Raw genomic sequence first — 910,051 nt, forward strand, 5'->3', positions numbered from 1 at the left:
GGTCAGGGTAACTTCGGTTCCGTCGACGGCGACTCCGCCGCGGCGATGCGTTATACCGAAGTGCGCATGTCCAAGATTGCTCACGAACTGTTGGCGGATCTGGAAAAAGAAACCGTCGACTTCGTGCCTAACTATGATGGCACCGAGCAGATCCCGGCCGTTATGCCGACCAAGATCCCGAACCTGCTGGTCAACGGCTCGTCGGGCATCGCCGTGGGCATGGCCACCAATATTCCGCCGCACAACCTGGCTGAAGTCGTCAACGGCTGCCTGGCCTATATCGATGATGAAAACATCAGCATCGAAGGGCTGATGGAACACATCCCGGGGCCGGACTTCCCGACGGCGGCGATCATCAACGGCCGTCGCGGCATTGAAGAGGCCTACCGCACCGGGCGCGGCAAAGTCTACCTGCGCGCGCGCGCGGAAGTGGAAGCCGACGCCAAAACCGGCCGCGAAACCATCATCGTTCACGAGATCCCGTATCAGGTGAACAAGGCGCGTCTGATCGAAAAGATCGCCGAGCTGGTGAAAGAAAAACGCGTAGAAGGCATCAGCGCGCTGCGTGACGAGTCCGATAAAGACGGCATGCGCATCGTGATCGAAGTCAAACGCGACGCGGTCGGCGAAGTGGTGCTGAACAACCTGTATGCGCTGACGCAGCTGCAGGTTACCTTCGGCATCAACATGGTCGCGCTGCATCAGGGGCAGCCTAAGCTGCTGAACCTGAAAGATATCCTCGAAGCCTTCGTGCGCCACCGCCGCGAAGTGGTCACCCGCCGCACCATCTTCGAACTGCGCAAGGCCCGTGACCGCGCCCATATCCTGGAAGCGCTGGCTATCGCGTTGGCTAACATCGATCCGATCATCGAGCTGATTCGCCGTGCGCCGACGCCGGCGGAAGCGAAAGTCGCGCTGGTGGCTCAGCCGTGGGATCTGGGCAACGTCAGCGCCATGCTGGAACGCGCCGGTGACGACGCCGCTCGCCCTGAGTGGCTGGAGCCGGAGTTCGGCATCCGCGACGGCAAGTACTACCTGACCGAGCAGCAGGCTCAGGCGATTCTGGATCTGCGTCTGCAGAAACTGACCGGCCTGGAGCACGAAAAGCTGCTGGACGAATATAAAGAGCTGCTCAACTTCATCGCCGAACTGATCTTTATTCTGGAAAGCCCAGAGCGCCTGATGGAAGTGATCCGCGAAGAGCTGGTGGCGGTCAAAGAGCTGTACAACGACGGCCGCCGCACCGAGATCACCGCCAATACTTCCGACATCAACATCGAAGACCTGATCAACCAGGAAGACGTGGTGGTGACCCTGTCTCACCAGGGCTATGTGAAGTATCAGCCGCTGTCCGACTATGAAGCGCAGCGCCGCGGCGGCAAAGGCAAGTCCGCCGCGCGTATTAAAGAAGAAGACTTTATCGATCGCCTGCTGGTGGCCAACACCCACGATACGATCCTGTGCTTCTCCAGCCGTGGCCGCCTGTACTGGATGAAGGTGTATCAACTGCCTGAAGCCAGCCGTGGCGCGCGCGGCCGCCCAATCGTCAACCTGTTGCCGCTGGAAGCCGATGAGCGTATCACCGCCATTCTGCCGGTGCGCGAGTATGAAGAAGGGCGTCACGTGTTCATGGCCACCGCCAGCGGTACCGTGAAGAAAACCGCGCTGACCGAGTTCAGCCGTCCGCGCAGCGCCGGCATTATCGCCGTCAACCTCAACGAGGGCGACGAGCTGATCGGCGTCGATCTGACCGATGGCACCAACGAAGTGATGCTGTTCTCCGCCAACGGTAAAGTGGTGCGCTTCCCGGAAACGCAGGTGCGTTCGATGGGCCGTACCGCGACCGGCGTGCGCGGCATCAACCTCGGCGAAGGCGACAGCGTGATTTCGCTGATCGTGCCGCGCGGCGAGGGCGACATTCTGACCGTCACGCAAAACGGCTTCGGTAAACGTACTGCAGTCACCGAGTACCCGACCAAGTCACGCGCCACCCAGGGGGTTATCTCCATCAAGGTGAGCGAGCGTAATGGCCAGGTGGTCGGCGCCGTGCAGGTGGAAACCAGCGACCAGATCATGATGATCACCGATGCCGGCACGCTGGTGCGTACCCGCGTTTCGGAAGTCAGCGTGGTCGGTCGTAACACCCAGGGCGTGACGCTGATCCGTACGGCGGAAGACGAAAACGTCGTCGGTCTGCAGCGCGTGGCCGAGCCGGTGGAAGACGAAGAGCTGGACAGCCTGGAACCGGGCGCGGAAGCGGTGGAAGAAGACACTACGCCGCTGGACGATGGCGACGACGCGGCTGAGCCGATGGACGACGACAACGTTTAAGCAAGGTGAGGGCGTCGGCATGCCGACACCGTAATGCACTGAGACAAAAGGGCCTGGCAGCGATGCTAGGCCCTTTTTCAGTTATATGGTTTAATTGGCGCACCGAGCCGCCGGCCGCTGCGCCGGCGACAACGCGCGCCGCCACTGACTTTCGTATGGTATCCGATTGAAATATTTAGCCTCTTTTCGAACTACGCTGAAGATATCCCGCTATCTGTTCCGGGTGCTGGCGATTTTGCTGTGGTCGTTGGGAGCGCTGCTCACCACCTTTTATATTCTGAATATCCTGCATCAGAAAGAATCGGACATCCGCCAGGAGTACAACCTCAATTTCGATCAGGCGCAGGGCTATATTCGCCATTCCGCCGACATCATACGCGACATCAAGTACATGGCGGAAAACCGCCTCAACGGTTCGGTCAGCGGCCTGGACATGTTCAGCGGCGTGATCCCCGGCAAGGGCAGCCCACCGCAATTCTATCCGCTGTATCCAGAGTCTAATTGCGCCCTGAGCGCCACTTACCGCAGTTCACTCGATTCGCTGAGCGGCCTGATCCAGTATTGGAAAGAGAACTTCGTGGCGGCCTACGATCTTAACCGGGTGTTCTTTATCGGCGGCGACAGCCTGTGTCTGGCGGAATTCGGCGGCGGCAACGCGGTCGCCAACCGGGAAAACATGCTGAAGCTGCTGCACGAGCGCATTCTGAAATACCGCAACGCCAAGAATCTGGACAAAGACAACAACCTGTATTGGATTAGCCCCAGCGCGCAGCGGCCTGACATCGGTTATCTGTATGTGCTGACGCCTCTCTATATCGGCAACAAGCTGGAGGCGCTGCTGGGCATCGAGCAAACCGTCCGGCTGGAAGATTTCGTCACCGCCGGCAACCTGCCGATCGGCGTCACGCTGCTGGATGAAAACAACGATCCGATACTGCGCCTGGCGGATGGCGATCGCTATGCCGCTGCGCTCAACAGCTACCCCGAAGAGCATGCTTACTTCGGTTATGTCGACAACTACCGCGATCTGATCCTGAAAAAAGCGCTGCCGCCTTCATCGCTGAGCATCGTTTATGCGCTGCCGGTGAAAAGCGTGGTGGAACGCTTCAAAATGCTGATCCTCAATGCGCTGTTGCTGAACCTGTTGTCGGCTATCGTGCTGTTCACGCTGGCGTGGCTGTTTGAGCGCAAGATGTTCCTGCCGGCGGAGGACAATGCCTTCCGGCTGGAAGAACACGAACAGTTCAACCGCAAGATCGTCGCCTCGGCGCCGGTGGGCATCTGTATCCTGCGCATCAGCGATGGCACCAATATTCTGAGTAACGAACTGGCGCACAACTACATCAACCTGTTGACCCACGAAGATCGCGATCGCATTACGCGCATCATCTGCGAACAGCAGGCGAACTTCGTCGATGTGATGACCAGCAACAACAATAACCTGCAGATCAGCTTTGTCCATTCGCGTTACCGCAACGAAGAGGTGGCGATCTGCGTGCTGGTGGACGTCAGCGCGCGCGTGAAAATGGAAGAGTCGCTGCAGGAGATGGCGGCGGCGGCGGAGCAGGCCAGCCAGTCTAAATCGATGTTCCTGGCCACCGTCAGCCATGAGCTGCGCACGCCGCTGTACGGCATTATCGGCAACCTCGATCTGCTGCAGACCAAGGCGTTACCGCCAGGGGTCGATCGGCTGGTGAATGCGATGAACAACTCTTCCGGGCTGCTGCTTAAAATCATCAGCGATATTCTCGACTTCTCCAAAATCGAGTCCGAGCAGCTGAAGATTGAACCGCGTGAGTTCTCCTGCCTGGAGGTGATCACCCATATCGCCGGCAACTATTTGCCGTTGGTGGTGAAGAAACGTTTGGGGCTGTACTGCTTTATCGAGCAAAACGTGCCGGAGCGTATCTTCGGCGATCCGGTGCGGCTGCAGCAGGTGCTGTCCAACCTGGTGAACAACGCCATCAAGTTCACCGATACCGGCTGCATCGTGCTGCAGGTCTGCACCCGCGGCAGCTACCTGGAATTCAGCGTGCGCGATACCGGCGTCGGTATTCCGGAGAAGGAGATCTCACGCCTGTTCGATCCGTTCTTCCAGGTGGGCACCGGCGTGCAGCGCCACTTCCAGGGCACCGGTTTGGGGCTGGCGATCTGCGAGAAATTGGTCAACCTGATGGACGGCGACGTCTCCGTCGAGTCCGAACCGGGGCTGGGCAGCTTGTTCAGCATTCGCATTCCATTGTTTAACGCCCAGTTCCCGATCCCGCAGGCCAGCGATACCTGGCAGGGCCGGCGGCTGTGGCTGGATATCCGCAATCAGCGGCTGGAAAGCTACCTGATGGCGATTCTGGGCGGCTACGGCGCCGATATCCAGCGCTATGACGGGCAGGAGACCGCCGCCGACGAAGTGATGCTCAGCGACTATCCGCTGATGCTGAACACGCCGCTGTTGGCTCAGATCCAGTTCTCGACCGAACATATCGGCCCGTCGCTGGAAACCCGGCCAGGCTATTGGATGCACAGCACCTCTACGCCGCGTGAAACGCTGACCTTGATCAACCGATTGTTCGGCGTCGGCAACGGCGCGGCAGAGGCGCTGGTGCAGCTGCCGGTGCCCGCCAAGGCCAGCGCGGCGGACAACGGCGATATTCATCTGCTGGTGGTCGACGATCATCCGATCAACCGTCGTCTGCTTTCCGATCAGCTGGGGTCGCTGGGGTATCAGGTGGTGACCGCCAACGACGGCGTAGACGCGCTCGCCGTACTGAAACAGCACCACGTCGATATTGTGTTGACCGACGTCAATATGCCGAACATGGACGGCTATCGCCTGACGCAGGCGCTGCGGGAGATGCAGTTCAGCGCGCCGGTGATCGGCGTGACGGCGAACGCGTTGGCGGAGGAGAAGCAGCGCTGTCTCGAGGCGGGCATGGATAATTGCTTGTCGAAACCGGTTACGCTGGAGACGCTGGAGCAGACATTGGCTTATTACAGCCAGCAGGTACGCTACAACCGCAGCGAGGCCTGAAAAGCAAACAGGCACGGCGGATGCCGTGCCTGTTTGGCGTTAACCTGCCGTGAGGCGGGCTTTAGTCTTTGTCCAACGGCGTCATGCTGACGGACGAGAGGTAGTTGAGCAGGGCGATATCGTTTTCTACGCCCAGCTTCATCATCGCCGATTTCTTCTGGCTGCTGATGGTTTTGATGCTGCGGTTGAGTTTCTTGGCGATTTCGGTCACCAGGAAACCTTCGGCGAACAGACGCAGCACTTCGCTCTCTTTCGGCGACAGGCGTTTGTCGCCATAGCCGCTGGCGCTGATTTTCTCCAGCAGTTTGGAGACGCTTTCCGGCGTGAACTTCTTGCCTTTCTGCAGGGCGGCCAGCGCCTTCGGCAGATCGGTCGGCGCGCCTTGTTTCAGCACGATGCCTTCGATATCCAGATCCAATACCGCGCTCAGGATCGCCGGGTTGTTGTTCATGGTCAGCACGATGATCGACAACTGCGGATAATGACGCTTGATGTACTTAATCAGCGTGATGCCGTCGCCATACTTGTCACCCGGCATCGACAGATCGGTGATCAGCACGTTGGCATCCAGCTTGGACAGATTGTTGATCAGTGCGGTTGAGTCTTCGAACTCCCCAACGACATTCACCCATTCAATTTGCTCAAGTGACTTCCGGATGCCAAACAGTACGATAGGATGGTCATCAGCAATAATTACGTTCAGGTTATTCATGTTGTTGGCTACCTTGCTTCAGCAGTCTGCTGACGAAAAAATCAATCTGACTGATGTTATTCTCGATCTCGGGCGCATCACCTTCTGCGATGCGCTGTTCTAACGATTCGCACAGCTGCTTGCCGGGAAGCAGATTTAACATGGCAAACACGCCTTTCAGGCGGTGTGCGGTTTGTGACAGCGCATTGAAATCACTGCTGCCCGCCTCAGTATACAGTTTTTTGACATCATCGGGTACTGTATCGACAAACAGCCCATAGTAATCACTTGATTTCAATTGTTTTTCATAGAGTTGGATATCTTCTGAGCTCAATGAAAGCGGACTTTCTTCCTGCTCCAGCGCGGCCATTTGCTGTTCGATCAGCATCAGCACGGCGTCGATTAATGCGCCGTTCAGGTTATAGTTCACCCGAATGTAGCGTTTATCCAGCGCTTGCCAACCCGGTTCATCGGTCGCCAGCAACAGCGTGTAATCATCGGCTCGCTGCGGGTTATCGGTCAGCAGCACGTCATAATCGCGGTTGACCGCGCGATCTTCGGCGACGAGGCAGTCGGCGCCGTAAGCCTGCAACAGGCGGGTCACGATGCCGCGCACTTCATCTGACGTGATGTCCAGCAGGGCGGTGACGCCGTCGAGCAGCTTTTCCTGTTCCTGCGGCTCTTTTCTCTCCATCTCCATGGCGACGCGAATGGTATAGCGAGTGCCGATATCCACTTTGCTGCGAATGTCCAACTGGCCGTTAAGCTTTTTGCACAGCTGATTGCACAGGAAGAAAGTGAGGCCGGAACCGTGGTTGAAGCGGTCCACCAGCGTCTGGCTGAGGAACGGGTAATTGAGATTGCTGATCTCTTCGTTGGAGATGCCGGAGCCGGTGTCGTTGATTTGGAAAATCAGGCGATCCGGGTGTTCGGGCTCATGGTCGATGACCAGAGAAATCTTACCGCAGGCGGTGGTGATAATGGCGTAATGCACCAGCAGTGAGATCACTTTGCGCAGCGCGTTGGCGTCGCCGATGTAGTTCTGTTCGACGTCCAACTGGAAATGCTTGAACAGCGCCAGCCCCTTTTGATTGAGAGCGGGCAGGGCTTCCAGCAGCAACTCGTCGATCATCGCCGCCGGGTTGAACGGCTCGCGCGTCGGTTGCCAGTCCTGGGTTTCCAGCCGCGTCAGCAGAGTGATGTTATCGATCAATCCCAGCACCGATGACGACGCCGCCGTCAGTTGGCCCAGCAGCGCCTGCTGTTGTTCCTCATCCGGCTGGTTGCGCAGGCTGTCGACCAGATCGTGCATCTGGCGCACCGGCTGATTCAGTTCGATGCCCAGGTTGTGCAACATCAGTTTGCGCGCCTGCACGTTCTTGTCGTATTCACGCCGTGCCTGCTGCAGCCGCTTGTTCACCATGACCTCTTTATCTTGATCGTGCATCAGGAACAGGTAGGTATCCGGCGATAGCTGGCTGCGGAAAATGCGGATTTCATACACCTCGTTGTTGACCGTTGCCTGAATGACGCCGTGATGCTGTTCGGCCATATGGGCGATTTTTTGCAGGCTGAGGTGCGGCAGCAGGTGCTCGGCGATTTTGTTGCTGGCGATCACCGCATTGTTGGCGAAGCTGTAAACCAGCAGGCCGGAGGGCAGGCTGGAGACGATTTCCTGATTCAGCGCGCGCTCGGCCTCCAGCTCAACCGCCATGTTTTCGCTCGGGCGGATGTACTGGCGGCGGATAAAGTAGATGCTCAGCATCGAGAGCGCCAACAGCAGCAGATTGACCGCGATCAGCCAGATGTTGTTGCGCAGCAGATCGATGGCCAGATTAATGGCCGAAACGCGATACACCACCTTCAACGGCGCATTGGGCAGGGCGGCGCTGAACTCCACCCAGCCGCCGCTCATCGCCGCCTGGGCGCCGAGGGCGGTTTCCGCCGGGATGGCGCTGTCGTCGAGCTCGACATCGTCCGGCTGCAGCAGGAAATTGGCGCGGGCCAGGTTGGCCGGAATGATGTCGTTGATCGGCAAGTCGAAGGCGATCACCGTCGCCAGATGTCCCGGCTGATTAAAGGTGGTGCGAATCGAGAATGAATAGGCGTTCTGGAAGCGTTGTTTGCGCAGATCGGAAAAGCTCTCGCGTTCGTCGAGCATATTGGCCTGTTGCAGCATCTCGGCGCGGCGTTCGTCCGCCGAAGTGGTCAGGTAGCTTTCCCTAAAGCGCGAAGCCAGCTCTTTGAGCGGCTGAGTGGTGATCAGACTGAGGCTGTTGTCCTGACCATTGAGGTAATACATGGCGTAGCTCTCGGTCTTGGCGCCCCAACGGTTGTCCAGGTAGTCCGAGATGTTGGCGATCATCGCCAGCGTGTTCTCGTCATGGCTGCCGAAGATCACCGCGTCGGTTTTCTTGTGCGGCTTCTCGACATAGTAGACGTCGGGGCGCAGGCGGGTTTCCTGCAAACCGGGATCGACATTCTGCGCCGGCGCGTTGCCGAATTTGTCATAGACCTGATAGGTCATGTAGCGATAGGTATCGATGCGCTTTTGCAGCGAACCGGCGATGCTGTTCAGCGTGTACTTCTTTTCCGCCAGCCAGGCGTTGGTGTAGTTGTAGCCATACAGGCCGATGCCGATCGTCAGCAGCACGATAAACAGCAGGAAGCAGCGAGTGATATTGCTGGAGCTAATGGTCAGTTGTTTATTTTGCATAGTGGCTGCGCATTCCTGAATCAGCGAGTGACGGCCCTGGCGCTGGCGGTCACCGCCAACAGCAGAGCGGCTACGCAGGCGAAGGCCACCGTCAGGCTGGAAAACTGAGCGATAAAGCCGATCAGCGCCGGGCCGGCCAGAATACCGGCATAGCCGACGGTGGTAACGGACGCGATCGCCAAATTGGCCGGCATATCGCGTTGGTTGCCCGCGGCGCTGAACAGAATCGGCACGACGTTGGAAGCGCCCAGGCCAACCAGCATAAAGCCGACCAGCGAAACGGTGGCGTGATTGAAGGCGATAGCCAGGCTGAGACCGACAGCGGCGCACAGGCTGCCCAGCAGCAGCACCCGGTAGCGGCCCAGCGAGTTCACCACCCGATCGCCATTGAGGCGGCCGAGCGTCATGGTGATGGAAAACAGCGCATAGCCCAGCCCGGCCTGGCTGTGTTCGACGCCGCGCAGCGTGGTGAGGAACAGCGCGCTCCAGTCGAGCATCGAGCCTTCCGCCAGGAACATGATAAAGCACAGAATGCCGATAAACATCACCCAACCGCGCGGCAAGACGAACATCGGTCCGTCGTCGTCGGCGCCGCTGTCACGCAGCAGATGGCGGCTGGCGAACGCCAGCAGCACGATCACCGCCAGCACGGTGATCAGGGTGGATTGCAGCGGCGTCAGCCCCAGCCACAGCAGCGCGCTGACGCCGCCTGCGCCGGCGATGCCGCCGATGCTGAAGAAGCCGTGAAAGCCGGACATCATCGCCTTGCCGCTGTTGCGCTCGACGATCACTGCCTGCACGTTCATCGCCACGTCTATCATGCCGATCGCCGCGCCGAACAACAGCAGCGCCACGGCCATGCCGCCGAGGGAGTCCATCAGCGCCAGCAACGGCAAATCGATGCACAGCCCCAGCCCCGCCATCAGGATCACCGCGCGGCAGCCCAGTTTGCCGGTCAGGAAGCCGGTCAGCGGCATCGCCAACATGGAGCCGGCGCCGATACATAACAACAGCAGGCCGAGCGAGCCGTCATCGAGGCCGATGCGCGTTTTGGCGAAGGGCACCAGCGGCGCCCAGGCGGCCATACCGAGGCCGGCGACGAAAAAGGCCAGGCGGGTGGCGATCTGTTGAGGAACGCCGGGCGTTTGCTGTTCATTGCACAAGGTGGCTGTCATGTAAGCGTCAGGATCTTGGGTCAAAAGAGTGGCGAAAGTTACTGACAGTTTTTATCACAATCCGCGATCCGGGTCGAAAAGATTCGCGCCTGATTCCTCTCTGGCGCCGCCTCGGCGCACCAGCCACAGGGCGATCGCCTGGACAATATAGTCTTTTTGCTGCTCGTCCAGCGCGATGCCCTGCGGTATGCCGTGCCATTTTTCCAGGCAGCTTCGGCAGCAGGTGGCGGTGGCGTGTTGGGCGACGAACACCGGGTGGCCGCGCATCGGCGTCTGCTTGCCATCGTTTTTGGGGTGGGCGGCGGCCAGACGACGATCGATAAAGTCGCGGGCATGGCTGAGGATCAGCGGCAAGCCTTTGTCGTCAAGATAGCTCTGGTCTTTGGGATTCAAACGGAAACGGGCGCGGAAGGGGGAGCCTTGCAGCCGCCGCCATAGCGCCTCTGGGTGAAATGGCATCATGACTTTACTCGCTGAGGGTGAGCTTTTTTTCAGGCTACCAGAAGTGAAACTCTGCGGCCAATTTTGCCTGTGACGCACAATATTCGGCGAGATAAAGCACGAAATGAAAAACAAATTCAATTTGTAGACCAAAATAAGAGAAAAGATTAGCAATTAGTGCGGATGTAAATTGGCGAAACTATATCGCGAGGTTATTTATTTGCGTGCTATTTGTGCGGATTGAAATTGTGAGGACAGTGTGGAGGGAAATAAAAAACCGGCCAGAAGCCGGTTAAAGGTATGCAGAAATTATCTTCGGATAATGAAGGTAATAATGAAAATAATGATGATAGCGAGGTGATTATAGCGGCTGCGTGCAGGCGGCGTTTTGGCACAATGTGCTTATTGTCCAGCACAATTGTATGGTTGGCTTTTTTTTCTTAAAGATTTGTATAACTACATGATTTTTTATCAATTAATCTATTCTTTGTCTTTAAGTGCTTTATTTTGTTTGTCGGTAATGTTTTGTGAAAGTTCGCGCGCATTTACATTTTGAAACCTTTATTAATCACGCTGAAACACTATCGGATACTTGGTATCATTTTCTTTCTGGATTAATATAACCCTTGTTACCAGAATGGTAATGCACAGTCGTGCTAATAATGCTCGAAAAGGGCAGTGGCCGTAGCTCGACATAATTAACGAGGATAATAACGATGAAACTTCGAGTACTCTCTCTGATGGTACCCGCACTGCTGGTTGCAGGCACAGCAGGCGCGGCGGAAATCTACAACAAAGACGGTAATAAACTGGATTTGTACGGTAAAGTCGACGGTCTTCACTATTTCTCCAGCAACAACGGCGTGGACGGTGACCAGTCTTATATGCGTTTTGGCCTGCGCGGCGAAACGCAAATCAGCGATCAGCTGACCGGCTACGGCCAGTGGGAATATCAGGCTAACCTGAACCACGCTGAAAACCAGGACAACAAGAACTTCACCCGTTACGGCTTTGCCGGTCTGAAATTCGGCGACTACGGTTCCTTCGACTACGGCCGTAATACCGGCGTGCTGTACGACGTCGCGGCGTATACCGACTTGCAGCCTGAGTTCGACGGTATGACCTACGGCGCCGACCAGTTCATGTTCCAGCGTTCCAGCGGCCTGGCGACCTACCGTAACAACGACTTCTTCGGTCTGGTTGACGGCCTGAACTTCGCCCTGCAGTACCAGGGTAAAAACGGTAATGGCGAAGAGACCAACAACGGTCGCGACGTCCTTGGCCAGAACGGCGAAGGCTACGGTATGTCCATGAGCTATGATATGGGCTACGGCATCAGCGCGGCGGGCGCCTTCTTCAACTCTCGCCGCACCAGCGAGCAGAACGGCGCTAACGGTCACCAGAACATCATGGGCCGCGGCGACAAGGCCGAAGGTTACTCCGGCGGTCTGAAATATGACGCCAACGACGTCTACCTGGCGGTGATGTTCACCCAGTCCTACAACGCGGCGCGTTTCGGCAGCTCCGACAGCAGCGTTTACGGCTACGCCAACAAGGCGCAGAGCTTCGAAGCCTACGCGCACTACCAGTTCGATTTCGGTCTGCGTCCGTTCGTCGGCTATAACCAGACCAAAGGTAAAGACCTGGGCCGCGCCGGTAACGGCAAGGACTACGGCGATCAAGACCTGGTCAAATTCGTCGACCTGGGTGCGACCTACTTCTTCAACAAAAACATGTCTACCTATGTTGATTACAAAATCAACCTGGTGGACAACAACGACTTCACCGACGCTGCCGGGATCAACACCGACAACGTGGTTGCCGTGGGCCTGGTTTACCAGTTCTAAGCACCTCAGTGTGAACGTCATCGCGCGGCCTTCGGGCCGCGTTTTTTTTGCCTGTAAACCGGTAAAAAGCACGGATTGATCCGCTATCGGCACGGGAAGCACCGTGGTTTTCCTCCTCTAAGCCTACGCTGTCAGTACAAAAAAGAGGGGGATGATATGGAACTCAAGATCGATAAGGTGATCGAAACGGTGCTGTACGTCAGCGATATTGAGCGAGCGGACGCCTTCTACCGAGAAGTGCTGAAGCTGCCGGCGATGGTCGCCAACGAGCGGTTCCGCGCCTATAACGTTGGCGATCGGAGCGTATTGTTGCTGTTTGTCGAGGGCGATTCGCTGCGTGGGGCGCATTATCCGACCGGCTTTATTCCCGCGCACGATGGTGTGGGGCCGGCGCATATCGGGCTGGCGGTGGCAAAAGACCAACTGCCGCGCTGGGAACGGCATCTGACGGCCAACGACGTGGAGATTGAAGGGCGCATGCGTTGGGATCACGGTGGCGAGAGCATCTACTTTCGCGATCCCGACGCCCACCTGTTGGAACTGGTGACGCCGGGCATCTGGGCCAATTACTGATCGAACCCGCCTTGTGCCAACAACGCCAGCGCAGCATTCAGCACCTGCAACGCCGGCTGCGGCTGGCGCTCAATCTGCACCCTGATGATGGCGCCGTCGATCAGCATCGCCAATATCGCGGCGTGCTGTTCCCGCTGCGGGTCTGCGGGCAGGTGGCGCGCCAGTTCATCCGTCATCTGTTGCTTATGCCGGCCGGCGAGGTGCAGGCTTTCCGGCAGCAGATCGGCGATCTCCACGGCCGTATTGATAAACGCGCAGCCGCGAAAACGCGGATCGTCGAACCATTCCGCCAGGCAGGGCGCCAGCGCCGGCAGTAACCCGCCGCTCTGCGCCACATGTCGATCCAACGCTGTACTGAACCAGGTTAGCCACTGCTGGTGGCGATAGGCCAAAAACGCCGTAATCAAATCGTTCTTGCTGGGAAAGTGGCGATAAAACGTCACCTTAGTGACGCCTGATTCCTTGATGATGCGATCGATGCCGGTGGCGCGGATCCCTTCCTGATAGAACAGATCGTGGGCCGTCAGCAGGATGCGCTGACGGGCGGGCAAGGTATTGCGATCGGTGGTCATCATTTTTCTCCCTGGCTATTTTCGAGTGATTGTAGACAACTCTGTCTACATGCGCTAGCGTAATGATGTAGACAGAGTTGTCTACTTGCCTATACGCAGGAGATGATCATGAGCATTAAACCCCCATTGCCGCCTTTTACCCGTGAATCCGCCATCGAAAAAGTACGGTTGGCGGAAGATGCCTGGAACAGCCGCGATCCTGAGCGGGTGTCGCAGGTCTATTCCCTCGATACCCATTGGCGTAATCGCGCGGAGTTTGTCGACGGCCGCGCGGCGGTGGTCGCATTTTTGCAACGCAAGTGGGCGAAAGAGCTGGAGTATCGGCTGATTAAGGAATTGTGGGCGTTTGACGGCGCGCGCATTGCGGTGCGTTTCGCCTATGAGTGGCGCGACGATTCCGGCAACTGGTATCGCAGCTTCGGCAACGAAAACTGGGAGTTCAATCAGGAAGGGTTGATGATCAACCGCCATGCCTGCATCAACGACATGCCGATTCGCGAACAGGATCGGCGTTTTCATTGGCCGCTCGGTCGGCGCCCGGACGATGTCCCGGCGCTGAGCGATTTCGGCTTTTGAATCCGATGTCGCGCCCGCGCCGGCCGATCGCGAGAAAAAGCGCACCGATCGACAAAGGGGAGTTTGTAGAAAAGCCTTTCCACTTCTAGACTTAGGGGACAACAAACGTACTCCAAGAGGACAAGCTATGACGAAGAAGTTGGTTTTGGCCGTCGGCACTGCGGCGGTATTTTCCATTCTTGCCGGCTGCACCGCCTATGACCGTGCAACCAGTTATGTCAATGAGCCGGTGGTCAGCGATGTCAAAGTAGGGATGACCAAGCAGCAGGTGCGGGCGATTGCCGGTCCGCCGTCGACGTCCGCCACGCTGATCCATGCGCAGGGCACTTGCGACACCTATGCGGTCGCGCCGCGTGATGGCAAAGTGCAAACGTATTTTGTCAGCTACAACGACACGGGCCATGTCATGAACAAGGGCTATCAAACCTGTTCAGACTACGATTCGCAGCCGAAGTAATCGCGTTTCAGCCGAACATAAAAGCCTCGCTTTTGCGGGGCTTTTCATTTTTTAAGCGTTTAAGGCCTGAAGTTTAGGCAACTGCGCCGCCGATGCGATTTTTTTGCATCAAAACGATAGACATTTCATAACGGTATCGCTAATATCAGCGCCCATTGGAAGGATGGCCGAGTGGTTTAAGGCAACGGTCTTGAAAACCGTCGAGTGTAACAGCTCCCAGAGTTCGAATCTCTGTCCTTCCGCCAAATTCAGCCGGCTTAGCTCAGTAGGTAGAGCAACTGACTTGTAATCAGTAGGTCACCAGTTCGATTCCGGTAGCCGGCACCATGACAGAGGCCCCAGCAGCGATGCTGGGGCTTTTTGTTATCAATGCTACATCACCTCCTGTGGCGGTGATGATCGTTCCTGTGGAATACCCATGCTGATTACTGCCTCGGTTTGTTACCAGCAAATCAAGGATTGAGCAGCATCGGCAGATATGAACCCACTCCTCGAGTGTTTTATCGCTGTCAGTATCGTTTCGTATGGACACCGAAGTACAGATGCAGCCATCAGGCCGTTCGCTAAGTATCCTTATCTCAGAAAGCACACTTGTTGAGGTTATCACTGTTGGCAAAGGGAGGCTTTCTGGACATAGTTGGAGCAAACGAAGAGATAACTCGATGGGTATGGTCGGTACCAGGTCAAGGAAGAGTAAAGCGAATGCATCTAGGACTAGAAAGGTAGTGTTTAAGCCACCTGCTTAGCAGATGGCTTTTTTACTATGACTGTTGTTGAAAAGGCGCCACGGGAATGAATTCTCCTGGTGGCGCTGGGTCAACAGCTAAGCATGCCTATAGAGTATCGATAGCAATTACGGTAGCACGGCGGCTTTTGCTCTGTTGCGACTGATAAGCATTTTTCCGTACTTGATACCCGGTTTCTCAATAAAGCGATACAGCAATGTTGCGATACCATAAGTGAGCGGGATAATGATCCCTGATGCAACAATGAACCGCATTACTGAAGAAAGCTCTGCAAACGATGTGTTTGAGAGCAAATAAGCGACGACTGGTAGAACTATCAATAGGTGGAGTAGATAGACTGAGTATGAGACATCGCCCATAAATACGCTGAGGCGGTTTGTCAGGAACCAACGTGGCAAGCGCAACGCGCGTGCCCATTTGCTATCTTCACTCCGAGTCCAAAGTATCGTGACCAGCATTAAGATCAGACCTACCTGAGCAAGCAGATGGTATTTATTAAATTCATTTGGTAAATACACGCTGCCCAATACAGTCAGCAGAGCAAAACCTGCATATTGAATGCTCTTCCTACGGATTGACTCAGCTATCAGCATACCTGCGATAAATAAGTTTAGCTTTATGAGGATCATGGAAGGCATTGGGAACGCCGCAAAGTAGTCCGGTACCAGAAACTTGGCGAGTCCACATAACAAAACAGCGGTGAGACATGTTCGCGCAAAACCCAGCCTCAAGACGGTTAACATGATGAATGGGAAAAGAAAATAGAACTGCATTTCTAATCCAATACTCCAGTCGGGTAGAACTGTATTGAATGAAAAATCAGGTAGGAAGCCAAACATAAAGCTGACATGTGTGAACACGTTTAAAAATGAATGGTCGCTATAACGTGAGCTGTTGGTTTGCGTTTCGCTGTAGAAGTGGCCGATGATGTCCCTGGCCTCACCAAAGTAGTTACCGAATACGATAGCTAAAACCAATAAGACATAGTAGAGCGGCGCGATGCGAAAGAATCGCCGAGTCCAAAATTTTTTAAAAGTCGACGAATCGGTCCAAGGTTCTTGTTCCTTGCGTTCAACATAATTTTTGGCCATCAGGTAGCCAGAAAGCAGGATGAAAAGATCTACACCCACTGCGGGATCAGAAAGAATGGGGGGACGGAAGCGAGTTAAAATGCAGATATGGCCTAAAATAACCCAAAGCGATGCCAGGCCGCGTAACCCTTCGAGTTCCTGTGACCATTGATTGACGGGATAGTTAAGGGATTCTGCTAATCCATTTTTCATGAATCATTCCAGCTTAGGGTTCGTATTTTACTCTAGCATAGAGCGGAGGTATTCAATTTGTTGGCAGAACAAGGGGCTGTTGTAGCCGGTGGGTGAGCCCGGCTTTCAGATTGGGTTTATATATCCATAACCAGCCACTGATCCGCTTCTTCAAACATCTCTTCCAACATCCGGTTCAGCTTTTCGCGATCGCTTTTGCTGGCGTCGGAGTTCAGGCCGTTGGCCTGCATCGGTTTCACGCGCACTTCCGCCTCCGAGAACAGCACATGCACGCGTTTTTCCAGCTCGTTGCGAATAATCTCGGCGGCGTTGGGCAGCCCAGCGACGTTGCGTTTGTCGTACACCAATTCTACAAACATGACTCACCTTTAAATACTGATTTAATGTACAGTATTCTGGCCTGAGGCGCTCGGGTTGGCAAGAGGGAGGCGCAATTTTGCATGAGGCGTTCATTCTTGCTTGCGCAGCGGGCAGCCAAGCCTGCCGCTGAATCCTTTTCTTACGTCTGGCCGATGGCCTGCATTTTCCCCGCTCGCTTCGCGCGTTGAATCTTCAAAGGACGTGATTATCCCCCCGGTGCCTGTGTTTTTCTCCTGTACAACTCAGTACGTAGGGCGGTGGCGCCGGGCTGGGTGCTCCCTGGTGTTGGGGGCCCGACGCCACCTTTCTGGTCGCCGTTCTTGGCATAAAATCGATCAACGCAGGTATGTACCGGAACTCGACGTTACGGACCCTGACGCTGCTCCTTCGTGTTCTGAAGGAGAAAAAATCCCGAGTGTTAGGCAATAGTCGCTCTATGAGCGCTGAATAAAACATTCATCTCATTTTCTTTAAAATTATTGAACCGGGATGCGTCTTGCTCTCCAGGTTGGCTTCTGCGCGTTAAATTGCTGCGGAGTTAAGGTAGCGTTTTTATAAGTAAATTGAATTATTTCAATGGCAGCCAGTCGCGTTCGTCAAGAACGGTGGTTTTTAATAAAATTGTTTTATTACAATGGTTTTTCTGTTTTTTCATATACCTTTCGCCCTGAGCCATTGTCATGATCACCCTGTAAGTGGTTTAATGTTTTTAAATTCACTTTAATGACGCTAAAGTATAGGGTTAAAACATTATAATGCAACTAAACAACATTAAAATATCAGAAGAAAATGGTATGTCATTGAAAATGATTGGTGAAAACCTCACTTACCTCATGCGCATGCACGGGATTGACGCCAGTCGGTTGAGCTGCGAAACAGGGATAGGTATTGCCACGATCAATAATCTGAGGAAAGGCGTGGGGAATCCCACGATCGCCACGCTTGCGTCAATTGGTGAGTTTTTCAGCGTAAAAGTAGGGGAGCTGACTGACAAGGATTTAAGCGCCGCGGGAGAGGGTAAACACAATGCGAGATCGCTTCCGCTCATTAGCTACAGCGATGTAGAGCGTTTCTTGGCCAACACGATCAGAACGGCAGATACCTATACGACAGAAGTCGATGACATGACGGACGATTCGCTGTTTGTGGTAGAGATAACGAATAATTCACTGTCGCCTGAATTAGACCGTGGAACGTATTGTGTGATCTCCCTCAAGGAGCCATTTTGCGATGGCGATATCGTCTTGGTTAAGCTGAAAAATTACCCAATATGTTTAAGGCGAGTTTTTGTTTCCGACGACGACTTGTTGTTTACAAACATCTCATTAGATTCAGATAGCAGTGTGAAGTCCTATAGCGATTATGCGATCGTCGGTGTTCTATTGAAAACGATAAAGAGGCTGAAATAAATGGATTTATTTAAAATAATGAGAAAGTTAAGAAAGATATACTCTCCCAGTTATCTATACACGTTAGATCGTAGCGTTATCCGAACGGCGGATGGATATTGGCTTTTCAAAGAGTTTGGCACCCATACTTTCGTGAAAAAAAACTGGGGGCAACTCATTGAGGGCGATTTTCTCAGGCACGTTAACCCGAAAGACATCGCTTTTATCGCCGAGACCGAATCTAAGATAAAAGTCGCCTCGGCCAAACTGTCGATTCATGAAGAGAAACGAAACTGTATGTGGACGTTGAAAAATGACGTTGACTCGATATCAATATCAGGGGCGGATTTTCTAAGGGATCGTGATCTTGTTGACAAAACGGAGTCCCTGGATGCGACAAAAATAGCCTTTTATGCCGGGGTAAAGGAAGGCAGAGCACTCTCTGCCTCATTGAAAAATGCAAAGAAAAGTGACGGATATAAAAAAACAATACTGACGTTGATTAAATAAACCAGGGTTCGACGTGAATATGCTTATCGAAGGTAATCACGCTGAAAGCCGAATTGTCTATGGTACTGACATCGCTTGTGCCGTTTTTCCATTGCGAACAAATCGCCGGGGAAACAGAGATTAAGGTTTCCCCCAGCTTTCTTTGGAATAACGTATGTGCATGGCCTGAGCCGATAAACTTAACGTTTAATCGTTGGCAGAGGCTCAAAAGCTCCTCAGCATTGCTTAACATACAACTATCAACAATGGGCGTGCCTACAGGAATAGGGTGATGATGTAGGAAGACGGCGATCTTTTTATTGCCGCTCGAGACTATGGCTTTTTCAAGCGTTTCGAGCGAATGCGTCGAGACCCTGCCGAAATCTTCATTATCGACCACCGAGTCGATGCTGAGCATGCGCCATTCGTCATCTTCAAACGAGTTTATATCATAGCTGCCGCCCTGTTTACGGGCTTCATCGTCCAGGTTTTTTTTGTTGTCGTGATTGCCTGGGAATAGATAGAAAGGTAATGTAGTGCGATTCATTATTTTAAAGAAGCGCTCATAAGAGGGAATATCGCCATCATGAGAGATGTCACCTGTCACAATGATTAAGTCGGCATTGATTTTGTCGGCATTGGCGTTAATGAAGTCAATCGCCCTTTCGAAATTAGCAAGATGCTTCGAAGCCAGCGCGCTTGCATTAGGCATAATATGTATGTCACTAATCTGAATTACTTTCATGCTATACCCTGTTGATATTACTTAAATGGATTGTATGAAGTGCCCCAATCATAGTGATCGGTGTTTTCTATCTTCTTCACCCACTCGACTAAGGCGATAGCGAGCGGTAGCAATACAATAGAGACGACAACTTTATAAGACCACGTCGTGCTTATGATGTTAACCAACTCTATAAAGGTATATTTTCCTGAAAGACTTATCGGATAGGCTGTCAGCAACAGGGCGGCCTGTGTAGACATGGAACCAACAATATATCGGATAAAGAAGTATTTTCCTGAGAAAATAATCTTCATCTTTGAAATAATAAATCCATTGACGAAATAAGCGACCGGAACGGACACCCAGGTGCCTATCATGACTCGCCAAAACTCATGGTATAAAGAATAATAGTGCGTGGCGATATCATTGTTTTCTGGCTGAATAACGGCTGAGAGATTAAGTATTATGACATATAAGCTTTGGCAGAACACCATGATCCATATTGCTCTTACCGACAATTTATAGCCGTAAACCTCAGTCAGCAATGTTGATATCAAGAAACACAAGGAGAATACAATGCCGCTTGCCGTTATTTTAAAACCATAGATATCAAAGACCTTATAAACCAACGTGTCGCAGGTGATCATAATGGTCACCGTCAGGCCAACAAAAAGGCCATAGAGCTTGAGATTTCCTTGCATTTTTACTCCTTATTTAGTCCGTGTTCTTCTGTTATTAATTATCCATACTTATTTAACGCGCAAATTACGCAACCCGCGAGTCGCGTAATGAGACGCGAATAATGTCACATGACCATCATGTCTCTTTATTCAAGCAAGACAACAACGCCTTCCCCCCTGCGTGCCCGGCTGGCGAGAGCGCCACGCCAAGTTTTGCGGAGAATGCTGATGGCCTGTTCGGCGGGAAGAGAGGATTTTACCCTAATCCATTAATATTGCTAATGAATATATTGCCTGGTTCACGCAGTGTCAATCAAGAACGAAGGGCACAGCAAACCGTGGCCGTGAAAAGTCGCTGCGCAGGTTGTTACGGAATTTAAGGGTAGCCACAACCGGGGCGGGGGCCGGTTTTTATCTGGCCTGCGTCAGCAGCTGCAAAAAGCGGCTCAGTGCGGCAAAAGGCGGCTCGCTGTTGCGCCAGAAAACACCCACGCTGCCTTTCTGCTCAATCTTCGGCAGGTTCAGAATCGCCAGTTGCCCCTGGCTGGCATAACGCTGCGCCAGCCGTAGTGAAAGAATGGAGATCATGTCGCTGCTTTGCAGCAGGTTGGTGCTGACGTTCATCGATGCCGATTCAACCGTGTTTTCAGGCAGCATCACGCCGTTATCTGCCAACGCATTATCGATGCTGAGGCGGATTGGCGTGCCGGTCGGCCAGACTATCCAGCGCCAGTGGGTGAGATCGTGCCAGGTGAGGGAGGCGGATTTTGCCAGCGGATGGTGAGGGCGGGCAACGAAGCATACCGGTTCGGTGTAGAGCACTTGATAGTTGAGCGGCAGTTGCAGCGCCCGCCCCCCGACGCGGCCCACGACGACATCCACCGCGCCCGCGAGCAGATCGTGCAGCAGGGGGGTCATCACCTTTTCCTCAATATTGAGATGCAGCGTCGGCATTTCCTGCAGCAGGCTCAATATGGCCTGCGAAACGCAGTCGGTCGCCACCGGCGAGCAGCCGATTTTCAGGCTTCCCACCAGCCCGCCTTGCTTAAAGCGGGCGATTTCAGACTGCGAACGCTCCAGATCATTGATCAAACGCTGCGCATGCTGAAGCAGCAATTTCCCCCCCTCGGAGGGGCGCAGCCCTTTGCTATGCCGCTCAAAGAGCGTGATCCCCATCTCATCTTCGAGCTGCGACAGCCATTTTGACAGAGCGGGTTGGGAGATGTTCATCATCCGTGCAACGTGGGTCAGATTTCCCTGTTCACCCAATGCCACCAACATTTGCAGATGGTGCAGCTTCAATTTCTGCGCCCAGTTCGCCATTTGCTATAACCCTCCGGTTATGTCTCAGCCCGAAAAGCCATTGTACATTTTATCGCTAAAGATACAAATTCGTAACATACCTAAAACAACACAGACATCTCCCTACCTGCTCCGAGGCGCTCACTATGACTCAACGGCGTGATTTACAAGCACTGATCGACGCAGCCCCTATCGGCAAGACGCAGTGGCGCGTCATTCTCTGCTGCTTTTTGGTGGTGATGCTCGATGGTTTTGACACCGCCGCCATTGGTTTCATCGCGCCCGACATCCGCGCCCAATGGCAACTGTCCGCCGGTGAGCTGGCGCCGCTGTTTGGCGCGGGGTTGCTGGGATTGACGGCGGGCGCGCTGCTTTGCGGCCCGCTTTCTGACCGCTTTGGCCGCAAGCGCGTTATCGAACTTTGCGTGGCGCTGTTTGGCGCGCTGAGCCTGATTTCGGCCTTCTCCCCCGATCTGCAAACGCTGGTCGTTTTGCGTTTTCTCACCGGCCTGGGCCTGGGGGGCGCGATGCCGAACACCATCACGATGACCTCTGAATATCTGCCCGCTCGCCGCCGTGGCGCGCTGGTCACGCTGATGTTCTGCGGTTTCACGCTCGGTTCGGCCCTGGGCGGGATCGTCAGCGCCCAACTGGTGCCGAGGGTGGGGTGGTCCGGCATTTTGGTGCTCGGCGGCGTCTTGCCGTTGATGCTCTTTGCGGCGCTGCTGTTTGCCCTGCCGGAATCCCCGCGCTGGCAGGTTCGCCGCCAACTGCCGCAAAAGGTGATTGCCAAAACGGTCAGCGCCATGACTGGCGAGTGGGATGAAGAGACCCATTTTTATCTGAACGAAGCCGCCACGGCGGCCAAAGGCAGCATCAGCCCGCTGTTCGCCGGCCGCCAGTTGCGCATCACCCTCATGCTTTGGGCGGTTTTTTTCATGAGCATGCTGATCATCTACCTGCTCTCCAGCTGGATGCCGACGCTGCTTAATCACCGCGGTATTGATCTGCGGCATGCCTCCTGGGTGACCGCTGCTTTCCAGATAGGCGGCACGGTGGGCGCGCTGGGGCTGGGCGTGTTGATGGACAAATGCAATCCCTTCCGGGTGCTGGCGGTGAGCTACGCCTTGGGCGCCGTGTGTATCGTCATGATTGGCCTGAGCGAGAACGGCCTGTGGCAAATGGCGCTGGCCATCTTCGGCACCGGCATCGGCATCAGCGGGTCGCAGGTCGGGCTGAATGCTTTGACCGCCACGCTCTATCCGACGCAAAGCCGGGCGACGGGCGTCAGCTGGTCCAATGCCATTGGCCGCTGCGGCGCGATTGTCGGCTCGCTTTCCGGCGGCGTGATGATGGCGATGAATTTCTCATTCGATACGCTATTTTTCATTATTGCCCTTCCGGCGGCGCTCAGTACGGTGATGTTAATGCTGCTGACGGCTGTCGTTCGTCTGTCTGCCCCAGCCCCTGACACGTTGCCTCGCGCAGCGTCGTGAATGAAAAAGGAGAATCCCTATGCCTGAACGCCATCAGGATGTTAACCCCAGCCGCCAGCAGTTTTACCGGCAGATTTCCGGGCAGAACCTGACCCCGTTGTGGGAGTCGCTGCACCATCTGGTACCGTCAACGCCGAATGCAAACTGCGCCCCGGCTTACTGGAACTATCAGGAGATTCGCCCGCACCTGCTGGCCAGCGGCGAGTTGATTGGCGCCAAAGAAGCAGTGCGCCGCGTGCTGGTGCTGGAAAACCCGATGTTGCGCGGACAAGCCGCCATCACCCCGACGCTGTACGCCGGCTTGCAGTTGATCATGCCGGGCGAAATTGCGCCGAGCCATCGCCATAATCAGTCCGCGTTGCGTTTTATCGTCGAAGGGAAAGGGGCGTTTACCGCCGTTGACGGCGAACGAACGCAAATGCATGAAGGCGACTTCATTTTGACGCCGCAGTGGCGCTGGCACGATCACGGCAATCCCGGCGCTGAGCCGGTGGTATGGCTGGACGGGCTGGATTTGCCGCTGGTGAATCTGCTGGGCTGCGGTTTCGCGGAAGACTATCCGCAAGAACAGCAGCCCGTGACGCGCCGGGAGGGGGACTATTTACCGCGTTATGCGGCCAATATGCTGCCGCTGCGCCATCAGAAAGGCAACTCATCGCCCATTTTCAACTACCGCTACGATCGCAGCCGCGAAACGCTGTACGACCTCACCCGCATGGGGGACGCCGACGAGTGGGACGGCTACAAGATGCGCTACGTCAATCCGGTGACCGGCGGCTATCCCATGCCCTCGATGGGCGCCTTTCTGCAACTGTTGCCGAAAGGCTTTTCCTCACGAAATGCGCGCACCACGGACAGCACCCTCTACCACGTGGTGGAAGGGCGCGGCCAGGTCAGCATCGGCAACGAAACCCTTCACTTTTCGGCAAAAGATATCTTTGTGGCGCCGACCTGGTTCGACGTGTCGTTTCAGGTGGATGAAGACACCGTGTTATTCAGTTTTTCGGACCGGCCGGTTCAGGAAGCCCTGGGGCTGTTCCGTGAAGCACGTTATTAATTTGGGAGAGACAAAATGACGCAATACGTATTTGCACCGCCAGCCCCCGTGACTGTTCCTGTCGTGGGGAGTGATAAACAGTTCCCCGTGCACCGTGTCTACTGCGTCGGGCGCAACTATGCCGCCCATGCTCGCGAAATGGGCTTTGATCCGGATCGTGAGCCGCCGTTCTTCTTCTGCAAGCCTGCCGATGCGGTGGTGCCGGTGGCGGCCGGCGAAACGCTGGCGCTGCCGTATCCGGCGCAAACGGATAACTATCACTACGAAATCGAACTGGTGGTGGCGATTGGCATACGGGGGAGCGATATTCCGTTGGAAAAGGCGCATGAATATATCTGGGGATATGCCACGGGCCTGGACATGACCCGCCGCGATCGGCAGATGGACATGCGTCAAATGGGGCGCCCATGGGAAATCGGCAAGTCGTTCGATCTCTCTGCACCCATCGCGCCACTGCATAAAGCCGGCGACAGCGCAGACGTCAACACTGCGCCTATTTGGCTGCAGGTCAATGGCAGCGATCGTCAGCGCAGCGACATCCGTCATCTGATCTGGTCGGTGAATGAAACCATCAGCTATCTGTCCGGCTTTTTTGAGCTGCAGCCCGGCGATCTGATTTTTACCGGCACGCCGGAAGGGGTGGGGGCGGTGGTGAAAGGCGATGTGATTACCGGGAATGTAGAGGGGCTTACCCCTATCGCCGTGAAGATTGTCTGAGGCTGATTCTGAGGTGAATGATGAAGCTGTACAGTTTTTTTAATAGCTCTGCGTCCTACCGCGTGCGCATTGCGCTGGCGCTGAAAGGTATCCATTACCAGACGGTGGGCGTCAATATTCGCATCGGGCAGCAGAATGAGCTGGCTTATCGGCGCATGAACCCGGTCGGGCTGGTGCCGACGCTGCTCACGGACGACGGCGAGTCTCTCAGCCAGTCGCTGGCGATTACCGACTGGCTGGATCGCCATTTCCCCCAGTCGCCGCTGTTGCCGACGGCCGATTCGGCGCGCAGCCGGGTACTGGAAATCGTTTATGTCATCGCTTGCGATACTCACCCGGTCAATAACCTACGGGTGTTACGCTACCTGAGTGAAGAGCTGAAGGTGAGTGAGGAAGAGAAAAAACGCTGGTATGCATATTGGATCCGGCAAGGGCTGAGCGCCGTGGAACAGCTGTTGCTCCAGAGGCCGCCAGGGCCCTTCTGTGTTGGCGACAGCCCGACGTTGGCGGATTGCTGCCTGATCCCTCAGTGGGCGAATGCCCTGCGGATGGGGTGCGATCTGAGCGGGTACCCGCGCTGTAAAGCGATTTACGACGCCTGCACTCGGCTCCCGGCGTTCATCGCCGCAGCGCCCGAAAACCAACAAGACAAAATCTCAGCCTGAGCTTGATAAGGAGAAAGGCCGTCGCGAAAGCGAGGCGCGCAATGATCGTTGGGGGAGGCAGTGGCGCAGCGGCTGCGTTCTCATCCTCTCGACGTGCAGACGAAAAAAAACCTGCTGTTACAGCAGGTTTTCTTGAATTTGGTCGGCATGAGAGGATTCGAACCTCCGACCCCCGACACCCCATGACGGTGCGCTACCAGGCTGCGCTACATGCCGATGCTATGAAAAATCATACTACCGATTCTCGATGTTTATGCAAGTGCCTTACCACTTGATTGCTTTAGTTTTAAGCAGTTAGTTGGCGATAAAGCGTTTTACATCGGTCAGCACCTGCAGCAGCAGAGCAAGCTGCGGTTTCTCGTCTTTTATTTCATCGCCGTTCTGATCGTAGACGCGATAGTTGCCGCTGTTGTCCAGCATCAGCGTCTGCGTCGGCGTGGTGATCACCAACTGGTTGCCATCGCCGGTGGCGATCCAGTTGTTGCGGCGCTGGGCGGTAAACAGATCTTCGCCCTGCGAATAGTCTTTCGGCGCGGTTTTCACGTGCAGCAGCCGTTGCATCAAGGTACGCATCACGTCGTTATGGCCGGTCAGCTTGTTGATGGTCTGCGCCGGCGTGCCCGGCCAGTGGATCACCAGCGGCACCTGCAGCTGCGCCTGGTTGAAGGCGGTGCCGGCGCCCCATTGGCCTTTGCCGCTGTCGTTGAACTCGACGCCGTGCTCGGCGGTGATCACCACCACGGTTTTATCCAACAGGCCGCGCTGTTTCAGGGTGTCCAGCACCTGGGCTATCTGGGCGTCCACGTCCTGAGCGCCGGTGCGATAGCGTTCGATAAAATCGGCCGGCGCCGGATTTTTGGCGCCTTCGGCCGGCTCGGCGCCGCTGAAGTTGATATAGGAGAACCACGGCTCTTTGTCGCCCTGATCCGTCAGCCAGCGTTGCCATTGCTGCGTGGTTTGCGCGTCGCTTTGCGGCGCCGGCGTCGGCAGCGAGAAGTCGGTCAACAGGGCCTGACGGTACAGGCTGGCGTTGAAGCCGTCGGACGAGAACAGCCCCAGTTGGTAACCCTGCTCGCCGAGCGCGTTGATCAGCGCCGACGGCTTGCGGCCGGCGAGCACGCTGTCAAGATAGGTCGGGGAAATGCCGTAGAACAGGCCGAACAGCCCGGTGTCGGCGTGGTTGCCCGAGCTGTAGTGATCGCTGAAGCGCACGTTTTCCTGGGCGAAACGCGTCAGCGTCGGCATATCCTGCGCCACGTCTTTGGCGCGAATGCCGTCTACCACGATCATCAGCAGGTTATAGCCGCTGCCTTTATCGCCGTAGCTGAGATCGCTGAGCGGGTACTCCACCGCCACCGCTTCCGGATTGCCCTGTTGCACCAGGCGGCGTTCATATTCCTGCTGATCGAGCAGGCCGTGTTTTTCGAGGAACTTGCGCGCGGTCATCGGGTACGAGAGCGGCAGGTTGGCCCGCTGCATGGTGATCGGGCGATAGAAGTTGGCGTCGGCCCAGATGTAAATCAGGTGCGAGGCGAAAAAGGCGCTGATGAACAGCGCCGCCAGCGGCTTGCCGAAACGGCGGCGGTTCAGGCTGCGCAGCTTCTGCCAGCTCCAGGTGCCGAACAGCATCTCCACCAGGAAGATCACCGGCACGCAGATAAACATCAGCTGCCAGTCGCGCGACAGCTCGCTTTGATCCGGGTTGACCACCAGATCCCACACCACCGGATTGAGGTGCAGGTGGAAATGGGAGAACACCTCGCTGTCGACCAGCAACAGCGTGAGCCCGGCGGTGGCCAGCGCGGCGGAAATAAATCGCAGCAGCCGCTGCGACATCACCACGAAGGTGAGCGGGAAGATCACCAGCAAGTAGCCGGCGAACACGATAAAGCTGAAATGCCCCAGCAGGCTGACCAGGGCATAGACCCGGCCCAGCAGGGAAGCGGGCCAGTCGGTGACAAACAGGTAGCGGCTGCCCAGCCCAAGGGCGAGCAGGATGTTGAATAAGGCGAACCAGTGCCCCCAGCTGATCATCTGGGAGACTTTTTCACGATAACGCTGACGGTTTGTCACCATAAATAAATATTAATGCGCTTTATCTTCACGGACAGAAGCCTGCAGGGCTTCCGCGAACGATCTCGCCAGGGTTTTCCGCTGCGCGGGGGCAACGCTGGTGTTGATCAAATTAGTGACCATATTGCCCAGCACCATCAGGGAAAGATCGGTGGGGGTATGGTGTTTTTCCAGAACATTGACCAGCTCTGAGAGCAGTTGTTCAACGTGTTCGTCACTGTAACGGGATGATTGTGGCATAAAATTGCGCTTAGTAATCTGCAAAGTGCCCTATCTTACCGTATAGGACAGTGATTTTCCGCTCTTTTATCACTTCCTGTCATTCGGGAAAGGGTTCGCCTGCGACGGGGCCGCTCACCGCTGCGCCTTTCCGGTTTGCCGCGGTTTTTTAGTATTGCAGGGCGGGGCCTTCAGTGTTTGAATACGCGCCTAAAGAACAGGAGGATTTACCATGAGTCTGGATATCGACCAGATCGCTCTGCACCAGTTGGTGAAACGCGACGAGCAAACGCTGGACGTGGTGCTGCGCGATTCCTTGCTTCCCACCAACGCGGCGGTGGAAGAAATGATGGCGGAACTGCATCGCGTCTACAGCGCCAAGAGCAAGGCCCTGGGCTTGTTCAACGAGGGCAGCGAGCTGGCGGAAGCGCTGCGCACCTGCCGCAAGGACGATAAGGACTTTCTGGCCTTCAGCCGCGCGGCGACCGGCCGTCTGCGCGACGAACTGGCGAAGTATCCATTCGCCGAAGGCGGCGTGGTGCTGTTCGGCCAATACCGTTATCTGGCGGTCGAGTACCTGCTGATCGCGGTGCTGAACAGTCGTAACAGCATGCGCGTCAACGAAGAGCTGGATATCAACACTACGCACTATCTGGACATCAACAACGCCGATATCGTTGCGCGCATCGATCTGACCGAGTGGGAAACCAACCCGGAATCGACCCGCTATCTGACCTTCCTGCGCGGGCGCGTGGGCCGTAAGGTCGCCGACTTCTTCATGGATTTCCTGGCGGCGTCCGAAGGGTTGGACACCAAGGCGCAAAACCGCGGGCTGCTGCAGGCGGTGGACGACTACTGCGCCGACGCGCAGCTGGACAAGAATGAACGCCAGTCGGTGCGCCAGCAGGTGTACAGCTACTGCAACGAACAGCTGCAGGCGGGCGAAGAGATCGAACTGCAGGCGCTGTCGCAGGAACTGTCGCCGGTCGGTGAGAAAGACTTCATGCAGTTCTCCAGCGAGCAAGGGTATGAGCTGGAAGACAGCTTCCCGGCGGATCGCGGCACGCTGCGCCAGCTGACCAAATTCGCCGGCAGCGGCGGCGGTATCAGTCTGAACTTCGACGCCATGCTGCTGGGCGAGCGCATTTTCTGGGATGCGGCCACCGACACGCTGACCATCAGGGGCACGCCGCCGAACCTGCGCGATCAGCTGCAGCGCCGGACCGGCAGCGGCAAGTAAGCTTGCCGAATCGCAGACAATAAAAAACGCCGCAATTGCGGCGTTCTTTATTTCGGCGTCCCGAAAGGTTCGAAAACGTAGCGATTAAACGCGAACGAAGTCGATGTGAGCCAGTTTTGGCTTGAACGGGTGACGCTGTACAGCCTGAACCTTAACTTTGGTTTCTTTACCGTCGATAACCAGAGTTACTGCTTCGCTGTAGAATTCTGGTTTAGCTTCCATGTTCTTGACAGAATCATGATCCAATTCGATGGAAACTGCAGCTTCTTTGCCACCGTAAACGATAGCTGGGAATTTGTTTGCTGCACGCAGGCGGCGGCTCGCACCTTTACCCTGGTCTTTACGTACTTCTGCATTGATAGTGAACATTGTTTTTTCTCTTAAAAGAAAATTTACCCTGCTACAGGCGACCCAAGTAGCAAGTTCGGAATTCCGCTTTAACGCTGGGCAGGCCCAGGTAAAGCGCGCGGCATTTTAACGGAAAGCCGCCCGCAGAGCAACGAAAACCTGCCCAGATTGAGGGCCGCTCGCTCAGGCCAACTGATTGGCACGGCGGAAACGGCCTTGATAATCGAACACTTTCTCACGCACCTGCCAAAACTGCCCGCGCTTGCGTGCCACCACGAAATCCGGATGGCGCAGCGCTTGCTGTTGCGCCAGCACGTCGGCGGCGGTGTGCCAGGCGAACGGCACGCCCGGCGCGCGCTGGTGCGGGCGCAGGAACAGCATCTCGAACGCTTTGCGCTGCGCCGGCGTCTGCAGGCGGAAGCGCTCGCTGGTGCTGGTGCCGTCCTCGTCGTAATAGGTGGCCTTCAGCCATTCGCCCTTTTCGTCGCGGCCGCTCTGCAATTCCATGCCGCCGCAGCGCAGCACCAGCGCGTCTTTCAGCTTCAGCGCCGCCTTCAGCATGTCGTCGGGATCGACCAACACCTCCTGACACTGATGGCAACGGCGCGCGGCGATATCGTTCTCCGCGCCGCAGTGCGGGCAGCTCTTGAACCGGAAGCGGTAATCGCACTGTTCGCGGTGGCCGTCGTCGTCCTCCAGCCAGCCCTGGCAGCGGCGGCCGTAGTGTTCGATGATGTCGCCGTTTTCGGTGCACTTGCCCCAGAACAGGTTGGCGAAACCGCAGGCCGGGCAGAACACCTGCACCGGCTGGCTGTCGCCGTGCGGTTTGCTGACGCCGACCTCCGGCGTAAACAGATCGTGCGGGTTGCCGGCGTAGTCGAGGATCAGGCAATCCTTTTTGTCGGGCGCCAAACGCAGCCCGCGCCCGACGATCTGCTGATACAGGCTGACGGACTCAGTGGGGCGCAGGATCGCGATCAGATCGACGTGCGGCGCGTCGAAGCCGGTGGTTAACACCGCCACGTTGACCAGATAGCGCAGCCGCTGCTGCTTGAACGCCTCAATGAGCGCATCGCGCTCGGCGGGCGGCGTTTCGGCGCTGACCAGCGCGGCTTCGCCGTTCGGCAGCAGGCCGTGGATCTCGCGGGCGTGCTCGACGGTGGCGGCGAAGATCATCACCCCTTTGCGATCGTCGGCATACTCCACAATCTGGCTGATGATGTGCGGCGTGACGCGGTTTTGCCGCTTCAGCTCTCGGTTCAGATCCGCTTCGCTGAACAGGCCGTTGCTTCTGGCTTCCAGCCTGCTGAAGTCATATTGCACGATCGGCATGTCCAGCCGCTCCGGCGGCACCAGAAAACCGTGTTTAATCATGTAGCGCAGCGGCAGCTCGTAGATGCAGTCGCGAAACAGGCTGGCGCTGTCGCCGCGGGTGAAACCGTGGTAGTGGTACTGATAAATCCAGCCTTTGCCCAGCCGGTACGGCGTGGCGGTCAGCCCCAGCAGCCGCAATTGCGGGTTGGTTTTCTGCAGGTGCTGGATGATTTGCTGGTACTGGCTGTCGTCGTCGTCGCTGATGCGATGGCATTCATCGACGATCAGCAGTGAAAAGGCGCCGTCGAACAGCGGCAGGTTGCGCGCCACCGACTGCACGCTGCCGAACACAACCTTGCCGGCGCTCTCTTTTTGTTGCAGCCCGGCGGCGAAGATGTCCGCCTCCAGGCCGTAGGCGCAGTATTTGGCGTGGTTTTGCGCCACCAGTTCCTTGACGTGCGCCAACACCAGCACTCGCCCACGGGCGCGTTTCGCCAGCTCGGCGATCACCAGGCTTTTGCCGGCGCCGGTCGGCAGCACGATCAGCGCCGGCTCGGGATGCCGCCGGAAATGGTTGATGGTGGCTTCGACCGCTTCCAGTTGGTAGGGGCGTAGGGTAAAGGCCATAAATGAACGCCGTAGGTTGGAATGGGCCGCGGGGGTTAGGTTTGTCAGCGCTGTTGCCACAGAAACGCTGACATTTTACGCCCCGGGCGACCGAGAAATGTCTATATTATGCCTTCTGAGCGCGCGCGGTGCGAGAAGCGTGAAAATTACCCCTGTCGGGCAGCGCGTTGTGCCGCTATACTCGTGTGACAGCAATCGCTGTGCCCCCACGCGATTTCCCCCCTGAGCCTGCCATTTGCACCCGGTGCAACGGCGGGCGTCATATTTTGGCAATACGATCAATGCGATCATAACAACGACAGGCAAAGCAGATCCCATGCGATTGGACAAGTTTTTATCTCAGCAGTTAGGCATCAGCCGTGCGCTGGTCGCGCGCGAACTTCGGGCTAAACGCGTCACCGTAGACGGTGAGGTGGTGAAGAGCGGGGCTGTCAAACTGACCCCGGAACAAGAGGTGGCGTTCGACGGCAATCCGCTGCAGCAGCAGAACGGCCCGCGCTATTTCATGCTCAACAAACCGCAGGGTTACGTCTGCTCCACCGACGATCCCGATCATCCGACGGTGCTGTACTTCCTCGATGAGCCGGTCGCGTACAAACTGCACGCCGCCGGGCGGCTGGATATCGACACCACCGGGCTGGTGCTGATGACTGACGACGGCCAGTGGTCGCACCGCGTCACCTCGCCGCGCCACCACTGCGAGAAAACCTATCTGGTGACGCTGGAGCACCCGCTGGCGGAAGACACCGCGCAGCGTTTCGCCGCAGGGGTGCAACTGCACAACGAGAAAGATCTGACGCGGCCGGCGACGCTGGAGCAGGTTGACGAGCATGTGGTGCGCCTGACCATCAGCGAAGGGCGCTACCACCAGGTGAAGCGGATGTTCGCTGCGGTCGGCAATCGGGTGATCGAATTGCACCGTGAGCGCATCGGCGCCATCGTGCTGGATGACGATCTTGCGCCGGGCGAATACCGCCCACTGACCGAAGAAGAGATCGCCAGCGTGGGCGCGCCGCACCTGCAGGACTGATAACCGATCATTGATTGCGGCCGATTAAGGAGTCGTGGAACGTGCAACAGAACCGAACCTCTCATCTCGGTTTGATTTTCATTCTGGGCCTGCTGTCCATGCTGATGCCGCTGGCCATCGACATGTACCTGCCCAGCATGCCGGTGATCGCCGCCCAGTTTGGCGTCGAGTCCGGCAGCGTGCAGATGACGCTCAGCGCCTATATGCTCGGCTTCGCCTTCGGGCAGCTGTTCTATGGGCCGATGTCGGACAGCATCGGCCGCAAACCGGTGATCCTGTGGGGAACGCTGATCTTCGCCATCGCCGGTTGCGCCTGCGCCATGGCGCAGTCGATCGATCAGCTGATCGGACTGCGTTTCTTGCACGGACTGGCCGCCGCCGCCGCCAGCGTGGTGATCAACGCCTTGATGCGCGACATGTTCACCAAGGACGAGTTCTCGCGCATGATGTCGTTCGTCATTCTGGTGATGACCATCGCGCCGCTGCTGGCGCCGATGATCGGCGGGGCGCTGCTGCTGTGGTTCAACTGGCATGCCATCTTCTGGACCATGGGCGCCGCGGCGCTGATCGGTTCACTGCTGGTGGCCTTGTTCATCAAGGAGACGTTGCCGAAAGAGCGTCGACAGCGGTTCCACCTGCGCACTACGCTGGGCAACTTCGGTTCGCTGTTCCGCCACAAGCGGGTGCTGAGCTACATGCTGGCCAGCGCCTTCTCGTTCGCCGGCATGTTCTCGTTCCTCAGCGCCGGGCCGTTCGTCTACATCGAACTGAACCATGTTTCGCCGCAGCACTTCGGTTACTACTTTGCGCTGAATATCGTCTTCCTGTTCCTGACGACGCTGATCAACAGCCGCAACGTGCGGCGGTTCGGCGCGGTCAAGATGTTCAAACTGGGGCTGCTGGTGCAGCTGGCGATGGGGCTGTGGCTGCTGGCGGTGAGCGCCGTCGGGCTGGGCTTCTGGGCGCTGGTGATCGGCGTAGCGGTCTATCTGGGGTGCATCGCGATGATCTCCTCCAACGCCATGGCGGTGATCCTGGATGATTTTCCGCATATGGCGGGCACCGCGTCTTCCCTGGCCGGCACGTTGCGGTTCAGCATCGGCGCGCTGGTGGGTGCGGTGCTGTCGATGGCGCCGGGCAAGAGCGCCTGGCCGATGGTCACCTCGATGGCGCTGTGCAGCATTGTGGCGGTGTTGTTCTATCTGTACGCCAGCCGGCCGCGCGATCGCGCAGCCTGACGTTCTCCTGGTTCGGGGCGAAGTTGCCCCGAGCCGTCACAGGGTTGCGCCTTGCCAGTTTGCGGTGCAACCGGCAATGAAAATTTTGTTGCCAAACATATGCCTGCTAATTAATGGGGCATTTACCCTTCTGTGTGCTTTTTGTTAAAAAATACCGTCGCTGAGCTGCCCGATATCCTCCGGTATGCGCGGCGTTTTGCCGGCGGGTCGGTGCGGGCGGTTTGCATTAGGGGTGATGTAAATCAAGGTATTAGCGGAGGACGGTGCGCTAACGCGACGGGTGAAATGTTTCTTCAATGTAAAAATATGGCGACGAAAAAGTAGTCGCATTGCAAGAAAAAAGAGTTGAGATCGCTGCGGGAAAGGGTTACATATAACGCAAAAATGCGAGCTGAGTCGCAAAATGCCGTGAAATAACACCGCACGGCGCGCCAAAAAATGGCACGGCATCGGCAAGCACGGGGTCAGGTTAATGGCTTGCGGCAAAATTTACATTTAAATAACATTTGTGCGCGGCAGAGTCGGGAGTCAACGGCTATAACTTAGTAACCCTGTCAGGTAAAAGTGTTTCACCTTTTCAAACTAGGGATTTCATGTGGAGAGTATCCAACTTTCGGTAGTGCATCGCTTGCCGCAAAGTTATCGTTGGCTATCCGGTTTCACCGGCGTAAAGGTCGAACCGATTCCGTTTAACGGAATAGACGAGGATAACAACCTGATTGGGCTGAAGCTGCTCAGCCATGAAGGGGCCGAGGCCTGGCAGGTGATGCAACAGCTTAATCTGTCGTTGCAGGAGATTCAGGTCGACTGCGCGATCGTCGAATGGGAAGGGGAACCTTGCCTGTTCGTGCAGCGCAGCGATGAGAGCGCGACGATGTGCCGCCTGAAAAACGTCGGCGCCGCGATCGCCGAACCGCTCAGCGCGCAATACCCCTTCTGAATTCGCCGCTAATCCGCCAACTGCAACAGTTGTCGGGTATAGTCGGCTGCGGGCGCCGCGAAAATCGCCCGGCAGTCTCCCTGCTCAACCACTTCTCCCTGTCGCAGCACAATCACCTGGTGGCACAGCGAACGCACCACCTGCAGGTCATGGCTGATGAACAGATAAGCCAGCCGGTGGCGTTGCTGCAGCGATTTCAGCAGCGTCAGGATCTGCGCCTGCACCGATTTATCCAGCGAAGAGGTCGGCTCGTCGAGGATCAGCAGCTGCGGCTGCAGGATCAGCGCGCGCGCGATGGCGATGCGCTGGCGCTGGCCGCCGGAAAACTCGGTGGGGTAGCGGTGGCGCAGCTGCGGATCCAGGCCGACCTCCTGCAACACCTCGATCACGCGCTGTTCCCGCTGCTCGGCGTTCAGCCGCTGGTGCACTTCCAGCCCTTCGGCGATGATCTGCTGTACGTTCAGGCGCGGGTTGAGGGCGGAATACGGATCCTGGAAGACGATTTGCATCCGGCTGCGGTAGGGCAGCATTTGTTTCATCGTCAGCGGGTGCAGCGGTTCGCCGTCGAACCAGATGGCCCCCTGCGAGGCCAGCAGACGCAATAGCGCCAGCCCGGTGGTGCTTTTACCCGATCCGGATTCCCCCACCAGCCCCACGCTCTCTCCGGCGCGCAGTTCGAAACTCAATGACTTCAACGCATAGTGATAATCCACCGTGCGGCGCAGCAGGCCGCGCCGAATGGGGAATCGCACCTGCAGATCTTCCACCTTGAGCAGCGGCCGCTCATCGCCGGGGCGCGCGCTGGCTGCGGCCGGCAGCGGCAGCGGTTCGCCGACGTCCTCGGCGGCCAGCAGTTGCCGTGTGTAGGGATGCTGCGGCCGGCTGAACAGCTGTGCGCGGCCGTTTTGCTCCACGCAACGGCCCTGACGCATCACCGCCACGTTGTCCGCCAGACGGCGCACAATATTCAGGTTATGGGTGATGAACAGCAACCCCATGCCCATTTCTTGTTTCAATTCTTGCAACAGCGTCAGGATTTGCGCCTGGATAGTTACGTCGAGCGCGGTGGTGGGTTCGTCGGCAATCAACAATTTCGGGCGGGTTAACACCGCCATGGCGATCATCACGCGTTGGCGTTCACCGCCGGAGAGCTGATGCGGATAGTCCTGCAACCGGGTTTTGGCCTGGCGGATGCCGACGCGCTCCAGACAGTCGACGATCTCTGCGCGTGCGGCTTCGCGCCGCAGGCCGCGGTGCAGCATCAGCACTTCCGCCAGTTGCTTCTCAATGGTGTGCAGCGGATTGAGCGACACCATCGGTTCCTGAAAGATCATCGCGATCTGATTGCCGCGCACCTTGCGCAGTTCAGCCTCCGGCGCATGCAGCAACGAGTTGCCGTTGAACAGAATATCGCCGCCAGGGTAAACCACCGGCGGCGCGGGCAGCAGTCGCAGTATCGACAGGGCGGTGACGCTTTTGCCGGAGCCGGATTCTCCCACCAGCGCCAGCGTTTCCGCCGGGGCTATCTGCAAAGAGAGTTCGTTGACCACCGGCGTGACGGCGTCGCCCTGGCGGAAGGCGATGCTGAGATCCTGGATGGCGAGCAGAGGTGTAGCCATATCAATGCGCCTTGCTGGGGTCAAAGGCGTCGCGTACCGCTTCGCCGATAAAGATTAATAACGACAGCAGCACTGCCAGCACCAGGAAGGCGGTGATGCCGAGCCACGGCGCCTGCAGATTGTTTTTGCCTTGCAGCAGCAGTTCGCCGAGCGACGGCGAACCGATCGGCAGACCGAAGCCGAGAAAATCGAGCGACGTCAGGGTGGTGATCGAGCCGCAGAGGATAAACGGCAGGAAGGTCAGCGTCGCCACCATGGCGTTGGGCAGCATGTGGCGGGACATGATCACGCGATCCGGCACGCCCATGGCGCGCGCGGCGCGGATATAGTCATAGTTGCGGGTGCGCAGGAACTCGGCGCGCACTACGCCCACCAGGCTCATCCAGCCGAAAAGAATAGTGATGCCGAGCAGCCACCAGAAATTGGGCTGGACGATGCTCGACAGCAGAATGATCAGAAACAGCGTCGGCATGCCCGACCACACTTCGATAAAGCGTTGCCCCCACAGATCGAAACGCCCGCCGTAATACCCCTGTGTCGCGCCGACGCACACGCCGATCAGGCTGGAAAACAGCGTCAGCGCCAGGCCGAACAGCATCGAAATGCGAAAACCATACAGCACGCGGGCCAGCACGTCGCCGCCGTTGCTGTCGGTGCCCAGCAGGTTATGGCGCGAAGGCGGGGAGGGGAAGGGCACCTCGGTGGCGAAGTTGATCGTGTCGTAGCTGAAACGGATCGGCGCCCAGATCGCCCAGCCATGCCGGTCGATTTGGCGCTGGACGAACGGATCCTGATAGTCGGCTTCGGTGTTCAGTTCGCCGCCGAACGCGGTTTCGCTGTAGTTGATCATAAACGGCAGGTATAGCCGGCCTTCATAACGCACCAACAGCGGTTTGTCGTTGGCGATAAGATCGGCGGCCAGGCTGAGCGTGAACAGCGCCAGAAAGATCCACAGTGACCAGTAACCGCGGCGGTTGCGGCGAAAACGCGCCCAGCGCGCCTGATTGATCGGGCTAAGGCGGCTCATTGGCGGGCCTCGAAGTCAATGCGCGGATCGACCAGGGTATAGGTGATATCGCTGAGGATGTTCAACAGCAGGCCGATCAGGGTGAAGATATACAGCGTGCCGAACATCACCGGGTAGTCGCGCTGCAGCGTGGCGTCGTAACCCAGCAGCCCCAGTCCGTTGAGCGAGAACATCACCTCAATCAGCAGCGAGCCGGTGAAAAACATGCTGATAAAGGTGGCCGGAAAACCGGCGATCACCAGCAGCATGGCGTTGCGGAACACGTGGCGGTACAGGATCTTTTTCTCGTCCAGGCCCTTGGCGCGGGCGGTGGTGACGTACTGTTTGCGGATCTCGTCGAGGAACGAGTTTTTGGTCAGCATGGTCAGGGTGGCGAAACCGCCGATCACCGTCGCCAGCACCGGCAGCGTGATGTGCCACAGATAGTCGGCGATCTTCGCCGGCCACGAGAGGGTATCGAAGTTGCTGGAGACCAGGCCGCGCAGCGGGAACCAGTCGAGATAGCTGCCGCCGGCGAACAGCACGATCAGCAGGATGGCGAACAGGAACGCCGGAATGGCGTAGCCGATAATGATCAGCGTGCTGCTCCAGGTATCGAACGCGCTGCCGTTGTGGACGGCCTTGCGGATGCCGAGCGGGATCGACACCAGATAGATGATCAGCGTGCTCCAAAGGCCCAGCGTGATGGAGACCGGCAGGCTTTGGCCGATCAGTTGCATCACCGAAGCGCCGCGAAACAGGCTGTCGCCGAAGTCAAAACGCATGTAGTTCCACAGCATGGTGAAGTAGCGTTCGTGCAGCGGTTTATCGAAGCCATAACGCTGGGTGATCTCGGCGATCACCTCCGGATCCAGGCCGCGCGAGCCGCGGTATTGCCCTTCGGTCGCGGCCGGGACGCCGGCTCTGGCGTGCCCCAGGCCTTCATTGACCCCGCCGCTGCCGAAACCGCTGCCCTGACCCAGTTCGATGGCGGCGATGGCCTGATCGACCGGGCCGCCGGGGGCGATTTGCACGATAAAAAAGTTGATGGTGATGATCGCCCACAGCGTAGGGATCACCAGCAACAGTCTGCGTATCAGATAGGCTGCCATGCCGACTCCTTATTGCCGTTGAGCCGGCAAGCGCGCCGCCTTGTTGACGTCGTACCACCAGTTGTCGAAGCCGATGGCGTAGGCCGGGCGGATCGGCGGCGTGGAGAACTTGTCCCAATAGGCGTAGCGGTCGTGGTTGGAGTACCACATCGGCAGCATGTAGCGGTTCCAGGTCAACACCCGATCCAACGCGCGGCCGAGCGGCAGCAGCGCTTTTTCGTCGCCCTGATGCTCAGCGATTTGCCTGACCAGGCTGTCGACCGCCGGGTCCTTGACGCCGGGGGTGTTATAGCTGGAGTTGATGTACTCCGAATCCCAAATGATGCGTAAATTGGCGGTGGGGAACGGCATCGCCATGTACACCGTCGGCATCATATCGAAGTCGCGTTCGCGCATGCGGCGCGTATATTGCGAGGCGTCGATCTCGCGGATTGCCATATCGATGCCCAACCGCTGCAGGTTGTGGCGGAACGGCAACACGTACTGGAAGTTGCTGCCGCTCAGCAGCATCAGCTCAAAGGCGAACGGCTGGCCGGTTTTGGCGTTGACCAACTTTTGATTTTTGACCACCCAACCGGCCTCTTGCAACAGTTGGGTCGCCTTCAGCAGATTTTGCCGATCGTTGCCGCTGCCGTCGGAGGCGGGCGGTTGATAGATGCTGGTGAACACCTCAGGCGGCACCTGGCCTTTGAGCGGCGCCAGCAGCGCCAGTTCGGCGGCGTCCGGATAGCCGCGGGCGGCGTAGGCGGTGTTTTGGAAATAGCTGTCGGCGCGTTGATAGGCGTTGTAATACAGCGCCTTGTTCATCCAGTTAAAGTCGAAAGCCAGGGTGATCGCCTCGCGCACGCGCGGGTCGGCAAACAGCGGTTTTTGGATGTTGAACGCCAGCCAGCGGGTGTTTTGCGCCGCCTGGTTGGTCTCGTCCTGTTTGATGATGTAGTTGCGCGCGAAGTTGCCGCCCTGATACTGGGTGGCCCAGCTCTTGGGCGACGGCTCGATGCGGAAATCGTAAGCGCCGGCCTTGAACGCTTCCAGCGCCACTTTATCGTCCAGATAATAATCGTAGCGAATGCTGTCGAAGTTATAGCGGCCGCGGTTCACCGGCAGGTTGGCGGCCCAGTAGTCGCGCACCCGTTGATAGGTGATGTACTGGCCGAGGCGATAATCGCCGATTTTATACGGGCCGCTGGCCAGCGGCGGCGTGTTGAGCGGCTCGTTGAGCTTATGGTTTTGCCAAAAGGCGGCCGGGAGAATAGGCAGGCTGCCGAATAACGACAGCATCGCTTCTTTGTTCGGCTGCGGGAATTCAATGCGCACCGTCAACCGAGAGATGGCTTTGACCGTGACGCCTTTGTAGTAGGAGCGAAACTGCGGCACGCCCTCGGCCATGAATTTGCTGAAGGTGAAGGCCACGTCGGCGGCGGTGATCGGGCTGCCGTCGTGGAAACGCGCGCGGGCGTTGATATCCACTTCCACCCAACGCATGTCGGCCGGGAAGCGCGCCGATTCGGCAATCAGCGGATAAAAGCTGCCGGGTTCGTCGTCGGACGTTGCGAACAGCGTGTCGTAAAGTTGATCCGTGCGCTCGCCGGGCACGCCCCGAGTAGCGAAGCGGTTGAAGTTATCGTAGGTGCCGATGGCCGCCAGGCGCACGTCGCCGCCCTTGGGCGCCGCCGGATTGACGTAGTCGAAATGGCTGAAGTCGGCGGCGTATTTCGGTTCACCGAGAAGGGCGAAAGCGTAGCTTTCGTTGAGGGCTTCGGCCTGCGAGGCGAAGCTCAGTGCCGAGAGCACCAGAGCAGCGAAAATGCGCACGGACATCAGACGGTAAGCTCCTGCTGTGGAATAAAGTACAACCGGCGCCCAGCATAACATTCTTCGGGCGGGCGCAGGGTAAAGATGCTTAAAGATTAACTATTTTTTTCCTGATAATCAAAGACCTGATGAGCATTGCAGTAAGCGACGAAATTAGCGATGCTAAGCGGCTTGCTGAAGTAATAGCCCTGCATGAAGTTAACGCCGCGTTCTTGCAGGAACTGCATCTGCTCGGCGGTTTCCACGCCTTCGGCCACCGTCAGCATTTTCAGCTTTTTCGCCAGCGAAATCACCGCATCCAGCACCGGCGCGGTGACCGTGTCCTGGCCGATGGTGTTGACGAAGCCGCGATCAATCTTCAGGTAATCCATGGTGAAACGCTCAAGATAGATCAACGCGCTGTGGCCGGTGCCAAAATCGTCCACCGCGATCTCGATGCCCTGTTTATGCAGCCAGTCGAACTCCGCCAGCGCGCTCTCTTCTTCCACCATGCCGCGTTCGGTGATTTCAAACACCAGCGTAAAGTAATCGCCCGGCAGCTGCGCCAACAGTTCATACACGTCCTGATGGAATGACGGCGCGCTAAGGTGGGCGGGGGAAATATTGAGGCCGACCTTGCCTCCCCGCGGCAGCGCCTTGGCGAGCTGCGGCGCATCTTCGGCAATCAGCCTGAACAGATGGCGGGTGAGCGGCACGATCAGCCCGTTGCTTTCGGCGTACGGGATAAAGACATCCGGGGGAATGCGGCCCTCGATAGGATGCTGCCAGCGGATCAACGCTTCCAGCCCGCCGATGCTGTTGCTGCCGGTATGGAACACCGGCTGATATTCGATGAAGAACTCGTTGCGCTTGATGCCGCGCAGCAGCGCGCGCTCCGGGCTTTGCCGCAACAGCAGCATGTAGTAGCAGAGCACGCCGATCATCAGCGACAGCACCAGGCTGCCCAGCAGCGTCAGGCGAATATCGTTGGGCGTCAGTTTCTCGTTGTAGAACAGGATGCTCAGCGGCAGATTGGGCAGCGTCAGGGTGTCCGCCTTGTCTTGCGGCAACTGCGCGATCGGCATCAGGTTCGGGCTGAAGGTGGTCAGCGCGCGGTTGCCCATCACGATGGCGATGCCCGGCGCCTGCTCGTCATGCGAAGTGAACAGCAGGTAGGGCATCAAATTGATGTCCAGCGTGGCGAGGATGCCGGTCGCCGATGCGCCAGGATGCCGTAGCCAAACCGCGACCGCCGGCTTGTCCGGCACGATCGGCGTGCCCTGCTGCAGCTTCAGATCCAAAGGCAGGTGGGTATCGATGTCCTGATACAGGTTTTTCATCGGCAGCATCATGTCGCCGGTGGCGGAGGAGCAGTAGGCGTAACCGTCTTTCACCAGCAGGAAGGTGCGTACGCCGCTGGTAAAGGCCGCCTGATAGGTGATGTCTGACTGGCTTGAGAGGCAGGGTTTGTCCAGCAGCGGCATCATTTTTTGCATGACATCCGTCAGGTGCGAGATATAACCCAGCGCGAATTTTTGCGTACGCGCTTCAACCTTGTGTTGATATTGCGTGCGCTGGTGGTTGATCAAAGAAAGTGTGACCGCGGTGAATAGCGTAAAAAATAGCAGGGCGGCGACGACGCTTTTGGCCAGACTGCGCTGTCGGTGCGACACGCTGCGAGAGAACGCCCTTTTCAAGCCCATAACCGAGACCTCTGCAACGGGGCGTCAGGCGTGTCGCGCAGCCATTTAATGGATTGTGCCAACGGCTTTTTTTTCATTTTTTGCCTTTTATCCCGTACCCAACCGGCGACGCGTTTAAATACAAGGCGTCGCCGACAGAAATATAATGCACCTATTAAGCGGAAACGTTTTAAATAACGCCGGGCGCGCCGTTGCCGTCATCTGACGATAATAGGCGAGTTTTTCCTCGTCGGCGCGATTTCCGGCCGGCAGTTTATCAAAATAATGGTGTGAGGTGACGATAAGGCCTGGCTCAGCCCCGGTGGCTCTCGTTCGACAGCCAAAAAAAACGCCGCCCGTAGGCGGCGTTTATCGCTCGTTTGGTATTCAGGATCTTCAGGGCGTTGCGCCGTCAGCCGTTGGTCAACACTCGGCGCGCTTCTCGATAACGTTTATTCCAATAGTTATCGGTCAGCTTGGAAATCATGACGCCACTGCTGGTAGAAGCGTGAACGAACTGATCGTTGCCTAAATAGATGCCGACATGGCGCCCGGTAGAACCGGCGCGGAACAGCACCAAATCGCCGGCGCGCAGTTTGGTGCGCTGGATTTTCTTACCGAGGTCTTCCTGTTCGTAGGTAGAACGCGGTAAATCCATGCCGAACTGTTCGCGGAAGGTGCGCTGTACAAACGCCGAGCAATCGATGCCGCGCTTGGTGTCACCGCCTAAACGGTAGCGAACGCCTTTCCAGTCCGCGTACTGATCCATAATCTTTGACTTGACGTCAACGTTGCGGACCATCGCTTCGAATTCATCCTGAGAGGCTTGCAGTAAAAGACCGTCTTTGTCATTAACTGCACGCATCTCAGTTTGTGCGTTACTCAAGTTCGAAGTGTGAGTCGAGCTGCACGCTGACAGCATAACCGCAGCGGCAATTGCAGGGACTACCCGCAAAAAATATCTCAGAAACGGTTGAGATTTGACCATTGTTGTTGTTTTCCCTTGAAGTCCTTAACGACGAAAGTCGCTACCTGAAAAATGCCAAACGAAACGAGCCTAGTCCGCACCTGTTGCATCGACAATCAGTTACCGTTGAAAACGTGCGGGAACGCACATTTTTATCGGATTCCGTACTGATTCGACTTAAACCAGGCACAAACGCATCTGAGATTACCGGAACAAATAGGGGATTGCGAGTCTTTTTCCGGTCTTTTTTATATGAATTTGTGATGTAACATAATGTAAATCTTCATATAAAAAACGCCAATTGTCCGATGTATGAATCTGGCGTGAAATCAGGTTGCAAAAGCGTTAACGGGGGGCGGAGAAATTTTGCGCATCGCGAGGGGATAAAACGCGGGAGGCGGGCGCCTCCCGGAATGACTCATAGACGTAAGTTATGGTTGGCCGGGGCGGTGCTTGCCGGGCAACAGGCGATTCAACCGTTCGATAATCCAGTCGCTGCAAGGCGTCATCAGCACCCAACTGGCGCCAACCAAGACCACGGACAGCGAGCCTACGGCGATATCGGTAAACCAGTGGGCGCCAATCATCACGCGTGGCAATGAAAAGATCAGCGTAATCAGCAGGGCGACGGCGAAGGCGCCGCGGCCGAAATAGCGCAGCATAAAGCAGGAAAAAATAATCAGCATCATGCCGTGGTCGCCGGGGAAGCTGTCGCCGGAGGCGTCCTTGGTGGGGATGCCGGTCAATGCGCTGACGCGATTGATATTGTCGAAGGTCAGGGTGGGGCTCGGATGCTTCACCGGCAGCAGGTGGCCAAGCTGATTCAGCACCACGGCGGTCAGCAGCATTACCACGCCGGTGATCACCAGACGGCGGCGGCCGGCGGCGTCCTGCTTCAGGTAGAAGTACAAATACAGCAGGCCCATGGCGAGCAGTGAAATCACATCGAACGCGCGGTTGTTGGTGATGGCGACCAGGTGCAAAAATGCCGGGTCGGTGGCCAGATGGCGGTTAAAGAAGAAGAAGATCGCCGAATCCAGGGTAAACCAGCCACCGTGATTGGCCGGCAGGAACCAGGACAGAAACAGCGCAACGCCCAGTAAGTTGAAGAAGAGAATGAAGGGTAAATTGCGGCGTGTCATGACATAAACCTGTTGGAAAAATGAAAACGAAACAAAACCGGCCGCCCTGCGGCAACCGGGGGGCAACGGTACGGGGTTTAACTTAAACGAATCTTAAACAAGGCGGATTGCAGGGCGTTCCAGTCGGCATTTTCGCTGTGGATCAGTTCAACCCGGCTGTCGAGCGGCGCGTTCGGGCGGGTTTCGATGTTGAGATCCTGGCCCTGGCGATTGATCAGCAACGTGCCTTCGGGGATGCGCACCACGCCTTTGGCACGTTCGACCGGCGCCAGCCGCACCCATTCCATAAAGCCGACGGTATCGAACCGGGTGTCGCCGTCAAAAATCCAGCCGCAGCTGGTGAAGCCTTGCCCTTCGTTCAGCGCTCGCCGCCAACGCGCGTTCTCCGGCAGCCGCAACGCCGCCAGTCCCTGCGTTTTCGCCTGACCATGATGATGTCGTGCGTCCGGTAATTCTGTACGATTTGTGCGAGGAAGCGACAACAACGCGACATCCGCCTCACCTTGCGCGATGGCGTAGCAGGGCCGCTGCAGCGGATCTTGCGCCGTCCAGGCTTCCAGCGCCCGTCTGTCTTCCGGCCGATAGGTATCGCTTTTGCTGGCCAGGATAACGTCGGCCGCGGCCAGCTGATCGCGGAAGTTTTCGTTGTCGCGGTAGCGGGGCTGACTGAGTTGACGGGCATCCAGCAGGCACAGCGTGGCCTGCAGATCGATCCAGCCGGCATAGCTCTCCTGGGTCAGCAGCGACAGGATTTGCTTCGGATGCCCGAGCCCGGTCGGCTCGATCAGCAGCCGGTCCGGTTTGGTCTGCTGCAACAGCATATTCAGACCCACCTGCATCGGCAGGCCGTTGACGCAGCACATGCAGCCGCCGGGGATCTCTTTGAGCACCGCGCCGCTGTCCGCCAGCAGCGCGCCGTCGATGCCTATTTCGCCGAATTCGTTGACCAGTACCGCCCAGCGTTCATGCTCGGGCTTATGGGCCAGCAAATGGCGGATGGCGGTGGTTTTACCGCTGCCGAGGAAGCCGGTAATCAGATTGGTTTTAGTCATTAATCATTCCTGGGTGCAAAAATCAACCTGCCTAATAAATGAGCGATTCTGCGCGGTCGCGGCGGCGAGCGCGATTTAATTTGTGCTCTACCTCGCAAATTTTGCACGCCACCCTGCGCTTTTCAACCGGCAAAATCCACTTTTCTTTGCAAGAAAATTCTTAGATAAAACCCTGTATTAGATACGGTTAACTTTTGTTAGTAGCTTGTTTTTACATTGTTAATGACGCGATTAACGATCAAATCTCGTCCCTTTCCTTGCGATTATTCCGAACAAGATCCTCTATGGTTAAATTGGCTTAACTAAAAATGAGGTTGCCATGAATACCTTTCGGTTATTTTTGATCGTAGGAATGTTGTTTTCATGGACGGCAGTGAGTCAGGCAGGAGTGGCCGGCGGGGTAATTCGCTTCGTCGGCTCTATCGTTGAAAGTCCTTGCACGGTCAAGATTGCAGATTCTAAGGCGAATACGCAATGTTACCGCAACGGCCAGCATTATCAGGCCCAGCAAGCGTTGTCAGGTTTTGATACTACACGCAAAGAACTTCCGCTGAATCTTGGCACAACCGAAATGAAGTGGGTAGACCAACAGAAGAAACTTGCTGTTATGACGGTCGTTTATCGTTAAGTCGTTCCGCCATGCCGGCGTAACGTTACGTCGGCATGGTTATTCTCAGCCTGCAGGCACTTCACCGCTTCACCCACTCCTTCACCGTTTCACGCGCACCGCGATCGCGCAGTGACAAATAGGCTTGCGTCACCGCCTCGATAAACGCGGCATGCGTCGCCAGCTGTTCGCCAAACACCGATTTCAGCGCCAGGAGCGCCGTTACGCGCCGCCGATCGTCCGGAGTGGCGGCGATCGTCTGTTGCAGGACATCTGCCAGCGGATCGCGAATGTCGATGGGCTGGCCGGCGTCATCGACACCGCCGACGTACCGCATCCAGCCCGCCACGCCCAGCGCCAGCCCGCTATAGTCGCCGCCGTGCCGCAGATGCCAGCGCACGGCGTCCAGCAGGCGCTGCGGCAGCTTTTGCGTGCCGTCCATGGCGATCTGCCAGGTGAGGTGTTGCAGCGCCGGATTGCTGAAGCGCGCGATAAGCTGTGCGGCGTAGTCGGGCAGACTGATGCCGGTGACGCTCAGGGTTGGGGCCTGCTCGCACAGCATCAGCCGCTGTGCGGCGCGGCGGTAGTGCTCGTCCGCCATGCACTCGTTGATATAGCGGTAGCCGCCCAGGTAACCGAGATATGCCAGGAACGAGTGGCTGCCGTTCAGCATGCGCAGCTTCATATGCTCAAACGGCAGCACATCGCGGACCAACTGGGCGCCGGCCAGCTCCCATGCCGGGCGTCCGGCGGCGAAATTGTCTTCCACGACCCATTGAATGAAGGGCTCGCAGGCGATGGCGCATTCGTCACGCACGCCGCCCAGCGCGGCGGCGATCTCATCCAGCGTGGCCGGCGTGGCGGCCGGAACGATGCGATCGACCATGGTGCAGGGGAAGGTGGCGGCGGAGGCGATCCAGTCGGCGAGCGACGGATCCCGCGCCTGCGCCAAATCGAGCACCGCCCGGCGCAGGACGTGGCCGTTCTCCGGAATATTGTCGCAGGAGAGCAGGGTGAAGGCGGGCAGCTCGCGTTCACGCCGCAGCCGCAGCGCCTCCACCAAAATGCCGGGCGCGGTCTGCGGCTGATGCGGCGCCGCCAGATCGGCGACGATCCCCGGATGCCGCCGATCCAGCCGCCCGCTGCCGGGTTCGATGCAGTAGCCCTTTTCGGTAATGGTCATCGAGACGATCGCCACCTGCGGCTCGGCCAGCTTCTCCAACACCGCGGCGATGCCCTCCAGCTTGCGGTGCACGCTCTCATGCACTGCGCCGATCACCAGGGCCTGATGGCCGTCCGCGCCTTTCTCCAGCACGCTGTATAAATGATCCTGTTGCCGCAGCGCCTGAAACAGCGGCACGCCGCCGGACAGGCTGATCTCGCAAATGCCCCAGTCGCCGCCCTGGGCGTTCAACACCCGATCGGTCAGCAGCGCCTGATGCGCACGGTGGAACGCGCCGAAACCCAGGTGCACGATGCGGCTGCGCAGGGCCCGGCGATCATAATTCGGTTGCCGGACGGCGCCCGGCAGCGGGGTGTTGGCGATCGTATTCATCTCATCTCCAAAGCGAGTAGACAGCTGGCGGGCCACTTGCGTCAAGTTAGCGGACCAGTTTGCCGACGCATGGACAGCGGGGCGCCAGCGATAAAAAACTGCCCCCAGTCTAAATTTGTCGGCAGGTTAAGGGAATTGGTCAGGCCAAAATAAGCCAGAATCGTGAAGCGGATCAACCAATGAACGGTTCAATTTTGACAGCGCACGGCGAAAGAGTAAGTTAAAGCTAGCTGACATCTAAATTAAACTGGTATAACAACATCGCGATGCGAGACAGGCATAAGGACACAACATGGAACAAACATGGCGTTGGTATGGCCCGAACGATCCGGTCTCTTTGGATGACGTGCGTCAGGCTGGGGCGACCGGGGTGGTCACGGCGCTGCACCATATTGCGAACGGCGAGGTCTGGCCGATCGACGAGATCCGCGCGCGGCAGGCGCTGCTGGCGGAAAAAGGGTTGGTGTGGTCGGTGGTGGAGAGCGTGCCGGTACATGAAGAGATCAAAACCCACAGCGGCGATTGGCGGCGGCATATCGCCAACTATCAACAGACGCTGCGCAACCTCGCGGCCTGCGGCATCGACACCGTCTGCTACAACTTCATGCCGATCCTCGACTGGACGCGCACCGATCTGGCCTATTCGCTGCCGGACGGCGCCAAAGCGCTGCGTTTCGATCAAATCGCCTTCGCCGCGTTCGAGCTGCATATCCTGCAACGCGCCGGCGCCGAGGCGGACTATACGGCGCAAGAGCGCAGTCAGGCGGCGGCCTATTTCGCCGCCATGGGCGAGGAGGAGAAAGCCACGCTGACGGGCAATATCATCGCCGGGCTGCCGGGGGCGGAAGAAGGCTATACGTTGGAGCAGTTCCGCCGCCGCCTGGCGGAATACGACGGCATCGACAAGGCGCAGCTGCGCGAAAACATGGCGGTCTTTCTGCGCGCCATCGTGCCGGTGGCGGAAGAGGCCGGCATCCGGCTGGCGGTGCATCCCGACGATCCGCCGCGGCCGATCCTCGGCCTGCCGCGCATCGTCTCCACGATCGAAGACATGCAGTGGCTGAAGCAGACCGTCGACAGCATTCATAACGGTTTCACCCTATGCACCGGTTCCTACGGCGTGCGCGCCGACAACGATCTGGTGCGGATGATTGAAACCTTCGGCGATCGCATTCACTTTACCCACTTACGCGCCACCTGCCGCGAGGAAAACCCGAAAAGCTTCCACGAGGGGGCGCATCTGCAGGGCGATGTGGACATGGTGGCGGTGATCGAAGCGATCCTGACCGAAGAACTGCGTCGGCAGCGGGCGGGCGATCGGCGGCCGATCCCGATGCGCCCCGATCATGGGCATCAGATGCTGGACGATTTGAAAAAGAAAACCAATCCGGGCTATTCGGCCATCGGGCGGTTGAAAGGGCTGGCGGAGCTGCGCGGCGTCGAGCTGGCGCTCAAGCGGCGATTTTTCCCGGAATTGCCGTAGCGGAAAATGAAACGGGGCCGAGTATCGGCCCCGCTGGTGCGACTAGTCGGCGCGGCTCATGTAGCGGCGTTCGGCGATATGAATGCGGATCTTGTCGCCGGCGCTGAGGTATTCCGGCACATGGATCACCAGACCGGTGGCCATGGTGGCCGGCTTGTTGCGGGCGCTGGCGGAAGCGCCTTTGATGCCCGGCGCGGTCTCGACGATTTCCATATCCACGGTCTGCGGCAGCTCCAGCGCCAGCACCTGGCCGTCCAACGTCAGCACCTGCATGCCCGGCAGGCCGCCTTCCGGAATGAACAGCAGTTCGTCTTCGATCTGGTCTTTCTTGAAGATGTACGGCGTGTAATCTTCGTCATCCATAAACACGTATTCTTCGCCGTCGATATAGGAGAAGTTCACCTTGCGGCGCGACAGGGAAATGGTGTCCAGGATATCGTCGCCCTTGAAGCGTTCTTCTACTTTCAGGCCGGTGCGCACGTCGGAGAAGCGCATTTTGTACAGGGTGCTGGCGCCGCGGGCGCTCGGGCTCTGCACGTCGATATCTTTTACCAGCAGCAGCTTGCCGTTGTAGCTGATCGCCATGCCGCGTTTAATTTCGTTAGCTCTTGCCATTTCAATTCATCCGCAATGAAGAGTATTAGAGAAGTTGCGACAAGGTACTCGCGCCGCCGATTTCAGGCAATAGCCCGGCGCAAAAACAGTGCGGGAAAGGGAGGGCGGCAGCCCTCCCGTCGGGGATTACCGGAAGACCGGCAGCAGGCCGAACAGCGACAGAATATGCGCGGCGGCGTTGATCAGTCCAAACAGGATGACGAACAGGATCACGCCGTTGCCGCCCGGTGCGCGATAACCGGCCTGCGGATAGCGGCGGCGGCTGGCGCGCGCCATCAGCGCCGGCACGATCACCGCCCAGATGGTGGCCGCCAGCCCGGCGAAGCCGATGGCGTACAGGAAACCGTTCGGGAACAGCAGCGCGGCCAGGGTCGGCGGCACAAAGGTCACCAGCGCGGTCTTGCTGCGCCCGACGGCGTCGTCCTTGAATTTGCAGAAGTCCGCCAGGTAGTCGAACAGGCCCAGCGACACGCCGAGGAACGAGCTGGCCAGCGCCATATAGGAGAAGGCGTTCAGCAGTTGGCTGACGGTCTGGCTGCTGGAGACGTTGCCCATTTGCTTGAGCAGGCTGCCGATATTGCCGCCCTCGGCGATCACCTGCTTAAAGGCGTCGCGCGCGATATTGCCCTGAATCACATACTGCCACAGGATGTAGATAGCCAATGCCAACAGGGTGCCGTACACCAGGCTGCGCACCACGGAGCCGCTGTCCTTGTGGTAGTACTTCACCAGCCCGGGAATGTTGCCGTGGTAGCCGAACGAGGTCAGCAGGTAAGGCAACGCCGCCAGGGCGTAAGGCAGATAGCTGGCCTGGTCATCACCGGTATTGAACAGTACCGCAGGCTGCACGTGGGTGAACATGTCGCCCACCGACATCACGAAGGTGATCACCATGCCGCCGATCAGAATGGTGCTCAGGCGGTCGACCGCGCGGGTGGAGAGCCAGACGATAAACGCCACGACCAGCGCGAACACCAGGCCGGCGGTGGTCTGGCCGACGCCGACGATGCCCTCCAGCGTGTGCGCGATGATCGAACCGCCCGCGGAGATATAGGCGTAGGTCAGGATGTACAGCACGAACGCCACCGACAGGCCGTTCACGGCGTTCCAGCCTTTGCCCAGCAGATCCTTGACCATGGTGTTGAAGCTGGCGCCGCTCGGGTAGTGCAGCGTGGCTTCAAGGATCATCAGGCCGGAAAGCAACATGCAGGCCCAGGTATACACCAGCAGCGCGACGGAGCCGCTGAACCAGACACCGGAAGTGACGATCGGAATGGAAAACATGCCGGCGCCTACGGCGGTACCGGCAATGATCATCGCGCCGCCGAGAACGGAAGGGCGGGCCAGCTTCTGGATGGTGTCCGTAGACATGTGTGCTCCTGATGGAAGAGGTTCTTTTGTACTAGCTCAATGGTACATGGGTGCATGGTGCATGTAAAGCGTGGGAATTGCACGCTTCACGCGTTTTTGTCTTTAAATTGCGGCTTTTTGGGCATTTATTCGCCAGGCGGCGAATCCGACGGGGCAAGACGGTTGCGGGACGAGTGTAAAGATCGCCAAGGCGCAGGGATTCTGCTGGCGGCCGCCGCACGCGGCTGCTATTGTCGCGCTTCTTTTCCCCAGCCCACCAGGAGTAGCGCTGATGGACTGTCGCAGCGACTGCGGCGCTTGCTGTATCGCGCCGTCAATATCCAGCCCGATCCCCGGCATGCCGAACGGCAAGCCCGCCAATACCCGCTGCATTCATTTGGATGAACAGCTGCGCTGCGGCCTGTTTCATTCGCCGCTGCGGCCGAAGGTGTGCGGCAGCCTGCAGCCGAGCCGCGACATGTGCCACGATCACCGCGATCAGGCGCTGATCTACCTCGCCAGACTGGAAGCGGACACCGCGCCTTAAGCGTCTTTCAACCGCCACAGACACAGCGTCGCGCCTGCGGCCATCGCCAGCGCGGCGTAAAACACCGCATGGTAGTTCCAGATTTCCGCCACCGCGCCGGCGATGGCGCCGGCGATAACCCAGCCGACTCGAATGGTGTTGGTGAACAGCGTGGTGGCCGTGCCGGGCTGACCGGGCATCAAATCCTGGAAGTAGAGCATGCCGATCCCCGCCAGCACGCCGATAAACGCCGCATTCAACAGCTGCAGAGCGATGAGTTGCCCACTGCCGGTGATAAACAGCAGGCCGCAGTAGAACAGTACGCCGGCGACGGCGGCGCCGAGCATCAAACACCGTTTGCCGCAGCGTTTCGCCACCATGCCGGCGATCAGCATGATCGGGATTTCCAGCCCGGCGGCGGTGCCCATCAGCACGCCGACCAGCCGCTCCGGCAGCCGCAGTTCGTGCACCATATACAGCGGCATGTTGATCAGGTACATGCTGTTGGCGGTCCACATCAGGGTGCTGGCGCCAAACAGCAGCAGCGCGTCGCGGCGATGTTGCCGCGGTGCAGCCAGAGGCGCGCTCGCCACGGCGCTTTTCGGCATGGAGGGCAGCCGTTTCCACACCAGCAGGCCGCACAGGACAAAGGCCGCCGCGCCCGCCAGATACAGGGTTTTGAAGCCGAAACTCAGCGCCAGCGCGAAGGCGATCGGCGGGCCAATGACCCAGGCCAGGGAGACCTGGGCGCGCATGATGGAGGTGAACATCACCGCCTCGCGCCCGGTACGGTCGGCATGCTCACGCGCCAGCGCAAACATCTGCGGGTTGGCGGTGGAGCCGAAGCTGGTAAGCACCACGCCGACGATCAGCAGCAGATAGTAGTTGCGGCTCCAGGCGAACAGCGTGAACCCCAGCGCACCCAGCATGCAGCAGAGGAAGATCAGCGATTTGCGGTCGCCTTGTTTATCCGAGCGGCCGGCGAGAAACTGGCTGACCAGAATGCCGATCACCGCGCTGCCGGTAAAGAACAGCCCGACCAGCGCCGGGCGTACCTTGACCTCGGTTTCCAGAAACAGGCTCAGCGTCGGGGTTTGCAACGCACCGGCGATGCCGGTCAGGAAGGCCACCGCCAAAAAGGCCAGCGAAGTGAGATCGGGCGCGCGTCGCGTTATTGCGGATGAAGTCGGCATGGTGGTTGATAATTCGTCGAAAAAGGAAGGTCGCGCGCATCATACGCCCGTTGAAATGAAACGCAAACCGCTCCCTTGCGGCGAAGGGTAAACGGATATGTCGTGCGGCGACGAGAAAAAAGGGGCGCGTTGCGCCCCTTTGCTTGCCGGTAAATCAGGCGCCTTGCGGTACCGCGTGCGCGGTATTTTTCAATACCGGCCCCCGATACTTCTCGATCTGCAGCTGCGCCATCTGCCCGCAGTTGCCCTGCGCCAGGCTGGAGGAGCCGATGTCGAAGGTCAGGCAGTTGACGTTGCCGTTCTTGCACAGCGAGCCGGGCTGCGCCGGATCGGCCGGATCGAACCAGGCGCCTTCGCTGATGCGCACCACGCCCGGTCGCACGTCTTCGCTGACCACCGCCCCCACCAGGATCTGGCCGCGATCGTTAAACGCCCGCACCAGATCGCCGCCGGTAATGCCGCGCGGCTGCGCGTCCTGCGGGTGGATCAGGATCGCTTCACGATCCGCTACCGCATATTTCTTGCGCAGCGGCGTATTGTCGAGCTGGGAGTGCAGCCGGTTGGTCGGGTGCGCGGTATTGAGCGACAGCGGATACTTGGCCGCTTCCGGCCCGCGATACCACTCGTGCGGCGGCATCCAGGTCGGGATGCCGGGGCAATCCTCATAATGCATTTTGGCGATGGCGTCGGAGTAGATTTCGATCTTGCCCGACGGCGTGCCCAGCGGGTTCAGCAGCGGGTTGTCGCGGTAATCGGCGAAGCGCACCCACTGCTTATTGGCCTCCGGCACCGGGAAACGCACGTAGTTATTGGATTGCCAGAACATGTCGAACGGCGGCAGCGCCACCCGCGCGGCGCGCGCCTGGTTTTTCATGTCGTCGTACATGCCTTTCAGCCACTGGGTTTCATCCTTGCCCTCGGTAAAGGCCTCCTGCACGCCCAGCTTGGCCGCCATCGCCGAGAAGATGTCGAAGTCGCTGCGCGACTCGTGCTGCGGCGGCACGCATTGATGCATCGGGAACACGTAGAGCTGCGAATAGTCGCCGCCCATTTCCAGATCGTTGCGCTCGTAGCTGGTGGTGGCCGGCAGGACGATATCGGCATGCTTGGCGGTGGCGGTCCAGTAAGGCTCGTTGACCACGATGGTGTCCGGCCGCTGCCAGGCTTTGACCAGGTTATTGGTGTCCTGATGCTGGTGGAAGGTGTTGCCGCCCGCCACATACACCATTTTCACCTCGGGGTAGGTGACCTTGGCGCCGTTGAAGTCGATGGTTTTGCCCGGATTGCTCAGGCATTCGGCGATGCGCGCTACCGGGATCGGCGCCGGCGAGTTCTTCGGCGCGTTGCCGGCGGAGATGCCGGCGATGATGCCGCCCTTGGCGGTCGGGCTGCCGCCGGACGAATAGTGGTAGCTGAAGCCGAAGCCGCCGCCCGGCAGGCCGATCTGGCCGAGCATCGCCGCCACCGTCACCAGCAGCCAGTGCTGCTGTTCGCCGTGATGCTGGCGCTGAATGCCCCAGCCGCCCATGATCATGGTGCGATTTTTCGCCATCTCGCGCGCCAGCGCGCGCAGCGTGTCGGCATCGACGCCGCTGATGTCGGCCGCCCATTCGGCGGTTTTCGCCACGCCGTCGCTCTCGCCCAGCAGGTAGGCCTGGAACTTGTCGAAGCCGACGGTATAGGTTTTCAGGAAGTCCGGGTTATGCAGCTTCTCGGTCAGCAGCGTATGGGCGATGCCGATCAGCATGGCGCCGTCGGTGTATGGGCGCGGGGCGATCCACTGCGCATTGACGAACTTGGCGCTGTCGTTGTGTACCGGATCGATGCTGATCACCCGGGTGCCTTTTTTCTTCAGCGCCTCGAAGCCGGTCTGGCCGACGTGATCCGGCACGTTCCAGCTGTTTTTCAGCGTGACCATCGGGTTGCAGCCCCACAGGATCACCAGCTCGCTGTTCTCGATCACGTTCGGCCAGGCGGTCTGCTGTTCGTAGACCTCCATCGAGCCGACCACGTGCGACATGATCACCTGCGCCGCGCCGGTGGAGTAGTCGCCGGCGTAGCCGAGGAAGCCGCCGGTCAGGTTCATCAGGCGCTGCAGCAGCGTGCGGCTGTTGTGCAGCATGCCGACGCTTTTCCAGCCGTAGGAACCGGCGTAGATCGACTGCGGGCCGTGATCTTTTTGCAGGCGGGTGATCTCATTGCACACCAGCTCGGTTGCTTTGTCCCAGCTGACGCGCACCCACTCGTCGCGGCCGCGCAGCTCGGTGCGGCTGCCGGGGCCGCCTTCCAGCCAGCTTTTGCGCACCATCGGGTATTTGATGCGGTTCTCGGCGTGCACCTGATAAGGCGCCATGGTGATCAGCTCATTGGGATACGGATCGTCCTGCACCGGCTGCACGCCGACCATCTTGCCGTCCTGCACGATGGCTTCAAACGCGCCCCAGTGGGCGCCGGTCAGAATGCCTTTCTGCGCCTGACGCAAGACGATGAACTGCGGCAGCGCTTCGCTGATGGCCTGCGCCAGCGCCGCTTTGGGCCATAATCCCGCCAGCAGCGGGGCGGCGGTCAGCGCGGCGGCGCCGGTCAGGAAGCGGCGGCGGCTCATGGTTAACGGTTTTTGGTTGCTCATTGCGCTTCTCCCTTAAAGCTTGGCCGGTGCGGCAGGTGGCATGTCGCTGGCGTGTTTTTGTACGTATTGTGTCAGCACGCGCAGCTGTTCCTGCGTCAGCGAGGTACGCGGCGCCATGCCTTTGATGACGCCGATCCATTGGTTGGCGTTGAAGCGATCGAGCGCGGTCAGCCCGTGGCAGCCGGTGCAGTTGGCCGACATCATGTCCGCGGCGTAGCGCCAGATTTTTTGCTGATCGTCGATCAGCTGCTTGCGCGGCAGCCACACCTGCAGAGAGACCTGATGCCAGACCAGGCCGGTTTCCGCATCGGTCTGGGTGGACGCGGTCTTCAGCTGTTTGCGCGCGTTTTCACCCAGCAGCACGCTGAGGATGCGTTTGCCCTGCGCGGCGTAGAACACTTCGCTGACCCCGTCTTGCTGCCAGCCGCTCACGGTGGCCAGCACCTTGTCGCCATCCTGTTTCACCACCTGCACTTCGGTGGACGGCATCAGGTTGCCGGCATTATGGCTGTCGTCTGCGCTGAGGAAGAACGGTTCGGTGGCGATGGTGTAGAGGGTGGTGGCGCCCGGTGCGGTCAGCGCCGCGGCCTTGGCCAGCTCGGCGGCGCCGGCCTGGGTTTCGCCGCTCATGTCCGGCAGGATGTGGGCCACGCCTTTATGGCAGTCGATGCAGGTTTCGCCCTGTTTGATCGCCACCGGGTGCTGCAGGCGCGCCTCAGGGCGCTGGGCGGTGATGTCCATGGCGTCGTAGCTGTGGCAGGAGCGGCAGGTGGCCGAGTCGTTCTCTTTCAGCGTCTTCCAGACCGACTGCGCCATCGCCAGCTTGTGCGCTTCATATTTTTCCGGCGTATCGATGGTGCCGACCATCTCGCCGTAGATGTCTTTTACCGCGCGGATTTTGGTCCACAGGTAATCGATCGGCTGGTGCGGCACGTGGCAGTCGGCGCACTCGGCGCGGATACCCTTGGTGTTTTGGAAGTGGACGCTGCCCTGATATTCGGCCAGCGGTTGTTGCATGGTGTGGCAGGAAACGCAGAAGGCGGTATCGCTGGTTTTATGGAATACGGTGGCGGTCCCGGCCAACAGCGCCGCGCCGAGGATAATCCCCAGCAGCAAAAGCCATAGCCATCCCCACCGGCGCTTTTTTTCAAAGCCAGTCAGTTTTTTGCTCATGGTAAACCCGCTTATAATTATGAATTTAAAATAAAATCTTGCCAAAAGGCCGCCGACCGGAGGTCAGAATGCCACGTCGATTGCAGGGGTAATGATAGAAGAGGGTTAACCCCATGGGGTTATCCGTAGTCAAAAAAATGGCGTATATCGCAAAAAATAGCGTTATATTCTATTTTATATAGCGATGGGCTGTGAGGCAGGCAACGCGAACGCCGCGCGCTCGCGAAGGGCTCAGGCCGTTGGCAAGTAGGTTTGGCCGCTCAGCCACAGGCGGATCGCCGTGCGGCTGGCTTCGAAATGGGGTTCCGGCAGAGAGTCTGGCGCGCACCAGCGCCATTCGGCGCATTTTTCGGGTTCTTTCAGCTCGGCTTCGCCGCCGGGATGCGCCACCTGCAGACAGATGGACACCGTGTGTTTGCCTTCGGCGCGCCAGGTTTGCAGATTGTTGCTGACGCCAACGAAGCGCGGCGGATCGATGATCAACCCGGTTTCTTCGGCAATTTCGCGCTGGGCGCACTGCTCGAAGGTTTCACCGGCATCCAGATGCCCGCCGGGGATCGACCAAAAGGGCGCGTGGGAGCCGCAGCGTTTGCCCAGCAAAATCTCGCCTTGCGGGTTCACGATGATCACCCCGACGCCCGTCACTACATTCATGCTTTTCTCCGTCAGCAAAGTTTCAGCACAGTATGTCATTTTGCCCCGGCGCTGACCAATGCGCCGATGAAAGTGTGCGTAAGCTCAAAAATCTGCAATGGCGAAAGGGAGAAAACTTGCTTTCATCTTGCGCTGCTTACACACTCCTTGAAACGTTTCAGCGTTATCCGACCGCTTGTGGGCAGCGGGTAACGCTCCTTTTTCTCAATGAAGCTGAAACGATTCAATTCAGCAGGAGAGGAGAATCATGTTCCAGTTGTCACCGCAAGACATTCATCTGGGCGCCGCTGCCGCCGATAAGCAGGAGGCCATCCGTCAGGTGGCCGCCGCGCTGACCGACGCCGGCTGCGTCAGCGCCGGTTATGTGGACGGCATGCTGCAGCGCGAACTGCAGACGTCCACCTACCTGGGCAACGGCATCGCCATTCCGCACGGCACCACCGATACCCGCGATCTGGTGTTGAAAACCGGCGTGCAGGTGTTCCAGTTCCCGCAGGGCATCGCGTGGGGGGAGGGCCAGACCGCCTATGTGGCGATCGGCATCGCCGCCCGTTCCGACGAGCATTTGGCGCTGCTGCGTCAGCTCACCCACGTGCTGAGCGATGACAGCGTGGCGGAGCGGCTGGCGAAAACCACCTCCGCGGAAGAGCTGCGCAGCCTGTTGATGGGCGAACGGCAGAGCGCCGAATTCCAGTTCGACGTTTCGCTGATTGCGCTCGACGTCGCCGCCGACAGCCTGATGACGTTGCAGGCGCTGAACGCCGGCCGTCTGCAAAAAATCGGGGCGGTCAACGCGCAGTTCGTCAGCGATGCCATCACCCGCAAACCGCTGAATCTGGGGCAGGGCATTTGGCTGAGCGACAGCGTTGAAGGCAACCTGGCCAGCGCGGCCACCGTCAGCCGCCCGGCGCAGGCTTTCGTGGAAGACGGCGAGCCGGTGGCGCTGCTGCTGACGGTGTCGGTCGCCGACGCGCAGCCGCTGGCGGTGCTCAACTACCTCAGCGATCTGCTGCTGGCCAACAAAGCTGAACGCTTGCTGAAGGCGGATGCCGCCGGCGTGCTGGCGCTGCTGACCAGCGACGTGGCGGAAGAGAGCAGCGTGCTGAGCGCCGAATTCGTGATCCGCAACGAGCACGGTCTGCACGCGCGGCCGGGCACGGCGCTGGTCAACGTGATCAAAAGTTTCAACAGTGACATCACCGTCACCAACCTGGACGGCAGCGGCAAGCCGGCCAACGGGCGCAGCCTGATGAAGGTGGTGGCGTTGGGCGTGAAGAAAGGGCATCACCTGCGCTTTACCGCCAATGGAGAAGATGCTGAAGCCGCGCTGAAGGCGATTGGCGAAGCGATTAATGAAGGACTGGGCGAGGGCGCAGCATGAGCAGAAGAGTAGCAACAATCACCCTGAACCCGGCGTACGATCTGGTGGGTTTCTGCCCGCAGATTGAACGCGGGGAAGTCAACCGGGTAAAAACCGCCGGCCTGCACGCCGCCGGTAAGGGCATCAACGTCGCCAAGGTGTTGAAAGATTTAGGCATCGACGTCACCGTCGGCGGCTTCCTGGGCAAAGATAATCAGGACGGTTTCCAGCTGCTGTTCAGCGATCTGGGGATCGCCAACCGCTTTCAGGTGGTGCCGGGGCGCACCCGCATCAATGTCAAGCTGACGGAAAAAGACGGCGAAGTGACCGATTTCAACTTCTCCGGCTTCGAAGTGACGCCGCAGGACTGGGATCGCTTCGTCAGCGACTCGCTGAGCTGGCTGGGCCAGTTTGACATGGTGGCGGTGAGCGGCAGCCTGCCGGCCGGCGTCGATCCTGACGCGTTTACCGACTGGATGACCCAACTGCGCGCCAAGTGCCCGTGCATCATTTTCGACAGCAGCCGCGAAGCGCTGGTCGCCGGGCTGAAGGCCTCGCCGTGGCTGGTCAAACCGAACCGCCGCGAGCTGGAAATCTGGGCCGGGCGCCCGCTGCCGACGCTGGCGGACGTGGTCGAGGCCGCGCATGCGCTGCGCGAACAGGGCATCGCCCACGTGGTCATCTCCCTCGGCGCGGAAGGCGCGCTGTGGGTTAACGCATCCGGCGCCTGGATCGCCAAACCGCCGTCCTGTGAGGTGGTCAGCACCGTGGGCGCCGGCGATTCGATGGTCGGTGGCCTGATTTATGGCCTGCTGATGCGCGAATCCAGCGAACACACCCTGCGTCTGGCCACGGCGGTAGCGGCGCTGGCGGTCAGCCAGAGCAACGTCGGCGTGACCGATCGTCCCCAGTTGGCCGCGATGATGGCGCGCGTCGATCTGAAACCTTTCAATCAATAGCAGGAGGCAGAATGAAAACGCTGCTGATGGTAGACAGTTCGCAGGGACAGGCCCGTGGCCACCTGGCGAAACGCATGCTGGAGGCCGCCGCGGCCAAAGCCGGCCTGACGCTGGTCGAGTCGCTGCAGGACGCCGAACTGGTGGCGGTGGCGGGGCAGGCTGCTCCTGCTGACGCCGCGCTGAACGGCAAATTGATCTATGTGGGCGAGGTAGAACAGGCGGTGCGTGAACCGGACGCGTTTCTGGCGCGCGCCCAGGCCGAAGCTGAAACCTATCAGGCGCCGCAGGCGGCTGCGGTGAAAGCCGATGGACAAAAACGCATCGTGGCGATCACCGCTTGCCCAACCGGCGTGGCGCACACCTTTATGGCGGCCGAAGCCATTGAAAGTGAAGCCAAGAAACGCGGCTGGTGGGTGAAGGTGGAAACGCGCGGCTCCGTCGGCGCCGGCAACGCCATCACCCCGGAAGAAGTGGCGGCGGCGGATCTGGTGATCGTCGCGGCGGACATCGAAGTGGATCTGGACAAGTTTGCCGGTAAGCCGATGTATCGTACTTCCACCGGTCTGGCGCTGAAGAAAACCGCGCAGGAACTGGACAAGGCGCTGGCCGAAGCCGAAGTGTTCCAGCCGCAGCAGCGCAGCGGCGCGGCGCCGACGGCGAAGAAGAAAGAGGGCAACGGCCCGTATCGTCACCTGCTGACCGGCGTGTCCTACATGCTGCCGATGGTGGTGGCGGGCGGTTTGTGCATCGCGCTGTCGTTCGTGTTCGGCATCAAGGCGTTTGAGGTCAAGGGCACCCTGGCGGCGGCGCTGATGCAGATCGGCGGCGGCTCAGCCTTCGCGCTGATGGTGCCGGTGTTGGCCGGTTTCATCGCCTTCTCCATCGCGGATCGTCCGGGCCTGACGCCGGGCCTGATCGGCGGCATGCTGGCGGTGAGCACCGGCGCCGGGTTCCTGGGCGGCATCATCGCCGGTTTCCTGGCGGGTTATGTCGCCAGGGCGATCAGCAGCAAGCTGCGCCTGCCGCAAAGTATGGAAGCGCTGAAGCCCATCTTGATCATTCCGCTGGTGGCCAGCCTGATCACCGGCCTCATCATGATTTACGTGGTTGGCACGCCGGTGGCGAAAATCATGGAAGGCCTGACCCATTGGCTGCAGTCTCTGGGCACCGCCAACGCCGTGCTGCTGGGGGCGATCCTGGGCGGCATGATGTGCACCGACATGGGCGGCCCGGTGAACAAAGCGGCCTACGCGTTCGGCGTGGCGCTGCTCAGCTCCTCGGTGTATGCGCCGATGGCGGCCATCATGGCGGCGGGCATGGTGCCACCGCTGGCGATGGGCCTGGCGACGCTGCTGGCGCGCCGCAAGTTCCCGAAATCCGAACAGGAAGGCGGCAAGGCGGCGTTGGTGCTGGGGCTGTGCTTCATCACCGAAGGGGCGATTCCGTTCGCCGCCCGCGATCCGATGCGCGTGTTGCCGTGCTGCATCGCCGGCGGGGCGCTGACCGGCGCGCTGTCGATGGCCTTCGGCGCCAAGCTGATGGCGCCGCACGGCGGCTTGTTCGTGCTGCTGATCCCGGGCGCGATTTCGCCGGTGTTGCTGTACCTGGTGGCGATCGCCGCCGGCACGCTGTTGGCCGGGGTGGCTTATGCCCTGCTGAAACGTGCTGAAACGCCGGTCGCCGCCGCGGCGTAAGCCTCGCCGATACCGCAAAACGCGCAGCCCAGAGCTGCGCGTTTTTATTTGTGTCTTAGGCAGTTAGCACGATTTACCCCTGGTCAGAAACCACAAGGCTTTCTAAGCTGATAGCGCGACCTTGTTCCTGCGAACAAGGAATGATTCAAGGAGATTCATCAGTGGCTAAAAAAGTGGCGATCGTACTGACATCCGGTTTCGCCGATTGGGAATACGCGCTGATTGCCGGCGTTGGCGGCCCGTTTTATGGGCTGGATGTGGCGTTTTTTGCGCCGCAGGCCGGGACGCTTCGTTCACAGGGCGGGTTGACGGTGGACGTTGCTCACGGCGTGGCCGAATTGGCGGACTGGCGCCCCGAGGTGCTGGTGGTGGTCGGCGGCACCCTGTGGGAAACCGAACGGGCGCCGGATATCCGCGCGTTGCTCAACGAGCAGCATCAACGCGGCGCGACCCTGGCGGGCATTTGCGGCGGGACGTTGGCGTTGGCGCGGGCCGGCCTGTTGAACGGCAGGGCGCATACCTCCAACGATGCCGAGTTCTTGACGCGCAACGTTGCGGGCTACAGCGGGCAGCGCCATTACGTTGCGAGCGTCGTCGCCGTTGTGGATGACCGCGTCATTACGTCACCGGGATCGGCGCCGGTCAGTTTTACCACCGCGGTGTTCAGGGCTGCGGGCCTGGATGAAGAAACGCTGCGTCAGTTCGGCGCCATGCTGGCGGCGGAGCACGCGGTGGGGGAAACCGCTCGCGCTTAAGCGAGCGGCCAGGGGAGGGTTACTGCTGCGTCTTCAGCCAGGCGATCTCTTCGGCCCAGATATCCGGGTTTACCGTTTCCAGAATCAGCGGGATGTTGTCGAAACGCGGATCGCGCATGATGTAGCTGAACACCGTTTTGCCGATGTTGCCTTCCCCCAGGCTGTGATGGCGGTCGACGCGGCTGTTGAACTCGCTCTTGGCGTCGTTCAGGTGCATGCCGCGCAGGTAGTTGAAACCGACGATGTCGCCCAACTGCTTGAAGGTGCGCTCGCACTCTTCTTCGGTGCGCAGATCGTACCCGGCGGCGAAGGCGTGGCAGGTGTCGATGCAAACGCCGACGCGGCTTTTGTCTTCGACGCCGTCGATGATCGCCGCCAGGTGCTCGAATTTGAAGCCCAGGTTGCTGCCCTGGCCGGCGGTGTTCTCGATCACGGCCGTCACGCCGGCGGTTTTATCCAGCGCGATGTTGATCGATTCGGCGATGCGCGCCAGGCATTTATCTTCGTCGATTTGTAGCAGGTGGCTGCCGGGGTGGAAATTCAGCAGCGTCAGCCCCAGCTGTTCGCAGCGCTGCAGCTCGTCGATAAACGCCTCGCGCGATTTTTCCAACGCGTCGGCTACCGGGTGCCCCAGATTGATCAGGTAGCTGTCGTGCGGCAGGATTTGCCCCGGCCCGTAACCGTACTGGGCGCAGGCGCTCTTGAACTTATCGATCACGTCGGCGGCCAGCGGGGCGGCCTTCCATTGACGCTGATTTTTGGTGAACAGGGCGAACGCGGTCGCCTCCAATTCGTGCGCGCGGATAACCGCCTGATCCACGCCGCCTGACGCGCTGACATGTGCACCGACAAACTTCATCTTCATTCTCCTGTGTTATCGGTGACATTATGGCATTGATGGCGGGCGGATTGAATGGCGAAAAGCGGCGGCCCGCCGAAGCGGGCCGCCGAGGGAGATTACAGCAGGTGTTGCACCAGTTGGTTTATCGCGCCGCCGCCGACCAGCAGCCAGACGAACAGCAGCGTTGCCAGCAGAATCGGTTTCATCCCGGCCTGGCGCACGGCGCTGATGTGGGTAGTCAGCCCCAGCGCCGCCATCGCCATCGCCAGCATCCAGGTGTCGGCGGTGATCAGGTGCCGCACCAGCGTGGCCGGCAGCAGGTTGAAGGAGTTCAGCCCGGCGACGGCGATAAACAGCACGGCGAACCACGGAATGGTGATGGCGGATTTTTCCGCCTTGCCTGCGCTGCCTCGGCTGATGTAGCCCGACAGCAGCAGCAGGAACGGCGCCAGCATCATCACGCGGATCATCTTGGCGATCACCGCCGCATTTTCGGCGTCCGGCCCGATGGCGTGCCCGGCGGCGACCACCTGAGCCACTTCGTGGATGGTGGAGCCGGCGTAGATGCCGAAGGTTTCCTGGCTGAACGGCAGCCACTGGAAGTGTTCATTCAACTGATACAGCCACGGATAGGCGAAGATCGCCAGGGTGCCGAACACCACCACGGTCGAGACCGCGACCGCCACTTTGCTGGAGTCGGCCTTCAGCACCGGCTCGGTGGCCATCACCGCCGCCGCGCCGCAAATGCTGCTGCCGGCGCCGATCAGTATCGCGGTTTGGCTGTCGATGCCGAACACTTTCTTGCCGAGCCAGCAGGCCAGCAGGAAAGTGGTGATCAGGGTCAGCGCATCGATGATGATGCCGCTGGCGCCCACGTCGGCGATCTGCTGAAAGGTCAGCCGGAAGCCGTAAAGGATAATGCCCAGACGCAGCAGGCGCTGTTTGGCCAGCTGTACGCCGCTGTGACAAACGGTTTGCCAGCGGGGGTACAGCGTGTTGCCCACCAGAATGCCGAGCAGGATCGCCAGCGTCAGCGCCCCCAGCCCCAGCTCCGCCACCCTGGGAATGTCGCCGGCCCAGACGGCCAGCGCGGTGAGCGCGCCGGTCAGCGCCAGCCCCGGCACCAGCCGCGGCAGGCCGAACAGCGGGAAGCGTCGCTCGGGGTAAGTGTGAGTGGTATCAGTCGCCATATAAAGTCAGTCCTTCAGTCTGTTTCTTGCGGTCAAGAGTACGTTTGGGCTGAATAAAAGAGAAATTGATTATATATTTATAACCTATCTGAATAAGTGGTATGGGGTCAGCCATTGGCATAACGCCGCATTGCGGCTAGGGTGTGGAGGAACGGCGAGCCGCCGTCAATTTTCCAACTAACAGGAGCAGGCGATGGATACCGACGATCAACGCAGAGAGCAGGTAGATCAGGAAGTGGGCCGCGCGGTGCGGCGGTTGATTGAAGAAAACAAGGTGATCGACCGCGACCATCTCGCGGCGATGCTGCAATTGATACTGCGGGACGAAACCGGCACGCCGCGAGAGCCGGTGCTGGCCGCGGCGGCGCAGCTGGTCGCGTTGGGCAAATAGCGCGCCGATCTGGCCGCAAACAGGGTAGCCTGGCCGGGCTGCCCACCACACCATATTGGGGTTCTCTGGCAGAACCTTCTTTCAATACCGGGACAGCTATGCATATCACGTTGCGTCAACTGGAAGTCTTTACCGAAGTGCTGAAAAGCGGTTCGACCACGCAGGCCTCGGTGGTGCTGGCGCTGTCGCAGTCGGCGGTCAGCGCGGCGCTGGCGGATCTGGAGGGGCAGCTGGGCGTGCAGCTGTTCGATCGCGTCGGCAAACGGCTGGTGATCAACGAGCACGGCCGGTTGCTGTATCCCAAGGCGCTGGCGCTGTTGGAACAGGCGGGGGAGATAGAGCAGCTGTTTCGCCATGACGGCGGGGCGTTGCGCATCGCCGCCAGCAGCACCATCGGCAACTACATGCTGCCGGAGATGATCGCCCGCTACCGCCGGGATTTTCCCGCCACGCCGCTGGAGCTGAACGTCGGCAACAGCCAGGACGTAATCGTGGCAGTGGCGGATTTTCGCGTCGATCTGGGGCTGATCGAAGGGCCTTGCCATATGCCGGAGCTGGTGACGCAGCCGTGGCTGGAGGACGAGCTGGTGGTGTTCGCCGCGCCGGATAACCCGCTGACCCGTCAACCGCCGACGCTGGAGGCGCTGGCCAATGCGCCGTGGATCTTGCGCGAGCGCGGTTCCGGCACCCGTGAGGTGTTGGACCATCTGCTGTTGGCGCATCTGCCGCATTTCCAGCTGGTGATGGAGCTGGGCAACTCGGAGGCGATCAAGCATGCGGTGCGGCACGGCATCGGCATCAGCTGCCTGTCGCGGCGGGTGGTGGCGGAACAGCTGGCCAGCGGCGCGCTGGTGGAACTGCCGGTGCCGTTGCCGCCGCTGCGCCGCACCCTGTACCTGATCCGCCATCGGCAAAAGCACGTCTCCAACGCGTTGCAACGTTTTCTCAGCTATTGCGTGCTGTAACCGGCGGCACGTCAAGCCCTCTGCTGCCGCGCAGGCCGGAAAAAGCATAAAAACCTGCGCGCGCTCACATTAATGAGAGTAAGTAAGGCTATAAGGGCCGCAGCTAATAATTGCCTCTGAATTATGAAGCTATCTTATATCGGTGCAATGTTGCTAGTTCACCGGCGGGTATTTGTTACAATCCGCCCTCATTTTTCGAAGAGCAGATAGATAGGGAACGAATGGCTCAGCAGGATATAAAAACATCGGGGCAGCAAGCACCCGGATTGCGCCGTGAATTGAAAGCCCGGCATTTGACCATGATCGCCATCGGCGGCTCCATCGGCACCGGCCTCTTCGTCGCCTCGGGCGCCACGGTTTCTCAGGCAGGCCCCGGCGGGGCGCTGCTGTCTTACGCTCTGATCGGTTTGATGGTGTACTTCCTGATGACCAGCCTGGGCGAACTGGCGGCCTTTATGCCGGTCTCCGGTTCATTCTCCACCTACGGCGCCAAATACGTAGAAGAAGGCTTCGGCTTCGCGCTGGGCTGGAACTACTGGTACAACTGGGCGGTGACCATCGCCGTTGACCTGGTGGCCTCGCAGTTGGTGATGAGCTACTGGTTCCCGGACACCCCGGGTTGGATCTGGAGCGCGCTGTTCCTCGGCCTGATGTTCCTGCTGAACTACATTTCGGTGAAAGGGTTCGGCGAGGCGGAATACTGGTTCGCGCTGATCAAGGTCAGCACCGTGATTATCTTCATCGCCGTCGGCGTGATGATGATCGTCGGCATTCTGAAGGGCGGCGAGCATGCCGGCTGGCAGAACTGGACGATAGGAGACGCGCCGTTTGCCGGTGGCTTCTCGGCAATGATCGGCGTGGCCATGATCGTCGGCTTCTCGTTCCAGGGCACCGAACTTATCGGCATCGCAGCCGGCGAATCGGAAAACCCGGGTAAAAACATCCCGCGCGCGGTGCGTCAGGTGTTTTGGCGTATCCTGCTGTTCTATATCTTCGCCATTCTGATCATCAGCCTGATCATTCCGTACACCGATCCGAGCCTGCTGCGCAACGACGTGAAAGACATCAGCGTCAGCCCGTTCACGCTGGTCTTCCAACATGCCGGCCTGCTGTCGGCGGCGGCGGTGATGAACGCGGTGATCCTGACGGCGGTGCTGTCGGCCGGTAACTCGGGCATGTATGCGTCGACCCGCATGCTGTACACCCTGGCTTCGGAAGGCAAGGCGCCGCGCATCTTCGCCAAGCTGTCGAAAGGCGGCGTGCCGCGCAACGCGCTGTACGCGACCTGCGTGGTGGCCGGCCTGTGCTTCCTGACGTCGATGTTCGGTAACCAGTCGGTTTACCTGTGGCTGCTGAATACCTCGGGCATGACCGGTTTCATCGCCTGGTTGGGCATCGCCATCAGCCACTACCGTTTCCGTCGCGGCTACATGCTGCAGGGGCGCGATCTGAACGATTTGCCGTACCGTTCCGGTTTCTTCCCGCTGGGGCCGATCTTTGCCTTCGTGCTGTGTCTGATCATCACCCTGGGGCAGAACTACCAGGCCTTCCTGCAAGACAAGATCGACTGGTACGGCGTGACCGCGACCTACATCGGTATTCCGCTGTTCCTGCTGATTTGGTTTGGTTACAAGCTGTCGCAAGGCACCCGTGTCGTGAAGTACAGCGAGATGGAATTCCCGAAGATGGACGTGAAGTAATTTTCGGTGAGTGACACGCGGCGGGGGCTCCCGCCGCGTTTTGTTTTACTTTTTCCCGCCTTTGGCTTCTGCCAGCGCCTGCTGCGCCGAGCTCATCAAACTCTCTACCGTCGCGTAATCCTGCGTCAGCGCCACAATGCCGGCGTTAAGCTGCATGTTCACCTCGCCGAACGCGCCAAAATCGTAGGGCGCCTCCAGCGGCGGCACAATGCGCGCCAGAAACTCGCTTTCCGCGCCGTAGGGCAGATCGTGCACCAGAATCAGAAACTGGCCGCCGGTATAGCGGCAGATATAGTCGCTGGGGCGGATCAGCGTCTTGAGGCGCTCGCCGACGGTGCGCAGCACGTCGTCGCCGATCTGGACGCCGTGGCTTTGGTAGAGCGCCGCCAGCGGGCCGAATTCAAGAATGAACAGGTGGGAGATCGGCTGCGCCGTTCCGGGACGGCAGATGCTGCGCATCACCGCCTCGCCGCCTGCGCGGTTGAGAAAGCCGGTCAGGCGATCGCGGTGCGACGCCTGCTGCTTCTCCCACGCCAGCGTGACGTGCTGCACCAGCTGGCGGTGGTAGCGCGCGATCATGCCGTGGGCCAGCACCAGCCACAGCGGCGCGAGGTCCGCCAGGACAAACAGGTTTTGCACGCGCGACAGCGGCGCCGCCAGCAGGTAAGGCAGCGTCAGCGCGATCACCTCAAGCAGCGCGAAGCGCGGGGCGGCGGCGTGGCGCTGCATCAGCCAGCAGGCCAGGGCGGTGATCGTCAGGCCGGCGAACAGCATTAAGACGAAGCGGCCCGAGAGCATCGCCAGAGCGGCGCTGGCGCCGACCAGCAGCGCCCACAGCAGCACCGTCACCAGCATGGCGTTCGGCCAGGCCGGTTGACGCCGACGCGCCAGCCAGGCTCGCCCGGCGGTCAACAACAACAGCAGCAGCAACAAACCGATGCCGAGCGGCCGCTGGACCAGCCAGGCGTACCCCGCCAGCAGCGCGGCCGGCCCTGCGGCATTCAGCCAGGGCGTGAGAGGAGAGGGCGTCAGCGTGAGACGCAGCTGGCGTTGAAACGGCTCGTCATCGGCGTGCAGCGGGCTGTATAACAGCCAGTTCAGCAGCGCCGGGCGTTTGGGCGTTACCGCCGGAGATGGACTTCTCATTACAGCCTCGTCAATCAATAAGGCCGCTCTTGCGGCGGCCTGAAGTTTTTTTGCACGCGCGGTGCTGTGATTTTGGATTCTATGTGGTTTTGCCGTTATTTGTCAGAGTCTGGTCGGATCAGGAAGAATTTTCAGAATAATTAACCTACTGGCCGTTGGCGGGGGAAAGCGTGGCGGTTTGAAAAATGGCGATAAAAAACAAATTATTACATTTCGACAACGCCGTTTTCACCTATTGATATGATTGATAAGTATTATCGTTTGTTTTATTGTTAACGGCTGTGCGCAGGCTGCTGCCGCACACTTTTCGGTTCACGGCGGCCGCTTTCGCGCCGCTGTCATGATGGTTGCAACAGGTATCTTAACTAATGAGCGTATCCACCGATCCCATGACTGAAGCCAAGGGGCAACCCGACGCCGGCGTGATGGGGCGTTATCAGCATATTCTTCGCCATCGCCTGTTGATGATGGGCGTATTGGCATTGGCGATCCTGGGCTCGCTGCTGCTGGATTTCACCATGGGGCCGTCCGGCCTGTCGTTGTCGTCCTTATGGCAAACGCTGCTTGATCCCGCCGCGGCCGATGCCGGAACGCGGGTGATCGTTTGGGACATCCGCTTGCCCTATGCGTTGATGGCGGTGGTGGTGGGCTTTGCGCTCGGCCTGGCCGGGGCGGAAATGCAGACCATCCTGAATAACCCGCTGGCCAGCCCCTTCACCCTCGGGGTGTCTTCCGCCGCGGCCTTTGGCGCCGCGCTGGCGATCGTGCTAGGCATCGGCATTCCGGGGATCCCCGATCAGTGGTTCATCTCCGCCAACGCCTTTATCTTCGCGCTGTTCGCCGCGCTGATGCTTGACGGCATCACGCGCTGGACGCGGGTCGCCACCTCCGGCGTGGTGCTGTTCGGCATCGCGCTGGTGTTTACCTTCAACGCGCTGGTCTCGATGATGCAGTTCATCGCCAGCGAGGACACGCTGCAGGGGCTGGTGTTCTGGACCATGGGCAGCCTGGCGCGCGCCTCGTGGGACAAACTGGGCATTCTGTTCGGGGTGTTCGCCGTGCTGCTGCCGCTGTCGATGATGAGCTCGTGGAAACTGACCGCGCTGCGTCTGGGTGAAGACCGGGCGGTGAGCTTCGGCATCGACGTGCGTCGGCTGCGTTTGACCACGCTGCTGCGCATCAGCATGCTCTCGGCGCTGGCGGTGGCTTTCGTCGGGCCGATCGGCTTTATCGGTCTGGTGGCGCCGCACATCGCCCGCATGATCTTCGGCGAAGATCACCGTTTCTACCTGCCCGCCAGTGCGCTGATTGGCGCGCTGGTGCTGTCGATGGCCTCGGTGGCGTCGAAAAACCTGGTGCCTGGGGTAATCATCCCGGTGGGGATCGTGACGTCGTTGGTCGGGGTGCCGTTCTTCCTGAGCATTATTCTGCGCCACCGGGGGAACGTATGAGCCAGGGTTTACGGATAGAAAACTTCTCGGCGGGTTACCCGAAACGCCAGGTGATCGACAATCTCTCGGTGCCGATGCTGCCGCGCGGGCAAATCACCGTGTTGCTGGGGCCGAACGGCAGCGGCAAATCGACATTGCTGCGCTCGCTGGCCGGGCTGAACCCGGCGCAGGGCAAGCTGTGGCTGGACGACGGCGATTTGATGCAGATGCCGTTCGCCCGTCGGGCGGAGAAAGTGGTGTACCTGCCGCAGTCGCTGCCCGCCGGGGTGCATCTGCACGTGCTGGAGTCGATCATCGTGGCGCAGCGCGCCTCGGGCGGCCGCAGCAACGCCGGCAGCGAAGCGGAAGTGATGGCTTTGCTGGAACAGCTGGGCATCGCCCACCTGGCGCTGAGTTATCTCGATCAGCTGTCCGGCGGCCAGAAACAGTTGGTGGGGTTGGCGCAGTCGCTGATCCGTCAGCCGTCGCTGCTGCTGCTGGATGAGCCGCTGAGCGCGCTCGATCTCAACTACCAGTTCCACGTGATGGATTTGGTGCGCCGCGAAACCCGCAAGCGCGATATCGTGACGGTGGTGGTGGTGCATGACATCAACATTGCGCTGCGTCACGGCGACCACGTGCTGATGCTGCAGGATGGCGATCTGATCGCCGACGGCGCGCCGGATCAGGTGATTACGCCGCAGAGCCTGGCGCGGGTCTATGGCGTGCGCGGGCGCATCGAGCGTTGCTCGCAGGGTACGCCGCAGGTGCTGATAGACGGTCTGGTGAATCAGCCGACGATATAATCCAGGAAAAAGCCCGGCATCGCCGGTAATGCCGGTCAGTTAAGCCTGACTGGCATTTTTTTATCCCATCTTTGTGTGTTTCGTGCAGCCTGAATTGCCGTAAAAATCTCTCATTTCTCTGATGCCGTAGCGAACGGCAATTGGAGGGGCCGAAGGCGCGGCCCCTCCACCTGCGCCTTCGCTTAACACCGTCTGTCCGCTACGCGGATACCCTCGCCGTGTCTGCGTTGTCGGGCGGGTCGGCTGCGACAAACGTCCCTGTTAGTCTCGCCTCAACCGGCCTTCCCTGGCCGGTTGCCCCTGACAACGCCGTCTTGCTCGGCAGCCAGTGATGCGCGCTCAAGGTCAACACCTGAGCTGGCAGCTACTGGGAAATCTGCCGCTGATGAGGTTGTGGTAGAGAAGTTGGAGATGAGCGCGGTGTTGGGCGCCCTTGAAGACGCCGAACGCAGGCATAGCGCATTAGGCGAAACCGCCATGGACGGCGGTTTCAGGTGAGACAGGCAGGGACGCCTGTCGCAACCGGCCTCAATGCGCTATGGCGGAGGGAGGGAAGTTGGCAAAGCCAACCGTCTGACAGGGCAAAGGCGCGGGTTGCCAGGGGCCGCGCCTTCGGCCCCTGGCTCGGTCGAGGTGCGGGAGTCTCATGATGCACCTCTCATTTATCGACCGAAAGCGTCACGAGTACTTCAAAAAAACGCTAACTGACACGCATTACGGCATCGCCGGGCTTTTTTTATCGCGCAGCGCGGTTCAGTGCTTCGCTCACGCGTTCGACGACGTGCTGGGCGGTGACGATGCCGCCGGACAGATAGACCTCGGCCGCCGGCAGGTAAACCACCTGGCCTTTTTTCACCGCCGTGGTTTTCTTCAGCGCGGTGCCGGTGAGGATTTTCTGCGGCGCCACCGCGTTCGGCCGACCGGTCGCGGCATCTCTGTCGATGACGAACAGCCAGTCCGGGTTCAGTTTGGCGACCTGCTCAGGCGTCAGCTTATTGCCGCGCACGTCTTTTTCATCGGACTGCAGCGCGGACGAGAAGCCGAGAGCGTCATAGACGAAGCTGAAACGGCTCTTGGGGGCGTAAGCGCTGATCTTGCCGCCGGAGAACAGCACCACCAGCCCGCGTCCGGCCTGGGCGGCCTGCGGTTTGACCGCCGCGATCTGCGCATCCAGCTTGTCGATCGCCGCCTGCGCCTGTTGCTGCTTATCGAACAGCTCGCCCAGCTGCAGGGTGCGCTGTTTCAGGCTGCCCAACTGATCCTGCTGATCGACGGACATGTTCAACGTCGGCGCCAGCGCATTCAATTCGTCATAGGCTTTGGACGCCCGGCCGGCGATCAGGATCAGATCCGGTTTGGCGGCGCGCAGCACGGCCATATCCGGCTCGAACAGGGTGCCGGCATTGAGGTATTTGTCATCCTGATAGCGCTTCAGGCTATCCGGCAAGTTCTTGCGGTTGCCGGGCAGCGCCAGCGGCTCGACGCCCAGCAGCTGCAGCGTTTCCAGCGAGGCGTAATCCAGCACCACGATGCGCTGCGGGTGCTTTTTCACCTCGGTGCTGCCGTTCAGGTGCTGGACGTTGACGGTGGCCGAGGCCGCCGGCGCGTCGGTTTTGCTGTGGCAACCCGCCAGCGCCATCGCGGCCAGCAGGGCGATCATCAGGGGGGAGCGGCGTAATCTCATGGAGCTTCCTCTCGGTGATGGAATGAAAAGGGCGCGCAGCGCGCGCCCGGGGGCATCAGAAGTTGTAGGTCATGCCGACGGTGTAACGGCGGCCGTCCAGCGTGGTGCGGTAGTGATCGTAATCCACGGTCTTGTCGAGAATGTTGTAGACCCCGCCGGTCAGCTGCAGGTTTTTCGCCGCCTGGTAGCTCAGGCCCGCATCGACGAAGGTGTAGGACGGGGTGCTGGTCTCCATCGACGTGCGGCTCAGGTAGTCTGAGGTGCGGCTGCGGAAGTTAACGCGCGACCACAGGCTGAGGTCTTGCGTAGCCTGCCAATCCAGCACGGTGTTGATCATGTGCTTAGGCATCTGGTTCAGCGCCTTGCCCTGGAACTCGCCGCTTTTCTGCTCGGAAGCGGTGTAGGTGTAGTTGGCGTTCCACTTCCAGTCTTTATTGATCTGCCAGCCGAAGGTGGCCTCTACGCCGCGCATATTGGCTTTGTCGACGTTGACGCGATCGCTGATAAAGTCGTAGACGTCATTGCCGATCTTACAGTCCGGCGTGTCTTCGCAGCGGCGCACTTCGGTGATCTTGTTCTTGAAGTCGGTGTTGAAGACCGTCACCCCGGCATTGACGCCTTCCAGGCTGTCCCACATCAGGCCGATCTCTTCGCTCAGGCTCTTCTCCGGCTGCAGATCCGGGTTGCCGACGATGATGCCGTTACGCACGCCGCCGCCGGTGACCTGGCCCCAGCTGGCGGAGGATTGGCGCAGATCCGGCGAACGGTAGCCGGCGGAGACGCCGCCTTTCATCGTCCACTGTTCGGTCAGGTGCCAGACGCCGTACATGCGCGGCGACCAGTGGCTGCCGAAGTTCTGATCGCGATCCATACGGATGCCGCTGGTCAGGCTGAAGTCGTTGGTCAGCGCCCATTCGTCCTCGGCGAACAATGCCCAGCTCCAGCGCGTCAGCTGGTTGACGTCTTGCGCCGAGCTCAGCTGGTTGCCGCTGTCGCCCAGTTTCTCATAGCGGTATTGGCCGCCGAGGTTCAGCATGTGGGCACCCAGCTCGAACTGGTTCTGGGTGTTGAAGATGGTGTTGTACATCTTCATCTTGCGGCCCGGGTTATTGGTCTCTTCCCGCTGAACGTAGCTGGTGGAGTTACCGAAGTCGTAATAACCGTTGTGGGTCAGCGCGTAGTTGGTGCGGGTGTAGAGATTTTCGCTGCGAGAGGTAGGTTTGCACTTGCCTTTGCTGCAGCGCTCCGCCACCACCGATTTGCCCGGCGTGCTGTTGCGATCCTGCAGCGAGCGGCCGATTTCGAAGTCGAATTCGTTTTTCTCGTCCGGGGTCAAGGTGAACACCGCGGTGCCGCTGCGCATGCGCTGTTCGTTGTAACCGTTGGCGATTTTATCTTCGGCGCGGCGCGACAGCAGGCCGTTGACCCGCACGCCGAGCAGGCCTTCAATCAGTGGGCCGGAGGCGTAGGCGTTGGTCTGGAACAGATCGCCGGAATCGCGGTTTTCCTGGAGGGTGGCGTCGCCGTGCAGCGAGCCTTTCCACTCGGTGCGGGAAGTCTTGCGGGTGATGACGTTGATCACGCCGCCCATGGCGTCGGAACCGTACAGCGAAGACATCGGCCCGCGCACCACTTCGATACGTTCGATGGCTTCCATCGGCGGCAGCCAGCCCTGTTCGATGCCGGCGTTATCGCTGTTCGGCCGGGTGCCGCGGGTGTCGACGCGCTTGCCGTCCACCAGAATCAGCGTGTACTTGGAGGACATGCCGCGGATGCTGATGTCGCTGCTGCTGGCGCCGCCGGTGACGACCACGCCCGGCACGTCTTTCAGCGCATCGGTCACATCGCGATAGGCTTTATCTTCAATTTGCTGGCGCGGGATCACTGAGATGGAAGCGGCGGAGTCCTGAATTTTTTGCTGAAAGCCGGAGGCGGTGACGACCATGGTGTCCTGGGCGTCAGTCTGCGGCGCGGCCAGCGCGGCGGTGGCGCTGAGCGAGGCGATGACCATGGCGGCGAGCTTGCTGTAACGTGGCGTTTCCATGAGGTAAACCTTTCCTGGATTGAAGTGAAAGTAATTAACCAATTGAATTTCTAATGAAATTATTCATCGTTCGCTGAGAAATCCGGTGCTTCGTCAGCGTTGCGTGAGGGTATTGTAAGGATTTTTTACTTAATGTAAACGCTAATGATAATTCATATCATTTGTATGCTTGTTATTCTGGCGGGAAAGAGTAACCGGATGAATTAAAGGGAAAACCGGCGCAGCGGATGTGCGCCGGGCAGGATCAGCGTTTCTGGATGTAAGTGATGGCCAGCGCCAGCGCCAGCACCAGGCCTTTGATAATGTCCATGGCGTAGTAGGGCACCGACAGCATCACCAGGCCGTTTTGCAGCACGCCGAGGATCACCGCGCCGATCAGGGTGCCGAGCGCATTGGGTTTGCCGGAGCCGGCCAGCGAGAAGCCGATGTAGGCCGCCGCCACCGCATCCATCAGATAGCCGCCGCCGGCGTTGACCTGCGAAGAGCCGATACGTGACGCCAGCAGGATGCCGCCAAGCGCCGCCAGCCAGGAAGAAATGACGTAAGCGGCAACCCTGTAACGCACGGTGCGAATGCCCGACAGGCGTGCCGCCTCGGGGTTGCCGCCGATGGCGTACATGCGGCGGCCATGCTTGGTCAACGACAGGAACAGCTGTACCGCCACGGTGACCGCCAGCATGATCAGCACGATCACCGGCACCTGGCCGAGGGCGGAAAACACTTCCGGGATCAGGCCTTCCGCCATGTCGCCATTCGGCAGCACCATGTTTTGGGTGATGGAGCCGCCGTAGCTGTAGGTCATCGCCACGCCCTGGATCACGAACAGGCTGGCCAGCGTCGCCAGCATATCGGGGATTTTGAGCACCACGATCAGCAGGGCGTTGAACAGGCCGACCAGCGTGCACAGCAACAGCGTCACCACTATGGCGCCAGCGGTGCCGAACCCGTGCCAGACGAACAGTGAAATCACCAGCGCGTTGGCCAGCGAGGCGGTCGAGCCGACCGACAGATCGAAACCGCCGACCGACAGCGAGATAGAGACGCCGATGGCGATCACCGTCACGATGGCGATCGAACGCAGGATATTGATGATGTTGTTGGCATCGAGAAAGTTGTCCGACGCCAGGCCAAACAGGGCGACCAGCGCCGCGACGGTCAGCAGCATGCCCCACTTGTAGAGGAAATCAAACAGCTGTTGGCGCCAGGGCAGCGCAGGCCGCAAGGCAAATTCTTTACTCACGCAGGGGTTCCTCCGGTGGAATAGAGCAATAAGGTTTCTTCGTCGGTATCGGCGGCGTTCAGCTCCGCCACGATGCGGCCGTCCCACAGCACGCAGATGCGATCGCACAGGCCAACCAGCTCGGCGAACTCGCCGGAGGCGTAAATCACGCCTTTGCCGGCGCGGGCCAGGCCGTCGATCAGGCTGAACAGTTCCTGTTTGGCCTTGATGTCCACGCCCTTGGTCGGCTCATCGAAGATCAGCACGTCGGCGTCGCCGCGCAGCCACTTGCCGATCGCCACTTTTTGCTGATTGCCGCCGGACAGGCGCGCCAGCCGCTGTTGCGGGCCGGAGGCGCGAATGTTCAGACGCTGCATGATCTCGCGCGCCCAGCGCAGCTCTTGCCGCCGGCTGAACAGGCTCCAGCGCGAGAAGCTGTCATCGGCGCTGACGCTCAGGTTCATCGGGATCGCCTCATCGATAAAAATGCCTTCTTTGCGGCGTTCTTCCGGCACCAGCGCCAGCCCCTGTTCGACCGACAGATGCGGCGCACGCGGCGCCCAGGGCTGCCCGCGCAGTTCGCCGCGTTCCAGCAGCGCGGCGCCGGCGCCGAACAATGCCTTGCACAGCTCGCTTTTCCCGGCTCCGGCCAGCCCGGCGATGCCGAGGATCTCGCCTTCATGCAGCCGCAGCGAAACGTCGCGCAGCTTATGGCGATCGCGCAAGCCCTCCACCTGCAGCAGCGTACGCTCCGCGTGCGGCGGGCGCGGCGGCGGGAAAATGTCGTCCAGCCGGTGGCCGAGCATTTTCTCGACGATCTGTTCGCCGCCGAGGCCGCGCATGGCGTCTTCGCTGACGCGGCGGCCGTCGCGCAGCACCGTCAGCCGATCGCAAATGTCGCTCAGTTCGTGGATGCGGTGAGAAATGAATACGATGCCGATGCCTTCGGATTGCAGGCGGCGCACCACGTTGAACAGGCGCTCGCTCTCGGCGCGATCGAGCGGCGCAGTCGGTTCATCGAGCACCAGAAAACGGCAGCGGTGCGACAGCGCGCGCGCCAGCAGCACCTGCTGTTTTTCCGCCAGCGTGCAGTCCGCCAGGCGTCTGCGCGGGTTGAGCGGCAGCGCCCATTGCTGCAGCAGCTGTGCGGCGCGGCGGTGCAGTTCCGCCCAGTTCAGCCAGTGGCCCGGTTCGTTCAGCCAGTCCAGCATGATGTTTTCCGCCACCGACAGCGTGGGGATCAGCGCGACATCGACTTCTTGCTGTACCACGTGGATGCCGTGGCGGCGCGCCTGCAGCGGGGAATGAATTTCCACTGCCCGGCCGTCGATCAGGATCTCGCCGCGGTAGTGATCGTGGGCGCCGGAGAGGATCGACATTAGCGTCGATTTGCCCGCGCCGTTGGCGCCGACCAGCGCGTGGATTGAGCCGCCGTGCAGCGTGAAGTCCACGTCCTGCAGCGCGTTGAAGCCGGCGAAGGCGATCGAGATATTGCGCATCTCGAGGCGCGAAGGCGTTGCGGTTGACATTGCGTAGTGAGGCCGTTTAGATGTTTAGATGGCTGTTTTGCTCTGTTGTAACACAGATTGCGCCGTTGGCAACCAACAAAATGGCATAACGGCGATGAAAAGCGTGGGCGGACAGGGGCGCAACCCGCGTCAGGCTGCGCCGGAGCGATAAACGGTCAGAAGGTGGTGGGGGTGTGTGCGCTGACGATGCGGCAGATGCGCGCCGAGGTATTGCTGAAGCTGTGCGGAATGCCGGTGTTGATGGCGTAGCTCTGACCGGCGGTCAGGCAGTAACTCTGGCCGTTGATGGTCAGCACGATCTCGCCCTCCAGCAGGGTGCCTATCTCTTCGCCCTGATGCTTGATCTTTTCGCCGGTGGTGGTGCCGGGCTGGTAGGTTTCCAGCATCATCGCCAGGTTGCGCGTCGGGCTGCCGTTGTGCACCAGCTTCATCGACACCCCCTGGCTGCCGATCTCAATCAGATCCTCGGCGTCGATCACCACGCGCGGCTCGTCGACGGCCTCCGGTTCGGCAAAGAATTCCGACAGCGACAGGCCATACACCTTAAGCAACTTTTGCAGCGTGCTGATGGCCGGGCTGACTTTGTCCTGTTCGATGGTGCTGATCGCACTGTGGGTTAACCCGGACAGTTCGGCGACCCGGCGCTGTGACAAACCCAATTGCTGGCGGATCTGCGACAGGCGTTTGCCCGGTGCCAAGCTGGCTTCGCTCATAGCGGTACTTCCTTCTGGTAAGGGCGACAGGCTGAAATGACGATCGGTATCGGGCGCCTGCCTGGTCGATAACGATGCTGCATGATATCGGTAGTTAGGGTAGGTTTGGAAAATATATTGCCCATGCTCACCGTCGGCGCGGCGGACAAAATAGTTGACGTGAAAATGGCGGCAAGGCCTTTTCGGTCAATATTTTATCAATTTAGCAGCCGGTGGCGAATAATCAAACAGGATTGTAACATTTGCAAACCCATTCTGTTAAGACTATGTTTCATGTTGTGGATGTTATTTTGAGCGCCCGCAGCGGCGCGACCTGGCGAGAAATCCAATCATGTGTTGAATCGAACGGCGGACGGGCGCCAACGCGCCTTAAGAGCATAATGGCGGGTGACGTATGCAAACCAATAGCGCAGCAGTTGAACATTTTGCACAGCATCATGAAGAGAGGCGAAGTAGCGCGTTCCAAAATGAGGTCGCTCATTATTTGGAACGCCATCCCGCCACGCAGTATATCGATATCCTTCTCACCGATCTCAATGGTTCCTTCCGCGGCAAACGCATACCCGTCTCAGGGTTGAAAAAACTGGAAAAAGGCAGCTACTTCCCCGCGTCGGTGTTCGCTATGGACATCCTCGGCAACGTGGTGGAGGAGGCCGGCCTTGGGCAGGAACTCGGCGAACCGGATCGCGTATGCCTGCCGGTGCCCGGTTCGCTGACGCCGTCGGCGGCCGATCCGCAGCACATCGGCCAGGTGCTGCTCACCATGCTGGATGAAGATGGCACTCCCTTTGACGTTGAACCCCGCAATGTGCTGAACCGCGTGTGGCAGGCGCTGCGACAGCGCGGCTTGTTCCCGGTGGCAGCGGTAGAGCTGGAGTTTTATCTCATCGATCGGCAGCGCGACGCGGAAGGCGATTTGCAACCGCCGTGTGCGCCCGGCACGCAGGAGCGCAACACCCAAAGCCAGGTGTACTCCGTCGATAACCTGAACCATTTCGCCGAGGTGCTGAACGATATCGACGCGCTGGCGAAGCTGCAGGGGCTGCCGGCGGACGGCGCGGTGGCGGAGGCCTCGCCGGGGCAGTTCGAGGTCAACCTGCGCCATACCGACGATATCTTGCAGGCCTGCGACCACGCGCTGGCGCTGAAGCGGCTGGTGCGGCTGGTGGCCGAGAACCACGGCATGCACGCCACCTTTATGGCCAAGCCCTATGAGGATTACGCCGGCAGCGGCATGCACGTGCACGTCAGCATGCAGGATGGCGCGGGCAACAACCTGTTCGCCGACGGCGAAGGCGAGGATTCGCCGCTCTTGAAACAGGCGCTGGCCGGGATGATCACCCTGATGCCGACGTCGATGGCGCTGTTGGCGCCGAACGTCAATGCCTATCGGCGTTTCCAGCCGGGGATGTATGTGCCGATCCAGGCCGCCTGGGGCCACAATAACCGCACCGTGGCGCTGCGCATTCCCTGCGGCGAACCGGAGAACCATCGGGTGGAGTATCGCGTGGCCGGCGCCGACGCCAATCCGTATCTGGTGATGGCGGCGATCCTGGCCGGCATGCTGTACGGGCTGGACAACCTACTGCCGCTGCCTGAGCCGGTGACCGGCAACGGGCTGGAGCAAGAGGGGCTGCCGCTGCCGATCCGCCAGAGCGACGCGCTGTACGAGTTTGAACATCAGCACGCGCTGACGCACTATCTCGGCGAGCGTTTCACCCGCGTTTATCACGCCTGCAAGACCGACGAACTGCTGCAGTTTGAACGGCGAGTGACGGAAACCGAGATCGACTGGATGTTGAAAAATGCCTGAATAGGCGTATAAAGTAAGAGGTATGTGCGGGCGACTGGCCTGCCGGCAGCGGATTAATTCGCCTGCCGGGCTGGTTTTCCGTGCGATCGACAAAAAGAATTTGTATTTGAGGGTTTCCGGATCTTGTCATTCGGAGGCATTCTGGTGCAAAATATCTCAAATGCAGATAGCCGACGTTTTGAAAGCGTCGGTTATTTTTTTTGCATTATGTTTTACCAACGTAGCGTTTCATACACCAAGCGAGGCCGGACACCGATCCGGATAGATAAATAGTTTCGTGCACGATCAAACAAAACTTTATGGTCGTGACTCATGAGGATTAGAAAGATGGGGCAATTTTTCACTTTAGCGCCGGTGCCCGCCGGTTTCCGCTGTGGCCGCAGCGACTATGGAGCAGCCGAGGTTACCTCGACCCGTTATCCAGCTTACAACCCCCTTCTTTTAGAATTAAGTCGCTCGTTGCGAAGTTTCCCCGCAACCTTAAGTCTTGGCGTGTCCGCCATCCGCAAGGCTCAAGGTAAGGGGGGGCTGAACAATGTCCGATAACACCATCAACGCCGCTCCGGCTCAGCGCACTCAGCTGCGTAAAACCCTGACTTTAGTTCCGGTAGTGATGATGGGCTTGGCTTACCTGCAGCCAATGACCATTTTCGATACCTTCGGCATCGTATCCGGCCTGACCGATGGTCACGTCGCGACCGCGTACGCCTTCGCTCTGCTGGCGATCCTGTTTACCGCCTTGAGCTACGGCAAGCTGGTGAAGAAGTTCCCTTCCGCCGGTTCCGCCTACACCTACGCCCAGAAAGCCATCAGCCCGCACGTCGGCTTTATGGTGGGCTGGTCATCGCTGCTGGACTACCTGTTCATGCCGATGATTAACATTTTGCTGGCCAAGATTTACCTGGAAGCGATCTTCCCGGGCGTACCGTCCTGGATCTTCGTGGCGGTGCTGGTCGGCTTGATGACGATTTTCAACCTGCGCGGCATCAAGCTGGTGGCTAACCTGAACTCCATCATCGTGGTGGTGCAGGTGGCGATCATGATCGTGTTCCTCGGCCTGGTGATCAACGGCATTTACCACGGCGAAGGCGCTGGTACGCTGGTCAGCAGCCGCCCGTTCTGGTCCGATAACGCTCACGTGGTGCCGATGATTACCGGCGCGACCATCCTGTGCTTCTCGTTCCTGGGCTTCGACGGCATCAGCTCGCTGTCCGAAGAGACCAAAGACGCGGAAAAAGTGATCCCGAAAGCCATCTTCCTGACGGCGCTGATCGGCGGCATCATCTTTATCGTGGTGTCTTACTTCGTGCAGCTGTACTTCCCGGACATTTCGCGCTTCAAGGATCCGGACGCGTCGCAGCCTGAAATCATGCTGTACGTGGCGGGCAAGTTCTTCCAGTCGGTGATCCTGGTGTTCTCCTGCGTGACGGTATTGGCGTCGGGCATGGCGGCGCACGCGGGCGTTTCGCGTCTGATGTACGTGATGGGCCGCGACGGCGTGTTCCCGACTCGCTTCTTCGGCTATGTGCATCCGAAGTGGCGTACCCCGGCGCTGAACGTGCTGCTGGTAGGCGCCATCGCGCTGTCCGCAGTGTCGTTTGACCTGGTGACCGCGACCGCGCTGATCAACTTCGGTGCGCTGGTGGCCTTCACCTTCGTTAACCTGTCGGTGATCTCGCAGTTCTATATTCGCGACAAGATGAACCGCACCGTGAAGGACACGTTCAACTACCTGATCCTGCCGGTGATGGGCGCACTGACCGTCGGCGCGCTGTGGATCAACCTGGAAGCCAGCTCGATGACGCTGGGCCTGGTTTGGGCGGCCATCGGCCTGATCTACCTGGCCTTCGTCACCCGCAGCTTCCGTCTGCCGGTGCCGCAAGCGAGTGAAGACGCCGCCTAAACGCGAGCCGTCTCCTCAGCCACAAAAAAGGCCGCTTTCGCGGCCTTTTCCTTTTCTGCTGCAGCGGATTTTATCCCACCAACTCTTTGCCGTAATCGAACAGCGCTTTCAGCAGGGCGGTTTTCTCTTTGTCGCCTTCGTGCAGGTTATACAGCGATTCGAGCTGCAGCAGATAGCTCTGCACGCGCTCCGCGCTCAAGGCTTCCTGACGATGTTGCAGCCAGCGGCGCTGCTCGGCGTCGTCCAGCGTATTCGGGTAGTTGCGCGCGCGGAAGCGGAACAGCAGCTCTTTCATGCGGCCGTCGCTGAAGGCCAGATCCAGCGCCGGCAGGTTCTGCGGCTTGGTCTGCTGGATAATCCTCATCGCCGCCTTGTCGGCGTCGCTGAAGAAACCGTCGTACAAGCGGGCGTCGACGTCCTCGGAACCTTTGAACGGTTCGGCTTCGGCGAACAGCGCGACCACTTTCTCGCGCACTTCCGGATGTTGTTTCAGCAGCTGCAGATTTTGCAGGCACGCCTGACGATCGATGCCCAGCCGCTCGGCGTTCTCCGGCAGCAGGGTTTTGGCCGGCGCCAGCACCGGGCATTTGTTGATGTGCACCAGCTTGATCGGCACCGGCGCCTGATCCGGCGCCAGATCGTCGCGGCGGGTGTACAGCCGCTCACGCAGCTGCTCGGCGCTCAACGTCAACAGCGGCGTCATGTCGCCGGCCAGATCGCACATGATCACCGCATTCTTGTTGTCCGGGTGCCAGGCCAGCGGCGACACCCAGCTGGTATTGCCGCGCGCCGCGCCGAACATGCCGGAGACGTGCACCAGCGGTGTCATGTCGGCGACGTCGATCAGGGCGTTCAGCTTGTGTTTATTGCGGTGCTGCAACAGGAAATCGAACAGCCGCGGCTGCGCCTGCTTGACCAGCTTGGCCATGGCGATGGTGGCGTAAACGTCCGACATCGCGTCGTGAGCCTGCGTGTGCTCGACGCCGTTGGCGCGCGTCAGGTGTTCCAGGCGGAAGCTGGGGAAACCGTCTTCGTTTTCCGGCCAAACGATGCCGTCCGGGCGCAGAGCGTAGCAGGCGCGCATCACATCCAGCAGATCCCAGCGCGAGTTGCCGTTTTGCCAGCTGTAGGCGTAGGGATCGTAGAAGTTGCGATAGAAGATATTGCGGCTCACTTCGTCATCGAAGCGGATGTTGTTGTAACCGAGAATGCAGGTGCCGGCCACGCTGAAGACCTGATGGATTTGGCGGGTGAATTCGGCTTCGTTAACGCCTTTGGCGCGCGCCACCTGCGGCGTGATGCCGGTGATCATCACCGCCTCCGGTTCCGGCAGGTAATCGTCGGCCGGGGCGCAGTAGATGACCAGCGGCTCTTCGATAATGTTGAAATCCATATCGGTGCGCACGCCGGCGAACTGCGCCGGGCGGTCCAGCGACGGGCTCTTGCCGAAGGTCTCGTAATCGTGAATGTAAAATGTGGCCGTTGCCTTGCTGCTCAAAATCGCGTCTCTTCAGTGGCGGATACAATATGCCTCTATTGTAACGGCGTGGGGAGCGATGCCAAGCGGCGGTTAGCGAAATGCGCGCAATTACGCACGGCGATAATAATTCAGCCGTTGATGAAAGTAGGGGAGCAGGTGGTCGGGGACCTGTTGTTCTGTTTCCGCCTGAGTGGAGGCGATGCCGTAGCGTTCGTTGTAGATCACGCTGATGGCCAGCAAATCGGTTTCTATTTTCTCGCGTTGCGCCTGCGGTAAGCTATCCAGCTTTCGAGCCATCGTTATCTCCCTGTTAACCTTAGGGCATAATAGGATCGTTAGCGGATATTGTCCCTACCCATTCCGGGGGGCAGTCGACGCCTGAGCGCCGGGTTGCGCGCAAGGCGCCTGGCCGTGGCGGGCGGCGAACTCGCTCTCTGCGTGATGTGCCTGGAAGCGATCCACGCGTTGATACAGCGAACAGGCGCCGCCGATCACCGCCACCCAAAACAGGGTGCATAGCAGCAAAACCCCCAACCAGATTTTTTGGTTATAGGTCATAAGTCCTCCACGGACGCTAAGAGAAATAACATTGACCGTTAAATTAAATCAGGGGTTACATCAATGGTATTTAAACAGCAGGGATTAATCGTAATCTTGTCCCGACTCTTTTGTTACTAAACCCATGATGGATGTTTCAAAAGATTCCTTAAGATAATATTAAGAAAAGTGTTTAAGGGCGCCGTAATTCTATTTAATAATTGTTTAATTATCCGCAGATACAATCTTCCACATTCAATACCAATGTGGGTGACAATTATGAAAACGCTGCTGTTGACCGGCGCTACCGGCTTTCTCGGTGGTGCGGTTCTTGAGAAGTTATTGATTGAAAATCAGTCTATTAATTATCTTTTACTGGTGCGCGCCGACGATGCGCAGCAAGGGCTGGCCCGTATTCGCGCGAATATGGAAAAATTTAATATCGACGCGAATCTGCTGTCTAAAATTACGATAGAAAATATATTGTTGGGCGACCTTTCCGAGCCGGCTGACTTTTTAACTGACGCACGCATTAACAAAGTCACGCACGTTATTAACTGCGCGGCCGTTGCTTCTTTCGGTAATAACCCGCTCATTTGGAAGGTAAACGTAGAAGGCACACTGGCCTTTGCCGAAAGAATGGCGCAGGTGCCGGGATTAAAACGCTTCCTGCACGTCGGTACCGCCATGTCCTGTTCGCCGGAGCCGGGTTCGCTGGTATCGGAGAGCGGCGAGTTTGAGGAAGACGCCGAGCACCTGGTGGAATATACGCGTTCCAAATCCACCATCGAACAGCTGATGCGCCAGCGCTGCCCGCACATGCCGCTGACCATCGCCCGTCCGTCGATCGTCGTTGGCCACACTCGTTTGGGCTGCCAGCCTTCCAGCAGCATTTTCTGGGTGTTCGGCATGGCGCTGATGCTGCGCAAGTTCATGTGTTCGCTGCAGGACAATATCGATGTGATCCCGGCGGACTACTGTGCGGATGCGTTGGTGATGTTGATGAACAGCGAAACGCTCGAGAACGACGTTTATCATATCTCCGCCGGTGAGGAGAGCAGCGTCAGCTTTGCCGAAATCGACCGCGCCATGGCGGCGGCGCTGGAAAAGGCGCCGGTGGGCGATGAGTATGCGCAGGTGACGTATGACGCGCTGGTGAAAATGCGCCGTCAGCTGAAAGACATTTTCGGCCCGTGCAACGAGCGGCTGATGCTCAAAGCGATGCGCCTGTACGGATCGTTCGCCATGCTCAACGTGCGTTTCAGCAACGAGAAAATCCTCAAGCTGGGCATGCCGAAACCGCCGCGCTTCACCGACTACATCGCCGGCTGCGTGCAGTCGACCCGCGGGCTGTCCATTCAGCAGCAGATGGTGGTGGACTTCAAATAACCGCCGGGCGCCCTGGGCGCCCGACGCTGTGGTCCGTTACCAGGACGAAGATGACCAGAAGACGCGGCCGAGCACCACCAGTTGCTCTTTGCGCTGCTGATAGCTGAGATGCTCGTCCTGGTACTCTTCCCGGTTGAGGGAGCGGATGATGACGCCGCCGTCCGGCTGCTCGATAAGCACCTTCACCCGCAGCAAATTGCCGTGGCGGATGGCGTAGGTCTTGCCCTCGCGGATGCGCGTGTCGTCGGTGTTGATGCCGACCACGTCGCCGTCCTGCAGGCGCGGTTCCATGCTGGAGCCGGAGATGCGGATAATGCGCGCGGCGTTGACCGCCACCCCCATCTTGTGCAGATAGTAACGGCGAAAGATCAGCGAAAACTCCTCGCGATCGACGATTTCGTAGCAGCCGTCGCCGGCGGAAAAATCGATATCCAGCAGCGGGATCTCCACAAACTCTTCCTTGTCTTGTTCGGTATCTTCCCATACCACCGGTTTCAAGCGGGCGGGTTGGAAGTCCGACTCCGCCGCCACGTTGTCAAACGGGCGCACCAGCTGCTTTTCATGAAACACGTCGAACCAGCCCTTGGGCAAATTCAGCTTGGCCTCGATCCGCCTGGCCAGATTGTCGCCAAGATTGCGGGAGGATTTCTCCCCGATGATTTGGCTCAGCGTCGGCGCGGAAGACTCAACCAGCGTGGCGAATTCATTCTGGTTGACGCCTTGCCGGGCGTAGCGGGCCATCAATTCGCGCAGATTGTTGCGCCTGATTTCTTTAGTTTCCATCGTGCAATGATCGCACTCTTTAGCAAAAAGGTAAATAACGATTTTGCTAAAAAAGACTTGCGCATGATTTAGCAATTAGCTAAAACAAAAAGGGTGAGCCAAGGGTTCACCCGTGCGGGGCGGTCTGTCATGATGAGGGGCCGCTCAGTGAAATCAAACGAGAGAGGGACTTTACGATGTACAAGATTGATTACAATAGCTACCGATCGGTCGCCAGCTTCGGCCACCGCGTGCGCTTTCTGGTGCTGCACTACACGGCGCAAAACTTCGCCGACTCGGTGAAGTCGTTGACCGGAAAATCGGTCAGTGCGCACTATCTGGTGCCGGATCCGACCGAGGCGACCTATCAGGCGGCCGGCTTCAGCGGCGTGCGCATCTTCAACCTGGTGGACGAGAATGAGCGCGCCTGGCATGCCGGCAGCAGCCAATGGGGCACCCGCAGCAATATCAACGACACCTCGATCGGCATCGAGATCGTCAACCTGGCGAGCGGCGACGGTGGAAACATCACCTTCCCGCCGTTCAATCCGCAGCAGATCGAGGCCGTCACCCAGCTGGCGCAAAATATCCTGCAGCGTTATCCGGACATCTCGCCGGTGAACGTGGTGGCGCACTCGGACATCGCGCCGGGCCGCAAGAGCGATCCGGGCCCGCAGTTCCCGTGGCAGCAGCTGTATCAGGCCGGCGTCGGCGCCTGGTATGACGAAGCGACCAAGCAGCAGCGCCAGCAGGAATACTGCAGCCAGGGCCTGCCGGCGCAGGCCGATCTGCTGAAACTGTTCGCCCAATACGGCTACGACACCTCGGCGGCGAACACCGCAGAAGGCTATCGCCAGCTGGTGCGCGCGTTCCAGCTGCACTTCCGTCAGCAGAAGTATGACGGCGTGATGGATGTTGAAACCGCCGCCGTTCTGCGCGCGTTGGTCGACAAGTACGTCGCCTGAGCCTGAAGGTGAATGGGGGACGCCTCATTCGCCTTTTCCTCGCCGGGCTTCCTCCGCTAAAATAGCGGCCTGGCTGGTCTTTATCGGAGGCACTGTGCGCCTCGATCGAAAAATCTCTTCCCTCGAACTGCTGACCTATCGCCACTACCGCATCGTACACGGCGTGCGCATCGGGTTGGCGTTTATCCTGACCTTTCTGCTGATCCGCCTGCTGGCGGTGCCCGAAGGCACCTGGCCGCTGATCACCCTGGTGGTGGTGATGGGGCCGATCTCGTTTTGGGGCAACGTGCTGCAGCGGGCGCTGCAACGCATTGCCGGCACGGTGTTCGGCGCCGCCTCCGGCCTGATCGCCCTGTATCTGGAGCTCTATTCGCTGCCGCTGATGCTGGTTTGGTGCGGCGTGGTGATGTTCGTCTGCGGTTACCTGACGCTCGGCAAACGGCCGTATATGGCGCTGCTGGTGGGGATCACGCTGGCGGTAGTGTGCGGCGCGGGCGCCGGCGACATGCACACCGCGCTGTGGCGCAGCGGCGACGTGATCTTCGGCTCGCTGTTGGCGCTGCTGTTCACCAGCATCTACCCGCAGCGCGCCTACATTCTGTGGCGCATGCAAATGGCGGACTGCCTGCAAACCGCCGCCCGCCTCTACGGCGCGTATTTTTCGCCGAACGTTATCGAGCGGCCGCGGCTGGAGCCGCAGCTCAAGGATCTGTTGAATCAGGTGGTGAAGCTGCGCAGCCTGATCGTGCCCGCCAGCAAGGAAACTCGCATCCCCAAAGCGGTGTTCGAAGCGGTGCAAACCCTCAGCCGCAATCTGGTGTGCACGCTGGAGCTGATGGCCGATGCTTACTGGGCCTCGCGCGAAACGCACTTCATCATGTTGAACGCCCGCACGCTGCGCAGCACCCAGCTGCTGACGCTGAGCTCGCTGGAGTCGCTGGCGGTGCTGATGCGCGAAGGGCCGCAGGCGCAGCGCCAGGCGGCGGCGGGGCAGCTGGCGGAAATCGCCGGCGAGCTGAAAACGCTGATGCAGGAAGTCAGCGTCGGCCAACACGGCGAAGCGCCGATTTACGGCTACGTTTGGCTCAGCATGGAGCTGGCGCAGCAGCTGGAAGAGCTGGGGGATTTGCTCCAGGTTTGCACCGCCGCCGGGCGCGAATAAGGGGTCAGATCATGAAGGCGGCGCTTTGGGTTTTGGCCGCCGGGGCAAAGTGGGTAAGATAAGCCAATCACTGTTGTGCCGGACCGCCACAAACCTGTATCTTGGTGCCATGTGGCCGTAAGCAAATGAATCTGTGTATTACTAAAGCAAGGGTATAAAGATGGATAATGCAAATAAGCCGAGTTTCCAGGACGTGCTGGAGTTTGTGCGTATGTTCCGCCGCAAAAACAAACTGCAACGCGAGATCGTCGACAACGAAAAGAAAATTCGTGATAACCAGAAGCGCGTGCTGCTGCTCGACAACCTGAGTGAGTACATCAAGCCCGGCATGAGCATTGAAGACATTCAGGGCATCATCGCCAACATGCGCAGCGACTACGAAGATCGCGTTGATGACTACATCATCAAAAATGCCGATCTGTCCAAAGAGCGCCGCGAGCTGTCCAAAAAGCTGAAAGCGATGGGCGAAGTGAAGTAACCCGCGTTATCGGGCCGGGCGCGATGCCTGGCCCGCATTCCTGCCAATCATTTTCTTCCCGCCGTTTCGATCATCTCCCGATCCTCATCGATCCTGTAAATGGGATCGCGATCCGCATTTGTAGCATTTTTAGCCGCAATGTTAACGAACTGTGATTTTGCTCAAACAATTCTTTTTGCAGCTTTGGTTATATGTCGATCAATGTTCACGTTGTCATTTTGAGTTTTCGGGATGTGTGATGATTAATTCATTGAAATTTAACATGTTGTGTCGTTGCTCATTTTTTGTTGAATAAAAATGACAACGTCAACATTAATAAAATTCAAGCGTTTAACGAATGTATTGGAGGAAGAGATGAGCCAGTTGCCGGAAAAAATGCGCGCGGTCGTTTGCCATGGCCCGCAAGATTATCGTTTCGAACAGGTGCCTACGCCGCTGCCGAAGGCTCGCGAGCTGGTGATCAAGGTGGAAGGCTGCGGCATTTGCGCCGGCGACTGCAAATGCAAGAACGGCGCGCAGATGTTTTGGGGGGAGAACCCGTGGGTTAAACCGCCGGTGGTGCCGGGCCACGAGTTCTACGGCCGCATCGCCGCGCTGGGCGAGGGCGCGGAAGGCAAATACCGGCTCGGCGAGCGGGTGATCGCCGAGCAGATCGTGCCGTGCTGGGAGTGCCGCTACTGCAAATCCGGCAGCTACTGGATGTGTGAGACGCATAACATTTACGGCTTCCAGAAAGACGTGGCGGAGGGCGGCATGGCGGAGTACATGCGCTTTTCCGAGAACGCCATCGTGCACAAGATCCCGGAAAGCCTGAGCCATGAAGACGCGGTACTGATCGAACCGATGGCCTGCGCCATCCACACCGTGGCGCGCGGCGACATCCAGCTGGACGACGTGGTGGTGCTGGCCGGCGCCGGGCCGCTCGGGCTGTGCATGGTGCAGGTGGCGCGCCTGAAGACGCCAAAGAAACTGATCGTGATCGACGCCATCGACGAGCGGCTGGCGCTGGCGAAGGAATTCGGCGCCGACGTGGTGATCAACCCGCTGAAGGAAGATGCCGACCAGATCGTCAAATCGCTGACCGGCGGCTATGGCTGCGACGTCTACATTGAGGCCACCGGCGCGCCGATCGGCGTCACCCAGGGGCTGCAGATGATCCGCAAGCTGGGCCGCTTCGTGGAGTTCAGCGTGTTCGGCAAGGAAACCACCGTCGACTGGTCCATCATCGGCGATCGCAAAGAGCTGGACATTCGTGGCGCGCACCTGGCGCCCTACAGCTACGAAATCGCCATCGATCTGTTCGAACGCGGGCTGGTGACTTCCAACGGCGTGGTCACCCACAGCTATTCATTGAACGACTGGGACGAAGCCTTCGTCCTGGCAGACTCGACCGACTCCATCAAGGTGATCCTGGTTCCCTGACCCTCCCGCCGTACCGCTGTTGCAGTCACGACCGCCGGCCCGTTCCGCAACGGAAGGACCGGCCGGTCGGCCAAACGTAAAGACATGCTGTTGCTCTGATAACCACAACAAGAAGCTTCCCTACAGGAGAATTGGCTATGTTTTCATTATTCAAAAAGACCCTGCCTTTTATCGTCGCCGGTGGAATGTTGGCGGCCAGCCAGGTGGCGCTGGCCAAGCAAATCACGATCGGTATGTCGTTCCAGGAAATGAACAACGACTACTTCGTCACCATGAAGCAGGCGCTGGATCAGGCGGCGGCGGATATCGGCGCCAAGGTGTACGTGGCCGATGCGCGCCATGACGTTGCCAAACAGATCGGCGATGTGGAGGACATGCTGCAGAAGAAGGTGGATATCCTGCTGATCAACCCGACCGATTCGGTGGGGGTGCAGTCGGCGGTGATCTCCGCCCATAAGGCCGGCGCGGTGGTGGTGGCGATCGACGCGCAGGCGGAAGGGCCGCTGGACTCGTTCGTCGGATCGGAAAACTACGACGCCGGCTTCCAGGCGGGCGAGTACCTGGCGAAAGCGCTGGGCGGCAAAGGCAAGGTGGCGATCCTCGACGGCATCCCGGTGGTGCCGATCCTGGAGCGCGTGCGCGGCTTTGAAGCGGCGATGAAAAAATACCCCGACATCAAGATCGTCACCAAGCAAAACGGCAAGCAGGAGCGCGACACCGCGCTGACGGTGACCGAAAACATGCTGCAGTCGGCGCCGGATCTGGCGGGCATCTTCAGCGTCAACGACGTCGGCGCGCTCGGCGCCCTGGCGGCGATCGAAAGCAACGGCGCCAAGGTCAAGCTGGTGAGCGTCGACGGCCAGCCGGAAGCCATCAAAGAGATCCTCAAGCCGAACTCGCCGTTCATCGCCACTTCGGCGCAGTTCCCGCGCGACCAGCTGCGCATCGCGCTCGGCATTGCGCTGGCCCGCTACTGGGGCGCCACGGTGCCGAAAACCGTGCCGGTCAAAGTGAAGCTGATCGACCGCAGCAATGCGGCCGGCTTTAGCTGGTAACAGCGGCCGGGTTCGCCCCGCTGCGGCGGGGTGTTCGGCGCGGAGGGCAATGCGGTGACACCTTTACTGGAACTGAAGCGAATAAAAAAGAGCTTTCCCGGCGTGAAGGCGCTGGACGGCATCGATCTGGCCATTCAACGCGGCGAGGTGCACGCCCTGCTGGGCGAAAACGGCGCCGGCAAATCGACGCTGGTGAAAATCATGTGCGGCATCTATCAGCCGGACGAGGGCGATATTTTTATCGACGGCGAGCAGCGCCGCTTTAACAACTATCGCCAGGCGATCGAGGCCGGCGTCGGCATTATTTTTCAGGAATTCTCGTTGATTCCGTACATGAGCGCCATCGACAACATCTTCCTCAACCGGGAGATCAGGAACCGCTGGGGTCTGCTGGATCGGCGGGCGATGCGGCGCAAGGCCGAGGCGATCTTCAAGCGGCTGACGGTGGCTATCGATCTCGATTGCCCGGTGGAGCAGCTGAGCGTGGCGCAGCAGCAGTTCGTTGAGATCGCCAAGGCGCTGTCGCTGGAGGCGCGGGTGCTGGTGCTGGATGAACCGACCGCCACGCTGACGCCGGGCGAGGCCGAGCACCTGTTCAGCGTGATGAACGATCTGCGGCTGCTGGGCGTCGGCATGGTGTTTATCTCGCACCACCTGGACGAGATCTTCACCATCTGCGATCGCATTACCGTGCTGCGCGACGGCGCCTACATCGAAACGCTGGCTACCGGCGACACCAACGTGGAAGAGCTGGTGCGGCTGATGGTCGGGCGCAAAATCGAGAACGCCTTCCCGGTGAAACAGCACCCGGTCGATACCGCGACGGTGCTGCTGGAGGCGGAGATCCAGCGCGAGAAGCACGGCGCGACCGACCGCTTCCACCTGCACAAGGGCGAGATCCTCGGCTTCGCCGGGCTGGTGGGCTCGGGGCGTACCGAGACCGTTTCGGCGCTGATCGGCGCCAGCCGCTGCCACCGCAAACGCGTCCGCCTCGGCGGCCAACCGGCGGCGCTGCGCTCCCCGGCGCAGGCGCTGGCGCAGGGCATCGGCCTGCTGCCGGAGAGCCGCAAAACCGAGGGCCTGGTGCTGCCGTTTTCGGTGGCGCAGAACATCACCCTCAACCGGCACCACCGGCGCGGCAAGATCTTCGTCAGCGCCCGCAAGGATCGCGACGTGGTGCAGCGGCTGATCCGCGCCGTGGGCGTGAAAACCCCGGACGCCGAGACCGCCGTCAGCACCCTGAGCGGCGGCAACCAGCAGAAGGTGGTGATCGCCCGCTGGCTCAACAACGACTGCAACATCCTGATCTTCGACGAGCCGACGCGCGGCATCGACGTGGGCGCCAAGGCCGAGATCTACCAGCTGATGCAGCAACTGACCCAGCAGGGCATCTCCATCATCATGATTTCCTCCGAACTGCCGGAGATCATCGGCGTGTGCGACCGCGTGCTGGTGTTTCGCGGCGGCCACATCGTCGCCGAGCTGATCGGCGACGACATCGAATCCAACCACATCATGCTTCACGCGACCGGGAGTGCCTTATGATCGGAATTGAACAACCCGCCGTGGCGCGCCGCGCCGCCGGCCCCAGCCTCGGCAAGCGCTGGGAAAAACTGCTGCATCACCCGGCGGTCTTGCCGTTTATCGGCTTCGTTGTCCTGTTCGTGCTGATGAGCCTGCTGAACGACAGCTTCCTCAGTGTCAACAACCTGACCAACGTGGCGCGCCAGGTATCTATCAACGCCATCATCGCGGTGGGCATGACCTGCGCCATCCTGACCGGCGGCATCGATCTCTCGGTGGGGCCGGTAATGGCGCTGGCCGGTTCGGTCGCCGCCGGGCTGATGCTGGCGGCGGTGCCGATCCCGCTGGCGATGGTGGCGGCGCTGGCGCTCGGCGCGCTGTTCGGCCTGGCCAACGGCGCCTGCATCGCCTACCTGCGCATGCCGCCGATCATCGTCACCCTGGCGTCGATGGGCATCGCCCGCGGCCTGGCGCTGCTCTATACCGGCGGCTACCCGATCTCCGGCCTGCCCGACGTCTTCTCGTTCTTTGGCCGCGGCACGGTGCTGGGCATCCAGGTGCCGATCCTGATCATGATCGGCGTGTACCTGCTGGCCTGGCTGATGCTCAACCAGCTGCCGTTCGGCCGCTACGTCTACGCGATGGGCGGTAACGAAGAGGCGGCGCGCCTGAGCGGCATCCGCGTGCCGCGCTACAAGATGCTGGTGTACGTGATCAGCGGCCTGACCGCCGCGCTGGCCGGGCTGGTGCTGACCTCGCGCCTGATGAGCGGGCAGCCCAACGCCGGCGAAGGCTTCGAGCTGGACGCTATCGCCGCCGTAGTGCTGGGCGGGGCGGCGATTTCCGGCGGGCGCGGCGCCATCGTCGGCACGCTGGTGGGGGCGATGATGCTCGGGGTGCTCAACAACGGCCTCAATCTGATGAACGTATCGCCGTATATCCAGAACGTGGTGAAGGGCGGCATCATCCTGGCCGCCATCTACCTCAGCTCCGTGCGGCGCAAATAGGAGGCGCGATGTCAGTCTTTCTTGGCATAGACGTCGGTGGCACGGTGATCAAGGCCGGGCTGTACCGGGCAAGCGGCGAAGAGCTGGCGATCGCCGAGCGCGACGGCGCGGCGATTGCCGCCCAGCCGGGCTTCAGCGAACGCAATATGGACGCGTTGTGGGATGACGTTTGCGCGGCGATCCGCCAGACGCTGCACGCGGCGGGGCTGGCGGCCGGCCAGGTGCGCGGCGTCAGCTTTTCGGCGCACGGCAAAGGGCTGTACGCCATCGACCGCCACGGCAAACCGGTCGGCAACGGCATCCTCTCTTCGGACAACCGCGCGGCGGCCAGGGCGGCTGAGCTGCGCCGCGCCGGGGTGGACGCGCAGACTTACCCACGCAGCCTGCAGCCGCTGTGGCCCAGCCACCCGGCGCTGCTGCTGCGCTGGCTGAAGCAGCGGCAACCGGCGCAGTACGCCGCCGTCGATCGCATCCTGATGGCGCACGACTACTTGCGCTTTCGCCTCACCGGCGAGGCGGCGGCCGAAGTGACCAACATCTCCGGCAGCAACCTGTTTAACCAGCACAGCGGCGCTTACGATCCGGCGCTGATGGCGGCCTTCGGCATCGAAGAGGCGCAGGAGAAGACCGCGCCAACGATCGGCTCAGCGCAGCTGGCCGGGCGGGTGACGGCGGCGGCGGCGGCGCAGTGCGGCCTGCGAACGGGCACCGCGGTGTACGGCGGCCTGTTCGACGTGGTGGGTGCGGCGCTCAGCTCCGGCGTGGCCGACGATCGCACGCTCAGCGCGGTGGCGGGCACCTGGTCGATCGCCACCTGCGTGACCGAGCGCATTATTCCCGCCGATTACCCCTACGCCTGGGGGCGCTACTGCATCGACGGCTGCTATTTCGCGCACGAAGGCAGCCCGACCTCGGCCGGCAACCTGGCCTGGTTCCTGCGCCAGTTCTGCGCCGACGATCGGCAGCGCTACGCCCAGTTCAACGCCTGGGTGGCCGAGCGCCGCGAGCAGCCGAGCGGGCTGCTGTTCCTGCCTTATCTGTACGGCTCCAACCTCGGCGGCAACACGCCGGGCGGGCTGATCGGCCTGAGCGCCCACCACGAGATGGCGGACGTGGTGCAGGCGATCTACCAGGGCATCGTGTTCTCGCACCTGATCCATCAGGAACGCATGGTGCAGCTGAACCCGCGCATCGAGCGGGTGCGCATGACCGGCGGGCCGACGCAGTCCGAGGTCTGGATGCAGATGTACGCCGACGCCGGCAACCTGCCGCTCGAGGTGGTGGAAACGCGCCAAAGCGGCTGCCGCGCCGCCGCCCTGTGCGCCGCCGTCGGCGCCGGGGAGTACGCTGGGTTCGCCGAAGCGATCGCCGCCGCGCCGCCCAAACTGCGCTGTTATTATCCCGCGACCGCCGCCCACCGGCGCCTGCGCGCCCAGCAGGCGCGCTATCTGGCGGTCGCTCAGGCTTTGAGTGAGGTGACTGATGCAAACGACTAACGCCGCCTGTCTGGGGCTGTATGAAAAGGCGCTGCCCGCCGATCTGAGCTGGCCGCAGCGGCTGGCCACCGCCGCCGAGCTGGGCTTTGAATTTGTGGAGATGTCGATCGACGAACAGCCGGCGCGCCAGCAACGGCTGGACTGGGATCGCCGCCAGCGGCTGGCGTTTATCCAGGCGCGGCTCGACAGCGGGGTGACGGTGCCGAGCCTGTGCCTGTCGGCGCACCGGCGCGATCCGTTCGGCAGCACCGATGCCGCCACCCGCGAACGGGCGCGGGTGCTGATGAGCAAGGCGCTGGAGCTGGCGACGGATCTCGGCATCCGCAACATCCAGCTGGCGGGCTATGACGTCTATTACGAACCCGCCGATCGCCACAGCCGCGAACGCTTTATCGAGGGCATGCAGTGGGCGGCGGCGCAGGCCGCCAGGGCGCAGGTGATGCTGTCGGTGGAGGTGATGGACACGCCGTTTATCAACAGCATCAGCAAATGGCGCGACATCGCGCGCCACGTCAACAGCCCGTGGTTCACGGTGTATCCCGATCTCGGCAACCTCAGCGCCTGGGGCAACGACGTCGCCGCCGAGCTGGCGCTGGGCATAGGCAGCATCACCGCCGTGCACCTCAAAGACACCGTGGCGGTGGGGCCGGGCAGCGCCGGGCAGTTCCGCGACGTGCCGTTCGGCGAGGGCTGCGTGGATTTCGCCCACGCCTTTTCCGTGCTCAACGCGCTCGGCTATCGCGGCCCCTATCTGCTGGAGATGTGGGCGCGCGAAGACGGGCAGGATAAGCAACGCATCGCCCAGGCCAAGGCCTGGATCGCACAACAGATGATTGAGGGAGGCATCGCATGCTGAACGAACTCAAGCGGGAGGTGCTCGCTGCCAACCTCAGCCTGCCGGCATACGGGCTGGTGACCTTTACCTGGGGCAACGTCTCGGCGATCGACCGCCAGAGCGGGCTGGTGGTGATCAAACCTTCGGGCATCGCCTACGAGGCGATGACGCTGGAGGATTTGGTGGTGGTGGATCTGGAGGGCAAGGTGCGCGAAGGGCACCGCAAACCCTCATCCGACACCGCCACCCACCTGGCGCTGTACCGCGCCTTCGCCGATATCGGCGGCGTGGTGCACACTCACAGCCGCAACGCCACCATCTGGGCGCAGGCCGGGCAGCCGATCCCGGCGCTGGGCACCACCCACGCCGACTACTTTTACGGCGACATTCCCTGCACCCGGCCGATGAGCGAGGCGGAGATCGCCGGGGATTACGAGGGGGAAACCGGCAAGGTGATTATCGAGACCTTCAATCAGGCGGGGCGCGATCCGCAGCAGGTGCCGGGGGTGCTGGTTTATTCCCACGGCCCGTTCGCCTGGGGCAAGGACGCGGCGGATGCGGTGCACAACGCGGTGGTGCTGGAAGAGGTGGCGATCATGGCGATGGCGACGCGCCAGCTGGCGCCGGCCATCGCCCCGATGCAGCCGGAGCTATTGGATAAACATTTCCTGCGCAAGCACGGCAAACACGCCTACTACGGGCAATAGCGCCCGTCAGCGATTCAACAGCGAGCCGGTGAAGAATTCTCTGCGCACCGGCAGCTCGCCGCGTGGGCTGTTAATGGCGCTGAACAGCAGCTCCGCGGCGATCTCCCCCAGTTTCTGCGTATCGTGATACACCCCCGGAATGTGCAGGCCGTAAGCGCCGGCGCGCGGCGGCTCGTCTATCGAGAAGAACTTCACCTGCTGATAAAGCCCCATCTCGTGGCAGATGGCGATGGCGCCCAGCGTGATGATGCCGTTCAGGCCGATGATGTAATCCGGACGGTTCTCCGGCTGCGCCAGATAGGCGCGCACTTCGCTTTCCTGCGAGGTGAAATCGTAGTCGCCGTTGATGATATGAATCTCACGGCCGCTGCCCTGCAAGGCCGCGACGATGCCGGCGGTGCGCGTTAGCGTAATTTCCGAATCCGCCGGGCCGCCGATAATCAAAAGCTTCTGCTCCGGCTGCTCCGCCAGATAGCGCCCGGCCAGCACGCCGATCTCGCGGTTATCGAGGAACACGCCGCTCAGCTGCTGATCGTAGAGATCGCGGTCGATAAGGATCAGCGGCACGCCGTACACCTCGGCCAGCTCGAGATAGGCGGGGCGGTAGCGCTTGTCGTCGCGCACCGCCGACAGCAGGATACCGCGCGCCTTGTAGCCGAACAGCGCCTGAATGGCGCGCATTTCCGCCTCTTCGCTGCCGTCGGTGTCGAACAGCATGATCTGGTAACCCTGCTGGCGCGCAATGCGCGACACGGTCTTGATAAGGCCGGAATAGAACGGGTTGTACATGCTGCTGGTGACGATGCCGATAATCTGGCTGCTGCTGCTTTTCAGCCCCTGCGCGAACGCGTTGGGCACATAGTTCAGCTCTTTGGCGATGGCGTGAATGCGCTCGCGGGTTTCCGGCTTGACCAGCTCGGGCTTATTGAAGGCGCGGGAAACGGTGATATTGGTCACCCTGGCGCGGCGGGCGATATCCACGATAGTGGCATTGGGATTGGCTTTCGACACCGTCTTTCCTTGCGTTATGCCTCAACAGATCCCTTATTGTAGGGAAAGGGCGGGGGCGGTGCTAGGGGGGAGTTGGGGGGAGGCTGGATGGGGAAGGGAAAATAACGAAATGAAAACGGAGTTAATAGTTTCATTATTTATTAGTTGCCAATTAAATCATTTCGTGTGGCTGTATTTTTTTGAGGAAAGGTTGGTAAGGTGTGTTTCATTGTTGAAATTAGGTATCAATGGCAGTTTTGTGCCAACAGCGGACATTGTTTCGGTCTACTGTCAGCCTTGTGACTTTTCGTAACTGACTGTTTTTTGTTATTATTACCTAATTTAGTTCTATCAAAAATGGTGGGGCTGGCGGGAAATGAATCTGCGAGCACACAGAAAAGTGATCCAGAAAATTAACCATTAAAGGCAATTTATCCGTAACCGAGCCCCACTTAACATAAGTGCACGACTGGTTATTTCATTAATTTAGTAATATTGGGCCGATTGCGATATTTATTATCCCATGGCATACCATAGCCAATGAGTAGATCATCACTCTCCATTTCATAGGCAAAATACTGTTTTACAGGAATATTCACTCTTCCAGGTTTGACGAAGAGGACGGCAACAGACAGGGATGCTGGATTGAAATTATCTAAGATATATTTAATAAGGCGCTTCATTGTACCACCTGATTCTATTGCATCATCAATAAGAATGACATGACGATTTTCAATCTCAATATTTTGATGGTAAACAATAGTGGAGTTGTTATTTCGTTCCCCAGGTGTGTGAGGGCAGGATATGTAATCCATGCTTACATCAAACTTCAGCTTTCTTGTTAAGTCTGCTGTATAGAGAATACCGCCTGGAACAACAGTTATAACAACAGCATCGGTGTAGTCATTGTTCAACTGCTCAGCCACACGACTGACACCGACAGCAATACTTTCTTCATCAAGAATAACTTCACCAATATGATGATTCATCGTTCGAACTCCACGTATGTTGTAATAACGAACTAAGCATTCAACTTATCAATCAAAAAGACTTCTTTCCGATTAATTTTCAACCAGAGACAATAGCCTGTTTGCAAGTATTTCACCATCGTGTTTACCACGCACCCAGACATCTTCAAACTCATCCAGCACACAGGTGTAGCGGGTTGATTCATTGATTTCATCCGAGAGATAGGCAAATTCACCCACATATTTTTCAATTGAAAGAAATCTCTGATTTCCCAGAACCATCAACTCAGGCAAGGCAATGGATGCGTCTGCATCGTGCCATTGCTGGATAAAACGATTAGCAACATCCTGCAAACCCAGTCCATGACTCTCACGGCATTCTAAAATATTAGCGATCAGTGCTACGGGGCATCCTGCTTTTGCTATGGCTGCGATTACGCCCTTAACCTGAAGATGTGGCATGATACTGGTATAAAAACTGCCAGGACCGAAAGCGACAAGATCCGCGTTCTTTATGGCTTCCAGCACGGCAGTATTTACCTGAGCATTGCTTCCGTTGGACGTTTGCAATGTGACAGAATTGATGCCAATCTCCGCCTGTTGCCTGGAAAGATGGGTAATTCTGTCCTGAGGTGAAACATGCTGCCCATCATTAAGATTAGCGGAAAGCACAAGATCATTATTGAGTGAAGAAGGCCAGACTTCTCCTGTAATGCCGCAGAGTTTTCTGAAAACAAAAATCGCGGTATTCATATCCCGATTATGTGCCAAATAGGCGCCGGTTAAGATGAAATTCCCGATACTGCCATTACGGTAGTCAAATGCGACACCCACCGTGGTAGAAAAAATCTGGAGATAATTAACAATTGCGCCTCTCAATCCAGTATCGAGGCGCTCAAGCAAAGGATGTCTGTCCTCCGCATAAGCCTGAAATTCTCTCAATGCTTCCTGAGTTTCCCCCACGGATGATAAACGGGTATTGCAGATGCGAACGATATCACCCGAACAGTTTTCACCATAGGCCATGGTCATTAGTGCCTGGCGGATATCACCTACAGATAATACATCGATATTTTCTCTAATTGATCGTGAGCTTCCACCGCTATCCCACGCAGGAACAATACGAGTCAAAGAAACTGGATGGTGGCAAAGCGCAATATTCAGAGAACGGCATGCACTGCCACCAGAAAACAAAACAATACGCTTCACTTTAAATCTCCTGGTGCAATTTTAGTGTTTTACTTAATGCCAGACTTAGCATTAATACGAGAATCATGAGTGCCGCTACAAAGATAAAGGCAGCAGGCAAAGAACTTCGGTGGGCAATAAAACCAATCATGGCTGGTCCTGCAAGTACGCCGATATACCCCATCGTGGTCACAGCTGGAACTGCAACTGCCTGCGGCATGCTCTGCTGTTTGCCAATCTGGCTGAACATAACAGGTACAATGTTTGCGCAGCCTGCGCCTATAAAGAAATAGCCGGCAAGGAGTGCGGGAATTGAGCTAACCAGGATAATGAGGCAAAAACCGAAAAAGGCCAGAATTGCACCGTAAATGACGACAGGCAAAGCGCCAAGGCGACTAATGACCGCATCACCGCTAAGTCTTCCCACCGTCATAGCGACAGCAAAGCAAGTGAAACCGAGACCTGCCTGAGAATCCGCAACTTGCCTTACTTCCGACAGATAAACAGCACTCCAGTCAAGTACGGTTCCTTCAGCCAGAAAAACGATAAAGCAGATGACACCTAAGAGCAGGACATCTCCTTTAGGAAAGGAAAATGATGGGCCTTCTGCTGGGCTGGCATAGGTAAGAAGTTGTCTGTAACTGGCTATTAACAACAAGAAGATAATGAGACAGACTGACAATGATGCTGTGTGAATGTTCAGACCAACAGTGAGCAGGCCGGTCATTACGCCAGCTCCTGCAATACCTCCTACGCTATACATCCCATGGAAACCGGACATAAGTGGGATGCTTTCGTTTTTCTCTACCAGTATTGCCTGAATATTCATGGCGCAGTTGGCAAGGCCAATCCCAGTGCCGAACGTGAGTAGAAGAAGGCCAAGTGAAACGGGGTCATTGGCTAATGTTAAAAACGGCATGGATAACAGAATAATCAGTACTGCACAGCCGATAATTTTACGACAGCCGAAGCGAGCTGTGAGAGGCCCTGCAAGGGGCATAGAAATAATAGCCCCCCCTCCCAGGCACAGGAGTAAAACACCCAAAACTGCCTCGTTAGCTCCAGTATTAATTTTTGCAAAAGGGACCATCACAGCCCAGGCTGACGTTGCCAACCCTGCGATGAAGAATATGCATCGTGTTGCAACTTTTTCGTTCATTCTTGTGCTCGCTTTGCGTTCGTTACGAGAGCGGTCTTTCGCATTTTCGCACTGCACCAGTCTGACTCATGGATACACAAATGTTGCTCTGATAATGAGATAAAGTGGCACGGTCGCAACATGCTTTAACCAGCTGAAATTTATGTTGATTTATGAATTCCCTATGCGCCGGGGAGTAATGTAAATCAACGGAGTTGACACAGATAATATGAATGCACGATCATGCACCCTCTTGCTCGTTTAAATGAATTGAGGAGTTAATGTGCTCGATTATGCAGTTTTCCCGGATCAACGACAAGCCCTAATTCGTGAGCTCTTACAAGAAAAAGGACGAGTTGTTTGTGTCGAGCTTTCTGCTCAACTAGGTGTGTCAGAACACACAATTCGCCGTGATTTACATGAGCTTAGTAAGGATGGCGTTTGCAAAAAGGTATACGGTGGGGCTGTGGCCACACTGCCTGAAGTAGAGAATTATGCTGACCGTACAACTACAAAAACAGATAAAAAGAGCATGATCGCGCAAAAATGCGCGCAACTTATCAAAGCAAATAGCTGTATCTTTATCGATTCAGGCACGACGAATCTTGCTATGGCCATAGCTCTTCCGGAGTCAGTGGCTTTAACTGTGGTGACAAACTCGCCAGAAATAGCTGCCATCCTATTAAGAAAACCGTTATGCGAAGTCATCATGCTGGGCGGAGCGGTTCAACGCTCATCTGGAGGGTGTGTTGGCAGTCCTGCCCTTGAACAAATTAAAGCAATTATCTTCGATCAGGGTTTCATCGGAGGTTGTGCAATGTCGTTAGAATCAGGTCTGACTGGTTTCGATTATGCTGATTGTGAGTTCAAGAAAGCGGTTATCAGACAGTGCAGCGAAGTGATTGTGGGATTAACATCCGACAAGATCCCTGCGGCCGCTCGCTATGTCGTTGCGGATAGCAGCCAGATAGATGTGCTCGTCATTGAGGGGGGGGTGAGCAAAAAATATGCTGAAGTATTCCAGGAAGCTGATCTTCAGATTTATGAAATTTAGGGTAAGACTGTACTGCCAGTCCGCATAATCCCCATGTTTGACTGTTTATGCTAACGCCGTTGTGGGGAGTAAAGTGCAAACGTCTGCTGTTCGCTCAAAGCCGCTCCTCAAAGCAATAAACCAGCGCTAGCAGCGGTGGGGCGAAGGTGGTGAGGGGGCGAAAACAGAAATCCCCGCTCAAGAATGATCGTATAAACAACGCAGGTGATGATCCCCACGATCGACTCCCGGTAACAACACCGCTAATCTAGCCGCGACTTTTCACCCCCCAACCCCGCGCCATAACCCCGGCAACAGCCCCAACGTCTCATCAATCAGCGCCCGCCGGTCATTGCCCGGCTTCCAGATGGTCACCATGGTTTGGCTGATCCCCTGGCTGCCCACTTCGGTGCGCAGCGTGTTGACGTTTTTCCACTGTTCGGCATGCATATGCGTCGGCAGGAATCCCCAGCCGCAGCCCTGTTCGAGCAGGGCGCGCAGCATCTCCAGCTCGTTGGTGAAAATGGTATGCCCGGAAATTTGCAGGCGGCGCGCCACGGGTTCGTCAGAATCCGGGTGCATGATCACCTGCGGCGCGAGCGAGAGCTCCAGCAGCGAAAGCGGCTGTTCCGCGCCGGGGAAAAGCGTTTTGGCGGCGTAAAAATCCATCTCAATCGCCCCTAAGGCGCGCCACTCCATGGTATCGCCCACGCTGCGATGGCGCGCCTGGCAGATCCCCAGATCGGCCTGGCCGTTTGCCAGCAGGCTTTCTGCCTCGTCGCGCGAGGCGTTAATCAGGCTCAGGCGCGTGTTGCGTTGGGCCATGGCGGCAATCAGCGCCTGCAGCAACGCGCGGGGCGTAAAGGGATCGTAAACCAGCGAGATTTCCTGCGCCGCGCTCTTCGGCACGTCTTTGGCAAACGCCTCAAACGCTTTCACCTGCCGCATCAGCAGGTGCGCCTGACGTTGCAGCTGTTCGCCCTCCGGCGTCAGGTGCAGGCTGCGCCCCTCGCGCAGGAACAGCGCATAGCCCAAGCCATCCTCGAGAAAATCAATCAAATCGCGCAGCGTCGTGCGGTCTTTGCCGAGCTTGAGCGCGGCTTTCGCCAGGCTGCCGTGCTCGGCCACGGCGGTGAAGGCTTCCAGTTGGGCAAAGGAATAAATCAGGCTCGGCACGCGGTTCTCTCGTCGATTTTGCGGGGGATTTTCCCCCATCAGGCGTTTTTTATTATAGGCCGCGTTTTTTTAAGCTGAACGCCTTCCTGAGCTAAGCGAGAAAAAATATGAAAAGCAAAGTGTTTAACCGCAGCCTGCTGGCTGGCGTTGTCATCAGTCTCTGCAGCGGCCTGTTGGCGCCCGCCGCGCTGGCCGCCTGTGCGGGCACCGAGCTCAGCGCCTGTCCCGCGCCTTTCGATACGCAATTGCCGGACACGCACAAGATGCTCATCTGGAGCCAGAGCGACCGGGTGATCGGTTTTCGTAACGACTACCGCAACTATGCGGGGGATGTATTTCACCACGGCAATGCCACGCCGCTGCGGGTTGCCGCTAAACAGCTAACGGACGCCAGTTATCGGGTGAATGGCAAAACCTACAGCCTGCAGGACTATCTGCAGCGCCAGAACGTCAGCGGCATGCTGGTATTGAAAGACGGCAAAATCGCCTGGAAATATCTTGGGGAGGGCAATACCGACGCCACGCTGTGGACGTCGCGCTCGGTGGGCAAATCCGTGGTCGCCACGCTGGTGGGCGTGGCGATTAAACAGGGCAAAATCCGCTCGCTCGACGATCTCATCACGCAATACGAACCCGATCTGAAAGGCACCGCGTGGGATGGCGTGACCCTCAGGCAGCTGATCACCCACACCTCCGGCGTGGCGTGGAATGAGGATTACACCAACCCGAAATCGGACTTCGCGCAGCTGACCGAGTGTGAAGCCAAACCCGGTACTTATGCCTGCGTGCGCAAGCTGGTGGCCGGCTTGCAGCGTGCGCATCCGGCTGGGCAGAACTGGTCTTACTCCTCCGGCGGCGCGTGGCTGCTGGGCGACGTGCTGGAGCGCGCCACCGGCATGCCGCTGGCGGCCTATCTGCAGCAAAGCATCTGGCAGCCGTACGGCATGGCCAGCGACGGCGTGTGGCATGCCTACGCCAAAGGCCAGCATGACGTAGGGGCGCACGGCTTCAACGCCACGCTGGAAGATTGGGGGCGCTTCGGTGAGTTCATTCTGCATAACGGGACGCTGCCGAACGGCAAACAGATCTTGCCGGCTGATTGGGTAGCCCAGTCGTCCCACTGGACGCGGGCGGCGGGCTCGGTATCGGCGGCGCATCCCAACGGCATCTACGGCTACCAATGGTGGAACAACGAAGTGCCGGCGAATGCGGCCAACGTAGAACCCGCTCCGCAGGCATCCCTGAAACATTCCCTGTGGGCGCTGGGGATCTTCGGCCAGATGATTATGGTCAATCGGGCGGAGAATCTGGTGATCGTCCAGTGGTCTACCTGGCCGCAGGCGGAACCTTCTTTCAGTGCCCAACCGCTGGAGGCGTCGCTGATGTTTAGCGCGATAGCGAAGGAACTGCGTTAATCCCACGGAGCGAGCAGGGGCGGTTGCCATTCCGCCCATGCATATAACAGCGCGGAAACGGCGATCTGGGCTATGCTTTTCACCACATCCACTTTGCGCCGCAACAAGCGTGACAAAAGTGCGGCATGTCAGTCTAGGTTGGGGAGTGGCTAAATTGAAAATCGATTGGCATAGCGCATTGCTAACACGCGCCACGATCGTGGATAAAAGCTACAAAAATACGCAAAACGTTCGTCGTTTCATGGTTGAGGCGTGCGGAGAGGATTTTCGCTTCGATCGTGAATTTATGGCATGGATACGCAATGACATGCCAAAGACGTTAGGTGATGTCGTCGATGAATGGCAGCGTAGGCACTCCCTCAACCTTAGCGGATAGGGTGCAACCTGCGGACGAGTAAATCACCTGCAACCCTTCCCATTATTCCACTGTTCTCACCCCTAACCCCGCCGATCAAACCGATAAACCAGCGCCAGCGACAATGCCAGGAGTAAAAGCGGCGGGGCAAGGGCGGTGAAGGGCGCGTTGAGGGCGAACAGCAACCCCAGGTTGAGGACGATCTGGTAAGCGATGTAGGTCAGCAGCCCGACGATCACGCCGATCGCTAACCGGCTGCCCATGCCGGGCGCACGCGGGGCGGTGAAGGTAAACGGGATGGCCAGCAAAATCATCGCCAGCACCAGCAGGGGCTGGCCGAGTTTTTTCCACAGCGCCAGGCGGTATTCGGTGCTGGGCTGCCCCGAGCCCTGCAGGTAATCGATATAGCGATCCAGCTGTTGGAGCGAGAAGCTGCCGGCCGGCAGGGTCAGCTCTTTCAGGCTCGGCACGGCGAACAGCGAGCGCCACGGCAGGCTGCTTTGCCGCTCAATCGTCTCCTTTCCGCCTTGCCAGCGTTTCTGCATCACGTTGTGCAGCAGCCAGCTGCCGTCGGCGGCGGTGCTGGCGCTGTCGGCGTAAAGGTAAGATTCCAGCGCGCGGTTGGCCTGATAACGGAAGATCTCAATGCCGTGGGGCTGGTCGTTCTCATCGACGGTTTTTACCGTCACAAACTCGTTGCCGCGCCGCGCCCACAGCGGGTTAACGGTGACGTCGCTACTGTTCGACTGCGCCAGCGCGTTGTTCTTCATCTGCAGCGCGCGTTGCTGCAGCGGCGAGGCTGCCCACTCATCGAGGGCGCCGAGCGAGAGGTTCATCAACAGCCCGGCGGCGAGCATCACCAGCGCGATGCGGAATATCGACATCCCGGCGGAGCGGATCGCCGTCAGTTCCAGGCTTTTAGACAGCTGCCCCAGCCCGACGATGCCGCCGAGCAGCGCTATAAACGGCCCCAGATCGACCAGGCTGCGCGGCAGCGTCATCACGGTCACCAGCAGCGCCTGCTGCCAGCGGTAGCCGCCTGGGGTGACGTCCTCCAGCTCGTTGATCAGCGTAAAGGTGGTGAACAGCGGGATGAGCAGCCCGGCCGCGGCGGCGAAGCCGATGAACACGTTGCGGATCAGGTAGCGGCTAAAAATAGTCATCGGGAGGGTTTCCGCAGCAGAGATAGGTCGCGCGCCAGCAGCAGGGCGATGCCGACAGCCATCGCCAGCGGCACCAGCCAAACGCCGGGGATCGTCGGCAGAGAGCCGTTGGCCACCAGCGTGCGGCAAATGTTGCCGCCATAGAAAATCACGGTAAACAGCACCGTCAGGGGCAGCAGCGCGGCGTAGCGCCCCTGCCGCGGCTTGATGCGGCTAAAGGGGATCGCCAGCAGCACCATCAGCACGGTGGTCAGCCCACGGCTCTCGCGCCATTGCAGTTCGGCGGCGTCGCCCGGATCGGCGGAGCGCGCCAGTTCCGCCGGCGAGGCCGACTTGTGCCGGCTCTCGGCGCTGGGCACGAACGGTTTGAGCGCGATGTCAAAGTTGTCGTAATTCTGGCCGTTGTCGTCGGCACCCTGGCGATCCAGCACATAGGCGGTGCCGGTTTTCAGCCGCACGGCGGGGCTGGCGGGAGAGGCGTCGAGCACTTCCACCGACTGCGCGCGGTACAGGTTGGTGTGATGGCCGCCGCGCACATAAATCAGGGCGTCCGTCAGGTGGTTGGCCGTTTTATCGACGTGATTGGCGAGGATCATGCGGCCGTTGCCGCTGACGTTGAATTTGTCGGCCTGCAGGTGGCTCACGTCCAGCACCGACTGCGACTGTTGCTGCAGCTGATAAATATTGGCGTACGCCCAGGGCCTGCCATACAGCGACAGCAGCGTGACCGCTATCGCCAGCGGCACCGCGAGCAGCAGCACCGCCTTGTACAGCCGCAGCGGGCTGGCGCCGGCGGCCAGCATGGCGGTGATCTCCGCATCGCTGTACATCTGGCTTAGCGCCACCGCCACCGAGACATACAGCGCGACGGGCAATATCATCTCCAGCGCAATCAGCGACTTATAGAAAACCACGTCGGCCACCACCCGCAGCGCCAGCGTGCCGTTGGCGGCGTCGGTCAGGTAGCGCTGGGCGGAGTAGCTGGCGAACATGAAGATCAGAAACCCGGCGATCATCATCACCAGGCGGCGGATCTCAACCGTGATATAGCGTTCAATCAAAGGCATGCGTTATCGGCTCCCGGCGGCGTGCGCTTCATGGCGCCTCCCGCGCGATCAGCGCGCGCAGCAGGGCGATCACCTGGTCAACTTCCTGCGGGGTGAGTGCGCCGTCCTTCGCCCACTGCACGCGCCCGGCCTTGTCCAGCACTACGATGGTTGAGCTCTCCTCCGGCAGCCGCCAGGCCATGCGCCCCAGCCCGTCGCTGTCGACGATGAACTGCGCCCAGGGGTAATGCCGCTTGTTTTTCTCGATCTTGCCGCGCACGAAGAAGCCGGAGCCCGGTATCGCATCGTCGGTGTTGACGATGGTGGTGGGCTGGAAGCGGTCGCCTGGCAGGTTCGCGTCCTTGACGGCGTTGATCAGCAGCGAGTTCTTCTTTTTGGCGGAGGTGCGCCCGGCGATGTACTGGATCACCCGCACCTTGCCCGCCAGTTTTGCGCTGTTCCATGGCCGGTAGCTGAAATCGCCGTTGCGCAGCAGCAGCTCGCCGCGATCGGCGATGGCGATCGGCGCCACCGGCCGGCCATGCACGAAGTTATGCGCCGGCGCCGCCAGCGGCGACAGCAGTAGCGCAAGGGCCAGCAAGCGAGGTAACGTCATCATGGCTACGGGCAACGCGCTTATCTGCCGGCCGCGGCGGCCGACGGGGAAAACGATAGCGGAAAACGCGCCAGCAGCAGCTCCAGGCGCTGGCGGATGTCGATATCCAGGATCGCCGGCCGGTCATAGATATCGCCGCCGGCCAGCTTGTCCGCCACCATCACATCGTGCCGGTCGCCCATCAGGCCGTTAATCGCCGCCAGGAAGCGCGAAATCTGCCGGGCCTCGCGGTTGTCCGGATCGATCGATCTCAGCGTGTCGTAAAACGACACCTGGCGACTGACGATTTTGCGCACGTCGTGGAATTGATGCCCGGTCAGCGCCGGGCCGGCGATCAGCGTCTGCAGCTGGCGCATCTGCTCCTGGCGGTAGGCGATAAAGCCCTGTGCGCTTTCCAGGCGGGTGTGGCGCAGCGCATAGCGCACGTAAGACCATACCGGCTTGCTGAGCAGCAGCCGCAGCAGGTTGCCGTAAAGCGTCAGGTTCTTCTGGTTGCCGTTGCGAAACGCGTCCTGAAAATGGCCGAGCACCACGGTGGTGGTGTGGAACAGGCGGTTGGCGCGGTGGGGCGCGCCGTACAGCTGCTGGGCGAAGCGCAGGTGCTTATAGCGGGCGCGGATATATTTGTAGCGCATGCGCGTTGCCGCCGCCAACTGCGGGTCTTGCAGGAAACCGTTCACCAGTTGCAGCAGCTCGCGGCGGGAAAAGCCGTCTTCCCAAAACTGCAGGCACAGCGCGTAGTTGTCCCGGATGCTCTCGGGGGAGCATTCCAGATCGATCTGCTGCGGCAGGCTGATATTCGCCTCGACCAGGTCATCCTCTTCCACCGCGACAAACAGCGCCTGGGTGGTTTCGGCGGAGAACTTCTTCCAATTCGTGTTAGCGGTCATTGATTACTCTCTTTGGGCACATTCAGCCCCAACATAAAGCGATTGCGGTAGGCGCCGATCGTCGGTATCAGGGATAACAGCACGTCTAAACATTGCCCCAGTAAATAAGCGAAGGCGGCGCCCTGCACGCCGAAGGCATACGCCATCGACACCAGCAGCGCAATGTAGGCCGCCGAGGCCGTCGCCTGCGCGATCAGGAAAGCGCGCTGCTTGCCCGCCATAAACAGCAAGGATTCCTGCGGGAAGCCCATCATCGAGACGATGATCGCGCCCAGCATGATTTGAATCAGGTCATAGGCTTCCAGGTATTGCTGCCCGAAGACCGCGGAAATAAGCGGCTTGCCCACCAGCAACATCAACACCGCGACGGCCAGACCGATGCCGCCGGCCAGCAACGAAGAGCGCAGGCCCAGCAGCCACGGGGTCTTGGTGCGCGGATCCAAACGCATGATCTCGGGATAGAAGCTTTTCTCCAGCAGCTTGGCCGGGGTGCCCGTCGCATCGAAGAAGGTCATGGCGATCTTGAACAGCCCGGCGGCGGCCGGCCCGAGCACCACGCCCACCAGCACGGTGGTGCAGGAGTTGCGCGCGGCCCAGATGGTGTGGGCGATGTTGGTGGTCCAGACGAAGTTCCAGGCGCCCTCGATGCGGCGCGCGACGTTGAACAGGCGCGGCCTCAGCGCGCCGTGGATATCGCGGCGGCGCAGCTCGCGCGCGGTGAACCACCAAAACAGCGTGCCGCCGATCAGGTTAGAGGCGTACCAGGTGACGATGAAACCGGGGAACCCCAGATCGAAATAATAGGAGATGACGCTGCCCACCGCCTGCAGGAACGGCTTGATCGCCTGCTGAATGGCGATGAGATCGAAGCGGTTGAAGGCGCGCAGCACGCCGGTGGGCGTGGACGAGGTCATCGACGGGATCAGGGTGCAGTACAGCATGGCGAGCCAGAAGCTTTCGCTATCCAGCCCCAGGGCGTGTGACAAGAACGGCAGCATGATCATGCCGCCCAGCACGGCGATGACGCCGCTGGCGATATCCAGGCCGAAGGAGAACGCGACGACGTCGCGGAAGCGCCCGGTATTTTGATGCTCCAGCGCCGGGGTGCCGAATTGCACCACAAACTGCCAGGTCTGGAATTTGATGAAATCGCTGACCGCTTTGGTATAGGCCTGGATCACCACCAGCACGCCGAACATTTCAGGCGACATGCCTTTACCGGCGCAGGAGAGCGCCAGCAGGCCAAGCAGTGCGCTGGCGACGCTGCCGGAGCCTAAATAGGCGGCATTACGTAAAATGGAACGAAACGCGCCATCGGAAAACCATCGTTTCATAACTTAAACCAGCCATCATCGTTATTTTTGTGCATCTTGTGTTCCGCACTCATGCGCTTGCCCTGTCTCTTTTTAATAAACCTGAGTTTCTTTGCCGGCGTTTTCGCCGGGTTGCCCGATGTCGCTCTGCGGGCGCTTCGCGGGGTTCACCACGGCGGAAATGGCGTTGAGCGCGTTGCTCAGCACCTCGTCGTAAGGGGCTCTGGCGTCCAGCTCGATGATGCGCGCGCCGTTGTACTGCAGGCGCACCATGGCGGAAATCTTGTCTTTCAGCTCTTCATAGCTGTGATCGGGCTTGCGGGAAAACGCCGTATCGACGTCGATATCCAGGCGAATGATCAGCTCCGGCCGATAGACGGCCATGCGTTGATATAAACGGCGTTCGCGCGCCGCCAGGCGGCGCAATAGCCGGCCTTTTGCGCGTTCCACGCCGATGCCGGGCCCATCGTAGTAAAAACCGGAAATTTCCGCCTGCGGGTAGCGATCGCTGATCACCAGCACGCCGCTCTGCGCCAGCCGCCGCACCTTGCGCAGGTTGGCGGCGCGCCACAGCGAAAAGCCGTACATGATCAGCGCCGCCCACAGTGCCGGCGGCCTGTTGCTCATGCGCTGGGTTTTATCGGATTTAGCCGCCAGGCGCCGCTCCAGCCACACGCCGATGAACGGCAATTTCTTGATTTTGTCGCCGTCTTCGCCGGAGATCAGCCCTAAATAGCGGCGCTGCGTGGGGCGATGCTGCTGCAGGTTTTTCACCAGATCGGCGGTCAGCGTGGACTTGCCCGTGCCGTCGCTGCCCACCACGGCAATCAGCCCGGTGATGCAGCCGTGAGAGGTATCCTGCTCGGCAGTGAGTTTATTTTTTTTCATCTGTTTCGGTACGAAAAGGTTATTTGGCGGCTAGGCATTGGCGGCCCTCAGCGATATTTTAACGGCGCGCAGCGAAGCATCGAAAATATGCTTGGCCGGCTCGCGGCCGTCCAAATCCAATATGTTAGCGCCGTTAAACGTCAGGTGCGGGATGACGGCGATCTTTTCACGCAACGCCGCCAACGAGTGATCGGGTTTGCGTGAATAGGCCGTTTGCTCGTCAATATCCAACCGAATTAATAATAAGGGCTGATAAGACGCCATCCAGTGGTACAGACGTTGTTCGCGTTTTCTCAGCCAGCGTATCCAGCGATTGCCGCCGGCGGTTTTTGCCAGCTGCGGGCCATCGAAACGAAATCCCGCCACTTCGGCCTGCGGATAACGATCGGTAATCAGCAATGCGCCGCGGCGACTTTTCTTCAGCATGCGGCGGAATTTAAAAACGCGCCAATAGGAAAGTAAAAAGATCACCAGCGCCGTGGCATTATCCGGCGGCGTAGCAGGGCGATCGTGCACGCGCTGCGATTTCTTCAGCAAATAACGCCCGAAGGGCGCGCCAATAATCGGCAGCGAACTGATCCATTCGCCGATACGCCCGGAAGACTGGCCGAGATAAAGCAGTTCGGCAGGTTCTTGCGCCGATAAGGCCTCGACCAGACTGGCGGCCAGGGTGGATTTTCCCGAGCCGTCACAGCCAGTTATCGCTATTACGCGCACGGGCGAGCGATCAGATGAAGGTCTTATCTGCTGACTCACAATAATTAATCCAATGCGAAAAAAACTATTGTATTCCAATACGCCTTGGGTTCAAGATATTTATTGTGCTTTGCCGCGATAAAATAATGGGTTCAGTATTCCTGTTGGTTATTTGAATTGATATTTATGGCGTTCGTTCTTGTTATTTTGTGCTAATTGGCCGGGCGTGAGCCGGTTTCGCTTTTTATGTTAACTTTCGGCCTGGCTGACGGCGAAAAAAGAGCAGAGGTTTTCCATTTTCGCTTAATCTTTTGTGCGGTTTAGCGCGGCGTCATGGCAATTATCTTCGCGCTGCCGTCGCGGCCGTGAGCGATATTTCGTTGCAAATAGGGCATGCCGTTTCTGGTGTATTGAAAGAGAGTCTGATTATGAATGCAAAATTTCCGCCGCTGATTGCGGTTATCGGCAGCGACGGATCGGGTAAGTCCACCGTTTGTGAACATCTGATCGAATATGTGAAACATTATGGCCCGGCGGTGCAGGTGCATCTGGGCAAACAGGCGGGCAACGTCGGGCGCGCGGCGGCGAAACTGCCGCTGCTCGGGCGCTCGGTGGGCAAGGCTATCGAAAGCAATACCAAAAAAGTCAAAACGAAGAAATCCCGCATCGGCCTGTTGCCGTCGGCGGTGATCATCGCCTTCGTGGGGCGGCGGCTGCTGCGGTTTCGCCGCATGCTGGCGTTTCGGCGGCAGGGGTATATCGTGCTGACCGACCGTTTTCCGCAGGCGCAAATCCCCGGCGCTTATGACGGCACGGTATTTCCCGTCGATGTTGAAGGCAGCCGTTTCGTCCGTTGGCTGGCGGCGCGGGAGCGGGCGGCGTTCCAGTGGATGGCGAAGCAAAAACCGGATCTGGTGCTCAAGCTGAATGTCAGTCTGGACGTGGCCTGCGCCCGTAAACCCGATCACCGCAAAGCGGCGCTGGAGAAGAAGATCGCCGTCACGCCGTTATTGACGTTCGAAGGCGCCGACATCGTGGATCTCGATGCCGATCGGCCGATCGGGGAGGTGCTTGCGGCGGCGGAAAAAGCCATCGCGGAATTTATGGTGGTGCAGGGGTATCGCTATTCGGCTGATGGGGCATCAACGGCTGCGCACTGAGGCGCGCAGCGATTCGGCAGGGCGGTGATGCCATTTTCGGCACCGCCGCCGCGGCCGAGAGGGAAAGGCTTTATTTTTTCAGCGCCGCAAAGGCGCGCACGATGGTGTCTATTTCTTCATCGCTGTGCGCGGCATTGACGCTGCAGCGCAGCAGGGTGACGCCCGCCGGCGCGGCCGGCGGCAGCACCAGGTTTACATACACGCCGTGGGCGATCAGCTCGCGCCAGAAACGCAATCCTTCTTCCTTCGAACCGATCATCACCGGCACCACCGGGCTGATGCGCGGGCCCAGGGTATACCCCAGTTCGGCGAGGCCGTGGTACAGACGGTGCGCATTGCTCCACAGCTTTTCCCGCAGCTCGGGATGGCGCGCGATTTTTTGCAGCGCCGTGCGCACCGACGCGATGCTGGACGGCGACGGCGAAGCGGTAAAGATATACGGCCGGCTGCTGTAGCGCAGCACGTCCATCCCCTTGCCGCCGACGGCGAAACCGCCGATCGAAGCCAGGCTTTTGCTGAAGGTGCCCAGGATAATATCCACGTCTTGCTCGACGCCGAGCGCTTCGGCCAGGCCGCGGCCGTGCTCGCCCATCACGCCGAAGGAATGCGCTTCGTCGACCAGCAGATACCCGCCCAGCCGCCGCTTGATGTCGACGATTTCCACCAGCGGGGCGACGTCGCCCAGCATGCTGTAGATGCCTTCCACGATAATGATCGCCTCGCGGGCGCGCTCGCCCAGGCGCACCATGCGGCGCTCCAGATCGGCGGCGTCATTGTGGCGGAAGCGAATAATCTCTGCGCCGCCGAGGGCGCAGGCGTCGTAAATGCTCGCGTGGCTGTCTGCGTCGATCAACACCACGGAGCCCGGCCCCGCCAGCGTGCTGATGACGCCCAGGTTGGCGGTATAGCCGGTGGAGAACACGATGGCGCTCGGGCGATCGAAGAATTCCTCCAGCTCCCGTTCCAGCGTCAGATGCGATCCGTAACTGCCGTTCGCCATGCGCGAGCCGGTGGTGCCGGTGCCGAGCGCGGCCAGGGCCGCCTGGCCGGCGGCGATCGCCTGCGCATCGAACGTCAGGCCAAGGTAATTATTGGTGCCGGCGAGGACAATCTTTTGATCGCCGATGCGCCCCTGGGTGGCGGAATACACTTCGTCGATGCAGGTGCCGAACGGATTCAGACCGGACGTTTGAAATTGTTCACGGTCATTGGCAAGCCGCGCAAACTTGTCATACAGTCCCATGGTTTTTCTCCAGATAAGGGCGCAGCGCGTCAAGCAGTTGCTCAGGCGTTCTGACATCAAGCAATATATTGATAGGAATGGAGATATCTAATTCATCTTCCAGCATCATCAGCAGATCCAAGACTCTGATGGATTCCAGGCCAAGATCATTGACGAGATCGCTATCAGGTTTTATTTCCACTCCGCCTTCGACGATACCTTGCAAACACGTCAGGATATAATCCATTACAGCATCGCGATTTAGCATAAGAACGTTGACACACCTCTACTTGGAATAATTAAAACAGCCCTTCACGCAGCGCGCGTTCCAAACTCACCTGTGGAAACCAATTAATCTGTTGCGACAGCGCCTGATTGTTGGCGGACCAGTCTTGATGCGTTAATTCGCGTATTTTGCTGCGCGTCAGCATCGGCTCCTGTTTTATCAGGCGGTTCCACAGCACGCTGATATCCGCCAGGGCTTTCAGCAGCGGCAGCGGAATGCCCACCAGCCGCACCGGCCCGTGACGCACGGCGGCGCCGATGTCCCGCAGGCGCAGCCAGTCATAGCCTTCGGCCACGCCGTCGCACAGTTCGTAAATATTCGACTGCGCGGGCTGCGCCAATAACCATTGGCCGACCGCCTTCGCCAAATCGCTCACGTGCAGAAAAGAGAGCCTGGCGTCAGGCGCGCCCAGCCGGGGCAGCACGCCGCGCAGCAGGCCGTTGAACAGCGGTTTCAGCTCTTTATCGCCCGGCCCGTAGACCGCCGTCGGGCGGAAAATCCCCAGCGCGATCTCGCCCGAGGCGGCGATCAATTGCTGCTCGGCGGCCTGTTTTGAATGGGCGTACCAGGACAGCGTCGGATGGCGCGCCGCCAGCGACGACATGAACAAGAAACGATTGCAGCGGCCGTTTTGCCTGGCCGCCTGCATCAGGTTCAGGCTGCCGGTCACGTTGCAGCGGGTGAACACCGCTTCCGCATGCCCGCGCACCTGGCCCGCACAGTGCACGACGCACTCGGCGCCGCGCACCAGTTCGGTGAGCGAAGGCCGGTCTTCCAGCGCGCCGGGGATCCACTGCAGGTTGTCCGCGGCGGCTTTGTCGGCTTGCCGCGTCAGGGCGCGCACGCTAAACCCCTGCGCCAGCAGTTCCCGGACGATATGCCGGCCGATAAAGCCGGTCGCGCCCGTCACCGCCACGGTGCCGCTCATTGCGCGAAACCGGCCAACTGCGGCATTTGCGGGTAGAGCGAAGCGCTCAGCCAGCGTTTCTTGGCTTCGGCGCGGGCGGGTTTGCCCGACGACGTGCGGGGAATGCTGTGCGGCGGCAGCAGCTCGATGTCCACCGCGATGCCGAATTCGCTTTGAATGCGCGCGCTCAGCGAATGCACGATCTGCTCCCGGCGCTCTTCCGAACTGACTCGGCATTGGATCTGCAAAATGATCCTGGCCGCTTCGTCGTGTTCTTCGGTCACGAAGGCGATCGCATCGCCGGAACGGATTTCCGGTTCGGATTCCGCGACGTACTCGATATCCTGCGGCCAGATATTGCGGCCGCGAATGATGATCAAATCCTTCTTGCGGCCGGTGACGTACAGATAGCCGTCCAGCAGGTAGCCCAGATCGCCGGTATCCATCCAGCCGGTCACCTGAATTTGTTGCTGGGACTCGTCGTCGCAGAAATAACCGTTCATCAGGCTGGGGCCGGAAATCGTGATATGGCCGACCTGGCGCTCCGGCAGCGGTTGCCCGGTTTCGCTGCGGATCTCGATGCGGTGGCCGGGCAGCGCACGGCCGCAGTTGACGAAGGTCGAGACGGCGCGGGTTTTTTTGCCGGGCGCGACGGCTTTCCCCTCGTACTCCAAAATATCACGGTCAACCGCGTTGATTTGCGGGCCGGAGCAAGGATCGGAAAAGCTCACCGCCAGGGTGTTCTCGGCCAGCCCGTAGCATGGCATGAAGGCTTTGCTGTCGAAGTTGATGCTGCGGAAGTGTTCGCCAAACTGGCTGAGCAGCTCGGCCGGGATCGGCTCTGCGCCCACGCCTGCAACCCGCCAGCTGGAAAGATCCAGATCGGCCAGCTCTTTGGCGTTGCTGCGGCGCAGGCACAGATCGTAGCCGAACGGCGGGGCGACGGACACCGTGCCGCGATTCTTGGCGATCAGTTTCAGCCACTGCATCGGGCGCATGGCGAAATCTTGCGTGCGCAGATAATCGACGGACAGCTGGGTCGCCACCGGCGTCAGCAGGAAACCGACCAGGCCCATATCGTGATAGAAGGGCAGCCACGACACGCAGCGATCGCCCGCGCGCAGCTTGATGCCGTCGCGACTGATCGCATTCAGGTTCGCCATCGCCGCCCGCTGGGTGATGATCACGCCGCGCGGGAAGCGGGTGCTGCCCGAAGTGTATTGGAGATAGGCGATATCGTCGGGCGAAGGCGCCGGCAGCGCGATCTCCGGCTCCGGCAATGCGTTGAAATCCGCGTCGCTGAGGATGTGCATCGCTGACGCGTTTTCCGTGGCGGAGGCGATGAGCGGCGTCCACTCTTCGCTGCTGATAATAGCCGCCGGGTTGCAGCTGGCGATCAGCCCTTTCAGTTTGGCGGTGTAGGAGTCGCGCTGGCCCACGCCCATCGGGATCGCCAACGGCACCGCCACCAGGCCGGCATATTGGCAAGCGAAAAAGGCTTCGACGAACCCCGCGCTGGTTTCGGCGATAAGCGCCACGCGATCGCCTTTCTTGAGCTTCAGGGACAATAAACGCCGCGCGCCCGAGATCGCTTTTTGCTGCAGCGTGCGATAATCGAGAACGGTCACGAGTTGATTGCGCCGATCGTAAAAATTCATTCCCGTATTACCGAGCGCCGCGTAATCCAACGCGTCCACTAAAGTGGGGAAGTCCGCATAGCGCATGGGAAGAGAATGAACGGAACTTGTTTCAGACATAGACAAACTTAGCCATAGATTAAAAATCACCAAAAGAGTTAAATCACTCTTGGCGAGGTAATTGATGTTTTACTATGAATAGGTTTTGAATAAGTTTGTTATTCAACCATCTTCATTCCGCGAATTGCGTATATTGCCGTACTTGAGCGGCACGCCGGTTATTAACCCGGTAGCGCGTGAGCGGCCTGCATTATCAGCCTTGAGCGGCGACCTGGAGATATACGAGAGGTGATTGTAATACCCGAGGTTCGCCGTTCTTTAGTCTGCATCTGTCGGGCAGGAAATACCTGTCTGCTCATAGGTTATGACCTCATGCATGGCTATCTTCGAACTTAAACACTTCCTAAACAGTATGCCGCAAGAAATCAAAAAGTGAATGCCTCATTTAAGTTGATTCTTAAAAAGAGCATTAAGTGGTAAAAATGGCGGCGCGCCACCTGATTAAAGTCGGTACACTTAAAGCGGCGGGTTTCTTTCGCCCAAATAGCACTAAATAATAAAAGAGCACGCATAGCGTAGCATGTCAGCGCCGCTTTGGGCTTTCCTTTTTTTTTAATCACGCCGCCTCAGTGCGCGTGATAGGCAAATAATGCGCTGGTTCACAGGGGGAAATATTCGGTTTTTCTTATCGTTGAACCGGAGGCGATACACAATCCAATAAAAGAGAACAGCATAAAAAATGCTAAAGGCGTTGTCGCGCTCATATTTAATTATTTTATTAAAACGTAAGGCTATTTATGATCCGTATTGAGAAAGTTCTGGATAAACGCGAACTTAAAGAATTTATTGCTTTCCCTTCGTTACTGTTTCGTGATGACCCGAACTGGATTGAGCCGCTGTATTTAGAGCGCGAAGAGCACCTGTCAAAGAAGAATCCCGGCACCGATCATATCGAATGGCAGGCGTGGGTGGCGAAAAAGCAGGGGAAGGTCGTCGGGCGCATCACCGCGCAAATCGATTCTCTGCACCGGGCGCTGCACGGAGAAGATACCGGTCACTTCGGCATGATCGACGCCGTTGACGATCCCGCCGTGTTCAGCGCGTTATTCACGGCGGCGGAGGAGTGGTTACGGTCCAAGGGCACGCGGAAAATCACCGGGCCGTTCAGTCTCAATATCAATCAGGAAAGCGGCCTGCTGGTCGAAGGGTTCGACACGCCGCCGTCGGCCCTGATGACCCATGCCAAACCTTACTACGCGGCCCAGATAGCGCAGCAAGGGTATAGCGAAGGGATTGATTTGCTTGCTTATTGGATGAAAAGAACCGACCTGCATTTTTCGCCGTCGCTGACCCGGATGATGGATCAGGTGCGCAAAAAGGTGACCGTTCGCCGCCTCAACCGCAAGCGCTTTCGCGAGGAGATGCAGGTGCTGCGCGAGGTGTTCAACTCGGGGTGGCAGCATAACTGGGGGTTTGTTCCGTTCACCGAGCATGAGTTCGCCACCATGGGGGATCAGCTGAAGTTCCTGGTGCCCGACGATATGATCCATATCGCCGAGGTGGATGGCGCGCCCTGCGCCTTTATCGTCGGGTTGCCGAACATTAATGAGGCGATTGCCGATCTGCAGGGGCGGTTATTGCCGTTCGGTTGGGCGAAGTTATTGTGGCGGCTGAAAGTCAGCGGCGTTCGCACCGCGCGCGTGCCGCTGATGGGCGTTCGCCAGGAGTATCAATTCAGCCGCATCGGGCCGATTATTGCATTGCTGTTGATTGAGGCGCTGCGCGAGCCGTTCGCCAAGCGCAATATCGACGCGCTGGAAATGTCGTGGATCCTGGAAACCAATACCGGCATGCGGACGATTTTAGAACGTATCGGCGCGGTGCCTTATAAGCGCTACCGTTTGTACGAAAAGACGCTTTAATCGACTGATATCGCATCGCCTTTTAACGCCATCAGGATAATAAGCGCATTGCGTGCGGCGCCGTTCGTTTTGGGGGACTGAGCGTGAGTGAAAGCATTGTCGCCAGAGTGGAACGGTTAAGGCCGTTAATTAATAAACCCGAGATAAATTCACGGCGCGTGATTTATTGAACCACGATCGCCGTGATGCTGAAGAGAGCAGAATGCATGCCTGTGGAAAAGAAAAAGGGAATAAGCCGATTAACCTACAGCATAAGGAACTCCTGGGCCGGCTTTATTGACGCCGCGCTGACCGAAAATGCGTTTCGTGAATTATTGGTTATTAACGCCATTTTACTGGTTGTTACATTTACTCTGGATATTACAAAAATGGAGCGGCTGTTATTAATCGCCTGCAGTTTCCTGCTGCTGGTGGTTGAGCTGCTTAATACGGCGATTGAAACCGTGGTCGATCGCATTTCGCTGGCGTTGCATCCGTTATCCAAACGCGCCAAAGATCTGGGCGGCGCAGCGCAGCTGGTGGCGGTGATAATGACCATCATTATTTGGGGGACGGTGCTGCTGGGAGGATAACGGCGAGGCGCGCTCCGGCGTTAAACCGGTTGCTGCGGCTAAATAAGCGGCTATTATCGTTGCTTTACGCCTTTGGCGCCATGGTAAGGATAGGTTGCCGTTATGCCCGTGAATTTTGATCTCAACGATCTTTATGCGTTTCGCGCGTTGGTGGAGTACGGCAATTTTCGGCTGGCCGCAGAGTCCATCTGCCTGTCGCAGTCGGCATTGAGCCGCAGGATTGAGAAGCTGGAAAACGCGCTGGGCATCAAACTGTTCGATCGCACCACCCGGCGCGTGACCTTGACGCTGTACGGGCAGGCCTTCGCCGAACGTTCGGAGCAGCTGCTGATGAACGTCGAAGCGGTGATGGCTGATATCGATAAGGTCAGCCAAGAGCGGGTGGGGCTGGTCACCGTCGCCACGGTGCCGTCGGCGGCCTACTATTTCATGCCCGACGTGATACGCCGTTTCCGGCTTCGCTATCCGCGCGTGCGCGTTAAACTGATCGACGGCAGCGCAGGCAATGTCATCGAGGCGGTCACCGGCGGCCAGGCCGATTTCGGCATCTGCTTCGCCGGGCGGCTGCAGCCTAATCTTGAGTTTGTGCCGTTGGTGGGGGACGTCTACGTGGCCGCCTGCCGGCGAGACCATCCGCTCGCCGGTAAAAAGAGCCTCACCTGGCGGGAGTTTTATCAGCAGGATTACGTGTCGCTGGATAAAACCTCCGGCAATCGCAATCTGCTCGATCAGCGCCTGGAACACCTCGTGCCGGAACGCCCCAGCGTGTGTGAAACTCGCCATGTGACGACCATGCTGGGCATGGTTGAGGCGGGCATCGGCATTGCCGCCGTGCCCGCCATGTCGATGCCCGCTTCAGAGCACTCGGTGTTGACGTCGGTGCCGCTGGTCGAGCCGGTGGTGAAACGCACCGTAGGCCTCATCAGACGCGGCGGCCGCATGCAGTCTTTCGTCTCCGCCGAGCTGGAAAAGCTGATTACTGAACAGTATCACTCTGCCTGACCGGCTGCGGCGCCGGCACGGTTCGCATGCCGGTCGCGCGAATGGTCGGCTGGGCCTGAGAGGAGGCGAGGAAGTCCAGCAGCGCTTTGCCTTCGCGGCGATGTTCCGCCTTGGCGGTTACCGCGCCCGCGAAGCGGGTGATGTACTGCACGTTTTCAGGCAGCTCGCCGATAAAGGTCACGCCCGCCACGGGCAGCAATTCGCTGACCTGCTGGAAACCCAGCGCGTATTTCCCCTGCGCCACTTCAGAGGCCACCGGAATGCGTTCAATCTTATGCGCTTTCCCTTTCACCTGTTCCTCGATGCCCAGCTTTTTGAACAGTTGGCCGCTGACATAGCGGCCGCTGGCGCTGTCGGAATAGGCGAAAGAGTCCGCCTGCAGCAAGACATTGCGCAGGTCGGCATCCGTTTTTATCACCGGCTTGGGCGCGCCCTGTTTGACCACCATACCGATCGGCGAATCGGCCAGCTCCACGCGCGAACCCGGCTGGGTCCAGCGCTCTTTTTCCAGTTGGGTGAGCGCGTCGCCCACCATGATCAGCACATCGGCTTGCTCTCCGCGCGCCAGCCGCGCGGGGATCGCCTGCGGCGTTTTGCCCATCGAGGGGCCCGACACCAGAATGATTTTGTCGCCGCTTTGGGCTTCATACTCCGGGGCCAGCTTCTCCAGCGCGGCTTTGAAGCCGCCGGAGATCATGACGGTCACGTCTTTGGCCAGCGCCGCCGTACTGCAGGAGGCGCACACCAGCGCGGCGAGGATCGAACGAGTGAATTTTTGCATGGTATCATTCCTTTTGAGATGGCGGCTTAGCGCGCGGTTTGCAGCGGCATGGCGATGCGGCGATACATATACAGCGTCGCCAGCAGGGCGCACAGCGCGGCGAAGCTCATCCAGTAGCCCGGTGAAGCCTTGTCGCCGGTGTATTCGATCAACGCGGTGGAGACTACCGGCGTAAAGCCGCCGAACACCGCCGTCGCCAGGCTGTAGGCCAGCGAGAACCCGGCCACCCGCACTTCCGTTGGCATGATCTCCGTCAAGGCCGGGATCATGGCGCCGTTGTAGAGGCCGTAAATGAAGGACAGCCACAGCAGCACGGCCAGCATCATGCTGAAGCTGGGCGCGGCGGCGAGCAGGCTCAGCGCCGGGTAGGCGGTGGCCAACGTCAGCAACGTCATGGCGACCAGCACCGGTTTGCGGCCGAAACGGTCCGACAGCGCGCCGCCGATGGGCAGCCAGATGAAGTTGGAGATCGCCACCAGCAGGGTGACCAGCAAGCTGTCGGAAGCGCTGAGCAGCAGCACCTTTTTGCCGAAGGTCGGCGCATAGACGGTGATCAGGTAAAACGCGGTGGTGGTCATGGCGACCATCAGCATGCCGGCGATCACCACCGGCCAGTTTTTCAGCAGGGTTTTAAACACGTCGCGCATCGCCAGGTGGTGACGGCGAGCGGTAAATTCCTGCGTCTCTTCCAGCTTGCGGCGCAGGAAGAAGATAAAGGGAACGATCAGGCAGCCGAACAGGAAAGGCAGGCGCCAGCCCCATTCGCGAATGGCGCTTTCTTCCAGCGCCGCATTGAGCGCGAAGCCCATGGCCGCCGCCACCATGATAGCCACCTGCTGGCTGCCGGACTGCCAGCTGGTGTAGAAGCCTTTACGGCCCGGCGTGGCGATTTCAGCCAGATAGACGGACACGCCGCCCAGCTCCGCGCCCGCCGAGAAGCCTTGCAACAGACGCCCGCACAGCACCAGCAGCGGCGCCCAAAGCCCGATGCTTTGGTAAGAGGGGATCAGCACGATCAGGAAGGTGCCCGCGGCCATGATCGACAGGGTCACGATCAACCCTTTGCGGCGGCCGACTTTATCGATGTAAGCGCCCAGCACGATGGCGCCGATCGGGCGCATCAGAAAACCTGCGCCGAATACCGCGAAGGTCATCATCAGCGAGGCGAACTCGCTGCTGGCCGGGAAAAAGGTGTGTGCGATGTAGGTAGCGTAAAAGCCGAACAGGAAAAAATCGAACTGCTCTAAAAAGTTGCCGGAGGTGACGCGCAGTATCGCGCCGGTTCTGGCCCGGGTGGTCATGGGTGAGGTAGAGGAATGCATCTTTATCTCCAGTTTGTTATTGGCGCTTGACGCCGCGCCTGTTGCTGAAGACTCGCTCAGGAAAATAAAGTAAATAAGCGCAATAAACTCATGGCGCGATGCGTTTGACGCATCAATCGGCGTTAACAATGTTGCCTAACCCGATGTAACGTGGCGTTAACAAGTTTGTCGCTCATCGCCCGCTGCGCAGAACGCCGAAAACGTTATGCGCTTTTTGTGACAGAGTTCATAAAGGGGCGGCGGGGAAGCGCCCCGTGCCTCTGAACGATTGTTCGATACCGTGCGTAAAAAGGTGAATGCCTCGCACTGCGTTTGCAAAATACGTGGATGTACGTTCAGCCTTGCAGTCACCACGCATGCCTTTGCATGCTATCCCAGCGCCTCTCTGCTATAGCTTTACATCTATATAGTTACTGATCTATATTTTAGGGAGGTCCCGTGTGGGAAATTAAAACAACGGATGCATTTGATCATGGGTTCAGATCGCTCAGCGATGCCGATCGGGCCGGCGTACTTGCCGCATTGATGGTCCTGCGGGAAAAGGGGCCGGGGCTGCCCAGACCCTATGCCGATACGGTTAAAGGCTCACGTTACAGCAATATGAAAGAGTTGCGCATTCAGTGCCGAGGCGAACCGTTGCGGGCATTCTTCGCTTTCGATCCGTACCGTATTGGCATTGTGCTTTGCGCGGGCAATAAAGCCGGTAATGAAAAGCGTTTTTACGATCGGATGATCCAGGTTGCCGATCGGGAATTCACGAACTGGCTGAACACATTAAACGAGAAGGAGTGACGCGATGGGCAGAACGTTGGAACAGCTTATTGCGGATGAAAAGCCCGAGGTCGTGGCCAAAGCGCAGGCGCTGGCGGCGGACATCATGCTGAACATTCACCTTGCCGAGCTGCGTGAAAAAGTACAGAAAACGCAGGTTGAAATGGCGCAGGCGCTGGGGATCAGGCAGCCGACCGTTGCCGTGATGGAAAAACCGGGCCGCGATCTGAAACTGTCTTCGCTTAAACGCTATGTTGAGGCGGCCGGCGGCAAACTGCGCCTGGACATCGAACTGCCGGACGGCTCTCACTACGAGTTTGTGCTGTAAGCGCTAACGGCAGAAAGGCACAAAGCCCGCTCAGGTTCCCCGGAGCGGGCTTTGTGCACCAGGGAACCGTTGACACAAGCAGGCGGCCGTGAAAGCAACGAGGCTCAAGACGGGCAGGCTGTCTGAGCACTTTCGTTTGGGCCGGAAAGCGTTAAACAAGCCACCCGCACTCCCTTCGCGATGTCTTGCTTGCCCGTAACTGTCTCCTTGCTCCTTAGCTGAAACGATACAAATTATGTTGATAAGCAGCTCGTTTTGTGTGCAAAAAATCAACGTCTTTCATTAAAACTGCGATGAAATTCGTATTTTTATCGCGCTATCTCTTCAAATACTCACCCGGTGAAGCTCATCACATTTCTTTAACCTGCTTAACAGTAGATTTTCCTTGTTTAGAAAAAAATCGATTCAGCTAAAGGGGAAGGGAAATGAAAAAGGCATGGGTTATGGCGGTGTTTTCGGCCCTGATTTCAGGGCAGGCGGCGGCGCAGAGTTGGATGCTGACCAGCGCTGAAGATGGCGTGGAGAAAGGAAACTGGAAGATTTCGAGTGAGGCGCTGAAGGTGAAGGATAAAACGTTCAGCATTGAGCAGAAAGTGTTGCACGGCGGCAAGCAAGAAGGCAGCAAAGTCGTCATTATCCGCAGCGAGGATGGCCTGACCATCACGCTGAGCCCCACCCGCGGCATGAACCTCCTGCGGGCAGAAGGCTTTGGCGCGAAAATGGGATGGGATTCCCCGGTCAAAGAGGTGGTCAACCCCGCCTTTATCAACCTGGAAAGCCGCAATGGGCTCGGCTGGCTGGAAGGTTTCAATGAGATGATGGTGCGTTGTGGCTATGAGTGGACCGGGCATCCGGTGACCGACGCAGGGCAAATTTACACGTTGCACGGCAAAGCGGGCAATACGCCGGCCTCGCGGGTTGAGGTTGAAGTAGCGGATACGGCGCCGTATGAAATTCGTATTCGCGGCCTGATCAAAGAGAGCACATTCAAAAAAGCCGATCTGCAAACCCTGACCGAATTGCGCTACGTGCCCGGCAGCAACAGTTTCAGCCTGCATGATGTGTTAACCAACCGGGCGGATTATCCCCATGACTACCAGATTATTTATCACAGCAATTTCGGCGCGCCGATTCTGGAAAATGGTGCCCGCTTCCTGGCGCCGATGGCCAGCATCAGCCCGTTTAACGACTATGCCAAAGCCGGGCTGAAGACCTGGGGAACCTATGCCGGCCCAACCAAAGGGTTCGATGAAATGGTCTTTAACATTAAGCCATTATCGGATCCGAATCATCAAACGCTGGCGGCGCTGGTCAATAACGCGGGCGACAAAGGGGTGGCTATTCAGTTCGATACCCGCCAGTTGCCCGTCCTGACGCTGTGGAAGAATACCGATACGTTAAAACAGGGGTATGTGACGGGGATTGAGCCGGGCACCAGCTATGCCTACCCGGTCACTATTGAGCGCGAACAAAAACGCGTTAAGCAGCTGCAGCCTGGCGCCAGTGCGCAGTTTGATCTGACCTATACCTTGCTGCACAGCAAAGCGCAGGTGGCGGATCTGGAGAAGAAGATTGCGGATATTCAGGGCAAGGTAAAAATTGAAGAGAATGACGCGCCGATAGCCAAGGAGTAACGCTGCCTGTCCATGCATTCAGCGTTAAAGCAAAAAGCCCGCTTAAGTTTCCTTAAGCGGGCTTCTCTAAATATGGCTCCTCTGACTGGACTCGAACCAGTGACATACGGATTAACAGTCCGCCGTTCTACCGACTGAACTACAGAGGAATCGTTGGAACGGGGCGAATAATAGCGGGGCATCCGGGGTTTGTCAAAGCGCTAAACTGCAAAAAAAGCGCGTTTGCTGAGGGAATGAGCACCTTGCGCTGTTTTTCGGCATTTTCCATCGCTATGCGTTGATTTTTGCATCCCAAATCGTTTTGACGCCGCTTGCACACGCCTTTGCACGGCGATGGTGCAGGGCCGTTCTCCCACCCATACTTCCACTCGCGCTAACCGTATTGGCCAGACCCTGGTTAACGGCGCCACACGCCGCGCCGCAACTGATATGTAGGATGAATAAGCAAACAATATGTATTCGTCGTCACAATGGCTGGATTTTTGCTTACCCATTTTTGGGGAATGCGACTGCGCTCTCAAGAAAATTATTTTCCCCGTCTACACATAAAGTGACTGATCCGCGCCCCAGGGCGTTTCGCTACAACAGTGCTGAGGAAGATAACAATGTCATCGAAATTGATAAAAAGTCCGCTCGCTGCTTTGCTCATCGGTTGTTTAGGTACGGCGTTTTCCGCGCAGGCCGATATCGTCATCGGCGTCGCCGGGCCGTTCTCCGGGCCGAACGCCACCTACGGCGATCAGTATTGGCGCGGTGCTTCGCAGGCGGCGGCGGACATCAACGCCGCCGGCGGCATCAAAGGGGAAAAAATCAAGCTGGTGCAGGGGGATGACGCCTGCGAACCGAAACAGGCGGTCGCGGTCGCCAACCGGCTGGTGGATCAGGACAAGGTGTCGGCGGTGGTCGGCCACTTCTGTTCCTCTTCCACCATGCCGGCCTCCGAGGTGTATGACGAGGCCGGCATCATCGCCATCACCCCCGGCTCCACCAACCCGCAGATCACCGAGCGCGGCATGAAGACCATGTTCCGCATGTGCGGGCGCGACGATCAGCAGGGCGTCATCGCCACCAACTACATGCTGGATACCCTGAAGGCCAAACGCATCGCGGTGATCCACGATAAAGACACCTACGGCCAGGGGCTGGCGGACGCCGCCAAGGCGGCAATGAACAAGCGCGGGGTTAAAGAGGTGCTGTATGAGGGGCTGTCGCGCGGCGAGAAAGACTTCAACGCCCTGGTGACCAAGATCGCCTCGGTCAAGCCGGACGTGGTCTACTTCGGCGGTTGCCATCCCGAAGCCGGGCCGCTGGTGCGCCAGATGCGCGAGCAGGGCGTGACCGCCAAGTTCTTCTCCGGCGACTGCGTGGTGACCGAAGAGCTGGTGACCGCCGCCGGCGGGCCGCAGTACACCAACGGCGTGCTGATGACCTTCGGCAACGATCCGCGCCAGATCGCGGAAGGCAAGGCGGTGATCGCCAAGTTCCGCGCCAGCGGCTTTGAGCCGGAAGGGTACACCCTTTACTCCTACGCTTCGATCCAGGCGATCGCCGCCGCCTTCAACGCCACCGGCGGCAAAGACAGCGCCAAGGCCGCCGAATGGCTGAAGTCGCACGATGTTGACACCGTGATGGGTAAAAAAGCCTGGGATCAGAAGGGCGATCTGAAGGTCTCGGATTACGTGGTCTATCAATGGGATGACAAGGGCAAATATCACCAACTGTAAACGGCCGAACATTGAGGGTGTGACCCTATGACCGACGGGCCGCCGCCTTGGCGCGCCCGTTCCGCGACTACCTTTGGGCCGCGTCGGACTGCGTTGGCGGCCTTACCAGGCGAGACTGCTCATTATGGATGTATTCTTTCTGCAACAGCTGATCAACGGCCTGACCCTCGGCGCGGTGTATGGCCTGATCGCCATCGGCTACACCATGGTTTACGGCATCATCGGCATGATCAACTTCGCCCACGGCGAGGTGTACATGATCTCCGCCTACCTGTGCGCCATCGGTCTGGCGCTGCTGTCGTTCTTCGGGCTGCAATCGTTCCCGCTGCTGATCCTCGGCACGCTGGTATTCACCATCGTCATCACCGGGGTGTACGGCTGGGTGATCGAGCGTATCGCCTACAGGCCGCTGCGCAACTCCACCCGCCTGGCGCCGCTGATCTCCGCCATCGGCATGTCGTTAATCCTGCAAAACTATGCGCAGATCAGCCAAGGGCCGCGCCAGCAGGGCATCCCGACGCTGCTGAGCGGCGTGTTCCGCCTGGAATTCGACGGCGGCGTGGTGCAGATCACCTACACCAAGGTGTTCATTCTGGTGGCGTCGCTGCTCGGCATGGCGATCCTCACCTACATCATTCAGCGCACCCGGCTGGGGCGCATCTGCCGCGCCACCCAGCAGGATCGCAAAATGGCCTCGATTCTCGGCATCAATACCGATCGGGTGATCTCGCTGGTGTTCGTGATCGGCGCCGCCATGGCCGGGCTGGCCGGAGTGCTGATCACCATGAACTACGGCACCTTCGATTTTTACGTCGGCTTTATCATCGGCATCAAGGCCTTCACCGCCGCGGTGTTGGGCGGCATCGGCTCGCTGCCGGGCGCGATGCTGGGCGGGCTGCTGCTCGGCGTGGCGGAGGCGCAGTTCGCCGGCATGGTGAATTCGGATTACAAGGACGTGTTCTCCTTCGGGTTGCTGGTGGCGATCCTGATCTTCCGCCCGCAGGGCCTGCTCGGCCGGCCGCTGGTCGCCAAGGTTTAAGGAGAACGCCATGTCGCAATCCGTAATCAACGGCGGGCTGAACGTCAAACGCAGCCTGCTGGATGCCGTTTTGGCCGGGCTGATCGCCCTGATCGTGTTCGGGCCTATCGTCGGCATCGTGCTGAACGGCTACAGCTTTAACTTCGAGCCGCACCGGCTGGTGTGGATCATCGTCGCGGTGATGGCCGGGCGGCTGCTGCTGAGCCTGTTCCTGCAAACCGCGCCGGGCCGCAAGGTGCTGGCGCGCTTCGACGGCGGCAACGACGGCGTGTACGTACGTCCGCTGGGCTATAAATCCAATCTGCGCTGGTTCCTGCCGCTGATGGCGGCGATCGCGCTGCTGTTCCCGTTCGTCGCCACCAAATATCTGCTGACGGTGGCGATCCTCGGCCTGATCTACGTGCTGCTCGGCCTGGGGCTGAACATTGTGGTCGGGTTGGCGGGGCTGCTCGATCTGGGGTACGTGGCGTTTTACGCCATCGGCGCCTACGGGCTGGCGTTGGGCTACCAGTATCTCGGGCTCGGTTTTTGGGCGATGCTGCCGCTCGGGGCGCTGATGGCGGCGTTGGCGGGCGCGCTGCTGGGCTTTCCGGTGCTGCGCATGCACGGCGACTATCTCGCCATCGTCACGCTCGGGTTCGGCGAGATCATCCGGCTGGTGCTGAACAACTGGATGTCGCTCACCGGCGGGCCGAACGGCATTTCGGTGCCGGCGCCGACGGTGTTCGGCCTGGAGTTCGGCCGGCGCGCTAAAGACGGCGGGGTGCCGATCCACGAGTTTCTCGGCATCGATTACAATCCTAATCTCAAGTTCATCTTCATCTACGCGATGCTGTTTTTGGTGGTGCTGCTGGTGCTGTACATCAAGCACCGGCTGACGCGCATGCCGATCGGCCGCGCCTGGGAGGCGCTGCGCGAGGACGAGATCGCCTGCCGCTCCCTCGGGCTGAACCACGTGCTGGTGAAGCTGTCGGCGTTTATGTTGGGCGCCTCCACCGCCGGGCTGGCGGGGGTGTTTTTCGCCACTTATCAGGGGTTCGTCAACCCGACTTCGTTCACCTTCTTCGAGTCGGCCCTGATCCTGGCGATCGTGGTGTTGGGCGGCATGGGCTCCACCCTCGGCGTGGTGTTGGCGGCCTTTGTGCTGACGGTGGCGCCGGAGCTGCTGCGCAGCTTCGCCGAATACCGGGTGCTGCTGTTTGGCGTGCTGATGGTGGCGATGATGATCTGGCGGCCGCGCGGGCTGGTGCGCATCAGCCGCGCCAGCTTTGCGGAACGCAAGGGGGTGGCGCCATGAGCGACGCCATTTTGCGGGTGGAACACCTGATGATGCGCTTTGGCGGCATCAAGGCGCTGAACGACGTCAATCTGGAGGTGGAGCGCGGTTCCATCACCGCGCTGATCGGCCCCAACGGCGCCGGCAAGACCACGGTGTTCAACTGCCTGACCGGTTTCTATCGCGCCACCGGCGGCGCGATCCTGCTCAATACCCACAAGCGGCCAACCGATGTGATCCAGGTGCTGGGGCAGAAGTTCCGCGCCGGCGACTGGATACGCCCGAAGCGGCTCGGTTCGCGCCTCTATTACAAGATGTTCGGCGGCACCCACCTGGTCAACCGCGCCGGGCTGGCGCGTACCTTCCAGAATATCCGCCTGTTCCGCGAAATGTCGGTGGTGGAGAACCTGCTGGTGGCGCAGCACATGCAGAGCAACCGCAATCTGATCGCCGGGGTGCTGAATACGCCAGGCTACCGCCGGGCGGAAAGCGCCGCGCTCGATCACGCCTTCTACTGGCTGGAGGTGGTGGATCTGGCGGACTGCGCCAACCGGCTGGCGGGGGAGATGTCCTACGGCCAGCAGCGGCGGCTGGAGATCGCGCGCGCCATGTGCACCGCGCCGGAGATGATCTGCCTCGACGAACCGGCCGCCGGGCTGAACCCGGTGGAGACGGCCGCGCTGAGCCGCATCATCCGCTTCCTGCGCCAGCATCACGGCATCACGGTGCTGCTGATCGAGCATGACATGGGCATGGTAATGGAGATCTCCGATCGGGTGATCGTGCTCGATCACGGCGATGTGATCGCCCGCGGCACGCCGCAGGAGATTCAGCACAACGAGGCGGTGATCGCCGCTTACCTGGGCGCGGACGAAGAGGAGCTGGCGGGATGAGCGAAACGATGTTGGAATTTCGCGAGGTCGATGTGTTTTACGGGCCGATCCAGGCGCTGCGCCAGGTGTCGTTGCAGGTGAACGCCGGGGAGACGGTGGCGCTGATCGGCGCCAACGGCGCGGGCAAGTCCACGCTGTTGATGTCGATCTTCGGTCAGCCGCGTATCGCCGGCGGGCAGATCCTGTTTCGCGGCGAGGACATCAGCCGCCGCTCCACGCACTTTGTTGCCAGCAGCGGCATCGCGCAGGCGCCGGAGGGGCGGCGCATCTTTCCGGACATGAGCGTGGAGGAGAACCTGCTGATGGGCACCATCACCGTCGGCAATCGCTACCTGGAAGAGGATTTGCCGCGCATGTTCGAGCTGTTTCCGCGCCTGAAAGAGCGGCGCAACCAGCGGGCGATGACCATGTCCGGCGGCGAACAGCAGATGCTGGCGATCGCCCGCGCGCTGATGAGCCGGCCGAAGCTGTTGCTGCTGGATGAGCCGAGCCTGGGGCTGGCGCCGATCGTGGTGCGGCAGATCTTCGGGGTGCTGCGCGAGCTGACCCGCAGCGGCATGACGCTGTTTCTGGTGGAGCAGAACGCCAACCATGCGCTGAAACTGTCCGATCGCGGCTATGTGATGGTCAACGGCCAGATCCGCCTCACCGGCAGCGGGGAAGAACTGTTGAACGATCCGCAGGTGAGAAAGGCGTATCTGGGCGGCGGCTGACAGCCGCCTGCGGGCAGGGAAGCCCGCGTTCATTTTTCGGCGTCGCGCTCTTGGCCATCGTACTGCGAGCGGGCTGCCCTGAAGGCGTCGGCGGAGGAGATAATCCACGACCAGAGCGGCAGCATGTTGAGCAGCATTTCTTCCCCCGCCTCGGTGATGGTGTAAACCACGCGGGGCAGTTTTTCCTGATAATCGCAGCGCGATATCAACCCATCCCGCTCGAGATGGCGCAGCGTCCGCGTCAGCATTCTCTGCGTCACGCCCGCTAATTGGCGGCCTAGTTCGCCGTGGCGCAGCGGCCCGTGGGTGCCCAGGAGATGCAATACGCCCAGCGACCAACGGTTGCCCGCATGCGCGAGGATCTCGCGCTTCAATCCTTCATCGTCGTTGCTCAATGCTTCACAGAACGCTTGCGAAAATTGCAGCAGCGCTTCCCGATCGCTCGTCATATTCCTCCCCGGTATCACGCGTGTACCTAATTGAACCCGTTTTTGTCAGCTGTCAGGATGACGCAGTGTCAAGACAGGAGGCAAGCATGAAATCCACAAATCCATCCATCAATACCGTGCTCATACTCGGCGCCGGCGAACTGGGGCTGCCGGTACTGCGAGCGATGAGCCGGCAGGCTCGGTTATCTCCATCTTTAAAAATCAGCGTACTGCTCCGGCCGGAGGCCGCCCGCGCCGTGAGCGGCCCGCTCCGGGCGCGGCGGGATGAACTGGCGCGGCTCGGGATCGCCGTGGTGGAAGGCGATCTGCAGCAAAGCGGTGTGGAGGCGCTGAGCGTGCTGCTGCGCGGCTTTGATGCGGTAATCAACTGCAGCGGCTTCGTCGGCGGGGCGGGCACGCAGATAAAGATCACCCAGGCCGTTTTGCAGGCCGGCGTGGCGCGCTACTTCCCGTGGCAGTTCGGCGTGGACTACGATGTCGTCGGTAAAGGCAGCGGGCAGCCGGTGTGGGATGAACAGCTTGAGGTGCGTCACCTGCTGCGCGCGCAGAGCGCAACGGAGTGGGTGATTGTTTCCACGGGCATTTTCACCAGCTACCTGTTTGACTCGGTTTTTGGCGTGGTGGATGCGGAACGCAAAACCGTGCGCGCGCTGGGTGACTGGCAGTATGCGGTGACGCTGACCACTCCCGAGGACATTGGCCGGCTGACGGCCGCGATTTTTTTCCATCGGCCCGCGTTTCGCAACCAGGTGGTCTATATCGCCGGGGATACGCTGACCTACCGTGAGCTTGCCGATCTTATGCAGGCGCACTGGGGCGTGGAGGTCAACAGAGTCCTGTTGGACAAAGAGCGGCTGCAGGCGGAGGTGCGGAATCATCCGCATGACGTCGGCGCGAAATACCGGTTGGCTTTCGCCCGACCCGACGGCGTGGCCTGGGATAAGGCGAACACCTTCAATGCGCGCCAGGGCATGGCCGCCACCACCGCCGGCCAGTGGCTGGCTTCTCAGGGTGGTTAATCGCCTGTGCGCCGCAGTCAGAACTGGCGCTGCATCCAGCGCACGTTCAGCCGCACCAGCGCGATGATGGCTCTGGAGAGCAGCCGCAGCCCGCCGGGCATGTCGCGGCGGCGAATGTCCAGCAGCAGCACGGTGCGCACCTGCGGGCTGTCGTTCCATACCTCGTGCTCGAAGGTATCGTCCCACAGCATGAACTCCCCTTCGCGCAGCCGGTATTCGCGGCCATCCACCTTCAGCACCGCCGCCGGCGCGCCGTCGGCGCGTTTGGGCATGTCCAGCACCAGATAGCCGCGCAGAATGCCGCGGAACGGGCCGCGATGGGGCGGCACCTGTTTGCCGGGCGCCAGGAAGGAGAGCGACGCGGACAGCACGTCCGGCGAGGAGGCGATCAGCGCCGCCAGCGTCGGGCAGCGTGCCAGGTTGCGGGGGATGGGCTGGCCATAGGCCTTCATGATGAACATGCGCCAGTCGCGCGCGTCGTTGGCGGAGATGGACGCCTGCTGGCTCATGATCTCGTGGAAGCGCGGGATATTGTGCAGATCGTGGGCGACCGTCAGCGCCTCTTCGCGGATCTGCCGCCATTGGGCGGTAAAGCGTTCGGCGTCGGGGAAGAGGGCCGCGCTGTCGAGCACCGGCTGGCCCTGGATGCGGCGATCGTAAACATTGCGCAGGGCAAGTACGGACCAATCATAAATCGCGGACATCATAATGACCTCGCCTCAGGAAACGCCAAAGGGACACTGCGCGGGTCTTCGGCGCGGCGCGTGGACGGCCGGGGAAGAGCGGCAGGAAAAATTGGTACGCTTCAATAGATTAGCACAGCATTTTGGCAACCGTGCGTCGGTGAGCGTGTCGATGGGCGGTGAAAAAAACCACACAATTAAAATGTGACGCGTATCGCATTTAGCGGGCCGGTTGGTTAAAATATCGCGACTTGCCCGCACCTGTCCGGATTTTTTTTACCATGGAACACGCTCCCGTTTCCCGCTCAACCGCCTGGTTGCGCGTGGTCATCCTCGCCGTCTCGGCCTTTATATTCAACACCACCGAGTTTATTCCGGTCGGTCTGCTGAGCGATATCGCCGCCAGCTTTTCGATGCAAACCGAACAGGTCGGCTTGATCATTACCATTTACGCCTGGATCGTCGCCGCCGCCTCGCTGGCGTGCATGCTGCTGACCAGCAAGATCGAGCGCCGCAAACTGTTGATCGGCGTGTTCATGCTGTTTATCGCCAGCCACATACTGACCGCCGTGGCCTGGAACTTTACCACGCTGGTTATCTCGCGCGCCGGCGTGGCGCTGGCGCACTCGGTGTTCTGGTCGATCACCGCCTCGCTGGCGATCCGCGTGGCGCCGCCGGGCAAGAAAGCCCAGGCGCTGAGCCTGCTGGCGGGCGGCACCGCGCTGGCGATGGTGCTCGGGTTGCCGCTCGGGCGGGTGGTGGGGCAGTTGCTCGGCTGGCGCATGACCTTTATCGGCATCGCGGTGTGCGCCACCCTGGCGCTGGTGCTGCTGTGGCGCCTGTTGCCGGTGCTGAAAAGCGAGCACTCCGGTTCGCTGGCCAGCGTGCCGCTGCTGTTCAAGCGCCCGGCGCTGATGGCGCTTTACATGCTGACCATCATTGTGGTGACGGCGCACTTCACCGCCTACAGCTACATCGAGCCGTTTATCCAGACCGTGGCCGGGCTGTCGGAGAACTTCACCACGCTGATGCTGTTGCTGTTCGGCGCCGCCGGCATCGTCGGCAGCCTGCTGTTCAGCCGCTACAGCGAGCGTTTTCCTTCCGGCTTCTTTATCGGCGCCATTACGCTGCTGGCCTTGAGCCTGCTGCTGCTGTTGCCGGCCGCCGGCAGCGAAAGCCATCTGACGGTGCTGTGCATCTTTTGGGGCATGGCGATCATGGCGATCGGCCTGTCGATGCAGGCCAGGGTTTTGAGCCTGGCGCCGGACGCCACCGACGTGGCGATGGCGATCTTCTCCGGCCTGTACAACTTCGGCATCGGCAGCGGCGCGCTGCTGGGCAATCAGGTGAGCCTGCATCTGGGCATGGGCAACATCGGCTTCGTCGCCGCGCCGCTGGCGCTGATCGCCCTCGGCTGGTGCTTGCTGAGCGCCTACCGCAGCGAACGGCTGCAGCACCACCACAGCCGTTAACCTGCCGATTCGGGATGCCGCTGCGGCATCCCGCGCTACATTTTCCTGCTATAAAACAGGCTGCTGCAGCGTTTTATGCTTAACTTTTTTTCATAGTCTGCTAATTAAAAATTTAACTCCGACGCCGCTTCGCTAGCATAGAAAGTCATCAAAAATGTTAATGCGAGGTTAACGGTGAGTGACTCTGTAGCGGCGTCGCCGATCCATGCGCGGGATTTGGCGGCCAGAATCGACGCCTTGCCCGCGTCGGCCGGCCTGTGGCGCTTTATCATTCTGCTGTCGCTGGGCGGCTTTTTCGAACTCTACGATCTGTTCCAGACCGGCTATATCAGCACCGGCCTTATCGCCGACGGCATTTTCCACACCGGCGCGCAGGGCGTCTTCGGCGTGTCGGATCAGGCGGCCTTCGCCTCCGCCACCTTTCTCGGCCTGTTCGTCGGCGCCAGCCTGCTGAGCCCGTACGCCGATCGCTTCGGCCGGCGCGCCACCTTCATGTTCGCCCTGATCTGGTATGGCGCCTTCTCGCTGCTGCTGGCGTTTCAACAGCAGGCGGAGTGGGTGATCTTTCTGCGCTTTCTGGTGGGCGTCGGGCTCGGCATTGAGCTGGTGACCATCGATACCTACCTGACGGAGTGGGTGCCCGCGCACTTGCGCACCCGGGCTTTCGCCTTCGCGTTCTTCGTGCAGTTTCTGTCGGTGCCGGCGGTGGCGCTGATGTCCTGGTGGCTGGTGCCGCAGACGATTTGGGGGCTGAGCGGCTGGCGCTATGTGGTGATCGCCGGCGCGCTGGCTTCGCTGGTGATTTGGCTGGTGCGCAAGGGGCTGCCGGAGTCGCCGCGTTGGCTGGTGCAACAGCGGCGCTATGCGCAGGCCCGGCAGGTAATGCGGGACATGGAACGGCGCTGCGGCGTGGCGGCCGCGGACTTCCCGTCGCGCCCGGTGGACGATGCCGAGGGAGCGCCGCTGCGCGGCCGCTTTCGCGATATCTGGGCGCCGCAGTATCGCGATCGCACGCTGATGCTGGTGGTGATGAATTTCTTTCAGGCCATCGGCTTCTTCGGCTTCGGCAACTGGCTGCCGGCGCTGCTGTCGGGCAAGGGCGCTTCGGTCACCCACAGCCTGCTGTACGCTTTCTTCATCACGCTGGCCTACCCGCTGGGCTCGCTGCTGTGCAGCTTCTACGCCGACAAGATGGAGAATAAGTGGCAGATCGTGTTGTCTTGCCTGGTGACGGTGATCTTCGGCTCGCTGTTCGCGCTGCAGAACAACCCGCTGTGGCTGATCCTGTGCGGCTTCTTCATCACCTGGTCCAACGCCTGGCTGACCTACAGCTACCACTCCTATCAATCCGAGATCTTCCCGACCCACATCCGCGCCCGCGCCGTCGGTTTCTGCTACTCCTTCAGCCGGCTGTCGACGGTGTTCAGCAGCATCATTATCGGCATTATCTTGCAGTACGGCGGTTCGCTGGGGGTGATCGCGTTTATCGTCGCCAGCATGCTGATCGTGATGCTGGTGATCGGGCTGTTCGGCCCGAAAACGCGCGGTATCGATCTGGAAAACATCTGACGTTTTGCGCCGGCGGCGACGCCGGCTTCTTCAGCAAAAAAACTCGCGATCATGCGAAAATTATTCCGTTATCACTGCCTTTACGCCTGCCGTACTGTTAACCCGTACAAAATCCAATTCGATACCGAGCGGGGAACACGTCATGAGCACCCTTACCGCGCCCGATGGCGCACGCATTTTCTATAAGGATTGGGGCCGCGGCCAGCCGATCCTGTTCTCCCACGGTTGGCCGCTGTCCGCCGATGCCTGGGACAACCAGATGCTGTTTTTCGGCCAGAGCGGGTTCCGCGTGATCGCCCACGATCGCCGCGGCCACGGCCGTTCTGATCAAACCTGGCACGGCAACGACATCAACCAATACGCCGACGATCTGGCCCTGCTGATCGAAACGCTGGATCTGCGCGATCTGATCCTGGTCGGCCATTCCACCGGCGGCGGCGAAGTGGCGCGCTACATCGGCCGTCACGGCAGCGATCGGGTGGCGAAGGTGGTGCTGGTCGGCGCCGTACCGCCGCTGATGCTGCAGACGCCGGTCAACCCAGAGGGCACGCCGATGGCGGCGTTTGACGGCATTCGCAGCGGCGTGGCGGGCAACCGCTCGCAGTTCTTCAAAGAGCTGGCGGTGCCGTTCTACGGCTTCCACTGCGACGAGGTGGAGAGCAACGCGGGGCTGATCGACAGCTTCTGGCTGATGGGCATGCAGGGCGGCGTGAAAGGGCAGTACGACTGCGTGCGCGCGTTCTCCGAAGTGGATTACACCGCCGATCTGCTGGCGATCGACAAGCCGACGCTGCTGGTGCACGGCGACGCCGATCAGATCGTGCCGATCGGCGCCTCCGCGCTGAAAGCCGCTAAGCTTATGCAACAGGCGGAGCTGAATGTTTACGCCGGCGGCTCTCACGGTTTGGCGCAGGCCGATCCCGATCGCTTCAACGCCGATCTGCTGGCCTTCATCCAGAATTCGCCGTTTTAAGGAGGCGCGATGAACCTGACTGTTATCGCCGCCCGCTGCGCGCAGCGGCTGCACGCGCCTGCGGTGCGCTGGGTGCTGCTGCTCGCGATCTGCGCCGCCTATATTCAGGGCGGGTTGGTCAAGGCGCTGAACGTTGAGGGCGCCATCGCCGAGATGACCCACTTCGGCCTGCAGCCGGCGGCGCTGTTCGCCGTGCTGGTGACGCTGCTGGAACTGGCGGCGTCGGCGCTGATCCTGAGCGGTTTTTATCGCTGGCTCGGCGCGTTGGCGCTGGCCGGTTTTACCCTGATGGCGACGCTGATGGCCAATCCGTTCTGGCAGTTCGACGGGGCGGAGCGCGACCTGATGATGAACGGATTTTTTGAACACCTCGGGCTGGCCGGCGCGCTGTTGCTGGTGGCATTTAACGATTTGAAGGAGCGAACGGATGGCTGAACAGACGGAAAACAAGGCGGCGGCGGGCGGCTTCGCGCCGCTGAAAATTCCATTATTTGCGGTGCTGTGGGGCGCCACGGTGCTCGGCAACGTCGGCAGTTTTATGCGCGACGTCGCCAGCTCGTGGCTGATCACCGACCTGTCGAGCAACCCTTCGGCGGTGGCGTTGATGCAAACCGCCGCCACGCTGCCGGTGTTCCTGCTGGCCATCCCGGCCGGGGTGCTGTCGGACATTCTCGATCGGCGACGCTTTCTGATCTTCGTGCAAATTCTGCTGGCCTGCGTCAGCGGCAGCCTGTTGCTGCTGTCGCAGACCGGCGCGCTGACGGTGGAATACCTGCTGGCGCTGACCTTCGTCGGCGGTATCGGCGCGGCGCTGATGGGGCCGACCTGGCAGGCGATCGTGCCGGAGCTGGTGCCGCGCGCCGAGCTGAAAAACGCCGTGGCGCTGAACTCGCTGGGCATCAACATCGCCCGCTCCATCGGCCCGGCGGCCGGCGGTTTGCTGCTGGCCAGCTTCGGTGCCGGCGCGGCCTACGGCGCGGACGTGATGAGCTATGTGCTGGTGATCGCGGCGCTGCTGTGGTGGAAGCGGCCGAAGGTTGAGGACAGCGGCCTGTCGGAACACTTCTTCGGCGCCTTCCGCGCCGGGCTGCGCTATGCCCGTTCCAGCCGCGAGCTGCACGTGGTGCTGCTGCGGGCGGCGGTGTTCTTCGCCTTCTCCAGCTCGGTTTGGGCGCTGCTGCCGCTGGTGGCGCGCCGCATGCTGGGCGGCAGCGCCGGTTTTTACGGCGTCCTGCTGGGGGCGGTGGGCGCCGGGGCGATCCTTGGGGCTATTGTGCTGCCGCGCCTGCGCCAGCGGCTGAACGCCGACGGGCTGGTGTTGCTGGCGGCGGTGCTGACGGCGGCGGTAATGGCGGCCCTGTCGCTGGCGCCGCCGCAGTGGTTGGCGGTGGTGCTGCTGCTGGTGCTGGGCGCCGGCTGGATTATTGCGCTGACCACGCTCAACGGCGCGGCGCAGGGCGTGCTGCCTAACTGGGTGCGCGGCCGCGGCCTGGCCATCTATCTGATGGTGTTCAACGGCGCGATGGCGGCGGGCAGCCTGTTGTGGGGGCTGGTGGCGCAGGAGCTGGGCGTGGCCGCCACGCTGCTGGTCGGCGGCGTCGGCCTGTTGGCGGCGGGGCTGCTGTTCCACCGCCTGCGTCTGCCGACCGGTGAGGCCGATCTGCAGCCGTCGAACCATTGGCCGGAGCCGTTGGTTAACACGCCGGTCGAGAACGATCGCGGCCCGGTGATGATTCAAGTGGAGTACCGCATTCGCGAGCAGGATCGGCCGCAGTTCTTGCGTACGCTGCTGATGCTGGAGCGGGCGCGTCGCCGCGATGGCGCTTACGCCTGGGGCATCACCGAGCACACCGGCGATCCGGAATGCATCATGGAGTGGTTCCTGGTGGAGTCCTGGGCGGAGCATCTGCGGCAGCACCAGCGGGTATCGCACGCCGACGCCGATCTGCAGCAGGAGGCGCTGCGCTTCCATATCGGCCCTGAGAAACCGGTGGTGCATCACTTCCTGTCGCTCGACCGGCGTCAGGTGAAGCATTAACTGCACGGCCAGGCGGTGAGAAGGTGCTATGCTTTTGGTCGGTTCGGCGGCGCGGCCGCCGTAAGACGAATGTAGTCAGCACAGGGAGACATATTGATGACGGCACCTTCTGCTTTTGCCCGCGAGCTTGGGCTGCGCTATCCGATCGTTCAGGGGCCGATGAACGGCGCGTCGCCGCCGGCGCTGGCGGTGGCGGTGAGCAACGCCGGGGCGCTGGGATCGTGCGCGGCGGCGCTGTTTTCCCCGGCGGTGATCCTCGAGCGCGTGCAGCAGATCCGCGCGCAGACCGCCGCGCCGTTCAACATCAATCTGTTTCTGCTCGATGAGCAGCACCCGGATCTCGCCGAGCTCAAGCGCGCCCAGCACCTGCTGCGGCCGTTCCGCGAAGCGCTGGGGCTGAGTGAACCGCCCATGCCGACCCAATTCGCCGAAAACAACCGCGACCAGATCGCGGCCCTGCTGGAGGCTGCACCGCCGGTGGTCAGCTTCACCTTCGGCGTGCTGCCGCGCGCGACGGTCACGCAGTTCAAGAAGGCCGGTTCGCGGGTGATCGGCACCGCCACCACGGTGGCGGAAGCCCGCGCCTGGGAAGAGGCGGGCGCCGACTTCGTCTGCGTCTCGGGCGCGGAGGCGGGCGGCCACCGCCCGACCTTCCTTGGCGATATCGAACAGTCCTGCGTCGGCCTGATGGCCCTGCTGCCGCAGGTGGTGGCGGCGGTGAAGATCCCGGCGATTGCCGCAGGCGGCATCATGAACGGGCGCGGCATCGCGGCGGCGCAATTGCTGGGCGCGCAGGCGGCGCAGCTGGGCACCGCATTCCTGTGCAGCCCGGAGTCGGGCATCGCCGAAGCCTGGCGGGCGGCGCTGAGCAACGCCGGCGATGACAGCACGCGCCTGACGCGCGCCTTCAGCGGCCGCCCGGCGCGCGGCATCGTCAATGATTTCATGCGGCAGATGCGCGCGGAAGAGGAGCAGATCCTGCCTTATCCGGTGCAGAACGCGCTCACCGGCGATATCCGCCAGGCGGCGGCCAAGGCCGGGCGCGGGGAGTTTATGTCGCTGTGGGCCGGGCAGGGTGTCGGCCTGGCGCGGCCGATGCCGGCGGCGGAGCTGGTCGCCACCCTGGCGGCGGAGCTGGAAGCGGTGTGACCTCGTCTGCGCGATTTATTGCTGTGGCAATGTAAAAAGACGCCGGGTGAGGTCTGATAAGAGATGAACAGTCCGGCGTTCGCGCCGGACTGTTGGTTTCTTGGCTAGACGAGAATATCGGCGGAAGCGTCGACATGCCCAACGATTTTAACCAGAAAATCAGGCAATTGATTGCCGGAGAGATTGATGGCCAGATCGGTGACATTCTGCTGCGCGTCATAATTCAGCGCCGCTTCATACAACGAGCCGCTTAAACTATCCACGAAGTGCAATTCGCTCCCTTCGGCCTTAGCCGTCTGGTTGAGCCACGACAGGTCGATTTTATCCACCGCCGTCTGGAAATCGCGGATCCAATCCGGCGCGGCGGCTTGGCTGTCGCCGGCTTCGCGGAAGACGAAGGTGTCCGCGCCTGCATTGCCCCAGAGCTGATCGGCGCCGCCGGCACCGTAAATGATGTCGTTGCCTGCACCGCCTTTTAACGTATTGTTCAGCGCGTTGCCCACAAGAATGTCGGCGCCGCTGCCGCCGATGATATTTTCAATCTGCGCGCCGTAGGCGATGGCGATATTCGCCTTCAAGCCGCCGACATCAGAGAATGCGCCTTCGTTAATGTTGATGCGCTGATCCTGGCTGTAGCCTGAAAAATCCAGCGTGTCATTGCCGCCGGCATCCCAGATAGCCGCCACGATTTTGTCCGTGGACGCCTTAACGCTCAAAAAGTCTCGGTCCGTATTCGAGTTGAAACCATAGGTGGTATCGCCGGTGCGCGTGGTGGTATTCGCGCCGTAAAGCTTCTGTATGGCGGTAATATCATCCAGCTGCGGCCCCGATGGCCAAACGCCTTTATAGTCAGCGCTGGTGTATTGTTCGTTAAAATAGCTCATCAAAGAATATTGATGGTCGTCTTCATAATACTTCGCCGAGTTGGCGTAGGTGGGGTAGGTGGCATTTGACGCATCATAATTGCCGGGATGAGAAAGCCCCAACGCATGCCCTATTTCATGAGTCAGCGTATCCCTGGCGTAGTTATTGGTTTGCGGATTGGAGGCGTCGTAGCCGTTATTGCCGCTGATCCAAATGGTGCTTTTTAGATTGCTCTGCGTACTTTCATACGAGGTGTAATTGCCCCCGCTGGCCGCCTTATAAAAACCAAACTTTATATCTGCATTTTTCGCGTCGTTGCCTTTAACCTCGGTGAACGTGATGTTGGCCACATCCGACCAGGATTGTAATGAAAGCTTGGTTTGGGCTTGCTGGGCGGCGGTAAGCTGCGCGGCGCCCGTCTTGTCGCTGCCCGTATAGACGGGGAAAGAGTAGGTCAAGGTAGCCGCATGGTCGGTCACGCCTTTGCCATTGGCGGAATAATGGCTCCTCAGCAGCAGATCTGAAACCTCTTGCGTGGTATATGACGGTTTACTGCTCCCCGCGTGATCGCCTCTTTCATAACGGGTTAAATAATCGGAAATTTTATCGGTCGCTAATGACATATCAAACTCCTTTGGACGTTGACAATATTGCACCTAACGCTCTATATGCTCGTACACAGGTTTGAAAATCAGGGGGTAATTAAAGTGATATCATTGGCTTGCCTCCTTGGTCTGGCTTGAATATTGCGTTCAAGCGGAATATATCCTTATCATTAATCACGGTGAGGAATTAATTGTGCACTGTGATTGAGTTAAAGCAGTATAAACACAATTATTTTATTAATTAGTTATTCTTATATGAATCTTTTACATAAGATATGAGTAAAAGATGTGTTTAAATAACTCGTTGGAATTAAATCTTTATTTAATATTTCTCTGTAATCGGCGCGCGGCGTTTGCGTCGCTGATTTATCTTTCTGCTTTTCCAGCTTTTTATCTGTGAAATGCGGTGAGTAGCCGCCATTGCCGTAACGCATAGAGGCGGCCGCACGCCGGCTGTCGTCATTAATCGGATACGGGATTATTGAGGGCGCCCGCGTACACCGATTAACTTGCCTGATACTTAAAAACTGTAGGTGCCCTGCGCCAGGACGAAGTTCATGTTTTTCAGCCCGGCATGGTGCTGCAGGCTGTTGCTGACGTCGAAGTAGACATAGGCCACCTTGAACTGAAGATCGCTTCTCGGCGTCCAGGTGGTTTCGACCTGGTACTGGTTGCCGATAAAGCGCGAGCCCTGCGCGCTGCCTTTCACCGGGCGCATCGGGCCGAGGTAGAAGGCATCCTCGCGGCGTTGCCGCCATAACGCGTCCCAGCTGAAGTCGATGGACAGGGTTTGCCACGGCGTGATCGTGACCGAAGGATGGATGGCGATCAGGTTCGCCGGCGCCACCAGCCCGTTCTCGGTCAGGTAGGGCAGCTTGGGGTACATGGCGTTAAAGGTATTGAGCTGCCCGTCGTGACCGTTTTTGTCGCCGCTGGCGATACCGATTTTGCCGCCAAAGCGCGGCCGCCAGCGCCAGTTGTTCGCCGTATAGCCGGCGTGCGCCGACGCCGACCAGGCGCGGATGTCGCGCTGTTCCGCGCTGCCGAACTGCCAGGCGGCCTCATTGTCCCAGTCGAAGCCCTGCGCCGCGCCGAAAATGCGCGCGCCGACGGTGTAGCGCCGCTCTTGCCCGCTGAGCTGCGCGTAGTGGGCGTCGTTATCTTCAAAGCCGAAGGTATAAAGATCGAGCGAGGAAGCCAGCGGCGTCAGCGGCGTGGTGCCGTACAGCCCCCACACCTTTTGGCTGTTGTCGGTATCGTCGTCGAAACTGCCGGTTTTGAGCGTAATGGGGTGGCCGATAAAGGCGTCGAGGCGGTTTTTGTCCTTGACCCAACTGGCGCGGATAGCGTCGAAGGAGCGGCGCACGTTGGGGCCGTCGCGGGTGCCCAGCAGGTGCAGCGAGCCCAGCGCAATCTCCTGGCGGCCGATCCGCAGGGTGCCGAGGCCGTAGGCGGTGGGCAGTTTCATATCCACATAGCCCTGGCCGAGGTAGGCATGATCTTCGTCGGTCGGCTTGCGCCCGCGGTCGCGCGGCGTGGCCAGCGACGATCCCACCTGCACATAGGCGCCGATATAGTCGCCGTAGTCGAGGCGCGCGCCAACCAGCAAGCGCTGCATGAAGGTGTCGTCGCGTCCGCCGTTCAGATCCCGCTGATCCGTCCATTCATAGCGCTCGCGCAGTGAACCGTCGAAAGACAACGTGGCCGCATCGCCCAACGGGATGTTTTTCCAGGGGGAAGCGGCGGGCTCCGCCGCCAGCGCGGGGAGCGTGGAGAACAGCAACAGTGCGGGTAGCGTGCGTTTCATCATGGATATCCGAAGAAAAAAGCGCGCCGCAGCGCGCCTTGGGTTTATTTAGCCGTCTGGTGAATTTCGGCGATATAGCCGCCGGGGAAGCTCACCAGCGCCGAGGCGCGGCGTTCCGCCGCCGTCGAACGCCACAGCACCTGCGCGCCGCTGGCCGTCGCTTTGGCCAGCGTGGCCGACAGATCGTCGACGCCATAGCCGGTGCGCTCATGGCCGAACGGATAAGGCAGATGCCCGTCGGTGACGAAAATGCGCGTTTTGCCGAAGCGGGAGTCCAGTTCGATCTGGCGGATCTTGCCGTTGCCGTTACGGCCGATCGCCGCATCGCTGACTTGCGCGTCGCTCGCCACCTTGGCGTGCGAGAATGCCCGATAGCTGTTAAGGAAGTCGTCGACGCGATAGGCGGAGAGGTACAGGCGGTTTTCCGGCACGCTCAGCAGCGGCTTGTAGTTGGGCGCTTTGGTGTGCCAATAAAGCTGCATGTTGACGCCGCCGGGCCACTGGATCACCGCGTCGCGGCCAATCGGATCGTCGAAGGGTTCGACCTGCACATCGGCGCCGGCGGCCTTGGCTTGCTGAATGGCGGCGTCCATATCCCTGACCAGAAAACCGTTGCGCTCAGCGCCAAACGGATGCGGGATCGGCGTTTTGAAATCGAACACCGAGAAGCTGCCGGCCGGCGTAAGTATCAGCTGGGAGTAGGTTTCGCTGGGCGTGGGCGTGACGTTGACCAGCACGCGTTCGGTGCTGGTGCCGCCGAAGGTTTTCAGGATGCTGTCGACAAAGGCATCCATCTTGCCGCGTTCGACGTAGACATGGGTGGTGTCATACTGCGGCCCTACGGCGACAGACGCCGTATCGGCCGCCCATGACATCGCCGGGAGCAGCAGAGCAAGGGCCGATATTCTCAGCCGACGAGAAGAAATGCCGATAATATGTTGCATGTTGACCTCCAGGTAGCGGTTATATTCCTGAGTGAAGCGTAATTTTCCATGAGCTTTCCCGTCGGCTGAAAAAATAAAAACCAAAAGCGCAATGCGCGCCGTGAAACATTAACGAAGGGCAAACGTCAGGCGCCCAGGCGAATATCGCGCAGGTGCAGAACATCTATTTTTATGGCGTAAAACGATGGGGCGCCTTTGCCGGCCAAACCCGCTGCCGCTAAGGGACGGCGATGATGAGACCCGCCTCGTCGCGTGTTGAGGTGTATCGAGGATAATCCATAACGGTCATCTCCTTGATGGGATATATCGCATTAACGATGTGAGTTTACGCTCTTCATTGCCCTCTAAATATAAATACAGCATTAAAAGAATTGCCGCCCATCAAATTTTTATATGACTTGTTGAGTAAATACGAATAAGCGGGAAAAGAGAATATCGCGGCGCCTGACAGGGCTGACGGAGAGGGGGAGGCGGTGTTTATCTCGGGAGAGAAAACGGCCTGCCGAAGCAGGCCGTTGGAGGGCGTTACGCCAGATCGAAACGATCGAGGTTCATCACTTTGTTCCAGGCGGCGACGAAGTCGTGGGCGAACTTCTCTTGCCCGTCGGCGCTGCCGTAGACTTCGGCCAGCGCGCGCAGCTGCGCGTGCGAACCGAACACCAGATCGACGCGGGTGCCGGTCCATTTAACCGCGCCGCTGCGGCGATCGCGGCCTTCGAACAGGCCGTCCTCACCCGCCGGATGCCAGGTGGTGCCCATGTCGAGCAGGTTGACGAAGAAGTCGTTGGTCAGCGCCTGCGGGCGGTGGGTGAACACGCCGTGCTGCGTGCCGCCGACGTTGGCGCCGAGCACGCGCAGCCCGCCGACCAGCACCGTCATTTCCGGCGCGGTCAGGGTCAACAGCTGCGCCTTGTCGACCAGCAGCGTTTCGGCCGGCACGCGGTATTTGCCCTTCAGGAAGTTGCGGAAACCGTCGGCGAGCGGCTCCATCGCCTCGAAGGAGTCCACGTCGGTCTGTTCCTGCGAGGCGTCCATGCGGCCCGGGGCGAACGGCACCGTCAGGGTGAAACCGGCGTTCTTCGCCGCCTGTTCCACGCCCGCCGCGCCGGCCAGCACGATCAGATCCGCCAGCGAGACGCGCTTGCCGCCGGTCTGCGCATCGTTGAAGGCGCGTTGGATGCTCTCCAGCTTGGCCAGCGTCGCGGCGAGCTGCGCAGGTTGGTTGACCGCCCAGTCCTTTTGCGGCGCCAGGCGAATGCGCGCGCCGTTGGCGCCGCCGCGCTTGTCTGAGCCGCGGAAGCTGGAAGCGGAAGCCCAGGCGGTGGAGACCAGCGCCGACACCGACAGGCCGGAAGCCAGCACGGCGTTTTTCAGCGCGGCGATGTCCTGCTCATCGATCAGCGGATGATCGACCGCCGGGATCGGATCCTGCCAAATCAACGCTTCCTGCGGCACTTCCGGGCCGAGGTAGCGCGCGCGCGGCCCCATGTCGCGGTGGGTCAGCTTGAACCAGGCGCGGGCGAAGGCGTCGGCCAGCTCCTCCGGGTGCTCATAGAAGCGGCGCGAAATCTTCTCGTAGGCCGGATCGAAGCGCAGCGACAGGTCGGTGGTCAGCATGGTTGGGCGGCGTTTTTTGTTGGGATCGAAGGCGTCGGGAATGGTTTCACCGATGTCTTTCGCCACCCACTGGTGCGCGCCGGCCGGGCTTTGGCTCAGCTCCCATTCGTATTCGAACAGGTGGCGGAAGAAGTCATGGTTCCACTGGGTCGGGGTGGTGGTCCAGGTGACTTCCAGGCCGCTGGTGATGGCGTCTTTGCCGACGCCGGTGCCGAAGGTGCTGTGCCAGCCGAGGCCCTGCGCTTCCAGTCCGGCGGCTTCCGGATCGGCGCCGACGTGAGACGCCGGGCCGGCGCCGTGGGTCTTGCCGAAGGTGTGGCCGCCGGCGATCAGCGCCACGGTTTCTTCGTCGTTCATCGCCATGCGGGCGAAGGTTTCACGGATGTCGCGCGCGGCGGCCACCGGATCGGGATTGCCGTCCGGGCCTTCCGGGTTGACGTAAATCAGGCCCATCTGCACCGCCGCCAGCGGGTTTTCCAGATCGCGGTCGCCCGAGTAGCGGCTGTTCGGCCCGCCGCTCAGTTCCAGCCAGATCTTCTCAGAGCCCCAGTAGACGTCGTCCGGCTCCCAGGTGTCGGCGCGGCCGCCGGCGTAGCCGAAGGTTTTGAAGCCCATCGATTCCAGCGCCACGTTGCCGGTCAGGATAATCAGGTCGGCCCAGGAGATGTTGCGGCCGTATTTCTGCTTGATAGGCCACAGCAAACGGCGCGCCTTGTCGAGGCTGACGTTGTCCGGCCAGCTGTTGAGCGGGGCGAAGCGCTGCTGGCCTTCGCCTGCGCCGCCGCGGCCGTCGCCGATGCGGTAGGTGCCGGCGCTGTGCCAGGCCATGCGGATGAACAGGCCGCCGTAGTGGCCGAAGTCCGCCGGCCACCATTCCTGCGAGTCGGTCATCAGGGCGTGCAGATCCTGTTTGACCGCCGCCAGATCGAGGCTGTTGAAGGCATCGGCGTAGTTGAAGTCTTTATCCATCGGATCGGACAGGGGGGAGTGCTGGTGCAGCGGTTTCAGGCTGAGCTGATTAGGCCACCAATCCTGATTGGTGGGGCCGTTCTGCGGTGCGGGCTGCTTGCCGCCCGAAAACGGGCATTTGCTTTCAGTTGTCATAATGCGCTCTCTGCTTCCGTAAAGATGCTCCAGCCGCCGGGCGTGGAGCGGTTAACAAGGCATGCGGGTAAGGCTTGCGTCGGGTGTTGCGCTAAATAACTGAACTCAATCGATTGACGTCACCCTCGCCGCCAACGGGCAAAGGGGGACATAGGGCTAAGCTTAGTCAGCGGCGGCGGAGAGATAAAATAGGAATGAGTGAATATTGTGATAGCTTGCGGCGATTTATGGGTGTGCTATTGATAGTCAACACGCCGCGTTATCGGCGCCGCAACATGAACGCGAGCACCGCGTCCGCCAGCTTGCCGAACGGCGCGCGCAGCAGGTCGGTAAAGCGCCAGCGGCTCTGGATGAAAACGCCTTTGGCGTGGCTCAGCGCCCGAAATCCTTCGATGCCGTGACAGGCCCCCATGCCGCTGGGGCCGATGCCGCCGAACGGCAGATCGTCCTGGGCGAAGTGCAGCAGGGTGGCGTTGATGCTGACGTTGCCGGAGGCGGTGCGCGCCAGCAGCCGGTCCCGATCCTCGCCCGGCGGGCCGAAGTAGTAGAGCGCGAGCGGGCGGGGCGCGGCGTTGATAACGTCGATCGTTTCATCAAAGGCGGCGTAGGTGCGTACCGGCAGCAGCGGCCCGAAGATCTCTTCTTGCATGATCGCGCTGTCATCGGGGGCGCCGACGATAAGCGTAGGGGCCAGCGTGTTCGGCCGTTCAGACGCCGAGTCGGGGCGGTGGCCGACCGGATGGATTTTCGCGCCGCGCGCCTGTGCGTCGGCAAGCAGCGCTTGCAAGCGGCGATAGTGCCTGTCGTTGATGATGGCGCCGTAGTCGTCGCCGGTTGGCCCGTCGGGATAAAAGCTTTTAACCGCCGCGTCATAGAGCGCCATGAAGCTTGCCAGATCGTCCTGATGAACCAGCAGGTAATCGGGCGCGATACAGGTTTGGCCCGCGTTCGACAGCTTGCCGAACGCCACGCTCTTGACGTTTCTGGCGTTAACCGCGCCGCGCGCCATAACGGCAGGGCTTTTGCCGCCCAGTTCGAGCGTTAACGGCACCAGATGTTTGCCGGCCGCCTGCATGACCTGACGGCCGATCGCCGTGCTGCCGGTGAACACCAGATGGTCGAACGCCAGCTCGCTGAATCTGGCCCCGACGTCCGGCCCGCCGGTCACGACGGCGACCTCATCGGCGGGAAACAGCGCCGCCAGCATCGTTTCGATCAGGCGGCTGGTATGCGGCGTGAGCTCCGAAGGTTTCAGCATCACGCGGTTGCCGGCGGCCAGGGCGGTGGCCAGCGGGATGAAGGTCAACGAGAAGGGATAGTTCCACGGCGCCATGATGCCAATCACGCCCTTGGGCTGATATTGCACATAGGCGCGTGCGGCCTGATACGGCAGGGCGACGTGGCGGCGCTCCGGCTTCATGAAGCGTTTCAGGTTGCGCAGCAGGTAATCGATCGCCTGAACGGTGACCAGAATCTCCAGAATGTCGGTTTCGTAAGGCGAACGGTGGCCGAAGTCCGCGCTGACGGCCGCCGCCAGCGCGGCGCGCTGGGCCAGAATGGCGCTCCGCAAGCGGCGCAGGGCGGCCTTGCGCTGTTGCATCGTCGGCGCGCCGTCGCGCAGGAAGGCGTGGCGCTGGGCGGCAAGCCGCGGCTCCATCGTCATGAGGATGTCATCTCCCTGCACTTGAATTCTCCTGATGCCGAGTGAAAGCGGGAATGCGGTTTGCCGAATTGGGTTTGACCTTAAAGTGAACTTTAAACCTATACTCGTTAAACGATCAACGCAAGATCGTCGGCCAACCGGGATGAGGGAGCCAGAGATCCCGGTGCCGTGCGCAGTATAAACCTTCTTTTTTAACCAGAGTGTAAATGGGAGAAACGACATGGGTTATGTAACGACCAGCGATGGCGTCGAGATTTTCTACAAGGATTGGGGCCCAAAAAACGGCAAGGTTATCTACTTCCACCACGGCTGGCCGCTGTCCAGCGATGACTGGGATGCCCAGATGCTGTTCTTCGTGAACAAAGGGTTCCGCGTGGTTGCGCACGATCGCCGCGGCCACGGCCGCTCCAGCCAGGTGTGGGAAGGGCACGACATGGATCACTACGCCGATGATGTCGCCGCGGTGGTAAAACACCTCGGCGTACAGGGCGCCATGCACGTGGGCCACTCGACCGGCGGCGGCGAGGTGGTGCGCTACATCGTGCGCCACGGCGAGGACAAGGTGTCCAAAGCGGTGCTGATCAGCGCGGTGCCGCCGCTGATGGTGAAAACGGACAGTAACCCGCAGGGCACCCCAAAATCGGTATTCGATGATTTCCAGGCGCAGCTGGCCGCCAACCGGGCGCAATTCTATTACGACGTGCCCGCCGGCCCGTTCTACGGCTATAACCGTCCGGGCGCCAAACCGTCGGAGGCCATTATCTGGAACTGGTGGCGGCAGGGCATGATGGGCGGCGCCAAGGCGCATTATGACGGCATCGTCGCCTTCTCGCAGACCGATTTCACCGAAGATCTCAAGAAGATTGCCATTCCGGTGCTGGTGATCCACGGCGACGACGACCAGGTGGTGCCTTATCAGGATTCCGGCGCGCTGTCGGCCAAGCTGGTGCAAAACGGCACGCTCCATACCTATAAGGGCGCGCCGCACGGCATACCGACTACCCATGCCGATCAGGTCAACGCCGATCTGCTGGCGTTCGTGAACAGTTAAGCGCGAACAAGCACTTTTGCTCCGCCCTGAGTGGGCGGAGTTTTTTTCATTGCGATGAGGAACGCCAATGCAAACGATCCTGGGCGCCAGTGGCCAGATCGCCCAAGAGCTGGCGCGTGAACTGAAGCGCGCGTACACCGATGATTTAAGATTGGTCAGCCGCAACCCGAGGAAGGTCAACGACAGCGATACGCTGGTCGCGGCCGACCTGCTCGATGCACAGCAGACCCTGGCGGCGGTGAAGGGCAGCGACGTGGTGTATTTCGCCGCCGGCCTGCCGCCGGATTCGGCGCTGTGGGAGCGGCAATTTCCGACCATGCTGCAGAATGCGTTGGACGCCAGCCGTACCGCGGGCGTGCCCTTTGTTTATTTCGACAATACCTATATGTATCCGCAGAACGGCGAGCCGCAGACGGAATCGACGCCGTTCGCGCCTCGGGGGCGCAAGGGACGGGTGCGCGCTCTGATGACCGAGAAGGTGCTCGACGAGATGGAGCGCAAACAGATCCCCGTGCTGATCGGCCGTGCGCCCGAGTTTTATGGGCCGGGAAAAACGCAGAGCTTCACCAATGCGCTGATCGTCGACAGGCTGAAAGCGGGGGAAAAACCGCGCGTGCCGGTTCGCGACGACAGGCTGCGCACGCTGATCTGGACGCCCGACGCCAGCCGTGGGTTAGCCCGGCTCGGCAATACGCCCGACGCGTTCGGCCAGACGTGGCATCTCCCGTGCTGCGACGAGCGGCTCACCTATGCGCAGTTCGCCGCGTTGGCCTGCGAGGTGTTTGGGAAGGAGATTTCATATTCCGTTATCGGCAAATGGGCGTTGATCGCCGCGGGGTTGGTTTCGTCCGGGGCGCGAGAGATGCGCGAGCTGCTGCCGCGCTACGAGCACGATAACCTGTTCGACTCGACCAAGTTCAAACAGCGTTTTCCCGACTTCGCCGTCACGACGTATCGCGCCGGGCTGGAAACGATTTGGCGGGAGTGGAAAAACGCGCAAGCGCCGCGCTGAGGCGTCCGTCGCGCCATGAGCAGGCGCATTCGGCACCCTGTCATCACTCTGCCCTCATGATCCTCTCGCACCGTCTCGATCGGCGTGAGCGAGCCTCGCCCTTCGCCGGGCGGGGCTTTTTATTGGCTGCGGCAGCGCGTCACCAGTGATAGCTGATGCCCATATCGAGTTTGTCTGACGCATCGACGCCGGGGGCGTGCCGAGAAAGGTTATTGAATTCATAGTTAATAAACACCTGCATGTTGCTATTGAGCAACCAGGTCACGCCCAACTCCTCGTAGTTCAATAAGTCGGTGTTGCGGCCTGCCCGGGCCTGTATCAAACGGGTATAGCCGATGTTGGGTTGGATGTGGTCCGTCAGCCGGTATTTGGCGAGTGCTTCATAACTGGACGCCGAGCCGCGGTTAGCGGTTTGTTGCGGGCTGATGGCGTTGTCGCTTTGGGTGAACACGGCCGCGAGATAGATTTTTTTCGACGCATAGAGAACCCCCTCGGCCAGCGTATCGATGCGCCGACGATAGCCGGCGGCGCGTTGCTGCCGCTGCGTGGTTTGAGACGCCGAAGCGGCGGCGATGAGGCTGAGCGTCGGCGTCAGCGCATAGCGGAAGGAGGCGCCGAACCCGTTGCCGTTTTGTTTGCCCAGCGCCTGTCGATCGTCGCCGTCTTTGAACTGATACTGCAGCGCGAGGGCGGCGTGCCGCTGAAACAGGCTGAAAGGTTTGCGGTAAGTGAGCAGGTTGTGCGCCCGGCCGCGCATAAAGTTGTCGATGTAGTTGTAGGCCATTTCTCTGAACAGCGGGGAGCGATCGGTCAGGGCGGTCACATCATAGAGCACGCCCCAGTTGCGGCCGATATCGAGGCTGCCCAGGGCGGCGTTCTGCACGCCGAGGTAGGCGAGCCGGGTGCTGTTTCGGGTGGCGTCGGCGAAGCTGACGGTATATTCCCAATGGGCGTAGGCCCGCCAGCGCGGCGCGATCTTTTTTTTGCCGATCAGGCCGAAATAGAGATAGCTGCGGTCGCCGTCGTCGCGTTCGCTTTGGCCGCTGTAGCGTCTGGCGATAATCGTGCCGTAGAAATTCAGGCTGCTGTGTTGCGATACCGTCAGCGGCACGGCGAAGGCGCTGCGCGGCAACAGGGCCAGCAGCGGGAGCCACAGGCTCGCCGAAAAAGCGCGAGGATTGCATTTTATCATGATGACGCCGTCCCTGTGCGCGGCAAGCCGGCCGGCTTGCCGTCCTGGTGAAGCTTAAGCGTGCGTGACGTGTTTAAAGTAGCTGACGATCCCCTGCGTGATGGCGGTGGCGATTTTATTTCGGAATGCAGGGGTGCCCAGCAGCCTTTCTTCCTCGGGGTTGGTGATGAACGAGGTTTCCACCAATACCGAAGGAATGTACGGGGATTTCAACACCACGAAGGCCGCCTGTTCGGTATTTTTGGCATGCAAATGATGGATGGGCGCAATATGTTGGATCAGGTGCGAGCCCAGCGTCAGGCTTTCTTTGATGGTTTCCGTTTGTTCCAAATCAAACAGTATCTTCTGCAAATAGCGATCTTTCTTGATGACGTGGGGGCCGGCGAGATCGTCCGCCGCGTTTTCACTGTTCGATAAGTATTTCGCCATCGCGCTGCTGGCGCCCTTAGTGGAAAGCGCAAAGACCGAAGCGCCGCAGGCGCTGGGGCAGGTAAAGCCGTCGGCGTGAATCGACATGAAAAGATCCGCGCCATGCCGGTGCGCGATCTCCACCCGATCGTACAGCGGAATAAAAACGTCGCTGTCGCGCGTCAGGCGGGCATCGATGCCGTGTCGATCGAGCTGCGCCCGCACGTTTCTGGCGATCGCCAGAACGACATGTTTTTCCAGCGAACCGGTGTGGCCAATGGCGCCGGAGTCGATGCCGCCATGGCCGGGATCCAACATGACCAGGAATCGTTTCCGCGCACCCTGAGGGCCCGCCTGTTTTTTGGGGCGTGGCAAGCCGTGGGCGCTAGCCAGCGGAGAAACGGCGCTATTGAGCGCCAGAGCCGCCAGCCCGGCCAGCATCATTCTGCGGCGGGACAAGCGCGTGTTCAAAAGGTCCTTCTTAGCCATAAGGTTAACCCGCATAAAGGGAAGGTTGTTTTGTTATAACATAACAATTCATGCCGGCATCATCGTCGTCTGTTAGCGCCTGTTACTTTTAATGTCATTCTATAAATCAACCGGTTTTTTATACTGAATATAGTTATTTGATTGGGTGTTTATATTGTGATTTATTTGTATTGTATTTGTTAATTCTTATTTTGAAACAATATGCAATCCAATATTTCAAATGAGATTTATTACCATCCAATAATGATATGTTATAACGTAATTACAAAAATTGATAAAAACGGCGTCTTTGCCGCCGGCATGCCGGCATAAAGACACCCACGTTTTTGGAGCGTTAACATGACTTTTAAACACCAGGAAAAAGAGACGCTAAATCTATTCGCGGTTCTCGCCGTCTCGTTAAGCACGGTCATCGCCATGCTCGACAGCACCATCGCCAACGTAGCGCTGCCGGTGATCGCGAAAGATTTCGCCGTTTCCGAATCGGCCTCCATCATGATTATCAATGCCTACCAGTTTGCCGTCGTCGCGTCGTTGATGCCCTTTGCGGCGCTGGGCAGAGCGGTGGGCAATAAAAAAATCTTTATGGCCGGGGTGGTGCTGTTTGCTTTCTCCTCGTTGGGCTGCGCGCTTTCCGACACGCTGGCGATGCTGACGGCGTTCCGAGTGATACAGGGCTTCGGCGCGGCGGCGGTGCTCAGCGTCAATGCGGCGCTGATTAAGGAGATCTACCCGGCAAGGCTGCTGGGGCGCGGCCTGGGGATTAACGTGATGGTGGTGTCGGTTTCCGCCGCCGCCGGGCCGTCCATCGCCTCGGCGATACTTTCTCAAACGAGCTGGAACTGGCTGTTCACCATCAATGTTCCCATCGCCTGTCTGTCGCTGCTGCTGAGCGTGATATTTCTGGGCTCCCGCGAGCGGCGCAACGTTGGCTTCGACAGCGGGGGCGCCCTGTTGGTGTTTGTGCTGTTTATCGCTTTCTCGCTCAGCACGATGAGCATGACCACCCGCCATCTGCCGGCGGCGGCGCTGAGCTTTGCGGTATTCGCCGGACTGGCCGGGTGGCTGTACATCAATCAGAAAAGAAAGGCCAACGCCGCGCTGATCCCGGTCGCGATGCTGCATAACCCGACGCTGTCATTGTCTTTGCTGATGTCGATGCTGTCTTACAGCACCCAGCTTTTGGCTTTTGTATCGCTGCCTTTTTATTTCCACAATGTCCTGCAAAGAAACGTGGTGGAAATCGGTCTGCTGCTGACCGCCTGGCCGCTGGCCACCATGGTTTCGTCGTTGATTTCCGGCGATTTGACCAAGAAATACGATCCCAATCTCGTCGCCCTGTCAGGCCTCGCCTGCTTGTTGGCCGGCATGCTGCTGATGGCCAACCTGCCGGCCGATCCGTCGAATGGGGCGATCGTATGGCGTGTGGCGCTGTGCGGCATCGGTTTCGGCCTGTTTCAATCACCGAACAACCTGCTGATCATGACCTCGGTCTCTCATGAAAACAGCAGCATCGCCAGCGGTCTGTTGGGCAGTTCCCGGTTGATCGGGCAAATCGTCGGTTCGGCGTTAGTGGCGATTTTCTTCAATATGCGCGGCGCGCAAGCGACGACTATCAGCTTAATGGCGGGGGCGGCGTTCTCGTTTCTCTCTCTGGCCGTGAGCTATATGCGCTTCAAGTCCGCCGTTACGTTAAAAACCAGCAAATAAGCACGTTCGAGGTTTCCCATGCGATTCATCCACCTGGTGCCGCTCATTATCGGGATGGCGGCGTTTTCCCTCAGCGGCTGCTCGACCTACCACGACGTGGCGCTGCAACAAAAAGAGGCGGGGCTCAATAGCCCGTATTATCTGTTGCAGCCGCCGGTCTATGTCGGCGATCGGCTGAAATACGGCCTGAAGGACGGCAGCGGCGGTGAGCTGACGGTTGCGAAGGTTGAACCGAAAGACATCGTTGCCGACAGCGGAAAAATCATTCCCCTGTCGCAACTCTCTTTCCTGCAGCGAAAAGACATTTCCGAAGGAAAAACCGCCGCGTTGGTCGGCGGCGGCGCGGTCGCCACCGCGGCGATCGTTTTCGTTGCCGGGATCACCATCATGGCCGCCGGCATCGCCGCCTCGGCCTGACACTATTCATCGACGCGCGCCATTGCGCGTGCGCGCAGGAGGCCTCATGGCCGTAAAACTGACATTCATCGCCACCGCCTTGCTGGCGATAGCCGCTTTGCCGATGCTGCCTTGCGCCGGCGCCAGCCAGCCGGAAGCGGCCGCGCTGCCGCAGAGCGCGGCGGCGCAAACGCTGCCCGGCAGCTACCCGCGGATCGTCATCACCGGCAACTGCCCCTTCGGCGTGATCCTGGCCAACGAGGCGGCCTATCGGCACGTCGTCGGCGTCGGCCCCTGGGCGTTCATGCATGCCGATAGGCATGTGTTGAAAGACATGAAGCCTGACATCGGCAGGATCACGTCCGATTTCATCAATAAGGACTATCGGGTCAACATGGAGTCGTTAATGAATCTGCGGCCCGACATCATTTATTACTACGGCAAAAGCCAGGACGATCGGCTGGAAAGGGCGGGCGTGATGACGGTCGATCTGGACGCCGGCGGGAAGACCAAATACCAGCCGATGGTCACCCAGGTGTATTGGGAAAATACCTTCGCCGACACCCTCGGCCTGCCGCGCACGCATAAATTCAAAGACGCCTGGGAAAGGACCCTGAAGCAGATCCGCCCCTATGCCGCAGCCATCCGCGCGCAGCACGTCAGGGCGTTGTATCTCGAAGAAAGCGACGGCAGGCAGCTGAAGGTGAGCGGCCCGCATACCTACGGCGACACCTACCTGAAAATGGCCGGCATGGACAACGTCGCCGGGGATTTGCCGGTGAAGGGGGATGCCGGCAGGTACATCAACGTGTCGATGGAGCAGATCATGGCCTGGGATCCGGATGTGATTTTCGTGGTGTTCGGCAGCGCCAAAGCGCTGCTGCACGGGGGGATCCCCGGCCAGGCGTGGGAGACGCTCAGGGCGGTAAAAAACGGCAAGGTTTTCTCGACGCCGGTGGGCATTCATAACTGGGGGGGCCTGTCGGCGGAAACATCACTGCTGCCGCTGTTTATGATCAACCGGTATGCCCCTGAAGACATTAGCGACAAAACGCTGCGGGAGGAGACGCGCCGCTATTATCAGACGATGTTCTCTTATGCGATCCCGGACCGGTTGCTGGATGAGGTGCTGGCGCAACGCTAGCGCCACGGTTGAATAGCGTTAATCCATTGGAGGAGCTTGGGGATGCCGGGCAGAGGAAAATATGCGGCGATCATGGCGGGATTGTTCATTTCGCTGTGTGCAGTCGCCTTCGCATCGCTGTTTGCCGGCCGCTACGCCTTGTCGGCCCATGATGTGGCGCAGATTTTATGGCAGGGGAACATGCCGGGGGAAAACCAGGCCCGCTATTCGGTGATTTTTAACCTGCGCGCGCCGCGGGTAGTGGCGGTGATGCTGGTGGGCGGCGGGTTGGCGGTCGCCGGCGCGACCTTTCAGGCGGTGCTGAAAAACGCATTGGCCAGCCCGGACGTGCTGGGTACGTCTTCCGCCTCCGCCTTTGGCGCTGCGCTGGGCATTCTATTGAGTTTGCCTTTTGCCCTGAGTTCGCTGCTGTCGTTTCTTTTCGGCGTGGTGAGCCTGTTGCTGGTGCTCGGCATCTGCCGCCTCAAACGCCGGCAGGATGCGCTCACCACGATTTTGTCCGGCATGATTATCGCGTCGCTGTTTATCGCGTTTGTCTCGGTCATAAAATATGTCGCCGATCCGCAGGATACCTTGCCGGCGATCGTCTTCTGGCTGATGGGCAGCTTCGCTTCGGTAGCGAAAGCGCAGGTTTATTGGCTGATCCCGCTGTTTGCGGCGTGTTACCTGACTATCTACCGGCTCAGGTGGAATATGAACATTCTCTCTCTTGGGGACGACGAGGCGCGCATCGCCGGTCTGAATCCGCCTCGGCTGAAGATCCTGTTGCTGATCGCCGCCTCTCTGCTGGTTTCCGCCTCGGTGAGCTTGGCCGGCGTGGTGGGGTGGGTCGGCTTGGTGATCCCGCATTTGGTGCGAAGCGTATTGGGGTATAACCACGGTCGCCTGATCCCGGCTTCGGCGCTGAGCGGGGCGCTGTTTTTGCTGGTGATCGACAATATCGCCAGAGGCGCTACCTACGCTGAAATCCCGATCGGCATCCTGACCGCGCTGATCGGCGCGCCGCTTTTCGCCCTCCTTTTTATTATGAGCAGCAAACATGATCACCGTTAGCCAGTTGACCCTGGGGTTCAAAGGGTGCGAGCCCATTCTCGACAACGTCAGTTTTCATCTGAAACGCGGTGAGATCCTCAGCGTGCTCGGGCCGAACGGCGCCGGTAAAACCACGCTGCTGAGACATGTCGCGGGCCTGTGCCGGCCCCTGTCAGGCGTTTGCCAGATCGGCCATATCGATAATCGGCCCGCCCGACTGGCCTATGTGCCGCAGGCGAAAACGCCGCATTTCGCTTATGGCGTGCTCGATTTTGTCACTTTCGGCTGCGCTCGCCAGGCGGGGTGGTTCGCCGGGCCGCGGCGGCAAGATTTCGCCAAGGCGCAGGCGGTGTTGCACGCGCTGGAGATCGCGCCGCTGGCGCAGAAAAACATCAATCAGATCAGCGGCGGGGAACTGCAGATGTGTTATTTCGCCAAGGCGCTGGCGGCGGACCCCGACGTCATGATCCTCGACGAACCGGAGTCGAACCTGGATTTTTACAATCAGGCTAAAATGATCGAGATGCTCTGGCGCCTCGCCAAAGAGCGGCAGATGACGATCGTGCTGAATACGCATTTTCTGCATTACGCCGATCGCATCTCCGACAAGTGCCTGCTGATGAATAAGCGACAGTGCATGTTTGGCGATAAAAACGCCTTGCTGCAAGAGGATATCCTGGAGCGCTACTTCCAGGTGCCGGTGAGAAAGTGCCGGTACGAATATGCCGGCGTCAGCGAAGAAACGTTCATTGTCGCGCTACGGCACCCCGCTTGAGCGCCGCCAGTGCGAGGGCGATTGAGGGATATCCCTCATTGCGGCCCCGCCGGCGGTTATTTAAGCTGAAAGAGAAATGCAACGGTGAATATGGAGATAATCATGACTGATTCAGTATCCAACGATCGTAATCCCACCCCGGATGTGGCGGAAGACAACGCGTTCTTCCCATCACCTTACTCCCTCAGCCAGTACACCTCGTCCAAAACCGACTTCACGGGCGCCAGCTACCCGAACGCCTATCGCGGCGGCAAGTGGAAGGTGCTGATGATCGCCTCGCAGGAGCGCTACCTGCTGATGCAAAACGGCAAGTTCTTCTCCACCGGCAACCATCCGGTCGAGATGCTGCTGCCGATGTATCACCTGGATCTGGCCGGTTTCGAGATCGACATCGCCACGCCGTCCGGCGATCCGGTGAAGCTGGAGATGTGGGCGTTCCCGCATGAAGACCCAGCGGTCAAGGCCACCTATGAGAAGTACCGCAGCCAACTCAAGCAGCCGAAAAAGCTGACGGAAGTCGTGAAGGATCTGGATGGCGGCAACTATCTCGGCGTTTTCATTCCCGGCGGCCACGGCGTGCTCAATGATATCCCGTTCAGTGAAGAGGTGAAAAAGACGCTGCACTGGGCCCATGACAACGATCGCTACGTGATCTCGCTGTGCCACGGGCCCGCCGGTTTGCTGGCGGCGGGCATTGGCGAGAGCAAAGACGATTTCCTCTATCGCGGCTATGAGATGTGCGTGTTCCCGGATGCTCTCGATACCGGCGCCAACATCGACATCGGCTATATCCCCGGCCCGATGCCCTGGCTGGTGGGCGAACGCCTGCGTGAGCTGGGCGTGAAGATCGTCAATGCCGACATCACCGGCAAGGTGCATAAAGATCGGCGCCTGCTGACCGGCGACAGCCCGCTGGCTTCCAACAACCTCGGCAAACTGGCGGCGGAGACGCTGCTGGCCGACGTCGCCGCGCGATGAGCGATGAGATCGCGCAGCGCGCTTTCCAGACGGCGTTGGCGATGGACCACGAGCGAACCCTGTCCGCCATTCAGGGGCGGGTTCGCGCCTTCGCCGCGCCGTTCGGCTTCGATCGCTTTGTGCTGTTTTCCGCTTCCGCCACGGCGGAGGCGGGGATCGAGCATATCTATTGGGTCGAAGGCGACTGGTTCGGCGAGGGGGAGGCGGTCGATGCGCTGACCTACGTGCGGCACTGCCCGGTGACTCGCCACATGCTGCGGGCCAGCGAGCCGTTCTTCTGGACCAAGACCCGGGCGCAGCAGGGAGAGCGCTACCGGATTGTGCGCACGCCGCGCGGCGCGGGCCTGCACGGCATGCAAATCCCGGTGTTCGGCCCCGCCGGCCTGGAGGGTGCCGTCAGCCTGGGAGGCGAGCGCATCGACGCCTCGCTGCCGGTGCGGTTGGCGCTGTCGCTGGTGGGCACGGCGGCCTTTTTGGCGGCGCGGCGGCTGTTTGAACCGGCGGCCGGCGAGGGAGAGGGCCGGCTGTCGGCGCGCGAGCGTGAGGTGCTGAGCTGGACCGCCATCGGCCGGCGGCAGGCGGATATCGCCGCGATGCTCGGCCTGTCTGAACGCACGGTGGAAAACCACCTGCGCCGCATTCGCCGGCGCCTTGGCGCCGCCACCACCGCGCAGGCGATCAGCGTGGCGATCCGCCTGGGCGAAATTGCCCCCGAGAGCCGTTAGCCTGCCGCCATTTGCCGCAGCAGCCACTCGCGCAGCGCAATGATATCGGGGCGCTGCGCGGTCTCTTCGGTGGCCACCAGATAGTAGTTGGCGCCGGGTAACGCCATCTCGAACGGCGCGGCCAGCACGCCGCGCTGCAACAAATCGCGCGCCAGCAGCCGGCTGGCGATCACCACCCCCTGGCCCGCTACCGCCGCCTGCAGCGCATGGGTTTCGTCGCTGAAGGTCAGCCCGGCTTCCACATTCAACCCTTCCGGCCCGTAGCGCCGCCGCCAGTTTTCCCAGGTCGGCGCGTCGGCGGGCACCTGCCGATGTTCCACGTGAAACAGCGTTACCCGCTGCAAATCCTCGATGCGCTCCAGCGCCAGCGTCGGGCTGGCCACCACGATAAAACGATCCTCATGCAGCAAGGTGCAGTGCAGATCGCTTTCCGGCATTTCGCGGTAGCGAATGGCGACGTCCACGGTGCGCTGGCTGAGATCGACGCGCTCGACGCTGGTGTGCAGGCGCAGATCGATGGCGGTAAACTCCGCCTTGAAATCCGCCAGGCGCGGCACCAGCCAGTGGGTGAGAAAATTGGAGGTGGTGGTGACGGTCAGCGCCGGCGGCTGCTGGGCGCGGGTGATTTGGGCGACGGACTGCTCCAGCGCGGCAAAGGCGCGCTGGGTGCCGGCATACAGGATCTCGCCGGTCTCGGTCAGGCTGACGCCCTGCGCGCTGCGCTCGCACACCCGGCATTCCAGCACCGACTCCAGCAGCTTGATCTGATGGCTGACCGCCGTCGCGCTGACGCCCAGCTCTTCGGCGGCCAGTTTGAAGCTGCGGCAGCCAGCCACGGCGTGGAAGGCGCGCAGCGCGCCCAGCGGCGGCAAACGGGGTTTTCTCATGGCTGAGTTATTCTCATCTAAGGCTGAAAACTATGAGTTTGTCTGACCGATTATACAAGAGATAGGCTACTGACATGTGAACAGGGAAATGAATTTATTTCATCATTTCCATCATGTCGGGAGTGAACGATGAGCCTTTATATCAACAACGGTGCCCTGGGCGCTATGGAACACACGGGAACGGCGGCGAGCGCCCTGGCGCTCAGCGTGCCGGTCGCGGCGGGCGCTTTGCTGCTGGAGGCGGAGAGCCTGCAGGGCATCGGCGCGACCCTGATGCTGCTGACGGCATTGGCGCTGGCGTTTCTCGGCGGCGCCGTACTGGCCCGCTGGCAGCCGCTGCGGAACCGGCCTGCGCTGGCGATTCTCCGCCACGGCTTTTTGCTGGCGGCGGCGGGATGGCTATTGACGCTGCTGATGCTGTTCGGCGGCCATGACTGGCCGGCTCTGCTGGCGGGCATCGCCCTCGGTGGCCTGGGGCAGGGCGTTGCCTACCGCACGGCGGTGGAGGAGAAAGCGGCGTTCGCTGTGGCGTGCAGGCTGACGACGGTGGTGACTATCGTGGCCGTAGTGATTGCCGCTTCGCTGGTGCAAACCTACGCCGCGCCGGGCGTGAGGGGGAGCTGTTTCGCGCTGGCGTTGCTGGTCGATCTGGCGTTGCTGGGGGCGTTGCTGGCGCGGGTGGCGGAGCGGGATGGGGCCTGAGCCGTCGCGCTGAAGATAAACAGCCCGCCCGGGGGAACGGGCGGGCTTCGCTTAGGCGGCCGCCAGTTCTTGCGGCGTAACGTTTTGCAAGCCGACGAGCTGAATGGCCGGTTGCTCCAGCGTGATGCCGAAGTCGCCTTGATCCCAATTGTAGATATTGACGATGTGCTGATTGAGCGCGCTTTCGCCTTGCATGAATATCGACAGATCCTGCGTATGGGTTTGCGCGTTGTAGTTCAGCGAGAAGCTGCTGTTTGAGCCTTCGGCGCCGAAGGCCAGCAGGTGGTTATCGATAGACAGGGAAGAGGCCTGTAAAAAGCCCAGCTCGAAGCTGTCGTCGATGTAGATATTGTGGGTCTGCTTCACGGGAATATTCAGCAGGCTGTTGGGGAAAGGCACATCGTTGGACAACATGCTCAGGTTCACGCCGAGATAATCCTGCGGCGCGCTCCCTCCCGGCGCAGTGGTATAACCGTGCTCGAAACGAATCTCGCTGGAGCCTTTGCCCAGGCTGACCTCCAGGCCGTTGGCCGGCGTCAGCACCCGATCGTTAAAGGTGACGTTGTCCTTAAAGTCGGTCAGTTTCACCGCTTCGATGTTGTACAGCCCGTCCTTAAAGCCATACAGCCCGATGCCGTTTTTCTCGATCACCCCGCGTCCGCCGTAGCTGCCCTGGGCGTCAAACTTCAGGTTTACCCCGTGCGACAGGCTGGAATAATCGACCGTATCATGGCCGCTGCCGCCGTCGATCACCGTCCAGCCGTAGTTGCCGGCGTTGTTTTGCCAGCCGCGCGGCACGCTGATGGTGTCGTCGCCGCTGCCGGTGTTAACGGCGATATTGCCGAACGCCAGCGTGAAATCATCGTCATGCAGCGTACCGACGCGGTACAGATTCGGCGTGGACAGCACGTCGGCAATGTCGTTGAAAATCGCCGAGCCGATATCCAGCTTGCCGGGAATGAGGCTGCCGCCGCCGGTCACGCTGCTGCCGTAGGATTCGGTGTAGAAATCACGCGCCGCTTCGGCGGCGAGGCGGATGGTCTCGTGGCCAATGCCCAGGGTGGTCAAATAGGTGGGCACTTCGCCCGCCAGCAGCGTTTCAACCACGTAACTGAGGTTTTTCATTTGCATGGAGACCTGCGCCGCGGCAATCAGATCGTAAGTCCCGCCTTCCACCTTAAAGGCCGAGGTGTCGTTGGTCGCCACCCATTCGGTAAAGAACGAGGTATCGCCTAAATAAGAGAACAGCGTGGTGCCGGCCCAGGGGGAATAGTTGGGGGCGCCGGTCGAGGAGGCGTCGGTGAACACTTCGGACGCCGCCGCGCCGGCGTCGATCAGGCCGACCTCGTGAATGTCCGGCACTTTGGCGCTGCTGGGCGGGGCATCCGGCAGCGGCGCGTTGGGATTGCTGCTCAGATCGACGCCAAACAGCGTTTTGGCGAAGTTTTTGGCGATGTTGTCGGAGGCATTCTGAATGCGCGCCTCCCAGTCATCGGGCACATGCCCGGTGCGCAGCTCATACTGCAGCTTGGTTTGGTCGCGAATGTAATGGGCAAACGCCCCCTGATTCGAGTTCACGCCATAGGCGCCTTTGATCCAGGTATACACCGCGATATCCACGCCCTCAATGGGTTGGTTGGCATGGTTGGGATCGGTGAGCGCATCGACGGAGGCGGCATATACCGCCGGCCAGTCGCCGGCTTTGGCGGCCTCCCAAATCGCTTGCAGTTTTTCTCGGTCGGTAATGACGTAAGCCATATAAACACTCCTTGTTGCTGAGAGATTGCTGTGAAATTCAACATGATGAATGGAGGCGCGCGATGGAATAAACCGAAACCCGTACAGCCAGAAACGCGCATGCCGCGAGCCGCAGCGAACGATGGGCGGCAGGCGCCCATAGCGAAAGGATAGACGCAACTTACCGAGTGCGAAAAATTCTCTTATCGATTGTTTTTAAAGGATTATTGCTGTAAATCTGCGGGTTAACCCGCGTATTGGCGCCAGGAAGGGATATCCGTCATCTGGGTTAGGAATCTTCTTAGGTAAAAGAGTGGGTTTCGCTGGTGGGGCCAAGCGTTGGCGTTATGGCGGTGATTGTGGCTGCCGCTTTGCGGATTTACACCGACGGCAACGTCGGGGGTGGTTTCGCTCCAACGCTGCTGGGGCGTGGAATAGGGTGGGGAGATGCTGGCGTGGGGACTCTGGCGGTCGGCTTCGTGCCAGTAGCGGACGTTAACAATCTTGAACAGGTTAGCCGACAAACCTGAAAACTCTTTTGCTTACATCGGGAATGTTGGCAGAAAGTACTTCAATTATGATTACAGATCAGCCAGTTAATCCCAAATCTCAATGGGATCATTAATACTTTCCCCCTGGAGCAGTTGCTCAATGTGTTTAGGTAAGTTCCTTGGATAAAAAGTCGCAGACGACGATTTTAGTTCCTCCAGGGACCACCAGTGATACTCGAGATGATCTTCCAGTTCAAAAGGTTCCCGTTCTGCATAATGGATATCAGGTTTGAAATCATTTATATAGGCAAGGGATATAGCTTCGTGTTGCAGGCGCCTTTCACCGCGATACGAGTAATGAACATCTCTGAACCACTGAGGTACACGGACGCTTTGGAAAGGAACTATCAAACCCGTTTCTTCAAACACTTCACGTATGGCTGCGTCCGCGTGAGATTCCCCCTCCAAAATGCCACCGCCAGGTAATTCCCACGAATTTATGAAGTTAGGATTACTGACATCACGTGTGCTGAGAAGCAGGATCGAGCAGGTCTTATCAATCAGGACAACTCTTACCGCGCGCCGCTCAGTTTCTTTGAGTGGGAAAATCATTTCAGAAGACATAAATAAGACCATAACAAATAAACACTAAAAGAAGATAGTCTACATACTGCCTTCTATTTTTCTACTAAAGTCCGCTCCTCGCTCAAAGCAGACCTTCAGCTCAGTTAGCCTGCCCACTCCGTGCCAGAAGCGGACGTTGGCATTTATCATAGCGGCTAAATATAAAAGTCAGTTACTCAATGGCAACTGCTGACTTTAAGGGGTTATCTACGGGGAGCAGATCATACTGATTCTATGCCGCCTCTGGCTGCTCACACAGCGCGCCTCCCTTCGCATAACCGACTTCTCAGGTTCTCTCTCGTGCCAGAAGATAAGACATTATCATCCTCGTCGCTTCTCTCTTTATCACTGGCGACATGAGTTCATTCCGGCGAGAGGCGGAATGAACGATGCCCTCCAACGCATCTGCGAGAATGCGGGCCGCGACTAAGTGGTCCGTTTCAGTATCGTCTGACGGGGCCGCCGCACGGATGAGGTCTTCATAGCGACGATGATACTCACGCTCAAAAGCGTCATAGAATTCCCTCGGCGCGAGCGGAACCTCATCGATCAGAACACGATGCAGATCTTGGTTAGCCGCATGAAGCGTGACAACGGCATCAATCAATCGGCCAATATGTTCCTCGAGCGGAACCCTTTCACCTTGCGTCTTGATATCAGGAAGCACTTTCAGGATGTCATCGAGATGCCGTTTCCGAATAGCCTCGGCAATCGCCAGATTATTTGGGAAATACTGATACAGCGATCCAATGCTGACGCCGGCAGTATGCGCCACCTCGTTAGTCGTGAAGTTTGCCCAACCTCTCTGCGCCAAAACGCGAGCACCTGCCTCGACGATACTCTCCACCGTGTTCTGGGAACGCTGCTGTTTAGGGCGTTTCCGCATCGCGCGGTGTTCTGTAGGAATGCGAGTAGCCATAAACAACCTCGATTATTAATATGAGCAAGTGCTCATATTTTGGATTTTACCAGAAAGAGCGAAATGAGTCTTATGGAGCGACCATTATGTCTGCAGGTTTATCAAACAACCGCGAAGTTAAACTTATCCGCCATGTGCAGGGAGAAATTCACCCCGAAAATTTCGCCATCATGGAAACGACCATTCCTGCGCCCGGACCCTATGAAGCCGTAGTCCGTAACCGTTGGTTCCGTGTATCCATCTCGACACGGTTGATGGCGCAGGAGGATGCAAAGGCCGCCGAAGGCATTCCGTTCCCGCCTCTCAACCCCGGAGACACTCTGGCGGACGGCGCGATCGGAGAAGTGGTCCAGACCGGATCGGGCTGCAGCCTTCCTTTAGGTAGCCTTGTCATGCATCCGTTCGGGTGGCGGGAATATGCTGTGATCCACGAACACGACGGCAAGCTCATCGATTGCCTCGAACCTGACCCAGCGGCTTATCTTGGCCATGGCTGGACGGCCTATGCCGCGTTGACCCGAGGCGTTCAGGTGAGGAAAGGTGACACCGTGTTCGTTTCCAGCGGCGCGGGGGCCATTGGCTCGATGGCTGGACAGATCGCACGGCTCCTCGGCGCGACACGCGTGATCGGTAGCACGAGCAGATCCAGCAAGGCCCGCTGGATGCAAGAGGAACTGGGCTATGATGCCGTCGTCACCCGAGACGGCGGCCCCATGAACGAGCAACTGGCGAAAGCCGCACCTGAAGGCATTGATGTCATCGTAGACATGGTGGGGGGTGAACAGCTCGCGGCGGCGATTAAGTTGGCAAGGGATGGTGCCCGTGGCGTTCTGCTCGGTGCGCTCACCGCTGAGCTGAACGCAGAAAAGGCGTCTTTGCAGGCTCCGGTTACATTGGACAGCTTTCAAATCATCTTCAAAGGTATGACATTACGCGGCTTCAGCGCGGATCATTCGCCCGATGCGTTTGGATTCTGGTTACGCGATCTGAAGACATGGAAGCGTGACGGACGCATTCATCTTACGTCCACGACCTTCAAGGGAATTGAAAGCTCGATATCTGCATTGCAGGAAGCCTGTGCCGGTCGCCTCAAAGGCGTGGTCCTGATCGAGCTATAAAACGGACGTCGTCATCTGGCATAGCCGTTCGGATGACTTACCCGCCATTCCTAAGCCTTATAGGTTAAATCGTCGTGTGATGGCGCAATGGCGTCTACGGAAAGTTCACGTCACGCAGGCTGAAAACCACATTTTTCTCACATTGGAGTCAACAATATGACTAACACATATCATCGCGTGGGCAACGGACCCCACCCCGTTCTCGTGCTTCACGGTTGGTTCGGTGACGCGCACTCGTTCGAAGAGATTGAACCCTGGTTGAATGTCCACGCGTTCAACTATGTGTTCATGGATTATCGTGGCTACGGGGGCATGCAGGAAACGCGCGGCGCATACACGATCGATGAGATTGCCTCCGATGCGCTGGCGCTTATTGACGCTCTTGGCTTTCACGACTTCAGCCTGATAGGTCATTCGATGGGGGGGATGGTGATTGAGCGAATTGCAACGCGCGCGCCCGATCGAGTGCGGGCACTCGTTGCCGTTGCACCCGTTCCTTGCGGCGGCATTTCGTACGATGCTACGACGCGCCGTCTGCTTGAAGATGCTGCTGAGCAACTGGACAATCGAAAAGCCATCATAGACCGCAGTACTGGCGGACGGTTGCCCTTATCCTGGGTCGAATGGAAAGCAGCGTATTCGGTATCGCATTCCTCTCAGGAAGCATTTTCTGCGTATTTTCATGCATGGGCCGATACCGATTTCAGCGATGAGATTGTCGGATCGCATCCGATAAAGGTGCTTGTGGGTGAGCACGATCCAACATTCAATGCCGGGTTAATGGCCAAAACCTATCTTCAACGCTATCACCATGCAACGGTTGAGATTCTGGAAAACGCCGGCCACTATCCGATGAACGAGACACCGCTCGCGCTTGTCAGGGCTATCGAATCCTTCCTTGCCGAAACAGCCACTGTCGGGCGTATCCCCTCGTCCGCTCGGTGACGAGGGTAAGAGGCACAGAGGGCCTTAACTTGTCGGCATCTTTCATTCCAGCGGTGACTGGAATCGTTCGCGTTCTTATGCGCCAGAAGCGGGCACTCCATACCTCAAGGTAGAGTTCGCCATACCAAATAAGCCTCAGTGCGATGAAACAAATACCGACGCAGGCTGCGCGGGCGGAATGGCGAAGTGACGCTGCATGCGTTTTATCTCCTCTGCCGGTGGCAGGCCAAACAGGCGCTTGAATTCGCGGTTAAATTGCGATGGGCTTTCATAACCAACGGCGTAACTCGCGGCGGCGGCGGTGATTTGTTGGCGCACCATCAGCATCCGTGCCTGGTGCAGGCGTACCGATTTCACATACTGCATTGGCGGCATCTGCGTTATCGCTTTGAAATGGCTATGAAAGGTCGGCACGCTCATGCCGGCCATCATCGCCAGCTGTGTCAGCGTTAACGGCTCCGCGTAAGCGGCATGGATGTGCTGCAACGCTTTACCGATTTTGCCAAACTGCCCCTGCAAGGCCAGCGCGGCACGCATTGCGTTGCCCTGTGCGCCTGTCAGCACGCGAAAATAAAGCTCACGCACCCGCGCCGGGCCGAGGATCGCCGCCTCAAGTGGGTTAGCCAGGACTTCAAGTAAGCGAAGTACGGCCATTTTTACCGCGCTGTCCATGGGGCTCGACATCATGCTTTGCGGCGCGACGGGAGGATGCGGGGCGCCATGCTGTTCAATCTGCAACATCAGTTCCGCGGCAAGCTGAAAATCCAGATGCATATAAATCGCCAGCAGCGGATGTGCTGCCGACGCGTCGGTTTCCATCACAAACGGCACCGGCACCGAAACCGCCAGGTAGTGCTGCTCATCATATAAATAGGTCTGTTGACCGAAATAGCCGCGTTTGCTGCCCTGGCAGACGATCACGATCCCCGGATCGTAAAGCACCGGCGTTCTGGCAAGCGGGCGATCGGAACGCAAAATTCGCACATCAGGTAGGGCAGTGAGGTTGTATCCCTCTTGCACCGCAAGTCTATTCATCAGGGCAATCATGTCGGACATCCCACCACCTCATAAAATCAGGCAAGAAAAAGAGAAAATACGGCCTAAAAATACGGCAGGGAAGAGAATACCATGCAACCTTCATGGTTCATGGGAGTTCTTTTTATGGCATCTGCAAAAACGATTTTAATTACCGGCGTCAGCAGTGGCTTTGGTCAGGCGCTGGCGCGGGAAGCCCTCGCCGTAGGGCATCGGGTTGTAGGGACGGTGCGCAACAGCGAAGCACTGCAGGCTTTCGCCGCGCTCGATACGCAGCGGGCTTTTGGCTATCTGCTTGATGTCACGGACGATGAACGTATTGATGAGGTGGTTGGAGAGATAGAGTCCGCCGTCGGTCCGATAGATGTGCTGGTGAACAATGCCGGTTACGGCCATGAAGGCATTCTGGAAGAATCCCCGCTTGCAGAGCTGCGCCGCCAGTTTGACGTCAATGTGTTTGGTGCGGTGGCAATGATCAAAGCCGTGCTACCGGGCATGCGCCAGCGCCGTCGGGGCCACATTATCAATATCACCTCAATGGGCAGTTTCATTACCTTGCCCGGTATCAGCTATTACTGCGGCAGCAAATTTGCACTGGAAGGAATATCAGAAACCTTAAGTAAAGAGCTTGCCCCGTTCAACCTACACGTGACCGCCGTGGCGCCTGGCTCGTTTCGAACGGACTGGGCCGGGCGTTCAATGGTGCGCAGCCCTCGTCGTCTTCCGGACTATGACGCGTTATTTGAACCTGTTCGTCAGGCGCGCCAGGAAAAAAGCGGCAAGCAACTCGGCGATCCGGTTAAGGCGGCTCACGCCATGCTGGCATTGATCGAGAGCGGGAACCCACCCACGCATCTGTTGTTAGGCAGTGACGCATTAAGTTTGGTGCGGCAAAAGCTCGAGGCGTTAGGTCAGGAAATTGAACAATGGGAGAAGCTCACCCGTTCAACGGATGGCTGAACGGTGTCGGGTAGCGAGAGCGTAGGGGATCGCCGATTATGATCCGCCCAACAGCAAAAAGCCCGCTCAGGTTTCCCTGAGCGGGCTTCTCTAAATATGGCTCCTCTGACTGGACTCGAACCAGTGACATACGGATTAACAGTCCGCCGTTCTACCGACTGAACTACAGAGGAATCGTGTGAACGGGGCGAATAATAGCGAGGCGCCGTCGGCATGTCAAAGGCGGATTACACATTCTGTGACTGTTTGCTTACAGAATGCGCAACCCGTTGAGTTTTTTGGCAGATTTAGCCCTCTGGCGCTCGCTGCAGGCGCAGCTGATAGCGGTAAACGCCGGCGGTGAGCAGGTAATCCCGGTGCACGCTCGGGCTCCAGGAATCGTCGCCGCCCACCCCCATGTGGAAGCCGTCCAGATGCAGCCAGGTGCCTGCTTCCGGCTGCAGCAGGTGCTGGTGGCTGCAGGCCATCAGCTGTTGCAGGCCGTAGCGGCTGAGCGAGAAGTGGAAGCGGCCGTCGATGCGCCAGCCGCCGTAGCGCAGGCTGCGGGTGTCGCAGCGCAGGCCGTTCTCGCCGGGGAAAATATACGGCGTGTGCAAATCTGCCAGCGGCAGGCGCCAGCGCCCGTATTGCGCGGCCAGGCGGCGATCCGGGTAGTTCTCGTGCGGGCCCAGACCCAGCCATTCCGCCTGCGGCTGCACCGTCGCCAGTTGGCAGTGCAGGCCGATGCGCGCCGGCGGCGGCAGGGCGTCGGCCACCTCGACCTCCACGTTCACGCTCACCGCGCCCAGCGCGTCGAACAGCCACTGCTTGCGGCTAATCAGCAAAATCTGCCCGTCCACGCCGAACTGGTGTTCGCTCACCACCCGCACGCCGTTTTGCAGCGCATCGGCCTGCAACTGCGTGCAGCGCTCTTCCAGCCGGTACAGGCCCGCCAGCTTCCAGCGTTCGATCCAGGCGTTGGGATCGATATGGTCCGCTTCGCTGACGCCGATGTCGTTATCGATCGGCGCGCGCGCAAAACCGTCGCGCAGCGGCGTCAGCAACTGCGGCTGCTCATTCTGCCACCACTGCGTCAGGTGGCCGCTGCTGCGCTCGAAGCGCCAACGCTGGTCGCCGTGGGTGAGCGTCAGCCCCTGATCGTCTTCAATCAGCATTGGCGGCACGCCCTGCGCCGGCGGCGGCGCGGGATGCAGCGCGCGCGGCACCCGCCACTGATCCCAGGCGCAGCGGTGGTGCGCTTCGGACCAGTCGGTGGCCTGCGGCTGCACTACCTCCACGTTCAGCCACAGCTCGCCGGGCTGATGCAGCATCGGCAGCCGGTCGAGCAGGGTGAAGCGAGTGCTGCCCTGCGGCGGCAGCGCCAGATCGAAGCTGCCGCTGGCGCGTTCCACGCCGTCCAGCTCCAGCCGCCAGTTGAGCTGTTCGTTGTCGGTGTGGCGGAACAGGTAATCGCTGGTGACGGTCAGCGTCAGCGAGGCGGCGTCGAAGGCGAAGCGGAACAGCTGCTGCGCCCGCTGCGCTTCGAACAGCGCCGGGTGCGGGGTGCGATCCGCGAACACCAGCCCGTTCAGGCAGAACTGGCGATCGTTGGGGGTGTCGCCGAAGTCGCCGCCGTAGGCCCAGAACTCTTCGCCGCGATCGTCGCGTTTGATCAGCGCCTGATCGACCCAGTCCCAGACAAAGCCGCCCTGCAGGCGCGGATGTGCGTGGAACGCGCGCCAGTAGCGCTCGAAACCGCCGAAACTGTTGCCCATCGCGTGGGCGTATTCGCACAGGATCAGCGGGCGCGGCTCCTCCGGCAGGCCGATCCACTTGCCGATCGCCCATTTGGGCACCGCCGGGAACGGCTGATCCTGATCCACTCGCGCATACATCGGGCAGATGATGTCGGTGGCGGCGGTGTCGGCGCCGCCGCCTTCATATTGCACCGGGCGGGTCGGATCCTGGCTTTTCACCCAGCGGTACAGCGCGTCGTGGTTCGCGCCGTGGCCGGACTCGTTGCCCAGCGACCAGATAATGATGCAAGGATGGTTGCGATCGCGTTGCACCATGCGGGTGACGCGCTCGCTCATCGCCGGCAGCCACAGCGGATCGTCAGCCAGGCGGTTCATCGGCTGCATGCCGTGGGTTTCGATATTGGCTTCGTCCACCACGTACAGCCCGTAGCGATCGCACAACCGGTACCACAGCGGGTGGTTGGGGTAATGGGAACAGCGCACTGCGTTGAAGTTGTGCTGCTTCATCAGCAGGATGTCGTGGCGCATCGTCGCCTCGTCCATCACCTGGCCGTGGCGCGGATGATGCTCGTGGCGGTTAACGCCGCGGATCAGCAGCGGCTGCCCGTTGAGCTTCAATAGCCCGCCGCTGATCTCTACCTGGCGGAAGCCGACGTCATAGGCCTCCACCTCGATAATCTCCCCTTCGGGCGAGAGCAGGGCGACGGTAGCGCGATACAGCGCGGGCGTTTCGGCGCTCCACAGCGCCGGGCGTTCCACCGGCAGGCGCAGCGTGACGCGATCGTCATAGGCGCCGCGTTCGTCCACGATCTCGCTGCCGAGCGGCTGGGTGCGCTCGGCCACCCGCGCGCCATCGCGCCACAGCTGAACCTGCACCAGCAGCGGGCCGGGCCGGCTGGCGCGCGCCGTCACCACCAGTTCGCCGCGGGTAAAGCGGTCATGCAGCGGCGTGGTGATGCGCACATCGCTCAGGTGCGCGGCGGGTTTGTGCAGCAGGCTGACGTCGCGGAAGATGCCGCTCATGCGCCACATATCCTGATCTTCCAGGTAGCTGCCGTCGCACCAGCGCAGCACCATCACCGCCAGCCGGTTTTCACCCGGCCGCAGCCACGGGCTGAGATCGAACTCCGCCGGCAGGCGGCTATCCTGCGAATAGCCGACCCAGTGGCCGTTGCACCATAAATAGAACGCCGAGTTGACGCCGTCGAAGATGACGCGCGTCTGGCCGGCGGCCAGCCAGGCCGGATCGACGCTGAAGGCGCGCGAGTAGCAGCCGGTCGGGTTGTCTTCCGGCACGCGCGGCGGATCGACCGGGAACGGGTAGCGCACGTTGGTGTAGATCGGCGCGTCGTAGCCGGCGAGCTGCCAGTTGCCCGGCACCGCCAGCGGGGCGGCGTCCGGCAGATCCTGCTGCAGCCAGCTCTCCGGTGCCGCCTCTGGGCGCGGGAAATAGTTGAAGCGCCACTCGCCGTTCAGCGATCGGCGGCTGGCGCTGGGGGCGTCGTCGCGCGCGTCTTCCACCGTGCGCCAGCTGGCGAACGGCGGGTGGGCGTCCAGCCGGCGGTAGTGGGTGCAGGCGGGGTTTTGCCAGTCACGGCGGGCGAGGATCTCGGTCAGGGAAGCTAGGGGCGCAGCAGGCATCGGCGATCGTCCAGTCGGCTAGGTGATGCTCACCAAGATGCTGACCGGCGCATAAAAAGTAAAGCGGTTACACGCAACCTTGCAAGGGCGATCAAATAACCGTTAATGCGGCTCGCCGGCGCGATAGATCCGCTGTGGGCGGCCTACCTTGCCGTAAATGATCTCGGCGCGCAGCTGCTGCGCGGCGGTGCAAAATTCCAGATAACGGCGAGCGGTGGTGCGGCTGAGCCCCATTTTTTGCGCAACGCTTTCAGCGGTGTGCCGCGCGGCGGGTTCGGCGAACAGCGCGCGGACCTTGCCCAGCGTCAGCTCGTCGATGCCGGCGGGCAGCGCCGCCTGCTGCTCGCCGCGGGCGTAGGTATTGAACATCTCGTCGATGCGGCGCTGGTTGAGGCGCGCTTTGTCCTTCAACGCTTCGCGGCGCTGGCTGAAGCGCAGCAGCGTCTGGCTCAGCCGGTCATAGGCCAGCGGTTTGATCAGGTAGTCGAACACGCCGTAGCGCAACGCCTCGGCCACGGTGGCCATGTCGCTGGCGGCGGTGATGAACACGATGCCGCCGCGATACCCGCTCAGCGTCAGTTCGCGCAGCAGGGTGATGCCCTGGCCGTCCGGCAGAAAGTTGTCCAGCAGGATCAGATCCGGCTTGAAGCGTTCGGTCATGGCGCGCGCCTGCGCCAGCGTGCCGGCCAGCCAAATCTGGCGGCAGCCGCCGTTCTGGCGGATAAACTCCGCGTGCATCTCCGCCAGCGGCGTTTCGTCTTCAACGATCAGGATGTTCAGCCATTCCATAGTGCGACCCGTAATTGCAATAAAAATGCTAAGTGAATGTAAGTGAATTGCGGCGCCAAATAAAGATTATCTCAATAATAAACACCATAAGATTAATTAAGCAAATAAAGAACATTAAATAACTTATTAACCGGGATCGGTTTGTGAAATAGGTCAATAATCCGCGTTTTTTTTCTGCTTACCATGGGTTTATCGAACGAGAGGATGATTTTATCTTCATGGTTTTTAAGGTTTTAATTGCCATTTCCGATGTTAATTAAAATGCCTTTTTGTATTTCATTTGTTGTTTGCCAGTTAACCCAGAGAGCGTGTTATGTTAGGCGATGCCGTATTTAATCGGGTAAAGCGATCGGATCATAAAGCGATTTCGGAAATAAGCGCCTTCTTGCGCAGTAACGATCTGAATATCGATACCACGGTTGAAATATTTATTACCGTTACCCAGCACGACAAATTGGTCGCCTGCGGCGGCATCGCCGACAATATTATCAAATGCGTCGCCATCAGCCCGCTGATGCGCGGCGAAGGGTTGGCGCTGGCGCTGGCGACCGAGCTGGTGAACCTGGCCTACGAGCGCCACCACACCCAGCTGTTTATCTACACCAAGGTGCAGAACGAGCCGCTGTTCCGCCAGTGCGGTTTCTACCCGATCGCCACCGTGCCGGGCATCGTGGTGCTGATGGAAAACAGCCCGTGCCGCCTGAAGCGCTACGCCGCCCAGCTGGCGAGCCAGCGCCGGCCGGGCGACACCATCGGCAGTATCGTGATGAACGCCAACCCCTTTACCCGCGGGCACCAGTATCTGGTGCGTCAGGCGGCCAAGCGCTGCGACTGGCTGCACCTGTTTCTGGTGAAGGAAAACACCTCGCGCTTCAGCTATGAAGACCGGCGCCGGCTGGTGCTGGCCGGCACCGCCGATATCCCCAACCTCACGGTACACGAAGGCTCGCAGTACGTGATCTCGCGCGCCACTTTCCCCTGTTACTTCATCAAGGACCAGGGCGTGGCCGACGACTGTTACACCGAAATCGATCTGAAGATCTTCCGCCAGTATCTGGCGCCCGCGCTGGGCATCACCCACCGCTTCGTCGGCAACGAGCCGTTCTGCGCGGTGACCGCGAAATACAACCGCGACATGCGCTACTGGCTGGAAACGCCGGCGCTGCCCAGCCCGCCGATCGCGCTGGTGGAAATCGAGCGTTTGCAATATCAGGGCACGGCGATCTCCGCCTCCTGGGTGCGCAAGCTGCTGGCGGCGGGGGACTTCCACGCCGCCGCGCCGCTGGTGCCGCCGGACACCCTGTACTACCTGCAGGATCTGCAAACGCAGCGCCGGGCCAAGGCGGCCCCGCATCCTTTTGAGTCCGCACAATCAGGTGAATGATGAAAATTATCCGAGAAGCAATGGCCGGCACGCTGGAATCCAGCGATGTCATGGTGCGCATCGCGCCCGCCGAGGGGCCGCAGCACGATCTGTTGATCGCCAGCAGCGTGGAAAAACAGTTCGGCGCGGCGATCCGCCGCACCCTGCTGGAGGTGCTGCAGCGTTATGAGGTGGAGCCGGTGCAGGTGATCGTCGACGACAAAGGGGCGCTGGACTGCGTGCTGCGCGCCCGGCTGGAAACCGCGCTGATGCGCGCCTGCGAGAGCGGCCAACTGCCGTGGGAGGCGAAAGATGAAAACGCTGAATAAAACCCGGCTGCGCCGCAGCATGCTGTTCGTTCCCGGCGCCAACGCGGCGATGGTCAGCAACGCCTTTATCTATCAGGCTGATGCGCTGATGTTCGATCTGGAAGACTCGGTGATCCTGCGTGAAAAAGACGCGGCGCGCCGGCTGGTGTACCACGCGCTGCAGCACCCGCTGTACCAGGAGGTGGAAACCATCGTGCGCGTCAATGCGCTCGACTCCGCCTACGGCCTGGCGGACCTGCAGGCGGTGGTGCGCGGCGGCGCGGACATCGTGCGCCTGCCGAAGACCGACAGCGCGCAGGACGTTGTCGACATGGAGCGCGAGATCGCCGCCATCGAGGCGGCCTGCGGCCGGCCGGTAGGCAGCACCGGGCTGCTGGCGGCGATCGAATCGGCGCAGGGCATCACCAACGCGGTGGCGATCGCGCACGCTTCGCCGCGTCTTATCGGCATCGCGCTGGGGGCGGAAGACTACGTGCGCAACCTGCGCACCGAACGCTCGCCGGAGGGCATTGAGCTGCTGTTCGCCCGCTGCTCGCTGCTGCAGGCGGCGCGCGCTGCCGGCATTCAGGCGTTCGACACCGTCTACTCCGACGCCAACAACGAGGCCGGCTTCCTGCAGGAAGCGGCGCTGATCAAACAGCTCGGCTTCGACGGCAAATCGCTGATCAACCCGCGCCAGATTGAGCTGCTGCACAACCTATATGCGCCGACCGCCAAAGAGGTGGCGCACGCGCAGCGGGTGGTGGACGCCGCCGAAGCGGCGGAGCGGGAAGGGCGCGGCGTGGTGTCGCTCAACGGAAAAATGGTCGACAGCCCGGTGATTGAACGCGCCCGGCTGGTGCTGGAGCGCGCCGCGCTGTCCGGCTTACGGGAAGAACCGGCGCAGCACGGGGAGGAAGCATGATGAACCGCCAACAACGATTGATGACCTTCGCCAACCCGGCGGATCTGCCGGGTTATCAGGACGTGTCCAAAGCCAACCTGCAGGCGCGTAAACCGCGCGATCTCAAGCTGTGCGACTCCTTGCAGGAAGCGGTGCGCCGCAGCGGGCTGCAGGACGGCATGACCATCTCGTTCCACCATGCGTTTCGCGGCGGCGATCTGGCGCTCAATCAGGTGATGGAGACGCTGGCGGCGATGGGGTTCCGCAACCTGACGCTGGCCTCCAGCTCGCTGACCGACTGCCATGCGCCGTTGGTTGAGCATATCCGCCACGGCGTGGTGAGCCGCATTTACACCTCCGGGCTGCGCGGCCCGCTGGCGGACGCCGTATCGCGCGGCCTGCTGGCGGAGCCGGTGCAAATTCACTCGCACGGCGGCCGGGTCAATCTGATCGAATCCGGCGAGCTGAAGATAGACGTGGCCTTCCTCGGCGTGCCGGCCTGCGATGAGTTCGGCAACGCCAACGGCTACAGCGGTGAAGCCTGCTGCGGCTCGCTCGGCTATGCGCGGGTGGACGCCGAGGCGGCGGGCACCGTGGTGCTGCTGACCGAGCAGCTGGTGCCGTATCCGCATCATCCCGCCAGCCTGGCGCAGGATCGGGTGGATCTGATCGTGCAGCTGGAGCGGGTGGGCGACGCCGACAAGATCGGCGCTGACGCCACGCGCATGACCTCGAACCCGCGCGAGCTGCTGATCGCCCGTCGCGCCGCCGAGGTGATCGCCGGTTCAGGCTACTTCACCGAAGGGTTTTCACTGCAAACCGGCACCGGCGGCGCCTCGCTGGCGGTGACCCGTTTCCTGGAGGACAAGATGCGCGCCCGCGGCATTCGCGCCGCGTTCGCCCTCGGCGGCATCACCTCGACCATGGTGGATCTGCACGAGAAAGGGTTGATCGGCAAGCTGCTGGACGTGCAGAGCTTCGATCGGGCGGCGGCGACCTCGCTGGCGCGCAACCCGCGCCATATCGAAATCAGCGCCAATCAGTACGCCAACTTCAGCTCCAAGGGCGCGTCGGTCGATCGGCTCGACGTGGTGGTGCTGAGCGCGCTGGAAATCGACACCGGCTTCAACGTTAACGTGCTGACCGGCTCCGACGGCGTGCTGCGCGGCGCGTCCGGCGGCCACTGCGACACCGCCGCCGCCGCGCGGCTGGCGATCATCGTCGCGCCGTTGGTGCGCGGGCGCATCCCGACGCTGGTGGAACAGGTGACCACCTGCGTCACGCCGGGCTCCAGCATCGACATTCTGGTGACCGACCACGGCATCGCCGTCAACCCGGCGCGGCCGGAGCTGGCGCAGCGCCTGCGGGAGGCCGGGCTTGAGGTGGTGAGCATCGACTGGCTGCGCGCCCGCGCGCTGCAGCTGACCGGCGAACCGCAGCCGATCGCGTTTACCGACAAGGTGGTAGCGGTGGTGCGCTACCGCGACGGCTCGGTGATCGACGTGGTGCATCAGGTGGCGGAGTAAACGATGGCCGCCGTCGATCCTCAACTGGCCGCCGAACGTGCGGTCAGCCTGCCGGAGCTGCTCACCAGCCGCGAATGCCGTCAGGCGCGCCAGCAGGCGTGGCTGGCGCAGCACGAGTGCACGCTGCTGGTGCTGACGCTGGTGGTGCCCGGCCCGGTGAAGGACAGCGCGCTGACGCGCGGCATCTTCAACCTGGGGTGGGCGGCGCTGCTGCGACTGTGCGCCGAACAGGGGTGGCCCAGCCCGCAGGCCGAGGCGCTGGCGCTCGCCACCGGCTGCGAAGGGTTTGTGGCGCTGCGCGCCGACGCCCAACGGGTGAAAGATTGCGCCATGCAGCTGGAGGTGAGCCGCCCGATCGGCCGGCTGTGGGATATCGACGTGCTGGATGCGCAGGGGCGAATCCTGTCGCGCCGCGATATCGGCCTGCCGGCGCGGCGCTGCCTGCTGTGCGGCCAACCGGCCAAGATCTGCGCCCGCCAGCGGCGGCATGGCAGCGAGCAGCTGCTGCAAGAAATGGAAAGGATGTTCAACGATGCGATCTCTGCCGATTAATCCACCCGCCCGCCGAGCCGAGCCGGCCTGCGACTTCGCCCGCGCCGCCTTTCGCGCGCTGTTGGTGGAGGTCAACCTCACGCCCAAACCGGGGCTGGTGGATCGCCATAACACCGGCGCCCATCGCGACATGGATCTTGGGCATTTCTACCGCAGCGCCCGCGCCATCGGCGTGTGGCTGCCGCGTTTTATCCAGCGCGGACGGGAAGACGCGGCTTTGCCGGCCGAGCGGCAGCTGGCGCGGCTGCGGCCGCTCGGCCTGGCCTGCGAAAACCAGATGTTTCGCGCCACCGGCGGCATTAACACCCACAAGGGCAGCGTGTTCTCACTCGGGTTGCTGTGCGCCGCCTTCGGCCGCCTGCAGCAGCAGGGCCGGACCATCAGCGCCGCATCGTTATGCGCCGAAGTGGCGGCGATGTGCCGAGGGCTGGTGGACAGCGAACTGCGATGCAACAACGCCGGGCAGACCGCCGGCCAGCGCTTGTTCGCTGCGTATGGCCTCAGCGGCGCGCGCGGCGAGGCGGAATCCGGTTTTCGGTTGGTGCTTGACGGCGCGCTGCCGCTGTATCGGCAACGGCTGGCCGCCGGCGGCGACGAACAGCGGGCGCTGCTGGACAGCCTGCTGTGGCTGATGGCCCACAACGATGACACCAACGTCGCCTCGCGCGGCGGCCTGCGCGGGCTGCGCTGGCTGCGGCGCCGGGCGGCCTTGCTGCTGGCGCAGGGCGGCTCGGCGGGGGAGGCGGGCCTGGCGCGCCTGCGGCGCTTCGATACCGATTGCATTGCCCGCAACCTCAGCCCCGGCGGCAGCGCCGACTTGTTGATAGTGACCTGGCTGCTGGCGCAGCTGGGTGCCCAAGAATAATAACCAAGCCTTCAGGAGAGTCCCTATGTCCCAAACCCAGGAAAAGATCTGGAAAGCGATAGCGCCGCTGGCGGTGCTCGCGATCCTGTTATTGATACCGGTGCCCGACGGCATGCCGCCGCAGGCGTGGCACTATTTCGCCATCTTTGTGGCGATGATCGTCGGCATGATTCTGGAGCCGATCCCGGCCACTGCCATCAGCTTTATCGCGGTGACCGTCAGCGTGCTGAGCGCCAACTGGGTGCTGTTCGGCGCGCAGGAACTGGCGGAGCCGGGCTTCAAGGCCGGTAAAGAGGCGCTGAAATGGGGGCTGGCGGGCTTCTCCAGCACCACCGTCTGGCTGGTGTTCGGCGCCTTTATCTTCGCGCTGGGCTACGAGGCCACCGGGCTGGGGCGGCGCATCGCGCTGTTCCTGGTGAAATTCATGGGCAAGCGCACGCTGACGCTGGGCTATGCGGTGGTGATCATCGATATCCTGCTGGCGCCGTTCACGCCGTCCAACACCGCGCGCACCGGCGGCACGGTGTTCCCGGTGGTGAAAAACCTGCCGCCGCTGTTCGATTCCTTCCCTAACGATCCCTCTTCGCGCCGCATCGGCGGCTACCTGATGTGGATGATGGTGGTCGGCACCAGCATCAGCTCCTCGATGTTCGTCACCGGCGCCGCGCCGAACGTGCTGGGCATCGAGTTCGTCGGCAAGATAGCCGGGGTGCACATCAGCTGGATGCAGTGGTTCCTGGCGTTCCTGCCGGTCGGCCTGCTGCTGCTGATCATCGCGCCGTTGATCTCCTACTACCTCTACAAACCGGGCGTGACCCACAGCAGCGAAGTGGCCGCCTGGGCGAATACCGCGCTGGGGGAAATGGGTAAGCTGACGCGCAAGGAGTACACCCTGATCGGCCTGGTGCTGCTCAGCCTGTGCCTGTGGGTGTTCGGCGGCAAGGTGCTGGACGCCACCGCGGTGTGCCTGTTGGCGGTGTCGCTGATGCTGGCGCTGCACGTGGTGTCGTGGAAAGACATTACCAAATACTCCAGCGCCTGGAATACGCTGGTTAACCTGGCGACGCTGGTGGTGATGGCCAACGGCCTGACGCGCTCCGGCTTTATCGACTGGTTCGCCCAGACCATGAGCACCCACCTGGACGGCTTCTCGCCGAACATGACGGTAGTGGCGCTGGTGCTGGTGTTCTACTTCGCCCACTACCTGTTTGCCAGCCTGTCGGCGCACACCGCCACCATGCTGCCGGTGATCCTGGCGGTCGGCAAAGGGTTGCCGGGCGTGCCGATGGAGCAGCTGTCGATGCTGCTGGTGCTGTCGATCGGCATCATGGGCGTGCTGACGCCGTACGCCACCGGGCCAGGGGTGATCATCTACGGCTGCGGCTATGTGAAGTCGAAAGACTACTGGCGCCTGGGGGGCATTCTCGGCGTGGTGTACATCGCCGCGCTGCTGCTGATCGGCTGGCCAATCATGAGCCTGTGGTACTGAGTTGACGCACAGCGGCCGCCGCCCGGTGGCCGCTGGTACGATCTTTTCCCGTGAACCCTGTCACACACTTGTCACACTAACCCCGCCATCATACGCAGGCAAACGCTAACACCTTAAAAATAATCATTTTCCGGGAGCCTCTGCGGATGAGAAAAAAAACGTTATTGCTGTGCCTGCCTTTGTTATTCACCGGGAACGCGCTGGCGGACGCCGGTGGTTATCAACTGGAACAGGTGCTGGTGATGAGCCGCCATAACCTGCGCGCGCCGCTGGCCAACAACGGCAGCGTGCTGGCGCAGTCCACGCCGAAGGCCTGGCCGGCCTGGGAAACGCCGGGCGGCCAGCTGACCACCAAGGGCGGGGTGCTGGAAGTGTATATGGGGCACTATTTCAACGCCTGGCTGAAGCAGACCGGCCTGTTGCCGCAAGAGGGCTGCCCGACCGCCGGCAGCGTGTACGTCTACGCCAACAGCCTGCAGCGCACGGTGGCCACCGCGCAGTTCTTCAGCAATGGCGCGTTCCCCGGCTGCGACGTCAGCGTGCACCATCAGGACAAGATGGGCGAGATGGATCCGACCTTCAACCCGATCATCACCGACACCAGCGAAGCCTTCAACCAGCAGGCGCTGGCGGCGATGAACGCCGCGCTGGGATCGCTGAAGCTGGACGCGGCTTACCAACAGTTGGCGAAGATCATCGACTACAAGGATTCCGCCGCCTGCAAGACCGACAAACACTGCGACCTGACCAAAGAAGCCAGCGTGATGAGCGCGGTGCCGGGCAAAGAGCCGGGCGTCTCCGGCCCGCTGCGGGTGGGCAACTCGCTGGTGGACGCCTTTATGCTGCAGTACTACGAAGGTTTCCCGATGAAAGAGGTGGCCTGGGGCAAAATCGCCACGCCGCACCAGTGGCAGCAGCTGGCGCAGTTGAAAGACGGCTATCAGGATTCGCTGTTCACCTCGCCGGTGGTGGCGCAGAACGTCGCCAAGCCGCTGCTGACCTACATCAACAACGCGCTGCTGGGCGAGCGCAAACCGGACGCGCCGAAGCTGACGGTGCTGGTGGGCCACGACTCCAATATCGCCTCGCTGCTGTCGGCCATGCAGTTCCAGCCGTATCAGCTGCCGCAGCAGTACGAGAAAACGCCGATCGGCGGCAAACTGGTATTCCAGCGTTGGCGCGACGCGCAGAACGACCGTGAATTGCTGAAGATCGAGTACGTCTATCAGTCCACCGAGCAGTTGCGCAAGGCGACGCCGCTGACGCTGCAAACCCCGCCGCAGCGCGTGACGCTGGCGCTGAAAGGCTGCCCGATCGATAAAGACGGCTTCTGCGCCTGGAGCGATTTCGAGAAGACCATGAAAGGCATCTTGTAATGCCCGGCCTCTCTCCCGAATGCGGGGGAGAGGCCTTTTCCCACTTCGCCCAACGCGCCGCCGCGCGGGACTTAACGCCATTTATTTTGCCCAGGGTCATTGTTGCAGGCCGTTTCGGGGGCTAACATCATCAGCCAGCCTGCTTATCATGGATACCGCCGTTGCCCACTTTTATCCGCAATATCGAATTTTTCACGCCGGACGGCTATCCGGGCCAGGTGGCGCGCTGCCAGTTTGCGCTGGCGGAGTATCGCGACGACAGTTTTCCCGAGGCGGGCTTTACGCTGCCGGACCACCTGGCGCGCGCGGTGCCGAAACGCCGTGCGGAGTATCTGGCCGGGCGTGTGCTGGCGCGACAGCTGCTGGCGCCGCTCGGTTTCGCCGATTTCACCCTGGCGCGCGGCGAAGATCGCGCGCCGCAGTGGCCGCCGGGCATCGCCGGGGCGCTGAGCCATAATTCGCATACCGCGCTGTGCGCCGTACACCGAGAGAGCGGGCTGGGCGGCGTTGGGCTGGATGTGGAGACGCTGCTGTCCGTGGCGCGAGCGGAGGAGCTGTGGAGCGCGATCGTTTCACCGGTGGAGCGCGAGACGTTGCTGGGCGAAACGCTGCCGTTCAACGAGCTGCTGACGCTGACGTTTTCCGCCAAAGAGAGCCTGTTCAAAGCGCTGTACCCGCAGGTGCGCCGATATTTCGATTTTCTTGATGCGCGGATGGTGGCGGTGGATGCGCAGCGGCAGACGTTCGAATTGGCGCTGCTCACCACGTTGACGCCGCATTGCTGCGCCGGACGGCGTTTCGCCGGGCGGTTTTGGCGTGAAGGTGACGATGTCACGACTTTTATTTTTTGCTAAAACACAATAATAACAGTGTGTTATTTCTTGTTGTGGCGTAACGCGAATTTGCCGCGGCGTGCGGAAAGATTCATTCATCGGAGATTGACCGACGGTGGGGATCCGGTGTAATTTACCCACCCTTTACAGCTAATGATAATTATTCGCATAAACATTATCATTGGTGAGGCGCAACAAAGGAGTGGTCTTGTGGCGACACTGACGACAGAAAACCAAACCTTCTCCGGGTTTGAGTACGCCGAACAATCGACCTTTTTGTACCGGTCTGAATTCCGTTCCCTCTCCGCCCACGGCGTGTTTGAGCGTATCGAGACGCCGGTGTTCGGCGGCGAGCAGGAAGGCAGCGCGCTGGCGCAGCATATTCGCCAGGCGCTGGCGCGCGCCAAAGCCGCCGGCCAGGCGGCCCCGGTGGTGGTGGGCGCCATTCCGTTCGACACGCGCCGGCCTTCCTGCCTGTATATACCTGAAGAAAGCCGATTCGTCGCCAACGACAGCTTTATCCGCGCCGCGCGCCCGATGCTGCAACAGCCGCATCGCCTGGTCGCCTGCACCAGTATTCCAGACGAACCGCGATTCAAACACGCGGTCGCGGAAGCGGTCAGCCGCTTTAAACAAGGCAAGCTGGACAAGGCGGTGCTGTCGCGCATCCTCGATATCGAGCTGGAGCAGCCGGTGGCCGGCCACCGGATCCTCAATAACCTGATGGTGCAGAACCCGACCGGTTACCACTTCTCCCTGCCGCTGGCCGATGGCAGCGTGTTGATCGGCGCCAGCCCTGAACTGCTGATCCGCAAGCAGGGCGGCGAGATCCACACCAATCCGCTGGCGGGCTCGGCGCGCCGACAGGACGATCCGCAGCAGGATCGCCTCGGCAGCGAGCGCCTGATGCGCTCGACCAAAGACAAATACGAACACAAGCTGGTGATCGACGATATTCGTCGGCATCTGACGCCGCTGTGCGCCACCCTGAGCGTACCCAGCGGCCCGTCGCTGCTCAGCACCGGCACCATGTGGCACCTGTCCACCCGCATTCGCGGCGAGTTGCTGAACCCGGCTCTCAACGTGATGCAGCTGGCCTGCCTGCTGCATCCGACGCCGGCGCTGTGCGGCTTCCCGACCGAAAGCGCCCGCCAGCTGATCGCCGCTCTGGAACCGCACGATCGCGGCTTGTTCAGCGGCATCGTCGGCTGGTGCGACGCCAACGGCGACGGCGAGTGGGCGATCGTCATCCGCAGCGGGCTGCTGCGCGGCAACCGGGTGCGGCTGTTCGCCGGCGCGGGCATCGTCGCCGCCTCGACGCCGCAGTCCGAGTGGATGGAAACCACCGCCAAACTGGGCACCATGCTCAACGCTTTCGGCCTGAACAGCGGCGCGCTGTAGGCCTCTTTGCGGCGCAGTCCGCGCCGCGTCATAGCCTTTCGCAGGAGACAACGATGAACAACAACATGACCCGGCGGTGCGCCCGGATGGCGGTGCGCGCATGAGCATTCAGATGGATTTCACCGGCAAACGCGTGTGGGTGACCGGCGCGGCGCGCGGCATCGGCGAGCAGATCGCCCGCCACTTTTTAACCCAGGGCGCCGAGGTGGTGGGGTTTGACCGAGAATTCGCCAATCCGGATCTGCCTTACCCCTGCGTGACGTTGGACATCAGCCGGCCGGAGCAGGTGGAGGCGGTGTGCCGCCAACAGCTGGCGGAGAACCCGCGACTGGACGTGTTGGTCAACGCCGCCGGTATTCTGCGCATGGGCAATACCGAAGATCTGAGCGTGGATGACTGGCACCAGTGCATCAACGTCAACGCCTCGGGGGCGTTTTACCTGTTTCGCGCCGTGCTGCCGCACTTCAAGGCGCAGCGCAGCGGGGCGATCGTCAGCATCGGCTCCAACGCCGCGCACGTGCCGCGCGCGCAGATGGCGGCCTACTGCGCCTCCAAGGCGGCGCTGACCAGCCTGAACCACTGCGTGGGGTTGGAGATGGCGCCGTTCGGCGTGCGGTGCAATCTGGTGTCGCCGGGCTCGACCGACACGCCGATGCAGCGCGGCATGTGGCAGACCGACGATGCGCAGCAACGCACCATCGCCGGCTTCCCCGAGATGTTCAAGCTGGGGATCCCGCTGGGTAAAATCGCGCGTCCGGACGAGATCGCCAACGCGGTGCTGTTCCTGGCCTCGGATTTGGCCAGCCACATCACCATGCAGGACATCGTGATCGACGGCGGCGCCACGCTGGCCGCCTGAGTCAGACCCGCTGGCGGCGCAGCAGGTGCCGCGCGCCCTCCGCCGCCAGCAGCAGCACCGCCAGCCAGATCGCCAGATAGGTTGGCCATTCGCTTTGGCTGATGCTCTCGCCGAGCAGCAGCGCGACAAGCACCAGCAGCACCGGTTCCACATAGCTCAGCAGGCCGAACAGGCTGAACGGCAGCATGCGGCTGGCGAGGATGTAACACACCAGCGCCACGGCGCTGATGACGCCGAGCAGCGGAATGCGCCAATACAGCTCGGCATTGATCTGCAGCGCCGCCGCGCCGCCGTCGCCGAAGGCGAACCAGGCCGCCGCCGGCAGCATCAGCGTCAGCTCGCACCACAGGCCGCCGAGATTGTCGGTGCCGAAACGCCGCCGCAAAATAAAGTAGAGCGGATACCCTAGCGCTACCACCAGCGTCGGCCACGATACGCCGCCCGCCTGATACAGCTCATTGCCCACCCCCGCCACGGCGCACGCCACCGCCAGTTTTTGCAGCAGCGACAGCCGATCGCGGTAGATCAAACGGCCCGCCAGCACCATGGTCAGCGGCAGCAGAAAATAGCCGAGCGACACGTCGAGCGCCTTGCCGTGCAGCGGCGCCCACAGGAACAGCCACAGCTGCACCCCCAGCAGCGCCGAGGTGAGCAGCAGGCCCAGCAGACGCGGCGGCCGTTGGCCTATCCCGACCAGCGTGTCGCTCACCTTGCGCCAATCGCCGGACAGCGCCATGAACAGCGTCAGGAACGGCAGCGTCAGCAGCGTGCGCCAGCCGTAGACCTGTTCGCCGTTCAGCGGGGTGAGGGTAGAGGTGAAGTAATACATCGCGCCGAACAAGATGGAGGCGACGACCGAAAGAGTGATGCCCTTAATCACACGCATTCCTGGTGAGTGATTGATTTTATGGCGGCTACTGTAGAGAAATTTGCCGCCAACGACAATGGCGCAGCCGGGCGCTGGACAATCGGCGGCGGCGGGTTACAATGGATACTGTGTATTCATACAGGTTTTGGCGATGACAATCGATCTTTTTGAAGACGCGCTGCCGCCGCCGTGGCGTGAAGAGATCGCCCCCGGCGCGGTGGTGATGCACGGCTTTGTGCGCGATCACGGGCCGGCACTGCTGGCGGCGGTGCGGGGCGTGGTGGCGCAGGTGCCGTGGCAGCATTTGACCACCCCCGGCGGGCATGTGATGTCGGTGGCGATGAGCTGGTGCGGCAACGGCTGGACCAGCGACAGCCGCGGCTACCGTTACTCGGAACGCGACGCGCGCAGCGGCAAACGCTGGCCGCCGATCCCGCCTATTCTGATGGCGTTGGCGGACGAAGCCGCGCAGCAGGCGGGCTTTGGCCCCTTCGTGCCGGATTCCTGTTTGATGAACCGTTACGATCCGGGCAGCAAGCTGTCGCTGCATCAGGATAAAGACGAGCACGACTTCGGCGCGCCGATCGTCTCGGTGTCGCTCGGGTTGCCGGCGGTATTTCAGTTCGGCGGCCTGCAACGCAGCGATCGGGCGCGGCGCATCCCGCTGGCGCACGGCGACGTGGTGGTGTGGGGCGGCCCGTCGCGGCTCTGTTTCCACGGCATCCTGCCGGTCAAGGAAGGCTACCACTCGCTGGTGGGGCCGCACCGCATCAACATCACGCTACGCAAGGCGCTTTAGCTGCGGCTCCTGCGCCAGGCAGGCGACGAGATAGTCGATAAACACCCGCAGTTTGGGCGGCAGATACTGGTTGGGCGCGTAAAGCAACCACAGGCCGCCGTGATAGCTGCTGAGGAAATCCCATTCCGGCAGTACCTGCACGATCTCGCCCTCGTCGAGCGCCTGGCGGGCGGTAAAGTACGGTAGGCTGCCGATGCCGATATGCCGTTTCACCGCGTCCAGCCGCACGCCGGTGTGGTTGGCGGCGTAGCGGCCGCGCACGTTGACCGTCACCGTTTTGCCGCTGCGGCGGAACTTCCATTGCGCGTCGCTCGGCGTTTCTCCCAGATAGATGCAGCTGTGCGCCGCCAGATCGTGCGGGTGCTGTGGCGCGCGGTGCTGCGCCAGATAGTGCGGCGTGGCGCACAGCAGGTGGTCTATTCGCATCAGCTGACGGCCGATCAAGCCCGGCGACGGGCGATCGGTAATGCGTAGCGCCAGATCGACGCGGTCGTCGATCAGATCCATATAACGATCTTCCAGCCGCAGCCTCACGTCCACCTTCGGGTAACGTCGCAGGAACTCCGGCATGTGCGGATGCAGCACGAAACGGCCTACCGCCTTGGGCACGCTGACGCTGACCAGCCCTTCGGGCTCTGCGGCGCCGCGCCCGCCGATCGCCATCACCGCGTCGGCCGCCGCCAGCAGGGTGCGGCAGTGCGCAAACGCCTCTTCGCCGCTTTCGCTCAGCCGCAGTTTACGGGTGGTGCGATGCAGCAGCTGCAGCGCCAGCGCCTGTTCGAGCTTCGCCACGCTGCGGCTGACGGCGGAAGGTGAAGCGCCCAGTTTGCGGGCGGCGGCGGAAAAGCTGCCGCTCTCCACGACCTGGACGAAAACGGCCATTTCGGCCAACAGCGCGTAAGAAAGATTTGTGCTCATGACGCAAAGGTCCATTGTGATGGCGACGGATTATGCTCCGATTATGACATGAATATAATGGCTCTTCGAACCGAGGAGAAAAATGATGACCGAGCGACGTTATTACTACAGCGACGATTTACAGGGCCAGGCGCAGGTATTGAGCTGTGAGCTGGCCGAGGCGGGCGCTTACGCCGTGGAACTGGACGCCACGCTGTTTCACCCGCAGGGCGGCGGGCAGCCGGCCGACGTGGGAGCGTTGAACGGCGTCGCCGTGTTGCGGGTGCAGCAGCAGGGGGATAGGGTGTTGCACTATACCACGGCGCCGCTGCCGATCGGGCCGGTCAATATGCAGGTCGACGAAGCGCAACGCCGGCTGCACGCCCGCTGGCACTCCGGCGGCCATCTGATCGGCTGGCTGGGGGAAACCCGCGGTTGGCGGCCGGTGAAAGCGCATCATTGGCCGGGAGAAGGGCGCATCACGTTCACGCCAGGGCCGGACGTACAGACGCTGGAGGCGGCGTTTTTACACGCGGAGCTGGCGCGCCTGATCGCCGCCGATTTGCCGCGTCGCCAACAGGCGGTGGACGGGATGCGCCAGATCGGTTTCGGCGATCTGCCCGCCTACGGCTGCGGCGGCACGCATGTCGCCACGTTGGGCGAGGTGGGCGCGATCGCGATTACCGGCGTAAAGATGAAGAAAGGGCAGCTGATCGTGCAGTATGCGCTGGGATAAAAGCGTCAGCGCCCGGCCTGCCGCAGCTGGGTGCAGAAGGCGCACTGGCATCCCGCCACCGGCACCGCCTCACAACGGCCGATATTCACCGGCTGGGCATCCATAGCGTGAAAGCCGTAAAACAGATTTTCGATGTTCTGTTCCGCCGCACGCGCCTGTTCGGTGCGCGGCTCGGGCACTTTTGACTGAAACGCCGCAGCCTTGCCGGCCAACAGGCTGAGAAACAGCAGCGACAGCTGGATTTTCATCGTCGTCTTCCCTTTGCTTTTTTTGATACGTTATAACAAAACCAAAGCGCCGCCAAGCGTCGCTCTCGCGCTCGGCGCCCGCCGGCGCGTGAGCCGGTGCGGTGAACGCCCGAGCTTAATTCTGGTTACTCGTTGATTTTATTGAAATTGATGAAATAGTCAGATGCCATCATCCAGGGCATGACAGGGCAGCCAATATTCTAAATACTTAATTGAAGAGGCGCTCGGGGCAGGAGAAGCGCTTTGGGCGCGCGCTTTTGCAGGGCGCGCCCGCCGTTTTTGGCATGGACTGCATTTTCTCAGTGTCGTGGATTGTAAAATGGATTTTTGTAACCGGATTTCCGTGTGTTTATTGACGTTTAATTCATCGCGCCTGCTGCGTGACGTGTTGCAACCTGTGGCGGCGTTCGCCGATGAAATCATCGTGGTGGATTCGGGCAGTACTGACGGCACCTTGGCCATTTGCGACGACTTCAATATCAAGCCTCTTTATCACCCGTTTGAAACCCATGGCCGGCAAATGAATTACGCCATATCCCGCGCGCGACATGACTGGGTTTTGTGCCTGGACAGCGATGAGATCATGGATGATGAAGCGGTCGACGCGATGCGGCTTTTCAAGCGCACCCCAGGCCCCGACAAAAATAACGCCTATCGCATTCGTCGCGATTGGTTTGTGTTGGGACAGGCGGTCAGAACGCTTTATCCCGTCTCGTCACCGGATTACCCCATTCGCTTTTTTCATCGCCAGGTGGTGAAGTTCAATGATGCGCCGGTAGATGATGCGGCGGAAGGGGGCGCATCCACCTTGATACTGGCCGGGCACGTTAAACACGACACTTTTTTCTCAATCGAGGAAGTGTTTGCCAAGCTGAACAGCTATACGGCGCGCGTGGTGAAATACAAGGCGATAAGGCCATCGATTCTCCGAGGGGTGATTAGCGCCATCGGCGCATTTTTCAAGTGGTACATTTTCAGCGGCGCCTGGAAAGCGGGCCGGGTCGGGGCCGTGACCGGCGTTTACGCGGTGTCCTACAGTTTTTTGAAGTATTTCAAGGCGTGGTACCACAGATAGCCGAACGGCGGGCGTGGCGTGAGCTCCCGTTCGATTGCGGCGCGCGATTGCGGCGTTGGGCCGGCAACCGCGCGCCGAAGGCGGGGGGCGAACCGCCTTCATCTCCTCGTTTAAACGCTGTCTTCAGCGATCAGCACCTCAGTAATATCAATGCGATGCAGCAGCTTTCTCTGTTTCTCATGGCTGATTTTCTTCATGCGGCGCAGCCGGTACAGCTCTTCTCTTTCCGCGTGCAACGAGGCTAAGTACAGCTGCTTTTCCAGCCGCTTCAGCGCCACGATATTCTTAACGTCTTCTTTGGTCAGAATTTTACGTTGCAGCACGTCCAGCATCCGCCGCGTCGTTTCTTCAATCAGTTCCGGCGTGGCGTCGTCCGGCGGGGCGACGAGCAGCTTTTCCTTGGTTTCGTTGACGGCCTTGGTCGCCGCGCTCGCCAAGGCTTCTGAAACGGAGAAAGCCTCTTCCTGATCTTCTTCCGGCGGCAGATTGCCGCGCAACAGGAAGGGCAGCGTGACGATGCCGACGACGATCGAGAGCAAGATGACTCCTGAGGCGATAAACACCAGCTGATACCGCCCCGGGAATGGCGAGCCATCCAATAGAAACAGCGGAATTGACAGCACGCCCGCCAGGGTCACCGCCCCTCGCACCCCGGCAAAGGCGGCGACGAACAGATCGCGCGTGCTGAATTTCGAAAATAACAGCGGATCTTTGCGCATCAGGGTCGCGCTGCCGACCTTCATCAGCCACAGCCAAATCAAACGCACGGCGATCAAACTAAAATAGATGATCACCACGTAAGCCAGCAGTGTCTCCAGGCTGATGGAATGATCGATACCGGTTTGCGCCACGGTGAAGTTCAAGATGCCCGGCAGCTGCAGCCCAAGCAGAATAAACACCATGCCGTTAAACACGAACTCGAGCATTTCCCAAATATTATTGGTGCGTAAACGCACCAGCGGCATGCTGCGATTCACTTTGGATTGGCCAATCATCATGCCGGCGCTGACGGCGGCCAGGATGCCGGATACGCCGATTCTTTCCGCAATCAGATAGCAGGAAAAGGGCAGTAACAGCGAGAAAATAATCTGGGTGGCGGAATCGTTATACATCCATTTATGGATGAACTTAACCATTTGATTATAGAGAAAGACAATAATGATGCCGCACAGCACCCCGCCAATCGATACCTGAAGAAAGGTCAGAAAGGCGCTCTCCAGGGTAAACGCCATCGCGCCGAGCGCGACAGCGATGGAGAAGTTGAGGGAAACCAACCCGGAGGCGTCGTTCATCAGCGCCTCCCCTTCAATTACGCTCATCACGGGTTTGGGCATGCGTCCTTTACCGACGATGCCGGACAGCGCCACGGCGTCCGTTGGCGACAGAACGGCGGCCAGGGCAAATGCGGCGGCGAGGGGGATTGACGGGAGCAGGAAGTGGATCAGATAACCCACCCCGACGACCGTGATGATCACCAGCACCAGGGCCAGACAAAGGATTTCTCTGCCGTAATGGATGAACTCTTGCGCCGGCGTTTTCCAACCGTCGGCGAACAGCAGCGGGGGAATAAACAGCATCAAGAAAAGCTCGGGATTGAAGTCGATATGCAACCCAAACTGCGGCCAGGCCAACACGGCGCCAACGATGATTTGCATCAGCGGAAGCGGGATTTGGAAGGGCAATATGCGCGTCACGACGCCGGACAACGAGACGGTGAGCAATAAGATCAATATGGTGAAGAATGTTTCCATCGTGAACCTTTTGTGGATTTAATTTTTCTCGCCGTTATCAAACGGTTTTTCTGCATGCCGCCCCTCTGGCGGGCTCGTCGGCCAAGGCTGAGCAGCGGCCACGGCGGCCGCTGTCGATAAAGAAAGCGCAGTTGAGCAAGGCCGGTCTTCGCCCCCGCTTGCCTGTGTGATGGCGCAGGCAAACGGGGCAAAGGGTTAAGGCAGCGCAAACGCCATCACGTAATCGCCGGTTTCTGACGAATGCGCGGCGCCGCCGACCACAATAACGATGTATTGCTTGCCGGTTTTAGGCGAAACGTAGCTCATCGGCGTCGCGCTCGCGCCGACCGGCAGCGCATATTTCCAGACTTCTTTGCCGGTGCTGCTGTTATAGGCGCGCAGATAATAGTCCTGGAAGCCGGCGAAGAAGACCAGGCCGCCGGCGGTCGTCATGGTGCCCGCGTAGGTGGGCATGCCAACCGGCATCGGCAGGTGCGATCTGATGCCCAGCGGCCCCATTTTTTCGGCGGTGCCGGCCGGTATCTGCCAGGCGATCTTTTTGTTTTTGTAATCGACGGCGGTGATCGTGCCGTAAGGGGGTTGGTTGCAAGGCACTTCGAGCGGCGACATCCACATCAACGTGATCATGCCGTATGGCGTGCCGATCATGGGAGAAGGCCCGTGGCCATCGATCACTTTTTGCGGGTACTGCTTCGCGACGCGTTCATAGCTGTCGCGCGCCACTAACCAAAACACATTCGGGATGCGCACATCGTTCATGTAAGCCATATGGTTTACAGGATCAATCGACATGCTCCCCCAGTTGAGTCCGCCTAAATTGCCGGGCTGCTCGAGCGTTGGGCGGGTGCCGATCGGGGTCATGTCGCCCTGGTAATTCATCTGTTTGAACAGGATGCGGCAGGCCATCTGGTCAAACAGGGTGGTGCCCCACATTTTTTCTTCGGTCAGGCGCTCGGCGCCAATGGTCGGCATGCCGACGGAGAACGGCTGGGTTGGCGAGAGGCGCTCTTCCTCTGCGGCGCCTTGGGTCGGCACGGCTTTCTCTTCAACCTGCGCCAGCGGTTTGCCGGTCTCCCGGTTCAGGTAGAAAATCTGCCCGCGTTTGGTGCCGAGCAAAAGGGCGGGCACCGAGCGATGTTGCTCATCAAAACCGTCTACCAGCGCGGGTTGGGACGCGAGGTCATAATCCCAAATGTCGTGATGCGTGGTTTGGAATTTCCAGCGCTCACGGCCTGTTTCAATATCAATGGCGACCAGGGCAGAGTTGTACTCATCCGAATTTTCCGGGCGATTCATGCCGTAATAGTCGGGCGTTGCATTGCCAAGCGGCGCATACAACAAGCCTAATTTGTCGTCATAGGCGGCGGTGGTCCACATATTCGGCGTGCCGCGCGTATAGGTGCTTCCGGCCGGCGGCGCCTTGGTGATGCCCGGATTGCCTAAGTCCCACGCCCAGTCCAACTCGCCGGTTTTGGCGTCGAACGCCCTGATGACGCCGGAAGGCTCGCCTTTCATTACGTTATCGATAACCCAGCCGCCGACGATAATCTTCCCTCTGGCGATGGTCGGCGCCGAGGTTTGGAAGTAATAACCCGGTTTGACTTCCCCCATATGCTGGCCGAGATTCACCTCACCGTTTTGACCGAAGGCGGGGCATTTCTGGCCCGTTTTGGCATCCAGCGCAATGAGGCGGGCATCGATCGTGGTGTGAACGATCGTTTTCTCGCACAGAGCGCCTGGCGCAACCTCCTCATTTTTGTAGTAGCCAAGCCCGCGGCAGCGTTGCCAAACGGGGGAGGTGGAATGCGAGTCAAATTTCCAGCGCGCTTTACCCGTATCGGCATCGATAGCGGTGATAAGGCCGTTGGGCGTGCAGCTATACACCACATCATCAATCGCGAGCGGGGTATTTTGGTCCACGCCCGGCCGGAAATCGCCGGTGCGATAAACCCAGGCGAGTTTCAGATCTTTGACGGTTAAACGGTTCACCTGATTGAACGGCGCGTAGCGCGTTCCTTCCGTCGTGCGGCCATAGGCGCTCCAATCGGCAGGCGCATTGTCGCTTTTGCTCTCGATAAACGTCACGTCGCCAGCAGGGGTAATTTCGCCATGGGGAAAGAAGGCGCCGATAAAGAAAGCGACAAAGGCCACGGATAATGCCGAACCGGCGATGTAAGCCTGCTTTCGACTCTTGGCGCCGTGCAGGTACGAGGGAAGTAAAAACGCGGCGATAATAGAGAGGCCGGCGGGCACCAGCAGACGAGGGAACAATGCCCAGTAGTTAAGCCCCGACTCCCAAAGCGCCCACAGCACCGTCATCAAAAACAGCAGGCCGGTTAAGTAACAAGCCGATTTGCTGCGCTTGAGGACCAGCACTGCGGCGGCGATGTAGCCTATCCCGGTAATGGCATAGTAGAACGATCCGCCGAGGGCGATCAGCCAAATTCCCCCCACGGTTAACGCGACGCCAGAAAAAACCAGCAAGCAAAAGAACGTGATTATTGCGGCTCTCTTACCAAACGATGTTCTAATCATATGTTTTCCTTTGACTTTTAAATCCACATTGGATCACCATCCCATCGCTGCCAACGCCTGAAAATGCCGGCGCGAAAGGCAAGGCATGTCCCGCCTTGAGACTTTTTATTCTTTAACGCTTTAGGGGCATTGAGTTGTCGTTTTGATATCCATTTCAACAGTGGCCATTGCGGCTTGGATCAGTCGCCAGACCAAGATAAGGGGTTTTTATTGGGCGATGACAGAACGCGCGCGATAAAAATAACCATCAACATTTTTATTTAATACCGGGTTGTAACCGTCTCGCAGAGATACGGTTTTGGGTGCGCTGGGCAATCCGATATTTTATTGCAGTGATAAGCGCATTGAATGAAAGAGCCTCTCTGGACTAATTATTTAGAGTGATGATGAATGCGAAATTGCTTTTAATCACGAGGTTGCGTAGAGGTTTACCCTGCGTTGAGTTCAGGATGAAACGTCATTCTTTATCAAGCCGGTGTCGATAGAAACGGCGAAAAAAATGATTTAATGCCATTCTTTCCCCATCGACATAGACAATATAACCTTTCCCGCGTTCGCCGACGGTGACTTTTTCAACATTAACATTAGGATAGTGTTTTTTTAGGTTTTTAGACCATACTTGAATACTCATAATTCTATTTTCCTGACGCGCTTTATTCTTGTTTAAGGCATATTGATAGCACCCGTAAAAATAAGTCTCGTAGAAATAAAATATCGTCACTACCTGGGGATGTCTACAAGCGTGCGGGCGGGATAAAGCGAAAAATGCCGGTTGCGCTCAGGCGGGGTATTTAGCGCAAATAGAATAAAAACAATAAGTTATCCAATCGGCCGCACAAAAAGCAAATGTGGGTAACACATTGATATTTAAGGTTTTGGTACGTAAGTCATATCGAAGTCAACGCTTAACGGATAAGCGGTGATTCCTTGTGGGGGCGAGAAGAACTCATCTTGGCGCGATCTTCAGGGCGATATTGACGTGTTTTCCAATTAGATAAGTCTTAAAGTTGGCGCTTTGCAGCGAGTGGGTAATGAGTGGTTTTGAGCCTAAATTCATCATAACTCTTTATTGTTTAATATAAATCATTACCCTTTTTAATAAATAGCAACGCCGATAGTGACAGGGTTACCGCGCTGGCCCTGGCGCTACCTCTTTCTCTCTGCGCTTGATAGGGAAGACAATGGGGATATAGGTCTTCATCTCTATTCTATCGCCGCCTTTGGGGGTGATAATTTCAATGAGAAAGCGATCGATCATGCCAACTTTATTTATCGGGAATGATTTGGTGTAGATACTTTGCGTGAATTTTTGCGCCTCATCGCTTGCGCCGTCATAACTGAACTCTGCATAAAGTTGCATGTCTTTTTTTCCCTGGGCGTCGGCCAGAGAGGCAAGCACGCTGCCAAGACAGTCCTCTTCAGAAATATAGAGGGTCTTCAAATAGATGCTGACGTAATTCTCTTTCTTGATGCTCGCGCCAAAATTGAAAAAGTTAATCACGCCGCTATCCGTTTTTTTCATGTTATCAATTGCCGCCAATCGCAGCGCGGAAACCGCAGGATGGAAGTGATCTATCTCTGCATCAACGCCATCCCCTGAATCGTCGAAAAATTTTGGCAGGTGCACATAGCGATGCTCGGGAATGCCGTCGAGAAACAGCAATGGGATGGCGGAGGACACGTCCCACGATTTACTTTTGCGATACTGCATCGGCGAGGTTCTGAATTGCTTGCGAAACGCCCGTTCAAAGGATTGATATGACTGAAAGTTCAGCGCTTTAACGATATCGGAAATAGAGAGGTTCGTCGCTTTCAACATAAATGCGGCGCGAATGAGTTTTCTGCCCCTCACATAGCTCCCGAAAGTCATCCCTGTTTCATCTTTAAACGCTTTTTGGATATGCCCGCGTGAATATCCGCTTTTTTCTGACAGCATCTCAACGGTGAGCTTCTCATTGAACCCACTTTCTTCCACCCAGGCGAGCAGCTCCTCAATGACTTTGGTTATAAACATGCAGGAGCTCCCTTTTAGTTATCTGCCTAATGGTTGCGTTGGGTAAAATAACGCGTTATCGGTATTCAGCGATAAGCCCCCAATTTATCCGTTCTTTTAGGAAATATCCTGAGTATAGAACGCTTGCAATATTAACGCGGTAAATTAAAAAAAATGTACTTAAAAGTGTCATTTACCAAATAGCAGCGTATGGCTAAGAAGGAGAAAGTACAGGGATACATTTTAAGTGTATTAATTTATTGATTTTTATGAGTTTGTATGAATGAGTCAAGGTGGTGGGAGCACATTTTTTGCTCATTGATAGATAAAAACTCTATATGGCTGTCAATTTATTGACAGTAACATCTTTTCGAATCGAAATAATTAACTATTCTATGTTTAAGAGTGGGTGGTTAAGCGGCAAATAGGCCAGGCAGGGGATTGCGCAATTAAATAATGGTTAATCCAAGGGGGTATCAAGGATAATGACATTCAGGGAGGAGTATGAGGGGGGTATTTTCACGAAAAATAGCGTTTGCTATTTATCTTCTGGCTGTGGCCTGCGTTTTTTGAGGCAGAATAAACGCTGAGCGTTTTCTGTCTTGGCGTCCGTGGTTTATCAGCGTTTTTCCACACGACTTCTTTGTGAATCTCATCTTGTGCGAGAGGTGAATCGGCATCTTTCGCCCTGGAAATGATTTTTGTGCAACGTGATGCGTGGATATATTTGAACGGATATGGGAATGCCATTCTTCGAAAGAAAGCAAGCCGGACAGCTTTTGGTTCCGCAAGAAGAGAGATGCATTCAATAATAAAAATAGCAAGATGACAGGCTTTACTATGGATTGTTCTAACAAGTTCAGACGCAATATTTTAGATGAGATAATCGCTATCATTGAAAAAGCTATTGATACACAAAGCCATGTATCAATAAGGGCGCTATCCATTAAGTCAGGGTATTCCATCGGGCATTTACAGCGGATGTTCTATTTGTATGAAGGGATGAAGATAGGGACTTATATCAGAAAGCGCAGACTAAGCCGCGCGACGTTATTGCTGAAATGTACCGATATGAAGATCTATGAAATCGCGTTGCTCTCCGGATTTAGTTCTCAGCAATCATTTAGCCGTGCGTTTTCAAATCAATTCGGTTGCCCGCCAAGAACATTCAGAACCCTGCGCGATTGGCCTTTTCTCAATTATCAACCGATTATTGGCTTCGATAAAGAGCCTTTCCCCAGCAGCATCGTGTACTTGAATCTGCATGAGTATTACGAGAATAAAAGGATCGTGCAACTGCTTTCGCCGGTAATCAGCCGGGGGCAGATGAAGGTAAACGTAAAGAATCCAATAACCTGTAGCCTGTACAACGCATCGGCAAAGTACATTGCGATCAGACGCAATGAAAAAAAGATGAGCGAAAATGAGTTCATCCTATCGCTCTATGAGGGGGTGTTGGCTTCCCTGGATATCTTCATCACGCAAAGCGTAATCTTTAAAATTCACGATCACTGCCCAGGTGAAAAGGAAAACGTCAGCATGTGGTATTTCATCCCGATAAAATGAGCTTTGTTTATCGCGCGCGGCAGCAGGTTGCCTGATCACAACGGAAAGCTTGGGTTATGCCATCGATATTTTGATGGCGCCCTCCCGTCAACGCCCCATAAGCCTGTTTCCGCCAACGGAACGGTTGGTGAGGGAGAAAAAAAACCGACCGCGAGGGTCGGTAAGCATGGGGTATTCAATAGGTATGACAACACTACAATTAAATAATAGCGCGCGTTGAGGTTTTGTCTTTACCGAAAAGTGTTATCTCACGGAACAATGGACTCGGCATGCGCGCATCCTCTTTGGCAATAAGACGTGAGGCCTGCGACGCGCAGGCGTCATGAAATGAAGATAAAAAAAGCCGGCGATTAACGCCGGCCAATGAAACATCGACAATCTCTCTGAGATGCACGGCCCTACACGGGAAATAAGGCCATGCAGTTGCTATGTAATCCTACCTGGCGCGCTTTTTTTTACCAAAAAACGATATTTTTGGCAGGGAAGCGGGGAAATAAAAAAGCCGGTCGTGACGACCGGCGAATGCGAAAATAACAGGGTAACGTTAATTGAAAGTGCACATAAAATGATAGCGAATTAATCCTAGCACTGACATCGGCGGTATATTTTACCTAAAAATGTCTTTGCGGCATTGGCATTACCGCCCGGCTCCGACGGCGATATGAGTTTGTGCGCAGAGGAGAAAGGGCGGCCGATGCTGCGCCCTCCGAAGCCAGGCTAAGATCCCAGCGGCCAAACCGCCTCGCGCACGGCGATCGCTTTGGGCAACAGCCCCAGGGCGTAGAAGCGGTCGGCGATGCTTTGCTGCTGGCGGATCACCTGCAAATCCATGGCGCGGATCTCGTGGCTGCGGCGCGACAGCGCGAGTTCCAGCGAGGCGCTCGCCAGCCCCAGTTCGTCGGAAAGGTGACGAGCGGCTTCTCTCGGCTGCGCGGCAATGTAGCGGCCGGTGTGCTGCAATGCTTGCATCAGCGGCTGCAACAGATCGCCCGAGCGCTCGGCGAACTCGCGGCGCGCCAGATAGAATTGCTGATTGAGCACCCGTTGGGTGCCGTCGGCGATCACGCGCAGTTCCCCGCTGCGCTGCGCGTCGCTGAGCAGCGGATCCCACATCATCCAGGCGTCCACCGCCTGCAGGTCGGTCGCCGACAGCGGATACTTCGGCGGCGCATAGACGATGCGCACATCGTTCAACGTCAGTCCCTGTTCGTCCAACATCTGCAGCAATAAATAGTGCACGTTGGAGCCTTTGTTGAGCGCGATGCGTTTGCCGCGCAGATCGGCGGCGCTGCGTATCGGGCTGTCTTGCGGCACCACCATCGCCACGCTTTGCGGCGCCGGCGGCTCAAACCCGACATACACCAGCGCGTTGCCCTGCGCCTGCGCGAAGATCGGCGGCACTTCGCCGGTGGTGCCGAAGTCTATTTCATCGCCGTCGAGCGCGTGCAGCAGCTGCGGCCCGGCGGGAAACTCGCTCCACAGTACGCTGATGCGCTGTGCGGCGAAGTGCTGTTCCAGGCTTTGCCGCGCCTTGAGCACGCCGAGGTTGCCAAATTTTTGATAGCCGATGCGCAGTTCGCGTTCGGGCAGCGGCGCTGCGCTGATGGCCGGCGAATGCGCGGGCGCGCCGACGCTGCGGCGGCGCGGTTTGATCAGGCCAAGATGCGCCAAATGGGTGCGCAGGGTATTGCGGCTGACGCCGAGCAAGGCCGCCGCCTGCAGCTGGTTGCCGCCGCTGCGTTCGAAGGCGTTGCGCACCAGCGCATCCAGCACCCGTTGGTAGAGCTGGATACCGTCGCCTTGTAACTGCTGCTGCACGAAGCGATCGATGGCGTCGTCACCGCCGCCGCCGTGATCCGTCAGGCGTTGCGTGAGCCGCAGTTGCTGCGGGGCGATCGGCCCCTCCTGGCTCAGCAAGACCGCATTATGCAGCGTGTTCTCCAGCTCGCGCACGTTGCCGGGCCAGGGGTAGTCCAGCAGCGCCTGCTGCGCCTCCACCGTCAACTGCAGCGGCGGCCGTCCCAGCCGGCGGGCGTACAGCGCAAGAAAGTGTCTGGTCAGCGCCGGAATGTCCTCCGGCCGCTGGCGCAACGGGGGTAAGGTCACCGCCGCGACGTTCAGCCGGTAATAGAGATCTTCGCGGAAGCGTCGTTGGCGGATTGCGCCGGCCAGATCGACGTGGGTGGCGGCGATGACCCGCACATCGATCTTCAGCGGTTTGCGCGAACCGACGCGGGTGATTTCCCGTTCCTGCAACACGCGCAGCAGCTTGACCTGCAGCGACAGGTTGAGTTCGCCGATCTCGTCCAGCAGCAGGGTGCCGCCTTCCGCCGCTTCGAACCAGCCCTGATGGGTGCCGACGGCGCCGGTGAAGGCGCCTTTCTCATGGCCGAACAATTCGGCTTCCGCCAGGCTTTCCGTCAGCGCGCCGCAGTTGACCGCCAAAAAAGGGCGATGGCGGCGCGCGCTGTGGTGGTGCAGATAGCGCGCCACCACCTCTTTGCCGGTGCCGGTTTCGCCGACGATCAGTACGGTGGCATCGGTGGGGGCCAGCCGATCGAGCACGCTTTGCAGAGCGAGCGACGCCGGATCGATCAGCACCGGTTTGTCGGCGGCGAACGGTTGGGGATCGTACATGGGCGTCTCCTGGCTGACGGCGAAGGGGGAAAAAAATCTTATCCCAGCCCATGAGCGGCCGCGAGAGGGTAAAAGGCGCACGGTGCTGCATTGGCAACAGCTTTTCGCCGCCGCCTGCTGCCAATGCAGCAGCGCTTGGGCGGTGATGTCTTTTCAACGCATTGATATGCATTGCTTTTTAAAATCCGCCACTGTGGCATGCATCCTGCTTTTCGTTTTATAACCAAGCAAGATTTTTCTATCGATAAATATTGAGAATAGTTATATAGGAAAAGCATAAATGACTGAGTCAGCGAAAGAACGCATCAACGTTTTCTGGTTTCTGCCGACCCACGGCGATGGCCGCTATCTGGGCACGGCGCAGGGCGGGCGCCCGGTAGACTTGCCTTACTTGCAGCAAGTGGCGCTGGCCGCCGATAACCTCGGCTATTACGGCGTGCTGATCCCAACCGGTAAAAGCTGCGAGGATTCCTGGTTGGTGGCGGCGGCGCTGGCACCGCTCACCCGTCGGTTGCGCTATCTGGTGGCGGTGCGCCCCGGCCTGCAGCCGCCGAGCCTGGCGGCGCGCATGGCCGCGACGCTGGACCGGTTGTCGGACGGGCGCCTGCTGATCAACGTGGTGACCGGCGGCGATCCGGTGGAAAACAAAGGGGATGGCATCTTCCTCAGCCATGCCGAACGCTACGAGGTGACACAGGAATTTCTCACGGTGTATCAACGGCTGCTGCAAGGGGAGAAGGTGGATTTCAGCGGTAAGCATATTCGCGTCGAAGGCGCCGAATTGCTGTTCCCGCCGGTACAGGAAAACGGCCCGCCGCTCTATTTCGGCGGCTCCTCGCCGGAAGCGATCGACATCGCCGCCGGGCAGATCGACACCTACCTGACCTGGGGCGAGCCGCTGGCTCAGGTGGCGGAAAAGCTGGCGGCGGTGCGCCAGTGCGCCGAGCGGCAGGGACGTAAACTCAGCTACGGCATTCGTCTGCACGTTATCGTGCGCGAAACCGAAGACGAAGCCTGGGCGGCGGCCGAGCGCCTGATCGCGCATCTGGATGACGACACCATCGCGGCGGCGCAGCAGATCTTTGCGCGCATGGACTCCACCGGCCAGCGCCGCATGAGCGAGCTGCATGGCGGCTCGCGCGAGAGTCTGCGCATCGGCCCCAACCTGTGGGCCGGCGTCGGCCTGGTGCGCGGCGGCGCCGGCACCGCGTTGGTGGGCAATCCGCAGCAGGTGGCGGCGCGCATACGCGAGTATCAGGCGCTGGGCATCGACAATTTCATCCTTTCCGGCTATCCGCATCTGGAAGAGGCCCACCGCTTCGCCGAACTGGTGATGCCGCTGTTGCCGCTGGCGCAGCCGGCCCATCAGACGGCCCGCACGATCAATACCGGCCCGTTCGGCGAAACCATCGGCGGCGATCGTCGTCCCGGCCCGGCGCAGCGGGAGGGCTGATGGCGAAGCGTGCCCATATTATCGTTATCGGCGGCGGTTTCACCGGCGCGGCGCTGGCGATCCAGCTGGCGCGCGGAGCGGTGGATGTCACGGTGATCGAACCGCGCGCGGCGCCGGGCTATGGCGTGGCCTACTCGACCACTGAACCGACCCACCGCATCAACGTCCCGGCCGATCGGATGCAGCTGGCGGATGAGCCGGCGGGGGATTTTGACCGCTGGTATCGCCTGGGCGGCGGATTGGCGGCCGATCCGCAGGCGTTGTGGCGCGACGGTAAAGCCTATCCGCAGCGCGGCGCCTTCGGCCGCTATGTCGAGGAACGTTTCCATCAGGCGGCGCAGTCGGGCCGGGCCCGCTTGCGGCACCTGCGCGATCGGGCGCTGCACCTGCAGCCGCAGGCGCAGGGCGCGACCGTCATCACCGCCGGCGGCGAACGGCTGTGGGGCGACTATGTGGTGTTGGCGACCAGTCATCCGCCGCCCGCGCTGCCGCGGCAGATCGCCCCGGAGCTGGCGCGCGATGCGCGTCTGATCGCCAATCCCTGGGCGGCGGAGGCGCTGGACGAAGTTGAACCCGGTGAGGCGTTGGCGATCGTCGGCACTGGGCTGACGATGGCCGATACGGTGGCGGCGTTGCACCGCCGCGGGCATCGCGGGCCGATTACCGCCTTCTCTCGTCACGGCCTGCTGCCGCGCCCCAATGCCGAAGGGGAGTACCCGACATGGTCGTTTTCCCCGTCCGCCGGACTGCGCGATGGGGTGCGGCAGGTGCGCCTTGAGGTGGCGCGCGCCGCTCGGCAACGGGTGCCGTGGCAGGCGGTGTTAGACGCGGTGCGCGCCCAGGGGCAGCGCCTGTGGCAAGCGTTGACGCCGACCGAACAGCAGCGCTTTCTGCGGCATTTGCGCGCCTATTGGGACGTGCATCGCTATCGCCTTGCGCCGCAGGTGAGCACGCTGCTGTCGGAGCAACAGGCGGCGGGCACGCTGCAGGTATTGGCCGCTCGTTTGCGTCGAGCGGAGCGAACGCCGCAGGGCGTAAGGTTGACGATTCTGCCGCGCCAAGGCGCAGAGCGGGCGCTGCAGGCGCAGCGGCTGCTGATCACCACGGGCCCGGCCCATGCCGGCCTGATCGCCGCCAGCCCCTTGCTCCGTTCACTGGCGGAGCAGGGGGCGCTGCGCGCCGATCCGCTGGGGCTGGGGCTGTGGGTCAATGCCGACAGCCAGGCGATCGGCGGCGACGGCCTGGCCAACCCGCGCCTGCTGGTGGCCGGCCCGGCGGCGCGCGGCCGCTTCGGCGAACTGATGGGGCTGCCGCAGGTGGCGGAACACGCCGAAAGCGTCGCGCGTCATCTGCTGGCGGCGATCGCCGCCGGAGGGTGACAGTGCGATTTACCGGCAGACTCAAGCGTCAGTCCGCCCACACCTGCGTGCTGCGCGGGCTGTCCATCTGATAATCCGAGTAGGGGCGGGTGAAGAACTCGCGCCCCAACTCGCGGGCGGCCCGCAGCGGGTTGCGCGGATCGCGGGCGATCTCGCCGCGTTGGTTGCCGGCGCCGTGCACCAGCCCAACGAAGGCGGAATGGGTGTAGCGGCTGAACTCCTGGATCTGATGCACGATGCCCAGCGCCGCGCCGGGGTAGGTCTCTTCCGACGCCACCGCCAGCCCGATGCGCTTGCCGCTCATGCGTTGGTGCACGTCCGCCGCCTGAGGGTAGGCATTGGAATAGAAGCTGAACGAGCGATCGAAAAAGGCCTTGGTTTGCGCCGACATGCCGTACCAGTAAATCGGCGTGCAAAACACCGCGCCGTCGGCCGGCAGGAAGTGCTCCAGGAACAGCTCGGCGTAGCGATCGGCCGGCGGCGGCGTATGGCGTTCATCGCTCAGAAAACCGCTCAGGTAATCGTCGAGAAAATGCAGGCTGGCGAGGGTGCCGGCTTCGGCGGCGCCCGCCATGATCGCCTGTGCCAGCGTGGCGCTGTTGCCGTCGCGGCGCGGGCTGCCGACCAGCACCGCCAAACGCTTGGGTTGATGAGTTGCATTCATGTCATATTCCTCTGTGTGAAATGAATTCAGCCTTACTCTAGAAACAAACCCCGGCGGGCGACAAATGACGGCTTTTCTGCCAGGATGAATTCAACTCACCTGGAGAGGCTTCGCCATGTTCGCCACGCTGCCCGTCAACGCATTACGCACCTTCGAATCCGCCGCTCGCCTGCGCAGCTTCAAGCTGGCGGCGGCCGAACTGGCGGTGACGCCGACGGCGATATCACACCAGATCAAAGCGCTGGAGCAGCAGTTGGGGTTTGCGCTGTTCGAGCGGGTGCCGCGCGGCGTGCGGCTGACACCGAAGGGGGAAACGCTGTTTGCCGGGGTGCACGGCGCGCTGCTGGACGTCGCCGCCACGCTCGAAGGCCTGCGGCCGCAGCCCAGCGCAGGATCGCTGTGCGTTTCGGTGACGCACTCGTTCGCGGCGCTGTGGCTGGTGCCGCGCCTGGGGCGCTTCTATCAGGCGTATCCGCACTATCTGGTGCGCCTGGAGGCCTGCGCCGAGGTGATCGATCTGCAGCAAGACGCCAGCGTGGACGTGGCGGTGCGCTACAGCCGCGCGCACTATCCCGCGCTGCATCAGGCGGCGCGGCTGGAGGAAAGCTTTGGCGTCTACGCCGCGCCGGGGCTGGCCGCCGCCGAGCCGGAAAATCCGGTGCTGATCACCGTCAAGTGGGGGGATTCGGCGCTGTACGACAGCGGCTGGCATGACTGGTGCCGGGCCGCCGGGGTCGATTGGTGGCGGCGCCATGCGGCGATGCGCAGCTATCACGAGGAGCATTACGCCCTGCAGGCGGCGGTGGCCGGGCAAGGGTGGGTGCTCGCCAGTTCGGTGATGGTGTCCGAGATGGTGGACAACGGCCTGCTGGCGGCGTACCGGCCCGAGGTGCGCGTACCGGGCGCCGCATACAGCGTGCTGTGCGCGCCGGGGCGCGAGCGGCATCCGCCGGTCAGGGCGTTTCTGGCCTGGCTGCAGCAGGAATTGCCGCAGGACAATGGCACGAAATAAAAGTTTTACCGTCCTAAGCTGTGGGAATATCAGCGAACTTTTGTTTTTACTTCACTGCGAGAACCTATCATGAGCCAGCCAAGAATCTCCGATTACCCGATTGATGCGCAATTTATCGAGCGCTGGTCGCCGCGCGCGATGACCAACGACGCCATCGACGATCAAACGCTGCTGAGCTTCTTTGAAGCGGCGCGCTGGTCGCCTTCGGCCTACAACATTCAGCCGTGGCGCTTTGCCTACAGCAAGCACGGCTCCGACAGCTGGGAGAACTACCTGGAGTTCCTGATCGATTTCAACCGCGGCTGGGCGCAACACGCTTCGGCGCTGGTGGTGATCGTCTCCAAAACCACCAGCCTGAACGGCGAGCGGCTGGTGGACAACCCGACCCACGCGTTCGACACCGGCGCCGCCTGGGCCAACCTGGCGCATCAGGCGCACCTGAAAGGCTGGCTGACCCACTGCATGAGCGGCATTCACCACGACAAGATTAAGGCGGCGCTGCAGCTGCCGGACGACTATGCGGTGCACGCCATGGTGGCGATCGGCAAACCGGGCGACAAATCCCGCCTGCCGGATTTCCTGCAGGAGAAAGAAGCGCCGTCGGGCCGCCTGCCGCTGGGCAACACCGTCAGCGAAGGGCTGAATTTCACGCTGTGATCGCGCGTTCTCGCCGAGGCCCGCTTGGCGGGCCTTTTTTATGCGGCGAGTAAAACTTAGGGAGTATGTTCGCGTTCGCCCATTCGCTGTATATTTTGTTATATAGCGATCGCGTGATAAGGAGGAACCGATGGGGGATCATTTTGGCAAAGGGCTGTTGGCGGGATTAAAAGCGGACAACCTGAAACCCGAGGCGGAGCTGTCGCGCTTTTGCTCCGACTACAAGCGCGGTTTCGTGCTCGGCTATGCGCACCATTTGGCGCAGCGCTGCGGCGACGAGAACCGGGCGGCGTTCGAGGCCGGGCAGCTCAGCCGCGCCTATGGGCTTGGCAGCGAGCCGATGAGCGAGTTCTTCTCCGGCGGCGACAGCCGGTTGGCGGAGAAGTTTTTCCGCGCCGGCTATAACCGCCCGGCGCAGGGTTAGGGCAGACGGCCGTCAGGCGGCGCTCAGCACTGCCACCATATACACGCACGGTTGGTCGCTCTGATTTTCAAATCGGCAGTCCGCTGGCGGGCCGAGCTCCAGGCAGTCTCCCTCGGCCATCTCATGGCGCGCGTCACCCTCGATAAAGACCAGTGCGCCGGATAAGACCCAGATCAGCTGACGTTTGAACGCGTACACCGAAGCCGGCATCGGGATCGCCGCGCCGGCCGGCAGTTCGATGCGCACCAGATCGAGCGGCAAATCGGTGCGGGGCGACACGTGGCGCCGCACGTAACCGCTCTCGGGATCGACCCAGACCGGCTGATCTTCCCGGCGCAGCAGCCGGCCTTCCTGCGTTTCCGCTCGGGCGATCAGCTTGGACATGCTGAGGCCGAACGCGCCCGCCAGTCTGCCCAACAGCATCGCCGTCGGGCTGCTCTCGCCGCGTTCGATCTTATGAACCATCGCCCGTGAGACGCCAGCCCGTTCGGCCAAATCGGACAGCGACCAGTGGCGCGCTTCGCGTTCAATGCGAATGCGTGCGCCGATCAGCTGATTTAGATTGTCTAATTTAATATTCATATCGTAGTATTATAGTGGACAATTGGCCGGGGTAAACCATGATTATACGAAATGCGACGTTCAACGATAGCGCGGCGATTGCCGCTATCTATAACGACGCGGTGTTGAACAGCACCGCCATCTGGAATGAACAAACCGTGGATGCGGCCAACCGCGCGGCGTGGATCGGCGAACGGCAGGCGGCGGGTTACCCGGTGCTGGTGGCGGTGAACGCCGAGGACGAGGCGATCGGCTACGCGTCGTTCGGCGACTGGCGCGCCTGGGACGGTTATCGCCACACCGTGGAACATTCGGTGTATGTCCATCAGGCGCATCGCGGCGCAGGGATTGGCAAGGCGCTGCTGCTGGCGCTGATCGCACGGGCGCGGGAAATCGGCAAACATGTGATGGTGGCCGGCATCGAATCCGGCAATCAGGCCTCGATTAAGCTGCATCTGGCGCTGGGATTCCGCGACGTGGGGCGCATGGAACAGGTGGGCGCCAAATTCGGCCAATGGTTGGATCTGACGTTCCTGCAACTGAGGCTCGACGAACGGGCGACGCCGCCCGCGCGCTGATCCCGGGAGACAGGGCGATGAATATGCTGTTACTGCTGATTGCGGCGGGGATGGGGCTGGTGGTGCAGAATCTGCTGATGGTGCGCATCACCGAAAGCGTCTCGACCATCCTTATCACGCTGGTGATCAACTCCAGCGTCGGTTTGTTGCTGCTGGTGGGGTTGCTGCTGGCCAAAAACGGCCTCGGCGCGGTGACGGAAGTGACCGGCGCCGCCAGGTGGTGGATGCTGCTGCCGGGGCTGCTGGGATCGCTGTTCGTGTTCGCCGGCATCCTGGGCTACCAAAAACTGGGCGCGGCGGCCACCATCTCGATCCTGGTCGCCAGCCAGCTGTGCATGGGGCTGTTGGTGGACGTCTACCGCGCCGGCCCGGCGGCGCTGCGCGAGAATCTGCCGGCGCTGTTCGGCGCCTTGTTGCTGGTGGCGGGCGCCTATCTGGTGGCGAAACGCAGCTTTTGACGGCGGCTGAAAGGCAAAAAGCCCGCTCGGGTTTCCCTGAGCGGGCTTCTCTAAATATGGCTCCTCTGACTGGACTCGAACCAGTGACATACGGATTAACAGTCCGCCGTTCTACCGACTGAACTACAGAGGAATCGTGTGAACGGGGCGAATAATAGCGGGGCGGTTGCGGCTTGTAAAGCGCGAAAACGCCCGGCGCGCGCGTTTGCTGCAAGATTGCCCAACCTGCTGCTTTTTCTCGCTTTTATCGCTTATCCCGCGCGCAGCGCCGCCGGATTGCCCGCTGAGGCGGCGCCGTTGCCTGCCGGTGGTGCAACGCGTGCCCTGCGTTGTGGCGCGTCTCGCCCGATAATCGGCCATTTGCCGCCGTTTTTGGCCTTTTGACGACTCTGGCCTGGATCTTGCTGCGGTTGCATGACCGGATTTCGGCATTCTCAATTTAGCGGCTCGCTGGAGGCACTATGAATCTCAGACGTCTGAAGTACTTCGTGAAAATCGTCGATGTCGGCAGCCTGACCCAGGCGGCGGAGGTGTTGCATATCGCCCAGCCGGCGCTCAGCCAGCAGTTGGCGACGCTGGAGGGGGAGCTGAAGCAACAGCTGCTGATCCGCACCAAGCGCGGGGTGCAGCCGACCGAGGCCGGCAACATTCTGTATGCCCACGCGCAAACCATTTTGCGCCAGTGCGAGCAGGCGCAGAGCGCGGTCAACAGCGCCGGGCAGGCGATGAGCGGCCAGGTGTCTCTCGGGTTGGCGTCGGGGAGCACCGCGGCGCAGCTGGCGCTGCCGCTGCTGCAAACCTTGCGCGATCAGCAGCCGGGCATTTTGCTCAGCCTGCATGAAAACAGCGGCGCGGCGCTGGCCGGACAGGTGGCCAACCAGACGCTGGACATGGCGATGGTCTACGGCGCCAAAATGCCCGCCGGTCTGCACACCGTCGCGCTGATGCGAGAGGATCTCTATCTGGTGGCGACGCGCGCGGTGCCGCATCCCGGCAACAGCGTCGAGCTGCTGGACGTGGCGCGGCTGAACCTGTTCCTGCCGCGCGAGGGGGATGCGGTGCGCAACCAACTGGAGGAGGCGATGGCGCTGCGCAAGCTGGCTGTCAACGTGGTGGGGGAGATTGAATCCTCGGGTGCGCTGAGCGCCGCGATCGCCGGCGGGTTGGGGGCGACCGTATTGCCGGAGTCGGTGGCGCGCGCGATGATCGGCCCGGCCAAGGCCTGGATGGCGCGCATCAATGCGCCGACGATGTCGGTGCCGCTGTCGCTGTGCATGTCGGGCCAACAGTCGCTGTCCGCCCCGGCGCTGCTGGTGAAAGACCTGCTGCTGTCGATCGCCGGTGGCCGCAGCCAGGAGAAGCGCGCGCTGGCGCTGGTGCGTTGAGGAAAAAACGGCCCGCCGCAGCGGGCCTGAGCACCGTTATCGGAACGGCGGTTCGTTGAAGGTGCGCAGCTTGCGCGAGTGCAGGCGATCGCCCTCGGCGCGCAACAGATCGATGGCGCAGATGCCGATCTGCAGGTGCTCGGAGATTGCCCCTTCATAGAAGCGGTTGGCCTGGCCCGGCAGTTTTATTTCACCGTGCAGCGGTTTGTCGGAGACGCACAGCAGCGTGCCGTACGGCACCCGGAAGCGGTAACCCTGAGCGGCGATGGTGGCGCTCTCCATGTCGACCGCCACCGCGCGGCTGAGGTTGAAGCGGCGCGCCGAAGCGGAGTAACGCAGCTCCCAGTTGCGATCGTCGGTGGTGACCACGGTGCCGGTGCGCAAACGCTGTTTGACCTCTTCACCGGGCATGCCGCTGACCATCTTGGTGGCGTCGTACAGAGCTCGCTGCACCTCGGCGATGCTCGGGATCGGGATATCCGGCGGCAGCACCGCATCCAGCACGTGATCGTCGCGCAGATAGGCGTGGGCCAGCACGTAATCGCCGATCTTCTGGCTTTCGCGCAGGCCGCCGCAGTGGCCGATCATCAGCCAGGCGCTCGGGCGCAGCACCGCCAGGTGATCGCAGATGGTTTTGGCGTTGGACGGGCCGACGCCGATGTTGATCAGCGTGATCCCTTGGCCGGTGCGCGAGATCAGGTGATAGGCCGGCATCTGGTGGTTTTTCCACGCCAGATCGGACACCGCCTGTTCGGGCGCGCTGGTTTCCGGCGTGATGTAGGTACCGCCGGCGCTGGAGAGCGCGATGTACGGGCTGGCCGGATCGGCGATCTGCGCGCAGGCCCAGCGCACGAACTCGTCCACATAGCGGGTGTAGTTGGTGAACAGCACGAACGGCTGGAAATGCTCCACCGGGGTGCCGGTGTAGTGCCGCAGACGCGCCAGCGAGAAATCCGCGCGCAGCGCATCGAAATGCGACAGCGGGAAATGGTTGTCGGTGGTGTGATACAGGCCGTCGGCGGTCTCGTCACCGATCTGCGCCAGCTCGGTGGTGGGGAAATGCTGCGCGATACCGGCGCTCATTGAGCGATCGAGCGCCAGGCTGGAGCCGTCGATCACATAAGGGAACGGGATCTCCTGCTGCGACGGCGCCACTTCGATATGGGCGGCGTAGTCGTGTTCCAGCATCGCCAGCTGTTCGGCCAGATAGTGGCGGAACAGCTGCGGCCGGGTCACGGTGGTGCTGTAGCTGCCGGGATGGGTAAAGCGGCCGAAGGCGCGGGTTTTGTTCGGGCCGGACTGCTGCCCGTCCCAGCTGACGCGCAGCTCGGGATACACGAACAGCCCGGCGGCGCGCGCCTGCGGGTCCGGCAGGGTGCCGTGGCTGATAAAGTCACTGACCGCCTGCCGCAGCGCGTCTACCGCGGCGTCATACAAGGCTTCCAGTTGATCGAGTGCCTGATCGGCGCTGAGGCCGCTGCGAGGTGGGGCATAGCTCATACTTTCTCCTTCGATGTCCCGGCTCTGGGGCGGGATTGGCGGCGTTTCACCGTCACAGGTTAGCCGAAGCAGGGCGTAAAAGCTTGGTCGAAATGACGGGCACGGCAAAGAAATTACCGCGCCCGTGAAGGCGGGGGGATCAGGAGGCGGGAGCGGCCGCTTCGACCTTCAGCGATACCAGGCCGATGCCCAGCTTCTTCGGCGTGAAGCCGCCGCTGGCGCTCTCTTTCGGCTCGGTCGGTGCCGGCGGGGTAATGCTGATCTTCTGCGCGCCACGCGGGTTGTCGAAACGCAGGGTGACGGTGCTGTCCTGCTCGCCGAGCGACACGAAGCGCTCTTCGTCGCCGACGCGCACCGAAATCGGTTCGCCGACGTTGTTGCCGTAGGCGCGGGCGCGCAGCACCAGATCGAAGCTTTTCGGCAGCGGATCGACATAATCGATGTCGACCGCCGGCGCCAGGTTGGCGTCGGACCAGCGGCCCCACTCCTCGACGGCGGAGACGCCGGTAATGGCTTTCACCTGTTCCGGCATGCCGGGCAGCATGAACTCGATGGCGTCCGCCCGGTACTTCATCGCCGCGTCGTCCACCTGCAGGCGGGCGACGGCGTTTTGGTAATCGGCGACGCTGTCCGCCGCCGGGCCGGTAAAGTTCACCTTGCCGCGGAAGCGCTCGCCGCTGGCCTGCACGATCTGCGGCGGCGAGGCCAGGGTGCCGGAGGCCACGCAGATGTCGGTGCTCAGCGCCAGCTGCGGCGCCCAGACCCGGCCGATCTCGTAGCATTTATCGACCCAGACGAATTTCTCCCCCGCCCCCAGCCCGGCCAGCTGCTTGCGCAGCGGGGTGGAGAGGTAGACGTTGAACATCGGTTCGATGCGGTTGTCGCCCACCTGCAGGATGAACGGCACCTTGTAGGTGACGCCGGAGAAGCTGAAGCTGCGCTGGCGCGTGTCCACGCTGTAGTCGCTGATGCGGTTCGGCAGGCCCCACTGATTGATCACCGCCGGTTTCCAGCCGTTGATTTTCTCTTCGATATTCAGGAACACCGTAGACAGCGACGGCGCCGACAGGCTGCTGCGGCCGAGGCCGATATAGTTGTCACCGCCCATCACGTCCAGCACCGTGGCGCCGTTATCCAGCGTGCTGCGTTTCTCGTTGCGCTGCTCCGCCTGCGGCCGGGTGCCGTCGATGATAAAGAACAGGTTGCGGCGCTTCTGTTTGGTCAGGATGTCGTAGGCGGTGTTGTTCATCGCCAGATGATCGGAGGACACCACGATCACGGTGTTGCTGAAATAGGGCGAGCGTTTGATTTTGTCGATCAGCGCGGCGATGTGTTGCTGGCTGCAGGCCACCGCGCTCAGCGAGCGGTTTTCCTTGTTCTGCCAGGCGTAGCTTTTCTTGCTGCAGCCGGCGGAGATAAAACCGTCCGGGTGATGGGTATCGACGGTCAGGGTAAACAGCGAGAACGGCTGGCGCTGTTTGGACAGCTCGACAAACTTGCCGTACACCACGTCCAGCACGCTGTCGTCGTACCAGCCCCAGTCGTTTTTGTAGCTCGGATCGGCGATCTGATCGCGCAGCTCTTTGAAACCGTAAACGTGGTCGAAGCCGTGGGATTTCAGGAAGGTGTCTTTACCGGCGAACGCCAGCTCGGCGCCCTGATAGAAAGAGTTGCTGTAGCCGGCGGCCTTCAGCACGTCGCCCAGGCAGACGTTCTCCGGGTAGAAGGTGGAGACCGCGCTGGAGGCGTTGCCGTCGAAGGGCGCGAACAGCGGAATGCCGCACTGTGAGGCGACCATGCCGGCGATGGTGTAACCGGTGCCCGGCAATTGCTGGGTGTTGCTGAAATCGATGCTGTCTGCGCGCAGGGCGTTCAGCTCGTCGGCCAGGCCGGGAAACAGCTCGGTATCGAAGTAGGTGCGCTCCAGGCTCTCGGCATAGATGTACACCAGATTCGGCCGTTTGCCCTGCACGGTCTTTTTCGGCGCGTTGTAGTAGGTGGTGAAATCGGCGGTATCGCCGACGATCTGGCTCTTGACCAGCAGCGAGATGTCCTGAAACGCCGGGGTGGTGCCGACCGAGAACAGCGCCAGCAGCACGGCGACGAGGCTGTAGGCCACGCTGCTGCCTTTGGCCTTGCGGCGCAGCAGGCTGCGGGCCAGCACCGCGAAGATAAGCCCCAGCGCCGCCAGCAGGCCGATGAACGGCAGCACGTATTTGCTGATGCCCGCGCCTTTGAGGCTGCTGGTGACGGTGTAGATCACCGCATCGGTGATGCCGTCGCCGGTGAAGTAGTTGCTGGCGATCAGAATGACGTTCAGCACCAGATAGCTGCCGAGCAGCGTTAGCAGAATGGCGAACCACCAGCGGTTGGCGGCGGCCCGGGTGCGATAAATCAAGATCGACGCCAAAAAAAGAACAAACGAAACGACTGCGAGAACCATCCGCCAAACCTTGTCTGATTGGAAAAAAACGTTGCTGCCCTGGTCTGCGCCGCCGACCGTGCCGCAGCGCGAAAAGTGAAGGGTATAGCCTATTGTCGGCGGCGGAACAACGCGCGATGTCCCGCTCCGGCCGACGGTCGGCGGCTATTGTACATTTTTATGACAATAGTGTGACGTTAATCACGTCGGCGGCGGCCGCGGCGGCGAAATCTTGCTGGTCGGAGCTTTCGCTCTACGCTTAATGAGCGCCACGACGGCGCGTCCATCAGCCATTCAGGAGGAAGTATGCAGACGATTTCCGCAGCGGTACTCGACGATCTGGCCCCGCAAGGCGTGTTGCGCGCGGCGATCAATCTCGGCAATCCGGTGCTGGCGCAGGCCGGGCCCGGCGGTAAACCGCAAGGCGCTTCGGTGGAGCTGGCCGCCGCGCTGGCTCGCGAACTGGACGTGGCGCTGGAGCTGGTGACCTATGACGCGGCCGGCAAGGTGTTCGCCGACCTGGACAGCGGCGCCTGGAATCTGGCGTTTATGGCCATCGAGCCGGTGCGCGCGGCGCAAATTGCGTTCAGCGAACCCTACGTGATCATTGAGGGGACTTACCTGGTGGCGAACGACGCGCCTTACTTTGAGGTGGCGCAGCTCGACAGGCCGGAGGTGCGCATTGCGGTCGGCCAGGGCGCTGCGTACGATCTGTTTTTGTCGCGCACGCTGCAGCAGGCGCAGCTGGTGCGGGCGGCTACTTCCGCCGAGGCGATCGCGCTGTTTTTCGAACGCGGGCTGGAGGCGGCGGCCGGCGTGCGTCAACCGCTGCTGGCCGCCGCGGCCGCCCATCCCGGCTACCGAGTGCTGGATGGGCATTTCACCGCCATTCGCCAGGCGATGGCGGTGCCGAGGCAAAAAACGCAGGGCGCCGCCTACGTGAACGCGTTTATCGAACGCTGCAAGGCCAACGGGCTGGTGAAGGCGGCCTTGCAGCGCAGCGGCCAGGGCGAGGTGACGGTGGCGCCGCCGGCCGCCTCGGCGTGATCAGTCGAGCTCCACCGCATACTGGTCTACCGGGGTGATTTTCTTGATCAGCTTGTTGTCGAACAGGAACTGTTCGTAAGCCTCATAGCGGGCCCGATCCAACTTGGCCGGATCGCGCGCGAACAGCGGCAGGCTGGCTTGCCACGCCTGTTTGTTCAGCTCGGTATTCAGCTCCGGGTGCGCCTTGGCGAACGCCAGCCAGGTGTCCTGCGGGTGCGCATGCAGGTAGTCGCTGCCTTGCTTCAGCGCGGCGAGGAATTTGCGGATTTTCGGCTCGTTCACCGCATCGCGGTTGGCGACGATGATCAGCTCGTCGTAGGCCGGCACGCCGTAGTCTTCGACGTTGAACACCACCGGCTTTTTGCCCTGCAGCTTCAGCTCCAGCGCTTCGATATTGCGGTAGCCGCCGATCACCGCATCGACCTGGCCCGCCAGCAGGGCGCTGGTCAGCTGGAAGTTGACGTTGATGAGCTTGATGTCCTGCGGCTTGAGGTGCTCGTGCTCGACCATGGTGGCCAGCGTCGCCTGTTCGATGCCGCTGACCGAGTAGCCCACCGTTTTGCCCTTGAGATCCGCCGGCGACGTGATGCTTTTATCCAGCGCGATCACCGTATTCAGCGGCGTGTTGATCAGCGTGCCGACGCGCATCAGCGGCAGGCCCTGATCGGCGAAGAAATGCAGCTGCGGCTGATAGGTGATGGCGAGGTCGGCCTGTTTGGCGGCCACCAGCCGCGGCGGCAGCGCCGGATCGGACGGCGGCACGATCTTGACGTCCAGCCCTGCGGCCTTGAAGGCGCCGATCTGCTCGGCCACCATAATCGGCGCGTGATCGGGGTTGATGTACCAGTCGAGCACCAGCGTCAGCTTTTCGGCCGCGCCGGCCTGGCCGGTGATGGCGGCGCCCAGCAGCAGCCCGCAGAGGGTTTGTTTGATCATGGTCGTTCCTTTATCCCTGGTTATGATTGCAATCATCAGTCGTTTTCCGGCGCCCAGGCGATCAGGCGCCGCAGCAGCGCATCCACCGCGGCCCACAGCAGCACGGTCATCAGCACCAAAATAAACAGCGCGGCGAAGCAGACGTCGGTCTGCATGCGCGCGTTGGCGTTCAGCATCACGTAGCCCAGCCCTTCGGCCGAGCCGACCCATTCGCCGATGATGGCGCCGATCGGCGCGACGGCGGCGGCCATGCGCAGGCCGGAGCCGAAGGCCGGCAGCGCCGCCATCAGCCGCACGTGCCGCAGCTGCGCCCAGCGCGAAGCGCGCATCGTGCGCGCCAGATCGAGATAGTCGTTGTTGACCCGGCGCAGCCCGTCGAAAAAGGCCGACACCACCGGGAAGAAAATCACCAGCACCGCCATCGCCACCTTGGCGCTCATGCCGAAGCCGAACCACAGCACCAGCAATGGGGCCAGGGCGAACACCGGTATCGCCTGGCTGGTGAGCACCAGCGGCATCAGCCAGCGCTGCAGGCGCGGCGAGAAGATCATGCACAGCGCCAGCGCCGCGCCGAGCAAGACGCCCAGCGCCAGCCCGCTGACGATCTCCGAAGCGGTGACCAGCGTGTGCCAGGCGAGATAGCCGCGTCCGTCCCACAGCGCCTGCGCCACCGCGCCCGGCATGGGCAGCAGAAAGGCCGGAATGCCGCTTTGCGCCGCCAGCCACCACAGCAGCAGCAGGCCGATGAAGACCGTCAACCCACGCCGCAGGCGGGTGAAGCCGCGCTCTTTGGCGATATTCATTGCGCTGCCCTCACCATTTGCAGCAGCAGCTCGGCCTGGCTTTTCAGCAGGTCGGCGTCATCCGGCGCGCGCGGCGGTTGCCCGCTGATGCGGTGGGTATCGTCGAGGCCCAGCGGCCAGGGCGACAGCACCAGCAGCCGGTGGCTCAGGCGGCAAGCCTCCATCGGATCGTGAGTGATAAGCAGCACGGTATTTTGCGCCAGCAGCTCGGCGGCCAGGCTCTGGATCTCGGCGCGGGTAATGGCGTCCAGCGCGGAAAAGGGTTCGTCCATCAGCACGATTGGCTGGCGTTCGTAGAGCGTGCGGGCGATGGCGGCGCGCTGGCGCATGCCGCCGGACAGCGCGGCGGGCAGGCTGCGGCTATGCGCGGCCAGGCCTACGCGCTCGAGCAGGTGCGCGGTCCACGCCCGATCCGGCGCTTCGCCGCGCAGCCGCGAGCCGAGGGCGACATTGTCTTCGACGCTCAGCCACGGGTAGAGCAGGTCTTTTTGCCCCATGTAGGCGATGCGCCCGGCGATCGGCAGGCCGTCGCTGCCGCTCACCGTACCCGAGCTGGCCTGCGCCAGCCCGGCGATGATCTTCAGCAGGCTGGTTTTGCCGGCGCCGCTGGCGCCGAGCAGGGAGACGAAGCTGCCGCCGGCGATGTCGAAGCTCAGCCGCTCAAAGATCGTCTGTTGACCGAAGCGCAGAGTGAGATCCCGCACCTGGATGCCGGGCGGGAGGCGCGGGGAGATCATGAGGCGTTCAGCCCCATTTGCCAAAATGCCGCTTCCAGCTGGGTGGCGGTGGTGAAAATCTGCGCCAGCTCGGTAAAGCGGCTTTGTGCGCCGCGCTGGTGGCCGACGGTTTCCAGCAGTTCGATGGCGGCGTGCACGCCGGCCAGATAGCCCTCGTCGCCGTAGTTGCGGATCCAGGAGGCGTAAGGATTGCCCTCCATTTGGGTGGCGGGATCGTGCAGCAGCCGCAGGCCGATTTCGGCATAACCGGCCACGCAGGGCAGCAGGCCGGCCAGCAGATCGAGGGCGTCGCCGGCATGGCCGATGTCCAGCACGTAGCGGGTGTAGTTCATGGTTTCCGCCGCCTCCGGCTGGGCGGCGATCTGCGCTTCGCTCAGCCCCCATTCGGCGCAGTAGGCCACGTGCAGCGGCAGCTCGGCGACGATGCCGTTGAGCGAAGCGGTGGCGGCGCGCATTTCCGGCAGGGTGCGCAGCTTGCTGACCAGCAGCGCGTAGGCGCGGGCGAAGTGCAGCAGGAACAGGTAGTCTTGGGTCAGGTAACGGCGAAAAGCGCGTTCAGGCAAGGTGCCGGCGGCCAACTGCTGCAGAAACGGGTGATCGACGTAATTTTGCCAGTGGCTGCCGGCCTGTTGGCGCAGCCGGCCGTAAAGACCGCTTTCGAACAGGGTGGTGATGGACATGGGACCTCCTTGAGTCAGTGGAGATCCGGGCACGCTGAGGTATGAACAGGCAACGGGTGATCGCGCGGTTGCCTAACCGTCCCTTCGCTGGCATGACCCAGATCAGGTTCAAAGGGTTCGGCTTGCGCCATCTCAGCCCGTAACAGGACACCCCTCGGAGCTGCCTGTTATACGACATTTGTTTTTTGATTACAATCGCCGGGCGGCGCGGCGGCAATCGGTTCGTTTAGTGCGATCGGGGGCGATTTTGCTGGCGCAAGGCGCGCGATTTTTGTCACTGTAGGCCGATGATTTTGCCTTTGAGGACGATGCCCGATGAAAAAGATTGGTTTTCTCTCGTTTGGCCACTGGACGCCTTCCGCCCAGTCCGGCACCCGTTCCGCAGCGGATGCGCTGCTGCAGTCCATCGATCTGGCGGTTGCCGCCGAAGATCTGGGGGCGGACGGCGCCTATTTTCGCGTGCACCACTTCGCGCGTCAGCTGGGATCGCCGTTCCCGCTGCTGGCCGCCATCGGCGCCAAAACCCAACGTATCGAGATCGGCACCGGCGTGATCGACATGCGCTATGAAAACCCGCTGTACATGGTGGAAGACGCCGGCGCGGCGGATCTGATCGCCGGCGGGCGGCTGCAGCTCGGCATCAGCCGCGGCTCGCCGGAGCAGGTCATCGACGGCTGGCGCTATTTCGGCTATGCCCCGGCCGACGGCGAAACCGACGCGGACATGGCCCGCCGCCATACCGAAGTGTTCCTGGAAGCGCTGCGCGGCGAAGGGTTCGCTGAACCCAATCCGCAGCCGATGTTCCCGAATCCGCCCGGGCTGCTGCGGCCGGAGCCGTTTTCCGCCGGGCTGCGCGACCGCATCTGGTGGGGCGCCGGTTCGAACGCCACCGCCGTCTGGGCGGCGAAGCTGGGCATGAACCTGCAAAGCTCGACGCTCAAGAACGACGAAACCGGCGAACCCTTCCATATCCAGCAGGCCAAGCAGATCCGCGCCTATCGCGCGGCCTGGCAAGAGGCGGGCCATGCGCGCGAGCCGCGGGTTTCCGTCAGCCGCAGCATCTTCGCGCTGGTGGATCAGCGGGATCGCAACTACTTCGGCGGCAGCGGTAAGGAAGGCGACCAACTGGGGTATATCGATGCGCAAACCCGGGCGATCTTTGGCCGCAGTTACGCCGCAGAACCTGACGCGCTGATCGAACAGCTGGCGCAGGACGAGGCCATCGCCGAAGCGGATACGTTGCTGCTGACCGTGCCTAATCAGCTGGGCGTGGATTACAATGCGCACGTCATCGAATCGATTTTAACCCATGTCGCGCCGGCGCTCGGCTGGCGCTAAACGGAGGATGGCATGTCACGCATTTTCATTACCGGTTCGGTGGACGGGCTGGGCCGCGCCGCCGCGCAAACGCTGTTGGACGAAGGGCATCAGGTGATTCTGCATGCGCGCGCACCCGGCCGTCTGGACGCGGTGCGCGATCTGCTGGATCGCGGTGCACAGGCGGCGATCGGCGATTTGTCCGATGTGCAGCAGACTCGGCAGCTTGCCGAGCAGGTCAATCGCCTCGGCCGTCCGGACGCGGTGATCCACAACGCCGGCATGTTCACCGGGCCGCAGGTGATGCCGGTGAACGTCATAGCGCCCTACCTGCTGACGGCCCTGATCGAACGTCCCAAGCGTATCGTCTACCTGAGCAGCAGTATGCACTTTGACGGCGTGGCGGAGCTGAACGGCGTAGATTGGCTTGGCGGCGCCGCCGGTTCTTATTCGGACAGCAAGCTGTTCGTCACCACGCTGGCCGCCGCCGTGGCGCGCCTGTGGCCCGACGTCATCAGCAGCGCGGTCGATCCCGGCTGGGTGCCGACCAAAATGGGCGGCGCGGACGCGCCCGACGATCTGGCGCTGGGGCATGTGACGCAGGCATGGCTGGTGAGCAGCGATGAACCTCAGGCCCTGGCGTCCGGCGGCTATTGGCATCATCAGCAGCGGTTCGAGCCTCACGCGGCGGTACACGACGAGGCGTTTCAAACGGCGCTGCTGGCGCAATTGGCGCGCGCCGGCGGGGTGACTCTGCCACAGATTTAAATGACTATTCCTTCCAGGCCCGTCGGGGTTATCGGCGGGCTTTTTTATGCCCGCAGGGTGAACCGGCGGCGCTTTTCTTATACAGTGGCTTCCTGACCTGTTTTGACCGTTCTCTCTATTATCGCCATGCACACATTCCTGATTATCGTCCCTGAAGGGGGCATGCTGTTCGAAGCGGCGGGCATCGCCGATATCCTGATGCAGGCTAATCGCCTGAGTGCCGCCGAGACGCCGCTGTATCAGATCGCGGTCGCCACTACGCAATCTCACCGAGTGGTGCACGGCCTGTCAGGCCTGAGCCTGCTGGCCGACCATCGCCTGGCGGATCTCGATCCGTTCCTGCCGCGCGATACCGTGATCGTCGCCGGCAAAGGGGCGAGCGAAGAAGAGGGCGCCCTGGTGGCGGATTGGCTGCGCCGCGCGGCGCCGCAGACGCGCCGTATCGCCTCCGTTTGCGGCGGCGCACTGTTGCTGGCCGAAGCCGGGTTGCTGGACGGACGGCGGGCGACCACCCACTGGCGACTGGCGGAAACGCTGCAGGCGCGTTTCCCGCAGGTGCAGGTCGAAAACGGCCCGATCTACGTGCAGGACGGGCCGATTTGGACCTCCGGCGGCGTCAGCTCCGGCTTCGACCTGACGCTGGCGCTGGTGGAGGACGACTACGGCTTCGTGCAGGCGCGTGAAGTGGCGCAGGATCTGGTGATGTTTCTGCGCCGCCCCGGCGGGCAGGCGCAGTTCAGCCGCTACCCGCTCAACCAGGCCAAATCGCCGGGCCCGATCCGCGACCTGCAGTCCTGGATCCTGGAGAATCTCGCCGACGATCTCAGCGTTGAACGGTTGGCCGAACGCGTGGCGATGAGCCCGCGCAACTTTACCCGCGTGTTCACCCGCGAGACGGGCATTTCTCCCGCCAAATTCGTCGAAGAAGGGCGGTTGCATACCGCCAGACAGCGCCTGGAGCAGAGTGCGCAAGGCATCGAACAGATCGCCCTGGCCACCGGCTTTGGCAACGGCCTTAACCTGCGGCGGGTGTTTGAGCGAAAACTGCAGCTGACCCCGAGCGAATACCGCGAACGCTTTCATGCGCGCAATTTGGCGTAAATTGATCGGTAAACGTCATTTACGCCGCTTCGAGGCAGGGCTAGAGTTGAGGCAAAGCCCAAAACGAGGAGTGCATCATGGTGAGAGTAGGCATTAATGGATTCGGCAGGATCGGACGCAACGTGCTGCGCGCGGCGCTGGGGCGCAGCGATTTTGAAGTGGTGGCGATCAACGATCTGACCGACAGCAAGACGCTGGCGCACCTGCTGAAATACGACACGCTTTCCGGCACCCTGGCCGCCAGGGTCGAAGCCGGCGACAACCAGCTGCTGCTGGACGGCCGGCCGATTCAGGTGTTTTCGCAGCGCGATCCCGCCGAGATCCCCTGGCACAGCGTGGGCGTGGACGTGGTGATCGAAGCGACGGGCTTCTTTACCGACAAGGCCAAGGCGGAAGTGCACATCACGCACGGCGGCGCCAAGCGGGTGATTATCTCGGCGCCGGCCAAGAACGATGACATCACGCTGGTGATGGGGGTTAACGATCACCTCTACGATCCGGCGCTGCATAAGGTGGTCAGCAACGGCAGCTGCACCACCAACGGGCTGGCGCCCGCCGCACAGGTGCTGCATCAGGCGTTCGGCATCGAATACGGGCTGATGAACACCACTCACGCCTATACCAACAGCCAGGCGCTGCACGATCAGCCGGAAAAAGATCTGCGTGGCGCGCGGGCGGCGGCGGAGTCTATCGTGCCTTACTCCAGCGGTGCGGCCAAGGCGCTCGGCAAGGTGATCCCCGAGCTGGACGGCCGCCTGACCGGTTATTCACTGCGGGTGCCGGTGCCGGTGGTTTCCATCGTCGATCTGACGGTGACGCTGAAACGCCCGGCGACGGCGGAGGAGATCAACGCGGCGTTCCGCGCGGCGGCGGCGTCCGGCCCGCTGAAAGGGATCCTGGGGTACAGCGATGAGCCGCTGGTGTCGAGCGACTACCGGGGCGATGCGCGCTCGTCGATTATCGACGGTTTGTCTACGCTGGTGATCGGCGGCAATCTGGTGAAGGTGCTCGCCTGGTATGACAACGAATGGGGCTTCTCCAATCGGTTGGTCGATCTGGCGCTGCTGATGGAAAAGCGCGGGCTGTAAACGCCCAACAGCAAAAAGCCCGCTTAAGTTGCCTTAAGCGGGCTTTTCTAAATATGGCTCCTCTGACTGGACTCGAACCAGTGACATACGGATTAACAGTCCGCCGTTCTACCGACTGAACTACAGAGGAATCGTGTGAACGGGGCGCATCATATCCAGCTGCCCCAGGTGTGTCAACGCTAAATTGCCCCAGGCGGTGCGACTGCTCGGTATCTGAGCAATAAGCCCGTCAATCAGCCCATTGCGCGTCGTTTTCTGCCTGGGCGCGCAGCAGGCGCGCCAGCGGATCCTGGCGGTAGAAGCGGCAAAAGTGCTGATACAGCGCCGGGAAGCGTTCGGCCAGCAGCTCGGGGGCGCTGAAGAAGTACTCCGACAGCACGGCGAAGCACTCGGCCGCATCGGTGGCGGCGTAGGCATCCATGCTGGCGGCCTCTTCGCCGACCATGTCGATCTCGTCCTGCAGGCTTTCCATCGCGGCGTGCAGATCATGTTCCCAGGCGGCCACCTCGCGCAGCGGGATCGGCGGCACGCCGGTGGCGACGCCGCCGTTGCGCATATCCAGCTTGTGTACCGCTTCGTGGATCACCAGATTAAAACCGGAAAGGTCGAAAGAGTCCTGCACGTCTTGCCAGTTGAGCACGATCGGCCCCTGTTCCCAGCTTTGGCCGGACTGCACCACCGGCCCCGAGTGCACCAGGCCGATCTCGTCCTGCCATTCGTCTTCCACCACGAAGGGGGTGGGGTAGAGCAGAATTTCGTTGAAGCCGTCGAGGCACTCCGCGCCCAGCTCCAGCACAGGCAAGGCGAACAGCAGGGCGATGCGCGCCTGCATCTGCGAGGTGAGCTGCAGCCCCTGCAGCGGCACGATGCGCTTTTGCTGCAAAATCTGCCCGGCGACGGCCACCAGCCGCTGCCGCTCTTGCTCATTCAGCGGCGAGAGCAGCGGGATCGCCAGCGCGTCCCGCCACTGTGCCTGGGTATCCGCCTCGGGGTGAGAAGGTTGAGTCGCTTTCCACGGCCATTTAATCATCAGGTTGCTCGTAAAGTCGTCACTTGAACGTTCAGCGGTATGCTAATGCTGTAAAAATGCCGTAAAAGCGGGCATGATAGCAAGCGTTGTCAGGAGAGATGCCGGAGCGGCTGAACGGACCAGTCTCGAAAACTGGAGTAGGGGCAACTCTACCGGGGGTTCAAATCCCCCTCTCTCCGCCATTATTCAATCACTTACGAAAAAATCTTTCAACGATCCCCATCACAGTTAAAGCGCCCCGGCCCTGCAGGCCGACACGCCTTCCCCTTTGTTCTCGATTATTTCCCGACGCAATCAAACATCATTCGAACGCGCATCCAGATAGGCGGCATATTGATGCTCTGTCGCTTGACGCGCCTGATGACGCCGTTTAGCGACGATCATCGCCACCGTCAGCAGGGCGGGCAGCGCCAGGACGGCGAAAATGGTGCTGAAGCTCCAACCGAGCGCCAGCATTTCAGCCCCGGCCAGCGCGCTTAAGATAGCGCCCAAACGGCCGATGCCGTGCATCCAGCTGGAGCCGGTGGCTCGCGCTTCGGTGGGGTAAAAGCTGGCCGACAACGCGTTCATGCCGGTGTTGGCGCCCCCGATGCAGAACCCGATGGCCATCGCGCAGCCGCCCATCAGGAGGGGGTAACCCATCGCCATCCCCATCAGCAGAGTGAACAGCGCCCCCAACCCATAAATCGACGCCAACGCGCGATGCGGTTCGGATCTGTCCATCAACCACCCGGAAAATAGCGATCCTAATGTCCCGCCCGCCTGAAACAGCGCGGTGATGACCGCCGCTTGCGCGATGTTGAAACCGCTGTCTTTAATCAGCAGCGGCAGCCAACTGCCTAAGGTGTAGTACAGAAACAGCGCGCTAAAATACGCGCCCCACAGCATTAAACTGCCGAAGCGGTACCGTGCGCTTACCACCAGTTTAACCGGATGAGTGCAGACCTGGCCCGGCGGGGGCAGAACGACGGTAGAATGTCGAAAATCGCGATCGGGCGCCAGTTTCGCCAGAATGCGCTGAATGCCGCCCTGATCTGCCCGTTTCGCCACCAGGAAACACACCGATTCGGGTAACGCCGCCATCAGCACGGGCGCGAACAGCAGGGGCAAGATCCCGCCGAGCAGCAGCACGGCATGCCAGCCGAAGCGCGGCATCAGCCAGGACGCGGCGAATCCGCCCAAGGCGGCGCCAAAGGTGAAGCCGCAGAAAACCACGGTAATCAAGAAAGCGCGGCGTCGGGCGGGCGCGAACTCCGCCACCAGGGTGCCGACATTCGGCATGGCGGCGCCGAGCCCCAATCCGGTGAGCAGGCGAAATAACATCATCTGCTCCATATTTTGAGAAAACGCCGTCACCAGCGTCCAAACGCCAAAAAAGAATACGCTGTTGATGATGACGACTTTGCGGCCGAATCTGTCTGACAATGGCCCGGATAGCATCGCGCCCAGCGACAGGCCAATCAGCGCCGCGCTGATCACCAGCCCCAGTTCGCGGTTAGTGATTTGCCAATCCGCCTTAAGCTCTGGCGCAATAAATCCCATGATAACGATATCGAATCCATCCAGAGCAATGATGCAAAAGCCGAGCAGCACGATCATCTTTTGCCATTTGCCTAACGGGCGGTCGTCGATCAGCGCCCGAACATTGATTGCGTTGTTTCCCGACATGGAGGTGCCCCCGGTGCAGTAGTTGAGTGTCATCACTATAAGCAGCCCCTGGGTGGACGTTAAACGGCGATAATCGAAAAAATGTGCGTTTATCGGACAATTGAGCCGGCGGTGAATGACGAGGCAGTGTTAACTTTATGTTATGAAAAGGGATTGCCGTGAGAATGGCGGCGCCGGAGGCCACTGAGAGTGTGAGCGCGATCATTAACCTTTTCAGTAAGATGGAAGAACAGGCGGGCCTTGATGGCCCGCGCGATTAACGCATGGCGGTGAGCCGAACCGGGGCGTTGGCGGCCCCAAAGCCGCGGTAGCCGCCTCGGCGCTCCAGAAGTTCGAAGAAGAAGCGGCCTTTTTCATAGGGCACGGTGTAGACATGCAGCAATTCACCGCCCTGAGCGTCTCGATCGTAGAGCACATTGCCCGCTTGCAGCTGTGAGAGGAAAGCGGGGTCCAGATCGAAACGCGCTCTGAGATCGTGATAGTAGTTATCGGGAATACGCAGCGTTTTTAATCCGCGCGCCTGCGCCGCTTTCACCATGCTGAACAGATCCTCGCAGCCAAAGGCGACGTGCTGCAAGCCTGCGCCCTGATAGGCGGTTAGCGCCTGGGCGATTTGCGTTTCCCGGCTCACCGACATATTCAGCGGCAGCCGGATGGCGTCGTTGGGGCTGCGCAGGACGCGGCTGCGAACCAAACCCAGCGGATCGGGCAATTCCCACTCGTTGTCCTGCACAAAACCCGGCACGCTGCGCAGGAACATGATCCAGTTGCCGCTCGATTCATCCGCCAGCGCAATCGCCAGGTGATCGATGCTCTGCAGCGCGGGCGGCGGCGCGCTGCGATGCGTCAGATGAAAATCGGCGTGATAAATATCGTTCTTGGGATCTTCGTCCGCTTCCACCAGATAAATCAGGCTGCCGTCCGGTGCGCACAGCGCGGGGATTTGCCGCTCGTTGGGGCCGGTTTCGCCTTGCCAGATGGCGTACCCGTAGTCTTGCGCCCGTTGCAGTAAACGCGCTACGCCGCGCACCCGCCACGCCACGGCGCACAGGGAAATGCCGTGCAGGTGATAATAGCCGCTCGCTTGGCTTTCCGGCTGGGCATTCAGAATGACATTCACTTTGCCGTTGCGATAGAGGGCGACGCTTTTGGAGCGGTGCTCGCCGGCGTGAACCAATCCCAGCTGCGTCAGCCATTGGCTCATCGCCAGCCCGTCGTTGTGCGAGACGGCAAATTCGATAAACTCCAGCGCCAGCAAGGGCGGATGCGGCTGCGAATGGAATAAGGAACGTTCCATGAGCGAGGCCATGGCGTTGGGCAGCAGAGGCTGTTTGGCCAACCAGTCATAGGTTTGCTCCTCCAGCCACAACAACGATCGGAAACCGTCCTGGGCCGTGGGGAGTACCGGCGAGGCGCGGAAACCATCGTTAAATATCTCCAGCGACCAGGCGCCGCGATAGCCATGCGCGGAAAGTTGGGTCATGAACTGGGTCAGATTCAGCTCCCCCTGGCCGGGGAAGCAGCGGAAATGGCGACTCCAGGCGAGCACATCCATCTTCAACAGCGGGGCGTCCGCCAGTTGGACAAACACGATTTTTTCGGGCGGCACGTCCTCGAGGCCATCGAGGTTATCGCCGCGCGACAGGATATGAAAACTATCGAGAATGATCCCCAACGCCGGATGATCTACGGCCTTCACGCGCGCCCAGGCGTCGCGCCACATATTCACGTGACGTCCCCAGGCCAGCGCTTCATAACCGACAGTAATATCATACTCGGCGGCCAACTCCGCCAACGCGCGCAAATCGCTCACTTGCGTGGCCATGTCTTCGCTGCTGTCGGGCGAGACATTGCTGCAGAGCAGCATGCGAGAACAGCCCAGTTGCTGCATGACTTCGAACTTGCGCGCCGCGCGGGAAAGGTTCTGCGCCAGCGTTTCGCGCGGGCCTCCTTCGAAGTCCCGAAACGGTTGGAACAGTAAAATTTCCAGGCCCAGTTCGGCGCACAATTCACGGATTTCCGCCGGTGAGCCGGGGTAGTAGACCAGATCGTTATCGAAAATTTCGACGCCATCAAAGCCTGCGGCGGCGATAGCCCGCAGTTTTTCCGGCAGCGAACCCGATACCGAGACCGTCGCGATAGAACGTTTCATCATTGCCTCCAGTTAAGCGGTCATGGATGACCTGAAAGCGACCATTCAGCAGCGAGGCGGACCACCGACGGGAATTGAATCATGTTATGGACCAAATGAAATGTTTCGTCAATTCAGAACATTCCATTACTTTTGGTTATATAAAGCGATCGGTTTTCTCACTTTACTTTTACATATTGCGCTTCCTACACTCTGTCGACATGTACCCTCAAATAATAAGGATACCGGGATGAAAAGTGATTGGATGGCGCGAGAACTGGTGCATCGAGATTACAGTCATCACCCGCCGGCGCTGGCGCCGCTGTATAAAACCAGCGTGCTGCGGTCGCCGCGCAATGCATTAATTTCATTGCAAAACTCGCTGTCTGAACTGACCGCCCCCGTCTTCATGCCAACGGATATCGGCCCGCTGGATCACGATCTGATTCTGAATTACGCCAAAGACGGCTTACCGATCGGCGAGCGGATCATCGTGCATGGATTTGTGCGGGATGCCTTTGGGACGCCGGTGCGCAACGCCCTGGTCGAGGTATGGCAGGCCAATGCGGGAGGGCGCTATCGCCACAAGAAAGATCAGTATCTGGCGCCTATCGATCCCAACTTTGGCGGCTGCGGCAGGATGCTGACCGACGACAACGGGTATTACTGTTTTCGTACGATCAAGCCGGGCCCATATCCCTGGCGCAATCAGGTCAGCGACTGGCGTCCGGCACATATTCACTTCTCGCTCTCCGGCGAGGCGTTCGCGCAGCGGTTGATCACGCAGATGTATTTTGAAGGCGATCCGTTGCTCGTTCGCTGCCCCATCTTGCAGTCGGTAGGCAGTGACGATGCGATGCGCACGCTGATTGCCGAGCTGGATATGCACGCCGCCGTGCCGCTGGACAGCCTGGCTTACCGCTTCGATCTGGTGCTGCGGGGCCATCGAGCCACGTGGTTTGAGAACCGTACACAGGGAGCCGCGTGATGAAAAAGTATTTGTCTGAAACGGCCTCGCAAACCGCCGGGCCTTATGTGCACATCGGTTTGGCGCCGCATGCCGCCGGCTTTGATATTTTCGAGCGTAATTTCACCCATGTGTTGACGCAACCGGAGACGCGCGGGGAGCGCATCGTGGTGGAAGGGCATGTCTATGACGGTTCCGGCACGCCGGTTCGAGACGCGCTGGTCGAAGTCTGGCAGGCCAATGCCGCCGGGCGATATCAGCACCCCGCCGACGGCCAGTTGGATAAGCCCGACGATCCGGCGTTTCGCGGCTGGGGGCGAACCTGTTCGGATTTCACCAGCGGCCTGTGGCAATTCGAGACGATTAAACCGGGGCGCGTGACGGGGCGCGACGGCCGGTTGATGGCGCCCCATCTCAATCTGTGGATAGTGGCCCGCGGCATCAACATCGGATTGAACACGCGTCTCTACTTTGCCGACGAACAGGCGGCCAATGCCGAAGATCCGGTGTTGAATCTCATCGAGTGGGAAAAACGGCGCAGCACGTTATTGGCGCAAAGGCGGCAGCGCGGGGATCAGACGGTGTACCATTTCGACATCTGGTTACAGGGCGAGAACGAAACCGTTTTTTTTGATATTTGATCCTCCGTTCGCCCTGACAATGAGCTTGCCGCGCCGGCGGCAAGTTAATACTATAAATCATGAACATGACTTCTCGCTTTAGCCAACGCATCCGCCTTCGTCATCTGCACGCCTTTGTCGCTACCGCGCAACAGGGGACGTTGGTGCGCGCCGCACAGCAATTGGGCATCACGCAGCCCGCGCTCTCTAAAACGCTCAACGAACTGGAAAGCCTGGCCGGCGAGCGCCTTTTTTCGCGCAATCGGCAAGGGGCGGAACTGACCGCCGCCGGGGCGCGTTTCCTGCAGGATGCCAGCCGCGTTTTGGATGCGCTGAATGTGTTGGGGCGCACGCTTGCCTCGGACAGCGAGGCGCTGCCGGCGCCGCTGCATATCGGCGCGCTGCCCACCACGCTGGTGAGTCTGGTCGCGCCGGTCGTGGTGGGGTTGCAGCAGCAATCCCCCGGCTGGCGCATGCAGGTTACGACGCTGGCCAACGATGCGCTGATGATGGCGGTGAGATCGGGACAATTAACGTTAGGCATCGGGCGCATGTCAGACCCCTCCCGCATGGAGGGGCTCAACTTCGAGCTGCTGTACCATGAAACGCTGCGGCTGGTGGTTGCTCCTCATCATCCGCTGTTGCATTCGGATGTCTCGCTGGCGGAAGCGTTGAGCTGGCCATTGGTGCTCTCCCCGCGGGGTACGGTGCCGCGTCAGAATGCGGAGGCGCTCATTGTCAGCCACGGGCTGGCGGTGCCGGAAGGGTGCGTCGAGACGTTGTCGGTCACGCTGGCGCGCTGCCTGACGCTACAGTATGGCTATGTGTGGCTGGTGCCTTACGGCGCGGTGCGTGACGACTTGTTCAGCAATCACCTGCGTGCGCTGCCGTTGCCTACCCAGGGCATGGCCGAGCCGCTGGGCATCATTACCCGGCAAGAGGCGTTCTCGTCCCCTGAGCAGCAGCGCCTGGTTGCTGCGCTGCGCCAAAGGGTGCTGGATGTGCCGGTATAACCGCGTCTTCTAGTCGTCCGATCGCCGCCCGGCGTCGTGTTCGGCAAAGACGGATTGCGCCAGATGAAAAGCGGCGTTCGAGGCGGGTAAGCCGCAGTAAAGCGCCGCATGCATCAGAACTTCTTTGATCTCTTCACGCGTGACGCCGTTATTGAAGGCGGCCCGGATATGCATTTTCAGCTCAGCTTCGCGATTCAAGGCGATCAGCATCGCGATGGTGATCAGGCTGCGGGTATGGCGCGACAAGCCCGGACGCGTCCATATTTCCCCCCAGGCGTAGCGAGTGATGAAATGCTGAAACTCCTCGTTGAGCGGCGAAAGCGCCGCGAGGGTATTATCGACATGCTCATCGCCCAACACGGCTCTGCGCACCGTCAGACCTTGCTGATAACGTTGCCGCTGCGTGAGCTGCTCATCCAAAAAGGCCCGGAACGCGCGGTTAAATGCCCGCCAGGCTTCGATGCTGGACAGGTGGGCGGCGGGCAGGATGACGCATTGCGCGTCGGGAATACCTGCCGCCAAGGCTTTTGCATCGTCGACGGTCGTTACCGCATCCTCATGTCCGGCGATAACCAGCGTCGGAACGCGGATGCCTGCCAGCTCGGCGCGTAAATCGGCGGTCGCCAGCGCGTCGCAGCAAGCGGCATAGCCCTCGGGATCGCAGGCGGTGAGCTGTTGCACGACGGTTTGCACCTTGACGGGGGCAGATTGGCAAAATGCCGGGGTGAACCAGCGCGCTGCCGCGCCATCGCTGACGGCGGACATGCCGCACTGGCGCACCTGCGCGGCGCGTTCTCGCCAATGCTCCGTCACCCCGATTTTCGCGGCGCTATTGGCGATCGTCAGCGTCAGCAAGCGATCGGCATGAAAGCGCGCCAGCCATAACCCCGTCAGCCCCCCCATGGAGATGCCGCAGAAATGCACCCGATCAATCGCCAGAGTGTCCAGCAGGGACAGCACCTGTTCGCCCAGTCGCGCCAGCGAGCCGGGCTGTTCATCGGGCGCAGAGTCGCCGTGGCCGGCAACGTCGTAGCGCAGAATGCGATAGTGGGCGATGAACGCGTCGCGCTGCGGCTGCCACATTGCCAATGAGGTGCCCAGCGAGTTGCCAAACAGAATAACCGGGGCGTTTTCAGGCCCCTCAAGGACATAATTCAACATGATTGCTCCCTCTCGGCCATCGCCAGGACTTGTTGAATGAAACGCTGCGTGCTGCCGGTGGCATTGGCCGGATCGAGCAAGGTTTCCAGGGTTTCCCGGCTGAGTCGGGAAGAGACTTCCGCATCGGCGCACAGAAGGGTTAACAGGGGTTGCTGGGTGGCCAGGGCTTGCCGGCAGCACCGTTCTATATGATGGTGAGCCTGTTGACGGCCGAGGGTGGGGGCTAAGGCCAGGGTAACCGATTCAGCCATGATCAGCCCCTGCGTCAGCGCCAGATTGCGCCTCATCGCCGCTTCATGCACCTCCAGACCGTTAATGAGATCCAGGCTTTGCGCCAATGCCGCCCCGCTCAGCACCAGGAGCTGCGGCAGGCTTTGCCACTCGGCCTGCCAGCCGCCCAGCGCGCGTTCGTGCTCCTGCACCAGGCCAGCATACAATCCCGACATCAATGCAGGCAGACGGTTGGCCGCGCTGAGGATGGCGGCGCAGAGTACCGGATTGCGCTTATGCGGCATCGTGGAAGAGCCGCCGCGTCCGGGGGCCGACGGCTCGCTGATTTCAGCGACTTCGGTCTGCATCAACAAAGACATGTCGCGCGCCAGCTTGCCGAGCGAGCCCGTCAGGCCGGCATACCAACTCGCCAGCTCCAACAACCGATCGCGTTGGGTATGCCACGGCGTGGCGCTGCGCGGCAGGGCCAGCGCTTGCGCCAGCGCCCGCTCAACGCGCTCGCCCTGTTCGCCGAGCGAGGCGAGCGTGCCGGCCGCGCCGCCGAATTGCAACGCGAGCACGCGTGGCCGCATTTCAGCCAGACGAGCCCGATAGCGCAGCAAGGCGTCCAGCGTGCCGGCCAGCTTCAGCCCCAGCGTCGTTGGCAAAGCGTGTTGCAGCCAGGTGCGGCCCACCATTAACGTTGCGCTATGGCGCCGGCATTGCGCCGTCAGCGCCGCAATCAGCTGATTGAGCAGCGCGTCGGTTTTATCGAGCGCGCTGCGCAGTTGCAGCATCAGCCCGCTGTCAATCGCATCCTGACTGGTCGCCCCCCAGTGAACGAAACGCGCCGCTTCCGGTGAGGTTTGCGCCACCAACGCCGTCAATTGTTTGACGAGGGGAATGGCTAAATTGCCCGCCAATCCGGCGGACTGCGTCAGCGCGGCTGCGTCGAGCTTTTCCGCCTGGCAGTGGCTGCGTATGATCCGCGCGGACGCGTCATCGATAATCCCTGCAGACGCCAGGGCCTGCGCCAGACCGGCTTCGAAATCAAGCATGCCCTGCAGCAGCGCCGTGTCGCTGAAGCAGGGCGTTAATGGCGAAGCCATAAACATTGCGCTATAGAGAGACATTCGTTATATCCGTTCCAGAATCAAGGCGACGCCTTGCCCGACACCGACGCACATGGTGCACAGGGCAAAACGCCCGCCGGTGCGCCGCAGTTGATAAGCGGCGGTCATGGCCAACCTGCCGCCGGATGCCCCCAGGGGATGCCCCAGCGCGATAGCGCCGCCGTTAGGGTTGACCTGTTCCGCGTCATCCGGCAGTCCCAGGGCGCGCGTCACGGCCAGCGCCTGGGCGGCAAAGGCTTCATTCAACTCGATGACGTCCATTTGCGCCAGGCTCAAACCGGTTTGCGCCAGCACTTTGCGGACCGCGGGAACCGGCCCGTAACCCATGATGCGCGGCTCTACGCCGCAGGCGGACATGCCGACCACACGCGCCAGCGGGGCGAGTCCATACTGCACCGCCGCGCGTTCGCTGGCAATGAGCAGGGCGCTGGCCCCGTCGTTGATGCCCGAGGCGTTGCCGGCGGTGACGCTCCCCTCAGGGCGCACGACGCCTTTCAGGGCGGACAGCGCGGCCAAAGAGGTGCTGCGGGGATGTTCGTCGCGAACCAGGCTGAGCGGCTCGCCTTTGCGTTGCGGAATGCTGACGGCGATCAGTTCCTCATCAAACAGGCCCAGCTCCTGAGCGCGGGCGGTGCGCTGTTGGCTGCGCAATGCAAAGGCGTCTTGATCGGCGCGGCTGACGGCGAAATCGCGAGCCACATTTTCGGCGGTTTCAGGCATGGTTTCGACACCGAACTGCGCGTGCATTTGCGGGTTGATAAAGCGCCATCCCATCGTCGTATCTTCCATTTTCAGCGATCGGCTGAAGGCGCTGTCTGCTTTGCCGGTGACAAAGGGCGCGCGCGACATGCTTTCCACGCCGCCCGCGATGATGACCTCCGCTTCGCCGCATTTAATGGCGCGCGCCGCCATGCCTACCGCGTCCAATCCCGAACCGCACAGGCGATTGAGGGTGGTGCCCGGCACGGTGTGGGGCAATCCGGCCAACAGCAGCGCCATTCGCGCCACGTTGCGGTTGTCTTCACCGGCCTGGTTGGCGCACCCCAGAATAACGTCATCAATGGCGTGGGGATCCAACTGCGGCAGTCGGGCAAGCAGCGCCTTCAGGGGCAGAGCGGCCAAATCGTCGGCGCGCAGCGCGGATAATGCGCCGCCGTAACGGCCGAATGGCGTACGAACGGCATCGCAGATAAAAGCCTGTTGCATGGCGATTTCCTCAAGCGGGGATCAAGTCAGATTGCAGTAAACGTATCGGGGTTAACGCTTGCAGCGCGTCAAAGGTGAGCCCCGGACACAGCTCCAGCACCTGCGGGCCGTCCGGGGTGATATCAATGATTGCCATATCCGAATAAATGCGGCTGACGCAGGCCAATCCGGTCAGCGGGTAGCTGCACTGTTCCACCAGCTTGCATTCGCCGGTCTTGGTCAGATAGTCCATCATCACATAGACTTTGCGCGCGCCGATGGCCAGATCCATGGCGCCGCCCACCGCCGGGATCGCGTCTTCGGCGCCGGTGCTCCAGTTGGCCAGATCGCCGGCAGCCGAGACCTGATACGCCCCCATCACGCAGATATCGAGGTGGCCGCCGCGCATCATGGTAAAAGAGTCGGCGTGATGGAAATAACTGCCGCCGGGCAGCAAGGTCACCCGTTCTTTACCGGCGTTGATGAGTTCCGGATCTTCTTCGCCCGGCGCGGGTGACGGCCCCATGCCGAGCAGGCCGTTTTCGCTGTGCAGAATCACCTCTTTGTCGGCGGGCAGGTAGTTAGCGATGCGGGTCGGCAGCCCAATCCCGAGGTTGACGTAGGCGCCTTCCGGAATATCGCGCGCTACCCGTTGGGCTAATTGGTCGCGGGTTAATTTTTGCATGTTATGACTCCTCAGGCAGAGAGGGAAAAGGTCGCGGGGTGCGCCACCGCCACCAGGCGCTGGACGAAGATGCCCGGCGTTATCACGTTTTCCGGATCCAGTGCGCCAAGCGGCACCAATTCAGCGACCTGCGCTATCGTCGTGGCGGCGGCCATCGCCATCACCGGGCCAAAATTACGCGCCGCTTTGCGGTAAACCAGATTGCCCCAGCGGTCACCCCGATGGGCCTTTATCAAGGCGAAATCCGCCTTTAAGGGCGTTTCAAACACGTAATGCCGTCCGTCGATTTCACGCGTTTCTTTGCCTTGCGCCAGCGGCGTGCCAAAGGCGGTTGGGGTGAAAATGCCGCCCAACCCGCTGCCGGCGGCCTGCATGCGGGCGGCAAGGTTGCCCTGAGGCACCAGTTCCAGTTCGATCGCGCCGCGGCGATAGAGGTCGTCAAAGACCCACGAATCGGCCTGGCGCGGGAAGGAGCAAATCATCTTTCGCACACAGCCGGTCTTGAGCAGCGCCGCGAGGCCGCTGTCGCCGTTGCCGGCGTTATTGCTGATTACCGTCAGCTCGCGGGCACCGCGTTCAATCAGCGCATCGATCAGTTCCAGCGGCTGTCCCGCGGGGCCAAAGCCGCCAATCATGATGCTCGCGCCGTCCGGAATGATGGACACGGCGTCTTCCAGGGTGGCCACACTTTTATCGATCATCTGTTGTTCCTTTCATTCGGCGCCCGCCGGGGGAGTGTTTATCGTCAATGGGAAAGTAGATCGTCCCTTTCAGGCAAACAATACCGATTATCGAAAAAGTGTGCGATTATCGGCTATTATTTGAGAGGCATTCGCAGGTTGTGATCGTCGGCACACCGATATTTCAGGCAGACAGCGGGGTAACGAGAATGGAAAAAGAACAGGAAATTACGCGCAGCAGCACCGATCCCTGGAAGGGGGATCCCGACTTTATGGCCTCTTTGGCGCGAGGATTGGAGGTCCTGCAGGCTTTTACGCCGCAGCGGCGGCTGATGTCGGTGTCGCAGATTAGCCAGCGTACCGGCATTCCGCGCGCGGCGGTGCGCCGCTGCCTTTACACCCTGAGTAAGCTGGGCTTTGTGTACGCGGAAGACGGCAAGAATTATGAGCTGCGCCCGCGCGTCTTGTCGCTGGGTCACAACTGGCTGGGGGCTTCGCCGTTGGCCAACGCCGCGCAGCCGGTGTTGAGGCAACTCAGCCAGACGCTCAATGAGTCCTGTTCCATGGCCATATTGGACGGCGATGACATTCTTTATATCGCCCGCGCATCAACTTCGCGGATCATGACCATCGATTTGCACGTCGGCAGCCGCTTACCCGCCAGCACGACGTCGATGGGGCGGGTGCTGCTCAGCGGGCTCGCCAGTGAGACGTTGAATGACTATTTGGCGCGATTGACTCAACTGCGTTACACCAGCCATACCCTGGTGAGCGTCAGCGCATTGCGGGAAGAGCTGGCGCGCGTGCGTCAGCAGGGATATGCCATCAACGATCAGGAACTGGAGATTGGCCTGCGTTCACTGGCGGTGCCGCTCACCACGCCGGACGGCCGCATCGCCGCGGCGTTGAACGTCGGCGTGCATGCCGGTCAGGTTTCCGCAGAGCGTTTGCACCAGCACCACCTGCCTTTGTTGCGCTCGGCCGCCGAAGAGATATCGCTGTTGTTGCACGACTCACCTTGAGCGAGCGCGCAGGGGGCGTATGCGCCCGATTTTTCCGCATCTTGCGGCGCGATGCGGTGTTGTATTGTGGGCTGCGTGTAAGGTAATTTGCTGAGGGCATGATGACTGACGCGGGGGCCAACGGACATGAACGAAAGAATCGACTACCACATCGAGAAATACCATTTCGCGCCGCTGGATGAAGCCCCGCGGCTTGCGCGCCAGTGGAGCGAGGTGTTGAACGAGTGTCGCCAGACGCAGGCGGGCGCGGAAGAGCGCCTGCGCATTGCGTTGCTCAACGTGGACTATGTGACCAGTTTCGAATTGCCGTTTCGCTTATTGCTGGTGCGGGCGCCGCAGCTGATTGCCGGCCTGCGTGATGAGCTGTCGATCAGTCAAAAAAATGTGGTGTTCAACGGCAAGCGCTTTGGCTGCGTTTACAGCCTGAAGAGCGATTTAAGCGACGTGCCCGAGGCCTTCCAATACGGTCTGTCGACCCGCATTCACCGAACCTCGGCGTCGGGCGTGGACGCGCTGCCCTACCGTGAAATCGCCAAGGCGCTCAAGGCGCCGCGTGAGCGGCTTAAGCTGGCGCTGGAGCAGGGGCTGCGCGTCACGGCGCTGGACGGACTGTTCTGGTTCGGCATACAGCGCATCGCCGCCGAAGTGCGCAGGCTAAGAAAAACCGGCATGACGATCGTGACGGCGGAAACGGAGATTTTCGACACCCTGACCGGCACGACGCGCAAGGTACCGGTTTACCGGCTGGCCGACCGTTAATGGCCGTTATAGATAAAGAGGAGGCTCAGACCAGGAACCTCCTTATTGATAGTTGATAGCGTGGTTTATCGATAGGCTTCATTGCGCGCGATGGCATACTTCCCGCTGCCCAGCAGCAGTATGGCGACCCCACCCATAAAGAACACCAGTTCGTTTTCAATGCCCCAGGCGCCGACGTCGGTGACGGTGAAGACCTTGCCGGTGCCCACCATCAAAAACGCCACCACCAGCGTGAGGGCGTAAACCCCTGCGGCGGGGCGGGTGAACAGCCCCAAAACGATCAGTATCGGCGCCAGGATCTCCCCAATATATACGCCATAGGCGATGAAGGCGGGCAGCCCTTGTTGTTGTAACGCATCGGCGATCCAGCCGACGCCATGCTGAACTTTCGCGACGCCGTGAAACAGCATCAGCCCGCCGAAGGTTAGCCTGAGCGCCAATTTGCCTGCGTCCGGGTGGTCAAAAAAGCGAGTGAATGCCGCATTGAGTGACTTAACCATGGCTTTTTCTCCTGAATAGGAATGATTTTCAATCAATATATCAGTCGGATGAATGCGAAAGCTGTTCTGGATCAGGAAAACGGCGGGCTTGGCGCTAAATCGCCGGACGAGGCCAGCGATGCGGCCTGATTTTTAGGCGGAATAACCTGTGCGCACGGGCCGAACCGGGGATGAGAAAAGTCATCGGCAGGGTTGGCCCGCCGCGTAGCCCATCTCTTTTCTGTATGTGTTGGCTACCTGATTTGCGTTTTCATCAATGATTGTCAAAGGACAGGCAACGTAAAGATTCATAAGGTTTTTTTGCAGCAATGAAAAGGTGCGTGTTTTCGCTTTAATAACCCAATAGAGTTACCTTTATTTTTATTTTGAACCGCTAAATCATTAACGCTTTTTTTCGGCCTTTTTATTGGGAATTATCTTGCTTATTTTGCCTTGCGAAAGTTGATCCTGTGGGACGCACGGCCAGTGGCGGGTTTTATTTTTATAGATTTTCTTATTTTTTGATGACAATTCAATGCCGAAGAGAATGAGTGAGATTGACTGAGGGGGTTATGAGTGGGTGTAAATTTCCATGAACTATTTTTCCTGGCGTAAAAGTAATCGATTCAGCGCTGTTTTAAGTTATTGAATTGTTTGTTTTATGTATATTGATTTGTTATTTTTTTATTAAAAAAATAATATTTTTTCTTGATATTGGGTTTGCCTTTGCTAGTATCAAATTAGTGGTCTTATCAGTTAGGGAAACATTTCTTGTATATGGAACAGATCGCTGGTCTTAACATGGTTACTGTCGTTGCAGCGCTTACGTGGTTATTTTGCGGTTATAGTAAATGATATCTCTAATGCCACTTTAGTCTGCGAGACTCTTTACCGCAGTGGTGCTTTTGCCGCGGTAAGCCGTATGAGAACACACATGAAGGGGAATTGAATCTTAAATTATTCTGATCATTACCCTGAGTTAACTATAAAAGAACGATACTTTATCCACCAGGCTGTTTGTGTACCAATAGGTATTCGGTGCACCACGGCGGAATGTTAATCTGTGCTTTAGCTTTAAAATTAATAATCAAAACTCTCGCCAAATTGTTTATTTTCACACCAGGTTTCGCATGTGTAAGTACTGAGTGCTGGAAATGAAAGTCACACTGCCATCGTCTTCTATTGATCATTGCGTGCTACCCGCTTGCAAGAAACGACTGGCTGTCATGGTTTTATGAAAAAATTTCACTATTTACTGTGGTTATCATTTGCTAATTAAATTATTTGTATCCAGTGGTATTACTGGAATTATCCTACCAAGGATGAAACGTTGTTTTTAGGGCAGTTTTTGATTTTTTTCCTATTCTTAGCTTGCATAATTATCGCTTGCAATTTATTGATTTTAAAAGGAAAAAATAAATATGTAAATGTAAAATAGTTTAAACCGATCACTGTGATTCTATTGATAGGTTCAATCTATTATTGTTGTTAATATTAATACATCTAAACAATTTGCGAGCTTGGTGACGACTAACTTACGCTAAAAGGACTCTGGGAAAGACTGGCGAACGTAAAAGCCCGCTTTATTAGGCTTTATGTTTCTAGTGCTGATTGAAAAGGATATCAGGCCATGAATGAAGTCATCTCAACGGAAGTGAATGGCGTCGAATTTGATCCACGATACAGTGAAATTGAATTCACGCTTTCGGAATATGACAGCCAAACCGATCCGCTTAATGCCGTAGACAATGCGCGTGATATCAATTGGCACGCCATTCGCGAGCAGTCTGCCGCGTTGCTGGAACAGTGCTTCGATTTACATGTCGTGCTGTGGTTTATGCGCGCCAATCTTCATATCGACGGTTTTTCGGCCTTCTACCAGGGCATTAAGGATATTGACGCCAAATATGCCGAGGAGGGCGCCACCATTTTCCCTCAGGCGGATATGGAACCCTCATCGGACAGCTTTCATGCGGCCGCATTAGGGTGGCTCGCCACATCGTCCTGTCTGCACGAAATCAAGAACAGCAAGATTTTTCCCGACACGCCGTTAACCACCGACGAGCTGCTGAATATGCGGCTTGACGAGCAGGAAGGCAAAAGCCTGCATTTTTCGGAGGTGGTAAAGGTGCTGGGGCAAGCCGACAGTTATTTTGCCGGCAGAAATCTGCCTTCGCTGAAAGAGCAATTGGCGCTGGAAATCGATGCGCTGGAGCGCGTCGAGAATTACGCCAATCTGCAGGCCGAAGATTATCGTTTGGACTGCCGGCAGGTGCGCGACTATTTGAAACAGTTCAACCGCCAGCTGGCTTCACTGGAACAGCAGGAATTGCCGGCTGAACGGGATGACGCGGAGATTGACTCGCCGGATGCTGACGCGCCTGTCGCCATGCCCGGCAAATATATCCGTTCCCGGCAGGATGTCATCTTGCTGTTGGATCAGGTTTTGGACTATTTCCAAAACTATGAGCCCAGCCATCCGGCCCCCATTCTTATTCGACGTTCACAAAAAATGATCGGTATGGACTTCGCGACGATTGTTGAGGAGCTTTTGCCGGAATCTCTGGCCTCGTTAAATCAATTGTCCGGGAAGTAATTTTTATCACAAAGGAGTTTTCCAATGGCTAAGGACTCAAGCTCTCAGAAATTTATCGGTAAAAATAACGCGCCGCGCGTGCAAATTGAATATGACGTAGAGCTTTACGGTTCACAAAAGAAAGTGGAGTTGCCCTTTGTTACGGGGGTCATGTCCGATCTCTCTGGGCATCGGAAAAAGCCTTTGCTGCCGATCGAAGAGCGGAAATTCCTGACCTTTGATCAGGACAACTTCAACGATCGTATGCGCGCCATCAAGCCTCGTCTGCAATTTTACGTAGAGAACACCCTGAGCGAAGACGATGCGTTGCTGGACGTGGAATTGGAGTTTGAATCGATGGATGACTTCACGCCTGGCGCCATCGCCAAACGGGTTCCGCAGATGCAACGCCTGCTTGAAGCCCGGGAACATCTCACGGAGCTGATCACCTATATGGATGGTAAATCCAGCGCGGAAGAAGTGGTGAAGAATCTGCTGGAGAAACCCGATTTTCTGCATCGTTTGGTGACGGATGCGCGTAAAACGGTCGCGGATGCGGAACAGGATGTGCAGGATTCCGGCAATAAAGGAGATGAGGAATGAGAGCGAGGCAACGACGCTATTCGGCTAAGCAGCAGGCTACGGCAGTCGCTGAAGTTGAAACGCAGGAAACGGAAAATGAGCTTGACGGTTTGCTCAAGCGTTCATTCCGGCCCAGAACGAACGAGGCTTCGGAAGCGGTTCGTCGGGCTATCGGCACGCTGTCCGAATATGCCAATAAAGGCAAGGTCAAGGTCAGCCAGGATGTCGTATTGACCATTGAATCGTTGATTGCCCAGATCGACGAACAGCTTTCGCAACAGATGAACAATATCTTGCACCACAAGGAGTTCCAGAAGCTGGAGTCCGCCTGGCAAGGTCTGAGTTATCTGGTCGATAACACCAACGTCAGCGAAACGCTCAAGATCCGGGTGTTGAACATCAGTCAGGATGAGCTGACGCGCAATTTGCGCCGCTATCGGGGCTCCGCCTGGGATCAAAGCCCGGTGTTCAAACAGATTTACGAACAGGAATATGGTCAGTTCGGCGGCGAGCCGTTCGGTTGCATCATCGGCGATTTTGAATTCGATCACAGCCCGATGAGCGTTACGCTGCTGACCGAGTTGGCGAAAATTTCCGCGGCGTCGCACTGCCCGTTCATTTCCGCCGCGTCGCCGTCGCTGCTGCAGATGAGCAAGTGGAACGAACTGGGCAACCCGCGGGATATCGGCAAGATTTTCACCACGCCGGAATATGCGTCCTGGCGCCGCCTGCGCGAAAGCAACGACTCGCGTTACCTGGTGTTGACGATGCCGCGTTTCCTGTCGCGTTTGCCTTACGGGGCGAAAACCAACCCGATCGAAGAGTTCGCTTTCGAGGAGTCCGTCAGGCCGGATGTGGATGATGATTTTTCCTGGGCCAACTCGGCGTATGCGATGGGCGTCAACATCAACCGCGCGTTCCATGAGTACGGCTGGTGTTCGAAGATTCGCGGCATCGAATCCGGCGGCTCGGTGGAAGAACTGCCCGCCTACGCGTTTCCTTCCGATGAGGGCGGATATGAACTGACGTGCCCGACGGAAGTGGCCATTTCCGATCGGCGCGAGCAAGAGCTTTCCGACGCCGGGTTCTTGCCCCTGGTCTATCGCAAGCATTCCGATTTCGCCGCTTTTATCGGTTCTTGCACCATGCACGCGCCGGCGAAATACGAGGATCCCGACGCGACGGCCAACGCCAAGCTGTCTTCGCGCTTGCCTTATATTTTCGCCACGTGCCGATTCGCGCACTATTTGAAATGCATCGTGCGCGACAAAATCGGTTCTTTTCGGTCCAGGGACGATATGCAGCTGTGGCTGAATGACTGGCTGATGAACTACGTCGATGGCGATCCTTCCGTCTCGACCGAGGCGACCAAGGCGCGTCGTCCATTAGCCGCCGCCGAGGTGCGCGTTGAGGATGTAGAAGACGATCCGGGTTATTACCGCGCGCATTTCTATTTGCGCCCGCATTACCAGTTGGAAGGCATGACCGTGTCCTTGCGACTTGTATCAAAACTTCCGTCAGCCAAAAAAGATGGGAGCAGATAAGTTACGGCTGGTCATTGGTTTGGATATTGCCGACGTTAATTATTAAATGGCGTTGGTGGGAATTGATATTTCATTGAAATTTAGTGGCGCTGTTTTTTACGCTATTGCTATTTATTAATGGCTAATGGGTTCTCATTGTCGCTATTTCAATGATCGCGTAGGCAATATAACGACTTATCTGAATAGACTTTTCAATTAACGAAGTAGACCTATCAGTCAAGGAGACAAAAAATGAGCACGAAAGCTTTAGTAGACTATTTTTTGAAAATTGAGGGTGTTGATGGTGAATCACCCGACCAAACCTACCCTGGCTGGATTCAGCTGCAAGCCTGGCAATGGGCGGAAGAAAACGCCGGCCGTTGGGGGTTCGGGAGCGGCGGTGGTTCAGGCAAAGTCGAGATGAAAGACTTTGAGTTTCGCATGGTGAGCAATAAGGCTTCGCCGAAACTGTTCCTGATGTGCGCCACCGGCGAGCATATTCCTCAGGCAAAACTTGTTTGCCGTAAATCAGGCCAGGGTCAGCAAGACTTCATTGCCGTGACCTTCAGCAACTGCCTGGTTTCCTCATTCAAGACCGTGGGTAATATGCCGCTGAATTCCACCATCGGTACTGAAATCGATACCGTGCTGCCAACCGACGTTATCAAGCTGAATTTCGCACGTATCGAAGTTGAGTACAAAGAGCAAAACAATGATGGCTCCATGGGTGCGGTAATTAAGACGGGGTATGACCTCAAGCTTAATGCCCGTATCTGATCATTGATGTCACAACACTAATTGCAGGCTGTCTGCCCGCAGCGATTGCGGGCAGACATAAGCCTTATCGCGAGGTGTTAAATGAAAGCGTCATTGCCCATGCTATTCGATAAGCTCAGCGTGAGACATCAAAGCGCCAGCGCCGATAATTGGCGGCGTGTTTTGGTGCGTGATATCGAATTTTTACTGAATGACGCATCGCGCAGCGCTGATTTGAAACTTCATGATTATGCGCACAGCGAAAGTTCGGTATTGAATTATGGCCTGCCGTCGCTGAGCCAACGCATACCGATTAATACCGATCCGTTAACGCTGGCGAGACATATACAAAGAATCATTACTTCGTTTGAGCCGCGTCTGGATCCGAAAACGATTCGTGTGGTGCCTGTAGTGAATGAACGCCAATCGTATGTGCTGGCGATTTTATTCGATATTTATGGCACCTGCTCATTACCGGGTGACGAAATGCTGGTTAATTTGCGCATCGCTCTTGATTATTCCTGTGGCGCCGTACACGTATTTGATTAATAGGGGTGACTATGTTCAGTGAGCGCTTTCTCCAATTATATAATGATGAGCTGCGTTATTTTCGCGAGGCCGGTCGTCAGTTCGCCTCTTCTCATCCCCAGGTCGCCCAGCATTTAGGCATGCATATCGACGGCGTGCTGGATCCTTTCGTTGAGCGTCTGTTGGAGGGCTCCGCGTTCCTTTGCACCCGCATCCAGGAAAAGCTGAACAATGAGCAGCCGGAATTTGCCCTGCAAATGCTCTCACGCCTGGCGCCGCTGTGGTATACGCCGGTTCCCGCGATCGCTACCGTCGCGATTAAGCCCGATCTCTCTTTTCCCCAGTGGCACAGCCAGGTTGACCTGCCGCGCGGGAGCCGCATGACCCTCAACGATATCTCGCTGAACAACAAACCCGCCACGTTCACCACGGCGCGGCATATTAAAGTGCAGCCCGTTGAGATTTCACTGGCGGAATGTGAGATTTTGCCGCCGCACCATTTGCCTGACGGCGCCGCCAGACACATGCAGGATTGCTCGGCCTACGTCAGGATATGCCTGACGACGCACGGCGTGCTTCCCGTCTCGGAGCTGGATCTCGAGCCGCTGCACCTGACGCTGGCGGAAGATACGGTGCGGGCCAATCAACTGCTGGCCGCGTTGCTTAATCGCACCTTGCGCATCGTGCTATGGGCGAAAAGCGACGACCGGCCAATCGTCAAAGTCTTGCAGCCGGACAGCTTGCGCCTGGGCGGCGTCAGCGATGAAGAAGCCTTGTTGCCCACCGTGGTGGGGGAACTGCCCGGCAACCGGCTGATGCGCGAATACTTCGCCGCGCCAAGCCGCTTCTTCAGCCTGGAGCTGCATGGCGTGCAGGATTTTCTGCGCCAATGTGAACGCGTTCACGAGTTCGAGATCTTGTTCGCGCTGGAGCAACGCCCACTCACTCTGATCGGTCGCGTCAACGCCAGGGATTTTCATCTTTTCGCGACCCCGGTCATCAACCTGTATCGCCGCCATTGCTCGCCGGTGCTGCTGACGGATGAGCGCACGGAGCACCAGCTGGTGGTCGATCGTTTGAACACCTCGCTGTATGAGATACACAGCGTAAAACAAGTGAAAGGCATGCTGCCCGACGGCAACCCGGTGATTTTCTCTTCACTGCAGGCCGACGTGCAGTACGACTGCGAGCGGGAGCCGGCCGGTTATACGCTGCACCGTCGCCGGGAGCCGTCGCCCTCCAAGTACAATAATCCGCACCTGCCCAACGAAGATACCTTCATCGCCATCTCGCCGGGCAAAAGCGGCATCGACATCGACGACATCACGTCGCTCAGCGTCGAGGCGCTGGTATGCGAACGGCATCTGGTGCCGGCGCACCTTCAGCAGCCGCATTTCCAGCTGGAAACGGCGATGCCGATCCACCAGGTGGAGATCGTCCGCTACCCGAGCAACCCGGTCGCGGTGCCGAACATCAGCCAGGCGTGGCAGGCGATCCAGATGCTGGCCTCCAATCCTTTGCGCCATGCGCGCCCCGACGTTCAGGATTGTTCGGCGCTGTTGCGCGACTGGCTGTCGTTGTTCTGCCATCAGGATGACTCCAGCCAGCGCAAGCGCATCGCCAGCATTAAAAACGCCTGGGTGGAGCACCATTTCGAACGCAATCAGGGGCCGGGGCCGCTGGCCTGGATCCGCGGAGCCGAGATCGCCGTCAACTTAAGCGCCAACCATCATGCCGACCACGGTGCCTATCTGTTCGGCAAAATATTGCACCACGCGTTGAGCCAATACGGCGACCTGAACCAAACGTTAAGCATGAAGCTGTTGCTGGATGGGGAAACCCACGCCGACTGGGGGGCGCTCTACTATGGCTGATATGTCGTTGATGCGTGAAACGGCGCTCTCGTTGGAGCCGGCGCCGACGCCGGGGGCGCAAAGCGAAAGCGCGGGCCAGGCCGAAATCCGCGGGCTGTCCAATCGACAGGATTTTTTCGAGCTGCTGCGGCGTATCGAACGCGCGCAGCCGGATGCGCCGCGGCTCGGCGTCTCCAACGATCGCAGCCGCGAAAGGCTCTGCATTACCCAGCCGGCGGATATGGCGTTCGCTTCGCGTGAAATCGCCTCTATCGTGCAGCGCCCTAAGCAAGTGCTGATTCAGGCGCGGCATTTCGGCATGTTCGCCCCCTACGGCCCGCTGCCGATCCATGTGACCGAGCACGCGCGCACCGAAGTCATCGCCAGACGCAACCAGGCGTTCCAGCAGTTCGTCGGCATCGTCAGCCAGCGCTTCGCCGTATTGCACTACCGGGCCTGGGCGCAGCTGAAGGCGATGATCGGCCATGAGCATGACGATGACAAAAACCCGTTCTTGCGCCATTTGCGCCAGACGGTGGGCGTCGATACGGCGCTGACGGTGAACCCGCATATCCAGCGCCTGCGCGAGGCGTACCCCGGCACTTATCTGCCCGGTCGCCGCTCGCTGCGGCAGCTCAACAAGATGTTGGCGGCCTATTTCGCCGTTCCCATCACGATTACGCCGCGCTACGCCAAGTGGATCGACGACGGCAAGCAAAGCGGCAGCCAAAAGCTGGGCAAGTTGGGCAGCACGCGCATCGGCAGCCGCTTTTTCGATGCCCAGTACGGCGCGCATATTCAGATCGGCCCGCTGGGGGCCCCGCAGTATCAGCAGTATCAGCGCGGCAGCAGGCGGCTGCAGGCGTTGGTGAGCATCTGTCATGACTTTACGAGCCATCAGCTGATGCTGGATGTCAGCCTGCTGATTGCCACGGAGCCGGGCATGGCGGCGCAGCTGGGCGGCAAGTCGCTGAGTAAAGACAGCTGGCTGAAACCTAAGACAGGGACGTTTAGGCAGCTGGTTTATCAATCAACAACTTAATATAAGGAAATTTAAGGTGTATCAACGAGAACGTCTTTTTTCGCGATTGGGCCACTTTGCCTATCAGTCGTTCGTCGAGGCGACCAAGCTGTGCCGAACCTTCAGGCACGAATACGTGGAGCTGGAACACTGGCTGAAAGTCCTGGTGGACAAGGAACGCGGCGACTTGCCGATGATCCTGGCGCACTACGCCATCAACAGTCAGCGCATCAGCGATGCGTTGGATCGCATTCTTCATACCTTGCCTAACCGGACGAATGCGGTGGTGGATCTGTCGACGCAACTGGAAACGGTGGTGGAAAGAGGGCTGCTGATGAGCCAGCTCGCCGAAACGCCGTCCGGCGGGGTGCGCACCATTCATATCCTGGTCGGCATTCTGCAGGATCCCACGTTGCAGCGCAGCCTGTACCGGCTGAGCGACGAGTTCAAAAAACTGCCGATCCCGCAGCTGTTCGACGATTATCCGGCGATTCTGGCGGAGTCCGTCGAGCATGAGGAAGAGGAAGAAGAGGTCTACAGCGCCCACGGCGATGCGCCGGAGGCGTCCGAGACGGTCGATATTCTCGATAAATGGTGCGCCGATCTGACCCGCCAGGCGCGCGACGGTGAAATCGACCCGGTGATTGGCCGCGAAGCGGAGCTGCGCCAGGTGATCGACATCTTGCTGCGTCGCCGGCAGAACAACCCGATTTTGGTGGGTGAAGCCGGGGTCGGCAAAACGGCGGTGGCAGAAGCGCTGGCCTGCAAGATAGCCCAGGGGCAGGTGCCGCCGCTGCTGCAGGGCGCCCGGTTGCTGTCTTTGGATCTGGGGCGCATGCAGGCCGGGGCGAGCATGAGGGGCGAATTCGAATCGCGCCTGAAAGCGCTGATCGACGCCATCGCGCATTCGGCGGTGCCGGTGATCCTGTTTTGCGACGAGGCGCATACGCTGGTGGGCGCCGGCGGGCAGGCCGGCACCGGCGACGCCGTCAACCTGTTGAAACCGATGTTGGCCAGGGGGGCGCTGCGCATGGTGGCGGCGACGACCTGGTCGGAATACAAACAGTTCATCGAGCCGGACGCCGCGCTGACGCGCCGTTTCCAGTACGTGTTGGTTTCTGAACCCGACGAAGAGAATGCGGTGAACATGATGCGCGCCATCGCCCCGCATTTTGCGCAGCACCACAGCGTCAAGATCCGTGAGTCGGCGCTGCAGGCGGCGGTGCATTTGTCGCTGCGCCATCTGCCGTCGCGGCAACTGCCGGATAAAGCCATCAGCTTGCTGGACACCGCCTGCGCGCGGGTGGCGCTGAGCCAGCATGCGCTGCCTGAAAAAATCGAGTCGCTCGAGGCTGGGTTGGCGGTGAAGCGCACCGAAATGAACGGCCTGCAGGAGGAAAGCAAATTCGACGATCTGGCGCTTACCCGCATCACTGAATTGCAGCAGACCCTCAGCGACATGGAAGGCGAACTGGATGCGCTGCGTCAGCGGCAGGCGCAGGAGCAACAGGCGGTCACCACCTTGCTCGACGCGGAGCGGCAGTCGCCGGAGCGCTTGCCGCAGCTGGCCTCCGAGCTGGGAGCCTTGCAAGACGGCGGCCTGCCGTTGGTGTATCCGTGGGTGGACGACCGCGTCGTGGCGGAGGTGTTGTCGGATTGGACCGGCATCCCCACCGGCCGCATGCTGCAAAGCGATCTGGACAATGCGCTCAATCTCAACCAACTGCTGAGCCGCCAGATATTCGGCCAGCAGACGGCGATCGATGAAATCGCGCAGGCAGTGCGCATCTCCCGCGCCGGCATTCAGGCGCACGATCGGCCATTGGGCGTTTTCATGCTGTCCGGCCCGAGCGGCGTCGGCAAAACGGAGACCGCGTTTGCGCTGGCGGAGGCGATGTACGGCGGCGCGCATAACCTGATCGTCTTCAATATGAGCGAGTTTCAGGAATCGCATACCGTTTCCACCCTGAAAGGGGCGCCGCCGGGCTATGTCGGCTACGGCAAGGGCGGCAAGTTGACGGAGGCGGTGCGCCGCAAACCTTATTCCATCGTCTTGCTCGACGAATTCGACAAGGCGCATCCCGATATCCACGAGGCGTTTTATCAAGTCTTCGACAAGGGCGTGATGGAAGACGGTGAGGGCCGCATGATCAGCTTCCGCCAGTGTTTCATTTTAATGACGAGCAATATCGGCGCCGGCGAAATAGAAGCGACGCTGGCGGAAACGCCGGATCTGAAAACCGAAGCGCTGCGGCCGATGCTGCACGACGTGCTGGCGCGCTTCTTCCCGGCGGCGCTGTTGGCGCGCATGAACGTCATTCCCTACGTGCCGCTTTCTACCGAAGCGATAACCCATATCGCCACCAAACAGATTTCACGTTTACAACAGCGTTTGCACAAAGAAGTGGGCGTGTCGCTGGTGCTGGAAGGCGACATTCCAGGCTGGATAGCCAAACGCATCAGCGCCCATCCTTCGCGCGGCAGAGCGGTCGAGTCGCTGCTGCAGCAGGCGATTTTGCCGCCCATCAGCAATGAAGTGCTGCAGCGCAAACGGACGGGACAGGAACTGCAGAATATCCAACTCATGGTCGAGAACGATAGTTTAAGTGTTTATTTCGACTGATTTTTAATTTGCCGCCGGCCCGCAAACGCGGGGCGGGGTTCGATATCGGATCAGAGAGGTTGTTATGCCTTTAATCGAAATTGATAACCCGGTGTTAGCCGAATTAAATGCGTTTCCACTCAGCTTCACCACCAAAGAAGGGTTGTCGAGCAACTCGCAATATACGCTCGAATTCGAATGTGAACAGGCGGACGTTGATTATGAATCTCTGCTGGGTCAAGGGATCAGCATTCAAATAGAAAGGCCGGATTTCGGCGCGCGGCCGTTTTACGCTTACGTGATCGGCGCCTCCGATTCGGGGCAGCATCAGGATAAGTTCGTCTATAAGCTGGAGCTGAGCACCTGGCTGTGGTTTTTGATGCAGAACCGCAACAGCCGCATTTTCCAGGATTTGAACGTGCTCGACATCATCGAGCAAATCTTCTCGCGCTACGGTTTTGCCGACTACCGTCTGGATATTCAAGGCACTTATCCGACGCGTGAATATTGCGTGCAGTTTTCTGAAACGGATTTCGCGTTTATCAGCCGCCTGCTTGAAGACGAAGGTATCTGGTATTACTTCGATCACGCCGAGGATAAACACACGCTGGTGATCACCGACCGGCAGAATTTCGACGATCTGGATTTCGGTTACGCCGTGTTGCCGTTCATGCCGGACAGCGAAGAAAACCGCGCCATCCGCGAAGGGATCCAGCGCATCCAGCGTTCACGCAAAGTGCGCCCAAATGAAATCGTGCTGCGCGACTTTGACTTCCAGAACCCGCGCAAGAACCTGCAAACCAAGGTGGAAGAGAGCCGCCTCGGCCTGCAGAACACCCCGTTGGAGTGGTATGACTACGCGGCGGGTTATGTGGATACCGAACGCGGTGAAAACCTGGCGCGGCTGCGCCTTGAAGAAATGCAAAGCGACGGCCATCTGCTGTTTGGCGAGAGCAACGCCGTCGGGCTGATGGCCGGCAAGGATTTCTCCTTGATTTTGCACCCGGACGCCAACCGCAACCGCCGCTTCAAGCTGACTCGCTGCGACTATGTGTTCGTGCAAGACGGCCCGGACAGCAGCAGCGACGGCCGCAACGTCACCTGCCGTTTCAATGCGTTGAACGACGACGTGCCGTTCCGCCCGCTGCGCGAAACGCCAAAGCCGCAGATGCCGGGCATCCAGAGCGCCACCGTGGTCGGCGCGCCCAACTCCGAAGTGCATACCGACAAATTTGCGCGCATCCGCGTGCATTTCCACTGGGATCGCTACAAAACCACCGAGGAAGACAGCTCTTGCTGGATCCGCGTGGTGCAGGCCTGGGCCGGGAAAGGCTGGGGCGTGATCGCCATGCCGCGCGTCGGTCAGGAAGTGCTGGTGACCTATGTCGACGGCGATCTCGATCGTCCGATGGTGACCGGGATTGTGTATAACGGCGACAACCCGCCGCCTTATCAGTTGCCTGAATACATCAACTACTCGGGCATGGTGTCGCGTTCGCTGCGCTTCGGCAAGCCGCAGCATGCCAGCCAGTTGACCTTCGATGACAACCGCAACAACGAACGCGTCATGCTGCATGCCGAACGCGATCTGCAAACCACGGTGGAGCGCAACCAGGCCACCGAGGTGGGAATGGACAAGTTCGACATCATCCGCCGCACCTTTACCGACTGGTTCACCAACCACGTCTCTTACAAGGATTACGTCTTCAGCATTACCGGGTTTGACGCCTCGATTAAAGGCGTCAGCGCGTCGATGACCGGCGTCAGCCTCACCGCCACCGGCGTGAGCACCTCGTTTACCGGCGTCAGTACCTCGTTCACCGGCGTGAGCACGTCATTTACCGGCGTCAGCACTTCGTTCACCGGGCTGAGCACCTCGTTTACCGGGCAGAGCACCAGCTGCACCGGCGTATCAAACTCGATGACCGGCGAAAGCAACTCCTTCACCAGCATCAGCAACAGCATGACCGGCGAAAGCAACAGCTACACCACGGTCAGCACCAGCCAGACCGGCAGCAGCACCAGCTTTACCGGCGTCAGCGTCAGTACCACCGGCTCGTCGACCAGCACCACCGGCTGCAGCATCAGCACCACCGGATCGTCGACCAGCACCACTGGCTGCAGCATCAGCACCACCGGCAGCAGCGTGAGCACCACCGGCAGCAGCGTCGGCACCACCGGCAGCAGCGTCAGCAGCACCGGCAGCAGCGTCAGCAATACCGGCAGCAGCGTCAGCAATACCGGCAGCAGCACCAGCACGACAGGGGTGTCGATCAGCTATACCGGCGCGTCACTGTCCGAGACCGGCGTCGATTTGAAAAAAGTCGGGATGCAAAGCAAAAACTAACGAGGCGCGGCAATGAGAATCATACGGCCACAGCAATTGGTGGCGATTAAAGGAAGTTACCAGATCGGGACAGACAGCCGGCTCGGCATCAGCGTCGTGGCCGGATGCTACCTGTCCCGGCCTGAGCACTTCGTGAACGAAGCCGAAATCTGGGAGGCGTGGAAGCGCGTGCCGCTCAGCCTGCCGATATTGGATGTTGCCGAGCCGAAGCCGTTCGCCGAATACCTGATCGCCGGCCATGCCGGCATCGGTCAGCCGGTGAAAACGCTGAATGTCAGCGCCGACATCGGCGGGCTGAAGCGCCGTTGGCGGGTCGAGGGCGAGGGACGGCGCGGCGCGATGGAGGTGGAACCCTTCCTCAGCGTGCCGCTGGATCACACCTCCGCCTGGGGCGGCAAAGACAACAAGGAGAACCCGTTTGGCCGCGGCTGCAATGACGGGCTGCGGCCGCTGCTGATGACGCTGTCCGCCGAGGGGACCGCGCAGGAGCGCTCTCCGCTGGCGGCGCCGGCGCCGGTGCCGCACGAGTTTGCGCTGCGCAAGGCGCACATCGATAAGGTGGCGGGCCAGATCGCCGGCAAAGCCTATCTCGAGACGGCATTCCCCGGGCTGCCGGCCAATATCGATCGGCGTTATTTCCAGATGGCGCCGCCGGCGCAGTGGTTGCCGGAAGCGGCGTGGCCGGATCGGGTGCCCTTCGAGCTGCAGGGCGTCGGCGCGCAAAGCGAGGCGATTCGCGGCGAGCTGCCGGCGGTGCGCGGACGGGCGTTCATCCGCCGTCACGATAGCGACAGCCTCGAGGAAATCGAGCTGCAGCGCAAAACGCTGTGGTTCCTGCCCGACAGCGACATCGCTTTGCTTATCTTCACCGGCAATGCGCCGTTGACGCATCTGCTGGACGAGTCCATCGAGTCCGTCATGCTGGCGTTGGATCGCTGCGATGCGCCGCGCTCGTTCGACTATTTCCAACAGGTATTCCGCAAGCGCAGCGACGATGACGCCTCGCCCTTTGAGTTTCTGTTCGATCCGGATCTGATGCCGGCGGAGATGGGATTGAACGTCATCCAGGCGGTGTCGGATCACCCCAGCGATTTGCGTTACGATCCGTCGCCCACCTCTCTGGGCGATTCCGCCGTGTTCTATCAACGCATCCGCGAGGCGATCGCCTTGCACCAGCAACAAGCGGCGGCGGAGCCCGCTTCCGTGACGTTGCCCGATCTGCCGGATCTTCCCGCTGAAGACGGCAATGACGCGTTTTTCCCCGATAGCGCGACCGTGGAAGGGAAGACTTTCACCGGTTTGCGCTGCGAGGCGCTGTCGGGTCGGCATTTTCTGCAGTGCCGCTTTGAGCGCTGCGATTTCTCGCAGGCTTCCCTCGACGGCTGCACCTTCGAAAACTGCGTTTTTGATGCGGTCAATTTGACGCAGGCGGCGCTGCGCCAGATCCGCATGATCTCGTGCACGCTGCAAAAGCCGTTGCTGGCGGAAAGCGTGTGGCAAGAGGCGGTCTTGGAACGGGTGACGCTGGCGGAGCCTCAGGGGCAAGGGCTGCGCGCCGACCACGTGAAGCTGGATAACTGCGTTTTCGAACGGGGCGATTTCACCGCGAGCCGCTTTGAACACGCGGCGATCGGCAACGGCATGTTTAATGGCGCGACGCTGATCCGCGCGCAGTTTCTGCAAGGCGAGCTGGACGCGTGCGTGTTTAACCGCTGCCTCGCCGAAGAGGCGGTTGCGCTGGAGATGACGCTCACCAAAAACTCGTTCCTTGGCGGCAACTGGCGCGGCGTGCGCTTCGAACGCTGCCGCGTCGAGAGCCTGACGGCGGGCATGCAGGCGAACTTTTCCCACGCCGTGTTCAGCGATAGCTGTTTCACCAAAGTGGGATTGAAAGCGGCGCGCATGGAGAGGTGCCAACTGCTGTACAGCGTTTTCACTGAATGCAACTTTGACGAGGCCGATCTGACGGCCTGCGCGATCGCCAGCTGCGATCTGGCCGGCGTGCGGTTTAAAGACAGCCTGTTGACGCACTCACGTTGGCAAAACAGCAGCGCTCAGCAAGGCCTGTTTTATAACGCCGATCTGCGCGATGCGGAATTTGACCAGTGCAATCTGGCGGCGGCGCATCTGGCGATGACCTGGCAGGACGCCGGCACGCGGTTCAGCGGTTGTCTGCTGGAGCGCGCGTGTTGGGTGCCGCGCAGAATCATTCATGGGGACTATGTGCATGAAAACTGAAAGCCGCGTGATTCAACAGGCGCTGCCTGACCGAGAGGCGATCGAACTGGAGGTCGCCCAGGCGGTGGCGCAGACGCCGCCCATGCCGCGGATCTTCAAGAAACGCCGGTTTCACGATCGCGAGCTGAAAGGGTTGACGCTGAGCGACTGCTTTTTCATCGACTGTCATTTCGAACGCGTCACGTTTGAAGGCTGTGATTTGCGGGCGGTGCGCTTTGAGGGCTGCACCCTGCAGCAGGTCAACGTGGTCGGCGGCAGCCTGATGCGCCTGTCGTTCAACGAATGCCGGTTTGAGAACCTGACGCTGCAACAGGGGCTGCTGTGCAATTTGGCGTGCAACGACACCACGCTGCAGGGGTGTTACGTCGGCGATTGTCTGCTGGATGACTGCGGTTTGATCCGGTGCGAGGTCAACGGCGCGGAAATTGAACGCAGCAGCCTGGGGCATCTGGCCGTGCAGTCCAGCACCCTGACCAACCTGATGTTTCACCAGGACGTGATACAGGACGCCAACTGGTACGCCTGCCAGCTCACGCAGTGCCTGTGGCAGGCGTCGACCCTCGAGCGCCACATCATGGGGAGCTGCCGGCTGGAGACGTGCAGCTGGCAGACGATCGCGGGGCAGGCGCGCATCTGGTTCACCTGCCGCCTGTCGGGCTGCACTTTGGCTCAGCTACAGCTGCAGGGCGCCAGTTTTCACCGCAGCGAGCTGGAGGGGTGTTCGTTCGCCGACAGCGATCTGACCTCGGCGGTCTTCGCTGAAGCGCAGGCGCTGCGCTGCGATTTCGAGCGCGCGACGCTGATCCTGGCGCAGGGGCAGAAGGCCCGGTTCAGCGAATGTGCGATGGGCGGCGCCAACTGGGGGCGCGCCATCTTGCCGCAAGCGGAATTCAGGGCGTGCGATCTGGCGTTAGCCAATCTTGAGCAGGCCGAACTGCGGGAAGCGAACCTGATCGAACAGCCGTTGACCGCCGCTCAGCAACAGAGCGCTCGCCTGCATGGCGCGCAGCGTCATCGCGCCGAAAACGTGCCGCTTACCGCCGATCCGTTCTTGAGCGCGATCGACGCCTGGTATGCGCATCAACAACCGGGGCCGCGGCAACCGTCGTATCAACGGCCAACAGGAGTAAGCAGATATGTATAAATCCAGAAGAGAGCATCAGAAGGTCTATGCCAACGCCAGGGTGACGCCTTTGCAGTTGGTGCGCAGCGCTCCGCTTCCCGAACAAGGGGGGCGCAAGGTGGTGACGCTGGCGGCCGACGCCAACGGCGGTCTGTATGTCGACGGCATGCGCGCCCATTGTCTGGCGGTCGCCACCAGCTGCCTGGTTCAGCCGCTGGCGGGCGATCGCGTTTGCGTCATCGCCGACGGCGACAAGTTGGTCATCACCGAGATCCTGTCGCGGCAACAGGCGAACGCCGTTATGACGTTGGACAGCCGCTGCGCCAACTTGCGCATCGTGGCGCCGGAGATAGAGCTGCAGGGCGGCAAGCGGCTGACGCTGCGCAGCCCGCACTTCACGCTGCTGACGCGCAGCAGCCGTTGGGTCGCCGAAACGCTGCACCAAATCTCTCAACGCCTGTTTGTGCGCAGCAAGCACGCGAGCCGGCGGGTGGAGGAAACCGACGAGGTGCTGGCCAAGCACATCATTCAGGATGCGCGGCAATCCCTCGTCATCAACAGTGAAATTGGTTCCCTGAAGTCTTCGGCGGTGCTGAAGATCGACGGTGGCCAGATACATATGGGGTAAACCACCATGACTGCAGCCAATACCAACATGGGCGGGATCGGCTTTGCCGGCTGCGACCCGATGATACCGGCGCCGGGCCCGAACACCTCGCCCAACAACACCGGCATACCGAACGTGCCTAACATTTTCATTTCCGGCGGCAATGAACAAAACCTCGGCACCACTCGTGTGGCCACCGCCGATTCGGGCGGAGTGATCGGCGCTGCCTCGGGGACGCATTCGGCCCAGGCGCAGCCGGTGCAGGGATCGGGTAAGTATTTCTCCGGCGGCATGCCGGTCACGCGGCTAGGTGATTCCAGCACGACGAACAACAACAACATGGTCTGCACTCAGGTCGCGCCGAGCCAGACCAAATGTTTCGTTAATGCATAGGAGTTCAGCATGGTGAAAACGCTCCGGGGGATTGCGACAGGGGGACTGTTGGCGGTGGGGATGCTCGGCGGATGCAGCTGGTTTTCTCACGATGAGGCTGCGGATGCGGGGCGTCGGTTGCGGTTTATCGACGTCGAGGTGACCGCCAACGACAACGTGAACCCGAATGCCGCCGGGGAGGCGCAGCCGGTCAAGGTGTGCGTGATAGAAACCAATCGCTCGGGGTGGATGCCTGAGGGAATTGGCGACGGCGCCCCTTGCCGCGAGACGGCGCCGTCGGAAGGGGCGCTGAGCCGGCACCAGAGCATTTTGCAACCGAGGGAGACGTTGCGTTATCGCTTCGAGGTGCCGGCGGGGCAAGAGCGATGGGTCGTCGTCGGGGCGGAGTTTCAGCAAATCAGCGGCGTGCTGCCGCTCGCCGAGCAAAAGTCCCCTGCGCAGGCTGATTCGCAAATGAAGGTGATGGTGGGGATGACGTCACTCAGCATAGTGACTAACGACAAAATGGATGAATGACATGTTACCTAAACAACGCGTCGCCTGGGTAGAAGGCATGTTGATGGAACCGCAGCATTTCCAGCAGCAGGAACGTTTTTTCGAGCACTTGATTGAAGCGCGCTTGCGCAGCGTCGAAACCTTCACCTGGGGGTTCCTGACGCTGGAGATCGACAACGGGCTATTGGAACAGGGCAAGTTTGCGCTGAAGAAAGCCAAGGGCGTTTTCCCCGACGGCACGGCGTTCAGCATGCCTGAGGATATTCCGCTGCCGCCGCCGCTGGTGCTGGGAGAAGGCTGCCAGGGGAAAGTGGTGTGCCTGTCCGTGCTGATGGATATCGCCGGCAACGCCCAGATCGATCTTATCCAGGATGCGCGAAAAAGCAGCCGTTTTCGCACCATGGACGCCGAGGTGCCGGATCGCAACCACGGCGTCAGCCTGGAAGGGACCCCGCGCGTGTGCACGATGCAACTGGGCAGCCTGGTGACGCGGCTAAGCCTGGAGGACGCGGTCAGCAGCGCGGAAAGCGTGCTGCCGGTCGGTTTCGTGCGCGAGCTCACCAGCGATCGTCGGGTGCTGCTGGATGAGCGCGCCTTGCCGCCGATGCTGGATTTCCGCGCCATCGGCTGGCTGCCCGCTTTCACCACCGAATTGCTTGGGCTGATCAGCCAGCGTCTGGAGTCGGTTTTCCGCCCGGACGTGCATATGACGATCGGCGGGCTTTCCGAGCTGCTGGAACTGCTGTTGCTGCAAACCTTGAGCGAGTTCAATTTGCGCATTAGCCAACTGCTGGCCAGCCCGCAGGTGCATCCTGAAACCCTGTTCGACACGTTGCTGAGCCTGCTGGGGCGGCTCAGCATCATTCCCGGCGGCGAACGCCTCTGGGATCGGGCTGATTTGGTGTATCTGCACGATGAACCGCACAACTGCTACTTCCAACTGTTCGCCTCGATTCGCCGCGCGCTGTCGCTGGTGATCGAAGCGCCGGCGGTGGCGTTGCCGTTTATCGATCGCGGCGACAGCATTTATCTGTGCCCGAACGACTCGCAGCTGCGCCTGGAAAAACTGGTGTTCGCCGTCAGCTGCGGTTTGTCCATCGAGCATCTGCGCTCGTATTTCCCCGCGCAGGTCAAACTGGGGCCGGTCGAGAAAATCATTCAGCTGATCGATCTGCAATTACCGGGCGCTCGCTTGCTGCCGATGGCTTCGCCGCCGCGCCACATACCGTATTACCCGAACAGCATCTATTTCGAGGTTGATCATGCCGACCCGATTTATAAGGAAATGATGGCCGGCTCGGCGATGGCGCTCAGCATCGTGGGTGATTTCCCCGACCTGCGTTTTGACGTCTGGGGATTAAGGCAAGGGAGGGTGGGATGAACGAATTCGAGAGAAAAATACGCGAGGCGATGGCGGTAACGCGCAACAACGCGACGCCGCGCCTTCCCGCGTCCGGCTCGGTGGGCAAAACGACGGCGGAGATCGCCGCGCTGTCCTTCGGCGCGCGGGCGCTGGCCGCCAAGCTGCGGCCGGGAAGCGCCGGGGTGGCGACGCCCCCCGAACCCAAGCCTTATGAAGCGGAAAGCGTTGCGCCGGAAAGCAGCGAGCCCGCGCCGGGCGAGCGCCCGGCCGAGGCGGCGCCGACCTCGAGCGGGCTGTTCGGCCGCGCCGCGCTGAGCAAGCCCGGCGTGATGATGGGCCATTGGGACAACCCGCTGATCGCCGCCGCTATCCCGGTCCTGCTGCAGGTGGAGCGGGTGCGCGATCAGAAACAGCTGAATCCGGGCGCGGTACGCGCGCAGATCGTGCGCGAGATCCAACAATTTCAGCAGACGCTGCTGGCGGATCACATCGCGCCGAGCGATGTGGACAAGCTGGCCTATCTGCTGTGCTCCTACGTGGATGAGTGCTGCATGAGCACGCTCGAATCCGGCGAACTGAATCTCAGCCTGCTGGTGGAGTTTTATCGCGACGCCTGGGGCGGGGAAAAGTGCTTCGAGCACCTGCAGGCCTATCTGGCCGCCTCGCCGCGCAACAAGGAGATCCTGGCGTTTTACGATCTGATCCTGTCGCTGGGCTTCGAAGGGCAATACCACGTAATGGAACGCGGCGCGGTGCTGTTGGCCGACGTGCGCAACCGTCTTGACGGCTATCTGTACAGCCAGAACCCGACGCAGACGCTGGCCGATGCCGAGCCGAGCAACGTGGTGCGCAAGGCGACCCGCATCACGCCGCTGAAGCTGCTGTGCTACGGCCTGGCCATCGCGCTGCTGGCGTACGCCTCGGCCGCCTGGTATCTGCACGATCAGTCCCGCGCGCTGCGCAACGCCATTTTGGCCTGGACGCCGCCGCAGCCGCGCAAAATCAACATCATGGAGACGCTGCCGCAGCCGCTGCCGCAAATCCTCAGCGAAGGGTGGCTGGAGGTGCGCGCCGATCCGCGCGGCTGGCTGTTGATCTTCACCTCCGACGGCGCGTTCGCCACCGGGCAGTCGAAGCTGTCGGAAGAGTTTAAAAAGAAACGCAACATTGAGCGTTTGGGGGAAGCGCTGGCGCCGTGGCCGGGCGATCTGGAGGTCATCGGGCATACCGACAACAAACCGTATCGCAACACCTCCAACAACTCCAACCTGAAACTGTCCGAGGCTCGCGCGCAGACGGTCGCCGACAAGCTGCGCGAATCCTTGGCCAACAGTAAATACAACCGCACCGTGACATCGGTCGGCAAGGGCGATCAGGAGCCGCTGGACGACAACGCGACGGAAGAAGGGCGCCGCCGCAACCGCCGCGTGGACATCCTTTGGAAAATCGGCGAGAGGGAGATGGCTTCACCGTCTGCAACGTTAAATCAGGCAGGGGTAGCCGCCGAGGTCCCCGAGGATAACTAAGACATCCGCCGGCGTAGAGATAATAAGGAAATTATATGATACGTAGATCATTCATATTGGTGATTGCCTTGCTGCTGTGTGCGGTGGTGTGGTGGATTGGGCCGTTGATCGCCATCGGCACCTATCGGCCGCTGCTGTCGGTCTGGGTCAGGGGCATCATCATCGCGCTGATCCTGTGCTGGGCGCTGTGGCCGTTCGTGGCGACGTTCTTATCCTGGGTGTTCCGCCACGCGCGAGCGCCGGCCCCGGCCAAACGCAAGACCGCCCAGCGAGACCGCGTGACCTCGCGCTTTTACGACGCCTTGCGCACCTTGCAGTACGTCGGCACGGCGAAGCAGCGCACCCCTTGGCAGCGCTTCAAATACCGCCTGACGCGCCGTTATGTCAGCGAAAAGCCGTGGTTTCTGGTCGTCGGGCCGCCGGGCAGCGGCAAAACCTCGCTGATCGGCGAAAGCGGCGAACGCTTCTTGCTGGCCGAGCACTATGGCCTGCAGCAGACGGTGGACGTCGGGCCGACCCAGGATTGCAACTGGTGGCTGGCGGAGAATTCGGTGTATGTCGACACCTCCGGCGAATGGCTGCAGTTGAACGGCCTGGGGGAAGAGGGCGCCAGGGCGCGCGACACTCTGTTCAAACTGATCCGCCGCCATCGCCGCCATCCGGGCATCGACGGCATCATGCTGTGTCTGGATGCGCGTTGGTTGCTGCACGCCTCGCTGACGGAGAGAAAGTCGGTCGCCGACGCACTGCGCGTTCGCCTGCTGGAGATGGCCTCGTGGTTCCGCAGCGAGCTGCCGGTCTATCTCACCATCAGCCACCTCGATCAACTGGTCGGCGGCGAGACCTTCCTGTCCATGCTGGGCGACGATCTGTTGCAAAAAGGCATGGGCTTCAGCCTGAACCGCGCCGAACAGGGAGAAACCCCCTTCGAGCAGTATGAAACCCTCTACCGGGAGATGGTGGCGCGCGTCAGCCATCACGTGCTCGAACTGTTGCACGATGCGCCGGACGGCCAAAACCGCCAACAGCTGCTGTTCTTCACTGAATCGCTGGGGTCGCTGGGCAACCCGCTGTATTCCCTGTTAGAGCAGATCTTCCCGCAAACGCCGGTGGGCTACGCCTGCCATCTGCAGCAGGTGTGGCTGGGCAGCACCATCGCCTTGCCGCCGCAGGGGGCGATCTACAACGCGGAAGCGGCGGATATCTATGAAGCTCGCCCGACCGGGCGCATTTATCACCCGGAGCTGGATTACGCCCGGCAAGAACGCGGGGTGATGCAGCAGTCTTCGCACGCCAGGCCGCTCGGCAGCCGCATGAGCTCCCTGGGCCGCTATGTGCTGGTGCTCATTCTGTTGGCGGTCTCGTTTAACCTGCTGGCGATGCGTTACCTGTGGGAGAGCGATTACATCTCCTACATTGCGGCGCGCTTCGATGAGACAAAGCGCATCGTGCGCGAAATTCCGGTGACTAACCGCGTCAGCGACGATGTCATTTCCGCCTATGAGCAGCTGGGGTACATGAACGCGCAATTGGGCGGCGAAGTGTCGCCGGTGCCGAATCCCTATTTCGAGCACAAGCTGATCAACAGCGCGGCGCAAAAAACCTACCAACGCCATTTGCTGCAGATCTTCTGGCCGGCGGTGGAAAACTATATCGCGGACGAACTCAAGAATGACGTCTCGGCGTCCAACAAGGACGTCTACGGCACCCTGAAAGTGTACCTGATGATGGGCGAACCCTCGCACCGCTCCGCCGAAGCCTTGGTCGACTGGTTCATGGCGCGCTGGGAAACCTTTATGCCGCAGGGCTACACCGACATGAACAAAGGCATCTTTGCTTACCATCTGCGGGAGATGTTCTCTTTGCCGGACGCGCCGGTCATGAAGATGAACGGCGATCTGCTGCGCCTGGCGCGGGTGAAAGCGATGAACATTCCGATGCAGGTGCGGGTGGTGCGCCGCATCGAAGAGAAACCGTTGCCGGCGGCGATCAACGATATTTCGTTGGCCGACGCCGCCGGGCCGAACGTCTCCTTGATGCTGCGCCGCAAGAGCCAGGCGACGGTCACCGATACCGCCGTGCCGGGGTTCTATACCCGCGCCAGCTATCGCGACGTTTTCCTGGCGCAGCTCGATGACGCCGCCAAGGACATGATCGAAGAAGAGTCCTGGGTGCTGCGCGACAGCGCGGAAGGGAAAAACGCGGTGAACTCGCTGGCTTCGGCGCAGAAGCTGGCCGACGAGGCGAGGAAGCTATACCTCATCGAGTATGCCGACAAATGGGATGCTTTCATGCGCGACGTGCGCGCCCGGCCGGTCAACGGGCTTGAGGATGCGGCGATCCTGGCGCGTCAACTGTCCGACCCTTCTTCCCCGCTGGCCAATCTGGTGCGCTTCGCCGCGCGCGAAACCAGCATGACCGGCACCAACCAGGGCGATGCGGCAAGCTGGTTCGATCGCCAGCGCAACCGCATCGAGCAGCAGCGGCGCGACATCCTCGGCGAGATTTCCGGCGAGCGCGCGCGTTTTCGTCTCACGCCGGAACGCGCGGTGGAAGATCGCTTCGAGCTGCTGCGGCGTCTGGGCTATCAGCTGTTGCAGACCACCAACGCCAGCAACGATCCGCTGAGCCGCAGTTTCGAAGCGCTGTACAGCCAGTTGACCACCTTGTCCACCTCGCTGCGCGGCGGCCAGGTGGTGCCCGCCGGCGGCACGCTGAAGCGTCTGCAGTTGGATGCGGCGCGCCAGCCGGAACCGGTGCGCAGCGTGATGATGGATCTGTTGCAGGTCGGGGACAGCCAGACTATTCAGCAGAGCCAAAAGAACCTGAGCAAAGGCGCTTCGTCGCTGGCCTCCGGCTTGTGCAAGAGCAGCATCAGCGGGCGTTATCCGTTCTCGCGCAACGCCAGAGCGGAGGTCGGCATCGAGGACTTCTCGCGCATGTTTGGCCAAAGCGGCGCGATGCAGCAGTTCTTCGATGAGAACCTGGCCCCTTATGTGGACGTCAACGCGCAGAAATGGAATGCCAAACCGGGTTCAGAGGGGATCGTCAATGCCAGCACGCTGGGCGCGTTTGAAAATGCCCGCCTGATCCGCGATACCTTCTTCACCGCCGGCGACAAGCTGTCCTTCTCCATGTTCATCAGGCCGTTGTCCCTGACGCCGACCATTACGGAGGCGACCCTGGATATCGATGGGCAGGTGATTAACTACAGCCATGGCTTCAGCCAGCCTACCCGTATCGATTGGCCGGGCCCGAAAGGCGGCAGCTATGTTCGACTCACCTTCCGCACTGGCACCGGCCAGATCCAGGTCGCCAGTTTCGACGGGCCCTGGGCCTTGTTCCGGATGTTCGACGCCAGCAATCCCGTGCCGCTCGCCAGCGACAGGCGAGAGCTGACGATGTCGATGTCGTCGGTGGTGGGCGTGCTCAAACTGGAATTGCGCTCGACGATGAAAGATTTCCCACTTTGGTCACGGGCGTTGCGAGGATTCTCGTGCCCGAAAGCGATGTAAACACAACCGTAAAGAGGTGATAAACATGTTAGATCCAGCCAAAATTTTAGAAACCATGAAGGCCGGCGGCAATTTGGGCACCAATTCCCAATCGTCGCTGAGTCAACCGTTTATGCAAGGCGTCAGCAATATTCAAATGTCGGGGCCGGATGCGGCCAAGTCGGTCATGAGTAATGTGACAAAATCTTGCGATGATATGTTCGGCAATATGAAGGGCATTTTTAATGGTCTGCAATCGAATGTGAACGCACACCAAAAAATGCAAACGAGCGAGCAGCCGAAAGATTTTAATGTTTCCATGGACGATCTTCGTCCGGCGATTGCGAAAGGGTTCCCGCACGAAATGGCGGACTTCTTTTCCAAAGTGCCGAAACTGTAATCAAAAACTCGATGGATAAAATACCGGGAGGCGGAAATGCCTCCTGGTATTCACAAGGAGTGTTGCGATGATCTATGACTGGATGCTCAAAAACGCCAATAAACGCATGGGTTTTTTTATCATGGTGATACCCAGCCTGTTTTTTTGGATATTGGTTTTTCTGACCTTATCTATTTTTTGATTCTTTGATGTAAAAAAAAGCACCCGCGAAGGTGCTTAAAATGAAGCGAATTAAAAAATAGGAAGGGATGATTATGAGTTGTTATTACAGTTTAGAGATGATCTGCAATCCGCTGGAAATCAGCGCATCGACGGCCAGACCAATACCTTTACCGATGGTGCCGACAACGGTTTTGGCATCCGGGTTAACACCGGCAATCGCGGAAATGGTATCAATACCTGTACCTACCGCACTGCCAATCAGTGTGCCTACGTCACCAAAAAAACCAGCACCGTTAACTTGTTCAATTTCTACTGCGGATAGTTCTTTCATGATTGAAACTCCTTTTTCAGTTAGCCCTTTACTTCAGGCAATTTCATTATTGCAAATCAGGTCATTTTTTCAATAAAACTCGTGCTGTTTTTTTATACTATTGTGTTTTTTGTTAGATTGATTTTGCATCGTTAGATTATATATTGCCGAAACCTGGGTTTTTATATCTTACTCGCCTTGAACGGCGGCGGTTTTATGAGGTTATTATTTTAAATCGGAATGATATATACCAGAAGGGAGACCTTATGAAGGTATTGACGACGCCGGAAAGACCTTTCCGGTATGATGAGCTTGCGGATAAAATCATCCGGGAGGCCAGGAGCCGCTTGGGCTGCGCCGTTCTGCGGTTTTTAGACTGCATGATCCTGGGTTATGGCCCGCCGGTGATAGTCTTTGATATCTATAATAATCACGGTAAGTTGCAAACGTTCAAAGTCATTCTTCCTCTTGGGAGCGACAAGCAGCTAAAAAAAGATCACCTCGGGTTGGTTTCCTGCCTGGAGGCTAAAAAATTGATGAGGATAAAAAAAATATAAATCATCCCGCTCGTCAACGATGCCGCGTTATCTTTCTGCGCTGCGCATCACTCCTGAAAAATCTTTACTCCTACCAGGCATTTCTTGCGCGGGCGGCCGATGGGTTCGCCTTCTTCTTTTTTGTTGCCGTCTACATGAAAGGGCGGGAATCACTTACTGCCATAAAGTGTAGCTTTTTTTTATGCAATTTTTTTACAATAAAATGAATATGGTTATACTCTGTTTAATAGGGTCTACGATGACCCCGCCGCCTCGTGCGAAAAAAGCATTATCCTGCCTTTATCATAAGTAAATTCCTAATGCATAAACGGATTCTCTTAACAATCAATGTCACGCAATGTTATGTTCTATATTATGTGTTTTTTCGATATTTATCTGGATATATTGCGCTCTTGGAGTAAAATTAACGTATCAGAGAAAAATCTTAGCACCGTGATGCTGATGGCAATGATGCCTTATAAATATATCTTACGATAACAATTTCCCTTGCGAAGCGCGGCCGCTTACCGCGTCTTGCTTTTGTATGCTCTCCAGGGCAGATGATTTATATAACCCTATATATAAAATGCACTTTTGCGAGGCAAGGTCTTTTTTGCTTCGCCTATAACGCTTTTTTATTAAAAAGCACGTTAAAACAAAAAATAATCACAGCAATGATATTGCAGTAAGGAGAGTGAGCAAGCGTAGTCAAAAGGGAGGTTTGTTAATGGAGCGCGTCAATATCGCTATTGTGGATAAAAATCAATTCTTCAAGCTGGGGTTGAGTCTTGCCTTGCAAGAAGGTTTTCTCACGAATGGCATTAAGGCCAAGATCACGGGAGAAGAACGTGCCAACATCATATTCAGGGCGCCGGACAAGCGGGTGTCCATAAATTTTTGTCATACCCAGCTTTTGCAGGGCAACTTTTCTTCTATTCCGCTCTATTTTTCAATATTGGAGCATAAAAAGACATTCCCTAAAATTCATTGCAATTTGGAAGCCGGAAGTATTACGCGCAAAGACAGCGTGGCGGCGATCGTGGACAAGGTCATGTTCTGCTATCGCAAGAAAAATAGTTTGGTTTCAAGCTATTGCCCGCGTTGTCGTACCCAGTTGACCTTTAGCGAGGGGAAAGTGTGCCGTTTAATCCATCTGGGCTATTCACAAAACCAAACGGCGATGTTGCTCGGCATCAGCCCGAAAACGGTGAGTATTCATAAACGTTCGGCCATGAGAAAACTGAACATCGATAATAATATTGAATTCTTGCGCTGGTTAAAAATGCACAGCGACTCTTGTTAATCAGGGAAAGGAAGCGAACGGTCCGGCGCCGTATTATCAGCGGCGCTGAGCGGTCATCTTTTATTGATTTCCGCCCGGCATGGAATCGGTTTTATAGGGAGATAAAACATGGCTGTCTTTGTGAGAGAAGCGGTTTCTCATAATCATTTCAAATTATTGCAGGAGCTTTATGGCAGAGATTTGGGCGGGGAGCGTTTCCTGCACTGGAAGCATTTGCTCGATCCGCATTGTGGGGCGCCGATGGAAAAAACGGGCATATTTTACAAGGATCAAGAACGTTATCTCGGGATGTTTGTGTCCAGCTTTTATCCCTTTAAAATCAATGAGTTGTCTTTTGATGTCAATATGCTTGGCGATCTTGGGATCCACCGTCAGGTCAAATCTTCCACCGTCTTGAAAGATTTTTTCCTGCAGGCCAGGCGTTCGGATGTGGCGGCGGATATCTGCTTTTCCGATGACAGGAAGATCAGGGTTTATGAAAAGATTTTTAGAAAGTATTTAACGACCAATACGCAAATTTATCCCTTCGTCGAATTAACCTTAAAGCCTGATAAGTTTATGGCCTTTCGTTTTACCGAGGGCGACCAAGCGCGGCAGGCCAGCTTTATCAATAATCTGGGGCGAGAAAAAGATCATCGCGCATTTGAATATATTGAAAAACATCCTCTGTATCATAAAATTCATTATATTAATAAAGGCAATCTCTACGCTGTGATTGGCTGTTCCAGTGAGTGTGCCGAACTTTTGGATATTTCCAATCCTTCCAGGGAGTGTTTTTCCTGGGCCATCGGCGTTTGTCGGCACCTGCATAGCCGTTGCAAAGTGATGATCCCTATTGGTTTTTACAAGTCGATTTGCGCTCAGGCGGCGGAGGTCATTGCAGAAAAGCGCATCAACATGCTGATCGGTTATTACTCAGAAAAGATAAGCGAGCTGATGCCGAAAGAGGTTTGGGTATGCCGCATGGATCGCCGTTAAGCAGGGCACGTGTATTCTAAATGGAGTGTTTGTCATGGAAGAGATTCCTGTATCACCCTATTCAAAAGTTTTTATCGATGAATATGACCGCCATCCAGAGGGCTGTAATTACAACGTATTGGTGCTGCAGCGTATTGAGGGCGCGCTGGATCCCATCAGATTACAAGCTGCGCTGAATGCGCTGGTGCAAGATCATGTCCTGCTGAACAGCCATATTCATGAACGGAATGGCGAACTGTATTGGCGTCGCAATGACGCAATCCATCCTTTGCAGCATTACACGGACCGCACGCTGCTGACCCAAGTGATTCGCCAGCCCTTCGACATTTACCGCGGGCCGCTTTATCGTTGGGCGCTTTTCGCCGAGGGGCCGGGGCGCTATACCCTGGCGCTGGTGGGCCATCATCTGGTGATCGACGGCGCGTCTTCCGACGAGTTTTTCTCATTGGTGAGCCAGTACTATGGTCAACAGCGGCTATCGACCCGCCTCGAGGCGGCCGAGATTGCCGCCATCAACCGGCAGCTGCAGCGCGAGGTGGAACAACTGGCCGCCGATGGAGCGCTGGCCCACTGGCGGGCCGAAGCGGCAAATTTGGGCGCGATAGACGTGCCCTTTGAGAAAAGCGGCGCCGTGCGAAACGATGAGGCGGCCGAGCTGCGTTTCCAGGTGCCCAAAGCGCAATGGAAAGCGCTGAAGCAGAGCGCGGGAATACGGCGAATGAATGACTTTCTGGCGTTGCTGGTGCTGTGGGGCATCTTGATGGCGCGCAGCGGCAATCAGGAAACGGTCTATATCAGCTATCCGGTGTCGATAAAAAAGGGGCAAAGATTTGCGCTTGGCGGGCATGTCAACACCAGCGTGATGCCCCTCGCGCTGCGTGACGGCGAAGGCTTCGCCGCCGTTTATCAACGCGCGCTGGCGTTTATTACCGCCGCGGCGCCGCACTCGCGCCAACGGTTTAACCAACTGCCCACGCAACAGGTGGTGCAGGCGCTGGGTATCCGCGCGATGCCGATTTCCTTTGCCCAAACCAACCTGCGCGATGCGGCATTGGCGCTGGCCGATTGCGCCACTTCGCCGTTGTTTGAAGCCAACCACGATATGGCCAGCGCGTCGCTTTCCCTGGAATATGAGGATCGGGCCGACAGCGATGCCTTGCAGTTCCGGCTGCGTTTTCGTCAGGACATGTTTGACGAAGATGACATGCGCGACTGCGCGGAACATTTCATGCGCTTGATGCAAGCGGCGATGCGCGCGCCTGACGCGCCTTTACGCCACCTCGGCTTTTATCCCGCCGCCGATATGCCGCCAGATGACGACGCGGCCCCCGCGTTGCCGAGAGAAACCCTCAGCGCCCGGTTTGAGGCGATCGCGCTGCGTTATCCGGATAAGATTGCGCTGGAGTTTGAGGGGCTGCATGTCAGCTACCGTGAGCTGAACGGCATGGCGAATAGCCTGGCGCGCGAAATTACGTTCCGCTACCAAGCGCTGACCGGGGTCGCCCCTCAGGCGGACACGCTGATTGCGCTGTACAGCGAGAAAAGCCTGGAAATGGTGGTGGCGCTGCTGGCGGTGCTGAAAACCGGTGCGGCCTATGTGCCGCTCTCCTGCAATTATCCTCAGGCGCGCATTCGGCATATTCTCGAAGAAACGCGCGCGCCGGTGCTCATCGCCGGGGAAAGCCTGCAGTCGGCCGCCGAGGCGCTGGCGGCGATGATGCCGCACGCCGTGTCCGTCCTCACGCTGGGCGATCTGAACCGCCTGCCACACGAGCGGCAGAATCTGCCGGCCATCACCGGCGCCGACCGGCTCGGCGCGGTGATCTATACCTCGGGATCGACGGGGATCCCGAAAGGCGTGATGCTCGAGCAACACGCGATGTGCGGGTTGGCGACCGCATCCGGCATCGCTGTCACGCCCGATGACGTGTTGCTCTTCCTCTCGAGCCCGGCGTTCGATGCGGCGACGTTCGAGGTGTGGGGCGCATTGCTCAACGGCGCCAAATTGGTCGTCGTGCGCGACACGGAGGATATCGCCGGCGATGTGCCGCAGCTGGAGGCCTTGCTGCGTCGGCAGCAGGTATCGATTCTGTGGGCGACGCGCAGCCTGTTCGATCATCTTTACCTCAGTCACCCCGACCTGTTCGCCGGGCTGCGCTGTCTGCTGGTGGGCGGGGAGGCGCTGACCGCCACGCTGATGCAGCGCCTGGTGCGGCAAGCCAACCGCCCGCAGCAGGTCATCAATGGCTATGGCCCGACGGAATGCACCACGTTCACCACGATGTACGCCATCGCGGCGGACGAAACCCGCAGCAGCATCCCGATTGGGCGAGCCATACCGGGGCGCGAACTTCATGTGCTGGATCGCTGGCTGCAGCCGTTGCCGCCAGGGCTGGCCGGCGAGCTGTATATCGGCGGAGACGCGCTGGCGCGCGGCTATCTCAACCAGCCGCAGCAGACGCAAGAGCGTTTCATTACGCTGAACGGGCGACGCTTGTATAAAAGCGGCGATCGGGTGCGAGAGTTGCGCGACGGCAATCTGGAGTATCTCGGCAGAAATGATTGTCAGGTAAAAATCCGCGGTTTCAGAATTGAACTCAGCGAAATAGAAAATACGATCAATGCGCTGGAGGGCGTCGAGAAATGCGTCGTGGTGGATGTCGTCCATCGCGATAGCAAGCGCCTTGCCGCGTATGTGCTGATGGCGCGGGGCGAGCCGCTGGATCCTGCCGATTTGCGCGCCCGGCTGGAGCGGATCCTGCCGGATTACATGGTGCCGTCCAGCTATGTTGCGCTCGACGAGATACCGCTGACGGTGAACGGCAAGCTGGATCGCACGGCGCTGCCTGCTCCGCAATTCGCGCAAAGCGAGCGATATGCCGCGCCGCAGAATGCGCTGGAGGCGTTGATTTGCGCCCTGTGGGCGGAGATCCTCGGCGTTGAACGGGTTGGGGTGGATGACGACTTCTTTCGTCTGGGCGGCGATTCGATCCAAAGCATCGTGTTCACCAGCGAATTAAGCAAGTCGGGCTATCACAGCAACTCGCGTGCGGTGTTCGAAACCCGGAATGCGCGGGCGCTGGCCAAGCGCATCTTGCAGCAACGGGACGCGATTGCGCCGCTCAATGAACAGGGCGAGCTGCAGGGCGAATTCGAATTGCTGCCGATTCAGCGCTGGTACAACGAGCAGCCGCCGCAACATCGCGCCTTCTTCAACCAGACTTTTTTGGTGCGGGTGCCGCCGATGTCCGCCGAGCGCGTGGCCGATCTGGTGAACGGGCTGGCGTCGCGCCATGACATGCTGCGCGCGCGGTTTAGCGCCGACGATGCCGGCGCGCTGGTCGCGCAGCGCTATCTGTCGGTGGCCGACGGCGGCCCTTCATGGGGATACTATGACCTGGCGCTTTGTCGCCAAAGCCGCGCCGAACTTCTGCATCAATGGCAATCGGGGTTTGATCCGGTAGAAGGGCCGCTGTGCCGCTTCGTCTACATTTTCGACAGCAGCGCGCCCGGCTACGCGTTGATGTTCTGCGCATTCCATCATCTGATCATCGACGTGGTGTCCTGGCGCATCATTGTCAGAGACATGCGACGATTGCATCAGGGGGAATCGCTGTCGGCGAAAGGCACCAGCTACCGGCAGTGGGGCGAGACGTTAAGGCACTACGCGGCGAGCCGGCATGACCAATGCGCTTACTGGTTGGCGATGATCGCCGGGCAACCCGATTACGCCACGCTCAGCGAGGGGGCGCAGAGTCCGGCGTTTTGCCGCTTAGAGTGCGACGCGGCGTTGACGACGCTGTTGATGGACACCTGTCATCAGGCCTACCGTACCTCGACCCGCGAGGTGTTGCTGGCGGCGCTGGCGCCGGTGCTGCAGGCCTGGCATGGCCGTGCGGACAGTTACCTGACGCTCGAACACCATGGCCGCGATATCAATGACGATAAGATCCAGCTCGACGACACTGTCGGCTGGTTCACCGCCTTACTGCCTTTGCGCATCACCGCGCATCAGAGCCCAAAACACACGCTGCGCGCCATCAAGGACACATTAAGAAAGATGCCGGATCACGGCATCGGCTATTCGGCGCTGAAATACGGTTCAGCGTCGGACGACGAAGCGATAGCCTGTCTGCGGCGCCACCGCTTGCCGGCCATTTCATTCAACTATCTCGGCGTCTTTAACGAACAGACTGACGACGCCCTGTGGGCCTTGATCGACCAAACGGCGGATCTGGAAAACGGCGCGCTGCCGGCGAGCGACAATGTGCTGGATCTGGTGCTCTACGTGCACGGCGACCGGCTGAGCATCGTGATGTCGGGCTTATTGCCGCAGGCGACGCTGGCCCGGCTCGGTTCGCACTATAGGGCGAGCGTGTCGGCGCTGGTCGAACACTGTTGCCACGAGGCGAGCCAGGGCGTTCGCCTCGCCAGCCCGGGGGACTTCCCCCATGCCGACGTCAGCCTCGCCGAGTTGGACCACTGGCAGCAACGTCATCGCATCGCCGCCGTTTTCGAGGCTACGGTCACGCAGCGGGAACTGATGTATTTCAACCGGCTTAACCACGAGTATCAGATCGATCAGGCCGTTTATGAGGTGGCCGGCCCGCTGCAGCCGGAGGTGTTGAACCAGGCCTGGTCGCTGGCGCTGCAGCGCTTTGAAATGCTGCGCGCCGGGTTTGGCGATCAAACCCGCCGTGGGCGGCCCAACGTCTTCATCTGCGAGACGCTGCAGGCGCCGATCGCGATCGAGGATTGGACCGATGCGCCGCCGTCCTCGCTGGAAGAAAGGATGGAGGCGCTGTTGGCCCGGGAACGAGAAACCTCGTTTGAGCTGGATGCGCCGCCGTTGATCCGCTGGCGCCTGATCAAGTTGAACGCCGATGAGCACTATTTGGTGCAGACCTTTAACCATATCTTGTTCGACGGTTGGTCCCTCGGCGTTCTGTTCGAACACTGGTTCAACGACTACCTCACCTTGCTGGAAGGGGGCGCGCCGGCGCTGGAAATTAACCGATTTGAGCCGTTCGCCGCTTATGTGCGCGCGCACGGCGACGATCCCGAAGCGCAAGCGTTCTGGACGGACTATTTGCGCGGAGCGCCGGTCAACCAACGTTTGCCGTTGAGCGCTGCGCCGGATGCCGCGCCGCAGGGGCGACGCATGCGGCAATATGGCGCGGAATTCACCGCGGAACAGGTGGCAAGCCTCACCGCGTTTTGCCGGCGCCAGGGGATCACGGTCAATCAACTGACGCAGCTGGCCTGGATGCTGGCGCTGGCCGAAGCGCTGGCCTGTGACGATATCGCGATCGGCACGACCATGAGCGAGCGCCCGGCGGACATTGAGCAGGTGCAGACGCTGTTTGGCCTGTGTGTCGCCAGCCCGGTGCTGCGCCTGCAGGCGATTCGCCGCCGGCCCATTTATGCGTTGCTGGCCGATATCGCGGATTCCCAGACGCTGAGGCAGAAGTACGCCTTTTCCGAACTGAACCGCTACGACGAACAATGGGTGCCCACTTCGCCGTTCGGCAGCCTGTTTGTGTTTGAAAACATGCCGCAACCGCAGAAGGATCCGCGCTTGCCGTTTACGTTCCGGGTGACGGATATCGTCAGCGGCAGCAACCACCAGACGGTGCTGTGCTTGTTCCCCGAAGCGGAACGGCTCGCCATTTCACTGTTTTATGATTCTCATGAGATAGCTCAGGAGAGCATCGTTGCGGTAGGACGCCGTTTTCAGGCCATTGCGCTCGCGATCGCCCACCTTCCGCCCGACAGCGAAATCCGCGCCGAAGACGGGATTATCCAGGCGGAGGAGGCGTGATATGTGGCTTGCTATCGACGGCAAAATAAAATACCGGGCGATCGTGAGCGATCTTGACGGAACCTTGCTGGATCCTGCCGGGAATCTGTCTGATCTGACGGTGGAAACGCTCAATATCCTGCATGCCCGCGGGCTGGAAATCGTCATCGCGACAGGCCGTTGCGATGCGGATGCGCGCGGGATTGTGGATGGCTTGGGGTTCTCGCCGGCGATCGTCTCCTGCAATGGCGCGATGGTCAATATCGAGGGGCGGCCGGTGGCGGATAAACGCTATTTCCTGCCTCGCGACAGCCAAATGATGTTGATGGATTACCTCTTCGCCTGTCCGCTCCACGTGACGTTGTTCACCCAGGAAGGATGGATGATGGCCGAAGAGAATCCGCATTTTGCCGACTATATCAAAACCTCGGGCGTCGCTTGCCGCTATGTCGAGCCGGAGGCGATGAAACGGCAACCGATCCTGAAAGTGCTGCTGCAGGGTGAAGCGGCGCTGATCGAGCGGTTTTACGACGAGGTCAGTCAGGCTTTCGGAAAAACGCTGTCCATCTGTAAGTCCTCTGCGGAAACGATAGACATCATGGATAAGCATATTTCCAAGGCCAGAAGCGTGGCCGACTATCTGAGCGCCAAACAGATAGCGATGCGCGATTGCCTCTCTTTCGGCGATGCGATGAACGATTTGGACATGCTGCGCTGGGCCGGAACGGGGGTGGTGATGGGCAATGCCATGGGCGAATTGAAGCGCGCGCTGCCGTTTAACCCGATTGCGCTGCCCAACAGCCGCAATGGCGTCGCCGATTATCTCTGCCGTGAGTTCGGCCTGTTCTGACATTGTCACCGCCGCGCGGGTGAACGCATTGGCAACAGGGTCTTTCGTGGGCAGTTAACAAGGAGGTGAACAAACAGTGAGGGTTTCATTTTTTCATTACTAAACATGTCGATAAATACAAAGGAGACAGTATGAAAGAACTGACTGAAGCAGAAGTCATGGCGGTTTCCGGCGCAGGCATCGCTTCCGATGCCGGCAAAATCCTGGGCAATGGCATTGGCGCCATCGTAGATGCCGGTACCGGTCTATTCGGGATCCACGCGGATGCGGCGGGCGCCGGCGCCAAACTCGGTGAGGGCATTGGCGCCGTCATCGATGCCGGGATTAGCGCCTTCTCGCAGCTGTTTGGCCGTAAATCGTCATAAGCCCGGCCCTTAATGAAAAGTGCCCGCAAGGGCACTTTTACTTCGCTCATGTCGGGAGCCGGAAGAACGGCAAAGGGAGAGTTCATGGCGAATAAAATCATCTTGATCATGGTCATCAATCTGTTCGTGGCGGTGGCGTTGGCGGTGTTTAACTTTATCTATATCCAAAAGAAGGTGGATATACGCGCCCCCAATGACGCCACGCCCTTTCAGGTGACCGAGAAAGCGCAGGGCAGGATCGTCTCCATGCAGCAGACCTCGGTATTTCTGAACAACAATCCTGTGGTGGCGTTTACCTTGGAAATCAACGCCAGGCGCAAACAGTTTACGATCGCTGACCATCGGGAGGTGGTGCTGTATATCGCCATGAGCCGTTATGAGGAAAACGGCGTTTACAGCCTATTGCTGGGCGAGAACGACAGAGACGTGGCGTTCGAAAAGGACAGCTTTGGCTATCCGATACGCTGTCATCAGGTGCTCTAGGCGCGCGGAAGGTTTCCTGCCGCCAGGCGGCGTAAAAGGGATTTGCCACGGACAAAGGGGGGAGGAAAAAATGCTGAAACGCATCGGATACATCGCGCTGATTTGCCTGGCCTTAATCGGCGGGCGGCAGGCCATGGCGGCAGAGGAAGATCGCTGCTTTGCGGACGAACATCCCGCCTTGCACACCGTTATTCCTTGTTATAACAATCAGTTGGCCATATTGCCTCTGTCATATTCGTTAAAGGGCGTGGATAACGGCCATGACGTGTCGATACGCCATTATCGGTTGATGTCGCAATCCTGGTCGCCGCAAGACGCCATCCGGCCGACGCAATGGTGGCACGATGTGGATATTTATATCCCCAACGGGGCGCTTGCCCGTAAAGCGTTGGTGCTGATGAGCGATGACTGCGCTTGCGCCGCCGCAGGGGCGAGCGGGCCAGGCAAGCAAAATGCGGCGTTTTCCGTCGCTACGCCGGCGGCCTTGGCGGCGGAAAGTCACACCATCGTGATTGTCGTCAACCGGCTGCCTTATCCGTACCTGGAATATCAAAATGAGGGGCGGCGTCGTGCGGGGGAGGACAGCCAGGCCCGAGGCTGGCGATTGTTCCTGGACGATGCGGATGAGTACTTGATGATGCCGCTGGCGATCCCCATGACGGCGGCCTTGTCGCAAACCATGACGCTGGCGCAGCGCGAATTGAGCCGATGGGGGATAGATAAATTCATCGTGGCGGGCGCGGCGAGCGGCGCAACCGCGGCGTGGCTGGCGTCATTGTCGGATGAGCGCATCGATGCCGTCGTCGCCATGTTCCCGGATGGGGTCGCGGCGCGGCAGGTCTTGAAGCATACCTATCGTACGTATGGCGGCCGTTGGCCGTTGGCGTTTCATCCTTATTACCAACTCGGCATCGATCGGCGCATAGAGACGCCGGCGTTCGACAAACTGATGCAAATAGCGGATCCCACCGCTTATCCGCCGCCGACGGCGGGAGAGCGGCCAGCGGCGGCGAAATATGTCATCATCGCCAGCGGCGACGAACGTTATCCGCCGGACAGCACGCGATTCTATTTCAGCGCCTCACCGGGAGAGGCTTCGCTGCGCGTGATTGCCGACGGGGATCGCGCGGCAAGCCGGCCGGCCGCCGAACGCGCCATACTGGCGATGATCAAGCGCCGCCAGCGCGATATCGCGTTGCCGACGATCGAGGTGCAAGGCAGCGCCGCGGATGCTGCGGTGCGCACGCTGCGTTTTTCCGAACCGCCGGCCACCGTGCGGCGTTGGAGCGCGCACAACCGCACGGCCCGAGATTTTCGTTATTCGTGCGGCGTACGCTTTACCCCGGAGCCGTTGGCCGCAGCGGAGGCCGATCGCGGCGAGTTTCGTCTGGCCGCCCCGGCGCAAGGCTGGGAGGCCACCTTTATCGAGGCGGTGTTCAACGATGGGTTTATCGCGACCACGCCGGTCTTTATCACGCCTGACGATAACTATCCGTCCGCCGTTCCCGCGGGCGATGGCCTGGCGTGTGAAACCCTACCCGGCAGAGGGCTGGGGGAAGATTATCGCCATGACGATTAATTAGCGGCGCCGAAAAACAATAAGGCGGCAATGCGTTATTCTGCGCGACAGAGCGCATTGTTGCCTTGTTTTCGAAATAGTGAACGGCGTCAGACAGAATATTTCTGCGTAACGCCATTTTCTCGTTGTCACATGACCGCGCCGGTTTCACGAACGGCGAATGCCTTATTCTCCCTCCTGTTCGATAAACCGTTATCGCCATGCTTTTCCTATTCCTCTGCTCCTCTCGCTGCCGCCGCGTCGTGATGCCTTTCGTAATATAACTGTCATTTATTTCAGGGCGAGTTTTATCGCCCGGCTTTCATTTTACGGCGATGTCGCCCGATTTTCCGGCTGAGGGGGAAATGAGGAGGATCTGGCGAAAGCGCCTTCGAATAGCGCGAGAATAAATTCCCTGGCGGCCAGATGATTGAATCAAGAAACGCCGATTTGGCGGTTTTTTCAAAATAAAATTAAGAATGATGCTAATTCTATTTGGGGTAATTATCTTTTCTCATCTTTACATTGATTTTATGTATTGCTAAAGGGGGAAAGCTAAGCATAATTAACTGTGAAAGGAGCGGAGCTCCTATTCTCCCTGTTCGGGTTCTCCGTGGCGGGGATATTTTGAAGTCTGTCTAATCAAAAGGAGAAGTACCCATGATGGAAAAAAAAGTGATTATGTTGGCATTTGTCGCGGCAGCGTGTTCAAGCGCTTTACCTGCTCTGGCAGCAGATGGTCAGGTTAATTTTACCGGGAATATTGTCGATGCTGCGTGCAAGGTCACGAATGACTTGAGTAATCCATTAAATGTTGTTTTGGGTGATGTGGCCCGAACGGCATTTGCGGGTGGCAAAGGATCAACGTCCAGCGCGACAAAATTCACGCTGGAAGTCACCGATTGTCCGGATACGGTAAAAAGCGCCACCGTTAAGTTCGACGGCGCGGCCGATAACGGGGACAGCAACGTATTGCAGCTGACCCAGGAAACGGATGTCGCTACCGGCGTCGGTATCCAACTGTCTGATATTTCTAACAGTGTTCTGCCGCTTTACACGGCGTCGACGGCTTATCCGTTGGCTTCCGGTAGCGGCGTGAAAAATAACCTCGATTTTACCGCCCGCTATATTTCCACGCAGGCAGATGTTACCGCCGGTAAAGCTAATAGCGTCGCCACCTTTACGCTGAATTATAACTGATAATATTTTCTTGCCCGCTGGTTCACAGCGGGCTGTATTGCCTCGGAGATAATATTATGCGTTTTAATCGCTACGGCGCCTTAGCGGCTTTCATTATTTTATTGTTTGCGTCTACGGTTCACGCCGGCGTGGTGATTGGCGGGACGCGGGTGATATTCAACGGCGAAAAAAAAGAAGCGTCAATCAGCGTGGAGAATCCGGATAAAGAACCGTATTTGATTCAGTCCTGGCTGGAGAATCAACAAAGCGGGGTGGATAAAATCGCGTTTATCGTTACGCCGCCTTTATTTCGGCTGGACGGCAACCAGGAAAATATGCTGCGCATCGTGAAAGTGGGCGATGGCTTACCGAAAGATAAAGAAAGCTTGTATTGGATGAATATTAAATCCATTCCTTCAACAACCCAGACGGGTAAATCGAATACGCTGCAAATAGCGGTCAAGACCCGCATTAAATTGATTTATCGGCCGGCGCCGCTGCTCCGCCAGGTGCCCGAAGAAGTGACGCAGCAGCTGAAATGGCAGCGTGTCGGTTCAGAATTAAAACTCACCAACCCAACGCCTTATTATATGAACTTTCATTATGTCCGCATCGGGGGGCGGGAAATGAAAGAGGTGGCGTATATCGCGCCGATGAGCAGCGAAATGTTTGCATTGCCCGTGGCGGGCGCAACGTCGGTAAGCTGGAAATTAATTAATGATTATGGCGGCACAGGGAAAGAACATCAGTCAGGTATTTAATCTGTAAGGGAAGGCAGACAGAGGGATAAAACATTTCAATAATGGAGCTAATGAATGATAACTCAAAAGCGTATATTAGCGAAGCGGGATGCTTGGCTGAAACGCATAGCCTTATTCACGGCAACAACGGCGGTATGCGGCAACATGGCTAATCCCGCCTTCTCTCGTGACTATTTTAATCCGGCGTTGCTGGAAACCGGGCGCTCAGGTCAGCAGCACGTCGATCTGTCGATTTTTGAAAATGGCCAGCAGGTTCCCGGCACGTATCGGGTCGATATTTGGGTGAACGACATGCTGCTGGAAACGCGCGAGGTGTCGTTCGCTCTGCGGGCCGGCAGCGACGAGAAGGCCGATCTGCAGCCTTGTCTGACGCGGGAAGATCTGAAACGGCTTGGGGTGAAAGTTGAGCTGTTTCCCGGTTTGGCCGGTGCCGATCGCTGCGCGAATTTGGCCGCGATCCCGCAGGCCTCGGCGCAATTTCAATTTAACCGCCAACGCCTGATGCTGAGTATCCCCCAGGCGGCGTTGGAAAATAAGGTGCGCGGATACGTTCCGCCGGAACAATGGGATGAAGGCCTGCCGGCGATGCTGCTGAACTATGGCTTCACCGGCAGCAACAGCAAGGGGCGCGATCGATTCACCCAGAGCGCAAGCAGTTATTACCTCAACCTGCGGCCGGGCTTCAACCTGGGCGCCTGGCGAGTGCGGAACTACACCACCTGGAGCTACAACAGCGCCGGCGGCGGGCGAGCGTCGGAGGATCGTTGGGACTCCGTCTATACCTACGCCCAGCGCAATATCATCCGCCTGAAAAGCTTGCTGACGCTCGGCGAAAGCAGCAGCCCGTCCGATGTGTTTGACAGCGTATCGTTTCGCGGCGCGCAGCTGGCTTCCGATGACGACATGTTGCCGGAAAGCCTGCGCGGTTATGCGCCGGTGGTGCGCGGCATCGCGCGCAGCAATGCGCAAGTGGTCATTCGCCAAAACGGCTATGTCATCTACCAGAGTTACGTTGCGCCGGGCGCGTTTGAAATTTCGGACATGTACCCGACCGGCGGCAGCGGCGATTTGGAGGTGACTATCAAGGAGGCGGACGGCAGCGAACAGCACCTGACCGTTCCCTTCGCCAGCCTGCCGGTGCTGCAACGCGAAGGGCGGCTGAAATATGCGCTGACCTCGGGGCAATACCGCACTTACGATCACAGCGTGGATAAAAAGATCTTCTCGCAGGCCAGCCTGATTTATGGCTTGCCCGCCGGTTTCACCCTGTATGGCGGCGGCCAATTCGCCGGGCCGTATCAATCGCTGGCATTGGGTCTGGGCAAGAACCTGGGCGAGTTCGGCGCCCTGTCGGCCGACGTCACCCAGGCGTGGGCAAAGCAGGAGCATCAACCGAAAAGCGATGGTCAGTCATGGCGCGTGCGGTACAGCAAAAATATCGTCGAGACGGGGACGAACTTCGCCATCGCCGGCTACCGCTATTCGACCAGCGGCTACTATGGGCTGCAGGAAGTGCTGGACACCTATCGCAGCGGCAACCGTTACGCCCCGATAGACCGCCGCAAAAATCGCGGCGAAATCACGCTGAACCAGAATTTATGGGAAGGGGCGGGGTCGCTTTCACTCAGCGCGGTCTCCGAAGACTATTGGGGCTCCGAGCGCAATATGCAGTCGCTGAGCGCGGGTTACAACAATAGCTGGAATGGCATCAGCTACGGTTTTAACTACAGCTACAGCCGGAATTCACAGGCTATTTACGGCGATTCGAACCGCGGGCGCATTTACGATCGCGATCAGATCTTCGCTTTCAACATCAGCGTGCCATTAGAGAAATGGCTGAGCAACACCTACGCCACCTACAACCTCAACACCAGCAAAAAAGGCAATACCAGCCATACGGCGGGCCTCAACGGCACGGCGCTGGCCGGCGGCAACCTCAGCTGGAGCGTACAGGAAGGGTATGGCAGCCAGGGCCAGGGCAACAGCGGCAACGCCAACGCCGACTGGCGCGCGACGTACGGCGAACTCACGGCGGGCTATGCCTACGATCGCAGTCAACAGCGCGTCAACTACGGGGTGAAGGGCGGGGTGATCGCCCATGAAGATGGTGTGACCTTCGGTCAACCGTTCGGCGAAACCGTCGCCCTGGTACAGGCGGCCGGCGCGAGCGATGTGGCGGTCGGCAATCAGGTCGGGGTGAAAACCGACTGGCGCGGCTACGCGATCGTTCCTTACGCCACGCCTTATCGCAACAATTCGATTCGCCTCGATGTCGACAGCTTGCCGGATGATGTCGATCTCGAGTTGACGAACCAGTCGGTCACGCCGACTCGCGGCGCGGTGAGCCGGGCGAATTTCAAAGCCAACGTCGGCAGACGGATTTTGATGAAGGTGACGGACTCGCAGGGGGCACCCCTGCCGCTGGGCGCCAGCCTGCGTCTTGCCGAGGGGGCGACTCAGCCGTTCCTGGTCGGCGGCGACGGCGTGGTCTATCTGACCGGCATGGCGGAAAAGGGCCTGCTCATCGCGCAGTGGGGCAGGAATGGCGAGAACCAATGCCGCATCCGTTACCAGTTGCCGGCGGAGCCGCCGTCAGCGGGTCTCCAAACCCTAAACGGCGTTTGCCAATAGATCTCGCTCTATTTCCATCATGACTTTTAAGTGAGAGTGAAAATGAACGTTTTTCTCAGGATATTCGGTTACGGCGCCCTGGTGTGGCTGGCGACGCTCACGACGGCGGTTTATGCCGGCACCTGTACCACCAACGCGAAAACCGCCCGTATGGGGTTGCTGACGCTGGCCGTGGATCCGCGCATTGAAGTCGGCGAGCAGTTGGCTGTTCGAACCGAGAACAGCATTAACGGCACGACGTTTTCTTTTCTTTGTTCCGGTTCGGTCGCCTATCGCTCCATGTCGCCGCTGACGCCGAGCGCGCTGCCCGGCGTATTTGAAACGGGCATCGAGGGCGTGGGGGTGACGATTTCAGACCTATGGCAGAGCAATAAGAACGTGCCCGTCAACACGGCGATTTCGCCCAACTTGCTGACGCCGTGGATCAATCGAAACGATGTTCGGCTGACGTTTATTAAAACCGGCCCGATCAAAACCGGCGGCGATATGGGCGGGAAAATTATCGCCAGATATTATCTGGATTCGACCTCCATTTTGGATATCAGTATTTCCGGCATGAAGGTCATTCAGAAAAGTTGCCTGGTTGATTTGAACTATAAAAATCAAACGGTAAATCTGGGCAGCCCTAAACGCAGCGAGTTTAACGGCGTCGGCAGCACGGCGGCGTCTTCCGAACGCAATTTTTCCGTGGTTCTGCAATGTCAGGAGGACAATATTCCGGTTCAGGTCACGTTCGAGGCGGCCGGAAATTCGCCAGGCGTGGGAATGATTGATATCGCCGACGGCGCCGATGCGGCGAAGGGCGTCGCCGTGGAAGTGTTGGATGAGAACCGTAATCCATTAACGTTTTCCAGACCGATCAATTACCACACCGCGGCTGAAAAAGAGATCAGGATCCCCTTGATGGCGCGCTATAAGCAAACGGGAGCCATTAGCCCCGGACAGGCCGACGCGGTGATGACATTCACCATTACGCAGAATTAAAGAGCCCCCTATTAAAAATATAATGTCGTCTGTTCGCGCGACATTATTGGTGGCATCAGGCGCTGCAGGCCGATGCCAATGCAATGACAACACGCATGTATGGCAGTGTTTGTCCGTTTAAATATGGAGATTAACCAATGAAAGAACTGTCTGTTATCGAAATGAATGAAGTGTCAGGCGCTTATTCCTGGGATATGAGCAATGGACTGTCGGGGCTGATTGGCAGCGCCGTCTCCAATGCCGCGGAAGCCGTTTCATCCATCGCTCTGGGCGCCTCCGTGGGCAGCATGGCGGGCGCCGTCATCGGCGGTAAGCATGGCGGCGACGGCGGCGGCCTGCTGGGCGTCGGCTCGATTGGCCAGGGCGTCGGCATGGTCGCCGGCGGCATCCTGGGCGGCGTAGCCAGCGGCGTGGCCGCAGCCGTTATTGGCTGGGACACCACGCTGGAATACTCCAAAAAAGGCCTCGATGGGCTGATTAACGGCACCATCAGCTAAATCCATACGCGGTCCAAAGCCGCAGCGTTCTCGCTGCGGCTGTCTCCCGGTCAGGCAAGCGCAGGTTCTTCCTATGAGTGATAATAAGAGCAGGAATATTTTCCGCCAGGAGGCGGTCAATTATCAACGTCAAAGATGGACCGGCAGGGCGCTGTTAATTTCCGGCGCGTCGAGCCATGTGATTGCCGCCACCTGTTTCACTTTTATTCTGATCCTGGCGGGCGCACTCTATTTTTGCGAGTACACGCGCCGGGTCGATGTTGAAGGCGAGGTGATCAGCATCCCGCATTCCACCAATGTGTTTTCCTCCCAATACGGTTACGTGAGCCAGGCATTCCATAAAGCCGGTGACGTCGTGGAAAAGGACGAACCGCTGTATGTGATTGATGTCTCGAGAAGCACCACGTCCGGCAATGTCAGCCATATCGCGGCCAGCGAAATAAGCAAACAGATTAGCAATCTGGATTCGATAATCAGCAAGCTGAATAAAAATAAAACCGCCATGCTGGATAATTTGCGCAAACAGATCAATAGCTATGAAAACGCCTATAAAGAAACCGAGAAACTGAACCTCAGCGCCAAAGAGGGGATGGATAAAATGCGCGATAGCCTGAAAAATTACGAACACTATTTGACGAAAGGCCTGATCACCAAAGATCAGTTAAATTATCAGCGCTCGCTCTTTCAACAACAGCAAAGCTCGTATCAGGCGCTCTACAGCCAAAAGATCCAGCAAAATATTCAACTGTCGCAGTTGCGCAGCGATTTGCTGATTCGCGCCGCCGATTACGACAATCAGATATCGCAAAGCGAATCGCAACGCAGTGATTTACAACGCCAGCTGGCGGAGTCCAATGCCGGCGGCCAGGTCATTATCAAAGCGCCGCTCAAGGGGAAAATCGAGTCGCTGAGCGTGACCGCCGGGCAGGTGGTCGAGAGCGGCAGCAGTCTGGCGCAAATCAAACCGATTGATAACATCAAATATTATCTGGTTTTATGGCTGCCGAATAACAGTTTGCCCTACGTGAAAATCGGCGATGGCATCAACATTCGCTATGAAGCCTTCCCGTCGGATAAATTCGGTCAGTTTCCGGGAAAAATAGAATCCATCTCGTCGGTCCCCGCCTCCCCGCAGGAAATGTCGGAATACAGCAGCGGAAATAAAAGGGAAAGGAACGCCTACTACAAAGTGCTGGCGTCCATCAGCGACACGCAATTCAGCGATAAAGGCAAATATCTCGAAATCAGCAGCGGGCTGCAGGCCAGGGTCATCGTCTTCCTGGATAAGAAACCGCTTTATCAGTGGGCGATCGCGCCTTTGTATGACATAAAAAACAGCGTCGTGGGGCGAGTCGATGAAGGACAATAATCTCTTTGAACGGATCAACGAGAAGTTAACATTCTCACTGCGCAAGCGGGTGCCGAGCATCTTGCAGTCGGAGTCATCGGAATGCGGCCTGGCGTGCCTCGCCATGATCGCCTCCTATTACGGGTTTAATGTGGATATGCTGAGCCTGCGGCAGCGATTCGGCATTTCCACCCAGGGCGCGACCCTGGGGACGATCTCTCAAATCGCGTCGCAAATCCAGCTGAAGACGCGCGCCTTGTCCTTGGACATCGACGAAATCAATCAGCTGAAAACGCCCTGCATACTGCACTGGAATATGAATCACTTCGTGGTGTTGGTTAAGGTGCAGCGCGCCGGTTTTGTCATTCACGATCCGGCCTTCGGGCGCAGAGTGATCGGGCTGCAGGAGATGTCGAATCACTTTACCGGCATCGCGTTGGAGCTGTGGCCCGACAGGGCCTTTCAAAAAGAGACCCTCAAGACCCGTTTGCGCCTGCTGGATTTGATGAAAAACATCGAGGGCCTGCCGGGGACGCTGCTCAAGATCTTTGCGTTATCGATAGTCATCGAATCGGTCAACCTGCTGCTGCCGGTGGGAACGCAACTGGTGACCGACCATGTCATTCAGGCGCATGACTACAGCCTGCTGACGGTCATCTGTTTGGGGCTGATCTTCTTCACCTTGTTCCGCGCGGTGGTCAGTATCGCCAGGGCCTGGATCTCCATCGTGCTCGGGACGCTGACCGATATTCAGTGGAAGACGACGCTGTTTGAACACCTGATGAAGCTGCCGCTGGATTTTTTCGAGAAACGGCACCTGGGGGACATTCAATCGCGCTTTTCCTCGCTGGATGCGATCAGAACCACCTTTACCAATAATATCGTCAGCGGGATCATCGACGGCATCATGACGGTCGGGCTGTTCGCGATGATGATGGTCTACGGCGGCTGGCTGGTCTGGGTCGTGGCGGGCTTCACTCTGATCTACATCCTCATCAGGATGATGACTTACAGAACCTACCGTCAATTCTCGGAGGAGCAGATCGTCAAGGCGGCCAAGGCCAACTCGCATTTCATGGAGACGCTGTACGGCATCTCGACCGTCAAGGCGCTGGGCATCAAGGAAACGCGCTCCAGCTATTGGCTCAATCTGAACGTCGACGCCGCCAATACCAATATCAAAATCACTCGATTCAATATGATGTTCGGCGGGATCAATACCTTTATCACAACGCTCGATCAGGTGGCGATCCTGTGGCTTGGCGCCATGATGGTCATCGACAATTCCATGACGCTCGGCATGTTCATGGCGTTCAATGCCTATCGCGGCCAGTTCTCTCAGCGGGCCTCGAGCCTGATCGACCTGGCGATCGGCTTGCGCATGCTGTCGCTGCACAATGAGAGGATATCCGACATCGTCTTTACCGATGCGGAGACGGAGTCCGCGCCGCGACAGGTTTTCCCCTCGGGCACGGGGATTGCCATTGAGGTAAAAAATCTTACGTATCAATATGACGCGCTGTCGCGGCCAATCTTCAAAGACCTGAACATGCGCATTGCGGCCGGCGAAAGCGTGGCCGTCGTGGGCGCCTCCGGCGCGGGCAAGACCACTTTGCTGAAGGTGATGTGCGGTTTGCTCAGCCCCACTTCCGGCCAGGTTTTGGCCGACGCGATGGATATCCATAAAGTCGGGGTGAATAACTACCGTAACGCGATCGCCTGCGTGCTGCAGGACGACCGGCTGTTCTCCGGGTCCATTGCGGAAAACATCAGCGGGTTTGAGGTCAATGCCAATAAAGAGCTGATCATGGCCTGCGCGATACACAGCAATATCCACGATGAAATCATGCAGATGCCGATGGGCTACGAAACCCTGATCGGCGAGTTGGGCAACGGCATCTCCGGCGGGCAAAAGCAACGTTTGTTTATCGCGCGCGCCCTCTATCGCCGCCCGAGCGTGCTGTTTATGGATGAAGCGACCAGCCATCTGGACGTTGAGAATGAGTCGGCGATCAACCGGGCGATATCTTCGCTGAATATTACGCGCGTGATCGTCGCCCACAGAAAGTCGACCATCGACTCGGCCGACAGGGTAGTGGTGCTGGGGGCCGAGAGCGGCGCGCCGGCAGGCGGCGGTGAATAAAGGGCGCTTGCCGGCGCCGGGGCGAAGCCGGCAATGCAGGCTGTCCCCACGGCGAAAATCGCGGTAAAATGCAGCAGTTGACCCTATCGCATTCCATCAGGCCGTCGAACCCGCTATGAAAACGCGCAAACCGCGCCGCCCGCCCGGGCGGTGGATCTATTACATCCTGCATGAAGACATGCTGTGGCCTTGCCCGGTCAAATGGGAGTGGGAGAGCGGCTATAACGCCTGGCTGCCGTTTTACTATTCCCCCACGCTGGAATTCGTCGCCGGCAACCCCGCCCGCGCCACCAAGGTCAGCAGCGGCCGACGCTAAGCGGGCCGCGCGTGCTGCTCGCCTTGCCGCCCGACGTCCGCTCACCTAAGATCATCTCATCACCCACAGGTTTTCCCGGAGCCCCCATGTTGACTCTGTTTCGCACGTCTCTTTGCGGCGCGCTGGCATTGCTGCTGCTCGCCGGTTGTCAGCAGACGGCGCATAAACCGGCGCCGCCGCTGCAGGCGCAGCTGGATCACATCGCTTCGATGCTGGCCGGCGGACACTTCCTGCGCGTGGACTGCGGGCGCAGCGAGATACCGGACGACGTGAAGCTGCAGCGCACCGCAATGCGCGCGGCGCAGCGCCGCGGCTGGGACACGCAGGTGGCAGGGTATCGGCAGTTGCCGGCGCTTACCCAGGCGCGTTACCTGACCCTGCAACAGGACAATCAGCTGCTGACGGAAAAATGCGCTGCGCTCAGCCGCAGTACTGCCCGCTTTATCGCGGCGGCGCAGGCCGATCAGGAAGATTACATGGAGTAGCGCGCCGGCATGCCTTTCGGGCGCGCTTCATGGGCGCCCCAAAATTCTTTGCAGGATAACGATTTATCGATCATCATTTGAAATGATGTTTCACTTTTACCCATCGAGTCCATCTTGAACCTGTATGCCGCACTGCGTCAGCGCGTGGAAAATACGCGCTGGTACGCCAAACGGAAAAGCTACCGCGTGCTGTTCTGGCGCGAGATCACGCCACTGGCGGTGCCCATCTTTCTGGAGAACGCCTGTGTCCTGCTGATGGGGGTGCTGAGCACCTTTCTGGTGAGCTGGCTCGGCAAAGAGGCGATGGCTGGGGTGGGGCTGGCGGACAGTTTCAACATGGTGATCATCGCCTTTTTCGCCGCGGTGGATCTCGGCACCACCGTGGTGGTGGCCTTCAGCCTCGGCAAGCGCGATCGCCGGCGGGCGCGGGCGGCGGCGCGTCAGTCGCTGGTGCTGATGACCGGCGTGGCGCTGCTGTTGGCGGCGGGCATTCACCTGGCGGGCGAGCCTATCATTGATGTGATCGCCGGCGCGGCCTCGCCGGAGGTGAAAGCGCTGGCGCTCTCTTACCTGCAAACCACGGTGTGGAGCTACCCGGCGGCGGCGATTGCGTTGATCGGCAGCGGCGCCCTGCGCGGCGCGGGCAACACCAAGATCCCGCTGCTTATCAATGGCGGCATGAATATCCTCAATATCATCATCAGCAGCATCCTGATTTACGGCATGCTGGGCTGGCATGGCCTGGGGTTCGTCGGCGCCGGGCTGGGGCTGACGATTTCCCGCTATATCGGCGCCATCGCCATCCTCTACGTGCTGGCGATCGGCTTTAATCCGGCGCTGCACATCACGTTGAAAAGCTATTTCACGCCGCTCAAAATGAGCATCCTGTGGGAAGTGCTGGGGATCGGCATTCCCGCCAGCGTCGAGTCGGTACTGTTTAACGGCGGCAAGCTGTTGACGCAGATGTTTGTCGCCGGCATGGGCACCAACGTGATCGCCGGCAACTTTATCGCTTTCTCCATCGCTTCGTTGATCAACCTGCCGGGCAACGCGTTGGGATCGGCTTCGACCATTATCGTCGGCCGGCGGCTCGGCAAAGGCGAGATCGGCCAGGCGGAGCGGCAGCTGCGCCATATTTTCTGGCTGTCGACCCTTGGGCTGACCGCCATCGCCTGGGGCACCGCGCCGCTGGCCGGGGTGTTCGCCGCGTTTTATACCTCGCAGGATGATGTGAAAACGGTGGTGAAAACCCTGATCTGGCTCAACGCCGCCTTTATGCCGATCTGGGCCGCTTCCTGGGTCTTGCCCGCCGGGTTGAAAGGCGCGCGCGACGCCCGCTTCGCCATGTGGGTGACGATGCTCGGCATGTGGGGGTGCCGCGTGGTGGCCGGCTACGCGTTGGGCATCGAACTGGGCATGGGCGTGGTGGGCGTCTGGTTGGGGATGTTCCTCGATTGGGCGGTGCGCGGCGCTTTGTTTTACTGGCGCATGGTCAGCGGGCGCTGGCTGTGGAAATATCCGCGGGCCAGGCGCTCGGACGCCGGGTGACGATCCGCCGCCGACAGCCGCGGCAAGGTCAATACAGCAGCGTCATCGCGCTGAAGAACAACAGCGTCAAGGCGATGATGATGAGATTTTGCGTGGCTTTGCGCACCAGTTTGCTGGCGCTCAGGCGGCTGTCGATGACGTAGAGCAGCGGCACCATCAGCAGCACATAGGCGAACATCAGCATGGCGGTAAAGGGCTGCAGGTTCATTCATGTTCCTCCTGGGCGTCATCATGGCCGATCAGGTGTATCAGTACGGCTTGCGTCTGGCGGTGCTGGCCGATAAAGGGCGAAGTGGCTGGCGATGCCGGCGCGAACGTCAGGCCGGCGCGTCGCGTTTTCACCGCCGCTTGCAAAATCTTCTTTCGATGCTTCCGAGTATGGTCGACCATGCGCCTCCGAATAGGGCCGCCTGAAGGCGGCCGATCGTTGTATTGCCCATTAAGCTGGAGAGGATCGCAGCCGCTGCCGGGGCCGCAGAGGTATAATATTGCGAATGATAACCATTATCAATAATGGAGATGAAAAAATTAAGGGTATTGCGAGGGGGCAGCCGGCGGGGCGGGAAAAGAAAAAGCACGCCTTGCGGCGTGCTTTGCGGGGTACTAACGGCGGTGGTTACTTCTGATCGGGCAGGGCGTAAGCGACCACGTAGTCGCCCAGCTTGGTGCCGAAGGAGCCGTGGCCGCCGGCGTAGATCAGCACGTACTGCTTGCCGTTGACCTCATAGGTCATCGGCGTCGCCTGGCCGCCGGCCGGCAAGCGCGCTTCCCACAGTTTTTCACCGTTGGTCACGCTGAAGGCGCGCAGGTAGTTGTCCGCGGTGGCGCCGATGAAGAACACGTTACCGGCGGTGGTCACCGGGCCGCCCAGCATCGGCATGCCCATTTTGAACGGCAGCGGCAACGGTGAGCTGTCGCGCACGGTGCCGATGCGTTTTTTCCACACGATGTCGTTGGTTTTCAGATCCACGGCGGAAATGTAACCCCAGGCCGGCTGTTTGCACGGCAGGCCGAACGGCGACAGGAACGGGTTCAGGGTGACGCCGAACGGCACGCCATACTGCGGCTGTACGCCGGACTCGGTGCCGCTGCCGCCTTTGTCGCCTTCCGGCGGCTCAATCGGGTTGCCTGGGCCGCGCGGGATCAGTTTGGAGACGAACGGCAGCGCGATCGGGTTGGCGATGGCGATTTCGCGATCGGTATCGACGGCCAGGCCGCCCCATTCGAACATGCCCAGGTTACCCGGGAACACCAGCGTGCCCTGCTCGGAAGGCGGGGTGAAGGTGCCTTCATAACGCAGGCTGTGGAACATCACGCGGCAGACCAGCTGATCATAGATGGTCGCGCCCCACATGTCGGCGCCGGTCAGTTTCTTCTCAGGACGGAAGGTCAACTCGGAGAACGGCTGGGTCGGTGACAGGCGATCGCCCTTGGCCGGGCCTTGCGGTACCGGTTTCTCCGGCGCCGGCACCACCAGTTCGCCGTTGGTGCGGTTCAGCACGAAGATGTTGCCGGTTTTGGTCGGCACATAGATGACCGGCACTTTTTTACCGCTCTTGTCGGTAATGTCCGCCAGGGTCGGCTGCGCCGGCACGTCCATATCCCACAGGTCATGGTGGACCGTCTGATAGAACCAGGCCAGTTTGCCGGTGGAGGCGTTCAGCGCCAACAGGCCGCTGGCGTAGCGTTCCATTTCCGGGGTGCGATCGCCGCCCCAGATGTCCGGAGTGGAAACGCCCATCGGCAGGTAAACGATATCCAGCTTGGCGTCATAGGCGGCAGGCGCCCAGGAGTTCGGCGAGTTCGGCACGAAGTGGTGCTCGTCCGCCGGGATGGCGTTCGGATCTTTCGCGCCCGGATCGAAGGCCCACAGCAGCTTGCCGCTGTTGACGTCGAAGCCGCGGATCACGCCGGAAGGCTCGCGGTTGGAGTAGTTGTCGGTCACGGCACCGGCGACGACGATCACTTTATCGGTGATCACCGGCGGCGAGGTCGGCTCATAGTGGCCCGGCGTCGCATACGGCATATTGCTCTGCAGGTTCAGCTCACCGTTGTTGGCGAAGTCCGGGCAGGGTTTGCCGGTTTCGGCGTCCAGTGCGAACAGACGGCCGTCGTTGACCGGCAGAATGATGCGGCGTGCGCACATCGCCGGAGCGGCGTCGCCGGCGGCGCCTGCGGCTGCGGCGGTTTCGTGGTAAGACACGCCGCGACAGGTGATGTGCTGGAAGGTTGGGTTGTATTTCAGCTGCGGATCAAACTTCCATTTTTCTTTACCGGTGGCGGCATCCAGCGCGAACAGCTTCTGGTGCGGCGTACACATGTAAAGGGTATCGCGGATTTTGATCGGCGTGACTTCGTTGGTGATCTCACCCGGATCGTTGGCGGTCTTCAGATCGCCGGTCTGGAAACGCCAAACCTCTTGCAGCTGGCCAACGTTTTTGTCGTTGATCTGGCTCAGCGGCGAGTAACGGGTGCCTTCCTGGGTGCGGCCATAGGCCGGCCAGTCGGCGCCGGTGGCGTCTTTCGGTTGTACCTGGGCGGCGTCGAGGGTGCCGTTAATCTCTTGCGGATCGTTGAACACGGCATAGGCCAGCGCGATGACGGTGATCGCCAGCGCCGCGCTCAGCGCGCCGTAGGCGAATTTGCCGTTGGCCACCAGCTTGCGGTAGATAAACGGCAACACCAGCCACAGGCCGAAGAAGAAGGTGACGTCCAGGCGCGGCGTCAGCGCCCAGAAGTCCGGGCCCACTTCCCACAGGGCCCAAATCGTGGTGCCCAGCAGGAATACCGCGTACAGCAGCAGCGCGGTGGCGCGGCGGCGGAACAGCAGCCAGGAGGTCGCCAGCAGCACCAGCCCGGCGATGATGTAATACAGCGAACCGCCCAACTTGGCCAGCCAGATGCCGCCGCCGAGCAGATAAAGCCCGCTCAGCGCGGCAAACAGCGCCGTTATGACGATAAGCGGCGATAGTGACGCTTTATTTTGCATAGCAATACCCTTACCAAAAATGAAAGTCCCCGATTTAGAGATTAAGCCAAATCGGAAAAAACACGCGGTTTCTCCCTATTATTTCAGCGAGAAGCCGCTAGGGTGACGTAAAACCCATCCCGTTTTTTAACCTTAAGGTGCTTTGCCTTATTCAAAGCGATAAGACAAGGTGGCGCCGCCACCCCAGTTGCGCCCCGGCGCCGGCTCGAAGTAGCGGCCGTTGCCTTCGTTGACGATCACCGAACCGACGTATCGGCGATCGAAAACATTGTCCACCCGGCTGAACACGTCCAGCGCCCAGCGGTTCCAGGTAAAGCGATAACCGGCGTTTACGCCGGCCACGGTGTAAGAGGGAGCCTGCGCGCTGTTGGCGTCATTGGCCTGAATGTCGCTCATGTAGCGCAGTTCCGCGCCGGCGTGCCAGCCTTCCGGCGGGGCATAGGCCAGCGAGGCGTAGCCCATGTTGCGGGCGATGCCCGGCAGGCGATTGCCGGCGGGAATGGTTTGGGCCGGGGTACAAACGGCTTTGCCGCACATCTCGCTGCGGTAGGTGGCGTCCAGCAGCGTCCAGGCCATATGCAGGCGCCAGTCCAGCGCGAACTCTTGATCCAGCGCCAGTTCCAGGCCGCGCCGCCGGGTTTTGCCGGCGTTGGCGTAGCTGGTGCGCCCACCGCTGCTTTCCGCCACCACCAGCTCGTTGTCGGTATCGGTCTGGAACAGGGCGGCGCTCACCAGGCCGTTGCCGAGGCGCAGTTTGCTGCCCAGTTCGACGGTGTCGCTGGTGGACGGCTGCAGACCGATGTTCAGGCCGGCCTGGCCGTCGGGGCGATAGGAGAGTTCGTTGATGGTCGGGGTTTCAAAGCCGCGGCCGGCTGAGAGATAAACGTTCCACGCCGGATTGATTTTATAGTTGAGCGAGCCCATCGGCAGCCACTGGTGGTAGCGTTTGCTGCCGCTGTCGTCGCCGTTGCGCTGCGTGATGTAGTAGTCGGTCGAGTCGAAGCTGACCGTGCTGTAGCGCAGGCCGGCGTCCAGCGTCCAGTGCGGCGTCAGTTGCCAGGAGGTTTGCAGGTAAGGATCCAGGTTCCAGATGCGGTTTTTCTCGTTGCGCCGCTGGTCGCCTTTCTCGCCGTAGTCCACTGTGCCGTCTCGCAGAATAAAGTTTTCAAACCCCTGCCGGCGTTCGGTCATGGTTTCATAATCCAGACCGCCGATCAGTGTTACCGGTAACGAGGCGAGAGTATCCTCATGCTTCCAGCGAGTGTCAATGCCCTGATATTTTCTTTCCAGCACGATCACCCCGCCGGCGTGGGTAGGGTTGAGCTGCGGCCCGCGTGGAATGGATTGGTACTGCGTGGTGTGGCGCTCGCCGTGGTAGGCGGTCAGCGTCAGTTCGTCGCGCTCGCTCATCTGGCGCTGATAGCGCAGACCGGCCTGGGTCTGATCGAGCGACTTGCGGGTGTTGTATTGATCCGCGCGCGGCGCCTGGCGCGGGTTTTCCTTCCATTCCGCTTCGGTCAGGCCGCCCGGATCGCCGGCGTCAATGGAGACGCTGTTGAACATCAGCGTCAGGGTACTGACGTCGTCCAACCGCACGCCGAGCTTGCCGTTGCCGAGGTTTTTCCGCGCGGCGCTGTGATCGCGATAGCCCTGAGTGGTGAAGCGGGTGCCGGAGATAGCGTAGTTGACGTCGCCGGCCTGGGTGCCGTCGCCGGTGGCGCCGGTCGCTTTCACCCCGTAGCGCCAGGTGTTGTCGCTGCCGAAATAGCTGCCGGCCTCCAGCGTTGGCGGCTGGGCGCCGGTCTGGGTGTCAACGTTGATCACCCCGCCCGAAGCGTTGCCGTACAGCGCGGAATAGGGGCCGCGCAGCACCTCGATGCGCTCGACGGAGTTGATGTCGATGTTGGAGGTTTGTCCCTGGCCGTCAGGCATGGTGGCGGGGATGCCGTCGACGTACATGCGCACCCCGCGCACGCCGAACATCGAACGGCTGCCGAATCCGCGTATCGACAGCTGCAGATCCTGCGCATAGTTTTGTCGGTTTTGAAGCTGCAGGCCCGGCACGCTGCCAAGGTTTTCCGACAGGTTAATCTGCGGTGCGGCGTTGCGCAGGTCCTGGCCGTCGATCACGCTGACGGACACCGGCGATCCCAGCTCGGTCAATCCGATGGGTTGCGCCATTACCACCAGCGTATCGCTGTCTTTCTGATCCGCCGCCAGGGCCGAACCGATGCAGACCGGCTGCAGCAATAACAGGGTTGCCGGGGTCAAGACGGGACGTTTTTTATTCATCAGATAATTCTGCCAATAATGCTGAAAAAATTGCCCGCAAGTGGGCGAAAATAGCCATTTGTGACTCCCTGTACTGGCATTCAATGGGAGGGAAACTGCATCCTGCAACGAGTATAGGATATTCCGACACCGTACGCTTTGGAATAGCGCAACTGAAAGATGCGGGTTTTCATTTAAGAAGATTCTCTTTTTTATCGATTTCCCCGCGATGCCTTTAAATTAAATTTATTTATATTAAATATATTCCTATCTTTGTTTTTAATTTATTTACAATAGTTATTTTATTTATGAATGAAAATCCGTGAATCATTTTGAAATGACAAATTATTTTTTATGTCATTGTTTTTGTTGGTTTTAGTTTATTTGTGTTTTTGTGGCTTTATTTTTTATAAAAATAAAATAATATTCGCTCTTATGTTTTTTAAGTTTTCGCCTAACAGCTCAATCGCATAACCATCACGGTATTTATGCCATGCATAAATATCTATTCATATATTATTGGAATATATTAAAAGGGAATTGATTCATGGGCGCGATCATCGCTTCACCCTATACCCACACGTTTTGGAATGAATACGTCCTCAATCCACACTCCTGCGAGTACAACCTGGTGCTGGATCAGACCATTGAGGGGGCGCTGGACGTCGATCGACTGCGCGCGGCGGTCGAGGGCGTGTGCCGGGACTATATTCTGTTTCACCATGTCCTCGACGACAGCTCGCCGCAATTACGCTGGGTAAAGACGGAGAAGAAAATTGCGTTGGAAACGCTTGATGCCGATTGCGATGTCGGCAAATTAATCAATACGCCGTTCGATCTCCGGGAGGGGCCGCTGTGCCGCTTCTACCTGATTGAGCTGGCGCCGCAGCGCTATAATTTGATCATTGTCGTTCATCACATCCTGATCGACGGCCTGTCCGGCCAGGAGTTCTACAACGCCGTTTCCGCCTATTACAATCGCGGGGCTGCCGTGGCGCCGCCGCAGGCGGATGAAACGGACATTTGTCGATTGTACCGGCGCTATGAGGCGGATATCGCGGCGTTGAAGCAGGACTTCGCTTCCGCGTCATTCTGGGGCGACCGGTTGGCCGAATGCGCCCCGCGCGTAGCGTTGCCTTATCTCCCCGGTGAAGCCCCCGAAGCACCCGGCGCCGGCGAAGTGCGCTTTACGTTGCCGTTCGCCGAGTGGCAGGCGCTGAAGTCCGGCGTCAGGTATGCCAACCCATTCCTGATATTCAAAACGCTGTGGGCGTTGCTGATCGCCCGGCAATCCGCGCAGGACACGGTGCATATCGGTTATCCCGTCGCGCCGGACGGCGGCGAGCCGCTGTTCTTCGGCGCCCAGGTCAACACCGCGGTGTTTCCCTTAACGCTCGCCCCGCAAGCCACGTTCAACCAGCTGTACCGCGCGACGCTGGCCTACAGCAAAGCGCTCAAGGTGACGGGCAAGCTGCGGCACAGCCAATTGCCGGTTTATGACATGCTGAACCTCAGCCCGGTGCGCGAGCTGAACGTCAATTTCACTCAGGCTTACCTGAAAGATGCGCCGCTGGCGCTTGACGGTTGCCGCATCGGCGTCAATCACCGTTACAACGTCGATCTGGCCGGTTCGGAACTGCTGCTGGAGTATCAGCCGACCGAGCAGGCCTTTGAGTTTCGCCTGCGTTATCGGCCCGATCTGTTCGACGCCACGCAAATGGCGGAGATGGCGGAGCAGTATCTCGGGCTATTGCAGCGTGCGCTAGCCGAACCGGACGCGCCGATAGCCGCGTGGCCGCAGCTCACGGCGCAGCAGGTTTTACGCTGCCGCGACGCCTGGGAGAGCGAGCCGGACACGGCCGACCCAGGAGCGACACTGCTCGACGGCGTGGCTCGCCAGGTGCGCCGTCATCCGGAACGCATCGCCGTAACCGATGCCAACGGTTCGCTCAGCTACCGCCAACTGGCGCAGCGCAGCGATCGCCTGGCAATACGGCTGAGGGAAGAATATCGCCGGTTGCGCGGCGCCGCCATGCCGCCAGAGACGCTGATCCCGCTGTATCTGCAGCGCAGCGCGGAAGCGGTGGTGGCGATGCTGGCCATCATGAAGGCGGGCGGTGCCTATGTGCCGCTGGATCCCGCGGCGCCGGCGCAGCGCCTGGAATATATTCTGCAAGAGGTGAACAGCCCCATCGTCCTGACGGAAAGCGCATTGCAAGGGGCGGCGCAGCGACTGGCGCCGGACGGCGTTTGCCTGGCGGCAGATGAACCGCTTGCCGATGCGGATGCCGCGAGCCTGCCGAATGTCGAAGCCCGGCAATTGGCCTACGTGATTTACACCTCCGGCACCAGCGGGCGGCCGAAAGGCACGCTGTGTGAACACCGGGGCGCGGCCAACATGGTGCGGGGCCATACGCAGCGTTTGCTGCGCAATGAATCGGGCGCGCTCAACTGCCTGCAGTTCGCGTCGCTGGCCTTTGACGCGCACGTGTTTGAAGTGTTCATGGCCCTGAGCAACGGCCACCGGCTGTTCATCGCGGGCGAGGCGCAGCGGCGCGATCCGGCGCTGTTGTGCGGCCAAATGGCGGCCTGGGGCATCGAAGCCTGTTTCCTGCCGCCGGCGCTGCTTGGCACCTTGCCAGACCTGCCGGCTTCGGTGCGCTATCTCGCGACCGGCGGCGAGGCGACCGCGCAGGAGGCGCTCGACCATTACCTGGCCTGCGGCATGCAGGTTGCCAATCTGTACGGCCCGACCGAGGCTTCGGTCAGCGCCAGTCTGAATATCTATCGCCGCAACGGCGCGCGCAATATCGGCCACGCCATCGCCAATATGCGTTGTTATGTGGTTGACGAGCATGACAATCTAATGCCGCTGGGGGCGGAGGGCGAGCTGTGTCTGGCCGGCGTCGGCCTGGCGCGCGGATACCTGAACCTGCCGGCGCTGACGGAAGCCGCATTCGTTGCCAATCCTTTTGAACTGCGTGAGCCTTACCGGCGCCTGTATCGCACCGGCGACCGGGTACGGCGCTTGGCCGACGGCAGCCTGGACTATCTTGGGCGACACGACCAGCAGATCAAGATCAACGGCTATCGCATCGAGTTGGGCGAGATCGAAATGCAGCTGCGCGCGCTGCCCGAGGTGGCCGAGGCGGTGGTGACCCTGCGCCCCGGCACGACGGACCAACTGGCGGCCTGGTATGTGCCGAAGCCCGGCGCGACGCCGCAGGCCGGCGACATCTTGCAACGCCTGGCGGCGCAGCTGCCGCATTATATGTTGCCGTCGGCGCTGTCGGCGCTGTCGGCGCTGCCGCTGACGGTGAGCCGCAAGGTCGATTACCGGGCATTGCCGGAACCGCTGCCGGTGGAGCGGCAAACGGCGTTTCGCCAACCGGGCACGCCGCTGGAGACTCAGCTTTCTGCACTGTTCAATCGGCTGCTGGGCGGCCATGTCGGCATGGACGACAACTTCTTCCGCCTCGGCGGCAACTCCATTATGGCCATCAGGCTGTGTCACGAAGTGAATAAACTGCCGGGGGCGAAGATCTCGGTGCTGACGTTGAATCAGCATCCGACGGTGGCCGCGCTGAGCGAGCATATCGCCGCTCAACGGCAGGCGCCGTCGGATGAGCCGCCCATCCTCGTCGGCGGGCTGCGGGAGGGGCCGCTGTCGCTTCAGCAGTCGCGATTGTGGTTTGTTCAGCAACTGTCGGCGGACGCCACGCACTATCTGTCGCCGGTGCTGCTGCGGCTGGCGCCGGACATCGATGACCAACGTTTTGCGGACTGTCTGCAGGCGATCGTCGAGCGCCACCAGATCCTGCGTAGCCTGATTCGCCAGAATGAGCGGGGCGAAGCCAGCCAGTGGGTCAGCGACGCCGTGCTGCCGGTGCCTTTGCTGACGGTGAGCAGCGCTGAGTTTGACATGGCGCTGGCGCAGGCCTGCAGCCGGCCGATGGATTTGACGCGCGAGCTGCCGCTGCGCGCCACGCGCTATCGTTACCGCGATGCGGCGGGCGGGGAAACGGCCGTTTGTCTGCTGGTGTTCCATCACATCGTCTTTGACGGTTGGTCGCTTGAGGTGCTGCTGCAGGAGCTGGACGCGCGCTATCGGGGAACGTGGCATAAGGCGACAGAGCCGGCGCTGCAATACCTCGACTATGCCTGCTGGCAACACGCGCCGGAAAATGTGCAGCGCCGGGCCGACGAATTGGCCTTTTGGCAACGAGAGCTGGCGGGTTGGCAGCCGCTCTCGCTGCCGGTGGATTTTTTGCGGCCGGCGGTCTTCGACGTACGCGGCGACAACAGCGAAGTGCCGCTGCCGGCGGCGCTGGTGAAGGTGCTGGAGGCGTTGGCGCGCCGAGAGGGCGTGACGCTGCATGCCGTGATGCTGGCGGGGTTCATGCTGTTGCTTGCCCGCTACAGCGGTCAGAACGATGTCATGGTGGGTACGCCGCTGGCGAACCGCAATCGCCCTGAGCTGGGGAATCTGATCGGGTTCTTTGTCAATACGCTGCCTTTACGCCGGCAGATCGACTCGCGTCAGGGCGTCGCCGAGTTTGTGCGAGAGGTGGCGGCCACGACGCTGCGGGCGCAGCAGCATCAGACGCTGTCGCTGGAGGCGCTGGTGGACGCTCTGGCGCTGCCGCGCGACTTTTCGCGGCATCCGCTGTGCCAGGTCATGTTCGCGCTGGAGGGCGAGAGCGGCGCACCGACGCGTCCGGACTGGCTGTCGGTGGTCGATCTGAGCGCGGATGAGCGCACCGCCAAGTTCGATCTGACGCTCACGCTGACGCCGCAGGGGGAGCAGATGCGCGCGCGCTTCAACTTCGCGTCGGCGCTGTTCAGCAAAGCGTCGATGGATCGGTTGGCCGGCTACTATCTCGCCCTATTGCAACAGATGGCGCGCCACGATGACTGGCCGCTGGAAAATATTCGTCTGCAGCCGCAGAGCCCGGCGCTGCCTGCGGCGCCGGCCTTTAGCTATGCGTTTGAACGCTGCCTGCAACAGGATTTCGTGCGGCATGCGCAGCGCAATCCGCAGGCCGTCGCGGTGATCGACGCGCAGGGGGAAATGACGTACGGCGAACTGCACGAGGCGGCGTTAACGCTGGCCACTCAACTGCGTGTGCAGGGCAAGATGACCGGCGACGCCATCGCCGTCGTCGCCGACAAGGGGCGCCGGCAGCCGATCGCCCTGTTGGCGGCGCTGATGTGCGGCAAGGCGTTTTTGCCGATGGAGGCGACATGGCCGCCGCAGCGGCGGCTGAAGGTGATGGCGCAGGCCGGCATCAATACGTTGCTCAGCGATGCGCCCTGGGCCTGCGACGAGATCAACCTGGTCGAACTGAATGCCGGCGGGCTGGCGGCGCAGTTGCCGCTGCCGGAGAGGCGTCTGCCGGCGGTGGAGGCCGGTCCTGACAGCCTGGCCTATATCATTTTCACTTCGGGCTCGACCGGCACGCCCAAGGGCGTAGCGATCGAACATCGCAGCGCGGTGAACATGCTGGAAGGCGTTCGGCGGTATTTTGGGTTCAACGAGCGGGATCGCAGCCTGGCGCTCAGCGCGTTGAGCTTCGATCTGGCGATCTTCGATATTTTCAGCCCGTTGAGCGCGGGCGGTGCGGTTGTGATGCCGGCCGAGCGAGATCGGGTCAATCCGCAAGCCTGGTATCAGCTGATGATGACACATCGAGTGACGCAATGGTTGAGCGCACCTGCCCTGATGGAGCTGTTGCTGGACTATGTAAACGGCGCGGGGCTGGCGGCCGGGCCTGCGCCGGCGCTGCGGGCGGTGATGGTGGGGGGCGACTGGATCGCCACCTCGCTGCCGGAACGCTGCCTGGCCTGGGCGCCGCACGTCCGCTTCTGCAGCGCCGGCGGCGCTACGGAGGCGGCGATCTTCACCATGCTGTATGAGGTGCCGCGAGGCGAGAAAATTCGCTCGGTCAGCATCCCTTACGGTAAACCGTTGCCGCACCAGCGTTGCTACATTCTGGATGCCGGACGACGGCCCGCGGCGCCGGGCGTGCGCGGGGAGATCTATCTGGCCGGTGAAGGGTTGGCGCGCGAGTATTACGGCGATCCGCAACGCACCGCCGAGAGTTTCTTCTGGCATGAGGAGCTGCAGGAGCGGGTGTATCGCACCGGCGACGCGGGCCGGTGGCTCGAGGACGGCAATGTGGAGTTCCTGGGGCGTCTCGATCAGCAGGTCAAGCTGAACGGCTACCGCATCGAGCTGGGTGAAATAGAGCATGCCGCGCTTGCCTATCCGGGGGTGACCGCCTGTTGTTGCGTGCTCGTCACCGACCCTCAGCCCTGTCTGGCCGCTTACTTCGTTGCCGATGAGGCGATCGCCCCGCAGGATTTGGCGCAGCATTTGAGCAGCCAACTGCCTCCTTACATGGTGCCGCAGGCGCTGATGCAGCTGGCACAGCTGCCGCTGACCGAAAACGGCAAGATAGCCCGACAGGCGTTGCCGCCGCCGAAAAGGACGGCGCGCGAGTTTGTCGCGGCGCAGAACGAGCGGGAGAACGCTTGCCTGGCGGTGTGGCGCGATCTGTTGCAGCGGCAGGATATCGGCGTGGAGGACAATTTCTTCTCGCTGGGCGGCAATTCCCTTCTGGCGATCCAGGCCTGTTACCAGATCGGTCAGCGGTTGGGGATCGAGGTGACGTTGAGCGAGCTGGGCCGGTTCCCGACGATCCGTTCATTGTGCCGTGCGTTGCTGCGGCAGGGGGAGGGCGTCGCGCCGATGTCGATCCCGCCGCTGCGGCAACGCGAGTATCCGCTCTCCGCTTCACAGCTGCAGCTGTGGTTTATCGAGAACCTGAACGGCGGCGGCAATCTTTATCATGTGCCGATGCTGTTCCGTCTCGGCGACGATGTCTGTCTGACGGCTTACGAGCGCAGTCTGCAGGCGGTCGTCGCCCGGCATCAGGTGTTGCACAGCCTGATTGCCCAGAAGCCGTCCCAAATTGCCGTCGCCCGGGCCTGTGAACAAACGCTATCGCTGGAGCGCGTGGCGCTGGAGGCGGCGCGCTGGCCGGACAGACTGCGGCAGGATATCGATCGGCCGTTTGCCCTGGAGGCGGAGTTGCCGATCAGAGCGAGCGTTTACCAGGTGGCGCAGCCGGATGGTGGGTGGGTGAATTACAGCCTGATCCTGGTGCACCACCTGGCGTTTGACGGCTGGTCGCAGCCGGTGCTGCTGCAGGAGTTGGATGCGCTGTATCAGGCGCAGCGGCAAGGGCGGGAGGCTGAGCTGGCGGCGTTGCCGTTGCAATATGGCGACTATGCCGTCTGGCAGCGGCGCTGGCTGGACTCCGCGTTGGCGGATGAGGCGAAAGCGTATTGGCGACAAGCGCTGGATGGGTGGCAGGCGCTGGAGATGCCGCTCGATTTCGTGCGGCCGGCGCGCTTCGATCATCGCGGCGCCAATCACGTCATCGCGCTGCCGGAGGCCCTGACGATGCAGGCGACGCAGTTCGCCCGGCGGCAAGGCGTCACGCCGTTTGCGCTGTATCTTGCGGCCTTTAATCTGCTGCTCGGTTACTTCAGCGGCCAGCAAGACATTCTGGTCGGCACGCCGGTCGCTAACCGGCCGGTGGCGGAGACCCGCTCGGCGATCGGATTCTTCGTCAATACGCTGCCGTTGCGCTCGCAAATAGACGATGCGGCGTCGCTGAACGATTATGTGCATCGGGTTTTTGATGGCGTGCTGCAGGCGCAGCGGCATCAGAATTTACCGTTGGATCAGTTGATTGAGCTGCTGCAGGTGCCGCGCGATCTGTCGCGCCATCCGCTGTTTCAGACGCTGTTCGCGCTGGAAGAGGCGGGTGAAGCGCCAGCCTGGCTGGCGCCGCAGGATCTGTTGACACACTATCAGGCGGCCAAATTCGATTTGACGCTGAGCATACAGTCGGCGCCGCAAGGCGGCAGGGCGATCTTCAACTATGCCACCGCCCTGTTTGCACCGGCCACGCTGGCGCTGTTGGGTGAGTATTATCTGACGATCCTCACGCAGATCGTCAATCACGGGGAGCAGCGCGTCAGTCAGTTGGCGCTGGTATCGGCGAGTGAAATGGCGCGGCAGCGCGCCTTCCGTCAATCCTGTCCGCCGGCCTACGATTTCGAACGCGCCATCCATCATGATTTTATCCGTCAGGCCGAGCGCGATCCGCAGCGGGTGGCGATTGTCGATGAATGGGGTGAGCTGAACTACGGTGAGCTGTATCGGCGTGCGTTGGTGCTGTCGTTGCAGCTGCGCGAGCATGCGGATATGCGCGCCGACACCATCGCGGTGATGGTGGACAAAGGGCGGGCGCAAATCATTGCGGTGCTGGCGATCCTGATGGCCGGCAAGGCCTATTTGCCGCTGGACGGCGCCTGGCCGGAACGCCGCCGCCTGGATATCGTCGCGCAGTCGCAGACCCGGATTATCCTCAGCAGCCGGGCGTGGGCGGCCCACGGTAACGCCAGACTGTTGACGATCGATCCGCAAGGTGCGGTCAACGCGTTACCGCCGGCGGCGCCGGGTGAGCCGGTCTTGCCGGCGCCTTCCGCGCTGGCCTATGTGATTTTCACCTCCGGTTCTACCGGCACGCCGAAAGGGGTGGCGATAGAACATCGCGGCGCGGTGAACAGCATCATCGATACCTTGCACCAGCTGGAACTCGGCGCGGACGATCGCGGGTTGGCGCTCAGCGCGCTGAGCTTCGACATTTCGGTGTTCGATATTTTCGGCCTGCTGTCGGTGGGCGGCGCCATCGTGATGCCGTCCGAAACCGAACGCTATCAGCCGGAGGCGTGGCATCGGTTGTTGATGACTCAGGGGGTGACCTTCTGGAATTCCGCGCCTTCGGTGATGACGCTGCTGGTGGAGCAGCTGGAGTCCGACGCGTCGCAGGCGCAGTGGCCGCATTTGCGCAACGTGGTGCTGGTGGGCGAGGTGATCTCGCGTTCACTGCCGGCGCGCATTCGCCAATGGCGGCCAGGGTGCCGGGTAGTCAGCGCCGGGGGCGCGACCGAAAGCTCCATTTGGTCGATTTTGTACGACATTCCGAAAACGCCGATCCTGGCGCCCAGCGTGCCTTATGGCCGGGCGATGGCCCATCAGCGTTTCTATGTGCTGGATCGCCATCTGCGCGTGTTGCCGCCCTGCTTACCGGGGGAGCAGTACATCGGTGGGGCCGGCGTGGCGCGCGGCTATTACCGCAATCCGTCGCTGACCGAGGAAAAATTCATCTACCATCCGGAACTGGGGGAGCGGCTTTATCGCACCGGCGATGCCGGGCGCTATTTGCCGGACGGCAATCTGGAGTTCCTCGGCCGTATGGATTTTCAGGTGAAAATCAATGGCTACCGCGTCGAGCTGGGGGAGGTCGAGCAATGTGCGCTGGCGTTCGGCGCGATCAAATCCTGCTGCGCCATGGTGCTGTCAGAGGCGCATCGGCAGCGTCTGGCGCTGTATTACGTCAGTGAGGCGCCGCTGGAGGAGTCGGCGCTGCTGGCCTTTATGAGCGGGCAATTGCCGCTATACATGCTGCCTGCGGCGCTGGTGCGGCTGGAAGCGTTGCCGTACAACTCCAGCGGCAAGCTGGATCGCAAGGCGTTGCCTGTGCCGGCGGTGAGGGAACCGCAGGCCTATGTCGCTCCCGCGAACGCGCTGGAGCAGCAGTTGTGCGCATTGTGGCAGGAGGCGCTGCAGTGCGAGCAGGTCGGCATGACGGACGATTTCTTCCTGCTGGGCGGCACTTCGATCAAGGCGATCTCCCTGTGCGTCGGCATGGGGGCGCTGATGGCCGCGCCGGTGCCGGTGGTGCAGCTGTTGCAAAGCCGCACCCTGAAAAATCTGCTGGCCGCCAACGAGCGCCGTTTGGTCATGCCGCTTAACCGCCGGACAGACGGCGTGCCCACTGTGTGGATGATCCACCCGGCACTGGTGGGCGCGGAGGCGTTTCATGCTTTCGCTCAGCCGTTGCAAGGGCGACTCAATTGCTATGGCGTCGATAACCATAATCTTTACCATCAACCGACCATCGACTCGCTCGGCGAGCTGGCCGAACGGTATTTGAACGACATGATTGCCGCCGGCCTGCTGCAAGACGCCGGACCGGTGCGCATTCTCGGGTGGTCGCTGGGGGGCATCATCGCGCTGGAGATCGCCGCTCGCCTGGAGGCGCGCGGCTGCCGTAACGTGCAGCTGTATCTGCTGGACAGCTTCTATCGGCAGACCACGGCGGAGCTGCCGCTGGAGCAACTGCTGCCTGCGCTGGGCATCGAGGGCGAGGCGGCGACACGCGCCATGGCCGCCGGGCAGGCGGAGCGGCGGCTGTCAGAGGGAAGGCTGAGCCGCCGATTGCAGACCACGAAAGTGACGCTGTTTAAGGCGACGGAGGGTAACCCGCAGTTGCCGGAGGCGATAACGGCGCCGCTGCTGGCGCTGGAAGATAATGGACTGGGCGCGGTTTGCGCGCAGCTCAAGATTATCCCGCTGGCCTGTCATCATCATAATATTTTGCAGTGTGAGGAGGCGATCGGACAAGTGCTCAACGATGACGTTTGATTCATGAGCCTGGTTCATAAGCTCAAGCGTATTTCGCCCCATAGTCATGGCGGCAGTCGCGTTTTACAGTCACCACACCGGAACGGCGCCGCGTCAGGCGGGGCCGGTATCAATCAGTGGGGGAGTGAAGATGCAAACACGCAAATTGGGGCGCGAAGGGCTGGAAGTCTCGGCGTTGGGGTTGGGCTGTATGGGACTGAGCTTTGGCTACGGCCCGGCCACCGATAAACGGCAGGCGATCGATCTGATCCGCGCCGCGGTCGACGAAGGCGTGACGTTCTTCGATACCGCGGAGATTTACGGTCCGTTCACGAACGAGGAATTGTTGGGCGAAGCGCTGGCGCCGGTGCGCGATCGGGTCGTCATCGCCACCAAGTTCGGTTTCGACTTGCCGCAGCCGGCGGGGCAGCAGGTGTTGAACAGCCGTCCGGAGCATATTCGCCAGGCGGTGGAAGGTTCGTTGAAGCGCCTGCGGGTGGAGACGATCGATTTGCTGTATCAGCACCGTGTCGATCCCGAGGTGCCTATCGAGGAGGTGGCCGGTACGGTGCAGCAACTGATTCGCGAAGGGAAAGTGAAGTATTTCGGCCTGTCGGAAGCCGGTGCGCAAACCATTCGGCGAGCTCACGCGGTGCAACCGGTCACGGCGCTGCAAAGCGAATATTCGCTGTGGTGGCGCGAGCCGGAGCGTGAAATCTTGCCGACGCTGGCAGCGCTGGGCATCGGTCTGGTGCCATTCAGCCCGCTCGGCAAGGGCTTTCTCACCGGCGCCATCACCGAGGACACCACCTTTGACAGCGGCGATTTTCGCAACGTGGTGCCGCGCTTCAGCGCCGAAGCGCGCCGGGCCAATCAGGCGCTGGTGAGCGTGCTGGGGCAGATAGCGCAGCGCAAGGGCGTGACGCCGGCGCAGATCGCCCTGGCCTGGCTGCTGGCGCAGCAGCCGTGGATCGTGCCGATCCCGGGAACCACCAAGCGTCACCGGCTGGAAGAAAATCTTGCGGCGGCGTCGGTGGTGTTGGCGGCGGACGAACTGGGTGAGATTGAGCGTGCGCTCTCCGCTATCGACGTGATTGGCGATCGCTACCCGGCGCATCTGCAGAAAAACGTCGGGCGTTAAGCCCCGCGCCGCAGCGCCTCAATCAGCAGCGCAAAGGCGGTGGTGTGTTGCCTGCGGCTTGGATAATAGAGGTAATAACCGGGAAACGGCGGACACCAGTCGTCCAGCGCCATCTGCAACCGCCCGTCGGCCAGCGGCTCGGCGACGGTATCTTCCGGCACAAAGGCGATGCCGAGGCCGAGCTGCGCGGCGTCGATTCGCTGGCGCAGGCTGTTGAAGGTCAGTTGCCCCTCCACCCGCACTTTGATCTCCCGGCCATCGCGGGCAAATTCCCAGGCGTACAGCCCGCCGAGGGTGGGCAGGCGCATGTTGATGCAGCGATGGTTTTGCAGCGCTTGCGGCGTAGCGGGGAGGCCGTAACGGGCGAAATAGTCAGGGGAGGCGACGGGCACCATGCGCATATCCGGCCCGATGCGCACCGCGACCATGTCCTTCGCTACCTGTTCCCCCAGCCGAATGCCGGCGTCGAATCGCCCGGCGACGATGTCGGTCAGGCTGTTGTCGATGGTGATTTCCACGTTGATATCCGGGTAATCGACGAGAAAAGTGCGCAGCACCGGCCATAGCACCGCATCCACCGCGTGTTCGCCGGCGGTGATGCGGATGTTGCCGGCGGGCCGATCGCGCATTTCACCCAGCGCGTTCAGCTCGTTTTCTATCTCCGCAAAGCGTGGACCAATGCTGTTGAGCAACCGCTCACCGGCCTCGGTGGGGGCGACGCTGCGAGTGGTGCGCGTGAGCAAACGCAGCGCCAGGCGTTCTTCTAGGCCGCGAATAGCGTGGCTGAGCGCCGATTGGGAAACCCCAAGCTGTGCCGCCGCTTTGGTGAAGCTGCGCTCCCTGGCCACCATCAGGAAAGCGATCAGATCGTTAAAGTTTTCTTTCAACATATCGGCACCGAAGAGGAGGGTGAGCGCACTGTCGCGCGTAGATTTATGAATTGAGCTCATAGCTCCTTGCGCATTCTACCCGCTAGTCGCCGGAAAAGCATGGCGCTATCTTGACATCACTCACTCATGATTATCAGCGCCGGCTGTGAGATCCGGCGCGGAGGACACGACAGATGAAAATACAACGCAGCGGTTCTATCCCATCACAGCGCGGTTCGGCGGATTACTTTACCGGGCAGGTACGCATCGACGCGCCGTTCGCCGGTGATGCGCCGGCCAGGGTGGGCGGCGCGACCGTCACCTTCGAACCCGGCGCCCGCACGGCATGGCATACGCATCCGCTCGGCCAGACGCTGATCGTCACTCAGGGGCGCGGGTGGATCCAGATGTGGGGCGAGAAGACGCAGGAGATGCACCCCGGCGATATCGTTTGGATACCGGCCGACGTCAAACACTGGCACGGTGCGACACCGGACACCGCCATGACCCATATCGCCATCGCCGAAGCGGTGGACGGTAGCCCGGTGACCTGGCTGGAGCCGGTCAGCGAGGCGGACTACCGACCATAACGCCGATCAGGCCGGGGGGCTCTGTTCGCAAAACCGCAGGCGGTTGCCGAACGGATCGGTGAGGTTGAGCTCTTTGCCCCAGTCGACAACCTCCAGCCCCGGCCTGGCATAGCGATAGTTTTTGGCCGTGAGCTCCTGGTGCAGCGCGTCGATATCGTGCACCGGGATGAAAATGGCGGCGCCGGGCGTGCTGTCGCCATAGTGTTCGCTCAGGTGCAGCGTCAGCTCTGAGCGGGCGATCTGCATGTACAGCGGCAGATCTTTGCTGAAACGGTGCTCCCACGCCAGCGTGAAACCGAGAAAATCCAGATAAAACTCTTTGGCCTTGTCGACTGAAAAGATACGCAGGATCGGAATGGCGGGGGAGAGCGTCATCATTGTTGACCTCACTGTCGCGTTAGCGGCAGCCGATATGGATATCGGCTGCGTCGGGGCCGGTATAGGCTTCGAAGTCGGTCAGGAAGCGACGTTCGATTTCCGGGTGTTGCTCGAAGTAGGCCCAGATGGCTTGCCAGCCTGCGATAACCGCCGCCGGCATGGCGCCACGGGCCTGGAACACCAGATAGCGGCCGGGTTGGATGTGCAAACCGCTCTCTGCCGCGCTGCCGGCGGTGACGTCAAACGGCCCGCTGGCGTCGGAGGCGTAATTGGAGTAGACCCCGTAAACCGGCATGGCGGGCGACGTGGCGAAAAAGTCTGACCACAGCGCCGGGATTTTAGCCGTCTCGGGCTGGGTTTCGTCCTGATTGGTGGTTCTGATTGTCAGGCCGACGACGTAAAAACCGGGCAGGTGTACCGAGAGAGGCTGCATAGAGGCAATTCCTTTTAACCGCTGAAAAGATGCCTAAAGGTAGCAAAGGCTCCCCAAAACCGCCAGACAGGGCCCCCGCAGACGCGGGGACCCTCGCATCAGGCGCCCAGGCCGCCGAGGCACAGGTATTTGATCTCGAGATAGTCTTCGATGCCGTATTTTGAGCCTTCACGGCCCAAACCGGAGTGTTTCATGCCGCCGAACGGCGCCACTTCGGTGGAGATCAGCCCTTCGTTGATGCCGACAATGCCGTACTCCAGCGCTTCGGCCACGCGCATCACCCGGCCGATGTCGCGGCTGTAGAAGTAAGCGGCCAGGCCGAACGGCGTGTCGTTGGCCAGTTCGACGGCGTCGGCTTCCTGGCTGAAGCGGATCAGGGGCGCCACCGGGCCGAACGTCTCCTCGCGGAAGATTTTCGCCGTGCGCGGCACGTCGGTCAGGATGGTCGGGCTGAAGAAATTGCCGCCCAGCGCGTCAGGCTTGCCGCCCAGCAGCACCGAGGCGCCGTGCTCGACGGCGTCGGCGATGTGCTCGCGCACTTTCTCCACCGCGTCCGGGTTAATCAACGGGCCGATGGTGACGCCGTCATCCAGGCCGTTGCCGACTTTCAGCTTGGCGACGGCGGCTTTCAGTTTGGCGGCGAAGGCATCGTATACGCCGTCTTGCACCAGAAAACGGTTGGTGCAGACGCAGGTCTGGCCGGCGTTGCGGTATTTCGAGGCGACCGCGCCGGCCACGGCGGCGTCCAGATCGGCGTCGTCAAACACGATAAACGGCGCGTTGCCGCCCAGCTCCATGCTGGTTTTCTTGATGGTGGGCGCACACTGGGCCAGCAGCTGCGCCCCCACTTCGGTGCTGCCGGTGAAGGAGAGTTTACGCACGTCCGGGTTGGCGGTGAGTTCGCCGCCGATGCCTTTGCTGGGGCCTGTTATCACGTTGCACACCCCGGCGGGCAGCCCGGCGCGCTCCGCAAGTACGGCGATCGCCAGCGCCGAGAACGGGGTCTGGCTGGCGGGGCGGATCACCCCGGTGCAGCCCGCCGCCCAGCCGGGGCCGGCTTTGCGGGTGATCATCGCCGCCGGGAAGTTCCACGGAGTGATGGCGGCGAACACGCCGATCGGCTCTTTTTGCACGATGATGCGGCGACCGGCCTGCGGCTGCGGAATCGTGTCGCCATACACCCGCTTGCCTTCCTCGGCGAACCATTCGATAAAGGAGGCGGCATAGGCGATTTCACCGCGGCTTTCGGCCAGCGGTTTGCCCTGTTCCGCCGTCATGATGCGCGCCAGATCCTCCTGATTTTCCATCATCAATTCAAACAGCCGCCGCAGCTTGCCGGCGCGCGCTTTGGCGGTCAGCGCACGCCAGGCGGGCAGCGCCTTTTTGGCGGCGGCGATGGCGCGCGCGGTTTCTTCGGCGCCGAAGGCCGGCACATGGCCGACCAGCTCGCCGTTGGCGGGGTTATGAATGGCGATCGTGTGGCCTGCTTTGGCCGGCAACCATTGCCCGTCGATGTAATTGGCCTCGCGGAACAGCGTGGGATCCTTGAGGGTAGCGCTGATGCTGGTGCTCATTGGTCTCTTCCTTTGCTGAGTTCAACAGAATGGTCTATCCCATACGGCTACCCTTTACCCTAGCAAATTTTGCCGCCGCCGTTTGTCAAGGTGGCGACAAGATGAGCGTTTTCTTCATGCGCACCTTCTGTACAAAAAACATCCGCCGGCGAGCCGATACTGAAAGAGCAGGCATATGACCCTTTTCGATGTGATTAAAAGGAGTGTGCGAATGATGAAATCAGTGGACAGGCATCTCGCGGCCTACGGCAGCGAAATGGATTTTTTGGCGTCGAGCATTGCCCTGATGGAATGGCAAGGGCGGCAGATTGACGCCGGGCAGGTGGCCGGCAATATGTCGGAGCAGCAAAGCCGCCTGTTCTTTGCGCGGTTAAATTATTTTCGTCAGCTTTATCAGGCCGCATCGGCGGCCGAACACAGCCTGTAATTTCCGATCCAGCCCCGCCGCCGCGGGGCTTTTCATTTCAGCTCAGCGGCGCCACACCCCGGTCGCCAGCGTCGCCGGCGAATACTCCAGATTACGCCCCCGCCACGGCAACGCCGCCGCAAAACGCCAGGCGCGGCGCACGTCAAATCGCCAATAGCGTTCCGCCCCTTCGACGCCGGGATCCCCTTCCGCCTGCCAGAGGATTTGCGTTTCCCCCTGCAGATGCAGCACGTCGCCGCGATCGAAATCGATGAACAGCAGCGCCGCCCGCGGTTCGGCCAGCAGATTGCCCAGCGTGTTCATGTAGCGGTTGCCGCGAAAGTCCGGCATCCACAGCGTGTCACCTTCCAGGTGGATAAAGCCGGGGCGGCCGCCGCGATGGGAAATATCCACGCCGCCCTGCGCCAGTGCCAGGTGCGCGCAGCTGGCGACGAAGCAGGTGTCCGCGGCGCGGATCAGCGCCTGCGCCGCCGCATCCAGCACGGCCAAATGCTCAATCGGCTGCGGCCGGCTGTCCACCGGGTAGAGTTCGCGGCGCTGAATGTACTGCGGGCAGTTGCCGAAGCTTTGCTGAACGAGGATTTCCACCCGGTTTTTGTCGGTGCGGCCGATGGCGCCGTTGGCGCGGTTGCGCCGCCGGTTGCTGAAATCCAGCCCCAGCGCGCCGACCGGCTTGCCGGGCAGCAACAGCGCCTGGGCGGGATCGTCGCCGCGGCGCGGCGCGCTGATGCGTAAATGCGTGTCGTCCGGCGTGCGTAAAAATCCGGGCGGGCCGGTGAACAGGGTGGCGATGGGCCAGCCTTGTTCATCCAGCGTGGCGACAAACAGGTAGGGCAGCGCGGCGAAAAACGCGCGATGCTGATCCGGCATCGCGGGGTAGATGCCGCCGCCTACGCTGCCAAACCCGGCCAGCGTCTGCGCGCGCAGCTCATCGGGATGGAACAGTTGAGGGATCATGGCGTCAGCTCCCCGCCGGTTCCGGCAGGGCCGGCATGGCAAAGAAGCCGGGCAGTGCAGCGATGCGCGCCGCCCAGCGACGTATCGCAGGGTAAGGCGACAGTGAAATGCCGCCTTCAGCCGCGACCGCCACGTAGCTGTGGCAGGCCAGATCGGCGATGGTGGGGTGTTCGGTGGCCAGGTAGTCCCGCTCGCTCAGATGCTGTTCCATCTGCGGCAGGAAACGATCGCTGACCGCCCGCGCCGCCTGATAGTCCTCCGGCACGGCGAATTGGGCGATCAGTCGGCAGGCCGCCGGGCCGTAGCGGACTTCACCGGCGGCTTTGGAAAGCCAGGCCTGCACTCGCGCCGCCGCGGCCGGCTGTTCCGGCAGCCAGTGGCTGTCCGGCGCATAGCGCTTCACCAGATAGACCAGAATGGCGTTGCTGTCGGCCAGCGTCAGATCGCCATCCTGCAAGACCGGGATCTGGCCGAACGGGTTGAGCCGGCGGAAGGCTGCGCTCTGCCGTACGTCCGCCGAGGCTTCGACCCATGCATAGGGCAGCGCCAGCATGCGCAGCAGCAACGCCACGCGATGAACGTGGCCGGAAAGCGGGGTGCCGTAGAGTGTGATGGTGGACATGGCGTTTCTCCTCAGTGCTTTTTGTCAGCATACTCTTGCGTTGAACGAGCGAAATCCGGCAATGTGGAAATTGATAATTTCACTTTTCGGAAGAATCTATGGATCGGTTAGACGAGTTGGCGATTTTCGTGGCGGTGGTGCAGCAAGGCAGCCTGGCGGCGGCCGGGCGCAAACTGCGGCGTTCGGCGCCGGCGATCACCCGGGCCATCGCCGCGCTGGAACAGCGTTTCGGCACCCGATTGGTGGAGCGCACGACCCGGCGGCTGGCGCCCACCGAGGCGGGTGCGCGGCTGTTGGAGCGCGCGCAACGGCTGCTGCAGGATTATCAGGCGGTGGTGCAGGATACCGCCGAAGCGCAGCTGAGCGGCTTGCTGCGCGTTACCTCGCCGGTGCAGTTCGGCCGCCGGTACGTGGCGCCGGTGGTGATGACATTTCTCGATGATTACCCGCAGATGCAGATCGAAATGGTATTGAACGATCGCAATCTCGATCTGATTGACGAAGGGTTGGATATCGCGGTGCGCATCGGTCATCTGCAGGACTCTTCCCGCGTGGCGCGGCGGCTGGGGCAGGTCAGCCGGGTGACGGTCGCCAGCCCGGATTACCTGGCGCGCTGCGGTGAACCGCGATCGCCGGCGCAGCTGGCGGAGCACGCCACCATCGTCGGCACCCAGCGGCCGTCGCTGCGCGAATGGCGCTTCGGCCCGCAGGAAAACGGCGAGCGCGTGCGATTGACGCCCCGGCTGTTGCTCAACGACGTGGAAGCGCAACTGCTGGCGGTGCGCGCCGGCAAGGGCGTCGCCCGGTTGCTCTCGTATCAGGTGGCGGACGATTTGGCCGCCGGTACGCTGGTGCGGCTGTTGACGGATCATGAGCCGTTGCCGATGCCGGTACAGCTGGTGGCGCAGCAGGCGCAGCACATGCCGCTGAAGGTGCGCGCCTTTTGGGATTATGCATTTGAACGGCTCAGCGCCTTGCCGCAAATTCAGCTGGACGGGCGGGGGAAATAAACGCAACAAGTTTCATGGGTTAAACTTTTTCATTATTCATCAGGTTTTATTTTACCGGGCGCGCATTGCTGATGCGCCCGTCTTGACAATAATGTTGTCGGTGCTAATAGTTAATTCACATCTTAAATAATAAACGAAGTTTAATATATGAAACCACTTGCGGGGAGTTATGACAACGGCGCCACGGTGGATAATGAAGCGGCTATTTTGACTTCATTTCAAACCCGCAGCGCGGCTGTTTATAAACAGACGCGCCATGAAAATAATATTGCTTATGGCAACGGCGAACGCGAAACATTTGATTGGCTCTATTCTGCAAAGCAGCATCAGGGGACGTTAATTTTTATTCACGGCGGCTATTGGCAATTTTGCGATAAGGCGGATTTCGCCTTTATCGCCGCCGGGCCGCTGGCGTTGGGTTTTGACGTGGTATTGGTGGAATATGCGCTCGCACCGGCGGTGGATCTCGACGAAATATGCCGACAGATCGGAATGGCGCTGGATGCCATTCAGCGCCGCCTGCCGCCGCACTACGCCCATCCGGTTTATCTGTGCGGCCATTCCGCCGGCGGGCAGCTGGCGGCGCTCTGGCAGCAGCATGCGTTGGTGGATGCCGTCTTTCCCATCAGCGGCCTGTTCGAGCTGGCGCCGCTGCAACAAAGTTATGTCAATCGGGCGCTGCAGTTGACCACGCGGCAAATTGAAACGCTCAGCCCGGCGCGCCGCCTGCCGACGCGCGGCAAGCCGCTTACGCTGTATTACGGCGCATTGGAGCTGCCGGAACTGAGAGGTCAGTCGCAACACTATCATGCGGCGCTGCGCCAACGCGGGCTGCCGGCTGAACTGGTCGCGGTGCCAGGCGCCAACCATTTCACCATCCTGGATGCGTTGTTCGCCGCCGACGGCGCGCTGCTTCGCCAACTTGACCACCACGGGAACCACTGACATGCGCGAGATTGTAGAGACCGGGCTGCCGGATATCGGCCAGCCTTTTTCCTGGGCCACCCGGGGCGGCGGCATGCTGTTTACCGCCCATGGCCCGGTGCGGGCGGACGGCAGCATCGACACCGGCGCGCCGGAGCGACAGATTGCGCTGACCTTCGATAACCTGGCGCAGACGCTGAAGGCGGCGGGCAGCCACAGCGATAAGGTGCTGCAGGTGATCGTGTATCTTACCGACGTTAACGACGTTAAATGGCTCGATGATATTTACCGGAAATACTTTAATTATCCTTATCCCAATCGCTCCACGGTTATCGTCGAGAAATTGGTGGTGCCCGGAATGAAAATAGAAATTACCGTCAGCGCCATCGCCTGATTTAATTTCTCCTTAAGCCTGTCTTCATATTAATTCAATAACGAGTTAAGGATGCGTCATGTTTAAACAGATTGCACCTTCCGCCGCCGATCCTATTATGTCGCTGATGGAAGCCTATTTGCAGGATCCCAATCCGAAAAAAGTGAATTTAGGCATTGGGCTGTATTACGATCGGCAGGGGAATATTCCGCTGATGCAGGCGGTTGAGGCCGCCGAGCAGCGGTTGCTGGCGCTGCGCCGCCCGCACGGTTATCCGCCGATCGAAGGTTCGCCGCAGTTCGCCCGCCAGGTGCAGGCGCTGCTGTTCGGTGAGCAACAGGCGGCCGAGATCGCCACGGTGCAGACCGTCGGCGGTTCCGGCGCGTTGAAGCTGGCGGCGGATTTTTTGCGTCACTTTCTGACGCGCGGCGAAATCTGGGTGTCCGATCCTACCTGGGCCAATCACTGGGCGATTTTCGAAGGCGCCGGGCTGCAGGTGAATACCTATCCCTACTTTGATGAAGCGGCGGGCGGCCTGCGTTTCGCCGCCATGCTCGACGCGTTGGACAGCCTGCCGCCCGGCAGCGTGGTCTTGCTGCACCCTTGTTGCCATAACCCGACCGGCACCGATCTGACGGCGGAGCAGTGGCGCGCCACGCTCGCCGTGCTGCAGCGACGCAGCCTGCTGCCGTTGTTCGATATCGCCTATCAGGGCTTCGGCGACGGGCTGGAGGAGGACTGCTTTGTATTGCGCGAAGCGCTGAAAACCGATCTGCCGTTTTTGGTCTGCAATTCGTTTTCCAAAAACGTCGCGCTGTACGGCCAGCGTCTGGGCGCGCTATCGGTGCGCTGCGCCGACGCGGAAAATGCCGCCAACGTCAAAGGGGCGTTAAAAACGCTGATCCGCCGCAGCTACTCCTGCCCGCCGACGCACGGCAGCCAGATCGTGGAAACCCTGCTCGGCGACGCTGAACTCGGCGAGCTTTGGCGCAATGAGCTGGCAGAAATGCGCTCGCGCATCAAGCAAATGCGTGAACAGCTGGCCGCCGGGCTGGCGCAGGGTGGCTCTTCGCTGGATCACCGGCGCATACGCGATCAGCGCGGCATGTTCAGCTATACCGGCCTGAACGAAGCGCAGCTGCAGACCCTGCGGCAGCGCTATGCCATCTATCTGGTCTCGCCCGGCCGCATGTGTCTGCCGGGGCTTAACCCCGGCAACATTGACTATGTGACCGCCGCGATCCTCGACGTCACCCGCACCGCCTAACTCCGCTCGGGAACCCAGCCATGCCACAGATGAATGATTTTGAGCATATCGCTCGCCGCCAGGGCGGGTTGAACAAGCATCTTACCGCCGGGCAGATGTCGATGCTGGCGATCGGCGGCGCCATCGGCACCGGGCTGTTTCTCGGCAGCGCCTACGCCATTCAGATGGCGGGGCCGTCGGTATTGCTGAGCTACCTGATCGGTGGCGTCATTGCGCTGCTGCTGATGGGCAGCCTGGCGGAAATGACCTCCGAACACCCGACGCCCGGCTCGTTCGGCGACTACGCCGAATTCTATCTCGGCCCGCTGTTCGGTTTTCTGGTGCGTTACTCTTACTGGTCTTGCGTGGTGCTGGCGGTGGGCACCGAAGTCACCGCCATCGGCATGTACATGCAGTTCTGGTTCCCGGCGACGCCGACCTGGCCGTGGGTGCTGCTGTTCTCGGCGGCGGTGATCGTTGTTAACGTGATCGGCGTGAAATCGTTCGGCCAGGTGGAATACGCGCTGTCCACCGTCAAAGTGACGGCGATCGTGGCGTTTATTCTGATCGGCATCGGCATTCTGGCGTTCTCGGGCAACCCGGCCTATGGTCTGCGCAACCTGACCGCCGGCGGCTTTATGCCGTTTGGCGTCAAGGGCATGTGGTTCGCGGTGATCGTGTCCATCTTCAGCTACCTGAGCATTGAAATGATCGCGGTGGCCGCCGGCGAGGCGAAGAATCCGGTGATTGCGGTGAAGGCGGCGTTCAAGGGCACCATCGTGCGGCTGTTCATCTTCTACATGCTGTCGATCGCCCTGATGCTGGCCATCGTGCCCTGGCGCCAGTCCGGCACCGGCGAAAGCCCGTTCCTGATGGCGATGAACGTGATCCATCTGCCCGCCGCCGCCGGTATTTTCAACTTTATCGTGCTGGTGGCGGCGCTGTCGGCAATGAACAGCCAGCTGTATATCACCACTCGCATGATGTTCTCGCTGTCGCGCGCCGGGCAGGCGCCGGCGGCGTTGGGGCGCGTCAGCCGGCGCGGTATTCCGGTCAATGCGCTGGCGATGTCGTGCATCGGTATCGTGGTGTCTATCGTGCTGAGCCTGGTGGCGCCGGAAACCTCGTTCGCCGCCATGATGTCTATCTCGGTGTATGGCGCCTGCTTTACCTGGCTGATGATTTTCGTCACCCACCTGTTCTTCCGCCGCCGGCATCGGCAGACCCACCTGAAATTTCGCATGTGGGGCTTTCCCTATACCACCTTGCTCGGCGCCGGGCTGATGGCGGCGTTGATGATCTCGACGGCGTTTACCGAATTCTTCCGCATGACGCTGTGGTTCGGTATTCCGTTCACCTTGCTGCTGATGGTGGCTTATCACTTCCAGAGCCGCCGCGCGGCTACGCCGTCGCCGTTCAAGGCGCCGGAGGTGGAGTAATAAGGGGAGGGGCTGAGGCGCATCTCAGCCCCGGGGATTAAAGCTGGCTTTTCGGGATCAGGTGGTCGCCGAAGCTCAGGCGCCGGCGGCCCGGTTCGATTTCGGTCAGCGGCGCCACTTCGTGCAGCGAGGATTTGCAGCGCTGCACCAAATCCTGATACTCGCGGGTGCCGGCGATCTTCCAGGCCAGCTCCTGTTCGGTCAGATCGCGCAGCACGCGCGCCGGGCTGCCGACCACCAGCTTGTTGGCTTCGATCACCGCCGCGGCTTTGACGAACGCCATCGCGCCGACGATGGTGTTCTCGCCGATCTCCGCACCGTCCATCACCACCGCGTTCATGCCCACCATCGCGTTGCGGCGAATGCGGCAGCCGTGCAGGATGGCGCCGTGGCCGATATGGCCGTCTTCTTCCACCACCGTGTCCTGCTGCGGGAAGCCGTGCATCACGCAGTTGTCCTGAATGTTGGCGCCGTCGCAGATCACCAGGCGGCCAAAATCGCCGCGCAGGCTGGCGTTCGGGCCGATATACACGTGTTTGCCGACGATCACGTCGCCAATCAGCACCGCCGTCGGGTGCACGTAACTGCTGGGGTCAACGACCGGCGTCAGGCCGTCAATCTGATACACAGGCATAGCGTGAGTTCCTTAACATGTAGGGTCGCGCGGCAGGCCGCCGAAGCGCCGATAGTAGCCGGCGGCCGGCGCGGGCAGGGCGCCGATGGTGGTCTCCGCCAGCGCGCTGACGTAGTCCGTCGCGGCGCGATCGACCTGCTGATAGAGATTGATGCACAGATTGCGGGCGATCTGGCCCTCCCACTGGGCGGGCAGCAGCGCGTCCGGCAGCAGCGGATCTTTCAACACCACGCGACGGAAGAAGTGAATCAATAATAGCTTAATCTGGAAACAGCGCAGCGGCGTCAGCGCCGCCGGGTCGACTTCGCGCAGCAGCGCCATCAGCGGCCGGAAAGAGACGATAAACTCATGATAACCGGCCGCCACCTCGCTCAATGACCAGCAGTCGGCCACCAGTTTCTGCAGCGTTTGCTCGGAGCGGTTGTAGGGGTAATCGGCGCGGAAGTAGATCACCTGCTCGCTGGCGTTCAATTCGCCGAGCAGCGCCGTCACGTCGGTTTGCGCATGGGTGGGGGCGGCCATCAGGTTGTTGGCGATCTGCCCGAACCCGAGCCAGCCCAGCTCTTTTTTCAGCCGCGCGCGCGCGTTTTTTTCGGCGCATTCCAGCAGCAACAGCTCCCATTTGCCGTCCCAGGCGGGCTGCTCGCGCAGATAGATCTTCGATTCGGCGTGGCGGAACTGGCGCATGCCCTGCTCGGTCACGCGGTAGAAGCTGCGGCGGCCGATTTTCTCCACCGCCAGCCACCCCTCTTTCTGCAGGCGGAACACCGAGGTGCGCACGAAGCGATCGCCGAAACCGAAGGCCTCCAGCAGCGCGCTCAGGCTGCCGAGCCACACTTCGCCGCCGCGGTGGCTGAGCGCGTCGCCGTACAGCGAAATGATCAGCGACGTGCCGCTGATCGGCTGGGCGTCGACGGCATGGCGAATGAACTCATCCAGTTTATGTTCCATATTTTTCCATGGGTTAGCCTTCGATGAGCCACAACATTACCATAATTTGATTTGGGGCGGCGTCATCCGTGACGCCGTGCGCCTCAGCGCGGCCGCAGATCGACCACGCGCTGCGCCTTGCCTTCCGAGCGCGGAATATCGCCGCAGTTGGCGATGCTGACGTCGGTGCTGACGCCCACGATCGATTTGATGTGGTGGCGCAGCTGGTGGCAGATATCGCAACGCTGCTGATGGCTGAGGCTGAGCGCCGATTCTTTCAGCTCGACGCGCACCGCCAGCGTGTCCAGATGCCCGCTGCGGCTGACCTGCAGTTGATAGTGCGGCGACAGCTGCTCGAACTGCATGATCTGTTCTTCCACCTGCGACGGGAAGACGTTGACGCCGCGGATGATCAGCATGTCGTCGGAGCGGCCGGTGATTTTGCCCATGCGGCGCATCTGGCGCGCGTCGCCCGGCAGCAGCCGGGTGAGATCGCGGGTGCGGTAGCGGATCACCGGCAGCGCCTCTTTGGTCAGGGTGGTGAACACCAGTTCGCCGTGCTCGCCGTCCGGCAGGGCGATACCGGTCTCCGGGCAGATGATCTCCGGCAGGAAGTGGTCTTCCCAAATGGTAGGGCCGCCGCCGCTTTCCAGACATTCCATCGCCACGCCCGGCCCCATCACCTCCGACAGGCCGTAAATATCCAGCGCCTTGATGCCCATGCGGGTTTCGATTTCGTGGCGCAGGGCTTCGGTCCAGGGTTCGGCGCCGAACACGCCGAGCCGCAGCGAGCAGCCGCGCGCGTCGCCGCCCATTTTGCGCTCCAGTTCATCGATCAGCGTCAGGCAGTAGGACGGCGTCACCATGATGATGTCGGGTTTGAAATCGAGGATCAGCTGCGCCTGGCGTTCCGTCTGCCCGCCGGACATCGGGATCACCGTGGCCCCGAGCCGCTCCGCGCCGTAGTGCGCCCCCAGGCCGCCGGTAAACAGGCCGTAACCGTAGGCGACGTGCACCTTGTCTTTGGCGGTGGCGCCGCCGGCGCGCAGGCAGCGGGCGACGATATCGGCCCAGTTATCGATGTCGCGCTGGGTGTAGCCCACCACCGTCGGGCGGCCGGTGGTGCCCGAGGAGGCGTGGATGCGCACCACCTGTTCCATCGGCACCGCGAAGGTGTCGAACGGGTAGTTGTCGCGCAGATCCTGCTTGGTGGTGTAGGGGAAGCGCGCCAGATCGCTCAGCTGCTTAAGATCGTCGGGGTGTACGCCCGCCTGATCGAACTTGCGCTTGTACATCGGCACATTGTCGTAGGCGTGGTGCAGCGTCCACTTCAAACGCGCCAACTGCAACGCTTCAATCTCATCGCGCGAGGCGAATTCGATCGTTTCGAGGGGCTGTGGATTTATTGTCATGGTTAGCCTCAGGGGTCAGACACGCTCAATGATCATGGCGATGCCTTGGCCCACGCCGATGCACATGGTGCACAGAGCGTAGCGGCCGGCTCGCCGTTCCAGTTCAAACAGGGCGGCCAGCGCCAGGCGCGCGCCGCTCATGCCCAGCGGGTGCCCCAGAGCGATCGCGCCGCCGTTGGGGTTGACCTGCGGGGCATCGTCCGGCAGGCCAAGCTGGCGCATCACCGCCAACGCCTGGGCGGCGAACGCTTCGTTCAGTTCGATGACGTCCATCTGCGCCAGGCTCAGCCCGGCGATCTCCAGCACCTTGCGGGTGGCCGGCAGCGGGCCGATGCCCATCAGCCGCGGCTCCACGCCGCAGGTGGCGGTGGCAAGGATGCGCGCGCGCGGCGTCAGGCCCTGGCGCGCCGCCATCGCTTCGGAGGCGACGATCAGCGCGGCCGCGCCGTCGTTCAGCCCCGAGGCGTTGCCGGCGGTGATGCTGCCGGGCTGACGGAACAGGGTTTTCAGCGCCTGCAGCTGATCGAAGGTGGTGTCGGCGCGCGGGTGTTCATCCTGGCTGAACAGGGTGACTGCGCCTTTTTTACCGGTGAGGCTGACCGGCGCTATCTCCTGCGCCAGGTATCCCAGCGCCTGCGCCCGGGCGGCGCGCTGCTGGCTGCGCAGCGCAAAGGCGTCCTGATCGGCGCGGCTGATGTTGAACTGCGCCGCGACGTTTTCGGCGGTCTCCGGCATCGAATCGGTGCCGAACTCGGCCTGCATGCGCGGGTTGACGAAGCGCCAGCCGAGGGTGGTGTCGTACAGCTGCGCCTGGCGGCTGAAGGCGCTGTCGGCCTTGCCCATCACCAGCGGCGCTCGGGTCATCGATTCCGCGCCGCCGGCCAGCATCAGCCCGGCGTCGCCGGCCTTGATGCTGCGCGCCGCCATCGCCAGCGCATCCAGGCCCGAACCGCACAGGCGGTTCACCGTGGTGCCGGAAACGCCGACCGGTAGCCCGGCCAGCAGCAATGCCATACGCGCCAGGTTGCGGTTGTCTTCCCCGGCCTGGTTGGCGCAGCCGAGGATCACATCGTCCAGCTGCGCCCAATCCACCTGTGGATAGCGCTCCAGCAGCACGCGCAGCGGCAGGGCGGCGAGATCGTCGGCCCTCACCTGGGCTAGCGCGCCGCCATAGCGGCCGATCGGGGTGCGCACGCCGTCGCAGATAAATGCCTGATTCATGCCTGATCTCCTAAAATGCTGTGACCGAGGCGGTGCGCGCGGCCGCGAAACCAGGCGACGGTTTTGCCCTGTTGATTGACGATTTCGACGTCATACAGCCCGGTGGCTTTGCCCTGATGGCGCATCTGCGCGCTGGCGGTGAGGCGATCGCCGGCCAGCGCCGGGCGGACGAAGTCGATGCTGCAGCCGGAAGCCACCGCCGCCAGCCCCTGGCTGTTACAGGCGTAGGCGAAGGCGGTATCCGCCAGGCTGAACAGCTGGCCGCCATGGCAAGTCTGGTGGCCATTGAGCATCTGCGGGCCGACGGTCATGCTGACCTGCGCGTACCCTACGTCGACGGCATCGATGTGCATCCCCATCGCCTGAGCGCAGGTATCTTGCTGGAACATCTGTTCGGCGCAGCGCTGAGCCAGCGCGCGCGGCGTATTGGCGTTCATTGTTCGGCTCCTGAGAAAGAGGCGGGGGAAGCGTAGCGGCGCAGCAGCGGCATCGGGCGATAGCGGGCCTCGCCGTAATAGCGTTGCAGGTTTTCCAGCGTCGTCAGGATGTGGCGCCAGCCGAGCGCGGCGCCCCAGGCGAGCGGGCCGCGCGGATAGTTGACCCCGCGCAGCATCGCCAGATCGGTATCCTCGGCGCTGGCGACGCCTTTGTTCACCACGTCGAGCGCTTCGTTGGCCAGCATGGCCAGGGTGCGCATCGTTAGCAGGCCGGGGTAATCCGGCAACGGGATGACGCGTTTGCCGAGGGACTGCAGCAGACGGATCGCTTTGGCATTGTGTTGCGCGCCGTTTTGCGCCGCGCAGCTGATGGCGATGGCGGAGGCATGCGCATAGTCGGCACAGAGATCGAACAGCACCACGGGCATTCCACGTTCGTCGGCCAGTTGGCCGGCGGTTTTACCATTGGTTAACATCAGTGTAACGTCGTCGATCGTGACGTGCGGGCTGGTCTGGCCAGGTTGTTTGATCGCCCCCGCATTTTCGCTTAACAGCTGCGCCAAATCGGCCAGCGAAGACCAGTCGCCGTGCAGCGTAACGCGCTGCGGCAGCGCGGCCTGCGCCGGTGGCGCAAAGGCGATCATCTCTGCGGTGGGGCGTTGCGCGTCGTAGCGGTAGAAGCCGCGGCCGGATTTGCGGCCGAGGCGCCCGGCGGCCACCAGCTCCTGCTGCACCAGCGAGGGGGTGAAGCGCGGATCCTGGTAGAAGGCCTGATACACCGAGTCGGTCACGGCGTAATTGACGTCCTGGCCGATCAGATCGGTCAACTGCAGCGGGCCCATGGCGAAACCGCCGGCGTCGCGCATTACCGCATCCAGGGTGGCGGCGTCGGCCACCCGTTCTTCCAGCGCGCGCAGGGTTTCGGCGTAGAACGGCCGCGCCACGCGGTTGACGATGAATCCCGGCGTCGAGCGGCACACGACGCTCTGCTTACCCCAGCGCTGCGCCAGGGCTTGCAGCGCGGCGAGGGTCTCGGCCCCGGTCTCCAGACCGCTGACGATCTCCACCAGCTTCATCAGCGGTGCCGGGTTGAAGAAGTGCAGCCCGGCCATGCGCTGCGGGTGTTGCAAGGCGCCGGCGATGGCGGTGATCGACAGCGAGGAAGTATTGCTGGCGAACAGCGCCGTGGGCGAGCAGACCGCTTCCAGATCGCGGAACAGGCTCTGCTTGATCGCCAGATTTTCCGCCACCGCTTCAATCACCAGCGCGCAGTCGGCCAGTTGCTCGAGCGAGTCGGCGCGTTCGAGGCGCGCCAGCAGCGCCTCGGTGGTGTTTGCGTCGGCCTTGCCGCCGTCGACCCGCTGCCGCAGGCGGCGAGCGAGTTCGTCGATCGCGCGCTGGGCGGCGGCGGGGGCGATATCGAACAGCCGCACCGGGTGACCGGCGGCGGCGGCCACCTGCGCAATGCCGATGCCCATGGTGCCGGCGCCGATCACCGCCACCTGGCCGTTAAGAAGGGGCGCGTTCATGGCTATTTCCCGCTGAAGTTTGGCGTGCGTTTGGCGAAGAACGCGCTGACGCCTTCGCGGTAGTCGTCGCTGCGGCCGCCCAATCGCTGCAGATCGCGCTCCAGATCGAGTTGTTGATCGAGGCTGTTGGTGGCCGAACTGTAGATGGCTTTCTTGATTAGCCCCAGACCGTAAGTCGGCTGGGTGGCCAGATGGCGCGCCAGCGTTTGCGTGCGGTCGGCCAATTCATCCGCCGGCACCACCTGCCAGATCATGCCCCACTCCAGCGCCTGTTGAGCGCTGATTTTGTCACCCAGCAAGGCCATGCCCATCGCGCGGGCGTGGCCGGCCAGCCGCGGCAGGAACCAACTGCCGCCGGAATCCGGCACCAGCCCCAGACGGCAGAACGACTGAATAAAGCCGGCGTTGTCGGCGGCGATGACGATATCGCACGCCAGGGCCAGCGCGGCGCCGGCGCCGGCCGCCACGCCGTTGACTGCGCATACCACCGGTTTCGGCAGGGCGGTCAGGCGGCGGATCAGGGGGTTGTATAAACGTTCGACCGACAGGCCGAGATCCGGCGCCTGTTGATCGGCGCTGACGTTGCGATCGTTGAGATCCTGCCCGGCGCAGAAACCGCGCCCGGCACCGGCGATCAGCAGGCAGCGCACGCTGTCGTCGCGCTCGGCTTGCGTCAGCGCTTCGCTCAGCTGGCGATGCATCTCGTCGTTAAAGCTGTTGAGCCGATCCGGCCGGTTGAGGGTCAGCGTCAACACGCCGGCGTCGAGATGACTGAGAATCAATGCGTTATCCATAAATCAGCGCCCCTGATAGTTTGGCGTACGTTTTTCGAAAAAGGCGGCGATGCCTTCGCGGCGATCGTCGGTGGCGGCCAGGGTGACGAACTGCTGACGCTCCATCGCCAGCCCCTGGCTAAGGCCGGTTTCCTCGGCCTGTTTCAGCGCCTGCTTGGCGGCGCGCAGCGCCAGCGGCGCCTGACGGCTGATGCGATCGGCAATCTGCTGCGTGCGCTCCAGCGTCAGGGCATCGACGCACACTTCGCTGATAAGGCCAGCCTGCAGCGCGGTGCGGGCGTCGATGGCTTCGCCGGTCAGCACCATCTGGCTGGCGCGCGACTTGCCGACGCAGCGGATCAGGCGCTGGGTGCCTCCGGCCCCCGGCATCAGGCCGAGGGTGATCTCCGGCAGGCCGAAGCGGGCGCTTTCGCCGCCGATAACGATGTCGCAGGCCAGCGCCAGCTCGCAGCCGGCGCCCAGGGCATAGCCGTTCACCGCCGCCAGCAGCGGCTTGCTGAACTGCGACAGCCGCTGCCACAGCTGCGGACGGCGATCCGCCAGCGCGGCCGGCAGATCCTGCCGTTGCAGCTCGTGCAGATCGGCCCCGGCGGCAAAGAAACGCGCCGCGCCGGCGATCACCACGGCGCCCACGCCGCTGTCGGCATCGGCCTGATCCAGCAGAAACACTAGCTGCTCCAGGCAAGGGGTGCTCAGGGCATTGCGCGCCTCCGGGCGGTGCAGCGTCAGCGTGACCACGCGGTGCTGCTGCTGGTGCAAAATAAAGGGGGTATCCATCGCGGCTCCTAGACGTCGAAGTCCAATACCACGCCGTCGCCTTTCGGCCACGACTGGCAGCTCAATACATAGCCCGCCGCCAACTGATCCGGCTCCAGGCTGTAGTTGACGCCCATCTCGACATGGCCGGCCTTCAGACGGCATTTGCAGGTGGCGCATACGCCGCCTTTGCAGGCGTAGGGCAGATCGGCGCCCTGGCGCAGCGCAGCGTCGAGAATGCTGTCGTCCTGTTCGCCGAGCTCGATATCCAACCGGCGGCCGTCGAGCAGGATTGTCACCCTGGCGGCGTTGCGATCGCCGCTGTGGCGCGGTCGGGCGACCAGGCCGCTGGTGTTGAAACGTTCGCTGTGGATGTGGTTGGCCGGAACGCCGGCCTGTTCCAGCACGGTCTGCGCGTCGTCCATCATCGATTCCGGCCCGCAGATGAAGGCGTGGTCATAGTCGCGGAAATCCAGCAGCGCGCCGCCGATCGCCGTCAGGCGTTCACGATCGATGCGGCCGCTGAGCAGCGGGCTGTCGAGGCTCTCCTGGCTGAACAGGTACAGCGGCTGAAAACGCTGCGGGTAGCGGTTTTTCAGATCCGACAGCGCTTCTTTGAACATCATCGAACGGCTGTTGCGGTTGCCGTAGATCAGGGTAAAACTGCTGCTCGGTTCGAGCTGCAGCGTCGCTTTGATGATCGACAGCATCGGCGTGATGCCGGAGCCGGCGGCGATCGCCAGGTAATTGCCGCGGCGCTCCGCCTGCGGCTGATAGCCGAAGCGCCCCTGCGGCACCATCACTTCCAGCGCATCGCCGACTTTCAGCATACGGTTGACGAAGCCGGAGAAACGGCCCTGATCAATTGCTTTTACGCCGATCTGCAGCAGGCCTTCCTGCGGTGAACTGCAGATGGAATAGCAACGCCGCAGCTCTTCGCCGTTGACCCGCGCCTTGAGCGTCAGGTGCTGGCCGGGGGTGTAGCGGTATTGGTTTTGCAGCTCTTCGGGCACCCGCAGGGTGATGGCTACGGCGTCCGGCGTTTCGCGCTCGATGGCGGCGACGTTCAGGCGATGAAAGACCGTCATGGTGTCAGCGCTCCTATATGCATTTGAAGTAGTCGAACGGTTCCCGGCAGTCGCAGCAGCGGTACAGCGCTTTACAGGCGGTGGAGCCGAACTCGCTGATCTTCTCGCTGTGGGTGCTGCCGCAGCGCGGGCAGGCGACCGGGCCGTGGGCGTGCGGCCGATCGCAGGTGTGGCCCTGCGGGGGCGCTACGCCGTATTGCCGCAGCCGCTCGCGGGCGTCGGCGTTCATCCAGTCGGTGGTCCAGGCCGGGCTGAGGCGAATGTCCACCCGCACCGGGCTGAAGCCGGCGGCCGTCAGCCGCTGCTCGATGGCGTTGAGTAAAAATTCGGTGGCCGGGCAGCCGGAATAGGTTGGGGTGAAGGTCACGCGCCAGCCGCTGCCGTCGCGCACCACGTCGCGCACCATGCCCAAATCGGTGATCGACAGCACCGGCAGCTCGGGATCGCTGATCTGTTGCAGACAGTGCCAAATCTGCGGGATTTCAGCGGGTTGCAAACGAGTGACGTTCATCGCAGCCTCCTACCATTGGCCGTTTGGATAGGCGCGTTGCAGGAACTGCATCTCCGCCAGCAGCGGGCCGAGGTGTTCACTGTGTCGGCCTTGTTTGCCGCCGTGCCGGAACGCCTGCTCGGCGGGCAGCGTCAACGTCGCCTGGCGCAGCGTCTCCTCCACCTGCGCTTGCCAGGGAGCCTGCAACTGGCGCGGATCGACGGCGATGCCCTGTTCCGCCAGCTCAAGCTCCAGCGCGTCGGCGTGGAACAGCTCAGCGGTGAAGCGCCACAGGTTATCCAGCGACTGCTGGATCTTGCGGTGGCTGATGTCGTTGCCGTCGCCGAGGCGGATCATCCAGCCGCGGCTGAAGCGCAGGTGGTAATCGGCCTCCTTCAATGACTTGGCGGCGATGGCGGCGATCTGCGCATCGCGGCTGCGGCTCAACGCCTGATGCAGCTGCACGTGGTAGACGTCGAGCAGGAACTGGCGCACCAACGTGTCGTTGAAACCGCCGTTCGGCTGTTCCGCCAGCAGCAGGTTATGGAACTGGCGCTCGTCACGGCCGAAGGCCAGGCTGTCTTCGCTGCAGGGCGGGCCGGCCAGTTCGGCGGCGTAGCCCAGGAAGTGGCGCGCCTGGCCGAGCAGATCGAGACCGATGTTGGCCAACGCCAGATCGATTTCCAGCTCGGGCGCGTGGCCGCACCAGGCGCACAGGCGCTGGGCGAGGATCAAAGGCGTGTCGCCCTGGCGGAGCAAATAGCTGATGCGCGGATCGTTAACCGTCATGGTCGCCTCTACATGTTCTTGATGCCGTCGGGAATGGTGTAAAACGTCGGATGACGGTAGATCTTGTCTTCGGACGGATCGAAGAACGCGCCGCGATCTTCCGGCTGCGAGGCGATCAGATGGCGCGATTGCACCACCCAGATCGAGCAGCCTTCGTTGCGGCGCGTGTAGGCGTCGCGGGCGTTTTCCAGCGCCATTTGGTCGTCTGCGGCGTGCAGGCTGCCGACGTGGCGATGCGCCAGCCCTTGTTTGCTGCGGATAAACACTTCATACAGCGGCCATTCAACGTGGCTCATGATCTCGGTTCCTTATGTTGGCTATGCGGCGGAAGCGGCGTTTTTCGCGGCGTGGGCCATGGCGCCGTCGCGTACCCAGGCGCCGTCTTCCCAGGCGCGGCGTTTGGCCTGCAGGCGTTCGTGGTTGCATTGGCCGCGTCCTTTGATCACTTCATGCAGTTCGCTCCAGTCGATCTCGCCGAAGCGATAGTGGCCGGCGGCCTCGTCCCAGGTAAGACTCGGGTCCGGCGCCGTCATGCCCAGCGCCTCAAGTTGCGGCACGGTGTTGTCGACGAACTTTTGCCGCAGTTCATCGTTGCTGTGGCGTTTGATTTTCCAGGCCATGCTCTGGGCGCTGTGAGGGGAGTCGGCGTCGCTCGGGCCGAACATCATCAGCACCGGCCACCAGAAGCGATCGATGGCGTCCTGCAACATCGCGCGCTGCGCATCGCTGCCGTGGGCCATCGCCATCACCGCCTCGTAGCCCTGGCGCTGGTGGAAGCTTTCCTCTTTGCAGATTTTCACCATCGCCCGCGCGTAGGGGCCGAAGGACGCGCGGCACAGCGCCACCTGGTTGACGATGGCGGCGCCGTCGACCAGCCAGCCGATCACGCCGATATCCGCCCAGTTGAGCGTGGGGTAATTGAAGATCGAGGAGTACTTCATTTTGCCGTCGAGCATCTTTTGGTAGATGTCCTGGCGCGAACAGCCGAGGGTCTCGGCGGCGCTGTAGAGGTACAGGCCGTGGCCGGCCTCATCCTGCACTTTGGCCAGCAGCACCGCTTTGCGGCGCAGCGTGGGGGCGCGCGTCAACCAGTTGGCTTCCGGCAGCATGCCGATGACTTCCGAATGGGCGTGTTGGCCGATCTGCCGAATCAGGTTCTGACGGTAAGCGTCCGGCATCCAGTCTTTGGCTTCGATAGCGATATCCGCCGCGATCTTGGCGTCGAAATGCTGCTGATACTGTGCTTCAGTTGTCATGCTCGCCTCTTGGTGATTCGTATTTTTCACATTGAATATAAAAATGTGAATCACTTTAACTAACCATAAGGCTACAAACTGATAACAAAAAGATCAAACGAGATTCATGTGGTTTTGCGAGCGCACTCACAAGTGAATTGATTATCCTGTTGATTTTACTTTATAAATAAAGTCAACAACTCTGTGTTAACGACAGGGAAAGCGGCTTGAACGCGCTTCTTGTTCTCTTTTTGTTAAAATTGAGTTTGGCGTAAACTGGCATTTATGTGATACGTAATTAAGCTGTAGGGTGAAAATTTATGAATTTTGGAGGGCACATGCAGCAGTTACACAGTTATCTTTCTGGCGCCTGGGTGTATGGGCAGGGAGAGAGCCGCGAGATCCGCCACGCCGTGACCGGCGAGGCGCTGTACCAGGTCTGCTCCGACGGCCTGCCGTTAGCGGCGAGCCTGAGCTATGCCCGCCGCCACGGGGGGCCGGCGCTGGCGCAAATGACGTTCCAGCAGCGCGCCCAGATGCTCAAAGCGGTGGCGAAACACCTGCTGGCGCACAAAGAGGCGCTGTATCAGATTTCCTATCAAACCGGGGCGACGCGCAGCGACGGCTGGGTCGATATCGAAGGCGGCATCGCCACGCTGTTCGCCTATGCCGGCATGGCCGGCCGCGATCTGCCGGATGATACCCTGTGGCCGGAGGATGAGCTGATCCCGTTGTCGAAACAGGCGCAGTTCGCCGCTCGCCACGTATTGACCTCGCGCCCGGGCGTGGCGCTGCATATCAACGCCTTCAACTTCCCTTGCTGGGGCATGCTGGAAAAACTGGCGCCGACCTGGCTGGCGGGCATGCCGGCCATCATCAAGCCGGCCACCGCCACCGCGCAACTGACGCAGGCGATGGTCAGGCTGATCGTCGACAGCGGGCTGGTGCCGGAAGGGGCGCTGCAGTTGGTATGCGGCGGCGTCGGCGACATGTTTGCGCACCTGGATTACCAGGATGCGGTGACCTTTACCGGCTCGGCGCAGACCGGGCAGCGGCTGCGCGCGCACCCGCGGCTGTTGGAGAAATCGATCGCCTTCACCATGGAGGCGGATTCGCTCAACTGCTGCGTGCTGGCGGAAGACGTAACGCCGGAGATGCCGGAGTTTGCGCTGTTTATCAAAGAGGTGTGCCGTGAAATGACCGCCAAGGCGGGGCAGAAATGCACGGCGATCCGCCGCATCATCGTGCCGGCGGCGCAGGTGGTTGCGGTGCGTCAGGCCTTGTTGCAGCGCCTGGCTGGGGTGACGGTGGGCGACCCGCAGCTGGAGCAGGTGCGCATGGGGGCGTTGGTCAGCCACGAGCAGCGTGATGATGTGCAAAGCAAGGTGGAGTTCCTGCTGCGCAACGGCTGCGAACCGCTGTGCGGCGCGTCGCTGGATAAGCTGGAAATCCTGGGCGACGGCGCGCGCGGCGGGGCGTTTTATCCGCCGACCTTGCTGTATTGCGCCGATCCGTTCACCCATCAGGCAGTGCACGGCACCGAGGCCTTCGGCCCGGTGGCGACGCTGATGCCGTATGCGGATACCGAGCAGGCGATCGCGTTGGCGTTGCTGGGGCAGGGCAGCCTGGCGGGCTCGCTGGTGACCGCCGACCCGGCGCTGGCCAAGCGCTTCATTCGCGCGGCGGCCTGCGCCCACGGCCGCATGTTGATTCTGGATGAACAGGCGGCGGCGGAGTCCACCGGCCACGGGTCGCCGCTGCCGATGTTGGTGCACGGCGGCCCGGGGCGCGCGGGCGGCGGGGAAGAGCTGGGTGGACTGCGCGCGGTGAAGCACTATATGCAGCGCACGGCGATCCAGGGCAGCCCGGCGATGCTGGCGGCCATCGGCGGCGAATGGGTGCGCGGCGCGCCGGTCGCCGAGCACCCGGTACATCCGTTCCGGAAATACTTCGAGCAGCTGCAGTTGGGCGACAGCCTGTTGACCGCGCGCCGTACCGTGACCGAAGCGGATATCGTCAACTTCGCCTGCCTGAGCGGCGATCATTTCTACGCGCACATGGACAAGATCGGCGCCGCCGATTCGCTGTTCGGCGAGCGGGTGGCTCACGGTTACTTTGTGGTGTCCGCTGCGGCCGGGCTGTTTGTCGATGCCGCCGTCGGGCCGGTGATAGCCAACTACGGCATGGAGAATCTGCGCTTTATCGAACCGGTGAAGATCGGCGACACCATTCAGGTGCGGTTGACCTGCAAGAAGAAGATCCGCAAGCCGCAGAAAACCGCCGAAGATCGGCCGCACGGCGTGGTGGTGTGGGATGTGCAAGTATTGAATCAGGAACAGCAGCCGGTGGCGCTGTACAGTATCCTGACGTTGGTGGCGCGCCAACAGGGGGACTTCGAGGCGTGATGCGCGCTTGCCGCCGCCGGAGCTGCCGGCGGCGGCAATCTATTCAGATCAGCGGCTGACCGCGCAGCTGTTCCAGCACTTTCAGCGGCGAGCGCTGCGGATCCTGCATCTTGTTCACCGGCAGCAAGAAGGTCTGTTCCAGCATAAACTGGCCGCCCATCGCGGCGTGCGGCGTTTGATCCGAGAAGCAAATCCAGCTGCTGCCCGGCGGAAACGCCAGCGCAAGCTGCGGCCCCTGTTGTTGATAATCGCCGTCGGCCTTCATGGCGTCATGCAACTGCAGCATCAGGTGGTCATAATGGCTGCGGCGGGTTTTGGTGATACGTACCCGGTGCTGCAGCCAGCTGCTGAAGGCGGAGTAGCGCGCCAGACGCGGCATAAAGCGTTGCGCCAGCTCAGGGAACGGCTCGCCGACGCGCCATTGGCGGTGCTCACCGTGCGGATTGATGTTGGTGAAAATGCGCAGAATGCGTTCGCCGTAGTTCGGGCGTGACGGGAAGGCGTCGACGTGCAGCCGGCTATCGTCTTTGCGCCAGGAGCTGTTTGCACGCCAGGCTGAAACCGGATGCAAACGCAGGCTGCCGGTCGGGTGGTGCAGCGCCTCCTGATACTCAGGCAACAGCCCGGCGATCAGCTGGCGGCAGGATTGGTAATAGCGCTCCAGCAGTTGCTGAACCTGCTGCCGGCGCTCCGCGACGGCGACGCCGGTCAGCTTGCCGGACAGCGGTTGATAGCTGATGTTTTTGCGCTTCGGATCGACCAGCGCCGGATCCAGCAGCGGCATTTCCTGCTCAGACAGGGTGAAGGCCAGTTCGGGCAGAAACAGCACCTTGCCCTGTTCCAGTTCGCTGACCGCGCTGGATGCTTCCGCTGCCGCCCATTGTCGCAACGGCAGCGTCAGGACGGCCTGTTCACGCATAATATCGCCAGTAGGCATGAGATCTCCTCGCAAATCTATATCGCTTTATTCCCGCCTTTCAGGTTGCCGCGTGGTTGGCTGCACTGGCTTGCGCCGTGGCTGGCTGGAGCGACGCCAAAAGTCTTTGCGTCGGTCGCCCAAATGCAACGTGAAATTTATGGGTTCTATTATGGATGTATCAGCAGGGCGCAGTGCGCCGAAGCGTGCGATGGCTTCCTGATATATAGAATAGTCCTGCTAAGGGTATCACCGGCAATGCCAATGAAAAGTAAACGGAGGCTAAACGAGGTTCGGTGTAGGCACGAATAATCAAAAATGGCACGAATTGTTCGCTGAATAGCGCATTTTTTATCTTATTGAATTGTAATGGAAATAAATATGCTGCTTATTTATTGGCGTTATTTCATTCCGAGAGCGGGGCAAATTGGGGAAATAATGTTTCGGCGGGAAGTTATTTCATTTTTGTCGTGGGAATAAATCGGGCCGCCCAATTTTGGTGGCCCGATGAGTGATTAAGCGCCGTAAATGCAGTTTTTGCCTTTTTTCTTGGCCTGATACAGCGCGCTGTCCGCCTCATTGATAAAGCTGATCGGCGTATCGTTATACATATGCGGCACTTTGGCGCAGATGCCGATGCTGATGGTGACGATGCCGTGCGGGTTGCCCTGATGCGGGATCTTCAGATCGCGCACCGCCTGGATGACGCGTTCGGCGAAAATCAGCGCGCCCTGCACGTCGGTATCCGGCAGGATAATCCCCATCTCTTCACCGCCGTAGCGCGCCAGAATATCGTTGCTGCGGCACGCCAACCCTTTCAGCGTCTGGCCGATCTGCTGCAGGCACTGGTCGCCGGCGACGTGGCCGTAGCTGTCGTTGTACTGCTTGAAGTAGTCGATATCCAGCATCAGCAGCGCCACGCTGCGGTAGTTGCGCGAGGCGCGCGCCAGCTCGTTCTTCAGCGCGATGTCAAACTGGCGGCGGTTGGCCAGGCCGGTCAGGCTGTCCAGCAGCGCCAGTTCTTCCAGCATCTGGTTGATGCTGGTCAGCTGATCGCGGGTGCGCATCAGCTCGGCTTCGGTTTGCATGCTGTGCTTGATTTGCCGCAGCAGCACCGCGCCCATCGCCAGCAGGATCATCAGCAGAGAGAGGCCGCCGGCGGCGAACAGGCCGGCGTCGGTGCGCCAGTCCGCCAGCGCGTCGCGTTTCGACAGCCCGGCGGCGATCACCAGCGGAAAGCGGTTGACCCGCGAATAGCCGTAGATGCGCTCCACTTTGTCGTACAGCGAGGTGATGGTGGCGTTGCCGAATTCCGAATGCGGCAATATTTCGCTGAACAACACGCCCTTGGCGATATTTTTACCGATCGAGGCCGCCGAGTAAGGGCGGCGGTAGAGGATGGTGCCGTCCGCCAGCAGCAGATTTAGCGAGGCGTCGGTGTTGAGGGCGAAACTGTCGTAAAACTGGCGAAAATAATCGACGTACAACGTCGCCAGCACCACGCCGCCAAAGCTGCCGTCCGGGTTGTTGAAGCGGCGCGAAACGGGGATGATCAGATCGCCAGTGGTGCGGCTGCGGATCACCTCGCCGATGTACAGACCGCCGCCATCGCGGTTTTGGTGATATTTGAAGTAATCGCGATCGGCGTTGTTGGCGTTCTTGATGAATTTGCCCGAGGAGGTCGCCAGCCAGCGGCCGCTCGCATCGTAGATAAACATCCCGTGCAGCTGCGGCAGGTTGCCGACCTGGGTTTGCATCACCCGTTGCAGCCGGGTCAATTGCGAGGGCCCCAGTCCGTCGTTCTGGAGACGTTCGGTCAGATCGAGCAGATTGCCGTCTACCTGCATGAAGGTATCGTCGGCATGCTGCGCCAGCGAACGGGCGAGGTTGGCGGATTCATGCTCGGCGCTGCGCAGATCCCGCTGGTGCGCGTTCCAGATTTGCCAGCTGTTAAAGAGGATCAGCGTGGCGGCAACGATGATGACAAACACGCCGGCCTGAAATAATAATGGGGAGCTTTTAACGCTGCGCGGCGCCGCGGCATCCTGTATGGGTTGCTGCTGAGTCATGTCACCCTTGTTGTTTGATTACTATTCAATTTGAGTTAAGAGCAATCTTATATTTTATGCATAAATGCGCCAGACCTCTAGCCCTTAACGTGGCGATAGGGAGAAAGGCGCCTCGCACCCCGCATTTGCGGCGGTGTGAACGCGAAGGAGTAAAAGAGCCATGTCGGATTACATCATTATCGCTTTACTGACGCTGGCGGTGTATTACCCCCTCACGCTGGGGGCGCTGGCGGTGATGATGTTCTTCGCCTGGCGGCGGCGACGGTCGCCTTACTGGCGGTTGGGGCTGGCGCTGTTGACGGTGTTGTTCGCGCTGTTCGCCAAAGCGGCGTATGACTGGCACCGCTACAGCTAGCGGCGCCATGCGGGGTTATTCGACGTTGATCATCCAGTTGACGCCGAATTTGTCGGTCAGCATGCCGAAGCCTTTGGCCCAGAAGGTGGCTTGATAAGGCATCGTCACCTGGCCGCCCTGCGCCAGATTATCGAACAGTTTGCGTCCTTGTTCCGCGTCGCTGGGGTTCAGCGACAGCGAGAAGCCTTTGTGGGAAGCGCCGCCGCTGTCATCCTGCGGACAGCCGTCGGAGGCCATCAGCACGCCGTCGCCAATCAGCAGACGCGCATGCATGATCGCTTCAGGATTGACATCCTGCGGCCCGCCTTGGCGGGCTTCTTCGGGCATGTCTTTAAAGCGCATGACCATTTCAATTTTGGCATTCAACTGCTGTACATAGAAGTTAATCGCTTGCTCACAGTTACCGCTGAAGAACAAATAGGGTTGTACCAGCATGACATTGACCTCGGTTGTGGCCCGACAGGCAACGACCGGCCCTCGGGCGGGAAGAAATGATTGCTGGCGGCAATAATTGCCGTCGGTGACTTATTAGTGTAGTCCCCCTGACGTAGAATGCTCGTGCGAGGTGAGCGCCTTCGCCGCCGGCAGGGCGGGCGAAGGCTCGAAGGTGATTAATACAGCGAAGGTTCGCCGGGGGGGCGGGTTTTAAAGCGGCGGTGCAACCACATGTATTGATCGGGCGCCAGCAGCACCTGTTCTTCCACCACGCGGTTCATCATGGCCGCTGCGCGCGTTTCGTCGTCCAGCGGGAAGTCCGTCAGCGGCGGCTGCACGATCAGCTCGTAGCCGCGGGCATTCGGCAGGCGGCGCGGCACGAATGGCACGATCGACGGCCGCCCCATACGCGCCAGGATATAGGTGCCGGTCGTCGTGGCGGCGTTTTCCACGGCGAAGAACGGTGCGAACACGCTGCTTTGCGGGCCGTAATCGTGGTCCGGCGCGTACCACAGGATTTCACCCTGCTTCAGGTTGCGGATCATGCCTTTGATATCTTTACGATCGATCATGAATTTATTCGAGCGCAGCCGGCCCCAGGTCTGCACCCATTCCATCAGCTTGTTATTGTGCGGGCGGTGTACGCCGATGCCGGGGTTTTGCATGCCGAAGATGCGCGCGCCCAGCTCCAGAGTGAGGAAATGCAGGCCGATCAGCAGCACGCCTTTCCCGTCCTGACGCGCTAACTGCATGTTTTCCATGCCGCTCACCTTAAACCAACGGGCGATGCGCCAGTCAGGCCAGAACCAGGCCATGCCGACTTCGAACAGGCCCATGCCGACGGACTCAAAATTTTTGACAATCAGCGCCTCTCGTTCGGCGGCGGGCATCTCAGGGAAACAGAGTTCTAAATTACGGCGCGCTATTTTTACCCGGCGTTTCATCAGGGGCATGGCGATTCTGCCAAGGCCGTGTCCAAGCCGATAAATGAGCGGATAGGGCAATAACACTAATAGATAGAGTATTCCCAGCCCTATCCACAGCAACCAATAACGAGGGCGCAAGAATTCGCGCTCAAAGCGTTGGTTTAAAATCATTTTTTCTGTTCTTCCTTTAATTTCGCAATGGGACCTTAACCCAAATTGTTATGGGCGAAATGATAGAGCATTTTTTGTGAGACCGGGTTTTCCATTCATGCTTTTTTTTTTACGCTTTATTTAAGCGCAGACGGAAAACGGAACGAAATGAGATTTTTACCGAGGGAAGGGCGGATATTCACCGCTATTTCAACCGGCTGGCGACATTGAAAAATAAGGACACAATTCAGCGCATCGCAAAAGTGACAACCGCTATGTAACCTTAGAGAAACAGCAGCGCGGCGGAACCGTCCCAAACGGCAGCCAGCGCATACAGCAGCGCGAGAATCAGGACAAAAGGGGCATTGAACATCGGCGTTTCCTCCAGGAGGCTGTGTTTAAAGTTTAGCCTGCCCAGATGACAATGGGATGAAATGCGATCGCTTTTGAAGCGGTGAAATTCAGACGGACGGAAATGGGTAAACCGCTGATTTTTTACTATAGTCATAGTGTGATGTTGTGCGTTTGTCGCCGTACGCCCCGTCTTGAACGGCTGTGGGCAGAGTGTCCAGAGCAAGATCGCGGAACGGGCGGCGCCGGACGTGAAACAGGTGACGAAGTTCTCAGAGGGCGGGTCTGTAAGGATTTGACATGTCATATGAAAATGACGATCTAAGCGGTGTTGAGCAACCGAGCGACTACGTTAAAACCACCGCCTGCGAAGTGCGCAGCGGCGTAAAGGCAGCGCTCGAGCAATCATGTGCCTGCATCAAGGATAACCCTTGGGCAGGGGTAGGCGCCGGCGCCGTCGTGGGCCTGGTAATAGGATTTCTGTTAGGCAAAAGGCAATAGGGAGAGTAAAAATGGGCATCATTTCCTGGATCATTTTTGGTTTAATCGCCGGTATCCTGGCTAAATGGATTATGCCGGGCAAAGACGGCGGCGGCTTTATTGTTACCGTTATACTGGGGATCGTGGGCGCCGTCGTCGGCGGCTATATCAGCACCTTCTTCGGTATGGGGCGCGTTGACGGTTTTAACCTGGGCAGCTTCGTGGTGGCGGTCATCGGTGCCCTGGTGGTGCTTTTTGTCTACAGGAAGATCAAAGGCTAAGCAGCCGTTGCTCAACAGGGTCGCCGCGGCGGCCCTTTTTCGTGAAATCAATCCGGCTGTGCGGCACGGGCCGCAGCGGCTGAAAGGGGAATATCATGGGTCTGTTCGATAGCGTATTGGGTAACATTCTGGGCGGCGGCGCCAACGGCAAAGGCATCGACTACATCGCCATTATGCAGTGGGTCGAGCAACAAGGCGGCCTGCAGGCCATTTTGGACAAGTTCCGCCAGGGGCAGTTCGGCGATATCGTCGGTTCCTGGCTCGGTAACGGCGAAAACCAGCCGATTACCGGCGATCATGTGCAGCAGGCGTTGGGCAGCGATGCGATCAATCAATTGGCTGAAAAGCTGGGCGTCGATCCGGCCCAGGCGTCCAGCACCATTGCACAGTTCTTGCCGACGGTAGCGGATGCCGCTTCGCCAAACGGTGAAGTGCAGCAAGACAGCAATGAACTGGGCGACATGGTCGGCAAACTGTTCAAATAATGATTATGCTCCCGGCGTCTGGCCGGGGGCATTCACTCCGCTAATTCCCTCGATCGCCGTCAACGCCTGTTGCAAATGCGCCACCCAGGCGCGCACTTTCTGCGGAATAAAACGTAAAGCGGGATAGACCGCATGCAGCGCCATGGGCGGGTAGCGGTATTCCGGCAAGACGGGAACCAGCGCCCCCGTCGCCAGCTGTTCGCCGATCAGCGGCCGCTGAGCGCCACCGATGCCGGCCCCGGCCTCGATGGCCGCCAGCAGCGATAAGGTATTGTTGGCGCGAAACGTGGGCCGCAGCGCGACCATCTCGGCGCCGTGGGGGCCGAGCAGGGTGAGCGTATCGCCATCGTTTAGGCCGCTGTAGCGAATGTGCGCATGTTTCACCAGATCCGCCGGCGAACGAGGGGCGCCATGCCTGGCCAGATAGGCCGGCGACGCGACCAGCAGGCGTTGCAGCTCACCCAACCGTTTCGCCACCATGCCGGGCGCGTGCAATTCGCCGAAGCGCAGCGCCACGTCGATGCCTTCGCCGATGACGTCGGCGCGGCGATCGTCCAGCAGCAGCTCGATGGTGAGATCCGGATGACGTTTTTGGAACGCGATGGCCAAAGGGGTGATATGCCGTTGTCCGAATCCGGTCGGCGCATGCAGGCGCAAATTGCCCTGCAGCTGGTGGTGCTGGCCGTGCAACGCCTCTTCCGCTTCGTCTACCGCCGCCATAATCGGTTTGAGGCGCTGATAGTAATCATTGCCGGCCTCCGTCAGGGTGACCGCCCGCGTGCTGCGAAACAGCAGCTGCGCCCCCAACTGCTGTTCCAGACCGGCGATTTGCTGACTGACCGCCGGCTGCGTCAAACGCAGATCGCGCGCGGCGGCCGACAGGCTGCCCAGCTCCGCCACCCGCATAAAGGTTTTCATTGCGTTCAGCTTATCCATGTCGATTTTGCCTATAGATATTTCTTATTAGTGTTAGTGGAAACCCTCATCTACCGCAAGTATCGCTAATCAATAACACTCAGGGTATCGATAATCCGAGGGGTGACAAAATGAACGCAAAGCGACAGGCGCTGGTGATCGGCGCCAATGGCGTGATTGGGCGCCGATTGATTGAGGAGCTGATTGACCAAGGTTGGCAAGTGGTGGGCGTTTCGCGCCGGGGCGGCGAACCGGCGCCTGGGGTGCGCCACCTGCAGGTTGACCTGCTGGATGCGGCGGCGACGCGGGACGCGCTGCGGCCGCTGAGCGCGATTAGCCACGTTTTCTATGCCGCCTATCAAGATGCTCCGGATTGGGCGGGGCTGGTGGCGCCGAACCTGCAAATGTTGCAACACGTTGTCGAAGGGCTGGAGCCGATTGCGCCGGCGTTGGAACATATCAGCCTGATGCAGGGCTATAAAGTTTATGGCGCGCATTTGGGGCCGTTTAAAACGCCGGCGCGTGAAAGCGATGCCGGGCATATGCCGCCGGAGTTTAACGTGGCGCAGCAGCAGTATCTGGAGCAGTGCCAAACAGGCAAGCGCTGGCGTTGGAGCGCCATTCGCCCGAGCGTCGTGGGGGGCTTCTCGCTCGGCAACCCGATGAATCTGGCGTTAAGCATCGCGGTTTACGCCTCGATCAGTAAAGCGCTCGGGCTGCCGCTGCGCTTTCCCGGGAAGCCGGGCGCTTACCACAGCCTGTTGGAAATGACCGACGCCGGACTGCTGGCGCGCGCCACGCTCTGGGCGGCGACCGAACCTGCGGCAGCCAATCAGGCGTTTAACATCAACAACGGCGATCTGTTTCGCTGGAGCGAAATGTGGCCGAAAATCGCCGCGTACTTCGGGCTGGAATGTGCGTCGCCGTTGCCGATGACGCTGGAAAACATGATGGCGGACAAAGCACCGCTGTGGCGCGAGCTGGCGCAACGGCACTCCTTGACCGAGCCCGATTACCGGGCGGTGGCCGGCTGGCGTTTCGCCGATTTCGTCTTTTCCTGGGACTACGACATGTTCGCGGACGGCAGCAAGGCGCGGCGTTTCGGTTTCCATCAGTTTGTCGAAACCGAAGCCATGTTTTTCTCGCTGTTCGATGCATTCCGCCGTCGCCGCATCATTCCCTGAATACGGCATAAATGTCCCCGCAGCCCCGCTGCGGGGAAAGGTCTCAGAACGTCAGCATGATTTTGCCGATGTGCTCGCTGGATTCCATCAGCGCATGCGCAGCGGCCGCCTCTTCAAGCGGGAAGGTTTTAAAAATTTGCGGTTTCAGCACGCCGCGCTCCAGCAGCGGCCAAACTTTCTCGTGCAGCTCGGCGGCAATCTGCGCTTTGTCCGCGACGCTGCGCGAACGCAGCGTCGAACCGGTATGGGTCAAGCGTTTCAAGAGCAGCGGCATCAGGTTGAGCTCTTTTACCACGCCGTTTTGCGTGCCGATTTGCACGATACGGCCTTCCATCGCTGCGGCCTGATAGTTCTTGGCCACATAGTCGCCGGCGATCAGATCGACGATCACGTCGGCGCCTTTGCCGTTAGTGGCGTCTTTGGTGCGGGCGACAAAGTCTTCGTTGCGGTAATTAATCGCCACGTCGGCGCCCAGCGCCAGGCTCGCCTGACGCTTCTCTTCTGAACCGACGGTGGTGATCACCTGGGCGCAGAAGGCTTTCGCCAGCATGGTGGCGACCGTGCCGATACCCGAGGTGCCGCCGTGGATCAACACGGTCTCGCCGGCTTTGAGGTGACCGCGTTGGAACACGTTGACCCAGACGGTAAAGAAGGTTTCCGGCAGCGCGGCGGCCTCGGTCAGGCTCAGGCCCGCCGGAACCGGCAGCGCATTACTTTCATGCACGGCGCAGTATTGCGCATAGCCACCACCGGCGATGAGGGCGCAAACCCGATCGCCGATTGCGAAGCGGGTCACGCCTTCACCGATGGCTACCACTTCGCCGGCAATTTCGAGGCCGGGAATATCCGAGGCGCCGGGCGGTGGCGCATAGTTCCCCTGACGTTGCAGCACGTCGGGGCGGTTAACGCCGGCGGCGGCGATTTTCACCAGAAGTTGGCCCGCTTGCGGAACCGGCACCGGACGTTCGGCGACGACCAGAACCTCGGGGGCGCCGGGTTGGCTGATCTCAATCGCTTTCATCGTGTCGGGCAGCGGTGCATTCGTTGACATGGTTACTCTCCTCATCGTGGCGGACGCGGTTATCAGGTGGCGCGTCCACAATAAAGTCTGCTGTTAGCTTAGCGAAATCGAATGAGGTGCGCGTGGTCGAATAGAGCGGTTTTGCGAGGAATGAGGAGGAGACGCCGCCGCGATGGGCGGCTGGGTATCAATCGTTAGGGGGGATGCGGAACCCTTTCAATGAAACGATAAAGTGTTCTTTTCCCTTGGAGATCTTGGCGCCTTTATCGCACCACAGGCTGGCAAGCTGGAAGAAATCGTCGCTGCCGATGTCGTAAGCCAGTTCAATTTTCTTGGCTGTGCCGGCGCGGATGAGCTTTTCTGCTTCCTGGTGGTTTGCAGCTTTAATTATGGTCATGGGCGAAATCCTTGGTGTTAAGCCAGAACGGATAATCGCTAATCATCATATGGCCATATTGTGACAGTTTTGTGATGAAAGGATGACGATAACCGCAGGCGCGGCGTGCGGCGTGCCGCGCCTTTGCGGTGAAAATGCGTTGTCGGTTACCGATCGTGCGGGCGAACGAATGCGCTTTTCTTCTGAGATTTGAAGTGTTTATAGAGCGCATAGCCCGCAATGCCGGCCAAGACGGCCAGGAGGGCAAGAGATCCTGTGGCCATGAACATCACCTCCGAATAAGAATGGCAAGGAGGCGTATTTGTGACATTCATCACTTTGCAGGGCAATGAGACCAATCTGTAATCGGGAAGGCGTGATGCGAGAAGGGCAAAAAAAAAGCGCCTATAGGGAGGCGCATAAAGATTTGCAACACAGCTTGTCATGTTCAACACCAGGAGGAGTGGTGAACTGACGCCATTCTAAGCGGCCGTGATTGCGTGAGGTATAGGCATTCTCCGAAAGCGTCATTACCACTCATAGCCTAACTGAATGTTGTAATCGGGATCCTGGTTGGTGGAATAAGGATCGGATTGGCGGCGGCGATCGGTTTTCTTCACCGGGCCGTCATACGCGGGATAAGGTTTGGTGCGCGGCTTGCTGCAGCCCGGATGATCGCACTCGATGTCGACGCGAAAACCGTTTTTATCTCGCGCCTCTGCCCAAGTGATCGGCGGTTTCTCGGCCTTGGGCGCGGGCCCAGGCGACGTCGGCGGCTTGGGCGCAGGGGCGACGCTGGGATCGGGGGCTTGATAATTCAGCTCCAGCGCGCCAAGCGGAGCGCTGTAAGCGGCAAAGGCCAGCAGGGCGGCGGCGCTGGCGGCCGGTAATGTGAGCCATCTCGGCATGGTGGGTCTCCCTGGATGATTACGCCGGGCAACTATAAAACAGTAAAACGAGAATTACTATCATTTGCCTGCGGCGTAATGGGGATTCAGCTGGCGATCCCGTAGGCAGACGGGGTCAAATCCTGTGCGTTTAGCCGAGATTAACGCCCCTGCACGGCGAAAAAGGTTGCTATTGCCGCTCGCTCGTGAGTTAATGATGTCGGCCTGTGGTACAGACCTATTTATGCACGACATTTTGAGTAAAGTAGTTCAAATTTAAAGCGTTATCCCGGATAGCCCTTCTCTGACGAATTTCCTTTCCAGTGCCTCCATAAGTAACTGATGACCGGCTATCTCGCCCATGGCGGCTAACATTATTATTGAAGGAAATTAGACATGTCCAACATGATCAAAGGTCAAGTGAAGTGGTTCAACGAAGCTAAAGGTTTTGGTTTCATCACCCCAGCAGACGGCAGCAAAGACGTATTCGTACACTTCTCTGCTATCCAGGATCAAGGCTTCAAGACCCTGGCTGAAGGCCAGAACGTACAGTTCTCTATCGAGAACGGTGCGAAAGGTCCATCTGCGGCTAACGTTACCGCTATCTAATTGGCGTCTACCGCTGATTGAATAAAACCCGCCGAGGCGGGTTTTTTTATGCCTGCAATTTGACGGCGCATAAAAAAAAAAGCCCGCAAGTCTGCGGGCAAAAGTTCCTTGTTACTTCTTCATTTGCAAGCGCTTCTCTGGGGGGGAAACGCCTGAAGACAGGTTACGCGAGGACGGCTTAAGATTCTGCGGTCAAACCGTTAAGAAAGTGAAAATCCAGGCGGCTGCTACGCTGATAGCAGAGACCGGCAGGGCTGGGGCGGTGTCCTTCACCCGGGGTTTTGTAATACACTGATGCCAATCGCAAAGAATGGGGAAGGGTATGCAGGTTAACGATCGAGTGACGGTAAAAACAGATGGCGGCCCACGGCGCGAAGGCGTCATTCTGGCCGTAGAGGTCTTCAACGAAGGTACCATGTATCTGGTGTCTCTTGAGGACTACCCGGCGGGCGTGTGGTTTTTTAATGAAATCGACAGCCGTGACGGCACTTTTGTGGAGCCTTGCGGCGCGCCCGGGCAGTAACTTCGAATAATCTCATTAATTTGCTAACGAAACTGTCTATTTTGAGATTATTTCAATGCGGTAAGAATTTTTTTATCGACGACATAAAAATACCCGTTGCGCTAGCGGGGGATAACGCAGCAGGTATTCTTTTGGTTATCCCAGCGTTTGAGAACCGGATTACGTTATCACCGGATATTTAACGATGGGTAAACAAAGTGGGGGCGTTCTCTACGGTTCAGCGGCTATTGACGAATATTCCACTAGTCAATGTGTCGGTCAAACGGACAACGTGGTAAATGATCTGCTTGTTGTGCGTTTTTATTTTCCGCTTGATGTTTCCCTTGTGGGAAGAGACCGTTTTGGCCTTTATTTGCATCTGGTCTGATATCTGGATGGTGCCTTGCCCGGACATCCACATGCGTAACATGTTCGATTCAGTTTGGCTCAGTGTCACCGGCGTTTGATCCAGAGAGGATTTCTCCATCCGTAGGGATTTTTTCTCGAGATAATGACTAAGTAGCTGATTCATAGTCTCTGGTTTGATGGATTTTGACGATATGATGACGTTCTTGCGAACATATAAATAATCGTCGAAATGTACATTGGTAATAGCCATGAAGATGAAGAATAACGTATCCGGGTGCAGTGAAATCACCCGTTTTATTCGCTCCGTGGCGTTTGCTTCATGGATGAAGCAGTCCTCGTTAATAAACACCAGGCTAGGATTCAACTTACTGCATTTTTCATGCAGGCTGTCAATGTCCTCGATGGCATTAATATGGCGCTTCTTCACGCCATGCGAAGTCAGATAGTCGGTTAACCCCAATCTGGTATAGCTACATGAATCCATGATAATCGTTGGCATATCGCACCCCCACTTAAATCCGTTTTACTGCGGTAATATGAGAAAAAGCCTAAAAAGCCGAAAGGCAAAATGGAACAATAATTCAGTGTAGCGAGTGTTCTATCAATAAACACGACGGCACTCAATGATATTTTCATACTAAACTTATTAATCGCATGAATCTATAAGTTTGGCTTAAGTCAGAGCGATCTGCTACTCGCCCGGCGTCGGCATGATGGGCCTGATTCGCGCTTGGCGCCCGCGCCTGCCGGCATTGTCTGCTGATAATCTGTTCATCATGTCACGAAACAAAATTTTAGTTTGCTAGGAAAAGTCTTAAAAAAAATTCATGTGTCTTTTTTTTGAAGTCTTTTAGCGTGCTTTTTAAGTGCTCAAAAAGCACTCGCTTCTAGGTTCTTCTATTTTTAATCATAAAAATCATTGCGTTATGATTGTCTTGGCACCTTTCGCTAATGATAAGCGCTTCTGTTTTTATCATAACAACAAACAAAAGTTAACATTATTGCTGGAATGTGTAGCTTAATTGTTGCCATAAATCACCATTTTACAATAGGTTATGTGGATATTTATTTCATATGAAATCATTTGTGTGAATGTTTATCGGTGATTGAGTGATTTTTCTAAACTATCGTCTTGCCAGCCGGTCGGCAGGGGCGGCGGCAGGTCGGAGTTGTTTCTGACCCGTGCCGGTTTTAATTTGCTCTTGCACCTTTCAAAAACAGGATGTCGCGGTGAGACAAAATCAATATGGGCAGCCGATAGGCGATGCCCTCCCTCATTGGCAGCCGGCAGGCATGCCCGGGCAAGCGTTACTGTCAGGGCGGTTTTGCCGCCTGGAACCGCTGAACCTCGAACGCTGGGGCGACGAGCTTTATCAGGCTTATCAAACCGCCGAGGACGACCGCGACTGGACCTATCTGTTTTGGGCGCGGCCGCAGACGCGCGAGGATTTTCAGCATTACCTGCAGGCCCTGGCGTCCAGCGCCGACAGGCGCACGATGGTGGTGATCGATCAGGCGAACGGGCGCGCGGTAGGAACCTGCGCTTTTTTGCGCATCGATCCCGCCAACGGTGCGGCTGAACTGGGCACCATCAACTGGTCCCCGCTGATGAAGCGCAGTGCGCTCGGCAGCGAGGCCATTTTCCTGATGCTGCGCCATTTGTTTGACGATCTGGGTTACCGGCGCTGCGAATGGAAATGCGATAGCCTCAATCTGCCTTCGCGTCAGGCCGCCGAGCGTTTTGGCTTTCGCTATGAGGGCACGTTCCGTCAGGCGGTCGTCGTCAAAGGACGCACGCGCGACACCGACTGGCTGTCGATCATCGATGGAGAATGGCCGGCGCTGCGCTCGGCGTTTGCCGCCTGGCTGTCGCCGGATAACATCGGCGACGACGGGCGGCAAGAACGGCGTTTGCAGGCCTTCCAGCCCGGGTGACGCGCCAGGCGTTTAGGCCGTCTCCGCCAGGCAATGGCGCAGCGAGTCCAGCGTCAGGCGAATGTCCTGTTCCTCCGTCATCCAGTTGACCAGCGCGGCGCGGATCCCCGGCTGGCCGTTATAACGCGTAGGGGTGCAACGCGCCACCCCATGCCGGCTAAGGCGTTCGAGAAAGCGATCGCGCGCCGCTTCGCTGTCGCCCTGTGGATGACTGAGGGCAAAGCACACCACGTTCATATTCACGGGCGCCAACAGATGGAAACCGTCCTCGGCCGCTAACGCCGCTCCCAGCGCCTGCGCCAGTTCGACATTGCGCTCGACGATATCTCGTATGCCGCTGCGGCCATAGGCTTTCAGCGTCAGCCAAAGCGGCAGGGCGCGGAAGCGGCGCGAATTTTCCGGCGTCAGATGCAGATAGTTGTCTGGCCGCAGCGTCGGTGCTTCCAGGTAGGCCGAATGGTTCTGAAATACCTGCATCTGCAGATCCAGATGGCGGGTAAATTGGATCGCGCTGTCATAAGGCACGTTCAGCCATTTGTGCGCATCGACGGTGATGGAATCGGCATGCTGCCAGCCCTCGAGCCTTGGGGCGTAGAGCGGCGAGCAGGCCGCCACGCCGCCGAATGCCGCATCGACATGCAGCCAAAATGGATAACGCTCTCGCAGCGCCAGCAGTTGCGGCAGATCGTCGAAAGCGACGGTATTGACCGTGCCGGCACTGGCCAGTACCAACGTTGGCTGGCCTGCGCTAGCGGCCAGCTGCCGCTCCAGCGCCGCCATATCCATGGCTTCAGACTCCGGCAGGCTGGCGACGATCGTCAATGCCTCGCGGCCGATACCGAGCATGCTGAGCGCCTTCACGCTGCTGGAATGCGGATTGGCTCCAAGAACCCGGATCGGGCCCAACGCCGCCAGGCCTTGTTGGGCGATATCCACGCCGCGCTGTTGCCCCAGCCACTGCCGACCAATGGCCAGCCCGGTGAAATTGGCCATGGTCGCGCCGCTGACCAGGCTGCCGCTGAACGTTTCCGGCAGGCCCAGCAGGGATTTCAATTGCGTCACGGCCGCCAGCTCGATCGTGGCTGCGATGGTATCATGGCTGAGCAGGCTATTTTGGTCTGTCACGCTAACCAGCCAGTCCGCTGCGACCGCCGCCGGGGTGCCGCCGCCGGTGACGAAGCCGAAATAACGCGGGCCGGCGCTGGCGGAAATGCCGGCCTGATAACGTTGCCAAAAGCGCTCCAGCGCCGCCAGGGCGCCTTCGCCGTTTTCGTCGAGCCGATCGTCGCCCGGTTGCAGCTGCTGATGCTCGAGCGGTGGGCAGACCGAGCGTTGCTGCAGCCCAGCCAGGAAATCTTCCGCCAGTTGGCGGGTGTGATCGAGGATCTGCGGAAACTGTGCGAGGTCCTGTTGTAAACGTGGGTGCATGGCGGCTCCGAAAGCGTCAGGGATGATGGGGTAAACATAGAACATTTGCCTGCCGGTCAAAATCGATGAAAAATAACCTTTTTGGATAGCCTGGTTAACCAATGATGAGTGAACGCATTCCCTTGCATGTCTTGCCGACCTTTGCGATCGCCGCCAGGTTGGAAAATTTGCGCGCTGCGGCGCAACAGGTGCATTTGACGCACGGCGCGGTCAGCCAGCAAATTCAGCTGTTGGAGCAGGCGGTCGGCTCTCCGCTGTTTGAACGGCGCGGGCGCGGTGTGCGCCTGAATGCCGCCGGGCGAGAGTTGCTGGCGGCGGTAGAGCCGGCGCTGCAGGCGCTGCAGCAGGGCGTCGCCCGCGCCCGGCGAGCGGCGGCAAGCCAGACGCTCCGCATCAGCGTGTTGCCGTCTTTTGCCCATTACTGGCTGCTGCCGCGTCTGTCGGCTTTTCATGAGGCCTGTGCCGATATTGCGCTGGATATCGATGCGTCGCTGGCGCTGCAGGATCTGTCGCAGCGGGGGTTCGATGCGGCGATCCGCATCGGCAGCGGTCAATGGGCGGGGCTGCAGGCGCAGCGCATCGCCTCGGGGGACGTGTTGCCTGTCGCTTCGCCGGATATGGCGCGAGAATGGGGGGCGGCTTTCGAGAACGGTGGCGATATTCCGTTGCTCGAGCACGACGTCAGTCCCTGGCGCGACTGGTTCAACGCGCAGGGGCGCCCGTTATGCGGGCGGCAACAGGCGTTGTTCAACGATGCCGGATTATTGATTCGCGCGGCGGAGCAAGGGTTTGGCATCGCGTTGGCGAAAAAGCTGCTGGTGCAGGATGCTCTCGACGCGGGGAGGCTGGTGGCCTTGGCCGCGCCCTGTCGCCTGAGCGATGACGACGTTTATCTGGCATGGCCGCAGACCGCCGGGTTGACGCCGGCGGTCACCCGCTTGCTGCAGTGGCTTCAGCAGCAGTTGGCGGCGATTTAGCGGCGTAGCCATTCCGGTTGCGAGGTGCCGAGCGGGGTCGCCGGCAGCGCCCATTGCAGCGCCGTGCCCTGCAGACTCAACGGCGCGCGCAGGCGTTGCGCGGCCCCCCAGTGAGTCAGTTCCGTTTCAGGGTTCTCGTCGGCGCTTCCGGCCGGTGTCAGCGGTTCCGGCCGATAATGCGTCGGGTAGGGATGCGCCAGCAGCAGCTGCGCCGTCCGCGCCAGCGACAAGCGCGCGCGATAGCCGGTGCCGCGGTACAGGCGCTGCGTCATACCGGTCAGCACCGCCGCCGCCATCAAATAGCCGGTGGCGTGATCCAGCGCCTGTACCGGCAGCGGCACAGGCAAACTGGCGCTGCGCCAAACCATGCCCGCCTCCGCCAGCCCGCAGCTCATCTGCACCAGACTGTCGAAACCGCGCCGGGTGCGCCACGGCCCGCTCCAGCCGTAGGCATTCAGGCAGACGTCGATCAGGCCCGGCGCCAGCGCGTGCCTTTCCTCCGCGCCATAGCCCAGTTTCTCCAGCGCGCCGGCGCGGTAGCCGTGCACGATCACGTCGGCGTTTCTCAGCAGGTGCTCAAACGTATGGCGATCGCGCGCATTGGTCAGATTGAGGCGCGCGCTGCGCTTGCCCAACATCACTTCGTGTTCGACCCCGGGCTCATCCCACCCGTAAGGGTCGATACGCAGCACGTCGGCGCCCAAGCCGGCGAGAAAACGCGTGGCGATCGGCCCGGCAAGAATGCGCGTCAGGTCCAGTACCCGCACGCCGTGCAGCGGCCGGGCGACGGGTAGCGTCCAGCCGGGCGATGGCGCTTCCGGCTGCAATGCGGTGTGGATCAGCGGTTCGAGCGCCACGCTTTTACCCTGAATATGTTGTCGCCACGCGGCCGCCGAACGCATTTGGGCTGCGCAGCCGCCGGCCGCGATCACCGCTTCCTCCAGCTCGCTTTTTTTCCAGGCCAGCACACGTTCCGCCAGCGCGCCTTTCTTCGATGCCGGGCCCAGCACCTGTTCCACCGCTCGCCGATGGTGTGGCGCATTGGTATGCAGGCGTATCCAGCCGTCCGCCGTGGCGTAGTCGCCGGCCAGCGCGTCCCAGGCGGCGGGCAGCGTCCAACCCAGCGGGCGTAGCGTCCAGCCGAACCAAAGCGAGGCCAGGCGTTGATCGACCCAAACCTGCTGCGCGGCGGCGCCCTCGCGCCGCAGCAGCTCGGCGCAGGCTAAACCTGCGGCGCTCCAGGCGGCGGTGGCCAATTCGGTCACGGGAAAAGCCGAAGGCAATGCGCCGGTGCCGCTTACGGTGAGGCGATCGGCGGGGGCAGGGCATTGCCCGAGGCTTTGCCAAATCTCGTCGAGCAGAGTGTGGATCAGGGGAGTCATCGGCCGCTCCTTGTGGGTAAAACGGAAATATAGCCTAGCGTAGCCCACTGTCGGCGGCCTTGCTAAGGTGCGACGTCGAGAGTGCGGCCGTCGGCCAGTTTGGCGCGTACGCTGTGGGGCGCCACGCCGCCGAAAGGTTGCGCGCTGAAATTGGCGGTCAGGGTCGATCCGTCGCTGAACGTCGTCTGTTGCACCCAGCCGTCCCGATCGAGCCAGCGGAAGTCGGTTAACGCTTTATCCCACAAGGCTTGATGCAGCGGCCGGAAGGCGGCATCGGCGCGTTTTATCGCCGGTAAGCGCGCCGCCAGAGTGGTGCGGCTCAGGTGGAACATCGGCGCGGTGTTGTACAGCTGGCTGAGCAGGCTGCGGGTGGTCTGAACGTCGCTGAACTTCAGATTGTCGTAATTCCAGTGGTGGCTGCTGACGATAGCATCGTGGAAAACGGCCTGATACAGCGGCAGGCGGTAACGCGGATCGAATTCGACGGTACGGTAGGGCTGTTTCACTTTGGCGGGGCGGAAGAAAAACGCCGGTTGGGCGTTGGGCCACCAAGCGCCGAGATAATAGGGCGAGGATTTATCCTGATTCATCTGTTTATCTCCCCAGCCGAATCCCCAGGTTTCCATGCCGTGGGCGAACATCAGGCTGCGCGCGGTCACTGCGTTGCCATCCTCTGAGCCCAGCGGCAACTTAAGGGTGGCGCTGAACCAGGCGAGCCGGGCGTTGCGGGCTTCGGCCATCTGCGCCGCGCCGGTTGGGTGGTCGGGCTGATAGTCGTCGGACACCATGCCGGTGCCGTCCACATCGAGAAACAGGCTGTTCAACCCGGCCAATTGCACCAGTTCGCGCATGCGCTGTTGAGAATAGGGCAGGACACAGCCTGGATTGAGGTAATAACCCTGTTTACCGAAGCCGGGTTTCCTGCTGCCGTCTGCACGCACGATGGCGCAGGATTCCCGCAGCGTCGTCGGCAACTGCGCGGTGAGCCAGCTGTCGTTGACGCCGCGCGCGATGGCGGTATCGTAGGAGTCGTAGCTGGCGATCAGATAACCGGCCGCTTTGGCGGCGGCTACCGCTTGCGGGTGCAGGAAGGCGGCGGTCCAGTTATCGGTGCCCAACCACAGGCGCGGCAAACCGGCCTGGCGCAGCGCGTCGATCAACGGTTTGGCCAACCCTTGCCCCCAACCGTCCGCTGGGGTTAACCAGCGTCCCAGCTCCCGTTGCGCCAGCGCCCGCACTGCGGCGGCCTGGCGCTGTTGCGCCTGCAGAAAGTCGGCGTCATCCGGCGTCGCGCCAAGCGCGAACTGCGCCGTCAACGCCCGGTTGATGCCGTCGATCAGGGGCTGTTGTTGCCAGCCCTCCGGCGTTTTTCCCGCCAGCCGCAGCAGCAAGCTTCTGCTCTCGGCGTCCATCTTCTGCCGCAGCGCTTCGGCGGCGGGAGAGGCGAAGTAGTGCAGTAATCCCGGCCAATCCTTGACATCTTCCGCCGCCAGCAATTGGTCGCCCCACAGATAGATATGGGTAGCGCCGATCAGCTTTTCGCCTTCGGGCGCCTGCTTGATCTTCTCGCGCAGGCTGCTGAACCGGCCGTTTTGTTGCAGATAGTCGCGGTAACGGCGGGCGCCGGACAGCGGGGCGTTGCCGACGTGCAGCAGCACCTCGAATGCCTGTTGTTGATTGAAGCGATTGAATTGGTGGCTGGCGCGCATCGCCAGCTTTTCCTGCGCGGTGGCGAAGGCTATCTGGTTACTGAACGGCGTCAACATCAGCCAGCTGTAGACGTTACCCTGGTGTTGCAGGCTCCACAGCGGCAGTTTCAGATCCCAGTTGGTATCCAGCGGCGTCATTTCCGTCGTCAGGTAATGACGCCAGACCGCGTTGTCCAGCGGGATGCGGCTGCCTTCGCCGATCGGCAACAGCAGCGTTTCCCCCTGCGGCATACGATACCAGTTCAGGGTTTGCGGCCGATCGCTGCTGAAGCTCAGGCGCAGATCGCCGCCTTCCAGACGGGCGCTGACGTTGATTGCGCGTTGCGGCCATCGCCAGCTGGCGCGTCGTGGCGTTGCGGTAAGATCCGTTACCTGCTGCGCAGGCTGCGCCAGATTGATCGGCACCGGGCCTGCGGCGATATGCAGCGTGGCAGGGTCGAGTTCAAATTGCACGTCGCCTTGCTGCAGCAGTAAGGCATCGGCGGGAAAACTGATGAGCAGCGCCAGCGCGAGCGGGGAAAACCGTTGTTTCATCAGGGGCGTCCTTGGAAGATGAAAGAGGGCAGTTTACCGATAAGCGCACTGTCGCCCAATGTCGCCATCTTCTATTTGTGACATCGAAATATAAACGCCGTATTCCAGTTTATTTTTCGTTTAATAAATTAGCCTTTACTTCATTACCCGACGTCACTATACTCAGCCAAAATTTCAGTGGAGAAACCCAATTGGACAGTTGTAGTTGTAATAAAACAAATAAGGCAAGCTGACCAATTCTCTTCTGATTTGTTGCTTGCCGTTATCGGCGGGCAGCACCCCTCTCCAGTTATTTCTGAGCTGTGCATACCCGAATAAGAAACGTTTCCTGATGCCTGACGGTTTCAGGTGAATTGAGTTGGACGTTATTATGGTATTCTGCAGCCAAAGCCTTTTCCCTCCAGGCACAGCACGCTGATTCGCTGATTTATTTTCAGCGCGATTTCGCGTGTGCTAAACAGCACATGATTTTATCTCCTGCGGTTAATTAAGGGGACAGTCATGGCTATGACTCCTTTCGTTTTGAATTTATTGCTGGCGATGTGCCTGGGCGCGGTCATTGGCGCCGAACGCCAGTGGCGCCAACGCATGGCCGGCCTGCGCACCAATGCGCTGGTGGCGACCGGCGCGGCGGTCTTTATTCTCAGCTCCATGTCCACCGATCCGGCCAGCGCCGGCCGCGTGGCGGCGCAGATCGTATCCGGTATCGGCTTCCTCGGCGCCGGCGTGATCATGCGTGAAGGGCTTAATATTCGCGGCCTCAATACCGCCGCCACGCTGTGGTGTTCGGCGGGGATCGGCGTACTGTGCGGCCTGGGCCAGCATTGGGATGCGGTGGTCGCTACGCTGGTGATCCTGTGCGCCAATATCCTGCTGCGCGAAGCCGCGCAGCGCATCAATCTGCAGCCGCATCAGCAGGCGACCGATCTGGAACTGTGCTATCGCATTCAGGTGACCTGCGGCGAGCAGGACGAAATTCTGGTGCGCACCCTGATCCTGCAGGCGCTGAACGGCGTCGCCTTGCGGCTGCAATCCTTGCGCAGCGCCGATATTTCGAGCCCGGGGCAATTGGAAGTGTGCGCGGAAATTACCGCTACGCCGGCCGCGCAAAAAGAAATCGAAGGCATTGTCTGCCGCGTCAGTCTGGAAAAAAGCGTGAGCGCCGTTCGCTGGCGCGTCGCGTCCGAATTACCGGTCTGATTAATGATATAAATATTGATTAACTTGATTATATGTTCAGGTTTATTCATGCACGCCTTGAATAACGCTGAACATTAAGGAGGTGTTATGGACGATGACCCCGGAAGGAAAATGATTCCAGCGTGGCGACAGGGTAATTCCGCCATTTAGTCACGCTAATAAAAAATTCCAAGCTGCGCATAGTCACCTGTTTATCGGGCGGGGCTTCGCTGTGCGCAGAACTAAAATAAGAGAATAGCGTTATGACTCAGATTAATGAAAGAACGCGTCGCCGTGATAAAGACGCGGTGACCTACGCCATTGCGCAAGAGGCCACCAACAGCATCGCTCAAACGCTGGCGAACCTGAAGTGCAACCGCAACGGCTTGACCCAGGACGACGCCGATGAGCGGCTGGAGCAGTTCGGCGCCAACCAGGTCGCCCATGACAAGGCGCCGCATGCCTTGATCCAGCTGATCAAGGCCTTCAACAACCCGTTTATCTTCGTGCTGATGGTGCTGGCTGCGATCAGTTTCTTTACCGATTATTGGCTGCCGCTCCAGAGCGGTGAAGAAACTGAACTCACCGGCGTCATTATCATCCTGACCATGGTCACGCTGAGCGGGCTGCTGCGTTTCTGGCAGGAATACCGCACCAACAAAGCGGCGGAAGCGCTGAAATCGATGGTGCGCACCACCGCCACGGTGCTGCGCCGCAGCAGCTACAGTGCGCATCCGCTGACGCTGGAAGTGCCGATCCGCGAACTGGTGCCGGGAGATATCATCCAGCTCTCCGCCGGTGACATGGTGCCGGCCGACGTGCGTCTTATCGCCTCGCGCGATCTGTTCATCAGCCAGGCGATTTTGACCGGCGAAGCGATCCCTATCGAGAAATACGATGCCATGGGCAACGTGGCGCAGAAGTCGAGCGACGGGGAGGTATCCAGCGAGAACGCGCTGCTTGAGCTCTCCAACATCTGCCTGATGGGCACCAACGTCGCCAGCGGCACCGCCACGGCGGTGGTGGTGGCGACCGGCGGCCGCACCTACTTCGGCTCGCTGGCCAAGTCGATCGTCGGCTCGCGGGCGCAGACTGCGTTCGATCGCGGGGTGAACAGCGTCAGCTGGCTGTTGATTCGCTTCATGCTGGTGATGGTGCCGGTGGTGTTGCTGATCAACGGCTTCACCAAAGGCGACTGGAGCGAAGCGGCGCTGTTCGCGCTGGCGGTGGCGGTCGGCCTGACGCCGGAAATGCTGCCGATGATCGTCAGCTCCAACCTGGCGAAAGGGGCGATCGCCATGTCGCGTCGCAAGGTGGTGGTGAAGCGTCTGAACGCCATTCAGAACTTTGGCGCCATGGACGTGCTTTGCACCGACAAGACCGGCACGCTGACCCAGGACCGCATCATTCTCGAGCACCACATCGACGTCAACGGCGCCAGAGATAACGAGGTGCTGCACCTGGCCTGGTTGAACAGCTTCCATCAGAGCGGCATGAAGAACCTGATGGATCAGGCGGTGATCCGCTTTGGCCGCGGCAAACCGGGGATTGAAGCCCTGGGGCGTTTCAGCAAGGTGGACGAGCTGCCGTTCGATTTCGTGCGCCGCCGTTTGTCGATCGTGGTGGCGGATGAGAATGGCCGCCAGCAGCTGATTTGTAAGGGCGCGGTGGAGGAGATGCTGGAGATCGCCACCCACGTGCGCGAAGGCGATCAGACGCTGGTGCTGGACGACGCGCGCCGTGCAGCGTTGCAGGCGCTGGCCCGAGAATATAACGAAGACGGTTTCCGCGTGCTGGTGCTGGCGACGCGCGAGCTGGATGCGCAGCGCCCGGCCGAACCGCTGAGCGTGGCCGACGAACGCGATATGGTGGTGCAAGGGCTGCTGACCTTCCTCGATCCGCCGAAGGAGAGCGCTCAGCAGGCGATCGCCGCGCTGCAGGAAAATGGCGTGACGGTGAAGGTGCTGACCGGCGACAACCCGGTGATCACCTGCAAGATTTGCCGCGACGTCGGGCTGGAGCCGGGCGAGCCGCTCTCCGGGCTGCGGATTGAACAGATGGATGACGAAGAACTGGCGCGCGAAGTGGAACAGCGCACGGTCTTCACCAAGCTGACGCCGCTGCAAAAATCGCGGGTGCTGAAAATGCTGCAGGCCAACGGCCATACCGTCGGCTTCCTCGGCGACGGCATCAACGATGCGCCGGCGCTGCGCGACGCCGACGTCGGCATCTCGGTCGACACCGGTACCGATATCGCCAAGGAGTCGGCGGACATCATCCTGTTGGAAAAGAACCTGATGGTGCTGGAAGAGGGGGTAATCAAAGGGCGCGAGACCTTCGGCAATATCATCAAGTACCTGAACATGACCGCCAGCTCCAACTTCGGCAACGTGTTCTCGGTGCTGGTGGCCAGCGCCTTCATCCCGTTCCTGCCGATGCTGGCGATCCACCTGTTGATTCAGAACCTGATGTACGACATTTCTCAGCTGTCGCTGCCGTGGGACAAGATGGACAAAGAGTTTCTGCGCAAACCGCGCAAGTGGGACTCCAAAAACATCGGGCGCTTTATGCTGTGGATTGGGCCGACCTCGTCAATCTTCGATATCACGACGTATGCGCTGATGTGGTACGTGTTCGCCGCCAACAGCGTGGAACACCAGGCGCTGTTCCAGTCCGGCTGGTTCATTGAGGGGCTGCTGTCGCAAACGCTGGTGGTGCATATGTTGCGCACCCAGAAGATCCCGTTCATTCAGAGCACGGCGGCGTTGCCGGTCTTGCTGACCACCGGGTTGGTGATGGCGCTCGGCATCTACATTCCGTTCTCGCCGCTCGGCGCCCTGGTTGGCTTGCAGCCGCTGCCGTGGGAATACTTCCCGTGGTTGGCCGCTACGCTGGTCAGCTACTGCGTGGTCGCACAGTTGATGAAGCGTTTCTATATCCGCCGCTTCGGCGAGTGGCTCTAAGCCGCCTCGGCGTTCACTTCGGGGGCGAAATTCTTCGCCCCCGCACCGCTACAGCAGTTTGTTGACCAGCAGGCCGAGCATGATGGTCAGCGTGAAGGAAAACAGCGTGCCGAGCAGCACATACTCGGTACGCATCTTATCGTCACTTTGGCGTAGATCGCCGAAACGGAAGATAGATTTGGCCGCCAGCAAAAAACCGATCGCCGGAATTTGCCCCAGCAGCACAAAGGTCAGGATCAGCGTTCTTTCCAGATAGCCAATCTGTTTGCCCGCGCGCAGCAGCGAATCGTTGTCGGCCTTGGCCGAAGGCGGCATTTGCGGCGTCCAGCGCGCCAGCAGTTGCCCAATCAGCAGGCTCATCGGCAGATAAATCAGGCTGTAGGCCACCAGCACCAGGCCGGTTTGCCAACTCCCCAGTTGCCGTCCCAACGCCGCGAGCAGTTCACCGGAATTCGGCGTCAGCCCCAGCCACAGCAAGGCGATTACCGCCAGATGCAACCCCTGATCGAGCAGGAAACTGCGGGCCGGGCTCAGGCGGGTCATGACGGTGACTTTCAGCAAATCGATCAGGTAGTGGCTGACGGCGATGACCAGCAGGCTGACCAGCACCTGAAATGAAGAAAGCCCGCCGTGCAGCAGGCCGAACCCGGCCACCACCCAGGCGGCCAGCACCCCGTGCAGCAACGCGTGCAACAGCAGAAAACGCGAACGCGCGCGATGTTGGATTTTATCTTCCACCCAACTCAGCGGCTGCAGCGGAAAATCCGCCAGCAGATGGACGATCAACAGCCAGGCCAGTAAAGGCGCATAGGTCAGATCCATAGTCAGACGATCCTGTTAATGGCGTGAATAAACCGCATGATCTCCTCATAGGCCGCGCGTTTGAGCGTGGCGGAGACCGTGGAAGCGGCTTTTTGCAGCTGCTCGGCTACGGCCGCGCCGCTGTCGGCGAACATTCTCGCCTGGACGATGCGCGCTTCGGTCTGCGACAAGCGGCCAATGACATGATCTAACATCGGCAGCAGATCGCTGACAATGGCGTTTGTCCGATCGTTGTCGGTTTTCAGAGCCAGGCGGCAATTTTTCGTCATGGCGTCCAGCGCGCTGCCGGAGTTGATAAAGGCGCTACCGTAACCGGCGGCGTCGGGCCGTTGGCTACCCAGCCCGACGGCGATGCGCGCATCCCAGTGAGCGGTGCCCATCGCCCGCAGCGCAGTGCGAATATACACTGCCAGCAACAGCCCGTCCTCCGGCGCGGCCTGCGCCTGGAAGGCATCGCCGCGAAAGATTTCCACCTGGCGCAGCCGCCCGTCGCGCTGCAGCCGATCGAGCAGGCTGTGCAGCCCGTTGAGGTAGTTGACGGTGTCTGACCGGCGAGAATCGACCAGATCGCCGCTGATTACGCTGATTGGCGTCGGCATGGCGTGATCCGTTGTGGATGGGGGATGACTATAAATTCGCACCTGAATACGAATATGTCAATAATTCGTCTCTAAAGGCGAATTTTCCGGGTGTTGGTCGGTGGAGGCGAAACGTCGGGGGCGAAGAGAAAGGGAGAGAGACGGCCGGGAATGCGCGGACCTGTCAGGCCCGCCACCGGCGGCGTAGACGGAAAGAGGCCGGCGACCGGCCGTTCAGAAGCTTTTGACCAGCACGTCACGCGGCATTTCACTGCCGTGTTTCAGCAGGTGCTCAAACGATCTTTCGCTGCTTTTCAGCTGCTGCAAAAACTCCTGCGGCGACAGATCGTGCTTTTTGCCGCTCATGTAAGCCAGCGCCAGTTCTTTTGCCTGATAGCGGGAGAAATTGTACATAGTGTCCTCGATACGGTGAATGTCAGTGCTCACGATTGTAGCGAAAGAGCACATAATGAACAGCCGCTTTGGCGTATGGAATCGATAGCCGAAACTTAACTTGCCGGTTGCAACAGCTCATCGCACAGGCGTTTGATGACCTGGGTTTGCGGCAGGCCGTTGTGCAACATCTGGCGGATATGCTCCGCATCGCTGATGCCCCGGCGCACATGGCGCTCGACCGCCTGCAGCACGGCCCGATCCTCCTGCCGCTCGGCGAAGCCGCTCAGCGTGTCGAGGGTGTGCAGGATATGTGCGGTCAGGCTGCAGCGGCGCAGCGTGGCGGGATCGACGTATTCGGCGGCGAAACCGCTGCGATAGGCGTTGATCTTGTTGTAGTTGGTGAAGGCATCGTACTCCGGCGCGATCGGCGTGCGGTGTTGCAACAGAAAATCGGCCAGCAGACGGCAGTAGCCGACCAGCAGCGTGGCGTGCGCGAGGCGCAGCGGCGTATCGCAGATGCGGATCTCTACCGTGCCCAGCTCCGGTTTCGGCCGCGCATCCCAGTAAATATCCTTGACGCTGTCGATGACGCCGGCGGCATGCAGCCGGTCATAGTAGGCGTTGAATTCGCGCCAGCTGTAGATGTGTTCCAGGCAGCCGTAATTGGGGAAAGAATTCTGTGCGCTGAAACGGGAGCTGGCAAAGCGCGTATCGACGCCCTGGTACAGCGGTGACGAAGCGCTGAGCGCGATCAGCTGCGGAAAATAGGGCGTCAGCGCATGGCACAGGTACATCGCCTCGTCTCCGTCGTTGACGCCGAGGTGGATGTGTTGGCCGAATACGCAGGCCAGTTTGGAGAGATAGCCAAAGCGGCTGGCCAGCTGCCTGTAGCGCGCGTTGTCGCTGATGACCTGCTTGCGCCAGTCGTTGCTCAGGTGGCGGCCGCCGCCGCAGACGTCACAGCCCAGGCGTCGTGCGCTGCGCCGGACGGTATCGGTCAGGGCGCGCAGCTCGGCGTGCAGCGCATCGAGATCGCGGTGCACCGAGCTGTTCAGTTCCACCATCGACTTGGTGAGCTCATGTTTGACGCGTCGGCGGTCGCCGACCGCGCTGACCACCCGGTCAGCCCGATCCGTAAGATCGTAGTGCTCGTCATCGACCAGCTGCAGCTCTATTTCGGTGCCGATGGAGAGTCTTTCCGACGGTTTGAATGTGAGCGGCATGGCGCCTCCTTCCCATAAAAACAGCGTAAGATAAGTATAAGTTGTTGGGCTGGGGATAACGCCTTGCGTTTTATATTTGCTTTTTCGAATATGAAGGTGATATTTTCACGAGCGATTTGTCGAGCAGATAAAGGTTAACGGGAGTGCGACATGACGTCATTGACGCCGCTGAAGCTGTTTAAAAACTTGTCGGATGAGACGCGTCTGACGCTGGTGCTGGTGCTGCGCCACGCCGGCGAGCTGTGCGTGTGCGAGCTGTCGGGCGCACTGGCACTGCCGCAGCCAAAAATATCAAGACATCTGGCGATGCTGCGTGAAAGCGGGCTGTTGCTCGATCGGCGCGATGGCAAGTGGATACATTATCGCCTGTCGCCGCATATGCCGGCCTGGGCGGCGGCTATTATTGAGCAGGCTTATCAGTGCCGATCAGAACAGATGATGGAATTGGCGCAACGCGCGGCGAAAGGTTGCCCGTAACGATAAAAAATTTGCCTTAACATATCCGGAAAAACATATATGTAAACTTGAAGAAGCAGCGAGGCGACGATGATAGTGGCAGGGACAATCTTTATTCTGACGTTGATTTTGGTGATTTGGCAACCGAAAGGGCTGGGCATCGGTTGGAGTGCGTCGATCGGGGCGGGATTGGCATTAGTGAGCGGCGTGGTGCACGTCGGTGATATTCCCGTGGTGTGGCAGATAGTCTGGAATGCGACCGCGACCTTCATCGCCGTCATCATCATTAGCCTGCTGCTGGATGAAAGCGGCTTCTTCACCTGGACCGCCTTGCATGTCGCACGTTGGGGCAACGGCAAAGGTCGATGGCTGTTTACCTACATGTTGCTGCTAGGGGCTGTAGTGGCAGCGTTGTTCGCGAACGACGGCGCCGCGTTGATTCTGACGCCGATCGTGATCGCCATGCTGTCGGCGCTCGGTTTTCGTCCTGCTGCCGTGCTGGCTTTCGTCATGGCGGCGGGCTTTATCGCCGATACTGCCAGCCTGCCGCTGGTGGTGTCCAACCTGGTAAATATCGTTTCAGCGGATTTCTTCCGGCTGGGCTTTACGGAGTATGCGGCGGTGATGGTGCCGGTCAACCTTGCCGCCGTCGCGGCGACGCTGGTGATGTTGCATCTGTTCTTCCGCAAGGATATTCCGCAGCGCTACGCATTGACGCGTTTACCGGTGCCACGGGAAGCGATTCGCGATCGCACGACGTTTCGGACCGGCTGGGCCGTATTGGCGCTGTTGTTGATGGGTTTTTTCGCCCTGGAGCCGCTCGGCGTGCCCGTCAGTTTGGTCGCCGCTTGCGGCGCCCTGGTTTTGCTGGCGGTGGCGAAACGCGGGCGAGCGATCGATACCGGTAAAGTGTTGCGCGGGGCGCCCTGGCAGATCGTCATTTTCTCACTGGGCATGTATCTGGTGATCTACGGGTTGCGCAACGCCGGTTTGACCGATTGGCTTTCCGGTGTGCTGGACGCGTTGGCACGGCAGGGGCTGTGGGCGGCGACGTTTGGCACCGGTTTCCTGAGCGCATTTCTCTCTTCCATCATGAATAACATGCCGACGGTATTGGTGGGGGCGTTGTCTATCGACGGCAGCAGTGCGGAAGGCGTCATCAAACAGGCGATGATTTACGCTAACGTTATCGGCAGCGATCTCGGCCCCAAAATTACCCCGATTGGCAGCCTGGCGACGTTACTGTGGCTGCATGTGTTGGCACAAAAGAACATCGTCATTACCTGGGGCTATTATTTCCGCGTGGGGCTGGTGATGACGTTACCGATTTTGTTTGTCACCCTGGCCGCGCTAGCATTGCGGTTGTCCGTTTTGCCCTGACCGGAGAAATCGTCATGAGCGACATCAAGATTTACCATAACCCGGCCTGCGGCACGTCGCGCAATACGTTGGCGTTGATCCGCAACAGCGGCGTTGAGCCAGAGGTGGTTTTGTATCTGGAAACGCCGCCAAGCCGCGAACGATTGATTGCGTTGCTGGACGAAATGGGCATGACGCCGCGCGCGTTGCTGCGCAAAAACGTCGAGCCTTACGCCGAGCTGAAGCTGGACGAAGCCGGCTGGCGCGATGATCAACTGATCGATTTCATGCTGCAACAGCCGATCCTGATCAACCGCCCCATTGTGGTGACCCCGCTCGGCACGCGTTTGTGCCGTCCGTCGGAGGTGGTGTTGGAGATTCTGCCGGATCCGCAGCGCGGCGCCTTCAGCAAAGAGGACGGGGAGCCGGTGATTGATGCGCAGGGCCACAGGATAACCAACGGCTAATCGCTGCGGCCCCGCATTTCATCCAATCAGTGCAGTTCGGCGCCGCTGCGATCGGCCAGCGCTTCCAGCAGCGGGGCAGAAGGCACGAAGAACAGGGTGCCGGTCACCGCGTGACTAAAATCGAGCAGCCGATCGTAGTTGCCGGCCGGGCGGCCGATAAACATGTTTTCCAGCATCTGCTCGATCGGCTGCGGGGAGCGCGCATAGCCGATAAAGTAGGTGCCGAACTCGCGCAGGCCGGGGCGGCCGAACGGCATGTTGTCGCGCAGAATTTTCACCTCGTTGCCTTGCTCGTCGGTGATGGTGGTCAACGAACTGTGCGACGACGACGGTTTGACCGCTTCATCCAGCTCGATGTTGGACTGTTTATGGCGGCCGATGATCTTCTCCTGCGTTTCCACGCTGAGCGAATTCCAGCCCTGCATATCGTGCAGGTATTTCTGCACCAGCACATAGCTGCCGCCGCTGAACGCCGCGTCTTCGTCGCCGATCACCGTGTAGTCGAAGGCTTCGTGCCCCTCCGGGTTCTCCGTACCGTCGACGAAGCCGATCATGGCGCGCTGATCGAAATAACGGAAGCCGTGCACCTCCTCGATCACCGTCACGGCGTCGCCGAGCTTGGCGGTCAACTGAGAGGCCAGTTCAAAACACAGATCCATTTCATCGGCGCGGATGTGCAGCAGGATGTCGCCAGGCGTGGCGACCGCAACGCGCTCCCCGCTACCGATCGGGCTGAACGGATGCAGCTGGCGAGGGCGCGGCGCGCCGAACAGCGTATCCCAGGCCTCGGAGCCGAAGCCGCAGACGCAGGTGAGATTGCCCGCCGGCGCGCGTTTGCCGACCGAACGCACCACGGCGGCGATATCGCCGCACCAGGCGCGCACCGCCGCCAGATGGGCAGGAACGGGCGACAGGGTGGCGACGATGAAAATGGCATGGCGCGTGACCGGCGTGAATACGGCTTGCGGCGGGGTGTTATTTGCATTCATTGCATTCGGCTCCAGTGTGTTCGGGTGAAATAGATCAGATCAAATTAAAGTGCTCGTCGGGTTTCATCGGCGGTGGCAGCGGGCTTTGGTCGTTCATTTCCAGCAGGTTGCGCTCGATGGTGTTGCAAATGGCGTTTAACGGCAGATGGTTGGCCGACACGCCGAACGGATCCTCCAGCTCTTCGGCCAGTGAGTCCCAGGATAAGAAGGTATAGGAAATGAACACCGAAACAAACGGTGTCATGTAATGCAGATCGGTCACCAGGGCAAAAGGCAACAGGCTGCAGAACAGGTAAACGGTGCGCTGCAGGATCAGGGTATAGGCGAACGGCACCGGGGTGCTGGCGAGCCGTTCGCAGCCGCCGAGGGTGTGAGACAGTTCGCTCAGCTTATCGTCGATCAGCCCGAAGGTGATGTCGCTCAGCAGGCCCTGACGGCGCAATTTGCCGATTTCCTGGCCCAGCATCAGCAGGATGCGGTTGGTCGGCATCGGGCTGGCGATCACCTCGGCCAGCTCGTTGCCGGTGAGATTGTGGTACAGATCGGCGGTGGGGTCGGTGCCGCGCAGCTGATGCTTCAGGCTCCAGCTAAAGGCGATCAGCAGCTTGGCGACCTTTTGCTGCACCGCCGGTTCGTCCGGCAGCAGGCTTTTGATCTGGCGCAGCAGGGTGCGTTCGGTAATCAGCAGCGAGCCCCACAGGTTGCGCGCTTCGACAAAGCGGCTGTAGCCGGCGTTATTGCGAAAGCCGAGAAAAATGGCGATGGCGATGCCCAACAGGCTGAACGGCGCAATGGTCAAATGCACGCCGAGCTGTTCGTACCATTGGTAGCTGATCACCGCCACTATCGACATCAGCACGTTCAGCGACAGGCGAAAGGTAATTTTTGACAGCACGGAACCGTGCCAGGCGAACAGGCGAAAAAACCAGTTCTGGTGCGGGCGAATTATCATAACGTGGGTGCTTCCTGGTGTCCTGCTATTGAGAATAGTCGATTCTTATCCGGCGGCGCTATGCCGCCGTTGTCGATTGCCAGAGCCGTTGCGGGTGCGTATAGACGGTGGCGCGCCCCGGTTTGCTGAAGCCCACCAGCGTCAGGTTGCTGCGCTCGGCCACTTCCACCGCCAGACGGGTGGCGGCGGAGACGGCGAACAGGATCTCGACGCCGCACATGGCGGACTTTTGCACCATTTCATAGCTTGCGCGGCTCGAGACCAGCGCCGCCCCTTGCGACCAGGCCTGTTGGCTGCGGTAACCCAGCAGTTTGTCGAGCGCCACATGGCGGCCGACGTCTTCACATCCGCCGCTGAGCGCGCCGTCCGGCTGGATCCAGGCCGCCGCATGGGTGCAGCCGGTCAGTTTTCCCACCGTTTGCACTTCCTGCAGTTGAGCCAACGCCCGGTCGAGCTGGGCCAAATCGAAACGTTGGGTGAAGGGCAGCGGTGCGATGGGCTGAGCAACCTCCTGCAGCTGCTCGACCCCGCAGACGCCGCAGCCGGTGCGGCCGGCCAGGCTGCGGCGCTTCTCTTTCAGCTGCATAAAGCGGCGGCTCGAGAGCTCTACATGCACTTCAATGCCGTTGCAGGCCGGTTGTTGACGGATGTCGTAGATATCGTCGGGAGAGGTGATGATGCCTTCGGACAGCGAAAAACCGATGGCGAAGGCCGCCAGATCTTTTGGCGTCGCCATCATCACCACGTGGGAAATGCCGTTGTACACCAGTGCGACCGGCACTTCTTCCGCCAGCCAATCCTGCTGCGCCTGAGCCAGATCGGTGCGCTGCCAGACCGCATGGCGAGACAGGCAGGCCTGTTCGATGTCGTCGGTTTCTGCGAGGAGTAGGTGCTTGTTCATAACGTTCTCGTGACCGTCGGTGACGAGGCGCCGACGGGGATGAATGCTTATTGAGCAGGTGTGGACATTATACAGGATTCTGATCCCGCTCGCGTAGGGAATCACGCCCTGCAGGTTATCCACAGTTTTAGTGGATAACGTGTGTGCAAGGCAGCGTGAAACCGTTAGCAGGCGTAAAAAAAAATCGCTCAGAAAATTATTATATTACGCGGCAAAGCGCGATCTGCAGGGGGATAGGGGGTTGCACGCGTTCGCGTTTTGTTTATGCTTTACTGTATAAATATACAGTTTGGTTATGATTATGCTGAGCAATTCAAGGTTGTATGCTTTTTCACCAGGTGAGCCCCTGACGTTACCGCTGTTTGCCGATCGCGTGGCCTGCGGTTTTCCCTCCTCGGCGCAGGACTATGTCGAGAGCCGGCTGGATATCGGCAAACTGCTGGTGCGGCATCCTAATGCCACTTATTCGTGCGCGCCAGCGGTGAGATGGAGCGAGCAGGATGGATCAGGCACTGAATTTTTCACTCAGCTATGCGCAGCTGATCCGGGAAGCAGAAGATGCGATTAAAAAATGCAATCTGAACCAGGGCGGGATGGGTTACACCCTAGAGTTGGGTAAGCCTTCTGCCATTCTGAGTTTCTGGTACGGTCTGGCGCTGCAGGGCTATCCGGGCACAATAATGGATGAACGTGTTGATGCCGACCGGCTGCGCCTGCATGTCCTCATCTATAAGAGAGAGGAGTGACATCGTGGCAACGGTTAACGTCCGCCGGCCGTCGCCGCTGTAGCGACGGATGCTGATTGTGCTGGCCGAACCTGCGTGCCCCCTGCCTGCTGCTGTGGCGCGCGGACGGAACGATCAAGTCGCCGCCAACGGCAAAAGCCGGGAATTGAACGGGCGCATACGTTGGGTAGATACCGGGGAAAGCAGGCAGATCAGGAACGACATCAGAAAGTCCTGTACTACCGACAGATTAAGAAACTGAGCATCCGAGAAACAGCAGACGCGACAGGCTACAGTACTTCCCAAGTTTGTCGCATTCAGGCCTTCTATAAAGAAGTTGAGACTGATTAAAAAGCAGCCTTAATGTACAATAATTTTCGATATCCAAACTGACCCCATGAACAATCAATGAGTTAGAGGTGAAAGATGATTTCATACAAAAAAATCATACCTGCTCTTGTCATATTCGCTTTATCTAATGCTGTGGCATATGCGAATGATTTCGACAAATCAAATGAAGCGATGGCAATTTCAGCAATAGGTTTTTCTGGCTCAAATGCTCGTGTTGCACATGATGTTTGTGGGGCAACCAATGAGAAAATTGATAAATATAAAAAACAAATAAAAGACTCATTAACTAGAACATTAAAGTATGAACAGTCAGGATTCGATACGCATTGGGATAATGGTTGGAAAAATGCTGATTTTTTGGTTAAGTCATTAAGTAATGATGAAGCCTATAAAAAAGAATATTGCCGAGAGGTTTTAGATGGAATTAATAATCCTGAAATGAATTAAGGATTATTCCTTATTCGGGGTTCTACGCCGGAACCCCAGATTTTTCCGTCCGCTAAAATTATCCCCGGTTGAGCAGCTTTATACCGTCAGCTCGCAGTGGACCATCAGGGGAAATGTGGCGGTACAGCGTTTGTCGGGTTATCCCAAGCTCCTGGCATAACGTACTGACTTTCGTCTCTGGCCGTCCCATTGATGCCATTGCCAGTCGCAATTTTATTGGCGTCATTTTGTAAGGCCGTCCGCCGTTCCTCCCGTGGGCTCTTGCTGAGGCAAGGCCTGCCGCTGTTCTTTGCGGCGCTGTACGCAGCAGAGACCGACGGCCGCGCGCGACTGGCTCGACACCCGCTTAGTCCCGCCCTCTGGTCAAATGCAGGCTGACGTGTACAGCCTGCAGGCAGAGGATTTCGTCTGGCAACCGGTATCGCCCGCCGTCGGCGCCGTTCGCAATGACAATCCCTCACTCATCCTGCCCATCGATACGCCAACGGTCTGAGTGCCGCATTATCCACAGTTTTGGTGGATATCATGTGTGCAAACACACGTGAAGAACGCCAAAAGCTGCAGGAAAAATCGCTCAGAAAATTATTATATTACGCGGGAAAGCGCGATCCGCAGGGGGATTGGGGGTTGCACGCGTTCGCGTTTTGTTTATGCTTAACTGTATAAATATACAGTTTGGTTATGATTATGCTGAGCAATTCAAGGTTGTATGCTTTTTCACCAGGTGAACCCCTAACGTTACCGCTGTTTGCCGATCGCGTGGCCTGCGGCTTTCCTTCCCCGGCGCAGGACTATGTCGAAGGCCGGCTGGACATCGGCAAGCTGCTGGTGCGGCACCCCAACGCCACCTATTTCGTGCGCGCCAGCGGCGAATCGATGATCGACGGCAACATTCGGGACGGCGATCTGCTGATTGTCGACAGCGCCCTGACGCCGGAGCATGGCAATATCGTGATCGCTGCGGTGGACGGTGAATTCACCGTCAAAAAGCTGCAGTGCCACCCCGACGTGCGGCTGTTGCCGATGAATCCCGCCTACGCGCCCATCGTGTTCGACGACGAAGCGCAGCTGGAGATTTTCGGCGTGGTGACCTTTATCGTCTACGCGGCGCTGTAGCCATGTTCGCCCTGGTAGACGTCAACAGCTTCTACGCTTCCTGCGAGACCATTTTCCGGCCCGACCTGCGGGGGCGGCCGGTGATTGTGTTGTCCAACAACGACGGCTGCGTGATCGCCCGCAGCGCCGAGGCGAAGGCGCTGGGCGTGCCGATGGGCGCGCCTTATTTCAAGATCAAAGAGGAGATGCGCCGTCGCAACGTCGCGGTGTTCTCCTCCAACTACGCGCTGTACGCCGATATGTCCCGCCGGGTGATGGACACGCTGGAGGAGATGGCGCCGGCGGTGGAGATCTATTCACTGGACGAAGCCTTTCTGCGGCTGGACGGCGTGGCGCGCTGCGAGGCGCTGGAACCGTTCGGCCAGCGGGTGCGCGATCGCATCCGGCGCGAGCTGCATTTGACGGTCGGGGTCGGCATTGCGCCGAGCAAAACGCTGGCCAAGCTGGCTAACTTCGCGGCCAAGAAATGGCGCGGCACCGGCGGCGTGGTGGATTTATCCGATCCGGCGCGCCAGCGCAAACTGCTGGCGTTGCTTCCGGTGGAAGAAGTGTGGGGCGTGGGCCGCCGCCTGACGCGCCAGCTGCAGGCGATGGGCATTCACACCGCGCTGCAGCTGGCGGACTGCGATACCCGGCTGGCGCGTAAAACCTTCAGCGTGGTGCTGGAGCGCACGATACGTGAGCTGCGCGGCGAGTCATGCCTGCAATGGGAAGATGAGGCGGCGGCGAAAGAGCAGATCATCTGTTCCCGCTCGTTCGGCCAGCGGTTGACGCACTACCCGCACATGCGCGAGGCGATCTGCAGCTATGCCGAACGCGCCGCCGAAAAGCTGCGACAGGAAAAGCGCTATTGCCGCAACGTGTCGGTGTTTATCAAAACCAGCCCGCATTCGGCGGGCGAAGGCTATTACAGCAATATGGGCACCGCCCGGCTGCAAACGCCGAGCAACGACAGCCGCGACATCATCGCCATGGCGGTGCGCGCGCTGGAGAGCATTTGGCAGGAGGGGCGGCGTTATCTGAAGGGCGGCGTGATGCTGGGGGATTTCAGCGCCGCCGCCATGGCGCAGATCGACCTGTTCGACGACTGCCCGCCGCGCCGCAACAGCGAGCGCCTGATGGCGACCCTCGATCGCCTGAATCAGGAAGGGCGCGGGCGCGTATGGTTCGCCGGGCAGGGGATCGTCAAACCGTGGCAAATGAAGCGCGACATGCTGTCGCCGGCCTACACCACCCGGCTGGCGGACATTCCCGTGGTGCGGCTGGGGGAGCGGGCGCCGCGCGCTGCCGAATCGAAGGAAGAAAAACGCCGCGGGTGACAACCGGCGGCGTGGGTAGGCTGAGTGTTACTTCACCGCAGCCGGATCCGGCTTATCGGGGGCGATGCCGTACAGCGCCATGGCGCGGTTGACCTCGCTGCGGGCGATACGGCCTTCGTCAGCCAGCAGCTTCAGGGCGGCGAGCGCGATGAAATGGCGGTTGACCTCGAAGAACTCACGCAGCGCCTCGCGGGTGTCCGAGCGGCCAAAACCGTCGGTGCCCAAGGCGATAAAGGTGCGGTCGGGCAAGAACGGTTTGATCTGATCGCCGACGATCTTCATATAGTCCGTCGCTACCACTACCGGGCCGGGATGCGCCGCCAGCAGGCTTTGTATATAAGGGACTTTCGGCGGATCTTCCGGATGCAGCAGGTTCCAGCGTTCGGCCGCCATGCCGTTGCGGCGCAGCTCGCTCAGGCTGGTGGCGCTCCAGATATCGCTGGCGACGCCAAAGTCCACGGCCAACAGCTCCGCCGCCGCCAGCGCCTCGCGCATGATGGCGCCGCTGGCGACCAGCTGAGCACGCGGGCTCTCTTGGGTTGTCGCTGCGCTCTGTTTGAGCAAATACGCCCCCTGGATAATCCCGTCCTCTACGCCCGCCGGCATCGGCGGCTGCGGGTATCCCTCATTGAGCAAGGTGATGTAGTAGTAAATATCCTCTTGCTCAACGAACATCCTGCGCATGCCGCTCTGAACGATCACTGCGAGTTCATAGGCATAGGTCGGATCGTAGGAGACGCAGCTGGGGATCACGGAAGACAGCACGTGGCTGTGGCCGTCGTCATGCTGCAAGCCTTCGCCCATCAGGGTGGTTCTGCCGGAGGTGGCGCCGAGCAGGAAACCCTTGGTGCGCGCGTCGGCCGCCGCCCAGGCGAGATCGCCCACCCGCTGCAGCCCGAACATGGAGTAGAAGATATAGAACGGGATCGTCGCGACATCGTGGTTGCTGTAGGCGGTGCCGGCGGCGATCCAGGTCGATATCGCGCCGGATTCGTTGATGCCTTCCTGCAAAATCTGGCCGTCTTTGGCCTCTTTATAGTAGCTGAGCTGCCCGGCATCCTGCGGGGTATATAGCTGGCCGAGCCAGGAATGGATGCCAATCTGGCGGAACAGGCCTTCCATGCCGAACGTGCGCGACTCGTCCGGCACGATGGGCACGATCAGTTTGCCGATGTTGGGGTCTTTGAGCAGCGCGCCGAGGATATTGACGAAGGCCATGGTGGTTGACATGTTGCGCTCGCCGCTGCCCTTAAGGAGACTGTCGAAGCGCGATAACGCCGGTATCGCCAGCGGGGTGGATTGGCCGAAGCGGGCGGGGATGTAGCCGCCCAGCGCGGTGCGCGTCGCGGTGATGTACTTCGCCGCCGCGCTGTCGGGCTCGGGCTTCAGATAAGGGATCGCTTCCAGCTGCGCATCGGGGAGCGTCAACCCCAAACGATCGCGGAAGGCTTTCACCGCATCCTGGCTCATTTTTTTCAGCTGATGGTTGATGTTCTGCCCTTCACCGGCTTCTCCCATGCCGAACCCTTTGACCGTTTTGGCCAATACCACCGTCGGCCTGCCCGGGGTATGCATCGCCTGATGGTAGGCGGCGTACACCTTTTGCGGATCGTGGCCGCCGCGGTGCAGCGCCCAGATCTCATCGTCGCTCAGATCGGCGACCAGCGCGAGCAACTCCGGGTACTTGCCGAAGAAATGCTCCCGCACATAGGCGCCGCTTTGCGACTTGAAGGTCTGGTAATCGCCGTCGACGCACTCCATCATGCGCTGCATCAGCAGCCCGGAGCGATCTTTTTGCAGGAGTTTGTCCCAGCCACTGCCCCAGATCACCTTGATCACCTGCCAGCCGGCGGCTTTGAAGGTGCCTTCCAGTTCCTGAATGATCTTGCCGTTGCCGCGCACGGGACCATCCAGCCGCTGCAGATTGCAGTTCACGACGAAGATCAGGTTATCGAGCTTTTCTCGCCCGCCCAGCGCAATTGCCGCCAGCGATTCCGGTTGATCCATCTCGCCGTCGCCGAGAAACGCCCACACCTTTCTCCCCTGATGCGGTTTCAACCCGCGGTATTCCAGATAGCGCATATAGCGTGCCTGATAGGCGGCGGTCAGCGGCCCCAGCCCCATCGAAACGGTGGGATATTGCCAGAAATCTGGCATCAGCCTGGGGTGCGGATAGGAAGAAAGGCCGCGGCGCGCGGATTCGCGGCGAAAGTTGTCGAGCTGCTCCTCGTCGATGCGGCCTTCGAGATAGGCGCGGCCGTAAATGCCGGGGGCGGAGTGACCCTGGATATACACCATGTCACCGGCAAACTCATCGGTGCGTCCGCGGAAAAAGTGCGTGAATCCCACGTCGTAAAGCACCGCGGCCGACTGGTAGGTGGCGATGTGTCCGCCGACGTTGGAATGTTTGCCGGCGCGCAGCACCATCGCCATGGCGTTCCAGCGAATAAACGCATTGATGCGCGCTTCCGCGGCCAGATCGCCGGGATACGTCGGCTGCTTATAGACCGGGATCGTATTCACGTACGGCGTGGTGACCATGCTGAAGAAATCGCCGTGTTTTCGCTGATCGGCTTCGGCCATTCTTTCCAACAAAAAATGCGCGCGTTCACGGCCGTCGATGTCGGCGACCCCTTCAAATGCCTCAAGCCATTCAGCCGTCTCTTGTGGGTCAAGATCTGCTTTTACCGCGGGTTGGTTCATAAAAGCTCCAAATGTACTTACCTGATAAGGCGCTGAGCGATACAGGAATTTATTGAATTGCATATGCAAGAGTTGCAAATGCAACAATGGCGAAAGCCACTCTATCCCTTTACAATTGCAATTGCAACTCACCGCTTTTGACGAGAAAACTGACATGACAGATAAACAACCCGACCTGTGGTTCTCCTTCGTGCGCGCGCACCGGGCAATCATCAAAAAGATAGAAACGCAATTGTCGGAGGCGGGGCTGCCGGCGTACGCCTGGTATGACGTGTTATGGGGATTGGAAAGCGGGGAAAACGGCACGCGCCGCATGCATGAACTGGCGGACGTGTTGGTGATTGAGCGTTATAACCTGACCCGCCTGATGGATCGCCTGGAAAAAGAGCGGCTGGTCACGCGTTTCCGTTCGGATGACGACCGTCGGGCCTCCTTCGCCACCATCACCGAGGAAGGTAAGGCCCTGCGGAAAAAAATGTGGGAGATCTACCGCGCGGTGGTCAAAACCCACTTTCTCAATCAGTTCAGCGAAGAAGAGATCGCACGCTTCTCCGACGCGTTGGACAACGCGATGCAGCTGGCCAGAGCGTGATCAGGCATCGGGCGTGATGTGCAGAACGCGCAGCGCATCGGCGATCAGCGTCGAGGGAATTTTCTGCTCGTCGGCCAGCAGTTTGAGGGCGCATAGCGCAATCCATTCCGCCTGCGGATAGTGAATTTCGCCCCGGGTGCGAGAATCCGAACCCACCGCGGCAAAGCGTGCGGGAATGAACCGCTTGAGCTGGTTGGCAATCAGGTGCGAGTAGTCGGTAACGGCGACGACGGGGGCATTCCCGGCGCCCAGACACGTTTTCAGATGGCATTCGCCGCCGCTGTCCTGGCGCTGCATGTCGGCGAGTTCAGCATCCTGCGCCAACCGCGTGTAGCTGGGGCAGCTCCAGATTTCGGCCGCGATGCCCCAATTTTTCAACACCTCAGCCGCCTGCTGAACGCGGGCGAGCGTTCTGCCTGCGCCGCACAGGCGAACCTGCAACGGCGAGTCCGCCGCCGCCGCGACACGATACATCCCCTTGAACGCCTGCTCTGCGACAAACGGCTCACCGGAAGCGGGGGCATCATTGTCTGCGTTGGTCGCGAGATACACCATCTTTCTCGTTCCCTCCAGATAGAGCGCGTGCAGGGCGTGATGGAGTATCGCGCCGGTTTCCCGGGCATTGGCCGGATCGAAAGGCAGCCAGTCCGGCATGGCGGTGAGCTGGAGCGGGAACCAGGCCTGCACGCCTTTCGGCAAGTCGGTACTGCCGGTATCCGCATCGCTGATGAAAATCCCCTTGCGATTGGTTTCCGGCTCAAGCCCGCGGAGCATGTCCACCGAAGGGGTGTTGACGACGTAAAACAACGGTTTCTCATAACGTTCTGATTGATGGCCAAACCAGAGCGGCCAGGCGGTGGCGTAGCGGGAGCTCGGCGGTTCGGCGCGCCTTCTGCCGTCGATGAGCCAGATGTTGCCACTGGCGTTTAGTTCGCTCAAGGCTTCCGCCGTCCAGGCGGTGGAAGAGGGAAGCGCCGCGCCGGCGTTCTGGCTGACGGAGGCCATCTTGCGGATACAGGCTTCGGCCAGGGTTCTGGTCCTGGCGGAGGCGGCAGGCATTGTTATACGTTGAGGCGACATGCGGAGCATTCCCTTTAAGTTGCAAGTGCGATGATTGTAATTGCAATTCATAGCGTGTGCCAATGACTTCTGAACAGGTCGCAGCCATCCAGGCGTGACCCGCGGCGATATATTCAGGTTATGCAGACGCGATCCTATTTGTTTCACCGACCAGACAGCCGCCATCCGTTGTCCTTATTTCTGCGGTTTTTTATAAATGACGGGCAGCTAAAAACGGTTTGCCGATAGGGATAATGCGCGTGTCAATCCGCGTTAAACGAGAATATCGGCATCTTAAAAATAAAACGAAATAAGGATGAAAGCATATGCCTGGATTTAATTATGGTGGTAAAGGAGATGGGACTAACTGGAGTTCTGAACGCGGTACGGGCCCTGAGCCGGGGGGCGGCGATAAAGGCCATTCCGGCGATCGCGATCGCGGCGGCGCCGGCGTTGGCAACAGCCCGGAACAGCAACAGATAGCGGCGATCCAAAACGATCCGGCGCTGCGCATGAAGCTGGAGGCGGTGATTAAGGCGGCGCGCAGAATTAACCCGGATGCGAAATTGCATATTGAAAGCGTCAGCCCATCCGGCACGCTGAGCCTTTCCGCCACCGGTTTGACGGCCGATCAGGCGAAGCACATTGGCCTGGGGGGGCTGGTGATGGGGGTCAACGCCAAGGGGGTGACAGTGGCGATCGGGGATATCGAAACCGGCCATGCGCGCAAACCCTCACCCCCTGGCAAAGGCGGCAACAATGGCCTGAATGCCGGGCAGATCGGCGCCTCTTCGTTAGGCAGTTTCGTGACAGACTCGCATCGCGATCGGCCCGTCAGCGGCTGGCATGGCAACGGCAAAACCGGCGAATTCTCGACGACCCGCACGACCGGGAGTTACTACGGTTTTCATCATTTGAAGGTGGAAAAGCAAGACGGAGTGGCGACCTACAACCTCTACTATAAGGCCAATAAGAACCGGCCCGCGTTTATCGCCGTGGTGAGAGGGGATAACCTGAATGCCATGGAGGTGAAATATGCCAACGGCAAGCCGGTAAAATCGCCCGGCTCGGTAAAAACGATCGTTAAGGAATTCGTCGAATATCAAAATGCGGAATTAAAAGCCATCAAGGATGGCGTCAGCCTGGCCGCAGGTATCAATAAAGATATCGCGGAAAAGATCGGCGCGAAATACGCCAAACTCGCCAAGGATTTGGAAGCGGGAATTCAAGGAAAATATATCCGCAACGTGCAAGATGCGGAGAAAACCTACGAGCAATTGACGAAGGGCCTGAATAAAAAGCTCAAGGCGCAGGACAAAGCGGCGATTGTCGCCTGGCTGAAAATGATCGATGCGGAACAGTATGCCCGCAATGCGCGGGTATTGGGCAAGGTCTTCACCGGGGTGGACTGGGCGCTCAAGGGCGCGGATCTGGTAAACGCCGCGATTGAAGGTTTCTCAACCGGCAACTGGAAAGCGTTCCGCAACCAGCTCGAAGCGCTCGGGTTGTCGATCGGCGCAGGGTATACGCTCTCCGCTATCGCCGCGTTTTTCGCGCCGACGCTGGTGTCGTCGACGGTGGGCATTTTCGCCTTCGCTTACCTGTTTGGCTGGGCCACCAGTTATATCGATGCGGAACGTGCGGGGGAGCTGGAGAAGTGGGTCGCTGACCTGTAACGGCATGAGGGGGCTGGCCCCCTCATTTTATCCCTCACACCCTCTACCTCTTTCACACCACCGGCGCCACCGTCAGCAGCAGATTGGCGAAGCGGCGCCGTTCGCCGGAGGCGATCACCAGCAGCGTCCGATCCGATTTGACCGCGGCGTAAAACGCCTCGCGCGGCAGGTGCTCGATCGGGCAATGTTCTGGCAGCAGTTGCCGGTATTCGGCTTCGATAGTGTTGGTGAAGTCCGGCGGGCAGGCCATCAGCGCCGCGCTTTCCACGTTGATGCAGGCCAGCAGTTTTTCCAGGATTGGCGGGGCGGCGAGCGTGCCGGGCGCCAGGTTCAGATAGACCACGGTGGCGTCTTTCGGCGCGTGCGTCACGCAGGCGTAATTGCCGTCGGCGATCAGCACCTGGGTTTTATGCCCGCATTGCGCCAGCGCGGCGAGCAGCGGCGGGTGAGTGATGGCGGATTTGATCATAAAGCGATTCCTGAATAGGGGGCGGCTGTGCCGCCCGCAGCTGAACTACATGCGGAAGATGCCGCCGTTGATGTCGAGAGTGGCGCCGGAGATGAAGCCGTCGTATTCCGCCGCCAGGAAGGCGATGGCGCGGGCCACGTCGTCCGGCGTGCCTGCGCGGCCCAGCGGGATGCTGCGAACGGTTTCCTCCGCCGATGCCTGGGTGGTATGGCGATTATGAAAGCGGGTGCCGAGGATCAGGCCGGGCGCCACCGCGTTCACCCGGATGCCGTGCTCGCCCAGCTCCGCCGCCAGCGAGCGCGTCCAGGTGAGCACCGCGCCCTTGGTGGCGGAATAGACCAGCGAGCCGGCGTGCCCGCCGGCGCGGCCGGCCAGCGAGGCCAGGTTGATGATGCTGGCGCCGTTCGGCGCCGCCTTCAGGTGCGGCAGCGCGCTCTGGGTCACGTTCAGCATGGTGGTCATGTTTACGTCGATCACGGTTTGCCAGAAGGCGCGATCGATCTCGCCCAGCCATTTGCGCCCGACGATGCCGCCGACGTTATTGATCAGAATATCGATGCCGCCGAGAAACTCGGCGCCGGCCGAGACGCAGCGCAGCGTTTCGTCGGTGTCGATGAGATCGGCGTAGCCGTAGGCGGCCTTTTGTCCGAGTGAATGGGCCAGTGCCACCAGCGCCTTGGGGCCGCTTTCGTCGCTGTGGTAGTGAAAATAGATGTCGCACCCGGCCTTGATCAGCCGCTCTGCGGTGGCGCGGCCGATGCCCTGTTCCGCCCCGGTGATAAAGACCTTTTTGCCCGCAAGATCGCCCATGATTGACTCCTTATTGGTTCGTTAAGAATTGATGACGCCTTCACGCTGTTTGGCGCAGTAGAAAATGCAGATCAAACCGGTCGCCAGCAGGCACGAGGCCAGGAAAAACAGCCCCGGCGCGCTGCTGCCGGTCAGATCGTTCAGCACGCCCACCGCATAGGGGGCGACAAAACCGCCGATATTGCCGATGCAGCTCACCACCGCCAGCCCGGCGGCCGCGGCCGCGCCGGTGGAGATATTGGCGGGCATGGATAAGAACGGCGGCACGGCGGTGTAGATGCCGATGGCGGCAATGCACAGGAATGACAGCGCGACGAACGGGTCGTATTTAAAAAATGTCACCGCGCCCATTAGGCCGATGGCGGCGATCACCATGCTGAGGCCGGCGAACACGCCGAGCTTTTTGGTTTTGCTGGCCCACAGGCTCCACGGATACACCAGCAGCGCGGCCAGGCCGTAGGGAATGAGCGCCAGCAGGCTGACGCGAAAGATATCGCTGCCGGAAATGGCGCTGATGATCGACGGCAGCCAGGTGCCGAAGCCGTAAATGCCGCATACCATGCCGAAGTTGAGCAGCGCGTAGAGCAGGTACTTTCTGTTTTTAATGCCCTTGAGGAAGTCGCCCAGCGTGATTTTTGAGCCGGATTTGGAGCGGCCGGCGTTGCTCATCAGCCAGGCTTTTTCCTCCACGTTCAGATAACCGACGTCCTTGGGCGAGTTCTTGATCAGGAAGGGGATCAGCAGGCCGATGACGATCGGCGGCAGCCCTTCGAGGATGAACAGCAGCTGCCAGGGGGCGAAGCCGAACCAGTCATGCTGAATATTGAGAATAAAGCCGGAAATCGGCGAGCCGACCGCGTTAGACAGCGGCTGGACGATGATGAACATGCCGAGAATTTTGGTGCGGTATTTTTCCGGGAAGAAGACCGTGAAGTAATACACCACCGAGGGAAAGAAACCGGCCTCGCACACGCCCAGCATAAAACGGCAAATATACAGCTCCAGCGGCGTGCGCACAAAACCGAGCAGGGTCGCGAAGATGCCCCAGGAAATTAATATTCTGGCGAACCAGATGCGCGGGCCGAATTTAATGGTGCCGGCGTTGCTGGGTATTTCAAACAGGAAATAGCCGATAAAGAAAATTCCGGAAGCGAAGCCGAAAGCCGAGGCGGTCAATCCCAGATTATCTTCCAACGTTTTGGCGGCGTAGGCCATATTGTTGCGGTCGAGAAAGGCCAGGAAATACAACAAGATCATTAGGGGGACAATATGCAGCGTCAATTGCCTGATGGCACTGCGTTCAATATCCTTTGGCATTGTTTTTTTCATCATGGTTTTTCCCATGTGGTTAATCGGAATAATAGCGGCCCGGCCCAAAGTCATGAGCGGCGTGCTGAATAACGACGTTGCGTGCATAAAGCGTCGCGCCGTTTATTTATTGCGACGACGCTGTTTTTTCTGATTTTGGCTGCGGCGAGCCGGACGATGCTATCTGCGCATCGCCTGGGTAAGCCGTTTTTACCGTATTAACCGGCGGTTTTGACGGAACGCCGGCTGATGACCGTCGGCGGGAAGAGAAACTCGCCGGGCGGTTGTGAATCATTGTTGATGCGGCCGATCAGGCGTTCGACCATCAGCTGCGCCATCTCGGCCAGCGGCGGGCCGATCGACGTCAACCCCGGTTCGGCCAGGCCGGCAAGCGCGATATTGTCGATGCCGACCACCGAAATCTCTGCTGGCACCTGGACGCCGGCGGCGCGCAGCCCCACCATCAGCCCGATGCCCAGCGCATCGTTAATCGCCACGATGCCGTCCGGGCGCGGCGTCAGCGCGAGGATGCGGGATGCCAGCGTCAGCCCCAATTCGAACATCTCCGTGTCGCCGTAGGCGCTGGTGGCTTTGCCTTCGATCACCCGTTGGCGTTCGCTCAAGTTGTGCCCCAGCGCACTCAGAAAACCGTCGATCTTGTGGCTGCGCCCCACGGTCAGCGCCGCTTCGGTGGCGAACACGATATGTCGGCAGCCGCGTTCGAGCAGGTGCTGCGCGGCCAGACGCCCGGCGGCGAGATTGTCCATCGACACGCTGTCGAACAACCGGCTGTCGGCGGCCATCGGCTCGGCGAACGGGCTGTCATAGCTGACGATCTTCATGCCTCGCTCGGCCGCCCGGACAAAATGGGTCTGGCGGATGTCGCTCGCCGCCACGATGATGCCGCGCACGCCATGCAGAAACATATCGTCGATAAACGCGGCTTCCTCCTGTTCCTGCCGGTAGGCGTTGCCGAGCAAGACGCGGTAGCGGTGAGCGCGCGCCGCGCTGTCGACGGCGTGCGCCAGCGCCGAAAAACTCGGGTTAACGATCGACGGCAGCAGCAGGCCGATGATCTTCGCCTGTGGCGCGAGGTTCACTGCGGTGCGCGCCGGACGATAGCCCAGGGTGTCCATCGCCTGTTCGATGCGCTGACGGGTCTGTGCACTCATCTGGTGGCTGCGATTATTCAGCAGGTTCGACACGCTGCTGATGGACACGCCGGCCAACCGCGCGACATCACGAATATTTGCCATTTGCCGATCCCTTGCTGCCTGCCGTTAGCCTGCAATCTATAAGGGAAGGCGGGCGCAGGCAAGCCGCAACCGGGGCGAAACCCGCACGGGATCGCGCATTTGTGAGAGTCGTCAGGCGCAGGGCTGGTTGTTTACTAAACAGCAAAGGGCGGCGGCCATGGGGTGACGCAGATGAGTGAGATCTGCGAAGCATCTCTCGTTTATCGCCCTTCGGGGCGGCGGGTTCTGTACTATTGTTTTCTCTTTGCGGCACGTTCCAGGCCGATGGGGCGCTGGGCGCAACGGAGATCACAGATGAACAAACGGGAATTAGAAAGCGCGATTGTCACCGATTTTTCCAAACGAATGAGCTATGGCGACTACCTGTGCCTGGACCAACTGCTGGACTGCCAGCACCCGCTCTCCAACCCGCCGCATCATGACGAAATGCTGTTCGTGATACAGCACCAAACCTCCGAACTGTGGATGAAGCTGATGCTGCACGAGCTGCAGGCGGCGCTGCGGCTGGTGCAGCAGGACAAACTCAGCCACTGTTTTAAAATTCTCGCGCGCGTTAAACAGATCCAGCGGCTGCTGTTTGAACAGTGGGCGGTGCTGGAAACGCTGACGCCGTCGGAATACGTCGAGTTTCGCGATGTGTTGGGCAGTTCCTCGGGCTTCCAGTCGCATCAATACCGGTCGATCGAGTTTCTGCTCGGCAACAAGAACGCCGCCATGCTGGCGGTGTTCAGCAGCGATGCGGAAAAACACGCGGCGCTGAAGGCGATCCTCGAAGCGCCGAGCCTGTACGACGAATACTTGCTGTACCTGGCGCGCCACGGTTTGCCGATCCCGCAGGAGTGCCTCAAGCGCGACTGGACGCAGCCCTATCAGCGCAACCCGGATCTGCTGCCGGCGTTCAAAGTGATCTACGACAACCCGCAGACCTATTGGGAAGCGTATGAAATGGCGGAGAAGCTGGTGGATATCGAAGAGAGTTTCCATCTGTGGCGCTTCCGCCATATGAAAACGGTGGAGCGGATCATCGGCTTTAAGTCGGGCACCGGCGGTTCCAGCGGCGTCAGCTTCCTGAAAAAGGCGTTGGACCTGACCTTTTTCCCCGAACTGCTGGACGTGCGTACCGAAATCGGTGCCTGAGACACTGTGAGGGGGAAGGGCGATGAGCGTGAGGATTATCGATAAGGCGGCGGAGAAGGTGGTGGGGGTAAGAGTGGTGGGGCCGTATCCGCAGACCATCCCGCAGGGTTCGCAGCAACTGCTGGCATGGCGGCAGCGTCACGACGTGCCGTTCGGCAAATGGCTGGTGTTGTATTGGGACGATCCGGCAGAAGTGGCGCCGGAAAAGCTGCGCGCCGACGTGGTGATGAGCGTGGCGGACGATTTCGCGCTGCCGACGGGCAGCGCGGGTATGACCGTGCAGACGCTGCCCGCTGGGCAGTACGCGGTTTACCGCGTACGCATCAGCGATGGCGATTTCGAACGGGTATGGGGCGAGTTTTACCAGAAGCTGCTGCCGGCCAGCGGCTATCAGCCGGTTGAGGGGGTGAGCTACGAACACTATCTCAACGATTGCGAGGCCGACGGCTATTTCGACCTCGAGATTTACCAGACGGTGAAAAAGTGGTGAAGGGGAAATGATAAAGAAGGCTGAATCGATGGGCGGTACAGATTCAGCCCGTTGTGTTGGCTTAACGTCAGTGATTTTGCCGCCAGCCTATTAATCTCCTTGCCAAAAGGGGTTACAGCGGACGGCATTTTTGCCGGTACTGCCGCCCGAGGGGCGGCGTTAACCGGCTTTCCCGGCGAACAAATTACCTACTCTTTAGGGAACAGCTGATCGACGGCGCTCTGGATTGCCGCCTGATGGCCACCGCCCGGTGCGGCGGTGCGTGCGGCGCCGCCAGGCTGGTTGAGATCCAGCTGGCCGCCGGTGTTGATCGCGCCATCCTCTTTTACCGTGATATTGAAACTGGTGCCGGTGATGTTGATTTGGCCGTCCGCCAGCAGTTCGATCACGCTTTCGCCGCATTCGAGCCGCAGCGATTCGCCGGAGCCGAGGGTAAAGGCATTGACCACGGCGTCGCTGCGTGTTTTGCCGGTCAGCGCGGAGGATTCACCTTTGACGCCGGTCGCCTGATTGAGCACCACCCGTTTGATCTGGTTACCGCCCACCAGATGCGTGTGATCGTTAGCGATGGTGTGGCTTTCATCGTTTTTCACCTGGGTGTCCATGTTGCGCTCCGCCTGGATCCACACCTGTTCGGCGCCGGCCTTGTCTTCGAAACGCAGGGCGTTGGCGTTGTCGGCGGTGCCGTCCTTGGTGCGGCTCATAAAGCCCATCTGGGTGGCGGCGGCCGGCAGCGCCCACGGCGGCATGCTGGCTTCGTTATAGACGCGCCCGGTGACGATCGGCCGATCCGGATCGCCGTTGATAAAGTCCACCACCACTTCGTCGTTCACGCGCGGGATCTGCACGCCGCCGTAGCCTTGGCCGGCCCAGGCGCTGGAGACGCGCACCCAGCAGGAGCTGCCGTCGTCTTTCGGCCCGAAGCGATCCCAGTGGAACTTCACCTTGATACGGCCGTATTTGTCGGTCCAAATCGATTCGCCGGCCGGGCCGACCACCCGGGCGGTCTGCGGTCCGTGGGTTTTCGGCCAGGTGGCCTGCTGCGGCGGGTGCCAGGGCACGTCCGCCGGCAGGACGATGAAGTCGATGCGGTGTTCGCTGCTCTGATCGTCGCCGCTGGCGTAGCGATTCTCTTTCAGATGGTAGCTGGCCTGCAGCGTCAGATATTCGCGATTGTCGTCGGCATGCGGGGCGTTATACAGCGTGAAGGTACTGCCGGGGGCGATGCCCATGGCGGTGGCGGTGCCTCGGATCTGCTGATGTTCGGCCTGCCAGGCTTCCTGGCGCACGCGGGCGTAGAACTCCCCCTGCTGATGCTCGGTATAGCGGCCCGGCCAGTCGTAAACGTCGATTTGCCCCGGCGTCGGCGAGACCGGATTTTGCCGCGCCTGGAACAGCCAGGCGTTCGGTTTGCGGAAATCGTAGTCGTCCAGGCTGTAGATGCCCGGCGTGACGCGATCGGACAACGTCCACTGGCTGATACCTTCCTCGCTGGTGCTGCCGCCCGACGGCGTCAGGTGGTAGGGGATCATCTCATAGCCGGGATAGGGCTGGTGATGGTGGGGGGCGTCCCCGAGCACCAGCGTGTGTTTGCCCATTTCATGTTTGAAATAGTAATAGATGCCCTCCTGCTCCATCAGGCGGCTGATGAAGTTGAAGCTGCTTTCGTTGTACTGCACGCAGTAGCCCCACAGGCGATAGTCGCCGGTCAGCTGATCTTCCAACTGCACGTTGTGCTCCGCCAGCAGGGTCTTGACGATCTGCGGCACCGTCTGTTCCTGGAAGATGCGGAAATTGCGGTCTTTGGTCATCGGCCACAGATCCGGCTGCACGTGCAGGTTGTACACCGCGTAGCGCGTGCCGCCGATCTCTTCGCTGCTGACGGCGATGGCGGTGATCTTACCGTTCAGGTAACGCGGGGCGCTGAGAAAGCCCTGGGTCGGAATTTCCAGCGTCAGCGGTTGGCCGAGCAGCGCTTTGCGATCGAGGCGCGCGTCGGTGCTCAGCAATTCAATAGAGAAGTCGAAAGGAGTGGAAAGCGCTTCGATACCGTCCAGCGAGCGAAACAGCAGTTGCTCCTGGCCCAGTGGCGTGTGCGCAATAATGCGATCCAACATGAGAACGTCCTCTGTGATTGACGTCATGCCCTGCATACTCCGGCGTTGCAGCGGCCTTGCCGCGCGGCCAATGAGGGGGCAGTTGCTCGTCAGTCTCATGAAATAGGGGAAACCCCGCCGAGACGGAGTTTCAGAACGGGATTAGCCGGCAGTGGCCGGGTTGACCAGCCAGGTGCCGGCGGTGTCGATGCTGAGCTGCTGGCGGCGGAGCCGATCGTTGTGACGGATCTCCAGCTGATAGCGGCCCGGCGCCAGGTTCAGGCTGGCGAAGCCGTTTTCGCCCGGCGTCACCTGCTGCGGCTTGCCGTCGAGGCTGACCTGCTCACCCGGTTGCAGTTTGAAGTACACCAACGCCACCGGTTGCGCCGGCGGCGCCGCTTTTTCAGGTTCCGCCGCCGCAGGCTGCGCGGTTTGCGGCGCGCTCGGCTGCTGCGTCAGGGTTTTCTGCGCCGGTGACGCCTCGCTGTTTTGAGCGACGGCCTGGGCATCGTCCTTGCCGCCGCTCAGCCAGGCGATCGCGCCGATCACCAGCAGCGCGGCGACGCCGGCGCCGGCCATCATCGGGCGCGAGAATTGGGTGCCGCGCGCGGTAACGGTGCCGGCTGCGGCCGCAGCGGCGGCCGGGTTGGCGGCGACCAGCAAGTTCTCCGGCGCGGCGGCCGGGGTGCTGATGATTTCGTTTTCATCGGCGATCGGCAGATGCAACAGCTCGGCCATTTCGTCGATGGTCTGCGGGCGGTCTTCCGGCTTCAGCGCCAGCGCGCGATCGACGGTGCGCAGCAGCTCCGGCGAGTAGCCGGCGGGGCGGCGCTCGGTCAGCGGCTGGTAGCTGTCTTCGATGCTGCGCACCACGCTGACCGGCGGCGGCGAACCGACGATCAGCGTGTGCAGCACGGCGCCGAGCGCGTAGATATCGGTCCACGGCCCTTGTTCGCCGTCGCTGTTCTCGGTGTACTGCTCGATCGGCGCGAAGCCCGGCTTGAGCATGATCTCCGTTTCGTCCGACAGGTTGCCGATCTCTTTGCGCGCCGACCCGAAGTCCAGCAGCACCGGCAGCTGGCTCTCCTGGATCTGGATGTTATCCAGCGAAATGTCGCGGTGCAGATAGCCTTCCTGATGGATGGTGTTGATGGCGCTGAACAGCGGCGGCAGCAGCCGACGGATCCACGCCTCGTCGATTTTCTCCGGCTGCTGCGCCTGCAGGTTTTTCAGCGTGGTGCCGCTGTAAAACTGGGTGCCCATATAGGCGGTGCCGTTCTCTTCCCAGAAGCGCAACACGTGCAGCAGACCGGGATGCGAGAAGCGCGCCAGCAGACGCGCCTCCTGAATAAAGCTGTTCAGCCCGGCCTGGAAAGTTTTGCCGAAGCGTTCGCCGCGCAGCCCGATGCTGAGATCGTCGTTGCGTTTCGCCAGCGAGGTTGGCATGTACTCCTTGATGGCGATGGTGCGTTCCAGTTGGTGATCGTAGGCGCGGTAGACGATGCCGAAGCCGCCTTCGCCGATCGCTTCCTGGATCTCGAATTCATTGAATCGATAGCCGCTCGGCAGGCTGTTCGAATTCGGTTTGGTTATCCCGGTTCCCGACATAGTGATGACTCTCTGTGTTCAAAGGGCCGCCGTCTCGGCGGCCGCGGCGTTATGCCTGAAATTGACAAATGAATTCGTTGTTCTGCAGCGCGATATGCAGCTGGCGATAGCGCTGGTCGTTGGCGCTGCCGGTCAGCAGGGTGTGGCTGATCTGCGGCAGCAGGGTGTTGGTCAGGATGGCGTCGACCATGCGGCCGCCGGACTCCACCTCGGTGCAGCGGCTGACGATCTGCTCGATGACCGCATCGTCGAAGGTGCAGACGATGTCGTGATTCTCCGCCAGGCGACGCTGAATGCGGCCCAATTGCAGGCGCACGATGTTGCCCAGCGTGGCGTCGGTCAGCGGGTAATACGGCACCACCAGCAGGCGGCCGAGCAAGGCGGCCGGGAACACCGACAGCAGCGGTTGGCGCAGCGCGCCGCTCAGCGCCTCCGGCTCCGGCAGCAGCTCCGGATCGCTGCACAACCCGGCGATCAGATCGGTGCCGACGTTGGAGGTCAGGATGATGATGGTGTTGCGGAAATCGATATGACGGCCTTCGCCGTCCTCCATCCAGCCCTTGTCGAACACCTGGAAGAAGATTTCATGTACGTCCGGGTGCGCCTTTTCGATCTCGTCCAACAGCACCACGCTGTAAGGACGGCGGCGAACCGCCTCGGTCAACACGCCGCCCTCGCCGTAGCCGACATAGCCGGGCGGCGCGCCTTTCAGCGTCGAAACGGTGTGCGACTCCTGGAATTCGCTCATGTTGATGGTGATGACGTTCTGCTCGCCGCCGTACAGGGTTTCCGCCAGCGCCAGCGCGGTTTCGGTCTTGCCGACGCCGGATGGCCCGGCCAGCAGGAACACCCCGACCGGCTTGTTCGGATCGTCCAGCCGCGCCCGCGAAGTGCGCACCCGGCGGGCGATCAGATCCAGCGCATGGCGTTGGCCGATGACGCGCTGATTCAGGGTGTCGGAGAGCTGCAGCACCGCTTCAATCTCGTTTTTCACCATGCGGCCCAGCGGGATGCCGGTCCAGTCGGCCACCACCGCCGCCACGATGTTGGCGTCGACGGCGGCGAAGATCAGCGGCGCTTCGCCCTGCAGCGCGCTCAGCTGCTGCTGCAGTTCGCCCAATTGGGCGCGCAGCGCGTCGGCATCAGGGCGCGTTTGCGTCTCTTCGTCGGTGCTCGCCTCTTCTTGGGCGTGCAGTTGGGCGCGCAGCGTGATGATCTGCTGGATCAGCGCCAGCTCCTGCTGCCAACGCTCGGTCAACTGTTCGAGTTCCTGGCGCAGCGCGGTCAATTGGGCTTCAATCTCCTGCGGGCGCAGGGGATCGCCGATGCCGACCTTGGCCTCGCGGCGGGCGATATCCAACTCTATCTGCAGCGCATCGATGCGGTGGCGGCAGTCTTCGACCTGGGCGGGCTCGGCATGTTGGCTGACCGCCACGCGCGCACAGGCGGTATCCAGCAGCGCCACCGCCTTGTCCGGCAACTGGCGGGCCGGAATATAGCGATGGGACAGCCGCACCGCGGCGTCCACCGCTTCATCCAGCAGCAGCACGCGGTGGTGTTGCTCCAGCGGGCTGACGGTGCTGCGCAGCATCAGCAGCGCTTTGTCTTCGCTCGGTTCGTGCACCTGTACCACCTGGAAACGGCGGGTGAGCGCGGGATCCTTCTCGATGTATTTCTTGTATTCCGACCAGGTGGTGGCGCCGATGGTGCGCAGTTGGCCGCGCGCCAATGCCGGTTTCAGCAGGTTGGCGGCGTCGCCGGTGCCCTGGGCGCCGCCGGCGCCGATCAGGGTGTGAATTTCGTCGATAAACAGGATGATCGGCGTCGGGCTGGATTGCACTTCGTCGATCACCGCCTGCAGCCGTTTTTCAAACTCGCCCTTGATGCCGGCGCCGGCCTGCAGCATGCCGATGTCCAGCAGGCACAGCTTCACGTCGCGCAGCTGCGGCGGCACGTCGCCGGCCACGATGCGCAGCGCCAGGCCTTCCACCACGGCGGTTTTGCCGACGCCGGCCTCGCCGGTCAGCAGCGGGTTGTTCTGGCGGCGGCGCATCAGAATATCGACGATTTGCCGGATCTCTTCATCGCGGCCGGCCACCGGGTCGATCTCGCCGTTGCGCGCTCTGGCGGTCAGATCCTGGGCATACTGCGCCAGCACGCTTTCACCGCTGCGCGCCGCGCCGGGCAGGGGCTCGGCGCCGCTTTGCGCCGCCGCATCCTGGGCGTTTTCCGCCGAGTGAGCGGTAATGGCGGCGAACTGTTCCATCAGCAGATCGGCGTTGATGCGCTCGAACTGCGGGGAAATGGCCTTCAGCAGGTGGCGCAGGCTGTAGGTTTTCAGAATGCCGAGCAGCAGGTGGCCGCCGCGGATGCGCGCCGCGCCGAACTTCAATGAGCCATAGACCCAGGCGCGTTCTACCGCGCTGTCGATGTGCTCGGACAGATCGGAGATGGCGCTGGCGCCGCGTGGCAGGCGATCGAGCGCCTCGACGATGTCGCGCGCCAGCTGCGCCTCGTCCAGCGCGAAGTGGCGAACGATCTGCTGCAGATCGCCGTCCGGCGATTGCATCAGCTGATGCAGCCAGTGCGCCAATTCGACGTAGGGGTTACCGCGCAGCTTGCAAAACGCCGTCGCACTTTCCAGAGAGGTGAATAACAGGCTATCCAGTTTGCCGAATAATACCGAGCGGCTGATTTCAGACATGGTTTTCCTCAGGTCTCAGAGTGGCCTGACGCCGCAGGGCGCCGGCCGAAATAGGGTCAGAACGGGTTTTCCAGCGGTTCAGGGCTGAAGATCAGATCGTCGAGATCGCGCTGTCGCCGATGGTCGGCCAGCCAACTGCTCAGGCCCAATCGCTGCGCGCCGCCGAGCTGGATGCCGTGCGCCTGTTCCTTCGCCAGGATCAGGCGCACTTCCCAGACGAACTCGATGCCCAGGTATTGGCGCACCCAGTCGCGCAGTTGCCGGCACAGATCGGCGCCGGGCAGAAAGCGGTCATAGTCCTGCTGCGGCATCGGCCCCAGCTCGATGCGGAACTTGTGCTGGATATCCCGCACCGCGATGCCGAGAAAGGCCGACTCGCCGAGCCGCGGCGCGCCGCGTCCGGCCTTGAGCCGCGCCTGCTCGCGCGGCTCCACCCGCAGCCAGTGCGGCACGTTTTCGACGATGCGCACCGGCACCTTGAAATACTGCTGCAAAATTTTGCTCAGGCCTTCCGGATCGCGGCTGTGGCGAATCAGATGACCGGCCATAAAATGTTTAGCGTGGGCGTTGATGCTGTCGCGCTCTTGCTGCGCCGGCTGGCCGATGCCGATCAGGCTCGACAGGTACTCGTCGAAGCGCCGGTTGTCGGGGCGATCCAGCGACACCGTAGGTTGCGCGTCGGCCCAGGCGCGGTAAAACAGCAGCGTCAGCCGGTGATGGAACAGATTGGTGAACGCCAGCAGGGTGGTGTCCTGATGGTGATACACCCGTTCGCGCACGTATTCGGTCAGGTGCAGCGGCAGCGGCCCGTTGGGGCCGAACAGGCCGAAGCTGAAGATCGATACGTCGTGCAGCGGGCTGTTGGCGCGCGGCGTCACCTGCGCCAGCGTGGACGGCGCGAACGACAGCGAAGGTTCCTGGCCCAGGCGCAGCATCTCGTGGCGCGGCAGCGGCGCGCGCCCCAGCAGGTAGGGTTGGCCGCCCTGGGCGTCGATGCGCCGCAGCAGTTGAAACAGATCGTGCTTGTAAGGTGCGCTGCGCAGCCGCGGCCAGAAGTCGTCCGGCAGGCGATACAGCGCGTTGATCTGCGGCGGCGCCAGTTCGGTGGCGATCATCTCCGCGCTCATATCAGCGTCCTTTTGCCCATGCGCGCCTGCCAGTGGGCGATCTCGCCGCGCTGCTGGCTGGAGAGCGTCATCTCGGTGAAGGTGTTCATCGCCACCAGGCGCGAGAACAGGCGCTCCAGCACGCTGCCGAGCAGGTAAGGACTGTTGCCGGAGAACGCCTGCTCATCGACCGTCAGATCGATGGCGATACCGCGCGCGAACACGATGGGGCCGGGTTCAGGCACTCGCCGATAGACCGGCCGCAAGTTGCAGTGGCGCACGCCCTGGATCTGTTTGGCGATCGCCGGCTCGCTCAGGTTGCCGTACAGCCCCAGCAGCTGGCGCAGGCTGGCGGCGCCCTGTTCCGGATCGCCGTCCATCATGCTGAGGTAATTCAGCTGCAGCTGACTGATCAACCGCCAGGTGATCATCCCTTCGGCCAGCGCCGGACGCGGCGGCGTAGGGCCTTTGCGCAGCGAGACCTGCTTGATCGGGATTGAATCGGGCATCACGAAATTGCCCTGATCCTGCTGCAACAGCATCAACGGCAGGTCGCGGCTGGTGCACAGCACGTCGGCGGTGAGGTATTTCAGATCGCTGTGCCACGGCGACTGCCGTTCGTCCACCAGCGATACGAACACTTCCGAACCGGCATAGCCGGTGCGGGTGCCGTAGCGGCGGGCGTGCTCCGACAGCGTGCGCTGTTCGCGCCGCAGCGAGAAGTAGGCGCCATAGTTGCCATCGTCCGCGCTCAGGGTGCTGTAAAACGGCCGAAACTCTTGCTCGTAGCGTTTTTCGCTGGCGCTGCCGCCGAGCCGCTGCACCGAAAACACTTCGTAATCCAGCGGCCGGATATTGTCGACCACCAGATGGTATTCGTGGTTCTTTTCGTTGATCGCGATGCGTTCGGCCACTTTCGGAAACAGGTTGATCACCGGCGTGCAGTGCAGCGCCAAATGGGCAACGTCGACCACTCGTTCCAGCGCGGCGTCGTGCCTATCGAGCAGCACCACGATTTCGAACTGGCGCAGCGCCTTTTTCCTTTCGCGCACGCTTTGCAACAGCGGGCGCAGGCCGTTGACGCTGAAGAACTGGAAGCGCGCCGGGAAGGCGAAATATTCTTGCAGCAGCCGGTAGCCTTCGAAGTTGCGCAGATCGTTGGGCAGCAGCGCCTGATCGGCGGCAAAGCCTTCCTGTCGCAGCCCGTCCAACGCCAGCGCCCGCCGCTGCGGCTGAGCCTCCACCGTTTGGCAGACAAGCCCGACGCTGTGCTGCATCAGCAACTCCAGCAGCTGCTGCGCCTGCATGTCCGGCCCGGCCAGGTAAAACATCAATTGGTCCAGCTGCAGGTTGTTGAGCGTCACGCTTTCGTAGCACTCGAGCCGAATGCGCAGCGCGCTGACGCAGCCGCTGTGCTGCAGCCCCAGCGAGGCCAGCGGAATATCGGCCGGAATGCCGCCCAGCTCGACGCCGGCGATGCGCACCGGCTGCAGCGTGACGTCATGCGCCGTGGTGTAACTGCAGGTGATGCCGCTTTTCTTCAGCGTCTGGCTGTCCATCATGGTGCCGCGCGGCACCACGAAGCCGTTGCTGATATCGCCTTTACTGCTGTCCGGCTGCAGCTCGGCGATCGCCATCGACGGCGTCGGCGACAGGTAGTTGGGGTAGATGATCTCCAGCAAGCGCTGAGAAAAGCGCGGGAACTCGGCGTCCATTTTCAGCTGCACGCGCGAGGTGAGGAAGGCGAAGCCCTCCATCAGACGCTCGATATAAGGGTCCGCCACGTCGATGCCGCGCATGCCGAGACGGCCCGCGACCTTCGGGTACTGTTCGGCGAACTCGGCGCCCATCTCACGCAGATAGGCCAGCTCGCGGTTGTAATAATCTAACAGTTTACTGTCCATCGCCTTACCCTATGTCTTTCAGATCGAAGTGGCCGTTTTCCAGATCCACGTCGGTACGGAACAGAAACTCCAGCGGATAGGGCACGCACCACAGGCGGCCCTTGATTTCGATCGACAGCACGTTGTGCAGATCCAGCGAGCCGGTGTCCGAAATGCAGCGCACCTGCAACCCGTCGGGCAGAATGCGCGGCTCGAAATGGAGGATGGAATCGGTCAGCGCGCGCTGAATGTCCAGCCATTCGATGTCCGACATGCGCTTGCCCGCCAGCGAGGCGATGCCGTAATTCAGGGTGGAACGCCGCACCTGCGGAAAATCGCCGAGATCCAGATTGGATTCGCTGTTGACGCAGTTGAACAGCCACTGCAAATCGCGCAATACCCGGCGGCGCAGCTCGCTGTGCGACACCAGGTTGCGCACCTGCGCCTCCTGCTTTTTCTGCGGTTCGTCGTCGGTCAGCATATCGAGCAGCACCGGCTGCATTTTGTCGCGTGAAGTCAGGCGTTCGCTGTCCTGACGAGAGCGATAGCCCTGGCGGCGCAGATCGCCGCCGTCATAGTGGGGGGGGCGCTTGTCGTTCATGGTCAGGCGCTCGCGTCGAAGCTCAACTGCCGCAGGCTGTGCAGCGGGAATTCGTCGCTTTCGCTGAGCCAGGTCTTCAGGCCCAGCCCCGCATAGTGGGCGCCGTCGCCCAGCGGTTGCCATTCGGTGCGTTTGCCGAGCAGCAGCGCGTCGTCGCTGCCTTCGGGCAGCGGGTAACGGGCGGGCAGTTGGCATACCTGTTCGCGGCCATCGGTCAGGCGCACCAGCGCATGGCTCCACACCAGATCGATGGCGCTCTGTGGCGCCTGGAACTGGATCGCGGCGATGTCGGCAAACGGCACCCAGTAGTAAACACCGTTGAGCGCCAGCTCGCACACCGGCCCGAGGCGGCCGTCACCGTCGGTCAGCCAGTCGAAACTCAGCTGCCGCTCTTGGTCGCCTTCGGCCAACATTAACCGCCCGGCGCCGGCCGGGGCGGCCTCCAGCGCCTCATCGCGCAGCGTCTGGGCCTGCTCGGCCGCCCCTTGCGCATCCTGATGCAGCGCCTGCACCATCAGTTTCAGCCAGGGATGCGCCTGCCGCAGCAGCGTCGGCGCGGCCGTGCCGGCGAATACCGCCTGGCGTTGCAGCTCGGCGTTGACCGACTGCATCAGCAGCAAGGTGGTTGGTTGGGCGATCGGTTTCAGCGCCTGCCAGGATTTCAACTGCGCGTTGGCGCGCGTCCAGTTACCGCTCAGACACAGCAGTTGCACCAGCGCGGCGCGCAGGTCGGCATCCGCCGGTTTTGCCTTGATATCGTTCTCGACGGCGGTGATGACCGCGGCGATCGACTGGCCTTGCAGCATGCTTGCTAATGATTTCACAGGCTTTCCTTATAATCAGTGAGTGGCGCCGTTAACCGACAGGTAGCTGCCGCTGGCGGGATCGACCCGGTCTGCGGCCAACTGTTCCACCAGCTTGAAGGTCAGCGGGGCGGAGGCGCTCAGCAGCGGCTGCCAGGCGGTTTGCGCCTGCTGCACGCGCTGTGTGATCTTGGTCTCGTCGGCGGCGTCGACACGCGGCATTTCAACGATCGCTTCACCGTTGAACGCCCAGGCGTGCAACTGCGGTTCGAAGGTCAGCAGCAGGAAGCTGCCCGGCGCCTGCGGGTTGCCGCCTAAAATGAGCCGTTGGGCGTTGGCGCTGACGACGGTCAGCGCACGATCGCCGCCGTTGATCTTCGCCAGCGGGTAACCTTGCAGGAACCACAGCGTCGGCGAGAGGGTTTGCCCGCCGTGTTGCAGCGTGACCGCGCCGCTGCCTTGCAGCCAGCCGTCCTCGCCGCAGCGCAGCGCGTCGCCGGCGGGAATGAACAGCGCGCCGCCGGTGGCTTCGTCACCCCAGAAGGTGCGGAAGTGGCAGCCCTGCGGCAGGCTAAAACGCTGTGGCGGTGCGGTGTCCGCCTGCGCAGAGGTGACGGCCACCGCCGCAGGAATGGTCGGCGGCGGCGGGGTTTGCGGCTGCTCGGCGGTCTCTTGTTTGACCACCGGTTTCCAGCCGCGCGCTTTGGCGGCTTCGCCGGTCGCCAGCTTCTCACCGCGCTTGTCGGTCAGCGTCCAGGGCAGATGACCGGCTTTTGGGCACTGCTTTTCCAGCAGATTGCCGACGCGGGGCAGAAAGTCGTTCAACACGGCCGGATCTTTGCCTTGCGCTGAGACGATGCGCAGCGGGATGCTTTTGCCGCACCAGCTTTCCGGATTGCTGTTCTTGACGTCATCAATAAACACTTCCAGCTTCTGGCTGGGGGAGTAAACCAGGCGATAGTTCATCGCCTGCGCGGTCGGTACCGCCATCAGGGCGACGAGCCCCGGCATCCAGTATTTCATAGTGAACCTTGCTGTGAATGTGCGCCGACTCAGTCGCGGATGAGAAACCGTTCCGCATCCGCCAGCGAATGCAGCAGGGTGGTTTCCTGCGGTGAGCCAATCCAGACGGCGATAGCGCTGTAGTTATCGCTGTTATTGTTTTTCTTCCATGCCTGCTGCATCAGGGCGATCCACTCGCTGGGGGAGTTGACCATGTGCAGCGACTGTTCCAGTTCGGCCTGGCTGAAGCTGTGCCAGAAGCCGTCGGTGCACAGCAGGAAAACGTCGCCGTCTTCCAGCTGCAGCACGTCGCTGTAGGTGGCGTCGCGCTCTTCGTTGAGCCCCAGCGCGAAATACAGCAGGTTGCTGTTGATGCCGTTGGTCTGATAACCGGCGTCCTGCATCTGTTGGATCAGGCTGTGGTCGGTGGTGACGGCATGCAGGTAGCCGCGGCGGAACAGGTACAGGCGGCTGTCGCCGGCGTGCGCCCAGTAGGCCAGCTGGTAATCGCGATCGATAAACAGACTGACCAGCGTGGTGCCCATCTTGCTGTATTCGTCCGACTGCCGCTGCTGCTGGTGGATGGCGGCATTGGCGCGCGTAATGTGCTGACGAATGCTCTGGGCGTTAAGGTGCTTTTCGCCGTCGAAGTTTTGCAAAATGGTGTCGCGCGCCAGTTTGGCGGCGATATCGCCGCCCGGAAAACCGGCGATGCCGTCGCACACCACGAAGCAGGCTGCGCGGTTGCCGAGCACCTCGCCGGTCTGATCCTGGTTGGAGGCGCGGCCGCCCTGATTGGAGGTAGAGGCTATGGTGATATTCATTACGCGTCCGGTTTGGTCTGTGAGTCTTTGTATTGATTCACTTCAACGTCATAGGCGTGCAGGAAGGCTTCGCCGAACAGAGTGTGGAAATCGTCCTCGATCTCGCCGGAGGTTTGCTGATAGTTCTTCACAAAGTAGTCCCACAGCGCGGCCTTGCGGTTGGCGGGCAGCGACAGACGCGGCGCCACGCCTTCCTTGCGCGCTTCCTCTTCGAGGCGCTCCGGGTTGAACGACTGCAGCATGGCGGCGATGATGGCGCGAATGCCGGCGATCATCCCCAGCTGGTGCGCCTGCAGGTCGATCAGCGCATCGCGCACCGCCTGTTCCGGCGGCATAAAGCCCGGCATCTGGCTGCCGAACATCTGCATCAGCACCGTTTTCCCCGAAGGCAGCAGTTTGAACGGGTTGTTGGCCTCGTCGAGGATCATGGTCATCTCGGCCTTCACGCCGCGCTTGAGGATCGAGCGGGATGAGAGCAGGGCGACGGTGCCTTGCGAGAACAGGCTCAGCAGGCGGCCGGCCTGGCGGATCTGTTGTTCGTCGAAATGCGGCTGCGGCTGCAGATCGTCGAGACCGAGGCCTTGCAACAGCGCCGTCAGCAGCGGCCCCTCCAAGGTGTCGCCATTCGGCGCGGCGGCGTGCTGCCGCTGGGCGGACTGGTAGGCGACCGGATCGATGCCCAAGCGGTTGCCCTGGCGCGGGCGCGGAGGTTGCGCAGGCGGTTCCTGCTGGCTGAACTGCGGTGCGGGTTGGGGCTGCGGCTCGGGTCTCTGCACCGGCGGCGGCGTCGGTTGAGGGCGCGGCGCTTGCGGTTGTGCGGCGATCGGCGCCGGTGGTGGGGACGGCGGTTGTGCCGGTTCCTCCGGCTGAGCCAGCGGCACGGCGCCGCCCATCAACAGCCCCAGCGGGTCGTTGCTGTTTAACGTCTCTGGCGAAGCGGGCGCGGATGAACCGCCGAACAGCGCCAGCGGATCCAGCTCTTGTTCCGGTTGCTGCGCATTCTGGACGGGGGGAGCCGGGCGCGGTGGCGCAGCCTGCTCCGCCAGCAGCGCGCTGGGGGTGGTGTCGGCCAGGATATGCTCACGCTCAAAAGTGGAGTCGGTGTTGAATAGGGCGGCCGGATCGGTTTGCTGTTGCTGCAATTGGCGCAGATCGACATCGCCCGCCAGCTGCGCCAGCGGATCGGCCGGGTTCAGCTCGCGAGCGGGGGTATCCAGCAGCGGATGGCTGTCTGGATTGGCTACCGGCGGCGGTGTGACGGCGGCCGACGCATTCGGCGTAAATTCTTCCACCAGGCTGTCCCAGATTTCGTTGGGGATCGGCGCGGCGGATTTTTCTTTGGCGGCGGCTGCAGGGGCCGCAGCAGCGGCAACGGCCTTGGCCACCGGTTGAGCCTGCGGCGCGGCGTGCTGTTGCAGCGCGCTGACTTCAATCTGGTAATCGTCGATGCCGAGCACGTCGCCATCCTGCAGTTCAACCTGGCGGCCACGCTCCAGCGGAATATCGTTCAGCAGCACGCGGGTGACGTTGCCGCGATTGGTGATGCGGCATTCGCCGTCAGAGGAAATGTGCACGATCGCCTGCAGACGGGAAATGGCGCGCTCTTCGTCCGGCAGCACCAGGTTGTTGTCCACGCTACGGCCGATGGTGCCGCCCGGCGGCAGAAAATCGCAACTGCTTTGCGGCGGAACCTGGCCGCTTTTATTTTTTACAATGGAAAATCGCATAAGGCATTCCTGCTGATGGGGATTTTAGACTGCTTTGGGCGTATGTTGATTTAGTCATCTAATCAGATGGCTAACTTCGATTCTTTTCTTCTTTGTAATAGGTGTTTTTTGGTAGTTGAGTTAAGTAGATAAAGGTGAACATCAAACTGCCGTAGTGAATAGAGTCATAGTTATCGTTGCCTATTGGGTAGAAAAGATTAAGAAAATCATTTCCATATGCAAAAATTGAGAGCTGTAGGACTCCCATAACAACAACAATGAGACAGTTGAAAACAAACAATGGATAATTGTGTTTGCGTGCCGATATTTTTTTTAAGTAATATAATGCCACTAAAATTATGAGTGACAATGAAAAGTAGGAAAATAAGAATCCATATGAGTAAGTTGATAGCGTGACGTCTGGAGTCATTTTCTTTGGTTGTCCTTTATGAGTTCGTACATCCCGCTGCCGGTTGTTAAATCTGATATAACCTCAATCGTCAAACCTGTTCGGCCCATCTCTTGCCAACCACGAATAAAGTCGCTATTGATATTCCTATATAATCTCCAGGCATCTGGTTTTAATGTTTTCCTGATCATTCCATATCCAGATAGGCTAAGATCTACAGTGCCATAAATTGTATCCGCAGCATCCTGACTATATCCTAGTGCTTTTGCAGTATATCGATAGGCATTTCTGACACTGCCTGATTTATCTTTTCGGAAAAGTAAATAGTAACCGTTTTCATAAATATTGTTAGTACCTTGAGCAATCAGCGGTAAGCCAAAACCGCCACACGCCATACCGAGAGTCGCTGCACAAGTACCGACTCCGGCGAATATTTGTGTTCCTCCACCGACAAAACCTATCTGCTTCAAAATAAGGTTGGTGGTGTTGTTACTCTTCTTTTTTTCTATTGATATATAGAGCGTATTTCTTCCTGCGTCGATAGCAAAAGCTTGGCGTTTAAGATGATTAGTCTCGTCTTCAATGTCCCTGATTGCCCCAGAGTAGGATGTGCAGTGTATACTGATATCCCTTTGTGCAAACTGAATAAATTGGTCTATTTCCAGTGAGAAATTAGCTCTTGATTCGTTGGTGTATAGATACTGTCGTGAAAACGTTCTTGATAGTTTTTTTAGTTCATCGACAGATCTATCCAGATCTGCTTTTGTTTTGTATTGCATCAGGATTCCTTTCCTATTTTTCTAAACTAACATTTATTATATGTAAGGATGCGTATTTATTATCAGTTGTCGTCTTTCCCTTGGTACTTCTTGATGATGGCTTGTAACGCTTGGCTATGTACAAGATCGATGCACTTGGCCATCGTCATCGGCTCCCCAGACATGCTGTCATAGGGCTTTGCCAGAAATTCTTTTGCCAGCGCCCTGACGGCGGTATGCGCCTCCAGAGAATAATCGCCGAACTCCATGTAACCCCGAGCAGCGGCTGCGGCATCGTTTTTGACTTCTTTTGCTGAGTACCCCTCGGCGATACAGACGCTAAGCGCGTAGTTTTTGAGGTACTCGGCAGGGGAATAGTCAATTTCTGTCGCTGCATTGACGTTCAACGTTGCGGCGATGGCCACAGTCAGTGAGATTTTTTTCACTGGTTATTTCCGAGGAGGATTTTCATTTACTCTGTCCGGATTGTCTTTCACCCAATTATCATTAGGGCGCTGCACATAATCTTTCGCAAGTTTGTCAAGCTCTTTACTATGGTACATATCCATGCACTTCATTAAGTCTAAACGGCTTTTCCCATCCTTAGCATTGTAATTCTTTTGCAAATACTGCTTTGTCAGCTTGATGATAGGGGATTCTTCATCACGAATTGCATAGTATGACCAAGCATCGATACCATTCGATGAGGCAATTGCATCTTTGCTAGCCTCTGGTGATGTCTTATAAGCGACGGAAATGCAGTAGGTTAGAGCAATATCCTTGTAGTTTTGCAAATAGCTTCTGTATGCCGCTTGCGGCGGCCAATTTTCAATCGACTCTTCTTGATTTTTCTGCGCTATAGCACAAGTGGCATATAGACAAAAAAAGGAGATAAGGATTTTTTTCATCTCAACACTCCAAAATCCGTATGGTTTGTGCAGAGTAATACATAACCAGCGCATGAGTATCTCAATGCTTGATGGCTAATACCCAGTGAAAATAATTAATAAAACTCTAATTTTCTTAAGTTGATGGTTTTATAAAATTGCAACTTAAAATATTAATTATTAATTAGAGTAACGTTCGAAGATGGCTTTAGCCTCACTGGAACTCTGCAGCGAAAGGCAATCTAAAGTATGATAACTTCCTTTAACTGATCCTTGACTATTTTTATTTGCGTACTGTTCAGCCAGTTTTTCGCCTTGTTCGAATGCATCCATGGGGAGTTTACTGAATTCTAAATAGGCGGAAGCGGAACGGAAGGCATCTTGCTTGGTTTTTTCTGAGTCAGTAGATTTCCCAATGCAGCGGCTAATCAGCCAATTTTCATAAATTTCGCTTTGAGGTAAGTTTTCTATTTTTATATCTTCCGCCAGCAACATAGGAGAAACGAGAAGAAGAGCAAGGGCGATGTGGGTAGTCTTCATTTTAATATCCAAAGTGATGCGACTTCAGGAACAAAAGATCCATTCTCAGGATCCCCCATGAAATGACAAGAGTCAGAGCAAATGTCACCGTTCCATAATGTGACATGTCCTCTGGCATTTCGCCAGCCATTTCCTTGTATAACCATTATCCCTTTTTTACCTGAGAATTTAGCTGGGGTAGGGGATTTCACCGTGATATCAGGCTTGCCGAAGTTCTTTTCTAAAAAGAGAATCATATCGTTAACACGATAAAGATACCATTTTTTATCTTTACCAGACACAGTCGCATAACCGGAGTTAGAGGGAATTGGTATGCCTGTATAGTTGAGTACATAACTCATTCGTATAGGACAAGCATTTTCAAAAATACCGTTTTCAATATTGCTTTCTACTTTTCCACCAATCAATGCACCCACTTTTTTTACATTGATATTGACTTCAGAAAAACGAATCCATGCGGGTCCAAATAGAGGTTTTTTCATCCTGACTCTCCATTGTATCCATGTTATGAACCCCCGGCCGTAGCCGGGGGCAGACAAATTAAGCTTCGCGGTTTTCCTTGATGTTCCAACCTGCGCTGCTTTCGGCGCCTTTGCCGCCTTTGTCGCTCTGCTCCCAGTACTGCTGTTTCACTTTCGCCGCCTGGAAGGAGTAGGTGACGCCCACGGTGTCTTCGCCGCCTGCACCGGTGTACTGCACGGCGGTGACCAGCACGTCTTCCAGGGTGATTTTTGCGTATTCAACCTGGGTGCCGCCCGCCTTGCAAACCGACAGCTCAATCTTGGTCAGGTGTTTGCCGCTTGAGCAGTGTTTCAGCAAGGCCGGGGTTGACTTGTCGATCAGCGCGTTGACGTGCAGATCGTTGAAGCACACTTTACCGGCGCCACCGCCGCCGCCAACGCCCATATTGCCCGGTTGAGAAGCGCCCCAGGAGAAAGAAGTAATGTCGGTCCAGCCTTTGTGATTCGAATCTTTGGATTCGCCGCTGGCACCTTCAACTTTCAGGAACATATCAATAGCCATAGTTTCTTCACTCTTTATTAAGGGTTAACAGTAGTATTAACGTTACGTTGAAAAACTCAGGTAATAGCAGCAGGAATTGCAAGTGTGGTAATGCATTACCAATTTATATCCTTGTGCCATGCACCTTCTTAAATACCGAAAACTATCGGTACGGGTTACCGAGCCATTATTAAAATGATAATGGCTCAATGCTTAATTATTTCGCGTTATCTTGGTTCCACATGCGATCCGGGTTTTCTGCGATAGGCTGACGATGAGGTTGATACATCAGCCAGACCGCGCGATCGCGGCCTGACTTCAGCCCATCAGGACGCGTCGTTTTGCTTCAGCGAAGGCAGCTTCGACACCAGGCGCAGGGAGACGGTCAGGCCTTCCAGCTGGTAGTGCGGGCGCAGGAAGAACTTGGCGCTGTAGTAGCCCGGGTTGTCTTCGATCTCTTCCACCTGCACTTCCGCCGCGGCCAGCGGTTTGCGCGACTTGGTTTCCTGCGATGAGTTGGCCGGATCGCCGTCCACGTAGTTCATGATCCAGTCATTCAGCCAGCGCTCCATATCGTCGCGCTCGCGGAAGGAGCCAATTTTGTCGCGCACGATGCACTTCAGATAGTGCGCGAAGCGGCAGCAGGCGAACAGGTATGGCAGGCGTGCGGAAAGCTGGGCGTTGGCGGAGGCGTCGGCGTCGTAGTATTCCGCCGGCTTCTGCAGCGACTGCGCGCCGATAAAGGCGGCGAAGTCAGAGTTTTTGCGGTGCACCAGCGGCATAAAGCCGTTTTTGGCCAGCTCGGCTTCGCGACGATCGCTGATGGCGATCTCGGTCGGGCACTTCATGTCCACGCCGCCGTCGTCGCTCGGGAAGGTATGGCACGGCAGGTTCTCCACCGCGCCGCCGGATTCCACCCCGCGAATGGCGGTGCACCAACCGAACTCTTTGAACGAACGGTTGATGTTGGCGGCCATGGCGTAGGCGGCGTTGGTCCAGGTGTAGTTGCCGTGGGTCGCGCCGTCGGTATCTTCTTCGAAGTCAAACTCGTCCACCGGATTGGTGCGGATGCCATACGGCAGGCGCGCCAGGAAGCGCGGCATCACCAGGCCCAGGTAGCGCGCGTCTTCCGATTCGCGCAGGCTGCGCCAGGCGGCGTATTCGGTGTTCTGGAAAATCTTGGTCAGATCGCGCGGGTTGGAGAGCTCCTGCCAGGACTCCATCTGCATCACGCTTGGCGCGGTGCCGGCGATGAACGGGCAGTGCGAGGCGGCGCCGATCTTGGCCATTTCACCCAGCAGCTCCACGTCCTGCGGGCTGTGATCGAAGTAGTAGTCGCCCACCAGGCAGCCGAAGGGCTCGCCGCCGAACTGGCCATACTCTTCTTCGTAGATTTTCTTGAAGATCGGGCTCTGATCCCAGCCCACGCCTTTATAACGCTTCAGCGTGCGGCCCAGCTCCTGCTTGGAAATGCTCATGAAACGGATCTTCAGCATCTCGTCGGTTTCAGAGTTGTTGACCAGGTAGTGCAGGCCGTGCCACGCGCCTTCCAGCTTCTGGAAATCGTCGTGGTGAATGATCTGGTTGATCTGCTGCGACAGCTTTTCGTCGATTTCCGCGATCAGCGCCTGGATGGTGCGGTAGGCGTCGGAAGAAACGGTGACGGTATTTTCCAGCGCCTGCTGCGCCAGAGTTTTCACCGCGTTCTCGACCGCTTCTTTGGCCTGATCGGTCTTCGGCCGGAACTCTTTGTTCAACAGCGCGCTGAACTCATCGCTGGAAAAAGTCTCGGTGGTTTGCAACGCATTTTGTTGCTGAGGCGAGTTGCTCATCGATTAATCCTCACGCTCGTTGTTGTCATCGTTAACCGCCGGCTTCGGCGCGTCGGTCAGGGATTTCAGCAGCGCCGGGTTTTGCAGGATCTTGGAGATCAGCTCCTCGGCGCCGTTTTTACCGTCCATGTAGGACAGCAGGTTGGAAAGCTGGGTGCGGGCGTCCAGCAGATTGTCCAGCGCGTCGACCTTGCGGGCGATAGCGGCGGGGGAGAAGTCTTCCATGCTTTCGAAGGTCAGATCGATGTTCAGCTTGCCTTCGCCGGTCAGGGTATTGTCAACCTGATAAGCGACGCGCGGCTTCAGCGATTTCATGCGCTCGTCGAAGTTGTCGACGTCGATTTCCATGAACTTGCGCTCCTCCACGCTGGCTTGCGGATCGACCGCTTTCCCCACCAGATCCGCCATCACGCCCATCACGAACGGCAGCTGGATTTTGCGCTCTGCGCCATAAATTTCGACATCGTATTCAATCTGTACGCGCGGCGCGCGGTTGCGGGCGATGAATTTCTGCCCGCTGCGGGATTTCGAGTTTGACATGATTTACTCCATCTAATGGCGATTGGGAACGCGCCTCGTCCGGCTGGGAGAGTCAGGTTCTGATTCGGGTCTGCGCAGGGGCAGACGGTATCGGGTGTCGTCAAGAGAACAAAAGTCGGCGGCTAGCTGTTCTCCTCGTTGTCGGGGCGACCGAGAATGGTCTCCAGTTGGTTAAGCCCATCGGGCGCCAAATCGCGGACGATTTGCATAAAGTCCAGCGTAATCAGTCGCTGTACCCGATCGATCATCAGCGGCGCCGGGTGGCTTGGCTCATGAAGACGAAAATAGTTTTTCACCTTGTCCAGCATCAGCTGGGCGTCATCGCGCGACTGGATCTGCGCGCTGCGCCAGTTGAGTGGGGCAGAGGCGCTCTGCACGGCGGCCGGTGGCTGCTCAGCGGCGGTTTCCTGTGTGGCGTCCGCTTCGGTGGCGGCCGGGGCCTCGCTCTGGCCGGCAAGCGCCACCAGCGAAAAGACCTTGGTCAGCGCGCTCATTTCCGGCAGCGCGCTTTCACCCAGATGGCGGGTGACTTCGCTGCGAATGGCGGCCAGGGTGTTGGCGATATGCATCACCAGCGCGCCTTCGGGGCGATCCTGTTGCGCCAGCTCATCCTGCAGCCGTGCGCGGCCGCCGGGAAAGTTGGGGCACTCTTGCTTGCTGCCGTCGAGCAGGGCGCCGGCATCGCGCAGCGAGATTTCACCGGCGGTGCTTTTCAGCAGCGGCGCGGCGCGCACGCTGGCGGCCAGCGCGGCCTTGTCGCCAAGGTCGGCCAGCGCGTTGATGCGAAACAGCGGGTCGGCCTCGCCGTCGAACTCCAGCGGCGGCTGCAGGGCATCCCAGTAGCGGAGTATCGCCTGGTGGATCAGCGTCAGCCCGTCGGCATAGCCCGGCAATCCGCGCAGCTGGGTCCAGGCGCGGGTGAGATACAGCATGACGCGCAGGTCTTTGGTGCGCGCCAGCAGCGAGCTTGCGAGACGCTCGACCTGCACCCAATCCGGCGCTTCTTCCGGAATGATGGTGCTGCCGAATTGCTGTTCGGCTTTGCCGGTGGCGGCGCGCGCCATGGCCAGAAAGTCGGCGTCGTATTCCAGGTTGTCGCCGCAGGGCGTGTCCGCGTCAACCGGGGCCAGCAGGGTATCGGTGTCGATAGCCATAAGATTTCCTTCAACGAGCGATGTTAATCAAACATTTGCGGGTACTGGCCGCCGCGGCCGGGGCGCGCCCAGCCGTTGGGTTCGAACAGCAATGAAAACAGCTGCACGGTGAGGTTGCCGCTGTGCACGTGGGTGTAGAGCGGGTGCCCGTCGGCCTGATTGGTCCACCAAAAGCTGGTGTACTGCGCCGGATCGAAACAGTCGGCGGCCTGCTGCCAGCCGAGGCCCGGTACGTCCGGATGCTGGAAACCGATAATCGACAAGATCTCGGAGTCCGCTTCCGCCGGCGGGCTGGGCAGCGCCGGGATCGCCTGCAGCGTGCGGTCGATCTGTTCGGCGGAGAAGCCGTTGCGCACGCCGTTCAGCAGGGTATGGCCGAGCTGTTGGTACCAGCTCGCCGCCATGTTCAGCTGTTGCGGGCGCCAATCCTGTTGGCTGAACAGGCGCAGCGCGCAGATGGGGTAACGCCGCCCGACGCGGTCGCGCGCCGGCAACAGGCAGCCCATCTGCACGTACTGGCTGCCGAGCGTGGCGGGGATCACGAAGTTCCACACCGGCGCGTTGCTGAACGGGTGATCGTTTGGCCCCTGTGCATCGCGCTGCAAATTCACCAGCCCGTTATGGAACCAGTGGGCCCAGTTGTTGACCACCGGGTCAGGCAAACGGCGTTGCAGGAAGTCACCGGCGGAAGGAAGTTTGCCGTACCAGCCGATGCTCGTCGGGGCGCTTGAATCAGTGCTCATGGTCATGTCCTTTCGGGGCTACGGGCACGAGAAGGCCGGCAGTTGGAACGGATTGCGAATGCTGTTGGGCGTGAACTCCAGCGTGACGCGGTGGCCGTCGAGATTGAACGTCGCCTGACGGCCGAGGCCGCCGGTGCCCGAAGACTGCGCCATATCCACCAGGCGGTTCAGCGCCCACGGCCCGCTGGTCACCAGACTGGCGGTGGTGCCGTTGGCCAGCGCCAGCTGCAGATGCACCTGGTTGGTATTGCGGGTGCCCGGCCAGCTGACCACCAGTGGCACCTGCGGGCCGTGGCTGTATTTGAACAGCTGCCCGTCGATATCCAGCGTCAGGTTGAGGATGTCGTTATCCATCCGCACCGGCCGCACGGTCACGCGGTAAGAGGGCGTCGCCGTGCCGTTGGCGAAAAAGGCGTCGCGGATGCGCTGCGCCTGCTGGAACGACCGCAGGATGCCTTCGCCGCCGGGCAGCGTCTTGCCGTCCACGCCGGGCGTGAAACGCCAGTTGGCGCGGGTGGTATCGACCTTGCCCTGCAGGTTGTCGCGGAAGAAGCTGTCCATCAGCCCGCTGTTCGGCGCGAACATGCGCGCCAAATCGTCCGGCGTCACTTCCTGGCGCGCCCGGGCCACCAACGGGTAACGCCCGGCGATCGCCTGGCGGCAGAAGCTGCCGACCTCGAAGCTGATGCGCTTTTTCACGTTCTCCATCTCTTTGCGCTGGGTGTCGCTGCTGGCGCCGATCGCCAGCGACAGCAGCATCTGTTTGAACGGCACCGGCAAGCGGCCGGATTCGGCCTGCAGGCGCGGGATGATGTCGCTCGGCGGCGCTGACATGCCGCTGTTGGCCGCGCCTTGCACCGCCGTCAGGTAGCTGTACAGCTCATCGACCTGTTTCAGCACGCTGTCAAAAGGGATCGCCTTATTGCCTTCGCCCTGGCTTTGCGCCAGCTCAAGCAGCGGCGCGAAGTGCGCCATCACCAGCTGTTCCGGCTGGGCCGACACGTCGCCGTCGGCGTTGGCCGGCCGGTTGGTGAACAGCGCCTCCAGCGTGCGGTTGGCGTTTTGATTCAGTTTGTCTTCGGTTTTGGCCAGCAGCGAGCGGGAATCGGCGTCGCTTTTCTCGTCGCGCAGGGTGACGTTTTTGCTGACGTTAACCAGCAGATTGCGCATCGGCGACGGATTGCCGGACAGCAGGCGCGCGCTGCTGATGCGCTGGGTCAGGTTGCCGATGTTGGCCAGTTGGATATCGCCCAGCAGCTCATCCCAGGCGCTGATAAAGTCCTGCATGTACAGTTGGCGGATGGTCTTGGTCAGATCGGCGCTTTTCTGCTCCGGCGTCTGGCTGTTCAACACCCAGACGTCTTCCTTGCGCAGGGTATCGGTCACCGGATCGATGTTGTCGTTGAACGCTTTCCAATACCCCTGCGAGGTGAACAGGCCCGGCACGCCGTCGGTCACCGGTTTGCCGCTTTTGCGGCTGAATGCCAGTTCGGTCTGCGGACCGGCCAAATCGACCAGGCTGACCGGCTTGATGTCGGTCTGTTTCAGCAGCAGACGCTTAAGGCGGCCGTAGACGCGTTGCGACAGCGGCGCCCGATTGAGCGCGGCCTGCGCCTGTGCCACCAACGGCTCGTCTTTGGCGTAAGGCGAGGCCTGGATCTGCGTATCCAGCAGTTGGCTCAGGTGCCATTCGATCTGCTGCAGCTGTTTTTGGGTGCTGCCCTGCGGCAGGTTGCGCTGCAGGTTGAGCATCACCCAGGCGCGCAGGAATTTGCCGTCGTACTGCTTCGGCAGATACAGCATCTGGTAGGCCTTCAGCGCTTCATAGCTGAAGTCCGCGTCGCCGTGGTTATCGTTGCGCAGCGTGGCGGCGATCTGTTGCGCTACCTGCGGCAGCAGCAGTTCTTTCAACGCTTTTTGGTACAGGGCATTGCCGGCGTCGCCGACCTGATCGCCGCGGAACAATCCCATGCGATAGGTGAACGGCGGATCGTCCAGCGAAAAGTTCTGGCTGTCCGGCAGATGCAGCAGGCTGTTGAGGAACGGCAGCAGCGAGAACATATCGCCGTTGCCCAACTGGGTCAGGCTTTGCCCCTGGCGCTCGACGCCGGGCACCTTGGCGGCCACTTCCGCCAGATAGGCCTTGTTGTTGCCGTAGCTGGTGAACCACAACATCGCCAGCACCGCCAGGACCACCGCCAGCGCGATGTACCCTGCCCAGTGCAGGGCGCGGTTGCGGTATTCCCACCAGCGGTTGCTGCCCGCCAGCCCGGACTCCTGGAAGACCACCGATTCCAGCGTCTCTTTCAGGAAGAAGCTCTGGCCTTTGGCTGCCGGGATCGGCGTTTCCTGGCCCACGCTGTCCCAGGCCGCGTTGGCCTGTGCCCCTGAGTTGGCCGGCGGCAGCTGCAGGTAGCGGTTCAGTTCGCCCATCACCCGGTCAAACGGCAGACCTTCCTGAGTGCCGCTGGTGAAGTAGATGCCGCGCGGGGTAAAGCGGGTTTCAAAACTGGAGGTGGCGAACACCTGTTCCAGATATTGGCCGAGCAGCGGGCGCAGCGCGGCGAATTCCTGCGGGAACAGGTAGCTTTCGGCGCGTTGGCGCGCGTCGTGCTCCATCAGCAGCGTATCCGGCAGCGCCGCATCCAGCCGTTGTTGCAGCAGGGCGTATTGTTGTTCGAAGGCGGCGTTCAGGTTGAAGTCCGGCTGCCGCGAGCGCTCGTAAGGGAAGGTGAATCCCCAGATCTGGTCGCGCTGCGCTTTGTCGAAGCTGCCGAAATAGGCCATAAAGCCGTTGAGCAGGTCGGTTTTGGTCACCAGCACATAGACCGGGAAGTGAATGCCCAGCTGTTCGTGCAGTTCTATCAGGCGTTTGCGCAGCGCGCTGGCCTGCGCGGCGCGCGCTTCCGCGCTGTCGCTCAGCAGATCGGCGACGCTGATGGTGACCATCACGCCGTTGATCGGCTGGCGGGTGCGATATTTTTTCAGCAGCGCGACGAAGCTTTGCCATTCGCCGGCGTCTTCTTCGCGCTGGCTTTCCTGGGTGGTGTAGCGGCCGGCGGTGTCGAGCAGCACGGCGTCGTTGGTAAACCACCAGTCGCAGTTGCGGGTGCCGCCCACGCCGCGCAGCGCGGACTTGCCGAAGCGATCCGCCAGCGGAAAATGCAGGCCGGAGTTGACCAGCGCGGTAGTTTTACCGGCGCCGGGCGCGCCGATGATCACATACCACGGCAGCTGATACAGATATTGGCGGCTGAAGCGGGTCATCCAGCGATGTTTGCCGTCGCCCTGGCCCGGGGCGAAGCGCGCCTTTTTCAACAGCTGCGCCGCTTCGTCGAAACGCTGGGCCAGCGGATCGTCTGGTTTGATCTCGGGCTTGCCGTCTTCCGCCGGCACCGCTTCGGCGGCGCGCAGGTTGCTCAGCAGGCGGCTGTTGAACCAGGCGCTGTAGAGGCGCGGGATCAGGCGGCACAGGAACCAAATCAGGTAGATAGCGCCGATGGCGATCTGGCGGTTGAGTTCCGGCTCCAGCGGGCGATAGTCACCGATGGCGACCAGCGGGCCGATCGTCCAGATGATGAACGCCAGCGCGGTGATGCCGACAAAGCCCCACAGCAGGCGGCTGGTGATGATGGAGAATAACGTACTGAGCATTACTTTCCGGTTCCTTGCGGCAAGCCGTTGATTTCCGCCTGGGTGTTTTCCGGGGCGACCAACAGCGTAATTTCTACCCGGCGGTTCAACGCGCGGTTCACTTTGTTATCGTTCGGCGCGACGGGGTTGCTCTCGCCGCGGCCCTCGGCCTTGACCCGCTGCGGGTTGGCGAGGTGTTTTTGCAAGCGGGCGCTGACCGCTTCGGCGCGCGCCAGCGACAGCTCCCAGTTGGAGGCGAAGCGGGCGCTGCGGATCGGCACGTTGTCGCTGTAGCCGGTGACCAGGATTTTGCCGCTGACGCCGTTCATGGCGGCGGCGATGCGGTCGATGACCGGAATATAGTTGGCGCGCACCGTGGTGGCGGCGGAGTCGAACAGCCCGTCGCCTTTGAGGATCACCACGCTTTGCTGCGCTTCGTCGCGCACCACCACCAATCCTTCGGCGATCTCTTTGCGCAGGAAACTTTTCAGGCTCAGCGTCGGCGGCGCGGCCGGCGCCGGATTACCGATCGCCACCTGCGGCAGGTTGGTTTGGTAAATCGCCGCCAGCACCGGGCTGGTGTTGTCGCCCAGCCGCCAGTTGAGGGCGATAAACAGCAGCGAAGCCAGGAAGCCGGTCAGCGCCACGCAGGCCCACAGCGGCACCAGCGGACGCCACAGTTTCTGTTGTACCGGCAGGTCCAACGCATGAGGCGACAGGGGCGGGGCGTAGCCGCCGCGCACCGACCGAATCAGCTGCAGCAGGCGCTGCTTCATGGTCTCCAACTGCGAGCGGCCGTTTTCCATCACCCGGTAGCGGCCTTCAAAGCCCAGCAGCAGGCAATAATTGATCAGCTCCAGCAGATTGATGTGCTCGCGCGGGCTCTGCGACAGCTTGGCCAGCAGCTGGAAGAACTTCTCGCCGCCCCAGGTTTCGTTATGGAAGGTCACCAGCAGCCCGCTGCCGGACCACACGCTGTTGCTGCCCCACGGGGTCAGCGCCGCCGCTTCATCCAGCGCGGTGCACAGACAATAACGCGCGCCGATGATCACTTCGTACGGCAGGTTGGCGCGTTGGCCGCGGATCTCGAAGCGGCGCATTTCGTCGATCAGCTGTTGGCGCAGCTGCGCCGGGTTGGCGTGCGTGGCCGATTGGCGGATCTGCGAAATGGCGTTCAGCAGCGGGTTGGCGGCGTCCACCAGCGGGTTAGCCGCCGGCGCCATGCTATTTTCCTGAGTCATAGGTTACCGGTCCGTATGGCTGCGAATCGCCCAAAATTCCATGTCCAGCCCCGGGAATTCGCCGGCCAGGTGCAGGGCGAAGGCGCTGGATTTTTCCATCTGTTTCCACAGGTCGCCGCCTTTTTCCAGCTCGAAATAGGTGTAGCCGGCGTGATAAGGGATCTGGCGCGGCGCGACGGGCATGGTGCGCAGACCGATGCCCGGCAGCTGCAGCTGCACCAGATCGCGGATGCGCGTGACCGGGGCGATCTTCATCTGCGCCGGGAAGTGGGTCAGCAACACCTCGGCGGCCACGTCGGCGCGCACCGCCAGCACGAAGCCGAAGTCGCGCATCATTTTGGCGTCTTGCACGGTGGCGACGTTCAGGCCGTGGGAGCGCTCGACCAGCGTCAGCTGAATGGCGTTGTCCTCCAGCACCACCGACAGGCCCTGACGCAGCAACAGCATCAGCTTGCCGAAGCACAGCGCCAGGTTGTCGTGGTCATACACCGGCAGGCGGCCTTCCGGGGTGCGCTGCGCCGAGAAGCTGGTGAGTTCGGTGGCGAACTGCAGCCAATCGGCGAACAGGCGCTCCGGGTGCAGATGGTCGAGGTGGTAGGCATGGCTCACCTGACCGAGATGGCGGTTGATCAGCTGCAGCAGCATGAAATCGACCATTTCGGAACTGCCGCCGCGGCCCGGTTGCAGCAGGCGTTGACTCATCTGCTGGCTGCGCTGTTGCAGCAGCCCCTGCAGATCGTTGATGAAGGTCTTCAGTACCGGGTTTCCCTGACAGTTCAGCATCGGCGGGATTTGCGCCGTATCGAGACGCAGGCTGTTGTCGCCGCGCTTTTCCAGCACGCGGGTGACGCCGAGCGCCGTCCATTCGGCGTTCAGCTCGCTCTCCAGCATCAGCCGCAGGCGCAGGCGACCGAATTGCAAGGCCGCGCTGCCCACCGAGACGGCGTTGAGATCGTCGACTTCGGTCTCGTAAGCCAGATAGCGCGCCAGCGCTTCCGGGCTTTCCTGAAAGATCACGTCTTCACGCCCCGCGCGATAGGTCGGCAGAGCCAGCACCACGTTTTCACCGGTCTTGTTGTCGGCGATGGCCAGCGGCGCGGGCGCCTGCTGGGCGCCGGAGAAGCGAAACGGCGTGCCGTCGGGCATGATGCCGCTGGCGGCGTTGAGCGCGATCTTGCCCTGGCGCAGCAGCGTTTGGTCCAGATCCAGGGTGAGAAATCCCCAGAAACAGCCGCTGTGGGCCTGGCCCCAGTTGCGCATATAGCCTTCGAGATAGTTTTCCGCCTGCTGGAAATGGTGAGGGCGCAAAAACATCCCCTCAGTCCAGACAACCTTATGAGCATCTTTCATCATCACACCTATAGTTACTTCGCTTCAGCGCAGCGGTAGGTCAGTCGACCTTTTTTACGGGGCGCAGGCCACTCACGCCCGCGACGATATGCGCTTCCAGCTCATCCGGCGAGAATTGCCATACCTTGTAGAAATTGGTTTCGGTGGGTTCCGGCAGCGGCAGTGAAATGCGCCAGGTCTTGCCGTCCAGATTTTGATATTCGGCGATCACGCCGATGTAACGTGCGTCCAATGTGCTTTGCCCACCGAGCTTTTTGCCGGTCTGGCCCGGCGTCAGGAAGAACTGATCGCTGTCCAGCAGGCTGTTGCCGAGCACGCTTTTGGCGTCGTTTTGCAGACTGAAAAAGTCGGCTTCCATGAATTCCGCATCCGAGCGCAGCAGCAGCACGCGAATTTTGATCGGCGCCGGTTGCGCGCCGGCGGCGGCATTGACCTGGCGGTCAGCGTCGAAGACCAGGCTGTAACGCGCCGGCACGCTTTTCGCGGAAGACATGCAGCCGCCGAGCGCCAGCGCGCCCAGCAGCAGAAACAGCATCCCGCACCAGCGGGAAGCGATAGGGGTCGTCGTCATGGGAATCTCGTCGCCCGCAGGCGTGCTGACTACTGGAGGATCCAGGTGGCTGAGCCGGCGTTTTTGCACGCCTTGCTGTCGCCGCCGACTTTAACGCAGTCCTGCTTGGCGGCGCGCGCGCGGCGCGGCAGATCTTTGCGCAGCGTCGCTTTGTAGCGCGCTTCCGGCACGCCGGCGTTGGCCTGGATATACCCCACCAGATCGCCGCCGCGGATGGCGGAGATCGCCAGCCAGTTGTTTTCCACTTCGCCCAGCGCGTAGAACGCGGCGGCATTGTCCAGGCTACCGACGGCGGTGCCGGTATAATTCGGGCTGCTCATGATGCTGGCGGCGTACAGGCTGCGGTACTCCTCACCGATCGGTTTGAACTGTTTCGGTGCGCTCACCGCGGCGCGGTGCTTTAACGTGACGCCGTTGACTTCACTGCTGACGATGGCGTCGTTATTGAGCGCCGGCGGCGGTGGCAGTGGGGTGGAGCAACCGGCAAGCGTCAGGGCGGTCAACAACGTCAGGGTAATCCGTGTTTTCACAATGTCCTCTTTTTCTTGATTGAATGGCTGTGTAATAAAGCGCCGTCATCAGGGCGCAAGCAGCAACACTTTTAATTGGCTCGGCACGATGCGCATGCCGAGCGCGTTGGTGGAGTTCTGCAGGCTGAGGCTGGTCAGCCGGGTGGCCGGGGTGCCTTTGAGCAGCACGGTAAAGGCGCCGGTCAGGTGGCGGGACGGCCCCATCACCGTGCCGGAAGCGACGCCGGTGGCCACGCCGGGGTTGTCGCCGTTGGTCAGGGGCGTCACCGTCGCCATGTTGTGCGCCGGGGTGCCGACGAACAGAATGTTGAACGCGTTCGGGATGGCGGTCGGCGCCAGGGCGATATCCGGGTAGGGAATGGGCACCGGCGCCGGGCTTGGCGTCAGACAGACGTCGGGAAACGCCAGGTCCACGCCGATCATTTGGCTGTTGGCAAACATAAAAGGCCTCCGCAAGGTTATCCGACGTGGATCTGTTCCGAATCCAGCTTGGTGATGTCTTTCGAGGTAATCAGCGTGTTGCGAGCATGAATGCGGGCGTAATCTTCCGCCTGATAATCCAGCTGCCCGGCGCGCACGTGCTCGGTCTGGCGCACTTTGCGAAACAGCGAGTGGCTGATCTGGCTGACCGAATGCCACAGTGACTCGCAGCGTTTGCCGACCAGGCGGCTGATGCTGACGAAAGCCGAGAGCTCTTCGCCGCTGTATTTCATCTTGTCGACGTGGCAGTCGCCGCTGTTCGCTTGCAGGGTCATGGCGTCGCCGCTCAGGTTCAGCGCCTGCGCGCCGTGCAGCGACAGCGAGCCGTGCAGCGTTTCAATGTGCAGATCGCCTTCGACGCTCAGCCGCGCCGCGTTTTGCGGTTCCGCGCGCTCGAGGACGGCGATCGCCCACAGCTGGTGGCCGCAACCGGCGACCAGCACGCTATCGCCGAGGGCCGGCGTCAGCAGGCAGCTGGCCGCACGGCGGCAATGCCAGCCGCGGCCTTCACATTCCACCACCAGGCTGCCGTCCGGCAACAGGTTGACGACCTGGCCGGCGGCCTGTTGGGGCGGCGCGATGTTGACGGCGCGAGTAGTGTTGACAACGCTCATGGTGATCCCCTCGTGAAGTGGTCAATACGTTCAAATGCGGCTCTGGCGCTGTGCGCTCAAGATTTCGGCGGTGTACAGCTCTTCGTCGCGCTCGAGAATGCCGCTGCGGTCGCCCCAGCGCGTTTGCTGCTGGTGGGCGCGGTGCATGCGGGTGCGCATGAAGCGCGCACGCCGGAAATCGGCGGCGCCGATGTCGGCATAACAAAAATCGGCGTAGGTCAGGTCGCTGTCGCTGAAATCACAGCGCGCCGCGCGGCTGTGCTGGAACACGCCCTGATACAGACGCGCCTGGTTGAAGTTGGCGGCGTCCAGCGTCGCTTCGCTGAAAATCGCCTGATCGAACTGCCCGCTGCGGCACTGCGCCTGAGTCAGGTTGGCCTCCAGCCACAGCGACTGCTGCGCCTGCACGCCCGTCAGGTTGGCGCGCCGCAGCGAAGCGCCCTTGAAGTTGCTTTGGCGCAGCGTCGCCTGGCTGAAGTCGACGTCGTCCAATTGGTTATCGGTAAACTGGCAGGCGATCAGGCGCTGCCCGGCGTAACTTTTGCCGCGATGGTCGCATTCGAAAAACGTGACGCGGTCGAAATCTGCCCCTGCAAATTCTGTGTTACAGAGGGTTAAGCGAAAAAACGTGACAAGCGAAAGTCGGGCATGCTCCAACGTGGCGCCGTCGAGCGGGCTTTCGTAAAACGTGGTGCGATCGTGCTGAGTGGCGGAAAAGTTCGCGCCGGCCAATTGGCATGACATCCAGTGGCTTTGGGTGAGCGGCAGACGGCTGAAATCACCCTGTTCAAGCCGGCATTCGTTGAACATCGTCAGCTCGATATGACTCTCACTGAAGCGGCTGGCGGACATGGCGCACTGATTGAAGGCCGTTTGCTTGAGGTTCGCCCGAGTAAACAGAGCGTGCTCGAGCCGGCAATCGCTGAATACGCTGTCGCGCAGATCGCAATCGGAGAAGTCCACGCCGTTCAGGTTCAGGGCGTTGAACATTGCGCCGGCCAAATCCATACCCGCGAATGACAGGCCGTGCAAATCCTCACCGGAAATCGGTTCGCCGCGTTTCACACGCTGGCGTATCTGCTCTGGCGTTGAGGTCATACTTCTTTCCCGTTGTGGCGAGGCAATGTTTTCACTCTGGCGGTATAGGCATCGTCGAGCCGGGTCGCCTTGTCCACTTTCGACTGCGACAAATCGGCCCGGAACAGATTGGCGCCCTGCAGGTCGGCGCCTGACAGCACGCACTTTTGCAGGATCGCCGCAATAAAGTTGGCGTCGCGCAGGTTGGCGCGCGTCAGATCGCTGCGAATGAACAGGCTGCCGCTGCCGTTGGCCTGATTGAAGTCGGCCTCGTTCAGCCGCGTTTCCGACAGATCGCAATTGTTGAGGCGCGCGCGGCTGAAACTTGCCCGCTGCAACGGCATCTGACGCAAGTTGCACTGGTTCAGCGTCGCGTCGCTGAAATCCGCCTGGGGCAACAGCGTCTTTGCCGCAAAGGCGCAGGCCGTCAGGCGCGCGGCGCGGAAGCTGAGGTTTTGCGTTTCGGTATCAACCCAGGCGCAGCTTTCCAGCCGTGCCTGCTCGAATTTCACCGCCAGCAGCCGGCATTTGATGAAGCTGACTTTGTCGAGCCGGGCGTGACTGAATGTCAGTTGCTCCAGCTGCAGCTCCATCAGCGTAATGTTGGCCAACGTGGCGCGGCTGAAATCACACTGTCCGAGCAAGGTTTCGTACCCCAGCAAATCGCGTAAGGACGCCATCGTGAAGTCGCAGCGTTGAAACAACGTTTGTTGAATGTTGGTTTCATGCAGCTGCGCGCCGCCGAAATCCGTCGCTTCGCATTTCGCCAGGGCCAAAGAGGCGTGGCTCAGATCCGCCTGCTGCAAGACGGCACCGCAGAGATCGGCGCGTGCCAGCATTGCCTCGCGAAGGTCACAGCCCACCAGCCGGGCTTGGCGCAGATTGGCGTTTTCCAGCAACGTGCCGCGCAAGGTGGCATGGCTGAGGTCCATGCCGGACAGATCGGCGCCGGTGAGGTCCAGGCCGCTGAGATCTTTATCGCGCTGCATGGCCGCGGTGACGCGTTGGCGAATGATCTGCGCCAGATCGCCGCTTAAACGCAGCGCCGGGCTTTGCGCCTGTGCCGACATTAAATACATTTGGTGCAGCGCGCGCTCGCTTTCCCCCAACTGCTTGTCGCTAAACGCGTCGGGGCGTTGACGCGCCTGTTGAAACAGCTGGTCGCGCTGCTGTTGGTAGCTTTCCGCGCCGGAAAGGTCGGCGGGGCCAGGGCCGTCAATATCAATGCCGTTTGCCTGCGCGTCATCGCGGATTTCACGGTAATGCGCTTCAGCGCGCTGTTCCATGCCCTCGACAAACTCGGCCAGCTGATCCAAAGCGGGCATCGGTTCAGCTGGCGGTGCGGCAAACATGTCGTCGATGTCTCGGCCTTCGCGCTGCAGACGTTGGCGGTGTTGTTCGCGTTGGTGATGCTCGTAGGCGGCGATGTTTTCCACCATCGGGCTTTGCTGCGTCGGCGTTTCCGTATCGAGCCAGGGGCCAATACAGCACTCCGGCAGCAAATCTTTTTCACGAAAAGCGTGCAGAGCGCCATGCTCTTTATCAAGCCGCCGATCGAGCACCTGCCGATAATGCGCGACGGTGCGGCTTTTACCCTCAATTTCCAGCGCCGGCATGAGCTGCATGACGTCTGCGGCATCGTCTTCATTGATGGGAAGGCTACCCTGGTAGATCAACAGCATTTGTTCGCGATGGGGAAAGAACCACACGGTGGTGTGGCGCATCGCGACTTCCCCGAAATGCGCTTCGCCGCCGCGCAGCCGGTTAATGAAGCAGCGTGCGCGCCACGGCGGCAAACGGCCTTGCTGAACCGGCTCTGAAGGGTGCATGTTCCATATCCGGTAGGCAGCCTGAAGCGGCAAGCTGTCGCGTTGGGGAAACTGCTGATCGCTTTCTGCCATGTTGAACAGGCGCCAGTCGATATCGTTGGCGAAGCCGGGAAAACCGTGTTTCAACCAGTCGGCGTCGTAGTTTTTACCGATGCGTGAGAAGCGGCGCGGCCAGGTGATCTCCAACGCGTCAAAGCTTGCCGGCTGCGCGCTTTGCCGAGGAGACGCGAGGCGCTCCTGCAGCGGTTCAACATTGGGTAGGCGATGAATGCGGCCCTGCGGAAATGTTTCTGGAGTGGCGCCGATGCCGTGCGGATTATCGGCGAACTGAGCCCCGCCGTAAGCCCGGCGCCAGTCCAGACGCATTTCTGCAAAAGGGAGAGGAGAGGAGGGGCGATCGTTGATCCAATGACGATCGCCGAAAACCACCAGCGTTTTCTCCAGCGAATCAAGCTGGATCTTCACGGCGCAGGCGGTTTTGTCTTGTTGATGGTGGGTGTAAGCGTTGCCGGTGGCGAGAAACTCCGCACAGGCTTTCGGAATAGCCAAATCGAGCACGCCGCCGCTCAGCGTAAGTTCGTCGGCGGCCAACTGCCACAGCTCCGGTTCGGGGCGCAGGCGCGGGGAAGCCCCCATGTCGGCCAAGGCCAAAATGGAAACGCCCAGATGATTTTGCCCTTGCCAAGAGAAGGGGCGATGAAGCGCGCTGAGGCGCAGAGGTTTTACGACTTTCATTGTGTGTGTAAAGCTTCCTGTGGATATCAGCCGGCAGCCAGGCTGCTTGCTCAAAAACAATCCGTTTTTCGGTTTAATAGATATCAGGCTATGTCACAACAGATGAAGAAAACGATGCGGCGTCCAGAGCCGATCGCGAATGCGGGGAGCATTTCCTCGCGTCAAAGGGATTATCAAGAGGACGGTGCGTTGTCCTTCCCGCTTATTTTACGAGCCAGCAGTACGACGGCGACGGACAATGCCGCGGCGATCGCCTTGGCGGTAAATTGGCCTGCGCTCTCCAGATGATAGGGGGCAAAAAAGCCGACGCCGGGGGTACCCAGAATCAGCAGCGCGGCGAGCGGGGCAAAACAGCACAGTTCTATCGCCAGCGCCAGTCTGCCGGGGGCCGCCGCACCCAGATAACCCATCAAAAAACCGGGCAAAATCAGGAACCCGATCAGCTCCGCGGGCGCGTTCACCGCAGACATCACCTGCTGGTTGTACTTCAGTATCGCCAGCATCAGTGCGACAAAGATCAGCAACCGGACGGACAATGCCGCCGTTCTGCCCGCGGGTAAGACGGTCTTGCAAATGGCGGCGATCAATACGCCGCCAACCAGGATGCCTAAGAAGGTAAACAGGATTTGTCCCCAGAGGCTGTCCTGCGTCGAAAAGGCAATAAACGCGCCCATCGTGACACTTCCTTATGCAAGGTGATTTAGCGAGCTGATGGACGACAAGTCGTTTTCACAACGTTGAAATCGGATCGCGTTGATTGAAAAGGTTCTTTTCGCTCAAAGTCGGGATAACTCTTCGATCACCGCTTTTTTGGGGTTCTTGGGATCGTACTTTATCGCGGTGAAATGACCCGGCTGATAACGCGGCAGATCAACGACGCTGATCGGGCCTTTCGCGACGGCCGTATGGTTTTTTCCGTCTTGGGCGATGTATTTGACTTCCACTTCGCAGACCGGCCGATTCCCGTCCCACAGGTTGGTCTGGCGAATGCTGACGATTTGCCCGGAGGCGGAAACTCCGTTCTCCATCACGCTGAGAGAAGAACCGATGTGTTTGAAATAGCCCCAGATATCGACCGTGATGAATTTGAAAAAACCCACCAGGCTGAGAATAGGGGCCAATAAAATCAAACCGATTACGGTGAAGATATTTTTGGCTTTGGACATGGGCATCCCTACTTATAAAAAGATCGCCAGCGCCTTGCTGCTCAATCGCAAAGAACCGTTGGTTATTAAGGCCCCAAGCTGCGTGAACGTCATGGGATCGTTGCTTAGCTTGAAATTGGTTTTGCTGATCGAAAGCGGGTTATGGGAAACATCGAACATCGTGTGCTTGACGCTCAGCCCCGTTAAGGCAAGGTTGGCGCCTATCGCGGTCCACTTATAGCCGTGGCAGTTATCTTTCCAGGTGGGCGCCGAAATAGACACGCCGTCCTCGCTGGTAATGCTGATGGTTTTTGCCGTGATGGTCAGCGAACCGCTAATGGTCGTTTGCTGATCGTTTTTGTAGGTTTCTTTGACATTCCCCGTGATGTCGGTGGTCTGGCCGCCGGCCTCCACCGTCAGCGTCTGACCGCCTGCGGTGACGGTAGTGGTTTGCCCGCCGGCGGTGATGGTGGTGTGCTGCCCGCCGGAGGTGATGTTGACCGTCTGCCCCTTGTTGATGGTGTTGGTCTGTTGCCCCTCGGTAATGTCGAGGGTCTGGTCGCCTTTCACCGTGACATGCTGGGTTTGCGTAATGTTTTGCGTCTGCGCGCCGTCAAGCTTGAAGGACTGATTGCCGGTGATGTCGATCTTATCGCCGCCGTCGATAATCGTCAGGGCGCGGCCGCCTTTGATGTTCACCGTCTGGTGAGCGTTCAGGTTGGCGGTTTCCAGCCCATCGACGGTGGTGGTGCGTTTCGCTTTGTACAGGAACGTGGCGTCGCCGATGACGGTATCGTTCTGCTGGCGACCGATGGTGGTGGTGCGACTGCCGTCAATATTGACGTTCTTGTCGTTTTCCACCGTCATGTTCATGTTGCGTTCGGCGTGCATGTCGAAAGATTCGTTGCCGGGCGAGTCTTCCAGGAACAGGAAGCTGGCGTTGTCGACGCCGCCGCCTTTGCTGCGGCTCATAAAGCCCATTTTGGTGGCGTCGCCGGGCAGATCCCACGGCGGCATGCTGTCTTCGTTGTAAACGCGGCCGGTGATGATGGGGCGATCCGGATCGCCGTTGATAAAGTCGACCACCACTTCCTCACCCACGCGCGGGATTTGGATCCCGCCGTATTTCCAGCCGGCCCAGGCGCTGGAGACGCGCACCCAGCAGGAGCTGGTTTCATTGCCGCTGCCGTGGCGATCCCAACGGAACTTGAGTTTCACCCGGCCATATTTATCGGTCCAGATGCTTTCGCCTTCCGGGCCAACCACTTCGGCGGTTTGCGGGCCATGGGTTTTCGGCCAGGGTGTGGTGCGCGCCGGGCGCCAGTTGATGTCCGCCGGCACCACCTGAAATTCGGTATGTTGTTCACCAACGTCGTTATCGTTGCTGGCGTAGCTGTTTTCCTGCATGAAGTAACGCGCGCTGACCACCAGATAGGCGCGGTTGTCTTCCATACGCGGCGCCTGGATCAGCTGAAAACGGTAGCCGGGCGCAATGCCCTGCGAACTGCCTTCGCCGCTCATCTGCTCATGCTGCGCTTCGAACTCCTGTTGGCGCACCTTGACGTAAAACTGGCCGTGGGCGTGATCGGTATAACGCCCGGGCCAGTCGAACACCTCGGCTTTGTCCTGTGCGAACGAGGCGGGATTCTGCCGGGCCTCCAGCAACCGTGCGCGCGGTTTACGAAAATCGTAGTCATCCAGGCTATACAGGCTGGGCGTGATGGCGTCCGACACGCTCCAGCTGTTGATGCTGTCCTTGTTTTCCACCAGACCGCCTTCCGCGAGCTGATAGGGGATGCTGTCATAGCCGGCGAGTTCCTGATGCGCCGCCGGCGCGTCGGCCAGCACCAGCGTATGGCCGTCCTGCTGGTGCGTGAAATAGTAATAGATGCCTTCATGTTCCATCAGACGACTGATGAAATCGAAATCGCTCTCCTGGTACTGCACGCAGTACCCCCAGATGCGGTAGTCGTAACTCAGACGGTTATCGATCTTCACCTGATACTGCCCCAGCACCTGGGTCAGGATGTCGGGAACGGTCTTTTCCTGATAGATGCGAAAATCGCGGTTTTGCGTCAGGTACCACAGCGTGGGGCGCAGCACGGCGCGGTAGATATAGTAGCGGTTGCCGCCGGCTTCTCGTCCGGAGAGGGTCATACGCGTGATATTGCCGTTGAGATAACGCGGGGCCATCGGGTTGCCCCGCAGCTCCAGCGTGATTTTTTGTCCCAGCAGCGATTTCAGATCGAGGCGATTGTCAGGGCTGAGCAGCTCGACGTCGAACTCGAACAGCCCGGCCAGTCTTTCCTCACCGGAAAGGCTTCTGAACAACAACTGATGGGCGGGCAAAGGCGTGTGCGCAATGATAAGGCGATCCATACTATATCCCCGGTTTAGGCATAGCTACCGCACGAGATTTGACGCGCGATCCCGATGGCGTATCTGTCACGAATTGAGACAGGGGCTGACGAAAGATTTAACAAAGTTTACACAAAGGCACGATTTGTGCAGTCTACAATAGAGCTCTGCATTTGCAAAATAGCCTTGTGGATCAATGCTCAATTCGTTAACTCGCTCACGATCTGGTTTTTTATTATCTAAAACATATGGATACGACCAGATCTTTTTTTATCCCAAATTATTGGGAAAATGGTAATACCAAATAATAAATCTGTAACACTTAAGTCAACGTGTTTATAAAACAACTCTTTTTTTCCGTGAAAAAAGTCACTGAGTATTTTTTATCCTTACCATTCGTTAGTTAAAGATGATCAAATATATAAATTTACCGAATGTTAATTCGGATGATTCCTATTTGGCCGGCGTGAAAAGCCCGCGGTACGGGCCTCCGACGGTGAGTCTGAATGGTTGATAAAGCAGCAATTGATGCGGTTAGCGCGGAAGGGGATCGAGGGAAATCCGGCTTATCAGGTCACAGAGCCAGATTAAGGCCGGGTCGCGTTGCGCCTGTCGGCCGGCGATCAGCTCAATGGGGAAAGGCGCGATGGCCAACTCCTCAGGCAGCGGGAGAATACGTACGCGTTGCGGATCGGAAAAACGCCGGGCCACGCTGGCGGCCAGGGTGGCGATCAGATCGCTGTCGGCGACCACCGCCGGCAGGGCGACAATGTGTGAAAAGGTCACGGCGACGCGCCGCTGGCCGCCGATTTCCGCCAGGCGGCGGTCGACCAAGCCTCTGGCGGAGCCGTCGTCAGCCGGCGCGTACAGCCCGTGCGGCAGGCTGAGGTAGCGGGCCAGATCCCAGCGGCCATCCGCCAATTGCGGGTGTGAACGGCTGGCGATACAGACCAGATGCTCTTCAAACAACGTGCGCACATAGTGACTTTCCGCCCCGGAAAGATGCCCTCCCAGCGCGACATCCACCTCCCCGCTATCCAACTGACGGTAAATATTGCGGCGATCCAGACGCGAAACGCGAATATCGATGCCGGGTGCCGCCTGACGCAAACGGCTGATGATGGCGGGCAGCAGCAAGATATCCGCATAGTCGCCGGCGGCCAGCGTAAAACGCCGCTGCCCGGCGGTGGCCGGATCGAAACGGGCAGGGGGCGCCAACGCCAGATGGATTTGCTCAAGCACCCGCTGTATCTGCGGCATAAGCTGGTGGGCGCGCGGCGTGGGCGCCATGCCGCCGCCGCTGCGGACAAACAGCGGATCGTTGAGCAGAATGCGCAGTCGCGCCAATGCATTGCTGACGGAAGGTTGCGCGCGGTTAAGACGCCGGCCTGCGGCGGTGACGTTACGAGTCTGATACAGCGCTTCAAACACCACCAGTAAATTGAGATCGACGTTGGCTAAATTCATTTTATGAATACTCTATATACAGATAATCCATTTCCAGAATCTTACAGCGTTCCCTAGGCTGGTAGCACACGAATTTAGCCTTCAATCAGGGGAAATGATGAACAAAGTGTTAATCACCGGCATTGAGCCGTTCGACGGTGACGCGGTGAACCCTTCCTGGCAGGTCGCGCAGGCATTGGCCGGAGAGCGTATCGCCGGCGCGGAGATCGCGGTGCTCGAGTTGCCGTGCGTATTGGGCGTGGCCAACCAGCAGCTGATCGCGGCGATTGAGGCATTGCAGCCGCTGGCGGTGATCTGTCTGGGGCTGGCCGGCGGCCGAGCCGAAATATCCCTGGAACGGGTAGCCATCAATTTGATCGATGCCCGCATTCCCGACAATGCCGGTAAACAGCCGATTGACGTGCCGGTGGTTGCCGGCGGGCCGGTGGGCTATTTCAGTACGCTGCCCGTCAAGGCCGCGGTGCAGCAACTGCGCCGGCAGGGGATCCCGGCGGGCGTTTCTTACACGGCGGGCACCTATAACTGCAACCATATTTTTTATGGTCTGCGTCACTATCTGGAGACGCAGCATTCGCGGGCCAGGGGCGGATTTGTGCACATTCCGTACAGCCATGAACTTGCGGCGGTGCATCCGGGCAAGCCGAGTATGGCGCTGGCGACGATGGTGGAAGCGGTGCGCACTCTCGTGCAGGTGACGCTCACGGTAGAGGAAGATGTGCAATTCGGCGACGGTGCCGTGCATTGACAAGCAGGGCGTGGCGCGCCACGCCCTGATGCGCGTTATTCGTCAGCGACGCGGATCACCAGTTTGCCGAAGTTTTTGCCCTGCAGCAGGCCGATAAAGGCCTGCGGCGCCTGCTCCAGCCCATCGACGATGTCCTCGCGGAACTTGATCTTTCCTTGTTCGACCCAACTGCTCATCTGTTGCAGGAATTCATCAAAGCGTGAACCGTAATCGTCGAAGATGATAAAGCCCTGCATGCGGATACGTTTACGTAAGATCAGCCCTTCCAGCAACGGTAAGCGGTCCGGCCCGGCGGGTAACCCGGTGGCATTGTAATGGGCGATGATGCCGCAGACCGGAATGCGCGCTTTGGCGTTCAACAGCGGCAACACGGCGTCGAATACGGCGCCGCCGACGTTCTCATAATAGATGTCGATGCCCTGCGGACAGGCGGCGGCCAGCTGTTCGGCAAAGTCGGGGGCGCGGTGATCGATACAGGCGTCGAAACCCAACTCTTCCACCACATAGCGGCATTTGTCCGCACCGCCGGCAACGCCGACGACGCGGCAGCCTTTCAGTTTGCCGATTTGGCCGACCACTGAACCGACCGCGCCGCTGGCGGCGGCGACCACCAGCGTTTCACCCGCCTGCGGTTGGCCGATGTCGAGCAACCCCATGTAAGCGGTAAAACCGGGCATGCCCAGCACGCCGAGCAAGCGGGAAGGGTGCGGCAAGTGTGGGCCGAGATTGCGCAGGCCGCTGCCGTCAGACAGGGCGTAATCCTGCCAGCCGTCATAACCCAACACCCAATCGCCGACGTTGAAATCGGGATGCTGTGAAGCCGCCACGCGCGATACCGTGCCGCCCACCATGACCTGACCGATCTCCACCGGCGGCGCGTAGGAGGGGGCATCGCTCATGCGCCCGCGCATATAAGGATCCAGCGACAGATATACGGTGCGCAGCAGCAGCTGGCCGGCCTCGGGTTGTGGCACGGCGACCGTGTCGAGACGGAAGTTCGCCGCCGTCGGTTCGCCGTGCGGACGCGAAGCCAGCAGGAAGCGGCGGTTCTGTTGAGAAGGGGACATCGAAAGCTCCTTTGCGTTGCGACAAACAAGATTCGTTAAGCCTAGTCCAGGGGCGGCAAGGCAACGTTACCGAATGTGCTTAGCCTTAGAGCGGAACGATCAGCACGTCGATATGGCTGATATTGATAAAGCGGGCGGCGGAACAGGAGACCTTATTCATCATGCCGTCGCGATGATTGCCGCAGAGCAGCAGGTCGAACGGCTGATGCCGGCTGGCGTATTCCAGGCTGTCGCCAAGCTCGCCATGCACGATAAGGGTATCGGCGATCGGGTAGCCGGCGCGTTGGCGCAGTTCCTCCATAAACAGCCGGGTTTCCTCTTCCATCAGCGTGCGCAAATCGGCCAGCATCGGCCCGGCGAAATTATTGTACATTTCCGGATTGGCGAGGGTGCTTAACAGGGTGATGTTGCCGCCGTAGGGGCGGACGATAGAGACGGCCTTTTCCACCAGGCGATGGCTGTCAGGCGCGACGGCGACGGTAACCAGAACGTTTTGATACCCCATATTCCACTCCTTGTTGCATCCGTCGTGTTTCAGGCTGCCGCGTCGGGGCCTTGGATGAAATGCTGCGCTCGGATAAAGGGTAGAACCTGGCGGGGGGAATAAATGTGTTTCGCATCACGCGCGGCAATAAAAGCTGAGTTTGCTCCGGTTATATAGCAATAAAAGATAAAACCGTTGCCGCACGTAATTTCACTGAATTAAAGCACCTGCGCCCACAGCGTTTTCGGCACCTTGCCCAGATCGAACAATTTACCGGCAACCAGCTCGGCGCGACGGTGGTCGGCAGCACGGTACATATTGCTCATTTCTGTATCGTTTTCAATGGAATAGTTCAGTTTGTCGTACACCTTCTCCAGGCTGTCCAAAGAGGAGCATTTACGGAATGTCAGCAGATATTCGAGCGTATCGGTCATGATTAAAATATAGCCTGTTAATAGTTAAAGCCGGGTGAATAACACATAGCGGCTCACGGCGACGCCGTCGAGGCAGCGATGTACGACCTGACAAAAATCATTTCAAGTGAATAAATTGCACTGGGTAATAATGTGACGCCGCCCGTGGCGGCGCTGGGATAAATCATAATATGCAAGTGCGCCATCAGCAATCTCATCCTGCTGATAAATGAAGAAATAGGGAAAGTCTCAGGGCGATGCGTCACGAACGAGAAGCTTAAGCGTCGACGTTTCGCTGCATGCAAGCGCGCGAAGCCGCGCTCGCTCTCCTTTGGCGGCGTTTTTTTCGCCTGTCCGGAGGGCGCTCGCAGCACGAGGCGATGTATGTTGCCGCTGTCGGCATTGAAACTACGCCTGTTTGGCCTGCGCGATTATGGCAAGTAAAACAAAACTGCGTTTTATTTTATTGCAATGAAACTATGGGGCGCGGGAATTTTAATAACGTCTGGAACGGCGTGGTAATTAATGCGCCGGCAAAAAAGAAATAAAAAAACGCTAAAGCTTTAGGATGTGCTGCCGATATGTCGTTTTGGGGCAATTTAACGTTAAAAAAACATTCTTGCGCCGCGCTAATACGGAAACATATCGTTACGTCTATTGGCTTGTTCACTACGCCAGCGAATCATTGATAAGCCATAATCACCTGATGTTGAAAATTAGAACAACCCTCTGCGGAGGGTTTAAGTCAAATCCGATAGCTAATAACCTTATAGTTTACATTGGTTATTTTTCACCTGGGATATTTTTTAGCGGCTAAAATGGTTATTTATACTAAGATTGTTGCCTATATGCAGATTTTTGTTCTGTTATTTTGGTTTGGTGATGGTTTTGTTCGAATTGATCTAAAAAAGATAATTTTTTGGCTGATAAACATTGTTTTTAAGACGTTTTTTTACCTAAGGCGATTTTATGAGCAAAATGCGGGTCATAAAATGTGCGAATTTAGGGGTATTTGGCTTAATTATTTTTTATTTTTGTGATCTATGTCACATTGTATTTAAAATTGCCTCTCACTTACATTGTGTGTGCTAATGGTTCGGGGGTAGAGTTGCGCTGCTTTAGGAATAATCTTATTAAATTTGTAAAAATAGTTTCATGGTGACTAAACACTATCGAAGCAGAATGCTGTACATCCATACACGTTGGTTTACGCTCGTAGCAAATACTGAACAGTGGTCGAATTTAGCGATTGGCGAAAATTATAGCAGTCGTTTTTGAGAGATTAATTTGCCAACTTTGGGAAACAACCCAGGTCACGGGCGATAAAATTTATCACCCAGCGTATGTTTTTAAACATAGTCTGTCGGGATGGGGAATATGGGTACGTCTGAATTACTTAAGCATATTTATGACATCAATTTGTCATATTTACTTTTAGCACAGCGTTTGATCAACGATGAAAAAGCGTCCGCGATGTTCCGCCTTGGTATTGATGAGACCATGGCCGATGCGTTGGCGCAGCTGACTTTGCCGCAAATGGTCAAACTGGCCGAGACCAACCAGCTGGTTTGCCACTTCCGCTTTAACGATCACCAGACCATCGAACGCCTGACCAAAGAGTCGCGCGTCGACGATCTGCAACAAATCCATACCGGCATTTTGCTATCAAGCCATTTACTGCAAGAGCTATCGAGTAAAGACGCTAGCCCGACGAAGAAAAGAGCCTGATGATGGTTGAGAAAAGCATTGTTCAAGAAGCCAAGGACATTCAGCTCGCCATGGAGCTGATTTCGCTGGGGGCCCGTTTGCAGATGCTGGAGAGTGAAACCCAGCTCAGCCGCGGGCGCTTGATTAAACTTTACAAGGAGTTGCGCGGCAGCCCGCCGCCAAAAGGAATGTTGCCGTTCTCAACCGACTGGTTTATGACTTGGGAACAGAATATTCATTCCTCGATGTTTTATAACGCCTACCTGTTTCTGATGAAAAGCGGACAGTGCAGCGGGGTGGAAGCGGTGATCAAAGCCTATCGCCTCTACCTGGAGCAGTGCCCGCAGCAGGCTGGCGAGGCGCCGTTGCTGGCGTTGACCCGCGCCTGGACGCTGGTGCGCTTCGTCGACAGCGGGATGTTGCAGCTCTCCGCTTGCAGCTGCTGCGGCGGCGCATTTATCACCCACGCGCACCAGCCGCTGAACGGTTTCATCTGCAGTTTATGCCAACCCCCATCCCGCGCCGTAAAAAGACGTAAACTTTCGCCGCAACTGGCCGATATTATTCCTCAACTGCTGGACGAGCAGGTCAAACGCGCCATTTGAGCCGCCACGTTGCCGGCTCTCGGCAATGAATACCGACGTGTGATACGCAGGGGCGGCATGCCGCCCCCAGACATGCAGCCTGGTCTGTCGCGCCAGGGCGCGTTTGCCCCACCTTCCATCCACATTGTTAATTTAAGGAATGCGTGTGCTAGTTATTTTGGGTTATCTCGTGGTATTGGGTGCGGTGTTTGGCGGCTACCTGATCGTGGGCGGTCATCTCGGTGCGTTATATCAGCCGGCGGAGTTTCTGATTATCGGCGGGGCGGGGGTCGGCGCTTTCATCGTCGGCAACAACGGCAAGGCGATCAAAGCGACGCTGCGCGCCCTGCCGCGCCTGATGCGCCGTTCCAAATACAACAAAGATCTGTATATGGATCTGATGGCGTTGCTGTTCCGTCTGCTGGCCAAATCGCGTCAGCAGGGCATGCTGTCGCTCGAGTTCGATATCGATAATCCGCAAGAAAGTGAAATTTTCTCTAATTATCCGCGCATCCTTGCCGATAACACCCTGGTGGAGTTCATTACCGACTATTTACGGCTGATGGTGAGCGGCAATATGAATGCGTTCGAGATCGAAGCGCTGATGGACGAAGAGATCGAAACCTACGAGCAGGAAAGCGAAGTGCCCGCCGGCAGTCTGGCGATGGTGGGCGACTCCTTGCCGGCGTTCGGCATCGTCGCGGCGGTGATGGGGGTGGTGCACGCCCTGGCTTCGGCTGACCGTCCGGCCGCTGAACTGGGCGCGCTGATCGCTAACGCCATGGTCGGTACTTTCCTCGGCATTTTGCTGGCCTACGGCTTCATCTCGCCGCTGGCGACGTTGCTGCGTCAGAAGAGCGCCGAAAACGTCAAGATGATGCAGTGCATCAAAGTCACGCTGTTGTCGAGCCTGAACGGTTACGCGCCGCAGATCGCGGTCGAGTTCGGCCGTAAAACGCTGTATACCACCGAACGTCCTTCTTTCGTTGAGCTGGAAGAACACGTGCGCCGCGTGAAAGCGCCGGCGCAGCAGGCGACGGAAGAAGAAGAAGCATGAAACAGAATCATCCGGTCGTTTTGGTCAGAAAGCGCAAGTCGCATCATGCCGCCCATCACGGCGGCTCCTGGAAGATCGCTTATGCCGACTTTATGACGGCGATGATGGCGTTCTTCCTGGTGATGTGGCTGCTGGCGATCGCCAGCCCGCAGGAGCTGACGCAAATCGCCGAATACTTCCGCACGCCGCTCAAGGTTGCCCTGACCAGCGGCGACAAGAGCAGTTCCGAAAGCAGCCCCATTCCTGGCGGCGGCGACGATCCAACGCAACAGCATGGCCTAGTGAAAAAACAGGTCGATTCGCCGGACTCGCGCGCCGAAGAGCTGCGCCTGAACAAGCTGCGTGAAAAGCTGGATGAGTTGATTGAGTCCGATCCGCGCCTGAAGGCGCTGCGTCCACATCTGTTGATCAACATGATGGACGAAGGGCTGCGCATCCAGATTATCGATAGCCAGAACCGGCCGATGTTCAAAACCGGCAGCGCGCAGGTCGAGAGCTACATGCGCGATATTCTGCGCGCGATAGCGCCGATCCTTAACGACTTGCCGAACAAAATCAGCCTGTCCGGCCACACCGATGACATCCCTTACGCCACCGGCGAACGCGGCTACAGCAACTGGGAACTGTCGGCCGATCGCGCCAACGCGTCGCGTCGCGAGCTGATCGCCGGCGGCCTGGCGGAAGGCAAAGTGCTGCGGGTGGTAGGCATGGCGGCCACCATGAGCCTGAAACAGCATGGCGCCGATGATGCGATTAACCGCCGCATCACCGTACTGGTGTTGAACAAGCAAACGCAAGAGGGCATCGAGCACGAAAATGCCGAAAGCAACGCGCTGGATATTGCCCAGCCGGACAGCCTGAAGCAGCTGGCGCCGTCGGCGACCGCGCCGGCCAGCCAAACGCCGGAATCCTCGACGACAGCCCCGGAACCCGCGGCACCAACGCCGAGCGTTCCCCCGCAGGCGTCCCCGGCGATAGCCCCGGCCGACCAGGCGCCGGAACCACCGGCGGCCGCACCCGCACCGACTAACCGCGACTCACAGCCAGAGGTGACCCCGTGAGCATGGACATTAGCGATTTTTATCAGACCTTCTTTGATGAGGCGGACGAGTTGCTGGCCGACATGGAGCAACACCTGCTGGAGCTGGATCCGCTGGCCCCCGATATCGAGCCGTTGAACGCCATCTTCCGCGCGGCGCATTCGATCAAGGGCGGCGCGGCGACCTTTGGTTTTTCGGTGCTGCAGGAAACCACCCACCTGCTGGAGAACCTGCTGGACGGTGCAAGACGCCAGGAAATGAGCCTGAGCACCGAGATTATCAACCTGTTTCTGGAAACCAAAGACATTATGCAGGAGCAACTGGACGCCTATAAAACCTCGCAACAGCCTGACGCTGAAAGCTTTGAATACATTTGCCAGGCGCTGCGTCAGCTGGCGTTGGAAGCGCAACAGCAGCAGGAGGCGCCTGCGGCTCAACCCGCCGTTCAGCAGCCGGTCGCTCAGCCATCGGCCGCGCCGGCGGCGATCGAAGGCGGCATGCGCATCAGCCTGAACGGGCTGAAAGCCAGTGAAATCCCCTTGATGTTGGAAGAGCTGGGCAACCTCGGCGAAGTTAAAGACCCGCATCAGACGGAACACAGCCTCGACGTGACGTTGCTCACCTCCGCCAGCGAAGACGACATCAGCGCCGTGCTGTGCTTCGTGCTGGAACCGGAACAAATCAGCTTCTCGACGCCGACGCAAAGCGCGCCGGCCGTCGCGGAGGCGAACTTGCCGGAGACGGTCGCCGTGCCGGAACCGGCGCCGGTCGCCAGCGCCGTGTCGCCTGCCGCCAAACCGGCGGCCGCAGCGGCGGAAGCGCCGAAAGCGCGCGCCAAGGCGAGCGAATCCACCAGCATTCGCGTAGCGGTGGAAAAGGTGGATCAGCTGATCAACCTGGTGGGCGAGCTGGTGATCACCCAGTCGATGCTGGCGCAACGTTCCGGCACGCTGGATCCGGTGAACCACGGCGATCTGCTGAACAGCATGAGCCAGCTGGAGCGTAACGCACGCGATCTCCAGGAGTCGGTGATGTCGATCCGCATGATGCCGATGGAATACGTCTTCAGCCGCTACCCGCGTCTGGTGCGCGATCTGGCCGGCAAGCTGAACAAACAGGTGGAGCTGACGCTGCAGGGCAGCTCAACCGAACTGGATAAGAGCCTGATCGAACGGATTATTGACCCGTTGACGCACCTGGTGCGCAACAGCCTCGATCACGGTATCGAAGAGCCGGCCACCCGCATCGCCGCCGGCAAGTCGGCGGTGGGCAATCTGGTGCTGTCGGCCGAACACCAGGGTGGCAACATCTGTATTGAGGTCATCGACGACGGCGCCGGTCTGAACCGCGAAAAAATTCTCGCCAAGGCCGCTTCGCAAGGGCTGGCGGTGAGCGACAGCATGAGCGACGAAGAGGTCGGCATGCTGATCTTCGCGCCGGGCTTCTCCACCGCCGAGCAGGTGACCGACGTTTCCGGCCGCGGCGTCGGCATGGACGTGGTGAAAAGAAATATTCAGGAGATGGGCGGCCACGTCGAGATCCGTTCGCAGGCCGGTAAAGGCACCACCATCCGCATTCTGCTGCCGTTGACGCTGGCGATCCTCGACGGCATGTCGGTCAAAGTGAACGACGAAGTCTTTATTCTGCCGCTGAACGCGGTGATGGAATCGCTGCAGCCGCAGGCGGAAGACTTGCACCCGCTGGCCGGCGGCGAACGCGTGCTGCAGGTGCGCGGCGAATACCTGCCGCTGGTGGAACTGTATCGGGTATTCGAAGTGGAAGGCGCCAAAACCGACGCCACCCAGGGCATTGTGGTGATCCTGCAAAGCGCCGGCCGCCGCTATGCGTTGCTGGTGGATCAGCTGATTGGCCAGCATCAGGTGGTGGTGAAGAATCTGGAAAGCAACTACCGCAAAGTGCCGGGCATTTCCGCCGCGACCATTTTGGGCGACGGCAGCGTGGCCTTGATCGTCGATGTCTCGGCGTTGCAAACCTTGAACCGTGAAAAGCGTCTGACGGACGCCGCCGCATAATAATGAGTTTATTGATTTAAAAGGTGAATGATATGGCAGGATTGGCAGCCGTCAGCAAATTGGCTGGCGAAACGGTAGGGCAAGAGTTTCTGATTTTTACCCTGGGCAACGAGGAGTACGGCATCGACATCCTCAAGGTGCAGGAAATTCGCGGCTACGATCAGGTGACCCGCATCGCCAACACCCCGGCGTTCATCAAGGGCGTCACCAACCTGCGCGGCGTGATTGTTCCCATCATCGATCTGCGGGTGAAATTCTCCCAGCAGAGCGTTTCCTACGATGAGAACACCGTGGTGATCGTGTTGAACTTTGGCCAGCGCGTGGTGGGCATCGTGGTTGACGGCGTCTCCGACGTGCTGTCATTGACCGCCGAGCAGATCCGTCCGGCGCCGGAGTTCGCGGTGACCCTGGCGACCGAATACCTCACCGGCCTCGGTTCGCTGGGCGAGCGCATGTTGATCCTGGTGGATATCGAAAAGCTGCTGAGCAGCGAAGAGATGTCGCTGGTCGACAGCGTGGCGAAAAGCGTCTGATCCAAGACTCAAGGGGGCAGGGCGCTGCCCCCTTCAACCTTCACGTTCCCTGACCTGTCGCGATGCCGCCCGCCGCGCCCGGAACCCCTACTAAAAATAGTTACTTTCCCGCATAAAGTTTTGCCGCGCTGCGCCGATAACTCTCACATTCAACGTCATCAGAGCCTGTCTGCGCGGGCTTCAACAAGGGAAATCATGTTAAATCGTATGAAGGTGGTCACCAGCCTGTTGCTGGTGTTGGTGCTGTTTGGCGCCTTGCAGTTGATTTCGGGCGGACTCTTTTTCTCCTCGCTGAAAAGCGATAAGGAAAACTTTACCGTCCTGCAAACTATTCGTCAGCAGCAGCTGCAGCTGAGCGAAAGCCGCGTTGACCTGCTGCAGGCGCGCAACTCCCTGAACCGTGCCGGTATTCGCTACATGATGGATACCAACAAGATCGGCAGCGGCGCCACCATTGATGAACTGCTGGCCAAGGCGAAGGAAGAGCTGGGCGAAGCGGAAAGACACTATGCCGCGTACGAGAAAATCCCTCAGGACCCGCGTCAGGATCCTCAGGCGGCGGAACGCCTCAAGCATCAGTACGATGTGCTGTACGGCGCGCTCTCCGAGCTGATCCAACTGCTGGGCGAAGGCAAAATCAACGCGTTCTTCGATCAACCTACGCAGAGTTACCAGGACAACTTTGAGCAGAGCTACAACGTTTACCTGGAGCAAAACGGCAAGCTGTACCAAATCGCGGTCGACGGCAGCAACAGCTCATACAACTCGGCCATCTGGACGCTGATCGTGATCCTGGTGGTGGTGCTGGCGGTGATCGTACTGGTCTGGACTGGTATCCATCACATCCTGGTACGCCCGCTGAACCGCATGATCGAGCACATCAAACAGATCGCCGCCGGCGACCTGACTCAGCAGATCGTCGTCAACAGCCGCAACGAAATGGGCGTGCTGGCGGCCAGCCTGAAACACATGCAAGGCGAACTGATTGAAACCGTCAGCGGCGTGCGCCAGGGCGCAGACGCCATCTACAGCGGCGCGTCCGAAATCGCCGCGGGCAACAACGATCTCTCTTCCCGCACCGAGCAGCAGGCCGCGTCGCTGGAAGAGACCGCCGCCAGCATGGAACAGCTGACCGCGACGGTGAAACAGAACGCCGAAAACGCGCGTCAGGCTTCGCAACTGGCGCTGAGCGCCTCTGAAACCGCGCAGAAAGGCGGCAAGGTCGTGGCTAACGTGGTGCAGACCATGCATGACATCGCCGGCAGCTCGCAGAAGATCGCCGATATCACCGGCGTGATCGACGGCATTGCCTTCCAGACTAACATCCTGGCGCTGAACGCCGCGGTGGAAGCGGCGCGCGCCGGCGAGCAGGGCCGTGGCTTCGCGGTGGTGGCCGGTGAAGTGCGTAACCTGGCGCAGCGCAGCGCACAGGCGGCGAAAGAGATCAAAGGCCTGATCGAAGATTCGGTCAGCCGCGTCGATATGGGTTCCGTGCTGGTCGAGAGCGCCGGGGAAACCATGGGCGACATCGTCAACGCCGTCACCCGCGTGACCGACATCATGGGCGAAATCGCCTCGGCGTCGGACGAGCAGAGCCGCGGCATCGATCAGGTTGGCCAGGCGGTGGCGGAAATGGACCGCGTCACCCAGCAGAACGCCTCGTTGGTGGAAGAATCCGCCTCGGCGGCGGCGGCGCTGGAAGAACAGGCCAGCATGCTGACCCAGTCGGTAGCGGTATTCCGTCTGAGGCAGGAAGGCCAGGAAGAATTTAAAGCGCCTGTCACCAGCAAGGCGACGGTAACACCGGTAATCAATCATAAGAAAATGAACGCCAGCGATCTGCAGGATAACTGGGAAACGTTCTGACCGGTATCGGGCCTCTCTCGCAGAGGCCCTTTTCCCTACGTAGGCCGGTCGCCGGCCGGCTGCAAGGAGGTTCAAGTGTTTAACCGAATCCGTATCTCTACCAGCTTATTCCTGTTGTTGATGACCTTCTGCATTCTGCAGTTGGCCAGCAGCGGCCTGTCGTATTCCGCGTTTCGCTCCGATAACCACAACCTCGACATCATCACCCTCGGCAGCCAGCAGCGCGATTCGCTCAGCCTGAGCTGGGTGTCGCTGTTGCAGGCGCGCAATACGCTGAACCGCGCCGGCACCCGCGCGGCGCTGAAACTGCCGCAGGAGCAGGTGAACGAGCTGATGAGCAACGCCCGCAGTTCGCTGCAGAAGGCCGATCTCTATTTCAATCAGTTTATGGCGGTTGAACGCAGCAGTGAACAGCAGAACCAGCAGACGGCCACCACCAAGGCCAGCTACGAGCGGCTGCGCGGCGCGCTGCGCGAGCTGATCGGTTTCCTGGAAAAGGGCGAGCTGCAGGCGTTTATGGATCAGCCGACGCAGAAAACCCAGGACCTGTTCGAGGCCGACTTCGTGCAGTACCTGCAGTTGGTGAACGGTGACATCAGCGAGGCCAGAGACGCTAATCAGTTCTCCTTCACGCTGGCGGGCCTGATGCTGGCGGGGGCGGTATTGATGCTGATCGTGGTGACCGGCAGCGCCATGTGGTGGTTGCGCACCATGCTGATACAGCCGCTGAACCAAATCCGCAGCCACTTTGAACGCATCGCCGCCGGCGATCTGGCGACGCCGATTCAGGTGTATGGCCGTAATGAAATCAGCATGCTGTTCGCCAGCCTGCAACGCACGCAGCAGTCGCTGATCGGCACCGTCGGCGCGGTGCGCGACGGGGCGGAGTCGATTCTGATCGGCCTGCAGGAGATCGCCGAAGGCAACAACGATCTCTCTTCCCGCACCGAGCAGCAGGCCGCGTCGCTGGAAGAAACCGCCGCCAGCATGGAACAGCTGACCGCGACGGTGAAACAGAACGCCGACAATGCGCGGCAGGCGTCTCAGCTGGCGCGCGACGCTTCGGCCACTGCGGCTAAGGGCGGCGAACTGGCCGGTGACGTGGTCACCACCATGCACGATATTGCCAACAGTTCGCAGAAAATCGGCGCCATCACCAGCGTGATCGACGGCATCGCCTTCCAGACCAACATTCTGGCGCTCAATGCGGCGGTGGAAGCGGCGCGCGCCGGCGAACAGGGGCGGGGTTTCGCGGTGGTCGCCGGTGAAGTGCGCAACCTGGCGAGCCGCAGCGCGCAGGCGGCGAAAGAGATCAAGGTGCTGATCGACGAATCGGTCAGCCGCGTCAAACACGGCTCGGTGCTGGTGGAAAACTCCGGCGCCACCATGCAGGACATTGTGCGTTCGGTAACTCGCGTGACCGACATCATGGGCGAGATCGCGTCGGCTTCGGATGAACAAAGCCGCGGCATCGAACAGGTGACGCAGGCGGTGACCCAGATGGACCAGGTTACCCAGCAGAACGCTGCGCTGGTGGAAGAGTCCGCTTCTGCCGCCACCGCGCTGGAAGAGCAGGCCATTACCCTGGCCGACGCGGTCGCGGTATTCCGTCTGGCGGACGATAACGTCGTCGCGCCAGGTAACAGCAACAACGCAGTTTCACCCGTGGTAAAGGAAGCCCAAGATTGTTAAACCGCATAAACAGCACGTTTTTCTCCGGTGAGGCGGCATGAAACAGGCGCCGTCAACTTCTAACCGGGATACTGCGTCGATGTTGACGCAAATGGTGCAGCGCCTGCCGCTGTCGGACGTGCATTTTCGCCGTATCAGCCAGTTGATTTATCAACGCGCCGGCATCGTGCTGGCGGAGCATAAGCGCGAGATGGTTTACAACCGCCTGGTGCGCCGGTTGCGGCTGCTGGGATTGCACGATTTCGGCGATTATCTGGCGCTGCTGGAAAGCGATCCGAACAGCGCGGAGTGGCAGGCGTTCATTAACGCATTGACCACCAACCTGACGGCATTTTTCCGCGAGGCGCATCACTTCCCGATCCTGGCGGAGCATGCGCGCTCGCGGCCGAACGGCTACAGCGTCTGGAGCACTGCGGCCTCGACCGGCGAAGAGCCGTATTCGATCGCCATCACGCTGAGCGATGCCCTGGGGCAGCGGGCCGGCAGTTGCCAGGTCTGGGCCAGCGACATCGACACGCAGGTGTTGGAAAAAGCGGAAGCGGGCGTTTACCGCCAGGAAGATCTGCGCACCCTGACGCCGACCCAAATGCAGCGCTATTTTTTGCGCGGCACCGGGCCGCATCAGGGGCTGGTGCGCGTGCGGCCGGAACTGGCGGCGCGGGTGAACTTCCAGCCGTTGAACCTGCTGGCGCCGGAATGGGCGCTGCCGGGGCAATTTGACGCCATTTTTTGCCGCAACGTCATGATCTATTTCGATAAGGCGACGCAGGAGCGCATCCTGCGCCGCTTCGTTCCCTTGCTTAAGCCGGGGGGGCTGATGTTCGCCGGCCACTCCGAGAACTTCAGCCAGATCAGCCGGGATTTCTACTTGCGTGGGCAGACCGTGTATGGGCTGACCAAGGAGAGGTAATGAGTAAAATCAGAGTGTTATGCGTAGACGATTCGGCACTGATGCGTCAGCTGATGACGGAAATCGTGAACGGCCATCCCGATATGGAAATGGTGGCGACCGCGCCGGATCCGCTGGTGGCGCGCGATCTGATCAAAAAATTTAATCCTCAGGTGCTGACGCTGGACGTCGAGATGCCACGCATGGACGGGCTGGATTTCCTCGAGAAGCTGATGCGCCTGCGGCCGATGCCGGTAGTGATGGTTTCTTCGCTGACCGGTAAAGGCTCGGAGATCACGCTGCGTGCGCTGGAGCTGGGCGCGGTGGATTTCGTCACCAAACCGCAGCTCGGCATTCGCGAGGGCATGTTGGCCTACAGCGAACTGATCGCCGAGAAGATCCGCACCGCCGCCAGAGCGCGCCTGCCGCAGCGATCCAGCAGCCCGGCGCCGGCGATCCTCAGCCATGCGCCGCTGCTGAGCAGTGAAAAACTGATCGCCATCGGCGCTTCCACCGGCGGCACCGAAGCGATCCGCCAGGTGCTGCAGCCGCTGCCGGCCACCAGTCCGGCGCTGCTGATCACCCAGCACATGCCGCCGGGTTTCACCCGTTCGTTCGCCGAACGGCTGAACAAGCTGTGCCAGATCACGGTGAAAGAAGCGGAGGACGGCGAGCGTGTGCTGCCGGGCCACGCTTACATCGCCCCGGGGGACCGCCACCTGGAGCTGGCGCGCAGCGGCGCCAACTATCAGGTGAAGCTGCATGACGGCCCGGCGGTCAACCGCCATCGTCCGTCGGTCGACGTGCTGTTCCGCTCGGTAGCGCAATATGCCGGCCGCAATGCGGTGGGGGTGATCCTCACCGGCATGGGGAACGACGGGGCGGCGGGGATGCTGGAGATGCACCGCGCCGGGGCCTATACCCTGGCGCAGAACGAGGCGAGCTGTGTGGTGTTCGGCATGCCGCGCGAGGCGATCGCCGGCGGCGGCGTGAGCGAAGTGGTCGAGTTGGACAGGATGAGCCAGCGCATGCTGGCGCAGATTTCCGGCGGCCAGGCATTGCGCATTTGATTTCAGTCCGCAGGGTTTGCCCGGCGGCGATATGACCTACGGTCGCCGCGCGGCGGCCTGCGGTTTTGCATCATTAAACGGTTAACTATTTCAGGAGTAACAATGGCAGACAAGAACCTCAGATTTCTGGTTGTGGACGACTTCTCCACCATGCGCCGCATCGTCAGAAATTTGCTGAAAGAGCTGGGCTTCAACAACGTCGAAGAAGCTGAAGATGGCGCAGATGCGCTGAACAAGCTGCGCGCCGGCGGTTTCGACTTCGTGGTGTCCGACTGGAACATGCCGAACATGGACGGGCTCGAACTGTTGCAGACCATCCGCGCCGATAGCGCGCTGGCCGCGATGCCGGTGCTGATGGTGACGGCGGAAGCCAAGAAAGAAAATATCATCGCGGCGGCGCAGGCCGGCGCCAGCGGTTATGTAGTGAAACCTTTTACGGCGGCGACGCTGGAAGAAAAGCTCAACAAGATTTTTGAAAAATTGGGCATGTAAGGAGAGGGCGATGAGAGACATTCCAATGCCTGCCAGCGATGCAGCGACCGCGGGAGAGATCATCTCCCGCATCGGCCAACTGACCCGAATGCTGCGCGACAGCATGCGCGAACTGGGGCTCGATCAGGCGATTGCCCAGGCGGCAGAGGCGATCCCGGATGCGCGCGACCGTCTTGACTATGTCGTAACCATGACGGCGCAGGCGGCGGAACGGGCGTTGAACTGCGTGGAGGCGGCGCAACCGCGCCAGGCGGAGCTGGAGTCCGGCGCCAACGCGTTGAAAGGGCGCTGGGACGAGTGGTTCGCCAATCCCATCGAACTGGACGACGCGCGTTCTCTGGTCAACGACACGCGTCAGTATCTGGATCAGGTGCCGGGCCATACGGCCTTCACCAACGCTCAGCTGCTGGAAATCATGATGGCGCAGGACTTCCAGGATCTGACCGGTCAGGTGATCAAGCGCATGATGGACGTGGTGCAGGAGATCGAAAAGCAGCTGCTGATGGTGCTGATGGAAAACATGCCGGAGCAGCCGGTGAAGGAAAAACGGCCGAACGACAGCCTGCTGAACGGCCCGCAGCTCGACCAGAACGGCGTCGGCGTGATCGCCAACCAGGCGCAGGTCGACGATCTGCTCGACAGCCTCGGTTTCTGAGGCCTTTCGGGGCGCGCGACGGCGCGCCCCGACAACAAGCCACGCAGTTTTGGTCTCATCCCCTAAATAACCCGCCTTTTTCCCCGTTGTTCCGCCAATGACATCGCCAATTTTTTGGCATGCTGACCGCCATTCTTTACCCTCCCGACACAGGAACGGCGTTTCGTGGCTGAAGACAGCGATCTGGAAAAAAGCGAGGCCCCCACGCCCCACAGGCTGGAGAAGGCGCGTGAAGACGGCCAGATCCCGCGCTCCCGCGAGCTGACCTCGGTGCTGATGTTGCTCTCGGGCCTGGCGATCATCCTGATGTCCGGCAGCAACATGGCGCAACAGCTGGCGGCGATGCTCACGCAAGGGCTGAACTTTGACCACGGCATGGTCAGTAACGACAAGCAGATGCTTCGCCAACTGGGCATGTTGCTGCGTCAGGCGGTGCTGGCGCTGCTGCCGATCATGGCGGGGCTGGTGCTGGTAGCGCTCGCCGCGCCAATGCTGTTGGGGGGCATCTTGTTCAGCGGCAAGTCGATCAAGTTCGATATGAAGCGGCTAAACCCTCTGTCCGGGTTGAAACGCATCTTTTCCAGCCAGGTGTTGGCCGAGCTGCTGAAAGGGATCCTGAAAGCGACGTTGGTCGGCTGGGTCACCGGCCTCTATCTATGGCACAACTGGGCGGCGATGCTGCATCTGATGACCCAGCAGCCGCTCGATGCGCTGGGCAATGCGCTGCAGATGATCCTGTTCTGCGGTTTTCTGGTGGTGCTGGGGCTGACGCCGATGGTGGCGTTCGACGTGTTCTATCAGCTGTGGAGCCACTTCAAAAAGCTGAAGATGACCAAGCAGGATATTCGCGACGAATTCAAAGACCAGGAAGGGGACCCGCACGTCAAGGGGCGCATTCGCCAGCAGCAGCGGGCGATCGCCCGGCGCCGCATGATGGCCGACGTGCCTAAGGCGGACGTGATCGTCACCAACCCGACGCACTACGCCGTCGCGTTGCAGTACAACGACAAGAAAATGAGTGCGCCGAAGGTGCTGGCCAAGGGGGCCGGCGAAATCGCCTTGCGCATTCGTGAGCTCGGTGCGGAGCACCGCATTCCGATGCTGGAGGCGCCGCCGCTGGCGCGCGCGCTGTATCGGCACAGCGAGATTGGACAACACATTCCGGCCACCCTGTATGCCGCGGTCGCCGAAGTGCTGGCCTGGGTATACCAACTGCGCCGCTGGCGGCGCGAGGGCGGCCTGATCCCGAAAAAACCTGAACGTTTACCGGTGCCGGAAGCACTGGATTTTGCGAGAGAGAGTGACTCTGATGGCTAATTTGGCCTCCCTGCTTCGTTTGCCGGGCAATTTTAAAGATACGCAGTGGCAGGTGCTGGCCGGCCCGGTGCTGATCCTGCTGATTTTGTCGATGATGGTGTTGCCGCTGCCGGCGTTTATCCTCGACCTGCTGTTTACCTTCAACATCGCGCTGTCGATCATGGTGCTGCTGGTGGCGATGTTCACCCAGCGTACGCTCGAGTTCGCCGCTTTCCCGACCATCCTGCTGTTCTCCACATTGCTGCGTTTGTCGCTCAACGTCGCCTCGACGCGCATCATCTTGCTGGAAGGCCACACCGGTTCCGCCGCCGCCGGGCGCGTGGTGGAAGCCTTCGGCCACTTCCTGGTGGGGGGTAACTTCGCCATCGGCATCGTGGTGTTCATCATCCTGGTGCTGATCAACTTTATGGTAATTACCAAAGGTGCAGGGCGTATCGCCGAAGTGGGCGCGCGCTTCGTGCTGGACGGCATGCCGGGTAAACAGATGGCGATCGACGCCGATTTGAACGCCGGATTGATTGGCGAAGACGAAGCGAAGAAACGCCGCGCCGAAGTGACCCAGGAGGCCGATTTTTACGGCTCGATGGACGGCGCCAGTAAATTCGTGCGCGGCGACGCCATCGCCGGCCTGATGATCATGGTGCTGAACGTGGTCGGCGGCCTGTTGGTCGGCGTGGTGCAACACGGCATGGAACTGGGGGCGGCGGCGGAAAGCTATACGCTGCTGACCATCGGTGACGGCCTGGTGGCGCAGATCCCGGCATTGGTGATCTCCACCGCCGCCGGTGTCATCGTCACCCGCGTCGCGACCGATCAGGATGTCGGCGAGCAGATGGTGGGCCAGCTGTTCAACAATCCGCGCGTGATGCTGCTGAGCGCCGGGGTGCTGGGCCTGTTGGGACTGGTGCCGGGCATGCCGAACCTGGTGTTCCTGCTGTTTACCGCGGCTCTGCTGGGCCTCGCCTGGTGGCTGCGCGGCCGTGAACAACAGGCGCCGAAAACGGTGGAAGATCCGGTGATGCCGGAGAATCCGCAGGCCGCCGAGGCCAGCTGGGCCGACGTGCAGTTGGAAGATCCGCTGGGGATGGAAGTGGGCTACCGGTTGATTCCGATGGTCGATTTTCAACAGAACGGCGAGCTGCTTGGGCGTATCCGCGGGATCCGCAAGAAATTCGCCCAGGACATGGGTTATCTGCCGCCGGTGGTGCACATTCGCGACAACCTGGAACTGCCGCCAGCCAGCTATCGCATCCTGATGAAAGGCGTCGAGATCGGCAGCGGTGAAGCGCAGCCGGGCCGCTGGCTGGCGATCAACCCCGGCAATGCCGTGGGCGAGCTGGCGGGAGACAAAACCGTCGATCCCGCCTTCGGGCTGGAAGCGGTGTGGATAGACAGCGCCTTGCGCGAACAGGCGCAAATCCAGGGCTTTACCGTGGTGGAAGCCAGCACCGTGGTGGCGACGCACCTCAATCACCTGATAGGGCAGTTCGCCAGCGAGCTGTTCGGCCGCCAGGAGACCCAACAGCTGTTGGATCGCGTGTCGCAGGAGATGCCGAAGCTGACCGAAGACTTCGTGCCGGGCGTGGTGTCACTGACGACGCTGCACAAGGTGCTGCAAAATCTGCTCGCCGAGCGCGTGTCCATCCGCGATATGCGCACCATCGTCGAAACGCTGGCGGAACATGCCCCGGCGCAGAGCGATCCTTACGAATTGACCACCGTGGTGCGGGTGGCGCTGGGCCGGGCGATCACGCAGCAGTGGTTCCCGGGCAACGGCGAGATTCAGGTTATCGGCTTGGATACCCAGCTGGAGCGCCTGTTGCTGCAGGCGTTGCAGGGCGGCGGCGGTCTGGAGCCGGGGCTGGCTGACCGTCTGCTGGAGCAGGCGCGTCAGGCGCTGCAACGGCAAGAGATGCTCAGCGCGCCGCCGGTGCTGTTGGTTAACCATGCGCTGCGTCCTTTACTGGCGCGCTTCCTGCGTCGCAGCCTGCCGCAGCTCGTGGTGCTGTCCAACCTGGAGATCAACGACGATCGCCAGATTCGCATGACCTCGACCATTGGAGCCGCCTGATGAAACGCTGTCTGTCCTTGTTGTGTTTGCTGGCGCCGCTAGCCGCCGGCGCGGTGTCCGGCTCCTGGGTGGCTGAAGGGGCGGGGGTCACGCTGGAACAGGGCGGGATGCGCGATGAATCCGCCGGTTTGCGGCCGCCGAACGCGCTGCCGGATGCCAATGCGCGCATCACCAGCGTCAGCTGGCGCTACCGTTTGCTGGGGCCGGAGCCCGTGGGGCTGCAGGCCCAGCTTTGCACGGTAAACCGCTGCATTCCGCTCGGCGGCGGCAGCGGCAGCAGCATCGGTCTGCAGGGCGAGCCGGCCAATGCGGAATTGCGCTTTGTCTATTACGTGCAGTCGCAAGGCGGGCTGAATCCGCCGCTGCGGGTGATTGGCAATCAGGTGATCGTCAATTATCAGTAAGATCAGGCCAGAATTTGCAGGCCGTTGCGTTCCACCAGCGTCAGCAGTTTCATCGCGGCGGAGTTCGGCTGCGCTTCGCCGCGCTCCCATTTCTGCACCGCCTTTTTGCTGACGTTGAGATACAGCGCAAACACCGGCTGACTGACGTTTTCCCGTTCGCGCAACGCGCGGATCTCGGCCGGCCCGAACTGCTTTACCGGCCGCAGGCACAGCATGTCGAAAGTGCGCATGGTCACGTCGTCGACGAAACCGGCGCGGTGCAGGCCCTGAACTTCCTGGTGGATCTCGGCAAGAATTTTACTCATCGCTTAGCCTCCGTAACTCCCTGTTGTTGACCAGCTGGTAGAGTCTGAATGGCGAATAATCCAGATACAGCGCAGCCAGATGTTTCAATCCCTGTAACTCATCCGCACTGATGTTTTCTCTCTCGCTTTTGGCAAAGCCGCGCATAAAAAACAGGCGGTCTTCATCGCGAAAAACGATCAGTACCCGATAGCCGCCACGTTTGCCCTCACCAGCCCGAGCGATGCGCTTTTTTTATACGCAACCGCCAAGATTGGCGTCGTACAGCTGATGTTGCATCTCTCGCGCCGCTTTCACTATCGTGGCGTCGCTAATGCGCTCGCGTGCGGCAAAACCCTGAAAGGTTTTGGTGAGATAAATGTCGGCCATTCGCTCTCCCTGCGAATCTATACCCGTTAAGGGTATATTTCAAGTGGTTTAAAAATAACCACAGGGTGACAAGCGGCCAAAGGGAAAGAAACAGCCAAATTCACGCCATGCGCAGCCTGGCGCAAAGCCTTAAGTGAATTCAAAGAGTGATAGGGAGAAAATGCGACGGGATGCGCAGAAGCCGGTTAACGCATGCCCGGTGATAGGCTCACCGGGCAAATGAGTCAGGTCAGACGCCGATTTTTCTGCCGAGCAGGCTGCCGGCGTGCGATTGGCCGTCCGGGCCATACAGCGATTTGTTGTTTTTGCTGAGGATGGCCAGCGCCTGAGCGTTATGGTCGATCTGCTGATTGAGCAGCAGGCCGTTGTGCTGGTTCTTTTCGCGCAGTGTTTGGCTCAGCAATTGAACGCGCTGCCAACGGTCGGCCAGGGGGGCGTGGCTGGCATAGGGCGCGCGTTGCCCGCAGGTTTTTTCCTGCCCCAGGCGCTGTTGCTCGAGGTAGGCGACCGTCGCCAACAGTTGGCTTTTGGCATCGGTTACGCGCTGCAAGGCCACGCCCGGCAGCTGGCCGGAGCATAACAGATCGTGCTCTTCTTCCAGCACGCCATTGAGCGCCTGCAGCGTTTCCAACAGTTTGTCCAGCAGTTGTGCCAGCTTTTCCATAGTGATGACTTATCCTTTACCGCTACCCGCCGCCGCGTTGTCAGTCGCGTCCGGCGATCCATTGAACATCGCTCTGCGCGTCTTGCAGCAGTGCGTCGGCGATTTTGCCGGCGTCCATCTTCAGTTCACCGTTGCGGATCGCCTGCTTGATGGCCTCGACCCGGCCCATATCGATATCCTGGGTGCCCGGCTGCATCAGGCGCGCCTGCGCCTCGCTCAGTTTGACCAGCGTACCGCTGACGGCGGTTTCGGCCACGGCGGCCTTACGCGGCTGGAGCGGGTTGTCGGCCGGGGTTTCACGCGGTTGCACAGTGGAAACCGGCTGTAACCGCTGGGTGCGATCGATACTCATGGTCCATCTCCGTTTACGCCGTGACCGCTCTCGGGCGACGACGCTGCAATGAAAGTGTTGCGGCCCTGATGGCCAATAAAATGCTGCTTGATTTGTCTTATCGGCAAGGTTTGCGGAACCTTTACTTTTTTATAACGTAATGCGAATCGCGCCGTCGTCCCCGACCACGCCGCTGACGATTTGCCCGGACGCCATGCGCACGCGCACGCTGTCTTCGGCGGCGGCGTTGTTCATCGCCTTGCCCGCGCCGCTAATGCTGAATCCTTCGCCCTGTGCATTGACCTGCACCGGTTGCCCGGCCTTGATAATCCAGGCCCGGCGCAGCATGGCGAGGGTCAGCGGCTGGCCGGGGCTGATGTTGCGCAGGCTGACGGCGCCTAACGCTTTGCCCGCTTCGGTCAGCGCGCGCGGCGGCAGGGTATCGAGCCGACCTTCTTTCAACGTCAGGTCCGCCGCCGTCAACCGGCTGCCGGCGGTGATGCCGCGCGCCGAAACGAGATAGCGGCCGAACACCTGCACCTGCGTCTGGATAAAACGCCGCTCCTGGCCACAGCGCGCCGAAATGCTGACGTTGCCGCCGATCCGCGCGTTGGGCGGCAGCGACAGCTGCGGCAGTTCGCAAGCGGGCCATTGGTTCGGCGGCGTGCGCACCCGCACTTTTACCTGCACCGGTTCGCCGCTGAACTTGCCTTGGATGAAGCTTTCGATTTGCGTCGCCAGATCGTCGGCGCGCGCGTTCAGACTGCACAGCAGGCCGATAAGCAGCAGCATTTTACCTTTCATCGTCATCTTCTCAAGCTTCATCGGGATACGCGTAAGTGTACCCGCAGCGCGCGCAGGCTAAGCAGATAAATAGCGCCCCATTTTGCGTTTATTCCCGCGATAGGGTAGCGCGGGGGGCGTTTATGCTGTCGACTCCAAATTCTAACCTCGCGGAGGGAGCATGCTCGACAAACTGGACGCGGCTCTGCGCTTTGGCCAAGAGGCGCTGAACTTGCGCGCCCAGCGGCAGGAAATTCTGGCCGCCAACATCGCCAACGCAGACACACCGGGTTATCAGGCGCGGGATATCGATTTCGCCAGCCAATTGAACAAAGTGATGGAGCAGGGGCGCGTCAGCGGCAACGGCATGGCGCTCAACCTGACGGCGGCGCGCCATATCCCGGCGCAGACCCTGCAGCCGCCGCAGCTCGATCTGCTGTTCCGGGTGCCGGATCAGCCGTCGATGGACGGCAACACGGTGGACATGGATCGCGAACGCACCAACTTTGCCGATAACAGCCTGAAATATCAGACCGACCTGACGCTGCTCAACGGTCAGATCAAAGGGATGATGTCCGTACTGCAACAAGGATAAGGCGCATGTCTTTACTGAATATTTTTGATATCTCCGGCTCGGCGTTATCGGCGCAATCCCAGCGCATGAACGTCAGCGCCAGCAACATGGCCAACGCCGACAGCGTGACCGGCCCGGACGGCGAACCTTACCGCGCCAAGCAGGTGGTGTTCCAGGTCGCAGCGGCGCCGGGACAGCCGACCGGCGGCGTGCGCGTTGCCCAGGTGGTGGACGATCCGGCGCCCGAGCGTTTGGTGTATCAGCCGGGCAACCCGCTGGCGGACGCCAAGGGGTATGTGCGCATGCCGAACGTCGACGTAGTGGGGGAAATGGTCAACACCATCTCCGCTTCCCGCAGCTATCAGGCCAACGTCGAGGTGCTCAACACCACCAAGTCGATGATGATGAAAACCCTGACGCTGGGTCAGTAACCGGAGGTTCCCATGGCTATCGCCCCAACCACGAACGAGTCGTTGGACAATACCGTCATCGGTAACAACAGCAAAAATACCAACAGCCAGGATCTGCACAACAGCTTCCTGACGCTGCTGGTGGCGCAGTTGAAAAACCAGGACCCGACCAATCCGATGCAGAACAACGAACTGACCTCGCAGCTGGCGCAGATCAACACCGTTCAGGGCATCGAAAAACTCAACACCACGCTGGGGTCGATCTCCGGTCAGATCAACAGCAATCAGTCGCTGCAGGCCACCGCGCTGATCGGCCACGGCGTGATGGTGCCGGGCAGCAACATTCTGGTCGGCAGCAAGGACGGCAAAGTCAGCACCACGCCGTTCGGCGTGGAACTGGAGCGCGCCGCCGATCAGGTAACCGCCACCATCACCAACGCCAGCGGGCAGGTGGTGCGCACCATCGAAATCGGCGGTCTGACCGCCGGCGTGCATGCCTTCACCTGGGACGGTTCGCTGGATGACGGCTCCACCGCGCCCGACGGCGCCTACAAAGTGGCGATTAACGCCAAAGGCAACGGCGAGCAGTTGGTGGCGCGCAGCCTGCACTTCGGCCTGGTGAACGGCGTGATCCGCGACGGCAACGGCGCCAAGCTGGATCTCGGCCTGGCGGGCAACGCCACCCTGGAAGACGTGCGACAGATCTTATAACCCTAAGCATCAGGCTCAATCGGACGATAGCCTGACCACTATTCGGAGAATAACATGGCTTTTTCTCAGGCAGTCAGCGGCTTGAACGCGGCAGCAACCAACCTGGACGTGATCGGTAACAACATCGCCAACTCCGCGACGGCGGGCTTCAAATCCGGCAGCGTCTCCTTTGCCGACATGTTCGCCGGTTCACAGGTCGGTCTGGGCGTCAAAGTGTCCGGCATCACCCAGAACTTCAAGGGCGGCACCACCACCGGCACCAGCCGTTCATTGGATGTGGCCATCAACGGCAACGGCTTTTTCCGCATGCAGGATAAAGACGGCGGCATCTTCTATACCCGCAACGGCCAGTTCAAGCTGGACGAGAACCGCAATCTGACCAACATGCAGGGTCTGCAGCTGACCGGCTATCCGGCGGCCGGCTCCCCGCCGACCATTCAGCAGGGCGCCAACCCGGTGCCGTTGAGCATTCCTGAAGGCATGATGAACGCGAAAGCGTCCACTTCCGGCCAGATGGTCGCCAACCTGATGTCGACCCATAAGGTGCCGGAAAACAAGACCTTCGATCCGACCAAACAGGACAGCTACAACTATACCAATACCATCACCGCCTACGACTCGCTGGGTAACGCGCACAACATCAACGCTTACTTCGTGAAGACCGAAGACAATAAATGGCAGGTCTACACCCAGGACGGCAGCGCAGCGCCAGTGAACGCCGGCACCATGGAGTTCAGCACCAGCGGTACCCTGGTGAAAACCACCAGCACCAACGGCGCGCCGGGCGAGTTCAGCATGGTGATCCCGATGACCGCCAAAGACGGCGCGCCGGCGCAAAACTTCACCCTGAGCTTCGCCGGCAGCATGCAGCAGAACGTGAGCAGCGACTCGGTGAGCAAGGTATCGCAGGACGGTTATGCCGCCGGTGAATACACGGGCTATCAGATCAACAACGACGGCACCATCGTGGGCGTCTACTCCAACCAGCAAACCCAGCTGTTGGGCCAGATCGTCATGGCTAACTTCTCCAACCCGGAAGGGCTGGCGTCGCAGGGCGATAACGTTTGGCAGGAAACCGGCGCGTCCGGCCAGCCGCGCGTCGGTCTTGCGGGCGGCGGCGGCTTAGGCAAGCTGACCAGCGGCGCGCTGGAGTCTTCCAACGTCGATCTGAGCCAGGAGCTGGTGAACATGATCGTCGCACAGCGTAACTATCAGTCCAACGCCCAGACCATCAAGACGCAGGACTCCATTCTGCAGACATTGGTTAGCCTGCGCTAATAGGGTCGAGTTATGGATCACGCGATTTATACCGCGATGGGCGCGGCTCGCCAAACGCTGGAGCAGCAGTCCATTACCGCCAACAACCTGGCCAACGCGTCGACGCCGGGCTTTCGCGCTCAGCTCGCCGCGCTGCGCGCGGTGCCGGTTGACGGGCCGAGCCTGGCGACGCGCACATTGGTGGCCGCGTCGACGCCGGGTGCCGACATGAGCCAGGGGGCGCTGAACTATACGGCGCGCCCGCTGGATGTGGCGCTGCAGCAGGACGGTTTCCTGGCGGTGAGCCTGCCGGGCGGCGGTGAAGCCTATACCCGCAACGGCAACATCCAGATCTCCTCCACCGGGCAGTTGACGGTGCAGGGGCTGCCGGTGATGGGCGACGGGGGGCCGATCGAGGTGCCGCCGTCGGCGGAGATCACCATCGCCGCCGACGGCACCATTTCGGCGCTGAACGCCGGCGATCCGCCGAACACCATCGCGCAGATCGGCCGCCTGAAGCTGGTGAAAGCCGACGCGCGCGAAGTGATGCGCGGTGACGACGGGCTGTTCCGCCTGACGCCGGAAACCCAACAGCTGCGCGGCAATCAGTTGCAAAACGATCCGCAGGTGCGGGTGATGCCCGGGGTGCTGGAAGGCAGCAACGTCAAGCCGATGGAGACCATGGTCGACATGATCGCCAACGCCCGCCGTTTTGAAATGCAAATGAAGGTCATCCACAGCGTGGATGAAAACGAACAGCGTGCCAACTCACTGCTCTCAGTGAGCTAAGCAGCAAGGAAATAACCGATGATTCCATCCTTATGGATTGCCAAAACCGGTCTGGACGCGCAGCAGACCAACATGGACGTGATCGCCAACAACCTGGCGAACGTCAGCACCAACGGCTTCAAACGCCAGCGTGCGGTATTTGAAGATCTGCTGTACCAGACCATGCGTCAGCCGGGGGCGCAGTCCTCCGAGCAGACCACGCTGCCTTCCGGTCTGCAGATCGGCACCGGCGTGCGTCCGGTGGCGACCGAGCGGCTGCACAGCCAGGGCAACCTGTCGCAGACCAACAACAGCAAAGACGTCGCCATCAAGGGGCAGGGGTTCTTCCAGGTGATGTTGCCGGACGGCACCCAGGCCTACACGCGCGACGGCTCGTTCCAGATCGATCAGAACGGCCAGTTGGTCACTTCCAGCGGTTTCCAGGTGCAGCCGGCGATCACCATTCCGGCGAACGCGCTGTCCATCACCGTCGGCCGCGATGGCATCGTCAGCGTCACCCAGCAGGGGCAAACCGCCGCCCAGCAGGTGGGCCAATTGACGCTGACGACCTTTGTCAACGACAGCGGTCTGGAGAGCGTGGGCGAGAACCTGTATCAGGAAACCGAAAGCTCGGGCGCGCCGAACGAGAGCACGCCGGGGCTCAACGGCGCCGGTCTGCTGTATCAGGGCTACGTGGAGACCTCCAACGTTAACGTGGCGGAAGAGCTGGTCAACATGATCCAGACTCAGCGCGCTTACGAGATCAACAGCAAAGCGGTATCGACTTCCGATCAGATGCTGCAAAAGCTGACGCAACTGTAATCTGTCATTGACGGGCCCGGCTTGCCGCGCCCGTCATTCTCTTTCGTGAAACAAAGGCGATACCCGTGGTAACCACATATTCGATGGCAATCCTGCCGCGGCAGGGACAACGCTGGCTGGCGGGAATGGTGATGCTGACGCTGAGCGGCTGCGCTTATATTCCGCATAAACCGCTGGTGGACGGTGCGACCACGGCGCAGCCCGCGCCGGCCAGCGCGCCGATGCCGAACGGCTCGATCTTCCAGACGGTGCAGCCGATGAACTACGGCTATCAGCCGCTGTTCGAAGACCGCCGTCCGCGCAACGTCGGCGACACCCTGACCATCGTGCTGCAGGAAAACGTCAGCGCCAGCAAGAGCTCCTCCGCCAATGCCAGCCGCAACGGCGCCAGCAAGTTCGGCGTCGCCACCTCGCCGCGCTACCTTGACGGCCTGCTGGGCAATGCGCGCGCCGATATGGACATTTCCGGCGACAGCACCTTCGGCGGCAAGGGCGGCGCCAACGCCAACAACACCTTCAACGGCACCATTACGGTGACGGTCAACCAGGTGCTGGCCAACGGCAACCTGCACGTGGTGGGGGAAAAGCAGATCGCCATCAACCAGGGCACCGAATTCATTCGTTTCTCCGGCGTCGTCAACCCGCGCACCATCAGCGGCAACAACTCGGTCACCTCGACGCAGGTGGCGGACGCGCGGATCGAATACGTCGGCAATGGCTATATCAACGAAGCGCAGACCATGGGCTGGCTGCAGCGCTTCTTCTTAAATGTTTCACCGTTCTAAGGATTGACTGATGCTGAAAAAATGGTTTATCGCGCTGTGCGTCGGGCTGGTGTGCTTGCCGGCGGCGGCGGAGCGCATCCGCGATCTGGTGACGGTGCAGGGCGTGCGAGACAACGCCCTGATCGGTTACGGCCTGGTGGTGGGGCTGGACGGCTCCGGCGACCAGACCATGCAGACGCCGTTCACCACCCAAAGCCTGAGCAACATGCTGTCGCAGCTGGGCATCACCGTGCCGCCGGGCACCAACATGCAGCTGAAAAACGTGGCGGCGGTGATGGTGACCGCCAAACTGCCGCCGTTCTCGCGCGCCGGGCAGAATATCGACGTGGTGGTCTCATCAATGGGCAACGCCAAGAGCCTGCGTGGCGGCACCTTGCTGATGACGCCGCTGAAAGGCGTGGATAACCAGGTCTATGCGCTGGCGCAGGGCAACGTGCTGGTCGGCGGCGCGGGCGCGGCGGCCGGCGGCAGCAGCGTGCAGGTCAACCAGCTGGCGGGCGGGCGCATCAGCAACGGCGCCACCATCGAGCGCGAGCTGCCGACCACCTTCGGCAGCGGCGGCGTACTCAACCTGCAGCTGAATGACGAAGACTTCACGCTGGCGCAGCAGATCAGCGACGCCATCAACCGCCAACGCGGCGGCGGCACCGCGACGCCGCTCGACGCCCGCACGATCCAGGTGCTGGTGCCGCAGGGCAACAGCTCTCAGGTGCGTTTCCTGGCGGAGATTCAAAACATCACCGTCAACGTCGGCGCGATGGACGCCAAAGTGATCATCAACTCGCGCACCGGGTCGGTGGTGATGAACCGCGATGTGATCCTCGATTCCTGCGCCGTCGCCCAGGGCAACCTGTCGGTGGTGGTCGATCGGCAAAATACCGTCAGCCAACCGACGACGCCGTTCGGCGGCGGCCAAACGGTGGTGACGCCAAACACCCAGATTTCGGTGCAACAGCAGGGCGGGTCGCTGCAGAAGGTGAACGCCAGCGCCAACCTGAACAACGTCATTCGCGCGCTGAACGCGCTGGGCGCCACGCCGATCGATCTGATGTCGATCCTGCAGGCGATGCAGAGCGCCGGCTGCCTGCGCGCCAAGCTGGAAATCATCTGATGGCGGGCGATCTGATGGCGATGTCGGGCGCGGCCTATGACGCCCAGGCGCTGAACGGCCTGAAGCGCGACGCGGCGGCCGACCCGCAGGGCAACCTCAAGCAGGTGGCCCAGCAGGTGGAAGGCATGTTCGTGCAGATGATGCTGAAAAGCATGCGTTCCGCCTTGCCGCAGGACGGGGTGTTGAGCAGCGATCAAACGCGGCTCTATACCTCGATGTACGATCAGCAAATCGCCCAGCAGATGTCGCAAAAAGGGCTGGGGCTGGCCGACATGATGGTCAAGCAGATGAGCAACGCCAACGCGGTGCCGAGCGAAACCGCGGGCATGTCGCCGATGGCGCTGGACAACGAGGTGCTGCAAACGCTGCCGAACCAGGCGCTGGAGCAGATGGTGCGCCGCGCGATGCCGAAAGCCCCGCCGGCCGCCGCGCCGCTGTCGCTCAACAACGGCAACTTCGTCGCTCGTCTGTCGATACCGGCGAAGGTCGCCAGCCAGCAGAGCGGCATTCCGCATCAGCTGATCGTCGCGCAGGCGGCGCTGGAATCCGGCTGGGGGCAGCGCGAGATCCCAACCTCAGACGGCACGCCGAGCTACAACCTGTTCGGCATCAAGGCCGGCGGCAGCTGGAGCGGGCCGGTGACGGAGATCACCACCACCGAGTTCGAACAGGGCGCGGCGAAGAAGGTGAAGGCGAAGTTCCGCGTTTACGGGTCGTACGTCGAAGCGATCGCCGATTACGTCAAACTGCTGACCAACAACCCGCGCTACGCCGACGTGGCCGCCGCGCGCAGCCCGGAGCAGGCGGCGCATGCGCTGCAGCGCGCCGGGTACGCCACCGATCCCCAGTACGCCAGCAAGTTGGTCAGCGTGATTCAGCAGATGAAGAGCGCGGGGGAACAGGCGGTGAAAGCTTACACCCACGATCTGAAAGATTTGTTCTAAATCCCCGTCATTCTTGACGCCGCAGCGGCGCCAATTATTTAGGGGGTAGGCGGCAATGGAGGCTCGCTGGATGCTGACCGCATTGCCGCTTTTTTTCCTCAAGTTCTTCTCATTTTTGCCGATAACCGAAACAGGCTGAGCGAACAGGCTCAGCAGCTCAATTAAGAACCCTGTGGGCCACCGGCGCCGCAGCATAAGGAATTCCGATGTCCAATAGCTTAATCAATACCGCGATGAGCGGGCTGAATGCGGCTCAGGTGGCGCTCAGTACCGTCAGCAACAACATCTCCAACTACAACGTGGCGGGCTACAACCGTCAGACCGCGATCCTGGCGCAGAACGGCGGCATGGCCACCATGAGCGGCTTTATCGGCAACGGCGTGACCGTCACCAGCGTTAACCGCGAGTACAACCAGTTCATCACCAACCAGCTGCGCGGCGCGCAAAGCGCGTTCGGGGCGCAAAACGCCTATTACGAGAAGATTTCGCAGATCGACAACCTGTTGGCGAGCAAGACCAACCCGCTGTCGACCAACATGCAGGATTTCTTTACCAACCTGCAGAACCTGGTGAGCAACGCCGGTGACGACGCCGCGCGCCAGACGGTGCTGGGCAAGGCCAACGGCCTGGTGAACCAGTTCAACAACACCGATAAATTCCTGCGCGACATGGACAACGGCGTCAATCAGCAGATCAGCGATACGGCGCAGCAGATCAACAGCTACGGCCAACAGATCGCCAAGCTGAACGACGAGATCACCCGTTTGCGCGGCAGCGCCGGCGGCGAACCGAATGCGTTGCTGGATCAGCGCGATCAGCTGGTCACCGAATTGAACCAGCTGGTGGGCGTACAGGTCACGCAACAGGACGGCGACGCCTATACCGTTTCCTTCGCCAACGGTTTGACCCTGGTGCAGGGCAGCAATACGTATCAGGTGGAAGCCGTGCCTTCCAGCAGCGATCCTTCCCGTCTGACCATCGGCTATAACCGCGGCAACGGCGCCAGCGAAGTGCCGGAAGGCCAGATCACCAGCGGCACACTGAGCGGCGTGCTGAAATTCCGCAGCGAAACGCTGGACGGCGTGCGCAATCAGCTGGGCCAGTTGGCGCTGGCGATGGCGGACAGCTTTAACCAACAGCATCGTGCCGGCTTCGATCTGAACGGTGACGCGGGCGGCGACTTCTTCAGCTTCAGCGGCGGCCGGGTGGTGGATAACACCCGCAACACCGGCGACGCGTCGCTGTCGGTCTCTTACACCGATACCGGCAAGGTGAAGGCCAACGATTATCGCGTCGAGTTCGACGGCAGTAACTGGCAGGTCAGCCGCCTGCCGGACAACGTGAAAGTTAACGCGACGCCGGGCACCAGCGCCGACGGTAAACCGACGCTGAACTTCGACGGGTTGGAAGTAAGCATCGACGGCAATGCGCAGGCCAAAGACAGCTTCACCGTGAAACCGGTCAGCGACGTGGCGGGTAACCTGAAAGTGGCCATCACCGATTCGTCCAAGATCGCCGCCGCCGGTAAAGACGACAGCGGCCGCGGCGATAACGAGAACGCCAAGAAACTGCTGGATCTGCAAACCAAAAACCTGGTGGACGGCAAAGCGACCCTGAGCGGCGCTTACGCCGGCATCGTCAGCGGCGTCGGCAACCAGACCGCCGCCGCCAAGGCCATCGCCACGTCGCAGGCCAAAATCGTCACCCAACTGGGCGCGCAACAGCAGTCGATGTCCGGCGTCAACCTTGACGAAGAGTACGGTGAACTGCTGCGTTTCCAGCAGTACTACATGGCCAACGCGCAGGTGATTCAGACCGCCAGCTCGCTGTTCGACGCGCTGCTGAACATTCGTTGATTTCATTGTTAATCGGCGCCGATAACGGCACCGGTCGCTCAGAGTAAGGAACCCACAGCATGCGCATGAGTACCGGCATGATGTACCAACAAAACATGAACGGCATCACGGGCAACCAGTCGCTGTTCATGAAGGCCGCCGAGCAGCTTTCCTCCGGCAAGCGAGTGATCAACCCGTCCGACGATCCGTTGGCGGCGTCGCGCGCGGTGATGCTGTCGCAGTCGCAGGCGGAAAACAGTCAATACACGCTGGCGCGCACCTTCGCCCGTCAGAACGTGTCGATGGAAGAAACGGTATTGGCCGGCGCGACCTCCACCATCGCGGACATGAAGGCGTTGATCGTCAACGCCGGCGGCACCGAAAGCGATAACGATCGCCAGTCGCTGGCCACCCAGCTGCAGGGGTTGAAAGATCAGCTGCTGAACCAGGCCAACAGCACCGACGGCAACGGCCGCTATATGTTCGGCGGGTATGTGAACGACAAGGCGCCGTTCGTCGACAACGGCGGCACCGTCAGTTACCAGGGCGGCGACAAGACGGTTGAGCAGAAAGTGGACGCCAACCGCACCATGACCATCGGCCATACCGGCAACGCGGTGTTCATGTCGTTGACCAGCAATCCGAAGCCCGAGCCGGACGGCAGCGCGCCGGTCAGCAACGTATTCGAGAGCATCGATATTGCTCTGAACGCGCTGAAAACCCCGCTGCAGGGCGCCGACGAGGCCACCAAGCAGCAGGTGAACGATGCGCTGGCGAAAGCCAACCGCGGTCTGGACAACTCCTACAACAACGTGCTGAGCGTGCGCGCCGAGCTGGGCAGCCAGCTGCAGGAGATGGATCAGTTGGACAGCATCGGTAAAGAGCGCGACATGACCAATCAGATCCAGATGAGCGCGCTGACGGATGCCGACCTGGCCGAGTCTATCTCGTCCTACTTCATGCAGCAGGCGGCGCTGCAGGCGTCGTACAAAACCTTCAGCGATATGCAGGGCATGTCGTTGTTCCAGATGAATCGTTAAGAGCAATACCCCGTTGCCTGACCGCGACGGGTTTCCCTTTAGTGCGCTTAGAAAACGCCTTCTCCGCCCCGCGGGGAGGGAGGCTTCTTGAAACCGGGCGCACTCGTTTGGCGCGTCGCTCGTTCTCCCACTACTGACTGAGTGACGCGCCTTTTTTTCATCAGGGAAGAAATAATACGATTGTCACCCCTGTTTAATGCGCGATGACATTATTGAAATCAGCGGTGGAAAAATCACGATGGATATTATTTCCCTGACGATAAATATCGGTGCTATTTCTTTTTCTTCACCACTTTCCATTTTTCACCGGCGGCCGTTTCGCTGATGGCAACTTTAAATTTGTTGCTTTTCCAGTGGGCCATACCGAATAACCGGCGTGCTTTGCGGTTGCTTTTCGCTTTAATCATGATCTCGCTCCTGTAGTTAGCAAAGGTCGATGCTGCGCCCTGCAGCCGGCAGGCTGCCGGACGCATTTATTCAGGGTGTAAGTTATCTGCCGCGCATTTAACTCTGCGCGGCTGCGTTATTTTATTTTTCTCTAACCAATAAGTTTATATTATCGCCGCGGGTGACTGACGGGGTGCGGGCGATATTTTTCTATCGGGTCTATTTTAGGTCGGGGTTTTATTTATTCAAGCCGCCGGAAACATTTGAACCTTAATCCGGATAAAAGACGTTTCTCAGGCTTTTGTCCCAAGAAAGCGTTTTTATTGCCATTTTGTCTCAGGCGGAAGAGGGGGAAAGGAAGGGGCCGCAGGGGCTCAGAAGGTCATGCCGCCCATCACCGCCGCCAGTCGATCGAAGATTTCACCGAACAGGTGCTCACAGAACGGCGCCAACATCGGCATCATCATGCCCAGCGTCATGATGCCGAAGGTCATGGTGACCGGGAAACCGATCACGAAGACCGACAGCTGCGGCGTCATGCGGTTGAGCAGACCGAGCGCCATGTTGAGCGTCAACAGCAGGCAGATCAGCGGCAACGCCAGCATCATGCCGTTGATGAAGATCAGCGAGCCGACCTGAGTCAACACCAGGAAGCCGTTGCCGTTCAGCGGCTGCGTTTGGATCGGCAGGGTATGGAAGCTGTCCGCCAGCAGCGAAATCAGCCACAGATGGCCGTCAAAGCTGAGGAACAGCAACATCGCCAGCAGGTTGAGCAGGCGCGCCAGCACCGGCATGTTCGGGCCGCCGCTGGGATCGAAGAAAGTGGCGAACGACAGTCCCATCTGCATGCCGATCACTTCCCCCGCCAGGCGCACCGCCGCGAAGGCGAACTGCATGGTCAACCCCAGCGCCACGCCGATCAGAATCTGCTGAATCGCCAGCCACAGGCCGGCGGCGGAGAAGATGGGAATATTGCTGGCGGGCAGCGTCGGCGCAATCAGGATGACGATCAGCCCGCCAAGGCCGATTTTGACCTTTTTGCTGATTTGCTTTTCGCTGAATATCGGCGCGGTGCTTATCAGCGCCAGAATGCGCAGCAGCGGCCAAAAGTAGTGGCTGAGCCAGACGGTGAGCTGGGCGCTGTCGAAGGTGAGCACGGTCAGCCGATCAGGGTAGGCAGGTTGCTGAACAGGGTGCGCATGTAGTCCAGCAACAGATTCAACATCCAGGGACCGGCGATGATGATGGTGGCCACCACCGCCAGAATTTTAGGGATGAACGACAGCGTCATTTCGTTGATCTGGGTGGCGGCCTGCAGCAGGCTGACGACCAGGCCGCTGATCAGCGCCGCCAGCAGCAGCGGGGCGGCCAGCGCCAGCGCGACTTTCATCGCCTCGGTGCCGAGCGCCATAACCGATTCAGGTGTCATCTCGCTTTCTCCGGTCAGGGGTTACGAATAGAAGCTCTGCGCCAGCGAGCCGAGCAGCAGCTGCCAGCCATCGACCAGCACGAACAGCATCAGCTTGAACGGCAGCGAGATGGTGGCGGGCGGCACCATCATCATCCCCAGCGCCATCAGCACGCTGGCGACCACCAGGTCGATGATCAGGAACGGAATGAACACCGTAAAGCCGATCTGGAAGGCGGTTTTCAGTTCGCTGGTGACGTAGGCGGGCAGCAGGATGCGCATCGGCACCGCTTCCGGGCCGGCCAGCGGCGGCTGATTGGCCAGCCTGGCGTACAGCGCGAGATCGGTTTCGCGCGTTTGCCGCAGCATGAATTCGCGCAGCGGCTGCGCGCCTTTATCCAGCGCGACTTCCAGCCCGATTTTGTCCTGGCTGAACGGCAGATAGGCATCCTGATAAACCTTGTCGAACACCGGCGACATGATGAAGAAGGTCAGGAACAGCGCCAGCCCCAGCATCACCTGGTTCGGCGGCGCCGACGGCGTGCCCAGCGCGTTGCGCAGCAGGCCGAGCACGATGATGATGCGGGTGAAGCTGGTCATCATCAGCAGCATGGCCGGCAGGAAGGTCAGCGAGGTCAACAGCACCAGCGTCTGCACCGGCAGCGACCAGCTCTGGCCGCCGTTGGCCAGCGGCTGGCTGATCAGCCCCGGCAGTTGCGCGAAAGCCGCCGGGCTGATGAACAGCAGGGCGGCAGGGAGCCAAACCGCCGGGCGGCGGACGAGGGTATGAAGAGTCGAGGTCATGCCGATTTTTCCGGGCGTTTCAGAACTTTTTGCATCAGTTGGCGGAAGTCCGCCGGTGTCGCCGCGTCGGCCTCGCCTGCGTCTTTCGGCGGAGCGGGCAGGGTGTGCAGCGGGGTGATCTGCTGGGCGGTGACGCCCAATACCAACAAGGTGTCGTCGACTTCCACCACCACCACGCGCTCGCGCTGCCCGACCTGGCAACTGGCGCGCAGGTTAAGCAGTTTGTTGTTGCGCGCCTGCGGGGCGAAACCCAGCCGACGGAACAGCCAACCGGCCAGCAGGATCAGCAGCAGAATGCCGCCGAGCGCGCTGCTGACCTGCATCAACACCGAACCGGCCGGCAGGGCCGGCGCGGCGGGCGGTTGGGTGCTTTGGACGGTAACGGGCGCCGCGGCGGTCATCAGCGGCTCAGTCGACGCATGCGTTCGGATGGGGTGATGATGTCGGTGATGCGCACGCCGAACTTGTCGGCCACCACCACCACTTCACCTTGCGCGATCAGGTAACCGTTGATCAGGATATCCAGCGGTTCGCCGGCCAGGCCGTCCAGCGCCACCACCGAGCCTTGCGACAGGCGCAGCAACTCTTTGATGGTCATCTTGGTGCGCCCCAGTTCCACGGTCAGCTTGACCGGAATATCCAGGATCAGGTCGATATCCTGCAGGCTGCCGAGCGCATCCTGAGCTTCCAGCGACTTGAACACCCCTTCGGTGCTCGCGCCGGATTTCTCTGAAGACTGCTGCTCATTAAACGCATCAGCCCACAGATCGTCTACGGATTCCTTTCCTTCGCCAGACGGTTGCTTAGGATCACTCATTGGGCTGTTCCTCACTCAGAGCATTCAAAATAGGGTTAATCAAATGTTCAACACGCAGGGCGTATTGCCCGTTTAACGTGCCGTATTGGCTGGTCAGAACCGGTACGCCGTCCACATGGGCGATCAGGCGTTCCGGCTTGTCTATCGGTAATACATCGCCCGGTTGCAGCTTCAGGACTTTCGACAGCCGCATCGGGATATCGACGAAGTTGGCGATCAGCTCCAGTTCGGAGTGCTGCACCTGCTTCACCAGCGTTTCGCGCCAGTGGCTGTCTTCCTGCCGCGAATTTTCCAGCGGCGGGTTGGTCAACAGTTCGCGCAGCGGTTCGATCATCGCGAATGGAATGCAGATGTTGAACTCGCCGGTCAGCGCGCCGATCTCCACCTGGAACGGCGTGGTGACCACGATGTCGTTCGGCGAGGTGGTGATGTTGGTGAACTTCACCTGCATTTCGGCGCGCACGTACTCCACGTCGATCTTGTAGATGGCGCTCCAGGCGTCGCCGTAGGCGTCCAGCGCCAGGCGCAGCATGCGCTTGATCACCCGCTGTTCAGTCGGGGTGAACTCGCGGCCTTCGACCTTGGTCGGGAAGCGGCCGTCGCCGCCGAACAGGTTATCGACGGCGATGAACACCAGGCTCGGCGCGAACACGAACAGGGCAGTGCCGCGCAGCGGATTCAGGTGCACCAGGTTCAGGTTGGTCGGCACCGGCAGGTTGCGGGCGAACTCGTGATACGGCTGGATTTTGATCGGGCCGACGGTAATGTCCGGGCTGCGGCGCAGCAGGTTGAACAACCCCATGCGGAACTGCCGGGCAAAACGTTCGTTGATGATTTCCAGCGCGTGCAGACGCTCGCGCACCACGCGGCGCTGGGTGTTCGGATCGTAAGGCTTGACCTCGCTCTCTTTGCCGACCACCGCTTCGGGTTCATCACCCGCGCTGTCGCCGTTGAGCAAGGCGTCGATCTCTGCCTGTGAAAGAATGCTATCGCCCATAGTGATTACCGCAGTATGAAGGCGGTGAACAGCACGTCGCTGACCACCTGCTTCGGTTGTCCCTTAACCAGCGGCGGGCTGAGCACGTCCTTAATCTGCGCCACCAGCTGTTGCTTCCCTTGTTCATTGGCCAACTGACTCGCTTCCTGACGGGAAAGCAGCATCAGCAAGCGGCTGCGCACCTCCGGCAGAAAATCGTTCAGCTGACGGCGGGTACTTTCGTCCGGCAGGCGCAGCGTGAGGCCGATATACAGCACGCGATCCGGGTTGTTGTCCGGCGTCACCAGGTTGACGGTAAAGGTGTCGAGCGGCATGAACACCGGCGCGGCCGGCGGTTGCTGTTTGACGGCGGCCGGTTCGGCGCCGTTTTTATGCTGTTGCAGCAGCCACCAGCTGTAGCCCGCGGCGCCACAGGCGACGACGCTGATCAATACCAGCAGGATGACCAGAAGGGGGCGTTTCGGTGCTGCCGGAAGGGAGTTCTGAGACATAGCCAAATCTAATTCCTGTTGTTCCACCCGCGGCCTGCGTGGCGGCGGGCATAGCGCGCGGCAAAGCCGCACGCATGACATGTAAAGGTATTATCGCGTCTATCGCGGCGTGCAATAGCCTGAATAGACGCGCAAATGGGTGCCAGCTTGGGCGTTTGCAGCGGCTCAGGCGAAAATATCGACGCCGTTGACCGCGCTGGCCATGCGCTGCAACGCCACCGGCGCGCTGACGCCCTCGGCGGCCGCAGCCTCGCCGCCAGCGTGTTCAGCATAGCTGGAACGCCCCTGGCCATTGGAAGCCTGCTGCTGCGCCTGTTGCCATTGCGGGGTGGACTCGCCGCCCACGCTGCTCTGCCCCAGGTTGATGCCGCTCTCGGCCAGCGCGTGACGCAGCTGCGGCATCGCCGCTTCCACCGCAGCGCGCACCTGACCGTGGGCGGAGGCAATGTGCAATTGCGCCTGCTGATCGTCCAGTTTCAACGTGATCTGCAAGGCGCCCAGCTCCTGCGGGTGCAGGCGCAGCTCGGCGCTTTGCTGGCCGTTGCGGTGGAACATCAGCACCTGTTGGTTCAACGCCTGCTGCCATTCCGGGCTGCCCAGCTGCGCGTTTAACTGCGGCGTAGGCGGCGCCGTCACCAGCGCGCCGGCCGGGGCGGCCGTTTGCGTGGGGCTGGCGGCGGCCAGGGCGACGGCGTGATTGAGCGTCGTCGGCTGCTGCGTATCGCTCGCCGGCAGCGGCTGTGCGGCACTGGCGCGCTCGCCGCTGGTCGGCTGCGGGAGCGCCGCCGTGGCGCTATCGCCGTCCGGGGCAGGGTTTTTAGCGTTTGTCACCGTCGTGGCGGCTGACGCCGACGAGCGCGCGGCGGTGTTATCACCGGCCGCCGCGATGTTCAGCAGGCCGTTGCCAGGCTGCAGCGCGGTCGCATCGTCAGCGTTTTCCACCGGCAGCGGCCGCTGGCCGTCGGCCGGTTGAGTCTGGGCGACGATCGCGGCCGGCAGCATGGCGTACAGCGCCTGCAGCGTCGCGGCATCCAGCTCTTTGGCCGCGGCGATCGGCGGCTGCGCCTGTTTATCGCCGGCGAGGGGCGCATCGGTCTCGGGGCGTTCAGATGAAAGCGCATCGGCTGAGATTGCCGGGTTCTCCAGCAGGCCGCCGCGCTCGCCGAAGGCGGCCAGCAGTTGATTGAGCTGGTTGCGGCTCAGGGCCGGGGCGCGTTCATCGTCCGCGCTCAGCGCGACCGGCGGCTGTTTGCCATCGGCGGCGGGCGCGAAACGCGCGCCGAGCAGCTGGGCGAATGCCGTCGACAGTTGACTCTCATCCAGCGCCGACGTCAGTTCAGCCAGGCCGCCGGCATCGCCGGGTAAGGCCAGGCCGGGCAGGGCGTTCAGATTCATGGGTTGATATTCCTTTGTGCACTGCGTTGAGCGAACTCATCCATCAGTTTTTGATCCCGTTTATTCTCCTGCTGCTGCTCCGCATTTAAGGCGCGGGTATGCAGGGTCTCGAAAGCGTTCAACCGCTGTTGTTTGTCTTGCCATTGCTTCACCGCATGATCCACTTTCTGCCCCCACTGCAGCAGCTGCTGGCGGTGCTGGTCGATGGCCTGTTCCAGCGTGCCGATAAACTGCTGGTAGTTTTGCCAGCGTGAGCTGTCCATGCCGTCGCAGAGCGTATGATTCAGCTTCTGGCGGTATTCGTCCTGATAGTTGAGCAGCATTGACAGCTGTTGCTCCGCCGCCTGCTGCGCCTGCCGAACCTGGCCCAGCTGTTGCGCGGCTTGTTCCACCGCGTCCTGCGCCAGATCGCGCAGGGTAATCAGGGGTGACTGTGATTTCATCGCTCTGCGCCTCTGTGACGTTAAACAATCAACTGCTGCAGCTGTTGACAGGCTTCATCATAGCCGCTGCGTTCAAAGATGCCCTGTTGCAGGTACGCCTCCATCTGCGGGTACAGCGTCATCGCTTTGTCCAGCAACGGATCGCTGCCGGCCGCGTAGGCGCCGACGCTGATCAGATCGCGGTTGCGCTGATAGCTGGCCAGCATCTGTTTGAAGGTGCGAACCCGGCGATAATGCTCCTCGTCGATCAGCGACGTCATGGCGCGGCTGATTGACGCTTCGATGTCGATAGCCGGGTAGTGGCCGGCCTCCGCCAGGCGTCGGGACAGCACCACGTGGCCATCGAGGATGGCGCGCGCCGAGTCGGCGATCGGGTCTTGCTGATCGTCCCCCTCGGTCAACACGGTGTAGAAGGCGGTGATGGAACCGCCGCCGCTGATGCCGTTGCCTGCGCGTTCCACCAGCGCAGGCAGCTTGGCGAAGACCGAAGGCGGATAACCTTTGGTCGCCGGCGGTTCGCCGATGGCCAGGGCTATCTCACGCTGCGCCATGGCGTAGCGGGTGAGGGAATCCATGATCAGCAACACGTGTTGCCCGCGATCGCGGAAATCCTCGGCGATGCGGGTGGCGTAGGCCGCCCCCTGCATGCGCAGCAGCGGCGACACGTCCGCCGGCGCGGCGATCACCACCGAGCGCGCCCGGCCTTCGGCGCCGAGAATGTTCTCGATAAAGTCTTTGACCTCGCGGCCACGCTCGCCGATCAGGCCAACGACGATCACATCCGCCTGGGTGTAACGGGCCATCATGCCGAGCAGCACGCTCTTGCCGACGCCGGAACCGGCGAACAGGCCCATGCGCTGGCCGCGACCGACGGTCAGCAGACCGTTGATGGTGCGCACTCCCACGTCCAGCACCTGCTCGATCGGCGTGCGCTGCAATGGGTTGAACGGCGCGGTGATCAGCGGCGCGCGGTAACCGGTTTCCGGCGACGGCAGACCGTCGAGCGGTTTGGCGCTGCCGTCCAGCACGCGCCCCAGCAGCGCCGGGCCGAGCGGCAGCTGCTTGCCGGCGCTTTGGCCTTCCGGCGCGATGCGGGCGTAAACCCGCGCGCCCGGCACGATGCCTTCCACTTCTTCCAGCGGCATCAGGAACAGCCGCTGGCCGTTGAAGCCGACCACTTCGCTTTCCACTTCCTGCACTTCACCGGCGTCGTGCCGTTCGATGAGGCAGGTCGCCCCGAGCGGCAGCTGCAGCCCGGTGGCCTCCAGCACCAGCCCGGTGGCGCGGGTCAGGCGGCCGTAGCGGCGCACCGTCGGCGCGCGGGCGATGCGTTTTTCCAACGTATCCAGAGAGCTCAGCCAGCGGCCGAGACGCGCGGTCATCAGACTTCTCCCGGTGCCGCCAGGCGACACAGTTCATGCCAGCGCGTCGCCAGACTGGCGTCGAGATCGCCTTCTTCGGCGCTGACCTTGCAGCCTCCCGGGTGCAGTTCGCCGTCCGCCAGCAGGCGCCAGCCGTGCAGGCTGAGGGTAACCCCCAGTTGTTGCTCGACGCGGGGGTAGTCGTCCGGGTGGACCCGCAGCTGCGGTTTGCCGTTGAACATCGGCTCCTGCTGGATCAGCTGTTGGATTTGCGCGAGCAGGGCGGTGCCGTCGCACACCGGCGGTTGGCCCAGCACCTGTTTGGCGGCGGTCAACGCCAGCTGCATCAGCCGGGAAGCGATCACGCTGTCGAGCGCGTCCAGCGTGTGCTGGAATTCGGTGACCAACTGCTGCCAGTGGGCGGTCAGCGGCTGTTGCTGCTGCTGCGCTTCCAGCAGCCCTTGCTGACGGCCTTCTTCCAGACCGGATTGAAAACCGGCCTCATAGCCTTTTTGCTGGCCGTCGGCATAGCCCAACTGCTGGCCCTGTTGCTCGGCCTGCAGCCGCAGCGTCGCCAACTGCTGTTGCAATTCGGCCTGCGCGTCCGGCGACGGATCGCTGTGTTCGAGATCCGGCAGCGGCGGCAGTTCGAACGCCGGTTTCTGTTCGCCCAAATCGTTGAGCGACCAGGGCTGCCAGGGCAGGGTGTTAATGCGATCAGACATAGGTGTCCTCGCCGCCGCCGATGATCATTTCGCCGGTTTCCGCCAGGCGTCTCACCACCAACAGGATGGCTTTCTGCTCGTTCTCCACCTGCGACATGCGCACCGGGCCACGGTTGGCCAGATCGTCGCGCAGGATGTCGGCGGCGCGTTGCGACATGTTCTTGAGGAACTTCTCGCGCAGCGGCTGTTCGGCGCCTTTCAGCGCGATCAGCAGCGACTCGCCTTCCACTTCCTGCAGCAGGCGCTGGATGCTGCGATCGTCGACTTCCACCAGGTTTTCGAACAGGAACATCTCGTCGATGATCTTCTGCGCCAGCTCGCCGTCGTATTCGCGCATCGCGTCGATGACCGCTTCTTCCTGCTGGGTTTTCATCAGGTTGATGATCTCGGCGGCGGTGCGCACCCCGCCCATTTTGCTGCGTTTGAGGTTCTGACCGTCGAGCAGGTTGTTCAGCACCTCGGTCAGCTCCGCCAACGCCGCCGGCTGCACGCCGCCGAAGGTGGCGATACGCAGCATCACGTCGTTGCGCAGGCGTTCGTCGAACAGGGCCAGAATATCCGCCGCCTGGCCGCGTTTGAGGTGCACCAGAATGGTGGCGATGATCTGCGGGTGTTCGTCGCGGATCAGGTCGGCGGCGCTCTGCGGCTCCATAAAGTTGAGCGTTTCCATGCCGGTGGTGGTCTCGCGCGATTCGAGAATGTCTTCCAACAGGCTGGCGGCGCGCTCTTCGCCCAGCGCCTTGACCAGCACCGAACGCAGATAGTCGCTGGCGTTGACGCTCAGCGCCGCGTATTGCTCGGCGTCGTCTTCAAACTCGGTCAGTATTTCGCCGAGCTGTTTGTGCGACACCTGGCTCATGCCGGCCATGGTGCCGCTCAGCAGCTGTACTTCGCGCGAGGAGAGGTGCTTGAACACCTCCGCCGCGCGATCTTCACCCAGCGTCATCAGCAAGATGGCGCTTTTGTCGGTTCCGGTCAGGCTCATATCTCGTTACTCATCCATTGGCGGATTACCAGAGCGACCACGCGCGGGTCTTTGTCAGCCAGATCGCGGATCCGCTGGCTCTGGACTTCTGCGCTGACGCGCTGCTGCGATTTACGACGCTGCGCCAGCTCCTCGTTGCTCGGTTTGCTGCTGTCGACCGCTTTGGCGGCAGGCGCGTTGGCGGCGGCGATGGCGGCCTGTTGCGCCGCCTGGCGCTGTTGCAGCTGCGGCCGCACCAGTTTGCGCCACAGCAGCCAGGCAACCAGCAGCACCAGCAGATAGCGGCCCGCGTCGATCAGGCGATCGATAAACGACTGGCTCTGCCAGAACGGCAGTTCGCCACCGGTCACCTGAGCGTCGGTAAACGGCGTGTTGACCACGTTCAGGGTATCGCCACGGCTGCTGGAGTAGCCCATCGCTTCACGCACCAGCGCTTCGATCTGCGCCAGCTGTTCTTTGCTCATCGGCTGCGGTTTGCCGTCTTTATCCGCGCCGAGGTAGTTGACCACCACGGCGACCGACAGACGCTGCACGGTGCCGGCTTTTTGCTGGGTATGGCGGATGGTGCGATCGAGCTCGTAGTTGGTGGTCGCGTCGCGACGGGTATTTTGCGGCACGCCGCTGGCCGCCGCGCTGCGGGTGGTCGCGGCGTTTTGCGCGGTGGCGTTGGCGTTATTGCCCGCCGCCGGCTTGGCGGTTTCAATCGGCGCCGTAGGCGGAGCGCTCGGTTGGTTGGACAGCGCGCCCGGCACACCGCCGACCTGCGGCCCGCCGATCTGCTCGCTCAGGCTGGTTTGCTGTGAGCGGATGGCGGCTTTATCCGGCTGCTGGTTAGGTTGGTACTGTTCATCGGTTTGTTCGCGCGTGGCGAAGTCGATCTGCGCCGTGACCTGCGCACGCACGTTGGCACTGCCGACCACCGGGGCGAGGATCGCTTCGATGCGGCGCTGGAAGCCGTTTTCGACTTCGTTGGCGTATTTCAGCTGCGAAGCATTGAGATCGCGCCCGGTCCCGTCGGACTGGGTCAGCAGGCGGCCGGCCTGATCGACCACGGTCACGTTGCCCGGCGGCAGACCGGCGACGCTGCTCGACACCATATAAACGATGGCGTTGATCTGGCCGTCGTCCAGCGCACGGCCGGGTTGCAGGGTCAGCGTTACCGAGGCGGAAGGGGATTTTTGTTCGCGCACGAACAGCGAAGGTTTAGGCAGCGCCAGGTGAACGCGGGCGTTTTGCACCGGCCCCAACGACTCGATAGTGCGCGACAGCTCGCCCTCGAGGGCGCGCTGATAGTTAATCTGCTCGCTGAACTGGCTGATGCCGAATTTTTCCTGATCCAGCAGTTCGAAGCCGACGGCGCCGCCTTTCGGCAGCCCCTGCTGCGCGAGGCGCAAACGGGTTTCATGCACCTTTTCCGCCGGGATCAGCAGCGCTGCGCCATTCTCGGCGAAGCGATAAGGGATATTCATCTGCGTCAGCTGGGTGACGATGGCGCCACCGTCGCGGTCGTTCAGATTGCTGTACAGCACGCGGTAGTCGGGGCTTTTCACCCACAACAGCAGTGCGACGACGATCGCGATCGCGGCGGAAGCGGCGACCAGCAACGGAATTTTCGGGTTGGCGCGCAGACGGTTCCAGATGGCCTGCAGGCCGTTGTCGCGGCTTTCGCCGGCGGTTATCGAAGCACTCATTTTAGGTCTCGTCCTTCAATGGCGCTCACGATCCCGTACGGGCCGCTGAGCAGCTCCCTGCCAGGCTGATGAACGGTATGGTTAGCGTTGTGTGACAAAACAGACTCCCTGATACACATATCTTCTAAATAGCGGCGCTCCCATTTCTGGGCAGGCCATTATTCGCCTTATCAGACAATTCCGATTGCCCGATAAGCCGGGTTTTTTGCAGTTAATTAACCGCTTTAGGTCCGAAAACGCTGTGCTAGGGTGTGCATCATTGGAGAAGTACAGGGTGAAAACGTCACCCGGCGAGACGAGAGGATTGAGGACCAGATGGCGATTCAGGGCATTGAAGGGGTACTGCAGCAGATGCAGACCATGGCGGTTCAGGCCGGCAAGATGGGGCAAAATGCGGCGCCGCAGGGCGTCAGCTTCGCCAGCGAACTGACCGCGGCGCTCGGCAAGATCAGCGACACCCAGCAGACGGCGCGCAAACAGGCGCAGGACTTTGAGCTGGGCGTGCCGGGCATCAGCCTGAATGATGTGATGGTCGATCTGCAGAAATCGTCGGTGTCTTTGCAACTGGGTGTCCAGGTGCGCAACAAGCTGGTGGCGGCCTACCAGGACATCATGAATATGCCGGTGTGATGGGGGACATGCCGATTCGGCCAACTTGAATACACCGTTCAACAGTTTATTGATACCTACATGAGGGAGACGATACAGGTTGGTGGAATCACCATGGATACTTTTGCTTCCCATCTTAGTCGTTACCTCACTCCGCTAAGGCTCAAATCGCGTTCATCACCAAACTCATGATGAACGCTACACCTGGCTACAGGCTTTAAGCGGGGGCTAGATTAAGGGATGAGGTTAGCCTGGTGGTGCATATTTGGAGGGAGATTGCATCGTATTTGAAATGTGAGCAGGTTGATGGCTACCCGTTATGTTTGATAGTTCAATCATTCTTTATCAGTCGTCTAAATCGCTCTCATTCTTAGTCGTTTACTATTCTGGCTATGGGGTATCATACTAATCCTATATTGTCATTTCATCGTATTAATAACGGGACAGTCATTTAGCACAATCTCCTTTCTATCCTACTGAATAATATTGTTTTTTTTGTTTTTTTGCGATATTCCCATCAGCATGGGGATGGTTGCTATCACATAATTAGCTCAGTTGCAAATATTTACATTGAAAAAAGGTGGTATATACTCATATTCTTAGTAATATCAATAGTGCAAGGTTGTTTACTAAAATGATAAATAATATACAAATACTTAGGGCCCTGGCTGTTTTAATGGTAATAGCAAACCATTCATCAGGTTTGGTCTATAAATATGGTTTCAATGCTGATGGCTTTTTACAGGTTGGACATTGGGGGGCATATGGGGTTGATATATTCTTTGTGATATCTGGTTATATCATGGCGATGATTGACAACGTGAAAAGTAAGACGCCTGCAAGTTTTATCAAAGATAGATTTGTTAGGATTGTTCCTGTTTATTGGATAATTACCTTGTTAATGATATTCATGCAGGCTGTTTATCCGGAGGCCTTTAGAGAAGGTTTATTCACGAATGAGCAAAATATTTCATCGATGCTTTTTATTAGCTATCTGTTAGGTTATGACTATCCAACCATATATGTTGGTTGGAGCCTTGAGCTTGAAATGACTTTCTATGCGATTTTTGCACTGTGCCTTTTTATTGGAAACCAATTCATAAAAATATCTTTGTTGGTTGCGCTTATTTTTATTCTGTCCTTTTTGGGGGTCATGAGACCTGCAGCGGTAGAGTTTTCATTCGGTATCCTGTTGTATTACTTTGCCAATTGGTTAAAGATAGAGAATAAACTCAGCGCTTTTTGGTTTATCCCTTTAATTGTGACCTTGGTTATCATGCTTATGATTAGTGATATGCCGATAGATCTTGTCTCTTGGAGTAGACCATTAGTTATCGGAATTATATCATTTGCTATGGTTGCTTTTTCAATTGCTTGTGTTGATCTTCGTAAAGGTTTTCTTACATACATCGGTGATGCATCCTATTCTATTTATTTGGTTCAGGTTTTCTCACTACCAATTATAATGAAGCTTTCAGTAAAAATTTTACATGGCATGGATGGGATATATGCATTTATGATCTCAATTATATTCACCGTTCTTAGCGGGGTTATTTTCCATGAGTGTGTTGAAAAAAATATTATTAATCTGGTAAAAAGAAAACCTCTGAGATTTTTTAACTTTGGCTAGCAACTTATTGACGTTCGGGTTGAGACTGTCGCTAATAAGGACTGTGCTATAGCATGCTACCAGGGATATCACATAGGTTGCTGGTAGCAGGATAGGCGCAATAAATCGCTCTATGGCGTAAATTTCTGACAGCGAATTCGCGCACTCGCGAACTAAATAGGCTTCTACTTAGTTCGCGACAAATAGGGTGTTAGAACATGTTTTTCTCTTTCATCTTCTCTATGACGATGGCGAAAGTAAAGGCAAAGGCAAGGGTCGCAGTAGAGATAACCAGACCACCCGTATACCCTGCAAATTTGAACATCATTTCGCAGATTGGGTGATAAAAGTAAACTCTCCCAGAAACTTTTTCTTCGAATGATAATGCCATGTTTTTAAAGAATATAAAGAGTGCTGGTGCTGTGAATATCAATGTGACATATAAATCCCGCGCCATGTTATCTTTCGTTTCCGCTAGTGCGAAAATTATAACTTCAGTTAACAATGCCACAATGGAAATCGCCAGCAATGGCAACGAAACCTTTAAATTCTCATTCTTTCTAATATAAACCCCTATCAGCATGAAAGGTACAGCGAATGTCAATGCGTTCCTATAAAGGTATAGCTTGCTGTTTAACTTTTCAAATATATCTCCGTCGATTAAAAGATAAGAATTCTGAATAAAATAGGATGCAATAAATAGAAGGATGGATACTATTAATAATAACCCGGTTTTATTGCGCATTATATAAATAATAACGGAAGCGACGATGAGTGATGACAAATACCATAGGTGATGCCATCCAATGACGATGTTATAGGTCAGTGTTTTCATTATCCCATAAGGTGATGATAAATCAAGCCAGAGTGGGGAAAATAACATCAATAGGAATGCGTAAATAACAAAAATCTTTTTTAATTTAGAAAGAAATTGTTCTTTGTCGAAGCTAAAAAAATACCCATTCATCACAAAAAATAAAGGTACTGCTATTCTAAATATACCGTTCGAAGTGATTGAATTTATGAATGGATAATTTATAAAAGGCCTAGTGTGAATTAATACAACAAAAACACACAAGATAACCTGTAACAGACAGAGGCCACCGATTTTCTGTTTTTGCATTTTATACCCTTCAGATATGTGGTTTCATAAGGCAGGAAGTGAAACAATAGCGATATAGATAGCCTATTTTTTAATGATTAGCAAGTTAGACGTGGTGTTCTGTACTGAATTAAGATAAATCACACGGCATTGATTCCATGCTGCCCGGACTATGATGGAGAGTTAAAAAGGAGGGTAGACGGACTTCTACGGAGAGAGTCAAAGGAGGTTTGTATGTTATCTGTGCGTTCATAATGAATTCGATAGTGTGTTAACATTTCTATAGTGAATGTTTTCCTTCGAATAGCGAAAGAGCTCCGACCAATGTGTTAATTGTCTCAATGATATGAGTCGTTTTTCGGTACCAATAACAGCCGCTCCTAATTGCCATTATGTTGAGTGGTCACTGAGAGTGGCGGTTTAGGGGGCACTTTTCAAAAGAATAGTGCTGCCATGAGTATCTCTGTTTTCAAATGTATGATGTCGAAACTTGAAGGTGTAGCAATACTGGCCAGTTTTTTAGGCGTTGTAAGCTGAAAGAACGAGTGGTCATTTTAATCATGTTTACTTCGTCGTATTTTAAGCAGTATTTATGGCGCAATACCGCTGGAAATTGGTGGCGAGTGTTAATGGTTTTATCCCAAGTGTAGCTAAAATGCCCCCTCTGATCCGGCATGTATCAGAGAGGTCACTTATGGAGACTACGTCAATGGATACTCAATGCGGTGACTTTAGCCCGCTAACGCCACGATGCGCTGGTGGGCGCTTGCCAGCCCCTGGTCGCGGCCGTGCGGCTTCATGTCCAGCCCTTCGGCATAGATGAATTGCACGTCGCCGATCCCCATCAGCCCCAGCACCGAGCGCAGGTAGGGCGTTACGGCGTCGGTCGGATGCCCGGCGTGCATGCCGCCGCGTGAACTGAAGACCACCGCATTGACGCCTTCCACCAGCCCCACTGGGTAGGTGGCGGTATAGTTGAAGGTCATCCGGGCGCGGGCCACCAGATCGAACCAGTTTTTCAGCTGAGTCGGCACGTTGAGGTTGTACATCGGCGCCCCGATCAGTAACAGGTCGCTCTCTTTCAGTTCGGCAATCAGTTGATCGGAGAGCGCCACCGTGGCTTTGGCGCGCGGGCTGACATTTTCCGCGCCGCGCAGCGCGCTGAACAGCTCGCCGTCCAACACCGGCAGATCCAGCGCCGTCAGATCGTGTTCGACGATCCGATCGTCGTATCCTTTCGCTTTGCGCGCCGCCAGATAGCGGTCAATCAGGTTATTGGTCTGCGAGTCATTTCCCATAATGCTGGATTTGAGAGCCAGTATTTTTTTCATGCTGTTGTCCTCTGACGGTAATCTGTGGTTTTCACCGGGGACTCCGGAATGACTGCAGGTTATCATTGCTTAAGGTTCACCAGTGGTGATAGGTTTTCACCTAATTGATTCCATATTGGCAACATTAAGATGAAAAGCGATCTGAGTGCGCTGCCGGCCTTTGTTGCCGTAGCGGAAGGCGGCAGTTTCGCCGCCGCCGCAGAGAAACTGCATCTGACGCGTTCTGCGGTCAGCAAAATCGTGTCGCGTCTGGAGGCGCGGCTGGGCGTGATGCTGTTTATGCGCACGACGCGCAGCCTGAGCCTGACGGACGAAGGCGCGCTGTACTATGAACACTGTCGACAGGCGTTGGCGAACGTTCAGGCGGCGGAAAACCAGCTCGACAGCGGCAAGATGCAGGTCAGCGGCCGGCTCAGAGTCTCGGTGCCGGTGCTGTTCGGCCACCTGTGCATTGCGCCCTTGTTGACGGCGCTGGCGAATGAGCATCCGTTACTGACGCTGGAAATCTCATTCAGCGACCGCAGGATCGATCTCGTCGACGAGGGATTCGATCTGGCAGTGCGCATCGGCGAACTGGCGGACAGCGGCAGTTTGGTTGCCCGACGTCTGGGCGAACATGGCATGCTCCTGTGCGCGTCGCCCGACTACGTGCGGCGCTGCGGCGAGCCGAGCACGGTGGAAGCGTTAAGCCGGCATCAGGCGGTGGGGTATCTGCACGCCGGCGCCGTGCTGCCGTGGCAGCTGCGTGGCGAAAACGGTGAGCTGCAATCATTCAGCCCCCCGGCCAAGATGATGATGGATGATATGCAGGGGATCGTCGATGCGATATCCGCCGGTGCCGGTATTGCCTGGCTGCCGGAGTGGCTGGTGCGCGAGCGGCTGATGGCGGGGACGTTGGTGGAGATCATGCGCGGTGAGTCCAACCTCAGTTTCCCGGTCAACGTGGTGTGGCCTTATATGCCTTACCAGCCGCTCAAGGTGCGGCTGGCGGTGGACAAACTGGTGGCTGAGCTGCCCGCAAAATTGGCGCTTGTGCCGCCGCCGTTATCGCAGCGGTAATCGCCGCGTCGCAACCGACAGGAAATGGGGGCAATGTCCCGAATAGAGGGGCGAACATTGTGCTGTCAGGCTTATTGAATGTGCCGGTGAGCGTTTATTATGGCCTTATTAGTAGGGTTATTATTCGAGGCAGGTCAATGAGCAGTAAAAGCGAATCCAGATGGCGCCTGATCAGTATTTTAATGCTGGCGGTGTTAGTCGCGTTAATTGGCGTGTTGGTCAAACTGGATTGAAGTCTGACCAGGCGATAAAAAGCCTGGCCGTTTTATTGTGCGGCCAGTAAACGCATCATGTCTTCTTCATACAGTAAGGCTAACAGCCACAGCCCCAACAACATTATTGCCAGAGAAAATAATCGCTTTTCATTGCGCATCGTTTAATTCGCTTTCGGCGGATGGACGTGGCTTAGCGTATCTCAGCGTTGTTACAACCGTTAGGGACTTGTGTTAAATAAAGCCATTTTGTTGCGCGTCTATTTATGTTTCTCCGGCGACCATCGCCTCAATGCCCTGAGAGCCGGGTTCCATAATCCTTTGGTGGCCGCGAATGGCGGTAGGCGCGAAACCGAAGCGTTTGCGAAAACGTTCGGCGAAACGCGACGCGCTTTCATAACCCACATGCTGCGCGATGGCGGAAATCGGCCAGTCGGTCGATTGCAGCAGGGCCAGCGCGCTGCTCATCCGGACGTCGATCATCAGGTTACGCAACGCGGTGTTTTCCATCGACAGTTTGCGGCGCAACATCACCTCACTCATCGACAGGCTCTCCGCGACTTTGGCCGCCGTCCAAATGCTGTGCGGATCGGTCGCCAGGCAGCGACGCACCCGCTGCGTCAGATCCTTGGCTTCGTTGTGAATAAAGCGAATGCCGAATTGGGCCAGCCACAGCAGAATTTCCAGCATTTTGTGCCGCACGATGATGGTGGGAAAGCGTTGCCGCAGCGTCAGCGCCAGGCCGGTGGTTTCAAAACTGTGCTTTAGGGCGCAGGGCAGATTGCGCAGCGCCAGGACGGCATCGAACGGCATCGCCGCCGGCGTTTCCTCGGCCGGAGGTTGGACGGTGAGCAACAGGGGATCGCAGGTCAGCAGTTGGCAACTGAATACGCCGTCTTCGGACGGGCCGTTAATAATGTCCACCGTTTGCCCGCCGTCGATAATCAACAGCTCGCCGGGATGAGCGACCACTTCGTGTTGTTGCCAGCGTACGCGCTTATGGCCTTGTTGTATCAGATACAGATGTGGTTGCTCAAAATAGACTGAAGGGAATAATAATTCAGTATACTGAATGATGTGCGCTGAGGCGCCAATTCCAGGACAGAGATTAATTGTACGTTCCATCGATATTCATTTCGCAGCCATTATCTGGGAATATCTTTACGCTTTGATCCGCGCTGGAGCAACATTTTTCCATGGGCCGTGAAACACAGCGGCGAGTTTTATCTATCAAAAATCAATTTCCTGATGAACAGAAAACGTCCGTGTCGGGATGATGTTTATCCATTAAAGTGAGAGCCAGGCTCGAAGCGCGCATTTTACCAATTACCCATAAACTGAATAATTCAAATGCCATAGATTAATATCCTAACGTAACCCGAGGGTAATAGCGCATAGTGCTATTTAATCCATTTTCGTCAGTATTGTCGATCTTATCGGACCTGTGGCTCTCCCAGCAGCAGCGCGCGGTCATGAAACTGGCCGTAGGTGTTGTTGACCACGTTTTGGCGCGTCGACTGTTCAATAAGCGTTTTCAGCTCATCCATCCGTTGCTGCAACAGACGTTTGAGCTCGGTTTCGTTGTCGAGGATCTGTTGCAGCTTATTGCGCAACATCTCCTGCAACGCCATGGACGGGCCGGCTTGCCCGGTAAAGGCGGCGGTTTTTTCCACCGCCGTCACGTAGGCGAATTCAAGCTCGACGAGCTCTTCCCAGCGCCCGGTTTGCGCCAGCGCGATCATCTGGCTGCTCAGGGTGTAAATTTGTTGATAAGCGGCTAACAGCTGCTGTTGACGTTCCATTACACGGCGTCCTGCGAAGGTTGGTAGTTGGGGCCGATCTGGCGCCAGGCGTCGGCGATGTTTTCCAGCAGTTTGACCACCTCGGCAATCGCCGCTTCGTCGTTGTGCAGATTGGCCTGCATCAGGCGACGCTTCATATAGTCGTATAACGCCGCCAGGTTTTCGGCGATCTCGCCGCCCTGCTGAGGATCGAGGCCGCTTTTCAGGCCGTTGTCGATGATGTTGATGGCTTTGGAGAGCGCCATGCCTTTGCCGGCGATATCGCCCTGGTTCATCAGGATGCGTGCGCGAAGCAGGGCGCTGAGCGCCCCGTCGAACAACATCACGATTAACTGGTGCGGGCTGGCGCTCATGGCGCCGCTTTCCAGACTGACCTGTGCATAGGCCTGAGTGCCGCTACGGTTATACATGCTGTTTTCTTTGCCTTGTTAAAGGGTTACTTGAACTGTTGAGCCAAATAGTTACTGGTGCCGTTCATTTTCGACATCATGGTATCCAGCTGAACGAACTGTTGTTTATAACGATCGATGGTGTTTTGAATGCTGGCCGTGACCGTGGTGATCTGGCTGTTCAGGCGATCGAGGTTAGTGTTGATGCTTTTGGTCGAGTTCTCGATGATGCCGCCGGATTTGATGTAGCTCTGGATCTCGTTGTGGATCTCGGTGGCCATGCCGGTGTCTTTGCCGTTACCGACGAAGAAGTTGCTGACCTGATCCGGCTTCTCATCCATCGCTTTCTTCAGCTTGGCGCTGTCGATTTCCAACTTGCCGGTTTTGGTGTTGGTGGAAATGCCGAGGTTGCCCAGGCCTTTCAACTCCGGGTTGTCCTGGGCGGCGCTCAGCGCGCTTTTGATCGACGACTGAATGCCGCGCAGGGTGTTGTCGCCCAGCAGCGGGCCGTTGGTTGGGTTTGGCGCTTCGCCGGTTTTCACCGGGGTGAACTTGGACAGCGAGTTGAAGGTGTCCAGCAGCGAGTTATAGCTGTCGACCCACTCTTTGATCTTGTCGGTGGTGCCGGCGGTGTTGGTGCTGATCACCAGGTGTTGCGGTTCATCGGTTTTGGTTTTGGTTTTCAGATCGATGGTGACGCCCTGCAGGGCATCGCTGATCGAGTTGGTGCTGCGTTTGATGGCCGTGCCGTTCACCATCAGCTCCGCGTCCTGCGGCGCGACCGTCTGCTTCATGGCGGTGGTGGTGCCGCGGGTGGCGTTGTAGTTCAGGATATCGCCCAGTTTGTCGTCATTGTCGACCTGGAGGGAGATCTTGTTGTTTTCGCCGGTGGTGGAAGAGCTGATCGCCAGCTGGTAGTCGTTGTCGCCGACGCGCATGATGCTGGCGGTGACGCCGGCCTTGGCGCCGTTGATGGCGTCGCGCATCTCAACCAGCGAGGTTTGATCGTCGCTGAGCGGGATTTTGGTTTCTTTCGGCGGGTTGCCGGCGGTGATGGTCAGAGAGCGGTTGGTGATGCCTTCTTTACCTAATTTTTCGCCCTGGTCGCTGACTTTCGCCTGAGTGGTCAGGGTTTGCGCCTGCGCCAGGTTCTTCACTTCCACCACATAGTTGCCCGGCACCGCCTTGGCGTTGGTGGTGATCTTGAAGGCGTCATGTTCGGTGGCGGTGGTGGCCTTGAAGAAGTCCTCTTTCGCCATCTCTTTGCTGAGGTTGTCGAATTTTTCCAACGCGCCCTTCAGCGTGCCGTAACCGGTCAACTGGGCTTTATAGCTGGATTGTTTGGTGGTGTAAGGGGTCAGGCGCTGTTGTTCCGCTTTAGTCAGCTTGTCCAGCAGGCCATTGAGGTCGAGTCCTGAGCCGAGACCTAATGAACTGATCGTTGCCATGGGTAATTCTCCTTGATTATGACTTTATTCGCTTTACGCGTTATCGGCCCAGTGATGAAAAAGTTTACCGAAAAAAACAAAAAACCGATGGCGCAATAGAAGAGGGAAAAACCGCGTTATTTCCGCCATTGCGGCGGACGCAAAAAAAATTAAAAAAATTCTAAAGGTTGTTAGGGGAGGGCCGATACCTGAGGGGACGGTGGTTGACGCCGTGGGCAAACAAGCCCGAACCTTTTAACTGTGTTGCGAAGAACGCAACTGACTCGTAAGGAAAGCAAACAATGGCACAAGTAATCAACACTAACAGCCTGTCTCTGATGGCGCAGAACAACCTGAACAAATCTCAGTCTTCTCTGGGCACTGCGATTGAGCGTCTGTCTTCCGGTCTGCGTATCAACAGCGCGAAAGACGATGCTGCGGGTCAGGCGATCTCCAACCGTTTCACCGCTAACATCAAAGGCCTGACTCAGGCTTCCCGTAACGCCAACGACGGTATCTCTCTGGCGCAGACCACTGAAGGCGCACTGAACGAAGTTAACGACAACCTGCAGAACATCCGTCGTCTGACCGTACAGGCGCAGAACGGTTCTAACTCCACCAGCGACCTGAAATCCATCCAGGACGAAATCACTCAGCGCATGTCGGAAATCAACCGTATCTCCGAGCAGACTGACTTCAACGGCGTGAAAGTGCTGAGCAGCGATCAGAAACTGACTATCCAGGTTGGCGCTAACGACGGTGAAACCATCGATATCGACCTGCAGAAGATCGATTCTGGCAAACTGGGTCTGACTGGTTTCGATGTAACCGAAAAAGGCACCAAAATTGGCTCTGCAATTGCCGATAAAGCCATGGTTAAAGATGACACCGGTAAAGATGTTGCTTTCGACCTGGCTGAATCTTCCAAAACTGGTGGCGCTTTAGAGAAAGCGACTCTGGTTTCCGGTAAAGACAAAGACGGTAAAGAAGGTTACTACATTCAGACTACTGATGCAGCGACTGGCGCAAAAACCTACGCTACTGCGAAAATCGACGACAAAGGCGTTGTAACCAAGGGTGCTGACGTTACTGACGTTAAAGATCCACTGGCAACCCTGGACAAAGCGCTGGCACAGGTTGACGGCCTGCGTTCTTCTCTGGGTGCGGTACAGAACCGTTTCGATTCTGTTATCAACAACCTGAACAGCACCGTGAACAACCTGTCCGCTTCTCAGTCCCGTATTCAGGATGCTGACTACGCGACCGAAGTGTCCAACATGAGCCGTGCCAACATCCTGCAACAGGCTGGCACCTCTGTTCTGGCACAGGCTAACCAGTCTACTCAGAACGTTCTGTCCCTGCTGCGTTAATCGTCTCTCCCGATTAACTGTCGCAAAGAAACCCCGCTTCGGCGGGGTTTTTTTATGCTCGCGCACCGCGCGGTTATTACATGGCGCAAATAAAGCCCGTTTTGTGCGACTGTTCAGCCGATTGGCATTTCGCCCCCTACGCATAATAGCGCTGACTCTCTTATCCGCAGGTTTAAGACATAGTGAGCGATCTGTATACCGCCGAAGGCGTGATGGACAAAAATTCTCTCTGGCTGCGCTACGTCCCGTTAGTGCGCCACGAGGCGCTGCGCCTGCAGGTCAGGTTGCCCGCCAGCGTGGAGCTTGACGACTTGCTGCAGGCCGGGGGAATCGGGTTATTGAACGCCGTTGAGCGTTATGACGCCCTACAGGGAACCGCCTTTACCACCTATGCGGTGCAGCGCATTCGCGGCGCGATGCTCGACGAGCTGCGCAGCCGCGACTGGGTGCCGCGCAGCGTGCGGCGCCACGCGCGCGAGGTCGCGCAGGTGATGCGGCAACTGGAACAGCGTTATGGCCGGCCGGCGAGCGAGACGGAAGTGGCGCAGACGCTGAATATCTCGCTGGATGAGTACCGTCAAATTCTGTTGGACACCAATAACAGCCAGCTTTTCTCTTACGACGAATGGCGCGAGGAGCATGGCGAAAACGCGGAACCGATGCTGGAAGGGCATGAAGAGGCCAACCCGCTGCATCACCTGTTGGAAGGCAGCCTGCGCCAGCGAGTGATCGACGCCATCGAGGCGTTGCCGGAGCGCGAAAAAATGGTGCTGACGCTGTATTACCAGGAAGAGTTGAATCTCAAAGAGATCGGCGCCGTGCTGGACGTCGGGGAATCCCGCGTCAGTCAACTGCACAGTCAGGCGATCAAACGGCTGCGTGCGCGGCTGGCGAACGATACCTGACGGCGGGCTGCCGCCCCCTCAACTCGATGACTCATGCGACAATCGGACTGCCCCTTATGCCAGGAATACTGTTGAAGAAACGGCCGCTTAGCCGTTACCTGAAAGATTACAAGCACAGCCAGACCCATTGCTCTCAGTGCGGTAAATTGTTGGACCGCATGGCGCTGGTGTTTCGCGGCAAGATAATCAATAAAGAAGCCATCGCGCGCATGGACCAGCCGATCGACGATGCGGTCTGGCAAAACGTGCAGCATGAGCTGACCGCGCTGTGCCGCTTTTGCAGCGAGATTTCCTGCAACAGCCACCCGAGCTATTTCGACATCATGGCGTTCAAGCAGTATCTGTTCGAACAGACCGAGATGAGCCACAGCACCATTCGCGAGTACGTGGTGCGGCTGCGCCGGCTGGACGAAATGCTGGTGGCGCGTAATTACCCGGCGGACAAGTTCGCCAACTGCGCCAGCCATCAGCGCATTATCGACGATCTGCCTACCGCAGCGCACAACAACTACCGCATTGCGCTGCGCAAATACGATCAGTATCTCGCCTGGCAGCGCAGCTACTGAGATTTTCCCCGGCCGCTGGGCCGGGGTCTGCGGATCCCCCCGTGATAAAGGATGATTATTCAGTTCACATCTGCTAAATCTATCGGTTATCAGATGTTGATACTCGATTCCCTGGGGGGAAGTAGTGAACCTGCAACAACAACTGGCGCAATTTCCGCGTCTGGATCTGGTTGGCGTCGCCACGCCGCTGGAAAAACTGTCCCGTCTCTCCGATTATCTCGGCCGTGAAATCTACCTTAAACGTGACGATGTCACCCCTATGGCCCTGGGCGGCAACAAGCTGAGAAAGCTTGAGTTTCTGGCTGCCGATGCGCTGAGGCAAGGCGCCGATACGCTGGTTACCGCCGGCGCCATTCAATCCAATCACGTGCGCCAGACGGCGGCGGTGGCGGCGAAACTGGGCCTGCACTGTGTCGCGCTGCTGGAAAACCCTATCGATACCCGCGCGGAAAACTACCTGACCAACGGCAACCGCCTGTTGCTCGGCTTGTTCAACGCCGAAGTGGTGATGTGCGAAGCGCTGCACGATCCGCAGCAGCAACTGGCGGAGCTGGCGACGCGCCTCGAGGCGCAGGGCTTCCGGCCTTACGTGGTGCCGGTGGGCGGCTCCAATGCGCTGGGCGCGCTGGGATACGTGCAGTGCGCATTGGAAATCGCCGAACAGAGCCAACGCAGCAACGTGGCGTTCAGTTCGGTGGTGGTGGCGTCCGGCAGCGCAGGCACCCACGCCGGGCTGGCGGTGGGACTGCAACAGCTGCTGCCTGAAACCGAGTTGATCGGCGTGACGGTCTCGCGCACCGTGATCGATCAGTTGCCGAAGGTGGAACAAATCCAGAAAGCCCTGGCCTGTTCGCTGAATATCGACGAACTGGCGCCGATCGCGCTGTGGGACGATTACTTCGCGCCGCAGTACGGCATGCCGAATGAAGAAGGCATGGCGGCGGTGCAGCTGCTGGCGCAGCAAGAGGGGGTATTGCTGGATCCGGTATATACCGGCAAAGCGATGGCCGGTTTGATCGACGGCATCGCCCAGCGGCGTTTCCGCGACGAAGGGCCCATCCTGTTCGTTCACACCGGCGGTGCGCCGGCGCTGTTCGCCTACCATCCGCAGGTGTAAATGCCGCTTGTTATTCCATTTTGAACTATATTTATAAAGTTATATTCCTTTATGCGGGCGGTCGCACTGTTAAAGTGCTGATATCAAAAAAGATAAATAACACACAGGGGTGTTTATGATGTTTGCGAAAGTTCGTCGTCAATGGTTGTTGGGCGTGGTGGGTATTGCGTTGGCCGCCGGTGTGACGACGCAAACCTACGCCGCCGATAACCTGCTGCAGCAGGTGAAACAGCGTGGCACGCTGATCGTCGGGCTGGAAGGCACCTATCCGCCGTTCAGCTTCCAGGGTGAAGACGGCAAGCTGACCGGTTTTGAAGTGGATTTCGCCAACGCGCTGGCGGAACATCTGGGCGTGAAAGCCAAGCTGAACCCGACCAAGTGGGACGGCATGCTGGCGTCGTTGGACTCGAAACGTATCGACGTGGTTATCAACCAGGTCACGCTCTCCGATGAGCGCAAGAAGAAATATGACTTCTCCACCCCGTACACCGTTTCCGGTATTCAGGCGCTGGTGAAAAAAGGCAACGAAGGCACCATCACCAAGCCGGAAGACCTGAAGGGCAAGAAGGTTGGCGTGGGCCTGGGCACCAACTATGAGCAATGGCTGCGCGCGAACGTGCAGGGCGTGGACGTGCGCACCTACGACGATGACCCGACCAAGTATCAGGATCTGCGCGTTGGCCGCATCAACGCCATTCTGGTGGATCGCCTGGCGGCGCTGGATCTGGTGAAGAAAACCGGCGATACGCTGGCGGTAGCCGGCCCGGCGTTCTCTCGCCAGGAATCCGGCGTGGCGCTGCGCAAGAACAACCCAGAGCTGCTGGCAGCGATTGACCAGGCGATCGCCGAGATGCAAAAAGACGGCACGATGGCGAAGATCTCCGAGAAATGGTTTGGCGCGGACGTAACTAAATAATGCACGAAAGTATTCAACTGGCGCTGGATTCAGCGCCATTTTTATTGAAGGGCGCAATACTGACGCTTCAGCTCAGCCTGGGCGGTATGGCGTTGGGGTTGCTGCTCGGTTTTCTGCTGGCGCTGATGCGCCTTTCACCGCTTTGGCCGCTGTCGTGGCTGTCGCGTATCTACGTGTCGCTGTTCCGCGGTACGCCGTTGATCGCCCAGCTGTTTATGATCTATTACGGTCTGCCGCAGTTCGGCGTTGAATTCGATCCCTTCCCGGCGGCGCTGATTGGCCTGTCGCTCAATACCGCCGCTTACACCTCAGAAACGCTGCGCGCGGCGATTTCGTCGATCGATAAAGGGCAGTGGGAAGCCGCCGCCAGCATCGGCATGACCCGTTGGCAAACCCTGCGCCGGGTGATCTTGCCGCAGGCGGCGCGCACCGCCTTGCCGCCGCTGGGCAACAGTTTTATCGGCCTGGTGAAAGACACTTCGCTGGCCGCCACCATTCAGGTGCCGGAACTGTTCCGCCAGGCGCAGCTGATCACCTCGCGCACGCTGGAAGTGTTCACCATGTACCTGGCGGCATCGCTGATTTACTGGGTGATGGCGACCCTGCTTTCCGCACTGCAAAACCGTCTGGAAGCCCACGTTAATCGCCAGGATCAGGAGTAGCGCATGAGTGCCATTGAAGTTAAGCAATTGACCAAGCAGTTCAAAGGTCAGACGGTGCTGCATGGGATCGATCTGGCGGTGGACGCCGGCGAAGTGGTGGCGATCATCGGGCCGAGCGGTTCCGGGAAAACCACCTTGTTGCGCTGCATCAACCTGCTGGAGGAGCCGGATTCCGGCACCATCCGCGTCGGCGATATCCGGATCGACGGCAGCAAGCCGCTGAGCAAACAGAAAAATCAGGTGCGCGCGCTGCGTCAGCAGGTCGGTTTCGTGTTCCAGAACTTCAACCTGTTTCCGCACCGTTCGGTGCTGGAAAACATCATTGAAGGGCCGGTTATCGTTAAAGGCGAGGCGAAAGCCAGCGCCGAACAGCGTGCTCGCGCGTTGCTGGCCAAAGTGGGCCTGAGCGGCAAAGAGGCGGCTTATCCGCGTCGGCTGTCCGGCGGGCAGCAGCAGCGGGTGGCTATCGCGCGCGCGCTGGCGATGCAGCCGGAGGTGATTTTGTTCGACGAGCCGACGTCGGCGCTCGATCCCGAGCTGGTGGGGGAAGTGCTCAATACCATGCGCTCACTGGCGGAAGAGAAACGCACCATGGTGATCGTCACCCATGAGATGAGCTTCGCTCGCGACGTGGCCGATCGGGTTATCTTTATGGATCACGGCCGCATCGTCGAACAGGGCCCGGCCAAAGCGCTGTTCGCCAATCCGCAGCATCAACGCACCCAGCAATTCCTCGACAAGTTCCGGAATCAATAAGGCGGCGGGGGCGTTTCCCCCGACCGCATTCACTCCGCTTTCAACCATTCGTTTCGCGCGGCGGCGGCGAGAAATCCGCTGCGGCTGCCGTATCCCGGATATTGCCGAACCCGAAAGTCAATGCGTCTCGTAGCGCTCTGACGCGGCTTTCAAGCAGAGTAATCCATCGTCCATGAGCGACGCCCCACCCTGTAAGGATAACAAGACGCTAACGGCCGATCGGGCTGCGGACAATAAAAAACCCTGCACGAGCGCAGGGTTTGCGTAGCGGTAAGCCCATCAGGCTGCAACGCGTGCAGCCTTGAGGATGCGTTAACCGATGGTCATCAGGCTGGCGTTACCGCCGGCGGCGGCGGTGTTGACGCTCAGGGAACGTTCGATCAGCAGGCGTTCCAACAGGATGTTGGTTTCACCGTGGGCGAAGCCCTGCACCGAGACGATGGCGCCGCCGCGCTGGGCGATCTGCTCGCACAGGGTGCGCAGCTGGTCGGCATCGCCGTGGTAGATGGCGGCGTCGAACTCGACCTTGTCCTGCTGCCAGTCTTTGCTGAAGGCGATGCGCGCCTGCACATCGTTCGGCAAGCGGCGGAACAGATTGCGTTGCAGTTCCGCTTCCGGCCACAGCGCGCAGCTGCCAACCGCCAGCACGGCGGCCAGCTGGATCAGCGCGTCGGTTTCGTTATCCGCCAGGCACAGCACGCGTTCACGCGGCAGCAGGGCATAGGTGTTGCGCTCGCCGGTCGGGCCCGGCAGCGGACGTACGGTGCCGCCCTGGCCCAGTTCCGCATAACGTTGCGCCAATGCCGCCAGTTCGCCTTGTTGGCTGGTGACCGCCCACTTCTCCAGCGATTGCAGCGCGCCCAGCAGCTGCGGCCGCGCGGTGGCTTCCATCGGGCGCTCTTCGTCCTGGCGGTGCAGCGTACGTTGCAGCGCGTCGTCCGGACGGTTGGCCAGCAGACGGTACAGGTACAGCGGGCCGCCGGCTTTCGGGCCGGTGCCCGACAGGCCTTCGCCGCCGAACGGCTGCACGCCGACCACTGCGCCGACCATGTTGCGGTTGACGTACAGGTTGCCGACCTTGGCGCGTTCGGTCACCCGGGCGATGGTTTCATCGATACGGGTGTGAATGCCCAGCGTCAGGCCATAACCGGCGGCGTTGATCTGATCGACCAGCGCGTCCAGATTGTTGCGCTGGAAGCGCACCACGTGCAGCACCGGGCCGAAGATCTCTTTCTGCAGCTCGTCGAAGCTGTCGAGCTCGATCAGCGTCGGTTTGATGAAGGTGCCGCGCGCCCACTCTTTCTCATCCTGCGCGCTGCCTTTGGCGGCCTGGTACACCTTGCGGCCTTTGGCGCGCATTGCCTGGATGTGGCGTTCGATGCCGGTTTTGGCTTCGGCGTCGATCACCGGGCCCACGTCGGTGGACAGGCGTTCCGGGTTGCCCATGCGGCATTCGGCCATCGCGCCGCGCAGCATTTGCAGCGTGTGCTCGGCCACGTCTTCCTGAATGCACAGGATACGCAGCGCGGAGCAACGCTGCCCGGCGCTGTCGAAGGCGGAGGCCACCACGTCGGTCACCACCTGTTCGGTCAGGGCGGAGGAGTCGACGATCATGGCGTTCAGGCCACCGGTTTCGGCGATCAGCGGCGTCGGACGGCCTTGCGGATCCAGACGACCGGCGATGCTGCGCTGCAGAATGCCGGCGACGTCGGTGGAGCCGGTAAACATCACGCCGCGGACGCGGGCGTCGTTAACCAGCGTTGAGCCGACGGTTTCACCCTGGCCCGGCAGCAGCTGCAGCACGCCTTGCGGAATGCCGGCTTCCAGCAGGATACGCACCGCCTGCGCGGCCACCAGCGGCGTTTGCTCGGCCGGTTTGGCCAGCACGCTGTTGCCCGCCGCCAGCGCGGCGGCGATTTGGCCGGTGAAGATCGCCAGCGGGAAGTTCCACGGGCTGATACAGACCACCGGGCCCAGCGGGCGATGGCTGTCGTTGGCGAAATCGTCGCGTACCTGGCCGGCGTAGTAGTGCAGGAAATCGACCGCTTCACGCACTTCGGCGATGGCGTTGTTGAAGGTTTTACCCGCTTCGCGCACCAGAATGCCCAGCAGGCTTTGCAGCTGGCTTTCCATCAGCTCGGCGGCGCGTTCGAGGATCGCGGCGCGCTCCGTCGGCGGTGTTGCGAACCAGATTGGGCCGGCGGCCGCGGCGGCGTCGAGCGCGCGGCTGACTTCGCCTTCGGTGGCTTCACGCACGTAGCCGACCACATCGCCCGGTTCGGCCGGGTTGATCACCGGCTGTTCGACGCCCTGATCCAACTCGGCGTCGATGATCGGTTCCGCGCGCCATGGATGGCTGGCGCTGGTGAGCAGGGCGCTGGACAGCGAAGCCAGACGCTGTTCGTTGGACAGATCCAGACCGCTGGAGTTGGTGCGCTTCTCGCCGTACAGCTCGCGCGGCAGCGGGATGCGCGGATGCGGCAGGCCAATTTGACCTTCGCTGGCCGCCAGCGCTTCCACGGCGCTGACCGGATCGGCCACCAGCTCGTCGAGTGGCAGGGTGGCGTCGGCGATGCGGTTGACGAACGAGGTATTGGCGCCGTTTTCCAGCAGGCGGCGCACCAGGTAAGCCAGCAGCGTTTCATGGGTGCCGACCGGCGCGTAGATGCGGCAAGGGCGGTTCAGTTTGCCGTCGGCCACTTTGCCCACCACCTGTTCGTAGAGCGGTTCACCCATGCCGTGCAGGCACTGGAACTCATACTGGCCAGGGTAGTAATTGTTGCCGGCCAGGTGATAAATGGCGCTCAGCGTATGGGCGTTGTGGGTCGCGAACTGCGGATAGATCAGGTTCGGCACCGACAGCAGCTTGCGGGCGCAGGCCAGATAGGAAACGTCGGTGTACACCTTGCGGGTGTATACCGGGTAGCCTTCCAGGCCGTCCATCTGGGCGCGTTTGATTTCGCTGTCCCAGTAGGCGCCTTTCACCAGACGTATCATCAGGCGACGGCGGCTGCGTTGCGCCATGTCGATCACAGCGTCGATGGCGAACGGACAGCGTTTCTGGTAGGCCTGAATCACGAAGCCGATGCCGTTCCAGCCGGCCAACTGCGGTTCGAAGCACAGCTTCTCGAGCAGATCGAGCGAGATCTCCAGACGGTCGGCCTCTTCGGCGTCGATATTGATGCCGATATCGTACTGGCGTGCCTGTAGGGTCAGCGACAGCAGGCGCGGGTAAAGCTCTTCCATCACGCGTTCGTACTGCGCGCGGCTGTAGCGCGGGTGCAGGGCGGACAGCTTGATGGAGATGCCGGGGCCTTCATAGATGCCGCGGCCGTTGGAGGCTTTGCCGATGGCGTGGATAGCCTGCTGATAGGAAACCAGGTAGGCCTGGGCGTCGGCTTCGGTCAGGGCGGCTTCCCCCAGCATGTCGTAGGAGTAGCGGAAGCCTTTTTCTTCCAGCTTGCGCGCGTTGGCCAGCGCCTCGGCGATGGTTTCGCCGGTCACGAACTGTTCGCCCATCAGGCGCATCGCCATGTCCACGCCTTTGCGGATCAGCGGCTCGCCGCTCTTGCTGATAATGCGGTTCAGCGAGCGGGACAGATTGGCTTCGTTATGGGTCGACACCAGCTTGCCGGTGAACAGCAGGCCCCAGGTGGCGGCGTTGACGAACAGCGACGGGCTGCGCCCCAGGTGCGAGTGCCAGTTGCCGTTGCTGATCTTGTCGCGGATCAGGGCATCGCGGGTCGGTTTGTCCGGAATGCGCAGCAGCGCTTCCGCCAGGCACATCAGCGCTACGCCTTCCTGCGAGGAGAGGGAGAACTCTTGCAGCAGGCCTTGCACCATGCCGGCGCGGCCGTTTGCACTTTTTTGGTTACGCAACTTCTCGGCGATGCCATAGGCCATTTTATGAGTAGCCTGTGCAAGATCGGCGGGTAATCGCGCCTGTTCGAGCAACATCGGCACCGCTTCGGTCTCCGGGCGGCGATACGCGGCGGTGATGGCGGCGCGGGTCACCGACTGCGGCAGAATTTGTTCGGCGAAATCGAGGAATGGCTGGTGTGACTCTTCCTGCGCTTGCGGCATAATGTCGTCCGCTTCAGGCTGGCCCGCTGCGGCCAGCGCTGGAATTTCAGGAATATCGGTACCGCTCTCGAGACGCTCGAGGTAATTAAAGATGGCCTGCTTGATGAGCCAGTGCGGCGTGCGATCGATGCGCTGCGCGGCGCTCTTGATCCGGTCGCGTGTTGCCTCGTCGAGTTTCACGCCCATTGTGGTAGTGCCCATGCCTGTCCAACTCCTGTGTTTAGAACCTATCCCATCAGGCTAGACAAACAGCAGGCCGGAAAGCCTGTTGGGATAGGTTCGTGAGATGTGTGGTGTCAAGAATGCAGACAATATCCTGCATGTTGCAACTTTGTGCAACCTTGTTAAATCAGGCGGATGAGCGAAGTGTGAGTTTCATCGATTTTTTAACACGGGCAGTTGGCACGAATGTTGCGTTATTGAGCGAACGCGGCGGGGTTAATGATGCCGCAGGCGCTTTACCTTGCGGTATATAAGGGTAATAGCAGGGTGCAACTCATTTTGCTTGTCGTGAGTGCAACCTTTGAGCCCGGTAAATGTGACGCAGGGTAAACTTTGTGTAACTTTGTTGTTAAATATCTTGTTGGTTGATGAAAGGCTCATCTAGGATAACCGACGGTCAACAATTACGGGCAGAAACTATTTTACCTGCACTTGCTCGCAGGCTGCGCCACGTTCCGGCGCGGCGGCCAGTGAAATGCATTGCGCGTGGGTTTACCGGCGCCGGCTTGGCCGGAGCGAAACGCGAATAATAATGAAAGTGGAGAATTAAATGACAATGAGCACACCTATGCTGGTGACCTTCCTGGTATACATTTTCGGGATGGTGCTGATCGGCCTGCTTGCCTACCGGGCAACCAATAACTTTGATGACTATATTCTCGGCGGCCGCAGTCTGGGCAGCGTGGTGACCGCGCTGTCCGCCGGCGCTTCCGACATGAGCGGCTGGCTGCTGATGGGCCTGCCAGGCGCCATCTTCCTCTCCGGCATCTCCGAAAGCTGGATCGCCATCGGCCTGACCATCGGCGCTTACCTGAACTGGAAGCTGGTGGCAGGAAGGCTGCGCGTGCATACCGAAGCCAACAACAATGCCCTGACGCTGCCGGATTATTTCACCAGCCGTTTTGAAGACAACAGCAAGCTGCTGCGGGTGATCTCGGCCATCGTCATCCTGGTGTTCTTCACCATTTACTGCGCCTCCGGCATCGTGGCCGGCGCGCGTCTGTTCGAAAGTACCTTCGGCATGAGCTACGAAACCGCCCTGTGGGCCGGCGCCGCGGCGACCATCCTGTATACCTTCATCGGCGGTTTCCTGGCGGTGAGCTGGACCGACACCGTGCAGGCCAGCCTGATGATTTTCGCGCTGATCCTGACCCCGGTGATCGTGATCTTCGCCGTCGGCGGCATCGATACCTCGATGCTGGTGATCCAGGCGCAGAACCCGGCCAACCTCGACATGCTGAAGGGGCTGAACTTCGTCGCCATCCTGTCGCTGCTGGGTTGGGGCCTGGGCTACTTCGGCCAGCCGCACATCCTGGCGCGTTTCATGGCGGCGGATTCTCACCGCACCATCCGCAGCGCGCGCCGCATCAGCATGACCTGGATGATCCTGTGCCTGGCCGGCACCATCGCCGTCGGTTTCTTCGGTATCGCTTACTTTGCCAATAACCCGGATCAGGCCGGCAACGTGTCGCAAAACGGCGAGCGCGTGTTCATCGAACTGGCGATGCTGCTGTTCAACCCATGGGTGGCGGGCGTGCTGCTGTCGGCGATTTTGGCGGCGGTTATGAGTACCCTGAGCTGCCAACTGCTGGTCTGTTCCAGCGCAATCACCGAAGACCTGTACAAAGCGTTCCTGCGCAAAGGCGCCAGCCAGCGTGAACTGGTGTGGGTCGGCCGCGTCATGGTGCTGGTGGTGGCGTTGGTCGCCATCGCGCTGGCGGCCAACCCGGAGAACCGCGTGCTGGGCCTGGTGAGCTACGCCTGGGCCGGTTTCGGCGCCGCCTTCGGCCCGGTAGTGCTGATCTCGGTGATGTGGTCGCGCATGACCCGCAACGGCGCGCTGGCCGGCATGTTGGTCGGCGCGGTGACGGTGATCGTCTGGAAACAGTACGAATGGCTGGGCCTGTACGAAATCATCCCGGGCTTCATCCTGGGCTGTCTGGCCATTGTGGTGGTGAGCCTGATGGGCCGCCAGCCGTCTTCCACCATGACCGAACGTTTCGATCAGGCGGAAGCCGAGTACAAAACGGTATAACGCCGTTCACTGTCAGTCAGCAAGGGGCGCTCAGAGCGCCCCTTCTTTTTGCCTGTTCGCCACTGTCATTCAGCTGTAACACCTGGCGACATTTGATTAGAAAAAATCACGCTTGCGCCTCTTGTATTTCTTTTTGGCAGAATGATAATCACTCTCGTTGTATTTTACGTTTCTTTACATACTCGCCGCGGCTCATTGCGAGCCGGTTTTCTCTGCCGCCGCGGTCTTTTCAGGGGTGATTAGTTATGTTCGTTCCCTTTCTTATCATGTTCCGTGAGGGGCTGGAGGCCGCGCTGATCGTCAGCCTGATCGCCAGCTACCTGAAGCGCACGCAGCGCAGCCAATGGCTGGGCGCGGTGTGGATCGGCGTGATTGTCGCGGCGGCGCTGTGTCTGGCGCTCGGCATCTTCATCAATGAGACCACCGGCGAGTTCCCGCAGAAACAGCAGGAGCTGTTCGAAGGCATCGTGGCGGTGGTGGCGGTGCTGATCCTCACCTATATGGTGTTCTGGATGCGCAAAGTCTCCAGGTCGGTCAAGGTACATCTGGAAGGGGCGATCGATCAGGCGCTCAGCGCCGGTAAAGGGCAGGGGTGGGCGCTGGTGGCGATGGTGTTCTTCGCCGTCGCTCGCGAAGGGTTGGAGTCGGTATTCTTCCTGCTGGCGGCGTTTCAGCAAGACGTGGGCGCCGCAGCGCCGATCGGTGCGGTGCTCGGCCTGGTCGCCGCCATTGTGCTGGGCATGATGATTTACTGGGGCGGGGTGAAGCTGCATCTGGCCAAATTCTTCAAATGGACCAGCCTGTTCATTCTGTTCGTCGCCGCCGGGCTGGCCGCCGGGGCGATCCGCGCCTTCCACGAAGCCGGTCTGTGGAACCACTTTCAGGACATCGCCTTCGATTTCAGCAGCACCCTGTCGACCCATTCGCTGTTCGGCACCCTGCTGGAAGGCATCCTCGGTTATCAGGAAGCGCCGACGGTCAGCGAAGTGGCGGTCTACTTCCTGTATTTGATCCCGGCGCTGATTTTCTTCTTTCTGCCGCAGCGCGCGGAGCCGGCAGCGGCCCCGGCGCAACGTAAAATCAATCATTAATGTTTAATAGGGAATCTCGTATGTCTACTCCGTTATTTCGCCGCAAGGCGTTGCACGCAGCATTACTGGCTATCCCGGCGTTTGCGCTGAGCATCGACGCCTTGGCGGCGGACGTGCCGCAGGTCAAGGTCACGGTCAACGACAAGCAGTGCGAACCGATGCAGCTGACGGTGCCGGCCGGCAAGACGCAGTTTGTGGTGCACAACACCAGCCAGAAAAACGTCGAATGGGAAATCCTGAAAGGGGTGATGGTGGTGGAAGAGCGTGAGAACATCGCGCCGGGCTTTACCCAGAAAATGACCGCCACGCTGGAGGCGGGCGAATATGACATGACCTGCGGGCTGCTCAGCAACCCGAAAGGCAAACTGACTGTCACCGCAGCGGCCAACGGCGCCACCGACGGCAAGCCGAACGCGCTGGACCTGGTCGGCCCGATTGCCGAATACAAGGTTTACGTCACCAAAGAAGTCGATGGGTTGGTGAAACAGACCAAGCTGTTTACCGACGCGGTGAAGGCCGGCAACGTGGAACAAGCGCGCAAGCTGTATGCGCCGACCCGCCAGCACTATGAGCGCATCGAGCCGATCGCCGAGCTGTTCTCCGATCTGGACGGCAGCATCGACGCCCGCGAAGACGACTACGAGAAGAAATCGGCGGATCCGAACTTCACCGGTTTCCACCGTCTGGAGAAGGCGCTGTTTGCCGACAACTCAACCAAAGACATGGGTAAATATGCCGATCGTCTGTATCACGACACCGTAGAACTGCAAAAGCGCGTGAGTGAACTGACCTTCCCGCCGAGCAAAGTGGTGGGCGGCGCCGCCGGGCTGATCGAAGAGGTGGCGGCCAGCAAAATCAGCGGTGAAGAAGACCGCTACAGCCGCACCGATTTGTGGGATTTCCAGGCCAACGTCGACGGCGCGCAGAAGATAGTCAACCTGCTGCGTCCTTTGCTGGTCAAGGCCAATAAGCCGCTGCTGGACAAGATCGACGCCAACTTCAAAACCGTGGACACCATCTTGGCGAAGTACCAAACCAAAGACGGCTATGAGTCCTATGAGAAGCTGACCGATGCCGATCGCAATGCGTTGAAAGGGCCGATCACCACGTTGGCGGAAGATCTTTCCCAACTGCGCGGCGTATTGGGTCTGGACTGAGGCATACGGTTATGAGCAACAAGGCAGGCCCGAATAACGGGCCGCATCCGCACTCTCAGGGAGCGGCGTCGCCTTCGCGGCGCCGTTTGCTGCAAGGGCTGGGGCTGGGCGCGCTGGCGTTGGGCGGCAGCCGCCTGGCGCAGGCGGCTGGTAACGCGGCGGAGCCGTTGGCGACGCCGCAGGATGAGCGCTGGCAGAAACAGCCGTTTTATGGCCGCCATCAGGCCGGCGTGCTGACGCCGCAACAGGCGGCGATGATGCTGGTGGCGTTCGATGTGCTGGCGACCAGCAAAGCGGATCTGGAGCGCCTGTTCCGGCTGCTGACCGATCGCATCGCCTTCCTGACCCACGGCGGCAAGGCGCCGGAGGTGGACGCCAAGCTGCCGCCGCTCGATTCCGGCATCATGGGGCCGGAGATTTACCCGGACAACCTGACCATCACCGTCTCGGTCGGCGCATCGCTGTTTGATGAACGTTTTGGTCTGCAGGCGCACAAACCGCTGCGGTTGCAGAAGATGACGCGCTTCCCCAACGATGCGTTGGACGCCGCGCTTTGCCACGGCGACCTGCTGCTGCAGATCTGCGCCAACACCAACGAAACCGCTCTCCACGCGCTGCGCGACATCATTAAGCATTCGCCGGATCTGCTCAGCGTGCGCTGGAAGCGGGAAGGGTTCATCTCCGCGCACGCGGCGCGCAGCAAAGGCAAAGAGACGCCGATCAACCTGTTGGGGTTCAAAGACGGCACCGCTAACCCGAAAACCGACGACAAGCCGCTGATGGATAAAGTGGTGTGGGTCGGCGACAGCGTCGGTGAACCGGCGTGGACGGCGGGCGGCAGCTATCAGGCGGCGCGTATTATTCGTTTCCGCGTCGAGTTTTGGGATCGCACGCCGCTGCAGGAGCAGGAAACCATTTTCGGCCGCGAGAAGCACAGCGGCGCGCCGCTGGGCATGAAGCATGAACATGACGAGCCGAATTACGCGAACGATCCCGACGGCAAGGTGATCCCGATGGACGCGCACATTCGCTTGGCTAACCCACGCACGCCGGAAAGCCAAAGCAATCTGATGCTGCGACGCGGCTACAGCTATTCACTGGGGGTATCCAATGCCGGCCAGCTGGAAATGGGGCTGCTGTTCGTCTGCTATCAGGCCGATCTGGAGAAAGGTTTCCTGACGGTGCAAAAAAGGCTGAACGGCGAAGCGCTGGAGGAATACATCAAGCCGATTGGCGGCGGGTATTTCTTCGTGCTGCCGGGCGTGAAAGAACGCGGCGATTATTTGGCCAGCGGTTTGCTCAAGGCCTGAGCGCGCAATGACGAGGCGGGCTCGCCTGCCTCGTTTTACTTTGTGTTGCCTGCCGTACGGAAGATTGAGCGTCGAAAGTCAATTCGACACCTGGCCTATGGATTAAAAAGCACACACCGCCCGCGTTTTTGGGCTGTGCAAAATTTAATCAGGAAACCAAAGTGTCATTCGCGGTTTTTAATTGTAATTCGTTGAAATTTATATGTTAAAAATTTTTATGGAATGACGTGTCGCGCGTGATATAGTGTTTTAGCGATAACTAAAAACAAAACATATAAAATTTTTTTACATTTTAGTAACGCGACAGGATTGAATGTCATTATACTGTAATCATCTGGCGGTAGTTTTCACACGGTGCACAGCTTGAAGCTGTAAATATCACTGCGGGGATCGCTAATGGTAAAGTCCTTGGTTGGGCTGGAAAGAAAAAATAACACATCTCCCCTGATTTCTCGTTGTAACGAGGGTTCTCTCTCCGACTCTCTTTTACCGGCAACTCCGCACTCTTATCGCTACCGAATCTCACCACTTTTTACTCCACGTTTATTGATGCAGTCCGCGTTGTCCCGTGAAGCAACGGCGCTTAAGCGTTGCCGTCAATTCACATTGTCCCTTGGCTCTTATTGGCTCGGAGGAGGCCAAAACCTAATACGTGTGTGAAACATAATCGCACGGCCTGGCCGTTGCGGTAGGTGAAACAAACTGTAAGGTGCCACTATGGGTAGACAGAAAGCAGTGATCAAAGCACGTCGTGAAGCGAAACGCGTTATTCGTCGTGACGCTCGTAGTCATCGCCAGCTGGAAGAAGAGTCTGTGACCTCGCTGGTGCAAATGGGGGGAGTCGAGTCTATCGGCATGGCGCGAGACAAGCGCGATAGCTCACCCATCGAGGCTAGAACCGAAGCTCAGGGTCATTACTTATCAGCCATAGAGAATAAGCAGCTGATCTTCGCCACCGGCGAAGCCGGCTGTGGCAAAACATTTATCAGCGCCGCCAAGGCGGCGGAGGCGCTGATCCATAAAGAGGTGGATCGGATTATCGTTACCCGTCCTGTTTTGCAGGCGGATGAAGACCTCGGTTTCTTGCCGGGGGATATCTCCGAGAAGTTCGCCCCTTATTTCCGCCCGGTGTATGACATTCTGGTACGTCGTTTAGGATCTTCCTTTATGCAGTACTGCCTGCGCCCGGAAATCGGCAAGGTGGAGATTGCGCCGTTCGCTTATATGCGCGGACGCACCTTCGAAAATGCGGTCGTTATCCTGGATGAAGCCCAGAACGTGACCGCCAGCCAGATGAAAATGTTCCTGACCCGCCTGGGGGAAAACGTGACGGTTATCGTTAACGGCGACGTGACCCAGTGCGACTTGCCGCGCGGCGTGAAATCCGGTCTCAGCGATGCCCTGGAGCGCTTCGAAGAGGACGAGATGATCGGCGTTATCCGCTTTGAAAAACAGGACTGCGTACGCTCCGCTTTGTGCCAGCGCACGCTCAACGCTTACAGTTAACCTATCCGCTAATGGAAAGGCCGCTTCGGCGGCCTTTTTTATCACCCCCCATTTCCGCTCTCGTTTCCGCTCTCGTTTAACCTTTGTGTAAATTATTGTGGTTTTCTGTATAGATTTTCGTTGAGTTAGCGTTAATGATTAATGGGTTCCAGATTGGCGCGCAGTTTGCCTGCGCCGCCAAAAGGACATTTTCTGGGGTGTGCGCCGCGCGGCGCATTGAGTGTGGGTTCCTTGCTGCGATTCAAACATGAAATACATCATTCTGATTTTGCTTATTTTATGCGTCGTCTATGTGCATTACCGCGGACGGGTGCGCTACAACGTTTGGCGGCAGCTGTCTGACCATTCCACCTTTACCGCACCGCTGAACGTCTTCATGTATCTGTTTTCTCGTGTGCCGACTACGCCGTACCTGAAGCCGGAGCAGTTCCCTGAGCTGGCGGTACTGCGGGAGAACTGGGAAACCATCCGCGACGAAGGACAGAAGCTGATGGAGATCCAGCAGATCAAAGCGTCCGATCAATTCAACGATGCCGGTTTCAACTCGTTCTTCAAGACCGGTTGGAAGCGCTTTTACCTGAAATGGTATGAAGACAGCCATCCTTCCGCCATGACCCTGTGCCCGCAGACCACGGAACTGCTGCGCAGCCTGCCTTCGGTCAAGGCGGCGATGTTCGCCGAACTGCCGGACGGCAGCCGTTTGCCGCGCCACCGCGATCCTTACGCCGGTTCGCTGCGTTATCACCTGGGGTTGATTACCCCCAACGATGACCGCTGCTTCATTGAGGTGGACGGTGAGCGCTACAGCTGGCGCGACGGTGAAGGGGTGATGTTCGATGAAACCTATCTGCACTACGCGGAAAACCAGAGCGGGCAGAATCGTCTGATCCTGTTCTGCGACATCGAACGGCCGATGCGCTACCGCTGGGCGCAGGCGGTGAATCACTGGCTGGGGCGCAACCTGATGAGCGCCGCCACCGCGCCGAATGAAGAGGGCGATCGCACCGGCGGCGTCAACAAGATGTTCAAATACATCTATGCGATACGCCGGGTGGGGAAACGCCTGAAGGCCTGGAACCGCACCGGTTATTACATCATCAAGTGGATTTTGTTCGGGGGGATCGCCGCGGCGATATTCTTCTCGGTATAACGAAGGCAGGGGCGCACAGAGTGCGCCCCTTTTTGATCAGGCGAAGATAGTCATCATGTAGGCGGCGAACAGCGCCAGGTGGGCGGTGCCGTTCAGCACGTTGGTGCGGCCGGTTGAGAACGACAGCTGGCACAGCAGCAACACCGTCAACATCACCACGATATGCGGCGTTTGCAGGCCGAAGATCAGCGTCTGCCCGGTCAGAGTAGCGATGATGGTCACCGCCGGCACCGTCAGGGAGATGGTCGCCAGCACCGAACCGAAGAACAGGTTCATGGCGCGTTGCACCTGATTGTTCAACACGGCGCGCAGCGCGCCCAGGCCTTCCGGCGACAGGATCAACAGCGCCACCAGGAAACCGGTGAACTGCGCCGGTGCATTCATCTTGGTTAGCAGGCCTTCCAGCGGATTGGCGTTGAACTTGGTGACGGCGATAACCGCGATCAGGTGCACGATGAGCCAGGCGGCGTGCCAGGCGCTGCTGTGGGAAGAGGGTTTGCCGTGGTGCGGGTCGCCATCGTCGTCTTCATGCTCGTACACGAACAGGCTCTGGTGGGTTTTGGTCTGGATCACCAGGAACACGCCATACATGGCGGCGGAGATCAACGCCACCAGCAGCGCTTGCCCGGTGCTGAAGTTGCCGCCTGGCAGCGCGCTCGGGAACACCAGCACGATCACCGCCAGCGGGAAAATCGCCATCAGATACTGTTTGATGCCGCCCAGGTTGACGTACTGGGTGGCGAACTTGCGCCCGCCGAGCAGCAGCGCAAAGCCGACCAGGCCGGCGGAAACGATCATGATGATGGAGTACAGCGTGTCGCGCATCAGCGCCGGCGCGGCGTCGCCGGTGGCCATCAGCGCGGAAATCAGGCTGACTTCGAGGATCACGACGGACAAACTGAGGATCAGCGAGCCGTAGGGTTCGCCCAATCGGTGAGCCAGCACGTCGGCGTGGCGCACCACGCTGAAGGCGCTGCTGAGGATCCCCACCAGCGCGAGAATATTGATGCCGACGATCAGCAGAAAGTTATCGGTGCTGCCCCATAGATTTAACACCACCAGCGCGGCGATAGGGAAGATCAGCGAGTATTCGGTGTGGCGAGATTTGGTGGATCGGCCAGGATCGTGTTGCGACTTCATGAGGGTGGCACTCCTTCTCAAACAGCGTAGCCCGTCAGCGCCGGTCGCCGTGATACGGCAACGTTGCGTTTCCAGTAGGTATTTTATATTAGGATACACCCGCGGCGCCGGTGTGATGTTGTTTTATCTGAGAAAGCAATTGCTTGCTTATGTGATCAGGGTAACAAAAAAACCGCACGGGGTGCGGTTTTATTTACTTACTTTTACGCAATAACGCCAATTTTTAGCGTTAGATTTGAGAAAAGTCGTGTTTACTTGTTTAGCTCGTGGTTAATCAAGGAAAATGAGACCGTCAGTCGTCAATGTTGTCCATGATTTCATGCCGTTTATTGTGGTAACCCTCTTCATTTAGCCCCTCACGCCAGTAAGGCACGGCATAAAGACGATTACGATCGCATTGACGTTCGCGACGCAGGTAGCGGCGCAGCTCTACCACCAGGCGATCTTCACCGGCGAGCCAGAAGTGGCTTTCGCCCTGCGGCAGGGACTGCGCGCGGAACCGAGCGACCAACTCGTCGGTCTTCTCCGTGCCGCCGACGACCCAATTGACCTCAACGTCGGCGGGTTTCTTCAGGTCAATGACGTCAGCGTTGCTGTCGACGCGGACGAAAGCGCGTCCGGCACTGTGTGGCGGCAGGTTTTCCAGCAGTGCGGCCAGCGCAGGCAGTGAGGAAGGATCGCCCGCCAGGCAGTAGAAGTCGGCGGCCGGCAGCATCGGCTTGGGGCCGCCCGGGTTGCTGATGCCGATTTTATCACCGGCTTTCGCCTGGCGTGCAAAGTCCACCGCCGGGCCCTGATGATCATGAATGGCGAACTCGATGTCCACTTCCGCCAGTTCCGGACGCACGGCGCGGATGGAATAGGTGCGCACGATCGGGCGCACGGCGTCCGCAGCCCAACGCGGGCCGTTTTCGGTCAGCGTCGGCAGGTCCGGCTGCGTCTGGCCGGCGAGCGGCAAAAAGACTTTGATGTGTGCAGCGGCGGCATTGGCCGGGTAGTAACGCAGATCGGGAGCGGTAAAGGTAATGCGGCGCAGGTGCGGCGTCATGTCCTGTACGCGGCTGACGGCGATCAGGTAGGGGGCGCGTGAGCGAGGGGCTTCGGTAGTCACGGGATTCTCCTTATAGTTCGTTTGGCGGTGAGTATAACATGTCGTTTGATAATGAGAATTGTTTGCTAATTGAGACGAAACCGCATGTGGGCTAGGCTTAAGGTTCACTCATCCTGAAAGGGGAGGCCATATGCCCTACCACAGCACGAACGACTTGCCGGACAACGTTAAGCATGTGCTGCCGGAACATGCGCAGGCGATCTATAAAGAAGCGTTCAACAGCGCCTGGCAACAATACCGGGATCCCGATGAGCGGCGCGGTGACGACAGCCGGGAAGAGACGGCGCATAAGGTGGCCTGGGCGGCGGTCAAGCAAAGCTATCGCAAGGGCGACGACGAACGCTGGCATAAAAAGTAATGAATTATCACGCAGTAAAATCGCGCAGACATTATGTGGAACCCGGCAATTAATATTATTGCTGCTCAGTACAAATACTTTTTCACTTTAACGCCGCTTTGTAACTTGATTGCACGTCAGGAAAAGAATAAGGTCATTCTTATAAGGCGCGGTGATTGAATTAATAAAAATCCGCAGCCGAAAATAAAACATCAAAGGTTCAGCAGTGGCGAGGGAAGGCGAGAAATCGTATTCCCGGGAGGTAATATCAGTGTTAACGCGAGATTTTCTGCAAAAAGCGGATTGCAAAACTGCATTCGGCGCTATTGAGGAGTCGTTGTTGCTGACGCCTGAACAGCGTGCAGCCTCGTTGGATTGCACCTTATCGCGCCGGCCGGATCACAGCCCCGTATGGATATTCGGTTACGGTTCGCTGATGTGGAATCCAGTTTTCGAATCGGAAGAAGTGCGGCCGGCCACGCTGCAGGGCTGGCACCGGGCGTTCTGCATGCGCTTGACCGCCGGGCGCGGCACGCTGCATCAGCCGGGGCGCATGCTGGCGTTAAAAGCCGGCGGCCACACCACGGGCCTGGCGTTTCGTTTGCCGGAAAGCAAGTTGCGTGAAGAGTTGGAGCTGCTTTGGAAGCGCGAAATGGTGACCGATTGCTACGTGCCCACCTGGTGCGAGCTGCAGTTGGATGGCGGCGAGAAGGTTACTGCGTTGGTGTTCGTGATGAACCCGCAACATCCGCTGTTTGAAGAAGACACCAGCTACCAGGTGATCGCGCCATTGATCGCCAGCGCCAGCGGCCCGCTGGGCACCAACGCGCAATATCTGTTTGCGCTGGATAACGAGTTGAAGCACCACGGCATGCAGGATGATTGCATCGGCGATCTGGTGCGCTGTGTACAGCAGTGGCTGCAGCAGAACCGCACCGGCGGCATCGGCAGCGAGGCCACCGCCTGAGGCTGCTGCGGGAATACGAACGGTGAGGGGCTCAGCATGCTGAGCCCTTTTTTATATCTAATGCCTATATTTAATAACTTAATTTCCACAGTGATTTAAGGCATGCTTTTATTGTGGTTATCTATCCCGTTATTTTTAAAGTCATTAGCTGTTTTTTGTCAGTTTCCCACCCCACCTGCGAAGCAGAATGATCGACTTAGTATTAAATTGCATAAGTAAAGGTTATTTCTTATTTGTTCAGACTCGTCGGACTCCGTATCAATATGGCTAACGCTACTGGAAGAAACAGGGAGACGGGGATGAACTTTCAACAATTAAAAATTATTCGTGAATCGGCGCGCTGCAACTACAACCTGACTGAGGTCGCCAATACGTTATTTACCTCGCAGTCCGGCGTCAGTCGGCATATTCGCGAGCTGGAAGAAGAGCTGGGCATTGAAATATTCATTCGCCGCGGCAAACGGCTGCTGGGCATGACCGAACCCGGCAAAGAGCTGTTGGTGGTGGCGGAGCGCATTCTCAACGACGCCAACAACATCCGTCGCCTGGCGGACGTTTTCAGCAGCAACGACTCGGGGCAGCTGCATATCGCAACGACGCACACTCAGGCGCGTTACAGTCTGCCGGGGGTGATCAAAGAGTTTCGCGCGCTTTATCCGCGGGTGCGGGTGGTGCTCAATCAGGGCAGCCCTGAGGAGATCGTCTCGATGTTGGCCGCCGGAGAAGCCGATATCGGCATCGCCAGCGAACGGCTGATGAGTGACGAATCGCTGGCGGCGTTCCCTTACTACCGCTGGCATCACACCATCCTGGTGCAGGAAGGGCATGAGTTGACGCGTCAGCCGCAGGTGACGCTGGAGATGCTCAGCACCTTGCCGCTGATCACTTACCGCCAGGGCATTACCGGGCGCGCGAAGCTGGATGCGGCGTTCAAAGCGGCGGGCCTGACCCCGGACATCGCGCTCAGCGCGCAGGACTCCGACGTGATTAAAACCTACGTCGAGCTGGGGTTAGGCGTGGGCGTGCTGGCGGACATGTCGTATGAAAAAGAGCGCGATCGCGGGTTGGTCAGTCTCAACGCCGAGCATTTGTTTGAGCCTAATACGGTATGGCTGGGCCTGAAACGCAGCCAGCTGCAGCGCAACTATGCCTGGCGCTTTATCCAACTGTGCAACCCGACGCTGTCGCTGACCGAAATAAAAGACAAGGTCTTCTCGTCGCAGCTGGACGCGGTGATTGATTACCAGATTTAACAACGCGTCATTGCCCTGCCGGACCGGACTGCTTGCGGGCTAATGCGGGATCAGTCGTCGGTACGTTCGATCAGATGACGTTTACTTTTTCTGAACGGGCCGATGGCTTCCCATTCCGGGAGTTCTTCGGGGGGGCGAGGGTTGGCCATCTCCCAGCGATGGTACTGACGTAAAATCTCTATGGCGATGCGTTTTTGCTCTTGAATGGAGAGCGTCGGGTTGGTCAGATCCTTATTTTTCATTTTTGCTTCCTTTTTGCGCGTTATTTGTACGCACCTTATCGCATTTGGCACCGTATTTTTCCAGCGATTGTATGTACTTTTTCAGTGCGTTGAAGCTGGTTTACATGTCATGGTACCAGGTATCACTTCAAAGGCGGCCTGACGGGTATACAGCGCCAACACGCGGTGATTAATGGCGTGGCTGATCAGCATGTCCGGCGGAGACGCCGGCGTCAGCCCCTGCTCTTGCAGGTTCAGGCCATACAGATACAGAGCCTGCAAGCAGTTGCGCAGCATATTGCCTTTCAGTGGATGTTGCGTTTCGCGCAAGGAGAAATTCTCCAGCGCGACAAGTTCGATAACGTTCTCGGCCTGGAGATAACGGCACAGACAAAAGCCTGCACGGCTCAGCGGGCTGGTTATTCGCCGGTAGACAAAAGCGAAACTTATGGGCATTTGGGCATGATATTTAAAGAGAGAGCGCCAATTTAACGTATGGCCGTTTTTTCTGCCTTTTTGCCAGCGCCGGTCTTGTACCGTCAGACGAGTCATAAAGAGATCCGACTCAAGCAGCACGCTGTTCATATCTGCCAATGTTTGCTCTATCGCTCTCTCATGCCGGAGTGAGAAGCCATTTTCTGATGGATGGTTTTCCATTTGCCCGTCCTTTGGGTGACCGAGCTCACGTTAATCTCCCGATGAAACAGACTCAAACCTCGACTTTCATCGCTGCGAATCGCGCCGCAAAGATAATGGGCAATTGCTGCGAGGTGCCGCGAGAGTGCGATCGGCCGCGCAATCCTCGCTCTAATAATCAAAACCCCATCTATATACATAAAAAGAATATCTATAGTGATTTAAGTACCTTCAGCTGCCGATCGCGCTCGCATACACTCGCGAAATTATTATAAATTCCATCCGCTTGGAGAGTTTCAGATGAAAGCGCTCGTTCCTTCTTTGCTGTTTTTGGCCGTGGCGGCCAGCGTTGACGTACAGGCGGCGACGCCGGCCAACACGTTGGTGATCGCGCAGTCTATCGATGACGTGGTCAGCTTTGACCCGGCTCAGGGATTTGAGTTAACCACGGTGCAGTCGTTCAACAGCCTGTATCAACGTCTGATCCAGTCCGATCCGCACAATCCCGTCGATCTCAAACCGACCCTGGCCAGCCGTTGGCAGGCCGGCGCCGATAACCGCAGCCTGACCTTCAGCCTGCGCCCGGACGCCAAATTTGCCAGCGGCAACCCGCTGCGGCCGGAGGACGTGATCTTTTCGCTTTCACGGGTGGTGAAACTCAATCTCGAACCGTCGTTTATCCTGACGCAGCTGGGCTGGAACGCGAAGAACGTGGATCAACACCTGACCAAGGTGGATGACCATACGGTAAAAATCAGCTGGGATGAAAACGTCAGCCCGGCCTTCGTGCTCAGCCTGCTGTCGGCGCCGGTATCCTCGATCGTCGACGCCAAAGAGGCGCTGGCGCACCAGCAGGGCGACGATCTGGGGCACCAATGGTTGAACAGCCACTCCGCCGGCAGCGGCCCTTACAAAATCCGCACCTATGTGCCGCACGAAGTGGTGGTGTTGGACGCGAACCCCGGCTCGCCGGAAGGGGCGCCGACGTTGAAAACCATCCTGATCAAAAACGTGCCCGATCCGGCCGCGCGCCGTTTGCTGATTGAGCAGGGCGATGCAGATATCGCCCGCAACCTGGGGGCGGACCAGATGGCGGCCCTGAAGGGCAAGCCGGGCGTCAAACCGTTGGCCATTCCTTACGCCTCGCTTTATTTCCTGCAGTTCAACGCCAAGGCGTCGCCGGCGCTCGGCAACCCGGCGTTTTGGGAGGCGGCGCGCTGGCTGTTCGATTACCAAGGCATCGCCGACGATCTGCTGAAAGGGCAGTTCCAGAGCCATCAGGCATTCCTGCCGGACGGTTATCTGGGCGCGCTCAAGGATAGGCCGTACAGCTTCAATCCGCAGAAAGCCAAAGAAATACTGGCCAAAGCGGGGCTGAGCAACGTCAGTTTCCGTCTGGACGTCAACAACCAGCCGCCGTACCTGGATATCGCTCAGGCGCTGCAGGCCAGTTTTGCTCAGGGCGGCGTGAAGGTCGAACTGGTGCCGGGCATCAGCTCGCAGGTCTCCACCAAGGTGAAAGCGCTTAACTACGATGCGACGCTGACCTCCTGGGGGCCGGATTACTTCGACCCCAACACCAACGCGGCCGCCTTTGCCTACAACCCGGAGGACGGCAGCAAGACGCTGGCCTGGCGAGCCAACTGGCAGATCCCGGCGCTGAGCAAGTTGACGCTGGCCGCCACCGCGGAAAACGACACCGCCAAACGGGTGGCCGACTATCAGCAACTGCAAAAACAGGTGCAGCAAAGCTCGCCGTTCGTTATCGGCCTGCAGGCGCGCAGCCTGATCGCGGTGCGTGACAACCTCAAGGGCTATGTGCAGGGCATCAACCCTGACATGGTGTTCTACAGCAAGGTCAGCAAGTAATGGCCGCTGAACTCTCCGCCTCCGCCGGGCTAGCCCGGCGGTATTGGCGCTGGGGCGGGCGGCTGTTCGGCGGCGTGTTGTCGCTGGCGTTAACGCTGCTCGGCCTGCTGCTGTTCACCTTTATGCTGTCGCACCTGGCGCCGATCGATCCGGCGCTGCAGGTGGCGGGCGATCACGCCAGCGAAGCCACCTATGCGCAGGTGCGTCATGACCTGGGGCTGGATCAGCCGCTGCCGGTACAATTTTGGCGCTATCTGGTGCACCTGGCGCACGGCGATCTGGGCATTTCGCGCATTACCGCCCAGCCGGTGCTGACCGATCTGTTGCGTACCTTCCCGGCAACGGTGGAACTGGCCACCTGCGCCATTATTCTCGGCGCGTTAGGCGGCATTACGCTGGCGTTTCTGGCGGTGCTCAAACCGGGAAGCTGGCTGGATAATGCGGCGCGGTTGCTGTCGCTGGTGGGTTATTCGGTGCCGATTTTCTGGTTGAGCCTGCTGGGGCTGCTGCTGTTCTACGCCACGCTGCACTGGTCGGCGGGACCGGGGCGCCTGGATGACATTTACTTGTACAGCATGGAGCCGCGTACGGGTTTCGTGTTGATTGACAGCTGGCTGTCCGGCGATCGCGAGATGTTCTACAACGCCATCAGCCACCTGTGGCTGCCGGTCGTGGCGCTGGCGCTGCTGTCGATGGCGGGCATCACCCGGCTGCTGCGCGCGGCGATGCTGGAAGAGTGCAATAAGGAATACGTGACGCTGGCGCGTTCCAAAGGCGCCGGCCGCCTGCGCATTCTGCTGCGCCACGTGTTTCCCAACGTGCTGGGGACGTTGATCACTGTACTGTCTCTCTCCTATGCCAGCCTGCTGGAGGGCGCGGTATTGACCGAAACGGTGTTCGCCTGGCCCGGCGTCGGGCGCTATCTGACCTCGGCGCTGTTTGCCGCCGACACCCCGGCGATCCTCGGCGCCACGCTGCTGATCGGCACCTGTTTCGTGCTGTTGAATACCCTGGCCGATGCCTTGACCTATCTAGTGGATCCGCGAACCCGATGAGCCAATATCTCTCTGAACACGAACCGCAAAGCGAGCCGGCCGTCGGCTATCGCACCGGTCAGCGGCTGACCACGCTGACGCTCGGCGCAGCGCTGGTGGCGATCCTGATCGTCACCGCACTGCTGGCCCCGTGGCTGGCGCCTTTCGATCCCAATTTGCAGCATATCGAGCTGCGGCTGCTGCCGCCTTCCGCCACGCATTGGTTGGGCACCGACGGTTTCGGCCGCGACTTGCTCTCCCGCGTGATTTACGGCGCGCGGCCGACGCTGATTCTGGTGTCGCTGATTCTGGTGCTGACCATTCCTATCGGTCTGCTGGTGGGCATCTGCGCCGGTTATCTCGGCGGCTGGGCAGAACGCATCTTGATGCGTCTGACCGATATTTTCCTGTCGTTGCCGAGCCTGGTGATCGCGCTGGCGTTCGTGGCGGTGATGGGGCCGGGGCTGATGAACGGCGCGCTGGCGCTGGCACTGACCAGCTGGCCGGCCTTTGCCCGCCAGGCGCGGGCCGAAACGCTGGCGCTGCGCCGCAGCGATTATCTGGCGGCGGCGCGCATGCAGGGCATCAACGGGCTGCGGCTGATGGTCGGCCACATTTTACCTTTATGCCTGCCCAGCGCGGTGGTGCGCGCGGCGCTGAGCCTGGGCGGCATCATCCTGTCCGCCGCCGGTCTGGGGTTCCTCGGCATGGGCGTCGCGCCGCCGACCGCTGAATGGGGCTCGATGGTGGCCGAAGGCAGTAAAGTGATTTTCGATCAATGGTGGGTCGCCGCCGCACCGGGCGGGGCGATCCTGTTCGCCAGCCTGGCCTTTAACCTGCTGGGCGATGGCCTGCGCGATAAAATGGATCCTCGTCATGGGCACTGATAACACCTTATTGACCGTTGAACGTTTGGCGATCGGCGTGCCGGGGCCGCAGCCGGCGGCGCTGGTGAAGAATATTTCGTTCAGCATGGGGCGGGAGCGGCTGGCGCTGGTCGGTGAGTCCGGCTCCGGCAAATCGTTGACCGCGCGTGCGCTGATGGGGCTATTGCCGCCGCCGTTGCAGCTGCGGGCGCAGCGCCTGACGCTGGGCGACGAAGACTTGACGCGCCTGAGCGAGCGCCAGTGGAGCCGACTGCGCGGCGACCGGGTGGCGATGGTGATGCAAGATCCCAAGCATGCGTTGAATCCCAATCAGCCGATTGGCCGTCAGGTGGAGGAGCCGCTGGTGTTGCATGCCAAGCTGAGCCGCGCCGAGCGGCGTGAAAAAGTGCTGGAGATGCTGGCGGCGGTGGGCTTGCCCGATCCGGTGGCGCTGTGTCGCCGCTATCCGCATCAGCTCTCCGGCGGGATGGGGCAGCGGGTGATGCTGGCCATCGCCCTGATCAACGATCCGCAGCTGCTGATTGCCGACGAACCCACATCGGCGCTGGATCACCAGATGCGCGATCAGGTGCTGCAGCTGATAGAAAATCTGGTGGCGCAACGTAATATGGGGCTGATCCTGATCAGCCACGATCTGCAGCAGGTGGCGCACCACTGCGAGCGGGTACTGGTGATGTACAAAGGCGAGCTGTTGGATCAGCTGCCGGCAGCAGAGCTGGCGCAGGCCACGCACCCTTATACTCGCACGCTGTGGGCGTGTCGGCCGAGCCGCGAGACGCGCGGCAAGCCGCTGCCGGTGCTGGATCGCGCGCTGCTGGAGGCATTGAAATGAGCGTGATTGCACTGGAGAACCTCAGCGTCAGCCATCGCCAGGGCTATGAACAGCGCACCGTGGTGCACGACGTTAACCTGCGTATCGAACCGGGCGAGTGCTTCGGCCTGGTGGGGCCTTCCGGCTGCGGCAAGTCCTCGCTGCTGTGGGTGTTGGTCGGGCTGAACGACAGCTGGCGCGGCGGTTTTGAACTGCTCGGGCGGCGGTTGCAGCCGGGGCAGGCGTTCACCGGCGAACTGCGGCGTGAAGTGCAGATGGTGTTTCAGGATCCTTATGCTTCGCTACACCCCAAGCACCGGCTGTTGCGCACGTTGTCGGAACCGCTCAAACTGCTGCAAGAAAGCGACATCGAACGCAAAATCAGCGCGGGCTTTCGCCAGGTAGGATTGGATCCGCGCCTGCTGGATCGCTATCCGCATCAGCTGTCGGGCGGCCAACGGCAGCGCGTGGCGATCGTGCGCGCCTTGCTGTTGCGGCCGAAGCTGCTGCTGCTGGATGAGCCGACCTCGGCATTGGACATGTCGGTGCAGGCGGAGATCCTCAACTTGCTCAACGAGCTGAAACAGGCGGGCGATCTGACTCTGGTGCTGGTCAGTCACGATGCGGATGTGATCGACCATATGTGCGATCGCGCGGTGGCGATGGCGCACGGCCGTCTCCTTGCCTGAGCCAATGCCCGTCAATGCGGCGGGCATATCCATCTTGGTAATAAATAAAGCAATTTATCGTCGTTCTTCTGTTAATTCTTACCCCCTACACTCGAAAAACAACGCAACCGCGTGATTGTGGAGAGTGTATCGATGAAACGGTTAATCCCAACCTTATTATATGGCGCGCTGGCGACCGCTTTCGGCGCGCAGGCCGCCACCCCGCCGGATACCTTGGTGGTGGTCAGTTCGCTCGAGGGCATCATCAGCCTCGATCCGGCGGAGAGCTTTGAAACCGTCAGCTCGGCCAATCTGGTCAATCTCTATCAGCGCCTGGTGGCGCCGGATCGCGGTGCGCCGCAAAAGTTGGTGCCGGACGCCGCCGCCCGTTGGCAAGCGGGCGCCGATGGGCGCAGCCTGATCTTTACCCTGAAGCCGCAACAACGTTTCGCTTCCGGCAATCCGCTGCGTCCCGAGGACGTGATTTACTCACTGGTGCGTGCGGTGAAGCTGAACAAGGCGCCGTCCTTTATTCTCGCTGAGTTTGGCTGGACGCCGGATAACGTCGAGCAGCAGCTGAAGAAGATCGGGGATAACCAGGTGCAGCTCAGTTGGTCGGCCAACATCGGCAGCGAGCTGGCGCTGCGGCTGCTGACGGCGAACGTGGCTTCGATCGTGGATGAGAAGCTGTTGAGCGAACACGCGCAGCAGGGGGACTTCGGGAACGCCTGGCTGCGCAACCATTCGGCCGGCGGCGGCCCGTATCGGGTGAATAACTATGTGCCGCATGAGGCACTGCTGTTTGGCCGCAACGATTACGCGCCGTCGCCGGCCCGGTTGAAAACGGTGTTATTCAAGAACGTCAGCGATGCCGGCACCCGCCGTTTACTGTTGCTGAAGGGGGATGCCGACGTGGCCTACGATCTGGGCGCTGACCAGTTCGACTCGCTGCGCAAAGCGCCGGGCGTGCGCATTGAGCAGGCCGATGCGCCCAAGGTGTATTACCTCGGTTTCAATACCGGCAGCAAAGACAACCCGGCGCTGGGCAATCCGGCGCTGTGGCAGGCGGCGCGCTGGTTGGTGGATTATCAGAGCATCGCCGAACGGTTGCTGAAAGGGCAATATCGCGTGCATCAGGCCTTCTTGCCGCAGGGCTTGGACGGTGCGCTCGACGAGCGGCCGTTTAAGCTCGATGTGGACAAGGCCAAACAGATCCTGCGCGATGCCGGCATCAACGAGGGCACAAGCATCAGCCTGATCGTCATCAACCAGCCGCCGTATACCGACATCGCGCAGGCGCTGCAGGCCAGCTTTGCGCAGGCTGGGCTGCGGCTGGACATTCATCCGGTGGTGGAGAGCGATCTGTGGGGCAAGATGCGCGGCCGCGATTTCCAGGCGATCTTCACCTATTGGGGCGCCGACTATCTGGATCCGAACACCAACGCCAGCGCCTTTGCCTACAATGTGCCGGGCGGGCCGAAGACCCTGGCCTGGCGCACCCAGTGGAGCATTCCCGCCATCAGCGCGGAAACGCGTGCGGCGGCTGCGGAAGGCGACAGCGCAGCGCGCAGCGCACGTTACGCCGCGCTGCAACGGGAACTGCAGGCCAGTTCGCCTTATGTGCTGGCGCTGCAGGGGCAAACGCTGGTGGCATTACGGGACAATGTTGAAGATGCCCGGGTGGATATCGCCAACAGCATGCTGTATTTGGATCGGGTGAATAAAACGCAGCCGTGAACGAAAAATGCCCCCTCGCCGCCGAGAGGAGAGGGGGCCTGGCCGGTGTTAACGCGGCGAGCTCACCACGGCGTGCCGGCGAGATTCAGCTTATTGAGGATTGTCGGCAGGCTGTCGGTCACCAGCGCCTGCAGATCGCCGTACCAAAACTGCTGCACGCCGACCTGGTTGATATACAGATAGGACGCGATGCCCAGAGAGAAGCACAGCAACGTTAGCAGCACCCGGCTTACCGCGTCTTTCAGATTGCCGCATACCATCACCATAAAGATCAGCACGAAGATCATCATGTTGAATGAATAACGGTTGGCCACCTCTTCAAAGCTGATGGTGGCGAAGAACACCGCGCAGTTATAAAGGAACATCAGGCGCACGGCATAGGCGGCTTGTACAAACTGAGGCGATGGCGCGCGGAACTTGTAGCGGGCGAATTGATACAGCGCCTCCACCACGCCGACGTACAGCAGCGTGATTTGGATTTTGCGCACCGGGTTATTACCGAAGTCGCCGCTGACGTAGGCTTCGGCGCGCGAGGCCAGAAAGTCGTTGCCGACGACGGCAATCAGTTTAGGCATCAGCACCGCGCCGCCGAGGTAACAGGCGGCGAACAGCGCCAGCACCGGCAGGGTGCCCACGGTGCGCCAGCGCGCGGGCAGCAGCAGATAGGGCAGAAACAGGAAAGCGGAAAAATGGCTGAAGGACGCCATCACGATCCAGAGCAGCATGCGGCCGCGGTGCTGCTCCGACACGGCCAGCACCAGGAAAGAGAGCGCCAGCCCCTGCCGCAACAGGTTGCCGTACAGCCCCTGGAAATTGTACTGGCAGCAGAACAAAAACAGGATCACGGCAAAGTAAGTGCGCGACAGGCGGTAAACGCCCAGCGCCAGCAGCGAAAAGCTGATAAGGAAGAAGGCGGCGAATGCGCCATTACCGACGCCAAACCAGGTGGCAGTCAGTTTAAACAACAGGTGCGAGACAAAGTCGGTGCCGGAAAACTGCGCCAACCAGTCCATCAGGCCGTAGCCGCTGTACTGCTGCATCTCAAGGTAGTAGTTCACCTTGTCGTTCATCACCGGCTCGAGGTTCTTCGTCGCCAGCGGCACCGCGGATATCACGGTCAGCAGCAGGAAGGCGGTGAGATTCAGCACGCGATCGGGTTGCTGGCGCAGCAGCATAAAGGCGGCGATCAAGCCGCTGCAAATCACCAACGATAAATAGGGGGCGAACCAAACGCCTGTGATGGCGACGGCGCCCAGCAGCAGCCATTGCACGGAAGAATGCGCCTGTTCGCTGTCGGGAAGGGCGGCGAGTGGCCTGACCGGGTTTTGCATGGGATGCTCCATGGCGTGATCCAGCTGGGGAACATAACACCGGGGCCTAAAGGGACACAGTGAGTTTTGGTGAAATAGGCAAAATTTCACCGGGTTATCATCCCTTGCCGGCAGCGGAAAAATGGCCGTCGGCGAGGCTGGGTAAAAACGGTGCGAAACGCGCAGAACCGCGTTCTGCCTTGATTTCATGTGGGGTTGATGCTGTGAAATAAATGAAATACCACTGCGGGCCAGGTGAGACGGGACCGGTCAGCAGGCATAGCCAGCCGGCCGCCGCTAACCCGATACCGAACGGTTGCGGCGTTCGCCAGGCACGGCGGTTGTGCAGGCCACGCGCCAACGCGACGCCCAATCCGAACGCCGCCGCCAGAAAGACCAGCAGCGGCAACATTGTCCAGCCGAGCCAGGCGCCCAGCGCCGCCAGCAGTTTGAAATCGCCCTGGCCGATGCCGTTGCGCCGCCGCGTCAGCCGGTAGAGCGCATTGAGCAGGCATAACGCGCCGTAACCGGCGACGGCACCCAGCACGGCGTCTTCCAGCGGCGCCCAGCGAGCGTCAAGGTTGCATAGCAGCCCACCCCACAGCAGCGGCTGAGTCAGTCGATCCGGCAGCCACCGATGGCGCCAGTCCAGCCAGGCCAGGGCGATCAGGAGCGCCGCGGCCGGCACTAACCCCCATCGAGGCGCTGCAGCCAGGCTCAGAGGCAACGTCGCCAGCCCCAGTGCCGTCAGCAGCGGCCCCTGAAGGCGCAACCTCTGTGGGCGACCGTTGACGCCCTCCACGCGTTCCAGCCACGTAATGAGCGCGAAGGCGATCAGGCCCGCCGACAGCAGCGCGGTGAAAAACAGCGCGTGCCACAGTAAAGAAAGCAACATCCGGACTCCGCCAGTCGTAGAACAGACGGCTAAAATAACGGCAAAATGCGTATTTCATCAGGGGAAAACGCGGTTGGTTGTGAGGAATGCGCAGGCGTTCGCATCGCCACGCTGCGTATTGCAGGGGTGTACACTGCCCTGCGCGGTGGCGCGCAGCCACGGGGTACTGTGCTTTTTATCGGCAAAATCGGCGCTAAAATGCGGTGAATTCACCTGGCGGCCGGAATGGATCGGTAAAGGGTACAAGTGACGACGTCACTGGGGAGCGATTGGGGTTTATCCTATTGTTTCTGCTCGTCAAGCCGTTAGGCTATGAGGACATAGGCGCCCCCGCCGGGCTGGGGGGCGTGAGGTTTTTCAGCGCTGTCGCGGGAATGGCGGCGGCAAAGCAGTGGGTTGGCGTGCTCCAGGAAGGAGGGAAGCCAACGGTGTCATGAAAGACGTCATTCAGGCAGTACTCATCAAGACTAAAAAACGATTCTGGCGCCGACGCCAGACGGCGTGGCTGGCCGTGCCGCTGGTGTGGCTGGCCGGCGCGGCGCCCGCGTGCGCCGAATCCCCACCGGCGCCGGACAGCGTTATCTCTTCCGAACAGGCCGGCGCAGATCCGGCGGCGAACTTGCCCGAACTGGGCGGTGCGCCCGACGACGCCGCGCGCGAGAAGCAGTGGGCCGAGATGGCCAAACAGCTCGGCGAAAAAGATCTGAACAACGTTTCACGTCAGCAGATGCGCAGCCGCGCTGAAGACTATTTGCTGGGCCAGGCGACCGGCGCGCTGCAGCAACAGGCGCAAGAACTGCTGTCTCCGTTGGGAACTGCCCGGCTGTCGCTGAAGATGAACGGCGAGGGCGATTTTACCGGCAGCAACGGCCAGCTCTTCAGCCCGTTGTACGACGTCGACGGGTTGTTGACCTACAGCCAAATCGGCTGGCTGCAGCAAAGCGCCGGGGCGCTCGGCAATGTCGCGCTGGGGCAACGCTGGATCGCCGGTGACTGGCTGCTGGGTTACAACACGGCGCTCGACAGCGATTTCGCCCGGCAGCGCAATCGCGGCAGCGTGGGGGCGGAAGCCTGGGGGGACTACCTGCGTTTCTCCACCAACTATTACTATCCGCTGTCGGCGCTGTCGCAACAGCCCGGCGATGGGGTATTTTTCAGCCGTCCGGCGCGCGGTTACGACATCACGACGCAGGGCTATTTGCCGTTCTATCGCCAAATCGGCGGTTCGCTCAGCTATGAACAGTACCTGGGCGAGAATGTCGATCTGTTCGGCAGCGGCAAGAAACAGAACGATCCGCGCGCGATGCAGCTGGGGCTCAACTATACCCCGGTGCCGCTGGTGACGATGAAGGCGTTGCATAAGATTGGTGCGGGCGGGCAGAGCCAGGATCAGGTGGAATTGGCGCTGAGCTACCGGCTCGGGGTGCCGCTGGTCAAGCAGATTTCGCCGGAGTATGTGGCGCAGGCCAAGTCGCTACGCGGCAGCCGCTACGATCCTGTCGAACGTAAAAACGTGCCGGTGCTGGAGTTCCGCCAGCGCAAGACGCTGCAGGTGTTCCTGGCCACGCCGCCGTGGAGCCTGCAGGCGGGGGAAACCGTGCCGCTGGTGTTGGAAATCAAGGCGTTGCACGGGATTTCTCACGTCAGCTGGCAGGGGGATACGCAGGCGCTGAGCCTGACACCGCCGCACAATGCCAACGACCCGCAGGGCTGGACGGCGATCGTGCCGCCGTGGGATGACGCCCCGGGCGCCGCCAACAGCTATCGGCTGTCGGTCACGCTGGAGGACGACAAACAGCAGCGCGTGACGTCCAACTGGATAGAACTGAAAGTGGCGCCGCCGCTGACGGCGACCGCCGGTGATGAAGCGGATCAGCCGCCGATCCAAACCCTGACGCCGCCGCCGATCCCGGCGCAAACCGGGCCGCTGTACGGCGACGATTAACCGTTTTTACCCTGCAACACCCACACGGCGGCCTCGACGCGGGATTTCAGCTTCATCTTTTTCAGCAGGTGTTTGACGTGTACCTTGACGGTGCTTTCCGTGATGGTCAGGCGGCGGGCGATCAGCTTGTTCGGCAGCCCCTGGGCGATCAGCTTCAGGATATCCCGTTCGCGCGGCGTCAGTTGCTGAATATCGCGCTCGGCGCTCGGGCGGTTTTCCCGCAGGCTGGCGGCGAGGATCGGCGTCAGCGTTTCGCTGAGCACCATCTGCCCGGCCGCCGCCTGATGCAGCGCCTTAAGCAGATCCTCCGGCTCCATGTCTTTCAGCAGATAGCCATCGGCGCCCCGCTTGAGCGCGCTGACGACGTCGTCTTCATGGTTGGATACGCTGAACACCACGATGCGCCCCGACAGGTCGGTCTGGCGCAGGCGATCCAGCGTTTCCAGCCCGTTGATGCCGGGCATGTTCAGGTCGAGCAGGATCAGATCCGGATCGTGCTGCTCCGCCAGCGCGACCCCTTGTTCACCGTTGCTGGCCTCGGCGATGACCTGCAGGCGAGCGTCCATGCCGATCAGCTGTTTTACGCCGTTGCGCAGCATGGGGTGGTCGTCGATCAGTAAGATGGTGGCGGCGGTTTCTGTCGTCATGGTGTCTCCGTTAGTCGATGGCGTGGTTATCCGGCGTGAAGCTGACCCGCACCTCGGTGCCGCCGCCGCTGCGCGGTAAAATGTCGCAGCGGCCGTGCAGGCTCTTGGCGCGATCGCGCATGATGATCAAGCCGTAATGGTCGGGGCGAGAGGTCTCGGCCGGCAGGCCGCGTCCGTTGTCGCATACGCTCAGGGTCACTTCGCCGCGTTTATTGATGACCTGAATGCTTACCTCGCTGGCGGCGGCATGCTTAAGGATGTTGCTGAGCGCCTCGCGGGCGATCTGCAGCAGGTGTATGGCCTGATAGGCCGGCACCGTGCGCGGCCCCAGCTGATAATCGAGGCTGATGGTCAGGCCCAGTTTGGGGTTGAACTCCGCCACCGTCGATTGCAGCGCCGCCAGCAGACCCGGTTCGGTCAACTGCAGACGGAAGGTGGTCAGCAGTTCGCGCAGTTGGCGATAGGCGCCGTTCAGCTCTTCACGCATCTGTTGCACCAGCGCCTGGCTGGCGGCAGAGAGCGTTTCCCCCTGCATCTGCAGACAGGCGATCTGCATTTTCAGGCAGGAGAGCGATTGGGCGATGGAGTCGTGCAGCTCGCGGGCGATCGCCGCCCGCTCCTCCATCAGCATCAACTGCTGCTGGTGGTCGACCTGACGTTCGATGGCCAGCACGCTGGTCAGCTGTTCCACCAGGGTATTGATCAGTTGGCGATGTTCATCGTTCAGCGGTTGCTGCGGCGCATGTTGCGCCACGATCACGCCGTAGTCGCCGAGCTTGTCGCTCAGGCTCCAGCTCAGCGACGGATTGTTGGGATACTGGCGGTCGCTGTCGTTCAGGCAGGCGCTGCACACCGGGTTATGGCAATGCTCCGGCCTTAGCGGTTGGTTGCCGCTCAGCTGCAGCAGCGGTTCCCGGCTGTCGTTTTCATACAGCCGCACCTGAATGGCGCGCAGCGGCGTCAGGGTTTGCAATTGGTTGAGCAGCGGCGTCAGGCGACTGCACAGCGGCTCGCTGGCGTGCAGCTGGCGGCTGGCGCGATAGAGGAAGCTCAGCACCTGATTTTTCTGCTGCAGGTCGGCGGTCTTCTCGGCCACGCGCTGCTCCAGCCCGCTGTAGGTGGCCGACAGCTCGTCGGACATGGTGTTCAACGCGCCGCCGAGCGACGCCATTTCATCCTGATGGCCGCGCTGCGCAAAGCGGCGGCTAAAATCACCGCGGCCTACCGCCAGGGCCATCTCCACCAGTTGCCGCCAGGGATGCAGCAACCGGCGCCGCAGGTAGCAGGTGGTGCCGATCAACAGCAGCAGCGTCAGCGCAATAAAGCCGGCCTGCACCAGCGTCACCATCAGCAGGCGGCGTTCGGTTTGCCTGTCGATATCCGACACCAGCTTATCCAACAACCGCACGAAGTGCGCGACCTGGGGCGCGGCGTCGGCCGGCTGCTGCGCGCTGCGCAGGCGAGGTTGCAGCGTCTGTTGCCAATAGTCGCGCAGGGCGTTGAAAGGCTGCGTCAACCCTTCCTGCTCCACCGAACGCTGCAGGTCGGGGCTGTTTTCGTCGCGCTCCAGTTCCCGGATCAGCGCTTCGTGCCGTTCATCCAGCGGCACCTGCGCCAGCAGCCGGTAGCTTTGCATGCGCAGCGAGCCGGCCTTGTTGATGGCGTGCGCGTTGCCCTGAATGCTTTGCGACATCCAGGCGGAAATCCCCATGCCGGCCACGCCCAGCATGCCCGACAGCAACATCAGCAGGGCGACCTGATTCACGATCGAAAGCGGGGCCAACAGGCGTTTCATAAGTGCGGATTCCTGGCGTTTGGCGCCGCTGAAGCTCAGGGGCGAAGGCGGCGATGGGACTAAACAAGTCACGATTCAGCCGTATTTTTGATTATCCCTGCGCATAACCCCATACCTCGAATGAAGTACCCATTAGTTTCCAGGGGCGCGTCGAGACGGCAAGAAAACGAAAGTGATAGTGATTAGTTGATTGATTTAAATAGATTTAATTTTTGGTTAGGGCGTACCCCTAAGGGGATGAAGGCGCTATTTCCGCCGCCAACTACTTGCATGCGGGTTGATATACATCAACTTTGCCGCCGGGGCCGCCCCCTAGGGTGTGCGGAATGATCCCCCGTGTCTGAGGTTTTTATGTCGCAACTTGCAACGCCTTCATCAAAGAAAACCGGTGCGCTGATTCAGGACTGGCGCCCTGAAGACAGCGCTTTTTGGCAGCAGCGTGGCCAGCGCATCGCCACCCGCAACCTGTGGATTTCCATTCCCTGTCTGCTGCTGGCCTTCTGCGTCTGGATGCTGTTCAGCGCCGTCGCGGTCAACCTGAACAAGGTCGGCTTCAATTTTACCACTGACCAGCTGTTTCTCCTGACGGCGCTGCCGTCGGTCTCGGGCGCCATTTTGCGCGTACCGTATTCCTTCGTGATCCCGCTGTTTGGCGGCCGTCGCTGGACCGCCATCAGCACCTGTTTCCTGCTGGTGCCCTGCCTGTGGCTCGGGTTTGCGGTGCAGGACAGCAGTACGCCGTACAGCGTGTTCGTCATTATTTCCCTGCTGTGCGGTTTCGCCGGCGCCAACTTTGCCTCCAGCATGGCCAACATCAGCTTCTTCTTCCCGAAAGCGCGTCAGGGCGGGGCGTTGGGGCTCAACGGCGGGTTGGGCAATCTGGGCGTCAGCGTCATGCAGCTGGTCGCGCCGCTGGCGATTTCCTTCAGCCTGTTCGGCCTGTTTGGCGGCACGGCGCAAAACCAGGTGGAGGGAGGCCAGCTGTGGCTGGAAAACGCCGCCTGGATCTGGGTGCCGTTCCTGCTGGTCGGCACGTTGGCGGCCTGGTTCGGCATGAACGATCTGGCGGCGGCCAAGGCATCGCTGCGTCAGCAACTGCCGGTGCTCAAGCGTGGGCATCTGTGGATGCTGAGCCTGCTGTATCTCGCGACCTTTGGCTCTTTCATCGGTTTCTCCGCCGGCTTCGCCATGCTGTCGAAGACGCAGTTCCCCGACGTAGTGATCTTGCATTACGCGTTTTTCGGGCCGTTCCTGGGGGCGCTGGCGCGGCCGGTCGGCGGCGCGTTGTCTGACCGTTTCGGCGGTGTGCGGGTGACGTTGATCAACTTTGTGGTCATGGCCGTTTTTGCCGCGCTGTTGTTCCTGACCTTGCCGAGTGCGGGCGAGGGCGGGTCGTTCATCGCCTTCTACGGCATCTTTATGGTGCTGTTCCTCACGGCGGGGCTGGGCAGCGGATCGACTTTCCAAATGATCGCCGTTATTTTCCGCAAAATCACCGTCGATCGCGTTAAAGCGGCCGGCGGCAGCGATGAAAGCGCGCAGCGTGAGGCGGTAACCGATTCCGCCGCCGCGTTGGGCTTTATCTCGGCGATTGGCGCCGCCGGCGGCTTCTTCATTCCGCAGGCCTTTGGCACCTCACTGGCGCTGACCGGTTCACCTGCGGGCGCGATGAAAGTGTTCCTGGTATTTTACATTTTGTGCGTCGTGATCACCTGGGCGGTGTATGGCCGCAAGAAAAAAGCCTGAGTGTCAAACGACTTTCTCTATCCCTCCCGACAGGGGAGGGATATTTCGTTCATACCGAAACTTCTCTCTTCTCCTCCTCAGTGAAATTTTCTGCCTTTAGGTAAAATTCTCACCCCCGCTTGCCGTTTTTTTCTTTTTTTATAGTTATATCTCTCAATGTATGAATCCTTTCTCACAAAAGGTTTATATTATTCACGCGGTTTTTTCGTTTTGTTGAGCGTGTTCTTACTATTAAACAATTAATGCTTTTTCCTGCGTTTAAATGAAATTGCTTAGGAGAATACCTAATTGATGTGCGTATTATAAAATCAGCAATAGGGTTTTGTCTTAGATGCTGCGCCCGTTGGATGGAATGAACGCCGGAGTTAAATCAGATAACTCTCATTCTGTTTTTTCCGTCTTTTTGTAGTCTATCTGACGTTCAGATTAGGTGGAAAAACAGAATGAATTCAGGGCGAAGAATGAAATTTCACAATTTCATTCGATTAACAATCAAGCAACGCCGTTAGTTTTTTCTTTCTAAATCAAAGAGGTGCTAGTTTGAATTTTACGGTAGCCAGGAAAGAAATCCATGTTACCAACAGGGAAATAGAGTCGTTTGGATAAACGGAACATCCTGAATCAGGCTTAATGTAAAAAATGAAATCAGAAAATTTTTATAAAAGCCAATATCCGATGAATGCAACCTGTTGAGTTTACATTTAATTTCTTGAACATTTTTTGATATTTCTATACAAAGTGTGCAGGACAGGCACGCTAAGGAAATTAAAAGTGAATCTTGATAAAAGAATAAAGATTAGGAATCTCGATGTTCTGACTCCTGCCGGGGAGAAATTCCGTCTGCGTTGGAAGGAGTATCAAATTCTTTCGCTGCTTGTCGCCAGATCCCCCGAGCTGGTTACCCGAACGGAAATTATAGAAAATATCTGGAAAGGAACCTATTGTTCAGATTCAACGATAAATCAAACAATTAAATCCATTCGTCAGAAAATTAGCGATTCGGAACACACGCTTATCAGAACCATTCCACGCTTGGGTTACAAGGTGGAAAATCAAGCGGCTTTTCACTTTATATCTGAAGATGAAGACTACGCCGATGATGATATATTAAACGGTAACGATGATATTGACGTTGATATTCAAGCGGAACTTTCTGAAAGTGAAAATGAATCGCCTGTAGCCAACGACGAGAAAATAGTTAAGCCGCGTAAATCGACCCTCGTTTCTGCGCCTGTTGCGGCGATGGATTCCTCTCAAGATCCGGCGCATGAAAAAAAGTCGCTATCCGTGCGCCGCTTTTTCAGCATGCCTGCCAGTCGCGTGGTGAAATACCTGACGGTGTTCGCCTCGTTACTGGTTATTTCACATTTTTCATATGTCCTGGGCAACCAAACCCGTCCGCCGGTGATCAATGATATTCAGAACAACACGCGCGTGGTGTTGACGCTGACGCTGAATAATCCCCATACCAACAGCCCGCAAACGCTGTTCTGTCTGTACCAGGGAGAGAACATGGATCAGGCCACCATCGAATGTGTCGATCCTAAACAAGGCCAGCTGAAATTGCCGGTAAAATATGAGACCTCTTCCTCCACCGGTAAAGGTCGGATTAATCTCATATTGCCGAATAAAACCTTGCAATATCAAGTTGCTTACGATGTTAAAAATTAGCGCTGAATGAGGTTTTATCTATAGCGATAATTTTACATTTGATGAAATCTTTTATTTCATTATTTGTTATTTGAAAGCCAGGTTCGATTTGTCCAGTCTGGAACTCATTACCTAACGCGTATTAGCGCCTGTCCCAATCGGGTGACGGGAATAATGAGAACCTGCTGAGTGACAAATTATGGATAAGCGTAAAGTAGCTATTATCGGGGGTTCCGGTTTTATCGGAACACGCCTGGCGAAACGTCTCAGTAAGCGCGATGATCTGACATTGGTCATCGTCGATAAGCAACCCAGTGCACATTTTCCATCCCTTTATCAGTATGGCGATGTGACTCAACCTCAGACTTTGCAAGAACCGCTGGCGGGCTGTGACGCCATCATTAATCTGGCGGCGGAGCATCAGGACAATGTCGATCCCATTTCGCTCTATTATCAGGTCAATGTCGAAGGCGCACGTCATGTCTGCATGACCGCCTCTGCATTGAATATCCGCCAAATCATTTTCACCTCCTCGGTCGCCGTTTACGGGTTCGTCAAGCAGGAAACCGGCGAAGAAGGGCGTTTTGAACCTTTCAACCATTACGGCAAGTCCAAGCTCGAGGCGGAATATGTTTATGAGGCCTGGCGCAAGGCAGACGCCGCAAATAAATTGACCATCATCCGTCCGACGGTGGTGTTCGGCGAAGGCAACCGCGGCAACGTGTATAACCTGTTCCGCCAGATCGCCAGCGGCCGTTTCGTGATGATTGGCAGCGGCAATAATATGAAGTCGATGGCTTACGTCGAGAATATTGCTGCACGGTTGGAGCATGCGTTGGATCAGCAGTCCAGTTATCAGGTCAGCAACTATGTCGATAAACCGGACTTTACGATGAATCAGCTGGTCGACGTTATTTCCTCTTCATTGGGCAGGGAAAATAAGACGATTCGCATTCCTTACGCCTTGGGAATATGCGGCGCAACCGCATTGGATGTCGTGAGTAAAATAAGTCGAAAGAAATTTCCAATCAGTCGCGTCAGAGTGCAGAAATTCTGCGCCAGAACGCAATTTAAAAGCAATGTGCAGAATAATTTCGTGGCGCCGGTCGAACTTGATTCGGCAATCGAAAGAACCATTAAACATGAGTTTTCTGATAGATAACTTAATCGCACGCTGACGTTATTTCGATATTTTCGCTGACAAGCGGATAAATCTGCATTTTCAGGATTAGCGCATGCTGACTTATATCCTGGCCGGATCAATTTTGTTTTTGTTAATAGCGCATTGGGAGCTGTAACTCAAGGGCGGTAGCGTGCTTATTCGCTGGAGGAACGATGTTATATCAACTGAGCGTGATATTTGTGCTGGCGGTGGCGTGGGTGCTTATTGCCCGCCGCGCCGCCTTGGTGGTGGGGTTAGTGGATAAGCCCAATGCGCGCAAGCAACATCTGGGGCACATTCCGCTGGTCGGCGGCATCGCCGTGTACCTGACGCTGATGCTGATGACGCTGTGGCAACCCGCCTGGCTGCCCGAAAGCACGATCTACCTGCTGTGCATAACGGCGCTGGTGGTGTTGGGCGTGCTGGATGACCGCTTTGATCTGCCCGTGGCGCCGCGCGTCATGGTGCAGGGAGGGATCGCGCTGGCGATGATGCTGGCGGCAGGGATGCAACTCTCCTCGCTGGGTTATGTCTGGGGGCATCAGGAAGTGATGCTCGGCTATGGCGCGTTGCTGCTCACGCCGCTGGCGGTATGGGGAGCGATCAATGCCTACAACATGGTGGATGGCATCGATGGGCAGTTGGGCGCTTTGTCCTGCGTCACCTTCGTCGCGCTGGCCATCGTGTTCGGGCTGGGCGGCCGGGAAGACCTGGCGCTGTGGTGTCTGGGCCTGATCGCCGCTCTGGCGGCTTATCTGCTGTTCAACCTGAGTCTGTTCGGTGCGCGCAGCAAGATCTTTATGGGGGACGCCGGCAGCATGGTGATCGGCTTCAGCGTGCTGTGGCTGGTGTTGCTGGCGACCCAGGGACCGCAGGCGGTGATGCGCCCGGTGACCGCGCTGTGGCTGATCGCCATTCCTCTGATGGACATGGTGACGGTGATGGTGCGCCGCCTGCTGCGCCGCCAAAGCCCATTCAAAGCGGGGCGCGATCATTTGCACCATATTCTGATGCGTCGCGGACTGAATGCGCGCCAGGCGCTGGCGATGAGCACCATGCTGGCGGTGACGCTGGCCTGCATCGGCATCTGCAGCGAAGTGCTGAAACTGCAAGAGAGTTTGATGCTGGTGGCGTTTCTGCTCTGTTTTTGCGGCTATTTCGCCCTGTTGCGCGAGCCGCGTCAGGCGACGGTGTTCAGCGATAATCCGACCGTCGGCCGTTAATCCCCTCACGGGCTGCGGCGGCAGCCCGTTTATCACGGTACTTCCATGAATTTTCATTTGCCTCTTTTGATGCCGTTGGCCTTTACCTCCGCGCTGTTGAGCGGGTGTACGGTGATTCCCGGCTCACATTTACCTACCAGCGGAAAAGCCGTCGTCGTGCAGCAAGACGACGGTTTTGATTTGAATAACCAGGTGCAGGTCTACCGCATGTCGCCGATGTTGCTGCAGAAAATGCGGCGCGTAGAACCGGTCGCCCGGCCGAACCCGGCGCTGGATCAGCGGCTGCAGAACTATCAATACCGTATCGGCGTCGGCGACGTGTTGAACGTCACCGTCTGGGATCACCCTGAGCTGACTACGCCGGCCGGGCAGTACCGCAGCGCCAGCGACACCGGTAACTGGGTCCATGCCGATGGCACGATTTTTTATCCCTATATCGGGCGAGTGGCGGTGGTGGGCAAAACCGTCACCGAAGTGCGCAGCCTGATCGCCGGCCGTCTGGCGCAGTATGTGGAAAGCCCGCAGGTGGATGTCAGCATCGCCGCTTTCCGTTCGCAGAAGGCTTATGTGACCGGTGAGGTGAAAACCTCCGGCCAGCAGGCGATCACCAACGTGCCGCTGACCATCCTGGATGCGATCAACGCCGCCGGCGGCCTGACGGAGAACGCCGACTGGCGCAACGTGGTGCTGACCCATCAGGGCAAGGATCGGGCCATCTCGCTGCAGGCGCTGATGCAGCGCGGCGACATCAGTCAGAACGCGTTGCTGCAGCCGGGTGACATCCTTTACGTCCCGCGCAATGACGAACTGAAAGTGTTCGTGATGGGCGAAGTGGGCAAGCAAGCGACGCTGAAGATGGATCGCAGCGGCATGACGTTGACCGAGGCCCTCGGCTCTTCCGAAGGGATCAGCCAGACGGTCGCGGATGCGACCGGGGTATTCGTGATCCGGCCGAGCGGCGGCAAAACGCCGCAGCGGCTGGCGACGCTGTATCAGTTCGATCTTTCCGACGCCAGCGCGCTGGCGATGGGCGCTGAATTTCAGCTGCAACCTTACGACGTCGTGTACGTCACTGCGGCGCCGGTCGCGCGCTGGAACCGTTTGATCAGCCAGCTGGTGCCGACCATCAGCAGCTTTAACGATCTCAGCGAGGCTACCTTGCGCGTGCGCAACTGGTAAATCCGCAGGATGAATAAGGAACAGAAGATGAAGAACAATGCGCTGTCCGTGATGGTGGCCGAACAAGATGAAAAGCTGGAGTGGGAGCGTCTGGTAGGGCCGCTTTGGGATAACCGCTGGCGGATCGCCGTCGTAACCGGCGTGGCCGGCGCGCTGGGCGTCGCCTATGCCCTGTTGGCTACCCCGGTGTATCAGGCCACGGCGGTGGTGCAGGTGGAGAAACAGCTGTCCGGCGACTCGCTGCTGCGCGAAACGCTGGACAGCTCGATGGGGCAGAATTCGGCGACGCAGGATGAAGTGACGCTGGCCAAGTCGCGCTACGTGCTCGGCAAAACGGTGGATGCCCTTGGCCTGACGGTGCGCGTCGAGCCGGACTATTTCCCGGTATTCGGTAAAGGTTTTGCCCGACTGAGCGGCGAAAAGGCGCCGGTGCTGGATATCGCCACGTTAACGACGCCGCCGGAAATGGAGGGCGAAGCGCTGACGCTGACGGTGCGCGATGGGCGGCATTACGAGCTGAGCCATGACGGCGCCAAACTGTTCAGCGGCGCGGTCGGGCAGCCGGTGGCGCAGGGCGGATGGAACATGGCCGTCTCGGCACTGGACGCGGCGCCGGGCGCCAGCTTCACGGTGGTCAAAGTCGCGCGCCAGAAAGCGGTGGACGATCTGCGCAAAAATCTTGACGTAGTGCCGGGCGGTAAAGACAGCGGCATCATGACCTTTACGCTGCCGAGCGAAGATCCGCAGCGCGCCGAGGCGGTGCTGAAGAACATCACCGACAACTACCTGCAGCAGAACGTGGATCGCAAAACGGAAGAGGCGCAGCGAATGCTGGCGTTCCTGCAAGAGCAACTGCCGCAAACGCAAACCTCGCTCAACAACGCCGAAACCCAGCTCAATCAGTTCCGTCAGCAAAACGACTCGGTGGATCTGTCGCTGGAAGCCAAATCGGTGTTGGACACGCAGGTGCAGCTCGAAGCGCAGCTCAATGAACTGACCTTCAAGGAAGCGGAGATCTCCAAGCTCTATACCCGCGCGCACCCGGCTTACCGGGCGCTGCTGGAAAAGCGCGCCACGCTGGAAGCGGAAAAGGCGCGGCTGGGCAAACAGGTGCAGACGCTGCCGAAAATGCAGCAGGAGATCCTGCGTCTCACCCGAGACGTGCAGGTGGATCAGCAGGTTTACATGCAGCTGATGAACAAGCAGCAGGAGCTGAGCATCAGCAAGGCCGGCACGGTAGGCAACGTGCGCATCATCGATGAAGCGGAAACCGCCATTCGGCCGATCCAGCCGCAAAAGATGCTGATCGTGCTGTTGGCGCTGCTGCTGGGCGCCGGGGGCGCCGCCGCGGTGGTGCTGTTGCGCGCGGCCTTCCACCGCGGCATCAATGATATCGATACGCTGGAGAAACGGGGCATCAACGTCTACGCCACCGTGCCGCTGTCGCCGTGGCAGGTGAAGCGCAACCGCGAGCAGCGTCATCTGTTGCCCAAATCCGGCGGCCGGCGCCTGCCGATCCTGGCGGTGGCCGAGCCGACGGATCTGTCGGTGGAGGCAATCCGCAGCCTGCGCACCAGCCTGCATTTCGCCATGCTGGAAGCCAAAAACAATATTCTGATGGTCTCCGGCGCCAGCCCGGAAAGCGGCAAGAGCTTCACCAGCACCAACCTGGCGGTGGTAGTGGCGCAGGCCGGGCAGCGGGTGTTGCTGATCGACGCGGATATGCGCAAAGGCTTCCTGCATCGCTGGCTGGCCGAGGATGGACATCGCGGTTTGTCCGACATGCTGGTGGGCGACGTGATGGCGGAACAGGCGGTGCGGAAAACCGCCATCGCCAACCTGGACTTCGTGCCGCGCGGCCAGGTGCCGCCGAATCCGTCCGAACTGCTGATGCATCGCCGCTTCGCTGACTTCCTGCGCTGGGCCGGGCAACACTACGATCTGGTGCTGATCGATACGCCGCCGATTCTGGCGGTGACGGATGCGGCGATCGTCGGTCATCACGCCGGCACCTCGCTGCTGGTGGTGCGTTTTGAAGTGAACACCGTCAAGCAGATCGAAACCAGCATGCGCCGTTTCGAACAGAATGGCGTGGCGATCAAAGGCGTGATCCTCAACGGCATGGTGAAAAAATCCGCCGCCGATGCGGGTTACTACGCCTTCGCCTATCCGAGCCATCAGGAAGAAAAGGTGCCGTAAGCGCATGAAAGCGATGCTGATGAACTCTTTGTGGTTAATGCTGGAGCGGGTATCGCTGAGTCTGTCGGGGATTTTCGTTTCGGTGTACGTCGCGCGCTATCTCGGGCCGGCGCAATACGGTTTGATTAACTACTTGCTGTCGGTGATCGCCATCGCCGTGCCGCTGGTGCAGCTGGGGGCGGACGCAGTGCTGTTCAACCGCGTCGCCAAACGGCGCCGGAGCGGCATGCGGCTGATGCTGGCTTCGATGCGCATCCGCCGCCAGCTGTTTGCGCTGATCGCGCTGCCGCTGATGGCCTGGACGCTGTTGACGCAGGATCGCACCAACCAAATCATGATGCTGCTGATGTTGATCAGCGCGTATTTCTCCGTGCAGGACGTCTACAAAATCTATTACGACGCGCTGCTGAAGTCGAAGTTGAACACGTTGATCAACAACGTTGCGCTGTTGCTGTCGATCGTGATGCGGCTCGGCCTGGTGTACGCGCAATTGCCGCTGGTGTGGTTTGCGCTGCCCTATGTGCTGAGCAGCCTGCTGCCTTATGCGGTGCGCTGGGTGCTGTTCCGTCGCGAGCAGGCGCAGATGCCGGCGATCAGCGGCAGACACAAACGGCGCTACGGCCGCTACCTGTTCAGCGTCGGCTTGCCGCTGGCGATCTCCAGCCTGTCGATCGTCATTTATACGCGCATCGATCAGATCATGCTGGGCAACTATTTGGGAGAGCACAGCGTCGGGCTTTACAGCGCCGCCATCACGCTGAGCCAGGGGTGGGTATTCGTGCCCATCGCGCTGATCATGTCGATGATGCCAGGCGTGGCGAACGCCGGTTCGGAGCAGGAACAAGAGGCGCGCATTCGCCAGCTGTATCTGATGGTGCTGGTGCTTTCGATGCCAGTGATCGCGGTGCTGTCGCTGTTTCCGCAGCAGATAGTCGCGCTGATGTTCGGCGAAAGTTACCGGCAAACGGCGACCATTTTGGCGCTGTGCTCGGTGACGTCGCTGTTCTCGGTGATGGGAACGGTGTCTTACCGCGCCATCGTGCTGTTCAGCGGCTATCGATTCATCGCCATCAAAATGCCGCTGGCGGCGTTGGCCAACGTGGTGATGAATTTCATCCTGATCCCGCGCTACGGGATCATGGGCGCGGCGATATCGACGTTGATCACGGAGTTTATTTCATTCTTTGTGCTCAACAGCTTTTTCAGAGGAGGAAAAATTACGCGTTTGCAGGTGACTTGCTATCGGTGTTTTCCGCAATTAATAGGGAAGGTACGAGAAATATATGTTAAATAATCTGGTGAAAGGGTTATACCGACGTATGCCCGATGCAATATATCATCAGTTAAAATACGCAATGTTTTTCCGCAAGGTGCCGCATCTGGCCCATCCGGTGGGGTACAGCGAAAAACTGATGCGTAGGAAAGTTTATCCACTGGCGATATATACGCAGCTATCTGATAAATATCGGGTGAGAGAGTATATCGAACAGCTATGGGGTAAAGAGTATTTGATCGATCTTTACGCGCACGGCAACGAATTTACGGAAGAGATGTATCAGCAGCTGCCCGAGTCGTTTGTGATTAAAGCCAACCATGGCAGCGGATATAACAAGCTGGTATTTGATAAAAGCCAAACCGGTTATAACGAACTGCGGGTGTTGACCAACAGTTGGCTGCGGCAAAGTTTTTATCAGGTTTATCGCGAGCGGCATTATAAAGATATTCCACCTTGCATCATGGTGGAAAGAATGCTGATCGACGAAGGGCAAATACCGAACGACATCAAGATCCACTGTTTTAATCTTGACGGTGAGGTGCGCTTCTTTATTCAGATCGATTATCAGCGCTTTATCGATCATCGCCGCGATTTCTTTGATGCGGACTGGAACCGCACCGAGATCCGCATGGGCGTGCCGAACAGCGACGTGCCGATGTCGCGCCCCAGCGGGCTAAAGGAGATGCTGCTGCTGGCGCGCCAGGTGGCGGAACAATTCTCGTACGTACGCGTCGATTTTTATCAGGTGCAGGATCGCATTTATTTTGGCGAGCTGACTTTCACCCCGGGGGCCGGATTACAACGGCTGATGCCAGAAACGATTGAACAAGAATGGGGAGGGTATTTTCATACGTAGCTGAAACAGGCCGTTGGCTGCGCGTACTCGACCCGAGGCGGGGGGATAACCGGGCAGGGATATGCTGCGATAACAAACTTTTTCTCTGGCATCAGGCTGCACTCGCCAGTTGATAATAGCTTTTGAGGTATTAAATGGACTTATCAATTGTTATTCCCGCTTTTAATAATTCAAACCATCTCGCCGCCACGCTGGCGCGCATGACCCATTACTGCGCCGGTTTTGATTATGAAATTATCGTGGTCGATTATTCATCGGAAGCCGGTGAGTCGGAAAAGATACACGGACTGTTGGCGGCGAATCATCGCGCCAGACTGCATGAAAGCCGGGTGCGCGGCAATATCGCCGTCGCCTGCAATATCGGTTTTCGCCTGGCGCGTTCTGAGGTGGTTTTTTTTCTGGAACCGGAAGATATGTTTGGCACCAATTATATCATCCGGCGCTTGAGACGGCATGAGGACACACGGATCGATATCGTGTTCGGCAATTACACCACGGTCAACGACAAGAATGTGCGCAGCTACGTGTTTAATTATCAAGAGGGCGTGGCCGGGGAAGATTTCTTATTTATCGAGATGGGGGATATTCGCACCTCGACCATCAGCGTGCGTAAGAAACAAGACCGGCGGTTTTTATTTCCGGAGTTTTTGGCCCGTTACCAGGACTGGGGATTTTTGGTCAACGCCACCAACCTGGGCGCCCGGGTGGTTCACGATCAGGGCGGTGGGGTGTTCATCCGCTGCGGCGACGAGGATCTGAACCGCTGCCGATTGAACATCGACGCCAGCGAACGCTTTATCGATACCTATCTGCAGGCCAGCGGCCGTTATATCAGCGGCTTTGCCTGTAAACACCTGCTGGCTTCGCTGTACAGCGAAGATCTGCAGGCTTTCAACTACTACTCATCGCGCATGGAGCGCCACACCCTGAGCGGCAAATTCAAGGCGATCAAGCTGTATGGCGACTGTCTGGCCAGGCTGGGACTGTTTCCATTGGGGGGGAGGCTGCTGCGCACGGCCCGCGAGGGATTACGGAGGTGACATGCAACCGCGGAAAATCGCAATTGTAATCGAAGACATCGGCGGCAAAGGCGGCACCGAACGGGTGGCCAGCAGCCTGGCCAATGCGCTGACCACCCGCTTCGGCCACCAGGTCGAACTGATATCCATCTGCGGGGATCGGGCGTTCTATCCGCTGGAGCCGGCGGTGACGCTGCGCTTCATGCGCGGCAAGACGCTGCTCTGGCCGTGGCGCCTGGCGCTGTTCTTACGCCGCGGCCGCTATGACGCCATCATCACCGTCTCGATGGGGAAACTCTCGGTGATCATGGTGCCTTACCTGCGGCTGTTGTGTCCCGGCAGCCGCTTGGTGCTGAGTGAACATGTCAGTTTCCACCAGTATCCGTGGCCGATGAAGTGGCTGAAGGTGCTGATCTACCGGCTGGGCGATCGCACCGTGCTGCTGACGCAAAAAGATCTGGCGAATATCGGCCGCTGGGTGCCCGCCCGCAAATGTCGGGTGATTGAGAACGTGTCGCCGTTTCCGCTGCGGGCGCCGCATCCGGAACAGCAACAGCCGGTGGCGCTGGCGGTCGGCCGACTGTGCCACCAGAAAGGCTTCGACCGGCTGATCGCCGCCTGGCGGCAGGTGGCGCAGCAGGCGCCGGAGTGGCGGCTGCACATCGTCGGCGATGGCCCGGATCGGGCGGCGTTGCAACGGCAGATCGCCGATTACGGGCTCGACGACCGGGTGCAGCTGCTGCCGGCCACCGCCGATATCGCCGGGCATTACCGGCAGGCGAGCCTGTTGCTGATGACCTCTCGCTACGAAGGTCTGCCGATGGTGCTAATCGAAGCCATGAGCTTCGGCCTGCCGCTGGTGGCTTTTGACTGTCTGACCGGCCCGGCGGAGCTGATCGACGATCGCGAAAACGGTTATCTGGTGACGGACGGCGACGTCGACACCTTCAGTCAGCGCGTCCTGGCGCTGATCGGCGACGGCGAACTGCGTCGCCGCTTCTCCCACCGTGCGTTGGAAAAGGCGCAGCGGTTTGTGCCTGAACGTATTTACCCCCAGTGGCAAGAGCTTATCGTCTGAGGTAATTATCATGGAAAAAGTGTCCGTCATTATGCCGGCTTATAACGCCGCCGGTTTTATCCGCGAGTCGATCCTTGGCGTATTGAATCAAACTTATCAGGACTATCACCTGTATGTGATTGACGACGCCTCCACCGACAACACCGCTGAGGTGGTCAAGCCGTTCATTCACGATCGGCTGACCTACATCCGCAACAACGCCAATCAGGGGGTGGCCGAAACGCGCAATATCGCCATCGAGGCGGCGCGCGGCGACTACATCGCGTTTTGCGACAGCGACGATGTTTGGCACCCGAATAAGCTGGCCCGCCAGGTCGGCATCCTTAAAACCCAGCGTTACGACGTGGTCTGCTCGCACTATTACACCTTCGAGAATGACCTGGCGCAGGTGAAAAATTACCGCGGCGCCGGGGAGATCATCGCCTACCGCGACATGTTGAAAAGCAACTGGATCGGCAACCTGACCGGCATGTACAACCAGCGCCGGGTCGGCAAGGTCTACCAGCGCAAGGTCGGGCACGAAGACTACGTGATGTGGCTGTCTATTCTGGAGCGCGCGCGCAATCGCCTGGCGTACTGCATTCCGGAGCCGCTGGCGTTTTACCGGCTGTCCGCCAATTCGCTGTCCGGCAACAAGATCCGCGCGGCGGACTGGCAGTGGCAGATCTACCGTCGTCATCTGGGGCTCTCTTATCAAAAATCTTGCTACCTGTTCTTCTCCTACCTGTACAGCGCGGTGATGAAAAGACAATGACCAGCAAAATCTTGAACGCAGCCTGCGTGCTGATCGGATGCGGGCTGGCGGCTCAGGCCGGGGCGGCGGGCTGCGAGACCAATCTGCTGACCAACCCCGGCTTTGAGCAGGGACAGACGGGCTGGTCGCTGCCGCCGGCCAAGGTGATCTCCGGCGGCCGCAGCGGCCGCGCCAGCCTGTACTACAGCAATCCTGACCCGGCGGAGTATCACCAGATGCTGCAAACGCTGCAGGTGAAAGCAGGGCAGACGATCGCGTTCGGCGTGTGGGTGCGCGGCGATAACCTGCGCGGCAAAGGCGATCAGCCGGGCGCCGGAGTGTACGTCGAAAGCTATGACGCCAAGGGGCGCCACCTGGCCGGCAGCTACCCGCAAGGCCTGCTGGGCAGCAGCGGTTGGCAGCCGGTGGAGGGCAGCTTCACCGTACCGGCAGAGGCCACTACCACCGTACTGGGGCTGTATATGCGCAAGGGCACGACCGGCAACGCCTGGTTCGACGATGCCTACGTTTGCAGCCAGCCGACGGCGCCGGCGTTGTATCAGATGCGCGCCGGTGGGCAATCGGCCTCCAGCCTGATTGAAGTGCAGCAGCCTCAGGAAGTGCAGGTGGAAAGTACGCTGCTCGATAGCCAACGCACCGCCGTGCGGCAGGAGAGCCGCCGCTACCATGTCGCCGAGCGTCAGCGCGTAGAGTTCTCGTTGCCGGCCAACCTGGCCGCCGGCGAGTACCGCCTGCAGCAGCAGGTGACGGACGTGGCGTCGAAGCACAGCCGGAGCAGCGAAATGCCGGTCAGCATCGGCGAGGCGCCGCCGAAAGTGGCGTTGGACGAGCAGGGCTATACGCTGCGGCAGGGCAAGCGCTTCTTTCCGCTGGGCATCTACATGTACGGCAACATGGCGACCGATGAGCATCTGGCGCGCATCCGCGACGCCGGTTTCAACACCGTGCTGAATTACAACTACGGCGCAGGGCGCGACCCGTACGCCTATTTCCGCAAAACGCAGCAGTACGGGCTGCAGGTGATTTTCTCGCTGAAGGATTTCTACCCCGGCCTCGACTCTGCGCCGAAAACGCGCCTGAGCTACCCGCAGTTGACGGCGTCTTATGTGGAGAAGTTTAAAACTCAGCCGAACCTGCTCGCCTGGTACATCAACGATGAGCTGGCGCCGAAGTACGCGCCGCAGATAGAGCAGATGCATCTGCAGGTGAAGCAACAAGACCCTGACCATCTGACCTTTCAGGCGCTGAACCAGACCGGCGCGCTCAACGCCTATTTCAACAGTTCCGACGTGTTGGCCAGCGATCCTTATCCGGTCGGACGCGATGCCGACATGACGCGCACGCTGGAATACTCGCGCCTGACGGTGCAGGTGGCGCGCCAGGCGAAGGGCGCCTGGCTGGTGATGCAGATCATGGATCACGCCGCCTATGAGCCGCACCGCAAGCCGCGCCAGCCGAGCGAAGCGGAGATCCGCAACCAGGCCTGGCTGGGGCTGATCGGCGGCGTCAAAGGGCTGCTGTTCTACTCCTATACCGACCTGTTCTACAAGCGCCGCAGCGGCGATTTCAACCAACAGGAATTCGACGGTATCTGGCAAGGGGTTGCCCGCGTGGCGCAACAGATCGACAGCTTCACGCCGTACCTGCTCTCGGGCGAAAGTGCGACGCTGTCCGGCAACAACACCGCCGTACCGGCGCGGCTGTTTATCGACGGCGAGCGCGGCCTGGTGCTGATCGCCAACCCGTACTATCGGCCGATGGCCGCCCGTTTTGACCTGCCGCCCGGCTGGCGCTGGCAGGGGCAGCCGCAGATCGACGCCAAATTGCCCGCGGTGGGCAGCAGCGCGCTGTGGGTGCAACGAGACACTAGCAATCAATAAGGATACCCGTTCATGACTATCACGCTAAGCCTGATCGTCCCGGTGTATAAGGTGGAAGCCTACATCGAAGCGTGCCTGGACTCGGTGCTGAGTCAATTGCCCGACTGGGCGGAAGTGATCCTCGTCGATGACGGCAGCCCGGACGGCTCCATCGCCGTCGCGCAAGAGGTGCTGTGCCGTTATCCGGCATTGAAAACGCAGGTCAGCATCCTGCGCCAGGATAACCAGGGGTTGAGCGCCGCGCGCAACGCCGGGATCGCCCATGCCGAAGGCGAATATCTCGGTTTTCTGGACTCCGACGACGTGCTGCTGCCGGGCTATTTCAGCATTTTGGGGCGCCTGCTGGCGGATAACCCGCAGGTGGAGATCGTGGCGTTCAACGCCCAGCGTTTCTCGCGGCTGAAAAACGGCAAGATAGAACCGGATGGCCTGATGGCGATCGTGCCCGGCAACGCCGCGCCACAGGAGCGCGAGCCGCATATGGCGCTGCTGGCGGACAGTTTTAACCGCAGCCTGTGGTACGCCTGGGCGCGGATTTATCACCGTTCGCTGTTCAACGACGCCGCGTTTCCGGCGGGGCGCAACTTCGAGGATATCCAGCTGATCCCGCAGCTGTATCTGAAAGCGAACCGCATCGTGGTGTGCGACACGCCGTTGGTAGGATATCGCGCTAACCCCAACGGCATCACGCGCGCGCCGAAGCGGCGGGATTTGGACGATCTCGATTACGCCATCGAGCGCGCTGACAGCGGGCGTCGCCGCGAGGGGGGGAAGGGATTCCACTCGGTGCTGTTCGTCACCACGCTGAAGGCGCGCCTGCTGGTCGGGCTGGACTTCTTCGGCCTGCGTGACGCGCTGCGGGAAACCGCCGAGCTGAAACGGCGCTATGCCCGGCTGCGGGCGGAGGAGCGGCAAATGCTGAGCCGCAAGAACCGCCTGTTCTACCGCAGTCCGCTGGTCTACTACCTGATGGCCAGTCTCTACAACCGTTTCGGGTGAATCTGACCGTGCCCGAACGACGATAAACCCGTGTGGAAGCCCATTATGAGTATCAAAGTCAGCGTCATTATTCCGACCTATGGCCGCAGCGAACTGCTGGCGCGCGCCATCGACAGCGTCCTGGCGCAAACCCATCAGCCGGTGGAGATCGTGGTGGTGGACGATAATCCGCCGGACCATCCGCAGCGCCAGGCCACCCGCGAACGGCTGGCCGGCTATATTGCCGCCGGGCAGATCGTCTATTGCCCGCGCGCGCGCAACGGCGGCGGGGCGCGGGCGCGCAACAGCGGCATCCTGCGCGCCACCGGGGAATACCTCACTTTTCTGGACGACGACGATTACTACCACCCGGAGAAGATCGCCCGTCAGCTGGCCTTTATGCAGCGCGGCGATTACCCCGTCAGCCTGTGCGATATGGATATTCTGCAGGATGGCCAAATCAACGCCGAGCGCTATTACCGCGCCCGCTGCGACGGGCTGGAGGACTTCATGCTGGCCGGCGTCGCTTACACGCCGATGATCATGCTGCGCCGCGAGGCGGCGATCGCGGTGCGCGGGTTCTTCAATACCCCGCGTTATCAGGATCATATCTTCATTTATCGCCTGCTGGCGGCGGGCATGCGCATCGGCACGTTGCACGAGCGCCTGGCGGTGCATAACGATCACGACGGTGAGCGTATTACCTCCAGCCCGAAAGGCATCATCGGCTATCACAACAAAATGCAGTTCGAGCGCCGGTTGATGCCGCAGATTTCGCCGCGGGCGCGCAAGGTGATGCGGCTGCGCCACACCTGCATCACGTCGCGCATCATCACCGACAGCCGAAGCCGTCTCGGCGGCGTGCTGCACGGCATGAAGGGCATCATCTATGTCAACAGCGGGGTGATGGCCGGCGTTTACATGAAGAACATTCTGCGCAACGTCTTCTTCCGCGGCGTCCCTTTCTGAAACCTGACGCGGGGTTTTCCCCCGCGTCCTACCCCCAAATACCCCGTCTTGCCTCCCGCCCGTTCACCTTCATCTTGATATTCTGATTTATTCGTTTTAATTCAAACAATTAATCCTATTCCTCGCCCCTATACTTTGGTGGTATTTCCCGCCCGACGCACGCGTCGCCCGCCGCTTTCTCTTGATCGCAATCAATTTGCCGTCGGTTGGCCGTCAGTAGGCTGGCGGCAGATTGAGCATGTCTTCTTATAACGACAAGAGCCTTCAGGAGCATTCCGGATGAGCAAATTTTTAGACCGTTTCCGCTATTTCAAGCAGTTGGCGGAGCCTTTTTCTGGCGATCACGGCCAGACCTTGAACACCAACCGCGACTGGGAAGACGGCTACCGCAGCCGTTGGCAGCATGACAAAGTGGTGCGTTCCACCCACGGCGTGAACTGCACCGGTTCCTGCAGTTGGAAGATCTACGTGAAGAATGGTCTGGTGACCTGGGAAACCCAGCAAACCGACTATCCGCGCACCCGCCCCGATCTGCCCAACCATGAACCGCGCGGCTGCCCGCGCGGCGCCAGCTACTCCTGGTACCTGTACAGCGCCAACCGGCTGAAATACCCGCTGATGCGCAAGCGGCTGCTCAAACTGTGGCGCGAGGCGAAAGCGCAGCACAGCGATCCGGTCGAGGCCTGGGGATCGATCGTCGGCGATGCGGAAAAAGCCAAAAGCTACAAGGTGGCGCGCGGCCGCGGCGGTTTCGTCCGCTCCAGCTGGCAAGAGGTCAATGAACTGATCGCCGCCGCCAACGTCTATACCGCCAAAACCTTCGGCCCTGACCGCATTATCGGCTTCTCGCCGATCCCGGCGATGTCGATGGTGTCCTACGCCGCCGGCGCTCGGTACCTGTCGCTGATCGGCGGCGCCTGCCTGAGCTTCTACGACTGGTATTGCGATTTGCCGCCGGCTTCGCCGATGACCTGGGGCGAGCAGACCGACGTGCCGGAGTCCGCCGACTGGTACAACTCCTCCTACATCATCGCCTGGGGCTCCAACGTGCCGCAGACGCGCACCCCGGACGCCCACTTCTTTACCGAAGTGCGCTACAAGGGCACCAAAACCGTGGCGGTGACGCCGGACTACGCCGAAGTCGCCAAGCTGTGCGACCACTGGCTGAATCCGAAGCAGGGCACCGACAGCGCGATGGCGCTGGCGATGGGCCATGTGATGCTGAAAGAGTTCCATCTCGATCGCGAAGTCGGCTACTTCCGCGACTACGTGCGCCGCTATACCGACATGCCGATGCTGGTGCTGCTGGAGCCGCGTGAAGGCGGCCACTACGCCGCTGGCCGCCTGCTGCGCGCCGCCGATCTGGTGGACGGACTGGGCCAGGAAAACAATCCCGAGTGGAAAACCGTCGCTATCGACAGCCGCAGCGGCGAGCTGGTGGCGCCGCAGGGCTCTATCGGTTTCCGCTGGGGCGAGAAGGGCAAGTGGAACCTGGAGCAGCGCGAAGGCAAGTCGCAACAGGAAGTTGAGCTGCAGCTCAGTCTGCTGGGCATGCATGACGACGTTGCCGAGGTGGGCTTCCCGTACTTCGGCGGCGCCGACAGCGAGCATTTCAACAGCGTGGCGCTGGACGAGATCCTGCTGCACAAGCTGCCGGTGAAACGCCTGCGGCTGGCGGACGGCAGCGAAGCACTGGTGACCAGCGTGTATGACCTGACGCTGGCCAACTACGGCCTGGAGCGCGGGCTGGGCGACGCCAACTGCGCCGCCGACTATGACGAGGTCAAGGCTTACAGCCCGGCCTGGGCCGAGCAGATCACCGGCGTGTCGCGCCACAACATCATCCGCATTGCCCGCGAGTTCGCGGAAAACGCCGAGAAGACCCACGGCCGTTCGATGATCATCGTCGGCGCCGGCGTCAACCACTGGTATCACATGGACATGACCTACCGCGGCCTGATCAATATGCTGATCTTCTGCGGTTGCGTCGGCCAGAGCGGCGGCGGCTGGGCGCACTACGTCGGCCAGGAAAAACTGCGGCCGCAAACCGGCTGGCTGCCGCTGGCGTTCGGCCTTGACTGGCAGCGCCCGCCGCGCCACATGAATAGCACCTCGTTCTTCTACAACCATTCCAGCCAATGGCGCTATGAAACCGTCGGCGCCGATGAGCTGCTGTCGCCGCTGGCGGACAAATCGCGCTTCGGCGGCAGCCTGATCGACTTCAACGTGCGCGCGGAGCGCATGGGCTGGCTGCCTTCGGCGCCGCAGCTGGGCGCTAACCCGCTGCGCCTGGCGGAGCAGGCCCGTGCCGCCGGCCAGTCGCCGGTTGAGTTCACCGTCGACAGCCTGAAGAGCGGCGCGCTGGGCTTTGCCGCCGAGCAGCCGGACAATCCGCAGAACTTCCCACGCAACCTGTTCGTCTGGCGCTCCAACCTGCTGGGTTCTTCCGGCAAGGGCCATGAATACATGCTCAAATACCTGTTGGGCACCGAGAACGGTATCCAGGGGAAAGATCTCGGCCAGCAGGGCGGCGTGAAGCCGCAGGAAGTGGAATGGCGCGAGCAGGGCGGCGAAGGCAAACTGGATCTGGTGGTGACGCTCGATTTCCGCATGTCGAGCACCTGCCTGTATTCCGACGTGGTGCTGCCGACCGCCACCTGGTACGAAAAAGACGACATGAACACCTCCGACATGCATCCGTTCATTCATCCGCTGTCGGCGGCGGTCGATCCGGCCTGGGATTCGAAGAGCGACTGGGAAATCTACAAGGGCATCGCCAAAGCCTTCTCCGAGGTGTGCGTCGGCCATCTGGGCCAGGAAACCGACGTGGTGACCTTGCCTATTCAGCACGACTCCGCCGCCGAGCTGGCGCAGCCTTACGGCGTGCAGGACTGGAAGAAAGGCGAGTGCGAACTGATCCCCGGCAAAACCGCGCCGCACATCATCGCGGTGGAGCGCGATTATCCGGCCACCTACGAGCGTTTTACCTCCTTGGGGCCGTTGATGGACAAACTGGGCAACGGCGGCAAGGGCATCAGCTGGAACACCCAGACCGAGGTCGATTTCCTCAAGCAGCTTAACTACGTCAAGGCCGACGGCCCGGCGGCGGGGCGGCCGAAGATCGAGAGCGCGATAGACGCGGCGGAAGTGATCCTGTCGCTGGCGCCGGAAACCAACGGCCAGGTGGCGGTGAAAGCCTGGGAAGCGCTGAGCAACGTCACCGGACGCGATCACCGGCATCTGGCGCTGAACAAGGAAGACGAGAAAATTCGCTTCCGCGACATTCAGGCGCAGCCGCGCAAAATCATCTCCAGCCCAACCTGGTCCGGCCTGGAAGACGAGCACGTCTCCTATAACGCCTGCTACACCAACGTGCACGAGCTGATCCCGTGGCGCACCCTCAGCGGCCGTCAGCAGCTGTATCAGGATCACGAGTGGATGCGCGCCTTCGGCGAAAGCCTGCTGGCGTATAGGCCGCCGATCGACACCCGCGCCGCGCAGCCGCTGCTCAACAGCAAACCGAACGGCAACAAGGAGAAGGCGCTGAACTTCCTGACGCCGCACCAGAAGTGGGGCATTCACTCCACCTACAGCGACAACCTGCTGATGCTGACGCTGTCGCGCGGCGGCCCGATCGTTTGGCTGAGCGAAGACGATGCCAAAGATCTGGGCATCGCGGACAACGACTGGATCGAGGCCTTCAACGCCAACGGCGCGCTGACGGCGCGCGCGGTGGTCAGCCAGCGTATCCCGGCCGGCATGACCATGATGTACCACGCGCAGGAGCGCATCGTGAACCTGCCGGGCTCGGAGATCACCCGCCAACGCGGCGGCATCCACAACTCGGTGACCCGCGCCTGTCCGAAGCCGACCCACATGATCGGCGGCTATGCGCAGCTGGCCTACGGCTTCAACTACTACGGCACCGTCGGCTCCAACCGCGACGAATTCGTGGTGGTGCGCAAGATGAACCGCATTGATTGGTTGGACGACGAAGGCAACGACTACGCGCAGGGCAGTCAGCAGGAGAACAGCAAATGAAAATTCGTTCGCAAGTCGGCATGGTGCTGAATCTGGACAAGTGCATCGGTTGCCACACCTGTTCGGTCACCTGCAAAAACGTCTGGACCAGCCGTGAAGGTATGGAATACGCCTGGTTCAATAACGTGGAAAGCAAGCCCGGCGTCGGGTATCCGCACGCCTGGGAAGATCAGGAAAAATGGAAGGGCGGCTGGATACGTAAAATCAACGGCAAGCTGGAACCGCGCATGGGCAACCGCGTCGGCGTGCTGGCGAAAATCTTCGCCAACCCGGACGTGCCGGCGCTGGACGACTACTACGAGCCGTTCGATTACGACTACCAGCACCTGCACACCGCCAAACAGGGCAAACACCAGCCGGTGGCGCGCCCGCGCTCGCTGATCACCGGCCGGCGCATGAACAAGATCGAAAACGGCCCGAACTGGGAAGAGATCCTCGGCGGAGAGTTCGAAAAACGTTCGCAGGACAAGAACTTCGACAACCTGCAGAAGGCGATGTACGGCCAGTTCGAAAACACCTTCATGATGTATTTGCCGCGCCTGTGCGAGCACTGCCTCAACCCGGCCTGCGTCGCCACCTGCCCGAGCGGGGCGATCTACAAGCGCGGCGAAGACGGCATCGTGCTGATCGATCAGGACAAGTGTCGCGGTTGGCGCATGTGTCTGACCGGTTGCCCGTACAAGAAAATCTACTTCAACTGGAAGAGCGGCAAGTCCGAGAAGTGCATCTTCTGTTACCCGCGCATCGAAGCCGGGCAGCCGACGGTCTGTTCGGAAACCTGCGTCGGCCGCATCCGCTACCTCGGCGTGCTGCTGTACGACGCCGATCGCATCGAGCAGGCGGCGGCGGTGGAAAGCGACAAGGATCTGTACCAGAGCCAGCTCGATATTTTCCTCGATCCGCATGACCCGAAGGTGATTGCTCAGGCGCTGGCGGACGGCGTGCCGCAGGGCGTCATTGAAGCCGCTCAGCAGTCGCCGGTGTACAAAATGGCGATGGACTGGAAGCTGGCGCTGCCGCTGCATCCGGAATACCGCACGCTGCCGATGGTGTGGTACGTGCCGCCGTTGTCGCCGATTCAGTCGGCCGCCGACGCCGGCGAGCTGGCGCACAGTGGCGTATTGCCGGACGTCGAGAGCCTGCGCATTCCGGTGCAGTATCTGGCGAACCTGCTGACCGCCGGCGATACCGAGCCGGTGCTGCTGGCGCTGAAACGCATGCTGGCGATGCGCCACTACAAACGGGCGGAAACCGTCGACGGCGTGGTGGACATCAGCGCGCTGGAGCAGGTCGGTCTGAGCGAAGCGCAGGCGCAGGAGATGTATCGCTACCTAGCGATCGCCAACTATGAAGATCGCTTCGTGGTGCCGTCGAGCCACCGCGAGCTGGCGCGCGAAGCCTTCCCCGAAAGCAAAGGCTGCGGTTTCAGCTTCGGCGACGGCTGCCACGGCAGCGACGGCAAGTTCAATCTGTTCAACAGCCGTCGTATCGACGCCATCGACGTGACCGCGAAAACCGCGCGGCCGGAGGATGCCTCATGATCAGCCTGAAAGTGATCGCCCGCCTGCTGGATTACCCGGAGCAGGCGCTGTTTGACCATCAGCAGGCGCTGATTGAAGCGCTGGAACCGGCCAGCGAGCTGGATCTGCACCACAGCGCGCTGCTGATTCTGTTTATCCGCCGCCTGTGCGCGCGCCCGTTGCTGGACGCGCAGGCCGACTATTGCGAGCTGTTCGATCGCGGCCGCGCCACCTCGCTGCTGCTGTTTGAGCACGTGCACGGTGAGTCGCGCGATCGCGGCCAGGCGATGGTTGACCTGATGGCGCAGTACCGCGCCGCCGGGCTGGAGATCGACAGCCGCGAGCTGCCTGATTTCCTGCCGCTGTACCTGGAGTATTTGGCCAGCCGCAGCGCGGCACAGGCGCGGGAAGGGCTGCAGGACATTGCGCCGATCCTGGCGCTGCTGGGCGCGCGCTTGCAGCAGCGCGAAAGCCCGTACGCGGTGCTGTTCGATCTGCTGTTGGCGCTGTCCGGCAGCGATGCGCAGGCGCAGGCGCTGAAGACGCAGGTGGCGCAAGAGGCGCGCGACGATACGCCGCAGGCGCTGGATGCGGTCTGGGAAGAGGAGCAGGTCAAATTTCTCGGCGAGCAGGGCTGCGCCTCCGCCCAGCAGACGGCGCACCAGCGGCGCTTCGCCGGCGCGGTGGCGCCACAGTATCTGGACCTGACGGATGCGTTAACCGGAACCAAAGGACGCTAATTATGCAATTTTTGAATCAGTTCTTCTTCGACATCTACCCTTATCTGGCCGGCGCGGTGTTCCTGATCGGCAGCTGGCTGCGCTACGACTACGGGCAGTACAGCTGGCGCGCCGGCTCCAGCCAGATGCTGGATAAAAAGGGCATGCGGCTGGCGTCCAACCTGTTCCACATCGGCATTATCGGCATCTTCGCGGGCCACTTCCTCGGCATGCTGACGCCGCACTGGATGTATGAGGCCTTCCTGCCGATCGACGTGAAGCAGAAGCTGGCGATGATCGCCGGCGGCGCCTGCGGCCTGATGACGCTGATCGGCGGCGCGCTGCTGCTGAAGCGCCGGTTGACCAACCCGCGGGTGCGCGCTACCAGCAGCGTCGCCGACATCCTGATCCTGACATTGCTGGTGGTGCAGGTGTGCCTGGGGTTGCTGACCATTCCGTTCTCCGCCCAGCATATGGACGGCAGCGAAATGATGAAGCTGGTGGCCTGGGCGCAGGCGGTCGTGACCTTCCACGCCGGCGCTTCTGCGCACCTGGAAGGCGTGGCGCTGATCTTCAAGCTGCATATGGTGCTGGGCATGACGCTGTTCGTGCTGTTCCCGTTCTGCCGCCTGGTGCATATCTGGAGTGCGCCGGTAGAGTACCTGACCCGCCGTTACCAGCTGGTGCGCAACCGCCGCTGAGCCTGACCCCGCCGCCGCCGATCGCCAGCGGCGGCGCTATTCCGATAATTCTCCCGCCGTCTGCCCATTCTCGTCGCCTTGTCGTAAACTCACTATCTCAGTTATGTTACGTTTATGCTTCCGCCGACGGACGTCGGCCTGTGGTAGCCGATAACAAGAGATACCGCCTTGATGAAAGGCATTTTGGGACATAAAAACCGGGGATGATCCGTGTGGCCTGCGCGCCGTACGGGAGAATCGCTTTATGGATAGTCAGGTTAATCAATAACAATAATGACCACACAATTACGCTCACCCGAGCTGCTGCCTCTGAAAATCATCGCCACCGGGGCCGCGTTGCCGCCTAACCGCGTGGCGTCCTCTGCGCTCGACGCTCGGCTGGGGAAACCGGCCGGCTACGTTGAAAAACGCTCGGGCATCGTTTACCGCTATCACGCCGCCGACGATGCCAGCCAGGCCGAACTCGCCGCTGCCGCGCTGCAAGATGCGCTGGCTCGCCACGCCATTCCGGCGGACTCGATCGATCTGCTGATCTCTGCCTCGGCGATTTCGGTGCAGGCGCTGCCGTGCACCGCCGCGCACATTCTCAAGGTGGCGGGGCTGGCGCCGGGCACGCCGGGCTTCGACATCAACAGCAGCTGCGTCAGCTTTATCTCTGCGCTGCAGGTGGCGGCAGGGCTGCTGAACGCCGGGACGTATCGACGCATCGCCATCATCTCGGCGGATCTCGCTTCACGCGGCATCGACTGGCAGCACGAAGAGTCGTCGCTGATCTTCGGCGACGGCGCGGCCTGCGCCATTGTGGAGTGCGGCGACGGCGCCAGCGGCATCCTCGCCAGCCTGGTGGAAACCTACCCCACCGGCAGCGAACTGTGCGAGATCCGGGCCGGCGGCACGCGTCGCAACCCGCGCGCCGGCATGTGTGAGCAAGACTTCCTGTTTCATATGCAGGGCAAGCCGCTGTTCCGCCAGGCGTCGGCGCTGATTGAGGGTTACCTCGATCGGCTGTTGAGCGCCAGCGGCCTGACCCTGGCGCAGATCGCCACCGTGGTGCCGCATCAGGCCAGCCATCTGTCGCTCGAACATATGCGCAAACGGCTGCACGTCTCCAGCGAGGCGCTGGTCGATATCTACCGCCATCATGGCAATCAGGTGGCGGCGTCTATCCCGACGGCGCTGCATGCCGCCGTGACCACCGGGCGCTTCAATCCCGGTCAGCCGGTGATGCTGATCGGCACCGCCGCCGGGCTGGCTCTGGCCGGCATGGTGTTGCTGCCATGAGGGTGCTGGTCACCGGGGCGACCAGCGGGCTGGGACGCAACGCGGCGCAGTGGTTGCTGGAGGCCGGACATCAGGTGCGCGCTACCGGCCGCGATGAACGGGCCGGCGCAACGCTGCGTCAGCTGGGCGCCGAGTTTTGCGCGCTCGATCTGGCGCAGGCCACGCCGCAGCAGTGTCGGGAGCTGGTGACCGACTGCGAGTGGGTCTGGCACTGCGCGGCCAAGTCTTCGCCCTGGGGCGGCAAAGCGGAGTTTCACCGCATCAACGCCGCGGCGACGGATAAGCTGGCGGAGGCGGCCGGGCGCTGCGGCGTGCGGCGCTTCGTGCATATCTCCACGCCGGCAATCTACTTCGATTTTCAGCCGCATTACGATCTTGACGAGGGTTACCGCGCCCGGCGCTTCGCCAATCACTATGCCGCCAGCAAGTATGCGGCCGAGCAGCGCCTGTTGGCGCAGGCGAAGATCTATCCGCAAACCACCTATATTATGCTGCGGCCGCGCGGCCTGTTTGGCCCGCACGATCGGGTGATCGTGCCGCGGCTGTTGCAGCAGCTCGAACGCGACCGCGGGGTATTGCGATTGCCCGGCGGCGGACAAGCGCTGCTGGATCTGACCTTCGCCCCCAACGTGGTGCACGCGATGGATCTGGCCAGCCGGCAGCGCGGATTGCCGTCCGGCGCCGTGTACAACATCACCAACCACCAACCGCAGCGGCTGGCGGAGATGCTGGATGCGTTGCTGCGTCAGGAACTGGGGCTGAGTTACCGGCTGCAGGCCGTGCCGTATCCGCTGCTGCATACGCTGGCCGGCGGCATGGAGCTGTGGGCGACGCTGAGCGGCAAGGAACCGCTGTTGACGCGCTACAGCGTGGCGGCGGTGCATTTTGACATGACGCTGAGCCAGACCCGCGCGATCGAAGAGCTGGGTTACCGGCCGCGTTATTCGATGGAAGAGGGCATTCGTCTGACCGGCGAGTGGCTGCGGCAGCAAGGAGGCGGACAGCATGGCTAAGGTCACCGTTTTCGAAGTGGGCTATTGCACGCATATCGGCTGCATGGCGCTGCGCGGCGCCGGGTTCCGGGTGTGCAAATTCCCGGCGCGCGCCTATCTGCTGGAGGTGGGGGAGCGCCGCTGGCTGTGGGATACCGGCTACGCGCATTATTTTCAGCAGCACACGCAGTCGGGGCTGTTCAGCCTTTACCGCCGTATGACGCCGGTCTATTTCGATCCGGCCGAGTCGTTGGCGCATCAGCTGCGCGAAGCCGGTTATGCCGAGGGGGATATTCAGGCGCTGATCGTCTCGCATTTTCACGCCGATCACATCGCCGGGCTGCAGGATTTCAGCCAACTCGACTTTATTTGCTCCGGCGAGGGCTGGCAGCAAACCCGTGGGCTGCGCGGTTTCGCGGCGCTGAAGCGCGCCTTTATTCCCGGCCTGATCCCGGCGGATTTCGAGAGCCGTCTGCAGTTTATGGAGTCTTTTCCTGCGGTGGCGTTGCCCGCGCTGTTGGCGCCGTTCGATCGCGGTTACGCGCTGCCGGGCAGTGAAGGGCAGATCGTGCTGGTGCCGTTGCCGGGGCATGCGGCCGGCCATATCGGCGCCTTTATTCTCACCGACGCCGGCTGGACGCTGCTGGCCAGCGACGCCGCCTGGTCGCCGCAGAGTTACCAGACGCTGCGCGGGCCTTCGCGCCTGGCCAATCTGGTGATGGACGACGCGGCGGCTTACACCCGCACCCTGGAGCGGCTCAACCAGCTGTGGGCGGGCGGCCAGGTCAACATTTTGCTGTGCCACGAGGGGGACCTGTGATCCCCTTCATGACCCTTTGGCACTATTTCCGCGCCCGGCGCCTGCGCTTTGGCGATCGTGCGGCGCTGGAGGCGCATCAGGCCCGACAGCTTGAGGGTTTTGCCCGCCGGGTGCTGAGCAAGAGTCCCTATTTTCAAGGCTTCAGCCGCCGGCCGTTCGCCGAATGGCCGCAGATGGACAAGGCGCTGATGATGGCGCAGTTCGACCGCATGAACACCGCCGGGTTGCGGTGCGATGCGGTGCTGGCCTGCGCGCAGCGCAGCGAGGCGGATCGCGATTTCACGCCGAAGATCGGGCGCTACAGCGTCGGATTGTCGTCCGGCACTTCCGGGCAGCGCGGCGTGTTTGTCGTCAGCCCGCGGGAACAGCAGGTGTGGGCCGGCGGCATGCTGGCGAAAATGCTGCCGGACGGGCTGTCGGCGGGCGAGCGCGTCGCACTGTTTCTGCGCGCGGACAATAATCTCTATCACAGCGTGAACAACCGTTGGCTGAGCCTGGCGTTTTACGATTTGCTCGCGCCGTTCAGCGGCCATTTGCCGGCATTGGAACGGCAGGCGCCCAGCATCATCGTAGCCCCGGCGCAGGTGCTGCGCGCATTGGCGTTGGCGGTGCTGGCTGGGCAGGTGACGCTGTCGGTCAAAAAAGTGATCTCGGTCGCCGAGGTGCTTGAAGAACAGGATCGCCGCCTGCTGCAGCAGGTGTTTCCGGCGGTCGGCGAAGTGTATCAGGCTACCGAGGGGTTCCTCGCCGCCACCTGCGCGCACGGCACCTTGCACCTGAACGAGGAGTTTTTGCATATCGAGCCGCAGTGGATCGACGAACTGCGCTTCACGCCGCTGATCACCGATTTTACCCGCAGTACGCAGCCGATCGTGCGCTATCGGCTGGACGATGTATTGGTGCTGCGCAAGGAACCCTGCCCATGCGGGCAACCGACGCGGGCGATCGCGCGTATCGAGGGGCGGCGCGACGATCAGCTGATGCTGCCCGATGCGCAGCGGCAACCGCAGGCGGTGTTCGCCGATGCCTGCAGCCGAACGATCGCCAATGCGTTGCCGCTGACCAGCGATTACCGCTTGATCCAGCGCGGCGAACGGCGGTTGGAGCTGATTGCCGATTGCAGCCCGGCGGCGTTGGCGCACTGTCAGGCGCAGCTGATGGCGCTGTTCGCTCGTCAGGGCATCGCCACCGATCGCCTCGAATGGCGGTTGACGGCGCAAGCGGTGCTGCCGCAGTTCGATCGCAAGCGGCGGCGCATCGTGCGCCGGGCGGAGGAGGCATGAAAAGCGCACTGTTCAGGCTATGGCACATGCTGCTGGGATGGGGCACGGTCGGCGTGGTGTATAGCCTGACCGATCGCCTGCAGGGGGCGGGAACCCTGTTGCCGCCGTCGGCGCTTGATCGGGCGATCCCGTTCAGCCCCACGGCCATCTGGCTCTATCTGTCGTTCTTCCTCATCGTCCCGGCGGGCTATCTGCTGGCGCCGCTGCCGCGGATCAAATGGCTGACGCTGGCGATGCAGCTGACCGCGCTGGGCGCCGGGGCGGTTTATCTGCTGTGGCCGACCACCATGGCCTATCCGCAGAACGATGGCGTCGGGATCAGCGCGCAACTGCTGGCGGCGTTAACCCGGGTGGACTCGCCGCAAAACTGCCTGCCTTCGTTGCATATGGCGCTGACGGTGCTGGCGGTGTGGGCGCTGAGCGACGGCGAGCGCAAAGTGCGCACGGCGCTGTGGATGCTGTGGGGCGTGGCGATCGCGTTCTCGATTCTGCAACTGCGTCGGCATTTGTTTGTCGATTTGGCCGGCGGCGCGCTGCTGGCGCTGTTCGCCGGCTGGCTGGCCCTGCGCATGAAAACCCTGCGCAGGCGCGTCGTTAAAGGAGAAATGGGATGAGCGATCTGGCATTGCCGATAGTGTTCATGCTGTTCATCGTGGTGGCCGAGGCGGTGGCGCTGCAGTGGGGGCGTCGCGAGCCGGTCAACTGGCACGATCTGGTGTTCAACCTGAATTCCGGCCATATCATGCTGTGGTTGTTCCGCGGGTTGGAGATCACCTGCTACGGCTACGTGGCCGCGCATTTCAGCCTGGGGCTGCTGGATGCCTGGCCGCCGCTGCTGATGTGGCTGTTCGCCCTGCTGGCGTGGGACTTCGGTTTCTACTGGCTGCACCGTCTGCACCACCGTTTCCGCCTGCTGTGGGCGGTGCACGTGGTGCACCATCAGGGCGAGCACTTTAATCTGTCGCTGGGGGTGCGCAACTCCTGGTATTCGTCGCTGACGTCGATCCCGTTCTTTTTGCTGCTGGCGCTGGCGGGGGTGCCGCTGTCGGTGTTCGTTGCGGTCTCTATTTTTCATTACAGCATTCAGCTGTTTAACCACAATGCGCTGACGCCGAAGCTCGGCGTGCTGGAAAACATCCTGGTCACGCCGGCGCATCACCGGGTGCATCACGTCAAGGACATGGCGTATTCCAATAAGAATTTCGGCGGCAGCTTTATCTTCTGGGACAAGCTGTTCGGCACCTTTTGCCCGGCATTGCCGAGCACGCCGTTCAGCTATGGCGTCGGCGGCGACAGGCCGTCCGCCAACCCATTCTGGGCGAGCAATCTGCCGTTCCTGCGCTATTTGCGCCTGCCATGGCGCCCGGCGCCGGGCCGGCCACGCGACCGCCGTTCGGCGTTCAGCGTTTTCAGCGGCGCCATGCTGTTGTTCTCGCTGGTGGTCGGTTACGTCTACCAATACGGTTACGGCTATAGCGACATCAGCTGGCCGCAAATGGCGCTGTTGGCGCTGCTGGCGTTGGGATCGGTGGCGCTGGGCGGCATGACGGAAGGGCGGCGGTGGGCGAGCGCCGTCTGGCTGCTGATCGCGCTAGGCATGCCGCTGCTGTTTATCGGCTATCTCGGTTGGCCGCAGCGCTATTGGCATATCGCCATGGCCGCCGTGGCGTTGCATGCCCTGTGCGTCGCGTTGGGCTGGGGAAGAGTAGCCGCACCGGCCGCTGTGGAGGAACCGCATGGCTGAATCATTGCCGCCGCTGCGTTTTCCCGCCGATGGCGAACAGGCCTTCCACCGCGATCTTAAGCGCGCGGCCCACGCCTGTCTGGCGGGCGATCATCGCTATGCCGATGCCGCGCGATTGGCCAAGGCCGCGCTGTTGCTGGCGTTGTGCGTCGGGTTTTACGCGCTGAGCCTGCTGCAGCATCAGCCCTGGGCGTTTTTCCTCTGCTATTTCCTGTTCGTGACCATGGGCATGCTGCTCAATGTCAACGTCAACCACGATGCTTCGCATAACGCTTTCCTGCGTGCGCCCTGGGCCAATCGGCTGGTGGGGCGGCTGGTGACGCTGCCGCTGGGCGTCGATCCGGACTACTGGCGCACGCGGCATGTGGATTATCACCACGTTTACGCCAACGTCGAACATTACGATCTGGATACCGAAGAGAACGGCTTTTTCCGCCAGACACCGTTCCAGCGCTGGCGGCCCCATATGCGCTATCAGCATCTGTACTGGCCGCTGATCGCCGCGCTCTCGCTGCCCTATATCGCCTGGATTTTCGATTGGTCCGATCGGCTCGATAAAACGCCGCTGCGGGAAAAACGCGTGCTGGCGGGGCGCGGCGGTTGGGCGCTGTTCGTGCTGTGCAAGCTCGCGCATCTGGTGCTGGTGCTGGTGGCGCCGCTGGTCGTTGGCCACTTGCACGGCATCGGCTGGGGCTGGGTGTTGCTGGCTTACGCCCTCAGCCAGATGTGCGCCTCGCTGCTGGTGGTGTTCTTGCTGCTGGGCACCCATTGGGCGCAGGCCGAGTTTTACCCGGCGCCGACGGGCGACAGCATGCCGCAAGGCTGGTATCGGCACAATTTCGCCACCGCCTGCGACTGGCAGCCCGAACCGCGCTGGCTGGAGCATCTGACCGGCGGGCTGAACTATCACCTGACCCATCACCTGTTTCCCGGCTGGAATCATCGCCACTATCCGGCCCTGGCTGCCGCGGTAGCGGAGGTCGCGCAGCGGCACGGCATGGCGTACCGCTGCATTGGCTATCGTGAACTGCTGGCGCAACAACAGCGCTTCTTACGCCGGATGGGACAGCCATGAAACCGCTGCGTCCGTTAGCCTATCGGCGCGACGACAATGGGTTGCACCGCGCGCTGATGCAGGCCGCACAGCATTATCTGGCGGCCAACGGCGATCACCGCTTCGCCGACGGCGGCATGCTGGCGAAGGTGGCGCTGCTGCTGGCGCTGTGCGGCCTGTGTTACGGGTTGAGCCTGCAGCAGCATAACGGCTGGGCGTTTTTCGCTTGTTATTTCGGCTTTATCTTTATCGGCATGTTCCTGACGGTGAACGTGGTGCACGACGCCTCGCACAACGCGTTTTTCCGCCGCCCTTGGGCCAACCGCTGGCTGAACGCACTGGTGAGCGTGCCGCTGGGGCTGGATCCCGACTGTTGGCGCGTGCGGCACGTGTTGTTCCACCATGCCCATAACAACATCGAACATTACGACCCCGACATCGACGCCAATGGCGTGCTGCGGCAAACGCCGTTCCAGCGCTGGCGGCCCTTTATGCGCGCGCAGCGTTACTATTGGCCGTTGGTGGCGGCGCTGACTTTTCCGTACTACATCTGGCTGTTCGATTGGTTGGACAGGGCGGGCCGCACCCGCGTGGCGGCGCGCATGGCGCAGCAGGGCGTACGCGGCTGGAGCGGGTTTCTGGCGGGGAAGGCGGCGCACCTGCTGCTGGCGCTGGCGATCCCATGTTGGCTGTTGCCGCCGGCTATCGGCATCGGGCAAATTCTGCTGGTCTATTTGCTGAGCCAGATGCTTTCTTCATTGCTGTTCGTGATGTTGATCATCGGCACCCACTGGGCCAAGGCCAACTTTTATCAGGCGCCGGCGCAGGGCGCGATGCCGCACGGTTGGTATCACCATGTGTTCGCCACCACGTTCGACTGGCAGACTCGGCCGCGCTGGCTGGGTTATTGGCTGGGCGGGGCGAACCTGCATTTGACGCATCATCTGTTTCCGCACTGGAGCCACCGCCATTACCCGGCGCTCAGCCGCATCATCGGCGAGGTGGCGCCGCGCTTCGGCATCGACTACCGCCTGCTGGAGCTGGAGGAGCTGTTGCGTCTGCAGCAACGCTTCCTCAGCGCGATGGGCCGCAAGCCGCACTAGCGTTGCATGCGAATTGTGCGAGGCGTTACGCAGTTCACTAATTGAACGATATTTGCCCTTCCAGTAGACTTTCCCTCTGTGAATCAACGGCCACAGGAGGTGGACTATGCGCAGCTTGCCGATTCGGTTATCGAACAAAATTGATGATGATCTGAACGATATCGCCCGGCGTCACGGGATGGAAAAAACCGAGGTAATCAAAATGGCGTTTGCACTGATTACCCTTGCCGATAAGTACTGGATGAAACAGGATGGTACTTCTCTTGGCATTGTACGGGAGAAGGGTGAACAGCTTGAAGCGGTGGGGCGGGTCGTGGAGATCTTCCCATGAACATCGAAAGCCGTAATCTGCGCGATGAGGCCAGCCAGGTTTATCTGGAGCAGGTCTTGGTCTTCGACGAAATGGAGCGGCTGCGCCTGGCACGCCAGGTGCTGTGCGGGATATTCGCGGTCAGCGTGGGCGTATTCGCCGCCCACGCGTATTGGGAGAAAAACGAAGCGCTGAATCAGGTGTTTGAGCTGGTGAAGATCGGCGCCTTGCCGCTGGTCACGCTGGTGGTCTCTTTTTACTTTCCCAACAGCGCGTCCAGATAAGGCGTCACGTCAATGCGACTTCATGCCCGCCGCGGTCATCAGCAGGCGGAACAGTGAGGCAACCACGAATAACCCCAGCACGCTGGCGCTCCAGATGATCACCAGCCAACCGATGCGTTTCCACCAGGGCGCCGGAGCGGCGGTTGCCGTTTTATCTTGCATAGCGTCCTCCTTCCTCAGTGATAGCCGTGTTCATGGCTGATCTTGCCGCGGAACACGTAGTAGCTCCAGAAGGTGTAGACCAGAATGATTGGGATGATGAACAGCGCGCCGACCAGCATAAAGCCGAGGCTCTGCGGCGGCGCGGCGGCGTCCCACAGGCTGATGGCCGGCGGGATCAGGTGCGGCCAGATGCTGATGCCAAGCCCGCTCAGGCCGAGGAACACCAGCAGCAGCGTCAGCATGAACGGCGAGTAGTGCGCGCCGCGTTTCACCCCATGCCGGATCCCCCAGGCGCTGAGCAGCACCAGTACCGGCACCGGCAGCAGCCAGAACAGGTTCGGCAGCGTAAACCAGCGCGCGGCGATTTCGGGATGCGCGATCGGCGTCCAGATGCTGACCGCAGCCAGCACCAGCAGCAGGATCGCCAGCAGCGGCGTCGCCAGGTGATACATGCGCGCCTGCAGGTCACCGGCGGTTTTCATCACCAGCCAGGTACAGCCGAGCAGGGCGTAAGTCACCACCAGCCCCAGCCCGCAGAACAGCGCGAACGGCGTCAGCCAGTCCAGCGCGCCGCCGGCGTAGGTGCGGCCTTCTACCGGGAAGCCGTTGATCACGGCGCCCACCACCACCCCCTGGCTGAAGGTGGCGAAGAGAGAGCCCCAGATGAACGCTTTATCCCAGATATGGCGCTTCTCCGGCGTCGCCTTGAAGCGAAACTCGAAGGCCACGCCGCGGAAAATCAGCCCGATCAGCATCAGCGTCAGCGGGATCGCCAGCGCGTCGAGGATCACCGAGTAGGCCAGCGGGAAGGCGCCAAACAGCGCCGCGCCGCCCAGCACCAGCCAGGTCTCATTGCCGTCCCACACCGGGGCGACGGTGTTCATCATCAGATCGCGGTCGCCGCTCGCCTTCACCCACGGAAACAGAATGCCGATGCCCAAATCGAAACCGTCCATCACCACGTACATCATGGTGCTGAACACGATGATGACAAACCAAATCAGCGGAAGATCGATACCCATGTTCAGCTCCTGTCGTCCAGAGTGTCGTTGACCGCGGACAGCGGACGCGCCGGGCGGCCCTCGGTATTGTCTTCTTGGTGTTCATGCGGCTGCGGCCCTTTGCGGATCAGGCGCATCATGTAGGAGTAGCCCACGCCGAACACCGAGCAGTAGACGATGATGAACGCCAGCAGGCTGATGCTCATGTGCAGATCGCCGTGCGCGGACACCGCATCCTTGGTGCGCAGCAGGCCGTACACCACCCACGGCTGGCGGCCTATCTCGGTGGTGAACCAGCCCGCCAGCAGCGCCAGCAGCCCGGAAGGGCCCATCCACAGGATGAAATACAGGAACGGACGCGACTGATAGAGCCCGCCGCGCCAGCGCAGCCACAGGCTCCACACCCCGGCCAGGATCATCAGCATGCCCAGCCCGACCATGATGCGGAACGACCAGAACACCACGGTGGAGTTGGGGCGATCTTCCGGCGGGAACGATTTGAGCGCCGGCACCTGCTCGGTCAGGCTGTGCGTCAGGATCAGGCTGCCGAGATAGGGCACTTCCAGCTTGAAGCGGGTCTCTTCACGCTGCATGTCCGGCCAACCGACCAGGATCAGCGGCGTGGCTTCGCCCGGCGGGTTTTCCCAGTGGCCTTCGATGGCGGCGATCTTCGCCGGCTGATGTTTCAGCGTATTCAGGCCGTGCGCATCGCCGATCAGCGCCTGCACCGGCGCGACGATCAGCGCCATCCACATCGCCATCGACAGCATCTTGCGCATCGCCGGCGTGTCGCGGCCGCGCAGCAGATGCCAGGCGGCGGACGCGCCGACGAAGAACGCCGAGGAGAGGAAGGCGGCGGTGGACATGTGCAGCAGGCGATACGGGAAGGACGGGTTGAAGATGACCTTCAGCCAGTCAACCGGCACCACCTGGCCATTGATGATTTCATGCCCTTGCGGGGTCTGCATCCAGCTGTTGGAGGCCAGGATCCAGAAGGTGGAGATCAGCGTGCCGAGCGCCACCATGCAGGTGGCGAAGAAGTGCAGGCCGGGGCCGACGCGGTTCCAGCCGAACAGCATCACGCCGAGGAAACCGGCTTCGAGGAAGAAGGCGGTCAGCACTTCATAAGTCAGCAGCGGCCCGGTAATGCTGCCGGCGAACTCGGAGAAGAAGCTCCAGTTGGTGCCGAACTGGTAAGCCATCACCAGCCCGGATACCACGCCCATGCCGAAGTTAACGGCGAAAATCTTTGACCAGAAGTGATAAAGCTCACGATAGGCTTCATTGTGCGTTTTCAACCATAATCCTTCCAGCACCGCCAGATAGCTGGCTAAACCGATGGTGATGGCGGGGAAAATGATATGGAAAGACACGGTGAAGGCGAACTGTATTCTGGCAAGTTCCAGTGCATCAAGACCCAGCATGGCGCCTCCTAGGGTTGAACATAAATTAACCTCTTGAGTATAGCTGTCATTTTTATGTGAAATGCTTGGCGTTAAGTTAAGCACGGAGTACAGTGCCTATAATAGTGACAGTTATTTTACTTTTTCATATAACAGTTAATGGTTATGACCCGATACGAGCAGCTTGCGCAGCAGATTAGAGAACAGATCCAGAACCGGGTGTGGCGGGCGGGCGACAAGCTGCCTTCGCTGCGCGAGAGCGGCAAACGCGCCGGATTGAGCCTGATGACGGTGGTGCAGTCTTATCAACTGCTGGAGAGCCAGGGGTGGATCGTCGCCCGGCCGCAGTCGGGCTACTATGTGGCGGCGCGTCCGCAGCCGCTGCCGCAGCCTTCGCGCGGCGAGAAACTGCTGCTGAGCGAACAGGTGGACATCAACGCCTTTATTTTCGACGTGCTGCAGGCCTGCAAGGATCCGGACATCGTGCCTTTCGGTTCGGCGTTTCCCGACGCCACGCTGTTCGCCCAGCCGAAGCTGGCGCGGGCGCTGAGCAGCGTAGCGCGCAAGTTCACGCCGCACAGTTCGCTGGTCAACCTGCCGCCGGGCAACGACGCGCTGCGGCGGCACATTGCCCAACGCTATGCGCTGAGCGGCATGCAGGTCGCGCCGGACGAGATCGTCATCACCGCCGGGGCGATGGAGTCGCTCAGCCTCAGCCTGCAGGCGGTGACCCAACCGGGCGACTATGTGGCGATCGAGTCGCCGGCGTTTTACGGCGCGCTGCAGGCGCTGGAACGGCTGCGGCTGAAGGCGGTGGCGATCGCCACGCATCCGCAGGACGGTATCGATCTGGACGCGTTGCAGCAGGCGGTGGAGCAGTATCCGATCAAAGCCTGCTGGCTGATGACCCACTTCCAGAACCCGCAGGGCGCCACCCTGCCGGAGGCCAACAAGCAGCGTCTGGTGGCGCTGCTGCGCGAACGGCAGATCTCGCTGATCGAAGACGATGTCTACGGCGAGCTGTACTTCAGCGCCGAACGGCCGTTGCCGGCGAAGGCGCTCGACAGCGGCGGCCAGATCCTGCACTGCTCGTCATTTTCCAAATGTCTGGCGCCGGGCTTTCGCGTCGGCTGGGTGGCGGCGGGGCGTTATGCGCAACAGATCCAGCGTTTGCAGCTGATGAGCACCGTTTCCACCAGCGTGCCGACCCAGATGGCGCTGGCGGATTATCTGCTGCACGGCGGCTACGACACCCATCTGCGGCGGCTGCGCCGCCTGCTGGCCCAGCGCCAAAGCGCAATGCGTCAGGCGATCGCCCACCATTTTCCGCCGACGGTGAAAGTCAGTCAGCCCGACGGCGGGTATTTCCTGTGGCTGGAACTCGACCCGGCGCTGTCGTCGATGGAGCTGTACCGGCGCGCACTCGCACGGGGCATCAGCATCGCGCCGGGGCGCATGTTTACCACCGGCGACCATTTCAACCACTGCTTCCGTCTCAACGCCTCGTTTGAATGGAATGACCGCTTTGAAGAGGCGATAAAAACCTTAGCCAAACTTATCCGGGGGCTGGCGGCGGCCGGCTGAATCGCGTTTTTCCCGCCGCTTCGCCCCAGAAAAATTCATAATGCTTTTTTCGGCAATGGAATGCCGGTTTCGTTGTTAGACAGCCCTCCAGCCGCCCATTACTCTGCGATAAATTTTGTCACATTTTTATCAACGGGTAGACGAGGGGCAGTGGGTGAGTGGAATAAAAAATAAGCTAAACAAACTGTTGCGCTATCGGCTGACGCCGCTGGCGTTGGTCTGCGCGCTGGGATTGAGCACCGCCGCGCAGGCGGAAACGCTGGCCGAAGGCATTACGCCGGCCAGCGACGCCGCTCGGGTGCCGGCCGCCGCCAAACTGCGCAAAGATACCGTCGTGGCGGGCATCTCGGAGCCGCAGGGGATTTTCAACCCGTATCTGTTCACCAACGGCTGGGACGAGAACGTGACCGACGTAATCTTCAGCCGGCTGATCGGCCTGGACAGCCAGGGCAAACCGGAAGGGCGCCTGGCGGAGTCCTGGCAGGTCAGCCCCGATAATCTGACCTACACCATCAAGCTGCGGCCGAATCTGGTCTACAGCGACGGCTCGCCGCTGAAGGCCGACGATATCGCCTTTACCCTGACGCTGCTGCATGACCCGGCCTATGACGGCGATACCGATATCACGCCGGCGCACATTCAGGGCGGCGCCGAGTATAAAAACGGCACCGCGGCCGGCATCAGCGGGCTGAAGGTGATCGACGATCGCACCATTCAGATCGTCACCACCCAACCGGGCGCGACCACGTTGCAACTGATTGGCGGGCCGGTATTGTCGCGGGCTTACTACGGCAAAGACTATCAGCGCGGCAAGCTCGACGGCGTGCGCGCCTTGAACGGCAAGCCGCTCGGCAACGGCCCCTACATTTACGACAAGTACGTGCCGGGGCAGGAAATCCGCTTCCACGCCAACCCGAACTTCTACCTCGGCCCGCCGCCGATGGCGCGCTTTATCTATCGCGTCACCAACCCGGCCACCAACTTCCAGCTGTTCCAGACCGGTGAGACCGACTACGACGCCTTTACCGCCAAGCCGGACGATATCGAACAGCTCAAGCTGCTCGGTTTCGCCAATATCAACCTTTACAGCTCGAGCGATTACAGCCGGGTTGATTTCAACCTCAGACGCCCGGCGCTGCAGGACAAGCGGGTGCGTCAGGCGCTGATCTACGGCCTCGATCGGCAAAAACTGATCGCCGTGGTGTACCAAGGGTACGGCAAGGTCGCCAACCAGCCGATTTCGACGATCTCCTGGGCTTACGACGCCAACGGCATCAATCCTTACGCTTACGATCTCGATAAGGCCAAAAAGCTGTTGGACGAGGCAGGCTGGCAGGTGGGCGCTGACGGCATCCGGCAGAAAGACGGTAAAAAGCTGGAGCTGACGCTACTGGTGACCAAAAAGCTGATCAACGACGCGCTGGTGCCGATCGCCAAGGATAACTACCGCCGGCTCGGCGTGGTGCTGAAACCGCAGGTATTGGATTTCAACGCGCTGCTGGCGCAGCGCAAGGCGGGCAATTACGACCTGGCGTCTCTCAGCACCAGCACGCTGAACGATCCGCACGACGGCGTACGCGACTTCATCAGCCGCGAGAGCGAGACCGGCTACCACAACCCGCAGGTGGACGCGCTGATCGCCAAAGCCAATGCCACGCTGGATATCGCGCAGCGTAAGCCGCTGTACCATCAGCTGTATCAGGTGCTGGCGGACGATCCGCCGGTGATCCTGCTCGGCAACCGCGAAATCTTGAGCGCCAGCAGCGCGCGCGTCACCGGCTTTAAACCGGATATCTACAACGGACTGGTCGGCAGCCTGCCGAACGTCAAACCGGCGCCGTAACGCCCCGATGCCGCCGCGCCATTCCGGGCGGCGGCGATGGAATTCGCGATGAGAAATTTTATCCTGCGCCGTTTGTTGCAGACTATCCCGATGCTGTTGCTGGCTTCATTGCTGATTTTTTGCATCTTCGCCCTGGCGCCCGGCGACTTTATCGACGGCAATATCAACCTGACCGCGCAACGCGCCGCCGAGCTGCGGGCGCTGTATGGGTTGGATCAGCCCTTGTTCAGCCGTTACCTGCATTGGCTTGGCCGGCTGTTGCAGGGCGATCTCGGCTTCTCGCTGCAGTATCAGATCCCGGTCAGCACGCTGCTGAACCAATACATCTGGAACTCGTTCCTGCTGGCGGCGGTGGCGATGGTGCTGTATTGGGGCATCGCGCTGGCGGTGGGAGTGATCTCGGCGATGAAACCCTATTCGCTGTTCGATCATCTGATCACCGTGGCGGTGTTCGCCGCCATGTCGTTTCCGACGTTTTTCCTTTGCCTATTGCTGATCAAATGGTTCGCCGTCGATCTGCACTGGTTGCCGGCGGGCGGCATGTTGCGCACCGGCAGCGAAGCGAGCGGGCTGGCCTGGGCGCTGGAGGTGGCGGCGCACCTGCTGTTGCCGGTGCTGGCGCTGGTGATGCTGCAGGCCGGCAGCCTGACGCGCTATTTTCGCGCCAGCATGCTGGAGGTGATCCGCATGGACTATATCCGCACCGCGCGCGCCAAAGGGCTCAGGGAGAAAACGGTGATCCTCAAACACGCGCTGCGCAATGCGCTGTTGCCGATCATCACCCTGCTGGGGTTCGAGCTGCCGGGATTGTTCTCCGGCGCGCTGATCACCGAAAAAATCTTCAACTGGCCGGGCGCCGGGCATATCCATATCGATTCGCTGGCGGCGCGCGATTATCCGGTATTGATGGGGTTCACGCTGTTTCTGGCGGCGCTGACCATTCTCGGCAATCTGCTGGCGGACATTCTGTACGCCTACGCCGATCCACGCATTCGCTTGAGGTAACACGATGTGGGTAACGCTGTTTTTCGGGCGCCGTCGCCGCTGGCGCCAGGCGCAGTTGCCGGCGCTGGCGCAGCTGTCTCCGCCGCCCGCCGCGCAGGCCTGGCGCCGTCTGCGCCGCCACCGACCGGCGATGATCTCGCTGGCGCTGCTGGTGCTGTTGGCGCTGCTGTGCCTGATTGGGCCGTCGCTGTCGCCGTGGCCTGACGACGCCGGCGATGTGCTGAACATCAATCAGGCGCCGAGCGGCGCGCATTGGTTGGGCACCGACTTTCTCGGCCGCGATATTTGCACCCGGCTGCTGCTGGCGGGGCGAATATCGCTGACCATCGGCCTGGTGTCGATGCTGCTGTCGGTGACGCTGGGCTATGTACTGGGGGCGTTCGCCGGTTATCTGGGGGGCGTGGCGGATCGGTTGATCATGCGCTTCGCCGATCTGTTGATGACCATTCCTGGCCTGCCGCTGCTGATCATCATGGGGGCGATGCTGACCGAACTCGACGTGTCGCCGGACTACCGTATCTACATGGTGATGATCATGCTGAGCCTGCTGGGCTGGCCGTCGCTGGCGCGGCTGGTGCGCGGCCAGATCCTGTCGCTGCGCGAGCGGGATTTCATGTTGGCCACCGAAGTGCTGGGGCTCTCCACTCGGCGGCGCCTCTTCGGCCATCTGTTGCCCAATACCGTGCCGATTTTGGTGGTGGTCGCCACCATGGCTGTGGCCAACGCCATCCTCAGCGAGTCGGCGTTGAGCTACCTTGGGCTGGGCGTGGTGCCGCCGACGCCGTCGTGGGGCAACATGATGGACGCCGCCAATAGCCTGATCGACTTTCAGCGCCGCCCCTGGCTGTGGATGCCGCCGGGGCTGGCGATCTTCGTCACCGTGGTGGCGATCAATATCTTGGGCGACGGCCTGCGGGACGCGCTCGATCCGAAAATGAGCGGGGTAAAACGATGAGTCAACCGCTGGTGGCGTTCGACCGGCTGTCGGTGTCGTTTCATGGCGAGCAGGGGCCGGTGCGGGCGGTGCAACAGGTCAGCCTTGAACTGCAGGCCGGGCAAACGCTGGGGATCGTCGGCGAATCGGGCTGCGGCAAAAGCGTGACCGCCATGGCGCTGATGGGGCTGTTGCCGCAGCCGCTGGCGCAGATAGACGGCGGTGAGATTCGCTTTGAAGGGCAAAACCTGCTGTCGCTGCGGGCATCCAAGATGGCGGATCTGCGCGGCAACCGGCTGGCGATGATCTTTCAAGAGCCGATGAGCGCGCTGAATCCGGTGTTGACCCTTGGCGAACAGCTGGTGGAGCCGCTGATTCGCCACCTGACCCTGTCGCCGAAAGCGGCCTGGCGCCAGGCGATTCAACTCTTGACGGAAGTGGGGTTGGCTCGCGCGGAGGCGCTGATGCGCTGCTATCCGCATCAGCTTTCCGGCGGCATGCTGCAGCGCGTGATGATCGCCATGGCGATCGGGTGCCGGCCGGCGCTGCTGATCGCCGACGAACCGACCACGGCGCTCGACGTTACGGTGCAGGCGCAGATCCTGGCGTTGCTGCGCGAGCAGAGCCGGCGACACAACATGGCGATGATCTTGATCACCCACGATCTCGGGGTGATCGCCCAGATGGCCGATCGGCTGGCGGTGATGTACGCCGGGCGCGTCGTCGAGCAGGGAACGACCCGGGAAGTGCTGGACGAGCCGCGACATCCCTATACGCAGGGGCTGATCGCTTCGCGGCCGGTGCCGGGGCAGCGGCGACGCCGCTTGTACTCCATTCCCGGTCAGGTGCCGGATCTGGCGCGGCTGCCGGAGCATTGCGCTTTCGCCGAGCGCTGCGCGCAGGCCTCCGCTCGCTGCCGCGACGGCATTCCGCCGCTGTACGGCTCCCGTCAGCGTCAGTCCGCCTGTTTTCTCAATGCCGGAGGGCATCCGTATGTCGACTGAACCTTTGGTGGAGGTAAAGGGGTTAAAGAAATATTTTCCGCTGCGCGACGGGCTGTTCGGGCGCACCACCGGCCAACTGAAGGCGGTGGATGATGTCAGCTTCAGCATCCGCAAGGGGCGCGTTTTCGGGCTGGTGGGCGAGTCCGGCAGCGGCAAAACCACCGTTGGCCGCACGCTGCTCGGCCTGCACGACAAAACCGCCGGTGAGGTGCTGTTCAAAGGGCAGGCGTTGGACGGCCTGAGCAAGGACGCGTTGCGCGCCCTGCGGCCGAAAATGCAGCTGGTGTTTCAGGATCCTTACAGCTCGCTGAATCCGCGTCTGCGCGTGGGCGACGCCATTGGGGAAGCGCTGTTGCAACACGGCCTGGCGAGCAAGGCGGAACTGCGCGAACGGGTGCTCGATACCCTGGCGATCTGCGGGTTGTCCTCACAGCATTACGGGCGGTTTCCGCATGAGTTTTCCGGCGGCCAGCGGCAGCGTATCGGCATTGCGCGCGCGTTGATCCTGCAACCGGAATTTATCGTCGCCGATGAGCCGATATCGGCGCTCGACGTGTCGATTCAGGCGCAGATCATCAATCTGTTTTCCGATTTACAGGAGCGGCAGGGGGTGACGCTGCTGTTTATCTCGCACGATCTCGGCGTGGTGGAGCATCTGTGCCAGGATGTGGCGGTGATGTATCTGGGGCAGATCGTTGAGAGCGCCGATCGCGATGCGCTGTTCCGACAACCGCTGCATCCTTACACGCAGGCCTTGTTGGCGGCGGTGCCGACGCTGGATGCGCAACGCGCGCCGGCGTGGGTGGCCGGCGGCGAGCCGCCGAACCCCGCCAACCCGCCGCGCGGCTGCCGTTTCCATCCCCGCTGCCCGCTGGCCACGGCGCAGTGCCGCGAACAGGCGCCGCAGCTGCGCAGCGTGGCGCCCGGTCATCAGGTGGCTTGCCACCTGGTCGGTTAGCGTCAGGACAGGTAGTGTTTCAACGCGCGCCCGGCCTGGTGGATCGCCGAATGCACCGCCGGGACGTGGGCGAGCGGGTTCAACAGGCCGTAGTCGTGAATTAGCCCGTTGTAGCGGGTAGAGGTGACCTCGACGCCGGCGGCGTCGAGCAGACGCGCGTAGGCTTCACCCTCATCGCGCAGCACGTCCAGCTCGGCGGTCTGCACCAGCGCCGTCGGCAAGCCCCGCAGCTGTTCCGGCGTAGCGTTGAGCGGCGAGGCGTAGATGTCTTTGCGCTGCGCCTTATCGGGCGCATAGCTGTCCCAAAACCACTTCATCATATTGCGGGTCAGGAAATGGCCTTCGGCGAACTGATGATAGGAATCGGTATCAAAATGGGCGTGCGTAACGGGCCACAGCAGGATCTGGCAACGCAATGCCGGTAGGCCTTTTTCTTTGGCCATCAGGCTGACTACCGCCGCCATATTGCCGCCGACGCTGTTGCCGACCACCGCCAGCCGTGAACCGTCGACGTTGATTTTTTCGCCATATTCGGCCACCCATTCCGTGGCGGCGTAAGCCAGATTGATCGCCTGCGGATAGTGAGCTTCCGGTGAGCGGGGGTAGTTGACGAACACCGCCGCCGCGCCGGAGCTGTAAACCAGATCGCGCACCAGCCGTTCATGGGTGGGAAAATCGCCCAGCACCCAGCCGCCGCCGTGAAAGAACATGAATACCGGCAATGTCTCCTTGACCCTGGCCGGCCGCACCAGCTGCAGCAGAATATCCTGGCCTTCTACGTGAATGGTTTTCTCGCTGATCTCCACCTCGCGCAGCGGCACGTCTACGCTGCGCTGCGCCGCTTCCAAAACTCTGCGCGCCTCTTTGGGCTTCATTTGTTCCATAGGTTTACCGCCGGCGGCATTCAGCGTCTCGAGAAACGCGCGGATGTCGTGCTGGAGGAGAGGCCGGCTGAGATCGACGGTTCGTTTGGGCATGGTGACTCCTTGTGCGCAGAAGAAAAAGTGCGGTCAGAATCACAGTGTAGTCGTTGGCGCATAAAGCGGGAGCCGCGGCCGGCGGCGATCGGCGCGGTTCGTTTTCCGGGGCGCTGCCGATGGAATAGGCGCTTCGTCGCCGCATTGCCCGATCCTGGCGCAGCGCTGCACCGGGTTGGGGCAAAAAGTGTGATGGCGAGCAAATCGGATGAAATTATTTTTGCGAGCGCGATCAGAAATCCTGAAGTTTTTCGCAATTGAATAGGATTTCGCGAGCAATGATGATTTTAGGCCTTATTTTTTAAATTATGCATTGCAAATGCATATAAAATGAATAAATATGCATTATAAGCCGTTGTTTTAACGTAAAAAATAGCAAAATCCGGCAAAAATCCCGTTTTGGCACGATAGCTGCTCTACACTCTTTATCAAACGACATGTATTTTAACTGCTCGTTAACATTTACTCCCCGCTCAGGGACCGGATAAGCGCCATAAATAGTGAAAAACCGATTTTATGTAACAGATTTGTTTCTAAATCAGCGGTGAGAGACAGCATTTTCTCCGCCGGGAAAGTCGGTTTTGAGCAGCGGTTTTTTTGCATTGTGGCGGCCTAGCCGGGCTTGCGCGGTCCTTACAGTCAAAATTCAGCCTTTGCTGAGATTATGAGGTCACTATGGAACAGCCAATCGCAGTTACCCGCCAGTCTTTCGATGACTGGATGGTCCCGGTTTATGCCCCTGCCGATTTTATTCTGGTGCGGGGTGAAGGATCGCAGGTGTGGGATCAACAGGGTAAGTCTTACATCGATTTCGCCGGCGGCATCGCGGTTAACGCGTTGGGCCATGCGCACCCGGCGGTCAAGGCGGCGCTGGTGGAGCAGGCGGGCAAACTGTGGCATCTGGGCAATGGCTATACCAACGAACCGGTGCTGCGCCTGGCCAAAAAACTGATCGACGCCACGTTCGCCGACAAGGTATTTTTCTGTAACTCGGGCGCAGAAGCCAACGAAGCGGCGCTGAAACTGGCGCGCAAACATGCGCATGACCAGCACGGCGCCGGTAAAGATCATATTGTGGCGTTCAACAACGCGTTCCACGGCCGTACGCTGTTTACCGTGTCCGCCGGCGGCCAGCCAAAATATTCGCAGGACTTTGCGCCGCTGCCGGGCGGTATCACCCATACGCCGTATAACGATCTGGCCGCGGCGGCCGAGCTTATCAACGATCGCACCTGCGCGGTGATCGTCGAGCCTATCCAGGGCGAAGGCGGCGTGCTGCCGGCGGAAGCCAGTTTCCTGCAGGGGCTGCGTGAACTGTGCGATCGCCATAACGCGCTGCTGATCTTCGACGAAGTGCAGACCGGCGTCGGCCGCACCGGCCATCTGTATGCCTATATGCAGTACGGCGTGGTGCCGGACGTGCTGACCACCGCGAAAGCGCTGGGCGGCGGCTTCCCGATCGGCGCCATGCTGACCACCGATGCGCTGGCGAAAACGCTGGGCGTCGGCACTCACGGCACCACCTACGGCGGCAACCCGCTGGCGACGGCGGTGGCGGGGGAAGTGTTCTCCATCATCAATACCCCGGAAGTGCTGGAAGGCGTCAAGCAGCGCCACCAGTGGTTCATCGACGGGTTGAACGACATCAACCGCCAGTATCCGATCTTCGCCGAGATCCGCGGCGGCGGTTTGCTGATCGGCTGCCAACTGAAGAAAGACTATGCCGGCAAAGCGAAGCAGATCACCCAACTGGCCAACGAAGAAGGCGTTATCGCGCTGATCGCCGGCCCGGACGTGGTGCGTTTCACGCCGTCGCTGATCATCCCTGAGCAGGATGTGAAAGAGGGGCTGGCGCGATTCGCGCGCGCCGTGGCGCGCATTTGCAGCTAATCAGCGGGCTGCGCCTTCATCGGCGCAGCCTGATTCAGAAGAGGTTCGCATTATGATGATTATTCGCCCTATAGAGCGCCGCGATTTGGCGGATTTGCTGACGCTTGCCGGCAAATCCGGTATCGGTCTCACGTCGCTGCCGCAAAATGAAGATACCCTGTCGGCACGCATTGAGCGGGCGTTAAAAACCTGGCAAGGCGAACTTCCGCAAAGTGACCAGTGTTATTTGTTCGTGTTGGAAGACAGCGAGCGCCGGCAGGCGGTGGGGGTCTGCGCGATCGAAGTGGCCGTCGGCCTGGCGGAACCCTGGTACAGCTTCCGCGTCGGCACGCAGGTGCATGCTTCCAAACAGCTGAACGTCTATAAATCGGTGCCGACCCTGTTCCTCAGCAACGATCATACCGGCCATTCGGAGCTGTGCACGCTGTTCCTCGATCCGGACTATCGTCACGGCGAGAACGGCAAGCTGCTGTCGAAGGTGCGTTTCCTGTTTATCGCCGCGTTCCGTGAACGCTTCTCCCGCCGTCTGATCGCCGAGATGCGCGGTTTCTCCGATGAAAACGGCCGTTCGCCGTTCTGGGAGAGCGTCGGCCACCGTTTCTTCTCCATCGAGTTCGCCAAGGCGGACTACCTGAGCGGCACCGGACAAAAAGCGTTTATCGCCGAACTGATGCCGAAACATCCGTTGTATGTCGATTTCCTGGCCGAAGACGCGCAGAAGGTGATCGGTGAAGTGCACCCGCAAACCCTGCCGGCGCGCCGCCTGCTGGAGGCGGAAGGCCTGAGCTATCAGGGCTACGTCGATATCTTCGACGGTGGCCCGACGCTGGAAGCCGAAATCGACCACATCCGTGCGGTGAAGCAGAGCCGCCTGGTCAAAGTGGTGCTGGATGACACGCCGATGCGCGCCGATGCGCCGGTCCATCTGGTCGCCAACGACAACTATCAGAATTACCGCGCACTGTTGGTCAATGCCGATCTGTATGACGACCGCCTGCATATCAACGCCGCCACCGCTGCGGCGCTCGGCGTCGAGCAGGGCAGCCCGGTGCGGGTACTCCCCCTTATTGCACAGGAGAAAGCATGATGTCCCATCCTGCACTGTTGATTAACGGCGTCTGGCGGCAGGGCCGCGGCGCGGAGTTCGGCAAGGCCGATCCGGTCGGCAATCAGCCGCTGTGGCGCGCCAACGCCGCCGACGCCGATGACGTCGCCGCCGCCTGCGAAGCCGCGCGCGCCGCATTCCCCGGCTGGGCGCGTACGCCGTTCGAGCAGCGTGAACAGCTGGTGAAACGCTTCGCCGCTTTGCTGGAAGAACATAAACAGTCGCTGGCGGAAACCATCAGCCGTGAGACCGGCAAACCGCGCTGGGAAACCCTGACCGAAATTCAGGCGATGATCGGCAAGGTGGGCATTTCACTGCAGGCCTATCAGGCGCGCACCGGTTTTAGCCAGACGGCGATGGCCGACGGCGCTTCGGTGCTGCGCCATCGCCCGCACGGCGTGCTGGCGGTGTTCGGGCCTTACAACTTCCCCGGCCATCTGCCGAACGGCCATATCGTGCCGGCGCTGCTGGCCGGAAACTGCGTGGTGTTCAAGCCGAGCGAACTGACGCCGCTGACCGCCGAGGAGACCCTGAAGCTGTGGCTGAAGGCCGGTCTGCCGGACGGGGTGATCAATCTGGTGCAGGGCGGCCGGGAAACCGGCGAGGCGCTGGCGGCCAGTGCGGATATCGACGGCCTGTTGTTCACCGGCAGCGCCGGCACCGGTTACCACCTGCATCGCCAATTGGCGGGGCAGCCGGAGAAGATCCTGGCGCTGGAGATGGGCGGCAACAACGCGCTGATCGTCGATGGTTTCGAGGATCGCGACGCGGCGGTCAACCTGGCTATCCAGTCGGCGTTTATCTCCGCCGGCCAACGCTGCACCTGTTCACGCCGCATTTTGGTTAAGCAGGGGGCGGAAGGCGACGCCTTTATCGCGCGTTTGGTTCAGGTGGCGGGCGAGCTGCGCGTCGGCCGTTGGGATGCCGAACCGCAGCCGTTCATGGGCGGCGTAGTGTCGGCGGCCGCAGCGGAAAACATGCTGAAAGCGCAGCAGCGCTTGCTGGCGCTGGGCGGCAAATCGCTGCTGGCCATGCGTCTGCTGGAGCCGGGCAGTTCGCTGCTCAGCCCGGGCATCATCGAGCTGACCGGCGTGGCCGGCGTGCCGGATGAAGAGTACTTCGGGCCGTTGACCACGATCGTGCGTTACCGCGATTTCGACGAGGCCCTGCGGCTCGCCAACCAGACGCGCTACGGCCTGTCGGTGGGATTGGTCTCGCCGCAGCGCGAGCTGTTCGAGAGGCTGCTGCTGGAAGCGCGCGCCGGCATCGTCAACTGGAACAAGCCGTTGACCGGGGCGTCCAGCGCGGCGCCGTTCGGCGGCGTGGGGGCTTCCGGCAACCATCGCCCAAGCGCCTTCTATGCGGCGGACTATTGCGCCTGGCCGATGGCGTCGCTGGAAAGCGAAAGCCTGTCGCTGCCGGCGACGCTCTCGCCGGGCTTGTCGTTCCGTTAATCGTCTGCGGCGGCGTCATGGCGTCGCCGCAGGCCATCCCCAGGGGATAGCCATGTCAGGATATGAAGTCAATTTCGACGGTTTGGTGGGGCCGACGCACCACTATGCCGGGCTGTCGTTCGGTAACGAGGCCTCTACGCAGCATCAAAACAGCGTATCGAACCCACAGCTGGCGGCGAAGCAGGGGCTGCTGAAAATGAAGGCGCTGGCCGATCTCGGTTTCCAGCAAGGGGTATTGCCGCCGCAGGAGCGGCCGCATTTGCCGATGCTGCGTCGCCTGGGCTTCAGCGGCAGCGATGAGGCGGTGCTGGCGCAGGCGATGCGTCAATCGCCGCGTTTGCTGTCGGCGCTCAGTTCGGCGTCCTGCATGTGGACCGCCAATGCGGCCACGGTGTCCCCCTCGGCGGACAGCGCAGACGGCAAGGTGCATTTCACCGCCGCCAACCTGAACAATAAATTCCACCGCGCCATTGAAGCGGAAACGACCACCGACGTTTTGCGGGCGATGTTTAACGACGACCGGCATTTCGCCCACCATGAAGCGCTGCCGCAGGTGGCGTTGTTCGGGGACGAAGGGGCGGCCAACCATAACCGGCTGGGCGGCGATTATGCCAGGCGCAGCGTGCAGGTGTTCGTTTACGGTCGCCAGGAGTTTGGCGGCGAAACGGCGCCGGCGCGTTATCCTGCGCGCCAGACGCGCGAAGCCGGTGAGGCGATCGCTCGGCTGCACCAATTGGACGAGCAGCATACGGTCTTCGTGCAGCAAAACCCGGCGGTGATCGACCAGGGCGTGTTCCATAACGACGTGATTGCGGTCAGCAACCAGAACGTGCTGTTCCACCACCAGCAGGCGTTTTACCGCCAGCAACAGGCGCTGGATGAAGTGCGCCGCAAGATGGCGACGCTGGACAGCGAGCTGGTGGCGATCGAAGTGCCGACGGAGCGCGTCTCGGTGGCGGACGCGGTGGCGACTTATCTGTTCAACAGCCAAATTCTCACCAAGCCGAACGGCAAGATGATGATCGTGGTGCCGGAAGAGTCGCGCCAGCATGCCGGCGTGTGGCGCTATCTGAACGAGATGGTCGGCAGCGGCGGCCCGATCGATGAAATCCGCGTGTTCGATCTGCGCGAAAGCATGCGCAACGGCGGCGGCCCGGCCTGCCTGAGGCTGCGGGTGGCGCTCAACGATCAAGAGCTGCGGGCGGTGAATCCGCGCGTCATGATGAACGATCGGCTGTTCGCGACGCTGAACGAGTGGGTGGATCGTCATTACCGCGATCGCCTGACGCAGGATGACCTGGCCGATCCGCTGCTGCTGCGCGAAGGGCGCGAGGCGTTGGATTCGCTGACGTCGATCCTCGGTCTCGGGTCCATCTATCCGTTCCAACGATAAGGGAGGCTGCATGATCGATCTACTGCCCCTGACGCTGGAGGGGAAAGAACCCGCCGAATGGCAGGGCGAAACGCCGCAGCTGCGCTGGCGTTGGCTGGGGGAAGGGGTGTTGGAACTCACGCCGCGGCAGCGTTATCGCCAGGCGTTGGTGGTGTCGGCGGGCGTACACGGCAACGAAACCGCGCCGATTGAACTGCTCAATCAACTGGTCGGCGATCTCCTTGCCGGCCGGTTACCGCTGACGGTGCGGCTGTTGGTGGTGCTGGGCAACCCGGCGGCGATGCGGGCGGGCAAGCGCTATCTGCACAGCGACATGAACCGCATGTTCGGCGGCCGCTACCGCAACTTCGCCGCCAGCGGGGAAACCGCGCGCGCCCAGCAGTTGGAGCGCACGCTCGCCGCCTTTTTTGATGGCGAACAGGCGGCGCGCTTCCATTACGATCTGCACACCGCCATTCGTGAATCGCGATTGCCACGTTTCGGCATTCTGCCCTTCCAGAAACGCCCGTACAGTGAGCCCATGTTGAAGCTGCTGGATGCCGCCGATTTGGATGCGCTGGTGGTGCACAGCGCCCCGGGCGGGACTTTTAGCCACTACTCCAGCGAACATCTCAATGCGGCGAGCTGTACGCTCGAGCTGGGTAAAGCGCGGCCGTTCGGCAGCAACGATCTGCAGCAGTTTGCCGCCATCGATCGCGCTTTGCGGGCGGCGGTCAGCGAGGGGCCGTTGCCGGAGCGCGTGGGCGAGGCGATCCGGGTATTCCGTGTGATGCACTCGTTGATCAAACACAGCGAGGATTTCAAGCTGCATCTGGATGATGACACCGCTAACTTCACCGAGTTGAAACCGGGGATGTTGCTGTGCGAGCAGCCGCAGGAGGAGTATCGCGTTGGCCAAGAGGGCGCGTGGATACTGTTTCCTAACCCCACTGTGGCGCTGGGCCTGCGCGCCGGCATGCTGTTGAGCGAAGTTTCCCGTTCTACGCTGTATTGATTTATCCTCGGTGGCGCCGTCAGCGCGCCGCCGTTATTCTCCCCATTATTTCATTCTGCTATTTCCCGCTATTTTAATTGCCGTAAGGCGAATTTTATTCGTTCCGAATACCGCCCTTTATACGCGTGAATAAAAGGTTGTGTCAGGCCGTTATCTGAAAGCCTTAATTGCCCGGTGAGATTGTTAATATAAAAATGTGAAATAAGTAACGTTTTTAATAACCATGCTAATCTTATTGTTACTTTTGAATCGCGCAGAAAGCACGCAAAACGAAACCAAAATGCACCAAAATAGTGCGGTGCACCATTTTGGTTATAAGTTATGTGATAAAAAATTCTTATATTCAATAGGTTATGCGCTTTCATTTTTGACATATTTAGTTACAAATAAACATGCTTTCTCCTCGTTGTTTCATGAACTTTTTGATTTTAAGTTTTGATTCATGATGCTAATGTCACATCACCCCACATTAGGGGGGCTCATAAAATACCAAAAGATAAAATCACAGCCCAAACTATAAATTGGGCGTGACGGGCAGGGTTCTAATTATAATATCTAGGAAAATAAATGATGAAACGCAGTGTATTAGCCTTAGCTGTCGCCCTCGGGGCGATCACCTCCTTCGCCAACGCGGCTGAAATCTACAATAAGGATGGTAATAAACTCGACCTGTACGGCCGCGTTAACGCCAAGCATTATTTCAGCGACAGTAAGTCCAATGACGGCGATATGACCTATGTTCGCCTGGGCTTCAAAGGCGAAACGCAAATCAATGACCAGTTGACCGGTTACGGTCAGTGGGAATACAACGTCCAGGCCAATCACGACGAAGCGCAGGGCACCGCCGGCACCAAAACGCGTCTGGGCTTTGCGGGGCTGAAATTCGGCAACTACGGTTCTTTCGACTACGGTCGTAACTACGGGGTGGTGTATGACGCCGAGGCATATACCGACATGCTGCCGGAATTCGGCGGTGACTCCTACAGCTATACCGATAACTTTATGACCGCCCGTTCCAACGGTTTGGCCACCTACCGTAACCGTGACTTCTTCGGTTTGGTGGAAGGTCTGAACCTGGCGGTGCAGTATCAGGGTAAAAACGACGGCGACGGTCGCAGCGTGACCAAGCAAAACGGCGACGGTTACGGCCTGTCTCTGGACTACCAGGACATCGGCGGTTCCGGCATCGGCGTAGCGGCGGCGTTCTCTGATTCTAACCGCACCAGCAAGCAGAAAGAGCTGCAATATGGCAAGGGCGACAGCGCCACTGCATGGACCACCGCAGTGAAATACGATGCCAACCAGGTTTACCTGGCTGCGATGTATGCGGAAACCCGTAATATGACGCCGATCAGCGTCAATGGCACTTCCGGCTTCGCCAACAAAACGCAAAACTTCGAAGTGGTGGCCCAGTATCAATTCGAGAACGGCCTGCGCCCTTCCGTGGCCTATGTGCAGTCCAAAGGCAAGGATATCGAAGGGATCGGTGATGCCGACCTGGTGAAATACGTGGAAGTGGGGGCGACTTACTACTTCAACAAAAATATGTACACCTACGTTGATTATCAAATCAACCAGCTGAGCGACGATAACAAACTGAAACTGGCCAACGATGATATCGTTGCCGTCAGCTTGACGTATCGCTTCTAAGCGGCAATTCCATTACCTTCATCCTGTGTCGGGATTGGTAATCAGGCAGGGCGTAAGCCCTGCCTTTGTTTTATCGGGAGCTCAGCCTTTGGGCGCCAACCCGACCAGCTCAATGGCGGAACGCAGCGCGGCGAAACGTTGCTGATCCTGCTCACGCTCTATTTCGGTCACCAACTGTGAAAGAATATTGCCGCCGGATACTTTTTTATGGTTTTTGATTAACTGCAACACTGCGTCGCCTAACGCCAGGCTGACGTCGCGCAGCAGAGTTTCATATTGCTCGTTGGAATGAGCTGATGCTGGCATGACCTTTCTCTGTCTCTCTCTTCTTCGGGAGCCGCAATTTAGCAAAACAGCGGCCTTATGCCTCGGAGGAAGACGAAGTTTCTGATGAAATCAGAAATTCCTCAGCATCGCGCGGGAAGGGAATTAAAAATCCGAATATTCGCTGGCTGGCAACCAGAAGCCGTCGATAAACTCTTCCATGGGATAACAACCGGCGTGTCGCAAGTTCTGTTCCTTCATCGCGACCAGGCATTGTGGCTCGTCGCGCAATATGTCGACCACCATTTCACTGCAGCCACCATCCAGATAACAGACAAACATCACCAATGCGTACATCGTTGCACGCCTCCTTCGTCGAGTCGCCTTGTCTGCAACAGTGTAGGTAAAAAAGCAATATTTTTCAGCATCATTGCGCGATTAATCACCGTTGAAACGCCGCTGACGACACTTTCGGAATACTCTAACCGTTTCTGGCGCCGTGAGCGGATGGCATATCCTTTTGACGATGCTAAGCTTAACAAGCCTTACTTAAACGCATTAGTGCAACCATCAAAAGGAGTGATTATGGGCTTGTTTAACTTTGTCAAAGAAGCGGGCGAAAAACTGTGGGACACAGTCACCGGCAATGCCTCCGCCGAAGATCAAAGCGCCAAACTCAAGGAGCATCTCGATAAGAGCGGCCTGCCGGGCACCGACAAAGTCGATGTGCAGGTGGTCGATGGGAAAGCGGTGGTGACCGGCGATGCCGTCAGCCAGGAGCTGAAAGAGAAGATTCTGGTGGCTATCGGCAACGTAGCGGGCATCAGCGGTGTGGAAGACAAGGTGGCGGTAGCGCAATCCGACGCCGAGAGCCGCTTCTATACCGTGAAGAAGGGCGATACGCTGAGCGCAATCTCCAAAGAGATGTATGGTAACGCCAATCTTTACAACAAAATTTTCGAAGCCAACAAGCCGATGCTGTCGAGCCCGGACAAGATCTATCCGGGACAGGTTTTGCGTGTCCCGCAATAACGCCTCTGTCTCCCCTGGCCCGGCGATGTGCCGGGCTTTTTTTTGCCTCCGCTATAAGCATCTCTTATTTCCCTTCCCTCTAAATAAAAGTTACACATACCGTGTGCTTGCGCTCGCCGGCCCGCGGCGGCGGTGTTGACCCTGGGGGGGAAAGTTGGTAGCGTCATGGCCCGGTTGCGGACTGAGCAGCCGAAGGGGGATTTCGCTCCCCCATTCTGAGGGGGTGTCTTGCCCCATCAAACAGCAATGCAGCAGTTGAACGAGTGAAAGCCGATTTAGTGAAACAGCAGCGTAACGCCTTGACGGATAAAAACTACAGAGAAACCTTGGGTGATGCGCAATTTGCGATCGTCGTTTTGGCGATTGCGTCCTGCTCACTGATCATTTTTACGTTGGCGGTTACGCTGTGGCTGACCTGACGTCATTAACTAGGGGAGAGAAAATGGAGCCCAATCTCCACGATGAAACCAAACTGTTGGCGATTATCGGCCTGTTGGTTTCTGTACTGCTGGTCGTGTCGATTCTCTTCGGAGTGACTTATTTCTCCGATCTCAGGCATGCCCACGACGATATCGATATTAAAAGCTGCTACATCAAAACACCTTAATCCGCGTGAGCGCGGCTGAGCGTCGTCGCTCTCCAGGGGGCGTTGTCCTGTGCTAAGCTGGGGCGATTATCCTTGGCGAATCGGCGCCATTCAGGAGGTCTTTGCGATGAGTCAGTCACGTCCTACGCGCTTTTCACCCTCACGCGAGTGCCCTGTCATTGACGGCGCGCGCCAGATCCAGCGCATTGCCGTGCGCAATGCCGAAGTGGGCGGCATTCCTATCAACCGCGCGTTGCCAACCCGGGAGCGGCGCACCGTCGGCGCCTGGTGTTTTCTCGATCACGCCGGCCCGACGGTATTCAACGGCACCGCGCCCGGCATGGACGTAGGGCCGCATCCGCACACCGGTCTGCAAACCTTTACCTGGATGATCGAGGGTGAGGTGCTGCACCGCGATAGCCTCGGCAGCGAACAGTTGATCCGTCCGGGGCAGGTCAATCTGATGACCGCAGGGCATGGCATCGCGCATACGGAACAGTCGGTGGGCGAGGACCGACGGCTGCACGCCGCACAATTGTGGATTGCGTTGCCGGCCGAATATGCCGACATGGCACCGCGATTCGATCATTATCCCGATTTGCCGCAGTGGCGGAATAACGGCGTGAATCACCGTTTGCTGGTCGGGGAATTTGGCGCTTATCGTTCACCGGTGTTTACTCTTTCGCCATTAATCGCCATTGATATGGAATGGCAAGAGGCGGCGACGGCGCAATTGCCGCTGCGCGATGATTATGAAATCGGCTTTTTGCCCCTGATTGGTGCATTTGAACTTAATGGTGAAACATTTTCACCTGACGCATTCGCCTATTTAGGCATGGGTAATAACTCTATTGAGTTAAATGCAGAGAAGGGCAGCCGGGGATTATTAATCGGTGGAGCGCCGTTAAATGAAGAGATCCTTATCTGGTGGAACTTCGTTGGCCATACCAAAGCGGAAATTATTCAGGCTCAGCGCGATTGGGAGCAGGAAACGGATCGTTTTCCGGCGGTCAGCGGTTATTCCGGTGAGCGCATGGCCGCGCCACGCCTGCCGTGGAGCGAAGTTTGATAGCGTTAGGATATAATCGCCGAGATTATTCGACTTATTTCGCTCTAATAACGCGCAATAAATGTGATCGCGGCTCCAGCTTCACGACAATATAAAGTTTCTCAACGAAATAGTGATCTGACGCATATAATGATAAACGGAAGAAGATTAGGATAATCCTCAGGAAGTCAGGTTGTCTCCCGTTAGTCTGATGTCAGTGAGGTCATTATGAGCCAAGTTCTTTATCGTGCAAGACTGTCCCATGTCGTGGTTGCCACGGCGCTGTTTTGGGTCTCTGTCGCGGCATTGTTGGTTGCCGTATTACACTAACCTCAAAAAATGACTCCTGCATAAACCCGCTTCGGCGGGTTTTTTTATCTTGGATGGTGAGCGATATTCACCCATCACTTATACTTGACGGCATCCCCATTTCGCTATTTGGATAATCATGAAGCTCATTGCTGACATTGTTCTGCTGCTTATCGCGGCGCTCCACCTTTATATCCTGGTATTGGAAATGTTCCTGTGGCGCGCGCCGATCGGCAGGCGAGCATTCGGGACGACGGCGGAGTTCGCCGCGGCCACGCGGGTCTTGGCCGCCAACCAGGGACTGTACAACGGTTTTCTGGCGCTGGGCCTGGTATGGGGCTATTGGCGTGAAGATGTGGCGCTGCAGCTGTTCTTTCTCGGCTGCGTGCTGGCGGCCGGCGTGTTCGGCGGGCTGACCGCCAGCCGCAAGATCCTGTGGGTGCAGGCGTTGCCGGCCGCGATCGCGCTGCTGGCGGTCTCGGGCGCGCGTTAACCCGCCGGTTGACGGCGGGCGAAAATCAGGCGGATTTTTGGTGAATGACGTGCAGCGGCGGATCGATGTGCAGATCGACGCTCAGATCCTGGCGGAAATCGTAAGGCGTGATATTAAAACGCTTTCTGAACATGTAGGTGAAGTGGGACTGTGAGCCGAAGCCAAAGTCCAGGGCGATATCGAAAATCGACGCTTCACTGCTGCGCAGTTGATAGACCGCGCCGGCCAGACGGCGTTCACGAATGTATTTGCCCAGCGAAATCCCTGTCGCTTCTTTGAACAGCTTCTGCATGTGCCACAGCGAGTAGCCGGAGTACTCGGCCAGCTCTTCGAGATGGATCACTCGTCCGAGGTGAGTTTCGACCCATTTGCTGAGGGCGCAGACCAATGAGAGATGGTGTTCTTGTATCATCAGTGCGTCAGTGTGAGATCTACATAGCGGTGAAGTATACACAACTTGCCGCCGCGGACAAAAAACGCCGCCGATGACGGGGCATGATTCGGAAAAACCGTTGAACCGCCGCTTGTCAGCCGAAAGGAAAAACGGCTAATCTGAGACTGTCGCCGCCGCGGTGGGTGACGCGGAGCAGACCGCAGCAAGAACCGCCAAAACAGAGTCAGCCGTAACAACTCAACGTTGATGGGGTGATCGCATGTTAATGACAGTGATTATTACTCTGGTTGTAATCGTGGGCGTCGGCGCTTTTATGGCGACGCCGGTGATGAGCATGAAAAATGCGGAAGGTGTGGGAGGTGAAGAACCGTGAGAGCAAGCAGAGATGCACGCCGCTGAGCGGGGTGAGCGCTAATCGGGAAAGCCTGGGCCAGAAACCCGGGCTTTTTGTTGCCTGGCGGCTTAAACGTTTTTACGCTCGACGGTTTCCTCTCCCCAATAAAGCTGGTCGGCGGTGGTTTTGGCAAAAGCCTTTTCCAGCGCTTCATCGCTGCCTTCTTCCCAGATTTTCTGCGCCAACACTTCATCGTTCCCTGCCAGTTCAAAAATAGCTTCGGCAATTTCCACCGAAGTTTCACGCACTGTTGCCCAGGATTTCACATTGTGATTCGCCATAACTATCTCCTGTTGGTTGTGGCTTAGGTTACGGATGTTTTTATCACCGTCATGCTGCAAGTATAGGCTAATCTGCCGCGGGCTTTTGCCCGGCGGTGCGCAGAATGGGGAAAAAGGCGGTGAGGGCGGGCAATGGTGCAGGCGGCGTGCTATTCTGTGCGGCGTTTGAATCAAGAGGAAAATTATTATGTCTGACATGCTGAGCAACGAGCAGGAACTGGCTTCCGATCTGGTCGCTTGCCAACTGGTCATCAAACAGATTCTGGACGTTATCGACGTGATTGCGCCTACCGAAGTGCGTGACAAGATGGCGGGTCAGCTTAAAAGCATCGATTTCTCCACGCATCCTGCAGGCGCCGATCCGGTGACTCGTCGCGCGATTGACAAGGCGATTGCGCTGATCGAGATGAAGTTCACCCGCAGCTGAGGCGGGGCCGCCGCAGGGCGGCGGCGTCGGGCGGTGGCGGTTAATCCACCACCGTTTCGATTTTCTTGAACAGCGGGCAGTCGGTCACGCCGATGAAACCGTTGTCGCCATTGACGTACTGGGCGATCGCCACGTTGCGCGCCGTCAGGTATTTGCACTGCAATCCCAATCCGCCGACGTTCTTGTTGCTGCCGATCAGCACGCCGTAGCCCGAGATCAAAAAGCCGCCGTAAATGACCGCCAATACCAGTACCCACTTAATCAGTCTGCTCATTGCGTTTCCTCGTTATCCCTGAGGGTTCATCTAGCCACGGCGCCAGCGCGAGGGCAAGGGTAACAGTCTGAAAATCGGGCGATAGCCAGAAATCTAAACGACAAGTTAAACTTCGTTTAACTTTGCTGTGATAACATGCGCGATAGACCATCCTGATAACAATGAGGCTGCTAAATTTGTTGCGAAAAAAAATCCTCGTGATAATGACGGCCGTCGCTGCCTGCCTGTTTTTCTACCTGTTGGCGCTGGACAGTTATTGCGACGATGGTGGAAATTTTGCGCTGGGCATCTGTTCGGTGACGCGCTTCGTACCCTGGTAAGCAATTTTTGGCAGGGATGTTCGCCCGGCCGCCGCGAGTGTTAAGATGGCGGCCTGAATTTCGCAGTAGATAGGGTTGTCCATGTACGATTTAGGTTTTGGCCAGAACGGCCTGTTGTCGTTGGCTCTCGCCGCCGTGGCGTTGCTGGTGGGGCTCTGGGTTTGGTTCCTTGTGAACCGCGCCAGCGTGCGCGCCAACGAGCAGATTCGCCTGCTGCAGGAAATTGCCGAGCAGCAACGTCAACAAACGGCGCTGTTGAAGCGTTTGGCGCACAGCGCTCGCGCCGACGGCGGCGATGCTGATGACGACGATCTCAGCCCCGCGCTGGATTTTAAAGGTTTTATCCCCGAACGTTGAACACCTTGCTCCGGCCGGCGCTGCGCCGCCGGGGCGCTTCAGTAAAATACCATGCCCTGATACGGTTTTTCCCGGCATGCCGCCAGGCGGCTGGCCAGATCGCCGGCATGGATCTCCAACTGATGCCCATCAGGATCGAGAAAATAGAGCGACTCGCCCTCGCTGCGATTGCTTTTCCACTCTTCTGCGCCGCTCTGGCGCAGCCGCTCGCTGACCCGTTCAATGTGTTCCGGCGCGACGCTGAAGGCGTAATGGGTGTAATCACGCGCCCGTGGTTGCGTGCGGGCCTCATCCAATGACAGGCACAGCCACAACGCCCCCAACGACAGATAGGCGCCGCCTTGCCAGCGGGCGTGAGGGGTAAACCCCAACAGATGACGGTAAAAATCGAAGCTGCGATCGAGATCGCTGACGGCGAGCGTCAGGTGGTTGAGGCCGGTCAACATGCGTGCGTTTCCTGGGCGCTAAACAGACGAAAAGTGTACGCAGAAGGGGAGAAAAGTTAAAGGGGGCGAAACATTAGTGCAGATAATGTGAAAACCGGCGACGCTGTCATAAAACTGTCTTACAGACATCGTAATGTAGCGCGAACCTTACAAAAGATGGATAAAGCCGATGATTAAATGGTACGAAGAAAGCGATGCCGAAGTGAACCGCAGCATTGCGCTGCTGACCGGGGAGAACCCGGACAAGTGGTATCCCTACGGCGGCGTGAAAGGTAAAGATTACTGCAAGAATCCCTCCGACGCCTGGCCGATCATTTGCGCCAACAAAATCAGTCTGAACCCCGACAACCACAGCGACAGCCCACAGTGGCAGGCGCGAATGAGCACCCAGGGCGGTGAATGGCAGGCCGACAGCGCCAGCCCGCTGCGCGCGGCGATGATCTGTTTTCTGATGAGCCGACAGGCTAACTGATTCGCAAAAATACCGGTGATTGGTAAGAGTTTCTCCTTTTTCTAATAACAGAGCTGTCGTTGGCGGAGGCTGTTTATGAAGCGCATTATCAAAGGTGATAAAAACTTGTCTCATCTGGTGATTGCCCATGCGGCGATCGATCGTCATGCCGAAAGCTTCGGCCAGCGCCGTCAAGGCTGGCCCTCGACCTATCTGATAAAATATCAAAACGATCGCGTGGCGGTGGAAGTGGTTACGCGTCGCCAATCTTATGTCGCCACGCTGATGATCGGCGCGCGCAACCTGACCAAACTGTGCGGTATGCCTGGCTGAACGCCGCCGTTACCCGCTCTCCCTCGGTTAAAAAATCGCGCTCCGGTCTGCCGTCTCGGGGCGCTACTCCTTGATGCTCACGGGGTTAAGTGTTAAAAAGCCGCCCGCAGATACATTTATTGATTGGTGAAATCTTGGCCGATAACGGCAAGGAGGTACGCCATATGAGGATAAGATGGGCGGTCAGCATCAGGATACCCCGCTAAAACGCGGATTAAAAAACAGACACATACAGCTTATTGCCCTCGGGGGCGCCATCGGCACCGGTTTATTTCTCGGCATTGCGCAAACCATTAAAATGGCCGGCCCCGCCGTGCTGTTGGGCTACGCCATCGGTGGTTTTATCGCGTTTTTGATCATGCGCCAGCTGGGCGAAATGGTGGTGGAGGAGCCGGTCGCCGGATCTTTCAGTCACTTTGCCTATAAATATTGGGGTGATTTCGCCGGTTTCCTTTCCGGCTGGAACTACTGGGCGATGTTCATTCTGGTCGGCATGGCGGAATTGACCGCCGTCGGCATCTACATTCAGTACTGGTGGCCAGAGATCCCCACCTGGGCGTCCGCCGCGCTGTTCTTTGTGTTGATCAATCTGATCAACCTGGTGAACGTGCGCCTGTACGGCGAAACCGAGTTTTGGTTCGCCATCATCAAGGTGGTGGCGATTGTCGGCATGATCGTGTTTGGCGCCTGGCTGTTGGCCAGCGGCAACGGTGGGCCACAGGCCAGTGTCACCAACCTGTGGCAGCAGGGCGGCTTTATGCCGCACGGCTTCTCGGGGCTGGTGATGGCGATGGCGGTGATCATGTTCTCGTTCGGCGGGCTGGAGATGGTGGGCATCACCGCGGCGGAAGCCGCGGATCCGCGTCGCAGCATTCCTAAAGCGACCAATCAGGTGGTGTACCGTATTCTGATTTTCTATATCGGTTCGCTGACCGTACTGCTCTCGCTTTATCCGTGGGGGCAAGTGGTGGAGGGCGGCAGCCCGTTCGTGCTGATCTTCCATGCGCTGAACAGCAATCTGGTGGCGACGGTGCTCAACGTGGTGGTGCTGACCGCCGCATTGTCGGTCTACAACAGCGGCGTTTACGCCAACAGCCGCATGTTGTTCGGGCTGGCCAGCCAGGGCAATGCGCCGAAAGCGCTGACGCGCGTCAACAAGCGCGGCGTGCCGGTCCTGTCCATCGCGCTGTCGGCGCTGATTACCTCGATCGGCGTGCTGATCAACTATCTGATGCCCGGCAAGGCGTTTGAGCTGCTGATGGCGCTGGTGGTGTCCACCCTGGTGATCAACTGGGTGATGATCTGCCTGGCGCACCTGAAATTCCGTGCGGCGAAGAACCGTCAGGGTGTCATTCCGAGCTTTAAGGCGCTGTGGTATCCGTTCGGCAACTATCTGTGCCTGGCGTTCCTCGGCCTGATTTTAGTGATTATGTATTTCAGCGAAGGGATCCGCATTTCGGTGCTGTTGATGCCGGTGTGGGTTGCAGTGCTGTGGGGCGGATTCATGCTGACGCGCCGCAAAGGCGCCAAGCGTTAATCTGCGCGCGGAGGCGTATTGCGCCTCCGCGCTCTTCTCGTCAGCTGCGCGGCATAAAGGCGCGCCCCTCACCGTCACCCCGTCCCAGCAGTTTCCGGCACAGCAGCAGCAGGGTGCTGATGACGTCGATGGTCACCACGCTGAGCATCAGCAGGGTCAGCATGAAGAACCCGAGCAGCGAACCGCCAAGCAGCACCAGCGGTGCAGGCACGCGCACGCGGCGCAGCTTCATGGCGAAATACATTTTCCAGTATTGCTTCTGCGCCAGCAGCGCGCTGCGAATACGGCGCCCCAGGCCTGCGCCTGATTTGCGGGATGTCGAACGACTCATAACTTCTCCTTTTCTGTATGCCCTACAAGTCAATCACAAAGTTCTTAAGAGAGTCTTAACGGGCTCTTGGCGGCCCTGGCTGTCTCACCGAAGTGAGACAACAGCATACGGCAAAAGCTCCCTCAATGCAGCGCACGGCTGACGAAGTGCGAGCTTCATCGGGTTTGTTACACTGAAAGTCATGCCCGTGCAGGGCGCTGAGGGTCGGGAGAAGACGCTGGATGAAAAGAATCAACCGTTATTACGACGCGGCCAAGGCGCATCACACGCCGGAGGGATTTCGCAACCCGGAACCTTCGCGGCGTCAGGAGGGGGATCTTCAACGTTGGCAAGATGAGCGCAAGCGCCAGGGGTTGCCCAAGCCGCCGCAGCAGGGCTACGCGCAATTTACCGAACGCTGGTGGCAGCCAGCCGATCTCAGCGGCAGTGGCGACAGCGTCTGGTGGTTGGGGCATGCCTCGATGCTGCTGCGGTTGAGCGGGCGCTATATCCTGATCGATCCGGCGTTGTCCCAACGCGCATCGCCACTGAGCTTTTACGGCCCGAAGCGCAGAACGCCGCCGCCGCTGACGGTGGAGCAACTGCCGGCGGTGGATGCGGTGCTGATCTCCCATAACCATTATGACCACCTTGACAGGCGCACGGTGCGGCAATTGGCGCGGCGTTTCCCTCAGGCCGAGTTCATCGTGCCGCTCGGCTTGAAGCGCTGGTTCCGCCGTTATCGGCTGAAGGTGCATGAGCTGGACTGGTGGCAGAGTCTGCCGTTGGGCGAGCTGACGGTCTACGCCACGCCGGCGCGGCACTGGAGCATGCGCACGCTGTGGGATCGCAATCGCTCGCTGTGGTGCGGCTGGGTGATCCACCATCCGGCGCTGCGGTTTTATTTTTCCGGTGACAGCGGCTATTCGGAACGGTTGGCGGAGATCGGTCAACGGCTGGGGCCGTTCGACGTGGCGGCGCTGCCCATCGGCGCCTATGCGCCGCGCTGGTTTATGCAGGAACAGCATATGGATCCGCAGCAGTCGGTGACGCTGTACCGTCAACTGAATCAGCCGCGCGCCATTCCCATTCATTGGGGGGTGTTCGAATTGGCGGATGAATCGCTGGACGAGCCGCCGCAGCAGTTGAACCTGGCGTTGAGTGAAGCGGGGCTGGAGCAGCATCAATTCCATCCGCTGAAGATTGGCGAGCGCATCGCGTTGCAGGGCTCACCGTCTGCGTTACCTCATCACCCGGCGGCGCTGCGGGATGAATAAAACCAACGGTTTGAAAGCGCGGCTGTAATTAGCCGAATTGATAAGCGCGGGTGGTGATTCAAATAACCCCCTTGTTTTCAGGATTTAATTCAACGTTGAACTTTCGTTATTGATAAGACTATTCCGGCTATTGAGGTTAATGATATTCGGATTATTTATGATGAACCCACCGGCAAGCGGGAGAGGTGTCGGCGCTTTGCATGTTTATGCATCCGTTGTGCAGGGCGGATGCGTCACCGCTGGCCCGTTCGCCGTGCTCGCCCGCGCCGTTTGGCGGCAGGGCTGAAAGCCGATGATGAATGGGCTTTCCGGCGGTAAATGGTCGGAGGAGCGATGAATAAATTGGCCCCCGTTCATCGATATTCAAATGTTGCATATCAAATTCCATAAAGATTCAAATTTTTTAACGCTATAAGCGGCAAAAAAGCGGAAATGACGAGACAGATAGGCGTCAATACGATGAAAGTTTTGTTAAAACGCCAGCAGAATGCGGGGTCTGGCGCAGTGATTTTAGCAAGCAGAAAATAGCCGATGCTTCAACATCTTTTGGCCTATTTAAGCAAATGTGGCTCTCGACCGTTTCAAATATGTGCGACATGTCGTTCAGTGATTAAAAATGGCTTGCCATCGCATACAGAGTATGTGATAACGCATCTGGGTAAAACGAGGTACAGTTCTGTATATGTGTGGCATTTTCAGTAAAGAAGTTCTGAGTAAAGACGTTAGCGTTGAATACCGCTTCTCTGCCGATCCTTATCTTAGTGCCTCAAGCAGTAACGACTCTAGTTTGTCTATGTAACGCCTACGGGCGGTTTAAACAATCCAAAGGAAATACTCAAGATGGCAAAGATCAAAGGTCAAGTTAAGTGGTTCAACGAGTCTAAAGGTTTCGGTTTCATCACCCCGGCTGACGGCAGCAAAGACGTGTTCGTACACTTCTCTGCAATCCAGGGTAACGGCTTCAAAACCCTGGCTGAAGGCCAGAACGTTGAGTTCGAAATCCAAGATGGCCAGAAAGGCCCATCTGCAGTAAACGTTACTGCTATCTAATCAGCGTCAGCTGTACAAAAAGCCCGCCTTCGCGCGGGCTTTTTCGTTTCCGTCATTCGGCGACGATGACGATGCCGGCGTACTGGTTGCGGCCTTTAATGCCCGGATGCGTCGGATCCTGCGCGCGCCGATGGCTGTTGCGGCGATAGCTGGTGTATTTGAAGCGCTGCGGCCGCTGCGGATCGACGTCCGGCGTGCAGATAGTGCAACTGCCTGAGCGGTCAACGGCGGCGAAGCCGAGCGTCGTCAGCTTGTATTCGGCGATCGCGGCCAGATCCAGATGCCGATAGTGCGGGCTGATCAGCGTAGCGGGCAGCGGCAGACGCTGTTTAAAGTTTTCCACCAGCGCTTCGTCAACTTCGTAACAGCACGGGCCGGCGGCGGGGCCGATGGAAGCCACCCAATCGGCGGTGTCGCCGTCCTGGCGAATGCGGGCCGCCATCTGTTCCAGAATACCGTCCAGCAACCCGCGCCAGCCGGCGTGCACCGCCGCGATGGCGCCGCCGTCACGACGGCTGAACAGCACCGGCAGGCAATCCGCCGTCAGCACGCTGAGCAGAATGCCGGGCTGGCGCGTGTAGAAGCCATCGGCCTCACCGCACGCCTGCGCCGGTTGCAGCACATCGACGATGCGGGTGCCATGCACCTGCTTCTTTTCCGGCAATGTGGCGCTGTAGGGCAGCAGATGCCCCGGCAGCAGCGCGAGTTTGCTGCCGAAGCCGTGCTGAATGTGGGGCACCGCATCGAGCAGCGCGGAACGATCGCTCATAAATTATTTTCACCTGCGTGAGAAAACAGACTCTCAGTGTAGCCAGCTTTTTCCCCGCTTGGCCAGGTGTTGTTGGCGATGAAAGCGAGCGGGGATGCGCCTTGCATCAAACCGGCGCCTTCTTTAGACTAGCCGCGCCCTGTCTCTCTGGAAGCCCATTCATGTCTTATCAATGTCCCCTGTGTCATCAGCCGCTGCATTTTTCGTCTCAACAATGGCGTTGCGACAGCAATCATCAGTTCGATCAGGCCAAAGAGGGCTACGTCAATCTGCTGCCGGTACAGCACAAGCGATCGAAACAGCCGGGAGACAGCGCGGAAATGATGCAGGCGCGGCGCGCGTTTCTCGACGGTGGGTATTATCAGCCGCTGCAAGCGCAGGTGGCCGAGTGGCTGGATGTGGCGCTGGCGGCCGATGCTGGCGCGTTATTGGACATAGGCTGTGGGGAAGGGTATTACACCGCCGCCGTGGCCTCACGGCTGGCCCAGGGGCGCAATATGGCGGTCTACGGGTTGGACGTCGCGAAGGTGGCGATCCGCTATGCCGCCAAACGTTATCCGGCGGTCTCGTTCTGCGTCGCCTCCAGCCACCGTTTGCCGTTCGCCGACGGGGCGCTGGATGCGGTCTTGCGCATCTACGCCCCTTGCAAGGCGCAGGAGCTGGCGCGGGTGGTGAAGCCGGGCGGCGTGGTAGTGACGGTTTCGCCGGGCCCGCGTCATCTGTACCAGCTGAAAGAGCGGGTGTACCCGCAGGTGCAGCTGCATGCCGAACAGGACGAACAGTTCGATGGGTTCGACTGCGAGCGCAAAGAGGCGCTGGCCTATACGATGACCTTGCCGGGCGCGCAGGCCGCCAACCTGCTGCAGATGACGCCGTTCGCCTGGCGCGCCACGCCGGAGGTGCAACAGCGGTTGGCCGAGGGCGGGGAGTTTGTGTGCGAGACGGATTTCGTCCTGGCGTTGTACCGACGTCGCGCTTAAAAGGCGCGCGTCCAGAAACAAAAAAACCTGCCGCGGCAGGTTTTTTTTGCAGTTCGGTCGCCTCAGGCCAGGTAGCCGAGGTGTTCCAGCAGGATGTTGACGCCAATACCTATCAGCACCACGCCGCCGAGGATCTCGGCGCGTTTGCCGAGCAGCGGGCCGATAAAGCGGCCGATCATCATGCCCAGCGTCGCCATGATCATGGTGGCGCAGCCGATGGCCATCGCGGTGTGCACGATATTCACCTGCAGGAAGGCCAGGCCGACGCCGATCGCCATGGCGTCGAGGCTGGTGGCGATGGCGGTGGCGACCAATAACCAGAAACCATGGCGTTTGACCTTCTCTTCTTCGTCGGGCCTGTTGCGCACCCCTTCGACGATCATGCGCATGCCGAGAATGAACAGCAGCGAGAAGGCGACCCAGTGGTCCCATTCCATGATGTATTGGCTGGCGAACAGGCCGATGGCCCAACCGATGAGCGGGGTGATCGCTTCCACCACGCCGAAGATCAGGCCGGTGCGGATCGCTTCGCGAAAACGGGGTTGATGCAGGCTGGCGCCTTTACCGATCGAAGCGGCGAAAGCATCCATGGACATGCCGAAAGCGAGAATAAGCGTTGCTGAAAGGTTCATGTGAAATAGCCTCGGCCGGGTGGCTCCATATACACGTAACCCACCCCCAACCAAACGACGGAGTTACGTGCCTATGGTCTCGCCAACCTTACCTGGCTGCCCGCACCACGTTTCATACGGCGAAACGAGTATGTTGATACGGGCGTTTCTGGTTTTTATTCTCCAGAAACCGGCTACTCCCCAATGACGGCGCAACCATACCATATTATTTCAGCCATCGACAACCTTATTATTTGGCAATATTGGTTCTTAATTGAGACTCGTTTTCATTAATCTGAGTTCATGCGGGAATATAATGTAGCCGGGGGTAACAATGTTGCGGAAATAATAGTCAGAAAGGAAATGGCGCTGCCGATTAATTGTCCACAAGCAGCGCGGGGTTTGAGCGATAACGGAATGGATTTATTTTTATTTATTGATTATCAACGAAAAAGTGATAAATCTTCTCCAGGTCGTCCAGGTGAGTTACCTGAACCAACAGCCGGCGCTGTTCCAGGTCGATGGCCAGAATGCCATCCTCCGATAAATTCATGGCTTTAATGCGGTTATATTCGACAAACACATTGGCGAAGAAAAAACCGTGCGCTTTAAACACCATTTTGGGCGAGCGAATATAAGCGATATAGATGGCGAGCAGCGCCAAAGAAATAAGCAGGTAAGTGGTTAATGCCGCGCCGTTGGTGGTGACGTTGCGGTAAATCAGAATGGCGATCAGGCCGACGAAAATCAGGCTGTCGAGCCGGTTGCGGCGTTTGAGCGGCACTTTGAGCCGCGTTTTGCCTTTCAGCAGATCCATTCCGAATTCGTCATACAGCGAATACAGCAACAGCAGGGCGATGAACAGCATCAGTACGGCGTCGGTCAGTGACATCTCTTGCTCCACACATAAAAAAGCCGGGGGTTGCCCCCCGGCCGTTTCGAACGATTACAGGCCCAGCAGGCCAATCCAATAGCCAAAGATACCGATGACGAAGAAGCCGATGATGATCCACAGCGCGTTGACTTTCTTGCGCAGCAGCCACATGCAGGCGAAGGTCAGCAGCAACGGCACCAGGCCCGGCATCAGCTGGTCGAGGATAGTCTGCACCGTGGTGACGTTGGTATGCCCGGTCTGGTCGGTTATCTTGGACACCACCAGCGGGATATTCACGTGCGTCCACTTGTTGACCAGCGCCCCCATCACAAACAGGCCGAGAATGGACGCTCCTTCCGTCAGTTTTTGCAGGAAGCCGCCGCCCATGTCGTTGACGATATCCACCCCTTTACGGTAACCGTAGGCCACGCCGTAGTAGCGGGTCAGCAGGCGCACCAGGTTGAACAGCACGAAGAACAGGATCGGTCCGAGCAGGCTGCCGCTCATGGCGATGCCGGCGCCGAGCGCGGCGAACACCGGCCGCACGGTGCCCCAGAAGATCGGGTCACCGACGCCTGCCAACGGCCCCATCAAACCGACCTTGATGCCGTTGATCGCGCCGTCGTCGATCGGCGCGCCGTTGGCGCGTTGCTCTTCCATCGCCATGGTCACGCCGAGCACCGGCGCCGCCACGTAAGGGTGCGTGTTGAAGAATTCGAGATGGCGTTTGATCGCCTGTTTGCGATCGTCATTGTTTTCCGGATACAGGCGACGGATCACCGGCACCATCGAGAAGCAAAAACCCAGCGCCTGCATGCGTTCGAAGTTCCATGACCCCTGGAACAGGTTAGAGCGCAGGAATACGCCGCGAATGTCGGCCGGCGTGAGTTTCTTTTGAGCAGTTGTATCAACCATTTCTCTCACCTATTCCTAGTCGAGTTCGTTATCGAGATCGTTCGCGTTAGCCGGGCCGGCCTGGACAACCTGAGATTTGTTGTATTTCGGGCTGAGCTGGATATACAGCACGGCCATCACCACGCCGATGACGCCGAGCGCCACCAGGTTGAAGTTGGTGAAGGCGGCGGTAACGAAACCGAGATAGAAGAACGGCATCAGGTAGCCGGCGCGCATCATGTTAATCACCATTGCGTAACCGACCACGACGATCATGCCGCCGGCGATGTTCAGGCCGCTGGTGACCACTTCCGGGATCGAGTTGAGCAGGGCGTGTACCCCGGCGGTGCCGACCGAAATGGCGACGATGACCGCAGGGATGGCGATACGCATCGCCTGCAGCAGCAGGGCGCCGATATGGATCCAGGTGATGGCGCGCAGGCTGCCGCGCTCCGCAGCGCTGTCCGCCGCGTGCTGGAAGGCCACGGTGAGGGTACGCACGATGATGGTCAGCACCTGGCCGGCCGCCGCCAGCGGAATGGCCAGCGCGATACCGGCGCCGACGCTCTGCCCACCGGCGATGACCAGAATGGTCGAGATGATGGACGCCAGGGCGGCATCCGGCGCGACCGCCGCACCGATGTTCATCCAGCCGAGGGCGATCATTTCCAGCGTACCGCCGATGATGATGCCGGTTTTCATGTCGCCGAGGATGAAGCCGATCAGGGTACAGGCGACCAGCGGGCGGTGGAACTGGAACTCGTCGAGGACGGAACCCATCCCGGCGATACAGGCAACGATAAATATCAGCACAATCTGAAGAGTGGTGATCTCCATTGCACTTCTCCTATGACCAAAAAAGCTCTGAGTAAAATAATCAGCGGCTGGCGCCACTAATTGAGTTTGTTAATCAGGTCCATCATTTTTAGCCGGCTGTCGGACGAGACCTTACGCACCTCCAGCTCGATACCGCGGTCGTTCAGCTTCTTAAACGCTTCGATATCTTTTTCATCGACGGAAACGGCGTTGTTCACCTGGGTTTTCCCCTGACGGAACGCCATGCCGCCGATATTGACGGATGTAATCTCCACGCCGCCTTCCACCAGACGCCAAACGTCGGTCGGGTTGGTGAATAACAGCATCACGCGATCGTTGGCGTATTTCGGGTTGTTCCAGACGCGGATGGCCTTCGCCACGTCCACCACGTGAGCGGTGACGCCCGGCGGGGCAACCTGGGTCAACAAGGTCTTGCGCACATGGTCGGCGGCGACCTCATCGCTGACGACGATGATGCGGCTGACGTTGGTCTCTTTGGTCCAGCGGGTGGCGACCTGGCCGTGGATTAAGCGATCGTCGATACGCGCCAGGCCAATTTTCATGTGATCGTTCGGCCCCAACGGCGCCTGAGGAGCAGCGGCTTTCGGGGCGGGTGCTGCGGGTTTTGCGGGTTCTTCTTGCGGTTTTTTCAGCGCTTTCACGCCTTCACGGCCGGTTTCCAACGCCAGCGCCACCAGTTCATCGAAAGCGGGGTTATCGTCCCGCGCCATGAAGGTTTCCACCAGCATCGGAATGTTGACCCCGGTGACGACCTCATAGTTGTCTTTATCGACCGCAATGCGGCTGGCGGCGTTGAACGGGCTACCGCCCCAGGTATCCACCAGGAACAGCACGCCGCCGCTGGTATCCAATCCACTGATTTTTTCGTTGTACTTGACGATTAACGTTTCGGCATTCTCACCGGGAACGAAGTCTATAAAGGCGACGTTGTCCTGCTCGCCCAATAGCATCTCCGCCGTTTTCAGCAGTTGTTCCGCTGCAGCCCCGTGTGTGCCGATGATAATAGCTATTGCCACTCGCTACCTCCTCGTTGAACTCCAGGCACGGTGTATATCGTTCTTCCGTGCCGTCTTGGCAGTCACTTCCGCGGTTCAGATACATTATGGTAGAAAAAAAGAAACGCACGCCTAACATTTCTCACGCAGTTTCAAATGCCTGTGCGCGATACTTCACGAACGCGTCATTTATTTTAGTGAGTGAAAAAATATTTTTTGTGACGCTGCTCCGCTATTCAATGCTCGGATAAATCTTAGCGGTCGTGGGCGAGATGACAGGGCGCAACCTTAAACCGCCGTTGAAAAAGCCGCTTTGTCCGCCAGAAAAATCCTGATACAGTAATTTCCTCTTTCATCACTAAGGAGTGAAGGGCCTCAGCCCTCCCTATGGACTGTCACCGAAGTTACTGTTTTTCCAGGTTTCACCCGCCACCTGCTGGCGTTACATATGCTGTTCGGCCGCTCGGCCACCACCCGGTAATCCCATCCCGTCACCTTGCTATTGTCGACTGCGCCCATGCAGCGGCGGCATCGTCACGTCTGAGCCTCCTGCGCTCGTTCCCACTTTTCTCTGGAGTCTGATATGGAATTTTTAATGGACCCCTCTATTTGGGCGGGGTTGCTTACGCTGGTGGTGCTGGAAATTGTGCTGGGCATCGACAACCTGGTGTTCATTGCCATTTTGGCCGACAAGCTGCCGCCGAAGCAGCGTGATAAAGCGCGCATCATCGGCCTGTCGCTGGCACTGCTGATGCGTTTGGGCCTGTTGTCGGTGATCTCCTGGATGGTGACGCTGACCACGCCGCTGTTCAGCGTCGGCGATTTCAGCTTCTCGGGCCGCGATCTTATCCTGCTGTTCGGCGGGGTGTTCCTGCTGTTCAAGGCCACCATGGAGCTGCATGAACGGCTGGAAGGGCAGACGCACCAGGACGGCGCCAACCGCGGTTACGCCAAGTTCTGGGCGGTGGTGGTGCAGATCGTCATCCTCGACGCGGTGTTCTCGCTCGATGCGGTGATTACCGCAGTGGGCATGGTGAACGATCTGCCGGTGATGATGGCGGCGGTGGTGATCGCGATGGCGGTGATGCTGTTGGCGTCCAAACCGTTGACTAACTTCGTTAACGCGCACCCGACCATTGTGGTGCTGTGCCTGAGCTTCCTGTTGATGATCGGCCTGAGCCTGATCGCCGAAGGCTTCGGCTTGCATATTCCTAAAGGTTATCTGTACGCCGCGATCGGCTTCTCGATCCTGATTGAATTGTTCAACCAGATCGCGCGTCGCAACTTCATCAAGCATCAGGCGCGTCGCCCGATGCGCGAGCGCACCGCGGAAGCGATCATGCGCCTGATGGGGCAGCAGCGCGCGCAGCAGACGGACGATGCGGTCGCCTTGCCGCGGGATGAAACCTTTGCGGAGGAAGAGCGTTATATGATCAGCGGCGTGCTGACGCTGGCCTCGCGCTCATTGCGCAGCGTGATGACGCCGCGCACCGAGATTTCCTGGGTCGATTGCGAGCGCTCCCGCGAAGAGGTGCGCGAACAGCTGCTGGACACGCCGCACAGTCTGTTCCCGGTGTGCCGCGATTCGGTGGATGAGATTGTCGGCGTGGTGCGCGCCAAGGATCTGCTGGTGGCGCTGGAGCAGGGTGAAGATATCGCCGAGTTCGCCGCCCGCACGCCGCCGATCGTGGTGCCGGAAACCATGGACGTCATCAAGCTGTTGGCGGTGCTGCGTCGCGCCAAAGGGCGTCTGGTGGTGGTCACCAACGAGTTCGGCGTCGTGCAAGGGCTGGTGACGCCGCTGGACGTGCTGGAAGCGATTGCCGGTGAATTCCCGGACGAAGATGAAACCCCGGACATCGTGGCGGAAGGCGACGGCTGGCTGGTGAAGGGCGGGACCGACCTGCACTCGCTGGAACAGGCGCTGGCCTGCGATGACCTGGTGAGCCCAACCGCGGACTACGCCACCCTGGCGGGGCTGCTGTTGGCCCACTACGGCCAGATGCCGGTGGTGGGGGATACTATCGAGCTGAACCACCTGCGTTTCGATATCGTCGACGTCTCCGAATACCGCATCGAACTGGTGCGTGTCACCCGCGTCGTCTTTGACGAGCCGACGCAGTCGTAACCCGTTCGCCGGAGGCTCAGGCCTCCGGCGGATCCTCTTGCGCATGCCTGACGCGCGATTCGTACTGTTGCAACCATAGCGGGAAAACGTGGATCGGCATCGGTTTGGCGAAATAATACCCCTGCAGGGCATTGACCTCGCGTGAGCGCAGATAGTCAGCCTGTTCCGCCGTTTCTACCCCTTCAGCCACCAACTTCAGCTTCAGCCGCTGCGCCAGCGTAATGATGGTGTCGGTCACCGTGGCGTTTACCGCGTCGGTGCCGATGGCCGCGGTAAACCCGCGGTCGATCTTCAACACGTCCGGGCTGAGGTTTTTCAGGTAGCTCAGCGAACTGTGGCCGGTGCCGAAATCGTCGATGGCCAGCATGATACCCATGTCTTTCAGCGTCCGGATCTGGTCATGCTGGATGGCCGACAGCGCGGTGCGCTCGGTCAGCTCCAGCATCAGTGACGGCATTGGGTGCGCCGGCAGCCAAATCTGGCGGATATCGTCGATGATGTTGAGCGTTTTAAAATGCTCGGCCGCGACGTTGATGCTGATATAGAACGACGGCCGCGGCGGGAACAGCTGCAGATTTTCCGTCACGGTGTTCATCAGATAGCGGGTCAGCGGAATGATCAGCTCATGCTGCTCGGCCAGCGGGATAAACACGTCGGGCGAGATCCACCCCTGCCGTTTCTTTTTCCAACGCAGCAGCATCTCGACGCCGGCGCAGCGGCCGGTATCGCTGTGAATGATCGGTTGGCAGTAAACGCGGAACTCCCGGTGGGTAATGGCATGACCGATGTGATAAGACAGGCTCATACGGTTAGCGGTGAGCAGGTAGACCACGTAGGCCGCCAGCAGGCTGATCAACAGCGCCAGCGGAATATGGCGCGGCAGTGCGGAAAACGCCAGCATGCCGACCTGCGGGCCGAACAGCGAAATCGAGAACGGGTACCGCTCGGAACCGGCGGTGTAACGCAGGTCGTTGGTCAGGGTGTCGCGGCGCAGGATTTCACGGCGTCCGTATTCCAGGCTGCTGTCGGCTACGTTCAGCACCATTCGCTGAACATAAGGCTCCTGCGGTTCGAGTAAAAAGTTCGATAACAGCTCGATATTGAAGACGTGCAGCACGCCGCTGGTTCTATCGCCGGGGGAGGGTGTCCACATCACCAACGTGGGCAGTCCTTTGCTCACCGCCAACGAAGGGCGCAGCGCCAGCTTGACGTTGCTGTTGACGAAAATCGGCAGCACGGCGGCCAACTGATAATGACGGGCGCCAAACAGGCTGGAGCAGTAGATGATGCCATTTTTTACCAGCAGCATGGCGCGCAGCGCCTGATTTTGCGCAGCGCGAAAGCGTAGGGTCGATGAGACGTTCTCGCAGGGTTGTTCCAGCATGTCCATACTGCGTTCCGCCTGCAGCTGCGCGGGGGACAGCAGCTGGTCAATCTTGCCGACGGTGCGGGTGGCCAACGTTTGCTGGCTCTGCTCGATGCTTTTGACCTCTTGATAGTAACGGGTATACAGCGATACCAACAGAATAGCCGCGCCCACCGCTCCGGCCAGCAGCCAACGGTAGTAACGATATTGGGACGCGGCGAGGTGGGTCATCAACATCCGGTAAATCCTTGTTCGGTAATCCAGCTCCGAGTCACGGTCAGGCCATAGATCCTTAAGTTGCGCTCGGCTAATTCTAGCCTGAGGTTATACAAGATTGATGGTAACTCAGTAAATTATTTCGATTTGGCAAAACAGAAGGTCAATTTGCAGGCTAACCGCTGGATCGATGAGAAAAATGCAGGATTTTTTCTGGTGACATTGTCACAAAAACGCTCAATGAATTGATTACCCATAAAAAACCCCGCCGGGTGGCGGGGTTGTCGGTCAGTCGCATTGCACCTTGATAGCCAGGCCGCCGCGTGATGTTTCTCGATACTTGGCGTTCATGTCTTTGCCGGTTTCATACATGGTCTCGATCACCTTATCCAGCGAAACGCGCGGTTCGCTGGTGCGGCGCAGGGCCATGCGGGCGGCATTGATCGCCTTGACCGAGGCGATGGCGTTGCGCTCAATGCACGGCACCTGCACCTGGCCGGCGACCGGATCGCAGGTCAGACCCAGGTTGTGTTCCATGCCGATTTCCGCCGCCACGCATACCTGCTCAGGGCTGCCGCCCAGCAGTTCGGCCAGGCCGGCCGCCGCCATGGAGCAGGCCACGCCGACTTCACCCTGACAGCCGACTTCGGCGCCGGAAATGGAGGCGTTCATCTTGTACAGCGCGCCGATGGCGCCCGCCGCCATAAAGTAGCGGATATAGATGTCCGGGCTGACGGACTCGATGAAGTGATCGTAGTAAGCCAGCACGGCAGGCACGATGCCGCAGGCGCCGTTGGTCGGCGCGGTGACGACGCGGCCGCCGGCGGCGTTTTCTTCGTTAACCGCCAGCGCGAACATGTTGACCCAGTCGATCACGTTCATCGGATCGTTGGACAGTTTGTCCGACGCCACCAGCATGCGGCGCAGCGCGGAGGCACGGCGCGGCACGCGCAGCGGGCCCGGCAGCACGCCTTCGGTGTTCAGACCGCGATCGATGCAGGCGCGCATGGTTTGCCAGACGTTACCGAAGTAGGTGTCGATCTCTTGCTTGCTGTGCAGCGCCAGTTCGTTCTGCATCACCATGCCGGACAGCGACAGCCCGGTATCGCGACAGTGGTCGAGCATTTCGCGCGCGGAATTGAACGGATAAGGCATTTGCAGTTCTTGCTCGGCGGCCTTGCCGAAGTTCTCTTCATCGACGATGAAGCCGCCGCCGATAGAGTAATAGGTCTTGCTGTACACTTCTTTATCGCCGGCGAAGGCGTGGACCTGCATGCCGTTTTCGTGCAGCGGCAGGTTGTCGCTGCGGAAGACCATGCCGCCGTCGCGCGGGAAATCGACTTCATGCAGGCCGTTGGCCAGCATCAGGCGTTGACGTTGTTCTACATCGCGAATAAAACCCGGAATGCTATCGATATCGACGGTGTCCGGCATGTTGCCGGCCAGGCCGAGAATGATAGCGATATCGGTATGGTGACCTTTGCCGGTCAATGAGAGTGAGCCGTAAACGTCTACGGCAACACGCGTGATAGAAGGCATCAGGCCTTTATTTACCAGATCGTCGACAAACTGTTTGCCGGCTTTCATCGGTCCAACCGTATGAGAGCTGGACGGGCCGATGCCGATCTTAAACATGTCGAAAACGCTAATCACGCTAAAACTCCTTAAAGAGACGTATTGTTATGGCTGCGGCGGTTAAAAACCGCGCAGGGAACAGCGATATTGTAAAAGGGCCGTGCGGGTTCGGCTGCCTTTTTCGCATGAAATTAAATAATCCGTGGTGTCGCTTTTTTTACTGATTACCCGGGGCGAACCCTTGTGCGGGGCATCCGCTTTCGCCCAAGCTCCATTAACGGTAATCGCGCCAGCTTTCCTTGCTGAACGCCGCCGGCTTAATCCCTGTTTCTACAGTGGTTTATCTCGGACGGTGGTATTTTACAGGTATTTCGTAAGGTTTAAGAGAGGGTTTACAGTTTTTTTAAAACCATTCAACCGGAACGGTAGTTGAAAAAGCGATCAAATGAAGTGATTTCGATCGCTTTACCCGCAGCGGAGGCCGGCAACCGTGCCAGATTGCGAGTCAGATCACGCAATGCCGGCTAAATACTGACTTGCTGCGCCAGGCGGCGAATGATGGCGGCGGTCAACCCCCAGATAAACTGGCTGTGGTACCAGGAAAGGTAAATCCGGTGCGTATGGCCGGCGCGATGAATGTCCAGCGGGTAGTAACGCGACAGGGTCAGCGCCTCCCGCAAAGGCATTTCAAACACGTCAGCCACTTCGCCTTCGTTGGCGCGGAACTGCACGTCCGGCGAGACCAGGCCGACGATAGGCGTGACCTGAAATCCGGTGCTGCTGTCGAGCGGCGCCATTTGGCCGAGTATGGTAACCGCCTGCGGCGGTATCGCCACTTCTTCCTGCGCTTCTCGCAGCGCCGTTACGATCGCCGACCCGTCTTCAGCGTCGGTTTTACCGCCGGGGAAGGCCACCTGGCCGGCATGTTTGCGCAGCGAGTCGGCGCGGCGGGTCAACAGCAGCGTTGGCTCGGCGCGACAGACGATCGGGATCAGCACCGCGGCCGGGCGCACATTGTGCGAGATCTGCGCCGCCTGCGGCAGCTGCAGTTGGAAACGGCTGATAAAGGCGTGCAGTGAGGCCGGTGCATTTGGTGGGATCACGATTGGGCGCACTCCCCGAGCTGCGGCAGAATGCGGCCAACCTTGTCGAAGGTCTCCTGATATTCCGCCTGTTCCTGGCTGTCCGCCACGATGCCGCCGCCGGCGGAGCAATGGATGCGGCCGTTTTCGGTGACGAGCGTGCGAATAGTGATGTTGGTGTCCATGGTGCCGCAGGCGCTCAGGTAACCGATGCTGCCGCAATAGGCGTTGCGACGCTGCGGCTCCAGTTCTTCGATGATTTCCATCGCCCGCACCTTGGGCGCGCCGGTGATCGAGCCGCCGGGGAAGCAGGCGCGCAGCAGTTCGGTCGCCGAGGCGGTGTCCGGCAGGGTTGCGGTGATGGTGCTCACCAGGTGGTGCACCGCCGGGAACGGCTCCACGATGAACAGTTCCGGCACGCGCACGCTGCCGGGCTGGGCGACGCGGCCGATATCGTTGCGCAGCAGATCGACAATCATCAGATTTTCAGCGCGATCTTTGGGCGAACCGGCCAAACGACGAGCCTGTGCGGCGTCTTGTTCCGCGTCCGCCAGCCGCGGCAGCGTGCCCTTGATCGGGCGGGTTTGGATGCGCTGCTGCTCCAGCCACAGGAAGCGCTCGGGAGAAACGCTCAACACGCTGTTGTGAGGCAGACGCAAGAACGCGGAGAACGGCGCGCGGTTGCTGGCGCTCAATTGGCAAAACGCCTGCCATTCATCTCCCTGATAGTCTGCGGAGAATCGCTGCGCCAGATTGATTTGGTAACAGTCGCCGCTGCGCAGGTAGTGCTGAATGCGTTGGAACTTCTCGCCGTACTGCTGCCGGCTCATATTGGCGCGCCAATCGCTCAGCAGCGTGAAAGGGCGTGCCGCAGGCGCGGTTTGGCTATTGAGCCAGCGCCAGCGCTGTTCCACGTCGCCATAGCTGAGCAGCGTCAGCGTTTGCAGCCGGTGGTCGGCGATCAGCGCCCAGTCATAAATGCCCACCGCCATGTCCGGTAAGGCGAGGTCGGCTTCGGCCAACTGCGGCAAGCTTTCCACCCGCCGCCCAAGATCGTAGCCGAACAGCCCCAGGGCGCCGCCCTGAAACGGCAGATCCGGATTAAAGGCCGGTTGCCAACCTTGCGCCACCATCTGCTGTTGCAACAACTCAAACGGATCTTGTTGCGACCGTATTGTTACGTCGTCACTTATGATTTCTGTGGTGGCGCCATGAGTCGTGAGAGTAATGCGCGGCTGCGCGACCAGAATATCGAAGCGGTTGTGCGAATGGTCGGCAAAGCCCGAGTGCAGCAGCATCGCCCAAGGCTGCGATGAAAGCGGGGCAAAAAGCGTCATCAGGGCGCTGCGATGGTAGGGCAAAGACTTTATGTTTGGGGCGGTTACGCTCATGAACGTCAATAAACCTGGCTGTGAAGACGGCAATATCTGGCGGCTAGTGTGCCATAGACGGCCATGGCATGCATGTTTTGCCATGCGAGACATGCAGCACACCTCACATAAACGGCAGTTCAATAAACCTGAAATAAGGCATTTTTTGCGCCATTGTTTATACTTCGATATGTTAAAAATTTAACGTCAAAATAACTGGAAGCATTTTTCACCGAGGGCGCAAGACCCGAGAAATATAAAGACAACTCGTTAATTTCACACTTTTATTGTTGCTCGTTGTTATTAAGCGGGCGATGCGAAACGGTTTTGCCTGTGTTTTTTAAGGTGGCCGTCTTGTGAAAGTTATTCCTTGTTGTGGAACGCTTTTCTTGTAGAAAGCATGAAAAGACAAACAAGATGAATCTTATTTGGCTCGCGGCGGAAATGTGAATGTTCGCGTCATATTTTCGCTCGGGCGCTGAAGCGATTTCTATTTTTCAAAAAAATAAAATTATCATTTTGTTACATTATTATTGAAGAGCTGCCTATGTCGTTAATGCTGAGCGTCATCGTCCCGATGCACAATGCGGGAGAACTGTTAGAGCCTTTCCTGGCTTCGTTGCTTGCTCAACGAGAACAGCGGTTGGAGGTGATCATCGTCAACGATGGTTCCACCGACGGTTCGGGGGAGGTCGCCCACCGCTATGCGGCGGCGCATCCGCATATTCGGGTTATCGATCAGGCGAACGCCGGCGTTTCCAGTGCGCGTAATGCCGGGCTCGCCGTTGCCCGAGGAAAATACGTGGCGTTTCCCGACGCTGACGATCTGTTGGCGCCGGAAATGTATTTCACGCTGCTGGAGCAGGCCGAACAGTACCAATTAGACGTGATGCAATGCAATGGCGAACGCTATTTTGCCAGCCAGGACGAATTGCAGCCGATTTTTCCTCAGGAGCGTTTACGCACCACTGATGTTATCACTGGCGTTCAATGGTTCGAACGCGCGTTGAAATCGCGAAAGTTTATTCACGTTGTGTGGTTGGCGATATATCGTCTCGATTTTATCCGCCAACATCGGCTCTATTTTGAACCGGGCTTACATCACCAGGATATTCCCTGGACGACGGAGGTCATGTTTAATGCCAAGCGGGTCAAATATTTAAGCACGCCGCTGTACCGCCAACGGGTGCACGACAAGTCGATCAGCAATCGCCGCCGCACCGGCAAGGCTAACGTGGATTATCAGCGCCACTATATGAAAATCGTCGAAATGCTGGAGCGGCTCAACCTGCGTTATGCGAGCACCATCGCCATTCGGCCGGCGTTCCATTGGCAGATCACCCGCGAAGCGCTGGGGATTTGCCACAGCATTCGCCGTGAGCCGGATCCGGCCGCTCAGAATCAGATTACCGAGGAGTTTTACCAACGTGGCATCGACAGAGCGATGCTCGCCAATGCGCGCGGCGTGAAGCAGGGGTGGCATGTCATGCTGTGGCGGCACCGTTTAAAGCAGTGGCGCAACGATAACGGCTGTTCACAGCCGGCCTGAGGCACAAGACGTTGGGATCCGCCGCGTTAGCGCGTATACTCCTTCTCCCTTTTGCCGGAGAGAACGACACATGCATGCAGGTATGCCATTACTGAGCCACGCGGAGCAGCAGGAAGCGGCGGATCGCATCCATCAGCTGATGGAACAGGGCATGAGCAGCGGTGAGGCCATTGCTCGCGTTGCGCAGGAAATTCGTGAGAAGCATCAGGGCGCGCATGTCGCGGTGCTGTTCGATGACGAAGACGAACAGCAGGATGCCGCGCCGGAGGCGTCGCGGGATGACGATGCTGAAGAAGACGAAGACTATTGATGTTATCGGGGCCGCGCAAGCGGCCCCGTCAGTTTTAGCGGTTGACCGCCACGGCGGCGGCGGCCTGTTTCGCCAGCTCCACCGCGAGTTCCGTGGTGTCCGCCGTCGCCAGCGCTACACCCAGGCGGCGCTGGCCGGCGATTTCCGGCTTGCCGAACAGACGCAGCTGGTTGTGCCCGCGCAGCGCGTTTTCCAATCCGCTGAAGCGCACATCGGTGCTGGTGAGCTGTGGCAGGATCACCGCCGAAGCGGAGGGGCCGAACTGGCGGATAGCGCCGATCGGCAAACCGAGAAACGCGCGCACGTGCAGGGCGAACTCAGACAGATCCTGTGAAATCAACGTGACCATGCCGGTATCGTGTGGGCGTGGCGACACTTCGCTGAAGATCACGTCGTCGCCACAAACGAACAGCTCCACGCCGAACAGCCCGAAGCCCCCCAGGGCCTTCACCACTTTCTCGGCGATAGCCTGGGCCCGGCTCAGCGCCGTAGCCGACATGCGTTGCGGCTGCCAGGACTCGCGGTAATCCCCATCCTCCTGACGGTGCCCGATCGGCTCACAGAAATGCACGCCATCCACGGCGTTGATGGTCAGCAGCGTAATTTCAAAATCAAATCTTACCAGCCCTTCGACGATCACCCGGCCACCGCCGGCACGGCCGCCCTGTTGGGCGTAATCCCAGGCGCTTTGCAGCTGTTCGGGCGTGCGGATCAGGCTCTGGCCTTTGCCGGAAGAGCTCATCACCGGTTTGACGATGCACGGGTAGCCGATATGCTCAACCGCCTGGCGGAAAGCGATTTCACTGTCGGCAAAGCGGTAGCTGGAGGTGGGAAGACCGAGCTCTTCCGCCGCCAGACGACGGATGCCTTCACGGTTCATGGTCAGGCGCGTGGCTTCGGCACAGGGCACTACGCGGTGGCCCTGGCGTTCAAGCTCGACCAACATGGCGGTGGCGATCGCTTCGATTTCGGGAACGATATAGTCCGGCCGCTCGTGTTCGATGACGGCTTTCAACGCGTCACCGTCCAGCATATTGATGACGTGGCTGCGGTGCGCCACATGCATGGCCGGCGCATCGGCGTAGCGATCGACGGCGATCACCTCCAGACCGAGGCGCTGGCATTCAATGGCGACTTCTTTACCCAGCTCGCCGGAGCCGAGCAACATGACGCGGGTGGCGGAAGGGCGCAGGGCGGTTCCAATCGTTAACATAGTTTCGTACCTGGATCGGTGAAAGTAAGCGGATTGATGATCGGCGGGCAGTATATACGAAAACGATTGCGCGCGCAGCCGCCGCGCCGGTTTTGTTGCTAACTGGCTGTTTTTATAACAAACAGAAATATTTGCCCTGTATGAGCGATTGTGCGTTAATAACCGACGGCGAAAGAAGGCCTACTTATTTAAAGGTTTTCGCGTCTCGTGCCGTCAAGGCAGGTTTATCAAGTAAAGGAAACACAAATGAGCAAGATCACTGGTCACGTTAAATGGTTCAACGAAAGCAAAGGTTTCGGCTTTATCACCCCTGCCGACGGCTCTAAAGACGTTTTCGTTCATTTCTCCGCTATCGTCAGCGATGGTTTCAAGACCCTGGCTGAAGGCCAGCAGGTTGAGTTCTCCATCCAGGACAGCCAACGTGGCCCAGCCGCAGCCAACGTCGTTGCGATTTAACGACTGCGTTGCCAAGAAACCCGCCGCCGGCGGGTTTTTTTATGCCCGCACCCCGTAACGCCGCCCATCTCTGTTATCATTTACCGCTGATTCGGCGCTTACCTGCGGGCGCGCCGCCATTCCATTCGTCACATAAGAGTTATCGCCGTGAGCACAGTTTCTTTTTCTTCCCTGCCGCTGCCAGCCGAACAGTTGGCCAACCTCAACGAACTGGGGTACGCCGAAATGACGCCGGTACAGGCCGCCGCATTGCCCGCCATCCTGCAAGGGCGGGACGTGCGCGCCAAGGCGAAAACCGGCAGCGGTAAAACGGCGGCCTTCGGCATTGGTCTGCTGAACAGTATCGTCGTCGGTCAGGTCGCCACGCAGGCGCTGGTGCTCTGTCCCACCCGCGAGCTGGCCGATCAGGTGAGCAAAGAGCTGCGTCGCCTGGCGCGTTTTACGCAAAACATCAAGATCCTGACGCTGTGCGGCGGCCAGCCGATGGGGCCGCAGCTCGATTCGCTGGTGCATGCGCCGCACATCGTGGTGGGGACGCCGGGCCGTATCCAGGAACACCTGCGCAAGAAAACGCTGCAGCTGGACGAGCTGAAGGTGCTGGTGCTGGATGAGGCCGATCGCATGCTGGACATGGGGTTCGCCGACGACATCGACGATGTGATCAGCTATACGCCGCCGCAACGTCAGACGCTGCTGTTTTCCGCCACCTACCCGGCAGGCATCGAGCGCATCAGCGCGCGCGTTCAACGCCAGCCGCTGAGCGTCGAGGTGGACGATGGCGAAGCGCAGACCTCCATCGAACAACGCTTTTATGAGACCACGCGCGATCAGCGCCCAGCGCTGCTGGTGTCGGCCATTCGCTATCATCAACCCGCGTCCTGCGTGGTGTTCTGCAATACCAAGCGCGACTGTCAGACGGTGCTTGAGGCCCTGGAGGCCCGCGGCATCAGCGCGCTGGCGCTGCATGGCGATCTGGAACAGCGCGACCGCGACCAGGTGTTGGTGCGTTTCGCCAACCGCAGTTGCCGGGTATTGGTGGCGACCGACGTCGCCGCACGCGGGCTGGATATTAAAGAGCTGGAGCTGGTGGTCAACTACGAGCTGGCGTTCGATCCCGAAGTGCATGTGCACCGTATTGGCCGTACCGGCCGCGCCGGCATGAGCGGGTTGGCGATCAGCCTGTGCACGCCGCAGGAAATGGCGCGTGCGCACGCGATTGAAGACTATCTGCAGATGAGCGTCGACTGGTCGCCGGTGTCCGAGCTGAGCGGGGCGGCCAACGGCTCGCTGGAGGCGGAAATGGTGACGCTGTGCATCGACGGCGGCCGCAAGGCGAAGATCCGTCCCGGCGATATTCTCGGGGCGCTGACCGGTGATGCCGGGCTGACGGCGACGGAAGTGGGCAAGATCGATATGTTCCCGGTGCATGCCTATGTCGCGATCCGCAAAGCCAGCGCGCGCAAGGCGCTGCAACAGTTGCAGCAGGGTAAAATCAAAGGCAAAAGCTGCAAGGTGCGGCTGCTGAAATAAGCCGAAGGCGGGCGGCGGTTTGCCTTCCCGCCACGATCTATTTATACTGTATATAATCACAGTAATTTGAGTATTTGAGGACGCACGCATGGCGGTTGAAGTTAAATATGTGGTGGTGAGAAACGGTGAGGAAAAAATGACTTTCGCGAGCAAGAAAGAAGCCGACGCCTACGACAAAATGCTGGATCTGGCGGACAACCTTGGGGAGTGGCTGCAGCAGGCGCCGCTGAACCTGGATGACGAACAGCGCGAAGGGCTGAGCTTCTTCCTGGCGGAAAACAAGGATGCGCTGGGCCTGATTCTGCGCGGCGCATCGCCGGCGGAAACCCTCAAGAAACCGGCGGAAAGCAAAGCGAAAAAAGCGGCCTCTACCCCAAAAGAGGGGTCTGCGTCAGAAAAGCAGGCGGCATAATGACTTATGTTGCGGTGTTGTGATGAAAAAGGATCTAAAATGAGCCGTGAAATAACTTTCTTCAGCCGCTTTGAGCAAGACATTCTGGCCGGGCGTAAAACCATCACCATTCGGGATGCCAGTGAATCGCATTTTGAACCGGGCGAGGTATTGCGCGTTAGCCGCAATGAGGACGGCGTATTTTTCTGCTTTATCGAAGTGCTGTCGGTAACGCCGGTGCGCCTGGATGCGCTGACCGAACGCCACGCACAGCAGGAGAACATGTCGCTCGGCGAACTGAAGCAGGTGATCAAGGAAATCTATCCGGGCCTGGATGCGCTGTTTGTCATTGAGTTCGTCAAACGGTAACCCTTTGCCGAAGCCCTGTTGTGAGCCAGGGATGGGCGCCCGGATAGCGCTAATCACAACGGGAGGACATATGAAAAAAACGGGTTTGGCTATCGCCTTGTTGGCCATGATGGGAGCATCGACGACGGTGTGGGCGCAGGATCACGAACAGCGCACCGCCAAGGTGGGGCAGTGTGCGGGCCTGCAGCCGGCGGATATCGCCGCCCAGGTCAAGCGCGACTTCTTGCAGAACCGCATTACGCGCTGGGAGTCGGACAAAAAGCTGCTGGGTACCGCAACGCCGATTGCCTGGGTTAGCCCGGATGCCATCAGCGGCAAGGATCAGGTATGGCAGGTGCCGTTGACGGTGCGTGGCACCAAGGCAGATAAAACCTACAACGTGACACTCAACTGCAACACCGGCGAAATCGCCTACAGCGCCCCGCAGTAACGCTTTCCCGGCAGTAAAAAGCCCGCCGAGCGGCGGGCTTGATGTTCTCAGGCGGCGTCAGTCGCTGAACGGAATCACCAATTCCCCCGGTTTCACTTCCAACCCTTTCGCCAGTTTTTTCGCCAGCGCTTCGGTTTTGCTGTTGTCAGGATTCAGCACATAAGCCGGCTTTTGGTCGAAGTAGGATTTCAGCGACTGGTTCAGATACGGCGTCAGCGCTTTCATCACCGTCTGCATTTTTTCCGGCTGCACGCTGTAATCGGTCAGCTCCATGTCCTTCAGGAAAATGGCGCCCTGCGCCCGGTCATAAACCGGCTGCGCCTTCAGCGTCAGCTTCAGATCAGCGGTCTGCGGGCCGAGAATCGACGTGATGTTGACCTTGGCGTCGCCGGAAAGGGTGACTTTACCCGGTTCGCTGCGGCCGATCTGGCTTTGCAACTGAGTCAGCACGATGTTGGCGTCCAGCAGGCCGGGCACGCCGATTTGCTTCTGATAGTCGTTATGTTTCTGCAGATAGTCATTCACTTCCTGCTCACTCAGGGTGTACTGGGTCAGTTGATTGCAACCGGCCAATACGCCGGCGAACAGCAGGGCGGCTGCGCCCATCAGGATCTTCTTCATTAATGCCTCATTGCGACTGCTGGCGAAAAGTGCTGCAGATAATTGATTAATCATTATAAACGCTCCGCCTGCGCGTGAAAACGGCAGGCGGCGGTATGGCGGGAATAGTGCGCGTAAAACAGGGCGAGACCTATCGGATAACGCCGAAAGCGTCAGCGCCGTAATCGCAGCGCCAAGAGGATCACGCCGGCCAGGCAGGCTGCGCCTCCCAACAACGGGAACAGCGGAATGCCCCACAGCCGCAGCGACGAATGCATCAGATAAGGCGCCAGCCCCAGGGCAAAAGCGGCGGTGACGATGGCGATGGCTAGGGTAACGGCGCTGCGCTCCAGCGCTTTGCTCAACTGACCGAGGTTCTTGACGTTAATGTCGGCATTAAGCTGCCCGCGTTTCAGGCGGCGCACCAACAGCCGCAGGGTTTGCGGCAGCTCCTCTCCGGCGTCGAGCGCTTCCCCGCCCAGGGTCAAGAGCCGTTGGCGCACGGCGTCAGGGGCATAACGTTGCAGCACCGTTTGTTGCAGCATCGGTTTGAGCGTGGCGACGATGTCAAAGGCCGGATCCAGCCGGTGCAGCACGCCGTCGGCGGTGATTAAGGCCTTGAACAGCAGCACCAGATCCGGCGGCAGCGCCAGCTGGTGCTCACGCGCCATCACCAACAGGTCAGTGAGGGCTTTGCCGAGCGTTAGGGTGGCGGCGGCCTGCTTGTCGAGAAAGTTTTGCGCCGCCAGCTCCAGGTCCATCAGATCCAGCGGTTCGCTGTCCGACCAGGCGATCAGCGTGTTGACGATGCCTTCGGACTGACGATCGGCGATGGCCTGCAGCAGCAGGAGCAACTGGTTGCGCCGCCGTTCGGACAACTGACCCACCATGCCGAAGTCGATGAAGCCGACGCGATCGCCGCTCAGCGCCATCACGTTGCCGGGGTGTGGATCGGCGTGATACAGCCGGTGCTCCAGCACCATGCTCATAAAGGCGCGAGCGCCGCGCCGCGCCAGCAGCGGGCCGTCAAATCCCGCTTCCGCCAACTGCCGGGGGTTCTCCGGCGCGGTGCCGGGCAAGTATTCCTGCACTAACAGACGCGGAGAAGACCATTGCCAATAGATTTTCGGCACGACCACGTCGGGTTCACGCGCAAACATGCCGGCGACGCGATCGCAGTTATGCCCTTCATGGGTCAAATCCAGTTCATGATTGAGCGCCGTCGCCAGCGCTCTGACCATCTGCCGTGGTCGATAGCGCGCCAGCGCCTGACTCTGCTGCTCCACGGTTTCCGCCAGCGAGGCCAGCAGCCGCAGATCGGCGTGAATGGTTTTTGCCAGGCCGGGGCGCAGCACTTTCACCACTACCTGTTCGCCGCTGTGCAGGCGCGCGCGGTAAATTTGCGCCATTGACGCCGCGGCCAGCGGTGTGCGATCGAATTCGGCAAACAGCTGCTCGGGATCATCCCCGAGATCGGCGATGATCTGCGGCGCCAGCATTTCCCATGGCAACACCGCCGCCTGGCTGTGCAGACGATCCAGTTCGTCGGTCCAGGCCGGATCCAGCAGGTCAGAACGCGTGGCCAGGATCTGGCCGAATTTGACGAAGGTTGGGCCGAGCGCCTCGAGCGCTTCGCGCAGCCGCTGAGGAAGGGGCTGCGCGCTCTGCCGTGCGGGCTCACTGCGGGCGCCACGCAGCAACGCCCCCAGGCCCAGCAGGCGCAGAACGTCTTGCAAACCATAACGAATCAGAACGGAAGTAATTTCCTTCAGCCGCGCCCGATCGCGAGCGGTGGCGAGCACCATTTTCAGCATCAGTACGCCATATCCTTTTGTGACTGTCGAACGTTATTGTTCCATATCCAGCAGCAACGGCACTTCGCTGCGCTGCGCCATGCGGTTGCGGTAGGCTTCCACGTTGTCCGGCAGGGCAACCCCGGCGACGATCGACAATGAGCGCAGCAGCGGGAACAGATGAATATCGTCCTCAGAAAGCTCGCCGTTCACGGCGTCGGCGGAGACGATCAGCGGTGACAGCGTTTGCAGGTCGGCCTCCAGTTCGGCGATCAGATCGGCGCTGTTGGCGAGATGCTCGGCGAAATCACCGATTGACGCCTGCTTTTTATCGATAAAGTAACGGCGGGCGCTGTCGGTGGCAAATTCTTCGAAATCGGCATGCGCAATACGCGGCAACAGCAATTTTGCCGCATAACTGTCGACCCGGCGCAACCACTCGGCGATGGCCGGGGTGGTGCGGCCGGTCAGCACCGGTTTGCCGTCCAAGCCATCGACATAGCGCACGATATCCAGGCTTTCCGGCATCGCTTCGCCGTCGTCTTTGATCAGGATCGGCACCATTTTTTTGCCAATCAGATTGAACGGGGTCGTCTCATCGTCGTTGAGCAACGTGACCAGGCGAATCGGCAGATGTTTCAGGCCGAAAATCATGCGGGCTTTAACGCAGAATGGGCAATGATCGTAAATGAACAGTTTCATGCTTGCTCCGGGTTGTCAGGTTTTAACAGCAATAGTTACCACAGCTTATCGAGGCTGTCTTGAAACGCGTGTGTTGGATGGTGCGTTATTGCGATATTGCCCGCGCAACAGGCGCGGGCGAGGGGTGCTATTTCTTGACCGGTACCGAGTTGAGCACATCGATCAGGTGAATGCGGGCTTGTTCCAAATCGATCTGATCGCGTTCGTTGGCGGCGGTGACGACCTGCAGCTGTTTGATAATATCGTTTTTCAGGCCGGCGTCGCTGGCGAGGATATGCGCCAGCGCCTTTTCCACCAGGGTGGAGCGCGCATAAATCATGCGCAAGTTCAGTATCATATGTTCGAGTAGTTGCGGTAATTTGGCTTCTTCGCTCATGCCGACGGGCTCCTGTGGGTGTTTTTACTAACAGGATAGCAGCTGTTGCCGATTCGGCCGGATTTCTATGGCGTTAGCCGCCGCGCAGTATCACCGACGCGTTGCGCCGCGGGCTGAATTGCCAGTACAGCGCCAGCAGCGTGGCGAAGCCGACGGCGCCGAGCAGCAGCCAGGGCAGCTCCGGCATGTTCATCATCCGCCCGGTATCGTACATCCAACCGCCGCCGGTATATCCCAACGCACCGCCCAACGCCAGCCCGAGGCGGCTGAAGCCCATGTAGCTGCCGCGCGCCCGCGGATCGGCCAGTGACGCGCTGAGCGTTTCGCGCGCCGGCTCGGCGATGATCGAACCCAGATAGAAACAGCAGATCAGCGTGAACACGCCTTGCAGGCTGCTGGCAAGGCCGATCGGCAGCAGGCTGAGCGTCATCAGCAGCAGGCCCGCCATCAGGCGTTGTTCAAGCCGAAAATGTTTTTCACCCCAACGCGCCAGCGGATAGAGCAGCGACAGCGACAGCGCCGCTTCGATCGCGTACATCCATTTCACCGCCGCCGGTGAGCCGGCAATTTCATTGACCACGATCGGCAGCATCAGCATCACCTGTACCGCCAGCATATAGTAGCCGGTCAGCGTCAGGACATAGGTGAGGAAGCGGCGATCGCGCACGACCCGCAACATGCCTTCTTTCATCGGCACGCGCACGGTGGAGATGCGATAAGCCGGCAGTAACCAGGCGTTCCAGCCGGCGGCCAGCACGAAGATCGCCGCCCCGACCCAGCAGACAAAGTGGAAATCGTATTGCAGCAGCCAACTGCCGATCAGCGCGCCGACTACCGCGCCGGCGCTGTCCTGCATCATCAACAGCGAGAAAAAGCGGCCGCGTTCGTGCGGACGGGTCAGTTTGATCACCAAAGCGGTGCGCGGCGGATCGAACAGCGTGCCGCCGAGGGCGGACAGCGCGCAGGAGAACCACAGGATCCACGGCGCATCGGCCATCGCCATGGTGGCGAAACCGGCGGCGCGCAGCAGCATGCCGGTGACGATCATCGGCTTGGCGCCAAAGCGGTCGGCGACCGCGCCGCCAAAGATGCCGAGCCCTTGTTGCAGCAACTGACGCAAACCCAGCGCGATGCCGACGATCAGCGCCGCCCATCCCAGCTGATCGACGAAGCGGATCGAAATAAGCGGGAACACGACAAAGAAGCCTAAAACCACCAGCAGGTTGTCGAGCAACAGAAAATATTTACCCAAGCTGCGCGCTTGCGACACCAGAGACATGCATCACCATGAGCAATTAAGAGAGAGGGGGAAGGCAACTCCACCATTCTCTACCCAATTGGCGGACGGCGACAGGGGCGGAGTAGATAATATTTTTTTATCGTCAAGGTGTTACCTGAACTGCAAAATTGGCGGAAAAACGCCGTAAAACGCGTATTCGGCGATTTACTGAGCGGCCGGTATTTTACCTCGGGGGCGGCCTACGGTTATATTGAATGCAAGGGAGCGCGGTTCTGAGGCGCTATTGGCAACATAAAGTCATGGCCTCAGATCGGCGTCGGATAATTATCCACGACGCTTCCTAATAAATACTTCTTATCGAACCGTTTTGACCGCGGGGGAAATGATGTTCGGCTACCGCTCTGCATCGCCAAAAGTACGTCTTACTACCGACCGGATGGTGGTCCGTTTAGTGCATGAACGGGACGCCTATCGTCTGGCGGACTATTATGCCGAGAACCGGACCTTTCTCAAACCCTGGGAGCCGGTGCGCGATGAAAGCCATTGTTATCCGTCCGGCTGGCAGGCGCGCCTGGGGATGATCGCTGAAATGCAAAAGCAGGGCAGCGCCTACTATTTTATCCTGCTCGATCCGGAAGAGCAGGAAGTCCGCGGCGTGGCGAACTTCAGCAACGTGTTGCGCGGTTCGTTTCACGCCTGTTTCCTCGGTTATTCGCTGGGGGAGAAATGGCAGGGGCAGGGGTTGATGTTCGAAGCCTTGCAGTCCGCCATCCGCTATATGCTGCGCCAACAGCGCATGCACCGCATCATGGCCAACTATATGCCGCATAACCAGCGCAGCGGCGCATTGCTGACGCGTCTGGGATTCGAACGCGAAGGTTACGCCAAAGATTACCTGCTGATCGACGGCAAGTGGCAAGACCACGTTTTGACGGCATACACCAATAAAGAGTGGCTACCCCCACGTTGAGGCCAAACGATGAAATATGAATTGAACGCCAAAGAGGCCCGGGTCATCGGCTGCCTGTTGGAAAAACAGGTGACGACGCCGGACCAATACCCGCTTTCGCTTAACGCCATTACCCTGGCGTGTAACCAAAAGACCAACCGCGAGCCGGTGATGGATCTGAGTGAAAGCGAGGTGCAGCAACTCCTCGATCTGTTGCTGCGCAAACATTTCCTGCGCACCCTCAGCGGGTTCGGCAATCGGGTCGTGAAATACGAGCAGCGGTTTTGCAATTCCGAGTTTGGCCAGCTGAAGCTCTCTCCCGCCGAACTGGCGGTGATCGCCACTTTACTGCTGCGCGGCGCGCAAACGCCGGGCGAGCTGCGCACGCGCACCAACCGAATGCACGAGTTCAGCGATGTCAGCGAGGTCGAACAGGTGCTGCAGCAGTTGACCACGCGCGAAGACGGCCCGTTCGTGGTGCGCCTGGCGCGCGAGCCGGGCAAGCGCGAAAGCCGCTTCATGCATCTGTTCAGCGGGCCAATCGATGAGGCGCCGCCGGCGCTCGAGTCGGAGATCGACGGTGAATTGAGCGCCAGGGTCAGCGCGTTGGAAAACGACGTGGCGGAGCTGAAACGGCAGGTGCAGCAACTGTTGGCGAGGGAAACGCATGAGTAAATTGCGCGTGGGCGTGGTGGGGCTGGGCAGCATCGCGCAGAAGGCCTACCTGCCGATCCTCAGTCAGGCGGCGGACTGGACGCTGGTGGGCGGCTTCTCGCCTAATCAACAGAAAGCGCAGCCGCTGTGCGACAGCTACCGCATGGCCTGTTTCCCTCGGCTGGACAGCTTGGCCGAACAGTGCGATGCGGTCTTTGTCCACAGCAGCACCGCCAGCCATTTTTCGGTCATTGGCGAGCTGCTTAACCGTGGCGTACATGTTTACGTCGATAAGCCGCTGGCGGAAACGCTGGAGCAGGGCGAGCAGTTGCTTGAGCTGGCCGAGCGGCGAGGCAAAACGCTGATGGTGGGGTTCAACCGCCGTTTCGCGCCGCTTTACCGGCAGCTCAAACAGCAAATGAACCAGCCGGCCTCCATTCGCATGGACAAGCATCGGGCGGACAGCGTCGGCCCTCACGATCTGCGTTTTACCCTGTTGGATGATTACCTGCACGTGGTGGACACCGCCCTGTGGCTGGCGGGCGGAGGCGAGCAACTGCTGAGCGGCAGCGTGCGCGCCAACGCTGCAGGCGAGATGCTGTACGCCGAGCATCACTTCGCCTGTGGCGATACGCTGGTGACGACCAGTATGCATCGCCGCGGCGGCAGCCAGCGCGAAAGCGTGCAGGCGGTGACAGACGGCGCGCGGTATCAGTTGACCGATATGCGCCACTGGCTGCGCGAAGATGCGCAGGGCGAGTTGGAACAGCCGGTGCCGGGTTGGCAAAGCACGCTGGTGCAACGCGGTTTCGACGGGGCGGTGCGGCATTTCCTCTGCGCCGTCGCCAATCAGAGCGCGCCGGAAACCGGCGGCGAGCAGGCGTTGGTTGCGCAGCGGGTGGTCGAGCGTTTGTTACGCGATAACTCTATGTAACATATGGCGGTAGCTATTCTTTTCCGGATGCGTAAACTGAGCCGATTGTTTCACTGACGCCTGCTGTTGCAGGCGTTGATATTTACGGTACCTATCAGACAACCACATGAACCTACTCAAATCATTGGCTGCCGTCAGCTCGATGACGATGTTTTCGCGGGTGTTGGGCTTTGCCCGCGATGCGATCGTCGCGCGCGTGTTCGGGGCCGGCATGGCAACGGACGCCTTCTTCGTGGCGTTCAAACTTCCTAACCTGCTGCGTCGTATCTTTGCCGAAGGCGCATTTTCGCAGGCTTTCGTGCCGATCCTGGCGGAATATAAGAGCCAGCAGGGCGAGGAAGCGACGCGCACCTTTATCGCCTATGTCTCCGGGCTGTTGACGTTGGTGCTGGCGGTGGTGACGGTGCTGGGGATGCTGGCCGCACCCTGGGTGATCTATATTACTGCGCCGGGCTTTACCGATACGCCCGACAAGTTTGCGCTGACGTCGGCGCTGCTGCGCATTACCTTCCCCTATATTCTATTGATTTCGCTGGCCTCGCTGGTGGGGGCGATCCTCAATACCTGGAACCGTTTCTCGATCCCGGCCTTTGCGCCAACGCTGCTTAACGTCAGCATGATCGGCTTCGCGCTGTTCGCCGCGCCGTATTTCCACCCGCCGGTGCTGGCGCTGGCGTGGGCGGTGGTGGTCGGCGGCGTGCTGCAACTGGGCTATCAGCTGCCGCACCTGCGCAAGATCGGCATGCTGGTGCTGCCGCGCATCAAATTGGGTGACGCCGGGGTCTGGCGGGTGATGCGCCAGATGGGGCCGGCGATCCTTGGGGTGTCGGTCAGCCAGATCTCGCTGATCATCAACACGATCTTCGCATCGTTCCTGGTGTCCGGCTCGGTGTCCTGGATGTACTATGCCGACCGCCTGATGGAGTTTCCTTCCGGCGTGCTGGGCGTGGCATTGGGCACCATCCTGCTGCCGTCGCTGGCCAAAAGCTTCTCGAGCGGCAACCACGACGAGTATTCGCGCCTGATGGATTGGGGGCTGCGCCTGTGCTTCCTGCTGGCGCTGCCGAGCGCCATCGCGCTGGGTATTTTGGCCAAACCGTTGACCGTCTCGCTGTTCCAGTACGGCAAGTTCAGCGCCTTTGACGCGGCGATGACGCAACGCGCGCTGGTGGCTTACTCGGTGGGGCTGATGGGGCTGATCGTGGTTAAGGTGCTGGCGCCGGGCTTTTATTCGCGTCAGGACATCAAAACGCCGGTCAAGATCGCCATCATTACGCTGATCATGACGCAGGTGATGAACCTGGCGTTTATCGGTCCGCTGAAGCATGCCGGCCTGGCGCTGTCGATCGGTTTGGCAGCCTGCCTGAACGCCGCGCTGCTGTATTGGCAGCTGCGCAAGCAGAAAATCTTCCAGCCACAGCCGGGTTGGGCGCTGTTCCTCACCAAGCTGGTGATTGCCGTGCTGGTGATGTCGGCCGTGCTGATTGGCTTGATGTGGCTGATGCCGGCCTGGGATCAGGGCAACATGCTGGAGCGTTTGCTGCGCTTGGCGGCGGTGGTGGTGGCCGGTGTGGTAGCCTACTTCGGCGTGCTGGCCGGGTTGGGTTTCCGCCCGCGTGATTTCGCGCGCCGGGTCGTCTGAGCCGAGTGAAAGCGTAAAAAAAAAGGTCGCCACGGCGACCTTTTTGCTTTTCTGCGCGGCGCGGTTTACATGCGCTCGACGGTTTCGATGCCCAGCGTATCCAGGCCGGTTTTCAGCGTTTTGGCGGTCAGCAGCGCCAGCTTCAGGCGGCTCTGACGGGCTTCTTCGCTGTCGGCGTTGAGGATCTGGCAGTGCTCGTAGAAGCCGGAGAACAAGCCGGCCAGATCGTACAGGTAGCTGCACATGACGTGCGGCGTGCCTTCACGCGCGACGGCGGTGAGCACCTCTTCGAACTGCAGCAGGCGAGTGGCCAGCGCAATTTCACGCTCTTCGGTCAGGGTCAGCGGCAGCGTCAGGCTGCTTTCGTCGATCCCGGCGCGTTTGAATACCGATGCCACACGGGTATAGGCGTATTGCATGTAAGGCGCGGTATTGCCTTCGAAGGCCAGCATGTTATCCCAGTCGAAAACATAGTCGGTGGTGCGGCTTTTCGACAGATCGGCGTATTTCACCGCGCCGATACCGACCACGCGAGCGATGGTCTTCATTTCGTCTTCCGGCATGTCCGGGTTTTTGCCGGCGATCAACTGTTCGGCGCGTTCGATGGCTTCATCCAGCAGATCGGAGAGCTTCACGGTGCCGCCTGAGCGGGTTTTGAACGGCTTGCCGTCTTTGCCCAGCATCATGCCGAACATGTGATGTTCCAGCGAGACGGACTCCGGCACATAACCGGCTTTGCGCACGATGGTCCAGGCCTGCATCAGGTGCTGATGCTGGCGGGAATCGATGTAATACAGCACGCGATTGGCGCCCAGGGTCTCGTAGCGATACTTGGCGCAGGCGATATCGGTGGTGGTATAGAGGTAGCCGCCATCCTTTTTCTGGATGATGACGCCCATCGGGTCGCCGTCCTTGTTCTGGTATTCGTCGAGGAACACCACGGTGGCGCCTTCGCTTTCCACCGCCAGCCCTTTGGCTTTCAGATCGGCGACGATGCCCGGCAGCATCGCGTTATACAGGCTTTCGCCCATCACGTCGTCTTCGGTCAGCGTGACGTTCAGGCGGTTATAGGTCAGCTGGTTTTGCGCCATGGTGATGTCGACCAGCTTGCGCCACATTTTCAGGCAGTATTGATCGCCGCCCTGCAGCTTCACGACGTAAGCGCGTGCGCGCTCGGCGAACTCGGCGTCTTCATCGTAATGCTTCTTGGCTTCGCGGTAGAACTGCTCGAGATCGGACAAGCCCATATCGCTGGCGTTTTCATTCTGCATTTTTTCCAGGTAGGCAATCAGCATGCCGAACTGGGTGCCCCAGTCGCCGACGTGGTTGGCGCGGATCACTTTATGGCCCAGAAACTCCTGAGTACGCGCTGCGGCGTCGCCGATGATGGTGGAGCGCAGGTGGCCGACGTGCATTTCTTTCGCCACGTTCGGCGCGGAATAGTCGATAACGATGGTTTGCGGTTCAACCGGCGCAATGCCCAATTTCGGTGCGTTCAGCACCTGGTCGGCCTGGCGGGCGACCCAGTCGCTGTTCAGGAAGATATTGATGAAGCCGGGGCCGGCGATTTCCACTTTACTGGCGACGTCGCCGAGATCCAGCAGTTGCACCACTTTTTCCGCCAGCTGACGGGGCGGCATGCCCAGCTTTTTGGCGACTGACATCACGCCGTTGGCCTGGTAATCACCAAACTGCGCCTTGGCGGATGGGCGGACCTGCGCTTCGCAATCCGCTGGCGCGCCAGCGGCGATCAGCGCCTGGCTGACTTTATCTGAAAGAAGAACCTGAATATTCACCGGGTTACCTTAATGACGAACGAGGGGCCGAAACCAGCCCCCGAGGGATTCAACGGTGGTGGCCAACGGCGCGCGGGCGGCGGCGACCTCCACAAAACAGCCTGCAATTGTAACCGATCTGAGGGAGCCCGTCAGCAGTTGGCGCGACCGCAGCGATGAAACATTCTCGGATGCGGTGCGCAGTTAGCTGGGAAAGGAAAGAGGGTCCGTAAGGATAAAGTGAGGTATAAAATAAACAGCTCAGTGTTTTTTGTGGCGACGGCCTGAATCCAAAGTGTTTCCACTGTGTGACTTTAAATGACGGTAGATGGCATAGATGGCAACAATAATTAGCACCAAGGATATCGTCAATAACAGCATAATGATGTCTCTAGTTTGATTTTTACCAAAATAACGTAGTTGTAGGCATAGAATCAATTGCCTGACTATAAATTAAGATAATCCTTAGGTTTTTGTGTTTTTGTTTTGGTTTATTTGTTTGATTTTAATTGTTTTTTTTGTTTTTGGTGGCGATTTTTTAATGATGCGATTTCCTATTTTCAAGCAAAGAATGGTCGATATTTAAAAGAAATAAACATGAAATATATCGTAAATGATATCTTCATGTGAGAATGCAGTATTAATATGAGAAAGTTCCTGTTTTAATTTCAATTGTTGTTTGATAAGTTGACGGGTTAATAGTGTCTAAGTTTTCCATATGTTTAACGATTACATCGTTTACGCATTATTTTCACCGGGGTTTGGTGTATACATGCCTGCCACTCTGGCGAGCGCCGTCGCCACCGTGTAAATTACGGCCTTTAACTTTGCGCTCGTTGTTTTGAGGTTTCTATGACCAATCCCTTGCAGGCCATTGCCGAGCTTGACGATCTGAGGCTCGACCTGCCGCGTTTCGAGCAGGCGTTGCAACAATTCGCCGCCAGATTGCAGCTTGACCTGTCCTCGTTTACCGCCGATCACATTTCCTTGCGCTGTCACCAGAACGCGACCGCCGAACGCTGGCGCCAGGGATTGATGCAGTGCGGGACACTGTTGTCCGAATCGATGATCAACGGGCGGCCTATCTGTCTGTTTGATTTACAGCAGCCGCTGGCCGTGGGGCCGTGGCGGATAGATTGCGTCGAGCTGCCGTATCCCGGGGAGAAACGGTATCCGCATGAAGGGTGGGAACATGTCGAGCTAGTGCTGAGCGGCGATCCGCAGACGTTGCACGCCCGCGCGCTGAGCCATCTCGCTGATGAAGCGTTGCTGGCGCCGGGGATCAAACTGAAGCAAAGCTCGCCAAAAGGCGAGGGCGAGCGGTTGCCGAACCCGACGCTGGCCATCACCGATGGAACGGTCACGATCAAGTTTCATCCTTACTCCATTCGGGACATTGTCGCCAGCGAGCAAGGCTAGTCGAACAGCGTGGCGCAGGCCCGCGCCATGCGATCGAGCGCTTCATCGAGCAGAGCCCGCCGGCAACCGAAGTTCAGTCGTACAAAGCGCCGATCGCCGAAATCCAAACCGGCGCTTAATCCAACGCCCGCGCGCTCGAAGAACTGATGCGGATTGTCCACCGGCAACGCGCCGCAGTCGATCCAGGCCAAATAGGTGGCTTCAATCGGCAACAACTTCAATCCCGGCATGGCGTTGATGCGTTCTGTCACCCGATCGCGATTGGCGCGCAGATAAATCAACTGCTCGTCCAGCCAGGGTTGCCCGTATTGATAGGCCGCCTGGGCGGCGACCAGCGCCAGCAGATTGACCTCCGGCACGATGCCGCTGCGCGCACGTTTCAGCTTTTGTCGCAGCGCCTCATTAGGGACGATCGCCATCGAGGCGCCCAGCCCGGCGAGATTAAACGCCTTTGACGGCGACATCAGCGTTACGCTGCGCTGGGCCGCGTCTTCGCTCAGGGTGGCGAAAGGAATATGCCGTGCGCCGGGTTCAAGCAGCAATTCGCAGTGGATTTCATCCGAACAGACGATTAAATCGTGCTCGCGGGCGAACTGATGGTGCTGCGACAGCTCTTCTCGACGATAAACGGTGCCTCCGGGATTTTGCGGGTTGCACAGCAGCAGGAGCTTCTCATTGCCGCTGAGCTGCCCATGCAGCGCGGAAAAATCCAGCACCCAACGTTGGCCTGTTGCCGCCAGCGGTACCGAGAGGTGCTTGCGCCCGGCGAATTTGGCCGCTTTGCGAAATGGCGGATAAATGGCGCTGGGCGCGAGCGTGCTCTGATGGTCTTCGGTGAAGGCGCGCACGCACAGATTCAGGCCGCACACCAGGCCGGGCAGGAAAAGGATCCATTCAGGCTTGATGTGCCAGCGGTAGCGCTCTACCATGCGGCGGGTAAAAACCTCAAGAAGATCGGGGGATGGGTGCGTGTAGCCGAACACGCCGTGCGCCACGCGCCGCTGCAAGGCGTCGATGACCGCCGGCGGGGAGGCGAAGTCGCTGTCGGCGACCCACAGCGGAATGATGTCGCGGTCGCGATATTTATCCCACTTAACGCTGTCACTGTGACTGCGGTCTACCCATTGATCAAAATTGAATGCCATAGTTACAACCCTGAGCCGGTTTATGCCTAAGCATGAGCCTACGTGAGAAATGAAGAAATGAACAATTGCCGCCGTATGTTGGCCGTTATCTGGGGGTGACAATGATAAAACTGGAAGTTTGTTGCTTTAGCGTCGACTGCGCGCTAACGGCCGAACGGGCGGGCGCCAATCGTATCGAGTTATGCGCCAGCCAGAGCGAGGGCGGATTGACGCCGAGTTATGGCACGCTGCGTTTGGCGCGGGAACGGGTTTCGATTCCGGTTCATCCGATCGTACGCCCTCGCGGTGGCGATTTCTGTTATGGCGCGGTGGATTTCGAGGTGATCAAGCAGGATATCCGCCAGATCCGCGAGTTGGGATTCCCCGGCGTGGTCGTCGGCATGCTGGACGAAGAAGGGCATATCGATCTGCCGCGCATGCGCGAGGTAATGGCGTTGTGCGAGGGGATGGCCGTCACGTTCCATCGCGCATTCGACATGTGCCAAAACCCGATGGTGGCGCTGGAGCAACTGACCGACCTGGGCGTGGCGCGCATTCTGACTTCCGGTCAACAGCAGAGCGCCGAACTGGGCCTGCCGCTGTTGCGTGATTTGCGTCAGGCCAGCCAGGGCCCGGTGATCATGGCGGGCGCCGGTGTGCGTCTGAGCAATTTGCACAAGTTTGTCGATATCGGCCTGCATGAATTGCACAGCTCTTCCGGCCATCTGGTGCCATCGACCATGCGTTATCGCAAGGCGGGGGTCACCATGTGTTCCGATAACGAGTTTGACGAATTTAGCCATTATTGCGTGGATGGCGAAATGGTGGAGGCGATGAAAAACGCGCTGGCCTTGGTTGACCCCTTGGCGCAAAGCGCATAAACACGCAGCTAACCGAGTTTGATAACCGGTTTCCGGGCCGTAAGACCCCTTTGCGTGTCGCTGAGCCTTCGGCGATCACGCAAGTACCAGGCCCCGGCGTTTTGCCGGGGCTTTTTTTATGCCTTGTTAAGACACTGGCCCATTCCTGCACTGTTGCTCGCTCGGTCAGGCGCCATCTCTTCTCTTGCGCTCGTCATGCCCTACTGATAAGTTTGTGAGTTAAAATCCTTTAAATATCATAATATTAAATGATTTTTTGGTATGTATTTGCGTGGTGAATGATTTGCGCTCTGCCGCTCATTATCGCGTCTGCATTTTATACCTGTTCACCGCCGGTTTTTATGGCCGGAACATCACAGCACCAATGAGGAGAGCCGTCGGCGCAGCCACAGAGCACATCGACGGCGGACTTTACAAGGAGATAACGATAATGACCCGAACGGCACACTGTTGGACCGCTGCGCTTTTGCTGACCTTGGCCCTGACCGGCTGCCAGACCACCAAGCGGCCTGTTTCTACCTTAAGTAAGCCCCCCAGCGCAGAAGAAATTGCGGAGCAAGACAAACGGCAACGTGAGGCCGAACGCATGCAGCAGTGCCAGCGCGAGCTGGATGCCATGCGCGGCATGGATAACGAAAAATACCAAAAATTCAAACGCGAATTCGATGCTTTGATGGGCGGCGCCGCGCAGTATGCCGGGGTGCGTCAGCGGGTCAACACGGGGACGCAGGAAACCGTTGACGCCCTGTATCGTTATCGCACCAGCCGTCTGTGCGCAGACATCAGTTCTGCCATGATGACCGGTCTGGCTGAGCGTGGAGAGCGCACCCAATGACCCCGCGTGCGAGAAAGGCGTTACTGAGCCTGATGATACCGCTGGCGTTTGCGCCGGCGGTGGCCGCTGCGGATGACGATGTGCCGGCGTTATTGCAGTTTGCCGAGCGCTACCAGCGGCAGGATGCACCGGCCGCGGAGGCTGATGCCGCCGTCACGCAACCCCAGGCCCCCCAGAAGTCGGCATCCCGCCAGGTTCAAACGCGTGAGGCGACGGCGAAGAAGCAGCAGCTGGCGCAGTGGCAAAAGGCGCTGCGCGAGAAAGATGCCCGACTGGAGCAACAGCAGGCTTCCATTCAATCACTGCAGCAGGAGCTGACCGCGTTGCGCGTCGCGTCTTCCCTGGCGGCTGCCGATAAACCGGCTCCGGCGCCCGATCTGAGCGCGTTGAGCGACTTTGCCAGCGGCGTGCGACAGGCGCTGAACCTGACGCCGCAGGAGCGTAAGGCTCAGGCGCAAATCGCCGAGGCGCAAGCGGCGTTAGCGCGGCAAAAGCAGCAAACCGAGGAGCGGGATCGACGCATCGCATCGCTGGAGCAACGGTTGGCGGCGTTGCCAAAACAGTCTGATAACGCGCAGCAACAGGTTTGGCAGGAGAAACTGGCGGCGGCGCAGGCTGCCAACGATAAAGCGCGCCAGCGTTATGAACAGGACCGAAAAGCGGCCGCCGCTGAACTGGAACAGCAGAAGGCCGAAGCCGCCAAAGCGCTCGGCGTACTGCAACAACAACTGACGCAGTTGCAAAAAGAGCAGGAAAGCCAACGCCAGCAGGGTGGGCAGCAAGAGAAAAACCTGAAGGCGGCGCTGGAGCAACAAAAGGCCGAGGCCGCCAAAGCGGCGGGCGAACTTCAACAGCAGTTGGCAGCGCTGCAAAAAGAGCGTGATGACCAACGCCAGCAGGCCGAGCAGCAAGAGAAAAACCTGAAGATGGCGCTGGAGCAACAAAAGATCGAGGCCGCCAAAGCGGCGGGTGAACTTCAGCTGCAGCTGGCGCAGCTGCAGGAAAAAAACAAGACGCAAACCGAACAAGCTAAAGCGTTGGAACAACGTTTGGCGGTGGTAACGGCGGAAAGCGCGCAGGCTGCGCAGCAACGGGATAAAGCGGCGCAACAGGCAGATAAAACGGCGACGGAGCTGGCGGCCGCGCATCAGGCGCAGCAAGCCTTGCGTGAGGAACTGGACGGGCTGAGATCGCGGGCCAAATGGCTGCCGGATAGGCAAGCGCTGAAGAAAAAGCCGGAGCAACAGAGCTATGCCGCCGGTGTCGCTTTGGGGCGCGATATTCAAACGATGCTGGCGGAACGTAAAAATTGGGGTATCACGCCCGACAAAACCGCGCTGCTGGCGGGCGTGATCGATACCTTCAACGGCCATTACCAGTTGAGCGATGCGCAGTTGACCAGCGCACTGGCGGAGTCGGAAAAAGCGGTGAACGACGCCAGAAACCAGGCGGCGAAGACGCAGGCCAGCAAAGGTGAGGCGTTCGTTGCCGAGTTCCAAAAGAAGAAGGGCACGCAGAAGTCGCCTTCCGGTTTCTGGTATCGCATCGATTATGCGGGTGATGAAGCCATTACGGAAAACGCGCGGGTGGATATCGTGGTGAAAGAAAGTTTAACCGACGGTCGCGTGATTCAGGATATGGATCGCAGTGGGAAGGTGATGTCCCAGCCGCTCTCCGCCTATCCGCCGTTGTTCCGCGAGGCTATCGGCCATCTGAAAAATCACGGCTCGCTGACGATGGTGGTGCCGCCGGCGTTGGCGTACGGTGAAACTGGCTATGCGCCGCAGATCCCGCCAAACGCGACGATGGTTTATGAACTGCGGATTGTCGATGTCAGTAACGGGTGAAGGCGGGCCGGCGCAGGCCGGCCCGATTAGCGTGCGCTAGGGCTTTTTGGCGGTCAGCACGGCGCGCAGCGGCGCCGGATAGCCTTCGACCGTTTTGCTGCGATCGTTCGGATCGAGGAATTCGGCCAACGATTCGCTGGTCATCCAGTCAGTGCGTCGCTGCTCTTCGAGGCTGGTGACGCACATATCGGCGATCTTCACGTCGACAAAGCCGCACTTCTCCAGCCAGCATTTCAGCGCTTCGGCGGAAGGGATGAAATACACGTTGCGCATCTGCGCATAACGATCGCCCGGCACCAGCACCTGGTGACGGTCGCCCTCCACCACCAGCGTTTCCAGCACCAGCTCACCTTCAGCCACCAGCTGATTTTTCAACTGATAGAGATGATCGAGCGGCGAGCGGCGATGATACAGCACCCCCATCGAGAACACGGTGTCGAACGCCGCCAGATCCGGCAACTGCTCGATGCCGAGCGGCAGCAGATGGGCGCGCTGATCGCCGCCCAACAGTTTGCGCACGGCTTCAAACTGGCACAGGAACAGCTGCATCGGATCGATACCCACGGCGAAGTGTGCGCCGGCGCCAATCATGCGCCACAGGTGATAGCCGCTGCCACAGCCGACGTCGAGAATGGTGCGGCCGGCCAGCGGAGAAATGTGCGGCAGTACGCGATCCCATTTCCAGTCGGAATGCCATTCGGTATCGATATCGATGCCATACAGCGAGAAGGGCCCTTTGCGCCACGGCATCAGGGTGCGCAGCATTTTCTCGATGCCTTCAAGCTGGCCCGGCGACAGCCCCGGCTCCATCTCGGCGCGCACGCCGTGCAGCAGATCGAGACGGGTGGGAGTCAGCGTCGGCAAATGCTCTACCGAGTTGAACCACTGCTTGAATTTGCCGTGCAGCGATTCGCGCTGCCAGGCGCTCAGCTGAGCGGGCAGCGTATCCAGCCAGTGGCTGAGGGGGCTCTTGGCAATCCGCTGATAGAAGTCACCAAACTCGATCATTGCGCATCCCCCGCTTTCAGAGCGATCAATGAACCGAAGTTGAAGCACTGGAACCACACTTCGGCATGCTCGAATCCGGCCTGTTGCAGACGCGCCTTGTGCGCTTCCACCGAGTCGGTCAGCATCACGTTTTCCAGCATGCTGCGTTTTTGGCTGATCTCCAGCTCGCTGTACCCGTTGGCGCGCTTGAAATCGTGGTGCATGTTAAACAGCAGCTCGCCGACTTCGGCGTCTTCAAAGCTGAACTTTTCCGACAGCACCAGTGCGCCGCCCGGGCGCAGGCCACGATAAATTTTTTCCAGTAGGCGCAGGCGATCGGCCGGTTCGAGGAACTGCAGCGTAAAGTTCAGCACCACCATCGAGGCGTCTTCGATGTCGATGTCGCGAATATCGGCTTCGATGACGTCGACCGGCGTGTCGGCGCGGAAGGCGTCGATATGGCGGCGGCAACGTTCCACCATCGCCGGCGAATTGTCGACGGCGACGATAGTGCAGCCGGGCACCCTGATATTCCGCCGCATCGACAGCGTCGCCGCGCCCAGCGAGCAGCCCAGGTCATACACCCGGCTGTCGGGTTGCACAAAACGTTCGGCCAGCATGCCGATCATCGAGATGATGTTGGAATAGCCGGGAACGGAGCGTTGGATCATGTCGGGAAACACTTCGGCGACGCGTTCGTCGAAGGTCCAGTCGCCCAGTTTGGCGATGGGGGCTGAGAAAAGAGTATCGCGGTTTGGCATAGCGGCAAATCAGTTCAGAATTCGAAGCTGCGTAGTCTAACAGAAAAGCGTAAAAAAGCGGAGCGGAAGCAGGCGGCGCGGCCGCCTGATGATAAAACGGGATCAATGCAAGCTGAAAATCAGATCCCAGGGCAGATAGAAGATATTTGCCAGAACCATCAACAACAAAGAGATGTAGGTCGCGGCCATGCCCGAACGACGCCAGCGAACCTCGCGGTTGCGCAAACCGTAGTAATGCACCAGTCGCCCGGCCATCAGCATCAGGCCGCAAAGGTGGATCATCCAGATTTCCGCGCCGTTCATTTCCATAATCACCAGCAATACAGCAGCGATAGGAATGTATTCAACGGCGTTGCCATGCACGCGGATGGCGGTCTGCAATTCGTAAAAACCGCCGTCGCCGTAGGCTACGCGGTACTGCATCCTTAATCTGACAACGTCATAAGAGAGTTTGATCAACAACAATGCGCCGAGCACCACATAAAGCGCGCTTACCATTTTTAACTCCGTTCCCTAACCAAAACTGGCAGCCAGCATCATAGCCGTCATTGTATTCACTGTCGCGGGGAAATATTTGATGTTATTGGTCAGATTAATAGGTCAAAACAGTGCATCTTGCTCTGGCCAGTCCGGCGGCGCAGGCAAATCGGGGATCGCCCGGCGCAGCTGCTGCCAAATTTTTTGCGCTTGCTGGGGCGAATCGCCGTTGTCCGGCGTATGAATAAACAGATACGGTTGATGCTGTTGCTGCCACAGCGGCAGTTTTTGCTGCCAGGCTTCGAACCAGCGCAGGTTGTCGGCCAATTGGTCGCCGCCGATAAAACGCACCAGCGGTTGGTCGGCGGTGACCAGCGCGTGCACCGGCAGCTTCGGTTTTTTCTGCTGGGCATCGCGCACGGCGGCGGTATGGGGGGCGGCGTGATGCACCGGGCGGCTGTCGAGGATCACCCGATTGATGCCGCGCTGATGCAGCCCCTGATTCAACGCGCGCTCTTCCTCCCCTTTGGCGAAAAATGCCGGATGACGCACTTCGACGCCGTAAGTGAACTCCTGCGGCAGGCTTTCGAAGAACTGCCACATGCGCGGCAGCTCATCGGGGCCGAAGGCGGCGGGCAACTGCAGCCACAGTTGGCCGATACGTTGATGCACCGGGCTCAGGCAGTGGTAAAACGCCTGCAGCTCGGCGGCGCAGTTGCGCAGGGCGGCCTTATGGCTGATGTCCGACGGGAATTTGAAGCAAAAGCGAAAATCGTCGCCGGTCATGTCGCGCCAGCGCTGCACGATTTCCAGCTTCGGCAGCGCATAGAAGGTGGTGTTGCCCTCCACGCAGTTGAAGTAGCGGCTGTAATCCGCCAAGTCGCGCAGCCCGATACGGTTCCAGGCTGCATGTTGCCACTGTGGCAGTCCGATGTAGATCACGGCTTGTCTTCCTTTACTTGTGCTTGGCTTATCAGGCTACAACTTAACGTTACCGGTCGAGCGCGGCAAGAATTTCGCCGGTGTCGCGCACCCGCGCCAAACGCGGGAAGATGTGTTCGAACGCGAAACGGTGCATTTCCGCGTTCTGCGCGCTGCAGACGTCTTCGGCGATCACCAGCTCATAGCCGTGTTCCCAGGCGGCGCGGGCGGTGGATTCCACGCCGATATTGGTGGATATGCCGCCCAAGACTACGGATTTGATGCCGCGACGGCGCAGCTGCAAGTCCAGATCGGTGCCGTAGAAGGCGCCCCATTGGCGCTTGGTGATCAGAATATCGCTGTCGCAGACCGCCAGCGGCGCGGGGAACTCCCACCAGGTGGCCGGCAAACCGCCGGCGGGCGCGGGAGCCGGTTTATCCACCGGTTGTTTCAGCGCCTCGGCGAAGGAGTCTGACCAACCGACTCGCACCAACAGCACCGGCGCGTCCAGCATGCGAAAACGCGCGGCCAGCAGGGCGGCGTTCGCCACCACCTGGTCGGCGCCGTGCGGGCCGCCGGCGTAGGGCAGAATGCCGTTTTGCAAATCGATCAGCACCAGAGCGGTGGTTTGGGCGTCAAGTTTCAGCATGGATTTCATCTCGTTGCGAAGTGGATAAAAACTGTTCGGCGCGTCGGGCGAGCTGCGTTCGGCGCAAAACCGGGGGAGAATCAGGCTACGTGAAAAAACTGTCGCAGGTTAATGGGAAATTTGTTAACCGATGTGTTGATTCGAACAAAAACGCGCCATTTAGTGCAGTAACAATGCTGTGTTCGCACTTATCGGGCGGATGAATTTCCTTTATAATGACTCCCTTTTTTCAACACTCTTTAATCCAACGACCTATGCCGATTTATGAATATGCATGTGGTGCTTGCAACCATCGGTTAGAGAAATTGCAAAAATTTTCCGATGCGCCGCTGGCAGACTGCCCGGCGTGTGGGCAGCCCGCGTTGACCAAGTTGATTTCATCTTCCGGTTTCCAGCTTAAGGGCACCGGCTGGTATGCGACGGATTTTAAACCGGGTAACAAGTAGAATTTATCAGATAACAGCCGCGCGACAGGGGCGCACTAGCCCGGCGCGGCATCGGCTGTGTAAAAGGATAGCGTATGCGTACTGAATATTGCGGGCAGTTGAATCTGTCCCACGTGGGCCAGGAAGTCACTCTGTGTGGTTGGGTCAATCGTCGTCGCGATCTCGGCGGCCTGATCTTTATTGATATGCGCGACCGCGAAGGCATCGTGCAGGTGTTCTTCGATCCGGACGAGAAAGTGGCGTTCGACAAGGCCTACGACCTGCGCAATGAGTTCTGCATCCAGATCGTCGGCACCGTGCGTGCGCGTCCGGACAGCCAGATCAATAAAGATATGGCCACCGGCGAAGTGGAAGTGTTTGCCCACGCGCTCGAGATCATCAACCGCTCCGAGCCGCTGCCGCTGGACTCCAACCAGGTCAACAGCGAAGAAGCGCGCCTGAAATACCGCTACCTGGATCTGCGCCGCCCGGAAATGGCCGAGCGTCTGAAGACCCGCGCCAAAATCACCAGCTTCGTGCGCCGCTTCATGGACAGCCACGGCTTCCTCGACATCGAAACGCCGATGCTGACCAAAGCGACGCCGGAAGGCGCCCGCGATTACCTGGTGCCGAGCCGCGTGCACAAGGGCAAATTCTACGCGCTGCCGCAGTCTCCGCAGCTGTTTAAACAGCTGCTGATGATGTCCGGCTTCGATCGTTACTATCAGATCGTCAAATGCTTCCGTGACGAAGACCTGCGTGCGGACCGTCAGCCTGAATTTACCCAGATCGACGTCGAAACCTCCTTCATGACCGCCGACCAGGTGCGTGAAGTGATGGAGAAACTGGCGCGTGAACTGTGGCTGGACGTGAAGGGCGTGGATCTGGGCGATTTCCCGGTCATGACCTTCGCCGAAGCGATGCGTCGCTTTGGTTCCGATAAGCCGGACCTGCGTAACCCGCTGGAGCTGGTGGACGTGGCAGACCTGGTCAAGGACGTCGAGTTCAAAGTGTTCTCCGGCCCGGCCAACGACGCCAAAGGTCGTGTGGCGGCGATCCGCGTACCGGGCGGCGCACAGCTGACCCGCAAGCAGATCGACGAGTACGGCGCTTTCGTCAACATCTACGGCGCGAAAGGCCTGGCCTGGCTGAAGGTCAACGACCGCGCCGCCGGCATGGAAGGCGTGCAGAGCCCGATCGCCAAATTCCTCAGCGCGGAAGTGCTGGAAGCTGTCCTGGCGCGTACCGACGCGCAGACCGGTGACATCCTGTTCTTCGGCGCAGACAGCTTCAAGATTGTCACCGATGCGATGGGCGCACTGCGCCTGAAGCTGGGGCGCGATCTGGGGCTGACCCAACTCGACAGCTGGGCGCCGCTGTGGGTGGTCGACTTCCCGATGTTCGAAGAAGACGAAGAGGGCGGCCTGGCGGCGATGCACCACCCGTTCACCTCGCCGCGCGACATGAGCCCGGAAGAGCTGGCCGCAGCGCCGGTCAACGCTATCGCCAACGCTTATGACATGGTCATCAACGGTTACGAAGTGGGCGGCGGTTCGGTGCGTATTCACCGCAGCGAAATGCAGCAGACGGTATTCAGCATTCTGGGCATCGACGAACACGAACAGCGCGAGAAGTTCGGCTTCCTGCTGGACGCGCTGAAGTACGGCACGCCGCCGCACGCCGGCCTGGCCTTCGGCCTGGACCGTCTGGTGATGCTGCTGACCGGCACCGACAATATCCGCGACGTGATCGCCTTCCCGAAAACCACCGCGGCGGCCTGTCTGATGACCGACGCCCCGAGCTTCGCCAACCCGGCGTCGCTGCAGGAGCTGGCGATCAGCGTGGTAAAGAAAGCCGGTGCGGAACAAGAGAGCGAGTGATGAGTTATAAGCGCCCTGAATCTATCCTGGTAGTGATTTACGCGAAATCCAGTGGTCGGGTGCTGATGTTACAGCGGCGCGACGATACCGAGTTCTGGCAGTCGGTTACCGGCAGTCTGGAGCAGGATGAGTCGCCGCCGCATGCCGCGCGGCGTGAAGTCATGGAAGAAGTCGGCATCGATATCGAAGCAGAGCACCTGCCGTTGTTCGATTGCCAACGCTGCGTGGAGTTTGAACTCTTTGTCCATTTGCGACATCGCTATGCGCCGGGAACCACGCGCAATAAAGAGCACTGGTTCTGTCTGGCGTTGCCCGAGGAGCGCGATCCGGTGATTACCGAGCATCACGCTTACCAATGGCTTGAGGCGGCTGAGGCCGTGAAGTTGACCAAGTCGTGGAGCAATCAGCAGGCGATTGAAGAGTTCGTGATCAATTCAGTCCAGTAGTTTTTTTCGGAGATTTTTTATGGCAGGTCATAGTAAGTGGGCCAACACAAAGCACCGTAAAGCGGCGCAGGACGCCAAGCGCGGTAAAATTTTCACCAAGATTATTCGTGAGCTGGTCACTGCCGCGAAGCTGGGCGGCGGCGATCCGGATTCCAACCCGCGTCTGCGCGCGGCGATGGACAAGGCGCTGTCGAACAACATGACGCGCGACACCATGAACCGGGCGATCGCGCGTGGCGTGGGCGGCGATGATGATACCAACATGGAAACCATCATCTACGAAGGCTACGGCCCTGGCGGCACCGCCGTCATGATCGAATGCCTGAGCGACAACCGTAACCGCACCGTGGCGGAAGTGCGTCACGCCTTCACCAAATGCGGCGGCAACCTGGGTACCGACGGTTCCGTTGCCTACCTGTTCACCAAGAAGGGCGTAATCACTTACGCACCGGGCCTGGATGAAGACAGCGTGATGGAAGCGGCGCTGGAAGCCGGTGCGGAAGACATCGTGACCTATGACGATGGCGCCATCGACGTGTTCACCGCCTGGGAAAGCCTGGGCGCGGTGAAAGACGCGCTGACCGCGGCGGGCTTCGAAGCCGAAGCGGCGGAAGTGTCGATGATCCCATCGACCAAGGCCGACATGGACGCGGAAACGGCGCCTAAGCTGCTGCGCCTGATCGATATGCTGGAAGACTGCGACGACGTGCAGGAAGTTTACCATAACGGTGAGATCTCCGACGAAGTGGCGGCGACGCTGTAATCCGGTAAAACGGGCGCCGCCATCAGGCGGCGCCGTGCATGCAAGGTGGATGTAGATATGGCGATCATACTCGGTATCGATCCCGGCTCACGCGTCACCGGCTATGGCCTTATCCGCCAGCAGGGGCGCCAGTTGAGCTATATCGCCAGCGGCTGCATCCGCACGGTGGTGGACGACATGCCGACGCGGCTGAAGCTGATTTACGCCGGCGTCAGCGAGATCATCACCCAGTTTCAGCCAGACTTCTTCGCCATCGAACAGGTGTTTATGGCCAAGAACCCGGATTCGGCGCTCAAGCTCGGTCAGGCGCGCGGCGTCGCGATCGTCGCGGCGGTGAATCAGAATCTGGAAGTGTTCGAGTATGCGGCGCGGCAGGTCAAACAAACCGTGGTCGGCACCGGCGCAGCCGAAAAGGCGCAGGTGCAGCACATGGTGCGCTCGCTGCTCAAACTCTCGGCCAACCCGCAGGCGGACGCCGCCGACGCCCTGGCCATCGCCATCACCCACTGCCACCTCAGCCAGAACGTGCTGCGGATGAGCGAAGGGCGGCTTAACCTGGCGCGCGGGCGTTTGCGCTGACGCGAAGCGATGATTGCTCAGGCTGGATATTCATCCAGCCTTTTTTATGTTATAAGCTTTACCAGCAACGGCATGGCAGGGCGCCATGCCCGGTCATTCTGCAGGAGGGTAAATGATAGGTCGTCTCAGAGGAAATATTCTGGAAAAGCAGCCGCCGCTGGTGTTATTGGAGGCGAACGGCGTGGGCTATGAAGTGCACATGCCGATGACCTGCTTTTACGAGCTGCCGGAACTGGGGCAAGAGGCCATCGTGTTTACCCACTTCGTGGTGCGCGAAGACGCGCAGCTGCTGTACGGTTTCAACGATAAGCAAGAGCGCGCGCTGTTCCGCGAGCTGATCAAGGTCAACGGCGTCGGGCCGAAACTGGCGCTCGCGATCCTGTCCGGCATGTCCGCGCAGCAGTTCGTCAGCGCGGTGGAACGTGAAGAGATCACCGCGCTGGTCAAGCTGCCGGGCGTGGGCAAGAAAACCGCCGAACGCCTGGTGGTAGAAATGAAAGACCGCTTCAAAGGGCTCAACGGCGATCTGTTCAACAGCAGCGAGATCAGCTTGCCGTCCGCCGCTGAGAAAGCGCCTGAGGCGGATGCGGAGGCCGAAGCGGTCTCGGCATTGGTGGCGCTGGGCTATAAGCCGCAGGAAGCCAGCCGCATGGTCAGCAAAATTGCCAAACCGGGTGCCGACTGCGAGACCCTGATCCGCGACGCGTTGCGCGCTGCTTTGTAAGGCCGCTAAGAGGTAGATAATGATTGAAGCCGATCGCCTGATCTCCGCCGAACCGCTCAACGAGGAAGAAGTCCTCGATCGCGCCATTCGTCCCAAGCTGTTGACCGAATATGTGGGCCAGCCGCACGTGCGCGAGCAGATGGAGATTTTCATCCAGGCGGCCAAGCAGCGCGGCGACGCGCTCGACCACCTGCTGATCTTCGGTCCGCCGGGGCTGGGGAAAACCACCCTGGCCAACATCGTGGCCAACGAAATGGGCGTGAATTTGCGTACCACCTCCGGCCCGGTGCTGGAGAAGGCGGGCGATCTGGCGGCGATGCTGACCAACCTCGAACCGCACGACGTGTTGTTCATCGACGAAATCCACCGCCTGTCACCGGTGGTGGAAGAGGTGCTGTATCCGGCGATGGAAGACTATCAGCTGGATATCATGATCGGCGAAGGGCCGGCGGCGCGTTCGATTAAGCTCGATCTGCCGCCGTTTACCTTGGTGGGTGCAACCACCCGCGCCGGTTCGCTGACCTCACCGCTGCGCGATCGCTTCGGCATTGTCCAGCGGCTGGAGTTTTATCAGGTGGCGGATCTGCAGCACATCGTCTCACGCAGCGCCGGCTGCCTGGGGCTGGAGCTGTCCGACGAGGGTGCCCATGAGGTAGCCCGCCGCGCGCGCGGCACGCCGCGTATCGCCAACCGTCTGTTGCGCCGGGTGCGCGACTTCGCCGAAGTGCGCGCCAACGGCGTGATCAGCGGCGCGGTGGCGGCGCAGGCGCTTGATATGCTCAACGTCGATGCCGAAGGCTTCGACTATATGGATCGCAAACTGCTGTTGGCGATTATCGACAAGTTTACCGGCGGCCCGGTCGGGTTGGATAACCTGGCTGCGGCGATCGGCGAGGAACGTGAGACCATCGAAGACGTGATCGAACCGTTCCTGATCCAGCAGGGCTTTATCCAGCGCACGCCGCGCGGCCGTCTGGCGACGCAGCACGCCTACCGGCATTTCGGCCTCGAACGCGAAGCGTAAGTTTTTAATCCGCCAATAAGAAAGGGCCGCAGATGCGGCCCTTGTCATATCCCGGCTTTAATCAAGCCTGCTGTTTTTTAAACAGGCTCAGCGTGAACAGCACGGCGGCGCAGAGCACCACCGAAGGGCCGGCAGGCGTATCGTAAAACGCCGAGAAGGTCAGGCCACCGGTAACCGCCACCATCCCGAGCAGCACCGCGATGCCCGCCATCTGCTCCGGCGTGCGCGCGAAGCGGCGAGCGGTGGCCGCCGGGATGATCAGCAGCGAGGTGATGATCAGCGCGCCGACGAATTTCATCGCCAGACCGATGGTCAAGGCGGTGACCAGCATCAGCACGGTGCGCGCCCGCGCCAGATTGACGCCGTCGACGTGCGCCAGCTCAGGGCTGATGGTCATCGACAGCAGATCGCGCCATTGCCACCACAACACCAATAGCACCACGGCGACGCCGCCGGCGATCATCACGATGTCGCTCAGCGTGACCGACAGCAGATCGCCGAACAGATAGGCCATCAGATCGACCCGCACGTTAGACATCAACGCCACCACCACCAGCCCCAGCGACAGCGCGCTGTGGGCCAGAATGCCGAGCAGCGTATCCACCGAGAGCTGCGGGCGGCGCTCCAGCCACACCAAGGCCAGGGCCAGCAGCAGCGTAATGGCGATCACCGCATAGAAAGGATTGATGTCCAGCAGCAGACCGAAGGCGACGCCGAGCAGCGAGGCGTGCGCCAGGGTATCGCCGAAGTAGGACATCCGGCGCCAGACCACAAAGGAGCCCAGCGGCCCGGCGGCGCCGGCCAACAACACCCCGGCCAGCCAGCCGGGAAGTAACAATTCGATCATGCTTCGCGGCTCCCGGTCTTCTTCAAGACAATTCTTCCCTGCAGGTCGTGACGGTGGTTGTGATGGTGGCGATACACCGCCAGCTGCTCTGCGCCGCGGTTGCCGAACATGGCGATGAATTCGGGATGCATCGACACCACCTCCGGCGCGCCGGAGCAGCAGATGTGCTGATTGAGGCACAACACCTCGTCGGTTTTCGCCATCACCAGATGCAGATCGTGCGAGACCATCAGCACGGCGCACCCCAGCTCCTTGCGCAGCTGATCGATCAGATCGTACAGCGCCAGTTGGCCATTGACGTCCACCCCTTGCGTGGGTTCGTCCAGCACCAGCAGCTGCGGTTTATTCAGCAGCGCTCGCGCCAGCAGCACGCGCTGGTTTTCGCCGCCGGAGAGCTTTTGCATGGGCTGGTCGAGCAGGTGGGCGGCGTGCACGCGTTTGAGCGCCGGCAGAATGTCGGCTTTCTTTACGCCCGGTTTCAGGCGCATAAAGCGGCTGACGGTCAATGGCAGGGTAGCGTCGAGGTGCAGCTTTTGCGGCACGTAGCCGATGCGCAGATCGGGCTCACGCTCCAGCGTGCCGGCGGTCGGTTTTACCAATCCCAGCACTACGCGCACCAGCGTGGATTTACCCGCGCCGTTCGGGCCCAGCAGGGTGAGAATACGGCCAGGCTGCAGGCTGAGGGAAATATTCGACAGCACCTTGCGGCTGCCGAAGGCGACGGAGATATTTTTTAGCGTTATCAGTGTAGACATCTCGAGATTACAGGTTGCAGAACGAAGCGAATGTTATAATATCACGCCTTGTTGATGAAAACGATGGGATTACTGATGATGGCACAGAAAAATAAATGGCTGCAGCGCACGCTGCTGGCCAGCGCACTCGTGATGGCCGGCCCGCTGAGCAGCGCTTCCGCGGCGGTGGTGACGACGATTCGTCCGCTGGGCTTTATCGCTTCGGCTATCGCCGACGGCGTGACGCCGACCGAGGTGCTGCTGCCGGATGGCGCTTCGCCGCACGACTTCGCGCTGCGGCCTTCCGATATTCAGCGTTTGCGTTCTGCCGACCTGGTGCTGTGGGTCGGACCGGACATGGAAGCGTTCCTGACCAAGGCGCTGGTGCCTATCTCGGCAACCCGCAAACTCGCCATCAGCGAACTGCCCGCGGTGAAGCCGCTGCTGATGAAAGGCGAAGAAGACGACGATCATGATCATGCAGGCGAGGCGCATAACCATGCTGATGACGATCATGGGCATCATCACGGCGAGTACAATATGCACGTTTGGCTGTCGCCGGAGGTGGCAAAAGTGACCGCGATCGCGATTCACGACAGATTGTTGGAACTTATGCCGCAAAATAAGGACAAATTAGACGCAAACCTGCGCCAGTTCGAGAATCTGCTGACGCAAACTGACAAAAATGTTGGTAACATGCTTACGCCTGTGCAAGGTAAGGGTTATTTTGTTTTTCATGATGCTTACGGCTACTTTGAGAAACACTACGGTTTGAGTCCGCTGGGCCATTTCACCGTCAATCCCGAAATTCAGCCTGGAGCACAGCGCCTACACCAAATTCGAACACAGTTGGTTGAGCAGAAAGCGGTATGCGTTTTTGCTGAGCCACAATTCAGGCCGGCCGTAATCAATGCCGTCGCCAAGGGTACCACTGTGCGTTCCGGAACGCTGGACCCGCTGGGCATCGGCATCGCGCTGGGGAAGGACAGCTACGGGAAATTCCTGACACAGCTGTCAAGCCAGTACGTGAGCTGCCTGAAGTAAGCTTATGAGGATAATATCGAGTGCAGCAGATAGTCCGAACTATCGCTCTGGCGTATAACAACCTGCCACGGCCCCACCGCGTCATGCTGGGGTCGCTGACAGTCGTCACATTGGCCGTCGCTGTTTGGCGGCCTTTTGTTTACCACCCAGAACACAATCCCATCGCCAAGAGCGTCGAGTTAGAATCCAGCCAGTTGCGGTCATTGCTCCCCGAAGCCAGTGAACCGATAGATGCCGACCAACCCACCCCCGATGACGAAATCCCGCAGGATGAGCTGGACCAGAAGGATGCCGGCGATGATGGCGTGCATGAATATGTGGTTTCCACCGGCGATACCCTCGGCAGCATTCTGACGCAGTACGGCATCGATATGTCGGATGTCACGCTGCTGGCTTCGCAAAACCGCGATCTGCGCAACCTGAAGATCGGCCAACAGCTGTCGTGGACCGTGAACGAAGCGGGCGATCTGCAGCAGTTGACCTGGGAGGTTTCTCGTCGCGAAACCCGCACCTACGATCGCGTCGGCAACAGCTTCAAAGAGTCGAAAGAGGCGCAGCAGGGCGAATGGCGCAACAATGTGATCAGCGGCCGCGTTAACGGCAGCTTCGTCAGCAGCGCCGGCGACGCCGGGTTGAGCCGTAACGAAATCAATGCGGTGATCAAGGCGCTGCAATGGCAGCTCGATTTCCGCAAACTGCGCAAGGGCGACCAGTTCTCCGTGCTGATGTCGCGCGAACATTTCGACGGCAAGAAATCGCAAAGCCAACTGTTGGGCGTGCGTCTGCGCACGGGCGGCAAAGATTACTATGCGATCCGCGCCGAGGACGGCAAGTTCTACGATCGTCAGGGCTCTGGCCTGGCGCGCGGCTTCATGCGTTTCCCAACCATGAAACAGTTCCGCATCTCCTCCAACTTCAACCCGCGCCGGGTGAACCCGGTGACCGGCCGCGTGGCGCCGCACAAGGGCGTCGATTTCGCCATGCCGGTCGGCACGCCGGTGCTGGCGGTCGGCGACGGCGAGGTGGTGATCGCCAAGCGCAGCGGCGCAGCGGGCAACTATGTGGCGATCCGCCACGGCCGCCAATACACCACGCGCTACATGCACCTGAAAAAGCTGCTGGTGAAACCGGGCCAGAAGGTGAAGCGTGGCGATCGCATAGCGCTCTCCGGCAACACCGGCCGTTCCACCGGGCCGCACCTGCACTTTGAACTGTGGACCGGTCAACAGGCGGTGAACCCGCTGACGGCCAAACTGCCGCGTTCCGAAGGCCTGAGCGGCAAAGACCGCAGCGATTATCTGGCGCAGGTGAAGGAAGTGGTTCCTCAGCTGCAACTGGATTAACGTCCCCCTTTTTCCGGCGCTTCGGCGCCGCTAATTTCATCGGCCTGATTGCGGGCCGATGCTGTTTTATCTGGGCGGTTCGCGGTTGTTAATTGCAAAATTGGTGATGGCAATTATGATTAGCCGAATTGCTAAGCGAAGAGCATGTGCATGCAAAACGAGAAGAAATCGAACGTAGAGTTCATCCCGCAGTTTCAAAAAGCCTTTTTATACCCGCGCTACTGGGGCGTGTGGCTGGGAACCGGCCTGATGGCCGGCGTTTCGCTGGTGCCTGCGCGCCTGCGCGATCCGGTGCTGGGGGCGATCGGCACACTGGCCGGCAAGCTGGCGAAAGGGGCGCGTCGTCGTGCCCGCATCAACCTGTTGTATTGCTTGCCGGAACTGCCGGAAAGCGAGCGTGAGCACATTATCGACCAGATGTTCGCCTGTGCGCCGCAGTCGATGGTGCTGATGGCGGAACTGGCCTGCACCAAACCGGAAAAAGTGCTCAAGCGCGTGCGTTGGCACGGCGAAGAGGTGTTGGACAAGATCCGAGCGGAAGGGCGTAACGTGATTTTCCTGGTGCCACATGGCTGGGCGGTGGATGTGCCGGCGATGTTGATGGCCGCGCGCGGTCAACCGATGGCGGCGATGTTCCACAATCAGCGCAATCAGCTGATCGACTACCTGTGGAATGCCGTGCGTCGTAAATTCGGCGGCCGCATGCACGCGCGCAATGACGGCATCAAACCGTTTATCAGTTCGGTTCGCCAGGGATATTGGGGTTACTATCTGCCCGATCAGGATCACGGTGCTGAGCACAGTGAGTTTGTCGACTTCTTCGCCACCTATAAGGCGACGTTGCCGGCGGTTGGGCGGTTGATGAAAGTGTGTCGTGCGGCGATCGTGCCGTTGTTCCCGGTGTACGACGGCAAAACCAGCATGCTGGATATTTATATTCGCGAGCCGATGGACGATCTGGCCGAAGCGGACGATCCGCGCATTGCCCGCCGCATGAACGAAGAGGTGGAGAATCTGGTGGGCCCGAACCCGGAGCAGTACACCTGGATCCTCAAACTGTTGAAGACGCGCAAGGAAGGGGAGATTGAACCCTACTCGCGCGACGATCTGTATCGTTAATCCTATCTACCGCTAACGCCGGTCGGGCCACACCCTGGCCGGCGTCACTTCAGATGTGCACCATACAGCCGCGCGCCCGCAGGATCTCAATGACGTTGGGCGTGTGGGTGAAATCATTCCAGCGCAGATCCAGCTTGCGCAGCCGGCTCAGTTCACCGAGGCTTTCCGGCAGATCGCTCAGGCGGTTGGCGCGCAGATCCAGACTTCTCAGCGCCGTGAGCTCACCGATATTTTCCGGCAGGCGCGTCAGTTGATTAAAACGCAGGTTCAGCTCGCTCAATCGCGGCAGGCGGCAGAAGGCTGCCGGCAGTTCGGTGATGGCATTGTTGGCCGCATCGAGTATTTCAAGCTCGCCGAGCAGAGCCATTTCCGCCGGCAGCGTGGTCAGGGCATTTTTCATGATATGCAACTCGCGCAGCGCGCGCAGTTGCCCGATTTCGCCGGGCAGGCTGCGGATGCGATTGTTGTATAAACGCAGCTCCTGCAACGCCGCCAGCCTCGGTATTGCCTGCGGCAAGACGGTCAGCTGGTTATCGGTCGCGTTGAGGTAAACCAACTGCTGCAGTTGCGCCAGCGCGCGCGGCAGGTCGCTAAAGCCGTTATCGCTCAGGTAGAGGTATTTCAGCCGGTGCAGCTGCCCCAATGTTTCAGGCAGTTCGCTCGCGCGGTTGTGACCAAAATCGAACATCTCGAGCTGTTGCAACTGACCAATCTCCGGCGGCAGACGGTCGAGCTGATTGCAAGAGATGTTCAGCACCCGCAGATTCTGGTGCCGGAATAGGGGAGTAGGGAAGGCCGTCAGCTGATTGTTGTACAGGCTGACCTTGCGCAGCGCGTGGCCAGCAAACAGCGATTCGTCGAGCTGCGTCAGGCCGCGTCCATCGAGCTCGAGCTCATCATAGGTCGAGGCGGGATTGTGCTGGTGGAGCATGGCGTTCTCCGTCGTAATGGCAGTGTCAGAGCAAAAAAAATGCCGGCCTAGGTGAGCCGGCCGGCATTTCGTCTGCGGCGTGAATTACTCGACGCGCAGGATACGGCTGGTATTGGTGGTGCCGACGGTTTCCATCACGTCGCCCTGGGTGACGATCACCAGATCGCCGGAGACCAGGAAGCCTTTGTCGCGCAGGCGATTGACGGCTTCGTTGGCGGCGATGACGCCGTCTTTGTGGCTGTCGAAATACACCGGCGTCACGCCGCGATACAGCGCGGTCAGGTTAAGCGTGTGCTCATGCCGCGACATGGCGAAGATCGGCAGGCCGGAGCTGATGCGTGACATCATCAGCGCGGTGCGGCCGGACTCGGTCATGGCGATCAGCGCGGTGACGCCTTTCAGGTGGTTGGCCGCATACATCGAAGACATGGCGATCGCCTCTTCGATATTGTCGAACTGCACGTCCAGACGGTGTTTGGAAACGTTGATGCTCGGGATCTTCTCGGCGCCCAGACAAACGCGCGCCATCGCCGCCACGGTTTCCGCCGGGTATTGGCCGGCAGCGGTTTCCGCCGACAGCATGACGGCGTCGGTGCCGTCCAGCACGGCGTTGGCCACGTCCATGACTTCGGCGCGGGTCGGCATCGGGTTGGTGATCATCGACTCCATCATCTGAGTCGCGGTGATCACCGCGCGGTTCAGAGTACGGGCGCGGCGGATCAGTTTCTTCTGGATCCCGACCAGCTCCGGATCGCCGATTTCGACGCCCAGATCGCCACGGGCGACCATCACCACGTCGGAGGCCAGAATGATGTCGTCCATCGCTTCGTCGCTGCAGACCGCTTCGGCGCGCTCGACCTTGGACACGATCTTGGCGTTGCAGCCTGCGTCGCGCGCCAGGCGGCGAGCATAGTTCAGATCTTCACCGGTGCGCGGGAAGGAGACCGCCAGGTAGTCGACGTCGATCTTGGCGGCGGTGACGATGTCCGCCTTGTCTTTTTCGGTCAGCGCTTCGGCCGACAGGCCGCCGCCGAGTTTGTTGATGCCCTTGTTATTGGACAACGGGCCGCCAACGGTGACTTCGGTAAATACTTTCATGCCCTGAACTTCGAGCACTTTCAGCTGAACGCGGCCGTCGTCGAGCAGCAAGACGTCGCCCGGCACGACGTCGGCAGGCAGGCCTTTATAGTCGATACCGACTTTTTCTTTATCGCCTTCGCCTTTTGACAGGTTGGCGTCCAGCAGGAATTTATCGCCCACGTTGAGGAAGATTTTGCCTTCCTTGAAGGTGGAAACGCGGATTTTCGGCCCTTGCAGATCGCCAAGGATAGCGACGTGACGTCCCAGTTTGGCAGCGATTTCGCGAACTTTGTCTGCGCGAGCCTGGTGATCTTCCGGGCTGCCGTGGGAGAAGTTAAGCCGAACTACGTTGGCGCCGGCGGCAATGATCTTTTCCAGATTATTGTCGCGGTCTGTAGCCGGACCCAGGGTGGTAACGATTTTGGTTCTTCTGAGCCGTCTGGACATGTATTACTCCGTTGACTGGTGAAGCAAATATTGGTGTTGCGATAACGTCGGATAACGAAACCAGGCGTGAAATGTAATTTTACAACACTGATATTTCACCCGGGTTACCCGCATGAGCGTATTAACAGGGTACAGCCTCTGATGTCGCCATTCAAATGTCTGTTGAACGGCGACTTTTTTCTTCGTCGGGTTACGAGTCAAAACTGTTGGGAATGACTACGCCTTTATCAAAGCGCGATTCTTTGAGCGCTTCTTTGACCCGCTTCAAGTTATCTCTGAATTTAGCCCCTCTGCGCAAGGTAAATCCGGTGGCGAGCACGTCAATGAGCGTTAATTGCGCGATCCGCGACACCATCGGCATGTAAACGTCGGTGTCTTCAGGCACGTCGAGCAGCAACGCGAGGGTCGCCGCCTGGGCGAGCGGGGTGTCGCGCGAGGTGATAGCCAGTACCGTGGCGTCGTTTTCTCGCGCCAGGTGGGCCATTTCCACCAGGTTCTTGGTGCGGCCGGTGTGAGAGATCAACACCACCACGTCGCCCTCGCCGGAGTTCATGCAGCTCATGCGCTGCATGACGATGTCATCGAAGTAGACCACCGGAATATTGAAGCGGAAAAATTTGTTCATCGCGTCGTGGGCCACGGCGGCGGAGGCGCCCAGGCCAAAGAAAGAGATCTTTTTTGCCTGGGTGAGCAGGTCAACCGCACGATTGATTGCGGCAATATCCAAATTTGCCTTTACTGTATCCAGGCTGGCCATCACTGATTCGAAGATCTTGCTGGTGTAGGAATCGACGCTGTCATCTTCCTCGACGTTGCGGTTCACGTAGGGCGTGCCGTTAGCCAGGCTTTGGGCGAGATGCAGTTTGAAGTCGGGAAAGCCTTTGGTATCAAGGCGACGGCAAAAACGGTTGACGGTGGGTTCGCTGACGTCGGCCATGCGCGCCAGCGTGGCGATGCTGGAGTGAATGGCGGTCTGCGGGGAGGCCAGGATCACCTCGGCGACTTTCCTTTCAGATTTGCTCAGGAGCTCCAGATGGCTCTGGATTTTGTCCAGCGTATTCATATAACGAGAGTCACTCATGGTTTTATCCCTGTGGCTTTCAAGCAACAGCGCCGAATTTCGCCCGTGTTCGCCGTGCAAGCAGACGCCAAACGAGCGGCTGTAACCTGAAATCGATAGGGTATGTCGATTGCAAACAAAGGAGAAATCAATGCCGGTTTAGTGAAAATATACTACGTGCTGGTAACCGTTGGCAGTCTCGACAGGGCGTATGCAGGCTTTTTTCACCAGAATATGACCTGTGTCTAACTTTCATAATGGTAACAGAGCGTCAAAAAAGACGAAAAATTACAGTTTTGCCCGCCTGTGAGGGCGCCGGCGCGCAGTGGCGCTACCACTGAGATCTTAACGTCTTTTTTCTGCTTCTGCGCCGGGTTTGCTGGCCGTAGTCAAACAGAGTACATTAGTAATGTAAGAAAATTACAAATATCCTGCAACGAGGAGATGAACATGGCGGTAACCTCTACAGCCCAGGCGTGTGACCTGGTTATTTTCGGCGCGAAAGGTGATTTGGCGCGCCGTAAGCTGCTGCCTTCCCTGTACCAGTTAGAGAAAGCCGGACACATCCACCCGGATACGCGGATCATCGGCGTCGGCCGCGCGGAGTGGGATAAAAAAGCCTATACCGAAGTGGTCAAGGAAGCGCTTGGCACCTTCATGAAGGAAAAGCTGGATGACGAACTCTGGGCCACGCTGAGCGCGCGCCTGGACTTCTGCAATCTGGACGTCAACGACAGCAAGAACTTTACCAAACTCGGTAAAATGCTGGATCAGAAGCACCGCACCACCATCAACTACTTCGCCATGCCGCCAAGCACCTTCGGCGCCATCTGCAAAGGGTTGGGCGAAGCCAAGCTGAACCATGAGCCGGCGCGCGTGGTGATGGAAAAACCGTTGGGCACCGATCTGGCGTCCTCCCGCGTGATCAACGATCAGGTGGCGGAGTTCTTCAACGAGTCCCAGGTCTACCGCATCGACCACTACCTCGGCAAAGAGACGGTGTTGAACCTGTTGGCGCTGCGTTTCGCCAACTCGCTGTTCGCGTCCAACTGGGACAACCGCACCATCGATTCGGTGCAGATCACCGTGGCGGAAGAGGTGGGCATCGAAGGGCGCTGGGGCTACTTCGATCAGGCCGGCCAAATGCGCGACATGATCCAGAACCACCTGCTGCAGATCCTGACCATGATCGCCATGTCGCCGCCGGCGGATCTGACCACCGACCGCATCCGCGACGAGAAGGTGAAGGTGCTGCGTTCGCTGCGCCGCATCGATCAGACCAATGTACGAGAAACCACCGTGCGCGGTCAGTACACCGCCGGTTTCGTTCAGGGCAAGAAAGTGCCGGGGTATCTGGAAGAAGAAGGGGCGAACAAGAGCAGCAGCACCGAGACCTTCGTTTCCATCCGCGTGGACATCGACAACTGGCAGTGGGCCGGGGTGCCGTTCTATCTGCGTACCGGTAAACGTCTGCCGACCAAATGCTCGGAAGTGGTGGTGTACTTTAAGAATCCGCCGCTTAACCTGTTCAGCGACTCTTATCAGCAGCTGCCGCAAAACAAGCTGACCATTCGTTTGCAACCGGACGAAGGCATCGAAATTCAGGTATTGAACAAGGTGCCGGGGCTGGATCACAAGCACCGCCTGCAGACTACCAAGCTGGATCTGAGTTTCTCGGAAACCTTCAACCAGGAGCACGTGGCGGACGCCTACGAGCGCCTGCTGCTGGAGACCATGCGCGGCATTCAGGCGCTGTTCGTGCGCCGTGACGAAGTGGAAGAGGCCTGGAAGTGGGTCGACTCCATCATGGACGCGTGGAAAGCCGACAACGAAGCGCCTAAGCCTTATCAGGCGGGCACCTGGGGGCCGGTGGCCTCGGTGGCGATGATCACCCGCGACGGCCGTTCCTGGAACGAGTTCGAGTAATGCGCAATGCCGGCAGCCCGTCTGCCGGCTTTTTTTTGCCTGCGATCTGCGCGTGGGCCACATCACTTACGGTACGGCCGGACGTTCGCGCGTTTGCGCGGAGCCCTGTGGCAGGGGCGTGCCATTGTTAACCGCGAGTAATGGAGAAAGAATGATGAAAAACTGGAAAACCAGCGCTGAACAGATCCTGACGGCGGGGCCGGTGGTGCCTGTTATCGTGATCAACACGCTGGAGCAGGCGGTGCCGCTGGCGAAAGCGTTGGTTGCCGGCGGCGTGCGGGTACTGGAGGTGACGCTGCGCACCGCCTGTGCGCTGGAGGCTATTCGCGCTATCGCCAAAGAGGTGCCGGAGGCGATCATCGGCGCCGGTACGGTGATCAATCCACAGCAGCTGCGGGAGGTGACCGAGGCCGGGGCGCAGTTCGCCATCAGCCCGGGGCTGACCGACGCTTTGCTGCAGGCGGCGACGGCGGGGTCAATCCCGTTGATCCCGGGCATCAGCACCGTATCTGAACTGATGCTGGGCATGGATTACGGCCTGCGCGAATTCAAATTCTTCCCGGCGGAAGCCAACGGTGGCGTGAAGGCGCTGCAGGCGATCGGCGGCCCGTTCCCGCAGGTGCGCTTTTGCCCGACCGGCGGCATTACGCCGAACAATTACCGCGATTATCTGGCGCTAAAAAGCGTGCTGTGCATCGGCGGCTCCTGGCTGGCGCCGGCCGATGCGCTCGAAAGCGGCGACTACGCGCGCATCACTGAACTGGCGCGCAGCGCCGTCAGCGGCGCCGCGTTGTAACCCGCGCCAGGCCTGGGGTTGGCGCTTATTTGCTCACCCGCGGATCTCGCAAGGCTCAACGCTCCGTTGGGCCTTTTTTAATTTTTATCGCGATTAACTTTCTTATTTTTAACCCATTTTTTTCTGCTTTTTTATGAAAACGGCAGTTTGCTTTCTTATTTTGGCTATGGTAAAAATATCTCAGTTGAAAATTTTACTTTTATGAGGATATTGGGCAAATCGCACGGTGTGCGGCTGATAATAGAGAACTATTATGATGACTATTAACGGAACTACCCTCAGAACCTCTACGTGCCAACTCTTCCTGTCTGCGATCCTTGCCAGTGAGCATCACTGGTGCAGCGAGCTATAGCGTCTTTCTCCCTTAACCGGTGCTGGTAGCGGGCTTACGCCTTCGCTCTACCGTTCAGCCGGACAAACATTCTTTTTGCGTTTGGGTCAGTTTATCCCCAGGGATCTCTGCGTCTTGCGCGCCGTACTGCGGCCGTTCGACGAGATAAATCGGGATAAATATGCCTTGGCGCGCGTTATTCGCCGTTTGGGAGAAAAATTATGATTTATTGGATCTTTTTAGGTTTGGCCATCATGACCGAAATCATCGGCACCTTGTCGATGAAATACGCCAGCGTCAATGGCGGCATGATCGGGCATATCGTGATGTACGTGATGATCACCGCGTCTTATGTGTTGCTGTCAGTAGCGGTAAAACGCGTGGCGTTGGGCGTAGCTTATGCGCTGTGGGAAGGTATCGGCATTCTGTTCATTACCCTGTTCAGCGTGCTGTGGTTCGACGAGCCCATTTCGGCGCTGAAGGTACTGGGTCTGGCTACGCTGATCGCCGGTATCATGCTGGTGAAATCCGGTACCCGCAAAGAGCGAAAACAGGTCAGCCCGCGAGGTGACAACCATGCAACAGTTTGAGTTGTACCACATTGGGTTCCTGGGATTGGCCATCGTGCTGGAAATCATCGCCAACATCTTCCTGAAGATGTCGGACGGTTTCCGTAAAATTTGGCTGGGATTGCTGTCGCTGCTGTCGGTACTCGGTGCGTTCAGCGCCCTGGCGCAGGCGGTAAAGGGCATCGATCTGTCAATCGCTTACGCGTTGTGGGGCGGTTTCGGTATCGCCGCCACCATCGCCGCAGGCTGGATCATGTTCGGCCAGCGGTTGAACGCCAAAGGCTGGATTGGCCTGGCGCTGCTGTTGACGGGGATGGTGATCCTCAAACTGTCCTGATAGCGGGCAATAAAAAACCGCAGGCGTTGCCGTCTGCGGTTTTTTTTGTCTGCGCGAGGCTTACAGCGCGGCGATGATTTTGATTTCCACCTTGTACTTCGGATTCATCAGCTGAGCCTGCACGGTGCAGCGCACCGGCGCGCTGCCGGCGACAACCCAGGCGTCCCAGGCGGCGTTCATCGCGGCGAAGTCGGCGGTATTGGCCAGGAAGATGGTGGCATCCAGAATACGGCTTTTGTCCGACCCTACACGTTCCAGCAGCACGTCGATGGCGGCAAGGGCGTTGGCGGTCTGCGCGGTCGCGTCATCGTCCAGATTCTCAGGCACGCTGGTGTAGTAAACGGTCTCGTTGTGCACCACGGCTTCGGACCAGCGCTGATCGGGATCAATTCTTTCGATATTCATTTGCTTATCTCCATATCATAGTCCCGCTAAGGGTAGCACAGCCGGTGATGAAAAAGCGCGGCGATAAAGTGGGTGGTAGCCGGGCGGCAGGCTTGGCATAATCACCGCTGAATGACACCGGCAGAGAGACAGCGTGACAGACGATTTTGCAACAGACGGCGCATTGGCGCAGGCTATCAAGGGATTCAAACCGCGTGAGCCGCAGCGGCAGATGGCGCAAGCCGTTACCGAAGCGATCAATTTCAAGCAGGAACTGGTGGTGGAAGCCGGCACCGGCACCGGCAAAACCTTCGCTTATCTGGCGCCGGCGCTGCGTGCCGATCGCAAAGTGATCATCTCCACCGGTTCGAAAGCGCTGCAGGATCAGCTGTATGCGCGCGATCTGCCCACCGTCGCCAAGGCGCTGAAGTACAAAGGCAAGCTGGCGCTGCTGAAGGGGCGCTCCAACTACCTGTGTCTGGAGCGTCTTGAGCAACAGTCGATGGCCGGCGGTGAGCTGGCGGGGCAGACGTTGATCGATCTGGTGCAACTGCGCAAGTGGTCGTCGCAGACCAAAGAGGGTGATATCAGCACCTGCAGCGAAGTGGCGGAAGACAGCTTCGTCTGGCCATTGGTGACCAGCACCAATGACAACTGTCTCGGCAGCGACTGCCCGCTGTATCAGGATTGCTTCGTGGTCAAAGCGCGCCGCCGCGCGATGGATGCGGATGTGGTGGTGGTGAACCATCACCTGTTCCTGGCGGATATGGTGGTGAAAGAGGGCGGCTTCGCCGAGCTGATCCCGGAAGCCGAGGTGATGATTTTCGATGAGGCGCACCAAATTCCCGACATCGCCAGCCAGTATTTCGGCCAGCAGCTCACCAGCCGCCAACTGCTGGATCTGGCGAAGGACATCACCATCGCCTACCGCACCGAGGTGCGCGATGCCGCCCAACTGCAAAAAAGCGCCGACCGTCTCAGCCTGAGCACGCAAGATTTCCGTCTGAATCTGGGGGAGCCGGGTTTTCGCGGCAACCTGCGGGATGTGCTCGGCGAACCGAACGTGCAGCGCGCGTTGTTGCTGCTCGATGACGCGCTGGAGCTGTGTTATGACGTCATGAAACTGTCGCTGGGGCGTTCGGCGCTGCTGGACGCCGCCTTTGAGCGCGCCACGCTGTACCGCGCGCGTCTCAAACGCCTCAAGGCGGTGACGGAACCGGGCTACAGCTATTGGTATGAGTGCAATTCGCGCCACTTCGTGTTGGCGCTGACGCCGCTGACGGTGGCCGATCGTTTTCGCGAAATGCTGGACGAGAAGCCGGGCAGCTGGATCTTTACCTCGGCGACGCTGTCGGTCAACGATCAGTTGGGTCACTTCACCGAACGACTGGGGCTGACCAAGGCCAAAACGCTGCTGTTGCCGAGCCCGTTCGACTATGCCAAACAGGCGTTGCTGTGCGTGCCGCGCTTTTTGCCTTCGCCGAATCAGCCCGGCGGGGCGCGCCAGCTGGCGCGCATGCTGCGCCCATTAATCGAAGCCAACAACGGCCGCTGCTTCTTCTTGTGCACATCGCACCAGATGATGCGCGAGCTGGCGGAAGAGTTCCGCGCCACGATGACGCTGCCGGTCTTATTGCAAGGGGAAACCAGCAAAGGGCAGCTGTTGGCACAGTTCGTCGCCGCCGGTAACGCGCTGTTGGTGGCGACCAGCAGCTTCTGGGAAGGGGTGGACGTGCGTGGCGATGCGCTGTCGTGCGTGATCATCGATAAGCTGCCGTTTACCTCACCGGACGATCCGCTGCTGAAGGCGCGCATTGAAGATTGTCGCCTGCGCGGCGGCGATCCGTTCAATGACGTGCAGTTGCCGGATGCGGTCATCACCCTGAAACAGGGGGTGGGCCGTTTGATCCGCGATACCGACGATCGCGGCGTGCTGGTGATCTGCGATAACCGTCTGGTGATGCGCCCTTATGGCGAGGTGTTCCTCAATAGCCTGCCGCCTACGCCGCGTACCCGCGATCTGAAGCAGGCGATCGCCTTCTTGCAGGCCGCTGATACGTCGGCCACGTGAAAGATGAAGGGCTTACGGGGCTGTGCTACAATGCGCGCCCTGTATGAAAAACCCAGTTTTATTCCCGCCAGAGGTTGGCATGTCCACGCGAATTTTAGCGATCGATACCGCGACGGAAGCCTGTTCCGTCGCCGTCTGGAATCAAGGCGAAATCCACGCCCTGTTTGAGCTGTGCCCACGCGAGCATACGCAACGTATTTTACCTATGGTGCAGCAGGTGCTGGCGGAATCCGGCCTGGCGCTCAACCAGCTCGATGCGCTGGCCTTCGGCCGCGGCCCCGGCAGTTTTACCGGGGTGCGCATCGGCATCGGCATCGCTCAGGGCCTGGCGCTGGGCGCCGAGCTGCCGATGATCGGCGTTTCTACGCTGCAAACCATGGCGCAGGGCGCCTGGCGCGTCAGCGGCGCGGAGCGTGTGCTGGCGGCGATCGATGCGCGCATGGGCGAGGTCTACTGGGGGCAGTTCGAACGTCAGGCCGACGGCCGTTGGTTGGAAAGCGAAGGCGAGGCGGTGCTGTCGCCGGCGCAGGCGCTCGAGCGTGCACAGCGCCTGCAGGGCGAATGGGCCCACGTCGGCACCGGCTGGCAAACCTACCCCGATCTGGTCAACGGTTCCACGCTGAGCGTGCGCGACGGCCAGATGCTGTTGCCGCAGGCGGAAGACATGCTGCCGCTGGCGCTGCACGCCTGGCAACAGGGGCTGGCGGTGGCGGTGGAAAACGCCGAGCCGACCTACCTGCGCAATGAAGTGACCTGGAAAAAACTGCCGGGCCGCGAGTAATCGCGGCGTTATTGTGCTGATGTTGATGCCGGGCGATGAAGGCCTGCAACTTGAGCGCTGAAACGCGGTCAAAGTTACAGGCATTTCAGGAGATTGCGACCATGTTAATCCGCACTGCAAGTAAAAAGCTGTCGCTGCTGGCCGTCGCCTGCGGCGCGCTGGTTCTGACCGGGTGCGTCACCGTACCGGATGCGATCAAAGGCTCCAGCCCTTCGCCGGTGACTCAGCTTTCCTCGGTACAAAATGCACCGAACCTGTTTACCGGCGCGGAAGCCCGCTTCGGCGGCACCGTGGTGAACGTCGCCAACGAACAAGGGCGCACGCTGCTGGAGATCGCGGCGGTGCCGCTCGACAGCGGTGCGCGGCCGATACTGGGTGAACCGTCGAACGGCCGCTTGCTGGCCACGGTGAACGGCTTCCTCGAACCGGTCGATTTCAAAGGCCAACTGGTGACCGTCGTCGGCCCTATCACCGGCCTGAAAGAGGGGCGGATCGGCATGACGCCATATCGCTTCGTAACGATGAACGTGACCGGTTTCAAGCGCTGGCATCTGGTACAGCAGGTGGTGATGCCGCCTGCGCCGATGGGCCCTTGGGGCTGGCGCGGTGGCCCGTGGGGACCCGGCTGGGGCGCCGGCTATGGCTGGTACAACCCCGGCCCGGCACAGGTGCAAACCATCGTAACCGAGTAACATACGCTTGATGTGAACAAATTTGACAGGGCGGCTCAGGCCGCCCTTTTGTTTTTTGGGATAAGGAATATCCGACAATTAGTGACGTACATCGCAACCTGAGTAATGTTTAAAACCCGAACTGGTCTGCTGAGTTAAAATATTGTTATGGTTAGGCTGCGAGTTTGAGGGCTGCGATGATAATTAGTAATGATTTCAGGAGTAATACCTTGGATAAGGTCTGGTTAAAACGGTATCCGGCAGATGTGCCCGCAGAGATTGATGCCGATCGCTATTCGTCGTTGATCGAAATGTTTGAGCATGCCGTGCAGCGCTATGCCGATCAGCCCGCCTTTATCAATATGGGCGAGGTGATGACCTTCCGCAAACTGGAAGAACGCAGCCGGGCTTTCGCGGCTTACCTGCAAAATGAGCTGGGCCTGAAGAAGGGCGACCGCGTCGCGCTGATGATGCCTAACCTGTTGCAATACCCCATTGCCCTGTTCGGCATTCTGCGTGCCGGCATGGTGGTGGTCAACGTCAACCCGCTGTATACCCCGCGCGAGCTGGAGCACCAGTTGAACGACAGCGGCGCCAGTGCCATCGTCATCGTCTCCAACTTTGCCCATACGCTGGAAAAAGTGGTGTTCAACACCCAGGTCAAACACGTGATCCTGACGCGCATGGGCGATCAGCTGTCGGCTGCCAAGGGCACGTTGGTCAACTTCGTGGTCAAATACGTTAAGCGTCTGGTGCCGAAATACAATCTGCCGGACGCCATTTCCTTCCGCAGCGCGCTGCAGCGCGGCCGCCGTTTACAATATGTAAAACCGGACATCATTAATGCCGATCTGGCTTTCCTGCAATACACCGGCGGCACCACCGGGGTGGCGAAGGGGGCGATGCTGACGCACCGCAACATGCAGGCCAACCTTGAGCAGGCCAAGGCTGCCTATTCGCCGCTGTTCCGTGAAGGGCAGGAGCTGGTGGTGACGGCGCTGCCGCTGTATCACATTTTCGCGCTGACGGTGAACTGCCTGCTGTTTATCGATCTGGGCGGGCGCAATTTGCTGATCACCAACCCGCGTGACATTCCGGGCCTGGTGAAAGAATTGGGCAAATACCCGTTCACCGCCATGAGCGGGGTGAATACGCTGTTCAATGCGTTGCTGAACAACGAAGACTTCCACAAGCTCGATTTCTCTACGCTGCGTTTCTCGGTCGGCGGCGGCATGTCGGTGCAAAAATCGGTGGCCGAGAAGTGGGAGAAAACCACCGGCAAACACCTGCTGGAAGGTTACGGCCTGACGGAGTGCGCGCCGCTGGTGGCCGGCAACCCTTACGATCTTAAACACTACAGCGGCAGCATCGGTCTGCCGGTGCCGTCGACGGACATTCGGTTGGTGGACGACAACGGCCATGACGTGCCGCCGGGCGAGCCGGGCGAACTGTGGGTCAAAGGGCCGCAAGTTATGTTAGGCTATTGGCAGCGCCCGGATGCCACCGACGAAGTGCTGAAAGACGGCTGGCTGGCGACCGGTGATGTGGTGACCGTGGACGATCAGGGATTTGTGCGCATCGTCGACCGCAAGAAAGACATGATCCTGGTCTCGGGTTTCAACGTGTATCCGAACGAGATTGAAGATGTGGTCAGCCAGCACCCGAAAGTGCTGGAATGTGCGGCAATCGGCGTGCCCAGCGAGGCCTCCGGCGAAACGGTGAAGATCTGCGTGGTGAAGAAAGACGCCTCGCTGACCAAGGAAGAGCTGTTGACCCATTGCCGACGCCACCTGACCGGGTATAAAGTGCCTAAAATTGTTGAGTTCCGCGATGAACTGCCGAAGTCGAACGTCGGCAAGATTTTGCGGCGAGAATTGCGCGATGAGCAAAAAGCGCCTAAGCCGGCCGATGCCGCCTAGGTTTCGCTCTCGCGTCAGCCTATCAACAACGCCGGTGAATGCCGGCGTTGTTGTGTTTGAATCCTACAAGAGAATGATGTTTTGAATTATCAGTTGATCACTACCGATGCCGGATTGCAGCAGGTCTGCGAGCAGGCGAGAAAGCATGCCCAGGTTGCGCTGGACACCGAGTTTGTCAGAACGCGTACCTACTATCCGCAGCTGGGCCTGATCCAGCTTTACGACGGTGAACAACTCTCCCTTATCGATCCTCTGCCGATCAAGCACTGGCAACCGTTTGTCGAGCTGCTGGCCGACACCGCCGTGGTGAAGTTTCTGCATGCCGGCAGTGAAGATCTTGAAGTGTTTCTCAACGCCTTTAAAACGCTGCCGACGCCGATGATCGACACTCAGATCCTGGCGGCCTTTACCGGTCGGCCGCTCTCCTGCGGCTTTGCGACGCTGGTGGCGGAGTACATGAAGGTTGAACTGGACAAGAGCGAGTCGCGCACCGATTGGCTGGCGCGCCCGCTGACTGAAAGACAGTGCGTGTATGCGGCCGCCGACGTGTTCTACCTGCTGCCGATGGCCAAACAGCTGGTGCAGGAGACTGAAGAGGCCGGCTGGACCGCTGCGGCCAATAACGAGTGCTTGCTGCTGTGCCAACGCCGTAGCGAGGCGCTGGCGCCGGAAGTGGCCTATCGCGAAATCAGCAATGCCTGGCAGTTGCGCCCGCGTCAGCTGGGGTGCCTGCAGAAGTTGGCGGAATGGCGGTTGCGCCAGGCGCGCGAGCGCGATCTGGCGGTGAACTTCGTGGTTCGCGAGGAGAACCTGTGGCAGGTGGCGCGCTTTATGCCGTCTTCGCTGGGAGAACTGGATTCGCTGGGCCTGAGCGGGCCGGAGATCCGTTATCACGGCAAAACGCTGTTGGCGCTGGTGGCCGAAGCCGAAGCGCTGGAGGAGTCCGAGTTGCCAGCGCCGTTGGCTAACCTTATCGATCAGCCGGGCTACAAGAAGGTGTTTAAGGACATCAAGGCCGCTATCGCCACCGTCAGCGAGCAAAGCGGGTTGAGCAGCGAGCTGCTGGCATCCCGTCGCCAAATTAACCAATTGTTGAACTGGCATTGGAAACTGAAGGACGGCGAGAGTCGCCCTGAATTAATCAGCGGCTGGCGCGGCGATTTATTAATGGCGCCGTTGCAGGACATCCTGAAAGATTATTAATCGCTGGTTATCACCAGGGCAGGGTAGGGAAACTCTGCTCGGGTGAATATAGGCAGGAAATAATGCGTTGAAGGTAAATCTGGCCAGAATTTACTTTAAACGAGGTGGCGGCAAAGTTAATTGGGAATTGTCCCAAAGGGAAAAATCGATTTTTTGCTGCCGATAATGCTTAATAACTGGATACACATACAGTTACCCCCTGCATAAAATATACAGGGGGTAATTAATGCGTCGCAATCATTTAGCTGCTTCTTCCGATTCCGGTAATGTCACGTTAAGTTCAAGTACCGAAATATCGTCCCCTTTCTGCTCGAACTGCACATGCAGCATTTCAGGATCGATCTGAATGTATTTGCAAATAACCGCCAGAATATCGCGTTTCAAATCAGGCAGATACGGGGGCTCACTGTCCCCGCGACGACGCTCTGCGACGATAATCTGCAGCCGTTCCTTGGCTATATTGGCTGTCTGTTTTTTGCGGGACAGAAAGAAGTCTAATAAGGCCATGGTTTATCCCCCAAAAAGGCGTTTCAGGAAACCCTTCTTCTCTTCTTCAATGAAGCGGAATGGGCGTTCTTCCCCCAACAAGCGGCAAACGGTATCGTCATACGCCTTACCGGCGTCTGACTCGGCATCCAGAATGACAGGCTCACCCTGGTTGGAAGCACGCAGTACGGACTGGTCTTCCGGGATCACACCCACCAATGGAATGCGTAGGATTTCCAGCACGTCTTCCATGCTCAGCATGTCGCCACGGCTGACGCGGCCCGGGTTGTAACGGGTCAGCAGCAGGTGTTCCTTGATAGGCGATTCGCCTTTCTCGGCGCGGCGCGATTTGGAGGAAAGGATGCCCAGGATACGGTCGGAGTCGCGTACCGAAGAGACTTCCGGGTTGGTGGTGATGATAGCTTCGTCGGCGAAATACAGCGCCATCAGCGCACCGGTTTCGATACCGGCCGGTGAGTCGCAGACCACGAAGTCAAAATCCATCTCGCCGAGATCGTTGAGGACTTTTTCAACGCCTTCACGGGTTAACGCGTCTTTGTCGCGTGTCTGCGAAGCCGGCAGGATATAGAGGTTTTCAGTGCGTTTGTCTTTGATCAACGCCTGATTCAGCGTGGCGTCGCCCTGAATCACGTTCACGAAATCATAAACTACCCGACGTTCGCAGCCCATGATCAGGTCAAGATTACGCAGGCCGATATCGAAATCGATCACGACGGTTTTCTTGCCTTTCTGGGCCAGGCCGGTAGCGATGGCCGCGCTCGAAGTGGTCTTGCCAACGCCCCCTTTACCCGATGTAACAACAATAATGCGTGCCATGAAATGGATTCCTTGTCAAAAGGGCTTAATTTAAAGGTTGTATGGTTAAAGCGTTATCCAACAGGCTGAGTCGTACGGCCTGCCCGACGTAATCGGACGGGATTTGGTCGCTCAACCAGTACTGCCCTGCGATAGAGACTAGCTCAGCCGCCAGGTGGGTGCAAAAAATCTGACATTGCGTGTCGCCTGACGCGCCTGCCAGCGCGCGACCGCGCATCATGCCGTAGACATGAATGTTGCCGTCGGCAATCAGCTCGGCGCCGGCGCTGACGCTGCTGGTCACGATAAGATCGCAGTTGCGGGCGTAAATCTGTTGGCCGGAACGGACAGGGGTGCTGATGATACGCGTTTTGGCAGGGGCGTTATCCGCCACCACGGGCGCAGGTGCAGGCTCCGGCGCCGCCATTTTCTGGCCTCTGCCTTCGCTCAGCAACGGCAGCCCGGCACGGGCTATCGCGCGCTTTTGACGCTCATCTCTGCAACCGCTGATACCCACAACGCGCAGACCTGCCGCCGCGACAGCCTGTTGAAGTTCTTTCCAGTTCGCATCGCCATCCAGCGTTGCGACGTTGATAACAACAGGGGCGTTTTTCAGAAAAGCGGGCGCTTGCTCAACTTTTTCCTGTAACGCCTGGCGTATTACCTCGGGCTGCGAATTATGCAAATGAACAACCGATAGGGTAAAACTGCTGCCTTTTAGCTCAATTGGCGATTGTGACATCTATCCTGACTCAGTCTCAGCAACTTTAAATCCCCGGAATACCACTCGGGGTGCGATATTCCGATGTACTATAAGCATGTTATAGTCAGAGTTATATCCAGGCAAGACGCTCCCTCAATTAAATAGAGTTAAAAAAATGCTTTGTGTGATCTATAGAAGCCCGAAACGCGATCAAACTTATCTTTATGTCGAAAAAAAAGACGATTTCTCTCGTGTGCCGGAAGCGCTGATGAAAAGTTTCGGCGTACCGCAATTCGCCATGATGCTTTCACTCGATGAACGCAAGAAATTGGCCTCGGCGGATATCGAAAAGGTGAAACAGGCGCTGAAAGACGAAGGTTATTACCTGCAGTTCCCGCCGCCGGTGGAAAACCTGCTCAATCAGCATTTGGCGGGCGACAAGGCCTGAGACCGCCGCTACGGTCAGGGGAGGCATGATGACACGTTCGGCGAGAAGTACCGCGTTGGCCGTTTGGCTGGCGCTGGGCGGTGCGATGATGCCGGGCGCACCGCAGGCGGCGCAGGAGACGACGCTGGCGACCAGCGGGCGCGATCCGGCGCAGTTCCCGGCGTATGTCGAACAACTGAAGCGCCGGGCGCGGGAACAGGGCATCAGTCAGGCCACCCTTGACCGCGCCTTTGCGCAAATCCATTTCGTCGATCGGGTGATCAAGGCCGATCGCAATCAGCCGGAGCAGAAGATCACGTTGGACGATTACCTGCGGCGGGTGATGTCGCCCGCCAAGGTGCGGCAGGGGCGCGAACTGTACCGGCAGCGCCATGCGCAATGGCTGCGGGCCAGCGAACACTATCGGGTGCCGGGGCGCTATATCATCGCGCTGTGGGGCATGGAGAGCGCCTATGGCAAGATCCAGGGGCGGGAGGACGTGGTGTCCGCGCTGGCGACGCTGGCATTCGAAGGGCGCCGCGAGGCCTTTTTCAGCCGGGAGCTGCTGGCGGCGTTGCAGATAGTCGAACAGGGGCACGTTGGCGATACGTCGCTCAAAGGGTCCTGGGCCGGCGCGATGGGGCAATGTCAGTTTATGCCAAGCTCCTTCCTGCGCTATGCGGCGGACGGCGACGGTGACGGACGCATCGATATCTGGAATAACATTGACGACGTTTTCGCGTCCACGGCCAGCTACCTGTCCAAAGAGGGCTGGCAGCCCGGCATCGGTTGGGGGCGCGAGGTCAAACTGCCCGCCGGCTTCAATCGAGCCGAACTGGGCCTGAAAGACGCGCAGGCGCGCAGCGTCAACGACTGGCAGAAACGCGGCGTGCGCCGTGCGGATGGCCGCGCGTTGCCGCACGCCGTGCAGCGCGGCTGGATCATCGCGCCGGATGATCTGCAGGGGCGGACCTTCTTGGTCTATGATAATTTCCGCACCCTGATGCACTGGAATCGCTCTTACTATTTCGCTATCGCCGTGGGTATGATGGCAGACGCGATCGGGCATTGATCCGGCACACCAATAATCGGCTTGGCGCGCCAAGCCTCTACAGTTTGGGAGAAGCGGTATGTATCAACACAGAGACTGGCAGGGTTCGCTGCTCGATTTCCCGGTGAACAAGGTGGTCTGCGTCGGCAGCAACTACGCCGATCACATCAAGGAAATGGGCAGCGCGGTGTCCGTCGAGCCGGTGGTGTTTATCAAACCGGAGACGGCGTTATGCGATATCCGCCAGCCGGTGGCCATCCCTAAAGAGTTCGGTGCGGTGCATCATGAGGTAGAGCTGGCGGTACTGATCGGCACGCCGTTGAAGCAGGCCAACGAAGATCGCGTGGCGCGTGCGATTGCCGGTTACGGCGTGGCGCTTGATCTGACGCTGCGCGATCTGCAAGCCGGTTTTAAAAAGGCCGGTCAGCCCTGGGAGAAGGCCAAGGCCTTCGACGGTTCTTGTCCGATGTCAGGGTTTATCCCGGTGGCGGAATTCGGCGATCCGCAAAACGCCGAGCTGTCGTTGACGGTCAACGATCAACTGCGCCAGCAGGGCAATACGCGTGACATGATCACGCCGATCCTGCCGCTAATCAGCTACATGAGCCGTTTCTTCACGCTGCGCGCCGGCGACATCATCCTGACCGGCACGCCGCAGGGCGTAGGCCCGATGGCTTCCGGCGACATGCTGAAAATCAGTCTGAACGGTAAAGCGCTCAGCACCCGGGTGATCTGATCGCTGTTCGCCGCCGGCATCGTCGGCGGCAAAACTTGCATCTCGCGGCTAAAATGTCTATATAGTGCCCCCTCGAACCTGTGCGCAGGTGAGTTATCCATTTACCGAAACCGGACGCTAACATGTCACAACTCGCTTTTTGGCAACAGAAAACGCTGGCGGAAATGTCAGAACAAGAGTGGGAATCGCTGTGCGACGGGTGCGGGCAATGCTGTTTGAATAAGCTGATCGACGAAGATACCGACGAGATTTATTTTACCAACGTAGCCTGCAACCAGCTCAACATCAAATCCTGCCAATGCCGTAACTACGAGCGGCGCTTCGAGCTGGAAGAGGACTGCATCAAATTGACGCGCGAAAACCTCACCACCTTCGATTGGTTGCCGCCGACCTGCGCCTATCGCCTGATCGGCGAAGGCAAGCCGCTGTTCCCCTGGCACCCGTTGCTGAGCGGCTCCAAGGCGGCGATGCACGGTGAGCGCATCACGGTGCGGCATATCGCGGTGCGCGAGAGCGAAGTGGTGGACTGGCAGGACCATATCCTCAACAAGCCGGACTGGGCCAGATAACGCCGACCCCCTTGCGCAGCAAGGCGCGTTTTCATGCAAGAGGGCGGCGTGTCAGGACACGCCGCCCTCTGCAATTGCGCTAACCGGCAGGCGTGAGGTTATGGCATAAGCCGTCACTTCACTCCTTTTTGTCGCGGCGGCGCCAGTTGGCTAGATTTTTCAGCGGCTGCTTCACGTAAGGGCTGGCTTTAATCAGGCTGAACAGCAGTTTATTTACCGCCGTCCCCACTTTGTCCATCGGCCGGTCGATATCGAGAAACAGCACCGCACGCAGTTCGTCGGTATCATTGCGCACCTCGTGTTCATAAGAGTCATCAAACAAAATGACCTTGCCTTCATCCCAGTGCAGGATCTGATCGTCGACGCGGATCCAGAGCTTTTCCCGATCCTTTGGCACGATCAATCCCAAATGCGCGCGCACCACGGCACGAGTCGGGCCTTTGTGGGGGACGATGTGATAGTGCGGCTTAAGAATCGAGAACATGGCGGTGCGCATGCCGGGGATCTCGCTGACCGCCTGTGCGGTGTGCGGACAAATGGCGCAGTTCTCATCAACGCGCTGCCCGTAGACAAATAGCCCGAAGGTTTTCCAATTATCCCCTTTGGAGATGCGTTTCTGATCCGGTGATATTTGGTGGAACGCGGGGATGTCCTCCGGGTGCTCCAGTAACCGATCCAACTCCTGGCGAATGGCAGGCCAACGGGCTTCCAGCGCCGTCACCCAATTAAATTCATGATTACCGATCCGCGGCGTAGTGGAGATGAGCGAATGGCGAGTCTGAAATTCGCCGTTCCAGTGCAGGAATTTTTTCCCTGCTTTGAGCAGCATGCGCCGCAGGAACGGGCGCTGAGACGTGGGGGGAAAGGTGCTATCCGGCATAAATCGTGTCCTTGATATCATTGGCCTACTGCATTCAGCATAAGGAAAGAATCACGAACGATTTTAATCATTAGTGCGCGAGCGATGGCCGATGAGTGATACCGCGCAGAGTTAAATTTGAATGATTTATTTAAAGGCAGCGGGGACTGACGGTTGGGGGGAGAAGGAAAAAAGCCCCTGCAAAGATGAGGGGCAAGACACACAACAACACCAGGGAAATCGGTAGTACTCACTTTGCCGATACTATAAGGATTTTATGGGCAAACTTCACCAAAATATTGTGCTCTGAATGTGACAAAGACGCAGTCGTTCATAAATAACGGTAATTTATTGATGCCCGCAGGCCGTGAGGAAAGTGCCTGCACAGCATGTGTTGGCCCGCTGGCAACGCAGAAGTTTAATGTTATGTAAATTACGCGCTTAATCGAGCCAGGATGCTTCTTTTTAAACGATAAGTTGGGTAATTTGGCCGCTCTCCCGCAAGTTCGAGAGCATAACAATGAAAATGGTCCGTCTGTTTGCCGTAGCTGGGGCACTGATCGTGCTCGTTTACTTCCTTACACATACCTGAAATGGGGTTATCTCTGAATTCAACAGTAATACCCTAAAAAAACGGCGCCCTGAGGCGCCGTTTTTTGTTTGTTGGCCTATCAGCGGCCGAACAAATCGCGGCGGCGTGGGCGAACAAATTGCGCGATCAGCACAATCAGCGCCACCAGCAGATAGGCACCGAAGATACCCACCAGCCACTGTGGCATTTCCAGCGTCAGGAACTGCCATTGACGCACGGAACAGTCACCGGAAGCGTGGAACACCGCAGGCAGCCATTTATCCAGCGGCAGCCAGGACGGGAAGCTGACGAAGAAATCGCAGGTATTGAACGGCGAGGGGTGCAGTTGGATCATGGTGTGTTTCCACGCCAGCTGTACGCCTTCCCAGGCGCTGTAGATCCACAGCAGGATCGCCACATAGCGCAGCGGCGTTTTCGGCGCGATGGCGCCCACCAGTGAGGCGCCGAGGATGCCGAACAGCGCGCAACGCTCGTAAATGCACATGACGCAGGGCTGCAGCAGCATAACGTGCTGGAAATAGAGCGCGACCAGTTCCAACACCAACGCTGTCAGGGCCATCAGCAGCCAGGCGCCGCGTCCTTGTGAACAGCGGTTAAAGAATTGCAACATATCTAGATTCTTCCATGCAGTAAGCAATTGAACCGGCAGTGTAAACCAATTCCCCCTCGCTGCCAGCCACCTGGGCCGGTTTCAGCGTAAAAATAGTCGGTTTACCCTGCCGGCGCCGCATCAGCGGCCGATGGCGTCGACAGGCGGCAGCGTCAGCCAGTGCCACTGTGTCAACAGTTCGGTCGCCGGCTCCAGCGTGAACTGTACGCACAGCAGGCCGACCACGGTCAATACGATCGTATAAGGCAGGGCCATCCACACCATGCGGCCATACGACAGACGCACCAGCGGCGCCAAGGCCGACGTCAAAAGGAACAGGAACGCCGCCTGGCCGTTAGGGGTCGCGACCGAAGGCAGGTTGGTGCCGGTATTGATGGCGACCGCCAGCAGTTCGAACTGTTTCAGCGCAATGGCGCCGGTTTCCAGCGCGGTGCGCGCTTCGTTGATGTAAACCGTGCCGACGAATACGTTGTCGGAAACCGACGACAGCAGACCGTTGAACAGGTAGAACAGCGAAAGCTGAGAAGCGGGCTCGGCGCGCAGTACAAACTGGATCACCGGGCTGAACAGGTGTTGCTCAATGATCACGGCCACCACGGTGAAAAATACCGTCAGCAGGGCGGTGAACGGCAGCGCCTCCTGGAACGCTTTGCCGATGGCGTGTTCGTCGTTCACGCCGCACAGCGATGTGGCGAGAATGATGACCGACAGGCCGATCAGCCCGACTTCCGCCAGGTGGAAGGCCAGCGCCAGCACCAGCCAAACGCCGATCAGGGCTTGCATCACCAGCTTGAGCCTTTCTTGCTTGCTGCGGCCTGCGGTGGCCTTGCGATCATACTCTTTCAGCACCTCACGCACCGCTTCCGGCAGTGGCGTGCCGTATCCAAACAGGCGAAAACGCTCTACCAGCCAGCAGACCAGCAGGCCGCATGCCAGCACCGGCAAAGTGACCGGCGCCATCCGCAGGAAGAAGTCGATAAAGCCCCAGCCCGCGCTTTTGGCGATGATCAGGTTCTGTGGCTCGCCCACCATGGTCATGACTCCGCCGAGCGCGGTGCCGACGCCGGCGTGCATCAGCAGGCTGCGCAGAAAGGCGCGGAATTGCTCCAGCGTCTGCTTGCGCTCTTCGCCGGTGAAATCGCTGTCATCGCCGATGTCGCCGTCGGAGCGGTTCGACGTCACATTGTGATAGATGGAATAGAACCCCGTGGCGACGCTGATCACTACCGCGACGACCGTCAGCGCATCGAGGAAGGCGGAAAGGAAGGCGGCCGCCAGGCAGAACGCCAGTGACAGCAGCGTTTTCGAGCGGATATTGAGCAGCAGTTTGGTGAACACGAACAGCAGCAGTTGCTTCATAAAGTAGATGCCGGCCACCATAAAGACCAGCAGCAGCAGCACTTCCAGATTGTGTTCGATTTCTTGCGAAACCTGCGCCGGGCTGGTCATGCCGATGGCCACGGCCTCCAGCGCCAGCAGGCCGCCCGGCAGCAGCGGGTAACATTTCAACGCCATCGCCAGGGTAAAGATGAACTCGATCACCAACAGCCAACCCGCGAGAAACGGGCTGGCGAAAAAGAACACCAGCGGGTTGATCGCCAGGAAAATGAGAATGGTCAGTTTGTACCAGTCGGGAGATTGCCCCAGGAAGTTTTTGAGCAGGGCGCTGCGCAGGGTTGTTTCCATTGTCCTTTATGCATCCTTAAATCAGTCGTAGCACGTACCCTAACAACGCGGCGGGGGCGGGTGCAACCGGAGCTTGTTTTACGGCGGCAAATTTCTCAGGGCCGGTGTTTTTGCGCGTTTTTTGCCACTTTATGCACACTTTCGTTTATTGTTTTTCGCTCACGCTATGTCATGTCTGTGTGATCTGGTATGATGAGCTGATTACTTTTACTGATTTTATCGTCGCAACGGAACGTCAAACACATGGTCATAAAGGCGCAGAGTCCTGCCGGTTTCGCGGAAGAGTACATTATTGAGAGTATTTGGAATAATCGCTTCCCCCCTGGCTCTATTTTGCCCGCGGAGCGTGAGCTTTCGGAGTTGATTGGCGTCACGCGCACCACGTTACGTGAAGTGTTGCAACGTCTGGCCCGCGATGGCTGGTTGACCATACAGCATGGTAAACCGACCAAAGTGAACAATTTCTGGGAAACGTCCGGCCTCAATATCCTTGAGACCGTGGCTCGTCTCGATCACAAAAGCGTCCCGCAGCTGATCGATAACCTGCTGTCCGTGCGTACCAATATCGCGTCGATCTTTATTCGCGCTGCGGTGCGCAATCATCCTGAGCAGGCGCAGGAAGTGCTGGCGAAAGCCGCCGAGGTGGAAGATCAGGCGGATGCCTTCAATGTCCTGGACTATGAGATCTTCCGTGGTCTGGCGTTCGCTTCCGGCAACCCGATCTATGGCCTGATTTTCAACGGCCTGAAAGGGCTGTACACCCGCGTGGGCCGTTACTACTTCTCCAACCCGGAAGCGCGCAAGCTGGCGCTGACCTTCTACAGCAAGCTGTCTACGCTTTGCCATGAGAAGCTGTACGACCAGGTGATGGACACCGTGCGCAACTACGGTAAAGACAGCGGGGCGATTTGGCAGAGCATGCAGGGCACCATGCCGAGCGATCTGACCGAAGCGCGCCGCTGATGCCGTGCGAATGACATAATAAGGGCGCCGTGTTGGCGCCCTTTGTCGTTATGGCGGTTACAGCGGCGTAGGCCGCGGCGGGCAGCGGTCGAGCAATTCCACGCTGCCGTCTTCGTTTTGCTGCTCGAGGATCACGTCGAAGCCCCACAGGCGATGCAGGTGCTTCAACACGTCGCGGCGGCTCTTATCGAGCGGCGCGCGCTCCTGCGGGATGTAGCGCAGCGTCAGCGAACGGTCGCCGCGCAGGTCTACGTTCCAGATCTGAATGTTCGGCTCGTGGTTGCTCAGATTGTATTGAGCCGACAGCTCCTGGCGTATTGCCCGGTAGCCCGCTTCGTTATGGATCGCGGCAATTTCCAGGTAGTTGTTGCGATCGTCGTCCAGCACGGTAAACAAGCGGAAGTCGCGCATCACTTTGGGCGACAGGAACTGGCTGATAAAGCTCTCATCCTTAAAGTCGCGCATGGCGAAGTGCAACGTGTCCAACCAGTCTTTACCGGCGATGTCCGGGAACCAGTAGCGATCTTCCTCGGTCGGCGATTGGCAGATGCGCTTGATGTCCTGGAACATGGCGAAGCCCAGCGCGTAGGGGTTGATGCCGTTATAGTATGGGCTGTTGTACGGCGGCTGATAAACCACGTTGGTGTGGCTGTGCAAAAACTCCAGCATGAACCGCTCGGTCACCCGGCCTTCGTCGTAAAGATGGTTAAGGATGGTGTAGTGCCAGAAGGTCGCCCACCCCTCGTTCATTACCTGGGTCTGTTTTTGCGGGTAGAAATATTGGCTGACTTTGCGCACGATGCGCAGCACCTCACGCTGCCACGGTTCCAGCAGCGGCGCATTCTTCTCGATAAAATAGAGGATATTTTCCTGCGGTTCGCTCGGATATCGGCGCGCCTGCTCAGGCGACTCTTCGCGCTCGACGCGTGGCAGGGTCTTCCACAGCGTATTCACCTGGCTTTGCAGATACTCTTCGCGGCTTTTCTGGCGCGCTTTTTCTTCCACCAAAGAGATTTTTTGCGGGCGTTTGTACCTGTCGACCCCGTAGTTCATCAGCGCATGGCAGGAGTCCAGCAGCCGTTCCACTTCTTCGACGCCGTAGCGTTCTTCGCACTGGCTGATGTAGTGGCGAGCAAACAGCAGGTAATCGACGATGGAGCTGGCGTCGGTCCAACTGCGGAACAGGTAGTTATTCTTGAAGAACGAGTTGTGGCCATAGCAGGCGTGCGCCATCACCAGCGCCTGCATGGTGATGGTGTTCTCCTCCATCAGGTAGGCGATGCAGGGATTGGAGTTGATGACGATTTCATACGCCAGCCCTTGCTGGCCCTGTTTGTAGCGCTGCTCGGTTTCGATGAATTTTTTGCCGAAGGACCAATGGGTATAGTTGATCGGCATGCCGACGCTCGAATAGGCGTCCATCATCTGTTCTGAGGTGATCACCTCGATCTGATGGGGGTAGGTGTCGAGCCGGTAATGCTTGGCGACGCGGTCGATCTGCTCCAAATACACCTGCAGCAGTTCGAACGTCCAGTCCGGTCCATCGCTCAGACGTTTATCATCCTTAACCTTGTCATGTGTTGAAGTAGTCATCAGCGCACCCTCATTATTCACGGGCCTTGCTCAAACGGCAGACCCTGTAACAAGCATAGTTCAAGTCATAATTAACCATTGCAAATCAGTGAAATAAAAATGCCGGTACGCAAAGGGGCGAACGGCGGTCGATCCGGCGCCCGTCCCGGCAGAAGGCGGTGCAACACCGCGCATCTCCTCCGAGTATAGCCCTGCGGCAGGGGCGTGCAACACATTGCCTGCTGTGCGACAGGGATTGAAAACTGTTATGTTATATTGTAACTTTTCATTTTTCTCAATAACGGACAAGGAGCGCGTTTTGACGAGGCATTTGGGCAAATTGGCAGTGGCGCTGGCGGCGCTGTTCATCAGTGGGCAAACGTTGGCTCACGGGCATCATTCACATGGCAAGCCGCTGACGGAAGTGGAAAAAAAGGCGGAGGGAGGCGTGTTCGACGATAAAGACGTCAAAGATCGCGACTTGGCGGATTGGGAGGGCGTATGGCAATCCGTGTATCCGTATCTGATCAATGGGGATCTTGACCCGGTGTTCAAGAAGAAAGCGGCGCAGGATAAGAGCAAAACCTTCGCAGAGGTGAAGGCGTATTACCGCAAAGGTTACGCCACCGATGTGGATACCATTGGCATTGAGAACGGTATCATGGAATTTCACCGTGGCGACCAATCCAGCGCCTGTCAGTACAAGTACGCCGGGCATAAGATCCTAACGTATGTCTCCGGTAAGAAAGGCGTGCGTTATCTGTTCGAGTGCCAGGATGCCGACAGCCAGGCGCCGAAATTCGTACAGTTCAGCGATCACATTATCGGGCCGCGCAAATCGGCGCATTTCCATATCTTTATGGGCAACACGTCGCAGGAGGCGTTGCTGAAAGAGATGGATAACTGGCCGACCTACTACCCATTCCAGCTGCAGACCAAAGAAGTCGTGGACGAGATGCTGCATCATTGATGCTTCTCTCTTCTGCCACCACAAGCCCGCACGCGTGGGCTTGTGGTCAGTCGAACGACCTGATTTGCAGGTAATCGTCCGTGACGTCCATTTCAAATAGCGTTTCATCCGCCAATAAAGTGGCGCGCATACGATCCCGAGCCGCTCGGTACCGTTCATCCAGCTGAATATCACCGGCGTTTTCCCATGCCGAGCGGCTTGGCCACTGCCCATAGCCGATATATTTGCCGTTCACCTCCCGATGCAGGCGCGAGCCCAGGCTGCCGCGTTGCTGATAGATGCCCTGCGTCAATTCAAGCCAGGCCTGGCGAAAAGCGTGTTCGTGTCCGGTTTTGACTGAGAACTGATAGAGAGCGATGAACATGCGAGGTTCTCCTGAATAGCGACAGTATGAACTCTGGGCGCGGCTGGGGGCTTGAACGTTCATATCGTGCTGCAGCGAAAACAAGATGGCGCCACAGTGAACGCCGCTTTATTCCAACAGTAAAAATAAGGCTATTAAGGGCTGAAAATTTACGCGATTTTTCTGCTGCAGCGGGTGGTGCCGTTATTTGCCAGTTGTTTTGGTATTTTTTGTTTTTGTGGTTTTTTATTCTATTTATAGGTTAGCTGATATTTTTATATTCTGTTAAATCCATGTTGCTTATCACGCCAATTTTCCATGACATCAATGATAGCAATGCTAGCGAATCAGGGGTGACCTCGCGCCATAAACCCCCTTAAACCGTATCTTATCGCTATTTTCTGGCGGCTATTGCAAATGCGCGGGCCATCGACGATAAATTAATTGTGAATATTGTCACGTTTGATGACGAAGTTGTTGGACGGATTTTTTCACTGAGTTAATTTCCTGTTAGCAGAAGATTGTGCTTTGTGAAGCCTTGGGCTGGAGTCAGCGATGCGAGTGGTAATTTTAGGTAGTGGAGTGGTGGGCGTAGCCAGTGCCTGGTATTTGGCGAAGGCTGGGCATGAGGTGACGGTGATCGATCGTCAGCCTGGCCCGGCACTGGAAACCAGCGCGGCGAACGCTGGGCAGATTTCACCGGGCTATGCCGCTCCCTGGGCGGCGCCGGGCGTGCCGCTGAAGGCCATTAAGTGGATGTTCCAACGCCATGCGCCGCTGGCGATCCGTCTCGACGGCAGCAGCTTCCAGCTGAACTGGATGTGGCAGATGCTGAAAAACTGCAACACCGAACACTACATGACCAACAAAGGCCGCATGGTGCGCCTGGCGGAATACAGCCGCGACTGCATCAAGGCGCTGCGGCAGGAAACCGGCATCCAGTACGAAGGCCGTCAGGGCGGCACGCTGCAGCTGTTCCGCACCCAACAACAGTTCGAAAACGCCGCGAAAGATATTGCGGTATTGGAAGATGCCGGAGTGCCTTACCGATTGCTGGAGGCCGGCCAACTCGGCAGCGTTGAGCCTGCGCTGGCGCAGGTGGCGCACAAGCTGACCGGCGGCCTGCAGTTGCCGAACGACGAAACCGGCGATTGCCAACTGTTTACGCAACAGTTGGCGAAGATGGCTGAGCAGGCGGGCGTGACCTTCCTGTTCAACCGCAGCGTCGACCGTCTGTTGGTGGAGGGGGACAAGATCGCCGGCGTACAGTGCGGCGAGGAAGTGTTCAAAGCCGATAGCTATGTGGTGGCGTTCGGTTCGTACTCCACGGCGCTGCTGCGCGGCCTGGTGTCTATTCCGGTTTACCCGCTCAAGGGCTATTCGCTGACGATCCCTATCGTCGATGAGGCGGCGGCGCCATTCTCTACGGTACTGGATGAGACGTATAAAATCGCCATCACGCGCTTCGACCAGCGCATTCGCGTCGGCGGCATGGCGGAGATCGTCGGTTTCAATACTCAGCTGGAGCAAAAGCGGCGAGAAACGCTGGAGATGGTGGTGCGCGATCTCTACCCGAACGGCGGCAGAGTGGAAGACGCGACGTTCTGGACCGGCTTGCGCCCGATGACGCCGGACGGCACGCCGATCGTCGGCCGCACCTCGTTGAAAAACCTGTACCTCAACACCGGGCATGGCACGCTCGGCTGGACCATGGCCTGCGGTTCCGGGCAGTTGTTGTCCGATCTGATGTCCGGCATTACGCCGGCAATCCCTTCCGATGACCTGGCGGTGGCGCGTTACAGCGCCGGATTTCGCCAGCAACACGCGGTTCCGCTGAACGACGTGCATCCCGCACGTTAATCGTCGACGCTGTCATAGACTTTTTCGGCCACGCGCAGGCGCGCGTGGCCGCTGTACGCTGCCTCAAGGAGAAGCGATGCCCCGTCCGATAACCGCCACGATGCATCTCGGTGCAATTGAAAACAACCTGCAGGTGGTGCGCCGTTTCGCCCCCGGCGCCAAAGTCTGGGCGGTGGTCAAGGCCAACGCCTATGGCCACGGCATCAAACACGTTTGGCGCAGCATGGCGCACACCGACGGCTTCGCCATGCTGGATCTGGCCGAAGCGGTGTTGCTGCGCGAGTCCGGTTGGCAGGGGCCGATCCTGTTGTTGGAAGGCTTCTTCCAGCGACAGGATCTGGCCTTGCTCGATCGTTATCGCCTGACGACGGCGGTGCACAGCGACTGGCAACTGGCGGCGATCGCCGACGCAAAGCTGAGTGCGCCGCTTGATGTCTATCTGAAAGTGAACAGCGGCATGAATCGGCTGGGGTTTGCGCCCGAGCGCCTGCATGAGGTGTGGCGCAGGGCGCAGGCTGTCGCCAATATTGCCGAGCTTACGCTGATGAGTCACTTCGCCACCGCCGACGGGCCGGAAGGCGTAACTCAGCAGATGGCCACCATCGAGGCGGCGGCGGCCGATGTACCGCTGCCGCGTTGCCTGGCCAACTCGGCCGCTACGCTGTGGCATCCTGCGACCCACGGCAGCTGGGTGCGCCCTGGGATCATTCTCTATGGCGCTTCACCGAGCGGATGCTGGAACGATATCGCATCGACGGGGTTGCAGCCGGCGATGACGCTGAGCAGCGAGATCATCGGCATTCAGCAACTGAAGTCTGGAGATCGCGTGGGCTACGGTGGCCGTTACAGCGCCGCCGGCGCGCAGCGTATCGGCGTGGTGGCCTGCGGTTATGCCGACGGCTATCCGCGTCATGCGCCGACCGGAACGCCGGTATGGGTCGATGGCGTGCTGACACGCACCCTGGGAACGGTATCGATGGATATGCTGGCGGTGGATTTGACGCCCTGTCCCCACGTTGAACTGGGCGCCGAGGTGGAGCTGTGGGGAAAACGCCTGCCGGTGGACGAGGTGGCCACGGCGGCAGGGACGTTAGGCTATGAACTGTTGTCTGCGTTGGCGGCACGGGTGCCGGTCGTTACCGAAGCCTGAGCCGCGGCTCAGGCGACTTTTCTGATCTGTCCTTTAATCTGCTTGCTGAGCCGCCGCGCGTGCAGCGCCAGCAGGCAGCCCGCCAGCATGACCAAAGCCAGCGACAGCTTCGGTTGCAGCGGCAGCGCCATCGCCAGCAGCCCCAGCGCGGCGCCCCCGGCCATCTGTACGAAACCGACCAGTGCGGACGCGACGCCGGCCTCATTGGAGTACGGTTCCAGCGCATAGCTGGTGGCCGGGCCCATCACGAACGCCAACCCAGCGCAGGCGCTGGCGACCGGCAGCATATACGCCAGCCAGTGCGCTTGCGCCGCCGCGGGAAGCCACATGACGCCCAGCAGCAGGCCCAGGCAGCCCAACCCCATCAAAATGCCGCCGGTCGCCAGACAAACCGGGCGGCCGACTTTGTGGATGATGCGGTTAGCGAAGAAGCTGACCAACATGATCCAGAAGCCGTTGGCGCCGAACACCAACGAGAATTGCAGCGGAGTCAGGCCCGCAGTGCCCATCAGCACGTTAGGCGCCAGAGAAACGTAGGTCAGTGCCATGCCCATCGCCCCGGAGTTCACCACCGCGAAAGAGAGGAAACGCCGTTCGCTGAGGATGCGCGCGTATTGGCGCACCGGCAGCCCTTTGACTGGCACGGTGTCGGCGGGGCGAGTTTCCGGCAGGCGCAGCGCGATGAGCACCAACACCAGCAGCGCGTAACTGGCCAGGAACCAAAAGGGCGCGCGCCAGCCGAAGGCTTCGGCGAGCAGGCCGCCGAGCAGCGGCGCCAATGCCGGGATGATGTTCAGCGTGCCGTTGAGAAAGCCGAAGGCGCGGGCGGCGTCGTCGCCATTCAGCCGATCGCGCACGCCGCTGAAGGCGACGACGGCGGTGCAACAGACCGCAACCCCTTGCAACAGGCGCGACGCGATGAAGATCGTCGGGCTGGTGGCCAGTGCCGCCATTGCCGCGCCGATCGTGTAGAGAATAATGCCGGCCAGCGCCACCGGTTTGCGGCCATAGTTATCCACCAACGGACCGGCGATGATTTGACCGAGGCCGAGCACCAGAATAAACAGCGAAATGGTGGATTGGATCAGCGCTTCACTGCTGCCCAGGCCGGCGGCGATGGCGGGAATGGTGGGCAGATAGAGATCGATGCCCAATGGGCCGAGCAGCACCAGGCTGAGAAGCAGAAACAGGAACTTTTGCATAGCAGGAAAGGCACGTCCTAGTGACAAAGAGGGCTAGAGTAGAGATTCTGGCGGCAAATGAAAAGGGGCAAAGCGGGTCAGCGCTGCGCTCCCGGGCGGAGATAAAGCGCCGAGACGGTATCGGCCACATAACGGGCCTGATGGCGAGCGTCATCCAACGCGCGATGCGGCATGCCTTCGAACAGACGGGTCTTTTTCGGGTTAAAGCCGTGCAGTTCCGCCAGCGTTATCACCGTGCGCACATCCTGGGTATCCCAGAATTTCCACGGACAGGGCATCTCCAACTGCTGGAAGGCGTGTTCGAGGATCGCGCAGTCGAACTCTTTACCGTTACCCCAGACCTTTACCGTATCGGTGCTGTTCATATGGATAAAACGGCTGAGACTGCTCAGCACGCGCTTGAGGCTCTCGGTGCCGCCGAAGGCCAGCTTGCGCGCTTCATCGGATTGTTTCGCCCACCAGGCAACCGTGTCCAGGCTTATGGTTCGCCCCGGCTGATCTTTCTGGCTGCTGACGGCGGCCTCGAATTCGGCGCCAAGTTCCCCGGTGCGGGGATCGAAAAACACCGCCGCGACCACCAAAATCACGGCGCTGGGTTTTATATCCAGGGTTTCAATGTCTAACATCAGATGGTGCATCGGCGTTTCCGGTGGTTGGCGTGGTGGCTTAATGTTACTACAGAACGTGCGACGATGCGGCCAGTGCGCACATGAAATCCTTTTAAAGCGCCTCGTTCAGGTTATGATGCTGGAGATACTCTTGTCAGGTTGGTCGCTATCGGTGAGAACGCTTATCTTTATTTTGTGCATGGTTGGCTACTTGCTGCTGCTGGGCTACCTTAGCGTGTTCGTCACGGACAAGATCTGTGAGAAGGCAGGCAACTACACCAAAATATGCCGCATCGTAGACATTTCAGAGCCCCATATCCCCAGATAGCACCGCGTTTAACCGAGGTAATCGGTGGTGATCAGCGGGGTCAGGATCGCCGCCAGCGCCGCGAGCGTCGTCCATTGCCGCCAGCCTAGGCGAGCCAGCCAGTCATGCCGCTGTGGCGGCGTGGCCAGCTGCCCGACGGCCACGGTGCCGGTCAGCAGCAGCGTCAGAATCAGCAGCACCAGGCCACGGCTCACCAGCGTGAACTCAATGTGCAGCACATTGGCGTAATACAGGCGCATCAGAATAAAATAGCCCAACAAGATCCAGGCGAAAACGACGTTTTTCTTGAGCACCTGTTGCAACATCAGCGCGAGAAACAGGCTGTGAAACAGCGATAGCAGCGGGGCTTCGATCGGATGCCGAACGCAGACGTTGTAGACCGCCATGTAAATGTTGAAAACCAGCAGGATATAGATCACGTAAATATACCAGCCGTAGATCACTTTGAGTTTTTTGGCGCTCGGCGGCAGGGAGAGTGCGTCCGGTTTCATTAGGGCCTCCTGATGACGCCACGCAAACGCTGCAGTTGAAGGCGGCGCGTCGGCATCGTAATTTATAATCCACAGGGTATATATCACCCGAGCGCTAAATGAGAATTAAACGCTGAACCGGCTTTATTCCCGCGTTTGCGCGGAACTATTTTTGGCCCGCAGGGTCGATTGGCGAGCGATCGCCAGGCGATTCTCGCACTGAGATGAAGCAAGCAATACGCTGATATGAAAGATTATAAAAACACGCATGGCACCAGGCTGCTGCTGATATTCACCCTGGCGTTTTACATCCTGTTGCCGCCTGTGCTGACCGCCTGCGTCTTCACCCGTTTCAATCTTAATCCCTTCGCGATCGTCAAATTCTTGCACTTTAATCCGTTCTTCGCCGATCGGGGCATACCCGGTTATCAGACTTTCCTCTACCTGCTGATGCTTTGGTTGGGGGGGAATATTTTGCTATGGCTGATGGTATGGGGCGCGGGGCGGCTGTACCGCCGTTGGCGATCGCGGCGCGGCGAATAGTCTACCCCCAAGTAAAACGTTACGCGGGGAAATGGCCTTTCATTTAACAATGCGCCGTATCGTCACTTGTTTCGCTGGTGAGGGGCAGCGTCGTCGGCTGACCCATTCCATTAGCACGGCTGTTTAAAAGCATCCGTGGCGGCACAGCCGGTTAGGGCGTTAGAACAGCGAAAACAGCAAGACGACCGGCAGACTCAACGGCCAGGTTAACCCGATGGTCAGCGCGCTGATGCAACGAATTTTGACGGTGTCCCTGCTTACCAGGTAGGTGAAAATCATTGAAACTAACAGACCAATAAAATAACAGTATTGCGTTGCAACCCACAGCGACGACATGAAACTCGATCCCAGTTGTATTTTTACGCGCGAATTCTAGGAGCTTGGCGGGCGATAATCAATGACCGAAGGCCGTTAATTCATGCCTTTATCCATAAGAATGCATAATTTATTTCTATAAAGAATGTAAGGTTATTAACGGCTTTATGCTTATTACGAAAAGAAATCAACAACATAGTTACCGGTAACATTTTAAGGTTGTCAGCCTGATTTCAGGCGGGAACGGTGTGAAGAAGGAAAATAGTCATTCAGACGTCCGGAAACGCGACGAGGTTATAACTCATAAATTTTATTGATGTTTCAGTGGGCAAGCAGACGAAGGCGAGATCGCGTTGCGCCGGCGAGCTTTGGGTTCTTTTTTAGCTGTCGGCGGGCGAATGATGGGATAGAAACATGCGGGGAGAGGGGTTTTTAGCGCATCGTCCGGATGCGCTGCCGGTCAGCCAGGAAGGGGGGTTTGGTGTTGCTGTAGGTTTAATGAATGTTAAGACCGTAGACGAACAGCCACGAAAACAGCAGCGCCAGCAGGCATGTCATCAATACGATGGAGATCATTTCCTTCACAACTTCATTCCTTTTCCCGATGAACCAAATTTACTTGTCTTTGTTTTTGCGTGGGATTTTAGATCGGTATGGGTAAAAATCCTAGTTTTAATCCCGTTTTTTGCACTGGCGCCACGGCGTACGCTGCCTCGGCAAGTCATGACGATGCCTGTAAACCGAGCCGCCTTAACCCGTCGTAGCTATTGCCGAATACCGCAGTGCTAACTATATAAATGGAGATCGCGCGACGTCGCCGGCTGCAAGGCGCGTCCCTGTAGGGCGGTTGTTGATCAGTCTACAGCGCCTCCAAATGAGATGAAGAGGTCGGCAATGAGCACAAAACCAACCATCGTGCTGGTGCACGGATTCTGGGGCGGCGCCGCGCACTGGAGTAAGGTGATTATCGAGTTGTCGCGCAGGGGCTATTCGGCGATTCATGCGGTGGAAATGCCGCTGACCTCACTGGCTGAGGATGCGGAACGGGCGCGCAAGATGGTCGCGCAGCAAGCGGGACCGGTATTGTTGGTGGGGCACTCTTACGGTGGCGCGGTGATCACGGAAATGGGCAACCAGCCTAACGTGGTCGGCCTGGTCTACATTGCCGCGTTTGCGCCGGATGCCGGTGAAAGCCCCGGTGGTATTACGCAAGCGCATCCTCCCGCGGCAGTCGCGAATCTGATTCCGGACAGCGACGGTTATCTGTGGATCAAGACCGACAAGTTTCACGAAAGCTTTTGCCAGGATCTTACCGCCGACGAGGCTCTGGTGATGGCGGCGACGCAGAAGGCGCCATTGGCCGATACCTTCGGCAACCCCCTCGGTGAGCCCGCCTGGAAACATAAACCGTCGTGGTATCAACTCTCCAGCGACGACCGCATGATAGCGCCGGAGAACCAACGGCGTATGGCGCAGCGGCTGCAGGCTAAGAAAGTCATGGTGCTGAAGGCCAGTCATGCCTCGCTGGTTTCCCATGCCGATGACGTGGCGGGATTGATTGACGAAGCGGCCGGTTCAAAATAAAACCCGGGCAGAAACGCGCTTCGGGCCAAAAAAGAGGCACCTTGCGGCAAAGGAGTGCTGCGCTTCACATTAGGGATAAGCGCTGATGTCGCTGCCGGAGTTCATTATTAACAGCATAATCAACACCACGACGGCGGCAATAATGGCGTAGATTTCCGCCTTGCGCATATCGATCTAGCGCCCGTTAACGCCGATCATTTCTATTGCCGCTCGATGCAATTTTTGAAAATACTCGTCGTGCTGTTGTTCAACTTCCTGAATAAGACTGGCCAGCAGATTCTGTTTGGTGATCGGTTTGTTGGCGATGAGCACCAGCAGCACGCTTTTGCCGAGCAGGCAGCAGATTTGCTTATGGTATTCATCAACATCATTCTTGTTGAGGCCATAGAGGGTGTAATCGATCATGGTGTCTAACCTGCTGACAGGTAAATTGCCCGCCGAAGCGGGCTGAGAAGCCATAGAAAATAAAATGAGTCAAATTTCGCTTAGGGTGGAACCCGATGCGTGTGTTAACGATAACTGAATGGGAATATTCCCATCAAGACGCATGAGGGAGGATGTGAAGGTTTAGGAATAACCTCAGAAGAAATAATAATAGAGGTCGTCATTCGGGATAATGCGGCTTATTATTTTGCCGGTGAAGGTCAAAATTTATGTGTGAGGGATATATCAGGGTGAAAAAGAAACAGCCGGAAAACGGGTTCTCCGGCTGCTATGATTACCGCGATATTATTCACGCGGTCTGTTTGCGGAACAGTTCGCGGAATACCGGATAGATATCGTCCGGTTCGCGGATATGCTGCATGGCGAAGTTGTCGAATTTCGCTTGCAGATCTTCGTATTCGCGCCACAGCGTTTGGTGAGCGCGGCGAGTGATTTCGATGTAGCTGTAGTACCGCACCATTGGCAGGATCTTCTTCGCCAACAGCTCGTGACACAGCGGTGAATCGTCGGCCCAGTTGTCCCCGTCCGACGCCTGCGCGGCGTAGATATTCCATTGCGCCGGATCGTAACGCTCTTCGACCACGTCGTTCATCAGTTTCAATGCGCTGGAGACGATGGTGCCGCCGGTTTCCTGCGAATAGAAGAACTCCTGCTCGTCCACCTCTTTCGCCTGGGTGTGATGGCGAATATAGACCACCTCGACGTTTTTGTAGGTTCGGCTCAGGAACAGATAAAGCAGAATGTAAAAACGTTTGGCCATGTCTTTGGTGGCCTGATCCATCGAACCGGATACGTCCATCAGGCAGAACATCACCGCCTGGCTGGAGGGCTCCGGCCGACGCTCGTAGTTTTTGTAACGCAGATCGAAGGTGTCGATAAACGGCACGCTTTCGATTTTCTTGCGCAGTTCGGCAATCTCTTTGCGCAGCCGCTCTTCTTCCAGCAGTTGCACCGGCTCGGTGTTTTCCAACTGGGTCAGCGCGTCTTCCAGTTCGTGCAACGCGCGCCTTTTACCGGCGGTCATGGCGGTACGCCGCGCCAGCGAGTTTTGCAGCGAACGTACGACGCTGATGTTGGCCGGCACGCCGTTAGCGGTATAGCCGGCGCGGTGGGTTTTGAACTCGGTCAGCTGCTTGTACTGATTCTTTTTCAGGTTGGGCAGGGCGAGATCCTCGAACAAAAGATCGAGGTACTCGTCTTTGGATATCTGGAAGACGAACTCATCCTGGCCTTCACCGTCCTGGCTGGCGTTGCCCTGGCCGCCGCCACCGCCTGCGCCGCCCTGAGGCCGTTCGACGCGATCGTTCTGCACGAAGTGGTCATTGCCCGGGTGAACGCGATGGCGCGTGCCGCCGCGCCCCTGATGAAACATCGGTTCGTTGATATCGTCAGTGGGGATAGAGACTGACTCCCCGCTGTCTACGTCGGTGACCGAACGCTTGTTGATGGCTTCGGCAATCGACTGTTTGATTTGCGACTTGTAACGGCGCAAGAAGCGCTGGCGGTTCACCGTGCTCTTGTTTTTGCCGTTCAGCCGCCGGTCAATGAAATAGGCCATACTTCCCCCAAACGACGTTGCCAACTCTTCATGTCCCGGCCGCGGCAGCGCAATGTGTCAGCCCCTCCGTGGGCTGCGCTGCAACGTCCATGACTGTGGACATGGCCCTGATAATGCCGCTTACCTGAGGCGTTATGAGGATTTTCTGACCCGCAGATACCATTCACACAGCAGGCGCACCTGCTTGCGGGTATAGCCTTTCTCCATCATGCGATCGACGAAGTCGTCGTGTTTTTTCTGCTCGTCCGTCGATGTTTTGGCGTTGAACGAAATCACCGGCAACAGTTCTTCGGTATTGGAGAACATCTTTTTCTCAATCACGGTGCGCAGCTTCTCGTAGCTGGTCCAGTTCGGGTTGCGGCCGTTGTTGTTGGCGCGGGCGCGCAGCACGAAGTTCACGATTTCGTTGCGGAAATCTTTCGGGTTGCTGATGCCGGCCGGTTTTTCAATTTTCTCCAGTTCGGCGTTCAGGGACTCGCGGTCGAACAGCTGGCCGGTGTCGGGATCGCGATACTCCTGATCCTGGATCCAGAAGTCGGCATAGGTGACGTAGCGGTCAAAAATGTTCTGTCCGTATTCCGAGTAGGATTCCAGATAGGCGGTCTGGATCTCTTTGCCGATAAACTCGGCGTATTTCGGGATCAGATAGCCTTTCAGGTGCTCCAGGTATTTCTCCGCCAAATCCTGCGGGAACTGTTCGCGCTCGATCTGCTGTTCCAGCACATAGAACAGGTGCACCGGGTTGGCTGCCACCTCGGCGTGATCGAAGTTGAATACCCGCGAGAGGATTTTAAAGGCGAAACGGGTGGAGAGGCCGTTCATGCCTTCGTCAACCCCGGCGTAGTCGCGGTATTCCTGATAGGACTTGGCTTTCGGGTCGGTATCTTTGAGGCTTTCGCCGTCATACACGCGCATTTTCGAGTAGATGCTCGAGTTTTCGGGCTCTTTCAGCCGCGACAGCACGCTAAAGCGCGCCAGCGTTTCCAGCGTGCCCGGCGCGCAGGGCGCATGGGTCAGCTCACTGTGATCCAGAAGCTTGTCGTAAATTTTGATCTCTTCCGACACGCGCAGGCAGTAAGGCACCTTGACGATATACACGCGGTCGAGGAACGCTTCGTTGTTCTTGTTGTTACGGAAGGTCACCCACTCGGATTCGTTGGAGTGCGCCAGAATAATGCCGCTGAACGGCAGGGCGGAGATGCCTTCGGTGCCGTTGTAGTTGCCTTCCTGGGTTGCAGTCAGCAGCGGATGCAGCACCTTGATCGGCGCTTTGAACATCTCGACGAATTCCATAATCCCCTGGTTGGCGCGGCACAGGGCGCCGGAATAGCCGTAGGCGTCCGGATCGTTCTGCGCGTGGTTCTCCAGTTTACGGATGTCCACTTTACCGACCAGTGCCGAGATGTCCTGGTTGTTCTCATCGCCCGGCTCGGTTTTGGCGATGGCGATCTGTTCCAGAATGGAAGGGCGCACTTTCACGACTTTAAACTTGGTGATATCGCCACCGAACTCATGCAGGCGCTTCGCCGCCCACGGCGACATGATGGTGCCGAGATAGCGACTTGGGATATTGAACTCTTTTTCCAGGATCGTGGCATCTTCCTGCGGATTGAACAGGCACAGCGGATGATCGTTGACCGGGCTGCGTTCGCCGTTGGCGCTGAGGGTGTAGATGGGCACGCGCTGCATCAGCGCTTTCAGACGTTCCGCCAGCGAGGACTTGCCGCCGCCCACCGGGCCCAGCAGGTAAAGGATCTGTTTCTTCTCTTCCAGGCCCTGAGCGGCGTGTTTCAGGTAAGAGACGATCTGTTCGATGGCCTCTTCCATGCCGTAGAACTCTTCGAAGGCCGGATAGCGTGCGATCACGCGGTTGGAGAACAGGCGCGACAGGCGTGATTCTAGCGCAGTGTCGACCATCACAGGTTCACCGATAGCCATCAGCAGACGTTCGGCCGCGTTGGCATAGGCACTGCGATCTTGCCGGCAAATGGTAAGAAATTCCTGCAGTGTGAACTCTTCGTCCTTGGCAGCTTCGTAGCGCTGGCGATAGTGGTCAAATATGTTCATGATGCCCGTCCTTTCGTTATTAGCACAGGTTAAAGAGAGCGTGTGATAGTGTTCTGGCTCCCGAAAGATGAGAATACGCCTGAGTACAGCAACCCGTATGCCAACTTGGTGCGCTTATTATCGCGAGTTGCGCTGTATGCCACTGGGCCCAGGATAAATTCACCTTCTGATTTAAGCTTAGTTTGCTTGCCGGAAAATTTCCTGCCGTAGAAAAAGCTTTTTTTAAGTCATATCAATGACTCAGTTATTGCCGGGATAACCAAATGCCTTGTCTGGCGCGGCCTGCGGCATGAATCGTCATCGTTCCGCCATGATTAATTCATAATTCCGCTATAAGTTATTCGATCTTGGTCGTTTTCTATTGTAAAGATTAGGCGCGTAACTAAATTTTCACATAAACTATTGCGGCTATTAACCCTGTAATTTATGGAAAAAGAACCAGTGAAGATTTCAAAACTCAAAACGCTAGCAATTATCGCTTCCGCAATGGTTTGTGCGCAAAGTGCCCAGGCGGGAACCTGGTCACTGGGTGCTGCCGCGCTGGTTAGCCCGGACCCGTATCGCGGTTATCAGGATCGCGTTTATCCGGTGCCCGTCATCGACTATGAAGGTGACGACTTCTACTTCCGTACTCTGACCGCCGGTTACTACCTGTGGAAAGATCAAGAAAATCAGCTGAGCATCATGGGGTATTACACGCCATGGGGCTACCGTCCGGGCGACAGCGACGACGATCGCATGAAGCGTCTCGACAAGCGTCGCGGCACGCTGATGGCCGGCCTGGCCTATTCACACAACGCAGAGTGGGGCACCATTCGCACCACCTTCACCGGCGACACGCTGAACTACAGCAACGGGCTGGTGGGCGATGTGGCTTATCTGTACAAGTTTGATCTGGACGCGTTGACGCTGGTTCCGGGCGTAGGCGTGATGTGGAACAGCAAAAACCAGAACAAATATTACTATGGCGTCAGCGCCAATGAATCGCGCCGCAGCGGTCTGGACAGCTACACCCCGAGCGATAGCTGGGCGCCGTATCTCGAGCTGAGCGCCAATTACCAGATCAACAAGAGCTGGAACGCCTTCTTCCTCGGCCGCTATGTGAAGTTGTCGGATGAAGTGAAAGACAGCCCGATGGTGGATAAATCTTACACCGGTTTGCTGATGACGGGTGTGAGCTACACCTTCTAATCGCGCATTGCACGATAAGTGTGCATGGCGTGCATCAAAAAGGGGCGCGAGCGCCCCTTTTGCACATCCGTAGTGCGCTGACGCGCACGGGGTTTCAGGCCTTTTTACGGCTGCGGAAGGTCACACCCAAACGGGCGGGTTGTTCGCCGGCGGCGACCAGCGGTTTGCTGACGCGCCCGGTCTCAACGCAGACCATGGTCTTGTAACCGTCGTTCGGCATGTCTCCCATGCTGCAGGACAGCTCTACGCCGGGGTTCCAGGCGATAACGTCGCTCATATGATGGTGATGAACCTCGATGGTGCGTGCGAGCGCCGGATCGCGGATCAGGCTGAAGGCCTCCGGACGGGTATAGACGCGGTCAGTTTGGCCGACGAAGGTCACTTCGCCCGTCTGACGCGCTTCGACGCCGCCCGCCACCTTATCAATATAAGGTTCGCCCAGGCCCGCCACGCTGACCCGATCGATATCGCCAACCTGGAAGTAGCTGTGCAGCGCCGCCGTGGCTTGATAATCGCCGTGCGATTCCAGTTCGATCTCGCACTCTTCACCCAGCTTGAAGCGAGCAATCAGCGTGAAGGCGTGCGGCCACAGCTTGCGGGTCTGCTCATTGTCTTTCAGCGTAAAGGTCAGGATGACGCCGTTGTCATCTTCATCGTGCGCCGTCAGGCTCCAGGGCTGGTTGCGAGCGAACCCGTGGGAGGGGTGCGCCACCGGGCCGAACCACGGCCAACAGATCGGCACGCCGCCGCGGATGGCCTTGCCTTTGGCGAAAGGCGTGTTGTTGCTGAGCCAAATTACCGGCTGCTCACCGCTAGGCTGCCAGGCCAGCAAATGCGCACCCTGCAGCGCGACCGCCGCGCGCACTTTCGGGTGCGACACGACCACCACGCCCAGCTCATCGAGTTGGCGCTGGCTGATATAAGGAGAAATCTGTTCGGAAACGGGCAGGGTGAAAATTTTCTCGTTCATTTCATAACCTATTGTTTGCCGGAAATAGAAATGGACCCTATTAGCTTTCGGGTCACAACCAGGCCCTCAGGCGCATGCTTAGACAGTGACTGAGGTGAGTGTGTGCAGCGAACAACGCTGTGACTCGAAAGATGACGGGTAAAAAAAGGGCGACAAAAAAATGTCGCCCTCATTATCAGCTTAACATCATGCCATTACTTGGAGATGTGAGCGATCAGATCCAGAACCTTGTTGGAGTAGCCGGTTTCGTTGTCGTACCAGGAAACCAGTTTCACGAAGTTGTCGTTCAGTGCGATACCGGCTTTGGCATCGAACACGGAAGTCAGCACTTCGCCGTTGAAGTCGGTGGAAACCACGTCGTCTTCAACATAGCCCAGAACGCCTTTCATAGAGCCTTCAGCGGCGTCTTTGATGGCTTTCTTGATTTCTTCGTAGGTAGCCGCTTTTTCCAGACGAACGGTCAGGTCAACAACGGACACGTTAGGGGTCGGTACGCGGAACGCCATGCCGGTCAGTTTGCCTTTCAGTTCTGGCAGAACCACGCCAACCGCTTTCGCTGCGCCGGTAGAAGAAGGGATGATGTTCTGGGATGCGCCGCGGCCGCCGCGCCAGTCTTTGTGAGACGGGCCATCAACGGTTTTCTGAGTCGCGGTGGTGGCGTGAACGGTGGTCATCAGGCCTTCAACGATACCGAAGTTGTCGTTGATGACTTTAGCCAGTGGCGCCAGGCAGTTGGTGGTGCAAGAGGCGTTGGACACGATGTCCTGGCCGGCATATTTGTCAAAGTTGGCGCCGCGAACGAACATTGGGGTCGCATCTTTGGATGGGCCAGTCAGAACCACTTTTTTAGCGCCGGCGGTGATGTGTTTACGTGCGGTTTCGTCGGTCAGGAAGATACCGGTCGCTTCAGCAACCACATCAACGCCCACTTCGTTCCACTTCAGGTTAGCCGGGTCTTTCTCTGCGGTAACACGGATGGTTTTGCCGTTAACAACCAGGTGGCCGTCTTTAACTTCTACCGTACCGTTGAAACGGCCGTGAGTAGAGTCATACTTCAGCATGTAAGCCATGTACTCTGCGTCCAACAGGTCGTTGATTGCAACGATCTCGATGTCAGAACGCTCTTGAGCAGCACGGAAAACAATGCGACCGATACGGCCAAAACCGTTGATACCTACTTTGATAGTCATATATTCCACCAGCTATTTGTTAGTGAATAAAAGGTTGGTTGTAAAATTACAAAAACCTTACCCAGCGTCAAGCGGAATCGTGTCAATACTTGCGGCAAGTCAAACCGGAAGGGTGGTTTTGCACGCTTATTGCACAGTCCATTTGCGCTCGGCCTCATCCGTTATATGGGGACAAGCCGCCAAGTATAAAGTCAGCATACGCAAGATGTGTGATCGCTATCACATATCATCGTGACGTGGCCTTTATGGGCTACAGTTTAGGCCAAAAACCCCTGCAGCGGTGTTAATTTTTTGTTATTATTAATCATTGTTTTCGTTGACATTATCCACATTCAGAGATAAGCACAAATGGCTAAAGAGACAACCCCCGCTCATCCGGTCACGGAACTGAATGAAATCCAACGTTATGTCACGCAACAGCGTGGCACCGAAGCGCCGTTTAGCGGCAAATTGCTGCATAACAAGCGTGAGGGCGTGTACCATTGTCTGTGCTGTAACCAGCCGCTGTTCTATTCCGAAACCAAATACGATTCCGGCTGCGGCTGGCCCAGCTTTTACGAGCCGGTTTCCGCCGATGCAATCCGTTATCTTGATGATAATTCACATAATATGCATCGTGTTGAAATCCGCTGTGGCCACTGCGACGCGCACCTGGGGCATGTATTCCCCGATGGCCCGCAGCCGACCGGTGACCGTTACTGCGTCAATTCCGCCTCGCTGAGTTTCACCGATGGCGAAAATGGCGATCAAACGGCCGGTTAAGCGGTAATTTAACCAACAAAATCGATTCAGCTAATTATTCTTCCGTAAGCGAGAAGGGCCCTGATGGACGTGAAAGATCTGATTGCGGCGATGACGCCCGAGATATACCAACGCCTGGTGCAGGCGGTTGAACTGGGCAAATGGCCGGACGGCGTGGCGCTGACGCCGGAGCAAAAGGAAAACAGCCTGCAGGCGGTGATGCTGTGGCAGTCGATGAACAACGTCGATCCGCAGCATATGAGCATCGGCACCGACGGGCAGATCGTGATGAAGAGCAAACAAGAGCTGAAGCAGCAGTTCGTTGCCGAGCCGCTGGTGAAACTCAAGCCGCAGTAAGGCTCCCCCCCTAAAGCGGGGCGATGTCGCCATCGCCCCGTCGATTCAACGTTTCTCGCCCTTTATGCCCAGCGATTCCGCCAGCTGCTGCGCCAGCCGGTTGTTGTCGTCTGCGCCGTATTCCCAGAACATCGCACCGCCCAATCCCTGGCTTTTAATATAATCGGCCTTGATGGCCACCGAACGCGGGTTCTCGTACGAAATGGCGAACAGCGGCTTGCCTTCGGCGGATTGCAGCGTCAGGTATGGCACTTTGGCGTCGTCATCCCAGTGCTCGCGGAAACGCTGCTGCGGATCGTTGAGCAATTTGTTGACGATATCGCGGTATTTAAAATAAGTGTCTTTGCTGAGATCCAATCCCAGCGTGCGGAACAGGGCGATTTCTCGCGCGCTGAAGTAAGGCTGCGTCACCGGATGGTTGGCGGCATCCGGTTTGTCCCAGTCGATGCCCGCCTCGGTCGCCCGTTTCGGTACCCGGCCGTAGAAACCGATACCCAGGTTCATCTGCGCCGGTTTCAGACCGGCGGCCAGATAATGCTTTACCACGTTATCGGCGCTGTAGCGATCGGCGGCGGCTACGGTTGGCCAACGCGTTGAATCGTACAGGTTGGCATTGAAGTACTGCGTGCCGTAAGCCATGTCGTAGGTCATCAGATTGATGTAATTGAGGTAGGGCGCAATATTTTTTACATCGACCCATTCACGTGGGCTTTTGACGTTGGCGCCAACGGCGATGGTCAACAGTTTGCCTTTACCCAGCGTCTGATGAAGCTCTTTCAGCAGCAGGGTGAAGTTGTCGCGGTCTGCCGGTTGGCTTTCCACCAAACCCCAGGCGCCGTTTACCGGGTATTCCCAGTCCAGATCGATCCCATCCAGCCGGTACTGTTCGATCACCTGCAACGCGGAGCGAATGAAAATCGCCCGGTTTTCCGCGGTGGCGGCGACGCCGGAGAAACCGCGTGCGCCCCAGCCTCCGACCGACAACAGCACTTTCAGCTCGGGGTTCTGTTTGCGCAGCACCGGCAGACGTTGCAGATCGGCCGTGACTTTCGGTGACAGGTAGATCTGGTGGCGGCGAGCAGGGTCTTTCAGCGCCGCATTGGTTTCGTCTTTCTCGTCGTTGTAGATCAGGCCAAACGAATAGTTGAGGTGGGTGATTTGCGTCACGTCCAGCTTGTCGATGTCACCACCGGGGCCGGCGGTGACGTCGCCGCCGCCGTTGAAGTAGCCGACGGAGAGATAGGCCGCCTGAGCCGCGCCGGTACCGGCGATAGCCAACTGCACCGCTGCCAGCAAAGGCAGCAGTTTTCGGGTTATTTTCATGTTTGTCTCCTTGGGATCGGCAAGGCCGACCGTACCGCCAGTAGCGGTCACAATAAAGCCGGGCTCAGCGGGCCCCGGATGCGTATAACCGATTGACGCCAAAAGCGTCGCTGCCATAACAGCAAAAGCGCCTGCCGGTCACAAGCGGCTGGAGGAGAAGAAAAACAGCATTGTGAGCGGCGTCGATATTTTCGCCGCCGCCCAGAGAGGGCGCCGATAGCGCCCGGCAGGATTTAATTGGCGAGAAATTGTGACAGGGTAACTAGCTGCGCGCCGGCGCGCGCCATGTCCTGCAGCGCTCGCTCACTGTCGTCCGGTTGCAGATTCACGCCGCGGCAGCCATCGACGATCACCTGCGTCGGGTAGCCGGCAGCCAGTGCATCCAGCACGCTGAACTTCACGCAGTAGTCGGTCGCCAGGCCCATGACAGCCAACCGCCGGACGCCCTGCGATTGCAGCCAGCCGTGGAGTTCGGTTTGCGCACGGTGGCCGTTATCGAAGAACGCGCTGTAGCTGTCGATGTTCGTATCTTGCCCTTTGCGAAAGACGGCATTGATGTGTTGCCGCTGTAACTGGGGATGAAAATCGGCGCCGAGGCTCCCTTGTACGCAGTGCACCGGCCACCATACCTGCGGCAGGCCTTCCAGCTCACCGAGGGTGCCGACCTGCGCATCGGAGTTCACCGCAAAGCTGCGGTGATTGGCGGGATGCCAGTCCTGGCTGGCCACCACCGGTTCGCCGCGCGCCAGGCAGGCGGCGATCGCCTGATTGGCGACCGGGATGACGGCGTCGCCCTCCGCGACCGCCAGCGCGCCGCCGGGGCAGAAGTCGTTTTGCAGATCGATCAACAACAGGGCCGTTTTCATCGCCGCTCCAGAGTTCAGTCGATTAACCGTTGATGCTCAGCTCGCCGCGCAGATCTTGCTGCATCAGGGCGCGGATTTGTTCCGGCGTCAGCGGCTGGCTCAACAGGTAGTGCAGCTTGGTCAGAGCGGCTTCCACCGTCATGTCGAAACCGCTGATCACCCCGGCGTGCGCCAGCGCGTTGCCGGTGGCGTAGCCTTCCATATTGACGCGCCCGGAGATGCACTGCGTCAGGTTGACCACCACGATGCCGCGTTCGGAGGCCGCACGCAACTCGTCGATCAGCTCGGCCTTCTGCGGCGCGTTGCCGACGCCGTAGGAACGCAGGATCAGCGCCTTGACCGGCTGCAGCAGGAAGTTACGCACCACCGCGCCGGAAATGCCCGGATAGATAGTGACCACGCCGATCGGCTGCGGCGTGATGTCATGTACCTGCAGCGCGCCGTTGCAAACCGGGCTGTCGATGCCGTGCTGGCGACGAATGTGGATACCGGCTTCCAGCAGCGGCGGCAGGTTGGGTGAAGCGAAAGCGTCGAAGCCATCGGCGTGCGCTTTGGTGGTGCGGTTGCCGCGGAACAGCTTGTTGTTGAAGAACAGGCTGACTTCGTTCACCGGATGGTTGGCCGCCAGGTACAGTGCATTCAGCAGATTGGTTTGGCCATCGGAGCGCAGCTCCGCCAGGGGAATCTGCGAGCCGGTGACGATCACCGGTTTGGCCAGGTTCTCCAGCATGAAGGAGAGCGCCGAGGCGGTGAACGCCATGGTATCGGTGCCGTGCAGGATCACGAAGCCGTCGTAGCGATCGTAGTTCTGTTTGATGTCGTCGGCGATGTGCTGCCAGTCTTCCGGCGTCATGTCCGAGGAATCGATGAGCGGCGCGTATTCATGAATGGTGAAATCCGGCATCTCCGGCCGATGGAATTCCGGCATCAGCGCCAGCTGACGCTGCAGGTGGCCGGAAACCGGAATATAGCCGTGCTCGGAACGCTGCATGCCGATGGTGCCGCCGGTGTAGGCGACGTAAATGGATTTCTTTTGCATGGTTATGATTTTAACAAAGATAAGATGGGCTGAATTATAGGGACATGGCGGCAGAAAAAAAGCCCGGCGGAGGCCGGGCTGCAGAATTATTTGTTAGCGGACTTCTCCGCAGGTCAGACAGATCGCGTAGCGGTTCTGCGGATCGTTCAAGTTATTGAACAAACCCGGCTGCTCTTTCACCGCATTGGCGACCGAGGCCAGCGGGGCAGGCAGCATGGCCTGAATCGCCGCCGGCAGCATGGCGTGAATGGAAACGCCGAACTGGCTGAGCACCATATCGCTCAGGCTCGGGGTGTCGACGAACCAGTCGAGCTGCCACTGTTGCAGTTTCGCCAGCTCAGCGGCTTTCTTCACCGCGTCGTCGAAATCGCCCAACTGATCGACCAGGCCGTTGGCCTTGGCGTCGCTGCCGAGCCACACGTGGCCCTGCGCGATTTGGTCAACCTGCTGCGGGGTCATCTTGCGTGATTTGGCGACCAGATCGAGGAAGTTCTTATACCCGTTTTCGATATTCAGCTGCATCATCTGCGAGAACTCCTGCGGCAACGCCTTGGTGACCGCGATATCGGCCAGCGGCGATGTCGCCACGCCGTCGGTGTGCACGCCCAGCGTATCCAGGGTTTTCTCGTAGGTATTGATGATGCCGAAAATGCCGATGGAGCCGGTCAGCGTGCTCGGGCTGGCGATGATGTAGTCGGCCGGCGTCGAAACCCAGTAACCGCCCGACGCGGCCATGCCGCCCATCGACACCACCACCGGTTTGCCGGCGGCGCGCACGGCGGCCAGCTCGGAGCGGATCACTTCGGACGCGCTGACGCTGCCGCCAGGGCTGTTGACGCGGAACACCACGGCTTTGACGGCCGGATCCAGACGTGCCTGACGCAGCTCGGCGGCGGTGGTGTCGCCCCCGACGTTGCCCGGCGTCTGCGGGCCGTCCATGATGGCGCCGTTGGCGAACACCACGGCGATCTTGCCGCCCTGGTTGGCGTCCGGTTTCGGCTGGTAGTCGTAGATGCTGATGGCGTTAAAATCGTTCGCCTGTTTGTCCCAGCCGAAGGTTTTGACCAGCTGATTTTCGATCGCGGTGCGCGACGCCAGCTCGTCCACCAGCTTATTGTCCAGCGCATAGCGGGCGGTGTCGCCGCCTGCCGCCTGCAGGCCGCTCAGCACGCCGGCGGCGCCGGGGAACAGCTGCTGCGGCGTCAGCTGCCGGTTGGCCGCCACGGTTTCCAGATAGTTCTGCCACAGACCGCCAATCCAGCGGCTGTCCGCTTCGCGCGCCGCCGGGGACATGTCGTCGCGGATCAGCGGTTCGACCGCCGATTTATAGGTGCCGACGCGGAAGATATTGGTGGTGACCTTGAGCATGTCCAGCAACGACTTGTAATACAGGTTGTTGGTGGCGAAACCGTGCAGATCGACCGCGCCCTGCGGCGACAGGTAGACCTTGTTGGCGTAGCTGGCCAGGTAGTATTGCGTTTGATTATAACTGTCGCCGATGGCGAAGATCGGTTTGCCGCTGTCGCGGAATTCGCGCAGCGCTTTGCCGATATAGCGCAGCGACGGCTGATCGGCGCCGGCGAAGTCATTCAGCTGCAACACCATGCCGGTAATGTTTTTGTCGTCTTTGGCCTTGCGGATGCTGTCTACCACGTCGAACAGCGAGTTCTCCTGCAGGCGGCTGCTGGAGGCGCCCAACAGTTCACGCCCCCATTGCCGCACCCGGTTGTTTACCGAAGGCTGATCGACCACCACGCCGCTTAAATCGACCAACAGCGCGCCGCGCGCCGGGGCCGTCGAGGTGGAGGAACTTTGGAAGGACAGATAGATGCCGACCCCAACCAGGATCAGCAGGACCAGGAACAGGTTAAGGATCAGTTCCCTGATAAAATTCAGCAGACGCCATGTCCACCGGAAAATGCCGGCAATAATTTGCCACAATGTGCGCATGTGCTCTCCAACAAGAGTCGAGAATGTTCCGCTATCCTAATGAGCGGCCGGGTAAATGTCAGCTTTAAATCGTGGCACACAGACGCTATCGCCGAGGCTGTAACTCGCCGTTTAGCTATGTTAACGTGGCCGGAATGAAAATTGTTATCAGGAGTTTACGATGGATGCTCTGGATCTTTTATTGAATCGTCGCTCGGCTTCGCGCCTGGCGGAACCGGCGCCGGCGGGGGAAGTGCGCCAAAACATCATCAACGCGGGCCTGCGCGCGCCCGATCACGGCGCGCTGCAGCCGTGGCGTTTCGTGATGATCGAGAATCAGGGCCTGGAGCGTTTCAGTCAGCTGCTGCAGGCGGCGGCGAAGCAGGATCAGTTGGATGAAGCGGCGATCGAAAAAGCCACCAAGGCGCCGTTCCGCGCACCGCTGATCATCACCGTCATCGCGCATTGCACTGAAGAGACCAAGGTGCCGCGCTGGGAGCAGGTGGTTTCCGCCGGTTGCGCCGTGCAGGCGATGCAGATGGCGGCGCTGGCGCAGGGCTTTAACGGCATCTGGCGCACCGGCGCCTGGACCGAGCATGCGCTGGTGCGTGAAGCCTTCGGTTGCCGCGAGCAGGACGAGATCGTCGGTTTCCTCTATCTGGGCACGCCGCAGCTGAAGGCCGCCACTAAAGTGACGCCGCCGGACAGCACGCCTTTCGTCAGCTATTTCTAAGTATTATCCGACGGGGCGCGGCGAAAATGCGCCAAACCCCGCAAAATTGCATGGTTTCTGAGCAGGCCGTTCGCTTATCGGCGGCCCGCTCTTATCAATCCCCTCGGCAAGCGCTACCCTATGTTATCTTGAGTGCCGTTATCGAAGGGAGTGGACTATGACATCGCCAGCGATCCGTTTAACCCAGTACAGCCATGGCGCTGGCTGCGGCTGCAAAATCTCACCGAAAGTTCTCGAAACCATCCTGCACAGCGAGCGGGAGAAATTTGTCGATCCGCGTCTGTTGGTCGGCAATGAAACCCGCGACGACGCGGCGGTATATGACATCGGCAACGGCGTCGGCATTATCAGCACCACCGACTTCTTCATGCCGATCGTCGACGATCCGTTCGATTTCGGCCGCATCGCCGCCGCCAACGCCATCAGCGATGTGTACGCCATGGGCGGCAAACCGATCATGGCGATCGCCATTCTCGGCTGGCCGATCGCCAAACTGCCGCCGGAGGTGGCGCAGCAGGTGATCGACGGTGGGCGTTTCGCCTGCCAGCAGGCGGGGATCGCGCTGGCCGGCGGCCACTCCATCGATGCGCCTGAACCTATCTTCGGCCTGGCGGTCACCGGCGTGGTCAATACCGAGCGGGTGAAGAAGAACAGCGCCGCGCAGGCCGGGGCTAAACTCTATCTGACCAAGCCGCTGGGCATCGGCGTGCTGACGACCGCCGAGAAGCAAAGCAAGCTGCGCCCCGAGCATCAGGGGCTGGCGACGGACGTGATGTGCCGCCTTAACAAGCCGGGCGCCGACTTTGCCGAGGTGGCGGGCGTCACGGCGATGACCGACATCACCGGTTTTGGCCTGCTGGGCCACCTGAGCGAGGTATGTCAGGGTTCCGGCCTGCAGGCGACGGTCTGGTTCGATCGGGTGCCGAAGCTGCCGGACGTCGAGGCGTATATTGCCGAGGGCTGCGTGCCGGGCGGTACCGGGCGCAACTTCGACAGCTATGGCCATCTGGTGGGCGAGATGAGCGATCTGCAGCGCCAGTTGCTGTGCGATCCTCAGACCTCCGGCGGTTTGCTGTTGGCGGTATTGCCGGAGGCGGAAGCGCAGGTGCTGGCGATTGCCGAACAGCATGGCATTACGCTCAACGCCATTGGCGAGCTGCATGTGGCATCGGCCGATAAGCCGCTGATCGAGGTCGTGTAGTGTCCAACATGCAAGGAAGGCCGGACAGCGACGATTACCAACGCATTTTCCTGCAGGACGTGCCGCTGATTGACGTGCGCGCGCCGATCGAGTTTCAGCAGGGCGCCTTCGCTCAGGCGCTGAACCTGCCGCTGATGATCGACAGCGAGCGGCAGGCGGTGGGCACCTGCTATAAACAGTATGGGCAGCAAGCGGCGATAGCGCTCGGCCACAGTCTGGTGAACGGCAAACTGCGCGAACAGCGCACCGCCGCCTGGCTGGCGGCCTGTGCGCAGCGGCCCGAAGGCTATCTCTATTGCTTCCGCGGCGGTCTGCGCTCGCAGCTGGTGCAGCAATGGCTGCATGAGGCCGGCGTCGAGTACCCGCGTATCATTGGCGGTTATAAGGCGCTGCGCAATTATTTGCTCGGCGTGCTGGCGCAAAGCGCAGCATTGCCGATGGCCCTGGTGGGCGGCAATACCGGCAGCGGCAAGACGTTGCTGGTCAACGAACTGGCCGACGGCGTCGATCTGGAAGGCGCGGCGCGCCATCGCGGTTCATCTTTTGGTCGAACGCTGGCGGGCCAGAGCTCGCAGATCGATTTTGAGAATCGTCTGGCTGTGTTATTGCTGAAAAAACAGCATGGTGGCAGCCGCCGTTGGGTGCTGGAAGACGAAGGGCGGATCATCGGCAGCAACAATTTGCCGCTGCCGTTGTTCAATGGGATGCAGCAGGCGCCGGTGGCGGTGATCGACGATCCGTTCGACATTCGCCTGGCGCGTTTGCAGGCGGAATATATCGACGGCATGCGCGAACAGTTCGAACAGGCCTATGGCATGGAAGAGGGCTGGCGACAGTACGACGACTATCTGCACCACGGCCTGTTCGCCATACGCCGCCGCCTGGGGCTGGAACGCTTCCAGCAGCTAACGCAACGACTGGAAGCGGCGCTGCGGACACAGCGGCTCAGCGGCCAGGGCGAGGCGCACCGCGAGTGGCTGGCGCCCCTGTTGCAGCAGTACTACGATCCGATGTATTGCTATCAGTTGGAAAAGAAAGCCCAGCGGATTGTCTTCCGTGGGAACTATGCAGAAGTAAGAGAATTCTTGATGACGTTCAGCCAGAAAAACGGTGAATAATGCGACTGTTCATAGCCGAGAAACCGAGTTTGGCGCGCGCCATTGCCGACGTATTGCCCAAGCCGCATCGCCGCGGCGACGGGTATATCGCCTGCGGCAACAACGATGTGGTGACCTGGTGCGTCGGCCACCTGTTGGAGCAGGCTCAGCCTGACGCTTATGACAGCCGCTATGCGCGCTGGTCGTTGGCGGATCTGCCGATCATTCCTGAAAAATGGCGGTTGCAGCCGCGGCCGTCGGTCAGTAAACAGCTCAACGCCATTAAAAAGTTGCTGCTTGAAGCCGATGAAGTGGTTCATGCCGGCGACCCGGATCGCGAAGGGCAACTGCTGGTGGATGAGGTGCTGGACTACCTGGGTCTGACGCCGGAAAAACGCCAGAACGTGCGCCGCTGTCTGATCAACGATCTCAACCCGCAGGCGGTGGAACGCGCGGTTGAACGCCTGCGCGACAACCGTGACTTCATCCCGCTGTGCGTGTCCGCCCTTGCGCGCTCACGCGCCGACTGGCTGTACGGCATCAATATGACCCGCGCTTATACGCTGCTGGGCCGCAACGCCGGTTATGACGGCGTGTTGTCGGTGGGCAGGGTGCAGACGCCGGTGCTGGGGTTGGTGGTGCGGCGCGATGAAGAGATCGAAAACTTCGTGCCGAAAGACTTCTTTGAGGTCAAGGCGCACATCGTTACGCCGAAAGAAGAGCGTTTCGTGGCGCTGTGGCAGCCCAGCGAGTCGTGCGAGCCTTATCAGGACGAAGAGGGGCGCTTGCTGCACCGGCCGTTGGCGGAGCACGTGGTCAAGCGCATCGAGGGCCAGCCGGCGCTGGTCACGTCCTATAACGATAAACGGGAATCAGATACCGCGCCGCTGCCGTTTTCGCTCTCCACGCTGCAAATCGAAGCGGCCCGGCGTTATAACCTCAGCGCCCAACAGGTGCTGGACGTTTGCCAGCGGTTGTACGAAACCCATAAATTAATCACCTATCCGCGTTCCGACTGCCGCTACCTGCCGGAAGAACATTTCGCCGGCCGTCACGCGGTGCTGAACGCCATCAGCGTGCACCAGCCTGAGCTGTATCCGCAGCCGGTGATCGACAGCGATCGCCGCAACCGTTGCTGGGACGATAAAAAAGTCGATGCGCACCACGCTATCATTCCCACCGCCCGTGCCGGCAAGATTAATCTGACTCAGGATGAACGGAACGTGTATGGGCTGGTGGCGCGCCAGTATCTGATGCAGTTTTGTCCGGATGCGGTATTCCGCAAATGCGTGATTGAGCTGGATATCGCCGGCGGCAAATTTATCGCCAAGGCGCGTTTCCTGGCGGAAGCCGGTTGGCGTACGCTGCTGGGCAGCAAGGAGCGCGACGAAGAAAACGAAGGCGCACCGCTGCCGGTGGTGGCTAAAGATGATGAGCTGCTGTGTGAGCGCGGTGAGGTGGTGGAGCGCCAGACGCAGCCCCCGCGGCCGTTTACCGACGCCAGTCTGTTGTCGGCCATGACCGGCATTGCGCGCTTCGTACAAGATAAAGCGCTAAAGAAAATCCTGCGGGCGACCGATGGTTTAGGTACGGAAGCGACGCGAGCGGGGATCATCGAATTGCTGTTCAAACGGGCGTTTCTGTACAAGAAGGGACGCTATATTCACTCCAGCGAAACCGGGCGCGCGTTGATTCACTCGCTGCCGGATCTTGCTGCGCGTCCTGATATGACGGCAAACTGGGAGGCAACGCTGACGCAAATCAGCGAGAAATCCTGCCGTTATCAGGACTTTATGCAGCCGTTGGTCGGCACGCTGCAAGAGCTGATTTATCAGGCCAAGCAGAGCCGGGCGAGCATGGCGTTCCGTGGGTTGCCGCCGCCGCCTTCCAGCGGAGGCAAAAAACGCAGGAAAAGCGCCGGCAAGGCGCAGGAGAAGAGTGAATGAAGCACGGACTCAATGGGGTGCTGGCTGCCGCTGCCCTGGCCTACTGCGGCCTGGCGGCCGCCAACCGGGGCGATGTGGACGTGGTGTTGCCGGTTTCGCCGGAGATTTGGGGGACGGCGAAAAACGGCGCCAATTCGCCACCGGCGCAACCCTGCAACCGCTGTTGCGTCTACCAGAATCAAAACTATTCCGAAGGCGCGGTGCTCAAAGTCGAAGGAGAAGTGCTGCAGTGCGTGCGTGAGCCTAACACCATCGGCACCAACCCCTTGATTTGGGTGCGATTGAAGAAGTGACCATGTAACCTATCGCCGCGCTCAGCGTGCATCGCCTTGCGCGGCGATATAGTCCGCCAGCAGTGGAACGTCGGCCGGGGCCAGGGTATATTCCTGCGCCTGTTGCGGCGTGACCCACACCAGCGCTGAGTGACAATGCAGCTGCAATTCACCGGAGAACTCCGCGACTCGCCAGGCGTGTAGCCGGATGAGGCGTTCGCCTTGCTGCCACTGATTGCAGCCCACATAGTTGCCGATACGGGCGCAAATCCCCAATTCTTCATCCAGTTCGCGCGCCAGCGCCTGCGGTTGGCTTTCACCCGGCTCAACTTTGCCGCCGGGAAACTCCCACAGACCGGCCTGATCGCTGTCTGCGCCGCGCTGGGCCAGCAAAATGCGGCCATTTTTTTCCAGAATGGCGGCTACCACGTCGATAATTTTCATTGGCTTCACAGAGTAAAACCCCGGCGGACGCCGGGGTGATGGGGTTACAGCGTAAATTCCGCCCAGACCGGCGCATGGTCGGAAGGTTTCTCCATGCCGCGGGTTTGGTAATCGATGCCGGTGGCGATGCAGCGCGAAGCCAGCGGGGTGCTGGCCAGCAGCAGATCGATACGCAGACCGCGGTTGTCGTCGAACCCTTTGGAGCGGTAGTCGAACCATGAGAACTCGTCGTTGCGCCCCGGGTTGGCGTGGCGGTAGGTATCGACCAGGCCCCAGTTCAGCAGGCGATCCATCCATTCGCGCTCTTCCGGCAGGAAGGAGCATTTACCGGTGCGCAGCCAGCGTTTGCGGTTGTCTTCGCCGATGCCGATATCGTAATCGCTGGGGCTGATATTCATGTCGCCCATGATCAGCACCGGGGATTCCGCCGACAGCTGCTGCTCCAGGTAGTTTTGCAGATCCTGATAAAAGCGTGTTTTAGCCGGGAATTTGATCGGGTGGTCGCGGCTTTCACCTTGCGGGAAGTAGCCGTTGATCACCGTCAGCGTGCCCTGCGGCGTAGCCAGATCGGCCATGATGATGCGACGCTGCGCGTCTTCTTCATCGGTCGGGAAGCCGCGGCGCACGGCCAGGGGCTCCGCTTTGGTCAGCAGCGCCACGCCGTAATGGCCTTTTTGCCCGTGATAGAACACGTGATAGCCGTGCTGGCTGACTTCTTCCAATGGGAACATGTCATCGTGAACTTTGGTTTCCTGCAGACCGATCACGTCGGGCTGGTGCTGTTCGATAATTGCCGCCAGCTGATGCGGACGCGCGCGCAGTCCATTGATATTAAAAGAGACAAACTTCATGAGCGGTGCCGTTTTCACGAGAAAAATGTGCTGTGATAGTAGCAGAGTTTGGCGGGAAATGTAACGCAGACAGCGGCGAGCCCGCTGACTGCGCAGCCGGCATTATTTCGCCCAGCGGTCGTAATTTTTGGGTTGATAGTCGTCAAACTGTTGCAGCAGCGTTTGCGCCGATTCGCTGATGTGCAGCGTACCGAGATAGTCGTGGCGCATGAAGCCCTGATCGGCGACGTGTTCGAGGAACTGGCTCAGTGGGCGGTAGAAACCGTTGACGTTCAGCAGGCCGACCGGTTTGTTGTGATACCCGATTTGCCCCCAGGTCCAGATTTCAAACAGCTCTTCCAGCGTGCCGATGCCGCCGGGCAGGGCGATAAAACTGTCCGCCAGCGCCGCCATACGGGCTTTGCGCGTATGCATGTCTGGCACCACTTCCAATTCAGTCAGGCCGCGATGCGCCGTTTCCGCTTCAACCAGGCGCTCGGGGATAATGCCGACAGCTTCACCGCCCGCCGCCAACACCGCGTCCGCCACAATCCCCATCAGTCCTTTTTTGCCGCCGCCGTAGATTAAACGGCGTCCCTGTGCGGCCAGCAATTGCCCCAGTTGGCGAGCCTGCTCGGCATAAGCGGGATTGACACCTTCGCTGGCGCCACAAAAAACGCAAATATTGTTTCGCATCCACCTGTTCCTTACTGCACTAAAGAAGCCAGTGGTATAGCGAATTGTCGGCCGGAGTTCAAGTTACGGGCGGAGGAGAGAAATAAAACGTCTGGATGGAAGCGGTTAATAAGGGGAGATAACTTGATTTATTGATACGAGAACATTGGATGCAACGTGTTGGATGCGATGTGCTTTAAGTGGGTTTTGGGATTTTCTGCGAGGGATGGTGGTGGGGGAAGGATGATTCGTCGCTGCGCGACTCACCCTGCGGGCCGCGCTGAAGCGCGTTGTCTCACTGCGTGAGACTCGAACCTTGGTCGAAGCTTCTCATCCTTCCCCAATACGGAGCATTATGGATGCGATGTGCTTTTAATTCGGTTTTGGGATTTTCTGTAAGAGATGGTGGTGGGGGAAGGATTCGAACCTTCGAAGTCTGTGACGGCAGATTTACAGTCTGCTCCCTTTGGCCGCTCGGGAACCCCACCATGGTATTCATGGATTTGCTGATTTTTTAAGGAATGGGCTAAATTCCTATTGTGTGCTTCTAAGGATTACCGCGCTAAAGCGCGTTGTCTCGCTGCGCTCGGCTCGAACCTTGTCGAAGCTTCTCATCCTCCCCCCCGGCGTTTAATGATATTTCAGCTTTCGCTTCAAGTTCATCAACAGAGAGAAGATGGTGGTGGGGGAAGGATTCGAACCTTCGAAGTCAGTGACGGCAGATTTACAGTCTGCTCCCTTTGGCCGCTCGGGAACCCCACCATATACATGGCTATTTAACTGGCCTTGCTTGCGAGAGCGCTGTCTCGGTAAGCGGGGCGCATCATATCAAATGAAGCGGATGTGTAAAGCATTGAAATGCAGAAAATGAATCGTTTGCCGTTTTTTTATTCTTGGCGGTGCATCCCTGAACGAAATGCACCGATTTATTGAGCGATTACAGAATAACGGTGCGATTGCCGTAGACGAAGACGCGCTGCGCCAACACCTGATACAGGGCTCGGCTGAGCACGTTTTTCTCTACGTCGCGGCCGGCGCGCATCATATCCTCGGCGGAATAGGTGTGATCGACGTGGATCACGTCCTGCATGATGATCGGGCCTTCGTCGAGATTGTCGTTAACGTAGTGAGCCGTGGCGCCGATGATTTTCACGCCGCGTTCGTAGGCCTGGTGATAAGGCCGCGCGCCGATAAACGCCGGCAGGAACGAATGGTGAATGTTGATCACCTGATTCGGATAATGTTGCACGAAGGCCGGCGTCAGCACGCGCATATATTTGGCCAACACCACGTAATCCGGCTGATATTGATCGATCTTGGCCGTCATTTCGCGGTCGTGCTGTTCGCGCGTCAATCCTTCGTGGCTCACCAGATGGAAAGGAATATCGAAACGCTCCACCAGCGTTTGCAGCGTGTCGTGGTTGCCGATTACGGCGGCGATCTCAACGTCGAGGCCGCCATAGGCGCTTTTCATCAACAGATCGCCCAGGCAGTGCGCCTCTTTGGTGACCAGCACCACGATGCGCCGACGTCCGGTGCTGTGCAACTCACGCAGCGAACCTTCCGGCAGAGCGCTGTCCAGATCGGCCAGCAGCGTGTTGTCGTTGAAAATGCCTTCCAGCTCGGTGCGCATGAAGAAACGCCCGGTGCGGTGATCGACGAACTCATTATTCTGGACGATATTGAGCTCGTGCTTGTAACAGATGTTGGTGATCTTGGCGATCAGCCCTTTGGCGTCCGGGCAGATGGTGCGTAACACTTTTCGTTGTACATTTTGGTGTGGCATGGGTTTGAGGATCCTGTCTGATACTGAACGGCCTGTCTGCGCAGGCGTTAACGTGAAGCGCCGGCCGGCTAGCGCCCGCAGCACTTCTTATATTTTTTCCCTGAGCCGCAGGGACATATCGCATTTCGGCCGGGCTGGGGCTTGCTGCCGTCGATATAATACCAACGTTGATCGCGACGAAGGAAGCGTGAGCGCTCATGCATCGCCTGGGGCTCGCCGCTTTCGCCATCGGTGAAGCGGGCGATGAATTCGACGAAGCCTTCGTCCGGCTCATGGCCGGTTTGCTCCTCGACGATCGTCAAGCCCAGCCATTCGGTGTTTTTGAAACTGTCGACGATCGCATTGCGCCATGCTTCGGCACCGCAGTCGGGGTGCCAGGTGGCGATCAGATAGTCGACGTTATGATTCACGTAGGCGGTGAAGCGTGAACGCATCAGTTGGCCGGGCGTCGGCGCCGGCTGACTGCCGCTGATAAAAGGGGCGCAGCACGCGTTATACGCCAGTCCGCTGCCGCATGGGCATGATTCGGGCAAAATAACTCCTGAGAAAACGAGGCTGAAAATGAATTTAGCGCATATGTTACCTAACAATATTCGTCAGTGACAATCTACCCTGAAAGCAGAGAACACCTTTTACCGAGAGGATGGCGCTATGCGGCAAATCAAGATCGGACTGGCGCTGGGGGCGGGCTCGGCTAAAGGCTGGGCGCACATCGGCGTGATCAACGCGTTAAAGAAACTGGGGATTGAGGTCGATATCGTTGCCGGCTGCTCTGTCGGTGCGTTGGTGGGGGCGGCATTCGCCAGTCACCGTTTGCCGGTGATGGAGCAGTGGGTGCGGTCGTTCAGCTATTGGGACGTCATTCGTCTGATGGATTTTTCCTGGCAGCGCGGCGGTTTGTTGCGCGGCGATCGGGTGTTCACTGCCGTCGGGCAACTGTTGAAGATCAATGATATTGCCGAATGTGCGCTGAAGTTCGGCGCCGTGACGACCAATCTCAGCACCGGCCGCGAACTGTGGCTGACCGAAGGCGATATTCATCAGGCGGTGCGCGCTTCTTGCAGCATGCCAGGCCTATTGGCGCCAGTGTGGGCCGACGGCTATTGGCTGGTGGACGGCGCGGTGGTCAATCCGGTACCGGTGTCGCTCTGCCGGGCGCTGGGCGCCGATATTGTCATTGCGGTCGATCTGCAGCATGACGCGCATTTGATGCAGCAGGATCTGTTCTCGATACGCGGCGAGGACGAACGCCCGGACGATACGCCTGCGGAGACCTGGCGCGGGCGCCTGCGGGAGCGCGTCGGCAGAATGCGCAAGCGCAAACCGACGACGGCGCCGACGGCGATGGAGATTATGAGCACGTCGATTCAAATGCTGGAAAATCGCCTGAAGCGCAACCGGATGGCGAGCGATCCGCCGGACGTTTTGATCCAGCCTTTTTGCCCGCAGATCTCAACGCTGGATTTCCACCGCGCCGATGAAGCGATCGAGGCGGGGTTGCTGGCGGTTGAAAAACAACTGGATCGGTTGTTGCCGTTGATAAAAAATAGATAATTCGCGGTTCTTGGTTGGCAATGCGCGGTTGGTCTGTTTCAGACGAGCATAAGTGACCTTTTTGAGCCACTATTACACTATGGAAAGGGACGAGGCTCGGCTGATGGCATTACCACTCACTCACAAGCGTATCTTGATCGTTGAGGACGAACAGGTTTTTCGTTCCGTGCTGGTCGGTTATCTGACCTCGCTGGGCGCTGAAACCGGCGAGGCGACCAACGGTTTACAGGCGCTGAGTGCCGTCGATGACTTCAAGCCGGATCTGATTCTGTGCGATCTCGCGATGCCGGAAATGGGCGGCATCGAATTCGTTGAACACCTGCGTCTGCAGGGGCTGCAGATCCCGGTGCTGGTGATCTCGGCTACCGACAAGATGGCGGACATCGCCAAGGTGCTGCGTTTGGGCGTACAAGATGTGCTGCTGAAGCCGCTGACCGATCTCAATCGCCTGCGTGAGGCGGTGCTGGCGTGTTTATACCCCAATATGTTTACCTCCCAGGCGATTGAAGAGGTTGAGCTGTTTCAGGATTGGGACGCGCTGAGCAAGAATCCTTCCGAAGCCGTCAAACTGCTTAAGCAATTGCAGCCGCCGGTGCAGCAAACCATTGCGCATTGCCGGATCAACTATCGCCAGTTAACCACGGGCGAAAATCCCGGGCTGGTGCTGGATATCGCGGCATTGTCAGAAAAAGACCTGGCGTTCTATTGCCTGGACGTCACGCGCGCCGGTGATAATGGCGTATTGGCGGCGCTGCTGTTGCGCGCATTATTTAATGGGTTGCTGCAAGACCATCTGGCTAATCAACAACATCGCCTGCCGCAAATGTCGGCATTGTTAAAGCAGGTTAATCAATTATTGCGGCAGGGGAAATTAGAGGGCCAATTCCCGCTGTTGCTGGGATATTATCACGCCGAAAATAAAAACCTGATTCTGGTTTCCGCCGGGCTGCATGCCAACGTCAATACCGGCGACAATCAAATTCAGCTGAGCAACGGCGTGCCGCTGGGCACGCTGGGCGCCACCTACATGAACCAGATCAGTCAACGCTGTACGGCCTGGCAATGTCAGGTATGGGGCAGCGGCGGCCGATTGCGGCTGATGCTCAGCGCCGAATAATGGACGTTGATCGGCGATATCTTAAGCTATTCACTTATCGGTAATTAAACCGTTTATTTTTTCTCCCGATTATCAGAACGGGTAATAGTCCTAAATGTTTTCTATTTGTGTTCTGGTTAATGCCAGGCGCGCATAAGCTGGTATACTCCGAAGGTTTTTTTATATCGAGCCCAAGCTCATAAAATGAGCGCTTCAGCTTTAAGAGAGGAAATAATGCCTGCTGTAAATCGCAAAGTCAGAAAAGCCGTGATCCCGGTTGCAGGCTTGGGTACGCGGATGTTGCCGGCCACCAAAGCCATTCCGAAAGAAATGTTGCCGCTGGTTGATAAACCGCTGATCCAATACGTCGTCAATGAGTGCATTGCGGCAGGGATTAACGAGATTGTGCTGGTCACCCACTCCTCCAAGAACTCGATCGAAAACCATTTTGATACCAGTTTTGAACTGGAAGCGATGCTGGAAAAACGCGTCAAGCGTCAACTGCTCGATGAAGTGCAGTCAATCTGCCCGAAGGGCGTTACCGTGATGCAAGTCCGCCAGGGGAATGCCAAAGGCTTGGGGCACGCGATTATGTGCGCCTACCCGATGGTGGGCGATGAGCCGGTCGCGGTGGTGTTGCCGGACGTGATCCTTGACGAATACAGTGCCGATCCGAAAAAAGACAACTTGCACGACATGCTGCAGCGCTTCGAAACCACCGGCATCAGCCAGATCATGGTTGAACCTGTGCCGCATAAAGATGTTGGCAACTACGGCGTAGCCGACTGTAAGGGCGTCGAATTGCATCCGGGCGAAAGCGCGCCGATGGTCAGCGTGGTCGAGAAGCCGTCTCCGGAGAAAGCGCCTTCCAACCTGGCGATTGTCGGTCGTTATGTCCTCTCCGCCGATATCTGGCCGCTGTTGGCGAAAACGCCTCCGGGCGCCGGCGACGAAATTCAGCTGACTGACAGCATCGAAATGCTGATGCAGCAGGAAACGGTGGAAGCGTATCACCTGAAAGGCGTGAGCCATGACTGCGGTAACAAACTGGGTTACATGCAGGCCTTCGTGGAATACGGCATGCGCCATGCCAGCCTGGGCAAAGAATTTTCTCAGTGGCTGCAACAGGTTGTTGCCGCTGACAAGAAGTAATTGAGTGATCTTTCGTCTTAATTTGAAAAACTAGGATTTTCACATGAAAGTAACAGTTTTTGGTATTGGTTATGTGGGTCTGGTGCAGGCCGCCGTACTGGCTGAAGTAGGCCATGACGTTATGTGTATTGACGTCGATGAGCGAAAAGTCGAAAACCTGAAAAAAGGGAATATCCCGATTTTCGAACCGGGTCTGACGCCGCTGGTGCAGCAAAACTATGAGGCCGGCCGTCTGCATTTCACCACCGATGCCAAAGCGGGCGTGGCGCACGGGACTATCCAGTTCATCGCCGTCGGCACGCCGCCGGATGAAGACGGTTCCGCCGATCTGAAGTACGTCACCGCGGTGGCGCGCACTATCGCCGAGCACATGACCGATCGCAAAGTGGTGATCGACAAATCCACCGTGCCGGTCGGTACGGCGGACAAGGTGCGTCAGGTGATGGCTGAAACGCTGGCGAAACGCGGCAGCAACGTGCCGTTTGACGTGGTATCCAACCCGGAGTTCCTGAAGGAAGGCGCGGCGGTGGCAGACTGCATGCGTCCTGAGCGCATCGTGATCGGTACCGACAATAAAGATGTGATCGAGCCTATTCGCGAGCTGTACGAACCGTTTAACCGCAATCACGATCGTATGATCATGATGGATATCCGCAGCGCGGAGCTGACCAAATATGCCGCTAACTGCATGCTGGCGACCAAGATCAGCTTTATGAACGAAATGTCCAACCTGGCGGAAATGCTGGGCGCGGACATTGAGAAAGTGCGTCAGGGTATCGGTTCCGACTCACGCATCGGCTATCACTTCATCTACCCGGGTTGCGGCTACGGCGGCTCTTGCTTCCCGAAAGATGTCCAGGCGCTGATCCGTACGGCGGAGCAGATCGGTTACCAACCGAAGCTGTTGCAGGCGGTAGAGCAGGTCAACTATCAGCAGAAAGACAAGCTGAACAGCTTTATCAACGACTACTTCGGCGGCGATCTGAAGGGCAAAACCTTCGCGCTGTGGGGGCTGGCGTTCAAGCCGAATACCGATGACATGCGTGAAGCTTCCAGCCGCGTGCTGATGGAACAGCTGTGGGCCGCAGGCGCCATCGTTCAAGCCTACGATCCGGAGGCGATGAACGAAGTTCAGCGCATCTATGGCCAGCGTGACGATTTGAAGCTGGTGGGCACCAAAGAGGCTGCATTGCACGGCGCCGATGCGCTGGTGATCTGCACCGAATGGCAGAACTTCCGCGCGCCGGACTTCGATGTGATCAAGGGCGCGTTGAAGCAGCCGGTGATCTTCGATGGCCGTAACCTGTACGATCCGGAGCGTTTGGAAAATCGCGGCTTTACCTATTACGCAATTGGCCGCGGCGCCTCGATTAAACCGGTTATTTAAGGAGTGAGCATGAAATTCCTGGTTACAGGCGCCGCAGGGTTTATTGGCTATCACGTTGCAGAGCGTTTGTTGACCGCCGGTCATCAGGTTGTCGGCATTGATAACCTGAATGATTATTATGACGTGGGCCTGAAAATGGCCCGTCTGGATCGACTGGCGGATAAGCCGGGATTCCGCTTTATCAAGCTGGATTTGGCCGATCGTGAAGGCATGGCGGCATTGTTTGCCGAGCATCAGTTCCAGCGAGTCATTCATTTGGGGGCTCAAGCCGGCGTACGTTATTCGCTGGTCAATCCGTTGGCTTATGCCGATGCCAACCTGATCGGTCATTTAAACGTTTTGGAAGGCTGCCGTCATAATAAGGTTGAGCATTTACTTTACGCCTCTTCCAGCTCGGTATATGGCCTGAATCGCAAGCTGCCGTTCGCCACCGAAGATTCTGTCGATCATCCGGTGTCACTGTATGCGGCGACTAAAAAAGCCAACGAGCTGATGTCACACAGCTATTCCCATTTATACGGTCTCCCGACGACCGGACTGCGGTTCTTTACGGTATATGGTCCCTGGGGGCGCCCGGATATGGCGCTGTTCAAGTTTACCAAAGCCATATTGGCCGGGGAGAGCATCGACGTATATAACCACGGTGAAATGCACCGAGATTTTACTTACATCGATGACATCGCCGAGGCGATAGTGCGGTTGCAGGCGGTTATTCCGCAGGCGGATCCGTCATGGACCGTTGAACAGGGATCGCCGGCAACCAGTTCCGCGCCGTATCACGTTTATAATATCGGCAATAACACCCCCGTTAAACTGATGGAATATATCAGTGCGTTGGAGAAGGCATTGGGGGTGACGGCCCGTAAGAATATGCTGCCGATGCAACCGGGCGATGTGATGGATACCAGCGCGGATACGGAAGAGCTTTATCGTGACATTGGCTTTAAACCGGAAACCAGCGTTGAAGAGGGCGTGAAGCGCTTTGTTGACTGGTATAAGGCATTCTATCAGGTTCAATAATTGAACGCGGATAAATGCGATAGAAGGGGCCTTTGGGTCCCTTTTTTTTCGCTGCGATCTCATGTACGGCGCAAAAGCGAATTAGGATATTTACTAAAAGGAGAGAGGAATGACGGGATCAGGGTTATACGCTCTAAAAATGAAAAGGCCCCCCGCAGGGAGCCTTTCAGATACGGACTGAATCGCTATTACAGCAGGAAATCATCCAGAGATTTACCTTGCTCTTCGATTGCTTTCTTAATCACCGCAGGAGTACGGCCTTGGCCGGTCCAGGTTTTCAGTTCGCCGTTTTCGTCTTTATATTGGTATTTAGCTGGACGTGCTGCACGTTTTGCTTTGCCGGCAGCCTTGTTGGCAGCCATGGTTTGCAGCAGTTCATTTGGATCGATACCGTCAGCAATCAGCATTTCGCGGTATTGCTGCAGTTTACGAGTGCGTTCTTCGATTTCTGCTTGAGCCTGGCTGTCTTCTTCGCGACGTTCGTTCACAACAACTTCCAGTTTCTCGAGCATTTCTTCCAGCGTTTCCAGTGTGCATTCTCTTGCCTGGGCGCGCAGAGTGCGGATGTTGTTCAAAATCTTTAATGCTTCGCTCATTGTCCTAGTCTCAAATTATATTGGTGGGGGGCGTCTCGATAATAATAGAGTGCTCTTTTCTTTTCTGCAATAGCCAAATTGGCTTGAATACTCAAATTTACCTTTAAAAAAACCGTTAATCGGATCAGTCCGACTAATAATAGGAAGGGCTGTTAACTATTACCCTTGGCACGCTTAAGTCAAAATTTCAGCAGACAGGCTTTAAAAGGCGCGTATCACAAGGCTTTCATCGATAAGTTATCGTAGTAATTTATATCAATATTACAATGAGTTCTGTGGGCTTAATCACGCCACGGCAGGCCAGACATTGTAAACAATAGGGGTATATAGGTAAAGATTGCGTCAGTAAACCTTGGCGCGTCGGCGCAGGTGATTAAATGCCCGGTATTGGGCTCGCGTATAATAGACGGGGGCTCCGCCGCGGCTGCAGCGCCAGCGAGAGGGAATGGGCAAGTCGGCATTAATGGGCAAATCACCGGGCTTAACCATTAGCAAGAATTAATAGTGATGACAGGCATACATTATCCTGTAAATAGCTGTAAAAAGAACAGGCCGACAGAACGATATGTTTCGCTTGAAAGCGCATTATTACGGCGAACGCAATATTCGTTCGCTTTGGGCTGAGCCGGGGGGGCGGGTTATGGTACACTTACCGTCCTAATCAACATTTTGAATATTTCTTATACCATCGGAGTTGCGGGGCCATGGCTCAACTTTATTTTTATTACTCTGCGATGAATGCCGGCAAGTCCACCGCGCTGCTACAGTCTTCATATAACTATCAAGAGCGCGGTATGCGCACGCTGGTGTTCACTGCGGAGATCGATCACCGCTTTGGCGTAGGCAAAGTCAGTTCGCGCATTGGTTTATCCTCGCAGGCGCAGCTCTATAACAACGACTCGATGCTGTACGCCATGATCCAGCAAGAGCATCAACAGCAGCCGGTGCATTGTGTGCTGCTGGATGAAAGCCAATTCCTGACCAAAGCGCAGGTTGAGCAATTATGCGATGTGGTGGACCAACTGGACATTCCCGTATTGTGTTACGGCTTGCGTACCGATTTTCTCGGCGAGTTGTTTACCGGCAGCCAATATTTGCTGGCCTGGGCCGATAAACTGGTGGAATTGAAAACCATCTGTCACTGCGGGCGTAAAGCCAACATGGTGTTGCGGTTGGATGAGAATGGCAAGGCGATGCACGCCGGCGAGCAGGTGGTGATTGGCGGTAACGAGAGCTATGTCTCCGTCTGTCGCAAGCATTATAAAGAGGCGATTCACTCCCTGGAGTAGGGGCGAAAATGCCGCCAGCGCCCGCTGAGGCGTTTTGGCGGCGGGATAAGAAAAACCGCGCGCTAGGCGCAATAAAAAACCCGCCATTCGGCGGGTTTTTTCATCGGTTCACGGAACCGTTATTTCTTGGGCTTCTTTACCGCGGTTTTGGCTGCGACCGGTGCAGCCGCTTCCTCTTCCACCGTTTCGCTGAACTCGCGGCCATAGAAGGTATCCAGCATGATTTGCTTGAGTTCGGCAATCAGCGGATAGCGTGGGTTGGCGCCGGTGCATTGGTCGTCGAAAGCGTCTTCCGACAGCTTGTCGACTTTCGCCAGGAAGTCGGCTTCCTGCACACCCGCCTCACGGATGGAAGCTGGGATGCCCAACTCGGTTTTCAGCTCGTCCAGCCAGGCCAGCAACTTCTCAATCTTCTGCGCGGTGCGGTCGCCCGGCGCGCTCAGGCCGAGGTGGTCGGCGATTTCAGCGTAGCGGCGGCGCGCCTGAGGGCGGTCGTACTGGCTGAAGGCCGTCTGCTTGGTTGGGTTGTCGTTCGCGTTGTAACGAATGACGTTGGAAATCAGCATCGCGTTCGCCAGGCCGTGCGGAATGTGGAACTCCGAACCCAGTTTGTGCGCCATGGAGTGACAAACCCCGAGGAAGGCGTTGGCGAAAGCGATACCGGCGATGGTGGCGGCGTTGTGCACGCGTTCACGGGCAACCGGGTTCTTCGCGCCTTCTTTATAGCTGGCCGGCAGATACTCTTTCAACAGTTTCAACGCTTGCAGCGCCTGGCCGTCAGAGTATTCGTTCGCCAGCACCGACACGTAGGCTTCCAGCGCGTGGGTCACCGCATCCAGGCCGCCGAAGGCGCACAGGGATTTCGGCATGTTCATCACCAGGTTGGCGTCGACAATCGCCATGTCCGGGGTCAGCGCATAGTCGGCCAGCGGGTATTTCTGCCCGGTGGCGTCGTCGGTCACGACGGCGAATGGCGTGACTTCCGAACCGGTGCCTGACGTCGTGGTGATGGCGATCATCTTCGCTTTGACGCCCATTTTCGGGAACTTGTAGATACGCTTGCGGATGTCCATGAAGCGCAGCGCCAGATCCTCGAAGTGGGTTTCAGGATGTTCGTACAGCACCCACATGATTTTCGCGGCGTCCATCGGCGAACCGCCGCCCAGCGCGATGATGACGTCCGGTTTGAAGGAGTTCATCTGCTCGGCGCCTTTACGCACGATGCTCAGCGTCGGATCGGCTTCCACTTCGAAGAACACTTCGGTTTCGATGCCGTGTGACTTGAGAACCTTGGTGATCTGGTCAGCATAGCCGTTGTTGAACAGGAAACGGTCGGTCACGATGAAGGCGCGTTTCGCCCCGTCGGTCGCCACTTCTTCCAGCGCGATTGGCAGCGAGCCACGGCGGAAGTAGATCGATTTCGGAAGTTTATGCCACAACATGTTTTCTGCTCGCTTCGCTACAGTTTTCTTGTTGATCAGGTGCTTAGGTCCGACGTTTTCAGAGATGGAGTTACCACCCCAGGAACCGCAACCCAGCGTCAGCGAAGGCGCGAGTTTGAAGTTATACAGGTCGCCGATACCGCCCTGAGAAGCCGGGGTGTTGATCAGGATGCGAGCCGTTTTCATTTTATCGCCGAAGTAGGCGATGCGAGCCGTTTGGTTATCCTGGTCGGTATACAGGCAAGAGGTGTGCCCGATACCGCCCATGGCGACCAATTTTTCGGCTTTGGCGACGGCGTCTTCGAAGTCTTTGGCGCGGTACATCGCCAGCGTCGGCGACAGTTTTTCATGGGCGAAAGGTTCGGACTCGTCGACCAGCTTCACTTCGCCGATCAACACTTTGGTGTTGGCCGGCACTTTAATGCCCGCCATCTCGGCGATTTTCGGCGCGGATTGCCCGACGATGGCCGCGTTCAGGCCGCCGTTTTTCAGGATGATGTCCTGCACCGCCTTCAGTTCTTTGCCCTGCAGCAGATAGCCGCCGTGGGAAGCGAAGCGCTCGCGTACCGCATCATAGATAGCGTCAACGACGATGACCGACTGTTCGGAAGCGCAGATAACGCCGCTGTCGAAGGTTTTGGACATCAGGATAGAGGCGACCACGCGTTTGATGTCTGCGGTCTCGTCCACCACGACCGGCGTGTTACCGGCGCCTACGCCGATTGCCGGTTTGCCGGAGCTGTAGGCGGCTTTCACCATGCCCGGGCCACCGGTGGCCAGGATCAGGTTGATGTCAGGGTGGTGCATCAGCTGGTTGGACAGCTCGACGGTAGGTTGGTCGATCCAACCGATGATGTCTTTCGGCGCGCCGGCGGCGATAGCGGCTTGCAGCACGATGTCGGCGGCTTTGTTGGTGGCATTCTTCGCACGCGGGTGCGGCGAGAAGATGATGCCGTTGCGGGTTTTCAGGCTGATCAGCGCTTTGAAGATCGCGGTAGAAGTTGGGTTGGTGGTAGGAACGATACCGCAAATCAGGCCGATAGGTTCGGCGATGGTGATGGTACCGAAAGTGTCATCTTCAGACAGGATGCCACAGGTTTTTTCATCTTTATAGGCGTTGTAGATGTACTCGGAAGCGAAGTGGTTTTTGATCACTTTGTCTTCGACGATACCCATTCCGGATTCTTCCACGGCCATTTTGGCCAACGGGATACGGGCATCAGCAGCGGCGAGGGCGGCAGCGCGGAAGATTTTATCCACTTGCTCTTGAGTGAAGTTGGCATATTCGCGCTGGGCTTTTTTGACACGTGCGACAAGCTCGTTCAGTTCAGCGACATTCGTTACAGCCATAATGCTCTCCTGATAATGTTAAACTCTTTCAGTAAATAAGCCGTGCGAGCCACTAGTATAGTCGTAACGGGGATAAGCGGTGATGAGAATACCGGGGTCTTCCCGCGTTATTTCTTCGCATGCTGCTGATTTGCTTAAAGAGCTTCACCCTACGCCAACCGGAGGGGCAGGCAGTGAGGAGAACGGAACCGGCGATGCCGCGGCCTACTTTGTTCTACTCCCTGACTACGACTAAGAGCTTACCCACTGTTGGGTAGTTGATTTGTGATCTAAATCATGAAAAGTGCAAGCTGACACCTTTCAGCTTGGTGTTTTTGAGAGTGATTCTCAATAACTGTGATCGGTGACTCTTTTTTCAACATAAAAAATCAAAAGGCCATACATCACTTTAACAAAGGGCATTTGTTTTGTTGCCTAACTTGCTGGTAGTCAAAAATGCTGCTCTGGCCGGATGGATTACCCGCGGCAATTCCATTACATTAGCGCGCATAGTCAGCACACCTTTACAGCAATTAACGCGGAGCCATCTGTGGGCCAATCTCTGTTGGATCTTTCCGGCTTTATCAAGTTCTTTGTCGGTCTGTTTGCGCTGGTCAACCCGGTGGGCATCTTGCCGGTATTTATCAGTATGACCAGTTACCAGGCGGAAGCGGGGCGCAATAAAACCAACCTGACCGCCAACCTGTCGGTTGCCATCATTCTATGGACATCGCTGTTCCTGGGGGAAGGGATATTGCGGATGTTCGGCATCTCCATCGATTCGTTCCGCATCGCCGGCGGTATTTTGGTGGTGACCATCGCCATGTCGATGATCAGCGGCAAGCTGGGTGAAGATAAGCAGAACAAACAGGAGAAATCGGAGAGCGCGATCCGCGAAAGCATCGGCGTGGTGCCGTTAGCGCTGCCATTGATGGCGGGGCCGGGGGCGATCAGTTCCACCATCGTGTGGAGTTCCCGTTATCACAATTGGCAAAGCCTGCTCGGCTTTACGGTGGCGATCGCCTTATTCGCTTTTTGCTGCTGGTTATTGTTCCGCGCCGCGCCGCTGTTGGTGCGTTTGCTTGGGCAGACCGGCATCAACGTGATCACCCGTATCATGGGCCTGTTGCTGATGGCGCTCGGGATCGAATTTATCGTTACCGGCATTAAGGCGATATTCCCCGGCCTGTTGTAATCGCTCTCGCTTGGCCGCGCCTCTGACCTTGAGCGCGGCTAAAATTAATTTTAAAAGTTAAATTATTTATTGGTTCGCATTATTATAGTGCACAAGATGAATAAAATTTATGCCATTGCACTCTTATGTTGCATAAATCTCATGTTGCTGCTTAAAAAAAACGCTAAGCGTTATTTCAGACACTTTTCTTTCCCCATTTCCGCGCGTTTTCTCCTCGTTAAACGGTAAAGCTGTTGTTAAATTAATCACATCATTCTGTGGGGCTTGTCTCACTTTCATCCAGGTGTTATTAGTGATTAACCGCCTGTAGGCAGGTGTTTGTTCTTTGAATGGCTGGTTTGTTAACTGAATGTTTCTTTGTGCGGCAATGGTATTGCGTCGACAGTTTCAAATGAAACTAATTTTGAGTTTTATCCTTTAAAATCAAAGTTTTTTTCATGTCTTCCTTTGCCCTTCATCACAAGGGCCGGATCGGGCTTGGTGCGATAAAAGAGAATTGCTTAACATTTTTGTAAAATTTATTGGCTATGGAATTTGGCTTCTGCTAATTTCCGAGCAACTTTCCCGTGGTCAATTAACTGAAATGCGCCATAAAAACGGGAATGATTTTTGCTGGTATCCGTTTATTTAGAATTCTTATAAACACTTCACAAACTTCGATAAGCGATGCTTGTCGGTGAAAAGGAGCCTCGATTATGCAGCAAACCCTGAAGCGCACTTCTTTGACCTTGTTGATTAGCGGCGCGTTGAGCGTCATTGCCGTAAATAGCAGTTTGGCGGCGGAGGTTCCGGCCGGCGTCCAATTGGCGCAGCAGCAGAATATTGTCATCAACAACGGCAGCGAAGTGGCTTCATTGGATCCGCATAAGGTCGAGGGCGTACCCGAAAGCAATATCATTCTTAACCTGCTGGAAGGGCTGGTGAGCACCGACGCCAACGGGCATGTGGTACCGGCGGCGGCGGCGAGCTGGGAAAACCAGGATTATCGGCAGTGGACCTTCCACCTGCGCCCCGGCGCGGTATGGAGCGACGGCAGCCCGGTCACCGCGCAAGACTTCGTCTACAGTTGGCAGCGCCTGGCCGATCCGAAAATCGCTTCTCCCTACGCCAGTTACCTGCAGTACACCAAAGTCGAGAATATCGACGACATCCTGACCGGCAAAAAGAGTCCGCAGACTCTCGGCGTCAAGGCGCTGGACGATCAAACGCTGCAGGTGACCCTGAGCGAACCGGTGCCGTATTTCATCAGCATGCTGAGCCACACGTCGCTCAAACCGGTCAAACGCGCGGTGGTGGAGAAATTCGGCGATAAATGGACGCTGCCCGCTAACTATGTCGGCAACGGCGCTTACCGCCTGAAAGAGTGGGTGGTGAACGAGCGCATTGTGCTGGAGCGCAGCCCGAGCTACTGGAATAACAAGCAGACGGTGATCAATCAGGCGACCTTCCTGCCGATCGCTTCTGAAGTCAGCGACGTCAATCGCTTCCGCAGCGGCGAGATCGATATCACCAACAGCGCCATTCCGCCGTACCTGTACGTCAAAATGAAGCGCGAAGTGCCCGAGCAACTGCACGTTAACCCTTATCTGTGCACTTTCTATTACGAACTCAATAACCAGCGGGCGCCGTTCACCGATCCGCGGGTGCGTGCGGCGGTGAAGATGACGCTGGATCGCGACATTATCGCCAACAAAATCATGGGCCAGGGGCAGATCCCGGCCTACAGCTTCACGCCGACCTTCACCGAAGGCGCCAACTTCACGCAGCCCGCGTGGGCCGGCTGGAGCCAGGAGCAGCGCAACGCCGAAGCCAAAAAACTGCTGGCGGAAGCGGGTTACAGCGCCGCCAAGCCGCTGAAGTTCTCGCTGCTGTACAACACCTCCGATCAAAACAAACAGCAGGCGATCGCCGCCGCATCGATGTGGAAGAAGAACCTCGGCGCCGACGTCACGCTGCGCAACCAGGAGTGGAAGACTTCGCTGGAAAGCCGCCATCAGGGGCAGTACGACGTGGCGCGCGCCACCTGGTGCGGGGATTACAACGAGCCGAGCGCCTTCCTGAACCTGGTGCTGTCCAACAGCAGCATCAACACCGTGTTTTACAAGAGCCCGGCGTTCGACGCCATCATGGCCGCCACGCTGAAGGCGCCGGATGAAGCCGCGCGCGCCGCGCTCTACCAACAGGCGGAAACGCAGTTGGACAAAGACTCCGCATTGATTCCGGTGTATTACCGCGTCAGTGCGCGTTTGATCAAACCGACGGTAGGCGGGTTCACCGGCAAAGATCCGCTGGACTATACCGACGTTAAAAATCTGTACATCATCAAGCAGTAAAAGGGGTATTCCTCACGCTGAACCGCAGGGGAATATGGGGAAGGCCCGCCGCCGCATTCGTTCCGCAGCGGCGGGAAAACAGAGTCCGCTTACGGGCAACGCAGGTTCCACGAAGAGCCTGTGATAATAAAAAACTGGAGTCGATAAGTATGACCAACATCACGAAGAAAACCCTCATTGCCGCCGGCGTCATCGCCGCGCTCGGCATCACAGCAACCACCTCCGCCTTCGCGGCCGACGTTCCTGCAGGCGTGCAACTGGCCGACAAGCAAGAAATCGTCAAAAACAACGGTTCCGAAGTGCAGTCGCTTGACCCGCATAAAATCGAGGGCGTGCCGGAAAACAACGTGACCCGCGATCTGATGGAAGGCCTGGCGAACAACAGCCCGGACGGTTCCATCGTGCCGGGCGTCGCGGAAAGCTGGGATAACAAGGATTTCAAAGTCTGGACCTTCCACCTGCGTAAAGACGCCAAATGGTCCAACGGCAAGCCGGTGACGGCGCAAGATTTCGTTTACAGCTGGCAGCGCGTGGTGGATCCGAAAACCGCGTCGCCTTACGCCAGCTACCTGCAGTACGCCCACGTAGAAAATGTCGATGACATCATCGCCGGTAAAAAAGACAAGTCGACGCTGGGCGTGAAGGCCATCGACGACCACACCTTCCAGGTGACCCTGAGCGAGCCGGTGCCTTATCTGGTTGAAATGACCCCGCACTACGCCATGAAACCGGTCTATAAGGACGCGGTAGAGAAGTTTGGCGAGAAGTGGACGCTGCCGGCCAACTACGTCAGCAACGGCGCCTACAAACTGAAAGACTGGGTTGTCAACGAACGCATCGTACTGGAACGTAACCCGGAATACTGGGATAACGCCAAAACCATCATCAATAAAGTGACGTTCCTGCCTATTTCGTCGGAAGTGACCGACGTTAACCGCTACCGCACCGGTGAAATCGACATGACCTACAACAACATGCCGATCGAACTGTTCCAGAAGTTGAAGAAAGAGATCCCGAAAGAGGTGCACGTCGATCCTTATCTGTGCACCTACTATTACGAAATCAACAACCAGAAGGCGCCGTTCACCGATGCGCGCGTGCGTGAAGCGCTGAAGCTGGGCATGGACCGCGACATCATCGTCAACAAGGTGAAAAACCAGGGCGATCTGCCGGCCTACAGCTTTACGCCGCCATACACCGACGGCGCCAAGCTGACCCCGCCGGAGTGGTTCGGCTGGACGCAGGAAAAACGCAACGAAGTGGCGAAGAAACTGCTGGCGGACGCCGGCTACGGCCCGGGTAAACCGCTGACCTTCTCCCTGCTGTACAACACCTCCGACTTGCACAAGAAGCTGGCGATCGCCGCCGCCTCCATCTGGAAGAAAAACCTGGGCGTGGACGTGAAGCTGGTGAACCAGGAGTGGAAAACCTTCCTGGATACCCGCCATCAGGGCACCTATGACGTATCGCGCGCCGGCTGGTGCGCCGACTACAACGAACCGAGTTCGTTCCTGAACATGATGCTGTCCGACAGCAGCAGTAACACCCCGCACTACAAGAGCGCCGAGTTCGACAAGCTGATGGCCAACGTGTTGACCGCGAAGACCAAAGACGAGCGCGCCGATCTGTATCAGAAAGCGGAAGTTCAGCTGGATAAAGATTCCGCCATCGTTCCGCTGTATTACTACGTGAACGCCCGTTTGGTGAAACCTTACGTCGGTGGCTACACCGGCAAAGACCCGCTTGATAACGTGTACGACAAAAACCTGTACATCATCAAGCATTGATACGGTAAGAGCCGGCGGCGTAGGCCGCCGGCCCATGTTGAGAATAATAAGCCGTCATCAGGCTGTCGCACAGGGTTAGGGCAATGCTGAAATTTATACTTCGTCGCTTGTTGGAAGCGATCCCGACACTATTTATCCTTATTACCATCTCATTCTTCATGATGCGCCTCGCGCCCGGCAGTCCATTTACCGGGGAACGCGCATTGCCGCCGGAAGTCATGGCGAATATCGAAGCCAAATACCATTTGAACGACCCGATCTGGAAACAGTACGGTCATTATCTGGCGCAGCTTGCGCAGGGAGACTTCGGCCCGTCCTTTAAATACAAGGACTATTCGGTCAACGATTTGGTGGCCAGTTCTTTCCCGGTGTCCGCCAAGCTCGGTCTGGCCGCGTTTCTGTTGGCGGTGGTGCTGGGCGTTAGCGCCGGCGTGATCGCGGCGTTGAATCAAAACACCAAATGGGACTATACGGTGATGGGGTTCGCCATGACCGGGGTGGTGATACCCAGTTTCGTGGTGGCGCCGCTCTTGGTGCTGATCTTCGCGATTACGTTGAAATGGCTGCCGGGCGGCGGCTGGAACGGCGGCGCGCCTAAGTTCATCATCTTGCCGATGGTGGCGCTGTCGCTGGCCTATATCGCCAGCATCGCCCGTATCACGCGCGGCTCGATGATTGAAGTGTTGCACTCCAACTTCATTCGCACCGCGCGCGCCAAAGGTTTGCCGATGCGCCGCATCATTTTCCGCCACGCGCTGAAGCCGGCGCTGCTGCCGGTACTGTCCTACATGGGCCCGGCGTTCGTCGGGATCATCACCGGTTCGATGGTGATCGAAACCATCTACGGTCTGCCGGGGATCGGCCAGCTGTTCGTTAACGGCGCGCTGAACCGCGATTACTCCCTGGTGTTGAGCCTGACCATTCTGGTGGGCGCTCTGACCATTCTGTTCAACGCGATCGTCGATGTGCTGTATGCGGTCATCGATCCGAAAATCCGTTATTAATCTGGAGCACGCGAATGATGTTGACTAAAAAGAACAGCGAAGCTCTGGAGCACTTCAGCGAGAAGCTGGAAGTGGAAGGGCGCAGCCTGTGGCAAGACGCGCGTCGGCGCTTTATGCACAACCGCGCGGCGGTCGGCAGCCTGTTCATTCTGGCGCTGATCACGCTGTTTGTGGTGCTGGCGCCGATGCTGTCGCAATTTGCCTACGACGATACGGATTGGGCGATGATGTCCGCCGCGCCGAGCATGGAATCGGGGCACTACTTCGGCACCGACTCCTCCGGACGTGATCTGCTGGTGCGCGTGGCGATCGGCGGGCGCATCTCGCTGATGGTCGGCGTGGCCGCCGCGCTGGTGGCGGTAGTGGTGGGTACCCTGTACGGCGCGATGTCCGGCTATCTGGGCGGTAAGGTCGACTCGGTGATGATGCGCCTGCTGGAGATCCTCAACTCCTTCCCGTTCATGTTCTTCGTGATCCTGCTGGTGACCTTCTTCGGCCAGAATATCCTGCTTATCTTCGTGGCGATCGGCATGGTGTCGTGGCTGGATATGGCGCGTATCGTGCGCGGCCAAACCCTCGGTCTGAAGCGCAAGGAGTTCATCGAAGCGGCGCTGGTGTGCGGCGTCTCCACGCGCAACATCGTGCTGCGGCATATCGTGCCGAACGTGCTCGGCGTGGTGGTGGTGTATGCCTCGTTGCTGGTGCCGAGCATGATCCTGTTCGAATCCTTCCTCAGCTTCCTGGGGCTGGGCACGCAGGAGCCGCTGAGCAGCTGGGGCGCATTGCTCAGCGACGGCGCCAACTCAATGGAAGTTTCACCGTGGTTGCTGCTGTTCCCGGCGGGTTTCCTGGTCGTCACTCTGTTCTGTTTCAACTTTATCGGCGATGGCCTGCGTGACGCCCTCGACCCGAAAGATCGTTAAGGAGTGCAACCATGAGCACCATTGAACATCCTCAACTGCAAACCGCCGCCGGCGTCAAAGCGTCGCCGCTGCTGGACGTGAAAGACCTGCGTGTCACGTTTTCCACCCCGGACGGCGACGTGACGGCGGTGAACGATCTGAACTTCGATCTGCGCGCCGGTGAAACGCTGGGCATCGTCGGTGAATCCGGCTCCGGCAAATCGCAGACCGCGTTCGCGCTGATGGGGCTGCTGGCCAGCAATGGCCGCATCGGCGGCTCGGCCAAATTCAACGGCCGTGAAATCCTCAACCTGCCGGAAAACCAGCTCAACAAGCTGCGGGCCGAAGAGATCTCGATGATCTTCCAGGACCCGATGACCTCGCTCAACCCGTATATGCGCGTTGGCGAACAGCTGATGGAAGTGCTGATGCTGCATAAGAAAATGAGCAAAAGCGAAGCCTTTGAAGAGTCGGTACGCATGCTTGACGCGGTGAAAATGCCGGAAGCGCGTAAGCGCATGCGCATGTATCCGCACGAGTTTTCCGGCGGCATGCGCCAGCGCGTGATGATCGCCATGGCGCTGCTGTGCCGGCCGAAGCTGCTGATCGCCGATGAACCGACCACCGCGCTGGACGTGACCGTCCAGGCGCAGATCATGACGTTGCTCAACGAGCTGAAGCGCGAGTTCAACACCGCCATCATCATGATCACCCACGATCTGGGCGTGGTGGCCGGCATCTGCAACAAGGTGCTGGTGATGTACGCCGGGCGTACCATGGAATACGGCAGCGCGCGCGAGGTGTTCTACCAGCCGAGCCACCCGTATTCCATCGGTCTGTTGAACGCGGTGCCGCGTCTCGACGCCGAAGGCGAGGCGTTGCTGACCATTCCCGGCAACCCGCCGAACCTGCTGCGGTTGCCGAAAGGCTGCCCGTTCCAGCCGCGCTGCCCGTACGCCATGGAACAGTGCGCGAGCGCTCCACCGTTGGAGCAATTTGGGGAAGGGCGCCTGCGCGCCTGCTTTAAACCGGTGGAGGCGTTGGTATGACAGCGGTAACCGACAAGAAAGTGCTGCTCGAAGTGGCCGATCTGAAAGTGCACTTCGACATTCATGACGACAAGCAGTGGTTCTGGCAGCCGCCGAAAACCCTGAAGGCGGTCGACGGCGTTACGCTGCGGCTGTTCGAAGGGGAAACCCTGGGCGTGGTCGGCGAATCCGGCTGCGGCAAATCCACCTTCGCGCGCGCCATCATCGGCCTGGTGAAGGCCACCAGCGGGCGCGTCGCCTGGCTGGGTAAAGATCTGCTGGGCATGAGCGACGCCGACTGGCGCAAAACCCGCAGCGATATCCAGATGATCTTCCAGGATCCGCTGGCTTCGCTCAACCCGCGCATGACCATCGGCGAAATCATCGCCGAGCCGCTGCGCACCTACTATCCGAAAATGCCGCGTCAGGAAGTGAAGGACAAGGTCAAGGCGATGATGCTGAAGGTCGGCCTGCTGCCTAATCTGATCAACCGTTATCCGCACGAGTTCTCCGGCGGCCAGTGCCAGCGTATCGGCATCGCGCGCGCGCTGATCCTCGAACCGAAGCTGGTGATCTGCGACGAGCCGGTCTCCGCGTTGGACGTGTCGATTCAGGCGCAGGTGGTGAACCTGCTGCAGCAGCTGCAGCGCGAAATGGGGCTGTCATTGATCTTTATCGCCCACGATTTGGCGGTGGTGAAGCACATTTCCGATCGCGTGCTGGTGATGTATCTGGGCCATGCGGTGGAGCTGGGCACCTATGACGAGGTGTACCACAATCCGCAGCACCCTTACACCAAGGCGCTGATGTCGGCGGTGCCGATCCCGGATCCGGACAAGGAGAAGGAAAAGCAGATCCAGCTGTTGGAAGGGGAGCTGCCTTCGCCGATCAACCCGCCGTCCGGCTGCGTGTTCCGCACCCGCTGCCCGATCGCCGGGCCGGAGTGCGCCAAGACGCGCCCGCTGCTGGAGGGCAGTTTCCGCCATGCGGTTTCGTGCCTGAAGGTCGATCCGCTGTAATGCGCCGCTAGCCGGCAACAAAAAGCCCCGCTTATTCAGCGGGGCTTTTTTTATCCGAAACGTTAGCGGTGAATCACTCTTTCCACAGAATGTGGCACAGCTTGTGGTCTTTCTCGCGGCAGATCAGCACGCGGGCGAATACGTCGTTGATCGGCTCGCCGTCGCTGTCCGCCAGACCGATCACCACTTCGGCGAAGAAGTCCGGGTTCAGGTCGTAATCCACGTGCTCGCTCCAGTCTTCGGATGGGTCGTACAGTTCTGCGCCGCCGCGCTCTTCAAACTGCAGATTGAACAGCAGAATATCCGCCGGATCCAGATTGTCGCCGGCCAATTCGAGGAAGATGTCGTAGGCCTGTTCCAGCGTTTCGTCTTCGGTAAGGCGGTTATTCAAATCCATAAAAAAATCCTGATAACAAATGATTTGGCGCTATTAAAGCACGCTCGCCGCGGCTTTTACAGCAACGGGCTGAAAAAGTAGAACAGGCGCTCGACCAGGCGGTGCCAGAACGGCCGCTTCAGCCACTCTTTGCCGTTCAGCAGCTTGGAGCGAGCGATGTAATCTTCCTGCACGCAGGCCAGATCGCTGCCGAAGCCGTCGTCGTCGATCACCAGGGTGATTTCGAAATTCAGCCACAGGCTGCGCATATCCAGATTGACGGTGCCGACCAGGCTGAGCTGGCCGTCGACCAGCACGCTCTTGGTATGCAGCAGGCCGCCTTCGAACTGATAGATTTTCACGCCGGCTTCCAGCAGCTCGGAGAAGAACGCCCGGCTGGCCCAGCGCACCATCATCGAATCGTTGTCGCGCGGCACGATGATGCTGACCTCGACGCCGCGCAAAGCGGCGGTGCAGATGGCGTGCAGCAGATCGTCGCTCGGCACGAAGTACGGCGTGGTCATGATCAGCTGTTCGCGCGCGGAATAAACCGCGGTCAGCAGCGCCTGGTGGATCATTTCCTCGGGGAAGCCGGGGCCGGAGGCGATCACCTGAATGGTGTGGCCGCTTTCCTGCTCGAACGGCATGATGTTGACGTCCGGCGGCGGCGGCAGAATGCGCTTGCCGGTTTCAATTTCCCAGTCGCAGGCATAGACGATTCCCATGGTGGTGGCCACCGGGCCTTCCATGCGCGCCATCAGATCGATCCATTGACCGACGCCCGCATCCTGTTTGAAATAGCGCGGATCGACCATGTTCATGCTGCCGGTATAGGCGATGTAGTTGTCGATCAGCACCACCTTGCGGTGCTGGCGCAGATCCATGCGGCGCAGGAATACGCGCAGCAGGTTGACCTTCAGCGCTTCGACCACTTCGATGCCGGCGTTGCGCATCATCGCCGGGTAGGGGCTGCGGAAAAATTGCAGGCTGCCGGCGGAGTCCAGCATCAGACGGCAGTGTACGCCGCGCCGCGCGGCGGCCATCAGCGATTCGGCCACCTGATCGACCAGGCCGCCGGGCTGCCAGATATAGAACACCATTTCGATGTTGTGGCGCGCCAGCTCGATGTCGCGGATCAGCGCTTTCAGCGTGTCGTCGGTGGTGGTGAGCAACTGCAGCTGGTTGCCCTTGACGCCGTCGATGCCCTGGCGGCGGTTGCACAGCTGGAACAGCGGTTCGGCGACTTTACTGTATTCGGTGGCGAAGATGCGGCGACTCTCTTTCAGCTCTTTCAGCCAGCGCGCGGTCGACGGCCACATGGCCTTGGCGCGCTCGGCCCGGCGCTTGCCCAGATGCAGCTCGCCGAACGATAAATAGGCGACGATGCCGAACAGCGGCAGAATATAGATAACCAGCAACCAGGCCATGGCAGAGGGAACCGCACGGCGTTTCATCAAAATGCGCATCGTCACGCCGGCGATCAGCAGCCAGTAGCCGAACACCATGAGCCAACTGATTACGGTATAAAATGTTGTCATAAAGGCGAAAAATCCCGTTCGCAAACCACCAATGATGAGTGTACGCACAGATCGGTCAAGGCGAAACCTTTTATCGGCGCTTATGTTACATAAATATGATGAAGTTAAGGCACTTGCCGAAATCGAAAGGGCGGCTTTTAGCGGCGCGGCGCCTGCGATGTCGCCGATAACGGCGACTTGGATCGCGGGCTGAAAGGGCTATAATGCCCGCGGTTGGCATTAGACGAACGAGTGACGGAATTATGAGACGCAGTAGAAATGAAGTGGGCCGTTGGCGAATGTTGCGGCAGAGCCAACGCCGTCGGCATCGTTGGCTGGAGCGCCAGTCTTGCAGCAATCGCCATATTATCCGGGTGCGCCGTCGCCTGGACGATCAGCATCGGCGCGCGCTGCTGTTTGCGGTATCCTGCGAGTGGTAAAACGAAAACAGTCCCGTGAGGGACTGTTTTGTTATGGCGCCTGGGTTTATTTGCCGAGGTAGGCGTTGAGCATCCAGACCTGTTTTTCCTGCTCTTTGATGTAATCGCTCATCAGCGACGCGGTGCCTTCGTCGCCGGCGTCCGCCGCGACCGTCAGCAGTTCACGCTGCTGTTGCAGCAAGATTGAATACCCTTCCAACAGGCCGCGCAGCGTGCCCTTATCATCGGTCACATTGGTGTGTTCCTTGATATCGGCGGTTTTCAGATAGTCGCTGTAAGCGTGGCGCGGCTGCGAGCCCAGCGTCAGAATGCGTTCCGCCAGCTCATCCACCTTGGTCAGCAGATCGTTGTAAGTTTCTTCGAATTTCGCGTGCAGCTCAAAGAATTGCGGGCCGGTAATATTCCAGTGATAGCCGCGCACGTTCATATACAGCACCTGATAATTCGCCAACAGCGCATTTAGCGCTTCGGCGAGTTTTGCCGATTGTTTACTGTCGAGGCCGATATGGGTTTTCGCTGCTTTCTTCGCCGTTGCCATAATAATCTTCTCCTGATTATTCGTTCCAAGGGTAGACAGAATCAATTTCCATAGCTGTTACAGTAACCGGATTTATCGCAGGGTTAAACACGATAACAGGCATCATTGCCATCGCTCAAACCGATGACGATAAATCCGTCGAGCAAATTGCCGAATCAGTTTACGCAGGATCCGCAGGCGAAAAAAGTCGCTTTTATCGGTTACTTGCGCAGCGCCAGTTTTACCACGCCGGCGCCCAGCGCCATTAACAGCGCGGCGGCGATCAGCACCATGATAAACGCGCGATCGAAGGCCAAACGCGCCAACTGCGTCAGCTGCTGCGCGCGATCGGCCGCCATCCCGGCCGCCAGGCGCAACGCCTCGTCGATGCTGTCGTAGGCCAACTCGCTGACCGGCAGCTCCGCCGGCAGCGCCAGACTATGGCTGTAGACCGCCGTCATCAGCCCGCCGAGCAACGTCACGCCCAGTACGCCGCCCAGCTCGTAGGAGACGTCTTCGATAGAGGCCGCCATACCGGATTTCTCCTCCGGCGCGTTCAGCATGATGGCGGTGGACGCGGCGGTGATCACGCCGCCGAGACCAAAGCCCACCAACGCCAGGCTCACCAGCTGCAGCGCTATGCTGCTTTGATACAACAGGGCGAGGCCGGCGATGCCGAAGGCGGTCAGGGCGAAACCGCCGAGGATGATGCTGCGTTCGCCATAGCGCGGCAACAGTAAACCGGCCATCGGCCCCGCCAGCGCCGAGGCCAGCGGGATCGGCAAGATGAACAGCGCCGCCTGCAGCGGACTGAGGCCGAGCACCAGCTGCAGGCGTTGGCTGAGCACCAGCTCGACGCCGATCAGGGCCACCATCGACAGCAGCGCCACGCCGATGCCGCCGGCGAACAGCCGGTTGCGGAACAGGGAGAAATCGATCATCGGGTGGGCGCTGCGCTGCTGGCGACGCACGAACAGCGCCAGGAACAGGATGCCGATCAGGGCCGCTGCGAGCAACGCGCTGACGTCAGGCGCCGGCTTACTCAGTTCCTTCAGCGCATAGATAGCGCCGACCAGACCGATCATGATCTGCACCGAGCCGACGATATCGGCGGGGCGCGGGTTATCGCCGCCGCAGCGGGGGATCAGTTTCCACGCCAGCGGCCAGACCAGCAACACCACCGGTACGTTGATCAGGAACACCGATCCCCACCAGAAATACTCCAGCAGCAGGCCGCCGACCACCGGGCCGATGGCCGCGCCGCCCGAGGCCACCGAGGCCCAGATGCCGATCGCCAGCGCGCGTTCGCGTTCGTCGGTAAAGACGTGGCGCACGATGGACAGCGTGGCGGGCATCATCATTGCTGCGCCAACGGCGAGGAACACCCGTGCGGCGATCAGCCATTCGGCGGTGGGCGAAAAGGCGGCGCACAGCGAAGCGACGGCAAACACCGGCAGCCCGGCGAGAAACAGCCGCTTATGGCCGACGCGATCGCTCAGCATGCCGGCGCCGGGCAGCAGCCCGGCGACCACCAGCGGGTAGGCGTTGACGATCCAGAGTTTTTGCGAGGCGCTGGCGTCCAGCGCCTGGGTTAAACGTGGCAGAGCGGTATAGAGCACCGTCATGTCGATAACAATCAGGAAAAGGGCGCTGGCGACCATCGTCAGGATCAACCAGCGGTTCTTGGCGTACATAAGTCATAATCCAGTTTACGTGGGCGACGCGAAGGCGCCGCCATTGCGGTAACCCTCCGGCGATGCCGGGTGGTATACTGGTGATAATATATATCCATACGTTCGTATTGAAAAGAAGGGTTTCTTAATGGGACGTCAACGCAGCATCGATCGCGACAAGGTTTTGGACACCGCCGAAGAGATCGTCGCCACCCAGGGCGCCGCCGGTTTAACCATCGACGCCGTCGCCAAAGCGATGGGGATCTCCAAGGGCGGGGTGCAGTATTGCTTCGGCAGCAAAGACGCCCTGATCGACGCGATGTTCGATCGCTGGGGCAGCGCCTATGAAACGCTGTTCGCGGAGATCGCCGGCGACGATCCTTCGCCGCAGACCAGCGTGCGGGCGCATATGTTGGCTACCCAAAGTTCGGATCAGACCGCCAGCGCCAAGGCCGCCGGGTTGATGGCGACGCTGATTCAAACGCCGGAGCATCTGGCGAGCACGCGCGAATGGTATCGCAGCCGCATCGCCGGGCTGGATTTGACTACCGAAGAGGGTAAGCGCGCGCGGCTGGCGTTTCTGGCCACCGAAGGCGCCTTTATGCTGCGTTATTTCGGTTTGATGGATATCGGCCAGGCGGAATGGGAAACGATGTTCGCCGATATGCAGGCGTTGATTTTAACGGGCAGCGCCTATCGCACTGATAGCTAGTAAAGCGTGCGGCGAAAGGCGTATGTTTATCGCACAAGATATTCCCTCGAAGAACTTTTTAGCCAGCCCCTCCGTGCTGGCTTTTTTTTTGCCTGCGGCAAGCTTCGGAGCAAAGGCCCCCTGAGTGCAGGGGGCGCCGGACATTACTTGCGCGCGTCCAACAGTTGCTGGGCATTCTCTGCGGTGACGACGGTCCACGGAATATAATAATGCTTCTGCGTGCCGCCCTCCCATTTCAGATCTTTGGCGTACTGTTTCCAGATATCCGACTGTGGTTGATAACTTTCCCCTTTCACGGCGCGCAGCGCGACGTCGATGGAACCCTGCATCTGGCCTTTGGCATCTTGCAGGATAGAGACCATTTCACCGGCCTGCACCGCATGAATCGCGTCGGAAACGCCGTCGACGCCCGCAATGGCAAAGTCTTTCACGTTCAGGCCGGCCCCTTTAATCGCTTCGATGGCGCCCAGCGCCATCTCGTCGTTCTGGCCAATCACGCCGTTGATTTTGCCCCGGTGTTTCTGCAGCCAGTTTTCCATCAGCGGCTGCGCTTCAGCGCGTGACCAGTTGGCCGTTTTACGTTCAAGCACGGTCACCTGGCCGGCGCCGCACTCGGCAATCGCTTTATCATTGCCCTTGCCGCGCTGGATCTCGCCGCTGCCGCCTTTCGGGCCTTCGATAATCACCACGTTCACCTTCTGGTTCTTGCAGTCGAGTTTGTCCAGTACGGCTTTGGCTTCCAGATACCCGCCCAGCTCGTCATTAGACACCACTTCAGACGTCATCGCGTCCGTGTTCAGGCGCGCGTTGGTGACCACCACCGGGATTTTGGCTTCGTTGGCATTGGTGACGATATCGATATTGGCCTCAAAATCCATCGGGTTGACGATAATGGCATCGGCGCGCGTCTGGATAGCGGTGGCGGCCTGATCGTTTTGCACCGATGCATCATAACGCCCATCGTAGAAAGTCAGTACGGCTTCGCCGCTTTTCACCGCCGGGTGTTCCTTGCCGAACCTTTCCATCAATTGCACGAACTCGGCTTTGTTGCCGTACATCAATACCGCGATTTTAACCGGGGCGGCCTGAGCCGCCGACAGGCTGCCGAACAGCATGGCAGAGGCAAACAACGCTATCTTGGTCTTATTCATGGTTTTCTCCTGGTAGAGTTGGGTCTGATGTTATTAATCGCGCTGTTGCTTACGCGAGGGGTCGAGCAAGACGGCAAGAACGATCAATGCGCCTTTGATAATTTGTTGGTAGTACGATTGCACGCCGAGCAGATCGAGGCCGTTATTCATCACCCCGATAATCAGCACGCCGAAGAAGGTGCCGACCAGCGTACCGACGCCGCCGGCCATGCTGGTGCCGCCGATCACCACCGCCGCGATGGCGTCCAGCTCATACCCAGCGCCGGCGTTGGTTTGCGCCGAACCGGTGCGCGCGGTGAGGATCAGGCCGGCGATGCCGGCCAGCGCGCCGCACAGCGTATACACCAGTATTTTGATGCGCGTGACGTTAATCCCCGAGGTGCGCGCGCTTTTCGGGTTGCCGCCGACGGCGTAGATGTAGCGCCCGAAGAGGGTTTTATTCAGCACGAGCCAGGCGAGGGCGAACAGCACGATGAAGATGATGACGGGCACCGGAACGCCGCCGACATAGCCATTGCCTAACCAGCGGAAATCGCTGTTCAATTGCGATACTGGATTGCCGTTGGTGGTCAACATGGTTAACCCGCGCGCCGCGGAGAGCATGCCCATGGTGACGATAAACGGCTGCAACCGGTAGCGAGCCAACACGGTGCCGTTCACCAGGCCGCAGACGATGCCGATCCCCAGCGCCACGATCAGCGGCGCCATAACGGCGGTCGCGGTATCACCGATAGCCAATCCGCTATTGTTGGTGGCGAAGCGGGCGGCGACGATGCCGCTTAACGCCAGCACCGAGCCGACGGAGAGATCGACGCCTGCCGTGATGATGACGAAGGTCATGCCTATCGCCAGAATGCCGTTGATCGAGACCTGGCGCAGTACGATCAGGGTGTTTTCATTGCTGAGAAAATAATTGCTGCTCCAGGCTCCCTGGGCGACCTGATATTCGCCAATCAGCGCCACGATCAGGCACAGCGCGAAAAAGGCGATGATAATGCCGTATTTGTGCATACGGCGCTTATTGCGGGTGAAAAATGACATTCCTGGTGATAAGGAGTGGGCGCTGCTCATTTTGTTTTTCTCTCTCTGTTAAACCGCAAGTTTCATCAGTGCTGCCTGAGTCGCATCGGCTGCCGCAAGCTCGCCGGCCAACTGCCCGTCACGAAACACCAGGATGCGATCGCTCATGCCGATAATTTCCGAAAGCTCGGAGGAAACCATGATGATCCCTTTGTTTTGCAAGGCGAACTCCGACATAAATCGATAGATCTCTTTCTTGGCGCCGACGTCGATACCGCGCGTCGGCTCGTCGAGCAACAACACCTCCGGCTCCAACAGCGCCCAGCGGCCCAGCACCACTTTTTGCTGGTTGCCGCCGCTCAGGTTGCCCACGGGCTGTTCGCCATCGTGGGTTTTAACGTTAAAGCGCTGGATCATGTCGCGGGTTCGCGCTTGCTCCCGTTTTTCGCTGACGAACCCCATTCGGCTTATGCCGGCAAAAGAGGCGATATTGATGTTTTCACTGACGGAACGGCACAGCACCAGGCCGGTTTCCTTGCGATCTTCCGTCACGTAGGCAATGCCGCTGTCGATGGCCTCTCGCGGGGAATGGCGGTTAAGCGTCTTGTCGCCCAAGCGGATCGTGCCGCTGTCGGCATGCTGAATGCCGAAGATAAGATCGAGAAACTCGCTGCGGCCCGATCCCACCAGGCCGTAGATGCCCAGGATCTCACCGTGCTTAAGCTGCAGGCTGATATCCTTTATCTTGCTGCGCCAACACAGACCGTTGACCTCCAGCAAGACCTCTTCGCCGGGTTGATTGAACTTGGCGAACTCGCTGTCGTACTCGCCGCCGATAATGTGTTCGATCAACTGCTCGCGGGTAATGTCGGCGATATAGCCTTCATGGATATAGGCGCCGTCGCGGAAAATGGTGTAGCTGTCCGCGATTTGGAATATCTCGGACAAACGGTGGGAGACGTAGATAATGCCTTTACCTTTCGCCGCCAGTTGCTGAAGCGTATGAAAGATTTTTTGCGCATCCTCTTCGCCAATCGCCGAGGTGGGTTCATCCATGATGATGATGTCGGCATTGGCGTGCGACAGCGCTTTGGCGATCTCGACCAGTTGCTGCTCGGCGACGCTCAGGTTGCGCATTTTTTCTCGGGCGTCGATCTTGAAATCAAGTTCCTCGAGCAGACGGGTGGTGCGTTGGTTGAGCGTCGCAAAGTCGACGAACCCCAGGCGTCTCGGCTCGCGGCCCAGCCAAATGTTTTCTGCCACCGTCAGGTCCGGGATCGCGCTCAGCTCCTGCTGCACGATGGCGATGCCGGCATTGAGGGCTTCCCGGGGATGATGAAATTCACAGCGTTGACCATTGATAAAAATGTCGCCGCCATCGGGTTGAATAAAGCCCATCAGAATGCTGAGAAAGGTGGATTTCCCCGCGCCGTTGCCGCCGCACAGGGCATGGATGGATCCGCGCCGCAGGCAAAACTCGGCGTTCTTGAGCGCCACGACCGGGCCAAAGGCTTTCCTGACGCCACTGACTTCCAGCAGGTAGGCAGGGGCTTGCGTATGGGGATCTCGCGTCACGATTGAACCTCCGGGTATGTCCGCTGCAAACGCTGCAGGTACCGTTGATAAAGCGTCTCGTATTGCGTTTGCCTGTCGGCGTTTGGCGTCGTGCGTGTGGCTTCATCCAGGGAAACGAAGCGTTGGCACAGTTCAGCCAAGAGCCCGGCGGCGTTCTGGTGCGGGCGATCGGCCAACGACGTCGCCCACATCGCTTGAATGGCGCCGCCCAGCGCGGCGGTCTCTTTGACGTTCAGGCAGACCACCGGGCACCCCATCACGTCCGCGACGATTTGTCGCCAGGCGGCGCTGCGGGCGCCGCCGCCGGTGAGGCGGATCTCGCGCGTTTCGATGCCCTGGCGACGAAACAGCTCGATGCCATAGCGCAGGCCGTAGGTGGCGCTTTCAACCACCGCCAGGCAGAGATTGGCGCGAGTAAAATTGTCGCTATCGAGGTTATGCAGGCTGGCGCGCGCGTGGGGCAGCGGGGGAACGCGTTCGCCGTTGAAGAACGGCAGCATCTCGACGCCGCCGGCACCCGGCGCCGCCTGCGCCAATAAGCGGTTAAAGCCGTCAAGATCTTCGTCCAGCAGCGTCTGCATGGCCGTGGTGGCCGAGGTGACATTCATGGTGCATATCAAGGGCAGCCACCCGTTGGTGCTGGAGCAGAAACCGGCAATCATGTCGGATTCCGCCACGACGGGCACGGCGGACCAGGCGAATAGCGTGCCGGAGGTGCCGAGGCTCAGGGTAACGGTGCCGGCCTCGATGTTGCCGGAACCGATGGCCGCCATCATGTTGTCGCCGCCGCCGGTCGAGACCCGAACTGCCGGGCCGAGGCCGAGCTTTTCCGCCACGAAGGGGTGCACCGTGCCGATGCAGCATTCCGCGCTTTTGAGCGGCGGCAGGGCATGCCATAAACGGCCGCTGTCATCGATAAGATTGACGGCGGCTTGACTCCAGCTACGGGTGCGCACATCGAACAGCCCGGTGCCGGAAGCATCGCCATATTCCGCTACACGCTCCCCGGTCAACCAGAAGTTCAAATAATCATGCGGCAGCAGCACGGTGTGCAGTTTTGCCCAGAGCGCCGGATGGTGCGTCTTGAACCAAAGGATTTTTGACGCGGTATAACCGGTGGCGACCCGCAGGCCGAGCTTGTCCAGCGAGCCCTTGGCGCCGCCGAGCCGCTGCAGCAGCAGTTCGTTTTCCTCCGCGGTTTCGGTATCGCACCACAGCTTGACGCTGTGCAGCACGTTGCCGTCTGCGTCCAGCGGCACAAATCCATGCTGTTGGCCCGAGACCCCCAGAGCGTTAATTTCCCCGGCATCAATACCGGCGTTAGTCACGGCTTGGCGAAACGCGGTGACCAACGCCTCAATCCACCAGTCGGCCTCTTGTTCGCGCCGGCCATTGGCTTGGCTGATGAGGCGGTGAGGGGCGCTGCCCTCACCGAGGATCACGCCCTGTGTGCTGTCGACAATCACGACTTTCGTGCCTTGCGTACCGCAGTCTATGCCAGCATAGAGCGCCATAGGATCACTCCATTTCCAGCATGATTTTGATGTCCGAGGCATGTCCCGCCGCCGCGCGCTCGAAGGCGGCCACGCTGTCGGAGAATTTGTAGGTTTGGCTTATCAACGGCTGGACGCGCAATTTGCCGCTGCTCAACAGCCGCAGCGTGCGCGGATACATGTTGGCGTAGCGGAAAATGGTCTTGAAGGTGATTTCCTTGGCCTGCGCTGCGACGATATCCATCGGCGCGGCGTCGATCGGCATGCCGACCAGCACGGCGGTTGCCCCTGGCGCCGCATGTTCGGCCAGCGTAGCGATAGCCGGTTTTGCGCCGCTGCATTCAAACACGATATCGACGCCATTGCCGCTGGTGAACGCAGCCACTTTACCCGCCAGGTCGCCGGTTTTGATATTGACGGCGTGCAGCCCTTCATAGCTGGCCGCCACGGCGAGTTTCTCGTCAAACAGGTCGCAGATAATGACGTCCGAGCAGCCACCCGCCAGCGCCGCGAGGGCGGTGACCACGCCGATCGGTCCAGCGCCGATCACCAGCGCGATATCGCCGGGTTTGATCCCGGCTTTGGTGGCCGCTTGCATGCCGATGGCCAGGGGTTCAACCATGGCGCCTTCAGCGAAACTGACGTTGTCCGGCAGTTTGAACGTGAATGCGGCGGGGTGGATGACGGTTTCGCGCAAACAGCCGTGCACCGGCGGCGTCGCCCAAAAGCGAACGGCGGGGTCCAGGTTGTAAATCCCGGCGCGCGTCTGCGCCGAGTTGAGGTCGGGAATGCCGGGCTCCATGCAAACGCGATCGCCGACGCTGAGGTGAGTGACGTTTTCACCTGTCGCGAGTACCACGCCGGCGGCCTCATGGCCGAGCACCATCGGGGCTTTGACCACAAACGGGCCAATGCGGCCATGCTGGTAATAGTGCACATCGCTGCCGCAGATGCCCACGGAATGAATTTTTATCTGTACATCGTCGGGCCCCAGCGTTTCGGCCAGTTGGACGTCCTCGATAGCGATTTCCCCCGCTTTGGCCAGCACTAATGCTTTCATATTGCCTCCTGGTGAATCATTTTTATGGTAACGGTATCATTTCAATGCGGCGATAGTGAGCCAATGCGGGTGGTTAAACTGTGATCAATGTTGGAATTGCTCGACGAGAGTTAATTTTGCTGGCGGGTTGTTATTCAATATAGCGACGGTGGTCACAAAATCGGCGTGGCAATGACGGTTTTAATATCGGCCTGTTGATATCGATACCGTTACTTTGCCGGGGGAATGATGAACAAACAACAAAGCGCCAGAGCCGCTACGCTGGAGTATTTGCGCCAGGCGGACATTATCTTGACCGAAGAAGAACAGCAACGCATTGAAATTGCGACGTTTGGTCTGGCCGACTATCCCGCGTCCGGGTTGCAGCTGCTGACCTACGTCAACTCACCTCGGTATTGCGCGAAAGAGCTGGTGCTGTTTCCTGGGCAGACTTGCCCGGAACATTTACACCCTCCCTTTGCCGGCACGCCCGGCAAGCAAGAGACGTTCCGTTGCCGTTGGGGAGAGGTGTTTTTGTTTGTCGATGATGAAAGTCTGACGCCCAACGATCGCGGCGGCCAACCGGTATGCCGGGTGCCGGAGGGCGCGGAGCAGTGGTATACCTGTCATCGCTATATCCTCTTGCGGCCGGGGGAACAATACACCATTGCGCCCAATACCCGTCACTGGTTTCAGGCGGGGAAGCAGGGCGCGGTGGTGTCTGAGTTCTCTTCCGAGAGCCGTGACGAGCTGGATATTTTTACCGATCCGCGAATTAACCGTCTTGCCGGCGTAAACCATTAGCGCCAAGAACAAAGTTCTGTCATGATGCCGGGAATGATACAAAATGATACCTTCAAGCTAAGGAGCTGCATTTGGCCGTGGGTCGAGGACGGAAAGCGACGCTGGCTAGCGTCGCCGCACAGGCGAACGTCAGCAAAATAACCGCTTCGCGGGCATTTTCACAGCCGGACAAGGTCCATCCGGAAACGTTGAGGAGAATTCGGGAGACCGCCGCCGAACTCGGTTACGTGGTCAATGCCGCGGCGCGCAATCTGCGGGCGAAAAGCAGCAGAACCATTGGCATCGTCAACCCCGACATGGCCAACCCATTCTTTGGCGGCCTGACGCGTCTGATGACGCTTGAAGCGCAAAAGATGGGGTACGACACGCTGGTGTTCGACTCCTATGAGTCTCAGGAAAGCGAAGACAGGATCATCGACAAACTCATTGGCTACAACGTCGATGCGATTATTCTCTCGGTTATTTCCAACGATCATCTGTACCGGCCTTCCTACCTCAAACGTCTGGAAACGCTCAATATACCGGTGGTGTTGATCGATCGGGAATTGGAGAGTCACCACTGCAGCGGGGTGTATATTGATAATCTGGATTGCGGCCTTCAGGCGGGGCGTTGGCTTCTGGAACAGCAGGCGCAGCGGGTGGTGGTGATCTCCGGGCCGGAGAATTCCAACGTTGCACGTGACAGGGTCACTGGCTTGCAGGCGGCATTGCAAGGGAAGGTGGCTTCGCTCGACGTGCGGTATGCCGATTTCTTTATGGATGCCGCCTGGCAAGAGACGAGCCGCTGGCTGGCCAATAACCCCGCCCCCGATTTTTTCGTCGGCTGCAATAACCAGATCTCGCTGGGCATCATCAAGGCCTGTATCGAACATCGGTTGCCGTTGATGCAGGACGTGTCGTTGTTCAGCATCGATGAGGTTTCACATGCCGAGATCTACGGTTTCCATTTCCCCTGTGTGTCACACGACTTGCAAGAGATCGCCTGGCAAGCGTTGAATCTGGCGATCCGCCGTATTGCCGATCCTGAGATAAAGCCGGGCAAGGTGGTGGTGCGGGGAAAACTCGTCGTGTAACGGTGCCGGCAACGTGTAGCCGACATCTCCGTTAACCTTATCTGCCATTATTCATTTCAGCGCGTTCAGTCCGGCCCCTCATCGGGGGGCGGATAAGCAGCCACAAGCCGCTCCCCGCCGTTGCTGCGCCCAGCAGCATGGGCCAGGAAAGGGGCTCATCGAACATTAACCATGCCCAGCAGAAGGTGACGAAGGGGCTGAGGAACAGCAGGCTCGTCACACGCAATGCAGAGGTATGCCTAAGGCAGAACCAATACAAACCGTAACCGGCCAGGGTGGCCAAAAGCGCGGTCCAAAGCACGCCGATAACCAACCCTGTCGTCATGGTTGGCAGCAGCGGGTTTTCTGCGCCTGCCAGTGGGGCAAAAGCCAGCGCTGAAATCGCGCTTTGTATCCCCAACCTGGCGGGCAGGCTCACCGCTTGCGCCTGCGGCAGCCGTTGCTGCCACAGCGTCGCCAGTGCCAGTGACAGCATCCCCGCCAGCGGCAACAGGTAGCTCCACAATGGCGCACTTCCCCAGGAAATAGCACCGCCCGTCGCCAATATCACCCCGAGAGAGCCTAATGCCAGGCCGAGCCAGACGCGGCCATCGGGCAGCCGGCGTAGAAACAGCATGTTCAAGAGTGCGGTGCCGAGAGGGAGCAAATCGGCGATGAGCGCGGCCAACCCGGTCGGCACGCCGTACTCGATGCCTTTACTGACGCCGGTCAGGTATCCGGTCATGGCAAGCAGCCCGATCCCGGCATGAGCGGCTACCGACTGCGACGAGGAGCGCCTGATGGCGCGAAGGCTAAACGGCATCAGCAGTAAAGCGACCACGACACAGCGCCAGAACGCCACCAGCAACACCGGCGCGTAATCGGCGGCGAAACGGATGCCGACAAAGCCCGAGCTCCAGGCGACGATCAGCAGGACTTCCGCTGCCGGCAACCAGACGGCGGCTTTGTCGCCCACCTTATCGCGGCAGGAAGGTGGACGAAATTCTGACAGGGGCATGGTGATCTTCTCCTTTTTCCCCAAGGGTAGTGAGCCGCTATAATTTAATAAATCGAATAATTTTCGTTCAGTTGTTTAATGGAGTTAAACCATGCGGCCAACCCTGGACATTAATCTTTTGCGCACTTTTCACGCCATCGCCCGTTTGGGGCAATTTCGTGCGGCGGCGGCCTTTGTTCATCGCAGCCCAGCCGCGGTGAGCGTTCATATTCAGCGTCTGGAACAGGTCGTGGGCGGCCGCTTGCTGGAGCGCGACAATCAGTCCGTCGTGTTGACGCCCTTAGGCGAAAAACTGCTGGCCTCGACGCTCGGGCTGTTGAATGCCCACGACGATATTCTGCGTGAGCTGCAGGGCGCACCGCTGAGTGGGCACATCAAGCTGGGAGTGCCTGATGAATACGCATCACATGTCATGCGCGATGTGCTGCCGGCGTTTGCCACCCGTTTTCCTGCGGTGATGCTGGAGGTGTCTACGGCCGCCAGCCAGGCGTTGGTTGAACAGATCGGACGCAACCGGCTACAGCTGGCGTTGGCGGTGCTGCCGATGGGGGGACTGCGCCAGATGCCGCTTGCGGTGACTGCGCCGGTTTGGGTTGGCGGCCGCCGGTTGGCGCTGGATATGGCCCAACCGATACCATTGGCGTTGCATGCCGCCGATTGCCCTTACCGAGAGGCTATGATCGATGCATTGAGCGGGGCGGGAAGGCATTGGCGAGTGGTTGTGAGCAGCCCTTCGGCCAGCGTGGTGGCTGCCGCCGTCGAGGCAGGATTGGCCGTCACGCTGCTCGACCGCGCACGCGTGACGGCGGCGATGCGGATCCTCGACGAATTGCCGTCGGTCGCTCCGCACGAAGTGCAGCTGCTGCGCTCTGCCGCTGCCGCCGGTCAATCGGCGGTGGCGATGCTGGAAAGCGTTATCGGTGAGTATTTCCGGGGCGGAACATGAATATCGACCGCGCGGGGAAGACGACCCGAGCGCGGCGGTCAAGCAGAGGTGTGGCTAGCGCCGGAAACGCCGTATAACGGGGCGTTCCCGGGATTGAAACCTGTCGCGGGTCAGAACACCTGCTTGAACGGCTTCACCGTCACGTCGGCGTAGACGCCGGCGGCGACGTACGGATCCTGCTGTGCCCAGGCCTGGGCTTCCGCCAGTGAGGCGAACTCGGCGATCACCGTTGAACCGCTGAAGCCGGCGGCGCCGGGATCGTTGCTGTCGATGGCCGGGTTAGGGCCGGCGACCACCAGACGGCCGGCGTCACGCAGCGCCTGCAGGCGCGCCAGATGTGCCGGGCGCACCGCCAGACGGTTTTCCAGTGAGTGGGGGACGTCTTGCGCGTAGATCAGATAAAGCATATTTCACCTGTAAAATCATGGCTATAAAACGGTGCTACCAAGGTAGCGCAAAAGGCGCGGCAGGGGAACGGCGCGCGGTGAATTTATGGGGGGGATTGGCGCTTATGCCTTGAAGCCGCTACTTTTTATTCGTATAGTGCGGCGCGCTTAAACAGATATGCCATTGAGGTGAGGACATGACGGAACTGGTAAGGGAAAAACTCGATTTGCCTGCGGGCAAAAGCAAACTGCTGCTGCATTCTTGCTGTGCGCCCTGTTCCGGCGAGGTGATGGAAGCGATCCAGGCGTCCGGCATCGAGTACGCTATTTTCTTCTACAACCCCAACATTCACCCGCAAAAAGAGTATTTGCTGCGTAAGGAAGAGAACATCCGTTTCGCCGAAAAGCACGGGGTGCCGATCATCGATGCCGATTATGACACCGACAACTGGTTCGAACGCGCCAAGGGCATGGAGCATGAGCCGGAGCGCGGCATTCGCTGCACCATGTGCTTCGACATGCGTTTTGAGCGCACGGCGCTGTATGCGCATGAGCACGGTTACGACACCATCTCTAGCTCGCTCGGCATCTCGCGCTGGAAGAACATGCAGCAGATTACCGACTGCGGCATTCGGGCGGCGGAAAAGTATCCCGATCTGGTGTATTGGGATTACAACTGGCGCAAGAAGGGCGGCGCGGCCCGCATGATAGAGATCAGCAAGCGCGAACGCTTCTATCAGCAGGAATACTGCGGCTGCGTCTATTCGCTGCGCGACACCAACCTGCACCGCAAAGCGCAAGGGCGGCCGCTGATCAAACTGGGCGTGCTCTACTATGGTGATGAAGAATAACGCTTAATCACCGCAATCCACCCGCTACGGCGGGTTTTTTATTTTTTAGCGCCGTCTGAACGTTAACGAAGCGTGTTGATTCGGCGGTAAAAAAGCAACGTTCAGGTTAATATCCTTATGAGTTTGCTGGTTTTCGCCGCGGAGACTGACGATTAAAGCGATAGTTTGCCTTTCGTTATTGAATATGATTGCTATTTGCATTTAAACTTGGCGAACCAGAGGAAACAGAATCATTATGCCGCTAAAAAAGATGTTCCTTAATCGCCGTATATCCGTGCCTTTCGTCTTGTCCGTAGGCCTGCACAGCGCCCTGGTGGCGGGACTGCTTTACGCTTCGGTAAAAGAAGTGGTTGAGCTGCCAAAGCCTGAAGAGGCGCCGATCAGCGTCATGATGGTCAACACCGCCGCGATGGCTGAACCGCCGCCGCCTGCTCCGGCAGAACCGGAGCCGCCGCAGGTGGAACCTGAGCCGGAACCTGAACCAGAACCTATTGTGGAGCCGCCGCCGAAGGCGATTGTAAAACCGGAGCCGGTCAAGCCGAAACCGAAGCCCAAGCCAAAGCCGAAGGTAGAAAAACCGGTGAAACCGGAGCCGAAGAAGGTCGAGCCGCGCGAGCCTTCGCCGTTCAATAACGACTCGCCGGCCAAACCGATCGATAAAGCGCCGGTGAAACAAGCGCCCGCCGCGCCGGTACAGGGCAACTCGCGCGAGGTCGGGCCAAAACCGATCAGCCGTGCGGAACCGATTTATCCGCCGCGCGCCAGAGCCTTGCAGATCGAAGGCAACGTGCGGGTGCAGTTCGATGTTGACAGCGATGGCCGCGTGACCAACGTGCGCATCTTGTCGGCTGAGCCGCGCAACATGTTCGAGCGAGAAGTGAAACAGGCGCTGCGCAAATGGCGGTATCAAGCCAAAGAAGCGAAGGATCTTATCGTCAATATTCGTTTCAAGCTGAACGGCACCACCGAAATGAACTGATTTCGGTTTGCGCCAAGAAAAAAAGGGTCGCCTCGGCGACCCTTTTTGCATTTGCGGCGCAGCCGCAGGCTTACTCTTCGAAGCCGACGCGGAAATTCATTTTACCCTCAGGCAGCGCGCGCGAGTTGCCTTCCGCATCGACCGCCACGTAGGTGAACACCGCTTCGGTCGCCCGGTAACGTTGGCCGATTGGGGCGGAGGAGACTTTCTTTACCCACACTTCGATATTGATGGTGATCGAGCTGCGCCCGGTGCGGATGCAGTGCGCATAGCAGCAAACCACGTCGCCTACCGCCACCGGTTTCAGGAAGGTCATGCCGTCTACGCGTACCGTCACTACGCGCCCCTCGGCGATCTCTTTTGCCTGGATGGCGCCGCCGATGTCCATTTGCGACATCAGCCAGCCGCCGAAAATATCGCCGTTGGCATTGGTATCGGCCGGCATCGCCAGCGTGCGCAGCACCAGCTCGCCGCTGGGTAAAGGTCGTTGTTGTGTCATAGCAGTCTGCTTTTAAAAGGAGGGAATCACATCATACTGCCCGCGGCAAGCGCCGCAGGCATTAACAAATTTGTAACTATTTTTTCTGTTCTGCCGGCATGTGCCGGTAAATATAGATGCCGCTGAGCAGGGTGAATACCAGCGTCAGCACCGTCAGGCCAAAGACTTTGAAATTGACCCAGACGCTTTGCGGCAGCCAGAAGGCGACATAGATGTTCGCCAGGCCGCAGGCCAGGAAGAAGAGGGCCCAGGCCAGGTTGAGGTTGCTCCACACTTTGTCCGGCAGCGTCAGCTCTTTGCCCAGCATGCGCTGAACCAGCGGCTTTTTGAGCACCCACTGGCTGATCAGCAGCGCCAGCGCGAACAGCGCGTAAATCACCGTCACTTTCCACTTGATGAATAAATCGTTGTGGAACACCAGCGTCAGGGTGCCGAACACCAGCACCATCAGGAAGGTGATCAGCGTCATCTTCTCGACCTTGCGGTATTTCACCCAGGTGAACACCAGCGCCAGCGCGGTGGCGACGATCAATGCGCCGGAAGCGACGTAAATGTCGTACAGCTTGTAAAAAGCGAAAAAGACAATTAACGGGAGGAAATCAAGAAACTGCTTCATAAATCAATCCATCATCTGTTCATCGGCCGACTATACCGGATTCGGCGAGTTCTGTGTACCGCCGGGCGCTGCCGATTATCGGCGTTTGGCCGGCGGATTTCTGCCGCGAAAGCAGGAATTTGCATAAACTTACGCAAGAAAGCACGGGCGCATTGCCAGCGCTGGCCGCAGATCGCATAGTAAGTGCCATAATAACCAGATAATTTACCGCGGAAAACAGCATGCAGTGGAAATCTCTCCAGGCCCTGACGCCTGGTTTGACGCATTTATTGGGCTATCAACGCAGTTGGCTCAAACCGGATATGCGCGCCGGTCTTTCCGTCGCCGCCGTCGCCTTGCCGGTGGCCATCGCCTATGCCGAACTGGCCGGGGTTAGCCCGGTGGTGGGGCTTTATTCCTGTATCTTGCCGATGGTGGCCTATGCGCTGTTCGGTTCGTCACGCCAGCTGATCGTCGGGCCCGATGCCGCCACCTGTGCGGTGATCGCCGCGGTGGTGACGCCGCTGGCGGCGGGCAATATGGAACGCCATTGGCAGTTGACCATCATGATGACCGCGATGATGGGCGGCTGGTGCCTGTTGGCCAGCCGGTTCAAGCTGGGGGCGCTGGCGGATCTGCTGTCGCGGCCGATCCTCAGCGGGCTGCTGAACGGCGTGGCGCTGACCATCATCGTCGATCAGATCGGCAAGGTGTTGGGGTTCACGGTGCGCCCGGCGCAGCTGATCGAGCGCATCTACGCGCTGCCGGCCAACCTGTTGCACAGCGACTGGCTGACGATGGCGGTGTCCTTGCTGACGCTGGTGACGCTGCTCGGATTTAAAAAATGGCGGCCTAACTGGCCGGCGCCGCTGTTCGCCATCGTGCTGGCGGCGTTCGTCACCTGGGCGGGCGGATTGCAGCAGTATGGCGTGGTGACGGTGGGCGGTTTCAGCGGCGTGTTGCCGATCGTCCAGTGGCCGGACTTTCAGCCCGGGCTGCTGCGCGACATGGTGATCCCGGCGCTCAACCTGGCGGTCGTGAGCTTTGTCAGCATGATGCTGACCGCCCGCAGTTTCGCGGCCAAAAACGGCTATGAGGTCAACGCTGACGCTGAGTTTCGCGCGCTGGGGATGGTGAATATCGTCTCCGCATTGTCGCAAGGCTTCGCCATCAGCGGGGCGGATTCGCGCACCGCGGTGAATGACGCCAACGGCGGCAAGAGCCAGCTCGTGTCGATCATCGCCGCCGCGGTGATCGCTTTCGTCTTGCTGTTCCTGATGGCGCCGCTGCAGTTTATTCCGGTGGCGGGATTGGGCGTGGTGCTGATGTATGCGGCCTGGTCGCTGCTGGATTTTCGCGGCATCTGGATCTTGCGCCGCCGCAACGCACAGGCTTTCCGCCTGGCGATATTTACCTTCCTCAGCGTCTTGTTGGTCGGGGTGATCAGCGGCATCGGGCTGGCGGTATTGCTGGGGCTGATGCAGTTTCTGCACACCGTCTTTCGGCCGACGGAACAGCTGCTGGGCGTTAACGACGAAGGCATGATCCATTCCATGGGCAACAACAATGGGGTGAAGGCGGTGCCCGGCGTCATGATGTATCGCTTCAATTCGCCGCTGACCTACTTCAACGTGGCCTACTTCAAACGCCGCATTCTCAATTTGGTCGACAGTACGCCATTCCAGCCGCGCTGGGTGGTGGTGGACGCGGTGGCCAGCTTTACCCATGCCGATATCAGCGTGCTGGCGGCCATCGACGAACTGAAACGCGATCTGTTGCAGCGTAACGTCAAACTGGTGCTGGCCGGGCGCCGCACTGAACTGACGCGCTGGTTCCGCATCAATCGGTTGGGGCGGGACAAGGAGCTGATTTTGGTGCCGGATCTCTATCTGGCGCTGAAGCTGATTCAGAGTAAGGAACAGGCTGAAGCCGCCGCGGTGGGGTAAACAAAAAGGGGCGCGCCGAAGCGTGCCCCTGGGCATTTGTTGCGCCGGCGTCAGCCGCGCAGCAGCATATACAAACGGAACAGATAGATCAGCAGCAGGGCGGAGACCAGGTTGCTTAACGCGGTCAGCACGACGCTGGCCACGTTCGGCGTCAGCACTGACAGATGGCTCACTAAAAACAGCACCAGCAGCTTGGCCGCCAACCACAGCATCATCGCCGGCACAATCACGCGCGCATTGGCGAAGGCCAATTTGCTGCTCAGCTTGAGCGAAGCGAAGACGCCTTTCTTGTCGACGGAGGCGATCACTGGCGCCAACGCGAAGGCGATAGCCATGATCACGCCCGGCACCACGAACAGCGTCAGGCCGAGCTGGATCAGCAAGGTGCAGATAAACAGCAGCAGCAGCAGGCGCGGCAGATCGGGCGCCGAGGCGCCGAGCGCGCGCAGGGCGCTGGTGCGTTGCCCCTGAGACACCAGACGGATCAACGTCAGCATCCCACCGACCAGCAGCACGTTGCCGACCAGCGCGGAGAACGTGGCGGCGGCCGACACTTTCAGCAACACCATCTGCTGTTCCGGCGTCATCTGCTGGATCACGTCCTGAATGCCCATGCCGGTCGACGACGCAAAATCGCTGGTGGAGGCGGCCAGCGTCGCCAACTGTTCGGCATCGGGGCTGAAAGCTTGGTTCAGCAGCACCGAGATAAACGCCGTCAACAGCGCCAGCATCAGGATGCTGGCCAGTTGATTGCGTAAAAAGTTAAAACTGTCACGGTACAAAGCGTTGGCCGTGATAGGCATGCAGACTCCTTGGCGTCGAGAAAACAGAGATAAATCAGTGGGTGATTGTACCCTGTTCCACGCCGCTGTGGCACCCCGCGAATTGCACTACGTCTATTTCTTCAACGATCGTCGTCTCAGGCAACGACAGCGGCAAGGGCACCGGCAAGGGGGGCAGGCCGTAGCGTTCTCGAGCGCGATCGCAGGCTTCGTTGCGCAGGCCGTTTTCACCGGACTGATCGAACTCTCTGCACGGGCTTGGCCGATTAAGATAAATCGAGCACGACACGGCTTTGCCAATCTCGCCGTCCAGCGCGGTGCAGCGCGGAGACTTGCTGTTGGTCCCCTGCATACAGCGCAGGAACGGGGTCAGAGGCTCCGTCAGGGAAAGGGGAACGGTGCCGCCGCCGTCTTCGGCCTCGGCCCAATAGAATGACACTCGAAAATAACCGCAGCATGCGCCGCAGCTGACACAGGGATTAAGGATTTCGCTCATCTTGATTGCCCGCCGACTCCTCACGGCACCAACCAAAACCAACACGGAAGATGAAATTACCTCAGCCGTATTTTTTTCCGCAACTGAAATTTGAACATGCAGATAATTTGCAACAAAATCGTTTTTTTGATGCAGATCAATCCTTGATTTATTAAGCGGTTAGGTAACCTTGTTTTTGGTGGGATTTTAAAATTTTACACATAAGATGTGATCTCGATGGGATCACAAATACCCGAAAGTAGGTATATTCCCCCTCGAGAGATTAACCACACAAATGGAATGGATAATGAAAAAGACAACTCTGGTGGTATTGGCGACGATGATGGCGCCTATGTTGGCAAGTGCGCATCAGGCCGGTGATTTCCTGTTCCGTGCGGGCACCGCGACGGTGCGTCCAAATGCGGGCTCGGACAACGTATTGGGTTTGGGATCGCTGGATGCGAAAAACAATACCCAGCTCGGTTTGACCTTCGGTTATATGGTGACGGACAACATCGGCGTTGAGTTGTTGGCCGCGACACCGTTCCGCCACAAGGTTACCCTGGGCGGCACCGATCTGGCGACCGTTCATCAACTGCCGCCTACGCTGATGGCGCAATACTACTTCGGTGACAAGCAGGACAAACTGCGTCCTTATCTGGGCGTCGGCGTTAACTACACCACTTTCTTCGACGAGAAGTTCAACGACTACGGCAAAAGCGCCGGGTTGAGCAACCTCGATCTGAAAGACTCCTGGGGCGTGGCGGCACAGGCCGGTCTGGATTACAACCTGGATGAGCACTGGATGCTGAACATGTCGGTGTGGTGGATGAACATCGAAACCAAAACGCGTTTCAACGACGCGAACGGTGGGCACCACAGCTTCGATACGCGTTTGGATCCGTGGGTGTTTATGTTTGGGGCGGGTTATCGCTTCTGATGAAGGCCGCAAACAGGGAGGCATTGCGCCTCCCTGTGTCGGTATTATTTAACCTGCATGACGTTCTCAACAGATTTCACGCCGGCCACGCCGCGTGTGACCTGCACCGCACGATTGGCGTCATCGCTTGACGTCACGAAGCCGCTCAACTGCACGCGTCCTTTAAAGGTTTCCACGCTGATTTCGCGCGACTTGATGTTTTTATCCGCCAGCAGCGCCGATTTCACTTTGGTGGTGACCACGGTGTCATCGATATAACCGCCTGTTCCCTCCGATTTCGCCGTCGGTGCGCAAGCGCTCACCGCGACCGCCACAACGGCTGCCATGCACAAGGCCGAAAGGGTTTTAAACAGCTTCATAAATTACTCTCCATGCAATGTTATGGTTGAAATTCGATGCGGTTTTTTCGCCGCAGCGAGCGCATTCCCCAAATCAAATGAAGAAATGCATAGCGAACAATGTTTATTGTGAGACAAGACGCGGGTTTGTTCAAATTTTTGCTGTAAATAAATAGAACAAACTTTGAGGGGAAACAAGCTGTTAAAGCGAGCGCCGGCAAGACGCTCGCCGAAGGGGATCACGCGCGGGTCGCGTGCTTCATCGCGCTGACGAAGGCCGCCAGCTTGGTCAGCATTTCCGCCGGGTTGGCATGGTGCCGTTCGATGATTTTGACGATTGCCGATCCGGAGATGGCGCCGGCGGCGCCGGCCTGCAGCGCAGCCTTCACCTGCTCGGGCTCGGAGATGCCGAAGCCCTGCAGCGGCGGCGCGGCGTGATACTCGCGCAGCTTGTTCACCAGGTGATGCAGCGGCAACTGCGCCCGGCTTTCGGTGCCGGTGACGCCGGAACGCGACAGCAGATAGGTGTAGCCGCGACCGTGCGACGCGATTTCACGCAGCAGATCGTCATCGGCGTTCGGCGGGCAAATGAAGATGGGCGCGATACCGTGGCGCACGGCCGCGGCGCGGAACGGCGCCGATTCTTCAAACGGCACGTCGGCGACCAACACCGAATCCACGCCCACTTCCGCACAGCGTTGGTAAAAAGCATCGATGCCTTTATGGAACACCAAATTGGCGTACATCAGCAGGCCGATGGGAATGGTCGGGTGCTTCTGACGAATGGCCGCCAGCAGCTCGAAACACTGGGTCGGCGTAACGCCGGCGGCGAAGGCACGCAGCGTCGCGCTCTGGATGGTTGGGCCATCCGCCAACGGATCGGAGAAGGGGATACCCAGCTCCAGCGCGTCCGCGCCGGCTTCGATCAGGGTGTCGATAATCTGCAGCGACAGCGCCGGATTAGGATCGCCCAGCGTCACGAACGGGACGAAGGCGCCTTCCTTGCTGCTTTCCAGACGCGTGAACAGTTGCTGATAACGTTCCATCAGATTTCTCCCCGTGCTTTCAAAATGTCGTGAACGGTAAATATGTCTTTGTCGCCGCGGCCGGATAGGTTGACCACCAGGATTTGCTCTTTTTGCGGCGTTTCACGGATCATTTTCAGCGCGTGCGCCAGGGCGTGTGAAGATTCCAGCGCAGGGATGATGCCTTCATGGCGCGACAGCGCTTTGAACGCCTCCAACGCTTCGTCGTCGGTGATCGACACGTATTCGGCGCGGCCGGTGCTGTTCAGGTAGGCGTGTTGCGGCCCGACGGACGGGAAGTCCAGCCCGGCGGAGATTGAATAGGATTCTTCAATCTGGCCTTCGGCGGTCTGCATCATCGGCGCCTTCATGCCGAAATAGATGCCGACGTGGCCATGCTTGAGCGGCGCGCCGTGCTGACCGGTTTCGATGCCCAGACCGGCGGGTTCCACGCCGATCAGCCCAACGTCGGCGTCATCGATAAAATCGGCGAACATGCCGATGGCGTTGGAGCCGCCGCCGACGCAGGCGATGACCGCATCCGGCAGGCGGCCTTCGCGCTCCAGCACCTGCGCTTTGGTCTCTTCGCCAATCATGCGCTGGAATTCACGCACGATGGTGGGGTACGGGTGCGGGCCGGCCGCGGTGCCGAGCATATAGTGCGCGGTTTCATAGCTGCCGGACCAGTCGCGCAACGCTTCGTTGCAGGCGTCTTTCAGGGTGGCGGAGCCGCTGTGCACCGGGATCACTTCCGCGCCCATCAGCCGCATGCGGAACACGTTCGGCGACTGGCGCTCAACGTCTTTGGCGCCCATATAGATACGGCATTTCAGGCCGAGCAGCGCGCAGGCCAGCGCCGAAGCGACGCCGTGTTGGCCGGCGCCGGTTTCCGCGATGATCTCGGTTTTGCCCATGCGCTTGGCCAGCAGGGCCTGGCCCAGCACCTGGTTGGTCTTGTGCGCGCCGCCGTGCAGCAGATCTTCCCGCTTCAGATAGAGCTTGGTGTTGCTGCCGGCGGTGAGATTTTTGCACAGCGTCAGCGCCGTAGGGCGGCCCGCGTAGTTCTTCAACAGATCGATGAATTCCGCCTGAAACGCCGGATCGCGCTGAGCGCTGACAAAGGCTTCTTCGAGTTGTTTCAGGGCCGGCATCAGAATTTGCGGCACGTATTGACCACCAAATTCGCCGAAGTAGGGGTTAAGCAGCGTCATGAGAGTTCCCGTCATTATCCGTTATTAATGTAGAGCCGTATTCAGTAAGCGCGCAGGGTTTGGAAGACCGAGGCCAGGCGCGCGGGATCCTTGATGCCCGGTTCGCTTTCCACGCCGGAATTGAAGTCCAGCCCGGCGCAGCCGAGCTTGGCCGCTTCGACGCAGTTGTCGGCGCGCAGACCGCCCGCCAGCATAACGTTGGTCAGATCTTCGCCTTGCAATACCGACCAGTCGAAGCGTTGGCCGGTGCCGCCTGCGCCGTTGTCCAGCAGATAGCGATCGACATGCTGCAGATCGCGCGCCGGCACCTGTTCTTTCACGCTCAGCGCTTTCCAGATGCGGCAATCGGCCGGCAAGCGGGCGCGCAGGGCGCTGATATAGGCCTGGTCCTCCGCGCCGTGCAGTTGCACCGCCTGCAGACCGAGGCGCTCTACGGTCAGCGCCACGGTATCAAGCTGGGCGTCGCAGAAGACGCCGACGTACTTCAGCGGCGCGCCGGAAATGACTTCGCGGGCGCGGACGATATCCACATAGCGCGGCGAGCGGCCGACGAAAATCAATCCGCCGTAGATGGCGCCGGCCTGATACGCGGCGGCGGCGTCCTGTGGGCGAGTCAGGCCGCACACTTTATTGTCGCCCAGGATCACACGGCGCACGGCGGCGCGCAGATCGGGTTCCGACATCAGCGCGCTGCCGATCAGGAAACCGTTGGCGTAGTGGCTGAGCTCGCGGATCTGCCCGTAATTGTTGATGCCCGACTCGCTGATCACCGTCACCCCATGCGGCACGCGCGGCGCCAACTGCCGGGTGCGGTCCAGATCGATGCTCAGATCGCGCAGATCGCGGTTATTGATGCCGACCACGCGGGCTTCCAGCGCGATCGCCCGCTGCAGCTCTTCTTCACTGATCACTTCGGTCAGCACGCCCATATTGAGGCTGTGGGCCACCGCCGCCAGCTGGCGGTACTGTTCGTCGGTCAACACCGACAGCATCAGCAGGATAGCGTCGGCCTGATAGTAGCGCGCCAGGTAAATCTGATACGGGTCGATGATAAAGTCTTTGCACAACACCGGTTGGCTGACGGTTTTGCTCACCAGCGGCAGGAAATCAAAGCTGCCCTGGAAGTATTTCTCGTCGGTCAGCACCGAGATCGCCGAGGCGAAATCTTTATAGACCGTGGCGATCTCCACCGGATCAAAGTTCTCGCGAATCAGCCCCTTGGAAGGCGAGGCCTTCTTGCATTCGAGAATGAAAGCCGTACGGGTGCCCTGCAGCGCGTGGTAGAAGCTGCGTTCGCTCGGTACGATGTCATTCTGAAAGCCGGCCAGGGGCTGTTGCTGTTGTCGCGCCGCGATCCATTGCGCTTTGTCGCGGACAATCTTGTGTAGCACGGTTTCCTGCATCATTTATCCTCTTGCCGCCAGTGCGATGACACGCTCATAGGCCTGCCCGCTGTTGATCATATCCAGTGCCTGCCGCGCATTTTGGCGCAGGTCTTCATGTCCGAATAACTTCAGAAGCAACGCGACGTTGGCCGCGACCGCCGCAGCGTGCGCCGGCTCGCCTTTACCTTGTAACAGCCGCGCCAAAATGTCACGGTTTTCTTCCGGCGTGCCGCCCAGCAAGGCCTCCAGCGGATAGGTTTCCAATCCGAAGGACTGCGGGGTAAGCTGATAACTGCAGATTTCGCCGTTGTTCAATTCCGCCACGTGCGTCGGGGCGTGGATCGCCACCTCGTCCATGCCGCCGCCGTGAACCACCGCCGCGCGCTGATAGCCCAACACGCGCAGGGTTTCGGCGATCGGCAGCACCAGTTCCGGGCTGTAAACGCCGATCAGCGCCAGCGGCGGACGCGCCGGGTTGATCAGCGGGCCCAGCACGTTGAACAGCGTGCGGGTCTTCAACTGCTGGCGTACCGGCATGGCGTGACGGAAGCCGGTGTGGTACTGCGGCGCAAACAGGAAGCACACGCCAAGATCGTCCAACGCCTTGCGCGCCTCTTCCGCCGGCAGATCCAGACGGATACCGAATGCCGCCAGCAGATCCGAAGAGCCGGAGCGGCTGGAGACGCTGCGGTTGCCGTGTTTGGCGATTTTCGCGCCGCACGCCGCCGCCACAAAGGCGCTGGCGGTGGAAATATTGATGCTGTTGGTGCCGTCGCCGCCGGTGCCGACGATATCGGCAAACAGATAGTCAGGGCGCGGGAACGGTTGAGCATCTTCCAGCAGCGCTTTGGCGGCGCCGGCGATCTCCTCCGGGCGCTCGCCGCGGACTTTCATGCTGATCAGCGCCGCCGCCAGTTGGCTCGGCTCCAGTTCGCCGCGCACGATGGCGCTGAACAGCTGCTGGCTTTCCTGCTGGCTCATCGATTCAGCGCGGTACAGTTTCTCAAGGATAGGTTGCATCGTCGTGTTCCTTTTATGACTTCGCCAGCGCCCAGGCCAGGGTCTGCTCAAGCAGGCGCGCGCCATGGGTGGTCAGAATCGATTCCGGGTGGAACTGGAAGCCGCATACGCGGCGGCGATCGTCGCGTACCGCCATCACCATCTCGCCGAACCGGGCGTTGACGGTCAGATCGGCCGGGATGTTGCTGCCGACCAGCGAGTGGTAACGCGCCACCGGCAGCGGGTTGGCCATGCCGGCGAACATGCCTTCACCGTCGTGAACGATCGCCGAGGCTTTGCCGTGCAGGATTTCCCCCGCCTGGCCGACCTGGCCGCCATAGGCTTCGACGATCGCCTGGTGGCCGAGGCAGATGCCGATGATCGGCAGCCGGCCGCGCAGGCGTTGCAGCAGTTCCGGCATGCAGCCCGCTTCGGAAGGGGCGCCGGGGCCCGGCGACAGCATCAGCACCGGCTGTTCCATCTGCGCCAGACGCTCGATGATCACCTCGGCGGCGATCTGGTTACGGTAAATCACCACCTGGTGGCCGCTGGCGCGCAGCTGATCGACCAGGTTGTAGGTAAAGGAGTCGACGTTGTCGAGCAGCAGGATATCGGCCATCAGAACACCTCCTTGGCATGGTGCGCAGTGGCGATGGCGCGCAGCACGGCACGGGCTTTATTACGGGTTTCGTCGGCTTCCGCCTGCGGGATGGAGTCCAGCACGACGCCGGCGCCGGCCTGCACGGTGGCGATGCCGTCTTCAACGTAGGCAGAGCGAATGACGATGCAGGTATCCAGATCGCCGGTGGCGGTAAAGTAGCCTACCGCGCCGCCGTAGCTGCCGCGGCGCGTGCCTTCGGAGGCGGCGATCAGCTGCATCGCCCGCACTTTGGGCGCGCCGCTCAGGGTGCCCATATTCATGCAGGCCTGGTAGGCATGCAGCACGTCGAGATCGGCGCGCAGGGTGCCCACCACGCGGGAAACCAGGTGCATGACGAACGAATAGCGATCCACTTTGGTCAGGTCGGCCACGTAGCGGCTGCCGGCCTGGCAGATGCGCGCCAGATCGTTGCGCGCCAGATCGACCAGCATCAGGTGCTCGGCCAGCTCTTTGTGGTCGGTGCGCATTTCCAGCTCGATGCGGCTGTCGAGATCCAGATCCAGTGAACCATCGGCTCGGCGGCCGCGCGGGCGGGTGCCGGCGATCGGGTAGATTTCGATCTGGCGATTGCCCGCGTCGTATTTCAGCGCGCTCTCCGGCGAAGCGCCGAACAGGGTGAACTCGTCATCTTGCATGAAGAACATGTACGGGCTGGGGTTGTTGTCTTTTAACGTCTGGTAGGCCGCCAGCGGCGCCGGGCACGGCAGGGAGAAGCGGCGCGACGGCACCACCTGGAAAATCTCGCCGTGACGGATCGCTTCCTGCAGCCCGCTGACCACCGCGCCGTACTCTTCGTCGCTCTGGTTGCAGCTCAGCTGCATGTTTTCCAGCTTTTGGTGCGGGATTGGCTGCGGGGTTTGTTTCAATTCGGTCTGCAATTGCGCCAGACGCTGCTGCAGGCGTTGTATTTCACTCGCTTGCTCGCTGAAGACGCTGGCCTGCAATCGGGCGGAACCGCGTTGATGATCCAGCACCAGCAGGGTTTCCGCCAGATAGAAGCAGAAGTCCGGGCAACGTTGATCCTGGCGCAGCGTCGGCAGGTTTTCGAAACCGGCGACCAGATCGTAGGCGAACAGGCCGCCCAGCATCACGGCTTCACGCTCGTCCGCCGGGGAGTCGACCAGGGTCAGCAGCGTGCGCAGCGCGTCGAATACCGACAGGGAGCGCAGGCGCGCGTCTTCGTCCTGCACCTCGTCGATCGCCGGGAAGGTCAGCTCGCGGCCGTTTGGGCGCGCCTGAATGCTGACCTCGGGCGGCAGCGCTTCGTCCAGCAGCGGCAGCAGCGCCGCGCCATTGGCGGTGAGCGCCTGCACGCTGACGGTGTGACCCAGCGCGGTGATGCGCAGCGCGCTGTCGATCACCAGCAGGCTCTGCAGATTCTGTTTACTGTTGATTTCCGCCGACTCCAGCAGCAGGGTGGCCGGCCGGGCGCCGCACAGCTGGTGGAAAAGGGTGGTGGGATCGCCCCGGTAACTGGCCTGCGCCTTCAGTAATGTCAATTGTGGTTTGATGTTCATCATCGGTGGTTCCAGTGAATTCTGTCCATAAAAAAGCCCGCATCAGGTGCGGGCTCAGGAAATCTGCATTGTCAGATGACAGCTATGCGCGATTACACCGCCCGCAAGAGGGAGGTACGCCACCAACCGTGAAGAGAAATGTATGTGTTCATTTGCAGACTCTCTTTGTTAACTCTCATCCGACACGGCCACTGCCGTGAACTTGTGTACTAGTTAACTGGTTCGCGAGGGCAAAGTCAACCCCCTTTTTGTACAATGTTTTAGCGGTCAGCGTGAATTCTGTTCATCATCCCGCCCGCGCGCCCAGCCGGGGCAGAATAGATTTCCGTCCGGCCGCCGATAACGGGTATGATAGAAAACCAAGCCATTGCCGGATAGCCGTTTTGACAGACAGTAACCCCCCATCCACCGCTTTTACTCTGTACGATCTCCACAGCCACACGACCGCCTCCGACGGCTATCTGACGCCGACGCAGCTGGTGCTGCGGGCGGTCGAGATGCGGGTGGGCGTGCTGGCGATCACCGATCACGACACCACCGCAGGCTTGGCCGAGGCCGCCGCCGCCATTGCGGAGCAGGCGTTGCCGCTGCGGTTGGTCAACGGGGTGGAAATCTCGACGCTGTGGGAAAATCATGAGATCCATATCGTTGGGTTGGGTATGGACGTCGCGCACCCGGCGCTGGTGGCGCTATTGGCGGAACAAACCGAACGTCGCAATCGGCGGGCGCAGGAGATCGGCGTGCGCCTGGGTAAAGCGCGCATTCCCGACGCCTATGCCGGCGCCCAGCAGCTGGCGGGCGACGGCGCGGTAACCCGCGGCCATTTCGCCCGTTACCTGGTGGAGACTGGCGTGGCGGACAACATGGCGCAGGTGTTCAAGAAATACCTGGCCAAAGGCAAAACCGGCTACGTGCCGCCGCAGTGGTGTACAATAGAACAAGCCATTGATGCGATTCATCAATCGGGCGGCCAGGCGGTGGTAGCGCATCCCGGCCGTTACGATCTGACCGCGAAGTGGTTGAAACGTTTGCTGGCGCATTTCGCCGAACACGGTGGCGACGCCATGGAAGTGGCGCAGTGTCAGCAGGCACCGCATGAGCGCTCGCAATTGGCGAAATACGCCCAGGACTATCGCCTGTTGGCCTCGCAAGGTTCTGATTTTCATCAGCCTTGTTCGTGGATCGAACTGGGGCGCAAGCTGTGGCTACCGGGCGGCGTCGAGCCGGTGTGGCGCGATTGGCCGCAGCCGGGCCAGGCGGTCTGATTTTACGCGCGTGGCAACGCGCGCGAGCATCATTTAGGAGCAAGTCATGAGTCAGCTTTTTTATATTCACCCGGACAACCCGCAGCCGCGCTTGATTAACCAGGCGGTTGAGGTGCTGCGCAAGGGCGGGGTGATCGTTTATCCCACCGATTCCGGCTATGCGCTGGGCTGCATGCTGGAAGAGAAGGCGGCGATGGAGCGCATTTGCCGCATCCGTCAGCTGGACGGCAACCACAACTTTACCCTGATGTGCCGCGATCTGTCCGAGTTGTCGACCTATGCTCACGTCGATAATACGGCGTTCCGTCTGATCAAAAACAATACGCCGGGCAACTACACGTTCATTCTGAAAGCGACCAAAGAAGTGCCGCGCCGCCTGATGAATGAAAAGCGCAAAACCATCGGCCTGCGCGTGCCGTCGAACCCGATCGCGCTGGCGCTGTTGGAGGCGTTGAACGAACCGATGATGTCCACCACGCTGATGCTGCCGGGCAATGATTTCGCCGAGTCCGATCCGGAAGAGATCAGCGATCATTTGGGCAAGGTGGTCGATCTGGTGATCCACGGCGGCTTCCTCGGCCAACAGCCGACCACGGTTATCGATCTGACCGAATCCTCGCCGGAAGTGGTGCGCGAAGGTGCCGGCGACGCGGCGCCTTTCCGCTGATGTAAAATATTGCCACCTTGCCCATTGTCTGAAAAACGGCTGAAGCGACGCTATTTCGCGTGAAAGCCGCTATTCTTGAAGACTTCAGAATTGATAATGGGCAGGATGCGCAGCAATGATTAAACAGGTTTCTTTTTTAGCGGCCTTATTATTTTCCTCAATGGCGAATGCGGGTTTTTATTCGGGCAGCGGTTTGCTGGCGGAATCCGGCGGTTACGTAAAAAATAAAAGCGGTGAAGCCACCGTGGCCGAAGCGCTGAATGGCGGCATGTTTATGGGATACGTCGCCGGCGTATTCGATACCTATTCCATGCAGGGCAATCGCAATATCTGCCCAGAGGCCGGAATGAGCATCGGCGTAGCCGCCGACGCGGTAATGCAGTACTTGAACGAACATCCCGAGCAACTGCATTATTCCGCACCGTCGGTGATTATGCTGGCGTTGAGCGCCGCCTATCCCTGCGTGCGCCATTAAATTCCCATTCCAATAAGTGCGCATTTTTTCATAAGGTGCGCTCGGGTCTTTTCCGCACGAACTTCAATAGATCACGACCTGCTGCGCTGTCACCCTTAGCCCGTCGGTAATTCCCGAACGGGTCGGGGAGAGACGTGCAGGAGGTAATATGACCGCATTTCACAGTGCCAACATGACGCTCGATTATCAGGATATCGGCTCAGGGCCGCTCACGTTGGTGTTGCTGCCCGGCTGGTGCGAACCGAAAACCGTGTTTGAGCCGTTCATCGCGCTGGCGGCCGACCGTTATCGGACGATCAGCATCGATTGGCGTGGCCACGGCCTGTCGTCAAAAGCGGCGGAGATGTCGCTGACGGCGGACGATTTGCTGGAGGATGTGCGCCAATTGCTGACGGCGCTGCGTTTGGACAACGTGATCACCCTGTCGGTGGCGCACGCCAGTTGGTTGGCGGTGGCGTTGGCCGAGGCGTTGCCGCAGCAGGTGCAGGGCATGGTGTTTCTCGATTGGATCATGACGCAGCCGGAGCCAGCGTTCTTTGCGGCGGTGAGCCGCATGCAGCAGCCGCAGCAGTGGCTGGCGGCGCGCGACGCCTTGTTCGACTTCTGGCAGGGCGGCATCCGCCACGATCGGGTCAAATGCCATCTGGAGGTCGAGATGGCGCAGGAAGATGACCGGCTCTGGCGCGCCGCCGGCGTGGCCATCGAACAGGCCTACCGGCAGTTCGGCTCGCCGCTGCAACGCCTGGCGGGAATGAGCGCGCCGCCGCCGTGCCGGCATATTTACTCGCTGGATCGCCGCGATGACTATCTGCGGCAACAGCAGGCATTTGCCGCCGAGCGGCCGTTTTTCTCCGTGGCGCGTTTAGAAGAGGCCCGCACTCACCTCGGCATTCTGGAACGGCCCGACGCGGTGCTGAGGGCGGTGGAGGACTTCTTGGCGCCGTGAACGCCGCTTGGGGGCACCGCCGATAAAGTGGGTTTCAACACCTTAGAAAGCCTGTATAATGCGCGGTTCGATCTTGATAAACGTATTATTACCGTTGCGGCGATTGGCCGCGGCGGTTATCCCCCCGACGCCTGTGAAGGCGACATTAGAGGTTGCTCAATGAGCGAAAAGTTACAGAAAGTATTAGCGCGCGCCGGGCACGGCTCGCGTCGTGAAATCGAAACCATGATTGAAGCCGGGCGCGTCAGCGTCGACGGCAAGGTCGCCAAGCTGGGCGATCGCGTTGAAGTGACCCCGGCGATGAAAATTCGTCTGGATGGTCATGTCCTGTCGATCAAAGAGTCCGAAGAGGTGGTCTGCCGCGTGCTGGCTTACTACAAACCGGAAGGTGAGCTGTGTACCCGCAGCGATCCTGAAGGCCGCCCGACGGTGTTCGATCGCTTGCCGAAGCTGCGCGGTTCGCGCTGGGTGGCGGTAGGGCGACTGGACGTCAACACTTCTGGTCTGCTGCTGTTCACCACCGATGGCGAACTGGCCAACCGTCTGATGCACCCAAGCCGTGAAGTGGAACGCGAGTACGCGGTGCGCGTGTTTGGCCAGGTCGACGATGCGAAAGTGAAGCAGCTGAGCAAAGGCGTGCAACTGGAAGACGGCCCGGCCGCGTTCCGCACCATCAGCTTCCAGGGCGGTGAAGGCCTCAACCAATGGTACAACGTGACCCTGACCGAAGGCCGCAACCGTGAAGTGCGTCGCCTGTGGGAAGCGGTGGGCGTGCAGGTGAGCCGCCTGATCCGCGTACGCTACGGCGATATCGATCTGCCGAAAGGCCTGCCGCGCGGCGGCTGGGCCGAGCTGGATCTGCCGGCGATCAACTACCTGCGCGAGCTGGTTGAATTGAAACCGGAAACGGTCAGCAAGATGCCGGTGGAGCGTGAGCGCCGCCGCGTGAAGGCTAACCAAATCCGTCGCGCGGTCAAGCGTCACTCGCAGGTGGCCGGTAGCGGCCGTCGCAGTGCGCCGGGCAGCAAACCGAGTAAATCGGGCAAACCGAGCAAACGCAGCTAATCCCGTCATTCTGGCCCCGTTCGGGGCCAGAACGTTTTGTTACCAATCGATCCCCTGTTGCGCCTTGATGCCCGCGTCGAACGCGTGTTTCACCGGCCGCATCTCCGTAACCGTATCCGCCATTTCCAGCAGCTCGCGATGGCAACCGCGCCCGGTCAGTATCACCGTTTGGTGCGCAGGGCGCTGCCGCAGCGCTTCTTTGAGCTCTTCCAGCTCCAGATAGCCGTAGGTCAACATGTAGGTCACTTCGTCCAGCAGCACCAGATCCAGGCCGCTGTCGGCCAGCATGCGTTTGCCGTGCTGCCACACCGCCTGGCAGGCGGCGGTGTCGCCTGCCTTGTTCTGCGTCTCCCAGGTGAAGCCGGTAGCCATCACCTGAAATTCAACGCCATGTTGCTGCAGCAGATTCTTTTCGCCATTGGGCCACTCGCCCTTGATGAACTGGATCACCCCGGCGCGCATGCCGTGACCGACCGCGCGGGTGACGGTGCCGAAGGCGGCGGTGGTTTTGCCTTTGCCGTTGCCGGTAAACACCAGTAGCAGGCCGCGGGTGTCCTGCGCCGCGGCGATGCGTGCATCGACCTGTTCTTTCAGGCGCTGCTGGCGCTGTTGATGACGATCTTCCGCCATGAAACGCTCCTTATTATTCGGCCGCGCCGGGTTTGCGGTTCGGCTGGGCGTCGAAGCTCATGCCGGTTTTTCGCCGGCTGTCCTCGCCCATCAGATACAGGTACAGCGGCATGATGTCAGCCGGGGTTTTCAGCTTGTTTTTGTCTTCGTGCGGGAAGGCGGATGCGCGCATTTTGGTGCGAGTTCCGCCCGGATTGATGCAGTTTACCCGCAAATTACGATTTTTGTATTCATCGGCCAATACCTGCATCATGCCTTCGGTGGCGAACTTCGACACCGCATAAGCGCCCCAGTCGGCGCGGCCGGTGCGCCCGACGCTGGAACTGGTGAACACCAGCGACCCGGCGTGGGATTTCAGCAGCAGCGGCAGCAGCGCCTGAGTCAGCATAAAGGTGGCGTTGACGTTAACCTGCATCACCTCTTGCCACATGGTTATCGACAGGTCGGCCATCGGCGCAATGTCGCCCAGCAGGCCGGCGTTGTGCAGCACGCCGTCCAGGCGCGGAATTTGGCGCGCCAGATCGTCGGCTATCTGCCGGCATTGCTTCGGCGTGGCGTGCAGCAAGTCGAGCGTGACCACCAGGGCCGGGGCGCCGCCCTGGGCCGCGATCTCTTGTTGTACCGCCAGCAGTTTGCTCTCGGTGCGTCCCAGCAGCACTAACTGGGCGCCGAAGCGAGCGTAGGTCAGCGCCGCTTCGCGGCCGATGCCGTCTCCGGCGCCGGTGACCAAAATAATGCGTTGTTCGAGTAGATCTTGTTTGGGTTGGTAATGCACGATAAATCCTCGCCTGGGTGGCTGTTCTCCCGCGTATCGTGGGGAGCAAGGGTGAAACGCGCGGCCAGGGCGGGAGCGAGAGCTCGACCTTCTGCGGGCCGCGCAGCGAATCTGTCTCATCATATTGATGAATAATGGGTGTTATATGCCTTAATCCGTACGCATTTTCAATGCGTAGCAGGCTGAAATGACATTCTTTTGTAACAAAAGCGGCGCGGCGGCGGCTTGGTTCGGCCTTGAATCGTCCCCATAGTGACGTGCAGAACGCAATGAATTTTCATTTAGCCGCGACAGCAGGCGCTGCGGTTGGCTAAAATGGAAAGAATCATACTAACAACCTGTAAATAAAGGCGGAATCTGTGGAGTTTATATCTGTTTATGGCCTGTTTCTGGCCAAGGTCGCCACGGTGGTGCTCGCCATCGCCGCGTTGGCCATCCTGGCGGTCAGTCTGGGGCAACGCAAGAGCCGTCAGAAAGGGGAGCTGCAGTTGACCGATCTCGGTGAGCAGTATCGCGAAATGCAGCGCGATATGCGCCTGGCGCGTATGGATACTGCCGAGCAAAAGGTTTGGCTGAAACAGTTCAAGAAGCAGACCAAATCTGATGACAAATTGAAGAAGCAGCGCGCCAAATCCGGCGCGGTGGAAGTGGCCAAGCCGTGCCTGTACGTGTTGGACTTCAAGGGCAGCATGGATGCGCACGAGGTGACGTCGCTGCGCGAAGAGATCTCCGCGGTGCTGGCGGTGGCCTCGGCGCAGGATGAAGTCCTGCTGCGTCTGGAAAGCCCGGGCGGGGTGGTGCACGGCTACGGCCTGGCGGCTTCGCAGCTGGAGCGCTTGCGCAAAGGCGGCATCCGCCTGACGGTGGCGGTGGATAAAGTGGCGGCCAGCGGCGGCTACATGATGGCCTGCGTCGCGGATCGCATCGTGGCGGCGCCGTTCGCCATCATCGGTTCCATCGGCGTGGTGGCGCAGATCCCGAATTTCCACCGCCTGCTGAAGAAGAACGACATCGACGTGGAGCTGCATACCGCCGGGCAGTTTAAACGTACGCTGACGCTGTTCGGTGAAAATACCGAGCAGGGGCGCGAGAAGTTCCGCGAAGATCTGAACGAAACGCACGAGCTGTTCAAACGCTTCGTGCACGAGCAGCGCCCGTCGCTGGACATCGACAGCGTCGCCACCGGTGAGCACTGGTTCGGGACCCAGGCCAAAGAGAAAGGCCTGATCGACGCCATCGGCACCAGCGACGATTTGTTGATCGCCGAGTTGGATAACCACGAAGTGATCGCCGTGCGCTATGCGCGTCGTAAACGTTTGATGGATCGTTTCACCGGCAGCGCGGCGGAAAGCGTCGATCGTTTGCTGTTGCGCTGGTGGCAGCGCGGGGAAAAGCCGTTGTTGTAAGGCGAGAAGAGCAGGAATCAACGGGGGCCAGGCGCCCCCGTTTTGTTTTCTCAATCGACCAAATGGTATTTTTCCGAAAGCAGGTGAGCCAAATGTTTAAACATATTAAATACGGCGGTGGTTTTGGCGGTGGGCAATCCATCGGCATCTAAAAAGTATTCGCCGCGAAAAACTAAAACGCCGCTTTTTTGTTCAACGTCGGTGGCGATCATGCCGTGCAGATAATCTTCGTGTTGGCGGATAATGTTATTTGCTTCCGCCAGCAGGGCCTCGCGGCCGATAGGTGCAGTATTCTTGTGCATTTATTAGACTCCAAACAAAAAACGCTGCGCATATTCTAACGCCGGTTCGCTTTTATCCGCAAACCGACTAAGGTTTATTTGCCGTCTGGATGGCCATGGGCGGCGGCCGGTTGGCGAAATCTGCCTTTCCGTGCTAATTAGGTTGCGTGACGCTTTTTATCAGGTACAGTGTGGGATTTTGCGGCGTCGGGTGGAAGGTTTTGTTTACGCCATGAATAAAAATCACGCAGCCATACTTCTGGGGCATGGGTGAATAGCAGGCAGGATCAACAACTTGCGTTCAGGTTGAGCAGTTGGGCAACCAAAAGAAAAAAATCTGTTGATCTCTTGCCAGACTGCCGCAATATAAAAAAAGAGACACGAATTGCCGCGGCACGGCGAGATAAAAGACTTCTTTTTAGAAGAAATAAATTAGGTAAAGGTAAATATGGGTAAAGCTCTCGTAATAGTTGAGTCCCCGGCAAAAGCCAAAACTATTAATAAATATTTAGGAAGTGACTACGTGGTGAAGTCCAGCGTCGGTCATATCCGTGATTTGCCGACCAGTGGCTCAGCCAGCAAAAAGAGCGCTGACTCAACCGAAGACAAAGCCAAGAAAAAAGTTAAAAAAGATGAGAAGGCGGCGCTGGTAAATCGCATGGGCGTCGACCCTTACCACGGCTGGAAAGCGCATTATGAAATCCTGCCGGGTAAAGAAAAAGTGGTCGCCGAGTTAAAATCGTTGGCGGAAAACGCCGACCACATTTATCTCGCAACCGACCTTGACCGCGAAGGGGAAGCCATCGCCTGGCACCTGCGGGAAGTGATCGGTGGGGATGACAAACGCTTTAGCCGCGTGGTGTTTAACGAAATCACCAAAAACGCGATCCAACAGGCGTTCAAACAGCCGGGCGAGCTGAACATTGACCGCGTCAACGCGCAGCAGGCGCGCCGGTTTATGGACCGCGTGGTGGGCTATATGGTCTCGCCGCTGCTGTGGAAAAAAATCGCCCGCGGCCTGTCCGCCGGCCGCGTACAGTCGGTGGCGGTGCGTCTGGTGGTTGAGCGCGAACGCGACATCAAGGCGTTCGTGCCGGAAGAGTACTGGGAGCTGCATGCCGATCTGCTGGCGAAGGGTGAAACCGCGCTGCAGATGGAAGTGACCCATGCGCACGACAAACCGTTCAAGCCGGTCAACCGCGAGCAGACGCACGCCGCGGTCAAGTTGCTGGAAAAAGCCCGCTACACGGTGCTGGATCGCGAAGACAAACCGACCAGTAGCAAGCCGGGCGCGCCTTTCATTACCTCCACGCTGCAACAGGCCGCCAGCACCCGCCTGAGCTTCGGCGTGAAGAAAACCATGATGATGGCGCAACGGCTGTATGAAGCCGGTCACATCACCTATATGCGTACCGACTCCACCAACCTGAGCCAGGATGCGCTCAACATGGTGCGTGGCTACATCGGCGACAACTTCGGCGATAAATACCTGCCGAAGGCGCCGAATCAGTACAGCAGCAAAGAGAATTCGCAGGAAGCGCACGAAGCGATCCGTCCTTCGGACGTGAACGTGCTCGCCGAACAGCTCAAAGACATGGAAGCGGACGCGCAGAAACTGTATCAGCTGATCTGGCGTCAGTTCGTCGCCTGCCAGATGACGCCGGCGCAATACGACTCCACCACGCTGACGGTGAAAGCCGGCGATTATCAGCTGCGCGCCAAGGGCCGTACGCTGCGCTTTGACGGCTGGACCAAGGTGATGCCGGCCCTGCGCAAAGGCGATGAAGATCGCACGTTGCCGTTCGTCGAAATCGGCAGCGAGCTGGATCTGCAGAAACTGATCCCGAGCCAGCACTTCACCAAGCCGCCGGCGCGTTACAGCGAAGCCTCGCTGGTGAAAGAGCTGGAGAAACGCGGCATCGGCCGTCCGTCCACTTACGCCTCCATCATCTCGACCATTCAGGATCGCGGTTATGTGCGAGTGGAAAGCCGCCGTTTCTATGCCGAGAAAATGGGTGAGATCGTCACCGATCGTCTGGAAGAGAACTTCCGCGAGCTGATGAACTATGACTTCACCGCGCGCATGGAAGACGGCCTCGATGAGGTCGCCAACAACCAGGCCGAGTGGAAAGCGGTGCTGGACGAATTCTTCGTCGACTTCAGCGAGCAGCTTGAAACGGCGGAGAAGGATCCGGAAGAAGGCGGCATGCGGCCTAACCAGATGGTGATGACCAGCATCGACTGCCCGACCTGCGGCCGCAAGATGGGCATCCGTACCGCCAGCACCGGCGTGTTCCTCGGCTGTTCCGGCTACGCGCTGCCGCCGAAGGAACGTTGCAAAACCACCATCAACCTGGTGCCGGAAGCGGAAGTGCTCAACATCCTCGAAGGCGACGACGCGGAAACCAACGCGCTGCGCGCCCGCCGCCGCTGCCAGAAATGCGGTACGGCGATGGACAGCTATCTGATCGACAACCAGCGCAAGCTGCACGTCTGCGGTAACAACCCGGCGTGTGACGGCTATGAGATCGAAGAGGGCGAGTTCCGTCTGAAAGGCTATGATGGCCCGGTGGTGGAGTGCGACAAGTGCGGCTCGGAAATGCACCTGAAAATGGGGCGTTTCGGCAAGTACATGGGCTGCACCAACGAGAACTGCAAAAACACCCGCAAGATCCTGCGTAACGGCGATGTCGCGCCGCCGAAGGAAGATCCGGTGCCGTTGCCGGAGCTGCCGTGCGAGAAGTCCGACGCCTATTTCGTGCTGCGTGACGGCGCTGCCGGCGTGTTCCTGGCGGCCAACACCTTCCCTAAATCGCGCGAGACCCGCGCGCCGCTGGTGGAAGAACTGGCTCGCTTCAAGGATCGTCTGCCGGAGAAACTGCGCTACCTGGCCGATGCGCCGGTGGCGGATGCCGAAGGCAACAAAACGCTGGTGCGTTTCAGCCGTAAAACCAAGCAGCAGTACGTCTCCTCTGAAAAAGACGGCAAGGCGACCGGTTGGTCCGCGTTCTACGTGGACGGCAAGTGGGTCGAAGGCAAGAAGTAAGGCCGATGTCCTGCCCGCAAGATGAAAAACCAGCCCTGGCGGCTGGTTTTTTTATTGGTGAAAAGGGGCAAACGGATCTATCCTTTGCTGTTTTTATCCCTCCGACACCGCCGTTTCACGTTGATACCCATGCAAAATAATCGTTATCATAGTGTGACGCGGATCTATACTTGAAGCTGCATCGTGGTATAGTGGTTATATAAAAAGTTTTTTTATTATTAAAGCTTATTAACAACGGCGTTTTCTTCACCATCAGGGTAGAACACGGGGTTTATGGCTTGTGAGTTTCAGCATACCGGGGCGACACCGATATACCTGGCTGCGGGTAAGCCGCAGTGTTTAACCTAGGATGGTATAAGATATGAAATTGCAGCAGCTTCGTTACATTGTGGAAGTGGTTAACCACAACCTGAATGTCTCCTCGACGGCAGAAGGGCTCTATACCTCTCAACCCGGCATCAGCAAACAGGTGCGCATGCTCGAAGATGAGCTGGGCATCCAGATTTTCGCCCGCAGCGGCAAGCACCTGACCCAGGTCACCCCGGCCGGCCAGGAAATCATTCGCATCGCGCGTGAAGTGCTGTCCAAGGTAGACGCCATCAAGGCCGTCGCCGGTGAACACACCTACCCGGACAAAGGCTCGCTGTACGTCGCCACCACGCATACCCAGGCTCGTTACGCCTTGCCTAACGTGATCAAAGGCTTCATTGAGCGTTACCCGCGTGTCTCGCTGCACATGCATCAGGGCTCGCCGACGCAGATCGCCGAAGCGGTCTCCAAGGGCACCGCAGATTTCGCCATCGCCACCGAAGCGCTGCACCTGTATGACGATCTTATCATGCTGCCGTGCTACCACTGGAACCGTGCGGTGGTGGTGAAGCCCGATCATCCTTTGGCGGGCAAAAGCAGCATCAGCATTGAAGAACTGGCGGCTTACCCGATCGTCACTTACACCTTCGGCTTTACCGGTCGCTCGGAGCTGGACACCGCCTTCAACCGCGCCGGCCTGACGCCGCGCATCGTCTTTACCGCCACTGACGCCGACGTGATTAAAACCTATGTTCGTTTGGGATTGGGGGTAGGGGTGATCGCCAGCATGGCGGTGGATCCGGTGCAGGATCCGGATCTGGTGACGGTGGATGCGCGCGATATCTTCACCTACAGCACCACTAAAATCGGCTTCCGCCGCAGCACCTTCCTGCGCAGCTACATGTACGACTTCATTCAGCGCTTCGCGCCGCACCTGACGCGCGACGTGGTCGACAGCGCAGTGGCGCTGCGCTCCAACGAAGAAATTGAAGCGATGTTCAAGGACATCAAGCTGCCGATTAAGTAATCGTTGACGATATCAAATCAAACCCGGTTAGGCGCCTGCTAAACCGGGTTTTTTTAGCCCGGAAACCCGCACCTTCCTTGTTTCTCAGGATCATCCTGAAAAGCCGCCGTCCTCTTTTCAACCCGTTAGCCTCTAAGTAGACTGCAAAACGTTCGGATAATTGAGTATGGAAATTCAACGTTATGCAGATATGCAGGCTTAACTACGCTGATTTATCGAGTGATTTCCAGATCCTTCGGGATGCGCTGCTAAGACGTAGAAAGGTGAGAGTGCCTGGAGGTCGAGGGCTGATGGCGTACGGTCGTATAGATGTTCAAGGCGAGCCTGATTACAGTAAATGCGTGGTATCACAATGAAAAAAAGTCTCTGGATTGTTCTGTTCTTGTTGCTAACCTTTTTGTTGTTGCGCTACCTGCCAGACGGAATTTTCGACAGCTTCGTTTCCAACAACATAGAAATTAGCGGTGATGGTGAAATAGGGATGAATAGTTTCGACTCGGCTGTCATTGCCATTAAATTGGGTGTCTCTGCTATCATTGCTGCAGTTGTGCTCACAGTATGTCGCCGCCTGGTGCGCAAACCCCGCTAAAGCCGCGAGATTTTCGCTGCCAAAACGCCGCCTCGTTGCGGCGTTTTCGTTGACGCGTGGCCTAACCCCTTGGCTGCGCTCGCACTTCCTTCTTCTTGATTGTTCTCACCTATCGCTGTGATCAAATCGTGTTGTTATCAAAACGTTAACTTATCTTTGTGGTATCTTTAAACAAGACCTCACTGATTACCCTGTTTTAATCACAATAAGAAATGGAGGAGCTATGTCGTCCGATCTTCGTGAAACAAGTCTGGATAAGCTGGTTGCGCTGAATAGCGAATATTACTACTACAGTCTGCCGCTGGCGGCGAAGCAGCTGGGTGATATCGACCGGTTGCCGAAATCAATGAAAGTGCTGTTGGAGAACCTGCTGCGCCATGTGGATGGCGATACCGTGCAGGTTGACGACCTCAAGGCCATCGTCGCCTGGTTACAAACCGGCCATGCTGACCGTGAGATCGCCTACCGTCCGGCGCGCGTGCTGATGCAGGATTTTACCGGCGTTCCGGCGGTGGTGGATCTGGCGGCGATGCGTGAAGCGGTGCGGCGGCTGGGCGGCAATGTCGACCAGGTGAACCCGCTGTCGCCGGTGGATCTGGTGATTGACCACTCGGTTACCGTCGATGAATTCGGCGATGACAACGCCTTCGAAGACAACGTGCGTATCGAAATGCAGCGCAACCACGAGCGCTACACCTTCCTGCGCTGGGGGCAGAAAGCCTTCAACCGTTTCCGCGTGGTGCCGCCGGGCACCGGCATCTGCCACCAGGTCAACCTCGAATACCTCGGCCAAACGGTGTGGCACAGTGACGAAAGCGGTCGCCGCGTGGCCTATCCGGATACGCTGGTGGGCACCGATTCTCACACCACCATGATCAACGGCCTGGGCATTCTCGGCTGGGGCGTCGGCGGTATCGAAGCGGAAGCGGCGATGCTGGGCCAGCCGGTGTCGATGCTGATCCCGGACGTCGTCGGCTTTAAGCTGACCGGCAAGCTCCGCGAGGGCATTACCGCCACCGACCTGGTGCTGACGGTCACCCAAATGCTGCGTAAGCACGGCGTTGTCGGCAAGTTCGTCGAGTTTTACGGCGACGGCCTGGCCGATCTGCCGTTGGCGGACCGGGCGACCATCGCCAACATGTCGCCGGAGTTCGGCGCCACCTGCGGTTTCTTCCCGGTAGATGACGTCACGCTCGGCTACATGAAACTCAGCGGCCGCAGCGCCGAACAAATCGCGCTGGTGGAAGCCTACGCCAAGGCGCAGGGCATGTGGCGCAACCCGGGGGATGAGCCGGTATTCACCAGCTCGCTGGCGCTGGATATGTCGACGGTCGAGGCCAGCCTCGCCGGGCCGAAACGCCCGCAGGATCGCGTCGCGCTGCCGAATGTGCCGCAGGCGTTCAGGGCCGCTACCGAGTTGGATATCGGCGGCCACAAGACCAAGGCAGACAGCAAACCCTTTACGCTGGATGGGAAGCAGCACGAGCTGCACGACGGCGCGGTGGTGATCGCGGCGATCACCTCCTGCACCAACACCTCCAACCCGAGCGTGATGATGGCGGCCGGCCTGCTGGCGAAAAACGCCGTCAAGAAAGGGCTGCGCAGCAAGCCTTGGGTAAAAACGTCGTTGGCGCCGGGTTCCAAAGTGGTGACCGACTACTTCGACAGCGCCAAGCTCACCGCTTATCTGGAAGAACTGGGGTTCAACCTGGTGGGATATGGCTGTACCACCTGTATCGGCAACTCCGGGCCGCTGCCGGATCCTATCGAGCAGGCGATCAAAGAGGGCGATCTGACCGTGGGCGCGGTGCTGTCGGGCAACCGTAACTTCGAAGGGCGCATCCACCCGCTGGTGAAAACCAACTGGCTGGCCTCACCGCCGCTGGTCGTGGCGTATGCGCTGGCGGGCAGCATGAAGATCGATCTGACCAAAGAGCCGCTGGGCGAGGGCAATGACGGTCAACCGGTCTACCTGAAGGACATCTGGCCGAGCAGCCAGGACATTGCTCAGGCGGTGGAAGAAGTGCGCACCGAGATGTTCCACAAAGAATACGGCGAAGTGTTCGATGGCGACGCCAACTGGCAGGCGATCCAGGTGACCGGTTCGGCGACCTATCAATGGCAGGAGGATTCTACCTATATCCGCCATCCTCCGTTTTTCAGCACCATGAAGGTGAAACCGGATCCGGTGCAGGACATCAAGGACGCGCGCATTCTGGCGATTCTGGCCGATTCGGTGACCACCGACCACATCTCGCCGGCGGGCAACATCAAGCGCGACAGCCCGGCGGGGCGTTACCTGAGCGAGCACGGCGTGGCGCCGCAGGACTTTAATTCCTACGGTTCGCGCCGCGGTAACCACGAAGTGATGATGCGCGGCACCTTCGCCAACATCCGCATCCGCAACGAAATGGTGCCTGGCGTGGAGGGGGGCTATACCCGCCATATTCCGTCGCAGCAGCAACTGTCTATCTACGACGCCGCCATGCAGTACCAGCAGGAGAAAGTGCCGCTGGCGGTGATCGCCGGTAAAGAGTACGGTTCCGGCTCCAGCCGCGACTGGGCGGCGAAAGGGCCGCGCCTGCTGGGCGTGCGGGTGGTGATCGCCGAATCCTTCGAGCGCATTCACCGCTCCAACCTGATCGGCATGGGCATTTTGCCGCTGGAGTTCCCGCAGGGCGTGACGCGCAAAACGCTGGGGCTGACCGGGGACGAGCAGATCAGCGTCGGCGGCCTGCAACAGCTGCAGCCGGGCCAGACGGTGCCGGTACATATCACCTATGCCGACGGGCGCAAGGAGGTGATCGACACTCGTTGCCGCATCGATACCGGCAATGAGCTGACCTACTACGAAAACGACGGCATCCTGCACTACGTAATCAGGAAAATGCTGTAAATCGGGCAGTAAAAAGGGCGCCGCAAGGCGCCCTGATTGTTTTCACCGTGGCGGCGATCACTTCTGGTCGAGCAAATGGCCCATTTTGGCGGCCTTGGTGGCCAGATAGTGTTCGTTCTTCGGATTGCGGCCGACGATCAGCGGCACGCGCTCGCTGATATTGATACCGGCTTCGGTCAGGATCTCGACCTTTTTCGGGTTGTTGGTCAGCAAGCGCACCGCGTCGACGCCCAGCAGTTTGAACATGTCGGCGCACAGGGTGAAGTCGCGTTCGTCGGCGGCGAAGCCGAGCTGATGGTTGGCTTCCACGGTGTCTGCGCCCTTATCCTGCAGGGCATAGGCGCGGATCTTGTTCAACAGGCCGATATTGCGGCCCTCCTGGCGATGATAAAGCAGGATGCCGCGGCCTTCTTCGGCGATCTGCTCCAGCGCGGCTTCCAGCTGAAAACCGCAGTCGCAGCGCAGGCTGAACAACGCGTCGCCGGTCAGACATTCGGAATGCACGCGTGCGAGCACCGGCGCTTCACCGGAAATATCACCGAATACCAGCGCCAGATGATCGTGCCCGGTCGCCAGTTCTTCGAATCCTACCATCAGGAAATCGCCCCAAGGTGTCGGCAGTTTAGCCTCTGCCACCCGTTTAAGCTGCATGTCACTCTCCACAAAAACCTACGATTCAATCATTGTCGCGCATCCTAAGTCCGGTCAGTGCATTGACCAAGACTAAAACGTGCTACGCCGATCTCTATTTCGTTAATTATCGGCTATTTTGCCACAACTTCTTGCCGGGCGGTGCTCAGCAAACCAGCAGATGGCGTTTTCTGGCCACCTATTATTGCGATAGGTTGTCTATCTGTTTAATTTTTCGCGTGTTATCAATATTGCACTCTTGTTACACTGCAGCCTGATTCACGCAGAGGAAAACGGGAATGTATGAGATAGCAAAACGCACGGCGGGCGGCGCGTTGCTGCTGCTGTTGATGCCGCTGGCGGTCTGGGTATCCGGCTGGCACTGGCAACCCGGCGGCAATGACCGGCTGCTGAAAGCGCTGTACTGGGTGACCGAAACCGTGACCTCGCCGTGGGGCATTCTGACCAGCGCGATCCTCTGCGGTTGGTTTTTGTGGTGCCTGCGCTTTCGGCTGAAGCCGGCCATCGGTCTGGCGATGCTGCTTTTCGCCGCGCTGTTGATTGGGCAGGGCGTGAAGTCGTTGATCAAGGATCGGGTGCAAGAGCCGCGTCCTTTCGTGGTGTGGTTGGAGCAAACCCACGGCGTGGACGGCAAGTATTTCTACTCGCTGCAGCGCAAAGAGCGCAGCGCGCTGGTGCGCGAGCAACTGCAAGACCAGACGCTGGTGCCGGGCTGGCTGCGCAAGCACTGGCAGTTTGAAACCGGCTTTGCTTTTCCGTCGGGGCACACCATGTTCGCCGCCACCTGGGCGCTATTGGGCGTAGGGCTGCTGTGGCCGCGCCGCCATTACAAAACCGTCGCGATCCTGATGGTGTGGGCGGCCGGGGTAATGGGCAGCCGCTTGCTGCTGGGCATGCACTGGCCGCGCGATCTGGCAATGGCCACGTTGATCAGTTGGTTGCTGGTGGTGATCACCTGCTGGCTGGCGCAGCGCTGGTTCGGTCCTCTGACGCCGCCGCCGCAAGAGCAGCAGGAAATCGCGGCGCGCAAGCCGGAGAAATGAACGTTATGTGACCATGTCACAAAAAGCGCGGCGCCAGATCGGCGCCGCATTAACCGCTTACATTTTCCCGCCATTGCAATCCGCGCCGTCGCCCCCATATCCTTATAAATTCGACGTTTTGAGAAGCTTTCTCATCAATTTGTTCGTTAAAGCCGTTTACTGCCGAATATGCCAGCAGATATGTGGTTTTATCGTGCCGCAGGGTTTCCCTGCCGCAACGGGAAATGCTAACTTAAGGGTTAGGGACGCCACGTTTTGGCATCGTTCATCCGATTCACTCGGCATCGCGGGAAAGAATGTGAAATATTTGCTGATTTTTTTGTTGGTTCTGGTGATCTTCGTGATTTCCGTCACCTTGGGTGCGCATAACGATCAGGTGGTCAATTTTAACTATCTGGTTGCGCAGGGCGATTATCGCGTATCGACCCTGTTGGCCACGCTGTTTGGCGCCGGTTTCATTCTCGGCTGGATCATTTGCGGTCTGTTCTATCTGCGTACGCGCATTGCGCTGGGCCGCGCCGAGCGCAAGATCAAAAGGCTGGAGCTGCAGCTTGAGCAGCCCGCTGAACCGGCGGCTCAGGCCGTTGTCAGCAAGGAATAACCCTCTATGTTAGAACTGCTGTTTCTGTTGCTGCCCGTGGCTGCCGCGTACGGTTGGTACATGGGGCGCAGAAGCGCTCAGCAGGATAAACAGCAAGAAGCCAACCGCCTGTCGCGTGAATACGTGGCAGGGGTGAACTTTCTGCTTTCAAACCAGCAGGATAAGGCGGTCGATCTGTTCCTCGACATGTTGAAAGAGGACAGCAACACCGTTGAGGCCCACCTGACGTTGGGCAACCTGTTCCGCTCGCGCGGCGAAGTCGACCGCGCTATCCGCATCCATCAGGCCTTGATGGAAAGCGCTTCCCTGACCTTTGAACAGCGCCTGTTGGCGGTGCAGCAGCTGGGCCGTGACTATATGGCCGCCGGGCTTTACGACCGCGCGGAAGACATGTTCAGCCAGTTGACTGACGAAGCGGATTTTCGCGTCTCGGCGCTGCAGCAACTGCTGGTGATCCATCAGGCGACCAGCGACTGGCAGAAAGCGATCGACGTGGCGGAAAAGTTGGTCAAGCTGGGCAAAGAGAAACAACGCGTCGAGATCGCGCACTTTTATTGTGAACTGGCGCTGCAGGCGATGGGCAGCGACGATCTCGATCGGGCGATGAGCCTGCTCAAGCGTGCGGACGCGGCCGATAAACAGTGCGCGCGCGTGTCCATCATGTTCGGGCGCATTTACATGGCGCAAAACGACTACGCCAAAGCGGCGGAGTCGCTGCAACGCGTATTGAGTCAGGATAAAGAGCTGGTCAGCGAAACGCTGCCGATGCTGCAGGAATGCTACCGGCACCTGCCGGAACAGCAGCACAACTGGGCTGATTTCCTGAAGCGCTGCGTGGAAGAGAACACTGGCGCAACCGCCGATCTGATGCTGGCCGAAATCATCGAGCAGCACGAAGGGCGCGACGTGGTGCAGGTCTATATCAACCGCCAGCTGCAGCGTCATCCCACTATGCGGGTGTTTTATCGGCTGATGGATTATCACCTGGCGGACGCTGAAGACGGCCGTGCGAAAGAGAGTCTGCTATTGTTGCGCGATATGGTCGGCGAGCAAATTCGCACCAAGCCGCGTTACCGCTGCCACAAATGTGGCTTCACCGCGCACTCGCTCTATTGGCATTGTCCGTCGTGTCGCGCCTGGTCATCGGTTAAACCGATCCGCGGTCTGGACGGACAATAGCGCGGCGGTGAGACAAAATAAAACGGGGCGATTGATCGCCCCGTTTTTCTATGTTCATCGCTTACTTTTTCTTGCCGCCTTTAGCGCCGGTTTTCAATAGCTGACGCAGCTTCTTCAGCTCTTTTTGGCTCAGAGGCTGTTCGATTTCTTCTTCGGTGCTTTGATTGTCGATCTCGCCGTGGTGCAGGTCGTCCGCTTTCTTGGCCGGTTTTTCTGCCTTGACGACGGGCGCGTTGAAGCTGCTTTCCAGGCGCTGGCACACTTCCACGCTCAATGAAAATTCGTTTTCAGCGGCGGCGGCGCGGATTTTCTCCTTCAGTGCCAGAGGAATTTTAATGGTAAGTGTCGATATCTCGCTCATTTTGAAAGCCTTTCTGCAGGAAGATGCCTTCAAGCTAAGCCACTGGCGATCGGGTGTCTAGTGTGTAATAAAAATTTAATATTTTTGTAACAATAAAGAGCGGGGCAAATGCGGGGTTTTTAAGCGGGAAACAGAGGCAGGGCCCGAAATCTCGGGCCCTGTACCGGAATCCTTATTTGTAGATGATTGCGGTGCCGCTCAACATGTTGTTACCGCCGGCGGAGATAATGCGGTAGCTGCTGGCGCCCTGAGCATCTGCTTTAGCGGCCAGTTTTTTCTCCAGGCTGCTGAGGGTGGTTGCGTGGCCTGCGGAAACGACGCCGGTCGCGGTCAGGCTATCGGCCTGCTGGCTGTTGATCGGCTCAGCGGCCAAAGTGGCGAAAGAGGTCAGTGCGATAGCGGCAGCGGCTGCAAAATATTTGATGGTTTTCATGGGTGACTCCAGTCTGTTTATTTAAGAAGGAAGCCATTCGCTTCCGATGTGGTGAATAATAAAGCATCTAGGCCGATTGAAAATCTGATAATGCTGAGTAAGTAGTTCAAAATATTTGATTGATAATTTACGCATCTTTACGGCGTTTTACGCTGCGTGGTTTATTGCTGACGCGCTTACGTTGACGCGCCATGACAAAGACGCAAGGTAACATGACAGAGCGCCGGTGCGCGCTGCGGCTGGGATTTCTGGCCCCTGGCATGTAGAATGCGGCGGTCAGTTTCGCGGGTGAGTCCCTGATTATCTCCATTTTACAGAAGGTAGAAGAAATGAAGTCTGAAAATAACGCTAATAACAATGACTTAAAATCATCTCCAATCGTTGTGGCGTTGGATTACGCCGATAAGAACGCTGCGCTGGCGTTCGCCGACCGTATCGATCCGCAAGACTGCCGGCTGAAAGTGGGCAAGGAAATGTTCACGCTGTTTGGGCCGCAGCTGGTGCGCGATCTGCACGGGCGCGGCTTCGACGTATTTCTTGACCTGAAATTCCACGATATTCCCAATACCACGGCGCATGCGGTAGCCGCAGCGGCCGAGCTGGGCGTTTGGATGGTCAATGTGCATGCCAGCGGCGGCGCGCGCATGATGACTGCCGCTAAAGAAGCGCTGGTGTCATACGGGGCGGATGCGCCGCTGCTGATCGCCGTCACGGTGCTGACCAGCATGGAAGCGGAAGACCTTCGCGGCATCGGCATCGAGGCCAGTCCGGCAGAACACGCCGAGCGCCTGGCGCGCCTGACCCGCGACTGCGGGCTGGACGGCGTGGTATGTTCGGCACACGAAGCGCAGCGCCTGAAGGCCGCCTGCGGGCAGGCTTTCCAACTGGTGACGCCGGGGATCCGCCCTGAAGGCAGCGCGGCGGGCGATCAGCGTCGTATTATGACGCCGGTGCAGGCGCAGGCCGCCGGCGTGGACTATATGGTGATTGGGCGTCCGATCACCCAATCTGCGGATCCGGCCGCGACGCTGCGCGCGATCCGCGCCTCTTTGGCCTGAGGAAGCGATGATGAATGACGATAACAGCCGTCTGGTGTATTCCACGGACACCGGTCGCATCAAGCAGGAAGAGGTTAAACCGCAACGCGCCAAGGGCGATGGCGTCGTGCGCATCCAGCGCCAGACCAGCGGCCGCAAGGGGAAGGGCGTGTGCCTGATTACCGGCGTCGATCTGGATGATGCCGCGCTCGACAAACTGGCGGCCGAACTGAAAAAGAAATGCGGCTGCGGCGGCTCGGTGAAAGAGGGAGTCATCGAGATCCAGGGCGATAAACGCGATCTGCTCAAACAGCTGCTGGAAGCCAAAGGCATGACGGTCAAACTGGCGGGCGGTTGAGGCGAATCGCCATGCCGCAGTGTAATGCTGCGGCATGGCTAGAGGTTGTTGCTGCCGGGGGTTAACCCGTTAACGGCGAAAGAACTATAGACTTAAAGTAAAACAGACCTGAAATCATCGTTATTGGTTAATACGTCAAAGCGCCGAGGCGCTTTTGCCCGCCTGTCGGCGGAGGAGCATCGGGCAGGTTATTTGCCAACCTGATGACCGATGATGCCGCCCACCGCAGCCCCACCCAGCGTGCCCAAAGCGCTGCCGTTGGTCAGCACTGCACCGCCGACTGCACCGGCGCCGGCGCCGATAGCGGTGTTGCGATCGCGTTTGGACATGTTGGAACAGGCGCTCAGTGAAAACGCCAGAGTCAGAGCCAGAGCGGCGGTGGCGAAACGTTTATTGATAATCATCATAATGACTTCTCCTTAGCATTGGCTATATGGAAGTGCCCTATAAGTATAGGCGTTAACCATAAATCAGGCCTGCTGTTGATTCCCATACGGTATCGATATAAAAAATGGCATTTTTTGTTAACGGCCGAATAATTAGCGGGTTACGGCCCAAAAGTTACCGAAGCTGAGTATAGGTTTCTCGGGAAGGATAAACAGGTAAATAGTCTTAAAATCCCGCTGCGCAAGGGAAACGGCGGGCGGCGTGGCCCGCGCGGCGCGTTATTCGTTGACCAGCTCCACCTGTACGCCCTGACGTTTCAGCTGATGCTGATACTCCAGCGCCAAACGTGAATCGGTGATCACCCGGCTGATTTGCCCCGGCTGCGCCAGCGGGTTAGGCTGGATCTGGCCGAATTTGCTGGAATCCGTCAGCACGATATTCTCCACGCCCTTGGCCAGCACCGCGCTGACCACATCGGCGCGCATCATGTCGCGGCCGGTAAAGCCGGTTTCGGCCTGAAAGCCGTCAATGCCGATAAACGCTTTGTTGAAATGCACCTGCTGAATGCACAGCCGTGTGAGCGGGCCGACCACGGTCTCGCTTTTCTTCTGGTACATGCCGCCCAACACAATCACGTCGCAGTCGGTTTCTTTGAGCAGGTTGGCGATGTAGTGGCTGACGGTGATCAGCGTAATGCGCTTGCGTTCGGCGATGTAGCGCGCCAGCAGGGCATTGGCGCTGCCGCTCTCGATAAAAATCGTCTCGCCGTCGTTGACCTGCGCGGCGGCGTACTGCGCCAATCGTTGCTTAAGGGTGAAATTGGACATCATGCGGGCGTCGACGTCGTCGCTTTCCAACGCCACGGCGGAGCCGTGCACCCGCTTCAGATAACTGCGTTTTTCCAGCAGGTTGAGATCCTGCCGGATGGTGACTTCCGAGACGCCCGAAGCGCGCGCCAGCTCATTGACGCTGATCCGGCGGCGATCGTTAACCAACTGCAATATGGTCTGTTGTCGTAAATTCATATCGGCCTGATGATGCGGCCGCCAAGGCGCGGCCGCTAAGAGTCAAAGGTTTAAAGAGTATGTTCTGTGCGCGCAATAATATCATCCTGCGCCTCAGGGGATAATGCGGTAAAGAAGGCGGAATAGCCAGCTACGCGAACCACTAAATCACGATATTGGTCAGGGTGTTGCTTCGCCGCCAGCAGCGTTTCGCGCGACACGATGTTGTACTGCACATGCCAGCCGCGATAGCTCTCGAAGAAGGTGCGCAACATCAGCATCAGCTTCTCCCGATCGCGCGGGTTGTCCAGCGTCGCCGGGTTCAGCTTTTGGTTGAGCAGCACGCCGCCGAGGATCGCCTCGGTCGGCAACTTGGCGAGCGAATTAAACACCGCCGTCGGCCCCAGGTGGTCGGTGCCGGACGCCGGGCTGGCGCCTTCCGCCAGCGGCGCGTGCGCCTTGCGGCCATCCGGCGTGGCTAGGGTGGCAGCGCCGAAGGGCACGTTGGCCGAAATCGACGAGGTGCCGGCGTAATAGCCGCCGCCGATCGGCCCACGGCCGAAGCGGGTGTTGCGATACTGCTTCAGTTCTTCGATGTAGGTTTGGTAGGCGCGCACCAGCAGCCGATCGACCTCGTCCACATCGTTGCCGTATTTGGGCGCAGCGTTAAGCAGCCGCTGACGCAGCTGCTCGCCATCCAGCCCGGCGAAGTCTTCGGCCAGCGCCGTCGCCAACTGCTGCTGGCCGATCGCCCCTTGGTCGAACACCAGTTTGCGCACCGCCGCGAGGCTGTTGCCCAGGTTGGCGATGCCGACCTGCAGACCGGAAACCCAATCGTATTTGGCGCCGCCTTGCTTGATGCTTTTGCCGCGTTCAATGCAGTCATCCACCAGCGCGGAGCAGAGGATATCGTGAGCGTTCTCCTCCAGCACGCTGTCCACCACGCATTCGATCTCAATTGACTTGCGCGTGTAGTAGCGGATTTGCCGATCCCAGGCGGTTAAGACCTGCTCGAAATCGGCGAAGTTTCCTTTGGACAGCGCCTGTTCCTGCGGCAGGAAAATCTGCCCGGACGTGGCGTCGCGGCCTTGTTCCAGCGCCGCCAGCAGCACGCGGGCGAAGTTGATGAAGCTCATGCCGGTGCAGCGATAGCCCCATTTGCCGCCGACGGCGGTCTCGATACAGCCGATGGCGGCGTAGTCGTAAGCGTCCTGCGGTTCGACCCCCAGCTTGATGAACTCGGGAATGACGATTTCGTCATTATTGAATGCCGGCATGCCGAAGCCGCAGCGGATCACCTGTACGCAGGCGTCGAGGAAATTGGCGCTCATTCCGGCGTGGTAACGCACGCTGAGGTTGGGCTGGGTGGAGCGCAGGCGGCCGCAGGATTCGAGAATGGCGTAGGACAGCGGGTTGACCGCGTCGCACGGCCGGCCGTCGATCATTTTTTGGCCGCCGATGGTAACGTTCTGGTACAGCGGGCTGCCGGCGGAGGCCTTGGAGTGCGAGCCGGAGCGGATCTTGTTGACCTCCAGCAGCTTCAGCCAGCAGCTGTGCAGCAGCTCGATGGCGTCTTCCCGCGCCAGGTTTTGCTCCAGCTCCACGTCGCGCCGATACCAGGGATAGAGATACTGATCGAGGCGGCCAAAGGAAACCGAATGGCCGTTGGATTCGATCTGCAACGTCAGCTGGATGAAATAGCACAGCTGCAGCGCCTGCCAGAAGGTTTGCGGTGGGCGATGGGCGATCCGGTCGCAGTTGTCCGCGAGGGTCAGCAGCTCGGCGCGCCGCCAGTCGCGGGCTTCGTTTTGCGCCATGTCGCGCGCCAGGCGGGCGAAGCGCAGGATGTGTTCGCTCAGCGCCGTCAGCACAATATCGATAGCGTTGAGAAACTGCGCCTTGTGCAGATCTTCCCACTCGGTCAGACGCAGGCGGCTGCGGCGCGCGTTCACCTTTTCACGCAGGCCATCGAGGCCTAACTCCAGCAGCAGCGGGAAGTTGACCGCCAGATGGGCGTCGCCAGAGGTCATATTGCCCTCGGCCTTGATGATGCCGGTGGCCAGCAACGCCTTTTGTTCGTCGGTGAACATGCCGTAGCAGCGATCCTGCACCGTTTGGCCGCGCCACCAGGGGCACAGACGATGCAAAATTGCCTTGTTCTCGTCGCTGACCGAAAAACCGGCACCCGGCCGGTCGGCCAACTGGTCTATTTCGTTTTCTATCCAGCCGACGGTGTATTCGGGGAAGATCGGCGCGGCGCGCAGCTCGCTGGCCTGGTTGCCGACGATCAGCTCGTCGTTGGCGATCCAGATGCTGCGTTTCGCCAGATGGTTGGCCAACGCCAGGGCGCGGCGCACCGGCAGCGGCTTGTCCTGATGCTGCTGATAGGCCTCAGTATAGTGCTGCGCGCGTTCGGTGCACACCGGCGGTTTGACGATGTGAATCAGCGCATTCTTATGCGCCTGGATACGGGCGCTCAGGGTAGTCAAATCCAACGTGGTCATGGTGTTATCCTCGCAAAATGGCGGTCAGGCCCTTGGCGCCCGCATACTCTTCGGCGAAGGCCAGCAGGTCGGGTGCGTCCAGTGGCGTGCGGGCGGCACGGTAGGGTTCGCCGAGCAGGTGGTACTTGTTGATGCCAAGCGTGTGGTACGGCAGAAAGTGGATCTCCGACACGCCGATCTCGTCGGCGGCGAAGTCGACGATGGCACGGACAGAGCGGCGATCGGCGTTGAAATCGGGGATCAGCGGCACGCGTACGGTCATTGGTACGCTGTGCGCCGCCAGCCGACGAAAATTGCTCATCACCCGGCGGGCGGAACCGCCGGTCCAGGCTCTGAAGCGCGCTTCGTCGGTGTGTTTGAGATCGGCCAGCAGCAGATCCAGCCACGGCAGCGAAGGGGCGATATAACGCCATGGGACGTGCAGGCAGGATTCGACGGCGGTGTGGATGCCGGCCTCGCGGCCGCGCCGCAGCAGGTCCGCCGCGATGTCCGGCTGCATAAAGGGTTCGCCGCCGGACAGCGTTAAACCGCCGCCGCTGCGCAGGTAGAAAGGCTTATCCCGCATCACCTCGGCCATGATATCGTCGGGGTTGATCGGGCTGCCGCACAGGCTGAGTGCGCCGGTCGGGCAGGCGGCGGCCAGGGCGGCATAATCGTCTGCGCTAATCAGCTCGCGTTGCAGCGTCAGCGGCCCGTCGGTGCGTTGCAGCCCTTGCGGACAACGCTCGGCGCACAGCGTGCAGCCGCTCAGGCACAGACGTTCGTCAAACAGCAGGTCTGCGTGGCGCGAGCGGCTTTCCGGGTTCTGACACCACCGGCAGCTCAGCGGGCAGCCTTTTAAAAAGACCACGCTGCGGATGCCCGGGCCGTCATGGGTCGAGTAGCGCTGCACATTGAAGATCATGAGTCACCCGTTTGGCGTTGCTGTATCTTTCGCCATTAAAGATGTTTCGAATGAAAGTTGAGTTGATTTTGATCAAAAGTTAGCGCGGTTTTTGCCCTATGATGATCAGAGTTTGAATCCGCCCACAGAACATGACACAGGAGTCCGTGATGGAGCTTTATCTCGATACCGCCGATGTGACCGCGGTAAAACGCCTGGCGCGCATTCTGCCGCTGCACGGCGTCACCACCAACCCGAGCATCGTGGCGAAGGAAGGCAAGCCGATCTGGGAAGTGCTGCCCGCGCTGCGCGACGCCCTCGGCGGCACCGGCAAGCTGTTCGCACAGGTAATGGCGACCGATGCGGAACGTATGGTGGCGGAGGCGGCGCTGCTCAGCCAGCGGGTACCGGGGCTGGTGGTGAAAATCCCGGCGACCGCCGAAGGGCTGGCGGCGATCAAGAAGCTTAAAACGATGTCCATTCCGACGTTGGGCACCGCGGTGTACGGCGCTGCACAGGGGCTGTTGGCGGCCTTGGCCGGGGCGGAATATGTGGCGCCTTACGTCAACCGGGTGGACGCGCAGGGCGGCGACGGCATCGAAATGGTGCACGAGCTGCAGCAGCTGTTGAGCCTGCATGCGCCGTCGGCGCAGGTGCTGGCCGCCAGTTTCAAAACGCCGCGCCAGGCGCTGGAGTGCCTGTTGGCGGGCTGCCAGGCCATCACGCTGCCGGTGGACGTCGCGGAGCAGTTCCTGAATGCGCCGGCAGTGCAGGCCGCAGTCGAGAAATTCGAACAGGATTGGCAAGGGGCGTTCGGCTCCACGCTGTTAGGCTAAAGCCAGTAAAAAGGGCGCCGCGGCGCCCTTGCTTGATGCTCGGTTCGTTTAGCTGCGGCCGGCCTCTTCCCTCAGCGCGGCGCCGACCTCGTGCGCCGTCGGCTGTTCGGCGCGCAGCGCCCGGCGGATCGCGAAGAAGGCGGCGATCAGCATGGTCACCGCCACCAGCATAAAGAACCCGCACAGCGCGGCGTTGATCTGGTTGCTGAACACGATGGTTTCCATGTCTTTCAACGATTTGGCCGGCGCAATGATCGTGCCTTGCTCGATGCCGGTGGAGAACTTCTTCGCCTGCGCCAGGAAGCCGATGCTCGGTTTTTCGTGGAAGATCTTCTGCCAGCCGGCGGTCATGGAGGTCACGAACAGCCAGGCGGTCGGCAGAATAGTCACCCAGGCGTAGCGCTGCTTTTTCATCTTGAACAGCACCACGGTGCCGAGGATCAGCGCCATCGACGCCAGCATCTGGTTGCCGATACCGAACAGCGGCCACAGGGTATTGATGCCGCCGAGCGGATCGACCACGCCCTGATACACGAAGAAACCCCAACCGGCCACCGCCACCGTGGTGCCCGCCAGGTTGCCGAACCAGGAGCGGTTATTGGCCAGCTGCGGCACCGCCACGCCCACCAGATCCTGCACCATAAAGCGGCAGGCGCGGGTGCCGGCGTCGACGGCGGTCAGGATGAACAGCGCTTCGAACAGAATGGCGAAGTGGTACCAGAACGCCATCATCGCCCGGCTGTTGAACACCTCACTGATGATGTGCGCCATGCCCACGGCGAAGGTCGGGGCGCCGCCGGCGCGCGACAGGATGGCGTTCTCGCCCACCTCTTTGGCGATCAGCGCCAGCGTTTCCGGCGTGACGATAAAGCCCCAGCTGTTAATGACCTGCGAAGCATTTTCCACCGTGGTGCCGATCAGTGCCGCCGGCGAGTTCATGGCGAAGTAAACGCCCGGATCCAGCACCGAGGCGCAGATCAGCGCCATGATGGCGACGAAAGATTCCATCAGCATGGCGCCGTAACCGATAAAGCGGATGTGGCTTTCGCGCTCCACCAGCTTCGGCGTGGTGCCGCTGGAGACCAGCGCGTGGAAGCCGGAAATGGCGCCGCAGGCGATGGTGATGAACAGGAACGGGAACAGGGCGCCGGCGAATACCGGGCCGCTGCCGTCGATAAAGCGCGAGACCGCCGGCATTTTCATCTCCGGCATGGCGAAGACGATGCCGATGGCCAGGCCGATGATGACGCCGATTTTCATAAAGGTGGAAAGGTAATCGCGCGGCGCCAGCAGCAGCCACACCGGCAGCACCGAGGCGACGAAGCCGTAGATCACCAGCACCCAGGTCAGGGTGGTGCCGTGCAGCGTGAAGAACGGTCCCCAATAGGGATCTTGCGCCACGTTGCCGCCGTAAACGATCGCCAGCAGCATCAGCACGAAGCCAATCACCGAAATTTCAGCGATCTTGCCCGGCCGGATAAAGCGCATGTAGATGCCCATGAACAGGGCGATCGGGATGGTGGCGGCGATGGTGAACAGCCCCCACGGGCTGTCGGCCAACGCTTTCACTACCACCAACGCCAGCGCCGACAGGATGATGATCATCACCCCCAGCGCACCGAGCATGGTGATCACCCCGGCGAACGCCCCCAGCTCTTGCTTGGCCATTTCCCCCAGTGAACGCCCGTCGCGGCGCGTGGAGATGAACAGCACCAGAAAATCCTGCACCGCGCCGGCCAACATAACGCCGACCAGGATCCAGATGGTTCCCGGCAGGAAGCCCATCTGCGCGGCCAGGATCGGCCCCACCAGCGGCCCGGCGCCGGCGATGGCGGCGAAGTGGTGGCCGAACAGCACCCATTTGTTGGTGGGCACGTAGTCCAGGCCGTCGTTGTGGCGTTCGGCCGGGGTCAGACGGCGGTCATCCAGTTCAAAGACCTTGTCGGCGATGAACCGGCTGTAGAAGCGGTAGGCGATGCTGTAGCAGGCGACGGCGGCGACCACCAGCCAGACGGCGTTGACGTGCTCGCCGCGGCTGAGCGCCAGCATGGCGAAGGCGAAGGCGCCGACCAACGCCACCAGCAGCCAGATAAATCCGGACCTGATGTTTCTCATGAAATAACTCCTTGGCGTGCAGAGGTAAAATCGACGTTGTTATTAGGAATGACGTTTTAACAGTAGAAGTTTTGCCGCCGAACCGTGGCAGGTCGGATGAGAAATGTGAAGCAGGTGGGGTTTTAGTGTAAAAACAACGTGATGAAACACCGCTGGCGCAGGCTGCGGCCCATGCGCTTCCCGGCAGAAGTTCATTCTGCACTTTCACTTCGCATACAGCGAATCATCGCCGTTTTTTATCAGAGCACGGCGTCTGGCGGCCTATTATTTTATCTGGCGAGGCGCGCCGAAATAAAATTACTCATGCCGTGTTATACCTTTATTTCAATTCGCACTTTTATTCATTCATTAAATAAATAATAAAGCTACGAAAGGAATTTAATTATGATAAATAAAGTCATTGAAGGGTATTTACCGCAGCTTACGGCCATCCGGCATGATATTCACCAGCATCCCGAGTTGGGTTTTGAAGAATTTCGCACCAGCGATCTGGTGGCGGATTATCTAAGCTCGTGGGGCTATGAGGTACACCGCGGATTGGCGGGCACCGGCGTGGTGGGGACGCTGCGGGTGGGTGACGGCGTTAAACGCCTCGGACTGCGCGCCGATATGGACGCCTTGCCGATCGAGGAAAACAACGGCAAACCCTGGAGCAGCAGCGTGGCCAACCGCATGCACGCCTGCGGCCATGACGGCCATACTACTATGCTGCTCGGCGCCGCCCGCTACCTGGCGCAAACGCGCAACTTCAACGGCACGCTGCACCTGATTTTCCAACCGGCGGAAGAGATGCTGAACGGCGGCGCGCGCATGGTGGAACAGGGGCTGTTCGAACGCTTCCCCTGCGATGCCATCTTCGCCATGCACAACATGCCGGGGATGCCGCTCGGCGAGTTCTTCTTCCAGCACGGCCCGTTCATGGCCTCGATGGATCAGTTCAACGTGCGGGTGCAGGGGCGCGGCGGCCACGGCGCCATCCCGCAGCTGGCGGTCGATCCGGTGCTGGTGGCCTCGCATATCACCGTCGCGCTGCAGAGCATCGTTTCGCGCAATATCGATCCGCTGGAGGCGGCGGTGATCACCGTTGGCAGCATCAAGGCCGGCGAGGCGGCCAACGTGATCCCGGATAGCGCGGAGATGAAGCTCAGCGTACGCTCGCTGGATCGCCAGGCGCGCGCTACGCTGCTGGCGCGCATTCCGGCGCTGATCGAAGCGCAGGCGGCAAGCTTCGGCGCCCACGCGACGGTGGAACACGTTAACGGCACGCCGGTGTTGGTCAACGACGAAGCGATGACCCGTTTCGCCCACCGCGTGGCGCAGCAGCAGTTCGGCGCCGCCCGCGCGCACTACGGCGCCAGGCCGCTGATGGGCAGCGAAGACTTCGCCTTTATGCTCGATGCGCATCCGCAAGGCTGCTACCTGATCATCGGTAACGGTGACGGCGAAGGAAGCTGCATGGTGCATAACCCGGGATATGACTTTAACGATGGGTGTCTGGCGGCCGGCAGCCAGTATTGGGGAGCGTTGGCGGAAGCGTATTTAAAATAAATTCGAAGAATAATAACAGGGAAGATAATGATGAGTGAAAATACGGCGGCGACGCAACCAACAATAAACGCGCCCGCGAGGGTAGGCGGCAAGAAAGTGATATTTGCCGCCTCCTTCGGCAATGCGCTGGAGTTTTTCGATTTCGGTATCTATAACTTCTTCGTTATTTATATCAGCGTATTGTTTTTTCCCCCCTCGAGCGATCCCAATTTGGCGTTGCTGTTGGCGTTCGCCACGTTTGGCGTCAGTTTTTTCATGCGGCCGCTGGGCGGCATTCTGATCGGCGCCTATGCCGATCGCCATGGCCGCAAGCCGGCGATGATCCTGACGATTTCACTGATGAGCCTCGGCACGGCGATGATCGGCTTTGCGCCGACCTACGCCAGCGCCGGTTATTGGGGAACCGTGACGCTGGTGGCGGCGCGTTTGATCCAGGGCGTGGCGGCGGGGGGCGAGGTGGGCGCATCGATGTCGTTGCTGGTGGAGTCGGCGCCACCTAACCGGCGAGGCTTCTATTCCAGTTGGTCGCTGGCGACGCAGGGCATCGCCACCGTGGTCGGCGGCGTCACCGCGCTGGCGCTCAGCACGGCGTTGCCGGCGATCTCCGGCGAGCCGAACGCCATGGCCGAGTGGGGATGGCGCATTCCGTTCTTTATCGGCGTGGCGCTGGCGCCGCTCGGTTGCTGGCTGCGTCTCGGATTGGAAAGCGACCGGCTGCCGGTGTCGCGGGCCCATGAACCGCCGGCGCAGCTGCGACGGCACTCGCGGGCGGTGGTGCTCGGCGTGATGCTGACCATTGGCGCCACCGTCGCCACTTACATCTCGATGTATTATCTCGGCACTTACGCGGTGAAATACTTAGGCATGCCGCAGGCCTACGGCTATGCCGCGATGCTGCTGGCGGGGCTGGTGACCTTCGGCGGCAGCCTGTTGGTTGGGCACTGGTGCGATCGCTATGGCCGCTTGCCACTGATCCGAGGCTCGCGCATCGCTATCTTGATCGTGGCCTTGCCGGCGTTTTGGTGGCTGAGCGCCGCGCCGCATCCGGCGGTGCTGCTGCTGATTGTCGCGATATTGGTCGGATTGACCACGCTCGGCTCGGTGCCGACCATGCTGATGATTTCGGAGCTGTTTCCGCAGCGCATTCGCGCATTGGGGTTTGCGTTGGTCTACAGCCTCGGCGTGGCGATTTTCGGCGGCTTCGCCCAATATATCGCCTCGCAGTCGATCGCGTTGAGCGGCTCGCTGCTGGCGCCCGCCGTCTACCTGATGCTGGCGACGCTGGCTTCGTTGGCGGTGCTGCCATTGCTGCGTGAAACCGGCGGTAACCCATTGCGTTAGCGAGCGCGGACGAAAAAAAACGCCGGCGGTTTTCACCGTCGGCGTTTGGCGTCGCTACCGTTTCAGGCTGGCGTTCAGGCCGCCGGCCGGGCGATCACGCTGCGGGTTTCCATGCGCACTTCGGCGATGGTGACCTGCAAGGTATCGCTTTGGCGATAAACCACTTCGCCTTTGATCTGCACGGTGCCGGTTTCCTGGCTGCACTGCATCTCGTCACGCACCGCGTGAATAAACGGCGCCGGGATGAAGGCAACCGCGCCGTTGTCCAGCAGGCGCACGCGCAGGCCGCCGCGTGTCACGTCGATGATCTCGGCGTTGAAGCGGGTATCGGTACCGGCCTTGTCCTGCAGGAAGCGGGCGTACAGCCAGTCGCCGACGTCGCGTTCCGCCATGCGGTTCAGGCGGCGGCGTTCCGCCAGCTGCACCGTCACGTCATCCTGCGGTTTTTCCGCCGGCTGCTGGTTGATGATCGCCTTCAGCAGGCGATGATTGACCATATCGCCGTATTTACGGATCGGTGATGTCCAGGTGGCGTAAGCCTCCAGCCCCAGACCGAAGTGTGGCCCCGGCGTAGTGCTGATCTCGGCGAAGGTCTGGAAGCGGCGGATGCGGCTGTCGAGGAACTGGGTCGGCTGCGCATCCAGGTGGCGGCGCAGTTCGCAGAAACCGTCGAGGGTCAGCAGCTTCTCGGCTTCGGCTTCGACGCCGTTGGCCTGCAGTACGGTGACCGCTTGCTCAACCAGCGCAGGATCGAAACCGGTGTGCACGTTGTACACGCCGAAGCCCAGGCGATCGCGCAGCACGATGGCGGCGCAGACGTTGGCGGCGATCATGCACTCTTCAACGATGCGGTTGGCGCTGCGGCGCTGCTCGGTAACGATCTCCAGCACATCGCCTTTTTCACCCAACACGAAGCGGTAGTCCGGGCGATCTTTGAATACCAGCGCATGCTGGTGGCGCCAGGCGTTGCGCGCGTCGCAAACGCGTTTCAGCAGGGTGATCTGTTGCGCGATGGCGTCGCTCGGCGGTTGCCAGCCGGTAATGCCGTCCAGCCAGTCGGAGACTTCGTCGTACACCAGTTTGGCTTTGGATTCGATCTCGGCGGCGAAGAACTGAATATCTTCGCCCAGCGCGCCGTCGGCGGCGATGGTCACGCGGCAAGCCAGCACCTGACGGCGCTCGTTAGGGCGCAGCGAGCACAGGTTGTCCGACAGATCGCGCGGCAGCATCGGGATGTTGAAGCCCGGCAGATAGTTGGTGAAGGCGCGCACGCGGGCGATATCGTCCAGCTTGCTGCCTTGTTCTACGTAGGCAGTAGGATCGGCGATGGCGATGGTCAACTGCAGCGAACCGTCACCGTTGTCGGTCACGTACAGCGCATCGTCCATGTCTTCGGTGCTGGCGCTGTCGATGGTGACGAATTCGAGCGCGGTCAGATCTTCACGCACCAGCGCAGCGTCCGGCTCGCTGAGGGTCTGCATCTCCGGCGCCTCTTTTTCCAGGTTGTGACGCGCCAGCGTCACCCACCACGGGGCGAAATGGTCTTCACCGTCGGTGATAAACTGGGTCAGGTCGGCGTTGAAGCTGCGATCGCCTTTCAGCGGATGGCGGCGCATTTCCGCCACCGCCCAGTCGCCGGCCTGGAAGTTGTGGGTCAGTTCACGCACCGGGCGGCACGGAATCGCGTCTTTCAGCAACGGATGATCGGGCACGATGGACAGACGATCGTCGCGCTTTTGCACGCGGCCGACAAAGCGCGACAGGAACGGCTCGACCAGGGTTTCCGGCTCGGCGATTTCGCGCTCTTTCTCGGTGTGCAGGGTGGCGATAATGCGATCCCCGTGCATGACTTTCTTCATGTACGGCGGCGGAATGAAGTAGCTTTTTTGACCGTCTACTTCAAGAAAGCCAAAGCCTTTCTCAGTCCCTTTCACTACGCCTTCAACGCGCGGGGTCTGAGAGTGAAGTTGCTGTTTTAGCTGCGCCAGCAGCGGGTTATCTTGAAACATATCGTCCAGTGAATGGGTTGTGAGTGGCAAGATTTGCGGCTGACAGTTTTACGCGAATCACCCGCTGCGAGCAAGCCTAACGTCACGGAACCCCGCGTTGCCGCGCGATTTTGCGCAAGATTGGTCAATCGAAGGGCGAACGATGAAAAACCCCGGCGCGCAGGCCGGGGTGAAGGAGGGGAGCAATCAGTCCTGCAGCGGCGTCGGCTGCAGGATTTCAATCCAGTAATCGTCCGGATCGCGAATGAACGCGACGTAGTTCATGCGGCCTTCATGCAGGCGTTTCTGGAAGGTGACGCCCAGGCGCTCAAAACGCTCGCAGGCGGCGCGCACGTCCGGCACCGTGACGCACAGGTGGCCAAAGCCGCGCGGCTCGCCGTTGCCGTTGTGGTAATGGAAATCCGCCTGATTTTCGGTGCCGTGGTTATGGGTCAGCTCGAGAATGCCCGGTTGGCTCAGCGCCCAGCGTTTGCGTTCGTCGTCATCCTGTGGGATCTGCTCGCGCGGGCTGCGCGTCAGGTAGCAGATGGTGAAGGCGGCCTCTTTGAATTCTTCCAGATAGACCGGGGTAAAACCCAGTACGCGAGTGTAGAAATCCAGCGCTTTGGTCAGGTCTTTCACGCGGATCATGGTGTGGTTGAACACGTAACCGTCGGTTACCGCGTTCGGTTGGGCCGCCACGCCGGGCAGCGTCAGTAAATCATTCAGTGGCATCAGTGATCCTCCTCAGGGTGTCGACAGACTGTAGGTGAAATCGATGCTAATCTAAAGTGATTGTTTTTAACTAAAACACTAACTAAAAGTGAATGATAGATGAAGCTGAGCCAGCTGAAGTTTTTCTGCACCGTGGTGGAACACAAAACCATCGCCGCCGCCGCCCGTGAGCTGCACTGCGTGCCTTCCAACGTCACGCTGCGGCTGCGCGAGCTGGAAGAGACGTTGGGCGGCGAGCTGTTTTTCCGCGATAAAAACCGGCTGTACGTCAATCCCAAAGGCCGGCTGTTCTACCAACAGGCGCGCGACATCGTGGCGCAGGCGGAGCGCAGTAAGCAGCTGTTCGCCGGCGAGCATCAGCGTGGGCTGCTGAACCTTGGGGCGCTGGATTTCTCGCTGGTCAGCCATTTGCCGGCGCGCATCGCCCGGCTGCGCCGTTTACAACCCCATCTGCAGATCAACGTGCTCAGCCGCGATTCATTGGTGCTGGAGCGCATGCTGATCGACAGTGCCCTCGATCTGGCGATCACCGACGGCCCGATTGAACATCCGTTGCTGGCCAGCCAAAAGGCGTTTGACGAACGGCTGGTGATGCTGATGCCGGCCGATGCCGGGCAGCCCGATGCCGCCACGCTGGCGGCGCTGGAATTTTACACGTTCAGCCGAGAATGCTCGTTCCGCCTGAAGGTGGATCACTGGCTGGCCTCGCGCGGGCTGAAACCGCGCATGACGCTGGAAATGGAGTCTTATGCCGCGATGGCGGCCTGCGTGCAGGCAGGTTGCGGCGTCGCCTGCGTGCCGGGTTCTTTGCTGCCGCAGATTTTGCCCGCTCCGGGGCTGAAGGTGGTGGAAATGGGCGAGGAGGGCGTGAGCGATCTGTACTTCGTCTGGCGACGGCATCAGCTGTCCGACGAATTACAGACCATCCTGGCGATATTGAAGCGCCCGGCGTAAACCGGGCGCGCGTTTTCAGGCAATGCGCAGCGAGGGTTGCTGTTCGCTGCGGCGAATCGCCACCGGGATCGACTTCGACGTCGGGGTGCCGGTGCCGTCGCCGAAGCTGGCCAGCGGCACCAGCGGGTTGGTTTCCGGGTAGTAGGCCGCCAGGTTGCCACGCGGAATGTCGTAACTCACCAGCTTGAATCCGTCCACTTTACGCACCACGCCATCGTTCCACAGGGTCTCTATCTCAACCCGTTCGCCATCCTGCAGGCCCAGCGCCGCCAGATCTTCCGGATGGATGAACAACACTTCGCGCTGGCCGTAAACGCCGCGGTAGCGGTCATCCAGGCCATAGATGGTGGTGTTGTACTGATCGTGCGAGCGCAGCGTTTGCAGGGTAAACGGCGCTTGCACGTCGCCCAGTTGCGGGAACAGGGTCGCTGGCAGCGCGGCGGCGCTGAATTCCGCCTTGCCGCTCGGCGTGGCGAAGCGCAGTTCGGCGGCGGCATTGCCCAGGTAGAATCCGCCGGGCTGCTCGCAGCGACGGTTGAAATCCTCAAAGCCGGGAATGGTGGCGGCGATATGATCGCGGATCAGCGAGTAGTCGTCGGCCAACTCCAGCCAGTCCAGCTGCTGCGTGCCCAGCACCGCGTCGGCGATGCCGCAGACGATCGCCGTTTCCGAACGTTGGGTATCCGCCAGCGGTTTGCCGATGCCTTCCGAAGCGTGAACCATGCTGAAAGAATCTTCGACCGTGATGTACTGCGAGCCGCTGGCCTGCATGTCCAATTCGGTGCGGCCCAGCGTCGGCAGGATCAACGCGTCTTTGCCGGTCACCAGGTGGCTGCGGTTAAGTTTGGTGCTGATGTGTACCGTCAAATCGCAGTTGCGCAGGGCGCGGGCGGTGCGCTCGGTGTCCGGCGCCGCGGCGGCCAGATTGCCGCCCAGCGCGATCAGCACTTTCACTTCGCCGCGCAACATCGCTTCGATCGCTTCCACCGTGTTGTGGCCCACCGCGCGATTGGCGGTGAAGTTAAAGTGGCGTTCCAGGCTGTCGAGCAGCGCCTTGGGCGACTTCTCGTCAATTCCCATGGTGCGGTTGCCCTGGACGTTGCTGTGGCCGCGCACCGGACACAGACCGGCGCCCGGTTTGCCCAGTTGCCCGAACAGCAGCTGCAGGTTGGTGATTTCACGCACCGTCGCAATCGAGTGCTTATGCTGAGTCACGCCCATAGCCCAGGTGCAGATCACCCGCTCGGCGCCCTGGTAAGTGGCCGCCGCCTGGCGCAATTGCGCCTCGCTCAGGCCCGACTGCGCGGTAATGGTCTGCCACTCGGTCGCATCCACCTGCGCCAGGTATGCCTCTACGCCGACGCTGTGCCGTTCGATAAACGCCAGGTCGAACAGGGCGGGTTCACCGGCGGCCAGACGCTGGCGGTGGGTTTCCAGCAGCGCTTTCACCATGCCGCGCACCGCCGCCATATCGCCGCCCAGATTCGGTTGGTAATAGGAGGAGCTGATCGGCGAGGATTTTGGCGTCAGCATCTGCACCGGATCCTGCGGATCGGCGAATCTTTCCAGCCCGCGCTCGCGCAGGGTGTTGAAACTGACGATGCGCGCGCCGCGTCGGGCGGCGTTTTTCAGGCTGTGCAGCATGCGCGGGTGGTTGGTGCCGGGGTTTTGACCGAACACGAAGATGGCGTCGGCTTTTTCGAAGTCATCGATGCGGATGGTGCCTTTGCCGACGCCGATGCTTTGCTTCAGCCCGACGCCGCTCGCCTCGTGACACATGTTGGAGCAGTCGGGGAAATTGCTGGTGCCGAGCATGCGGCCGAACAGTTGATAAAGGTACGACGCTTCGTTGCTGGCGCGGCCCGAGGTATACAGCTCGATTTGGTTCGGGTTGTCCGTTGCGTTGATGTGCCTGGCGATCAGCGCCAGCGCGTCCGGCCAATGAATAGGCTCATAGTGGTCGGTTTCGGCGTTGTAGCGCATCGGATGCGTGAGGCGCCCCTGATATTCGAGGAAATAGTCGCTCTGCTGCTGCAGGGTGCTGACGCTGTGCGCGGCGAAGAACTCTGGCTCGACGGCGCTGCGCGTCGCTTCCCAACTGACTGCCTTGGCGCCGTTTTCACAGAAGCTGAAGGTGCTGTGGTTGTCGTCGCCCCAGGCGCAACCGGGGCAGTCGAAGCCGCGCGCCTTGTTGACGCGCATCAGGTTGCGCATGTTTTTTAGGGTTTGTTTACTGTCGAGGACAAAGCGGGTGGTGGCTTCAAGCGAACCCCAGCCGCCCGCTGGGCCGGTATAAGGCTTGATTGACGGTTTGAATTTCATGGTGACACTTCGCAGGTGGTTGTAGCTAAAAAGTAAACGCTTTTTTATGCGTCTTGCGTATTTATGTCACAAGTTTAGGGGCGCGGCAGGCAGGCGTCTAATCGAATGGGGCAATGGCGGCATAGAGCATATCTATCGCAGGCGGACGCTGACCTAAACAAATGGTTGCATAAAGACACCCGCTGCAAAAGAGTAATGGTTTCGCCTGAAAGTGAATTCATGCAGTCTATCTCGCGGATTATATTGGCATTTTATTTAGCCTGCGGGCCTGAGGAACACAGCGTGAAGCGTTCAGTATCAGTGGTGATCGGCGGTATCTTACTGCCTTTAGCGGCGCAGGCGGCGGAAACGGCGTCCCATTTTCCCACCATGACCCCACCGGCGATAGACGCCGCCTCTTACGTATTGATGGATCACACCACCGGCCAGGTGCTGGCGGCCGGCAATGCCGACGAGCGGCGCAATCCGGCCAGCCTGACCAAACTGATGACCGGGTTGGTGGTCGATCATGCGCTCGATGAGCATAAGATTAGCCTCGACGATGTCGTCACAGTGGGGAAAGACGCCTGGGCGCAGGGCAACCCGGTGTTCAAAGGCTCCTCGCTGATGTTCCTGAAGCCTGGTGACAGGGTCACGGTACGCGATCTCAGCCGCGGCATCATCATCGATTCCGGCAACGACGCCTGCGTGGCGATGGCGGACTATGTGGCGGGCAGCCAGGCCAACTTCGTCAAGCTGATGAACGAGAAGAGCGCGCAGCTGGGCCTGCAGAACACCCATTTCGAAACGGTACACGGGCTGGATGCGCCGGGGCAGTTCACCACCGCCGGCGATCTGGCGGTGATTGCGCGCGCCATCATCATGAGCGAGCCGGCGGAATACCATATGTACAGCGAGAAATCGCTGACCTGGAACGGCATCACGCAGCAGAACCGCAACGGCCTGCTGTGGGATAAGACCCTGCACGTCGACGGACTGAAAACCGGACACACCGCCTCGGCCGGCTTCAACATCATCGCTTCCGCCACCGAAGGAGATCGCCGTCTGATCGCCGTGGTGATGGGCGGCAAAAGTTCAAAAGGCCGCGAGGAACAGGCGCGCAAGCTGCTGAGCTGGGGGCTGCGCGACTTTAGCACGGTACACCTGTTCAGCGCCGGCCAGAGCCTGGGGGAAGAGCCGATCTGGTATGGTGAAAGCCACCGCTTGCCGGTCGGCAGCGCGCAGGACCAGTCGCTCAGCCTGCCGAAAAACGAGGCGGACAAGCTGAAGGCGCAGTACGTGCTCAACGTTGCGCGGCTGGAAGCGCCGATCAACAAAGGACAAATCGTCGGCGAGATCCGCATCAGCGACAATGGTCAGGTGGTGAAAACCCTGCCACTGGTGGCGCTGCGGGCGGTGCCGCAGGGCGGGGTGTTCTCCCGCTTGGCGGATTACGTGAAGCTCAAACTCTGACTCACCGGGCGGGCGACGGCGCCCGGTGGTATACTGGTGCGAATGCCGATCATTGAGCCGCGCTATGGATATTAAACAACTGATTTATCTGTGTAATTTAGAACGGGAGCGCCACTTCGGCCGGGCGGCGGAAGCCAGCTTCGTCAGCCAGCCGACGCTGTCCATGCGATTGAAAAATCTGGAAAAAGAACTGGGCGTTTCGCTGATTAACCGCGGCAACCATTTCGGCGGCTTTACCGCCGAGGGCGAACGGGTGTTGGCGTGGGCGCGCGAGATCGTCTCGGTCTACCAAGGGCTGAAACTGGAGGTGGAGTCGCTCAAGCACGGCTTGCACGGCACGTTGCGCCTCGGCGTGGTGCCGCAGTGCAGCATCTCGGTGGCGGAAATGCTCAAGGCGGTCAGCGAACGTTATCCCCATCTTGATTATCGGTTGGCGGTGCTGAGCGCCGATCAGCTGCTGGAGGCGCTGACGGCGCACACCGTAGATATCGGCATCGGCTTTTTCGAGCTGTCGACCTTGAAAGAACTGCATTTCCAATCGCAGCCGCTGGTGGAAACCGGCGTCGAGCTGGTGTTTCATCCGCAGCATTTCCCTAAGCTGGTGGGGGATGCGCCGTTGCCGCTGGAGGCGGTGGCCGCCTTGCCGCTGTGTCTGGCCGAGCCGACGCGTTATTTCCGCCGCTATCTCGATCAGCATTTCCGTGACGCTGGATTGACGCTGCACCCGCGGCTGGAAACTACCTCTATCTTCCAACTGCTGGAGGGGATTTTCGTCGGGTTGGGCTGCGGGTTGTTCCCGCGCGGCCAACTGCAATCGCCGCTGATGCCGGCATTGCAGCGGCGTCCGGTGGCCATCGCCGCCATGCCGCGTCATGCGGCGGTGGTGGTCGATATGTCGGAGCGCGCCACGCCGTTGGCGCAGAAGTTTTTCGATGCCGCCAGCGAGTGGTTGCGGCGGCAAAATATCTGAAGGAAGAATGTATTGCGGCCAGTATTAGCCGCGTAGTGGTATTCAGTCGATAGCGCTGAAAGATTCCGCATCGCCCAGCGTTTGGCGCAGGCGGTTTTCCCAGGCGTAGAGCGCGACGGTGAGGATCACCTCCAGCGCCTGCGCCTGATCCAGGCCGCTGTTGAACAGCGGCTGCACGCTCTGCGGGGTGAACTTCTCAGGTGCGCGAGTCAGCTCGGCGGCGGTGCGCATCACTGCGAGTTTTACCGAATCTTCGGTATACGCCAGCCCCTGAGGCAGCCCGGCGAACAGCGCCTGAACCAATCCCTCATCCTGCAATTCTTGCGCGACGGTGGCCGCGCAGTAACGGCTGCCGTTGATGCGCGAGACCGCCAGCGTCGCCAGCGCCTTGAGGCGACTCGATAACCCATATCCTTCGGCATTGATGCCGTTGAACACCCCGTTGCGCTCGCGCAGGGTGGCGGCGTCGTGGGCTAACAGCAAATAATAAGATTCGGCGCGCGCCTGCGGGTGACTTTGATCCAACACATCAAGCTGTTCGGCGGCGGCGGTTTCCGCGTCTATCGGTGGCAGGCGGGCAGACCAATTCAGTTCGTCGGCGCTGAAAGCGATGCCATCGGCGTCTTCGACGTTAGGAAAGCCGGGCACTACCACCGCCGGGCGGCCGGCCAACGCCGCGACGCCGGCGACCACGCGCGCTTGATAGCTGACAAAACCGATCACCTGCGAAAAGGTGACAATATCCGCCGGGCTCAGCCCGACGTCGGCGAGTTGTTGCAGCGCCTTGCGGCAAATCAGCGTGGGCTGGCTGGCAAGCTGGCGGGCATATTGGGTGATCTGAGCAAGGCGGATATTGCTTTCCCGGGAGGCGTCCGGGCTGTGCAGCGGGGCGAGGCGGGCGGCGTAGTGGCTACAAAGCGATTGCACGCCCGTCACCTGAGCGACGGTCAACGCGGTGCTGAGGCGATCGTAGGGTGACAATGTCACGTATCGTGACAGCGGCACCTGGTCGGGAAACAGCGCGTGGTAACCGGCCAACGAGGCGCTGAACACCCCGGCGCGAGCGCTGAGCGCATTGTTTAAGGCTTCATCGGCGAAGGCGCCCAGCCCCAGCAGAAAGCGATCGCGAAGGGTGGCCGCCTGGGGTTCCAGCGGCGCATCGCCCCGCACGCTGCTTTGGGTTTCGTGATACCACTGGGCATTATGTTGTCGACGGAGTCGTTCCATAGGTCAATCCTTAATCATGATCAACAGCCGCCGCTGCGCGCGGCAGCGTCGGCTGGACAAAGAGGCAACATGCCCGCAGGCGGGGCGAAAGGCGGTTTTAGCGCAGCTCATCACAGCAGAGGGCGTGGCCGTAAACAGAAAAACCGGCTGCCAGCGTGAGCAGAAACTGCGTAAGGCGGCGATGGCGAATGCTGTTCATCAGTGCGATATCCTGTCGTATGAGAAGTGCAACGTAGGGGATATCCTCACCGATCGCCCTGGCGAGATAAAATAATGTTACGGACTAATCAATAACTGAAAGGAATAAAATATAAGGATATATAACAAGAATGTAATTTGCATGTGCGCTTTCTTGCTAAGCGGCAGGCGCGCAAGGCGATAAAAAACCCGCCGCAGCGGGTTTGACGTGAAGGCGTGACTCAGAAGCGGCCGCCGTCGCGCCGCCAGGCATCGGCGGTCAACGCTTCGCCGAAGTGGCTGGCGATAAGGCGTTTGGTCAATTCGTGCAGCGGCGCCGCCAACACCTCCGCGGTGCTGCCGCGTTCGACGATTTCCCCTTCGTGCATCACCAGCACCTGGTCGCTGATATGTTTCATCATGCCGAGGTGCTGGGTGACATAAATATAGGAAATGCCGTGTTTTTCCTGCAGCTCCAGCATCAGATTGATGATTTGCGAGCGCATCGACATGTCCAGCGACGCCAGCGCCTCATCGGCGACGATCACCTTCGGTTGCAGGATCAGTGCGCGGGCCAGCGCGACGCGCTGTTTTTGCCCGGAAGCCAGCATGTGCGGATAGTAGTAGGCGTGATCCGGCAGCATGCCGACCTGGCGCAGCGTTTGGTTGATGCGCTGCTCGCGCTCGGCGGGCTCAAGATCGGTGTTCAGCCGCAGCGGCGCATCCAGCAGCTGGCCGATGCGCTGGCGCGGGTTGAGCGAGGTGCTCGGATCCTGAAAAATCATGCGAATACGCTGGCTGCGGTAACGATAATCGCCGAACGCTAGCGGATGATCGTCGATCAGCAGCTCGCCGGCGGTGGGTTCCACCATGCCGGAGAGCATCTTCGCCAGCGTGGATTTGCCGGAGCCGTTCTCGCCGATCACCGCCAGCGTCTGGCCTTCGCGCAGGGTAAAGCTGACCGATTTCACCGCCTCGACGTGCTGGCGGCGAAACAGCCCGGTGCGGTAGCGGTAGGTTTTGCTCAGGTTGCGCACTTCCAACAGCGTTTCCATGTTATTGCTCCTCCATGTTCAGCGGGAAGTGGCAGGCGAAGAAGTGGTTTTTGACCGGGCGCAGGCGCGGCGTTTCGATGCACTTCTTCTGCGCGTAAGGACAGCGCGGCCCCAGGCGACAGCCGATCGGCAGGTGTTCCAGCGAAGGAATGGCGCCCGGCAGCGTATTCAACCGGCTTTTGTGCGGCAGCGAGCGGCCGAAGTCCGGCATAGCGCGGATCAGCGCCTGGGTGTAAGGGTGGTGCGGCGCCGCCAGCAACTCTTCGCACTGGGCGCTCTCCACCGTTTGCCCGCAGTACAGCACGTTCACCCGATCGGCCCACTTGCTCATCATCTGTAGGTCGTGGCTGATCAGCAGAATGGTGGTGTTGTTGTTCTGGTTGAGGCGCGCCAACAGACGGAAAATCTGCGCCTGCGTGGTCGGTTCCATGGCGTTGGTCGGCTCATCGGCGATCAGCAGGCGCGGTTGGTTGGCCAGCGCGATGGCGATCATCACTTTCTGGCACTCGCCTTCCGTCAGCTCGTACGGGAAGCTGCCCATGATGTCGTCATGATCCTTGATGCCGACGCGGTGCAGCAATTCGATGGCGCGGCGTTTGCGCCAGTTGAAGCGCTGCCACCAGTGGCCCTTATAGGTCCAGCCTGGGATGGCCTGCGCAAGCTGGCGGCCGATGCTCTCGGAAGGATCGAGACAGGACTGCGGCTCCTGGAAGATCATTGAGACGTTGTGGCCCACCAGCTTGCGCCGCTCGCGCGGGCTCAGCTGCAGCAGATCGATGTCGTCGAAACGAAAGCGATCGGCGGTAACGCGCCAGTTGTCTTTGGTTACGCCGCAGATGGCCTTGGCGATCAGGCTCTTGCCGGAGCCCGATTCGCCCACCAGCCCGCGCACTTCGCCCTCGGTCAGCGTCATGCTGACGCGATCGACCGCCTTGACCGGCCCTTCGGCGGTCATAAATTCAATCGTCAAATTGCGGATATCGAGTAACGGCATTATTCCACCCCGGCATTGATTGCGCGGCGCATACCGTCGCCTAACAGGTTAACCAGCAGCACGCTGACGAGAATGGCCGCGCCGGGCAGCATCACCGTCCAGGGCGCGACGTACACCAGCTCGAGCGAATCGCCGAGCATCGCTCCCCATTCCGGCGAAGGCAATTGCGCGCCGAGATCGAGGAAGCCGAGCGCGGCGATGTCCAAAATGGCCATCGACAGCGCGCGGGTGAACTCGGTCACCAGCACCGCCGCGATGTTCGGCATGACCGCGTACCACAGGATCTGCAGCGTGGAAGCGCCGTCAAGCCGGGCCGCCACCACGTACTCTTTCTCCAGTTCGTCGTGCACCGCGCTGTAGATGGTGCGCACCATGCGCGGCAACAAGGCGAGCCACACCGCCAGCATGGCGTGTTCAAGTTTGGGGCCGATAAACGCCACCACCACGATCGCCAGCAGCAGCGACGGAATCGACAGCAGGGTATCGAGGATGTGGTTGAGCACCGCCGAGCGTAGCCCGTGGGTGACGCCGGCGAACACGCCGAGGATCACGCCGCAGAACGCCGCGGCCAGCGTCACCGCCAGCGCGGAACCGAAGGTGGCGGCGGTGCCGGTCAACAGGCGGCTGAGGATGTCGCGCCCGAGATCGTCGGTGCCGAGGAAGAACGACACGTTGCCGTAGCGCGACCAGGACGGCGGCAGCAGTTGATAGCCGAGGAACTGCTGATCCAGCGCGTAGGGCGCCAACAGGCTACCGAACAGCGACAACAGCAACAGGGCGATCACGCCGTAAAAACCGATCATCGCCAGCGCGTCGCCGTAGAAAATCCGCCAGGTGTAGCGCAGCGGGCTCGGCATCTTTTTCTCGCGGTATACGTTATCGAAGGGCATACCATTCCTTATGTTTCAGCGGGTTGGTTGCCGCACCCAGAATGTCGGCCAGAACGTTAATGGTGATCACCAGCGTGCCGACCACCATCACGCCGGCGGAGATCGCCGCATAGTCCTGTTGGCGAATGGCGTTGATCAGCCACCGGCCGAGGCCCGGCCAGCTGAACACCACTTCGGTGATCATCGCCAGCGTGAGCATGGTGGAGAACTGCAGCCCCAGTTTTGGCACGATCGGCGGCAGCGCGTTGTGCAACACGTGGCGACGAATGATGGTGAAGCGCGACAGGCCGCGGGTGGCGGCGGCCTTGATGTAGTTTTGGCTCAGCACGTCGTCGGTGCTGATGCGCATCAGCCGCACCACTTCGGTGGTGGGCGCCACCGCCAGCGCGGCGATCGGCAGGATCATGTGACGCAGGGCGCTGCCGATCATCTCGGCGCGATACGGCGAGTCCGACAGCCAGGCGTCGATCAGCGCGAAACCGGTGATGGGCTTCACCTGATACAGCAGATCGAAGCGGCCGGAAACCGGCAGCCAGCCGAGATGCAGCGAGAAGAACAGCATCAGCAGCAGCGCCAGCCAGAACACCGGCATCGAAAAGCCCAGCAGCGCGAAGGTGCTGATGGCGGTGTCCTGCCACTTGCCGCGCAGCACGCCGGCGATGATGCCCAGCGGAATGCCGATAAACAGCGCCAGGGCGAAGGCCAGCAGGCACAGTTCCATGGTGGCCGGGAACACTTCGCGCAGCTGTTCGCTGATCGCCTGGCCGTTGATGCTGGAGACGCCGAAGTCCCAGTGCAGCAGGCTGACGAAGTAGAATTGATAGGCGTCCAGCAGGGCGGCGCCGTTCAGCGGCGCGCGCGGCGTGAAATAGCTCAGACTGAAGCTGACCAGCGTCAGGAAGAACAGCGTGATCAGCAGCAGCAGAATGCGGCGCAGGGTAAAGATAATCACTTTTTCACCTCCGGCGCGGATTCACGGTACACCCCGGCGAACGAGGCGTTGCCGAACGGGCTCAGCACCAATCCCTTGATGTCGTAACGATAGGCCTGCAGGCGCAGGGAAGACGCCAGCGGCAGCACCGGCAATTGCTGCTCGAGGATTTTCTGCGCCTTGCGGTAGTTGTCGATGCGCTGAGACAGCTGCTGCGACAGCAGCGCGTTCTGCAGCACTTCGTCGAAGCTCGGGTCACACCAGTGAGCATAGTTGGTTTGCGAACGGATTGCCGCGCAGCTCAGCAGCGGCCGGAAGAAGCTGTCCGGATCGTTGCTGTCGGTGGCCCAGCCGGTCAGGGTCAGATCGTGGTTCATCTCCATCAGGCGCGCTTCCTGGAAGCGGCCCTCCACCGGCACGATGGTGACGTTGATGCCCACCTGGCCGAGGTCGGCCTGGATCAGCTCGGCGGTTTTCAGCGGGCTCGGGTTGTAAGACTGGGAGGCGGTCGGCACCCACAGCTTCAGGTTCAGCTGGCCGACGCCGGCCTGCCGCAGCATCTCGCGAGATTTGGCCGGATCGTACTCGGTGACGTGCGCGTCGTTGTCATAGGCCCAGGAGGCGCGCGGCAAGATCGAGGCGGCGGTTTCCGCCGTGCCGTAATAGATAGACTGCATCAACCGCTGGTTGTTGATCGCCAGCGAGATCGCCTGGCGCACATTGAGGTTGTCGAGCGGCGGTTTGCGGGTGTTGAACGCCAGATAGGCGATGTTCATCCCCGGACGCAGCGTCAGGCGCAGGCGCGGATCGTCGCGCAGGATAGACAGCTGGCTGGCCGCCGGATAAGCCAGCACGTCGCATTCGCCGGTCAGCAGTTTGGAGAGGCGGCCGGTACCGCCGGCGCCCAGATCGATCACCACCTGCGGCATGCGCGGCAGCCCTTTCCAGTAGGCGGCGTTGCGCGCCAGGCGAATATATTGCCCCGAGCGGTATTCGTTGAGCAGGAACGGGCCGCTGCCGACCGGCTCGCGGTCGATCAGCTCCTGATGGCCCTCACGCGTCAGCAGATCGGCGTACTCGGCGGACAGCACCGGCGCGTAGTGGGTCGCCAGGTGCCACAGGAACGAGGCGTCCGGCGACTGCAGGCGAATCTCCACCGTATAGTCGTCGAGCTTTCTCACGCTCTGCACCGAATCGCCGAACTGCAGGCTGTCGAAATAGGGGTATTCGCCGCCGTTCACGTCGTGATACGGGTGTTTCTGATCGAATACGCGGGCGAAGCTGAATACCACGTCGTCGGCGTTCATCTTGCGGGTGGGCGTGAACCAGGCGGTGGTCTGAAACGGCACGTCCTTGCGCAGATGGAAGCGGTAGGTGGCGCCGTTGTCCAGCACCTCCCAGCTCTGCGCCAGCTCGGGGATCAGGCGATAGGTGTAGGGGTCGACGTCCAGCAGGCGATCGTACAGCTGGGCGGCCAGGGTATCCACCGTCAGGCCGCTGCTGGCCATTTGCGGGTTGAAGGTATTCAGTATGCCGCTGACGCAATAAACAAAGCCGCTCTGGCGAATGTCCGGCAGCGGCGCCGCGCTGGGCGCGGGCGGTGTTGTCGCGGCCAGGGCAGAGCCCGTCAGGCACAACGACAGTATCCAAAAGGGTAAACCACGCATAGAGGCTCATGGGTTAATCAGCAATAGCGTTAGTGTATCGCACTCTGACCAGCAGCCCAATCCATTGAGCAAAATCGCTGAGTTTTCTGCGATTTGATTGATCAGCCCGTTCAGCGGCAAGAAAAAAGTTTTCCATGTTATGTTATAATATAACAAAATCATGTTACCGTTCCCCGGCAAAGTCACAATAACGCAAGGGGATGTATGAACGAAGTTGCACTTCCACCACGCCGTTCGCTGCCGGATGCTCAGGCATGGCGCGGCGAAATGAGTGATGTCGGGCTCGATTGGGTCGGGATGCAAGGGATCGCGCTGCCGCTGGAGCTGGCCGGCAAGCCATTGATGGCGAAGGTCGACGCCGGTATCAACCTGCGCGCCGAAGCGGCGGGCGAGCGCGGCATTCACATGTCGCGGCTGTATCTGGCGCTGGACGAGTTGACGCAGGGCGAGCTGACGCCGCAGCGCATCGGCCGAACGCTGCAGGCCTTTTTGGCTTCGCAGCCGGAACACAGCGATCGCGCCAGCTTGTCGATCAGTGGCGAGCTGTTGCTGTCACGCCCGGCGCTGCTGTCGCCGCAGCGCGGCTGGAAAGCCTATCCGCTGCGCATCGAGGCCACTCTGACGGATACGCTGACGCTGGCGCTGACCGTCGGCGTGCCTTATTCCTCCACCTGCCCGAGTTCGGCGGCGCTCAGCCGTCAGTTGGCGCAGCAACAGTTCCAGTTTGATTTTGAACAGGCGGCGGAGCGGGTCAGCCAACGGCAGGTGAGCGAGTGGCTGCTGGAGCAAGGGATGCCGGCCACCCCCCACAGCCAGCGCAGCTGGGCCTGGATCACCGTGACGCCCGAGAATGAACGGGCGTTTGAGCCGGTGAAACTGATTGATCGCATCGAACACGCGCTGGGCACGCCGGTGCAAACGCTGGTGAAACGCCGCGACGAACAGGCCTTCGCATTGGCCAACGGTCAGAACCTGATGTTTTGCGAGGACGCGGCGCGCCGTCTGTATCGCATGCTGCGCAGCCAGTGCGACTACCGCGCTTTTTCGCTGCGCGTCGAGCATCAGGAGAGCCTGCATGCCCACAATGCGGTGGCGGAGCTGAGCTGGCGGGGAGAACACCATGCTGCGTAAAAATCCCAGCGGCCATCTGCCGCAGGTCTCGCCGCTGGCCTACATCGATCCCACCGCCATTATTTGCGGCCGGGTGATCGTTGAAGATTTCGTTTACGTCGGCCCTTATGCGGTAATTCGCGCCGATGAGTTGAACGCCGTCGGCGACATGGAGCCGATCGTCATCGGCTCGCACTCCAATATTCAGGACGGCGTGGTGATCCATTCCAAGAGCGGGGCGGCGGTGACTATTGGCCGTTACAGCTCGATCGCCCACCGCGCCATCGTGCACGGCCCGTGCCGCATCGACGATCGGGTGTTTATCGGCTTCAACAGCGTGCTGTTCAACTGCCACGTTCAGTCCGGCTGCGTGGTGCGCTACAACGCGGTGGTGGACGGCGTGACGCTGCCGGAAAACCGCTATATCCCCTCGACCGAGCGCGTGGGGCCGGACAGCGACCTGTCGCGCTATCGCCAGGTCGATCGCGGCGCGCTGCAGTTTTCGGAAGAAGTGGCCGCCACCAACGTCGAACTGGTGCGCGGTTACCAGGCATTACGCAATGAATTTTAATGAGGTCCCCATGAAACAACTTCCCGTGACCGTGCTTTCCGGCTTTCTCGGCGCCGGCAAGACTACGGTGCTGAACCACATCCTGAACAACCGGCAGGGCATGCGCGTGGCGGTGATCGTCAACGACATGAGCGAGGTGAATATCGACGCTGCGCTGGTGGAGAATGAAGTGCGCCTCGATCGCCAGCAGGAGAAGCTGGTGGAGATGAGCAACGGCTGCATCTGTTGCACGCTGCGCGAAGACCTGCTGGTGTCGGTGCGCGAGCTGGCGCAGGACGGGCGCTTCGATTATCTGTTGATCGAATCGAGCGGCATCTCCGAACCGCTGCCGGTGGCGGAAACCTTTACCTTTGAGGATGAACAAGGGGAAAGCCTGTCGCAGTTCGCCCGGCTGGATACGCTGGTGACGGTGGTCGACGGGGTGAATTTCATCCGGCAATACCAGCAGGCGCAAAGCCTGCAGGAGGCCGGCCAAAGCCTGGGCGAGGACGATCTGCGCAGCGTGGCGGACCTGTTGATTGAGCAAATTGAATTTTGCGACGTGATCCTGGTCAGCAAGACCGATCTGTTGACGCCAACGCAGCAGGGTGAAGTGATGGCGCTGCTGGCCAGCCTGAATCCCGACGCCCGCATTGTGCCGATCGCGCCGGGCAAACTGCCGCTGGAGGCGGTGCTGAATACCGGCAGCTTCAGTTTTGAAAAGGCGCAGCAGGCGCCCGGCTGGCTGAAAGAGCTGCGCGGCGAACACGTGCCGGAGACGGAAAGCTACGGCATCAGCAGCTTTGTCTATCAGGCGCGGCGGCCGTTTGCGCCGGACAAGTTCTACCGCGTGATCAACGGCGACTGGGGCGGCGGCAAGCTGCTGCGTTCGAAAGGCTTCTTCTGGCTGGCGACGCGGCCGCGGCAGGCCGGGCAGTGGAGCCAGGCCGGCGGCATCGCCCATTACGGCCTGGCGGGCACCTTTTGGCGCGCGATCCCGCAAGACAATTGGCCGCAAGATCCGCAAACGCGGGCGCATATTCAGGAGAAATGGGTGGAGCCGTTCGGCGACATGCGCCAGGAGCTGGTGTTTATCGGCCAGCACTTGCAACAGGCGGCGATCGTGCGTCTGCTGGACGACTGCCTGCTGAGCGACGACGAAATGGCCGCCGGCGTGGACTATTGGCTGGAGATGGCAGACCCGTTCCCTGAGTGGTAATTGCGCAATCTTCGTGTGGTAATGAGAAAAATTCTCAACAAAGTGCTTTACAGACGATACTGATAACTATTATCATCGCCTGGCAGTTCACGGAAGGCCACAGTTTGCGGCTCTGATGTGGAAGGCACGACATTGCTCACATTGCTTCCAGTGTTTTTTAAGCCAGCTCGGGTGCTGGCTTTTTTTTGCCTGTTTCAGACCGGAAACCTCGCCTGGCGAGCCGCCATGCTCCACTTTTTTCTTTTTCGCCGCGTAACCTGGACGATCTCGACAGAAGTTCGGGGTTTCATGCATTCACAGTCCCGTGACGGAATTTCATACTCCTTCTCATCGACGCGCCGGCTGCGTTTGGCCGGCCACTGTTAACCGTGAGGAGAATGCCTGTGATTACCCAACAAACCCCCATCAAGTCAGGATTCGGGCCCAAAACGACCGCCGGCGAGGTGCTCGCGAGCCAGGATCTGTCAGGCACGCTGGCCATCGTCACCGGTGGCCATTCAGGCCTCGGTCTGGAGACGACGCTGGCGCTGGCCGACGCCGGCGCACGGGTTATCGTCGCTTGCCGGGCACCGGCGGCAGCCAAAGCGGTGTTAGGGCTGAGCGCCGGCGTCGAGATCGCCGAACTCGATCTCGCCGATTTGAACAGCGTGCGTCGTTTCGCTGCAGACTTTACCGCATCGAGCCTACGGGCGGATATCGTCATCAATAACGCCGGGGTGATGGCATGCCCGGAGGCGCGGGTGGGGAACGGTTGGGAAAGGCAGTTCGCCACCAACCATCTCGGCCACTATGCGCTGACTAATTTGCTGTGGCCGACCATTGCCGATGGCGGGCGGGTGGTCACCGTCTCCTCCGCCGGGCATCACCATTCGGCGATCCGCTGGGAAGATGTGCAGTTCGAACGCGGTTACGACAAGTGGCTGGCGTATGGTCAGTCGAAGACGGCGAATGCCCTGTTCGCCGTCTGGTTGGATCTTCTGGGCCGCTCGCGGGGGATCCGCGCATTTAGCCTGCATCCGGGTAGCATCGCCACGCCGCTGCAGCGGCACATATCGAGAGCAGAGATGATAGCCCTGGGCTGGATGGACGAAGAGGGCAATCCGGCCGATCCCGATGCCCTTAAAACGCCTCAGCAGGGGGCTGCTACGCAGGTCTGGGCCGCCACCTCACCGCAGTTGCAGGGATTAGGGGGCCTCTACTGCGAGGATGGCGATATTGCCGGCATCGCCGCCCACGACAGTCAGGCGCTGGTCGGCGTGAAGGAATACGCCATCGACCCGGAACAGGCGCAGCGTCTGTGGGCGTTTTCGGCATCGCTGACCGGCATTGATGCCTTCGCCTGACCAGGCCGCTAATCGGATAAGGGGGAGCCCATGATGTCGATGATGAAAGAAAAAAATCTGGCGATATCCAGCATGTTTTTCATGCTGGGGCTGTGTTTCGGCAGTTTGAGTTCAAGGATGGCGACGATCAAGGGAGGGCTTGCGTTGTCTGACGGCGTATTCGGCACCGTCCTGTTCGCCATGTCGGCCGGCGTGGTCGTGTCGCTGCCGATATCGGGATGGGCGATCGCCAAACTCGGCAGCAGGGTGGTCGGCGTCGCGGCTATTCTGTTCAACGCCACGCTTTTGCTTCTGGTGCCCTTCGCCGCGACGGTCCTGCAACTGGCGGTGCTGCTGTTTTTATGCGGGTTCGCTTACAGCGCGGTCAATGTCTCGAACAACATGCAGGCCAGTATCGCCGAGGCGGTCAGCGGTAAAACGAGGCTGCCGTTCTTTCACGGTATATGGGGCGTGGCGGGGTTCGTCGGCGCAGGGATCGGGGCGTTAATGATCGGTCGGGATGTCGCCTTGCCGCTGCACTTTGCGGGCATAGCGGCGGTGGCTCTGATGTCCGCCTTGCTGTGTCGGCGGGCATTGTTCGACAAACCGGAACTGGAACAGACCGGGCGCGCTTTCGCCATCCCGGACCGCTCGCTGTTCAACTATGGCCTGATCGTTTTCTGCTCGATGGCTTGTGAGGGCATTATGTATGACTGGAGCGTCGTTTATTTTCAGGACGTCGTCTCGGTCGATCGAAAATACATCGGCCTGGGTTTTACGGTATTTATGGCGGCCATGACGATCGGCCGGCTCATGCTGAACCGGTTCGTGGATCGGATCGGAGTGAGAAGAACGTTGCAATGGGGCGGGATGCTGGCATTCACCGGCATGACGCTAACGACCTGGTTACCGGGTTTGGTGACGTCGATAATCGGTTTTTTCCTGGTTGGGCTTGGCATTTGCGCCATTATTCCGCTGGTTGCGGGGGCGGCCGCAAGGTCTTCTTCCATGGCGCCAAGCGCCGCCATCGCGGCAGTGCTGACCATCGGTTTTCTGGGGACGCTGATCGGGCCGCCGTTAATCGGGTTCTTATCCGAAACTGTCGGTTTGCGCTATGCCTTTCTGGTCTGCGTCGCGTTGTCGCTCGGCGTCATTTATCGGGCAGGAAAAATACCGCTGTGATCTTACAAGAAGGTGATTCATCGGCGGGCTATCCGCAGATAGACGTGACCGTCGAGAAAGGCCGGCCTCTCCAGGCGGCCGTTCTCAGGCCACATCTCTCAACCTGGGGCTAATAGCTGACGGCCGGGAAAGACCGGCACCCAATCCCCGCGTTGCTAATCCTCGTCTTGCTCGCCGTTTTGCAGCAGCGCATGCTTTTTCAGCATGCCGCGCAACTGGTGGTAAGTGAGCCCCAGCAGCTGCGCCGCCTTGCGCTGGTTGAATCGCCCTTGCTGCAGCGCTGCTTCGATCAGCGCCTTCTCTTGCTCCAACTGCCAGTTTTTCAGCTCGAGCGGCAGCGCCGGCAACGCGCCGGCGCCTTCAGGGGCAGGCGTAAGCGGCGTGGCCTCGCGTGGCGCAAACGGGTTGATGACGATCTCATCCAGCGGGTTGTCGCTGTCGCCGTGACGATAGACCGAACGTTCCACCACGTTTTTCAGTTCGCGCACGTTGCCCGGCCAGCCGTAGTTGAGCAACGTCTGCCTGGCGCGTTCGGTAAAGCCGGGAAACAGCGGCAGCGCCAGCTCGCGGCACATTTGAATGGCGAAGTGCTCGGCCAGCAGCATGATGTCGGGCCGGCGTTGGCGCAGCGGCGGCAGCTGCACCACGTCGAACGCCAGCCGATCCAGCAGATCGGCGCGGAACTTGCCCGCCGCCGCCAGCGCCGGCAGATCGTCGTTGGTGGCGCACACCAGGCGCACATCTACCCGCAGCGGCTGGCTGCCGCCCACGCGTTCCAGTTGGCCGTATTCGATCACCCGCAGCAATTTCTCCTGCACCAGCATTGGCGCAGTCGCCAGCTCATCGAGGAACAGCGTGCCGCCGTCGGCGCGCTCGAAGCGGCCCAGATGACGTTTCTGCGCACCGGTAAAGGCGCCGGCCTCGTGGCCGAACAGCTCGGAATCCAGCAGGTTTTCATTCAGCGCCGCACAATTGAGCGAGATGAACGGCCCTTGCCAACGGTTGGAGAGGTAGTGCAGACGATGGGCGATCAGCTCTTTACCGGTGCCGCGCTCGCCGATCACCAGCACCGGTTTGTTCAGCTTTGCCACCTGGGAGACTTGCTCCAATACTTCGACAAAGGCGTTTGCTTCGCCCAACAAATTCTCTGGCTGTTCGTTCATGATGAAATTCGCCAATGTTTGGTGAAAATAATCACTCTACAGCAAGCGCGCAGAGAGTCAAAAATAAAGAGTTGTTGTTTTTCAATTAGATAAAAGTTGGCACGGGTTTTGAATATCTCTTTGGGCAAGCTGTACGACTTAACGCGGCGCCTCAGACGCCATCAGAACCAAGAGGAAGTGAATTATGGGTATTTTTTCTCGTTTTGCCGACATCGTGAACGCCAACATCAACACCCTGCTGGACAAGGCGGAAGATCCGCAGAAGCTGGTGCGGTTGATGATCCAAGAGATGGAAGACACGCTGGTTGAAGTCCGTTCTACGTCGGCGCGCGCGCTGGCGGAGAAAAAGCAGTTGCTGCGTCGCATCGAGCAGGGTGAAAGCCAGGTAAGCGACTGGCAGGAAAAAGCCGAGCTGGCGCTGCGCAAAGATAAAGAAGACTTGGCCCGCGCGGCGCTGATCGAAAAACAAAAGGTTGCCGACCTGATCGCCACGCTGACGCAGGAAGTGGCGACCGTAGAAGAAACGCTGGCGCGCATGAAGAGCGAAATCGGTGAGCTGGAAAACAAGCTGACCGAAACCCGCGCGCGGCAGCAGGCGCTGGCGCTGCGCCATCAGGCCGCATCTTCCTCGCGCGAGGTGCGCCGTCAGCTCGACAGCGGCAAGCTGGATGAGGCGATGGCGCGTTTCGAACAGTTCGAACGTCGCATCGACCATATGGAAGCCGAAGCGGAAAGCATCGGCATCGGTAAAAAGAAGTCGCTGGACCAGGAGTTTGCCGAGCTGAAAGCCGATGACGCCATCAGTGAGCAACTGGCGGCGCTGAAAGCCAAGATGAACCGCTCCGAGTAAGGCGAACCGCGGCCACACGCCGGAGGTGGCCGCCTATCCAGGATCCGATAAGAAGGAATAACAATGAGTGCTTTATTACTTGCCATTCCGCTGACAATTTTCGTGCTGTTTGTCGCGCCGATTTGGCTTTGGCTGCATTACAGCAATCGGCAACAGACCGGCATCCAGCTGAGTCAGCAAGAAATGCAGCGCCTGGCGCAGCTGGCGGAAGACGCCAAACGCATGCGTGAACGCATTCAGGCGCTGGAAGAGATCCTCGATGCGGAACACCCGAACTGGAGACAGTCCTGATGAGCATGACGCTGGGCAGTAAAAAGCTTTATCGCGTACCCGAAGAAGGCATGGTAAAAGGCGTCTGCGCCGGTCTGGCTCACTATTTCGACGTGCCGGTGCGCCTGATCCGCGTGATGGTGGTGCTGTCGCTGTTCTTTGGGCTGTTTTTCTTCACGCTGGTGGCCTATATCGCGCTGGTGTTCGTGTTGGACGAAGCGCCGGCCAGCCGTTTCGAGGGCGAGCATCAGAAGACGCCGCGCCAGCTACTCGATCAGCTGGAATATGAGCTGGGCAGCGGCGAACAGCAGCTGCGTCAGGTCGAGCGTTACGTGACGTCCGACACCTTCGGCGTTCAGAGCCGCTTCCGCAAGCTGTAACTCTTCTTGCGATACCCGGCCTGCGCAGGCCGGGTATCTTCGCCGCCGTCATCCCGTTGAAGGTCATCTTAATCGTCTTGTGCCGGAGGGCATTGTCATGAATAAAATTGATGTCGCGAACGCCACCAGAACGGGTGGATTTAAATCAGGAGCGGCGGCAATGTTGAAGACATTGGCTAAAGTCATCATCATAGCGTTATTGAACTATGGCCCGGCGGGCGCCGCCGGCTGGCTGTTGAAGACCGTCGGCCGCAAACCGGTGCGCTTCGTGCTGGCGCTGGTGCTGGAACCGCTGTTCCGTAAAGGCCTGAACAAGGCATTCGGGCGTTACGTGGCGGGAGAGAAGATGCCACCCAAGTAGGGCGGCATGATATCGTTCATTCAATTCGCTGCGGTGACTTTTGTCCCCGGGGTTGCCAAATAGACCCAATTCGAACCGTTGCTTATGATTGCCTGTGCCGATGGATTTGCTGCGGTATTGGTGCAAAAAATAGCGGTGCCTTTGCAAACATTCGCAGCAGGAAGTTGAGCAAACGTCATGGAAGATAAGCTCGTGCCGAAACGACTGATGCGACTGGAGGGGCGCCACCCGGTAGTCGTTTTCACCCAGCTATAGATGGCACCTTCTTCGTCACCGGCCACAGCAGTATTGAACCATTCGGAACCAATGGGGCGCATTACGCCGCCGAGCTCTTTGGGGCCGTCGGCGATCCGTACTGCGGTATAGTTGGATTTTCCAGGCTGATATGAACAGCCGTAACTGGTGCTGATGGTCGTGTTGCCTTCAACGTCAACGTCAATGACCGAGCCAGCCCCCGATCGTGAGACATAGTAAAAATCTCCCGAGCAACGCCCGCCGAGGAAACGTAGATTGCTGGTATTGCTTTTCACGCTGCCATACTGGCAGTCGACCAAATCGATACGTGGGTTGGCTCCATCTTCTGTCAGAGCAACGTTGCCGGAAAAGTGGGTGTCCGAAATAGTACTTGGATAAGCAGGGTATCGCCAGGTCAAACTGGCTAGTCGGCAATTGCTGATCATGGCTTTTACACTGGATGAAAAGTCCATATCCTGAAGCCAGCACCCATTCATGAACACATTGAATTTTTTGCCTGATGCTGCGTGAGTAATATTCCCTCCTCGATTAATATTTGTAGCATATAAAACACCGTATCCAGAGCTATAGACTAAGTGTTTTATCTCTGATGCCTGAACTTCATTGAGGTAAACTTCGCCAGAATTATTCATATATAATAGACAGCTGGCATTGGGATTGTTGCCGATCAATTTTTGAAGCGGGCCGGTTCGATGTTCCATATGTAGGTTTTTAAACCAAAGTCCTATTCCACCGTTAACATAGATAGTCGGGCTTATCAAATTGGCTTCCCATTGACAATCTTCGAATCGTAACATGTTGCAGTGGTCATTTTGCATTGTTGATGTTAAATGAATGGGGGCAAGAAGCATCTTATTGAAGTCAGTGATGTCCAGGTAGTTATCATAATCTCCCGACGTTCTGCCGCAGCCTTGAACCTCGACGAATTTGAAGTAACTATCCTGAACCTTATCTAAATAAAGACCGGCTCCCCGACAGTAAAGAATGCTTACATTCTGGGCGTGCACATAGCTTGCGTATTTTATACTCAGTCCGCAAATCGTCTTGTTATTTCCCCTTAGCTGGAAGTTTCTGAAACTGACACCGCTATAGGTTATTTCTCCCTGAGCGGCGTCGATGGTTATAATCCCTGTTATATCAGTCTGTTCTGCCAAGTCTTGTCCGTTGTAGACGAACACGGCACGACCGTTGTAACTGCTTTCACCGTAAAGGGAAATTCCACTGTTGGCTGGAAAGACGACCGGTGTTTTAATATTCCAATAGCCGCTTGGAATCTTTACGGAGCGTTCACCTCTGATCAGTGCAATGTTTTGAATCAGGGGGCCATTATCGTCAAGAGTAAGATCACATCCCCCGTCGTATAAAGAAAGCTGGGTTAAGTCATTACGATACCACGCTGCTGGGGATTGATTGACTTTAAGCGTCGAATAGCCACCGTCGTCAATGGCATTTACCGCGTTGGTATGTCCTGTAAATACACCGCCACCTTTACCCTTTCCTTGATAATACTCGGTTAAGATTATGCGTTGACCGTCATATTCTGGTTGGGTGTTTTTAAGTGTTGCCATCGAATTTATAATGGTCAGGTCGCGCTCGAAATTAATTGTGCTCATCGGATTCTCCGGTTAGTATTCGTATTGACATAAACGTTTTGATGAAGGGGTTGTATCGTTAGTACGAGTGATTGTGATTATTCCTGTGGGGGTAATACTATCTCGTCTTTGTATAGGGGGCGATATTAGGTTGCTCGGCTATGTCTTACACAAAGCGTTGTCGGTTAAGTTGAGAAGGTGGCAATTTTCATCTGTGGCAAATCTCACTCTGCTTGTGGCTATAATAGTGAGCATAGGCCATGTGGTTAGCGAAGTGTTACCGTGTAACTGCATGTTTTAGTGAATAAAAGGATGCGACTCCAGGCAAAATGAAACGACTGCAAAATGAGTTAACCTCGCTGGTCAACCGCGGAATGGATCGCCATCTGCGCCTGGCGGTGACCGGCCTGAGCCGCAGCGGCAAAACCGCCTTTATCACCGCCTTCGTCAATCAACTGCTGCATGTGCACAGCGGCGCGCGCATGCCGCTGTTTTCACCGGTGCGCGAAGAACGCCTGCTGGGCGTCAAGCGCATCCCGCAGCGCGATCTCGGCATCCAACGTTTCACCTACGACGAAGGGCTGGCGCAGCTGTACGGCGCGCCGCCGGCCTGGCCGACGCCGACGCGCGGCGTCAGCGAAATCCGACTGGCGCTGCGCTACCGCTCCAACGACTCGTTGCTGCGCCATTTCAAAGACACCTCCACGCTGTACCTGGAGATCGTCGATTATCCGGGCGAATGGTTGCTGGATCTGCCGATGCTCGAGCAGGATTACCTGGCCTGGTCGCGGCAGATGACCGGGCTGCTGCAGGGGGAACGCGCCGAATGGGCCAAGCCCTGGCTTGACCTGTGTAAAACCTGCGATCCGCTGGCCCCGGCCGACGAAAATCGCCTGGCGGCGATCGCCCAGGCCTACACCGATTATCTGTTGCGCTGCAAAAGCGAAGGTCTGCACTTCATTCAGCCGGGCCGTTTTGTGCTGCCGGGCGACATGGCCGGCGCGCCGGCGCTGCAGTTTTTCCCGTGGCCCGATGTTGCCGCGGTGGGCGAGTCGAAACTGGCGCAGGCCGACAAACACACCAATATCGGCATGCTGCGCGCTCGGTTCAATTATTACTGCCAGTCGATCGTCAAAAACTTCTATAAAGAGCATTTCGTCCGTTTCGATCGGCAAATCGTGCTGGTTGACTGCCTGCAGCCGCTCAACAGTGGCCCGCAAGCGTTCAACGACATGCGCCTGGCGCTGACCCAACTGATGCAGAGTTTCCATTACGGCAAACGCACGCTGTTTCGCCGCTTGTTCTCGCCGACCATCGACAAACTGATGTTCGCCGCCACCAAGGCGGACCACATCACCGCCGATCAGCACGCCAATCTGGTGTCGTTGCTGCAACAGCTGGTGCAAGAGGCGTGGCAGAACGCGGCGTTCGAAGGCATCAGCATGGATTGCGTCGGCCTGGCCTCGGTGCAGGCGACCGAGAGCGGCATTGTCGATCATCAGGGGCAGTGTATTCCGGCGCTGAAGGGCAATCGCCTCAGCGACGGCGCGCCGCTGACGGTGTTCCCCGGCGAAGTGCCGGCCCGTTTGCCGGGGCCGGCGTTCTGGCAGAGCCAGGGATTTCACTTCGATGAGTTTCGCCCGCGTGCCATGAGCGTGGACAGCCCGTTGCCGCATATCCGTCTGGATGCGGTGATGGAATTTTTACTGGGAGACAAATTGCGATGAGCGAGCCGATCAAACCGCGTATCGATTTTGACGAGCCGTTGCAGCCGCCGCAGGAACCGACGTTGCGCGCCGGCGTCGCTTTCGACGCCGAGCAGGCGGAGAGCTTCTTTCCGGCGGCGCCGGAGCTGCAGCAGGAGGAGGAAGAAGGGCGCGCCGAGGGCATCATCAACGCTGCGCTGAAGCCGAAACGCAGCCTGTGGCGCAAAATGGTCACCGCCGGGCTGGCGCTGTTCGGCGTCAGCGTGGTGGCGCAGGGCGTGCAGTGGGTGCATACCGCCTGGGTGCAGCAGGACTGGATCGCCATGGGTGGCGGCGTGGCCGGCGGCCTGATCGTGTTCGCCGGCGTTGGTTCGGTGGTCACCGAATGGCGGCGTTTGTATCGGCTGCGCCAGCGCGCGGAAGAGCGCGACGTGGCGCGCGAGCTGTTGCACAGCCACGGACTGGGGCAAGGGCGCGAATTCTGCGAGAAACTGGCGCGCCAGGCCGGGCTGGATCAGGGGCATCCGGCGCTGCAGCGCTGGCAGGCCTCGCTGCATGAAACCCAAAATGACCGTGAAGTGGTGGAGCTGTACGCCAAACTGGTGCAGCCGGTGCTCGACAACCAAGCGCGGCGCGAAATCAGCCGCTCCGCCGCCGAATCGACGCTGATGATTGCCGTCAGCCCGTTGGCGTTGGTGGATATGGCGTTTATCGCCTGGCGCAACATCCGTTTGATTAACCGCATCGCCGCGCTGTACGGCATCGAACTGGGCTACTTCAGCCGCATTCGTTTGTTCCGACTGGTGCTGCTCAACATCGCCTTCGCCGGCGCCTCCGAACTGGTGCGCGAAGTGGGCATGGACTGGATGTCGCAGGATCTGGCGGCGCGGCTGTCGGCGCGCGCGGCGCAGGGCATCGGCGCCGGGTTGTTGACCGCGCGGCTGGGCATCAAGGCGATGGAACTGTGTCGCCCGCTGCCGTGGCTGGAAGGGGAGAAACCGAAGCTTGGCGATTTCCGCAGCCAGCTGATCGGCCAATTGAAAGACACGCTGAAAAAGAGCGACGGCAAGGCCAAATAACCCCGCGACGGCGCTCCTGGCAGCGCCGTTATTTCACCGGCGCCAACGCCGGACGTAATCGAGACTTGACGATAGTCGATCCCCCTGTGCTTGCGTGATAAATACCTGCAAAATTAAATCTGTTTGTGATAACTCTCTGTTTGTGGGCTAAAATGACGCCGATGCTGTTATTCGCTTGCGTTTAAAATCAGCAACCACGGCAATAAATCAGAGTTCTGTCAACTTTTGCTGACAGATCGCTTCTACCGCCCGGTGCGAGGGAGTATCATCATCGCTAACGATCCCCGCACCTGCAGAGATAAGGCCAACACTGATGCGTTTGGAAGTATTTTGCGAAGACCGCCTCGGTCTCACTCGAGAATTACTCGATCTTTTGGTATCGCGCAGCATTGACTTACGTGGCATCGAGATCGATCCCATCGGCCGCATTTACCTCAATTTCTCCCAGCTGGACTTCGATACTTTCCGCGCGCTGATGGCGGAGATCCGCCGCATCGCCGGCGTGACCGACGTGCGCACCGTCAGCTTTATGCCTTCCGAACGCGAGCATCGCGCGCTGCGTGCGCTGCTGGAGTCGATGCCGGAGCCGGTGTTCTCTATCGACATGAAGGGCAAGGTCGAGCTGGCCAATCCGGCGGCGCTGGCGTTGTTCAGCCTGAACGAAGACAAGATCCGCAACCAGACCGCCGGGGCGTTGATCGGCGGCTATAACTTCAGCCGCTGGCTGGAGAGTGAGCATACGGCGCCGCACTCAGAACGGGTGGTGATCCGCAGCCAGGACTTCCTGATGGACATTACGCCTATCTATCTGGAGGACGAACAACAACAGCCGGCTGCGGTCGGCGCGGTGGTGATGTTGAAGTCCACCGCGCGCATGGGCCGCCAACTGCAAAATCTGTCGGTGAACGACGATACCGAATTCGATCACATCGTCGCGGTGAGCGCCAAGATGCGTCACGTGCTGGAGCAGGCGCGCAAACTGGCGATGCTCGATGCGCCGCTGCTGATCGTGGGCGATACCGGCACCGGCAAGGATATTCTGGCTCGCGCCTGCCACCTGCGCAGCCCGCGCGGCAAACAGCCGTTCCTGGCGCTGAACTGCGCCGCGCTGCCGGATGACGTGGTGGAGAGCGAGCTGTTCGGCCATGCGCCGGGCGCTTATCCCAACGCGCTGGAAGGCAAAAAGGGCTTCTTCGAGCAGGCCAACGGCGGTTCGGTGCTGCTGGATGAGATTGGCGAAATGTCGCCGCGCATGCAGACCAAACTGTTGCGTTTTCTCAATGACGGCACGTTCCGCCGGGTCGGCGAAGAGCATGAGGTGCACGTCGACGTGCGCGTGATCTGCGCCACCCAGAAGAACCTGACCGAGCTGGTGCAGCGCGGCGAATTCCGCGAAGACCTCTATTATCGCCTCAACGTGCTGACCATCACCATTCCGCCGCTGCGCGAACGCCCGCAGGACATCATGCCGCTGACCGAGCTGTTCGTGGCGCGCTTCGCCGATGAGCAGGGCGTGGCGCGGCCCAAGCTGGCGAACGATCTGGGCAGCTTCCTCAGCAAATACGGCTGGCCGGGCAACGTGCGCCAGCTGAAAAACGCCATCTACCGCGCGCTGACGCAAACCGAAGGCTACGAACTGCGGCCGCAGGATATCGTGTTGCCGGAGTTCGAGGTGGAGATGTCGCTGGGCGACGAGGTGCTGGACGGTTCACTGGACGACATCAGCAAGCGTTTCGAGCGCTCGGTGCTGACGCGCCTGTATCGCACCTATCCCAGCACCCGCAAGCTGGCGAAGCGGTTGGGCGTTTCCCATACCGCCATCGCCAACAAGCTGCGCGAGTATGGCCTGAGCAGCCGCAAAGGCGGCGCTGAGGGCGAAGAATAAAAAAGGCGCCTTGCGGCGCCTTCCCGTGTATCCAAAGCCGGCGTTCGCCGGCTTTATTATTTCAGCGCTGCCAGCGCCGCGTCGTAATCCGGCTCGGTGGTGATTTCGTTCACCAGCTCGCTGTACAGCACGTTGTCCTGGCCATCCAGCACTACGACCGCACGCGCGGTCAGGCCCGCCAATGGACCTTCGGCGATTTCAACGCCGTACGCCTGTTTGAACTCGGCGCCGCGCAGGGTGGACAGCGTGACCACGTTGCTCAGGCCTTCCGCGCCGCAGAAACGAGACTGGGCGAACGGCAGATCGGCGGAGATGCACAGCACCACGGTGTTATCCAGGCCGCTGGCCAGCTGGTTGAATTTACGCACCGACGTCGCGCAGACGCCGGTATCGATGCTTGGGAAGATGTTCAGGACTTTGCGTTTACCCGCGAAGCTGCTCAGCGCTACGTCTGACAGGTCTTTGGCAACCAGCGAGAAGGCCTTGGCCTGTTCGCCCTGCTGTGGCAGTTTGCCCGCTACGCTGACCGGATTGCCTTGAAAATGTACTGTCTGAGTCATTGCTAGATTCCTTTTACAGGTGTTTATACAAAGGGTATGAACCTGATGAAACGGCGCGCCGGCGACGGCTGTTAACATCAGGTTCACACCCTGACGCCAGTTTATGACAAGCGGGGCGGATTGGATATCAAAGTTTGCTAAATAGTTGTATATATTAGGCTGTTCTATAAAACATCACCGGCGCATCAGCCTGCCTGGATGCGCAGTTTTCGCTCAGGAGCCGTTATGAGAGACATGCGTTTTTACCCGGAAGCCTGGCCGCTGCACACCGCCTTCGTGATCGCGCGCGGCAGCCGCACCGAAGCCAGGGTGGTGGTGGTCGAAATCGAACAGCAGGGCGTGCGCGGCGTCGGCGAATGCACGCCGTATCCGCGCTATGGCGAGAGCGAGGAATCGGTGATGACGCAGCTGGCTGAGATGGCGCCGGCGATCGCGCAAGGCATCACCCGCGAACAGCTACTGACGCGGATGCCGGCGGGCGCGGCCCGCAACGCGCTGGACTCGGCGCTGTGGGATTTGGAGTGTGGTCTGCACGGGCAGAGCCTGTGGCAGCGCAGCGGCGTGACGGCGCCGGCGCAGATCCGCATGGCGCAGACCGTCAGCATCGGAACGCCGGAAGCGATGGCCTTCGCCGCGCGTGAGCTGGAGCGGCAGGGCGCCACGCTGCTGAAGATCAAACTCGACGATCACTATATCAGCGAGCGGCTGGTGGCGATCCGCGCCGCGGTGCCGCAGACGACGCTGATTGTCGATGCCAATGAATCCTGGCAGGCGGAAGGGCTGGCGGCACGCTGCCAGCTGTTGGCCGATCTCGGCGTAGCGATGCTGGAGCAGCCGCTGCCGGCCGGTGACGACGCCGCATTGGAACACTTTATTCATCCGCTGCCGATCTGCGCCGATGAGAGCTGCCACACCCGCGCCGATCTGCCGCGGTTGGCGCAACGCTATCAGATGGTCAACATCAAACTGGACAAAACCGGCGGCTTGACCGAGGCGCTGGCGCTGGCGCAGGCCGCGCGCGAACAGGGATTCGCCATCATGCTCGGCTGCATGTTGTGCACGTCGCGGGCGATATCCGCCGCCTTGCCGCTGGCGCCGGCGGCGCGCTTCGTCGATCTGGACGGCCCGACCTGGCTGGCGCGGGACGTCGAACCGGGTCTGGCGTTCGAATGCGGGGCGATCGTCGATCTCGCCCCGTAGGGATTAATTCGGGTAGGTCAGCAGTTCGGTCATGGCGTCGATGTAGCGCTCGCTGGCGGCATCGGCGGAGATCGGCGGGAATTCGGCGGTGATGCACGGCAGCGACAGATCCGCGCACCAACTGCCGAACGAACCGGGCGTTTCATAGCCGACGCTGGTCACCAGCGGCAGCTCGAACTTGTGCGACAGCCAAACGCCGAGCCGCGAGCTGGCGGGATCTTCGATGCAGGCCAGCGGCTCATGGAACGACACCACCCAATGCGGCTTCAGGCGATGGATCAGATGACACAGCGCCTGGGTTTCCGGTTCGGAGCCGGGGCGCCCGCCGGTGGAGAGCCTGACGTCGCGCACCGGCGCCGCGCTGTTCCAGCGATAGACGGTGTCCCCGGAGCGCCAGTTGGCGGCCGGGAAGTTGCGGTTCAGATCGACGCCGTTGGCATTGGCGCGCAGCCCCAGCTGACAGCCGTCGGGGTTGACCGCCAGCACCACGTGGTGGCGCAACTGTTCGGGGGCGATGCTGCGCAGCGCGCAGGACAGGGTTACGATGGCGGCGCTCTCATCGCCGTGGGTGCCGGCGATGATCAGCCCGGTTTCCGGGCCGCTGACCGCCGCCGGGAAATAGAGCAGCGGCGCGCCCAGCAGCGAGCTGCCGTAGTTCTCTCCTGCGACGGCCAACTGGCCACGTTCACTGCGCGGTCGATGTTCGGTCATGGTGTTGTCCCTGAGTTAAAGGCCGAGAGTCATTGTCATTTTATTCAGTGTATTACGCTTTGAGACATCTTTCCCATCGCAATTGTGCGGCGTTTGCGCGATCTGTGATGCGGTAGCGGCGAAAACGCCAATTAAACCGCACCTGGCCTGAGGCTGTTGTTATACTAACGGCAGAGCTAAGCCAATCACCCGCAAGAGGATTTAACATGCCAGTAGCCAGAATCATCGCCAGCTATAGCGAAAATGAAAATGACACCATCACGCTGCTGTGCGGCGTAGACGCTGAAAACCAGATCCGTCAGGGGGAATGGTTCGGCGTGGTGAAAAATGACGACGGGCGCGGGGACGAATCGAACTATCCGTTCACCCTGCATATCGATTACCAGAAAGATGCCTTCTATCTCGATTACGGCTACGACGACGCGGATGCACGTCAGCTGCAAAAAACCGATATCTCGGCCCGTCCGCTGGCTGAGAAAGGCTTTTTCACCGTGTTCGATGAAGAAGAGGGTGAAGAGTTCAGCTACCGCATCAACAGCATCCACCTGTACGACTGACGGTCGCTGCCGCAATCCCACCCGTGCCGCCCTGCGCCGCACGGGTTTTTTATCGCCTGAATCGCACTTTTTGCAACTTCTCGCCCGCGGGCTCTAGGCCGGATGGATCTTGTGCTATATGATAAAAAATTCAGATGGTTAACGGGGGACAAATCATAATGACGGGAAAAAAAATGCAACGGGGTTTTCGTTTGGCGCTCTGCGCGGCGGCGATCGGCGCCTGTATGAGCAGCGCCATGGCGGCGCAGGTTCCCCCGGGCACCGCGCTGGCGGACAAACAGGAAATCGTGCGCCACATTAAAGACGAACCGGCCTCGCTCGATCCGATCAAAGCGGTTGGCTTGCCGGAGGCTCAGCTGGCGCGCGATCTGTTCGAAGGGCTGGTCAATCAGGACGCCAACGGGAAAGTGATCCCCGGCGTCGCCACCCGCTGGCAGACCAGCGACAATCAGACTTATATTTTCTATCTGCGTAAAGACGCGCGTTGGTCAAACGGTGACCCTGTCACGGCAAAAGACTTCGTCTACAGCTGGCAGCGGCTGGTAGAACCGAAAAATCTGTCGCCGTTCGCCTGGTTTGCGCAGCTGGCGGGGATCCAGAACGCCGAGCAGATCATCAGCGGCAAACTGCCGGCCGATCGCTTGGGCGTATCGGCGCCGGATGACTACACGCTCAAGGTGCAGTTGGACAAGCCGGTGCCGTACTTCGTCAGCCTGACGGCCAACTTCAGCCTGTTCCCGGTGAACAAGGCGGTGGTGGAAAAATACGGCAATGACTGGACCAAGGTCGGCAATCTGGTGGGCAACGGCGCGTTCAAACTGCAGGAGCGGGTGGTGAACGAGAAGCTGGTGCTGACGCCTAATGACCATTACTGGGATCATGCGCGCACCGTGCTGACTAAAGTGACCTTCGTGCCGATCAACCAGGAATCCAACGCCACCAAGCGTTACCTGGCGGGTGACATCGACATCACCGAATCCTTCCCGAAAAACATGTATCAGAAGCTGCTGAAAGACATCCCGGGGCAGGTGTACACCCCGGATCAGCTCGGCACCTATTATTACGCGTTCAACACCCAGCGTGCGCCGACCAACGACGTGCGGGTGCGTCAGGCCTTGTCCTACGCCATCGATCGCAAGATTATCGCGGAGAAAGTGTTGGGCACCGGTGAAAAACCGGCTTATCACTTCACGCCGGACGTCACCGCCGGGTTCAAACCCGAGGCGAGTTTGCTGCAACAGCAGCCGCAGGCGGAGCTGGACGCGCAGGCCAAGGCATTGCTGCAGGCGGCCGGCTACGGCCCGAACAACCCGCTGAAGCTGACGCTGCTGTATAACACCTCGGAGAGCCACCAGAAGATCGCCATCGCCGTGGCCTCGATGTGGAAGAAAAAGCTGGGGATTGACGTCAAGTTGCAAAACCAAGAGTGGAAAACCTACATCGACAGCCGCAATACCGGCAATTTCGATGTGATCCGCGCCTCCTGGGTGGGTGACTATAACGAGGCGTCGACCTTCCTGTCGCTGCTGACCTCCACCCACAGCGGCAATATCGCCAAGTTCAAGAATGCGGACTACGACAAGCTGCTGGCGCAGGCGGGGCGGGAAACCAACCCGGCGGCGGTGACCGCCGATTACAACAAGATGGAACAGATCATTGCCGATCAGGCGCCAATCGCGCCGATATACCAATACACCAACGGCCGCCTGATCAAACCGTGGGTAAAAGGCTACCCGATCACCAATCCGGAAGATGTGGCCTATAGCCAAACGATGTATATCATCAAACACTGAATGGGTTTATTTATCGCCCCCGCGCAATGCGGGGGCGTTATTTTCTCGGCGGCGAAACCACGCGGCTAATTAATTTTTCCATGCGATAAACCCCGTTTAATAATAAACAGGGTTGCCATCATCACATTAATATTGTCTATTTCAGAGAGCGGTTACGCTTACAGACAGTCCCGCATGGCGTCCACCACTACGCGGCCGCTCATATCGGTCTGAGTAATGCGGTAGCTGGTGGGATAAGAACGACGGGTACTGAAACGATCGTGGACGGAGACCTTGCCAATCTGCAGACCGGCGGCGTTTTTCACCACAAACTCACTGATCTCTTCCTGGCCCTGGTTTTGCAAATGGATATTGCTGATTTTTTCCAGCGTATCGCTGGCGTTTATTTTTAAATGGTCGCGTAACATAACTACCTCCTCGTAGTGAGAAAAGTATATGCCCCTAAAATTTGCGCTGAAACAGCTTTGTGTTGATTTATTATTATCATTTTGAATTAAAATTGATAGCAATATGTTAAGTCATAATAATAACGGTATTACCAGCGCTTTATCGGCGATATTGTCTGATTTATCGGCAATGGTTTATTTCAATGCCGTTATTATTAGTCTGCATTAATGGAGAACAGCGCTTGCCTGGCCGCCGGCGCGGGAAAGACGCAGGCGACGTTGTGTCCGCAGCCGGGAACGAGGGTTAACCGATGCGGCTTCTCCGGCGCCAGATAGCGCCGGTCATAGTCGGCATAGGCCAGGGCGCGCTGCAACCGGTAGGGACCCTGCAGCTGGGCGGCGCAGGATTTGTCGAGTATGCGATAGTAGGCGCCCGGCGCGGTGCCGGTATCACCGTCTGCGGCCAGGTAGGTGATATCCGCCGCCGCATAGCGCCGGCGGGCTGCGTCGGCGGTGCGCTGCAGGTGAGCGGGAAGCGCTTCCGGACCATATTTCCACTGGTTAGCCTGTGGGCACTGGCCGGCGTCCAGCGTGTGCCAGCGGAAGCGACAGTTTTTTTCACTGCCACAGCGCTCCGGATGAAGGGGCTGGGGACGCAGGTTGTCAAAATAGAGCCAGCTGCCCGGATCGGCGACGACATAGCGCAGGCGCACTCCGTCCGGCGGGTCGGCGAAGCCGACATAATGCTGCACGAATTGGGCGCCGGCGGAGAAACCGGCGACGGTGATCGACTGCAACGACGGCCAGCGCCGTTTCAGATCGGCCAGCAGGTTATCCATGGCGTTGAACGAGCCGGTTTTCCCGCCATTATCCAAACCGCCTTCGATCCAGGAGCCGCAGTGCCACAGGGCGTCCCCCTCTTGCGGCGCCGGTAGCCCGGCGGAACGGCAGCGGGCGGCAAGCGTCTCCGGCACCTGGAACAGCGGGGCGACCAGCAAGCTGTTGTCTCCCGCTCCCTGCGCGGCGTCGATCGCCGCTTGCAATGTCTTGGCGACATCGCGCGGGTGGCCGTGCATCACCACCAGCGCGGTGCGCGGCTGGGGGGAGTGAGCGTGCGCGACAAAATAAGGCAGTGAACCCGCCGCCGTCGGCGCGTGATAGGGCGTGGCGAGGCGTTCTAACACCGGCTCTGCACGAGCCGATTGGGCGAACAGCAGCAGGGCGGCCATTGCGATGCAACGCAGGCGGCGCATTCTCGTCAGGTTCGGCGCAGCGCAGCGCGCAGTTGTCTCAGGACTTCCCGGCATCGTTGTTCCTCACGCGCTCGTTGATAGTAGCGATAAAAGGCGCGTTCCGAACTGAGGTTGCCCGCGCGTGCCAGCTGCCTGAAGGTCAGGTATGCCAGGCTGAACATAATGATAATAAATAATAAACCGGGGAACAGCAGCTGCCAGCCGTCGGTGATGCGCGCATTAGGCAGATAGCGGAGTGAATAGGGCGTAATCAATACCCCTAACTGCTGCAGTCCCCATTGAGTCAACGCAGGGAACAGCACCAGCAACGTAACGAACACCAAATACAGCAAGAAATAGCGACAGGAAAGCAAGAAACGCTTGAACGCGTTATTGGCGCTTGGCCGCAAAACGAAGCCTGCGGGCGTGGCGCGCAAGATTTGCTGACGGCCACCGGTGAAACGATAGCGTTCCAGCGCCGCTACGCTATCCGGCAATGCCAGCAGCAGCTGCAGCGCAACAAGGCCGGCGCTGCGGTTGCCGATATAGTCGCGAAACCGCAACAGACGTATGGGGGCGCTTTGGGGCTTCTCGACGGATTCGAGCAGGTTTAACAGCTTATCGTGGTTTTCCCGCCGAATGCGAAAAGGCGTTTTGACCACGGCGATAAACAGCGTAATGACGGTCGGTAGGACGATTTTCAAGATATCTGCGGTGCTGATTTGTAACATGCGAGTTTCCTCTCGGGCTGTCTTGCGTTCCTGGCAGCAGAAGTATAGACCACGCTTATGGGACAACATGAAAACTGGCGTTACAGCTTGGTCTTTGATCTCCAAGGCGTTAACGCTAGACTCAGCAACATAAGCAAGACTGAGGGGATAAATGAATGGATGTGATTGAGGGGAGCGAGCTGCAGGTCGCCGACGCGGTCTACGCCTACCAGCTGGATGGCAAGGGCGGCGTCACGCCGATCGAGCGGGATGACAAGATCACCTGCGACGCGCCTTGCTGGCTGCATCTTGATTACGCGCACCCGGCCAGCGCCGAATGGCTGAGCACCACGCCGCTGCTGCCGGACTCGGTGCGCGAAGCGCTCTCCGGCGAAAGCTCACGGCCGCGCGTCAGCCGCCAGGGCGAAGGCACCATGATCACGCTGCGCAGCATCAACTTTAACGCCAACTCACGGCCGGACCAGTTGGTCACCATTCGCGTGTACATCACCGATAAACTGATTATCTCCACGCGGCACCGCAAGGTGTATTCCATCGATCAGGTGGTGAACGATTTGCAAAGCGGCGCCGGGCCGACCAACAGCGGCAACTGGCTGGTGGAGATTTCCGATGCGTTGACCGATCACACCAGCGAATTCATTGAGGATCTGCACGACAAGATTATCGATCTGGAGGACGCCTTGCTGGAACAGCAGGTGCCGGAGCGTGGCCAGCTGGCGTTGATCCGTAAACAGCTTATCGTGCTGCGCCGTTACATGGCGCCGCAGCGTGACGTTTTCGCACGGCTGGCCAGCGACCGCCTGCCGTGGATGAGCGACGACGATCGCCGCCGCATGCAGGACATCGCGGATCGCCTGGGGCGCGGGTTGGACGATCTGGACGGCAGCATCGCGCGCACCGCCATCTTGTCCGACGAAATTACCACGGTGATGGCCGACGCGATGAACCGCCGCACTTACACCATGTCGCTGTTGGCGATGGTATTTCTGCCGACCACCTTCCTGACCGGGCTGTTTGGCGTCAACCTTGGCGGCATACCGGGCGGCGGCAACCCCTTCGGTTTCGCGGCATTTTGCCTGATGCTGGTCGGGTTGGTGCTTGGCGTCGCCTGGTGGCTGAAGCGCAGCCGCTGGCTGTAGGCGAAAATGACGAAAACCCGGTTAACATTGAGCAAAATCAACATTTAGCCGGGGGAAATGGGGCATGATCTCTCTCGCAGGTGAATGCAACGTCAAGCGATGGGCGTTGCGCTCCATAATTGTCTTACTTTCTTATTTTTGAATTACTGCATAGCACATTTGATTCGTACAATGCCGGTTTAATCACCGGCATTTTTTTATTCGATTTCTCTCTTCCTCAGGCCGCGCTTTCATCCCAGAAGCTGGCTTCAATCTTGTGCCCATCCAAATCACGGACAAAGCAGCCGTAGTAAGCCTCACCGTAGTGCGGCCGCGAACCGGGCGCGCCTTCATCGACGGCGCCGGCCAATAGCGCCTGGCGATGGAATTCATCCACCTGCTGCTTGCTGGTCGCGAAAAAACCGACGTGCGTGCCGTTGCCGGGTGAAGCGGGCTGGCCGTCGATCGGCACCTGCAGCCAGAACTCCGGGTAGTCACGGCCATAACCGATCGCGCCGGGATGCTCCAGCACCCGTCGGCAACCCAAGGCGGCCAGCGTGCGATCGTAAAAGGCCGCGGCGGCGACGAAATCGTTCGAGCCCAGCGAGACGTGGGACAGGCAGGGGGTGATATTCATTGCGCGATCTCCATATGACTGTATAAATGCACAGTATAGGGTAAAAACGGCATCGCCCAGCAAATTATGCGCAAACTGTGAACAGGATCGAGATCGTCGAGTGAGGGAAAAGGTCGCCGCTCGCAGGGTGGCGAGCGGCGAGGGGACTTATTTGATTTCCAGCACGTCCAAACGCGCCGGCGCAGGCGCCGCGTCGTCCGAATCTTCCGGCTGCCAGCCGACCGGCTGCATCGGAATGTCTTCGCGATCGAAGGCCAAATCGCCGCCGTCCACCACCGCGCTGCCGTGGTGAATGCCTTTGAAATCGAATAGATTGATATCGCTCAGGTGCGAAGGCACCACGTTTTGCATGGCGCTGAACATGGTTTCCAGCCGGCCTGGGTAACGTTTGTCCCAGTCGCGCAGCATGTCGCCGATCACCTGGCGCTGCAAATTAGGCTGAGAGCCGCACAGATTGCATGGAATGATCGGGAACGCTTTGGCGATCGAGAAACGCTCGATGTCTTTCTCGCGGCAATAGGCCAGCGGGCGAATGACCACGTGCTTGCCGTCGTCGCTCATCAGTTTGGGCGGCATGCCTTTCATCTTGCCGCCGTAGAACATGTTGAGGAACAGCGTCTGCAGAATATCGTCGCGGTGGTGGCCCAGCGCGATCTTGGTGGCGCCCAGTTCGGTGGCGGTGCGATACAGAATGCCGCGGCGCAGGCGCGAGCACAGTGAACAGGTGGTTTTACCTTCCGGGATCTTGTCTTTAACGATGCTGTAGGTGTTTTCTTCGACGATCTTGTACTCCACCCCCAAGCCTTCCAGGTAAGCAGGCAGAATATGCTCAGGGAAGCCGGGCTGTTTCTGGTCGAGATTCACCGCCACCAGCGAGAAATTGATCGGCGCGCTCTGCTGCAGATTGCGCAGGATCTCCAGCATGGTGTAGCTGTCTTTGCCGCCGGACAGACAGACCATGATGCGGTCGCCTTCTTCAATCATATTGAAATCGGCGATCGCTTCGCCCACGTTGCGGCGCAGGCGTTTTTGCAATTTGTTCAGGTTGTACTGCTCTTTTTGGCTAACGGATTGCTTTTCTGACATTTAAATCGTGCTCATTCTCAATGGGGGGCACTAGGGGCATGGCGTTGTAGACCGCGAGTTTACCATTCAACCGGCCGATTTTGATCATTATTCATCATCCAGCTTCCACGCGCCCGACGCGAGGCCTGTATGGTACGGATTGCGCGCAGGAATGCCAGCAGGTTTTATTGCTACGCCTTACGTCAACGGTAAAAGATCAGGGCGCGAATCGCTCGCGCCCTGAGGGAGGTTACTCAGCGGCGGACTTTTCCGCCTTGCCGGCCAGCAGGCTGAGGAAATCGTATTTCTCCTTCAGCTCTTTCTCGGCGGCCTGATACAGCGCGCTGGCCACCTCCGGCTGCTGCGCGTTCAGGCGGCGGAAACGCTGTTCTTTTAGCAGCGTTTCCGACAGGTTGCTGTTCGGCGGCCGTGAATCCAGCGCCAATGCGGCCTTGCCCTCGGCGCTGCGGCGCGGATCGAAGCGGTACAGCGGCCAGAAGCCGGTGGCGGTCAGCTGTTTCATCTGATCGTGGCTGAGCGCCAGATCGTAGCCGTGCTCTTCGCACGGGCTGTAGGCGATGATCAGCGACGGTCCCGGATAGGCCTCGGCCTCCTGAATCGCTTTCACCGTCTGGTTGAGCTGCGCCCCCAGCGAGATCTGCGCAACGTAAACATGGCCGTACATCATCATGCTGACGCCCAGATCCTTGCGCGCCTTGCGCTTGCCGTGCTCGCCGAATTTGGTCACCGCGCCGAGCGGCGTGGCCTTCGACTGCTGGCCGCCGGTGTTGGAGTAGCACTGGGTGTCGAGCACCAGCACGTTGACGTTCTCCGTCAGGCTGAGGACGTGATCCAAACCGCCGAAGCCGATGTCGTAGGCCCAGCCGTCACCGCCGATCAGCCAGATGGATTTATCCACCAGATAGTCGGCGTCGGTCGCCAGCTGGCGCGCATCTTCACCTTCAATACTCGCCAGCAGCGCGCGCAGTTCGGCGATTTGCTTGCGGCGCGGCTCCGGCGCCACGTCTTCCATCTGCAGGGCATTGACCAACTGCTCCGGCAGCTGCGGCGCCAGCGAATTCAGCAGGCGCAGCACCCGCGCGCGATGTTGATCGACCGTCAAACGGAAGCCCAGGCCGAATTCGGCGTTGTCTTCGAACAGCGAGTTGGCCCATGCCGGCCCGCGCCCTTCGGCGTTGGTGGTGTACGGCGTGGTCGGCAGGTTGCCGCCGTAGATCGACGAACAGCCGGTGGCGTTGGCGATCAGCAATCGGTCGCCATAGAGCTGGGTCAACAGCTTGATGTACGGCGTTTCGCCGCAGCCGGAGCAGGCGCCGGAGTACTCGAACAGCGGCGTGATCAGCTGCGAGGTGCGAATGTCGATGCGCTCCAGCTGCGCCGTATCGATTTCCGGCAGCTGCAGGAAGAAATCGTAGTTGTCTTTTTCCGCCGTCAGATTATCGAGGCGTGAAGCCATATTGATGGCCTTGATCTCCGGGTTCTGGCGATCTTTCGCCGGGCAGACCTCGACGCACAGGTTACAGCCGGTGCAATCCTCCGGCGCCACTTGCAGCACGTATTTTTGCCCGCGCATATCGCGCGCTTTGACATCCAGCGACTGCAGGGAGGCGGGGGCGTGTTCCATCTCCGCCGGCTGCACGACCTTGGCGCGAATGGCGGAGTGCGGACAGGCGGCGACGCAATGGTTGCACTGGGTGCACAGGTCGGGCTGCCAGACCGGGATCGCTTCGGCGATGTTGCGCTTTTCCCATTGGGTGGTGCCCACCGGCCAGGTGCCGTCCGGCGGGAAGGCGGAAACCGGCAGCGCATCGCCCAGTCCGGCCAGCATCGCGGCGGTAACGGTTTTGACGAAGTCAGGCGCGGCGTCCGAGACCACCGGCGGGCGCATCGGGCTGCTGTCGTCGACCGGCTGCAGCGGGATTTCAATCAGCGCGCCGCGGGTGCCGCCCAGCGCCTGCCAGTTGCGCTCGACGATCTCCTGGCCTTTGCTGCTGTAGCTGCGGGCGATGGCGTCCTGCAGCTGTTGCAGCGCCACGTCGCTCGGCAGGATCTGCGTCAGATGGAAAAACGCCATCTGCATGACGGTGTTGATGCGCGCGCCGAGCCGGCATTCACGCGCCAGCTTGGCGGCGTTGATGATGTAGAAACGCGCCTGGCGTTGATGCAACAGCGCCTGTACCTCCTGCGGCAGGCGCGACCAGACTTCGTCGGCGCCGTAAGGGGTATTGAGCAGGAAGGTGCCGCCGGGTTTGAGGCGCTCAACCATCTGGTACTTATCGATAAACTGCAGCTGGTGGCAGCCGACGAAATCCGCCTGGCTGACCAGATAGGCCGAATTGATCGGCTGCTCGCTGACGCGCAGGTGCGAGACCGTCAGGCCGCCGGCCTTTTTGGAGTCGTAGACGAAATAGCCCTGCGCATACAGCGGCGTGGCGTTGCCGATGATTTTGATGTTGTTCTTGGTGGCCGAGACCGAGCCGTCGCTGCCTAAACCGTAGAACAGCGCTTCCAGCGAAGCGCGCTGCGGCAGGATTTCGTCGCTCAGCGGCAGCGAAAGGCCGGTGACGTCATCGAAGATGCCGACGGTGAAGCGCGGGCGCGGCTGCGGCTGGGCCAGCTCGCGAAACACCGCCAGCGCGCAGTCCGGGCCGAACTCCTTCGACGACAGGCCGTAACGGCCGCCGATCACTCGCGGCAGCGTGGCGCGCTCGCCCCGGCTGTAGGCTTCCGCCAGCGCGGTCATAACGTCCAGATACAGCGGCTCGGCCAGCGCGCCTGGTTCTTTGGTGCGATCGAGCACCGCGACGCTGCGCACGCTGTCCGGCAGCGCGCCGAGCAGGTGTTTGGCGGAGAACGGCCGGAACAGCCGCACTTTCAGCACGCCGACTTTTTCGCCGCGGGTCAGCAGGGTGTCGATCACTTCTTCGCAGGTGCCGGCGGCGGAGCCCATCACCACCACCACGCGTTCGGCCTGCGGGTGGCCATAATAGTCGAACGGCCGGTAGTGGCGGCCGGTGAGGGCGGCGAAGGCCTCCATGGCGTCGATCACGTGCTGGTCGGCGGCGTCATACCACGGGTTGGTGGCCTCGCGCGACTGGAAATAGGTGTCAGGGTTGGCGGAAGTGCCGCGCACCACCGGATGATCCGGCGACAGCGCCCGGCGGCGGTGGGCGTCGATCGCCGCCTGCGGCAGCATGTGCCGCAACGTATCGTCGCTGAGCGGTACGATTTTATTGATCTCGTGCGAGGTGCGGAACCCGTCGAAAAAGTGGATGAACGGCAGGCGCGCGTTGAGGCTGGCGGTCTGCGAGATCAGCGCGAAATCCTGCGCTTCCTGCACGCTGCCGGCGCACAGCATGGCGCAGCCGGTCTGGCGCACCGCCATCACGTCAGAGTGATCGCCGAAGATTGACAGCGCGTGCGTGGCCACGGTGCGCGCGGCGACGTGCAGCACAAACGGCGTCAGCTCGCCGGCCAGTTTGTACAGCGTCGGGATCATCAGCAGCAGACCCTGCGATGAGGTGAACGAGGTGGACAGCGCGCCGGTCTGCAAGGCGCCGTGCACGGTGGCGATCGCGCCGCCCTCCGACTGCATTTCCACCACTCGCGGGATATCACCCCAGATGTTTTGCCGGCCATCGCCGGACCAGGCGTCCGCCTGCTCCGCCATGGTGGAACTTGGCGTGATAGGGTAGATGGCAATCACTTCGTTGGTGCGATAGGCCACGGAAGCGACTGCATTATTACCATCTGTAGTTATCATCGACATTACCTTTTCATTGCTCACAAAGCCGCGAAAGCGCACTTTCGCAGTAATGGAAAAAAGTCTAACAGAGGGTTTGAACGCGGCTTTATCGCGTTTGTGTGGCGGGCGATAAATCGGCAAGCGTATCCGGCATCGCTATTTGCATCGCCGGTTGAGATCACTTCAATAAATTGTTTTCGCCGTTTAAAGACAATTTATTTCCGGCGCGTCATAATTGCGCATCGGTAAACTGACAGAAGAAAACCATGAGCGGATTTATGTATTTGACGATGGCGATAGTCGCGGAAGTGATCGCCACCACCATGTTGAAAGCCTCCGAGGGCTTTACCCGTCTGTGGCCGTCGCTGCTGGTGGTGCTGGGCTACGGCGTAGCGTTTTGGGGGCTGTCGATGGTGGTCAAGAGCATGCCGCTGGGCATTGTGTATGCGATTTGGTCGGGCATGGGGATCGTGCTGGTGTCGGTCGCGGCGGTATTCGTTTATCAGCAAAAATTGGATTGGCCGGCGATTGTCGGCATGGGATTAATTATTGCCGGCGTGCTGGTAATTAATTTACTGTCGAAAGCCTCTGTGCACTGAATGTTATTTTGATGTAAAAAAAGCCGGCGTGACAGCAAGTCGCGCCGGTTGAAGAATTCAGCCATCATTCACTGAAAATAGTGGAATGCTAATTAGTTAGCGCCGTCAGCATAGACGCAAATATCATCCTCTCCGGTAGCAAAAAATGCGCCGTCACGCCGAAAGCACGCGGGGTTAATTAATACCGATATCATGCGAAGAAACCCCGTCGCCGGCAACGGTGACGTTATCACTTTCTCTCTGCGGCCGGGGCGGGCGGTGGGGGCCGCTGTCACGTTTAACCTCCCGCAATGGGGGCGGAAATATTCTGCAAACAAAATAAATGTCCGGCCGGCGCAAAAAAACCACAAATAATGGCCGGAATATATTTTCATTATTTATATATCGAGCTAGATTAAACAAGTTTGCATCAAAGATAGCGAAACGTGTCCGCCAAGTGACGCGCGTTATCGGCAATGGCGATTTTACACAGCGCAGTTCCGGGTTCAGGAGTGGGATAATGACGACATCAAAATGGCTGCTTGCCAGCGCCGTGGTGCTTTTAGCCGCCTGCAGCAGCAACAACGAAGAGCCAGTACAGCAGGGCAACAGTGCCAGAATCAATACGTTGCAGACCAGCGCCGGTTGCGCGGCGGTCGGCGGCGTTACCACCATCGCGCACAACTTGAACGGTGAAGCGTTGCGGATGTGCCAGATGCCGAACGGCAAACAGTGTGAGGAACGCACGCTGGGCCTGGGCAGCTGCGCCGGGTAAGCCCACGGCGCCAGGCCTGGCGTCCAGAATCAATATACCCAGTCGCGCAGGGCATAAACCAGCGTGTGGCCGCTGCCGTTGAGCGTCAGCTGCTGCGCGCTCAGCGTCACTTCGGCGCCGTTTTCCAGCACGGTGCCGATCACCCGATCCCAGCGATTGCGCTGCTCATCAGGGCACAGCCTGCGCGTCGAGGCCAACGGTTTTACCGTCAGTACGCCGTCGCGTAATTGCCCCTGGCCGAAAAAGCGGTTGCACATCGCGCCGGACACATGCAGGTTCTCGCCGAACTCCAGATTGAGCAGGACGCCGCCCGTTGGGGATTTTGCCGCTTCGCCATCGACGCTCTGCAACACGAAATTATGATGCATCAGATCGCCGGGCGTAACGGTCGCGGGTGGTTTCATGCTGCATCCCCCCAAGACCAGCGCCGCAAAGGCGGCCATCGTTGTTCTCATCGTCGCGCTCTCAAATAAACAGGGCGCCGCAAGGGGCGCCCTGAGATGCCGTTCACGCGTTCAACTGGTTCGGGCAGGCTTCGCCGCGATCCAATTGGCTGATGTTCTGCAGCGTGGTTTGCGAAATGCTGGTCAGCGCCTCTTCGGTCAGGAAAGCCTGATGGCCGGTGAACAGCACGTTGTGACAGGCCGACAGGCGGCGGAACACGTCATCCTGAATCACGTCGTTAGACTTGTCTTCAAAGAACAGATCGCGTTCGTTCTCGTAGACGTCCATCCCGAGCGCGCCGATTTTTTGCTGCTTCAACGCGTCGATGGCGGCGGTAGAGTCGATCAGCGCGCCGCGGCTGGTGTTGATCACCATTACGCCGTTTTTCATCATCGCGAAGGCGTCGGCATTCAGCAGATGGTGGTTTTCCGGCGTCAGCGGGCAGTGCAGGGTGATTACGTCGGATTGCGCGTACAGCGTTTTCAGGTCGACATACTCTGCGCCCAGTTCCAGCGCCTGTTCGCTGGGGAACGGATCGTAAGCCAGCAGCTTCATGCCGAAGCCTTTGAGAATGCGCATCGTCGCCACGCCGATTTTACCGGTGCCGATCACGCCGGCGGTGCGATTGTGCATGTTAAAGCCGATCAGCCCTTCGAGAGAGAAATTGGCGTCGCGGGTGCGTTGATATGCGCGGTGAATACGGCGGTTCAGGCACATCATCATGCCTACCGCGTGTTCCGCCACGGCTTCCGGCGAGTAGGCCGGCACACGCACTACCTTAATGCCCAGCGCTTTGGCGGCGTCCAGATCGACGTTATTAAAACCGGCGCAGCGCAGGGCGAGAATTTCGACGCCCAGCGCCGCCAGTTCTTCGAGCACTTCACGGCTACCGTCGTCGTTGACGAAGATACACACCGCCTTGCAACCGGCGGCCGTTTTGGCGGTTTTTTTACTGAGTAAAAAGTCGAAGAATTCCAGCTCATAGCCAAACTGCTGATTCACCAGTTCGAGATATTTACGGTCATACTGTTTGGTGCTGTATATCGCCAATTTCATCGTGGTTTCTCCACCGTGATTTTGTGATCAATTTAACAGATTTTAGTAAATTCGACAATTGGTTAGCCACGCTGCAGGGCTGCTGTGGGCTGGCGGCGGTGAAGGGAAGGCGACGGTGAGGCGGGCGACAAAAAAATCCCCACGGGGGTGTGGGGAATGGCTTCTCTAGTACACAGTTAGCTAGCAGCTAAACTTTTATTAGAATGCTTGCAAGACTATTAATCATCAACGGTAACAACAATAACAAAAGTCTGAAAACTGTCCTATTTATGTGATGTATATGTAACGAAAATCTACAACTCCGCGCGCGCTTGCGCCAAAAGGGTGCAAATCGCCTCTGCGACCGCGCTCAGCTTCACCCTATGTCAAATTCGTGCCATCATTATTGTCAATTCAGGCATAGACTTAACCAATGCCTAACACAGGAACGAAGCAATCATTTAATGACCAGGCGATTGAAAGTATTCATAGGGACGGTGGCGGGCTGCGCAATCCTGGTGCTGGCGTTGTGGCAAACCTTGCCGCGCTGGCTGCCGGGGGTGTTATCGCATTGGTTGCCGGCGGGAAGCCGACTGGAGTTGCAGGGCAAATTGCATTGGCGCCAGGGCGGCCTGACGTTGGCGGGGGCGCGTTTCACCGCGCAAGATTGTCTGCTGGCCAGCGTCGGGCCGACGCGGCTGGCTTATCGGCAAGGCCGCTGGCAGCTGTCGAGCGATAAGGTCAGCGTCGATAGCGCCTGTTTGTCAAAACTGCCGGGCGGCGACGCCAACAGCGCGCCGCTTGCGCTCGATCAACTGCAGCGGCAGCTGCCGCCGCTGGATCTCACCATTCATGACCTCACGCTCATTCCCTGGCAGCGTTATGCCGGGAAGCTGCAGCTTTCCTCCGGCTCTGACGGGCAACGTCTGCATTATCGGGGGCCGAATCTCAGCGCCGAGGCGCAGCTGGATGAAAAACAACAGCTGACGTTGCACAGCCTGACCGTCATTCCGCCCAACAGCGCGCAACCGCTGCGCCTCGCCGGCAAGATAACCATTCCGCTGGATCTGGCCAGCCTGCCGACGCAGGGCGCGCTGCAGGGTGAAATGCAGACGGCCTATCTGGAAAAACCGGTTTTGCTGGATATGCGCTGGCAACAGCAGCAGGGCGTGTTGACGGTGAGCGAGAAAGGCGACGATCGGCCGCTGGCGGTGCTGCCGTGGGAAGTGACCCCGCAGCGGGTCAGCATCAAGCAGGGCGAGTGGCGTTGGCCCTACAGCGGACAGCCGTTGAACGGCGGCCTCAGCATCGCGCTGCACGACTGGAGCAAGGGACTGGATGAAACGGAGATCAGCGCGCGGCTGAACGTGATCACGGCCGGCCACAACGGCAAGGGCAATGCGGTGCTGACGCTTGGGCCGGGCAAGGTGGGGCTGACCGACAGCGATCTGCGGTTCCAACTGACCGGCCAGGCCAATCTGGCCGACTTCTCCGCTACCGCGTCGATCCCGGGCGTGCTCGGCGGCAGCATTCTCAACCCGACGCTGGTTCTGCAGCCGGGTTCGTTGCTGCGCCTGTGGGGCAAGGTGACGCCGGAAATGACGCTGGAAGAGGCGCGTTTGCCGCTGGCGGGCGTGAAGGTGACCGCTGCCGGTATTACCGGCCGCCTGCAGGCGATTTTGAGCGCCAGCGACAGTTACTGGGGCCGCTTCAAGCTGCATCTGGACGGCCAGGCGCAGGATTTCTGGCCGGACAAGGGCCACTGGCAATGGCGCTACTGGGGCAATGGCCGCTTGCCGCCGCTGCAGGCCGCCTGGGACGTGGCCGGCAGCGGCAGCTGGCGCGACAGCGAGTTGGTGCTCGATAAACTCTCCACCGGCTTCGATAAGTTGAAGTACGGCCTGGTGACGGTCGCCGCGCCGCGCTTGAGCCTCAACCAGCCGCTGCGCTGGCGGCGTGATGAACAAAGCCCGCAGTTCAACGGTGAGCTGCAGCTGGCGGCGGATAAGGTCAGCTTCAGCGATGGCGGTTATCTGCCGGCGCCGGTGCTGGCGCTGCAGGTGAACGGCCGTTCGCCGGACAGTTTCCAGATGCAGGGCAAGCTGCAGGCGCAACAGATCGGTCCGATCGCGCTGCGCGGCCGTTGGGACGGCGAACGTCTGCGCGGCGAAGGCTGGTGGCCGAAACAGTCGCTGAAGGTCTTCCAACCGCTGCTGGCGCCGGATCTCAATCTCACGCTGCGCGACGGCGAGTTTTACGCGCAGTCGGCGTTTTCCGCCGCCCGCGAACAAGGGTTCGAGGCCGGTGGCCACTGGGTGGTGAAAAACGGCGGCATGTGGCTGAAGGACGGGGAGATGAGCGGCCTGGATTTCATCCTGTCGTACCGGTTCAAGCAGCATCACTGGCAATTGGGAGCTAAACAGCCGGTATCGCTGCGCATCAAGTCTTTCACCAACCTGTTCGAGATGCAGAACATTTCCGCCGATTTGCAGGGCACCTATCCTTATAGCGAAGGGCAGCCACTGACGTTGAGCAACGTCGGCGTGGACATGCTCAACGGGCATATCAGCCTGTCGGCGCTGCGGTTGCCGCAGCATGACGCCGCAGTGCTGAAGCTGGACAAGGTCGATCTCAGCGCGCTGTTTACCGCCCTGAAACCGAAGCAGTTCGCCATGTCCGGCCGTGTCGACGGCGAGTTGCCGCTGTTCCTGAACCATCCGAAGTGGCTGGTGCAAAACGGCTGGATCGCCAACGCCGGCACGTTGACGCTGCGCCTGGACAAAGACATGGCCGACGCCATCGGCAGCAACAACCTGGCGACCGGCGCGGCGATCGACTGGCTGCGCTACATGGAAATCAACCGTTCGCATGCCCGGGTCGATCTCGACAACCTGGGCGAGCTGACGCTGAGCGCGCGCATCGACGGCATCAACCCGCAGAAAAGCGCTAAGCGCGAGGTGATCCTGAACTATCGCCATCAGGAAAACGTGTTTCAGCTGTGGCGCAGTTTGCGCTTCGGCGACAATTTACAGGAGTGGCTGGAGCAGGCCCTCTCACAACCTGGGGAGCAACAATGAAAATCATGAGTGTGTCGACGCTGGCAGCGGTGCTGTGCGTTTCGCTGCTGAGCGGCTGCGTGCCGCGCATCGAGGTGGCGACGCCTAAGGATCCGATCACCATCAATATGAACGTCAAGATCGAACATGAAATTCATATCAAGGTGGATAAGGACGTCGAAAACCTGCTGAAAACCCAAAGCGGTCTGTTCTAGGAGCCGACATGAAAAAACGTTATTTGTGGCTGGCCGGCGCCGCCTGGCTGTTCAGCGGCCTGGCGATGGCGCTGACGCTGGATGAGGCGAAGCAGCAAGGGCGGGTGGGGGAAACCCTGAGCGGCTACATCGCGCCGGTGCAGCAGGACGCCGAAACTTTGGCGCTGGTGAAGCGCATCAACGCCGGCCGCGCCGAGAAGTATCAGGAAGTGGCGGACGGCAACCATATCGCCGTCGATGAAGTGGCGCGCATGGCCGGCCAGAAGCTGGTGACGCGGGCGCAGAGCGGCGAGTATGTGCGCGGCATCAACGGCCAGTGGCTGAAGAAGTAAAAAAAAGCGCGCCGTCTGGCGCGCTGAATGATACGGATAGATGATTATTATGAGGGTAGTGCAGGTTTGACAAGGCTTGCCTCTTGTCCGGCAGGGGCATGGCGCCCCTGCGCTGGCTCTTACGCGGCAACCACCTGAGACAGGGCCGCTTTGGCGTCTTCCTGTGCTTTGGTCGCCACTTCCGGACCGTAGGCGATGCCTTCCGCGAAGACGAACTCCACGTCGGTGATGCCGATGAAGCCCAGGAACAGACGCAGGTAAGGTTCCACCAGGTCGGTTGGGGTGCCTTTATGAATGCCGCCGCGGCTGGTCAGGATCACGGCGCGTTTGTTTTTCACCAGGCCTTCCGGACCGTTTTCGGTGTAACGGAAAGTCACGCCGGCGCGGGCGACCAGATCGAAATAGTTTTTCAGCTGGGTCGGGATGTTGAAGTTGTACATCGGTGCGGCGATCACGATAACGTCATTGGCCTGCAGCTCGGCGATCAGTTCGTCCGACAGGGCCAGCGCTTCTTGTTGACGCGGAGTCAACGGAGCATCGGAAGGACGCAGCGCGCCAACCAGCTCGCCGTCCAGCACCGGGATTGGCTGTGCGGCCAGATCGCGCACGGTGATGGTGTCGCCGCTGTGGGCGTTGCTCCATTGCTCTACGAAGAAATCGGCCAGTTGGTTAGACTGAGAGTAGGTCGCCAGGATGCTTGATTTCAGAACCAATACGTTGCTCATCGATAATTCCTTACGTTGTGACAGTGACATCAGGACTCAGCGTCCCTTGCATGAACTACATGCTATTCACATTCCCCCAACAGTGATAGCGCAATATTTCGAGATCTTCGTTCGATTTTATTGAATAACCTGCCGAGGCGTTACTCGCGAAAGTAGGGGGACAAAGCCGTTTGTGATAGGCTGTGCGGCTAAAGCAAAAAAATCGCTAAAAAAACATTAAACCGTTGCTAAGCCTGGTCTTGGCCACGATGAAACAAGGAACACCGAACGTGAAATCTCCGCTCGAGGCACTGCCGGCCCAACTGGGCGAGCTGATGCTCCGCGATCAACAACGCCTGCGTCGTCGCCTGCAGGGCGCACGAAAAATCAAAAATCCCGATGCCCAGCTGGCGGTCGCCGCCGAAGTGGAAAGCGACATCGCGACGGCGCGGCAAAAAGTGCAGGCGCGCGCCGCGTCTTGCCCGCGCATTACCTATCCGGAAAGCCTGCCGGTCAGCCAGAAAAAGCAGGACATCTTAAACGCTGTCCGCGACCACCAGGTGGTGATCGTCGCCGGGGAGACCGGCTCGGGGAAAACCACCCAGTTGCCGAAGATCTGTCTGGAGCTGGGGCGTGGGGTGAAAGGGCTGATCGGCCATACCCAGCCGCGCCGCCTGGCGGCGCGCACCGTCGCCAACCGCATCGCCGACGAGCTGGAAACCCCGCTCGGCGGCAGCGTGGGCTACAAGGTGCGCTTCAACGATCAGGTAGGGGAAAACACCCTGGTCAAGCTGATGACCGACGGCATTTTGCTGGCGGAGATTCAGCAGGATCGCCTGCTGATGCAGTACGACACGCTGATCATCGATGAAGCGCACGAGCGCAGCCTGAATATCGACTTTATTCTTGGTTACCTGCGCGAACTGCTGCCGAAGCGCCCGGATCTCAAGGTGATCATCACCTCGGCGACCATCGATCCGCAGCGTTTCTCGCGCCACTTCAACAATGCGCCGATCATCGAGGTTTCCGGCCGCACCTACCCGGTGGAGGTGCGCTACCGCCCGGTGGTCGACGACGGCGACGATACCGACCGCGACCAGCTGCAGGCGATTTTCGATGCGGTAGATGAGCTTGGGCGCGAAGGGCCGGGCGACATTCTGATCTTCATGAGCGGCGAGCGCGAGATCCGCGATACCGCCGACGCTTTGAACCGCCTCAATTTGCCGCACACCGAGGTGCTGCCGCTGTATGCGCGCCTGTCGAACAGCGAGCAGAACCGGGTGTTCCAGTCGCACCACGGCCGCCGCATCGTGCTGGCCACCAACGTGGCGGAAACCTCGCTGACGGTGCCGGGCATCAAATACGTCATCGATCCGGGCACCGCGCGCATCAGCCGCTACAGCTTCCGCACCAAGGTGCAGCGCCTGCCGATCGAGCCGGTGTCACAGGCCTCCGCCAATCAGCGTAAAGGGCGCTGCGGCCGCGTGTCGGAGGGGGTGTGCATCCGTCTGTACTCCGAACAGGATTTCCTCTCGCGGCCGGCGTTTACCGATCCGGAAATTCTGCGCACCAACCTGGCGTCGGTCATTCTGCAGATGACCTCGCTGGGCCTGGGCGACATCGCCGCGTTTCCGTTCGTCGAGGCGCCGGACAAGCGCAATATTCAGGATGGCGTGCGCCTGCTGGAAGAGCTGGGGGCGATCACCACCGCCGATAACGGCCACTATCAGCTGACGCCACAGGGCCGGCAGCTGGCGCAGTTGCCGATCGACCCGCGTCTGGCGCGCATGGTGCTGGAAGCGCAGAAGAGCGGCAGCGTGCGCGAGGTGATGATCATCACCGCCGCGTTGTCGATTCAGGATCCGCGCGAGCGCCCGATGGATAAGCAGCAGGCCTCGGATGAAAAACACCGCCGTTTTGCCGACAAAGATTCGGACTTCCTGGCGTTCGTCAACCTGTGGGATTATCTGCAGGAGCAGCAAAAGGCGAACTCTTCCAGCCAGTTCCGCCGGCTGTGCCGCAACGATTTCCTCAACTACCTGCGGGTGCGCGAGTGGCAGGATATCTATACCCAGCTGCGCCAGGTGGTGAAAGAGCTGGGGCTGCCGATCAACAGCGCGCCTTCCGACTACCGCAGCGTCCACACCGCGCTGCTGACCGGCCTGTTGTCGCACATCGGCCAGAAGGATGCGGACAAGCAGGAATACACCGGCGCGCGCAACGCCCGCTTCTCGATCTTCCCCGGCTCCGGCCTGTTCAAGAAGCCGCCGAAGTGGACCATGGTGGCCGAACTGGTGGAAACCAGCCGCCTGTGGGGGCGCATCGCCGCGCGCATCGAACCGGAATGGATCGAGCCGCTGGCTCAGCACCTGGTGAAACACAGCTACAGCGAACCGCACTGGTCGAAGTCGCAGGGGGCGGTGATGGCCAGCGAAAAGGTCACGTTGTTCGGTCTGCCGATCGTCGCGGCGCGCCAGGTCAATTACGGCGCCATCGATCCGCTGCTGTGCCGCGAGCTGTTTATCCGCCATGCGCTGGTGGAGGGCGACTGGCAGACGCGCCATGCTTTCTTCCGCGAAAACCAAAAGCTGCGCGCCGAAGTGGAAGAGCTGGAGCATAAATCGCGTCGCCGCGATATTCTGGTAGACGACGAAACGCTGTTCGGCTTCTACGATCGCCGTCTCCCCAACGATGTGGTGTCCGGCCGTCATTTCGACAGCTGGTGGAAGACCGCCGCCAAACAGCAGCCCGACCTGCTGAACTTCGAAAAAGAGATGCTGATCAAGGATGGCGCCAACAAGATCAGCGCGCTCGACTACCCGAACTTCTGGCATCAGGGCAACCTCAAACTGCGGCTGAGCTATCAGTTCGAACCAGGCACTGACGCCGACGGCGTGACGGTGCACATCCCGCTGCCGATCCTCAATCAGGTGGAGGAGCAGGGGTTCGAATGGCAGATCCCCGGCATCCGCCGTGAGCTGGTGATCGCGCTGATCAAATCGTTGCCGAAACCGGTGCGTCGCAACTTCGTGCCGGCGCCGAACTACGCCGAAGCGTTCCTTGGCCGCGTAACGGCGCTGGAATTGCCGCTGCTTGACGCGCTGGAGCGCGAGCTGCGGCGCATGACTGGCGTGACCGTGTCACGTGATGACTGGCAGTGGGATCAGGTGCCCGATCACCTGAAAATGACTTTCCGCGTGGTGGGCGAGAAAAACCAGACGCTGCGCGAAGGCAAAGATCTGGCCGCCCTGCGCCTGCAGTTGAAAGAGAAGGTGCAGGAGACGCTGTCGGCGGTGGCCGATGACGGACTGGAGCAGAGCAACCTGCATGTCTGGAGCTTTGGCCAATTGCCGGCGTTCTACGAGCAGAAGCGCGGCGGCTATTCGATGAAAGCCTATCCGGCGCTGGTGGATGAAAAGGACAGCGTGGCGATCCGCCTGTTCGACAGCGAAAGCGAACAGCAACAGGCGATGTGGCAGGGCACGCGCCGCCTGCTGTTGTTGAATATTCCTTCGCCGATCAAATATCTGCATGAAAAGCTGCCGAACAAGGCCAAGCTGGGGCTTTATTTCAACCCGTACGGCAAGGTGCTGGAGCTGATCGACGACTGCATTTCGTGCGGCATCGACAAACTGATCGCCGAACACGGCGGCCCGGTTTGGCAGGAGGAAGACTTTGCACGGTTGCAGGAGCAGATCCGCGCCGAGCTGAACGACACGGTCGTTGAGGTGGCTAAGCAGGTTGAACAGATCCTGACGGCGGTCTTCAACATCAACAAACGGCTGAAAGGCCGGGTGGACATGTCGTTGGCGCTGGCGCTGTCGGACATCAAGACCCAGCTCGGCGGGCTGGTCTACCGCGGCTTCGTCACCGGCAATGGATGGAAACGGCTGCCGGACACGCTGCGCTACCTGCAGGCGATCGAACGCCGATTGGAGAAACTGGCTATCGATCCGCACCGCGATCGCGCGCAGATGCTGCGGGTGGAGCAGGTGCAGCAGGCGTGGCAGCAGTGGCTGAACAAGCTGCCGCCGAAGCGACAGCAGGAGGAAGAGGTGAAAGCGGTGCGCTGGATGATTGAAGAACTACGTGTCAGCCTGTTCGCGCAGCAGCTGGGCACACCTTACCCTATCTCCGACAAGCGCATTCTGCAAACCATCGAACAGCTTTCGGGCTAAGCTCAGGCGCGCCGGCCGGCAAACGGCCGGCGCAGCGCAAGTTGAAATTCAGGAAACAGAGAAACAGCAACGGCGCTTGATGCGCCGTTGCGAGAGCTACTTGCCTGCCGCCAGGGCGTCCAGCGCCTCGCGGATGCCGGGCACCGCCAGAGCGCGGTTATCGGCGCGGTAACGATCTTTCGCCGCCGGCGCCGAACTCTGGATGGCGATCAGCTGCCAGCCGTCGGCGGTTTTCAACAGCAGCGGTGAGCCGCTGTCGCCGGGCAGGGTATCACACTGGTGCGACAGCACCCCTTGCTGGGCCCAGCCGGTCACCTTGCAGTTTTGGTGGCTGTAGAGGTCATCCAGATGGTCCTCCGGGTAGCCCGCCTGGGTGATCAGCCGTTTGGCCTGTTTCAGGGCCTGAGTCAACGCCTTGCTGTCGCCTTGCCACAGCGGCAGCGGGGCGATCGGCAGCGGCGTTTTGTCTTTCAGCCGGATCAGCGCAAAGTCATAAGCGGCGGCGGCGGGCGGCACGATCCAGCCGTCGCCGTCCGGTTTCAGTTTTTTGCCCAGTTTGCTGTCGACCAGGGTTTCAATATTGTCGGTTTGATACTGCCATGATTTATCGCCTGCCACGAAGCGCAGGGCGACGGCTTTATCCAATTGTCCCGGCGGCGCCAGCACGCAATGGCCGGCGGTCAGCGCCAGGTGTGGGGAGATCAGCGTGGCGGTACACAGATTGCCGCTGGCGGTTTCGACCTGGCCGATGGCTTGCCACGGCTGGGCGGCGGTATCCGTGACCTTGATTCGTTCATCTTTGCCGAAAAACAGACGCGTTTGCTCGGCCTTGGACGGGCCGTCGGCGCGTGCCGCCTGGGAGGCGATGAGCGGGAGTGAGCACAGCAACAGTAAAACGGATATGCGCATAGATCTCTTGCCTGACAAATACGGATCATCCATAAACACACTGAATGCTAACTATAGACTGATTTAGCAGCCATGTGGATGGGCAATAACTGATTTTTCAATAATTTCCCGCCGGCGAGGCGACAGGCTACAGATAAAAAAAGACGGCGATCAGTCCACAGAGGATCAGGGCGGTCAGAATGATCTCGAACAGGTAGCGGCGCAGCATCAATGAGAACCCCCCGGATGAAAAAACACCCGGTGAACCGGGTGTCGTGCACGTCAAGCCTGAAGCGGTGAGGGGAACCTCACGATATTACGCTTTTTTGTGGCTGGCTTTCTTGTGGTGCTTTTTAGCCGCCTGGGCTTTTTGCGCCGGGGCTTTTTTGCCGGCTTTCTTGTGATGCTTTTTGGCCGCCTGAGCTTTCTGTACCGGGGCTTTCTTGCCGTGGTGTTTCACCTGAGCTTTAGCCGGCGCAGCGGTGGTGGTGGTTGCAGTAGCCGCAGGCGCGGTAGTGGTGGCAGCCTCGGCAGCGAAAGCCACGGAAGACAGACCCATTGCAGCGGCAACAACCAGAGCTAATACTTTTTTCATCGCAGAATCCTCAACATGACTTTTGGGTATCAACCCCACTGCGGGGCCGTTGAGATGATAGTAGGCAAACGGCGTCCGGCTTTCCGTGAGTGATTGGTTTCGGCTTGTAACCTAATGTACAGGGCGGCTGCGGCAGGAGGGATTGCTGCTATAATGACCGTCAGGCTCGATAAAAGGGATTTGAAATGAACGAGATAACGGTTCGTTGTGGCGTGACGGAACAGGGTGAGGTGCCGCTGGCCTATGAAGACTGGGGCGATGAGGCGCATCCGCCGCTGTTGTTAATCATGGGCATCGGCGCGCAGCTTTTGCTGTGGCCTGACGATTTCTGCCGCGCTCTGGTCGCCAAGGGATTTCGGGTGATCCGCTACGACAACCGCGACGTCGGCCTTTCCGGTAAAACGCGGGCGCAGCGCAAGACGCCGCTGTGGCTGTTGATGTTGCGTGCTCAGCTCGGCTGGCAAACGCCGGTGCCTTATACCCTGGCGGATATGGCGACGGACGCAGCGCATCTGCTCGATCATTTACGCATTCCTCAGGCTCATGTCCTTGGCGCCTCGATGGGGGGGATGATCGCCCAGGTGTTGGCCGCCGAATACCCGCAGCGCGTCGCCTCGTTATGCATCTTGTTTTCCAGCACCAATCAACCGCTGTTACCGCCGCCGGCGCCTTCGCTGCTGTGGTTGCTGGTGCGCCGGCCTGCCGCCGATATGACGCTGCAGCAGCGCCAGGAAGGGATGAAGGCCTTTCTGCGCGCGCTTGGCACCGCGACTTATCCGCCGGAGGAGGCGGAGCTGGATGCCCTGGTGAAGCGGTTGCTGAAGCGGGGCGTGGATCCGGAGGGCATGCAGCGGCAACTTTCCGCGCTGCTCGGCAGCGGCGATCTGCGGCGTTACAGTCGGCGCATCGCCGCGCCGACGCTGGTGATTCACGGCGATCGCGATCGGCTGGTGCGCAAGGCCGGCGGGGTGGCGATCGCTCGGGTCGTCGCCAACGCCAGATTGCAGATTATGCCGGGCATGGGGCATGATCTGCCCGCCGCGTTGAGACCACAATTGGTGACGATGATCGCCCGTCATGCGCTGGGATGAGAGGCCGATAGGGGCGCTGCTGTTTATGATTTTAGTTACAACATACTATTGGTGAGTAGCAACCCGCCACCCTGTAGCCAAGGCGTTGCCGGCAAGGAAAGCGCGCTATGTAACATTATTAGGTCAAGCAGAGGAAAAGGGCGCGGCCGTGGCCGCGCACGGGGAGAGATTACAGGTAGCGGTTTTCCAAATGCTGGCGGAAGTAGCGCGGATTGAGCGCTTCACCGGTTGCATTGGCGATCAGCGTGTCGGTTGGGAAACGGCTGCCGTGGCGCCAGATGTTATGCTGCAACCAGTGGAACAACGGCTGCAGATTGCCGGCGGCGATGTCCTCGTTCAGCGAAGGCAGGGCCTGACGCACGCTGTGGAACAGCTGCGCGGCGTACATCGCGCCGAGGGTATAAGTCGGGAAGTAGCCGAAGGCGCCGTCGGTCCAGTGGATATCCTGCATGCAGCCGTTGCGGTAGTTGCCGATGGTATCGAGGCCCAGGTAAGCGTGCATCTTTTCATTCCACAGCGCCGGAATGTCTTCCACTTCGATCTCGCCTTCGATCAGCGCTTTTTCAATTTCGTAGCGCAGGATGACGTGGGCAGGATAGCTCACCTCGTCGGCGTCGACGCGGATCAGGCCCGGTTTCACCCGCTGGTTGAGGCGAATGAAGTTGGCTTCTTCCAGCGCTGGCTGTTCGCCAAACTGCGCGGTAACCAGCGGACGCAAGATTTTCAGGAATTCATTGCCGCGCGCCAGCTGCATTTCGAACAGCAGGCTCTGCGATTCGTGGATGGCGGTGGAGCGAGCCAGGGCGACCGGTTGGCCGAGCAGATCGCGCGGCAGGTTCTGTTCGTAACGGGCGTGACCAGTCTCGTGTACGATCCCGAGCAGCGCGGTCAGGAACTCTTTCTCGTTGTAACGCGTGGTGATGCGCACATCCTCCGGCACGCCGCCGCAGAACGGGTGGGCGCTGACGTCGACGCGGCCGTTGTCGAAGTTGAAACCGAGCAGCTTCATCACGCTCAGGCTCAGCTGGCGCTGGGTGTCCACATTGAACGGGCCCTGCGGCGCCAGGCAGGGTTCATTGGCCTGTTTGGCCACCACGCGCTGCAGCAAATCCGGCAGCCAGGTTTTCAAATCGCCGAAGATGCGATCGAGATCGCTGCTGCGCATGCCCGGCTCATACAGGTTGAGCAGGGCATCGTAACGGCTGGTGCCGGCCGCCTGCGCGCGGATCTGCGCCTCTTCCCGGCTGAGTTTGACCACGTCGCGCAGATTCTCCGCGAAGCCATCCCAGTCGTTGGCCGGGCGCTGGGCGCGCCAGGCGTGTTCACAGCGGGCGCCTGCCAGCGATTTGGCTTCGACCAGCGACGCCGGCAGCAGCACCGCGTCTTCATACTGGCGGCGCATTTCGCGCAGGTTGGCGCGGTCGATCTCGTCCAGCGTCTCTTGCTGCGCGCGATCCAACAGCGCGCCGGTGCTTTGTGCCGTTAAAATCTGGTGCTGCAGCACGCTCAATTCGGCCAGGGCTTCGGAGCGCGCCTTGCTGCCGCCCGGCGGCATCATGGTTTGCATGTCCCAACCGGCGATGGCGGACAGGTGGCCGAAACGCGACAGCCGGCTAAAAAGCGCGCGCAGGTGATCGTAAGCAGACGTGTTGGAAGGTGCAGATGTCATTATTATTCGGCTCCAATGAGAAGGGTCCGGCGGTATTACGCCAGATCGGCTTTTAAACTGAATGTCGGCTTCACCGGCCAGCAGAAACGGAAGCTGGCGCCGCCGAGCGAACTGCCTTCGACGAACACCTGTCCCTGGTAGGCGACGGCGATGGAATGGACGATGGCCAGCCCCAGCCCGCAGCCGCCGGTGGCGCGATCGCGGCTGGGATCGAGGCGAACGAAAGGCTCGAACACCCGCTCGCGCTCTTCCGGCGGGATACCCGGCCCGTCGTCCTCGACCTGCAAACAGGCGAGATCGCCGTCGAACCACAACCCAACGCGCAGGCGCTGCTCGGAATAGCGCAGCGCGTTGTTGACCAGGTTATCGAGCACGCGCTCCATCAGGCGCAGATCGACGCCGCCGAAGTCGCCGACGTGCGGGATGTCGAGCTGGATGTCGCGTTCCTGATGGATAAGGCGGATATCATCGACCTTGTCCTCCAGCCACTTTGGCAGATCGATGGGTTCAATGTTTAGCGCAACCTGCGGCCGATCCAGGCGGGCATAGGTCAGCAGTTCGTCGATGAGCGACTCCAGTTGGCCGATATCGCGGTTCAGCGCCTGCTGCTCGCCTTCGGACAGGTTATCGCTCATCTCGAGCCGATAACGCAGGCGCACCAGCGGCGTGCGCAGCTCGTGGGCGATGCCGTCGATCAGCTGTTTCTTGCTGGCGATCAGGGTGTTGACGTTGTCGGCCATCTGGTTGAACGCCACGCCGAGCCGGCTCAGGCTGGAAGTGGGATCGAAGTGGGTGCGTTCATCCAGATGCCCGGCGCCGAGCCGCTGAGCGGCGTTTTCCAGTTTGAGCAGGTCTTGCCAGTGCGGCCGCATCCACAGAAACACCGGCAGCGCCAGCGACATGCCGATAAACACCAGCAACACCAGATCCAGCAGACGCATCTGGTGCAGATAGAACAGATAAGGAATGGGGCCGACCACCAACACATAGTGGCTGCGCGGAATGCGTTGCATAAAGGTGTACTGATCGTCGAGGGCGATGATTTCACCCAGCCGCAGCCGCTTTTTCAGATCCTCGCTCAGTTCCTGTTTGCCGAGCGGTTCGATATGAAGCTTGAACGACAGATTGAGATCCAGCGTGGCGATAGTCTTGTTCCAGTCCTTCAGCGGGATTTCGCGCAGCTCGCTGCGCATCAGGTACAGCGAGCTTTTCATCAAATCGTCCATCGACTGGCGGCCGGCGCGCTCGGCGGTCACCTTGTACACCAGGCCGACCAGCATCGCCATCACCAGAAAACAGACGAACAGCAACAGAAAGAACTGGACGAAAAGTTTTCTCATTGTTGCACCGATGCCCAGGCGTTAGGGGCGAACAGATAGCCCTTGTTGCGCACCGTCTTGATACGGAAAGGCTCCAGCGCGTTGTCGTACAGTTTGCGGCGCAGGCGGGAGATCGCCACGTCGATGCTGCGGTCCATGCCGTCGTAGCTCACGCCGCGCAGGTTTTGCAGCAGCGCCTCGCGATCCATGATCTGCCCGGCGTGGGTCGCCAGCTCCCACAGCAGATCGAAATCCGAGGTGGACAGGGTGATGGTTTCCTCGCCCAGCGTAACCTGACGGTTGACCGGATCGATGCACAGCAGCCCGAAATGCAGCGCGTTATGCTGGGTAAGCGGCTGAGCCGACTCTTCTTTCGGCTGCTGGCTGTGTTGACGCAGATGCAAACGCAGGCGCGCCAGCAACACCGCCGGCGGCGTGGTTTTCAGGATATAGTCGTTGGCGCCCATCTCCAGCGACAGGATATGGTTCATGTCGCTGTCGAGCGAGGTCAGCAGCACGATCGGGCCGGGGAAGGTGGGGCGCAGATCGCGGCACAGCGTCATGCCGTCTTTGCCGGGCAACATGATGTCCAGCAGCACCAGATCGGGTTGCTCGCGCTCGATGCGCGCTTGCGCGCTGTCGCCGCGCGGTTCGATCAGCACCTCGATATCGTGTTTGCCCAGATAGGCGGCGATCAGTTTGCCGACTTCAGGATCGTCTTCCACAAAAACAATTTTATGCATATGCCCGTGTTTTAATAAGAAAAGCGGATTTCAGCATAGCGCGGCCCGCGAGGTTGCGCCAAGCGGATCTTTGCGTCAGCGCAGCGGCCGCCCGCCGTCGACGCCGTGGGTGCGGCCGGTGACGTAGCGGCTCTCCAGCAGGTAGTTCACCAGATTGACCACTTCGCTCTCGCCCGGCGCGACCTTCATCAGCGACTTCGCCAGCGCCTGCCGACGATAAGCTTCGTCGTCGCCCGGATTGAAGATGATCAGCGCCGGCGCGATGGCGTTGACTTTGACTTCAGGCGCCAATTTGCGGGCGAACGACCGGGTCATGTTGTCCAGCGCGGCTTTGCTGGCGGCGTAGGCGATATGCTTGTCGCTGCCTTTTTCCACCACATAGTCGGTCAGATGGATAATGTCGGCGCCTGCCTGGCCCTGGCCGGTCAGGCAGGACTCGAGCAGTTGATTGAGCAAATAGGGCGTGTAGACGTGAATTTGCAGCATCGCCGCCATGACCTGTTCCGGCGGCACCTCCGGCGATTCCGCCTGCCAGGCGCTGGCGTTGTGGATCACCGCGCGCAGCTTGGGCGCGGCCTGCCGCACCTGATCGGCGAAACGATAAATGCCTTCATGGGTGGAAAAATCGCCCTGAATGCAGCAGGCGCCCAAGGCTTTCAACTCGGCCATCGCCGGATATTCGCTGCGGTAGGCGATGATGACCGGAACGCCGCGCTGGAGAAACGCTCTGGCGAGCGCCAGCCCTATGCGCCGTGCGCCGCCGGTAATCAGCACCGGGGCGGAGTTGTGGTGTTCCATTGATTAAAGCTCCTGGACAGACTGGCAAACAATAGGGGAATTATGCCATCATACGGCGGAAAGTCGTTAAAGCTTCGCATGATTATCCATTTCTGGATATAAGATCCACAATGCATTTCAGGTTGCCCCCGGCGGCGGCTTGAAAGACCACGGGTTAACACTGGCCATGAGAGGAATGAGGGGATGAACAGCAATCACCTTGCATCCATCGCGCGCAGTGAGAAAATCTGTTTCGACTATATGGATTTTCTGTCCGCATCGTGCAGGAAGCACTGGCGCTTTGTTGATGCTATTTATGGTGTGATGCCGATCTTCGGCATGGTGTTGAAATCGCGCGTGACCACCTCGCAAACGCGCAAAGAGCAGTTAAAAGAGTTGGCGCTGCAGGTGGTGTCGACGCAGGTCAGCGATGAAACCAACATCGTGCGCCTGATTGACCTGGCGCAGCAGCAGGGCCTGGCGGTGTTTGATATTCAGTTGCCTTATGCGCTGGAGGCTCAACAACTGGCGGCCATTCAGAAAGAGTGTGCGGAAGGCATTGCGATTACTCTGGTGGGTGAACGCATGACCGTCGCGATCCCTCCCAAAAGCTGACCGGGCATCAACCCGGCCGCCCGTTCATGGTTAGGCAATTGACTCGTCGCGATGGCCTAACCATGAACGTGATGTCTCACGCCGCATGACGGCCGGCGTCTAGAGCTGGGTCCCGGCATTCGGGCCGGAGCGCAGGGTATAAATACTGTCTATATGAATTAACACCGCGTACTTCGGCGGCTTCATTCCGTTTTTTTCCGCAAACGTCAACGCATCGTCAAACGGCTTACCCGCCAGAAACAGTTCGGGCGTGCCAACGAAGCGGTAACCGTCCAGCGCCTCGCGATCGATGACCACAACGGCCATTTTCGAGCCGGCCTTGATGTTTTTCAGCGTTTGGCCTCCGGTATTTTCGTTGTAAATCAGCGTACGGTCATCATAGAGGCGCAAAGAGCGCTTGGGGCCGATATCGGGAACGCCGTTCGGGCTGCTGGTCGCCTGCACAGGCAGCTGTTTAGCCAGCATCTTCTTCATCTCGTCATTCAATTCATTCATTACAGATGACCCTCAGATTGGTGTGTCACTTTTAATGCAAGGTAGCGGAAGCGTTGGCCGCCGGCGCGCAGACGCTGGTTTCCGGCAACCGGTGTTCGCGCAGCAAGTGCAGGGTTTCAATCCTGAAACGCAGCAGGTGCCGTTCGGCGATCTGCTGCATCTGTTCGCACAGCGACGAATCGGCCAAGAGTTGCTCGATAGCGACTCGGGCCTGATGAACATGCAGCTCGACGCCGCGCAGAGGCTTCTGCCGCAGGCGCAGATGGGTAATGTTGTTGAACGTGACGATCAGCGCGGCAAGGGCAGACTCGAAAATATTCAGCGCTTCAAATCTGGCGGTATATTCCGCATTCAGCCAGGGCTTCTCGGCGATGATCGCCTGAGCCCCCTCCAGCGCCTGTTGATAGCGCGCCATCGCTTGGCGATCGTGCCGCTGATTAAACGCCATGTTGCCCTCGGCGATCAGCGCCTCCCAGGCGGTAAACAAAGGTAATGCGTGCAGCAGTTTCTCAGCCATGAAATGCCTTCCATTTTCAGCCTGTCTTCATCCGCCGCCTGACGCCTCTCGCCAGGGGCACTCGCGTCTTACCACTAATCAATAAATGATAATGATAATTAATTGCATTTGAGATCGCAAGCGAGACGCATGGCTGACTGTGCAAAGGGGGGGGGGAACGCGGTAGCAGGGGAAAAAGAGGAAGCAAAATGCGGCTGACGGGCAGCCGCATTGACGGGACACTTTAGTGCAGCATAAACCAGCCGGCGGGTAGCGTGGCCACCAGCAGCAGTAAGATGCTGCCTTTTTCCAGGCGATTCAGCAGATTGATATCCTGATGGCCGCGGCGGGCGTACATGAACACCAACAGGCCCGGTGCATACAGCAGCACCGACATCAGCAAGTGCATCAGCCCGGAAGCGTACAGCAGCCATAAACCATAGACGCAGGCGCCGGTGGCGGCGAAGATCAGGCGCTTGTCGCGGCGACGGTAAGCCACCTTGAACAGAAATGCGCCGACCAGGAAGTAAGGCACCAGGATCATTTCCGACGCGATGGTCAACAGCGAGTTGTAGTTGCTGCCGGTCAACCAGATCAGCACCAACGCCAGCTGCACCGCGATGTTGGTCAGCCACAGCGAAGACGATGGGGCGTGATGGCGGTTCTGTTTGCCGAACACGCGTGGAAATGCGCCGTGCTGTGCGGCCAGTAGGGGGACTTCCGCCGCCATGATGGTCCAGCTGAGGTAGGCGCCGCACACGGAAATGATAAGACCGGCGGCGATGATCACGTCTCCCCACGGGCCAATCAGTTCCACCATCAGCACTGCCATCGACGGGTTGCGCATGTCGGCCAGTTCGCTGCGCGGCACCACGCCCAGCGACAGCAAGGTGACCATCAGATACACCGCCAGCGCCGACAGTACCGCCAACATGGTCGCGCGGCCCACGTCCTTCTTATTGCGCGCGCGCGCGGAAACCACCACGGCGCCTTCCACGCCGATAAACACCCACAGGGTGATCAGCATGGTGTCCTTGACCTGTTCCCATACCGGCTTGCCGAGGGCGATCCCCTGGAAGTCCAGCGTGAACACGTCCATTTTAAAGGCGATCGCCGCCAGAACGGCGAACATCCCCAGCGGCAGCAGCTTGGCGAGAGTGGCCGCAAGATTGATGCTGGCGGCGGTTTGCACGCCGCGCAGCACCAGCGCGTGCACGATCCACAGCAGGGCGGATTCGGCGATCAGCGCCTGCCAGGTATTGCCGTCACCGAGAATAACGTTGCCGCCGCGATCGGTGAAAATGCTCAATGCCGCGAACACGATCACCAGATACGAGACGTTGGCGATTACGGCGCACAGCCAGTAACCCCAGGCAGAGCAGAAGCCCATCAGCTCGCCGAATCCCTCTTTGGCGTAGGTGAAGATGCCGCCGTCCAGATCCGGGCGCAGACGCGTAAGCAACAGCATGGCAAACGCCAAAAACAGAATGCCGACGCCGGTGATCCCCCAACCCAGCAGCAGCGCGGCGGGGCTGGCGACCTGCGCCATGTTTTGCGGCAGACTGAACACGCCGGCGCCCAGCATCGAGCTGAGCACCAAAGCGGTTAGCGCGGTAAGACCGAGTTTTTTTTCCAATGACGGATCCTGAACGCAGAATAAACAACTGGAAGGGAACTGCTTGGCGGCAACAATGTGTTAACAACCATTGCGCTAATAGACAATAGCCCTAAAAATTGGCGCAAATTCTACGGAGGGATGATTAGAGATGCAATGATTGAATATGCGGAATTTACAAAAAACTATTCAACGAGCGGCGAAAAGAGCGGCAATAAAAACGGGCAGCTCAAGGGCTGCCCGATGGTAAACCGAAAAGCGGGTTTTATTTGAACAGATCGGCGCTGACGGTCAGGTTGCCGCCGCTCTTGTTCTGCCACTGGCGAGTGACGTGGTAGTACTTGGCGCCTTTCTCGGCCGCGCGTTTCGCCACTTCGGTGGACACGTCGGTCATGCTGTTGAAGTGGCCGGTGAAGGTGACGGAATCGAATGGCACCATCTGCGCGGCGGTCACGTTGTTCACTTCCTGAATCTTGGTGCCGTTAGGCAGCGTGACGGTATAGCGTTGGCCGGTAGAGGACTGGGTTTCGAAGAAACGGCCCACTTCGCGGCTTGGTGAACCGGAAGACGCGACGCCAGGAATTTCGACTTTCGCGGCTGCGGCGCCGCCGGCGGCCAGCGCGGCGCGGCCGGCGTCAGAATCGGCCGGTATGGCGTCCGGGCTCTGCACGCGGCGTTTCGGCGCATCGGCCTTATAGATGTAGGCGGTGACGAACTGGTTGCCGCCGGAGTTGGCGTCAACCTGGCGCACGATGAAGAATGAGGCGGCGCCTTTTTTCTGCGCTTCTTTGGAGATGGCGTCGTTAATGTCCGGCTGGCTGCGGTAGAAACCGCTGACGCTCACGGTATCGTAAGGCTCCAGCAGGTAGGCTTCCTCTTTAGGCAGTTCATTCACGCCGTTAAATACGCGGTATTTTGGTGTTTTGCTCACTTCTGGCGCATCTTTATGATAAAGGTCTGCGGTGACGCGCCAGTTGCCGCCGTTGTTGCTGTTGTTGCTGTCCTGGATATAGAAGGAATCGGCACCCAGTTTGTCTGCACGGCGGGATACGGCGTCGACGGCTTCATTGATCGCATTGAAGCGGCCGGTAATCGTGATGCGATCAAACGGCTTCAGCGCCGCTGCTTTCTCAGGAGTTAACTCTTGCGCCGCATGAGCGGACAGCGCGGTGAGTGATAACAAGGCTGACGCGATGATCGTGGTCTTCAGCTTCATAAAAAATCCTTTCGCCTAGCGCATTAACGTTTATAACGTACTGAACTGTTTAAGTGTAATTCAGCCGTCGATTATTACATGTAATTCTGAAAACTGTCTCAGCATTTTATGTTATCCCGTGCGACAAATCGCTGACGGTGACGCGGGTCGCACGGATGGCGCCGCCGCCATAAGTTTCCATAATAAAGGCTTTGGTGTCATTAGTGTTAATTATTCACAAAATGATAACTTTTATGCTTATCCGCCCCGCATGGCGATAAATCGTTACGCCGGGCGCAAACCTCTAATCATGCAGAATGTGCTGTTCTGTATGCATTTTTTCACTGTAAATTGCGATTTGTCATATCGCGCCCGGCGTTTTTATGTAAAAACAGGGCTGAATGCGTAAGCAATTATGGATCATCGACCTTATTTTCAGTAGGTTATAGTTGGCGTCTGAAATCAGTGCGGGCAAGTTGACGCCTCGCTCGCCGATGGCGCCGTTCTATGGGCAGGAAAATAATAAACATCATCCAAGACAGGTGAGAAGGGAACATTATGCGTATTGGTGTACCAAGAGAGCGGTTGGCCAATGAAGCCCGGGTCGCAGCCACGCCGAAAACGGTGGAACAACTGCTGAAGCTGGGTTTTACCGTCGCGATTGAACGCGGGGCGGGCAAACTGGCCAGTTTTGACGACGTCGCCTACGAAGCCGCCGGCGCGGCGCTGGTCGACGAAAACGAAGTGTGGCAGTCGGATCTGATCCTGAAAGTCAACGCGCCGCAAGACGACGAGATCGCCTTGATGCGCGAAGGCAGCACGCTGGTCAGCTTTATCTGGCCGGCGCAAAACCCCGAGCTGATGGCCAAGCTGGCGGCGCGCAACGTCACCGCGCTGGCGATGGACTCGGTGCCGCGCATCTCGCGCGCCCAGTCGATGGATGCGCTGAGCTCGATGGCCAACATCGCCGGCTACCGCGCCATCGTCGAGGCGGCGCATGAGTTCGGCCGCTTCTTCACCGGCCAGATCACCGCCGCCGGCAAAGTGCCGCCGGCCAAGGTGATGATCATCGGCGCCGGCGTGGCCGGCCTGGCGGCGATCGGCGCTGCGGGCAGCCTCGGCGCCATCGTGCGCGCCTTCGACACCCGCCCGGAAGTGAAAGAGCAGGTGCAGAGCATGGGCGCGGAATTCCTCGAGCTGGATTTTGAAGAGGAAGCGGGCAGCGGCGACGGTTACGCCAAAGTGATGTCCGAAGCCTTTATCAAGGCCGAGATGGCGCTGTTCGCCGCACAGGCGGCGGAGGTTGACATCATCGTCACCACCGCGCTGATCCCGGGTAAACCGGCGCCGAAGCTGATCACCAAAGAGATGGTGGCGTCGATGAAGCCGGGCAGCGTGATCGTCGATCTGGCGGCGCAAACCGGCGGCAACTGCGAACTGACCGTGGCCGACACCATTACCGTGACCGACAACGGCGTGAAAATCATCGGCTATACCGATCTGCCGAGCCGCTTGCCGACACAATCTTCGCAGCTGTACGGCACCAACCTGGTCAACCTGCTGAAGCTGCTGTCGAAAGAGAAGAACGGCGAGATCGATATCGATTTCGACGATACGGTGATCCGCGGCGTTACCGTGGTGCGCAGCGGTGAAATCACCTGGCCGGCGCCGCCGATCCAGGTTTCCGCCCAGCCGAAAGCGGCGCCCGCCGCCGCACCGGTCGCCAAACCTGAAGCCAAGCCGACCTCGCCGTGGCTGAAGTACGGCCTGATGGCTCTGGCGATCCTGCTGTTCGGCTGGCTGGCGGACGCGGCGCCGAAAGAGTTCCTGTCGCACTTTACCGTGTTCGCGCTGGCCTGCGTGGTCGGGTACTACGTGGTCTGGAACGTCAGCCATGCGCTGCATACCCCGTTGATGTCGGTCACCAACGCGATCTCAGGGATTATCGTGGTCGGTGCGCTGCTGCAAATTGGCCACGGCGGCTGGGTGAGTTTCCTCTCCTTTATCGCCGTGCTGATCGCCAGCATCAATATTTTCGGTGGGTTCACCGTCACTCAGCGCATGCTGAAGATGTTCCGCAAGAACTAAGGGGTAACAAATGTCTGGAGGATTGGTTACAGCTGCATACATTGTTGCCGCTATTTTGTTTATTTTCAGCCTGGCGGGCCTGTCGCGTCATGAAACGTCGAAGCAAGGCAACCTGTTTGGCGTCGCCGGCATGGCGATCGCGCTGATCGCGACCATTCTGGGGCCGGATTCCGGCAACGTCGGCTGGATCATCATCGCCATGATCATCGGTGGCTCGATCGGCGTCTATCTGGCGAAGAAGGTCGAGATGACCGAAATGCCGGAGCTGGTGGCGGTGCTGCACAGCTTCGTTGGCCTGGCCGCGGTGCTGGTCGGTTTCAACAGTTATCTGGATCACGGTGCGCCGATGGAGCCGGTGATGGCGAATATCCATCTGACCGAAGTGTTCCTCGGCATCTTTATCGGTGCGGTGACCTTCACCGGGTCGATCGTCGCCTTCGGCAAGCTGCGCGGCATCATTTCTTCCAAGCCGTTGATGCTGCCGAATCGCCACAAGCTGAACCTGGCGGCGCTGGTGATCTCGTTCCTGCTGCTGGTGGCGTTCGTGCGCACCGACAGCGTGGGCTGGCAGGTGGTGACGCTGCTGCTGATGACGGCGATCGCGCTGGCGTTCGGCTGGCATCTGGTCGCCTCGATCGGCGGCGCCGACATGCCGGTGGTGGTGTCGATGCTCAACTCCTACTCGGGGTGGGCGGCGGCCGCGGCGGGCTTCATGCTGAGCAACGATCTGCTGATCGTCACCGGCGCGCTGGTGGGCTCTTCGGGGGCGATCCTGTCTTACATCATGTGCAAGGCGATGAACCGCTCGTTTATCAGCGTGATCGCCGGCGGTTTCGGCAGCGACGGTTCATCCACCGGCGATGCCGAAGAGATGGGCGAATACCGTGAAACCACGGCGGAAGAGGTGGCCGAGCAGTTGAAGAACTCCACCTCGGTGATCATCACCCCGGGCTACGGCATGGCGGTGGCGCAGGCGCAGTATCCGGTGGCGGAAATCACCGAAAAACTGCGGGCGCGCGGCGTGAAGGTGCGCTTCGGCATTCACCCGGTCGCGGGGCGCTTGCCGGGCCACATGAACGTGCTGCTGGCAGAGGCGAAGGTGCCGTACGACGTGGTGCTGGAGATGGATGAAATCAACGACGATTTCCCGGATACCGACACCGTGCTGGTGATCGGCGCCAACGATACGGTGAACCCGGCGGCGCTGGAAGATCCGCGCAGCCCGATCGCCGGCATGCCGGTATTGGAAGTGTGGAAAGCGCAGAACGTGATCGCGTTCAAACGGTCGATGAACACCGGCTACGCCGGCGTGCAGAACCCGCTGTTCTTCAAGGAGAACACCCAAATGCTGTTCGGCGACGCCAAAGACAGCGTGGAAGCGATTTTGCGGGCGTTGCAGAAGTAAAATTGGGCAACCAAAGAAAAACGGGCCGCTTGTCAGCGGCCCGTTTCTTTATGTGCGAAGCCTAATCTTCGTCGTCGTGTTCGTCGTCTTCATCCGCCTCGATCGGGCAGTTGAAGTTTTCCGGTTTAATCACCAGCAGGTCGCATTTCAGATGATCGATCACATGTTCCGCCGTGTTGCCGATAAAGGCGGCTGAAATGCCGGTGCGGCCCAGGGTGCCCAGCACCACCACGCCGGCCTGCAGGTGTTCGGCCAAATCGGGGATCACCTCTTCCGGCAGGCCTTTTTCCACGTGGGTGAACTCTTCCTTAATGCAGAATTTTTGCCGCAGCGCCTTCATGGCGATCAGATGCTGGCCGCGAATGGCGTCGTTGTAGACGCTCGGGTCGAAGTCGGGCAATTCGATGGCGATGTTGATCGGGGTAACGGGATAGGCGCCGACCAGGTGAACCTCGGTCTGGTTGACGTTTTGCGCCAGTTCGACGGTTTCTTGCACCAGTTTGATATTGAGCGGGTCGTGATAGGGTTCTTCGCTGGCCAGATTGACCGCCACCAGCGCCTTGCCGCCTTCCGGCCAGGGCTGGTCTTTCACCATCCACACCGGGCAAGGGCATTTGCGCAGCAGGTGCCAGTCGGTGGGGGTAAAGATCACCGACTCCAACCGGTCGTGTTGGTGCGCCATTTTCAGCAGCAGGTCATGTTGGCTGGAAAGCACTTCCTGAATGATGGCTTCGAAGGGGCGGTTATGCCAGACCACTTTGATTTCGATCGGCACGCCGTCGTTGAGATAGAAGCGGCACTGCTCGTTGATCCAGGCGGCGCGTTGGCTGATCACACCTTGCCGCATCGCCGTTCTTTCATCCGGGGAGAGCAGGGTCGTCATTTCGTAAGAGAAGTCATAGATGGGCAGGAAGGCCTTGATGCGCCCGCCGTTCCGTTTTACCAGGTACACGGCGCGGCGCAATGCCGGCTGATCGTCCTGATTGGGGTCAATAGCCACCAGAAGATTCTGATACTTCGCCATAGGGCCTCCTTACAGCTGAAATCAACAGTCTGTTAATTTACAGAGTAACCCAACATTGAAAAACAGAACAACAACAGAAGCGTGCCGGATCAACAATTTCGGGGAAATGGTGATCCGGCAGGAGAATCAGGCGTTGACGGTCACGTTGATACGCGGCGTGCCGGCCAGCACCGACAGAGCGTCGGCGTTTTCGATGGTGATGTATTTGCCTTTCACGCTGAGGATTTCGCTTTTCTGGAAGCGGCCCAGCAGCCGGCTGATGGTTTCCACCGTCAGGCCGAGATAGTTGCCGATATCGCCGCGGGTCATGGTCAAACGGAACTCGCGCGGAGAGAAACCGCGCTCCGCAAAGCGGCGCGACAGGTTGTAAACGAACGCCGCCAGGCGCTCTTCGGCGTTTTTCTTCGACAACAGCAGGATCATGTCCTGGTCGCCTTTGATCTCGCCGCTCATCAACCGCATGATCTGCTGACGCAGGTTTGGCATTTTGCCGGACAGATCGTCGAGGGTCTCGAACGGAATTTCGCACACCATCGAGGTTTCCAGCGCCTGGGCGAAGCTTGGGTGCTTCAGGCCACCGATGGCGTCAAAGCCCACCAGGTCACCCGCCAGGTGGAAGCCGGTGATCTGCTCGTCGCCTTGCTCGGTGATGGTGTAGCTCTTGATGGTCCCGGAACGGATCGCGTACAGCGATTTCAGCTCGTCGCCGGCCTTGAACAGGGTCTGGCCTTTCTGAATAGGCTTTTTCCTCTCGATAATGTTGTCGAGCTGATCCAGCTCGTGGGCATTAAGGGTGAAAGGAATGCACAGCTGGCTGATGCTGCAGTCCTGGCAATGGATCGCACAACCACCAGACTGGATACGACGAATCACGCGTTTTTCCGGGATCATAGATTACGCTCATTCAATAATTGATATGAGTCAATTTTAACATCTTTTGCCGCAGCTGATAAGGGTAGCATTAGTCTGAATAGGGGCATTGTGTGCGAATTTTACGCACACATGCCGCCGATTATTCTGTAGGGGACTGAAGTTATGAGTATTATTTGTGACTTATGCGTTTTATTCACACAAGTTATTCATAGGGCCCAGCGGCCTGCGAGCGTGGCGTTGAGCAATGGGCTTTATTAAGCGTCGCCAAACAATGGCGCCGGATAATCGCCTGGCGCGGCTACAGCAGGCTTTTAGGCAGGTAGCCTTCGTGCTGCAGCAGCCATTGTTTGCGCTGTACGCCACCGGCATAGCCGGTCAGTGCGCCTTGCGAACCGATCACTCGGTGGCAGGGCACGACGATGCTGATCGGATTTGAACCGTTGGCCATGCCGACCGCGCGCGAGGCGGTCGGACGGCCGATGCGTTGCGCGAGCTGGCCGTAGGTCAGGATCTCGCCGCAGGGGATTTGGCGCAGCTGTTGCCAGACGGTGCGTTGGAACTCGGTGCCGGCGGTCATCACCGGCAACCGATCGATAATGCTCAGTTCACCGGCGAAATAGCGCTGCATGGCGTCGGTCAGCCCGCTGGGATCGCGCTGTTCGCGCAGGGTGAACCGATCGGCGCGGTAGTGGGTATTCAGCAGCTTCATCAGGCGCGCTTCGTGATCGGTCCAGTCAATCGCCCGCAGGCGCCCCTGTTCATCGGCAATCAGCACCAGTTCTCCCACCGGTGTGGCGGTACGATCAATCAAAAAAGTCTGCATCTGGATCACTCCTCGGTTTGGTAGGGCGATTATCGCATGAAACGCAAGGGAGCGATGGCGGATTTCGGACATGCTGATGGGCGACCGCAGGGTCGCCCGAATAGCCGGCTTACGGTAAGTCGGGGAGTTATTGTGTGATAAATTTATAAAATAAATTTATAAGTCATCAAGACAAGTTGTGTCTTGTTTATTATTTCAGCAGGCAGTAACGCTTTGTGGTTACTTATAGCTGATGGTCACGCGTTTTAAATGGGGATCGTTATTCACCATCTCACTGCTGACGGCAGAAACTAATTCTTTTGGCATCGCTTTTAACGAAGAGGATATATACCCGTTCTGATATTCCGTCACTTTACCGAAGCAGCTGGAGATAAGCTTTTCATCCTGATGTTTGACGGTGCATGCAGGCGTGGTAATGGCGCCGGTGAAGCGTACGACGCCAGAGGCGACCTGGCTGCCGGAAAGCGGTTTTGCTTGCAGAGCGAAGGGCAGAATGACCAATGCGCTTAATACGGCTAAGTAATGGTTCATACGCTGTTCCTTTCAGAGTAAAAACACTGCCAATTAAAAAACAAGCGCGCTTGTTTTCATCAAATAAGCTATTTCGCTTGGCGAAATAAAAACGAATGGGCAAAAATCCTACTGCCTGCATTCAATGAATTTGATAATAGAGAGGTAGGATGAGTAAAACCATGATTTGGATCATAGTGAAGACCGGTTAATGGTTTCAGGCGCGGGCGGGATAACAGGCTGTGATCGTTCTCTCAGGAAAGCGGAAAATGGCGGGATGTTTTCGCCCCCGTGGTGCAGCCACTGAAACCGGGGGCGGGCGTGGGGTTACAGCATGCCGCTGCTGCCGCAGATGCGGATCTTTTCCGCCACCACTTCTTTCATCGCCAGCTTGCCGGGGACGATGTATTTGCGCGGATCGTTGGCATCCGGGTGCTGTGAAAAGTAGCTTTTTACCGCATCGGCGAAGGCGATTTTCAATTCGGTGGCGACGTTGACCTTGCAAACGCCGAGCGAGATCGCGCGCTTGACCATTGCTTCCGGAATGCCGGAGGCGCCATGCAGCACCAACGGCACGTCCACCTGTTCGCGGATCAGCGCCAGGCGTTCGAAGTCCAGCTTCGGTTCGCCGTGATACAGGCCGTGGGCGGAACCGATCGCCACCGCCAGCGAATCGATGCCGGTGGCGGCGACAAACTCGCGTGCCGCCACCGGGTCGGTATAGAAGCTGTCCGCCGTATCGACGATCAGATCGTCCTCTTGCCCGCCCAGGCGGCCCAGCTCCGCCTCCACGCTGGCGCCGTAGCGATGGCACAGGGCCACTGCGGCGGCCACCTTGGCGATATTCTGCTCGAACGGCAAATGGGAGCCGTCGATCATGACCGAGCGGATGCCGCTTTTCACCTTGTGCTCGATGTCATCGAGCTCTTCGTGATGATCCAGATGCAGCGCCAGCGGCAGATCGTAGCGGTGCGCGGCCGCCTGACAGATACCGATCAGGTAGTCGGTGCCGGCATAGCTGAAGGTGCCGGGCGTGCCGGCCATGATCACCGGCGAGCGCAGCTCGGCGGCGGTCTCCGCCACCACCTGCACGGTTTCCAGATTGTGAACGTTAAACGCCGGAACGGCGTAACCCTGGCGCTGCGCCTTGAGCAGCATGTCTCGGTTGGCTATCAGATACATGGGATCTCCTTACTGCACGGGGGAAGGAAAACGGTAAATCGTCACGCCTTTCACCACCCGGTTAACCTCGCCGGTCGGGCAGGGGTTATCCGGGGTCAGCCCCAGCGCCAGCGAACTCTCGAAGGCCAGCATCTGGGTGAACAGCAGATACGGGAACAGCAGCCAGATATCGTCTGCCGCATCGTGCATATGCAGCAGGGTATCGGCGAGGGGTTGGCGCCCGCCGGTCAATCCGACCAGCTGCATCGCCTGCCCATCGCGCTGCAGCTCGTTCCACAGATCGCGGTCATACTGGCGGGCGTAGTCGTCGCGCGAGAACATCAACACCACCAGCGTCTGGCCGTCGACCATGAATTTCGGACCATGACGCAGGCCGAGCGGCGAGTCGTAGCGCGTAACGATGCGCCCGGCGGTCAGCTCCAGCATCTTGAGCGAGGCCTCTTCGGCAAGGCCGGTAAAGCAGCTGCCGCCAAGGGTGATGTAGCGGCGGAAGCCGCCGGCGGCCAGCGCCTTCACCTGCGGCTGCAGCGTTTCTCGCAGTGCGCGGCAGCGCTGCACCATGGCGTGCAGCGGCGCCTGGGCGGCCTCGAGCGACAGGGGGCCGAGCAGCAGCGCGGCGCTCAGCATCATGCAGCTGAAGCTGGAGGTCATGGCGAAGCTCTGATCGTTAGAACCTTGCGGCATCACCAGCGAACAGACGTTGTCGCGCCGATGTGCATACTGCGCCAGCTTGCTGTCCGGGTTGCACACCAGCATCAGGTGGTAGCTTTCCGGCAGCAGTTGGTCGGCCAGCTCCACCGTCGCCACGCTCTCCGGGCTGTTGCCCGAACGGGCGAAGGAGACCAGCAGCGTCGGCCGCTCAGGGTCGAGATACTGCAGCGGGTTGGCGACGATATCGGTAGTGCCGTAGGCCACCACGTCGCGGCCGGTGCGTTCGCGCAGCCAGGGGGCCAGGGCGCGGCCGGCGAACGCCGAGCTGCCGGCGCCGCACAGCACGATCTGCAGGCGCGGATTGACCAGCAGCGGCGCCAGAAACGGCTGCCATTGCGCCTGTTGATCCTGCAGCTGCCGGTGCAGCGCCGCCCACAGATCCGGCTGTTGCCAAATTTCTGCGGCGGTGTGCCAGGCGTTGCGCTGCTTCAGCCAATTCGCCTCGTAAGAGAAATACGCGTTCATGATGACAGCTCCTTAAAAATCCTCGGTTAACGGTCGGCGATAATCACGTCGATCCCTAAAGGGTGCAGCGCCTGCAGACAGTGTTCCGGAATGCGGCTGTCGGTGACCAGGCGGTGGATCTGGCCGATGTCGCGATCGTGCAAAAACTTGTGCGGCCGAATTTGCTGGCGTCGGCGAGGGTGTGTTTGACGTCGCGATTGATGTGGATGGTGACGCTGGAGACCGAAAGCAGCTGGCTGAGCGGTTCCACGCGCGACGCGCCTTCGCGGCACAGCGGGTCGATAATTAATTCCCGGCGTTTTGCGGTAGTGATCATTAACGCAGACTCCTGATTTACCTGTAGCCGTGCCCGACCGCGGCTTAATAAGCCGCAGCGATACCGACCGGAGCGCTTTCAGTTGTTCGTGGCGAATTACAGCAAACGAAACACTGAAATGCAATCGATTAATTTTAAAATATCTATATCTATCAGTTGGTTATATTTGATTTTGCTTTCGTTTGAGCGCCAACCGAAAGCAGCGTCAACGCAAAGTGAAAACGGCAAATTCGTTATTTTTCAGTCGACAATTCCCGGCATTTAATTATTCAGTCCGTCGAGGCCGAAAGCCGCAGCGATAATTCGGCAGCCGCCGGGCTTTCACTGTTTTTTTATGCCGGCGCGTGTAATAGCGCCGCATTGCAGCGGGTGAGGGTGAACGACAGCGGCCATGCGTTTCCCTCCGGCGATCCGTTCGTGGCCCATCCCGGCGAGGATCTGCAGCCGATAGCGCCTGCGTGAGGCGGTGAACCGCCGCATTGAAGCGTTGCTGGCGCCGATGTGAGGGGAAGTGGGGGCGAAAATGCGTCTTTCGCTCCCAAATCGCCATTACTTTGCTATACCTGATAGTCGATGGATTCATTTTATTGTCATGTGACTGACATGTCAGAGTCATGGCTCTGGCTTAAGTTTGCAGCGACTACGTCAGGAGATAACGCGATGTTCAGCCTGGATTCTCTGTTGCAAGATGCATTTCCACACCGCAATACCCCTGCCTGGCAGCGCAGCCTGCTAAGAACCCTTCTCTTCGAAAAAGAATTCAAACAGTTCGCCGCCGACTATCCCCACCTGAAAGGGCTCGATCTGATCGAGCAGGTGGTGGACTACTTTAACCTCAGCTGCGAGCTGGTGGACGGCGATCTGGAAAACATCCCCAGCCAGGGGCCGGTGGTGCTCGTGGCCAATCACCCGATCGGCTCGCTCGACGGACTGGTGCTGTTGCGCGCCGTCGCGGCGGTGCGTCCGGATGTGAAAGTGGTGGCCAGCCAACTGCTGACTTACATCGAACCGCTGCGCAACCTGTTCGTGCCGGTGGATAACGTCGCTTATAAAACCAGCCGCAAACAGATAGAAGGCATGCAGCAGCAGCTGGACAATCAGGGCGCGCTGATCCTGTTCCCGGCCGGCGAAGTGTCGCGCATGAGCCCGAAAGGCATCCGCGACGGCCACTGGCATACCGGTTTTCTGCGTCTGGCCGCCAAGGCGCGCGCGCCGATCGTGCCGATTCATATCAGCGCGCGCAACAGCAACCTGTTCTACTTTACGTCGCTGGTCTATCGTCCGCTGTCGACGCTGCTGCTGGTGCGTGAAATGTTCCAGCAGCGGGGCGGGCGCATCAGGATCCGCATCGGCGGCCGCGTGCCGTTCGCCAACTGGCACGATGGCCACACCAGCGCCAAGGATCTGGCGGAGCGCTTTCGCCGTCACGTGTATCGCCTAGGCCAGGGCAAACCGGGGCTGTTCGCCAGCGAATCGCCGATCGCGTTGCCGGAAGAGCGTCTGGAGCTGAAAAAGGCGCTGGCGAACTGCGAAAGACTGGGGGTGACACCGGACGGCAAAACCATCTATCTCTATCGCCGACATGATGAAGCGCGCACGCCGATCCTGCGCGAGCTGGGGCGCCTGCGCGAGATCGCTTTCCGCGCGGTGGGGGAAGGATCCGGCCGCCGCCGCGATCTGGACAGCTACGACGACGATTATTATCACCTGGTGCTGTGGGATGAAGAGGAGCTGGAGATCGTCGGCGCCTATCGTTTTATCCCCACCGCCGAACAAATCGCGCGTAAGGGCCTGGAGAGCATCTACAGCAACAGCCTGTTCCACTATGACCGCGATATGGAACCGATCCTGGCGCAGGGCATCGAACTGGGGCGCAGCTTCATTCAGCCGGCCTATTGGGGCAAGCGCGGGCTGGATTATTTGTGGCTGGGCATCGGCGCCTATCTGTCGAAATACCCGCAGTATCGCTATCTGTTCGGCCCGGTATCCATTTCCGGCGGCATGCCGCTGGCGGCGCGGGATCTGTTGATCGCCTTCTATCGACTCTATTTCTCGCCGGACCACGCCTTCGCGCAGTCGCGTCGTCCTTATCCGGCGTCGTTGCCGCAGGTGCTGGCGCAGTTTGCCGGGGATAACTACCAGGAAGATCTGGTGCGGCTGAAGAGCCTGCTCAGCAACATCGGCTGCTCGATCCCGACACTGTATAAACAGTACACCGAGCTGTGCGAACCGGGCGGGGTGCAGTTTATCGACTTTGGCACCGATCCGGCCTTCAACAACTGCATCGACGGCCTGGTGCTGGTGGATACCTCGCGGCTCAAGCCGTCGCGTTATCAACGTTATATTGCGGTGCATCAGCCGCAGGAAGCCGAGACGGCATGATCGGCGTCTGACTCATGCCTTTTTGATCTAAGCACGACCTTGGGGCCGGCGACGGGATAGCGCTACGATAAACGTTTTGCTTTCCACCGCCGGAGCCTTTCATGCCTCATTCGTTTATCCCGCCGTTATTGTCCGCCGATGAACCGCCCGCCGCCGCCGTTGAAACCCCGCGCGGCAAAGCGCCATTTTTGCTGCTGTGCGATCACGCCGGCAAGGCGATACCGCAATCCCTCGGGGATCTCGGCTTACCGCCGGGGGAGATCGAGCGCCACATCGGCTGGGATATCGGCGCGCTGGGCGTATCGCGCCATCTGAGCCGCCAACTGGACGCCACGCTGATTCATCAGCGTTACTCACGGTTGGTGATCGACTGCAACCGGGCGCCCGGCATCGCCAGCTCGATCCCGCATTTGTCTGAACTGACGCCCATCCCCGGCAATATCGGCATCGACGCCGAACACGCGCTGGCGCGTGAGCGCGAGGTATTTTTGCCGTATCACCACGCCATCGACGAGCATCTGGGGCAACGCCAACTGCGCGAACTGCCGACGGCGGTGATCGCCATGCACAGCTTCACGCCGGTGTTCAAGGGGCAATCGCGCCCCTGGCAGGTGGGGCTGCTGTTTAACCGCTACCCGGAATTTGCGCTGCTGTTGGCTGAACTGCTGCGTGAAGAGGGGGATCTGCAGGTGGGTATTAACGAACCTTATGCGATGACGGACGCCACCGATTACACGTTGCCGGTGCACGCGGAGCGCCGCGGTTTGCCTTACGTCGGCATCGAAATTCGCCAGGATTTGGTCGCTGACGAACGCGGGCAACAGGCATGGGCGAAACGTTTCGCGCGCCTGCTGCCGCAGGCCTGGCAACGCTGGCAAATTTGACTTTAGGAATATTCCCAGAGATGATAACCGTAAGGAATACGTAAGACGTCATTAGAAAAAAAGTCAGGAGACACGTGTGGAGCACAGCGATAACGGACTGTTTATCAAACGGGAGCGTTTTGAAGTTCTGGCGATTCTGCGAGAAATTTGCAAACAACGCACGCCGCTGCGCGTAGAAAATCAGCAGCACCGGTTTCAAAGTCTGTTATTGAGCGTCGGGCCGGACAATATCGTGTTCAGCGGTGAGGAAGCCTCGAGCGCCATCGACGGCGCTTGCACCATCGTGATTGAAAGCAACGACGCCAAAATCGAGTTTTCCGTCCCCCAGGCGGAGCTGACCGAACATCAGGGCGTACAGGCCTGTTCGACCCGGCTGCCGCAGGAGCTGGTCTATATCCAGCGTCGCCGTCAATTCCGCATCACTACGCCGCACTGGCGCCAATTCTTTTGTACCGGCGAATACCCGGACGGCACGCCGTACGAGCTGCGGATCCACGATCTCTCCGCCGGCGGCGTCGGTTTACGCTTCGACGGCCCGCTGCCGGATTTCTTCCAGCCAGGCTTGCAGTTCAAGAAAGCGGAGCTGGATCTGGGCAGCTACGGCAGCTTCAAGGTCAACATGGAGCTGGTGGTGGTCAACGACGATCAGGAAACCGACGATAACGACCAGGTGGTGCACTTCTCGCGCCTGTCATGCCGCTTTCTTAAGCTCGGATTGGCGATGGAGCGCAAAATTCAGAGCGCCGTGTTCGCCTTCGAGCTGGATTTCAACAAAAAGAAAAAACGCTGATAGGTATCAGGGGCAGTGCGCTGCCCCTCTGACTCGCCTGCGGCCTTAGGGGTTAAGCGCCCGCAGGCTGCCGATCTCTTCCCAACCGAAATGCGCCGCTTCGGCCAGTACGCCGCACACTTCATCGCCGGCGGCAACCACTGCCGCGTCGAGCGCAGCGCCCTGCAGCAGATGGCTGACCAGCAACGCGGTGAACAGATCGCCGGTGCCTTTGACCGCCGATTTGACCTTCGGATGAGTAAAGCACTGCGTTTCCTGCCGGGTGACCAGCATCAATCCCACTTTGTCTTCGTGTTGCGCTACGCCCGGTGCGCTGGTGACCAACACCCATTCGGTGGTGTCGTTCAACAGCGCCTGCGCGGCGTGTTGCGTCTGCTCGCGGCTGCTCAGTTGCCGGCCGCACAGCTGCTCCAGTTCGAAACCGTTCGGCGTCAGGCCGTTGGCCAGCCGCAGGAACGGCGAGCGATAGCAGTTGACGATGCGCTCATCCACGTAGATCCCCTCACCGTAATCGCCCATCACCGGATCGATATAGATGTTTATCTGCGGATTGAGCGAGCGCACCCGCTGCAGCCAGTTGGCCAGAATATGGCACTGCATCACGTCGCCCAGGTAGCCGACGATCACCGCCCGTGCGCGCTTCATGACGCCGCGGGCGATCAGGTCGTCGAGAAAACCGCCGAACCAATCGCCGGAGATGACGCCGCCGTGCGGTTTGCCGTAATAGGGCGGGCAGCCGAACAACACGCTGGGCACCTGCAGCGCCTCCAGTCCCTTTTTCAGCAGAGCGCGGTAGGCGATGCCGTTGCCGACGCTGCCGTAGACCACCTGAGATTGAATGCTGATCACGTCAATAGACGGTGACCGCAAAGGTGAAGCCTGTTGCATGAGTTACTTCCTTGGTTCGTTGTTATCCAGCCAGCGCGCGAACACCTGCCGCGCGCGCTGTTCCAGCTGCGCGCCGTGGCGCGCGGCCTGGTCGCGCAGGGTCTGGGGCGCGATGCCGGCCAGTTCCAGCTCGCAGGCATGGCCAATCAGCCAGCGTTCGATATCGCGATAATCCGCCTCCAAATGGAACTGCAGGCCGAGCGCGAACCCCTGATAGTCGAAGGCCTGATGCGGGCATACCGCCGTGCCGGCCAGGCAGCGGGCGCCGTCCGGGATCATGAACATATCCCCGTGCCAGTGCAGTACCGGCGTGTCGGCCAGCGGCGCCAGCACCGACTCCTCTTCCGCCGGCGGCGTGGTCAGCGGGGCGAAGCCTATCTCTTTCACGCCGAGCGAAATAACCTCAGCGCCCAGCGCCTGGGCGATCACTTGCGCGCCGAGGCAAACCCCGAGGGTCGGCCGCCGCTGCGCCAGGCGCTGTTTGACCAGCGCGAATTCATGGTCGAGAAAATCATACCGCTGCTCGCCGGAAAAGTGCTGAGCGGCGCTGATCGGCCCGCCGAGCACCACCAACAGATCGGTCTCTTCATTATTGATAGCACGAATATCATCGCGGCCGGCATCGTAATAATCGATCTGATAGCCGCGCAGTGACAGCAGGGAACCGAGGATGCCCAGGTTTTCAAAGTTGACGTGCCGAATGGCGACGGCTTTTTTCATTGTTTAACCTCGCTAGCGTGAGTGAAGGGGATCAGCGCCAGCGACTCGCCCAGCACCGTGATGCCTTGCGCGCCGCTCTGGTAGACGATGCGGCGTTCGCTGACCTGGCTGAGCTGCACCTGATAACCCTGTGCGGCCGGGAACAGCGCGCAGGCCTGCTCCAGCTGATCGGCTGCCCACGGGGTGAACAGCTGCAGGCGGGCAAAGGCTTTTCCTGCATACTGAATGTCGAGCACGTAATGTTTATCCATGGAACCCCTTACTTTTGGCCGCAGAAACTGCTAATCTTATTTGAACTAGTACAAAAGGATTTATGTATGACTTCATTGTATGCAAAAGGCGGCGGCGCTGTCCAGATTGCCGAGCAGATCGCAGCACGCATCAAAAACGGCGCGCTGCGGCCGGGCGAACTGTTGCCGCCGGTACGCCAGCTGGCGGCGGAGCTGGAGGTCAATCCGAATACCGTGGCCAGCGCATACGCCAGATTGCGCGATGCCGGCCTGGTGGCGACGCGCGGGCGGGCGGGTACGGTGGTGCTGGAGCCGCCGCTGGCGGCGGTGAGTGCGGCCTATACGCCGCGCCAGGTGCCGGCGGGGATGTGCGATCTGGCCAGCGGCAACCTGGATGCCGCTTTGCTGCCGGCGCTGAGGCTTGGCGCGGCGGAGGTGTTCCCGCAGCAAAACGGCTATGACATCAGCGGCGACCTGCCGGTATTGACCGGTCTCGGGCGTGAGTGGCTCGGGCGCCAGGGCGTGGCCCTGGGGGAACCGGCGGTGTTTTCCGGCGCGTTGGACGCGATGGAAAAGGCGCTGCGCTGTCATGCCCAGCCTGGGGCGGCGGTGTGGGTGGAAGATCCCTGCTGGCCGCCGCTATTGACGCTGCTGCGTCACCTGCGCCTGCGGCCGCTGCCGCTGGCGGTGGATGAACAGGGCTGTCGGCTGCCGGAGAGTGGCACGGCTGACGCGGTGATCCTGACGCCGCGCGCCCATAATCCGACCGGCGCTTCGCTTTCAGCGCAACGTGCGCAGCAGTGGCGAGGTTTTCTGCGCGGCCATCCGCAGTGTCTGGCGATCGTCGACGATTTCTGGGGGCCGTTGTCGCAACAGCCGCTGCATCTGCCGTTCGACGGCGATCGCGGCCTGTACGTGCTGTCGCTCAGCAAGTTTCTCAGCCCGGATCTGCGCATCGCGTTGGCCTGCGGCAGCCCGACTTTGCTGCAGGCGATGCGCGCCGATCAGTACATCAGCGAACGCTGGGTCAGCCATATCTTGCAGCAGATCGCCGCCAGACTGTGGGAACAAGCCTTGCAGGAAGGGCAATTGCAGCGGGCGCAACAGGCGTATCAGGCCAGACGGGACGAGCTGGTCCAGCGGCTCAATGCGTTGAATCACACGGCGCTGGCGGTAGGTGAAGGGCTGCATCTGTGGGTGCCGGTGCGTTCGGAAACCGCCGCCGCGCAGCTGATGGCGCAGCGGGGATGGCTGGTGCAGGGCGGTGAACCTTTCCGCCTGAAGTGCGGTCCGGCGCTCCGCGTCAGCCTGGCGAACGTCACGCCGTCGCAGTTGGCGCCGCTGGCGCAGGATCTGTCCGAAGCCATGCGGGCGGCGGCGGCGATCAACTAAGCCGGCGTCAAACTCTCCTCCGCCAGTAACTGCAGCGAGGCTAACCGGGCGGCCGGTTCGGCGATCGGCGTGTCGATGATGAACTCTTCCACGCCGTACTGTTGCTGCAGCTGCGCCAGTTGCTGATGCACCTGCTCCGCGGTGCCGAGCAGAATATGGCTTTCCCGCGGCTCGATGCGGTAGTCGGTGGCGCCGGCCTGCTGCACGAAACTCTCCGCCTGCGCCAGGCTGCCGACGGTCACACTCTGCTCACCGGCAATGTGCACGCGGTATTGCCGAATGTCGGCCGCCAATGCCGCGGCCTGTTCCTCGCTGGGGGCCACGATCGCCGCCACCGCCAGCAGCGCCTTGCGGCCGCCGCTGTGTGCGGCGTAGTGCTCCAGCGCGTCGCGGATATCCTGCGGATTGCCGTTCAAATGCGCGGCGAACACGAAGGCCCAGCCGGACTCGGCCGCCAGCGTCGCGCTTTCTTTACTGGCGCCGAGCAGAAAACGCTGCGCGCCCTGCGGCGGCAGCGGTGTGGCGCTCAGGCCGGGCTCGGCGTCGTCGTTCAGATAGGCGGTCAACTGCGACAGCTGCTGAGGAAAGTCCGGCTTGCGTTGCCGATCGTGGGCCGCCTGCAGCGCCTGGGTTGCGAGCGGCAGCCCGCCGGGCGCTTTGCCCACCCCGAGATCGACGCGTCCCGGCGCCAGCGCCGCCAGCAGGTTGAAGTTTTCGGCCACCTTGTAGGCGCTGTAGTGCTGCAGCATCACGCCGCCGGAGCCGATGCGAATGCGCGTCGTCTGGCCGAGCAGGTAGCCGATCAGCACTTCCGGCGACGGGCAGGCGAGCTGCGGCGTGTTGTGGTGCTCCGCCAGCCAGAAACGCCGATACCCCCAGCGTTCCGCCCGTTGCGCCAGCTGCAGCGTGCGCGCCAGCGCCTGCGCGGCGCTTTCCCCGTCGGCGATCGGACTTTTTTCCAATATGCTCAAGGCATAAGCCATTTTTCCCGCTCCTTTCATCATCAGATATGCCTGACAAATACCATGCGGGCGGCGCGCGGCTTAATACTGATTGGCGATAGGATATTCCATTGATCCAAAACGGATTTGGATATGCGTAGAACGGTAAAGCGCCGCGATTTTACGGCTCCAGCCAAGCCTTCAGACGAATGGCGTCACGGTAGTGGCCGTAGCGCGGCTGCGCGCCAAGCAAGATCATCACCACCGGCTGCCCTTTGATGGTGGTGCGCATCACCAGGCAGTGACCGGCCTCGTCGGTAAAGCCGGTTTTCTGCAGCTGGATCTTCCAGGCCGGGTTGTTGATCAGACCGTTGGAACTGCGATAGACCAGCTGGCCGCGGCCAGGACGCACGATCTGCTGCTTGTCGGTGCTGAAGCGGCGAATCAATGGATAGCGATAGGCGTGATTGACCATTTTCAGCAGATCGCTGGCGGTGGCTACGTTGCGCGGCGTTAGCCCGGTCGGATCGTAGAAACGGGCGCGTTTCATGCCGATGGCGCGCGCTTTCTGATTCATTTTCGCCACGAAGGCCTTGCGCCCGCCGGGATAACTGCGGCTCAGCGCCGCGGCGGCGCGGTTTTCCGAAGACATCAGGGCGATGTGCAGCATGTCGCGGCGGCTGAGCACCGAGCCGATGGTCAGCCGCGAATGGGTTTTTTTCAGCAGATCGCGATCGGCGGCGGTGACTTTGAGTTGACTGCCCATGGGGCGTTTGCTGTCCAGGGCGACCATGGCGGTCATCAGCTTGGACAGAGACGCGATCGGCAGCACGCGGTTCGGTTGCTTCTGATAGAGCGTTTTTCCGGTACGCTGATTGACGACCAGCACCGATTTGGCATTCAACACCAATGGCGGCGCGGCGGCATGGGCGGGTGCCAAAACGAACAGCAGGCTGAACAGGGCGGCGGCGCCGAAGCGCCGGACGGACAGACGGAGAACAGGGAGAAATAAAAGCATAGCGACGGCAATAGTGACCCTAAGTGATTAAAAAATATCAAAAGAGTCTGCCCGGCAAATGTGAAGGAAATAGGGTGATAATCGCTCAAACTGTTACAGCAATCCCTTTTGCCGCAGCGTGAAGCGGGTGGCTTCGTTCAGATCGTAGTCCGCCAGGCGTTCGCGCGGCACCCAGGCGTAGTCGTCGAATTCATCGTTGATCGTCACGTCGCGGTTGGCGGCGTGGCAGTCGAAAATCAAGTAAATCATGTAGATTTGTTCCCGGCTGCCGTCGGCGTAGGTTTTGATGCGCACGTCGTCGCGGAAGGTCCAGGGCGTGATGCTGTCGAGGATCAGCGCGGCGCCCAACTCTTCGCGCACTTCGCGCCGCAGCGCTTGCTCTATCCGCTCACCCGGCTCGACGCCGCCGCCGGACAGCGCCCACTGGCCGGGAAATACGCCCTTGTGCGCGGCCATTTTGCACAGCAGGAAGGCGTTATCGTTTTCAATCAGCGGGCAGACAATGATGCGTTGGCGCATGGAGGACTCCTGTCAGAAAGCAAAGCCGCAGGATAGCAGATTTGGCGGCGCAGGGCGGGAAGGTCGATCGCATTCTGTGCGGCGGCGGGAAATCCGGTCGGCATTTGTCATGGGGTTGCCTCCGGCTTTGTTTTCTTCAACGGGAAATCAATCGCAGGTGTTATTAAGTATCAATTCGAATAATTTCGCGTCAGGATAAAGCAGGGATTTTAACCTATCATGGAGTTGATAACGTATGCCTAATGGAATAAAACCGCTGTGCCTGATGACTCTGCTGCTGCTGTCGGCCTGCCACAGCGCGCCGGTCAGCCAGCCCCCTCAAGACGCCACGGCGACAGCCCCTATCGATGCCACCAAATCGCTGTTCCCGCTGGGGAACTATTCGCAGTCTGTCGATAAATGGTTGCCGCCCGGTCCGCAGCGGCGGGTGTCCGTGATGGATGCCGCCACGCAGCAACGTCATTTTTCCGCCCTCAAATCTCACTATTTTGGCATGGGGCCGAACGATGAATCCCCCTGGAATCCGCATTACATCGCTGCCGTCCTGAACCGCGAAGCGGAAAGCCACCGTGATGCCGCAATGGATAAATACCTTGGCCGTGGAAGTGTCTCCTGGGGGGAAAACTTCAGGACTCACACCGACCGCTGGAAACAGCAAGTCAGAGATAACGCGTCTACGGACATTAGCCAGGTTTATCATTCTTCGGCCCGAGGCATTGCGGTCAGGGAGACGCTGGTCAGGATCCTGCCGACGGACGATCCGGCTTATGACGACCCTCGCCTGGCTGGACAAGGTTATCCCTTTGATAATCTGCAGGATTCGTCTATCCGCCCCGGCACTCCGGTATACGTTATTACGCAAAGCCGCGATAAACGCTGGAAATACGTCATGTCGCCTACGGTGATCGGTTGGGTGCATAGCGAAGACATCGCGGCGGCGGATCAGCGGTTTGTCTCAGAATGGCTGGCGCTGGCGGGGAAAAATCTGGGGGCATTCATTAAACAGCCGGTTTCGGTGCAAACGGGCGGCCAGTTTTATTTTACGGCGCGCCACGGCACGATTCTGCCATTTTACCGTCACCGACAGGGCCTTTTTGTGGTCGCCGTGCCGGTACGCCGAGAGGATGGCCGCGCACAGATGCGCCGGGTCGTTGTCAAGAAGGGGGAATTTGCCGCCATGCCGTGGAAAATGACGCCCGAACATCTTGCCGTACTGATGCGGTCAATGAGCGGCAGGCCTTATGGCTGGGGGAACTATAACTTCAATAATGACTGCTCCGCCGAACTGCGCAGTCTGTTGATGCCTTTTGGCCTCTTTCTTCCCAGAAATTCCGCCGCGCAGATACAGGCGGCCACCCGGGTGGTTGATCTTGCTCAAGCGAACACCAGTGAACGGCTGCGCTATCTCAAAGATCACGGCAAACCCTTCACCACGCTGGTTTACATTCCGGGCCATATCATGCTGTATATCGGCAATGCGCTCATTGACGGCCAGGTTGTGCCGATGACGTACCAGAATATCTGGGGGCTGCGCCCGGCAGATTCAAAGCGCCGCAGCATTATCGGCGGCGCAGTCTTTTTCCCGCTGCTGGCGACCTATCCTGAAGATGCGAGCCTGATGTCGCTGGCGGGCAAGGCGCAGTTTAAACTGGGATTTATTGAATAGCCCTTTCTTTAGCTGATAAAGCGACCGCGAATGCGGCCGCTTGTTGTGCGGCGACAAATCGAACTGCGCTAATTGCCTAGCCGGCGCTGGATAATTTTATCGTGCTCATCCGTCAGGTTAGCGTAATTCCAAATAAATAATCCGCCAAGGTTAAAGTCCAAAACCTGATCGATAAAGTAATTTAAATTCCAGTCGGTCAATCCTTTGGTCGTCAGGGCCAGAATGCATTTTTTATTTTCGGCCCCGTTCGCCAACGATTGTTTTAATGCCGGGATCATATTAGCGAGAATATCGTCATTGCTCCACATCGCTGCCGCATAACAGTAATGGATAAAGCGGTCGCATTGGTCTGATTGAATGATTTTTCTGACTTTCTCGTTGAGCTTGTTGCCATTTTCCGTATTGGGGTGGTTGTAAGAATAACCGGCAATAAAACCAAAGCTGGTCTCTTTCCCGGCCTCTTTTAGCCGTTTCATGGCTTCGATGACCCGTTCGGTGTTCATATTGCATTCGTCATCAAAATCGACGCCATCCCAGCCCCGATCGACCGTGGCCGCGACGATCCTCAACACTTCATCCTCATTGGCCGGCTTTTGCTGCGGGGAGCATCCGCCGCCGCCGTAAACCCATAGCGTCTTTCCGTTAAAGCCGGGAAGCGTATCGGGTTTGTTTTGTTTTTCCGGACTCCATCCTGGCTGGGCTGAGGTGCCTGTGGTTAATCCATCAAGGTTGGTTACCATGCCGTACATCATGACATCGAACGCTTTATGCGGTTGGCCAGCCAGAGACTGGCTCCATCCGCCCGTAATAAACTTGTTCATTGTCGTTGTCTCCTTATTGAGCGTGTTCCTTAAATGAATGTGTCTTGCATGATGGAGGGTATCAGCCGCTATATTCATTTAGCCATTGTGCGGTTGCTGAACGGGCAAGGGATGAAAACTTTTTAAAATGAAATGACGTTTTTATGACGGAAATATTAATGAGCAAGAGCGTTGAAAATCATTAACGCCGAGCGATAAAGATTGTTATAACAGCGTGGACGATCTGGGCTAACGGCAATAGGCAGGATAAGGCGTTATGGTGCAAAGGGCAGCGGAAAAGATGCACAAGCTGGATTTTGATGATGAAGTGACCGGGCTGATCTACGGCCATGCGTTTCGCTCCGGCGAGCCGCCGGCGCGCCTGAACTCGCAGCAGGTTTGCCTGGCTTACCAAACGTTGTCGCCCGGCGACGGTTTTATCTGGCTGCACCTCAATCTCAACCACGCGGCGGCGGAGAAGTGGCTGAAAAACCATTTCGCCATTTCCGATTTTTTCTTTCACGAAATTCGCCACGGTTCCCACACTACGCGCATCGAGCGGCAGGGCGACGATCTGTTCGCCGTGCTCAACGACGTGATCTTCCACCCTGAAGACAACAACCCGGAAACGGCGACGCTGTGGCTGTATTGTCGCCGTGGGCTGGTGGTGACCGTGCGTCATAAACCGGTGCGATTGATCGAGCGGCTGCTGGGCCGCCTGACGGCGCTGCAGCTGGCGTCGTCCACCGAACTGCTGGCGCACCTGCTGGAAGAGCAGGAGGATGTGCTGGAGCAGGTGGTGCGGCAGGCCAACCAGTATGTCGATACCATCGAGGATCGTCTGCTGACGAGCCGCGTTAAACGCAACCGCGCCGAGCTGGGGCGCATGCGCCGCATGCTATTGCGCTTTCAGCGCCTGTTGGCGCCGGAGCCGGCCGCGCTGTTTCGCCTGTTGAACCGGCCGCCGAGCTGGCTGAGCCGTGAGGTGGTGCAGGATCTGCGGCAGTTTACCGAAGAGTTCACCGTGGTGTTGAACGATCTCGCCAGCCTGACCGAACGCATTCGGCTGCTGCAGGAAGAGCTGGGCGCCAAACTGATGGAGCAGAATAACCGCACGCTTTACACCCTGACGGTGATCACCGTGCTGGCGTTGCCTATCAACATCGTCGCCGGTTTTTTCGGCATGAACGTCGGAGGGATACCGCTGGCCAGCAATCACCACGGTTTTATCCTGCTGGTGTTGCTGGTCGGCAGTTTCACGCTGATCGCCGGTTATCTGGCGTTCAGGCGCAGGGACGAGTCGTAATTACAGGCGGGCGCGGTACTCTTCTTCCAGCCGGGCATGGGTGCTCCAGAACGGCTGCGGCGCCCGATCGTGCAGGCGATCCAGCAGAATATCCAGATGGGTATGCCAGCCGCCGGCGACGCTGAGCATCTCGTCGCGGTTAGCCAGGCGCCGGTGGGTGACCGTCAGCAGCACCGCGTTTCCCTGTTCCGTCAACTCGAAGGTCACTTCGGAAGGGCGCCCCTGCTCCTGTTCGGCCCAGGTAAAGCTCAGCAGGCGCGGCGGGAACAGGCAGGTGATGTGGCCGCGGTTGCTGACGCAGCCGCCATGCTGTTTGTACTTGGCCGGCGGTTGCTCGTGCTCGCCCGCCAGATCGGAGTTGCGAAACTCCAGCTCCAGCGGCGCGCCGTTTTCCAACTTCATGGCGCCGGCCGCCAGCCAGGTGGCGCGCTTGTCGGATTCGGTCAGGTAAGCCCACACCCGCTCGATGGGGCCGGGCAGCAACCGCTGGATGCGCAGCGTACCGGGTTCGATAATCATGCCGTAATCATTCATGGTTCACTCCTTGGGAGGAAGCTGTTCGGGCTGCAGCAGCGCCTGTTCGAGCGCATCCAGCCGTTCAGTCCAGAAATGTTCATAGGTTTGCAGCCAGTGCATGGCCTGCGCCATAGGCTCGGGTTCGAGCCGGCAGATATGGTTTCTTCCTTGCACGGTGCGTTGCACCAGGCCCGCATGTTCCAGTGCTTTCACGTGCTTGGAGGCGCCGGCGAACGACATCTGCAACGGCGCGGCCAGTTCGCCGATGCTGCGTTCACCGCCGGCCAGCGCGCGTAACATCGAGCGGCGGGTCGGATCGGCCAGCGCATGAAAAATGGCGTCCAGCTGTGAGGAAGATAATTCAACCATATGGTTGAATATAGATCAGGCAGGCTAATATTCAACCGTTTTGTTGAATATTTTTTGCCCCGGCGCCAAACCGGGGCGAGGATCAGGCGTCGGCGTGCGCCAGCAGGGCGTTGAGCAACACATCGGCGCCGGCGGCGGCCCAGGCGGGGGTGATATCTTCCCGCTCGTTGTGGCTGATGCCGTCCACGCAGGGAATGAAGATCATGGCGGTCGGGGCGACGCGATTAAGGTAACAGGCGTCGTGGCCGGCGCCGGAAATCATGTCGCGATGGCGATAGCCCAACGCCTGTGCGGCGTGACGCACGCTGCCAATACACCCCGGATCGAAGGCGACCGGGGGATACTGGAAGATGCGCTCGGCCCGGGCGGCCAGGCCGCCGCCGTTGACCTCGTTTACCGCCGCCAGTAGGCGCTGCTCCATCTGCGCCAGAATAGCCTCCTGCGGATGGCGGAATTCGACGCTGAAAAAGACGCGCCCCGGCACCACGTTACGCGAATTGGGGGTGATTTGCGCCATGCCCACCGTGGCGCGCGCGTCGGGCGCGAAATCCCAACCGATGCGGTTGACCGCCGTGACCAGCGCCGCAAAGCCAAGCAGGGCGTCGCGGCGCCGATCCATCGGCGTGGTGCCGGCATGGGCGCTGAAGCCGACGACCTCCAGTTCATACCAGCGCTGCCCTTGTGCGGCGGTGACTACGCCGATGTCGAGATGCTCCGCTTCCAGAATCGGCCCCTGTTCGATGTGCAACTCGAAGGCGGCATGGATCGGCGTACCGCCCACCGGATACTCGCCGGCGTAGCCGATGCGCTCCAGCGCGTCGCCGAGGCTGACGCCGTGCTCGTCGCGGCGCGTCAGGCCGTATTCCAGGTCGAATACCCCGGCGAACACGCCCGAGGCGATCATCGCCGGCGCGAAGCGCGCGCCTTCTTCGTTGGTCCAGTTGATCACTTCAATCGGGCGTTCGGTGACGATCTGCCGATCGTTAAGGGTACGAATAACCTCTAATCCGGCCAGCACGCCGTAGATGCCGTCGAAACGGCCGCCGCGGGGCTGCGAATCACCGTGCGAGCCGGTGACGACCGGCGCCAGCTCGGGGCGAGCGCCTTCACGCCGCAGGAACATGTTGCCCATTTTGTCGACGCGTACGGTGCAACCCGCCTCCAGCGCCCAGGCGCGCAGCTGATCGCGCGCTTGCCGATCTTCTTCACTCAGCGCCAGCCGGGTGACGCCGTTATTGGCGATGGCGCCGAACTGCGCCATCGTCTGCAGGCTTTGCCACAGGCGCTCGCCGTTGACTCGATACGTCATTGATCTTCTCCCGGCGTTTTAGCGGTGTAGCGGAAATCGCAGCAGGGGGCGCCGGACATGATGGTCTGGCTGCGCTGCAGGTCGACGTCAGGGGCATAGCCAACGATAAACTGACTGTCGCGAGCGCAGGAGAGCAGGTGGCCGATCTCCCCCAGCCCCATCTCGTGATACATCTCGGCGTAGCGGCAGCGGGTGACGTTATAGTCGAAGTGCTGCGCGTCCTGATTGATCACTTCGACGCGCAGCGCATCGTCTTTTTCCCACAGGTACTGCAAGGCGGCGAAGCTGCGCAGATCCGCGCCGTTCGGTTCCTGGGCGGCGAACTGTTTGCCCGCCTCGATGGCGGCATTCTCGATGGCTTCGCCGATCACCGCCTGAGCGCGCGCCTTGCCGATTTCACGCACCAGAATCTGGTAGATCGGCTTGATGATCTCCGCCTCGATCTTTCTGCGGGCTAAAATGCCCAATTCGTTTTTTGCACAGCTCATCGCCTTGCTCCTCTTGATTTATTGTGGTTTGGCGCCGCCCAACACGGTTTGCGGCTGCCATTTGCCGTCAACCACCCGGTACAGGGTGAAGCTCGGCTGTTGCAGGTTGCCTTGCGCATCGAAGGCGATGTCGCCGGTGACGCCCTGGTAATGTATGGCGCGCAGTTTCGGCAGATAATCGGCCGGATTGGCCGAATCGGCTTGCTCAATGGCGGCGATCAGCACCCGGGTGGCGTCGTAGGCGAAGGGCGCATGCAGTTCGATGTGGGTGTGATAACGATCGCGGTAGGCTTGTTCAAACGCCTTGCCGCCCGGCATCTGTTCCAGCGGTAGCCCCGGCTCCAGCGCGACGACGCCTTCGCCTTCCCGCTGCGCCAGCGTCAGGAAGGTTTGGCTGACGAAGCCGCCGGCGCCCATCAGCTGCGCGTTCATGCCCAGCTGTTTCAGTTTGCGCGCCAGCGGCGCCGCCTGCGAATCCACGCCGCCGAAGAAGATCAGATCGGCGTTTTTACTGCGGACGGTGGTCAGTACGGCGCTGAAATCAACGGTCTTGTCATCCACATACTCACGGGTGACCGGCTGCACGCCCTGGGCCTGCAGCGATTTGATAAACTCGTCCGCCAGCCCCTGGCCGAAAGCGGTGCGATCGTCTATCACTGCGATGCGCTTGGCTTTCAGCGTCTTCACCGCATATTGCCCGGCGTAGTTGCCGCCGTCGTCGTCGTGGCCCATCACGCGAAAGCTGGTGTCAAAACCTTGCTGCGTGTAGCCGTGACCGGTCGCCACCGGCGCCACCTGAGCGATGCCGGCGTCGTGATAGATGCGCGCCGCCGGGATGCTGGTGCCGGTGTTCCAGTGGCCGACCACGCCGGCGACGCCTTCGTCGACCAAACGCTGCGCCACGGCCACGGCGGTGCGCGGGTCGGACTGATCGTCCTCGGACACCAGCTTGAAGGTGACCGGTTTGCCGTTCAGCGTCGGTTTCTGTGCGTTAGCGTCGGCGATCGCCAGCCGTGCGCCGTTTTCGAGATCTTTGCCGATGCGCGCGGAAGGGCCGGTCAGCGGCCCGGCAAGACCGATCAACACGGTGTCGTCCGCCAGCGCCGGGAGGCTCAGGATCATTGTCATGGCGGCCAGCGCCAATGGCTTGATGCGAATGTTCTGCTGCATGTCATACTCCTGGTGCGGTTAAAGGTAACAACGGTTATTCACCCAAATAGATCCGTTTGATTTTTTCATCGTCCAGCATGTCGGCGGAGCGGCCGCTGTGGCTCAGGCTGCCGCTGTCCAATACGTAGGCGCGATCGGTGGACGCCAGCGCCAGGCGGGCGTTCTGCTCGACCAACAGCAGCGTGACGCCGTCACGGGCTAACTGCTTGATGACCGAGAAAATGGCCTCCACCACAATCGGCGCCAGCCCCATCGACGGTTCGTCCAATATCAGCAGCCGCGGGCGGCTGAGCAGCGCGCGGCCCATCGCCACCATCTGTTGTTCACCGCCGGAAAGCAGCCCGGCCGGTTGATGCAGGCGCTCGCTCAGCCGTGGGAAGGTGGCGCACACGCGTTCAAAATCTTGCCGCACCGCCGATGCGTCACGCCGCGCATAGGCGCCCAGCTGCAGGTTTTCTCGCACCGTCAGGCGGGTGAAAATGCCGCGTCCCTCCGGCACCATCACCAGCCCTTGTTGCAGCAAGCGGTGCGGCGGCATGCCGCGAATCGAACGGCCGTCGAACAGGATGTCGCCCTCAAACGGCTGCAGGCCGGTCAGCGCCCGCAGGCTCGAGGTTTTGCCCGCGCCATTGGCGCCGATCAGCGTCACCTGTTCGCCGGCGCTCACCGTGAAATCGATGCCTTTGACCGCATGAATGCCGCCATAAGACACTTTGAGTCGTTTAACGCTCAGCAGGGCTTCAGACATGCGCGCCGCCTCCCAGATAGGCTTGAATGACCGCCGGTTCGCGCCGCACCTGAGCCGGTTCGCCTTCGGCGATCGCTTTGCCGTAATCCAGCACCGTCAGCCGATCGCACAGACCCATCACCAGCTTGACGTCGTGTTCGATCAGCAGCAGCGTTTTGCCGCTGTCGCGGATGCGCAGCAGCAGTTCGCGCAGCGCCACTTTTTCTCCGGCGTTCATGCCGGCCGCCGGTTCGTCCAGCGCCAGCAACCGGGGCTCGGTCGCCAGCGCGCGGGCGATCTCCAGCCGCCGCTGATGGCCGTAGGCGAGATCGCCGGCGCGGTAATGGGCGAATTGGCTGATGCCGACGTACTCCAGCAGCGCATGAGATTTATCGCGCACCGCCTGTTCCTCCTCTTTCGCGCGCCGGTGCCGGGCGATCGCTGCCCACAGGCCGTTGCGGGTGCGCACGTGGCAGCCGACCATCACGTTTTCCAGCACGCTCATTTCATTGAACAACCGCAGGTTTTGGAAGGTGCGGGCAATGCCGGCCTGCGCCACTTTGTCGATCGCCTGGGGCTTATAGCGCTGGCCCGCCAGGCGGAACTCGCCCGCGTCGGCGCGATACAAGCCGGTGATCAGGTTGAAGCAGGTGGTCTTACCGGCGCCGTTCGGCCCAATCAGGCCGTAGATTTCCCCCTGGCGGATGCTCATGCTGACGTCATCCACCGCCGTCAGGCCGCCGAAGCGTTTGCTGATATGGTGTAAAGCGAGCAGCGGCGTCATGCGGCGTTCCCCCGTGCGTGGCGGGCCGGCCACAGGCCCGCCGGGCGATACAGCATCACCAGGATCAGCGCCAGGCCGTAAAACAGTTGGCGGATGATTTCCGGGTCGATCAGCACTTGGCCGAACAGCGCCTGCTGCAGCGGCCCCATGCTGCTGCGCAGCAGCTCCGGCAGGGCGGCCAGCAGCAGCGCGCCCAGGATCACGCCGGGGATGTGCCCCATGCCGCCGAGCACCACCATCGCCAGTACGGCGATCGATTCCTGCAGGGTGAACGATTCCGGCGACACGAAGCCCTGAAACGCGGCGAACAGCGCGCCGGCCACGCCGCCAAAGGTGGCGCCGATGGCGAAGGCCAGCAGCTTGAAGTTGCGGGTGTTGATGCCCATCGCCCGCGCGGCGTCCTCGTCTTCGCGGATCGCCGTCCACGCGCGGCCGATGCGCGAGTTCTGCAGCCGCAGGCTGATAAACAGGATCGCCAGCAGCAGGGCGGCGAACAGGTAGTAATAGAGATACAGGCCGGAAAAACGCACGCCGAACCACTCATGCATGCCGGAAAACTTCAGGCCGAACAGGCTGACCGGGTCAATGCCGGAAATGCCTTTGGGGCCGTTGGTGAGGTTGACCGGGCGATCCAGATTGCGCATCAGAATGCGCACGATTTCGCCGAAACCGAGCGTGACGATCGCCAGATAATCGCCGCGCAGCCGCAGCGTCGGCGCGCCGAGCAGGATGCCGCACGCCGCCGCCAGCAGCGCCGCCAGCGGGATCAGACCCAGCATCGACAGGTGCAGCCCGTCGGGGAACCACTGCAGCAGCAGCGGGAATTGCTGTGTCAGATGCGGTGACGACAGCAGCGCGGCCAAATAGGCGCCGACGGCGTAAAAGGCGATAAAGCCCATGTCCAACAACCCGGTCATGCCCACCACGATGTTCAGCCCGAGCGCCAGCATCAGGTACAGCAGGGCGAAGTCGACGACCCGCACCCAGTAGTTGCCCCCGGCGGCGCCCGCCACCCAGGGCGCCAGCAGCAGCGCGAGAATGAACAGCGTCAGCCCCAGCCTGGCGCGGCGCGGCGTGGCCAGAGGAACGGGAGGAGTCAAAACGGTCATGGTGATGTCCTTATGCGCGCGTGGCGATGCGTTCGCCCAAGAGCCCGGAGGGGCGGAAGACCAGCACGGCGATCAGCACCAGAAACGCGAACACGTCCTGGTAGTTGCTGCCGAACACGCCGCCGGTCAGCTCGCCGAGATAGCCGGTGCCCAGCGATTCGAACAGGCCCAGCAGCAATCCGCCGAGCATCGCGCCGCGCAGGTTGCCGATGCCGCCGAGCACGGCGGCGGTAAACGCCTTGATGCCCGGCAGAAAGCCCATCGAGAAACCGGCGTTGCCGTAGTTGCTGGCCATCATGATGCCGGCCACCGCCGCCAGCGCGCCGCCGAGCGCGAAGGTCAGAACGATGATGCGGTCAGGACTGATGCCCATCAGGCCGGCGACCTGCGGGTTTTCCGCCGTGGCGCGCATGGCGCGGCCGAAACGGCTGTGTTCGACCAGCAGCCATAAGCCGGCCATGACCGCGACGGCCACCGCCAGCGTGACGATCGCCGTGCCGGTGATCACCGCCGGCGCATGCCCGCCGCTGCCTGCGGTCAGGGCGATGGGGGTCATTGGCAGCAGCTGCGGAAACATCAGGGGATTGCGTGACCAGATCAGCATCGCCAGGGTTTGCAGCAGCAGCGAGACGCCGATACCGCTGATCAGCGGGGCCAGGCGCGGTGCATTGCGCAATCGGCGGTAGGCGAGACGCTCGATCGCCATCGAGGTGATGGCGCAGACCGCCATGGCGAACAGGGCCGCCAGCAGCAGCGTGGCGTACGGCGGTAACGCGGGAAAATGGTGTTGCAACACGCTTATCGCCGACAACGCGCTCAGCGCACCGACCATCAGCACGTCGCCGTGCGCGAAATTGATGATGCGCAGGATGCCGTACACCATGGTGTAACCGAGCGCGATCAGCGCATAGATGCTGCCGAGCATCAAACCGTTGACGGTTTGCTGTACCAGCGTATCCATAGAGAGAGTCCGGAGATAATGAGTCAGGAGGGTCACAGTAGAGAATTTAAAAAAATTGTAAAATACGGAAAAATACTTTCTTATACAAAAAACGAGTGATTTTAATGCGTTGATTTTTATGTATATTGAATCCATTCCTTCAGTGTCGATTTCCCAAAAACAGTCAATATATGAAAAAAACAGAACAGTACGATGAGCCATTGCCGATGCTGCCGAACGATCCGCCGCTGCGCGCCGTGCGGGCGTTCGAAGCCATCGCGCGCCTGGGGGGCATCAGCGCGGCGGCTAACGAGCTGATGATTTCGCCTTCGGCGGTCAGTCATCAACTCAAAACGCTGGAGGCATTTTTGCAGATGCCGTTGACCGAACGGCAGGGGCGTAACCTGGTGCTGCGCAGCGAAGGGCGGGAGTATTACCGTTCGATTCGCTCGGCGTTCAACGTGCTGCGCCAGGCGACCGAACACGTGCGCGAGCAATCCGCGTCGCGGCAGGTGACCATCAGCCTGATCCCGCTGTTCGGCATGGGTTGGTTCATTCCGCGGCTGCGCGGTTTCCTGCGCGAAAATCCGGATATCGACATCAATGTGGTCTACGCCAACCACCGCAATTACCTGAGCGACGCCGCCGACCTGTCGATCCGCTTCGGGGTCGGGCAGTGGACCGGCTATCGCAGCGAGAAGCTGATGTCCGGCAAAATGGTGCCGGTGTGCAGCCGGGCATTCAGTAAACTGCATGGTTTGCTCGATACGCCGGAGCAGCTGGCGACGCTGCCGCTGCTGCACGACGAGGAGCGCAATACCTGGATGCAATGGTTTCAGCAGGCCGGCGTCAAGCGCCCGCTGCGCAGTATCGGCCCGATGTTTGAGGACGGATTGTTGACGTTGGCGGCGGTGCAGGCGGGGCTAGGGTGTGCGTTGATGCGTGAACCGTTAATCGCCCAGTACCTTGAAAGCGGTGAGTTGATCAAAATGTTCGATCTGCCGATCGACGACGGCCGCGATTATTACCTGTGCGCTCGACTGGATAGCGAGCTGTCGCAGGAAGGCGAAAATCTGCGGCAGTGGCTGCGCCGCGAAGCCGATGAGAGCCGGCTCGCGTAACGCCGGGCGGAAACAGGGGAGAGCCGGACGTTCATTTCACTTTCCCACGACGCACGCCACGCCAACAGGAAAGTAATAGGCCCTCCGGGGTGGGCGTTTTTAAACCGTTGCTCACCGGCGATGATTGCTGAAGCTTCAACGCGCGATGCTGTCACTGGCGAAGATGACGGCTATGCTTAACTTGCCGATCACGTGGCGCGACGGCCACAAAGTGACAATAATTCCCACTCTCAGCGCAACGTCAAGGAGCGAGCAGATGTCTGTCGGCAATGATACGGAAACCGTGAATAAGACGGGGCTGTCGCCGCTGGCGTTGGGCGCATTGGGCGTGGTGTTCGGCGATATCGGCACCAGCCCGCTGTACACCCTGAAAACCGTGCTGTTTCTCTCCGGCGATGCGCCTTCGGCGCCGGTGATCCTTGGCCTGCTGTCGCTGATATTCTGGACGCTGGTGATCGTCACTTCTCTCAAATACGCCATGTTCGCCATGCGCATCGGCAACCGCGGCGAGGGCGGCATCATGGCGCTGATGTCGCTGCTGGTCAGCAAGCGAAAATCCCGGCCGCTGGTGCTGTTCGCCGGCCTGTTCGGCGCCGCGCTCATTTACGGCGACGGCGCCATCACGCCGGCCATCTCGGTGCTCTCGGCCCTCGAAGGGCTGAACATCGTGCTGCCGGCGTCGCAGCCCTATATTCTGCCGGCGGCGGTGGTGATTTTGCTCAGTCTGTTCGCCATTCAGCCGCTGGGTACCGCGCGCATCGGCCGCGTGTTCGGGCCGATCATGGCGCTGTGGTTCCTGTCGATCGCTGCGTTGGGCGTGTGGGGCATCATCCAGCATCCGGCGGTTTTGCTGGCGCTGAACCCGCTCTACGGCATTCACTTCCTGTTCTCCAACGGACTGACCAGCTTCCTGGTGCTGGGCGGCGTGTTTTTGTGCGTCACCGGCGCCGAAGCGCTGTATGCCGACATGGGGCATTTCGGCAAACGGCCGATTTGGCTGGCCTGGTTCGGCATCGTTTTTCCCAGCCTGTTGCTGAACTACGCCGGTCAGGCCGCGCTGATCCTGAGCGGCGCCGATGTCACGCAGAACATCTTCTTCCGTTTATGCCCGCCGGCGCTGCTGATCCCGCTGGTGATCCTGGCCACGCTGGCGACGATCATCGCCAGCCAGGCGATCATCAGCGGTGCGTTTTCCATGACCCGGCAGGCGATCCAACTGGGGTGGCTGCCGCGGCTGCGGGTCAGGCAAACCACCGAGGAAAGTTACGGGCAGATCTACATTGGCGCCATCAACTGGCTGCTGATGGTGGTGACGCTGTTCCTGACCGTGTTCTTTAAATCGTCGGACAATCTGGCCGCCGCCTACGGCATCGCCGTCTCGTTGACCATGATCATGACCACCGGCCTGCTGTTCGTCGCCATGCGCGAGGTGTGGCGCTGGGGGCCGATCGCCAGCCTGTTGGCGGCGGGCGGTTTCTTCGTGGTCGATTTGAGCTTCCTGACGGCCAACATGACTAAAGTACTGCAGGGCGGTTATATCCCGCTGCTGTTGGCCGCCGCGGTCTATACCGTGATGCTGATCTGGCATCGCGGGGTGCTGGCGGCCGCGCGCACCCTCGGTGAAACGACAGTGCCGGTAGAGGATTTCCTGGAGAAAATCCGCCGCGAATCCGTGCCGCGCGTGCCGGGCACCGCGGTATTCCTGACTCGCAGCCTGCAAGGGACGCCGCCGGTGATGAAATGGCAGGTCAAGCGTAACGGTTCGCTGCACGCCAACGTGCTGGCGCTCACCATTGCCATCGTCAATGAGCCGCGGGTCTCGAATGCTGAACGGTTGGTGATGCGCGAGCTGTCGCCGGGCTTTTGGTGCGGCGTGGCCAGCTATGGCTTTATGGAGCGGCCTAACATCCCGCAGCTGTTGCAGCACGTCGAGGCGCAGAAATCCGGTCTGAACTTCGACGAGGCGACCTACTATCTCGGGCACGAGACCGTGGTGCGCCGCGAAGCGAACGACCGGTTGCCATCCTGGCAGCGCAACTTGTTCGCGCTGATGGTGCGCAACGGCATGCACGTCACGGATTATTACTACCTGCCCAGCGATCAGGTGGTGGAGATTAGCCGCCGCGTGCCGGTATAGGGCGCGAAAAAGGCATCGCCGCAATGCGGCTTGCATCACACAACGCGGTTTGCATTTCATTCCTGGCCGCCATAACCTGACAAGAAACGGATTGTTACTGACGCGATCAGGCAAAACCTAACTTCTCTCCCGGCATCGAACATGGCCGGATGGGCGGTTAGGTTTTTTTTTTGCAAAAAGGAGAAGGGAATGAAACTTGTCGTCGCTAATGATTACCAGGAATTGAGTGAGCTGGCCGCCAGCCTGTTGTTGAGTTACATGCTGCGCCCGCAGCGCGTCAATCTGGCTATCACCGCCGGCTCGACGCCTAAACGGATGTATGAGTTGTTGGCTCCGCGCGTCAAGGGCCACGCGGAATTCGCCAACGCGCATTACTATAATTTCGATGAAATTCCTTACGCCGGCCGATCGGGCTATGGCGTCACCATGGAGAATCTGCACCGTATGTTCTTTGGCCCGGCGGCGATCCCCGAGCGGCAACAGCACGTCTTGAATTCGGACAACTACCTGCAGCACGATCGGCGTATCGCCGAAGATGGCGGGCTGGATGCGATCGTGATGGGCGTCGGGGCGGACGGGCATTTCTGCGGCAATCTGCCGGGCACCACCGCCTTCGAAGACCGCACCTGTCGGGTGCCGGTTTCCGCCAGGCCGGATATGGCGGACATTTTGCTCAAAGAGGTGGGCGGCCGCACTGAATGGCTGCCCGATCATTACGTCACCCTGGGGCCTGCAAGCGTGATGGCCGCCAAAAAGCTGGTGCTGCTCGTCAACGGTTCGCACAAAGCGGACATTTTGCGGCGCATTGTCAGCGGGCCGGTGGAGAGCGGGGTGCCCGCCAGCATTTTGATGCTGCATCCGGACCTGTTGATTATCGCCGATCGGGAGGCCGCGGCGCTGCTGCCTTAAGCGTTCATCCGGCGCGTCTCGCCTCAGAACCAACGGTCATAACCTGCAACCAAAGCGTCTTTCCCTGCGGCGCAGAATCAGGCTAGAGTGCGTTTTTTCATGCACCTGGGGGATTCCGATGCTGTTCGATTTAAACCAGCAGGCGGCCGAACTGCCTGAGGCCTGGCGCTCTGCCGTGCTGGGCCGCGTCGGTGCGGCCAATATCAAAGTGCTGCGCATGGATGCGCGCAGCATTGCGGATGAAGTGCATGATTACAGCGAAGGGTTGCTGGTGATCAGCGGCCACCTGCGGCTGCAGGTGGCGGGGGAAGAAGTGGTGGTGCGGGCCGGTCAGCTGTATCAGGCCGCGGCCGGCGTGCCGCACCGCGTGTTGCCGGGCAGCGAAGGCACGCTGGTGATTGTCGATTTGCCGGAGGATTAAGTGCCGTCGTTGGGCTGAGGCTGTGCCAGAAATCTGACAACGCCCTGGAGAAAGCGTTGTCTGCCGGCGTTATCTCTATCGAGATGGACAAAATGTGTCGCTTCAGGAATGACCAGCTTTTCGGCTGAAGGGGCATCTTTCATGATGGCGTCAACATCCTCGGGCCGGCTCCAGAAATCCCGTTCCGAGCGAACAACCAATACGGGAACGGTTGTTAAGGCTGTTGCGGACCACTGTTTTCTGCCCATCGCCAGTTCAAAGCTGTCAGCCATTGCACCGGTCGGTGCGCGGAAGCTGTGTGGCGTTCTGCGCTGCGAGGTATTGTCCGATGCCAGTGCGGCATCACCGTAAGCGCGTTTAACTGTTTCATCACGCCACTGTGTTTTATCCGCCACGGGAATGCTGTTATCCCAGGCGACAAACAGACTGTCTCGCGTGTTGAGGCTCCAGCCGCCAAATTTGGCGGCGTTGAAGTGCCCGGGATTTTGAGGATCGTCCAGCGGCGATCCCTGGCCCAGCAGCGGGTGGTGGGCGGTTCCGCCATAAAGCGTGTTATAGAGCACCAGCCGTTCCACATTCTGTGGATATTGGGTTGCATAAGCGCCCGCCCAGTGCCCTCCCGTCGCCCATCCCAGGATATTAATGCGGGGCGCTCGACTCCATGCCTGAATAGCCTGCACGGCGCGATCGATATCGGTTATGGCGTCCGCAGTGCGGATCAACGGCGCTGACTGGTTAGGAGGGCTGTCCATCGCGGCCGGCCGGCTGGATAACCCATATCCCCGCAGATCGAGGATATATACCCGAAAACCGGCTAACGCCAGATCTGCAGCCAAAGAGCCGCCCTTGACGGGCAAATCAAAAGAGGCCAGGCCGGGAACCCGTGCGCCATGAATCAGCAGTACAGGTTTGCCCTCAGATTTCAGGCTGACTTCCCTGACGTGCAGTTGCTCTCCGCCCGCAAGCAAAATGTATCTGTCTGTTCGATTTACCGGTGTGGGGATTTCATTTTCTTTTGATGCAGCCAGCGTTGACGACGCTGACATGATAAGGAGGGCTAGCAACGTATTTAGGTTTCGATAAGTCAGTGACAACGATCTGAGTATGTTCATTGTTATTTCTGCTCCACGAATATATACAGGAAGCATCTTCATGTGCTCCCCTTGACGTGTCTAATACTATTGTGGCGCTTTCTTAATATATTTTAGGTATCACGACATGCTTACTCTGCGTCAGCTCCGCCAATTTCTTGTGGTCGCGGAAACAATGAATGTCCGGAAAGCGGCCGAGCGTTTGCATATGGCTCAACCCCCGCTGACAAAAGCGATCCGTCAAATGGAAGAGGTTTTGGGCACCCGGCTTTTTGAGCGAACCAATCGAATAACGGCATTGACTCCCGCAGGGGCAGTGTTGCAGAAGGAAGCGGTTACGACGCTCATGCAGATGGAACGGTCGATGTTACTGACACGACGCGCTGGCCAGGGAATGACGGGGGCTTTGCGCATCGGTTTTGTCGCTTCCGCCGTCAGACATCTGCTTCCCGAAATGGTCGCCCGTTTTCACTTTTCCTGTCCGCAGGTTGTTCTTGAATTGAAAGAAATGACGACGGCGCGACAGGTTGCGAGCCTTTTGGAAGACACGATTGATATTGGCATTGCGGTTTTACCTGTTCCTGAATACGCCATACCGAAACTGTCTTGCCATCCATTTTTTAGCTGCCCGCTGATTGCCGTTTTGCCGAGTAAACATCCTGCCGGAACAAGCGGCGTTCTTTCGCTTTCTGCCTTGGCCACGGAGCCGTGGGTATTGTTTCCTGGGCAAGAAGGGCCAGGTCTCTATCGCGCTATCATTGAGGCCTGCGAAAAGGCAGGATTTGCTCCTGAGGTTGTTCAGCGAGCCGTGCAGATGGAAACGATAGTCGGCCTTGTTGCTTCGGGATTAGGAGTCAGTCTGGTCCCTGAATTCATGCAAAAAAGCGGCTGGGCAAACGTTTCTTTTTGTCGGCTTAGTGGAGAACAGATCCCGTATCAGGTTGCTCTGATTCACAAGGCGGAAAATATCAATCCCCACGTCGCGGATTTTGTCAAAAACGCAGTTCCTCCACAGCCATAGGTAAAACGCGCCTGAGTTTGAACCGCATTCAAGAATCGATTAGGCGCGGTCGCCCAAGGCCGTCAGCGCCACGTTTACCGCCGCCAATAACCGCGCCTCGGTGACGCCGTCACGCGCCTGAATCGACAGGCCGTGCAAGAAGACGGCGAAATAGTCACCCAGGCTGTCGGCGTCGGTGTCGGCCGGCAATTCGCCGGTTTGCACCGCCTGCCGCAGCCGTTCGACGATCTGCTGCGTGCGCTGCAGCCGATGCTCTGCCAGCCAGGCTTTGAGCCCGTCGTTTTCCGCGCTGACGCTGGCGGCGGCGGAGACCACCATGCAGCCTTGCGGCAGATCGGGCCGGCTATAGAGCCGTACGGCGTCTTCCAGCAGGCGTTTGAGCGCCGGGCGAATGCCGCTTTCCGTCGCGAAGGCGCGATCGGCGAAGCCCCCTTCGGCGGTTTCATAACAGGCAATCGCCTCGCGAAACAGCTGCTCTTTGGAGCCGAACGCTTTGTAGATGCGTGCGGAAGCGATGCCCAACTCCGCCACCAGATCCGACATCGAAGTGCCTTCGTAACCTTGCCGCCAGAATAAGTTTCGCGCCTTCAATAGCGCCTGTTCGCGATCGAACTCGCGCGGTCTGCCTGCCATTCGCTGCTCCAATTTACCTGCCATTCAGCGACATAGGATCGCTTAAATCGACGGGAATACCAATGCCTTTATAAATTTCGCTTGCGGTCGCCGCGCTTTGCTCCTATTGTTTGTCAATCGACAACCAATAGGAGTTTACGATGAAAACCCTCAAAGGTCCAAGCCTGCATCTCGCGCAATTCAGCGATGACGCGGCGCCGTTCAACAGCTTGCCCGCCATTGCCGAGTGGGCGGCGCGGACTGGTTTTACCGCCTTGCAGATCCCGGCCTGGGATCGGCGTTTATTCGACGTGGCCACCGCTGCGGAAAGCCAAACCTACTGCGACGATTTGACCGGCATGTTGGCGGAGCAGGGGTTGGTGGTCAGCGAACTGACCAGCCATATCTTCGGCCAGCTGATGGCGGTGCACCCGGCTTACGATGCGCTGTGCGACAGCTTTGCGCCACCGGCGCTGCAGGGCGATCCCAAGGCTCGCGGCGAGTGGGCGCGGCAGCAAATGCTGTTGGCGGTGAAGGCGTCGGCGCGGCTGGGGCTCAGCGAACTGGGCACCTTTTCCGGTTCGCTGGCCTGGCCCTATCTGTTCCCGTTCCCGCAGCGCCCTGAAGGATTGATTGACACCGCGTTCAACGAGCTCGCCAAACGCTGGCTGCCGGTGCTCGACGCCTGCGAGGAGCAGGGCATCAATCTATGTTATGAAATTCACCCGAGTGAGGATCTGCACGACGGCGTGACGTTTGAGATGTTTCTGCAGCGCGTTGGCAACCATCCGCGTTGCCGGGTGTTGTTCGATCCGAGCCACATGGTGCTGCAGCAGCTTAACTATCTGGAGTTTATCGATATCTATAAGGACGTTATCGGCATGTTCCACGTTAAGGACGCCGAGTTCAATCCGACCGGTCGTCAGGGCATATACGGCGGTTATCAGTCCTGGATCGATCGCGCCGGCCGTTTCCGCTCGCTGGGCGACGGCCAGGTCGATTTCAACGGCATTTTCTCCCGTTTGACGCAGTATGGCTATCCGGGCTGGGCGACGCTGGAGTGGGAGTGCTGCCTGAAAAATCCACAGGACGGCGCTCGCGAAGGCGCGGCCTTCATTCGCGAGCGCATTATCCGTGTCACCGACAAAGTGTTTGATGACTTCGCCGGTGCGCCGGTCAATCCTCAGCAGATCAATGCATTGCTCGGCATTCGCTGAGCCTGACCCCACAGGGAGTTAACCCCATGAAACACAGTCAAAACGAGATCCTGTTGCAGGATCTCGCGGCGGAACACGTCTATACCCAGGTCAACGGCCGGCGCCTTCACTGCGTGGTGGCCGGCGAAGGGCGGCCGGTGCTGCTGATCCCCGGCTGGCCGCAAACCTGGTACACCTGGCGTTATGTGATGCGAGCCTTGGCGGCGGCCGGTTTTCAGGCGATCGCCGTCGATCCGCCGGGCATCGGCGACTCTGACAAGCCCGCCGGCGGCTACGACACCGGCAGCATCGGTGCGGCGTTGCACGCGATGATGGCGCAGCTGGGCCATCAACGTTACCAACTGGTCGGCCACGATATCGGCATGTGGATCGGTTACGCCATGGCGAGCGATTTCCCGCAGGCGGTGGAGCGTCTGGTACTGACGGAGGCGGTGATCCCCGGTCTGGCGCCGCCGCCGCCGATTTTCGTCGCGCCGGAGGAGAATATCTTCCTGTGGCATTTCATGTTCAACCAGCTGGCGGATTTGCCGGAGACCCTGACCCAAGGGCGCGAGCGGGAGTATCTTGGCTATATCTTCAACCGCTGGTCTTATCGGCGCGATCGGGTGGCGGCTAAGGTCTATATCGCCGCCTATTCGGCGCCGGGCGGCCTGCGCGCCGGATTCGACTATTACCGGGCGATCCCGGAGACCGTTCGCCAGAACCGGCTGCGCGCCGCCACGCCGTTGACGATGCCGGTGTTGACGGTGGGAGCGGAGCACGCCACCGGCGACGCGCCGCTGACGACGCTACGGGGCAATGCGCGCGATCTGCGGGGCGAAACGGTCGCCGGCTGCGGCCATTTCATCACCGAGGAGTGTCATGAGGAATTTATTGCCCTGATTACGCCGTTCCTGGCAGGAGAACCCCATGCCGCTCGATGAACGCATCGCTGCCTTTTTGACGGCGTCGGCCGATGCGTCGCCCCCCGCGTCGCTGGCGGAAATGCGCGCGGCCACGGAAACCGGTTTACGCCGGCTGCAGGGCGAGGCGGAACCGAGCGGCGGCGTCAGGGATTTTACGCTGGTCGCCACCGATGGGCACCGGATTGCGCTGCGCGCCTATCTACCGGCGGGGGAAAGGCGCGCTACCGCACAACCAGCGATGCTGTTCGCCCACGGCGGCGGCTGGTGCCTCGGTTCGCTGTCGCTGTATGACCAGCCCTGTCAGGCGCTGGCTAACGCCACTGATCGGGTGATCCTGTCGGTCGATTATCGACTGGCGCCGGAGTTTCCTTTTCCACAGCCGCTGGAAGATGTCTATCAGGCGCTCTGTTGGGCGGCGCAACAGGCGCCGCAGTTAGGGATTGACGCTGACCGTCTGGCGGTGGGCGGCGACAGCGCCGGGGGCAATCTGGCGGCGGCGGTCGCGCTGTTGGCGCGGGATCGCGGCGGTCCGCACATTGAACGTCAACTGCTGCTGTACCCGGCGCTCAGCCGCGAAATGGTGACGAAGAGCTATCGCGAATTCGCCGAGGGGCATTTTTTGACGCGCGACGCGATGGTGTTTTGTTGGCAGCAGTACCTGGCCCAGCGACGCGATCCCGGCGCCGAGCCGCTGCATGCCGCCACGCTACGCGGGTTACCGCCGGCCACTATCCTGAGCTGCGAATATGATCCGCTGCGCGATGAGGCCGAACTGTATGCGCAGCGGCTGCGTGAGGCGGGTGTGGCGGTACGCTGTGAACGGTTGCCGGGCATGGTGCATGCCTGCATTCACATGTTGGGGCTGACCCCGGCGGCGCGGCGGCTGTTCGAGCTGGCCGGCGAGTAAAAAAAAGCCCCGCGCTGCGGCAATGCCGCTCACTTAAGCCTGAGTGGCATTTTTTATCCAGCCTCTGGGCGTTCTGTGCAGGGGAATTGCCGTAAATGTCCCGCATTTCTCTGTGGCCAATATGAACGGCAATTGGAGGGGCCGAAGGCGCGGCCCCTCCACCCGCGCCTTTGCTTAACACCGTCTGTCCGCTACGCGGATACCCTCGCCGCGTCTGCGCTGTCGGGCGGGTCGGCTGCGACAAACGTCCCTGTTAGTCTCGCCTCAACCGGCCTTCCCTGGCCGGTTGCCCCTGACAACGCCGTCTTGCTCGGCAGCCGGTGATGCGCGCTCAAGGTCAACACCTGAGCTGGCTGCTACCGGGAAATCTGTCGCTTATGAGGTTGTGGTAGAGAAGTTGGAGATGAGCGCGGTGTTGGGCGCCCTTGAAGACGCCGAACGCAGGCATAGCGCATTAGGAGAAACCGCCATGGACGGCGGTTTCAGGTGAGACAGGCAGGGACGCCTGTCGCAACCGGCCTCAATGCGGTATGGCGGAGAGAGGGAAGTTGGCAAAGCCAACCGTCTGATAGGGCAAAGGCGCGGGTTGCCAGGGGCCGCGCCTTCGGCCCCTGGCTCGGTCGAAGCGTATGAGCTTCATGGCGCATCTCACCTTTATCGACCGAAAACTGCACAAATACGTTCAGAAAAACGCTAACTAACCAGGATTACCCGCATTGCGGGGCTTCTGGCTATTCATCCGACGTGCGATTAACGGCCGGCGACGGTGACAAAGCGCGTTTCCAGGTAGGATTCGATCGCTTCGCTGCCGCCTTCGGTGCCGTGGCCGGAGTCCTTCACGCCGCCAAACGGCGTTTCCGGCAGGCCGAAACCGATGTGGTTGATGCTCAGCATGCCGCTCTCCACGTCGCGCCCCAGCGCATTGACGGTGGCGATGTTGCGGCTGTAAGCGTAGGCGGCCAGCCCGTACGGCAGACGATTGGCTTCGGCGATCGCCTCGTCGTAGGTGGCGAACGGGCGCAGCAGGGCGACCGGGCCAAACGGCTCTTCCGACATGGCGCGCGCGCTCAGCGGCACGTCACGCAGCACCGTCGGCTCGAAGAAGTTGCCTTTGCCCGCCACGCGTTTGCCGCCGGTGCTGGCCTTCGCCCCGTGAGCGATAGCGTCTTGCACCAGCGCCTCGATATTGTCGACGCTGCGGCCCAGCACCATCGGCCCCATCGTCACGCCGTCTTCCAGCCCGTTGCCGAGCTTGAGTTCACGCACTGCGGCGGTGAATTTCTCCACGAAGGCTTCATAAACGCCTTGCTGGATCAGGAAGCGGGTCGGGGCGATACAGACCTGGCCGGCGTTGCGGAACTTGGATTGCGCCAGCTCTTTGGCCGCCGCGTCGAGATCGGCGTCGTCGAAGATCAGCACTGGCGCGTGGCCGCCCAGCTCCATGGTGGCCTTTTTCATATGCTGGCCGGCCAGCGCAGCCAGATGCTTGCCCACGCGGGTGGAGCCGGTGAAGGAGATCTTGCGAATGGTCGGATGCGGGATCAGGTATTCCGAGATTTCCGCCGGGGTGCCGTACACCAGCGCGATCACCCCGGCCGGAATGCCGGCGTCGGCGAAGGCTTTGATCAGCTCAGCCGGTGAGGCCGGCGTTTCTTCCGGGCCTTTGACGATGATTGAACAGCCCGCCGCCAGCGCGGCGGACAGCTTGCGCACGATCTGGTTGATCGGGAAGTTCCACGGCGTGAAGGCGGCCACCGGGCCGACCGGCAGTTTCAGGGTTTGCTGCTGCACGTCGCGAGCGCGGGACGGAATAATCTGCCCGTAGGTGCGGGTGGCTTCGCCGGCGAACCACTCGATCACGTCGGCGGCGTTGAGAATTTCGATTTTGGCCTGCGCCACCGGCTTACCCTGTTCCTGCGTCATGATGGCGGCGATGGCGTCGGCGCGTTCGCGCAGCAGCGCAGCGGCTTTGCGCATCAGGTTGGCGCGCTGGTGTGCGGCGGTGTTTCGCCAAACGTTAAACCCGCGTTCGGTGGCGGCCAGCGCCAGATCGAGATCCTCTGCGGCGGCGTGCGCCACTTGACCGATGATCTCGTCGGTAGCGGGGTTGGAGACCGGCAGGGTTTTTCCGGCCAGCGCGCTGCGCCATTGTCCATCGATATACAGTTGAGTATCCGGATACATTGTTGCCTCTTGTTTGCGGAGTGTCAGGGGCCGATGAGCTTCGCGATGCGGCCCGTCTGAAAGGGACAGGGACCTTAACCCTACGCCGAATGGCGCCGATCGTCCAGGCGAGGGGCACGAAAGGACCAGGGCGGCTACTCAACCGGCGATGTTTTGGCTATGCTGAGCAGATTGTCAGCACGGATGAGGAGGTCGGGTGCAAGGGGTTCCACAACAGTTTCCGTTCGAGAAGGACTGCGCGCAGTTCCGGCATTTGTCGCATCTGCCCGGCGTCGAACTCTATCAGGCGCATATCGAACGCTATGCCTTCGAGCCGCATACCCACGACGCCTTCGCCATCGGCACCGTGGACACCGGGGCCGAGCGTTTTCGCTATCGCGGGGCGCAGCACCTGGCGGCGCCGGGCGCGCTGGTGCTGATGAATCCTGACGAGCTGCATACCGGCGAAGCCGAAACGCCGGGCGGTTGGTGTTACCGCATGCTCTATCTGGCGCCCGAGGCGCTGGAGCAGCTGTCCGGCGATCGGAGCCAGTGGTTCACCGATGCGGTGCGCCACGATCCGCGGGCGGCGCAGCGCCTGTCCGCCATTCTCGCCGCGCTGTGGCAAACCGACGATCCGCTTACGCTCGACGGCCTGCTGTTGGAAGCGGTGGCGTTGCTGCAACCGCACATCCGCACCGGGCGCCGGGAGAAAGCCGAGGCGGCGCACCGTTTCGAGGTGGTGAAAAGCTACCTGCACGATAACTTCGCCGAGGCCATAACGCTCAACCAACTGGCCGAGCTGGTGTCGCTCAGCCCGTACCATTTCCTGCGCAAGTTCAAGGCCGAATATCACGTCTCGCCGCAGCAGATGCTGATGGCGATCCGGCTGTCGCAGGCCAAACGCATGCTGGAGCGCGGCATGCCCGCCGCACAGGTGGCGGTGGCGGCGGGGCTGACCGATCAGGCGCACCTGACGCGCGCCTTCGCCAACCGTTACGGCGTCACTCCAGTGCGTTTCCAGAAACAGGTGAAATTGGGCTAAAACAGCAACCTGCTACAATAATTCCTCCCCGCGTTTTCGTTACTCTGCCGCTGTCTTGTCGGGCGGGTTGGCCGCACCGGCCGTTTGTCGGAGTCGTTATGTTCATTGGCGTTGTGTTTGCCCTGGCCGCCGGGCTGATGTGGGGATTGATTTTCGTCGGTCCGTTGCTGGTGCCGGACTATCCCGCCGCGCTGCAGTCCACCGGGCGCTATCTGGCCTTCGGGCTGATCGCCTTGCCGCTGGCGTGGTTCGATCGCCGCCGCCTGCATAAGCTGCGGCGCCAGGATTGGTGGGAAGCGCTCAAGCTGACGGCTATCGGCAATCTGCTGTACTACCTGTGCCTGGCCAGCGCCATTCAGCGCACCGGTGCGCCGGTGTCGACCATGATCATCGGCACCTTGCCGGTCGTGATCGCCATTTGCGCCAATCTGTTTTACGGCCGGCACGACGGGCGCCTGGCCTGGGGCAAACTGGCGCCCGCACTGCTGTTGATCGTCTGTGGATTGGCGTGTGTGAACGTCGCCGAGCTGCGCGGCAATGCGGTGCCGATCGACGGCTGGCGCTATCTCAGCGGTCTTGGGCTGGCCGTGTTGGCGGTGGCGTGCTGGACCTGGTTCCCGCTGCGCAATTCACGCTGGCTGCGGGAGAATCCGACGCAGCGTCCGGCCACCTGGGCCACGGCCCAAGGGCTGGTGACGCTGCCGCTGGCGCTGCTGGGCTATCTGGCGGTCTGCGGTCAGTTGGCGCTGAGCGAGCCGGCGTTCGCCTTGCCGTTCGGCCCGCGCCCTGAGGTGTTTATCCCTCTGATGCTGATCATCGGCGTGTTCTGCTCCTGGCTGGGGGCGCTGTGCTGGAACGAAGCCAGCCAGCGGCTGCCGACGGTGTTGGTGGGGCCGCTCATCGTGTTCGAAATTCTGGCGGGGTTGGCGTATACCTTTCTGTTGCGCCAGGCCTGGCCGCCGCTGCTGACGCTGGCGGGCATCGTCTGTCTGATCGCCGGCGTGGTGTACGCCATGCGCATCAAACCGCAGCCAGTGGTGGTGGCGCTGGAGGACAAGCCGAGGTGACGCCCGCCGTGGCGGCGGGCGTGAGGGTTAACGCTTGCTGTGGTGAATGATCTCTTCGGCCACGTTGCGCGGCGCTTCGGCGTAGTGGCTGAATTCCATGGTGTAGGTGGCGCGGCCCTGCGACATCGAACGCAGGGTGGTCGAGTAGCCGAACATCTCGGACAGCGGCACCTTGGCGCGAATTTCCTTGCCGCCGCCGCCCGGGATATCTTCCATACCCTGCACCAGACCGCGGCGTGAGGAGAGATCGCCCATCACGTTGCCGGCATAATCCTCCGGCGTTTCTACTTCCACCGACATGATCGGCTCGAGGATCACCGGATCCGCCAGGCGGCAGGCGTCCTTGAAGCCGAAGATCGCCGCCATGCGGAACGCCTGTTCCGACGAGTCGACGTCATGGTAAGAACCGAAGGTCAGGTGCACCTTGACGTCCACCACCTGATAACCGGCCAGCACGCCGTTATTCAGCGCCTCGAGCACGCCTTTTTTCACCGCCGGGATAAACTCGCCGGGAATGACGCCGCCCTTGATCTCATCGAAGAACTCGAAGCCTTTGCCGGGTTCGTTCGGCTCGACGGTCAGCACCACGTGGCCGTATTGCCCTTTACCGCCGGATTGGCGCACGAACTTGCCTTCCACGTCGGCCACCCGTTTGCGGATGGTTTCGCGGTAAGACACCTGCGGTTTGCCGGTGGTGGTCTCCACCCCGAACTCGCGGCGCATGCGATCGACGATAATCTCCAGGTGCAGCTCGCCCATGCCGTAGATAATGGTTTGGCCGGATTCTTCATCGGTGCGCACGCGGAACGACGGATCTTCCGAAGAGAGCCGCTGCAGCGCGATGCCCATTTTCTCCTGATCGCCCTTGGTCTTCGGCTCGATCGCCTGGGCGATCACCGGTTCGGGGAAGGTCATGCGCTCCAGCGTAATGATGGCGCCGGGATCGCACAGCGTATCGCCGGTGGTGACGTCCTTCAGGCCGACGCAGGCGGCAATGTCGCCGGCGTGCAGTTCGTCGATGTCCTTACGATCGTTGGCGTGCATCTGCACGATGCGGCCGATACGCTCCTTTTTGCCCTTGATTGGGTTATAAACGCTGCTGCCTTTGGCCAGCACCCCGGAATAGACGCGCACGAAGGTGAGTTGGCCGACGAACGGGTCGGTCATCAGCTTAAACGCCAGCGCCGAGAATTTTTCGTTGTCGTCGGCTTTGCGAGTGATGATTTCATCGTGTTCGCCGTGGCCCTCCATCGGCGGCACGTCGAGCGGCGAGGGCATCAGCTCGATCACCGCGTCCAGCATGCGCTGCACGCCTTTGTTGCGGAACGCCGATCCGCACAGCATCGGTTGGATTTCGCCGGCGACGGTGCGCACCCGCAGCCCGTGAACGATCTCCTCTTCGCTCAGCGGCACCTGATTGAGGTATTTCTCCATCAGTTCTTCCGACGCTTCGGCGGCCGCTTCAATCATGTTTTCACGCCACTCCTGCGCCGATTCGCGCAGGTCGGCCGGGATCTCTTCGAAGCTGAAGTTCATGCCCTGCGAGGCTTCGTCCCACAGAATGGCTTTCATCCGCACCAGATCCACCACGCCGCTGAAGCGGTCTTCGGCGCCGATAGGAATAACGATCGGCACCGGGTTGGCTTTGAGGCGTTCGATCATCATTTTGCGCACGCGGAAAAAGTCCGCGCCGATGCGGTCCATCTTGTTGACGAACGCCAGCCGCGGCACTTTGTATTTGTTGGCCTGGCGCCAGACGGTTTCCGACTGCGGCTGGACGCCGCCCACCGAGTCATAGACCATGACGGCGCCGTCCAGCACGCGCATTGAGCGCTCCACTTCAATGGTGAAATCGACGTGCCCGGGGGTGTCGATGATATTGATGCGGTGCTGCGGATAATTATGCTGCATGCCGTTCCAGAAGCAGGTGGTGGCCGCCGAGGTGATGGTGATGCCGCGCTCTTGTTCCTGCGCCATCCAGTCCATGGTCGCCGCGCCGTCATGCACTTCGCCCAGCTTGTGGCTGACCCCGGTGTAAAACAGAATCCGCTCGGTGGTGGTGGTCTTGCCGGCATCGATATGCGCGGAGATGCCGATATTGCGGTAACGTTCGATAGGGGTGGTGCGAGCCATAATCAACCTTTCTTAGCCGCGTGAAAGAGAGCGGCTTAAACAGCATGGATAATGATGATAATCCTCATAGGGTTATCCGCCGGATCGCAGAGCCTTGCTCTGGTCACAAACTAATCGTAGTTGAAGGCGTTGGTTTTTTTAAGCGATGGTTGTGATAGATGAAAGTTTGCACGCACAACGGCGCCGGCGCAGAAAAGGGCGAAAAAAAGGCCCGTAACGGGCCTATTGTCGTAGGGCGCATTCGCCGCTTATTTGCGTCCCAGCAGGAAGCCGAAAACGATGCCGACTGCCGCCGCAACGGCCACGCCGGCCAGCGGGTTGGCTTCCACCTGCGTTCTTACGCTGTCCGCTGCGTCACGGGCGGCATAGCTGGCCTGGGAGGCGTACTTGCGCGCCGCGCCGCGCACCTGATGCTCCGGCGAATCGACGGCTTTACCGAACGCTTCTTCTACCGCGCCTGCGGCTTCATTGGCTTTGTCTTCCGCTTTACCAAACATGCTGCTCTCCTGTTCCTTGTGGGTTAACGAACTCTAAGCCTAGCAGGTGAACGGCGTTTTTTGCAGCATTCTGTGCGTTATAAGATCAATCCGAGCAAAGAAAAGTCTTTCCATACGCACGACGTCGGCTTCACCCGCGCATTTTTTTATGTTCTATTGGCTAGCGGTTTAACCGAGTATCGTTACCCTTTGACCGATTCGTTGAGTTGAAAGGACTCCCCATGTCAGTACTGCGTATTCTGGCGCTGCTCGCCGCGACCGCCGCCGCGTTGCCCGCCCAGGCCAAACCTGCGGCTCACGGCGCGGCGCCCGAGAACGGCGTTCGTTGGCAATCTTGTCTCAACAGCGGCTTTCAGCGTTGGTTCGATGAAGCGCCGCAGGCGGGGCTGCGCTGCGGCTACCTCGACGTGCCGTTGGTTTACGCTACGCCTCCCGCCCATTCGGCGCAGGCGGGGGAACCGACCGTGCGTCTGGCGCTGACCCTGCTGCCCGCCACCGGGCCGAAAAAGGGCAGCGTCGTGGTGATCAGCGGCGGGCCGGGCCTGCCGGGGATCAATCCTTATCTCGGCAACGACGCCCACGTCGCCAAACTGCGTAAATCCTACGACATCATCGGTTACGATCCGCGCGGCGTCGGTCAATCGACGCCAAAAATTTCCTGCCAGGTGGCCGAAGGTGACGAACTCCCTGAACCGGACGACAACGACGTGGCCGGCGCGGAGAACCAGACGCGCACCCTGATCGCCGCCTGCATCAAACAGACCGGCGCGGACGTGCTGCAACACATCGGCACCGACGAGGCGGTCAACGATCTGAACGCGATCCGCCATGCGCTGGGCGAACCGGGGCTGACGGCGGTGGCGTACTCTTACGGCACCAAGGTGGCGGCGCTGTATGCCGAACGTTTTCCGAAGAAAACGCGCGCGCTGGTGCTGGACGGGGTGGTGGATCTGGCGGAGGACGATTTCACCCAGCGCATGAATCAGGAGCGAGGCTTCCAGCAAAGTTTCCTGCGTTTCGCCGCCTATTGCGGAAAAACCGACAGCTGCCAGCTTGGCGGCGGCGCCAATCAGGCGCTTCAGCGTTATCATGCTTTGCTGCGCAAGCTGCATGAGCAGCCGTTCGTCACTGCGGCGGGCTATGAGATCTCCGCCGACGATGTGCTGACGGTGACGCGTTCGCTGCTGTTGTGGCCGGAGCGCTGGCATGAACTGGCCACCGTACTGCGTCAGCTCGATGCCGGCATCGCCGGGCAACAGGTTTCCGATCTGATCGACGAAAGCTATTCTCCGGATGCCGATGATGCCCTGAACGTCATCACCTGCGCCGACGTCGCCAACCCAACGGCCGATCCGCAGCTGTTGCGCAGGCAGCGGCAGGAGATCAATACCGCCGCTTTATATGCCCACTATCTGCCGCTGCACGAGTATCCGCTGGAAATGTGCGATCTGTGGCCGTACCGCGGCAAAGATCGGCCGCACATGCCGGTGGCGTCCGCCGCGCTGCCGCCGCTGCTGTTTGTCGCCCAGCGCTACGATCCAACCACGCCGTACCGCAATGCCCAGGTGATGGCCTCGGCCTTTAAAAGCCCGCTGATCACCCGCGAACGCGACGGACATACGTTGGCGCTGAACGGCATCGACAGCTGCGTCGACGAAAGCGTGGTGGAGTATCTGCTGGCGCCGAAAAAGCCGCGCCGCGACAAGGTTTGCCGCTGAGGAGGCCGGGGCAGCCCGGCCACAAGAGAGTTAGCCGGCGAAAATATGCGCCTGGCCCATCACGTTGAGAGTGACCTGAGCACCGGGCCGCAGGCCTTCGCGGCTGACGGTTTTGATCTCGAGCTGCGCGCCGTCGGCGGCCATTTGCAGATTGAGGGTGGAGACGAAGCCGGCGAAATCGATGCCGGTGATCACCGCCTGGCCGCGCTGCGCCGGATCGGACAAACCGATTTGAATCTGCTCCGGACGCAGCATGATGCGCGCCGAGCCGCTGCGTTGGCGATCGTCGACGGCGATGCGCCCCAATGCGCAATCGGCCCAGCCGTGCGCCAGCTCGGCGGTCAGCACCAGCGTTTCGCCAAGGAAGCTGGCGGTCGGCTCATCGACCGGCCGCAGATAGAGATCTTGCGGCGCGCCCACCTGCGCCAGCCGGCCGTTGCGCATCACCGCTACCTGATCGGCGAATGACAGCGCTTCGCTCTGATCGTGGGTGACCAGAATCGACGCCACCTTGGCCTCCGTCAGCAGTTCGGCGACCGCTTTGCGGGTGGCGGCGCGCAGGCCGGTATCCAGCGCCGAGAACGGTTCGTCCAGCAGCATCAGCCGGGGTTGCTGCGACAGGGCACGCGCCAGCGCGACCCGTTGTTGCTGCCCGCCGGACAACTCGTGCGGCCACAGCGCGGCCAGACGGCGATCCAGCGCCACCATCTCCATCAGCGCCTCGATGCGCCGCTGTTTCTCACACTTGCTGCCTTTAAGGCCAAAACCGATGTTGCCGGCGACGGTAAAGTGCGGGAACAGCGCGCCATCCTGCGGGACGAAGCCGATGCCGCGCAGATGCGCCGGCACCCAGCCGCCGCCGTTGCCCATGGCTTGCCCCTGCAGCAGAATTTGTCCGCCGTCGGGGATTTCAAAACCGGCGATGATGCGCAGCAGGGTGGTTTTGCCGGAGCCGGAAGGGCCGACGATCGCCGTGCGGCTGCCGGCGGCAACCTGCAGGTCGATGTGTTCCAGCACCCTGATGGCATTGTAAGATTTTCCGATACCGTGCAGTTCGAGCGTGCTCATAGTCCCGCCGTACGTTTAGATTGAGAGTAAAGAAGCCAGGTGAGCGGCAGCGACAGCGCCACCATAATCAGCGCATAAGGCGCGGCGGCGACATAGTCTATCTCGCTGGTCAGCGCCCAGAAACCGGTGGCCAGCGTACGGGTGCCGTTCGGCGCCAGCAGCAGCGTGGCGGTCAATTCATTGGCGATCGCCAGGAACACCAGCGCGGCGCCCGCGGCGGCGCCCGGTGCCGCCAGCCGCAACGTGGTGCTCCACAGCGCCTGCGCCGGCGACTTGCCCAGGCTGCGCGCCACGTTTTCCAACTCCACCGGCGCCTGCGCGATGCCGGCGCGCAGGTTGATCAACGCTCGCGGCATAAACATCAGCAGATACGCCAGCAGCAGGGTGATCTCGGTTTGGTAAATCGGCCGGAAGCTGTGAATGGTGATGGTCACCAGCGCCAGCGCCACCACGATGCCGGGCAGCGAACTGGTCACGTAATTGCAGCCTTCCAGCACCCGGTACAGGCGGGCCGGATAGCGCACCGACAGCCAGGCCATCGGAATGGCGCACAGCGTAATCAGCAGCGCGCCAGAGGCGGACAGCGACAGCGTTTGCCACAGCGCGGGCCACAGATCGGCGTTGCGCCATACGTCGAGGCCGCCCAGCCATAGCCAGCGGGCCAGGGTGATGAAAGGCACGCCCAGCGCCAGCGCGGTCAGCGCGATCGGCAGCAGCAGCGCCAGCGCGGCGAGCGGCGCTGACAGGCGACGCGGCGTTTGGCTGCGGGCGCTGCCGGAGCCGACGCGGGCATAGCGCGCGCGGCCGCGGCTTATGGCCTCAAGCAACAGCAGCCCCAGGCAGCACAGCACCAATACGCCGGCCAGCATGTTGGCCGCCGGACCGTTGAAGGTCGACTGGAACTGATCGAAGATGGCGGTGGTGAAGGTATCGAAACGGATCATGGCGTACAGGCCATACTCCGCCAGCAGGTGCAGCGCGATCAGCAGCGAACCGCCCCAGACCGCCAGCTTCAGCTGCGGCAACACCACACGGAAAAACACCGCCGGCGGCCGGGAGCCGAGCGAGGTGGCGACGTCTTCGATACCGGGATCCAGACGGCGCAAGACCGCGGCGGCCGGCAGGTAGATAAACGGAAAATAGGCGAGCACCGAGATGAAAACGCCGGCGCCCAGGCCGTGCATCGACGGCACCAGACTGATCCAGGCATAGCTTTGCACAAAGGCCGGCACCGCCAGCGGCGCGGTCGCCAATACCGCCCAGAGACGGCGGCCCGGCAGCGTGGTGCGTTCGGTCAACCAGGCCAGGGCCACCCCCAGCACGGCACAGATCGGCAGCGTCAGCACCACCAACAGCAGGGTATTCAACAGCAGCTCCGCCACGCGCGGGCGGAAAACCAGAGCTTTGACCGTTTGCCAGCCGGTTTCAAACGCTACGCCGATAACGAATCCCAGCGGCAGCAGCGCCAGCAACGACAGCAACACGGCGCAGGTCACCACGATCGGCCCCGGCCGCGGGTGACGAGGGATAGTGGAATAACGCCGCGCGGTCTGCGCGGCGTGGGTACTCAGGTTTGACATAACGATCAAAAACTCTCGGTTTGCCGGCGGGCCTTACAGCAGGCCGGCCTCGGTCATCAGTTCGACAACTTTCTTACTGTTCAACTGCGCGGCGTCTACCTTCGGCGCGTCCAGATCTTTCAGCGGCACCAGTTTCGGGTTGGAGGCCGCACCGACGCCGACGGCGTATTCGAAGGCATTGTTGGTGCGCAGGATCTCCTGGCCCTGTTTGCCGGTGATCCACTTGATGAACGCCTGCGCCTGCTGCTGATGCTTGCTGGAAGCCAGCACGCCGCCGCCGGAGATGCTGACGAATGCGCCCGGATCCTGATGTTTGAAGTAATACAGCTTGATGTTTTTGCTGTTCTCGCCGGTTTTAGCGCCGTCGACGAACGGGTAGTAATGATAGATCACGCCGCTGTCGATCTGGCCGGCATTGACCGCTTTCATCACCGTGCTGTTGCCTTTATAGGCGGTAAAGTTGGTTTTCATCGCTTTCAGCCAGTCCAGCGTTGCTTTCTCGCCTTTCAGCGCCAGCAGCGCGCTGACGATCGCCTGGAAATCGGCGCCCGATGGCGAAGCGGCCCAGCGGCCTTTCCATTCCGGCTTGGCCAGATCCAGCAGCGACTTCGGCAACTGCGCGTCGGTCAGTTTGGCCGGGTTATAGACGAATACGGTAGAGCGGGCGGCGATGCCGATCCAGCGGCCGTGGCTTGGGCGATATTGTGGCTCTACCTGGGCCAGCGTGGCGGCGTCGAGCGGGGCGAACAGCTTGGCGTTATCCACCAACACCATCGCCGGGGAGTTTTCCGTCAGGAACACGTCGGCAGGCGAGGCGCTGCCTTCCTGCACCAGCTGATTGCCCAGTTCGCTGTCGCCGCCGTTGCGCAGCGTGACTTTGATGCCGGTGTCTTTGGTAAAACCGTCGACCCAGGATTTCACCAGATTTTCGTGCTGGGCGTTGTAAATAACGATGCCCTGGTCGGCGGGGGCCGCCTGAGCGCCGAAGGCCAGCATCATCGAGGAGGCGAGCAGGGCCACGGGGCCGAGGGATGAAATACGCAGCTTCATGCAGTTATCCTTTTTAGCGTTCGAATGAGGAAAACGAATATCGCCTGGCAAGCGCAAGCAGCCCGATTTTAGCCAAGAACATCCATAATGATAGTGAAAACGATTCGTATTAAATTATTTTTGACGATCGCTCACAAAATGAATTGCCCTAAGGATAAGTTAAGTTTCGGCTGGAATAATCTGTTTTGATTGTCTGAATAGAATTGGGGCGCGTTACCTCACAGTGAGCGGCCACCTGCCATCGCAGGCAGCCGCCCGTCAGGCTTGCTTCTTGTCACGCCAGCACAAACTCACCGTTGCCAACGCCGAAGAACTGCCCGTTGATGCTGCTCGCCCACTGCGGCGGATGAACCAAAGAGGCCAGCACCCGGCCATTCTCCAGCAGCGTCAGGACGATCGAACCGGGGTTGATGGCCAATTGTAGGGTTAACGGAACGCCGATCAGATTTTCGGCATCGGGTACGGTGCCTTGCAAATAAATCGTCGGGATGTTGATGTTACCGTCTGAGCCAGTGCCGGTGGCCTGGCCGACAAAACGCACCGATGTACCGTTTGATGGGGCATTGGGACCAATATTGGCAGGCTGCGCGGAAATTTGCACGGTCTCCGCATGTGGCGCGCAGCCACACCCACAGCCACAGCCCTGGAAGCTGAAGTAGCCGCAGATATTTTGTTGGCACCCGCATCCACACAAGGATTGCGGATGCACTTGCTGGTTGAACGCCGGTTTCAATTGCGGATGTTGGTTGAGCAGCGCCTGACGGCTCTGCACTTCCGCGTTATAAGCGTCACGTGATTGTTTATTCAATGCGTTAGCCTGTTCAGGCGTAATATCTTGCAGTGAAGGCATATGTAAACCCCTATGATTTTTGCTGAGTTAGTCTGAAATGCATATCACGCTGAATCCGGTTAGCCACCAGACAGGTAATTGCATCTGAATGGAAATAGTTATTGCCGTCGGCAGAAGAACGGTATGGCAACCAAACCGTTACATCCTATCCTTTCGGCACGCGTTTATATATTTGGATTTGTCTTCTGGTAATTATTTCTTATTAAATCATTCGCCAGTTATTGGTTTGATAACCAACGGCGGCCTCGTGTTAGTCTCGAAGCCATTTAAAGGTAGTTAGGTGTCACGGAGATATCAAGTGGGTTTCCTACTGTTATTTTTACATTGAAAAGCAACTTATTTGGCATGTCCATTATTTTGATTTTAACCTTTTTCGTAACCGATTAATTAATATAGGGTAAGTGAGGGTGTTTTTTAATTAATTGATTCTTATGAAGTTAAACTGTAGTTATCTTTTTTTGTGAATATTCTTAATATATTCATTGAGGTAACGGGTAAACGCGGGTTTGCATTTGACTTATATCAGTTCTTTGTCGAATCTGTAATGGTTATTAACCTGTTTCAATATTGACGACTTGTTATCCACTGGCGATCTTTTTCTTCAGTCTTTTCATGTCGTTCTTCAGCGTTTCGCACAGGCATTAATAACACGGGCCGCCAACGCGAATTAAGAATTATATTCACCAAAAAATAGTGAGAGAGGTGTCTATGTCTAATGGACCGTTTTATACCAATCCGATCGTGGTTATCGATGTAGCTAATGATTGCGTGCATGTGGAGATGGCGATCGATGGAGGACTATACGAAAACGTATTTCCGTTATCGGTAGCGGCTAATGAACCCTATCCGAAATTGCTGGTGAATCTGGCGATCCAGGCGCAAGCGAGCGGTAAATCATTAATGGTGTGGGGGGAGCCCGGCCCAGAACCGGTTAAAGGCCTGCCGCTGTTTGGTATCACGACCGTGAACATCAAGTAGGGGACGGCAACGCGCATTGTGTTGAAAGCGGGAAGCGCGGTGAGGGATATTCCTTTGATAATGAAAGAAATTCAACACCGCTTTTGGTTATGACTCATAGCGATTAATGATTTAATTTATTCCACTGCCACATTGCATATTGAACGCGATAAAACACTCATCAGGGATATCGACGTGAAATATTCATTCAATGGCAAGAAACTGGCTGGTTTAATCCTCCTGGCTTTAAACGCGACGGCAGCTCAGGCTGCCGACGTACCGGCGGGCGCTAAACTGGCGCCGGTACAGGAATTGGTGCGCGCCAACGGGTATGAACCGGCGACGCTGGATCCGAACCTGGCCGAGAGCAATGTGGAGTTCTACATCTTCAACGATTTGTTCGAAGGTTTGCTGCGCGTCGGGAAAGACGGCGAAGCGATCCCGGCGCTGGCGCAGAAATGGGAGCACCAGGGCAACGTCTGGATTTTCCATCTGCGGCCGCAGGCCAAATGGTCGAACGGCGATCCGGTGACCGCCGACGATTTCGTTTACAGCTGGCGGCGCCTCACCGATCCGAAAACCGCGTCGCCGTACGGCAGCTATCTGGCCTCGGCCTATGTGCTGAATGCGGCGGCGATCAACGCCGGCAGCAAACCGCCGAGCGAGCTGGGCGTTAAAGCGCTGGACGCGAACACCTTGCAGGTGACGCTGTCTGAGCCCAACGCCTACCTGCTCAAACAACTGGTGCATTTTCCGGTTCTGCCGGTCAACCGCAAGGTGGTTGAGCAATACGGCAAAAACTGGACTCAACCGGCGCATTTTGTCGGCAACGGCGCGTTTCGTCTCAGCGAGTGGGTGGTGAACGAAAAAGTGGTGGTGGAACGCAATCCGCTGTATTGGGATAACGCCAACACCGTGCTCAACAAGGTGACCTTCCTGCCGATCCAGGGGTTCCCGGAGGTGGCGCGTTTCCGCGCCGGCGAGGTGGAGTTGGGCTATACCACGCCGCCGGAACTGTATCAGCAGCTGAAAAAAACGCTCGGGGATCAACAGCTGGTGACCTATCCGCTGCTCTCCACCAGCTATTTCGCCTTCAACAACCGCCAGACGCCGTTTAACGACGTGCGGGTGCGCCAGGCGCTGAACCTGGCGCTGGACAAAGAGATCATCGCCGGCAAGGTGCTGGGATACGGCCAGCAGCCGGCCTGGACCTTTACCCCAACGGGGGCGGGCGGCTATCGCCTGCAGGCCGGCGCCGCGGCCGGTTTGACGCCGGAACAACGCCACGCCCAGGCGAAACAGTTGTTGGCGGAGGCCGGTTTCAACGCCGAGAATCCGCTGCGCTTTACCGTGTTGTACAGCAATGACGCCACCATCAAGAAGATCGTCATCGCCGCCGCCGCCATGTGGAAAAAGAACCTCGGGGTGGAGGCCGGCTTGCAAAGCCAGGAGCGCAAAGTGACGCTGGATAATATCAACCGCGGCCAGTACAGCGTAGCCTTTACCCGCTGGCTGGCGGATTACGACGATCCTTCTACCTTCCTGAATGTGTTCCGCGCCGACAGCAGCGAGAACAGCCCCAAATACCGTAACCCGGAATACGATCGCATTCTGCATCAGGCGACGGCGGCGCCGACACCGCAGCAGGTGCAGCAGTATTTCCAGCAGGCCGAGGCGGTGCTGGCCGTCGATACGCCGGTCGCGCCGGTGTACTACGAAGCCAACGCCACGCTCATCAAACCCTACGTCAAGGGGATCGACTTCACCCGACAGGGCGCCCTATACGATAAAAACGTCTACATTCTCGCGCACTGATAAATAAAAAAACGGCTGATTTATATCAGCCGTTTTTATAGATTCGCGTTTAATAAAAATATCCTAAATACTCCATAAACGACGGGCAATCTTTTCTTCCCGCCGGATAAAACAACGCCTATACTGCGCCGGTAGTTTATATGCAGTATCTCGTTTGGCGAGGCTCCTATACAAACACAGGTTACTGATCTGACGACATCGAGAGATGCCCAAGGTTAAGACAGGCTTTATCGGATTAAGGTTCAGCCCAAAGTAACTTCCGAGCAACAATTCGGATACGTTGTATAGTGCTAAAACCTGGACGCGGAGATAGGCAGTCTGCACTCCCTCTGTGGTTACGCCCCTATGCGATTCGCTGTTGAAGTTCACAACAGAAATAGGGACTGACAAAATGATCAAGTCACATCAATACTCTTCTTCTCCGGCGCTGCGCGCGACTGAAACTCTCGATGAAACTTCGGTCGCCGGTTATATGAACGCCGATTTTATTACCGTTCCCGCGACGATGACGGTCACGCATGCCCGGGAATATTTACTTTCACAGCTAAAAACGGACGAAATTCCCACCCGGGTCTTTATTACCGCAGACGATTATCATTTGCGCGGCACGCTGTCGGTGAAAAAACTGCTGCAGTGCGAAGAACAGGATAAAGCGGTCGGCGTAATGATGGATTACAGCTATTTCCAGGTTTCACCCGACGACGATCGCAACGACGTGGCGCATCTGCTGGGCAAAGGCGGTTTGGACGTGGTGCCGGTCGTGGCGAACAACACGCTGGTCGGCGTGCTGGGCGAGCGCGAGATCGCTCGGCTGGTCGAAGATGAAAACACCGAAGACGCGCAGCGTCAGGGCGCGAGCCTGCCGCTGGACAAGCCTTATCTGGAGACCAGCCCGTGGGCGCTGTGGCGCAAACGCTCGGTGTGGCTGCTGATGCTGTTCGTGGCCGAAGCATACACCGGCAACGTGCTGAAAGCGTTTGAAGATCAGCTCGAAGCGGCGATTGCGCTGGCGTTCTTCATCCCGCTGCTGATCGGCACCGGCGGCAACAGCGGTACCCAGATCACCTCGACGCTGGTGCGCGCCATGGCGCTGGGCGAGGTCAGCCTGCGCAATCTGGGCGCGGTGATCCGCAAAGAGGTCACGACCTCGCTGCTGATCGCCGTCACCATTGGTCTGGCGGCCTGGGTGCGCGCCTGGATCATGGGCGTCGGCATGGAGGTGACGCTGGTGGTCAGCCTGTCGCTGGTGGCGATCACCGTATGGAGCGCCATTGTTTCGTCGATCATCCCGATGCTGCTGAAACGGCTCGGTATCGATCCGGCGGTGGTGTCGGCGCCGTTTATCGCCACCTTTATCGACGGCACCGGCCTGATTATCTATTTCAAAATTGCCCAGCACGTCCTGGGAATTTAAACGGGTCCCGCGCTTGAAAGTGCGGGAATGTTGAAAAAAAGAGGAGGACGTTAAAAAACCATGGACACCGACCAACCCCGATATTTAACGCAAGGGGATTTTATCGATAACATTTAACCTGAGGACAAAACAATGGGAAACATGACTATTTTTATGGGATTCCTGGCAATGATCAGCTCACTGGGCCTGTTGGCGGCCTATATGAGCACCAAATGGGATGATTGATGAACGCTAAAGATCCGCCTAGATGCATCCTCCCCGTAACCGCTATTTATTATGGGGAGGATTTAGCGGCGCGCTGAACGCGCGGCCTGATACGGGAGTTGATAATAATGACGATTCTTATTCTGGGATTGCTCTATGCCATTTTAATGATTTCGGTGGGGGTGAATGAGATTTATTTTTATTCCACCGGAAAATCCAATTTTCTTACTAGCCTCATGCTGACTTTCTCTGGCAGTATGCTGCTGATCGCCTTTGTCTGGCAATTATCCTCTAAAGTAAAAAAATAAATCACCGTCCGAATGTGAGCAGCATAATGCAAAATGAAAAACAGGCCGTGGCCAGAAACTCGATGATCGCCAGCGGGTTGCTGGCCACGGGCAAATTCGTCGCCGGCATTTTTACCGGCAGTATTGGCCTGATATCCGAAGGGATCCACTCTTTCACCGATTTTATCGCCACCAGCATCACCTGGCTGGCGGTGCGCATCAGCGATAAACCCGCCGATGACGATCACCACTTCGGCCACGGCAAGGTGGAAAACCTGGCGGCGCTGTTCGAGGTGTTGCTGTTGCTCGGCGCCGCCGGTTGGATCGTCTACGAGGCGGGCGGCAGCCTGCTTGGACAACCGCATGAGATAGTCGCGGCGCCGGTGGTGATCGCGGTGCTGCTGATTTCCATCTGCGTCGATTTTTTCCGCGTGCGGGCGCTCAGCCGCGTCGCCAAGGCGACCGACAGCGCGGCGCTGGAGGCGGATGCGCTGCATTTCTTCTCCGACATGCTTTCGTCCGGCGTGGTGCTGCTGGGCATGGTGTTTGTGCTGCTGGGCTTTGGCCGTGCGGACGCCATCGCCGCGCTGATCGTCGCCGGTTTTATCTTTGTCGCGGCAATCAAACTGGGTAAACGTTCCTTCGACTCGCTGATGGATGCAGCGCCCGCCGGGGCCACCGAGGCGATTCGCGCCACGCTGGACAGCTTCCCGGCGGTGCTGGCCTGCGACAGCGTGCGTATTCGCAACGCCGGCGCCGTACTGTTTGTCGAGATCACGGTGGCGGTGTGCCGCACCTTGCCGCTGGAGCGCATCGATGCGTTGAAGCGAGAAATCGTCGAACGGCTGCGGCAGCAGTATGCCAAGGCGGAGTTTACCGTCATCGCGGTGCCGCAGACCCGCAGCGACGAAGACATGGCGACGCGCATTCGGGCGATCGCCGCCAATCACGGCGCGCAGGTGCAGAACGTCACCTTGCAGCAGTTGCCGACGCACATGGCGATCGGCATGGATCTGGCGGTGCCGGCCAACGCCAGCGTGGCGCAGGCGCATGATATCGCCACGGAGATAGAAGGGATCCTGCGTCAGGCGATCGGCGAGGACACCGAGATAGAGACCCATCTGGAGCCGCAGACGCCGCACTGGCTGGCCAGCGAGGATGTTTCCGCCGCCGAGCTGGCCGATATCCGGCTGATTTTGCAGTCGGCGCTGGAGCAGGGGGATAAGGTGCAAGACGTGCACAACATCCGGGCGCGCAGAACCGACGGCGGCATCATCGTCAACTTCCACTGCCGGGTGTCGCCGGCGGTAACCATCGCCGCCGCGCACGATGCGGTCGATCGGGTCGAGCGGCGGCTGCGCGCGCTTTATCCGGCCATCTCACGCGCGATAGGGCACGTCGAGCCGATCAAGCCCGGCGTTTGAATCAGCTCGGCCAATTGCGGATAGAGCGCCGCGTTGGCCAGCAGCAGCGGGTTGCCGCGCCGCAGCCCGTTGTGATGCATAAAGTCATTCGCCACGCCGCCGGCTTCGCGCGTCAGCACCAGCCCAGGCAGGCTGTCCCAGGCATTCATGTGCGGTTCGTAATAGCCCAGCAGCCGACCGGCGGCCACCTGGGCGGTCATCAACGCGCCGGAGCCGCTGCGCACAAACATGCCGCCCGCCTGCAGCAGGCGACAGAGAAAACCGCTGAATTCCGCCGCCGAGGCGCGAGGTGATATCCCGACGCCCATCACGCCCTCCGCGACGCTGCGCCCGGCATGCACGCCGATCGGTTCCCCGTTGAGGAAAGCGCCTTGGCCGCGGCAGGCGCGGAACATCTCGCGGTGATTGGGATCGTAAACCACGCCGATCGTCGGCTCACCGTCGATCACCACGCTTATCGCGATACACCAGGTATGCAGCCCGTTCAGGAAGCAGGCGGTGCCGTCGATCGGATCGACGACCCAAAGGCAGGCCGCGCTATCGTTGGTGCCGCCGCTCTCTTCGCCGAGAAACCCATCCAGGGGAAACCGCCGGTTAATCATGCGGCGGATCAGCGCCTCGACGCGGCGGTCGGCCTCGCTGACCACGTCCTGCAGGCCCTGTTTAAACTCGACGGCCAGGCTTTGCCGGCGTTGGTAAAAGCTGAAGGCGAGATCGGCGGCGGCGCGGGCGATCTCACGCGCGAAGCGGTAGCGCGCCTCGATGTCCCGTGGGGAAAGTAACGTCATGGCAGGCTCGATAACAAAGAACGAATCGATTTACTCTGCCATAAAAGAATGAACGTAATATGTCGTTCAACGCGGCGGATAATAAAAACGTAGCAGTATCAGGGCGTCGTGGGCTGAAAGCGGTTCGGTCTTGGCCCCGGCCGGTATTACCGAGCGCCAAAACGCCAGCCCGCGCGGATTATCCTGGCTGACTGACAGCGACCAACCGCCGGGATGCCGCGCGAACAAGGCGCGGGCAGCCCGTTGCCCCATCCCGTTGCGTCGCCATTCGGGCTTGATGTAGAACTCCGCCATTTCGACGGTGGCGCTATCGAGACGCCTGACCAACGCGAACCCGACCGTTTGCCGATCGCTCAACATCAAATAGGGGTAGCGGCCGGCCTCGCGCCAGTAGAGCGGCAAATAGGGGTAATCCCCATCGACGCCCAGCTCGCGAAGGCAATCGGACAGCATGGCCGCCAGCAGCGGCCGCTGCGCGAGTGAGGCTTGCTCAAGGGAAAATGCCATGTCGCACTCCGTCAAAAAACAGGCCGCCGGATGGCGGCCTGTCAAGGTTAGCCCAGATGCAACCGGGCGGTGATGTCGGCAATCTCGCGGCGCCAGCGCGCCTGAAGCTCCGGTTTTTGATGCTTCGGTTTACGCGCCAGGTCGGCCTCCAGTTTGTTTTCGAGGGCAAACATGGCGGTCAGCAACGCCTCTTCGCCTTCCAACTGCGGGTTTGGCGTCGGGGCGTCTGCGTTGGCCTCGTGCGCCGTCGGCAGCGCCGGCGTTTCACCCGCCAGACGCTGGTACACCGGCGCCAGATCGTGCCACTCCTCCAGTTTTTGTTGGTCTATCAGCCAAAAGCGGTTGCAGCTCTGTTCGATCAGCATCCGATCGTGGGTGACCAGCATGACGGCGCCAGGGAACTGACGCAGCGTTTCCGCCAGCTCCTCTTTGCCCGCCATATCCAGGTGGTTGGTGGGCTCGTCCAGCAGCAGCAACGAATGGTTGGCCAGCGTCAGGCCGACAAACAGCAGCCGTGAACGCTCGCCGCCGCTCAACGAACGGATCTGCTGATGGTGGCGCAGGTAAGGGAACCCGGCGCCGATCAGCGCCATTTTCCGCTGTTCCTCGGTCAGCGGCGCAAACTGCGCCAGCGCTTCGCTCAACGTGTCTTCATCGCGCAGCTGTTGCAGGCTCTGATCGTAATAGCCGATACGCACGCGCGGATGGAACAGCGCCGGGCGCTGCGTTTGTTGCTGATACTCGCGCCACAGCAGGCGCAACAGCGACGATTTTCCGCAGCCGTTGCGCCCGACGATGGCGATGCGATCGCCGCTTTTCACGCGCAGATGTTCCAGGCTGAACAGCACCGGCGCATCCGGCGCCGGGCGCACCGCCCAGTGCGGCAGCGCCAGCAGGCGATCGGCGTCCAGCGCTTCTCCCTGCAGCCGCAGCCGCCATGGACTGCCGGCGGTCAGGGTGGTCTGTTCTTCCTTCAACCGATCGACGCGCTTCTCCATTTGCTTGGCCTTGCGCGCCAGATCTTCGTTGTCGTAGACCTTGCCCCAGGTCGCCAGGCGCTTGGCGCTTTTTTCCACCCGGTCGATTTCCTTTTGCTCGGCGTGGCGCCGCTGTTCGTCCGCGGCGTCCTGTTCCGCCAGCGCGGTGCGCGCCGCAGAGCAGGGCAAACGGAAGAACTGCAGCGTTTTGTCGCGCAGGATCCAGGTGCAGTTGGTTACCTGGTCGAGCAGGTAGCGATCGTGCGACACCAGCACGAAGCTGCCGGTCCAGTTACGCAAGAACTGTTCCAGCCACAGCAGCGTGGGCAGGTCCAGGTGGTTGCTGGGTTCGTCGAGCAGCAGCAGATCGGGCTGGCGGATCAGCGCGCGCGCCAACAGCAGCCGCGTATGCTGGCCGCCGCTGAGGGTGCCGGCGGTCAGCATCCAGCTCGCCGGTTCAAACCCCAGCTCGGCCAGTAGCGCTTCGCAGCGCCAGCGTTCGCTGAGGTGTTGGCCCGCAGGCAGCCGCGCCAGAACCGCATCCAGCAGGGTGCTGGCGTGCAGTTCCGGCGGCAGGTGCTGCTCGATGCGCGCCATCAGACATTGATGTGACAATGTCACCGTTCCGGTGTGCGCAGGCAGGTCGCCGCTGAGAATTTGCAGCAGGGTGCTTTTGCCGCAGCCGTTATCGCCGATCAAACCGATGCGGTCGCCTTTTTTCAGGCTGAAGGAAATCTCGCTCAGCAGGACGCCGAACGCGTTGTCGTAACCGACAGATTGTGCAGACAGTAATGTGCTCATTGCTTACTCAAGAGTTACAGGCATAACAATGCCTATCGTCAAACATTGCTGACGATAACCCGGTAAGCCGGAGGGAAGATCCTGGATTTTAGTAAGCTTCGCTCAAGCTGGGTTATCGCAGCGCGATACCGGTAATGCTTGAGCGGCGACGATTACCAAAGAAGTGTGAGTGAAAAACCAATTCACACGTCAGCATAGTAAGTCTCCTTTTATTGGTTGCAGGTTAATCGGTGGCTGGATTATAGAGCGCTTCATGCCGTATCGCCAGTGTAAAAGCGCCTGAGTAATCAGCAAGCTAAGGCGAGCGCGGGCGCGTGGCACACAATGGGAATAATTACTGTATTTCGGCCGACATTAAGCAGCTATTATAATTAGCGTTTATGGTTAAGCGACGGTTCATCCGCCGCCTGTTCGTCTGTCTATCAGATAATGATGCTGAGCACTGAATTTATGTTAAAGCCTCGCCCGTTCCTGCTGTTGTTATTATTGCTGTTGGGTATGCAACTGACGCCGTTCGCCGCCGTCGCCGCCACCCAGGATGATCCCGCCGCCGAAAGCGCGCCCGATCCCGCTACGCAGTTGAAAGCCGCGCAAAAGCAGTTGGACAGCATGAAGCAGCTGGTTTCCAAAGCGACGACCGACACCCAGCTCAGCAAGCTGCGGTTGGCGACGGACGATCTGGTCGCCAGCATGGATAAATTGTCCGCCGATCTGCAGCCGGTGCAGGAAAAACTGCAGGCGCAGCTGGACGTGCTGGGGCCGGCCCCGGCGGCCGGCGCGCTGCCGGAAACTCCCGCCGTCGCCCAGCAGCGCAATGCGCTGAACAGCAGCAAGAAGCAGTTGGACGATGCGGTAAAACGCGCGCAGGCCATCAAGACCAGCGCCTTCGACCTGGGCCAGCAGATCAGCGATCTGCGTCGGGTGGCGTTCAAAACCCAGCTGGCGCTGAACACCGGCAGCATTTTGGGCGTCAAATTCTGGACGCCGGTCGTGCAGCCGTCAGCGGATGACGTGCAGCGGCTGGACCAGTTCAACGCCGAGATGAAAGCGGCCTGGGACGCCAGTTGGCAGGACGAATGGCGGTACGGCACGCTGGCGTTGCTGGCGCTGGCGGTGATCGTCTGGTCCTGGGGGCGCTATTTGTCCGAGCGTTTCCTCGCCTGGGTCAGCATTCGTTTCCTGCCGGACGGGCGCCTGCGCCGCAGCTTTATGGCCATCATCACCGTGGCAGTGACGGTGATCACCACCTCGATTGCGCTGAACCTGCTGTATTACGTCTTTATCCGCGTGCAGCCGCTGCCGGTCATGCTGGAAGACTTCGCCGAAGGCTTTAACCGTCTGGGGATTTTCTGCGCGCTGATCGCCGGGCTGGGGCGTGCGGCGCTGTCGCTGAATCGCCCGTCCTGGCGTTTGGCTTCGCTGGACAATGAAGTGGCCGCCGGGCTGCGTTACTTCTCGCCGCTGCTGGCCGGCCTGGCGCTGGCGTTCGGCACCGTGGAGCTGATCAACAACGTCGTCAGCGCCTCATTGGCCACCACCATCTTCGGCAACGGCCTGGTGGCGGGGCTGATCGGCATGGTGCTGCTGGCGGCGCCGCTGCGCGGCCAGCGCATTCGTCGCCGTCTGGAGCAGCAGGGCGCGCACCTGGAAAAACGCACGCTGGTCGGCGGGCTGGTGCATATCGTCACCCTGGTGTGTTCGGTGGTGATCCTGCTTTCACTGCTCGTGGGCTATATCGCTTTTGCCCGCTTCCTGACCTACCAGCTCATCTGGGTGGTGCTGGTGCTGATGGCGTTCTACTTCATGGTGCTGTTCGCCACTGACCTGTGCGCCGCACTGTTTTCGCCGCAGACCGTCAGCGGCAAGATGCTGAAGAAAACGCTCAGCTTCAAGGATCGCCATCTGGAGCAGGTGGCGATCATCACCACCGCGCTGGCCAAATGTTCGCTGTTGCTGTTGATGATCGTCGCGTTGTTCAACGGCTCGTTCGGCAGCACCACGCCGGGCTCGCTGATGGAGAAAATCGTCTCGATCCTGACCGGCGAAGGCTTGCAGCGTTTCAACATCGTGCCAGGCAACCTGCTCAACGCCGTGATCTGCCTGGCGATCGGCATCTACATCCTGCGCGCGGTGCGGCGCTGGCTGGGCTCTGAGCTGCTGCCGAAGACCATTTCGGACGTCGGCATCCGCGCCTCGCTGGTGACGCTGTTCAGCAATATCGGCTATGTGCTGGTCATTCTGATCACCCTGGCGGCGCTGGGCATCCAGTGGAGCAACCTGGCGTGGATCGTCAGCGCCCTGTCGGTCGGTATCGGTTTCGGTTTGCAGGAGATTGTGAAGAACTTTATTTCCGGCCTGATCCTGCTGACCGAACGCCCGGTGAAGGTCGGGGATATGATCGGCATCGGCGGCGTGGAAGGCGACGTGCGGCGCATCAACGTACGCGCCACCGAAATTCAGCTCAGCGACCGCTCCACCATGATCGTACCGAACTCGCAGCTGATCTCACAGAACGTACGTAACGCCACCATGGGCAACGCGCAAGGCGTGGTGACCATTGCGCTGACGTTCCCGACCTCGATCGATCCGGAGCAGGTGCGCAATATCCTGCTGAGCGCTTACAACGAGTACGAAACCATTCTGGAGACGCCGGCACCTTACGTGCGCTTCAGCCAGTTGGGGCCGGACGGCATTATCCTGAGCGTGACTGGCTATGTGCCGAGCCCGCGCATGGTCGGCGCCACCAAGAGTGAACTGCTGTTTAACATCCTCAAGCTGTTGCGCGCTCAGGAAGTGAGCCTGTCCAGCCCGCAGGAGGTGGTGTTCATGAAGCAGCAGGCGACGCGATATCAGGCTAACGAAGAGGAACACTCTTCCTAGTTCTGCCATGAGGCGGCGGGTCGTTCATCAACGGCCCGCCGAACGCGGCTAGTACATCGACGGCTCCACGGACTGCGAACAGTCGCTGTTGGCGCCGGAGTTGCTGCAGGTGTAGGGCTCATTCGGCGACGCCGGCGGCGCATTCGACGGACCGCCGCCGCCGCCGATACAGCCGCTCAGCAACAACGTCAAAAGCACCAGCGTTATCTTTTTCATCTCTCCGTCCTCCATTGCGATTCCTCCTTTAAGTATATGTCGGGAAAGCGAACGCTACCGCCCGCCAGTGCGATCTATACTCCATGGATGCCGTTTCGCCGCACCGCGCCGGCGAACGAGGGGGGAAAGATGCACATCGACGACGATTTGACGCGCTTTGCCGCGTTAGGGGCGCCGCCCTTACCGCCGGGAGCCCGGCAGGGTTATATTGACCACGACGGCGCGCGTATTTGGTATGCCGCCTATGGCGACGGACCGGCGGTGATCCTGTTGCACGGCGGCCTGGGCCACAGCGGCAACTGGGGGTATCAGCTGCCGGCATTGCTGGCCGCCGGGTACGGGGTGTTGCTCATCGACAGCCGCGGGCACGGGCGCAGCACGCGCGACGCCCGGCCGTATCGTTACGATCGGATGGCCGATGATCTGTTGGCGGTGATGGCGGCGCTGCAAATACCCCACGCCGCGCTGGCGGGCTGGAGCGACGGCGCTTGCGTCGCGCTCATCGCCGCCCATCAGGCGCCCGGGCAGGTGGACGGCGTTTTTTTCTTCGGCTGCAATATGGACGCCAGCGGCGTTAAACCGTTGGCGCCCAGCCCGATCGTCGAGCGCTGTTTTGCGCGCCATGCGCAGGACTATGCCGCCTTGTCGCCGACGCCGGACGATTTCGAGGCGTTCGTCGCCGCCGTGAGCCTGATGATGAGCAGCCAGCCGGACTACCGCGCACAGGATTTGGCGGCCATTCGCGTGCCGGTGACGATCGTTCACAGCGAACACGATGAATTTATCCGCGCCGAACATGCCGCCTATCTTAGCCGCAGCATTCCCGGCGCCCGTTTGACGACGCTGCCGGGCGTCAGCCATTTCGCGCCGCTGCAGCGGCCCGCGCTGTTCAACCGCGCGTTGCTGGATTTTCTCGCCGATGTGATGTGCCGCGGCCGGCGCAAAGAAAACGGGCGCCAAGCGGCGCCCAAGGCATGACAGGTTAGAAATCGACCGTCGCCTGCAGGCTCAGGCTGCGCGGTTCACCCTCAATCACGCGTAAATTACCGGCGCTGGAGGCATAGTACTCGCGGTTGAACAGGTTTTTCACATTCAGTTTCAGCTGGGTATGTTTCCCAAGCAGCTTGCTGTCCCAGGCGACAAAGGCATCCGCCACGGTATAGGCCGGCATGGTGAAACTGTTCTCCGGATCGCCGGCTCGGCGGCCGACGTAGCGCGCGCCGCCGCCAATGCGCACCTCGCCGGGCACCACCGGCAATGTCATGCGGCGGCTGAGGTACAGGCCGCCCATGTTGGTTGGGGCGTTAACCAGCCGATTGCCGACGTTGTCCGGGTTGAGGTTGTCTTCGACAATTTCGGTCTTGTCGTAGCTGTAGTTGGCGGTGAGATCCCAGTTGCGCGCCACTTCCCCGTTCAACTCCAGTTCGACGCCGGTGGAGCGCGCTTTGGGGATGCTGCGGGTCACGCCGTTGATAAAGATCGACATGTTGCTTTCATCAATGCGATAGAGCGCCAGCGTGGCGTCAAACGCCGGGGTGATCTGCCATTTTCCGCCCACCTCATAGGTGGTGCCGGTTTCCGGCGTGGCGACGTCGCCATTGTCGTCGATGGCGGTGGACGGCGTGAACGAACGGCTGTAATTGCCGTACAGCGACAGGCTCGGCGTCAGCTTATACACCAACCCCGCCTGCGGCAAAAACTGGTCGTCTTTGTCATTGAGCGTATTTTTTGGTTTCTGGAAACCGTTGCTGTTGTTCTGGTAATACGACTGATAGCGCGCGCCCAGCACCGCGATCCATTGATCGGTAAGATGAATGCTGTCCTTGGCGTACAGGGAACGGCTGAACAGCGTGGCGCGCAGGTTGCTTGACGCGTCGCTGTAGGTGGTGCTGTCGGTGACCGGCGTTTCGCCATACACCGGATCGTACATGTTGAAGGTCTTAGAGACCTTGCCGCGGTAGGAATAGGCCTTGTAGGTCTGATTTTTCTCGTAGTCCACGCCCAGCAGCAGGTCGTGCTGCATGCCGAACAGCTGGGGCGAACCGGTCAGATCCCAGGAGTAATAGTGGGTTTGATGATTGAAACCGCGGTTGGCGTCGGCGCGGCGTGAGACGATGCCGGTCGTGGTGTCGACCGCGGTGGCGCGCACTTCGTTGCTGTCGTAATGGCGTTGCAGCCAGGCGTAGTTGAACCGGGTCGTCCAGATCGGATCGAGCGCGTACTCATAATGGGCGTTCAGACGTTTGTTCTTGCCCCAGGCATGGTTCGCGTAGTCATCCAAGCGGCGGTTATAGGGCACATCGACCGGTTTGCCGTCGATAAATGCGGTGCCGCGATCGTAAGGAATGTCGTACTTGTATTCGCTGTAGGCGATGTTAAAGGAAGCCTGGTCGCCGAACCAACTGAGCGAGGGGGCGATCAGCGTGTGTTCGTCGCTGCCGAAATTGCGCCAGTAATCTGCGTGCTGGCGTTCGGCGATCAGGCGAAAGGCGAAGCCGCCGCCCAGCGGGCCGGTCACATCGACGCTGCCGCTGCCGCCGCCAAAACTGTTGGTGGCGCCGCTGATGCGGGTGTTCCAGTCATACTGCGGTTTTTTGCTGATCAGATTGATGACGCCGCCGGGGCTGAGGATGCCATACAGCAGCGACGCGGAACCTTTCAGGACCTCGACGCGATCGGTGGTGGCGTCCATGCTCAGCCCTTGGTTGCTGCGCACGCCGTCGATGAAGACCGAGCCGTCGGAGTTAACCCCGAACCCGCGTTTGACGAAGCCATCCTCGGTGCCGCCGAGCGTGTTGCCCTGGGTGACGCCGCTGACGAACTTCATCGCATCATTGACGCTTTTGACCTGGAAGTCGTCAATCACCTGTGAGGTGACGACGCTGACCGATTGCGGCAGTTCACCGATTGGCGTGGCGGTTTTGCTGCCGGTTGAGGCGGTATCGGCGCTATAGCTGCCGGCAGGCAGGGCGGTGGCGGTCACAGTGATGGCGTCTTCCTTTTTTGCGTCGGGCGCGGCGGCGATCGTCAGGGCGGGAAACAGGCCGGCGATCAGGGGCAGCGTGCGGAAAACGTGATTTTTTTTGTTTTTGTTGGGGCGGCGAAGAACTGACTGGTGCATATAATTCCATGAAAAAATAATAAATAGTAACAATTATCATTATAATTATCATTTATAGGTTTTGAATAGAGAGGAATACCGGTATCCCTTCATTGCACGATTTAATTTTGTCATTAGGGAAAAAGACGGCGATTTTGCCGGTAAAAATTCGGATGGATGGCAATAACGATCGCAGTGACGGGAGGGACGCGGCAGTTTGTTCGTCGGAAGGGTGATTCCTGTCAATATATTGATACACAAATATATTTTCCCTTGATGAATAAACAGGTGTCCGGGCAGGAAAAACTGGCAATAATAGGCGGGTCGGCCGTTTATCTTCTCCTCATCGTCGACGGTTGTGACACGCAAAGACTGTCACCTTACGCTAGCGGAAGTCTCTGGATCCAAGATGCAAACCACCTCGTTGTCCGATACCCGGAAAATCTGGCCCGCGCTCAGCTTTTTTTTGCTGGTGTTCGCGCTGTGTCTGCTGGGCATCGTGAGCCGGCCCGGCAGTTTTCTGGCGATATTCTGGCCGGCTAACGCCGTGCTGCTGGCCGTTTTGGTGCGCCGCTCACGGTGGGCCACGCGCGCCGATTGGGGCATGGCGGTGTTGGGGTATCTGGCGGCGGATCTGCTGACCGGCAGCTCGCTGGAAAAGGCGCTGTTGTTGAACGCCGCCAATCTGGCCGGCGTGGTGGTAGGGTATCTGTTGTTCATGCGCCTGCCGCCGCCGGCGCGCACGCTGCAGCGTGGCGCTTCCAGCATGTATTTGTTCGGTATCTGCCTGGCCGCTGCCGCCGTTACCGGCGTTGTGGGCGCGGCGGCCTCGCAGTGGCTGTTCGGCCGACCCTATCTGACCTCGCTGGTGCTATGGTTCTCGTCTGAATTCACCAACTACGTCACGCTGATGCCATTCATTCTGGCGTTTCCCGTCGATTGGCGGCATCGGCTGCGCGCGGCCTGCAGTATGCTCTCGCAGCGCAGCCAGTGGCCAATTGCGGGGCGAAAACTGGCCGTGTTGGCACTGCTGGTGTTGGCGGCGGTGTGCAGCGTGCTGATTGGCGGCCCCGGCGCGGTGATCTTTCCCATGCCGGTGCTGCTGTGGCTGGCGATGTCCTTCTCACTGTTCTGCACCATGATCGCGGTGCTGGTTTACGTGCTGTGGTGCCATCTGGCGATCGATTTCGGGTTGCTTAGCACCACGCTCGACATGAAGGTGCTGCAGAACGCGGTATCCATGCGCCTGGGCATCGCGCTGCTGGCGTTGGGGCCGATCGCCGTCGCCAGCATGAACTATGCGCGCAACGCGTTGTTACGCACGCTGGAGCACGTGGCGAATCACGATGCGTTGACCCACGTGCTGACGCGCAATGCGTTTATGCAGCGCGGCGAGCGGGTGATCGATCAGAAAGGCGAGCTGGTGTGCGTCATGATGCTCGACATCGACTATTTCAAATCGATCAATGACCGTTTCGGCCACGCCGGTGGCGATCAGGCGCTGATGGCGTTTACCCGTGCGATCGCCGCCGATCTGAACGTCAACGATCTGTTCGGCCGCATGGGCGGCGAAGAGTTCGCCATCGTCTCGACGCTCGGCCAGCCGCAGCAGGGGTTGCAGCTGGCCGAACGGCTGCGGCAACGCATTGAGGCGGAATCGATCACCATGCCGGCCGGCCATCCGCTGCAGATCACCGTCAGCATCGGCATGGTGACCTGCCCGGGCGGTTCCGGCCATAGCCTGGCCGACCTGCTCAAACTAGCGGATCTGGCGGTATACAAAGCGAAAAATGCCGGCCGTAACCGGGTCGCCACGCCGGAATCTTACCCGCCGAACGATCCTGGCCGCTGAACTTCCGATCCGCGCTGCGTGCCTGCGGTCTAAACTGGTAAGAGACGCGGGCATTTCCGCCTGCGCCGAACCGACTGTCCTTAATCAGACAAGAGGATGCCAGAATGAAATACGTAGACGGGTTTGTGGTGGCGGTGCCGGCCGCCAATAAGGAGGCTTATCACCGGTTGGCGGCGGCGGCAGCGCCGCTGTTCAAAGAGTTTGGCGCCACGCGCATCGTGGAGTGTTGGGGCGATGACGTGCCCGACGGCAAACTCACCGACTTTCGCGGCGCGGTAAAGGCGCAGGAGGGCGAAGTGGTGGTGTTCAGCTGGATAGAGTACCCCTCCAAGGCGGTGCGCGACGCCGCCAATGAGAAAATGATGAACGATCCGCGCATGAAGGCGCTGGGCGAGATGCCGTTTGACGGCAAACGCATGATCTTTGGCGGGTTCGCGCCGATCCTCGATGCCTGAAGGAGGCGCCGATGGCCAGAATTACGCAACATCTGTGGTTTGAAAAAGACATGGAGGCGGCGCTGAATTGCTACGTCGCGCTGATCCCCGGTTCGTCCGTGAACTGGTTTTCCGATCTGCCGGCGGATACGCCGAGCGGCCCGGCCGGCAGCGTGAAGCTGGCCGCCTTCACTCTGGGTGACCAGCGCTATGCGGCGATCGAGGCCGGGCCGTTGGATCCGTTCAATCACAGCTTTTCCGTGATGGTGGAATGCGACGATCAGGCGGAGGTTGACCGGCTGTGGGATGCGTTGAGCGAGGGCGGCGAGGCGGAGCAGTGCGGCTGGCTGCGCGATCGCTGGGGGCTGTGCTGGCAAATTGTGCCGCGGCGCCTGACCGAGCTGATGAACGACCCCGACGCCGCGCGCGTGCGGCGGGTCACGGAAGCGATGCTGCTGATGGGCAAAATCGACATCGCCGGCCTGGAAGCGGCGGCGCGGGACTAGCGGAAAGAGAACGTGGGAGAGAAAGGATGCATCGAGAGCGGCACAGTATTGAACGCATCGGCTGGCTGCGGGCGGCGGTGCTCGGCGCCAACGACGGCATCGTCTCAACGGCCAGCCTGCTGCTGGGCGTCGCGGCGGCCAGCGCCTCGCATTCCACGCTGATGATCGCCGGCGTCGCCGGGTGGGTGGCGGGCGCGATGTCGATGGCCACCGGCGAGTATGTGTCGGTCTCGTCGCAGGCGGATACCGAAAAGGCCGCGCTGGCGGAAGAGCAGGCGGAGCTGCTTGAAGACTACCCGGGGGAGTTTCGCGAACTGACGTCAATCTACGTGCATCGCGGTCTGGATCCGGCGCTGGCCCGGCAGGTGGCGGAAAAGCTGATGGCGCATGATGCGCTGGAGGCGCACGCGCGCGACGAACTGGGTATTTCCTCCGCCACCCGCGCCCGGCCGCTGCAGGCTGCGTTGGCGTCGGCCCTGAGTTTCTCCCTCGGCGCGCTGTTGCCGCTGCTGGTGGCGATGTGGGTACCGGTCGCCTGGACGCGGCCGGCGCTGGTGGCGTCGGCGCTGATTTCCCTCGGCGTTCTCGGCGGCATCGCCGCGAAAACCGGCGGGGCGCCGATCTTGCCGGGCGTGGCGCGCATCCTCGTCTGGAGCGCACTGGCGATGGCGGTTTCTTCCGGCGTCGGCCTGCTGTTTGGCGTGACGGCCGGCTAACGTCGCGCTTGCATCAATCTAGTGCACCTCAAGCTCAGAATTTATCATTTGTCAGCCGCCGGCGTTCGCGGCAAGGTGACGGCAACGCCAACATCAGTCAGGGACACTTATGCAGAAATCACAGATCCTATCGTGGGTCGCCCAGCATCCGCTGTTGCAACGCATGGTTGCGCTAGAGCCGATCACCTGGTTCAATCCGCGCGCGACAACGCTGGCCGCAGGGTTGCCCCACGTCGGGTTGACCGCCGCCGACGTCGCTGACGCGGAGCAGCGCCTGGCGCGTTTCGCGCCTTATCTTGCCGCGGCCTTCCCGGAAACCCAACCGACAAAGGGGATCATCGAATCCGAGCTGGTGGCGATCCCGGCCATGCAGCTCGCGTTGGATCGGCGCTATGGGCAGACGTTGGGCGGGCGCCTGCTGTTGAAAAAGGACAGCCATCTGCCGATTTCCGGCTCAATCAAGGCGCGCGGCGGCATCTATGAGGTGCTGACGCATGCGGAGAAACTGGCGCTGGAGGCGGGGCTGCTGCAAATCGGCGACGACTACGCCCGGCTGTTTTCCGACGAGTTCCGTCAATTCTTCAGCCAGTACCGCATCGCCGTCGGATCGACCGGCAATCTGGGATTATCCATCGGCATCATCAGCGCCCGGTTGGGGTTTGACGTCAGCGTGCACATGTCGGCGGACGCGCGGGCGTGGAAAAAACAGAAGCTGCGCGACAATGGCGTGACGGTGGTGGAATACGCCGACGATTACGGCGTGGCGGTCGAACAAGGGCGCAAACAGGCGGCGGACGATCCGAGTTGCTTCTTTATCGATGATGAAAACTCGCAAACCCTGTTCCTCGGCTACGCGGTGGCTGGCGGCCGCCTGAAGCGGCAGTTTGCCGAACAGGGTATCGTGGTGGACGCGCAGCATCCGCTGTTCGTTTATCTGCCGTGCGGCGTCGGCGGCGGGCCGGGCGGAGTCGCCTTTGGCCTCAAGCTGGCGTTCGGCGATCATGTTCACTGCATTTTCGCCGAACCGACCCATTCCCCTTGCATGCTGCTCGGCGTCTACAGCGGGTTGCATGACGGCATTGCGGTGCAAGATCTCGGCATCGACAACCGCACGGCGGCGGACGGACTGGCGGTGGGGCGCGCCTCCGGTTTTGTCGGCCGGGCGATGGAGCGCCTGCTGAGCGCGTTTTACACCCTGAGCGACGAAGAGATGTTCGCGCTGCTCGGGCTGTTGGACAGGCACGAGCATATCCAGCTGGAACCCTCCGCCCTGGCCGGTATGCCCGGGCCGTGGCGCGTTGCCGCTCATGCGCGGCAGCTCAGCGAGCAGGGCGTGAGCGCCGAGCACCTGGCCCAGGCGACGCATCTGGTATGGGCGACCGGCGGCGGCATGGTGCCGACGGCGGAAATGGCGAAATACCTCGCGGCCGCGCAAACGGCGCCGTGAGCCAATAGCGCCGAGGCTTGCGCTCGCTTCCTGTTTTTAGGCGGCGAGCGCGGTTTGACAAGCGCCGGTTCCCTCCGGCCCAGGGGCAACGTCAGACCGGGCGCTCATGATGTTTTTAAAATGTTAACAAAATCACAACTCCCCACGCCGCAGTCACGGCTTAAATCTCCATATCCAATTAATAGTAAATAAAATTATTTTATTTACCGCTTTCTGATGTTCGTTTATCGCACGCTTATTTTTTTAACAATATTGAAGCATTCGCCGTGGGGTGGTTTGATTTGATTGTCGATTAACGAACTATATTCCGATAATCGCACAAATTAACCCTCTCGCCGGCTCGCAGCCGGCTGTTCCGTGCGGTGAGGTTTGCCGCACTCTCTGAGGAGCAAGCCATGCCGCATGATAACAACGTAGAAATTCGAGGGTTTATCGATAACCAGCCATTTTCTCGCTACCAGTGGTTGATACTGGTTTTGTGTTTTTTGGCGGTCGCGCTGGACGGTTTCGATACCGCCATTATCGGCTTCATCGCCACGTCGCTGGTGCAGGAGTGGGGAATAGACAAAACCGCGCTGGGGCCGGTAATGAGCGCCGCGCTGGTCGGTCTGGCGGTAGGCGCGTTGGCCGCCGGCCCGTTGGCGGATCGCATCGGCCGTAAGAAAGTGCTGGTGATTTCGCTGCTGCTGTTCGGCGGCTTCAGCCTGCTGACCGCCTTCGCCGGCTCGCTTTCGACGCTGACGCTGCTGCGTTTTTTGACCGGGCTGGGACTGGGGGCGGCCATGCCGAACGCCGCCACGCTGATGTCGGAATATGCCCCTCAGCGCTGCCGAGCCCTGATGGTGAATCTGATGTTTTGCGGTTTCCCTCTCGGTTCGTCGCTGGGCGGTTTTTCTTCCGCCTGGCTGATCCCGCATTTCGGCTGGCAGAGCGTGATGGTGCTGGGCGGCGTTATGCCGTTGCTGCTGGCGCTGGTCCTGATCGCCGCCTTGCCTGAATCCGTGCGCTTCATGGTCGCGCGTGGCTATGCCGCAGAGCGCATCGCCAAGGTGCTGAAGCGCATTGCGCCGATCCGAATGACGCCGTCGCCGCGCTTCATGTTGCAGGAAGAGGGGCAGGTAAAGGCAGCGTCGCCGCTGGGCATGATCTTTTCGCGTCGCTATCTGCTGGGCACGTTGATGCTGTGTCTGACTTACTTCATGGGATTGATGATCTTCTATCTGCTGACCAGTTGGCTGCCGCTGCTGATCCGTGAAACCGGCGCCTCCGTTACGCAGGCGTCGCTGATCACCGCGCTGTTTCCGCTCGGCGGGGGGCTCGGCGTATTGATTATCGGTTGGTTGATGGATCGCATGAACCCGCACAAGGTGGTGGCCGTCGGCTATTTGCTGACCGGTTTGTTCGTCGGCATCATCGGCTATGTCTATACCTCTCCGCTGCTGATGGCGCTCACGGTGTTCATCGCCGGCACCTGCATGAACGGCGCCCAGTCATCCATGCCGGCCCTGGCGGCCGGGTTCTATCCCACCCAGAGCCGGGCGACCGGCGTGGCCTGGATGCTCGGTCTCGGGCGTTTTGGCGGCATTCTGGGGGCGATGAGCGGTGGCGTACTGATGCAGATGCAGCTGTCGTTCAGCACCATTTTCACGCTGTTGGCCATCCCGGCGCTGATCGCGGCGCTGGCGCTGCTCGCCAAACACCTTTCCGGCGGCTACCCGGCGCTGCCGGCGCCGCTCAACAAAATGCTATGAGGGAGTCATGCTATGCGCACACAGGTTGTGATCATCGGCGCCGGTCCGGCCGGTTTGATGTTGTCCCATCTGCTGCACCTGCAAGGTGTGGAATCGGTGGTGTTGGAAACGCGCAGCCGGGAGGCGGTGGAATCGACCATTCGCGCCGGGGTGCTCGAACAGGGGACCGTCGATCTGCTCGAGCAGACCGGATTGGGGGAGCGGATGCGGCGGGAAGGGGCGCGGCATCAGGGGATCCGCTTGGCGTTCGGCGGCCGGCAGCACCGCATCGATCTGGCCGGCTTGACCGAGCGCGCCGTCACCGTTTATGCCCAGCATGAAGTCTTGAAAGACCTGATCGCCGCGCGTCTGGCGGCGCAGGGCCATCTGTTTTTCGAGGTGGAGCAGGTTGAATTGAAGGCGCTGGACAGTGCGCAGCCCGAGGTTCACTACCGTCATGGCGACCAGCCGCGCCGGCTCCGCGGCGACTTTGTCATCGGATGCGACGGATTCCACGGCATCAGCCTCGCGGCGATGCCCGGCGGGCTGCGGCAGGATTACACCCGCACCTATCCGTTCGGCTGGTTCGGCATTCTGGTCGAAGCGCCGCCGTCCAGCGAAGAGCTGATCTACGCCTGCCATCCGCGCGGTTTTGCGTTGATCAGCACCCGTTCGCCCGGCGTGCAGCGCATGTATTTTCAGTGCGATCCTGCGGAACAGGTCGATCAATGGTCGGACGATCGTATCTGGCGCGAGTTGGAGCAGCGGCTGGAAAACCATGAAGGCTGGACGCTGAAAAAGGGCCGCATATTTCAGAAAAACGTGGTGGGCATGCGCAGCTTCGTTACCGAACCGATGCGCTACCGGCGCCTGCTGTTGGCGGGCGACGCGGCGCATATCGTGCCGCCGACCGGCGCCAAAGGGTTGAATCTGGCCATGGCCGATGTTTGCCTGTTGTCCCAGGCGCTGGAGACGTTTTACCGGCGAGGCGACTGGCAACGGCTGGACGATTACAGCGACACCGCCTTGCAGCGGGTCTGGCGCGCCGAGCATTTTTCCTGGTGGATGACCCACATGCTGCACACCCGGCGGGAAGACACGCCTTTCGAACACCGGCTGCAACTCTCAGAGTTGCAGTACACGGTGAAATCGCGCAGCGCCATGACGATGCTGGCGGAAAATTATGTCGGGGCGCCATTCCCGGCGATATAAGCGAAAACGCCCATGCCGTTCGGCATGGGCGAGAAGGGGCGTCACCGCCCCTGAGCTGCGGCGGTTACAGCTGTTCGCCGTTGCTGGCGATCACCCGACGATACCAGTCGAAGCTTTTCTTGCGCGACCGTTCCAGCGTGCCGGTGCCGTCGTCGTGTTTATCGACGTAGATGAAGCCGTAGCGCTTGCTGTACTCGCCGGTAGTGAACGACACGCAGTCGATGCAGCCCCACGGCGTATAGCCGATCAGGTCTACGCCGTCTTCAATCACCGCTTTTTTCATCTCTTCGATATGGGCGCGCAGATAGTCGATGCGATAGTCATCGTTGATCTGGCCATCCGCTTCCACCTTGTCGAAGGCGCCGAAGCCGTTTTCCACGATAAACAGCGGCTTCTGGTAACGTTCATACAGCACGTTCAGCGAATAGCGCAGCCCGACCGGATCGATCTGCCAGCCCCAGTCGGAGGCTTTGACGTGCGGGTTCGGCACGTTGCCCGGGAAGCCGAACATGCCGTCGCTGCCGTCCACCGCGTTGGCCTGCAGCGCATTGCTCATGTAATAGCTGAAGCCGATGTAATCGGTGCAGCCCTCGCGCAGGATCTGCGCATCCTGCGGCTGCATCTCGATCTTCAGCCCTTTGCGTTCCCAGTCACGCAGCAGGTAGCTGGGGTAGTAGCCGCGCATTTGCACGTCGGTATACAGATAGCGCTGGTGCATCGCTTCCACGGCGTACATCACGTCGTCCGGCTTGCAGGAATAAGGGTAGAACGGCACGCAGGCCAGCATGCAGCCGATCTTGAATTCCGGGTTGATCTGATGGCCGAGTTTGACCACCTGCGCGCTGGCGACGAACTGGTGGTGCAACACCTGGTACAGCGTCTGCTCGGGGTTGTCTTCCTGGGTATAGTCCACGCCGGAACAGCAGTAGCCGAACAGCGGGTAGCGGTAGTTGCTCTGGTTGTTGATTTCGTTGAAGGTCATCCAGTACTTCACTTTTTCGCGGTAGCGGTGCATCACCACTTCGCTAAAGCGCACGAAGAACTCCACCACCCGGCGATTTTTCCAGCCGCCGTAGGCTTTTACCAAATGGTAAGGCATTTCGAAGTGGGACAGGGTGATCACCGGCTGGATGCCGTATTTCAGCAATTCGTCGAACAGGTCGTCGTAAAACTGCAGGCCGGCTTCGTTCGGCGTTGCTTCGTCGCCGTTCGGGAAAATGCGCGTCCAGGCGATCGAGGTACGAAAACACTTGAAGCCCATCTCGGCGAACAGCGCCACGTCCTGCTTGTAGCGGCCGTAGAAGTCCACCGCTTCGTGGTTGGGATAGCGATAGCCGTCGAGCACGCCGTCGGTCATCACGCGATCCACGCCGTGCGAACCGCCGGACAGCACGTCGGCGATGCTTGGCCCTTTGCCGCCCTGATCCCAACCGCCTTCAACCTGGTGCGCGGCGACCGCGCCTCCCCACAGAAAATCTTTCGGCAACTGTTTCATCGTCAATGTCTCATCTTATTTAATGAAGGGTAATAACGTTCGCGTTGCCAATAGAGTAACAAGACCGAAAGAAATGTCACGATATAACAAATCGCCGTAAAACGTGATTTGTCACAATAAAAAAACAGCCTGTTTTATTTTATCGCGTTCATTCTTCCCAGGCGCTTGCCGATGGTTTCAATAATATAAAGCACGGGGATTTGCGTAGTAATATTATGATGATCGCCGATCAAGTGTTGCGGGACGTGATAAGACAGATTGAAGTCCGCCAGCCGCGCCAGCGAAGAGGTTTCGTTGTTGGTGATGCTGATGATTTTACAGTGGTGCAGGCTGAACTGGCTGGCCAGCCGCAGGATTTCTTCGGTTTCGCCGGAAACCGACAACATGATCGCCACCGCGCTTTTATACATATCGCTGTTGACGGGATAATAAGGATCGTCGATATGGGTGCTGAATTTTCCGACGTTGGAAAAGAAACGTGCGCCATATTTCCCCAGGGCGCCGGAGGTGCTGATGCCGACGAAAATAATTCGCTCGGCGGCGGCGATATGCCGCACCGCTTCATCGAGCAGCTGATTAAATTCATCGTTGCTGACGCTTTTAAAAAAACTGAGAATTTCGCCGATGCCGGAATCGACCGGCGGCGCATCGGTGTGCTCCAGGTACAGTTTGAAACGGATGCGAAATTCCGAATAGCCGTCACACCCCATTTTTTTGCAAAATCGCAGCACGGTGGTGGTGGACACGCCGGCGGCCTCGGCCAGTTCGCGGATGGTCATGTACATCACTTGATTCTTGTGTTTGCTGACGTAGTTATAAACCATCAGCTCCAGGGCGTTGAGCGCGGCGATTGCTTTGTGGGTAAACATGAGTCGATCCGGCAGCTGAAAACGGGAAGCGTATCTGCGGGTTAACATAGCAAAATTCCCCGCCGCTGGCACTGCCGAACAAAAAAGAAAAGCCGCACCAGTCAGGGGCGGCCCAGGGTTCACGACGAACAAATAAAGCAAAACGTTCCGGAAGACATGCCATGAAAACGCGTTTCATCACACAGGGTTAGCATAGGTCAGCTTACTCCGGCGGCAAAATGCCGGTTTCTGCTTTCTAAAGCCAAAGCGCGGCAAAGGCTACTGCGCCTCGGGCTTATCTTCGGACCAGCGGGCGGCGTTGACGTCCACCTTACCCGGCAGCAGTCCGATGGCGGTGAATTTATCCGCCAACTGCTGCTGCTGTCTGAACACCTCCGGCGACATGCGCTGGCTGCCGAACGGCATGCGGGCGATGGCTCTGGCCCAAATCGCCTGATCCAGGCCGGTGCTCTGAGCGAGGATCGCCGCCGCTTCCTGCGGATGGCCGTTGGCCCAGTCGCTCAGCGCGCCGAGCTGTTGAATCACCTGCTTGGCGCTGTCCGGGTAGGTTTCGGCAAAGCGGCGGCTGGCGAGATAGAAGGTGTAGTGCGGCACCAGACCTTCCGCGTCTTTCAGCCGGCGGGCGTTGGCATGGGTTTCCACCTCGGCGTAGTAGGGATCCCAAATCACCCAGGCGTCGACGCTGCCGCGCTGGAAGGCGGCGCGGGCATCGCTCGGCGGCAGATAGACCGGCGTGATGTCCTTGTAGCTCAAGCCGGCCTGTTCCAGCGCGCTCACCAGCAGGTAATTGACGTCCGACCCTTTGTTCAACGCCACGCGTTTGCCTTTCAGATCGGCCACGGAGCGGATCGCCGAATCCTGCGGCACCACGATGGCTTCGGTTTTCGGGCTGGGCGGCGAATGCGCCAAATAAACCAGATCGGCCTTGGCGGCTTGCGCGAAGGCCGGCGGGGCGTCGCCGGTCGCCGCCAGATCGATGCTGCCGACGTTCAACCCTTCCAACATCTGCGGGCCGGCGGGGAATTCTATCCAGCGAACCTTGACGCCCTGCGGCTCCAGGGTTTTCTCCAGCGTGCCGCGGTATTTCAGCAGCGCAAAAATGTTGGCTTTCTGGTAACCGATGGTGATTTGTTGCGGTTTCTCCTGCGCGCCGGCCGGCAGGCTAAACAGGCCGAGCAGCAGGGCGGCGATCAGCGGCGTTGTGAGTTTTCTCATCCTGATTTTCCGATAGGCGAAGTGAACGGTAGCGATGACGCGCTGGGCGTAACGCCATGAAACGGCATTTAAATTTTCCTGCGGCGGGATAAGGGCGATGATAATGAGCGGCGCAGTGGCGTGTAAAGCGCCCGCTTATGCTGAATAATGCCTTGCTTAGCCATAAATCAGCTTAAGCGGGAGAGGGTGAGCTCGACGTTATGCCGCGTCACGCTCGCGCGAACGCGCCAGCAACAGCGGAACCAACAGATAGAGGGCGGCGGCCAACGCCCAGACCAGGCCCGGCCAGACATCGCGCGTGGCGGCGTACAGCGCCGTCGCCACCAGCGGCCCCGCTACGCCGATCAGGCTGCCCATGCTGGCCAGCGTCCCTTGCAGCTCGCCCTGATGATCGTCGTCCACCTTTTGCGCCATTAACGCCTGCAGCGCGGGCAGCGCCATACCGCCCGCCGCGAAGAACGGCAGCAAGGCGAAAGGTGCCCAGCCGCGCGTGGCGATCGACAGCAGCGCCAGGCCCATTGCGTCGGCGGCCACGCCGATCAGCAGCGCCTTGCGTTCGCCGAGCCGCGCGACCAGCGGGCCGATGGCGAAGGCCTGCGACAGCGCATGGCAGGCGCCGTAACCGGCCAGCGACAGGCCCGCCACCATCATGCTCCAGCCGAAACGATCCTGACCGTATAAAATCCACAATGTGGCCGGCGCCTGCGAAACCAGCGCCATGATCAGGTAAATGCCGACCAGCGGCAGCAGGCCAGGCTTGCCGTGCAGCCGTCGCAATGACGAAAAGGGATTGAGGCGGATTTTCTCGGCGGCGCGGGCGCGCGGTTTACGCGATTCCGGCAGCAGGAAAAACGCCATCGCCAGGTTGACGGCGTTCATCGCCGCCGCCGCCAGGAAGGGCGCATGCAGATGCCACTCGCCCAGCGAACCGCCGAGCAGCGGGCCGACGATAAAACCGACGCCGAATACCGCGCCCACCAGGCCGAAACGCCGCGCGCGTTGACCGGCCGGCGTAATGTCGGTGACGTAAGCGGTGGCGACCGCCATGTTGGCGCCGGTGATGCCCGCCAGCAACCGGCCCAGATAGAGCCAGGCCAGCGTCGGCGCGAACGCCATCAGCAGATAGTCGGCCGCCGCGCCGGCGAGCGAGATGAGCAGCACCGGCCGCCGGCCGAAACGATCGCTCAGCGCGCCGAGGATCGGCGAGAACAGAAATTGCATTAACGCATAGGCTGCCAGCAGGGCGCCGTAGTGCAGGCTGCCGGCGTCAAGACCGCCCAGCGAACGTAACAACGCCGGCAGAATCGGCATGATCAGACCGATGCCCACCGCATCCAGCAACACCGTCAACAAAATAACCAGCATGGGTTTTTTCAAAATTGTGACTCTAACAGTGATAGAGTATTGAGTATTCCACAGTTACCCTATCAGTGATAGAGAGATGAGCGAAAAAAATACTGCGACACGTTTAACGCGAGAAACCGTCCTGCGCGGGGCGCTGGCGTTGCTGAACGACATCGGCATCGATGCCCTGAGCACCCGCCGCCTGGCGCAACATTTGGGCGTGCAATCTCCCACGCTCTATTGGCATTTCAAGAACAAGGCCGAGCTGCTGAAGGCGATGGCGGAAACCATCATGCTGGATCACCGTGAAGAGGTGCCCGCCGACATGCCCTGGCAGGATTGGGTTGTCACCAATGCCGGCAACTTCCGTCGGGCGCTGCTGGCTTACCGCGACGGCGCGCGTCTGCATGCCGGCACCCGGCCGCAGGAGCCGCAATTCGCCGTCATTGAGGCCAAGGTGGCGCTGCTGTGCCGGGCGGGGTTGACGCCGGAGCGCGCGGTAAACCTGCTGTTCGCCGTCGGGCGTTTCGTGGTGGGCTGGGTGCTGGAGGAACAGCAAATGCAGCCTGACGATGCGCTCAATGACGCCGACCGCCGCCGTTATCCGCTGCTGTGCCAAGGCTGGGAAACATTGCAGGAGAAGGGCGCGGATGCGCTGTTTGAAGCCGGCGTGCGGCTGTTGGTCGACGGCGCCGAGGCCGGACTGGCGATCGACAATAATCACGGGCGGCAATCATAAAAATGCGCTTATCTATCGGAAATTTATAGAAAATACCCACTTTTCGTTAAAGCCATGGCGGCTACATTCCCTTAACATCGTCAAGTCTTTTGATGATAATTATTAGCACACTGCGCAATTATTCACCGCAGTGATGTTACGGATTAAATCCGTTTGTTT

836 protein-coding genes, 10 tRNA genes, 1 other RNA gene, 8 pseudogenes, 3 riboswitches and 1 other annotated feature (1 of these 859 cut by a window edge) are annotated in these 910,051 nt (G+C 59.6%); of the genes and pseudogenes, 452 read left to right on the forward strand and 403 right to left on the reverse strand.

Annotated features, from left to right (window positions below; translation table 11 throughout):
* Both gyrA and rcsC read left to right on the forward strand, forming a co-directional pair.
* Window positions 1-2,331 carry the 3' portion of a DNA topoisomerase (ATP-hydrolyzing) subunit A gene (gyrA, locus tag ACJ8M3_RS01130; RefSeq protein WP_033643840.1) on the forward strand. Its footprint begins 312 nt before the window's first position, so 2,331 of the gene's 2,643 nt are visible here — the last part of the coding sequence; its start codon lies beyond the left edge, outside the window; the stop codon is at window positions 2,329-2,331.
* Between the two features lie 166 nt (window positions 2,332-2,497).
* Window positions 2,498-5,359, forward strand: a complete 2,862-nt coding sequence (gene rcsC / locus ACJ8M3_RS01135; protein ID WP_033643839.1) for a two-component system sensor histidine kinase RcsC — start codon at window positions 2,498-2,500, stop codon at window positions 5,357-5,359.
* 61 nt (window positions 5,360-5,420) lie between these two features.
* Here the strand turns inward: rcsC and rcsB are convergent, their stop codons facing one another.
* From rcsB to ACJ8M3_RS01155, 4 genes are read right to left on the reverse strand one after another with little or no spacing between them, the layout of a single operon-like run.
* The gene (gene rcsB, locus ACJ8M3_RS01140) at window positions 5,421-6,071 is read right to left on the reverse strand and encodes a response regulator transcription factor RcsB (protein WP_004935900.1); all 651 of its coding nucleotides are present in this window, start codon (window positions 6,069-6,071) and stop codon (window positions 5,421-5,423) included.
* Entirely contained in the window at window positions 6,064-8,766 is a 2,703-nt protein-coding gene (rcsD, locus tag ACJ8M3_RS01145; protein WP_033643838.1) for a phosphotransferase RcsD, read from the reverse strand. The genes rcsB and rcsD overlap by 8 nt, the downstream gene beginning before the upstream one ends.
* A 20-nt stretch (window positions 8,767-8,786) precedes the next feature.
* Window positions 8,787-9,941 (reverse strand): MFS transporter, encoded by a 1,155-nt coding sequence (locus ACJ8M3_RS01150; protein ID WP_033651923.1) that lies wholly within the window; start codon window positions 9,939-9,941, stop codon window positions 8,787-8,789.
* Window positions 9,942-9,995: 54 nt separating this feature from the next.
* Window positions 9,996-10,403, reverse strand: coding sequence for a DUF4186 domain-containing protein (locus ACJ8M3_RS01155; protein WP_089192050.1), 408 nt, complete (start codon window positions 10,401-10,403; stop codon window positions 9,996-9,998).
* 695 nt (window positions 10,404-11,098) lie between these two features.
* On the opposite strand from ACJ8M3_RS01155, the gene ompC (ACJ8M3_RS01160) reads away from it, so the two are divergent.
* Both ompC (ACJ8M3_RS01160) and ACJ8M3_RS01165 read left to right on the forward strand, forming a co-directional pair.
* The gene (gene ompC, locus ACJ8M3_RS01160) at window positions 11,099-12,229 is read left to right on the forward strand and encodes a porin OmpC (RefSeq protein WP_033643836.1); all 1,131 of its coding nucleotides are present in this window, start codon (window positions 11,099-11,101) and stop codon (window positions 12,227-12,229) included.
* A gap of 156 nt (window positions 12,230-12,385) precedes the next feature.
* Window positions 12,386-12,802 (forward strand): VOC family protein, encoded by a 417-nt coding sequence (locus ACJ8M3_RS01165; protein ID WP_089197258.1) that lies wholly within the window; start codon window positions 12,386-12,388, stop codon window positions 12,800-12,802.
* Here the strand turns inward: ACJ8M3_RS01165 and ACJ8M3_RS01170 are convergent.
* Complete coding sequence (locus tag ACJ8M3_RS01170; protein WP_089197257.1) at window positions 12,796-13,374, reverse strand: TetR/AcrR family transcriptional regulator; 579 nt, start codon at window positions 13,372-13,374, stop codon at window positions 12,796-12,798. The genes ACJ8M3_RS01165 and ACJ8M3_RS01170 overlap by 7 nt on opposite strands.
* A 108-nt stretch (window positions 13,375-13,482) precedes the next feature.
* Here ACJ8M3_RS01170 and ACJ8M3_RS01175 point away from each other — a divergent pair, with 108 nt between their 5' ends.
* From ACJ8M3_RS01175 to ACJ8M3_RS01195, 5 genes and pseudogenes are all read left to right on the forward strand, one after another.
* Entirely contained in the window at window positions 13,483-13,950 is a 468-nt protein-coding gene (locus ACJ8M3_RS01175; RefSeq protein ID WP_033643833.1) for a nuclear transport factor 2 family protein, read from the forward strand.
* Window positions 13,951-14,077: 127 nt separating this feature from the next.
* A complete protein-coding gene (gene osmE, locus ACJ8M3_RS01180) occupies window positions 14,078-14,407 on the forward strand; it encodes an osmotically-inducible lipoprotein OsmE (protein ID WP_004935874.1) in 330 nt (109 codons plus the stop codon).
* A gap of 157 nt (window positions 14,408-14,564) precedes the next feature.
* Window positions 14,565-14,652: transfer RNA gene (locus tag ACJ8M3_RS01185), tRNA-Ser, on the forward strand.
* A 6-nt stretch (window positions 14,653-14,658) separates the two neighbouring features.
* A tRNA-Thr gene (locus ACJ8M3_RS01190) sits at window positions 14,659-14,734 on the forward strand.
* Window positions 14,735-14,875: 141 nt separating this feature from the next.
* Window positions 14,876-15,070, forward strand: a pseudogene (locus ACJ8M3_RS01195) (hypothetical protein); the annotation flags it as partial.
* A gap of 190 nt (window positions 15,071-15,260) precedes the next feature.
* On the opposite strand, the gene ACJ8M3_RS01200 reads toward ACJ8M3_RS01195, so the two are convergent.
* Together ACJ8M3_RS01200 and ACJ8M3_RS01205 are read right to left on the reverse strand one after the other, a co-directional pair.
* On the reverse strand, window positions 15,261-16,436 hold the full coding sequence (locus tag ACJ8M3_RS01200) for an acyltransferase family protein (protein WP_089197256.1): 1,176 nt from the start codon (window positions 16,434-16,436) through the stop codon (window positions 15,261-15,263).
* Between the two features lie 116 nt (window positions 16,437-16,552).
* Window positions 16,553-16,795 carry a DinI family protein gene (locus ACJ8M3_RS01205; protein WP_089197255.1) on the reverse strand — a complete coding sequence of 81 codons (243 nt, stop codon included), beginning with the start codon at window positions 16,793-16,795 and terminating at the stop codon, window positions 16,553-16,555.
* Between the two features lie 756 nt (window positions 16,796-17,551).
* On the opposite strand from ACJ8M3_RS01205, the gene ACJ8M3_RS01210 reads away from it, so the two are divergent.
* Together ACJ8M3_RS01210 and ACJ8M3_RS01215 are read left to right on the forward strand one after the other, a co-directional pair.
* Window positions 17,552-18,205, forward strand: coding sequence for a helix-turn-helix domain-containing protein (locus ACJ8M3_RS01210; RefSeq protein ID WP_123061846.1), 654 nt, complete (start codon window positions 17,552-17,554; stop codon window positions 18,203-18,205).
* Window positions 18,206-18,694 (forward strand): hypothetical protein, encoded by a 489-nt coding sequence (locus tag ACJ8M3_RS01215; protein WP_089194996.1) that lies wholly within the window; start codon window positions 18,206-18,208, stop codon window positions 18,692-18,694.
* Here ACJ8M3_RS01215 and ACJ8M3_RS01220 read toward each other — a convergent pair.
* The 3 genes from ACJ8M3_RS01220 to ACJ8M3_RS01230 form a co-directional block, all read right to left on the reverse strand.
* Window positions 18,687-19,418: a metallophosphoesterase family protein gene (locus tag ACJ8M3_RS01220; protein WP_089194995.1), complete on the reverse strand. Its 732-nt coding sequence runs from the start codon at window positions 19,416-19,418 to the stop codon at window positions 18,687-18,689. The two genes, ACJ8M3_RS01215 and ACJ8M3_RS01220, sit on opposite strands and share 8 nt — an antisense overlap.
* 17 nt (window positions 19,419-19,435) lie before the next feature.
* Window positions 19,436-20,098, reverse strand: coding sequence for a VUT family protein (locus ACJ8M3_RS01225; protein WP_046896345.1), 663 nt, complete (start codon window positions 20,096-20,098; stop codon window positions 19,436-19,438).
* A gap of 390 nt (window positions 20,099-20,488) precedes the next feature.
* Window positions 20,489-21,400, reverse strand: a complete 912-nt coding sequence (locus ACJ8M3_RS01230) for a LysR family transcriptional regulator (RefSeq protein ID WP_046687533.1) — start codon at window positions 21,398-21,400, stop codon at window positions 20,489-20,491.
* A gap of 125 nt (window positions 21,401-21,525) precedes the next feature.
* Here ACJ8M3_RS01230 and mhbT point away from each other — a divergent pair, with 125 nt between their 5' ends.
* The 4 genes from mhbT to maiA are packed head-to-tail and all read left to right on the forward strand — an operon-like array spanning window position 21,526 to window position 25,314.
* Window positions 21,526-22,875 carry a 3-hydroxybenzoate transporter MhbT gene (mhbT, locus tag ACJ8M3_RS01235; RefSeq protein ID WP_046687532.1) on the forward strand — a complete coding sequence of 450 codons (1,350 nt, stop codon included), beginning with the start codon at window positions 21,526-21,528 and terminating at the stop codon, window positions 22,873-22,875.
* 19 nt (window positions 22,876-22,894) lie between these two features.
* A complete protein-coding gene (gtdA, locus tag ACJ8M3_RS01240) occupies window positions 22,895-23,932 on the forward strand; it encodes a gentisate 1,2-dioxygenase (protein WP_046687531.1) in 1,038 nt (345 codons plus the stop codon).
* Window positions 23,933-23,947: 15 nt separating this feature from the next.
* Window positions 23,948-24,649, forward strand: a complete 702-nt coding sequence (locus ACJ8M3_RS01245) for a fumarylacetoacetate hydrolase family protein (RefSeq protein WP_089197254.1) — start codon at window positions 23,948-23,950, stop codon at window positions 24,647-24,649.
* Between the two features lie 20 nt (window positions 24,650-24,669).
* Window positions 24,670-25,314, forward strand: a complete 645-nt coding sequence (gene maiA, locus ACJ8M3_RS01250) for a maleylacetoacetate isomerase (protein WP_046687529.1) — start codon at window positions 24,670-24,672, stop codon at window positions 25,312-25,314.
* A gap of 139 nt (window positions 25,315-25,453) precedes the next feature.
* On the opposite strand, the gene ACJ8M3_RS01255 is transcribed toward maiA, so the two are convergent.
* From ACJ8M3_RS01255 to ACJ8M3_RS01265, 3 genes are all read right to left on the reverse strand, one after another.
* Window positions 25,454-25,530 (reverse strand) — tRNA-Pro (locus ACJ8M3_RS01255).
* A gap of 78 nt (window positions 25,531-25,608) precedes the next feature.
* Complete coding sequence (gene yejM, locus ACJ8M3_RS01260) at window positions 25,609-27,390, reverse strand: LPS biosynthesis-modulating metalloenzyme YejM (RefSeq protein ID WP_442514597.1); 1,782 nt, start codon at window positions 27,388-27,390, stop codon at window positions 25,609-25,611.
* 9 nt (window positions 27,391-27,399) lie between these two features.
* Window positions 27,400-27,627, reverse strand: coding sequence for a YejL family protein (locus tag ACJ8M3_RS01265; protein ID WP_004935782.1), 228 nt, complete (start codon window positions 27,625-27,627; stop codon window positions 27,400-27,402).
* A 211-nt stretch (window positions 27,628-27,838) separates the two neighbouring features.
* On the opposite strand from ACJ8M3_RS01265, the gene yejK reads away from it, so the two are divergent.
* Window positions 27,839-28,846, forward strand: coding sequence for a nucleoid-associated protein YejK (gene yejK, locus ACJ8M3_RS01270; RefSeq protein ID WP_033643824.1), 1,008 nt, complete (start codon window positions 27,839-27,841; stop codon window positions 28,844-28,846).
* 84 nt (window positions 28,847-28,930) lie between these two features.
* On the opposite strand, the gene rplY is transcribed toward yejK, so the two are convergent.
* Together rplY and ACJ8M3_RS01280 are read right to left on the reverse strand one after the other, a co-directional pair.
* Window positions 28,931-29,215, reverse strand: coding sequence for a 50S ribosomal protein L25 (gene rplY, locus ACJ8M3_RS01275; protein ID WP_004935776.1), 285 nt, complete (start codon window positions 29,213-29,215; stop codon window positions 28,931-28,933).
* A gap of 162 nt (window positions 29,216-29,377) precedes the next feature.
* Window positions 29,378-31,135 (reverse strand): DEAD/DEAH box helicase, encoded by a 1,758-nt coding sequence (locus ACJ8M3_RS01280; RefSeq protein ID WP_089197253.1) that lies wholly within the window; start codon window positions 31,133-31,135, stop codon window positions 29,378-29,380.
* 316 nt (window positions 31,136-31,451) lie between these two features.
* Here ACJ8M3_RS01280 and rsuA point away from each other — a divergent pair, with 316 nt between their 5' ends.
* The 3 genes from rsuA to ACJ8M3_RS01295 all read left to right on the forward strand — a co-directional run bounded on the left by rsuA (window position 31,452) and on the right by ACJ8M3_RS01295 (window position 34,343).
* Window positions 31,452-32,165, forward strand: coding sequence for a 16S rRNA pseudouridine(516) synthase RsuA (gene rsuA, locus ACJ8M3_RS01285; protein ID WP_033652527.1), 714 nt, complete (start codon window positions 31,452-31,454; stop codon window positions 32,163-32,165).
* Between the two features lie 41 nt (window positions 32,166-32,206).
* Window positions 32,207-33,403 (forward strand): Bcr/CflA family multidrug efflux MFS transporter, encoded by a 1,197-nt coding sequence (locus ACJ8M3_RS01290; protein ID WP_033643821.1) that lies wholly within the window; start codon window positions 32,207-32,209, stop codon window positions 33,401-33,403.
* Window positions 33,404-33,998: 595 nt separating this feature from the next.
* Window positions 33,999-34,343: a YejG family protein gene (locus ACJ8M3_RS01295; RefSeq protein ID WP_004935763.1), complete on the forward strand. Its 345-nt coding sequence runs from the start codon at window positions 33,999-34,001 to the stop codon at window positions 34,341-34,343.
* 8 nt (window positions 34,344-34,351) lie between these two features.
* Here ACJ8M3_RS01295 and yejF read toward each other — a convergent pair whose 3' ends face one another.
* The 8 genes from yejF to ACJ8M3_RS01335 all read right to left on the reverse strand — a co-directional run bounded on the left by yejF (window position 34,352) and on the right by ACJ8M3_RS01335 (window position 44,717).
* Window positions 34,352-35,962 (reverse strand): microcin C ABC transporter ATP-binding protein YejF, encoded by a 1,611-nt coding sequence (gene yejF, locus ACJ8M3_RS01300; RefSeq protein WP_033643820.1) that lies wholly within the window; start codon window positions 35,960-35,962, stop codon window positions 34,352-34,354.
* A gap of 1 nt (window position 35,963) precedes the next feature.
* Window positions 35,964-36,989, reverse strand: a complete 1,026-nt coding sequence (locus tag ACJ8M3_RS01305; protein ID WP_042785062.1) for an ABC transporter permease — start codon at window positions 36,987-36,989, stop codon at window positions 35,964-35,966.
* Window positions 36,986-38,080 (reverse strand): microcin C ABC transporter permease YejB, encoded by a 1,095-nt coding sequence (locus ACJ8M3_RS01310; RefSeq protein WP_033643818.1) that lies wholly within the window; start codon window positions 38,078-38,080, stop codon window positions 36,986-36,988. Before ACJ8M3_RS01310 ends, ACJ8M3_RS01305 begins: the two co-directional genes overlap by 4 nt.
* A gap of 9 nt (window positions 38,081-38,089) precedes the next feature.
* Window positions 38,090-39,901, reverse strand: coding sequence for an extracellular solute-binding protein (locus tag ACJ8M3_RS01315; RefSeq protein WP_089192033.1), 1,812 nt, complete (start codon window positions 39,899-39,901; stop codon window positions 38,090-38,092).
* Window positions 39,902-39,990: 89 nt separating this feature from the next.
* Window positions 39,991-41,577 (reverse strand): cyclic di-GMP phosphodiesterase, encoded by a 1,587-nt coding sequence (locus tag ACJ8M3_RS01320; protein ID WP_033652531.1) that lies wholly within the window; start codon window positions 41,575-41,577, stop codon window positions 39,991-39,993.
* Between the two features lie 391 nt (window positions 41,578-41,968).
* Window positions 41,969-42,544 (reverse strand): bifunctional murein DD-endopeptidase/murein LD-carboxypeptidase, encoded by a 576-nt coding sequence (mepS, locus tag ACJ8M3_RS01325; RefSeq protein WP_033643815.1) that lies wholly within the window; start codon window positions 42,542-42,544, stop codon window positions 41,969-41,971.
* Window positions 42,545-42,954: 410 nt separating this feature from the next.
* Window positions 42,955-43,665 (reverse strand): phosphatase PAP2 family protein, encoded by a 711-nt coding sequence (locus ACJ8M3_RS01330; protein ID WP_033643814.1) that lies wholly within the window; start codon window positions 43,663-43,665, stop codon window positions 42,955-42,957.
* A gap of 77 nt (window positions 43,666-43,742) precedes the next feature.
* The gene (locus ACJ8M3_RS01335) at window positions 43,743-44,717 is read right to left on the reverse strand and encodes a CobW family GTP-binding protein (RefSeq protein ID WP_033652532.1); all 975 of its coding nucleotides are present in this window, start codon (window positions 44,715-44,717) and stop codon (window positions 43,743-43,745) included.
* A 319-nt stretch (window positions 44,718-45,036) separates the two neighbouring features.
* On the opposite strand from ACJ8M3_RS01335, the gene ACJ8M3_RS01340 reads away from it, so the two are divergent.
* A complete protein-coding gene (locus ACJ8M3_RS01340) occupies window positions 45,037-45,345 on the forward strand; it encodes a type 1 fimbrial protein (RefSeq protein ID WP_004935734.1) in 309 nt (102 codons plus the stop codon).
* A 61-nt stretch (window positions 45,346-45,406) separates the two neighbouring features.
* Here ACJ8M3_RS01340 and ACJ8M3_RS01345 read toward each other — a convergent pair whose 3' ends face one another.
* The gene (locus ACJ8M3_RS01345) at window positions 45,407-46,879 is read right to left on the reverse strand and encodes a mannitol dehydrogenase family protein (RefSeq protein WP_042785059.1); all 1,473 of its coding nucleotides are present in this window, start codon (window positions 46,877-46,879) and stop codon (window positions 45,407-45,409) included.
* Between the two features lie 292 nt (window positions 46,880-47,171).
* Here ACJ8M3_RS01345 and uxuA point away from each other — a divergent pair, with 292 nt between their 5' ends.
* Complete coding sequence (gene uxuA / locus ACJ8M3_RS01350; protein ID WP_089194986.1) at window positions 47,172-48,362, forward strand: mannonate dehydratase; 1,191 nt, start codon at window positions 47,172-47,174, stop codon at window positions 48,360-48,362.
* Window positions 48,363-48,404: 42 nt separating this feature from the next.
* On the opposite strand, the gene yeiP is transcribed toward uxuA, so the two are convergent.
* Together yeiP and mtr are read right to left on the reverse strand one after the other, a co-directional pair.
* The gene (gene yeiP, locus ACJ8M3_RS01355) at window positions 48,405-48,977 is read right to left on the reverse strand and encodes an elongation factor P-like protein YeiP (protein ID WP_004935725.1); all 573 of its coding nucleotides are present in this window, start codon (window positions 48,975-48,977) and stop codon (window positions 48,405-48,407) included.
* 126 nt (window positions 48,978-49,103) lie between these two features.
* Window positions 49,104-50,348: a tryptophan permease gene (gene mtr, locus ACJ8M3_RS01360; RefSeq protein ID WP_047025330.1), complete on the reverse strand. Its 1,245-nt coding sequence runs from the start codon at window positions 50,346-50,348 to the stop codon at window positions 49,104-49,106.
* A gap of 271 nt (window positions 50,349-50,619) precedes the next feature.
* Between mtr and ACJ8M3_RS01365 the strand changes: the two genes are divergently transcribed.
* Window positions 50,620-50,874: a YkgJ family cysteine cluster protein gene (locus ACJ8M3_RS01365; RefSeq protein WP_019453627.1), complete on the forward strand. Its 255-nt coding sequence runs from the start codon at window positions 50,620-50,622 to the stop codon at window positions 50,872-50,874.
* Here ACJ8M3_RS01365 and ACJ8M3_RS01370 read toward each other — a convergent pair.
* The 4 genes from ACJ8M3_RS01370 to ACJ8M3_RS01385 form a co-directional block, all read right to left on the reverse strand.
* On the reverse strand, window positions 50,871-52,046 hold the full coding sequence (locus ACJ8M3_RS01370) for a sugar efflux transporter (RefSeq protein WP_089197251.1): 1,176 nt from the start codon (window positions 52,044-52,046) through the stop codon (window positions 50,871-50,873). The two genes, ACJ8M3_RS01365 and ACJ8M3_RS01370, sit on opposite strands and share 4 nt — an antisense overlap.
* Before the next feature lie 154 nt (window positions 52,047-52,200).
* Complete coding sequence (torA, locus tag ACJ8M3_RS01375) at window positions 52,201-54,675, reverse strand: trimethylamine-N-oxide reductase TorA (RefSeq protein ID WP_089197250.1); 2,475 nt, start codon at window positions 54,673-54,675, stop codon at window positions 52,201-52,203.
* 12 nt (window positions 54,676-54,687) lie between these two features.
* Window positions 54,688-55,848: a NapC/NirT family cytochrome c gene (locus ACJ8M3_RS01380; protein ID WP_060660452.1), complete on the reverse strand. Its 1,161-nt coding sequence runs from the start codon at window positions 55,846-55,848 to the stop codon at window positions 54,688-54,690.
* 231 nt (window positions 55,849-56,079) lie between these two features.
* On the reverse strand, window positions 56,080-56,502 hold the full coding sequence (locus ACJ8M3_RS01385; RefSeq protein WP_033652539.1) for a nucleotide triphosphate diphosphatase NUDT15: 423 nt from the start codon (window positions 56,500-56,502) through the stop codon (window positions 56,080-56,082).
* Window positions 56,503-56,749: 247 nt separating this feature from the next.
* Here ACJ8M3_RS01385 and fruB point away from each other — a divergent pair, with 247 nt between their 5' ends.
* The 4 genes from fruB (at window position 56,750) to ACJ8M3_RS01405 (ending at window position 61,270) form a co-directional block, all read left to right on the forward strand.
* A complete protein-coding gene (fruB, locus tag ACJ8M3_RS01390; RefSeq protein ID WP_033643805.1) occupies window positions 56,750-57,883 on the forward strand; it encodes a fused PTS fructose transporter subunit IIA/HPr protein in 1,134 nt (377 codons plus the stop codon).
* A complete protein-coding gene (gene fruK / locus ACJ8M3_RS01395) occupies window positions 57,880-58,821 on the forward strand; it encodes a 1-phosphofructokinase (protein ID WP_015378523.1) in 942 nt (313 codons plus the stop codon). Before fruB ends, fruK begins: the two co-directional genes overlap by 4 nt.
* An 11-nt stretch (window positions 58,822-58,832) precedes the next feature.
* On the forward strand, window positions 58,833-60,515 hold the full coding sequence (gene fruA, locus ACJ8M3_RS01400) for a PTS fructose transporter subunit IIBC (protein WP_047025332.1): 1,683 nt from the start codon (window positions 58,833-58,835) through the stop codon (window positions 60,513-60,515).
* Window positions 60,516-60,676: 161 nt separating this feature from the next.
* A complete protein-coding gene (locus ACJ8M3_RS01405; protein ID WP_089197249.1) occupies window positions 60,677-61,270 on the forward strand; it encodes a DJ-1/PfpI family protein in 594 nt (197 codons plus the stop codon).
* Between the two features lie 19 nt (window positions 61,271-61,289).
* On the opposite strand, the gene nfo is transcribed toward ACJ8M3_RS01405, so the two are convergent.
* Both nfo and ACJ8M3_RS01415 read right to left on the reverse strand, forming a co-directional pair.
* Window positions 61,290-62,129, reverse strand: a complete 840-nt coding sequence (gene nfo, locus ACJ8M3_RS01410) for a deoxyribonuclease IV (RefSeq protein WP_089197248.1) — start codon at window positions 62,127-62,129, stop codon at window positions 61,290-61,292.
* A gap of 98 nt (window positions 62,130-62,227) precedes the next feature.
* Window positions 62,228-63,301: a YeiH family putative sulfate export transporter gene (locus tag ACJ8M3_RS01415; protein ID WP_033643801.1), complete on the reverse strand. Its 1,074-nt coding sequence runs from the start codon at window positions 63,299-63,301 to the stop codon at window positions 62,228-62,230.
* A 193-nt stretch (window positions 63,302-63,494) separates the two neighbouring features.
* On the opposite strand from ACJ8M3_RS01415, the gene ACJ8M3_RS01420 reads away from it, so the two are divergent.
* From ACJ8M3_RS01420 to ACJ8M3_RS01430, 3 genes are all read left to right on the forward strand, one after another.
* Window positions 63,495-63,692: a hypothetical protein gene (locus ACJ8M3_RS01420; protein WP_089197247.1), complete on the forward strand. Its 198-nt coding sequence runs from the start codon at window positions 63,495-63,497 to the stop codon at window positions 63,690-63,692.
* Between the two features lie 98 nt (window positions 63,693-63,790).
* Entirely contained in the window at window positions 63,791-64,657 is an 867-nt protein-coding gene (gene yieE / locus ACJ8M3_RS01425; RefSeq protein WP_021505917.1) for a DNA-binding transcriptional regulator YeiE, read from the forward strand.
* A gap of 221 nt (window positions 64,658-64,878) precedes the next feature.
* The gene (locus tag ACJ8M3_RS01430; RefSeq protein WP_033643798.1) at window positions 64,879-66,357 is read left to right on the forward strand and encodes an amino acid permease; all 1,479 of its coding nucleotides are present in this window, start codon (window positions 64,879-64,881) and stop codon (window positions 66,355-66,357) included.
* Window positions 66,358-66,402: 45 nt separating this feature from the next.
* Here the strand turns inward: ACJ8M3_RS01430 and ACJ8M3_RS01435 are convergent, their stop codons facing one another.
* Entirely contained in the window at window positions 66,403-67,503 is a 1,101-nt protein-coding gene (locus tag ACJ8M3_RS01435) for a GGDEF domain-containing protein (protein WP_033652543.1), read from the reverse strand.
* 368 nt (window positions 67,504-67,871) lie between these two features.
* Between ACJ8M3_RS01435 and ACJ8M3_RS01440 the strand changes: the two genes are divergently transcribed.
* Together ACJ8M3_RS01440 and ACJ8M3_RS01445 are read left to right on the forward strand one after the other, a co-directional pair.
* Complete coding sequence (locus ACJ8M3_RS01440) at window positions 67,872-68,954, forward strand: FecCD family ABC transporter permease (RefSeq protein ID WP_033643796.1); 1,083 nt, start codon at window positions 67,872-67,874, stop codon at window positions 68,952-68,954.
* Complete coding sequence (locus ACJ8M3_RS01445) at window positions 68,951-69,739, forward strand: ABC transporter ATP-binding protein (protein ID WP_033643795.1); 789 nt, start codon at window positions 68,951-68,953, stop codon at window positions 69,737-69,739. The genes ACJ8M3_RS01440 and ACJ8M3_RS01445 overlap by 4 nt, the downstream gene beginning before the upstream one ends.
* Window positions 69,740-70,475: 736 nt before the next feature.
* On the opposite strand, the gene ACJ8M3_RS01450 is transcribed toward ACJ8M3_RS01445, so the two are convergent.
* The 5 genes from ACJ8M3_RS01450 to puuR all read right to left on the reverse strand — a co-directional run bounded on the left by ACJ8M3_RS01450 (window position 70,476) and on the right by puuR (window position 76,928).
* Complete coding sequence (locus tag ACJ8M3_RS01450; protein WP_089197246.1) at window positions 70,476-71,423, reverse strand: siderophore ABC transporter substrate-binding protein; 948 nt, start codon at window positions 71,421-71,423, stop codon at window positions 70,476-70,478.
* A 55-nt stretch (window positions 71,424-71,478) separates the two neighbouring features.
* Window positions 71,479-73,467: a ligand-gated channel protein gene (locus ACJ8M3_RS01455; RefSeq protein WP_047574336.1), complete on the reverse strand. Its 1,989-nt coding sequence runs from the start codon at window positions 73,465-73,467 to the stop codon at window positions 71,479-71,481.
* A gap of 244 nt (window positions 73,468-73,711) precedes the next feature.
* Window positions 73,712-74,707, reverse strand: a complete 996-nt coding sequence (locus ACJ8M3_RS01460) for an ABC transporter permease (protein WP_042785047.1) — start codon at window positions 74,705-74,707, stop codon at window positions 73,712-73,714.
* Window positions 74,704-76,215, reverse strand: coding sequence for a sugar ABC transporter ATP-binding protein (locus ACJ8M3_RS01465; protein ID WP_089197245.1), 1,512 nt, complete (start codon window positions 76,213-76,215; stop codon window positions 74,704-74,706). Before ACJ8M3_RS01465 ends, ACJ8M3_RS01460 begins: the two co-directional genes overlap by 4 nt.
* A 155-nt stretch (window positions 76,216-76,370) precedes the next feature.
* Window positions 76,371-76,928, reverse strand: coding sequence for an HTH-type transcriptional regulator PuuR (gene puuR / locus ACJ8M3_RS01470; RefSeq protein ID WP_016927000.1), 558 nt, complete (start codon window positions 76,926-76,928; stop codon window positions 76,371-76,373).
* 394 nt (window positions 76,929-77,322) lie between these two features.
* Here puuR and ACJ8M3_RS01475 point away from each other — a divergent pair, with 394 nt between their 5' ends.
* Window positions 77,323-78,741: a glutamine synthetase family protein gene (locus ACJ8M3_RS01475; RefSeq protein WP_089197244.1), complete on the forward strand. Its 1,419-nt coding sequence runs from the start codon at window positions 77,323-77,325 to the stop codon at window positions 78,739-78,741.
* Window positions 78,742-79,276: 535 nt separating this feature from the next.
* The gene (locus tag ACJ8M3_RS01480; RefSeq protein WP_025303526.1) at window positions 79,277-80,644 is read left to right on the forward strand and encodes an APC family permease; all 1,368 of its coding nucleotides are present in this window, start codon (window positions 79,277-79,279) and stop codon (window positions 80,642-80,644) included.
* A gap of 70 nt (window positions 80,645-80,714) precedes the next feature.
* On the opposite strand, the gene sbcB is transcribed toward ACJ8M3_RS01480, so the two are convergent.
* The 3 genes from sbcB to ACJ8M3_RS01495 form a co-directional block, all read right to left on the reverse strand.
* Window positions 80,715-82,142, reverse strand: a complete 1,428-nt coding sequence (sbcB, locus tag ACJ8M3_RS01485) for an exodeoxyribonuclease I (protein ID WP_089197243.1) — start codon at window positions 82,140-82,142, stop codon at window positions 80,715-80,717.
* Between the two features lie 90 nt (window positions 82,143-82,232).
* Window positions 82,233-82,421, reverse strand: a complete 189-nt coding sequence (locus tag ACJ8M3_RS01490; RefSeq protein ID WP_033643787.1) for a DNA polymerase III subunit theta — start codon at window positions 82,419-82,421, stop codon at window positions 82,233-82,235.
* A gap of 54 nt (window positions 82,422-82,475) precedes the next feature.
* Window positions 82,476-82,682 (reverse strand): hypothetical protein, encoded by a 207-nt coding sequence (locus tag ACJ8M3_RS01495; RefSeq protein ID WP_033643786.1) that lies wholly within the window; start codon window positions 82,680-82,682, stop codon window positions 82,476-82,478.
* Between the two features lie 258 nt (window positions 82,683-82,940).
* On the opposite strand from ACJ8M3_RS01495, the gene ACJ8M3_RS01500 reads away from it, so the two are divergent.
* Complete coding sequence (locus ACJ8M3_RS01500) at window positions 82,941-84,050, forward strand: SDR family oxidoreductase (protein WP_033644325.1); 1,110 nt, start codon at window positions 82,941-82,943, stop codon at window positions 84,048-84,050.
* Between the two features lie 36 nt (window positions 84,051-84,086).
* On the opposite strand, the gene ACJ8M3_RS01505 is transcribed toward ACJ8M3_RS01500, so the two are convergent.
* A complete protein-coding gene (locus tag ACJ8M3_RS01505) occupies window positions 84,087-84,833 on the reverse strand; it encodes a S24 family peptidase (RefSeq protein ID WP_033643785.1) in 747 nt (248 codons plus the stop codon).
* Window positions 84,834-85,009: 176 nt separating this feature from the next.
* On the opposite strand from ACJ8M3_RS01505, the gene ACJ8M3_RS01510 reads away from it, so the two are divergent.
* The 10 genes from ACJ8M3_RS01510 (at window position 85,010) to araD (ending at window position 95,463) form a co-directional block, all read left to right on the forward strand.
* A complete protein-coding gene (locus ACJ8M3_RS01510; protein WP_033651900.1) occupies window positions 85,010-85,777 on the forward strand; it encodes an N-acetylmuramoyl-L-alanine amidase in 768 nt (255 codons plus the stop codon).
* Window positions 85,778-85,871: 94 nt separating this feature from the next.
* Complete coding sequence (locus ACJ8M3_RS01515) at window positions 85,872-86,939, forward strand: FUSC family protein (protein WP_033643781.1); 1,068 nt, start codon at window positions 85,872-85,874, stop codon at window positions 86,937-86,939.
* Between the two features lie 160 nt (window positions 86,940-87,099).
* The gene (gene tmaR, locus ACJ8M3_RS01520) at window positions 87,100-87,417 is read left to right on the forward strand and encodes a PTS system regulator TmaR (protein ID WP_004935612.1); all 318 of its coding nucleotides are present in this window, start codon (window positions 87,100-87,102) and stop codon (window positions 87,415-87,417) included.
* 354 nt (window positions 87,418-87,771) lie between these two features.
* A complete protein-coding gene (locus tag ACJ8M3_RS01525) occupies window positions 87,772-88,839 on the forward strand; it encodes a zinc-binding dehydrogenase (protein ID WP_089197242.1) in 1,068 nt (355 codons plus the stop codon).
* Window positions 88,840-88,976: 137 nt separating this feature from the next.
* On the forward strand, window positions 88,977-89,894 hold the full coding sequence (locus ACJ8M3_RS01530) for an ABC transporter substrate-binding protein (protein WP_016927010.1): 918 nt from the start codon (window positions 88,977-88,979) through the stop codon (window positions 89,892-89,894).
* Window positions 89,895-89,948: 54 nt separating this feature from the next.
* Window positions 89,949-91,439 (forward strand): sugar ABC transporter ATP-binding protein, encoded by a 1,491-nt coding sequence (locus ACJ8M3_RS01535; protein ID WP_060660883.1) that lies wholly within the window; start codon window positions 89,949-89,951, stop codon window positions 91,437-91,439.
* Window positions 91,436-92,425, forward strand: a complete 990-nt coding sequence (locus ACJ8M3_RS01540; RefSeq protein ID WP_033643777.1) for an ABC transporter permease — start codon at window positions 91,436-91,438, stop codon at window positions 92,423-92,425. Before ACJ8M3_RS01535 ends, ACJ8M3_RS01540 begins: the two co-directional genes overlap by 4 nt.
* Window positions 92,426-92,433: 8 nt before the next feature.
* The gene (locus tag ACJ8M3_RS01545; RefSeq protein WP_089197241.1) at window positions 92,434-93,921 is read left to right on the forward strand and encodes an FGGY-family carbohydrate kinase; all 1,488 of its coding nucleotides are present in this window, start codon (window positions 92,434-92,436) and stop codon (window positions 93,919-93,921) included.
* Entirely contained in the window at window positions 93,908-94,777 is an 870-nt protein-coding gene (locus tag ACJ8M3_RS01550; protein WP_089197240.1) for an L-ribulose-5-phosphate 3-epimerase, read from the forward strand. The genes ACJ8M3_RS01545 and ACJ8M3_RS01550 overlap by 14 nt, the downstream gene beginning before the upstream one ends.
* Entirely contained in the window at window positions 94,771-95,463 is a 693-nt protein-coding gene (gene araD, locus ACJ8M3_RS01555) for an L-ribulose-5-phosphate 4-epimerase (protein ID WP_089197239.1), read from the forward strand. The genes ACJ8M3_RS01550 and araD overlap by 7 nt, the downstream gene beginning before the upstream one ends.
* A gap of 6 nt (window positions 95,464-95,469) precedes the next feature.
* Here the strand turns inward: araD and ACJ8M3_RS01560 are convergent, their stop codons facing one another.
* The 4 genes from ACJ8M3_RS01560 to ACJ8M3_RS01575 all read right to left on the reverse strand — a co-directional run bounded on the left by ACJ8M3_RS01560 (window position 95,470) and on the right by ACJ8M3_RS01575 (window position 99,768).
* Window positions 95,470-96,474 (reverse strand): LacI family DNA-binding transcriptional regulator, encoded by a 1,005-nt coding sequence (locus ACJ8M3_RS01560; protein WP_004935582.1) that lies wholly within the window; start codon window positions 96,472-96,474, stop codon window positions 95,470-95,472.
* A 452-nt stretch (window positions 96,475-96,926) separates the two neighbouring features.
* Window positions 96,927-97,442, reverse strand: a complete 516-nt coding sequence (locus ACJ8M3_RS01565) for a phosphoribosyltransferase (protein WP_003832724.1) — start codon at window positions 97,440-97,442, stop codon at window positions 96,927-96,929.
* 72 nt (window positions 97,443-97,514) lie between these two features.
* On the reverse strand, window positions 97,515-98,630 hold the full coding sequence (locus tag ACJ8M3_RS01570) for a gluconeogenesis factor YvcK family protein (RefSeq protein ID WP_347882987.1): 1,116 nt from the start codon (window positions 98,628-98,630) through the stop codon (window positions 97,515-97,517).
* A 1-nt stretch (window position 98,631) separates the two neighbouring features.
* Window positions 98,632-99,768: an MFS transporter gene (locus tag ACJ8M3_RS01575; RefSeq protein WP_032934445.1), complete on the reverse strand. Its 1,137-nt coding sequence runs from the start codon at window positions 99,766-99,768 to the stop codon at window positions 98,632-98,634.
* A 262-nt stretch (window positions 99,769-100,030) separates the two neighbouring features.
* On the opposite strand from ACJ8M3_RS01575, the gene ACJ8M3_RS01580 reads away from it, so the two are divergent.
* Window positions 100,031-100,801: a DeoR/GlpR family DNA-binding transcription regulator gene (locus ACJ8M3_RS01580; protein ID WP_089197237.1), complete on the forward strand. Its 771-nt coding sequence runs from the start codon at window positions 100,031-100,033 to the stop codon at window positions 100,799-100,801.
* A gap of 261 nt (window positions 100,802-101,062) precedes the next feature.
* Here the strand turns inward: ACJ8M3_RS01580 and ACJ8M3_RS01585 are convergent, their stop codons facing one another.
* Window positions 101,063-101,956 carry a LysR family transcriptional regulator gene (locus ACJ8M3_RS01585; protein ID WP_089197236.1) on the reverse strand — a complete coding sequence of 298 codons (894 nt, stop codon included), beginning with the start codon at window positions 101,954-101,956 and terminating at the stop codon, window positions 101,063-101,065.
* Between the two features lie 107 nt (window positions 101,957-102,063).
* On the opposite strand from ACJ8M3_RS01585, the gene ACJ8M3_RS01590 reads away from it, so the two are divergent.
* Window positions 102,064-103,371, forward strand: coding sequence for a serine hydrolase domain-containing protein (locus tag ACJ8M3_RS01590; protein WP_089197235.1), 1,308 nt, complete (start codon window positions 102,064-102,066; stop codon window positions 103,369-103,371).
* 154 nt (window positions 103,372-103,525) lie between these two features.
* Complete coding sequence (locus ACJ8M3_RS01595) at window positions 103,526-103,747, forward strand: DUF6434 domain-containing protein (RefSeq protein ID WP_071991654.1); 222 nt, start codon at window positions 103,526-103,528, stop codon at window positions 103,745-103,747.
* A 62-nt stretch (window positions 103,748-103,809) separates the two neighbouring features.
* On the opposite strand, the gene lptG is transcribed toward ACJ8M3_RS01595, so the two are convergent.
* The 7 genes from lptG to ACJ8M3_RS01630 form a co-directional block, all read right to left on the reverse strand.
* Complete coding sequence (lptG, locus tag ACJ8M3_RS01600; RefSeq protein ID WP_089197234.1) at window positions 103,810-104,889, reverse strand: LPS export ABC transporter permease LptG; 1,080 nt, start codon at window positions 104,887-104,889, stop codon at window positions 103,810-103,812.
* Complete coding sequence (gene lptF / locus ACJ8M3_RS01605; protein WP_046687455.1) at window positions 104,886-105,956, reverse strand: LPS export ABC transporter permease LptF; 1,071 nt, start codon at window positions 105,954-105,956, stop codon at window positions 104,886-104,888. The genes lptG and lptF overlap by 4 nt, the downstream gene beginning before the upstream one ends.
* A gap of 28 nt (window positions 105,957-105,984) precedes the next feature.
* The gene (locus ACJ8M3_RS01610) at window positions 105,985-106,551 is read right to left on the reverse strand and encodes a YtfJ family protein (RefSeq protein WP_047575559.1); all 567 of its coding nucleotides are present in this window, start codon (window positions 106,549-106,551) and stop codon (window positions 105,985-105,987) included.
* A gap of 20 nt (window positions 106,552-106,571) precedes the next feature.
* Complete coding sequence (locus tag ACJ8M3_RS01615; RefSeq protein ID WP_089197233.1) at window positions 106,572-107,441, reverse strand: hypothetical protein; 870 nt, start codon at window positions 107,439-107,441, stop codon at window positions 106,572-106,574.
* Complete coding sequence (locus ACJ8M3_RS01620) at window positions 107,438-108,775, reverse strand: lipopolysaccharide biosynthesis protein (protein WP_004935553.1); 1,338 nt, start codon at window positions 108,773-108,775, stop codon at window positions 107,438-107,440. Before ACJ8M3_RS01620 ends, ACJ8M3_RS01615 begins: the two co-directional genes overlap by 4 nt.
* A gap of 72 nt (window positions 108,776-108,847) precedes the next feature.
* A complete protein-coding gene (locus ACJ8M3_RS01625) occupies window positions 108,848-109,642 on the reverse strand; it encodes a hypothetical protein (protein ID WP_033651883.1) in 795 nt (264 codons plus the stop codon).
* Window positions 109,643-109,672: 30 nt separating this feature from the next.
* Window positions 109,673-110,398 (reverse strand): lipoprotein, encoded by a 726-nt coding sequence (locus ACJ8M3_RS01630; RefSeq protein ID WP_033643765.1) that lies wholly within the window; start codon window positions 110,396-110,398, stop codon window positions 109,673-109,675.
* A 368-nt stretch (window positions 110,399-110,766) separates the two neighbouring features.
* On the opposite strand from ACJ8M3_RS01630, the gene ACJ8M3_RS01635 reads away from it, so the two are divergent.
* Window positions 110,767-111,498 (forward strand): ATP-binding protein, encoded by a 732-nt coding sequence (locus ACJ8M3_RS01635; protein WP_089197232.1) that lies wholly within the window; start codon window positions 110,767-110,769, stop codon window positions 111,496-111,498.
* A gap of 70 nt (window positions 111,499-111,568) precedes the next feature.
* On the opposite strand, the gene spt is transcribed toward ACJ8M3_RS01635, so the two are convergent.
* The 5 genes from spt to ACJ8M3_RS01660 all read right to left on the reverse strand — a co-directional run bounded on the left by spt (window position 111,569) and on the right by ACJ8M3_RS01660 (window position 116,230).
* Window positions 111,569-112,741, reverse strand: a complete 1,173-nt coding sequence (spt, locus tag ACJ8M3_RS01640) for a serine palmitoyltransferase (protein WP_089197231.1) — start codon at window positions 112,739-112,741, stop codon at window positions 111,569-111,571.
* A complete protein-coding gene (locus ACJ8M3_RS01645) occupies window positions 112,728-112,988 on the reverse strand; it encodes an acyl carrier protein (protein ID WP_015378483.1) in 261 nt (86 codons plus the stop codon). Before ACJ8M3_RS01645 ends, spt begins: the two co-directional genes overlap by 14 nt.
* Window positions 112,989-113,019: 31 nt before the next feature.
* Window positions 113,020-113,934, reverse strand: coding sequence for an NAD-dependent epimerase/dehydratase family protein (locus ACJ8M3_RS01650; protein ID WP_089197230.1), 915 nt, complete (start codon window positions 113,932-113,934; stop codon window positions 113,020-113,022).
* Complete coding sequence (locus ACJ8M3_RS01655) at window positions 113,931-115,670, reverse strand: fatty acyl-AMP ligase (protein ID WP_089197229.1); 1,740 nt, start codon at window positions 115,668-115,670, stop codon at window positions 113,931-113,933. Before ACJ8M3_RS01655 ends, ACJ8M3_RS01650 begins: the two co-directional genes overlap by 4 nt.
* Window positions 115,671-116,035: 365 nt before the next feature.
* Entirely contained in the window at window positions 116,036-116,230 is a 195-nt protein-coding gene (locus ACJ8M3_RS01660; RefSeq protein WP_145957729.1) for a hypothetical protein, read from the reverse strand.
* 177 nt (window positions 116,231-116,407) lie between these two features.
* Here ACJ8M3_RS01660 and ACJ8M3_RS01665 point away from each other — a divergent pair, with 177 nt between their 5' ends.
* From ACJ8M3_RS01665 to ACJ8M3_RS01675, 3 genes are all read left to right on the forward strand, one after another.
* Window positions 116,408-117,532 (forward strand): DNA-binding protein, encoded by a 1,125-nt coding sequence (locus tag ACJ8M3_RS01665; protein ID WP_042785021.1) that lies wholly within the window; start codon window positions 116,408-116,410, stop codon window positions 117,530-117,532.
* A gap of 185 nt (window positions 117,533-117,717) precedes the next feature.
* Window positions 117,718-118,104 (forward strand): diacylglycerol kinase, encoded by a 387-nt coding sequence (locus ACJ8M3_RS01670; RefSeq protein ID WP_223524775.1) that lies wholly within the window; start codon window positions 117,718-117,720, stop codon window positions 118,102-118,104.
* A gap of 102 nt (window positions 118,105-118,206) precedes the next feature.
* Window positions 118,207-119,106: a LysR family transcriptional regulator gene (locus ACJ8M3_RS01675; RefSeq protein ID WP_089197228.1), complete on the forward strand. Its 900-nt coding sequence runs from the start codon at window positions 118,207-118,209 to the stop codon at window positions 119,104-119,106.
* Here the strand turns inward: ACJ8M3_RS01675 and ACJ8M3_RS01680 are convergent.
* Together ACJ8M3_RS01680 and ACJ8M3_RS01685 are read right to left on the reverse strand one after the other, a co-directional pair.
* On the reverse strand, window positions 119,081-119,887 hold the full coding sequence (locus ACJ8M3_RS01680; RefSeq protein ID WP_089197227.1) for a substrate-binding domain-containing protein: 807 nt from the start codon (window positions 119,885-119,887) through the stop codon (window positions 119,081-119,083). The genes ACJ8M3_RS01675 and ACJ8M3_RS01680 overlap by 26 nt on opposite strands.
* Window positions 119,888-119,913: 26 nt before the next feature.
* Entirely contained in the window at window positions 119,914-121,209 is a 1,296-nt protein-coding gene (locus ACJ8M3_RS01685) for an MFS transporter (protein WP_033643756.1), read from the reverse strand.
* 438 nt (window positions 121,210-121,647) lie between these two features.
* On the opposite strand from ACJ8M3_RS01685, the gene ACJ8M3_RS01690 reads away from it, so the two are divergent.
* The 3 genes from ACJ8M3_RS01690 to ACJ8M3_RS01700 all read left to right on the forward strand — a co-directional run bounded on the left by ACJ8M3_RS01690 (window position 121,648) and on the right by ACJ8M3_RS01700 (window position 123,942).
* On the forward strand, window positions 121,648-122,001 hold the full coding sequence (locus ACJ8M3_RS01690; RefSeq protein WP_089197226.1) for a type II toxin-antitoxin system RelE/ParE family toxin: 354 nt from the start codon (window positions 121,648-121,650) through the stop codon (window positions 121,999-122,001).
* Between the two features lie 4 nt (window positions 122,002-122,005).
* Window positions 122,006-122,308, forward strand: coding sequence for an XRE family transcriptional regulator (locus ACJ8M3_RS01695; RefSeq protein WP_016927038.1), 303 nt, complete (start codon window positions 122,006-122,008; stop codon window positions 122,306-122,308).
* 425 nt (window positions 122,309-122,733) lie between these two features.
* A complete protein-coding gene (locus ACJ8M3_RS01700; protein ID WP_442514598.1) occupies window positions 122,734-123,942 on the forward strand; it encodes an aldose 1-epimerase family protein in 1,209 nt (402 codons plus the stop codon).
* 73 nt (window positions 123,943-124,015) lie between these two features.
* Here the strand turns inward: ACJ8M3_RS01700 and ACJ8M3_RS01705 are convergent.
* Window positions 124,016-124,091, reverse strand: a tRNA-Asn gene (locus ACJ8M3_RS01705).
* Between the two features lie 456 nt (window positions 124,092-124,547).
* Here ACJ8M3_RS01705 and ACJ8M3_RS01710 point away from each other — a divergent pair.
* From ACJ8M3_RS01710 to ACJ8M3_RS01730, 5 genes are all read left to right on the forward strand, one after another.
* The gene (locus ACJ8M3_RS01710; protein WP_016927040.1) at window positions 124,548-125,666 is read left to right on the forward strand and encodes a branched-chain amino acid ABC transporter substrate-binding protein; all 1,119 of its coding nucleotides are present in this window, start codon (window positions 124,548-124,550) and stop codon (window positions 125,664-125,666) included.
* Between the two features lie 124 nt (window positions 125,667-125,790).
* Window positions 125,791-126,705: an ABC transporter permease subunit gene (locus ACJ8M3_RS01715; protein ID WP_033643752.1), complete on the forward strand. Its 915-nt coding sequence runs from the start codon at window positions 125,791-125,793 to the stop codon at window positions 126,703-126,705.
* Window positions 126,706-126,715: 10 nt separating this feature from the next.
* Window positions 126,716-128,002, forward strand: coding sequence for a high-affinity branched-chain amino acid ABC transporter permease LivM (gene livM / locus ACJ8M3_RS01720; RefSeq protein ID WP_033643751.1), 1,287 nt, complete (start codon window positions 126,716-126,718; stop codon window positions 128,000-128,002).
* Window positions 127,999-128,874 carry an ABC transporter ATP-binding protein gene (locus ACJ8M3_RS01725; RefSeq protein WP_033643750.1) on the forward strand — a complete coding sequence of 292 codons (876 nt, stop codon included), beginning with the start codon at window positions 127,999-128,001 and terminating at the stop codon, window positions 128,872-128,874. Before livM ends, ACJ8M3_RS01725 begins: the two co-directional genes overlap by 4 nt.
* Window positions 128,871-129,587: an ABC transporter ATP-binding protein gene (locus tag ACJ8M3_RS01730; RefSeq protein ID WP_033643749.1), complete on the forward strand. Its 717-nt coding sequence runs from the start codon at window positions 128,871-128,873 to the stop codon at window positions 129,585-129,587. The genes ACJ8M3_RS01725 and ACJ8M3_RS01730 overlap by 4 nt, the downstream gene beginning before the upstream one ends.
* A 29-nt stretch (window positions 129,588-129,616) precedes the next feature.
* Here the strand turns inward: ACJ8M3_RS01730 and ACJ8M3_RS01735 are convergent, their stop codons facing one another.
* Window positions 129,617-130,036, reverse strand: a complete 420-nt coding sequence (locus tag ACJ8M3_RS01735) for a winged helix-turn-helix transcriptional regulator (protein ID WP_033651871.1) — start codon at window positions 130,034-130,036, stop codon at window positions 129,617-129,619.
* A gap of 86 nt (window positions 130,037-130,122) precedes the next feature.
* On the opposite strand from ACJ8M3_RS01735, the gene ACJ8M3_RS01740 reads away from it, so the two are divergent.
* Window positions 130,123-131,055 (forward strand): aromatic alcohol reductase, encoded by a 933-nt coding sequence (locus tag ACJ8M3_RS01740; protein ID WP_046687440.1) that lies wholly within the window; start codon window positions 130,123-130,125, stop codon window positions 131,053-131,055.
* A 17-nt stretch (window positions 131,056-131,072) separates the two neighbouring features.
* Here the strand turns inward: ACJ8M3_RS01740 and ACJ8M3_RS01745 are convergent, their stop codons facing one another.
* Window positions 131,073-131,759 (reverse strand): aspartyl/asparaginyl beta-hydroxylase domain-containing protein, encoded by a 687-nt coding sequence (locus tag ACJ8M3_RS01745; RefSeq protein WP_046688516.1) that lies wholly within the window; start codon window positions 131,757-131,759, stop codon window positions 131,073-131,075.
* A gap of 260 nt (window positions 131,760-132,019) precedes the next feature.
* On the opposite strand from ACJ8M3_RS01745, the gene ACJ8M3_RS01750 reads away from it, so the two are divergent.
* The 6 genes from ACJ8M3_RS01750 to ACJ8M3_RS01775 all read left to right on the forward strand — a co-directional run bounded on the left by ACJ8M3_RS01750 (window position 132,020) and on the right by ACJ8M3_RS01775 (window position 138,939).
* Window positions 132,020-133,210 (forward strand): sugar transporter, encoded by a 1,191-nt coding sequence (locus ACJ8M3_RS01750; protein ID WP_046687439.1) that lies wholly within the window; start codon window positions 132,020-132,022, stop codon window positions 133,208-133,210.
* A 174-nt stretch (window positions 133,211-133,384) separates the two neighbouring features.
* The gene (locus tag ACJ8M3_RS01755) at window positions 133,385-134,779 is read left to right on the forward strand and encodes an MFS transporter (RefSeq protein WP_028128351.1); all 1,395 of its coding nucleotides are present in this window, start codon (window positions 133,385-133,387) and stop codon (window positions 134,777-134,779) included.
* A gap of 142 nt (window positions 134,780-134,921) precedes the next feature.
* Window positions 134,922-135,752 (forward strand): alpha/beta fold hydrolase, encoded by an 831-nt coding sequence (locus ACJ8M3_RS01760; protein WP_033643745.1) that lies wholly within the window; start codon window positions 134,922-134,924, stop codon window positions 135,750-135,752.
* 9 nt (window positions 135,753-135,761) lie between these two features.
* Entirely contained in the window at window positions 135,762-136,187 is a 426-nt protein-coding gene (locus tag ACJ8M3_RS01765; RefSeq protein WP_089194947.1) for a DoxX family protein, read from the forward strand.
* Window positions 136,180-137,790 carry an MFS transporter gene (locus ACJ8M3_RS01770; protein WP_033643743.1) on the forward strand — a complete coding sequence of 537 codons (1,611 nt, stop codon included), beginning with the start codon at window positions 136,180-136,182 and terminating at the stop codon, window positions 137,788-137,790. Before ACJ8M3_RS01765 ends, ACJ8M3_RS01770 begins: the two co-directional genes overlap by 8 nt.
* 96 nt (window positions 137,791-137,886) lie before the next feature.
* Window positions 137,887-138,939 carry an NAD(P)H-dependent flavin oxidoreductase gene (locus ACJ8M3_RS01775; RefSeq protein ID WP_089194946.1) on the forward strand — a complete coding sequence of 351 codons (1,053 nt, stop codon included), beginning with the start codon at window positions 137,887-137,889 and terminating at the stop codon, window positions 138,937-138,939.
* A gap of 104 nt (window positions 138,940-139,043) precedes the next feature.
* Here ACJ8M3_RS01775 and ACJ8M3_RS01780 read toward each other — a convergent pair whose 3' ends face one another.
* From ACJ8M3_RS01780 to ACJ8M3_RS01800, 5 genes are all read right to left on the reverse strand, one after another.
* Window positions 139,044-140,426 (reverse strand): serralysin family metalloprotease, encoded by a 1,383-nt coding sequence (locus ACJ8M3_RS01780; RefSeq protein WP_033643741.1) that lies wholly within the window; start codon window positions 140,424-140,426, stop codon window positions 139,044-139,046.
* Between the two features lie 502 nt (window positions 140,427-140,928).
* Window positions 140,929-142,218 carry an alginate export family protein gene (locus ACJ8M3_RS01785; RefSeq protein ID WP_089194945.1) on the reverse strand — a complete coding sequence of 430 codons (1,290 nt, stop codon included), beginning with the start codon at window positions 142,216-142,218 and terminating at the stop codon, window positions 140,929-140,931.
* Between the two features lie 41 nt (window positions 142,219-142,259).
* Window positions 142,260-143,159 (reverse strand): glyoxalase, encoded by a 900-nt coding sequence (locus ACJ8M3_RS01790; RefSeq protein ID WP_180995546.1) that lies wholly within the window; start codon window positions 143,157-143,159, stop codon window positions 142,260-142,262.
* A 525-nt stretch (window positions 143,160-143,684) separates the two neighbouring features.
* On the reverse strand, window positions 143,685-145,880 hold the full coding sequence (katG, locus tag ACJ8M3_RS01795; RefSeq protein WP_069100327.1) for a catalase/peroxidase HPI: 2,196 nt from the start codon (window positions 145,878-145,880) through the stop codon (window positions 143,685-143,687).
* A gap of 259 nt (window positions 145,881-146,139) precedes the next feature.
* Entirely contained in the window at window positions 146,140-147,543 is a 1,404-nt protein-coding gene (locus ACJ8M3_RS01800; RefSeq protein WP_033643737.1) for a coniferyl aldehyde dehydrogenase, read from the reverse strand.
* A gap of 220 nt (window positions 147,544-147,763) precedes the next feature.
* Here ACJ8M3_RS01800 and ACJ8M3_RS01805 point away from each other — a divergent pair, with 220 nt between their 5' ends.
* Together ACJ8M3_RS01805 and ACJ8M3_RS01810 are read left to right on the forward strand one after the other, a co-directional pair.
* Entirely contained in the window at window positions 147,764-148,594 is an 831-nt protein-coding gene (locus ACJ8M3_RS01805) for an alpha/beta fold hydrolase (RefSeq protein ID WP_033643735.1), read from the forward strand.
* A gap of 67 nt (window positions 148,595-148,661) precedes the next feature.
* A complete protein-coding gene (locus tag ACJ8M3_RS01810) occupies window positions 148,662-149,606 on the forward strand; it encodes an NAD-dependent epimerase/dehydratase family protein (protein ID WP_033643734.1) in 945 nt (314 codons plus the stop codon).
* A 139-nt stretch (window positions 149,607-149,745) separates the two neighbouring features.
* On the opposite strand, the gene ACJ8M3_RS01815 is transcribed toward ACJ8M3_RS01810, so the two are convergent.
* The gene (locus tag ACJ8M3_RS01815; RefSeq protein ID WP_033651859.1) at window positions 149,746-150,798 is read right to left on the reverse strand and encodes a porin; all 1,053 of its coding nucleotides are present in this window, start codon (window positions 150,796-150,798) and stop codon (window positions 149,746-149,748) included.
* Window positions 150,799-150,852: 54 nt separating this feature from the next.
* A complete protein-coding gene (gene amiA, locus ACJ8M3_RS01820) occupies window positions 150,853-151,695 on the reverse strand; it encodes an N-acetylmuramoyl-L-alanine amidase AmiA (RefSeq protein WP_033643732.1) in 843 nt (280 codons plus the stop codon).
* A gap of 339 nt (window positions 151,696-152,034) precedes the next feature.
* On the opposite strand from amiA, the gene ACJ8M3_RS01825 reads away from it, so the two are divergent.
* The 7 genes from ACJ8M3_RS01825 (at window position 152,035) to ACJ8M3_RS01855 (ending at window position 158,455) form a co-directional block, all read left to right on the forward strand.
* Window positions 152,035-153,405 carry an MFS transporter gene (locus ACJ8M3_RS01825; protein ID WP_089197224.1) on the forward strand — a complete coding sequence of 457 codons (1,371 nt, stop codon included), beginning with the start codon at window positions 152,035-152,037 and terminating at the stop codon, window positions 153,403-153,405.
* Window positions 153,406-153,423: 18 nt separating this feature from the next.
* Entirely contained in the window at window positions 153,424-153,822 is a 399-nt protein-coding gene (locus ACJ8M3_RS01830; protein WP_226886098.1) for a hypothetical protein, read from the forward strand.
* A gap of 46 nt (window positions 153,823-153,868) precedes the next feature.
* Window positions 153,869-154,945 (forward strand): ABC transporter substrate-binding protein, encoded by a 1,077-nt coding sequence (locus ACJ8M3_RS01835; protein WP_232094358.1) that lies wholly within the window; start codon window positions 153,869-153,871, stop codon window positions 154,943-154,945.
* Between the two features lie 42 nt (window positions 154,946-154,987).
* Window positions 154,988-155,998: a FecCD family ABC transporter permease gene (locus tag ACJ8M3_RS01840; protein WP_042784999.1), complete on the forward strand. Its 1,011-nt coding sequence runs from the start codon at window positions 154,988-154,990 to the stop codon at window positions 155,996-155,998.
* On the forward strand, window positions 155,985-156,752 hold the full coding sequence (locus ACJ8M3_RS01845) for an ABC transporter ATP-binding protein (RefSeq protein WP_033651856.1): 768 nt from the start codon (window positions 155,985-155,987) through the stop codon (window positions 156,750-156,752). The genes ACJ8M3_RS01840 and ACJ8M3_RS01845 overlap by 14 nt, the downstream gene beginning before the upstream one ends.
* 102 nt (window positions 156,753-156,854) lie before the next feature.
* On the forward strand, window positions 156,855-157,730 hold the full coding sequence (gene hchA, locus ACJ8M3_RS01850) for a glyoxalase III HchA (RefSeq protein ID WP_033643728.1): 876 nt from the start codon (window positions 156,855-156,857) through the stop codon (window positions 157,728-157,730).
* The gene (locus tag ACJ8M3_RS01855) at window positions 157,727-158,455 is read left to right on the forward strand and encodes a PA1136 family autoinducer-binding transcriptional regulator (RefSeq protein WP_089197223.1); all 729 of its coding nucleotides are present in this window, start codon (window positions 157,727-157,729) and stop codon (window positions 158,453-158,455) included. The genes hchA and ACJ8M3_RS01855 overlap by 4 nt, the downstream gene beginning before the upstream one ends.
* Here ACJ8M3_RS01855 and ACJ8M3_RS01860 read toward each other — a convergent pair.
* Window positions 158,452-159,342, reverse strand: a complete 891-nt coding sequence (locus ACJ8M3_RS01860) for a LysR substrate-binding domain-containing protein (protein ID WP_060660510.1) — start codon at window positions 159,340-159,342, stop codon at window positions 158,452-158,454. The genes ACJ8M3_RS01855 and ACJ8M3_RS01860 overlap by 4 nt on opposite strands.
* 129 nt (window positions 159,343-159,471) lie before the next feature.
* Here ACJ8M3_RS01860 and ACJ8M3_RS01865 point away from each other — a divergent pair, with 129 nt between their 5' ends.
* Entirely contained in the window at window positions 159,472-160,044 is a 573-nt protein-coding gene (locus ACJ8M3_RS01865; RefSeq protein ID WP_089197222.1) for a hypothetical protein, read from the forward strand.
* Between the two features lie 51 nt (window positions 160,045-160,095).
* Here ACJ8M3_RS01865 and ACJ8M3_RS01870 read toward each other — a convergent pair whose 3' ends face one another.
* The 3 genes from ACJ8M3_RS01870 to ACJ8M3_RS01880 form a co-directional block, all read right to left on the reverse strand.
* A complete protein-coding gene (locus tag ACJ8M3_RS01870; protein ID WP_089197221.1) occupies window positions 160,096-161,802 on the reverse strand; it encodes a hemolysin in 1,707 nt (568 codons plus the stop codon).
* Window positions 161,803-162,377: 575 nt separating this feature from the next.
* Complete coding sequence (locus ACJ8M3_RS01875) at window positions 162,378-162,896, reverse strand: NUDIX hydrolase (RefSeq protein WP_015378447.1); 519 nt, start codon at window positions 162,894-162,896, stop codon at window positions 162,378-162,380.
* 286 nt (window positions 162,897-163,182) lie between these two features.
* Window positions 163,183-163,815 carry a TetR/AcrR family transcriptional regulator gene (locus ACJ8M3_RS01880; RefSeq protein ID WP_033643722.1) on the reverse strand — a complete coding sequence of 211 codons (633 nt, stop codon included), beginning with the start codon at window positions 163,813-163,815 and terminating at the stop codon, window positions 163,183-163,185.
* Between the two features lie 86 nt (window positions 163,816-163,901).
* Between ACJ8M3_RS01880 and ACJ8M3_RS01885 the strand changes: the two genes are divergently transcribed.
* Both ACJ8M3_RS01885 and ACJ8M3_RS01890 read left to right on the forward strand, forming a co-directional pair.
* Window positions 163,902-164,933, forward strand: coding sequence for an MDR family NADP-dependent oxidoreductase (locus ACJ8M3_RS01885; protein WP_033643721.1), 1,032 nt, complete (start codon window positions 163,902-163,904; stop codon window positions 164,931-164,933).
* Window positions 164,934-165,089: 156 nt separating this feature from the next.
* A complete protein-coding gene (locus ACJ8M3_RS01890; RefSeq protein WP_089197220.1) occupies window positions 165,090-165,878 on the forward strand; it encodes an alpha/beta fold hydrolase in 789 nt (262 codons plus the stop codon).
* A 135-nt stretch (window positions 165,879-166,013) separates the two neighbouring features.
* Here ACJ8M3_RS01890 and ACJ8M3_RS01895 read toward each other — a convergent pair whose 3' ends face one another.
* Complete coding sequence (locus ACJ8M3_RS01895; protein ID WP_089197219.1) at window positions 166,014-166,934, reverse strand: AraC family transcriptional regulator; 921 nt, start codon at window positions 166,932-166,934, stop codon at window positions 166,014-166,016.
* Between the two features lie 105 nt (window positions 166,935-167,039).
* Between ACJ8M3_RS01895 and ACJ8M3_RS01900 the strand changes: the two genes are divergently transcribed.
* The gene (locus ACJ8M3_RS01900; protein WP_033644318.1) at window positions 167,040-167,873 is read left to right on the forward strand and encodes an oxidoreductase; all 834 of its coding nucleotides are present in this window, start codon (window positions 167,040-167,042) and stop codon (window positions 167,871-167,873) included.
* Window positions 167,874-167,970: 97 nt separating this feature from the next.
* Here the strand turns inward: ACJ8M3_RS01900 and ACJ8M3_RS01905 are convergent.
* From ACJ8M3_RS01905 to dpiA, 3 genes are all read right to left on the reverse strand, one after another.
* Window positions 167,971-168,046, reverse strand: a tRNA-Asn gene (locus tag ACJ8M3_RS01905).
* Between the two features lie 114 nt (window positions 168,047-168,160).
* Window positions 168,161-171,250, reverse strand: a complete 3,090-nt coding sequence (locus ACJ8M3_RS01910) for a beta-galactosidase (RefSeq protein ID WP_089197218.1) — start codon at window positions 171,248-171,250, stop codon at window positions 168,161-168,163.
* A gap of 102 nt (window positions 171,251-171,352) precedes the next feature.
* Entirely contained in the window at window positions 171,353-172,039 is a 687-nt protein-coding gene (gene dpiA, locus ACJ8M3_RS01915; RefSeq protein ID WP_033654924.1) for a two-component response regulator DpiA, read from the reverse strand.
* A gap of 313 nt (window positions 172,040-172,352) precedes the next feature.
* Here dpiA and citC point away from each other — a divergent pair, with 313 nt between their 5' ends.
* From citC to dhbA, 11 genes are all read left to right on the forward strand, one after another.
* Window positions 172,353-173,423: a [citrate (pro-3S)-lyase] ligase gene (citC, locus tag ACJ8M3_RS01920; RefSeq protein WP_004940809.1), complete on the forward strand. Its 1,071-nt coding sequence runs from the start codon at window positions 172,353-172,355 to the stop codon at window positions 173,421-173,423.
* Complete coding sequence (gene citD, locus ACJ8M3_RS01925; protein WP_046687418.1) at window positions 173,423-173,731, forward strand: citrate lyase acyl carrier protein; 309 nt, start codon at window positions 173,423-173,425, stop codon at window positions 173,729-173,731. The genes citC and citD overlap by 1 nt, the downstream gene beginning before the upstream one ends.
* The gene (gene citE / locus ACJ8M3_RS01930) at window positions 173,715-174,635 is read left to right on the forward strand and encodes a citrate (pro-3S)-lyase subunit beta (protein WP_016927085.1); all 921 of its coding nucleotides are present in this window, start codon (window positions 173,715-173,717) and stop codon (window positions 174,633-174,635) included. Before citD ends, citE begins: the two co-directional genes overlap by 17 nt.
* Window positions 174,635-176,140: a citrate lyase subunit alpha gene (gene citF / locus ACJ8M3_RS01935; RefSeq protein ID WP_028130661.1), complete on the forward strand. Its 1,506-nt coding sequence runs from the start codon at window positions 174,635-174,637 to the stop codon at window positions 176,138-176,140. Before citE ends, citF begins: the two co-directional genes overlap by 1 nt.
* Before the next feature lie 3 nt (window positions 176,141-176,143).
* Window positions 176,144-176,692, forward strand: coding sequence for a citrate lyase holo-[acyl-carrier protein] synthase (gene citX, locus ACJ8M3_RS01940; protein ID WP_033651845.1), 549 nt, complete (start codon window positions 176,144-176,146; stop codon window positions 176,690-176,692).
* Entirely contained in the window at window positions 176,673-177,557 is an 885-nt protein-coding gene (citG, locus tag ACJ8M3_RS01945; protein ID WP_089197217.1) for a triphosphoribosyl-dephospho-CoA synthase CitG, read from the forward strand. The genes citX and citG overlap by 20 nt, the downstream gene beginning before the upstream one ends.
* Before the next feature lie 25 nt (window positions 177,558-177,582).
* Window positions 177,583-179,046 (forward strand): anion permease, encoded by a 1,464-nt coding sequence (locus ACJ8M3_RS01950; protein WP_033643712.1) that lies wholly within the window; start codon window positions 177,583-177,585, stop codon window positions 179,044-179,046.
* A 146-nt stretch (window positions 179,047-179,192) separates the two neighbouring features.
* Window positions 179,193-180,422 carry a bifunctional glucose-1-phosphatase/inositol phosphatase gene (gene agp, locus ACJ8M3_RS01955; protein WP_089197216.1) on the forward strand — a complete coding sequence of 410 codons (1,230 nt, stop codon included), beginning with the start codon at window positions 179,193-179,195 and terminating at the stop codon, window positions 180,420-180,422.
* 161 nt (window positions 180,423-180,583) lie between these two features.
* Entirely contained in the window at window positions 180,584-181,276 is a 693-nt protein-coding gene (locus tag ACJ8M3_RS01960) for a 4'-phosphopantetheinyl transferase family protein (protein ID WP_042785751.1), read from the forward strand.
* A 189-nt stretch (window positions 181,277-181,465) separates the two neighbouring features.
* The gene (locus ACJ8M3_RS01965) at window positions 181,466-182,656 is read left to right on the forward strand and encodes an isochorismate synthase (protein WP_089197214.1); all 1,191 of its coding nucleotides are present in this window, start codon (window positions 181,466-181,468) and stop codon (window positions 182,654-182,656) included.
* A gap of 100 nt (window positions 182,657-182,756) precedes the next feature.
* The gene (gene dhbA, locus ACJ8M3_RS01970; protein WP_039565253.1) at window positions 182,757-183,515 is read left to right on the forward strand and encodes a 2,3-dihydro-2,3-dihydroxybenzoate dehydrogenase; all 759 of its coding nucleotides are present in this window, start codon (window positions 182,757-182,759) and stop codon (window positions 183,513-183,515) included.
* Between the two features lies 1 nt (window position 183,516).
* On the opposite strand, the gene rarD is transcribed toward dhbA, so the two are convergent.
* On the reverse strand, window positions 183,517-184,395 hold the full coding sequence (gene rarD / locus ACJ8M3_RS01975) for an EamA family transporter RarD (RefSeq protein ID WP_033643705.1): 879 nt from the start codon (window positions 184,393-184,395) through the stop codon (window positions 183,517-183,519).
* 139 nt (window positions 184,396-184,534) lie between these two features.
* On the opposite strand from rarD, the gene alkB reads away from it, so the two are divergent.
* On the forward strand, window positions 184,535-185,182 hold the full coding sequence (alkB, locus tag ACJ8M3_RS01980; protein WP_069099988.1) for a DNA oxidative demethylase AlkB: 648 nt from the start codon (window positions 184,535-184,537) through the stop codon (window positions 185,180-185,182).
* Here the strand turns inward: alkB and ACJ8M3_RS01985 are convergent.
* Window positions 185,165-186,100, reverse strand: coding sequence for a LysR family transcriptional regulator (locus ACJ8M3_RS01985; RefSeq protein WP_060660522.1), 936 nt, complete (start codon window positions 186,098-186,100; stop codon window positions 185,165-185,167). The two genes, alkB and ACJ8M3_RS01985, sit on opposite strands and share 18 nt — an antisense overlap.
* An 85-nt stretch (window positions 186,101-186,185) precedes the next feature.
* Here ACJ8M3_RS01985 and ACJ8M3_RS01990 point away from each other — a divergent pair, with 85 nt between their 5' ends.
* Complete coding sequence (locus tag ACJ8M3_RS01990) at window positions 186,186-186,815, forward strand: alanyl-tRNA editing protein (protein WP_442514697.1); 630 nt, start codon at window positions 186,186-186,188, stop codon at window positions 186,813-186,815.
* Window positions 186,816-186,820: 5 nt separating this feature from the next.
* Here the strand turns inward: ACJ8M3_RS01990 and ACJ8M3_RS01995 are convergent, their stop codons facing one another.
* Window positions 186,821-187,063, reverse strand: coding sequence for a hypothetical protein (locus ACJ8M3_RS01995; protein WP_015378427.1), 243 nt, complete (start codon window positions 187,061-187,063; stop codon window positions 186,821-186,823).
* A 319-nt stretch (window positions 187,064-187,382) separates the two neighbouring features.
* Here ACJ8M3_RS01995 and ACJ8M3_RS02000 point away from each other — a divergent pair, with 319 nt between their 5' ends.
* Complete coding sequence (locus tag ACJ8M3_RS02000; RefSeq protein WP_042784980.1) at window positions 187,383-188,138, forward strand: glycosyltransferase family 2 protein; 756 nt, start codon at window positions 187,383-187,385, stop codon at window positions 188,136-188,138.
* Window positions 188,139-188,248: 110 nt separating this feature from the next.
* On the opposite strand, the gene ACJ8M3_RS02005 is transcribed toward ACJ8M3_RS02000, so the two are convergent.
* From ACJ8M3_RS02005 to ACJ8M3_RS02020, 4 genes are all read right to left on the reverse strand, one after another.
* Window positions 188,249-189,889, reverse strand: coding sequence for a Na+/H+ antiporter (locus tag ACJ8M3_RS02005; RefSeq protein WP_016927100.1), 1,641 nt, complete (start codon window positions 189,887-189,889; stop codon window positions 188,249-188,251).
* Window positions 189,890-190,084: 195 nt separating this feature from the next.
* Window positions 190,085-192,424, reverse strand: a complete 2,340-nt coding sequence (locus tag ACJ8M3_RS02010) for a membrane-bound PQQ-dependent dehydrogenase, glucose/quinate/shikimate family (RefSeq protein ID WP_089197212.1) — start codon at window positions 192,422-192,424, stop codon at window positions 190,085-190,087.
* Window positions 192,425-192,881: 457 nt separating this feature from the next.
* Complete coding sequence (locus ACJ8M3_RS02015) at window positions 192,882-193,055, reverse strand: hypothetical protein (protein WP_154219870.1); 174 nt, start codon at window positions 193,053-193,055, stop codon at window positions 192,882-192,884.
* 495 nt (window positions 193,056-193,550) lie between these two features.
* Window positions 193,551-194,438: a helix-turn-helix domain-containing protein gene (locus tag ACJ8M3_RS02020; protein WP_089197211.1), complete on the reverse strand. Its 888-nt coding sequence runs from the start codon at window positions 194,436-194,438 to the stop codon at window positions 193,551-193,553.
* A 696-nt stretch (window positions 194,439-195,134) separates the two neighbouring features.
* Here ACJ8M3_RS02020 and ACJ8M3_RS02025 point away from each other — a divergent pair.
* Window positions 195,135-195,983: a helix-turn-helix domain-containing protein gene (locus tag ACJ8M3_RS02025; RefSeq protein ID WP_223524802.1), complete on the forward strand. Its 849-nt coding sequence runs from the start codon at window positions 195,135-195,137 to the stop codon at window positions 195,981-195,983.
* Window positions 195,984-196,700: 717 nt separating this feature from the next.
* On the opposite strand, the gene ACJ8M3_RS02030 is transcribed toward ACJ8M3_RS02025, so the two are convergent.
* Window positions 196,701-198,620: a sigma-54-dependent Fis family transcriptional regulator gene (locus tag ACJ8M3_RS02030; RefSeq protein WP_069099984.1), complete on the reverse strand. Its 1,920-nt coding sequence runs from the start codon at window positions 198,618-198,620 to the stop codon at window positions 196,701-196,703.
* Here ACJ8M3_RS02030 and ACJ8M3_RS02035 point away from each other — a divergent pair.
* From ACJ8M3_RS02035 to ACJ8M3_RS02045, 3 genes are read left to right on the forward strand one after another with little or no spacing between them, the layout of a single operon-like run.
* On the forward strand, window positions 198,619-198,843 hold the full coding sequence (locus ACJ8M3_RS02035) for a hypothetical protein (RefSeq protein ID WP_139120308.1): 225 nt from the start codon (window positions 198,619-198,621) through the stop codon (window positions 198,841-198,843). The two genes, ACJ8M3_RS02030 and ACJ8M3_RS02035, sit on opposite strands and share 2 nt — an antisense overlap.
* Window positions 198,844-198,900: 57 nt before the next feature.
* The gene (gene ssuD, locus ACJ8M3_RS02040) at window positions 198,901-200,073 is read left to right on the forward strand and encodes an FMNH2-dependent alkanesulfonate monooxygenase (RefSeq protein WP_047574561.1); all 1,173 of its coding nucleotides are present in this window, start codon (window positions 198,901-198,903) and stop codon (window positions 200,071-200,073) included.
* Window positions 200,073-201,452 (forward strand): FAD/NAD(P)-binding protein, encoded by a 1,380-nt coding sequence (locus ACJ8M3_RS02045; RefSeq protein ID WP_089197210.1) that lies wholly within the window; start codon window positions 200,073-200,075, stop codon window positions 201,450-201,452. Before ssuD ends, ACJ8M3_RS02045 begins: the two co-directional genes overlap by 1 nt.
* Window positions 201,453-201,480: 28 nt before the next feature.
* On the opposite strand, the gene ACJ8M3_RS02050 is transcribed toward ACJ8M3_RS02045, so the two are convergent.
* Window positions 201,481-202,116 (reverse strand): flavodoxin family protein, encoded by a 636-nt coding sequence (locus tag ACJ8M3_RS02050; RefSeq protein WP_033651832.1) that lies wholly within the window; start codon window positions 202,114-202,116, stop codon window positions 201,481-201,483.
* 115 nt (window positions 202,117-202,231) lie between these two features.
* Here ACJ8M3_RS02050 and ACJ8M3_RS02055 point away from each other — a divergent pair, with 115 nt between their 5' ends.
* The 3 genes from ACJ8M3_RS02055 to ACJ8M3_RS02065 all read left to right on the forward strand — a co-directional run bounded on the left by ACJ8M3_RS02055 (window position 202,232) and on the right by ACJ8M3_RS02065 (window position 204,209).
* Window positions 202,232-203,128, forward strand: a complete 897-nt coding sequence (locus ACJ8M3_RS02055; protein WP_033643692.1) for a LysR substrate-binding domain-containing protein — start codon at window positions 202,232-202,234, stop codon at window positions 203,126-203,128.
* Window positions 203,129-203,197: 69 nt separating this feature from the next.
* Complete coding sequence (locus ACJ8M3_RS02060) at window positions 203,198-203,785, forward strand: nitroreductase family protein (RefSeq protein ID WP_033643691.1); 588 nt, start codon at window positions 203,198-203,200, stop codon at window positions 203,783-203,785.
* A gap of 130 nt (window positions 203,786-203,915) precedes the next feature.
* Window positions 203,916-204,209 carry a DUF2623 family protein gene (locus ACJ8M3_RS02065; RefSeq protein ID WP_033643690.1) on the forward strand — a complete coding sequence of 98 codons (294 nt, stop codon included), beginning with the start codon at window positions 203,916-203,918 and terminating at the stop codon, window positions 204,207-204,209.
* Window positions 204,210-204,221: 12 nt separating this feature from the next.
* On the opposite strand, the gene ACJ8M3_RS02070 is transcribed toward ACJ8M3_RS02065, so the two are convergent.
* Window positions 204,222-204,791 carry a helix-turn-helix domain-containing protein gene (locus ACJ8M3_RS02070; protein WP_033643689.1) on the reverse strand — a complete coding sequence of 190 codons (570 nt, stop codon included), beginning with the start codon at window positions 204,789-204,791 and terminating at the stop codon, window positions 204,222-204,224.
* 38 nt (window positions 204,792-204,829) lie between these two features.
* Here ACJ8M3_RS02070 and ACJ8M3_RS02075 point away from each other — a divergent pair, with 38 nt between their 5' ends.
* A complete protein-coding gene (locus ACJ8M3_RS02075; RefSeq protein WP_072627357.1) occupies window positions 204,830-205,348 on the forward strand; it encodes a GNAT family N-acetyltransferase in 519 nt (172 codons plus the stop codon).
* 17 nt (window positions 205,349-205,365) lie between these two features.
* Complete coding sequence (locus ACJ8M3_RS02080; RefSeq protein ID WP_033643687.1) at window positions 205,366-205,806, forward strand: DMT family transporter; 441 nt, start codon at window positions 205,366-205,368, stop codon at window positions 205,804-205,806.
* Window positions 205,807-205,863: 57 nt separating this feature from the next.
* Here ACJ8M3_RS02080 and ACJ8M3_RS02085 read toward each other — a convergent pair.
* A tRNA-Asn gene (locus tag ACJ8M3_RS02085) sits at window positions 205,864-205,939 on the reverse strand.
* Between the two features lie 328 nt (window positions 205,940-206,267).
* On the opposite strand from ACJ8M3_RS02085, the gene nac reads away from it, so the two are divergent.
* The gene (nac, locus tag ACJ8M3_RS02090) at window positions 206,268-207,191 is read left to right on the forward strand and encodes a nitrogen assimilation transcriptional regulator NAC (protein ID WP_033643686.1); all 924 of its coding nucleotides are present in this window, start codon (window positions 206,268-206,270) and stop codon (window positions 207,189-207,191) included.
* Between the two features lie 36 nt (window positions 207,192-207,227).
* Here the strand turns inward: nac and ACJ8M3_RS02095 are convergent, their stop codons facing one another.
* Both ACJ8M3_RS02095 and opgB read right to left on the reverse strand, forming a co-directional pair.
* Window positions 207,228-208,691 carry an AMP nucleosidase gene (locus ACJ8M3_RS02095; protein ID WP_033643685.1) on the reverse strand — a complete coding sequence of 488 codons (1,464 nt, stop codon included), beginning with the start codon at window positions 208,689-208,691 and terminating at the stop codon, window positions 207,228-207,230.
* A 139-nt stretch (window positions 208,692-208,830) separates the two neighbouring features.
* The gene (gene opgB, locus ACJ8M3_RS02100; RefSeq protein ID WP_442514599.1) at window positions 208,831-211,134 is read right to left on the reverse strand and encodes a phosphatidylglycerol--membrane-oligosaccharide glycerophosphotransferase; all 2,304 of its coding nucleotides are present in this window, start codon (window positions 211,132-211,134) and stop codon (window positions 208,831-208,833) included.
* Between the two features lie 285 nt (window positions 211,135-211,419).
* Here opgB and ACJ8M3_RS02105 point away from each other — a divergent pair, with 285 nt between their 5' ends.
* Entirely contained in the window at window positions 211,420-212,160 is a 741-nt protein-coding gene (locus ACJ8M3_RS02105; protein ID WP_033651824.1) for a transporter substrate-binding domain-containing protein, read from the forward strand.
* Here ACJ8M3_RS02105 and ACJ8M3_RS02110 read toward each other — a convergent pair whose 3' ends face one another.
* From ACJ8M3_RS02110 to ACJ8M3_RS02125, 4 genes are read right to left on the reverse strand one after another with little or no spacing between them, the layout of a single operon-like run.
* Window positions 212,161-213,096, reverse strand: a complete 936-nt coding sequence (locus tag ACJ8M3_RS02110; protein WP_089197207.1) for an ABC transporter substrate-binding protein — start codon at window positions 213,094-213,096, stop codon at window positions 212,161-212,163. It lies immediately after the preceding gene.
* Between the two features lie 35 nt (window positions 213,097-213,131).
* A complete protein-coding gene (locus ACJ8M3_RS02115; protein WP_089197206.1) occupies window positions 213,132-213,899 on the reverse strand; it encodes an ABC transporter permease in 768 nt (255 codons plus the stop codon).
* Entirely contained in the window at window positions 213,896-214,636 is a 741-nt protein-coding gene (locus ACJ8M3_RS02120; RefSeq protein ID WP_046896467.1) for an ABC transporter ATP-binding protein, read from the reverse strand. Before ACJ8M3_RS02120 ends, ACJ8M3_RS02115 begins: the two co-directional genes overlap by 4 nt.
* On the reverse strand, window positions 214,633-215,316 hold the full coding sequence (locus ACJ8M3_RS02125) for a TenA family protein (protein ID WP_089194926.1): 684 nt from the start codon (window positions 215,314-215,316) through the stop codon (window positions 214,633-214,635). Before ACJ8M3_RS02125 ends, ACJ8M3_RS02120 begins: the two co-directional genes overlap by 4 nt.
* A 62-nt stretch (window positions 215,317-215,378) precedes the next feature.
* A riboswitch (TPP riboswitch) is annotated at window positions 215,379-215,481 on the reverse strand.
* 150 nt (window positions 215,482-215,631) lie between these two features.
* Here ACJ8M3_RS02125 and ACJ8M3_RS02130 point away from each other — a divergent pair.
* The 4 genes from ACJ8M3_RS02130 (at window position 215,632) to gap (ending at window position 219,590) form a co-directional block, all read left to right on the forward strand.
* A complete protein-coding gene (locus ACJ8M3_RS02130; RefSeq protein WP_042784962.1) occupies window positions 215,632-216,654 on the forward strand; it encodes an LLM class flavin-dependent oxidoreductase in 1,023 nt (340 codons plus the stop codon).
* Window positions 216,655-216,666: 12 nt separating this feature from the next.
* Window positions 216,667-217,401, forward strand: a complete 735-nt coding sequence (locus ACJ8M3_RS02135; RefSeq protein WP_033651818.1) for an SDR family NAD(P)-dependent oxidoreductase — start codon at window positions 216,667-216,669, stop codon at window positions 217,399-217,401.
* 126 nt (window positions 217,402-217,527) lie between these two features.
* Window positions 217,528-218,502, forward strand: a complete 975-nt coding sequence (locus tag ACJ8M3_RS02140) for a GlxA family transcriptional regulator (RefSeq protein WP_033651909.1) — start codon at window positions 217,528-217,530, stop codon at window positions 218,500-218,502.
* Window positions 218,503-218,579: 77 nt separating this feature from the next.
* Entirely contained in the window at window positions 218,580-219,590 is a 1,011-nt protein-coding gene (gene gap, locus ACJ8M3_RS02145) for a type I glyceraldehyde-3-phosphate dehydrogenase (protein ID WP_046896470.1), read from the forward strand.
* A 54-nt stretch (window positions 219,591-219,644) separates the two neighbouring features.
* Here gap and ACJ8M3_RS02150 read toward each other — a convergent pair.
* A tRNA-Asn gene (locus ACJ8M3_RS02150) sits at window positions 219,645-219,720 on the reverse strand.
* A gap of 99 nt (window positions 219,721-219,819) precedes the next feature.
* Window positions 219,820-220,620, reverse strand: coding sequence for a DgsA anti-repressor MtfA (gene mtfA / locus ACJ8M3_RS02155; protein ID WP_033643675.1), 801 nt, complete (start codon window positions 220,618-220,620; stop codon window positions 219,820-219,822).
* A gap of 92 nt (window positions 220,621-220,712) precedes the next feature.
* On the opposite strand from mtfA, the gene ACJ8M3_RS02160 reads away from it, so the two are divergent.
* Window positions 220,713-220,802: transfer RNA gene (locus tag ACJ8M3_RS02160), tRNA-Ser, on the forward strand.
* A gap of 112 nt (window positions 220,803-220,914) precedes the next feature.
* On the opposite strand, the gene ACJ8M3_RS02165 is transcribed toward ACJ8M3_RS02160, so the two are convergent.
* Window positions 220,915-222,288, reverse strand: a complete 1,374-nt coding sequence (locus tag ACJ8M3_RS02165; RefSeq protein WP_046687396.1) for an MFS transporter — start codon at window positions 222,286-222,288, stop codon at window positions 220,915-220,917.
* Window positions 222,289-222,544: 256 nt separating this feature from the next.
* A complete protein-coding gene (locus ACJ8M3_RS02170; protein WP_089197205.1) occupies window positions 222,545-224,440 on the reverse strand; it encodes a bifunctional sugar phosphate isomerase/epimerase/4-hydroxyphenylpyruvate dioxygenase family protein in 1,896 nt (631 codons plus the stop codon).
* A gap of 229 nt (window positions 224,441-224,669) precedes the next feature.
* On the opposite strand from ACJ8M3_RS02170, the gene pcaH reads away from it, so the two are divergent.
* The 3 genes from pcaH to ACJ8M3_RS02185 are packed head-to-tail and all read left to right on the forward strand — an operon-like array spanning window position 224,670 to window position 227,019.
* Complete coding sequence (gene pcaH, locus ACJ8M3_RS02175) at window positions 224,670-225,407, forward strand: protocatechuate 3,4-dioxygenase subunit beta (protein ID WP_089197204.1); 738 nt, start codon at window positions 224,670-224,672, stop codon at window positions 225,405-225,407.
* Entirely contained in the window at window positions 225,407-226,027 is a 621-nt protein-coding gene (gene pcaG, locus ACJ8M3_RS02180) for a protocatechuate 3,4-dioxygenase subunit alpha (protein ID WP_016927159.1), read from the forward strand. The genes pcaH and pcaG overlap by 1 nt, the downstream gene beginning before the upstream one ends.
* A gap of 59 nt (window positions 226,028-226,086) precedes the next feature.
* A complete protein-coding gene (locus ACJ8M3_RS02185) occupies window positions 226,087-227,019 on the forward strand; it encodes a LysR substrate-binding domain-containing protein (protein ID WP_060660529.1) in 933 nt (310 codons plus the stop codon).
* A gap of 9 nt (window positions 227,020-227,028) precedes the next feature.
* Here ACJ8M3_RS02185 and pcaDC read toward each other — a convergent pair whose 3' ends face one another.
* From pcaDC to ACJ8M3_RS02210, 5 genes are read right to left on the reverse strand one after another with little or no spacing between them, the layout of a single operon-like run.
* Window positions 227,029-228,183: a bifunctional 3-oxoadipate enol-lactonase/4-carboxymuconolactone decarboxylase PcaDC gene (gene pcaDC / locus ACJ8M3_RS02190; protein WP_060660887.1), complete on the reverse strand. Its 1,155-nt coding sequence runs from the start codon at window positions 228,181-228,183 to the stop codon at window positions 227,029-227,031.
* Complete coding sequence (locus tag ACJ8M3_RS02195) at window positions 228,174-229,523, reverse strand: 3-carboxy-cis,cis-muconate cycloisomerase (RefSeq protein ID WP_033651812.1); 1,350 nt, start codon at window positions 229,521-229,523, stop codon at window positions 228,174-228,176. The genes pcaDC and ACJ8M3_RS02195 overlap by 10 nt, the downstream gene beginning before the upstream one ends.
* 3 nt (window positions 229,524-229,526) lie before the next feature.
* Window positions 229,527-230,729 (reverse strand): 3-oxoadipyl-CoA thiolase, encoded by a 1,203-nt coding sequence (pcaF, locus tag ACJ8M3_RS02200; protein ID WP_089197203.1) that lies wholly within the window; start codon window positions 230,727-230,729, stop codon window positions 229,527-229,529.
* Window positions 230,730-230,739: 10 nt separating this feature from the next.
* Entirely contained in the window at window positions 230,740-231,393 is a 654-nt protein-coding gene (locus ACJ8M3_RS02205) for a 3-oxoacid CoA-transferase subunit B (RefSeq protein ID WP_046687390.1), read from the reverse strand.
* Between the two features lie 11 nt (window positions 231,394-231,404).
* Entirely contained in the window at window positions 231,405-232,094 is a 690-nt protein-coding gene (locus ACJ8M3_RS02210; protein WP_016927165.1) for a 3-oxoacid CoA-transferase subunit A, read from the reverse strand.
* Window positions 232,095-232,282: 188 nt separating this feature from the next.
* Here ACJ8M3_RS02210 and ACJ8M3_RS02215 point away from each other — a divergent pair, with 188 nt between their 5' ends.
* The gene (locus ACJ8M3_RS02215; protein WP_033643667.1) at window positions 232,283-233,095 is read left to right on the forward strand and encodes an IclR family transcriptional regulator domain-containing protein; all 813 of its coding nucleotides are present in this window, start codon (window positions 232,283-232,285) and stop codon (window positions 233,093-233,095) included.
* A 126-nt stretch (window positions 233,096-233,221) separates the two neighbouring features.
* Window positions 233,222-233,854 carry a helix-turn-helix domain-containing protein gene (locus ACJ8M3_RS02220; protein WP_033643666.1) on the forward strand — a complete coding sequence of 211 codons (633 nt, stop codon included), beginning with the start codon at window positions 233,222-233,224 and terminating at the stop codon, window positions 233,852-233,854.
* 65 nt (window positions 233,855-233,919) lie between these two features.
* Here ACJ8M3_RS02220 and ACJ8M3_RS02225 read toward each other — a convergent pair whose 3' ends face one another.
* Window positions 233,920-234,354, reverse strand: coding sequence for a DoxX family protein (locus ACJ8M3_RS02225; protein ID WP_033651807.1), 435 nt, complete (start codon window positions 234,352-234,354; stop codon window positions 233,920-233,922).
* Between the two features lie 1,609 nt (window positions 234,355-235,963).
* On the opposite strand from ACJ8M3_RS02225, the gene ACJ8M3_RS02230 reads away from it, so the two are divergent.
* The 18 genes from ACJ8M3_RS02230 to ACJ8M3_RS02315 all read left to right on the forward strand — a co-directional run bounded on the left by ACJ8M3_RS02230 (window position 235,964) and on the right by ACJ8M3_RS02315 (window position 259,759).
* Window positions 235,964-236,929, forward strand: a complete 966-nt coding sequence (locus ACJ8M3_RS02230) for an ImpA family type VI secretion system protein (RefSeq protein WP_033643664.1) — start codon at window positions 235,964-235,966, stop codon at window positions 236,927-236,929.
* Window positions 236,930-236,953: 24 nt separating this feature from the next.
* Window positions 236,954-237,511 (forward strand): type VI secretion system contractile sheath small subunit, encoded by a 558-nt coding sequence (gene tssB / locus ACJ8M3_RS02235; protein ID WP_033643663.1) that lies wholly within the window; start codon window positions 236,954-236,956, stop codon window positions 237,509-237,511.
* Entirely contained in the window at window positions 237,508-239,034 is a 1,527-nt protein-coding gene (gene tssC / locus ACJ8M3_RS02240) for a type VI secretion system contractile sheath large subunit (RefSeq protein ID WP_033643662.1), read from the forward strand. The genes tssB (ACJ8M3_RS02235) and tssC (ACJ8M3_RS02240) overlap by 4 nt, the downstream gene beginning before the upstream one ends.
* A gap of 231 nt (window positions 239,035-239,265) precedes the next feature.
* Entirely contained in the window at window positions 239,266-239,790 is a 525-nt protein-coding gene (locus ACJ8M3_RS02245; protein WP_004935369.1) for an Hcp family type VI secretion system effector, read from the forward strand.
* Window positions 239,791-239,871: 81 nt separating this feature from the next.
* The gene (locus ACJ8M3_RS02250) at window positions 239,872-240,318 is read left to right on the forward strand and encodes a type VI secretion system baseplate subunit TssE (protein WP_015378391.1); all 447 of its coding nucleotides are present in this window, start codon (window positions 239,872-239,874) and stop codon (window positions 240,316-240,318) included.
* Between the two features lie 11 nt (window positions 240,319-240,329).
* Complete coding sequence (tssF, locus tag ACJ8M3_RS02255) at window positions 240,330-242,171, forward strand: type VI secretion system baseplate subunit TssF (RefSeq protein WP_033643661.1); 1,842 nt, start codon at window positions 240,330-240,332, stop codon at window positions 242,169-242,171.
* Window positions 242,164-243,192 carry a type VI secretion system baseplate subunit TssG gene (gene tssG, locus ACJ8M3_RS02260; RefSeq protein ID WP_046687388.1) on the forward strand — a complete coding sequence of 343 codons (1,029 nt, stop codon included), beginning with the start codon at window positions 242,164-242,166 and terminating at the stop codon, window positions 243,190-243,192. The genes tssF (ACJ8M3_RS02255) and tssG (ACJ8M3_RS02260) overlap by 8 nt, the downstream gene beginning before the upstream one ends.
* Window positions 243,193-243,208: 16 nt before the next feature.
* A complete protein-coding gene (gene tssH / locus ACJ8M3_RS02265; protein ID WP_033643660.1) occupies window positions 243,209-245,794 on the forward strand; it encodes a type VI secretion system ATPase TssH in 2,586 nt (861 codons plus the stop codon).
* Window positions 245,795-245,858: 64 nt separating this feature from the next.
* Window positions 245,859-248,120 carry a type VI secretion system tip protein VgrG gene (gene vgrG, locus ACJ8M3_RS02270; protein ID WP_004935351.1) on the forward strand — a complete coding sequence of 754 codons (2,262 nt, stop codon included), beginning with the start codon at window positions 245,859-245,861 and terminating at the stop codon, window positions 248,118-248,120.
* Window positions 248,121-248,132: 12 nt separating this feature from the next.
* Window positions 248,133-250,358 (forward strand): DUF2169 family type VI secretion system accessory protein, encoded by a 2,226-nt coding sequence (locus ACJ8M3_RS02275; RefSeq protein ID WP_206358524.1) that lies wholly within the window; start codon window positions 248,133-248,135, stop codon window positions 250,356-250,358.
* Window positions 250,348-251,502 carry a pentapeptide repeat-containing protein gene (locus ACJ8M3_RS02280; RefSeq protein ID WP_226772915.1) on the forward strand — a complete coding sequence of 385 codons (1,155 nt, stop codon included), beginning with the start codon at window positions 250,348-250,350 and terminating at the stop codon, window positions 251,500-251,502. The genes ACJ8M3_RS02275 and ACJ8M3_RS02280 overlap by 11 nt, the downstream gene beginning before the upstream one ends.
* Window positions 251,495-252,109 (forward strand): DUF3540 domain-containing protein, encoded by a 615-nt coding sequence (locus ACJ8M3_RS02285; protein WP_033643657.1) that lies wholly within the window; start codon window positions 251,495-251,497, stop codon window positions 252,107-252,109. Before ACJ8M3_RS02280 ends, ACJ8M3_RS02285 begins: the two co-directional genes overlap by 8 nt.
* A 6-nt stretch (window positions 252,110-252,115) precedes the next feature.
* The gene (locus tag ACJ8M3_RS02290; RefSeq protein ID WP_033643656.1) at window positions 252,116-252,481 is read left to right on the forward strand and encodes a PAAR-like domain-containing protein; all 366 of its coding nucleotides are present in this window, start codon (window positions 252,116-252,118) and stop codon (window positions 252,479-252,481) included.
* 9 nt (window positions 252,482-252,490) lie between these two features.
* Window positions 252,491-252,997: a type VI secretion lipoprotein TssJ gene (locus ACJ8M3_RS02295; protein WP_033643655.1), complete on the forward strand. Its 507-nt coding sequence runs from the start codon at window positions 252,491-252,493 to the stop codon at window positions 252,995-252,997.
* Between the two features lies 1 nt (window position 252,998).
* Window positions 252,999-254,357, forward strand: coding sequence for a type VI secretion system baseplate subunit TssK (gene tssK / locus ACJ8M3_RS02300; RefSeq protein WP_021505816.1), 1,359 nt, complete (start codon window positions 252,999-253,001; stop codon window positions 254,355-254,357).
* Complete coding sequence (icmH, locus tag ACJ8M3_RS02305) at window positions 254,354-255,865, forward strand: type IVB secretion system protein IcmH/DotU (protein WP_033643654.1); 1,512 nt, start codon at window positions 254,354-254,356, stop codon at window positions 255,863-255,865. Before tssK (ACJ8M3_RS02300) ends, icmH begins: the two co-directional genes overlap by 4 nt.
* Window positions 255,866-255,900: 35 nt before the next feature.
* A complete protein-coding gene (gene tssM, locus ACJ8M3_RS02310; RefSeq protein WP_046687386.1) occupies window positions 255,901-259,380 on the forward strand; it encodes a type VI secretion system membrane subunit TssM in 3,480 nt (1,159 codons plus the stop codon).
* Window positions 259,381-259,405: 25 nt separating this feature from the next.
* Window positions 259,406-259,759 (forward strand): DUF6277 family protein, encoded by a 354-nt coding sequence (locus tag ACJ8M3_RS02315; RefSeq protein WP_033632662.1) that lies wholly within the window; start codon window positions 259,406-259,408, stop codon window positions 259,757-259,759.
* 265 nt (window positions 259,760-260,024) lie between these two features.
* On the opposite strand, the gene ACJ8M3_RS02320 is transcribed toward ACJ8M3_RS02315, so the two are convergent.
* Entirely contained in the window at window positions 260,025-260,252 is a 228-nt protein-coding gene (locus ACJ8M3_RS02320) for a hypothetical protein (protein WP_004935320.1), read from the reverse strand.
* A 245-nt stretch (window positions 260,253-260,497) separates the two neighbouring features.
* Between ACJ8M3_RS02320 and ACJ8M3_RS02325 the strand changes: the two genes are divergently transcribed.
* The 18 genes from ACJ8M3_RS02325 (at window position 260,498) to ACJ8M3_RS02410 (ending at window position 283,996) form a co-directional block, all read left to right on the forward strand.
* Entirely contained in the window at window positions 260,498-260,788 is a 291-nt protein-coding gene (locus ACJ8M3_RS02325; RefSeq protein ID WP_004935318.1) for a hypothetical protein, read from the forward strand.
* Between the two features lie 706 nt (window positions 260,789-261,494).
* Window positions 261,495-262,070, forward strand: a complete 576-nt coding sequence (locus ACJ8M3_RS02330; protein ID WP_004935315.1) for a helix-turn-helix transcriptional regulator — start codon at window positions 261,495-261,497, stop codon at window positions 262,068-262,070.
* 108 nt (window positions 262,071-262,178) lie between these two features.
* On the forward strand, window positions 262,179-263,048 hold the full coding sequence (locus ACJ8M3_RS02335) for a hypothetical protein (RefSeq protein WP_046687385.1): 870 nt from the start codon (window positions 262,179-262,181) through the stop codon (window positions 263,046-263,048).
* Between the two features lie 34 nt (window positions 263,049-263,082).
* Window positions 263,083-268,869 (forward strand): non-ribosomal peptide synthetase, encoded by a 5,787-nt coding sequence (locus ACJ8M3_RS02340; protein WP_089197201.1) that lies wholly within the window; start codon window positions 263,083-263,085, stop codon window positions 268,867-268,869.
* 1 nt (window position 268,870) lies between these two features.
* Window positions 268,871-269,698, forward strand: a complete 828-nt coding sequence (locus ACJ8M3_RS02345) for a Cof-type HAD-IIB family hydrolase (protein ID WP_033643650.1) — start codon at window positions 268,871-268,873, stop codon at window positions 269,696-269,698.
* Between the two features lie 131 nt (window positions 269,699-269,829).
* Entirely contained in the window at window positions 269,830-270,063 is a 234-nt protein-coding gene (locus ACJ8M3_RS02350; protein ID WP_004935304.1) for a hypothetical protein, read from the forward strand.
* An 84-nt stretch (window positions 270,064-270,147) separates the two neighbouring features.
* Window positions 270,148-270,546, forward strand: a complete 399-nt coding sequence (locus tag ACJ8M3_RS02355; protein WP_033643649.1) for a hypothetical protein — start codon at window positions 270,148-270,150, stop codon at window positions 270,544-270,546.
* A gap of 70 nt (window positions 270,547-270,616) precedes the next feature.
* Entirely contained in the window at window positions 270,617-272,125 is a 1,509-nt protein-coding gene (locus tag ACJ8M3_RS02360; protein ID WP_033643648.1) for a PhoPQ-activated protein PqaA family protein, read from the forward strand.
* Window positions 272,126-272,764: 639 nt separating this feature from the next.
* Window positions 272,765-273,304, forward strand: a complete 540-nt coding sequence (locus ACJ8M3_RS02365; protein WP_004935293.1) for a fimbrial protein — start codon at window positions 272,765-272,767, stop codon at window positions 273,302-273,304.
* A 56-nt stretch (window positions 273,305-273,360) separates the two neighbouring features.
* The gene (locus ACJ8M3_RS02370) at window positions 273,361-274,044 is read left to right on the forward strand and encodes a fimbrial biogenesis chaperone (RefSeq protein ID WP_069100821.1); all 684 of its coding nucleotides are present in this window, start codon (window positions 273,361-273,363) and stop codon (window positions 274,042-274,044) included.
* A gap of 54 nt (window positions 274,045-274,098) precedes the next feature.
* Entirely contained in the window at window positions 274,099-276,675 is a 2,577-nt protein-coding gene (locus tag ACJ8M3_RS02375; protein ID WP_033643646.1) for a fimbria/pilus outer membrane usher protein, read from the forward strand.
* A 42-nt stretch (window positions 276,676-276,717) separates the two neighbouring features.
* Window positions 276,718-277,659 carry a fimbrial protein gene (locus tag ACJ8M3_RS02380; RefSeq protein WP_033643645.1) on the forward strand — a complete coding sequence of 314 codons (942 nt, stop codon included), beginning with the start codon at window positions 276,718-276,720 and terminating at the stop codon, window positions 277,657-277,659.
* 137 nt (window positions 277,660-277,796) lie between these two features.
* Complete coding sequence (locus tag ACJ8M3_RS02385) at window positions 277,797-278,156, forward strand: hypothetical protein (RefSeq protein ID WP_004935280.1); 360 nt, start codon at window positions 277,797-277,799, stop codon at window positions 278,154-278,156.
* A 73-nt stretch (window positions 278,157-278,229) separates the two neighbouring features.
* Window positions 278,230-279,525, forward strand: a complete 1,296-nt coding sequence (locus tag ACJ8M3_RS02390; RefSeq protein ID WP_004935276.1) for an HlyD family secretion protein — start codon at window positions 278,230-278,232, stop codon at window positions 279,523-279,525.
* Window positions 279,512-281,647, forward strand: coding sequence for a peptidase domain-containing ABC transporter (locus tag ACJ8M3_RS02395; protein ID WP_004935271.1), 2,136 nt, complete (start codon window positions 279,512-279,514; stop codon window positions 281,645-281,647). Before ACJ8M3_RS02390 ends, ACJ8M3_RS02395 begins: the two co-directional genes overlap by 14 nt.
* A gap of 115 nt (window positions 281,648-281,762) precedes the next feature.
* Window positions 281,763-281,963, forward strand: coding sequence for a hypothetical protein (locus ACJ8M3_RS02400; RefSeq protein WP_015378375.1), 201 nt, complete (start codon window positions 281,763-281,765; stop codon window positions 281,961-281,963).
* 86 nt (window positions 281,964-282,049) lie between these two features.
* Complete coding sequence (gspS, locus tag ACJ8M3_RS02405; RefSeq protein ID WP_089197199.1) at window positions 282,050-282,448, forward strand: type II secretion system pilot lipoprotein GspS; 399 nt, start codon at window positions 282,050-282,052, stop codon at window positions 282,446-282,448.
* A gap of 114 nt (window positions 282,449-282,562) precedes the next feature.
* Window positions 282,563-283,996: an EmmdR/YeeO family multidrug/toxin efflux MATE transporter gene (locus tag ACJ8M3_RS02410; RefSeq protein ID WP_033650790.1), complete on the forward strand. Its 1,434-nt coding sequence runs from the start codon at window positions 282,563-282,565 to the stop codon at window positions 283,994-283,996.
* A 28-nt stretch (window positions 283,997-284,024) separates the two neighbouring features.
* Here the strand turns inward: ACJ8M3_RS02410 and ACJ8M3_RS02415 are convergent, their stop codons facing one another.
* The 4 genes from ACJ8M3_RS02415 to pqqU all read right to left on the reverse strand — a co-directional run bounded on the left by ACJ8M3_RS02415 (window position 284,025) and on the right by pqqU (window position 289,277).
* Window positions 284,025-284,204, reverse strand: coding sequence for a hypothetical protein (locus ACJ8M3_RS02415; RefSeq protein ID WP_015378373.1), 180 nt, complete (start codon window positions 284,202-284,204; stop codon window positions 284,025-284,027).
* Complete coding sequence (locus ACJ8M3_RS02420) at window positions 284,201-284,386, reverse strand: hypothetical protein (protein ID WP_033643635.1); 186 nt, start codon at window positions 284,384-284,386, stop codon at window positions 284,201-284,203. Before ACJ8M3_RS02420 ends, ACJ8M3_RS02415 begins: the two co-directional genes overlap by 4 nt.
* Window positions 284,387-284,612: 226 nt before the next feature.
* Window positions 284,613-286,985, reverse strand: coding sequence for a glucose/quinate/shikimate family membrane-bound PQQ-dependent dehydrogenase (locus tag ACJ8M3_RS02425; RefSeq protein WP_033650791.1), 2,373 nt, complete (start codon window positions 286,983-286,985; stop codon window positions 284,613-284,615).
* A 147-nt stretch (window positions 286,986-287,132) separates the two neighbouring features.
* Complete coding sequence (pqqU, locus tag ACJ8M3_RS02430) at window positions 287,133-289,277, reverse strand: TonB-dependent receptor PqqU (RefSeq protein ID WP_033650792.1); 2,145 nt, start codon at window positions 289,275-289,277, stop codon at window positions 287,133-287,135.
* 526 nt (window positions 289,278-289,803) lie between these two features.
* Between pqqU and ACJ8M3_RS02435 the strand changes: the two genes are divergently transcribed.
* Window positions 289,804-299,820, forward strand: coding sequence for an amino acid adenylation domain-containing protein (locus ACJ8M3_RS02435; RefSeq protein WP_442514600.1), 10,017 nt, complete (start codon window positions 289,804-289,806; stop codon window positions 299,818-299,820).
* Window positions 299,821-299,950: 130 nt separating this feature from the next.
* The gene (locus ACJ8M3_RS02440) at window positions 299,951-300,940 is read left to right on the forward strand and encodes an aldo/keto reductase (protein ID WP_033643631.1); all 990 of its coding nucleotides are present in this window, start codon (window positions 299,951-299,953) and stop codon (window positions 300,938-300,940) included.
* Here the strand turns inward: ACJ8M3_RS02440 and ACJ8M3_RS02445 are convergent.
* Window positions 300,937-301,830 carry a LysR family transcriptional regulator gene (locus ACJ8M3_RS02445; RefSeq protein ID WP_033644309.1) on the reverse strand — a complete coding sequence of 298 codons (894 nt, stop codon included), beginning with the start codon at window positions 301,828-301,830 and terminating at the stop codon, window positions 300,937-300,939. The two genes, ACJ8M3_RS02440 and ACJ8M3_RS02445, sit on opposite strands and share 4 nt — an antisense overlap.
* Before the next feature lie 173 nt (window positions 301,831-302,003).
* Between ACJ8M3_RS02445 and ACJ8M3_RS02450 the strand changes: the two genes are divergently transcribed.
* Entirely contained in the window at window positions 302,004-302,399 is a 396-nt protein-coding gene (locus tag ACJ8M3_RS02450) for a (R)-mandelonitrile lyase (RefSeq protein ID WP_033643630.1), read from the forward strand.
* A gap of 6 nt (window positions 302,400-302,405) precedes the next feature.
* On the opposite strand, the gene ACJ8M3_RS02455 is transcribed toward ACJ8M3_RS02450, so the two are convergent.
* From ACJ8M3_RS02455 to gabD, 3 genes are all read right to left on the reverse strand, one after another.
* Window positions 302,406-302,774, reverse strand: coding sequence for a glyoxalase superfamily protein (locus ACJ8M3_RS02455; RefSeq protein ID WP_033644308.1), 369 nt, complete (start codon window positions 302,772-302,774; stop codon window positions 302,406-302,408).
* Between the two features lie 22 nt (window positions 302,775-302,796).
* The gene (locus ACJ8M3_RS02460; RefSeq protein WP_033643629.1) at window positions 302,797-303,210 is read right to left on the reverse strand and encodes a GyrI-like domain-containing protein; all 414 of its coding nucleotides are present in this window, start codon (window positions 303,208-303,210) and stop codon (window positions 302,797-302,799) included.
* A gap of 98 nt (window positions 303,211-303,308) precedes the next feature.
* Window positions 303,309-304,784, reverse strand: a complete 1,476-nt coding sequence (gabD, locus tag ACJ8M3_RS02465; RefSeq protein WP_033643628.1) for an NADP-dependent succinate-semialdehyde dehydrogenase — start codon at window positions 304,782-304,784, stop codon at window positions 303,309-303,311.
* 211 nt (window positions 304,785-304,995) lie between these two features.
* Here gabD and ACJ8M3_RS02470 point away from each other — a divergent pair, with 211 nt between their 5' ends.
* Window positions 304,996-305,211 (forward strand): glycogen synthase, encoded by a 216-nt coding sequence (locus ACJ8M3_RS02470; protein ID WP_004935234.1) that lies wholly within the window; start codon window positions 304,996-304,998, stop codon window positions 305,209-305,211.
* Between the two features lie 42 nt (window positions 305,212-305,253).
* Here the strand turns inward: ACJ8M3_RS02470 and ACJ8M3_RS02475 are convergent, their stop codons facing one another.
* Together ACJ8M3_RS02475 and ACJ8M3_RS02480 are read right to left on the reverse strand one after the other, a co-directional pair.
* Window positions 305,254-306,168, reverse strand: a complete 915-nt coding sequence (locus tag ACJ8M3_RS02475; protein WP_033643626.1) for a pyridoxamine 5'-phosphate oxidase family protein — start codon at window positions 306,166-306,168, stop codon at window positions 305,254-305,256.
* 4 nt (window positions 306,169-306,172) lie between these two features.
* Complete coding sequence (locus tag ACJ8M3_RS02480; RefSeq protein WP_046687379.1) at window positions 306,173-306,790, reverse strand: glutathione S-transferase family protein; 618 nt, start codon at window positions 306,788-306,790, stop codon at window positions 306,173-306,175.
* Between the two features lie 98 nt (window positions 306,791-306,888).
* Between ACJ8M3_RS02480 and ACJ8M3_RS02485 the strand changes: the two genes are divergently transcribed.
* The 5 genes from ACJ8M3_RS02485 to ACJ8M3_RS02505 all read left to right on the forward strand — a co-directional run bounded on the left by ACJ8M3_RS02485 (window position 306,889) and on the right by ACJ8M3_RS02505 (window position 311,782).
* Window positions 306,889-307,800, forward strand: a complete 912-nt coding sequence (locus ACJ8M3_RS02485) for a LysR family transcriptional regulator (RefSeq protein ID WP_089197197.1) — start codon at window positions 306,889-306,891, stop codon at window positions 307,798-307,800.
* 147 nt (window positions 307,801-307,947) lie between these two features.
* Window positions 307,948-308,745: an alpha/beta hydrolase gene (locus ACJ8M3_RS02490; protein ID WP_060660544.1), complete on the forward strand. Its 798-nt coding sequence runs from the start codon at window positions 307,948-307,950 to the stop codon at window positions 308,743-308,745.
* A 1-nt stretch (window position 308,746) separates the two neighbouring features.
* The gene (locus tag ACJ8M3_RS02495; RefSeq protein WP_033643621.1) at window positions 308,747-309,118 is read left to right on the forward strand and encodes a RidA family protein; all 372 of its coding nucleotides are present in this window, start codon (window positions 308,747-308,749) and stop codon (window positions 309,116-309,118) included.
* A gap of 58 nt (window positions 309,119-309,176) precedes the next feature.
* A complete protein-coding gene (locus ACJ8M3_RS02500) occupies window positions 309,177-310,364 on the forward strand; it encodes an amino acid aminotransferase (protein WP_089197196.1) in 1,188 nt (395 codons plus the stop codon).
* A gap of 20 nt (window positions 310,365-310,384) precedes the next feature.
* Window positions 310,385-311,782 carry an amino acid permease gene (locus ACJ8M3_RS02505; RefSeq protein ID WP_089197195.1) on the forward strand — a complete coding sequence of 466 codons (1,398 nt, stop codon included), beginning with the start codon at window positions 310,385-310,387 and terminating at the stop codon, window positions 311,780-311,782.
* Between the two features lie 37 nt (window positions 311,783-311,819).
* Here ACJ8M3_RS02505 and paaY read toward each other — a convergent pair whose 3' ends face one another.
* The 13 genes from paaY to paaA all read right to left on the reverse strand — a co-directional run bounded on the left by paaY (window position 311,820) and on the right by paaA (window position 323,118).
* Entirely contained in the window at window positions 311,820-312,416 is a 597-nt protein-coding gene (gene paaY, locus ACJ8M3_RS02510; RefSeq protein ID WP_033643617.1) for a phenylacetic acid degradation protein PaaY, read from the reverse strand.
* A gap of 12 nt (window positions 312,417-312,428) precedes the next feature.
* Complete coding sequence (gene paaX / locus ACJ8M3_RS02515; RefSeq protein WP_046687375.1) at window positions 312,429-313,367, reverse strand: phenylacetic acid degradation operon negative regulatory protein PaaX; 939 nt, start codon at window positions 313,365-313,367, stop codon at window positions 312,429-312,431.
* A gap of 83 nt (window positions 313,368-313,450) precedes the next feature.
* Window positions 313,451-314,758 carry a phenylacetate--CoA ligase PaaK gene (gene paaK, locus ACJ8M3_RS02520; protein WP_016927188.1) on the reverse strand — a complete coding sequence of 436 codons (1,308 nt, stop codon included), beginning with the start codon at window positions 314,756-314,758 and terminating at the stop codon, window positions 313,451-313,453.
* Window positions 314,759-314,773: 15 nt separating this feature from the next.
* Window positions 314,774-315,979: a 3-oxoadipyl-CoA thiolase gene (pcaF, locus tag ACJ8M3_RS02525; protein ID WP_089197194.1), complete on the reverse strand. Its 1,206-nt coding sequence runs from the start codon at window positions 315,977-315,979 to the stop codon at window positions 314,774-314,776.
* Window positions 315,976-316,416, reverse strand: a complete 441-nt coding sequence (gene paaI / locus ACJ8M3_RS02530) for a hydroxyphenylacetyl-CoA thioesterase PaaI (protein WP_033643614.1) — start codon at window positions 316,414-316,416, stop codon at window positions 315,976-315,978. Before paaI ends, pcaF (ACJ8M3_RS02525) begins: the two co-directional genes overlap by 4 nt.
* Window positions 316,413-317,945: a 3-hydroxyacyl-CoA dehydrogenase gene (locus ACJ8M3_RS02535; RefSeq protein WP_089197193.1), complete on the reverse strand. Its 1,533-nt coding sequence runs from the start codon at window positions 317,943-317,945 to the stop codon at window positions 316,413-316,415. The genes paaI and ACJ8M3_RS02535 overlap by 4 nt, the downstream gene beginning before the upstream one ends.
* Before the next feature lie 2 nt (window positions 317,946-317,947).
* A complete protein-coding gene (gene paaG / locus ACJ8M3_RS02540; protein ID WP_442514601.1) occupies window positions 317,948-318,739 on the reverse strand; it encodes a 2-(1,2-epoxy-1,2-dihydrophenyl)acetyl-CoA isomerase PaaG in 792 nt (263 codons plus the stop codon).
* A gap of 3 nt (window positions 318,740-318,742) precedes the next feature.
* On the reverse strand, window positions 318,743-319,516 hold the full coding sequence (gene paaF, locus ACJ8M3_RS02545) for a 2,3-dehydroadipyl-CoA hydratase PaaF (RefSeq protein ID WP_089197192.1): 774 nt from the start codon (window positions 319,514-319,516) through the stop codon (window positions 318,743-318,745).
* Between the two features lie 8 nt (window positions 319,517-319,524).
* Window positions 319,525-320,583 (reverse strand): 1,2-phenylacetyl-CoA epoxidase subunit PaaE, encoded by a 1,059-nt coding sequence (gene paaE / locus ACJ8M3_RS02550; RefSeq protein WP_047574663.1) that lies wholly within the window; start codon window positions 320,581-320,583, stop codon window positions 319,525-319,527.
* A 13-nt stretch (window positions 320,584-320,596) separates the two neighbouring features.
* Window positions 320,597-321,094 carry a 1,2-phenylacetyl-CoA epoxidase subunit PaaD gene (paaD, locus tag ACJ8M3_RS02555; RefSeq protein ID WP_033643609.1) on the reverse strand — a complete coding sequence of 166 codons (498 nt, stop codon included), beginning with the start codon at window positions 321,092-321,094 and terminating at the stop codon, window positions 320,597-320,599.
* A gap of 9 nt (window positions 321,095-321,103) precedes the next feature.
* A complete protein-coding gene (gene paaC / locus ACJ8M3_RS02560; protein ID WP_089197191.1) occupies window positions 321,104-321,862 on the reverse strand; it encodes a 1,2-phenylacetyl-CoA epoxidase subunit PaaC in 759 nt (252 codons plus the stop codon).
* An 8-nt stretch (window positions 321,863-321,870) separates the two neighbouring features.
* Entirely contained in the window at window positions 321,871-322,158 is a 288-nt protein-coding gene (paaB, locus tag ACJ8M3_RS02565) for a 1,2-phenylacetyl-CoA epoxidase subunit PaaB (protein WP_004935173.1), read from the reverse strand.
* A gap of 21 nt (window positions 322,159-322,179) precedes the next feature.
* Entirely contained in the window at window positions 322,180-323,118 is a 939-nt protein-coding gene (gene paaA / locus ACJ8M3_RS02570) for a 1,2-phenylacetyl-CoA epoxidase subunit PaaA (RefSeq protein WP_042784922.1), read from the reverse strand.
* Between the two features lie 317 nt (window positions 323,119-323,435).
* Between paaA and paaZ the strand changes: the two genes are divergently transcribed.
* A complete protein-coding gene (paaZ, locus tag ACJ8M3_RS02575) occupies window positions 323,436-325,502 on the forward strand; it encodes a phenylacetic acid degradation bifunctional protein PaaZ (RefSeq protein WP_046687371.1) in 2,067 nt (688 codons plus the stop codon).
* Window positions 325,503-325,545: 43 nt separating this feature from the next.
* Here paaZ and ACJ8M3_RS02580 read toward each other — a convergent pair whose 3' ends face one another.
* Together ACJ8M3_RS02580 and ACJ8M3_RS02585 are read right to left on the reverse strand one after the other, a co-directional pair.
* Entirely contained in the window at window positions 325,546-326,439 is an 894-nt protein-coding gene (locus tag ACJ8M3_RS02580; protein WP_089197190.1) for a Kdo hydroxylase family protein, read from the reverse strand.
* A gap of 494 nt (window positions 326,440-326,933) precedes the next feature.
* Window positions 326,934-328,487 (reverse strand): sensor domain-containing diguanylate cyclase, encoded by a 1,554-nt coding sequence (locus ACJ8M3_RS02585; RefSeq protein WP_060660554.1) that lies wholly within the window; start codon window positions 328,485-328,487, stop codon window positions 326,934-326,936.
* A 160-nt stretch (window positions 328,488-328,647) separates the two neighbouring features.
* On the opposite strand from ACJ8M3_RS02585, the gene ACJ8M3_RS02590 reads away from it, so the two are divergent.
* Complete coding sequence (locus ACJ8M3_RS02590) at window positions 328,648-328,842, forward strand: hypothetical protein (protein ID WP_033643602.1); 195 nt, start codon at window positions 328,648-328,650, stop codon at window positions 328,840-328,842.
* A 15-nt stretch (window positions 328,843-328,857) separates the two neighbouring features.
* Here the strand turns inward: ACJ8M3_RS02590 and yjdN are convergent, their stop codons facing one another.
* Both yjdN and ACJ8M3_RS02600 read right to left on the reverse strand, forming a co-directional pair.
* Entirely contained in the window at window positions 328,858-329,277 is a 420-nt protein-coding gene (yjdN, locus tag ACJ8M3_RS02595) for a VOC family metalloprotein YjdN (RefSeq protein WP_046687369.1), read from the reverse strand.
* Between the two features lie 176 nt (window positions 329,278-329,453).
* Window positions 329,454-330,374: a Kdo(2)-lipid IV(A) acyltransferase gene (locus ACJ8M3_RS02600; protein ID WP_033643600.1), complete on the reverse strand. Its 921-nt coding sequence runs from the start codon at window positions 330,372-330,374 to the stop codon at window positions 329,454-329,456.
* A gap of 630 nt (window positions 330,375-331,004) precedes the next feature.
* On the opposite strand from ACJ8M3_RS02600, the gene ACJ8M3_RS02605 reads away from it, so the two are divergent.
* From ACJ8M3_RS02605 to ACJ8M3_RS02615, 3 genes are all read left to right on the forward strand, one after another.
* Window positions 331,005-331,205 (forward strand): glycine zipper domain-containing protein, encoded by a 201-nt coding sequence (locus tag ACJ8M3_RS02605; protein WP_033643599.1) that lies wholly within the window; start codon window positions 331,005-331,007, stop codon window positions 331,203-331,205.
* 11 nt (window positions 331,206-331,216) lie between these two features.
* Window positions 331,217-331,465, forward strand: a complete 249-nt coding sequence (locus ACJ8M3_RS02610; protein ID WP_004935146.1) for a GlsB/YeaQ/YmgE family stress response membrane protein — start codon at window positions 331,217-331,219, stop codon at window positions 331,463-331,465.
* A 95-nt stretch (window positions 331,466-331,560) separates the two neighbouring features.
* Window positions 331,561-331,950, forward strand: a complete 390-nt coding sequence (locus ACJ8M3_RS02615) for a YidB family protein (protein WP_019453502.1) — start codon at window positions 331,561-331,563, stop codon at window positions 331,948-331,950.
* A 3-nt stretch (window positions 331,951-331,953) separates the two neighbouring features.
* Here ACJ8M3_RS02615 and ACJ8M3_RS02620 read toward each other — a convergent pair whose 3' ends face one another.
* On the reverse strand, window positions 331,954-332,886 hold the full coding sequence (locus ACJ8M3_RS02620; RefSeq protein ID WP_033650815.1) for a LysR family transcriptional regulator: 933 nt from the start codon (window positions 332,884-332,886) through the stop codon (window positions 331,954-331,956).
* A 110-nt stretch (window positions 332,887-332,996) separates the two neighbouring features.
* Here ACJ8M3_RS02620 and ACJ8M3_RS02625 point away from each other — a divergent pair, with 110 nt between their 5' ends.
* Window positions 332,997-334,049 carry an SDR family oxidoreductase gene (locus ACJ8M3_RS02625; RefSeq protein WP_089197188.1) on the forward strand — a complete coding sequence of 351 codons (1,053 nt, stop codon included), beginning with the start codon at window positions 332,997-332,999 and terminating at the stop codon, window positions 334,047-334,049.
* 43 nt (window positions 334,050-334,092) lie between these two features.
* Here ACJ8M3_RS02625 and ACJ8M3_RS02630 read toward each other — a convergent pair whose 3' ends face one another.
* The 3 genes from ACJ8M3_RS02630 to ACJ8M3_RS02640 form a co-directional block, all read right to left on the reverse strand.
* The gene (locus ACJ8M3_RS02630; RefSeq protein ID WP_033643596.1) at window positions 334,093-335,100 is read right to left on the reverse strand and encodes an NAD(P)H-quinone oxidoreductase; all 1,008 of its coding nucleotides are present in this window, start codon (window positions 335,098-335,100) and stop codon (window positions 334,093-334,095) included.
* Window positions 335,101-335,257: 157 nt separating this feature from the next.
* A complete protein-coding gene (locus ACJ8M3_RS02635; RefSeq protein WP_004935132.1) occupies window positions 335,258-335,467 on the reverse strand; it encodes a hypothetical protein in 210 nt (69 codons plus the stop codon).
* A 509-nt stretch (window positions 335,468-335,976) separates the two neighbouring features.
* Window positions 335,977-336,354 (reverse strand): hypothetical protein, encoded by a 378-nt coding sequence (locus tag ACJ8M3_RS02640; RefSeq protein ID WP_033643595.1) that lies wholly within the window; start codon window positions 336,352-336,354, stop codon window positions 335,977-335,979.
* A gap of 375 nt (window positions 336,355-336,729) precedes the next feature.
* Between ACJ8M3_RS02640 and cspE (ACJ8M3_RS02645) the strand changes: the two genes are divergently transcribed.
* A complete protein-coding gene (cspE, locus tag ACJ8M3_RS02645; RefSeq protein WP_004935122.1) occupies window positions 336,730-336,942 on the forward strand; it encodes a transcription antiterminator/RNA stability regulator CspE in 213 nt (70 codons plus the stop codon).
* A 322-nt stretch (window positions 336,943-337,264) separates the two neighbouring features.
* Window positions 337,265-337,465, forward strand: a complete 201-nt coding sequence (gene dsrB / locus ACJ8M3_RS02650; protein WP_033643594.1) for a protein DsrB — start codon at window positions 337,265-337,267, stop codon at window positions 337,463-337,465.
* A 217-nt stretch (window positions 337,466-337,682) separates the two neighbouring features.
* Here the strand turns inward: dsrB and rcsA are convergent, their stop codons facing one another.
* Complete coding sequence (rcsA, locus tag ACJ8M3_RS02655) at window positions 337,683-338,312, reverse strand: transcriptional regulator RcsA (protein WP_089197187.1); 630 nt, start codon at window positions 338,310-338,312, stop codon at window positions 337,683-337,685.
* A gap of 794 nt (window positions 338,313-339,106) precedes the next feature.
* Between rcsA and ACJ8M3_RS02660 the strand changes: the two genes are divergently transcribed.
* Window positions 339,107-339,748 (forward strand): GNAT family N-acetyltransferase, encoded by a 642-nt coding sequence (locus ACJ8M3_RS02660; RefSeq protein ID WP_033643593.1) that lies wholly within the window; start codon window positions 339,107-339,109, stop codon window positions 339,746-339,748.
* Window positions 339,749-339,760: 12 nt separating this feature from the next.
* Here the strand turns inward: ACJ8M3_RS02660 and ACJ8M3_RS02665 are convergent, their stop codons facing one another.
* Window positions 339,761-341,176, reverse strand: coding sequence for a pyridoxal phosphate-dependent decarboxylase family protein (locus ACJ8M3_RS02665; protein ID WP_046688509.1), 1,416 nt, complete (start codon window positions 341,174-341,176; stop codon window positions 339,761-339,763).
* A 101-nt stretch (window positions 341,177-341,277) separates the two neighbouring features.
* Between ACJ8M3_RS02665 and ACJ8M3_RS02670 the strand changes: the two genes are divergently transcribed.
* Window positions 341,278-342,153 (forward strand): LysR substrate-binding domain-containing protein, encoded by an 876-nt coding sequence (locus ACJ8M3_RS02670; RefSeq protein WP_033643592.1) that lies wholly within the window; start codon window positions 341,278-341,280, stop codon window positions 342,151-342,153.
* On the opposite strand, the gene ACJ8M3_RS02675 is transcribed toward ACJ8M3_RS02670, so the two are convergent.
* A complete protein-coding gene (locus ACJ8M3_RS02675) occupies window positions 342,150-343,535 on the reverse strand; it encodes a CoA transferase (protein ID WP_089197186.1) in 1,386 nt (461 codons plus the stop codon). The genes ACJ8M3_RS02670 and ACJ8M3_RS02675 overlap by 4 nt on opposite strands.
* Window positions 343,536-343,597: 62 nt before the next feature.
* Window positions 343,598-345,778 carry a glycoside hydrolase gene (locus tag ACJ8M3_RS02680; RefSeq protein WP_089197185.1) on the reverse strand — a complete coding sequence of 727 codons (2,181 nt, stop codon included), beginning with the start codon at window positions 345,776-345,778 and terminating at the stop codon, window positions 343,598-343,600.
* Between the two features lie 501 nt (window positions 345,779-346,279).
* On the opposite strand from ACJ8M3_RS02680, the gene ACJ8M3_RS02685 reads away from it, so the two are divergent.
* Both ACJ8M3_RS02685 and mgtA read left to right on the forward strand, forming a co-directional pair.
* On the forward strand, window positions 346,280-346,978 hold the full coding sequence (locus ACJ8M3_RS02685) for an MgtC family protein (protein ID WP_025303346.1): 699 nt from the start codon (window positions 346,280-346,282) through the stop codon (window positions 346,976-346,978).
* Window positions 346,979-347,220: 242 nt separating this feature from the next.
* Window positions 347,221-349,920: a magnesium-translocating P-type ATPase gene (gene mgtA / locus ACJ8M3_RS02690; RefSeq protein ID WP_089197184.1), complete on the forward strand. Its 2,700-nt coding sequence runs from the start codon at window positions 347,221-347,223 to the stop codon at window positions 349,918-349,920.
* A gap of 48 nt (window positions 349,921-349,968) precedes the next feature.
* Here mgtA and ACJ8M3_RS02695 read toward each other — a convergent pair whose 3' ends face one another.
* From ACJ8M3_RS02695 to ACJ8M3_RS02710, 4 genes are all read right to left on the reverse strand, one after another.
* Window positions 349,969-350,742: a DUF3307 domain-containing protein gene (locus tag ACJ8M3_RS02695; RefSeq protein WP_089197183.1), complete on the reverse strand. Its 774-nt coding sequence runs from the start codon at window positions 350,740-350,742 to the stop codon at window positions 349,969-349,971.
* Between the two features lie 2 nt (window positions 350,743-350,744).
* The gene (locus tag ACJ8M3_RS02700; protein WP_069100618.1) at window positions 350,745-351,341 is read right to left on the reverse strand and encodes a hypothetical protein; all 597 of its coding nucleotides are present in this window, start codon (window positions 351,339-351,341) and stop codon (window positions 350,745-350,747) included.
* A 213-nt stretch (window positions 351,342-351,554) separates the two neighbouring features.
* A complete protein-coding gene (locus ACJ8M3_RS02705; protein ID WP_004935085.1) occupies window positions 351,555-351,734 on the reverse strand; it encodes a hypothetical protein in 180 nt (59 codons plus the stop codon).
* Window positions 351,735-351,829: 95 nt separating this feature from the next.
* On the reverse strand, window positions 351,830-352,939 hold the full coding sequence (locus ACJ8M3_RS02710; protein WP_069100617.1) for a YbdK family carboxylate-amine ligase: 1,110 nt from the start codon (window positions 352,937-352,939) through the stop codon (window positions 351,830-351,832).
* 150 nt (window positions 352,940-353,089) lie between these two features.
* Here ACJ8M3_RS02710 and ACJ8M3_RS02715 point away from each other — a divergent pair, with 150 nt between their 5' ends.
* From ACJ8M3_RS02715 to arsC, 3 genes are all read left to right on the forward strand, one after another.
* Window positions 353,090-353,416, forward strand: a complete 327-nt coding sequence (locus tag ACJ8M3_RS02715; RefSeq protein ID WP_033650826.1) for a metalloregulator ArsR/SmtB family transcription factor — start codon at window positions 353,090-353,092, stop codon at window positions 353,414-353,416.
* 69 nt (window positions 353,417-353,485) lie between these two features.
* Window positions 353,486-354,775, forward strand: a complete 1,290-nt coding sequence (locus ACJ8M3_RS02720) for an arsenic transporter (RefSeq protein ID WP_042784908.1) — start codon at window positions 353,486-353,488, stop codon at window positions 354,773-354,775.
* 14 nt (window positions 354,776-354,789) lie between these two features.
* The gene (arsC, locus tag ACJ8M3_RS02725; RefSeq protein ID WP_069100616.1) at window positions 354,790-355,221 is read left to right on the forward strand and encodes a glutaredoxin-dependent arsenate reductase; all 432 of its coding nucleotides are present in this window, start codon (window positions 354,790-354,792) and stop codon (window positions 355,219-355,221) included.
* 26 nt (window positions 355,222-355,247) lie between these two features.
* On the opposite strand, the gene ACJ8M3_RS02730 is transcribed toward arsC, so the two are convergent.
* The 3 genes from ACJ8M3_RS02730 to fdhD are packed head-to-tail and all read right to left on the reverse strand — an operon-like array spanning window position 355,248 to window position 358,063.
* Entirely contained in the window at window positions 355,248-356,210 is a 963-nt protein-coding gene (locus ACJ8M3_RS02730) for a Dyp-type peroxidase (RefSeq protein ID WP_033643584.1), read from the reverse strand.
* A gap of 34 nt (window positions 356,211-356,244) precedes the next feature.
* Window positions 356,245-357,162, reverse strand: coding sequence for a bestrophin family protein (locus ACJ8M3_RS02735; protein ID WP_033643582.1), 918 nt, complete (start codon window positions 357,160-357,162; stop codon window positions 356,245-356,247).
* 58 nt (window positions 357,163-357,220) lie between these two features.
* Window positions 357,221-358,063 carry a formate dehydrogenase accessory sulfurtransferase FdhD gene (gene fdhD, locus ACJ8M3_RS02740; protein WP_033650829.1) on the reverse strand — a complete coding sequence of 281 codons (843 nt, stop codon included), beginning with the start codon at window positions 358,061-358,063 and terminating at the stop codon, window positions 357,221-357,223.
* A gap of 295 nt (window positions 358,064-358,358) precedes the next feature.
* Here fdhD and ACJ8M3_RS02745 point away from each other — a divergent pair.
* The 7 genes and pseudogenes from ACJ8M3_RS02745 to umuC all read left to right on the forward strand — a co-directional run.
* A pseudogene (locus ACJ8M3_RS02745) lies at window positions 358,359-358,549 on the forward strand (DNA polymerase V); the annotation flags it as partial.
* Window positions 358,550-358,563: 14 nt separating this feature from the next.
* Window positions 358,564-358,809, forward strand: coding sequence for a hypothetical protein (locus tag ACJ8M3_RS02750; RefSeq protein WP_033650831.1), 246 nt, complete (start codon window positions 358,564-358,566; stop codon window positions 358,807-358,809).
* Between the two features lie 117 nt (window positions 358,810-358,926).
* Window positions 358,927-359,139: pseudogene (locus ACJ8M3_RS02755) on the forward strand (resolvase); the annotation flags it as partial.
* A gap of 75 nt (window positions 359,140-359,214) precedes the next feature.
* Window positions 359,215-359,586 (forward strand): hypothetical protein, encoded by a 372-nt coding sequence (locus ACJ8M3_RS02760; protein WP_126502249.1) that lies wholly within the window; start codon window positions 359,215-359,217, stop codon window positions 359,584-359,586.
* Between the two features lie 313 nt (window positions 359,587-359,899).
* Window positions 359,900-360,079: pseudogene (locus tag ACJ8M3_RS02765) on the forward strand (SOS response-associated peptidase family protein); the annotation flags it as partial.
* Window positions 360,080-360,267: 188 nt separating this feature from the next.
* Window positions 360,268-360,702 (forward strand): translesion error-prone DNA polymerase V autoproteolytic subunit, encoded by a 435-nt coding sequence (gene umuD, locus ACJ8M3_RS02770; RefSeq protein WP_033643579.1) that lies wholly within the window; start codon window positions 360,268-360,270, stop codon window positions 360,700-360,702.
* A gap of 2 nt (window positions 360,703-360,704) precedes the next feature.
* On the forward strand, window positions 360,705-362,021 hold the full coding sequence (gene umuC, locus ACJ8M3_RS02775; RefSeq protein WP_033643578.1) for a translesion error-prone DNA polymerase V subunit UmuC: 1,317 nt from the start codon (window positions 360,705-360,707) through the stop codon (window positions 362,019-362,021).
* A 27-nt stretch (window positions 362,022-362,048) separates the two neighbouring features.
* Here the strand turns inward: umuC and aceE are convergent, their stop codons facing one another.
* Entirely contained in the window at window positions 362,049-364,724 is a 2,676-nt protein-coding gene (gene aceE / locus ACJ8M3_RS02780; RefSeq protein WP_089194900.1) for a pyruvate dehydrogenase (acetyl-transferring), homodimeric type, read from the reverse strand.
* A 154-nt stretch (window positions 364,725-364,878) separates the two neighbouring features.
* Here aceE and ACJ8M3_RS02785 point away from each other — a divergent pair, with 154 nt between their 5' ends.
* Window positions 364,879-365,316 carry a MarR family winged helix-turn-helix transcriptional regulator gene (locus ACJ8M3_RS02785; protein WP_033643576.1) on the forward strand — a complete coding sequence of 146 codons (438 nt, stop codon included), beginning with the start codon at window positions 364,879-364,881 and terminating at the stop codon, window positions 365,314-365,316.
* Here ACJ8M3_RS02785 and ACJ8M3_RS02790 read toward each other — a convergent pair whose 3' ends face one another.
* Window positions 365,317-366,396 carry a transketolase-like TK C-terminal-containing protein gene (locus ACJ8M3_RS02790; RefSeq protein WP_033643574.1) on the reverse strand — a complete coding sequence of 360 codons (1,080 nt, stop codon included), beginning with the start codon at window positions 366,394-366,396 and terminating at the stop codon, window positions 365,317-365,319. It lies immediately after the preceding gene.
* Window positions 366,397-366,701: 305 nt separating this feature from the next.
* On the opposite strand from ACJ8M3_RS02790, the gene ACJ8M3_RS02795 reads away from it, so the two are divergent.
* Entirely contained in the window at window positions 366,702-368,051 is a 1,350-nt protein-coding gene (locus ACJ8M3_RS02795) for a colicin-like pore-forming protein (protein WP_060660564.1), read from the forward strand.
* Window positions 368,052-368,103: 52 nt separating this feature from the next.
* Here the strand turns inward: ACJ8M3_RS02795 and ACJ8M3_RS02800 are convergent, their stop codons facing one another.
* The 4 genes from ACJ8M3_RS02800 to ACJ8M3_RS02815 all read right to left on the reverse strand — a co-directional run bounded on the left by ACJ8M3_RS02800 (window position 368,104) and on the right by ACJ8M3_RS02815 (window position 371,894).
* Window positions 368,104-368,520, reverse strand: coding sequence for an RbsD/FucU domain-containing protein (locus ACJ8M3_RS02800; protein ID WP_033643572.1), 417 nt, complete (start codon window positions 368,518-368,520; stop codon window positions 368,104-368,106).
* Between the two features lie 45 nt (window positions 368,521-368,565).
* Window positions 368,566-369,330 (reverse strand): SDR family NAD(P)-dependent oxidoreductase, encoded by a 765-nt coding sequence (locus tag ACJ8M3_RS02805; protein WP_033643571.1) that lies wholly within the window; start codon window positions 369,328-369,330, stop codon window positions 368,566-368,568.
* 21 nt (window positions 369,331-369,351) lie between these two features.
* Window positions 369,352-370,587: an MFS transporter gene (locus ACJ8M3_RS02810; protein ID WP_233503964.1), complete on the reverse strand. Its 1,236-nt coding sequence runs from the start codon at window positions 370,585-370,587 to the stop codon at window positions 369,352-369,354.
* A 269-nt stretch (window positions 370,588-370,856) separates the two neighbouring features.
* On the reverse strand, window positions 370,857-371,894 hold the full coding sequence (locus ACJ8M3_RS02815; RefSeq protein ID WP_033643570.1) for a LacI family DNA-binding transcriptional regulator: 1,038 nt from the start codon (window positions 371,892-371,894) through the stop codon (window positions 370,857-370,859).
* Window positions 371,895-372,188: 294 nt separating this feature from the next.
* Between ACJ8M3_RS02815 and kynA the strand changes: the two genes are divergently transcribed.
* Together kynA and sbmC are read left to right on the forward strand one after the other, a co-directional pair.
* Complete coding sequence (kynA, locus tag ACJ8M3_RS02820; RefSeq protein ID WP_033643569.1) at window positions 372,189-373,031, forward strand: tryptophan 2,3-dioxygenase; 843 nt, start codon at window positions 372,189-372,191, stop codon at window positions 373,029-373,031.
* A gap of 22 nt (window positions 373,032-373,053) precedes the next feature.
* Window positions 373,054-373,521 (forward strand): DNA gyrase inhibitor SbmC, encoded by a 468-nt coding sequence (gene sbmC / locus ACJ8M3_RS02825; RefSeq protein ID WP_033643568.1) that lies wholly within the window; start codon window positions 373,054-373,056, stop codon window positions 373,519-373,521.
* A gap of 188 nt (window positions 373,522-373,709) precedes the next feature.
* Here the strand turns inward: sbmC and ACJ8M3_RS02830 are convergent, their stop codons facing one another.
* The 33 genes from ACJ8M3_RS02830 to ACJ8M3_RS02990 all read right to left on the reverse strand — a co-directional run bounded on the left by ACJ8M3_RS02830 (window position 373,710) and on the right by ACJ8M3_RS02990 (window position 412,749).
* Window positions 373,710-375,638 (reverse strand): type VI secretion system Vgr family protein, encoded by a 1,929-nt coding sequence (locus ACJ8M3_RS02830; RefSeq protein ID WP_042784895.1) that lies wholly within the window; start codon window positions 375,636-375,638, stop codon window positions 373,710-373,712.
* Window positions 375,639-375,779: 141 nt separating this feature from the next.
* Complete coding sequence (locus ACJ8M3_RS02835) at window positions 375,780-377,225, reverse strand: serine/threonine protein kinase (RefSeq protein WP_033643565.1); 1,446 nt, start codon at window positions 377,223-377,225, stop codon at window positions 375,780-375,782.
* A gap of 49 nt (window positions 377,226-377,274) precedes the next feature.
* On the reverse strand, window positions 377,275-379,929 hold the full coding sequence (gene tssH / locus ACJ8M3_RS02840; protein ID WP_089197181.1) for a type VI secretion system ATPase TssH: 2,655 nt from the start codon (window positions 379,927-379,929) through the stop codon (window positions 377,275-377,277).
* A gap of 56 nt (window positions 379,930-379,985) precedes the next feature.
* Window positions 379,986-381,056, reverse strand: a complete 1,071-nt coding sequence (gene tssG, locus ACJ8M3_RS02845; RefSeq protein WP_021505743.1) for a type VI secretion system baseplate subunit TssG — start codon at window positions 381,054-381,056, stop codon at window positions 379,986-379,988.
* A complete protein-coding gene (tssF, locus tag ACJ8M3_RS02850) occupies window positions 381,053-382,939 on the reverse strand; it encodes a type VI secretion system baseplate subunit TssF (RefSeq protein WP_060660568.1) in 1,887 nt (628 codons plus the stop codon). The genes tssG (ACJ8M3_RS02845) and tssF (ACJ8M3_RS02850) overlap by 4 nt, the downstream gene beginning before the upstream one ends.
* Window positions 382,940-382,943: 4 nt before the next feature.
* Window positions 382,944-383,519: a type VI secretion system baseplate subunit TssE gene (locus tag ACJ8M3_RS02855; RefSeq protein ID WP_033650842.1), complete on the reverse strand. Its 576-nt coding sequence runs from the start codon at window positions 383,517-383,519 to the stop codon at window positions 382,944-382,946.
* 2 nt (window positions 383,520-383,521) lie between these two features.
* Window positions 383,522-384,343: a type VI secretion system accessory protein TagJ gene (locus ACJ8M3_RS02860; RefSeq protein ID WP_265093617.1), complete on the reverse strand. Its 822-nt coding sequence runs from the start codon at window positions 384,341-384,343 to the stop codon at window positions 383,522-383,524.
* A gap of 15 nt (window positions 384,344-384,358) precedes the next feature.
* Window positions 384,359-385,345, reverse strand: a complete 987-nt coding sequence (locus tag ACJ8M3_RS02865) for a hypothetical protein (RefSeq protein WP_047025438.1) — start codon at window positions 385,343-385,345, stop codon at window positions 384,359-384,361.
* A 29-nt stretch (window positions 385,346-385,374) separates the two neighbouring features.
* Complete coding sequence (locus tag ACJ8M3_RS02870; RefSeq protein WP_033643559.1) at window positions 385,375-386,148, reverse strand: PP2C family protein-serine/threonine phosphatase; 774 nt, start codon at window positions 386,146-386,148, stop codon at window positions 385,375-385,377.
* Window positions 386,148-387,875, reverse strand: a complete 1,728-nt coding sequence (gene tagH / locus ACJ8M3_RS02875) for a type VI secretion system-associated FHA domain protein TagH (protein ID WP_060660569.1) — start codon at window positions 387,873-387,875, stop codon at window positions 386,148-386,150. The genes ACJ8M3_RS02870 and tagH overlap by 1 nt, the downstream gene beginning before the upstream one ends.
* Before the next feature lie 405 nt (window positions 387,876-388,280).
* On the reverse strand, window positions 388,281-389,042 hold the full coding sequence (locus tag ACJ8M3_RS02880) for a DUF4225 domain-containing protein (RefSeq protein ID WP_060660570.1): 762 nt from the start codon (window positions 389,040-389,042) through the stop codon (window positions 388,281-388,283).
* A gap of 62 nt (window positions 389,043-389,104) precedes the next feature.
* Window positions 389,105-389,458 (reverse strand): T6SS amidase immunity protein Tai4 family protein, encoded by a 354-nt coding sequence (locus tag ACJ8M3_RS02885; protein WP_050594451.1) that lies wholly within the window; start codon window positions 389,456-389,458, stop codon window positions 389,105-389,107.
* A gap of 12 nt (window positions 389,459-389,470) precedes the next feature.
* Window positions 389,471-389,929 (reverse strand): T6SS amidase immunity protein Tai4 family protein, encoded by a 459-nt coding sequence (locus ACJ8M3_RS02890; RefSeq protein ID WP_060660571.1) that lies wholly within the window; start codon window positions 389,927-389,929, stop codon window positions 389,471-389,473.
* A 159-nt stretch (window positions 389,930-390,088) separates the two neighbouring features.
* A complete protein-coding gene (locus ACJ8M3_RS02895; RefSeq protein ID WP_033643555.1) occupies window positions 390,089-390,448 on the reverse strand; it encodes a T6SS amidase immunity protein Tai4 family protein in 360 nt (119 codons plus the stop codon).
* The gene (locus ACJ8M3_RS02900) at window positions 390,445-390,930 is read right to left on the reverse strand and encodes a type VI secretion system amidase effector protein Tae4 (protein WP_071796739.1); all 486 of its coding nucleotides are present in this window, start codon (window positions 390,928-390,930) and stop codon (window positions 390,445-390,447) included. Before ACJ8M3_RS02900 ends, ACJ8M3_RS02895 begins: the two co-directional genes overlap by 4 nt.
* Window positions 390,931-390,988: 58 nt before the next feature.
* Window positions 390,989-391,471 (reverse strand): Hcp family type VI secretion system effector, encoded by a 483-nt coding sequence (locus ACJ8M3_RS02905; RefSeq protein ID WP_004934962.1) that lies wholly within the window; start codon window positions 391,469-391,471, stop codon window positions 390,989-390,991.
* 305 nt (window positions 391,472-391,776) lie between these two features.
* Entirely contained in the window at window positions 391,777-393,282 is a 1,506-nt protein-coding gene (gene tssC / locus ACJ8M3_RS02910) for a type VI secretion system contractile sheath large subunit (RefSeq protein ID WP_004934958.1), read from the reverse strand.
* A gap of 3 nt (window positions 393,283-393,285) precedes the next feature.
* On the reverse strand, window positions 393,286-393,822 hold the full coding sequence (gene tssB / locus ACJ8M3_RS02915) for a type VI secretion system contractile sheath small subunit (protein WP_015378282.1): 537 nt from the start codon (window positions 393,820-393,822) through the stop codon (window positions 393,286-393,288).
* A 122-nt stretch (window positions 393,823-393,944) separates the two neighbouring features.
* Window positions 393,945-394,976, reverse strand: a complete 1,032-nt coding sequence (tssA, locus tag ACJ8M3_RS02920) for a type VI secretion system protein TssA (protein ID WP_442514602.1) — start codon at window positions 394,974-394,976, stop codon at window positions 393,945-393,947.
* A 23-nt stretch (window positions 394,977-394,999) separates the two neighbouring features.
* Complete coding sequence (gene tagF / locus ACJ8M3_RS02925) at window positions 395,000-395,719, reverse strand: type VI secretion system-associated protein TagF (RefSeq protein ID WP_033643553.1); 720 nt, start codon at window positions 395,717-395,719, stop codon at window positions 395,000-395,002.
* Between the two features lie 18 nt (window positions 395,720-395,737).
* Window positions 395,738-399,373 carry a type VI secretion system membrane subunit TssM gene (gene tssM, locus ACJ8M3_RS02930; protein ID WP_069100030.1) on the reverse strand — a complete coding sequence of 1,212 codons (3,636 nt, stop codon included), beginning with the start codon at window positions 399,371-399,373 and terminating at the stop codon, window positions 395,738-395,740.
* Window positions 399,373-400,575 carry a DotU family type VI secretion system protein gene (locus ACJ8M3_RS02935; protein ID WP_049272050.1) on the reverse strand — a complete coding sequence of 401 codons (1,203 nt, stop codon included), beginning with the start codon at window positions 400,573-400,575 and terminating at the stop codon, window positions 399,373-399,375. The genes tssM (ACJ8M3_RS02930) and ACJ8M3_RS02935 overlap by 1 nt, the downstream gene beginning before the upstream one ends.
* 21 nt (window positions 400,576-400,596) lie before the next feature.
* Window positions 400,597-401,943: a type VI secretion system baseplate subunit TssK gene (gene tssK / locus ACJ8M3_RS02940; protein WP_442514603.1), complete on the reverse strand. Its 1,347-nt coding sequence runs from the start codon at window positions 401,941-401,943 to the stop codon at window positions 400,597-400,599.
* 40 nt (window positions 401,944-401,983) lie between these two features.
* The gene (gene tssJ, locus ACJ8M3_RS02945) at window positions 401,984-402,514 is read right to left on the reverse strand and encodes a type VI secretion system lipoprotein TssJ (protein ID WP_033643551.1); all 531 of its coding nucleotides are present in this window, start codon (window positions 402,512-402,514) and stop codon (window positions 401,984-401,986) included.
* A 29-nt stretch (window positions 402,515-402,543) separates the two neighbouring features.
* Window positions 402,544-403,044 carry a type VI secretion system accessory protein TagV gene (gene tagV / locus ACJ8M3_RS02950; protein WP_060660574.1) on the reverse strand — a complete coding sequence of 167 codons (501 nt, stop codon included), beginning with the start codon at window positions 403,042-403,044 and terminating at the stop codon, window positions 402,544-402,546.
* Window positions 403,045-403,092: 48 nt separating this feature from the next.
* Window positions 403,093-403,485 (reverse strand): DUF4150 domain-containing protein, encoded by a 393-nt coding sequence (locus ACJ8M3_RS02955; protein ID WP_033643549.1) that lies wholly within the window; start codon window positions 403,483-403,485, stop codon window positions 403,093-403,095.
* Between the two features lie 17 nt (window positions 403,486-403,502).
* Window positions 403,503-404,138: a DUF3540 domain-containing protein gene (locus tag ACJ8M3_RS02960; protein ID WP_033650852.1), complete on the reverse strand. Its 636-nt coding sequence runs from the start codon at window positions 404,136-404,138 to the stop codon at window positions 403,503-403,505.
* 30 nt (window positions 404,139-404,168) lie between these two features.
* Window positions 404,169-405,236, reverse strand: coding sequence for a pentapeptide repeat-containing protein (locus tag ACJ8M3_RS02965; protein WP_442514604.1), 1,068 nt, complete (start codon window positions 405,234-405,236; stop codon window positions 404,169-404,171).
* The gene (locus tag ACJ8M3_RS02970; protein WP_033643546.1) at window positions 405,233-407,779 is read right to left on the reverse strand and encodes a DUF2169 family type VI secretion system accessory protein; all 2,547 of its coding nucleotides are present in this window, start codon (window positions 407,777-407,779) and stop codon (window positions 405,233-405,235) included. The genes ACJ8M3_RS02965 and ACJ8M3_RS02970 overlap by 4 nt, the downstream gene beginning before the upstream one ends.
* 173 nt (window positions 407,780-407,952) lie before the next feature.
* Window positions 407,953-408,453, reverse strand: coding sequence for a hypothetical protein (locus tag ACJ8M3_RS02975; RefSeq protein ID WP_069100026.1), 501 nt, complete (start codon window positions 408,451-408,453; stop codon window positions 407,953-407,955).
* Between the two features lie 102 nt (window positions 408,454-408,555).
* The gene (locus tag ACJ8M3_RS02980) at window positions 408,556-408,945 is read right to left on the reverse strand and encodes a DUF3592 domain-containing protein (protein WP_033643543.1); all 390 of its coding nucleotides are present in this window, start codon (window positions 408,943-408,945) and stop codon (window positions 408,556-408,558) included.
* Window positions 408,946-408,957: 12 nt separating this feature from the next.
* Complete coding sequence (locus tag ACJ8M3_RS02985; RefSeq protein WP_285141952.1) at window positions 408,958-411,303, reverse strand: type VI secretion system Vgr family protein; 2,346 nt, start codon at window positions 411,301-411,303, stop codon at window positions 408,958-408,960.
* Window positions 411,304-411,816: 513 nt separating this feature from the next.
* Complete coding sequence (locus ACJ8M3_RS02990) at window positions 411,817-412,749, reverse strand: LysR family transcriptional regulator (protein WP_129992908.1); 933 nt, start codon at window positions 412,747-412,749, stop codon at window positions 411,817-411,819.
* Window positions 412,750-412,846: 97 nt separating this feature from the next.
* Here ACJ8M3_RS02990 and pcp point away from each other — a divergent pair, with 97 nt between their 5' ends.
* Entirely contained in the window at window positions 412,847-413,494 is a 648-nt protein-coding gene (pcp, locus tag ACJ8M3_RS02995) for a pyroglutamyl-peptidase I (protein WP_069100035.1), read from the forward strand.
* 35 nt (window positions 413,495-413,529) lie between these two features.
* On the opposite strand, the gene ACJ8M3_RS03000 is transcribed toward pcp, so the two are convergent.
* From ACJ8M3_RS03000 to ydgT, 3 genes are all read right to left on the reverse strand, one after another.
* Window positions 413,530-414,561, reverse strand: coding sequence for an NADP-dependent oxidoreductase (locus ACJ8M3_RS03000; protein WP_033650857.1), 1,032 nt, complete (start codon window positions 414,559-414,561; stop codon window positions 413,530-413,532).
* An 85-nt stretch (window positions 414,562-414,646) separates the two neighbouring features.
* Window positions 414,647-415,066 carry a universal stress protein UspC gene (gene uspC, locus ACJ8M3_RS03005; RefSeq protein ID WP_033643538.1) on the reverse strand — a complete coding sequence of 140 codons (420 nt, stop codon included), beginning with the start codon at window positions 415,064-415,066 and terminating at the stop codon, window positions 414,647-414,649.
* Between the two features lie 197 nt (window positions 415,067-415,263).
* The gene (gene ydgT / locus ACJ8M3_RS03010; protein ID WP_004934895.1) at window positions 415,264-415,479 is read right to left on the reverse strand and encodes a transcription modulator YdgT; all 216 of its coding nucleotides are present in this window, start codon (window positions 415,477-415,479) and stop codon (window positions 415,264-415,266) included.
* Window positions 415,480-415,757: 278 nt separating this feature from the next.
* On the opposite strand from ydgT, the gene ACJ8M3_RS03015 reads away from it, so the two are divergent.
* The 16 genes from ACJ8M3_RS03015 (at window position 415,758) to ACJ8M3_RS03090 (ending at window position 432,868) form a co-directional block, all read left to right on the forward strand.
* A complete protein-coding gene (locus ACJ8M3_RS03015; RefSeq protein ID WP_127897182.1) occupies window positions 415,758-416,006 on the forward strand; it encodes a hypothetical protein in 249 nt (82 codons plus the stop codon).
* 829 nt (window positions 416,007-416,835) lie between these two features.
* Complete coding sequence (gene flhD / locus ACJ8M3_RS03020; RefSeq protein ID WP_033643537.1) at window positions 416,836-417,186, forward strand: flagellar transcriptional regulator FlhD; 351 nt, start codon at window positions 416,836-416,838, stop codon at window positions 417,184-417,186.
* Window positions 417,186-417,770, forward strand: a complete 585-nt coding sequence (gene flhC / locus ACJ8M3_RS03025; RefSeq protein ID WP_016927281.1) for a flagellar transcriptional regulator FlhC — start codon at window positions 417,186-417,188, stop codon at window positions 417,768-417,770. Before flhD ends, flhC begins: the two co-directional genes overlap by 1 nt.
* A gap of 145 nt (window positions 417,771-417,915) precedes the next feature.
* Window positions 417,916-418,806: a flagellar motor stator protein MotA gene (gene motA, locus ACJ8M3_RS03030; protein ID WP_015378266.1), complete on the forward strand. Its 891-nt coding sequence runs from the start codon at window positions 417,916-417,918 to the stop codon at window positions 418,804-418,806.
* Window positions 418,803-419,867, forward strand: a complete 1,065-nt coding sequence (gene motB, locus ACJ8M3_RS03035) for a flagellar motor protein MotB (protein WP_089197177.1) — start codon at window positions 418,803-418,805, stop codon at window positions 419,865-419,867. Before motA ends, motB begins: the two co-directional genes overlap by 4 nt.
* On the forward strand, window positions 419,864-421,879 hold the full coding sequence (gene cheA / locus ACJ8M3_RS03040) for a chemotaxis protein CheA (protein WP_089197176.1): 2,016 nt from the start codon (window positions 419,864-419,866) through the stop codon (window positions 421,877-421,879). Before motB ends, cheA begins: the two co-directional genes overlap by 4 nt.
* A gap of 32 nt (window positions 421,880-421,911) precedes the next feature.
* A complete protein-coding gene (gene cheW / locus ACJ8M3_RS03045; RefSeq protein ID WP_025303271.1) occupies window positions 421,912-422,412 on the forward strand; it encodes a chemotaxis protein CheW in 501 nt (166 codons plus the stop codon).
* 195 nt (window positions 422,413-422,607) lie between these two features.
* Complete coding sequence (tsr, locus tag ACJ8M3_RS03050) at window positions 422,608-424,278, forward strand: methyl-accepting chemotaxis protein (protein WP_033643534.1); 1,671 nt, start codon at window positions 422,608-422,610, stop codon at window positions 424,276-424,278.
* A 75-nt stretch (window positions 424,279-424,353) separates the two neighbouring features.
* Entirely contained in the window at window positions 424,354-425,970 is a 1,617-nt protein-coding gene (locus tag ACJ8M3_RS03055; RefSeq protein WP_033650861.1) for a methyl-accepting chemotaxis protein, read from the forward strand.
* A 37-nt stretch (window positions 425,971-426,007) separates the two neighbouring features.
* Window positions 426,008-426,880, forward strand: a complete 873-nt coding sequence (cheR, locus tag ACJ8M3_RS03060; protein WP_025159837.1) for a protein-glutamate O-methyltransferase CheR — start codon at window positions 426,008-426,010, stop codon at window positions 426,878-426,880.
* Window positions 426,880-427,929, forward strand: a complete 1,050-nt coding sequence (locus ACJ8M3_RS03065; protein ID WP_033643532.1) for a protein-glutamate methylesterase/protein-glutamine glutaminase — start codon at window positions 426,880-426,882, stop codon at window positions 427,927-427,929. Before cheR ends, ACJ8M3_RS03065 begins: the two co-directional genes overlap by 1 nt.
* A 102-nt stretch (window positions 427,930-428,031) precedes the next feature.
* A complete protein-coding gene (cheY, locus tag ACJ8M3_RS03070) occupies window positions 428,032-428,421 on the forward strand; it encodes a chemotaxis response regulator CheY (protein WP_004934862.1) in 390 nt (129 codons plus the stop codon).
* A gap of 10 nt (window positions 428,422-428,431) precedes the next feature.
* Window positions 428,432-429,076 carry a protein phosphatase CheZ gene (gene cheZ, locus ACJ8M3_RS03075; RefSeq protein WP_004934858.1) on the forward strand — a complete coding sequence of 215 codons (645 nt, stop codon included), beginning with the start codon at window positions 428,432-428,434 and terminating at the stop codon, window positions 429,074-429,076.
* A gap of 165 nt (window positions 429,077-429,241) precedes the next feature.
* Window positions 429,242-430,393: a flagellar biosynthesis protein FlhB gene (flhB, locus tag ACJ8M3_RS03080; RefSeq protein ID WP_033640021.1), complete on the forward strand. Its 1,152-nt coding sequence runs from the start codon at window positions 429,242-429,244 to the stop codon at window positions 430,391-430,393.
* Window positions 430,386-432,464, forward strand: a complete 2,079-nt coding sequence (gene flhA, locus ACJ8M3_RS03085; protein ID WP_033643531.1) for a flagellar biosynthesis protein FlhA — start codon at window positions 430,386-430,388, stop codon at window positions 432,462-432,464. The genes flhB and flhA overlap by 8 nt, the downstream gene beginning before the upstream one ends.
* On the forward strand, window positions 432,464-432,868 hold the full coding sequence (locus ACJ8M3_RS03090) for a flagellar protein FlhE (RefSeq protein ID WP_033643530.1): 405 nt from the start codon (window positions 432,464-432,466) through the stop codon (window positions 432,866-432,868). Before flhA ends, ACJ8M3_RS03090 begins: the two co-directional genes overlap by 1 nt.
* 2 nt (window positions 432,869-432,870) lie before the next feature.
* Here ACJ8M3_RS03090 and ACJ8M3_RS03095 read toward each other — a convergent pair whose 3' ends face one another.
* The 5 genes and pseudogenes from ACJ8M3_RS03095 to flgA all read right to left on the reverse strand — a co-directional run bounded on the left by ACJ8M3_RS03095 (window position 432,871) and on the right by flgA (window position 435,339).
* Entirely contained in the window at window positions 432,871-433,173 is a 303-nt protein-coding gene (locus ACJ8M3_RS03095) for a helix-turn-helix domain-containing protein (RefSeq protein WP_015378258.1), read from the reverse strand.
* Window positions 433,166-433,540: pseudogene (locus ACJ8M3_RS03100) on the reverse strand (type II toxin-antitoxin system RelE/ParE family toxin). The gene ACJ8M3_RS03095 and the pseudogene ACJ8M3_RS03100 overlap by 8 nt, the downstream one beginning before the upstream one ends.
* A 229-nt stretch (window positions 433,541-433,769) precedes the next feature.
* A complete protein-coding gene (locus ACJ8M3_RS03105) occupies window positions 433,770-434,204 on the reverse strand; it encodes a flagella synthesis protein FlgN (protein ID WP_033650863.1) in 435 nt (144 codons plus the stop codon).
* Window positions 434,205-434,244: 40 nt separating this feature from the next.
* The gene (flgM, locus tag ACJ8M3_RS03110) at window positions 434,245-434,556 is read right to left on the reverse strand and encodes a flagellar biosynthesis anti-sigma factor FlgM (protein ID WP_442514605.1); all 312 of its coding nucleotides are present in this window, start codon (window positions 434,554-434,556) and stop codon (window positions 434,245-434,247) included.
* Between the two features lie 129 nt (window positions 434,557-434,685).
* Complete coding sequence (gene flgA, locus ACJ8M3_RS03115; protein ID WP_033650864.1) at window positions 434,686-435,339, reverse strand: flagellar basal body P-ring formation chaperone FlgA; 654 nt, start codon at window positions 435,337-435,339, stop codon at window positions 434,686-434,688.
* A gap of 160 nt (window positions 435,340-435,499) precedes the next feature.
* Between flgA and flgB the strand changes: the two genes are divergently transcribed.
* From flgB to flgL, 11 genes are all read left to right on the forward strand, one after another.
* Window positions 435,500-435,913 carry a flagellar basal body rod protein FlgB gene (flgB, locus tag ACJ8M3_RS03120; protein WP_033643526.1) on the forward strand — a complete coding sequence of 138 codons (414 nt, stop codon included), beginning with the start codon at window positions 435,500-435,502 and terminating at the stop codon, window positions 435,911-435,913.
* A gap of 5 nt (window positions 435,914-435,918) precedes the next feature.
* Window positions 435,919-436,323, forward strand: coding sequence for a flagellar basal body rod protein FlgC (gene flgC / locus ACJ8M3_RS03125; RefSeq protein ID WP_004934826.1), 405 nt, complete (start codon window positions 435,919-435,921; stop codon window positions 436,321-436,323).
* Between the two features lie 12 nt (window positions 436,324-436,335).
* The gene (gene flgD, locus ACJ8M3_RS03130; protein ID WP_033643523.1) at window positions 436,336-437,013 is read left to right on the forward strand and encodes a flagellar hook assembly protein FlgD; all 678 of its coding nucleotides are present in this window, start codon (window positions 436,336-436,338) and stop codon (window positions 437,011-437,013) included.
* 54 nt (window positions 437,014-437,067) lie between these two features.
* Window positions 437,068-438,291 carry a flagellar hook protein FlgE gene (gene flgE / locus ACJ8M3_RS03135; protein ID WP_033643522.1) on the forward strand — a complete coding sequence of 408 codons (1,224 nt, stop codon included), beginning with the start codon at window positions 437,068-437,070 and terminating at the stop codon, window positions 438,289-438,291.
* A gap of 12 nt (window positions 438,292-438,303) precedes the next feature.
* Window positions 438,304-439,059, forward strand: a complete 756-nt coding sequence (locus ACJ8M3_RS03140) for a flagellar basal body rod protein FlgF (RefSeq protein ID WP_033643521.1) — start codon at window positions 438,304-438,306, stop codon at window positions 439,057-439,059.
* 18 nt (window positions 439,060-439,077) lie between these two features.
* Window positions 439,078-439,860, forward strand: a complete 783-nt coding sequence (gene flgG / locus ACJ8M3_RS03145; protein ID WP_004934819.1) for a flagellar basal-body rod protein FlgG — start codon at window positions 439,078-439,080, stop codon at window positions 439,858-439,860.
* A gap of 83 nt (window positions 439,861-439,943) precedes the next feature.
* Window positions 439,944-440,645 carry a flagellar basal body L-ring protein FlgH gene (gene flgH, locus ACJ8M3_RS03150; protein ID WP_004934817.1) on the forward strand — a complete coding sequence of 234 codons (702 nt, stop codon included), beginning with the start codon at window positions 439,944-439,946 and terminating at the stop codon, window positions 440,643-440,645.
* A gap of 10 nt (window positions 440,646-440,655) precedes the next feature.
* Window positions 440,656-441,756 (forward strand): flagellar basal body P-ring protein FlgI, encoded by a 1,101-nt coding sequence (locus ACJ8M3_RS03155; protein WP_004934816.1) that lies wholly within the window; start codon window positions 440,656-440,658, stop codon window positions 441,754-441,756.
* Window positions 441,756-442,700, forward strand: coding sequence for a flagellar assembly peptidoglycan hydrolase FlgJ (gene flgJ, locus ACJ8M3_RS03160; RefSeq protein ID WP_033643520.1), 945 nt, complete (start codon window positions 441,756-441,758; stop codon window positions 442,698-442,700). The genes ACJ8M3_RS03155 and flgJ overlap by 1 nt, the downstream gene beginning before the upstream one ends.
* A 206-nt stretch (window positions 442,701-442,906) precedes the next feature.
* Window positions 442,907-444,556 carry a flagellar hook-associated protein FlgK gene (flgK, locus tag ACJ8M3_RS03165; protein WP_033643519.1) on the forward strand — a complete coding sequence of 550 codons (1,650 nt, stop codon included), beginning with the start codon at window positions 442,907-442,909 and terminating at the stop codon, window positions 444,554-444,556.
* A 59-nt stretch (window positions 444,557-444,615) separates the two neighbouring features.
* A complete protein-coding gene (gene flgL, locus ACJ8M3_RS03170; protein WP_033643518.1) occupies window positions 444,616-445,575 on the forward strand; it encodes a flagellar hook-associated protein FlgL in 960 nt (319 codons plus the stop codon).
* Window positions 445,576-445,847: 272 nt separating this feature from the next.
* Here the strand turns inward: flgL and sra are convergent, their stop codons facing one another.
* The 14 genes from sra to fliF all read right to left on the reverse strand — a co-directional run bounded on the left by sra (window position 445,848) and on the right by fliF (window position 457,079).
* Window positions 445,848-445,982 (reverse strand): stationary-phase-induced ribosome-associated protein, encoded by a 135-nt coding sequence (gene sra / locus ACJ8M3_RS03175; protein WP_004934807.1) that lies wholly within the window; start codon window positions 445,980-445,982, stop codon window positions 445,848-445,850.
* A 354-nt stretch (window positions 445,983-446,336) separates the two neighbouring features.
* Window positions 446,337-447,119 (reverse strand): flagellar biosynthetic protein FliR, encoded by a 783-nt coding sequence (gene fliR / locus ACJ8M3_RS03180; protein ID WP_060660583.1) that lies wholly within the window; start codon window positions 447,117-447,119, stop codon window positions 446,337-446,339.
* A gap of 2 nt (window positions 447,120-447,121) precedes the next feature.
* Complete coding sequence (fliQ, locus tag ACJ8M3_RS03185) at window positions 447,122-447,391, reverse strand: flagellar biosynthesis protein FliQ (protein ID WP_004934803.1); 270 nt, start codon at window positions 447,389-447,391, stop codon at window positions 447,122-447,124.
* A 21-nt stretch (window positions 447,392-447,412) separates the two neighbouring features.
* Window positions 447,413-448,174 (reverse strand): flagellar type III secretion system pore protein FliP, encoded by a 762-nt coding sequence (fliP, locus tag ACJ8M3_RS03190; protein ID WP_033632755.1) that lies wholly within the window; start codon window positions 448,172-448,174, stop codon window positions 447,413-447,415.
* Window positions 448,171-448,575: a flagellar biosynthetic protein FliO gene (gene fliO / locus ACJ8M3_RS03195; RefSeq protein ID WP_033650868.1), complete on the reverse strand. Its 405-nt coding sequence runs from the start codon at window positions 448,573-448,575 to the stop codon at window positions 448,171-448,173. The genes fliP and fliO overlap by 4 nt, the downstream gene beginning before the upstream one ends.
* Window positions 448,575-448,991, reverse strand: coding sequence for a flagellar motor switch protein FliN (fliN, locus tag ACJ8M3_RS03200; RefSeq protein ID WP_004934799.1), 417 nt, complete (start codon window positions 448,989-448,991; stop codon window positions 448,575-448,577). The genes fliO and fliN overlap by 1 nt, the downstream gene beginning before the upstream one ends.
* Window positions 448,984-449,988, reverse strand: coding sequence for a flagellar motor switch protein FliM (fliM, locus tag ACJ8M3_RS03205; RefSeq protein ID WP_004934798.1), 1,005 nt, complete (start codon window positions 449,986-449,988; stop codon window positions 448,984-448,986). Before fliM ends, fliN begins: the two co-directional genes overlap by 8 nt.
* A gap of 5 nt (window positions 449,989-449,993) precedes the next feature.
* Complete coding sequence (fliL, locus tag ACJ8M3_RS03210) at window positions 449,994-450,479, reverse strand: flagellar basal body-associated protein FliL (RefSeq protein ID WP_033643515.1); 486 nt, start codon at window positions 450,477-450,479, stop codon at window positions 449,994-449,996.
* Window positions 450,480-450,644: 165 nt separating this feature from the next.
* Entirely contained in the window at window positions 450,645-451,874 is a 1,230-nt protein-coding gene (locus ACJ8M3_RS03215) for a flagellar hook-length control protein FliK (RefSeq protein WP_060660584.1), read from the reverse strand.
* Window positions 451,871-452,317: a flagellar export protein FliJ gene (gene fliJ, locus ACJ8M3_RS03220; protein WP_033643513.1), complete on the reverse strand. Its 447-nt coding sequence runs from the start codon at window positions 452,315-452,317 to the stop codon at window positions 451,871-451,873. The genes ACJ8M3_RS03215 and fliJ overlap by 4 nt, the downstream gene beginning before the upstream one ends.
* 20 nt (window positions 452,318-452,337) lie before the next feature.
* A complete protein-coding gene (fliI, locus tag ACJ8M3_RS03225; RefSeq protein WP_004934781.1) occupies window positions 452,338-453,699 on the reverse strand; it encodes a flagellar protein export ATPase FliI in 1,362 nt (453 codons plus the stop codon).
* Entirely contained in the window at window positions 453,699-454,403 is a 705-nt protein-coding gene (fliH, locus tag ACJ8M3_RS03230; protein WP_033643511.1) for a flagellar assembly protein FliH, read from the reverse strand. The genes fliI and fliH overlap by 1 nt, the downstream gene beginning before the upstream one ends.
* On the reverse strand, window positions 454,396-455,388 hold the full coding sequence (fliG, locus tag ACJ8M3_RS03235) for a flagellar motor switch protein FliG (protein WP_004934775.1): 993 nt from the start codon (window positions 455,386-455,388) through the stop codon (window positions 454,396-454,398). The genes fliH and fliG overlap by 8 nt, the downstream gene beginning before the upstream one ends.
* Window positions 455,385-457,079 (reverse strand): flagellar basal-body MS-ring/collar protein FliF, encoded by a 1,695-nt coding sequence (gene fliF, locus ACJ8M3_RS03240; protein WP_033650870.1) that lies wholly within the window; start codon window positions 457,077-457,079, stop codon window positions 455,385-455,387. The genes fliG and fliF overlap by 4 nt, the downstream gene beginning before the upstream one ends.
* Window positions 457,080-457,394: 315 nt before the next feature.
* On the opposite strand from fliF, the gene fliE reads away from it, so the two are divergent.
* The gene (gene fliE, locus ACJ8M3_RS03245) at window positions 457,395-457,709 is read left to right on the forward strand and encodes a flagellar hook-basal body complex protein FliE (protein WP_033643509.1); all 315 of its coding nucleotides are present in this window, start codon (window positions 457,395-457,397) and stop codon (window positions 457,707-457,709) included.
* Between the two features lie 613 nt (window positions 457,710-458,322).
* Window positions 458,323-459,318 carry an acyltransferase family protein gene (locus ACJ8M3_RS03250; protein WP_145957728.1) on the forward strand — a complete coding sequence of 332 codons (996 nt, stop codon included), beginning with the start codon at window positions 458,323-458,325 and terminating at the stop codon, window positions 459,316-459,318.
* Window positions 459,319-459,508: 190 nt separating this feature from the next.
* Here the strand turns inward: ACJ8M3_RS03250 and ACJ8M3_RS03255 are convergent, their stop codons facing one another.
* Complete coding sequence (locus ACJ8M3_RS03255) at window positions 459,509-460,420, reverse strand: acyltransferase family protein (RefSeq protein WP_089197174.1); 912 nt, start codon at window positions 460,418-460,420, stop codon at window positions 459,509-459,511.
* Window positions 460,421-461,130: 710 nt separating this feature from the next.
* Window positions 461,131-461,730 carry an FMN-dependent NADH-azoreductase gene (locus ACJ8M3_RS03260; protein ID WP_069100020.1) on the reverse strand — a complete coding sequence of 200 codons (600 nt, stop codon included), beginning with the start codon at window positions 461,728-461,730 and terminating at the stop codon, window positions 461,131-461,133.
* A 129-nt stretch (window positions 461,731-461,859) separates the two neighbouring features.
* Between ACJ8M3_RS03260 and ACJ8M3_RS03265 the strand changes: the two genes are divergently transcribed.
* Window positions 461,860-462,789, forward strand: coding sequence for a LysR family transcriptional regulator (locus ACJ8M3_RS03265; protein ID WP_046687329.1), 930 nt, complete (start codon window positions 461,860-461,862; stop codon window positions 462,787-462,789).
* Window positions 462,790-463,265: 476 nt separating this feature from the next.
* Here the strand turns inward: ACJ8M3_RS03265 and ACJ8M3_RS03270 are convergent, their stop codons facing one another.
* From ACJ8M3_RS03270 to fliD, 4 genes are all read right to left on the reverse strand, one after another.
* On the reverse strand, window positions 463,266-464,126 hold the full coding sequence (locus ACJ8M3_RS03270) for a helix-turn-helix transcriptional regulator (RefSeq protein WP_089197173.1): 861 nt from the start codon (window positions 464,124-464,126) through the stop codon (window positions 463,266-463,268).
* A gap of 308 nt (window positions 464,127-464,434) precedes the next feature.
* Window positions 464,435-464,803, reverse strand: coding sequence for a flagella biosynthesis regulatory protein FliT (gene fliT / locus ACJ8M3_RS03275; protein ID WP_033643504.1), 369 nt, complete (start codon window positions 464,801-464,803; stop codon window positions 464,435-464,437).
* Window positions 464,803-465,213, reverse strand: a complete 411-nt coding sequence (fliS, locus tag ACJ8M3_RS03280; RefSeq protein WP_004934758.1) for a flagellar export chaperone FliS — start codon at window positions 465,211-465,213, stop codon at window positions 464,803-464,805. The genes fliT and fliS overlap by 1 nt, the downstream gene beginning before the upstream one ends.
* Window positions 465,214-465,239: 26 nt before the next feature.
* Complete coding sequence (gene fliD / locus ACJ8M3_RS03285) at window positions 465,240-466,640, reverse strand: flagellar filament capping protein FliD (protein WP_033643503.1); 1,401 nt, start codon at window positions 466,638-466,640, stop codon at window positions 465,240-465,242.
* 281 nt (window positions 466,641-466,921) lie between these two features.
* On the opposite strand from fliD, the gene ACJ8M3_RS03290 reads away from it, so the two are divergent.
* The 7 genes from ACJ8M3_RS03290 (at window position 466,922) to tcyN (ending at window position 472,911) form a co-directional block, all read left to right on the forward strand.
* Window positions 466,922-467,989: a flagellin FliC gene (locus tag ACJ8M3_RS03290; RefSeq protein WP_033643502.1), complete on the forward strand. Its 1,068-nt coding sequence runs from the start codon at window positions 466,922-466,924 to the stop codon at window positions 467,987-467,989.
* 182 nt (window positions 467,990-468,171) lie between these two features.
* A complete protein-coding gene (locus ACJ8M3_RS03295; protein ID WP_004934752.1) occupies window positions 468,172-468,894 on the forward strand; it encodes an RNA polymerase sigma factor FliA in 723 nt (240 codons plus the stop codon).
* A gap of 56 nt (window positions 468,895-468,950) precedes the next feature.
* Complete coding sequence (gene fliZ / locus ACJ8M3_RS03300) at window positions 468,951-469,460, forward strand: flagella biosynthesis regulatory protein FliZ (protein ID WP_033643501.1); 510 nt, start codon at window positions 468,951-468,953, stop codon at window positions 469,458-469,460.
* Window positions 469,461-469,584: 124 nt separating this feature from the next.
* Window positions 469,585-470,577 (forward strand): D-cysteine desulfhydrase, encoded by a 993-nt coding sequence (locus tag ACJ8M3_RS03305; protein ID WP_033643500.1) that lies wholly within the window; start codon window positions 469,585-469,587, stop codon window positions 470,575-470,577.
* A gap of 115 nt (window positions 470,578-470,692) precedes the next feature.
* Window positions 470,693-471,493, forward strand: coding sequence for a cystine ABC transporter substrate-binding protein (tcyJ, locus tag ACJ8M3_RS03310; protein WP_089197172.1), 801 nt, complete (start codon window positions 470,693-470,695; stop codon window positions 471,491-471,493).
* Window positions 471,493-472,155 (forward strand): cystine ABC transporter permease, encoded by a 663-nt coding sequence (gene tcyL, locus ACJ8M3_RS03315; protein WP_016927326.1) that lies wholly within the window; start codon window positions 471,493-471,495, stop codon window positions 472,153-472,155. The genes tcyJ and tcyL overlap by 1 nt, the downstream gene beginning before the upstream one ends.
* A gap of 3 nt (window positions 472,156-472,158) precedes the next feature.
* A complete protein-coding gene (gene tcyN, locus ACJ8M3_RS03320; protein WP_033643496.1) occupies window positions 472,159-472,911 on the forward strand; it encodes an L-cystine ABC transporter ATP-binding protein TcyN in 753 nt (250 codons plus the stop codon).
* 29 nt (window positions 472,912-472,940) lie between these two features.
* Here tcyN and ACJ8M3_RS03325 read toward each other — a convergent pair.
* Window positions 472,941-473,036: pseudogene (locus ACJ8M3_RS03325) on the reverse strand (type II toxin-antitoxin system HicB family antitoxin); the annotation flags it as partial.
* A gap of 187 nt (window positions 473,037-473,223) precedes the next feature.
* Complete coding sequence (gene putA / locus ACJ8M3_RS03330) at window positions 473,224-477,195, reverse strand: trifunctional transcriptional regulator/proline dehydrogenase/L-glutamate gamma-semialdehyde dehydrogenase (RefSeq protein ID WP_046896608.1); 3,972 nt, start codon at window positions 477,193-477,195, stop codon at window positions 473,224-473,226.
* 571 nt (window positions 477,196-477,766) lie between these two features.
* Here putA and putP point away from each other — a divergent pair.
* The 6 genes from putP (at window position 477,767) to lpxO (ending at window position 485,465) form a co-directional block, all read left to right on the forward strand.
* Window positions 477,767-479,251 (forward strand): sodium/proline symporter PutP, encoded by a 1,485-nt coding sequence (gene putP, locus ACJ8M3_RS03335; protein WP_033643494.1) that lies wholly within the window; start codon window positions 477,767-477,769, stop codon window positions 479,249-479,251.
* 245 nt (window positions 479,252-479,496) lie between these two features.
* Window positions 479,497-480,342 (forward strand): iron uptake transporter permease EfeU, encoded by an 846-nt coding sequence (gene efeU / locus ACJ8M3_RS03340; RefSeq protein WP_033643493.1) that lies wholly within the window; start codon window positions 479,497-479,499, stop codon window positions 480,340-480,342.
* Window positions 480,343-480,362: 20 nt separating this feature from the next.
* A complete protein-coding gene (gene efeO, locus ACJ8M3_RS03345) occupies window positions 480,363-481,499 on the forward strand; it encodes an iron uptake system protein EfeO (RefSeq protein WP_033643491.1) in 1,137 nt (378 codons plus the stop codon).
* Between the two features lie 11 nt (window positions 481,500-481,510).
* Entirely contained in the window at window positions 481,511-482,809 is a 1,299-nt protein-coding gene (efeB, locus tag ACJ8M3_RS03350; RefSeq protein ID WP_042784800.1) for an iron uptake transporter deferrochelatase/peroxidase subunit, read from the forward strand.
* A 717-nt stretch (window positions 482,810-483,526) separates the two neighbouring features.
* Complete coding sequence (gene phoH / locus ACJ8M3_RS03355; RefSeq protein WP_015378226.1) at window positions 483,527-484,315, forward strand: phosphate starvation-inducible protein PhoH; 789 nt, start codon at window positions 483,527-483,529, stop codon at window positions 484,313-484,315.
* Between the two features lie 247 nt (window positions 484,316-484,562).
* Entirely contained in the window at window positions 484,563-485,465 is a 903-nt protein-coding gene (gene lpxO / locus ACJ8M3_RS03360; protein WP_025303230.1) for a lipid A hydroxylase LpxO, read from the forward strand.
* A 36-nt stretch (window positions 485,466-485,501) separates the two neighbouring features.
* On the opposite strand, the gene chaA is transcribed toward lpxO, so the two are convergent.
* Both chaA and ACJ8M3_RS03370 read right to left on the reverse strand, forming a co-directional pair.
* The gene (gene chaA / locus ACJ8M3_RS03365) at window positions 485,502-486,605 is read right to left on the reverse strand and encodes a sodium-potassium/proton antiporter ChaA (RefSeq protein WP_046687290.1); all 1,104 of its coding nucleotides are present in this window, start codon (window positions 486,603-486,605) and stop codon (window positions 485,502-485,504) included.
* A gap of 292 nt (window positions 486,606-486,897) precedes the next feature.
* Window positions 486,898-487,716: a siderophore-interacting protein gene (locus tag ACJ8M3_RS03370; RefSeq protein WP_033643460.1), complete on the reverse strand. Its 819-nt coding sequence runs from the start codon at window positions 487,714-487,716 to the stop codon at window positions 486,898-486,900.
* A gap of 130 nt (window positions 487,717-487,846) precedes the next feature.
* Between ACJ8M3_RS03370 and chaB the strand changes: the two genes are divergently transcribed.
* The 3 genes from chaB (at window position 487,847) to cbl (ending at window position 490,273) form a co-directional block, all read left to right on the forward strand.
* The gene (chaB, locus tag ACJ8M3_RS03375) at window positions 487,847-488,074 is read left to right on the forward strand and encodes a putative cation transport regulator ChaB (RefSeq protein ID WP_033643458.1); all 228 of its coding nucleotides are present in this window, start codon (window positions 487,847-487,849) and stop codon (window positions 488,072-488,074) included.
* 250 nt (window positions 488,075-488,324) lie between these two features.
* The gene (locus ACJ8M3_RS03380) at window positions 488,325-489,020 is read left to right on the forward strand and encodes a gamma-glutamylcyclotransferase (protein ID WP_033643457.1); all 696 of its coding nucleotides are present in this window, start codon (window positions 488,325-488,327) and stop codon (window positions 489,018-489,020) included.
* A gap of 299 nt (window positions 489,021-489,319) precedes the next feature.
* The gene (gene cbl / locus ACJ8M3_RS03385; RefSeq protein WP_089197171.1) at window positions 489,320-490,273 is read left to right on the forward strand and encodes an HTH-type transcriptional regulator Cbl; all 954 of its coding nucleotides are present in this window, start codon (window positions 489,320-489,322) and stop codon (window positions 490,271-490,273) included.
* A gap of 50 nt (window positions 490,274-490,323) precedes the next feature.
* Here cbl and ACJ8M3_RS03390 read toward each other — a convergent pair whose 3' ends face one another.
* Both ACJ8M3_RS03390 and ACJ8M3_RS03395 read right to left on the reverse strand, forming a co-directional pair.
* Complete coding sequence (locus ACJ8M3_RS03390) at window positions 490,324-490,515, reverse strand: hypothetical protein (protein ID WP_089197170.1); 192 nt, start codon at window positions 490,513-490,515, stop codon at window positions 490,324-490,326.
* Window positions 490,516-490,596: 81 nt separating this feature from the next.
* Window positions 490,597-491,151, reverse strand: coding sequence for a hypothetical protein (locus ACJ8M3_RS03395; RefSeq protein ID WP_232094077.1), 555 nt, complete (start codon window positions 491,149-491,151; stop codon window positions 490,597-490,599).
* Between the two features lie 279 nt (window positions 491,152-491,430).
* Between ACJ8M3_RS03395 and ACJ8M3_RS03400 the strand changes: the two genes are divergently transcribed.
* The 6 genes from ACJ8M3_RS03400 to ACJ8M3_RS03425 all read left to right on the forward strand — a co-directional run bounded on the left by ACJ8M3_RS03400 (window position 491,431) and on the right by ACJ8M3_RS03425 (window position 498,136).
* Complete coding sequence (locus tag ACJ8M3_RS03400; protein WP_089197169.1) at window positions 491,431-492,999, forward strand: ABC transporter substrate-binding protein; 1,569 nt, start codon at window positions 491,431-491,433, stop codon at window positions 492,997-492,999.
* Window positions 492,999-494,054: an ABC transporter permease gene (locus tag ACJ8M3_RS03405; protein WP_089197168.1), complete on the forward strand. Its 1,056-nt coding sequence runs from the start codon at window positions 492,999-493,001 to the stop codon at window positions 494,052-494,054. Before ACJ8M3_RS03400 ends, ACJ8M3_RS03405 begins: the two co-directional genes overlap by 1 nt.
* Complete coding sequence (locus ACJ8M3_RS03410) at window positions 494,051-494,920, forward strand: ABC transporter permease (RefSeq protein ID WP_046687287.1); 870 nt, start codon at window positions 494,051-494,053, stop codon at window positions 494,918-494,920. Before ACJ8M3_RS03405 ends, ACJ8M3_RS03410 begins: the two co-directional genes overlap by 4 nt.
* Complete coding sequence (locus ACJ8M3_RS03415; RefSeq protein ID WP_033643451.1) at window positions 494,910-495,752, forward strand: ABC transporter ATP-binding protein; 843 nt, start codon at window positions 494,910-494,912, stop codon at window positions 495,750-495,752. Before ACJ8M3_RS03410 ends, ACJ8M3_RS03415 begins: the two co-directional genes overlap by 11 nt.
* Entirely contained in the window at window positions 495,749-496,420 is a 672-nt protein-coding gene (locus tag ACJ8M3_RS03420; protein ID WP_089197167.1) for an ABC transporter ATP-binding protein, read from the forward strand. Before ACJ8M3_RS03415 ends, ACJ8M3_RS03420 begins: the two co-directional genes overlap by 4 nt.
* A 132-nt stretch (window positions 496,421-496,552) precedes the next feature.
* Window positions 496,553-498,136 (forward strand): ABC transporter substrate-binding protein, encoded by a 1,584-nt coding sequence (locus ACJ8M3_RS03425; RefSeq protein WP_089197166.1) that lies wholly within the window; start codon window positions 496,553-496,555, stop codon window positions 498,134-498,136.
* Window positions 498,137-498,198: 62 nt separating this feature from the next.
* Here ACJ8M3_RS03425 and ACJ8M3_RS03430 read toward each other — a convergent pair whose 3' ends face one another.
* Both ACJ8M3_RS03430 and ACJ8M3_RS03435 read right to left on the reverse strand, forming a co-directional pair.
* A complete protein-coding gene (locus tag ACJ8M3_RS03430) occupies window positions 498,199-499,467 on the reverse strand; it encodes an EpsG family protein (RefSeq protein WP_033643448.1) in 1,269 nt (422 codons plus the stop codon).
* Window positions 499,468-499,564: 97 nt separating this feature from the next.
* Window positions 499,565-500,341, reverse strand: a complete 777-nt coding sequence (locus tag ACJ8M3_RS03435; protein WP_089197164.1) for a prepilin peptidase — start codon at window positions 500,339-500,341, stop codon at window positions 499,565-499,567.
* Window positions 500,342-500,774: 433 nt separating this feature from the next.
* On the opposite strand from ACJ8M3_RS03435, the gene ACJ8M3_RS03440 reads away from it, so the two are divergent.
* Window positions 500,775-502,286: a YchO/YchP family invasin gene (locus tag ACJ8M3_RS03440; RefSeq protein ID WP_089197163.1), complete on the forward strand. Its 1,512-nt coding sequence runs from the start codon at window positions 500,775-500,777 to the stop codon at window positions 502,284-502,286.
* Here the strand turns inward: ACJ8M3_RS03440 and narL are convergent.
* A complete protein-coding gene (gene narL / locus ACJ8M3_RS03445) occupies window positions 502,283-502,933 on the reverse strand; it encodes a two-component system response regulator NarL (protein WP_033643446.1) in 651 nt (216 codons plus the stop codon). The two genes, ACJ8M3_RS03440 and narL, sit on opposite strands and share 4 nt — an antisense overlap.
* 10 nt (window positions 502,934-502,943) lie before the next feature.
* Window positions 502,944-504,728: a nitrate/nitrite two-component system sensor histidine kinase NarX gene (narX, locus tag ACJ8M3_RS03450; RefSeq protein WP_033643445.1), complete on the reverse strand. Its 1,785-nt coding sequence runs from the start codon at window positions 504,726-504,728 to the stop codon at window positions 502,944-502,946.
* A gap of 351 nt (window positions 504,729-505,079) precedes the next feature.
* Here narX and ACJ8M3_RS03455 point away from each other — a divergent pair, with 351 nt between their 5' ends.
* From ACJ8M3_RS03455 to ACJ8M3_RS03590, 28 genes are all read left to right on the forward strand, one after another.
* Window positions 505,080-506,474, forward strand: coding sequence for a NarK family nitrate/nitrite MFS transporter (locus ACJ8M3_RS03455; RefSeq protein WP_033650893.1), 1,395 nt, complete (start codon window positions 505,080-505,082; stop codon window positions 506,472-506,474).
* A 771-nt stretch (window positions 506,475-507,245) separates the two neighbouring features.
* A complete protein-coding gene (locus ACJ8M3_RS03460; RefSeq protein ID WP_089197162.1) occupies window positions 507,246-508,145 on the forward strand; it encodes a transcriptional regulator in 900 nt (299 codons plus the stop codon).
* A 178-nt stretch (window positions 508,146-508,323) separates the two neighbouring features.
* The gene (locus tag ACJ8M3_RS03465; RefSeq protein ID WP_033643442.1) at window positions 508,324-509,286 is read left to right on the forward strand and encodes an NAD-dependent epimerase/dehydratase family protein; all 963 of its coding nucleotides are present in this window, start codon (window positions 508,324-508,326) and stop codon (window positions 509,284-509,286) included.
* A gap of 173 nt (window positions 509,287-509,459) precedes the next feature.
* Window positions 509,460-510,509 (forward strand): UDP-N-acetylglucosamine--undecaprenyl-phosphate N-acetylglucosaminephosphotransferase, encoded by a 1,050-nt coding sequence (gene wecA, locus ACJ8M3_RS03470; protein ID WP_033643441.1) that lies wholly within the window; start codon window positions 509,460-509,462, stop codon window positions 510,507-510,509.
* A gap of 45 nt (window positions 510,510-510,554) precedes the next feature.
* Complete coding sequence (locus ACJ8M3_RS03475; RefSeq protein ID WP_033650895.1) at window positions 510,555-511,688, forward strand: polysaccharide export protein; 1,134 nt, start codon at window positions 510,555-510,557, stop codon at window positions 511,686-511,688.
* A gap of 27 nt (window positions 511,689-511,715) precedes the next feature.
* Complete coding sequence (locus ACJ8M3_RS03480; protein WP_089194877.1) at window positions 511,716-513,887, forward strand: polysaccharide biosynthesis tyrosine autokinase; 2,172 nt, start codon at window positions 511,716-511,718, stop codon at window positions 513,885-513,887.
* Between the two features lie 4 nt (window positions 513,888-513,891).
* Window positions 513,892-515,181 (forward strand): flippase, encoded by a 1,290-nt coding sequence (locus ACJ8M3_RS03485; RefSeq protein WP_033643437.1) that lies wholly within the window; start codon window positions 513,892-513,894, stop codon window positions 515,179-515,181.
* Window positions 515,171-516,019, forward strand: coding sequence for an ATP-grasp fold amidoligase family protein (locus tag ACJ8M3_RS03490; RefSeq protein WP_089197161.1), 849 nt, complete (start codon window positions 515,171-515,173; stop codon window positions 516,017-516,019). The genes ACJ8M3_RS03485 and ACJ8M3_RS03490 overlap by 11 nt, the downstream gene beginning before the upstream one ends.
* Before the next feature lie 134 nt (window positions 516,020-516,153).
* Complete coding sequence (locus ACJ8M3_RS03495; protein ID WP_033643435.1) at window positions 516,154-517,059, forward strand: glycosyltransferase family 2 protein; 906 nt, start codon at window positions 516,154-516,156, stop codon at window positions 517,057-517,059.
* A 1-nt stretch (window position 517,060) separates the two neighbouring features.
* Window positions 517,061-518,116, forward strand: coding sequence for a glycosyltransferase family 4 protein (locus tag ACJ8M3_RS03500; RefSeq protein ID WP_047574805.1), 1,056 nt, complete (start codon window positions 517,061-517,063; stop codon window positions 518,114-518,116).
* 10 nt (window positions 518,117-518,126) lie between these two features.
* Window positions 518,127-518,870, forward strand: a complete 744-nt coding sequence (locus ACJ8M3_RS03505; protein ID WP_033643433.1) for a glycosyltransferase family 2 protein — start codon at window positions 518,127-518,129, stop codon at window positions 518,868-518,870.
* On the forward strand, window positions 518,867-520,750 hold the full coding sequence (locus ACJ8M3_RS03510; RefSeq protein ID WP_060660600.1) for a carbohydrate-binding protein CenC: 1,884 nt from the start codon (window positions 518,867-518,869) through the stop codon (window positions 520,748-520,750). The genes ACJ8M3_RS03505 and ACJ8M3_RS03510 overlap by 4 nt, the downstream gene beginning before the upstream one ends.
* Before the next feature lie 12 nt (window positions 520,751-520,762).
* The gene (locus ACJ8M3_RS03515; protein WP_033643431.1) at window positions 520,763-521,749 is read left to right on the forward strand and encodes a glycosyltransferase family 2 protein; all 987 of its coding nucleotides are present in this window, start codon (window positions 520,763-520,765) and stop codon (window positions 521,747-521,749) included.
* A gap of 45 nt (window positions 521,750-521,794) precedes the next feature.
* A complete protein-coding gene (locus ACJ8M3_RS03520; protein WP_033643430.1) occupies window positions 521,795-522,697 on the forward strand; it encodes a glycosyltransferase family 2 protein in 903 nt (300 codons plus the stop codon).
* A 279-nt stretch (window positions 522,698-522,976) separates the two neighbouring features.
* Window positions 522,977-526,738, forward strand: a complete 3,762-nt coding sequence (locus tag ACJ8M3_RS03525; RefSeq protein WP_197665486.1) for a nitrate reductase subunit alpha — start codon at window positions 522,977-522,979, stop codon at window positions 526,736-526,738.
* Window positions 526,735-528,279, forward strand: a complete 1,545-nt coding sequence (gene narH / locus ACJ8M3_RS03530; protein WP_170853377.1) for a nitrate reductase subunit beta — start codon at window positions 526,735-526,737, stop codon at window positions 528,277-528,279. Before ACJ8M3_RS03525 ends, narH begins: the two co-directional genes overlap by 4 nt.
* Complete coding sequence (narJ, locus tag ACJ8M3_RS03535; RefSeq protein ID WP_033650904.1) at window positions 528,276-528,998, forward strand: nitrate reductase molybdenum cofactor assembly chaperone; 723 nt, start codon at window positions 528,276-528,278, stop codon at window positions 528,996-528,998. The genes narH and narJ overlap by 4 nt, the downstream gene beginning before the upstream one ends.
* Before the next feature lie 2 nt (window positions 528,999-529,000).
* On the forward strand, window positions 529,001-529,678 hold the full coding sequence (gene narI, locus ACJ8M3_RS03540; RefSeq protein ID WP_033643426.1) for a respiratory nitrate reductase subunit gamma: 678 nt from the start codon (window positions 529,001-529,003) through the stop codon (window positions 529,676-529,678).
* A 273-nt stretch (window positions 529,679-529,951) separates the two neighbouring features.
* Entirely contained in the window at window positions 529,952-530,959 is a 1,008-nt protein-coding gene (locus ACJ8M3_RS03545; protein WP_096242331.1) for a 3-oxoacyl-[acyl-carrier-protein] synthase III C-terminal domain-containing protein, read from the forward strand.
* Complete coding sequence (locus ACJ8M3_RS03550) at window positions 530,956-531,972, forward strand: NAD-dependent epimerase/dehydratase family protein (RefSeq protein WP_442514606.1); 1,017 nt, start codon at window positions 530,956-530,958, stop codon at window positions 531,970-531,972. The genes ACJ8M3_RS03545 and ACJ8M3_RS03550 overlap by 4 nt, the downstream gene beginning before the upstream one ends.
* Window positions 531,965-532,771, forward strand: a complete 807-nt coding sequence (locus tag ACJ8M3_RS03555) for an MBL fold metallo-hydrolase (RefSeq protein ID WP_197822381.1) — start codon at window positions 531,965-531,967, stop codon at window positions 532,769-532,771. The genes ACJ8M3_RS03550 and ACJ8M3_RS03555 overlap by 8 nt, the downstream gene beginning before the upstream one ends.
* Entirely contained in the window at window positions 532,768-534,054 is a 1,287-nt protein-coding gene (locus ACJ8M3_RS03560) for a F390 synthetase-related protein (protein WP_442514607.1), read from the forward strand. The genes ACJ8M3_RS03555 and ACJ8M3_RS03560 overlap by 4 nt, the downstream gene beginning before the upstream one ends.
* A complete protein-coding gene (locus ACJ8M3_RS03565) occupies window positions 534,051-534,668 on the forward strand; it encodes a phosphatase PAP2 family protein (protein ID WP_033650909.1) in 618 nt (205 codons plus the stop codon). Before ACJ8M3_RS03560 ends, ACJ8M3_RS03565 begins: the two co-directional genes overlap by 4 nt.
* Window positions 534,665-535,798 (forward strand): sterol desaturase family protein, encoded by a 1,134-nt coding sequence (locus ACJ8M3_RS03570; protein WP_197822382.1) that lies wholly within the window; start codon window positions 534,665-534,667, stop codon window positions 535,796-535,798. The genes ACJ8M3_RS03565 and ACJ8M3_RS03570 overlap by 4 nt, the downstream gene beginning before the upstream one ends.
* Window positions 535,791-536,873, forward strand: a complete 1,083-nt coding sequence (locus ACJ8M3_RS03575) for a fatty acid desaturase family protein (protein ID WP_069100984.1) — start codon at window positions 535,791-535,793, stop codon at window positions 536,871-536,873. Before ACJ8M3_RS03570 ends, ACJ8M3_RS03575 begins: the two co-directional genes overlap by 8 nt.
* Window positions 536,870-537,955, forward strand: coding sequence for an acyl-CoA desaturase (locus ACJ8M3_RS03580; protein ID WP_122003914.1), 1,086 nt, complete (start codon window positions 536,870-536,872; stop codon window positions 537,953-537,955). The genes ACJ8M3_RS03575 and ACJ8M3_RS03580 overlap by 4 nt, the downstream gene beginning before the upstream one ends.
* A 106-nt stretch (window positions 537,956-538,061) precedes the next feature.
* Window positions 538,062-538,286: a hypothetical protein gene (locus tag ACJ8M3_RS03585; protein ID WP_025303190.1), complete on the forward strand. Its 225-nt coding sequence runs from the start codon at window positions 538,062-538,064 to the stop codon at window positions 538,284-538,286.
* Window positions 538,283-538,549, forward strand: coding sequence for a hypothetical protein (locus ACJ8M3_RS03590; protein ID WP_033643416.1), 267 nt, complete (start codon window positions 538,283-538,285; stop codon window positions 538,547-538,549). The genes ACJ8M3_RS03585 and ACJ8M3_RS03590 overlap by 4 nt, the downstream gene beginning before the upstream one ends.
* A 9-nt stretch (window positions 538,550-538,558) precedes the next feature.
* Here the strand turns inward: ACJ8M3_RS03590 and ACJ8M3_RS03595 are convergent, their stop codons facing one another.
* Genes ACJ8M3_RS03595 through ACJ8M3_RS03605 form a run of 3 tightly spaced genes read right to left on the reverse strand, consistent with a single transcriptional unit; the run spans window position 538,559 to window position 541,136 of the window.
* A complete protein-coding gene (locus tag ACJ8M3_RS03595) occupies window positions 538,559-538,711 on the reverse strand; it encodes a DUF2474 domain-containing protein (protein WP_071605360.1) in 153 nt (50 codons plus the stop codon).
* A gap of 14 nt (window positions 538,712-538,725) precedes the next feature.
* Window positions 538,726-539,733, reverse strand: a complete 1,008-nt coding sequence (gene cydB, locus ACJ8M3_RS03600; protein ID WP_033650915.1) for a cytochrome d ubiquinol oxidase subunit II — start codon at window positions 539,731-539,733, stop codon at window positions 538,726-538,728.
* A 2-nt stretch (window positions 539,734-539,735) separates the two neighbouring features.
* Window positions 539,736-541,136 (reverse strand): cytochrome ubiquinol oxidase subunit I, encoded by a 1,401-nt coding sequence (locus tag ACJ8M3_RS03605; RefSeq protein WP_004934615.1) that lies wholly within the window; start codon window positions 541,134-541,136, stop codon window positions 539,736-539,738.
* Between the two features lie 144 nt (window positions 541,137-541,280).
* Here ACJ8M3_RS03605 and ACJ8M3_RS03610 point away from each other — a divergent pair, with 144 nt between their 5' ends.
* The 6 genes from ACJ8M3_RS03610 (at window position 541,281) to ACJ8M3_RS03635 (ending at window position 548,443) form a co-directional block, all read left to right on the forward strand.
* Window positions 541,281-542,699 (forward strand): aminotransferase-like domain-containing protein, encoded by a 1,419-nt coding sequence (locus ACJ8M3_RS03610; protein ID WP_042784770.1) that lies wholly within the window; start codon window positions 541,281-541,283, stop codon window positions 542,697-542,699.
* A gap of 154 nt (window positions 542,700-542,853) precedes the next feature.
* A complete protein-coding gene (locus tag ACJ8M3_RS03615; RefSeq protein ID WP_188050045.1) occupies window positions 542,854-544,542 on the forward strand; it encodes an ABC transporter substrate-binding protein in 1,689 nt (562 codons plus the stop codon).
* 48 nt (window positions 544,543-544,590) lie between these two features.
* The gene (locus tag ACJ8M3_RS03620) at window positions 544,591-545,547 is read left to right on the forward strand and encodes an ABC transporter permease (RefSeq protein ID WP_004934604.1); all 957 of its coding nucleotides are present in this window, start codon (window positions 544,591-544,593) and stop codon (window positions 545,545-545,547) included.
* 4 nt (window positions 545,548-545,551) lie between these two features.
* Entirely contained in the window at window positions 545,552-546,502 is a 951-nt protein-coding gene (gene opp4C / locus ACJ8M3_RS03625) for an oligopeptide ABC transporter permease (RefSeq protein ID WP_046687269.1), read from the forward strand.
* Window positions 546,499-547,485, forward strand: coding sequence for an ABC transporter ATP-binding protein (locus tag ACJ8M3_RS03630; RefSeq protein ID WP_142002579.1), 987 nt, complete (start codon window positions 546,499-546,501; stop codon window positions 547,483-547,485). The genes opp4C and ACJ8M3_RS03630 overlap by 4 nt, the downstream gene beginning before the upstream one ends.
* Entirely contained in the window at window positions 547,475-548,443 is a 969-nt protein-coding gene (locus ACJ8M3_RS03635) for an ABC transporter ATP-binding protein (RefSeq protein WP_033650921.1), read from the forward strand. The genes ACJ8M3_RS03630 and ACJ8M3_RS03635 overlap by 11 nt, the downstream gene beginning before the upstream one ends.
* A gap of 2 nt (window positions 548,444-548,445) precedes the next feature.
* Here ACJ8M3_RS03635 and ACJ8M3_RS03640 read toward each other — a convergent pair whose 3' ends face one another.
* On the reverse strand, window positions 548,446-549,420 hold the full coding sequence (locus ACJ8M3_RS03640; protein ID WP_442514608.1) for an alpha/beta hydrolase: 975 nt from the start codon (window positions 549,418-549,420) through the stop codon (window positions 548,446-548,448).
* Window positions 549,421-550,095: 675 nt separating this feature from the next.
* On the opposite strand from ACJ8M3_RS03640, the gene ACJ8M3_RS03645 reads away from it, so the two are divergent.
* The 6 genes from ACJ8M3_RS03645 to ompC (ACJ8M3_RS03670) all read left to right on the forward strand — a co-directional run bounded on the left by ACJ8M3_RS03645 (window position 550,096) and on the right by ompC (ACJ8M3_RS03670) (window position 557,906).
* On the forward strand, window positions 550,096-551,310 hold the full coding sequence (locus ACJ8M3_RS03645) for an aspartate aminotransferase family protein (protein ID WP_089197150.1): 1,215 nt from the start codon (window positions 550,096-550,098) through the stop codon (window positions 551,308-551,310).
* 52 nt (window positions 551,311-551,362) lie between these two features.
* Window positions 551,363-552,397 (forward strand): arginine N-succinyltransferase, encoded by a 1,035-nt coding sequence (gene astA, locus ACJ8M3_RS03650; protein ID WP_004934585.1) that lies wholly within the window; start codon window positions 551,363-551,365, stop codon window positions 552,395-552,397.
* Complete coding sequence (gene astD, locus ACJ8M3_RS03655) at window positions 552,397-553,869, forward strand: succinylglutamate-semialdehyde dehydrogenase (protein WP_046896729.1); 1,473 nt, start codon at window positions 552,397-552,399, stop codon at window positions 553,867-553,869. Before astA ends, astD begins: the two co-directional genes overlap by 1 nt.
* A gap of 52 nt (window positions 553,870-553,921) precedes the next feature.
* The gene (gene astB, locus ACJ8M3_RS03660) at window positions 553,922-555,262 is read left to right on the forward strand and encodes an N-succinylarginine dihydrolase (RefSeq protein WP_033643406.1); all 1,341 of its coding nucleotides are present in this window, start codon (window positions 553,922-553,924) and stop codon (window positions 555,260-555,262) included.
* A gap of 10 nt (window positions 555,263-555,272) precedes the next feature.
* A complete protein-coding gene (gene astE / locus ACJ8M3_RS03665) occupies window positions 555,273-556,256 on the forward strand; it encodes a succinylglutamate desuccinylase (protein WP_442514609.1) in 984 nt (327 codons plus the stop codon).
* 567 nt (window positions 556,257-556,823) lie between these two features.
* Window positions 556,824-557,906: a porin OmpC gene (gene ompC / locus ACJ8M3_RS03670; protein ID WP_046687263.1), complete on the forward strand. Its 1,083-nt coding sequence runs from the start codon at window positions 556,824-556,826 to the stop codon at window positions 557,904-557,906.
* Between the two features lie 81 nt (window positions 557,907-557,987).
* On the opposite strand, the gene ACJ8M3_RS03675 is transcribed toward ompC (ACJ8M3_RS03670), so the two are convergent.
* Both ACJ8M3_RS03675 and ACJ8M3_RS03680 read right to left on the reverse strand, forming a co-directional pair.
* The gene (locus ACJ8M3_RS03675; protein ID WP_016927388.1) at window positions 557,988-558,212 is read right to left on the reverse strand and encodes a biofilm development regulator YmgB/AriR family protein; all 225 of its coding nucleotides are present in this window, start codon (window positions 558,210-558,212) and stop codon (window positions 557,988-557,990) included.
* A gap of 123 nt (window positions 558,213-558,335) precedes the next feature.
* The gene (locus ACJ8M3_RS03680) at window positions 558,336-558,527 is read right to left on the reverse strand and encodes a YebW family protein (protein ID WP_004934567.1); all 192 of its coding nucleotides are present in this window, start codon (window positions 558,525-558,527) and stop codon (window positions 558,336-558,338) included.
* Window positions 558,528-558,755: 228 nt separating this feature from the next.
* Between ACJ8M3_RS03680 and lysM the strand changes: the two genes are divergently transcribed.
* The 5 genes from lysM (at window position 558,756) to ACJ8M3_RS03705 (ending at window position 561,638) form a co-directional block, all read left to right on the forward strand.
* Window positions 558,756-559,202 carry a peptidoglycan-binding protein LysM gene (gene lysM / locus ACJ8M3_RS03685; protein ID WP_060660612.1) on the forward strand — a complete coding sequence of 149 codons (447 nt, stop codon included), beginning with the start codon at window positions 558,756-558,758 and terminating at the stop codon, window positions 559,200-559,202.
* Window positions 559,203-559,465: 263 nt separating this feature from the next.
* Window positions 559,466-559,621 carry a hypothetical protein gene (locus tag ACJ8M3_RS03690; RefSeq protein WP_162882310.1) on the forward strand — a complete coding sequence of 52 codons (156 nt, stop codon included), beginning with the start codon at window positions 559,466-559,468 and terminating at the stop codon, window positions 559,619-559,621.
* Between the two features lie 23 nt (window positions 559,622-559,644).
* Window positions 559,645-559,809: a hypothetical protein gene (locus ACJ8M3_RS03695; protein ID WP_162837199.1), complete on the forward strand. Its 165-nt coding sequence runs from the start codon at window positions 559,645-559,647 to the stop codon at window positions 559,807-559,809.
* 106 nt (window positions 559,810-559,915) lie between these two features.
* A complete protein-coding gene (locus ACJ8M3_RS03700; RefSeq protein WP_122016314.1) occupies window positions 559,916-560,857 on the forward strand; it encodes a pirin family protein in 942 nt (313 codons plus the stop codon).
* A 427-nt stretch (window positions 560,858-561,284) separates the two neighbouring features.
* A complete protein-coding gene (locus tag ACJ8M3_RS03705) occupies window positions 561,285-561,638 on the forward strand; it encodes a DUF1304 domain-containing protein (protein WP_047574842.1) in 354 nt (117 codons plus the stop codon).
* A 25-nt stretch (window positions 561,639-561,663) separates the two neighbouring features.
* Here ACJ8M3_RS03705 and ACJ8M3_RS03710 read toward each other — a convergent pair whose 3' ends face one another.
* Together ACJ8M3_RS03710 and ACJ8M3_RS03715 are read right to left on the reverse strand one after the other, a co-directional pair.
* Window positions 561,664-562,050, reverse strand: coding sequence for a helix-turn-helix domain-containing protein (locus tag ACJ8M3_RS03710; protein ID WP_004927697.1), 387 nt, complete (start codon window positions 562,048-562,050; stop codon window positions 561,664-561,666).
* A gap of 444 nt (window positions 562,051-562,494) precedes the next feature.
* The gene (locus tag ACJ8M3_RS03715) at window positions 562,495-562,707 is read right to left on the reverse strand and encodes a YccJ family protein (RefSeq protein WP_004927694.1); all 213 of its coding nucleotides are present in this window, start codon (window positions 562,705-562,707) and stop codon (window positions 562,495-562,497) included.
* A 187-nt stretch (window positions 562,708-562,894) separates the two neighbouring features.
* Here ACJ8M3_RS03715 and ACJ8M3_RS03720 point away from each other — a divergent pair, with 187 nt between their 5' ends.
* Window positions 562,895-563,134, forward strand: coding sequence for a DUF2766 family protein (locus tag ACJ8M3_RS03720; RefSeq protein WP_025303170.1), 240 nt, complete (start codon window positions 562,895-562,897; stop codon window positions 563,132-563,134).
* 40 nt (window positions 563,135-563,174) lie between these two features.
* On the opposite strand, the gene ACJ8M3_RS03725 is transcribed toward ACJ8M3_RS03720, so the two are convergent.
* Window positions 563,175-563,408: a YobH family protein gene (locus tag ACJ8M3_RS03725; RefSeq protein WP_033643398.1), complete on the reverse strand. Its 234-nt coding sequence runs from the start codon at window positions 563,406-563,408 to the stop codon at window positions 563,175-563,177.
* Window positions 563,409-563,569: 161 nt separating this feature from the next.
* Between ACJ8M3_RS03725 and ACJ8M3_RS03730 the strand changes: the two genes are divergently transcribed.
* Window positions 563,570-563,728, forward strand: coding sequence for a PhoP/PhoQ regulator MgrB (locus ACJ8M3_RS03730; protein WP_004927688.1), 159 nt, complete (start codon window positions 563,570-563,572; stop codon window positions 563,726-563,728).
* Window positions 563,729-563,809: 81 nt separating this feature from the next.
* Complete coding sequence (locus tag ACJ8M3_RS03735) at window positions 563,810-564,085, forward strand: YebO family protein (RefSeq protein WP_033643394.1); 276 nt, start codon at window positions 563,810-563,812, stop codon at window positions 564,083-564,085.
* 38 nt (window positions 564,086-564,123) lie between these two features.
* Here ACJ8M3_RS03735 and fos read toward each other — a convergent pair whose 3' ends face one another.
* Window positions 564,124-564,531, reverse strand: a complete 408-nt coding sequence (gene fos, locus ACJ8M3_RS03740; protein WP_033643393.1) for a fosfomycin resistance glutathione transferase — start codon at window positions 564,529-564,531, stop codon at window positions 564,124-564,126.
* Between the two features lie 169 nt (window positions 564,532-564,700).
* Here fos and ACJ8M3_RS03745 point away from each other — a divergent pair, with 169 nt between their 5' ends.
* From ACJ8M3_RS03745 to ACJ8M3_RS03755, 3 genes are all read left to right on the forward strand, one after another.
* Complete coding sequence (locus ACJ8M3_RS03745; protein WP_033643391.1) at window positions 564,701-565,003, forward strand: phage protein NinX family protein; 303 nt, start codon at window positions 564,701-564,703, stop codon at window positions 565,001-565,003.
* Between the two features lie 75 nt (window positions 565,004-565,078).
* On the forward strand, window positions 565,079-565,315 hold the full coding sequence (locus tag ACJ8M3_RS03750; RefSeq protein ID WP_025303167.1) for a DUF4060 family protein: 237 nt from the start codon (window positions 565,079-565,081) through the stop codon (window positions 565,313-565,315).
* 175 nt (window positions 565,316-565,490) lie between these two features.
* Window positions 565,491-566,852, forward strand: a complete 1,362-nt coding sequence (locus tag ACJ8M3_RS03755) for an amino acid permease (RefSeq protein ID WP_089194867.1) — start codon at window positions 565,491-565,493, stop codon at window positions 566,850-566,852.
* A gap of 40 nt (window positions 566,853-566,892) precedes the next feature.
* Here the strand turns inward: ACJ8M3_RS03755 and ACJ8M3_RS03760 are convergent, their stop codons facing one another.
* On the reverse strand, window positions 566,893-567,183 hold the full coding sequence (locus ACJ8M3_RS03760) for a hypothetical protein (RefSeq protein ID WP_033643389.1): 291 nt from the start codon (window positions 567,181-567,183) through the stop codon (window positions 566,893-566,895).
* A gap of 221 nt (window positions 567,184-567,404) precedes the next feature.
* Here ACJ8M3_RS03760 and ACJ8M3_RS03765 point away from each other — a divergent pair, with 221 nt between their 5' ends.
* The 3 genes from ACJ8M3_RS03765 (at window position 567,405) to cspE (ACJ8M3_RS03775) (ending at window position 569,489) form a co-directional block, all read left to right on the forward strand.
* On the forward strand, window positions 567,405-568,439 hold the full coding sequence (locus ACJ8M3_RS03765) for an MBL fold metallo-hydrolase (RefSeq protein WP_046687259.1): 1,035 nt from the start codon (window positions 567,405-567,407) through the stop codon (window positions 568,437-568,439).
* A gap of 682 nt (window positions 568,440-569,121) precedes the next feature.
* Window positions 569,122-569,238, forward strand: a complete 117-nt coding sequence (locus tag ACJ8M3_RS03770; protein WP_002211058.1) for a DUF2627 domain-containing protein — start codon at window positions 569,122-569,124, stop codon at window positions 569,236-569,238.
* A gap of 41 nt (window positions 569,239-569,279) precedes the next feature.
* Window positions 569,280-569,489 (forward strand): transcription antiterminator/RNA stability regulator CspE, encoded by a 210-nt coding sequence (gene cspE / locus ACJ8M3_RS03775; protein WP_002221949.1) that lies wholly within the window; start codon window positions 569,280-569,282, stop codon window positions 569,487-569,489.
* A 52-nt stretch (window positions 569,490-569,541) separates the two neighbouring features.
* Here cspE (ACJ8M3_RS03775) and pgeF read toward each other — a convergent pair whose 3' ends face one another.
* Window positions 569,542-570,258 (reverse strand): peptidoglycan editing factor PgeF, encoded by a 717-nt coding sequence (gene pgeF, locus ACJ8M3_RS03780; protein ID WP_033650929.1) that lies wholly within the window; start codon window positions 570,256-570,258, stop codon window positions 569,542-569,544.
* Window positions 570,259-570,419: 161 nt separating this feature from the next.
* On the opposite strand from pgeF, the gene rlmA reads away from it, so the two are divergent.
* Window positions 570,420-571,238 carry a 23S rRNA (guanine(745)-N(1))-methyltransferase gene (rlmA, locus tag ACJ8M3_RS03785; RefSeq protein ID WP_089197148.1) on the forward strand — a complete coding sequence of 273 codons (819 nt, stop codon included), beginning with the start codon at window positions 570,420-570,422 and terminating at the stop codon, window positions 571,236-571,238.
* A gap of 62 nt (window positions 571,239-571,300) precedes the next feature.
* Here the strand turns inward: rlmA and mntP are convergent, their stop codons facing one another.
* The 5 genes from mntP to manX all read right to left on the reverse strand — a co-directional run bounded on the left by mntP (window position 571,301) and on the right by manX (window position 575,470).
* Window positions 571,301-571,870, reverse strand: a complete 570-nt coding sequence (gene mntP / locus ACJ8M3_RS03790) for a manganese efflux pump MntP (RefSeq protein ID WP_025159822.1) — start codon at window positions 571,868-571,870, stop codon at window positions 571,301-571,303.
* An 11-nt stretch (window positions 571,871-571,881) separates the two neighbouring features.
* A riboswitch (yybP-ykoY riboswitch) is annotated at window positions 571,882-572,064 on the reverse strand.
* A 218-nt stretch (window positions 572,065-572,282) separates the two neighbouring features.
* A complete protein-coding gene (locus tag ACJ8M3_RS03795) occupies window positions 572,283-572,741 on the reverse strand; it encodes a DUF986 family protein (RefSeq protein ID WP_033643385.1) in 459 nt (152 codons plus the stop codon).
* A gap of 54 nt (window positions 572,742-572,795) precedes the next feature.
* Complete coding sequence (locus ACJ8M3_RS03800; protein WP_033634889.1) at window positions 572,796-573,638, reverse strand: PTS mannose transporter subunit IID; 843 nt, start codon at window positions 573,636-573,638, stop codon at window positions 572,796-572,798.
* Between the two features lie 15 nt (window positions 573,639-573,653).
* On the reverse strand, window positions 573,654-574,454 hold the full coding sequence (locus ACJ8M3_RS03805) for a PTS mannose/fructose/sorbose transporter subunit IIC (protein ID WP_033634888.1): 801 nt from the start codon (window positions 574,452-574,454) through the stop codon (window positions 573,654-573,656).
* A gap of 56 nt (window positions 574,455-574,510) precedes the next feature.
* On the reverse strand, window positions 574,511-575,470 hold the full coding sequence (manX, locus tag ACJ8M3_RS03810; RefSeq protein WP_042784756.1) for a PTS mannose transporter subunit IIAB: 960 nt from the start codon (window positions 575,468-575,470) through the stop codon (window positions 574,511-574,513).
* A gap of 562 nt (window positions 575,471-576,032) precedes the next feature.
* Here manX and ACJ8M3_RS03815 point away from each other — a divergent pair.
* Window positions 576,033-577,577, forward strand: a complete 1,545-nt coding sequence (locus ACJ8M3_RS03815) for a TerC family protein (RefSeq protein WP_033643383.1) — start codon at window positions 576,033-576,035, stop codon at window positions 577,575-577,577.
* Between the two features lie 16 nt (window positions 577,578-577,593).
* Here ACJ8M3_RS03815 and ACJ8M3_RS03820 read toward each other — a convergent pair whose 3' ends face one another.
* The 4 genes from ACJ8M3_RS03820 to pabB form a co-directional block, all read right to left on the reverse strand.
* Window positions 577,594-579,180 (reverse strand): EAL domain-containing protein, encoded by a 1,587-nt coding sequence (locus ACJ8M3_RS03820; protein ID WP_089197147.1) that lies wholly within the window; start codon window positions 579,178-579,180, stop codon window positions 577,594-577,596.
* Window positions 579,181-579,447: 267 nt separating this feature from the next.
* Complete coding sequence (sdaA, locus tag ACJ8M3_RS03825; RefSeq protein ID WP_033650934.1) at window positions 579,448-580,812, reverse strand: L-serine ammonia-lyase; 1,365 nt, start codon at window positions 580,810-580,812, stop codon at window positions 579,448-579,450.
* A gap of 446 nt (window positions 580,813-581,258) precedes the next feature.
* Window positions 581,259-581,837 (reverse strand): CoA pyrophosphatase, encoded by a 579-nt coding sequence (locus tag ACJ8M3_RS03830; protein WP_033644292.1) that lies wholly within the window; start codon window positions 581,835-581,837, stop codon window positions 581,259-581,261.
* The gene (pabB, locus tag ACJ8M3_RS03835) at window positions 581,834-583,207 is read right to left on the reverse strand and encodes an aminodeoxychorismate synthase component 1 (RefSeq protein ID WP_046688496.1); all 1,374 of its coding nucleotides are present in this window, start codon (window positions 583,205-583,207) and stop codon (window positions 581,834-581,836) included. The genes ACJ8M3_RS03830 and pabB overlap by 4 nt, the downstream gene beginning before the upstream one ends.
* Window positions 583,208-583,733: 526 nt before the next feature.
* Here pabB and ACJ8M3_RS03840 point away from each other — a divergent pair.
* A complete protein-coding gene (locus ACJ8M3_RS03840) occupies window positions 583,734-584,735 on the forward strand; it encodes a glycosyltransferase (RefSeq protein WP_197775494.1) in 1,002 nt (333 codons plus the stop codon).
* A 70-nt stretch (window positions 584,736-584,805) separates the two neighbouring features.
* A complete protein-coding gene (locus ACJ8M3_RS03845) occupies window positions 584,806-585,045 on the forward strand; it encodes a YoaH family protein (RefSeq protein ID WP_033643378.1) in 240 nt (79 codons plus the stop codon).
* 34 nt (window positions 585,046-585,079) lie between these two features.
* Here ACJ8M3_RS03845 and purT read toward each other — a convergent pair whose 3' ends face one another.
* Entirely contained in the window at window positions 585,080-586,258 is a 1,179-nt protein-coding gene (purT, locus tag ACJ8M3_RS03850; RefSeq protein ID WP_033650935.1) for a formate-dependent phosphoribosylglycinamide formyltransferase, read from the reverse strand.
* A gap of 246 nt (window positions 586,259-586,504) precedes the next feature.
* Here purT and cspE (ACJ8M3_RS03855) point away from each other — a divergent pair, with 246 nt between their 5' ends.
* The 5 genes from cspE (ACJ8M3_RS03855) (at window position 586,505) to yebF (ending at window position 589,434) form a co-directional block, all read left to right on the forward strand.
* Window positions 586,505-586,714 carry a transcription antiterminator/RNA stability regulator CspE gene (gene cspE, locus ACJ8M3_RS03855; protein WP_004927572.1) on the forward strand — a complete coding sequence of 70 codons (210 nt, stop codon included), beginning with the start codon at window positions 586,505-586,507 and terminating at the stop codon, window positions 586,712-586,714.
* 147 nt (window positions 586,715-586,861) lie between these two features.
* A complete protein-coding gene (gene dbpA / locus ACJ8M3_RS03860; RefSeq protein ID WP_198772317.1) occupies window positions 586,862-588,244 on the forward strand; it encodes an ATP-dependent RNA helicase DbpA in 1,383 nt (460 codons plus the stop codon).
* An 88-nt stretch (window positions 588,245-588,332) separates the two neighbouring features.
* A complete protein-coding gene (locus ACJ8M3_RS03865) occupies window positions 588,333-588,656 on the forward strand; it encodes a YebG family protein (RefSeq protein ID WP_033643375.1) in 324 nt (107 codons plus the stop codon).
* A 39-nt stretch (window positions 588,657-588,695) separates the two neighbouring features.
* Complete coding sequence (gene yqfB / locus ACJ8M3_RS03870; RefSeq protein ID WP_004927562.1) at window positions 588,696-589,004, forward strand: N(4)-acetylcytidine aminohydrolase; 309 nt, start codon at window positions 588,696-588,698, stop codon at window positions 589,002-589,004.
* A gap of 70 nt (window positions 589,005-589,074) precedes the next feature.
* On the forward strand, window positions 589,075-589,434 hold the full coding sequence (gene yebF / locus ACJ8M3_RS03875; RefSeq protein ID WP_089191905.1) for a protein YebF: 360 nt from the start codon (window positions 589,075-589,077) through the stop codon (window positions 589,432-589,434).
* 57 nt (window positions 589,435-589,491) lie between these two features.
* Here yebF and ACJ8M3_RS03880 read toward each other — a convergent pair whose 3' ends face one another.
* The 5 genes from ACJ8M3_RS03880 to mdtH form a co-directional block, all read right to left on the reverse strand.
* Window positions 589,492-590,055 (reverse strand): lipoprotein, encoded by a 564-nt coding sequence (locus ACJ8M3_RS03880; protein ID WP_016927416.1) that lies wholly within the window; start codon window positions 590,053-590,055, stop codon window positions 589,492-589,494.
* A 152-nt stretch (window positions 590,056-590,207) separates the two neighbouring features.
* The gene (locus ACJ8M3_RS03885) at window positions 590,208-591,848 is read right to left on the reverse strand and encodes an ABC1 kinase family protein (RefSeq protein ID WP_195879925.1); all 1,641 of its coding nucleotides are present in this window, start codon (window positions 591,846-591,848) and stop codon (window positions 590,208-590,210) included.
* A gap of 33 nt (window positions 591,849-591,881) precedes the next feature.
* Window positions 591,882-592,529: a glutaredoxin 2 gene (gene grxB, locus ACJ8M3_RS03890; RefSeq protein WP_060660622.1), complete on the reverse strand. Its 648-nt coding sequence runs from the start codon at window positions 592,527-592,529 to the stop codon at window positions 591,882-591,884.
* Between the two features lie 127 nt (window positions 592,530-592,656).
* Window positions 592,657-592,905, reverse strand: coding sequence for a hypothetical protein (locus ACJ8M3_RS03895; protein ID WP_033643371.1), 249 nt, complete (start codon window positions 592,903-592,905; stop codon window positions 592,657-592,659).
* Between the two features lie 73 nt (window positions 592,906-592,978).
* Window positions 592,979-594,184, reverse strand: a complete 1,206-nt coding sequence (gene mdtH, locus ACJ8M3_RS03900) for a multidrug efflux MFS transporter MdtH (protein WP_033643370.1) — start codon at window positions 594,182-594,184, stop codon at window positions 592,979-592,981.
* Window positions 594,185-594,530: 346 nt separating this feature from the next.
* On the opposite strand from mdtH, the gene rimJ reads away from it, so the two are divergent.
* From rimJ to murJ, 4 genes are all read left to right on the forward strand, one after another.
* A complete protein-coding gene (gene rimJ, locus ACJ8M3_RS03905; RefSeq protein WP_033644290.1) occupies window positions 594,531-595,115 on the forward strand; it encodes a ribosomal protein S5-alanine N-acetyltransferase in 585 nt (194 codons plus the stop codon).
* A gap of 9 nt (window positions 595,116-595,124) precedes the next feature.
* A complete protein-coding gene (locus tag ACJ8M3_RS03910; protein ID WP_089197142.1) occupies window positions 595,125-595,769 on the forward strand; it encodes a YceH family protein in 645 nt (214 codons plus the stop codon).
* Entirely contained in the window at window positions 595,762-596,682 is a 921-nt protein-coding gene (locus tag ACJ8M3_RS03915; RefSeq protein WP_273865275.1) for a Gfo/Idh/MocA family protein, read from the forward strand. Before ACJ8M3_RS03910 ends, ACJ8M3_RS03915 begins: the two co-directional genes overlap by 8 nt.
* A gap of 106 nt (window positions 596,683-596,788) precedes the next feature.
* Window positions 596,789-598,324: a murein biosynthesis integral membrane protein MurJ gene (murJ, locus tag ACJ8M3_RS03920; RefSeq protein WP_033643367.1), complete on the forward strand. Its 1,536-nt coding sequence runs from the start codon at window positions 596,789-596,791 to the stop codon at window positions 598,322-598,324.
* Window positions 598,325-598,389: 65 nt separating this feature from the next.
* Here murJ and argS read toward each other — a convergent pair whose 3' ends face one another.
* Entirely contained in the window at window positions 598,390-600,120 is a 1,731-nt protein-coding gene (gene argS / locus ACJ8M3_RS03925) for an arginine--tRNA ligase (RefSeq protein ID WP_033650942.1), read from the reverse strand.
* 831 nt (window positions 600,121-600,951) lie between these two features.
* Here argS and ACJ8M3_RS03930 point away from each other — a divergent pair.
* Window positions 600,952-601,518 carry a VOC family protein gene (locus tag ACJ8M3_RS03930; RefSeq protein ID WP_033643364.1) on the forward strand — a complete coding sequence of 189 codons (567 nt, stop codon included), beginning with the start codon at window positions 600,952-600,954 and terminating at the stop codon, window positions 601,516-601,518.
* Here ACJ8M3_RS03930 and ACJ8M3_RS03935 read toward each other — a convergent pair.
* Entirely contained in the window at window positions 601,515-602,663 is a 1,149-nt protein-coding gene (locus ACJ8M3_RS03935) for a MalY/PatB family protein (RefSeq protein ID WP_089197140.1), read from the reverse strand. The genes ACJ8M3_RS03930 and ACJ8M3_RS03935 overlap by 4 nt on opposite strands.
* A gap of 101 nt (window positions 602,664-602,764) precedes the next feature.
* On the opposite strand from ACJ8M3_RS03935, the gene cutC reads away from it, so the two are divergent.
* The 3 genes from cutC (at window position 602,765) to ACJ8M3_RS03950 (ending at window position 606,205) form a co-directional block, all read left to right on the forward strand.
* The gene (gene cutC, locus ACJ8M3_RS03940; RefSeq protein WP_089197139.1) at window positions 602,765-603,523 is read left to right on the forward strand and encodes a copper homeostasis protein CutC; all 759 of its coding nucleotides are present in this window, start codon (window positions 602,765-602,767) and stop codon (window positions 603,521-603,523) included.
* Window positions 603,524-603,953: 430 nt separating this feature from the next.
* Window positions 603,954-604,358 (forward strand): hypothetical protein, encoded by a 405-nt coding sequence (locus ACJ8M3_RS03945; RefSeq protein WP_089197138.1) that lies wholly within the window; start codon window positions 603,954-603,956, stop codon window positions 604,356-604,358.
* Complete coding sequence (locus ACJ8M3_RS03950) at window positions 604,355-606,205, forward strand: FKBP-type peptidyl-prolyl cis-trans isomerase N-terminal domain-containing protein (RefSeq protein ID WP_089197137.1); 1,851 nt, start codon at window positions 604,355-604,357, stop codon at window positions 606,203-606,205. Before ACJ8M3_RS03945 ends, ACJ8M3_RS03950 begins: the two co-directional genes overlap by 4 nt.
* 36 nt (window positions 606,206-606,241) lie before the next feature.
* On the opposite strand, the gene cmoB is transcribed toward ACJ8M3_RS03950, so the two are convergent.
* From cmoB to ACJ8M3_RS03975, 5 genes are all read right to left on the reverse strand, one after another.
* Entirely contained in the window at window positions 606,242-607,213 is a 972-nt protein-coding gene (gene cmoB, locus ACJ8M3_RS03955) for a tRNA 5-methoxyuridine(34)/uridine 5-oxyacetic acid(34) synthase CmoB (protein WP_033643358.1), read from the reverse strand.
* Window positions 607,210-607,953, reverse strand: a complete 744-nt coding sequence (cmoA, locus tag ACJ8M3_RS03960) for a carboxy-S-adenosyl-L-methionine synthase CmoA (RefSeq protein WP_033650946.1) — start codon at window positions 607,951-607,953, stop codon at window positions 607,210-607,212. The genes cmoB and cmoA overlap by 4 nt, the downstream gene beginning before the upstream one ends.
* 102 nt (window positions 607,954-608,055) lie before the next feature.
* Window positions 608,056-608,451, reverse strand: a complete 396-nt coding sequence (locus ACJ8M3_RS03965; RefSeq protein WP_004932387.1) for an MAPEG family protein — start codon at window positions 608,449-608,451, stop codon at window positions 608,056-608,058.
* Between the two features lie 102 nt (window positions 608,452-608,553).
* The gene (locus ACJ8M3_RS03970; RefSeq protein WP_089195493.1) at window positions 608,554-609,369 is read right to left on the reverse strand and encodes a DUF72 domain-containing protein; all 816 of its coding nucleotides are present in this window, start codon (window positions 609,367-609,369) and stop codon (window positions 608,554-608,556) included.
* A 52-nt stretch (window positions 609,370-609,421) separates the two neighbouring features.
* A complete protein-coding gene (locus tag ACJ8M3_RS03975; RefSeq protein ID WP_089197136.1) occupies window positions 609,422-610,000 on the reverse strand; it encodes a hydrolase in 579 nt (192 codons plus the stop codon).
* 254 nt (window positions 610,001-610,254) lie between these two features.
* Between ACJ8M3_RS03975 and ACJ8M3_RS03980 the strand changes: the two genes are divergently transcribed.
* The 7 genes from ACJ8M3_RS03980 to ruvB all read left to right on the forward strand — a co-directional run bounded on the left by ACJ8M3_RS03980 (window position 610,255) and on the right by ruvB (window position 615,841).
* Window positions 610,255-610,446, forward strand: a complete 192-nt coding sequence (locus ACJ8M3_RS03980; RefSeq protein ID WP_033632845.1) for an FmdB family zinc ribbon protein — start codon at window positions 610,255-610,257, stop codon at window positions 610,444-610,446.
* Window positions 610,447-610,520: 74 nt separating this feature from the next.
* The gene (gene aspS / locus ACJ8M3_RS03985) at window positions 610,521-612,305 is read left to right on the forward strand and encodes an aspartate--tRNA ligase (RefSeq protein WP_033643354.1); all 1,785 of its coding nucleotides are present in this window, start codon (window positions 610,521-610,523) and stop codon (window positions 612,303-612,305) included.
* Window positions 612,305-612,751, forward strand: a complete 447-nt coding sequence (gene nudB / locus ACJ8M3_RS03990) for a dihydroneopterin triphosphate diphosphatase (protein WP_004932373.1) — start codon at window positions 612,305-612,307, stop codon at window positions 612,749-612,751. The genes aspS and nudB overlap by 1 nt, the downstream gene beginning before the upstream one ends.
* A gap of 19 nt (window positions 612,752-612,770) precedes the next feature.
* Complete coding sequence (locus ACJ8M3_RS03995) at window positions 612,771-613,514, forward strand: YebC/PmpR family DNA-binding transcriptional regulator (protein WP_004932370.1); 744 nt, start codon at window positions 612,771-612,773, stop codon at window positions 613,512-613,514.
* Between the two features lie 57 nt (window positions 613,515-613,571).
* Window positions 613,572-614,093 (forward strand): crossover junction endodeoxyribonuclease RuvC, encoded by a 522-nt coding sequence (gene ruvC / locus ACJ8M3_RS04000; protein ID WP_004932367.1) that lies wholly within the window; start codon window positions 613,572-613,574, stop codon window positions 614,091-614,093.
* Between the two features lie 112 nt (window positions 614,094-614,205).
* Window positions 614,206-614,817, forward strand: a complete 612-nt coding sequence (gene ruvA / locus ACJ8M3_RS04005; protein WP_033643353.1) for a Holliday junction branch migration protein RuvA — start codon at window positions 614,206-614,208, stop codon at window positions 614,815-614,817.
* Window positions 614,818-614,836: 19 nt separating this feature from the next.
* A complete protein-coding gene (gene ruvB / locus ACJ8M3_RS04010; RefSeq protein WP_033643352.1) occupies window positions 614,837-615,841 on the forward strand; it encodes a Holliday junction branch migration DNA helicase RuvB in 1,005 nt (334 codons plus the stop codon).
* 61 nt (window positions 615,842-615,902) lie between these two features.
* Here the strand turns inward: ruvB and znuB are convergent, their stop codons facing one another.
* Together znuB and znuC are read right to left on the reverse strand one after the other, a co-directional pair.
* On the reverse strand, window positions 615,903-616,688 hold the full coding sequence (gene znuB, locus ACJ8M3_RS04015) for a zinc ABC transporter permease subunit ZnuB (RefSeq protein WP_033643351.1): 786 nt from the start codon (window positions 616,686-616,688) through the stop codon (window positions 615,903-615,905).
* Window positions 616,685-617,443 (reverse strand): zinc ABC transporter ATP-binding protein ZnuC, encoded by a 759-nt coding sequence (gene znuC / locus ACJ8M3_RS04020; RefSeq protein ID WP_004932357.1) that lies wholly within the window; start codon window positions 617,441-617,443, stop codon window positions 616,685-616,687. The genes znuB and znuC overlap by 4 nt, the downstream gene beginning before the upstream one ends.
* 78 nt (window positions 617,444-617,521) lie before the next feature.
* On the opposite strand from znuC, the gene znuA reads away from it, so the two are divergent.
* The 3 genes from znuA (at window position 617,522) to lpxM (ending at window position 620,928) form a co-directional block, all read left to right on the forward strand.
* A complete protein-coding gene (gene znuA, locus ACJ8M3_RS04025; protein WP_089197701.1) occupies window positions 617,522-618,466 on the forward strand; it encodes a zinc ABC transporter substrate-binding protein ZnuA in 945 nt (314 codons plus the stop codon).
* Window positions 618,467-618,486: 20 nt separating this feature from the next.
* Window positions 618,487-619,809 carry a murein DD-endopeptidase MepM gene (mepM, locus tag ACJ8M3_RS04030; RefSeq protein ID WP_033643350.1) on the forward strand — a complete coding sequence of 441 codons (1,323 nt, stop codon included), beginning with the start codon at window positions 618,487-618,489 and terminating at the stop codon, window positions 619,807-619,809.
* 150 nt (window positions 619,810-619,959) lie between these two features.
* A complete protein-coding gene (lpxM, locus tag ACJ8M3_RS04035) occupies window positions 619,960-620,928 on the forward strand; it encodes a lauroyl-Kdo(2)-lipid IV(A) myristoyltransferase (protein ID WP_042785718.1) in 969 nt (322 codons plus the stop codon).
* Window positions 620,929-620,977: 49 nt separating this feature from the next.
* Here the strand turns inward: lpxM and ACJ8M3_RS04040 are convergent, their stop codons facing one another.
* The 3 genes from ACJ8M3_RS04040 to ACJ8M3_RS04050 form a co-directional block, all read right to left on the reverse strand.
* Entirely contained in the window at window positions 620,978-621,859 is an 882-nt protein-coding gene (locus tag ACJ8M3_RS04040) for a leucine-rich repeat domain-containing protein (RefSeq protein ID WP_089197135.1), read from the reverse strand.
* Window positions 621,860-621,943: 84 nt separating this feature from the next.
* Complete coding sequence (gene pyk / locus ACJ8M3_RS04045; protein ID WP_089197134.1) at window positions 621,944-623,386, reverse strand: pyruvate kinase; 1,443 nt, start codon at window positions 623,384-623,386, stop codon at window positions 621,944-621,946.
* Between the two features lie 190 nt (window positions 623,387-623,576).
* Entirely contained in the window at window positions 623,577-624,449 is an 873-nt protein-coding gene (locus ACJ8M3_RS04050; protein ID WP_033643347.1) for a MurR/RpiR family transcriptional regulator, read from the reverse strand.
* A gap of 447 nt (window positions 624,450-624,896) precedes the next feature.
* Here ACJ8M3_RS04050 and zwf point away from each other — a divergent pair, with 447 nt between their 5' ends.
* The 4 genes from zwf (at window position 624,897) to mdtI (ending at window position 628,405) form a co-directional block, all read left to right on the forward strand.
* The gene (gene zwf, locus ACJ8M3_RS04055) at window positions 624,897-626,372 is read left to right on the forward strand and encodes a glucose-6-phosphate dehydrogenase (RefSeq protein ID WP_033643346.1); all 1,476 of its coding nucleotides are present in this window, start codon (window positions 624,897-624,899) and stop codon (window positions 626,370-626,372) included.
* Window positions 626,373-626,526: 154 nt separating this feature from the next.
* Window positions 626,527-627,168, forward strand: coding sequence for a bifunctional 4-hydroxy-2-oxoglutarate aldolase/2-dehydro-3-deoxy-phosphogluconate aldolase (locus ACJ8M3_RS04060; protein WP_089197700.1), 642 nt, complete (start codon window positions 626,527-626,529; stop codon window positions 627,166-627,168).
* A 552-nt stretch (window positions 627,169-627,720) separates the two neighbouring features.
* Complete coding sequence (gene mdtJ, locus ACJ8M3_RS04065; RefSeq protein ID WP_004932327.1) at window positions 627,721-628,089, forward strand: multidrug/spermidine efflux SMR transporter subunit MdtJ; 369 nt, start codon at window positions 627,721-627,723, stop codon at window positions 628,087-628,089.
* Complete coding sequence (gene mdtI, locus ACJ8M3_RS04070; protein ID WP_016927446.1) at window positions 628,076-628,405, forward strand: multidrug/spermidine efflux SMR transporter subunit MdtI; 330 nt, start codon at window positions 628,076-628,078, stop codon at window positions 628,403-628,405. The genes mdtJ and mdtI overlap by 14 nt, the downstream gene beginning before the upstream one ends.
* A 60-nt stretch (window positions 628,406-628,465) precedes the next feature.
* Here the strand turns inward: mdtI and ACJ8M3_RS04075 are convergent, their stop codons facing one another.
* Entirely contained in the window at window positions 628,466-628,810 is a 345-nt protein-coding gene (locus ACJ8M3_RS04075; protein WP_004932322.1) for a RidA family protein, read from the reverse strand.
* Between the two features lie 133 nt (window positions 628,811-628,943).
* Here ACJ8M3_RS04075 and ACJ8M3_RS04080 point away from each other — a divergent pair, with 133 nt between their 5' ends.
* The 5 genes from ACJ8M3_RS04080 (at window position 628,944) to rnd (ending at window position 635,434) form a co-directional block, all read left to right on the forward strand.
* The gene (locus ACJ8M3_RS04080) at window positions 628,944-630,860 is read left to right on the forward strand and encodes an ATP-dependent DNA helicase (protein ID WP_004932318.1); all 1,917 of its coding nucleotides are present in this window, start codon (window positions 628,944-628,946) and stop codon (window positions 630,858-630,860) included.
* Window positions 630,861-630,939: 79 nt separating this feature from the next.
* Window positions 630,940-631,641 (forward strand): tRNA (adenosine(37)-N6)-threonylcarbamoyltransferase complex dimerization subunit type 1 TsaB, encoded by a 702-nt coding sequence (tsaB, locus tag ACJ8M3_RS04085; protein ID WP_089197133.1) that lies wholly within the window; start codon window positions 630,940-630,942, stop codon window positions 631,639-631,641.
* 101 nt (window positions 631,642-631,742) lie between these two features.
* Window positions 631,743-632,333: a Slp family lipoprotein gene (locus ACJ8M3_RS04090; protein WP_021503867.1), complete on the forward strand. Its 591-nt coding sequence runs from the start codon at window positions 631,743-631,745 to the stop codon at window positions 632,331-632,333.
* A gap of 209 nt (window positions 632,334-632,542) precedes the next feature.
* Window positions 632,543-634,231 (forward strand): long-chain-fatty-acid--CoA ligase FadD, encoded by a 1,689-nt coding sequence (gene fadD / locus ACJ8M3_RS04095; protein ID WP_033643344.1) that lies wholly within the window; start codon window positions 632,543-632,545, stop codon window positions 634,229-634,231.
* An 81-nt stretch (window positions 634,232-634,312) separates the two neighbouring features.
* On the forward strand, window positions 634,313-635,434 hold the full coding sequence (gene rnd / locus ACJ8M3_RS04100; RefSeq protein ID WP_046687239.1) for a ribonuclease D: 1,122 nt from the start codon (window positions 634,313-634,315) through the stop codon (window positions 635,432-635,434).
* Window positions 635,435-635,671: 237 nt separating this feature from the next.
* Here rnd and minE read toward each other — a convergent pair whose 3' ends face one another.
* The 3 genes from minE to minC are packed head-to-tail and all read right to left on the reverse strand — an operon-like array spanning window position 635,672 to window position 637,478.
* Complete coding sequence (gene minE, locus ACJ8M3_RS04105; RefSeq protein WP_004932303.1) at window positions 635,672-635,941, reverse strand: cell division topological specificity factor MinE; 270 nt, start codon at window positions 635,939-635,941, stop codon at window positions 635,672-635,674.
* Between the two features lie 3 nt (window positions 635,942-635,944).
* The gene (gene minD, locus ACJ8M3_RS04110) at window positions 635,945-636,757 is read right to left on the reverse strand and encodes a septum site-determining protein MinD (protein ID WP_004932300.1); all 813 of its coding nucleotides are present in this window, start codon (window positions 636,755-636,757) and stop codon (window positions 635,945-635,947) included.
* 25 nt (window positions 636,758-636,782) lie between these two features.
* Window positions 636,783-637,478 (reverse strand): septum site-determining protein MinC, encoded by a 696-nt coding sequence (gene minC / locus ACJ8M3_RS04115; protein ID WP_033650952.1) that lies wholly within the window; start codon window positions 637,476-637,478, stop codon window positions 636,783-636,785.
* Between the two features lie 136 nt (window positions 637,479-637,614).
* Between minC and ACJ8M3_RS04120 the strand changes: the two genes are divergently transcribed.
* The 4 genes from ACJ8M3_RS04120 to ACJ8M3_RS04135 all read left to right on the forward strand — a co-directional run bounded on the left by ACJ8M3_RS04120 (window position 637,615) and on the right by ACJ8M3_RS04135 (window position 640,222).
* Window positions 637,615-637,887 carry a YcgL domain-containing protein gene (locus ACJ8M3_RS04120; protein ID WP_033643340.1) on the forward strand — a complete coding sequence of 91 codons (273 nt, stop codon included), beginning with the start codon at window positions 637,615-637,617 and terminating at the stop codon, window positions 637,885-637,887.
* Window positions 637,888-637,915: 28 nt separating this feature from the next.
* The gene (locus ACJ8M3_RS04125) at window positions 637,916-638,938 is read left to right on the forward strand and encodes a lytic murein transglycosylase (RefSeq protein ID WP_089197699.1); all 1,023 of its coding nucleotides are present in this window, start codon (window positions 637,916-637,918) and stop codon (window positions 638,936-638,938) included.
* A gap of 58 nt (window positions 638,939-638,996) precedes the next feature.
* Window positions 638,997-639,653 carry a fumarylacetoacetate hydrolase family protein gene (locus ACJ8M3_RS04130; RefSeq protein WP_033643338.1) on the forward strand — a complete coding sequence of 219 codons (657 nt, stop codon included), beginning with the start codon at window positions 638,997-638,999 and terminating at the stop codon, window positions 639,651-639,653.
* A gap of 122 nt (window positions 639,654-639,775) precedes the next feature.
* Window positions 639,776-640,222: a YcgN family cysteine cluster protein gene (locus tag ACJ8M3_RS04135; RefSeq protein WP_025159803.1), complete on the forward strand. Its 447-nt coding sequence runs from the start codon at window positions 639,776-639,778 to the stop codon at window positions 640,220-640,222.
* Window positions 640,223-640,340: 118 nt separating this feature from the next.
* Here ACJ8M3_RS04135 and ACJ8M3_RS04140 read toward each other — a convergent pair whose 3' ends face one another.
* The 3 genes from ACJ8M3_RS04140 to nhaB all read right to left on the reverse strand — a co-directional run bounded on the left by ACJ8M3_RS04140 (window position 640,341) and on the right by nhaB (window position 643,969).
* Entirely contained in the window at window positions 640,341-641,102 is a 762-nt protein-coding gene (locus tag ACJ8M3_RS04140; protein WP_047574892.1) for an aspartyl/asparaginyl beta-hydroxylase domain-containing protein, read from the reverse strand.
* Window positions 641,103-641,752: 650 nt separating this feature from the next.
* Window positions 641,753-642,283: a disulfide bond formation protein DsbB gene (gene dsbB, locus ACJ8M3_RS04145; RefSeq protein ID WP_033643335.1), complete on the reverse strand. Its 531-nt coding sequence runs from the start codon at window positions 642,281-642,283 to the stop codon at window positions 641,753-641,755.
* A 120-nt stretch (window positions 642,284-642,403) separates the two neighbouring features.
* A complete protein-coding gene (gene nhaB / locus ACJ8M3_RS04150; RefSeq protein ID WP_142075637.1) occupies window positions 642,404-643,969 on the reverse strand; it encodes a sodium/proton antiporter NhaB in 1,566 nt (521 codons plus the stop codon).
* A gap of 243 nt (window positions 643,970-644,212) precedes the next feature.
* Between nhaB and fadR the strand changes: the two genes are divergently transcribed.
* Entirely contained in the window at window positions 644,213-644,932 is a 720-nt protein-coding gene (gene fadR, locus ACJ8M3_RS04155) for a fatty acid metabolism transcriptional regulator FadR (protein ID WP_033643333.1), read from the forward strand.
* A 57-nt stretch (window positions 644,933-644,989) separates the two neighbouring features.
* Here fadR and ACJ8M3_RS04160 read toward each other — a convergent pair whose 3' ends face one another.
* The gene (locus ACJ8M3_RS04160; protein WP_033643331.1) at window positions 644,990-646,525 is read right to left on the reverse strand and encodes a SpoVR family protein; all 1,536 of its coding nucleotides are present in this window, start codon (window positions 646,523-646,525) and stop codon (window positions 644,990-644,992) included.
* A 298-nt stretch (window positions 646,526-646,823) separates the two neighbouring features.
* Here ACJ8M3_RS04160 and zinT point away from each other — a divergent pair, with 298 nt between their 5' ends.
* Window positions 646,824-647,474 carry a metal-binding protein ZinT gene (zinT, locus tag ACJ8M3_RS04165; protein ID WP_033643330.1) on the forward strand — a complete coding sequence of 217 codons (651 nt, stop codon included), beginning with the start codon at window positions 646,824-646,826 and terminating at the stop codon, window positions 647,472-647,474.
* 46 nt (window positions 647,475-647,520) lie between these two features.
* Here the strand turns inward: zinT and ACJ8M3_RS04170 are convergent, their stop codons facing one another.
* Window positions 647,521-647,838, reverse strand: coding sequence for an antibiotic biosynthesis monooxygenase family protein (locus ACJ8M3_RS04170; protein ID WP_047574897.1), 318 nt, complete (start codon window positions 647,836-647,838; stop codon window positions 647,521-647,523).
* Window positions 647,839-648,372: 534 nt separating this feature from the next.
* On the opposite strand from ACJ8M3_RS04170, the gene ACJ8M3_RS04175 reads away from it, so the two are divergent.
* Window positions 648,373-649,677, forward strand: coding sequence for a D-amino acid dehydrogenase (locus tag ACJ8M3_RS04175; RefSeq protein WP_033643328.1), 1,305 nt, complete (start codon window positions 648,373-648,375; stop codon window positions 649,675-649,677).
* A 76-nt stretch (window positions 649,678-649,753) separates the two neighbouring features.
* On the forward strand, window positions 649,754-650,827 hold the full coding sequence (dadX, locus tag ACJ8M3_RS04180; RefSeq protein ID WP_033643327.1) for a catabolic alanine racemase DadX: 1,074 nt from the start codon (window positions 649,754-649,756) through the stop codon (window positions 650,825-650,827).
* Between the two features lie 8 nt (window positions 650,828-650,835).
* Here dadX and ACJ8M3_RS04185 read toward each other — a convergent pair whose 3' ends face one another.
* From ACJ8M3_RS04185 to ACJ8M3_RS04195, 3 genes are all read right to left on the reverse strand, one after another.
* On the reverse strand, window positions 650,836-652,029 hold the full coding sequence (locus ACJ8M3_RS04185; RefSeq protein ID WP_033643326.1) for a Bcr/CflA family efflux MFS transporter: 1,194 nt from the start codon (window positions 652,027-652,029) through the stop codon (window positions 650,836-650,838).
* Window positions 652,030-652,106: 77 nt separating this feature from the next.
* Window positions 652,107-652,667, reverse strand: a complete 561-nt coding sequence (locus tag ACJ8M3_RS04190; RefSeq protein WP_089197129.1) for a 3'-5' exonuclease — start codon at window positions 652,665-652,667, stop codon at window positions 652,107-652,109.
* A 306-nt stretch (window positions 652,668-652,973) separates the two neighbouring features.
* Window positions 652,974-653,456: a hypothetical protein gene (locus tag ACJ8M3_RS04195; protein ID WP_033643322.1), complete on the reverse strand. Its 483-nt coding sequence runs from the start codon at window positions 653,454-653,456 to the stop codon at window positions 652,974-652,976.
* Between the two features lie 225 nt (window positions 653,457-653,681).
* On the opposite strand from ACJ8M3_RS04195, the gene ACJ8M3_RS04200 reads away from it, so the two are divergent.
* The gene (locus tag ACJ8M3_RS04200) at window positions 653,682-653,978 is read left to right on the forward strand and encodes a hypothetical protein (protein WP_033643321.1); all 297 of its coding nucleotides are present in this window, start codon (window positions 653,682-653,684) and stop codon (window positions 653,976-653,978) included.
* Window positions 653,979-654,137: 159 nt separating this feature from the next.
* On the opposite strand, the gene ACJ8M3_RS04205 is transcribed toward ACJ8M3_RS04200, so the two are convergent.
* Window positions 654,138-654,314 carry a GhoT/OrtT family toxin gene (locus ACJ8M3_RS04205; protein ID WP_033634815.1) on the reverse strand — a complete coding sequence of 59 codons (177 nt, stop codon included), beginning with the start codon at window positions 654,312-654,314 and terminating at the stop codon, window positions 654,138-654,140.
* An 873-nt stretch (window positions 654,315-655,187) separates the two neighbouring features.
* Between ACJ8M3_RS04205 and ACJ8M3_RS04210 the strand changes: the two genes are divergently transcribed.
* Window positions 655,188-655,877 (forward strand): alpha/beta hydrolase, encoded by a 690-nt coding sequence (locus ACJ8M3_RS04210; protein ID WP_042784718.1) that lies wholly within the window; start codon window positions 655,188-655,190, stop codon window positions 655,875-655,877.
* Window positions 655,878-656,051: 174 nt separating this feature from the next.
* Here the strand turns inward: ACJ8M3_RS04210 and ACJ8M3_RS04215 are convergent, their stop codons facing one another.
* The 3 genes from ACJ8M3_RS04215 to yeaG all read right to left on the reverse strand — a co-directional run bounded on the left by ACJ8M3_RS04215 (window position 656,052) and on the right by yeaG (window position 659,946).
* Window positions 656,052-656,282: a hypothetical protein gene (locus tag ACJ8M3_RS04215; RefSeq protein WP_033643319.1), complete on the reverse strand. Its 231-nt coding sequence runs from the start codon at window positions 656,280-656,282 to the stop codon at window positions 656,052-656,054.
* Between the two features lie 328 nt (window positions 656,283-656,610).
* The gene (locus ACJ8M3_RS04220) at window positions 656,611-657,879 is read right to left on the reverse strand and encodes a YeaH/YhbH family protein (RefSeq protein ID WP_033643318.1); all 1,269 of its coding nucleotides are present in this window, start codon (window positions 657,877-657,879) and stop codon (window positions 656,611-656,613) included.
* Window positions 657,880-658,011: 132 nt separating this feature from the next.
* Entirely contained in the window at window positions 658,012-659,946 is a 1,935-nt protein-coding gene (gene yeaG / locus ACJ8M3_RS04225) for a protein kinase YeaG (RefSeq protein ID WP_016927472.1), read from the reverse strand.
* 426 nt (window positions 659,947-660,372) lie between these two features.
* On the opposite strand from yeaG, the gene ACJ8M3_RS04230 reads away from it, so the two are divergent.
* Window positions 660,373-661,137, forward strand: a complete 765-nt coding sequence (locus ACJ8M3_RS04230) for a MipA/OmpV family protein (protein ID WP_033643317.1) — start codon at window positions 660,373-660,375, stop codon at window positions 661,135-661,137.
* A gap of 94 nt (window positions 661,138-661,231) precedes the next feature.
* On the opposite strand, the gene ACJ8M3_RS04235 is transcribed toward ACJ8M3_RS04230, so the two are convergent.
* Both ACJ8M3_RS04235 and gapA read right to left on the reverse strand, forming a co-directional pair.
* Entirely contained in the window at window positions 661,232-662,107 is an 876-nt protein-coding gene (locus ACJ8M3_RS04235; protein WP_089197128.1) for a D-hexose-6-phosphate mutarotase, read from the reverse strand.
* A 194-nt stretch (window positions 662,108-662,301) separates the two neighbouring features.
* Window positions 662,302-663,297 carry a glyceraldehyde-3-phosphate dehydrogenase gene (gene gapA / locus ACJ8M3_RS04240; protein WP_004932222.1) on the reverse strand — a complete coding sequence of 332 codons (996 nt, stop codon included), beginning with the start codon at window positions 663,295-663,297 and terminating at the stop codon, window positions 662,302-662,304.
* A 348-nt stretch (window positions 663,298-663,645) separates the two neighbouring features.
* Between gapA and msrB the strand changes: the two genes are divergently transcribed.
* Together msrB and ACJ8M3_RS04250 are read left to right on the forward strand one after the other, a co-directional pair.
* Entirely contained in the window at window positions 663,646-664,059 is a 414-nt protein-coding gene (gene msrB, locus ACJ8M3_RS04245; protein ID WP_033643315.1) for a peptide-methionine (R)-S-oxide reductase MsrB, read from the forward strand.
* Between the two features lie 63 nt (window positions 664,060-664,122).
* The gene (locus ACJ8M3_RS04250; RefSeq protein ID WP_004932218.1) at window positions 664,123-664,395 is read left to right on the forward strand and encodes a YeaC family protein; all 273 of its coding nucleotides are present in this window, start codon (window positions 664,123-664,125) and stop codon (window positions 664,393-664,395) included.
* A 45-nt stretch (window positions 664,396-664,440) separates the two neighbouring features.
* Here the strand turns inward: ACJ8M3_RS04250 and ACJ8M3_RS04255 are convergent, their stop codons facing one another.
* From ACJ8M3_RS04255 to sppA, 4 genes are all read right to left on the reverse strand, one after another.
* Window positions 664,441-665,718 (reverse strand): glycoside hydrolase family 18 protein, encoded by a 1,278-nt coding sequence (locus ACJ8M3_RS04255; RefSeq protein WP_089197127.1) that lies wholly within the window; start codon window positions 665,716-665,718, stop codon window positions 664,441-664,443.
* Window positions 665,719-665,951: 233 nt separating this feature from the next.
* Entirely contained in the window at window positions 665,952-666,584 is a 633-nt protein-coding gene (gene pncA, locus ACJ8M3_RS04260; protein WP_089197126.1) for a bifunctional nicotinamidase/pyrazinamidase, read from the reverse strand.
* A gap of 22 nt (window positions 666,585-666,606) precedes the next feature.
* Window positions 666,607-667,623 carry an asparaginase gene (gene ansA, locus ACJ8M3_RS04265; RefSeq protein WP_033643312.1) on the reverse strand — a complete coding sequence of 339 codons (1,017 nt, stop codon included), beginning with the start codon at window positions 667,621-667,623 and terminating at the stop codon, window positions 666,607-666,609.
* A 93-nt stretch (window positions 667,624-667,716) separates the two neighbouring features.
* Entirely contained in the window at window positions 667,717-669,573 is a 1,857-nt protein-coding gene (gene sppA / locus ACJ8M3_RS04270) for a signal peptide peptidase SppA (RefSeq protein WP_033643311.1), read from the reverse strand.
* A gap of 160 nt (window positions 669,574-669,733) precedes the next feature.
* Here sppA and ACJ8M3_RS04275 point away from each other — a divergent pair, with 160 nt between their 5' ends.
* The 5 genes from ACJ8M3_RS04275 (at window position 669,734) to ACJ8M3_RS04295 (ending at window position 674,822) form a co-directional block, all read left to right on the forward strand.
* Entirely contained in the window at window positions 669,734-670,285 is a 552-nt protein-coding gene (locus ACJ8M3_RS04275) for an NAD(P)H nitroreductase (RefSeq protein ID WP_004932204.1), read from the forward strand.
* A gap of 157 nt (window positions 670,286-670,442) precedes the next feature.
* A complete protein-coding gene (selD, locus tag ACJ8M3_RS04280) occupies window positions 670,443-671,486 on the forward strand; it encodes a selenide, water dikinase SelD (RefSeq protein WP_072627528.1) in 1,044 nt (347 codons plus the stop codon).
* Between the two features lie 8 nt (window positions 671,487-671,494).
* Window positions 671,495-672,604 (forward strand): tRNA 2-selenouridine(34) synthase MnmH, encoded by a 1,110-nt coding sequence (gene mnmH, locus ACJ8M3_RS04285; RefSeq protein ID WP_089197698.1) that lies wholly within the window; start codon window positions 671,495-671,497, stop codon window positions 672,602-672,604.
* The gene (locus ACJ8M3_RS04290) at window positions 672,604-674,529 is read left to right on the forward strand and encodes a DNA topoisomerase III (RefSeq protein ID WP_185742213.1); all 1,926 of its coding nucleotides are present in this window, start codon (window positions 672,604-672,606) and stop codon (window positions 674,527-674,529) included. Before mnmH ends, ACJ8M3_RS04290 begins: the two co-directional genes overlap by 1 nt.
* Window positions 674,526-674,822 (forward strand): YnjH family protein, encoded by a 297-nt coding sequence (locus tag ACJ8M3_RS04295; protein ID WP_033643308.1) that lies wholly within the window; start codon window positions 674,526-674,528, stop codon window positions 674,820-674,822. The genes ACJ8M3_RS04290 and ACJ8M3_RS04295 overlap by 4 nt, the downstream gene beginning before the upstream one ends.
* A 21-nt stretch (window positions 674,823-674,843) precedes the next feature.
* Here ACJ8M3_RS04295 and ACJ8M3_RS04300 read toward each other — a convergent pair whose 3' ends face one another.
* From ACJ8M3_RS04300 to ACJ8M3_RS04335, 8 genes are all read right to left on the reverse strand, one after another.
* Window positions 674,844-675,245, reverse strand: a complete 402-nt coding sequence (locus ACJ8M3_RS04300; protein WP_033643307.1) for a pyrimidine (deoxy)nucleoside triphosphate diphosphatase — start codon at window positions 675,243-675,245, stop codon at window positions 674,844-674,846.
* 44 nt (window positions 675,246-675,289) lie between these two features.
* Window positions 675,290-676,096: an exodeoxyribonuclease III gene (gene xthA, locus ACJ8M3_RS04305; protein WP_004932192.1), complete on the reverse strand. Its 807-nt coding sequence runs from the start codon at window positions 676,094-676,096 to the stop codon at window positions 675,290-675,292.
* A gap of 102 nt (window positions 676,097-676,198) precedes the next feature.
* Complete coding sequence (locus tag ACJ8M3_RS04310; RefSeq protein ID WP_004932190.1) at window positions 676,199-676,771, reverse strand: TIGR00730 family Rossman fold protein; 573 nt, start codon at window positions 676,769-676,771, stop codon at window positions 676,199-676,201.
* 206 nt (window positions 676,772-676,977) lie between these two features.
* Window positions 676,978-677,105, reverse strand: a non-coding RNA gene (locus ACJ8M3_RS04315) — RtT sRNA.
* A gap of 48 nt (window positions 677,106-677,153) precedes the next feature.
* Window positions 677,154-677,238 (reverse strand) — tRNA-Tyr (locus ACJ8M3_RS04320).
* 189 nt (window positions 677,239-677,427) lie between these two features.
* A tRNA-Tyr gene (locus ACJ8M3_RS04325) sits at window positions 677,428-677,512 on the reverse strand.
* Window positions 677,513-677,687: 175 nt separating this feature from the next.
* On the reverse strand, window positions 677,688-678,536 hold the full coding sequence (gene purU / locus ACJ8M3_RS04330; protein WP_004932187.1) for a formyltetrahydrofolate deformylase: 849 nt from the start codon (window positions 678,534-678,536) through the stop codon (window positions 677,688-677,690).
* A gap of 68 nt (window positions 678,537-678,604) precedes the next feature.
* On the reverse strand, window positions 678,605-679,069 hold the full coding sequence (locus ACJ8M3_RS04335; protein ID WP_033643306.1) for a YchJ family protein: 465 nt from the start codon (window positions 679,067-679,069) through the stop codon (window positions 678,605-678,607).
* Window positions 679,070-679,187: 118 nt separating this feature from the next.
* Here ACJ8M3_RS04335 and rssA point away from each other — a divergent pair, with 118 nt between their 5' ends.
* The 5 genes from rssA (at window position 679,188) to ACJ8M3_RS04360 (ending at window position 684,745) form a co-directional block, all read left to right on the forward strand.
* Complete coding sequence (gene rssA, locus ACJ8M3_RS04340; protein WP_089191886.1) at window positions 679,188-680,090, forward strand: patatin-like phospholipase RssA; 903 nt, start codon at window positions 679,188-679,190, stop codon at window positions 680,088-680,090.
* Between the two features lie 103 nt (window positions 680,091-680,193).
* Window positions 680,194-681,207 carry a two-component system response regulator RssB gene (gene rssB, locus ACJ8M3_RS04345; RefSeq protein ID WP_042784707.1) on the forward strand — a complete coding sequence of 338 codons (1,014 nt, stop codon included), beginning with the start codon at window positions 680,194-680,196 and terminating at the stop codon, window positions 681,205-681,207.
* A gap of 213 nt (window positions 681,208-681,420) precedes the next feature.
* Entirely contained in the window at window positions 681,421-682,338 is a 918-nt protein-coding gene (gene galU, locus ACJ8M3_RS04350; RefSeq protein ID WP_033650221.1) for a UTP--glucose-1-phosphate uridylyltransferase GalU, read from the forward strand.
* A gap of 43 nt (window positions 682,339-682,381) precedes the next feature.
* On the forward strand, window positions 682,382-683,725 hold the full coding sequence (locus ACJ8M3_RS04355) for a UDP-glucose dehydrogenase family protein (RefSeq protein ID WP_033650222.1): 1,344 nt from the start codon (window positions 682,382-682,384) through the stop codon (window positions 683,723-683,725).
* A 9-nt stretch (window positions 683,726-683,734) separates the two neighbouring features.
* Entirely contained in the window at window positions 683,735-684,745 is a 1,011-nt protein-coding gene (locus ACJ8M3_RS04360; protein ID WP_033650223.1) for an NAD-dependent epimerase, read from the forward strand.
* 188 nt (window positions 684,746-684,933) lie between these two features.
* Here the strand turns inward: ACJ8M3_RS04360 and hns are convergent, their stop codons facing one another.
* Window positions 684,934-685,341, reverse strand: coding sequence for a histone-like nucleoid-structuring protein H-NS (gene hns, locus ACJ8M3_RS04365; protein WP_004932170.1), 408 nt, complete (start codon window positions 685,339-685,341; stop codon window positions 684,934-684,936).
* A 704-nt stretch (window positions 685,342-686,045) separates the two neighbouring features.
* On the opposite strand from hns, the gene ACJ8M3_RS04370 reads away from it, so the two are divergent.
* On the forward strand, window positions 686,046-686,630 hold the full coding sequence (locus ACJ8M3_RS04370) for a thymidine kinase (protein WP_033650224.1): 585 nt from the start codon (window positions 686,046-686,048) through the stop codon (window positions 686,628-686,630).
* Between the two features lie 119 nt (window positions 686,631-686,749).
* On the opposite strand, the gene adhE is transcribed toward ACJ8M3_RS04370, so the two are convergent.
* Window positions 686,750-689,422 (reverse strand): bifunctional acetaldehyde-CoA/alcohol dehydrogenase, encoded by a 2,673-nt coding sequence (adhE, locus tag ACJ8M3_RS04375; protein ID WP_033643300.1) that lies wholly within the window; start codon window positions 689,420-689,422, stop codon window positions 686,750-686,752.
* A gap of 529 nt (window positions 689,423-689,951) precedes the next feature.
* Here adhE and ACJ8M3_RS04380 point away from each other — a divergent pair.
* From ACJ8M3_RS04380 to oppF, 7 genes are all read left to right on the forward strand, one after another.
* Window positions 689,952-690,596 (forward strand): YchE family NAAT transporter, encoded by a 645-nt coding sequence (locus ACJ8M3_RS04380; protein ID WP_015378089.1) that lies wholly within the window; start codon window positions 689,952-689,954, stop codon window positions 690,594-690,596.
* A gap of 695 nt (window positions 690,597-691,291) precedes the next feature.
* Window positions 691,292-692,929: an ABC transporter substrate-binding protein gene (locus tag ACJ8M3_RS04385; protein WP_033650226.1), complete on the forward strand. Its 1,638-nt coding sequence runs from the start codon at window positions 691,292-691,294 to the stop codon at window positions 692,927-692,929.
* Between the two features lie 149 nt (window positions 692,930-693,078).
* Window positions 693,079-694,716 carry an oligopeptide ABC transporter substrate-binding protein OppA gene (gene oppA / locus ACJ8M3_RS04390; RefSeq protein ID WP_033643298.1) on the forward strand — a complete coding sequence of 546 codons (1,638 nt, stop codon included), beginning with the start codon at window positions 693,079-693,081 and terminating at the stop codon, window positions 694,714-694,716.
* Between the two features lie 83 nt (window positions 694,717-694,799).
* A complete protein-coding gene (gene oppB, locus ACJ8M3_RS04395) occupies window positions 694,800-695,720 on the forward strand; it encodes an oligopeptide ABC transporter permease OppB (protein WP_004932150.1) in 921 nt (306 codons plus the stop codon).
* Between the two features lie 14 nt (window positions 695,721-695,734).
* Window positions 695,735-696,643 (forward strand): oligopeptide ABC transporter permease OppC, encoded by a 909-nt coding sequence (gene oppC / locus ACJ8M3_RS04400; protein ID WP_033643297.1) that lies wholly within the window; start codon window positions 695,735-695,737, stop codon window positions 696,641-696,643.
* Window positions 696,644-696,654: 11 nt separating this feature from the next.
* Window positions 696,655-697,671, forward strand: coding sequence for an ABC transporter ATP-binding protein (locus ACJ8M3_RS04405; RefSeq protein WP_047574933.1), 1,017 nt, complete (start codon window positions 696,655-696,657; stop codon window positions 697,669-697,671).
* On the forward strand, window positions 697,668-698,669 hold the full coding sequence (gene oppF, locus ACJ8M3_RS04410; RefSeq protein WP_019452737.1) for a murein tripeptide/oligopeptide ABC transporter ATP binding protein OppF: 1,002 nt from the start codon (window positions 697,668-697,670) through the stop codon (window positions 698,667-698,669). The genes ACJ8M3_RS04405 and oppF overlap by 4 nt, the downstream gene beginning before the upstream one ends.
* Window positions 698,670-698,742: 73 nt before the next feature.
* Here the strand turns inward: oppF and ACJ8M3_RS04415 are convergent, their stop codons facing one another.
* Complete coding sequence (locus ACJ8M3_RS04415; protein WP_004932139.1) at window positions 698,743-699,066, reverse strand: HI1450 family dsDNA-mimic protein; 324 nt, start codon at window positions 699,064-699,066, stop codon at window positions 698,743-698,745.
* A 56-nt stretch (window positions 699,067-699,122) separates the two neighbouring features.
* Window positions 699,123-700,583 carry a cardiolipin synthase gene (cls, locus tag ACJ8M3_RS04420; RefSeq protein WP_103101072.1) on the reverse strand — a complete coding sequence of 487 codons (1,461 nt, stop codon included), beginning with the start codon at window positions 700,581-700,583 and terminating at the stop codon, window positions 699,123-699,125.
* A 242-nt stretch (window positions 700,584-700,825) separates the two neighbouring features.
* Here cls and ACJ8M3_RS04425 point away from each other — a divergent pair, with 242 nt between their 5' ends.
* The gene (locus ACJ8M3_RS04425; protein WP_025159792.1) at window positions 700,826-701,002 is read left to right on the forward strand and encodes a YciY family protein; all 177 of its coding nucleotides are present in this window, start codon (window positions 700,826-700,828) and stop codon (window positions 701,000-701,002) included.
* A gap of 46 nt (window positions 701,003-701,048) precedes the next feature.
* Here ACJ8M3_RS04425 and ACJ8M3_RS04430 read toward each other — a convergent pair whose 3' ends face one another.
* Both ACJ8M3_RS04430 and smfY read right to left on the reverse strand, forming a co-directional pair.
* A complete protein-coding gene (locus ACJ8M3_RS04430) occupies window positions 701,049-701,540 on the reverse strand; it encodes a Dps family protein (protein ID WP_019452735.1) in 492 nt (163 codons plus the stop codon).
* A 200-nt stretch (window positions 701,541-701,740) separates the two neighbouring features.
* Window positions 701,741-703,213, reverse strand: a complete 1,473-nt coding sequence (gene smfY, locus ACJ8M3_RS04435; protein ID WP_033643294.1) for a multidrug efflux MFS transporter SmfY — start codon at window positions 703,211-703,213, stop codon at window positions 701,741-701,743.
* A 127-nt stretch (window positions 703,214-703,340) separates the two neighbouring features.
* Here smfY and ACJ8M3_RS04440 point away from each other — a divergent pair, with 127 nt between their 5' ends.
* Window positions 703,341-703,904, forward strand: coding sequence for a TetR/AcrR family transcriptional regulator (locus ACJ8M3_RS04440; RefSeq protein WP_033643293.1), 564 nt, complete (start codon window positions 703,341-703,343; stop codon window positions 703,902-703,904).
* A gap of 143 nt (window positions 703,905-704,047) precedes the next feature.
* On the opposite strand, the gene ACJ8M3_RS04445 is transcribed toward ACJ8M3_RS04440, so the two are convergent.
* From ACJ8M3_RS04445 to ACJ8M3_RS04465, 5 genes are read right to left on the reverse strand one after another with little or no spacing between them, the layout of a single operon-like run.
* Window positions 704,048-705,055: a substrate-binding domain-containing protein gene (locus ACJ8M3_RS04445; protein ID WP_033643292.1), complete on the reverse strand. Its 1,008-nt coding sequence runs from the start codon at window positions 705,053-705,055 to the stop codon at window positions 704,048-704,050.
* Between the two features lie 33 nt (window positions 705,056-705,088).
* The gene (locus ACJ8M3_RS04450; RefSeq protein ID WP_033643291.1) at window positions 705,089-706,126 is read right to left on the reverse strand and encodes an ABC transporter permease; all 1,038 of its coding nucleotides are present in this window, start codon (window positions 706,124-706,126) and stop codon (window positions 705,089-705,091) included.
* 18 nt (window positions 706,127-706,144) lie between these two features.
* Window positions 706,145-707,653, reverse strand: a complete 1,509-nt coding sequence (locus tag ACJ8M3_RS04455; RefSeq protein ID WP_369825822.1) for a sugar ABC transporter ATP-binding protein — start codon at window positions 707,651-707,653, stop codon at window positions 706,145-706,147.
* The gene (gene xylB / locus ACJ8M3_RS04460; RefSeq protein ID WP_442514610.1) at window positions 707,647-709,164 is read right to left on the reverse strand and encodes a xylulokinase; all 1,518 of its coding nucleotides are present in this window, start codon (window positions 709,162-709,164) and stop codon (window positions 707,647-707,649) included. The genes ACJ8M3_RS04455 and xylB overlap by 7 nt, the downstream gene beginning before the upstream one ends.
* A gap of 4 nt (window positions 709,165-709,168) precedes the next feature.
* Window positions 709,169-710,203: an NAD(P)-dependent alcohol dehydrogenase gene (locus ACJ8M3_RS04465; protein WP_042784692.1), complete on the reverse strand. Its 1,035-nt coding sequence runs from the start codon at window positions 710,201-710,203 to the stop codon at window positions 709,169-709,171.
* A 228-nt stretch (window positions 710,204-710,431) separates the two neighbouring features.
* Between ACJ8M3_RS04465 and ACJ8M3_RS04470 the strand changes: the two genes are divergently transcribed.
* Window positions 710,432-710,986 (forward strand): D-lyxose/D-mannose family sugar isomerase, encoded by a 555-nt coding sequence (locus ACJ8M3_RS04470; protein WP_042784691.1) that lies wholly within the window; start codon window positions 710,432-710,434, stop codon window positions 710,984-710,986.
* Window positions 710,987-711,057: 71 nt separating this feature from the next.
* A complete protein-coding gene (locus ACJ8M3_RS04475) occupies window positions 711,058-712,059 on the forward strand; it encodes a LacI family DNA-binding transcriptional regulator (protein ID WP_069100711.1) in 1,002 nt (333 codons plus the stop codon).
* 37 nt (window positions 712,060-712,096) lie between these two features.
* Here the strand turns inward: ACJ8M3_RS04475 and ACJ8M3_RS04480 are convergent, their stop codons facing one another.
* Window positions 712,097-713,056 (reverse strand): DMT family transporter, encoded by a 960-nt coding sequence (locus tag ACJ8M3_RS04480; protein WP_196018362.1) that lies wholly within the window; start codon window positions 713,054-713,056, stop codon window positions 712,097-712,099.
* A 91-nt stretch (window positions 713,057-713,147) separates the two neighbouring features.
* On the opposite strand from ACJ8M3_RS04480, the gene ACJ8M3_RS04485 reads away from it, so the two are divergent.
* Window positions 713,148-714,002, forward strand: a complete 855-nt coding sequence (locus tag ACJ8M3_RS04485; protein WP_069100713.1) for a LysR family transcriptional regulator — start codon at window positions 713,148-713,150, stop codon at window positions 714,000-714,002.
* 110 nt (window positions 714,003-714,112) lie between these two features.
* Here the strand turns inward: ACJ8M3_RS04485 and ACJ8M3_RS04490 are convergent, their stop codons facing one another.
* Complete coding sequence (locus tag ACJ8M3_RS04490) at window positions 714,113-714,409, reverse strand: YciI family protein (protein ID WP_147838014.1); 297 nt, start codon at window positions 714,407-714,409, stop codon at window positions 714,113-714,115.
* 176 nt (window positions 714,410-714,585) lie between these two features.
* Between ACJ8M3_RS04490 and ACJ8M3_RS04495 the strand changes: the two genes are divergently transcribed.
* Window positions 714,586-715,239: an epoxyqueuosine reductase QueH gene (locus ACJ8M3_RS04495; RefSeq protein ID WP_033643282.1), complete on the forward strand. Its 654-nt coding sequence runs from the start codon at window positions 714,586-714,588 to the stop codon at window positions 715,237-715,239.
* A gap of 235 nt (window positions 715,240-715,474) precedes the next feature.
* Complete coding sequence (tonB, locus tag ACJ8M3_RS04500; protein ID WP_033643281.1) at window positions 715,475-716,218, forward strand: TonB system transport protein TonB; 744 nt, start codon at window positions 715,475-715,477, stop codon at window positions 716,216-716,218.
* 70 nt (window positions 716,219-716,288) lie between these two features.
* On the opposite strand, the gene yciA is transcribed toward tonB, so the two are convergent.
* Entirely contained in the window at window positions 716,289-716,717 is a 429-nt protein-coding gene (yciA, locus tag ACJ8M3_RS04505) for an acyl-CoA thioester hydrolase YciA (RefSeq protein WP_004932085.1), read from the reverse strand.
* 76 nt (window positions 716,718-716,793) lie between these two features.
* On the reverse strand, window positions 716,794-717,333 hold the full coding sequence (locus tag ACJ8M3_RS04510; protein ID WP_033643280.1) for a septation protein A: 540 nt from the start codon (window positions 717,331-717,333) through the stop codon (window positions 716,794-716,796).
* Window positions 717,334-717,554: 221 nt separating this feature from the next.
* Between ACJ8M3_RS04510 and ACJ8M3_RS04515 the strand changes: the two genes are divergently transcribed.
* On the forward strand, window positions 717,555-719,258 hold the full coding sequence (locus ACJ8M3_RS04515; RefSeq protein ID WP_033643279.1) for a SulP family inorganic anion transporter: 1,704 nt from the start codon (window positions 717,555-717,557) through the stop codon (window positions 719,256-719,258).
* A 50-nt stretch (window positions 719,259-719,308) separates the two neighbouring features.
* Here the strand turns inward: ACJ8M3_RS04515 and ACJ8M3_RS04520 are convergent, their stop codons facing one another.
* Together ACJ8M3_RS04520 and ACJ8M3_RS04525 are read right to left on the reverse strand one after the other, a co-directional pair.
* On the reverse strand, window positions 719,309-720,061 hold the full coding sequence (locus tag ACJ8M3_RS04520) for a YciC family protein (protein WP_033643278.1): 753 nt from the start codon (window positions 720,059-720,061) through the stop codon (window positions 719,309-719,311).
* A gap of 34 nt (window positions 720,062-720,095) precedes the next feature.
* Entirely contained in the window at window positions 720,096-720,536 is a 441-nt protein-coding gene (locus ACJ8M3_RS04525; RefSeq protein ID WP_033643277.1) for a YkgJ family cysteine cluster protein, read from the reverse strand.
* Window positions 720,537-720,822: 286 nt separating this feature from the next.
* Between ACJ8M3_RS04525 and ompW the strand changes: the two genes are divergently transcribed.
* Window positions 720,823-721,455, forward strand: coding sequence for an outer membrane protein OmpW (gene ompW / locus ACJ8M3_RS04530; RefSeq protein WP_019452715.1), 633 nt, complete (start codon window positions 720,823-720,825; stop codon window positions 721,453-721,455).
* 44 nt (window positions 721,456-721,499) lie between these two features.
* Here ompW and ACJ8M3_RS04535 read toward each other — a convergent pair whose 3' ends face one another.
* The 6 genes and pseudogenes from ACJ8M3_RS04535 to ACJ8M3_RS04560 form a co-directional block, all read right to left on the reverse strand.
* Complete coding sequence (locus tag ACJ8M3_RS04535; RefSeq protein WP_016927515.1) at window positions 721,500-721,814, reverse strand: BON domain-containing protein; 315 nt, start codon at window positions 721,812-721,814, stop codon at window positions 721,500-721,502.
* Between the two features lie 218 nt (window positions 721,815-722,032).
* Window positions 722,033-722,839: a tryptophan synthase subunit alpha gene (trpA, locus tag ACJ8M3_RS04540; RefSeq protein ID WP_047574957.1), complete on the reverse strand. Its 807-nt coding sequence runs from the start codon at window positions 722,837-722,839 to the stop codon at window positions 722,033-722,035.
* Entirely contained in the window at window positions 722,839-724,044 is a 1,206-nt protein-coding gene (gene trpB / locus ACJ8M3_RS04545) for a tryptophan synthase subunit beta (RefSeq protein WP_170852993.1), read from the reverse strand. Before trpB ends, trpA begins: the two co-directional genes overlap by 1 nt.
* Before the next feature lie 26 nt (window positions 724,045-724,070).
* Complete coding sequence (trpCF, locus tag ACJ8M3_RS04550) at window positions 724,071-725,432, reverse strand: bifunctional indole-3-glycerol-phosphate synthase TrpC/phosphoribosylanthranilate isomerase TrpF (protein WP_169539684.1); 1,362 nt, start codon at window positions 725,430-725,432, stop codon at window positions 724,071-724,073.
* A 3-nt stretch (window positions 725,433-725,435) separates the two neighbouring features.
* Window positions 725,436-727,032, reverse strand: a pseudogene (gene trpD, locus ACJ8M3_RS04555) (bifunctional anthranilate synthase glutamate amidotransferase component TrpG/anthranilate phosphoribosyltransferase TrpD).
* Window positions 727,032-728,594, reverse strand: coding sequence for an anthranilate synthase component 1 (locus ACJ8M3_RS04560; protein ID WP_033643270.1), 1,563 nt, complete (start codon window positions 728,592-728,594; stop codon window positions 727,032-727,034). Before ACJ8M3_RS04560 ends, trpD begins: the two are co-directional and overlap by 1 nt.
* A 24-nt stretch (window positions 728,595-728,618) precedes the next feature.
* Window positions 728,619-728,722: a sequence feature (Trp leader region), on the reverse strand.
* A gap of 252 nt (window positions 728,723-728,974) precedes the next feature.
* Between ACJ8M3_RS04560 and rnm the strand changes: the two genes are divergently transcribed.
* The 5 genes from rnm to rluB all read left to right on the forward strand — a co-directional run bounded on the left by rnm (window position 728,975) and on the right by rluB (window position 733,009).
* The gene (gene rnm / locus ACJ8M3_RS04565; protein WP_089197121.1) at window positions 728,975-729,856 is read left to right on the forward strand and encodes an RNase RNM; all 882 of its coding nucleotides are present in this window, start codon (window positions 728,975-728,977) and stop codon (window positions 729,854-729,856) included.
* Between the two features lie 46 nt (window positions 729,857-729,902).
* Window positions 729,903-730,523 carry an L-threonylcarbamoyladenylate synthase gene (locus ACJ8M3_RS04570; protein WP_033643268.1) on the forward strand — a complete coding sequence of 207 codons (621 nt, stop codon included), beginning with the start codon at window positions 729,903-729,905 and terminating at the stop codon, window positions 730,521-730,523.
* Between the two features lie 115 nt (window positions 730,524-730,638).
* Entirely contained in the window at window positions 730,639-730,998 is a 360-nt protein-coding gene (locus ACJ8M3_RS04575; protein WP_016927523.1) for a Rap1a/Tai family immunity protein, read from the forward strand.
* 148 nt (window positions 730,999-731,146) lie between these two features.
* Entirely contained in the window at window positions 731,147-731,944 is a 798-nt protein-coding gene (locus tag ACJ8M3_RS04580) for an alpha/beta fold hydrolase (RefSeq protein WP_089197120.1), read from the forward strand.
* A 159-nt stretch (window positions 731,945-732,103) separates the two neighbouring features.
* Entirely contained in the window at window positions 732,104-733,009 is a 906-nt protein-coding gene (rluB, locus tag ACJ8M3_RS04585) for a 23S rRNA pseudouridine(2605) synthase RluB (RefSeq protein ID WP_033643266.1), read from the forward strand.
* A 39-nt stretch (window positions 733,010-733,048) separates the two neighbouring features.
* On the opposite strand, the gene cobO is transcribed toward rluB, so the two are convergent.
* On the reverse strand, window positions 733,049-733,639 hold the full coding sequence (gene cobO / locus ACJ8M3_RS04590; RefSeq protein ID WP_033643265.1) for a cob(I)yrinic acid a,c-diamide adenosyltransferase: 591 nt from the start codon (window positions 733,637-733,639) through the stop codon (window positions 733,049-733,051).
* 13 nt (window positions 733,640-733,652) lie between these two features.
* Window positions 733,653-734,414: a YciK family oxidoreductase gene (locus ACJ8M3_RS04595; protein ID WP_089197119.1), complete on the reverse strand. Its 762-nt coding sequence runs from the start codon at window positions 734,412-734,414 to the stop codon at window positions 733,653-733,655.
* Window positions 734,415-734,773: 359 nt separating this feature from the next.
* On the opposite strand from ACJ8M3_RS04595, the gene sohB reads away from it, so the two are divergent.
* A complete protein-coding gene (sohB, locus tag ACJ8M3_RS04600) occupies window positions 734,774-735,820 on the forward strand; it encodes a protease SohB (protein ID WP_033650242.1) in 1,047 nt (348 codons plus the stop codon).
* A gap of 50 nt (window positions 735,821-735,870) precedes the next feature.
* Here sohB and ACJ8M3_RS04605 read toward each other — a convergent pair whose 3' ends face one another.
* A complete protein-coding gene (locus ACJ8M3_RS04605) occupies window positions 735,871-736,122 on the reverse strand; it encodes a YciN family protein (RefSeq protein WP_033650243.1) in 252 nt (83 codons plus the stop codon).
* A 427-nt stretch (window positions 736,123-736,549) separates the two neighbouring features.
* On the opposite strand from ACJ8M3_RS04605, the gene topA reads away from it, so the two are divergent.
* From topA to acnA, 5 genes are all read left to right on the forward strand, one after another.
* Window positions 736,550-739,147, forward strand: a complete 2,598-nt coding sequence (gene topA / locus ACJ8M3_RS04610) for a type I DNA topoisomerase (protein WP_015378045.1) — start codon at window positions 736,550-736,552, stop codon at window positions 739,145-739,147.
* A gap of 5 nt (window positions 739,148-739,152) precedes the next feature.
* Window positions 739,153-739,287 carry a hypothetical protein gene (locus ACJ8M3_RS04615; protein ID WP_255201708.1) on the forward strand — a complete coding sequence of 45 codons (135 nt, stop codon included), beginning with the start codon at window positions 739,153-739,155 and terminating at the stop codon, window positions 739,285-739,287.
* Window positions 739,288-739,508: 221 nt separating this feature from the next.
* Window positions 739,509-740,483 (forward strand): HTH-type transcriptional regulator CysB, encoded by a 975-nt coding sequence (gene cysB / locus ACJ8M3_RS04620; RefSeq protein WP_004930690.1) that lies wholly within the window; start codon window positions 739,509-739,511, stop codon window positions 740,481-740,483.
* Between the two features lie 352 nt (window positions 740,484-740,835).
* The gene (locus ACJ8M3_RS04625) at window positions 740,836-741,072 is read left to right on the forward strand and encodes a hypothetical protein (protein WP_050440103.1); all 237 of its coding nucleotides are present in this window, start codon (window positions 740,836-740,838) and stop codon (window positions 741,070-741,072) included.
* 223 nt (window positions 741,073-741,295) lie between these two features.
* On the forward strand, window positions 741,296-743,968 hold the full coding sequence (acnA, locus tag ACJ8M3_RS04630) for an aconitate hydratase AcnA (RefSeq protein WP_089197118.1): 2,673 nt from the start codon (window positions 741,296-741,298) through the stop codon (window positions 743,966-743,968).
* A gap of 57 nt (window positions 743,969-744,025) precedes the next feature.
* Here acnA and ribA read toward each other — a convergent pair whose 3' ends face one another.
* Window positions 744,026-744,619: a GTP cyclohydrolase II gene (ribA, locus tag ACJ8M3_RS04635; protein ID WP_019452695.1), complete on the reverse strand. Its 594-nt coding sequence runs from the start codon at window positions 744,617-744,619 to the stop codon at window positions 744,026-744,028.
* A gap of 278 nt (window positions 744,620-744,897) precedes the next feature.
* Between ribA and pgpB the strand changes: the two genes are divergently transcribed.
* The 3 genes from pgpB to lapB all read left to right on the forward strand — a co-directional run bounded on the left by pgpB (window position 744,898) and on the right by lapB (window position 747,442).
* Complete coding sequence (gene pgpB, locus ACJ8M3_RS04640) at window positions 744,898-745,662, forward strand: phosphatidylglycerophosphatase B (protein ID WP_033643258.1); 765 nt, start codon at window positions 744,898-744,900, stop codon at window positions 745,660-745,662.
* A gap of 298 nt (window positions 745,663-745,960) precedes the next feature.
* Complete coding sequence (locus tag ACJ8M3_RS04645; RefSeq protein WP_033643257.1) at window positions 745,961-746,263, forward strand: LapA family protein; 303 nt, start codon at window positions 745,961-745,963, stop codon at window positions 746,261-746,263.
* A 6-nt stretch (window positions 746,264-746,269) separates the two neighbouring features.
* The gene (lapB, locus tag ACJ8M3_RS04650) at window positions 746,270-747,442 is read left to right on the forward strand and encodes a lipopolysaccharide assembly protein LapB (RefSeq protein ID WP_019452693.1); all 1,173 of its coding nucleotides are present in this window, start codon (window positions 746,270-746,272) and stop codon (window positions 747,440-747,442) included.
* Between the two features lie 61 nt (window positions 747,443-747,503).
* Here the strand turns inward: lapB and ACJ8M3_RS04655 are convergent, their stop codons facing one another.
* Both ACJ8M3_RS04655 and bhsA read right to left on the reverse strand, forming a co-directional pair.
* The gene (locus ACJ8M3_RS04655) at window positions 747,504-747,803 is read right to left on the reverse strand and encodes a hypothetical protein (RefSeq protein ID WP_033643255.1); all 300 of its coding nucleotides are present in this window, start codon (window positions 747,801-747,803) and stop codon (window positions 747,504-747,506) included.
* A 172-nt stretch (window positions 747,804-747,975) separates the two neighbouring features.
* Window positions 747,976-748,236, reverse strand: a complete 261-nt coding sequence (bhsA, locus tag ACJ8M3_RS04660; protein WP_033643254.1) for a multiple stress resistance protein BhsA — start codon at window positions 748,234-748,236, stop codon at window positions 747,976-747,978.
* A 329-nt stretch (window positions 748,237-748,565) separates the two neighbouring features.
* Here bhsA and pyrF point away from each other — a divergent pair, with 329 nt between their 5' ends.
* Both pyrF and yciH read left to right on the forward strand, forming a co-directional pair.
* Window positions 748,566-749,294 carry an orotidine-5'-phosphate decarboxylase gene (pyrF, locus tag ACJ8M3_RS04665; RefSeq protein WP_046687153.1) on the forward strand — a complete coding sequence of 243 codons (729 nt, stop codon included), beginning with the start codon at window positions 748,566-748,568 and terminating at the stop codon, window positions 749,292-749,294.
* 10 nt (window positions 749,295-749,304) lie between these two features.
* The gene (yciH, locus tag ACJ8M3_RS04670; protein ID WP_047575613.1) at window positions 749,305-749,631 is read left to right on the forward strand and encodes a stress response translation initiation inhibitor YciH; all 327 of its coding nucleotides are present in this window, start codon (window positions 749,305-749,307) and stop codon (window positions 749,629-749,631) included.
* Between the two features lie 188 nt (window positions 749,632-749,819).
* Here yciH and osmB read toward each other — a convergent pair whose 3' ends face one another.
* From osmB to ACJ8M3_RS04690, 4 genes are all read right to left on the reverse strand, one after another.
* Window positions 749,820-750,038 carry an osmotically-inducible lipoprotein OsmB gene (gene osmB, locus ACJ8M3_RS04675; protein ID WP_004930634.1) on the reverse strand — a complete coding sequence of 73 codons (219 nt, stop codon included), beginning with the start codon at window positions 750,036-750,038 and terminating at the stop codon, window positions 749,820-749,822.
* Between the two features lie 258 nt (window positions 750,039-750,296).
* Complete coding sequence (locus tag ACJ8M3_RS04680) at window positions 750,297-751,043, reverse strand: DeoR/GlpR family DNA-binding transcription regulator (protein ID WP_004930631.1); 747 nt, start codon at window positions 751,041-751,043, stop codon at window positions 750,297-750,299.
* Window positions 751,044-751,093: 50 nt separating this feature from the next.
* Window positions 751,094-753,526, reverse strand: a complete 2,433-nt coding sequence (locus ACJ8M3_RS04685) for a formate C-acetyltransferase/glycerol dehydratase family glycyl radical enzyme (protein ID WP_089197117.1) — start codon at window positions 753,524-753,526, stop codon at window positions 751,094-751,096.
* Window positions 753,527-753,530: 4 nt separating this feature from the next.
* A complete protein-coding gene (locus ACJ8M3_RS04690; protein WP_197845251.1) occupies window positions 753,531-754,430 on the reverse strand; it encodes a glycyl-radical enzyme activating protein in 900 nt (299 codons plus the stop codon).
* Window positions 754,431-754,579: 149 nt separating this feature from the next.
* On the opposite strand from ACJ8M3_RS04690, the gene fsa reads away from it, so the two are divergent.
* A complete protein-coding gene (fsa, locus tag ACJ8M3_RS04695; RefSeq protein WP_033643250.1) occupies window positions 754,580-755,245 on the forward strand; it encodes a fructose-6-phosphate aldolase in 666 nt (221 codons plus the stop codon).
* A gap of 48 nt (window positions 755,246-755,293) precedes the next feature.
* On the opposite strand, the gene ACJ8M3_RS04700 is transcribed toward fsa, so the two are convergent.
* On the reverse strand, window positions 755,294-757,360 hold the full coding sequence (locus ACJ8M3_RS04700; RefSeq protein WP_033643249.1) for a carbon starvation CstA family protein: 2,067 nt from the start codon (window positions 757,358-757,360) through the stop codon (window positions 755,294-755,296).
* Between the two features lie 384 nt (window positions 757,361-757,744).
* Between ACJ8M3_RS04700 and ACJ8M3_RS04705 the strand changes: the two genes are divergently transcribed.
* Both ACJ8M3_RS04705 and ACJ8M3_RS04710 read left to right on the forward strand, forming a co-directional pair.
* Window positions 757,745-758,908, forward strand: coding sequence for a M20 aminoacylase family protein (locus ACJ8M3_RS04705; RefSeq protein WP_033643248.1), 1,164 nt, complete (start codon window positions 757,745-757,747; stop codon window positions 758,906-758,908).
* Window positions 758,909-758,938: 30 nt separating this feature from the next.
* A complete protein-coding gene (locus ACJ8M3_RS04710) occupies window positions 758,939-760,249 on the forward strand; it encodes an MFS transporter (protein ID WP_060660651.1) in 1,311 nt (436 codons plus the stop codon).
* Between the two features lie 74 nt (window positions 760,250-760,323).
* Here the strand turns inward: ACJ8M3_RS04710 and ACJ8M3_RS04715 are convergent, their stop codons facing one another.
* A complete protein-coding gene (locus ACJ8M3_RS04715) occupies window positions 760,324-762,258 on the reverse strand; it encodes an exoribonuclease II (RefSeq protein WP_197845252.1) in 1,935 nt (644 codons plus the stop codon).
* Between the two features lie 186 nt (window positions 762,259-762,444).
* Window positions 762,445-762,972, reverse strand: coding sequence for a lactoylglutathione lyase (gene gloA / locus ACJ8M3_RS04720; protein ID WP_442514611.1), 528 nt, complete (start codon window positions 762,970-762,972; stop codon window positions 762,445-762,447).
* Between the two features lie 99 nt (window positions 762,973-763,071).
* Between gloA and ACJ8M3_RS04725 the strand changes: the two genes are divergently transcribed.
* Entirely contained in the window at window positions 763,072-763,926 is an 855-nt protein-coding gene (locus tag ACJ8M3_RS04725; protein WP_142075628.1) for a LysR family transcriptional regulator, read from the forward strand.
* 15 nt (window positions 763,927-763,941) lie between these two features.
* Here ACJ8M3_RS04725 and ACJ8M3_RS04730 read toward each other — a convergent pair whose 3' ends face one another.
* Complete coding sequence (locus tag ACJ8M3_RS04730) at window positions 763,942-766,248, reverse strand: FdhF/YdeP family oxidoreductase (RefSeq protein ID WP_142075627.1); 2,307 nt, start codon at window positions 766,246-766,248, stop codon at window positions 763,942-763,944.
* Window positions 766,249-766,530: 282 nt separating this feature from the next.
* Here ACJ8M3_RS04730 and dacD point away from each other — a divergent pair, with 282 nt between their 5' ends.
* Together dacD and ACJ8M3_RS04740 are read left to right on the forward strand one after the other, a co-directional pair.
* Entirely contained in the window at window positions 766,531-767,700 is a 1,170-nt protein-coding gene (gene dacD, locus ACJ8M3_RS04735) for a serine-type D-Ala-D-Ala carboxypeptidase DacD (protein WP_096242300.1), read from the forward strand.
* Window positions 767,701-767,764: 64 nt separating this feature from the next.
* On the forward strand, window positions 767,765-768,670 hold the full coding sequence (locus ACJ8M3_RS04740) for a LysR family transcriptional regulator (protein WP_033650272.1): 906 nt from the start codon (window positions 767,765-767,767) through the stop codon (window positions 768,668-768,670).
* A gap of 42 nt (window positions 768,671-768,712) precedes the next feature.
* Here the strand turns inward: ACJ8M3_RS04740 and ACJ8M3_RS04745 are convergent, their stop codons facing one another.
* Complete coding sequence (locus ACJ8M3_RS04745) at window positions 768,713-769,897, reverse strand: CMD domain-containing protein (RefSeq protein WP_033650273.1); 1,185 nt, start codon at window positions 769,895-769,897, stop codon at window positions 768,713-768,715.
* Window positions 769,898-769,913: 16 nt separating this feature from the next.
* Here ACJ8M3_RS04745 and ACJ8M3_RS04750 point away from each other — a divergent pair, with 16 nt between their 5' ends.
* On the forward strand, window positions 769,914-770,171 hold the full coding sequence (locus ACJ8M3_RS04750) for a hypothetical protein (protein WP_004930590.1): 258 nt from the start codon (window positions 769,914-769,916) through the stop codon (window positions 770,169-770,171).
* A 145-nt stretch (window positions 770,172-770,316) separates the two neighbouring features.
* On the opposite strand, the gene sapF is transcribed toward ACJ8M3_RS04750, so the two are convergent.
* From sapF to sapA, 5 genes are read right to left on the reverse strand one after another with little or no spacing between them, the layout of a single operon-like run.
* A complete protein-coding gene (gene sapF, locus ACJ8M3_RS04755) occupies window positions 770,317-771,129 on the reverse strand; it encodes a putrescine export ABC transporter ATP-binding protein SapF (RefSeq protein ID WP_016927550.1) in 813 nt (270 codons plus the stop codon).
* Between the two features lies 1 nt (window position 771,130).
* Window positions 771,131-772,123, reverse strand: coding sequence for a putrescine export ABC transporter ATP-binding protein SapD (gene sapD, locus ACJ8M3_RS04760; RefSeq protein WP_016927551.1), 993 nt, complete (start codon window positions 772,121-772,123; stop codon window positions 771,131-771,133).
* Entirely contained in the window at window positions 772,123-773,013 is an 891-nt protein-coding gene (gene sapC, locus ACJ8M3_RS04765) for a putrescine export ABC transporter permease SapC (protein WP_004930580.1), read from the reverse strand. The genes sapD and sapC overlap by 1 nt, the downstream gene beginning before the upstream one ends.
* Window positions 773,000-773,965 carry a putrescine export ABC transporter permease SapB gene (gene sapB, locus ACJ8M3_RS04770; protein WP_004930575.1) on the reverse strand — a complete coding sequence of 322 codons (966 nt, stop codon included), beginning with the start codon at window positions 773,963-773,965 and terminating at the stop codon, window positions 773,000-773,002. The genes sapC and sapB overlap by 14 nt, the downstream gene beginning before the upstream one ends.
* Window positions 773,962-775,611, reverse strand: a complete 1,650-nt coding sequence (sapA, locus tag ACJ8M3_RS04775; RefSeq protein WP_033643238.1) for an ABC transporter substrate-binding protein SapA — start codon at window positions 775,609-775,611, stop codon at window positions 773,962-773,964. Before sapA ends, sapB begins: the two co-directional genes overlap by 4 nt.
* A 204-nt stretch (window positions 775,612-775,815) precedes the next feature.
* Here sapA and folE2 point away from each other — a divergent pair, with 204 nt between their 5' ends.
* Genes folE2 through zigA form a run of 3 tightly spaced genes read left to right on the forward strand, consistent with a single transcriptional unit; the run spans window position 775,816 to window position 778,490 of the window.
* Entirely contained in the window at window positions 775,816-776,742 is a 927-nt protein-coding gene (gene folE2, locus ACJ8M3_RS04780) for a GTP cyclohydrolase FolE2 (RefSeq protein WP_069100756.1), read from the forward strand.
* On the forward strand, window positions 776,732-777,292 hold the full coding sequence (locus ACJ8M3_RS04785) for a carbonate dehydratase (RefSeq protein ID WP_033643236.1): 561 nt from the start codon (window positions 776,732-776,734) through the stop codon (window positions 777,290-777,292). The genes folE2 and ACJ8M3_RS04785 overlap by 11 nt, the downstream gene beginning before the upstream one ends.
* 10 nt (window positions 777,293-777,302) lie before the next feature.
* Complete coding sequence (gene zigA / locus ACJ8M3_RS04790; protein ID WP_033650275.1) at window positions 777,303-778,490, forward strand: zinc metallochaperone GTPase ZigA; 1,188 nt, start codon at window positions 777,303-777,305, stop codon at window positions 778,488-778,490.
* Between the two features lie 87 nt (window positions 778,491-778,577).
* Here the strand turns inward: zigA and ACJ8M3_RS04795 are convergent, their stop codons facing one another.
* Complete coding sequence (locus ACJ8M3_RS04795) at window positions 778,578-778,784, reverse strand: hypothetical protein (RefSeq protein WP_197788267.1); 207 nt, start codon at window positions 778,782-778,784, stop codon at window positions 778,578-778,580.
* Between the two features lie 83 nt (window positions 778,785-778,867).
* On the opposite strand from ACJ8M3_RS04795, the gene ACJ8M3_RS04800 reads away from it, so the two are divergent.
* Together ACJ8M3_RS04800 and ACJ8M3_RS04805 are read left to right on the forward strand one after the other, a co-directional pair.
* The gene (locus ACJ8M3_RS04800; protein ID WP_232094610.1) at window positions 778,868-779,833 is read left to right on the forward strand and encodes an SDR family NAD(P)-dependent oxidoreductase; all 966 of its coding nucleotides are present in this window, start codon (window positions 778,868-778,870) and stop codon (window positions 779,831-779,833) included.
* Window positions 779,834-779,863: 30 nt separating this feature from the next.
* The gene (locus ACJ8M3_RS04805; protein ID WP_060660659.1) at window positions 779,864-780,994 is read left to right on the forward strand and encodes an MFS transporter; all 1,131 of its coding nucleotides are present in this window, start codon (window positions 779,864-779,866) and stop codon (window positions 780,992-780,994) included.
* A 155-nt stretch (window positions 780,995-781,149) separates the two neighbouring features.
* On the opposite strand, the gene pspF is transcribed toward ACJ8M3_RS04805, so the two are convergent.
* Entirely contained in the window at window positions 781,150-782,157 is a 1,008-nt protein-coding gene (gene pspF, locus ACJ8M3_RS04810; RefSeq protein WP_033650277.1) for a phage shock protein operon transcriptional activator, read from the reverse strand.
* Window positions 782,158-782,341: 184 nt separating this feature from the next.
* Here pspF and pspA point away from each other — a divergent pair, with 184 nt between their 5' ends.
* The 4 genes from pspA (at window position 782,342) to pspD (ending at window position 784,018) form a co-directional block, all read left to right on the forward strand.
* On the forward strand, window positions 782,342-783,007 hold the full coding sequence (gene pspA / locus ACJ8M3_RS04815; RefSeq protein ID WP_046687135.1) for a phage shock protein PspA: 666 nt from the start codon (window positions 782,342-782,344) through the stop codon (window positions 783,005-783,007).
* A gap of 63 nt (window positions 783,008-783,070) precedes the next feature.
* On the forward strand, window positions 783,071-783,298 hold the full coding sequence (gene pspB / locus ACJ8M3_RS04820) for an envelope stress response membrane protein PspB (RefSeq protein ID WP_004930553.1): 228 nt from the start codon (window positions 783,071-783,073) through the stop codon (window positions 783,296-783,298).
* Complete coding sequence (pspC, locus tag ACJ8M3_RS04825) at window positions 783,298-783,657, forward strand: envelope stress response membrane protein PspC (protein ID WP_033643233.1); 360 nt, start codon at window positions 783,298-783,300, stop codon at window positions 783,655-783,657. Before pspB ends, pspC begins: the two co-directional genes overlap by 1 nt.
* 97 nt (window positions 783,658-783,754) lie before the next feature.
* The gene (pspD, locus tag ACJ8M3_RS04830) at window positions 783,755-784,018 is read left to right on the forward strand and encodes a phage shock protein PspD (RefSeq protein WP_071883554.1); all 264 of its coding nucleotides are present in this window, start codon (window positions 783,755-783,757) and stop codon (window positions 784,016-784,018) included.
* A gap of 20 nt (window positions 784,019-784,038) precedes the next feature.
* Here the strand turns inward: pspD and ACJ8M3_RS04835 are convergent, their stop codons facing one another.
* Window positions 784,039-785,886 carry a hypothetical protein gene (locus ACJ8M3_RS04835; RefSeq protein WP_103101519.1) on the reverse strand — a complete coding sequence of 616 codons (1,848 nt, stop codon included), beginning with the start codon at window positions 785,884-785,886 and terminating at the stop codon, window positions 784,039-784,041.
* 308 nt (window positions 785,887-786,194) lie between these two features.
* On the opposite strand from ACJ8M3_RS04835, the gene ACJ8M3_RS04840 reads away from it, so the two are divergent.
* From ACJ8M3_RS04840 to tyrR, 3 genes are all read left to right on the forward strand, one after another.
* Window positions 786,195-787,592, forward strand: coding sequence for a YcjX family protein (locus tag ACJ8M3_RS04840; RefSeq protein WP_442514612.1), 1,398 nt, complete (start codon window positions 786,195-786,197; stop codon window positions 787,590-787,592).
* Complete coding sequence (locus ACJ8M3_RS04845) at window positions 787,589-788,650, forward strand: YcjF family protein (protein ID WP_033650280.1); 1,062 nt, start codon at window positions 787,589-787,591, stop codon at window positions 788,648-788,650. The genes ACJ8M3_RS04840 and ACJ8M3_RS04845 overlap by 4 nt, the downstream gene beginning before the upstream one ends.
* Window positions 788,651-788,963: 313 nt before the next feature.
* Window positions 788,964-790,535 (forward strand): transcriptional regulator TyrR, encoded by a 1,572-nt coding sequence (gene tyrR / locus ACJ8M3_RS04850; protein WP_033643230.1) that lies wholly within the window; start codon window positions 788,964-788,966, stop codon window positions 790,533-790,535.
* A 56-nt stretch (window positions 790,536-790,591) separates the two neighbouring features.
* Here the strand turns inward: tyrR and tpx are convergent, their stop codons facing one another.
* Window positions 790,592-791,095, reverse strand: a complete 504-nt coding sequence (gene tpx, locus ACJ8M3_RS04855) for a thiol peroxidase (RefSeq protein WP_004930536.1) — start codon at window positions 791,093-791,095, stop codon at window positions 790,592-790,594.
* 225 nt (window positions 791,096-791,320) lie between these two features.
* On the opposite strand from tpx, the gene ycjG reads away from it, so the two are divergent.
* A complete protein-coding gene (ycjG, locus tag ACJ8M3_RS04860; RefSeq protein WP_197788261.1) occupies window positions 791,321-792,295 on the forward strand; it encodes an L-Ala-D/L-Glu epimerase in 975 nt (324 codons plus the stop codon).
* Window positions 792,296-792,298: 3 nt separating this feature from the next.
* On the opposite strand, the gene mpaA is transcribed toward ycjG, so the two are convergent.
* On the reverse strand, window positions 792,299-793,006 hold the full coding sequence (gene mpaA / locus ACJ8M3_RS04865) for a murein tripeptide amidase MpaA (protein WP_033643228.1): 708 nt from the start codon (window positions 793,004-793,006) through the stop codon (window positions 792,299-792,301).
* A 206-nt stretch (window positions 793,007-793,212) separates the two neighbouring features.
* Between mpaA and ACJ8M3_RS04870 the strand changes: the two genes are divergently transcribed.
* Together ACJ8M3_RS04870 and ACJ8M3_RS04875 are read left to right on the forward strand one after the other, a co-directional pair.
* Window positions 793,213-793,563 carry a hypothetical protein gene (locus ACJ8M3_RS04870; protein WP_015378006.1) on the forward strand — a complete coding sequence of 117 codons (351 nt, stop codon included), beginning with the start codon at window positions 793,213-793,215 and terminating at the stop codon, window positions 793,561-793,563.
* A 158-nt stretch (window positions 793,564-793,721) separates the two neighbouring features.
* On the forward strand, window positions 793,722-795,356 hold the full coding sequence (locus ACJ8M3_RS04875) for a peptide ABC transporter substrate-binding protein (protein ID WP_069100752.1): 1,635 nt from the start codon (window positions 793,722-793,724) through the stop codon (window positions 795,354-795,356).
* A gap of 158 nt (window positions 795,357-795,514) precedes the next feature.
* On the opposite strand, the gene ACJ8M3_RS04880 is transcribed toward ACJ8M3_RS04875, so the two are convergent.
* The 3 genes from ACJ8M3_RS04880 to ACJ8M3_RS04890 all read right to left on the reverse strand — a co-directional run bounded on the left by ACJ8M3_RS04880 (window position 795,515) and on the right by ACJ8M3_RS04890 (window position 797,810).
* Window positions 795,515-795,763, reverse strand: coding sequence for a hypothetical protein (locus ACJ8M3_RS04880; protein WP_004930507.1), 249 nt, complete (start codon window positions 795,761-795,763; stop codon window positions 795,515-795,517).
* 194 nt (window positions 795,764-795,957) lie between these two features.
* On the reverse strand, window positions 795,958-797,049 hold the full coding sequence (locus ACJ8M3_RS04885; protein WP_089197105.1) for a hypothetical protein: 1,092 nt from the start codon (window positions 797,047-797,049) through the stop codon (window positions 795,958-795,960).
* Window positions 797,001-797,810, reverse strand: coding sequence for a hypothetical protein (locus tag ACJ8M3_RS04890; RefSeq protein ID WP_223524914.1), 810 nt, complete (start codon window positions 797,808-797,810; stop codon window positions 797,001-797,003). The genes ACJ8M3_RS04885 and ACJ8M3_RS04890 overlap by 49 nt, the downstream gene beginning before the upstream one ends.
* Window positions 797,811-797,860: 50 nt before the next feature.
* Between ACJ8M3_RS04890 and zntB the strand changes: the two genes are divergently transcribed.
* The gene (gene zntB / locus ACJ8M3_RS04895; RefSeq protein ID WP_033643224.1) at window positions 797,861-798,844 is read left to right on the forward strand and encodes a zinc transporter ZntB; all 984 of its coding nucleotides are present in this window, start codon (window positions 797,861-797,863) and stop codon (window positions 798,842-798,844) included.
* A 217-nt stretch (window positions 798,845-799,061) separates the two neighbouring features.
* Here the strand turns inward: zntB and ACJ8M3_RS04900 are convergent, their stop codons facing one another.
* The 3 genes from ACJ8M3_RS04900 to nifJ all read right to left on the reverse strand — a co-directional run bounded on the left by ACJ8M3_RS04900 (window position 799,062) and on the right by nifJ (window position 804,309).
* Window positions 799,062-799,460 (reverse strand): VOC family protein, encoded by a 399-nt coding sequence (locus tag ACJ8M3_RS04900; RefSeq protein WP_033643223.1) that lies wholly within the window; start codon window positions 799,458-799,460, stop codon window positions 799,062-799,064.
* A gap of 147 nt (window positions 799,461-799,607) precedes the next feature.
* Window positions 799,608-800,546: a tRNA 2-thiocytidine(32) synthetase TtcA gene (gene ttcA / locus ACJ8M3_RS04905; RefSeq protein ID WP_033643222.1), complete on the reverse strand. Its 939-nt coding sequence runs from the start codon at window positions 800,544-800,546 to the stop codon at window positions 799,608-799,610.
* A gap of 229 nt (window positions 800,547-800,775) precedes the next feature.
* Window positions 800,776-804,309, reverse strand: a complete 3,534-nt coding sequence (gene nifJ / locus ACJ8M3_RS04910) for a pyruvate:ferredoxin (flavodoxin) oxidoreductase (protein WP_142075620.1) — start codon at window positions 804,307-804,309, stop codon at window positions 800,776-800,778.
* Between the two features lie 248 nt (window positions 804,310-804,557).
* On the opposite strand from nifJ, the gene ssmE reads away from it, so the two are divergent.
* Both ssmE and ACJ8M3_RS04920 read left to right on the forward strand, forming a co-directional pair.
* Window positions 804,558-804,890 carry a multidrug efflux SMR transporter SsmE gene (gene ssmE, locus ACJ8M3_RS04915; RefSeq protein ID WP_033632935.1) on the forward strand — a complete coding sequence of 111 codons (333 nt, stop codon included), beginning with the start codon at window positions 804,558-804,560 and terminating at the stop codon, window positions 804,888-804,890.
* Between the two features lie 499 nt (window positions 804,891-805,389).
* Window positions 805,390-805,644 carry a putative hemolysin gene (locus ACJ8M3_RS04920; RefSeq protein WP_176589201.1) on the forward strand — a complete coding sequence of 85 codons (255 nt, stop codon included), beginning with the start codon at window positions 805,390-805,392 and terminating at the stop codon, window positions 805,642-805,644.
* 29 nt (window positions 805,645-805,673) lie between these two features.
* On the opposite strand, the gene hslJ is transcribed toward ACJ8M3_RS04920, so the two are convergent.
* Together hslJ and ACJ8M3_RS04930 are read right to left on the reverse strand one after the other, a co-directional pair.
* Window positions 805,674-806,099, reverse strand: coding sequence for a heat shock protein HslJ (gene hslJ / locus ACJ8M3_RS04925; RefSeq protein WP_033650286.1), 426 nt, complete (start codon window positions 806,097-806,099; stop codon window positions 805,674-805,676).
* Window positions 806,100-806,151: 52 nt separating this feature from the next.
* On the reverse strand, window positions 806,152-807,144 hold the full coding sequence (locus tag ACJ8M3_RS04930; RefSeq protein ID WP_033650287.1) for a 2-hydroxyacid dehydrogenase: 993 nt from the start codon (window positions 807,142-807,144) through the stop codon (window positions 806,152-806,154).
* Between the two features lie 443 nt (window positions 807,145-807,587).
* Between ACJ8M3_RS04930 and ACJ8M3_RS04935 the strand changes: the two genes are divergently transcribed.
* The 3 genes from ACJ8M3_RS04935 to ACJ8M3_RS04945 are packed head-to-tail and all read left to right on the forward strand — an operon-like array spanning window position 807,588 to window position 810,726.
* The gene (locus ACJ8M3_RS04935) at window positions 807,588-810,200 is read left to right on the forward strand and encodes a YdbH family protein (protein WP_046687126.1); all 2,613 of its coding nucleotides are present in this window, start codon (window positions 807,588-807,590) and stop codon (window positions 810,198-810,200) included.
* On the forward strand, window positions 810,197-810,394 hold the full coding sequence (locus tag ACJ8M3_RS04940) for a YnbE family lipoprotein (RefSeq protein ID WP_025302979.1): 198 nt from the start codon (window positions 810,197-810,199) through the stop codon (window positions 810,392-810,394). Before ACJ8M3_RS04935 ends, ACJ8M3_RS04940 begins: the two co-directional genes overlap by 4 nt.
* Window positions 810,395-810,402: 8 nt before the next feature.
* Window positions 810,403-810,726, forward strand: a complete 324-nt coding sequence (locus ACJ8M3_RS04945; RefSeq protein ID WP_033643218.1) for a YdbL family protein — start codon at window positions 810,403-810,405, stop codon at window positions 810,724-810,726.
* Window positions 810,727-810,845: 119 nt separating this feature from the next.
* On the opposite strand, the gene azoR is transcribed toward ACJ8M3_RS04945, so the two are convergent.
* Window positions 810,846-811,451 carry an FMN-dependent NADH-azoreductase gene (gene azoR, locus ACJ8M3_RS04950; RefSeq protein WP_015377994.1) on the reverse strand — a complete coding sequence of 202 codons (606 nt, stop codon included), beginning with the start codon at window positions 811,449-811,451 and terminating at the stop codon, window positions 810,846-810,848.
* A 269-nt stretch (window positions 811,452-811,720) separates the two neighbouring features.
* Between azoR and hrpA the strand changes: the two genes are divergently transcribed.
* Window positions 811,721-815,608, forward strand: coding sequence for an ATP-dependent RNA helicase HrpA (gene hrpA, locus ACJ8M3_RS04955; RefSeq protein ID WP_071991646.1), 3,888 nt, complete (start codon window positions 811,721-811,723; stop codon window positions 815,606-815,608).
* 96 nt (window positions 815,609-815,704) lie between these two features.
* On the opposite strand, the gene ACJ8M3_RS04960 is transcribed toward hrpA, so the two are convergent.
* Window positions 815,705-816,517: a trypsin-like serine peptidase gene (locus ACJ8M3_RS04960; RefSeq protein ID WP_033650290.1), complete on the reverse strand. Its 813-nt coding sequence runs from the start codon at window positions 816,515-816,517 to the stop codon at window positions 815,705-815,707.
* Window positions 816,518-816,812: 295 nt separating this feature from the next.
* A complete protein-coding gene (gene asr, locus ACJ8M3_RS04965; RefSeq protein WP_129993703.1) occupies window positions 816,813-817,091 on the reverse strand; it encodes an acid resistance repetitive basic protein Asr in 279 nt (92 codons plus the stop codon).
* Between the two features lie 185 nt (window positions 817,092-817,276).
* On the opposite strand from asr, the gene ACJ8M3_RS04970 reads away from it, so the two are divergent.
* Window positions 817,277-818,182, forward strand: a complete 906-nt coding sequence (locus ACJ8M3_RS04970) for an alpha/beta fold hydrolase (RefSeq protein ID WP_129993704.1) — start codon at window positions 817,277-817,279, stop codon at window positions 818,180-818,182.
* Between the two features lie 169 nt (window positions 818,183-818,351).
* On the opposite strand, the gene ACJ8M3_RS04975 is transcribed toward ACJ8M3_RS04970, so the two are convergent.
* The 4 genes from ACJ8M3_RS04975 to folM all read right to left on the reverse strand — a co-directional run bounded on the left by ACJ8M3_RS04975 (window position 818,352) and on the right by folM (window position 822,711).
* Complete coding sequence (locus ACJ8M3_RS04975) at window positions 818,352-819,851, reverse strand: carboxypeptidase M32 (RefSeq protein ID WP_108680829.1); 1,500 nt, start codon at window positions 819,849-819,851, stop codon at window positions 818,352-818,354.
* A gap of 35 nt (window positions 819,852-819,886) precedes the next feature.
* On the reverse strand, window positions 819,887-821,191 hold the full coding sequence (rstB, locus tag ACJ8M3_RS04980; protein ID WP_033643213.1) for a two-component system sensor histidine kinase RstB: 1,305 nt from the start codon (window positions 821,189-821,191) through the stop codon (window positions 819,887-819,889).
* Window positions 821,188-821,913, reverse strand: coding sequence for a two-component system response regulator RstA (rstA, locus tag ACJ8M3_RS04985; protein WP_042784624.1), 726 nt, complete (start codon window positions 821,911-821,913; stop codon window positions 821,188-821,190). Before rstA ends, rstB begins: the two co-directional genes overlap by 4 nt.
* A 75-nt stretch (window positions 821,914-821,988) precedes the next feature.
* Complete coding sequence (gene folM / locus ACJ8M3_RS04990) at window positions 821,989-822,711, reverse strand: dihydromonapterin reductase (protein WP_033643212.1); 723 nt, start codon at window positions 822,709-822,711, stop codon at window positions 821,989-821,991.
* 183 nt (window positions 822,712-822,894) lie between these two features.
* Here folM and ACJ8M3_RS04995 point away from each other — a divergent pair, with 183 nt between their 5' ends.
* Complete coding sequence (locus ACJ8M3_RS04995; protein ID WP_033643211.1) at window positions 822,895-823,305, forward strand: hypothetical protein; 411 nt, start codon at window positions 822,895-822,897, stop codon at window positions 823,303-823,305.
* A gap of 99 nt (window positions 823,306-823,404) precedes the next feature.
* On the opposite strand, the gene ACJ8M3_RS05000 is transcribed toward ACJ8M3_RS04995, so the two are convergent.
* The 3 genes from ACJ8M3_RS05000 to ACJ8M3_RS05010 form a co-directional block, all read right to left on the reverse strand.
* Window positions 823,405-823,800, reverse strand: a complete 396-nt coding sequence (locus tag ACJ8M3_RS05000; RefSeq protein WP_033643210.1) for a pyridoxamine 5'-phosphate oxidase family protein — start codon at window positions 823,798-823,800, stop codon at window positions 823,405-823,407.
* A 31-nt stretch (window positions 823,801-823,831) separates the two neighbouring features.
* Window positions 823,832-824,317 carry a hypothetical protein gene (locus tag ACJ8M3_RS05005; RefSeq protein ID WP_069100966.1) on the reverse strand — a complete coding sequence of 162 codons (486 nt, stop codon included), beginning with the start codon at window positions 824,315-824,317 and terminating at the stop codon, window positions 823,832-823,834.
* Window positions 824,318-824,540: 223 nt separating this feature from the next.
* On the reverse strand, window positions 824,541-825,932 hold the full coding sequence (locus ACJ8M3_RS05010) for an amino acid permease (protein ID WP_033643208.1): 1,392 nt from the start codon (window positions 825,930-825,932) through the stop codon (window positions 824,541-824,543).
* Between the two features lie 57 nt (window positions 825,933-825,989).
* Here ACJ8M3_RS05010 and ACJ8M3_RS05015 point away from each other — a divergent pair, with 57 nt between their 5' ends.
* Window positions 825,990-826,184 carry a hypothetical protein gene (locus ACJ8M3_RS05015; RefSeq protein ID WP_127897184.1) on the forward strand — a complete coding sequence of 65 codons (195 nt, stop codon included), beginning with the start codon at window positions 825,990-825,992 and terminating at the stop codon, window positions 826,182-826,184.
* Here the strand turns inward: ACJ8M3_RS05015 and ydgH are convergent.
* Entirely contained in the window at window positions 826,177-827,127 is a 951-nt protein-coding gene (gene ydgH, locus ACJ8M3_RS05020; protein WP_025302966.1) for a DUF1471 family protein YdgH, read from the reverse strand. The two genes, ACJ8M3_RS05015 and ydgH, sit on opposite strands and share 8 nt — an antisense overlap.
* A 537-nt stretch (window positions 827,128-827,664) precedes the next feature.
* Between ydgH and pntA the strand changes: the two genes are divergently transcribed.
* Together pntA and pntB are read left to right on the forward strand one after the other, a co-directional pair.
* Window positions 827,665-829,194 (forward strand): Re/Si-specific NAD(P)(+) transhydrogenase subunit alpha, encoded by a 1,530-nt coding sequence (pntA, locus tag ACJ8M3_RS05025; RefSeq protein WP_042784620.1) that lies wholly within the window; start codon window positions 827,665-827,667, stop codon window positions 829,192-829,194.
* A gap of 10 nt (window positions 829,195-829,204) precedes the next feature.
* Window positions 829,205-830,599 (forward strand): Re/Si-specific NAD(P)(+) transhydrogenase subunit beta, encoded by a 1,395-nt coding sequence (gene pntB / locus ACJ8M3_RS05030; protein WP_025159771.1) that lies wholly within the window; start codon window positions 829,205-829,207, stop codon window positions 830,597-830,599.
* A gap of 61 nt (window positions 830,600-830,660) precedes the next feature.
* Here the strand turns inward: pntB and uspE are convergent, their stop codons facing one another.
* From uspE to ACJ8M3_RS05065, 7 genes and pseudogenes are all read right to left on the reverse strand, one after another.
* Window positions 830,661-831,623, reverse strand: a complete 963-nt coding sequence (gene uspE, locus ACJ8M3_RS05035) for a universal stress protein UspE (RefSeq protein ID WP_089197101.1) — start codon at window positions 831,621-831,623, stop codon at window positions 830,661-830,663.
* Between the two features lie 126 nt (window positions 831,624-831,749).
* Complete coding sequence (locus tag ACJ8M3_RS05040) at window positions 831,750-832,514, reverse strand: FNR family transcription factor (RefSeq protein WP_004938278.1); 765 nt, start codon at window positions 832,512-832,514, stop codon at window positions 831,750-831,752.
* Between the two features lie 280 nt (window positions 832,515-832,794).
* Complete coding sequence (gene ogt / locus ACJ8M3_RS05045) at window positions 832,795-833,319, reverse strand: methylated-DNA--[protein]-cysteine S-methyltransferase (protein ID WP_004938274.1); 525 nt, start codon at window positions 833,317-833,319, stop codon at window positions 832,795-832,797.
* 219 nt (window positions 833,320-833,538) lie between these two features.
* Window positions 833,539-833,850 (reverse strand): hypothetical protein, encoded by a 312-nt coding sequence (locus ACJ8M3_RS05050; RefSeq protein WP_033643206.1) that lies wholly within the window; start codon window positions 833,848-833,850, stop codon window positions 833,539-833,541.
* A gap of 306 nt (window positions 833,851-834,156) precedes the next feature.
* Entirely contained in the window at window positions 834,157-835,011 is an 855-nt protein-coding gene (locus tag ACJ8M3_RS05055) for a tagatose bisphosphate family class II aldolase (protein ID WP_033650298.1), read from the reverse strand.
* Window positions 835,012-835,020: 9 nt separating this feature from the next.
* The gene (locus tag ACJ8M3_RS05060; RefSeq protein ID WP_047575054.1) at window positions 835,021-836,187 is read right to left on the reverse strand and encodes an SIS domain-containing protein; all 1,167 of its coding nucleotides are present in this window, start codon (window positions 836,185-836,187) and stop codon (window positions 835,021-835,023) included.
* 26 nt (window positions 836,188-836,213) lie between these two features.
* Window positions 836,214-836,365 (reverse strand): annotated as a pseudogene (locus ACJ8M3_RS05065) (transcriptional repressor AgaR); the annotation flags it as partial.
* Between the two features lie 798 nt (window positions 836,366-837,163).
* Between ACJ8M3_RS05065 and ACJ8M3_RS05070 the strand changes: the two are divergent.
* From ACJ8M3_RS05070 to ACJ8M3_RS05080, 3 genes are all read left to right on the forward strand, one after another.
* The gene (locus ACJ8M3_RS05070; RefSeq protein ID WP_033643203.1) at window positions 837,164-838,885 is read left to right on the forward strand and encodes a lysophospholipid acyltransferase family protein; all 1,722 of its coding nucleotides are present in this window, start codon (window positions 837,164-837,166) and stop codon (window positions 838,883-838,885) included.
* 101 nt (window positions 838,886-838,986) lie between these two features.
* A complete protein-coding gene (locus ACJ8M3_RS05075) occupies window positions 838,987-839,769 on the forward strand; it encodes an N-formylglutamate amidohydrolase (protein ID WP_042784616.1) in 783 nt (260 codons plus the stop codon).
* Window positions 839,770-839,845: 76 nt separating this feature from the next.
* Window positions 839,846-840,559 carry a flagellar brake protein gene (locus tag ACJ8M3_RS05080; RefSeq protein ID WP_033643201.1) on the forward strand — a complete coding sequence of 238 codons (714 nt, stop codon included), beginning with the start codon at window positions 839,846-839,848 and terminating at the stop codon, window positions 840,557-840,559.
* Window positions 840,560-840,604: 45 nt separating this feature from the next.
* Here ACJ8M3_RS05080 and ACJ8M3_RS05085 read toward each other — a convergent pair whose 3' ends face one another.
* Genes ACJ8M3_RS05085 through ACJ8M3_RS05095 form a run of 3 tightly spaced genes read right to left on the reverse strand, consistent with a single transcriptional unit; the run spans window position 840,605 to window position 842,418 of the window.
* Entirely contained in the window at window positions 840,605-841,447 is an 843-nt protein-coding gene (locus ACJ8M3_RS05085; protein WP_089197100.1) for a PfkB family carbohydrate kinase, read from the reverse strand.
* A 3-nt stretch (window positions 841,448-841,450) separates the two neighbouring features.
* The gene (locus tag ACJ8M3_RS05090; protein ID WP_033643199.1) at window positions 841,451-842,167 is read right to left on the reverse strand and encodes a glutamine amidotransferase; all 717 of its coding nucleotides are present in this window, start codon (window positions 842,165-842,167) and stop codon (window positions 841,451-841,453) included.
* Complete coding sequence (locus ACJ8M3_RS05095; protein ID WP_033643198.1) at window positions 842,164-842,418, reverse strand: hypothetical protein; 255 nt, start codon at window positions 842,416-842,418, stop codon at window positions 842,164-842,166. The genes ACJ8M3_RS05090 and ACJ8M3_RS05095 overlap by 4 nt, the downstream gene beginning before the upstream one ends.
* A 66-nt stretch (window positions 842,419-842,484) precedes the next feature.
* Between ACJ8M3_RS05095 and ACJ8M3_RS05100 the strand changes: the two genes are divergently transcribed.
* Window positions 842,485-843,789, forward strand: a complete 1,305-nt coding sequence (locus ACJ8M3_RS05100; protein WP_442514613.1) for an aminotransferase class I/II-fold pyridoxal phosphate-dependent enzyme — start codon at window positions 842,485-842,487, stop codon at window positions 843,787-843,789.
* Here ACJ8M3_RS05100 and ACJ8M3_RS05105 read toward each other — a convergent pair.
* The 3 genes from ACJ8M3_RS05105 to nudI form a co-directional block, all read right to left on the reverse strand.
* Window positions 843,786-844,772, reverse strand: coding sequence for an MsnO8 family LLM class oxidoreductase (locus ACJ8M3_RS05105; protein WP_442514614.1), 987 nt, complete (start codon window positions 844,770-844,772; stop codon window positions 843,786-843,788). The genes ACJ8M3_RS05100 and ACJ8M3_RS05105 overlap by 4 nt on opposite strands.
* Before the next feature lie 139 nt (window positions 844,773-844,911).
* A complete protein-coding gene (gene pbpG, locus ACJ8M3_RS05110) occupies window positions 844,912-845,748 on the reverse strand; it encodes a D-alanyl-D-alanine endopeptidase (RefSeq protein ID WP_442514615.1) in 837 nt (278 codons plus the stop codon).
* A 93-nt stretch (window positions 845,749-845,841) separates the two neighbouring features.
* The gene (gene nudI, locus ACJ8M3_RS05115; RefSeq protein ID WP_197815717.1) at window positions 845,842-846,267 is read right to left on the reverse strand and encodes a nucleoside triphosphatase NudI; all 426 of its coding nucleotides are present in this window, start codon (window positions 846,265-846,267) and stop codon (window positions 845,842-845,844) included.
* Between the two features lie 235 nt (window positions 846,268-846,502).
* Between nudI and ACJ8M3_RS05120 the strand changes: the two genes are divergently transcribed.
* Window positions 846,503-847,933: an SH3 domain-containing C40 family peptidase gene (locus tag ACJ8M3_RS05120; protein ID WP_129993708.1), complete on the forward strand. Its 1,431-nt coding sequence runs from the start codon at window positions 846,503-846,505 to the stop codon at window positions 847,931-847,933.
* 68 nt (window positions 847,934-848,001) lie between these two features.
* On the opposite strand, the gene ACJ8M3_RS05125 is transcribed toward ACJ8M3_RS05120, so the two are convergent.
* Window positions 848,002-848,754, reverse strand: coding sequence for a hypothetical protein (locus ACJ8M3_RS05125; RefSeq protein ID WP_442514616.1), 753 nt, complete (start codon window positions 848,752-848,754; stop codon window positions 848,002-848,004).
* Between the two features lie 256 nt (window positions 848,755-849,010).
* Here ACJ8M3_RS05125 and ACJ8M3_RS05130 point away from each other — a divergent pair, with 256 nt between their 5' ends.
* On the forward strand, window positions 849,011-850,039 hold the full coding sequence (locus tag ACJ8M3_RS05130; protein WP_033643191.1) for a transporter: 1,029 nt from the start codon (window positions 849,011-849,013) through the stop codon (window positions 850,037-850,039).
* Here the strand turns inward: ACJ8M3_RS05130 and ACJ8M3_RS05135 are convergent, their stop codons facing one another.
* From ACJ8M3_RS05135 to ACJ8M3_RS05175, 9 genes are all read right to left on the reverse strand, one after another.
* The gene (locus ACJ8M3_RS05135; RefSeq protein WP_033643190.1) at window positions 850,040-850,573 is read right to left on the reverse strand and encodes an SRPBCC family protein; all 534 of its coding nucleotides are present in this window, start codon (window positions 850,571-850,573) and stop codon (window positions 850,040-850,042) included. It abuts the gene before it with no gap.
* A gap of 3 nt (window positions 850,574-850,576) precedes the next feature.
* Window positions 850,577-850,924 carry an ArsR/SmtB family transcription factor gene (locus ACJ8M3_RS05140; RefSeq protein WP_004938187.1) on the reverse strand — a complete coding sequence of 116 codons (348 nt, stop codon included), beginning with the start codon at window positions 850,922-850,924 and terminating at the stop codon, window positions 850,577-850,579.
* 82 nt (window positions 850,925-851,006) lie between these two features.
* Window positions 851,007-852,233, reverse strand: coding sequence for a Zn-dependent hydrolase (locus tag ACJ8M3_RS05145; RefSeq protein ID WP_033650317.1), 1,227 nt, complete (start codon window positions 852,231-852,233; stop codon window positions 851,007-851,009).
* Complete coding sequence (locus tag ACJ8M3_RS05150) at window positions 852,230-852,721, reverse strand: L-2-amino-thiazoline-4-carboxylic acid hydrolase (protein WP_033643188.1); 492 nt, start codon at window positions 852,719-852,721, stop codon at window positions 852,230-852,232. Before ACJ8M3_RS05150 ends, ACJ8M3_RS05145 begins: the two co-directional genes overlap by 4 nt.
* Before the next feature lie 18 nt (window positions 852,722-852,739).
* The gene (locus ACJ8M3_RS05155; RefSeq protein WP_369825820.1) at window positions 852,740-853,849 is read right to left on the reverse strand and encodes a branched-chain amino acid ABC transporter substrate-binding protein; all 1,110 of its coding nucleotides are present in this window, start codon (window positions 853,847-853,849) and stop codon (window positions 852,740-852,742) included.
* A gap of 76 nt (window positions 853,850-853,925) precedes the next feature.
* Window positions 853,926-854,639 (reverse strand): ABC transporter ATP-binding protein, encoded by a 714-nt coding sequence (locus tag ACJ8M3_RS05160; protein ID WP_033643186.1) that lies wholly within the window; start codon window positions 854,637-854,639, stop codon window positions 853,926-853,928.
* Window positions 854,632-855,402, reverse strand: coding sequence for an ABC transporter ATP-binding protein (locus ACJ8M3_RS05165; protein ID WP_096242285.1), 771 nt, complete (start codon window positions 855,400-855,402; stop codon window positions 854,632-854,634). Before ACJ8M3_RS05165 ends, ACJ8M3_RS05160 begins: the two co-directional genes overlap by 8 nt.
* A complete protein-coding gene (locus ACJ8M3_RS05170; RefSeq protein WP_033643184.1) occupies window positions 855,399-856,511 on the reverse strand; it encodes an ABC transporter permease subunit in 1,113 nt (370 codons plus the stop codon). Before ACJ8M3_RS05170 ends, ACJ8M3_RS05165 begins: the two co-directional genes overlap by 4 nt.
* Before the next feature lie 10 nt (window positions 856,512-856,521).
* Window positions 856,522-857,472, reverse strand: a complete 951-nt coding sequence (locus tag ACJ8M3_RS05175; RefSeq protein WP_042784607.1) for a branched-chain amino acid ABC transporter permease — start codon at window positions 857,470-857,472, stop codon at window positions 856,522-856,524.
* Window positions 857,473-857,642: 170 nt separating this feature from the next.
* Between ACJ8M3_RS05175 and ACJ8M3_RS05180 the strand changes: the two genes are divergently transcribed.
* The 4 genes from ACJ8M3_RS05180 (at window position 857,643) to ACJ8M3_RS05195 (ending at window position 862,039) form a co-directional block, all read left to right on the forward strand.
* The gene (locus ACJ8M3_RS05180) at window positions 857,643-858,572 is read left to right on the forward strand and encodes a LysR substrate-binding domain-containing protein (RefSeq protein WP_033643182.1); all 930 of its coding nucleotides are present in this window, start codon (window positions 857,643-857,645) and stop codon (window positions 858,570-858,572) included.
* Between the two features lie 256 nt (window positions 858,573-858,828).
* The gene (locus ACJ8M3_RS05185; RefSeq protein WP_123061722.1) at window positions 858,829-860,709 is read left to right on the forward strand and encodes a potassium transporter Kup; all 1,881 of its coding nucleotides are present in this window, start codon (window positions 858,829-858,831) and stop codon (window positions 860,707-860,709) included.
* Window positions 860,710-860,898: 189 nt separating this feature from the next.
* Window positions 860,899-861,618 (forward strand): glucosamine-6-phosphate deaminase, encoded by a 720-nt coding sequence (locus tag ACJ8M3_RS05190; protein WP_089197095.1) that lies wholly within the window; start codon window positions 860,899-860,901, stop codon window positions 861,616-861,618.
* A 118-nt stretch (window positions 861,619-861,736) separates the two neighbouring features.
* Entirely contained in the window at window positions 861,737-862,039 is a 303-nt protein-coding gene (locus ACJ8M3_RS05195) for a cupin domain-containing protein (RefSeq protein WP_047026060.1), read from the forward strand.
* Here ACJ8M3_RS05195 and ACJ8M3_RS05200 read toward each other — a convergent pair.
* Entirely contained in the window at window positions 862,036-863,193 is a 1,158-nt protein-coding gene (locus ACJ8M3_RS05200; RefSeq protein ID WP_197710768.1) for an alpha/beta fold hydrolase, read from the reverse strand. The genes ACJ8M3_RS05195 and ACJ8M3_RS05200 overlap by 4 nt on opposite strands.
* A gap of 64 nt (window positions 863,194-863,257) precedes the next feature.
* On the opposite strand from ACJ8M3_RS05200, the gene ACJ8M3_RS05205 reads away from it, so the two are divergent.
* Window positions 863,258-864,151 carry a LysR family transcriptional regulator gene (locus ACJ8M3_RS05205; protein ID WP_046687103.1) on the forward strand — a complete coding sequence of 298 codons (894 nt, stop codon included), beginning with the start codon at window positions 863,258-863,260 and terminating at the stop codon, window positions 864,149-864,151.
* A gap of 39 nt (window positions 864,152-864,190) precedes the next feature.
* Here ACJ8M3_RS05205 and ACJ8M3_RS05210 read toward each other — a convergent pair whose 3' ends face one another.
* Window positions 864,191-864,784: a TetR/AcrR family transcriptional regulator gene (locus tag ACJ8M3_RS05210; protein ID WP_033643177.1), complete on the reverse strand. Its 594-nt coding sequence runs from the start codon at window positions 864,782-864,784 to the stop codon at window positions 864,191-864,193.
* A 140-nt stretch (window positions 864,785-864,924) separates the two neighbouring features.
* Between ACJ8M3_RS05210 and ACJ8M3_RS05215 the strand changes: the two genes are divergently transcribed.
* Genes ACJ8M3_RS05215 through ACJ8M3_RS05225 form a run of 3 tightly spaced genes read left to right on the forward strand, consistent with a single transcriptional unit; the run spans window position 864,925 to window position 867,792 of the window.
* On the forward strand, window positions 864,925-865,980 hold the full coding sequence (locus tag ACJ8M3_RS05215) for a sugar phosphate isomerase/epimerase family protein (RefSeq protein WP_042784599.1): 1,056 nt from the start codon (window positions 864,925-864,927) through the stop codon (window positions 865,978-865,980).
* A 26-nt stretch (window positions 865,981-866,006) separates the two neighbouring features.
* The gene (locus ACJ8M3_RS05220) at window positions 866,007-866,903 is read left to right on the forward strand and encodes an alpha/beta fold hydrolase (protein WP_046687102.1); all 897 of its coding nucleotides are present in this window, start codon (window positions 866,007-866,009) and stop codon (window positions 866,901-866,903) included.
* Window positions 866,890-867,792: an alpha/beta hydrolase gene (locus ACJ8M3_RS05225; protein WP_089197093.1), complete on the forward strand. Its 903-nt coding sequence runs from the start codon at window positions 866,890-866,892 to the stop codon at window positions 867,790-867,792. Before ACJ8M3_RS05220 ends, ACJ8M3_RS05225 begins: the two co-directional genes overlap by 14 nt.
* 750 nt (window positions 867,793-868,542) lie before the next feature.
* Here the strand turns inward: ACJ8M3_RS05225 and ACJ8M3_RS05230 are convergent.
* Window positions 868,543-869,976 carry an NAD-dependent succinate-semialdehyde dehydrogenase gene (locus ACJ8M3_RS05230; RefSeq protein ID WP_089197092.1) on the reverse strand — a complete coding sequence of 478 codons (1,434 nt, stop codon included), beginning with the start codon at window positions 869,974-869,976 and terminating at the stop codon, window positions 868,543-868,545.
* A gap of 196 nt (window positions 869,977-870,172) precedes the next feature.
* Between ACJ8M3_RS05230 and ACJ8M3_RS05235 the strand changes: the two genes are divergently transcribed.
* Both ACJ8M3_RS05235 and ACJ8M3_RS05240 read left to right on the forward strand, forming a co-directional pair.
* Window positions 870,173-871,000 (forward strand): AraC family transcriptional regulator, encoded by an 828-nt coding sequence (locus tag ACJ8M3_RS05235; protein WP_342205676.1) that lies wholly within the window; start codon window positions 870,173-870,175, stop codon window positions 870,998-871,000.
* Between the two features lie 98 nt (window positions 871,001-871,098).
* Window positions 871,099-872,067, forward strand: a complete 969-nt coding sequence (locus ACJ8M3_RS05240) for a DMT family transporter (protein ID WP_197759818.1) — start codon at window positions 871,099-871,101, stop codon at window positions 872,065-872,067.
* Between the two features lie 27 nt (window positions 872,068-872,094).
* Here the strand turns inward: ACJ8M3_RS05240 and fusA are convergent, their stop codons facing one another.
* Both fusA and ACJ8M3_RS05250 read right to left on the reverse strand, forming a co-directional pair.
* Window positions 872,095-874,200 carry an elongation factor G gene (fusA, locus tag ACJ8M3_RS05245; protein WP_033643170.1) on the reverse strand — a complete coding sequence of 702 codons (2,106 nt, stop codon included), beginning with the start codon at window positions 874,198-874,200 and terminating at the stop codon, window positions 872,095-872,097.
* 248 nt (window positions 874,201-874,448) lie between these two features.
* Window positions 874,449-874,697 (reverse strand): glycine zipper domain-containing protein, encoded by a 249-nt coding sequence (locus ACJ8M3_RS05250; RefSeq protein WP_004938127.1) that lies wholly within the window; start codon window positions 874,695-874,697, stop codon window positions 874,449-874,451.
* 221 nt (window positions 874,698-874,918) lie between these two features.
* On the opposite strand from ACJ8M3_RS05250, the gene ACJ8M3_RS05255 reads away from it, so the two are divergent.
* Complete coding sequence (locus ACJ8M3_RS05255; RefSeq protein WP_033643169.1) at window positions 874,919-876,415, forward strand: alpha/beta hydrolase; 1,497 nt, start codon at window positions 874,919-874,921, stop codon at window positions 876,413-876,415.
* 30 nt (window positions 876,416-876,445) lie between these two features.
* On the opposite strand, the gene ACJ8M3_RS05260 is transcribed toward ACJ8M3_RS05255, so the two are convergent.
* From ACJ8M3_RS05260 to ACJ8M3_RS05275, 4 genes are all read right to left on the reverse strand, one after another.
* Window positions 876,446-877,483, reverse strand: a complete 1,038-nt coding sequence (locus ACJ8M3_RS05260) for an ABC transporter ATP-binding protein (RefSeq protein WP_197788243.1) — start codon at window positions 877,481-877,483, stop codon at window positions 876,446-876,448.
* The gene (locus ACJ8M3_RS05265; protein ID WP_116286820.1) at window positions 877,480-879,063 is read right to left on the reverse strand and encodes an ABC transporter permease; all 1,584 of its coding nucleotides are present in this window, start codon (window positions 879,061-879,063) and stop codon (window positions 877,480-877,482) included. Before ACJ8M3_RS05265 ends, ACJ8M3_RS05260 begins: the two co-directional genes overlap by 4 nt.
* 33 nt (window positions 879,064-879,096) lie before the next feature.
* On the reverse strand, window positions 879,097-880,113 hold the full coding sequence (locus ACJ8M3_RS05270) for an iron ABC transporter substrate-binding protein (RefSeq protein ID WP_033650336.1): 1,017 nt from the start codon (window positions 880,111-880,113) through the stop codon (window positions 879,097-879,099).
* Between the two features lie 274 nt (window positions 880,114-880,387).
* Window positions 880,388-880,963 carry a hypothetical protein gene (locus ACJ8M3_RS05275; protein WP_033643163.1) on the reverse strand — a complete coding sequence of 192 codons (576 nt, stop codon included), beginning with the start codon at window positions 880,961-880,963 and terminating at the stop codon, window positions 880,388-880,390.
* Between the two features lie 708 nt (window positions 880,964-881,671).
* On the opposite strand from ACJ8M3_RS05275, the gene ACJ8M3_RS05280 reads away from it, so the two are divergent.
* The 6 genes from ACJ8M3_RS05280 (at window position 881,672) to ACJ8M3_RS05305 (ending at window position 887,064) form a co-directional block, all read left to right on the forward strand.
* Window positions 881,672-881,941, forward strand: coding sequence for a hypothetical protein (locus tag ACJ8M3_RS05280; RefSeq protein ID WP_033643162.1), 270 nt, complete (start codon window positions 881,672-881,674; stop codon window positions 881,939-881,941).
* 174 nt (window positions 881,942-882,115) lie between these two features.
* Window positions 882,116-883,735, forward strand: coding sequence for an ABC transporter substrate-binding protein (locus tag ACJ8M3_RS05285; protein WP_089197695.1), 1,620 nt, complete (start codon window positions 882,116-882,118; stop codon window positions 883,733-883,735).
* A 142-nt stretch (window positions 883,736-883,877) separates the two neighbouring features.
* Window positions 883,878-884,051: riboswitch (M-box (ykoK) riboswitch) on the forward strand.
* A 75-nt stretch (window positions 884,052-884,126) separates the two neighbouring features.
* Window positions 884,127-885,149, forward strand: coding sequence for a magnesium transporter (locus ACJ8M3_RS05290; protein WP_033643160.1), 1,023 nt, complete (start codon window positions 884,127-884,129; stop codon window positions 885,147-885,149).
* A gap of 141 nt (window positions 885,150-885,290) precedes the next feature.
* A complete protein-coding gene (gene mgtS / locus ACJ8M3_RS05295; RefSeq protein ID WP_369803928.1) occupies window positions 885,291-885,374 on the forward strand; it encodes a protein MgtS in 84 nt (27 codons plus the stop codon).
* 107 nt (window positions 885,375-885,481) lie between these two features.
* Window positions 885,482-885,661, forward strand: coding sequence for a hypothetical protein (locus tag ACJ8M3_RS05300; RefSeq protein WP_004938106.1), 180 nt, complete (start codon window positions 885,482-885,484; stop codon window positions 885,659-885,661).
* Window positions 885,662-885,687: 26 nt separating this feature from the next.
* The gene (locus ACJ8M3_RS05305) at window positions 885,688-887,064 is read left to right on the forward strand and encodes a cation diffusion facilitator family transporter (RefSeq protein ID WP_033643159.1); all 1,377 of its coding nucleotides are present in this window, start codon (window positions 885,688-885,690) and stop codon (window positions 887,062-887,064) included.
* On the opposite strand, the gene ACJ8M3_RS05310 is transcribed toward ACJ8M3_RS05305, so the two are convergent.
* From ACJ8M3_RS05310 to ACJ8M3_RS05320, 3 genes are all read right to left on the reverse strand, one after another.
* Window positions 887,007-887,852 (reverse strand): inositol monophosphatase family protein, encoded by an 846-nt coding sequence (locus ACJ8M3_RS05310; protein WP_089197087.1) that lies wholly within the window; start codon window positions 887,850-887,852, stop codon window positions 887,007-887,009. The genes ACJ8M3_RS05305 and ACJ8M3_RS05310 overlap by 58 nt on opposite strands.
* 66 nt (window positions 887,853-887,918) lie before the next feature.
* Window positions 887,919-888,359 (reverse strand): GNAT family N-acetyltransferase, encoded by a 441-nt coding sequence (locus ACJ8M3_RS05315; protein ID WP_196018335.1) that lies wholly within the window; start codon window positions 888,357-888,359, stop codon window positions 887,919-887,921.
* A gap of 47 nt (window positions 888,360-888,406) precedes the next feature.
* On the reverse strand, window positions 888,407-890,137 hold the full coding sequence (locus ACJ8M3_RS05320; RefSeq protein ID WP_442514617.1) for an ABC-F family ATP-binding cassette domain-containing protein: 1,731 nt from the start codon (window positions 890,135-890,137) through the stop codon (window positions 888,407-888,409).
* A 450-nt stretch (window positions 890,138-890,587) separates the two neighbouring features.
* Here ACJ8M3_RS05320 and ACJ8M3_RS05325 point away from each other — a divergent pair, with 450 nt between their 5' ends.
* Window positions 890,588-893,017 carry a DUF3772 domain-containing protein gene (locus tag ACJ8M3_RS05325; RefSeq protein WP_169539598.1) on the forward strand — a complete coding sequence of 810 codons (2,430 nt, stop codon included), beginning with the start codon at window positions 890,588-890,590 and terminating at the stop codon, window positions 893,015-893,017.
* Between the two features lie 48 nt (window positions 893,018-893,065).
* Here the strand turns inward: ACJ8M3_RS05325 and ACJ8M3_RS05330 are convergent, their stop codons facing one another.
* Window positions 893,066-893,233, reverse strand: a complete 168-nt coding sequence (locus ACJ8M3_RS05330) for a hypothetical protein (protein WP_226886075.1) — start codon at window positions 893,231-893,233, stop codon at window positions 893,066-893,068.
* A gap of 129 nt (window positions 893,234-893,362) precedes the next feature.
* Here ACJ8M3_RS05330 and ACJ8M3_RS05335 point away from each other — a divergent pair, with 129 nt between their 5' ends.
* Window positions 893,363-894,211 (forward strand): alpha/beta fold hydrolase, encoded by an 849-nt coding sequence (locus ACJ8M3_RS05335; protein ID WP_442514618.1) that lies wholly within the window; start codon window positions 893,363-893,365, stop codon window positions 894,209-894,211.
* A gap of 4 nt (window positions 894,212-894,215) precedes the next feature.
* Here the strand turns inward: ACJ8M3_RS05335 and ACJ8M3_RS05340 are convergent, their stop codons facing one another.
* A complete protein-coding gene (locus ACJ8M3_RS05340) occupies window positions 894,216-896,354 on the reverse strand; it encodes a TonB-dependent siderophore receptor (protein WP_405053359.1) in 2,139 nt (712 codons plus the stop codon).
* Between the two features lie 388 nt (window positions 896,355-896,742).
* Here ACJ8M3_RS05340 and ACJ8M3_RS05345 point away from each other — a divergent pair, with 388 nt between their 5' ends.
* The 7 genes from ACJ8M3_RS05345 (at window position 896,743) to ACJ8M3_RS05375 (ending at window position 904,230) form a co-directional block, all read left to right on the forward strand.
* Window positions 896,743-898,185 carry a GGDEF domain-containing protein gene (locus tag ACJ8M3_RS05345; protein WP_149542450.1) on the forward strand — a complete coding sequence of 481 codons (1,443 nt, stop codon included), beginning with the start codon at window positions 896,743-896,745 and terminating at the stop codon, window positions 898,183-898,185.
* Between the two features lie 104 nt (window positions 898,186-898,289).
* Complete coding sequence (locus tag ACJ8M3_RS05350) at window positions 898,290-898,640, forward strand: DUF1428 domain-containing protein (RefSeq protein ID WP_004938082.1); 351 nt, start codon at window positions 898,290-898,292, stop codon at window positions 898,638-898,640.
* Between the two features lie 11 nt (window positions 898,641-898,651).
* Window positions 898,652-899,125, forward strand: coding sequence for a VOC family protein (locus ACJ8M3_RS05355; protein WP_046687089.1), 474 nt, complete (start codon window positions 898,652-898,654; stop codon window positions 899,123-899,125).
* 26 nt (window positions 899,126-899,151) lie between these two features.
* Window positions 899,152-899,841 carry a VIT1/CCC1 transporter family protein gene (locus tag ACJ8M3_RS05360; protein WP_046687088.1) on the forward strand — a complete coding sequence of 230 codons (690 nt, stop codon included), beginning with the start codon at window positions 899,152-899,154 and terminating at the stop codon, window positions 899,839-899,841.
* Window positions 899,842-899,950: 109 nt separating this feature from the next.
* Window positions 899,951-901,288 (forward strand): D-serine ammonia-lyase, encoded by a 1,338-nt coding sequence (locus ACJ8M3_RS05365; protein ID WP_101453000.1) that lies wholly within the window; start codon window positions 899,951-899,953, stop codon window positions 901,286-901,288.
* Window positions 901,289-901,683: 395 nt separating this feature from the next.
* The gene (locus ACJ8M3_RS05370; protein WP_442514619.1) at window positions 901,684-903,039 is read left to right on the forward strand and encodes an MFS transporter; all 1,356 of its coding nucleotides are present in this window, start codon (window positions 901,684-901,686) and stop codon (window positions 903,037-903,039) included.
* Window positions 903,040-903,051: 12 nt separating this feature from the next.
* The gene (locus ACJ8M3_RS05375; protein ID WP_442514620.1) at window positions 903,052-904,230 is read left to right on the forward strand and encodes a 4-hydroxybenzoate 3-monooxygenase; all 1,179 of its coding nucleotides are present in this window, start codon (window positions 903,052-903,054) and stop codon (window positions 904,228-904,230) included.
* 64 nt (window positions 904,231-904,294) lie between these two features.
* On the opposite strand, the gene ACJ8M3_RS05380 is transcribed toward ACJ8M3_RS05375, so the two are convergent.
* The 4 genes from ACJ8M3_RS05380 to tet(41) form a co-directional block, all read right to left on the reverse strand.
* Window positions 904,295-905,731 carry a 6-phospho-beta-glucosidase gene (locus ACJ8M3_RS05380; protein ID WP_096242273.1) on the reverse strand — a complete coding sequence of 479 codons (1,437 nt, stop codon included), beginning with the start codon at window positions 905,729-905,731 and terminating at the stop codon, window positions 904,295-904,297.
* Between the two features lie 128 nt (window positions 905,732-905,859).
* Complete coding sequence (locus ACJ8M3_RS05385; RefSeq protein WP_099783147.1) at window positions 905,860-906,594, reverse strand: MurR/RpiR family transcriptional regulator; 735 nt, start codon at window positions 906,592-906,594, stop codon at window positions 905,860-905,862.
* Window positions 906,595-906,852: 258 nt separating this feature from the next.
* Window positions 906,853-907,809: a sulfonate ABC transporter substrate-binding protein gene (locus ACJ8M3_RS05390; RefSeq protein WP_047575138.1), complete on the reverse strand. Its 957-nt coding sequence runs from the start codon at window positions 907,807-907,809 to the stop codon at window positions 906,853-906,855.
* 198 nt (window positions 907,810-908,007) lie between these two features.
* A complete protein-coding gene (tet(41), locus tag ACJ8M3_RS05395) occupies window positions 908,008-909,186 on the reverse strand; it encodes a tetracycline efflux MFS transporter Tet(41) (RefSeq protein ID WP_142075572.1) in 1,179 nt (392 codons plus the stop codon).
* A 64-nt stretch (window positions 909,187-909,250) separates the two neighbouring features.
* Here tet(41) and tetR point away from each other — a divergent pair, with 64 nt between their 5' ends.
* The gene (tetR, locus tag ACJ8M3_RS05400; RefSeq protein WP_142075570.1) at window positions 909,251-909,892 is read left to right on the forward strand and encodes a tetracycline resistance transcriptional repressor TetR; all 642 of its coding nucleotides are present in this window, start codon (window positions 909,251-909,253) and stop codon (window positions 909,890-909,892) included.
* Window positions 909,893-910,051 lie beyond the last annotated feature (159 nt).

The sequence above is a fragment of the Serratia sp. CY55921 genome (genome assembly GCF_052167655.1).
Taxonomy (GTDB): Bacteria; Pseudomonadota; Gammaproteobacteria; order Enterobacterales; family Enterobacteriaceae; genus Serratia; species Serratia ureilytica.

Coding starts and splice junctions, on each gene's coding strand:
- umuD (WP_033643579.1), top strand. CDS start 360,268: ATGATTATGCTGAGCAATTCAAGGTTGTATGCTTTTTCACCAGGTGAA.
- ACJ8M3_RS02700 (WP_069100618.1), bottom strand. CDS start 351,341: ATGCCGACGCCAATCAGCGTAATCAGCGGCGATCTGGTCGATTCTCGC.
- ACJ8M3_RS04495 (WP_033643282.1), top strand. CDS start 714,586: ATGACGGAACTGGTAAGGGAAAAACTCGATTTGCCTGCGGGCAAAAGC.
- ACJ8M3_RS04370 (WP_033650224.1), top strand. CDS start 686,046: ATGGCTCAACTTTATTTTTATTACTCTGCGATGAATGCCGGCAAGTCC.
- ACJ8M3_RS03505 (WP_033643433.1), top strand. CDS start 518,127: ATGGAAAAAGTGTCCGTCATTATGCCGGCTTATAACGCCGCCGGTTTT.
- ACJ8M3_RS04090 (WP_021503867.1), top strand. CDS start 631,743: ATGTTAATCCGCACTGCAAGTAAAAAGCTGTCGCTGCTGGCCGTCGCC.
- livM (WP_033643751.1), top strand. CDS start 126,716: ATGTCGCAATCCGTAATCAACGGCGGGCTGAACGTCAAACGCAGCCTG.
- opgB (WP_442514599.1), bottom strand. CDS start 211,134: ATGGTTCTCGCAGTCGTTTCGTTTGTTCTTTTTTTGGCGTCGATCTTG.
- astD (WP_046896729.1), top strand. CDS start 552,397: ATGTCCCATCCTGCACTGTTGATTAACGGCGTCTGGCGGCAGGGCCGC.
- ACJ8M3_RS02375 (WP_033643646.1), top strand. CDS start 274,099: ATGATAACTCAAAAGCGTATATTAGCGAAGCGGGATGCTTGGCTGAAA.
- narX (WP_033643445.1), bottom strand. CDS start 504,728: ATGAAACGCCTGTTGGCCCCGCTTTCGATCGTGAATCAGGTCGCCCTG.
- ACJ8M3_RS01345 (WP_042785059.1), bottom strand. CDS start 46,879: ATGAATACGATCGCCAACACCCCGCTGCCGGGCGCCGTCCGGCAACCG.
- umuC (WP_033643578.1), top strand. CDS start 360,705: ATGTTCGCCCTGGTAGACGTCAACAGCTTCTACGCTTCCTGCGAGACC.
- ACJ8M3_RS02330 (WP_004935315.1), top strand. CDS start 261,495: ATGGAGCGCGTCAATATCGCTATTGTGGATAAAAATCAATTCTTCAAG.
- grxB (WP_060660622.1), bottom strand. CDS start 592,529: ATGAAACTGTTCATTTACGATCATTGCCCATTCTGCGTTAAAGCCCGC.
- amiA (WP_033643732.1), bottom strand. CDS start 151,695: ATGGCTAAGAAGGACCTTTTGAACACGCGCTTGTCCCGCCGCAGAATG.
- ACJ8M3_RS02250 (WP_015378391.1), top strand. CDS start 239,872: ATGAAAGCGTCATTGCCCATGCTATTCGATAAGCTCAGCGTGAGACAT.
- ACJ8M3_RS03620 (WP_004934604.1), top strand. CDS start 544,591: ATGAGAAATTTTATCCTGCGCCGTTTGTTGCAGACTATCCCGATGCTG.
- lysM (WP_060660612.1), top strand. CDS start 558,756: ATGGGCTTGTTTAACTTTGTCAAAGAAGCGGGCGAAAAACTGTGGGAC.
- mpaA (WP_033643228.1), bottom strand. CDS start 793,006: ATGACCGAACATCGACCGCGCAGTGAACGTGGCCAGTTGGCCGTCGCA.
- ACJ8M3_RS01510 (WP_033651900.1), top strand. CDS start 85,010: ATGTACAAGATTGATTACAATAGCTACCGATCGGTCGCCAGCTTCGGC.
- gabD (WP_033643628.1), bottom strand. CDS start 304,784: ATGAGCACCAGCATCAGCGCTACCCTCAAGGATCCCACGCTGTTCCGC.
- ACJ8M3_RS04705 (WP_033643248.1), top strand. CDS start 757,745: ATGATAAATAAAGTCATTGAAGGGTATTTACCGCAGCTTACGGCCATC.
- tssG (WP_021505743.1), bottom strand. CDS start 381,056: ATGAGCGCGGAGATGATCGCCACCGAACTGGCGCCGCCGCAGATCAAC.
- ACJ8M3_RS05005 (WP_069100966.1), bottom strand. CDS start 824,317: ATGGCTGAGAAACTGCTGCACGCATTACCTTTGTTTACCGCCTGGGAG.
- tssF (WP_033643661.1), top strand. CDS start 240,330: ATGTTCAGTGAGCGCTTTCTCCAATTATATAATGATGAGCTGCGTTAT.
- ACJ8M3_RS01825 (WP_089197224.1), top strand. CDS start 152,035: ATGACTTTTAAACACCAGGAAAAAGAGACGCTAAATCTATTCGCGGTT.
- ACJ8M3_RS02750 (WP_033650831.1), top strand. CDS start 358,564: ATGGATCAGGCACTGAATTTTTCACTCAGCTATGCGCAGCTGATCCGG.
- smfY (WP_033643294.1), bottom strand. CDS start 703,213: ATGTACGCCAAGAACCGCTGGTTGATCCTGACGATGGTCGCCAGCGCC.
- ACJ8M3_RS04360 (WP_033650223.1), top strand. CDS start 683,735: ATGAAATTCCTGGTTACAGGCGCCGCAGGGTTTATTGGCTATCACGTT.
- ACJ8M3_RS03580 (WP_122003914.1), top strand. CDS start 536,870: ATGAAACCGCTGCGTCCGTTAGCCTATCGGCGCGACGACAATGGGTTG.
- paaA (WP_042784922.1), bottom strand. CDS start 323,118: ATGACAACTGAAGCACAGTATCAGCAGCATTTCGACGCCAAGATCGCG.
- narI (WP_033643426.1), top strand. CDS start 529,001: ATGCAATTTTTGAATCAGTTCTTCTTCGACATCTACCCTTATCTGGCC.
- ACJ8M3_RS01700 (WP_442514598.1), top strand. CDS start 122,734: ATGAAAAAGGCATGGGTTATGGCGGTGTTTTCGGCCCTGATTTCAGGG.
- minD (WP_004932300.1), bottom strand. CDS start 636,757: ATGGCACGCATTATTGTTGTTACATCGGGTAAAGGGGGCGTTGGCAAG.
- narH (WP_170853377.1), top strand. CDS start 526,735: ATGAAAATTCGTTCGCAAGTCGGCATGGTGCTGAATCTGGACAAGTGC.
- ACJ8M3_RS02685 (WP_025303346.1), top strand. CDS start 346,280: ATGGCTATGACTCCTTTCGTTTTGAATTTATTGCTGGCGATGTGCCTG.
- rplY (WP_004935776.1), bottom strand. CDS start 29,215: ATGTTCACTATCAATGCAGAAGTACGTAAAGACCAGGGTAAAGGTGCG.
- minC (WP_033650952.1), bottom strand. CDS start 637,478: ATGTCACAATCGCCAATTGAGCTAAAAGGCAGCAGTTTTACCCTATCG.
- mntP (WP_025159822.1), bottom strand. CDS start 571,870: ATGAACCTTTCAGCAACGCTTATTCTCGCTTTCGGCATGTCCATGGAT.
- mgtA (WP_089197184.1), top strand. CDS start 347,221: ATGACTCAGATTAATGAAAGAACGCGTCGCCGTGATAAAGACGCGGTG.
- ACJ8M3_RS01370 (WP_089197251.1), bottom strand. CDS start 52,046: ATGCCGACTTCATCCGCAATAACGCGACGCGCGCCCGATCTCACTTCG.
- fliD (WP_033643503.1), bottom strand. CDS start 466,640: ATGGCAACGATCAGTTCATTAGGTCTCGGCTCAGGACTCGACCTCAAT.
- ACJ8M3_RS04160 (WP_033643331.1), bottom strand. CDS start 646,525: ATGACTACTTCAACACATGACAAGGTTAAGGATGATAAACGTCTGAGC.
- yejM (WP_442514597.1), bottom strand. CDS start 27,390: ATGGTGACAAACCGTCAGCGTTATCGTGAAAAAGTCTCCCAGATGATC.
- ACJ8M3_RS01680 (WP_089197227.1), bottom strand. CDS start 119,887: ATGCAAAAATTCACTCGTTCGATCCTCGCCGCGCTGGTGTGCGCCTCC.
- fliQ (WP_004934803.1), bottom strand. CDS start 447,391: ATGACACCTGAATCGGTTATGGCGCTCGGCACCGAGGCGATGAAAGTC.
- tssJ (WP_033643551.1), bottom strand. CDS start 402,514: ATGACGACGACCCCTATCGCTTCCCGCTGGTGCGGGATGCTGTTTCTG.
- ACJ8M3_RS04135 (WP_025159803.1), top strand. CDS start 639,776: ATGTCACAACTCGCTTTTTGGCAACAGAAAACGCTGGCGGAAATGTCA.
- ACJ8M3_RS03910 (WP_089197142.1), top strand. CDS start 595,125: ATGAAATATGAATTGAACGCCAAAGAGGCCCGGGTCATCGGCTGCCTG.
- ACJ8M3_RS03155 (WP_004934816.1), top strand. CDS start 440,656: ATGCTGAAAAAATGGTTTATCGCGCTGTGCGTCGGGCTGGTGTGCTTG.
- nudB (WP_004932373.1), top strand. CDS start 612,305: ATGAGTTATAAGCGCCCTGAATCTATCCTGGTAGTGATTTACGCGAAA.
- ACJ8M3_RS01380 (WP_060660452.1), bottom strand. CDS start 55,848: ATGAGCAAAAAACTGACTGGCTTTGAAAAAAAGCGCCGGTGGGGATGG.
- tssK (WP_021505816.1), top strand. CDS start 252,999: ATGTTACCTAAACAACGCGTCGCCTGGGTAGAAGGCATGTTGATGGAA.
- pcaH (WP_089197204.1), top strand. CDS start 224,670: ATGAAAAGTGATTGGATGGCGCGAGAACTGGTGCATCGAGATTACAGT.
- ACJ8M3_RS02130 (WP_042784962.1), top strand. CDS start 215,632: ATGAAAAAGATTGGTTTTCTCTCGTTTGGCCACTGGACGCCTTCCGCC.
- oppF (WP_019452737.1), top strand. CDS start 697,668: ATGACAGCGGTAACCGACAAGAAAGTGCTGCTCGAAGTGGCCGATCTG.
- phoH (WP_015378226.1), top strand. CDS start 483,527: ATGGGTAGACAGAAAGCAGTGATCAAAGCACGTCGTGAAGCGAAACGC.
- ACJ8M3_RS02830 (WP_042784895.1), bottom strand. CDS start 375,638: ATGTTGGATCGCATTATTGCGCACACGCCACTGGGCCAGGAGCAACTG.
- ACJ8M3_RS01740 (WP_046687440.1), top strand. CDS start 130,123: ATGAAATCCACAAATCCATCCATCAATACCGTGCTCATACTCGGCGCC.
- ACJ8M3_RS04480 (WP_196018362.1), bottom strand. CDS start 713,056: ATGCCCCTGTCAGAATTTCGTCCACCTTCCTGCCGCGATAAGGTGGGC.
- spt (WP_089197231.1), bottom strand. CDS start 112,741: ATGGGACTGTATGACAAGTTTGCGCGGCTTGCCAATGACCGTGAACAA.
- narJ (WP_033650904.1), top strand. CDS start 528,276: ATGATCAGCCTGAAAGTGATCGCCCGCCTGCTGGATTACCCGGAGCAG.
- ACJ8M3_RS01475 (WP_089197244.1), top strand. CDS start 77,323: ATGCAAACCAATAGCGCAGCAGTTGAACATTTTGCACAGCATCATGAA.
- paaX (WP_046687375.1), bottom strand. CDS start 313,367: ATGGAACATAAACTGGATGAGTTCATTCGCCATGCCGTCGACGCCCAG.
- ACJ8M3_RS03465 (WP_033643442.1), top strand. CDS start 508,324: ATGGATAAGCGTAAAGTAGCTATTATCGGGGGTTCCGGTTTTATCGGA.
- ACJ8M3_RS03895 (WP_033643371.1), bottom strand. CDS start 592,905: ATGAGCGAAGAAGCCAAATTACCGCAACTACTCGAACATATGATACTG.
- pcaF (WP_089197203.1), bottom strand. CDS start 230,729: ATGCAACAGGCTTTTATCTGCGATGCCGTTCGTACGCCATTCGGCCGT.
- ACJ8M3_RS01985 (WP_060660522.1), bottom strand. CDS start 186,100: ATGAGCACAAATCTTTCTTACGCGCTGTTGGCCGAAATGGCCGTTTTC.
- ACJ8M3_RS01495 (WP_033643786.1), bottom strand. CDS start 82,682: ATGACCTATAACCAAAAAATCTGGTTGGGGGTTTTGCTGCTATGCACC.
- ACJ8M3_RS05190 (WP_089197095.1), top strand. CDS start 860,899: ATGAAACTTGTCGTCGCTAATGATTACCAGGAATTGAGTGAGCTGGCC.
- ACJ8M3_RS02470 (WP_004935234.1), top strand. CDS start 304,996: ATGATGAAATCAGTGGACAGGCATCTCGCGGCCTACGGCAGCGAAATG.
- tssB (WP_015378282.1), bottom strand. CDS start 393,822: ATGTCAAACTCGAAATCCCGCAGCGGGCAGAAATTCATCGCCCGCAAC.
- purU (WP_004932187.1), bottom strand. CDS start 678,536: ATGCCACACCAAAATGTACAACGAAAAGTGTTACGCACCATCTGCCCG.
- ACJ8M3_RS01750 (WP_046687439.1), top strand. CDS start 132,020: ATGGAACACGCTCCCGTTTCCCGCTCAACCGCCTGGTTGCGCGTGGTC.
- ACJ8M3_RS01670 (WP_223524775.1), top strand. CDS start 117,718: ATGCTGAAGAGAGCAGAATGCATGCCTGTGGAAAAGAAAAAGGGAATA.
- dhbA (WP_039565253.1), top strand. CDS start 182,757: ATGAGCATTCAGATGGATTTCACCGGCAAACGCGTGTGGGTGACCGGC.
- dadX (WP_033643327.1), top strand. CDS start 649,754: ATGCCCCGTCCGATAACCGCCACGATGCATCTCGGTGCAATTGAAAAC.
- nac (WP_033643686.1), top strand. CDS start 206,268: ATGAATCTCAGACGTCTGAAGTACTTCGTGAAAATCGTCGATGTCGGC.
- ACJ8M3_RS01415 (WP_033643801.1), bottom strand. CDS start 63,301: ATGGCGACTGATACCACTCACACTTACCCCGAGCGACGCTTCCCGCTG.
- ACJ8M3_RS01330 (WP_033643814.1), bottom strand. CDS start 43,665: ATGACACGCCGCAATTTACCCTTCATTCTCTTCTTCAACTTACTGGGC.
- ACJ8M3_RS03630 (WP_142002579.1), top strand. CDS start 546,499: ATGAGTCAACCGCTGGTGGCGTTCGACCGGCTGTCGGTGTCGTTTCAT.
- cmoA (WP_033650946.1), bottom strand. CDS start 607,953: ATGCCAAACCGCGATACTCTTTTCTCAGCCCCCATCGCCAAACTGGGC.
- ACJ8M3_RS04425 (WP_025159792.1), top strand. CDS start 700,826: ATGAGACGCAGTAGAAATGAAGTGGGCCGTTGGCGAATGTTGCGGCAG.
- ACJ8M3_RS02350 (WP_004935304.1), top strand. CDS start 269,830: ATGAAAGAACTGACTGAAGCAGAAGTCATGGCGGTTTCCGGCGCAGGC.
- oppC (WP_033643297.1), top strand. CDS start 695,735: ATGATGTTGACTAAAAAGAACAGCGAAGCTCTGGAGCACTTCAGCGAG.
- ACJ8M3_RS05335 (WP_442514618.1), top strand. CDS start 893,363: ATGCACATCGACGACGATTTGACGCGCTTTGCCGCGTTAGGGGCGCCG.
- citG (WP_089197217.1), top strand. CDS start 176,673: ATGCGATCTCTGCCGATTAATCCACCCGCCCGCCGAGCCGAGCCGGCC.
- astB (WP_033643406.1), top strand. CDS start 553,922: ATGTCAGGATATGAAGTCAATTTCGACGGTTTGGTGGGGCCGACGCAC.
- ACJ8M3_RS04485 (WP_069100713.1), top strand. CDS start 713,148: ATGCGGCCAACCCTGGACATTAATCTTTTGCGCACTTTTCACGCCATC.
- ACJ8M3_RS02420 (WP_033643635.1), bottom strand. CDS start 284,386: ATGGTCGACCATACTCGGAAGCATCGAAAGAAGATTTTGCAAGCGGCG.
- ACJ8M3_RS02600 (WP_033643600.1), bottom strand. CDS start 330,374: ATGATTTTAAACCAACGCTTTGAGCGCGAATTCTTGCGCCCTCGTTAT.
- lapB (WP_019452693.1), top strand. CDS start 746,270: ATGTTAGAACTGCTGTTTCTGTTGCTGCCCGTGGCTGCCGCGTACGGT.
- tagF (WP_033643553.1), bottom strand. CDS start 395,719: ATGAGCACTGATTCAAGCGCCCCGACGAGCATCGGCTGGTACGGCAAA.
- ACJ8M3_RS01340 (WP_004935734.1), top strand. CDS start 45,037: ATGAATACCTTTCGGTTATTTTTGATCGTAGGAATGTTGTTTTCATGG.
- ACJ8M3_RS04785 (WP_033643236.1), top strand. CDS start 776,732: ATGCTGCGTAAAAATCCCAGCGGCCATCTGCCGCAGGTCTCGCCGCTG.
- ACJ8M3_RS05095 (WP_033643198.1), bottom strand. CDS start 842,418: ATGGATAAACATTACGTGCTCGACATTCAGTATGCAGGAAAAGCCTTT.
- hslJ (WP_033650286.1), bottom strand. CDS start 806,099: ATGAGAACAACGATGGCCGCCTTTGCGGCGCTGGTCTTGGGGGGATGC.
- cspE (WP_004935122.1), top strand. CDS start 336,730: ATGTCCAACATGATCAAAGGTCAAGTGAAGTGGTTCAACGAAGCTAAA.
- ACJ8M3_RS01665 (WP_042785021.1), top strand. CDS start 116,408: ATGATCCGTATTGAGAAAGTTCTGGATAAACGCGAACTTAAAGAATTT.
- selD (WP_072627528.1), top strand. CDS start 670,443: ATGACATCGCCAGCGATCCGTTTAACCCAGTACAGCCATGGCGCTGGC.
- ACJ8M3_RS05250 (WP_004938127.1), bottom strand. CDS start 874,697: ATGTTTGGTAAAGCGGAAGACAAAGCCAATGAAGCCGCAGGCGCGGTA.
- ACJ8M3_RS01435 (WP_033652543.1), bottom strand. CDS start 67,503: ATGAGAAGTCCATCTCCGGCGGTAACGCCCAAACGCCCGGCGCTGCTG.
- ACJ8M3_RS02495 (WP_033643621.1), top strand. CDS start 308,747: ATGCGCGAGATTGTAGAGACCGGGCTGCCGGATATCGGCCAGCCTTTT.
- ACJ8M3_RS03605 (WP_004934615.1), bottom strand. CDS start 541,136: ATGCTGGGTCTTGATGCACTGGAACTTGCCAGAATACAGTTCGCCTTC.
- ACJ8M3_RS03930 (WP_033643364.1), top strand. CDS start 600,952: ATGACCAATCCCTTGCAGGCCATTGCCGAGCTTGACGATCTGAGGCTC.
- ACJ8M3_RS04875 (WP_069100752.1), top strand. CDS start 793,722: ATGACGGGAAAAAAAATGCAACGGGGTTTTCGTTTGGCGCTCTGCGCG.
- ACJ8M3_RS02610 (WP_004935146.1), top strand. CDS start 331,217: ATGGGCATCATTTCCTGGATCATTTTTGGTTTAATCGCCGGTATCCTG.
- ACJ8M3_RS03575 (WP_069100984.1), top strand. CDS start 535,791: ATGGCTGAATCATTGCCGCCGCTGCGTTTTCCCGCCGATGGCGAACAG.
- puuR (WP_016927000.1), bottom strand. CDS start 76,928: ATGAGCGAAGCCAGCTTGGCACCGGGCAAACGCCTGTCGCAGATCCGC.
- uspE (WP_089197101.1), bottom strand. CDS start 831,623: ATGGCGAAGTATCAGAATCTTCTGGTGGCTATTGACCCCAATCAGGAC.
- ACJ8M3_RS04740 (WP_033650272.1), top strand. CDS start 767,765: ATGGATATTAAACAACTGATTTATCTGTGTAATTTAGAACGGGAGCGC.
- ACJ8M3_RS05205 (WP_046687103.1), top strand. CDS start 863,258: ATGCTTACTCTGCGTCAGCTCCGCCAATTTCTTGTGGTCGCGGAAACA.
- rssA (WP_089191886.1), top strand. CDS start 679,188: ATGCGGCAAATCAAGATCGGACTGGCGCTGGGGGCGGGCTCGGCTAAA.
- motB (WP_089197177.1), top strand. CDS start 418,803: ATGAAACAGAATCATCCGGTCGTTTTGGTCAGAAAGCGCAAGTCGCAT.
- ACJ8M3_RS02710 (WP_069100617.1), bottom strand. CDS start 352,939: ATGCCGCTCACATTCAAACCGTCGGAAAGACTCTCCATCGGCACCGAA.
- ACJ8M3_RS03395 (WP_232094077.1), bottom strand. CDS start 491,151: ATGGAAAACCATCCATCAGAAAATGGCTTCTCACTCCGGCATGAGAGA.
- citC (WP_004940809.1), top strand. CDS start 172,353: ATGTTAGGCGATGCCGTATTTAATCGGGTAAAGCGATCGGATCATAAA.
- ACJ8M3_RS01800 (WP_033643737.1), bottom strand. CDS start 147,543: ATGACGATGGAGCCGCGGCTTGCCGCCCAGCGCCACGCCTTCCTGCGC.
- ACJ8M3_RS03435 (WP_089197164.1), bottom strand. CDS start 500,341: ATGTTGCTTTCTTTACTGTGGCACGCGCTGTTTTTCACCGCGCTGCTG.
- efeB (WP_042784800.1), top strand. CDS start 481,511: ATGAGCAACAAGGCAGGCCCGAATAACGGGCCGCATCCGCACTCTCAG.
- gspS (WP_089197199.1), top strand. CDS start 282,050: ATGTTGACTCTGTTTCGCACGTCTCTTTGCGGCGCGCTGGCATTGCTG.
- ACJ8M3_RS01280 (WP_089197253.1), bottom strand. CDS start 31,135: ATGGCCTTTACCCTACGCCCCTACCAACTGGAAGCGGTCGAAGCCACC.
- ACJ8M3_RS01220 (WP_089194995.1), bottom strand. CDS start 19,418: ATGAAAGTAATTCAGATTAGTGACATACATATTATGCCTAATGCAAGC.
- ACJ8M3_RS01450 (WP_089197246.1), bottom strand. CDS start 71,423: ATGAGATTACGCCGCTCCCCCCTGATGATCGCCCTGCTGGCCGCGATG.
- ACJ8M3_RS01590 (WP_089197235.1), top strand. CDS start 102,064: ATGAAAAGCAAAGTGTTTAACCGCAGCCTGCTGGCTGGCGTTGTCATC.
- ACJ8M3_RS01725 (WP_033643750.1), top strand. CDS start 127,999: ATGAGCGACGCCATTTTGCGGGTGGAACACCTGATGATGCGCTTTGGC.
- ACJ8M3_RS02735 (WP_033643582.1), bottom strand. CDS start 357,162: ATGATAATTCGCCCGCACCAGAACTGGTTTTTTCGCCTGTTCGCCTGG.
- ACJ8M3_RS03595 (WP_071605360.1), bottom strand. CDS start 538,711: ATGCAAGATAAAACGGCAACCGCCGCTCCGGCGCCCTGGTGGAAACGC.
- ACJ8M3_RS02015 (WP_154219870.1), bottom strand. CDS start 193,055: ATGAGTATTCAAGTATGGTCTAAAAACCTAAAAAAACACTATCCTAAT.
- ACJ8M3_RS04290 (WP_185742213.1), top strand. CDS start 672,604: ATGCGACTGTTCATAGCCGAGAAACCGAGTTTGGCGCGCGCCATTGCC.
- tcyL (WP_016927326.1), top strand. CDS start 471,493: ATGCACGAAAGTATTCAACTGGCGCTGGATTCAGCGCCATTTTTATTG.
- ACJ8M3_RS03250 (WP_145957728.1), top strand. CDS start 458,323: ATGATAAATAATATACAAATACTTAGGGCCCTGGCTGTTTTAATGGTA.
- ACJ8M3_RS01200 (WP_089197256.1), bottom strand. CDS start 16,436: ATGAAAAATGGATTAGCAGAATCCCTTAACTATCCCGTCAATCAATGG.
- pspF (WP_033650277.1), bottom strand. CDS start 782,157: ATGAACGAACAGCCAGAGAATTTGTTGGGCGAAGCAAACGCCTTTGTC.
- tetR (WP_142075570.1), top strand. CDS start 909,251: ATGAGCGAAAAAAATACTGCGACACGTTTAACGCGAGAAACCGTCCTG.
- ACJ8M3_RS01625 (WP_033651883.1), bottom strand. CDS start 109,642: ATGAAAAAAAATAAACTCACTGCCGAGCAGGATACCTCTCACGGCTGC.
- ACJ8M3_RS01695 (WP_016927038.1), top strand. CDS start 122,006: ATGGGCAGAACGTTGGAACAGCTTATTGCGGATGAAAAGCCCGAGGTC.
- ACJ8M3_RS04525 (WP_033643277.1), bottom strand. CDS start 720,536: ATGAGCGAAATCCTTAATCCCTGTGTCAGCTGCGGCGCATGCTGCGGT.
- ACJ8M3_RS01500 (WP_033644325.1), top strand. CDS start 82,941: ATGAAAACGCTGCTGTTGACCGGCGCTACCGGCTTTCTCGGTGGTGCG.
- ACJ8M3_RS04715 (WP_197845252.1), bottom strand. CDS start 762,258: ATGTTTCAAGATAACCCGCTGCTGGCGCAGCTAAAACAGCAACTTCAC.
- ACJ8M3_RS05300 (WP_004938106.1), top strand. CDS start 885,482: ATGACGATTCTTATTCTGGGATTGCTCTATGCCATTTTAATGATTTCG.
- ACJ8M3_RS03770 (WP_002211058.1), top strand. CDS start 569,122: ATGTGTGGCATTTTCAGTAAAGAAGTTCTGAGTAAAGACGTTAGCGTT.
- ACJ8M3_RS02955 (WP_033643549.1), bottom strand. CDS start 403,485: ATGTTTGCCAACAGCCAAATGATCGGCGTGGACCTGGCGTTTCCCGAC.
- purT (WP_033650935.1), bottom strand. CDS start 586,258: ATGTTAACGATTGGAACCGCCCTGCGCCCTTCCGCCACCCGCGTCATG.
- ACJ8M3_RS04750 (WP_004930590.1), top strand. CDS start 769,914: ATGATCAACAGCCGCCGCTGCGCGCGGCAGCGTCGGCTGGACAAAGAG.
- ACJ8M3_RS02985 (WP_285141952.1), bottom strand. CDS start 411,303: ATGGATCGCCTTATCATTGCGCACACGCCTTTGCCCGCCCATCAGTTG.
- ACJ8M3_RS01735 (WP_033651871.1), bottom strand. CDS start 130,036: ATGACGAGCGATCGGGAAGCGCTGCTGCAATTTTCGCAAGCGTTCTGT.
- ACJ8M3_RS05135 (WP_033643190.1), bottom strand. CDS start 850,573: ATGAATGATTACGGCATGATTATCGAACCCGGTACGCTGCGCATCCAG.
- ACJ8M3_RS04700 (WP_033643249.1), bottom strand. CDS start 757,360: ATGAGAAACATCAGGTCCGGATTTATCTGGCTGCTGGTGGCGTTGGTC.
- ACJ8M3_RS02010 (WP_089197212.1), bottom strand. CDS start 192,424: ATGATTAGAACATCGTTTGGTAAGAGAGCCGCAATAATCACGTTCTTT.
- dsrB (WP_033643594.1), top strand. CDS start 337,265: ATGCAGGTTAACGATCGAGTGACGGTAAAAACAGATGGCGGCCCACGG.
- tsr (WP_033643534.1), top strand. CDS start 422,608: ATGTTAAATCGTATGAAGGTGGTCACCAGCCTGTTGCTGGTGTTGGTG.
- flgA (WP_033650864.1), bottom strand. CDS start 435,339: ATGAAAGGTAAAATGCTGCTGCTTATCGGCCTGCTGTGCAGTCTGAAC.
- ribA (WP_019452695.1), bottom strand. CDS start 744,619: ATGCAGCTTAAACGGGTGGCAGAGGCTAAACTGCCGACACCTTGGGGC.
- ACJ8M3_RS05340 (WP_405053359.1), bottom strand. CDS start 896,354: ATGCACCAGTCAGTTCTTCGCCGCCCCAACAAAAACAAAAAAAATCAC.
- ACJ8M3_RS03140 (WP_033643521.1), top strand. CDS start 438,304: ATGGATCACGCGATTTATACCGCGATGGGCGCGGCTCGCCAAACGCTG.
- ACJ8M3_RS01210 (WP_123061846.1), top strand. CDS start 17,552: ATGCAACTAAACAACATTAAAATATCAGAAGAAAATGGTATGTCATTG.
- topA (WP_015378045.1), top strand. CDS start 736,550: ATGGGTAAAGCTCTCGTAATAGTTGAGTCCCCGGCAAAAGCCAAAACT.
- opp4C (WP_046687269.1), top strand. CDS start 545,552: ATGTGGGTAACGCTGTTTTTCGGGCGCCGTCGCCGCTGGCGCCAGGCG.
- ACJ8M3_RS02340 (WP_089197201.1), top strand. CDS start 263,083: ATGGAAGAGATTCCTGTATCACCCTATTCAAAAGTTTTTATCGATGAA.
- flgL (WP_033643518.1), top strand. CDS start 444,616: ATGCGCATGAGTACCGGCATGATGTACCAACAAAACATGAACGGCATC.
- ACJ8M3_RS02665 (WP_046688509.1), bottom strand. CDS start 341,176: ATGCACCCACGTTTACAACAGGACCTCGCACAGTTTCCGCAGATCCTC.
- ACJ8M3_RS01420 (WP_089197247.1), top strand. CDS start 63,495: ATGGATACCGACGATCAACGCAGAGAGCAGGTAGATCAGGAAGTGGGC.
- ACJ8M3_RS02425 (WP_033650791.1), bottom strand. CDS start 286,985: ATGCAAAATAAAGCGTCACTATCGCCGCTTATCGTCATAACGGCGCTG.
- fruB (WP_033643805.1), top strand. CDS start 56,750: ATGTTCCAGTTGTCACCGCAAGACATTCATCTGGGCGCCGCTGCCGCC.
- ACJ8M3_RS03680 (WP_004934567.1), bottom strand. CDS start 558,527: ATGTACGCATTGGTGATGTTTGTCTGTTATCTGGATGGTGGCTGCAGT.
- ACJ8M3_RS01770 (WP_033643743.1), top strand. CDS start 136,180: ATGGCTGAACAGACGGAAAACAAGGCGGCGGCGGGCGGCTTCGCGCCG.
- ACJ8M3_RS01860 (WP_060660510.1), bottom strand. CDS start 159,342: ATGAGAAAACCCCGTTTGCCGCCGCTGGGCGCGCTGCGCGCCTTCCAC.
- ACJ8M3_RS04515 (WP_033643279.1), top strand. CDS start 717,555: ATGCAGTGGAAATCTCTCCAGGCCCTGACGCCTGGTTTGACGCATTTA.
- minE (WP_004932303.1), bottom strand. CDS start 635,941: ATGGCCTTATTAGACTTCTTTCTGTCCCGCAAAAAACAGACAGCCAAT.
- ACJ8M3_RS05345 (WP_149542450.1), top strand. CDS start 896,743: ATGCAAACCACCTCGTTGTCCGATACCCGGAAAATCTGGCCCGCGCTC.
- cls (WP_103101072.1), bottom strand. CDS start 700,583: ATGACAACATTTTATACCGTAATCAGTTGGCTCATGGTGTTCGGCTAC.
- xylB (WP_442514610.1), bottom strand. CDS start 709,164: ATGGCGCTCTATGCTGGCATAGACTGCGGTACGCAAGGCACGAAAGTC.
- pabB (WP_046688496.1), bottom strand. CDS start 583,207: ATGAGCGTAACCGCCCCAAACATAAAGTCTTTGCCCTACCATCGCAGC.
- ACJ8M3_RS02680 (WP_089197185.1), bottom strand. CDS start 345,778: ATGAAACAACGGTTTTCCCCGCTCGCGCTGGCGCTGCTCATCAGTTTT.
- ACJ8M3_RS03840 (WP_197775494.1), top strand. CDS start 583,734: ATGTCGTTAATGCTGAGCGTCATCGTCCCGATGCACAATGCGGGAGAA.
- fliH (WP_033643511.1), bottom strand. CDS start 454,403: ATGTCTGATCGCATTAACACCCTGCCCTGGCAGCCCTGGTCGCTCAAC.
- ACJ8M3_RS02965 (WP_442514604.1), bottom strand. CDS start 405,236: ATGACCTCAACGCCAGAGCAGATACGCCAGCGTGTGAAACGCGGCGAA.
- ACJ8M3_RS02380 (WP_033643645.1), top strand. CDS start 276,718: ATGAACGTTTTTCTCAGGATATTCGGTTACGGCGCCCTGGTGTGGCTG.
- cysB (WP_004930690.1), top strand. CDS start 739,509: ATGAAATTGCAGCAGCTTCGTTACATTGTGGAAGTGGTTAACCACAAC.
- mtr (WP_047025330.1), bottom strand. CDS start 50,348: ATGTCTACGGACACCATCCAGAAGCTGGCCCGCCCTTCCGTTCTCGGC.
- ACJ8M3_RS02580 (WP_089197190.1), bottom strand. CDS start 326,439: ATGCCTACTGGCGATATTATGCGTGAACAGGCCGTCCTGACGCTGCCG.
- ACJ8M3_RS04130 (WP_033643338.1), top strand. CDS start 638,997: ATGTATCAACACAGAGACTGGCAGGGTTCGCTGCTCGATTTCCCGGTG.
- ACJ8M3_RS04125 (WP_089197699.1), top strand. CDS start 637,916: ATGACACGTTCGGCGAGAAGTACCGCGTTGGCCGTTTGGCTGGCGCTG.
- flgH (WP_004934817.1), top strand. CDS start 439,944: ATGGCAATCCTGCCGCGGCAGGGACAACGCTGGCTGGCGGGAATGGTG.
- folM (WP_033643212.1), bottom strand. CDS start 822,711: ATGGAACACCACAACTCCGCCCCGGTGCTGATTACCGGCGGCGCACGG.
- tssB (WP_033643663.1), top strand. CDS start 236,954: ATGGCTAAGGACTCAAGCTCTCAGAAATTTATCGGTAAAAATAACGCG.
- pspC (WP_033643233.1), top strand. CDS start 783,298: ATGAGCATGACGCTGGGCAGTAAAAAGCTTTATCGCGTACCCGAAGAA.
- ACJ8M3_RS03270 (WP_089197173.1), bottom strand. CDS start 464,126: ATGGAACGTACAATTAATCTCTGTCCTGGAATTGGCGCCTCAGCGCAC.
- ACJ8M3_RS01990 (WP_442514697.1), top strand. CDS start 186,186: ATGACCGAGCGACGTTATTACTACAGCGACGATTTACAGGGCCAGGCG.
- ACJ8M3_RS03440 (WP_089197163.1), top strand. CDS start 500,775: ATGAAAGACGTCATTCAGGCAGTACTCATCAAGACTAAAAAACGATTC.
- ACJ8M3_RS02295 (WP_033643655.1), top strand. CDS start 252,491: ATGGTGAAAACGCTCCGGGGGATTGCGACAGGGGGACTGTTGGCGGTG.
- ACJ8M3_RS01165 (WP_089197258.1), top strand. CDS start 12,386: ATGGAACTCAAGATCGATAAGGTGATCGAAACGGTGCTGTACGTCAGC.
- ACJ8M3_RS02620 (WP_033650815.1), bottom strand. CDS start 332,886: ATGGATAAGCTGAACGCAATGAAAACCTTTATGCGGGTGGCGGAGCTG.
- ACJ8M3_RS01225 (WP_046896345.1), bottom strand. CDS start 20,098: ATGCAAGGAAATCTCAAGCTCTATGGCCTTTTTGTTGGCCTGACGGTG.
- rsuA (WP_033652527.1), top strand. CDS start 31,452: ATGCGATTGGACAAGTTTTTATCTCAGCAGTTAGGCATCAGCCGTGCG.
- citE (WP_016927085.1), top strand. CDS start 173,715: ATGAAAACGCTGAATAAAACCCGGCTGCGCCGCAGCATGCTGTTCGTT.
- ACJ8M3_RS02275 (WP_206358524.1), top strand. CDS start 248,133: ATGAGAATCATACGGCCACAGCAATTGGTGGCGATTAAAGGAAGTTAC.
- flgJ (WP_033643520.1), top strand. CDS start 441,756: ATGGCGGGCGATCTGATGGCGATGTCGGGCGCGGCCTATGACGCCCAG.
- yeiP (WP_004935725.1), bottom strand. CDS start 48,977: ATGGCAAGAGCTAACGAAATTAAACGCGGCATGGCGATCAGCTACAAC.
- cheW (WP_025303271.1), top strand. CDS start 421,912: ATGGCAGGATTGGCAGCCGTCAGCAAATTGGCTGGCGAAACGGTAGGG.
- ACJ8M3_RS03390 (WP_089197170.1), bottom strand. CDS start 490,515: ATGAAAAATAAGGATCTGACCAACCCGACGCTCTCCATTCAAGAGCAA.
- ACJ8M3_RS03570 (WP_197822382.1), top strand. CDS start 534,665: ATGAGCGATCTGGCATTGCCGATAGTGTTCATGCTGTTCATCGTGGTG.
- ACJ8M3_RS01845 (WP_033651856.1), top strand. CDS start 155,985: ATGATCACCGTTAGCCAGTTGACCCTGGGGTTCAAAGGGTGCGAGCCC.
- ACJ8M3_RS05185 (WP_123061722.1), top strand. CDS start 858,829: ATGTCTGTCGGCAATGATACGGAAACCGTGAATAAGACGGGGCTGTCG.
- ACJ8M3_RS01335 (WP_033652532.1), bottom strand. CDS start 44,717: ATGACTAAAACCAATCTGATTACCGGCTTCCTCGGCAGCGGTAAAACC.
- yciA (WP_004932085.1), bottom strand. CDS start 716,717: ATGACACAACAACGACCTTTACCCAGCGGCGAGCTGGTGCTGCGCACG.
- ACJ8M3_RS01245 (WP_089197254.1), top strand. CDS start 23,948: ATGACGCAATACGTATTTGCACCGCCAGCCCCCGTGACTGTTCCTGTC.
- aspS (WP_033643354.1), top strand. CDS start 610,521: ATGCGTACTGAATATTGCGGGCAGTTGAATCTGTCCCACGTGGGCCAG.
- ACJ8M3_RS02670 (WP_033643592.1), top strand. CDS start 341,278: ATGATGAGTGAACGCATTCCCTTGCATGTCTTGCCGACCTTTGCGATC.
- pgpB (WP_033643258.1), top strand. CDS start 744,898: ATGTATGAGATAGCAAAACGCACGGCGGGCGGCGCGTTGCTGCTGCTG.
- ACJ8M3_RS01320 (WP_033652531.1), bottom strand. CDS start 41,577: ATGGGCTTGAAAAGGGCGTTCTCTCGCAGCGTGTCGCACCGACAGCGC.
- ACJ8M3_RS04140 (WP_047574892.1), bottom strand. CDS start 641,102: ATGCCGGATAGCACCTTTCCCCCCACGTCTCAGCGCCCGTTCCTGCGG.
- tssC (WP_033643662.1), top strand. CDS start 237,508: ATGAGAGCGAGGCAACGACGCTATTCGGCTAAGCAGCAGGCTACGGCA.
- ACJ8M3_RS02370 (WP_069100821.1), top strand. CDS start 273,361: ATGCGTTTTAATCGCTACGGCGCCTTAGCGGCTTTCATTATTTTATTG.
- fliF (WP_033650870.1), bottom strand. CDS start 457,079: ATGAGTGCTTCGATAACCGCCGGCGAAAGCCGCGACAACGGCCTGCAG.
- nifJ (WP_142075620.1), bottom strand. CDS start 804,309: ATGATAACTACAGATGGTAATAATGCAGTCGCTTCCGTGGCCTATCGC.
- ACJ8M3_RS02345 (WP_033643650.1), top strand. CDS start 268,871: ATGTGGCTTGCTATCGACGGCAAAATAAAATACCGGGCGATCGTGAGC.
- ACJ8M3_RS01480 (WP_025303526.1), top strand. CDS start 79,277: ATGTCCGATAACACCATCAACGCCGCTCCGGCTCAGCGCACTCAGCTG.
- ydgT (WP_004934895.1), bottom strand. CDS start 415,479: ATGACCGATACGCTCGAATATCTGCTGACATTCCGTAAATGCTCCTCT.
- ACJ8M3_RS01805 (WP_033643735.1), top strand. CDS start 147,764: ATGGGTTATGTAACGACCAGCGATGGCGTCGAGATTTTCTACAAGGAT.
- ACJ8M3_RS04570 (WP_033643268.1), top strand. CDS start 729,903: ATGAGTCAGCTTTTTTATATTCACCCGGACAACCCGCAGCCGCGCTTG.
- ACJ8M3_RS04710 (WP_060660651.1), top strand. CDS start 758,939: ATGAGTGAAAATACGGCGGCGACGCAACCAACAATAAACGCGCCCGCG.
- ACJ8M3_RS01730 (WP_033643749.1), top strand. CDS start 128,871: ATGAGCGAAACGATGTTGGAATTTCGCGAGGTCGATGTGTTTTACGGG.
- pyrF (WP_046687153.1), top strand. CDS start 748,566: ATGAAGTCTGAAAATAACGCTAATAACAATGACTTAAAATCATCTCCA.
- ompC (WP_033643836.1), top strand. CDS start 11,099: ATGAAACTTCGAGTACTCTCTCTGATGGTACCCGCACTGCTGGTTGCA.
- ACJ8M3_RS05275 (WP_033643163.1), bottom strand. CDS start 880,963: ATGCCTTCACTGCAAGATATTACGCCTGAACAGGCTAACGCATTGAAT.
- sbmC (WP_033643568.1), top strand. CDS start 373,054: ATGAGCGTGAGGATTATCGATAAGGCGGCGGAGAAGGTGGTGGGGGTA.
- ACJ8M3_RS02905 (WP_004934962.1), bottom strand. CDS start 391,471: ATGGCTATTGATATGTTCCTGAAAGTTGAAGGTGCCAGCGGCGAATCC.
- ACJ8M3_RS03565 (WP_033650909.1), top strand. CDS start 534,051: ATGAAAAGCGCACTGTTCAGGCTATGGCACATGCTGCTGGGATGGGGC.
- ACJ8M3_RS04190 (WP_089197129.1), bottom strand. CDS start 652,667: ATGCACCATCTGATGTTAGACATTGAAACCCTGGATATAAAACCCAGC.
- ACJ8M3_RS02640 (WP_033643595.1), bottom strand. CDS start 336,354: ATGCCGAGATGGCTCACATTACCGGCCGCCAGCGCCGCCGCCCTGCTG.
- ruvB (WP_033643352.1), top strand. CDS start 614,837: ATGATTGAAGCCGATCGCCTGATCTCCGCCGAACCGCTCAACGAGGAA.
- cobO (WP_033643265.1), bottom strand. CDS start 733,639: ATGGCGGAAGATCGTCATCAACAGCGCCAGCAGCGCCTGAAAGAACAG.
- ACJ8M3_RS02625 (WP_089197188.1), top strand. CDS start 332,997: ATGAACGCAAAGCGACAGGCGCTGGTGATCGGCGCCAATGGCGTGATT.
- ACJ8M3_RS03550 (WP_442514606.1), top strand. CDS start 530,956: ATGAGGGTGCTGGTCACCGGGGCGACCAGCGGGCTGGGACGCAACGCG.
- mdtI (WP_016927446.1), top strand. CDS start 628,076: ATGCAACAGTTTGAGTTGTACCACATTGGGTTCCTGGGATTGGCCATC.
- ACJ8M3_RS03490 (WP_089197161.1), top strand. CDS start 515,171: ATGTTAAATAATCTGGTGAAAGGGTTATACCGACGTATGCCCGATGCA.
- ACJ8M3_RS05265 (WP_116286820.1), bottom strand. CDS start 879,063: ATGTCAAACCTGAGTACCCACGCCGCGCAGACCGCGCGGCGTTATTCC.
- ACJ8M3_RS02225 (WP_033651807.1), bottom strand. CDS start 234,354: ATGGTTAAGTCACTCAATGCGGCATTCACTCGCTTTTTTGACCACCCG.
- ACJ8M3_RS01310 (WP_033643818.1), bottom strand. CDS start 38,080: ATGGCAGCCTATCTGATACGCAGACTGTTGCTGGTGATCCCTACGCTG.
- ACJ8M3_RS02485 (WP_089197197.1), top strand. CDS start 306,889: ATGGATCGGTTAGACGAGTTGGCGATTTTCGTGGCGGTGGTGCAGCAA.
- ACJ8M3_RS01785 (WP_089194945.1), bottom strand. CDS start 142,218: ATGATGAAACGCACGCTACCCGCACTGTTGCTGTTCTCCACGCTCCCC.
- torA (WP_089197250.1), bottom strand. CDS start 54,675: ATGAGCAACCAAAAACCGTTAACCATGAGCCGCCGCCGCTTCCTGACC.
- hchA (WP_033643728.1), top strand. CDS start 156,855: ATGACTGATTCAGTATCCAACGATCGTAATCCCACCCCGGATGTGGCG.
- ACJ8M3_RS04490 (WP_147838014.1), bottom strand. CDS start 714,409: ATGCTTTATCTGATCTACGCGCAAGACGTCCCCCACTCACTGGAAAAC.
- wecA (WP_033643441.1), top strand. CDS start 509,460: ATGTTATATCAACTGAGCGTGATATTTGTGCTGGCGGTGGCGTGGGTG.
- ACJ8M3_RS02870 (WP_033643559.1), bottom strand. CDS start 386,148: ATGAATATCACCATAGCCTCTACCTCCAATCAGGGCGGCCGCGCCTCC.
- ACJ8M3_RS02900 (WP_071796739.1), bottom strand. CDS start 390,930: ATGAAAAAACCTCTATTTGGACCCGCATGGATTCGTTTTTCTGAAGTC.
- ACJ8M3_RS02450 (WP_033643630.1), top strand. CDS start 302,004: ATGAAAATACAACGCAGCGGTTCTATCCCATCACAGCGCGGTTCGGCG.
- murJ (WP_033643367.1), top strand. CDS start 596,789: ATGAACCTACTCAAATCATTGGCTGCCGTCAGCTCGATGACGATGTTT.
- ACJ8M3_RS02385 (WP_004935280.1), top strand. CDS start 277,797: ATGAAAGAACTGTCTGTTATCGAAATGAATGAAGTGTCAGGCGCTTAT.
- sapC (WP_004930580.1), bottom strand. CDS start 773,013: ATGCCCTTCGATAACGTATACCGCGAGAAAAAGATGCCGAGCCCGCTG.
- yieE (WP_021505917.1), top strand. CDS start 63,791: ATGCATATCACGTTGCGTCAACTGGAAGTCTTTACCGAAGTGCTGAAA.
- fdhD (WP_033650829.1), bottom strand. CDS start 358,063: ATGAACAAGCACCTACTCCTCGCAGAAACCGACGACATCGAACAGGCC.
- pntA (WP_042784620.1), top strand. CDS start 827,665: ATGCGTATTGGTGTACCAAGAGAGCGGTTGGCCAATGAAGCCCGGGTC.
- fruA (WP_047025332.1), top strand. CDS start 58,833: ATGAAAACGCTGCTGATGGTAGACAGTTCGCAGGGACAGGCCCGTGGC.
- ACJ8M3_RS01870 (WP_089197221.1), bottom strand. CDS start 161,802: ATGGCTTACGTCATTACCGACCGAGAAAAACTGCAAGCGATTTGGGAG.
- tyrR (WP_033643230.1), top strand. CDS start 788,964: ATGCGTTTGGAAGTATTTTGCGAAGACCGCCTCGGTCTCACTCGAGAA.
- ACJ8M3_RS05290 (WP_033643160.1), top strand. CDS start 884,127: ATGATCAAGTCACATCAATACTCTTCTTCTCCGGCGCTGCGCGCGACT.
- astA (WP_004934585.1), top strand. CDS start 551,363: ATGATGATTATTCGCCCTATAGAGCGCCGCGATTTGGCGGATTTGCTG.
- ACJ8M3_RS05365 (WP_101453000.1), top strand. CDS start 899,951: ATGCAGAAATCACAGATCCTATCGTGGGTCGCCCAGCATCCGCTGTTG.
- ACJ8M3_RS04470 (WP_042784691.1), top strand. CDS start 710,432: ATGAACAAACAACAAAGCGCCAGAGCCGCTACGCTGGAGTATTTGCGC.
- zntB (WP_033643224.1), top strand. CDS start 797,861: ATGGATGTGATTGAGGGGAGCGAGCTGCAGGTCGCCGACGCGGTCTAC.
- ACJ8M3_RS03915 (WP_273865275.1), top strand. CDS start 595,762: ATGAGTAAATTGCGCGTGGGCGTGGTGGGGCTGGGCAGCATCGCGCAG.
- ACJ8M3_RS02000 (WP_042784980.1), top strand. CDS start 187,383: ATGGATTTTTGTAACCGGATTTCCGTGTGTTTATTGACGTTTAATTCA.
- ACJ8M3_RS04250 (WP_004932218.1), top strand. CDS start 664,123: ATGGACGTGAAAGATCTGATTGCGGCGATGACGCCCGAGATATACCAA.
- ACJ8M3_RS02505 (WP_089197195.1), top strand. CDS start 310,385: ATGCCACAGATGAATGATTTTGAGCATATCGCTCGCCGCCAGGGCGGG.
- fliT (WP_033643504.1), bottom strand. CDS start 464,803: ATGGAACGTCAACAGCAGCTGTTAGCCGCTTATCAACAAATTTACACC.
- rssB (WP_042784707.1), top strand. CDS start 680,194: ATGGCATTACCACTCACTCACAAGCGTATCTTGATCGTTGAGGACGAA.
- ACJ8M3_RS05325 (WP_169539598.1), top strand. CDS start 890,588: ATGTTAAAGCCTCGCCCGTTCCTGCTGTTGTTATTATTGCTGTTGGGT.
- ACJ8M3_RS05255 (WP_033643169.1), top strand. CDS start 874,919: ATGTCAGTACTGCGTATTCTGGCGCTGCTCGCCGCGACCGCCGCCGCG.
- yeaG (WP_016927472.1), bottom strand. CDS start 659,946: ATGAACATATTTGACCACTATCGCCAGCGCTACGAAGCTGCCAAGGAC.
- ACJ8M3_RS05200 (WP_197710768.1), bottom strand. CDS start 863,193: ATGAAGATGCTTCCTGTATATATTCGTGGAGCAGAAATAACAATGAAC.
- ACJ8M3_RS02660 (WP_033643593.1), top strand. CDS start 339,107: ATGCCCGGGCAAGCGTTACTGTCAGGGCGGTTTTGCCGCCTGGAACCG.
- ACJ8M3_RS01205 (WP_089197255.1), bottom strand. CDS start 16,795: ATGTTTGTAGAATTGGTGTACGACAAACGCAACGTCGCTGGGCTGCCC.
- ACJ8M3_RS03730 (WP_004927688.1), top strand. CDS start 563,570: ATGAGGCTGCTAAATTTGTTGCGAAAAAAAATCCTCGTGATAATGACG.
- ACJ8M3_RS04945 (WP_033643218.1), top strand. CDS start 810,403: ATGAAAAAACGTTATTTGTGGCTGGCCGGCGCCGCCTGGCTGTTCAGC.
- ACJ8M3_RS02590 (WP_033643602.1), top strand. CDS start 328,648: ATGTCGGATTACATCATTATCGCTTTACTGACGCTGGCGGTGTATTAC.
- hns (WP_004932170.1), bottom strand. CDS start 685,341: ATGAGCGAAGCATTAAAGATTTTGAACAACATCCGCACTCTGCGCGCC.
- ACJ8M3_RS03755 (WP_089194867.1), top strand. CDS start 565,491: ATGGGCGGTCAGCATCAGGATACCCCGCTAAAACGCGGATTAAAAAAC.
- ACJ8M3_RS01565 (WP_003832724.1), bottom strand. CDS start 97,442: ATGAATCATCATATTGGTGAAGTTATTCTTGATGAAGAAAGTATTGCT.
- ACJ8M3_RS04220 (WP_033643318.1), bottom strand. CDS start 657,879: ATGGCCTATTTCATTGACCGGCGGCTGAACGGCAAAAACAAGAGCACG.
- ACJ8M3_RS03815 (WP_033643383.1), top strand. CDS start 576,033: ATGGAATTTTTAATGGACCCCTCTATTTGGGCGGGGTTGCTTACGCTG.
- ACJ8M3_RS05085 (WP_089197100.1), bottom strand. CDS start 841,447: ATGCAACAGGCTTCACCTTTGCGGTCACCGTCTATTGACGTGATCAGC.
- paaK (WP_016927188.1), bottom strand. CDS start 314,758: ATGACAATAAATCCACAGCCCCTCGAAACGATCGAATTCGCCTCGCGC.
- ACJ8M3_RS02080 (WP_033643687.1), top strand. CDS start 205,366: ATGAATATGCTGTTACTGCTGATTGCGGCGGGGATGGGGCTGGTGGTG.
- pspB (WP_004930553.1), top strand. CDS start 783,071: ATGAGTGCTTTATTACTTGCCATTCCGCTGACAATTTTCGTGCTGTTT.
- fliP (WP_033632755.1), bottom strand. CDS start 448,174: ATGACCTCGACTCTTCATACCCTCGTCCGCCGCCCGGCGGTTTGGCTC.
- pqqU (WP_033650792.1), bottom strand. CDS start 289,277: ATGAATAAAAAACGTCCCGTCTTGACCCCGGCAACCCTGTTATTGCTG.
- ACJ8M3_RS05350 (WP_004938082.1), top strand. CDS start 898,290: ATGAAATACGTAGACGGGTTTGTGGTGGCGGTGCCGGCCGCCAATAAG.
- tagH (WP_060660569.1), bottom strand. CDS start 387,875: ATGCGATTTTCCATTGTAAAAAATAAAAGCGGCCAGGTTCCGCCGCAA.
- ACJ8M3_RS02290 (WP_033643656.1), top strand. CDS start 252,116: ATGACTGCAGCCAATACCAACATGGGCGGGATCGGCTTTGCCGGCTGC.
- ACJ8M3_RS02835 (WP_033643565.1), bottom strand. CDS start 377,225: ATGTCGGGAACCGGGATAACCAAACCGAATTCGAACAGCCTGCCGAGC.
- znuA (WP_089197701.1), top strand. CDS start 617,522: ATGGCACAGAAAAATAAATGGCTGCAGCGCACGCTGCTGGCCAGCGCA.
- ACJ8M3_RS05270 (WP_033650336.1), bottom strand. CDS start 880,113: ATGAAGCTGCGTATTTCATCCCTCGGCCCCGTGGCCCTGCTCGCCTCC.
- cspE (WP_002221949.1), top strand. CDS start 569,280: ATGGCAAAGATCAAAGGTCAAGTTAAGTGGTTCAACGAGTCTAAAGGT.
- tcyJ (WP_089197172.1), top strand. CDS start 470,693: ATGATGTTTGCGAAAGTTCGTCGTCAATGGTTGTTGGGCGTGGTGGGT.
- fliZ (WP_033643501.1), top strand. CDS start 468,951: ATGCCAGGAATACTGTTGAAGAAACGGCCGCTTAGCCGTTACCTGAAA.
- rstA (WP_042784624.1), bottom strand. CDS start 821,913: ATGCATAAAATTGTTTTTGTGGAAGACGATCCTGAAGTCGGCAAACTG.
- ACJ8M3_RS03090 (WP_033643530.1), top strand. CDS start 432,464: ATGAAACGCTGTCTGTCCTTGTTGTGTTTGCTGGCGCCGCTAGCCGCC.
- ACJ8M3_RS02230 (WP_033643664.1), top strand. CDS start 235,964: ATGAATGAAGTCATCTCAACGGAAGTGAATGGCGTCGAATTTGATCCA.
- flgC (WP_004934826.1), top strand. CDS start 435,919: ATGTCTTTACTGAATATTTTTGATATCTCCGGCTCGGCGTTATCGGCG.
- ACJ8M3_RS01685 (WP_033643756.1), bottom strand. CDS start 121,209: ATGCATTCCTCTACCTCACCCATGACCACCCGGGCCAGAACCGGCGCG.
- ACJ8M3_RS04075 (WP_004932322.1), bottom strand. CDS start 628,810: ATGAATATCGAAAGAATTGATCCCGATCAGCGCTGGTCCGAAGCCGTG.
- pcaG (WP_016927159.1), top strand. CDS start 225,407: ATGAAAAAGTATTTGTCTGAAACGGCCTCGCAAACCGCCGGGCCTTAT.
- ACJ8M3_RS04930 (WP_033650287.1), bottom strand. CDS start 807,144: ATGAAATTGGCGATATACAGCACCAAACAGTATGACCGTAAATATCTC.
- ACJ8M3_RS01810 (WP_033643734.1), top strand. CDS start 148,662: ATGCAAACGATCCTGGGCGCCAGTGGCCAGATCGCCCAAGAGCTGGCG.
- ACJ8M3_RS03265 (WP_046687329.1), top strand. CDS start 461,860: ATGAAAAGCGATCTGAGTGCGCTGCCGGCCTTTGTTGCCGTAGCGGAA.
- ACJ8M3_RS01545 (WP_089197241.1), top strand. CDS start 92,434: ATGTCAGTCTTTCTTGGCATAGACGTCGGTGGCACGGTGATCAAGGCC.
- ACJ8M3_RS05050 (WP_033643206.1), bottom strand. CDS start 833,850: ATGAACCATTACTTAGCCGTATTAAGCGCATTGGTCATTCTGCCCTTC.
- paaE (WP_047574663.1), bottom strand. CDS start 320,583: ATGACGGTCTTTCATCGCCTGAACGTCGCCGCCATCGAGCGCGAAACG.
- ACJ8M3_RS03865 (WP_033643375.1), top strand. CDS start 588,333: ATGGCGGTTGAAGTTAAATATGTGGTGGTGAGAAACGGTGAGGAAAAA.
- ACJ8M3_RS04465 (WP_042784692.1), bottom strand. CDS start 710,203: ATGAAAGCATTAGTGCTGGCCAAAGCGGGGGAAATCGCTATCGAGGAC.
- nudI (WP_197815717.1), bottom strand. CDS start 846,267: ATGCGCCAACGCATCATTGTCTGCCCGCTGATTGAAAACGATAACGCC.
- trpA (WP_047574957.1), bottom strand. CDS start 722,839: ATGGAACGTTATCAGCAACTGTTCACGCGTCTGGAAAGCAGCAAGGAA.
- ACJ8M3_RS05090 (WP_033643199.1), bottom strand. CDS start 842,167: ATGAAAAAAGCCGTCGCCATTCGGCACGTCAACTTTGAAAACCTGGGC.
- ACJ8M3_RS04685 (WP_089197117.1), bottom strand. CDS start 753,526: ATGACCACGTTGGATTTGACTACCCTGAGCGCCCGTATCCAGGCGCAT.
- ACJ8M3_RS02390 (WP_004935276.1), top strand. CDS start 278,230: ATGAGTGATAATAAGAGCAGGAATATTTTCCGCCAGGAGGCGGTCAAT.
- ACJ8M3_RS04605 (WP_033650243.1), bottom strand. CDS start 736,122: ATGCACAAGAATACTGCACCTATCGGCCGCGAGGCCCTGCTGGCGGAA.
- ACJ8M3_RS02490 (WP_060660544.1), top strand. CDS start 307,948: ATGAAACCACTTGCGGGGAGTTATGACAACGGCGCCACGGTGGATAAT.
- ACJ8M3_RS04205 (WP_033634815.1), bottom strand. CDS start 654,314: ATGTCGTCGCTGTGGGTTGCAACGCAATACTGTTATTTTATTGGTCTG.
- rcsA (WP_089197187.1), bottom strand. CDS start 338,312: ATGCCAACGATTATCATGGATTCATGTAGCTATACCAGATTGGGGTTA.
- ACJ8M3_RS04210 (WP_042784718.1), top strand. CDS start 655,188: ATGAGCACAAAACCAACCATCGTGCTGGTGCACGGATTCTGGGGCGGC.
- pbpG (WP_442514615.1), bottom strand. CDS start 845,748: ATGCTTTTATTTCTCCCTGTTCTCCGTCTGTCCGTCCGGCGCTTCGGC.
- oppB (WP_004932150.1), top strand. CDS start 694,800: ATGCTGAAATTTATACTTCGTCGCTTGTTGGAAGCGATCCCGACACTA.
- paaI (WP_033643614.1), bottom strand. CDS start 316,416: ATGAACGCCAATACGCCGCGCGCGCTGGCTCAGCGCTGCGCCGAACAG.
- katG (WP_069100327.1), bottom strand. CDS start 145,880: ATGACAACTGAAAGCAAATGCCCGTTTTCGGGCGGCAAGCAGCCCGCA.
- ACJ8M3_RS01445 (WP_033643795.1), top strand. CDS start 68,951: ATGAGCCAGGGTTTACGGATAGAAAACTTCTCGGCGGGTTACCCGAAA.
- ssuD (WP_047574561.1), top strand. CDS start 198,901: ATGACTGAGTCAGCGAAAGAACGCATCAACGTTTTCTGGTTTCTGCCG.
- ACJ8M3_RS01780 (WP_033643741.1), bottom strand. CDS start 140,426: ATGTCATTAGCGACCGATAAAATTTCCGATTATTTAACCCGTTATGAA.
- lptG (WP_089197234.1), bottom strand. CDS start 104,889: ATGACTATTTTTAGCCGCTACCTGATCCGCAACGTGTTCATCGGCTTC.
- ycjG (WP_197788261.1), top strand. CDS start 791,321: ATGAGAGACATGCGTTTTTACCCGGAAGCCTGGCCGCTGCACACCGCC.
- ACJ8M3_RS04845 (WP_033650280.1), top strand. CDS start 787,589: ATGAGCGAGCCGATCAAACCGCGTATCGATTTTGACGAGCCGTTGCAG.
- ACJ8M3_RS03400 (WP_089197169.1), top strand. CDS start 491,431: ATGAAAGCGCTCGTTCCTTCTTTGCTGTTTTTGGCCGTGGCGGCCAGC.
- ACJ8M3_RS02170 (WP_089197205.1), bottom strand. CDS start 224,440: ATGAAACGTTCTATCGCGACGGTCTCGGTATCGGGTTCGCTGCCGGAA.
- ACJ8M3_RS01675 (WP_089197228.1), top strand. CDS start 118,207: ATGCCCGTGAATTTTGATCTCAACGATCTTTATGCGTTTCGCGCGTTG.
- ACJ8M3_RS03980 (WP_033632845.1), top strand. CDS start 610,255: ATGCCGATTTATGAATATGCATGTGGTGCTTGCAACCATCGGTTAGAG.
- ACJ8M3_RS05170 (WP_033643184.1), bottom strand. CDS start 856,511: ATGACCGTTTTGACTCCTCCCGTTCCTCTGGCCACGCCGCGCCGCGCC.
- citD (WP_046687418.1), top strand. CDS start 173,423: ATGAAAATTATCCGAGAAGCAATGGCCGGCACGCTGGAATCCAGCGAT.
- ACJ8M3_RS01895 (WP_089197219.1), bottom strand. CDS start 166,934: ATGTCCGACATGATTGCCCTGATGAATAGACTTGCGGTGCAAGAGGGA.
- lpxO (WP_025303230.1), top strand. CDS start 484,563: ATGAAATACATCATTCTGATTTTGCTTATTTTATGCGTCGTCTATGTG.
- ACJ8M3_RS01900 (WP_033644318.1), top strand. CDS start 167,040: ATGGCATCTGCAAAAACGATTTTAATTACCGGCGTCAGCAGTGGCTTT.
- rlmA (WP_089197148.1), top strand. CDS start 570,420: ATGTCTTATCAATGTCCCCTGTGTCATCAGCCGCTGCATTTTTCGTCT.
- ACJ8M3_RS01465 (WP_089197245.1), bottom strand. CDS start 76,215: ATGTCAACCGCAACGCCTTCGCGCCTCGAGATGCGCAATATCTCGATC.
- vgrG (WP_004935351.1), top strand. CDS start 245,859: ATGCCTTTAATCGAAATTGATAACCCGGTGTTAGCCGAATTAAATGCG.
- pspD (WP_071883554.1), top strand. CDS start 783,755: ATGAATAAAATTGATGTCGCGAACGCCACCAGAACGGGTGGATTTAAA.
- ACJ8M3_RS02395 (WP_004935271.1), top strand. CDS start 279,512: ATGAAGGACAATAATCTCTTTGAACGGATCAACGAGAAGTTAACATTC.
- trpCF (WP_169539684.1), bottom strand. CDS start 725,432: ATGCAGGAAACCGTGCTACACAAGATTGTCCGCGACAAAGCGCAATGG.
- ACJ8M3_RS05060 (WP_047575054.1), bottom strand. CDS start 836,187: ATGAACGCGTATTTCTCTTACGAGGCGAATTGGCTGAAGCAGCGCAAC.
- ACJ8M3_RS05230 (WP_089197092.1), bottom strand. CDS start 869,976: ATGTATCCGGATACTCAACTGTATATCGATGGACAATGGCGCAGCGCG.
- ACJ8M3_RS04520 (WP_033643278.1), bottom strand. CDS start 720,061: ATGCCTATCACGGCCAACGCTTTGTACCGTGACAGTTTTAACTTTTTA.
- arsC (WP_069100616.1), top strand. CDS start 354,790: ATGAGCGACATCAAGATTTACCATAACCCGGCCTGCGGCACGTCGCGC.
- tssA (WP_442514602.1), bottom strand. CDS start 394,976: ATGGCTATCGACACCGATACCCTGCTGGCCCCGGTTGACGCGGACACG.
- ACJ8M3_RS02060 (WP_033643691.1), top strand. CDS start 203,198: ATGAGCCAGCCAAGAATCTCCGATTACCCGATTGATGCGCAATTTATC.
- ACJ8M3_RS01150 (WP_033651923.1), bottom strand. CDS start 9,941: ATGACAGCCACCTTGTGCAATGAACAGCAAACGCCCGGCGTTCCTCAA.
- fliM (WP_004934798.1), bottom strand. CDS start 449,988: ATGGGCGATAGCATTCTTTCACAGGCAGAGATCGACGCCTTGCTCAAC.
- ACJ8M3_RS04580 (WP_089197120.1), top strand. CDS start 731,147: ATGACCGCATTTCACAGTGCCAACATGACGCTCGATTATCAGGATATC.
- ACJ8M3_RS04690 (WP_197845251.1), bottom strand. CDS start 754,430: ATGATCTTCAATGTGCAGCGCTACTCGACCCATGACGGCCCGGGCATC.
- ACJ8M3_RS02070 (WP_033643689.1), bottom strand. CDS start 204,791: ATGAATATTAAATTAGACAATCTAAATCAGCTGATCGGCGCACGCATT.
- ACJ8M3_RS02960 (WP_033650852.1), bottom strand. CDS start 404,138: ATGAGCGTTGTCAACACTACTCGCGCCGTCAACATCGCGCCGCCCCAA.
- ompC (WP_046687263.1), top strand. CDS start 556,824: ATGATGAAACGCAGTGTATTAGCCTTAGCTGTCGCCCTCGGGGCGATC.
- cmoB (WP_033643358.1), bottom strand. CDS start 607,213: ATGATCGAGTTTGGTGACTTCTATCAGCGGATTGCCAAGAGCCCCCTC.
- ACJ8M3_RS04510 (WP_033643280.1), bottom strand. CDS start 717,333: ATGAAGCAGTTTCTTGATTTCCTCCCGTTAATTGTCTTTTTCGCTTTT.
- ACJ8M3_RS02720 (WP_042784908.1), top strand. CDS start 353,486: ATGATAGTGGCAGGGACAATCTTTATTCTGACGTTGATTTTGGTGATT.
- ACJ8M3_RS04185 (WP_033643326.1), bottom strand. CDS start 652,029: ATGCAAAAGTTCCTGTTTCTGCTTCTCAGCCTGGTGCTGCTCGGCCCA.
- ACJ8M3_RS04560 (WP_033643270.1), bottom strand. CDS start 728,594: ATGATGAACATCAAACCACAATTGACATTACTGAAGGCGCAGGCCAGT.
- ACJ8M3_RS02760 (WP_126502249.1), top strand. CDS start 359,215: ATGATTTCATACAAAAAAATCATACCTGCTCTTGTCATATTCGCTTTA.
- ACJ8M3_RS02890 (WP_060660571.1), bottom strand. CDS start 389,929: ATGAAAAAAATCCTTATCTCCTTTTTTTGTCTATATGCCACTTGTGCT.
- ACJ8M3_RS02475 (WP_033643626.1), bottom strand. CDS start 306,168: ATGATCCCTCAACTGTTCCATCCCGATGAGCTGCGCGCGCAGACGCTG.
- ACJ8M3_RS05375 (WP_442514620.1), top strand. CDS start 903,052: ATGCGCACACAGGTTGTGATCATCGGCGCCGGTCCGGCCGGTTTGATG.
- ACJ8M3_RS05165 (WP_096242285.1), bottom strand. CDS start 855,402: ATGACGCCGCTGCTCGCTTTACACCATATCAGCAAACGCTTCGGCGGC.
- ACJ8M3_RS02245 (WP_004935369.1), top strand. CDS start 239,266: ATGAGCACGAAAGCTTTAGTAGACTATTTTTTGAAAATTGAGGGTGTT.
- efeU (WP_033643493.1), top strand. CDS start 479,497: ATGTTCGTTCCCTTTCTTATCATGTTCCGTGAGGGGCTGGAGGCCGCG.
- ACJ8M3_RS03700 (WP_122016314.1), top strand. CDS start 559,916: ATGAGTCAGTCACGTCCTACGCGCTTTTCACCCTCACGCGAGTGCCCT.
- astE (WP_442514609.1), top strand. CDS start 555,273: ATGATCGATCTACTGCCCCTGACGCTGGAGGGGAAAGAACCCGCCGAA.
- ACJ8M3_RS03750 (WP_025303167.1), top strand. CDS start 565,079: ATGAAGCGCATTATCAAAGGTGATAAAAACTTGTCTCATCTGGTGATT.
- agp (WP_089197216.1), top strand. CDS start 179,193: ATGAGAAAAAAAACGTTATTGCTGTGCCTGCCTTTGTTATTCACCGGG.
- ACJ8M3_RS04300 (WP_033643307.1), bottom strand. CDS start 675,245: ATGAAAATTATCGACGTGGTAGCCGCCATTCTGGAAAAAAATGGCCGC.
- ompW (WP_019452715.1), top strand. CDS start 720,823: ATGAAAAAGACAACTCTGGTGGTATTGGCGACGATGATGGCGCCTATG.
- ACJ8M3_RS01745 (WP_046688516.1), bottom strand. CDS start 131,759: ATGTCCGCGATTTATGATTGGTCCGTACTTGCCCTGCGCAATGTTTAC.
- ACJ8M3_RS03015 (WP_127897182.1), top strand. CDS start 415,758: ATGCAAGCGCGCGAAGCCGCGCTCGCTCTCCTTTGGCGGCGTTTTTTT.
- ACJ8M3_RS01305 (WP_042785062.1), bottom strand. CDS start 36,989: ATGAGCCGCCTTAGCCCGATCAATCAGGCGCGCTGGGCGCGTTTTCGC.
- ACJ8M3_RS01530 (WP_016927010.1), top strand. CDS start 88,977: ATGTTTTCATTATTCAAAAAGACCCTGCCTTTTATCGTCGCCGGTGGA.
- sapF (WP_016927550.1), bottom strand. CDS start 771,129: ATGGAAACGCTGTTGGAAGTGCGCAACCTGAGCAAAACCTACCGCTAC.
- tssF (WP_060660568.1), bottom strand. CDS start 382,939: ATGGACAGTAAACTGTTAGATTATTACAACCGCGAGCTGGCCTATCTG.
- ACJ8M3_RS05100 (WP_442514613.1), top strand. CDS start 842,485: ATGACTTCATTGTATGCAAAAGGCGGCGGCGCTGTCCAGATTGCCGAG.
- ACJ8M3_RS01175 (WP_033643833.1), top strand. CDS start 13,483: ATGAGCATTAAACCCCCATTGCCGCCTTTTACCCGTGAATCCGCCATC.
- ACJ8M3_RS01155 (WP_089192050.1), bottom strand. CDS start 10,403: ATGATGCCATTTCACCCAGAGGCGCTATGGCGGCGGCTGCAAGGCTCC.
- uxuA (WP_089194986.1), top strand. CDS start 47,172: ATGGAACAAACATGGCGTTGGTATGGCCCGAACGATCCGGTCTCTTTG.
- ruvC (WP_004932367.1), top strand. CDS start 613,572: ATGGCGATCATACTCGGTATCGATCCCGGCTCACGCGTCACCGGCTAT.
- ACJ8M3_RS04175 (WP_033643328.1), top strand. CDS start 648,373: ATGCGAGTGGTAATTTTAGGTAGTGGAGTGGTGGGCGTAGCCAGTGCC.
- ACJ8M3_RS03545 (WP_096242331.1), top strand. CDS start 529,952: ATGACCACACAATTACGCTCACCCGAGCTGCTGCCTCTGAAAATCATC.
- ACJ8M3_RS03000 (WP_033650857.1), bottom strand. CDS start 414,561: ATGTCCCCTTCTCAACAGAACCGCCGCTTCCTGCTGGCTTCGCGTCCG.
- pgeF (WP_033650929.1), bottom strand. CDS start 570,258: ATGAGCGATCGTTCCGCGCTGCTCGATGCGGTGCCCCACATTCAGCAC.
- tssG (WP_046687388.1), top strand. CDS start 242,164: ATGGCTGATATGTCGTTGATGCGTGAAACGGCGCTCTCGTTGGAGCCG.
- rcsD (WP_033643838.1), bottom strand. CDS start 8,766: ATGCAAAATAAACAACTGACCATTAGCTCCAGCAATATCACTCGCTGC.
- ACJ8M3_RS02115 (WP_089197206.1), bottom strand. CDS start 213,899: ATGAATATCGCCAAAGAGCGCGGCTTCACCCGCCTGCGGCGTGGGTTG.
- ACJ8M3_RS02210 (WP_016927165.1), bottom strand. CDS start 232,094: ATGATCGATAAAAGTGTGGCCACCCTGGAAGACGCCGTGTCCATCATT.
- ACJ8M3_RS04805 (WP_060660659.1), top strand. CDS start 779,864: ATGATGTCGATGATGAAAGAAAAAAATCTGGCGATATCCAGCATGTTT.
- ogt (WP_004938274.1), bottom strand. CDS start 833,319: ATGCAGACTTTTTTGATTGATCGTACCGCCACACCGGTGGGAGAACTG.
- ACJ8M3_RS01840 (WP_042784999.1), top strand. CDS start 154,988: ATGCCGGGCAGAGGAAAATATGCGGCGATCATGGCGGGATTGTTCATT.
- ACJ8M3_RS02195 (WP_033651812.1), bottom strand. CDS start 229,523: ATGTCTCTCTATAGCGCAATGTTTATGGCTTCGCCATTAACGCCCTGC.
- lpxM (WP_042785718.1), top strand. CDS start 619,960: ATGCAAAACGAGAAGAAATCGAACGTAGAGTTCATCCCGCAGTTTCAA.
- ACJ8M3_RS03760 (WP_033643389.1), bottom strand. CDS start 567,183: ATGAGTCGTTCGACATCCCGCAAATCAGGCGCAGGCCTGGGGCGCCGT.
- ACJ8M3_RS05220 (WP_046687102.1), top strand. CDS start 866,007: ATGAAACACAGTCAAAACGAGATCCTGTTGCAGGATCTCGCGGCGGAA.
- ACJ8M3_RS03820 (WP_089197147.1), bottom strand. CDS start 579,180: ATGTTGATGACCCACCTCGCCGCGTCCCAATATCGTTACTACCGTTGG.
- ACJ8M3_RS01775 (WP_089194946.1), top strand. CDS start 137,887: ATGACGGCACCTTCTGCTTTTGCCCGCGAGCTTGGGCTGCGCTATCCG.
- efeO (WP_033643491.1), top strand. CDS start 480,363: ATGTCTACTCCGTTATTTCGCCGCAAGGCGTTGCACGCAGCATTACTG.
- ACJ8M3_RS04230 (WP_033643317.1), top strand. CDS start 660,373: ATGGAAAAAGAACCAGTGAAGATTTCAAAACTCAAAACGCTAGCAATT.
- ACJ8M3_RS04275 (WP_004932204.1), top strand. CDS start 669,734: ATGGATGCTCTGGATCTTTTATTGAATCGTCGCTCGGCTTCGCGCCTG.
- azoR (WP_015377994.1), bottom strand. CDS start 811,451: ATGAGCAACGTATTGGTTCTGAAATCAAGCATCCTGGCGACCTACTCT.
- ACJ8M3_RS01610 (WP_047575559.1), bottom strand. CDS start 106,551: ATGACGTTACCTCGCTTGCTGGCCCTTGCGCTACTGCTGTCGCCGCTG.
- folE2 (WP_069100756.1), top strand. CDS start 775,816: ATGAACGAAGTTGCACTTCCACCACGCCGTTCGCTGCCGGATGCTCAG.
- cspE (WP_004927572.1), top strand. CDS start 586,505: ATGAGCAAGATCACTGGTCACGTTAAATGGTTCAACGAAAGCAAAGGT.
- ACJ8M3_RS03880 (WP_016927416.1), bottom strand. CDS start 590,055: ATGAAGAAGATCCTGATGGGCGCAGCCGCCCTGCTGTTCGCCGGCGTA.
- ACJ8M3_RS04995 (WP_033643211.1), top strand. CDS start 822,895: ATGAACAGCAATCACCTTGCATCCATCGCGCGCAGTGAGAAAATCTGT.
- ACJ8M3_RS01265 (WP_004935782.1), bottom strand. CDS start 27,627: ATGCCACAATCATCCCGTTACAGTGACGAACACGTTGAACAACTGCTC.
- fliG (WP_004934775.1), bottom strand. CDS start 455,388: ATGAGCCTGACCGGAACCGACAAAAGCGCCATCTTGCTGATGACGCTG.
- adhE (WP_033643300.1), bottom strand. CDS start 689,422: ATGGCTGTAACGAATGTCGCTGAACTGAACGAGCTTGTCGCACGTGTC.
- ACJ8M3_RS02635 (WP_004935132.1), bottom strand. CDS start 335,467: ATGACCATAATTAAAGCTGCAAACCACCAGGAAGCAGAAAAGCTCATC.
- ACJ8M3_RS02065 (WP_033643690.1), top strand. CDS start 203,916: ATGGGGGATCATTTTGGCAAAGGGCTGTTGGCGGGATTAAAAGCGGAC.
- ACJ8M3_RS01650 (WP_089197230.1), bottom strand. CDS start 113,934: ATGAGCGGCACCGTGGCGGTGACGGGCGCGACCGGCTTTATCGGCCGG.
- osmE (WP_004935874.1), top strand. CDS start 14,078: ATGACGAAGAAGTTGGTTTTGGCCGTCGGCACTGCGGCGGTATTTTCC.
- ACJ8M3_RS04920 (WP_176589201.1), top strand. CDS start 805,390: ATGACGACATCAAAATGGCTGCTTGCCAGCGCCGTGGTGCTTTTAGCC.
- ACJ8M3_RS04745 (WP_033650273.1), bottom strand. CDS start 769,897: ATGGAACGACTCCGTCGACAACATAATGCCCAGTGGTATCACGAAACC.
- flhC (WP_016927281.1), top strand. CDS start 417,186: ATGATGGTTGAGAAAAGCATTGTTCAAGAAGCCAAGGACATTCAGCTC.
- ACJ8M3_RS04535 (WP_016927515.1), bottom strand. CDS start 721,814: ATGAAGCTGTTTAAAACCCTTTCGGCCTTGTGCATGGCAGCCGTTGTG.
- ttcA (WP_033643222.1), bottom strand. CDS start 800,546: ATGTCAGAAAAGCAATCCGTTAGCCAAAAAGAGCAGTACAACCTGAAC.
- oppA (WP_033643298.1), top strand. CDS start 693,079: ATGACCAACATCACGAAGAAAACCCTCATTGCCGCCGGCGTCATCGCC.
- ACJ8M3_RS01765 (WP_089194947.1), top strand. CDS start 135,762: ATGAACCTGACTGTTATCGCCGCCCGCTGCGCGCAGCGGCTGCACGCG.
- ACJ8M3_RS03430 (WP_033643448.1), bottom strand. CDS start 499,467: ATGCAAAACCCGGTCAGGCCACTCGCCGCCCTTCCCGACAGCGAACAG.
- ACJ8M3_RS05145 (WP_033650317.1), bottom strand. CDS start 852,233: ATGACGTATCGAGTCAACGGCGAGCGCCTGTGGCAAAGCCTGCAGACG.
- ACJ8M3_RS03555 (WP_197822381.1), top strand. CDS start 531,965: ATGGCTAAGGTCACCGTTTTCGAAGTGGGCTATTGCACGCATATCGGC.
- ACJ8M3_RS03800 (WP_033634889.1), bottom strand. CDS start 573,638: ATGGTTGATACAACTGCTCAAAAGAAACTCACGCCGGCCGACATTCGC.
- ACJ8M3_RS05210 (WP_033643177.1), bottom strand. CDS start 864,784: ATGGCAGGCAGACCGCGCGAGTTCGATCGCGAACAGGCGCTATTGAAG.
- ACJ8M3_RS03675 (WP_016927388.1), bottom strand. CDS start 558,212: ATGCCAGCATCAGCTCATTCCAACGAGCAATATGAAACTCTGCTGCGC.
- ACJ8M3_RS04310 (WP_004932190.1), bottom strand. CDS start 676,771: ATGCGAAACAATATTTGCGTTTTTTGTGGCGCCAGCGAAGGTGTCAAT.
- yqfB (WP_004927562.1), top strand. CDS start 588,696: ATGAGCCGTGAAATAACTTTCTTCAGCCGCTTTGAGCAAGACATTCTG.
- ACJ8M3_RS05320 (WP_442514617.1), bottom strand. CDS start 890,137: ATGAGCACATTACTGTCTGCACAATCTGTCGGTTACGACAACGCGTTC.
- ACJ8M3_RS02630 (WP_033643596.1), bottom strand. CDS start 335,100: ATGTCAACGAATGCACCGCTGCCCGACACGATGAAAGCGATTGAGATC.
- ACJ8M3_RS04440 (WP_033643293.1), top strand. CDS start 703,341: ATGGGACGTCAACGCAGCATCGATCGCGACAAGGTTTTGGACACCGCC.
- ACJ8M3_RS05055 (WP_033650298.1), bottom strand. CDS start 835,011: ATGTATCTGATAGCCAACCGAGACATGCTGCTCAAGGCGCAGCGCCAG.
- ACJ8M3_RS02285 (WP_033643657.1), top strand. CDS start 251,495: ATGTATAAATCCAGAAGAGAGCATCAGAAGGTCTATGCCAACGCCAGG.
- ACJ8M3_RS05180 (WP_033643182.1), top strand. CDS start 857,643: ATGAAAAAAACAGAACAGTACGATGAGCCATTGCCGATGCTGCCGAAC.
- znuC (WP_004932357.1), bottom strand. CDS start 617,443: ATGTCTACACTGATAACGCTAAAAAATATCTCCGTCGCCTTCGGCAGC.
- ACJ8M3_RS02695 (WP_089197183.1), bottom strand. CDS start 350,742: ATGGATCTGACCTATGCGCCTTTACTGGCCTGGCTGTTGATCGTCCAT.
- fsa (WP_033643250.1), top strand. CDS start 754,580: ATGGAGCTTTATCTCGATACCGCCGATGTGACCGCGGTAAAACGCCTG.
- ACJ8M3_RS03485 (WP_033643437.1), top strand. CDS start 513,892: ATGAAAGCGATGCTGATGAACTCTTTGTGGTTAATGCTGGAGCGGGTA.
- ACJ8M3_RS04060 (WP_089197700.1), top strand. CDS start 626,527: ATGAAAAACTGGAAAACCAGCGCTGAACAGATCCTGACGGCGGGGCCG.
- ACJ8M3_RS05040 (WP_004938278.1), bottom strand. CDS start 832,514: ATGATCCCGGAAAAACGCGTGATTCGTCGTATCCAGTCTGGTGGTTGT.
- ACJ8M3_RS01490 (WP_033643787.1), bottom strand. CDS start 82,421: ATGGCTCGAAAGCTGGATAGCTTACCGCAGGCGCAACGCGAGAAAATA.
- ACJ8M3_RS02895 (WP_033643555.1), bottom strand. CDS start 390,448: ATGAAGACTACCCACATCGCCCTTGCTCTTCTTCTCGTTTCTCCTATG.
- ACJ8M3_RS03415 (WP_033643451.1), top strand. CDS start 494,910: ATGGGCACTGATAACACCTTATTGACCGTTGAACGTTTGGCGATCGGC.
- ACJ8M3_RS04680 (WP_004930631.1), bottom strand. CDS start 751,043: ATGAATTTACGACAACAGACCATATTGCAGTTGGTTAACGATCGCCGC.
- ACJ8M3_RS02020 (WP_089197211.1), bottom strand. CDS start 194,438: ATGTTTATAACCAAAGTCATTGAGGAGCTGCTCGCCTGGGTGGAAGAA.
- msrB (WP_033643315.1), top strand. CDS start 663,646: ATGGCTAAAGAGACAACCCCCGCTCATCCGGTCACGGAACTGAATGAA.
- ACJ8M3_RS01830 (WP_226886098.1), top strand. CDS start 153,424: ATGCGATTCATCCACCTGGTGCCGCTCATTATCGGGATGGCGGCGTTT.
- cheZ (WP_004934858.1), top strand. CDS start 428,432: ATGAGAGACATTCCAATGCCTGCCAGCGATGCAGCGACCGCGGGAGAG.
- pspA (WP_046687135.1), top strand. CDS start 782,342: ATGGGTATTTTTTCTCGTTTTGCCGACATCGTGAACGCCAACATCAAC.
- ACJ8M3_RS04885 (WP_089197105.1), bottom strand. CDS start 797,049: ATGCCGGGAAGTCCTGAGACAACTGCGCGCTGCGCTGCGCCGAACCTG.
- ACJ8M3_RS01715 (WP_033643752.1), top strand. CDS start 125,791: ATGGATGTATTCTTTCTGCAACAGCTGATCAACGGCCTGACCCTCGGC.
- ACJ8M3_RS03945 (WP_089197138.1), top strand. CDS start 603,954: ATGACCCGAACGGCACACTGTTGGACCGCTGCGCTTTTGCTGACCTTG.
- ACJ8M3_RS02315 (WP_033632662.1), top strand. CDS start 259,406: ATGTTAGATCCAGCCAAAATTTTAGAAACCATGAAGGCCGGCGGCAAT.
- tpx (WP_004930536.1), bottom strand. CDS start 791,095: ATGACTCAGACAGTACATTTTCAAGGCAATCCGGTCAGCGTAGCGGGC.
- ACJ8M3_RS03695 (WP_162837199.1), top strand. CDS start 559,645: ATGGAGCCCAATCTCCACGATGAAACCAAACTGTTGGCGATTATCGGC.
- ACJ8M3_RS03965 (WP_004932387.1), bottom strand. CDS start 608,451: ATGGTAAGCGCGCTTTATGTGGTGCTCGGCGCATTGTTGTTGATCAAA.
- ACJ8M3_RS02715 (WP_033650826.1), top strand. CDS start 353,090: ATGACGTCATTGACGCCGCTGAAGCTGTTTAAAAACTTGTCGGATGAG.
- ACJ8M3_RS01170 (WP_089197257.1), bottom strand. CDS start 13,374: ATGACCACCGATCGCAATACCTTGCCCGCCCGTCAGCGCATCCTGCTG.
- tssK (WP_442514603.1), bottom strand. CDS start 401,943: ATGAAAGATGCTCATAAGGTTGTCTGGACTGAGGGGATGTTTTTGCGC.
- ACJ8M3_RS03725 (WP_033643398.1), bottom strand. CDS start 563,408: ATGAGCAGACTGATTAAGTGGGTACTGGTATTGGCGGTCATTTACGGC.
- cutC (WP_089197139.1), top strand. CDS start 602,765: ATGATAAAACTGGAAGTTTGTTGCTTTAGCGTCGACTGCGCGCTAACG.
- citF (WP_028130661.1), top strand. CDS start 174,635: ATGAACCGCCAACAACGATTGATGACCTTCGCCAACCCGGCGGATCTG.
- ACJ8M3_RS01645 (WP_015378483.1), bottom strand. CDS start 112,988: ATGCTAAATCGCGATGCTGTAATGGATTATATCCTGACGTGTTTGCAA.
- ACJ8M3_RS03715 (WP_004927694.1), bottom strand. CDS start 562,707: ATGGCGAATCACAATGTGAAATCCTGGGCAACAGTGCGTGAAACTTCG.
- ACJ8M3_RS04430 (WP_019452735.1), bottom strand. CDS start 701,540: ATGGCAACGGCGAAGAAAGCAGCGAAAACCCATATCGGCCTCGACAGT.
- ACJ8M3_RS03410 (WP_046687287.1), top strand. CDS start 494,051: ATGAGCCAATATCTCTCTGAACACGAACCGCAAAGCGAGCCGGCCGTC.
- ACJ8M3_RS04575 (WP_016927523.1), top strand. CDS start 730,639: ATGATTAAACAGGTTTCTTTTTTAGCGGCCTTATTATTTTCCTCAATG.
- putP (WP_033643494.1), top strand. CDS start 477,767: ATGACAATGAGCACACCTATGCTGGTGACCTTCCTGGTATACATTTTC.
- ACJ8M3_RS04880 (WP_004930507.1), bottom strand. CDS start 795,763: ATGTTACGCGACCATTTAAAAATAAACGCCAGCGATACGCTGGAAAAA.
- ACJ8M3_RS03635 (WP_033650921.1), top strand. CDS start 547,475: ATGTCGACTGAACCTTTGGTGGAGGTAAAGGGGTTAAAGAAATATTTT.
- ACJ8M3_RS04655 (WP_033643255.1), bottom strand. CDS start 747,803: ATGAGCGAGATATCGACACTTACCATTAAAATTCCTCTGGCACTGAAG.
- ACJ8M3_RS03290 (WP_033643502.1), top strand. CDS start 466,922: ATGGCACAAGTAATCAACACTAACAGCCTGTCTCTGATGGCGCAGAAC.
- ACJ8M3_RS05150 (WP_033643188.1), bottom strand. CDS start 852,721: ATGAGCTGTGCAAAAAACGAATTGGGCATTTTAGCCCGCAGAAAGATC.
- ACJ8M3_RS01620 (WP_004935553.1), bottom strand. CDS start 108,775: ATGAAACGATGGTTTTCCGATGGCGCGTTTCGTTCCATTTTACGTAAT.
- ACJ8M3_RS02165 (WP_046687396.1), bottom strand. CDS start 222,288: ATGTCGGGAAACAACGCAATCAATGTTCGGGCGCTGATCGACGACCGC.
- trpB (WP_170852993.1), bottom strand. CDS start 724,044: ATGACGGGAACTCTCATGACGCTGCTTAACCCCTACTTCGGCGAATTT.
- dpiA (WP_033654924.1), bottom strand. CDS start 172,039: ATGGAATGGCTGAACATCCTGATCGTTGAAGACGAAACGCCGCTGGCG.
- ACJ8M3_RS05305 (WP_033643159.1), top strand. CDS start 885,688: ATGCAAAATGAAAAACAGGCCGTGGCCAGAAACTCGATGATCGCCAGC.
- ACJ8M3_RS01760 (WP_033643745.1), top strand. CDS start 134,922: ATGAGCACCCTTACCGCGCCCGATGGCGCACGCATTTTCTATAAGGAT.
- ACJ8M3_RS01950 (WP_033643712.1), top strand. CDS start 177,583: ATGTCCCAAACCCAGGAAAAGATCTGGAAAGCGATAGCGCCGCTGGCG.
- osmB (WP_004930634.1), bottom strand. CDS start 750,038: ATGATGATTATCAATAAACGTTTCGCCACCGCCGCTCTGGCTCTGACT.
- ACJ8M3_RS03495 (WP_033643435.1), top strand. CDS start 516,154: ATGGACTTATCAATTGTTATTCCCGCTTTTAATAATTCAAACCATCTC.
- xthA (WP_004932192.1), bottom strand. CDS start 676,096: ATGAAGTTTGTCTCTTTTAATATCAATGGACTGCGCGCGCGTCCGCAT.
- ACJ8M3_RS02045 (WP_089197210.1), top strand. CDS start 200,073: ATGGCGAAGCGTGCCCATATTATCGTTATCGGCGGCGGTTTCACCGGC.
- ACJ8M3_RS05260 (WP_197788243.1), bottom strand. CDS start 877,483: ATGAGCACGCTCGAACTGCACGGTATCGGAAAATCTTACAATGCCATC.
- sppA (WP_033643311.1), bottom strand. CDS start 669,573: ATGCGCACATTGTGGCAAATTATTGCCGGCATTTTCCGGTGGACATGG.
- ACJ8M3_RS02460 (WP_033643629.1), bottom strand. CDS start 303,210: ATGCAGCCTCTCTCGGTACACCTGCCCGGTTTTTACGTCGTCGGCCTG.
- tmaR (WP_004935612.1), top strand. CDS start 87,100: ATGGATAATGCAAATAAGCCGAGTTTCCAGGACGTGCTGGAGTTTGTG.
- lptF (WP_046687455.1), bottom strand. CDS start 105,956: ATGCCTTTGATTGAACGCTATATCACGGTTGAGATCCGCCGCCTGGTG.
- tonB (WP_033643281.1), top strand. CDS start 715,475: ATGCCGCTAAAAAAGATGTTCCTTAATCGCCGTATATCCGTGCCTTTC.
- ACJ8M3_RS03510 (WP_060660600.1), top strand. CDS start 518,867: ATGACCAGCAAAATCTTGAACGCAGCCTGCGTGCTGATCGGATGCGGG.
- ACJ8M3_RS03805 (WP_033634888.1), bottom strand. CDS start 574,454: ATGGAGATCACCACTCTTCAGATTGTGCTGATATTTATCGTTGCCTGT.
- rcsB (WP_004935900.1), bottom strand. CDS start 6,071: ATGAATAACCTGAACGTAATTATTGCTGATGACCATCCTATCGTACTG.
- mhbT (WP_046687532.1), top strand. CDS start 21,526: ATGACTCAACGGCGTGATTTACAAGCACTGATCGACGCAGCCCCTATC.
- mnmH (WP_089197698.1), top strand. CDS start 671,495: ATGCAAGGAAGGCCGGACAGCGACGATTACCAACGCATTTTCCTGCAG.
- ACJ8M3_RS02785 (WP_033643576.1), top strand. CDS start 364,879: ATGACAGATAAACAACCCGACCTGTGGTTCTCCTTCGTGCGCGCGCAC.
- tssM (WP_069100030.1), bottom strand. CDS start 399,373: ATGCTCAGTACGTTATTCTCCATCATCACCAGCCGCCTGCTGTGGGGC.
- ACJ8M3_RS01835 (WP_232094358.1), top strand. CDS start 153,869: ATGGCCGTAAAACTGACATTCATCGCCACCGCCTTGCTGGCGATAGCC.
- fliJ (WP_033643513.1), bottom strand. CDS start 452,317: ATGAAATCACAGTCACCCCTGATTACCCTGCGCGATCTGGCGCAGGAC.
- gap (WP_046896470.1), top strand. CDS start 218,580: ATGGTGAGAGTAGGCATTAATGGATTCGGCAGGATCGGACGCAACGTG.
- flgM (WP_442514605.1), bottom strand. CDS start 434,556: ATGAGTATCGATCGCACCCAGCGGTTACAGCCGGTTTCCACTGTGCAA.
- ACJ8M3_RS05240 (WP_197759818.1), top strand. CDS start 871,099: ATGTTCATTGGCGTTGTGTTTGCCCTGGCCGCCGGGCTGATGTGGGGA.
- ACJ8M3_RS02360 (WP_033643648.1), top strand. CDS start 270,617: ATGCTGAAACGCATCGGATACATCGCGCTGATTTGCCTGGCCTTAATC.
- ACJ8M3_RS01710 (WP_016927040.1), top strand. CDS start 124,548: ATGTCATCGAAATTGATAAAAAGTCCGCTCGCTGCTTTGCTCATCGGT.
- flgD (WP_033643523.1), top strand. CDS start 436,336: ATGGCTATCGCCCCAACCACGAACGAGTCGTTGGACAATACCGTCATC.
- ACJ8M3_RS04840 (WP_442514612.1), top strand. CDS start 786,195: ATGAAACGACTGCAAAATGAGTTAACCTCGCTGGTCAACCGCGGAATG.
- mdtH (WP_033643370.1), bottom strand. CDS start 594,184: ATGTCTCTGGTGTCGCAAGCGCGCAGCTTGGGTAAATATTTTCTGTTG.
- gtdA (WP_046687531.1), top strand. CDS start 22,895: ATGCCTGAACGCCATCAGGATGTTAACCCCAGCCGCCAGCAGTTTTAC.
- paaD (WP_033643609.1), bottom strand. CDS start 321,094: ATGAACGTCACTCGTTTGCAACCCGCTGAAATCCCGCAGATTTGGCAC.
- flhD (WP_033643537.1), top strand. CDS start 416,836: ATGGGTACGTCTGAATTACTTAAGCATATTTATGACATCAATTTGTCA.
- flgG (WP_004934819.1), top strand. CDS start 439,078: ATGATTCCATCCTTATGGATTGCCAAAACCGGTCTGGACGCGCAGCAG.
- ACJ8M3_RS04730 (WP_142075627.1), bottom strand. CDS start 766,248: ATGAAATTCAAACCGTCAATCAAGCCTTATACCGGCCCAGCGGGCGGC.
- ACJ8M3_RS02355 (WP_033643649.1), top strand. CDS start 270,148: ATGGCGAATAAAATCATCTTGATCATGGTCATCAATCTGTTCGTGGCG.
- ACJ8M3_RS04940 (WP_025302979.1), top strand. CDS start 810,197: ATGAAAATCATGAGTGTGTCGACGCTGGCAGCGGTGCTGTGCGTTTCG.
- ACJ8M3_RS02810 (WP_233503964.1), bottom strand. CDS start 370,587: ATGATCTTGTTGTATTTCCTGGCCTTTCTCGACCGCAACAATATGGCC.
- tcyN (WP_033643496.1), top strand. CDS start 472,159: ATGAGTGCCATTGAAGTTAAGCAATTGACCAAGCAGTTCAAAGGTCAG.
- ACJ8M3_RS01575 (WP_032934445.1), bottom strand. CDS start 99,768: ATGAACGAAAAAGTTGCAACACGATGCATATTCTTCATCGCAGGGTTG.
- chaB (WP_033643458.1), top strand. CDS start 487,847: ATGCCCTACCACAGCACGAACGACTTGCCGGACAACGTTAAGCATGTG.
- fliL (WP_033643515.1), bottom strand. CDS start 450,479: ATGTCTCAGAACTCCCTTCCGGCAGCACCGAAACGCCCCCTTCTGGTC.
- ACJ8M3_RS03255 (WP_089197174.1), bottom strand. CDS start 460,420: ATGCAAAAACAGAAAATCGGTGGCCTCTGTCTGTTACAGGTTATCTTG.
- ACJ8M3_RS02140 (WP_033651909.1), top strand. CDS start 217,528: ATGCACACATTCCTGATTATCGTCCCTGAAGGGGGCATGCTGTTCGAA.
- ACJ8M3_RS05000 (WP_033643210.1), bottom strand. CDS start 823,800: ATGAATGAATTGAATGACGAGATGAAGAAGATGCTGGCTAAACAGCTG.
- ACJ8M3_RS03705 (WP_047574842.1), top strand. CDS start 561,285: ATGAAGCTCATTGCTGACATTGTTCTGCTGCTTATCGCGGCGCTCCAC.
- ACJ8M3_RS03420 (WP_089197167.1), top strand. CDS start 495,749: ATGAGCGTGATTGCACTGGAGAACCTCAGCGTCAGCCATCGCCAGGGC.
- acnA (WP_089197118.1), top strand. CDS start 741,296: ATGTCGTCCGATCTTCGTGAAACAAGTCTGGATAAGCTGGTTGCGCTG.
- narL (WP_033643446.1), bottom strand. CDS start 502,933: ATGACGACAGAAACCGCCGCCACCATCTTACTGATCGACGACCACCCC.
- ACJ8M3_RS04405 (WP_047574933.1), top strand. CDS start 696,655: ATGAGCACCATTGAACATCCTCAACTGCAAACCGCCGCCGGCGTCAAA.
- ACJ8M3_RS03735 (WP_033643394.1), top strand. CDS start 563,810: ATGTACGATTTAGGTTTTGGCCAGAACGGCCTGTTGTCGTTGGCTCTC.
- cheY (WP_004934862.1), top strand. CDS start 428,032: ATGGCAGACAAGAACCTCAGATTTCTGGTTGTGGACGACTTCTCCACC.
- fruK (WP_015378523.1), top strand. CDS start 57,880: ATGAGCAGAAGAGTAGCAACAATCACCCTGAACCCGGCGTACGATCTG.
- fusA (WP_033643170.1), bottom strand. CDS start 874,200: ATGGCTCGCACCACCCCTATCGAACGTTACCGCAATATCGGCATCTCC.
- ACJ8M3_RS03640 (WP_442514608.1), bottom strand. CDS start 549,420: ATGCCCAAACGAACCGTCGATCTCAGCCGGCCTCTCCTCCAGCACGAC.
- ACJ8M3_RS02185 (WP_060660529.1), top strand. CDS start 226,087: ATGAACATGACTTCTCGCTTTAGCCAACGCATCCGCCTTCGTCATCTG.
- ACJ8M3_RS02880 (WP_060660570.1), bottom strand. CDS start 389,042: ATGCAATACAAAACAAAAGCAGATCTGGATAGATCTGTCGATGAACTA.
- ACJ8M3_RS04295 (WP_033643308.1), top strand. CDS start 674,526: ATGAAGCACGGACTCAATGGGGTGCTGGCTGCCGCTGCCCTGGCCTAC.
- ACJ8M3_RS05075 (WP_042784616.1), top strand. CDS start 838,987: ATGCCTCATTCGTTTATCCCGCCGTTATTGTCCGCCGATGAACCGCCC.
- ACJ8M3_RS02120 (WP_046896467.1), bottom strand. CDS start 214,636: ATGATCTCCCCGCGCCTCCCGCCCGGCATCCAGGTGCGGGATCTCACT.
- ACJ8M3_RS01790 (WP_180995546.1), bottom strand. CDS start 143,159: ATGCAACATATTATCGGCATTTCTTCTCGTCGGCTGAGAATATCGGCC.
- ACJ8M3_RS02815 (WP_033643570.1), bottom strand. CDS start 371,894: ATGGCAAATATTCGTGATGTCGCGCGGTTGGCCGGCGTGTCCATCAGC.
- ACJ8M3_RS01615 (WP_089197233.1), bottom strand. CDS start 107,441: ATGACCGCTAACACGAATTGGAAGAAGTTCTCCGCCGAAACCACCCAG.
- ACJ8M3_RS03975 (WP_089197136.1), bottom strand. CDS start 610,000: ATGCTGAAACTTGACGCCCAAACCACCGCTCTGGTGCTGATCGATTTG.
- ACJ8M3_RS04040 (WP_089197135.1), bottom strand. CDS start 621,859: ATGCTCCACCAGCACAATCCCGCCTCGACCTATGATGAGCTCGAGCTC.
- ansA (WP_033643312.1), bottom strand. CDS start 667,623: ATGCAAAAGAAATCCATTTACGTCGCCTACACCGGCGGCACCATCGGC.
- ACJ8M3_RS01505 (WP_033643785.1), bottom strand. CDS start 84,833: ATGGAAACTAAAGAAATCAGGCGCAACAATCTGCGCGAATTGATGGCC.
- ACJ8M3_RS04355 (WP_033650222.1), top strand. CDS start 682,382: ATGAAAGTAACAGTTTTTGGTATTGGTTATGTGGGTCTGGTGCAGGCC.
- citX (WP_033651845.1), top strand. CDS start 176,144: ATGGCCGCCGTCGATCCTCAACTGGCCGCCGAACGTGCGGTCAGCCTG.
- cydB (WP_033650915.1), bottom strand. CDS start 539,733: ATGGGTATCGATCTTCCGCTGATTTGGTTTGTCATCATCGTGTTCAGC.
- ACJ8M3_RS05385 (WP_099783147.1), bottom strand. CDS start 906,594: ATGTTTACCCACAAAGCAATCGCCGCGCTCAACGCCCTGGAGCTGATG.
- ACJ8M3_RS02325 (WP_004935318.1), top strand. CDS start 260,498: ATGAAGGTATTGACGACGCCGGAAAGACCTTTCCGGTATGATGAGCTT.
- fliO (WP_033650868.1), bottom strand. CDS start 448,575: ATGACCGCCGCGGCGCCCGTTACCGTCCAAAGCACCCAACCGCCCGCC.
- ACJ8M3_RS01815 (WP_033651859.1), bottom strand. CDS start 150,798: ATGATAAAATGCAATCCTCGCGCTTTTTCGGCGAGCCTGTGGCTCCCG.
- fliN (WP_004934799.1), bottom strand. CDS start 448,991: ATGAGTGATCCTAAGCAACCGTCTGGCGAAGGAAAGGAATCCGTAGAC.
- ACJ8M3_RS05130 (WP_033643191.1), top strand. CDS start 849,011: ATGGTGCAAAGGGCAGCGGAAAAGATGCACAAGCTGGATTTTGATGAT.
- ACJ8M3_RS04975 (WP_108680829.1), bottom strand. CDS start 819,851: ATGACATCTGCACCTTCCAACACGTCTGCTTACGATCACCTGCGCGCG.
- tssH (WP_089197181.1), bottom strand. CDS start 379,929: ATGTCTGAAATCAGCCGCTCGGTATTATTCGGCAAACTGGATAGCCTG.
- pcp (WP_069100035.1), top strand. CDS start 412,847: ATGAACAAAGTGTTAATCACCGGCATTGAGCCGTTCGACGGTGACGCG.
- ACJ8M3_RS04900 (WP_033643223.1), bottom strand. CDS start 799,460: ATGAATATCACCCCCTGCCTGTCCCACGTCTCGCTGGGCTCGAACGAT.
- flgE (WP_033643522.1), top strand. CDS start 437,068: ATGGCTTTTTCTCAGGCAGTCAGCGGCTTGAACGCGGCAGCAACCAAC.
- ACJ8M3_RS04170 (WP_047574897.1), bottom strand. CDS start 647,838: ATGTTCATCGCTCTCTATCAGTTCTCAGTCAAAACCGGACACGAACAC.
- ACJ8M3_RS03095 (WP_015378258.1), bottom strand. CDS start 433,173: ATGAGTAAAATTCTTGCCGAGATCCACCAGGAAGTTCAGGGCCTGCAC.
- ACJ8M3_RS04415 (WP_004932139.1), bottom strand. CDS start 699,066: ATGGATTTGAATAACCGCCTTACCGAAGACGAAACGCTGGAACAGGCC.
- ACJ8M3_RS02435 (WP_442514600.1), top strand. CDS start 289,804: ATGGGCGCGATCATCGCTTCACCCTATACCCACACGTTTTGGAATGAA.
- ACJ8M3_RS04725 (WP_142075628.1), top strand. CDS start 763,072: ATGAAGCTGAGCCAGCTGAAGTTTTTCTGCACCGTGGTGGAACACAAA.
- ACJ8M3_RS01655 (WP_089197229.1), bottom strand. CDS start 115,670: ATGTCTGAAACAAGTTCCGTTCATTCTCTTCCCATGCGCTATGCGGAC.
- ACJ8M3_RS02480 (WP_046687379.1), bottom strand. CDS start 306,790: ATGTCCACCATCACACTCTACGGCACCCCGCTTTCCGGCCACGTTCAT.
- ACJ8M3_RS03765 (WP_046687259.1), top strand. CDS start 567,405: ATGAAAAGAATCAACCGTTATTACGACGCGGCCAAGGCGCATCACACG.
- ACJ8M3_RS02935 (WP_049272050.1), bottom strand. CDS start 400,575: ATGGCGCCGGCGGCTAACCCGCTGGTGGACGCCGCCAACCCGCTGCTG.
- ACJ8M3_RS03720 (WP_025303170.1), top strand. CDS start 562,895: ATGTCTGACATGCTGAGCAACGAGCAGGAACTGGCTTCCGATCTGGTC.
- cbl (WP_089197171.1), top strand. CDS start 489,320: ATGAACTTTCAACAATTAAAAATTATTCGTGAATCGGCGCGCTGCAAC.
- sapD (WP_016927551.1), bottom strand. CDS start 772,123: ATGCCGTTACTCGATATCCGCAATTTGACGATTGAATTTATGACCGCC.
- ACJ8M3_RS02440 (WP_033643631.1), top strand. CDS start 299,951: ATGCAAACACGCAAATTGGGGCGCGAAGGGCTGGAAGTCTCGGCGTTG.
- ACJ8M3_RS01455 (WP_047574336.1), bottom strand. CDS start 73,467: ATGGAAACGCCACGTTACAGCAAGCTCGCCGCCATGGTCATCGCCTCG.
- ACJ8M3_RS05280 (WP_033643162.1), top strand. CDS start 881,672: ATGTCTAATGGACCGTTTTATACCAATCCGATCGTGGTTATCGATGTA.
- mepS (WP_033643815.1), bottom strand. CDS start 42,544: ATGGTCAAATCTCAACCGTTTCTGAGATATTTTTTGCGGGTAGTCCCT.
- ACJ8M3_RS02035 (WP_139120308.1), top strand. CDS start 198,619: ATGGGCGTCTCCTGGCTGACGGCGAAGGGGGAAAAAAATCTTATCCCA.
- ACJ8M3_RS01385 (WP_033652539.1), bottom strand. CDS start 56,502: ATGAATGTAGTGACGGGCGTCGGGGTGATCATCGTGAACCCGCAAGGC.
- ACJ8M3_RS02585 (WP_060660554.1), bottom strand. CDS start 328,487: ATGACTCAGCAGCAACCCATACAGGATGCCGCGGCGCCGCGCAGCGTT.
- yejK (WP_033643824.1), top strand. CDS start 27,839: ATGAGTCTGGATATCGACCAGATCGCTCTGCACCAGTTGGTGAAACGC.
- ACJ8M3_RS02135 (WP_033651818.1), top strand. CDS start 216,667: ATGTCACGCATTTTCATTACCGGTTCGGTGGACGGGCTGGGCCGCGCC.
- ACJ8M3_RS04935 (WP_046687126.1), top strand. CDS start 807,588: ATGACCAGGCGATTGAAAGTATTCATAGGGACGGTGGCGGGCTGCGCA.
- zwf (WP_033643346.1), top strand. CDS start 624,897: ATGGCGGTAACCTCTACAGCCCAGGCGTGTGACCTGGTTATTTTCGGC.
- pntB (WP_025159771.1), top strand. CDS start 829,205: ATGTCTGGAGGATTGGTTACAGCTGCATACATTGTTGCCGCTATTTTG.
- ACJ8M3_RS01875 (WP_015378447.1), bottom strand. CDS start 162,896: ATGTCTTCTGAAATGATTTTCCCACTCAAAGAAACTGAGCGGCGCGCG.
- ACJ8M3_RS03260 (WP_069100020.1), bottom strand. CDS start 461,730: ATGAAAAAAATACTGGCTCTCAAATCCAGCATTATGGGAAATGACTCG.
- ACJ8M3_RS03950 (WP_089197137.1), top strand. CDS start 604,355: ATGACCCCGCGTGCGAGAAAGGCGTTACTGAGCCTGATGATACCGCTG.
- ACJ8M3_RS02055 (WP_033643692.1), top strand. CDS start 202,232: ATGTTCGCCACGCTGCCCGTCAACGCATTACGCACCTTCGAATCCGCC.
- araD (WP_089197239.1), top strand. CDS start 94,771: ATGCTGAACGAACTCAAGCGGGAGGTGCTCGCTGCCAACCTCAGCCTG.
- ACJ8M3_RS01865 (WP_089197222.1), top strand. CDS start 159,472: ATGAGCCTTTATATCAACAACGGTGCCCTGGGCGCTATGGAACACACG.
- ACJ8M3_RS02970 (WP_033643546.1), bottom strand. CDS start 407,779: ATGAAAGTCGTAAAACCTCTGCGCCTCAGCGCGCTTCATCGCCCCTTC.
- uspC (WP_033643538.1), bottom strand. CDS start 415,066: ATGGGGTATCAAAACGTTCTGGTTACCGTCGCCGTCGCGCCTGACAGC.
- ACJ8M3_RS05160 (WP_033643186.1), bottom strand. CDS start 854,639: ATGTCTGAAGCCCTGCTGAGCGTTAAACGACTCAAAGTGTCTTATGGC.
- ACJ8M3_RS05155 (WP_369825820.1), bottom strand. CDS start 853,849: ATGACAATGATCCTGAGCCTCCCGGCGCTGGCGGACGACACCGTGTTG.
- znuB (WP_033643351.1), bottom strand. CDS start 616,688: ATGATCGAATTGTTACTTCCCGGCTGGCTGGCCGGGGTGTTGTTGGCC.
- ACJ8M3_RS04195 (WP_033643322.1), bottom strand. CDS start 653,456: ATGAAACCGGACGCACTCTCCCTGCCGCCGAGCGCCAAAAAACTCAAA.
- ACJ8M3_RS04625 (WP_050440103.1), top strand. CDS start 740,836: ATGAAAAAAAGTCTCTGGATTGTTCTGTTCTTGTTGCTAACCTTTTTG.
- paaG (WP_442514601.1), bottom strand. CDS start 318,739: ATGGATAACGCATTGATTCTCAGTCATCTCGACGCCGGCGTGTTGACG.
- ACJ8M3_RS05215 (WP_042784599.1), top strand. CDS start 864,925: ATGAAAACCCTCAAAGGTCCAAGCCTGCATCTCGCGCAATTCAGCGAT.
- paaZ (WP_046687371.1), top strand. CDS start 323,436: ATGCAGCAGTTACACAGTTATCTTTCTGGCGCCTGGGTGTATGGGCAG.
- ACJ8M3_RS05125 (WP_442514616.1), bottom strand. CDS start 848,754: ATGAACAAGTTTATTACGGGCGGATGGAGCCAGTCTCTGGCTGGCCAA.
- zigA (WP_033650275.1), top strand. CDS start 777,303: ATGAAACAACTTCCCGTGACCGTGCTTTCCGGCTTTCTCGGCGCCGGC.
- ACJ8M3_RS03515 (WP_033643431.1), top strand. CDS start 520,763: ATGACTATCACGCTAAGCCTGATCGTCCCGGTGTATAAGGTGGAAGCC.
- mdtJ (WP_004932327.1), top strand. CDS start 627,721: ATGATTTATTGGATCTTTTTAGGTTTGGCCATCATGACCGAAATCATC.
- ACJ8M3_RS02050 (WP_033651832.1), bottom strand. CDS start 202,116: ATGAATGCAACTCATCAACCCAAGCGTTTGGCGGTGCTGGTCGGCAGC.
- ACJ8M3_RS05315 (WP_196018335.1), bottom strand. CDS start 888,359: ATGGCATTTTCCCTTGAGCAAGCCTCACTCGCGCAGCGGCCGCTGCTG.
- ACJ8M3_RS03710 (WP_004927697.1), bottom strand. CDS start 562,050: ATGATACAAGAACACCATCTCTCATTGGTCTGCGCCCTCAGCAAATGG.
- ACJ8M3_RS04385 (WP_033650226.1), top strand. CDS start 691,292: ATGCAGCAAACCCTGAAGCGCACTTCTTTGACCTTGTTGATTAGCGGC.
- asr (WP_129993703.1), bottom strand. CDS start 817,091: ATGAAAAAAGTATTAGCTCTGGTTGTTGCCGCTGCAATGGGTCTGTCT.
- ACJ8M3_RS01855 (WP_089197223.1), top strand. CDS start 157,727: ATGAGCGATGAGATCGCGCAGCGCGCTTTCCAGACGGCGTTGGCGATG.
- ACJ8M3_RS04120 (WP_033643340.1), top strand. CDS start 637,615: ATGCTTTGTGTGATCTATAGAAGCCCGAAACGCGATCAAACTTATCTT.
- ACJ8M3_RS04970 (WP_129993704.1), top strand. CDS start 817,277: ATGAACGAGATAACGGTTCGTTGTGGCGTGACGGAACAGGGTGAGGTG.
- ssmE (WP_033632935.1), top strand. CDS start 804,558: ATGAGCGGATTTATGTATTTGACGATGGCGATAGTCGCGGAAGTGATC.
- ACJ8M3_RS05105 (WP_442514614.1), bottom strand. CDS start 844,772: ATGGCTTATGCCTTGAGCATATTGGAAAAAAGTCCGATCGCCGACGGG.
- ACJ8M3_RS02095 (WP_033643685.1), bottom strand. CDS start 208,691: ATGAGCTATGCCCCACCTCGCAGCGGCCTCAGCGCCGATCAGGCACTC.
- ACJ8M3_RS04795 (WP_197788267.1), bottom strand. CDS start 778,784: ATGCATGAAACCCCGAACTTCTGTCGAGATCGTCCAGGTTACGCGGCG.
- maiA (WP_046687529.1), top strand. CDS start 24,670: ATGAAGCTGTACAGTTTTTTTAATAGCTCTGCGTCCTACCGCGTGCGC.
- ACJ8M3_RS02675 (WP_089197186.1), bottom strand. CDS start 343,535: ATGACTCCCCTGATCCACACTCTGCTCGACGAGATTTGGCAAAGCCTC.
- ruvA (WP_033643353.1), top strand. CDS start 614,206: ATGATAGGTCGTCTCAGAGGAAATATTCTGGAAAAGCAGCCGCCGCTG.
- flgK (WP_033643519.1), top strand. CDS start 442,907: ATGTCCAATAGCTTAATCAATACCGCGATGAGCGGGCTGAATGCGGCT.
- ACJ8M3_RS05120 (WP_129993708.1), top strand. CDS start 846,503: ATGCCTAATGGAATAAAACCGCTGTGCCTGATGACTCTGCTGCTGCTG.
- ACJ8M3_RS02615 (WP_019453502.1), top strand. CDS start 331,561: ATGGGTCTGTTCGATAGCGTATTGGGTAACATTCTGGGCGGCGGCGCC.
- ACJ8M3_RS01215 (WP_089194996.1), top strand. CDS start 18,206: ATGGATTTATTTAAAATAATGAGAAAGTTAAGAAAGATATACTCTCCC.
- ACJ8M3_RS02125 (WP_089194926.1), bottom strand. CDS start 215,316: ATGTCCATCACCACCCTGTTCGAAAGCGGTCTTTACGGCCGGCTGCGC.
- ACJ8M3_RS02280 (WP_226772915.1), top strand. CDS start 250,348: ATGAAAACTGAAAGCCGCGTGATTCAACAGGCGCTGCCTGACCGAGAG.
- ACJ8M3_RS02865 (WP_047025438.1), bottom strand. CDS start 385,345: ATGAAATACTGGATGCCGGGGCTCGTCGCCCTGATGGCGGTACCGACC.
- ACJ8M3_RS02005 (WP_016927100.1), bottom strand. CDS start 189,889: ATGGAAACATTCTTCACCATATTGATCTTATTGCTCACCGTCTCGTTG.
- ACJ8M3_RS01885 (WP_033643721.1), top strand. CDS start 163,902: ATGTCTGCAGGTTTATCAAACAACCGCGAAGTTAAACTTATCCGCCAT.
- ACJ8M3_RS05390 (WP_047575138.1), bottom strand. CDS start 907,809: ATGAGAAAACTCACAACGCCGCTGATCGCCGCCCTGCTGCTCGGCCTG.
- ACJ8M3_RS03935 (WP_089197140.1), bottom strand. CDS start 602,663: ATGGCATTCAATTTTGATCAATGGGTAGACCGCAGTCACAGTGACAGC.
- paaC (WP_089197191.1), bottom strand. CDS start 321,862: ATGACGGTTAACGATCCGCGCATCAGCTATTTGCTCCGCCAGGGCGAC.
- ACJ8M3_RS02980 (WP_033643543.1), bottom strand. CDS start 408,945: ATGTCCAAAGCCAAAAATATCTTCACCGTAATCGGTTTGATTTTATTG.
- ACJ8M3_RS02365 (WP_004935293.1), top strand. CDS start 272,765: ATGATGGAAAAAAAAGTGATTATGTTGGCATTTGTCGCGGCAGCGTGT.
- sra (WP_004934807.1), bottom strand. CDS start 445,982: ATGATTAAAGCGAAAAGCAACCGCAAAGCACGCCGGTTATTCGGTATG.
- ACJ8M3_RS02605 (WP_033643599.1), top strand. CDS start 331,005: ATGTCATATGAAAATGACGATCTAAGCGGTGTTGAGCAACCGAGCGAC.
- flgB (WP_033643526.1), top strand. CDS start 435,500: ATGCTCGACAAACTGGACGCGGCTCTGCGCTTTGGCCAAGAGGCGCTG.
- ACJ8M3_RS02805 (WP_033643571.1), bottom strand. CDS start 369,330: ATGGGCGATCTTGCGGGCAAAAAGGTCTTTATCACCGGGGCGGAACAG.
- galU (WP_033650221.1), top strand. CDS start 681,421: ATGCCTGCTGTAAATCGCAAAGTCAGAAAAGCCGTGATCCCGGTTGCA.
- ACJ8M3_RS05360 (WP_046687088.1), top strand. CDS start 899,152: ATGCATCGAGAGCGGCACAGTATTGAACGCATCGGCTGGCTGCGGGCG.
- ACJ8M3_RS02030 (WP_069099984.1), bottom strand. CDS start 198,620: ATGTACGATCCCCAACCGTTCGCCGCCGACAAACCGGTGCTGATCGAT.
- ACJ8M3_RS02990 (WP_129992908.1), bottom strand. CDS start 412,749: ATGAATTTAGCCAACGTCGATCTCAATTTACTGGTGGTGTTTGAAGCG.
- ACJ8M3_RS03215 (WP_060660584.1), bottom strand. CDS start 451,874: ATGAATCTGAACGCCCTGCCCGGCCTGGCCTTACCCGGCGATGCCGGC.
- ACJ8M3_RS03845 (WP_033643378.1), top strand. CDS start 584,806: ATGCATGCAGGTATGCCATTACTGAGCCACGCGGAGCAGCAGGAAGCG.
- ACJ8M3_RS01890 (WP_089197220.1), top strand. CDS start 165,090: ATGACTAACACATATCATCGCGTGGGCAACGGACCCCACCCCGTTCTC.
- fliE (WP_033643509.1), top strand. CDS start 457,395: ATGGCGATTCAGGGCATTGAAGGGGTACTGCAGCAGATGCAGACCATG.
- ACJ8M3_RS03425 (WP_089197166.1), top strand. CDS start 496,553: ATGAAACGGTTAATCCCAACCTTATTATATGGCGCGCTGGCGACCGCT.
- ACJ8M3_RS03645 (WP_089197150.1), top strand. CDS start 550,096: ATGGAACAGCCAATCGCAGTTACCCGCCAGTCTTTCGATGACTGGATG.
- ACJ8M3_RS03525 (WP_197665486.1), top strand. CDS start 522,977: ATGAGCAAATTTTTAGACCGTTTCCGCTATTTCAAGCAGTTGGCGGAG.
- ACJ8M3_RS04450 (WP_033643291.1), bottom strand. CDS start 706,126: ATGAGCAGCGCCCACTCCTTATCACCAGGAATGTCATTTTTCACCCGC.
- ACJ8M3_RS02075 (WP_072627357.1), top strand. CDS start 204,830: ATGATTATACGAAATGCGACGTTCAACGATAGCGCGGCGATTGCCGCT.
- ACJ8M3_RS02795 (WP_060660564.1), top strand. CDS start 366,702: ATGCCTGGATTTAATTATGGTGGTAAAGGAGATGGGACTAACTGGAGT.
- fadR (WP_033643333.1), top strand. CDS start 644,213: ATGGTCATAAAGGCGCAGAGTCCTGCCGGTTTCGCGGAAGAGTACATT.
- ACJ8M3_RS04050 (WP_033643347.1), bottom strand. CDS start 624,449: ATGAATACGCTGGACAAAATCCAGAGCCATCTGGAGCTCCTGAGCAAA.
- ACJ8M3_RS02705 (WP_004935085.1), bottom strand. CDS start 351,734: ATGTACAATTTCTCCCGCTATCAGGCAAAAGAACTGGCGCTGGCTTAC.
- ydgH (WP_025302966.1), bottom strand. CDS start 827,127: ATGAAGCTGAAGACCACGATCATCGCGTCAGCCTTGTTATCACTCACC.
- ACJ8M3_RS05195 (WP_047026060.1), top strand. CDS start 861,737: ATGCTGTTCGATTTAAACCAGCAGGCGGCCGAACTGCCTGAGGCCTGG.
- paaB (WP_004935173.1), bottom strand. CDS start 322,158: ATGAGCCACGTTGAATGGCCGCTGTATGAAGTGTTTATCCGCAGCAAA.
- ACJ8M3_RS04445 (WP_033643292.1), bottom strand. CDS start 705,055: ATGAATAAGACCAAGATAGCGTTGTTTGCCTCTGCCATGCTGTTCGGC.
- ACJ8M3_RS02975 (WP_069100026.1), bottom strand. CDS start 408,453: ATGGGCGCGTTTATTGCCTTTTCGACGCAGGACAGCCTCTGGGGACAA.
- tssC (WP_004934958.1), bottom strand. CDS start 393,282: ATGAGCAACTCGCCTCAGCAACAAAATGCGTTGCAAACCACCGAGACT.
- ACJ8M3_RS05070 (WP_033643203.1), top strand. CDS start 837,164: ATGTTCAGCCTGGATTCTCTGTTGCAAGATGCATTTCCACACCGCAAT.
- gapA (WP_004932222.1), bottom strand. CDS start 663,297: ATGACTATCAAAGTAGGTATCAACGGTTTTGGCCGTATCGGTCGCATT.
- ACJ8M3_RS05140 (WP_004938187.1), bottom strand. CDS start 850,924: ATGGTTGAATTATCTTCCTCACAGCTGGACGCCATTTTTCATGCGCTG.
- ACJ8M3_RS05175 (WP_042784607.1), bottom strand. CDS start 857,472: ATGGATACGCTGGTACAGCAAACCGTCAACGGTTTGATGCTCGGCAGC.
- tsaB (WP_089197133.1), top strand. CDS start 630,940: ATGTCCACGCGAATTTTAGCGATCGATACCGCGACGGAAGCCTGTTCC.
- ACJ8M3_RS02400 (WP_015378375.1), top strand. CDS start 281,763: ATGAAAACGCGCAAACCGCGCCGCCCGCCCGGGCGGTGGATCTATTAC.
- ACJ8M3_RS02455 (WP_033644308.1), bottom strand. CDS start 302,774: ATGACGCTCTCCCCCGCCATTCCGATCCTGCGTATCTTTTCAGTCGAC.
- ACJ8M3_RS04200 (WP_033643321.1), top strand. CDS start 653,682: ATGAAAGATTATAAAAACACGCATGGCACCAGGCTGCTGCTGATATTC.
- ACJ8M3_RS03475 (WP_033650895.1), top strand. CDS start 510,555: ATGAATTTTCATTTGCCTCTTTTGATGCCGTTGGCCTTTACCTCCGCG.
- ACJ8M3_RS03885 (WP_195879925.1), bottom strand. CDS start 591,848: ATGCTGAAAATGGTGCTCGCCACCGCTCGCGATCGGGCGCGGCTGAAG.
- ACJ8M3_RS05310 (WP_089197087.1), bottom strand. CDS start 887,852: ATGACGTTACTTTCCCCACGGGACATCGAGGCGCGCTACCGCTTCGCG.
- ACJ8M3_RS04960 (WP_033650290.1), bottom strand. CDS start 816,517: ATGCGCATATCCGTTTTACTGTTGCTGTGCTCACTCCCGCTCATCGCC.
- ACJ8M3_RS01230 (WP_046687533.1), bottom strand. CDS start 21,400: ATGGCGAACTGGGCGCAGAAATTGAAGCTGCACCATCTGCAAATGTTG.
- ACJ8M3_RS03795 (WP_033643385.1), bottom strand. CDS start 572,741: ATGTCACTGACCGACGCCGTACTGATGCTGTTCATCGCCCTGCTGTTG.
- chaA (WP_046687290.1), bottom strand. CDS start 486,605: ATGAAGTCGCAACACGATCCTGGCCGATCCACCAAATCTCGCCACACC.
- fliI (WP_004934781.1), bottom strand. CDS start 453,699: ATGACCGCGCGTCTCGGCCGCTGGCTGAGCTCTCTGGATACGTTGGAA.
- mgtS (WP_369803928.1), top strand. CDS start 885,291: ATGACTATTTTTATGGGATTCCTGGCAATGATCAGCTCACTGGGCCTG.
- ACJ8M3_RS02320 (WP_004935320.1), bottom strand. CDS start 260,252: ATGAAAGAACTATCCGCAGTAGAAATTGAACAAGTTAACGGTGCTGGT.
- ACJ8M3_RS04835 (WP_103101519.1), bottom strand. CDS start 785,886: ATGAGCACAATTAATTTCGAGCGCGACCTGACCATTATAAATTCGATG.
- ACJ8M3_RS02500 (WP_089197196.1), top strand. CDS start 309,177: ATGTTTAAACAGATTGCACCTTCCGCCGCCGATCCTATTATGTCGCTG.
- ACJ8M3_RS01550 (WP_089197240.1), top strand. CDS start 93,908: ATGCAAACGACTAACGCCGCCTGTCTGGGGCTGTATGAAAAGGCGCTG.
- sapA (WP_033643238.1), bottom strand. CDS start 775,611: ATGCGTGGTTTACCCTTTTGGATACTGTCGTTGTGCCTGACGGGCTCT.
- ACJ8M3_RS02800 (WP_033643572.1), bottom strand. CDS start 368,520: ATGATCAAATCCGCCATCACTCACCCGCCGCTGCTCGCCGCGCTGGCG.
- ACJ8M3_RS03405 (WP_089197168.1), top strand. CDS start 492,999: ATGGCCGCTGAACTCTCCGCCTCCGCCGGGCTAGCCCGGCGGTATTGG.
- ACJ8M3_RS05330 (WP_226886075.1), bottom strand. CDS start 893,233: ATGAAAAAGATAACGCTGGTGCTTTTGACGTTGTTGCTGAGCGGCTGT.
- ACJ8M3_RS02110 (WP_089197207.1), bottom strand. CDS start 213,096: ATGATCAAACAAACCCTCTGCGGGCTGCTGCTGGGCGCCGCCATCACC.
- ACJ8M3_RS01430 (WP_033643798.1), top strand. CDS start 64,879: ATGGCTCAGCAGGATATAAAAACATCGGGGCAGCAAGCACCCGGATTG.
- ACJ8M3_RS01440 (WP_033643796.1), top strand. CDS start 67,872: ATGAGCGTATCCACCGATCCCATGACTGAAGCCAAGGGGCAACCCGAC.
- cheR (WP_025159837.1), top strand. CDS start 426,008: ATGAAACAGGCGCCGTCAACTTCTAACCGGGATACTGCGTCGATGTTG.
- ACJ8M3_RS04800 (WP_232094610.1), top strand. CDS start 778,868: ATGCCTGTGATTACCCAACAAACCCCCATCAAGTCAGGATTCGGGCCC.
- ACJ8M3_RS01995 (WP_015378427.1), bottom strand. CDS start 187,063: ATGAAAATCCAGCTGTCGCTGCTGTTTCTCAGCCTGTTGGCCGGCAAG.
- ACJ8M3_RS02415 (WP_015378373.1), bottom strand. CDS start 284,204: ATGAACCTGCAGCCCTTTACCGCCATGCTGATGTTCGCCTATGTGCTG.
- ACJ8M3_RS03065 (WP_033643532.1), top strand. CDS start 426,880: ATGAGTAAAATCAGAGTGTTATGCGTAGACGATTCGGCACTGATGCGT.
- bhsA (WP_033643254.1), bottom strand. CDS start 748,236: ATGAAAACCATCAAATATTTTGCAGCCGCTGCCGCTATCGCACTGACC.
- ACJ8M3_RS02105 (WP_033651824.1), top strand. CDS start 211,420: ATGCAGACGATTTCCGCAGCGGTACTCGACGATCTGGCCCCGCAAGGC.
- ACJ8M3_RS01910 (WP_089197218.1), bottom strand. CDS start 171,250: ATGCCTGCTGCGCCCCTAGCTTCCCTGACCGAGATCCTCGCCCGCCGT.
- ACJ8M3_RS01635 (WP_089197232.1), top strand. CDS start 110,767: ATGAATGCAAAATTTCCGCCGCTGATTGCGGTTATCGGCAGCGACGGA.
- ACJ8M3_RS02220 (WP_033643666.1), top strand. CDS start 233,222: ATGAACGAAAGAATCGACTACCACATCGAGAAATACCATTTCGCGCCG.
- yciH (WP_047575613.1), top strand. CDS start 749,305: ATGAATGACGATAACAGCCGTCTGGTGTATTCCACGGACACCGGTCGC.
- rimJ (WP_033644290.1), top strand. CDS start 594,531: ATGTTCGGCTACCGCTCTGCATCGCCAAAAGTACGTCTTACTACCGAC.
- ACJ8M3_RS04615 (WP_255201708.1), top strand. CDS start 739,153: ATGTCCTGCCCGCAAGATGAAAAACCAGCCCTGGCGGCTGGTTTTTTT.
- kynA (WP_033643569.1), top strand. CDS start 372,189: ATGAACAAACGGGAATTAGAAAGCGCGATTGTCACCGATTTTTCCAAA.
- ACJ8M3_RS02535 (WP_089197193.1), bottom strand. CDS start 317,945: ATGAACGCGCCCCTTCTTAACGGCCAGGTGGCGGTGATCGGCGCCGGC.
- pncA (WP_089197126.1), bottom strand. CDS start 666,584: ATGAAAACGGCCCTGTTGTTGATCGATCTGCAAAACGACTTCTGCCCC.
- nfo (WP_089197248.1), bottom strand. CDS start 62,129: ATGAAGTTTGTCGGTGCACATGTCAGCGCGTCAGGCGGCGTGGATCAG.
- ACJ8M3_RS02855 (WP_033650842.1), bottom strand. CDS start 383,519: ATGAACGACAAGCGCCCCCCCCACTATGACGGCGGCGATCTGCGCCGC.
- pyk (WP_089197134.1), bottom strand. CDS start 623,386: ATGTCCAGACGGCTCAGAAGAACCAAAATCGTTACCACCCTGGGTCCG.
- tssM (WP_046687386.1), top strand. CDS start 255,901: ATGATACGTAGATCATTCATATTGGTGATTGCCTTGCTGCTGTGTGCG.
- nhaB (WP_142075637.1), bottom strand. CDS start 643,969: ATGGAAACAACCCTGCGCAGCGCCCTGCTCAAAAACTTCCTGGGGCAA.
- pcaF (WP_089197194.1), bottom strand. CDS start 315,979: ATGAATCAGGCATTTATCTGCGACGGCGTGCGCACCCCGATCGGCCGC.
- ACJ8M3_RS04235 (WP_089197128.1), bottom strand. CDS start 662,107: ATGAACGAGAAAATTTTCACCCTGCCCGTTTCCGAACAGATTTCTCCT.
- yjdN (WP_046687369.1), bottom strand. CDS start 329,277: ATGCTGGTACAACCCTATTTGTTCTTCAGCGGTAACTGTGAGCAAGCG.
- ACJ8M3_RS03500 (WP_047574805.1), top strand. CDS start 517,061: ATGCAACCGCGGAAAATCGCAATTGTAATCGAAGACATCGGCGGCAAA.
- rstB (WP_033643213.1), bottom strand. CDS start 821,191: ATGAGAAAACTTTTCGTCCAGTTCTTTCTGTTGCTGTTCGTCTGTTTT.
- ACJ8M3_RS01540 (WP_033643777.1), top strand. CDS start 91,436: ATGATCGGAATTGAACAACCCGCCGTGGCGCGCCGCGCCGCCGGCCCC.
- mtfA (WP_033643675.1), bottom strand. CDS start 220,620: ATGATTAAATGGCCGTGGAAAGCGACTCAACCTTCTCACCCCGAGGCG.
- ACJ8M3_RS04215 (WP_033643319.1), bottom strand. CDS start 656,282: ATGATCGATTACACCCTCTATGGCCTCAACAAGAATGATGTTGATGAA.
- icmH (WP_033643654.1), top strand. CDS start 254,354: ATGAACGAATTCGAGAGAAAAATACGCGAGGCGATGGCGGTAACGCGC.
- ACJ8M3_RS03590 (WP_033643416.1), top strand. CDS start 538,283: ATGAACATCGAAAGCCGTAATCTGCGCGATGAGGCCAGCCAGGTTTAT.
- paaF (WP_089197192.1), bottom strand. CDS start 319,516: ATGGATACCCCCTTTATTTTGCACCAGCAGCAGCACCGCGTGGTCACG.
- alkB (WP_069099988.1), top strand. CDS start 184,535: ATGACAATCGATCTTTTTGAAGACGCGCTGCCGCCGCCGTGGCGTGAA.
- ACJ8M3_RS01365 (WP_019453627.1), top strand. CDS start 50,620: ATGGACTGTCGCAGCGACTGCGGCGCTTGCTGTATCGCGCCGTCAATA.
- ACJ8M3_RS03995 (WP_004932370.1), top strand. CDS start 612,771: ATGGCAGGTCATAGTAAGTGGGCCAACACAAAGCACCGTAAAGCGGCG.
- ACJ8M3_RS03585 (WP_025303190.1), top strand. CDS start 538,062: ATGCGCAGCTTGCCGATTCGGTTATCGAACAAAATTGATGATGATCTG.
- ACJ8M3_RS02335 (WP_046687385.1), top strand. CDS start 262,179: ATGGCTGTCTTTGTGAGAGAAGCGGTTTCTCATAATCATTTCAAATTA.
- ACJ8M3_RS02215 (WP_033643667.1), top strand. CDS start 232,283: ATGGAAAAAGAACAGGAAATTACGCGCAGCAGCACCGATCCCTGGAAG.
- ACJ8M3_RS03520 (WP_033643430.1), top strand. CDS start 521,795: ATGAGTATCAAAGTCAGCGTCATTATTCCGACCTATGGCCGCAGCGAA.
- ACJ8M3_RS04255 (WP_089197127.1), bottom strand. CDS start 665,718: ATGAAAATAACCCGAAAACTGCTGCCTTTGCTGGCAGCGGTGCAGTTG.
- dsbB (WP_033643335.1), bottom strand. CDS start 642,283: ATGTTGCAATTCTTTAACCGCTGTTCACAAGGACGCGGCGCCTGGCTG.
- aceE (WP_089194900.1), bottom strand. CDS start 364,724: ATGAACCAACCCGCGGTAAAAGCAGATCTTGACCCACAAGAGACGGCT.
- ACJ8M3_RS03480 (WP_089194877.1), top strand. CDS start 511,716: ATGAAGAACAATGCGCTGTCCGTGATGGTGGCCGAACAAGATGAAAAG.
- ACJ8M3_RS04870 (WP_015378006.1), top strand. CDS start 793,213: ATGCCAGTAGCCAGAATCATCGCCAGCTATAGCGAAAATGAAAATGAC.
- ACJ8M3_RS03745 (WP_033643391.1), top strand. CDS start 564,701: ATGATTAAATGGTACGAAGAAAGCGATGCCGAAGTGAACCGCAGCATT.
- ACJ8M3_RS03610 (WP_042784770.1), top strand. CDS start 541,281: ATGACCCGATACGAGCAGCTTGCGCAGCAGATTAGAGAACAGATCCAG.
- ACJ8M3_RS03455 (WP_033650893.1), top strand. CDS start 505,080: ATGTCGCAACTTGCAACGCCTTCATCAAAGAAAACCGGTGCGCTGATT.
- ACJ8M3_RS03105 (WP_033650863.1), bottom strand. CDS start 434,204: ATGGAAAAGCTGGCACAACTGCTGGACAAACTGTTGGAAACGCTGCAG.
- ACJ8M3_RS05355 (WP_046687089.1), top strand. CDS start 898,652: ATGGCCAGAATTACGCAACATCTGTGGTTTGAAAAAGACATGGAGGCG.
- ACJ8M3_RS02730 (WP_033643584.1), bottom strand. CDS start 356,210: ATGAATGCAAATAACACCCCGCCGCAAGCCGTATTCACGCCGGTCACG.
- ACJ8M3_RS02205 (WP_046687390.1), bottom strand. CDS start 231,393: ATGCAAAAATTAACCCGCGACCAATTAGCCCAACGGGTAGCGCGCGAT.
- flhA (WP_033643531.1), top strand. CDS start 430,386: ATGGCTAATTTGGCCTCCCTGCTTCGTTTGCCGGGCAATTTTAAAGAT.
- ACJ8M3_RS01525 (WP_089197242.1), top strand. CDS start 87,772: ATGAGCCAGTTGCCGGAAAAAATGCGCGCGGTCGTTTGCCATGGCCCG.
- rluB (WP_033643266.1), top strand. CDS start 732,104: ATGAGCGAAAAGTTACAGAAAGTATTAGCGCGCGCCGGGCACGGCTCG.
- putA (WP_046896608.1), bottom strand. CDS start 477,195: ATGGGCACTACCACAATGGGCGTGAAACTCGACGAGGCAACACGCGAC.
- gloA (WP_442514611.1), bottom strand. CDS start 762,972: ATGCCACTGAATGATTTACTGACGCTGCCCGGCGTGGCGGCCCAACCG.
- ACJ8M3_RS01880 (WP_033643722.1), bottom strand. CDS start 163,815: ATGGCTACTCGCATTCCTACAGAACACCGCGCGATGCGGAAACGCCCT.
- paaY (WP_033643617.1), bottom strand. CDS start 312,416: ATGCCTGTGTATCAGATTGACGGCCTGACGCCGGTCGTTGACCCCAGC.
- ACJ8M3_RS05370 (WP_442514619.1), top strand. CDS start 901,684: ATGCCGCATGATAACAACGTAGAAATTCGAGGGTTTATCGATAACCAG.
- fliS (WP_004934758.1), bottom strand. CDS start 465,213: ATGTATAACCGTAGCGGCACTCAGGCCTATGCACAGGTCAGTCTGGAA.
- ACJ8M3_RS05225 (WP_089197093.1), top strand. CDS start 866,890: ATGCCGCTCGATGAACGCATCGCTGCCTTTTTGACGGCGTCGGCCGAT.
- fos (WP_033643393.1), bottom strand. CDS start 564,531: ATGTTGACCGGCCTCAACCACCTGACGCTCGCCGTCAGCGATCTCGAT.
- ACJ8M3_RS02445 (WP_033644309.1), bottom strand. CDS start 301,830: ATGTTGAAAGAAAACTTTAACGATCTGATCGCTTTCCTGATGGTGGCC.
- yebF (WP_089191905.1), top strand. CDS start 589,075: ATGAAAAAAACGGGTTTGGCTATCGCCTTGTTGGCCATGATGGGAGCA.
- ACJ8M3_RS01315 (WP_089192033.1), bottom strand. CDS start 39,901: ATGTCCGTGCGCATTTTCGCTGCTCTGGTGCTCTCGGCACTGAGCTTC.
- yejF (WP_033643820.1), bottom strand. CDS start 35,962: ATGGCTACACCTCTGCTCGCCATCCAGGATCTCAGCATCGCCTTCCGC.
- ACJ8M3_RS02790 (WP_033643574.1), bottom strand. CDS start 366,396: ATGTCGCCTCAACGTATAACAATGCCTGCCGCCTCCGCCAGGACCAGA.